The following is a 922746-nucleotide window of genomic DNA, read 5'->3' as shown; positions in this document are numbered from 1 at the left end:
TCGAACGCCTTTCATATTGAAGCGGATATGTACTTCATCAATCAAAGCGGTGAGTATTGTTTTAAGCCCTTTCTGCTATCTCAAGCTCATCAATGGTGCTTTGACCAGGCGAACCAAGCCTTAAGCGAGGGTAAGAGTGTTATCGTCAGTAATACCTTTGTCGAGTATTGGGAGTTAAAACCGTATTTACGTCTGGCGAAGCAATTAAAGGTTGAGCTTGACATCCTGGTCTGTCGTCAACAATTCCAATCCATTCACGATGTTCCCCCTGAAACGATGAGAAAGATGAAAAAGCGCTGGCAAGAAGTCCAGCAATAATTGTGATTGCTGACCGTGTTTTTGTGAACAGTCATTATTTGTGAACAGTGTAGTGATGATGGCTGTTGGGTTTTGTTCTATAAGTCGTAATCCTTGTTGGTATCGTCACACTCGAGAAATACCGAGGCAATTTCAGGCCAGGGGGCTTGCTAATATTGCCGTCTCTTGGCGATGGGGTTAATGCGATACCTTCACGTTTATTTTTCCTTTCGCTATCGATCGTTTAGCGAGGAATGAAAATGCAAAAAACAGTGATTGCCTTGGCGTTGTTGGCATTGTGGTCGTCCCCCAGTCCGGGACAAGCGAATCAAGAGTCTTTGCTTGTTGCTACTCATTTTTCAATGCCGCCACTGGCATTGGCATCGACTTACCAGCACGGGCAAGAGCTTAACTGGCAAGATTATTGGTGGAGTGAAAAATACGATGGGGTTCGCGGTTATTGGGATGGCAAACAGATGCGGACTCGACATGGGCACATTATTACATTGCCACCTAAATGGTATGCTGACTTGCCACCTTGGCCCGTCGAAGGCGAATTGTGGGCTGGCCGCAACCACTTTTCTACTGTTCAACAGACCGTGTTTGATCATCAGCCCAACCTCAAAGCTTGGCGTCAGATCCGTTTTGTGTTATTTGATATGCCACAGCGTAACACGCCCTTTTCACAACGCTACGCCGAGTTGTCTGCTTGGTTTCAACATCAGTCTTCTTCGCATCTTTTGTTAGCCGCGTATCAGCCCGTTTACGACAAAAAGCACCTTGCTGATACGCTTGATAACATTACTGCTGCTCAAGGTGAAGGGGTCATGCTGAGAAATTGGCACAACTCATATCAACCTGGCCGAAGCCATGGCTTTCTCAAGGTAAAAGCGTATCAAGACAGCGAAGTGACGGTCATTGGTTATGCGGAAGGAAAAGGGCGCTTAAAAGGAAAAGTTGGCGCTTTGATCACCCGTACATCCTCTGGCTTAGTTCTTAGAGTGGGCAGCGGTTTAAGCGATGATTTACGACAAATGCCGCCCGAAATTGGCAGTGTCATCACGATTCGCCACAATGGGGTTACTGACAATGGGCTTCCTCGGTTTGCTCGATTTTGGCGTTATGCTTCAAGGGAACATCAACGGGTTACCACTGTGATACCGCCTTAGTGCTGTTAATTGCCACCATAGCTAGGGTTGAGGCAGACAACGACGCTGAATGCTTTGCCATGCATTAACATGAGCAAGATTGGCTTGTTTAAATTGTTGAAAGGCGTGGTCAAGAGCCAGTTGGTGCTGAACTTGATTTAGCGCGTACCGTACTGGCTCTAGAAAGGGCGACAGATTTAGGTATGCACGGTTTAACGAGGCGGTATAGCTTTGAATGGTCGGGGCATAATAGTGGTGTAACACATTGTTCAAGCGGGTCACTCGGGTCTTATCTCGTTGCGCGCCACAGGGAATTTTGTCTTGATTCGAGCGCAATATGTGGCTGCTGGTGTCGAGCCAAAGTGCACTGCGTTGTAATGAGTAGGTGAGTCGGCCAATCAACTCAGACTTTTCAAGCGCTTCTTGAAAGTGAACCAATTTTGTGGGCTTTATTTGGTCGAACTGCGCCTTGATAATGAGAGTGTGCAGCGCAGTTAAGGCCTGCCATGCCTGCTTAACGTCGTCAAAATAATACTCTTGGCTATCGCTAAACCAGAGTGACGCCATTAACTGGTGCCTCATTGCCTCACTGCCTAAGAGAAGGTTGTGAAAATGAGCCATCATATCCTCATACTTTTGTTGTTTTATCTCATCGAGCAGATGGTATTGCGCTTGGCTTAGTGAACTTGATTTTTGACACTGATTCAACGTGAATAAAAACTCGGTTTGATAATCAAAGTCGCGAAATGGGTCTTGTACTTTCCCTAATGACGCATTTTTTTGCGCAATGATTTGAAATAAGCCACAGGCTCTTAATGCGTAACTGTCAATCAGTCCCATACTTCGTCTTGGAATGGTTAAAATGAGGTGGCGCTTTGAGGGCAGAGCGCTATCTTGTTCTTGAGGTGCCTCGGGCGACGTCACAGTCAATACTCTCGATAAGCGCGCGGCATATTCGATAAAGTCATCTTCAGGGCTGTGCCACTGGCAGGCGCTAAGTAAACCGCTTGCCACCACAACCAGTAATACGCGTAGTAATTTTTTTGCTATTACTAATGAAGCACACTCTATTCGCTTGACTGGGGAGACGTTGAATAAAAAAGACATGACCGTTTCTCCTCATCGTAACAGGTGCCGTACGCTGCACTTTATTCTCAAGCCAAGTGTCGGGTTGTAAACCAAGTTTCCCAATTAGTATGGGACAATGCTTACAAAGACATTGGCGTGTATTGTTTTGCACTAGTATGGGTATCTGACAATGTTTTATGGACGTAAATTAAACGTTTTGCCAGTAAAAACGCTGCAGAGGAAAGGCCTAAAATGAACCCGTACCAAAAGCCTTTCGCTCCCAGCGCGGGGATGACCCAATCGGTTAATGCCAATACGTAACCAATGGGCAAGCCGACCACCCAAAAAGAGAAAAAGGTGCGATAAAAAATCGCTTTGGTGTCTTTGTGACCCTTTAATGCCCCCGCACTCACCACTTGAATGGCGTCCATGCATTGATATACCCCAGCCAAAATCAACAACTGAGTTGCCAAATCGATGACCGTTTGATTGTCGGTATAGGCTGCTGCGATGGATTGGCGAGTGAAAATCGTCGTGGCTGCGGTTAGCACGGCCGTCATAATGGCTAACATCAGGCTCATTTTAGCCGAGGTGATGGCTAAGTGGTGTCGTTTGGCACCTAAGTGATGGCCGACGCGGATACTGGCTGCGGCACCAATACTCATTGGCAACATAAAAACCATGGTCGAGAAGTTTATGGCAATTTGATGGGCCGCCACCGCGATGGCTCCCAGAGGAGCAATGAGTAAAGAGACCACGGCAAATAAGGTGACTTCGAAAAAGATCGCAGCGGCGACAGGGACGCCTAAAGCAAAAAGTTGCCATTGTTGTTGAGCAAGGATGGGGTGCAACTTAGAAAATATGTGCAGTTGTTTAAAATACCGCGAGTAACAAATATACCCAAACAGGAGAAATAACATTACCCAGTAGACGATGGCAGTGGCAATACCACAACCTATTCCTCCCAGGCCTTCAACGCCCATAAAACCGTAAACAAAGAGCCCATTAAGGGGAATGTTGAGCAATAAGCCGATAAAACCAATCACCATTGCGGGTTTGGTTAGCGAAGCGCCATCAGTGAGGTTACGCAGCGCTTGGAAGAGCAAAAATGCGGGGACAGAAAATAAAATGGCATACATATAGCCGTTGGTGATCGTCGCTATGGTCTCGTCAACTTGCATGAAGAGGAGGACTTGTGGCGTGAATAATAAAACACCAATGATGGGGACAGACAATAACAAGGCCATATAAATACCTTGTTGTGTTGTGTTAGCCACACTTTGTTCTTGCTCTGCGCCAAATAAAGAAGCGATCACCGGGATTTGCGCCATCAGTAAGCCAACGCCAAATAAGATGGTCGGCAACCACAAACTGGCGGCTATTGATACGGCGGCCATGTCGTTGGCACTCACACCACCGGCCATAAGCGTATCCACCACCCCCATACCAGTTTGGGCTACAGAGGCAATAAAAACCGGAGAAGAGAGTTTTAAGAGAGCGATAATTTCTTGCTTATTCGATGGCACAATCTTTCCTTGGTTACGTAACGATTAATAGTGAAGAAGAATTGAAACAGAGAAACCACAGCATCATAATAGAATGCCACTTACTAGGCTATGAATATCTAAGTCAGAAATATTAAAAAAGGTGAATATGTTTACTGGGATTGTACAAGGGGTTGCGCCGGTGACGGCGATTGATAAAAAAGTCGGATTGAATACACACACATTGACCTTTCCTCAAGCTTGGTTAGAAGGGTTAGAGATTGGCGCGTCGGTGGCTCACAACGGATGCTGCTTAACGGTTACACACATTGAGGGACAACAAGTTCAATTTGACTTGATGGCAGAGACGTTAGATAAAACCAATCTTGGGCAATTGTCTTTGGGAGAGGACGTCAATATTGAGCGTGCGGCGCGCTTTGGTGATGAAATTGGTGGTCATGTCATGTCTGGACACATCATGACTCAGGTGGCTTTGCTCGATAAAGTATTAAGCGACAACAATTGCACTTTGTGGTTTGAACTGCCTAAGGCTTATCAAGCCTATGTACTTGAAAAGGGCTTTATCGGCCTCAATGGCTGTTCCTTGACGGTAGGAAAAGTTGAAGAAAACCAGTTCAGCGTTCATTTGATCCCTGAAACCCTATCGAGAACTTTGTTTGGTCGTATTGAAATCGGCGATAAGGTCAATTTGGAAATAGACAGTCAAACTCAAGCTATCGTTGATACTGTGCAACGAGTTTTAGCGGCAAAATAATACGCGACGATTGATTGCCTAAGTTAAACCATGTTGATGTGCTAGATCGCTTAACCAAACCGGTTAAAAAATTTGTTCATCATCAGCATCTAACTGCAAGGCAACTCGTTCGTGTATGTGATCGACAGATAAGGTCAAATGAATCGGGTGACAACAAGCGACGCAATCTTCGTAATAATCTTGATCACCTTCACTAGTGTCCAGCGTAAGTCGGTAGTGGTGCCCACAATGTGGACAAGTAATGTTTTTGTGAGAGATCAATGTCATGACTGACTCCTTGTGTCGTTGTTAAGCGTATTATTGAAACAGCTCATAGAGTTCTTGTTGCGTACTTTCAAGGTGCTGTCCACCGTATTGCAACAGCAACAACAAACGGTAATACAAACGATAAAGGTGGCGGCGCTCTTCATAGCCATGCGCCAAAGGCCGATAAGCCAAGTAAGCTTGATAGAAACTATCCGGTAGCGGGGAGTTAAATTCTAACATGGCAAGATCGCACTCTGCGTCGCCCCAGTAGCAGGCCGGTTGAATGCACCGAGGTCCTTGAGGGGTGAGTTTAATGTTTTCAGGGCATAAATGACCATGAATGAGAGATGGCACTGGTTGATGGTGTTTTAATCTTTGCTTGGTTTGTTCGACAAAATCGTCTACCTGACCAAAATACAATCCTTGCTCGGCCAGTAAAGCGAGCAACCATCCAATGCGCTGCTCAGCGAAGAAGTCGGCCCATTTGTCTGTCCAGCGGTTGGGTTGCAAAGTCGATACGATGTAGTTGTCGGAGTCGAAGCCAAATTGTTTTTGTTCGCCCCAGTTGTGTAATTTAGCCAGTTGTATGCCCAATTGGCTGCTACTTTTTATGCAGAGAGGCTGTTCTGTCTGCCAGGGGTAATACAAAAAATACCCTTCTTTGCACTGACCAAGGGAGATGGCTTCAGGAGGGATGAGGGTTTGGGTGTTGGCCAGAGTTTGGCAGGTATCGAACTCTGATTCGAGAAGGTGGCGATTGGATTTGTCTGTCAGTTTGAGATAGAGACATTGGCCGTTTTGTAAAGTAAGCCGGTAGTGATCAAACAAGCCGAGTTTGTCGAATTTGGTTTTGCTCTCTATGTGAGTCTGATAGCCCAAAGAATGGGATATTTGTTCAGCGATTGACTGCCACATTTTCTCTTCTCCAGAAAAATACTGTTGTCAACTGACCAAAGCATAGTACAAGAATCAGACCTCATGTTTGATGACTCAATTTAGTGTGATCTTGGGCAAGTTTTAATTAAAAAGGTCAAATTTTTGGGGGATTCATTCACTTTTTTGTCATGTAACTCGTAGTACTACAATTAAGTTCAAGTTACACTGTTTTTTTGATCTTTATTCCAAAAATTACTCAATGAAAATTCTTGTCTGCGATGATTCAGCGGTTGCGCGTAAAGCCATAATTAGTCACTTGACTTCCTCTAATGAGGTCGACATTAGTGAGACAAGTGATGGCTTACAAGCGATGTCAGTACTTAAAAAAGAAGAGTTTGATTTGGTATTGCTTGATTTGACTATGCCAAAGTTCGATGGCTACCAAGTACTCAATGCGATTCATCGAGATAATGCCATTTCATACCGGCCAAAAATCATCGTTATCTCAGGCGATATTCAAAAAGAAGCCATCAAAAAGTGCCTTGCGCTCGGGGCCAATACCTTCTTGAGTAAACCCTTTGTTTTTCAACAGCTCAAAAACGCCTTTTCACAGGTTGGTTTTGAGTCCTGTATCAATACGATTACTCCAAGCCTTGAACAGCATGCCAGTCATGAAGAAACCTTGTTAGAAGGCTGTAATATTGTTTTAGGTAAAAGTACCGCATTACTTGCTGAGCACCTTGGTCAGTGGATTTCCATGCCTGTACCAAGTGTGTTTTCATTTGAGGTTGATGATTTTCTTGAAGAAGCGATTGCGCTCCCTGATCACAATAATTCTCATCGAGTCTCTCAGCGTTTCGTCGGTGGTAAAATTCACGGTGAAGCCTTGGTTTGTGTCAGTGGTGAAGGTCTTGAAGATTTTGCTGAAAAGATGGGCTATAACGAAGAGTATACATCGAAAAATGAAACCTTACTCAACTTGTCAAACCTATTAATATCGACGTTTGTGAAACATTTTGGTCAATTGCTTAGTCAACCTTTTTCATTGCGACAACCTGAGATCTATTCAGGCCCAATTAATATTGAAACCGACAATAGCCAACTCTTTGCCATTAGCTTTGAGTACACGATAGATGCCTTACATATCAAGGTGGTTGTCTGTATTGACCAGTTTTCTCTCGACAAGCTTTATCAATTATTGAGAGGTGGCAATCTTGAACGAGAATAACCAAAATCAAGCTCATCATTGGTTGATGCAAGTCCTTGACTCTTTAGATTCAGGGTTGGTGGTACTCGATAGTAAACACGAGGTCTGTGCTTGGAATGGTTTTATGCAGTCCTACAGCGGGATAGAAGCATCAGACATTATCGGTAAGCGATTGATGGACTTTTTTCCTGACATACCTTGGTCTTGGTTAAACAACAAAATTAAAACGGCATCCGTGCTAAAGACGCGTTGCTTCTCTAGTTGGGAATATCAACCTTACTTGTTTAAGTTTCGAAATTTCTCTCCAATGTCACATCATCACCAATATATGTATCAAGACATTATTTTCACCCCGATTATAGATTTAAAAGGTGAGGTGAGTCATACAGCGATACAAATAAACGATGTGTCTGAAAGTGCCCACAGTAAAATTTTGCTGAGAAAAAACAATCAGGCATTGACAGAACTCAGTCGACGAGACGGCTTAAGTGGGTTGTTTAATCGGGCTTATTGGGAAGAGACGTTAAAAAATCAATTTAACTATTGTCGAGTGGCAAAGAAGATTTGTACTTTAGTGATGTTTGACATCGATAACTTTAAAGTAATCAATGATACTTATGGTCACCCAGCGGGGGACGAAGTCATTAGACATGTCAGTCAGCTATTATTAAAAACGGCTCGCAAAAGTGATATTTGCGGTCGCTATGGTGGTGAAGAATTTACGGTTTTATTGCCCGATACGACCTTAGATCAAGCAAAGTATTTTGCTGATCGTTTGCGAAGACGGGTTGAAGAGTCGGTGGTGTATTTTGAAGGTGCCCGTCTTTCGTTTACCATTAGTGTTGGCGTCAGCCTGTCTTCGGATATTTTTGAAGACTATACCGATTGGCTAAGCTCTGTAGACTTTGCTTTGTATCAATCGAAAAGAAACGGCAAGAACCAAGTTTCCCTAGCGCAAAAAAAATAAACCGCCCTTGGTCTATTAGTGTAGTAACTGGCTAATTAGTATATAATATCAGTAACTATGCGACACATTTAACAGATGACCTTGGAGAACACTGTGGTTGTAGATACGGATGGCTATTTGGCATTGATTGAACACTTGGCGCTGAATCTCGATGTCTTTGCCGATGAAAGCGGCGATACGGGGTTAGAAACCGTGGAAGATATTGTCACAGATATGATTGCGTCTAATATCATGGCGTTGTTTGAACAGAACCCTGAGCTGCATTCCAGCGTGAGGTTTACCCTGCTCAAAGAAGTTGATTCGGTTGTGGCGGATTTAAGCGAAGTACTCGCTGGTGTATGGTCAAAGAAAGCCACGGTAGAGCAAATTAATTTTCTCGATGAATATGTCAGCTTAGTCAAAAACTTATTTGACACCGCTGTGGCCAAATACGATTAAATGAATGAATCTATTAAGCAACTTATTGATTAATAAGTTGTTTTGTCATCTAGTAGACAACAAAGTGAAATAATTCTTTAACATTAAGCCCATACTCTGTGGCTAAATTTGGAATCGAACTCTCACTTTGTTGGCAAGCTAATGAAAACCACGTCTAAAACGCCTTTTTCTTTCTCTTTAATACTCGCCATTTCACTTGTCTTTCTTTGTTTGTTAACGATGGTTATGGGGCTGGCTTTAACCAGTTATCAAGGTACCAATAATATTGCCCAGCGCTTTCAATCACTTTCTCATGATGTTTTACCCTTGGCGTTTAACAATGCGGATCTCACGCAAAATGTGCTGAAACAAGTCAAGTTGCTCAATGCTGGGAGTCAAACCCAATCTTCGGAGCAGTTGGTAGAGATAAAACAACAATTGCAGCAAGATATTAAAACCAGCAATCAGCAAATTGAGCAGGTGACGGTGGTTGCGCAGCGCGTCCCCAGTTTTGTGGAAAAAAAAGCCATTGATGATTTACATGCACTGACGAGTGAATTTTCGGCTCTGGGTTATCAAGTTCTCGATTTACAGCAACAAGCCCTTGATCTTGAGCACAAGATCAGCCAGCAAAGTGACAGTTTTCGCTATGGCATTCAATCGATTGGGACTGAAATGAGTCGTATTGCTTCTTTTCTTGCCACCGATGATCCTGAAGCTATGGATGCGGCAAATCGTTTTGTTGCTGCGTCTGCTACGATGGAGCGGACTTTTATTGCGTTGATGATGGAGAGACGAATCGATAAAGCAAAGCGACTGTACAAAGAATTGTTGACTCGAATTTCCGGCTTGGATTTGGCTTACAGTGATTTTAGTGAACTCCACCCGGATGTAGAAGACTTTACCAGCTTAACGGCACCGTTAGAGCTTGTTCGACAGGGATTTTCTGAACAAGGCCTGTTAAAAAATGTCATTGTGCAGCGAGGTATTCAGTCACAACAATCGACACAAATTGCGCAAGCTAGCCAGGTGGCAAATCAAGCGATTGACACACTCAATATTATTTCTGAACAAATCTCTCATTTGATCAACCTAAGCCAAGCACAAGTGACGAAAACGATCGATCACTTGAGTATTACCTTGATCTTCTGCAGTGGTTTTATTTTGGTTACGGTGATTTTGGCCTGGCAGGGATTGCGTATTTGGTTAAACCGCGGGTTGGTCAATTTAGCGCGCGAGATGGAAAGCATTGCCCATCACAATTTTAGCGCTATGGTGTTACTCAAAGGCCCTAAAGAATTTCAAAACTTAGCCCAATCACTGAACCGCGTAGTGACATCGACACAAACATCGTTAACCGCTGTTAAACAAAACGGTAAAACATTACTGAATACGTCTTTGACTAACCGTGAAGTGGCTCGTTTATCTGAAGACAGCTTACTCTCGCAAAACACCGCGATTGACACTTTAATGGACACCGTTCATCAGCTAGAGTCTTCAATAAGCGAGATTGCGACTATTTCTAGTCAGTCTCTACTCGAGGCTCATCAAGCGACAGAGTGTAGTCAGCAAGGAGAGCAAGTAGTTGAGACCAATCAACGTCGTTTGTCCAAACTAGAATCGTCATTGAGCCAAAATCAAACCGACATGGAGGCGCTTGATATGCAAGTATGTAAAATCAGTCAAGTTGTTGAATTGATTAGTGGCATTGCAGATAACACCAATTTACTGGCGTTAAATGCGGCGATAGAAGCGGCTAGAGCGGGTGAGCAAGGGCGTGGTTTTGCTGTTGTTGCTGATGAAGTGCGCAAACTCGCGACAGATACCACAGAGCAAACCAACAGTATTCGCACTATGATGCAAACGCTGGTGGATGCCGCAGAACGTTCAAAACAATCGGTCGATAACCTCAGAGAAGAAATGCATATTGCACTCACTTCGAGTAGCGAAGTTAAAGCGGTCTTTAAAGAGATTGAGCATTCGGTTGGCAATATTAAAGAGCGTGTTGAGCAAGTCTCATTAGCCACCGAAGAGCAAGAGAGAGCCACATCGGATGTGGTGAGCTCAATCAGAACCATTTCGACCTTGGGCCAAGAAACTCAGCAGCATGTGCGCGATATGGTTGCCAACACTAAAACCGTCACTCAGGTGGCCAGTGACCAAAATACCATGTTGGAGAAATACTCGTTATAACGGTATGCCTCGCCAAAAAGGGCAGGTATGGAGCTCGATGGTACACGGGGCGAGCCCCAATTAGCGGGTACAGAGTTCTGAATACCCTCAATAAATGAGGGTTACCCCTGGGATTGGTATTACCAGTAAACTCAAGTACAATTGAATTTTGATTTTAAAAATAGAGTTCATGTCGGTCCATTCTTTTCAAAGCGTTTATAAATTGCGCCTTGACCAATCTACGAAACCTTTTAATGCACGAGGTTCAAAAGTTCAACGTTGCGCGAAATGTGCTGTGGCACTTCAATTTTGTCTTTGCCAGTATAAAGTGGTCATCGGAAGTGAAGCGCGCTTTATGGTGTTATTATCCCAAAATGAAGTGTTTAAGCCGAGCAATACCGGGCGACTTATCGGGGATATTTTTCCTAATAGTCAGTACTTTCAGTGGCAACGCACCCAAGCCCCCCAGGCATTACTTGATGTACTGAATCATTCAGACTTTTTTCCTGTGTTGATTTTTCCCGATCATTACGCACAAAAATCAAACTCGATGAAGTTAGCCGTTAAAAATGAGTTACCACGTCACAAAAAGCCTTTATTTATCTTACTGGATGGCAGTTGGCGTGAAGCGAGGCGCATGTATCACCAATCACCCTATTTACACGATTTACCTTTGTTGTCATTTACCCCACAGCAAATATCACAATATCAAATGCGTAAATCTGACAATTTAAACCATCTCTCAACCGTTGAAGTGGCCAGTTTGTGTTTGGAGTGGTTTGGCGAAGAAAAACAGGCACAATGCCTTCAGCATTGGTTTGCTGTCTTTCGGGAAAGTTACTTGTTGAGTCGTTCGCAAGGAAGGGGCAATATTGAACGCGAGCAACTGCGCTTGTTTTCAGCCCACTACCAAAGACACAGTGGGCGAGTTGTGAGCGAAGACGGTTAACTCTTCGCTTTTTCACCGATACCGAGTTGCTGTTTCGGTTTTAACGTAATAGCGGTGAAGCCCAATTTGCGAAAATGGTTATCTCGATAGTTTCTCACTGCTTTTGTGTCAGATACGGCTTCGATTTGTTGTTCCATTTTTAAGTACGCAGTAATGTCGATGCCTTCATAGGCGGCAACGGCTTCATGAATGTTACGAAATTCTTGATAAGAAAAGGTCAGAGATTTCTCAATGCCTTGGTAAGTGTAAAGTATGGTTCTCGACATATTGTGGTCTATTTTCTCATTGTTGGCTCAGTAGCAAGTGTGCCTTTATTTTTCAATAATGTCATTATATATCAGCAGGTCACTCGGCGAATTTAAGTTGACGAAACACTGCTTTGGCAAAGGCGGTAAGCGAGTGGCGTTAATACGAGAAAAAAATGACGTCATTTTCCGTTCGTTGTTATTGAGCATCGTTTTTAAGATCAAGGTATCACTTTGGTGAAGTAGACCAAAGGTTGGTTGCAATCGCTCGCCATCAAAAGCAATATAACTCATGGCATCCTCAGACGTAGATAGGCACACACGTTCGATCACTTGCTGAATAAAGGGTAAGGGAAGTTCTGGAATATCGCAGGGGAGAGTGGCTAGGTAGGGGGTGCAGATGCGCGCGCTTGCGGCGTGTATACCGGCAAGAGGGCCTTGATAACCTTGATATTGATCGGTGATCACAGGGGCGAATTGTTGGTGAATGGCGATGTTGCGATTTGCACTGATCAAGCAATGTCGAAAGCCTAATTCATGCAACTGCTGCACAAGGTAATCGGTCATATATCGGCCAGATCTTTTCAGTAAGCCTTTATCTTTACCGTGCATTCTCGACCCCATACCGCCGGCCAAAATAAGCCAAGTTACACGGTCTAACGCACTATAACAAAATTTATTGCTCATAAAAATAATCATCTAAACAAGATAAACACAATAAAAACATAAAAAAGGCCATTATGAAATACAAAAACATCGTCATTCTAACAGGGGCCGGTATCTCCGCTGAATCTGGAATTAATACGTTCCGCAGCAGCGATGGCTTATGGGAAAGTCATCGAATCGAGGATGTCGCCACCCCCGAAGGCTACCTTAACGATCCAATATTAGTACAAGACTTTTATAATAAGAGACGACAACAACTTCTTAGTGACAACGTCACACCTAATGCGGCTCATCAAGCATTGAGTCTATTAGCAAATCACCCAAACATTGAACTGACCCTAGTGACACAAAATATCGATAATTTACACGAACGAGGTGGGGTTGATCGTGTCATACATATGCATGGTGAGCTTTTAAAAGCGCGTTGTCCAGAAAGTGAACAGGTCGTTGATTGCGAAAGTGATCTAGACATTGATACGCATTGCCATTGTTGCCAGATCCCCAGCCCTATGCGACCTCATATTGTTTGGTTTGGTGAAATGCCGCTTAGGATGGACGAAATATACCACAAAATCAGTCAGTGCGACTTGTTCATTGCTATCGGCACCTCAGGTGTGGTCTATCCCGCGGCTGGCTTTGTTCATGAAGCAAATCACGTTGGCGCCCATACGATTGAAGTCAATTTGGAGCCAAGTGCTTTACAAAGTGAATTTCATGAAAAACGCTATGGCAAAGCCAGTGTTGAAGTACCGCTTCTGGTGAATGAATTGATTGAACCTTAACGAACGCAGCAAAGGAAACCCATTGCCTATGATTACTCTTCATCACATTCCCGATACCCGCTCAAATCGAATTATTTGGTTACTCGAAGAGTTGGGTCTAACTTATCACATTGAGAATTATCGTCGTGACCCTGTCACAAAAGAAGCCGATCCCAAATTAAAAAATATTCACCCTTTAGGGAAAACCCCAATTTTAACCGATGGAGACGTTTGCCTGGCCGAATCTGGGGCAATTATTGAGTATTTACTCGATCATTACGATTCAAATCAGCAGTTTAGACCAAGTAGCTATCCTAAGAAGCAAGACTATCTCTATTGGCTTCACTTTAGTGAAGGGTCGTTGATGCCACTTTTGATCATGGGGTATGTTCACCACATCGCCCTTGATAAAGGCGTACCTTGGTTGGTAAAGCCGATCATTAAGAAATTCGTTATGGGCTTACAGCGATTGTTTATTGCGCCGCGCTTAAAGCCTCAACTTGATATGATTGAAACGCACTTGAGCCAGCAGGCTTATTTTACCGGCGCCGACTTTAGTGCAGCCGATGTACAAATGATGATCCCCTTACAATTTTATCAACAGCGGTTTGGTACCGATGCGTACCCATTTATTACGGCGTATATTGAAAAAAACACGCAAAGACCGGCTTACCAAACCAGCTTAAAAAAGCATGGATAGAATAGAAATAACAACGCGAATGAGCTAGCCCATTCGCGTTCATTGACTCGTGAGTTCTGATGGTTTTATCGCCATCAGGGGAGGTTATTTTTTTACTGTTATTTGGTTGATGACCTTTTTAACATCATTTTGATCACCGGCAATAATCGCGGCCAATTCACTCATTGATGCTGAAGAGACTTCACCCGATAGAGTGACAACGCCATCATCGACAGAGACCTTAATGTCCGTGCCATCAATATCTTGGTCTATCAATAGGGTCGACTTAACCACAGTGGCAATTTTCGCATCAAGCACGCTTTGAGTGAGTTTTTGCTGTGTGGTTTTTTCACCGCTAGTGACCTCTATTTGGTTATTGACGCTTTTCACACCGTCAATGCGTTTAACCACTTCTTCGGCTAGACGCTTGTCTAATCGGTTAGGCGCTTGTCCTGTTAGGGTAACAATGCCATTTTCGACATCAGAATGAATGTCTAAACTGCTCAAATTGCTATCGAATAACAATTTTGCCTCGATTTTACTGGAAATCCACGTATCTTGAGCCTGTGCTTTCCATTCCGACGTATCAGCTGCGAGCGCTGGTACAGTTACGGTGATTAAAGAAACAGAAAGTAACAGGGCTTTGAGATAACGATTAATATGCATAGAAATCCTCTATTTTTATCATGTAAATACGATAGTCATTTACCTTATTGCTACTGGGCGATGTGGGTGAAAACAAACAGCATTATCGCGATAGAACTTGATCAGTCCTACAAGCGTAATAAGTAAAAAGGCAAATAAAAATGATACTAACCTGATTAAATATCTCATCAATGATGATACTGATTAAAAGACGCCCAGTTGGCATCCTCTCGATAAGAAATTGATCAATAACGCCTTGCAGTATTTCAACTGGCAAAGGAGACCAAGTATTTAATAAGATAAGTAATTTATGCTTAATACTATGGCATAAAAGCATCGCAGCATTGTAATAGTTGAGTAAATATAGAGTCATTTCATTCAATAAAAAAAGCAGAGCTTAATAAGCCCTGCTTGTCATTATAGATAAATTCGAATCGGTTAGTTTTGTACTTTGAGTTTTTGAAAGTACTCTTCGTATAACGTGCTGGCTTCACCCACTTCATCTTGCCAAGCGCCATTTTCGATGGCCTTTTGTGGGGGATAGATATTGGTATCTTCAATAAAAGATTTAGGCAATAATGGGTAAGCCGCTTTGACTGGAGTCGGATAGCCAATATCGAGAGCAATTTTTGCTGCGTTTTCAGGACGTAATAAAAAATCAATCATTTTCAATGCGTTATCTACGTGCTCAGCGCCACTGGGTATGGCTAAGCTGTCCATCCAAAAAATCGTGCCTTTCTCCGGCCATATCATTTGGATATTTGCCCCTTCGGCGCGAGCGGTGTGAGCTGAGCCATTCCATAGCATACCAAGAGGGGTTTCGCCAGCCAGGTAAGGGTTGGCCGGGTAATCAGAATTAAATACCAATACGTTTGGCATCAGTTTCTTTAGTTCCTCATAGGCTTGTTTGATTTCTTTAGGGTCGGTGGTGTTCGGTGAGTAACCCAATTTAACCAACGCGATATGAAAGACTTCTCTTGAGTCATCCATCATCATTAATTGTCCCTGCCATTTGGGATCCCATAAATCTGCCCAGTTTTTAATGTCTGATGCATCAATCATATCTTTATTGACCCCTATACCCGTTGCTCCCCAAATATAGGGAATAGAGTAGTCGTTGTTTGGATCAAAAGGCTTATTGATGTAGTTGGGGTCTAAATCGGCAAAGTGAGTCAGTTTTGACTTGTCGATCTTTTGTAACATACCTTCTTTGCGCATTTTAGACACAAAGTAAGTGGAGGGCACAACCAAATCATAGCCTTGACCTTGAGTTTTGAGCTTGGCGTACATGGTCTCGTTAGATTCATAGGTGGAGTAGATCACCTTGATCCCGGTTTCTTTGGTAAAGGCTTCTAGAACTTCACTAGGGATGTATTCTGACCAATTGTAAAAATACAATTCGTCATCATCAGCTAAGACAACATTTGAAAATACACTCAGTGAGGCCAATGCCCCAAAAAGAAATGACTTTTTCATGGTGTTCCATCCATATTATTCAGGCTTGAGTTCATTACGTTGGGAAAAGGTTCCCAACGTAACGTAATGAGTCTTTATTGTTACTGTGACTTATCACGGCCGACCCACTGGGAGGCCATAACTAACAACAAAGACACGACCAGCATCACCGTCGCAAGCGCGTTTACTTCTGGTGAAATTCCGACCCTGACCATCGAATATATTTTTAATGGTAATATTTCATAGGTCGGCCCAGTCACGAAAGAACTAATAATGACATCATCGAGAGAGAGTGTAAAACTTAATAACCATCCGGCTGCAATGGCAGGTTTAGCAAGCGGAAATATAATTTTATTTAAAATAACCCACTCACTTGCTCCCAAGTCTTTAGCGGCTTCCAACATTTTGACATCAAATCCATTCAGTCTGCTATACACCGTGACTACGACAAATGGCAAGCAAAAAGTAATATGGGCAATGAGCAAAGTAAAAAAGCCCAGTTGGAAGCCAAGAACCAAAAATAACGCTAGAAAAGCAATTGCCATGACGATATCAGGTGACATCATCACGATGAACAATAGCCCATTAACCATTGACTTCCCTTTAAATTGGTAGCGAAATAAAGCCACTGCAGTCAATGCGCCAATTAACGTCGCAGCGGTTGCTGAAAATAAAGAGATGACCAATGAATGCCAAGCCGCTTGAATCAAACTATCGTTGCCAGTTAATGCTTCAAACCATTTAAGGGTAAAGCCATCCCAACGCATACCAAATCGATTTAAATTAAAGGCATTTACTATTAGAACAATAATCGGTAAGTACAAAAATAGATACACCAGAGACATAAAACTCAATCGCAATGCCTTCATGATAAATCCTCCATTTTACGATTGAGAAGTTTTCCCGTACGGTAATAAATATAGAGTAACAGCGCCATTAAGAAGGTGAGAGCGATACTGGTTGCAGAACCGAATGGCCAATCACGAGCATTGAGTACTTGGCTTTTAATGACGTTACCAATTAATAGGTTTTTGGCTCCACCTAATAGATCTGAAATATAAAACATACCAAGCGCAGGCAGTAACACTAATAAACAACCCGCAATAATACCAGGGGTGGTAAGCGGTAGTATTATTCGACGAATAACTTGAAAACGGTTTGCCCCTAGGTCGCGTGCTGCCTCGATGTAGGCCGGATCAAGTTTTTCAATCGCAGAATAGAGGGGCAGTATCATAAATGGCAGTAAGTTTATCACTTAGGTATATTTTTACTTTAGTAGATAAATTAAGGGATTAACACCAAGAATTTGAAAAAGTTTGATGTCATTGACGTTCGACATCAAACTTTAAATTAAAACAATCGCCAGGCCTAATCGCTTAGTCCCGCGAGTCGTTTTAGTTCTTCACTGTCTAAAATGGTAATGTATTTACCTTTAACTTCAAGGATGTCTGTTTTTTGAAAGCGACCGAGTAGGCGACTGATCGTTTCTACGGTTAAGCCCAAATAGTTGCCGATATCACCACGGGTCATGGTTAGTCGAAACTCTCGAGGGCTAAAACCGCGCTGGGCGAAACGGTAAGACAGACTGTAAATAAAAGCAGCCAATCGCTCCTCAGCATTTTTTTTAGAAAGCAATAAAATCATATCCTGATCGCCTTTGATCTCATTACTCATTAACCGCATGATTTGTTGTCTGAGCTTGGGCATTTTTCCTGATAAGTCATCAAGGATCTCGTATGGGATTTCACATACCATAGAGGTTTCAAGTGCTTGTGCGAAACTCGGGTGCATGTCTTCATTGATGGCATCGAAACCAATAAGGTCACCGGCAAGATGAAACGCGGTAATTTGTTCATCACCTTGTTCTGTGATGGTGTAACTTTTTACCGTGCCGGAACGAATCGCATAGAGCGATTTAAGAGTCTCTCCAGCTTTAAACAACTCTTGACCTTTTTGAATCGGTTTTTTGCGTTCAATAATTTGGTCAAGTTGATCTAACTCTGAGTCATTGAGACTAAAAGGAATGCAGAGTTGACTGATACTGCAATTTTGACAATGTATCGCGCTGCAATGAGAAGCGCTGGTTCGTTTATCTGCAATCATAATAAGGCTACCTTCCTATTTTTTGTGCTACAGAGATGATAGCACTGGCTGATACACCAAGAAATAAAAGAGAAGGCTCTAACGTCACTGCTTTTGATCTGTGTCAATAAAATAGGTAACCATGTTAATGGTTGATTACTTTTAATCAAAACGTTACTGCGTGAAATTAACGACTCGTTAAGGGGAATTTTTGTTATAATTTCACCATTAATTCTAAAAAAATGCTTACTATGCCAGCTCAAAAACTGACTCCAGCAAGAGTGATTCACCTTATCATTGTCCTTTTAGTATTATCGACGGCTTTCTTTTGGCGCACCTTTAATCCAACCGACGCAGCGCCGATACTACTTGAATGCCAGCCGAGTAAAACGTGTCAATTCCACGATAAAGACAGTCAGGGTGAGTTAAGGAATGTGCGACAAGACCAGTGGCAATTGAGGGTCTTTGATACCAAGTTATCGGAAAAGGCGCGCTGGCGTGTTCAAGCGAAAGGAGCGCAGAAAATAGTGCAGCTTGACGTGAATCAATGGATCATCACTGGTGATCAGACAGAAACAATAACGCTTATGTTTGAACAAGAGCCGGCAGTAAAATTCGAGCTGAGTAGATAAACCTGTTTGCAGATTGCCTTGTCGCTCAAAGCCAAAAACATATAGTCAATCTCTATGAGTTTTTGAGCGATCGAATTTACCACAGCGACAACTTTCGGGTTGTTTAAGGTTACATTCTAATAATGACTTAATAATCTGTGATTAATTAAGTCATTATTAGGTATTTTATGGTAAATTCAGTTATGTTCAATACATAACACTTTTTTGAAGATAAGTACCCAGAACAGGGAGGTTATCATTAATTTAATCCGCTCAACAAGGCTTTATTTAACATAATATACATAATGCGCACTTAGAGTTAGTTTGTTAACGTCAACTCAATGGCCGTTTTGATCCACTCATAACGATTTAAAACCATGGTTTATGTCGTTGGAATATCTGAGCTACGAGTTTTGGCTTCTAAATGTTTATTGTCGAGTCTTGAACCTTATCAAAGACTCTTTTAAACCGAGCTTTGGCTTTGAACCAGACTTGCTCAACAAGCTAAAATTACCCAATTAAAGATTCAGTAAAAAACGACCTAGTTTACGGCTTTGGAGTTCTTTTAAATCTGTTCCCGCTAATTTGACGTTAGCAAACCAATACGGCTTGTGCTTATCAATAAAAATTTGGCTCTGTGACATGTTTTCGTAAATAGAAAATGCCTTTGCTTGCGCTAAAGCGACACCGTATATACTTCTCTGCTCTAATGGCTGGTTAAGAACATCTTCTTGCACCGCTTGTCGTATATGGGTGGCATTGGTTGGCCAATCGGTAAAGTGATTAATCAGTTTGTCGGTTAACAGTATTTCTGTCTTTGCTAACACTTCTGGCAGGAAAGCCAATGATGGTAAAACTTCCGAGCACGCGTAGTATTCTTCACGGCGATCTTGCTCTCTAAATTTCAACATGACAGCAATCAAGGCATCATCAAATAAATGACTGAAATGATTGGCAATTAAAAACTGACTGACGGTGCGTAACACGCCAATCAAAACACCGCATTCAGGATCTTTCACGCCGGCATTCTCTAGGCGCAATCGAGTGGCGTTCGCTGTTATTATCATGTGTTGCCAAAGTTTAGGCACCATGACTTTTGTGTTGTTATCCGACCATTTTAGCATCGAGCGAGCCATTAAGACCGGAAATAACAAACGCGCATTTTCAACGCCGATTTGAGAGGTCGCCACTTTGGGATCCTGGACAACCCTAACTCGGTGTCCCATCCTTTCACAAAACATAGGGTCATTAGTTAAATCAATGACTTGTGTTGATAAATGATGACTTAATGTGGTCAACGAGTGGAGTTTTGACAAAGATAACGAGGGTGAATAAGCAAAAGAAGAAAAATGATCAAATAAAGGAATGCCACCGTGGAACAGCTTTTCAATTGGGGTTTCAGTGAAAAACTGAGTCATTAAGCGCTCTGCATGGCGATTAACAACATTCACTACTCGCCCAATCGTCTGTTGTTGATGGTCTATTTTTTGCCGTTTTTCTTTTACTTTTTCTTGCTCACACAAAAGTAATATACGTTGATTTCGTGTGACTCTTTCTGACTCGTCGAAGATAACGTCTTCGCAAAACTTGCCCTGTAAGCTTAAGGTTGAGTCTACCGATGCTTGGTTGAGTAAAAACTTGCTACTGACAAGCCATTTATAGTGACGCTGATGCACTTCGTTGCTGATTTGCCTAGCGGCTTCAATTGCCTCAGGATTATACTGTTTATCGTAAATAAGTGGTGTTATTGGCATGATATTTCTGGCGTATGTACAGGTATATCTATAAATATAGATGATTAGTCTTGTTTTAAAAGCTGACTCAAATCTTGTTTAAGGCTCGATACCTTTTGGCTCGCCACTTCACTTTTTGACGCTTCAGATACCAGGTACTCGATAGCATCAGATAGAGTGCAACCTAACTCGTTCGCTTTTTCAGATAACTTTTCCCAAACGCGATAATCCAAATCAATAGATTTCTTTTTTGTGTGTTTCTGTTCAGCATTAAAATGCCTTTTACGCTTCGCCCGAATCGCCTGTTTGAGCTTAATATCAAGGGCTTCATCCATATGATGGTTAATCCATTCAAGCACTTCAACAGGCTGATTTTCGATAGCGATTAACGCTTTAATGGCATGGTTGGCTTCACTCTCGTCGATATAACGAGTGACTTTCACACCTTCTCGGACTTTTTTTACTAAGTATTGCCATTTCCAGCCACACTCTAAATTCTCAAGTTGTTGATATTTCATGCTGTAATATACCTAAAACTCACCTGTAGTGACAGGGTAACCCTGAATAGATAAAAACTCAATCAATAAGAAAGTTATCACACCTCAATCACGGTGTCTGTGACTAGACTCCCTACTCTTTGAACGACGTTATATCACTACATTCTCTACCTGTTTTCCGTTATACTCAAACGATTTACTCTCCGTATAAATTTATTAAGACTGGATTAAATGACAAAAGTAGATTGGACCGATGTAACTTTGCAAATGGCAAGCTTTAAAGCCATACTTTCCCAATACCCAACATTAGAGCCGGCGTCATTTTTAGAGCTTCAGCCAAGATATCAATCTGCCTGTCAACAGTTTATGTTGCCCAAAACCATAAGCAAAATATTGAGAATTTGTGGGCCAGATAACACGTTATATCGCTCATTAATCCAAGCGGATTTACAACGCAAAACGGGTGAGAATATTGCTGTGGTACACACAGAAACGCGAGATCTAACCGCGTTATTTCCGCGTATCGATACTCAGGGGAAAGTGACCCCGGGACTGCTAGATAAAGCCAACCATGGCTATCTCATTATTAGTGCCCAATCATTAATGATGTGTCCGGCGTTATGGATTAACCTAAAAAGTGCACTACAAGGATGTGATACCTGCCCTATTCCTTGGGACACCAAGCAAGTAATGAGTGACGTGGTCACTTTTAGCTATGACATTAAATTGGTTATTGTTGGTGATCTCGAACAATGGTCTGAACTTGAATATTTTGATTCTGATTTAAGCTCTGGACTCACTCTTTTTACCGAGCTAGAAACGGAATTAAAGATTACCTCACAGAGCCTCACTCAGTACTTGTGTTATTTAAAATGGTTAGTTAGTGAATTTGGTTACCAATCATTAACTTTAGATGGCATAGAACAAATGTGTACATACGGCACACGTGAGACTGAAGACCAGCAATATTTGCCTCTTGGTTTGTTGTGGCACCAACGTTTACTGTCTATCGCCTCGCAACAAACAGAACAAATTAACAAGGCAACCATTCAATCTGTCTATCACCAAATTAATGATGTCGCCTCTTATTTACCGCAACGAGCGATTAATGACATCTTAGATGGACAAGTCATTATCGAAACAGACGGCGAACGCATTGGTCAAATCAACGGATTAACCGTGATTGATGTTGCCGGCCACCCACTACCTTATGGTGAGCCTGCGCGAATTTCGTGTGTGATTCATTTTGGTGATGGCGATGTTTCTGATGTTGAGCGCAAAGCCGAACTTGGCGGCAACCTGCATGCCAAAGGGATGATGATTATGCAAGCCTTCTTGAGTAGCGCATTAAAGTTAGAAGAACCACTGCCTTTTTCGGCATCAATTGTATTTGAACAATCTTATAGTGAAGTCGATGGTGATAGCGCCTCTTTGGCAGAACTTTGTTCATTGGTCAGTGCTTTATCTGAAACGCCGCTAAAACAATCTATCGCAGTGACAGGCGCCGTTGACCAATTCGGGCGTGTGCAAGCTGTAGGGGGGCTAAACGATAAAATTGAAGGTTTTTATCGCGTTTGTTGTCATCGAGGTCTTAGTGGTGAACAAGGCGTTATCCTGCCTAAAAGCAATGTAAAACACTTAACGCTAAGCGATGACATTATTGATAGTATGAAAAACGATGAATTTCACATTTGGGCGGTTGATCATGTTGACCAAGCTATCCCATTGCTTATGGGGCAGCCTTTTAGAACGGGTGAAAGCCATATTTTGGAAAAAATTGCTCAAAAAATTGATACCTTCGCTCGTCATGAGCCCCCTAAAACCTTGTGGCAACAATTCAAAAACAAGCTGATAAGATACTGATCGGACTTGTTTGGCGTACAGCTGTTCACTACTATGCCCCCTATTAATCAATGGAGCGACTCAAAATGCAAAATAAGCGCGATTCATACAATAAAGAAGATTTACTAGCGTCTAGTCAAGGCGAATTGTTTGGTCCTGGTTACCCTCAACTTCCAGCGCCAAATATGCTAATGATGGACCGAGTAACGAAAATGTCCGAAACTGAAGGTGATTTTGGCAAAGGACTCATCTTAGCAGAGCTCGATATCACCCCTGATCTTTGGTTCTTCGATTGTCACTTCCCTGGTGATCCTGTAATGCCTGGCTGTCTCGGCCTAGATGCCATGTGGCAATTAGTCGGTTTCTTTCTTGGCTGGGTCGGAGGTAAAGGCAAAGGACGTGCACTCGGTGTTGGCGAAGTGAAATTTACGGGTCAAATCTTGCCGACAGCAAAAAAAGTGACTTATGAAATCCATATGAAGCGCGTCGTAAACCGTAAACTGGTTATGGGCCTAGCTGATGGCCGTGTTCTGGTTGACGGCAAAGAGATTTACGTAGCTAAAGATTTGAAAGTTGGCCTTTTTCAAGACACATCTAAATTTTAAGCGTTGACTTTTTATGAAGTGGCTTTATGCCACTTTATTTTTACTCACACACTTTAGTTATAGTGCTTTAGCTTGGGAGTTTAATTCAATACTTACATGACAAACCGACCAATAAAAACGCTTATCGCAAAAAAGGCCCCATATGGAGCCTTAAGCACAGCATCTTGCTGTTGAAATAAATCAAATTGTTGATGATGAGTTGCTACTTGTAGAGTCCCATGTTTTTGTCTTCCCTGGCATCTCGCCATCCACCTAGCCAATAAGAACGAGCATCCATTTGTTGATAAGGACAAGCCTCTTGAGACCTTCCATTGATACCCGCTTTATAGCCTTGTGATTGAGCTCTTTCTAGGCGGTCGCGTTTTTGTCTCTTCATCATTGTAACCTCTACAGATATGGTATTAACACTTCACTGTGAATTAACGGTAGCATTTTAATGACGCTACCATTAAATTATGGGTCAAATTGACGCTTTTTCAAGCACGCATTAATGAATTAAACAATAAATGGAATCTCATGCACAGATTTACGCTTTTCTTTTTCGTCTTACCAAGGCTAACAAGCCCATCGAAAGCATGGTAAATACGCCTAAAGACCCACCGCTTCTTGAAACCGACGTTGTTGATTCACCACGGGCACTAATATCGTCCGAAGTCGCACCGTTGATAGGCACTAGTTTTACGGCAACCCAAGTTTCGTCTTGTTCACCTTCACCACAGGTTGCGTCTTCATCTGTCGAATCATAACCACCACTACACTTGATAGCCGTTGCGGAAATGACACCGGCATTATTAATCCCAGTCGCATCGAGAATTCGATAAGCATTATTCGCATCAGAATAATCGCCGCCGTTGGTTAAGTCATCCAGTAGCCATGCTTGATTATTGAAGATATCCATACGATCACTATCACTACCGGTACCGTCGTATGGGTAGATATAAGCTCGTTTGGTACGCGGTTTACCATTGTATTCACGCGTAGTGACATTGGTGTCAATTTGACCAACGATTTCGTTGTAATCGTTGATTGCACTCGCCGTTCCACCTGCAGATGACGCGGTAATTTCTGAACCGAAGTACGTTGCCGATGGTGAGCTAGCACTAGCATCAGCAACGAGGAAAGGTCGATTTGGGTAAGCACCATTTTGTAGTGAGCCACGCTTAGCTTCACCAATCGCGACTAAATTACTGTTAATTCCTGTTAACTTGGTATTGTAGTAATCATAGTCATCATCGACTCTGGCATCGCTAATTCGAGTTTCAGTCCAGTTACTCGCCGTTGCGTAATCATCTTCACTGACACTAAAGATAGTGGCTTCTTGAAAATAATCATCATCGTCATAGGTATTAAAGCCGACCGCGTAGATCTCACCCGCATCAGTAATGGTAAAATCACGGATACTGGCTTGGGCTAATAACTTGTTATCATCATCGTTGTCATCGATACCATAAAAGTCTTCATCGTTATTGTTCCAATAAAGCGTGGTGACACTACCGGTCGCATCCCAAATGGCCGCTTTGGTATAATAGAAAGTCCCGTAATAATTATCTTGCTCGTAACCAACACTGCCGACGGTATAAGTACCATCGGTTTTCCAAGCTCTTGAGTAATCAAACGCATCTTCATCCGTTGATGAATCCGGGCTGGTTGGTGATATCGACGACACCGTTGCGCGTTCATCACCGGTTGAGAACTCAATCCCCACTAACCCACTATCGCCAGAGACATCACTGGTGATTGAGTTCCACACCACATTGGTCCCAGCATTGTCGTTGTATAGCACAGCGCTGTCATCGGTATCGCCATCGCTTATCTCAGAGGCACCCGTGGTATAAAACGCGTAGGCGTTGGTAGTGGTATCGCCGGATAGTTCACGGTCCCACTCGTCGAAGAACAAGTCCCCCCAAGTGTCACACGTAGCATAACCAAATCGAGATGAACAAAAAGATTGAAAATAATCTGAATCATCAGAGTCTTGGGCGTAATAAAAACTTGGGCTAGAGCCAAAAAAAGCTTCTTCACGGTATTCGAAACCGTCAACAGGGCGACCAGCAAACGGCTCTTCAATCCGTGTTTCACCACCAAGAACGAAGGCATCACAGTTTACACCACCAACGGTATCAGAAGTGAAACAACTGCCATCATCGGCATCTGAGGCTTGAATAGCGGTGCCATAGCTTGATTGATAATCACCGTCCGAGCCTTCTTCTAGTGTCGATGGTGTCTCCACCTCGATCACTCGGTACAAGGCGGCTTGTGTATGAAAACTGCTGGCAACTAACAGTGCAACGGCACTGAGTTTAAAACCTGAATTTTTTCCCATGGTTAAGAATTATCCTGTTGCATCGCTTCTAAAGTTTCCCAACGCTCAAAGGCCGTCTCTAATCGCTGCTCTGTGTGCGCTAGTTGATCTAAAATTGGTTGAGTAACGTTCACCTCTTGGTTAAAGAAATCCGCTGAATTAACAGTTTGTTGAAGATCTTCAATCTCTTGCTCGAGCTGCTCAAGTAACGCCGGTAAGTCATCAAGCTCTTTTTGCAACTTGTAAGAGAGCTTTTTTGTGGCTTTTGTCTTGGCCGGCGCGGGTTGGTTACTCACCTTTTCGGGTTGTTGGCGGTCTTCTTTATGAGCGCTCGAATTGAATTGCTGACGAACAGCTTCAACCTGAGATTTTTGTTGCTGAGCATCGTGATAACCACCAACGAACTCTTCGATGTTACCTTTACCATCAAATATCCAACTGGTCGTCACTGTATTGTCAACAAACTGACGGTCATGACTGACAAGAAGTAGAGTCCCCTGATAATTGGCAAGTAATTCTTCTAAAAGTTCCAATGTTTCGATATCTAAATCGTTCGTTGGCTCATCGAGGATCAATAAATTGTTCGACTTTAGAAAAATACGCGCGAGCAATAAGCGGTTTTTTTCTCCCCCCGAAAGCGCTTTAACCGGCGTACGAGCACGTTTAGGTGAGAATAAGAAGTCTTGAAGATAACTAAGAGCATGGCGTTCACGCCCGCCGACCATCACCTCTTGTTTGCCGTCAGCCAAATTGTCTATGACGGATTTTTCAGGATCTAATATTTCACGATATTGGTCAAAGTATGCCACTTCAAGCTTAGTACCGCAGTGTAAGCGGCCGCTGTCAGGATTGAGTTGACCGAGTAGCATTTTTAGCAAAGTACTTTTGCCACAACCATTAGGGCCGATCAATGCAATGCGATCACCGCGCATAATACTGAATGAAAAATCATTGACGATGGTTTTGTTCTCAAAAGCAAAGTTGATATTTTCTGCTTCGAAGACAATTTTGCCTGAGCGATTAGCATCATCGATATTTAGGGTGACTTTACCTTGAACATCACGTCGGTTCTGCCTCTCTACACGCAGAGCTTTTAGAGCTCGAACACGTCCTTCGTTTCGGGTTCGACGAGCTTTAATACCTTGGCGAATCCAAGCTTCTTCTTGAGCCAGTTTTTTGTCGAATTCGGCATTTTGCATTTCTTCGACACGCAACATCTCTTCTTTTGCTTCTAGGTATTGTTGATAGTTTCCTGGAAAAGAGTTGAGTTGGCCGCGATCAAGGTCGACAATGCGTGTGGCCATCGATTGAATAAATGCTCGGTCGTGTGAAATAAAGATTATCGAGCCACGAAAGTCTTTTAAAAAGCCTTCTAACCATTCGATCGTACTGACATCTAAGTGGTTAGTTGGTTCATCGAGTAAGAGTACATCGGGATCGCAAACCAGTGCTCTTGCCAAAGCGGCTTTACGCTGCCAACCACCGGACAAATCCGTTAATGGTGTTTGAGGCGTTAAGCTTAATGCTGTTAGCACATTATTAACGCGATCATCAAACCGCCACGCATTGGCATGGTCGAGCTGCTCTTGAACCTTTGCTAAACGGTTAAACAGTTTTTCTTGTGGGTCGCTGGCAATGCGATCAAGCAGTTCATGGTACTCCTTGAGCATTTTCCCGACTTCTGCCAATCCACCTGCAACATAATCGTACACGGTACCTGACTCATTTCGCGGTGGATCTTGCTCTAAACGAGAAACAACAACATCTTGCGTAACCTGTAAGCGGCCATCATCCAGAAGAATATCACCGGCAATAATTTTCATTAGCGTAGATTTACCTGCGCCGTTACGACCGACTAAACAAACCCGTTCGTTAGTTTGTAAACTAAAATCTGCTTTATCCAATAAAGGGTGATCGCCATAAGCTAATTGACCACCATGGATAGTAAGAAGTGCCATAATATCTATCCTTTAAACCCCACCAAATATATTGGTGAGGTGTTTTGTATTATCATTATTTTGAATGTGTAACTAACCAGCAGTTATGAATATGTTTATTTCTTAAAAAATCCAACGGCAAGGTTTTATCTGAAATATTACTTGCTGTAAGATCTAATTTAATAAGTGCATTCATATCCATTTTAAAGTGGCGTTTATTATTTGAGAAAACAATAACCCCATCGGGCTTTAAGATGCGTTTTAAATGAGTCATCACGTCTATATGATCGCGCTGTACATCAAATGTTTTATCCATTCGCTTCGAATTTGAAAACGTTGGTGGATCAATAAAAATAAGGTCGTATTGCTTATTTTCTTGCTCTAACCACTGTAAGCAATCGGCTTGAATGAACTGATGCTGACGACCAATTCGACCATTGAGCTGCATATTTTCCTTGGCCCAATCCAAATACGTGTTAGACATATCAACCGTTGTGGTCGAACGAGCCTGACCGACTGCGGCGTGAACTGTCGCCGAGCCGGTATAAGCAAACAGATTGAGGAAATCTTTACCTTGGCTCATCTCCCCAACCATTTTGCGAGTCAGTTTGTGATCGAGAAACAAACCCGTATCAAGATAATCGGTTAAGTTCACTTTCAACTGTACGCCGTACTCATTGACAATCATGTGCTGCGCTTTTTCAGCTAATTTTTGATACTGGCGCTGACCTTTCTGTTTTTGACGAACTTTAATGATCACTTTGTTAGCATCGATACCCAACACTTGAATGGTGGCTCGAATCACATCGGTTAAACGACGTTTGGCTTTTTCTTCAGGAATGTTTTTCGGCGCCGCATACTCTTGAACCACTACATGATCACAGTACTTATCAATCGCAACGTTATATTCAGGTAAATCCGCGTCATAGAGACGAAAACAATCCAACTGCTCTTTTTTTGCCCACTTTGAGAGTTTTTGGTGATTTTTCTTAAGACGATTAGCAAAATCTGGGGCTACCAGCGTCTCTTGCGAGTTTGAATCAGAGTCACCTTGACGCTGGGGTTTACTAGAGATGACATAGTTTTTTTGAACACAAGGCAATGCCCCATTATTGAGCTTAAACTGTTTGTCTGCACGCATTCTCAAACAACTTAATAACTCATCGGAGCTAGAAAAGATCGAAGCACTCCAGTTGGTAAATTGTGCTTTTAATTGAGCACCAAACGCAGTGTATAGCGCTATAAGACCAGGTTCTGTACTCAGTCTTTCACCATAGGGAGGGTTACAAACAATCACTCCAGGCTCGCCATTGGTTATCGGATTTTCAATCGTGGTCGCATCGCCTTGTGAAAATTGCACTAAATTAGCGACACCAGCACGTCGGGCGTTCTCTTTGGCAATCGAAATCACTTTCTCATCAAGGTCAAAACCAAACATTTTGGCACTGTCAATTTTATTGACAGAGCGTCTAGCAATCACATTGGCCTCAGATTTTATCTCCATCCACAAAGCGTGATCAAAGTCTTTTAAGCCTTCAAAACACCACTGTTTTCTCTTTAAACCCGGAGCAATATTTGCGGCAATCATCGCTGCTTCAATCAAGAGCGTTCCAGAACCGCACATTGGATCAAGCAACGTTTTCGTCTCATCCCATTGGCTGCGCATCACAATCGCCGCCGCCAAGGTTTCACGAAGTGGTGCGCTGCCACTTTGAGGGCGATAACCGCGAAAATGCAAGCCGCCACCGACCATATCGATACCCAGAATCGCTTGGTCTTTAAATAAGCGCACATGGACGCGTACATCAGGATTGTCTTTACTGATTGAAGGTCTTGAAAAGCCTTTCTTTTCAAAGGCATCGACAATGGCATCTTTAACTTTCAAAGCCCCATACTGACTGTTACGGATTTCTCGGTTAGTACCATTGAAATCCACCACCAGCTTAGTACCACTGTGAAATTGATCAGGCCAAGCAACCGCATGAGTGGCCAGATACAGATCCATATCGTTCTGACACTGAAACTCACTCAGTATTCTGACAAAGCGTGAAGCCAAACGGCTCCATAGACAACAACGGTAAATTTGCTCAAGACTGGCTTTAAATTTCACACCTGCTTGAACAGGTTTGGGGTCATTGATCCCGAAGCGTTTAAGCTCCTCAACCACAAGGTTTTCCATTCCGTTAGAGGTCACGGCTAGATACTGATTCATAATTCACTTAATCAATTGAAAAATAGGGCTCATTGTAACTGAAATAACACGAAATCGCCTCCTTTATCACATTTTTTGACGAATTGCTTGATTGCATATTGAGCACAACAAACCTAGACGCTGAATAAATATTCACACAAAAATTGGTGTATACCAGAAAACAAGAAGGTACATAAATCCTTGTGAAACACAGAAGAATAGAGGAAACATATAACTTTGAAGGCAAGTGATTATTTACTCACTTAAGTTGTCATGACAAAGAATTAACTTATTTTTTGTGCTTTATTTGAAGTAATACACCTATCTATCACTCAATCTAACGATAGGAAAAAGCTCAATACGGGAAGTGAGGCGCTATAGCTAGGGTATGAACAAGAGAAAGTGGGTGATGATTAGGGCTCTTTTTAATGCCACAAATCGCCGATAAGGCTTCAAGATATGGAAACGAGGAGAGGATATATGAAGATTCGAACGGGTGATTGTTTGGTTTGTTTAGCCCACCAATGCCACAGGCTGTACACCCTGACTAAATTGAGCGAGTAACATTCTGTCATGCATCACTTTAATGGTTTCTCCAAACGCCAATGATTTCGTCTCGTTGAGCAGACAGCCATCAATATCAACACAGGCACATAGGCTTGAGCTATCACCTACTTCTAACACAATGAATAAACTTTTATCGATTTCCGTCTCTAAACACACGATGTCAGCTTCTTGTGGTGTCAAAGTTGAAAACTGTGGTATGAAGAACCAACTTTTGGGTTGTACCGGTTTATGAAAGCGCATGGACGCTAGACAATACAAGGTCAATTCTGTTTTTCGGTAAGGGTTTAAATCAAGCAAGTCACAAGATTCTTTAAAGGTTTGATAGGCACTGGCATCATCGACAGTGAATTCATTTTCATGAAGAGCACAATTTACTAAATATTTCTTAGCCAATTGTGTTTTAAATAACATATCTTCACCCAGATTAAGCATTAACCTGTCCAGCTCAGTATCGTAATACCAATGCCATTGATCGCTTGGTTTTAACATGTAAAGTCCTTTTATAATGCAAACTGAATTAGTGAGATTGAATTAATAAAATTCTTACAGAGGTTAAATCAAAAAAAAAGAGGAAACTTAAGCTCCCTCTTTTATCATGCGATAGTATATAAACTAATTAAGAGATATTTTTTACAATTTGACTAACAAGTTTAGGCCCGTGATAAATAAAACCGGAATAAACTTGAACCAACGAAGCGCCTGCTTGCATTTTTTCTTTTGCCGCACAGTAACTATCGATCCCCCCTACACCAACAATAGGAATTTCGCCTTGTAAATAATGCGACAGCTTTTCTACCACACGAGTACTTTTTAATTGAACAGGGCGACCGCTTAAACCACCCGCTTCTTGGCTGTACTTTTGCCCTTCAACTAAACTGCGATCAAGCGTCGTGTTGGTAGCTATAACCCCATCAATTTCGTGACGGCGTAACGAGTCACAAATCTGTTGGATTTCACTATCATCCAAATCAGGAGCAATCTTAAGGGCCAAGGGTACATAACGTTGGTGTTGTTGCTCTAACTCTTTTTGCTTGTTTTTAAGGGCAGCCAGTAATTCATCGAGAGCTTCACCGTATTGTAACGATCTTAATCCTGGCGTGTTCGGCGAGGAAATATTCGCAGCAATATAATCGGCATAAGGGTACACTTTTTCCATACAAATCAGATAATCCTGCGTTCCCTCTTCAACAGGCGTATCTTTGTTCTTGCCAATATTGATCCCCAAGATACATTGGTAATTTGCATTCTTTACATTTTCAACCAAGTTATCGACACCGAGGTTATTAAACCCCATACGGTTGATGATCCCCTCTGAATCGACTAAACGGAACAATCTCGGCTTGTCATTACCCGGTTGTGGTTTAGGCGTTACCGTACCCACTTCGACAAAACCAAAGCCCATCGCATCGAACGCTTCGATACATTCACCATTCTTATCTAATCCCGCTGCTAGTCCAACAGGGTTACGGAAAGTTAACCCCATGCATTCTACACTTCGCTGAGGTAATTGCTGGCGATATACCAGATCAAGTGGCGTACCATTTATCCATTTCAGATTATTAATGGTAAGCTCGTGTGCCTTTTCGGCATCAAGTTGAAATAAGCCAGTTCTGGCTAAACGGTAAAGCATTGTGCCTCCGAAAAAATGCCCCGATATACGGGGCGTTATTATTACGTATTTCTCGTACAATTTAAATTTAACAGTGCCAGTTCACGTAATGCAACCGAGAACTTAGCAAACTCATGAGTATTGCCGACTTTAAATTCATTTAAGATATTGTTCCAACGCTCAATCGATACTTGATTGTTATCAAGCCAACGATCAAAATCGTCTAACACGTTACCACTTTCGTGACCTTGTAACACTTGAGTAGTTAACAGACGCTGTTGCCAATCTAAGTCCTCTCTAAACGCTGAGCGCGCTAATGCTTGCCAATAATTCTCTACGGGTTGTCGATTAATTTGGTTGAGGAACCAGTGCAAAGACAATTGATGACCTAAGTGGAAATACAATTTTGCAGTTTGAGCCACATCGACATTTGACTGCTTCGCGATTTCAGACACATCTAGTGCCGATTGCAATGAAGACAAGCGAGAAACTCGATGAGCTAAGCTCGATTCTATCCCTTGCTCAATCCAGAGCTCGGCATATTCATTATGCTCTGCCACTTCATCCGCCGCGATAACCTCATCCAACCCAGTGGTCATTAAAGTAACGTCTGATTTATATACATCAACCGTTTGCTGCACTGTCGCTTGTTCATTGCGATTTCTCAATAACCAACGCGTCAAGCGTCTGAGTGTACGACGAGATTGATAAAAAACTTGATATTGAGCGTGTGTTTTCGCTTTATTATCCAGTGCCCTTGTCGAGGTTAAGATATCGTCAAAACCAAAAATACTCAACGCAGCCGAATACGCTTTAGCAATATCGACAATACTGGCGCCGGTTTCTTCATGCAGACGTGCAACAAAAGTAAAGCCCATGATATTGACAATTTGATTGGCCAATACCGTAGCAATGATTTCATTTTTCAACGGATGGGATTGAATCGCAGCCGGATAAGTTTGTTGCAATACCGTCGGAAAATAGTCGCTCAACAAAGATTGATAATGTGCATCACTGGCAATGTCATCACAACACAACTGCTGCTTGAGGAGCATTTTGCTGTAAGCCACCAGTACGGACAACTCTGGGCGTGTTAATCCCATCCCCAACTTTTCTCTTTCTAGTAATGCTTCGTCATCTGGTAAGTTTTCCAATGCGCGATCGAGAAAGTTTTGTTTTTCTAAGTTGTGAATAAAGCGGATTTGCTCTTTCACGGTTGAGGTCCCTAATTGCTCGGTGACAGAAATCGACTCAGATTGCTGATAAGCGTCTTCCAAAACAATTTCACCAACCTCATCTTCCATTGATTCAAGAATTTGATTGCGTTTTTTAATGGTCAATTCGCCTTCAGAAACCAATGTATTTAATAAGATTTTGATATTTACTTCGTTATCAGAGCAATCGACTCCGCCAACGTTATCGACAAAATCGGTATTTACTCTACCGCCGTTTAAAGCAAACTCTACACGACCAAGTTGAGTCAGCCCTAGGTTACCGCCTTCGCCGACAACTTTAACATTCAGATCCTTACCGTCAACGCGCAACACGTCGTTGGCGCGATCACCCACATCACTGTGAGTCTCTTTTGACGACTTGACGTAGGTGCCGATGCCGCCATTCCACAAAAGATCCGCCTCCATCATCAAGATCTTTTGGATCAACTCATTCGGTGACATCTTCTGACGTTTGGTATTGAGCATTTTCTGCATTTCAGTGCTCAAGGTAATGGATTTTGCCCGGCGAGAAAAAACGCCCCCGCCTTGGGATATCAATTCACTGTTGTAGTCCTCCCAACTAGAGCGCGGCAATTCAAACAGCCGTTGTCGCTCTTGCCAACTAGTCGCTGCATCAGGGTTAGGATCAATGAAGATATGCAGATGGTTAAAGGCCGCTTGCAGACGAATGTGCTTGGAAAGCAGCATGCCATTACCAAAGACATCGCCAGCCATGTCACCAACACCAATAACGGTAAAGTCAGTATTTTGGCAATCAATGCCCATTTCGCGGAAATGGCGTTTAACCGATTCCCAACCACCTTTCGCTGTGATCCCCATCGCTTTGTGGTCATACCCGTTCGAGCCACCTGAAGCAAAGGCATCACCAAGCCAAAAATTAAATTCTTGCGCAACACCATTAGCCAAATCAGAAAACGTAGCCGTTCCCTTGTCTGCCGCAACGACTAAGTATGGATCGTCTTCGTCATGGCGAATCGTTTGTTTTGGTGCCACAATGTTTGATTCGACAATATTATCAGTCACATCAAGTAAAGATCGGATAAACAATTGGTAACACCGCTTACCCTCAGCTAAGATCTCATCGCGTTGCGTTAAGCCAGGTTGCTTTTTACAAACAAAGCCCCCTTTTGCCCCCACAGGAACGATCACCGTGTTTTTCACTTGTTGAGCTTTAACAAGGCCGAGTATTTCGGTGCGAAAATCTTCTTGACGATCAGACCAGCGCAAACCACCGCGCGCGACTTTACCACCGCGTAAATGCACCCCTTCAATATCAGGCGAGTAAACAAAAATCTCAAACTCTGGGACCGGTTGTGGGATATCAGCCAACACTCTCGGAGTCATTTTAAATGCAATCGTCGGTTTGAACTCACCACTCGGTAAACTTTGGAAGTAGTTGGTACGTACCGTCGCTTCTATCATCTCCATGTAACGACGAATGATTCGATCGTCATCCAGGCTATCAACCGATTCAAGTTGCTGATTAATTTGTTGTGTCAGTTGCTGCTGTCCTTTCGCCGAGCCTTTGTATTTAGGCTCGAAGCGGCGGTGGAATAAAGCCACTAGATTACTTGACACTTCGGGGTAATGATTCAGCGTTTCTTCGATGTATTGTTGGCTGAACGGGAAACCCAATTGACGCATATAACGCGCGTAGGCACGTAAAATAGCAATATCTCGGCCAGATATAGAAGCGCCTAGCAATAATTTATTAAAACCATCACTTTCAAGCTTTCCGCTCCATATATCGGCAAAGGCTTGTTGAAAACGCTCTTGGGCATGCGCGAAATCAATACTGGCACTGCCTTTATGCAGCATGGAAAAATCTAAAATCCAAAACGTCTGACCGTTCGCTTTGTGGACTTCATAAGGCGACTCCCCTATGACTCGTAAACCTAAATTTTCGAGCATAGGCATAACATCAGAAAGGTGTATCGGCTCATCGCGATGATAGAGTTTTAGACGAACTGCCTGTGAATTCGAACCTAACTCTTGCGGTCGATAAAACAACATGCCCAATTTGTTATCGTCATCAAGGTGTTCTAAGCGTTGAATATCATCTACCGCTGAGGTTGGCAAAATATCTTCTTTGTATGAACGCGGAAAAGCCATCGCATAAGATTTAGCCAAAGGCAGGCCTTGGCTTTCACCGTAATGGGAAATGAGTGACGAAGATAGCCTATCGTCCCAAGTTGAAGATACTTCCATGAGGTTATGCTCAATTTCTTTAATGTCTATGTCGAAGTTATTGTCTTCTACACGAACAATATAATGGGTACGAGCCAGTGAGCTCTCTGAGAAATAAGTCGTGAATTCAACATCTTGTGTAGACTTGAAATAGGACTTAAACAGTCGTTGTGTATGGCGCCTTAGCTCGGTGTTGTATCGGTCTTTCGTTACGTAGACCATACAACTGAAGAATCGACCAAATGGGTCTTTACGCACAAACAATCGCAACAAATCGCGGTCTTGCATTTGTACGACACCCATACCCACTTCTAGTAGCTCTTCTTCACTGGCTTGTAATAGTTCATCTCTTGGGTAATTTTCCAAGATATTGTGCATCGCTTTATAAGCGTATGACCCTTTTAGATAACGGCTCGCTTCTAGTGTTCGTTCAACTTTGTCACGAATTAATGGAATACTGGATACGGTTTGATTGTAAACCGCAGAAGTATACAGTCCGGTAAAGCGATGCTCACCAACCACTTCACCTTGCTGGTTAAATTTTTTGATACCGATATAGTCGTTATAGGCTGGGCGGTGAATTCTAGATGGCCTGTTGCCTTTGGTCGTAATCAAAGCATAAGGTTTGCGCGCTTCTTGCTTCGCCAATTCAGAAAGCTCAGAGAGAGAAACCGTATGAACGTGTTCCGGACGAGCAAACAATCCCAAGCCTGGCTCTTCGGTCGGGATAAGTTTTATATCGGCATTGACTGACTGCAAATCGTATTCTTTATATCCCATAAAGGTGAAGTTATGGCGAAGAGCCCATTTTAAGAAGGCAATCGTTTCCTCGAAGCGCTTCTCATCCATAGGGATCACAGCTTGATTTTGCTCTAACTCTTCAACAACTTGCGCGAGCTTACTCGACATGGCTTGCCAATCATTCACCACCAGCAATGTGTCGCTAAGGATGTCTAACAGCTCATCTTTTAACGCCTGCATACTGGTTTCATCACTGAGGCGGTCGATTTCTATGTGAAACAGTGAAGTCAGTGTACCTTTGTCTTGGTTAATGCTGACAATGCGATTGTCTTTGGCACGCTCCACCATAGTCGGAGAGTTCAGCATTAAATGAGATGACAGCCCTAAGCGTGACAATGCCATTTTGATCGAGTCCACTTGAAAGGGACTGTCTGTCATTACGATCTCAATGATGGTATGGGTCGATTGCCAGCCGTGTTGGCGAATGGTGGGGTTAAATACTTGGACGGATGTTTTACTGGGATTAGAGTGGTTAATGTGATGCCAGAGGCTTAAGATGGCCCCATAAAGGTCGGAGTCCTTTCGTTGGTATAAATCGTCATAAGATACGTTACTGAAAAGATGCTGGGCCAAGTCTTTCACAGTCACCTGCATCGCTGTCTCTAGCTTGTCTTGAATAAGTTGATACACTTTTTCAAGCACAACCGGCACTACATGATCACGCACGGTCATAAATTAACTCCAATGATATGAAATGAAGATGCATCTTGTTGTTCAACAAGGTAAATGTTCAACAAGTCTAAGTTTCGGCCCCATTGTAAAGGCTCTATTAATAAAAGGTTAATAAAGAATGAGGCCGAATCCCTATCAAAGCTCAATAGTGTGATTTGATTACCACTTTTGACTATTGAGTTACTTGTTTTTACAAACGCTCTAAACGAATGAATTTGTTTCTTTCATCTGTTGTAAGGCGAAATTGTCCGTTGATCCCACTATGGCTAAGAAAGGGTCGTAACCTGGCCGCGGGTAATTGAAGTTGTTGGCCCGTAGTTAATCGAACTTGTACATGCGACACATTCCCCTGGTAATAATGTAAAAATTCTTGATATGTAAGCCGAACAGAAAAAAAGTAATAGCGATGGTTCATAGTCGTAACATGATAAGTTAAACCTGAGTTCACAGGCAGGACTCGCCCACCTGTGAATATTTGTTTATTGCGCTAGCGCACTAGACACTTTTTCATACAAATCTTTAGCAAGATCTTGCTCGGCCAATTGCTCCAATTCAGCCTTCATCATGGCCTGCCGATGTTCATCATAGCGTTTGAATTTAAGTAATGGATCAATCAAGCTCGACGCCAATTGAGGGTTAACCTGATTTAGTTGGGTTATTGTCTCGCCAGCAAAGCGGTAACCCGAACCCGAATGATGATGAAAATGGGCAAAGTTTTGCATGACAAAAGCCCCGATAAGGTTGCGAATACGATTTGGGTTTTTCATCGAAAAATCCGGGTGTGTCATCGCAGATTGAATATCACTCAACACGTTCTCACTAGGGTTGGTCCCTTGTAAATGAAACCATTTGTCCATCACTAAACCATCGCCTTGCCATTGTCGACTGAACTCATCCATCATCCAATCTCGACAAGCGAGTTGCGCCTGATTCGCCGCTTGTAATGCCGCCATGCTATCCGTCATGTTACTTGCCCTCTGGTAATGGGTTTGCGGCAGTGCCTCACCTTTTTTCGTCAAAGCTAATAAGGTCAGACATTGATTTCTCAATGCACGCTTACCCATCGCTTGTGCTGTGATCTGATAATCAGATTGCTCTAACCTTTGATAAGTCTCGAAAAGTTCATGATGCAAGGCAGTAGCAAGTTGTTTTTTCACAGCGTTGACAGCGCGGCATACGCCTTCTACATCAATGCGTTGATACCAACCAGCAACGTCATTTTCTGAAGGTAAGGTAAGAACCTGAGCAACAAAAGCCGGGTCGAGATCTTTATCCACCAGCGTGTCTCTAAAAGCATTAATTGCTTGATCTGGCAATGGGGATATTCCTTCGTATCGGCCATCAATCATGTTTTTCAGGTATTTAGCCACTAGCATTTGACTGGCATCCCAGCGAGAAAAAGCATTACGAGCGAAACGGGTTAAGAATATCAACTCTTGATCAGTATAGTCATATTCCAATTTTACCGGTGCTGAGAATTCTCGCAGTAAAGACACCACAGGCTTTACGTCGAGATTGTCAAAAACAAACGTTTGATGTGACTCGGTAATGTTTAGCACATTATCTACCCCTTGACCTTGGATAAACAAAGGCAAGACACTGCCGTCCGGTGCGTAAAGCTCAATGTCTAACGGTATGTGTAAAGGGGATTTTTCAGATTGGTCTTGCGTCGCGGGTGTGTATTGCCAAACGTCAAGCTGCAATTGTTTTCGCTCGGCAAAATACGTACTTTTTACGGTTAATACTGGGGTACCCGACTGTGAATACCAACGGCGAAATTGGGTCAAATCTATTCCACTCGCCTCTTCCATCGCACAGATAAAGTCATCGCAAGTCGCTGCCGTACCATCATGGCGCTGAAGATACGTTTTTACCCCCTGTTGAAAGCGCGTCTCACCGAGTAATGTATGCAACATACGGATCACTTCACTGCCTTTTTCATAGACGGTCAAAGTGTAAAAGTTATTCATCTCAATCACTTTTTCAGGGCGAATGGGATGAGACATGGGACTTGCATCTTCAGCAAATTGAGGGCCGCGGATAATACGGACATTGTTAATGCGGTTAACGACTCTCGAACCGAGATCGGAAGAAAACTCTTGGTCTCTAAATACCGTTAATCCCTCTTTCAAACTCAACTGAAACCAATCTCGACAAGTCACTCGATTCCCCGTCCAGTTGTGAAAGTACTCATGCCCTATAACGGCTTCAATACCGTGATAATCTTTATCCGTAGCTGTTTTTTCATTAGCTAATACATATTTAGAGTTAAAGATATTTAAACCTTTATTCTCCATCGCTCCCATATTGAAAAAATCTACAATTAGTAAAAAATAGGTATCGAGATCATACTCAAGACCAAACCTCTCTTCATCCCACTTCATAGCAGCTTTTAAACGAGACATAGCGTAATCACTACGCTCTATGTTTTGTTCCGTACCAAAGATTTTTAGGGTTACTTCACGGCCACTCATTGTAGTAAAAGAATCTTCGAGGCACTCTAAATCTCCAGCGACTAACGCAAAGAGGTAGCAAGGTTTTTTAACAGGATCTCTGTATGAAACTTTATGTCTTCCCTCATCTACATTAGAAGCACTAAAAGGAGTTCCGTTAGATAGCAGCACAGGACACTTCTCTTCATCGGCCATGATTGTACAGCTATATGTAGAGAGAATATCTGGACGATCAAGGAAGTAAGTTATCTTATGGAAACCTTGAGCCTCACATTGAGTCAGGAAAACACCCTCAGCGTAATACATACCATCGAGACTAGTGTTTGCTTTAGGGTCTATATGAACAACTGTCTCAAGTTCGAATGAGTCCGTTTCTGGGTAAATAGTTAAACTGGTCTCATTGACTTGAAACTCAAAGTCTTCCAGTTCGCGGTCATCAACTGAAACAGAGATTAACTCAAGACCTTCACCATCGAGAACTAGAGGAACTCTTGCGTTATTTACTTTTTTGTTTGCCTCGACTCTTAGCGTAGCTACAACTACTGTATGGTCATCATAAATATCAAACAAAAGGTCAACATCTTTAATGAAATAGTCAGACTCTTTGTAGTCTTTGCGGTAGAGTGCCTTGGGAGTGTTTTTTTCCATAATAAATGCTTCCAAATAAAAAAGAGGAGACCATACGATCTCCTCTTAATGTAAAGATTTTAAGCTAATGCTTCTTTTATTTTTGATAAGAACTGTCTACCTCTATCAGTGAGGAAAGCCCTTCTTACTCTGTAGTCACTTTCATCGTGTTCAAGTTTTATTAAGTCTAAACCTGCCTGTTGTGGTGAGAACCGCTCACCTAGCTTTCTTAGGTTACGGCTTATAGTAGATTTGGGCATGTCTAGCTTAACTGTTAAATCACCTGCTGCTAAGCCTTCATTCTGAGCTATGACGATAAATATAGCAAAACCGTTAGGGGTTGAGTCTGGAATGTATTCTCTAAGTACATTCGCCAAATTCAATCCTCTTTTTAATTCTACTTGCATCTTGTTGCCCTTTTAAATCAAACCTGTTGAGCTTCCTTTCGGAGAAACCTGCAAATAAAGAGCCGTTAAAGAAGATAAGACTTTCAACTGAACCAAGCTGCCACAGATCTACCAAAAACGATCTCAAATTATTAGGAACTAGAAACCAATAGTTAACTGAATCAACAGACTCTTTACCGATGAACATTTCATCTTCACACAGAGGCAGAATGGTATCAAAAACTAGTTCCGTTACGTCATTATTTAACATCAATAAACCTTTAAAAACAAGTCCAACTGATCTTTTCGAAAAATGATAATTGATTAAAAAAGCATAAACAACTCATTGAAATGTGATCAAGGTCACATTAAGAGCCATATGATGACATAAATTTGACATAACTTTACATAAATTTACTCACTGGAGTGTGATTTACCTCACTTTAAATGACGCTGTGGGTAAAGTTGTGTATAACCCTGTGGGTATTTCTTGAATAAGGTTGATTAAGTTTACCATCGTTAACCAACCACACATCGGTTTTCTTCAAATTGCGCCCCTTAAAAATAAACTGTAAAACATAAAAGAAAAAAACAAACATATAATTTTTTAATTAGGAACAGGTTTATCTCTTGTTTTTTCTCTTCTTTTTCTTATAATTGACTACATCAAAAAGACACACACGCAGTGTTTGAGTCATCAAGCTCAAGCACGAAAGCTAAGAAATTTATCTACACACAGACGATCAATCTGTTTGTAGTGGGATTTCTGAAAGGCACTGTATTAGGGTGACACGTGGAAATAGCCAATACCACGGAGAGTTGCGTGTGTGTGACTCTGATTGAGATACCCCTAGTCAGTGCCTTTCTTCGTTATGGGACACACACCATGCGCTTGACACAACTAACACCATCAGAATCAGCAGTATTTGAACAAATTCAATTCCTAGATAACCACTTTAAGACTAAGTTTGGTCTAGAGTGCTTTAGCCAATCTATCCAGCAGTTCATTAACTTCTTTGCAGATAAGCAAGGATACACTCGACGTACCATCCAAAACGCTCTACGTAAGCTGGAATCACTAGGTTTAATCTCAATTGCTTACAACCAAGGCTTCAAAGGCGCGAACCTTTACTACGTAAACCTAGACAAACTAGAAGAGCTACGTAAAGCCTCTCTAGACGCTTCTACAAAGGCTTGTGAGAAAGTTAAAGCAGTATTCCAAAAGTTCCTTAATATCGCTGTAAACGCAGGAAAAGAGCCTGTGGAGAACGCTGAAGAAGGCATGGAGATCACTTCTGAAGAGTCTTTCGCCCATGACCTAGCTATAAACGAAATGTTAGCTGAAAACGGCATCCCAATGAGCTTCTACGGGGAGGACGGCTATGGAGAAGATTCATTATGATCATCAAAATGACATCTGCCCTAGCCTGCATGATTTCTGTTGTGTTATCCGTTCTAATATTGTCTTCATTAGGCCACGGATACATGGCTGTTGTGTTCGGCCTAACTGCATTGGTCATAGAGGTAACGAAATACTCAGCGTTCCTCTCTAAGACAATCACAGGAGCTTTCCTTTGCGTTGTTCTTAGCGTTCTATCAATCGCTGCATCAATTGGTTCTCTTCAGAACGGTATGCAAGACACGCAAAATACTGTTGAACAATACGAGAACAAGGTGAAGACCTTAACGAGTAACATAGAGGCTCTAGAAGCTGCTAGAACGGCTTATATCTCTGAAGGATACATCACCAAGTCTCTTACTCTTAACGATGAAATTGAAACGTTACAGCGTGACTTATTGATGCTAGAGAAACCTACCCTAAGTGCCTCTTATGGGATGGTACAGACAATCTCTCAGGTTACTGGGGTGAGTATCGTTGCGGCCAGTAACTGCCTTTATATCTTGATTGCTGTAGTGGTTGATGTGTGTGCTTTCTTCCTCTTGTCGATGGAGTTTAAGAAAGAACAATCTGTGAGGGAATATGAAGAAGTGATCGAGTCGAAAACTGAGAGAGTCGTTGAGACTGAATCAGTCAATCAAGAAGGTAATAGGATTCGTGAGCTGGCTGAGTCTGGAATGTCCCAACGTTTGATCGCTAGGGAGTTAGGCATCAGCCAGTCAACGGTATGTAGAAGACTCAAAGAAATCAGAGCCTGACCTTATATGATGTAGCCTAGAGGATTAGGCTACATTTTACCTTGAGTAAGGTGTTTGGCATAAGTGGGAATTGAGGTGACAACTTTCGATCCCCCAACGGTGTAATATCTAATAACACCGTTTGGTGATGTGAGTTTTATACTTTTAGCATCCATAAGTAACTTTTTAATCTTAGGTGTTTCCAACCACTTGTCTTTTAACTCATCTTTGCCACACTCTCCGATGAAAAACCTAAATTCTTTTTGATAGCTAAACTTACTGTCTTTAACCGTCAATGAGCGTTTTGTTGGGTCATCAGAGTAACCCAATGCACAACAATTAACTTTTAAGCCGCTGGCTTTCTCTAATAAACGTTTGTATGCCTCAATTTTATTAAAAGGCAACAATACAAAAAAACGACCAAACTCTTCTTGGAGCTGCTCAAACGAATTTTCGAAGCCATTTACGTTTCCTATAATAGCCCAAGACTGTATCCAAGAATCTTTTTGCTCATTAGCAGGGTAAATCAAGACACTTTTAAAACTATCTTTTATATCTGGATGGTTAAACTTAGGCTTAGGTCTACCCGTATTCTCATCCCAGTTATAGATACAAGATTCATGGCGATCTCCTCTTCCAGTATCTTCACATTTACGGTAGTAATGAGGTGTACGGAATAGGTTTGTCCCCTCTAAGAAGCTTTTGTAATGCTCTTCTTCGGTGAAGAATTTTATCAATGAGTAGGCTTGTTGTGAGCTATCTTTGTTCATATCAAATACACCTTATTATGTTAGTAAATTAGAGGTCTTGCCTAGAATCAACCTGAGCAGCTATATGTCAGTATAAAATAACAGAAATACACTGATGATGAGCGAAAACAGAAGCACGTTGACGATGGTCACTAGCTCAATAAGACCAAACCATACGTTCAGGACGCATATCCAAATGAATAAATCGGTGATCGCCTTTTTGATTCACTCCGATACCTTTGATACCTAGTTTAATCGCCAGCTCCAAGACCTCGTGAGCAACCCCACGAGATACTTGAAGATCAATCGCTGCTTTACTATGCCAGCCTGCTTTTTCTTTCTTTTTCTCGACTGGATGGTTTTCGCAGCGGTAAGCTGAAGTGACTGGAAGAGGAACTTTGAGATAATCCCTCATGAATTGGATGATGTTCATTAGTTCGATGAATTCAGGGTTTGGGTTGGATTGACCGCAACCACAACGGCAATTCAATTCATCATCAGAAAAGTTTTTCCAACGAGACATAAACCTCCTTAGCGTTATTCTGTACGCATGAAATAACAGTGACTAGAGTGCTCATCTGGAGCATCTGGGTTGATACAGCCCACCATAACTACTCCTAAGTGTTTATCTATCGGTGAAGTCTTTACTCGCCCGTAGCGCATGACAAAATAAACCTTGTCGTAGTCTGGATGAATCTTTAGCCACTGCTTAATGTATAAAGTGATTAGTGGATCATAGTCTTCTATGAGAGGGATATGAGCGAAATCATTGATGGTTCTCTTGTTGGTATCAAGACCCAAGTAACCTACGATACTTCCATCGGATTTCTTTATGAGATACTTAACGTCACAATATTGCTCTTCACTAATACTCTGAACGTTACTAACGTAATCCCTAAAATAACTCTCTCCCATAGGTAGATTCTTCACTGATTCGTAAAGTGAATCAGCAGTTTCAAGATCAGTTTCCGTAGCCAATTCAACTCGATAGTCCTTGCTCAACCAGTCACTACCAATAGCCTGACCCTCTTGAAACTGACGAACAGCTAGTAGACTTGCCATCAGACCTCCCCAAAGTATTTAAGGATTTCACGATAGCAATGAAGCTTAGGGATGTTTGGGCGATTCATAGGCATGATTCCTTTCTTATCGAAGAAGAAACCGCCCCCATGAGTCAAGTGATTCACCTTAGCGAGATCACCAATGAGGTTTAGTGATTCTACATAGTCACGATTAACTTGACGCATAACGTCACTGAAAAGCAGATCGTTAACGTGCTTTAAGTCCTTCACGTTACCTAGCTGCCATTCTGGGTCTAAACAATCAGGAACACCTAATGTGATGTTACCGTCTGCATTGATGCAGTAATCGTTGTTAATGACGGTGAGGTCAAACTCGTTGGAGAGAGGTCTTCCTTTACCTGTCATAACGAAACGAGCGTCATTGTAAGTAGAGAACTTAGCACCGTTAGGGTTAGACTCAATGTACTCAAACAGCTTACAAACCTCACGACCAAACAAAGTCATTAGCTCGCTGTTCGCGTAAATATCGAATTGGACAGCAAAGCGTTTAACACCTGCTTCTGAGACCTGCTTATAGCAATCAATGAGGCTCTTATAATTACTATCACTCATTGTCATAGAGGCATACGTGATTGCATCAGAGTAAGTAGTAAGCTTCTCTAATGCTCGCTTGCTGCCTTTCTTACCGTTACCCAGACCGTCATAACTAAAGACAATCTGGCATTTATTTCGCTTAAATAGATCAACCCACTCATCATCTAAAAGAAGCCCATTCGTATAGATTCGAGAGTTGACCAAAAGGTGTTCTTGATGGTTGATGTGTGAGAAGGCTTCTTCGAACCACCCTTTACCAGCCATTAAGGGTTCTCCACCTAGAAACACCATGTAAACAGATCGGAAACCACGTGAGGCATTAAGAAGTATCTTAACGGTATCCGTTGAAGCAACCTGCTTTCTCGTGTTGGTTTCTGCTGTCATACAGTAGTCACAAGCCAAGAAACAATCGTTAGTTACCTGAACTTGATAAGAAACGTTGTCGTAATACAAGACGACCTCCTTTTATTATTCGTTTGGTAGAGGGAATCTTTCTTTGATTTCGGCCACTTTAGCGATCCAAGGCTGTAGCGCCTCTTCCGCAGTCTTTCGGCCTGTAGCTATATCGAATTGAGCATCGAGATAAAGAGGATCTGCTTCTTGTTGGTATGCTTCTTTACGCCAACGCAAAGTGTCCTCTGTAGGGGTTGGGGTTGACACCAAAGTGCCCGTTGAGGGGTCATACATCATACCGCCTACTTCGCTTAGATCATTAGTTTCATAGAGATACCAATTCTCTAAATCTTTTGGAGCAGGAAAAATTTGGTACTCCATAAGGTTACTTTTTCTGAAGTAGACGGTATGGACTTCTTTAGTTTTTAGAAGCCCATACGCATCATTCATTTATTACCTCCCAGTAATCTTTAAAATCTTACATACATATCCCTCGGAGTTTTTGAAGATAGAGGAACTGTAGTCATACTCCACATATGCTCCGCTATAAGTACCGAAGATCGCTCTAGTTTCATCTTCGTACGCATATAAACCTTCGTTCTCATTAACGTCACATACATAGACTAAGCCCCAGCGCCGCCAAGTACCTTTGTCCATACCAATGACAGCGTATAAACCAGCTCCCCACTCATTTGTAACAGTCTTGGAATAGCCCTCCCATACAACTTTGTATGAGTGAGGGAGATAACGACCTCCTACACTTTCTTCAATATACTCCAAGCTATCCAAGGACTGGCTCAGAGCTTTCAAACCAACTCTTTCAGACGAATCCAAAAGACTGACACAAATTTTGTATCCATTAAGGTTCGTCCACTCATCCAAGTCTGGGCTCATGCTAATACCATCAATACGGAAGTGAGCGTAGGTTTTACGCCAACCGTTAGTAGCAGTGCTTGTTTTTGAAGCAGCCTCCCCATCAGCAGACTGAGTCGTATAGGATATTCCCATCCTATAAACTGTACTGACAACATTGTTATCACTATCTACAAAGTAAACTGTAGGTGCGGCATCTGAAGGAAGTGTGGACTGTTCTGGAGCAGCTTCACCTGCACCTGAAGTGTCGTTCTGGAAGAGATAACCATTTGAAACACAGAACGTTACAGTAAGCGTTCCGTCCTCTCCTGTGGTGAGCATGTCGTTAGTGATAGTGAAGTAGTTTAGGTCGGTAGTTAAGGCCGCAGAGTAATCTACGGTAGCATTACCGCCTTGCCCAGCTTCACCCACCCAAGTCACTATATTTGAGTTACGGCTAGATTCACTTAAAAGGTCTGCGCTGATTGTTCCAGAGTTCATTACAACATCACCATTTTCGTCAACATAGAAAGTAGGTTTGTTGTTAGTGTTATAAGCAGCAAAACGGTAGCCAGTCTGATTCATTTCAGCTCGCGCTCCAGTATCGGCAGTCCGTATTGTAGCGCCTGTAAAAGTACCACCATAAACATCAGCATCAAAGATCGCACTGTCACCTGTAAAGGAGCGCGTGTTGATGTAGTCAGCATTTAACTGACCAACGTTGATGTTTGAAGCGTTAACTAAAGTACCGTTGTAGACATCAGCTTGTACGTATTGAGCTGATATTTGACCAGAAGTGATATTGTCTGCGTTCAGGTTTTGAATATAACTACCTTGATCGGGCATCAATACAGAAGGGCTATAAACCGAAGGTGTAGGACTACTCTCACCGCCTTCGTAGGCTTCTACCATTACATCAGAAATGTAGAAATACCCTCCGTTTGTACAGCTATCGGCATCAATACGAACCAAGAAGCTATCGGCATCATCCGTTGGGTTAAACCTTCCAGAGACCCTTTGCCACTCATTCTCAGAAGCTGAAAGCGAGTAGCTTTTTCCTGTGTACTTCCCTGTAGAGTCCCTCATGTATAGCTGAACAGTGCCCTTAGTAACAGAGTCATACATAACCCATGCGCTTATGATAATAGAAGCACCTGCTGGACGCTTGATGTTGTAATCAGCCCATGAAGAGGTAAAGCCCAAATAACGCTCACCTCCACTAGAACCAAGCCCAAAGCGGATTGCTGTGCAAGACCGATCACCAAATGTGCCACTTACTACTTCAGGACTTCCAGTACCTCCTGAACCACCAAGTCTATAAGGGAAAGAGGAAGCCGATTTTAGGTCGCTGTAAACAATAGGGAGTAAATTAACGCCTGACCGTTTAACAATTTCGTCTGAAACATTCTCTCCCACTGAATCAGCATAACCTTTAGCGTTTGTTTCTGCTGTGGAGGCTTTGTCATCAGCATAAGTCTCGGTTGCTACTGAGACAGACAGATCGAGGACGCCTAACTTGTCCACTAGCTGAGAAAGCGGCACACTAATGTTCCAAACACCGTCACCACCTTGAACTTCTCTATATAGGTAGGAGACACGATTCCACCCTTTGCTCAAGGTATAAGAAACCTGACCTCCTACTGTATATTTACCTGAGCTGTAAACACTTTCACCGTTAACATACACTGAACAGCCATCGTCATGGGTCATTGTATAACTAACCGTTTTAACTTCAGAAACATAAACTTTTGTTTCCAAAAGACCAAGATAGTTACTACCAATGTTGTGTATTAGTGACACGCCATCATCGACGAAGTATTCATCTGTTGGAGATTCTCCTGTTAACACATCAATGGTGGGGGTCGATGAAGAGGTTAAGTCCTGAAATAGACTAAACTTCCATTTATTAAAAGCATTAACAATCTCTAAAGAGTCTTTAAGGGTGTTGGAGCTGACATCAGTATAGCTCTTAGCATTGGCTTCAGCAGCGTCAGCTTTAGCCTGAGCGTCAGCTATAGCTCTTTGCTCTTCCGCATCAACTACACCATCAGCGTAAGCTTTCGCTTGGGTTTCGGCTAACTCGGCCTGAGCCTGCGAATAAAGCTCAAGATCACCGCTTGAGGGAGACCAAGCAGTAGGCTTGTTCCCTGCTTCTAATTTAACGCCACAAACGTAAGCTTCAGACACCGAATTACTGAACTGTCTACCCACAATAAGAGCCTTAACAGTAGTCCCTTCTGAAACAGTCCAAGTTACACTGTAGCGTTTCCATTCTGTTGAGAGGTAAGTAACAGTGCTCCCATCAGCATTTGTGTTACTACTACCGCTACTTGTTTTAGCAGATAGAGTTGTACCGTCTCCAGAGTAAAAATATGATCTTAGCCATGCGCCTTCAACATCAGATCTCGCATAGAAAGACAAAGTGTAAGAAGTCTCAGCTGATAAGCTTGTAGCCCCTACATGATAGAAGTCAACATAACCGCTTTCTGGTATTGAACCCTTTGTAATTGTAAAGCCGTTATAAGTGTCTTCAGTGTTGTAATTTGCCTTTGCGTTTGCAGAGGCATCTTTTGTGCCGTCTACTACATTAAGGCCGCCTAGACTAATCGCATCTACCAGCCCTTCGGCATAGTTCGTAGCACTGAGAGCAACGTCATCAGCATAAGTCTTAGCATTTGACTCGGCAGTTAAAGCCTTACCGTCTGCGTAGGTCTTAGCATTTGATTCAGCCGTTGACGCCTTACCATCTGCGTAGGTCTTAGCGTTTGACTCGGCCGTTGACGCCTTACCGTCTGCGTAGGTCTTAGCGTTTGACTCGGCCGTTGACGCCTTACCATCTGCGTAAGTCTTAGCGTTTGACTCGGCATTCACTACCATCTGACGGTTAGCTGCCAAGGTTGGTTCACTATGGTCTATCTCAGCGACCATACGCAGGTAGGCTGTTGAACCCTCATCCAAAGCAGTAGGCTCTCCGTAGCCAGTACCTATAATTACCCAACGCTTACCCACACCTGCCTTAGTTTGAGTCCAGACAATCTCAGCGTCATATCCTGCTCCAGAGCCCTTAACTGCTTGGTTTCTGACCTCGTAAAGTGTAGGCAAGCGAGCACCTATTGAGTCAGCATAAGCAACAGCTTCAGAGTAAGTCAGTTCAGTTACACTTGAGTCCGAATAAGCTTTTAGGTTTGGAAAGTTCGCTGGATAGCTTCCTTTACCGCTCCATATTTCTTCTGCCTCATATCTGCTAGGAACAGCCGCTTCCATAGCTTCTGAAAATAGAATGGTCTCAGTGGCTTTCTCATCAGCGTAAGTCTTAGCATTAGACTCTGCACTCGAAGATACAGACTGCGCGTAGGTCTTAGCGTTTGACTCAGCTGTTGACGCCTTGCCATCAGCGTAAGTTTTAGCATTAGACTCAGCACTTGAAGATACAGACTGCGCGTAGGTCTTAGCATTTGACTCAGCCGTTGAAGCCTTACCATCAGCATAAGTCTTAGCGCTAGTTTCAGCACTTGAAGCTACTGACTCCGCGTAGGTCTTAGCGTTTGACTCGGCTGTTGAAGCCTTACCATCAGCATAAGTTTTAGCATTAGACTCAGCACTTGAAGATACAGACTCTGCGTAGGTCTTAGCATTTGACTCAGCTGTTGAAGCCTTATCATCAGCGTAAGTCTTAGCGCTAGTTTCAGCACTCGAAGATACAGACTGCGCGTAGGTCTTAGCGTTTGACTCGGCACTTGAGGCCACAGAGTCTGCGTATGTCTTGACTGTTGATTCAACCGTTGTTGTAGCAGAGTTAATACGTGAATCTACTTCATTATAATCCACGACCCCATCTTGACCTGACATAGCTATAGGGAAAGACCAAAACGTTAGAGGCTCATCTATACTTGTTGCTAACTTCTGACTCATCCAATGAGCATCCTCGGCACTTTCAGACCAACCTTCAGACTCCCAATTGTCCGTAGGTGTGGATGGTCTATTAGCTGTACCTACAGGGTTAGTGTGGTAAAGCACAAACAACCTTTCACCATCTGCCCCATCTAAACCGTCAACACCTGAGATCCTGTGGACAGTCCCACCATCATTGGGGACGCCATTAACGACTAGTCTTGTTTGACGGTAAATATCAGTTGAGCGCATGTCTGCTCCCCACTGAGTCCAAGAAGCATCTGGAGCTATGACTTGACCATAGCGATACTGTTCGTAAATTGTATTACCATCAGTACCATCTTTACCATCAACCCCATCTTTACCATCAACTCCATTTATACCGTCTTTACCGTCAAGACCGTCTTGTACCGAATAAACTGTTACTTTATCTGTGACACCGTCACAGGTCACGGTTACTGTAACTTGTTTAGCTGCTCCCATTGAGGAGTAACTAATCGAGTATTCGTTACTTTCATTACCGCTGTTTAAAGGTACATTAGGTTCTGTTGACCATGAAACTTCACCCTCCGTATTCTGAGTCGAAACAGACAAGTTGATTGTTGAAGGTGAAGTATTACCGTTTTTATCTGTTACGAAAACTTGAGAGTCAGCTATGAGCCTGACTAATTTTGCTCCCTCAATACCGTTGTATGATAGCTTTATTTCATCGCTAAAGTTCAAAGAGCTTTGGCCAAAAGAATCAAAATGAGCCAAGACCATGTAACAGTCGTCTCTACTCTCCTCAAAGTCATACACATAGAAAGACTCTTTCCCCAACACAGTGTGGAGGTTAGATTCATTTGGGACGAAACCACTAGTATTAGATACATAAACTAACGTCCCCTCAAAGTCTGACTCAGAACGAGGCTGCCATTCTACCTTTGAACTTCCGTTGGTATTTGTGACTTTGACATCGCTAGGAGCACTAATTTGAGCATTAGTAGCTTGAAGACTTACTAAACTTGATGAAACACCGTATATGTCCTGAACTGAAACAGTTATCAAGACACTTCTAGTTGGACTACCATCAAAGAGAGCCTTATTATCTTCAAGGTACAAAACATACTGATTCGAAGTTACCGTATCACTTTTTACAACTTGGTTATCAACAGAAATCAGGACTTTATAGCACTTAAAAATATCAGATAGCGTACCTGTAGAACCTGCACTAGAGGGAGATGAAGCTGAAGGTGAGTTATCCAGTTCGTAACCTTCCATATCATCCCACGTGAAGCGAAAATCATTACCTGTTGTGTCACATTTAAGGCCAGTAACAGAAGGTAATGTATATGTTGGCGCAACTTCTACATTAACTAACTCTACCCATGTTGATGTACCTAAGACTATATCGTGTGTACGCACCCTGAAGTCATAAGCACTTTTCTTTAAATTGTATAGAGTAAGTGAACTATCCCTATACGAAGAAACATAACGATCCCATTCGCTTTCTGAACTTAATTTGTACTCAATGTCGTAAGCAACGCTTGCGTTATACCAATTAGGTTTCCACGTTAAAGTACCAGTACCGCCTGTAGAAAAAGAAAGAACGGAGAAGCTCAGATCCGAAGGAGGAAGAATTTCCTCATAACTCTTTGTAATTGGTTTGGATGTAAGGCTGCCGTCTTGCTGTTCATAGACGGAGTCATCGTATTCAATCGCTGTTACTGTTGCTATATTGAAACTATCAGCGTTGGCCGAAATACCAAGAGAAACTACTCTGAATTTCTTTTTTTCAAAGCCATAAATGTCATTGGTAATTGAGATAACGCTAAGGGGTTCTATTAGAGGGTAATCATGCAGGTCAACATCAAAAGTGACACTCGTTTGGAACAGTGATTTGTTGTACACAAGGTTAGTAATGTACTTTACACACCTAGTTGCTCCATTTTCATCGTAAGCGTCCCTTGCATAAGGCATATCAATATCTTTTGTTATGACCTCTCCATCTTGTAAAATCCTAGCATCCGAAGTTACGTCAGCAGGGATGATGTAATCGTCTTCATTATCACTATTAATGACAGATTTAAACGTGGTACTAACTGCATTGTAGTAATCTGAAGAAGAAGATGGACTCACTTTTAAGCTATCTTTGATTATGGTTGAATCATCAAAATCATAGACAGCTGTTAACTCCTTTTCTTCTACCGCAAACTTGATCTTACCGTTGACTACTGTTAGTGAGCCGCCACAACACACAAGCATGTTTTGAAGGACTTCAGCAAACGAGTCATCTGCATTAATAGCTGAGTTAATTTCCAACCCGTTTGTCTCACAGAATGTTGCGGCATAACCGAAAGAATCAACATCAATATAGTCTAAGCTAATACCTAACCCATAGTATGTTGAGGTGAGGTAATCTAAGACTGCCAAAGCAACATTGGAACTAGACCCGCTCCAAGTTTCAGCGTCTTCAAATATGTTGGTTTCCAAGCGCGGATCGAAGACTTCACTCCCTGAGACTAGAGCTTTAATTGTGTAGCGATCACTGAAAAATACGTAATCCTGATTTAAAGAGTAATCAGCCATGATCACAATATGAGGAACTAGAGCTCCTTTATGCTCTGTAGTCCATTCACCATCGCCATAATCAATTGCCAATTGAGCAGCAACTTGATCTTCGTGACCTGAGCGAAACTGCATCTTAAATTCTGAAGATTTTTGGTAACGACTCTTCATTTCACTAGAATCGAAAATCCTATCGGCTGCAACATAGGGATTTGACACATACGTGATGTTATCTTCAAACATCTTAACGTCTTCAATCCATACATTGTGAAGTGTTAGCGTACCCACTCCACCAACAGCAAAAACATCCAATCGGTATGAAGAATTCTTATCGTAAACATTTGAATAAACCGATGAACAGCCAACAATTGCTGTCCCATAAACTCGGTTTCTGGAAGCTTGAGTACCCGTTTTAGTGATACTAGTACCAGCACTTGATGATGTTGACGCTTCTGGCATGTTCATCATCATGTACGCGGTAGCCCCTACAGAGACAGCTGCCGTGATTAGCGCAATAGTTGAAACTTCTAATCCCACTAATTTAACTCCTTTCTATAAACTACATAGTCCTCCTTTTTATAATTTGAAGGAGAAACAAAACTGAAAATGTCATCTTCGCCAACACCGAACCAATACTTTCCTAAGCACACATAAACGTTATGAGTATCCTTAAAAGCAATAACGTCAAACGGTCTTTGAAAACCTTTAGGTACTTCTCTAAAGTCTTCATTTTTCTGTAAATACTCATAGATAGAAGACACCCCATAGACCTTTCTAGAGACCCTTACACCTCCCCGAATAGTGGTATATCTTCCGAACATTTTTTCGTGGTTATCCAAGTCAAAGAGCTTCAAGACCAGTAAATTACAGTCCACTTTACCCCTAACGTGCTTTTGGCCTTTATATGCTTCGATTGTTTCTCGAAAGTAATCAAACATTTAGTCCCTCCAGTTTTCATCCCCAAACGAGGTATCTGCTGTATATTGGAAGAACATATCATTGGGATGGAGTGCTTGGTGGTGAGCTAATGACGTAGTCATTAATTGGCTTTTTCTGTCTAAGTCTCGAAAAGCCGATTGTGTCTCAAATAAGATGGTGATAGACCCTGTCGTCTCATCAAACTCTGTAACTGGCGTCAGAGCAAAACCTCGGTGATAATACTTTGCGGAGCTCACTTCATTAGAGCCTTGAGGAAGTGTTGCTAAGAGAACATCAACAGGAGCATAACGGAAACCTTGCCGATCAATGATGGCTTGGTAAGCCCTATTGATACCAGATAACTTTATTTCGAGACCGTCTGTTATCAGCTCATAAGTGCTTTCTGTCTCTCCTACTTCAAGAAGATCACCCGCAGCAGTCCATGTAACACCTGCATGTATTACGTTATGGGGAGCGCTTGTGAGACGTATCGGCGTGACTTCTCCCGTACTGTGATCTTTGTAGCGAAGTTCTAAAAGTAATATTTGCTGCTGTGACATTCATACTCCTTCTATAGAGCCTCTGTCCACGAGAGCGAAGCAGAGGCAAGTTTACCGTTACCTTCATGCGTTATTGTTGTTTCATTTTCATCAAGCAGGGCTGTAATAACTGGACTAATGAAATTAATCTCTTCTAAATTCACATGCTCGATCCGTAATGAAGGTGTTATTGAATAGACTCCATCCCCTACAATATCTTCTAGGACGGTATAGAGCTTTGTCTCATTGGGTACAGTGAATACAGATCCTTGAGGGATAGTTACCCCTGAGTAATAAACACTAATAGTATTGCTTCCAACACCATGTGTGCCTTGAAGATAGGGATTCTGGGGAAGGTCTGGATTTGAATAAGCTCCCCCTAAAGGGAGCTCAAAAGAGTTTAATTTACCTTTTAAACCAGCTAGAAAACCGTTCAGACGCTTTACATTCTCATAGCCATAAGCGTTTAGTGTGATCTCTCCTTTGTACCATTGAATGCCTGAATCCCTTCGGTACTGAATACCTGAAATTGATTCAGTAGAGTAAACACGGTGGTAATTGGTAATAGAGACATCAGAAATAAATAATTGAGAAGGGAATTTATTCCCCATTTAGAACCTCCCTATGATGATCTTAAAGGACGCTTTTTCTGCTCCTTACGAACTAAAGCGGCAATTGTAGATTGCTGTTTTGAAAGTGCTTGAGCCATAACTGACTCATCAACCAAGTTCGCTCCCATATTAATAGTTGAGTTGATAACTGTTCCGCCTCCTCCTGTGGATTCGTTCTGATTTTTCACAGCTTCTATGTACTCCCCAACTTTATCTTTAGGGATAACGACCTCACCACCTTCCATGTAGTAAGTACCGTCTCTTGGGATTTGACCTCCATTGTGGAACTGGCCTTGTACGCTCTGAATCCCCGATAAAGCAGAACCTACAGCAGCAGCAGCTTGAACTGACCGTGCAACTTTTTCATACCAAGTGCCATCGCCAGCCCATACTTTAGCTACCGCTTGGTACTGAGATATTAAAGTTTCGCTTAAAGCAACACCTTTAGTTAGCGCGAAAGCTGCTACAGCCATGCTCTTACTCTGATTAAAGAAAAAGCTCATCCCACTAAGCACTTCAGAATACTTCTGAGCTTCTAGAGAGATCTCTTCAAACACTCTCTGCCTTGTTAAGTCCTCCATGAGAGCACTGTGCTCTTCACTCGTAATGTAGTTTTGCTTTAGCATCTCATCATACTCAGCCTTTTGGGTCTGGAAGCTGTACTTGGCTATTTGAGAAGAATCCTTGTAAAAATCACTGGCGATTTGAAGACGTGCGTTATAATACTCACGCTCTCTTTTAAGACGCTCTTCTGCTTCAGCGTCCTCTTCTTCCTTTCGTTTCTGAGCGATTTTATCCCGCAATTCCTGTTCTGACTTAGCAAGGTAAGTTAATGCCTTTTCAGCATCAGATAGTCGTTGGGTTATTTGTTGGCGATTCTTATCGGTGAGTTTTAATGATTCGTAATATTCTTTCGCTGCTTTGATTTTCTGCTTCTGAACAGCAAGCTCTCGTAAAGCAACGGAGGTGTTTTCTTTGTTTGCTAAGAGGATTTCATCAATGTAATCCAAGCCCTCTTTGATCGCATCATTAAGGACAACTCTAGCTTTCGTCTCTTGATTTGTGGAGGTGATTGAGCCCTGGTTTGCTTTAGAAGGAGTGTATTCAACTTTAGAAATCTCATCGACTAGGTTAGATATAAAACCTGTCGATGTTTCAGCTTTTAAAGCTTCTTGTTTCTTTTCTAACTCCTCTAGTTTTAACTTTAACTCATCTAGATCAACGCCCATGAAAAACTTAGCAGCGCCCTTAGATACCTTTTCACCCTCTTGAATCTTCTTTTGGATTTTTGTGATTTGTCCCTCGACCTCAATGAGCTGAAGCACTGTGTTATCCGTGAGGCCATCAAGGAATGAACTATTAAACTTACCTAAGAGAGTCAGAACTTTGTAAATAAACTTCTCGATTCTAATTGCAGTATCTTGGATTATCTTTAGGACGTTAACCGCAATAGTTTTACTAATCTCAAAGATGGCACTACCTGTTGATTCTCCTTCTTTGACAATGCCTTTAAACCTCTCAACTAGAGAATCAAATGTATTTTTAAAGGATGTACTGAACAAGGCTAATGTTGTGTAAGTCACCTCCTCTACAATGATTTTCAATTGATGAAAGGAAGTGTACATATCATTAATTCTATTTATTAAAGTGCCGCTAGTACCTGCGCCCAGACTCTCAGCTGTGCTGTAGTATTCCTGTAAGGTCTTACCGCTTCTATCCATTGTTGTGTATAGGCGATACATACTATCGTTCACTTCGTCAGCCCAGAATCGAGCAGAACTAGGATCAAGACCTGAGAGGACTTGTTGAAACCTTGAAAACTTCTCAACAGGATCTAGCTCTAACCAATCTTCTGCGCTTTCTCCGATTGCAGTAAAGAAGTCCACCAACGAACCTCCTCCTGAAGCAGCGTCTACGACCCTAACATTTAAATCTTTCAAAGCATCAGCCAAGTATTCACTTTCAAGACCCAAGCTGCCCGTTGCATATTTGAGTTTCGAGTATTCTGAAACACTCAAACCTGCTGTGGTTGCCATACGCTGAAGATCGCGTTGGTTTTCATATAGTTTATAACCAAGAGTGCCTAAAGCAGCTGCCGTACCTCCACCTACAACAGAAAGTTTTGAAACAGAACTAACCAGACTACTAACCGAACTACCTGCTGATTCAATCTTTTTATTGAAAGAAGCAATGTAGCTCTTCATATTTTTGAGGGATGTTTTGAAGTTTTTTTCTGCTTGTTGTGTTTGCTGGATTAGCTTTGCTGCATTGGCACTCATGGCTATATTAACGTTACCGATAGTAACGTTCCTTCCTGCCATAGCACCTCCTGAAAATTAGCCAAACATTGCGTTTAGCTGTTTATGTAAACGTTTCTGAGACTCCTCGTCGTATCCATTGGGGTTAATGGAGTCCTCTTTCATAAATGGGTAAATATCATCGTACCCTAATGTCTTGCCCTTCCTTCCCATAGAAGCATTGTATGAGGCTGCTGCAATAGTCCCAGACTGAACCCATGAATTACTCGGAAGAAAAGGCTTTATTTGGTTTAGGAGAAACAACCTATAAATCAAAGCGAAGGGTTGGGCGTGAAACTGCTCATAGGTCAGTCCCCAGAAAACCATTAACTCTAAACAGAAAACCTCAAAGGTATCTCTCTTTAGATCGTTTATTTCTTTTTTACATCCACCTCTTTTCCAAGGTTGGAGAGCTCTTGAACTTTGAGAGCTAACGGGAGAACAAACGCAATATCAGCCTCTTTTAGCGTTTCTAGGTCTTCATCCTTGAATAAACGCTGTTTGTTCTCATCTAACACGCACCGAACAACTAACGCAGCAAAATAGCCTTCTTGGTTTACCTCGCCGTCATCACTTAATTCACTCTGTGAAGCAGAGAATAAATAGTCCATAGTATTCATACCCTTCACAAAGTAACGGCCATAGCCTTCAACTTCGAACTCAACAGGCTTATTAGTTAGTTTTTTCAGCAGTGCTTTTCTATCCATAAAAACTCCTTAAATTCATATAAAAAAGGACTACATTAAGTAGCCCTTATTGTTCAAAAATAGTTGTAAAGTTAAGCTTCTGATTTGTTTTCTTTAGTAACTTTACCGTGTACAACTAAAGACACTGAATAACGAACAATATCGTCAGCTGAAGGGTTAACACTAAACTTACTTACCTGACCATCGAACATATAATCTGTTTGACGATCACCTTGAATAAGACGGATGTCGAAAGATGCAGTATCTTGACTCTCATAAAGTGACTCTAATGCAACCTGACCAGAATCATCAGAGTTAGCCAAAAACTCCAACTCAAGCTGACCTACATTTTTCACAGTGGTAAATGTGTTTGTATAGCCTTGACCATAAACAGAAACTTCTGAGGTACTCGCTGAATCACTCAGCTCACCAATACTTGTAATGTCACCGACCTCTAGAGTAAAACTAGAAGCAGTTTTCTGTCCCGAATCAAGGCTATAAAGAAGTTTAGTATCAATACCGCGAGTACCACGACCAATGCCTGACATGCGTTTCTCCTTATTTTGTTTTTATTGTGAAGAACAGGACGCACTCATAGCTTTTATCTAAATTCATACCTAAAGTAGTGTCTGACAGGCGGCAATCAATAACATCTAAATCGCCAATTAAACCTGTAAAACCATCAAGCAACTCGATAACTAACTCACGTTTATTTCTTATAGCTACATACCTTGAATCCAAAATGTTTACTTGTAATTCATAGTCATAACCTAGTGGTTTACCTTGGTTTCCATAAAGAGATTCTCCGCGCCCTTGACGGCACTCAACCACAAAAGCAGGTAGAGAAATGCCTTCAGGTTTCTGCGAAATAAAACCATCAATCCCACCAAGCTCAGAACTTAATAAAGTGATAATCTCTAATTCCAATGAGACCCCCTAAATTTTTCCTTTTCGCTCAAGCTTCTTGAGAACCTTTAGCCAGCGAGAACTTAGAGAGGAAGCAAACACAACCATAGCCTTGTCAGCTTTGTTGCGTTGAGAAGGTAATAAGAAAGGCTGAGCTTCCATTGCTCCTACCTTCCTTAACCAAAAGTCAGTTTCTCCTTTTGTGATTCCATAAGGAGCTTTTCGAACGACTTGTAGGAACTCCCCTCGACCATACTCTAGGGCAGCTGCGTAAGATGAAACTGGGGATTTGAAGGTAACGATCCGTCTGGCAACGATACCGTCCTTCAACCATTTTTTACCATGAGAAGAACGTTCAACCATGTACCGAGGATCACCTATGTGGATGTCTCTAGTTGCTTTAGATTCTCTAGCTAAAATTGCTGGCCTAATAACAGGAGCTTTAACTAGGCACTCCTTGTAGATAACTTGATTAGCTTCTTTGAGAGCGTCTTTAATAACTTTAATTGAATGGTTGGTTTTCTTTTTATAAGCGGCTCCAACCTCACCAAAAAGACTAACCATTTCAGACTCAATTGCAGAAAGGCTGTCTTGACCATTGAACGAGAGTGATACAGCTAAAAGACCTTTAGACATCAAGGACTCTCTTAGAGCCTTCATATCGTTTAGCTTGTATTTTTAGCTCCTTGTTTCTGTAATCAATGTTACGGATACCAAGCACTTCATACTCAACGTCTCTATAAACAATGACAATATCTGTAGGGTTTTCGGATAGAGTTCGAGAATAAGGAATCGTAAACTCCAGCAACTCAACAGCTTGTCTACGTACACCGCTTTCTCCTTCAGTTGCCTCCAAGACACTGATTGAGGCAAAGGCTTTACCAATGAGAGTCCAACTCTCAACCTCACTTCCAAAAATATAGGAGGCTGGCGCATAGAGACTTAAACGATGCTTAAAAGCTCCTCTTCGCATAAACACCTCGCTTTATATCGAATAGAAACGATAAGGGTTTAGAAGGTACTTATGAGTGATTGGTACTTTAGTCACAGTGACACCCTGACCCACTGTTGCGTCTTCTCGCATCTCATAAAGAGTTGCTACTAACATTAAAACTGCATGTTTTACATTGGGAGGAACATTTGCCCCTCCCCATCCAAAAGAAGCATTTACATCCAAACGCTGAACACGCGAAGGAATCACACCTTGAGTGAACGTTACCTTTTTCTTGTAGCGATCAAGCTTATAATCTGTAGAGCCATCAAGAGTGATTTCAGCACCCGTGTCTGGATCTACATACATAATATTATTTAGCGAGAGTAAATCAGGGAAAGGTAAAACTGCGTTAAAGACTGGAATGCTGAAAGCTACTTCCGTAACTCCAATAAAGCGCTTCATGTAAGCCTCAGCAGAACCAATTGCAGCTGCAATAAGGGACTCAACATATGCTTTTTCTTCTTCGTCCCAAATGCGTAAATGAGCCGCTGCTTCTTCATAAGTAACAACATCCTCATAAGAGCGGTTAAGAACTATGTAATCCATAACCGCCTCCTTTTAATTAAACAGCTTGTAGCGCAATACGAATAGCGTCTGAGTTACCTACAATCTCACCAAAGCGCTGATCTAGGTAAATTGTACGAGCACCTTTAGTAGTGATGTCGTCAATCAGGAAGTGCTCAGAACCAGCCAGAGGAACTAGCTTGAATGCGGCCTTCAGATCACCATAAATTACTGGCGTAGCATTAGCGCCAGACACAGGTAACTGATCAACGATCACAATAGGACGACCTAGAAGAATGTACCCTTCGCCCCAAGCTGCACCTGATACAGAGAACTTACCGAACTCGATAATCGGGAAGCCTTGCTCAGTACGGAGCTTCTTCAACTCACTAAAAGTCTTCAAGCTCATGTACCATTTAGCAGCTGATTGATACTTCTGAGGTAAGGACGCTTGTAGGTCAATGAAGTAGTCCTCGATTGCTTCAGTTGTTGCACCGAAACCACCCTCAACACCTGTCTTAATTACTTGATAGTAATCAGGACTACGATCACCGTCTGCTTTTAGAGACTCAGCGAAGGAGTTTGCACGGTCTACACGGAAGTTCAGGAGGCCGCGAAGATTCTGAATGCCGTTAGCCTTCTGACCGTCACCATTCAAGAGCATGTCAATTAACTTGAAAGTCCACTCTTCAGCAATCAAGCTCATCAACTCACCTTCTACGTCAATGTGAGAATCTCGTAGGATCTCGTGAGTCATTACTGGCATTGCGTAGATCTTAGCGAACAACGCAGACACCTCTACATAGGTTTGGGTGTTAGTTACTGAGACTGGAGTTGTAACACCATCTTGCTCACCTGTTTGTTGAACATCAGGACGGCTATTCAATACAAGCTGACGGAAGTCTGTGCTTGATACAGTTTGAGAACCAATTTCAGATAGGAAAACATCATTTTCAACTGCGAGCTTGATGATCTCTTTAGACATTTCCTCTTCAATGGTGTTTGCCGCAGAGGTCAGATCAAGCTGCTTAACGTAAGTATCTAGGCTTGCTTTCGCAGGAGCAGAGTTTAAGAATTTACGGACGGCCTCACGTCGTTCTGCCTTCTTCTCAGCTTCTAATTGCTCAGTAGGTTTAGCAGCACGAGCTTTCGTTTCAACGTCCGCCAAAGCATGAGCAAGCTCAGTCATTACCTGCTTCATTTCAGCTGTGTTGGTGATTTCCTCGATAGATTTAATATCAAATTTCATATAAATTCTGTCCTCTTGTTATAGTTATAAGAATCCCTTAGCGCTCTCCTGAAAGAGCACCAAGTGAGGATTTCCTTCCTATGGGAAGGGAGGTTTATTTAGTAAAGAAATCTTCTAGTGAATCGCTCTTTTGTTCAGTATCTTCTTCTGGTTCGCCTTCTTTCTGTTCTTGCTCTTCTTCTTGTTCTTCTTTAGCAATAACGTCTGAGTCACGAACCTCATCAACACCTTCAATCGCGTCTAGAGCTTCTTTAAGGGACAAGCCGTGTTTTTCACACAAGCTTTCTAGAGTAGTTTTTACTTCTTCTTTAGCCGCAGCTTTACGCTGGGCTTCTTCTTCAGGAGAGACATAATCAGGCATGTACTTAGCTACGATTGCCATAGCTAATTCTTCACTTGTACCGCAGCTAACTAGGAACGACTTTAGTTCTTCGTCACTAGGTAAACCCTTCTCGTCTAATTTCATCTTCTTCACCTCTTCAATTCGTGCTAATTCATTACAAGGGAAGGTAACTAGAGAAGTTTCACGAAGTTCTAGTTCTTTTAGATAGTTTGTTTTTGTCTTCGAGTCGTATTCTTCATCAATTACCCAATATCCGATGCTAATACCCGAAAGTGCGCCCTGCTTGGCTAAAGCATAAGCTTCACGACCTAGTTCAGTCTCAAGGTTGATATGACCTTCGCCCTCAAGGCCTCGTGAGGTTTCACGAAGATTTTTCCAAATGCCAATAGGTTTTTCTGGATCATGTTGCCATAGCATTACAAGGCTACGACCACTCTCTTCAATCGTCTTGATACTGTGCTTAAACGCACCTTTGAGAGTAATGTCACCTGCATGGTCTTTATTACCGAAGTAATTCAAAACACCAGAAATAACACCTTCGTTACTTAATTCATCAACATCAAACTGAAGAGTCTTTACCTTGCTCTTCTTCAGCACTGGTATTAACTCCTTCTGTTTCTTCTTGTTGTTTTGGTTGTTCTTTAGGAGGGTTCATTAACCTTTCGGTTAACTGCTGTGAGTCTTCTCTAGTGCCCCACACGTAGTTGTTCGACTGGATAACGAACAGTTCCTTCTCATTTGCAGGAGCTAAGTCAAACATTTCACGAGACTCTTCATGACTAATGATGCGGTTCTTGATTAAGATCTCCGCTACTTCAGCTTGAGTCCGAATATCACCCCTTACGAACTGCCGAGTGTCGAAACGAACGACCGTGTTCGAAGGTAAGATCTTGTTATAAGCATTTTCTAGCTTGGTGATGATCGGCACTAAGGTGTTCTTCAAGAACTGAAGGTTATTCTGCTCAACGTTATTCATAGTCTGTGCTGAAGTGTCATTGAGCATATGGACAGGAACACGGAACGCAGCAGCAATCTGTTCACGACTGAATTCAAGCATTTCTAAAAGCTGAGCATCTTGGTTAGTCATGGTGATGTTTGTATAAGTCAGACCATGTTCTAACACGGCCACCTTACCTGCGTTGTCCGTACCACCATAAGCACCGTTCCAACTCGCTTGAAGACGCTCAATAGCCTCATCATCTAAAGAGTCTTCAGTAGAAAGAACACCGCTTAGGCGCGTACCATTCTCAAAGATTTTCGCCTCGTGGCGTTGTGCTGCTATAGCCGTACCGATTTGTTCAGCCATAAGAGAAATTGGAGAGATACCTTGGAAGCCATTTAAAGACTGAAGCTTAACGTCTAGCAACCCTCCTTCATTAAACGGAGCGTTTGAGACCTTTCCGTTACCTTTATGATCAACCCACCTAGCAACAGGAATACCCTCATTAGTCATACTGAGGTTAACTTGATCGAGATAACGCATCGGTAAAAGCTCACTAACGCCATTCAGAGAGTTACGAACGACCTCCAGAAAAGCATGGCCTCTAAGCATCAAAGCAGTAACTAAATGCTCGTTTAGCTCCTGAGAAGTCATATACCCATTAGGGTTTTGACAAAATATTCTGTAATCACGAGTGTTATGTGAAATTTCTTCAAACACTCCATTTTTTTGCTTGTAAAGCTTCATTGGGATCATGCCAATTGATTCACTGAGAATACGGACACACGTATAAACATCAGCTTGTCTCATGGCACTTGTATAAGTAACGTTAACTCCTGCATGACGCGAACCATCAGTTCTTAACTGCGCATCAATATAGGGATTAACGGACTTACTTTCTGGTTTAGGCGAACCCTTAAAGAGCTTGCTGAATAAACCCATTAAACCTCCTTAGCCAAGTACAATTAGACCTCTTCCGCTTCTACCTGAGTACGGAGACTTCTTAGGTTTCTCTTGAATCTCAGCCATTGAGAGAGCAATGATCGTAGCAATCACAGGGTCTATCTTTTGTGTGTTGTGATTTTCACGGAACACCTGAATATTCGAACGGTCATCTGTTTTAACCACCGCACAAGACGCAGCCCATTCAAAGGTTTTATCACCGTTATAAATGAAAGAACCGTCATAGATATAACGCTCTAGGAGCTTGGATGCTTCCGAGAGGTTGGCTTTAGATTGAGTGATAGAAACCATAGGAAGACGCTGCTTTTCTAACTGAGTAGCAATAGCGGTCATATGGTAAGGGTCATAGGCGATTGTCTGGACGTTGAACCTTTTGGACGCTTCAGTTAGAACACTTGCAAGCGTTGTATAGTCCATTGATTCAACGTTGAGGATATTCAGATAACCTTCATCATCGAGACGTAAGTAACGCTGTCTCATTTGCTCAGATACCTTATCCATTGCGGAATGAGGTAAGAAATTCTCATAGAAGACGTTAAACGTACCGTCATTGTTGACGAATAGATAACAAACGGAGGTCAAGTCAAGGTAATCAGCAAAGTCCACACCGATAATGCAATCACGACCTTCAAAGTCCTCTAAACGTGCGCTCTCATCTGCACATTGGTAGAGCTTATCGAGGTTTAGCCATGCTTCAGCGTTGTTTACCCATACGTTCAAACGCTTGGTTAGGAAGTTTGCTCGTTCGGAAGACATGCGTTCAGCCTTACGACATAGACGCTCAATATCTTCTTCCTTAACGGAAACACCAAGACAAGGGTTTGCTTTTATCCAGCAATTACGATCATTGAACTTATCACCGTCATCTAACGTGTAGTTCATGCTGAAGACGTTCTCTTCTAGACCGTAGTTCTCAAGGATGGTTACACCATCATCAAACAGTTCCTTACCGATGCCGTCTAAGATCCAGCCTGCCGTACTAATAGAGAACGCCATAGGCTGCTCACGAGCACCCGTTGAGGTCTCCATTACGCCCCAAAGGTTACGGTCTTTCCATGAATGAAGTTCGTCTGCAATGAAGCAATGCGTGTTAAGGCCATCAAGCGAGTTAGAGTCAGAAGCTAGAGGTACGAACTTCGCAAACTCAGCCTCGAACGCGATAGAATCACGCTTTACTGTAAGGACTTCCTTCAGTTCAGACATTGAGAGCATCCTGACAGCATCATCAAAGACGATCTTAGCCTGGTCTTTCTTAACAGCGATTGAGTAGATTTCCGCACCTGTCTCACCGTCACCAATGAGGAAATACAATGCGAGTCCTGAAGCGAGAGTTGACTTACCATTCTTACGGGCTACCCAAATGTTAGCCTGTTTGAAACGTCTAAAGCCTGTATCTTTGTAAACCCACCCAATGATCGAACCTACACAAAATTGCTGCCAAGGCATGAGCTTCATGACAGTACGTGCAAGTTTACCTTTCGTGTGTTTAATGAACTTGTAGAAGTCAATGACTCGTTGAGCCTTTAAGGGGTCAAAACGATATGGATAGGAAGGGTCATAGAGTGACCGATACATATCTTTGAAATGACGTTCAGCGGCTTTTTTCACCTGCTTACATGCTTTGATTTTTCCCGAAAGAATATCATCAGCATATTTGTGGACTTGTTCGTAGGTTTGATCATTATCAGTGAGGTTATGGTTTACCAACTCTTTACGGACACGCTCAATTTGAGCTTTAGTTGGATTCATAGACCTCCTTATTCTTCTAAATCATCACTCTCATCCGCATAGAGGTCTTCAAAATCCCAACAAGAACATGGTACGTCATCCCAAGCACCGCACAGGCACTCACAAGAACAAAGAGCAGAGCATTTACACACTGTTGTTACCTCCTGTTAGCTTGTTGATTTCATTGCGGTCTAGGCGTAATTCGTTGTGCCTTGGATTGAAGTAACCTACCAAATGCCCCTTGTAAGTGATCGTGAAAATGTCACATAGAGGCAAATGACGGATACCGTCCATTTCTAGTGAAGGGAATTGTTCTAGTACCAGTTCTTGAAGAGTCATAACGAGCCTTTATTGTTTACGTTTAAATTTGTTAAGTGTTGACGCAATCACAAGGCTTGAAGCCCAAATGAATGTCGATTGAGTTAACCACCCAGTGACAGCGTGTAGATAGGGTTTAGCTAGTTCGTTGTTTGGGAAGACTAGGTCTGTGAAAGCCACTAAGAACACAATCCCCGAACCTAGCAAAGTAGCAGCAGCGTTACTCACTGCCATACGCTTAACGGGAGACGTAAAGAACTCACCCATGCGTTTAAACACGAGTACATCAGCAAGGCCACCAAGTGTTACTGCTAACAGAACACCCACGAAGATAGGTAAAGGCAGACCTAAGAAGGCCACACAAAGACCAGCTACCAGAAAAGAGCCACCTAACATTTGAAAGCTAACTTTCCTGAATGAACGTTTCTCTACCTCCGATTGAGCCTGAGTAAACGAGCGCAGCACATCCACTAATGGTACAAGTGTCAAAGCAGATAAAGGCATCCAAATAGGTACACTTGCAATATTAAACAAGTGGATAGGCTGTGATGTTAAAGCTTGAGATAGCACCGAAGCTGCAATGTACAGCACTAATAATGTGTAGTAATTAATGGGACTGCCCTCCTTTATTGTTGTTTACTGCCGCTAGGAACTCACCTAGAGCCGTTTTCTCTTGTTTGTTCTTTTCGTTTACTTGCACTTTTGAACGTGCAGCAGGACTCATACCCAACTCACCAAGCATCTTTAAGATAACCTTGGTTTTGTCATCTCGAATCTTGAGTTTTGGGTTCACTACGTCCTGCATGAATCCTGTAGCGGTTGGGAGCTTAACCATCACGCCCTCTTCGCGTACCGCTTGGTTCAGTTCAGCCCACTCTCCTAGTTCGTTCGAGAGAAGACCAACAATGACAGCATCAGCTTTAGTGATAATGTCCATATCAATTCCATAACCAACGATCTCTTGGAAGTAGACCAAAGCTTCTTCATTTAGAAATCGTGGGGTTTCTGGAGCTTCAATAGGTAGTTGTGGACGGTCTTCTTCACTTCCATGTACGGAAGGTCTATACGTCCCGTTAGCTTTCAATTCATGTATAGGTTTTGAGGGTCTACCCATTTATTACCTCCTTTTTTTGCTTAGAGAGTCTTTGACGGGCATCGGTAAGTTTCTGCAAACACTTCATGCTTAGTCCTTGAAGTCGTGCTTCTGCTTCATCAGAAATCATCATTAGCTTTCTATCTAGGTCTCCCTCAATATCCTTTACGGTACGTTGACGGTAAAAGCCTGACTGCACCTTGTGGTATATATCCTCAATGACTTCCCCTTCTAAAACAGCCTCAATACACCCAAACACAAACTCTTCAATCAAGACATCACGAGCACTTTTAGGTGGAGTAGATCCCCAATAATGCTCAACGAAACTACGCTGTAGTCTGAAAACACTTGCTGTCTGTAGCTTGGTCAACCCAATACGGCGACCTAACCAAACGTAGTAAGGTTTTCGATGTAATAAAAACATTAGCTATCTCCTAAATGCTTGATTTGGTTGATTGAAAATTTGACGAAAAGTAAACGACGTTTTGTGTAAAAATCACTCCGAGCCGCAATCGTGGAGAGCACAAAGGAGCTCCCACCCTCCCCCCTTGGTCTAAGTGGTTGATTAAAAAGGCTTTTGATTGATTTTCAGTTGAGGGAGCACCCACCCAGCGGGCTCGGTGCGTGTATCTGTGTGATTTTTAATAGAAATCTCTAAGGGATGCAGAGAGGTAGCGCTGTTTGCCCTCTCTATTGGTAAGGGAGGTTAATCATTAACCGTCTTACTGACTTGAGAAACGATTGTTCTCATCACTTCCTTCTCTATCTCGCTATTAGCACAGCGCAGCCCAGTGAAAAGTTCTGTAATAGTGACGCGCCCATCTTCGTAGCGTAACAGGTAGAAAACACCGTCATGCTCTACTGTTGCACCGTCTAAAAGTTCGACATTCAGCACCATAAAAACGCCCTCCAAAAAATAATTTCAAAAAAAATGAGAAAAAATCGTCTCATACCTGTTGACAGGATCATTGAGACAAATTAATCTCATGCCCATCAAAACGAACGAGCTTCTGAGGCCATCAACCTCATGAGCTTTTTGATAAAACACACACACAAAAAGGAAACAACAAATGAACACTAACCAAATCATCAAAGCACTAGAGACAGCATCTGAAGCAATGAACGAGAAGACAATCTGCATTCGTTTCTATGGTGTTGCTGAGGGTTGGGATTTTTGGCTAGACGCTCAAGAAATCGTTGAGGACTACGACAACAGCCTTGAAAAGTGGATCTCTGAGGCGCTTCAAACCGCAGGCTTCTCAGAAGAAGAAGCAGAGAAAGAAGCTGACATCATTCTAGGCCGTGATACCTGTGTGGTTGACGATGAAGGCGGCCTTGTGGGTTGCTTTACATCATACGCACACGGCTGGGGATACATGAACTGGGACGGCCTCAAAGAAGCGCTAGAAGCTGATCTAAACAAAGAGCTTGCCGTTGCTGCTCTTGAGAACGGGATTGAGCTATCAGAGCTTGAGGATCGCTATTTTGGTGAGTTCGGAGTCTCTTTAAGTACCTACATGAACAGAGACGAAGCAACTTCATTTGCTGAACACTACGCAGAGCAAACAGGATTACTTGAAGAGCTCCCAGAAACACTAAGGAACTATTTCGACTTTGAAAAGTTTGGCCGTGATCTAGCCTTTGATTTTACATTTGTTGATTCTGGACGAATCGAGAACATGGAGCGCATTTACTACGCTTTCCATAACTAAGAAACCACACAGGGAGGCGCAGAGCCTCCCATTATGAGGACTTTATGAAACTAAACAGCGCACAACTCAAAAGACTTATAAAAGCTTTATACAGCGATGAAACTGTTCAGAATGCCCTGATCACTGCGTTCTCTGAGCCTGTCCCAGTGTACAAGGTTGAGCAACTGTTTAATCAGAAGCACAACACGCTCAAATCAAAAATGAATAAGGTTAAGAAGCAAGCAGAGCTCATTGAGAAAGTGATGGACATTAAATGATCACTTAGACAAAAAGGTCTCATAATAGTATTGATTTAACCATTGAGATAAATTAATCTCATACACATCAAAACACACACACACAAAGGGAACGTTAATCATGCGTTACACACTAAACATTAAAACTTTTCACAACACTCAAGAAATCCGCCTGACACTACACGGCCAAAATGATCCTGTTGTCCTTCCTGTAAGCGAATACGGACACACAAAAGACGCTATCAATGAGTTTCTTTCTGTAAAGGGTCTACGCCTACACACTGAGAACGTTAACCAGCTTGTTAAGCGTCTGGACATTGTAGAAGCTAACGATGCTTATACATGGCTTATGGCTGATATTTTCGTAATCCCTAAAGACGCAAACAGCTTTATCATTGAGACAAAACTTAATGGTGAACTGTGGGATGTTAGAAGAGATTTCACAAGTATTGAGCAATGCTTGAACCACTTCCGAGAAAACTTCACACGCGAAAAACGTGCGCAGATCGAAACGAAGATTTTCGAATGTAACAAGCTAGGGAACATCGTTAACCGTTGGATCTCTCCTGTTGATGCTGTGAGCATGTTCAAAATGGAGGTTGTTCTGTAATGGTAGTTGTAACAGTTGATAACGGTCTTGAGCTTGCTATCTATCGTGACCTTGAGGTCAAAGCACCTAAAGGACAAGCAATAAAGAAACTCATAGAGATCATCACAAAGAATTAATTAAAGGCGTCCCTTGTGGACGCTTTTTTCGTTTCTAGCGTTTACCTCGCTAAGAGCCTGTAAGCCCTTCTAACGGTCTTGATCACAAGGCTATACCTTGCGCCCACCTCCCACCACCAAGACCAACACGCAGCGATACACGCCCTAGAATCAGGGGTTTAGAATAGCGTTGGCGTGTGTATCAGATTCTTTCTGTAAAGCCATATAAGACGCTTTAAGTGATTAACTAATAGGACGGTACTAGTTAATCCTTTAAAGAATCTTAGAGAGGCTTAGAGAAGCCATTCAGATAACTATGAGATCATTTTTTCTCGTAGTTCCTCCAAGACAGCCCACTATGAGACGATTTCGTCTGTAGAAACAGGGAGTTAAAGCCTCTATATTAAAACTTAGAGGCTTGAATCACTTAGACCTCCGCCACGTTACCGCACAGCTCCAAGACAGAAGAAAGACCGAGATCAAGTCGGCCTAGAGTTGCAAGTAAAAAGTTCTAAAAGTTTCTATAACGATCATCAGACTTAAAATCTAAGGAAAACCTAAAAGTGCTGTTTTTCCGCCCTCTTTCAGATCCAGCGATTTTCATTCGAGCTACTATTTTTAATTCTTGTTCTACGAGCTCTTGAGGTTTTCGCTACGTGACATGAACGACAAAGCGTCTTTAAGTTTGTCATGTCTAATCTTCTAGAAAAGTCGTCCTTAATCTCAACGATATGATCTACGTCCATGCCTGCGCGAATGAACCCATTGGACTTACAATCCTCACATAGCGGGTCTTTTTTAAGTTTGTTAGTGCGCAGTTCTTTCCATTTGGATGAACCGTAGAACTTCTTATACTTATCATCGTAACGCTCAGCAGAAGACCTTGCCCTGCTCTTAGCGTTTTCTTTACGTCTGTTTTCTTCTTGTATCTTGCAGCTGTTGCAGTAACGTGACGTGGTAACTTTCTTGCATCCTACCGATGCACATACCTTTTTCATTGGTTTGAGTCAAAGCTGTAGAAGTAAGCCCCCATATTAAAATGAAGGTTAATCTTCAGCTTCCTCTTTAGTAGCTGTATCAGTAGCAGGTTTAGTCTTACGTGTGTTCGCTACTTTCTTCTTTACTTGCTTCTTAGGCTTATCGCCTACTGGCTCAAGGAATTGCTTATAGGTTTCGTAGTGCTCCTCAGATACCTCAAAGACCATCCCTTGTTTATTCTTAACTTTCACCTTGTACCTCCTCCTTATTGGTTATTAGTTGTAGTTTTATACTCCTTTGAAAACACTTTGTTCTCGATCTTGTCTACCTTGAGTTCTAGCTCACCTTGACCGTCTTCTAGCAAACGGATACGAACCTCTTGATCACCCTGAAGCGTAACGACCTTATCTACCTTCTGGCTTATCTCTTGACGCTCTTTAGTGGCTAAATCCATACGCTCCTTCATGATTTCCGTGAAGGAGTACGTAGACATCATCCAAGTAGCAACTGGAACGATAACGATAGGAAGAAGGTCTCTTAACGTGATATTCATTAATAACCTCCTTAATTGACTGTTTAAGAACGTGGGTGTTTATATAGGAATACCTAATAACCTTTACGTCCTCTCTAATACGAAGGGAGGTTACTTTTTGAGCTTCTTTGAGGCTTATTCTGGAAGGAAATCAGAACTTAGTATAAACCCTCGCTCTCACTGCCTCCGCCAATTTCTTCACGTCTGGATAATCGAAAGCATCTACTTTCTGAGCTCGGCCTAGCAAGTGCATCATGTTAAACCAACGTTCGTGAATATCATGGAGAGTCTGAAGGTACTCTAACGTAACCCCTTCACCCTCGCCTGTGCGGTCTCGTTTTCGAATGCGCTCAAGACAAAGACGTGGAGGAGCTGACAGATACAAGTAGAATTCAGGCGCAGGAACACGTAGAACATGACCAGCTAGAGCATCAATAATATCTGGACGGTTTGCGGCCAAACTAAATAACTCCGTTGCGAATACTGAGCGTTCAACTACATGATACTTATCGCGGTCTAGTTGGTTTATACGATCTGCCATAAAGTTGGCAACATACAGCTGTAGCCTTGCTACGTTATCAGGCGTAGGATTTTCATAACGTTCCTTTAGTAACGATTGGAAGCCAGCATCAAACTCAATGCCTTCCTCCACCGCCTCCCATCCAAGTTCGTCAGCGAGACGGTGAAGTAAAGTTGACTTACCTACCCCAACGTTACCTTCAAGGGTAATATATGGCATTAACGGTTCTTCATCTCTTCTTCAGTTAGATAAATAATCTCTGTGCGTTCCGTTGGGTAAACAACTGGACAATCAATCTTTGTACCTTCAGCACCTAAAAGACCAACAGTATAAGAACGCCAATATACGTCTTGGTAATCTACGCGGTAAAGCTTCCCTTCGAACTGAAACACCAAGGTATTAAAAGTTTTACCTGATTTAACCTTCTCTTCATCAGAGATAATTTTAAAGCCTTCTAATTTACGATTAACAATGAGTTTAACTAAAGTATGTACCTTAAAAATCATTCTGTTTTCCTTGTTTGTTGAAAGGATCTCGCAGCACACGCTCCACAAGCAAATTAGCCTCATGTAATTTCTTTATTGCGATCTTTGCTTGTGGGTGTGAGTGAGATAAGTGACAACGCTGGAGGGACTTTAAAGCGAGCTGCCCGTGGTTCAGAGAAGAGAACAGCAAGCCTTCCTCATTTGCATTCCAGTAGTCAGGCATTAGATAGCCTTTTGATTTTGATAACAGTCTTTACGGTCTCTGCTAATGCCTCAAGGTCTACTTGTTTGCTAGAATCAACAACAGTGACTTTGCCAGCCCATTCGCCCATGTAAGCCCAATCTCGATGTGATTTCTCAACTCTCTTTAAGTATTCAAGTGGGATTGATTGTTCACACTCTCTACCACGCACTGCGATACGCTCAAGGCAAGTCTCAGCAGGACAATCTAGGTATAAGTAATGAAACGGTTGGGGAACATGCTTGAAGTTTTGAAGAGTCCATGTTGCAGTATCAGTATGGTTCTCAGCCAAGCAGAATAGAACTGCTCCTTGGAGGCTTCGCTCCATAATGTAGTTCTTATTTGGGTCGAGGTTCTTAACCAAACCCGCTCTATAATTCGCCAAATAAACCTGCATATCATCGAAGTCTTTCTTAGAACCAGAGGCATAAAAGGCAGCTAAACATTCTTGGAAACCCTTATCGGTTTCAATACCTTCTTGGATAATTTCAAAGCCCAATAGATCAGCTAGAGGCTTTAGGACAGTAGACTTTCCCGCCCCAATATTACCTTCAATGGCAATGTACAACTTTATCTCCTTTAAAACATACGCTTTACCTCACGTGCAAATTGACGATCTCTACGCTTTCTCTTGTTTTTCTTTCTATCAAGCTCTTCCATATCATCAAAACGCTCGCGCTTTTTAAAATAAGAAGGACGCATTTACTTACCCTCTTCTTGATTCACCTTTTGTTCACGAATTTCGTTCAAATTTACGCTTTCTGTAGCGGTTTTCAGTTTATTAACTAGGTTTTGAACCTGAGCTGCCTTATCTGTTTTTTCCGCTACTTTTTTACGTGTAGCTTCAATTTTGCTTTCAAGCTTTGAAACCTGTTCTTCTGTTTTGAGTGCTTTATTTAACTCACTAGCAGCCTCTTTCATCAAAGCTCGTATAATGAAATTCAATAAGCCTTTAAGAATAAAAGACACCATTAAACCTCCTGCTTTTCCATCATTACCTGCTTAACGTAACAAGCAGCATCTAATAACTCTTCGTATAGATCTTTAAGAGCGTCTCGGCCGTTATTACTCATTAAAGGGACGCCATAGGTATCCATTCCTTTTGCTAAACGATCTGTAAGGTCTTTCATCACTTCTGGGATCACAGCCTGAGACGTTAATGTTAATTTCGGGGATGGCTGCTCTGACATGCTCTCGTTCATGTTGAATTCTCCATTTTCATAATGTTTGATAATCTTTTCGGCTGACTTTAGTGAAACAGTCTTAACCTCTTCACGTTTACACCAATCTCCGTTGTAGACTGATCTGGGAACTCCATTGTCATCTAAAAAATACGGTTCATGTTTATTGACTGAGCTAGAAGAAGGTCTGAATAAGACATAACGTTTACCCACCTCCAAACCTTTCGGATTGCCCCACCAATGACGAAGCACAAAGCTTCCCAGACATTCAATGTTTAGTTCGGATGCCATAACTTCACCTTTTTGTTCTTAAAATCATAATCACTTGCTCGACAGATACGTGCGACCTGTGCTTGCTGTAACGCAGCAGATTCGTTAAGGCCAGCTTTCTTGAAGCAAGAAACAACCGTAGCCCATTTAGAAGGACTTTCGACCTTTCTCCATCTAGACTCACTGAGCCCTTTACGAGAACCTGACTTGAACACATGCTCATAAGACTCAAACATTAGGTTTTCTTTGAGCAGCTGATTGGCAGTCTCCATTCCAATAGAAGGACACCCTGAATATCCATCAGTAACGTCACCTGCTAAGGTCTGGCATAAGTGGAAATGATCGGCTTCTTCTGGAGAGTTGAACCAAGGTTCAAAGTCTTTAGCTGGGTTATAAATCCATGCTGGCAGAGTCTTCATATCCTTGTCTTCACTGATAATTATCTTGCGATGGTCAGGATAGAACTGATCCCAAGTTGCTAGAATTCCCATAACATCATCAGCCTCCAATGTTGGCCTAATGTATGTCTCATAATGTTCACTAAGGCGCTTCTTTAGCTCCTGTAAACCAACAGGCTTTCGAACATCTTTGCGGTTTTCTTTGTAGCTAGGTAGGACGGTTTTACGCCAATTAACACTATCCGTTAAACACATGATCACAACATCCAACTTCAACTCCTTTCGCAACTCTTCGATGCGTCTTTTGACACTATCGAAAGCCTGAGTCATGTTGGTCATTAAACAGACATACTCGTCACCGTTTTGGAGATAAACCTCTTCCATAGAAGACGCATTCGCCTGAAACGCAAATATATCTAAATCAAATAGTCCCAATTTAGGTATCTTACTCACCGAAAGTCTCCTTTAAGGTATTAAAAGCCCAAAGAGCTTCTGAGCAGCTTTTGAAGTATTTTTCAGTTTCTTCAATAGATCTCCAAATCCAGTATCGAACTTCAGCAAGTAGAACAATGTTGTTTTCTGTTAAGCAAAGAGCCCTCTTACCTCCGTCTAATAATTTATAATCAGTTACTATAGGAGTCATTCCTCCCGAAATACGAACGCACTCTTTCATTTATAAAAACCACGTGTATAAATTTTGTAAACGAAATAAACACCTAGAGTAATTGCGATATATAAACTAAGACCTAATAAAAGAGTCACGGTGTTTACAAGAATGGAAAATAAAAGCGTTGATAACGCTAAAAGGAATAAGGAGTTAAGGTACTTCATTGAGCTTAAATATAATTATCAGGGTTTAGACCTAATGCTTTACCGATCTCACGTAAAACGCTTAGTTCAGCTTCATCAATCTCCCCATCTGCATCTGCAATCTCGATAGCGATAATGAATGCTTCTTCTTTCTGAGCTTCGTCATTGTCAACGTCACGGATCTCTTTCATTAGTTTCATCTTGGCTAGACGCGCACCCGCTTCATACATAGCAGCGTACTTGTCGATGGTCTTGCCGATCTCTGAGCCAAAATGAGCTAAGTTGTCGTTCGCAGAGATAATGTTGTCTAGTTTCTCTAGCTCTGCCGTAGAGCAGTCACCATCAGCATGAGCAACCAAGACAGCAGCTGCTACGATAGCTTCCATCAGATCACGGTTTTCTACTTTGTGAAGTGTTACTTGTGCTGCTTTCGCTTTCTTCTTGAATAGACCAAACATTATTCAATACCTCTCTATTTGTTTTTAATTTGAATTAGGTTGAAGTGACTTCTTAATCTGAGAAGCCACCTGAAGACGAAGAATCTGAAGACGAAGAATCTGAAAACGATGAGCAGAAAGATGAAGAGGAAGAATCTGAAAACGATGAGCAGAAAGATGAAGAGGAAGAACTACGAATAGAACTTCCTCCACTAAAACTTTCAACATCTAAATGGCTCATTTCATTCCGCCAATAAAGAGTCTTCAAACTCCCGTTATTTGACTCTCTACGCTTCCGTTCTTTTTTCTTTCGGTCAAAAAAACCAAACATATTTAATTAACCTCTAGTGTGTTTCTTTCCATGATTTACCTATATCGAAATCAGCATCCAGACGGCAAACAAAACCAAAATCCTTCTCAACCTTGGTCATAGCCGCTTGGCATAATTGACCAATATGTTCAGCTATTTCTTTTGTTCTACACGCTATTTGGACTTCATCGTGTACCCATGCGCAATACATAAAGTCACCGTCAATACCGTGTTTAAATCCTTCAGCAATTGCTAATTTCTCAATTTCAACAATCCAAGCTTTACAAACTAAAGCACCTGCACCTTGTAATAAGGTATTTAAACTTGCGTGAGCAGAGCGTGTATAAATACGACGGCCATCAATGCCTTCAATGTGCCCTTGCTCTTTATGGAGCTCTTTACATTCATCAATTAGGTTCTTTAAAGCAGGAAGACCTTTCATAAAGTTCTTCTGTACTTCTTCACCTTTCAAAATGTTGCAGATCTTCTCTCTAGTCCAAGGCTTACCTTGACGCTTGAATCTGTTAATAATCGGCTTGTGAGCACCTTTAGCTTTCCAGTTGAGATATTCTTCTTCAGTCCATCCCACTTGCTGACCAGTTAGTTCAGCACCGCAGCCATACAAAAAGGCGTAGATAAATGTTTTTGCTTTCCGTCTAGCCTCCTCGTGGATTGGGTTGTGGGGATCTCTGATAGTGCCTTTAGGTATAAAGCCTGCTGCTTGAGCATTAGACCAATGGATGTCACCGTTAAGTACAACATCAATGTACTTACCGTCATCATAACGAGCCATGAAGTTAGCCAAACAGCGTAGCTCTAAGCCTGAAGCGTCCGAACCCAATAAGCACCAACCATCAGGGACAGTGAACAATTCACGGCACTCAGCCCCATATTCAGCACTACATGACGGCACTTGAGCCACGTTAGGAAAGCTATGTGTTGCTCGCCCTGTTACAGCTCCGTTAGGGTTAACTGAGCCACGAATGAAACCGTCAGGATGTACCGTGTTCAACCAGGCTTGATTACCATCGGCAAGCTGACCCAAACGCTTTTGAACGAGAAACCATTCAGCCATGAGACGGGCTTCAGGGAAGTCCAGCTCTTTTAGAATCGTTTCATCAACCTTAGCTTCACCGCTTGGAGTAAACTCTTGTGGAGTCCATCCACGATCAGTAAGAACTTTAATGATGTGTCTACGAGAGGACGGGTTGAAATCAACCCACTTCACCTTTGTGAAGGGAGCACCTTGAACACGTGATGCTTTAGTTGGATCTTTATAGTTAAGTGTACGTGATGGAACAAGCACACCATCAGATACCCACCACCCCCCAAAGGTCTCTATGAGTTTGTTGTATAGATACTCTCTGCGTCCAGCTAAGCGGCCTAAGAGCTTGATTGCTTTATCTTCATCAAACTTGAACCCGTTACGCTCTTGTTGAGCTAGAACCCAAGCAGCTTCATGTTCTAGAAGCATTGAACGCTCATAACCTAGTTGACGTATTTTTCGTTCTAATCGAAGGAACAGCTCAACGTTAACTCGAACGTCTTGCATACAGTAATCGCCCATCATTGGCGTAAATATACTGCCTTTCCATCGAGGGTCTTTCTTAGCGTCTTTAGGTTTGACCTTGGGGTCATAGACAGGTTGAGCAGGGTCTATAACAGGAGCGTATTCCATCTTCTGTTGTCCACCTAAGCGGATACCCCATGCCTCTAGGGAGTGAGAACCAAATGATTTACCTAGCGTGTATTTGCCAGAATTACGTTGGTCAATGTCTTTTATATTTGAAAATACGAGACGGCTTGCAACTAAAGTATCGAAAGATTTATCTTTAGGAAGTTCACAGCCAGTTAATTTTTTAATTACTGGATGGTCATATTTAATAATATTATGACCTAAAGTTAGGCTGGCTTTATTTAAACGTTCAAGGCCGTCTTTAATTGTGCCTTGAGTCATCATCACTAAAGAATCAGCATATAAAGCCTCTTCTAAAGTATCTACGTTAATAATTGCAATACAGTGAAGTTTAGTTACTTCTTCAATTAATCCGTCCGTCTCAATGTCATAACAAAGTCTTTCATTCATTAGAAATCTTCTGATTGAGAGTTTTGGTAAGTTTCACCTACTTCTGAAGCAATACCGTTTGTTGGGTCATATTTAATACGGGTAACTTTACCTACCCCTTTACCAAACTTTCTTCGCTTTAATTGGCGTATTGTTGTAATGCTTCGAATATTAATATCGTCTGCTTGTTGGTCTCGCTCAAAGCCATACATTGCGTGTGACCAGAAACCAATAGCTCGTGAACCTTTGAAGTGTTTAATACTTACACGCTGACCTTCTTCGTGTGATTTACCTTCAGGCGTTGATAAGTGAGAGACCAAATGAAATAGAACACTATGACGTTTCGCAAAGGTTGCAATATCAGCCATAATATCTTCTAGTTCTTTCTTCTCGTCTTTATCTCCACCTGTAGCTAATGCAGTAAGATGGTCAATGTAGAAGATCCGATAACCTTTACCGATTAGATAAAGAATCTTTACTTTAACCTTCTGCCAATCACAAAGACCGAAGTTGTCATAGATAAAGCAGCGGCCAGCGTATTTCTTATATGCTTTTCTTTGCGCCTCTAAATCTAATTGATCTGGATGCCCTGCTTCATAATAGAGACGCTTATCCGCCTTACCTCCAAGATATTGAAGTATTTCTGTTGGGTCATTCTCCATAAAGAACAAACCTACTTTTTGGTGTAAGTGTCTAATATCGAAGTCAGCCTGAGCACATAAGAAGTCTGTCTTACCTACCCCTGTACCTGCGCCTACTGTATGGATCTCTCCGAAATGACGACCATTACTAGAATCGTTCATGCCGTTGTAAATCCAAGGTAAGCCTTTAGGTAAGGGTTTAAGAGCAGCCTCAACGAGATCTTCAACTGGCAATAGACCATCAGGGCGATGCTCTTGAGCGTTCCAGATAGAGTTAACCAATTCTTCTGTACGACCAGCCAAAAGCATTTCGTTGGCGTCTTTGAGCGGTAAGTTCATTATCTTGACGTTATGGTCAATGAGCAGCTCAGCAGCCTCAATAGCTCCTTCACGCCCAACTTCGTCCATATCGAAACAGATAACGATTTCTTCAAAGTTACCTAGATAATCTAGGTTCTTCATAATGGTTTTCTTAACAGAATTGATACCATTAGGAAGGGAAACCACAGGATACTTGTTAGATTGCACCTGTGAGACGGTCAGCATATCAATCTCACCTTCAGTGATGATTAACTTGCGACCTCCTGAAAACAAATGAGAACCTATCAACTCACCTGTCAGCTTACCCTTAACGAGAAACTTCTTGTCCTCGGTGCGGATCTTCTGAGCTACTAATTCACGAGTGAAAGGATCTCGAACCTCAACGTATTGAACCCACTCACCGCCACTCATACGACCAATCTTGTAGCCGTACTTCTTGCAGGTATCCTCGCGGATTCCTCGCTTAGTTAAGGCACGTACCTCACCATCTAGAGGTTTAAATTCCTTACGCTGATTCGTTGAAGGTTCTTTAGGTTTACTTTGCTTGTTTGATTTCTTGTTTTGCTCATTGGTTGGAGGCTCGTAATACTTACAACCATTCGTAAAGCAATGAGCGTGACCGTCATCATAACGAGCTAAGTTATCTTTTGAGCCACATTCAGGACATGGCTCTTTACGTAAGAAATTACTTTCTTGAGCCATTGACGGATACCTTTAAGGTTCTTTCGTATTGAAAAGCTTGATGTCGTAACCTAATTCGTCTTCATCCTTCGTGATGTACTTGGTTGCAGACATAACCACGACTTTGTTGTCATTAAACTCAGGGTATGCCTTCTGCATAGCGTCTAGCAGAGGCTTCCAAATATTGTCTAAATCAGAGAGGCGGTTACGGAAAATAGCATCAACGTGGATTGCGATAGGTTTTGTAAAGTCAACTTGGAGCGTTTTGACAGGCGGGAGAAGTCTACAGACTTGTGCGCTCCATTTTCGGTATTTAGCACTGTCCACCTTACGGCCTAAGTGCATTTCATTGGTGGACAGTGGCTTAATACGAACGCTAAAGCGATCTACCAATTAGAAGTCACCATAATCTTCGTCGTCTTGAGCCTCAGAACGACCACCGAAGCTTGGAGCTGCACCTTCTCCATCTTCTACTGCATAACCTTCACCTGCACCAAATGTTGGTGCGTTACCGCCACCTTCGTAGATCTTGGCTTCTTTGATCTGAATATGTGTAGGTTGAAGCTGAATGAAAGCCTTACCTCGGAACTCTGATACATAAAACGCAAAGTTCAGATTTAGAACCGTACCAGCTGTTAGGTTTGGGACTTCAACTACAGGGTTCATTTTCATGTCCCATACTTTGAAAGGATACTCACCTTCCTCGAACTGACGAACCTTAAAATTGAACTCTACAGAACCATCGTCAAGGCGCTTGTAAGGACGCTTAGGGGACGGCTTAGCACCAAGTTCACGCGCTTGTTCTTCAAGTGTTGAGTCGATAGCACTAATAAGCTTTTCGGCCAACTCACCGTTCAATTCAGTAGCGAACTTAAAGGTTGGTTTATCTGGATCGTAAGTATCAGGCTTACCGATATTCACGTAACCTGTAAGTGTGATACCTGCTAGTTCTTTCTTTGCGTAAACGATCTTAAATGGCATTAAGTATCTACTCCTTTTGGTTGTTATTGTTTTCAACTTCTTTGCGAGGGTTTGATGAGTGAACAACACCATACTCATCAATGTAATATTGTGTTCTCATTATAAAATCCTTGTAATTCAATCTAATAGGAAGGGACTAGCTCACTCGGTCTTCTAGCTCTATTACGGCTTCCGTTAGATCTGTAATCGAGTCCTCTAGGTGAGGAGAAATATCGTTAGGGAGACAACACAAGAAAGTGTCAAAGGCATCAGAGAGAGCAGCGATAGGTTCACGGACAGATTCAAGATCCCGTTGCTGAGCTTTTAGACCTAGCTCGACCATTGCACTGATAGCTTCAACGTTGATGTTTCCCATGAGGGTTCGAATAGCCCAATCCATAGCGCATAAGTCAGAAATAAACTTGTGATCAATGGAAAACAGAGGTGATCGCGCTACTTCTCGCTGTGACATACCCATACGGACAAAGAACAAAGCGTTAAACGCTACGTTTTGTTTATGAATGCCTTCTTTTCCCGTCAAGTGACGGAAAGCAGTGATGTGTTTGTAAATGGTGCTAAGTGGCCGACCTAGCACTTTAGCCATTTGATGAGCTTCCATTCCCTCTCCCATTAGCTTTAAGACCTTCAAGGCTCGGTCATACTTAGGGTGCTTGGATGGATCTGTACCTGAAAACATAGAACCTCCTTTGTTTGTACCTAATAGGAAGGGAAGCAAAAAAAGACCGCCCCGAAGGACGGCCACAAAGTTCACACATAAGAATCAATAACGATGGTGAACTATTTGATAACATTAATTGCAGATAGAGCTTTTGTTTGCTCCTCCGAAGACATGGAGAAGAACATAGCAGCCCACTGCTCAATATCCACTTTAGGAGTTGCCGTGTGTTTCACTACATTTAACTCCTCTTGACGACATAGAGAGCTAATCAGGTTATCAACGTCTTCTGCTACATCATCTTCGAAGTCGTAGTCGTCTGTCAGTTCGATCACATCGTCATCCCAAGGGGTGCTCTTTTCCGCCATTTGGCTAAAAGTAGCAGGTTGATTTTCTAGGTCTTCGTTAGGGGTGTCCAAATTAGCCATTTGGCTAGATTGGACAGGTTGACCACCCAGTTCATCTTCTGAGGTGTCCAAATTAGCCATTTGGCTAGAATGGACAGTCTTAGATTCTTCGTAAGCTGCAATAACACGGATAACAGTTGTACGTGGACACTCAGTGATACGTGCGATAGCAGAGTTACTTTCCCCTGCTTCATGTAGCTTCTGGATCTCGTAGTCACGCTCCAAGTCGAACTCAGCGTTAGTATCTACGATTGCACGTTCAAATTTTCGTGGAGAGCACTTCAGGAGAGCACGAAGTTTATTCTTGTCCCATGCGAAGCGAGACTTCTTGAACTCATGTACACGTGACGAATCTTTAACTGCTCGGATGATAAGCTTCAGATCATCAACAGTAGCAGCCTTACCATGACGGGTGTTTACGTCGATAGCCTCAAAGAGAGCACCTTCGAAGTCCTCTACTTCTATTACATCAACCTCAATCTCTTCTGCACCTGCTTCTTTAGCACCAAGGATTCGATGAGTACCGTCCTTAACGTAATACTTAACGTCACCTTTTTCGTCTACTACACGAGAAAGAACAGGACGGTCTTGGAATTTACCGTCTGTTTCCCAAACTGAAGCTAGATCCGCTACGTGTGTTGCGTCTGTGTAGGTACGGAATTGAAGAGCACGTTCGAAAGTAATATCCGCAATAGCAACAGTCATAGTAGTTTTAGTCATTTCGTTCACCTTAACGTTAGTCTTTAAGAAATCTCTAAGGAGGAATCGCCATCACTCCTAAAGGAAGGGAGGTATTTGGAGCGGACGATTTAGGTGATTGCCTCTGAGAAATGACGTAAGGCGCACGTGTCGTTACATGCTTAGAAGTAAGGGGATCACAACCAGAGGCAACTAATGACAATTTTATTAATTTAGTTCAGCATAGTGAACAAAACACGAAGGTGTACTATTTGATTTTTTTTAAAGATTCACATAAGTTTTTCTAATCTGAAATTAAGCATAAAAAAAGGGACACCATACGGCATCCCTTACATTTAAATGGGTTTCATAATCAACAGAATGGATATTGTGCTAAACGTAGCTTATCAATAAGTGCTTCATCACCAAGCTCAGGGAACGGGATAATGTCCTTGTGATACTCTTCATCAATCTGTTCTTCTAGCTCTTTAGCAGTTCGCTTTAGGAGGTCTCTATCAAGCATATCTGCCATAGTGTTTTTTAGTAGAGTAACCATCGTCTCGGTATCCGCAGCGTGGACAGCGAAAGAATCATGAACTACTCGCCAGTGTTTGAGGCCATGCTCTTTATAACCCAATGAAAGAACCTTCAGTAACAAAGAGGCGTCCAGAGAATGAACCCAGTTAGGAGCTGCACCATTTTTCTGACCGTTAACATCAACCTCCCCTGTTAAACGTTGCGTTGTTGTCTGCATACGCTTCTGACCAGTAATCATAGAGTCGATTTTATACTTCTCTACTTTTTCATAGCGTTGCTCGACAATTAGACCTAGAGGTGTTGTCCAGCGCATCTTCTTACCTGACTTGGCGATTAACTCAGCATAACGCTGTAATGACTGCATCACTCTTGAAGGACGTTCAGCCATTGCACAAATAGCATCGTAATTGATGTTACCTGCCACAGTTGCCGCGTCTTTCGCATCCTTTAGAGTAGCCCAAGGGAAACCTAGAGAAGTAGGATCGCCCTCTTTGCCTACCACCTCGATTGCCTTGTTGTACTCAGGCTCTAGATGGTCAACGATAAGCTGATCACGCATACCGAATTGAGCAGAACCATAGAAGAACGTCATGGTGTTACGCTTCAGCCAGTTACGAGTAAAGCTGTGTTCATCCTTCATTGCGTAAGACCAGTTTAAGAGCTTCTCAGCATGTTCACGGTCAGCTTTACGTTGCTCTTCATCTTTAGCAATTTGTTCTTCGATTTTGGCTAACTGTTTAGCTACACGTTCAGCTTCTTTCTGAGGGTCTTTAAGAGGTCTTCCTTTAATCTCATAGTCTGCTTCACGGTACTTACGAGCCTCTTTCTCACCCTTAGCAACTTTACGCATCAAGTCAGAAGCAATACGAGCAGCTTCACCGTAAATGTCCTGCATGAACTCTTCACCGTTCTCATCTACCTCAGCAGGTAGGCAGTTAGTGAACTTCATTGAGGATTCGCAGCGAGTCAGCGTGCCTAGAATCTGAAGACCAGAACAAGACGCATCACAAGCGATACCAACACGGCTCTTGAACTTGGTAGGGTCTTCCATAGACCAAGCTTTAACTAGCTCACGAGCAGCTTGTAGGAACTGGAAAGGTTTATCTGTGTCTTCCCAACGGAAATCACTCATAGGGTTCGTTACGCACGACTCAATCATTTCTCTATGAGCCTCTACGTAAGCAATACGTTTCTTGAAGTTAGCCTTGTCGTAGCCCATCAGGTTAGCTACGTTGATTCGCATCCAGTCCCAACCTGTTTTACCTACTTCCTTAGACTCATCGAACAAGATAAGAGCCTTCTCATGGTCTGCACCTTGAGGGTTTAAAAGAGGTGTTGCGTAGTAAACACGACCGCGATCATCAGACTGTGTAGGAAAATATATTGATGAGTAATGCTTTAGACTCTCAGCGATCTCTATGGTACGTAGGAGGTTACTTCTCGCACCTGCTTTCTCTACCGCCTTTTGACGCGCTTTCTGCTTCTTCTTACGCCAATCAATTAGAGCCTTCACGATTACCTTGTGCTCACCGTCTAGACGCTTTAGGTATTCGTTATTTGAGATGCTCTTAGGCTTACTCTCCAAGATCATTTGAGCAGTTCGTAGGTCTGCTTCCATTAATGGTATTTCTTCCTCTTCATCGTTGAAGCTAGGTAGCTTGGCAAACTTACGAGGCTGCTTAACGATCATCTTTAATAGGTTAAGCGTCTCAACGTCAATGCAATGACCTGTACGTGAAGCAACATTATGACCATCAAGAAAATGAACGAACTCGGGGCTCTTAACTTCGCGTATCTGCTTTAGTAGTTCTCTGTTGCGAGTCTTAAAGAGTGAAAGTGGACTGTATGAAGTAAGGTATGCACCACCATCAGTCATACCCATTTTCCACTCTACAGGAGGTACAACCATAGGAAGACGGCAGTTAGCCGTTGCGATTACTGCTTCTGCGTGTTTATTGATTCTCTCAGCAGCTTTAGGAGATAACTTTAAGAAAGTGTCGATTCTTTTCATTTCCTCACCTCATAACAAAAAAAGCACCGAAGGCTATAAACCCTCGATGCTTAATTTTAAATATTTAGTTTATATGTTGCAACAAACAACAATGATGAACTTTTAGAAATAACTAGATGCGTTAACCTCACGTGTTTCAGTCTCGAACAAGTCAGTTGATTCCATTAGAACGTGAAGAATTATCTGACCTAAGACCACTTTTACATCAGGACTCCACTCTTCCCATGTTTGGTGATTAACTCTAAGAGAGTATTGAATCGCCCTCATGCGTCCTGCTGCGCTAGACTGTTGCTCCAGAGCTCGTTTTAATTTAGAAGTCAGCTTACTGTTTGCTTCTCGTTCCCGTATGAAGTTCACTGAGACCTCTACAAGATCACCTAAGCGGTGAACCACACCAGTAAGACTCACATTGTCCACTGAGTTTAACATTACGTCTAAAGCATCAGATATAAGCGCCTCACGGTCTTTCTTAGGTATTGTTTTTAAAATTGGTAGTAGCTTCGCTGTTTTACTTAACGAGTGATACTTACCTTCCAAAAACTTCTCAAAACCTTCGATTGCCTTATCTAACTGCGATTGAACCTCTTTACGTGAACCGTCTAGATCACCATACATTCCCATAGACGCCAATTGCTGCTGCCTCTCCCTCGCCTTCTTACGAGCATAAGCTTTAGCTTCTTCTTCTCGTTGACGTTGGATTAAATGTAGATGTGCTTCTTTTGGTGAAACTTCAATTGAAATAGTAGAACTCATATAGATACCCCTAAGTTATTCTTATACGAAGGGAGGTTATTTTTTAATCCAATCACTTTGAATATCTTCAAGTGTCTCGTGTATGTATTCCAAGTGACCAACCAATAACTGCCTATTCTCTGTAGAGTAAGCCTTCTCTGACACCTTCAAGAGATCCTCAAGTTTTTCCGTAGAGGGTAAGTCTTCTTGAGCATCTAAAAGAGCCTTCAAACGCCTCACATTGGACTTCAACTCATCTTGGATGTATGACCAGAACTGAGCCCCAAGGTGATCATTAATAGATTGGATGTAGGTTGCTTTAGCTGACTTACAAACAAGCTCAAATAGTCTTATATTGGTTGGTTTCATAGCCTTTACCTTAACGTTTATATCGGCATAAATTTATGATTTTAGTTCCGCATTGTCAACTAAACCTGATTGTTTTCTATTTGCCTTGTTGTACTTTCTCCTATCGACCTTATAGTAGCTTAGCTCAGGCATAGTGGAGAATTCGCTTTCAATAAGCCCCCTAGTAGCCTTAGCGTTAACCTTTAAGTCAAAAAGAGGCATACCGCTTGTAGTGACAGCCGACCAAACCCACCAATCCTGACCGTCAACCTTAGTCACTAAAATATGGTCTATCTCCCTCCGCAGGACAGCGTTCATTTTCACTCGCTTCTTGACCAAGTCCTCTTTATCAATCTGAGTGGTATTAAACCCGATCAACTCAACAATCTCGAAACTACTTCTAAACTTGCTATTCGCCTCTTCCTCTACGCGATCTAAAGAGCGTAGTTCTCTCTCTACTTCTTCTAAAGCAGCCTTCTTCTCTTTAGCACCTTTCTCTAGCTCGCTTAAACGGTTCAGGAGGAAAGCAGAAGGCTCGTCCATTAGCTCCAACTGGTTAGAGAGGTTAAGCATACGCTTGTGGGTTTCTTCTAAGTCTGCCTCTAGAACATCCCTACGCTCTTTAAGAGTCTTGATCGAGTCCTTGTTTTTACCTGATTGAACGTTCAGGACATCTACCCAATCAATTGAATGCACCGCCCTTAATAGAAGGGATTCAACACCATCGTAATCAAAACGTTTACTTTGACACGAGTCCATAAAGTCGTGGTTACAGCGGAGGTATTTATAGCGCCTGTCTCCTTTCTTCGTGATGTGAAGGCTCAAGTTACCTCCACAAGCACAACGTAGAAGACCTCTAAGGACATTCTCCCCCTCTTCAGCTGTGCGGCCTCTAGAGTGCTTACCTAAGATGCTCTGAACCTTCAAGAAAGTCTCGCGGCCTACCGCAGCAGGATAGAAGTTATCAATTGGATCTCCTTCAGGTACTTTCTTACCGTCTACACGGATATGCGGTTGATATTGACCGTAAACCGTTGGGGAGGACAGCCACTTACGAATCGTACTAACTTGCCATTTCGGAGCTAGGTCTTTACGAACATTACGGTTTCCCATTGGTGGGATACCTCGTTTAACTAGCTCATTGGTTATCGCACCTAAACCATGACCATCCAGCTTTAACTGGAAGATTAAACGGACAACTTGTGCGCGTTCTTCATCAAGTTCGTAATATGGCTCACCGTCTTTTGGAGTCACCTTGCGTATCCATGAAGGTACTCGGCCAACAATTGCCTTACCTTCTTCACGAGCCTGTCTGCGTCTTTCTGCTTTAGCTTGACGAACACGTTCAGATTTCACACGTGATTCATCGTGAGCACGTTCAGCAGCTAACGCCCATACCATGAGGTTCATGAAGTTATCGTTACCTTCTCTCTCGTGGAGACGCTTATCGTGTAACGTGTATATCTTCACACCTGCACGAATAATATCGAGCATCATGTAGACAGATTCTTGAGGATCTTGACGACTCATACGGTCTACGTTCTCTAGAATGAGAACACTACCTGAAGCTATAACACCTTCTTTTATGAGTTGTAGAATTGTACCGAAGTCACCATGCTTGAGGTGATGGCCGTGATAAGCAGAACGCCCTAAATCACGAAATGTTGTCTTTGAGAGTTGCCAGCCGTTTTCCTTGCAAGCCTTCTCAGTGGCTTCCATTTGACGGCGTACACCATCCCCTTTTATTTGCTCCTTGGTTGAGAGACGTAAGTAAGAATAAGCTGTTATCACTATTATCTTTCCACGTAGTTAAACACCGCGAGCCATTATATAATAAGGCTTCAGAGCCGCTCAACGAAGTTTTACCAAATGTGGATTTATTCTTGAAAAAATCAACCGCCACTATCATATAAATATCGAGATCGTACTCAAGGCCAAAACGCTGTTCATCCCAAGCCATAGAGGCAATAAGCGAATTCATTGCATGCTCAGCGCGATCCAAGTTTCCTTTGTCAACAAAGATTTCCAACGCAACTTTACGGCCAGAACGAGTCATGAAAGTGTCTTTTAACACGTCAAAATCGCCGGCTACCAAAGCGAATAAATACGCAGGTTTAGGGTAAGGGTCAGACCAACGTACCCAATGACGGCCATTGTCAAGCTCCCCTTTTGCCTCACAGTTACCATTGCTAAGTAGATAAGGGTAAGAATGTTGTTCAGCAATAATCGTCGTCGTAAACACCGCAAGCACATCGGGCCGATCCAGGTAATAGGTAATACGACGAAACCCCTCGGCTTCACACTGAGTACAAAACGCACCATCGGATTTGTAGAGTCCTTCTAATGCGGTGTTATTAACAGGATCGATTGTCGTCACAATGCGCATCTCAAAATGTTCTGGTAATTGTTCAAGTACCAGTTGTCCTTTGCGCTCTTGATAATGGCTCCAAGGCTTACCGTTAATTTCGACGGTTTGGAGATGCAAATCTTCGCCATCGAGCAATAAACGATTGTCACTTCCATGCTGTGAAACGGTAGAGACCGCCTCAATGTGAGTTTGATGATCATCGAGTTCAATCGTTAATGCTATCTGTGAGATAAGGTGTGAAGGCGGTGTGTAATCATGACGATATTTGGCTTGTGGAAGCTCAGACATAGTTAAGTCCTTGTTATAGTTTATACCCTTCTACTTTATATCAGCTTGCAAGAATCAGCAAAAAACACAGTTGATATTGAACTTGTTTTATAATAATAACGAACAGAACATGAATACTGTATTTATATACAGTATTTAATTTTCGCTAACAGGGTTACTCATCTTTACCTTAAGACTTGTCTTTTTAATTTTGCCACCACATCACCACTTTCGCTGATCAACTCAAGCTGATTACGACGAACTTGATAACGACTGCTTTCTTCACCTAATTCATATAGAAATACTAAGTACTGTTTGTCGATATAAAAAATACCCGTTCGGGTTTGATGTTCACCGCCAGAGCCACGAAGCGTCATTGAAAAAAGAAAATCTGGTTGAAGTCTTAGATCAAGCTGAGTAAGCCAAGTTGGATGCCCTTTATTATCCGTTAGTGAATTGCTGCTCCATACTCCTGCCAATGGTGAAGGCAATTTTTTTGTAAAATGAACGCCATCTAATACCAATTGGTTGTGACTGAATTGATAGTGATACGTTTGCGGTGTTGAAGAGTTCGCACCCAGTATTAAATTAGCACGATCGGCTTGATAAACACCGCGCCACTCTCTCACACTTTGGTCAGATTGATAAACAAGAAATCTAAATTGGTAATCAGAATCTAAAGTTAACTGTAAGCGTTCGAAGGAAACTGGGTGCTCACGCGACTTAGAATAAAAATTCCAATCACCTAATAAAAAAGGTTGCGGAAACAGTGAGGGGTCTTCAAAGGCACGGACCGGGCTTGAGATAAAAAACGAAGCGAGGATACCAACAATAATTTGACGACAGACAAGCGTTTTCATCATACGCCTCCTTAGTTACTTAAAGCTTAGTCTTCTATCAGGCATAATCCAAATAATAGCCATAAAAAAACCCTTCACGAGGAAGGGCTTGTGATAACGAGAATATTCATTGCTATTTTGATTGCCAATTGAGCATGTCTATCATCACATCAACCGACTCATCTAAATAAGCATCTGGCGCTTGATAGTCCTTAGGAATCGACTCAACATCGGGATAAATTGACTCTCCGGACTGTTGGCGACGAAGATTAACACGCTGTAATTGTTTGTTGTCATCTTGCTCTGTTTCAGCCAAACGGGTTTTCTCGTTCAAAGAAATAAAGTTGTTTTCAGTATTGTCTTGGTATTCTTTTATGTCTTGAAGAATAAAAGAAAACTCCATGTCCTGACCGACCCGTTGCTGATGCTGCTTGTTCAAGTAGGCAATTTCACTGCGTTCATCAGCCAAGGGCAAATATTCCGCTTGTTTTATCTGATCCCATGGCAATGCATTGTCTTCAACACTTTCACCGGTATCTTTAGGATCTATCGCCGTTGGATAGGAAACATCAGGGATCACCCCTTTGTTTTGAGTACTACCACCGTTGATTCGATAGAATTTCTGTATCGTATATTGCACGTAACCTAAATCGATATCGGACAAATCATATATGTGATTGAGTGAGCGATGTTGTTGAACCGTGCCTTTGCCAAATGAATTCTCACCAAGGATAATCGCTCGGCCATAATCTTGCATTGCTGCGGCAAAGATTTCGGACGCAGAAGCGCTATAGCGATTGATCAATACTGTCATTGGCCCAGAGTAACTCACTTTGCCATCAGTATCGCGGTTGACATTGATCCGCCCATAACTATCGCGAACCTGAACAATCGGCCCTTCAGTGATAAATAACCCAGACAGTGCCGTAGCTTCAGATAATGCGCCGCCACCATTGTTACGCAAATCGACAATAATACCGTCAACGTTTTTCTGTTTCAGCTCAGTTAACAATTTATCAGTATCTTCAGAAAGTCCGACATAAAAACTAGGGACCTCAAGGACACCTATTTTTTTTCCTTCTTTATCGATGACTTTTGATTTGACAGCTCGGTCTTCTAAACGAATTGTATCTCGGACAATAGTGACAACGTGACTTTTAGCGCCTTTCCCTTGCGGAACCACTTGTAAGTAAACCTTAGATCCTTTCGGGCCTTTAATTTGCTCAACAACATCATCTAAACGCCAACCAATAATATCTTGGATTTTTTCCCCTTCTTGTCCCACTCCGACAATTTTATCACCTTCATTCAGTTGATTACTTTTGTCTGCAGGGCCACCAGCAACTAAAGATCGAATGACGGTGTAGTCATCATCACTTTGTAAGACGGCACCAATGCCCTCAAGTGACAAACTCATCTCGGATTGAAACTGCTCTGCACTGCGAGGTGATAAATAACTGGTATGAGGATCGACAGAACGAGCAAATGCATTCATGTAAAGCTGAAAGACATCCTCACTGTGTGTCTGACTCAAACGTTTTATCGCACTGTTGTAGCGTTTGGCCAACGTCGTTTTAATCTCTGGCCACTCTTTACCAGTCAGTTTTAAATTTAACGCGTCATACTTAACTCTTTTACGCCACAAATTCTCAATTGCGTTTTGATCTGTAGGCCACGCTTCGTCACTGCGATCAATTTCAATACTTTCATCAGTTTCAAAAGTCATTGGCGTATCGAGTAGACTCAAGAAATACGACAATTGTTGATAACGCTTTTTCATCGACAAGTTATATAAGTCAAAAGCGATGCTGGTTTCCCCGGACTTGAGCTGATCATCAAGTTCAATTGACCAAGGTTGAAAGCCTTCAATTTCTTTTTGCGTGAAAAGGTTGTGGTTGTAGTCCAGCATTTCCATGTATCGCTCGAAAATCGATGTCGAAAATTCATCGTTGAGCTGGAAATGTTTATAATGCGAGCGGGTAAAACGCGACGTCACTCTTTTACTGGCAACTTCGTGCTGGGGTTCAGCCTGCAAAGTAGGTATGTCTTTTAGGCTAAGCGTTGGCTCAACAGCTTGAGCTGTGGCTGCCAGCGCAATACTGGCAGCAATAAATGTAATTTTAGAAAGGCATTTCATGCGTAGGAGATTCTCCGTTATGCACGTAGATGCTCCGCTTTAACAACCATTTGTAGGCCATTGGCGAGCTGAACACGCACATCATCCTTGTTAATTTCGACTATCGTCGCGGCCATATTTCCCTTGCCTACATTGACATTGACAGCTTTGCCATTTTCTAGTTCATCAGAGGCAAGTGCACGAGTTTCAACGGGCTTAGGAGACGGCTTTTGCGACTTCGGTTTGCTACGACGAGCAGGAATATCTTTACGCGGTTTAGATTTAGCTTCTTCACGCGCTTGATTGTTTTTTTCTTTACGACGAGCAGCCGCTTTGGCTTTACTCTCGGCAAGCGTTGCTTTCGCATGTTCAACGTGCTCTTCTTCAAGCTCCCCACTCGGTTGGCCATCAAGATCAACACGAACCGCCCCTGGTTTTACACCGTGCAGGTATCGCCAAGAAGACGTGTACTGACGCAAAGCCGCGCGAAGTTGAGTTTTACTGACTTTTTCATCGTCAGCAAGGCGTTCAGCAAGATCTTGAAAGATACCTATTTTTAAAGGCTTCGCTTCACCTTCTAGAGTAAAGCATTGAGGGAATAGTTCAGCAATATAGGCAATGATTTCTTTGCTGTTTTTTAACTTTTCAGTCATGAGGGTTCCTGATTGTTGCGGCTAGTCCGCAGAGGATGAAAAATATTGAAGTATTATAATGGCCAAATTATGAAAAACCACAACAAGACGCGGAATTATGCGGCATTCGTGTGCGAATTAAGCAATTTCTCGATTTCTGTCATCAGATAAGTCAACCCTTGCTCATCTACGTCGGAAAAGCGACCGATCACAGGGCTATCAATATCAAGTACGCCTGCAATTTTACCATTAAGAGAAAACGGTATCACGATTTCGGCGTTACTCTGTGCATCACAAGCGATGTGTCCTACAAAGTCGTGGACGTTTTCGACACGCTCAACACGTTGATTAGCCACGGCAGTACCACAAACGCCTTTGCCAACGGGAATGCGTACACAAGCGGGTTTTCCTTGAAAAGGCCCCAGTACTAATTGTTCTTCACCGTCGAGTAAATAAAACCCAACCCAATTAAGATTATCCAAGCTCATCGATAACAAAGCACTGATGTTTGAGAGGTTTGCAATCAAGTTACTCTCACCATCAATCAAAGCGACGGCTTGTTTAGTCAGAGATTGGTATTGCTCAAAAGTCATTTAAAAACCTATTATTACGCTAAATCATGTACAATAAAACCTCATACTATCACCGTAAACAGACATGGTGTACAGTGAAAAGTAATGTTAAAGTCTTTTTTATTTCCACTCGCTGAAAAAACACTCAGCCTCAACGCCTTTTCTGTGCTTAATTTGATCAAAGAAAGCAGCGCGGCAATGGTCAATAGGTTGTTTTTTTCAACGCCGATACAGGAAACTTGAGTGTCAGATTTAAAACACACGACATCAATTCACAAGCATTGTCACGGCTGCCACCTGCCCGTGACTCAACCAAAATTAAAAAATGGCCAATCTGCTATTTGCCCTCGATGTCGAAGCTTACTGTATCGCGGTGGTGAAGCATCGCTTGATGGTAATCTAGCCATTGCCATTACCTGTCTGATGCTTTTTTTGCCAAGTTGTTACTACCATTTCATTCACATACATCTGTTGGGTATGGATATTAAAGCCACCTTACTCACTGGTATTTGGGGGATGTTTAAAGCCGATTTTGACTTCTTAGCCATCGTCGTCTTATTTTGCAGCCTTATTGCACCTTTGATCGTTTGTGCATCGGTGATCACTGCGCACTATGCTTTTCACAAACGCAGTTTTCGACTTTTAAGAAACTCGATGACGGCTCTCAAGCACATGAAACATTGGATGATGATCGATGTCTATTTGGTGAGTGTTGCCATTGCCTGTTTTAAACTTCGAGATTATGCTGATATCTTTATTGGCCCAGCCCTTTACTGCTTGGTTTTACTACAAATCCTCACGATTTTATTAATCATAAGAGCAAGGCCAAGCCAGTATTGGCAGCATTGGAAACACGAGCGCAACTATCAATTCGAACAATTTGACTACCATTGCTTAGAGTGCAATTTATCCCAACCAACAGGTAGCCATTGTGCGCGTTGCCACGCGGCGCAACACAAAATCAAACCGAATGTGTTTAGTCATACATGGGCATATTTATTGACGGCTTTGTTTGCCCTAATCCCTGCAAACTATCTTGCTATTTCGGTGTTTACCACTAATGGACAGCGCGCTGAAGACACTATTTTTTCTGGAATTACAACACTGGTCGGCAATGGCTTTTACGGCATTGCCGCTATCATATTTATTGCATCCATCGCGGTCCCCGTAGCAAAAGTTATCGGTTTATTGTTTATTTTGATTGTAACCCACTGCTGGCCGCACCTTTGGCAAAAAGAACGCATGGCGATTTATTTTGTTGTCAAATGGATTGGTAAGTGGTCTGTTATGGACTTATTCGTTATCTCGATAATGATGACTTTGATTGATCGCGGTCAAATTTTAAATTTTATGCCAGGGATAGGAGCGGTCGCCTTTGCGTTCGTCGTTATTTTTACTATGCTGGCAGCTGAAAGTTTTGATCCAAGAGTCATTTGGGGCTACTCACAAACTAACACTCAACACGGAAAATAATCGCAAAATGAGCTCACACTACTCACCTCAAGTGCGAAAAGGGATCCCGTTATCCCCATTATGGTTACTGCCTTTAGTCGCACTCGGTCTCGCTGTTTGGTTAATTTATCAATCAATCCACGACGCCGGCGAACGCATTCAAATTAACTTTACCGAAGCACAAGGACTTGTGGCGGGTAGAACGCCCGTTAAATATCAAGGCCTAGAAGTAGGCATGGTGCGCTCAATTAATCTGTCTAATGACCTCGGTAGTATTTATGCCGATGTCGATATCTATCCGGAAGCCACCCAGTTACTCGGTGAGAATACTAAGTTTTGGTTAGTTAAGCCCACGGCAAGCTTATCCGGTATTTCTGGTTTAGATGCTTTAGTATCAGGCAATTACATTTCGATTTACCCAGGAGAAGCATCAGAAGATTTTCCCCAAATGTTTAAAGCCTTAACCCAAGCACCAAAAGACATCGAAGCTTCACAAGGTTTAAACATTTCACTCAAAGCTGAGGATTTAGGTGGCTTAGCCGTTGGCTCAAAAGTTTACTACAAAAAAATCCCCATTGGTGAAGTCTACAGCTATCAACTTGATGAGCAAGATAACTCGGTTATTTTACAAGCCAGTATCGACAACAAGTATCGCCACCTCATCAATGATAAAAGCCGTTTTTGGAATATGAGCGGCATAAGTACAGAAATCGGTCTTAGTGGTATTAACGTACAGATGCAAAGTATTAGTGGCTTAATTTCAGGGGCCATCGCGGTTGATTCACCTGATCACGGAACCGAGCATGAAAAGTACCCTGTTTTTACGTTATTTCCCGACTTGCGAACAGCTGGGCGTGGTATTCCTATCCACATTAATTTGCCATCTGAACACGGCATCAACAGTAGTGGCGCTCCGATCATGTATAAAGGCATTGAAGTCGGCGAAATTACCGATGTAACACTTGATGGTAATCAAACCCTGGCTTCTGCAGCGATCCAACCTGCCTTTACAGATCTTTTATCCAGTGACAGTCAGTTTGTCTTAGAAGAAGCGGAAGTTTCCCTTTCAGGAGTAAAAAATCTCGGCAATTTGTTACGCGGTAACTACATCAGTGTGATACCTGGAAAAAATAACGACAACAGCCGAGATTTTATCGCTTTACGAAAAGCCGATTACCTCGAAAAGCAACCTGGCAGCCGTATTGTTACCCTCAGTGCGGAAAATACTTACGGCATAGAAAATGGCGCCAATGTCTTGTACAAAGGGATAAAAGTCGGCCAAGTTGTGAAACTATCACTGAATAAGACCAGCCCTGCTCGCAACGTGGAGATCCGCGTTCTCATTAATAGTGAATACACGCCATTACTTAAAACCGACAACCGCTTTTTTGTCACGAATAATATTAACGCTGCGATTGACGATGGCGGCTTAAGTCTTTCTATGCCGCCATTGCGCCAATTGGTGGTTGGCACAATAAGCTTCACCAGCGAAGGCAAAATCAGCAATCAAACTCAGTATCACCTCTTTCAAAGCGAACTTCAGTCTAAGCTTGCCAAACAAGAACAAAGCGGTTTTAGCCATTTCACACTTGAAGCGAAAACGCTGCCAAGTATCCAGGTGGGCAGTCCTATTCTCTACAAGAACATTGCTGTTGGGCGTGTTGATCAGTACCAACTGACTGCCAACGGCGTCAACATTGATATAAAAATTGACAATGCCTATCGCCACTTAATCAATGATAATACCGTTTTTTGGGCGCGTTCAGGATTGGAATTTAATGCTTCTGCCGCTGGTGTTTCTCTCAAAGCGTCACCGCTACAAGCGTTACTCAAAGGAGGGATCGAATTTGATACTCTTCCAGATATTGAAAATAAGACCGACAACGCCTGGAAGTTATACAACGATCAACAGGCCGCTAAAGATTACGGTACGAACGTCAGCTTTATCGTTACCGCCCAACAACAAGTGAGTGTCGGTATGGATATTCGCTCGCAAGGGATCACGATTGGTCGTATTACAGAATTGACCCCAGACTTTCAGCAAGGAAAAACCATTGCGAACGCGCGTATTTTCCCTAAATTCTCTGCCTTATTTACCACACAAGGCACCCAATATTGGTTGGCAAAGCCTGAAATTGGCATTCAAGGGATAAAAAATGTGGACGCAATTATCCAGCCTTACATCAATGCTTCTCCCTCAGTGACGGACAAAAATGCGAAACAAACGCGTTTTGCATTGCTCACCACGCAACCTTTAGAAGGCTCCGCAACGTTTACCTTACAAAGTGCTAATAAAGGCTCACTTTCAGTCGGTACACCTGTACTTTATCGAGGTATTCAAGTCGGGCGCGTTAGCCAAATACAACTAGGACATTTATCAGACCGAATTATATCGACCATCGAGGTCCAACGAGAATACGCGTATCTGATCAGAGAAAACAGCGTGTTTTGGAATGCCTCAGGGATTGATATTTCTCTTGGTCTGAGTGGCGCACAAATTCGGGCCGGAACCCTCGATAGTGTGCTAAAAGGAGGGATCGCTTTCTCAACCCCCGAAGAGTCCTTACAGCCACAGGCGCAATCTGGTCGTTCATTTTTACTGCATGAACACGTCCAAGAGGCTTGGTTAACTTGGCAAACCGCGATTCCCAACCCAAACTAAGCCGTGATTTTTCGCTGAGTTGTTCACTCAATCGCACCGAGACGTTTATTCGCGACTCGGTGTGATTCTTTGTCACTTCCAATCCTTCCCCACCCATTCAAAGTGTACATTCAGAACTTTTTATCTTCTCTTGTGACTGGGAAGCCAATCGACAATTTGATAAGCTTATCGTTTTAATAATGAGATAGCACTTTGAATCCGAGTATCCAATTTCCCCCCCTTTTTCTTGATAAGATGGCGGCACTGCTGCCAGATGCAAATGAATTCAATCGCTTTCTGGAAGTGAGCCAGCGCCCTTTAAGAAAAAGTATTCGGATCAACACACTAAAAGTGACCCCGTCACAATTTATCGAGCGTGCAAAACAAAAAGGCTGGCATTTAGATCCAATCCCTTGGTGCGAACACGGTTTCTGGATTGAAGAACAAAATCAAACACCACTAGGCAACAGCGCAGAGCATATGTCAGGGTGGTTTTATATTCAAGAAGCCAGCTCCATGCTACCAGTCACGGCACTGTTTCAAAATCAGAACAATTACCAAACGATACTCGATTGTGCAGCAGCCCCTGGCTCAAAGACAACGCAAATAGCCGCGCAAATGAATAATCAAGGCCTCTTAATCGCCAACGAATATTCTGCCAGTCGGTTAAAAGTCCTGCACTCGAACATCGAGCGCTGTGGCGTTGTCAACACCGCTCTCACACACTTTGATGCCAGTATTTTTAAAGACTGGCTACCTGAGGCCTTCGATGCGGTATTACTCGACGCGCCCTGCTCCGGTGAAGGCACGGTACGCAAAGATGCCGATGCGTTGAAAAACTGGTCTCAGGCATCATGTCTCTCTATTGCTGAGACTCAAAAGCAACTGATTGAAAGTGCATTTCACGCCCTAAAACCAGGTGGTCGATTAGTGTATTCAACTTGCACTTTAAGCCCTGAAGAAAACCAACAGATTTGCCAATATTTATTAGAGGTATTTGGAGATGCGGTTTCTATTGATCCTCTCACATCGCTTTTCCCGCAATGTGAAAATGCACTGACCAAAGAGGGATACTTGCACGTTTTTCCACAAACTTTTGATAGTGAAGGTTTTTTCATAGCTCGATTTACAAAAAACACTTCAACCATGACCGGCACCAACAAAACGAAGAAAGGTAAACTTCCCTTCACTCAAGCCACTCGTGGTCAAAAACAGGCTATTTCAGAGCAACTTCAACGCGATTTTGAATTAACGTTGCCCGAACATCTAGAACTGTGGTTCAGAGACAAAGAAGTGTGGCTCTTTCCAAGCTCAATAAATCCACTACTCAACAAAGTTCGCTTTTCTCGTATTGGAATTAAAATAGCGGAGACCTACAACAAAGGCGTTCGCTGGAAGCATCAGTTGGCAACCTGCCTTGGTCATCATATCGCACCTTCACATTGTTGTGAGTTGTCGACAGAAGAAGCGCGTGAATGGTTTATGGGCCGAGATGTTCGCCCTGCCATAACGGGTAAAGGTGAGGTACTTGTGACTTACCAAGGTATGGTTCTTGGACTGGGTAAATGGGTAAGTAATCGAATTAAAAATGGCTTACCAAGGGAATTAGTTCGCGATAATAATCTTTTCTAAAGCGGTCCATAACCAACCTGATATTAACGAGCTATTGCACGACTCGACAATAATAATAAGGGGACTGACTGTCCCCTTATTTGTGTTGCATAGCCTGTATAATATAGGTGGTTCATTCTTCTATAGGCAAGGTTTGCTTTACGTAATCTCCGGGAGCGGGACCAAGTACTGGGTAGTTTTCATTCCCTGTCGGAAAGTGTTCAACCCATTCGGCTTGGTTAAAGCCAAGTAACCACTGGTGCCAATGAAGCCACCAAGACCCCGACTGATAATCCGCCTGACCTAACCACTCGTCAGCATTTTCCTCAAGAGAATCATTAACCCAATAGCCGTATTTATTTTTATCAGGGTGATTGACTATGCCAGCGATATGGCCAGATTGCCCTAATACAAAAACCTTATTCCCCCCGGTTTTTAATGCCCCTCGGTAAGTACCTTGCCACAGAGCGATGTGATCATCTTTGGTAGAAATAAAGTAACTAGGGACTTTAATCTTATTCAAATCAATCCACACACCACCAATTTTAACACCTTTGTCTTGTACTAAAGCATTCTCTAAGTACAATTTTCTCAACAAGAAATTGTGAGTGGCTGCAGAAACATTGGTACTGTCGCTGTTCCAGTACAAGAGATCAAAATCCATCGGCCTTTGTCCCTTGAGGTAATTATCGATGTAATAGTTCCAATAGAGACTATTTTCTCTCAATAAGCTAAACGTCACACTCAGTGAACGGCCATCCATGTAGCCCAGTGCGTTATTTTGCTGTTCGATAGCATGTATCACGGGATCATTAATATAGGCCCCAACTTCACCGGGTTGACTATAATCAAGTAAGGTCGTGAAAAAAGTAGCCGACTTAATACGACGTTTCATTCTTTTCGCCGCATAATAAGCGATCGTCATAGCCAATACGGTACCACCTATACAGTACCCCGCAGCATTGATCTGCTCTTGCCCAGTGATCTCTTCTATAGCACTAACGGCCTTGACGACGCCATCGAGGACATAATCCTCAAAATTGACATTAGCCTGCGCTTTTCCTGGGTTGCGCCAAGAAATCATAAAGACACTGTGGCCCTGCTCAAGTAACCAATTCACCATTGAGTTTTTTTCACGCAGATCGAGAATATAGTACTTGTTAATAAATGGCGGGACGATTAGAAGCGGTGTACTGAGCGTTTTTTCACACTTAGGCTTATATTGGATTAACTCAATTAAATCGTTTTTATAAACCACGTCACCAGCCGTACTGGCAACATCGGTGCCAATGTCAAAAGCTTGTTGGTTAGTCATGCGAATTTTTAACACATCTGCGCTTTGCTCGACGTCTTGCTTAAATGCTTCCATTCCTTTAACTAAATTTTCCCCTTGATTATCAAGGGTAATTTTCAGTAGTTCAGGGTTAGTCGCAATAAAATTACTCGGAGACAGTGCGTTGATGGCTTGACGCGAAAAAAACGTCAATCGCTCTTTGACTTTATCATCCAGCCCCTCAACCGCTTCAATAGTGGATAAGAAGCTTTGACTAAACAAGAGATAGGACTGTTGTATGCATTTAAAATAAGGATCGCTTTGCCAAGATTGGTCTTGAAAGCGGCGATCACCGACTTCAGGCTCTATCACATCTGGTGATTGCTCACCCGGTAAAATACTCTGCCAAATTTTGAGTTGTTGCTCCCACCACTGCTGCTGAACTTTCAATAAATTACCAGGTTGTTGACTGGCTTTGTTAAACAGTTCAGTCGTGTCTTCAATGGTCACATCTTGCATCGCCTTGTTAAATGATGTGGACATTGAAGAGGAATTTTGATCAAAATCCTGCCACCACTGTTGGTTCACTTGTTGAATCTGACTCAAATAATCACTGAAGAAATTTTGAAACATATTGGACTCCTATTCACTGAAAAAGCGCCGCTCTACCATGAGCGGCGGCATCATTCACTCAGCTTATGCAGGAGTTACAGTGCTAAGATTTTCAGAAGTCATCTTTTCAACTTCTTCTTTGAATTCTTTAGCAATTGATTGAAACTTCTCGCTATCTGATGACACTTGTTCAGAAAGCTTCGCCAGTGTGCTCATTTGTTGAGAGCTGTAAGAGGTAAAGCTACTAACATCTTTCACTTCAGAGGCGGCTTTAATTTGGCTTAAGCCAAGCTCCGAGTATGTTTTTACCGCATTGAGTTGCAGCTCTGTCAACTGTTCTACATTTTTCGCCATTAACTGGTTAAATTTAACAAAAGGTGCCAGCTGTTTTTCAGTTTGGTCAGCAAATGTTTTAAAAAAGTCCGTATACATAATGATATTCTCCTAGAGGATTGACTAACAAGTTTTAACAATTACGGCTGTGCCCATACCACCACCAACACACAGTGAGGCAAGGCCATAGTCGAGTTCTTTATTTTTCAACTGATACAATAACGTCACTAAAATGCGATTACCTGATGCCCCCAACGGGTGACCGAGTGCAATCGCACCACCATTACAGTTAGTGCGCTTTAAAATGTCACTTTCTGACTCACCATGCTCAAGCGAGAGCCCTTTGACGACCCCTAAAGCTTGAGCAGCAAACGCCTCATTAAGCTCAAGTAAATTAATGTCTTTCAGAGATAAGCCCGCTCTTTGTAAAGCGAGAGCACTTGCGGGTACCGGCCCTAACCCCATGACAGAAGGGTCGACACCGGCTTGTGCAACACTGACAATTTCAGCCATTGGCGTAAGTTGATATTTCTCGACGGCGGAAGCGGAAGCTAAGATCGTCACACTCGCGCCATCATTAAGCCCAGAAGCATTACCGGCAGTGACCGTACCCTCTTTGATAAAAGCAGGTCTCAGACGAGCTAGCTTTTCTAAATCTGAATTAGCTTTAGGGTATTCATCTTGGTCGAAGATATGAGTGTCTCTGCGCGTTTTCACCTCAATAGGGGCGATCTCATTATCGAAGTGACCACGCTCGATTGCAGCAAGTGCTTTATTTTGACTGTTGAGCGCGTACTCATCTTGTTCATTACGTGAAATTTTATATTTTTCAGCGATGTTCTCAGCGGTCACTCCCATGTGATATTGGTTAAAGACATCGGTTAACCCATCGTGAATCAATAAATCTTCACATGAAACCGCCCCCATTTTTTGGCCATCACGAAGATGGCTTGGCATCGCAAATGGGATTTGCGACATGACTTCCACGCCACCAGCCACAACAAGATCGGCTTGTGAGGACTGAATATGACTCACTGCATCCATAACGGATTTCATACCACTGCCACAAACCATATTAACGCTGTAAGCAGGAACGGTGTTGGGAATACCAGCATAGATCGCTGCCTGGCGAGCAACACCCATACCTTGTGCTGCTGAAATAACATTACCGAAAATGACTTCATCAACCCACTGAGGCTGTATGTTGCCACTTTCTAACGCACTTTTTATGACTTGCGCCCCCAATTGACCACAATTGACATTTTTTAGACTGCCACCAAAAGCACCTATTGCGGAACGCTTTGCCGATACAATATACACTTTTTCCATTATTCACCTCTCCTTAGTGCATGTGTAAGCCGCCATTGACGGACAGTGTTTCTCCCGTAATATAAGCCGCATCATCACTAGCGAGATAGACAACTGCATTGGCAATTTCTTTGGTTTTTGCCAAGCGTTTCATCGGAACTTGGTTTACAATGGATTCCAGTACTTCTGGCTTCATCTCTTCCACCATCGGTGTGGCAGTATACCCAGGAGCGACGGCGTTAACCGTGACACCAAAACGGGCCCCTTCCGCTGCTAAGGCTTTAGTAAAGCCAATCATGCCAGCTTTAGCTGCAGAATAATTGGTTTGGCCAAACTGACCTTTAATGCCATTGACAGAAGAAATATTGATTACTCTGCCAAATCCTTTCTCGCACATCGCGGCAAACAAAGGCTGAGTGACATTAAATATGCTATTTAGATTTGTGTTAATGACATCATGCCAGTTTTCTGATGACATTTTTTTAAACTGCCCATCTCTTGTGATGCCAGCATTGTTAACAACAACATCAATAGAGCCTTCTTCAGTCAAAATTTCTGTTAAACGTTGCTGACATTGCTCCGTGTCTGTCACATCGAGTTCTAACAGTCTAACTTGTTGTTCTGTGAATTGATTGCTATCAAACCATTCTCGAGCACATTCATAAGCGCCAGTGAAATAAGTGGCAATAACTCGATAGCCTTTTTCAACTAATGACGTCGTAATTGATGAGCCGATACCACCTTTAGACCCTGTGATCAAAGCGATTTTATTCATTTATGCTCCATCCATGATAATTTGAATTACATCCAAAAATTAACCGTTTGATTAACTCTCTTCCAACACTAATTAGCGTCTTCATTCCAAACTAAACCTTTATTGTGACATTTCAAATATATTTTAAAATCTTGTGTTTTTTTATGACATTGCTTACACAAAACACATTAAGATTACACACAAAAACAACAATACATAATGTAAGCAATTGAATTTTAAGCACTTAAAATGAAACACACACAACTATCAATATAGGCTGTTGAAATAAAAGACAAACAAGAAATTCAAGAAGAAAGTCACATGGATAAGTATCAAAAATAAAAACACCAAAGAAAAATAAATTCAAAAAATGAATAAATAAAATAAACTCTTAAAGCTTAAAATCACAAACGAACCTATTATTAACCAATATGTTAAAATATAAAACCAAAGGTAAAGAGAATACTAAAAAATAGAAGAAAGGGAGAAAGGGAGAAAGGGAGAAAAATATTACACCTCAATGTAAAACACTGAGGTATAACGCTGATTTTATTTTTTATTTAAGTAAATGCCATCGCTTTTGATGGTAATCTTTTGTTGTTTATAAAGCTGACCAATTGATTTTTTGAACGTCCCTTTACTTGCGCGAAATACATCAAAAATGGCCTCTGGCGATGATTTATCATTCAAGGGTAAAAAACCGCCTTTTTTATCCAGAAGTTGGAGGATTTTCAACCCTAAATCATCCATTTTTTCAACGCCAACTTTTTGTAAACTCACGTCAATTTTGCCATCTTCTCGGATTTGCTTTATGTAACCTTTGAGCTGCTTACCAACAAAAATTTTGCCAAACACGTCGGATGAAAACAGCATGCCCCAATGAGATTGGTTAATAATGACCTTAAGTCCCAGTTCACTTTTTTCAGCCACCAGCAGTTCAACCTGTTGATTGACTGCGTATTGGGCTGGTGTTTTATCTAACCACTTGTTAAATTTGGTCGTGCCAACCAAAAGACCGGACGCTTGATTCAGATACACATAAACGAGAATAGACTGTCCTTCTTTAAGGCGAGTGCGCTGTTCACTAAACGGGATCAGCAAATCTTTTTCTTTGATCCCCCAATTGACAAAGGCACCAGTAGAATTGGTACTTTCCACTGTCATCAATGCCCACTGGCCCACTTCTGCGAGAGGTTTTTCACAGGTCGCGACCAGTTCGCTTTCTCCATTAAAATACAAAAAAACATCAACGCTTTCGCCTATACGCAACTCATCACTGACGTGTTTTTTTGCCAATAAGACTTTGCCGAATGATTCACCATCGAGAAAATACCCAAAACTGGTTTCAGATACCACGTTTAGGCGGTTACTTTGACCTACATATACCATTGTTTTGTCTCACTAAGAATTTACAGTTATTATACTCGAACTCTGGTATTCTTTGTTAACAATATTACCGACATAGGCATTCGCAAGTTTGATTAACGTAGGAAAACAAGATTCAATCACTTTAAAAATCAGCCATGCTATGGCCAATACCCAGGTGCTCGATCTCGATATTTACTTGTTTATTCCTAAAGAGTTGAATGCGAATGCCCAGGTGTTGCCCGAAGCGGACTTTTATCTCAATAGCATTTCGCAAAAGCGCGTATACTACAGTGATAAGACCTTATTGCCATTGGTTCATTCACGGCTAGCCAAACGAGGTAAGCTGAGTTCTAATCAATATCGAGTTAGCTTGAGTTTGTTTGCTTACCAATATGTTATCGCTCTCGATAATGCGATTAATAAACTCAACAAACAACAAGGCGAAGACGTGAAAGCAGACGATGTCGATGAAGTGATTGAATTAGCACTCGATATCCTCAAGCGATTACGACGCGGTATTCCATTTGATGAAAACCTCAAACGGTACTACGTCAATATCGATAACTACTTATCTTGGTATACTGAACAACGGTTTTTGTCACTCATTGCACACTTACCCAGACAAGGTGAGTACAAAACAATAAAATCTCGACTTTTAACCTTATGTGAACGCGAAGCTGCTCATCGTAACCTCAATCGATATAACTCAATCAGAGTGCAAGACGACATGACTCGGTTGAGCAATAAAATGCGCTTATTACGACGACTTATCGAGCATCCGATCGTCCTTAAGGAAAAACACCTATCATTGGGTAAAAACGTCAAGCGTGCGATCAAAGGCGGCGCGACCGGATTTATCATGATCTTTGTCACTATAACCATTTTATTAGCCCGAGATTATCTAGGAGAAATTTCCGCTTCCTTTATTCTTGCGATGGCGTTTATTTATGCATTAAGGGAAATTTTCAAAGACGAATTCAAAGATATGCTTTGGAAATGGATTCGCCGTGGTAAACCACGTTGGCGTAAACAGTTTTATGATCCTAGCACCAATCAACCGGTGGGTAAGAAAGACGAATGGTTTGATTATGCGCTTTACGACCGCTTGCCTGATACGATTAAAACCATTCGCAAGCGTCGCGTCGTACAAAGAGAAGAGTCCATTCTTCATTACCATTCAAAAACCGTAATGGCTACCAGTCACTTTATGAGTGGTTATGAACAAACTCGTGAAACATTGTGCATTAATTTTCGCAGTTTAATGCGTTTAATGGACAAAGGTACCAACAAGGTTTACAAAATTAAAGATGGCCAAGTGACCCGAGAAAACGTTGACAAAAGGCATCTTATAAACCTTGTTATCAAAGAAGATAACCACGATGGTGAGCCTGTTTACTACCGATGGAAAGTCATTCTCAATCGCTCAAAAATTGTTGACATAGAACAAGTACCTATCAATGTGAAATAGGTTCAAGACCAACAAGTATTGTCACCTAGTAACCGAGCTCTTTTCATTGTTATTAAATCACGTTACCATGTAACAAACTGCCACAAGGAAAATATAATGCCCTCTTTTGATGTTGTTTCAGAAATTGATATGGTGGAACTTCGCCATGCAGTCGATAATGCTAACCGTGAACTGTCGACTCGTTTTGATTTTCGCAATGTTGATGCTTCATTCACATTTAATGATGAAACCGTCAAGCTTTCTTCGGAAGGTGATTTTCAACTCAAACAAATGCGCGATATTTTGCGTGGACATTTGACCAAACGCAATGTCGATGTCAATGCGATGGATGCCCAAACACCAGAACAAAGTGGTAAGAAATGGCACCAAACTGTGTTGTTTAGCCAGGGTATTGACACCGCAACTGCGAAAAAGCTCGTCAAAGCAATTAAAGATGCCAAAATGAAGGTACAAACCAGTATTCAAGGTGAGAAATTACGAGTCACGGGGAAAAAACGCGATGACCTGCAAGCGGTAATCGCCCTGATTAAAGAAGGCGATTTTGGTCAGCCTTTTCAATACAATAACTTTCGAGATTAACCCAGCACTTTCAATCACCACACCGACACAAATAACGTTGAGCAAGGCCACTATGTATTCCTTGCCCTTGCTCACTTTTTATAACGCGCAATGATGTCGACTTTGACATTTAGCCTATGATTAAATCTGCCGCTTGTCGATGTTGGATCCAATTAGACTGGTCCTCAGTATGTAATATCACCACTCTTACATTGTCACTGCGAACTGATGACAGTTTCTCAACTAAGTGCCGCTCATCAAGTACTTCTTCCCTTTCTGCATCGCGGCGTACCATTTCAAAATGCCCTGCGGCTACCGTATTGGTAAAGAACACCAATTCTGCACGCTGCATGTACCTCAATGCTTTGATGGGTAACAATTCCACATCAGGATGACAAGTTATCCAAGTTACTGACCCTGTTTGATCATCTTTTCCCGCTAAATAACGTTGAAATGCCTCTTCTAAGCTTTGTTCATCACTGGCAACTTGAACATTTGGATCAGCAAAAAAGCGTTCCCAAAAGCGACGACGGGTATCAACATCTGGACGAGAACGCTTAATTCTATCTCTCTGAGCATTAGCAAAGTCAGCCAATAATCCCAAATTTTGCGGCAGTATCGATTCAATGGACTCACGCAAATTGCGTATCAGTACCGGGGCGGCGCCGCCACTAGAAATTGCAATTTGAATATCGCCTCGGTTTATCATTGCTGGGGTGATAAAATCGCAATACGGCTTATCATCGACAACATTAACTAAATAATTATAGGTTTTGGCTTCTTGATACACTTGGTGGTTTACGTTTGGGTTGTCGGTTGTCACCCACACTTGAACCCATTGCTGTTCATTCAAGTAACACGGCTGATACACACCTTGAACCCACTTGATTTTCCCTTCTTGAGCGAGCGTCGACAAATACGGCGCCAACTCTGGAGCAATAATGGTGACAGCGGCGTGAGCTTTTAACAATGACTCGACTTTACGGCATGCCACCTCTCCCCCGCCAATCACTAACACGGGTTTCATTTTCAAATCAATAAAGATTGGAAAGTATTCCATTTATATTCAACCTTATTATTAAGAGTTATCTCGTTTCAAAATGGTGCACCATTTTGGTTTGTTACCTCGATCACAAAGAATATTCAACTAAATATAACCCTGCTGACAGTCATAAGCTTCAACTTAACCATCAATCTCGCCATAAAAACTAGAAAAAGCAAATATTATCGCTTGAGTTAACTGATGCCCAACTTTGGGCATTATCTGCACTATTTACTTATTATTATCAATTAGTCATTCTTGTTTTGTTCTTGTCCTAAATTGGTGCAGACAAAAAGCAAATTTAACGGATTCGCTTCCAACGTTGAGCCTACAACGTCCGTCTCATACCTTTTAACGACATGACATACTAATAACACGACGAAAACCATTTTTACTTTTAAGAATGTCACCACGATTTTTCGAGCAAATTGAATTAAGTATGACTTGATTCTCTATGGATCATACAGGAAGGATACTCATGAAAAATAAACTTACTGCTCTTGCCTCAATCGTTATTGCATCCACTGCCACTCTCTTTACAGCGCAAACGTTCGCAGCGGATAGCGAAACCTTAGCAAAAGTTCAAAAGCAAGGCTACTTATCTTGCGGTGTGAGTGCAGGTTTACCAGGTTTCTCAAACCCTAACTCAAAAGGTGAATGGGAAGGTATTGATGTTGAATACTGCCAAGCAGTTGCTGCAGCTGTCTTGGGAGACAAAACCAAAGTCAAATACGTACCACTGACGGCGAAAGAGCGTTTCACTGCCCTACAATCTGGTGAGATTGATGTGCTGTCGCGCAACACGACATGGACACTTCAACGCGATACCGCTCTTGGCTTAAACTTTGTTGGTGTTAACTACTACGATGGCCAAGGTTTTATGGTCAAAAAAGAGTTGGGGATTAAAAGTGCTAAAGAGCTTGATGGCGCGTCTATCTGCGTTCAGTCAGGTACCACAACAGAGCTTAACCTCGCTGACTACTTCCGCGTCAATGGTATGAGTTACAAACCTGTTGTTTTTGATACAGCACCTCAAACATCTAAAGGCTTTGACTCCGGTCGTTGTGACGTGTTGACCACTGACCAATCTGGTTTGTATGCACTGCGCCTTAACCTTGCTGATCCTAGCTCTGCGATGGTTCTGCCTGAGATTATCTCAAAAGAGCCTCTAGGCCCTGTTGTACGTCAAGGTGATGACCAATGGTTTAACATCGCGAAATGGACACTCTTCGCTATGATCAACGCTGAAGAGTATGGCATTACTTCAGCCAATGCAGACGACATGCTCAAATCCAACGATCCAAACATTCGTCGTATCCTTGGTCAAGATGGTCCAAAAGGTAAAGGCCTAGGTATCAGTGATGACTGGGGCTACCAAGTTATTAAACAAGTTGGTAACTACGGTGAAGTATTTGAGAAAACCGTCGGTAAAGGCTCTCCTCTACAAATTTCACGCGGCGTGAACGCGTTGTGGAATGCTGGCGGCTTTATGTACGCACCACCACTTCGCTAATCCAATTATTCACTATTTTTATAGTAAAACTTTATTGGGCGGTATTTGCCGCCCTTTTTACTAAATGGATTTTGAGGTTGTAGCGGTATGGACTCAAATAAAAAAATATCCAGTGAAGCACCGAACTCTTCACTGACACTCACCAGTCTTATTTACAATCCGACTTTTCGTGCGGTTGCGTTTCAGACACTCACCATCTTACTCCTTGGCTATTTTTTCTACAGCATCATTAACAACGCCTTTACCAACCTAGAAGCGCGAGGAATTTCAACTGGTTTTGATTTTCTCGACCAAGAAGCAGGCTTTGGCATCGGCTTAACCTTAATTGATTACAATGAAACATATTCCTATGGTAGAACCTTTGTCGTTGGTTTGTTAAACACGGCACTGGTCTCTTTTTTGGGAATTATTTTTGCCACTATTCTTGGCTTCATCATGGGGATCGCCAGATTATCTTCTAACTGGTTGATCAGTCGATTTGCTGCAGTGTACATTGAGATTTTCCGCAATATCCCTTTATTATTACAGATTCTCTTTTGGTACTTCGCTGTCTTGCAAGCGTTGCCGTCACCGAGACAAAGTTTGAGCTTTGCCGATACCTTTTTCTTAAATGTACGTGGCTTTTACATGCCAGGCCCTGTGATGGAAGCAGGCAGTGGATTGACTGTCGCAAGCTTGATTATTGGTATTATTGCCACAATTTGTATTGCGCGTTGGGCCAAAAACAAGCAAAAGTTGACCGGTCAACAAACACCGGTTTGGGCTTATGCCTTAGGCCTCATCATTGCTTTACCTACTGTCGTGTTCTTACTTTCAGGTTCGCCGATAAGCTTGGATTATCCCGAGCTAAAAGGCTTTAACTTTAGAGGTGGAATTGACATCCTGCCAGAACTGGCTGCTCTTTTACTTGCGCTTTCCATTTACACCGCGGCCTTTATTGCTGAGATCGTTCGTTCGGGGATTAACGCAGTCAATCACGGACAATCTGAAGCAGCGATGTCTTTGGGCTTGCCAAAAAGTAAAACACTTAAATTGGTAATCATTCCTCAAGCAATGCGCATCATCATCCCTCCTCTCACCAGTCAATATTTGAATTTAACCAAAAACTCCTCGCTAGCAATGGCGATTGGTTACCCTGACTTAGTGTCTGTCTTTGCCGGTACAACCTTAAACCAAACAGGACAAGCCATTGAAATCATAGCAATGACCATGGGCGTGTATTTGACCTTGAGTTTATTAACTTCGTTATTGATGAATATCTATAACAAAAAAATGGCATTGGTGGAGAGATAATTATGAAAGAACATCAATTTCAACCAGACTTACCCCCACCGAGTAACACGGTAGGCCCTGTGAATTGGTGCCGGAAAAACCTGTTCAATGGCCCAGTCAACTCTATCGTCACCCTGCTACTGGCCTACTTTATTTTTGGGGCTTTGTGGGATGTCATTAATTGGGCATTTATCAATGCAGACTGGGTTGGAGAAACCCGAGATGCTTGTACTCGTAATGGCGCTTGTTGGGTCTTTATTAGTGTGCGCTGGGATCAATTTATGTTTGGTTTCTACCCAGAAGCCGAACTGTGGCGTCCCAAACTTTTCTTTTTGACCTTAGCTATTTTCATCGCGTTATTAGCTTATGAAAAAACACCGAAAAAAGGCTTGATTTGGGCATTGTTTGTTACTGTATATCCCGTATTTATTACTGGTTTACTTTACGGTGGCTATCTAGGGCTTGAAGTAGTCTCAACACATCAATGGGGTGGTTTATTAATCACACTTGTGATTGCGTTAGTTGGTATTGTGGTATCTCTGCCAATTGGGGTGTTACTGGCTCTCGGTCGACGCTCTGAAATGCCCATCATTAAGAGTTTAAGTACGATATACATTGAAGTCTGGCGTGGCGTTCCACTGATCACAGTTTTATTTATGGCTTCGGTCATGCTGCCACTGTTTTTGTCTCACGGAACCGATGCCAACAAGTTAATGCGCGCTCTGATTGGTGTCGTGATGTTCAGCTCTGCATACATGGCAGAAGTGATTCGCGGCGGTCTGCAGGCCATACCAAAAGGCCAATATGAAGCAGCGGATGCACTGGGGTTAAGCTATTGGAAGAAAATGAACCTTATCGTACTTCCTCAAGCACTCAAAATCACAATTCCATCGATTGTTAACACCTTCATTGGTTTGTTTAAAGACACCAGTCTCGTTCTCATTATTGGTATGTTTGATGTATTGGGTATTGGGCAAGCGGCCAACACCGACCCTGAATGGTTAGGTTTTGCCACGGAAAGTTATGTATTTGTCGCGTTAGTGTTCTGGATATTTTGTTTTGGTATGTCTCGATATTCCATTTGGCTCGAAGGCAAACTCAACACCGGCCACAAACGATAATTTTGCATTCAAGGACGTATTATGACGCAACTAGATAATCAAATGATTCAAATTAAAAATATGAACAAGTGGTACGGTGACTTTCACGTACTGAAAAACATCAATTTAGAAGTGACCAAAGGTGAACGTATCGTGATCTGTGGCCCATCGGGGTCTGGAAAATCAACGATGATCCGTTGTATCAACCGCCTAGAAGAGCATCAAAAGGGCGAGATCGTTGTGTGCGGTAACACCTTAACTGAAGATCTTAAAAATATTGAAGCTGTGCGTCGTGAAGTTGGCATGTGTTTTCAACACTTTAATCTCTTCCCTCACCTAACGGTACTAGAAAACTGCACTCTAGCGCCGATTTGGGTTAAAAAAATGCCCAAACAAGAAGCAGAAGCGATTGCGATGAAATATCTAGAGCGCGTTAAAATTCCGCACCAAGCTCAGAAATACCCAGGTCAACTTTCAGGTGGTCAGCAACAACGTGTCGCCATTGCTCGCTCCTTGTGCATGAACCCACAAGTTATGTTGTTTGACGAACCCACTTCAGCACTCGATCCAGAAATGGTCCGCGAAGTTCTCGATGTTATGGTTGAGCTAGCTGAAGAAGGGATGACTATGCTTTGTGTAACCCATGAAATGGGCTTTGCCAAAGAGGTAGCAGACCGAGTGATCTTCATGGATGCGGGAGAGATTATTGAGGAAAATAACCCCAAAGACTTCTTTGAAAATCCTCAATCAGATCGAACCCAAAATTTCTTATCACAAATCCTGCAACACTAATTTCACTAAGGCGCTTTACGGCGCCTTTTTTCATATCGTGTTACAACTTAACCCTGTTTTAAATACTGATTTCATTTAATATTTATTAGAGATAAATTCATTATCGGCGGTTGAATTATGAACTTTCACCCCCATTAATGTACTAACTAATAAAGAAATAACCACGAGGTTTACTTATGAACAGTCCAATGTTTGGTCGTGCAACTACCCAAGAAAGTGCACTGCAAACCAATAAAGTACTTCGCAATACTTACGCCCTACTTTCTATGACATTGATCTGGTCTGCCGTTGTCGCGGGCGTATCAATGGCGATGAACTTACCTTCACCTGGCATTATTATTATGCTGGTTGGTTTTTACGGTTTACTCTTCCTTACAGAGAAAAACCGCAACAACAGCATGGGTCTAGTGTTTACCTTCCTATTCACCGGCTTTCTGGGTTATACGCTTGGCCCTATTCTAAACGCTTATATTGGCGCTGGTATGGGTGATGTGGTCGTCACCGCTCTCGGCGGCACGGCGCTGACCTTTATGGCGTCTTCAGCCTATGCATTAACAACAAAGCGTGATCTTTCTTTCTTAGGTGGCGTGTTGATGGCTGGATTTGTCGTATTGCTCGTCGGTATGGTAGCGAACATCTTTCTACAGATGCCTATGTTACAACTCGCGATGAGCGGTATGTTTGTGCTATTTTCAACCGGTGTGATTCTATTAACGACGCAACAAATCGTTCGTGGTGGTGAGACAAACTACATCTCTGCGACCATTTCGCTCTACGTATCCATTTACAACTTATTCATTAGTTTACTGAGTATTCTCGGTGTCATGAACGACGATTAATGACTCATTGATGGGTGCATACGATTTTCACAGCCCTCATCAATGAGGGCTTTTTTATATTGGCTTGATAATGAGCTAAGACGATTATTAAGGAGCAACTAGTAAGATAGGCAAATCAGTCGAGTGAGTATTATGGCGCTTCACAAGTCTTCAATGTCGCTCAACAACCGCTCCGCTTTGTCCAGTAGGGCTTGTTTCAATTCAGCCTCTTTTTTATCCCATTGGTGATACATCATTTTCATCCGATGATTATCCCTAAACACGGCTTGGTTTCGGTCGATAAAATGCCAATAGAGGCTATTAAAAGGACAGGCTTGCTCACTAATGCTCTCTTTAACCTTGTAATGACAGTGTTTACAATAATCACTCATTTTATTGATATAAGCACCGCTTGAGGCATAAGGTTTTGTTGCGATCGTTGCATTATCGGCAAACAATGCCATCCCTTTGGTATTGGGCATTTCCACCCACTCCAGTGCGTCGACATACACGCCTAAATACCATTGCTCAACTTCTTGGGTATCTAACCCGGTTAACAAACTCCAATTGCCAATAATCATCAAGCGTTGAATGTGATGAGCATAAGCATAATCAAGCGATTGTGATATGGATTGCTTCACACATTGCATTTTAGTTTTGCCATGCCAAAAATAGCCAGGCAGCGGACGATGGGAGTGTAAACTATTCCGACGACCGTACTCTGGCATCAAAGCCCAATATATCATTCTGACATACTCACGCCAGCCGAGGATTTGGCGAACAAAGCCTTCCACCTGGGCAATATCAATGTTAGGGTTGTGCTGACCTGCAGTGACCACCGCGTCGATCACCTCCATGGGATGCAATAACTTCACATTGATAGCAAATGAAAGCCGTGAATGAAAAAGACTCCATTTACTTTTGTGTTGGGTCAACATTGCATCTTGATATTGGCCAAAATAAGGTAAGTTTTCACGGCAAAAGTGGGCTAGCAAAGTTTGAGCTTGTGAGCGATTAATGGGCCATATTAAAGGTGATAAAGCCTCACCAAAGCATGGAACAGCCAGTTTATCTAGCAAGGTATAAATATCTTGAGCTGAGTTGTTGAATAAAAGAGGATTTGAAATCAGCTCTTGATTTTTAGCCGACTTCAAGTGACCACGGTTATTTTTGTCAAAATTCCATTTTCCACCCTGAGGTTTACCCTGCTCATCGATGAGGACTTGATACTTTTTGCGCATATCGCGATAAAAGTACTCCATTTGTTTACCTTGATAGTTAGTATAGGCAAGGCTTATCTCATCAAATGGCAATAAGAAATGTTCCGTATCCACTTCGGTTACGGTGACTTGGTCAAATTTCAACCCTCGCAACTGCTCGATTAAACGGTATTCATCAGGTCGTTGGTATTCAAAGTGTTCTATACCGTGTTCTTCGATAATTTGGCTCAGTGCGGCTTTTAAGTTTGACCAATGTTGCGTCTCTTCTAACGTCCAATAACTGACGTGATGACCATCGCTTTTCAATACTCGACAAAAATCTCGCATGGCCAAAAAAAAAGCAGCTATCTTTTGTTTATGATGCTTGACATAGTATTGCTCTTGAGAGAGCTCTAACATAACGTAAATACACTCTGAATCATATTCTTGAAACCACGAATGAGAGCCGTTGAGCTGATCACCCAAGATAAGGCGCATCGTTTTCATTCCTTATTCCCTTCTAATTGCTCTATATTTTCAGGCTTTTACGTTATTAAATACAAGTCGATCAATCACTCACACTTGAAACCTTTTCTATAGATCGACTACTATCGCATTAACTTCTCTCTAACGACGCCATAAATGATGATAGAATACAAAGGTAAAATAATAGAAACTGATTCTGAAGGTTATTTATTAGACCACACTCAGTGGCACCCAGAATTGATAGAGGTATTAGCTCAAACAGAAGGAATTGAACTCACCCCATCTCACCTCGAGGTCATTCATTTTGTTCGCAACTTTTACGTTGAATTTAATACCTCACCGGCAATTCGTATGCTGGTCAAGGCCATGGCAAAACAATATGGGCCCGAAAAGGGCAGCAGTAAGTACTTGTTTAAATTATTTAAAGAAGGCCCAGCGAAACAAGCCACCAAACTCGCCGGCTTACCCAAACCGGCAAAGTGTTTGTAACTCAATACCGGCTTTATTTTTTCAATCTTTGCTGCCTGTTTATTCTTTATTTAAGGCTTAATAAAGAATTTGGAAAAAAGGCTCATTGCTCGGCTCCGCCTCTTTTATCTCAATGTGATCAATTCGAGCAAAAGGCGGGCCTTGTCGTAGTTGTTGATAATAGTCTTCAATTTGCTCTGCTAGGCCGCAGACACAGGTTTCCACTTCACCGGTTGTTAAATTTTTCACATAACCGGTTAAACCTAATTTTTTAGCCCAACTCTGGCAAAAATAACGATAACCAACGCCTTGTACTCGTCCTGAAACGATCATCAATACACAACGCATTTTTTCCTTCCTTTTGTTCACTATAAACAACATTGACCTCAATAAATAATTAACAGAAAGTTGAGGTTTTCGATTTATGTTTGCTTTTCCATGTTACATTCACGACAATACCGCGCAATGAAAAATGAAAGAGAACTGTGTTATGTCCCCTGCTGTGTATTTAGTTAAAGGTCGAGAAAAATCGCTAAAGCGTCGCCATCCTTGGATTTTTTCACGTGGTATTGATCGCGTGCAAGGAGAACCAAGCTTGGGGCAAACCGTCGATGTATTTTCTCATTCTGGGCAATGGTTAGCTAAGGCGGCTTATTCGCCACAATCGCAAATTCGTGCTCGTGTGTGGTCGTTTGACAAAACAGAGATCGATGTCGATTTCTTTGTTACCCGATTGCAAGCTGCGCAAGCACTGCGTAACCCTATAATAGAAAGAGATGGGTTAACCGGTTATCGCTTAGTCGCCGCGGAGTCCGATGGTTTACCTGGTATTACTATTGATTGTTATGATAACTATTTGGTTTGTCAGTTGCTAAGCGCCGGTGCTGAATACAATAAGTCACTCTTAGTCGCGGCTTTGCAACACCTGTATCCAAGTTATCATATTTACGAGCGCTCCGACGTGGCCATTCGCAAGAAAGAAGGGCTTGAAATGACGACTGGGGTTCTTGCCGGTGACCTTCCTCCTGAGCATGTTGTGATTGAAGAAAACGATATCAAAATAAATGTTGATATTAAAGCCGGGCACAAAACAGGCTTTTACCTCGATCAGAGGGACAGTCGTCGTCAAGCGATGAAATATATGGCCGGTAAACAAGTACTCAATTGCTTTAGCTACACGGGAGGGTTTGGCCTTTATGCCATGAAGGCAAACGCAGAACGTGTGATCAATGCCGATGTATCTCAAGCCGCTTTAGACAATGCCAAAGCCAATGCCCAATTAAATGGCTTTGATATATCAAAGAAAAAAGCCGTTTTTCTTAATGCTGATGTGTTTAAGCTACTCAGAGAATACCGCGACCAAGGCACTCAATTTGATGTCGTGGTGATGGACCCGCCTAAATTTGCCGAAACCAAGAATCAACTCGACGGTGCCTGCCGTGGCTATAAAGACATTAATATGCTCGCCATGCAAATACTAAAACCAGGCGGAACGCTCTTGACCTACTCTTGCTCAGGTCTGATGGGACAAGACTTATTTCAAAAGATCATTGCCGACGCCGCACTCGATGCAGGTAAACAGGTAAAAATCATTGAGCGTTTTGAACAGGCAAGCGATCACCCTATCGACAGTGCCTACCCAGAAGGTTTTTATCTTAAAGGCTTTGCTTGCCATGTTTATTAAGACAAAAAATCGAGTAGACTTTTCTCAAGTATCAGTTTCGTGAAAAATCAATAACAATAAAAAACCTCACTTCAATTTGAAGTGAGGTTTTTTCTATTCAGCTTACTATCGTCATTTATTCTCCGCTGTTGGCATTTTTAAGGTTATCTACCAAACTTGAAGCGATATCACTGGCAGACACACCACCAAAATCAATTGACATGCTTCCTTCATCCGATGTTTTAATGGCAACACTGGTTGTATCAGAGTGACTGTCTTCTTCAACTTTAATTATCACAGTATTACCGGACTCATCGGTAGTTTGCGCAAAATAATCTCCATCTTTATTAGCGTCTGACAACTCATTAAGCAATTCATTGACACTGTCTACACTGAGATCTGAGAACAAATCGGCAATGTCAATGGTATCTTCACTGGCATTAAAATCGGTAACTTCATCAGTAGCGCCGTCATCAAATTCTTGCCAAATGAAATCATCAGCACCTTCCCCGCCAGTTAAAATGTCATTGCCTAAACCGCCAATGAGTTGATCATCACCCTCACCACCGGTTAACTCATCATTACCATCGGTACCAATCAGAGTTAATGACGGATTATCATCTTCCACTTGCTCTACCGTTAAACTCACGGTGGCGGCATTGGAAGTTAAACCATCATCATCTTGAACCGTGTAGGTAAAGCTGTCTGCTCCCGCGTACCCCTCATTCGGTGTATAAGTAATTTCACCAGTTACAGGATCAATAAACAAAGTACCATTCGCCGGTTCGCGACTTATTTCAACTGTTGTCGGATCAATTTCACCATCAAAGTCAAAGTCGTTAGCCAGTACATCAATGGTAACCGGTGTATTAATGTCAGTTATGATATCCCCTTCCGTCAAAGAAGCATCGATATCGGGGAATTGTTCACTCATTGACAAGGTGCCATCATCACCAACATCACTTGGGTCAAAAATAACGGTATTTGTCGACTCACTGCCATCTGCTTGCAATGTAGTCAATGTCACTTCATCAGAAATAGTTTGTGACACTGTCATGTTTTGTACGACATATGTGCCGTTACCACCTTGTGTTGTCAATTCAAAATATTCAACTGCTTTATCAGTAATAAATGAATAAGTATCTTCGTAAGTACCACTTTGACGGTAACCCGACATAGATTCTGACGAGCCATCAGCAAAATACGCCGTGATGAGTACTTCAGTGGCTTGATTGCTGGTTTCGTCGAAATAGCCTCCCAATCCACTTAATGTGAATGAAACCTTATTGATTGAAATGTCATTTGAATCAACATAGACAATTAAACTTTCACCTTTATTTAACCCTTGTCGAGAATCGTTACCAATTCCGTAACCAACATGCGTGGTCCCGTTCCAAGCATGAAGAGTACCTGTTGATACAGACGTCGTCACCGTCAGTTCAGTCGTGCCATCGCCGTTCTCATCAAATGTTTTGACAGCTTGTCCATTAATGACTTCGCCCCAATCAGAGACTTTAGCAACGGCATTAAAAGTTCCACTTTGACCATTAACCGTTTCCCCAAATGAACCCACTTCAAATTCAAGAGCTTCATCAATCTCAGCGGTGTTTGGAATAAAGCGAACCTCACTATCGGCATCGTAAGTAACACCGACTTCCATCTCTGTCCAATTGCCATTTTCATCAAGAACTTCCATGGTGCCATATTGCGGCGCTTCATCAAGACGAATACCGGTCTCATAAACCATGGTATTGTCATCTTGAGCAGTGGGGTTGATTTCACTGCTGTCAAAATTAAGCGTGAGAGTGTTATTCACCGTATCACCGTCACCATCCACAACTTGATAGGTAAACTCTGTCTGTTCTCTTTCCCCTGATTCTAACTGGTCAATAAATTGATCACTGGCTTCAAACGTATAAGAACCATCAGATGAAATCACCAAAGTACCATCATCAGATTCAATCGTCTCAGCAACCACTGAACCGCCATCGGCACCAGGGTCGCTATCGAGAGACACATTGCCTTGCATGATAGCAAACTCAACCGGTTGTGCTTCAATTGAGGCAACGAGAGGTAAGGTTTGAGTATCATACTCATCGGTTGTCATCGATGTGACAACACTGCCATCTTCGTTGAGGAAACCAGCAATGGAAATAGTGTAAATAACACCATTCACCTCAACTTGGGTAGTCGCATCGTCGCCAAATTCGAGTACTATCGTATCATCTGGATTAGTACTGCTATTGTAGGTAGCATCGTAGATCGCCTTGGCATTGAGACTAACGCTAACCGTTTCACCATCAATCTCTACATCAAACTCATAGCTTAAATCCGCACTTTCTACTGAAGTTAAGCTCGAAAGCACACCTGTATTAACATGGGTAAAATTACCCAGATTAATCAGAGCCGCAGACTCAGTATTGACCTCTTGACTCGCTGAATCGACAAGTTCAATCGAGGTTTTAGAATAACCGTCACGGTTTTTACCCCAAGACAGTTTATCCGTTAAGCTGTCAGTATCGGTATTCTCTTCTACAACTTGATGATTACCGACCGAAGCTGTGTAGTCAGTAAAGCCCCCTGTGATTGAAGTAACAGAAACACTCGCTGGCACATCTACATAATTGAGCGTCAGAGTATCTTCAGTTGACGTACTCTCAGGTGAGTCGTCTTCAACCGTCACTTTGAAGCTGTCAACGACTGTTGATTCATCATCGGAGACAGAAATACCCACTTCAAAACCTAACGTATCTTCGACATCTTGCGATTCATGGTCTAATGGAGCATCTAGCGTAACCGTGTAACCAAAATTACCATCACCGTTATCCGCTAACTTAATGGTTAACACTTGTTCGCCATTCGCCGTTGCGATGAGTGAGCCATCATCTTGGGCTTCCCAATTGAGCTCAACACCTCCTGAAGTCAATGTTTCACTTGGTGCGACTAAAGCCACGGTAAGCTCATCACCATCTACATCGGCAACACTAAATTTACCTTTGGCAATAACACTATCAGTCTCATCACTGGTCCCTGTTGAGTCTGCATTTGCATTTGCCAACCCTTCTTCAGAGACAACCACCGCTTGACTGTCATCAGCAATAGTAATGGTTGGAGTATCATTGGTGCCGGTAACCGTGATGGTTAACGTCGTTGTATCAGTCGCATTCTGAACGTCAGTGACGGTCACTGGGATTTTAATAACCAGCTCTTCACCTTCTTCGAGGCTGTCGTACGACGAGGCATCAAAGGTGTAGCTGCCGTCGGCGTTCAGGGTCAAACCTTCGGCAGTGGAAGAAGTCGTAAACACCAAGCTCGCACCGTCTGCAAGATCCACATCGGAAGCACTAATAGTACCTGAGATGGTCGCATCTTCAGTCACTCTATCGGTGGCCGCTTCAGCGACTGGCGCATCGTTAGTACCGGTGACGGTAATCGTTAGCGTAGTCTCGTCCGTTGCACCCTGGTCGTCAGTGACAGTAACTGGAATGGTTAGAACCAGTTCTTCACCCGCTTCTAAGCTGTCGTAGGACGACGCATCAAACGTGTAGCTGCCATCCGAGTTCAAGGTCAAACCTTCTTGAGTTGACGTTGTGGTGAACACCAAGCTGGCGTCGTCTGCCAAGTCAACATCAGAAGCACTGATAGTCCCTGAGATAGTCGCATCTTCAGTCACGGTATCGGTCGCCGCTTCAGCGACTGGCGCGTCGTTGACCGCATTGACCGTCACCGCTACTTCTGCAGAATCGGTCATCGTGCCATCGCTGATGGTGTAGCTGATGGTTGCCTCACCGTTGAAGTTCTCCGCCGGTGTGAACTGAAGTTTGCCGTCAACGATCGCTACCGTACCTTGCTCTGCTGGGACTGTTGCTTCAGTGATGGTTAAGGTGTCACCATCCACATCGCTGTCGTTGGCCAACACATCAATCGTGACCGCGGTGTCTTCATCGGTAGACGCGGTGTCATCGACCGCCACTGGGCCGTCGTTCACCGCATTCACGGTCACTTTCACGTTCGCCGTATCAGTGGTAGTGCCATCGCTGATGGTGTAGCTGATGGTTGCCTCACCGTTGAAGTTCTCCGCCGGTGTGAACTGAAGTTTGCCGTCAACGATCGCTACCGTACCTTGCTCTGCTGGGACTGTTGCTTCAGTGATGGTTAAGGTGTCGCCATCCACATCGCTGTCGTTGGCCAACACATCAATCGTGACCGCGGTGTCTTCATCGGTAGACACGGTATCATCGACCGCCACTGGGCCGTCGTTCACCGCATTCACAGTCACTTTCACGTTCGCCGTATCAGTCGTTGTACCATCGCTGATGGTGTAACTGATGGTTGCCTCACCGTTGAAGTTCTCCGCCGGTGTGAACTGAAGTTTGCCGTCAACGATCGCTACCGTACCTTGCTCTGCTGGGACTGTTGCTTCAGTGATGGTTAAGGTGTCACCATCCACATCGCTGTCGTTAGCCAACACATCAATCGTGACCGCGGTGTCTTCATCGGTAGACGCGGTGTCATCGACCGCCACTGGGCCGTCGTTCACCGCATTCACGGTCACATTCACGTTCGCCGTATCAGTCGTTGTACCATCGCTGATGGTGTAGCTGATGGTTGCGTCACCGTTGAAGTTCTCCGCCGGTGTGAACTGAAGTTTGCCGTCAACGATCGCTACCGTACCTTGCTCTGCTGGGACTGTTGCTTCAGTGATGGTTAAGGTGTCGCCATCCACATCGCTGTCGTTGGCCAACACATCAATCGTAACCGCAGTGTCTTCATCGGTAGACGCGGTGTCATCGACCGCCACTGGGCCGTCGTTCACCGCATTCACGGTCACTTTCACGTTCGCCGTATCAGTGGTAGTGCCATCGCTGATGGTGTAGCTGATGGTTGCCTCACCGTTGAAGTTCTCCGCCGGTGTGAACTGAAGTTTGCCATCAACGATTTCAACTGTGCCTTGCTCTTCTGAAACCGTTGCATTAGTGATGGTGAGCGTATCACCATCAATGTCGCTGTCGTTGGCCAACACATCAATCGTAACCGCGGTGTCTTCATTGGTAGACGCGGTGTCATTGACCGCCACTGGTGCATCGTTTTGTGCTATGTAGGTCGGGGTATCACTGTCACTAGAAGAAGCCCCTTCATTATCGGTAACAGTTAAACTCACAGCTGGCAATTCTTGCCCTGCATTAACCGCTTCAACACCGGCTAAAGTTAGCACAATCGCAGTACCACTAATTTTGTAGTAACCATTGGTATTCGTGTTTGGAGTAAAGCTGACTACCGGTGAAGAATCTTCTTTATCACTCGCGGTGAAGTTGGCAACTACGGTGCCTTCTACGGCATCGTTTTCATTAAACGCATCTGCAGCGACAACATCGATTACCGGGCCATCATTCACAGCCAGAACATCCACACTCACTGTCGCGGTATCGGTATTGCCAAACTCATCAACAATGGTGTATTCAAAACTCACCGTACCATTAAAGTCAGCATCGGGTGTAAATGATACATTGCCATCGCTATCTAGAGAGACAGTACCATTGGTATCCGATGTCGATGTCACTGATTGGATGCTAATATCATCGCCATCAAGGTCGCTGTCATTAGCAAGTAATACATCAGGCGCAATCGTCAAAGTCTGATCTTCATCAACAGTTAATGAGTCATCTATAATACCCGTCACAACAATGTCATCGATAAATGCACCGAAGCTATTCGATGGACCATCGCCACTGAAGCTCAGTGTCGTACTATCAACATCCTCTATATCGAACTCCGCAGAAACATGGAACCAACCAGAATCGTCAGGCCCTTCGATAGTAACCGTTACCGCATCATCACTGGATGTAACATTACCATCATGATCTACATACACGGTTGTATCACCGAGTGAGAAGGTCATGTCAGAAGAGCTATTGTCTTGACGCGGGATATAGTCAAACTCGACCCGAACCGTATCTTGACCTGAAGTATTGATGGTCGTTGTTATGGTTGTATTTTCATTAGGATCGAGTTCAGCATAAAATTCACCATCCGTCGCATCAGCTATAAATTCATCTCGCTGAATTTCTAGCTGATTTGAGAAGTCCCAAACGCCTGTAGGATCTTCATCGATGATGGTGAAGCGTGCAGGATCAGCCATGTTTTCAAATGATTCAGTGAAGAGAACCGTTTCAGTTCCAGGACTATCATTTATCGCATCTGGAGCGACATTAACCGTATGGATAGATTCACCCGTACTAATGACTGTATTGCCTGCTGCATCAGAAGACTGAACTGAAGCAATAAAGTTAGTATCATTAGCAAGATCCGAACCACTGACGTTTACAGACCAATTGCCCTGTGAGTCAACTTCTCCAGTATAGGTAATATTATTAATCACCAATGTGACAATGTCACCTTCAGAAATATCCCCACCTATAGCCGAGCCAGTAACTGTAATAACAGATTGTGATTCATTAACATTCACAACATCATCAGCGGTAATATTATCTACTATGACTGTGCCTTGCTGAGCCTCTGTATCTTTACTCACCGTATCGGTGGTCGAAGCCGTGTTACCGTCTTCGTCGGTGCTCTCAGCAGTAACCGTCAGTTCGCCATCATTAAGGCTACTAACGTCAATGCCAGTGATGGTGTAAGCACCATCGTCACCAATCACAACGCCCGTCAATGGAACAGTAATCGAATTCGTACCGTCAGAGATCACTAGGCTGTCCAGCGTCTCACCGAACGCACCAATGGTGCCACTGATGGTCGCCGTCTCGCCTTCGCCATTAATGACTTCTTCGCCATTGTTGTCAGTCAGTGACACACTTGGGGTATCGGTAGTTTCGTCTTCACCGTAGACGGTGTCTTTGTTGACCGTATCGGTGGTCGACGCCGTGTTGCCGTCTTCGTCGGTGCTCTCTGCGGTAACCGTCAAGGTGCCGTCCGCCAAGCTGCTGACATCCACGTCAGTGATGGTATAAGACCCATCATCACCGATCACAACGTCCGTCAATGGAACAGTAATCGAATTCGTACCGTCAGAGATCACTAGGCTATCCAGCGTCTCACCGAACGCACCAATGGTGCCACTGATGGTCGCCGTCTCGCCTTCGCCATTAATGACTTCTTCGCCGTTGTTGTCAGTCAGTGACACGCTTGGGGTATCAGTCTCAGCATTCTCACCGTAGGCCGTGTCTTTGTTAACCGTGTCGGTGGTGGAAGCCGTGTTGCCGTCTTCGTCGGTGCTCTGCGCCGTTACGGTCAACTCACCATCATCAAGGCTGCTGACATCAATGCCTTCAACGCTGTAAGAACCGTCTTCAGCAATGGTGATGTCATCAACGGATACAACAACCTCATTGGTACCATCAGAGATCACTAGGCTGTCCAGCGTCTCACCGAACGCACCAATGGTGCCACTGATGGTCGCCGTCTCGCCTTCGCCATTAATGACTTCTTCGCCGTTGTTGTCAGTCAGTGACACGCTTGGGATATCAGTCTCAGCATTCTCACCGTAGGCCGTGTCTTTGTTAACCGTGTCAGTGGTCGACGCCGTGTTGCCGTCTTCGTCGGTGCTCTCAGCGGTAACCGTCAATTCGCCATCGTTGAGGCTACTAACATCAATGCCAGTGATGGTGTAAGCCCCATCGTCACCAATGACAACGCCTGTCACTGGTACAACAACTTCGTTGGTACCGTCAGAGATCACTAGGCTGTCCAGCGTCTCGCCAAACGCACCAATGGTGCCACTGATGGTCGCGGTCTCGCCTTCGCCATTAATGACTTCTTCGCCGTTGTTGTCAGTCAGTGACACGCTTGGGGTATCGGTTGTTTCGTCTTCACCGTAGACGGTGTCTTTGTTGACCGTGTCAGTGGTCGAAGCCGTGTTGCCGTCTTCGTCGGTGCTCTCTGCCGTCACGGTCAACTCACCATCATTGAGGCTGCTCACATCAATGCCTTCAACGGTGTAAGAGCCGTCTTCAGCAATGGTGATGTCATCAACGGGTACAACAACCTCGTTGGTACCGTCAGAGATCACTAGGCTGTCCAACGTCTCGCCGAACGCACCAATGGTGCCACTGATGGTCGCGGTCTCGCCTTCACCATTAATGACTTCTTCGCCGTTGTTGTCAGTCAGTGACACGCTTGGGGTATCGGTCTCAGCATTGTCACCGTAGGCTGTGTCTTTGTTAACCGTGTCCGTGGTCGAAGCCGTGTTGCCGTCTTCGTCGGTACTCTCAGCAGTAACCGTCAACTCACCATCATCAAGGCCGCTGACATCAATGCCTTCAACGGTGTAAGAGCCGTCTTCAGCAATGGTGATGTCATCAACGGGTATAACAACCTCGTTGGTACCGTCAGAGATCACTAGGCTGTCCAGCGTCTCGCCGAACGCACCAATGGTGCCACTGATGGTCGCCGTCTCGCCTTCGCCATTAATGACTTCTTCGCCGTTGTTGTCGGTCAGTGACACGCTTGGAGTATCGGTAGTTTCGTCTTCACCGTAGACGGTGTCTTTGTTAACCGTATCAGTGGTCGACGCCGTGTTGCCGTCTTCGTCGGTGCTCTCAGCGGTAACCGTCAAAGTGCCGTCCGCTAAGTTGCTGACATCCACGCCAGTGATGGTGTAAATCCCATCGTCACCAATCACAACGTCCGTCAATGGAACAGTAATTGAATTCGTACCATCAGAGATCACTAGGCTGTCTAGCGACTCGCCAAACGCACCAATGGTGCCGCTAATGGTTGCAGTCTCGCCTTCACCATTAATAACTTCTTCGCCATTGTTGTCAGTCAGTGACACGCTTGGAGTATCGGTTGTTTCGTCTTCACCGTAGGCCGTGTCTTTATTGGCCGTATCGGTGGTCGAAGCTGTATTACCCTCTTCGTCGGTGCTCTCAGCAGTAACCGTCAATTCGCCATCGTTGAGACTGCTCACATCAATGCCTTCAACGGTGTAAGACCCATCGTCACCAATGACAACGCCTGTTACTGGTACAACAATTTCGTTAGTGCCGTCTGAAATAATCAAGCTATCTAGCGACTCGCCAAACGCACCAATGGTGCCGCTAATGGTCGCGGTCTCTCCTTCGCCATTAATAACTTCTTCGCCGTTGTTGTCAGTCAATGACACGCTTGGGGTATCAGTCTCAGCATTCTCACCGTAAACGGTGTCTTTGTTAACCGTGTCGGTGGTCGACGCCGTGTTGCCGTCTTCGTCGGTACTCTCTGCAGTAACCGTCAATTCGCCATCGTTGAGACTGCTCACATCAATGCCTTCAACGGTGTAAGAGCCGTCTTCAGCAATGGTGATACCATCAACGGTTACAACAACCTCGTTGGTACCATCAGAGATCACTAGGCTGTCCAGCGTCTCGCCGAACGCACCAATGGTGCCGCTAATGGTCGCGGTTTCGCCTTCGCCATTAATGACTTCTTCGCCGTTGTTGTCAGTCAATGACACGCTTGGAGTATCGGTAGTTTCGTCTTCACCGTAGGCCGTGTCTTTGTTGACCGTGTCGGTGGTCGAAGCTGTGTTGCCGTCTTCGTCGGTGCTCTCTGCGGTAACCGTCAAGGTACCGTCCGCCAAGCTGCTGACATCCACGCCAGTGATGGTATAAGACCCATCATCACCGATCACAACGTCCGCCAATGGAACAGTAATTGAATTCGTACCATCAGAGATCACTAGGCTGTCCAGCGTCTCGCCGAACGCACCAATGGTGCCGCTGATAGTTGCCGTCTCGCCTTCGCCATTAATGACTTCTTCACCGTTGTTGTCAGTCAGTGACACGCTTGGGGTATCAGTCTCAGCATTGTCACCGTAAACCGTGTCTTTGTTAACCGTGTCGGTGGTCGAAGCCGTGTTGCCGTCTTCGTCGGTGCTCTCAGCGGTGACAGTCAAGGTGCCGTCCGCCAAGCTGCTGACATCCACGCCGGTGATGATGTAAGACCCATCGTCACCGATCACAACGTCCGTCAATGGAACAGTAATCGAATTCGTACCATCAGAGATCACTAGGCTGTCTAGCGTCTCGCCAAACGCACCAATGGTGCCGCTGATGGTCGCGGTCTCGCCTTCGCTATTAATGACTTCTTCGCCGTTGTTGTCAGTCAGTGACACGCTTGGAGTATCGGTCTCAGCATTGTCACCGTAGACGGTGTCTTTGTTGACCGTGTCGGTGGTCGACGCCGTGTTGCCGTCTTCGTCGGTGCTCTCAGCGGTGACAGTCAAAGTGCCGTCCGCTAAGCTGCTGACATCTACGCCAGTGATGGTATAAGCCCCATCGTCACCGATCACAACGTCCGTCACTGGAACGGTAATTGAATTCGTACCATCAGAGATCACCAGGCTGTCTAGCGTCTCACCGAACGCACCAATGGTGCCGCTAATGGTCGCGGTTTCGCCTTCGCCATTAATGACTTCTTCGCCGTTGTTGTCAGTCAATGACACGCTTGGAGTATCGGTTGTTTCGTCTTCACCGTAGACGGTGTCTTTGTTAACCGTATCGGTCGTCGACGCCGTGTTGCCGTCTTCGTCGGTACTCTCTGCAGTAACCGTCAATTCGCCATCGTTGAGACTGCTCACATCAATGCCTTCAACGGTGTAAGAGCCGTCTTCAGCAATGGTGATACCATCAACGGGTACAACAACCTCGTTGGTACCATCAGAGATCACTAGGCTATCCAGCGTCTCGCCGAACGCACCAATGGTGCCGCTAATGGTCGCGGTTTCGCCTTCGCCATTAATGACTTCTTCGCCGTTGTTGTCGGTCAGTGACACGCTTGGGGTATCGGTCTCAGCATTCTCACCGTAGACGGTGTCTTTGTTAACCGTGTCGGTGGTCGACGCCGTGTTGCCGTCTTCGTCGGTACTCTCTGCAGTAACCGTCAATTCGCCATCGTTGAGACTGCTCACATCAATGCCTTCAACGGTGTAAGAGCCGTCTTCAGCAATGGTGATACCATCAACGGGTACAACAACCTCGTTGGTACCATCAGAGATCACTAGGCTGTCTAGCGTCTCGCCGAACGCACCAATGGTGCCGCTAATGGTCGCGGTTTCGCCTTCGCCATTAATGACTTCTTCGCCGTTGTTGTCAGTCAGTGACACACTTGGGGTATCGGTCTCAGCATTGTCACCGTAGGCCGTGTCTTTGTTGACCGTGTCGGTGGTCGAAGCCGTGTTGCCGTCTTCGTCGGTGCTATCTGCCGTCACGGTCAACTCACCATCGTTGAGGCTGCTCACATCAATGCCTTCAACCGTGTAAGAGCCGTCTTCAGCAATGGTGATGTCATCAACGGGTACAACAACCTCGTTGGTACCATCAGAGATCACTAGGCTGTCCAGCGTCTCACCAAACGCACCAATGGTGCCACTGATGGTTGCCGTCTCGCCTTCGCCATTAATGACTTCTTCGCCGTTGTTGTCAGTCAGTGACACGCTTGGAGTATCGGTCTCAGCATTCTCACCGTAGACGGTGTCTTTGTTGACCGTATCGGTGGTCGAAGCCGTGTTGCCGTCTTCGTCGGTACTCTCAGCAGTAACCGTCAATTCGCCATCGTTGAGGCTACTAACGTCAATGCCAGTGATGGTGTAAGCCCCATCGTCACCAATGACAACGCCTGTCACTGGTACAACAACTTCGTTGGTACCGTCAGAGATCACTAGGCTGTCCAGCGTCTCGCCGAACGCACCAATGGTGCCGCTAATGGTTGCCGTCTCGCCTTCGCCATTAATGACTTCTTCGCCGTTGTTGTCAGTCAATGACACGCTTGGAGTATCGGTTGTTTCGTCTTCACCGTAGACGGTGTCTTTGTTGACCGTGTCAGTCGTGGAAGCCGTGTTGCCGTCTTCGTCGGTACTCTCTGCAGTAACCGTCAACTCACCATCATCAAGGCCGCTGACATCAATGCCTTCAACGGTGTAAGAGCCGTCTTCAGCAATGGTGATGTCATCAACGGGTACAACAACCTCGTTGGTACCATCAGAGATCACTAGGCTGTCCAGCGACTCGCCAAACGCACCAATGGTGCCACTGATGGTCGCAGTCTCGCCTTCGCCATTAATGACTTCTTCGCCGTTGTTGTCAGTCAGTGACACACTTGGAGTATCGGTCTCAGCATTGTCACCGTAGGCCGTGTCTTTTGTGACCGTGTCGGTGGTCGAAGCTGTATTACCCTCTTCGTCGGTGCTCTCTGCCGTCACGGTCAACTCACCGTCGTTGAGGCTACTAACGTCAATGCCAGTGATGGTGTAAGACCCATCGTCACCGATCATAACGTCCGTCAATGGAACAGTAATCGAATTCGAACCATCAGAGATCACTAGGCTGTCCAGCGTCTCACCGAACGCACCAATGGTGCCACTAATGGTTGCCGTCTCGCCTTCACCATTAATGACTTCTTCGCCATTGTTGTCAGTCAGTGACACACTTGGGGTATCGGTCTCAGCATTCTCACCGTAGACGGTGTCTTTGTTGACCGTGTCGGTGGTCGAGGCCGTGTTGCCGTCTTCGTCGGTGCTCTCAGCAGTAACCGTCAACTCACCATCATCAAGGCCGCTGACATCAATGCCTTCAACGGTGTAAGAGCCGTCTTCAGCAATGGTGATGTCATCAACGGGTACAACAACCTCGTTGGTACCATCAGAGATCACTAGGCTGTCCAGCGTCTCACCAAACGCACCAATGGTGCCACTGATGGTCGCGGTCTCGCCTTCACCATTAATGACTTCTTCGCCGTTGTTGTCAGTCAGTGACACGCTTGGGGTATCAGTCTCAGCATTCTCACCGTAGACGGTATCTTTGTTAACCGTGTCGGTGGTCGAAGCCATGTTGCCGTCTTCGTCGGTGCTCTCTGCGGTGACAGTCAAGGTACCGTCCGCCAAGCTGCTGACATCCACGTCAGTGATGGTATAAGACCCATCATCACCGATCACAACGTCCGCCAATGGAACAGTAATTGAATTCGTACCATCAGAGATCACTAGGCTGTCTAGCGTCTCACCGAACGCACCAATGGTGCCATTGATGGTCGCAGTCTCGCCTTCGCCATTAATGACTTCTTCACCGTTGTTGTCGGTCAGTGACACGCTTGGGGTATCGGTAGTTTCGTCTTCACCGTAGACGGTGTCTTTGTTGACCGTATCGGTGGTCGAAGCCGTGTTGCCGTCTTCGTCGGTGCTCTCAGCAGTAACCGTCAATTCACCGTCGTTGAGACTGCTCACATCAATGCCTTCAACGGTGTAAGAGCCGTCTTCAGCAATGGTGATGTCATCAACGGGTACAACAACCTCGTTGCTGCCATCAGAGATCACTAGGCTGTCCAGCGTCTCGCCAAACGCACCGATGGTGCCACTGATAGTCGCGGTTTCGCCTTCGCCATTAATAACTTCTTCACCGTTGTTGTCAGTCAGTGACACGCTTGGAGTATCGGTAGTTTCGTCTTCACCGTAGACGGTGTCTTTGTTGACCGTGTCGGTGGTCGAGGCCGTGTTGCCGTCTTCGTCGGTACTCTCAGCAGTGACGATCAGCTCGCCATCGTTGAGGCTACTAACGTCAATGCCTGTGATGGTGTAAGCACCATCGTCACCAATCACAACGTCCGTCAATGGAACAGTAATTGAATTCGTACCATCAGAGATCACTAGGCTATCTAGCGTCTCGCCAAACGCACCAATGGTGCCGCTGATGGTCGCGGTCTCGCCTTCGCCATTAATGACTTCTTCGCCGTTGTTGTCAGTCAGTGACACGCTTGGAGTATCGGTCTCAGCATTGTCACCGTAGACGGTGTCCTTGTTGACCGTGTCGGTGGTCGACGCCGTGTTGCCGTCTTCGTCGGTGCTCTCAGCGGTGACAGTCAAAGTGCCGTCCGCTAAGCTGCTGACATCTACGCCAGTGATGGTATAAGCCCCATCGTCAACGATCACAACGTCCGTCACTGGAACGGTAATTGAATTCGTACCATCAGAGATCACCAGGCTGTCTAGCGTCTCACCGAACGCACCAATGGTGCCACTGATGGTCGCAGTCTCGCCTTCGCCATTAATGACTTCTTCGCCGTTGTTGTCAGTCAGTGACACGCTTGGGGTATCGGTCTCAGCATTGTCACCGTAGGCTGTGTCTTTGTTAACCGTGTCCGTGGTCGACGCCGTGTTGCCGTCTTCGTCGGTACTCTCAGCAGTAACCGTCAACTCACCATCATCAAGGCCGCTGACATCAATGCCTTCAACGGTGTAAGAGCCGTCTTCAGCAATGGTGATGTCATCAACGGGTACAACAACCTCGTTGGTACCATCAGAGATCACTAGGCTGTCTAGCGTCTCACCAAACGCACCAATGGTGCCACTGATGGTCGCAGTCTCGCCTTCGCCATTAATGACTTCTTCGCCGTTGTTGTCAGTCAATGACACGCTTGGGGTATCGGTAGTTTCGTCTTCACCGTAGACGGTGTCTTTGTTGACCGTGTCGGTGGTCGACGCCGTATTGCCGTCTTCGTCGGTGCTCTCTGCGGTAACCGTCAAGGTACCGTCCGCCAAGCTGCTGACATCCACGCCAGTGATGGTATAAGACCCATCATCACCGATCACAACGTCCGCCAATGGAACAGTAATTGAATTCGTACCATCAGAGATCACTAGGCTGTCCAGCGTCTCACCGAACGCACCAATGGTGCCACTGATGGTCGCGGTCTCGCCTTCGCCATTAATGACTTCTTCGCCATTATTGTCAGTCAATGACACGCTTGGGGTATCGGTCTCAGTATTCTCACCGTAGACGGTGTCTTTGTTAACCGTGTCGGTGGTCGAAGCCGTGTTGCCGTCTTCGTCGGTGCTATCTGCCGTCACGGTCAACTCACCATCGTTGAGGCTGCTCACATCAATGCCTTCAACCGTGTAAGAGCCGTCTTCAGCAATGGTGATACCATCAACGGGTACAACAATCTCGTTGGTACCATCAGAGATCACTAGGCTATCTAGCGACTCGCCAAACGCACCAATGGTGCCGCTAATGGTCGCGGTTTCGCCTTCGCCATTAATGACTTCTTCGCCGTTGTTGTCAGTCAATGACACGCTTGGAGTATCGGTTGTTTCGTCTTCACCGTAGACGGTGTCTTTGTTGACCGTGTCGGTGGTCGACGCCGTGTTGCCGTCTTCGTCGGTGCTATCTGCCGTCACGGTCAACTCACCATCGTTGAGGCTGCTCACATCAATGCCTTCAACGGTGTAAGAGCCGTCTTCAGCAATAGTGATGTCATCAACGGGTACAACAACCTCGTTGGTACCGTCAGAGATCACTAGGCTGTCTAGCGTCTCGCCAAACGCACCAATGGTGCCGCTGATGGTTGCCGTCTCACCTTCACCATTAATGACTTCTTCGCCGCTGTTGTCAGTCAGTGACACGCTTGGGGTATCGGTAGTTTCGTCTTCACCGTAGACGGTGTCTTTGTTGACCGTATCGGTGGTCGAAGCCGTGTTGCCGTCTTCGTCGGTGCTCTCAGCAGTAACCGTCAATTCGCCATCGTTTAGACTGCTCACATCAATGCCTTCAACGGTGTAAGAGCCGTCTTCAGCAATGGTGATGTCATCAATGGGTACAACAACTTCGTTGCTGCCATCAGAGATCACTAGGCTGTCCAGCGTCTCGCCGAACGCACCAATGGTGCCACTGATGGTCGCGGTCTCACCTTCGCCATTAATGACTTCTTCACCGTTGTTGTCAGTCAGTGACACGCTTGGAGTATCGGTTGTTTCGTCTTCACCGTAGACGGTGTCTTTGTTAACCGTATCAGTGGTCGAAGCCGTGTTGCCGTCTTCGTCGGTGCTCTCAGCAGTAACCGTCAATTCGCCATCGTTTAGACTGCTCACATCAATGCCTTCAACGGTGTAAGAGCCGTCTTCAGCAATGGTGATGTCATCAATGGGTACAACAACTTCGTTGCTGCCATCAGAGATCACTAGGCTGTCCAGCGTCTCGCCGAACGCACCAATGGTGCCACTGATGGTCGCGGTCTCACCTTCGCCATTAATGACTTCTTCACCGTTGTTGTCAGTCAGTGACACGCTTGGAGTATCGGTTGTTTCGTCTTCACCGTAGACGGTGTCTTTGTTAACCGTATCAGTGGTCGAAGCCGTGTTGCCGTCTTCGTCGGTGCTCTCAGCGGTGACCGTCAAAGTGCCGTCCGCCAAGCTGCTGACATCCACACCAGTGATGGTGTAAGCCCCATCGTCACCAATCACAACGTCTGTCACTGGTACAACAACTTCGTTGCTGCCGTCAGAGATCACTAGGCTGTCCAGCGTCTCACCGAACGCACCAATGGTGCCACTGATGGTCGCAGTCTCGCCTTCGCCATTAATGACTTCTTCACCGTTGTTGTCGGTCAGTGACACGCTTGGGGTATCGGTAGTTTCGTCTTCACCGTAGACGGTGTCTTTGTTGACCGTGTCGGTGGTCGAAGCCGTGTTGCCGTCTTCGTCGGTACTCTCAGCAGTGACGGTCAACTCGCCATCATTGAGACTACTCACATCAATGCCTTCAACGGTGTAAGAGCCGTCTTCAGCAATGGTGATGTCATCAACGGGTACAACAACTTCGTTGCTGCCATCAGAGATCACTAGGCTGTCCAGCGTCTCGCCAAACGCACCAATGGTGCCGCTAATGGTTGCAGTCTCGCCTTCGCCATTAATGACTTCTTCGCCGTTGTTGTCAGTCAATGACACGCTTGGAGTATCGGTTGTTTCGTCTTCACCGTAGACGGTGTCTTTGTTGACCGTATCGGTCGTCGAAGCCGTATTGCCGTCTTCGTCGGTACTCTCAGCGGTGACAGTCAAGGTACCGTCCGCCAAGCTGCTGACATCCACGCCAGTGATGGTGTAAGCCCCATCGTCACCAATGACAACGCCTGTTACTGGTACAACAATTTCGTTAGTGCCGTCTGAAATAATCAAGCTATCTAGCGACTCGCCAAACGCACCAACGTTGCCGCTGATGGTTGCCGTCTCGCCTTCACCATTAATGACTTCTTCGCCGCTGTTGTCAGTCAGTGACACGCTTGGGGTATCGGTAGTTTCGTCTTCACCGTAGACGGTGTCTTTGTTGACCGTATCGGTGGTCGAAGCCGTGTTGCCGTCTTCGTCGGTGCTCTCAGCAGTAACCGTCAATTCGCCATCGTTGAGACTGCTCACATCAATGCCTTCAACGGTGTAAGAGCCGTCTTCAGCAATGGTGATGTCATCAATGGGTACAACAACTTCGTTGCTGCCATCAGAGATCACTAGGCTGTCCAGCGTCTCGCCGAACGCACCAATGGTGCCACTGATGGTCGCGGTCTCACCTTCGCCATTAATGACTTCTTCACCGTTGTTGTCAGTCAATGACACGCTTGGGGTATCAGTCTCAGCATTCTCACCGTAGACGGTGTCTTTGTTGACCGTGTCCGTGGTGGAAGCCGTGTTGCCGTCTTCGTCGGTGCTCTCAGCGGTGACGGTCAACTCGCCATCATTGAGACTGCTCACATCAATGCCTTCAACGGTGTAAGAGCCGTCTTCAGCAATGGTGATGTCATCAACGGGTACAACAACCTCGTTGCTGCCATCAGAGATCACCAGGCTATCTAGCGTCTCACCGAACGCACCAATGGTGCCATTGATGGTCGCAGTCTCGCCTTCACCATTAATGACTTCTTCGCCATTGTTGTCGGTCAGTGACACGCTTGGGGTATCGGTCTCAGCATTCTCACCGTAGACGGTGTCTTTGTTAACCGTGTCGGTGGTCGACGCCGTGTTGCCCTCTTCGTCGGTGCTCTCAGCGGTGACCGTCAAAGTGCCGTCCGCCAAGCTGCTGACATCCACACCAGTGATGGTGTAAGCCCCATCGTCACCAATCACAACGTCTGTCACTGGTACAACAACTTCGTTGCTGCCGTCAGAGATCACTAGGCTGTCTAGCGTCTCGCCAAACGCACCAATGGTGCCGCTGATGGTTGCCGTCTCGCCTTCACCATTAATGACTTCTTCGCCGCTGTTGTCAGTCAGTGACACGCTTGGAGTATCGGTTGTTTCGTCTTCACCGTAGACGGTGTCTTTGTTGACCGTATCGGTGGTCGAAGCCGTGTTGCCGTCTTCGTCGGTGCTCTCAGCAGTAACCGTCAATTCGCCATCGTTGAGGCTACTAACGTCAATGCCAGTGATGGTGTAAGCCCCATCGTCACCGATCACAACGTCCGTCAATGGAACAGTAATTGAAGTTGTACCATCAGAGATCACTAGGCTGTCTAGCGTCTCACCGAACGCACCAATGGTGCCACTGATGGTCGCAGTCTCGCCTTCACCATTAATGACTTCTTCGCCATTGTTGTCGGTCAGTGACACGCTTGGGGTATCGGTCTCAGCATTCTCACCGTAGACCGTGTCTTTGTTAACCGTATCGGTGGTCGAAGCTGTATTACCCTCTTCGTCGGTGCTCTCAGCAGTGACGATCAGCTCGCCATCATTAAGGCTACTAACGTCAATACCTGTGATGGTGTAAGCCCCATCGTCACCAATCACAACGTCCGTCAATGGAACAGTAATTGAATTCGTACCATCAGAGATCACTAGGCTGTCCAGCGTCTCGCCGAACGCACCAATGGTGCCGCTGATGGTTGCCGTCTCGCCTTCGCCATTAATGACTTCTTCACCGTTGTTGTCAGTCAGTGACACGCTTGGGGTATCAGTCTCAGCATTGTCACCGTAAACCGTGTCTTTGTTAACCGTGTCGGTGGTCGAAGCCGTGTTGCCGTCTTCGTCGGTGCTCTCAGCGGTGACAGTCAAGGTGCCGTCCGCCAAGCTGCTGACATCCACGCCGGTGATGGTGTAAGACCCATCGTCACCGATCACAACGTCCGTCAATGGAACAGTAATCGAATTCGTACCATCAGAGATCACTAGGCTATCTAGCGTCTCGCCAAACGCACCAATGGTGCCGCTGATGGTCGCGGTCTCGCCTTCGCCATTAATGACTTCTTCGCCGTTGTTGTCAGTCAGTGACACGCTTGGAGTATCGGTCTCAGCATTGTCACCGTAGACGGTGTCCTTGTTGACCGTGTCGGTGGTCGACGCCGTGTTGCCGTCTTCGTCGGTGCTCTGCGCCGTTACGGTCAACTCACCATCATCAAGGCCGCTGACATCAATGCCTTCAACGGTGTAAGAGCCGTCTTCGGCAATGGTGATGCCATCAACGGGTACAACAACCTCGTTGGTACCATCAGAGATCACTAGGCTATCCAGCGTCTCGCCGAACGCACCAATGGTGCCGCTAATGGTCGCGGTTTCGCCTTCGCCATTAATGACTTCTTCGCCGTTGTTGTCAGTCAGTGACACGCTTGGAGTATCGTTCTCAGCATTCTCACCGTAGACGGTGTCTTTGTTGACCGTGTCGGTGGTCGAAGCTGTATTACCCTCTTCGTCGGTGCTCTCAGCGGTGACAGTCAAGGTGCCGTCTGCCAAGCTGCTGACATCCACACCAGTGATGGTGTAAGACCCATCGTCACCAATGACAACACCTGTCACTGGAACGGTAATTGAATTCGTACCGTCAGAGATCACCAGGCTGTCCAGCGTCTCGCCAAACGCACCAATGGTGCCGCTAATGGTCGCGGTTTCGCCTTCGCCATTAATGACTTCTTCACCGTTGTTGTCAGTCAGTGACACACTTGGGGTATCGGTAGTTTCGTCTTCACCGTAGACGGTGTCTTTGTTGACCGTGTCGGTGGTCGAAGCCGTGTTGCCGTCTTCGTCGGTACTCTCTGCAGTAACCGTCAATTCGCCATCGTTGAGGCTACTAACGTCAATGCCAGTAATGGTGTAAGAGCCGTCTTCAGCAATGGTGATGTCATCAACGGGTACAACAATTTCGTTGGTACCATCAGAGATCACTAGGCTGTCCAGCGTCTCGCCAAACGCACCAATGGTGCCACTGATGGTCGCGGTTTCGCCTTCGCCATTAATGACTTCTTCGCCGTTGTTGTCGGTCAGTGACACGCTTGGAGTATCGGTAGTTTCGTCTTCACCGTAGACGGTGTCTTTGTTAACCGTATCAGTGGTCGACGCCGTGTTGCCGTCTTCGTCGGTGCTCTCAGCAGTAACCGTCAATTCGCCATCGTTGAGACTGCTCACATCAATGCCTTCAACGGTATAAGAGCCGTCTTCAGCAATGGTGATGTCATCAACGGGTACAACAACCTCGTTGGTACCGTCAGAGATCACTAGGCTGTCCAGCGTCTCGCCGAACGCACCAATGGTGCCACTGATGGTCGCCGTCTCGCCTTCGCCATTAATGACTTCTTCGCCGTTGTTGTCGGTCAGTGACACGCTTGGAGTATCGGTAGTTTCGTCTTCACCGTAGACGGTGTCTTTGTTAACCGTATCAGTGGTCGACGCCGTGTTGCCGTCTTCGTCGGTGCTCTCTGCGGTGACAGTCAAAGTGCCGTCCGCCAAGCTGCTAACATCCACGCCAGTGATGGTGTAAGCACCATCGTCACCGATCACAACGCCCGTCAATGGAACAGTAATCGAATTCGTACCGTCAGAGATCACTAGGCTGTCCAGCGACTCGCCAAACGCACCAATGGTGCCTCTGATGGTTGCGGTCTCGCCTTCGCCATTAATGACTTCTTCGCCGTTGTTGTCAGTCAATGACACACTTGGGGTATCAGTCTCAGCATTGTCACCGTAGACGGTATCTTTGTTGACCGTATCGGTGGTCGACGCCGTGTTGCCGTCTTCGTCGGTACTCTCAGCGGTAACCGTCAGTTCGCCATCATTAAGGCTACTAACGTCAATGCCAGTGATGGTGTAAGACCCATCGTCACCAATGACAACACCGGTCACTGGAACAGTAATTGAATTCGTACCATCAGAGATCACTAGGCTGTCCAGCGTCTCGCCGAACGCACCAATGGTGCCGCTGATAGTTGCAGTCTCGCCTTCGCCATTAATGACTTCTTCGCCATTATTGTCAGTCAGTGACACGCTTGGAGTATCGGTTGTTTCGTCTTCACCGTAGACGGTGTCTTTGTTAACCGTATCGGTCGTCGACGCCGTGTTGCCGTCTTCGTCGGTACTCTCAGCAGTGACGGTCAACTCGCCATCATTGAGACTGCTCACATCAATGCCTTCAACGGTGTAAGAGCCGTCTTCAGCAATGGTGATGTCATCAACGGGTACAACAACTTCGTTGCTGCCATCAGAGATCACTAGGCTGTCCAGCGACTCGCCAAACGCACCAATGGTGCCGCTAATGGTTGCCGTCTCGCCTTCGCCATTAATGACTTCTTCGCCGTTGTTGTCAGTCAGTGACACGCTTGGAGTATCGGTTGTTTCGTCTTCACCATAAACCGTGTCTTTGTTAACCGTATCGGTGGTCGAAGCTGTATTACCCTCTTCGTCGGTGCTCTGCGCCGTTACGGTCAGCTCACCATCATCAAGGCCGCTGACATCAATGCCTTCAACGCTGTAAGAACCGTCTTCTGAAATGGTGATGTTATCAACTGGCACGACAATTTCGTTGGTGCCATCGGAAATCACTAGGCTATCTAAAGTCTCGCCAAATTCGCCAATCGTGCCGCTGATCGTTGCGGTATCGTCAGCGTTGATCACCCCGTCATCATCGCTGTCAGTCAGTGACACGCTTGGGGTATCAGTCTCAGCATTCTCACCGTAGACGGTATCTTTGTTGACCGTATCGGTGGTGGAAGCCGTGTTGCCGTCTTCGTCGGTGCTCTCAGCAGTAACCGTCAATTCGCCATCGTTGAGACTGCTCACATCAATGCCTTCAACGCTGTAAGAACCGTCTTCTGAAATGGTGATGTCATCAACTGCCACGACAACTTCGTTGGTGCCATCGGAAATCACTAGGCTATCTAAAGTCTCGCCAAATTCGCCAATCGTGCCGCTGATCGTTGCGGTATCGTCGGCGTTGATCACTCCATCATCATCGCTGTCAGTCAGTGACACGCTTGGGGTATCAGTCTCAGCATTGTCACCGTAAACCGTGTCTTTGTTAACCGTATCGGTGGTCGAAGCGGTGTTGCCGTCTTCGTCGGTGCTCTGCGCCGTTACGGTCAACTCACCATCATCAAGGCTGCTGACATCAATGCCTTCAACGCTGTAAGAACCGTCTTCTGAAATGGTGATGTCATCAACTGGCACGACAATTTCGTTGGTACCATCGGAAATCACTAGGCTATCTAAAGTCTCGCCAAATTCGCCAATCGTGCCGCTGATCGTTGCGGTATCGTCGGCGTTGATCACCCCGTCATCATCGCTGTCAGTCAGTGACACGCTTGGGGTATCAGTCTCAGCATTGTCACCGTAAACCGTGTCTTTGTTGACCGTATCGGTGGTCGAAGCGGTGTTGCCGTCTTCGTCGGTGCTCTGCGCCGTTACGGTCAGCTCACCATCATCAAGGCCGCTGACATCAATGCCTTCAACGCTGTAAGAACCGTCTTCTGAAATGGTGATGTCATCAACTGGCACGACAATTTCGTTGGTGCCATCGGAAATCACTAGGCTATCTAAAGTCTCGCCAAATTCGCCAATCGTACCGCTGATCGTTGCGGTATCGTCAGCATCGATCACGCCGTCATCATCACTGTCAGTCAGTGACACGCTTGGAGTATCAGTCTCAGCATCGTCGCCGTAGACGGTGTCTTTGTTAACCGTGTCGGTGGTGGAAGCGGTGTTGCCGTCTTCGTCGGTGCTCTGAGCCGTTACGGTCAACTCACCATCATCAAGGCTGCTGACATCAATGCCTTCAACGCTGTAAGAACCGTCTTCAGCAATGGTGATGTCATCAACTGGCACGACAATTTCGTTGGTGCCATCGGAAATCACTAGGCTATCTAAAGTCTCGCCAAATTCGCCAATCGTACCGCTGATCGTTGCGGTATCGTCAGCATCGATCACGCCGTCATCATCACTGTCAGTCAATGACACACTTGGAGTATCAGTCTCAGCATCGTCACCGTAAACCGTGTCTTTATTGACCGTATCGGTGGTCGAAGCCGTGTTACCCTCTTCGTCGGTGCTCTGCGCTGTCACGGTCAGTTCACCATCATTGAGGCTACTAACGTCAATACCAGTAATGGTGTAAGAGCCACCATCGGCAATGGTAATGTCATCGACAGAAATCACGATCTCATTAGTACCATCAGAAATCACCAAACTATCTAAAGACGCGCCAAATTCACCAATCGTGCCGCTGATCGTTGCGGTATCGTCAGCATCGATCACACCGTCATCATCACTGTCAGTCAGTGACACGCTTGGAGTATCAGTCTCAGCATCGTCGCCATAGACAGTATCTTTGACAAGTTCAGAGCTCAGTTCTGTTGTATCGCCATTGTTATCTGAAGCTACCATTATCGCAGTTATAGTACCGTCTTCTAAGCTGCTGACATCGACGTTGGTGACGGTAAATGTACCATCTTCATTAATGCTAACTTGCTCAATGTCGATGACCAAAGTATTGGTTCCATCGGTAATGGTGAGACTTTCCAGTTCCGAGTTTTCATCCGGTAAGGTTCCGGACAAAGTCACTGTTTCATCCGCATTCACTTCACCATTGTTGTCGGTATCATCGGTAAAGCTAAATGAGGTATCAAAGGTTTCAACAGAGGAACTGTTAAGATCAGCAAGTGTAAAAATCTGTGGTGTGGTAAATGTAGAGCTCTGTGCTGAAGTATTAAACTCTGTCGCAGCCAACTGCTCATCACCGGTACGATCAATGGATGTAGCTGGAGCAAGGCTTGAGCCATCGGCAGTGGCCCCTTCACCTGCAGCTGTAGCGAACTCATCACCAAGGGCGGTCGGATCAATACCTTGTTCTAAAGCTGCTAGTATTTGCGCAACATCATCGGTTACATCTTGGGGATGACCTTGAGGTGAAACGATATCAACGTGTTCAATTTGTTGTCCATCACCTAAACTAACAATGAGCTCTCCAGGCTGCAAACTGTCACTTTTATCTAAGACTTTTATATTGCCATTCGCATCAATGACCAGCATTTGACCTTCAGACAAAGGGGGAATTGTTGTTAAATCCATTATATACCTCAGATAAAGCGTTGATTAATGTTTACAAACACTATGCGACTAAGTTTGTTATTACCACTATACTAGCAGTTAAATGTATTTTAGAAAGTAATGGCACAATTATTTATGTCAAAATGATATCTATGTCATTTTTTTGTCAATACACTGATAAATTAAAGAGTTATGACAGTAGCTTTAGTCTCAACATGTATTCTAATTTATGTAAACTATTACCTGCGTCTGATTTTGACAAAATATTTCCTATTATGTCCGTTAAAAAATTGACGGTGTCAAAAATTATGATCAAACTCGCTGAATCGAGATATTCTTAGGAGAAACTCTGTGAAATGGAAACCATTAGCGATCTTTTGCTCGTGCGCAATTTGGACTCTGCCAAGTTACAGCCAAACACTTGAACAGGCCGTATCGATGGCACTGGCAACAAATCCAGAGCTCAAAAGCACTTTTAACCAATTTGAAAGCATGCGTTATGACCACCGTGCTGCAGATGGTGCGTATTTACCCAAGATTGATTTGGAAGCGGGGATTGGAAGAGAGATTATTGACCCCACCACGAGCTCTGGTGACGAAAGAACCAACTTAACTCGTAAAGATGCAACCGTTTCTTTAACGCAGTTGATTTGGGATGGCTCTAATACAATCAATGATAAGGGGCGAACGGCCGCAGAAGCTGAAGCTCAACGGTACCAACTCATTGCAGATGCCCAAGATATGGCGCTGCAGGTAACCAAAGCCTATCTAGATGCCGTACAAGCTCAGCAAGTGTTATTCTTAACTGAGAGTAACCTTGCAACACACAAAGATATTTATAAAGACATTAAAAGAAGAGTCGAGTCTGGACTGGGTTCAACGGCTGATTTAACTCAAATTGAAACTCGAGTATCCAAAGCACATGCAAATTTACTTGCAGCGCAAAATAATCTTTTCGATGCCCATACTGAATATCAAAATTTAGTCGGTGTTGAACCAAGGGGTTTGCGTTATCCGAGAGTAGATCAAACAAAAATCCCTCATTCTAATCATGAAGCCACCGAAATCGCCTATCAACACCATCCTGTAATCAAAGTGGCTCAAAGCGATATCGATGCCGCCCATTATCAATATAAACAGTCTAAAAGTGGTTACTACCCCACTTTCACCTTTGAAGCGTCAAACTCTTGGCTTGATGATGCAAGTGGCGATGTCGGCAGTAGTACAGAGCTCAGCGCGATGCTTAGAATGCGCTATAACCTCTATAATGGTGGTACTGATATGGCAAACGCCAAAAGTTCAGCTTATCAACTTAATAAATCAAAAGATTTACTCGAGAGTGCATATAGACAGGTAAAACAAGGCCTTAGCTTATCTTGGAGTGCTTTGGATTTAACCTCTCAGCAGAAAGACTTTCTTGCTGACCAAGTTGATTATGCATCAGAAACCGTAATTGCGTATGATAAACAATACCGGATTGGCAAGCGCACATTGCTCGACTTATTGAACACCGAAGATGAACTTTTTGAAGCTCGTCGCTCTTACGTAGAAGCACAATTTTCAGAACAATACGCTAAATACCGAGTACTAAATGCTACAGGCCAGTTACTCGATACACTTAGAGTTGATACACCAGAGGAATGGAATAAAGAGGTGGAGTATTAATATGACAAACTTAAAAATCCTGTCCCTAACACTGTGTATTACTCTAACCGCTTGCAGTCATTCACCGGATGATGTTGCCTATATTCCTACGCCCAATGCCAATCAAATTGCTGATCTGATGGACGATGATAATGACGGCGTAATCAATGCTCGTGATTTATGTGCTGAAACTCCAAAAGGGGCTGAAATTGACAATGATGGTTGTGAAACGATATCTGAAAAGTCTCAACAAAAACAACTTAAAATTTTGTTTGCCAACGACTCTGATGAAATTCCGCCTTTGTTTTTGAGTCAAATCAAAGAAATGTCTGATTTTTTGAGAGCTTACCCTTCAACTACTATTGATTTAAAAGGCTACGCAAGCCCTGAAGGTCGAGCGGAACATAATATCGATCTTTCGAAAAGACGCGCTGCCAATGTAAAAAAAGCATTGATAAATTATGGCATTGCACCTAAGCGGGTCAACTACATCGGATACGGTTCTACAAAGCAACAGGTCGTCTCTAAACAAGACAGTGCTCTCGAGCGAAAAGTGATTGCATCCGTCGTCGGCTTTAAAGGAGAAGTCGAAAAGGAATGGACAATTTTCACGACATTACCCAAAAAGCGAATCAACTGATAGCGAACACAAGTAGTTCTCTATTTTCACCGCGATAGATGATAGAATGAAAATAATTTCAATCGATTAAAGTGAGCAGTATGTCGACGCTAACAACTGATATAGAAGCTAATTTGGCGCTTTTTGTAAAGCAAGCCCTCGAAAACCAAAAGGTTTGGGGCTTAAAAAATGATGAAGGCTGGTTAGCTTGTGAATCAACTGAATTTGAAGATACCGAAGTTATGCCGTTTTGGTCAAATCAATCTGATGCTCAAGCTCATAACGTTGATGAGTGGTCTGACTTTGACGTATTAGAGATTCCACTTGATATTTTTGTTGAGGACTGGTTAATCACTCTCGATGAAGATCAGGTTTTGATTGGTCCTAATTGGAACGATCAATTAGAAGGTAAAGAGTTGAGCGCCAAAGAAATGGCCGAACTGTTTACTCAGTAACTAAAATCACAGCTAGAGCGTTTACTTTGTCAAGCTCTAGCTTTTTTCTGTTACCTTTAGCTAATAGATTTGATTTTATTCAGTATTTCTTGCTTGTTCGACAGGTAATCATCAAGTCCTTGTTGCCTTAGTAAGCACGCTGGGCATTCCCCACATCCCGCGCCGATTTTGCCATTGTAACATGTCAGTGTGTTCTCTTTGATTAGATCTAAAGCGCCTAAAGAATCTGCGAGAGCCCAAGTTTCTGCCTTATTAAGCCACATTAATGGCGTTTGGATCTGCAATGGTTTATCCATACCAAGCACTAAAGAACGCTCAATGGATTGAATAAATTCATGACGACAATCTGGATAACCAGAAAAATCCGTTTCACACACACCCGTAATCAATGTATCAGCACCAACTTGATAAGCATAAATACCGGCAAGCGTTAAAAACAATATATTTCGACCAGGCACAAACGAGTTTGGCAAACCATTTTGTTGCAGTTCATTAGAAACTGGGATACTTTCGCGTGTTAACGAGCTTACCGCCAGTTCGTTAAGCAGCCCAACATCCATGATTTTATGGGCCGCAACGCCTAACTGCTGACCAAGTTTCTGAGCAATTTCGATTTCTAACTTATGCCTTTGCCCATAGTCAAAAGTAATCGCATGTACTTCGTCAAAATCCTTAAACGCTTGGACTAAACACGTTGTCGAATCTTGACCACCACTAAAAACCACGACAGCTTTTTTCATCATATTTCCTCAAGCAATATTCAAATATTTATGGGTTTGAATCGAAAGACGCCAATTGTATTTAATACAGGTGTCAATGCACAGTTGAGTCGCTCGAGACTTTTGGCTTATCGGCTGTAGTGCTATGACTAAATCTTTTTCATGTGGCATGTCATTCAATAATTGGTGCAAGTTTTCAATGTCTTTTTCGGTACCGACTGGATGTTTAATTTCATTGGCTCTTGCAATCGCACTCGAGATGATATCGAGTTTTCCTTTCATCGCGATTTTAGGAGAAACCGTCACCCAAGTGCGCTGTGACGTTTTGACTTCAAAAGTACCGCTGGTTTCAATTTGGCACTGACAACCTATCGCTTCAAATTGCTCAGTTAATGGTTTGAGATCATAAATACATGGCTCGCCACCCGTGATAACAATATGCTTCGCTGTAAAGCCTTGTTCATAATATTGTTCTATTATCTGCGCTGCATCTGCCAAGCACCACGTAGGACTGTCGGATGTCTTTATGATAATGGTGCCAAAGTCTCTTTGATCATCATCATTCGCATCCCAAGTTTGCTTTGTGTCACACCAAGCACATCCCACAGGGCATACTTGTAATCGAATAAACACAGCAGGCACTCCGGTAAAAACCCCCTCGCCTTGGATGGTTTCAAACATTTCATTTACTTTGTACAATGTCGGACTCTGCTCATTAAAAAATCTAGGCCGAAAACCTTAAAGGACGAACGCACCTAGGTCAATTTAAACCGTGTATTTATTCAATTTTATTTTTTAATTCTACCACTACAATGTCAGTAATGACTGGAGTTACTATGTACAAACTTGTTGCAATCGATATGGATGGCACATTGCTCAACCCCAATAAGGAAATCACCGAGAGAACAAAACAGGCTCTATTTGCAGCAAAAGATCTGGGGGTTCGAGTTGTCTTAGCGTCAGGGAGGCCAAGGCCAGGTATGCAGAAATATTTAGAAGAACTTCAGTTAACCAGCCAAGAGGATTACCTAATTCATTACAATGGCTCAATTGTGGAAAACGTCGCAACGGGTGAAGTTGTTCACCAAGCCATTTTAACTGGTAAGGATGCCAAATGTGTCGCTAAATTAGCAGCACAACTTGGGGGCTACGTTCATGCTTTCAGCCTAGAGCATGGATTAATTACACCAGAAAAAAACCCCTACACTGATATCGAGGCCACAATAAATCAACTCACTATCACCGAAATGGACTTTGAGACTCTGTCCGATGATCACCCTATCATTAAAACTATGATTGTCGCCAGTGAAGACAATTTAAAGAACATCATCACTCAAGTACCAACTGATTTTAAAAGTACATATACCGTCGTACAAAGTGCCCCATTTTTCCTCGAGTTCTTAAACCCTGAAAGTAACAAAGGCGTTGGTGTTGCAGCAATTTGTCAAAAATTGGGCTTTGATGCAAGTGAAGTGATCTGCCTAGGTGACGCAGAAAATGACCATCACATGATCGAGTACGCTGGATTAGGCGTTGCGATGGATAATGCGATGCCACAAACTAAAGCGATCGCTGACTTTATTACGGATAGTAATGAAAATGACGGTGTCGCTAAAGTGATAGAACAATTTATTATCAATAAAAATTAAACAGACGGATCTGTTAATGAGCGCCTTAGCCAATGTATATGGCGCTCAAAGCCTCTCTCATAATAGAAAGTTAATGCAGATTGATTAAACTCCCACACTTCGACAAAGACTTCTTTAACACCATAGTCACTAAATACCTCTTCCAGTGTCGTGATTAACATACTGCCTATATCCAAACGCCGATACTCAGGCAGAATATACAGTTCATCAATACTGCCCATCATTAATGGTTGACTGATCGGCGAAATCAACTCGCAAAACTGCCCTGTGACTAAACCAACCACTTCACCTTTGACTCTTGCCACAAACACCAAGCAATCAGGCTCATCTAAGTATCTCGCAATACTTTTCTCTTGTTGGATTTGGTCTGCAGTTTTAATTGTGTCGGGTAGCGCTTTATGATGTTCATCATGTAATTGATACATCAACTCATTGAGACTGGATAAATCAGATAGTCTGGCAGGAGTAATTGAAATTGGTGTTTTCTTCATCAAGACTTACACATAAATAAGTTGTACATTGATTCTAATCGCCAGAAAACATTTTAAAAAGAGAACAATGTAAAAAAGGACGCCATGGCGTCCTTTTTATCTAAACCAAAAAATGGATTAAACGTCGTAGGTAGTAGACGCAGTGTTACCGCCAGTACCAGTCCAGTTAGTATGGAAGAATTCACCGCGTTCACGATCTAGTCGCTCATAAGTGTGAGCACCAAAGTAGTCACGTTGTGCTTGAAGCAAGTTAGCCGGTAAACGCGCAGTCGTGTAACCGTCTAAGAATGACAATGCAGAAATCGTACATGGCATAGGGATACCTGCTTCTAACGATTTTGCAGCCACTTTACGCCATGCCGCTAGGCTGTTTTGTAAAATGTTCTTAAAGTATTCATCTGAGCCCAAGAATGCGATATCTGGGTTTGATTCATAAGCATCACGGATATTACCCAAGAATGCAGAACGAATAATACAACCACCACGCCACATTAACGCGACATTACCATAGTTGAGATCCCAACCATTTTCATCTGAAGCTTCACGCATCAGCATAAAGCCTTGCGCGTAAGAAATGATCTTAGACGCCAATAGGGCTTGACGAAGGGCATCAACCCACTCTTGCTTGTCACCCTCAACAGGTGTAATCGTTTTACCGAATAATTTCTCAGCTTCAACACGTTGGTCTTTTAATGCAGACAGACAACGAGAGAACACAGACTCAGAGATTAAGGTAAGTGGGATACCCAAATCAAGCGCATTGATACCCGTCCACTTACCTGTGCCTTTTTGGCCCGCTGTATCTAAGATTTTTTCGACTAATGGCTCACCATCTTCGTCTTTATAGCCTAAGATATCAGCCGTAATTTCAACCAAGTAGCTATCCAGCTCTGTTTTATTCCACTCTGAAAATACTTTTTGCATTTCATCAGAAGAAAGACCAAGACCGTCTTTCATGAACTGGTAAGCTTCAGTGATAAGCTGCATATCACCGTATTCAATACCATTGTGAACCATTTTAACAAAGTGGCCTGCACCATCGTTACCCACCCAATCACAACAAGGTTCACCAGCTTCAGTTTTCGCAGAAATACCTTGGAAAATCGGTTTAACAGCTTCCCATGCCTCTGGCGCACCACCTGGCATGATTGAAGGGCCAAAACGCGCGCCTTCTTCACCACCAGAAACACCGGTGCCAATGAAGTGAATACCTTGCTCACGGCAATGAGCAACACGGCGGTTAGTATCAGGATAGTTAGTATTACCACCATCAATGATGATATCACCTTCATCCAAAAGCGGGATGAGGTTGTCAATGAAGGTATCAACCACAGAGCCCGCACGTACCATCAGCATCACTTTGCGAGGCTTTTCTAGCTTTTCAACTAACTCTTCCAAGCTGTAAGCGCCGATGATGTTAGTGCCTTTTGCTGGGCCTTCTAAAAACTCGTCCACTTTCGCGGCGGTACGGTTATGCGCAACAACTTTGAAGCCATTGTCATTCATATTAAGGATAAGGTTTTGACCCATTACTGCTAGGCCAATTACACCGATATCACCTTTCATTTTTTGTTTCTCCATATTCTTACTGTCTAGGCAATTTTCTTTGCTGCTGCGGCATCCAGGTACCATTCTGTCAAGCCATTGACCGACTCAACATTTGCTGCTGGATAAGGTAAATCACGAGCGGGCGTTGTGTGTATTTCATACACTATCTCTTCTTTCCCTGCTCCTAACACTAAATAACTCAATCGTTTGGCTGCACGTAATACTCGAGCTGACTTAGAAACTCGCTGTTGTCCTGATTCTGGGTGTGAAGCAACGATGGCGAGTTTTTCTTCATCGTAATTCGTGTGACCAGGGAACAAAGATGCAGTATGCCCATCGCCTCCTACACCCAACAAGACCCAATCAAAGACGGGAACGCCTTGCTCACATGGGATTACTTGTTGCATTTCATCAGCAAAACGCTCAGCTTCTTGCTCAGGATTATTTTCACCCAAGATGCGATGTATGTTGTCACTAGGGATGTCTATTTTTGAAAACAATAACCCGTTTGCTTCACCGAAGTTACTTTCAGCATCCTCAGGCGCAACGCAGCGTTCGTCTCCCCACCAAAAATGAAGGTTTTGCCAATTAATTTCTTCTGCACATTCTGCAGCTAAATAAGCAAAAAGCTTCTTCGGTGTGCTACCACCAGAAAGGGAGATATGAATAGGTCGCCCCATATCGGCGAACGCTTTGAAATCTCTAGCCAAGCTTTGAACAACGTCGTCAGCACTATCAAAAATTTTATGGTTGATCATAATTCACAATAATCCGTATCGGTGAGGTTTTTACATGGGAAACGCCATTGGCGGCCATCATTCGCCAGTAATTGATCAGATTCTTTTGGCCCCCAAGTACCACAAGCGTAACCGTACAGTGCTTCAGGGTTTTCTTTGTAATCAAGAATAGGCTGAACAAATTGCCATGCCGCTTCAACAGCATCGCTGCGTGCAAACAGGGTTGCATCGCCATTTAATGCGTCTAGCAATAAGCGTTCGTAGGCGGTTAACATTTGCGTTTCTTGTAAAGAAGTATAATGAAAATCCATTTTGACTTCTTTTGCATTAAACCCAGCTCCTGGCTCTTTTAATCCAAAGCTAATTTGGATACCTTCATCAGGCTGTATACGAAGGATGAGTTTGTTTTCAGGAACATTTTGTTCTTGACCGAATACAGGGTGAGGTGTTTTCTTAAAGTGAAGTACGACTTCAGTCACACGGGTCGGTAAGCGTTTACCAGAGCGAACGTAAAATGGAACACCGTTCCAACGCCAGTTATTGATAAACATTTTCAAGCCAACATAAGTTTCAGTTCGCGACTCTTCAGCAACACCAGGCTCATTGCGATATCCGGGCAAAAACTGCCCGCGAACGTCAGATTCTGTGTATTGTCCCAGCACGAGATTTTCTTTCAAGTCTTGATCTGTCAATGGACGTAAGCATTGCAGCGCCTTGGCAACTTCATCACGCATCGCATCGGCATTGATTTGTGCTGGCGGCTCCATAGCGACCATGGCTAACACTTGCAGTAAGTGGTTTTGGAACATGTCACGTGTTGCGCCAGAACCATCGTAGTAACCTCCACGCCCTTCTACGCCGAGAAATTCCGCGCCGGTGATTTCGACATAATCAATGAAATTGCGATTCCAAAGCGGCTCAAACATCGCATTAGAAAAACGAAAGACCAATAAGTTTTGCACTGTCTCTTTACCGAGGTAATGGTCGATACGGTAAATTTGATGTTCTTGGAAGTGCTCGTGAATTTGCTTATCGAGCTTTTGTGCTGATGCGAGGTCATAACCAAATGGTTTTTCAATGATGAGACGCTTCCAACCATCGTCTTCAGTGTTTAGACCATGAGCTGCAAGACTTTCCGGAATGACACTGTAAAGGCTTGGCGGTGTTGCTAAATAAAATAAAGTATTGCGTTGTTCAAAACCGTAATCGCTAGCGACGACTTCGAGGCGATCTTTTAGTTTACTGTAATCGTCACTGTCGGCAGTGTTAATTGCTTGATAATGAAGGTGCTTACAAAATGAGTCCAATGTCTCTGGCTCAGTTTTCTCCAGCTCAAGCATCGATTTTTTTAACTTTTCGCGGTAAGCGTCATCGCTGTATTCGGTACGACTTACCCCGAGAATTGCAAATGATTTAGGCAGTTGATTATTCGCGTACAAATGATACAACGCAGGGATCAGCTTACGATATGTAAGATCACCGGAAGCACCAAAAATTACGATGCTGCTATTTTCAGGTATAACCATCATCTTTCCCTTTGAATCGAGACGCTTTTTAATACGTCTTCTTGGTTTGTTGTGTTACAAACACGAACATGGGCAAAAAACGATAAACTATCCTACCTAGATTAACTCTAGGTACAAGTCTTATCTGTAGCCAAAAATGTGTTGATTGAATCTGACTGGCATTGCCAACTATTGTCTACGACAACGTGACACACATCAAGTTTGTTTTGATATGGTGGCGAGATGATAAAATTCAATACAAACGACTGTATTAATTTCTATTGATAGCAATATTATTCGCATAAAACAAGGAGATAATGATATAGACTTGATAACAACTGGTTCTAACTCATAGCTAGAAACTTATTATTCATCACAAAAAAAGCACCTGTTTTTCGTTTGTTGTCGCAGCAAAATTCTGGGACAATTTATCTTTGACTGAGATGGTATTGATAAAATGAGCAAGCTGCCAATGGCGAAGCAACAAATTGCAACTTTATTAGAACATATAGAAGAGCACCTAGAGCAGCCATTGCAAGTTGATACACTCGCTAAGTTAAGTTGCTGGTCACGTTGGCAACTACAACGAGTGTTCTCCCTTTATACCAACAAGGGGCTAGCTCAATATGTCAGACAAAGAAAATTGAGCCATGCCGCGGTCCAACTCGTGTCAACCAAACTCCGTATTATCGATATTGCTTTCAATACTGGCTTCAACTCAGAAAACGCATTCAGTCGCGCTTTCAAACATCATTTCTCAGTTTCACCCCGAGAGTATCGGCAACGCGGTAAACTTATCGACTTGACCTACCCTTTATTGCAACGCGATAAAAATTTCCCCTCACAAAGGCTCCCTCATTTTGACGATACTTTTGTCGAAATCAAAGTGACAACTCGTGATGCTTTTGATTTACAGGGGATCCAAGTGCCAATCCAAGGCGTGTTAGCACAGCATCCGGATTTTGACGTCCAAGTCCCCCAACTTTGGAAAACTTGGCGCTCAACCTTAGGGGAAACACCGTTACCATCACACTGTATGGGCGTTATCGATGTTTCAAGTCACAGTGAAACCGGTACCCTTACTTATTGGGCCGGTTTACCATTCAACAATCAGACAGAGCGCTTATTCCCCGACTCTCATCAAAGGTTATCAATTCCCGAGCAAACTTATGTGGTTGCAGTCCACAAAGGTGAACTAAGTCAATTGCCTAATTTAGTACTTTGGTTAATTACTCATTGGCTTCCAACTTCTGGTTTCCAAGGGGTTGATGGTTATGAGCTCGAAATCTACCCTGTCACACCAGATGCAGAGAAACCTCACTACGTGGAATATTGGTTACCCATCTCCTATTGATTTAACAAAGCAAGCATATGCATACACTGAATTAATTCCTCATGTGAATGTGATAACTTAAATCCACTTCATGCCCCAAAGTGTTAACTTTTCGTTTTGATTACAACTAAAATGCGAGTGAGAAGGATTATCAATATCAATGAGGACATCATGCATCATCCGTGTTACTTCAATAAAACCACAATTGCTTGTTCAGTTGCTGCCATTTTATTCAGCCCTATTTCATTTGCAGAAACAGGCACCATAGACCCAGATACCGTCACTGTGTTTGGAAAAGCTTATCGCAACACCGCAACCAAGACGTCATTAACACCTGAAGAAACCCCGCAGGCTGTTACCACAATTTCAAGCAATGAAATAGAATCTCGAAGCGCTACCTCACTCAATCAAATTTTGCGTTATGCCCCCGGTATCACGACCGAAAATAAGGGCGGCTCTGTCACTATGTATGACAACTACACTATTCGGGGGTTTTCTTCTTATCAAAGTTTTTACGATGGCTTGGTGCTTCAGTATTTAACGGGCTGGAATTTACAACCACAAATTGATCCATTTGCCCTTGAGCAAGTCGAAATATTTAAAGGCCCAACATCGGTATTATACGGTTCCATGCCTCCGGGTGGCATGGTCAATATGATCGCTAAATCGCCACAAGATGTAGCCCATACCGAGTTTGACTTTTCAGTCGGAAATCGCAATTTGAAAAAGGTCGCTATCGATACAACCGGCCCAATTGGTGATGGTAATTTGCGCTATCGTCTGATTGCATCCGCCAAAAAAAGAGACAGTCAAATCGATTACGCAGAAGAGGAAAGGTACCTCATCGCACCGTCGTTAGATTGGCAAGTGTCAGATCAAACCTTGATTAACTTCAATGCCTACTATCAGACTGATCCAGCCATGGGAATAAACTCTTCACTACCGACCTTAGACGGTACTTCGAGTTCAACCTCCGTTGGTGATGTAAACTGGAGTCAATTTCAGCGTGATTTTGTCTTGCTTGGTTACAAGGTCAATCACGACTTCAACGACCAGTGGTCATTTTTACAAAACGTTCGTTACTTAGACGCTTCCTTAAAACAAAAGAACACTTACCACTCATGTTATACCTATTCAGGTACCTATTATTGCGGGTATGATGAATCGACAGGCACATTATCGCGTAATATTTACAGCACAGAAGAATCTTCTCATGGCCTTGTGGTCGATAATCAATTCACCGGGTTTGCCATCACTGGCCAAGTCGAGCACAACTTACTACTTGGTGTCGATTATCAAAAGCTATCTGGCAAATCAAATTACAAAGAATATTCAACCAGCGACAGTGATTTTTACACTTTTAATGTTCAGTCACCTAATAATGATTTGCTTGATACTAGTACCCTAAGCACTGTCTATGACAATACTTATGATATTTCGCTCAAACAGTTGGGCATATACCTGCAAGATCAAATGCGCTGGGATCAATGGGTATTTTTAACTGGTCTGCGCTGGGATCATTACAAGGCGTCTTCGATTGATGATGCTAGCAACTCCAGCACGGATCAACACAATATCTCTTATCGCGTTGGGGCTTTGTATGAATTCAACAATGGTGTCTCACCTTACTTAAGTTATGCCACCAGCTTTGAGCCGACAACAGGAACAGATGCCGATACCGGTGAGGCTTATAAACCTGAAACCTCAAGCCAATGGGAAACAGGCTTCAAATACCAATCTCCAAACCGTGCCTTACATGGTTCTATTGCTGTTTATCAAATTGTAAAAAAAGATGCCTTAGTGACCAACTATGAAGATTATATTGATCCAGAATTACAAGTCGGCGAAATCACCTCTCAAGGTGTTGAATTACAAATCGCTTGGCAACCGAATCAAGATTGGCACTTAAACACCAGCTATACATACAGCGATGTAGAAATTACCCAAGATAGCGCCTACGACCTAGAAGGTACAACACCGATTTACAGCCCTAAGCACAGTGCCAAACTTTGGGCCAGCTACCTAGGCTTTAAGGGGCTCAATATCGACACAGGGGTACGTTACGTGGGAAGTATGCAAAAAGACGCAACGAATACACAGGGTAAAGTGCCAAGTTACACCTTAGTTGACCTTTCTGTCGATTATGACTTGTCGGCATTAAGCCCAGAGTTTAATGGGATATCAACTCGCCTCAGTGCCAACAATCTGTTTAATAAAGAGTATTACACTTGTTATGACGAAACCAATTGCTGGTACGGGGAAGAGCGCATCTGGGAAGTTAACCTAAAGATTGAACTCTAGAACACCGAGAATCTAAAAGAGCTCAGATAAAGAAAGCATTAACACTCAGTTGTGATACCGGTCAACATCAAAGAGCCTGCATGAAACAGGCTCTTTTTACATTTAATATTTGAACCCTGCTAGACTTTTATCACAACCCTGGCGAAAAATTATCCTGCGAATAATTTTTAACCTATAATTTTGTTGCGAGAAACAAACGCTGACGTTACTTACGACCACACACAATGACAATCAAAAGTGGCAAAACTCAAAGGATAGAACCCATGAAACGTGATCCCTTAGGAATTTGTCTCAACACGCAAGTTGTTGTTAGCAACCAAAGCTCAACCTTCACCCATATCCGTGGGTATGATAAATATGCCTTGCACCAAAATCTCACCAAGGTCATGGTCACTTACCCACAAATGAATGGCAAACAATTGCTCGAAGCAATGGAAAGCCAAGATGAAATTGAGTGGCGGGCAGAGTTTTTATGTAAAGACGGACATTGCCATTAACTCGTAAAGTAAAACCACACGACATCAGGCTTACCTTACTTTTTTACCTACGCTACCTACACTAAAATACAAGGGTTGGTTTTCATTCCAGCCCTAATTTTTCTGTCATAATTTTAATGTCTTGTAAGTCCATTTTATGAACCGAAATCATTTGATTAACTTGACTCAAACGTGAAGTCGCTTGATCTTGTTTATCACAACTGTCAGAAGTTGCATCCCATGAAGTGCCGGCTAAATACAGATCACACGCTTTTTTTAACTTACTGATTTTTGTGTTGAGAGACTCTTTTTCACTCTCTAGTTTTTCGAGTTCTTGCTTAATCGTTAACTCTTTTTGAAATACTTCACGCGAACGTTCAAAGACACTGGCTTGAATTGACTTAGTTTGTTCAAGTTGTTGATTTTTCTTTTGCAGATGCCCCAATGATTGCTTTTCCGAATCAAGTTGTGAATTGAGCGTTTCGTTTTTAGTTTCAAGTGCAACGATTTTTTCTTGTAAGCTCTTTACTTTTGCTTTGTAGGCTTCATTTTGCTTATCCAATGCCGATTGCACCTTGTCCTCTAAGCTCTTATCAAGTTCGAGCTCTTTTTCATTGACTTGTGCGATTAGCTGAGAGTTTGCTTCTCTGTTTTCCTGATACTTGACTTCCAACGCTTGATAAGTTTCCTGCCAGTGTTTCGTTGTCACCAAAGCACCTAAAGCGCCTCCCGTACTCGCCCCCAACAACAACGCCGCAATGATATACATAATGTTTTTTTTATCTCTTTGCTGGATTACGACGACATTCTCTTTGTCTTCATCATCATGAACCATGACTGGCAACCTCATAAATCAATGTATTAATTCGACCACTAAAACGGATGTAACATAGACGATAAACGAAGCCAGAACAGCAAAAACCAAGTAGGTCTGTAACTTTATATTGAGCCGATTGCGAATCAATAAATAAAGAATGGTCAAAATAATCACAATAAAAACAATTCTAACCATTTGGTTTCCTTTTTGTTGCTCTTAATCATCAAGGTACTGATACTAAACATAACTCTCAATGAGTCAAACAGTATCAAGGCAAAGTTAATTGTTTACCTTAATTATAGCTCACTTTTTCTAAGGCGTATTTTCACCATGGTTTATTGAACTTAATCATCACATTTGCGTGACACAGTGACACTTTTGCACTAGTATAGCCGCCACCAAAAATCACGTCAGATTTTTGTTCCGTTGAAAATTGCAGGAGAGTGGTATTTACCTAAATATCGAATGATGACAAGTAATACCTACCGAAGAAGTAAATCTTTCAGGTTCTTTATTCTAAGAATAAAGTGAGGACTGCAATTGGAGGAATCTCTGGAGAGAGCCGTTTAATCGGACGCCGAAGGAGCAAGTTTTCTCAAGAAAATGAAACTCTCAGGCAAAAGGACAGAGGAGTGGAAGTACAGACACAATATCATTTACTGTTTAGGTAAAGATCATCTCGATCTCTTCCCTCTTCTCCTTATTATTTCGTTGTTTTTAAGGGGAATCTTATGCAATTTCTACAAACTTTACTCACGACAATTGACCAATGGGTATGGGGCCCACCACTGCTTATCTTGCTGGTTGGAACTGGTGCCTACTTTAGTTTTCGTCTTGGTTTCTTGCAATTTAGGCATTTACCTACTGCAATACGCCTACTCTTCACCCCCAATAAAAACCAGCAAGCTGGGGATGTATCTAGTTTTTCTGCATTGTGTACTGCTCTATCAGCCACTATTGGTACTGGTAACATTGTCGGGGTTGCCACTGCCATTAAATTAGGCGGACCTGGTGCATTGTTTTGGATGTGGTTAGCCGCTTTGTTTGGCATGGCGACGAAATACGCTGAATGCTTATTAGCGGTAAAATATCGCCAAGTTGATCAAAACGGTCAAATGGTTGGTGGTCCAATGTATTACTTACGAGATGGAGTGGGTTCAAAATGGTTAGCTACTTTATTTGCAACGTTCGCCCTTGGTGTGGCCTGCTTTGGCATTGGTACTTTCCCTCAAGTCAACGCGATTCTAGATGCCAGCGAGATTTCTTTTGGCATTTCTAGGGAAATTTCTGCCGTTACCTTAACTGTCATTGTGGCGATGGTGACGTTAGGAGGAATACAGTCTATTGCCAAAGTGGCCAGTAAAGTCGTGCCGACAATGGCCTTGGTTTATGTCTTGGCGTGTTTCAGTGTACTTTTCCTTAACAGCGATAAGATTTTCTCTGCAATTGAATTGGTTTTTGTTTCAGCATTTACCCCTTCCGCGGCTACGGGGGGCTTTTTAGGGGCTAGTATCATGTTGGCGATACAATCGGGCATCGCGCGCGGGGTATTTTCGAATGAATCTGGCCTAGGTAGTGCACCGATGGCAGCCGCAGCAGCAAAAACGGACTCTTGTGTTAAACAGGGCCTGATTTCCATGACAGGTACCTTTATCGATACTATCGTCATTTGTACCATGACTGGGTTAACCTTAATTTTAACTGGTGCGTGGCAAAGTGATTTCGCGGGTGCTGCCATGACGACGCACGCTTTTGCTCTCGGTTTGGATGCCGCTGTTTATGGCCCTCTATTGGTCTCTGTTGGCTTAATGTTCTTTGCTTTTACCACGATTTTAGGTTGGAACTATTACGGTGAACGTTGCGTTGTCTTTTTATTTGGAACGCGTGCCGTCATGCCATACAAAGTTATCTTCTTGTGTTTGGTGGCCTCAGGTGCTTTTTTACACTTAGATCTCATTTGGGTCATCGCTGATATTGTTAACGGGCTAATGGCAGTACCAAACCTGATAGGCTTAATCGCTTTAAGGCAAGTGGTTATCCATGAAACAAAGATGTACTTTGACCGATGTGTACCCCAAAAGACAAAAACTTCACACAGCGCCTAGAGAAGTGTCAATAAAGAACTGTCAAAAGCGCCAATTTGGCGCTTTTTTATTCAAATCTGATATATTTTTATTTTTTGCCATTTTTGTGGAATAAAATTCTACTCTAATCCATTTCACCTCTTTACCTCTCTTTATTTTTATTGTGTAATCGAACGCTTGCTCTGACAAACAAAGCATAAAAAGAGCATTTGTTTGCATAAATTCACATTACTTACGAATAAATAACTTGGTTAAATATCATTAAATCGTGAGTACATCGACGTAATACATTGGTAAAAGAAAAGGAAAATGACTCATGGATCAACACCAAAAGAGTGGCCTACTCGGCCTGTGGTCTCGATTGGCGCTATGGAAGAAAATCATTATTGGTATGATACTCGGGGTCGTGGTCGGCTCAATCATGGGCAAAGAGGCTCTACTGTTAAAACCATTAGGTACCCTTTTTATTAACGCGATTAAAATGCTGATTGTCCCATTGGTATTTTGCTCGTTAATCGTTGGTATCACCTCAATGAAAGATACGCAAAAAATGGGACGAATTGGGGTTAAAGCCATCTTTTTGTATTTGCTCACTACGGCTGTTGCCATTGCAATCGGACTTGGGATTTCAGCCATTGTACAGCCAGGTTCTGGGTTAAATATGTCGGTAACCCAACCAGTAACATCGGCACAAGAAGCCCCCTCTTTGATACAAACCTTAATTAACATTATCCCTAAAAACCCAGTGGAAGCTTTGGCTGCTGGAAATATACTTCAAATTATCTTTTTCGCAGTTGGGTTGGGTGTGTCACTGGTCATGATTGGCGAGAAAAGTGAGCCTGCGGTGAAAGTCTTTAACAGCCTTGCTGAAGCGATGTACAAGCTAACCGAAATTGTTATGAAGCTAGCCCCGTATGGTATCTTTGGCCTTATGGCTTGGGTTTCAGGGACTTATGGCGCTGATGTCCTTTTACCTTTAATCAAAGTGGTTGCCGCAGTCTATGTGGGAGCCTTACTTCACGTTGCGGTATTTTATACTGGCGTTTTAAGTTTAATCGGTCGATTAAATCCCATTAAATACCTTAAAGGCATCACAAACCCAGCAGCCGTTGCCTTTACCACTTCAAGTAGTTCTGGCACTTTACCGGCAAGCATTAAAGCGGCACGTGAAGAGCTCGGAGTATCCAAAGGCGTTTCTGGTTTTGTTTTACCCTTAGGCACAACCATCAATATGGATGGTACTGCTCTTTATCAAGGTGTTTGTGCCCTTTTTATCGCACAAGCTTTTGGTATTGATTTGACGACGAGTGATTACATCACCATTATTTTGACAGCAACATTAGCTTCTGTAGGAACCGCTGGAGTACCAGGCGCTGGACTAATCATGTTGTCGCTGGTGTTAAGTACCGTTGGGTTACCGATGGAAGGTCTAGCGATCGTGGCAGGTATCGATCGTATCTTAGATATGGCGCGTACCACTATCAATGTATGCGGTGATATTATGGTCGCCGTATTAATTGGTAAAAGCGAAGATGAACTTGATGAGAAAATTTACAACGCTTGATGACGTAAGAATGTCACTGAATCGATGGTAACCGGTATGCATTGAACAATCTTTTACGAAGCTATCGCAGATCCCATTAACGAGGAAAATGATATTCGATATTTCTACCTTTATGCTCACCGCCTTGGTGAGCATAATTTTGTCTTAGTAGGTTAAACTTGTGGTTTTTCGAGCATTAATTTAACCCCTAATACCACCAAGACCAAACTGGTTGTCCCTTCCATCCAACGCATAAAAACCGGGCTTGAGAGCAATGATTTTGCTTTGCTAAGCACGCTTGCCAGTCCACATTGCCAAACCATGGCAATCAAAAAGTGAATACCGGCCATGGTTAAAGATTGCAACAGCGCAGAGCCTTTAGGATCGACAAACTGTGGCAAAAAAGCCAAGTAAAATACCGCGGTTTTCGGGTTGAGAACATTGGACAAGAAACCTTCACGTAAAGACTTTACGCGGTTTTCTGAAACAAGCCCGTAACTTTTGAGGTTAAGAGATGTTTGAGGGCTTAATAGTGCTCTAAAGCCACTAATACCAAGATAAATCAGATATAAAGCCCCAGCCATCTTAACCCACTGAAATAACTGTGCTGATTGAGAAAGAATTGTTGCAATGCCAACCGCGGAAAAGGTCGCGTGAACAAATAGACCCAGACAAATCCCTAAGCTTGTCATACACCCTCCAGTAAGGCCTGAACGAGAGGTATTACGAATCACGAGCGCAGTATCTAAACCTGGTGTTAATGTGAGTATCGTGATCGCAATTAAAAATGATTCCAAATTGACAATGCTCATCATATATCCCTATTGTTGTAAATCATGACGATAAATTAACGCGGTTTAACGCGATTAACCAGTACAATTTTTTGTTTTCTCAAAGGGTAGTAATACCGCAGGCTAAGATAAATTATAAGGATTAACCATGTCTTCATATCAGGCTTTAGAAAAACACTTTGATACTATTCATCAGTACCAACATATGGCGGCAATTTTAGGTTGGGATCAGGCAACGATGATGGCAAGCGGCGGGCAAGAATCACGAGCTCAAGCCATGGCACAGCTGTCCGTTCATATTCATCAATTATATACTGCCCCACAATTAACGGATTGGATAGAAGCCGCAAAAGAACAACCTTTAACAGATCATCAATTTGCCAACTTAAGAGAAATAGAACGACAAGTTTTACAACACAGTGTATTACCGGAAAAGTTGGTTAAGGCCAAATCTCTAGCAGGTGCGAAATGTGAGCATGCTTGGCGTCAACAACGGCCGCGAAATGACTGGCCTGGATTTGAAAAAAATTGGGCCCAAGTCGTCAGTTTATCTCAAGAAGAAGCGCAGATTCGATCTCAACATCACCAGCTAACACCTTATGAGGCAATGCTTGATCTTTATGAGCCCGGTATGAGCGAACAAAAGCTCGATAAAATTTTTGGACAAACATTAACTTGGCTTCCAAACTTAATCGATCAAGTTATTGAAACACAACCATCTGTTAGCCCTCCAAGTGGGCAATATGGCACTCACCAGCAAAAAGGACTTGGTCTTGAGATCATGAAGTTGATGCAATTTGATTTTGAACGTGGTCGGCTTGACGAAAGTGTTCATCCTTTTTGCGGTGGCGTCCCTAGTGACACTCGTATTACCACCCGATACACGAACAATGATTTTGCCCAATCGCTAATGGGCATTATTCACGAAACTGGGCACGCGCGTTACGAACAAAATTTACCAAAAGATTGGTCAGCCCAACCGGCAGGCCAAGCTCGCTCTATGGGAATTCACGAATCTCAATCCTTATTTTTCGAAATGCAACTCGGTAGACATCCCCTCTTTTTGCAACACGTATCTCAGCATGCAAAACGATTCTTTGATGGCCCAGAATTCGAACCACACGCTTTAGCTGCTTTGTACAACAAAGTGGAGAAAAGCTTGATTAGAGTCGATGCTGATGAATTGACCTACCCTTGCCATGTTATTTTGCGCTACGAAATAGAGCGAGATTTGATCAACGGCAAACTATCACATCGCGATGTTCCAGAAATTTGGAATAGTAAAATGCAAACCTACTTGGGTTTATCCACCCTGGGTAAAGATAACAATGGTTGTATGCAAGACATTCATTGGACAGATGGAAGCTTCGGGTATTTCCCAAGTTACACACTAGGGGCAATGTATGCCGCGCAATTTATGGCTTCTATGAAAGAAACTATCGACGTTGATAGTGCGATTCAAACCGGTGACCTTTCACCCATTTTCAATTGGTTAAATAATAATATTTGGAGCAAAGGAAGCTTGTTAACAACCGATGACCTCGTTAAACAAGCAACAGATATGACACTGGATCCTATACATTTCCAAAATCACCTACGCAATCGCTATCTAGGGAAGTGTTAGAACAGTAACTTTACTGACAAAAGAATAGTGACGATAGGCAGATTGCCAAACAATCGGGTAACTGCTTTTTCTGATTAAAGCAACGGGCGTCAATACACACAAATTATTGGCTCAGTAACACCTGAGCCAATCGCAGTGATTTTAAAAAGAAATTTATTAACGACAATCTGTATCGGTCCCATTTAGCATCGTTTATTACTACGTTTTCTGAGCTTCACGTGACTTTATCTACACGCCTTTGATGTAATACTCAAAATAAAAACCTTTATCAGTGCGATTCATCACACAAACCACACCTTATCGCTAAGTAAATGAATTTGAAGCGCCTTTAGTATTCCACTTGTCTATACTTAGATTATCCCAAAGAAAACTATCGAACATTGGGTTGGGAATACGTATGAAAAAAAATTGCCAAAAAACTATTTTAGTCGTTGATGATGACCCTATTAACATATCTGTGTTGTCAAATATCCTAAAAGCTGATTATCAAGTTGTGGTGGCGAAAACCGGACAGCAAGCCATTGCCATTGCTCAAAAGCAACCTGATATCATATTGCTTGATGTGATGATGCCAGTAATCAGCGGCTATGAGGTTTGTAAAGTGTTGAAAGAAGACACTGCAACCAAACATATCCCAATTATATTTGTAACCGCTATGTGTAATGAAACGGATGAAATGAAAGGCTTTGAACTAGGCGCTGTAGACTATATTACTAAGCCGATTTCCGCACCAATCGTCCTGGCAAGAGTACGCAATCACATACAGCTAAAACAAGCTCAAGACAATTTACTTAATCACAATCAAATACTTGAAGAAGCAATTGAACAAAGAACCTGTGAATTAATCAATACGCAAAATACTTCTATTTTAGCACTAGCGACTTTAGCGGAAACACGAGACAACGAAACCGGTAGTCATATAAAAAGAACGCAATATTATGTCAAAGCTCTGGCACAAGACCTGGTCGCGAATCACTTACACCTTGATGAACTAGCACCAGAAAGTATTGAGTTACTTTATAAATCAGCACCACTTCACGATATAGGAAAAGTAGGTATCCCAGACAGTATTTTATTAAAAGCTGGAAAACTCGATCAAGAAGAATTTTCAATTATGCAAACCCATGCAAAATTAGGCGCCGATGCGATTCAATCGGCTGAAAAACAACTTGGCGATAGTCAGAGTTCATTCTTGCGTTACGCACGAGAAATCGCGCTTTATCATCATGAAAAATGGGATGGCAGTGGTTACCCATTTGGCTTAAAAAAAGAGCAAATTCCTCTATCAGCACGATTAATGGCCGTTGCCGATGTTTATGATGCATTAATCTCAAAACGAGTTTATAAGCCAGCATTTTCTCATCAACAAGCTCGTGAAATCATTATCAAAGGCAAGGGCCAACACTTCGACCCTGTTATCGTAGAGGCCTTTTTGAGAATAGAGCAGACGTTTATTGATATCGTCAATACTTACAGCGATGAGAGTAACTGAACTATGAAAAAAATAAGCTGGTTGTTTCTATTACTTCTTATATCTACACAAAGCCATGCAAGTAATCAAAAAATATATACAGTAGGGATTGTACCTCAATTTGACATTGAGACTTTACATAAAATATGGGAACCCATTCTTCTTGTTATTAGTCATAAAACAGGACTCAAGTTTAAGCTGGTTGGTACACCTGACATACCGACTTTTGAAAAAAGCCTTTCGGCTGGGAAGTTCGACTTTGCCTATATGAATCCTTATCACTTTACCAAAGCTGACCAATATACAGCAATTGCACGCGATCACGGTAGAATGTTATACGGTATACTAACTGTCAATAAAAGTAGTGATATTCTCTCTCCTCAGCAACTAGATGGCAAAGTAATTGCTTTTCCAGCCCCCAACGCACTAGGGGCATCATTGATGATCCGCTCTGAACTTGACAAAGTATATGGGATTAATTTTACCCCAAAATACGTAAACACACATTCATCGAGCTATCTCAACGTTGCGATTGGCTTACTTCCAGCTGGTGGTGGCGTTCAAAAAACATTTAATCAGCAGCCCAATGAAATAAAAGAAAGATTAAAAATATTGCTAAAAACAAAAACAGTCACTCCTCACCCACTAACCGCAAACAAAAAACTAGATAAAGAAGTTATTAATAAGTTCAAAATGGCTATTTTATCCATGAAAAATAACAATACCACACAAGAATTGCTAGCTCGCGTACCTTTCTCAATCATTGGCGCTGCAAAAGATGAAGATTATGATGATGTTCGAAGCCTTAGTTTAGAACAATATTATCAAGAGTAATGTCTTTATGAAAATAAGAACAAAGATCATCACTCCAATTTTATTCTTTCTAATTTTACTTATCGCAATAAATGAAATTGCAGTATTTCCCTATTTTAAAAGCAAGCAAACCGATCTGATCATTGAAACCGAAAGTGCTCAAATGAATATACTCGGACCAATCATTGCTGAAGAGATCGCATCCGGTGACATAAGCAAAATATACAGTATCATGAATCGCCAAGAGCACTTCACAAATCAAACCAGTAAAAATAGATTTCACATACTAAATAAAGATAACATTGTTATCTATCCATTAGGGAAAATGGCACCTCATGAAGTTGACAGCTTAGAATTAAAAACCATCAACAGAAGCATTTTTTGGAACAATAAAAAAGTTGGAAAACTAATATACCAATTCAGCATAGAAGATAAACTACAGAATATCGATGACCAAATAACATCACACCGAATATTAACTGTATTTACTGCCATGTTTATTTTAATTTTTTACACTTGGTGGAATAGAAAATTGTTAATAAACCCTCTTCAAGAGCTCATTCGTAACGCTAAAGCAATACAAAATGGTAACTATAAACAAAAACTTACTATTACAACGAAAGATGAATTTAGAGACGTATACTTAGCGTTCAATAAAATGTCGGCAAAAATAGACACAACAAACCAAGAACTAAACACAGCTTTAAATCAAGCAAATCTTGCCGTAAAGATAAAAAGTCAATTCTTGGCTAACATGAGTCATGAAATTCGAACTCCAATGAATGGAATTATTGGTTTAAACTATTTACTAAGAAAAACACGTTTGAACGATGAACAAGAAAATATATTAGAGAAAATTGAAAAGTCGACAAATAAGTTACTTAATATAATAAATGATATATTGGACAGCTCAAAAATTGAGTCTGGAAAATTGTCAATTGAAAACATACCATTTCATATTGATGATGTACTGAAATGCATTCATGATACAAATTATATTTCTGCATCAGAAAAATCGATTCAATTAAAATTCACCAAACAAATATCCTTGTGTAATTTTTTAATCGGAGACCCCAACCGCCTAGAGCAAATATTAAACAACCTCGTTAGTAATGCCATTAAATTCACTGAACATGGCTTTGTTCATATAAATATTAGCTCTGAGAAAATTAGTAATAAAAATGACTTTTTAAAAATAAAAGTTATTGACACCGGAATCGGAATTAAACCTTCGAAATTAGAAAGACTCTTTGAACCCTTTACTCAGGAAGACTCTAGTACAACACGTAAATATGGTGGCACTGGCCTTGGGTTAAGTATATCGAAACAATTATCTGAACTTATGCAAGGAAGACTATCTGTAAAAAGTGAATTAAATAATGGAAGCACCTTTCAACTTGAAATCCCTATTTACACACCTAATTTAACATTGAAAAATAAAGACAAAACATTTAGATCTATATTTAACATTTACATTTCTGATAATGATTTACATTCAGAAAGTATTATGCGAAAGCTTAACCTTCCTTATAAGACGATTGGAAATGTTGATATGGAAAATGAACTAATAGCAAAGAATAATGTTTTTTTATTTTTCTTTCCATCATCATGTTCTTTATTTAGTCAAGAAAAAACAATTAAAAAACTCTCTAATGCGCCTAGTAATAAAAAAATAATATTTGTTTTTTTTGAACATAAACGCTCTAGTCGACAATTAGAACTTTTACCAAACAACATGAAAACATACAACCTTGACCATTCTTTAAGTATAGAAAAAATCAGTAGTGAATTAAATTATATCTTGAGTTCAGAAAGTCGATTTGTTAATCACACTGCCCCTGAAACAACACAATTTCATGATAAAAAAACAATTTTATTAGTTGAAGACAATCCTATAAATACTAGCGTCACAAAAAAAATACTTGAATCAGATCATATTGATGTCAAATGCTGTGAGAATGGATTAGAAGCCATAACAGTATTAAAAGATCAACACTTTGACTTAATTCTTATGGATATTCAAATGCCCAAAATGGATGGTTTGACTGCAACCAAAATCATTCGACACGATCTAAAAATACAAACACCGATCATCGCCCTCTCAGCACAGGCTCTTAAAAACGAAGTGGCTGATAGTCTCAGTTGTGGTATGAACGGCCACATAAGTAAACCGATAGACCCAGATGACTTGAAACAAACCATAGCGGAGTGGTTAACAGCGAAAGATAATACCAATACTGCCGATATGAAACAAATTCAACATATGGAAAATAGAGAGATTCTCGATGTTGATCGTGCACTAAGCCGATTAAACAATGACTCAGTGTTACTGAGTAAACTTCTAGAGCATTTTTTGCAAGATATTATTCACTTCCAAGATTATGCAAAAGAATGTCTATCCAGTAGTAAAACCGATGAACTCAGACAAATTGCACATAAGCTACGTGGCAGCGCTTCAACCATAGGCGCATACAAATTAGCACAATGCTTATTTGATTTAGAGCAGTTATCGAATAAAAGTGAAATGACTCTTATTACAGAGCATTTACAGCTATCTATTGAGTGCGCATTATTAACTCACCAACAGGGGACGTTCTTTTTGACGGGGCTAAACAATCAAACCCTTCGTATCAAGATCGAAAACCACCAACAAAGCTTGTTGAGCCTGCTAGAAAAAATTATTCCTCTGCTCGAAAACTCTGATGCCGCCGTAATAGATGAACTCAGCGTTTTAAAGCATCACGAGCATACTACAAATATAAAACAATTAATTGACTGTATCAGCAATTATGATTTTGATTTGGCCCATAAACTAGCCGTAAGTATCCTTCTCGAACACAATAAAATGGAGCCAAGTAATTGAGTCTTGACTCCAGATTTGACTGTCAAACAAGTCTCTATATCAACTCAAATGTTGCTTAAAAAACTCGATCGTTCGCTGCCAAGATAACTCAGCTTCTTTTTCTGCGTAGCGCCCGGTTGAGTCATTGTGAAAACCGTGATTGACCCCTTCATACATATATTGCACATAATCGGCATTATTGGCTTTTAGTGCTTTCTCATAGTCCGGCCAGGTTGCATTGACTCTCGCATCTAAACTGGCAAGTTGGATCATAAGCGGGCCTTTAACATTTGCGCGTAATGCTTCTGCGGCCGGCGTACCGTAGTAAGGAACACCCGCATCAAGTTTATCCGGAATGGTTGCCGCCAGCATATTGACAATATAACCACCATAGCAAAATCCGACAGCGCCTAACTTTCCCGTGCTATTGTCATGGTTTTTTATAAAGTCCGCCGCTGCTAAAAAATCTTCTTCTAACTTAGCAGGATCCATACTTTTTTGCATGGCTCGTCCCTCGTCATCATTTCCGGGGTAGCCACCGAGTGGAAAAAGTGCATCAGGGGCAAAGGCAATAAAATTCATTTTTGCTAAGCGTCTGGCAACATCTTTAACGTAGGGGTTTAAACCGCGATTTTCATGAATAACCAAGACGACTGGTGCTTTACCTTGAAGTCCTTTTGGTACCACTAAATACCCTTGACACTCTCCATGTCCCTTTGGAGACTTAAACTTTTCATAAGTCGCAACAATATCTGGATCGTTAAACGATATTTGCTCTGCTTGTGCGTAATTTGGGATCAAAGCGCTGGTTAATGTCGTCATAGTAAACCCAAGGGCAACTAAGCCTGACAGCCTAGACATAAACTCTCGTCTATCAATCACACCATGAGCGTACTCATCATACCAATCAAAGGCTTCTTGAGGTATGTCTCTCTCCATAAAATGACTTTCTGACGTTGTTAGTTCTGACATTGTTTTCTCCTTCAAAAATGTTAAACAGCGACATGACAACAAGCGATCGCCGTTTCCCTATAAGTTCCCTAGTTTGTTGAATACCATGCACCGATAGACAAGTACTTAAATAAACAACAAAATATATAAACCAACATTCAATCAAAGTACCCTATTACAACACTTTTGGATCACAAGGTTGTCTAACTGAGACAGCATATTTATCAATTTGTTCTTTAAATACTGTCTAGTTACTATTTTTAAGCCAGAAAATCTAAACATTCATACTTAAGATTGTGACCTTCATCGTATAATTATTTTTACTGCTGACTGAATCAATAAAACTACGTCATCATCACAATTTAAAAAACACATTTACATTATCATTTTAAGGTTATGTTTTTTGGTTCATAAAGAGATGTACTTATGCAAATGAGCAGTCGCAGTAAACTTCTTACCTTAGTTTTAGTCCCACTGGTAACTCTGTCACTACTAATTACGTTAATTTTTTATTTAAACGGTATTAAAGATTTACAAGTTCAAGAAGATACCTACAGAAACGACTTACTTACGATTAAAAAAGAAGAGCTCAAAGCTCACCTCAAGATGGCAACGACTGCGATTGAAGATTTATATCAATCTGACAGTGGTAACGACAATCAGCAAAAAGCAAAACAAATCTTGGCTAACATGAGGTTTGCCGAAGATGGATACTTTTATGCTTATGACTCAAAAGGCATAAATACACTTCATGCGATTAAACCTGAACTCGAAGGCAAAAACCTTTACAACCTCAAAGACAGTAATGGGGTTTCGGTTATTTCTGGCATTATTGATGCCGCTAAAACCGGTGATGGGTTCATGTACTTTTCTTGGAACAAGCCTTCCATCAACGCCCCAGCGCCCAAACTCGGTTATTCACAATACCTTGAAAAATGGGATTGGATATTAGGTACCGGTATTTACATTGACGACATTGATCATGCGGTAAACAAATACACCCTAGAACGTAAAGAGGCCATCATGGCCAATATTGGCTATTCATTCATCTTGACGCTTTTAGGTCTTATCGCCGTGATTGCAATTGTGAGTATGGTCATTACTAAAGCAATCAAACCTCTATCGAGTATGGTTTCAAGGCTCAATGAAATTGCTCAAGGCAATGGAGACTTAACTGGTAGACTTGAAGTAAAGGGTAAGGATGACATTGCTCAGTTGGGTAATGCTTTTAATCAGTTCATGGACAAACTCCAACCGATTATTGCCAATACCAAAGAATCCAGTCATGAAGTGGTTCAAGCAGCACAAGCGATTGACTCTCAGACTTTACAGACAGTCTCAACGATGCAGTCCCATTCACAGGAGACAGAAAAGCTTGTGACTGCAGTTACAGAAATGTCTGCAACGTCAAGAGAGGTTGCCAACAATACAACCGCAACGTCAGACGCAATCAGCAGGGCAACGGAGCAAATTGATTCCACTCAAATTGAGCTTACACAAGCCATCACGACCATTAATGAACTCGTGGGGGATGTCAACGAAACCTCCAATGCGATAGAAACCTTAAGTACACACACGGCCAAGATAACAACGGTTATCGACGTGATTGGTGGAATTGCCGAACAAACCAATTTATTGGCTCTCAATGCAGCCATTGAAGCCGCTCGAGCAGGTGAACAAGGGCGTGGTTTTGCTGTGGTTGCTGATGAAGTTCGTTCACTGGCCAAACGTACCCAAGACAGTACACAAGAGATCAACGAAATGTTGACCACTTTGCAATCTGGGGTCAAAGATGCGGTCAGAACCATGGAAAACAGTCAAGGTCGTGCACAAAAAACCGTACAAGACTCATCGCAAATTCAAGAACGGTTAGCGGACGTCAGACAAGCTGTTGATACCATCAATGATATGGGTATTCAAACTGCTGCGGCCGCAGAAGAACAAAGTGCGGTTTCTGAAGAGATCACGCAAAATATATATTCAATTCAAGAGATGGTTAACGAAATAAACAAAATTGTTGAAAAATCACAATCGATAAGCCAGTCTCTGGCAAAATCAGGACAAAGTGTTGATTCTATGTTGAAACACTTTAAGGTTTAATCCGCTAACGTTTTGACCACTATGTGCCTAAAAGACTAAGCGACCAACACTCCCTGTTTTGGTTTGGCTTAGTCTTTTTCAATTCATGACTTATTTAGAATCCTCAATAATAGAAGAGTTGAGAGTCAATCTCACCTTGCTAAAGGTGAGTTATTAGTGTCCTATCCGTGTTTTTATGCTAACATCACGCCTCTTTTTGTCACGTCCAAAAACCATCACTACCGGTTATCAATACAAACATCAATCAAACCTTTGCAAAACTTAAACTGGGCTGCACCGGCTAGAAGTTGTTCAATAAAGAGGCGCTTTTGACAAAAAGATGATTAAATAATCCTACGCTCAAACCAATGTTTAGCCATTTATTGAGCAATCAAAACGGTCAACCTTCGAGTTTCCAAGATGAATACAAAAAATATTTTTGATTACCCCAAATATTGGGCAGAGTGTTTTGGTACTGCCCCTTTCCTACCGACATCCAGAGCAGAAATGGATCAATTAGGTTGGGACAGTTGTGATATCATCATTGTAACCGGAGATGCCTACGTCGATCACCCAAGTTTTGGTATGGCGATCATTGGCCGTTTACTTGAGTCTCAAGGCTTTAGAGTCGGTATTATTAGCCAACCACAATGGCATAACAAAGACGACTTTATGGCATTAGGCGAGCCCAATCTCTTTTTTGGTATCACTGCCGGTAACATGGATTCCATGATCAACCGTTACACAGCGGATAAAAAACTTCGTAAAGACGACGCTTATACCGCGGGTAACACAGCCGGTAAACGACCTGATCGTGCTACCTTAGTGTATTCTCAACGCTGTAAAGAAGCTTATAAAGATGTGCCTATCGTGCTCGGCGGGATAGAAGCAAGCCTTCGTCGTATTGCTCATTATGACTATTGGTCAGACAAAGTTCGTCGCTCAATTATCTTTGATGCTAAAGCCGACATACTGCTTTTTGGTAATGCAGAGCGTGCTCTTGTGGATGTCGCTCACAGACTTGCCATGGGCGAATCCATTCAATCAATGACTGATATACGCGGTACAGCCATCATTCGTAAAGCGATCCCTGAAAACTTTACCGTCGTCGACTCTTCTCGAATTGAAAAGCCGCGCAAAGAAGCCTTTATTCCCCCTAATCCATATCAAACGGAAAGTGCTTGTGATACCAAGAAGCAAGACACAAACAGCGCTATCCCTATTTCAATTAGACCATCTCGACACGATGCGGCCAATTCTGTCGTTCGATTGCCCTCATATGAAAAACTGCAAAACGATCGCATCTTATACGCCCACGCAAGTCGCGTTATGCATTTAGAAACCAACCCTTACTCAGGCCGAGCACTGGTCCAAAAACACGGCGAACGCGATTTGTGGGTCAACCAAGCCCCGATCCCACTAACTACAGAAGAAATGGACTTTGTCTACGATCTTCCCTATGCCCGTGTTCCACACCCTAAATATGGAAAAGAAAAAATCCCAGCGTATGAGATGATAAAAACATCAGTCAACATCATGCGTGGTTGTTTCGGCGGTTGTTCATTCTGTTCTATTACTGAGCACGAAGGTCGTATTATTCAAAACCGTTCACAAGAATCCATCATCAATGAAATGGAATCGATTCGCGACAAAGTCCCAGGCTTTACCGGTACCATCTCTGATCTTGGTGGTCCAACTGCCAATATGTATCGTCTTGGTTGTAAAGACCCTAAGGCCGAAGCAAACTGTCGTCGACCATCTTGTGTCTTTCCTGGCATTTGTAACAAACTCAATACCGATCACAAGCATACAATCGATCTGTATCGCGCTGCCAGAAATGTCGAAGGGGTAAAAAAGGTAATGGTTGCATCAGGCGTCCGTTACGATCTTGCCATTGAATCTCCAGAGTACGTCAAAGAATTGGTGACTCATCATGTTGGTGGCTACTTAAAAATTGCTCCTGAACACACTGAAAAAGGCCCCTTAGATTTAATGATGAAACCCGGTATGGGCACGTATGATAAATTTAAAGAGATGTTTGAAAAGTACAGCAAAGAAGCGGGCAAGAAGCAATATTTGATTCCCTACTTTATCTCTGCACACCCGGGTACCGAAGACGAAGATATGCTCAACCTCGCACTGTGGCTTAAAAGCAATGATTTTGAATGTGACCAGGTACAAAACTTTTACCCATCGCCTATGTGTAATGCGACGTCCATGTATTACTCGGAAACCAACCCGCTTAAACGAGTAAAATACAAAAAGCGTGAGGACTTACCCGTGGCCAAGGGCGAAAGACAACGTCGATTACACAAAGCCTTGTTGCGATACCACGATCCGGCAAACTGGCCAATGCTGCGAGAAGCGTTAAAGAACATGGGTAAAGCGCATTTAATTGGCGATAAACCCGGCTGCTTAATTCCGAGTGAAGATACTGAAAAATCGACCCCAGCACAAAGGCGTAAATCTGGCCGACATGGTGCACATCGCTTTGCGACCAAACACTCTAAATCACAACCAGGGCTTGGCGGTGAGAAACCTCGCAAGCACAACAAATCAAAACGACCATCAAAGCTCATCGTTAAATAAGCGTATCTGATTTCGGTATAGCATGCCACCAGCACTTATGAGCTTGGCATGCTATGATTTTGGCTTGGAAATAACTTTCGCAATGACAAACACTTCATCTCTTCAACTCAATTTACCCACTCCAATAACATCTCACCACTTTGCGGGAATCGATTTTTATCTGAAACAAGATCAGCTATCACACCCTTTATTATCTGGAAATAAAGCTCGAAAGTTTGCTTGGTTACTCGAACAAGACAAAGATGCATTTTCAACTATTACAAGTTATGGCTCTGTACAGTCGAATGCATTAGTTTCATTGGCCGCTATCTGCCAATACAAAGGCTGGCAACTCGAGTTTTTTGTCTCACATATACCCCCTTGGCTAAATGACGTTACCTTTGGGAATTACTGGCAAGCTATTCAACTCGGAGCAAAAGTGATCGCCACTCATCCATACCACCCCAAAGAGATGATGAATAAAAAGCAAAGCCTACCTACAAATTGTGTGATCCCTGAAGGAGGTTTTTGGCCTCAAGCCAAGCACGGTGTTAAACAATTAGCGCAGGAAATTCTGTCTTGGGCACACTCTCAACGGATTTATTCACTGACGGTTGCTCTGCCATCAGGAACCGGTACCACCTCTTTTTTTCTACAGCAAGTCTTAGCCCCTTACGCTATCGATGTTGTGACGACGCCATGTGTTGGCAATGAACACACTCTGAGAAAACAGTGGCAGGCATTAGATGCACATGGACCGCAACCTATTGTACTCAATAGAAACCGTGCTTTACCTTTTGGTCAACTTGATAGCGAAGCTTATCAACTATGGCAATCACTACACCAAAATACCGGTGTCGAGTTTGACCTATTATATGACCCATTTATGTGGCAGGCGCTTTTACAACACCGTGAAATAAAAAAGCCCCTCTTGTATATCCATCAAGGGGGGCTTATTGGTAACCAAAGTATGATTAAGCGCTATCAAAGGCTATTCAACCGAAGAGACAATGTTTAAATCTCCTCTAGGCAAAACAGTACATTATCATTCTTTTTCAGCCATTTCTGCTTGACGTTGTCGTTTTTTCATACGGATCGTTGAGTAGGCAGAAAAAACAGCTAACAAAACAAACGCCAGTGCGATTGGCCTATCGTATAAGAATGACCATGAATTGTCATACATCAATAACGCTTTGCGCAAGTTGGTCTCTGCCATAGGGCCTAAGATAATGGCCAGTAGAATGGGTGAAGTAGGAATCGTGAGTTTACCAAGAATAAAACCCAAAACACCAAAACCAACCGCTAACCCAACATCGAACATCGAGTTATTGATGGCAAATGCACCGACAATCGACAACGAAACGATCATTGGAATGAGCAGTACTTTGGGTATTTCAATAATTCGGCAAAAGAAGCGAATCCCCACTAAACCGACGATCAACATGACAATATTGGCCACCAGCATAGAGCTAAATACACCATAGACCACATCGGGGCTCTGGGTAAACAAGAGTGGACCTGGTGTCAAACCTTGTACAATTAACGCGCCAAGTAAGACAGCGGCCACCGCATCACCAGGTACTCCCAGTGTTAACAAAGGTACTAAAGAACCCCCAGTCACGCCATTATTTCCCGCCTCAGCGGCCGCTAAACCTTGTACCGAACCTTGACCAAATTCTTGCGGTTTTTTGGATACTCGTTTGGCTTCGTTATAGCAAACAAAAGCTGAAATATCGGCACCGGCTCCAGGTACAGAACCGATAGAGGTGCCTAGTAAACCACTTTTGACTGCTGTTGGCATCATGGTTTTTAAGTCAGATTTTGTCAGTATATGATGGTCAAATTTTATTGGTTTAACTTTGTTTTCTTTAACGAGTTTTTCTAATTGGTTAAGCGCCTCAGACAACGCGAACAGACCAATTAACACTGGGATCACATTAATGCCACTGTAAACATCCATCACCCCAAAAGTAAATCTCGGTACACTGCTGATCGGATCCAATCCTATCGTAGACACTAAAAGACCTATACCACCTGCGATCAACCCCTTGATGATATTATCAGACGAGACACTCGCAATGATGGTTAAGCCAAAAAGTGCTAGAGCAAAATACTCAGGTGCATTAAAACGAAGAGCAAAGTTAGCCAAAATAGGCGCGATCGCAATAAGGATCACCGTACTGATCAAACCACCGACAAACGATGCCACCGCAGAAATACTCAACGCTCTCGCCGCTTGCCCTTTGGCGGCAAGCGTATGGCCATCGAGAACCGTCGCAGCGGATGCTGGCGTGCCGGGCGTTTTTAGTAAGATCGCGGAAATCGAACCACCATATATCCCCCCAATATAAACACCTATCAACATCACAAGTGCCGGTGTCGCATCCATTCCGAAAGTAAAAGGCAATAGAATCGCAACCCCCATGGTTGCGGTCAACCCAGGCATAGCCCCTAAAATCACACCGCCGATAACACCAAACACAAGGACAGGAAATACACTTGGGCTAAACGCAGATACTAGCCCAGTGAACAAATGTTCCAACATAACCACCTCTAGTACATAAGTCCTTCAGGAAGAGCGATATAAAACACTTCGCCAAATAAATAATAAACCACAGCAACAAAGCTCCAAGCTACTAAGTAATAGGAGATTTTTCTGATGTGAAGGGCAAAAAGATAAACGGTAAATGCAGCTAAAGTCGCCAGTAAGTAACCAAGTAGATTGATCAATAAAACATAAGAAACTATATACATAACACCAAGTGCAGACATTTTACTAAAAATATCGGCTTCGCCATCTGAAGTACGCTTTTGCCATTTGTTCTGAAGTAATAAAATCACACAGAGAATTATTTGGCCGATAGCAACCATCGATGGAAAGAATTTGGCATCAACACTGGCATCTTGAAAACGAGGTTGTTCAAATTGTGTAACTAAAAAAAGAACACACGAACAAGCGGCAATGACGAGCGACAAAAAAATCGACATTCTATGGTTCACAATACTTCCCCCAATAGAAAAAAGGGGGCAACGCCCCCTAAGAAAAGTTTTTAATTATTAATTAGTTGACCTAATGTTTTTGTATCTTGAACCACAAAGTCAGTGAACTCTTGTGCGTTCATATTGTGAATTGTCATTGCACCTTTCTCCATAAACGCTTTGAACTCATCACTAGCCATTGCTTTATCAAAAGCAGACCCTAAAGTTTCAATCACTTCATCGGGTGTGCCTTTAGGGGCACCGATACCACGCCAAGTTCCTGTCACAACATCAATCCCCTGCTCTTTAAGCGTTGGAACATCAGGGATGTAAGAGATACGCTCATTAGACATAACACCTAGCGCTTTTAATTGACCTGAACGCAATTGAGAGATAGCTTCACCCGGGGTAACCATAGTGACATCAGTGTGTTTACCTAGTACTGCGGGTATGGCTTCTGCAGCACCATTGTATGGGATAGCATTGAGTTTAATGTTTTGAGATTTCTCCAAAGCCATTAGATAGAAGTTTGGCGCAGCCGTCGATGCGAACTTGATGCCGCTTTCGTTATTTTTCGCCGCTTCGATGAGATCATTAATCGAATTATAGGGACTATCACTTGATACAAGCACAACAGCAGGATCAAGGTTAACCATGCGAATTAAGCGAAAGTCATTGACATCGTGTTGCATCAAACCCATTTGTGGTAATGAAGCAATTTCACGAGTCACAACCGTCAATGTATAACCATCGGGACGCTGCTGTGCACCAAAACTCATGCCAACCGCACCGGCACCACCTGTACGATTCATCACAGTAATGTTTTTGCCCAAGATGTCTTTTGCAGAATTAGCTAAAGTCCGACCAACAGCATCTGTTCCGCCCCCAGCACCAAACGGCACAACTAAACGGATATTTTTGCTTGGGTAGTCCGCAGCCAACGCAGAAGTCGACATCAAAATTCCAGCACTAACTAACAAAGATTTGAGTAATTTATTCATCATATAGACCTTTTTTGTTTATCACGTATTAAATTAGTAAACTGCTCTTATTATTAACTAAATGGCAAATACCGAATTAAATCATAAAGTTAAATAACGATATCTGCCTTCACAAAAACACTGAGTAATACTTGTTGTCACACTCAATGTCTTGCAATTTGCGTAAATTATTCCCGTAAAGTTTGTGTCGGATTATTCACTTTGTTACTTTGATATTCGGCCATACACAACTGCTCAAAAGCGACCGCAATCCAACCACTGATTAACATGTCATACCATTGCTCGACACCGCTACAAGCCACAACCACTTGACCATAGACAAATGACCCATAAAAAAGAATGTCGTCTTCTCTCAAAGCGGAAGTAGATGAAGTTTGCAAATGGATATTGGCACATGAATGCCGCCAAGCTTGCTGGGCTTTTTTTCGAGCAAATTGATCAAAAGGAATCGTCCATTGTTCTGGTGAGCCAATCGAGGTTTCGAACAATACACCTTGCTCAAATTCACATTCCCAAGGTTTTACCCTCGGATCCATAATGACGATGTGTAATTCTTTTCGATTAGTACGTTCAAATAACTTGTTTAATGACGGCATAACAAGCTCAACCGCCTGCTTGGCAATGTCTAGATGTGACTTCATACTTTTAAGCCTTGAAATTATTGTGATACTGATTCAAGCAATCAATAAACTTATACTATTGTATTACTTAAAGGTTGAGTACTGATCAATTAAAGAAATGCTAATTAGATCACTTATCCCTATTCAAAATTATGATGTTGAACACAGTAAGATCGAATCTCAAAAACAAGCCATAAGCTTTACTAATCATGCAGTTAAACAAAAAATCGTAATAGCCATAGGCTTTACATCATCATAGTTCCTTTAATTACAATGACTTATCAGATGAAAAAACAGAACGATATCTCAATATATTCTACGAATATAACCACGACATAAAATCATACAAAGAACACTTTTTGCTCTCCTTACTTAAGCCTAATAAATATTTACAACTCATTCCTTTTTGTGATCTAGTTTACATTTTCTCTTACTGTTTCTTGTAAATTGCAAAAAAGAAAAAATCACATAAAATCATATATTTATGATTTATATTATTATAAATAACTACCCAAAACCTAACATCACGCATGTTATGTAAAATTATATTTTTAATTTAAAATCAACAACTTATTTAATTCGACACCAAAATAAAATCCAAAGCCAGTTAATACACCACTAACTATTTGAGTTCTAATTAAATTGCGCTATAGTAAAAAATGTTTACGGAAGAAAAACAATCGAGGATAGACTATGAACAGGAAAATCACTCTCTCCGCACTATTGCTCACCGCAGCCTCTACATCAGCCTACGCTGATGATTGTGGACGAGTTACTATTGCCGACATGAACTGGAATTCAGCAAGCTTTATCGCTAACGTCGACAAATTCATTTTAGAATATGGTTATGGATGTGATGCGGAATTGGTCCCAGGCGATACCATGCCGACCACGACGTCCATGATCGAAAAAGGTGAGCCTGATATTGCCCCTGAACTTTGGACAAATTCAGCAAAAGAAGCCATTGAAAAAGGCGTAGAAGAAAAACGACTGATCAATGCAGGCCCGTCACTAACCGACGGCGGACAAGAGGGTTTTTGGATCCCGACCTATATGTTGGAAAAACATCCAGAACTAAGCACTATCGAAGGTATCAAAAAACACCCCGAATTATTTAAACACCCAGAAGACCCCAGCGTAGGCGGTTTTTATGGCTGTCCAGCAGGTTGGAACTGTCAAATCTCTAGCGGTAATCTTTTTAAAGCACTCCATTTGCAAGACGCTGGATTCCAATTAGTTGATCCAGGCTCAAGTGCTGGCTTATCCGGTTCTATTGCCAAAGCTTATGAGCGCGGTGAAGGTTGGTTTGGTTACTATTGGGCCCCGACTGCTATTTTGGGTAAATACGATATGACACTTGTCGATCTTGGTTCTGGTGTCGATGAAGAAGAATTCACAACTTGTACCACGCAAGAAAATTGTGCTGACCCTAAAGTAACCATGTACCCACCAAGCCCAGTCAGTACTTTAGTGGCGAGTACATTTGCTAATGCTCATCCTAAGGTGATGGAATACTTATCGCACCGTGGTTTCACGAATGATGAACTCAATAGCATTCTTGCCTGGATGGAAGGAGAGCAAGCCACTTCAGAAGATGCGATGTTTTACTTCTTGGATACGCATCCCGACATTTGGAAAAAGTGGGTGTCAAAAGAAGCAGCAGAAAAAATTAGCGCAGAGCTTTAATACCTTAGTTTAAAGGTGCTATACACAAAATTTTCGCAATAGTTACATTACTAAATAAAGAGTGACTGATGCCAGTTACTCTTTTTAATTCAAAGGATAATACAATGTTCGATAGCAGTTGGTTAACCAGCTTCCCTGAGATGGATCGTTCAACATTAAGAGTAATTCGTCAAACGCTTGATGGTGCCTATAAAGGGTTTTCTCGTGAATATGGTGACTTAATCGAATCCCTATTTAATCCCCTTTTGTCTTTTCTTGTTTGGTTTGAGAAATTACTTTTGAGTACCCCTTGGTGGCTCGTCTTGATTGCGTTAACAGGCTTGGTCTATTTTGCCAGTCGCTCGGTCAAGTTATCTGCCGCAACCGTTATTTCTATGCTGCTCATTGGCTATTTTGGCATGTGGGAAGATACGATGAGAACCCTCAGTATCATTACGGTTTGTACCTTACTCGCCATCGTACTGGGCATTCCTATTGGTATCGCCATGGCCCGCTCTAACCGGATGCAATCTATTGTGACGCCATTTCTCGATATTATGCAAACCATGCCCGCCTTCGTATACTTGATACCGGTTGTGATGTTATTGGGTATTGGTAAAGTGCCCGGATTGATTGCCGTTATCATCTATGCTATCCCGCCAGTCATTCGTTTGACCAATTTAGGGATAAGGTTAGTTGATAAAGAAGTACTCGAGGCAGCCACGGCCTTTGGCGCAAGTTCAAAACAACGTTTGTTTGGCGTGCAGCTTCCTCTCGCGATGCCAACGATTATGGCCGGTATCAACCAAACTATTATGATGGCGCTTTCTATGGTCGTGATTGCGTCGATGATTGGGGTGAAAGGCCTCGGGCAGCCGGTGCTAAAAGCCATCACTAACCAATATTTCACTTTAGGTCTTCTCAATGGCTTTGCCATTGTCGCCTTGGCGATTTTAATTGACCGAGCATCACAATCTTATGCAAAACGTACACAAGCGCATTTAGGGGACAACAAAAATGACTAAACCTTTAATCTCTATTTCTGGGCTGTATAAAATTTTTGGAGATAACCCACAAAGCGTTCTGCCTATGGTCAAATCAGGTGCATCTAAAGAAGAAGTTCTAGAAAAAACAGGGCATACTGTTGGCCTCAAAGATATTAATCTTGAAATTCATAAAGGTGAAATCTTTGTCATTATGGGCCTTTCAGGTTCAGGTAAATCAACCATGATTCGTCACTTTAACCGCCTTATTGACCCGACTGAAGGGAAAATTGACGTTGAAGGGACCGATATCATGCTTAACAATCCAAAAGAACTCGAGACTTTTCGACGTCACAAAATGTCTATGGTGTTCCAACGCTTTGGCTTGTTACCTCACCGAAAAGTTCTCGATAACGTGGCTTACGGACTTGAGATTCAAGGCATTGAGAAGACCAAACGCTATGAGCGCTCACAACAATGGCTCGATACGGTAGGTCTCAAAGGGTATGAAGATCAGTACCCTTCTCAACTGTCTGGCGGACAACAACAAAGGGTGGGTCTAGCTCGTGCACTGTGCACCGATGCTGAAATTTTGCTAATGGATGAAGCTTTTTCTGCACTCGATCCATTAATCCGAAGTGAGATGCAAGATCAACTGATCGAGCTTCAAGATAAATTGCAAAAAACCATTATCTTTATTACTCATGATTTGGACGAAGCCTTGAGGCTAGGCGATAGAATTGCCATCCTTAAAGACGGTGAGCTAGTCCAACAAGGTACTCCGGATGAAATCTTACTTAACCCAGCAACAGACTACGTGGAAGCCTTTGTTAAAGACGTCAATCGAGCTCGTGCACTTACCGTTGAAACCGTCATGCAAAAGCCGTCATTGCGTATCACAGCGACGACCATTGAAGATGCCCTGAAACAAATGCGTAGTAAAAATCAAGACTACGGCTATCACGTTACTCCGGAAGGCTACCAAGGTGTTTTAACTCAAGAAAGCTTAGAAGCTGCAGATTGCAAGTCTTCAGAAAACATCGACCAATCCACTTATGAAGATGTCCCCGTTGTCGCGCCAGATGTAGCAATTGAGCAAGTGCTAACAGAAACCTTGTCATCAGACTATTCGCTGCCCGTTGTAAACGACAAAGGCGAACTCACCGGGACACTAGAAAAAGACAAAGTCGCAGAAATTTTTTCTGATAAATAAGTTTCAACCCTTGATTTTTCAACAATGAGTATCATCTCATTGTAAGGTTATACAATTATGGAGTTCACAATGACCGAAAAAACTATGAAAGCAATCGTAACCACCGGCAATGGCGGTTACGATAAACTGGTGTACAAAGATGTGCCCGTACCCACGCTTGAACCCGGTGAAGTCTTGGTCAAAGTGTTAGCTGCCGGTATGAATAATACCGAAATCAATACGCGATTAGGTTGGTATTCCTCTTCAGTGACAGATTCGACCAACCAAACCGCCGACATCAATGAAGAAAATCCGACAGAAAAAGCCGATGGCGGCTGGAATGAAAGTACCCCTTTTCCTTTTATTCAAGGTACAGACTGTTGTGGTCAAGTAGTTGACTGTGCAGATGATAACGATAAAAGCTTGGTGGGTAAACGCGTGTTATTGCGTCCTTGTAACAGTACTGATAATTACCAAACCTTTGAAAATATTTGGATGGGTTCTGACTACGATGGCGCTTTTGCCCAATACGTCAAAATCAAATCAAGTGAAGCTTTTCCAATTACTTCTGACTGGTCGGATGCCGAATTAGGCACAATCCCATGCGCTTATGGTACTTCTGAAAATATGCTGCACCGTGCCGATTTAAAAGCGGGCGAAACCGTATTAATTCCCGGCGCCTCTGGGGGAGTGGGCTCTGCCACGATTCAATTAGCCAAACGTCGTGGTGCACGCGTAGTGGCAATAGCAAGTAAGAGCAAACACGCGCTACTTGAACCACTCGGTGCCGATGTATTGCTTGATCGCAATGATGATATTGTTAAAGAATTGGGCGAAAAATCAGTTGACTTGGTAGTCGATAATGTCGGCGGACAAAACTTCCCTGCCATGTTAAAAGTCCTCAAGCGCGGCGGGCGTTTGGTCACCTCTGGTGCCATCGCAGGTCCGATTGTCGATCTTGACATGCGCGATATGTACCTAAAAGACATTCAACTTATCGGCACTACCGCTTGGGAAGAACCGGTATTTGGCAATTTGGTCAGTTATATCGAAAAAGGGGAAATCAAACCGCTACTCTCAAAGCAATTCCCATTGCAATCCATTGTCGAGGCGCAAAAGCTATTTGTTGAAAAAACGCATATGGGTAAATTTGTATTGATTCCAGATCACGATTAATTAAAACCGTAAGAACAACCTATAAAGTAACAGAGCAAAAAACGCTTGGAAACAAATCTAGACGGTCTTTGATAGTGTTATGAGGCTGCCTCAACCAAATAACACTGCTCTACATTAAATTAAAAAGCCTTTGTTTTATCAAACAAAGGCTTTTTTTATTTAAAGCTTAATATGTAAATATTGGTTGCTGACCCAGAGATACTGACCATTAAAATACACTTTTGCCCAACCATCGACAACGGCATAAACGGCTAATGCTTGTCCTTTAGTAAAATGGCCTTTCACTTTGCCTCCTTTACCGGGTGCGCCACGAACATTTAATCGGTTCGCCGAAACATAATAAGTTCCTTTAGACTTGGCATTAGGGTGCTTATACACTTTTTGTTTCGCTGGTGACTTGTGTTGCGAATGAGATGACTTCGATGTTTGCTTTGCACTACTTTGATGAGCTTGATTGCGGTTGCTTGCGTTGGCTTGTTTTTTAAACGAAGAATTATGGTTTGCTTGCTGATGGCCGTGGCCAGATTTTCCTACTTGCTGCTGTTGACAATGCTTACCAGGTTCACAACCTTGAGCACTGACATTTGCACTAACAAACAAACCAGAAAGCACAAAAAAGACAAACGATTTACGCATAAATAACTCCAAATAATCACTGTATTGAATCAACGTTAACAGCTTTATTGGGCATTGCCATGCTCGCCTGTCTATCTTTGCAAAAACTTAATGTAATTGACTATATATTTACACTGTCACTCAAAATGTAGCCATCATACTCGCTCGATTACTTCAGATCTAAAATCAACGGTTCAACGAACCAAGCTAAGTAAGCAACCCAAATGATTAGGGCAACATGCAAAACGTCATTTTCGGAAAACCAGCGCTTTTTTTGCCACAATTTAGCGGTTAGATCAGCTCGGTAATAGATCCAATACAAATACATAGTTAAATATAAGCCACCCCATACTCCAATCAAACTTAATTGTAACTCTGCGCCCGTCTGCCAGAAACTCCAGGTATTTAGTATTGTCATGAAGACAATAAAAGGCGTACACCACCAGCACATCATTTCAAAAGTAATAAAAGATTTTACTGGCTTAAATGCGCCATAGGCAATGAAAAGGACATAAGCAACCGAGACCAAACTGGCGACATAAAGACTGATTTGAATACCACTGGGCGACAAGGTGGAGTAAGCCACGCCGACTAACATAGCATTCACACTAACTTGTTGGAATATGAGGTAGATGACTTCCCACCAGCTGGTCCAGGCTACTCTCTTTCTCCCTTGGCATTTCAATTGATAGCCAAATGCTTGATAACTCGTACCAGCAATCAATGCGCCAATCCCCCATAGCAACAAAGAAATTCCCCACCAAACGCGAGACAGTTGCTCTTGGTGATCGAACAATAAAAAAACACCAAGTAAACAAGTGACAAGACCTAAAAAGTACACCCAAAAGCTTGAACTCGGTTGAGTAATAAAAATGGACTTGCTGCCCAAACGATAGGTTTTACAAGGTTGTATTTGAGACCAGGTGCTCTCATTGAGTGTTGGATCGTCGTGCGCAATTGAAAAAAGTCGCCCAAACACTGAGCACTTTTCGTGTTTTTTTTGTGGCGAAGAAGACATATCAGTCATCATTTATCCTATTTAAAGTGAAAACATCATCGTTAATAAGCAATGATTTGGCGTTAAACCGAGTCATACACATTGTCAACTGAATGCGATTACCTTGCCGGCACGTGCCCTATTACAATGGATATGAACCCGCTGAACACTCAACAAAGTAGCTAGAAGTCAACTTATTTGAGTTCAAATAAAAACAAACAGCAAAGAAAAATTAAATACATTAAAAATCAAAAGTTTAAACATTATTTGCATAACAAAAACCGCCAAGCTATGTTTTTTAAGTTAATCTTTCAATGAAATTTAATTACAACTCGAATGATTTGCCATTATTATGAAAGTTTCAACGTCGAGATGCAACTTACGACCTCAATCGCTTTCATCGCTTTTGTTCCATAGACAACGTAAACCACGTTTTTGAACGGATAATTGCACCGAACACACTTTAAATGGACAATAAAAAATAAACCATCGAACCACCTGAGAAGCTTGTCTGCAGTGACACTTCCCCCTCCACAGACAAGGATTTGCTCAAGCGATTACTTTTTAGTCGTCAATGGCACCAACAGTTGCTTAATGGAGCTTTGCAAAGTCAACGCCAGTAACAACATCGTGACTGATGGCAAGACAACCCACAACAATGGGTGTAATCGCGGTTCAACATCAAAACCAATGCCCAATACCAGTGCCACACTTAACTCCGCGCCTAAGGCTGCCACCGAACTTGCTATAATGGCTAAGAGCCCATATTCAGACCAAAGTGTTAAAGACAAGCTTTTTTTACTGCTACCAAGGGTACGATAAAGACGAATTTCATTTTTTCTTTGACTCAAACTTAAGCGCATCAACGTCACAATCAATAAAGTCCCTGCCGCTAAACCAAGTGCCGCTAATACGGTGATCGACCAGATAATCTGAGTCAATATTGCCTCAAGGTTAGTGGCTAACTGACGAATATCCAATGTACTCACCGTCGGAAACTGACGCGTCAATTGATTCAGAATCGATTCTTGATCCTGATCGATTCGATAACTCAGCATCCACGTAACGGGCAGCTCAGACAAAACATCAGGTGTGAAGATAAAGTAGAAATTGGGCTTCATTTCACGCCATTCCACTGAGCGAATCGAATTCACGGTCGCGTCAACTTGTTGGCCATTAATCACAAAAGACAGTTTATCTCCGACCTTAACTGCCATTGCCTTAGCCACCTCCTCTTCAACGGACACCCCTCCGCTTTGCCCCCATTGGCCGGATATCAGTTGATTACTCTGGGGGAGTTGCTCTAGATAAGTAAAATTTATCTCTCGTCGAAAGACATCATCTTGCGGATCAATCCCCGGTGCTGACTTGGCATCAACCCCATTAATTTCACTCACTCGCCCGCGAGTAATAGGATAGGTGAGTGAATGTGCAATATCGGCTTGTTCTAACATCAATAAATAATTATCTCGCTCGTATGGAGCAATATTAATCGCAAAGACATTGGGAGCACCGTCGGGTAATGCTCTTTGCCAGTCAGCCAATAAGTCGGTTCTTACTAACCAAATTAGGGCCAACAACATCAGTGACAACCCCAAAGCAGCAAATTGTAAACCGCTGACAAAACGAGAGCGATTGATTCGGCTCACAGCCAATTTCATCGCTACGCCAAGCGGTATTTTCGCCAATAGCTTAGAAAGGAATATCCCCATAGTACCTAACACAAAAAGCAGTGCCAAAATACCGGCCAATATAGCCCAGACCAAAGCATTGTTCGCATAAAACATCCCAAGGCCCAGCAACGGAACAGACAACATTGTCCACTGAGATAGTGACATTGAAAATGAATTATCCTGAGGTTGTAAAACAGCGACAGCAGACGTATTGATTAGCTTGGTCAACGGTATCCCTAACGCTGGAATACCGATTGATATACAGGTCAGTAAAGCGGCGACAAATGGCCCACTACCATAGCTAGGTAACGGCGTCGGCAATAATCCCGCTAACGGCAACCTTAATAGCCATTCAAGTCCCATACCAACGGAAAAACCGATTAATGACCCCAAGAGCAGTAAAAAACAAACTTGTATTAAGAGCCATTGTTTAAGCCACCATTTACTTGCCCCCAAACTTTTCAACATCGCAACCGTTTGAGTCCGAGTAGAAACATAATGCTGACAAGTCAACACTAAGGTTGTGGCTGCCATCATAATGACAATGACCGCCGTTAAAGAAAGGTATTGGGTTGTTCTTTCAAAAATACCTTGTCGACGAGATGGACTTTGTTCGTCGATCCATCTATCACTGGGGGTTAAATTTATTGATTGCTTGAGTGAAGTGAGTTCGGATGTTGAACCGTTAATATACCACTGATAGCGCACCCTACTGCCTTGTTGTAATGCGCCTGTTTTAACGACATCATTTTGATTGATATACACAGCTGGCATTTGCTGGAAGGGATTAAAACTCACCCCAGGCTCTTGAATGACACGCCCCGAGACAGTGAAATCGGCATCACCAACAGAGACAGTATCACCGACTTTTACATCCAGAGCAGCCATGACTCTACCATCAAGCCATAGCTCTCCGGGCTGGACGCGGTCGAACATCCCCTTTTGCCCTTCTAACCGCAACTCACCCCGTAAAGGGTAATTTTCACTAACGGCCCGAACCGTGACTAACTGCATTTGCTCTTGGCTAAAAGCCATAGTCCTATAGCGAATTTGTATTGCACTGGTTAAGTTATTGCCCTTCGTTGCTTCTCTTAAAGCCTCCGGGATCGGGTTTGCCGAAGAAAAAACCAAATCGGCGGTTAGCGCCTCTTTACCCTGCTTTACCACAACTTGCTCTAGACGAATGGAGAGTGCAGAAAGTGCAAAAACACATCCGATAATTAAGCTCAGTGCAATAGTGATAGGCCACAACTTACCACGCCGTATTTCACGCCAACTCCACACCCACAAACGTTGTAACTTCACTGCGCGATTGAACATTTTACACCTCCTTGATCTGACCATTGGTCATCTCAAAGCACCGCTGACATCGCTGCGCTAGTTTGGGGTCATGTGTGACCAATACCAAGGTAGTACCGTGCTCAACATTTAATGCAAACAGTAAATCCACAATGTTTTGAGCCGTATTTTGGTCCAAGTTCCCGGTAGGTTCATCAGCAAACAATACTTTGGGTTGCGTCATAAACGCTCGTGCAATCGCGACCCGCTGTTGTTCGCCGCCCGAAAGCTGTGCCGGGGTATGATGCAGGCGATGGCCTAAACCAACTGATTCGAGAAGAGAAACCGCTCTTTTGTTGTCCTCTTCTTTACCGGCTAACAAGCAAGGAAGAGTGACATTTTCTAAAGCGGTTAAACTCTCAATTAACAAAAAACTTTGAAATACAAATCCTAAATACTGACCTCTTAATTGCGCTCGCTGTTCATCATCTAAACGAGATAAAGGCTTATCAAAGAGGTACACATCTCCTTCTGAGGCAGTATCTAGCCCCGCCAACAAGGTCATTAGTGTCGATTTTCCAGCCCCAGAAGCCCCGACTATCGCCACCGTCTCTCCCTGTTGAATAGAAAAATTTACCTTATCAAGGATTGTTAAATCCTCTTGATTAGTAGAAACTAGTTTGCGAATAGATTCTGCACGAATAACGGATTTTGACATGATAAGACTCTTTGGTTTGCTTTTCGTTTTTATTTCTTGTTCTGTTAGTAGTAACACACTTTTGATTTTGGGTGATAGCTTAAGTGCAGGTTATCAGATGGAAATTGAACAGAGTTGGCCAAGCTTACTGCCTGAACAATTGCAAAAACAAGGGTATGACTACCGCGTCATTAATGCCAGTATTTCTGGGGATACGACTGGGAATGGGCTCGCTCGACTTCCAAAACTGCTGGAACAGCACCAACCTCAATGGGTATTAATTGCACTCGGTGGCAACGACGGACTGCGTGGCTTTCCCGCCCCTATTGTGACAAAAAACATCCACCAAATGATAACACTCATCCAACAAATGGGCAGTAAAGCCATGTTGATGCAGGCGAAGGCACCACCTAACTATGGGCAACGCTATGTTCAGTCATTTGAACAAGTATTTCCACAAGCGGCCAAACAATTCAATATTCCTTTGCTCCCTTTTTTCCTTGAGCAAATCATCACCAAATCGGAATGGATGAGAAATGATGGCATTCACCCCAACGAGAAGGCTCAACCTTGGATCGCCAACACCATGGCTGTGCAGCTAGCAAAACACCTCACACCATCAAACGAATGAAATAGTTTTTTACAATACGCCTTAATTGGATAAGCCATCAGGGTTGGTCAAATCGGGTTAGCAAAGGACTAAACGCTAAGCGTTCGGATTAAAGTAATAACTCACCCTCAATTGGGTGATACTCATCACTGGCGTGAATCAAAGCTTGTGCTGCGAGTTTTTCAACGCCATAAACTTCCACACGAGTATTAAAACGTTGTTGAATACGCTCAACTAAGTGACAAAAATCACCATCACCTGTTAGCAATACTACGGTATCAACACCAGAGGCCGCCGCTTCATAAGCATCGAGCGCGATGCCGACATCCCAATCTCCTTTCGCACTGCCATCACGGCGTTGAATAAAGGGTTTAAGTAAGACTTCAAAACCGATACCGCGTAAAATATGATGAAACTGGCGAGATTTAGGGTGCTCTGATGCAATGGCATAAGCGTTAGCACAAACGATATTGCGATGCTCACAAGCGCGAGCCCAAAAGCGGTTGTAGTCAAACGAGCGCCCAAAAGCATCTCGCGTGGTGTAATAAATATTCTGAACATCAACAAAAACGGCGATGTTTTCCATAACAATGACTCGAATAAAAACGCCACTTTAGCAAAGTCCAAGTCAAATTTACACTTCCGCCATTTTGAGAAATAAACGCAATACTAAATCAGCGTATAAAGGCGATTCTATGGACTAAAAGACGAGCGCCCGTCATCACCAAAAGACAATGGCTCACCCAATGAATAATGTCGTAAGATATTTTGGTATTCATACTCGGACAAAGGGACATAGCCCGCTTCTTTAATCGAGTGAATTAACCGTTTAGGGTGAAAGAAATAATGAACGAAACGGTCGACAAAAGCGAAATCGTCTACCGACTGCTTATTGACATAGATATACAGCGGGCGAGACAGCGGCTGATACTCCCCTTGTTTCAACGTCTTTAAGCTCGGTATTACGGGCTCATTACCGTCGTAAGAAATAGCCACTGCTTTTAAGGTGTCTTTGTGCTCTAAATAATAAGACAGCCCAAAGAAGGCCATCGCATTGCTATCTTGAGCGACTTTTTGAGCCAGAACTTCGTCGTCTTCGCTGGCATAGTAATCGAGACGACTACGCTGGGTATTAACAATCGCATCGATGAAATAATCGTAAGTACCGGAGTCAGTCCCAGGCCCGTAGAGGGTTAATGGCCGCGGCGGAAAATCACGGTCAATTTGACGCCAGTTTGTCACTTTTCCTTCGCTGTCGTCTTGCCAAACCCGTTTAAGTTGTTCGACCGACAATGTTGACGCCCAGTCATTGTCTTTATTGACCACGATGGTAATGGCATCTAAAGCGATCGGCAGTTCAAAGTATTCAATTCCGTTTTTCTGACACAATGCTTTTTCTTTAAAAGAAATAGCGCGAGAGGCATTCGACATATCCAGTTCGCCCTGACAAAACTTTTTAAATCCTCCCCCGGTACCGGAAATGCCAACCAAGACTTTGGTTTTACCACTTTCCGAACGATAAAAATCTTGTGCAACTTGTGAAGTAATAGGATAAACGGTGCTCGAGCCATCAATCAAAATGAGATCATTCGCCATCACAGTTCGAATGCAAAACAGGGCAATACAAATTCCGAAAACGCATTTCATTATTCTTTTTCCCGCATAAAGAAAGAACAATCTAATTGAAGAGCAAAACGAAAAAACACTCATGGTATAATATTAACATCACAGTTATCTATTAATCTGACTTTCAAGATAGCCGAATTTTTGGCTAATGTTGTGAATCATTTATTAATTTTAATCCAGATTATCTATGTCCTATTCTTTTAGCGCCAAAAGCATCTTTACGACAACCATTATCTTAGCCGCAGCGGTTATCAGCCTCGCTGGCGCGCTTTTTTACCAAGGCAACCGTATCTTAGTCAAAGAAATGCCAACCATCGAGGCAGCGGAAGAGATCAAAGTCAATGGCGCCATGGCCCACGTGTGGTTTGAGGAAGTTCTATCAGGCGATACGACGCAATCGATCAAGGAAGTGTGGTATTTTCTCGATTTAGCAGATTGGTACGCACTGGCACTTCTCGAGGGAGGGGAAAGTATCCGAGGCCGGTTTAAACCAATTCAAGATGAGCAATTGCGTAACATCGTCGTTTCTATGCGTGAAACTTTAGTTGATTTTCGCCACTACGACACCATTCGATATGCACAACAATCAACATCGACACCCGGTAGTGAAGTCGATATCCTTAGCGATGCGATTTTTTTAGACTTTATCCAGCAAGCCGATGACTTAAAGAGACAAATCAAACTGCACGTAGAGCGTAGTGTGGCTCAATATCAATACATCAGCTTGTCGCTCATCGTGGCTGCGGTGATTATCGCCAGCTTCATCAACTTTCACCTTTTTCGCATCGAATCGAACAAGCGTAAATTGTATTTATCACTTAAAAAAGCTAATACCGACATCGAGGCTAAAAATCAAGAACTACATCAAAAAGCGCATTTTGATACCTTAACTCGCCTCCCTAATCGAACTTTATTCAAAGATAGATTAAACCAGTCTATTATCAACTCCGAACGACTAAACTTAGCATTTAGTTTATTGTTCATTGATTTAGACCATTTCAAAGCGGTCAACGATGAATACGGGCACGAAGCCGGGGATAAATTATTACGTGAAGTTGCAAAACGCATAACTCGGCGCATTCGTGTTTCCGACACCTGTGCTCGAATTAGCGGTGATGAGTTTGTTGTTATTCTCAGCCACCAAAAAAGTGTTGAAGAAGCGAGTCAAAGTGCCCGCCATATCGCGAACAACTTAATTACCGCACTCGAGTCCCCCTTTGTATTTGACGACTTTACCGCTCATATTTCGGCGAGTATTGGTGTTTCTGTTTTCCCGACAGATGGCCATGACCACGAGTCATTAGTTCGATATGCCGATAATGCTATGTACCATGCAAAATCATTGGGTAAAAACAACGTGCAATTCTATTCAGAAGAGCTCAATCAACGCTCGTTACTGCAAAGAGATAATGAGCGCGCATTACAAGTCGCTATTGCCAACGACCAGTTTGTTTTACATTACTTACCTATTTGGCACATGAAAGATCAAAGAATCCTCGGTGTGGAAGTATTGACGAGATGGCAGCACCCGAAAAAAGGCTTGCTTTACCCCGATCATTTTATTCCTCTCGCCGAATCTTGTAGTCACATAGACAAATTGGATTTATTAATCATTGAAAAGTCGCTAAAGCAGTGTCAGTCCTGGCACCAACAAGGTATAAACCTTGGTAAAGTCTGTATAAATATTTCGGCGAACAGCCTTAAAAAACGCCACTTTTTTGAGCAACTAAAAAGTATACTTAGAGACTTTCCCTTACCTGCACACACCATAGAGTTAGAAATAACAGAAACGGCTTTACTAGAAAACGATCAATATGCTCAGGAGATTTTTAACGCATTAAAAGAGATTGGAGTTGGGGTTGCTCTCGATGATTTTGGTACAGGGTACTCTTCACTGCTTTATTTGAAAAAGTTCGAGTTTGACACGTTAAAAATTGATCGCAGTTTTGTATCAGAGTTAACCGAAAACCGCACGTCGACTTTACTGCTTAAAAATATTCTACAAATAGGACGTGATCTCGACCTAGCCGTTATCGCTGAAGGAGTAGAAACGGAATTGCAACAAAACGCATTAGTCAGTTTAGGTTTTGAAATTGGTCAAGGTTTTTTACTGACCCCCCCTGTAGATGCAAATACCTTAGTAGGGAAATTAAACCTGACCGAGAGATCAAATGTCATTTCTTTACTCAATTAATCCACAAGTACTGAGTCTTTAGGTTCAACAAGGCCACCTCATTAAGGTGGCCTTGAGATCATAAATAGGGTTTATGCTTGATCTAAGCGTACATGGCCATTTTTAAGATCATCTCGACGAATGCCTTTACCATCATTCATGGCATTAAAATCACGCAATAATTGTGCGGTCGCATAAATTGAAGCCAGTAAATCACCAGTATGTGCCGATTCTGATGCCGTGTGCATATTGCGAATTGGGTAGCCAATCGTAATCGCAGCACTGTCCACGCCCGCTAAGGCAGCAGCCATGCCGTCTGTGCCCATATCGCGACCCGAAAAGTCTAATTGGTAAGGAATCGAATCTTTCTGACAAGCATTCTCGAAAGCTTGAACCAAGAATTCAGAAACAACCGAGCCACGACCTATGGTAAAACCGTCTCCCATTTTTAAAGGATTCATGTTGCGGGCTCCGATACCAGGTGCCGCTTCATAATCGTGATTCACGTCTGTCGCAATCAACACATCCGGTTTTAACTCACCCACCAACTGAGCTGAGCCAAAACGACCAATTTCTTCATGAGTGGCAATGGTATACAACACGCGGACATTCTCTAGTGACTCATTGGCTAAAAGACGTGCGACCTCAGTCACGGAAAAACATCCCAAACCATTATCTAAGTAGGCACCATAAAATGTGTCAGGTGAAACACCGCGTTTGATAGGGCGATCGAGCAAAATCGGGTCACCGACGCGAATGCCCAGAGCTTCAACTTGTTTTTTACGCTCTTCACCGTGGGTGTGTAATTCTAGATAAATCGATTCTGGCTTAATGCCCTGATCACCAGAGCGCTGACCTGCGGTAGAAAAGTGAATCGCGCCAAGTGCTTCGACCGTTGCACCTTCTATGACTTTCATTTTGCCACTCTCTAATGGATCGCGACAAAATATTTTCACTTCATGGCCGATCAATGTTGTCGGTAAAAAAGAGTCGGTATTAATCCAAACTTTACCATCATTATCTATTTTGCGAACTTGCATGCGAATTTTATCGGCATGACCAACAATCATGACACTGACAAGATCATCACGGCCAGGGTGTGAATCAAAGACAAGACCAGCATTGGCCTTAAATTGATGAATGCCCCACGACTTAGGCATAAATGATTCAAACTCAGGCTTGATCACCCCATAAGACATCGCTGCTTCAAAGCCAACCGGGGATGGTGAGGCAAGTATTTTTTTCATGAAACGAAATTGTTCTTCTGGCATAGGTTGTTGCCAGATTGACGTATTGGTATCTTGTTTTTGAGTCATGTTTTACCCTTAACACCTTGATGAGTTTCTCATTTTACAGATCGTCATCATAGAGCGATTGTCATGACAAAATCAACACTCTTTATTCGGCTATCGCAAAAGTGCCCAACCAAACCTGCGGGCCAGCGAGCGTGTAAAGCCACTGAAAAAACTCGGCGCCGTAAACCTTAGTCGTTTTTTCTTTGCTCTAAGCAATACCATAGGTTAACGACGCCCAACCAACTCATTCCATTAGGACGCTTTGGTAACTTTCTATTTTTAAGTAAATCGCCGTGTGCTTGAACCGCAATGACTCAAAAAGGCGCGACTTTATCGGCTTTAACCACCGGATTGACCCAACGCAAGCGAGCATCAACAGGCGTGTTCAGTTGTGCCGGCGATGGCACTTGGCCATAATCGCCATAAAGCCATAGCACAAAGTTGGTACGCTTACCGCCTGTAATGGGTCTAGCAGCATGGGCCACATTACCTCTGTGTATAGCGGCTTTACCTGCCTGAAATGTATAGCGCACCATTTCATTACTCGTTGTAGAGTAAAAGTCAATTTCCGAACCTTCGAAATGCTCATTAGGCAAATTGAGGTTAATATTCATCGTCACGGCCGAAGCATCGGTATGAAGTCGCAAAGACGTATCAGTATCAGGTTGATATTGAATTGAAAACCCAAAGGTTTGTGTGTCATAACCCATGACTTCGGGAAAAATCAAACGCGAAATGGGTCGCATGTATTTATCGAGCACCAAGCGATAAAAAGCCTGAAAACCGGGAGCCGCCAAATACCCTTCGGAACGTTCGTCTAACATCGCCCCACCCCGGTTTAAAGCAATCCCATAAGGGGGCCTTAATGGAATGTTAGCATTGGCGACTTCATCTAAATAACGGCGTAAATCAACCAATTTTTCAGGGTCAAATAACTGAAATTCATACACTCCAGGTGACACTTCTTGTAATAGCTTTTCCACTTCAAGTTCTTGATCTGGTTGTTGCCATGCCTGGTTAACCGCGGCACGCAACTGTGGATCAATTAACGTTTCATCTGGAATAATAATATCGTCATTTAATTGTTCTTCCCATTCTTGCCAAGCTTGGTCGAGCAAGGTTTGATTTGATAGCCAAAACGCTTGAACTGATGGCTCGCGGTTCAACATCGCTTGACGCGAAGGTAGCGGCAAAGCGCGTGCACGTTCTAATTGAGATGTTTTGCTCGGTGTAGACATAGTTAATACCTCTTACATGTGTTGTCGAGGGTTAAACTAATACACACCAAGACGGAGGTGAATCCCGATTGAAGACAAAACACTGTTAAGATTTTCTAAAAAATACCCACCAAAATCCCAACGCCTTTTAGAGTAAAAGAAAAACAAAGTGTTCGCCCTCCTTAGTAATAGCGCGCTTATTCAGCGCAATTATATAGTTATTGTTAATACAGATTTAAAATTTAGCCTATTTATTCATCGCATGTTGACAATATACACTGAAACCACTTCAAACAAGAGGAACTGGCTATGAAAGCAAATGTCATTCGCGCCTTTGGTGATACAAGTGTGTTTCAGACAACAGAGATAACAAACCCGACCATTCAACCTGGTCATGTTATCGTTAAAGTGGCTGATACAAGTGTCAATACGATAGATATGATGATTCGCAGTATGGGCGAAGCGCTGCCTTTCCATCCCCCTTTACCCGGTGTTTTAGGGATGGATTTTGCTGGTGTTATCACCGAAGTCGGTGAAGGTGTTACTCAGTTTTCTGTTGGTGATGAGGTCTATGGCTGTGCAGGTGGGCTTGGTGATTTACCCGGCGCACTGGCTGAATACATACTCGCTGATCAACGTTTGATTGCGCTAAAGCCAAAAAACTTGTCTATGCGAGAAGCCGCAGCCTTGCCCTTGGTTGGCATTACCGCCTTCGAGGGGCTAACTCGTGCTGGTATTGGTCAAAACGACAAGGCCTTGATCCATGGTGGTGCTGGTGGTGTCGGTCATGTGGCAATACAACTTGCTCGATATTTTGGTGCTGATGTTTTTGCCACCGGTACTGGTGAGACTCAGTCAACATTAATCGAAAAACTTGGCGCCACTGCGATAGATTATCGTCAAAAAAATGTTGATGATTATGTTGAAGAATACACCAGTAATACCGGTTTTGATGTTATTTTTGACACCGTTGGTGGGGCGAACCTTAACAACTCGTTCCAAGCAGCCAAACTCAATGGACACATTTCGACGACTCTAGCTTTACATGAACAAGATTTAACCTTGGTACACATGAAAGGGTTATCTCTAAACGTGGTGTTCATGTTACTGCCGATGATTCATAGTGTGAACCGCCAAGATCACGGTGATATCTTGGCAAAATTAACCGATATCGTTGAACAAGGACAACTCACCCCGATTGTTGATAGCAAAACATTTACCTTATCCGAAGCGGCACAAGCACATGATTACTTAGCCAGTGGTAAAGCTATCGGCAAAGTTGTTATTGATATCACCTAACCTAATAAGGCTAACTTAAATAATAACTAAAGTACCGCTCTTACTTTAAATCGGTGCTTTTTTCATTGCCTCTATCTGTAGTGGGGTAGCGTTTTTCAAAGTACTACTCATAAAACGTCGTACTAATTAATTTGCCAGTTGGTCTAAAACCCCCTACACTTCTTTGCCCTATGACTGTCCTTGGATACACAAGCCATGAACCGCAAGAAAAAAATCAATCAAATCCTAAAAGCCAAGAAAAAGAAACAAAATGCTAAGTTACACAGCAATAATAAACCGCGTTATATTTCTAAAGCAGAGCGTGAAAAGCAGTCATTAGAGCAAGGTGAAACGGTCGCTGTTGAGGACATGGAATAAGGCTGAGCACTCACCTCTGGGTAACACACTCAACATTGAGTAAGACTTTCAACGCTGAGTAAAAAACCAAAATGGTCAGTAATGTCGAGTGGAATGGCAGTCAACACGAGCCTTGCTCAGACTGCCACTGAAGATCAGACGTTCAGTTTACATATTGCAAACTTTGACGCTGAGCCGAAAAGAAATTGGGGAATTTCTGTTTTACATAACGCTGCTCGGCAACCATATCTTTAAAACTCAGCCCTTTGTCTAAAATGACCACGACTTCATTATCATCAAAGCGAAGTATCGAACCTTCAACCGCCACCTCGTTATCATCGTGCAAGGACAAGGTTGCTTTCATTTGTAGGCCACAATACAAATTGGCTGCCATTTGCCCCATCATGATACGCAAACCTTTTTCCGAACTTTCACACACTGAAAACTTTCGGTCTTCAAGTCGGATGACTGGGCGTGCGTGCTTTGGGTAACGCAAGCGAAAATATTGACGGCGCTGCGCACCTTGCAGACTGGTCATATCTCTCTCCATCGAAACATTTTGTTTATGAATTAATTAATAGCACATATCGACCCGATTTATCAAAACTTAACAATAAATTTTCACCTGAAATAAGAATGATCAATGAGTTAACCATTTATCAAACCAATAAACGTCCTTTACAAACTTAATTGAACTTGGTTGCGACCTTGTGCTTTTGCGAGATATAAAGCCTCATCAGCTCGCTTGATCACGTCACTATGTTGCTCAAACGCACGATATTCAGCAACACCGATACTCAAAGTAATCGTAAGGTTCACGATAATATCTCGGCTTTCTACCTGTTGACGCAATTTTTCGGCAACATCATAAGCCGTCGTTAATGACTGCCGGGGTAAGATAATCAAAAACTCTTCACCTCCCCAGCGACCAACGACATCAGACTTGCGCACATTAAATTGTAAACGTTGAGAAAGAGCTCGCAGCACTTCATCTCCAACTAAGTGGCCATATTGGTCATTAACTGTTTTAAAATGGTCAATATCCAAGAGTAAAACTGAGAAAGGTTGTTGGTAACGCTTATTGAGATCCAAGTGTTTAGCGATCGCTTCATCTAAACAAACTCGATTTGCCAGGCCGGTTAAAGGGTCTCTTCGTAATCCAACATAATTATCCTTTAATGCGATGAGCATAGTTCTAAACGAAAAAGCGAGAGCATTTATTTCATTTTTTGTTTTAGCGTTGGGGCAAATGTATGACGGCAAACGTTCAAATGAACTGAGCATCTGATTAATTTGTTGTTCTTTTAGAGCAAGTGAAAACTGACCTTCATCGCTTTTCATTATATTCATAGTCGTTTGAAGAACATCAAGCGGACGCAAAACCAAGCGCAACAGTAAATGATTCAATAGCCAAAATAACATAATTGAAAACGTCACAATGGCCATAATATAAATAAACATCGTATTAATGATCTGTTGCTCAAGTAGCATGATTGAGTAATCAATACGCCAAAAACCGACAAATTCGCCATAGGCAATAATTGGGCTAAAAAAGCATACCACAGGATGCCCATTAAAATTTTCCAGATGAATTGATGTCGTCGTTACGTCAATAGGCAAACGAGTATCAAAAGGCGTATTTTGGCTACTCTCTCCAACAGCAGATAATACCTCACCATCAGGGGCAAAAGCAGTAATCCCAAGAATTTGCGCGTTATCATCTAGGTTTACATGATCAATCACATGCCTTAGTGACATGTTAAGAGCCAGAGTCTGACGAGAAAACATTTCATTACCAAGAGCTTCGCTGCGAACTTGAGTTAGTTCAATGAGATATGATTCAATTTTTCTGATGGTGCCGTCACGGCGTGTTTGCTCATAGATGAAGAGGATGGTTCCAAATACCAATCCAATCGTCAAAAGTGTCATAATAACGGTAAGGTTAATACGGTAACGAATACTGGTTTCATTTTTCATTTTTGATTTTTGATTTTTGATTTAGCAAGACTCTTATTGACTAGTAACTGGGATCAATTTTGCTCAGTACTTGTGTTTTACCATCAGTAATTTTTATTATTAACATACCTTTGATCGCATCACCTTGTGAATCAAAAGAAATTCGTCCTGTCACGCCATCAAAATCACGAGTATTTGCCAGTTCATCTCTGATAACTTGTCGTTCAATTTTCTTCGCTCTTTTCATCGCTTCAAATAAAATCCAAGCAGCATCATAACCACCCGCAACATAATCCGTTATTTGATAGAACTTACCATAGCGCTCAACAAAATCGACTGACTTTGTATCTGTTAGGCTTTTATTCCAGTGGGAAGAGTAATACCCTTCATGGAGATCTTGACCACCATGAACAAAAAACTCTTTGTAAGACCAAGTATCTCCTCCTAATACTTTAGACTTAATTCCAGCATTTTGCGCACTTTTTACTATTTTTCCACTTTCCCCATAACCCGGAATAAATAAAATATCAGGAGATGATGCAGAAACTTTGGACAAGATATCATCAAGGTTATTTAAATCGGATTTGTAATTAATGATAGCTTTAATCTCGCCTCCCATACTGGCAAAATCCAGAGCAAATTGCTCAGACAAGCCGATACTGTAATCGCTGTTCGTATTTTGTAAAATGATAGCCGTTTGCCCTTGTAACTGGCTCCAAGCAAACTTAGACAAGAGTTTTCCTTGCCAAGTATCGGATACACAAGCACGGAAGATATAATCACCAATTGCGGTCAATCTAGGATTGGTCGAGTCGGGTGAAATCATGGGGGTTTGCATTTTTTGCAAATACGGCGCAATAGCTAAAGAATGGGTGCTCCACGATGCGCCAATGACAGCAAGCACGCCATCGGCAACAGCGCGTTGAGCGGCTTGCAGGCTCTGTATTGCATTGCTGTGGTTATCGTATTCTAGTAACTCGATGGCTCTTCCATGAATGCCACCGAGTTGATTGACCTCATCAACCGCAAAGCGAACCGCTTGGAACAAGACCATGTTTTCTTCTGCCGCTTCGCCTGTCTTTGCAAAGATAGCACCAATTTTAATAGTATTATCCGAGGCTTGAACTGCAAAAGACAAAAAAAATAGAATCAAAACTTTAAATGCTGTAAAAAATCCTTTCAAAACAGCACCTCACACTAGTTATTTGTTTATATACAAATTAACACAGTGAATAAGTATTGCCAATTTTTGAGCAGTCGGCTCATTAAAAACACCGTAAACAAGCACTTCTGTACAGTTCAACTGAATATAAAGAAAAAAGGCATGTTTACCTAAAATATAGAAATATTGAGTGACTAAGTATCAAAAAAACCATTTGAACGTTTTGCACAAATAAAAAAGCGGCAGTGTGATGAGCACCGCCGCTAGGTATTACCGTAAACCTTTTCGACAAAGAGTGATACCAACACCACTCATTGTTACGTTTATTATTGTTGACTATTGAAGCGCCAATCGTAACGTGCTTTGATAAGTGGGGTAAAGCTTGAACGATTTGCTTCTCTTAATGCTGCCTCTTTGTCTAAGCCAATATCTTTTAGCAAATAGTCTGGTAAATCCTTTAACTGTTTGCGAGTTTTGTAGTTTTGATAGGCCATCGCTAAGCTTGACCAGATTTTTTTGTGCCAATCCATTGGTACATGATGTCGAACAATCACTGTTTCATTGATAAGTTGCGTCATATATACCTCTATATTTTTAACCAACCCAAGGTTGGCTCTATTGTCAGCATTTTTATCCTTGATAACAAACGATAGTCATTAACACTGAGTTAAGGAAAACTTAAGTGAAAGAACGCATCCCACCCTTGCAAGGCTTGTATTATTTTTACATTGCGGCTGACAAAAACAGTTTCAAAAAAGCCGCGGAACATTTGTACGTGACCGCAGCAGCAATTAGCCAACAAATCCGACAGCTAGAGCGATACTTAGAATGTGAACTGTTTGTCAGAGAGCACAGAAAAGTCAAACTGACTCCTGCGGGACAAAGCTTGTACAGTGCGACCAAACTGGGGTTTACAGAAATCCACGATGCATTACGAAATCTTAACCAAGACCCAGCGCCAAACAGTTTGGCAATATCGGCTCACCCAACGTTTGCCCAGCATTGGTTAATTCCGAGAATTAAAGAATTTAGGACCCAAAACCCCCAACTTTCCTTACTTATTGACCCTAGCTATGCGCTGACCAACTTCCAGGACGAAGCCGTTGATATTTGTGTCCGCTATGGCGATGGCCGCTATCCTCACCTTGAAACCCAGTGGCTGATGGATGAAATTCTTTATCCGGTGTGTCACCCGAGCTACCAAGAAGAGCATCAATTATTTTCGCTCAGTGACTTAACTCGCGCTGAGTTAATCGAAGATCTTTATCCCGATATGACTTGGCCTCTTTGGTTTGAGCGTATGAACCTTTGCAGTGGGCAAGCCTCATTAAAATACGATGGCTCACAATTTGTGATGGAAGCGGCACTGTCTGCTCAAGGCGTAGCCCTTGTCAAACACAGTTTGGCTTATCGCTATTTACATCAAGGGCAATTGGTTCGCATCGGAAACAAAGCGGTTAAATCGAAATTCAGTTATTACTTGTGTGCCCCTAAAGGGACGTTTCACCGCGATAAAGTGAGACGATTTGTCGACTGGATGAGCGACAAAATTGTTCAATTTAAAAATGAAGATGGAGAACGTATTGATCTGCTGAACTTACCCAATGAACCCGAGTGTGTTATTGATATCTCAATTGATTAAAATGAGCGAGTAGTGATTGACACGCAACCTCAATACCTTTTTCTTCGATTTTGGATAGTGGCTTTAATAAATGCCAAGGAAAAAAGAGCCCTTTTGATCCTAAACGAACACCAACCACTTGGCCTTGATCTAACGCTCTAGAAACCGCCCAACGCGATAGAATACTCACTCCCTGTCCAGCACTGACTAATTCAATAATTGCATCGGTCATTTCCACAACTTGCAACGTCGTTGGCACAGCATCAGCAGGTTTAAAAAAACGCTCAAATTCGAATCCCATCATCTTGGTTAGGCTGTATGTAAGAAAGCGTTCTTTTTGGAGTTCGACCGCTTCAATATACGAACGGCTTGATAACTCGTGTCCCGGGCAAGTAATCAAAATTAGCTCGTCGTCAAACAAATGTTCGGCTTCAATGTCATTATCTTGATAATAACCGGGATACAGGAGTAAATCTGCGCGCCCGCTTCGCAATGTCTCAAGCGGTTGTTGTATTGCCGCAGTAACAAAATCAATGTTCAACAATCGATGGGATTTAGGAAGGCCTTGCACAAATTGTGCAACCCAGTGATAACAACTGTAATGAGCAACCCCTAACTTGACGGAAGGTACTTTATTTTCCGCAACATGAATGAATCGACTTTCTGCTTCAGACAAGGCTGGTAAATGCCTTTTGGCCGCTTGTGCCAATCCCTTTCCCGCCGGTGTAAGATGGAGTAAACGCCCTTCACGTATAAAAATAGGAAAGCCCAACCGACGCTCTGCTTCTGCAAGACGATGACTGAGTGCAGACTGACTGATGCCTATCTGTTCAGCCGCTTTGCTCTGTGTTCCCTGTTCGACGATGGCTTTGAGCAACTGCCAATGCTTAATATCCAGCCTCATGGTTGAAATTTTTTCATTGATTAACCCAATATTTCATTATTTTTATTCAAGTATTAATTTTAAACTTAGGGTATGTGAAAACAAAAATAAAGCGATTTTTTCATGCCTCAGTTATATATTTTGGGCAGTGCAATAGGTTTTGGACTGACGCCAAGCTTAATTCAAATTTTACTTCAGCAAAACTATAGTGCTGAAGTTCTGGCCTTTTTTCGTTTTGGATTACCGGCCTTGCTTTGTTTACCGTGGCTGTTGTCCAATCAATATAAAGTCGCAGAATTACTTCGAACACTATTGGTAGGCGCACTGTCAGGCATTGGTATGTTATGTTATTACGCGCTATTTTATTATGTACCCGCCTCCACCTTGATTCTTTGTTACTATTCGTACCCACTATTTTCGATGTTGATTGCGTACTTAGCTTTCGGCTCTTCCTTAACTCGTAATCGACTTATTTGCTCATTTTTGATCCTCGTCGCCATGTACATCAGTTTAAATGCTGAGCCATTTTCCTCCCTAGATTACTGGCAATGGGTTGCAGTATGGTTGCCTCCCATAAGCTTTGCCATTTTAATCAATTATTTCTCTAACCCTGTTGAGCCGATGAAACCCAAAGTAAGAATGGCCGCATCTTTGACTGGGAACGTCATTGTTTTGTTGCCTTTCATTGTTTGGCTCCAACCGATAAAAATGCTACCAACCAGCGGACATGAATGGCTCTGGGTTATACTGTTAGCAGGATTATCTGCTGCCGTACCTCAGTATTTATTTGCAAAAGGCAGCCAAAGCGCAGGACAAGAGCAAACGACGTTGATTGGCAGTAGTGAAATTGTCTTTGCCATGGTTTTTAGTCACTATTTTTTGAACACTCCTCTAACTAAAAACAGTATTTTGGCAGCATTGATCATTATCGCGGCAAGTTTAATTCGCTTGGAAAAAGGAAAAGCTTCTGTTTCACTCTGATGGTTAAGGAGGTTATCAAGGATCAGGAAAAAACTTGATAACCATGTAAAGTACACCTAGAACAACGGGCTAACGGCGAGAAGCTTAATACCAATCTAACTCAATAGCGGGTCACCCTAGCAGGTTAAAAAACTGATGGCGTTAAGAAAATAATGTGTAGAACAACGACTCACTGCCTTTTCTTACTTTGTTCTCAAGCTTTTTCTCTGCGCTATCATTGACCACATCTGAATCAGATTGGTATCACCCTGTTATCGAGTTTTAGAACGGTGGCGATGTCAATCAATTGCCCCATGAAAGTACAACGCTAAGTTTGCCTGATCATCAACTCAGGCGCTAACCTGACTTGCGCATTGATCGCTTCGACGGATGTTGAAGACCACATCTGTTTGAGGGTTTCCATCACTTGTAACGAGATCGCCTGTACCGGCTGTGCTACCGTTGTCAGTTGATATCCCGACCACTTTGCTTGAGGTATGTCATCGCAACCGACAATCGATAGACGTTGAGGGATCGCTATTTGATGAACTTGACGACAAGCATCCATCAGGCCCAGTGCCAAAGCATCGGAGGCACAAAATACGCCTTGCCATTGAGATAACCGTGGCGCATTTAACTTGCCAACATCATACCCAGCGTGGTAACTGTATCGCTGTGCCTGTAGTAAATCAGGAGAACGACCCGTTGCAGCGCTGACTGTGTCAGAGAATCCTTGCCAACGCTCATTCGACGCCGAGCCATCAACTCTACCAGCGATATACCCCAACTCGGTAAAACCTTTACTTAACAGATGATTGGCTGCAATAACACCCGCTTGATAATTATCGGTTTGCACCGAAGGGACTCGACCGCTCTCATCGGCTCGGCCGAGAGTTACTAGAGGTAAAGACAGTTGTAAACACTGCTCAAAACTCTCCACGGGCAAGGAGCCAACAATCGCAATGACCCCATCGACTTGATAACCAGATAAACGCAAAATGGAGCTGGCCAAATCGTGATGTTGACGAACATTCACCAGCACCGGCTGCTTCCCTTGTTGCTGTAAAGTATCCGATAAAGTCTCGAACAAAAATGATTGATAGGGGTTAGAAAAATCACTGACCAAAATAGCCACTAAATTGGAACGTTTATATTGCAACGGCGTACTTAATGTCCGCGCAAATAGATTGGGCTGATAACCCAACTTGTGCGCCGCCGCAATGATTGCTTGACGCTTTTTCTCATCAATACTGGCCCCCGGTGTCAACGCACGTGAAACCGCAGAACGAGAAACGCCGACGTAATTGGCAACATCTGCGGCAGTGATGTTTTTTTTATTTATTTTATTCATCGTTTTCTATTTGTTATATTAACTACGAAAACAGACAGCAAAACAAACCGATTTATTGTCTATTGCCACTGGTTCGTTAACTTACCCACTTGTCTAGTGGTGATCCTTTCGGCCATGCCCACATTTTTCCTGCCAACGTATTGCCAGAAAAACCGGCCGCAACATCCAGATTCACCTCCTGACAAATCAATTGTGCTGCACAGATATCCCAAAGGTGAACGTGCCCTAAATAGGCGCCATCAAGTTCGCCACACGCGACTTGTGTCAGTGACCAAGCCGCACTGCCACTGACTCGGATTTGATGACCTTGCTCAATTAGCCATTGTGTATGTTGCTGATAAACATCAGCCACTCCAGGTTGAAAGTTCAGATTAAGTCCCACCACTAATTCATTATGGCTCACTGATCGCGGTTTTAATGGCGACGTTAACCCACTTTGCTTCTCATACGCCCCCATATGGCGTACAGCATATATTACCCTCCCAGACACCGGATGAACTACAGCGGAAAGCAAGGTGCCATGTTGATCAACCAGCGCGACACTGATGACAAAATCGTGATGACCATATAGAAAATTCGTGGTGCCATCAATCGGGTCAATCACCCAGCACGGCGCATCAAGACTGCCGCCAAACTCTTCTCCAAAAAAGTGACTCCCAGGTAATAAAGTCTCGAGTGATTGGCATAAAAAGCGTTCGACATCGCGATCGGCTTCAGAAACCCAATCGTGATGCTGTTTGCTTTGTAACAACAAAGTATGACGTTTTTTGTACCAATGTATCGCTTTTTGTCCGGCCGCTTCACAAATCGATAAAAAGCCATCAACAAACCGTAAGGTGTCTTCGCACATTTCCCGTTCAGCAAGCTTATTTAACAAGGTCATTGAGCGCGTATTCATCATAACGCCGCCTTTGTCTTCGTGGTGAAGCCCAAACCATCGAGCGCTGGGCAAAACTGGACACGTTCATTTTCACTAGCTAATTGAACCCCCTTGTGCTCAGCGACTATAGCTTCGAGCTCTGCACGCCTTAAGGGGTTGGCGTGATACAAGCGCCATTCACTGCCTGATTTTTTCTTTAATTTTTCAATAGAACACCATGCGCCGTGACCGCTTTTCGGTATTAAATCGTCACATTCTACCCACACCCAATCACAGATACTGGCCAATTTTTCGCCTTCAGAAGACAAGATACCATCACCAGAATACAAAAGTTGCGCACCGGTATTATCTTTTATATACAAACCTAGATTCGATACTGAGTGAACGGTTTTGACGGTTTGAACTTGCCAAGGACCAATGAGGTCAAGTGCGTCACTGCTTATCATATTAATTGAGTACCCCAATACAGGCTTTGGCCAATGAGCATGTTGAATCAATGGCTCGATAATCGCTTGCTGTTGCTGTTGCACGTAAAGAATCAAAGGGGACTGACGCTGATAAGAGTCAAACCAGTTGAGTAATGTACTCAGACCAGCGCAATGATCGGGGTGCGTATGGGTAATGTAAATCGCGTCAATCTCCTCAACAGACATATTGCGACGAAAAATGGCGGCAGGTACGCTTGGGCCGCAATCGATTAACAATTGATAATCGTCTTTCTTAATCAATAAACTCGCGTTGGTCCTATGACCGTCATACGCATTTCCGACCCCTATGGTGTCCACTGTCAAAGTCATGACTGACTCACCTCACCTTTATGATCTGTATCAAGCTCAATACGAACTTGGTGTTGATCAAACCAATGCAGGATGGAACTCGCCAAGTTAAGTGGTAATTGATCGCCCGTCTCGTAGTGCAATGTACTTTCAACAATGAAGCCTTGTTCACCAAGCTGCCCGTAATACAATCGGGCGTGGCCAAGAGTTTCCACAACATCAATCTTCATATAAGTATCCGGAGTTTGCGCATCAACCACCACTTGATTTGGCCGAATCCCCACTGTGTGTGCGGCATCGTGATTTTGTTGCTCCTGAATTAACGCGCAGTACTGCTCTACCGCTAAAAAGTTCATGACTGGCGAGCCAATAAATGACGCCACAAATTGGTTAACGGGCTGGTTATAAAGCGCCTCAGGACTGCCTACTTGCTCAATTTTCCCTTGATTAATAACGACGATTTTATCGGCTAATGTCATCGCTTCGACTTGATCATGAGTCACGTAGATCATTGTTGATTCGAGTTTTTGATGTAATTGTTTCAAATATAAGCGCATTTCTGTGCGCAATTTTGCATCTAAATTAGACAAGGGTTCATCGAATAAAAATAATCTTGGCTCTCGCACAATAGCACGCCCGATCGCCACTCTTTGCCTTTGGCCACCGGATAACTCACCTGGTAAGCGATTTAAGAACTCGGTCAATTGCAAACTATCTGCCGTTTGTGCAACTTGTAACCTGCGTTGTTCTTTATTGAATCCCGCCATTTTAAGTGGGAAAGCCATGTTTTCTTCCACACTCATGTGGGGATATAACGCGTAAGATTGAAAAACCATGGCAACTTCACGTTCGCTAGGTGCCAAATCATTGAGCACGGTGTCTTCAAGTATGAGTTGCCCGCTGGTCACTTTTTCAAGCCCGGCTATCATTCGCAATAGGGTTGATTTACCACAGCCTGATGGACCAACAAAAACGACAAACTCGCCTTTTTCCACCGTTAAATTGACAGACGAAACCACGTTGCCTTTTCCATAGTTCTTTTCAATATCAATAAGTTGTAACTGAGTCATTATAGGGTCCTACTTCAATCCCATCGAAAATCCGCGCAATAAATATCGCTGCATGTAACCGGCCAGTGCCAGCATAGGTAATGAGGAGAGCAAACCAATCGCCATTAATTGCCCCCATTCGGTTCCATCTTCTGTAATAAAATTGGCGATAAACAAAGGAATGGTGAATTGTTCTGGCGTGTGCATAAATAACAAGGAAAACAAAAACTCGTTCCAACCCAATATCATGGCAAAAATCGAGGTAGCCACGAGCCCAGGGGCACACAATGGGAAAACAATATGGTACAAACGAGGGATGAGTTTGGCACCATCCATCATCCCCGCTTCTTCAATATCAATCGGAATATCACGAATGAAACCGAGTAACATCCAAATGCAAAACGGCAATGTATAGACCTGATAGGCCAAAATAAGTCCGATCTTGCTGTTGAGCAAATCAGCTTGATTCATCAATGAATACAATGGAATCGCAATAACAATTGGTGGCATCATTTTAATGATCAAAACCAAAAGCAAAAAGACATGATCAAACTTCGCCGGAAAGCGGTAGCGTACCAAGGCATACGCAGCCAAAAACGCGACTGCGACAGAAAATAAGGTTGCCGATATCGAAATGAAAATCGTATTACTGAGCAGCGTAAACATCTCACCCTGCCAAAGAGAAGCAAAAGCGCTAAGTGTCCAAGAAGAAGGCAATAACGCGGTATCTGCCTGTACAATTTCCTCTGCGGGTTTAAAGGCAGTACCAAACATCCACACGACTGGCAGTAAAAAAAGACCGGTAAGGAACCAAACAAAAAACATCTGTATTTTGGCTTTCATCGCTCACCTCCCCCCATAACTCGTTTGGCGTAAACTAAGGTCATCGCTAAAGAAATGACAATCATCACCACCGAGGATGCACTCGCTAGACCTAAGTCAAAAAAGCGAAAACCGTATTTATAGACAAACATGGAGAGCGTCTCTGTTGCATTGCCTGGCCCTCCCCCTGTTAACACGTAGACCTTATCGAACAGCTTAAAGGTATCAATGGATCGCAATAATAAAGCCAACAAAATTTGTTTTTGGATCAGGGGTAAAGTGATATACACAGTGGTTCGCCACCCGTTTGCACCATCGACTAAGGCCGCTTCACCTATGTCCTTAGGGATAGACTGTAATCCTGCTAAAATGATCAAAAATGCCATTGGTGTCCACTGCCAGGTATCCACTACTGCAATCGCGTACAACGCCAAATCTGGGTTAAATAACCACTCTTGTGCAGGCAGGCCTATTTTGACTAAAACCGCGTTGAGAAAACCAAAGTCATAATGATACCAAGAACGCCAAATCGCAGAGCAGACCAACGTCGATATCATCATTGGGTAGATGACAATGGGTAAGGCAAAGCGTCGTCCGGGAAAGTGTTGATTAAACAATAACGCCAATATTAAGCCCAATAACACCTGCCCACAGGATGCTACCAGGGTAAAGACAAACGTATTTTTAATCGCAACCAGGAAGAAAAAATCATTGAGTAGCAATGAAAAATTGTCCCACCCACTAAAGTGCAAGGTGCCCTGCTCATATTCGAAGAATGCGTTAAAAATGACGGAGACAATGGGATAAAGCGTCAAGAGTGCCAATATCATTAACGCAGGAATAAGCAAGCTAAAACCCTGCTTTACATCATTAAATTTCATAATTTCAATCTATTTGCTATCAGAATAGAAACCGCTTAACCCGTATGGCCTTGCGGATTGTAATACCAACCTGATTGAGTATTGGGTCAATGAAAGCGCTGGAAAAAGCTAGAGGATAAGGCAACCACTTTTCTTCTAAAGACAAGAATTTAAACCGTTACCCTACCAGTGATTTTCCTGACGATGTGCTCGAGTTCTTAACCAATAATTGAGTCAGATTGGTATTTTTAAATCCCTTTTCTAGCAGGGCTTACTTCAAGCGATTAATACGACGTTCTGCTTGTTGTAAAGCTTGCTCTGGTGACATTTGGCCAAGCATCGCTAATTGCAAAAAGTCACCTAAAATACTTTCTACTTGGGCCCAATTCTGAATTCGCGGCCTTGGCTTAGCACTTGCCAATGCCTGAGCTTGTTGTGGGTACCAGCGGTATTGATTTACCACTTGTTCGTCTAGGTAAACGCTTTGACGGGTTGGTGGGATACCAAATTCTAACGCCAGCGCTTTTTGAATTGGGGCACTGGTAGCAAATTGAATAAATAATTCCGCTTCTGGTTTATTTTTGGCATCCTTGGGGATAGCTAACTGCCAAATCCCTAACATAGGAGAAGGCTGACCGGTCTCTGCTGGCGGTGACATGATCTGTATGTCACCAACAACGTCCGATACACTCGAGTTATCAAGGTCTGGAATCCAAGCCGGCCACACTTCAATGGCCATAGCGACTTGATTTGTCTGTAACGCATTGCGAACTTCGTCAGCGTTGTACACATCCACACCTTTAGGGGCGTATTTCTTTAACTCAATAAAGGTTTTTAACGCCTGTAAGGCCTCTGGAGTATTGAGTGTTGATTGGCCATTGGCATCGACAACGTCCGCACCGTATCCCCACAAGATGGGTAAAAAGCCGGTCACAATAGGGTTGCCCTTCACGCCGCGAAAGACAACGCCGTGGTGACCTTCTTTTGCATTAATGATTTTTGCTGCCTCGAGTACCTCACTCCAATTGTTTGGTTGAGTGATACCTGATTGTGTAAACGTGGCTTTATTCCAAGCAAACATAGCAACGTTACCAACCATTGGCACTGCGTAAACTTGGCCATTGGGATCTGGATAACGCCCTATATCGAGTGTCGTGTCGATAAAATCTTGATTGCTCATAGAGGATGACAATGGGCTGAGCCATGACTGACTGAAAAACTCTGGTGCCCAGGTATCATCCATCATGATCACATCATAATTCCCTGTTTGCTCACGCATCGACAACACCACACTTTCATACAACCCCTTACCCGGTCTTTTCACTAACGTAATGTCGGTGTCTGGGTGGTCTTGTTTGTATGCATTAACAACGTACTCTAGCGCTTGGCCGTAACTGCTGTCTCGCCCCGCAATAGTTAACTCTGTCGCCCAAGTCAATGAGGATGTCGCGGCCAATACACTGGCTGCAACGGCAATTTTTTTAAACATGTTCGCTTCCCTTTTACAAAACAATTGCACACGCGTGCAAAGACTGTGTAAACGATAATCAAACCGGATGTCAGTTATGTTTCAGCGACATGAAATTTATGGTACAACTAAAAGTGATACCGCGGACAACCAACCACAAGCTAGCCGCTCTTTGAGCCTTGTTTGCCTATTATCACCAGCCGCGATGCACCTGTTAACGAACTTAATGGCTCCAAATGACTGAACTATTTAATAAATTTCCACCACACAACATCACTCAATCCAAAGATACCTTGTGCCAAAACCTGCTTATTCACCTAGAGCAAGAGCTTCCTGAATTGAGCCAACAATTACTGCCTGATCTTTCTTACATTGACAGCGAGGCGCACATTGTAGGGCAACCGAAACTCACCCTTGTTGAATGGCTAGAACACAATAAGTTTCGTCTGCATTATTGCGTTGATTGGCAATTTTTTCATGGCTGTTCTGATAAATCGGATCAGGGAGTGGTTCACGAAAAAGTGCGCTTTGAACTCCATGAAAATGGCACGATAAATATGCACTTCCCTCAGACAGATGCCCTCACCCTAGCAGACGAGTTGTAAAGCCTACACATAACTCCTTAGTGCTGACTCATCTCGGTTAACGTCGTGGTGTAGACGAAATGGGAGCTCAATTTCACCTTTCTACTCACTCTATAACGGACCTAGATAGGACGGGAGTTGAAAAAAATGCTTACAAGGACTACTCGCTATAAAACGGTGGACATTATATGATTCTCTAGCAAACTTTAATTTGCTTCACTGGTAAAAAAGGATAGAGAATCAATGCTTTCGTCATTGCACACTTGGTTAACCGCCATTAATAACAACAAACACTTTCAAGCGATTACGGTCTCGGTGATCATACTGGCCGCTTTGTCCATTGGAGCGAACACGTTTGAGCTACCAAGTAGTGTGCGCCTCACCATATATTGGCTCGATCAATTTATCTTAGTGTTCTTCTTAGTTGAAATTGTAATTAAGTTTTTTTCATATCAAAACAAAGCCGATTTTTTTAAAAGTGGCTGGAATTGGTTTGATACCCTGATAGTAATAGGCAGCTTGGTTCCAAGTGCTGGCCAAGGTATTTTGATTGCTCGCTTGCTACGCGTGTTTCGAGTGTTGCGCTTGGTCTCGGCTGTACCTCAATTGAAACTGCTGATCAATGCGTTATTTAAAGCAATACCCAAGATGAGCTACATCGGCGTATTAATGTTTATTATTTTCTACATCTACGCCGTTATTGGCAGTTTAATTTTCTCAGCCATTAACGAAGTGCTATGGGGGGACGTATCGATCTCAATGCTAACCTTGTTTCGCATTGCCACTTTCGAAGATTGGACTGATGTCATGTATGAAACCATGGCGGTTTACCCATTAAGTTGGATTTACTATTTAACGTTTATTTTCTTAACTGCCTTTGTCTTTTTAAATATGATGATCGGTGTTGTGATTGAAACCATGACAGAAGAGCACGCCTCTGCTGAGGCCGAAAAAAAAGCCGCTAAGGATACTACTGCTCTTACGTCCTCCGCTCAAAAATTTGCCACTCACGAGCAAGTGGAGGCATTGCAGCATGAGATAGCGGAAATTAAAGCATTGCTCAAGCAATCTCAATCGACGAAGTGATCATATACCAATCTAACTCAATAGCGGGGTAAAACTCGATAACCTCGTTAAAAAATCACTGGTAGAATAATGACTCGCTGTCTTTTCTTACCTGTTTTTCACGTTTTTCCCTGCGTTATCATTGACCAGACACTTAATCAAATTGGTATTACCTCTAAGCAAGACACACTGCCGTCATAATACGAAAAAGCCACTGCATCCGGTTATCGAGACAGTGGCTTTTGGGCTGATTAATTTATCTGCAATGGCCTCTATAATTTAAAACTAGGCCTCACCGGTAGTTAAAGGCAATAGTCAATCATATCCTCAACTACGCCTAATGTCATAACACAGGATCAGTATTCAAGGTTCATCTTTCAAACGCAGCAATTGTTCCGTGAATTCACAAAACCCGTAACCGCCAGAATGTTGCATCACCACGCTAGGATGAGCCGTCAGTTGTAACCAATATTTTTTGATGTTGGCGACACCTACCGTTTTCGATAAAGTCGCAAACATCGCCTGATCATTCAGTGAATCCCCGATATAGCAACAGCGCGTATCAATTTCTTCGTCTTTTAGCCCTTGCTGAGATAAAAAATCTAATGACGTCACTTTTTTTGAGTGCTCGCCATACCAAGCATTGATATGGATAGAACTGGCCGTGGCATGAGCCCCGGTTGCTCGTATTTTTTCAACCACTTGTTTAACAATGTCTGGATCGACTTTCGAACGATTTTGACCAATATCGATGGCGACTTCACACAAACGATACGCTTGATCAAGTGTGAGTTCTAATTCGCAATACTCTGACAAAATATCGCTCACTTCTAGTTTTAATTGCTGTTGTTTTTGTCTCATTCCGTCGATATCAACCGCCGATGATATCGTCAAAGTACCCGCTTTTTTCTGCATAATAAAAGCGCCATTTTCGCCAATGACAGCATCAACAGGCCAAAGCTGAGCAATGTGATCACACCAACCAGCACAAGCTCCCGTTACCGCGATGACCTTGATCCCCGCTTGCTGTAATTGCGAAAGTGCAATAAGAGTTTCGGGTGGTAGCCTTCCTTGGTAAGTCAGAGTGTCATCGACATCCGTTAACACCCAGTCAATGGTCCGCCAATTCTGTGGCAAGGTCGAATGGTTTACTTTTGCTGTCATTGTGTTATTTAGGTCCAAAATAGATAAAAAAATCAAACTTATACGGTCATTATGTTCGCATAAGCTTTTGAAGTAGTTTATAGTAGCCAAATCATGATGACTTTGGTTGTTGTGGTGTCTTGTGGAGTCAGTTCTATGCTTGGGAACGCTCCTTTAAATCAGCCCCGCTCGTCGGGGCTTTTTTAATTTAATCACACCAAGATGACAGTCATGATAGGGTTCAGTCGGCTTTATTTGTAGATTCAATTGCCATATCGAAAAAGCACCTTACCCAAAAACAGTCCGCACGTCTTAATGTATGGCTGGCTTACCGTCCCCCTGTCACTCACTAGATTTTTCTGAGCCCCCACAATAAATACATTCCACCAATCAATGAAGCCACAATGCCTGCCGGGATGTCTTCTGGATATAATATTTGACGTCCTATCCAGTCAGCACACAACATGACCGTCATACCAAGTAATGCCGCACCGATTAAATGATCACGCGCACGAGAAAAACCAAGCGCTCTTGCCATATGAGGCGCCATAAGACCAATAAAACTCAGTGGGCCAACCACCAAGGTAGCGGAAACGGTAAGCAGTACTACCAGCAGGATGATGCTCAATCTTGCAAAACCGACAGAGATGCCAACCGAAGAGGCGGCATTCGCTCCCAAAGGAAGAATATCCAACCATCGACAGGTGACAAAACTCAATAACGTCAGTACCAATGACACGAGTACTAAAATCGGTAGTATTGACTCAGTAACAAAGTAAGTCGAGCCAGACAGCCAAGCCAAAATTTGATATGCACGAGGATCTCCCCCGGCGAAGATAAAGGCTTGACAGGCATTCATCAAAGCGCTAATCGATACCCCGGTGAGTAACACGCGCTCTGGCTGAAACCCAGATCGCCGATTTACCACAACCACAAGAGCAATAGCCAACAAAGCGCCAATGACACCACCACCTAATACCGTCAGTTTTGATGAGCCATAAGTGATCAGTGTTGCAACCATAGCCCCCAAAGCAACCCCAGAGCTTATCCCCATGATCTCAGGACTGGCCATTGGGTTCGCGGTCAATCTTTGTATTAAGGTTCCGGCCACGGCCAGTAAAAGCCCTGATAGCATTGCGGCTATCAAGCGGGGCACTCTCCATTGTAACAACGACCAGTCACCACTCAGCACGAGCCAGTGCCAACCACCCGATTGTTTTGAAACCGTGCTAAACACGATCAACAACACCACTAAAGTTATCGCTATACCAAAAAAAACGTGTTTCGAATCGACCTTGTTGTCGGGCATTGAAGAAATACGAGGCGCCTGATTTTGCGGTTGAAGTGTTAGCTTAGGTAATAACCACAATAACAATGGCGCACCCAGTGCTGCCGTGACAATACCGGTTGAGATAAAAGCGGCGCTTTGCACCGGCAGCATTTGAACCAGTAAATCTGTGACGGATAACATTAAAGCGCCAAGTATTAGCGACAATAATGCTCTCGATTTAAGCGAACTTACCCCCATAGCACGTGTCATTGCGGGGGCTGCTAGCCCGACAAATCCAATAACGCCGACTTTCGCTACGACCCAGGCCGTTATCAATACCGACAGTGTCAGACACATTAAGCGCAATTTAGCCATGGAGACACCGAGGCTTTTCGCACCAGATTCACTCAATGCTAGTAATCTAAGTGGTTTGAGCAACAAGAACGCCAACAGTATGACTCCAATTAAGCGCCAAGTCAGATAGCTCACATCTTGCCAACCACTTTGAACAAGTGAGCCTGCCCCCCATACCATAAGTCCGGCCAGTTTTTCCTGATTTAGCAATAATAAAACCGTACTTAACGCGCCGAGATAAAGATTCACAACCAAGCCCGAAATAACGACCACAATTGGCGACAAAGACCGGCGCCAAGATAAGGCCAAAACGACCAAAAGCGTGGCGGTTGCGCCAAACACTGCGACCATTGGCTGAGAAAATGTCATCAAGGAAGGAAAATATAAGGTCGTTACCATCATGGTAAAACTTGCCCCATTAGCCACGCCTAATGTTGCCGGTGAGGCTAAAGGATTTCTTAGCACTTCTTGCATCAACAGACCTGCCATGGCTAAGCCAGCGCCAACGATAAGCGTGATGAATAGTCTCGGCCACCATGTTAAGTGTAATAAGACCGAATCAGGGTTACTCCAATCCAATTCCCATAAACTGTCCCAGACCAAAGACCAAGATGCCACTGGAGACAGTTGCAGTACTATCACGGCAATAAACATCACAACGGCCGCAAGGCAAACACCGAGTGTCAATTTATTCATTTGTGTTTTCCCATACTTTATTTTCTTGTGTGAGAGCACGGGTCAGTTGTTCGGCAAATCGCATCACAGAAGGGATAGAGCCGACACTCCAAGTGGCAGGAAGGGATAACATCGAGTGCCCGGTAGTGCGAATGATGTATTGCCAGTATGGATCGCGTTCGAGCTGTGCGCTTACTCCGATAGGGAGGGGATCAATAACGATAATTTGACCATGGATGCCTTGCAGTTGTTCAATACCTACCAGGGTATAGCCCCAATAATTGCTTTCTTTTTGCCACGCGTTTTTCACCGCTAATTTGTTTAACGCGATTTGGTAAGCGCTGTTTTCGCCATACACTCGAACGTGCTTGCGATCCATAAACTGCACTAAAAGAACCGCTGATCTATTGTTTGATAGGCGATTGGCAAGCCGTGATAAGCGTTGCTCGCTATTGACAATCAATTGCTGTGCTTTGGCTGTTAAACCTAAATCTTGGGCCATTGCTAGCGTAAAATTACGGACCGTTTGCCAGTTGACCTTTCCTTCTTGACGAGCCGTTAAAACCCGTACCTTAGCAATCCTTTCTAACTGAGTACGCAGAGATAAAAAACGCGAAGACAAGTAAATGGTGTCGAGATCCAATTCAATTAAACGTTCAATATTGGGTTGACTGCGAAGGCCAATATCAACGGTCTGCTCGGGGATGGCCGGATAACCAACCCATTGCTTATAGTCGTCCACTTTTGCCGCTGCTGCAGGTACGATACCAAGCGCTAACAGAGTTTGAGTCTGTGCCCAGTCTAAAGACATGACACGCTTTTCATGCCCACTAATGTCAACGCTAGCGCTAACATAAAAGGCAAAACTAAGGCAAAAAATGCCGCCCAAAGCCCGCAAGTATTTTAACATGGCATCGCCACTGGATAACCCGCAGGATGTTGGCAAATACGCATATTGACATTGTAAATCTGACTTAGGACCGACTCGGTAAAAACGGCTTTTGTCTCACCATTAACAATCGTTTGACCCTGATGCAAAGCAATGATGTGGTCACAAAACCTCGCCGCCAGATTAATATCATGAATAACAATAATAACGCCAATTCCCAACTCTACTGATAAGCGTTTAATAAGCGTAAGTACATCAACTTGATGACCAATATCTAACGCTGACAAAGGCTCATCGAGCAGTAAAAAACGACTTTTTTGGGCCAGCAGCATCGCTAGCCACACTCGTTGTCGCTCACCGCCTGACAAGCTATCCACTCGGCGATCTCCAAACTTATCGGTATGGGTTAACTGCATCGCTTCATTGATACACTTGTGGTCTTGTTGACTTAAACGGCCTAATAAACCATGCCATGGGTAACGACCAAAACTGACGACTTCTTTAGACGTTAGCATGTCACTGGTCGGAATGGTTTGTGGTAAATAAGCAACGTGCTTTGCAAAGTGTTTGTCAGACCATCGAGTCACCGATTGGCCATCAATCAAAACATCGCCTTGTTGATGAGCCTGCTGTTTAGCCAACAGTTTTAATAACGTTGACTTACCAGAACCATTATGACCCACCAGAGCGTATATCTTGCCCGCTTCAAATTGCATAGAAAAATCGTGTAGCAATGCTCTGTTTTCGACTTGGTAGGTCAGTGATCTGGCCTCTAACATCCCACCCTCTCAGTGAAGTTGATCAATAAAACGTGCAAAGAATTTACCTGTATTCGCGGCATCAATCAAATACAAATGAGAATAATTTACTTTAACAGTGGAATGAACCATTGTGTGCTTATTTTTATTAATGTCTTGAAAGGAAAGCGCTTTAAATAACCTGATACAGAAACCGATGACTCAGACAAAAATACCAGTCTGATTTAGCATGTTATCGAGTTTTTAACCCGATAAGCAGACCCGCTGTTGAGTGAAATCGGTATAAAACACGACGAGTAATGTCTTCAAAGTGAAGTGTGATTGAGGGTTAAGGCAGTGATACACTCAGTTAAGTTGAACGTTTTTGCGATAAGCGCGTTCGTCAAACACGTTTTACTCAGGCAAACCGAGTTGATAACTGAGCAAAACTTGCTTTTTGACTCGCCCGTTACAACGAATCTTTTTTGGCAAGAGTCACATTGATAATACTGCCACTAAATGTTTATTCTGTGAGTATAAATGGGCACTTAAACGTCGTAGTTTAGATGGCCAGTAACGGAAACTTCACTTTCCACACGATTTCGGCCATTGGCTTTTGCTAAATACAAGGCTTTGTCGGCAAAACGAAGTACGTCATTGACTTCTTTTTCAGCACCTGAGGTTGCAACACCAATACTGGTCGTCACTTGAAACTGGCCATCGATGATTAAACCTTCAATGCCAAGGCGCAGTTTTTCCGCCAGCATTAACCCTTGTTCATGCTCGGTATTTGGGCAAATAACCAAAAACTCCTCTCCCCCCCAACGCCCGATAACATCGACGTCTCGAATGTTATTTTGGATCCAATGGGCTACCATTTTGAGGGTCTTATCGCCAGCTTGATGGCCTCGGTTATCGTTAATGGATTTAAAGTGATCTAAGTCGAGTAAAATGACGGAATACGAATGACCATATCTCATAAATCGGCCATGCTCATCGTTAAGGACCTGATCCAATTGACGACGGTTAAAAACCTCGGTTAAGGCATCGGTGATCGAACGGCGCTCTAATTGCTTTTCCAGTTCAATTTTTTCGGTCACATCTTCTATGACCACTTGTACTGCAGGTTCACCATCCCAATCGATTAGATTATCATACACGCGAAAGTGCCGCCTCACCCCGTCATAACAAATGTTCTCGACTACGTTACAACTCCCTTTAACCTGACCTGATACGATATCTTGATAATTATTGATTGCGCTCTCACGCTCGGGTTCAGGAATAAAATCGAGTAAGTTAACTTTTTGTAGGACGTGCTCTATTGAAGGTGCATGCATGAGATTAACCCAAGCTTGGTTGACCATCAAAGGCTTAAAGTTTCGATGAACATTGATCCCCTGACCAGAGGTGGTGATTAATTGCTTGTATTTACGCTCGTTTTCTTTGATTTGCAAATGCGCTTGTTCTACGGCTGACATATCCATCACAGTCACTTGAATCGCGTCTTCACCATGCCATTTGATCACGTGATCAATAGTAAAGACGGTTATTGAACGACCATAGCGATCAATATTTTTAAACGTTCTGCCGCGAGGAATAATATCTCCACTAATTTGACGATAATAGTTTTCGCGAGCCATCTGATGGTGCTTGGGGTCAATTAGATCAAGAAAGGAGTTTATATTCTGTAATAAGTCTTGAGCGGAGTCATAACCGTAAATTCGCGCGTAATTATCATCAACATACACCGGCTCTAAATCTTTAAGGACTATGACACCGTAAGTAGAATCAAAATTTATCTCAGGCATAATCCCTCATCATCAGCACACATAAACAATTATCATTAGAACTATTATAGAATATAATCAATAATTTGTGCACAGTTTATCGAATGCAAGATCGAGTTTGTGACATCGTGTTAAACTTTCGCCTATCAACACGAGGGAAAATATTTTATTGGTGCAAATCATCACATATTCTATTTCTCCCCTGCTGCTTGGCGAGATAAAGCAGTTTATCGGCCCGTTGTAACACCGACTCAACACCATCCTTACTTTGCACTAGGGTCAACCCAATACTAACGGTTAATCGATACTGTTGAGCCGGAGCTGAAAGCCTCACATCACCAAGCTTCTCCATAAGGCGAGTTAAAACGGCTCTAGCACCGTCAAGGTTGGTGTTGGGTAAAAGAATCAAAAACTCTTCTCCTCCCCAACGCGCAAAGACATCACTATTTCGACCAGATAAAGCCAATGCGCCAAATACCTTTAAGGCTTCATCGCCAATATTATGACCAAAATCATCATTGAGGCGTTTAAAATGGTCAAAGTCAATAATTGCCACTGCCAGCTCCTGCCTATGATGTGGTTTGTCAAAGATTTCCGTCATAAGTTCAGTAATAAACCGGCGGTTACTCAGCCCGGTCAAGGCATCAGTATTTGCCATCGACGTCATTTTTTCATTCAAATCGTGAAGTTCATGAATATCGCGATTTCTGGCAATCTCGTGCCCAACCCAATTTGAAAATAATTTAACGAGCTCATAATCTTGGCGGATAAAAGGACGTGAAGGTATTGGGCTAGAAAAATTCAAAGTTCCATAGCGATGACCATCAACGAAAATAGGGGCGCCTAAATACGCTTCCAATCCAAAATTTATAAAACAGGGGTGGGTCGCGATTTCACTCTCAGAAACATGGTGAAAGCCCTGAATGTCATTGGCTTTGTAAACATGCGAACAATAAGTGCCTTCAAGATCAAAACTGATCCCCTCTTCTAGGCTATTTTCAGGGTGAACGGCTTGTTTAACAATATAGTTAGAACCCTCAATTTTGCTGACAATACCTATCGGCAACTTAAATAGCTCAGTCCCTAATTGTAATATTGCTTGTACCCTTTGTTTAAAATCGAGATGTCTTGATGAGGTGATACTGTGTAAGGTATTGAGTGCTTCCTCCACCGCTAGGCGTGCAGATTCGTCATTAATCAGAGCGACAAAACCAATCACGCGCTCTTTCTCATCATGAATCGCACCGCCATGAGTCATACCAAAAAAAACTCTTCCTGTTTTGTCTTGGTATTTAACAGTGACCGATTTAGGTTGAGGACTCGCTTTATCGTGATAGCGCAATTGTCCCATGCGCACAAAATCATCACCATCTGCATACAAAACTTGAGTCAACTGACCAATAAGCTCGCTACTGTCATAGCCAAACAACACTTCGGCGGCTCGATTTATATGCAAAATAGTGCGTTCTGTACTCGCTATAACCGCGGCTTGATCTATGTATTCAAAGCTACGTTTCAAAACAGATAATTCAATACCTGATAATTCAGCCATGATACCTCCATCATTTAAGACCAAATCAAGTTTCGCCCACCGAACATTAGCCAGTATTTATAACCTTATTACCAAACCGAACAATGTCAAATTTGAAGGTCGCTTTTCAAACCTTACTCGTATTTATTCTTGACGCTATTACAAGCTAACACCCTCAAAAAACTGAAACTATACCGTTTCTTAACCATTGCCTCGCACCACTCCCCAAATGATGTTGAGAGTGGAAGTAGACAGATTATCGCGTTCAGACAACGTAAGTCCCGTTTCGTTGTCTTTATTATCACAGGGCACAAAACATTGCTCACCCGAGCAAAAGCCAATGCATACACTTAAGCGCTTATTCCATAACATCCAAGGTCCGCAATCGCCATCACACTCATTAGACATCAAACGTATTTTTTACCGATAAAATTCGAACTCTAACAAGAAAAGTTAGAACAAAAATGTAACAAGAAGAAAACAAAATAAAAAATCAATAATAAAGCCATAAAAAACAATTAGATAAAGACATTTTGTGCAAAAAAGATATTTACTTAGATAACAAACATTCAGCAGCTTACGACAACGAATCAAATTTAGTTTGTTATCTAACTAAGTTGATCATTTCAACTCAAAGCATTAGTATGCTTTTTAAATTGAACAGTCAATTAATAAAAAATGCCAAAGTTAGGAATGGAACCAATTCGACGTCAGCAGTTAATCGATGCCACTTTACAGTCCGTGGCCGAGCACGGGTTTGACGCCACAACAATCAACAAGATCAGCAAGCGTGCTGGGCTTTCCTCTGGAATTATCAGTCATTATTTTGGTGGTAAAGAAGCCCTGATTGAAGCGACAGTACGCCACATACTCACGCAATTGAAAGCCAACCTTTTGCGCAAAACTCAAGGTCAATCTATCAGTGCTTATCAACGTTTGATGTGTATTGTCGAAACGAACTTTGCGCCCATTCAGCAACATCACGACACCACGAGAACCTGGTTAATTTTTTGGGCTCAATCGATGCACAACCCGACTCTTTTTCGTTTGCAACAAGTCAACAGTCGCCGCTTGTTTAGTAATTTGAAAAGTTCATATCGGCAATTGATGCCCGAAGACGACGCACAACAAGCCAGTGCCTTGACTGCTGCGATGATTGATGGTCTTTGGTTACGCTGCGTTTTGGCGAAAGGTCAACAAAAAGATTTTGCCGAGGCGCAACATCTATGTAAGCAATACATTCACACTCTTATCTCACCGTTTGGAGAATAATCATGTCTCACCCTGTGTTACAAAATTTTATCGATGGTCAATTTGTCGCCAACAGTCATGGAGAATGCTTTGATGTCATTAACCCAGCAACAGGCGAAGTCATTTATCAAGTCGAAAAAGCGTGTGAACAAATTCAACAACACGCCATCACAAGCGCCCAGCAAGGCTTTTTAACATGGTCTGCAATGACCGCAATGGAGCGCTCGCGAATTTTATTAAAAGCTGTCGCTCTTCTGCGCGAAAGAAACGATGAACTGGCTAAGATTGAAGTCTTAGATACTGGAAAACCTTGGCAAGAAGCAGAGTGCGTTGACGTAGTAACCGGTGCTGACGCCATTGAATTTTTTGCCAATATCGCCCCTGGTCATATTGGCCAACAGCAAGATCTTGGCGGCGATTTTTATTACACCCGCAAAGAAGCACTCGGGGTGTGTGCCGGTATTGGTGCGTGGAACTACCCATTACAAATTGCTTGTTGGAAATCAGCACCGGCACTTGCATGCGGCAATGCCATGATTTTTAAACCCTCAGAAGAAACCCCAAAAGGGGCGACAGAATTGGCGAAGATTTTCATTGAAGCCGGTGTACCTGCCGGTGTCTTTAATGTGGTACACGGCGCTGCCGACGTTGGGCAATGGTTAACCTCTGCACCAGAAATCGAAAAAGTATCCTTTACTGGTGAAGTCGGCACAGGTCGTAAGGTCATGCAAAGCGCAGCCAGCAACCTTAAAGAGGTCACTATGGAGCTCGGCGGCAAGTCACCACTTATCGTCTTTGACGATGCCGATATCTCGGAAGCGGTCAGCGCTGCCATGCTGGGCAATTTTTATACACAAGGCGAAGTCTGTACTAACTGTACGCGTGTATTTGTTCACAAAAACGTGAAAAGCGCGTTTGTCAATGAACTGCTTAGTCGTATTGAAAACAATATTATCGCCGGCGACCCCCTAGATGAAAAGGTTAACCTCGGCGCTCTTATTTCCGAGAAACACCAAAAGCTTGTGCTCGATTACATCAATAAAGGTAAGCAAGAAGGGGCAAGCTTATTGTGCGGTGGAGAAGCCATTCATCCTGAAAGTGCGCCAAAAGGCTACTTTGTCGCTCCAACGGTATTCGATGATTGCCAAGACGATATGACCATTGTTCAAGAAGAGATTTTTGGCCCAGTGATGAGCTTATTAACCTTCACCGATGAGGATGAAGTCATAAGCCGAGCCAACAATACCAAGCTCGGGCTTGCCGCGGGTGTGATGACTCAGGACATTCGTCGAGCGCACCGAGTCATCCATCAACTGAACGCCGGGATTTGCTGGATTAACAGTTATGGCGCCTCCCCTGCCGAAATGCCGGTTGGTGGGTACAAGCTTTCAGGTATTGGACGAGAAAACGGGCTCGAAACGTTAAATCACTATACCCAAACGAAATCGGTTTATGTCGGTATGCAAAAAATAGACGCACCATTTTAATGCTCACCGATTAGGAGATAACATGAAACAGTTTGATTATATTATTGTCGGTGCTGGTTCAGCAGGCTGTGTCCTAGCCAACCGATTAAGTGAAAACCCCAATCATCAAGTCTTATTACTTGAGACCGGCGGCAGCGATAAAAGTATTTTTATCCAAATGCCGACCGCATTGTCGATTCCAATGAACACCGACAAATACGCTTGGCAATTTCACACGCAACCAGAGCCGTACTTAGATCAAAGAGAAATGCATTGCCCCCGCGGTAAAGTACTAGGGGGCTCTTCAAGCATTAACGGTATGGTCTACGTCCGTGGCCACGCGAAAGACTTTGACGAATGGCAACAACACGGGGCACAAGGTTGGGGTTACCAAGCGTGTCTTCCATACTTTCAGCGTGCAGAAAATTGGTATCTTGGCGGTGATGACTATCGCGGCGAGAGTGGCCCCCTTGGGACGAACAATGGGAATGAAATGAAAAACCCATTGTACAAGGCCTTTGTTGAAGCAGGCCAGCAGGCCGGGTACCCAGTCACTGATGACTATAACGGTGCTCAACAAGAAGGTTTTGGCGCCATGCACATGACAGTCAAAGACGGTAAGCGCTGCTCGGCAGCCAGAGCGTATCTCGATCCCGTTAAGTCTCGTTCGAACTTAACCGTTGTGACCCATGCCAAAGCACAAAAAGTTTTGTTAGATGGAAAAAAAGCCACTGGTATTCAATACAAGGTAAACAATGACACCATCGAGTCTTATGCAACTAAAGACGTCATTCTTAGTGCTGGGCCGATTGGTTCACCACACTTGTTACAATTATCAGGTATTGGTGATCAAGAGGTACTACAAAACGCTGGGATAGACTGTCAGCACCACTTACCCGGCGTTGGAAAGAACCTTCAAGATCACCTCGAGTTCTACTTTCAATTTCGCTGCAAGCAACCTATTACACTCAATGGTAAGTTAGGCTTACTGTCTAAGGCCATGATAGGCGCACGCTGGTTATTGTTTAAAGATGGATTAGGCGCAACGAATCATTTTGAATCATGTGGTTTTATTCGTTCGAAAGAAGGGGTGGAATGGCCAGATCTTCAATACCACTTCTTACCCGCCGCCATTCGATATGATGGAAAAAGTGCCTTTGACGGTCACGGGTTCCAAGTTCACATAGGTCACAATAAGCCAAAAAGTCGCGGCTTTGTGCATGTTGCGAGCCCAGATCCTGACGTGCCACCTAAAATTCAATTTAACTACTTACAGCATCAAGATGATATTGAAGGCTTTCGCGCCTGTGTTCGGCTAACGCGAGAAATCATCAATCAATCTGCCTTTGATGCGTTTCGCGGTAATGAAATTCAACCAGGGGAACACGTGCAAAGTGATGAAGAGATCGATGCTTTTGTCCGTCAAGCGGTTGAAAGTGCCTACCATCCCTCTTGTTCTTGCAAGATGGGGGAAGATGAAATGGCCGTTGTCAACAGTGAAACTCGGGTTCATGGCATCGACAATTTGCGTGTGGTTGACTCCTCGATTTTCCCTACGATCCCAAATGGTAATTTAAATGCCCCTACAATCATGACGGCAGAAAAAGCAGCTGACCACATTTTGGGCAACGACATGCTGCCGGAAAAGCACGTCCCAGTGATTGAAGAGTCACAATGGCAACACCGTCAGCGAAGTCAGGAATTGGGTTAACACCACATTTTCTCGCAACACAGTCAGCAATTGATCATTGCGTGAAAAAGTTTTTTTATCCATAGCGAGTTTCACTCTCTATGGATTGACAGGCGCTGGTTCGCTAGCGCCATTGTTTACTAGGAGCAACACATGACGTTTTTTTATTTTTATTGGGAGGCTGACAATGACAGTTTGGCTTAGTGCAGGTATTTTATTTACCTTATTGGCTGTGGTTTTTATCCTCGCCAAATGGGGCAACGTAAGAGTCGTAGGAGTCACTCCAGTTCGCACTTTTACTTTTATTGCCATTTTATTTACATCGGGTTTAGACGTCGGGTTAATCATGTTCCCGTTGACTGAATTTGCAGGTTACGCAGACATAAACGCAAGCCCAGAATATGGATTTAGCAACCCACTCGCTATCGAGTTTGGTTTCTGGGGGTTCTTTATTTGGACATTTTATTTCCTGACCTGCTTTTATTTCTGCGTAATTGAGCCAAAAGTGAAGTTTTTTGAAATTCCTTGGGTCAAATTTATCAACAATGTCGTGATTATTGGCACTTGTGCTTTTACCGCTTCACTTTTGTTAGTCAATTTACCTTGGTATCTGCCTGAAGTCGGAGACGGAGAAAGTGTCATTCCACTCTTCTATGCCGTTGTCTTTGCCGTCATTGCCTTATCGGTTTATTCAAGTACGGATATTAAGTACGTCAAGATTTTGAGCATATCCACCAGTTGGGTTTTTCTTGCCTTAATCGCATTTATGTTTGGTAGTGCTTTTATTTGGGGTGACAGCTCAGTATCGCGCTATGTCAATGAACTGACATTACTGGGAAATTACTTTAGTAATATTCATCACTTTTTATTTCCATTGAACGATTACCACGCCTTTTACCTATTTTGGTGGTTTGCTTGGAGTATCATGATTGGCCAATTTACCGCCCGTTTTGTTGGCGGATTAAGAACGTACCAAGTGCTCGCGGCGATGCTTATTTTCCCATCGATTCCTATCGCGCTTTGGTTTGGCGTTCTCTACCACTATCATGAAGCCGGGCTAAGCACCGCGGGTCTACGCAACTTTGCCATGGTGTTTGTCGGTGTGGTTTTTGTCATCAATTCATTAGACTCTTTGATTCGACTCTACAGTGACAACCTCAATCTAACGGTAGCGAGATTGGGTAAAGCCAAGTACTTCGTGTTTCACCTGATGATTTTGAGTTTGCTAACCCTACTGTTCAAGTTGAACTTTTTACAAATCCAATGGGTAGGTGCATTAGTTATTGGTTTGTTCTTTGTAAACCTTGGCTATATTTTTTACAAAAAACATCAGACCGTGAAAAAGATCGACAGCTCTCCAAAAGAAAACCGGTTAGATTACAGTAAAATTGAATCGGTACACTGATCAAAAAAACAAAAACCGAGCGACTCCGTGGCTCGGTTTTTACTTTTTAAATCATAATTTTATCGTTGATGTTAAGCACCGTAGTGTACCGGCGAAGCTCGATTTTTTAACGCTTTTACTATCGCCAAAGGCACATCAGCACTGGTACTCGGATTGATATTTGATGGGATCCCTTGCCATCCAACCTGAACGGAGCCGGCATTGCTTTTAAAATCAATTTCCGTTTTCATTAACGCGTTAATAGGATCGGCAAACAGACTCACTGTCGTCCTGTCCAACCCTGCTGTTGCCAAGGCCAACATCGCGGTAATATTACTGCTTTTAGGGAAGATGTTCGCGGCTTCTCTTGCCGTCCCTTCAAAGAAACAGCTCGACTCCGTTATCGCATCAAGATCAATCAACTGTTCTGCTGCGGTCCCTCGCCATGAATGAGTGGGTTTCGTTTGTGAGATAGAAACGTGTTTTACTTGTGCTAGCGCCGCTGCAGACATCCAATCTATGGCCGGCAGAGCGCCTGACGATAATAGGATCTGTGCACCACTCTTGGCAGCCGAAGCAACAAATCGGTCAAAAATATCATCATTGGTAAACAAACCTATGCTGGACACCACAAGATCGATTCCTTGGTCTAGGATCTCAACACCGTAACGGTTTAGAGTGGCTTGTCCTGCCGCCTCGACAATAATATCCGGTTTTTTATCTAACAGCGTTTGGTAATTATCGGTGATAAGTGCCCGAAACTCAGGGGTTTTATCGCCGTGCTTTGCAATGTATTTTTGTTTCTCACGGCAAAGGATAGACACCAATTCAATATTGCCCGCTAAGCCATTTTCAATACTGACGGCGACGGTCTCACCGACAGCCCCTAAGCCTATAATAGCCACTTTTAATGTCTGTTTACGTTTCATAACAATCCCTATTTCATTGTGTTACCACTCAACCATCACTGATTGGCAAACGTTATAATTAATTTCCAAAGCGAGTTTTCCTTCTCGATAGCCCAGTATCCATGTCATGAGTAATCAAATAATAAGTTAGGCAATACGAGGCTAATCGAGGGAACATAAGTAATGATCATTAAACCGATCAGTAAGATGAGTAAAAATGGAATACAGCCTTTAAAAACGTCGGTCAGCGACATTTTGGAGATGGTCACCGCCACGAATAGATTTAATCCAACTGGTGGAGTGATCATACCAACAGAGTAATTGACTAAGTTAATAATTCCGAAGTGAACAGGGTCAACACCAACCTGTGAGGCAATCGGCGTCATTAAAGGAGCCAAGACAATAATCGCTGATGCGCTGTCGAGGAAGAAGCCCGCTATCAGCATGATAAGATTGAGTAAAGCTGTAATTGCAAATGAAGAATCACTTAATGACAATACCGATTGTGCTAAGGCTGAAGGCGTGCCAGTAATGGTCAACAGCCAAGAAAATGCAGAAGCCCCAGCGGTTATCAACAACAAGGATCCAGACGTTAAGCCTGTGTTTTCTAGAATTTTCCACAAATCTTTCGGCGTCACTTGCTTGTAAATCACCATACCAACAAAGAGCCCATAGACACAGGCTACCGAGGCCGACTCGGTCGCAGTGAACACACCGCTATAGATACCACCAAGTAAAATAACCGGTAAGCCCAACCCCCAAGCCGCCCCTTTTAACGCAGTAAAAACATCTTGAAAACGAGGGAATGGGCTACTTGGATACTGCTCTCGTTTAGCGTAAATCATACAGTAGATGATAAGCAGTCCACCTAATAACAAGGCAGGAAGCACACCAGCAGCAAACAATTGGCCAACACTGGTTGCCGTAACAGAACCATAAATAATCAAGGCGATACTTGGCGGAACGATGGGGCCCAATGTACCGGCCGTTGTCAATAAACCAATGGCAAATCGCTTACTGTAGCCGGCTTCGACTAAAGCGGGAAACATAATACTGCCAATCGCCACGACGGTCGCAGGGCTAGAGCCTGATATTGAACCAAAAAACAAGCAAGAGAGTACTGCCGCAGACGCCAAACCGCCCGGGGCCCAACCAATCAAAGCTTGTGCCAATGTTATTAAACGAGCGGACAATCCCCCTACTCTCATAAGCTCAGCGGCCAGAATAAAAAAGGGAATCGCCATCAATGAAAAGTTATTCATACCTGAGAACATTCTCATCGGTACAATCGTAGGATCCATAGAGCCAGACAACCCCATAGCTCCCACAACAGAGAAAGCCAAAGAGCCATAAATAGGCAGTCCTAATAATAACAAGATCACGAAGACTGGAAGTAAAAAAGCAATCATAATAAGCCTTTTAAAATCAATGTTTTCTGTGGCAGAAAAGGTGAAATCAGTCGCTATTCGGTTGTGGCTGCTTAGTACACTCAGCATAAATTATCGCCAAGTAACGATAGATTTGTAATAACGCAGTCGCTGGAATAAACGCGTAAATCGTCGCAATAGGAATTCGCAAGGCCGGTGATAATTGCCCCCTTGCGAGAGTAGAGAGAAATAAGTTGCCGCCGTAATACAGCAGTGCAATAGCAAAAACGACCCCAATCACTGCCGATATTACTTTAAATACGGGGAGAAGAGTTTCAGAGAGTACGGCTTTGAGTACATCAACCGTAATGTGGCTGCCTCGGCGAATACCAAGACTGGTCGACAAAAAACTCATTGAGATAATCAGGTATAAAATCGCTTCTTCAGCCCAAAATAATGAGTTGTTAAAACCGTAGCGAAAAACGACTTGAGTAAACGTCAGTACGGTCGCGCAAGCTAAAATACTGGCGATCAAAAAACCTTCAACCTGATCTAACTTAACATTGATGCGCTCTAACATTGTCGGTATTCCTTTACCTTGCAAAATCGTGCTAACGGGTCCTCCTAAAGACAGCACTGATGGTGCGCTCTAGCAATGACCGGCAAATGGGCCAATTGATGGCATGGCCCATACTTATTGTCCTATTCGCTGTCTAATTCTTGATAGACCAAATCCAGTAAATCAGATGTGACAGTGTCGCGAAATTGTTCGTGCACGGGTTTACTTGCCTCAATGAACGCGGCTCTTTGTTCATCAGTAAGCTCCGTGACTTGCGTGTGCTTAGCAATATTTTCAAGCGCCTTAGCCTCGAGTTCATTGGTCAGTTGGCGGGCCAAATCACGGCCATGATCAAAGGCTTCGGTCATCACTAATTTCAAATCATCAGGCAGTGCATTCCAGGCTTGTTCATTGACGATCGCAGCATAACCGTGATAAGCGTTAGCGGTTAGCGTCATGTATTTTTGAACTTCGTAAAACCGTTTGCTGGTAATATTGGCAATCGGGTTTTCCTGCCCTTCAATCACGTTTTGTTGTAAACCGTTATACACCTCGGTGTAAGCCATTGCCGTTGGATTGGCCTCAAAATTTCGGTAGGTACTCAATAAGATTGGCGATTGCATGGTGCGCATTTTAATGCCTTTTAAATCCTCGGGCTTTTCAATCGGACGAACATTATTGGTCATATGGCGAAAGCCCGCTCCCCAAAAATTAATCGCGTGCATACCATGGCCATCAAGGGTATCGAGAATTTTGCGACCCGCAGGACCATCTAAGACCGTTTTCATTTTTTCTTCAGAGGGCAGTAAAAAAGGTAAATCTAAGATTTGGACTCTTGGCTCAAAATTGCCTAAGGTTGCCGTTGGAGGGATCGCTATTTGCACCATGTTCATTTGTAACTGTTCGATGATTTCAACATCGCCACCTAACTGGGCTGCTGGTAAAACGGTTACATTAATACGGCCTTCTGATTTTTCATTCACCTCTTTGGCAAAGGCCAATGCAGCCTGACCATTAGGGGTTTCGTCGATCAGAACGTGGGCAAACGTGAAGTTATACTCTGCAGCAAAAACAGAGCCACTCATGAGTATACCGAGAGCGATTGATAAGCGTTTTTTCATCATTATTTCCCTATTGATTAAGTGGACGATACTTGTCATGGTTTAAGAAACCGAACAAGACCCGAACCATGGTTTACCGTGAAGTATAGACGAGCATGTATCCATCAGCTCTATGGAAAAAATAGAACTATCACTTAATAAAGGCAATAGCAGTTTAATTACACATACTGTAAATAAATTTACAGGTTCACTGCCAATCATGTTATAAAATTAATAGTCCTCACATTGAGATAACTTGGCAAAGCAATGAACATACGCCCGAATTTGCTCGATATTAACTGGAATGACCTGAAATATTTTTTAGCCCTTCACCGCTATGAACGTTTATCGGTTGCGGCTAAAAAGCTCGGTTGTACACACGTCACGATCGCCAATCGTATCGAGCAATTAGAAACCACGATGGAAACTAAATTGTTTATCAAAAGCAATAAGGGCTATCACGTTACGAAAGCGGGCGAACATTTACTTCCCTACGCTGAAAAATGTGAGCGAGCATTGCGTTTAGCACAAGAAGATTATCGCAATGACCAAAACATGCGCTCTAAAATCCGTATTGGTGTTACAGAAGGGTTTAGTAACTATTTTTTATCAACCGAATTACCGCAATGGGTAAAAGATAAAGATATTGATATCGAGCTCATCTCTTTGGCGGGGTTCACTGTGATGACCAGTGGCGAAGTAGACATCAGCATCACAATCGGGCCTCAAAAGGGCGTCAACATTATTCAAAGGAAGTTAACAGACTACACTTTAGCGTTATTTGCTCACCGAGATTATGTGGCGCAAGGTCAACCGATCAATCAGCGGGCAGATTTAGCCAACCACCCTTTTGTCGGTTACATCGAAGATCAGCTTTTTTCACCTTTGCTGAAATACCAAAATGACATTGCTGCTAACTTGCAAGTGGTCTTCAAAACCACCACAATTCACACTCAATGCCGAGCCATCAAAACCGGTATTGGCATCGGGGTACTGCCTCATTTTGTTGCGTACGGCGACGGCGATTTAGCGGCCGTTTTACCTGAGTTTGTCATACATCGTGAAATGTGGATCTCGACCAGTAAAGACCTACATCAATTTAAAGATCTCAAAGCAACATGGGATTTCATTATCAGGCGCTGTGCTGAGAAGCGTTTGGTTTTTGTCCCGAGCCAATATGATCAATAATCGCGTTCATCGTAGTAGAGTACGATGTAAAGAAACGATACCGCCTATATTGACAGTGGATTCGCTACGGTCTTGGCGCCCCCCTGCTCTAGCGCAGCGTTCTATCATCTAACCAGGAGCAAAACTCACTGCCCCTGAGGTAGACAAAATGTCAGAGTTTAGGGAAAGTGTTTTTGCAGATAAGCAACGATATCCGAGGACTCATACATCCATTCTACCTTGCCCTCTTTTTCGATTCTCAAGCAAGGTACCGTCACTCGACCGCCACCTTCGAGCAACTCTTGGCGATGTTTCGGATCATTTTTGGCATCACATAAGTCAATGTTGACCGCTTGACGCTTCAAGGCTCTGCGAACTTTGACGCAAAATGGACAAGCTTCAAACTGATACAATTTGTAGTGTGTGGCTTTTTGATCAACGTGCTTTTGTTCTTGTGGGGAGCGTTTAACGCTGCGAGGGCGAAATAAAGCACTCATCAGTAAAATGAGCTTACCGAGGATAAAACGAATCGCTTTCATAATAGGACTTCTAAAATTTTCCAGGCCAGAAATCTTACCAGTCTATCCTTTGTATGAACACTAAAAATACTAACTACAGTAACCACGTTAAATAGATTAGCCAGGTTTAGGTACAAAATCACTAGACTCAGGAAAGAGCAATTAACTTAAACCTTTCTCGAACACGCGATGACAAAAAAGCCCTGGTACAAAGCCAGGGCATCGCGTCATTTTTAGAATGTGAAACAGATTATTTGGCTGCCAATTCCTCACGAACAATTTGCGCACCCGCACTGAGTGCTTTTAGCTTACCTGCTGCAATAGCGCGAGGTAATGGAGCCATACCGCAGTTAGTACAAGGATACAGTTTGTCTGCATCAACAAATTGCAACGCTTTACGCAAGGTATCAGCGACTTCTTCCGCGGTTTCAATCTCATGATTGGCAACATCAATTGCTCCTACCATGACTTTTTTACCGCGGACCAATTCGATGAGATCCATCGGTACCCGCGAGTTTTGACACTCTAAAGAAATAATATCGATATTGGACTGCTGAAGTTTAGGGAAGATCTCTTCGTATTGGCGCCATTCATTACCCAGTGTTTTTTTCCAATCTGTGTTGGCTTTAATGCCGTAGCCATAACAAATGTGTACCGCGGTTTCACACTTAAGGCCTTCAATCGCGCGCTCTAGTGTTTTGATACCCCATTCATTAACTTCATCAAAGAAAACGTTAAACGCTGGCTCATCAAATTGAATAATATCGACACCTGCAGCTTCAAGCTCTTTTGCTTCTTCATTCAAAATTTTGGCAAATTCCCAAGCGAGCTTTTCACGGCTTTGGTAGTGATCATCAAAAAGGGTATCAACCATGGTCATCGGACCTGGCAATGCCCATTTAATCGGCTGATCGGTTTGCGAACGCAAAAATTTCGCATCCTCAACAAACACGGGCTTTTGACGCTCGACCGGTCCAACGACAACGGGAACACTGGCTTCATATCGATTGCGAATCGTAACCGTTTTACGGTTTTCGAAGTCAACACCGTTGAGGTGTTCGATAAAAGTGGTGACAAAGTGTTGGCGAGTTTGTTCACCATCACTAATAATGTCAATTCCACCGTGATACTGCTCCTGAAGCGCCACACGTAACGCATCTTGTTTACCTTCAACAAGGATATCGTCTTCCAGTTTCCATGGAGACCAGAGCTTTTCTGGTTGGGCTAGCCAAGATGGTTTGGGAAGACTGCCAGCGGTTGAGGTGGGTAGTAATTTTTTCATAATCAATCATTCTTCTTTTTAAATGGTTTCTCTTGACGTTGTTAGTATTCATACCCTGGCTGAGGTTAACCATTTTATTTTTTCATCGCTCAGGGTACGAACTTTATTCGCGAGTGATAAAACTCGCTGGTTATCGAACTGCGATCTCCGACACAGCTCGATAAGGATTAAGCCATTTCAGCTTCTTTCCATTGCTCTAACGCCGCTTGATAAGGCTTGATGAAGACTTCCTCAACAAATTTTCCTTGCTCAATGGCGAGTTGAGTACGCTCTTCGCGATCGTAAACGATGTTGGTCAACTGATGATCGGAATTTTTCAAATCCGGCTTGTACACCTCACCAGCAACCGTATTCGCGTTGTAAATCTCAGGTCGGTAAATTCGTTGGAACGTTTCCATCGTGCTCACCGTGCTGATCAGTTCAAGATTTGTGTAATCGTTGAGCAAATCGCCAAAGAAATAGAACGCCATCGGCGCAACGTTACCCTGTGGCATGAAATAACGCACTTGCAGCCCCATCTTCTTGAAATAGCGTTCTGTGAGCGACGATTCGTTTGGCTGATATTCAAAGCCAAGAACAGGGTGGTGGTTTTCAGTACGGGTATATACCTTGCTATCCGAAACACTCAAACAGATAACTGGCGGTTTTGAAAAGTTGTCTTTAAAGGTTTTCGAATTGACAAACGATTTGAAAATGGCGCCGTGTAAATCACCGAAATCACTCGGAATTGAAAACGAAGATTGGCCTTTGTTGTGCTCTGGTAACACGACACTAAAGTCATAGTCACGCACATAGGAAGAGAAATTATTACCCACAATACCTTCAATGCGTTGATTCGTTTTGTGGTCAACAATAAACGTTTTAAGCACTTCAATCGTTGGAAATGAACGGCTATACCCTTCGACATCCAAATCCATATCCACCGAAATAATTTCCAGCTCTACAGAGTAACGGTCCGCTTGAGGATTATCCCAAACCGCCATACTATTAAAGCGCTCATTGATCATGTTCAGAGTATTACGCAAGTTTTGCTCACGTTGTTCACCGCGGGCTAGATTGGCAAAATTCGTCGTAATACGAGTATTTTCTGCTGGGCGATAGTGCTCATTAAAATCAATACTTTTAATAGTAAAGCTGGCGTTATTATTCATTGTATTCGGGTATCCATTTAATTTTTCTGTATGACTTACATGTTCTTTTCGCTCGCTTTAGAACAAAAAATGCGAATATCGCATTTCAGACACCACATAAACGTATAATTTTAAAGAAAAACAACGATAAATGCCGGTCACATCACGAGCGGTATAGGTATGTTATACATAGATTAAACGGTGAATAAAAATGGTTATCTTTCACATGCTACATGAAAAAAATTCATGTAGCGCAAACGCCTTGTGTTACATACCGATCACAGACTCATCAGATTGGTACTACGGGCTTAACACTTTATTTGTCTTTACCCTCAAAAAATTGTTTTACTGTTCTTTCTTTGAATCGATTAAATGCTCATAACGCTGATCGGTTAACGTTTTCATAAAGGCAACTAACGCATCGACTTGTTCATCGGTTAAAGCACGAGCCTTAAACTCTTCTTCTTCTAAAGCCAAATTTTGATCGACTTCAGGCTTGCGCCACGGCTTGCCGGTTTCAGGGTTAATGGTTCGCGTTGAATTATTGAATTTATCGTAAAACAACACCACAGTACGCAGATCTTTAAACACACCATTATGCATATAAGGTCCTGTCACTGCGACATTTCTCAATGTCGACACTTTAAATTTACCGGCTTGATTAGGATCATCGATTCTGGGGTGTTCGAGTAAACCGCGATCAACATAATCAGCGCCTAAACCATTCATGGCTCTTACCCGTTCATTTTTGGGTACACCAAGGTTGTGATATTGGTAATTGGTAAATGTTTCACCACGACTTTTAGGGAAAGCTTTAAGCTGGTGACAACGGTTACAGTTGGTAAATTGCTGTGAGAAAAACAAGGCCTCTCCTAAGGACTCCAATCGAGTAAACTCAACTTCATTGCGCAAATAACGATCGTATTTGGAATCAAAAGGCGAGAAGAAGTCACTTTTTTCAAATTCAGCGATGCTGTCGGTCATGGCTTCATAAGCACGTTCAACGTCATCAAAAACAGCATCACCATACACATCTTTAAAAGCTTGCTCATAAAAGGTATTTTCTAACAGACGTCCTACGACTTCAGTTTTACTTCCCATGCCCATTTCAACTGGGTTCAGTAATGGCTCACCAGCTTGACCCGCGAGATCGCGTTGACGACCATCAAAAAACAAACCACCTTTAAACACACCAGTATCGCTACGGGTGATACGAGGGATCTTGTTTGCATAAGACGCCGTGGGTGTATTGCGATCGCCAAACTTTGTCAAATCATCACCTTGGGACACCATGCCATCAACTTTTGAATCACGATCGTCAATAAAAGCGTGGTCAGGATTATGACAAGTGGCGCAAGATTGGCTGCGGTTTTTCGATAGATTAGTATCAAAAAATAAAATTTGCCCCAATTGCGCTTTGCTAAATGCTGGTATTTCAACTTGGTCTTGATTGAGCGTGTTCTCAGCTGACACAGGTAGGGCGATAAGAGACAGCATACAAAACAAAAGACCGACTAATGGCAACAACTTAGCCCCCTTACATTAAACCATTAACCTCATGCACATAAAGCATGAATAAAAGAAGTGATAGTATACTCAAAAATTTATCAAACACCCTGACTGAACGCATTTTTTGTTTATTTTTTACTTAATAATCAATCAAAGATATACTGTTAAAGATGAAATCATCGACACTTTTTAGTTGAATCTCTTCATTACTACTAGATAGCGAACAAGCGCGAAATGTGCTTACAAGGAGTTTGAATGAAATGGACAATTCTATCGCTTATCAGCACAGCCGCGTTGGCAGCGTCAATACAGGCTAAAGACACTTCAATAAAGCAATTTGTTCGTTTCCAATATCAAGGGGAAGCGCGCTACGGCCAGCTAAAAAACGACCAAATTTACCCTGTCAATGGTGATGTATTTACCCATTACACCTTATCAGAATCCCCAATTTCACTGAATGATACTCAGCTCCTGTTACCCACTACGCCAGAAAAAATTTTTGCCGTTGGAATGAACTTTGCGAGTCACCTATCGTCCCCCTCCAATCAGCCGCCACCGCTGTTTTTGAAACTCCCCTCTTCTCTGATCCTTTCAGGAGAACGCATAAACGTGCCAGAGGGCGCCACTAACGTCCACTTTGAAGGGGAAATGGTGATTGTCATTAGTAAACGGGCACGCAATATCACTCCACAACAGGTTGATGATGTCGTCTTCGGCGTCACAGTCGGTAATGATCTGACCGAGCGAAATTGGCAAGGCCAAGATTTGCAATGGATGCGCGCGAAAGCGGCCGATGGATTTGCCCCTATAGCCTCCACAATAACTCAAGGTGTGGATTATCATAATTTAATGCTGACAACACGTTTGAATGGCAAAATCGTTCAGCAGGAAACCACCGCCAATATGATTCATAGCGTCGATAAAGTGGTCAGTTACCTCAGTCAGTATTTTACTTTAAAGCCCGGTGATCTTATTTATATGGGTACACCAGGTAGAACCCAAGCGCTTAGGCAGGGCGATACTGTTACAGTCAGTATTGATGGCGTCGGCCAGGTCGAAAATCGCTTAGATTTTTAGTGTAAAACACAAAATTTTGCAATTAACGGTAAGCTAACTGACTGTTTGTAAAAACCGAGCACCTACAGACCGTGACAATGTAACAATCTAATGTTTGGACTTCAAAAAGTGACCCCATGCGCCTTGCAACAAGATACCCGGTGTCTGACCACTGATCATTTGCAAGGTTTTTAGTGTTTTAATCACATCGGGACATGCCACACAAAACGCCAAATCAACACCTGGGATATTTGACTCAAAAACACTGTTCACATAAATAAGGTTATCTTGTTTGTGTGATACTAAGTAATCGTTGAACCCGGTATTTGTTTCATGGCGGTTTAAAATCCCACGTTTGCCTTGCTCAATAATTTTAAAATTATATTGATCAGCAGCCTTGAATAAACACTTAGGGTCGTCAACTATCATCGTTTTTTCTGTAAAATTCTCATATGTGTAAAATAGGTCGCACTGCTGCCATTGTTTTTCTGATAATTTTTTTCGTGACTCTTTAGGTATAAAAACCGTTTTTATACCTAGACAAGTAAATACATCGCAATACGCTTGTAGTTTAATATCATCAAAGTATACCGTCATGTTTGGTTTGAGTAATGCAAGTGTTATTAAGTGAATGGTATTGCGTAAGTTTCTAGTGACAATTAACTGGCGCTTTTGTTGACAGTAATTTGGGATCACCTGATCTTTTAGATGTTTTGATAATAGTCGTTCATTCTCAGTAACTGATTTTCCCATTGCATATGACTCAAACACCTGGAGGTCTTGAGCACGTCGGTAGTAATTAAACCACTGCTGCAAAATACCTCCTGAACACTGGTTTTCACTCATAGGCACAAAACTTTTGTTTTTTGGCGCATAAGATGATGCTTTCGCGATGTCACGTCCGGTCTTTGTGAGGGTCTTTTGATTGACAAAATACCCAACTCTTTCTTTAGAACTCAGAACACCTCGAGACACAAGCTGCCGATAAGCCAGTACAACCGTATTTCTTGACACCTGAAGTAAACTGGCCAATTTTCTTGCTGAAGGTAGGGCTTGAGAGTTAAAAATACCCGCTTGTATATTTTCGAGCACGTATTCGCATATTTGTTGTTGTAAATTCACTTTCCCGGTCACAATATCGGTCCTTTAATACCTTGTTCAACATTGTTGTTGGCATGAACAACTTGCCAAATGAAAAACTCTTATTACACAACTGAGTCAGTGGTAGCCTAGAAGCCATAGCGATGGCCCGATAGATAAGATTCTACAGATTTGAGCAGTAAAATGTGCTAAGCAGCTTTCTGGGTAAGACCATTCCACCATAAAAGCAATTAGATCAGTTCAACGCAAATCAAACCACTTTCTCGATTTTTTTAGTCAGCTACTTGGTTGTATAATTAACTTTAAAACAACCTTGCACAATCCTGTCAATCATGATCGCACAGAACAAAATGGCGAGGCCCGCTAGCAAACCTTGCCCTTTGGCAGCAAACTGCAACGCCTGTAAAACATCGGTTCCTAATCCCTGTGCACCAATCAATGATGCAATCACGACCATAGATAAACACATTAAAATGGTCTGGTTAACACCGGCGAGAATACTCGCCTTCGCCAATGGGATCTCGACATCTAGTAATAGTTTTCGTTTAGAACAACCAAAAGCAACGGCCCCTTCCACGATTGATTGAGGGACTTGTTGTATCCCCAGTGTCGTTAATCTCACAACTGGAGGCATACCAAAGACAATCGTCGCAAGTACACCTGGTGGTTTACCTGTACCAAAAAAGGCAATAATCGGAATTAAATAGACAAAAGCTGGCATCGTTTGCATAAAATCCAATACGGGTTTTGTCATCGTATCGATGGTTTTATTTTTGGCGCACACAATGCCAAGTGGGACCCCAATAACAATACAAATCATCGCAGCCGTACCAAGTAATGCGACCGTGGCCATACTTTTTTGCCAATAGCCAAAGAAAGCCAAATATGACAAAGCGATAGCGGTAAATATAGCGGCCCGATACCCTGACACTTTCCAAGACATTAATACAATCAACATCATGACAACAGGCCACGGCATAGAAACAAGTACGGTTTCTAAGCCACTTAACACATTGTTTATAAAACGTGTGATCTGGTCAAATAAGCCTGAACCTAAAATCGCTAAATAATCAAAGCCTGAATTCAGCCATAAAGCAGTCTGATTGAATAATGTCTTATCGGCGGGAAAGTCAACTAACCATTGCTTTGGGCTTATTGCCGTAAAACGATACAAGGTGAGAGGAAAAATTAAGCCAAGTAATACTGAGCCAGCTATGCCACTTCTCATCTTAAAACCACTGCGCTGTATCCTACCTTGCCGCCATAAACAGTATTGTCGTTCATAAAAAGGGTTAGCAATAAATCCTTGTGTAATCATAATAAAAATCAATAAACAAAGACCGATGACCACTTGGCGTTTAGCGCCTAGTGATGCTTCGTTGGCAGCAGATAACGCTCTAATGGACGCTTTTTGTAGATTATCAGCATTGCGAGCCAAAGCTTGAGCATTGGCAGAGCCATGCTCGATAGCCGCCTCACTTTTGACTTTCATTTCAAGCGCTTTATTTTGCATACGCTCAGCTTGTGCAAATTTATCAGCGCCTAAGTTTCCCCAACTGCCTTGGCATATCAAAGTTAAGGCGATTAATAAACTCATGCTACTCAACCAAAAGAAACCCCAAATACTGCGTGTTGCAGCCCACAAAGGTCCAAGCAAGGCGGCTGTCCAATTAAATGACCACGTGGTCTGAGTACTGGCATGAATTTTACTAAATACCGTTTTATAATAACTGCTGTTTTTTTGAGTAAACTTTTCGATCAATTTTGATGAATCGTCCAGCTCTTGATACTCATTGCGATGATTTACTTTCATATCATTACCCTCCTTTGATCGCTGTTAATAACGTATCTTTACTGATCACACCCAAAAATTCATGAGCAGTATTAGTCACAATAATTGGCAATTCAGATGACACAGAAAGGTCGATTAGGGCTTCAAGGTTGGTGTCCTCTAAAGCTCTTGGAGCTCGTTGGATAGCCTCTTCTGATAAGGCTTTCATCTCGTCCACACTTCCCATAATAGAATGCGCATTGACTAACTTAAGGTTAGAAATACCCTTCACAAAATCAGCAACGTACTCATCTGCTGGCGATAAAACAATTTCTTCTGGTGTACCAATTTGAATCAAACGGCCGTCTTTCATAATGGCAATGCGATCTCCAATTCGAATGGCTTCATCGAGATCGTGAGTAATAAAAACGGTGGTTTTTTCAAGCGATTTTGTTAATTCAACAAATTGATCTTGTAATTCATGACGAATCAAGGGGTCAAGAGCACTAAATGGTTCATCCATCAGTAGAACTTCTGGGTCACAAGCTAACGCACGTGCTAACCCAACACGTTGTTGCATCCCGCCCGATAACTGATGCGGATAATGATATTCATACCCCGTTAAATTAACTAAAGACAAAGCGTGTTGAGAAATTTTCCAACGGTCTGACTTTGAAAGCTTTTGTACTTCAAGAGGAAAGGCAACATTATCGATAACCGAACGATGTGGTAACAAGGCCATGTGTTGAAATACCATACCTATATGCTTAGCACGCATCTCTCTAAGCTCACTTTCAGATAATGAAGGTATATCCTGTTCAAGTACTTGCACTTGGCCAAATGATGGCTCAATCAAACGATTTAAATGTCGAATCAGTGTTGATTTACCACTGCCTGAAAGTCCCATTATGCAGAATATCTCGCTTTTATTGACCTCAAAAGAGACATCAGCAATACCGACTACACAGCCAAAACGCTCTAAGACTGTTGCCTTATCTAGCCCCTCATTATTGACAGCATCGATCGCTTGTTGAGCATTGTCACCAAATATTTTCCATACATGGCTTAATCGAATGACATTCGTTGTCATAACTATTCATTCCTTTGAGTCTATGTCTGGCGATTGCCGCGCTCACATGTGCAAGCGCGACGCGATGGGAAATTACAGCCCTAGCCATTGATTGATTTGATCGCTGTTGTCCTTGACCCACTCTTTAGCGACTTCTTGTGCTGACTTCTTATCCACGACCACACCATAGCTCCATGCGCTCAATATATCGGCGCTCACTCGGAAGTTTTTCAAAATTAATGCCGCCTGTGGATACGCCCCTTCTAGCGATTTGGCATAAACAGGCTGAACGTAGGCCGCTGGCCACCCCGTACTCGCTTGTGAACTTTCTAACCAGTTCGGGTCATCGGTTGGTTGAATGATGTGCCACTGGTTCGGGTCGTGGTTTGGCTCATCGAGAAAAACAATGTCATACATAGAAAAAACATGATGGGGGGTATAACACGAAAAAACATAAGGTTTTCCTTGACGTTCTGCACTGTCCAATGCTGCCCAATTCACCGGTGTATCAACCTCGGTCAATGTTACCGTCTGATCATAGCCATAACTTTTTGCGCGGATCTTTTCGACCGTGGTAGACGCTGCCCCCGGAGCCCCCGCCCAAATCTCCCCCACACCATCACCATTAGAATCCAATAGAGCGGCTTTATCGGGGTCAGTCAAATCATAGATTGAAGCGATCCCGGATTTTTTAGACATCTCTTTCGTGATACATAGCCCTTGTTTTGCCAATATGCCGTGCTCATTTTTTACTGCAGTTCCCTTATCTTTAACGTATTTATTGTAAAGATTCTGCTGGTTAGGTAACCATACTTCTGGGTGTACTTGTATCGTACCTCGGTCAATGGCCTCCCAGATAATTGGATTTGAACCGGTTTGCATACTGATCTCTAGCCCTAAATTCTCCTCTAGTACGTCTTTCATTACATAGGCAGTAACACTCGCCGAAGGCCAACTTGGTACACCAATCGTTAAATCACTAGCTTGAGCAGCGCTGCTCAATATTGCCGCGCAGATAGTGACCACCACACCGTTTATTTTCTTTTTCATAAAACACTTCCTTGTTTCAATAAATGGTAAAAATCAACTTCTCACTCGTTCATTCTTCTCGTCGTATAAACAATCTTGCGTTACTTGAGCAGAATAAGATTTACCGATAATCTCGACTTCTAATCCTTGGCCCTCAATGGCATAGGCCGGGTCGATAAAACCAAGAACAATATTTTTATTGACTCTATGTCCAAAAGCCGCTGACGTCACCGTGCCAATGACTTTGCCATCCACACAAATCGAATCACCTGGATGGGCTGGCGCAATGTCACAATTGACGGTTAAAGTGACGAATTTTTTACGATGGGCTTGACCTTGTTTTGCCATCAACGCTGCTTTGCCCGGGAACTGAGGTTTATCGAGTTTGATGAAGCGGTCTAAGTTGCTTTCGAAAGGATCAAATTCTGTTATTAGGTCAGCTTTCCAATGTCTATACCCTTTTTCAAGACGCATTGACTCAAGGGCTAATGTACCAAATGGGGTCAACCCAAATTGCTTCCCTGCCTCGGTTAATAAGGTGTGTACTAACAGCAATTGTTCATTGGGAATATGAAGCTCCCAACCCAACTCTCCACTAAAGCTCACTCTAAGTGCTATCGCTTGACCGTGACCTATGTATACAGACTGAGCTGTTAGCCAAGGGAATGCTTCATTAGACCAATTCGTTCTTGGCGACAAACTGGACAATAATTCTCGAGCATTAGGCCCTGTGACAGATAAAATCGTATGGGAATTAGTTAGATTCGTTATTTCAACGCCTTCTGTTGGAAGGTGTGAACGGAGCCAATCCATATCTTTATATTCGGCGGCGGCGGCGGCACCATACCAAAAAGTGTTATCAGACAATTTTGTAATTGTCGCTTCACCTAAGACATTCCCCTTATCGGTCAAGAAGTAACAAAGCCCCACTTTACCCACTTTTTTCGGTACATTTGAACACATTAGACTTTCCAGCCACTCTGCCGCTTTAGGTCCTTCTATTTGATAGCGTGTGAAGCCATTGACTTCCATTAAGCCTACCTTTTCACTTACCGCCTTGACCTCAGCAGCAACAATGTCTTCGGTTTCGTTGAATCGAAAACTGTGCTTAAATTCAAAATCGGCATGTGGCTTGTAGAACATCGCACGTTCCCAACCATTAACGACAGTAAACTCTGCGTGTTGGGCTTTTAAGACAGGGTAAATTGGCGTTGTTTTTGCCAAGCGTCCAGCAGGTCGAGCTTCATGGGGCATATGAAAGCGAAATTCATTTTGATAATCTTCAACGGCTTTTAGCGCTGTAAATTCAGTATTGGCATGTCGCGTAAACCGAGCAGGATCAAGACACCAGGTATCCCATTCTGACTCACCATGGACGATAATTTCTGCCAATATTTTACCATGTCCCCCACCTTCACCTAAGCCAGCTCGCAACCCAATGATCGAGTAGAGGTTGTCAAATCCAGGCGTTTTACCAACTAATGGGTTGCCATCGGCTGAATAAGTAATCGGCCCATTAATAATACTGTGTATACCGGTGCGCTCTAGACAAGGCATGCGTTTAAACACTCGTTCCATATTATCGAGACATCGGTCAAGATCATCTGGACACAACGCATTGACAAAATTGGGATCAATACCATCCATTCCCCAGGTTTTACAGCGCTGCTCGTAAATTCCTACCAACAAACCATTCTTTTCCTGTCGACTGTAAAAATCATCTAGGGGATCGCGGAGCAATGGCACACGTTTTCCAAAAGCCTCAACTTCAGGTAAAGGTTCGGTTAGAAAGTACATATGCTCCATCGATATAACTGGGTATTCTATCCCCAGCATGGCTCCGATCTCATTGACTCGATAGCCACCAGCGTTGACTAGCTTTTCACAAGTAATATCACCATTTTTGGTTTGCACTACCCATTCGCCATTGGCTTTTTGATAAATATTTTCGACGGGGTTATGGCGAAAAATATCCGCCCCAGCTTTGCGAGCTTCACGAGCAAGAGCCTGAGTTAACTGAGCAGGGTCAATATCACCGTCAAGTGGATCCCATAACCCACCGAGCAATTCATGTTTTTCGATTAAAGGGTGGCGCTTGGCACATTCCTCGGCATCAATAACTTCAAAATCCACTCCCATCCCTTTAGCTAATGACACAAAGTGATGATAACCATCTAAATGCTCTTGAGTGGAGGCAAGGCGAATCCCTCCAGAAGCATGGTGATAATTAATTGGATTGTCTGGGTCAGAGGCTAATTCTTTGTAAAGCTTAATACTGTGACTTTTTAACCCCACCATGGTTTGTACCGCACCAAAATTAGTGACTTGCGCAGCTGAATGCCATGTGGTGCCAGATGTCAACTCGTTCCTTTCGACAAGGGCAACATCGGTCCACCCCTCACGTGTCAGATGGTAAAGTGTACTGCAACCGCCAATACCACCACCTATTACAACGACTCTATAATGCGACTTCATACTTTCTCCTTATCCCCACCCTAGAAGTCTTTCCTAGAGCAAGTCACTTGTATTCCTTTTACCAACAACGATTATTGACGGGTATTTCCAAATAAATACACAAAAATGGAACCGCTTCCATTTTTGTAAAAGCAAACACAATGCCGAAAATAGCAATAACGGGTGTTTTTTTTAAAAAAGTACTAGAATCAGATTATTAAATGAAAAAGCACACTAATTGACCCCATTGTCGTACTGGAGAGCACAACGGGTTTGCACAAAATAAGTGAAAAAATATCCAATTTTTTCACATTATGGGGGCAGTAAAGCGGTAAGCTAGATAAGTTTCTCAATTATATGTGATAATAATATGTAGAAACGTCATTTCTAAGTCTACAAATACTCTATAATTTACTATCCAAAAATGACAAAGGGATCGGTTAATGAAAGCGGATAGCAATGGAAGTGAAAATCCGACCATGAGAGATGTCGCCTCAGCAGCAGGCGTTGCTCCAGTGACTGTATCGCGCTATTTAAACAATCGCAATCTAGTGAGTGCACGCAGCCAAGCCAAAATTGATGCTGCGATCAAAAAGCTGAATTATGTTCCTCATGCCGCGGCTAGAGCGCTGGCTTCAAATCGTTCACGGATGATTGGCGCTGTTATGCCCTCTCTCGACAGCAGTCTGTTTGGGCGAACTTTAGAAGTGTTTCAAGAGCATATTTCTACAGCGGGCTACAATATGATGCTCGCTTCTAATAGTTATAATCTTGAAAAAGAAGCTGAGCATATTACCCAAATGGTATCTCATGGCATGGAGGCGCTACTGTTAGTCGGTCAATCACGTGATCAGCACCTTTATGATTTACTCAAAGCCAAAAAAATCCCCTATGTACTGGCTTGGACTGTCGATAATACCTTTGAACACCCTTGCATTGGTTTTGACAATCACATGGCTGCGTCATTAGTTACTCAGTATTTATTGCAACTAGGCCACACTCAATTCGCGTTGATATCTGGGTATACAAAAGAGAATGATCGCGCGTACTACCGCTACAAAGGAGTACAAGACAATCTAGCACAGAAAGGTTTGACCCTACTGGAGGCAAATTTTATCCAAACTTCTTTTAGCGTCACTGAAGGCAGAAAAGCCTTTAGAAAGTTAATGTCTGCAAAGCAAAAACCCACGGCTATTATTTGCGGCTCAGAGCCATTTGCCTACGGCGCTATTTTTGAAGCCAATAAAATGGGAATCAACATACCTAAGGAGGTCTCCATTGTCGGCTTCGACGACATGGCATTAGCCTCCAACATAACGCCACAGATCACCACGGTTAGAACGCCACAAGAGCAAATGGGACTGTTGGCCGCTAAGTACTTAATTGCACGGCTCAACCATGAAGAATGCCCCTTACCGGAGCCTCTTGACGTCGAGTTAGTTGTGCGTGAATCTTCGGCGCCACCACCCCAATCAAACGGGTCATAACTTGAGTTCTTAGCTGGGCAATTAAATGTTTTCAGAGGATATTTACTCCTTGAATTTGGCGATTATGGTACTATAGCTCAAAATCAGATTTATGAAGTAAGAGGAATTGGGCTTTGAACCTATTTGTACGTGATCTAACGGTAATCGATATGTCTTTCTACTGTCCGCAGCGAGGCATTGTCGGTGACAGTTGGATTGTCGATGTAAGCCTATCAGGGCAACTCAATGAAATGAGTATGGTCCTTGACTTTGGTCGCGTAAAAAAACAAATCAAGCAACTTATCGATCAATGCGTTGATCATCGTTTGCTCATCCCCACTCAACAGCAAAGTGTGGTTTATCGCCCGACTTCTGATGGATATGCTCAGTTACACTTATTGCGCTCTGACAAGTCAATCTATCTTCATTGTCCCGAAGAAGCTTATTGCCTGATTGATAGTGATGAAGTTACCCTTTCATCCGTGGTTGAGCACCTTAACAACCTGTTACTACAGCACCTGCCGAGTAATGTCACCGGCTTAGAATTAACATTGAGGCCAGAAGCGATAAGTGGTGCCTATTACCATTACACACACGGTCTAAAAAAGCACGATGGCAATTGCCAGCGTATTGCTCACGGCCATCGTTCACCGATCGAAATCCTAGTAAATGGTCAAAGAAATACACAGATTGAACAGAGCTTTGCCCAGCGCTGGCATGACATTTACCTCGCAACTCAAGAAGATCAAGTGACGCTAGGTGATTTATCTTTTGCTCATGACTTGCAAGACATCAGTGACGAGACTCATTATGGTTTTAAGTATCAAGCGCCGCAAGGTGAATTTGAGATTGCCATTGCTAAGTCAGAAAGTGAGGTTCTCCCAACCGACACCACAGTGGAATTACTGGCAAACTTCATTGCTGATGAAGTGAAAAAAAAGCTCTCTCCCAGTGAGACATTGCAAGTCATTGCTTACGAAGGCGTGGGAAAAGGTGCAATGGCCTTTCGATAAGTAAAATCAGTACCAAATAAGTGCAGGGTATTGGTCAATCTCTTTACCCTGATTACCTTTTTGTTGAACGCCTTTTGCGCCAATAAGCTATCTCTGACATAAGACCCTGCCCTGAGATACGTTTACCTCATCCCACCCTGTGAAGTATCTAGCTAATCATCGATACGAAAGCCTAAGTAAAAAACAATCTAACCCGTTACTCTTTACGAGTTTTGAACGCTATTATTACGATGATTAACTGGTTAATACGTACATCGATTTAAGAAGTAGGACATTGCAGGTATGCTAATTTTTAGGCGTAAAAAAAGACGCCCTAGGACGTCTTTTTTAGAATGTGGCGGTGAGTGAGAGATTCGAACTCTCGATACGTTGCCGTATACACACTTTCCAGGCGTGCTCCTTCAGCCACTCGGACAACTCACCGAATTGATTCACGTTTGCTGCGAACGGGGCTTAATGTAATCGTTATTGATTTTAGGGTCAAGGCTCACAAGATAAAAAAGTTACATTGGCGTTTTAATCGCTTACTTATTGAGTCATTTGAATAAAATACCATCGCTTATACTTTTTGATAATAGCCAGGAACGCGAAAACAACGACGACAAAAATCTAAAAACCGGCCATAAACGACACCCATTGCACAAGAAATCACTGCATTAGAGCTCACCGCCGTCATCATTTGCTCCCAATCAGCACCCACTACCCACAAAATCATGGCATACACCGGCGATTGAAACATGACGTAGGCCAATAAATCCGTTATCGATTTGCTCAACTTACCCGCACTCAGACGCGATGATTGCCGAATCATCCAATCTCGAAACAAGCCGTATGGCAATGCAATCGCTATATTGACAGGGATCGACAAAGTCCTCGATGCCAATGACTGTTGCACTGTCATTCCTGATATAAAAATCTCAATCAACATACCGGAGAAGAAACAAAACAAGACCATAGCAAAGGTATCAGCCGCGGCATGCCGTACACAAAGCGATCGATTGACTCGCATTTTTAACCCTCAAATTACAACAAAAAATCAAATAAAATTTATCGCTATTAAATCACTAAATATTAAGAATTAGCACCCAATTTATTTCGTATAACTAGCCTATAATTCCAAATATGTTCTCAAATTCAAACTAAATCACCAGCAAAACACAATGAGTTCAAAAATTAACCAACACAAGTCATTGAGACAAAATTCCGGTCAATCCTTTTCAGTCTGATATGATCTTGCTAGTATCCAATCTATTGATATCACAACAGCAAGAGTTGATTTTGACACTACAAGAGATCCTCGCTTTACCTGAGCTAGAAGGTCAGCTACTCGGTTTAGCCAATACACAAGGTTTTGTGACCGCAATGGCAGCTGCCCCACACGTGCTCCCACCACAAGAGTGGTTACCCTTTTTATGGGGAGGCGAACAAGAAGCCCCATTTAATGACGGAGAACAGCTTGAAATCTACCTTGATGCCATTATTTCACTTTGGAATGAAAGCCGCGCTGCCCTACTCGAAGGGACATGGCAATGGCCGGAAAAATGTCAGCTCAGCGACCAAGACATTGTTACTGAGCACACACGGCTATTTTGTGAAGGGTTATTACAAGGTTGGCAATTGACTCGAGATGATTGGGAAACCTTAATGCCAGAGCAAAGCGAAAATAACGCATTACTCGGTGGTGTATTGCTTTCCATCACAATGCTATACGATCCTGAGACGACGCTAATGACGCTACAAGAACAAGGGCTCGAAGGATTGGATCAGTTTGAAGAAGTTTTTAATGCGATTCCAACCATGTTAAGTGGCTTAACATTACGCGGTGTGGAATTAGCAGAGCAGCAATAAATCTGCCTAGTCCTAAAAACGCCACTCAATATCATTGAGTGGCGTTTTGTCTTCGGTATCATTAATTGAACTGCACCAGATAAATCGAGTTATCAATTAGCTGTTCAATCGTTCAGCAAAATCTAACATACGATTAAGTGGGATCAGAGAACGAACACGGGTCGCTTCATCAACAAAAATTTCGTGCTCATGATTATCTTCAGATAATGCATTATTGATCGCTTCTAGCCCGTTCATGGCCATCCAAGGGCAATGAGCACAGCTTCGACACGTTGCGCCATTACCCGCTGTAGGAGCTTCAATCAGCTCTTTTTCTGGCACCAGTTGTTGCATCTTATAAAAAATGCCTTTGTCAGTCGCCACCACCAATTGTTTATTTGGCAACGATTTTGCTGCTTTGATTAATTGACTCGTCGAACCAACAGCGTCGGCTAACGCAACGACACTCGCCGGAGATTCAGGGTGTACCAAAATTGCCGCATCAGGGTAAACGTGCTTCATTTTTCGTAATGCGTCAGCGGAAAACTCATCATGAACAATACACTCCCCCTGCCATAACAACATATCCGCGCCTGTTTTATTGGCAATATAAGAGCCCAAATGACGATCCGGGCCCCAAATAATTTTTTTTCCTTCGCTATCAAGATGCTCAACAATCTCTAAAGCAATACTTGACGTCACGACCCAATCAGCACGTGCTTTGACCGCCGCAGAAGTATTGGCATATACGACGACAGTATGATCAGGGTGAGCATCACAAAACTCAGTAAACTTATCGGCTGGACAACCGAGATCTAAGGAGCACTCCGCGTCAAGGGTAGGCATAAGAATGGTTTTTTCTGGTGTTAAGATCTTCGCCGACTCTCCCATGAATCGCACGCCAGCAACAATAAGCGTTTCTGCAGGATGTCGATTGCCAAACTTAGCCATCTCAAGGGAATCACCAACAAAACCACCGGTTTCCTCAGCCAAGGCTTGAATTTCAGGATCGGTATAGTAGTGGGCGATTAGAACCGCGTTTTTTTCTTTCAATGCTGACTTAATCGAACGCAAATACGCGTCCTTTTGCTCAGAAGAAAGCGGTGTTGGTTTTGGAGGGAATGGATATACGGTGTCTATTTTATCTAATATATGACTCATTGCTCAATGTCTGCACAACCCAGAGAATACTGCGTATTGTACCCTCCGAGCTATACAAAAACCACCGACAAAATCATCGATGCCATGCTTATTGAGAAAGTTTTGACTTCGCTACTTGAGCCGATGAACTTTCCGGATATTGATCAACAGCCTGTTGGTAGTATTTATTCGCTTGATCGCTACGATTATTACGGGCAGCAATATCACCCAGCTTCACCAACGCATCGGGACGCTTATTGGATTGCTCAAACTTAAGCACGGCAGCAAAACTCTTCGCCGCATCCGTATCTTGCTTTTTGGCATAGTAAAGTTGCCCTAACCAATAATGAGCATTCGGTGAAAAAGACGAATTTGGGTAATCACTTTGAAACGCATTGAAGGCGTTAATTGCACCGTCGTAATCTCGCTCTTTTAGTATCAAATCCACGGCGTCTTGATACGCTTTTTGCTCATCAGGGCTTGCACTGTAAGTCCCATTCGCAACGGAGTCGGCGTCACCGGAACTGACCGATGCCGTTGATCTATTTTTTACTTCACTGCGCAGTTTATCCAGCTCAACATACAAATCACGCTGACGCTCTACCATTTGTTGCATGTCGTAATTTTGCTTTTCCATTTGACCACGTAACGTACTGATGTCTTGAGACATCTGGTCAATTTGCTGCTGCATACGAGCTTGGAGGATATTTTTACTTTTGAGCAAGCGCTCGAGGCGTTCAACATCGGTTTCATTTGCCGTTGTCGAAGCGGAAGAAGTGTAGTTAACAGTGCCATTTAAATCCGATACTGGTGCTGGTGCAGCAAGCACTGGGCTTGCTGCACTTGCCAGTAACACCAGCGAAATGGCTCGCTTAAAGTTACTGCTCATCATAATGTGTCCTTAAATTAGTACACGATGACTGCGCGACGGTTTTTCGCGTAAGCTTGTTGGCTTTGACCTAACACCAATGGCTTTTCTTCACCGTAGCTAACAATAGACATTTGGCTTGATTGAACACCAAGTGCTTGTAGATATTTTTCTACCGCTTCAGCACGGCGCTCACCCAAAGCGATGTTGTATTCAGGTGTACCACGCTCATCAGCATAACCTTCAATAGTCACTTTGACACTTGGGTTGCTGCTTAGGTAATCAGCGTGTGCTGCAAGCATATCTTCGTAGTCAGCGGAAATCGTTGAATTGTCAAAAGCGAAAAAGATAGTTTGGTTCTCACGAAGCGCTTGCTCTTTAAGCTCTTGATCAGATAACTGTGCTTGTTGATCAACGGCTGAAATCACAGTCCCTTGACTTGCATCCGCGGTTTGCGCCGCTTGATTCGTTTGAGCAGCTGAAGCAGCAGATGCTGCATCATCGCTAGAGCTACATGCAGCCATCGCCATCACAGGTAAAGCGACCATTAGGCTTTTAAAAATTTTGTTCAATTGCATCTTAAATATTCCTTAGTTTATAAACTCATTACTACAAAAATGGAGACCATGCTGGCGCACGAACCAAACCATTGGTAGCGGGTAGTCTAGCTTTAAATCGTCCATCTATAGAAACCATAGATAGAACATTTTTGTTGTTATACATGGAACTGTATATCACCATTGCACCATTTGGCGCTATGCTTGGTGATTCATCAAGTCGAGTTGAGGTCAATACCTGCACCGCCCCCGTCTCTAAATCTTGTTTTGCAAGACGATATCCTGCTTGGCTTTGATTAACCATTACCAAAAACTTGCCATCTGGTGTGATCTGGCCGCCTAAGTTTTGGCTCCCTTGCCATGTAAGACGTTGCGTTGATTTGCTGTCTAAATTTACTCGATAAATTTGTGGTTTACCACCCCGATCTGAAGTAAAAATCAAAGATTTACCATCTGGGTACCAATAGGGTTCCGTGTTGTTAGAACGACCTTGTGTTACCTGAGTAATCTTCTTGGTGTTGAGGTCCATAACATAGACTTGCAAGCTGCCCGTCTTCGATAATACCAATGCTAATTTACTGCCATCAGGAGAAAAAACCGGTGCACCATTGTGACGAGGAAAACTGGTTAACTTCTCCGTTGTGCCTTGGTAAATATTCATCATAAAAATTTCAGCATGGCCATTTTGAAAGCTCACATAGGCAAGTTTTTTACCATCTGGCGACCACGCTGGTGACATTAACGGTTGCTTAGAACGAAGCACCAACTTTTCATTATAACCATCGTAATCAGCGATTCTTAATTCATACGGATAACGCGCTTTTTGATCAACGACAACGTAAGCAATTCGCGTTAAAAACGCGCCTTTTTCACCGGTCAGTTGTTCATAAATCAGATCTGAAATACGGTGAGCGTATTCACGCATTCGATTGCCATCAATTTTGGCAATGCGAGACAATAAAATGTGATCATTTGAAGCCACTAACTGGCCATCTTCAGACAAGCCTTTACTCTGCCCCCCTGTCAAATGGCCACGTACCGTATCAATCAGTTGATACTTAATCACATATTGGCCATTGGCATCTTGTGAAATTGTGCCTGTCAGTAACGTATCTACCCCCATTTTGGTCCAGGCATCAAAATTAATGTCCTGATCAGTATGTGGGGTTTGCGGCATTTTATTAACCGCTACAGGGCTAAATTTCCCACTGCGTTGCAGATCCGATGACACAACAGAAGCAATGTCTGAAGGCAGTTTACCCTGTCCTTGCCACTGAAACGGCACAATAGCAATCGGTCTCGCCGAGTCAATACCATCTGTAATGACCAGCTCCAATGCCGCTTTTGCTGGGCTAAGCGCACAGGCTGCCAGCAATGTTAACCCAATCATCAGTCGTTTAATCACAACATCATCCCTTATAGTTCTACCGTTAAATTGATATCTTTAAGCTTATTAAGTACCGCTGGATCTTTTGGCGCCGGAAAGTTAGCCACTTGAGTAATGGCACTTTTCGTGGCGGTGCACAATCGACCATCACCACTGAGAACGGTAACATTACCGACAACAAAGCCACTACCAGCAGAAATTAACTTCATATTAACTCGGCAAGTTTTACCTTTTAGGTAATCTTGAGCAATTAATTTATTTTGGATTAATTGTTTGTATATCGTCGAGTATTTTGCCACTTCATTATTGACCTGCCTTTGTTTTGCCGCACTGTTTTGTGAGTTCTCGGCTTCAAGGCCATCAAAAATATTATCCAAAGCCTGTTCAGTTTCTTGTTTTTCACGCGCCGCTTTCTCAGCTGCCTCTTTCGCCGCTTTTTCACGGGCGGCTTTCTCGGCTGCCTCCTTCGCCGCTTTTTCACGCGCGGCTTTCTCGGCTGCTTCTTTCGCCGCTTTTTCACGCGCGGCTTTCTCGGCTGCTTCTTTCGCCGCTTTTTCACGCGCGGCTTTCTCGGCTGCTTCTTTCGCCGCTTTTTCACGGGCGGCTTTCTCGGCCGCAGCTTTCGCCGCTTTTTCACGCGCGGCTTTCTCGGCTGCCTCTTTCGCCGCTTTTTCACGCGCGGCTTTCTCGGCTGCTTCTTTCGCCGCTTTTTCACGCGCGGCTTTCTCGGCCGCAGCTTTCTCTTCTGCTTGCTGCTTTTCTAAACGCTCCTGTTCTAGCTTGCGCTCCTTTGCTTCGCGAGCTTGCTTTTCCGCTTTCGCTTTTTCAAGTTGTAACTGACGAACGCGCTCTTCTTCTGCTTTGCGATTTCTTTCCAATTCTTCAGCTTGTTTTTTCAGCTCATCGAGCTTGTCTTGCTGTTGTTTTTGCGCCTTTTCTTTTTGTTGACGTATTTGTTGAGCTTGCTGACGAACCAAGTTGGGGTCAATCACCACGGCTTCTACCATTTGACCGCTTGAGGCTTCTTCTTCAAATTCAAAGTTTGAAGACAAAAGTAAAATAGCAATCAAAAGCAAATGCGCCACTAAAGAGACAAATAATGCCCCTTTTAGCTGACTTTTTTGTTTGGTTGTATGCTCTTTCATGAATACTTAGTTATCGTTATTAAAATCTGTTAACAGGCCAACTTTAGCTATACCAGCACGACTGAGTTGATCAAGGACCAAAACTATATTTTCATAAGAAGTGGCTTTATCCCCACCAACGGCTACTGGAGAGTTAGGGTTTAATTCACGCTCCGCTTGAACGCGAGAAATCACTTCATCGATCGACAAATTACGCTCAAAGTCATCATTGTCGATGCTGACACCAAGTTGCCCTTCTTTATCGACTTCAACGATAACAAAACTGGCGTTATCGTCCCCCATTAATTCTTGAGCTGTTTTCGCCGTTGATGCTTGGGGCAAGTTAACATCTACCCCTTGTGTGACAAAAGGCGATGTCACCATAAAGATGATCAACAACACCAACATCACATCGATATAGGGAACGACATTGATCTCCGCCGTCATGCGGCGTTTTTTTCGTTGATATCCTGGCATCATCAATTAATCCTTGCTGGTCGATGAGATCACTTGACGGTGAAGAATACTGTGAAACTCTTCTGCAAAGGTGGCGTAGCTATGCTCCAACTTACTAACGCGGTTGGTCAAACGGTTATAAGCCATCACGGCAGGAATAGCTGCGAACAACCCCATCGCTGTCGCGACTAACGCTTCTGCAATCCCAGGAGCAACCATAGCCAGTGTTGCTTGTTTTACTTGGCCTAAAGCAATAAATGAACTCATGATCCCCCAAACCGTACCAAAAAGACCAATGTAAGGGCTAATCGAGCCTACGGTTGCCAAAAAAGGCAAGTGAGTTTCAAGCTCTTCGACCTCGCGAGACACCGATACTCGCATTGCACGGCTAGCCCCTTCCATCACAAATTCTGGGGAGGCGTTGTGATTGTTTCGCAAACGCAAAAACTCCATAAAACCGGCATAGAAAATTTCTTCGCTACCGGTAATGTCATCTTTGCGTTTTTTTGCATCCTGATAGAGAGTACTCAAATCGGCGCCAGACCAGAATTTATCTTCGAAGTCGCTGGCTTCTTGCGTCGCTGCCGACAATACTTTAGAGCGCTTAATGATCATGGCCCATGAGATTACTGACATCGACAATAGAATCAACATCACTAATTTGACAAGCAAACTCGCTTGAAGGAATAAATCTAAAATAGATAATTCGGCGTTCACTTTATTTAATCTCCCCAAAAATCGCTTTTGGTATCGCAATAGGTTTCATTTTAAGATTGTCTATACATGCTACTTTAACTATGCTTTTACACAATATCTTGTCATCAGCATTGACTAACTCTTGACAAAAACTCATAGAAGCGCGTTTTTTTTCATCAATTGCTGTGTTGACTGTTAATTGATCGTCAAGTTTCGCCCCAGCGATAAAGTTGATATCCATATGTCGGACTACAAAACCAATATTTTGTTCAAGTAAGCTTTGCTGACTGACACCCAATGCCCTTAACATCTCTGTTCTCGCTCGCTCAAAGAACTTTAGATAATTTGAATGATATACAACTCCGCCAGCATCGGTATCTTCATAATAGACGCGGACAGGCCATTGAAATACTTGTTCATTCATTTTTAATTATCACCCTTCTTGTAAACGATGCTATTTACTATACAACATATCCTTGTTTTTAAAACAGAATAAACTCGTTATTAGCAACAATTACTTACGGGAAATAGCTTTTATTTGTGAATAGCACTATCGAATTTCGAGAGCCAATTTCTTGCAAATTGTCGTTAAACGGAAAAAAAGGTCTTTGATATCGCAACGAAAAGTCCAATCCTTATATCCACTTAGTCATCGTCAATGGCACTCCAAACGTTACATAGAAGAACAGGCATAATTTAATACCAACCTAACTCAGTAGCGGGTCACCCTCGCTGGTTAAAAAACTCGATACCATCGTTAAGAAAATAACAGATAGAATAAAGACTTAGATTCCGTTCTTAACAAGAAAAGGCTGCCGTGTTTTCAAGCTTGATCTCTGCGCTATCATTGATCACATACTTAATCAGAGTGGTATAACTTATTAATGGACCAGTTTTTGATTAACTTTTGGTTTATATAATTGGTTTGAGGAGGCTTTGGTTGAGTCAAGCAGATGAAGCTTCACCGTCAACACACATAGCGTCATAGAAGGGTAAAAAACCACCTCGAAGGTGGTTTTGGATTAAGTTAACCAAAGCATTGTGATGGTGAACAATATCGGCAGGCTGAATAAAGGACTAAACACCCATTGCCACATCCAATGACGTGGCAAAAAACCCACCCCCGAGACCATACTGCTGCAAATGGACCAAATCAATAAGGGTGAAATCACGCCATTAAAGCCACCGATTTGCAGGCTGTATTGGTGCGGGTCCCACATTACTAAAGCTAAATGGGTAAAACCGAGCAGAAGTGATAAAGCCCTAACAAGGGCTTTATCAAAATAGCGAAGGAAAGTGGGTTGTGAAAGACGATCATTCATCGTCATTCATCATTTCGGTATGTTCAAGCCAGAGTGCATTGATAATGCCGAATGCACAAGCCAATAATACCCCTAGGATCCAAGCAAAATACCACATTATCATTGCTCCTTAGTAGACTGAGTGTTTGTTATCTTCAACAAACTGATTATCAATACGACCAAACATTTTGTAATAACACCAGCTTGTATACGCCAAGATAATGGGCACCATTACGAACGCCACACACGTCATAATCTCTAACGTTAACTGACTTGACGTGGAATCCCACATGGTCAAGCTTGCATTAGGCTGAATACTCGATGGCATGACAAACGGGAACATTGAAATACCCGCAGTGAGGATGACACCGGCTGTGGCTAAACTCGACGCAATAAAGGCAATGGCTGCTTTTTCTGCTCTCGACGCCAATATTGCCACCAAGGGCATCACAAGGCCGAGTATCGGAGCCGCCCATAAAACAGGGTGAATGGAGTAATTCTTCATCCATGCCCCCGCTTGAATTGACACGTCTTTGGCTAATGGATCGGAAGCGGCGTGATGATCAAGCACACTGGTCACAACGAATCCATCGATATGTTGTATCCATAAACCCGCAAGACCAAAGCTAAATACAGCAATCGCACTGGCGATTTGGTTAGTTACACGAGCACGCTTGTGTAAATCACCACGGGTCTTCATCTGTAGCCAACTTGAGCCTTGCATAATAAACAGGCTCACACTAAGAACGCCAGCTAACAGAGCAAAAGGATTCAATAAGCCAAAGAATGAACCTTGGTATCTCGCCATCAAAAACTCATTAATTTCAAAGGGAACGCCTTGCAGTAAATTTCCAAAAGCGACACCAAAGATCAATGCTGGGACAAAACCGCTGATCGAAATTGCAATGTCCCAGGTTTTTCTCCAGCGTGGTTCTTCAATTTTAGAGCGATAATCCAAGCCAAGAGGCCTTAGCCATAATGCCGCTAATGCCAGGATCATCGCAAAGTAAAAGCCAGAAAATGACACCGCATAGACTTGCGGCCAGGCTGCAAAAAGTGCCCCACCGGCGGTAATTAGCCAAACTTGGTTACCGTCCCAGTGCGGCGCGATGGTGTTTATCATCACACGACGCTCGGTATCCGTTTTCCCTAGGATAGGCATTAACGCGCCTACCCCAAGGTCGAAACCATCAGCAACGGTGAAACCGATCAACAAAACGCCAATCAATACCCACCATACAAATCGCAAGACTTCGTAATCAAACATGTATTTCTCCTTACCTAGGCTTCAACTTGGCGATTGACCGTATCTTTGGTCGAGTGACTGATTTGCTCAAAATGATAGCGCCCTGTCTTTAGACTGCTTGGTCCTTTTCGAGCAAACTTCACCATCAAATACACTTCGGCAATTAAAAAGACGGTGTACAAGGCGATTATCGCCGCCATTGAGGTCAGGATTTCACCGCGTGACAATGCTGAAGCCGCCACGTTAACCGGTAATATTTCCCCTACAGCCCAAGGTTGTCGTCCGAATTCGGCCACAAACCAACCGGCTTCAACCGCAATCCAAGGCAGAGGGATAGCAAACATAGCCGCTTTGAGTAACCAAGGTTGCGAACCGATTTTTTGTCGACACGTCTGGATAAACGACAAGCCGAAAACAGCAAACATCGCAATGCCACAAGCCACCATGATTCTGAATGACCAAAATAAAGGCCATACGGTGGGTATTGAGTCATCTGCCGCCGCTTGAATTTGCGCTTCAGAGGCATCGACAACCTTATCAGTGTAGCGTTTGAGCAATAAGCCATAACCCAAATCTTGTTTGACTTGATCAAATGCCGCTTGGTTCTCAGGCGTGTTATCGCCAGAACGAAGTTTCTCTAGTAATTCGTAGGCATACATACCATTGCGAATCCGTTCGACGTGTTCTTCTCGCAGATCACGTAAGCCTTTCACTTCGCCGTCGAGTGACCTCGTGGCGATAATGCCCAGTAAGTAAGGGATCTTTACCGCGTAATCGGTTTGCATGGTTTCTTGATTAGGTATACCAAATGCCGTGAATGCCGCAGGAGCAGGCTCGGTATGCCACTCCGACTCAATCGCCGCCAGTTTGACTTTTTGTACATCGCCAAGCTCATAGCCTGACTCATCACCTAACAACATCACCGACACGACGGAAGCCATACCAAAAGAAGCCGCAATAGCAAATGAACGTTTGGCAAACGCCAGATCTCGACCGCGCAATAAATAATACGCGCTTACACCAAGAACAAACATGGCACCAGTACAATACCCAGCGGCAACCGTGTGAACAAATTTAACCTGAGCCACTGGGTTTAAAATGACTTCAGAAAAGCTCACCATTTCCATGCGCATGGTTTCAAAATTAAACTCTGCGCCAACTGGGTTTTGCATCCAACCATTAGCGATCAGAATCCAAAGTGCAGAGAAGTTTGATCCCAAGGCAACTAACCAAGTCACCGCCAAATGTTGACGTTTTGATAAGCGATCCCACCCAAAGAAAAACAAGCCGACAAAAGTAGATTCTAAGAAAAAGGCAACTAAGGCTTCTATGGCAAGTGGTGCACCGAAAATATCACCAACGTAATGAGAGTAAAATGACCAGTTGGTTCCGAATTGGAACTCCATCGTTAAGCCCGTTGATACTCCGAGCGCAAAGTTTATCGCAAATAATTTTCCCCAAAACTTGGTCATGTCTTTGTAGATGGTTTTATTGGTCATTACGTATAATGATTCCATAATCGCCAATAAAAAAGTCATACCAAGAGTTAAAGGCACGAACAGAAAGTGATACATCGCTGTCATTGCAAACTGCAATCGCGATAGGTCCACTACATCAATCATGATAACTCCTATCGGTGTCTACTCAACACCCTAAATTGAACTCACAGTGTAAAACAGATTGTTAGTTATAGCCGTTAATGTCATTTAAGCTTTGACGACTCGCGAGCATTAATAGCCTATTGCCGTCTTCATCTAATCACATTATTAACGTGTTTCAAAACCTACTTAGTCGCGGCTTCACGGCTTGATTTGTATCAATTTTTACATCATATCTTGCCGCTTTTATAACCCGCCATGATCTCAGTCAATCCCTCGTGACATTTTTTGTTACACGAGGGTAAAAATGTCATTTATCCCGCCATTAGGTGAAACAGAGCGATAACATCCTGACTCATTTCATTACTCATTTTTTAAACTATTAAACATCAATAAATGCGATCAAGATCACAAATTAAAAGCAAAAACTGTTAATACTTCCTCAAAACAAACGCTTTTAAACTCAATGTGGCCTTAACGAATGTCAATACCACCTTTGCGTTTGCAATGAAAAATGACCTTGGCCGGTCTATCTTTGTTCAACGATTCAAACCAAACACTGAGAATACAATGGCGGTTAACATTAGGTATCACGTTTCCACCCTCCTTGGTTGCTTATTTCTGATCGGCTGCGATGTGCCTCCCTACGATAAGGCCCATATGTTGGGATTATTTAACGAGACCACGCGACCTCAAAGTGAGTATGTACAAGAGAGCGATAGAAAAATGCATTATGTGGTCAATCCCATTATCGATGAGCACAAGAAACACAATATCGCCATCGTGTTTGTTCATGGTGCCCCCGGAGACTGGTTAGCCTTTGCCTCTTACCTTGCCGACCCTGATCTTAGCCACCACGCTCTAATGGCGTCGGTCGACCGCTTGGGATATGGCAAGTCACAGCCAGGTCGTTGGGAAGTTAACTTATCAAAGCAAGCCGCACTGCTGCATCAAGCCATCTTAGACATTGGAAAAGAAAAGCGAGTTATTTTAGTCGGTCATTCATTTGGCGGCCCCGTCATTGCGCGCCTAGCGATGGACTACCCAGAAAGCGTCGACCAATTACTCATTTTAGCGGGCTCTGTTGATCCAAGCTTAGAATTTACCAAGTGGTTTCAATACATCGCCGATTGGCACTGGGTACGCCCATTGATTCCTGCTGCGCTCAATGTTACCAATCAAGAGATACTGCCACTGAAAGGGCAATTAGAAGTGATGTTGCCTTTATGGGATAAGATCACAGCGCCAATAACTGTCATCCAAGGCACCAATGATAAACTCGTCCCGCATCAAAATGCCGCGTTTATTAAACAAAAAGTACCGAGTGCGACAGTCATCTATCTCAACGAGCAAAACCACTTTCTCCCTTGGAATGAATTCGACTTAATCAAACAAACCCTGATTGACATGATGGCCGTATATGAATAAATAATAGAGGTGTTGTTTCGTCATAAATTCAGTCCATTAAAAAATCCGATAAACAAAGTCTATCGGATTTTTAACATGATAAGTTACGTTCAAGTGAGCGGTAGATCAGCGTGGCCACTGAAACGGAGTGGCATCAAGACAATCAAGACCATGGGTGGTATTTAACCTTTGATGATATCCATTACGAAGGTTTATCAAGACCAAAGTGAAGATAAGCCCGCTCGGTGGCAATTCTGCCACGCGGAGTGCGCTGTAAATACCCTTGCTGAATTAAATACGGTTCGAGAACATCTTCTATGGTTTCTTTTTCTTCACCGATGGCTGCAGCCATGTTGTCTAAACCAACCGGACCACCGGAGAATTTTTCCATAATTGCTAAGAGAAGCTTGCGGTCCATATAATCGAAACCTAACGCATCAACATCGAGCATATTCAACGCTTGGTCAGCGATGGCAGCATCAATATGCCCATCGGCTTTTACCTCAGCAAAGTCCCTTACTCGTCTCAGTAAACGGTTCGCAATCCTTGGCGTCCCCCTTGCCCGCCTTGCCACTTCCATAGCCCCTGCTTCTTCCATCGACAAATTCAAGCAACCTGCGCTTCTCATCACAATATGCTGTAAATCTTTAACTTGGTAATACTCCAAGCGTTGAGTAATTCCAAAGCGATCGCGCAGTGGGGAGGTTAATGAGCCGGCTCTAGTTGTAGCACCAATCAGTGTAAAAGGCGGCAAGTCAATTTTTATCGACCGTGCAGCAGGACCTTCACCAATCATGATATCAAGTTGGTAATCTTCCATTGCCGGGTAAAGCACTTCTTCAACGACCGGGCTGAGACGGTGAATTTCGTCAATAAATAAAACGTCGTTTTCTTCTAAGTTGGTGAGTAACGCCGCCAGATCGCCAGCTTTTTCCAGTACCGGTCCCGAGGTAGTGCGAATATTAACGCCCATTTCTTCGGCCACGATATTGGCCAAGGTCGTTTTACCCAGGCCTGGAGGGCCAAAGATCAACAAATGATCAAGCGCTTCTTGTCGCAGCTGTGCCGCTTTAATAAAGATTTCCATTTGATCACGGACGTGATCCTGGCCTTGGTAATCGGCCAATTTTTTGGGTCTTATTGCGCGATCGATGACCTCTTCGTCATTAAACGCCGGGTTTTCAGCCGCAATTAATCGATCCGCTTCAATCATAATGTCTACTCATTATCCATGCTTTTCGCATTTTACTCTTCGTTTACCCATTAAACCATTGATTTTAATGCTTCTCGGATCAAGGTTTCACTGCTCATGCCTTCTTGATAAACCTGGCTAACTACTTTTGAAGCTTGGACGGGTTTGTACCCCAACGCCAAAAGAGCACTAACGGCCTCTTCTTCTACAGCCTTTGCCGTAGGCTCACTGTCTGCTGGGGCGGCATCGGTGAACGGGGTGAACAGATCATCAGGATCGCCCCAGCCCTTGAGCCTGTCTTTCATTTCAACCAGTAAACGTTCAGCGGTTTTTTTGCCTACACCAGGTAACTTAACTAAGGTAGAAACGTCATCTCTCTCGACGCATTTGACAAATTGACTGGCACTCATACCAGACAAAATTCCCAGTCCTAACTTGGGACCAACGCCATTGGCTTTAATCACTTCTCTGAAGAGTGCTCGCTCGTTGACTTGGTTAAACCCATAAAGCAATTGGGCGTCTTCACGAACCACAAAGTGGGTGTAAATAACGGCTTCTTCACCAAGACTTGGCAACTCATAAAAGCAACTCATCGGCATTTGCACTTCATAACCAATACCGTTAACTTCAATTAATACTTGAGGAGGTTGCTTTTCTAAAATGACACCGCGTAGTCGACCTATCACACTCTACTCTCTTTTTGTTCGATTATGGGTATAGAATAATAAAGAACTGGATAGGTATCCAGTTCTTTATAACAATTTTCAGTTTAGCGGTAACGCCCTCGACGAGCCGAGCTTGCTTTACCAGCCATGGCGACCAAAGTACGGTTGGTGTTTGCATGACAAATCGCTACCCCGAGTGCGTCAGCTGCGTCAGCTTGTGGTTTCGCTGTCAGTTTTAACATTTGTTGAACCATGTGCTGAACTTGAGATTTATCGGCTGCGCCAGTCCCGACAACCGCTTGTTTGATCAGTCTGGCGGCGTACTCAAACACCGGGAGATCGGCATTGACCGCCGCGACAATCGCACTGCCACGGGCTTGACCTAATTTAAGCGCAGAGTCGGCATTTCGAGCCATAAACACTTGCTCAATCGCAAAGATATCAGGCTGAAATTGAGTAATAATTTCACTCACACCCGCATAGATCTGCTTTAATCGACCGGGCAGTTCTTTCTCACTCATTCGAATACAACCGCTGCCTAAATAGTGCAAATGTCGCCCTTGATGACGAATGACACCGTATCCAGTGATCCTTGAACCAGGATCAATGCCTAAAATAATTGACATAGCCATCCTTGAATTTCGACATCGTTTACGACCAACTTTCCATCGCCTCATCACTCAACTGTGCGTTGTGATATACCTCTTGTACATCGTCGAGCTCTTCCAACATATCAATCAAACGCAATAATTTGGGGGCGGTTTCATCATCGAGTTGTGCTTTCGTTGCCGGGATCAGCGCAACTTCGGCAAAGCGCGCTTCAAAATCCGCCTTGTCCAAGGCATCTTTGACGTCGCCAAAGGCGTCTGGCGTAGTAAACACATCGATACTGCCATCGTCATAAGTTTCAATGTCTTCGACGCCAAACTCCAATACCGCTTCGAGTACCGCTTCTTCATCATTGCCGGGTGACAAAGTGACCACGCCTTTTTTGTCGAAAAGGTAATTTACACTGCCATCGGTACCAAGATTGCCACCTGATTTGTTAAAAGCATGACGAACACCAGAAACCGTGCGGTTTCGATTATCAGTCAAACACTCAACCATGACAGCCGTCCCACCAGGGCCATAGCCCTCATAAGTGACACTCTCGACATTATCACCATCTTCATCGCCCGTACCACGAGCAACAGCACGATTGATGGTATCACGGGTCATATTGTTGGATAATGCCTTATCGAGCGCTGCTCGTAAACGCGGATTACTATCGGCATCGCCACCGCCCTCTTTAGCGGCCACAACAATCTCACGAATTAATTTGGTAAAAATTTTACCGCGCTTGGCATCTTGTGCCGCTTTGCGATGACGAATATTGGCCCATTTACTGTGTCCAGCCATGATTCCTCCTCAGAATAAAAAAATGCCCGTTACCGGGCATTGATGAACATTGACATTCGTTCGAAAGGTTAATTTTGTGATTTTTCCTTGGCAAGATTAACCGTTAACGCGAGTTCTTCAAGCGCTGCAGGATTCGCTTCACTTGGGGCATCGGTCAATAGGCACGCCGCCGCCGTTGTTTTAGGGAACGCGATAACATCGCGGATGTTTTCGGTGCCACAGAGCAACATGACCAGTCGATCCAAGCCAAATGCCAGACCCGCATGCGGTGGAGTACCGTATTTCAATGCATCAAGTAAGAAGCCAAATTTGCGTTGTTGCTCTTCTTCATCGATACCGAGGATATCAAATACCGCAGATTGCATCGCTGCATCGTGAATACGTACTGAGCCCCCGCCGACTTCATAACCATTTAACACCATGTCGTAGGCATTAGAGTTAGCGGCAGCTGGGTTAGCTTTTAACTCTTCAGGGCTAACACCTAATGGCGAGGTGAATGGGTGGTGCATGGCCGCTAAGTTGCCTTCATCATCGCTTTCAAACATTGGGAAATCAACCACCCAAAGTGGTGCCCACGCGTTTTCATCGGTTAGCTCAAGATCTTTACCTAGCTTCAGACGCAGCGCACCTAAGGCTTCAGAAACGACATTGGCTTTGTCCGCCCCAAACAAAATAATATCACCCGATTGCGCATTCGTGCGCTCAAGTAAGGATTGAATCACCGCTTCTGACAGGAATTTAGCCACCGGAGACTGAATGCCATCCACACCGGCAGCGCGGTCGTTGACTTTCATCCATGCCAAGCCTTTTGCACCGTAAATGCCAACAAATTCAGCATAGCCATCAATTTGCTTGCGAGTCAGTGCCGCACCACCTGGGACACAAATAACCGCGACGCGACCTTTTTCGTCGTTTGCCGGCCCAGAGAAAACCTTAAACTCGACATCTTTAACAATATCAGCGACGTCAACCAATTCCAGTGGGTTACGCAAATCCGGCTTGTCAGAGCCAAAACGGCGTATCGCTTCGCTAAATGGCATCACAGGGAAGGCGCCCAAATCAACATCAAGCAATTCTTGCCACATATCACGCACCATTTTTTCCGTGATATCGCGAACTTGATCAGCACTCATGAATGAGGTTTCAATATCGATCTGGGTAAATTCTGGTTGGCGATCAGCGCGCAAGTCTTCGTCGCGGAAGCACTTAACGATTTGATAATAGCGATCAAAGCCCGACATCATCAACAACTGTTTGAATAATTGAGGCGATTGAGGCAAGGCATAAAAATTGCCTTTGTGAACACGGCTTGGCACAAGGTAATCACGTGCGCCTTCTGGCGTCGCTTTGGTCAGTACCGGCGTTTCAATGTCTAAGAAGCCATGTTCGTCTAAGAAACGACGGACAAAGCTGGATGCTTTGGCGCGCAATTTAATGCGATCACTCATTTCCGGACGACGCAAATCCAAATAGCGGTACTTCAAGCGCTGCTCTTCTGAGTTCTTTTGGTTAAAGTCCAGTGGCAGAACCTCAGAGCGGTTTACTATCGTTAAAGACGTTGCCAAAATCTCCACTTCACCGGTCGCCATGTCTTTGTTGACTTGGCTATCAGGGCGAACATTGACTTTACCGCTCAATTGAATACAAAACTCACTACGCAACTGGTTCGCGACCTCAAATACGTCTTTCATATCAGGATCAACCACAACCTGAACAATACCTTCACGATCGCGCATATCGATAAAAATCAAACCACCTAGATCGCGACGACGGTTTACCCAACCGCTCAATTCTACTGTTTGCCCTGCATGAGCTTTGTTCAAGTGACCACAATAATGGGTTCGCATAATGAATTTCCCAGTTCTTCTCAATTGTTTGTTGTTCATTCCAATCTGCTAGCGAAAGTGAACCTAGCAGAATACGATTCCTTTTATACGCTTAAAGATAACGAAAATCGATGTATAATCGCTTTAAAAGCCGTTACCAACGCGACATCGGTGAAAAAAAAAGCAAACTCGCCCGTTTTTTTACCTTGTGATTAACTCAGAAGGTGATTTTCACACTCTCTGACCGTTTGTTATCTTTGCGTTCATGACTGGCTATTATCCATAACTCACAACAATCGTAAAGTCACCCTGGTTAGGAGTCCTCTTTTAATGCGCGATTCATCGTTATCTCAAAGCACACCAAACCCATTTAAACTGGGATTGACACAGTGGTCTCACCCAAAGTGGCAAAGCGATTTTTTTGGACCAGGAACACCACCCCAGCAACGGCTAGAAAAATACGCTCGAGTCTTTGATACAGTGGAAGGAAACACAACCTTCTATGCCTTACCCACGACCAATACCGTCGCACAATGGGCTCGTGCCACAAACGATGATTTTTCATTTACCTTTAAACTGCCGAAAACCATCACCCACCAACAGCAACTGAGGCAAAGTCAATCTTTGTTACGAGATTTCTTTACCCTAATGGCGCCTTTGCACTCTAGGACTATTCAGTGGTGTATTCAATTGCCCGCCAGTTTTAGTCCACAGCAACTGCCTATCTTAGAAAAGTTTTGCCAACAATGTCCGCAAGGCTTTCCACTTGCAGTAGAAGTTCGACACCCCGCTTTTTTTGCTAAAGGCGAAGACGAAAAACGCCTTAATCAATTCTTGATTGCTCACCAAATAGATAGAGTCATCATGGACAGTCGTCCGGTTTTTGCCTCGCAAGATCGCGACCCTGGAACTTTAGATGCGCAACAAAAAAAGCCTCGTGTACCGGTGCATGCCATCGCAACGGCCAAACGACCGATGATTCGGTTTATAGGCCAGCAGAGCGTTGAGCAAAATTTAGCCTTCTTTTCTCCCTGGCTTAAAACGTTACAACAATGGACTCAGCAAGGCATTGAGCCTCTCATCATGATTCACACACCAGACAATCAACAAGCGCCCTGGCATGCCAAAGCCATTGTCCAACAACTCGCCAGTGTGATGTCGTGTCATCCCTTACCTGAATTTCCCGCTCAAGTTGAACGACCACAACTGAATATGTTTTGACATTGTTTTTGATACCGTTTTATCGGCCACTAACGCTTCGCAGGTGACATTTGTTTCATTTTTGCATAAACTACGCGCCCTATTTCTTGGCGGTTTTGGTTTGCAAGGCAAATATCATGAGCAATAAAGACACTATTTTTTCCACTCCAATCGAGAAAATCGGCGATTTTAGTTTTGATCAAAAAGTGGCCGAAGTCTTTCCAGATATGATCCAGCGTTCGGTCCCTGGCTATAGCAATATCATCTCGGCGATTGGAATGATGTCGGAGCGCTTTGCCAAACCCGACACCCATATTTACGACCTTGGCTGCTCATTAGGCGCGGCCACCCTTTCAATTCGACGCCACCTCCAAGTCGCGGGTTGTCGGATTATCGCCGTTGACAACTCCAAAGCCATGGTCGAAAAATGCCAATTACACCTCAACGCCTATCGCTCAGAGACGCCAGTAGAGGTCATCGAAGCGGATATTCGCGATATCGACATTAGTAATGCGTCTATCGTGGTGCTTAATTTTACTCTGCAATTTTTGTCGCCCGACGATCGTCATGCGCTCTTGGCAAAAATTTATCGCGGTTTATTACCGGGCGGTGTGTTGATCCTATCGGAGAAATTTATTTTTGAGGATGACAAAGCCCACGAGTTACTTATAGATCTTCACCACGATTTTAAACGTGCCAACGGTTACAGCGAACTTGAAATAAGCCAAAAGCGCAGTGCCATTGAAAACGTGATGCGTCCAGACAGTATTGCCACCCACCAGCAACGGTTTGCCGATATTGGCTTTGCCCACAGTGAGGTCTGGTTCCAGTGTTTTAACTTTGGCTCAATGTTTGCCATTAAATAATTTTTGCCCATTTATCTACAGAGCGTTTTATCATGTTTGATTTTGCCGATATTTACCAATTAATAGCCAAAGAGCCACGTTTACAAGCTTGGCTGAATGTCTTGCCACAACAATTAACCGATTGGCAAAATAGTGAACACGGTGACTTTCCTCGTTGGTTAAGAGCATTAAAAAAAATTCCAAGTGATCGCCCTGATCACATTGAGTTACAGTCTCAAGTTCGAGTGGAAAATACCGAGCCATTATTACCGGGTGAGCAAAAGAAATTAGAAAACTTATTAAAAACCTTCCACCCTTGGCGCAAAGGACCATACTCACTGCACGGACTAAACATCGACACAGAATGGCGCAGTGATTGGAAATGGGATCGGGTGTTACCGCATATTTCTCCGTTAAAAAACCGTACCGTGCTCGATGTCGGTTGTGGCAATGGTTACCATATGTGGCGCATGTTGGGTGAACAAGCTCGCTTGTGTATTGGTATTGATCCCTCTCACTTATTTCTCATCCAATTTGAAGCGATCAGAAAATTGCTCGGTGGTGATCAGCGCGCACATTTATTGCCCCTTGGTATTGAGCAACTGCCAAAACTTGAAGCGTTTGATACCGTCTTTAGTATGGGGGTTCTGTATCACCGTCGTTCGCCACTTGATCACTTAATGCAATTAAAAGATCAATTGGTGGTAGGAGGTGAGTTAGTACTAGAAACCCTCGTTGTTGAAGGCGATGAAAATACCGTTCTCGTTCCACAATCTCGCTATGCACAAATGCGCAATGTCTATTTTTTCCCCTCGGCTAAAGCACTCAAGGTTTGGTTAGAGTTATGCGGCTTTATCAATGTGCGCATCGTCGATGAAAATATCACGTCGACCGATGAGCAACGTACTACCCAATGGATGACGCACAATTCACTGCCCGATTATTTAGACCCTAATGATCCAACTAAAACCATTGAAGGCTATCCTGCCCCGCGGCGCGCAGTATTAATTGCTAACAAATCCAATTAATATTTTACGTTGTTTTAACGACTTCCATTGATAACCTCCTTATGATGCTGATTCGGGGCTTTATTTACCCCGAATTAGTCGCTACACTTTCATCAATAAGAAATAAAAGCATAATCATAAGGTTAGCAATGATTAAACAACTGGCACCTCTCACTTTAATTTCGCTCCTTTCCGGGTGCACGCTTATCAACGGCGATCGCTATCATCAAGAGACCTTGTCTGCCATCGGTCAACTCCAAGCATCGACTGAAAAAACGAATAACCAAGTCAATAACTTACAATTACAACTGAGTAATCAATCTGATTACATCGACAGTCTTGAATCAGAAGTTATTTCATTGCGCGACCAAGTCAATGCTGTTCAAGACACCATGAAACAGCAACACAAACAGCGTCAACAAGTAAAAACCACCTCCGCTGCAGCGCCGGCAGTTCAAGCCATTCCTCAACAGCCTCGCCAAGAATTGGTCTTAGGCTCAGTTGAAAGTGTTTATGTTGATGCCTTAAAACAACACTTCGACGCGCGCGTCGACACCGGCGCCGCGACGTCTTCGCTCAATGCGGTCAACATTGAAGAGTTTGAGCGCAATGGCAAAGAATGGGTCAAGTTTCAACTGCAAAAAACCGACAATAGCGAAGCGACTGAGCCTGCTATTGAAGTCCCTGTTTTGCGATACGTAAAAATCCGTCAAGCAACGACTGAAGAACCGGTCAGACGTGCCGTGGTTCAATTGTGGGTAAAAGTGGGGAAAATTCATGAAAAAGCCCAATTTACTCTCGCCGACCGCTCTCAAATGACACATCCTGTATTATTAGGCCGTGCCTTTATTCGCGATATTGCGTTAGTCGATGTCAGTAAACAATACGTACAAACTGCAAAGCCTGAACCCAACTCTAACAACTAAGGATTCCGATGACTTCTCGTATCCCTTTTTATTTTAGTATTGTCTTACTCATTGTAGCCGGCCTCGCTTTGAGCTGGTTCCGTCACGATACTTATGGCGTACCTTGGATACCAGGTGAAACAAAACAAACCTGGGATATCGAGGCGCAAATACAATTTAATGCCAATGGCAAAGAAGTAAAAGCGTCATTAGCAGCACCGATGACGCAATCGGGTTATACCTTGATCAATGAATCCTCTTCTTCACCTGGTTACGGCGTGTCTTATGTCAACACCGATTCAGGGCGCCGAGCAGAATGGTCTATTCGCCAAGCGCAAGGGCCACAAACCATTTATTACAAAACACAGTTTTTGGTCGACCCACAAGCTAAGGTCACGCAACCTGCGCCAAGTGGTGATATCGAAAAGCCGACATTATCAAGTCCAGAACAATCTGCGGCTATTGCCCTGATTGATCAAGCGACCTCGCGTTCGTCAGACAATACCACATTCACTCGTGAGCTTATCAAGCAGCTCAACGACGAAGACAGCCAAAATGCAGCGCTGATTCTCAACTCGATGGAACCTGTGGAAGCTCTTCACAACCTCTTATCGACCGCCAACTTATACAGTAAATTAGTTGGGGTAATTGAGCTTGAAGACGGTCGACGTCGCCAAGAAATTCAACCTATGGTACAAGTTTGGGATGGCAAAGCATGGAAATTGTTCTCGATGACATCAGAGCAACAATACAATCAAGAGACCCCTTTGCTGATCTGGGATGCTTCAAATGTTTCCCTGCTTGATTTAGTCGGCGGTAAAAATAGCCAAGTCCACTTCTCAATGATTTCTCAACAAATCTCCCCATCACAAGCCACCCAAAACAAAGTGGATGCCGATGGTTTGATCAATTTCTCAATCCACAGTTTGCCACTAGAAGAGCAAGCGATGTTTAAGACCATTATGCTGATCCCAATTGGTGCGTTAATCGTTGTGTTCTTACGAGTACTGATCGGTTTAAAAACCTCCGGTACTTTTATGCCCGTTCTGATCGCGGTCGCTTTTGTGCAAACTCAGTTGTTAACCGGTATTGTCGGGTTCTTGTTGATTGTTGGCACGGGTTTAATCATCCGCAGTTATCTGTCCAAACTCAACTTATTGTTGGTGGCGAGGATAACAGCGGTGATCATTACGGTTATTTTAATTATTTCACTATTTACCGTTGTGGCCTTTAAGATTGGTTTAACTCAAGGTCTCACGATAACGTTCTTCCCAATGATCATTCTGTCTTGGACGATTGAACGCATGTCTATTTTATGGGAAGAAGAAGGGGCTAAACAAGTTCTGATCCAAGGCGGCGGATCTTTGTTTACCTCGATACTGGTGTATCTAGGTATGACCAACCCGTACATTCAGCACCTAACCTTTAACTTTATTGGCATTCAGTTAATTATCCTTGCAACCATTTTACTGCTTGGTACTTACACTGGCTATCGATTGAGTGAATTGCGCCGTTTTAAACCACTCGCGGAGGATTAATATGTTATCGCAATTTACTTCGCCGTTTAAACTCAGTCGCAAAGGTATTATGGGTATGAACCAGCGTAACCACAGTTACATTGGCCGCTATAACGATCGCTCAAAATACCCACTGGTCGATGATAAATTGAAAACCAAAATTATTGCAGAACGGGCTGGTTGTACCGTTCCTGCCTTGATTGGTGTCATCAAAAACCAAGCCGATGTCAAACACATTCACCAGATGGTGAAAGGTTGGCCTGGTTTTGTCATAAAACCCGCTCAAGGCAGTGGTGGTAAAGGTATCTTGGTTGTTACCTCGCACAAAGACGGTGTTTACACCAAACCCTCTGGCAGTGAAATTGGCAAAGAAGACGTTGAACGCCATATTAGTAATGCCTTAGCCGGTTTATTTTCACTCGGCGGTAAAAACGATGTTGCCGTGGTTGAAAACCTCATCCAGTTTGATGATTGTTTTGATGGCTTTAGCTATGAAGGTGTACCAGATATTCGTATTATCGTCTTTAAGGGCTACCCTGTCATGGCCATGATGCGCTTATCAACCGCAGCGTCAGATGGCAAGGCAAACTTGCACCAAGGGGCTGTAGGTGTTGGCATTGATATTGCGACGGGAAAAGCGGTGCGCGCGGTACAATTTGATCGCCCAGTCACTGAGCACCCAGATACGGGTAAGGCGCTTCGCAGCTTGCAAGTACCTCATTGGAACAAATTATTAACACTGGCCGCCAGTGCTTGGGAAATGACAGGCCTAGGTTATCTCGGTACCGACATGGTTCTGGATAAACAGCACGGTCCCATGTTACTGGAACTCAACGCCAGGCCAGGTTTGGCAATTCAAATTGCCAATGGGGCCGGGTTACTGCCACGCTTGCGCCATATTGAAAACCTCGGTGACAGTTGGCCGCCGCCTAGCCCAGAAAAACGTGTGGCTTACGCCTCTGAGCAATTTGGGGTAAGAGAAACAGAGTTATAACCCTTTATACCAAAAAAGCTGCAGCGCACACTGCAGCTTTATTTTTCTCAACAACAACCAATCATTAACCGTTCAACTTTGCTGTTCTGTTTCCTCTCATGTTTGATCAAAGCGCACAGAAAAGCTTGAGTAAAGCCATTGTTGTCTCCCCTGCATCTTATACCAATCTAACTAAATAGCTGGTCACCCTAGCGGGTTAAAAAACTCGATAACGTCATTAAGAAAATAACGTGTAGAACAACGACTCACTGTCTTGTATTTATGAGCAAATAGGTTGCCTTGTTCTAACACTTGTTTCCTGCCTGTCATTGGTCACCGACTTAATCAGATTACTGTTAGACATTGTCCTATCCTTGATTAGCTTATCAGGCCTACCGCTTGAGCGATGAACAATCTAGTAAGCATGCTATCTGGACATGGATACAAAAACGGCACGAGAAACTCGTGCCGTTTAAATGAATAAACCAATGATTAAGTCAAAGACTCCGCAACATCCTCAACGGCGTTGGATGAAATAATCGGTGGAACAGAGCCAAACCCTCTTAAACCGACAACGTGAACGTGTTCGTGATCTTTAAAGACTTTGCGCACCAGTTTGTACGTTGTGCCTTTTTCTGGGCTGATGTTCTCTGGCGCGGCAATCAATAGTTGCATATCCAATCGATCACAAAGTTCAAACAAGGTCGAAATGGATTTTGCATCCAGACGCGCAGCCTCATCGAGGAACAACAATCGACACGGCAAAATATCTTTACTGCGCAACCGTCGTGATTCTTCTTCCCAGCTTTGCACGACCATCAATAAGATAGACTGGCCGGTACCAATCGCTTCACCGGTAGACAAAGCACCTGATTCAGCCTGTAACCAACCATCAGTCCCACGATTGACCTCAACACTGAGCTCTAAGTAATTTCGATAGTCAAGCAGTTCTTCACCGAGTACTTGTGGAGAGCGCTGTCCCATATCAATATGTGGGTTCACGCGTTGGAATAATTTCGCCATCGCTTCGGAAAACGTATAACGAGACGACTCAAACAAGTCCTTGTGCTGACTTGAAGGTTGAGCCAGTCCATTGAGTAATCCCTGGTGACTCTCACGAATAGCCACATTAAGACGTACCCCTTTTACTTGACCAAAGCTGATGTTCGACAAACCTTGGTTGAGCATACGGATGCGATTTTCCTCTCGTTGAATCGTTTTGCGAATGATCTTAGCAACCGATTCAGAGCTGATGGCTAAACGCTGCTCTCGCGAGGTCAACTCTTCCGTTAAGCGCGCTAACTCAATTTCCATCTCTTCTATCGCTTCGACAGGGTCATCGGTGCGAATAATATCTTGACGAATACGCTCGCGTAGATGCTGATACACCGCAATGTAGAACAATACTTTACGCTCCGGATGCGCATTGTCTTCTGACAAGCGCAGTGAGTCGCGCAACGTTTCGTTATCAGCGACCGCTAAACGCAATGCCCCGAGTGATTTATCCGACAATGAGCGAAGCTCTGCCGACGACAAATAGGCATACTCACGTTTGTGTAACCGTCGCTCAACATCGTGTTGACGAGCCAGCCTCATGACTGAGCACCACCCCGCTTTGGCCGCCACGACAAATTGACGTAACTCCCGATACTCTTTTTGACGCTTCTTAAGCTGTTTACTCAAGCTGGTCATTTCAAGCTCAGTGGCCGTAATTGTACGCTCATACTCACTCTTATTCGCTCGAGCTTGTACCACTCTTTGTCCAAGCTCATCACGGCGAGTTTGCGCACGCTCAAGTGCTTCATGATCGGCGGTAACACCAAACTCTTTTAGCTCTTGAGTAAATTCACTCAAGGTTTCTTTTTTCGCTTGGTGAGAACTTTTCAACGACGCCAATACTTGTTGATACTGGTTGTATTGACCCTGTTCCACTTTAAGCGCGTCACGGCTTTTCAGTCTTGTTTGCTCAGCTTCTGCAAGTTTTTTCTTTAACGATTCACTCAGCTCACTGCTTTGCTCTAGCATGTCGGAGGAATCTTGGTAAGCAAAATGAGAGCGACGTTCGTGAAGATCCGACAAGGCAAACAATTGTGATTTCACTGTTTGTAAATCTTGATCGGCCTCTTGATAAGACGCTTCTAAAGCTTCAAATAACTCTGGGTCATTATCGAGCGCCGAGACGTGCTCTGCCAACTTGTCTAGCGACTGTTGATGCGCTTTAATAAATGCTTTTGCTTCATCGAGATCCGCTAATTGTTGAGCAATGTGTGATTGTCGCTCATCGAGTGTGTCATCCCAAATAACCGCCATCGAGGCGCTCAGTTTATCGAGTAGATTCAAAGCGTGTTTTGCTTTGTCTAAAGCCTTTCGTTCAGCATTAATGGCTTGTTCCAACTGCGCTTTTTGCGACGTAACTTGCTGGCGTTGCTCACGTAATTGAGCCAATTCATCTTCGGGGTTTGGTGTGAATGCCAAGTGTAAAGAAGATGCCACAAACTGACTAAGTGCTTGATAATGTCTATGCTTTTTCTGTGCATCAAAAGCGACTTTCGCATGGCGTTCAACGGTTTGCTCTTTTTCTTCGCGCAACGTCTCTAATCGCTGCTCTCGAGCAGCTCGACCAAACAAGGGTAATTCAGGGAAACGAGAAAAGCGCAGGTGCTGATCATTGACCTGGACACAAACCGCCCCTTCGAGCTCCTCAACGTTAAAGCCACTGTCATCAAAAGCATCGACATCGCCTTCAATGACATAAACGTCTTCTGGGCAATCGTCAAACTCCAGTAAGCGCTCTTTTACACCACTGAGATCAGACACCACAATCGCGTGTCGGGCCGGCCCGTACATAGCACTGAAATAGGGTGCATCTTCAAGTGTGATATCATCGTAGATTTCAGACAACAACACCCCACCTAAACTGTCAGAAAGGGCTTTTAGTCTTGGATCATTGGCACCACCAGGAGACGCTAGGTGCTCGATTTCTTGCTCAAGCGCTGTGCGCTGAATAACCAACGCGTCTTTTTCAGCAGTTAGTTGCTTTTCTTCTTCAAGCACATTTTGCATTTGAGCCACGACATCCGCTTCACTATCGAGTGCTAACCCCGTTTGCTCTCGCAGCGACTGAAGCTGATCATTGGCGGCAAACCACTTTGGCGCTTGCGCTTGGTAACGAGCAATCTCAGAGTCTAGCGTTTGAAGTTGGTGCTGATTGTGCTGACTTTGTTCGCGTAGCAATGCGAGTTCATTTTCACTTTGCTCAATATTGGCTTGCTGCTGGTTGCGCTGCTGCTCAAATACCTCAGGCTGCTCAAGGTCAACGTCGAATGCTTGCTGATATTCTTGCAACGCCTGCTGGGCTTGAGCCTTTTGCTGCTGCTGACGTTCAATCTCACGTGCTTGCGCTCGCCATTGATTTTCATTGCTGACTACATGACGGCTATTTTGCGCTTTATTTAGCACTTCGCGAGCTTTCGGCGCCGCGTCTTGACGATGAACTGGGCCGACAATGTCCGTTAATAGCGACAATGCTTGATCGTATTGATTGGCACTGGCAGCAGACATATCAACCTTGTGTTTAAGCTGTAGTACCCGCTCTGTCAATTGTTGCTGCTCGCCGGTCAATTGCTTGATAACCTCGGTGACCGAATCTTGAGTTAAGCTGGGGTCATCCATCACCCGTCTTGCCTTATCTAGGGCTTGTACTGCTTGTTGATATTGCAAGGCGCGAGTTTGCTGAACGTCCAACGCTTGCTGATAATCGGCAAGCTGTGTTTTCAAACTATCAACTTCTTCTTCGGCTTGCTGTGTTAATGCTTCGCGGTCAAAAAGACGCTCTTGCGCTTCCTCAACCACCATCAATTGCTCTTCTAAGCGCTCATTTAACGCCTCGAGATCGTCTTGATAGCGGTTTATCTTTTCTTGTTGACGCAACGCATTTTGCACCAATAACAAGTGATCTTGAGCACTTTGATGATCCTGCTCTAACCCAGATTCTTGCTCAATCAAAAGCTCAAGCTGCTCTTTTGCATAGCTTAAGCGCTGATTGTGCTCTAATAAGCTGTCTTTAGTCGTATTCAACTCATGTCGCAACGAAAGCGCTTGTTCGAGTTTACCTCGTCGTTCGTTTGCATGGCGCATGTAATCCGCCGCCACATATTGAGTTGACTCCGTGATCAGGTGTTTAAACAAATCACGATCAGCTTGGGTTGTTTTGATCGCTTCAAGGGTTAAGCGGTTTTCACGCAGTGCCGATTCCATGTCTTGGAACGCTTTTTTGACCCCGCCGTTTTGCGGCAACAAATAATCGCGCAATGAACGAGTGATGGCACTGGATATCCCGCCATAAAGTGACGCTTCTATGAGGCGATAGAACTTTGAACGATCACTGCTGTTGCGTAGCTTTTTCGGTAAAACGCCAAATTCAAACATTTGTGAATGGTAATCGACAATCGAGCTAAACGCTTTGTAATGCGCACCTTCGTACTGTGCTACACAGCTTTTTACATCGTTAAACGGGCGTACTTTTGCGTGTTGCGCAGACACGTTTTCGATCAGTATGTCCGTCGGCTTAACGTGGCTTGGTAGGCCTTGGATTAAAAATGGTTTGATGTCGACTTTTTTATCGCGTCCTGCGACCTGCTGTAACTTAACCACAAAAAGGACGCGTTGATGACGAGAGTTCACCACATCAAGGGCGGCATAACAGACACCGGGTTGCAATTTTCCAAACAACCCCTTATCACGGGATGATTGATTACTGCCCGCTTCCGTGGTGTTGCGAAAATGCAAAAGCGTTTGGTCGGGGATCAAACTGGTAATAAACGCCGCCATGGTGGTCGATTTACCCGCACCATTCCCCCCAGATAAAGTGGTCACTAAACCATCGATATCAAAGGTCCGTGCAAAAAAACCATTCCAGTTGATCATCGTCAAGGATTGATATTTACCGCGCTCAATCATAATTCTTCATCCTCTACTTCTTGAGGTAGCTGGTCGTGATTGTCATTATCCAATAGAGAGCCTTGTTTGGGCTCTTGGTGGTGGACGACCGCCTCACCATCGCGGATCAATCTCAATTGTGCTTCTCGCATATCATCGCCAACGCGAACATCGGCTCCAAAACGAAATACTGACTCACTAATGCGAAACTTATTGGTTTCACCCACATTGATCACCATGCCAAGGCGTTTCAACCGTCTCAATGAGGTCAGCACTTTCTCGTACAGTTTTTCTTTGTCGAGATCAGAGCCTGTTGCCCGATGAGTCACTAACTTGATCAGTTTTTGTTCGTCAGTGAGTTGCAGTAATTCTTCGTATAACTCTTGATGCGTGAATATGCCTTCGTGAGCCAAACGTTCCGGGCTTAAAAACAAGAAACACAATACCTTGCCGACCAGCATATCTAACTCGGACAACACGCTGCGTCCAATTAATGCGGTTGAACGCGGTCTTAAATAAAAAAAGCCTTCAGGCGCTTTCACCAATTCGGTATTGTAACGTTGGTAAAACGTCGCTAATTCCAGCTGGTAATCTGACAACAACGCGTGATTATCAAAGTCTTCAGTGCCTATGTGTTTTCCAGCACGAAGCCAAGTATCCAACTGTGGAAATAAAGGATTAGAAATTGCTTTTGCCAGCTTTTCTGACATAAATTCATTAGTATCGGTCAATGACATTCGCTTGTACCTTAGCACCAAATTCGTTAATAACTTGCCAATCGGGTTGAATGGCACGGTAATCTGACTCTGAATAGCCGAGCCTTACCGCTTGATCGACGATGATGCGTGCTAAATCAAAATGATGTGTGGCTGGGTGTTGCGCTAGGTGCTCTTTGAGTACTGAGCCTAGATCAATTGGCACACCCTGAGTCTTATGCAGTTTTAACATGTCGGCAATACGCTCAGACAAACTATTATTGACCGCTTCAAACTCTTCAAACTCAAGGGCAATCGGTACTTGACCGGTCACTTCGTCATCGCGTAATGACAAGGTTTCATCGCGCAAGTCAAACAGTTTGTCAGCATCGGCGTAGGTTAAAAACCATGGCGCATCAAAATAGTCTTGACACGATTGACGCAGTCTAGTGCTGAAAGCACGATTTTTATCCATATCGATAGCGGTTCGAATAAATTTGTGCACGTGGCGGTCGTAACCAATCCACAAATCAATGGATTGCTGTCCCCAACTGACAATTCGATCGAGTTTCATTTGCAGGTTAAACAGCACAGATTCGACAAACTCAAGTTCGGGTTGATGGTAAACTAACTCTTGGATGTCGAGAATCTGAGTTTGTAGATCATCGCCCGCCGTTTGCAGCGTATCTTGTAGCTCTCTAAGCGTATTCGAGGTTTCACCCAATAACTTTTCACATTGAGAGATCGCTTCTTGCCAATCTTGATTGAGCAGATCCGCAACTTGCTGTTTGACGCCTTGCTGTTGCTCGTCCATCACTCGCTGATTTAGGTCGATTTGGTCAAAGATTTCAGCCACTGAGTATTTCAAGACGCCGTAAACCTTGTGCTGCCAAAAATGAACATCACCGCCCTGCCTTGCCAGTTCGACCGCTTTGCTCATTTCATCAGCCACCATCGATAACTGAATTGATAACTTCAATTGTGAGAACTGTTTTTGCCTAACAAAATAATCGGTTAAGCCTATAGCTAAAGGCGTCAAACGGTAAATGCTTGCCCCTTCATTAATTTCACTGGTAAAACGACTGATCAAACGCTGCTTGACCATATCGTTGAGGGCATTATTCGCTTTAAAAGCCGATGGTGTACTGTCGCCGTCGAATAGCTTCACCACAATGTGAAACGCATCGTGTAACTCACCCTCGGTTAACTCTTGGTCAAACCGCTCTTGACTGAGTACTGCCATTGCTAAAAGAAAAGACAGTTTTTCGGTTGTCAATTGCAGCGAAAGTTGATTGTCTTTGACCCAACCGACCAACTCTTCAATCGGTTGGGGTTTGTCATCATGAGTTATTTCACTCATTATCATTCCTGTCTTTGCTTCTTTTGTGCCCACACATGGATGTAACGCCCCATTGATATATAGGGCTCTTGTCGACAAACTTGCCTTTCCATTTCCATTAAATCTTGTGGCGTATAATCGCCCATATTATCCCCTGAGCGAAGGTAATCGCTGAAGCATCGAATGCCACTTTTTCCGACAATAGTTAGACCGGATTGCTCTAGCCAACGATAGACGTCTTCCGGCTTTAATCCCTTCGCAGGTTGTAATTTAAATCGCTTGCGATGTGGCATTCCCTCGAGTACATGAGGAATATTGCCACAAAGTACGTTTTTATACACTAAGCCGTGATGGTTATAAAACATCACAGAGATTATGCCATCATCAGCCAATTGCTCTGTCAATTGTTTTAACACCGCTTCCGGTTTTGCTAACCATTCCATCACGGCATGAAACAAAATTAAGTCCTGCTTTTTATCCAAAAATTCGCTAGCATTTTGTACTGGCTGGTGGATCAAACGATAGTGCTCTAGGAGCCCGTCCTTTTCAATCTCTTGCTGAGCTAGGCTCAACATTTCACGGGAAAGATCACATAAGGTGACTTGATTGCCCAAAGCAGCAAGGCGTCTTGATAGTTGTGCAACCCCCCCACCAGCATCAAAAATAGACAAGGGAAAACCTTTGTCCTTGACAGATTCTATAATTTGTTCAAGATCTTCCCAAACAATAACTTGCCTAATATCGCCTTTGTTAGAGCCATAAATGTTTTTTGCAAATTTGTGGGCAATATCGTCGAAATTACGGTCTTCAATCACGGTGTCATGCAATTTTATAAAAGAATCATGTTACTATTCTGTCACAAGAAAAGTAGGAATAAAGAGCGATTATTTCAATTTTTCATTCAAGTGATGTTTTTTCGGACTATTTGTTTATGTTTGAGCTAAAAAAAGTCATTTCAGCCCTTATCATGCCAATGCCAGGCTTACTCTTGCTCGGATTTTTCGGCCTGCTGCTGATCATGTTTACTCGCCGTCAAAAGGCGGGCTGTATTGTGCTGTTATTTTCACTGAGCTTTTTATTTCTGGCTTCGTTTCAACCGGTTTCGAGTCGGCTTATCATGCCACTTGAGCGTCAATACCCAGCGTTTTTACCGGTCACCGGTAATGTCGACTACGTTATGGTCCTTGGCAACAGCCATATCACTGATGATCGTTTACCACCGACATCTCAATTGAGTCGAACCGCACTGATGCGCTTGACAGAGGGCATCCGTATTTGGCGTATGTATCCTGGCTCTAAAATGATTTTGTCCGGCTATGCGGGTGGCACCAGTATTAGTCACGCGCGCATGATGGCCAAAGTCGCTCTCGCCCTCGGCGTAAATAAAAGCGACATCATATTATTAGAAACGGCCAAAGACACATGGGAAGAAGCTCGACAAGCCGCGGCATTTGTGGGTACTCAGCGATTAGTCCTTGTCACATCAGCGAGTCATATGCCTCGTGCAATGAAAGAGTTCACTAATGCCGGTTTAACTCCGCTACCCGCACCAACAAACTATTTAGCCAATCGCCAGACACAACAATTTTGGACTCGATATTTACCCAGTAGCCGTTACTTAGAACAAACCGAGTTGTTTTGGCATGAACAGCTTGGCTTGTGGTGGATTCAGTTGCGTCAATTTTTATTGCCTCACAACCAAGAAACCATCGAAGCCAGCCAAACTGAGCTATAATACCATTCTATGAACAAGGTGCTTTTTAATCAGCACTGACTAGACAAAGCGGTAAAATTTAATCATAATTTGCCGCTTTTCAACTGACGTTTTACTTTCTTTATCTGTCTCGATGACTCTCAATACACTGTGACTTGCTTTGACCGATTATCGACAAAACCAATTATCGATAAAAAACAAAGCAAACGATTGCTATGAAACAAAATAAGTATTGAAAGGCAGTATTTGACATACCTACGCGTACTGTAAACGCCAGTTTTGCGTCTCTAACACATAATAATTAGGATACCCTATGGCCACCATTAAAGACGTTGCCCGCTTAGCCGGAGTTTCAACCACCACGGTTTCCCACGTGATTAATAAAACACGTTTTGTTGCTGAAGGAACGCAAGAAAAGGTCATGAAGGCCGTTGATGAGTTAAATTATGCGCCAAGTGCAGTCGCTCGCAGCTTGAAATGCAACACAACTCGTACCATCGGTATGTTGGTCACTCAATCTACCAACCTGTTCTTTTCTGAAGTCATCGATGGTGTGGAAAGTTATTGTTACCGTCAAGGTTATACCTTAATTTTGTGTAACACCGGTGGCATTTACGAAAAACAACGCGATTATATCCGTATGCTAGCAGAGAAACGCGTTGATGGTATTTTAGTCATGTGTTCTGATTTAACCGATGAATTGAACGACATGTTAGATCGCCACAAAGACATACCTAAAGTGATCATGGACTGGGGACCGGAAAACCCACAGGTTGACAAAATTATCGACAACTCGGAAGAAGGCGGCTACCTTGCCACTAAATACCTCATTGATAATGGGCATACTCAAATTGCCTGTTTAAGTGGTCACTTTGAAAAACTGGCTTGTAAAGAGCGCATTGTAGGTTTTAGGCGTGCCATGGCGCAAGCAAACCTCACTGTCAATGAAAACTGGATTTTAGAAGGCAATTTTGAATGTGATACCGCGGTGCTAGCGGCCGACAAAATTATTGCCATGAAGGAAAAGCCAACGGCGGTATTCTGTTTTAATGACACTATGGCACTTGGGCTTATAAGCCGTTTACAACAAAATGGTCTTAAAGTACCGGAAGATATCTCCGTTATCGGTTATGACAACATCGAATTAGCAGAATACTTTTCACCACCACTGACAACCGTTCACCAACCCAAACGCCGTGTCGGTAAAAATGCGTTTGAAATTCTGATGGCCAGAATTAAAAACAAACAAAACGAGCGTCGCGTATTTGAGATGCACCCAGAGATCGTGACGCGTCAATCGGTAAAAAAAATCAATTAACGTCTTATCCTCTGATTTTAACCATATGAAATCAGAGGATATTCATAAAAAACCTTATCCATAACTCGCTTTTTCGCCAACGCATTCTATACTTGAACTAGTATCACATTTTGTGGCACGAACTAAACCTTCTCGTTGAGAATTTCGTATTCTTAGTGTGTCACGAAAAAGGCAAACCATTTGAAAGAATGGGACGCAAAGCTTCCGGCCTTAAGCACCTTTACTCTTTAGTTTAGGTGACAGGTAGCGGGGTTACCGAAGTTAAGTAACAAGAAAAATCTTTACGTTTCAATGACATCTTTCTTCTACTTACATGCGATAATCTCACGCCTGCAAAAGCCATATTGGAATGGTGACTAACTGTCTCTGCCTTGATATCTCATTAAGTCTTCTATTGTGCGACGGAGAGTCAATGACAATAAATGGTATTGAGTTTGTCAATTATATACTTTTTATCATCTTTCTTGTTGCACCTGTTACCGATGGCTTGAGGTTCAATCGCAGATTCTATTGCTACCTTTGGGTATAGAGTGGCATTAATTTTTATACACCGAGAATAGAGAATCATGGATAAACCGATACTCAAAGACTCAATGAAACTATTTGAGCCACTTGGAAACATAAAATCAAGGTCCATGTTTGGTGGATTTGGTATTTTTTCTGGCGACATCATGTTTGCTCTCGTGGTAAAAGACGAGTTACACATACGCGCTGATAAACAAAAAGCCAAATTATTCACCAAACAAGGAATGTCTCCTTATGTTTATCACAAACGCGGCTTTCCTGTTGTAACAAAGTACTTTGCTGTCAAAAATGAACAATGGCAATCAACTGACACTATCTTTGAGTTAGCACAAGAAGCCCTCACACAAGCTCGCGCAGACAAAGTGCATCAACAGCGCGAACATGTAGATCGTTTAAAAGATTTACCTAACTTGCGTCTTGGCACCGAGAGAATGTTGAAAAGAGCGGGAATCGAGTCCGTCGAAGCGTTAAAACAACGCGGTTCACTTGAAGCCTTCAAAGCTATCCGCGCTTTCAACGAAGAGGTCACTGTTGAACTTTTATGGGCCTTAGAAGGCGCGATAGAAGGTAAGCATTGGAGCGTCATCCCTCAATCAAGACGTGAAGAGCTACTGGCTCATTTAAATTAAATCCAAAGCACTCTAATTCAGTATTAGAGTGCTCTTTTTACTGCAAATACGTTTTTTATTTCTTCCTGCCAACACGACTGGGTTAACATTCATACCACACTGTGCTACTTATTAATTATGTGTACCAGTAAACAAAAAGAGCATTGAGATGAAATTAATCAGTTTAGCTAACCCAATTGAAATAGAAATACTTTGTCACTACTTGCAATCTCACTCTATTGACTGCCAAGTCTTTTTACGACACACGCAATCCGTTGTTGGAGAGATCCCTCTTGATGACGAAAATGGCCCTATGATTTGGCTTAATAATCCTGCTCAACAAAAAAAAGCCAAGCATCACATCGACACTTGGCTTGAAGAACAAACCCAATCTCAGCCTTCATGGCACTGTGCAAAATGTCACGAAATTAACGAAGGTCAGTTTGAAATCTGTTGGCAATGTCAAACGCCTATGCCCTAAGTAAAACTGATGCTAGAGTTGTGGCACCTAATACCTATTTTAAGCACGACTCATACATAGCTAAATAAGACAAAGCGGACGTCTCCCAGTCAAAACGCGTATTCATCGCCCTTATCTGCATTTCGACAAAGACCTTAGGCAACTGCTCATAGACTAATAACGCAGAAAGTAGTGTGAGTAACAAGGCCTCTCCGGTCGGCTCGTGAAACACAAAACCGGTTGCTGAGTTTGGCGCATCAAAGTAATCAACGACGGTATCTTTTAACCCGCCAACCGCTCGAACGATGGGCAGAGTGCCATAAGCTAAACTGTAAATTTGATTCAAACCGCAAGGTTCAAATTCTGAAGGCATCAAAAAGAAATCCGATCCAGCTTCTACCCAGTGCGCCAATTCATTATCATACGCTTCTACAAAGCGAAAATTATGTGGATACAAACGTTCAATGTCATGTAATTGCTGGGCAAGTTGTACCTCGCCGGTTCCCACAATCACAACTTGTACCTGATGTTGTAAGAACTTTTCAAGAATCGGTATTAAATATTGAATGCCTTTTTGATGAGTCAAGCGGCATACCATACCGAACATGGCGACCTTTTGCTCTGGTAAAGATAATCGTTGTTGTAACGCACGCTTATTTCTGGCTTTGCCCGTTTGTAAACTTTGTTTTTTCTCCGAGTAATTCGCCACCAACCAAGGATCTTGTTGTGGGGACCAAGCCTGGTAATCGCAACCGTTTAAAATACCACTTAAATCTGCCTCTCTGGCGCCAAACACGCCGCCAAAGCCATGGCTGCCCAAGTCGGTTAATAGCTCTTTGGCATAGGTAGGACTCACAGCATTGATTTTATCCGCGCACAAGACACCGGCTTTTAACATTGATGCGTGTTGACCTGTCACCAATAAATCGGGGTGTTGACTCAATTCACCCAGAATACTCAACTCATCAGGGTGAAAACTGCCTTTAAACACCGCATTATGAATAGTGAAGACCACTTTCGTGTTTAAAAAAGCCGGGTGTTGAGCGTAACGGTGCTTAAAAATAAAGGGGACTAAACCGGTATGCCAATCATTAACGTGAATAATATCGATTTTTTCATCCAATTTAGACAGCATATCTAGAGCTGCCATGCTAAAGAATGCAAAGCGCTCCCCATTGTCATGATAAGCGCAGTTATTTTCAGCGTAGAGTGCAGAGCGTCGAAAATACTCTGGGCAATCAATGGCATAAACTGTCAAATCACCACAGCGAAGCTGTAATATCCGATAAGCCTGACCGGTCTGTTCTAGCTCAGTAGCAAGTACCACGTCAGCGTGTTCAATACCCTCTATAACTTGATAAGCCGGGATAACGACCTTTATATTGTGGTTTAAATCTTGTAATGCTTGTGGAAGGGCTCGCGCAACATCGGCAAGCCCACCACTTTTTACCAACCCCTCGACTTCCGAGGCCATATAACATATTGATAACGAGTTAGAATCCAACTCTCGCTCCTTTAGGGATCACTACAATGCCCTCCTCTGAGACATGAAACCTTTGCTTGTCGTGCTCCAAATTTACCCCAATTTCACAACCTGGGGCAATTTCGACATCTTTATCGGCGATCACTCGGTTAAGGATACTGCCTTTGCCCACTTTAATATCACCTAATAAGATTGACTCGCGAATATTACAATGAGAGCCAATGTTACTACGAAAACCCAACACAGATTTCTCGATATGAGAACCGCGAACATAACTGCCGTTACACACCAAACTATCAATGATTTTTACTTTTAGGTTATTATCATCAACAAAGGTGGCAGGGGGTAACGGGGGATGATAAGTATGCAATGGCCAGTTACGATTGTACAAAGAAAACAACGCATCTTTACCCAACAAATCCATATGAGCTTGCCAATAACTGTCGATCGTACCAACATCGCGCCAGTACACCCCACCGTTTTCCCCCTCAATATCATTTTTGCCAAAGTCATAGACAAAGACTTCTCCCGTCGGGTAAAGACGTGGAATGATATCTTTGCCAAAATCGTGACTAGAATGCTCAAAGTCCGCATCTTCGGTTAATTCGCGAAATAACGTGTCCGCCTCAAACACATAGTTCCCCATCGAAACCAAAGCAAAACCAGGATCACCTGGGATCTCTTTCGGTTTAGCCGGCTTTTCTGCAAAGCCAATCATCCGCCCTTCGGTATCGACTTCAATTACCCCAAATTGCGAAGCGCACTCAACGGGCATACGCAATGCCGAAACGGTTAATTTGGCTTTTTTGGCATGATGAAAATCCAAGAATTGGCTAATATCCATTTTGTAAATATGGTCGGAGCCAAAAATGAGGACATCGTCAGGGTCTGCGAGCTTCATAAAGCCCATATTTTGATAGATGGCATCGGCCGTCCCCTCGTACCAGCGCTTCCCAGTGCGCATTTGCGCTGGTATTGGGTCAATGAATCGATTGGTGATACCGCTGATGTGCCAACCTTGCTTTAAATGTGAATAAAGAGACTGAGATTTAAATTGCGTTAACACATAAATTTTGACGATATCAGCATTGATAAAGTTATTCAGTGCAAAATCGATCAGTCGATAACTTCCACCAAATGGGACCGCAGGTTTACTGCGATTTGCAGTGAGAGGCTGAAGACGAGAGCCTTCCCCTCCAGCTAAGATCATTCCTAATACGCCAGCCATAGACGTTCCCTCTCTAATAGGTTGTTTCAGTTGAGTTTGTTGTCGGAGTCGGTTTACTATTGTTGTTATTCTACTCCTTTCACACTATTACATATTGAGCCCATTCCGTGGAGTAGCAATGATAAATTCTTAGCCCAAGCGCACAAAAAAAAGCAGCGCTATGTAAGCGCTGCTAAAAATTCCCATTGATGAGTAAATTATTATTTCTTACGTTTATCAATAACTTGCCATTTCCCGTCTTCAAACAAAGCCGACCAACCCGTTGGCTTGCCACCCTCTTCTGAACGAACGTAGTTCTCTTTAGTCTTACGGCTAAAGCGAACCACAGTTGGCTTACCGTCGGGGTCTTGTTGAGGCGCTTCGGTCAAATAATGGAACTTAGGTGAAATTCGCTCTTTGAACCGAACCAATTCAGAGACCAACGGCGCACGAGTTTCTCTTGATTTCGGGAACGTGCTGGCTGCTAAAAAGAGGCCTGATGCACCATCTCGCAACACAAAATAGGCATCCGATTTTTCACACTCGAGTTCTGGTAGGTGAACGGGGTCTTCTTTTGGTGGCGCAATTTCACCATTGCGAAGGATTTTACGAGTATTCTTACACTCTTCATTGCTGCATCCCATGTACTTACCAAACCGGCCGTTTTTGAGCACCATGTCCGAGCCACATTTATCACACTCGACAACGGGTCCATCGTAACCCTTAACTTTAAACTCGCCATACTCGACAACATGACCTTCACAGTTGGGGTTATTACCACAAACATGTAGTTTTCTTTTGTCATCAATAAGATACGCGTCCATCGCCGTTTCACAAATCGGACAGCGTTTTTTTGCTCGTAATGCCGCCGTTTCAACATCTTCTTCGAGCACATTAATAATGCCCTCTTCATCGCCGAGGTTAATCGTCGTTTTACAGCGCTCTTTAGGAGGCAGTGCGTACCCAGCACAACCTAAGAAAACCCCTGTTGACGCAGTTCGAATACCCATTTGGCGGGAACAGGTTGGACACTCAATATCCGTCATCACAATGTGATTTAACGACATCCCACCTTCAGATTCGTCTTTATCGGCTTGCTCTAAGTCTTGGGTAAAATCACTAAAGAAGTCATTGAGCACTTTTTTCCAAACCACGTCTCCTTCAGCAATTTGGTCTAACTTTTGCTCCATACGCGCCGTAAAGTCATAGTTCATGAGATCGCTAAAGCTTTTGTCTAAGCGGTCCGTCACAATCTCGCCCATCTTTTCAGCATAAAAACGACGCTGGTCAACTTTAACGTAGCCGCGATCTTGTATGGTCGAAATGATGGACGCGTAAGTCGAAGGACGACCAATGCCTTTTTTCTCAAGCTCTTTAACTAAAGCCGCTTCAGTAAAACGAGCTGGGGGTTTGGTGAAGTGCTGTTTGGGCTCCAAATTTTCTAAGGTCAGAAGCTCACCGACTTTCACTTCAGGTAGAATTTCATCTTCATTTTTACCCAGTGGGCGCTGCACGCGAGTCCAACCATCAAATTTTAGAATTCTGCCTTTGGCTTTTAACGTATATTCATCGGCTTTAACGCTGATGGTGGTAGAGTCGTAACGCGCGGGTGTCATTTGACAAGCAACAAACTGATTCCAGATCAATTGATATAATTTCACTGCATCGGCGTCTACACCCTTTAAATCAGCGGCAGCCACTTCCACACTTGAAGGGCGAATCGCTTCATGCGCCTCTTGTGCGTTCTCTTTACTGCCATAAACCAATGGCGACTCAGGTAAATACGCTTTACCGAATTCATTATCGATGTAATTTCGCAGCGACTCGACAGCCTCTTTACTCAAGTTGGTCGAATCCGTACGCATATAAGTAATATAACCCGCTTCGTACAACCTTTGCGCTAACATCATGGTCTTTTTAACCCCGAAACTCAAACGCGTACTCGCGGCTTGTTGCAAGGTTGAGGTAATAAAAGGCGCAGATGGTTTACTTTGCGTGGGTCTGTCTTCGCGCTTACACACCTCAAAGTCAGATTTTTCTAATACCGCTAATGAGGCTTTGGTTTGTTCTTCGCTTGTCGGCTTAAACGCTTTGCCCTCTTTTTGGGCAACAAGTAAACGAAATGGCGCTTGGTTTTTCGTTTTTGTATTAGCGTGAATATCCCAATACTCTTCTGGAATAAACGCATTAATTTCACGCTCACGCTCGACGAGCAATTTGACGGCTACCGATTGTACTCGCCCAGCGGACAAACCACGGGCGACTTTTTTCCAAAGTAATGGTGACACCATAAAGCCAACAACGCGATCCATAAACCGGCGAGCTTGTTGAGCATTGACACCATCCATATTGAGTTCACCAGGCTTCTCAAAGGCCTGCTGAATCGCGTTTTTCGTGATCTCGTTAAATACCACACGCTTGTAACGGTCCTCATCACCACCAATGATCTCGCGCAAGTGCCATGCAATGGCTTCCCCTTCGCGGTCCAAATCGGTTGCGAGGTAAACGCAATCAGCATCTTTGGCTAATTTCTTTAGCTCATTGACCACCTTTTCTTTGCCCGGCAAGATTTGGTAATTGGCTTCCCAGTCATGATATGGGTCAATACCCATTTTTTTTACTAGGGCTTTGCGATCTTTTTCTTTTTTGACGCGAGCTTTTTCTTCTGCACTCATGCCCTTGGTAGAAATAGGTGCCGCTTTTTGCCCTGTACTTTGACCCGATGTTGGAAGATCACGAACATGGCCGACGCTCGACTTAACGACAAAATCCTTACCCAGGTATTTATTGATCGTTTTCGCCTTGGCAGGAGACTCCACTATAACAAGCGATTTACCCATAATTGACTTAACGTCCTTTACTTAGTGTGAGAGATGAACAAACTATCTCTCCGTTAATTTATAGTTATGCTGCTTTTACTATTGTGCGAGAAACAAAGAAGATCAACCGCTTTTTTACATTTTGTGTTGTAATTGCTCGACAATTCATCGCTAAAATCTAACACTTACCTCAATAGCCTGCAAATTTTACCACCGAGAGGGATTTTATAAGCCGTTATCGTCGTGGTTCTCTCTGCTTTTTTATTCGCTTTGTTACGCCAAGAGAAAAAAGTATGCCCTCTATATTAAGAGGGCATCGGGAGATTAATAAAGTCATTGAGTCATTACTGACTTAATTGCGATAACTTGTCGAAGTAATCTGGGAAGGTTTTTGAAGTGCACCCTGGATCGTTAATCGTCACAGGTGTATCGCTAAGAGCCACCAGCGAAAAACACATGGCGATGCGGTGATCATCATAGGTATCGATCTCGGCATGCTTAAGCTGTTCGACTGGGCGCACAATCAAATAGTCTTCGCCCTCTTCGACCTCAGCCCCGACTTTGCGAAGCTCTGTGGCCATTGCACTCAAGCGGTCCGTTTCTTTAACGCGCCAATTATAAACATTGCGAATCGCGGTTTCACCCTCGGCAAAAAGCGCGGTCGTTGCGATGGTCATCGCGGCATCAGGAATGTGGTTGTAATCCATATCAATCCCTTTCAACTTACCAGCGCGTGAAATGATATAATCGTCGCCCCATTCGATATCCGCGCCCATTTTTTCCAGCGCGTGAGCAAACTGGATGTCACCTTGAATCGAATGCTTACCAATCCCCGTCACCTTCACTTCGCCGCCTTTGATCGCGGCAGCGGCTAGAAAATAAGAGGCTGAAGAGGCATCACCTTCTACCAAAAAATCACCCGGAGATTGATACTGCTGACCCGCGCGAATAGTAAATTGTTGGTAGTTGTGATTTTCTACCTCAACACCAAATTGTTTCATGATATGTAAAGTGATGTCGATGTAGGGCTTAGAGACCAATTCACCCTCGATTTGGATCTCAATATCCCCTTGAGCTAATGGGGCTGACATCAAAAAGGCAGTCAAAAATTGACTCGAAATAGAGCCATCAATGTTCACTTTACCCGACTTTAAACCCGTCCCTGTAATTTTAAGCGGTGGGTAGTCTTTATTTTCTAAGTACTCAACCTGAGCGCCAGCTTGTGTTAGCGCATTAACAAGATGACCAATCGGACGCTCTTTCATTCGTGGCTCGCCGGTCAATACGTAATCACCCTGCCCCAAACAAAGCGCTGCAGCCAGTGGACGCATTGCCGTACCTGCATTGCCCAGAAAGAGTTCAACACACCCTTCAACAGAAAAGGCTTTACCAAGGCCGTGAACGCGGCATTCCGTTTTGTCTGCCGACAATTCGTAATTTACGCCAAGCGTTGTCAGGGCATTTAGCATATGTCGAATGTCATCACTGTCTAACAAATTCGTTAAACGAGTGGTTCCTGTCGACAACGCAGCAAGTAACAAGGCGCGATTTGACACACTTTTAGAGCCGGGTAAATTCACTTGACCTTGAATTTTATTGATGGGTTGTAATGTTAAGCTTTCCATTAATTTTGTCTGTTCCTTGCCAATTTTTTTACAGGTGAGAAATTGGCTTTATCATTTTTCGTCGTGCCAGACTAACGAAAAATTTAATGAAACACTAGCGTAGAATCCATACAAAATTAACCAAAATAAAAATCTCGCCTTGTGAACACAAAACGAGACAAAAAACCGAGCAAAAAATCGTCAATCAGGGTGGTTTTCGGAATTGATTTAAACAAATATATTCGCCTATAGTATCAAGGTAATAACCCTCAGTATTCTTTGTCGACACGTACCCCATCGTCAAAGTACAAAAGGCGCACGGCATCCCCTTTGTGAAAACGCATACTGTCATCCACATCTTGTATTACATCAACCAGTTGACCATCTTCTTTGCGAATTAAGATTTCCACGAGCGGGTATTCAATACGCGTGATCTGTGGGGGCGTTGGCCTTGCTACCGCCGCACCTGCGGCAATGCCGATCCCCGTCGCTAATAGTCGCCCACGCCCTCGCCCAAATTGATGGCCAATAATTCCGCCAACCGTCGCTCCGAGTAAGGTATTCCAGCCTTGGTCTTTAGAGCGTATAATTTGTTGTTGAGTGACATAACGCACCGTATCCACTTGCCCAAACACGACTTGGTTGACCGGCCGAGCAACATTACGTTGATAACCAGCATTGGCGATCATAGGCAAAGACAGTAAGATAATCATTAATGTTTTTTTCATAGTTACCTCTTGGATAATGACACTACCCACTAAACGTGTAAGCAATCGCCATGGCAAAATTTTTAACTGAACTTTCGCGACAACATTATGATTTCCCGAATCCAGAACTGGCTTGGCAAGAGCCTGATGGTTTATTGGCATTCGGTGGTGATCTTTCGCCAAAGCGCCTGATAACAGCCTACCAACAGGGCATTTTTCCTTGGTTTTCTGCTCAAGACCCATTTTTGTGGTGGTCTCCGTCTGTACGCGCTTATTTTGATCCTAAGACCTTTACACCAGCAAAAAGTTTAAAGAAGTTTCAGCGCAAACATCAATATCAAGTCACCTTTAACCTAGATACTGAGCACGTTATTCGCCAGTGTGCCAATACGCGCAGCGCAGAAGAAACCTGGATCACCACAGAAATGCAAGAAGCCTATGTCGCTCTTGCTCAACGTGGCCATTGCCAATCTGTCGAAGTGTGGCAAGATCAACAACTGATTGGCGGCTTTTACGGTTTAACCATTGGTCAAGTCTTTTGTGGCGAGTCTATGTTTAGTATAGCCGATAACGCATCAAAAATTGCCTTGTGGTATTTTTGCCACCATTTCGCGCACCACAACGGCAAAATGATTGATTGTCAGATGATGAATCCCCATCTCGAATCGCTGGGCGCACAACCTCTTTCACGGTCGCGCTATTTAGCGCTGTTACTCAGGTTAAAAGATCAACCGATGACGGCTTCTTATCTCACCCCACAAACACTTCAAGGGGAGTAGAACGATGAATGAGCCACAACCGTTACAAATTGGCCTGACCCAACAACACACATGCAGTTACCTCAGCGATCGACAAGAGCGTGTCGCCGTGGCCATGAGCCCAGAATTTCACAATGAATCTGGGTATCAAGTATTGCTCGCCAATGGATTTCGACGCAGTGGTGATACCATCTATACACCACACTGCGATGCCTGCTCAGCTTGCCAATCTATCCGAATTCCCATTGCAGATTTTCAACCTAGCCGCAGCCAAAAAAGGCTGTTGAACCAATCCCACCAGATCACTATGGTCATGAAAACAAAACTGGACGACGGTTGGTTTGAACTCTACTCACGCTATATCGAAGCTCGTCATCGCGGCGGGACGATGTACCCGCCCAACCGAGAAACATTTCAGACCTTTGCCAATTGCCAGTGGATGCAAACCCACTACTTACACCTTTACCAGAAAAATCAGTTAATCGCCGTGGCAGTAACCGATGTGACTCCGACAGCAGCCAGTGCTTTTTACACTTTTTTTGACCCTGACTCCGTGCTATCGCTGGGTACGTTAGCGGTGTTACAACAGGTAAAATGGTGCCAACAAATGAATAAAGATTGGCTGTATCTTGGTTATCAAATCGACGAATGTCCAGCAATGAGCTACAAAGTGCGCTTTCATCGTCATCAAAGGCTAGTAAATCAGCGTTGGCAAGGGTAAAATGACGCACAAAATTATTTTGATGATATGCATCCATGTACAGGGTGCTTGCCGAATTTCTATCTAAAGAGGATTAAATGGCTAAAGAAGACGTAATTGAGATGCAAGGCACGGTTCTTGACACTCTACCAAACACTATGTTCCGCGTTGAACTTGAAAACGGCCACGTGGTCACTGCACACATTTCTGGTAAAATGCGCAAGAACTACATCCGTATTTTGACTGGCGATAAAGTAACGGTAGAAATGACACCATACGATCTATCCAAAGGTCGCATCGTCTTCCGTGCTCGTTAATCTTTGCCCGATGTAACGGCATAAAAAAACGGAGCATTGCTCCGTTTTTTTATGCCAATTTGCCGCCATTGAGCGGGCCAATGCCTATCTGACTCAATAGCCTAGGCACGCTAACGGGTTAAATACTCAATAATGTCATTAAGAAAATCACCAGTAGAATAACGACAACGATGCTTGTACTTACAAGAAAAAAGTCAGCTTGTTCACACGCTTTTTTCTGTATTATTATTGACCAAATGATCACCCAGACTCATATAACCGATGTGCACTAGGGTAGTGTCGCCAAGGTATACAAACAACGATATCAATGACGACAATATTTCCTTTTGTTTAATGAGCAGCTCCAGGGTCAACCGTTTTTTTCGGTTTTGGTGCCAGTAAGATGACAAACGCCGCCACGAAAAAAATAACCGCAATCATCATAAACAATTGGTTAGTGGCAACCATACCACTTTGCTGAGAAACCAAACTGTTGGTTAACGAACGAGCCTGCTCGGTGCTTAAACCACTCGCCCCTATCGACTCCAAGGCCGAGGTTGAAGGGTGGATCAACCCAGACAATTCGGCGTGAACATGACGAGTTTCATTTTCCCACTTGGTTGTACTCAAGGAGGTCGCAATGGCCCCGGATAAAGTACGGATAAAATTCATCAATCCAGCGGCTGACTCCATCTCACTTTCTTTCACCGCCCCCAAAGCAATCGCCGTTAAAGGCACAAAGAATAAAGGCGTACCAATACCTTGGAAAAACATGGGCCAGCTAATTTGATCGTACGTCATCTCCAAGTTGCCAAAGCTGCGATAAAAGGTCCAAGCCCCTAGCCACATTACTCCGACAAACACAAACAATCTCGGGTCGCGTTTACTCGATGCACTGGCAATAACCGGCGCTAAGAACACCGCGAGCATGCCCATGTGCGACGTGGTCAAACCGGATATTGTCGCGGTATAACCCATAAAAGTCTGCAGCCACAATGGGGTAATTATCGAGATGGCAAAAAAACAGCCAAATCCGAGTGATAAGGTGATCATGGATAAACTGAACCCCCGATGTCGAAAGACTTTCAAATCGACAACCGGTGAACGCTCAGTAAGCTCCCAAATAAGAAAGGCCGCAAAACCAATCACGGCAATGATCGCCATCGCGACAATATAGTTTGATTCAAACCAATCTAAGTCCTTGCCTTCATCGAGCATTAATTGCAGAGCAGCGACCCACACCACCAATAAAATTAAACCGACTTTATCGATCGAACTTTTAAAGGCTTTTGTTTCATATTGTTGCAATAGTTTCCAGCAGAAAAAGCCAGCCAAAATCGCAAAAGGTGCTTTGGCGGTAAAAATATAATGCCAGCTGTACTGATCACACAAATAGCCACCTAAAATTGGCCCCATGATCGGCGCAATCAAGGTAGTCATACTCCAAATACCGATCGCCGCATGGCTTTTATCTTTCGGGAAAATCCGGATCATCAAGGTTTGTGATAATGGCATCAAAGGACCGCCTGAGAAGCCAAGTAAAATACGACAGACCACTAGCATACTCATACTGGTCGCCATACCACATAAAATGGAGAAAATACCGAATAAAACTAAACACGTCACAAAAACACGAATAGAGCCAAACCGTCTCGACAGCCACCCCGTCAAAGGAACGGAGATGGCCTCTGCGACGGCATAAGAAGTAATGACATAAGTGCCTTGACTGGTCGATACACCAAGACTGCCAGAAATATTAGCAATTGAGACATTGGCAATCGTCGTATCTAAAATGGCCAAAAAGTTGGCCATTGCGAGACAAACTGCACCGATGAATAACGCAAAGCCTGTCAGTGGCTGTACTCGATCCGCTGTTGGGTTCATTGCAATCCCCTATGCTTAATCGTTTTGTTGTGCGCTAACTTGGCGATATTGCGAAATGGTGCTTTCATCAACATTAGCATCCGTATCAATGGTGACCGTCATTGACAATCCAACCTGCAATGGATGCTCCGCCAATTGTGTCGGATCAAGCTCAACGCGAACCGGTAAACGCTGAACGACTTTAATCCAGTTACCCGTGGCATTTTGAGCAGGAATAAGAGCAAACGCGGCGCCCGTACCACCTGAAATACCACTTACAACGCCCTTGTAAACCACGTCATCACCGTACAAATCAGAGACCACCTCTACCGGCTGACCAATTTTTACATGGGTAAGATCCACTTCTTTAAAATTGGCGTTCACGTGCACGCGATCTATCGGCACTATGGTCATCAAACTACTTCCGACCTGAACTCGTCGACCGACTTGAACTTGACGCTTCGCCACCACCCCTGAGATTGGTGCACGGATCACGGTGCGATCAAGATTGATCTTTGCTTGCTCAAGACGAGCTTTGGCCGCCAATACTTCTGGATTGCTCTCTACACTGCTACCAGCAATTTTGGCTTGGTTAGCTTTTTTCTGCCCTATGGTTGATAAGCGATTCGCTTTTGCTTGTGCTTCTGCCGCTTTAACAGCATTTAACTTCGCTTGTGCCTGTTGGAAAGCTGAGCGGGCTTTGGTGACCTCTTCACCTGACACCGAACCAGATTCCAAAAGATTTTCACGTCGCTGCAGATCGATTTTGGCACTGTCGTATGCCGCTTGTGCAGACGCTAGCTCAGCCGAAGCACGGTTTTCATCTGCTTGACGCGCATTGACCATCGCACTAAAGCCTTCGTCACTGGCTATGTAACCTTGTACTCGTCGCTTTGCCAAAGCCAGATCCGCTTGTGCTTGGCTCAGTGCAATTTGAGCATCCGTATCATCGAGTTCAACTAAAATATCCCCTTTTTTAACCATCTGGGTATCAATCACATTCACTTTTTCAACAATACCACTGACAGCCGGGGTAACTTGTGCCGTCTCGGCATCGACATAAGCATTTTCAGTGGCCACAAAATGCGAAGCAACTAAATACCAATAACTGCCATAACTGACAGCAGCAATGAAAACCACAACGGCTAAAAGAGCAAATCCTTTTTTACGGGAACGCGTCGCTTTAGCTTGATCAAATTCTTCTGTATTCGTTTCTGAATTACTCATCTTATGCCTTTACTTGTCACTTTGCTTGATTTGAAAGCCGCCACCGAGGGCGTGAACTAATTGGATATGCAGCGCTAAAGAACGAGATTGTAAGTTAGCCAACGCGCGCTGATTGCTCAGCACGGCGTTTTCCGCCGAAAGTACGTCTAGGTAAGTGGCCAGCCCCCCTTGATAACGATTACTAGCAACCGTGTAAGCGTGCTGTGCACTGTCTAAAGCTTGGCGGATACTGGCCAGTCTCTGCTCTAATCGCTGATGACTACTCACAACATCGGCCAATTCTTTAAACGCATTCGTCACGCTTTGATCGTAATTGCTTACGGCCAATTTATATTGTGCCTGAGCCGCTGTCAGTTGCCCCTCGAGTTGACCACCATTGAAAATAGGCAAATAGATTGCCGGGCCAACATTGCCAGCCGCCGTATCAGAGCTAAATAGATTGTCTAAACCAAATGCTTGATAACCTAAAAAAGCATTGATCGTGACATTGGGATAAAAATTATCTTTTGCTACCCCCACTTGTTTAGCCGCAGCTTCAACTTGCCAACGAGCAGCACTGATGTCAGGACGGTGACCAATGAGTCCGACACCCAGGTTGTCAGGTAAGCCGATGCTCTGTTCAAGCTCGACACTCGGTCTTTTAATCATCAATGCCTTATCAGGCCCTGCCCCCACCAGCGCAGCCAACACATTTTTTTGTAAATCAATCGCTTCTTCCACCGCTAATAAATCGGCCTTGGCACTGGCTTGACGAGATTGTGCCTGACTAACAGAACCTTTGGTTTCTAAGCCATTGTTAAAGCGTTTATTTAAAAGCTCTGTGGTTTTTTGGCGAATCTGAAGTGCTTCTTTGGCGGTATCAAGATTGTGGTATAGCCTAGTCAGTTCGGTATACGCTTTGGCAATCGATGTCGACAGTTGCAGTTGACTCGATGCTAACTCCGCTTCTTGAGCAGCAGCTTGACTGACCGCTGCTTCAACTTGCTTGCGATTTTTTCCCCAAAAATCCAGGTCGTAAGAAAAATTTAAGCCAAGGGTGGCATAATCATTCCAGTAGTAAGCCGACTCCGGGACGTAAGACGTATAATTGTAACTGGCCTTGGCTTGGTAAACGGAAGCTTCAGCGTTTACATGTAAGGATTGACTGGCGCCAGCTTGTATTGCAACCCCTTGGGCTTGCTGTAAACGCGCCTTTGCGGCAGCAACACTGGGTGAGTCTTTCAACCCTTGTTCGATCAATTCTGTTAATTGTTGATCGTTCAATGATACCCACCATCGCTGATTTGGCCAATCCATAGCCTCCATATCTGCCATGGCCGCTTGGTATTGGTAGTGTTGAATCGGCTTTGTATCAGGCAATTTTTCGTTGTTAGGGCTAGCACATCCGCTTAAAATCAACGCACTGATCAAAGAGAGAGAAAAAGTGAATTTGCGTCGATAAGGTCGAATCTGCCATTGAGATTGACTGGTCAAGTGACACCTCATTTTTATGATAACTAAACTGTACGGTTCATTTATAAATCGATATACTAGCTTGGTCAAGTTAATTTATTATCATTAGCAAGCGAATATTATGCGAATTAAAACTGAAGAGCGCCGACAAGCGATCATCACTTCTGCTAAAGAAATGTTTCGAGAACATGGGTTTGAAGCAACCTCGATGGACATGATTGCCAAGCACTGTGGCGGGTCTAAGGCGACGCTCTACAATTATTTTAAATCGAAAGAAGCGATCTTTCTCGCGGTCATAGAGCACACCACTAAAATTGATTTCGAACCGGCTTTTCTAAAACTCGAACAAAATTCAGCTCAACCACTACACAAGCTGCTATGTCAGTTTGGGCAGCACTACCTCAGTGTGATCTTAACACCGAGAATGACTTCCGTTCGCAGAATGGTTTATGCCGAGTCAACCCGATCCAACATTGGACTGCAGTTCTATCAAAATGGACCAGAAAAAGGATTAAAGCGCTTAGCGCAATTTTTTGATCACCAAATAGAGCTAGGTAAATTACAATCCCACAATACGCAGGTCGCGGCTTTGCAATTTAAAGCCTTATTACACGCTGAGTTATTGGAGCCGTACCAATTAGGCTGTATAAATAGCATCGAAGAGCAAAATATTACTGCCGCTGTTGAACGAGCAGTGACGGGCTTTTTAGCCATCTATCAGCCTCAACACAAACTGCCGGTATCAAGTTGAAGTAGGGGTAAAGTAAAATCATCTGCTTGGCCCACCTCAGTAACAATGAAAATATACCGTGGCGATGTGGTAAGCAAAGCGGCCTATAATGCCAAGCTGGTTAGTCGACAAGATAAAAAAAAGGATGCCAAGTGGCATCCTTAGATTCTGTGTTAATTAAAGTGGGTATTACTCCACGACCTCTTCTCTATCACTTTGAAATTCAAAGTTAAGTTCGTCGCCTTGTAAACTCACTTTCACTGTCCCACCATCAACCAAAGAGCCGAATAGCAATTCGTTCGCCAGTGGTTTCTTAATTTTTTCTTGAATCAAGCGCCCCATTGGTCTTGCTCCCATGGCTTTGTCGTAACCTCGAGTTGCTAGCCACTCTCTGGCGTCTTCAGCAATTTCAAGCGATACGCCACGTGCGTCAAGTTGCGCTTGTAATTCAACAATAAATTTATCCACTACCTGATGAATAACCACTTCATCTAGGCTGTTAAACCAGATGATGTTGTCAAGACGGTTACGAAACTCCGGTGTAAAGACCTTCTTGATCTCAGCCATGGCATCGTGACTGTGGTCTTGTTGAATCAAGCCAATGGATTTTTTCTCCGTCTCAGCGACACCAGCGTTAGTGGTTAATACCAAAATCACATTGCGAAAATCTGCTTTTCGGCCGTTGTTGTCTGTTAATGTGCCGTTGTCCATCACTTGCAATAACAAGTTGAATATGTCTGGATGCGCTTTTTCAATTTCATCCAACAAGACAACAGAGTGAGGATGTTTGATCACAGAATCAGTCAACAGTCCCCCCTGGTCGTAGCCCACATAACCTGGAGGCGCACCAATCAAACGGCTAACAGAATGACGCTCTCCATATTCAGACATATCAAAGCGCAATAACTCTATCCCGAGCAGTTTGGCCAACTGCACCGTGACCTCTGTCTTACCAACCCCTGTCGGACCTGCAAATAAGAAAGAACCGACCGGTTTATTGTCTGCTCCTAAGCCAGAACGAGTCAATTTAATGGCCTCGCTGAGCACATCAATGGCTGAGTCTTGACCAAATACCATCATCTTCATTTTTTCATCGAGATGACGAAGAATGTCTTTATCAGAAGAGGATACTGACTTTTCAGGAATCCGAGCGATTTTGGCAACCATGGCTTCAATTTCAGCGACGCCAACTGTTTTTTTGCGCTTACTGGCTGGCGCTAAGCGACTTCTCGCCCCGGCTTCATCAATCACATCGATGGCTTTATCAGGTAAGTGACGTTCATTGATATACTTAGCCGACAGCTCTACGGCAGCACGAAGTGCTTTTTGGGTATATCTTACGTCGTGATGCGCTTCGTATTTAGGTTTTAAGCCCATCAATATTTTAGTGGTGTCGTCAATCGAAGGTTCAACCACGTCAATTTTTTGGAAGCGACGAGACAAAGCCCGCTCTTTATCAAAAATCGTATTGTATTCTTGATAGGTCGTCGAACCAATACAACGCAATTTCCCGCTGCTTAATAAAGGTTTGATTAAGTTTGCGGCATCAACCTGACCACCAGAAGCGGCACCCGCGCCGATAATAGTATGAATTTCATCGATAAAAAGAATCGCATCCTTTTCTTTTTCCAATTGTTTCAATACGGTCTTAAAGCGTTTTTCAAAATCACCGCGGTATTTGGTTCCCGCTAAAAGCGAGCCGATATCCAAAGAGTAAATGACGCTGTCAGCAATCACATCCGGGACTTGTCCTTCGACAATACGCCAGGCGAGACCTTCAGCAATCGCCGTTTTACCAACACCGGCTTCACCGACCAACAAAGGGTTATTTTTACGGCGGCGACATAATACCTGCACGGTACGCTCGAGTTCTTTGTCACGGCCAATCAGAGGATCAATTTCACCCGCTTTTGCCAGCTGGTTTAAATTGGACGCAAAAGCATCTAAACGTTCATCTGCACTCACTTCCTCACTCTCCTCATTCTGGCCAAACGAATCGGAGGATGGCTCCTCATTCGCCTTGGTAATTTTGGTAATACCGTGGGAAATGAAGTTAACAATGTCTAATCGCGAGACTTCATTTTTTTTCAAAAGGTAAGCTGCGTGAGACTCTTGCTCGCTGAAAATAGCGACCAAGACATTCGCTCCATTGACTTCATTGCGACCAGAAGATTGAACGTGAAAAACCGCACGCTGTAATACACGTTGAAAACTTAAAGTGGGTTGAGTTTCTCGTGAGTCATCCGTATCGGGAATCAAGGGCGTCGTTTGCTCGATAAACAGCGTCAATTCTTGCCCAAGGGATTTTAAATCTGCATTGCAAGCCATTAAGGCTTCCTTAGCCGACTCATTCTCTAGCAAAGCAAGAAGGAGGTGTTCGACGGTCATAAACTCATGTCGTTTATCCCGAGCACGAGCAAAGGCGTGGTTCAAGCTCGTTTCCAATTCTTTGTTTAGCATAGTACCTCCCGTAAGAACAACAAAGTTGTTCGATTAGAGCATTAAGCTTGCTCCATAATACAAAGTAACGGATGTTCATTTTCCTGAGCATACACAGTTACTTGTGAAACTTTCATTTCGGCAATTTCAGCACTGTAGGTCCCGCAAATGGCTTTTCCTTCATAGTGCACTTTAAGCATCACTTGAGTAGCACTTTCTTCATTTAAGGAGAAAAACCGCTGTAAAACATCTATCACAAAATCCATCGGTGTATAATCATCATTGACTAAGACCACATGAAAGCGTTTCGGTGGTTGTATTTCGGTATTCTCTCTTTCCAAGAGGTCTTGGTCAGGAGCGCCCCATTCAAATGTTTTACTCATGATTTTGTAAAAAGTTAATGTTAAATTAAAGGGTTGTTGGCTCTCAATTTAACACAGACTGCTAACGACCTGTAGACAGCAACCAATATTTCCTACCCTATTTTGAGCCTAATCTAGCAATCGGTGCTCTGCAAATAAATATTGGTGACGAAACTTCACTTTTCAAGCCCAGGTCACAAGATGTGTGTGGATCTTTTTCTGGGTATTTTGTTGGTTTATTTCATTATTTATTGATCAAAAGTCACCTATTTGGACGACAAATAGATAAAAACAGTGACCAAGTTACCACTATTTGATATCGACAAGCGACAAAGATTGACTGTCTCAACCCTTTAGATACAGTTGAATTTATAACCTTTATTTCTACACGGGTTATTCTTTGAAATCAACTACTGACTATTGTGTCGATTGCTCACGCTTCCTTACATCGCTAATGACGTGGTCAATACCTCACAATCGTTATGTAAAATTCAACAATATTGACAATGCAGAGGGACGTACGCATGGCTACAGGTACTGTAAAATGGTTTAATAACTCCAAAGGATTCGGATTTATTTGCTCAGACGAACAAGAAGGCGACATTTTTGCTCATTATTCCACCATTCAAATGGATGGTTATCGCACTTTAAAAGCCGGACAGCAAGTCTCTTATGAATTGGAAACCGGCCCTAAAGGTTGTCACGCGAGTAATGTTATCCCAATCGAAGGCCAGTCATCAAAGTAATCACATCAATACACCAACGTGCTGACACATCAAACAAACACAAATCTCGCTTTCCCACGATAAAAGTTATTTGATAGCATAGGCATTATTTTGCTTATGCTATTGTTATGACTCATCAATTTAAATTTACGCTCTTTGGCATCATCGCCATTTTGTGTTGGAGTGCGCTACTCGCCGTTGCACGCCTTGCGATGGAGCAATTAGGGCCAGCCACCGGATCAGCATTGATTTACACTCTTGCAACTCTGCTACTTGGTCGCGTCATTGGCTTCCCATCACTGTCAAAAATCAAACTTAACTATTTGCTCTGTGCCGGTGTTTTATTTGTCAGTTACGAAATTCTCCTCGCACTCTCTTTAGGCTACGCTGACTCGCGCTTGCAAACGGTACAAGTATCCATTGTTAACTACCTGTGGCCAGCCTTAACCGTGTGGTTTGCCACCTTTGGTCAACAAAAAATCAAACACCCACTCGTTTTATATCTTGCATTGCTTACCGCGTTTGTTGGTGTTGCCCTCACTTTAGTTACCGACATCAAACAAGGCCTTTTTAGCTTGGTTACCAGTATCGAAAGCAACCCAACCGTTTTTATTATGGTTTTTAGTGGTGCACTCATCTGGGCTGTCTATTGTAATTTTACTAAAAAGCATTCCGATCAACCAAATCTCATCAGCTACTTCTTTTTGTTTACCGCCCTGAGTTTATGGATAAAAGTGGCATTCAGCGATGAGCCTCCTTTAACCTTCAGCGCCCTGTTAAACCCTATGGTATTATTATCGGCTATCTTGGTTGCCACCGGTTACGGGTTGTGGAACGTCGCAATCGTAAAAGGGAATTTTATGTTACTGGCGACTTTGTCTTATTTTACGCCTATTTCGTCAGCCTTATTATCCTCCATCTTGTTAACCACGACATTGCCAGCTCAATTCTGGCCAGGTGTCTTGTTAGTCACTCTCGGTTCATTACTGTGCTGGAAAGTAACCCGGACTAAAAAACACACCTCTTAATGGGACACACACTTTTACTTAACAGCACCTGCTTAACAGGACACACACCTTTAGTCTCTTAACAGGAAACACCTGACAATCTTCTTGCCTATCTCCAAAGGTGTGTGTCCCATTAACCGCTGCTCTTCTTGCCTACCTCGAAAGGTGCGTGTCCCATTAACCGCTTTGGGTGGGTTCTGCATTATGTCGCCAAAAGGTAACCTCACCCTTATTCAAATATACAAAAAAGCCCTTTGTCATTTCTGACAAAGGGCTGTTGAGCAATTGATGTATAACAGTAAAGGCTAGGCCTTGATGATGTTATTTAGAATAGCACTTGGGCGCATCAACCTCTCTGCTTTACTGACGTCCGGCCAGTAGTAACCGCCTAAATCACCAGCATTGCCTTGAGCTTGATTGAGCTCAGATACAATGTCAGCTTCTTGCTCAGCGAGCGCACTGGCAATAGAGCTAAACTCTTTGGCAAGCTCAGTGTCAGTTTGTTGCGCCGCTAACTCTTGAGCCCAATACAGTGCAAGATAAAAATGACTGCCGCGATTGTCGAGCTCGCCAACCTTACGCAGCGGAGACTTGTTATTGTCTAAAAATCGTCCTGTTGCTTTGTCGAGTGTGGTCGCAAGAACCTTCGCTTTCGCATTACCACTTGCCTCAGACAAGTGTTCTAGCGATGCGGCAAGTGCCAGGAACTCTCCAAGTGAATCCCAACGCAGGTGATTTTCTTTTTGTACTTGTTGAACATGTTTAGGTGCCGAACCACCTGCACCCGTCTCAAACAAACCACCACCGTTCATCAAAGGAACAATCGATAACATTTTGGCTGAAGTGCCAAGCTCTAAAATTGGGAACAGGTCGGTGAGGTAATCACGCAACACGTTCCCCGTCACTGAGATGGTATCAAGCCCCTCTTTAATTCGTTTCAAAGAGAACAAACACGCGTCCACTGGTGCTAGGATGTGAATATCCAGCCCCTCAGTATCGTGTTGTGGTAAATACGCTTGTACTTTTTGAATTAACTGTGCATCGTGGGCACGATTTTCATCTAACCAGAATACTGCCGGAACGCCAGTTGCTCGGGCGCGCGAGACTGCTAATTTCACCCAATCTTGAATTGGCGCATCTTTTACCTGACACATACGGAAGATATCACCCTCTGCAACGGCTTGAGTAAGCAGTACATCGCCCTGTTCGTTAACAACTTGAATCGAACCCACTTTAGCAGCGATAAAGGTTTTATCATGTGAGCCGTATTCTTCGGCTTTTTGTGCCATTAAGCCAACGTTCGGTACACTTCCCATGGTACTTGGGTCAAAGGCACCATGCTCTTTACAGAAATCAATTACAGCTTGATAAATACCCGCGTAACTGCGATCTGGGATCAGTGCTTTGGTGTCTTTCAACTGACCGTCCGGGCCCCACATTTGTCCCGAAGAGCGCAGCATTGCCGGCATAGACGCATCAACAATCACATCACTTGGTACGTGCAAGTTTGTAATACCGCGGTCAGAGTCTACCATCGCCAATGGAGGGCGGTTTTGATAAAGCTCGGCTAACGAGGCTTCAATAGCGGTTTTTTCCTCGCTCGGAAGAGCTTGAATTTTACTGTACAAGTCGCCGATACCATTGTTCAAATCAACGCCAAGTTCGGCAATTTTTTGTTGGAATTTTTCTAACACCGGTTGGTAAAACGCTTTGACAGCATAACCAAAGATAACCGGATCAGAGACTTTCATCATCGTTGCTTTCAAGTGCAAAGAAAGCAATACGTCTTGTTCTTTGGCTTCTTCAATTTGTTGCTCAAAAAAGGACAACAATTGCGCTTTACTCATGACCGCGGTATCGATGATTTCTCCGGCTTGAAGCTCAAACCAAGATTTTAGCGTTTCTGTGCCCGTTTCCGTCACGAGGTCAATTTTGACTTTTTGAGCTTCACCAATGGTCAACGATGATTCACTGCCAAAAAAGTCACCTTGCGACATGCTGGCGACATGAGATTTTGACTCAGCGCTCCAAGCGCCCATTGAGTGCGGGTGTTTTTTTGCGTAGTTTTTGACTGACGTTGGAGCACGGCGATCGGAATTGCCTTCGCGCAACACGGGGTTAACCGCGCTGCCTTTGATTTTATCGTAGGTCGCTTTAATTTTAGTTTCTTCGTCGTTTTGTGGCTCAGAAGGATAATCTGGCAGTGCATAACCTTTGTCTTGCAATTCTTTTATCGCAGCGCACAATTGGGGGATAGATGCTGAGATATTCGGCAATTTGATGATATTGGCATCGGGGGTTTGCGCCAACTGCCCAAGCTCTGTTAGAGCATCAGGAATACGCTGCTCTTCGGTAAGATGGTCGGGGAAGTTTGCAAGAATACGGCCCGCCAATGAGATATCTCGGGTTTCAACTTCAATACCCGATGAGGCAGTGAATGAGCGAATAATCGGTAATAAAGAAAACGTTGCTAGTGCGGGTGCTTCATCAGTTATCGTGTAAATGATAGTCGGCTTTTCTGTAGGCATGAAATGTCCCTATATTGTCGGTCAGGCTATGAATAAAACCACAACCCAAATGAATGAAGGCCTGTTGGACCGATCCTAATTGATAAACGGTAGGCAGACCGTGATGACATTCTCATCTGCACGGTAAACCTGTTATAATGAACCCTTATATTTGGCCGTTTATCCTTGTGGCTGGGTTCCTATTAGGCGCGAAAATCATAGCTTAAATCAGTGACAAAGCAAACCCGTCTCCACATTTGGTTTACAAAATTGCAAGGTAGTTAACATATGCACCCCCGTCAACCCCGTTCACGCTCAGCCTTAAAGCCCGACAAAAAGCAAACTCGTCGCACTGACAAACCTGCACCTGCCGCTTATCACAGCGTCAGTAAGACAGCGGAAAAACGACGCAAAAAGCCTCATTTTCAGTCAGGGAGAAAAAAGTCCACACCATTGCCATTAGAAGAGCAAAAAATCATTGTCTTTAATAAGCCTTATGACACCTTAAGTCAGTTTACGGATGGCCAAGGCCGGCAAACCCTCGCGGATTTTATTAAGGTCAAGGATGTTTATGCGGCGGGTCGCTTGGATAGAGACAGTGAAGGTTTGATGGTATTGACTAACGATGGCATTTTACAAGCAAAGCTCACGCAACCAACATCCAAAGCCGCCAAAACCTATTGGGTACAGGTCGACGGTGCGCCTAGTGAAGCCGACCTCGATAAATTAAGACAGGGAGTCAAGCTCAAAGATGGTGTCACCCTCCCTGCCACTATTGAGCGTTTAGACGACCCTAGTGAGCAGCTTTGGCCAAGAACGCCACCGGTGCGATACCGAGCCAATATCCCGACGACTTGGCTCAGTATTACAATTGTTGAGGGCAAAAATCGACAAGTAAGAAGAATGACCGCTCACATTGGCTTCCCTACACTGCGTTTAATTCGCGTTTCCATGGGGCCTTATCACCTCAATACGCTATTACCCGGCCAGTGGCAGTATGTCGACAAGCCAAAATAAATCCTTGTTTTTGATTAGTTCTGTTCTGTTAACCATTGCTTCATTTGTTGCTGTACTTTGGGCGTCGCGTTGAGATAGAGAGTTTGCCACTGTGAGAAAGCGGTGCTGTTTGATGACTTAACTTGTGATACTGACGCTTGGTTAGCTTCTCGAGTAACGTCATCGCCATTGACTTTAGTGGTCACATAACTGACTGATACGGCTGCCGGGCCGCCTTGAATGTTATATTGACGGGCATCTTCGTTGTAGTTACGACCTAGCTGTACACCGTTGCTTGGCAGCACATCTTGAGCAAATTGCAAATTAGCTTGCTGTTGCGACTTTAAAGACCACACCAACGGCGAGATATTGGCCTGAGCAAGATTGTAATTTTTAAACTCTGGAAGCGAAAAAGTCACCTCGCCGTCTTCAACATAGAATTTTGCGATAATAATATCACTATAAACGCTTTTGAGATCCTCTCGCACCATAAAGCTGGGCGAGTATTTAAACACAATTTGATTCCAACCTTCGTTAAGCTCAACCGATTTATTGTTGCCAAATAAACTGCTGTCGACTTTGGGGTTGAGCATATTTAACGAATAGAGCGAAACGTCGTTAGGGATCTTAAGTGAAGGATTTGCTAGCGCGGCCGTGCTAAGCGCTAGAGTAGAAAAGAAAATAGCCAATCGCATTATCAAGTTACCTAATAGATCAAAAATGAAAAAACCCAGCCTAAGCTGGGTTTTGAAATTTATCAACTGAAATCAGTGATTACCAGTAAACACGTGCACCTAGAGCAGTTGAAAGAACTGAATCATCATCGCCATCAGTTTTGCTGTAGCCGTATTCAGCGTATGCGCGTGCCCAGCTTGCAAATTTGTACTCAAGACCAATGTATGCGTTTGTTTCGTCAGAATCATCTGCGTCTACATCAGCAAACTGGAAACCACCGTAAGCAGCAGTTTTCGCAGCAACTGGTACGTAAGCTGCTAAGCTGATTGCAGCGCGGTCAGCAACATCGTCACCGCCGTCAAGTGCAAATAAAGTTGCACCAAACGTTGCGCCGTCATTTGAATATTCACCAGTAAGTTCGTAAGAGGTAGAACCTGTTTCAGTAGCGGTTGAACCAGATGCAGTATGCGCTACACCAGCGTGAACACTTAGATCACCAAACGCAGTACCAGCATACAACGCTGCATGCTCTGGAGTACCATCTTCATCGCCATTGTCATCTACAGTCACAGTATCACCGCCGTCACGCTCACCCATGTTGTAAGCGGCTTTCAACCAACCTGCGTCACCTTCAAGCTCATAACGGATGTTGTTTTCTAGGTAGTAGAACTCTTCGTACAAGAAACCTGAAGATGCGCCAAACGCGTATGAGTACTCTGCGCCGTACACGTCATCACCGATGATCGCTTGTTGACCAAACTTAAGCGTACCGTAATCGGTTGCAAAACCGATGTAATGTAGACGGTCAGAGAAATCAGTCAGTTTGAATTCAACATGACCGATGACATCAAAGCCTTCAGCCGCTGTGTATTTAGCAACAACACCAGCGCGAGAAGAACCAGCACTTAGATCAGTTGATGGAGAAGCATCATCGTTTGTTGAAGTGAACTGCTCACGCAATTGACCGTAAAAGTTTACAGAACCTTCGTCCGTTTTAACGATTTCTGCCGCTTGAACAGAAGTTGAAGCCACTGCTGCAACTGCTAGAGCTAATAGAGTTTTTTTCATAATAATCCACTGCCTTTTCTTAGAAATGGGAGTCCTTACCCGGTTCCCTTTTTTGTTTTTAATCAACGCCCGCACGGTATATTCCGTTTCGCGAGTGCCGCTTAATTTCGAGGTTTAGATTGCAAAAGTTTCGTGACCCTGTCAAATGTATTTACCAAAGCAACAAAAAGGAAAGATAACCAATAAAAACAATGACTTATTACATTTCATTTTTGTTAAACAACGCTTAGATCACACTTTATTGAACAGGATTCAAAATTTTAATCGGCCCATGTGTCGGAATTAAAATCTTAAAAACAACATAAAATCAGAAAATATCACTTTGAAAATCATTTTTATGACAAATTTTCAGAATTTAGTTTTATTATTGACACTTATGGGATAAGTTCATGAACTTTCTGATTTTTTTTGTGAACTTGATCTCCCTTTGGATAAAAAGTAACGGTAAAGGAAAGGGTATTCGTCTTTCAAAGCCTTGTGTTATCATGTTGATGAGATATTTCAGGGCCTATTATGCTAAGTGACACCATTCAAAAATCGATACGCAACAGCTATCAAAACCTTCATCATCAATTGGATAACTTTGTCCCTCGCCGCGGCCAAAATTACTTAGTTGCTGAAATTGCCAAAACCCTCAGTGGTCATTATCACGCCAAAAATCGTCTACTCGTGGCGGAAGCGGGGACAGGGATTGGCAAGTCATTGTCATACTTGATGGCCGCGATTCCGGTCGCGCTACACAATAAAAAGAAAGTGATCATTTCGACGGCCACCGTGGCGCTGCAAGAGCAATTACTCAACAAAGATTTGCCCTTGTATCGTCGTTTGTCAGAACAACCTTTTCAATTCGTGCTGGCTAAAGGTCGTCAACGTTATTGCTGCGCAGAGAAACTGGCCCTACTGGGTATCGAACAACAAGGTGGTCAGTCTGCTCTTTTTGAAGCGCCGCCGAGCGATGCCATGACAGAGCAAGCCGTTGAACTGTATCAAGCGTTCTCGCAAGGAAAATGGGACGGTGACCGTGACAGTTGGCCAAGTCCCATTGAACCCGCTTTATGGCAAGCGATTGTCAGTGACAAGCACACGTGTAATGCCAGCATGGCCAGTCATCGTGATTGTCCATTTCAAAAAGCGCGCAATGATTTGGCAAATAACGATGTGATCATCGCCAACCACAGTTTAGTCATGGCGGATGCCGACCTTGGCGGCGGTGTGATTTTGCCCGAGCCAGAAGACAGTTATTACATCTTTGACGAGGCACATCATTTGCCTTCTGTTGCTCGAGATCACGCTGCCGCTGCCGCCAGTTTAAAGGGAGCAGCCTCTTGGCTTGAAAAACTCAATCAAACTGTGACCAAATTTTCGAGCCTAGCCGACAGTAAACGCGTCGGTCGTTTTCAAAGTCAATTGCAAGAGTCGATTCAAGAATTGATCCCAAGTTTAACTCAGTTACATCGACAACTCGCTCCGACAACATTTGAAGATGAAACGTACCGATTCGAACACGGGCTGTTACCCGACTGGTTAGTCACCATAAGTGGTGAATTAAAATCCTTAAGTCAAAAAGCACAGCAAGCGGCGTATAAAATTGCGGACCTCATTGGTGAGCGAATGAAAGACGGCGAGATTTCGGCAAAGTTAGCCGAGCCAGCGCTGGCTGAATTGGGCTTTTATCTACAGCGACTCGATAACCTTGCCCAAGTTTGGAAACTCATGGCTGAGCCCACCCGTGAAAAAGGCGCTCCATTGGCACGTTGGTTGGCCAAACACCCCGAGCGTGAAGGTGATATCATTATTAATGTTTCACCGCTAGAAATTGGCTGGCAACTGGACCAACAAATTTGGAGCCGCTGTCTTGGCGCCGTCTTAGTTTCGGCCACCATGAGAGCGCTCAATCGATTTGATTATTTTTGCCGTCAAGCGGGCATTGACGACAGCGCGGAATCTGGCACCCAATTTTTGGCACTGGCCTCGCCTTTTGATTACCCAAACCAAGCCGAGCTTTTGGTGCCCCATATGGCCGTGGAACCAACCGCCAAACACTTTACTGAGTACTTAATCGAACGTTTGCCAGAATTCATTCAAGACAATCAAGCCAACCTGGTCTTGTTTTCTTCTTACTGGCAAATGAACCAAGTCGCAAAGCAGCTACAAAAGCTAGCAAAACAAAAAAAATGGAACCTACAAGTTCAAGGTGCCTCTTCACGCAATGAAATTCTAAAAAAACACCGCTTCATGATCGACAAGCAAAAAACCAGTGTGTTATTCGGCACCGGCAGCTTTTCGGAAGGTTTAGATTTGCCAGGACCATTGTTAACCAATTTGGTGATCACTAAGATCCCGTTTGGCGTGCCGACCTCCCCTGTCGAACAAGCACACAGTGAGTACATTGAATCACGTGGTGGAAACCCATTTTTGTTAATCAGTGTCCCTGAGGCCAGTAAAAAATTAATTCAGTCGGCTGGGCGTTTACTGCGCAAAGAACAAGACTCTGGTAGAGTCGTCATATTAGACAGAAGAATCATTTCAAAGCGTTATGGCAAATCGTTACTTGATTCCTTACCGCCTTTTAAACGAGTAATAGAAAGTGAATAACTCAAGCTTTAAACTTTTATTTACCCATACTCCTTCGAAGATAAGGCGACTTTATGATCGACTTTGAAAGCTACGCACAAAAAATTGCTGCGATGAACACACAAGCCGCCCAACTCGATCGCGCCCGTGGGGAATATCACGATTTTTTATTCGATCAACACTTATTTCAGACCCAATCGCATTTTTTACAACCCTGCGTACAAGAACTGCAGTCGACATTAACGACCCTGCAACGAGAGTATCAAGCGAAAAAACTGACAGTTGAACGGGCGCAATACTTAAGCGAAAAACTATTTGCTCAGCACAGCGCTATCAGCCGAGAGCTGGCGACCAGTACCATTCGTACTCGAGAAATCAAACCAACGCATCTAAAACAAAAACCACTTAACGCCATATATCAAGATCTTGCCCAACACCAACAATGGCGTCAACGACTCAAAGAAATGGTTCGCGATCAAACATTTCAAGTCGAGCGAACCACAACATCAGAAAGGACCGCGGCGCAAAAAAGATTACTGGCCATGGAACAAAGATTGGCTCGCTGTGAAGCGGCCATCGTCAAAATTGAAAACCAAATTAGCTATCGAGAAAAAAATCAATCATGACTGAGACAAACGCTTCATTAGACAACGCCCCCGACGAAGTAAAATTGGCTGTCGATCTCATCTACCTTTTAGAAAGTAACCAGATTGAGATTGAAACGGCATTAAAGGCATTAAAAATCGTTGAAAACGATCTAAAAAACAAACAGTCATCCTAGGAGCAATATGTACTCATTTAACTTTGACCTCGACCAATTTATGCAGCTTTATTGGCATAAAGAACCCACATTAATTCGCCGAGGGTTTAAAGACTTTCAAGACCCCGTCACTGCTGATGAACTAGCAGGCTTGGCGATGGAAGAAGACATTGACTCTCGTTTGGTCAGTAATGCCAATGATGACTGGCGTGTAGAACACGGTCCATTTGATGAGACAACCTTAACACAACTGCCGAGCAGTCATTGGCAACTGTTGATCCAAGCCTCTAACCATTGGCACCCGAATATTGCCGAGCTTGCCGGTGCTTTTACCGCTTTCCCACAGTGGCTATTTGATGATGTTATGAGTAGCTTTAGTGCTCAGGGCGGCGGTGTTGGCCCTCACATAGACCAGTATGATGTCTTTATTGTTCAAGGCAGCGGAGAACGACGTTGGCGTGTTGGCCCTAAAGATCAAGGTCAATATCAAGCGAATCACCGAGCAAGTGCACTCAAACAAATTGATCATTTTGATGCAATTATTGACGAAATTTTGTATCCAGGAGATATTCTTTATATTCCACCAGGTTTTCCTCATGAAGCGGTGAGTATCACAGATTCGATGAGTTATTCCGTCGGCTATCGTTCGCCAAACGCTCAAGAGCTGATGAGCCATTTTGCCGATCACCTGATCGAGCAAGACATCGCCAAAGCGCACTGGCACGCCCCTGACCTCATGCCATCGGTCAATCATGGTGAGATATCTCCTCTGGCGATGAGTCGCTTGACCGACATGATGACAGCACAATTAAAGCAGCCTCATGTCATTGCCGAAAGTATTGGTATACAGCTGAGCTTGCCCCGTCACAGTCTCAATATTATTGAGCCAGAAACGCCTTGGCAAAGCGATGAGCTTTATCATTATTTATCCGAAGGTGGTGAGTTGTACAAGGTGTCGGGTCTAAAAAGTCTCTATTATAACGAGTTGCCAGATTGTTGTTTCATTCACGGTGAGGTGTGGTCTTTCTCAACTCAAGATCAATGGGCCATTGACTCTCTTTGCAACCACGAGGTTTTCGGAGCGACACAAGGCCTGACCACAGAGTTGGTCTTAACATTAACAGAATTGGTCAATCGCGGTTTTTGGTATTTAGACGAAGGTGAAGAAGAGTAACCTTTATCCCCACATTGATATTATTTAGTCGAAACTAGGAATTTGTATGAAAGTCATCAGTTTTAACATCAACGGTTTAAGAGCCAGACTGCATCAGCTCCAAGCGCTGATAGACAAACACGACCCCGATGTCATTGGATTGCAAGAAATTAAAGTCCATGATGAAGCTTTCCCTATCGAAGCCGTTGAAGCAATGGGCTATCACGTCAGTTTTCATGGCCAAAAAGCGCATTACGGTGTCGCCTTGCTCAGTAAACAGGCGCCGATAAAAATCGAAAAAGGATTCCCGACCGACAGCGAAGATCATCAAAAACGCATGATCATCGGTACCTACCTAGACGATAAGGGTGAAGAAGTCACTATTCTCAATGGCTACTTCCCACAAGGGGACAATATCCATCACGAGACAAAATACCCTTATAAACGCGCGTTTTATCAAGATTTAATGTGTTATCTCAATCAATATCATGATCCATCGAACAAATTGATTGTGATGGGCGATATCAACATCAGCCCGAAAGATGAAGACATTGGCATAGGCGAACCCAATCGCAAACGCTGGCTCAAAACAGGTAAGTGCTCTTTCCAACCCGAAGAGCGCGAGTGGCTAGCAACCTTGCTCGATTGGGGCTTAGAAGACACCTTTAGGCGCCTCCACCCAGAGGCCACGGAGCAATATTCGTGGTTTGATTATCGCTCGCGCGGTTTTGATGATAACCGAGGTCTGCGAATTGATGTAGTGCTCGCCACGACCTCATTGGCTGCTGAGTGCCAAGAAAGCGGCATCGACTACGAACTGCGCGGTATTGAAAAGCCATCCGACCACGCCCCGATTTGGTCTACTTTCGCTTAATTCATTAACGGGACACACACTTTAAAAATATTAACGGGACACACACCCTAGTTTGTCTAATGGTGTGTGTCCCGTTAAGTAATGCCCGGTTAAATATTAGTATCATTCAAACAAAAAAGGATCGCGTAATGCGATCCTTTTTATTTACCGTGTGTGTCCTATTAAGCTTGCTTAAGCTACGAGTAAAAAGCTAGTTTCTTGCTTGCATATGGGCCAAAAACCGTTGCTCAGCCTTTTTAAAACACCAGATAAGGGTGAATGTCAGCATCATATAGAACAAACCGGCGGTCAAAAAAGCCTCAAAAGGGGCATAATAACGAGAGTTCACCAGTCTCGCTGCGCCCGTTAAGTCTATAATGGTAACAATGCCAGCAACGGCAGAGCCATGAAGCATGAAGATCACTTCGTTACTGTAAGCAGGTAATGCTCTTCTTAGCGCACTGGGTAATACGATACGTTGATAGGCTTTTACCGGGCTCATACCATATGCTTTGGCTGCTTCCACTTCCCCTTTAGGCAAACCGTTAATCGCGCCGCGAATAATTTCAGCGGTGTAAGCTGACGTGTTAAGGACAAACGACACTAAAGCACAAAACCAGGCATGTTGCCAAAGGGTATCTTTAACGGGAAAGAATTGATCCATACCATAGTAGATCAAATAAAGTTGAACCAGTAACGGGGTACCACGAAAGAAATAGATGTATGCCCAGGTTGGAGAATAAAGCCACCAGAAGCGACTATTGCGTGCCAACGCCAGTGGAATCGCCACAATAATACCCAATAGCAACGATAGGCCAACCAACCAAACCGTGGTCCAAAGGCCGTCCAAATATACATCAATACTTTCATAAACTAGTGAAAAATCCATTACTTACCTCGTATGCCAAGTAAACTTTCGCTCAACCCACTTGAGCACACCGGAAGAAACAGCGGTAAATATCAAGAAAATAACCGCAACGGTCATATAAAAAGTAAATGGCATTTTGGTTGAACCCGCAGCTAAAGAGCCCACACGTACCATGTCTTCCAACCCAATAATCGAAACTAATGCGGTTGTCTTTAGCAGAACTAACCAATTGTTGCCAAATCCTGGTAAGGCATGGCGAACCATTTGCGGTAGCATCACTCGCCTAAAAGCCATACTTGGGCTCATCCCATACGCTTTTGCCGCTTCAAGCTCACCGCGATCAACCGCCATCATCGCACCCCGGAAAGTCTCAGCCATATAAGCGCCAAAGATGAAGCCTATGGTGATCACCCCTGCGATAAAGGGGCTAACATCAATATAATCTGGTAAATAAGATGTCCATTCGTGATTAGGATCAGAAGATGTCATCCATTGATTGATCCATTCATTCATCGAATACAGTGAATTATTGAGCAAAATCTGCCCACCAAAAAAGATCAACATCATTAACACAAGATCAGGAATACCGCGGATGACCGTGGTATAGAGTGTCGCAATAGTTCTAGCAATAATAGATGAAGAGCGCTTCGCTAGTGCACCTAACAGGCCTAGTATCATCGCCAGTCCGAGTGACAACACAGCAACTTGGATGGTCAACCAAGCGCCTTTTAATATTGCGCCTTCATAACCGTGCAAATCTAGCATGATAATTTCCATTTTTTATCGGGATAAATTAATCACTTTGAATAAAAACGGCCTCCGCTGAGGCCGTCGGTACTTCGGTTAATTCAGAGATTAATCACCGTATACATCGTAATTAAAGTACTTATCTTGGATCTTTTTGTAAGTACCATCTGCGCGAACTGCATCAATCGCGGCATTCAGTTTTTCGGTTAGATCTTTGTCTTGTTTACGCGTTGCGATACCAAAGCCTTCGCCAAACCATTTTGGATCCGTAAGCGAAGGGCCAACAAATTCATACTGTTCACCACCCTCTTTCTTCAATACACCTTCTTCAAGTGCAGAAGCATCACCTAACACTGCGGCAATACGACCATTCGCTAGGTCTAAATAAGCTTCATCAAATGAGCCATAACGAACAATGTCGACAGAATCGCCATAGTTATCAGTCAGGTATTTATCGTGAGTGGTTGCGCGTTGAACACCAATCTTAACGCCATCTAGTCCTTCTTTAGAAAACGTTAAGCCAGCGTCTTTTTTTGCGATAAATTTATTTGGAATAAGTGCGTACTTATGGGTAAAGTCAATTTTCTTACGGCGCTCTTCAGTAATGGACATTGCAGCAATGATCGCATCGTACTTACGTGCGAGCAAAGACGGAATAATACCATCCCAATCTTGAGGAACAATCTTACACTTCACTGCCATTTCTTCACATAAAGCGTTGGCCATATCGACATCAAATCCAGCGAGAGAGCCATCAGGTTCAGTCCAACTAAACGGAGGGTAAGCACCTTCAATACCAAAGCGTACTTCTTTCCAATCCTTAGCTTGTGCGACACCTGTTACTGCTGTTGCAGCAATCGTTGCCGCTAATAACCACTTTTTCATATCCTTATTCTCCTAATAATGGTTTTTGTTCATCTTTATTGTTAGTAGATAGATGAAATAAACTGCTTTAAACGCTCTGATTTTGGTTGCTGAAATAGCTCTTTCGGGCAACCTTGCTCTTCTACTTTACCCTGATGCAAAAACATAACATGGTTTGATACATCGCGAGCAAAGGCCATTTCATGAGTGACGACCAACATAGTACGGCCTTCGCTAGCAAGATCTTTCATCACGCCTAAGACTTCCCCAACTAACTCAGGATCCAATGCCGAGGTCGGCTCATCGAATAGCATCACTTCAGGGTGAACAGCTAGAGCTCTTGCGATGGCAACCCTTTGCTGCTGCCCACCTGACAAATGGCCAGGGTAAGTGTCTTTTCTGTCGAGCAAACCGACTTTGTTTAAAAACTGCTCTGCTTCAACAATGGCTTTATCTTTACTCACACCGAGAACGTGTACTGGGGCTTCAATAACGTTCTCTAAAACCGTCATGTGAGACCACAAGTTAAAGCCCTGAAATACCATCGCTAAACGAGAGCGAATGCGTTGTACTTGCTTATCGTTGGCAGGCACCATAATACCTTGGCGATTGGTTTTCATCTCAATCGTTTCACCATTGACGGAGATGTCACCTGAAGTTGGTTGTTCGAGTAAATTGATACAACGCAAAAATGTACTTTTTCCCGAGCCGGAAGAGCCAATGATTGAAACAACGTCGCCTTTGTGAGCTTGTAGTGAAATGCCTTTGAGAACTTCGTTATGACCAAATGTTTTGTGCAGATTTTTGATATCGAGCGCTGCTACTGCAGTCATGCGCTTACTCCCTATCCTTCGGTTGTGGCTGGCCTTCCAGACCTAAGGGAACAAATTATCACTCTGGTTCAAAACTTGCAATAATCAAAAACGCCACTATCGATGAATAACTAATCACTTAAACCCCAAACTTATGCGACATGGCACGCATAATTATGTACTGCCATGCATAAAGAAGCTGTTTGTTAATGAATTACTTCATTTCATCTAAAGACATATATATTTCATAATATGTTAGCTTGGTCACTGTTACCCATGTTGCTTTGACGGCGTATCAAACCGCAGATTCAATAACAAAACCTCGCATTCTCAATTTGTTTAAGATTGTTTTTGCGCGTTCAATACTTTGTTTGACGCCAATCCAAAGCCTAGGTTGATGGCCTAAAGATAAGCACAAATGGCAACATTGTTCAGGTGAAAGATTGAGTCTGGCCAAAATGGGTGGTAAGTCTTGCGGAATGTGCCCTTTTTTATCCTCTCGAACTTGCCGCCCTAGCCAATCTAATAATACGAGGTACTCAGTGAATTGAAAGGGAATCGCGCCGTCGTCGTTTGAATCAGAAAAAAGCGCTAAACGACTGACAATTGAAGGCTTTTTAATCGATGTTAATCGCCGCTTTATCGATGTAAAGTTCGATTTTTCAGGTGTATTTGCTACATTTGCCCTCACGGGATTTAAATCGACATACGCCATCGCCGTAAGTAACGCTTTTTCATCGAGAAGTGCTTGGGATTTATAACGCCCTTCCCAAAATCGGCCACTGCATTGGTCTTCGCGATTAGCCTGTATAGACACGGAATGATTTAACTCTTTAATAAACCAACTTAAATCGCATAACCGCTGTCGCCAAGTATCGATAATTTGCTGACATAATAATGTTTCACTCTGATCGTCGAGTAAATGTAAGCGCCACTTCTCAATCAATAAAGGTAGTGAATGCAGCTGACTCCACCGCTCGACCACTTCCCAATCGGTTAATTGCTCCGCCGAGTGTTTGTCGATTCTCACGACTAAGTGATAGTGGTTACTCATCACCGCATAAGCCAGAATATCTATGCAATAAATAGCGGCTAACGCATGAATTCGCTCTTCAATCCACCCTTTGCGATGCTCATAAGACTTTCCGGTTAACGGGTCTTGTCCACATAAATAAGAACGCCGTACACAGCGTGACATACAGTGGTAATAGGGCGTGGCTTCTAAGCAGATCTGTTGTTTTCTCGGTGTTGTCATTTCTCATCCTCAGTCTCACGCCATGGCATGTCTTATCGTCACATTGAGCCAACAAATTTAAAGGCATAGAGAAGGATTTTGCGCGCAAACGTAACCTTTATACGCTTTAGTCGACACGTATAAGAATGAAAATTTGTGACTGGAAGCAAAAGCTATTGGTCGGAGTGTCTTGATACTCCTTAAACAGGACACACACCTTTTCTTTTTTATCGGGACACACACTTTGGGCTCTCATTTGGTGTGTGTCCCGATAACCTATCTGTTGTTCAAATACAATAAACTTGATTCGTCCATCACATAAATGAAGATTGCTGAATAAATAACGCAGAGGTGGTCCCTAATTTGCGTCTATTTTTAATGTTATGAGATTAACGTTTACATGTATTTAATGGTGATGATCACAATGAAAAATATTTTACCTCTCAGTCTTGTATGTTTACTTTCACCGGCTAGTTCTTTAGCTAACATCGGTAATTTATACGCTAATACGGGCGCCAGCTTGGTTCAGCACGATGGGAAACAAGAAGCCGGTTACTTTTATCAAGTTGGTTTTAATCAGCCTCTTTCTCGTTTTCTCTCGGTTGATATCAATTGGCATCACGTTGAAACGTTGGATAGCAGTGTCGACGACAACAGTGATGACTTTGCAAAACAGTACGATGCCTACAGTGTTGGCTTGCGTGTCGATCAGCCTGTTGGATGGTTCTCAGTTTATGGCAAAGCGGGCGGAAGTTATATTGAAAGCGAAACCACGTTTTGGAACAGTACAACCAGCAGTCAAGAAACCACCAAGGAAGATGACATTCAACCTTATGCCAGCGCAGGGGTGAGTTTTTCAACTCCATCGGCGCAAAACTTAACCATTGGTGCTGCCATTCACTATCAGTGGTTAGACAACGGTGATTACTCAACCAGTTTGACTGCCGGCGCAAATTTGGCTTTCTAAACACAAAATCCTGCCCACTGTCTCGCTACCAACAAAGCCATTATCGTCACCCATTACTAGGACACACACCTAAACGGAAAATGAAAGGTGTGTGTCCTGTTACATTTCTTGACGGTGTGTGTCTCGCTAAGAAGATAAGGTGATCGCGGCGATAACGGTGTGTGTCCCACTAAAAAAGTGCATCAAGCTAAAAGTGTGTGTCCTGGTAAAATTATTCTGACAAAATTGTTTTTACACATAAAAAATGCGGCTGATTAAGCCGCATTATATGAATCACTATGTCTTGCCAGAGAATAGGGTGGATTAATGCTCTAAGGCTAAATAGTTAACTGTAAAGCTTTCCGCTTCGAGTTCATGGCGGGTAGATTCAGTCAATAGTAACGCATGGTAATCTTGTTCGATTGTGTCATTAAAGTCCCAGCTATCATCACTACTCGGGAAGAAACGAGTCATTGCATAACGACTATCGAGATCACCTGATTCAGCAGTAAACCAATAATTTTCTTGTATGGTGACACCGGAAATGTCATCTGTATCGATATCTACGATGTTTGGAAGTATGTAAATGCCTTCTTCATTCGCTTCGGTATACAAAGTGTGTTGTTTAAGCAGTGGGTTATCTGAATTCCCATTTCTCCATGCAACTCTAACAAGAGCAATATTATCCTCACTAATTTGAATCGAGTTGCTGGTATCAACTTCAATGGCACCGTCTGTATTTAGACTACTATCTGTACTATCACCTAAAGAAACCATACCAGTGAATAAGGAAGCCTCATCAACAGTGACATCCCAGGTCGACTCATCAATGTGTTGATTAAACCCAGCACTCCAACCAGCGCTGTTGATATCACTGCCACTGGCGTAGACATACCAATTTTCATCATCACCAGCATCACTTGGATGATAGTAAGTTAAAGTTTCATTATCGGTCGAAGCATCTAATTCAGACAATGACTTATAGGTATCTTTGTACTCAATACCAATTGTCACAGTGTCATAAAAGTTATTTGGCGTAAAGGTATCTGAGTCGTCTGCATACGTCATGGTAATGGTATCAGTGCCCCAATCGTCAAACGCGTACTGCAAGAGTTCTTGCTGAGCATCGTCGCTATATTGAGCCACACTGGTAATATCATCACTAAGGGCATAAAACCCATCTGAGCTGGATACAGACAAACTATTTGTTGTGTATGCGTCTATCGTTGAAGTGTAAAATTTACTTGCTTCAATATCCCTGCCGCCGATATCACCGTTAGAAGAGTATGAACTGTCAACACTCTCAACCGTTAAGTTATTACTCCCTGTTACTTCATTATAATTGTCAGCATTTAATTGTGTCTGAACTGTTAATACCATAGAGGTCAGATTCGCATTCGCCTCTAAATAACCTTTAGAAAAAGTGGTGGCATAATCCGTACCATTCGATACCTCGACAATAGTAACAAAACCATCATCCGGTATATCAGCGTCGGTGAAGGTGATGCTGCCGTCATCAATCGACTCTGTGGATTGCACAATACCATCCGAATCAGAAAACTTAATTGAAATATTGTTATCAAGCGCACTTCCTATGTCATAAGCATACAAGTACCCTGTAACTTCGCCAGTATCAGTATCAACAACACGATCGTAAATTTGTGCATTATTGACTAAGGTGTCTGATTCTTCGGTATACACGAATTCAATACTGTAATTGGTGGTACTGGCACTACTGCCCCCACCGCCGCCGCCGCTTCCGCCGCCGCAACCTGCCAACACTGCTGATACTAACGCCGCGAGCGGCAACATAGTCTGTTTTTTCATTCCCTCACCCTTTTTTGTCCGGCAAAATCTCGCCACTCGTCAATGCCGCCATTGCCATAAATTTTATAAACTGTTCATTAAAAACAACATTGCTGTACAAACAACGCCGAGAAAGACTATCTCTCTCATTAATACAGACGACGTTTATTCGTCACAATGCATGTCGATATATTTACTAAAGCAAATATCACACCAGCTTTTATCAGCAAGATTGATGCGCCTCTAAAAAACATCAATATCGCCATCGCTTTACCAGCGCTATACGACGCTTTTGATAACGATAAACAAGTTATATGACGTTGAATGAATTTAATGTCTGACGCACTTCACATAAATGCCGCTTATTGACGTTAAGCAACAACCTATTGCCAGGTTATGAATGTTTACTCTTCACTGATCTTGATCAAAGGGCGATTAACGGGCCACTGCTAGACTGGCCTCAATTAACAAATTCATCAGAACTGGTCTGAATCCAATTTTAATCTTAATAGGAAATTTTTTATGTCAGACATCTTAGACAGCACGGTCAAAAGCCCCCCTTGTGATCAAAGCGAAGACAATAGCTACCAGGCAAAACATCGTCCTGCCAGTGAGTTTGCCTCGCGCAGTGATTATTTGGATCACGAATTACAAATCATGAAACCGCGACGCTATGGCCTCAACTTGCCCGGCCGTGACTTTCGCTTTGAATGGGAAGACCTCGTCCCGGCCATTGCTGGTACCATCGGCATCATCGCCATGTACTCGGCTGTGATGATGAGTTGGGCCGAAGGCTTAACCGCCGCTTGGGATCACATTACGTTAGGTAAGGCTTTTGCTATCGAAGTTTCGCGAGTCGAAATGCTCTTCCCGGCGTTGTTTTTCTGCGTCATCGCCTCGGGTTTTGTCAACCCAAGAGCCAACTTGGCCGGCAACCACGGCCCGATGATCCCATTGATTGGCGCTATTGCCCTGGCTGGCGCTCATCCATTAGCGCTAGCGATATTACTGGGGGTATTTGGTTTATTACTGAGCTACTTTAAGGGCGGTTCAAAGTTAGTCAATTTAACTTCGCAAGGCACTGCGGGCGGCTTACTGCTTTACCTTGGATTTACCGGAACGTTAAGCCAAATCACCGCCATTCAAGCTTGGGCTAAAGGGTTAGAAAGTGCCCAGCACCAAGCCGGCAGTTTGGGCTATATCGGCCTGATTGTTCTTGGCGTCAATATTATCCTTTACGCCTTTCTCGCTAAAATCAACAAACGCTGGCTGGCGATCCCAGTCTGCGCGGTATGCGGATTTTTACTCGCCATGAGTTTCGGTGCTGGGTTTGATTTGGTCTTTGAAACCCAAATGGGCCTACCAAACTTAAACCCTGTCTATTGGTGGGGCAGTCAAGAACAAGGCTGGATGCTGGGAATGCCAACTTTGCATCACTTTGTTGCCTCTCTGCCTTTTGCCATCTTAGCCGTTGCCATGTGGTCGCCTGACTTTTTGGGTCACCGAATTTTCCAAGAAATGAACTACCCGAAAAAAACTGAAAAAGTTCTTATGGATGTCGATGACACCATGACCATGTGCTCGATTCGTCAGATGGTAGGTACCGCACTTGGCGGCGGTAATGTCACCTCCTCTTGGGGCACGTATATGATCCCAGCGGCCATCGCCAAACGTCCTATCCCTGGCGGTGCTATTTTGCTTGGCCTACTGGTGATGCTGATTGCGATATTGGGCTTTCCGATGGACGTTGCCGTGTGGCCACCTGTCATGCGCATTGCTTTATTGGTCGGCGTATTTTTGCCACTTCTCGAAGCCGGCATGCAAATGGTGCGCGACAGCAAAGACTCACAAGCAGCGGGCATTTGTATTTTCGGTAGTGCTGTCGTCAACCCCGTTTTTGCTTGGGCACTCACCATGCTCCTCGATAACAATGGGCTGATTGGCGATAAAAAGCGCGCGACAACATTGTCTAAACTCGATCGCATCATTATACCCGGCGCCGTATTGGTTGTTTGCTTACTCGCCATGTTAGCCGTGGGCATGCTTGAGCCTCAATTTGGTATTAAGGCCTGGTTTTGATCTCGAGTGATAAAAAGTAACCACTGACAAGTCGGCGATTGAGTCAATCCGCCGGCTTTATTTGAAACTGTCTAGCACATCAAGTGGGCGGCACACTGGCTCCCCTATTTTTATTTCAAAAGTTGAGCATTTATTGATTTAGTTTAAGGTTTGCGACTTTTTTTTATTTTATTGTGGTTTCGAAAGGCAAGACAGTTAAAGCCAAAAGAGCATTTATCCATGAATAACATATTGATGAATAAGTGTTTTAATTTTCTCGAGTGTCACAAGATGCTCGCTTGAACAACAAAAAGGTAGGTATGACATGTCAGAGCAATTTGCAAACGCATGGGAAGGTTTTGTCGCCGGCGAATGGCAACAAGAAGTCAACGTTCGTGATTTTATTCAAAAAAACTACACGCCTTATCAAGGTGATGAGTCATTCCTAGTCAGTGAGGGCACCCCCGCCACCAATCAATTATGGGAAAAAGTCATGGAGGGCATAAAAATTGAAAATGCCACGCATGCCCCAGTCGATTTCGACACATCCGTGATTTCCACCATCACCGCACACGATGCCGGTTACATCGACCAAAACCTCGAAAAAATCGTTGGTTTGCAAACCGAAGCGCCACTCAAACGCGCCATCATTCCCAACGGCGGTATCCGTATGGTGGAAAGCTCTTGCCAAGCCTATGGTCGCGAGTTAGACCCTCAAGTCAAAACCATTTTTACCGAATACCGCAAAACGCATAACCAAGGCGTGTTTGACATTTACACTCCTGAAATCATGAAGTGCCGTAAGTCAGGCGTATTGACCGGTTTACCTGATGCTTATGGCCGAGGTCGTATCATTGGTGACTACCGCCGTGTCGCCCTTTACGGTATTGATTTCTTGATGAAAGACAAACAAGCGCAGTTCAAGTCTTTGCAAGCGAAGTTCGAAAATGGTGAAGATCTACAAATGACAATGCAACTGCGCGAGGAAATTTCAGAGCAATACCGTGCTCTGGGCCAAATTAAAGAAATGGCCGCCAAATACGGTTGTGACATTTCTCGCCCAGCGCAAAACGCACAAGAAGCGGTACAGTGGACCTACTTTGCATACTTAGCCGCAGTCAAATCTCAAAACGGCGCCGCAATGTCATTGGGCAGAACCTCTACCTTCCTCGATATCTATATTGAACGCGATATCGCCGCTGGTGTATTAACCGAAGTAGAAGCGCAAGAGTTGGTCGACCACTTTGTGATGAAACTGCGTATGGTGCGTTTCTTACGTACGCCTGAATACGATGAGTTATTCTCTGGTGACCCGATTTGGGCAACCGAATCTGTCGGTGGTATGGGCCTTGACGGACGTACGTTGGTCACTCGTACTAACTTCCGATTCCTCAATACCCTCTACACTATGGGCCCAAGTCCTGAGCCAAATATCACCGTGTTATGGTCTGAGCAATTGCCCGATGGCTTCAAACGCTTCTGCGCGAAAGTCTCTATTGATACATCATCCATTCAGTATGAGAACGACGATTTGATGCGCCCTGATTTTGAGTCTGATGACTATGCGATTGCTTGTTGTGTTTCGCCTATGGTGGTCGGCAAACAAATGCAGTTCTTCGGTGCTCGTGCAAACCTTGCCAAAACCATGCTTTATACCATTAACGGCGGTATTGATGAGAAGCTAAAAATCCAAGTTGGCCCACAAATGCCACGCATCGAAAGTGAAGTGCTCGACTACGATGAATTGTGGGATAAAATGGACCACTTCATGGATTGGTTAGCCAAACAATATGTGACCGCGCTCAATGCCATCCACTACATGCACGATAAATACAGCTACGAAGCATCACTCATGGCGCTGCACGATCTCAATGTAAAACGCACCATGGCCTGTGGTATTGCTGGGTTGTCTGTCGCGGCGGATTCATTGTCTGCAATTAAATACGCAAAAGTTACCCCAATACGCGATGAAGACGGCATTGCGGTAGATTTCAAAATTGACGGAGACTACCCGAAATTTGGTAACAATGATCCACGTGTTGACGACATCGCTTGTCAATTGGTCGAAGTGTTTATGAACAAGATTCGTTCACTAAAAACTTACCGCGATGCCGAGCCAACCCAGTCAATCTTAACCATTACCTCTAACGTGGTTTATGGTAAGAAAACCGGTAACACGCCAGATGGTCGCCGCGCAGGAGCGCCATTTGCACCAGGGGCTAACCCTATGCACGGCCGTGATGAAAAAGGCGCGGTGGCTTCATTAACCTCTGTCGGTAAATTGCCATTTGCCCACGCGAAAGACGGTATCTCTTATACCTTCTCTATTGTGCCAAATGCTTTAGGTAAAGATGAAAATTCACAGCGCAACAACCTGGCTGGCTTAATGGATGGCTACTTCCACCACGAGCAAGGGTTAGAAGGCGGCCAGCACTTGAACGTGAACGTGCTTAACCGAGATACCTTGATGGATGCGGTGAAACACCCTGAGAACTACCCTCAGCTAACCATTCGCGTTTCTGGTTATGCGGTGCGATTTAATTCCTTAACCACCGAGCAACAACAAGATGTGATTGCCCGTACCTTCACCGAATCACTCTAAGCATTTGAGTCTAAAATTGTATTCCCTTACTGATTGACTCAAGACCAACGCCAGCCACTAAGCTGGCGTTTTTTATCCTACTTTTTGTCTATTTTGCCGTTCAGAACTTCAACCTAACAATTTATCTTGTGTGTCCTGCTAAGGGTATCAACTAAGGTGTGTGTCCCATTAAGAGAGTGATGACAGCCTCAACAACGGTGTGTGTCCTGCTAAGGGGATGTTCGGTAAGTCATCACTGGGCTATTTGTTCTACCTAGCCAGTGGCACGGTGTGTGTCCTGATAAGGGAAGCGACTTAGTTACGGTGTGTGTCCTGCTAAGAGAAGTTGATTTGAAATGGCGTGTGTCCTCATAAGAGAGAGGATAAAAAAAGCGCCTGGTGATGAGGCGCTTGTCGAGTCAAAGGTACGTCGCTTAATGTTTAGACAACAAAGCGGCTGCAGTATTGATCTAGGGTTTTAGCGGCGGTATCCACTTTCTGGCTGTCTAGTTGTAGCTCGTGATGCTTGTCTTGCAGCGTTTGCATACTGCTCGCCATGGTAACCATCCCTTGTGCCATCGAGGCACTGGTGCGATTGAGCTCTCCAACTGAGTGGCTGATTTCGTCCGTTTGCTGGCTAACTTGACCTGATTTTTCGATGATCCCTTGCAACGCCTGTTTCGCCTGCTCACCTTTTTCTTGCCCTTGTGCGACCGTGTGACCGGAGCGATTAATGTATTGAATCACTTCATCACTTTCTTTTTTCATCGTTTCAATCGTACCCGAGATTTCACTCACGGCTTGTACCGTTCTGACCGCTAAAGCGCGCACTTCATCGGCGACCACAGCAAAACCTCGGCCTTGTTCACCAGCACGGGCCGCTTCGATCGCCGCATTGAGTGCCAACAGATTGGTTTGCTCAGCAATACTGTTAATCGTCTCCATCACCGCATCAACTTTCACAGAAGCTTGTTCAAGTTGCTCTGTGTGCGTTGACGCCGAAGATAAAATAACCGCGACGTCTTCTAGAGAGCGGATCGCCTGCTCTATCACTAATGCGCCCTGCTCAGCCGCTTGATGCGAGGAGGCGCTAAGGCTGGATACAGATTCCACCACTTGATTGACTTCGTCGGTGGTGACACTGATTTGCTCCGTCGCGGCGGCTAATTGCTCCGTTTGTTCACCAAGTCGCATTTGCTCTTGCTCTGAAGAGGATAATCCTTTCATCAAAGACGTGGCATTTTCCGATAAACTGTGACCTTGTAATTGCACCTGCTGGACCAAAGCGCCAAGCTGTTCACAGGTTTGATTAAGTGCCAAAGCCAACTGATTAAACTCGTCTTTGCCATTGTTGCCAACCGAGAGGCGACTGGAGAAGTCCCCCTCTGACAAGCGCTTCATTTGCGCCATGGTTGTGGATAAAGAGCGCGATAGTGAAAAGCTCAAACGGCTAAGTAAAGCAATGATAATCATCGCGAATACCGCACAAGCGACCAGGACTAAGGTCTGGGTTTGGCCCGCTAAGCGCTCCGCGCTATGATGGTAAAGCGACTGCTCTTTTCTCAATCGTTCAACAATGTCTTTGGTTTGATCAATCGCTTGATTTTCCCTTTCGATTAACGTCGACTCAAGTTCGGTTTGCTCAACAGAAAGTTCAGCAACTCGGCTAAAGGTTTGGGTAAAAGCGGTTAACTCATTCTCGTATTCTTGCAACATCGAATACGTGGTCGAGGTATTTTTAAACATCGCCAAGGCGCGCTTATACAAGGTCAAGTTTTTTTCACTCGGCGCCAACAAATAGGTTTGCTGCGCTTGGATTAGCGCCCCAAAATCCGTGAGAACCGTGACCATGCCGGTTTCTTTAATTTTATCTTCGATAAGCGCTGCCAATTGTTTGAGCTGCGCCAACTTCCCTTCATCAACATTAAACCCGAGCTCTTGTTTAGTGGTCACCCAAGGCAATACCGCTTGTTGATAAACCAGATAGGCTTGTTGCAATTGCTGACTTTCTTGCTGCCACCCCATGTCCGCTAAAAACTCAACGTCTTGTTGATTACCATCGAGCATCGATTGTAATTGCGCTTTCAAAGCAGGCACTTGTTGATTTGTCATCGCATGTAATTGACTCGATAAGGTTAATAAAGCCACTTGAGACTGGCCGAGGTGAGCCACGCCAAAGCTTACTTGAGCACTTTTATTAAAGCCTTGGTTCATCATGGCTAAGCGAAGATAGGTGTAACCGGCTAAGGCAATAAAGCCAATCACCACTGTGATGAGAAAAAAACGGATTTTTTGCTTTTGGGATAACATTAATGCGCGCATCATAAACATCCTTCTTATGATCAAATCGGCTCATCCTTGGCGAGTTGCAGAAATCCTTTCTGCCAAATGCAATCAAGGTTATATAAAAAGTGAACTATTAATACACAGATAAAAATAGCACATTGCTCACAAAATCCTAGCGATTAATTGATAAGCAATCGACTTTTTTCTGCAATGTGCAAAATGCGGTTTATTTTGGCTTGTAGCACTAAAAAGCCACCTAAAATTGATGTAATCGAGCTTTTGTTCTTTAAGGGCAGCATACAATATCGCTATCGAATATCAATTACGGATTATTTATGTCAGCTTTAGGTCGCATTCACTCGGTAGAATCCTGTGGCACCGTCGATGGGCCAGGCATTCGATTTATTATTTTCACACAAGGTTGTCTGATGCGTTGTATGTACTGCCACAATCGCGATACGTGGGACACGCATGGCGGCAAAGTCGTCAGCGCCGAATCTCTCATTCAAGAAGCCAGCGCTTATAAACACTTTATGAATGCCTCAGGTGGCGGAATTACTTGCTCTGGCGGTGAAGCCATGTTGCAGCCCGAGTTTGTACGAGATTTATTTCAAGCCGCTCACCGAGAGAGGATCCACACTTGTCTAGACACCAATGGGTTTATTCGTAAATACACCCCTGTGATTGACCAAGTCCTGGCTAATACCGATTTGGTGATGCTTGATCTCAAACACATGAAAGATGAGATCCATCAAGATTTTATCGGGGTTTCCAACCACAGAACGTTAGACTTTGCTCGATACTTAAATAAATTAGGTATTCGGACTTGGATCCGGCACGTTGTCGTCCCGGGGTATACAGACGATGAAGAATCCATTCGCTTGCTGGGCGAGTTTATCGCGCCGATGGCCAATATCGAAAAAGTCGAATTATTGCCCTATCACAAACTGGGTGCCCATAAATGGGAAACCCTAGGTTACGATTACCCACTTGAAGGCGTCGAACCACCTAGCCGAGAGACCATGACAAAATTGGCTGACGTATTGTCGAATTATCACAGCAACATCAATTATTGAGCTTGTTTCTTCTTTGCCGGTCATTGTTCACCGCAACGCAGACCAAGAACACTCGCCTTTACTCAGGTGAGACTGAATTTAAAAACTTAGATTTAATGAGGCTAACTATGAACTTAAACGATGCCCAACGCTTGATTCTTGCCAATCAATATCGGCTCATGGCGCTCTTGGAGCCCAGTGAAAAACGCCATTTTCAGCGCTTACAAACCCTAGTCGAAAAGGGGTTTGAAAAAGAGCTCTCGGTGTTAACAGAAGATTTTACTCACCTCAATACCAACACCTGCCAAGAAGTTTACGACACGATGGAAATGTATCACGCTTTACAAACGTCCTATTCATTATTGAACCGTGAGCAACAAAGTGACATTGACGAACGTCGTTTGCGTTTTCTCGGTTACGATGCAATGAAAGAAAATGAACTTGTCGACTATGTGCGTTTTTTAATTCTCGAAGATGGTCACTATCCAGAATGGCGGCAACAAGAACACAATTTTGATGCTCAAGTGGTTATGCGGCCAAAATACCAAGCCATGTTGATGCGATTTAAACAATGTCCACGTCAATATCACCTGTGTGCTAACGAGATCAAGCAAATTTTTAATGCTCATTAATTCTCTTTTGAGTTTATTTTCCTCTCCCTTGTCATGAGTTTGATGACATCTTCGCCAATCTGAGTCATTTGTGCGACTAAACCAAAGCATAAATGACTATTTCTCGCCGTTATAACTCAGCGCCAAAAATGCGACATTCGCAGTGAAAACCAAAATAAACTCATAATTTTTCTGCACAAATACAAAAGCAGGTCTAGTATTAGGATATGAAAAGTTGGAAAACTTTACTACTGCTCACTGTTGAGGCAGTTTGAAAAAGGGGAACGTGATATGAGTATTTTTGACCATTATCAAGCTCGTTACGAAGCCGCGAAGGACGAAGAGTTAAGCATTCAAGAGTTCTTGTCGCTTTGTAAGGAGGACAAAGGGGCCTATGCTAACGCTGCTGAGCGTTTACTGATGGCCATCGGAGAGCCTAAACTTATCGATACCTCTATGGATCCTAAGCTTAGCCGAATTTTTTCAAACCGCGTAATTGCACAATACGAAACCTTCAAAGACTTCTACGGTATGGAAGAAGCGATTGAGCAAATCGTTTCTTACCTGAAACACGCCGCGCAAGGCCTTGAAGAACGCAAACAGATTCTCTACTTGCTAGGGCCTGTCGGCGGCGGTAAATCTTCGTTGGCTGAGAAGCTCAAATCGCTCATGCAACAGATGCCGATTTACGTTCTCAGCGCCAACGGTGAGCGCAGTCCGGTGAATGACCACCCATTCTGTCTTTTTGATGTCAATGAAGACGGCGAAATTCTCAAAAGCGAATACGGCATAGAAAAGCGCTACCTTCGCTCGATCATGTCGCCTTGGGCAGCCAAGCGACTGCACGAGTTTGGCGGTGATATCACTCAATTCAAAGTGGTAAAAGTCCGGCCATCGATTCTTGATCAAGTCGGTATTGCCAAAACAGAACCCGGCGATGAAAACAACCAAGACATCTCAGCCTTGGTCGGTAAAGTCGATATCCGTCAACTCGAACACTTTTCCCAAGACGACCCCGATGCCTACAGCTATTCCGGGGCCTTATGTAAAGCCAACCAAGGCTTAATGGAATTTGTCGAGATGTTCAAAGCGCCGATTAAAGTGCTTCATCCCTTGCTGACCGCGACACAAGAAGGCAACTTTAACGGCACTGAAGGGCTATCCGCGATTCCGTTCGACGGTATGATTCTGGCTCACTCCAATGAATCCGAGTGGCAAACCTTTCGCAATAACAAAAATAACGAGGCATTCTTAGATCGCGTTTATATCGTCAAAGTGCCTTACTGTTTACGAGTCTCAGAAGAGATCAAAATCTACCAAAAACTGCTCGAACACAGTGAGCTATCTCACGCACCTTGCTCGCCAAGCACACTGGAAATTCTCTCGCAGTTTAGCGTGCTCTCGCGAATTAAAGCACCTGAGAACTCATCGATCTATTCAAAAATGCGCGTTTACGATGGCGAAACCTTAAAAGACACCGACCCGAAAGCGAAAAGTTATCAAGAATATCGCGATTACGCGGGCGTCGATGAAGGGATGAGCGGATTATCAACCCGTTTCGCCTTTAAAATTTTGTCTCGCGTATTTAACTTTGATCAAACCGAAGTCGCCGCTAATCCAGTTCATTTGTTCTACGTCCTGGAGAAACAAATTGAACGCGAGCAATTTCCGAGTGATCAGGCAGAGCGCTACCTCGAGTTTCTCAAAGGCTATTTAGTGCCTAAGTACGTCGAGTTCATTGGTAAAGAAATACAAACGGCCTACCTCGAGTCTTACTCTGAGTACGGGCAAAACATCTTTGATCGCTACGTGACTTACGCTGACTTTTGGATTCAAGATCAAGAATATCGAGATCCAGAAACGGGGCAGCTGTTTGATCGCGCTTCTCTCAATGCGGAATTGGAAAAAATTGAGAAAACCGCCGGGATTTCTAACCCGAAAGATTTTCGCAATGAAATCGTCAATTTTGTATTGCGAGCTCGCGCTAACAACAATGGTCAAAACCCAGTTTGGACCAGTTATGAGAAACTGCGCACTGTGATTGAAAAAAAAATGTTCTCTAATACGGAAGAGTTGTTACCGGTTATCTCATTCAATGCGAAAACCTCATCAGAAGATCAAAGAAAACACGATGACTTCGTTGCTCGTATGATGGAAAAAGGCTATACAGAAAAGCAAGTCCGCTTACTTTCTGAGTGGTATCTGCGTGTTCGCAAATCATCTTAACAGAAGACTTGGGTGAGGGTTTTCCTCACCCTTAGCGACACGTTATTGAAAAAAGGGGAAATTCAATGGCCCAGTTTATCGATAGACGTCTGAACGGCAAAAATAAAAGTGCGGTCAACCGCCAACGTTTTTTGCGCCGTCACAAGGAACAAATCAAGGAATCAGTGGCTGATGCCGTCAATCGCCGCTCTATTACTAATACGGAAACCGGAGAAGACGTTTCGATTCCAAGTAAAGACATCAAAGAGCCCATATTTCACCAAGGACAAGGCGGTGTCAGACAACGCGTACACCCCGGCAATGATCAGTTTATCACTGGCGATCAGGTCGAAAGACCCCCTTCTGGTGGCGGGCAGGGTTCTGGGTCTGGCGAAGGCGATGCAAGCCAAGATGGCGAAGGTCAGGATGAGTTTGTCTTTCAAATATCAAAAGACGAATACCTAGACATTCTATTTGAAGATTTAGAACTGCCTAATTTAGACAAAACACAAATCAATAAAATTGTTGAGTACAAAACCCATCGCGCAGGTTATCAAAGTGCGGGTATGCCTTCCAATATTGCCATTGTCCGTTCATTACAACAGTCATTGGCTCGTAGAACGGCCATGAATGCCGGCAAAAAACGCTTACTCAAAGAAATGGAAGAGACCTTAGAACGCCTGGCGTATGAAGAGCCGGCCAAACCCATTGAAGAGCAAAAGCTGCGAGACGAAATCGCCGAGTTACGGCAAAAAATCGAACGCGTGCCTTTCATCGACACCTTTGATTTGCGCTTTAAAAACTACGAGAAAAAACCCATTCCCTCTTCTCAAGCAGTGATGTTTTGTTTAATGGATGTGTCTGGCTCGATGGACCAAGCCACTAAAGACATTGCCAAGCGATTTTACGTTTTACTGTATTTATTTTTAAAACGGACGTATGAAAATGTCGAGGTCGTCTTTATTCGTCATCATACCCAAGCCAAGGAAGTGGATGAACACGAGTTTTTCTACTCACAAGAAACGGGAGGGACCATCGTATCGAGTGCGTTAAAACTGATGGACGAAATTGTCAAAAAACGCTACCCACTCGAGCAATGGAATATCTATGCAGCACAAGCCTCTGATGGTGATAACTGGGCTGATGATTCACCCAACTGTCGCGAACTGATGGTAAAAAACCTGCTGCCCGCTTGCCAATATTATTCTTACATCGAAATCACTCGCCGCAATCACCAAACTCTGTGGCACGAGTATGAAAAACTGCAGGACCAGTTTGATAATTTCGCCATGAAAAACATTCGTGATGTCGAAGATATCTTCCCAGTCTTTCGCGATTTGTTCCAAAAAGAACTCGGCTAGTGAGAGGAGAAGGTCAATGAGTACACTAGAAAAAGAGACCAAAACACGGCTACCCGATGGGCCAGATTGGACCTTTGAGCTGCTTGAGCGTTATCACAAAGAAATCAAACGCGTCGCCGAGCACTACCGGCTGGACACTTACCCAAATCAAATTGAGTTGATCACGTCTGAGCAAATGATGGATGCTTACTCGAGTATTGGCATGCCCATCAATTACAATCATTGGTCATTTGGTAAAAAATTCATTCAAACTGAACAAAATTACAAGCATGGCCAAATGGGATTGGCCTACGAAATTGTCATCAACTCCGATCCCTGCATTGCTTATTTAATGGAAGAAAACACCGTGACCATGCAAGCGCTGGTGATCGCCCACGCTTGCTATGGCCACAACTCTTTTTTCAAAGGGAATTATCTATTTCAAACTTGGACAGACGCCAGTTCGATTATCGATTACTTGTTGTTTGCTAAAAAGTACATTGCCGATTGTGAAGAAAAATATGGATTAGCCGACGTTGAGAAAACGCTAGACTCTTGCCATGCTCTGATGAACTTTGGTGTTGATCGTTATAAAAGACCAGAAAAAATATCCATTACTGAAGAAAAAGCCCGTCAAGAAGAGCGGGAAGCCTATTTGCAGTCCCAGGTGAACGAGTTGTGGCGTACCCTACCCGAGCAAAAAGAAAACCTGCAACAGAGTCAGCCGCGCTTCCCCAGTGAGCCTCAGGAGAACATACTATATTTTATTGAGAAACATGCCCCTTTGCTCGAGCCCTGGCAACGGGAAATTGTCAGGATTGTCCGCAAAGTTAGCCAGTATTTTTATCCCCAAAAGCAAACACAAGTCATGAATGAAGGTTGGGCAACCTTTTGGCATTACACCATACTCAATCACATGTACGATGAGGGGACGGTCAGTGAGCGCTTTATTTTGGAGTTCTTACACAGCCACACCAGCGTCGTCGCCCAGCCGGCTTATAACAGCCCCTATTTTAGTGGTATTAATCCCTATGCATTGGGCTTTGCTATGTTCCAGGACATTAAACGCATCTGTGAAAACCCTACCGCCGAGGATAAAGAATGGTTCCCAGAGTTGGTGGGCCAAGACTGGTTAGAGACTCTGCACTTCGCGATGCATAATTTTAAGGATGAAAGTTTTATTAGTCAGTACCTATCGCCTAAAGTCATCCGTGATTTTAAGCTGTTTTCAATTTACGATGACGATCAACAAAAGTATATTGAAATCAATGCGATTCATGATGATAACGGTTATAAAAAAATACGCGAGGCCCTTTCTGCCCAGTATAACTTGAGCAATCTAGAACCCAATATTCAAGTCTATAATGTCGATGTGCGTGGTGACCGCTCTCTAACCTTACAGTACGTGCCACACAATCGCATTCCACTCGATGGCAGTCATCGCGAGGTGCTCAAACACCTGCATCGATTATGGGGTTTTGAAGTTCGGTTAGAAGAAGTCAAAGACAACGGCAAGCGAGAACTGTTAGGGGTATGCCCCAGTAAGCAAGAGTCTGGAGAGCCTTAATTCCCCGTCTTTTGGCAACGATAAAGTATGCCTCTTGCAACATTTACCGCTATAGTAGAGGTTGATATTTTCAGCCTCTACTTTTTTATGACCTATCGACAACGCCCTGCTGAGCAACCGTTTTTTATTCGTGCCACCCAGGTTGACCACGATAAATCTTTCACTCACCTCGATATTGGTTCGATGTCTTGGTGGCAATCTGTCAAAGACAAAGGGACGCCTTTATTATTTGAACGCAATGATGGTGATTACGACGTCTTCTTTATCGTTAAATTAAGTCATTTTGGCCCACAGCTCAGTGAAATTTATATCCAGGTAAACGGCATTACTGATCATCATAAAGTCGACCTCGACCAATTTATCTTTATTCGCGACTGTGATCTTGCTTATTTCCACTGTGTGATCCCACCAAAATGGCTTGGCAGTTATACCTTTTATCCGCAACAGCAGACAAGAGAAAAACCAACCTCAAATGATCTTACCCAACTCATGCCTTGGCTTAAGCAGGTGTTTTCTGATCCACACGCCGACAACTTTAATCACTCGAGTTTATCTGCCTGCCCTTGGGGACAAAAACGTTCACCACTGGCAATGCCTTGCGCACCTGTACAGCTTTATTGGCAAGCTCTGGATAGCAATGTCGATGCGATTAGCCAATCACCTGCCATTGAACCCTATTTATGGCACTGCAAACGCTTAAACAATCAGCGAAGGGTTTGGTTTTATACCCCAGCAGTGACTTCCACGGCAACGATGCCGATTGTCCTATTACAAGACGGTCACTTTTGGGCCGAGGAAATGCCGATTTGGGCGGTGATCGATGACTTGACTGGCCGCGGTGAACTTGCTCCTGCTCACTATGTGCTGATAGACAGTATCGATACTTATCATCGCAGCCGTGATTTACCCTGTAATGAGCATTATTGGCATGCTATTTTTGATGAGTTACTGCCCGAGTTAGAGCGCTATTATCAGTGTGAACTTATCAATCAACCCTTCATTACTGCAGGCCAGAGCTTTGGTGGCTTGAGCAGTCTGTACGCCGCTCTTCTGTATCCTGACAAGGTCGTTGCCGTGTTATCTCAATCGGGATCATTTTGGTGGCCAGACCGAAAACAAGTTCATCAACAAGGAAGTCAAATTAACTCAAAACATTACCTGGTAGAGCAAATCGAGAAGTACTCACTCCCCAGTTCGTTACTCTGTCATCTCGATATTGGAAGCTTAGAAGGGAATATGCCCGCACTCACTCAGACTGTGCATGCGGCCTTACTGGCGAAAGGGGTCCGAAGCCATTATCGCCAATACCTCGGCGGCCATGAATGGCTGTGTTGGCGAGAATGTTTAATAGCAGGGCTCGTCGATGTATTAAAACCCTATCGCTTTAATCTGTCCTGACCACCTGATTATTCCAATCAGATTCAGTATGTGAGCAATGATAGCGTAGAAAAAAAGCATAAGAACAAAGCAAGAAAATACCGTGAGTCATTATTCTACACGTTATTTTCTTGACGACGTTATCGAGTTTCTAACCCGCTAGGGTGACCAGATATCTAGTTAGATTGGAATGAAATACGCATGTAATGGCAACACGAAAAAGGCTCGCAAACAAGTCTAAGCAACCGTTTCTTATCAAAAGAAGATAAGTCGTGATGTTTAAACACTGTTATCGAGCCCGATGAACCATTTGGTCAAACCATTATGGTATTAGATGTTGAAGCCAGGAGCAGAAACAATCGCTCTGACTTTTTCCAAGTCCTCGTGTGTATCCACTCCGGCCGGCGGAGCCACTCTCGCCACATCGACGTGAATCGACTCTCCATACCACAGCACCCGTAACTGTTCGAGTTTTTCAATTTTTTCTAGTGGGCTGGGCTGCCAGTTGATGTAAGTATTCACAAATCCAGCACGATAAGCATAGATGCCAATGTGGCGCATTAACGGCTGCTCAATCAAAGGGGGTGTTTGTGCGAAATTATCTCTATCCCAAGGAATACTGGCGCGGCTAAAATACAACGCCAGTTTGTCTCGATTGGCCACCACTTTTACGGCATTTGGATTGAAAATATCCTCGGGGTCTTGAATTTCAACCGCCAAGGTGGCCATAGGGGCTTGACTAGAGGCTAAATTATCGGCAACCTGAGCAATGATTTGTGGTGGGATCAAAGGCTCATCCCCCTGTACATTGACAATAATGTGGTCATCTTTAATGCCGAGTGTGTCAATAACTTCTGCCAATCGTTCTGTCCCTGATTCATGTTGACGAGAGGTCATGCACACCTCACCGCCAAACGCAGTAACCACGTGCGCTACTCGCTCATCATCGGTAGCAACAATGACGCGTTCAGCGCCTGCTTGTTGGGCTTGTTGGTAAACCCACTGCACCATTGGTTTTCCAGCGATATCAGCTAATGGTTTTCCCGGTAAACGGCTTGAGTCATAGCGAGCGGGTATGATGACCGTAAAGGGCATTACACCTCCTCCATAGAAATGTGGCGGGCTTCGTTCTCAAGCAGAACGGGGATCCCTTCTTTGATCGGGTATGCCAATCGGTCGAATCGACAGATGAGCTCTTGTTGTTCTTTGTCGTAAACCAGTTTGCCTTTGCAAATAGGGCAAGCGACAATTTCAAGTAAGCGGTGGTCCATATTCCTTAATAACCTCTTGTATTTTTAACATAACTTTTTGGTGGTCAGACGCACAAAAACGCGCGGTTACCGGTAAATACCACCAATTCTCACGCGCAAAGGACAGGCACTTAACCGCGTCTTTTTCTGTCATTATCAACGTGCTGGCGTCGTTTTCTAGCGCAATAATATCTTGTTCTGTGTACGCTTTATGGTCAGCAAAGCCATGACTCGCCACGAGTTTCGCCCCTTGTTCGCGCAAGGTACTGAAAAAGCGTGGCGGATGACCGATACCGGCAAAAGCGCACAAAGGTGGTAACTCATCTACCGGTTTTTGCTCACCCGTCACCAAGTTTACCGCTTTCCCTGGCTCTAGCGTCATCGCTAATTCACCATGCTCAGCCGCGCCATTCGCAATAACAAAGTCAACGTCATCTAATCGAGATAGCGATTCTCGCATCGGCCCTGCCGGAATCAACAAGCCATTGCCAAAACGGCGCTGGCCATCAACGACAATCAACTCAATGTCTCTTGCTAACGCGTAATGCTGTAATCCGTCATCCGTGATGATCACTTGAACACCAAGTGGTAACAAGGCCTTAACGGCTTCAGCGCGTTTGGGCGCCACAGCGACATGTGCTTTGGTTCGTTCGTGGATCAATTTAGGCTCGTCACCACATTCCAAGCTCGAAGTACTCTTTTGCACCAGCAAAGGGTATGACGTTGACTTGCCACCATACCCGCGAGATACCACCCCGACGCAAAACCCTTGCTGTTGCAATGCCTCGACTAATGCTATCACGACCGGGGTTTTGCCATTGCCCCCCGCGGTGATGTTGCCTACGACAACAATGGGTACCGGTGGGCGATATGGCGTTTTTTTCCCCGATTGGTAAGATTGACGACGACGTCGACTGACCAAACCAAATACCTGACTGAGGGGAAACATCGCCCATGCCCACAGTTTACTCAACAGAGTTTGACCAAACCACAATCGCTCGATCACACTTCGTCTCCACCAAATTGAATGCGATGCAATTGCGCATAAGCCCCATCGGCGTCTAATAATGCTTCGTGGGTTCCGCGTTCAACAATCTTGCCATCGTCGACCACTAAGATTTGATCTGCTTTTTCAATCGTTGATAAACGGTGAGCAATCACCAACACGGTTTTATCGCGCTGCAGTTCATCAAGCGCAGATTGAATTGCTTTTTCAGATTCTGTGTCTAATGCAGAGGTGGCCTCATCCAAAATCAGCACCGGCGCATCTCGCAACAACGCACGAGCTATCGCAATGCGCTGTCGTTGTCCACCTGACAAACTGGCGCCATTTTCGCCAATTTCGGTGTCGTAGCCATTCTCAAGCCCCTCAATAAAATCATGTGCATAAGCCAACTTTGCCGCTTTCACGATCTGTTCACGTGAATAACGCTCATTGGCAGCATAAGCAATATTATTGGCTATCGTATCGTTAAAAAGATGCACATGTTGCGACACCAAACCGAAATGGGTGCGCAAATTTTTCAGATCGTAATCGCGAATGTCGCGGCCATCGAGTGTAATCGTGCCCTCGTTAATTTCATAAAAACGGGTGAGCAAACTGGCAATGGTACTTTTGCCCGATCCAGAACGCCCCACCAACGCCACCGTTTTTCCTGGAGGAATATCAAAACTGATTTCATCTAAAGCTTTGTGGCTTGATTCTTGGTAAGAAAAGGTCACATTGCGCACACTGACATCGCCTTGGACTTTGTCACTGCGATACGTACCGTGATTAAGCTCTGGCTCTAAGTCGATGAGTGAAAACAGGGTTTGACTCGCTGCCATACCGCGTTGGAATTGCGAGGTCACGTTAGTCAATGCTTTGAGTGGTCTCATCAACCCGAACATGGCTGAGAAAATGACCGTAAAAGTCCCTGCTGATAGCTCTTGTTTAATAGACTCGATACTGGCCAAATACAAAATAGCAAAGATCGCAACTGAAGCAATAATTTGAATAATCGGGTTGGCTGCCGCCTGAGCGGTGACCAATTTCATGCTTTGTTGACGCATGCGATTGCTCACTTTTTCAAAACGCTCTCGCTCAACATCTTGACCGCCATAAGTCAGGACTTCTTTGTGCCCTTTGAGCATTTGCTCTGCAGAGGTGGTCACCACGCCCATCGCCGACTGCATATTTTTTGAGACTTTTCTAAAGCGCTTAGAGACCACACTGATCGCCCAAGCAACGACAGGGGCAACCACGATAAGTACCAAAGACAACTGCCAGCTGTTGTAAAACATCAGCGCCAATAGGCCAATAATACTTGCCCCTTCACGGACAATACTGACCAAGGCACGACTGGTGGCAGCGGAAACTTGTTCAGAGTCATAAGTAATACGCGACAATAAAGTACCGGTTTTTTCACGGTCAAAATAAGACACCGGCATTTGCATGAAGTGGTTGAACACCATGCGCCGAATTTGCATCACGACATTACCCGATACCCAACTCAAGCAATAAGTCGAAATAAAGCCACTGGTGCCACGAATAATCATCATCGCAAAGATAATAAATGGCAGTGTTCTTAAAAAATTTGACTCCGCGTTGCCAAAACCTTCATCAAGTAAAGGCTTTAATAGAGAAATCATATAGGTATCTGCCGTGGCATTAATAATTAATGCGACCACAGCTACAGCCAGACCGGACTTGTAAAGGCGAATGTATTTCCATAGACGTTTAAACGTCTGCCAGGTCGATTCATCGTATTCTTGTGACATAAAATTTCGCTGTCGAGTAAAAGTAAGCTGCTATTCTATCTCTTCGCGCATCATCTGCCTATACCACGGGGTAAGAATCCGTTGTCGTTGTGCATTCCATGACCACTTATCCCCATCATAATACCAACTGACTTGACCGAGCTTTGCGGTTTCAAGCCAGCCAATTCCGCGCTCTTGGTAACGCTGCTGTACCTCGATGGCAGGCAAGTTCCAACGCCGGTAAGGAGACGCAGACACAATCGCCCACTCTGGATCAACCGCTTCAATGAAGGCAACCGTCGAGGAGGTCTTGCTGCCGTGATGAGGAACACTGATGACATGACTGTGCAAATCAATCTCCGTTCTTTGCACAAGGTATTCCGCCGTTGCCGTCATGTCTCCAGTCAATAATATCCGCCAGCCACTTTTATGAGTGGCTTTCACGACACAAGAGTGAGGATTGTAGGCACGACGCACGATTTTAGGTGGCCACACTATGTCAAATTGCCACTCATTCCACTGCCAGCGCTGCCCTTGCCGGCACAAGCGATAATTTGCTCCGTATTGGCTAGCAAAAATATATTTGGGTGACCAGTGTTTTTTAATATGAGATACCCCTCCTGCGTGGTCATTATCGCCATGGCTAATAAACAGTGCACTGATCTCACGCAAGCCTTGTTGATAAAACCAAGGTGTCAAGACACTGCTGGCTTGGCTCCAATTGTCATTCCCCGGACCAGTGTCATAAATAACACCTTGTTCACGGTCTCGAAACACCACACTCAATCCATGGCCAACATCAAAAAAGTGCACGCTTTGTCTTTGATTACTTTGTGGCCAGGGCAATACAAAGCCCAAAAATACCAGTAACGCTAACCGCCACGTCATCCATTGGCGAAAATTAAACACGAAGGCGGCGATGACTAAGAGCAATACGGTTGAAGGATAAATCGGCAACCAGGAGCTTGGCGACCAAGCCATCGCATACTGCATGGGTTCTAATAATCCATTACACAACCACCAAATACCCTTCGTGAGACTAGGCAACCAAGGAGTTATAAACACCGCCAATAGCACCAATGGCATCACCAAAAACGACACATAAGGGACGAAAATAAAATTATACAGCGGACTAGACCAACTCACGCCAGCAAAAAACCAACCGGTCATAGCGACAAAAAAGGCGCTCACACTAAGGTGGGTATAAACCGCTCGAATCCAATTCCTGCCATAGTGTTGTGGTTGTGATATTAAGGTGACACCAATGCAAAATACCGCAATAAAAGACAACCAAAAACTGGCGCTCAACAATGAAAAAGGGGCCAACGATAAGCTCCAAATGAACGCTAGCCATTGGGCGTACCAAAGCGAAAAAGCTCGGCGAGTAATTAAAAAACACACAGCCACGAAACACATCATCAAGGCGCGTAACGTGGGGATACTAAAGCCGGTTAAATAGCCATAAAGCCCCGCGATAACAAGACCAAAGACGTAGGGCATTAATAACGTCATTCCAAACGAGGTCAGTGTTCGTCTAGCGAATGTCATTGCAAGCCAAAAAACCAGACCGATATGCAAACCAGATACCGACAACAAATGCGCCAAGCCGCTGCTCTGCAGTAAACCCCATTGCTGATCAGACAATGCCCCTCGCTCACCAATACTCAATGCCGCCAAAATCGCCCTGCTCGGTAATGTGTTTATCTGTACTTCAATCGCTTGACGCCAACGCGTACGCCAATGTGAGGCTGGCTTTTGTAACTTAAGATCAAGGTCAGTGGCTTTGGCCAGTATTTGATGGCTAAAGGCCACACGTTCAGTATCTGGGCCCGCTTGATTATACTGACCTAAAATAGGCTTTAATCCTATACGCCCCTTGGCCGTCTCCCCTTCACGCCACTGTGTGGGGCTCAATAAACGCACTTTTGCACGATGCCACCAAGGTAAAACCACACCATCGATAGATAAAATGCGAATATTGCCCTTAAATCCATAATTGGTGGGTGTAAAAAAGCTGTCAATCTCTGCAGTTATGATACTATTCTCTTCAATACCAGAAAGTAACTGACTTTGACTCACCTGTTGATTACCGTGAATTAAAACCACCAAGAGTCCAAGAACAATGCCGAGTACGTAACGAAATCCTTTTGAATTTCTAAAATAAATCAGCGCCATTGCTAGCAACACGATGGATGACAACGGTGGCATAATAGGCCAATAACTGCCTGTTAACACCACCGCTAAAAAAGACATCGTCACTCTTTGAGTGTGAACATATGTCATCCTTTTTTTATGCCGATGAAGTTAATTGAGCTATGCCAAAAAAATTAATTAAGCGATTTTTGCCTAACCCTGAAACCATAAAAAAGCAAAAAGCACTCAAAATTTTCGGGAACTTACTATACAACCCCAACTTGTGGTGTCTCAATCGGCGTTCTGCTTCGGGTGCTTTTGCCGTCGGTTTGTTCATGGCTTTTATCCCTTTACCCAGTCAAATGATTATGGCTGCCGGCCTCGCGGTATTGTTTGGCGTGAATCTGCCATTATCCGTCGCTTTAGTCTGGGTCAGTAACCCGATAACCATGCCGCCTATTTTTTACTGTGCTTACAAGCTAGGGGCTTGGCTGCTACAACAGCCACCTCAACACTTTCATTTCGAATTGTCTTGGCATTATCTCAACGAACAATTTCATTCCATCGCTCCTCCCTTGATGCTCGGCAGTGTGGTATGTGCCACTATTGCCGCTATTCTGGGCTATTGTGTGATTCAGGGCTTTTGGCGATACTCGGTCGTCAGAAACTGGCAGAAACGACGCTTTCGTCTCAAAATCAAACGCTAAGCTAACCTCCCTTTCCTTCTCTCTTTAAATTAGCTGAGCTCAAACAAAAAAGAGCGCCTGACTCCCGACTTTGGGAGAAGGCGCTCTTTTTGTAGGTTTACATCATATTATTTGTTCATCGATAGTCCACGAAGTGACGTTGGTGTTCTTCACTCCATCACTTACCACTTAATACGGTTGCGGGGTTAAGATTCGTGGCACGGCGAGCAGGATACCAGGTCGCGACCAAGCTTAAAATGAGCGCCGTGATGCAAACGACGACCACATCGATACCGTGAACTTGACTCGGTAAAAAATCGACAAAATAAATATCGCCAGATAAAAAACGATGGCCAATCATGGTTTCGAGTCCGTGGATCACGGTTGTCAACTGCGTGGCGAGTAATACGCCGACCGCGCTGCCCAGTACGCTGCCAGTCAATCCAGACAACAAACCTTGGCAAGTAAAAACCGTTCGAATCAAACGGTCTTGAGCACCCATAGTACGCAAAATGGCAATGTCACTGGCCCGGTCTTTGACCGCCATCATCAAGGTCGAGACAATGTTAAAACAAGCCACACCAATCACCAGTACCATAACCAAGTACATGATGGTTCGAACCATTTGAATATCGCGATACAAAAAACCAAACTTTTGTTGCCAAGTGCGTAAATAAACATAGGCGCTCACATGATGACCAACTTGCCTGACAATCTGATCCGCTTGCAGTGGCGATGTCGTTCTTAAGGCAACACCGGTGACACCTTGACCCAGAGAATTATAAGCTTGAGCATCTTTTAGCGGGATCAAAGCAAGGTTGTGGTCAATTTGTCCTTCTAAGCGCAAAAGGCCTGAGACTTGGACTCGAACCCTTTGCGGCGCTTCGACTCGGTCTTGGTGATTATTTTTTGGGATCATAAGGGTAATGTAATCGCCTTTTTTCACCTTGAGTTTTTCAGCGACACCTTGACCTAATATCACTTGTTGTTGACCTGCGACAAAGTTATTCCAGGCAGGCTTATCAATAAATTTGGCCAGGTCGGATACTCGTTCCTCTAACTTTGCATCAACCCCACGAATTTCAATCGCCTTGAGCTGTGTGCCCTTTTCAGCTAACCCAGTAAAACGAACATAGGGCGCAGCAGCGACAATATGAGGCACTTGTTGTGATTCTTTTACCACGGTTGACCAATTGTCAATCGGCCCCTGTACCCCTTCTAATTCCGCGTGCGGGATCACCGACAATACCCTTTTTTCCAGTTCGTGTTGAAAGCCATTCATTGCCGATAAACCGATGATGACCACCGCGACTCCGATTGCAATACCAATGGTTGACGAAACAGAAATAAAAGACACCAGCTTATGGCGAGCTTTGGCACGACTGAAACGAAATCCAATTTGCCATGCTAACCGGTTGATCATACGGCCTCCTCAGAAAGTGTCACTTGAGGGCGGTTTAAACGACCGTCTTGCATGGTTAAAGTACGATCCATTTTTTCTGCCAATTCATTATCATGGGTGACGACTAAAAAAGCGGTATTGGATTCACGATTGAGCTCACGCATCAGTTGATAGATCGACAAGGCAGTATGATGGTCTAAATTGCCGGTTGGCTCATCGGCCAGTACCAAACTGGGTTTGTTTACCAAGGCTCTGGCAATGGCCACCCTTTGTCGTTCGCCACCGGATAATTCTGCAGGTCTGTGGTGGGCGCGATGCTCCAAACCCACTCGTTTGAGTAGTGCCAGCGCCGCTTGCTTGGCCTGCTTGGGATGTTGATTGGCGATCAACAAGGGCATAGCGACATTTTCCAAGGCACTGAAGTCGCTTAGTAAATGGTGAAATTGATAAATAAAGCCCAAGTGTTTATTGCGGATCTGGGCTTGTTTGTTACTGCTCAAACTGAGTAAAGGCTGCCCTAAAAAGTCCACTTCACCTGAAGTAGCGGTATCTAACGCACCGAGTAAATGAAGCAAGGTACTCTTCCCCGAACCCGAAGAGCCAACAATAGAAACGCACTCGCCTGCTTGCATGGTAAAGTCGACTTGGTCGAGGACTTGTGTGTTCAACTGCCCTTCTTGATAAACTTTAGTCAATTGGCGGCAGTGTAAAAAAGAAGTCATTTTATTCATAACGAAGAGCCTCAGCAGGTTTGACCGATGATGCGCGGTAAGCGGGATAAAGCGTGGCAACTAAACTCAATACAATTGCCAAAATAATAACAAGTACAATCTGCAAAGGCGCGATAACGACCGGAAGCCCGCCGCCTAACTGATAGAGCTCAATACCCATTGCCGACAAGATGGCGTTTAAATTCATCGTGATCAACACGCCCAGGACGCCTCCGATTAAAGCACCGAGTACGCCACTCAACGCGCCTTGAGACATAAATATCGCCATAATCTGACTTTGCTTCATACCTTGGGTTTTTAAAATCGCCACTTCAGATTGTTTTTCCATCACGACCATAATAAGTGCCGAAATAATATTGAATGCGGCGACAAAAACGATAAGACCTAGCATCAGTCCCATCATATTTTTTTCCATTTTCACCGCTTGAAATAACTCACCGCGTTGCTCACGCCAGTCGTGCCACTGCCATTGGGAAAGAACGGGTTGGTTAGCGGCCGCAACCGCATCAAAAGGATCATCAAAAAACAAACGCCAACCCGTGACAAAACCCGATTTCAAATGCAGTAAACGACCAGCATCTGCAATATTGGTCACCATGAGTTGACCATCAACGTCTGAACCAGTGGAAAACACACCCGCGACTGTAAAATTTCGCTGACTCGGAATCCGGCCAAAAGGCGTGTATTGACTGGCATCGGTCACTAACAAACGCACTTTATCACCGACATTGACCGCCAAAGACTGCGCCAATCTTTGACCCAGTAGCACTCGATACTCACCTGCTTGTAAGCTGCTCACTTGACCAACCATCATATAATTTCCGATCGGGTCATTACTGCCTGGCTCGATACCCAGTAGATACCCAGCAGATAATTGACTGGCGCTTTGAATAACGGCGTCGCTTCTGACTAATGGCAAAGGTTGACGCGCCGGTGAGCGTTGTTGGATCCACGGCGGAGCTTGCTCTTGTTGCTCTGTTTTGTTCCCCTGTTGAGAAATCACCGCTTGTGGTAATACTCCCAAGATACGTTGTTTGAGTTGCTGTTCGAAACCGTTCATAACCGAAAGGACGGCAATCAACGCCAAGACGCCAATCCCAATGCCCGCCGTTGACATAATGGTCACAAAGCGGCTGAATTTATCCGTTGAACGTCCTTTGAGGTAACGAAAACCGATAAACAGTGTAAGTGGACGGAACATTTTTCCTACCTGTTGCCTAGTTAAGTCTCTACTTTAACGAGAAATTTACCCTCGTAGTAGTGATAATTTGTCAATATAATGTCGTTTGCGTCAGGGTGCGTTAAAATTGATCGATTTATCGACTGCGGAGTACGAATACGCAATGATACTTGATTGTTCTGTGAAGTTGTTGATAATTATTATTTTTCAGCTAGGGTAATAAAAATGACGGCAGTCTATCGCATTTTGCTCTCTGGCGCTGGTTTTACCCGACCCTATTCAGTGCCGCCCTTAATGGTTGGTAACCCAAAACCCGGTCGAACCGCGAAACGTCGTTTCGGCAAACGCCAATAAAAGGATAACTATGTCTGACCAAGAATATTTTACTGTCCATCACAGGTTGAGCGTCAACATAGAACCTTTAGCAGAGGATTACCCGCTCCCGAGCCTTGATGATCTCGAACGTGAAATTCCTGTCCCTTTCTTAGTCGCCGGCCAGTTTACTCAGCTGGATAAATTGTCCGAGCGGGCTCGACACGATTTGTCTCACAACGATTTTAATCATCTAATCGCCTTGCTCGATGCTCAAAATGAGAAACTGAATCTGTTACTCAACTATCTCTTGACCGCGCAAGACGACCCTCACTTGCGCCATTTTACAACCGAGATCGGGGCCAGTCGAATCAAATACACGGCGCAACAGCCTTTAGAGCCTGGCTTGCCATTGCGAGTTAAATTGTTTCTTGATGACCCCGCGGCTGCGATTTATTGTTATGCTCAAGTTTCGAGTTGTGAAGCCACTGAATCGGCATTCGCCATCAGTGCTCGCTACGTTTGCCTGCGAGAGCAAGACGAAGATTTACTAATAAAAGCTGCATTGCATCAGCAGCAGCGTCTTTTACGTCAACGTGCCATTGAAAGAAGTAAAACCTAACGCCATGACCCAATCGATTTTACCAGCATTGCCCGCCTACCAGGGTGCCGGCAATAAAAGACAGCTAGGACAATTGCCTGGCTCTTCAGCCGCCTTCGCGATTGCCGACATTGCCAACCACTACTCTGGCCACAGCGTGGTCGTGGTCGCCGATGTACAAACGGCGCAGCGCCTACAAGACGAGGCTCGCCAGTTTAGCCATGCACCGGTCACCCTTTTTCCCGATTGGGAAACGTTGCCTTATGACAACTTCTCGCCCCACCAAGACGTAATCTCTGAGCGCATCGCACAGCTTTACCGCTTACCGGAACAAACCTCGGGGATCACCATAGTCCCAGTCACGACCTTATTACAACGTCAATCGCCACGCTCATTTTTGCTCACGCACACTCTGATGGTTAAAAGAGGGCAAGAAAGGCCACTTGAAACGTTAAAAAGCCAATTGGTTGACGCTGGCTACCGACATGTGGAACAGGTGTTCGGCCCAGGTGAATACGCCAGTCGGGGCTCGTTACTCGACCTTTTTCCGATGGGAAGCCAACATCCTTATCGAATTGATTTTTTTGACAATGAAATCGATACCATTCGTACCTTTGACCCAGAAACACAACGCAGTTTCGACGAAATTGACCAAATTGAGTTACTGCCCGCTCATGAGTTTCCCACCAACAATGAAGCGATAGAAGCGTTTCGAATCCGCTGGCGAGCACAATTTGACGCGCGTCGAGAACCTGAATCCGTCTATATGCAAGTCAGTAAAGGCACTTGGCCCGCAGGTATTGAATATTGGCAACCACTGTTTTTTGACCAAACCGAGACCTTATTTGACTATTTTCCGGATAACAGCCAACTGTTGCTGTTTGGCGATGTCGAAAACGCCGTAGACGTCTTTCTCTCGGACGTCCAATACCGTTTTGAACAAAAAAAGATTGACCCATTAAGACCCCTACTGTCACCGGATCAATTGTGGCTTGATAAAGATGCGTTGTTTGTCCATCTTAAACGCTTTGATCAATTGAGATTAAATCAAGAGCCCATCACAGAAAAACCGGGCCGCCAAAACGCGCCTTTTCAACCGCTACCTAACATCGCATCACAAGCGAAAAGCAAAGCGCCATTTGAGCCATTGCGACAATTTATCGAACAGCATCGATTGGAATACCCAAGCGGAAAAATTATTTTCTCCGTTGAATCCCCTGGTAGGCGAGAAGCATTACTTGAACTTTTACAACCGGTTAAAATTCGCCCTCAACCGGTAGAAAACATTGAGAATGCCCTGGCAAATGAGGGGACTTTTTACATTATTTTGGGTGGCAGTGAACAAGGGTTCATCTTTGGCAGTGCACAACATTTACTGATCTGTGAAAGTGATTTACTCGGTGAGCGAATTGTTTCCTCGAGAGGGAAAAAGGCGAAAAAAAACACTTCAACGGATTCGGTTATCCGCCATTTAGCCGAATTGACACCTGGCCAACCTGTGGTTCACCTCGACCATGGTATCGGTCGCTACCTCGGCCTACAAACCTTAGAGGCAGGCGGGTTAAAAACCGAATACGTCACGCTCGAATACCAAGATGACGCAAAACTCTACGTGCCGGTGGCATCGCTGCACCTCATCAGTCGCTATTCCGGCGGTGCTGAAGAATCAGCGCCGCTGCACAAACTCGGTGGTGAAGCATGGGCTAAAGCCCGTCGCCGAGCCGCTGAAAAAGTGCGCGATGTTGCCGCAGAGCTTTTGGATGTCTACGCCAAACGCGAGCTAAAACCCGGGCACGCCTTTGCGCTTGACCGCGGCCAATATGCCACATTTAAGTCCACTTTTCCTTACGAGGAAACCGATGACCAAGCCATGGCGATTAACGCAGTGCTCTCGGATATGTGCCAAGCCAAAGCCATGGACCGCTTGGTGTGTGGTGATGTCGGCTTTGGCAAAACCGAAGTCGCCATGCGCGCTGCGTTTGTTGCCACCGATAACAACAAACAAGTCGCGGTCTTAGTCCCGACAACTTTGTTGGCTCAACAGCACTTTGAAAACTTTCGCGACCGTTTTGCCAATTTACCGATACGAGTCGAAGTCTTGTCCCGCTTCAAATCAGCAAAAGAGCAAAAAGTCATCTTACAAGATGTCGCTGACGGCAAAGTTGATATTTTGGTCGGCACGCATAAGCTGTTATCTTCTGAGTTGCGCTTTGCCGACTTGGGCTTGTTAATTGTTGATGAGGAGCACCGATTTGGGGTGCGACAAAAAGAAAAAGTCAAAGCCATGCGCGCTGATGTCGATATTCTCACGTTAACGGCAACCCCCATTCCTCGTACTCTCAATATGGCCATGAGTGGTATGCGTGATCTTTCGATCATCGCAACGCCTCCTGCTCGACGTTTGGCTATCAAAACCTTTGTTCGCGAACGTGATGACAGTGTGATCCGTGAAGCCATATTGAGAGAAATCATGCGTGGTGGCCAAGTGTACTTTTTGCACAACCAAGTCGAAACCATTGAAAAAGTCGCACAAGATTTAAGCCAACTAATCCCTGAGGCCCGTGTCACGATTGCTCATGGTCAAATGCGTGAACGTGAACTGGAAAAGGTGATGAATGATTTCTACCATCAAAAATTCAACTTACTGGTGTGCACAACCATTATTGAAACTGGTATTGATGTTCCTTCGGCTAACACCATCATCATGGACAGAGCCGATCACCTTGGACTGGCTCAGCTGCATCAACTGCGTGGACGAGTTGGACGCTCGCATCACCAAGCCTATGCCTACTTACTCACCCCGCCACCAAAAGCATTGACTAAAGATGCGTTAAAACGCTTAGAAGCCATTGCATCACTTGAAGATCTCGGCGCTGGTTTTACGCTAGCAACCCACGATTTAGAGATCCGTGGTGCCGGTGAGTTATTAGGTGACGAACAAAGCGGTCAAATTCAATCGGTGGGCTTTAATCTTTATATGGAAATGCTTGACGAGGCCGTTGAGTCACTCAAACAAGGCAAAGAGCCTTCCCTTGATGAGCTTCTTAAGCAACAAACGGAAGTCGAGTTGCGTTTACCAGCATTACTGCCCGATGATTATGTCCCCGATGTGAATATGAGACTTTCAATGTATAAACGCATTGCCAGTATTGCGCAGTTTGATGAATTAGCCGATATTAAAGTAGAGCTCATCGATCGCTTTGGCCTATTACCTGATGCAGCAAAGAATTTGTTGGCCATTACAGAAATAAAAATTACCGCAGCACAGCTTAAAATTAAGCGGATAGAAGCCTATGATAAAGGTGGATTCATTGAGTTTTATCCAGACGCTGACATAAACCCAGCCTATCTGGTTACACTATTGCAATCTAAATCACAAATCTATGCGATGGATGGCCCAACGAAACTGAAGTTTTCACAACCTTTAGTGGATCGCCGCAAACGCTTACAATTTGTTAAACAACAATTAGAAGAATTTCAACAAAACCGGATCCCATCGGCAGTATCATCATGAAACACAACCGTTGGCAACACTATGTCGGAGACAATATGAAACGGCTCAGTTTAGTTTTATTATTTTTCATTTCTTTGCCGACCTGGGCACAGAGACAATTTGATGTGGAAGTGATCATATTTAAACGCACAACCTCACCAGCACAAGTTGAAGAAGCTTGGCCTAACAATCTAGCACCAATTAACAAACAAGGGGCAGCGACTTTTTCCAATCAAAGCTACCTCAACAGTAAAGGGGTCAGGTTATTGCCGTCTTCATCGTACCAACTCAATGACGATGCCAGTCGCATAGCAAACCATTCCGGCTTTAAAGTATTGTTTCACAAAGCTTGGCGTCAAGGTGACCAAGGGAAAGGCAGCGCGCCAGAGTTTCGAATTCTCGCCGGTCAAAATTTTGCCAGTCGCTTCAATAGTGATGGTAGCTCGAAAAGCGCACAAACCACCGCTCAAGGCTTTAATGAAACACCGGTCAGTGGCCCACTTTATGAACTCGACGGGACTTTACAGGTTTACGTGCAACATTATTTGTATCTCGATACCAGCCTAGATTTGAAAGAGCCCGGCGTAAAAACCGTACGTGTCAATACGTCTGATTCCCCACTGACTAATGACAATTCTGATAATGCTGGTGTTGAAATAGGCCACCTTGCGGACATCAAACCCAACGTAAAAAAAGTTGACTTTCTAAAGTCTTATCGACTGAATCAAGTGAGAAGAATGCGCAGTTCAGAAACGCATTACTTAGACAATCCACTCATGGGAATGATTATACAAGTGAGAAAAGTTCAATGAGACTTCAATCAACCTCTCCTCTAACCACTTGTTGATAAGCCGTTGTGCACACCGATTTTAAAATCCACAGCACCAACTTATCTCTTCAGTTGCCCCGCCGCGATGATGCGGCGGAATTAGCACAACTTGTTTGTCATTCCCCTTCTCTTTACCCTTGGTTTGATTGGGCAAATCTTAACTTTAGCGTCTCACAAGCACACGACTTTATCCTAGCCAATCATTTACAGTGGATAAAGGGCGTCTCTTTTGGTTTTGGTGTTTATCATCAATGCGATAAAAAGATGATTGGCATGGTCGCCTTGAACGAACTCTCGCCTGTTTACAACTCAGCGTCCATTGGCTATTGGATTGCCGATGCTTTTCAGGGGCAAGGAAAAGGCAAAGAGGCTTTCTTGGCGTTGTGTCACTTTTGTTTTAACACACTGAAATTGACCAGAATTGAAGTTTACTCTGATCCAAATAATCATATTAGTCGCAAATTCATTCTGTCTTGTGGTGCCACGCATGAAGGGTTGGCCAGAAATCGTTATCTCTATGATGGCATCGCTTGCGATGGAGAGGTATTTAGCTTGTTACCGGAGGATATGCTTGCGCTCTCCCAAACTTAACACCCTTGGCTTGATGCCAATATTACACCAATGAGGAGAGACGCTTCATCGTACTTAGCACTCTTTGGGACAACAATTTCGCCCCCCATTTTTTTCGCAATACTAACCCAGCACCAGTTAAGGTTAACACTATGAGAGGGTAGCGCTGGTAAAACCTTTGACTGTCGAGCTGCATCTTTTGCAAAGACATCGCCATATCCCTATGCAATTGACGACCTTTTTCTCGCTCGAATTTAATCGCTTTCACTTTGTCGTTTAGAAACAATGTCGACTCCTTGTTTTATTTGTTCTCTGGTATTGTTGAACGCCATAAACCGGTCTAGATAACGAAAGTAGCAAACTGACGAGATAATAAACATCCCTAGACACATGACACTGACCAGCGCCGATAAGGGCAACGAGGGAAACCATTGATAAAACACTGCACCGATCAGCACGCAAATGCCAACGATGAATATAATTGTCAAGAAAAACACCAAAAGCGCAATAAATAGCTTACGCTGTAAGGCGATAACCGCCGTATTGAGTTCAAGAAAAAACAAAGACCGGGTATGAGTGAGCCACCTTAGCGTTTTTCGCTTACTGTCATCAATGCTGCTGAGCAAAGCCAGACACAGATTGAGAAGTTCTTGTAGCTCAGATTGTTCTGCAGAGCCACTGTCTTCAGTGGCTCTGTCATGGTCTGGCTTTTCTTTCATAAGTTCACCTAAACGTTATGATTCGGCTTACTTAAGAATTTTCGCAATGGCGAGACCAGCAATAAAAGCACAGCCCAGACTCACAAATGGCTTTTCTTTAATGGTATTTTCAACCGCACCAGAAGCATTTTTGAGTGCTTCTTTACCGGCCTCAGCATTCAACTGAGCATTCTCTTTCATTGATTCTACGGTTTCTTTAACCGCTTCTTGAGCTTTGTGATAAACCTGCTCTTCTAAAGCTTCAATATCTTGCTTTTCACTTTGAGATTTTCTTACCGTTGCCATGGTTTACTCCTTAGTTAGAAATAAAAAATTCATTGTTAATCGTTTTATCTTTCCTGACTCCAAATTATTTATAATTTATTAAAAACTCAATAATAATTTCAGCCTAATCACTAAACACTATTTATAAGCATTATATAATTTCCAGAGTCACTACCTAAGATAGTAGATACTTTAAGGATAGCGAAAACCATGCCAACTAGCACGCTACCCTTTCAAAAAATAAAAACGAATGGCTCAGATCATTAATAAAACGACAATAAAAACATAAACAATGCATATTAAGCAATTAAAAACAAACAGTTAAATAAAAATTCATAGGTCACACTCACCTTGATAACATTGGATATACAGGATTACGCAATGAATGGCCAGGTAATAAATAAAACTTTCAATGAATAATGTAGCCTAGCACCTGTAACTATTTCACTATCATATGAAGTCTTCTTGTAAAAATTACACAGTAAAAACACCTTAGAAAACAAATGAAGAAAAAACAAATAATTAACAAAAAGATTAGTGGTATAAAAAATGCTTAGTACTTAAGTTATAAGTGGCAATGTGCTATATCGGTAATCAGATGACAAAAAATACTCTTGATGAAAATATAAAGACTCATATGAAAGAAAACCAGATCACAGAGATGGCAAGAAATACATTACTGCATTGTGAGATGTGTCGTGTGAGTTATTTCCATATGAAAAACACTCCGATTGGAAGCAGTATTGGACGATTAATTCAATTGGAGAAAAAGTTGTCTGTCGAACTAATCGGACTCTCTTCCGTTAGCCTCTTTGTTAAACATATCGATAACGTTAACTATTATCATGATTTTGATGAGTTAATCATTCATACTGAGAAATTAATTAGTGATTTTAAATACCTAATATCATCAATCGAAAACAAGGAATTAGCAAAGAAAATCTCTTATTGGCTTGCTGCTATCCAAATTGAGCTTGATCAAATCAAAAATTACTTATAATAAAGCTTATCGTCGAATTAAAAAACGCCCCAAATAACTTTTGAGGCGTTTTACTATCAACATAACATTAACCTTGGGCGGTTGATCATATAAGATTAGCAATCTGTGTCTTCTGCTTTGAGATCTTCTTTAATATTTTCACAGCTATCTTCTATCGCATTTTGTGTATCAGTCACAGCCTCATCCACTTTCTCACCCGTTTCTTCCATCGGACCTTGCTCACTACACGCAGCAATAAATACAGTCACACCCATTAGAGTAATTAGCTTCTTAATTGTCATCAATCGCATTTTTCTCTCCTTTCGTAGTATTGACTAAGTAATCACTTATCATTTTACTATTCTTTTAAAGATAAGCAGTGTTCATGCCAACTCGTTAATAACAATAAACTCAGATTAAGATATTGATATCTTGTTAACCAAGTTGGTAAAACCGTATTTTATTCACTTGAGTACAGAGCGAGTGAAGGATTTACATACATTGGATGTAAATATTACTGACGATAAATACCACATCATCCCAAACATGTTCTTTTTAGCGATTACGTCTTTACATTTAAGGGTTAAAAGCGAGTTTATACAGGCATAATACCCATCTAACTAAGTAACTGGTCACCCCAGATCCATTGTCATGATTTAGCAAGTAAAATCACGATGTCGACATAATGGTTTGCACTTATTTTCAATTGGCATAGGATGAATAAGTCCTTTACACATAATGTGAGTAGCACCTTGATGAAGTTACCAAGTCTGTTTATTGATATTCAAGATCCTAAATTATCTGCTCAAGTCCAAAAACTTGCGGTTGTAGGACAATTTTCATTACAGCATCGCCAACAGAATGAAAACTGGTTAGATAGTGTCGTACGCCTTCAACCCAATGTTGTTGTGGCTGAAATAACAACGTTTAACCAAAAGCAATATGAAAACCTTAAGGGCACATTATCCATACAAAACTGCGAATTAATCATTATCAGTTCAGGAGATCCTAACGTCTATTTAGAAAAATTATTAACTCAGGGGGCCATCTTTCACTACCGACATCCAGTGAGCTTAAATGCCTTATCTGAGAACCTCGAAGATGCTTATGTTTACTACAGTGAAGTAGAGGCCCAAGGTGAAACCATTGTTCATAGTTCATTGGATCAATATGGTATGCTCGTAGGTTCATCCAAACCGATGCGAGATTTGTATCGCATCATTCGTCGGGTAGCAAAAACAGATACCAACATTTTGATAGTCGGTGAAAGTGGCTCAGGGAAAGAATTGGTGGCACAAACACTTCATCTCGCCAGCCATCGTCATCAACAGCCTTTTATCGCGATTAACTGTGGTGCTATAGCACCGGATCTTATTGATAGTGAATTATTTGGCCACCAAAAAGGAGCATTTACTGGAGCCAACCGCCAACATGAAGGCGTATTTGAGCAAGCGAAGGGCGGAACGCTTTTCTTAGATGAAATTACTGAAATGGCGCTAGAACATCAGGTAAAATTATTAAGGGTATTAGAAAGTGGTGAATATCGCCCGGTTGGCAGCCAAGAAATACGCTATGCCGATACCCGTATCATTGCCGCGTCTAACCGAAATCCCCAAACCGCCATAGACGAACAATTTCTCCGTGAAGACTTGTATTTTCGTTTGACTCAATTTCCCATTTCTGTTCCACCACTACGAGAGCGTGGGCAAGACATTGTTGGTCTTGCAAAGCATTTTATTGCTCACCGAAACGCCGGAGAACAAACCATTAAATCAATCTTACCTTCTGCCATCGAAAAAATTGAACAGCACAATTGGCCAGGCAATGTCAGAGAGTTAAAGCATTGCATCGAAAGAGCTTGGATTCTAGCCGATGACGTGATCGGTGATGAACATTTAATTTTTGATACCCCACCACTGGAAACCGGTGCCACAGATACCCCAACAGTACCTCTGGGGATGCCGCTCGAAGAGGTTGAAAAAGCGGTTATTATCAAAACGCTTGAAGAGAAAGAAGGCAATAAAACTGAAGCGGCACAAGACTTAGGGATCAGTATTAAAACCTTGTACAATAAATTAGACAAATACAATCAAGAATAAAAAACGGAGTGATGACACTCCGCTTTGATTTGATTTGATTTGATTTGATTAATGCAGTTTTAGATTTGGTCTGAGTAAACGGTTTATACGACCTACTAACATCATCAAACTGGTCTTTAACCATCCGTGTAACGCCATTTGATGCATACGATATAAAGAAATATAAACCATTCTGGCCATACGACCTTCAACCATCATTGAGCCTTTGGTCAAATTCCCCATTAAGCTACCAACTGTCGTAAAACTACTTAATGACACTAAAGAACCATGGTCTTTGTAAACGTAATCTTTAAGTTGGCCATTGTTTAGCTTAGCAATGATATTTTTGTACGCTTGAGTTGCCATTTGATGCGCTGCTTGTGCTCGTGGCGGGACAAATTTACCATTTTCCTGTGTACATTGAGCTAAATCACCAATGACGAAAATGTCGTCATCCCGAGTGGTTTGTAAGGTGTTTTTAACAACCAACTGGTTGATGCGATTGGTTTCTAGACCGCCAAAGTCTTTCATAAAGTCTGGCGCTTTGATACCGGCTGCCCATACCATAATTTGCGCTTCAATTTTTTCACCGTCTTTGGTGATCAAACCGTCACTTTCTGCTTTGGTCACCATAGTCGCAGTGCGAACGTTAACACCGAGATTGACTAACTCGTTGTGTGCCGCACCCGAAATTCTCGGAGGCAACGCTGGCAGAATGCGCTCACCGGCTTCAATCAGATTGACATTCAATTTGCTTGAGTCTAAATCTTTAAAACCATAAGTGTGCAGTTCTTTAATCGCGTTGTGTAGCTCGGCAGAAAGCTCAACGCCAGTAGCACCACCACCGACAATGGCAATGTCTACTTTACCCTCACCATGCTTCGCGTGCAGTTTTAAAAACTGGTTGTTCATTTCTTTTCGGAAACGGTGCGCTTGTTCAGGGCTGTCTAAGAAAATACAGTTATCGCGAACCCCTTCAGTGTTAAAGTCGTTTGACGTAGAACCAATGGCAAGCACCAAAATATCGTACTCCAACTCGCGACGAGGCATTAACAACTCGTTATTATCATCGCGTAGCTCTTCTAACACGATCACTTTTCGCTCGCGATCGATATCACATAAACTACCTAACTGAAAATCAAAATAATGATTCTTAGCGTGGGCGCGATAGCTTAACGCGTCAACGCCTTCATCCATGGAGCCCGTTGCTACTTCGTGTAGCAGTGGCTTCCACAAATGGCTTGAATTTCTGTCGACTAAGGTGATACTAGCGCGTTTTTTACGCCCTAAAGTCTTTCCTAATTTTGTGGCTAGCTCACTGCCCCCAGCACCGCCACCTACTACGATAATTCGCGTCACTATAATTACCTCAACAAATACAAAAATAACTGTCTGCAGCCCGAGAATCTCACACTGCTAAATTGGGTTGGTTTTACGCAGTTCAATGCGCTTTTGTGATCTCAACGTTGTGCTTTGACGTGGTCATTTGTTATTAATTTTAGCTCGTTGAAACCAAAAACCTTTTATCGGCATCATTATAGGCTGCAAAAGCGATCAATCAACCGTTATTTCACACCCATGAGATAAATCATGCTGAAAAATCCACCGGAACAATTAATCAAACACCATCCATAGGCAGAAGTATAAAATTGTAAAAAATCATATATAAACAGTGACTTCTATTGTAAAAAATCATACTAAGCCAACATACACTTCAACCGAAAACACCTAAGAACATTTCTTTTTAGCGTTTTTATTTTAAAAAAAGAATATTTACAGATAAATATCAAGTTTACTTCTTGATTCATCGAGGTTTATCTTAACCAAGTTGGTGAACTGTACAAAAAGGCCCCATTAAATATCATTGGTAAAGTTCGCCACTCATCTTGACTCTAACTGGGTAATGAGCTCGAAAATCACTGGGTTGTGAGGCGCTTTCAGGTCTTGCTGGTTGGCAATCATATACCAAAGTAACACCATTAAACGCACATGTGGAAACCACGCTAAAACGCTTTGCCACCACAGCGCCTCTTTAGGGTAGCCCAAACTTTGACAATATTGACTTACTACACATTTTGCCTCGGTGTGAGTGAGATTGATACAAATTAGCGCCAGTTCAATTCGTGGATCAGCCAGTGCCGAGTATTCCCAGTCGATCACTTTAAACTGTTGAGGCGTTTGGATCATATTGTGCGCACCAAGATCTAAATGACACAAACAATCCTGGGTCAAGAAAGTATCAGGAGGTCGACGAAGTAACTGGTAAATAGGCTCAATACGCGCTTTAATCTGACCATTTTGAATGGTATTCCAGTAGCGTGTGACAAGCCGTTCAAAATTAAGCGTGGGGAGGTTAGCACGCTCTAAATGAGCGGGTAAACGATGAATCGACACCATAGTACGGGTGAGTTCGGTAAGTGAAATCTGCTCTACCCTTTTTCCCGCAATCCATTCTACGAGCAATCCGTGTTTGGAACGCCAAACCGGAGCAGGAGCAAGCTCAGTACCTTGTAGAAAAGACAGAACCTGCGCTTCTTTCTCACGGCTAATCCCCACTAAAAACGCCGTTGTACTGACCGGTCGCCAAACGTATTCTAGCCCATTTTTTAACTGTATGTACCAACACTGGTTGGTCAAACCGCCCCCTAGCGGCATTGTTTTCATAGGGGGCGAGCAAAAAATGCCATCTAAATCAAGCAATGATGGCTCACAAGATTGAGCCTGATGCCAAGTTAAACTCTGGACCAAACCCTTTAAGCATTGTTGCATAAAAACATGATTTTCAATTTATCGCTCAAGCTTACAAACCAAATAAACTTTTCGATTGTTCTTTGCGAATTTCACTCTCATCGGCCCATTCAATTAAACCGGTTTTTAGATCCATCAGTCGCATTGTCATCTTGTAGTAGACATCTTTGTCACTTCCGGCTTGTTTAACAATACTCGATAAATTGCCATAGAGCATGTATTGCGCCCCCACCATCTGGCCAAATTCAATCGCGGATCTTTTATCGACTAACTCATCGTTATTTTGAAAGTTAAGCTGTTTTCTAACTGACTCAACTCTACCCATATCAACAAAACGGAACTTACCGGAATTCAGAAGTTTAGTAGAAATGGTATCCGTAATGGATTCGGTATCTATGTGTTCACTGGTTTTGTTTTTAATGCGTTCAACAAACACAATCGGTCTTTGATTGTGAGTGATATAAGAAACAGAGCCTGAACTCAACATACTGTCGACCATATCGCGGGCAATGGTTTGCAAATCCGTTGATCCAAAATCGGCAGTCGTGGTTTCAACCCCTTGTGGGTCGCCATAATTGACCACAGTTGAACAGCCTGCTGCTAACATGGCTACGCCAAGTAAACCTATCGTTCTCAGTTTCATATTATTTCCCTAATACTTTCAAGGTAATAAACATTATTTAATCTGCACTCGAAATTGTGTGCCTTGTATGGTCGGTGACGTATCGCTGATCACGACAACCTCATTGCTGTCGATGCGTTGCTGCTGCCAAGGCGATAAACGTTGGCTCACTTCCAATCCTTTATCATCATACCAATAAAAACGGTAGTTTAATGTCAGTGTTTTTGAAAATGTATTGTGAAGATAAACTTTGGCTAAGTGTCTCTCTTGGTCATTCACGCTTTGTAATTTAAGCACCTTGAGATTTTGAGCCAGTTCACTATCGGTAAAGATAACTTGTTGTTGGCTGCCATCCACTTTAATCCCTTCTGTCGAGTGATTAACACACCCACTAAGAGCGATAAGACCAACAAGAGCAACAACACATTTCATCATTGAATTTTCCCTAATTTCTTTTGCAATAAATGCACACCCATTGCTTGATTTGACAAAATCACTAACGAGGTTTCTCCGGCACTGACATCGATGTCAAAGCTTTGTCCAGCAATAGAGAATGGATACTTGCCCTCTGATAAAACCTGACTCGCGCTGTAAACCACCGCGGGCAATGTTTGCCAACTTCGTGTGTCGGGCTGTTCTGTTAGTGCATTCCACACATTCAGTGCCAAACCAAAACCGCCATTTCCAGCTTGACGGCTAATTTGAGTCTTGGCAATCAAGCGAATCATTTGACGAAAAACTAAACTTGGCAAACGCTCTCGTAAATGGTAATTCGCCATGGTATTCACATCCATCAACAATGAAAAATCGACGGATTGATTGCCCAGTGTGGCCTGTATCGGCGCTGAGTTTCTCTGTTGCGGATAATAAGGCAATGCAACCGAGTATAAGTTCACACCTTGACTGCGCGATAAAATCGGTAGACTGAGTTGCCAACCTTGCAAAGCCTCAACGGTGCCTTTTTCCGCAATCACGATCACTCGGCCTTGATTCGCCTTTAATTGCGTCACCGGTTGTGAGTAAGCGCGCAATAAATCGAGGTCGTCCTCAATGGCTAAAGACTGAGCAAGCGCTTTGGTTTGTGCGATCACTTGTGGATTAGTAGGCGCTACCGCTAAAGCGCGTTTTAAGTCAACATAAGCATCATTGTTATTACCTTGCGCTTGATAAAGTAGCGCTGACAGGAAAAACAAATACGCATTTTGATACCCACTCAGACCTTCGCTCGTGGGGTAGCGGGCCAGCACTTGCCCAATATTTGCTGAAAGTCCTTGCTCTGATAAGGCTGTTTTTTGTTTTGAAAGCGAGGCCTGACGAACTCGTTCAGCTTCTTCTTGCACCTGGTTCGCCAAGCGCATCTCAACCAATGCCCCTTCGAGATCGTTGCGTTGGATGTAATTAAGCCCTAAGTAAAGATGCAAAAAACCCAGCTCGTAATCACTCGGTGTATACGCGTTTACATTCTCATTCACTGCTAAAGCCGCGATGCTATCACTGGTATCGCTCAACGAAATTAACGCTTTGTTTTGCTGCTTTTCAACGGCCTTTTGACCCGCTTGCAGGGCGGTAAAACTTTGCGCTGGGTCGCCGGCTAGCCAAGCAATCCGCCCAAGCTCTAAATTGTCAAGAATATCACCGCCGATAGCTTGGTTTGACTGTTCGTTAAGCGCCGCTTGGTAATCACCGCGTTTAACATCCTGATAGACGCTTTGATGCTGAGCCGTATAATGACTAAACAAATTACCCATCGACAAGCTCGAGCACGCCGTCAACGTCAATAGACACGAGCTTATCAGGGCCATCTGCAAAGCTTTTTTCGGGTTATTCCTAAACCGCAAAGCCATAACCACCATTAACCTCAGTTAATCTACACAACGGCTTAGCCAACCAATAAGGGACCAAGTGGCCTACCGCCAACTAAATGCATGTGTATGTGGTAAACTTCTTGCCCACCGTACGCGTTGCAGTTCACTATCAAGCGGTAACCATCTTCAGCGATACCCTCTTGTTGAGCAATTTTTCTCGCCACAGTAAACATTCTCCCCAACATCAATTCGTCGTCTTCTGTCACATCATTGACGGTAGGAATGAGTTTATTAGGAACGATGAGAACATGGCTGGGTGCTCTTGGGTTAATATCACGAAAAGCCGACACTAAGTCATCTTGGTAAACCATATCTGATGTTAATTCACCGCTGATAATTTTTGTAAAGATGGTTTCTTCAGCCATTGTTTTCCCTTTTTAGATTTTGTATCTGAGCATATCGACGTTTCTCAACCGACAAAACTCACTTGTTCGACTATTCTATGACACTTTATTGACAGAATATATCCATCCAAAGTGGCTTTTTATTTGAAAAGACAGTTTTTCAGAAAAGTGGCTTGCGTACAACTTGAGTCAGATCAATTTTCTTTTTTATTTAACCTTACCCTTGCAATCAAAAAATTAAACAGCATATCTTAACTATATCTATTGCTTTAAGGCAAAAGCAACGACTGTTTTATGAGGAATGCCCATGGCTATTCACGTCGGTATTATTGATAAAGATCCCATCCGTTTGGTGACACCACTACTCGATAGCCGTTCTATTAGTAACCACATTGTTTTCATCGGAGATATCAGTCAACAAGTTCTATTTACAAGACTGCAACAAGTACTCAGTGAACACCAGATCAGTGCCGAGTTTTTTGAAATACCTCAAGGCGCGAACACCACCACCCTAAAACAAGCTATCAAAACCCTAGCGCAAGACTTAGATCAACGTCACCAAGAAGTTAAGCTCAATGCTAGTTGTGGCTTACGCCATCGATTACTGTCTGTCTATGAAGTCTTTCGCTCTTATCAATGGCCTATTTTTGTCGTTGAGCCAAAGAGCGACAAGCTGTGTTGGCTTTACCCTGAGAGAGACGACGACGCTCAAGTACAAGACAATATTACGATAAGTGATTATTTGACTATTTTCGGCGCTCGTGGTGAGTTCAACCAAGTCGACACGCCAACGACATTAGATCATACCCTCTATCAACTCGGTGAACGTTGGGCAAGTAATGCCCTTGAACTCGGCCCAGGTTTAGCGACCCTTAATTATCTCGCCACCACATGCCGCAAAGAACAATGCTTAGAGGTAAAATTAACTGAAAAGCAGCAAGGCTATCGCGAACTCAATATACTCCTCACCGATTTAGTTGAAGCGAATATCGCCACTTATCACAATGGGTTGCTCTGCTTTGCTAACGAAGATGCCAGACGGTTTTCCAATGGAGAATGGCTAGAAACATTGGTTCACAGTACCGTGCGTGACATCCAAAATACCATGCCAACCATTCAAGATCGCTCGCTTAACGTCCAAGTCTATCGAAAACTCGGTGATTATGAAGTTCGCAACGAACTCGATGTCGCTACTGTTGTAAACAATAAGCTGCATATTATTGAATGTAAAACCAAAGGGATGAGAGATGATGGTGATGACACGCTGTACAAACTAGAATCGCTTCGAGATCTGCTTGGCGGTTTACAAGCGCGAGCCATGCTGGTGAGTTTTCGACCTTTGCGCCATAACGATATTACCCGAGCACAAGATTTGGGACTGGCTATTATCGGCCCAGATGAATTGAAAGATTTAAAACAACATTTGGTTAACTGGTTTGTTGAAGCTGGGGGTAATGATGATTGCCAAGTCAGTTTATAATGGATAGAAAATCGACATAGGACCCAGTCACCTGGGCCCTTTATTTAATCACTGAGGAAACTTAGGCCGTTAACAAGTTTTTTGCTGCCGCAACGACAACGGCAATCGAGCGTTTTTCCGTCTCTTTGAGCGTCTCGTGATCGGGCGTTTCTTGCTGGCTGCGGTTAATAATAACTCCAGCCACACAACCGGCTTGCAAACCTGAACTGGCACACATGGTTAACAAGGTTGCTGACTCCATTTCAAAGTTCAGTACGCCCATGTCTTGCCACTCTTTCATTGAGCCTTGGAATCGACGCACAACTCGACCACTAAAGGTGTCGTAACGCTCTTGACCTGGGTAAAAAGTATCACTTGATGCGGTCACTCCAGTATGGACTGTAACACCAGACTCTACAGCTGCCGATTTCATCGCCGTCGCAACGTCAAAATCAGCGACTGCAGGAAATTCTAATGGGGCAAAGTGAGTGCTAGCACCGTCAAGTCTCACCGACCCTGTCGTTACGATCATATCCCCTACATTGACATGGGGTTGAATAGCGCCTGTAGTGCCGACACGCAAAAAGCGCGTTACACCTAACTGAGCTAACTCTTCCACCGCAATCGATGTTGAAGGACCGCCAATTCCGGTTGAACAAATCACCACAGGATGACCTGCTAATTGTGCACGGTAAAGTGTATATTCGCGATGACTGGCCAGAAAAACGGGGTTCTCCATCAGATTGGCAATTTTTTCCACTCGAGCAGGGTCGCCGGGAATGATCGCCAACGTAGAGCCAGCGAGATCTTCTTTCGTCACCCCTAAGTGAAATACGGCATTAGACATGGTCGTCTCCTAAATTATGATTTTTTTGTGCGGGTACATAATGCACTTTACCGCGCACCAAAAAAAATATCATGACATAAATCACAATTTATCATAGGAAATTACAACCAATTTCACAAAACAATGAGATAAACTGCAAAAAAACAAGTTTAACCGCTCAATAAAGTGGCTTTCAAAGCTTTACTCGACAGCACTGGCCAGACATTATACCGGGTGGCGAAAACAATCATCCAAGCTTAAACTCACTGCTTTCAGAACCTGGTGACGAGAGATCACACCCACTAATTTACCATCATCAATGACGGGGTACATTTTGGGTTTACCTGCCTGTATCATTTGTGCCAGCTCAATGATTGGCATACTAGACGGTACTGAGAGAACTTCACGATGCATGCAATCTTCTACAGTGTGACTGTCTTGGCAAAAATAGCTCGCTTTAACTAGACTGTCCAACAAGTCTTGTTCAGACAGAAAACCAATGACTTTTTTTTGCTCATCAATGACTGGCCCACCAAAGAGTTCACTGTTGATCACTTTGTGCAGTGCCGCACTCAATGGCATTTCTTTACTAAAAGTAATAGCCTGTAACGTCATAAAATCTTTTACTAACATGGTTTTCATAAGCCACCTCCGTGGTGGTTAATATGGCCTTATCTTAATTGTCGACCATATTTTAATTTTTGCTAATCAGAGCGGCATTTTTTATTCATTCTATTAATATTTTCAAATTAAACGTTCATCGAGTTACGTCTTCAAACTATCAAACTGGCAGACAGTAGCTCTCTAAAAATCTAAAAAAAGCGGCCATGAATATGGCCGCTTGTCGATTAGCAAAGGAGGCTTCAGTCGTACTCACCTAAGTCTCAAGTAATTTTTGCCCGAGATACTCACCTTGTTTAACGCCAGGAAGGGCAAAATAGTAACCACCACCAAAAGGTTTTATATACTCTTCTAACTCTTCTCCGTTCAGTCGGCCTTGAGTGGCAATAAAACCTGTCATTAGATCCGCTTGATAACCAATGAACAATAGTCCCACGTCCAATTGACCGTTGAGCGCGGTGTTATAAGAGTAACTGTAACTGCGTCTTAATAAGAGATATTCAGGCATTCCCTCAGTTCGTGGGTTTGCTCTTCTCATGTGCGACCCCAACAGAATTCGTTGGCCCTTAGGATCGCTCTGATAATCAGGGTCATCATGCTCATGACGCTTACCTATTGGAGCTCCTGTATCGCGGTGACGACCAAAGATAGCCTCTTGCTCTTGCAGTGGCGTTCTATCCCAGTGCTCAACAAAAAAGCGAATTAAGCGCACGACTTGATAACTGCCACCGTGCGCCCATTTTGGTTCATTCCTGCTATTGACCCACAACATTCGATTGACAACTTCCGGTTGATTCGGTGGGTTGACCGTCCCATCGCGAAATCCAAGCAAGTTAATCGGGGTTCTTCGCCCTTGAGAAGCGGCTGCATGGGGAGAAATAAAACCATCACGACGCCATTTCACTGACAAATAGGCTGGTGTATGTTTGATAATATCTCGCAACGCATGCAGGGTCGTATCGGCACTATTTGCACAAAATTGAATTAAGAGATCGCCGTGACACCACTCACTTTGTAATCCATCATTGGGAAATTGTGTCATGGTCATTAACTGACTTGGCTTTAAGTCACTAAGCCCAAAACGTTCATCAAATAATGAAGCACCAACAGAAACCGTGATAGTTAAATTATCAGGATGAATGTATGGCCCGAGCATCCCTGAATCAAGTGGTGGGTATTTGTCATTTCTACTAGGCGCTTTACCACCGCTCATTAAAAAGTCACTGCGCTGCGTCAAAATCTTAAATAAGGCTTGTAAACCAGCTTTATCAACCGCTAACACATCAAAAGCGACAATTGCCGCATTTGCTTGTTGAGCAGTCACAATACCGGATTGATGAGTGCCGTAAAAAGCCTGCGCTTGCTGTTCCGCCTGCGTTGTTTGCAGGTCGTCAACCGCTGGTTTACGCCCTTCAGCAAGGTGATTTTCAGTGGCTCGAGAAAAACCAGAATACGCTAACGCTCCACCGGCGAGGCCGACCAAACCCTTCAACATTTTTCGGCGACTGGCAGCCTGCGGTTTGTGCGTTTGTGATTTACTCATTAAGAAGTGAAAAGGACAGGACAAAACTTAACCCTCTTTAGAAAAGTATGACGCGAGTGTCGATAGATCTGCGGCTAATTTAGCCCTGCCCTCTTTCTTTTCTCGCCATTGTTGAAAATCCATATTTGCCATTTGCCATTCTTGCGGTGCCACTTTTGACATAAAAGGCTCAACTAGTGCAAAGACTTTCGTTGTGGCTTGTTCGATACCGTCGTCCAGTGTCTGATTGTCATTTTTTTCTTGCAGACGTCGACTTAAAACCAACAGTGCTTTTTCGACACTGAATGAATTTTCTCGTATCGTATTTTTCCACTGTTCTAATTGTTCAGTACGTTTTGAACCTTCTTGCCAAAAATCATCACTGGCTACATTGCCGTCCCACATTGGAGACAAGGTCAATAATGTATAATAATCTTTGCCATTAATATCTGTTGTTGTCTTGGTCAGTGTTCGGCTTTGTACTACCAAATAAAAACTCAATTCCGCGTTGGCGGTGATTCGATCGTCATTGGATATGGTCAATATCGTTCCATCATCATATTGATCGACAATGAGCTTACCTTGAGGGTTTGTCAGTAAGCCACAGGTTGTTTGATATTCACCAGGCTCAAGATCTACCGTCATCTTTTGATAAAATCCGGGCGCGATATTTTCTCGCTCAGCAACAACTCTTACGCCATCTAAAATCTCCCATTCAAGAGAACGCATACTTTGATTGGTAATAATAAAACGGTGCTTACCTGCGCTTAGGTGTAAGTTCATTGGTTCACATTGTCGATCGTTTACCGAAACCTTAACGTCATCAATTTGGGCGCCCCAAGTCGATACCGAGATCAAGCATCCGAGTGTAAAAAGCGAGAGTGAAGTAAATTTTGTTGACATGTTTTGCTCACAGTTTGACTGGCATGTGTTTTCAACAGAGTGGTAGTTAGCTACCAATAGCATTTTTTACAACCTCTGTAAGCGTGGATACTTACAGAGGTTTCTTTTTTTAGTTAGTTAAGGCCCAACACACCACGTAATTGTGATAAATCTTCAGCAAGAACCGTAATTGGCCCTTGTAACGCTTTACGGTCATTCTTTGTTAGGTGATCGTAAGTCTTATAACCTTGACCTTGTTTGTAACGCGCCAGAATAGTGTCTACCGTTTTGAAGTTGGCCTCAATACGGCCTAATAACTCTGGGTTTTCTTGCTGTAAAATCGGTTTCAACAAGGAAACAATTTTTTTAGACCCGTCGACGTTTGCTTGAAAATCCCACAAATCTGAGTGGCTGTAGCGGTCTTCTTCACCACTTATTTTAGACGCTGCCACTTCTTCGATAAGACCAGCAGCACCATCTACCACATCACTAGCGGGAAAAGCCAAATCGGTCAAGCGGTTACTCAACTCGGCACTGTCTTGGTAAAGGCGCTCAGCAAGTGACTCCATTCCTTGGGTAGAATGATCAACCCAAAGGGCTTTTTCCAAACGATGAAAACCAGTGAAATTAGGATCATCGACACCTTGCTCGTAATCATCAGCACGTGCATCCATGCTGGCATCAAGATCAGCAAAAAGCTCAGCGACAGGTTCAATTCGCTCATAGTGAATACGAGCAGGAGAATAAAGGTTTTTCGCTTTTTCAACATCGCCCGCTTTAATAGCATCAGTGAAAGCCTTAGTATCTTTTACATAAGCCTCCACTTCTTCCATGACATACAACTTGTATTCTGTCATCGGTTTGGTTAATTGAGCATGGCTAGATTGGGCGAACGCACCTTGACTTAACGCCGTTGTAATCAGAGCAAGTAAGCTCAGTGAGTGTTTCATTGATGATTTCCTTAATTTGAAGTTTTTTTATCAACGTGATGACTTTGGCTAAAATAAAACCAGATCATGGCCGGAACCAAGTAAAGGGCGTACACGCTAACTTCACTGACAGTTGGTGCTTCTTGATAACCAAACAAACCTTCTAAAAGTGTGCCTAAAAAAGAATGGGTAGAGAGGTAATGGCTGAAATTAAAAGCAATTGATTGCCAGTGGTTCCATAGACCGGCTTCATGAAAAGCTCGAATAGCACTGGCACTCAGTCCAGCGGCAACGAACAAAATGAATAAAGAGCTGTATTTAAAAAATGACTGTAAAGGCACTTTGATAGAGCTGTAAAAAAGCACTAAACCTATCGTCACCGCTGCGACAATACCGGTTAATGCCCCGATAGGAGCTAAAATTCCGACATCTTGTGTGAATGCAGCTAATAGAAAAAAAATAGATTCTAAACCTTCTCGAGCAACAGCAAGAAATACCATCAATACCAGGGCTAACCCTTGGCCATTTTGACGAGATAACGATTGGTCGATGGCATTGTGTAGCGTGGTTTTTATATTGCGACTGGCTTTGGTCATCCAAAGCACCATAGACGTTAATAAAGCAACGGCAATGACCGCAACAACACCTTCGAACAATTCTTGTTGCTGTTGAGGAAATTCACCACTTGAAACGTGTATAAACCAACCCAGTAAACCACAACCACTCACCGCCAACACAACACCAAACCACATGGCCTTCAACCATTGGGTCTGTTGAGTCTGCTTTAAATAGGAAGCGATGAGTACAACGATAAGAGTGGCCTCTAAAGCCTCTCGTAACATAATAAGGAAAGGAACAAAAAACATAACCCAGATATCAAATGCCAATGAGAATAGTTAGCATTTAATCACTATCAAGCGCTGAAATCTACGGCATAATTTTGTATATTCTCAGAGAGTTTTATTCATAAAACAAATAAAAACTAAAAATAATCTTCAAAAAAAGTATCTAACGGTATAGCTTTACTATAAAAATAACCTTGTAAGCAATCAACACCGTGGATCACGAGGAAATCTCGTTGCGCTTCATTCTCTACGCCCTCTGCCACCGTCGGGATATTAAGTCGTCGAGTTAAATCCAACATATTGTGAATAATGTGGTTAGATTGACTACTGCTATTAATTAAATCAACGAAACTTTTATCAATTTTAATAAAATCTACATCAAACATTTGCAAATATGTCAGACTCGATGTCCCAGTACCAAAATCATCAATCGAAATAGAAACATCAATCGACTTAAGTTTTTTATAGTGTTCAAGAATGTCAGGGGTTAAGTTTACTTGCTCCCTTTCTGTCAACTCAAGCACTAAGGATATTTGCTCTTGGCTAAAACAACGAATAAACCTCTCACATTGCTCGATAATACGATATTCTGTCAGTTGCTGAGCAGTTATATTGAATGATAAATGAAACTGGTCCAAACGCTCTTTATTTTTTAACCCATAAACGGTGAACTCATCCATTAAATATGCTGTTAAATAATTTGCTGTTCCACTTTTCTCTACTAAATCAATGAATTCATCTGGATAAACAAGACCCAATAATGGGTGCTGCCAGCGAACGAGAATTTCTCCACCATGGATTTTATTCGCAGAATCGTGAATGGGTTGAATATAAGCTTGAATTTGTTTTAGATGGATCGCTTTTAATACTTTTTTTGCTAGATAGTTTGGGCTATTAAACCATCGATAAAGTTGGAAGCTTATCAATACAGAAGGAATGAAACTAAGGGCTAGAAACCCGAACAAAGACTTAAAAATGAATTGATAAAACCCTGAGATTGTGACGCTCGATTCAATATAAAAGGGGTAAGATTCGGATTGATACACTTTTTTCAAAACCAAATCTACATCATCATAGAGGCTTATCACACTGCCATCTGTCAAAATAATACTGGGCTTGATGTACATCGGATTGACTTGTAGTTGCTCTTGTAAGGCGGGAAGTGATAACTCAAACTGTTGATTATTATCCTGATAGAAAACCGACTTCGACTCAAGTTTCCCTGGTCCAAGGCTCAAATCCTGAATAAGTAAGGATTGATTATCGATTGCTAGACCATACCAACCCGTTTGTGAGTCACAACTTCCAGTAAGTAGATCGACTTTATAAGACAAAGCGCCGGGTATGGTCAGTAAATGGCGATTAATGTCATTGAGATAACGCAAACAACTATCTCTATCGCTGATAGAAAACAATGTCCTGACATCCTGAACCGACGTTAGCAAATGCTCTAAATGTGAAAAAACGTTAGCCGTTTCATTATCTCTTTGTTGCTCTAATTGATTTTTAAGGTAATAAAATGAAGCCGCCGACATAACGAGCATCAATACAAGCAAACACAACGTACTGTAGAATAACGATGTGGCTCTATGAAAATCCTGATAACCAAACCGAGAAAATCGTTTACTCAAGAGATTCGTTTTGTACCAACGCACACTTCACCAAAACCAGTAAGATAAAATAGAGAACAATCATAAAGATAAAATTTCAACAAAACAACCAGTTAGAAAATTAATTGTCACTATCGACTAACTTATCTTTGAGATTTGGTATTTATCAAACAAGACAGCATAGGCGTCCTTATCACTGTTAAGCCGAATAGACACCTCCAATGGGCTAATCGAATTGACTTCCATGAGATACTTCTCCTCGACCATACGCTTGAATTCATCGTCACTTTTAATCTGGTCGAGTGTTGATATGTAAAAATCAAGCATATCTTGAGAAATGTTAGCCGGAGCCATCAAACCAATCCAACCATTGAGATCTACCCCCTCAACACCATTTTCTTGTAAGGTAGGTATGTCAGGTAACAAACGAGAACGTTGCGCTGAGGTCACCGCGAGCATTCTGAACTGACCAGACTCAATAAATGGCTTGGCGATACCGGGAACAAGAAAAGCTGCCGCTAATTCACCATCGAGTAAATCTTCAACGATTAAACGCATTCCACCATAATAAACCGAGCGCAAGGCGACTTTCTTCTCACGCGACAAAATTAAGCAAGCTAAATGGCTTTCCGAACCGTAAAGCGCAGCGCCAATATCACGGTAAGAGGGATTGTCTCTTATCCATTGCACATAATCGTCAACACTGAGAACATCATCGGGGACGTTCGGGCCAACTACCAATGCAAAAGTAAAATCACCAAATGTTCCAATTGGAGTAAAGTCATTAATTGGGTCAAACGGAAGCGTCTTATAAAGCGTTGGATATACACTCATCATAGCACTAGTGACTTGAATTAAGTTATTTATTCCTGGTTGTGTATTTTTTACAATCGTCGGTGCTTTCAAGCCACGATATGAGGTCTCATTGATATAATTAAAAACGTGATTTGGGTACATAGAATTGAATTTATTTATAATGTTACGCCCCAAGATTCCTGCAATACCTTCTTTATTAAATCCAAAATAAATGTTCGATTGACCGATATAGTCATCTTTCGCTAACAAAGGAATAGGTGACAAACCAGAGAGAGTAAACAAACTTGAATTTATTATAAAACGTCTTCTGTTCATAACTAGCGCCTCATCTCTTGAAGTAAAACTTTCCAAAGTTGCTCAGTGTAAATAGAAAAATAACTTTTATTATCTACAGGAATAGACAAACTGCCGACTAATTTATTATTTAGATCTACGTCACTGGCAACAGTAAAATACAATTTAAAATAGGTTTCATTTGGCACAAATCCGTTAGAGCTTTCATCTTTAACTAAGATTCGACCGCCATGCCTTGAAGTAAGCACTACTTCATCAATAATTTTTGCTGCAGTGTTGTCTATTTTATAAATATTTACCATAAATGGATCAATAGTGAGATCTTTAGGGTAAAACTTTGCTTCTATCGGTAAAGTGATTCTCTTGAAGTCACTTTCTTGAATGTATGAAACACCTAACATTTCATCTGTGAGTACTTCACCTAGCTTTGTCCCCTTGGCTAAAAAACGCCCTATCGTGATATCTGATATTGTATCTACCAACGTTCCAGACAAAGAAGACTGTATCCTCAATTCAGAAGATGATTCCATAAGCCCTGATATTGCTTCTTGTACTTCGTACAAACGTTGGTAGAGAATAACTAACTCTCTTTTATCTTGTTCGTTACCGGTAACACCATCTATTTTATACTGGATTAACTCTTGTTCGCGCATTCTTTTTTCAAGCTGATTCTCTATGTCAATAGAAGACAAAATCAACAAATCATCCCCTTGATTTATAGAACCATTTTTATACTTTTTTATCTGCGTGACTAATCCAGATTCCGCTGTATATATAGGGCTGTATAGGTTAGTTACTGTTGCAGGAGAGATAACCCTCGTATTAATTGGAAAAAATGAGACAACTAATAACATAAAGACAAAAAATGAAATAGCAAACTTTCTAACGAGTGTTGTTTCTTTAAACAACGAATAACAAGAAATGACATAAGAAAAGAATGGACTCAAAACATAAACACCAAAAAAGTAAAAAGCAACCAAGGTTAACAAAAGATAACTATTAAAATAATAAACAGCAAAACAAACAGCAAAAACAACAAACACACGATAAATCTTTGTTAACATACCATAAATGTAAATGAATATTTTTTGTTTCACCGTAAACAATGAAAAATCATCATTTTTACGAGAGCAATTAAAAATAAAAGATTCCGTAATGTATAAAAAGTAATTACCCGCTCTTGAATGTAAGTTATCTATCTCTAAACAATCCGAGAGCACATAATAACCATCAAATTTAGCTAATGGATTTAAATTAACAAGTAAACTCATCACCCAAGATGAACTTGAAATAACAAAATATATTTCCTTTAGAAAACCATCTGGTGAAACAAACCAAAGAAACGTAGCTAATACGGCAATGATCAATTCAACTTTGATACCCGCAAGAGAAATTGAAACTCTGTCATACTTAGATTCTAACTCTTCAGTTCTCTCTATCTCCGTATACAACAAAGGAAATCCAAAAAAAGTTACAATACCAAAATTTCCAACCGTAGCACCGAGTTTCTTTGCTATAAATGCATGTGACATCTCATGAAAAACTTTCACAAAAACAATAGCAAAAAAATACAACCAAAAACCGTTAAAGTTAAATAGATTTTTACTGTAATTAATATATTGAGACCACGAACCAGACAAAAGGTAAAGATTCAAAAAAAACAAAGCTATAACAAAAACTTTAAACTTTAAACTATCTAAAACACCAAACAAAAAACAAACAAAAAAACTCACCTTATTAAATGAGACTATCGGGATCTTGGAAAACAAAATACCTTTGATTGAACCAGTAGAATCTTGATTGAATTCTTTATTCTTATCTGATAGCAACTCATTTTGTTTCAAAAACTGGTATAACGACTCAATTTCTTTTTCTGAAACCATAGACCCAGCTCTTTGGAATGCTAAACAAATATCATCGACATTATTCCCATTCCAATTATTTAATATCTGAACATCCTGATGAGAAATTAAAAAATATTTATTTCTTATCGGATCAAAAATTTTCCAAGATTGGCCAGTACTTTGTTTGAAATCACCTTTAATTATCTTTAGATTACTTCTTAATCGAGGGAGACAATTTTCATTTTCCATGGCTACAGACCTAAAACCATGCGTATGTGATGAAAAGGCCCTTTTGTCATTTGTAAAATTAGCGGAGAGTAATCACCATAAATTCGTGCTGTTCCACGAGCACCAATACGGTTAATGTAATCAGAAGAAGTTAAAGCGTAGGCTGTGTAACTGATTTCACCATTGTTTTGTTCACTAGGAAGAAAGCTAACGGATTCTATCTTTGCTGAATAACCACCAAGTGGGGCAGAATCTAAATAAATGGAAACTTCGCTACCCTTTTTAACTTGAGATAATTCATGAACCGGTATTGCTATCTTGTATTTAAATTCTGTGGGATTTGCTATCTCGATAATTTTTTCACCCATCTTAACTGGTCTACCTTCAATATCTGACTTATTCGTAAAAATAGGTACACCTTTGATATTAGAAAAAATAATTGTTCGATTAAGAATTTCCTGTGCATAATCTCTTTCTAGTTTTGCTAACTCCAGTTCCGTTTTGGTTACTGGTATCTCATATGATGCTTTGTTGTCATAAAAAGCCAACTCTTGGACGTTTGCTAGTTTCGCTTGCGACACTTGAAATTTTTTATCAGCCAGTCTAAATTCATTTCTCGCTAAAAGATCATCAAATAAAATAAGTTTTGTTCCCTCTTCTATATCCTGATTGACATCGACAAGCACCTTGTCCACCACACCATCAAAAGGGGCTGTAACAATGAATGGGGCTTTAGCTACCACTTCAACGGGAGCAATAATACTGCTTGGAAAAGGGATTAAACAAAGCAAAGAAATAAATAACACAAAGAGCTTTAATTTATTAAACTTACTCGAGTTAAACGTAAACCTTAGATAGGACATTGAATAAAAGTAGACAGTTAATACTTTTTTTAGTAACTCAACCTGTCTCTTTTCAATGCCTTTTTTTGTAATAATAGCAATATAGTATTCTTTCTTATGGTTATTTTTAACATCGTCCTCATTGTAGTTTTTTAGTTTAAAAAAGCTCAAGAAATTTTTTCTACTTGGGTGTTGATCGAATTCGCAACCCAACATTTCGTCATCATTATTTTTATATAACTTAACAAGTTGGTTTTTTACATATTCAAGATACTCAGAGCTTTCCGAGTATTCGGTTACATCACTTACACCGCGAATTTCCACACGGCCATTTTTGATTGAACAAAAGACAGAAAAATCATAACTAATTAATTCACGCAACTTATTACAAATATGGAAAATAAACTCATCTTTACTTTTAACCTTTCTAATGGACTCTTCAAATGCCAACAATCGGATGGCTGACAAAGCAAGCTGATTGTTTATGTTTTGTTCTTTAATTTCCATCTAAACCACGCTGTTCAAAATAGGCAAAACCACTCATACCTGGATAAATATTTCTTATGTCATTTTTATCTAATTTTATTTTCGACACTATTTTTATCGTTTTACTAACTGAGTCAACCATTGGGATAATATTCAAAACACTGCTTTTTAGTTCAAATTTGTTTTCATCAATAATAAAAGTAAAGTCATCACCTACATTTAACCAACGTAACCATACTGAAGGGACAATAACTTCAACATTTAATTCATTTAAATTGACAATACTTAATAGCTTTTCATATTGCCTAACCGCCTCGTACTTGTTAACAAATTTATCTATTACATAACCATTAAATGGAGCATTCACCGTACAGTTCTTCCTCTCTATCACTAACACTTGCAATTCAGATTTTGCTTTTTGTAACTCAGCACGAGAAATATTCAAATCAAAACTTCCGATAGAATTGAAGTCACGTAACGTCTCATTATTTTTAACTTGCTGCTCTTTTATACTCACCTCTGAGCGTGATGATGATATTTTTTGATTTAATATTGAACAGTCAAACTGAACTAACTTTTCACCTTTATTAAACTTGTCACCAATACTACTAGGGAGTAATTCAATTTTTCCATTCATTTGCGACGATAAAGTGGCAATCTGACTAGCTTTAACCAATCCTCTTACTTTCTTAACTTCATTTGCACTTACATGGCTGGCGAAAACAATACAATAAACAATTATCGATTTAACGAATTTGTCGTAACACCAAAGCTCTCTCAGTCCAAAATGTCTCCAAATCCTCTGCCAAGCTGTAAATTGACGTTTGATCATTAAAGTTAAATTCATAATTATCCAATCCCATTGAAGCGAATATATTTGCGTATGCATTTTGCATTTCAGAATAAGCAGAATCATAATTTATCTCAGTTAAAATATAATTCATTTTTTCTTTTACTAACTTCTGCTCACTAACGAGTGAAGACTTATAACCCGCTTCGGTCAGGTCTAATACTCTTGATTGAACATCATACGTTTGTTTAATTGTATTTAATTCTTGAGAAACACGAATAAACCTTGCTCTTGCAACATGAACTTGAGTCATAACCGCCATAACCAGAGCTTTTTTTCTGGCGTCAATGACTTTCTCTTCAGCAATAATAGTTTTTTTTCTCAATGGGTATTTAAAGACTGAAAGCAAATCCCAACTGACTTGACTGCTAAAGCCATACCACTGATCATTATATAGGTAACTATTACTGTTATAATTAGTGCCGAACATTAAGTTAAATGTTGGTAACGATTCTAGAAATGCTCTATCCAACTGTGCATGGTTGAGCTTTTTCTGATAAAGCAGTTCTCTTAACTCTGATCGATAATACAAAGCCGTTCTCACCATTCTTTTCACTGAACCAGGAAGTAGCGGAACGATGGAAGAACGTTCAGGGATTTCTAATCTGTATTTAGTTGAAGGGGGTAAGTCCATCAACGCAGCCAACTGGTATTTGGCCAGAAGTAGCTCTCTTTGAATTTTTTGTACTTGAGACTGTATTTTTAGTAACTCAAGCTGGTAGGTAAGAATAGGCAGTAAAGCAACTTTCTTCGTTTGCTCTAAAGTATAGGCTCTCTGAAGCGCTTCTTGAGCAAGTGCTTCTAGTTCGAGTAATTTTCTGTAACTCCTTTCAGCACTGATGGTTCTCCAGTAAGCGGTTCTTACATCTTCAATAATGCGATTAATAACTTTGCGGCGATTTTCTCTTGCTATTTCAAGCTGAATTTTGGATTCATCACTGCCGACAAGTCCAAGTGCAACATCAATTAAATTCCAACTTAACGTTAAATCTCCCGTTATGTAATCTTTATCAGTAGAGGTGGACGGCTCAAGTGATTCGTTCCCTGATAATAGGGAACGACTACGCGAACCCGCTTCATTATTGCGGTTAGAAAAACCCAAAGCCGCAGTTAATGTTGGCCATATACCTGTCTTAGCCAAATCTTGCCTAAGCATTAAATATTCCGTTTCCCTGCGTTCAACAAGATCGTCTAAATTGTATTTTAATGCCCTAGCCATGGCTTCATATAATGTTATCGGCTTAACGACAGGTTCTGCACTGGCTAAATAATCTTGCAACTCTTGTTGCGCAAATTTAGCTTCATCAACCATATTCAACGGTTCATCAATGTGACTAGCACAACTTGTCAACAAAAGTAGTAAGGGCAAATACTTCATCTTATCCCCTTTAATATTAACTTAATAATTTTATTATTTTTGATAGTTCACTCAATTTACTTGTAACAATTTCATTGATTTGCTCTTCTGTATCTAATTCATTTGCAATAACTTCATTTATATCTTCACCTTGATTGAGTGTAGTCAAGATCTCATCTAACAACTGAACATCATCGATAATTCCTTCACTTTCTAGGGTATTTATTATCGAAGTGAGATCTTGATCAGCATTTAATACCGTATCAATGCCGGCCAGTGACTGAATGGTATTCAAAGCAGTTAATGTAGAAACATCACCCGATAAATCGGTTATTCCTCCCAATTGATTAACGCCATTTACCGCTTCTAAGATTAAGGGATCATATTCAGCAATTTGGTCATATAACACTTGTGTTTCAGTCACAGCCTCAATGCTATTTTGCAGTACATTGACTGTTGAAACTGTAACAGGTGGGTTCACTTCAATGGTTAATGTGACGACTTCTTCATTTCCATCTGAATCGGTAAATTGGATTTCAATAATATCATTACCAACAAACACACCATCTGATTGGTAACTAAACTCGCTGCCATTGATACCACTTACAATGCCATTGCCACTATTGACATTATTAATCTCAAAGTTGTTACCATCTGGATCTGTGACAAACTCTGTAATATCGATAGTTATCAACTCGCTTTGGTCGATTACGAGTGGCTCATTATTGTTAACCACAACACTGTCATTCACACCTTGAACCAATACCGATACTGTACCGCTAACAGTACTCGTGCCATCTGTCATGTTATAAGTAATTTGAGCTAAACCATTGAAGTTTTCGGTTGGAGTATAACGAATCTGTCCGTTTTCGATGGATACCTCGCCCGTATTAGACTCAACAAATACCGTGGTAAGAGATAAACTATCACCGTCATTATCGACATCATTGGCTAATACATCGATCAGAACGCTACTGTCTTCCAATATTTCAACACTATCAGTATTGGCCACTGGAATATCATCCACTGATAAAACAATAACTTTGGTGCTGGCTTCAACTTGATTGGTACCATCACTAACAATGTAATTAATGGTGACTTCACCGTTATAGTTTTCCGCAGGTGTGAAAGCTATCTGATCATTAACGATCGTTACGCTGCCTTGCTCGGCTGGCACACTCACCTCAGTGATCGACACATTATCGCCATCGACGTCTTGAACATTGGCCAAGACATCAATGCTAATGGTGGTCTCTTCTTGTGTGGTCACTTCGCTATCGCTGGTCACTGTTGGAGCGTCATTAGCCGCCACGACGGTGACAGTCACGTTCGCTGTATCGGTGGTGGTGCCATCACTGACGGTGTAGCTGATGTTAGCCGTGCCGTTAAAGTTGGTCGCTGGGGTGTAGATGATTTGGTTATCGACAATCGCCACACTGCCTTGCCCTTCAGCAATACTCACGCTGCTGAGCGTCAACGCATTGCCATCGGCATCGGCATCGGCATCGGCATCGGTGTCGTTAGCTAAGACATCTAAGGTCACCGTTGTATCTTCGTTAGTACTACCGGTGTCGTCACTCGCCACCGGACCGTCATTGACGTTGGTCACCACTACGGTGGCCACCGCGCTTGAGGTCGCCGTGCCATCACTGATGGTGTAGCTGATACTCGCATTGCCGACAAAATCGGCCGCCGGGGTAAATTCAAGCTGGCCATTGACGATCGCCACGCTGCCTTGCTCGGGAGGTACACTGGCGTCGCTTATGGTCAAGGTATCGCCATCCACGTCTTGGACATTGGCCAAGACATCAATGCTAACCGTGGTCTCTTCTTGCGTGGTCACTTCGCTATCGCTGGTCACTGTTGGAGCGTCATTGACCGCCACGACGGTGACAGTCACATTCGCTGTATCGGTGGTGGTGCCATCACTGACCGTGTAAGTGATGTTAGCGGTGCCGTTAAAGTTGGCTGCCGGCGTGTAGACAATTTGATTATCAACAATCGACACGCTACCTTGCCCTTCAGCAATACTCACGGCGCTGAGCGTCAACACATTGCCATCGGCATCGGTGTCGTTAGCCAACACATCTAAGGTCACTGCCGTGTCTTCGTTGGTGCTGCCGGTGTCGTCGCTCGCCACCGGACCGTCATTGACGTTGGTCACCACGACCACCGCACTGCCTGTCGCCGTCTCTGAGCCATCACTCACGGTATAACTGATGGTGGCATTACCGGTGAAGTTCTCAACGGGGGTAAACTCGATTTCACCATTGACGATCGCTACGCTGCCTTGCTCAACCGGCACACTCACCTCGGTGATCGACACGCTATCGCCATCAACATCTTGGACATTGGCCAAGACATCAATGCGGACTGTGGTGTCTTCTTGAGTAGTGACTTCAGTATCACTGGTGACTACTGGCGCGTCATTGACCGCCACGACGGTGACAGTCACGTTCGCCGTATCCGTAGTAGTGCCGTCGCTGATGGTGTAGCTGATGTTAGCGGTGCCGTTAAAGTTAGCTGCCGGCGTATAGACAATTTGATTATCAACAATCGACACGCTACCTTGCCCTTCAGCGATGGTGACGCTTGAAATGGTCAAGGCATTGCCATCGGCATCGGTGTCGTTGGCTAAGACATCTAAGGTGACCGATGTATCTTCGTTAGTACTACCGGTGTCGTCACTCGCCACCGGGCCGTCATTGACGTTGGTCACCACGACTACTGCACTGCCTGTCGCCGTGTCTGCGCCATCACTCACGGTGTAACTGATGGTGGCATTACCGGTGAAGTCCACTGCGGGGGTAAACTCGATTTCACCATTGACGATCGTTGCCGTACCTTGCTCGGTTGGCACACTCACCTCGGTGATCGACACGCTATCGCCATCGACGTCTTGAACATTGGCCAAAACATCAATGCTAACCGTGGTCTCTTCTTGCGTGGTCACTTCGCTATCGCTGGTCACCACCGGCGAGTCATTGACCGCCACGACGGTCACAGTCACATTCGCCGTATCCGTGGTGGTGCCATCACTGACCGTGTAGCTGATGTTAGCGGTGCCGTTAAAGTTGGCTGCTGGCGTGTAGACGATTTGATTGTCGACAATCGCCACACTGCCTTGCCCTTCAGCGATGGTCACGCCTGAAATGGTCAAGGCATTGCCATCGGCATCGGTGTCGTTAGCCAGGACATCTAAGGTCACTGCCGTGTCTTCGTTGGTGCTGCCGGTGTCGTCGTTTGCGACCGGGCCATCATTGACGTTGGTCACCACGACCACCGCACTGCCCGTGGCATCAGCCTGACCATCACTCACGGTGTAACTGATGGTGACATTGCCGGTGAAGTCCACTGCGGGGGTGAACTCGATTTCGCCATCAACGATTGTTGCCGTACCTTGTTCGGCTGGCACACTCACCTCAGTGATCGACACGCTATCGCCATCGACGTCTTGAACATTGGCCAAGACATCAATGCTAATGGTGGTCTCTTCTTGCGTGGTCACTTCGCTATCACTGGTCACCACCGGCGCGTCATTGACCGCCACAACGGTAACAGTCACGTTCGCCGTATCGGTAGTAGTGCCATCGCTGACCGTGTAGCTGATGTTAGCGGTGCCGTTAAAGTTGGCTGCCGGCGTGTAGACGATTTGATTGTCGACAATCGCCACACTGCCTTGCCCTTCAGCGATGGTCACGCCTGAAATGGTCAACGCATTGCCATCGGCATCGGTGTCGTTAGCCAACACATCTAAGGTAACTGCCGTGTCTTCGTTGGTGCTGCCGGTGTCGTCGCTCGCCACCGGACCGTCATTGACGTTGGTCACCACGACCACCGCACTGCCTGTCGCCGTCTCTGAGCCATCACTCACGGTATAACTGATGGTGGCATTGCCGGTGAAGTTCTCAACGGGGGTAAACTCGATTTCACCATTGACGATCGCTACGCTGCCTTGCTCAACCGGCACACTCACCTCGGTAATCGACACGCTATCGCCATCAACATCTTGGACATTGGCCAAGACATCAATGCGGACTGTGGTGTCTTCTTGAGTAGTGACTTCAGTATCACTGGTGACTACTGGCGCGTCATTGACCGCCACGACGGTGACAGTCACGTTCGCCGTATCCGTAGTAGTGCCGTCGCTGATGGTGTAGCTGATGTTAGCGGTGCCGTTAAAGTTAGCTGCCGGCGTGTAGACAATTTGATTATCAACAATCGACACGCTACCTTGCCCTTCAGCAATACTCACGCCGCTGAGCGTCAACGCATTGCCATCGGCATCGGTGTCATTGGCTAAGACATCTAAGGTGACCGATGTATCTTCGTTGGTGCTGCCGGTGTCGTCGTTTACGACCGGGCCGTCATTGACGTTGGTCACTACGACCACCGCACTGCCTGTCGCCGTCTCTGAGCCATCACTCACGGTATAACTGATGGTGGCATTGCCGGTGAAGTCCACTGCGGGGGTAAACTCGATTTCACCATTAACGACTGTTGCCGTACCTTGCTCGGCTGGCACACTCACCTCGGTGATCGACACCGTATCGCCATCAACGTCCTGGACATTGGCCAAGACATCAATGCTAATGGTGGTCTCCTCTTGCGTGGTCACTTCGCTATCACTGGTGACTGTTGGAGCGTCATTGACCGCCACGACGGTGACAGTCACATTCGCTGTATCCGTGGTGGTGCCATCACTGACGGTGTAGCTGATGTTAGCGGTGCCGTTAAAGTTGGTCGCTGGGGTGTAGACGATTTGGTTATCGACAATCGCCACACTGCCTTGCCCTTCAGCGATGGTGACGCCTGAAATGGTCAAGGCATTGCCATCGGCATCGGTGTCGTTAGCCAGGACATCTAAGGTCACTGCCGTGTCTTCGTTGGTGCTGCCGGTATCGTCGTTTGCGACTGGGCCGTCATTGACGTTGGTCACTACGACCACCGCACTGCCTGTCGCCGTCTCTGAGCCATCACTCACGGTATAACTGATGGTGGCATTACCGGTGAAGTTCTCAACGGGGGTAAACTCGATTTCACCATTGACGATCGCTACGCTGCCTTGCTCAACCGGCACACTCACCTCGGTGATCGACACGCTATCGCCATCAACATCTTGGACATTGGCCAAGACATCAATGCGGACTGTGGTGTCTTCTTGAGTAGTGACTTCAGTATCACTGGTGACTACTGGCGCGTCATTGACCGCCACGACGGTGACAGTCACATTCGCTGTATCCGTGGTGGTGCCATCACTGACGGTGTAGCTGATGTTAGCGGTGCCGTTAAAGTTTGCTGCCGGTGTGTAGACGATTTGGTTATCGACAATCGCCACACTGCCTTGCCCTTCAGCGATGGTCACGCCTGAAATGGTCAAGGCATTGCCATCGGCATCGGTGTCGTTAGCCAGGACATCTAAGGTCACTGCCGTGTCTTCGTTGGTGCTGCCGGTATCGTCGTTTGCGACTGGGCCGTCATTGACGTTGGTCACCACGACCACCGCGCTGCCCGTTGCCGTGTCTGTACCATCACTCACGGTATAACTGATGGTGGCATTACCGGTGAAGTTCTCAGCGGGGGTGAATTCAATTTCACCATTGACGATCGTTGCCGTACCTTGTTCGGCTGGCACACTCACCTCAGTGATCGACACGCTATCGCCATCGACGTCTTGAACATTGGCCAAGACATCAATGCTAATGGTGGTCTCTTCTTGCGTGGTCACTTCGCTATCACTGGTGACTACCGGCGCGTCATTGACCGCCACAACGGTAACAGTCACGTTCGCCGTATCGGTAGTAGTGCCATCGCTGACCGTGTAGCTGATATTAGCCGTGCCATTAAAGTTTGCTGCCGGCGTGTAGACGATTTGGTTATCGACGATCACCACACTGCCTTGCCCATCGGCAATGGTCACGCCGCTGAGCGTCAACGCATTGCCATCGGCATCGGTGTCGTTAGCCAGGACATCTAAGGTCACTGCCGTGTCTTCGTTGGTGCTGCCGGTGTCGTCGCTCGCCACCGGACCGTCATTGACGTTGGTCACCACGACCACCGCACTGCCTGTCGCCGTCTCTGAGCCATCACTCACGGTATAACTGATGGTGGCATTACCGGTGAAGTTCTCAACGGGGGTAAACTCGATTTCACCATTGACGATCGCTACGCTGCCTTGCTCAACCGGCACACTCACCTCGGTGATCGACACGCTATCGCCATCAACATCTTGGACATTGGCCAAGACATCAATGCGGACTGTGGTGTCTTCTTGAGTAGTGACTTCAGTATCACTGGTGACTACTGGCGCGTCATTGACCGCCACGACGGTGACAGTCACGTTCGCCGTATCCGTAGTAGTGCCGTCGCTGATGGTGTAGCTGATGTTAGCGGTGCCGTTAAAGTTAGCTGCCGGCGTGTAGACAATTTGATTATCAACAATCGACACGCTACCTTGCCCTTCAGCGATGGTCACGCCTGAAATGGTCAAGGCATTGCCATCGGCATCGGTGTCGTTGGCTAATACATCTAAGGTGACCGATGTATCTTCGTTAGTACTACCGGTGTCGTCACTCGCCACCGGACCGTCATTGACGTTGGTCACCACGACCACCGCACTGCCCGTGGCATCAGCCTGACCATCACTCACGGTATAACTGATGGTGGCATTGCCGATGAAGTTCTCAGCGGGGGTAAATTCAATTTCACCATTGACGATCGTTGCCGTGCCTTGCTCGGGCGGCACACTCACCTCAGTGATCGACACGCTATCGCCATCGACGTCTTGAACATTGGCCAAGACATCAATGCTAATGGTGGTCTCTTCTTGCGTGGTCACTTCGCTATCACTGGTGACTACCGGCGCGTCATTGACCGCCACAACGGTAACAGTCACGTTCGCCGTATCGGTAGTAGTGCCATCGCTGACCGTGTAGCTGATATTAGCCGTGCCATTAAAGTTTGCTGCCGGCGTGTAGACGATTTGGTTATCGACGATCACCACACTGCCTTGCCCATCGGCAATGGTCACGCCGCTGAGCGTCAACGCATTGCCATCGGCATCGGTGTCGTTAGCCAACACATCTAAGGTAACTGCCGTGTCTTCGTTGGTGCTGCCGGTGTCGTCGTTCGCCACTGGGCCGTCATTAACATTGGTCACTACCACCACCGCACTGCCCGTCGCCGTCTCTGTGCCATCGGTAACGGTATAACTGATGGTGGCATTGCCGGTGAAGTTCTCGGCGGGGGTGAATTCGATTTCACCATTGACGATCGTTGCCGTACCTTGCTCGGGCGGCACACTCACCTCGGTGATCGACACATTATCGCCATCGACGTCTTGAACATTGGCCAAAACATCAATGCGGACTGTGGTGTCTTCTTGAGTAGTGACTTCAGTATCACTGGTGACTACTGGCGCGTCATTGACCGCCACGACGGTGACAGTCACGTTCGCCGTATCCGTAGTAGTGCCGTCGCTGATGGTGTAGCTGATGTTAGCGGTGCCGTTAAAGTTAGCTGCCGGCGTGTAGACAATTTGATTATCAACAATCGACACGCTACCTTGCCCTTCAGCGATGGTCACGCCTGAAATGGTCAAGGCATTGCCATCGGCATCGGTGTCGTTGGCTAATACATCTAAGGTGACCGATGTATCTTCGTTAGTACTACCGGTGTCGTCACTCGCCACCGGACCGTCATTGACGTTGGTCACCACGACCACCGCGCTGCCCGTTGCCGTGTCTGTACCATCACTCACGGTATAACTGATGGTGGCATTACCGGTGAAGTTCTCAGCGGGGGTAAACTCGATTTCACCATTGACGATCGTTGCCGTACCTTGTTCGGCTGGCACACTCACCTCAGTGATCGACACATTATCGCCATCGACATCTTGAACATTTGCCAACACATCAATGCTAACCGTGGTCTCTTCTTGCGTGGTCACTTCGCTATCGCTGGTCACTGTTGGAGCGTCATTGACCGCCACAACGGTAACAGTCACGTTCGCCGTATCGGTAGTCGTGCCGTCGCTGATGGTGTAGCTGATGTTAGCGGTGCCGTTAAAGTTGGTCGCTGGGGTGTAGACGATTTGGTTATCGACAATCGCCACACTGCCTTGCCCTTCAGCGATGGTCACGCCTGAAATGGTCAAGGCATTGCCATCGGCATCGGTGTCGTTAGCCAGGACATCTAAGGTCACTGCCGTGTCTTCGTTGGTGCTGCCGGTATCGTCGTTTGCGACTGGGCCGTCATTGACGTTGGTCACTACGACCACCGCACTGCCTGTCGCCGTCTCTGAGCCATCACTCACGGTGTAACTGATGGTGGCATTGCCGGTGAAGTCCACTGCGGGGGTAAACTCGATTTCACCATTAACGACTGTTGCCGTACCTTGCTCGGCTGGCACACTCACCTCGGTGATCGACACCGTATCGTCATCAACGTCCTGGACATTGGCCAAGACATCAATGCTAATGGTGGTCTCCTCTTGCGTGGTCACTTCGCTATCACTGGTGACTGTTGGAGCGTCATTGACCGCCACGACGGTGACAGTCACATTCGCTGTATCCGTGGTGGTGCCATCACTGACGGTGTAGCTGATGTTAGCGGTGCCGTTAAAGTTGGTCGCTGGGGTGTAGACGATTTGGTTATCGACAATCGCCACACTGCCTTGCCCTTCAGCGATGGTCACGCCTGAAATGGTCAAGGCATTGCCATCGGCATCGGTGTCGTTAGCCAGGACATCTAAGGTCACTGCCGTGTCTTCGTTGGTGCTGCCGGTATAGTCGTTTGCGACTGGGCCGTCATTGACGTTGGTCACCACGACCACCGCGCTGCCCGTTGCCGTGTCTGTACCATCACTCACGGTATAACTGATGGTGGCATTACCGGTGAAGTTCTCAGCGGGGGTAAATTCAATTTCACCATTGACGATCGTTGCCGTACCTTGTTCGGCTGGCACACTCACCTCGGTGATCGACACGCTATCGCCATCAACGTCTTGAACATTGGCCAAGACATCAATGCGGACTGTGGTGTCTTCTTGAGTAGTGACTTCAGTATCACTGGTGACTACCGGCGCGTCATTGACCGCCACGACAGTAACAGTCGCCGTTGCTGTATCGGTAGTCGTGCCATCACTGATGGTGTAGCTGATATTAGCCGTGCCGTTGAAGTTGGTCGCTGGCGTGTAGACGATTTGATTATTGACAATCGCCACACTGCCTTGCCCTTCAGCAATGGTCACGCCTGAAACGGTCAAGGCATTGCCATCGGCATCAGTGTCGTTAGCCAGGACATCTAGGGTCACCGCCGTGTCTTCGTTGGTGCTGCCGGTGTCGTCGTTTGCGACCGGGCCATCATTGACGTTGGTCACCACCACTACCGCACTGCCTGTCGCCGTCTCTGAGCCATCACTCACGGTGTAACTGATGGTGACATTGCCGATGAAGTTCTCAGCGGGGGTAAATTCAATTTCACCATTGACGATCGTTGCCGTGCCTTGCTCGGCTGGCACACTCACCTCGGTGATCGACAGGCTATCGCCATCAACGTCTTGAACATTAGCCAAAACATCAATGCTAACCGTGGTCTCCTCTTGCGTGGTCACTTCGCTATCACTGGTGACTACCGGCGCGTCATTGACCGCCACAACGGTAACAGTCACGTTCGCCGTATCCGTGGTCGTGCCATCACTGATGGTGTAGCTGATATTAGCCGTGCCGTTGAAGTTGGTCGCCGGCGTGTAGACAATTTGATTATCAACAATCGCCACACTGCCTTGCCCTTCAGCGATGGTCACGCCTGAAACGGTCAAGACATTGCCATCGGCATCGGTGTCGTTAGCCAACACATCTAAGGTCACCGCCGCGTCTTCGTTGGTGCTGCCGGTGTCGTCGTTAGCGACCGGGCCGTCATTGACGTTGGTAACTACCACCACCGCACTGCCTGTCGCCGTCTCTGCGCCATCACTCACGGTGTAACTGATGGTGACATTGCCGGTGAAGTCCACTGCAGGGGTGAACTCGATTTCACCATCAACGATCGTTGCCGTACCTTGCTCGGTCGGCACACTCACCTCGGTGATCGACACCGTATCGCCATCGACGTCTTGGGCATTGGCCAAGACATCAATGCGGACTGTGGTTTCTTCTTGAGTAGTGACTTCAGTATCACTGGTGACTACCGGCGCGTCATTGACCGCCACGACAGTAACAGTCGCCGTTGCTGTATCGGTAGTCGTGCCATCACTGATGGTGTAGCTGATATTAGCCGTGCCGTTGAAGTTGGTCGCTGGCGTGTAGACGATTTGGTTATCGACGATCGCCACACTGCCTTGCCCTTCAGCAATGGTCACGCCTGAAATGGTCAAAGCATTGCCATCGGCATCGGTGTCGTTAGCTAAAACATCTAAGGTCACCACTGTGTCTTCGTTGGTGCTACCGGTGTCATCATTGGCATTGGGGGACTGATTAATACCAGCATTAACTATAACTACCGCATTACCATTAGTGCTCTCTTGTCCATCACTAACTGTGTAAGTTATATTTGCATTACCAGTAAATCCCAAGGCAGGTGTATATTCGATAACATTATTATCGATTATAACAGTGCCTTCGTCAGTAGGAACATTAACACTTTCTAATGTTAATGTGTCATTATCAGGGTCAGTTACATTTACTAGTACATCTATAGTGACTGACGTACTTATAGTCGTAGACTCTGTCGTATCACTGATAACAACCGGCGCGTCATTGACCGCCACAACGGTAACAGTCACGTTCGCCGTATCCGTGGTCGTGCCATCACTGACCGTGTAGCTGATGTTAGCCGTGCCGTTAAAGTTGGCTGCTGGCGTGTAGACAATTTGATTATCAACAATCGCCGCACTGCCTTGCCCTTCAGCGATGGTGACGCCTGAAATAGTCAAGGCATTACCATCGGCATCGGTGTCATTAGCCAGAACATCTAAGGTCACCGCCGCGTCTTCGTTGGTGCTACCGGTGTCGTCACTCGCCACCGGGCCGTCATTGACGTTGGTTACCACCACTACTGCACTGCCTGTCGCCGTGTCTGCGCCATCACTCACGGTGTAACTGATGGTTGCATTGCCGGTGAAGTTCTCGGCTGGGGTAAACTCGATTTCGCCATCAACGATCGTTGCTGTACCTTGCTCGGTCGGCACACTCACCTCGGTGATCGACACCGTATCGCCATCAACGTCTTGAACATTGGCCAAGACATCAATGCGTACTGTCGTTTCTTCTTGAGTAGTGACTTCAGTATCACTGGTCACCACCGGCGCGTCATTGACCGCCACAACGGTAACAGTCACGTTCGCCGTATCGGTAGTAGTGCCATCGCTGACCGTGTAGCTGATGTTGGCGGTGCCGTTGAAGTTTTCCGCCGGCGTGTAGACGATTTGATTGTCCACAATCGTCACACTGCCTTGCCCCTCACCAATACTCACGCTTGAAATGGTCAAGGCATTACCATCGGCATCGGTGTCATTGGCTAAGACATCTAAGGTGACCGATGTATCTTCGTTGGTGCTACCGGTGTCGTCACTCGCCACCGGGCCGTCATTGACGTTGGTCACCACGACTACTGCACTGCCTGTCGCCGTGTCTGCGCCATCACTCACGGTGTAACTGATGGTTGCATTGCCGGTGAAGTTCTCGGCTGGGGTAAACTCGATTTCGCCATCAACGATCGTTGCTGTACCTTGCTCGGTCGGCACACTCACCTCGGTGATCGACACCGTATCGCCATCAACGTCTTGAACATTGGCCAAGACATCAATGCGGACTGTCGTTTCTTCTTGAGTAGTGACTTCAGTATCACTGGTCACCACCGGCGTGTCATTGACCGCCACAACGGTAACAGTCACGTTCGCCGTATCGGTAGTCGTGCCATCGCTGACCGTGTAGCTGATGTTGGCGGTGCCGTTGAAGTTTTCCGCCGGCGTGTAGACGATTTGATTGTCCACAATCGTCACACTGCCTTGCCCCTCACCAATACTCACGCTTGAAATAGTCAAGGCATTGCCATCGGCATCGGTGTCGTTAGCTAAGACATCTAAGGTCACCGTTGTGTCTTCGTTGGTGCTACCGGTGTCGTCACTCGCCACCGGGCCGTCATTGACGTTGGTCACCACCACGGTGGCCACCGCACTTGAGGTCGCCGTGCCATCACTGATGGTGTAGCTGATACTCGCATTGCCGACAAAATCGGCCGCCGGGGTAAATTCAAGCTGGCCATTGACGATCGCCACGCTGCCTTGCTCGGGAGGTACACTGGCGTCGCTGATGGTCAAGGTATCGCCATCCACGTCTGTATCGTTGGCCAACACATCAATGGTCACTACGGTTTCTTCAGCGGTGGTAGCATTATCATTCACTGCCTGCGGGCCATCGTTGACCGCCACAACGGTGACAGTCACGTTCGCCGTATCGGTAGTCGTGCCATCGCTGATGGTGTAGCTGATGTTAGCCGTGCCGTTAAAGTTGGCTGCCGGCGTGTAAACAATTTCATTGTCGACAATCGACACACTGCCTTGCCCCTCACCAATACTCACGCTTGAAATAGTCAAGGCATTACCATCGGCATCGGTGTCATTGGCTAAGACATCTAAGGTCACCGTTGTATCTTCGTTGGTGCTACCGGTGTCGTCACTCGCCACCGGACCGTCATTGACGTTGGTCACCACCACGGTGGCCACCGCGCTTGAGGTCGCCGTGCCATCACTGATGGTGTAGCTGATACTCGCATTGCCGACAAAATCGGCCGCCGGGGTAAATTCAAGCTGGCCATTGACGATCGCCACGCTGCCTTGCTCGGGAGGTACACTGGCGTCGCTGATGGTCAAGGTATCGCCATCCACGTCTGTATCGTTGGCCAACACATCAATGGTCACTACGGTTTCTTCAGCGGTGGTAGCATTATCATTCACCGCCTGCGGGCCATCGTTGACCGCCACGACCGTCACGGTCACGTTCGCCGTATCCGTGGTGGTACCATCGCTGACCGTGTAGCTAATGTTGGCGGTGCCGTTAAAGTTTGTTGCCGGCGTGTAGACAATTTCATTATCGACGATCGTCACACTGCCTTGCCCCTCACCAATACTCACGCTTGAAATAGTCAAGGCATTGCCATCGGCATCGGTGTCATTGGCTAAGACATCTAAGGTCACCGTTGTATCTTCGTTGGTGCTACCGGTGTCGTCACTCGCCACCGGACCGTCATTGACGTTGGTCACCACCACGGTGGCCACCGCGCTTGAGGTCGCCGTGCCATCACTGATGGTGTAGCTGATACTCGCATTGCCGACAAAATCGGCCGCCGGGGTAAATTCAAGCTGGCCATTGACGATCGCCACGCTGCCTTGCTCAGGAGGTACACTGGCGTCGCTAATGGTCAAGGTATCGCCATCCACGTCTGTATCGTTGGCCAATACATCAATGGTCACCACGGTTTCTTCAGCGGTGGTAGCATTATCATTCACCGCCTGCGGGCCATCGTTGACCGCCACAACGGTGACAGTCACGTTCGCCGTATCGGTAGTCGTGCCATCGCTGACCGTGTAGCTAATGTTGGCGGTGCCATTGAAGTTTTCCGCCGGCGTGTAGACGATTTGATTGTCCACAATCGTCACACTGCCTTGCCCCTCACCAATACTCACGCTTGAAATAGTCAAGGCATTGCCATCGGCATCGGTGTCGTTAGCTAAGACATCTAAGGTCACCGTTGTGTCTTCGTTGGTGCTACCGGTGTCGTCACTCGCCACCGGACCGTCATTAACGTTGGTCACCACCACGGTGGCCACCGCACTTGAGGTCGCCGTGCCATCACTGATGGTGTAGCTGATACTCGCATTGCCGACAAAATCGGCCGCCGGGGTAAATTCAAGCTGGCCATTGACGATCGCCACGCTGCCTTGCTCGGGAGGTACACTGGCGTCGCTAATGGTCAAGGTATCGCCATCCACGTCTGTATCGTTGGCCAATACATCAATGGTCACCACGGTTTCTTCAGCGGTGGTAGCATTATCATTCACCGCCTGCGGGCCATCGTTGACCGCCACAACGGTAACGGTCACGTTCGCCGTATCGGTAGTCGTGCCATCACTGACCGTGTAGCTGATGTTGGCGGTGCCGTTGAAGTTGGTCGCTGGGGTGTAGACAATTTCATTGTCCACAATCGACACGCTGCCTTGCCCTTCAGCGATAGTGACGTCTGAAATGGTCAAAGTATTGCCATCAGCATCGGTGTCATTGGCTAAGACATCTAAGGTCACCGCTGTATCTTCGTTGGTGCTACCGGTGTCGTCGTTCGCCACCGGGCCATCGTTGACGTTGGTCACCACCACGGTGGCCACCGCGCTTGAGGTCGCCGTGCCATCACTGATGGTGTAGCTGATACTCGCATTGCCGACAAAATCGGCCGCCGGGGTAAATTCAAGCTGGCCATTGACGATCGCCACGCTGCCTTGCTCGGGAGGTACACTGGCGTCGCTAATGGTCAAGGTATCGCCATCCACGTCTGTATCGTTGGCCAACACATCAATGGTCACCACGGTTTCTTCAGCGGTGGTAGCATTATCATTCACTGCCTGCGGGCCATCGTTGACCGCCACGACGGTCACGGTCACGTTCGCCGTATCCGTGGTGGTGCCATCGCTGACCGTGTAGCTGATGTTGGCGGTGCCGTTAAAGTTTGCTGCCGGCGTGTAGACAATTTCATTGTCGACAATCGCCACGCTGCCTTGTCCTTCAGCGATAGTGACGTCTGAAATGGTCAAGGCATTGCCATCGGCATCGGTGTCGTTAGCTAAGACATCTAAGGTCACCGCTGTGTCTTCGTTGGTACTGCCGGTGTCGTCACTCGCCACCGGGCCATCGTTGACGTTGGTCACCACCACGGTGGCCACCGCACTTGAGGTCGCCGTGCCATCACTGATGGTGTAGCTGATACTCGCATTGCCGACAAAATCGGCCGCCGGGGTAAATTCAAGCTGGCCATTGACGATCGCCACGCTGCCTTGCTCGGGAGGTACAATGGCGTCGCTAATGGTCAAGGTATCGCCATCCACGTCCGTGTCGTTGGCCAACACATCAATGGTCACCACGGTTTCTTCTGCGGTGGTAGCATTATCATTCACCGCCTGCGGGCCATCATTGACCGCCATGACCGTCACGGTCACATTCGCCGTATCGGTAGTCGTGCCATCACTGATGGTGTAGCTGATATTGGCCGTGCCGTTAAAGTTTGCTGCCGGCGTGTAAACAATTTGATTCTCAACAATCGTCACACTGCCTTGCCCCTCACCAATACTCACGCTTGAAATGGTCAAGGCATTGCCATCGGCATCGGTGTCGTTAGCTAAGACATCTAAGGTCACCGCTGTGTCTTCGTTGGTGCTACCGGTGTCGTCGTTCGCCACCGGACCGTCATTGACGTTGGTCACCACCACGGTAGCCACCGCACTTGAGGTCGCCGTGCCATCACTGATGGTGTAGCTGATACTCGCATTGCCGACAAAATCGGCCGCCGGGGTAAATTCAAGCTGGCCATTGACGATCGCCACGCTGCCTTGCTCGGGAGGTACACTGGCGTCGCTAATGGTCAAGGTATCGCCATCCACGTCTGTATCGTTGGCCAACACATCAATGGTCACTACGGTTTCTTCAGCGGTGGTAGCATTATCATTCACCGCCTGCGGGCCATCGTTGACCGCCACGACCGTCACGGTCACGTTCGCCGTATCCGTGGTGGTACCATCGCTGACCGTGTAGCTAATGTTGGCGGTGCCGTTAAAGTTTGTTGCCGGCGTGTAGACAATTTCATTATCGACGATCGTCACACTGCCTTGCCCCTCACCAATACTCACGCTTGAAATAGTCAAGGCATTGCCATCGGCATCGGTGTCATTGGCTAAGACATCTAAGGTCACCGTTGTATCTTCGTTGGTGCTACCGGTGTCGTCACTCGCCACCGGACCGTCATTGACGTTGGTCACCACCACGGTGGCCACCGCGCTTGAGGTCGCCGTGCCATCACTGATGGTGTAGCTGATACTCGCATTGCCGACAAAATCGGCCGCCGGGGTAAATTCAAGCTGGCCATTGACGATCGCCACGCTGCCTTGCTCGGGAGGTACACTGGCGTCGCTGATGGTCAAGGTATCGCCATCCACGTCTGTATCGTTGGCCAACACATCAATGGTCACTACGGTTTCTTCAGCGGTGGTAGCATTATCATTCACTGCCTGCGGGCCATCGTTGACCGCCACAACGGTGACAGTCACGTTCGCCGTATCGGTAGTCGTGCCATCGCTGATGGTGTAGCTGATGTTAGCCGTGCCGTTAAAGTTGGCTGCCGGCGTGTAAACAATTTCATTGTCGACAATCGACACACTGCCTTGCCCCTCACCAATACTCACGCTTGAAATAGTCAAGGCATTACCATCGGCATCGGTGTCATTGGCTAAGACATCTAAGGTCACCGTTGTATCTTCGTTGGTGCTACCGGTGTCGTCACTCGCCACCGGACCGTCATTGACGTTGGTCACCACCACGGTGGCCACCGCGCTTGAGGTCGCCGTGCCATCACTGATGGTGTAGCTGATACTCGCATTGCCGACAAAATCGGCCGCCGGGGTAAATTCAAGCTGGCCATTGACGATCGCCACGCTGCCTTGCTCGGGAGGTACACTGGCGTCGCTGATGGTCAAGGTATCGCCATCCACGTCTGTATCGTTGGCCAACACATCAATGGTCACTACGGTTTCTTCAGCGGTGGTAGCATTATCATTCACCGCCTGCGGACCATCGTTGACAGGATTAACCATAACTGTGACTAGCGCTGTCGACGTATCCATACCATCACTCACGGTATAGTTAATTGTTGCAGTGCCATTGAAGTTTGTTGATGGGGTAAAAACCAATTGGTTATTTACAATAGAAATACTGCCTTCGCCACTAACGAGACTCACTTGAGTGATCGTTAACGATTGACCTTCAACATCGCTATCATTCGATAAGACATCGATAATGACGGCGGTATCTTCATTAGTTGTTGCAGTATCATCAACGGCATCAGGAGCCTGATTTGCAATCACTGAAATCGTAATACTTGCTGTTTCTAATGTACCGTTCGATTCAACCGTATAAGTAATGATATCATCGCCCGTAAAACCGACATTGGGTGTATAGTTGAGATTGCCACTAGAATCTATACTGACAGTACCATAGGCCGAGGTAGTGTATTCTTTGACAGTTCTTGTCTCATTCTCGAAGGTATCATTATCGAGAACATTAACGCTCAGGCTACCTTGCTCCTGTACTGAATAGGTATCATCAACAATATCGGCCACGGCTCTAATTCCGAGTGGAATTTCAGCCGTTACAGATAAAGCCTGCCCTAATTGACCAAGAGCGACATCAATGGTGACTTCTCCGTTATAGTCCGCACCTGGCGTATAGACTAATTTGTTCAAAGCCACTTCAATATCAGCGGCCGAACCAGACAGAGTTAATATTTGCTCTTGATTGGCTCCCGTTGACTCACTGATATCGACGTTAACCGTCTCACTAAAAGATAAGCTGCCAAGTGGTACGTTTAACTCGACTTCTAAAATATCTCCATCGATATCGCCAATCGAGATTTGTTGACCAAGTACATCAGCAAAAACCAATGGCGTATCTTCATCAAACACATCGATAGTTGGAATAGAAATAGTCGGTAAGTCTACGACAGCAGTGACGACAACATTGATTACACCATCGGTTGTCGCCCCATCAGAGTCAACTACCGTGTAATTAATCGTATCAATACCATTAAAATTGGCATTAGGCTGATAGTCAAAAGTACCATCTTCAAGTACAGACACGGTACCGTTAACAGCTGTGACTGAATTATTATCAATGGTAATCGTATCACCATCGGGATCAGATGCATTGGCAAGAATATCAATATTTAAGTTTTGATCTTCTAACGCATTTAAGCTAACACCAGTCGACACCAAAGGAGGTGGATTGACAACATTCAATGTCAAATCAAGATCGACACTATCACCAAGCAAGTTTTGAGCAGTAACGGTAACATCATATGAACCGTTCGTTATTGCCGTTGATGCATCCGCAGCCAACACCCCACTTATGATACCAGTGACAGAGTCAATTGCGAGCCCATCGGGCAATCCGACTGCGCTGTAAGCATTTAATCCAATAATGCCCGAATCGACAAAACCCAATGAAGTATCAAGTAAAACCAGTTGCCCATCATTGAGCTGTAGTAACCCTAAGTCAATCAGATCAAAGCTGTCTTGGTTACCCACTAACACTTCGACATTGACAATTTCAACAGCCCCGCCGGAAGTCACCGCATAAGTAAAACTGTCTTGACCCGAAAAATCAGCCTCTGGGGTGTAAGTTACCTGGTTATTTTCACCCAGTGTCACGGTTCCATTTGCCGCACTTCCCACTGCCGTAATGACCGCGGTATTCTCAAAGTTATCATTACTAAGGGGTGAGAATTCAATTGAGGCGTTTGTCGTGGCTCGCACTGAATCTTCAACACCATCAGTAACGCCGCTGTAAGTCAGTCCGACGCTGTCATTCACCGTCAATTCACCATCACTAACCTCAATAGCTAGAGACGTCTGTCCGAAAAAGTCCGCATTTGGGGTTAACGACAACCCTTCCAATGCGGCATTGATATCACTGATCGAACCAGAAAAGGTGACCGAGCTATCATTTGTCCCCGTACCAGCAAGCAACGTTAACCCCGTTAACTGTGATAACGACACGACACCATCACTCGTTGATAGGGTCACCGTTAAAAGGTCGCCATTGAGATCATTCACCGAGATCGCGTTAGTATTAGTAGAAGAAAAGACGATCGTTTGTTCTTCTGCCACTGACAAATCTACCGGAAGCGTAATTTGTGGATTAACATTCTGGTTGATAACGTCAACATATACGGTTGCTGTTTCAGTTACACCGCCGCTTGTGACGGTATAATCAAATGAGTCTGAACCATGATAGTCGGCATTGGGGGTGTAGATAATAACGCCATTATTACCTATTGATACTTCGCCATTTTGAGGTTGGGTAACGGCCGTTACTGTCGCATCTAAATTCTCAAAGGTATCATTGGCTAAGACGTTAAAACTAACAGCATCGTTGCCAACAACCACAATGGAATCATCGACGATGTCCACTACCGCAGCAATCTCAATGATAGGCAGTGTGATCGATAATGAATCTATAGGTTGAAGTGAAAGATCAAGTAATGGTAATAGAGCATCACTTAGTGCCGTTAAACTAACCGTAAGGTTGACTGGGCCATTGTAATCTTCTTCTGGTGTATACAGCAGACCGGCCAATAACGTATTCACATCATCCGATGCGCCTTTAAGCGTGACAAGACCGGTTTCTTGGTCAGTCGAAACCTCGACATTTAAAGATTGTGGGTCATCATTGAAACTGAGATTGCCTAATTCCTTTGGTACCAAGAGTGTCACTTCAACAGCATTACTGTTCAAATTACCAACGCTGATTGAATTACCGCCTTCACTTAGAGAAATAATACCTTGATCTTCTGAAACCGGCGTCAGTGTCGGTAAGTTTATCGTTAATAAACCATCCAATGAGGACACCGCGCCATCAACAATATCATCAACATCTAAGAGCAATAGATTACTTTGCCAATTTTCCACCGCTAAACTCGGCTGCTCTACCTCACCAAGGATATATTCCAAGTCCCAATCACCATCAACACCTGTAGTATCATCGGAGGCAGCAATATCTGCAGACAATACATTACTCAAAGCTAGCAGTGTGTTTTGACCAGCCTCGGACTGTGCCAAATCACAACCGTAAATAAAGACATCTGCATCACTACTTAAAGATTGCGACCAATTTTGTAATTGTTCATGATACAAGGAAAGTATGGTGTCTTGGTTAATGCTGTCTGTACCCAACTCAAATGAGCCTTCTGAACTGGCATGGGTAAGAATATGCACAGCGGAATAATCGGCGCCATTATCAGTGAGAAAGTCGCTCAGCAAATCAACGCCACTCTCATTGGCGGAGATGTATAAAATCTGACTGCCATCGGGGATTTGTTCTTCTATTGCATTTAAGTCAGGTAAGCTTGCATCAATTACGTATAATTGTTGGCTCTGATCTGAACCTACCGTGCTTAACAAATCAGAAATTTGTTGATTTTCAGTCTGTGAAACCTTACTTTCCGTACCGTTCGCTTCACTTGTATCCCCATCAGATTGAGTACTAACTTCAGCGGTTGTGATCAGTGCAGCCGCATCAAAGAGCATGCGTTTTTCTATGGCGATTCTCTTCTCTAAGCTGCTAATTTTTTGACGGTTACGTTTTTTTGACGGTCTAAAAAACATGATTTAAGCCTCACAATTACATCTTATGTATAAGGCTAGTTCATGTATTAACTTTTGGCATTTCGAGCATCCGTATTTTCTGTGAAACATCTCTAAAAAAGCCAATGTAACACTATTACTGTTTCTGAAAATAAATTGCCAGTTTTAGATTTTACCGCTAACGTTAACACTAGGCCTAAGATGATAAACTCAAGAGAACTCATATGTTTTTAAATTCGTCGCACAAAAAGAGAATACAACAACTCGAAGAAGAGCTTTTTATTCTAAAACAAGTGCAACACAGCCTTGAACAAGACATGCTACACATCACGTTAGATTCAAAGGGCGTTATTTCTGAGGTCAATAACAACCTGAAACAAGAGATGGCGTACAAAACTGAGACCCTTGTCGGCACCAAATTAATTGATAAGGTGCCTGAGGTTTCAAGAAAAACAGGGCATTTTTTAAAAATGTCTGAGGCAATACGGAAAGGTGAGCACTGGAATGGCGCATTGCAATTTCTCAAGGGCGACGGAAGTGAAGCGTGGTTGAGAGCCATTTTACAACCCGTAAAAAATAGCCAAGGTCAGTTGTTGTCATTCGTTGTCTTTGCTTCTGAGCTAACTCGCACAATTCAATCTTCGCGGGAACAGCAGGACATGCTAAAAGCTCTGCACCGCTCCACAGCAGTTATTGAGTTTACACCGGAAGGCATTATTCTTGATGCGAATACAAACTTTTTGTCCACGGTGAATTATAAGCTTGAGGACATCAAAGGTAAGCATCATCGCATGTTTTGCGATCACGACCTATCGTCTTCTCACGAGTACGCTGAGTTTTGGAAAAAACTGGCCAGCGGCCAATTCATTTCCGACCGCTTCAAGCGCATCGACAGCATGGGCAACGAAATTTGGTTAGAAGCGTCCTATAACCCTATTCGCGATGAAAATGGCCGTTTGTACAAAGTGGTAAAATTTGCCACCGCGATTACTGACCAAATTAATCAAGAGCGAGCGGTATCTCAAGCAGCAACCATCGCTTTTGATGTTTCAGAAACCACGGGACGCCAAACTATAGAAGGGCGAACGGTTGTTGAAAATACCATAGAAAGAATGACCGAGCTTGAGCAACTCATGCACCAAGCTAACGCCAGTGTTGATGCACTTAATGAGCAATCGCAAAAAATCAGTGAGTTGGTTGGGAGTATTAACGGCATTGCAGATCAAACCAACTTATTGGCATTGAATGCCGCCATTGAAGCCGCACGCGCAGGTGAACAAGGGCGAGGTTTTGCCGTTGTTGCCGACGAAGTAAGACAACTGGCCTCTCGAACCAGTGCCACGACTGAGGAAATTGTTAGCGTTGTCAGTGAGAACCAAAAACGCACAACCAATGCAGTCAACTTAATTGCTCAATGCCAAACACAAGCCCAGCAAGCCCTAGAATATTCAAACCAAGCAGGTTCGGTCATGGATGACATTCAACTTGGCGCGCAAAAAGTCGTGGATGCCGTTAGTCAATTTAACCGAAATTTATAACCGCAAATTTATCTGATGCATGATGTGAATAATCGTCTCAAACAGGCTTGGTTAATCGGGCCTGTTTTATTTTGAGTGTATTATCGTTCAATGTCCTTTTCAGAAATAACCGCTTAAGTTTGTATTATCCAAACCGTGCCTTCCGATCACCTTTTCAAAGTGGTGCCTAACTCACCATGACTCATAAGTGTCAACAAGGTTGTACACCTCGCCACTCCTCACGTCGTTTTGGTGAAATAAAATAATTGTGGCATACCTCTCAAGCGCATTTTTTAACTGGCACTTAATTTGCTGTTTCTTTTTTGAAGATCGAATCAAAAATGAAGAGCTCGGAGGATTTATGCAAGAACAATTAATTAACTCATTACATAATTTCAGCCGCTTAAAACAAAATGAACAAAAGCAAGGTCATTTCGACTCAAAAACCACAGTCGCATTAATTTATTGTTATTCAGACAGTATGGTCGAAGCACTAGTGAACTCCGGGAACAAGGATATTGCTCATCGCATAAAACTGGAAGCCCAACAAATCATCGATCAAGTCGCAGGGTTGAATGGCGGTTAAAAGACACGCAATGACAAGTTTTTGCGAGTAAATTAAATTACGATGTGAGCGACAAGCGTGATAAACTTTAACCCCCTGGTGTTGAGATTATTGTTCTCTTAACTCAGGTCTCATCCACTTTTACGGTTAGGTCTATCATGTCTTTTTCTACCCTTGGACTGCGAGCTGAGCTTTTGCAAGCCATCACTGAGCTCAACTATCAAACTCCAACCCCGATTCAATATCAAGCCATCCCACTGATCAAAAACGGGGATAATCTCATTGCCGCAGCGCAAACCGGCACGGGTAAAACCGCCAGTTTCGCCCTGCCTATTTTAGAGCGTTTAGCCCAAGGAAAGACGGTGCGTAAAAAGCGTGCCCGAGCACTCATTTTAACCCCGACGCGAGAGCTAGCCCTACAAGTTGCAGAACATACCCAAGCGCTAAGTCAGCACTTGCCATTAAAAACCTTAGCTATTTTTGGTGGTGTTGATGATAAGTCACAAAAACAGGCTTTGATTGACGGTGTAGATATCGTCGTCGCCACACCGGGTCGATTACTCGACTTGTACACCCAAAGAGCCATTCACTTTGACGAAATTGAAGTCATGGTCCTTGATGAAGCTGACAAGATGCTGGATATGGGCTTTATCGAGAAAATTAATACCGTCCTTGAACGAATCCCACAAGATGCACAATGCTTATTGTTTTCGGCGACACTATCTCGGCCGGTAAGGGAGTTAGCGAAAACCGCAATTGACAACGCCAAAGAAATTTCTATCGCCAAACATCAAGCCTCCAAAAGCAACATCGAGCAATGGCTTATTGCGGTAGACAAAGATCAAAAGTCGTCCCTGCTTGCACACTTGATTAAAGAAAATCATTGGCAACAAACCTTAATTTTTATTGAAACAAAGCACGGAGCGGCAAAGTTAGCAGAGCAACTAGGCAAAAGAGGCATCCACGCCGAAGCGTTCCACAGCGGTCGTAGTCAGGCCATTAGAGAACAACTGCTCAGTGATTTTAAACAAGGTAAGCTTGATTTTCTCATCGCAACCGGAGTGGGTGCTCGCGGGATTGATATTTCCGAACTCCCACGCGTGATAAATTACGACTTGCCTTACCCAGCAGATGAATACGTTCATCGTATTGGTCGAACTGGGCGGGCAGGTGCATCTGGTGAAGCCATCTCACTGGTATCAAAGGACAATTTCAAAAACCTTTGTATGATTGAAAGCCGTTTAGGACATTTGATAGAACGCCGAGAAATAGAAGGATTTGTTCCTCGTAAACCGGTACCGATTTCTATTCTTAATTATGTCCCCAAACACAGACGCCCAAATTCAGAGAATGCCAAGCGATAACGTACTGAACAGACGTTGATTGACAGGCCGTACTTCCCTACCTAATGCCTGTACTCAGGTAGGGAATCATGGCTCACTCATTGTTACCTTGTTGACTGTGGTACTTACTGGCAATATTGTTATTGCTGCTTATGCCTCTTTGAGACTTGTAGCACGAGCCCTCCAGCCATCAAACCCCATAAAGTGGCACTGACACCAGCGACATTGATCCCCGATAGAATCACTAAAAACGTGACGAGAGCCGCTTCGCGATACACTTCATTTTGAAAAGCCTGAGTTAAACACATCAGCAAAGTACCCAATAAGGCAAAGCTCGCTAACATCACAGTGACACCTGATGGTAATTGAGTAAACACACTGACCACAGTGGTCGCAAATACCCCTGCCAATAGATAAAAGACGCCAGCCCAAATTGCTGAGCGATATCGCTGTGAAGCGTCTTGATCAACATCCTGGTTCAAACAAAGCGCCGCAGAAATCGCTGCTAAATTAATACTAAATCCACCTAAGCAAGCGGTTGTGGCATTTAAAAGCCCCATGGTCACTAAAACCGGTTTGACTGATAATGAAAAATCAAATTGACGAACCATGGCAATACCAGGCAAGTTTTGCGACAACATCGTCAATAAATACAAAGGAAGCGCTAGATTTAATATCGCCAAACCATCAAATGTCGGCGTCATCCATTGCCAAGTAGAAAAAGTAAGGCGAATGGGTTGATCAAAAAATCCGTAAAACAACGCATAAATAAGCGTGACGAATAACAAGCTCGCCATGGTATATTTCGGCCACATGGCTTTCACGGTCAAATAGATGGCCAATAAAATTAAAAATAAGTCGCTATACTGTGAGGCAGCAGAAAAACCTTTTATGCAAAAAGGTAATAATATTGCCGCTAACATCGCGGTAGATAAGGAAGCAGGCAGGTTTTGTAACCAGTGATTTAGCGGGCGTATAAAACCGCTGATCACCGTAAATACCCCAACGATGACACAGGCCCCAATCACTTCACCCAGAGTGTAACTTCCCGCATTGGCAACCAAAAAAGCCGCACCGGGTGTCGACCATGCTGTCAATATCGGTGTTTTATACCACCAAGAAAGACCGATCGAAGACACGCCCATAATCAGTCCGAGCACTAATAACCAACTCTCCAATTGTCCTTGAGTTGCCCCTGCAGTCAAGGCCGCTTGCATGACAATGACAACTGAACTGGTGTACCCGACCAATACAGCAGAAAAACCGGCAAAAAAATGACTTAACTTCCATGAATGACTCACAACTTTCCCCTAAGCGCGATATTGTAATTATATGCGAGATGACGCACACTATAGCATCGGACGTTATAACGCACAACGGAGGCGTAATGGATAAAGACACACCAACTCAACGGTTGATTCAATCTGTCGCGAGTCATTTGAAAAAAACCAGAGAAAAGCAAGGATTGAGTTTAGAAGCCACGGCAAAACGCACCGGAGTCTCTAAAGCCATGCTTGGGCAAATTGAGCGTTCAGAGTCCAATCCAACGATTGCCACCTTGTGGAAAATTGCCAACGGACTGAATACGTCTTTTTCAGCCTTTTTAGCCAAAAGTGATACCGAAGCGTATCACGGCGGAGTGGTGGATGAAGAGGGAATACAAATCAAAACCTTATTCCCGTATCACCCACAAACTCATATTGAAAGCTTTGTCATCACCTTGACTCACTTTCATCAACAATTATCCCCGGCACACGCCATTGGCGTTATCGAGTATCTTTATGTACTCGAAGGCGAGATCGCTGTATTGCACGACGGGGTATGGCAACGATTAAACGCCGGGGATGCTTTACAGTTTCATGGCGATCAACCACATGGCTATCAAGCGATGACCGAAAAGTGTGTCTTTCACAATACCATTTATTATCCCTAGCACTCACCAGTATCCATCAGAATACGATTTAACTGTCCCTTTTATGGGTTCAACTTAGACCGCCAACTTTTCAACCTCGCCTAAAGGATCGGGATCATTAAATAGTGCGATCAAATCACTTTTTCCTTCAGTGTTTGACCCGTTGAGCCAATGGCACGCAAAAGCCACCTGTTCTTGATCTTGATGTTGCTCAATAAACAGTGAAATAGACCCATTAGGTTTTGAATAGGTGAACATTTTCATTTTGGCAAAGCCCTTTAAACCGTGCTGAAGAACACGCCTAAACTCAGTTTCGCTCAATGTAGACTCAAGATGATACAAATAGCCATTTGCCACTTTTTCACGTGCCCAATACTCAATATCACTCGGTATAGACAATACGTGTTGGGAAATCACCCTCGCCTTTGCGTTCATGGTAACAGGTTCAACCTTAACCGGCGTATGCTTAAATTCAGGCTGACCAGAGAATGAATCGATACGAGCATCGATTAATTGACACACTTTGGCGTTTGACGCCGTCATTTCATTCCAATGGATAGGGGCAAAGACTTGTTCGCTTTGCATAGATTCATCTCTGATGACACGCAGTAAACAATGCCCTTGTGGACTACTTACTTTGACAATCTTACCTTCTTGTAATCCATGGGTTTGCATGGTGTCTGGGTGGATAAGCAGATAGGGCTCGGCACGAAATTCCCCCAAGCGTGTAGACAGTCCGGTGCGCGTCATCGTATGCCAGTGATCACGTGTTCTGCCACTATTGAGCAATAATGGCCAACTCGTATTGGTGGTCACGCTTGGCAACTGGGTTTTAACGGCAATAAACTGAGCTTTTTTATTGGCCGTATAGAATTGCTTATCGGCAAAAAATCGTTGGTTGACGACTGACTTTTGAATGGATTTAACCGGCCATTGTTGAGGTGTAAGTGCCTGATATTCTTTATCGCTTATCACCGTCAGTGCACTTAAATCTAAATCACGGGCTCGAGATTGCTGACCAAGACTGGTCAATTGGGCGTATTCACGAAAAATATCCCCTTCATGTACGTAGTTAAAATGTTGAGAAAAACCCATTTTTTTCGCCACTTCACTCACCATCCACCAATCGGGTTTGGCGTCACCTGGGCTCGGTAATAACCGGCGCTGACGAGAAAGTCGACGCTCAGAGTTCGTCACTGTGCCAGACTTTTCACTCCAACCTTGGGCCGGCAATAATATATCAGCAAAAGCGGTCGTTGCTGTGTCTTCAATACAATCGGAAACCACAACCAATGGGCATTTTGTCAAAGCGCGCTTAATTTTATCGCTATTGGGTAAGCTCACCACCGGATTGGTCGCCATAATCCAAATCGCTTTGATTTCTCCCCTATCAATGGCATCAAACATATCGACCGCCTTTAAGCCAGGTGTTAAAGCCAATTGTTCGCTATGCCAAAACGCTTTTAATAATTCGATGTCTTTTGAGCAATCAAATTCCAAGTGCGCGGCAAGCATACTGGCCAGTGCACCGACTTCTCGACCGCCCATCGCATTTGGCTGACCTGTTACAGAAAAAGGCCCCATTCCTGGCAAGCCGATTTTGCCGGTGGCAAGGTGACAATTAATGATACTGTTGACCTTGTCTGAGCCTTGAGAGGATTGATTGACCCCTTGAGAGTAAATACTCAGTACTTTTTTGTGTTGGGCAAAATATTGATAGAAAAGCTCAATCTGTTCTTCTTGCAACCCGCTTATCTTTGCAACCTCATCAATAGCGAGACCCTTATCCCTTGCCTGCTGAAAACCGTCGGTGTGCTGCGTAACAAAGTTGTGATCGAGGTAATCGTGTTGCACCAAGTAGTGAAGCAAACCATTAAATAGCGCCACGTCACTGCCAGAAGCCAAAGGCAAATGTAAATCGGCTATCTCACAACTTTCATTGCGCCGCGGATCGACCACCACAATTTTCATCGCCGGGTTTTGCTGTTTCGCCGCTCTTAACCTTTGATACAATACCGGGTGACACCAGGCCAAATTAGAGCCTATTAATAAAACCACCTCAGCAAGCTCAATGTCTTCATAACACACTGGTACGGTATCTGAGCCAAAAGCGCGTTTGTGGCCAACCACTGATGAAGCCATACACAATCGAGAATTACTGTCGATGTTCGAGCTGCCAATAAACCCTTTCATCAGCTTATTTGCGACATAATAATCTTCAATGAGCAACTGGCCAGAAACATAAAATGCGACGGAGTCTGGCCCATACTGTTCAATGGTTTGACGAAACGTATCGGCTACCTGGCTTAGCGCATCATGCCAGTCTGTTGGCTCAAAGCCCCGCTCCGTTCTCACTTTAGGCTGAGTAAGTCGGCCATCTTCAATCACCGTCTCACCTAGGGCAATCCCTTTTGTGCACAATTTACCAAAGTTGGCTGGGTGCGATTTATCACCACGGACCTCTAATTGACCATCAGGTTTAGGCCTAGCCTCAACACCACAACCAACTCCGCAATACGCACATGTTGTTTTGATCCATCCTTCACTGTCCATTGCACCCTACCTGGTTACTTTTTTATTCATACACAGCGACTTTGCAAATCACATTCCACATCAATCACAACAGAAAAAATAACGACAAATCGCGTCCAAATCCCCCTATCTCGATGAATAGAAAAAGGTTTTCAACGCAAAAAAGTCACAACCTAAACAAAATAAGATCATGTAATTTATACACTTTATATTTTTTACCGCGTTTTTTATTCAAGCCGTACACACTGCGGCATGTTCTGCTAACCGTAGGCAATAAACGTATTTTACTCCTCTCTATTTATAGCTCATGGCAATACGCCTTTGGGCGTAGTTTTCCCTGTTGTGATAGCAACGCGCACTATCACTGTCCAAACTACTCCTCTTGTCTAGCGAGTAAAATCCACACGTACAAGGCCCTAAAAATTAAATTTTAACCATAAAAATCATATAGATAAGAAAAGTAATTCGCATAAGGTACAAAATGGCACTGATATTGCCCTATTACCGTTAACGCGTGTCGGCACATGGAGAAAAAGGATGTCTTCAAATCAATCTTATCAAGCACAAGTGAGTTTAGTTGGTGCAGGTCCTGGCGACCCTGAACTGCTCACATTAAAAGCACTAAAAGCGATTCAAAGCGCCGAAGTCATTGTCTACGACAACCTCGTTAGCCAAGAAATTCGTGACCTGTTTCCTCACAAGGCCAGCCAGGTTTACGTTGGAAAAATGAAAGGATGTCACCGCTTTAAACAAGACGATATCAACCTTTTATTGGTTAACTTTGCCGAGCAAGGTAAAAGAGTGTGCCGTGTTAAAGGAGGCGATGCGTTTGTTTTTGGGCGAGGCAGTGAAGAAATGCTTTATCTCGCCAAAGCTGGAGTGAACCTTGAAGTCATACCCGGTATCACCGCGGCCTCGGGATGCTCTACCTACGCGAATATCCCATTAACCCATCGAGGTTTATCTCAGGGCTGTACCTTTATCACCGCCCATGCAGACAAAGAACTCAACATACAATGGCAGGCCCTCGCCGACTTAAAGCAAACCTTAGTCATTTATATGGGGCTGACCAAAACAGACCAAATTCAAAATTCTTTGATGGCAGCCAAGATGTCTCCTTATACCCCGGTCGCCTTAATTGAAAAAGGCTGTACACCATCGCAAAGAACCCTAATTGGTCAACTCAAAGACCTTAGTGAGTTAGTCGCCGAGCACCAGGTTCAATCACCAGCACTGATCGTGATCGGTGAGGTGGTCAATGTCTCGTCCCAGATGTCACAACTCACCGATCAAATACAGCGACAAAACGCGCAACAAGAACAATACACAGCGCCGTTGGCCCAAGTGGTTTAAGCAATAAGAAAATTAAACAGGAAGTGAACTATGAGCAAGCAAAAAATCATCGTCGTTGGCAATGGCATGGTCGGCCATCGTTTTATCGATACTCTGATTCAAAATGGCCATGACGACTTAGACATACTGACCTTTTCTGAAGAGCCAAGACTAGCGTACGACCGAGTACAATTAACTTCATACTATACTGGCAACAGCGCCGACGATTTGGCTATGACCAGCGCAGCCTATTACGACCAACATCACATCCGTTATTTGATCAATGAAAAAGTGCTCGCCATTGATACCGAAAGCAAAATCATTACGACCAGTGAGAATCAAACACTAAACTACGACAAATTGGTTCTCGCCACGGGCTCCTACCCTTTTGTTCCCCCGATCCCTGGAAACGATCAAGAACACTGCCACGTCTACCGCACCATTGAAGATCTCGATGCCATCGAAGCGTCGAGTAAAGAAAGTAAGATAGGCGTCGTGATTGGTGGTGGCTTGTTGGGCTTAGAAGCGGCTAATGCGATTCGCAACCTAGGTTTAGAAACCCATGTTGTCGAGTTTGCGCCGCGCCTGATGGCCGTTCAATTAGACCAAGATGGCGGTGACTTGCTGCGCCGAAAAATCGAGGCGCTAGGCGTAAACGTGCACACAGAAAAAGCCACCTCAAACATTGTCGCCGGCGAACAAGCACGCTACACAATGAATTTTGCCGATGGGACGTCTCTAGAAACCGACATGATCGTTTTTTCAGCCGGGATCAGGCCTCAAGATGAGTTAGCACGTCAAGCGCAACTCACCATTGGTGAGCGCGGGGGGATTGTGATTAATGATTATTGCCAAACCAGCGATGAAGACATCTACGCCATTGGCGAATGTGCACTGTGGAACAATCAAATTTTTGGCTTAGTCGCCCCTGGCTACCAGATGGCCAAAGTCGCAGCCTTGCATCTATTAGGTAAAGATGAGCTAACCTTTGCCGGCGCGGACATGAGCACGAAACTCAAACTACTCGGGGTCGACGTCGCAAGTATAGGCGAAGTACACGGTAAAACTGACAATGCGTTATCTTACACCTATAAAGATGACATTGATCAAGTGTACAAACGGTTGATTGTCTCAGAAGACAAAAAGAAAGTTGTCGGTGCCGTATTGGTCGGTGATGTTGAAGCGTATGGCAACTTACTGCAAATACGCCAAAATGACTTGCCATTGCCCGCCTCGCCATCCACTTTAATTCTCAATAATGTGGCAGAAGAAGGCGGCGGTATTGGCGTTGATAGCCTGCCAGATACCGCGGTGATTTGTTCGTGTTTTGACGTCACAAAAGGGGGCATCAAAGAAGCGGTCAGCGCTGGGTGTACCTCAATGGCAGCGCTAAAAGAATGCACGAATGCCTCAACCGGTTGCGGTGGCTGCAGTGCCCTAGCCAAACAGGTTCTTGACAATGAGCTCGAAAAGCTGGGCGTTGAAGTGAACAATAACTTGTGCGAACACTTCGCGTATTCACGTCAAGAAATGAGCGACCTGATCCGCGTCAATAAGTTAACAACTTTTGATCAAGTTCTAGAGCAATACGGTGACGGTGTCGGCTGTGAAATCTGTAAACCGGCCGTCGCGTCTATCCTTGCCTCTTACTGGAATGATTACATTCTCAAAAAAGAGCACCTAGAGCTACAAGATACTAATGACATCTTTTTAGGCAACATGCAAAAAGACGGTACTTACTCTGTGGTACCTCGCGTTCCTGGTGGTGAAATCACTCCAGATAAATTGATCGTTATTGGTGAAGTCGCTCGCGATTATGGCCTTTATACCAAAGTCACTGGTGGTCAGCGCATTGATATGTTTGGCGCACAGCTCAACGATTTACCCGCCATATGGAAACGATTAATTGACGCTGGTATGGAAACCGGTCACGCATACGGCAAATCGTTGCGTACGGTTAAATCATGCGTTGGCAGCACTTGGTGTCGGTACGGCGTTGATGACAGCGTTGGCTTTGCTATTGAACTTGAACACCGATACAAAGGGCTTCGATCACCGCATAAACTCAAATTTGGCGTGTCTGGCTGTACTCGTGAATGCGCCGAAGCGCAATCAAAAGACATTGGTGTGATTGCCACAGATAAGGGTTGGAACCTCTACATTTGCGGTAATGGTGGAATGAGGCCGCGGCACGCCGATCTGTTCGCTTCTGACTTAGACAATGCAACTTTAGTGAAGTACGTCGACCGTTTATTGATGTTTTATATCCGCACTGCCGATCGCTTACAACGGACTTCAGTCTGGCTAGAGAATCTAGAAGGTGGCATCGAGTATTTACGCGATGTGATTATTAATGACTCACTTGGTCTAGCCGCAGAATTAGAACAGGCGATGGACGAGACATTAGGTCAATACCAATGTGAATGGAAAACAACGCTTCAATCGCCTGAAAAGCTCAAACACTTCCAGCATTTCATTAACAGTTCAGAACGCGACAGCAATTTGTCCTTTAAGACCATTCGCGAACAAAAGTTCCCAGCCAACCCAAAAGATGAATTGGTTATTGATGTCTTAAGTGTTGAATAACAAATACATTGGCGGCCGACATTCGATTGTTGAGCCGCCGTTCGCCAGCCGAAATGAAAAAATTAAAGGAGATTCCCCATGACTCATTGGACGACCATTTGCAACAGTGACGATATTTGCCCAAATACCGGAGTGTGTGCCAAAGTCGGCGATCACCAAGTAGCCATTTTTTTCAGTCAACGAACCAATAGCTACCATGCCATTTCTAACTTCGACCCTATCGGCAATGCCAGTGTCTTGTCACGCGGTATTATTGGCTCGATTGGCGATCAGCTCTGTGTTGCTTCGCCTTTGTACAAACAACATTTTAGCTTGACGACGGGCCAATGCCTTGAACAGCCCAATGTGGTGATTCCTGTTTTTGACGTCAAAATCGAACAAGGAAAGATCCACGTAGCAATACCGCAAGAAGTCTATGCATAACCTTTGTCTTCCGTTGACGTAACCGCGAGCAACGGAAGTAGATACATCAGATCATCACGGACCGTGTATTATGGATAATAAATTTTCTCTGTTTTCTTTTAGCGGAAAAATGAAGGTGCTGCACCTGAGTTGGATCGCTTTTTTCATCACCTTCGTCGTTTGGTTTAATTTTGCGCCTTTACTGCAAATGGTCAAAACCTCTCTTGGCTTAACGACTGAAGAAATCAAAACGTTATTGATCTTAAACGTCGCACTGACCATTCCAGCCAGAGTCCTAATCGGTATGTTTACCGACCGGTTTGGCCCACGTATTGTTTACTCTGCGCTATTAGCCATTTGTTCATTACCTTGCTTTATGTTTGCCTTTGCAGACAGCTTTACCCAAATGGCCATTGCACGATTTTTACTTGGCTTTATTGGCGCAGGATTCGTGATCGGTATTCGCTTAGTCTCAGAGTGGTTCCCTCATCACCAACTTGGTACAGCAGAGGGGATTTACGGTGGCTGGGGTAACTTTGGCTCAGCCGCAGCAGCCTTTACTCTCCCAACCATCGCAGTGTTATTTGGTGGTGACGATGGTTGGCGCTATGCCAGTGCCTTAACAGGACTCATGAGTTTGGCGTTTGCGTTTGTGTTTTACTTTAATGTCACCGATACCCCAAAAGGGGCGACCTATTTTAGACCTAAACACTTAACGGCTATGGAAGTGACATCAAAAGGTGACTTGTTCTTTTTATTGTTGATGAAAATCCCCATGTACGCTGTACTCGCTTTGCTGGCTTGGAAGCTGTCACCAAGTGGCATCGGCATGTTAGACACTTGGGTTGTGAACGCCATTTATACTGGCTTAGTTGTTTTGTACGTCATCGATGCAGGCCAAGTGTGGAAAGTCAACAAATCTATCTTTACCACGCCCGTTGAACCCATTCATCAGTATAAATTTAAACAAGTCGCGGTGCTTAATGTACTGTATTTCGCCACTTTTGGCTCAGAGTTGGCTGTGGTCTCCATGTTGCCGCTGTTTTTCTCGGACACCTTTGAACTGTCTCCGGTCGTGGCCGGTATGGTGGCTTCGGCCTATGCGTTTATGAACTTAATGTCGCGCCCTGGTGGAGGACTGATCTCAGATAAGTTTGGTCGCAAACCGACCTTGCTGATTTTAACCGCCGGTCTGGCCGTGGGTTACTTCTTAATGGGTCATGTAGATGGGACTTGGCCAGTTTGGCTTGCAGTCGCTGCGGCCATGGCGTGTTCTTTCTTCGTTCAAGCAGGTGAGGGGGCCGTTTTTGCCACTGTACCGCTTATCAAACGCCGTATGACTGGCCAAATAGCCGGCATGACCGGAGCGTATGGCAATGTTGGAGCCGTGACTTACTTAACGGTCTTGTCTTTTGTCGATTACCAAACCTTCTTTTATGTCATTGCGGCCACGGCTGTGGTCGGGTTTATTGCTTTGGCCTTTATGGAGGAACCCTCTGGAAAAATTGCCGAAGTCAACGACGATGGCAGTGTCACCTTAATTGATGTCTCCCATTAAACCGCGCCCACTTTACGCACTGCGTCACCATGCGTGCAGGGGTGATGACTAAATAGAAAATTTTGATAGGGCTTACTAGGTAGGCCCTGTTTTTTATATTATGCTAGCACTTAACGGATCTCCGTACGCCATCGGATTGTTGGCTTAATGATCCCAAGCCTTAACACCCGATATCGGCTTATCGAACGACTTAACGTTGTGACCCAACAACTCAATTGATTACAATCGCGACGTTGCGCAAGGAATGCAATGAAAACACAAGCTTTTCACTGTCAGATGGAATTTGGCAGCCTCACTCAAACCGGTGTCAAAGATCAAAACCAAGATGCCATCATTATCAAACTGCCTAAAACGCGTTCAGATTGGGAGTTTAAAGGCGCGGTATTCTGTATTGCCGATGGCATCAGTAGCAGCGAGCACGGTCAACAAGCCAGCCACGTTAGCACAACACAGTTTGTCAATGATTACTACTCAACGCCCAACACCTGGGACATCACTCACTCGGTCCGTAAAGTCTTATCTAGCCTCAATCAATGGCTGTACGCTCAAGGACGCCAACAGCTCAACCACAACGGCATGATCACGACGTTTTCATCGCTGATCATTCAATCCAATACCGCACACCTCTTTCACGTTGGCGACTGTCGCGTTTATTTGATCAGGCAAAATACCATGACTCAATTAACTCGCGATCACAGCCGCAAAGTGTTTGGCCAAAAAACCCAACTCACCCGCGCCTTAGGTATGGATGAGCACCTAGAGCTTGACTATCAAAGCTTGGTACTGCGCCAAGGTGATAAATTACTCATGACCACAGATGGACTCCACCAATGCTTTGAGCCTCAACAACTGCTCGATAGCCTCAATAACTCAAATACCTGCCAAGAGCAGTGCGAACAATTGACACAACAGGTTAGTCAAATTGGCAGCGATGATAATTTCAGCGCCATTATCATCGAGATCAAATCACTGGCGAAAAACGGTCTGCTCGAGCATCAAAGTGAATTTCACAGCAAAACTATTCCACCGGCTTTGTCCACAGGCCAATATCTTGATCACTTTTATATCGAAGAGATCCTTCATCAAGGACGGCGTAGCCATGTTTACTTGGCCAAAGACACTCACAACGACCAGTTGCGTGTGATAAAAACCCTCTCGCTATACGATGAAGATACCTTTGATGCAATTACTCAATTTGCCAATGAGAACTGGATAGGTCAACAGCTTGATAACCGACGCTTAATGTCCATTTACCCTAGCCCTGTTGAGTCTGAGTTTATGTATCAAGTCTGTGAGTATGTGCCAGGCTGCACCTTGAGACAATGGATGATCGACAACCCTCAAGCGGAGTTACATCAAGTCAGGATACTTTTAAACAACCTTATTCAGGCCTTGCGAAGTTTACAGCGTGCCCATATCGTTCATCGCGATCTCAAACCGGAAAACATCATGGTGCTCAATAACCTCGACATCAAGATCATTGACTTTGGGGCAGCGGGAATCATTGAAACGCAGCCACAAAGCCGAGGCCAATTCAGTATTCCACTTGGCGACGTTCAATACGCCGCCCCAGAATACATTGATACTTGCTATGCCAATACCCAATCGGATCTCTTCTCTGTCGCGGTCATAGGCTACGAATTACTCACTCATCAATGGCCGTTTGGCGAAAAGAATCAACAGAATATCGCCAAATCTCGGCATCAAAAATGGCAGTATCAAAGCCTGCAGTTGCAACGGCCAGATCTGCCGATTTGGCTAGATTACGTCTTTGAAAAGGCGACGCACCCTAACCCGCAGCACCGCTACCAAGTCCTTGGGGAATTTATCCAAGACCTAGCCACGCCGAATCCAACCTTGATTAAAAAGCATCATCGCAATCCCCTAATCAAGAAAAATCCGGTCCTATTTTGGAAGTCGGTCGCCATGATTGCCCTTGCCGTATCGGTATTTGAAGCTCTATTACTCCTCAATCCTTGAAGCAAGAAAAGGCAGCGAAAATCGATCATCAACGCCAATAACCCGTGAGAGCGACTATGTTAAATACCCTTTGGAACACATTGACTAAATCGATTGTTATGCGGATCACCGCTTTGTTGATCAGTGTTTTTTTAATGGCGTTTATCAGTATTTTTTCATCGATTTATATGTCGCAAGTGAGTGAATACGACGGTAAAGCGATTAACTTATCCGGCTCTTTGCGAATGATGAGCTATCGCATCACGACCCAAGTCGTCGCTGTACAACAACATGACTCGATACAAAACCGTTCGAAAGTCAAAGCGCTGATCGACAACTTCGAACAAAAATTTCAAGACCCCGTACTCAAAAGAGACTTTCAACGCTTTGGCGACCACAGTTTAGCCGGAGATTATGACAAAGTGCATCAAGATTGGTACCAAAGTATCAAACCTACTCTCACCCACGCAGGCCAGGGTTTTGACTTAAATCTGTTTCTGCCGATCCTCGAATCCTTCGTAAACGACGTGGATACCTTAGTATACGGTTATCAAAGCGTTCTTGAGCACAAGCTGGCACAATTAAAATGGATTCAATCTGCCACGTTAAGTGCTACTTTTGTCTTAATTGTCTTATCGATACTGACCATTCATCGCTACATTGCTCGCCCATTAAAAAATCTCACTACGGTCGCAGAGGCCTCTTCGAGAGGAGATTGGTCAATGCGCAGCGATTTAAACAGTCAAGATGAATTAGGGCTATTGGCAAATACGTTGAACAAAGCCAATCAAAGCATTCAAACCATTCACGATGACCAAGAAAAGACCATTCAAATAAAAACCGAGGCACTAAGACAAAACAACGAGATTCTCACTTTTTTGTATCAAATTGCCCAACAAGTCAGCGACTCTCATCAGAACCAATTAAATTATCAAAAAATCCTCGATGAATTACGCTCGGTCAGTCAAACTGATTTCCTTGAGTTAAACTTAACCTCTGAAGACAGTGAAGAGGCTTACCTCAGCGTCATGTCACCGCGCGATGTCTCATCACCTAAAGCGCATGAAAAACGCTTTAGCATATCTCGCGATGAGCACCATTATGGGCACATAGTTGTCCACTATCGTCAGGCGTTAGACACTTGGCAAAACAACCTTATTTTTGCCATTTGCGATCAATTCGCCATGGCTTTTCACCTGAGTAACAATCTCAACCAACAACGTCGAATTGCTTTATTACGAGAGCGCTCCATCATCGCTCGCGAGTTGCACGACTCTTTAGCGCAGTCCTTGTCCTATTTAAAAATTCAGGTAACTCGCATTGAAAAAGTGATGACAACGCTGCCACTCACACCGGAGTTAACGGATCCCGTCAGCGAGCTGAAAGAAGGGTTAATTTCAGCCTACCAACAACTGCGCCAGTTACTGACCACGTTTCGCTTACAAATCGATGAGCACGGGCTAGAACAAGCACTAAAAAACACCATCAAGATGGTCAGTGAAAGGCATGACTTTGACATAGACTACGATTATCGCTGCCGCCATATTCCCTTAGAGCCATACGAAGAGATCCACCTGTTACAAATCGCTAAAGAAGCCCTGCAAAATGCCATTAGCCATTCCGGTGGTGATCACATTGTGATTCAACTTAAACAGGTTGAGCAGCAAGACCTACAATTGCTCATTCAAGACAACGGTTTGGGGATCACCAACAGCGAGCAAAAACTCAATCATTACGGCACGGAAATCATGCAAGAGCGATGTCGTTCACTCAATGGCAAATTGGTGAGGCAAAATCGTCACAGCGGCGGAACAGAGGTGATATTGACCTTTAAACCGGCTTATCTCAAAGAAAAACTTGATGCCTAACACGCAAATAGGCATGATTAAATAACTACATAATTGACAAGGATAGTCAAATGAAATCAAAAGCCACTGTCATGATCGTTGATGATCACCCTTTGTTTCGCAAAGGGTTAACACAACTTTTAGCCCTTGAAGATGACTTAGACGTGGTCGCTGAATTTAACAATGGCCTCGAGGCCATCGACTTTGCTCACCACACTGAGCCTGACTTAATTATTCTTGACCTCAACATGCCAGACATCGATGGTTTGATGACCACCAAAAAATTGCGACAACAAGGCACTGCCTCGCGAATCGTGTTGTTGACGGTCTCTGATCACGAAGACGACTTATTGACCGCGATTGAATACGGCGCGGATGGGTATTTACTCAAAGATATGGAACCTGAAGACATTGTCGAGAACATCAAACAAGCGGTATTAGGTAAGCTGGCACTCACCGATAGATTAACCCAGGTATTGGCGAAAACTTGGCAACAACCCAAGAAAAAAAATACCGCTTCGATTGACAGTTTAACCAATCGCGAATACGAAATTTTGACCTTACTCGGCAAAGGCATGAGCAATAAACTGATCGGTCAACGCCTCTCTATTAGTGATTCCACGGTCAAAGTTCACGTTCGCCATGTACTCAAAAAACTCGATTTGCGCTCGCGTTTAGAGGCGGCGCTTTGGTTAGTTGAACACCAAAAGCATTGACACACACCAGTATACTTAGACAGTCAGGGTCACTTCCCGCCTTGGTCACATTAACGTTAACACCTAATTAAAAGGATACTGCACCTAAGTTACGCATCTGCCTAAGCACCCATTGAGTGCGCTGATAAACATATTGACTCATCGGCGTCGGCTTCATGCGGTAAGGGTTAGGTAACACCACGGCAAGCTGCGCCGCTTGACGCCGGCTAAGAGAATGGGCAGAGCGAGAAAAATAGTGTTGACTGGCCGCTTCGACACCATAAATGCCCGGGCCAAATTCAATCACGTTTAAATAGACTTCCATAATGCGCTCTTTGCCCCAAATGAGCTCAAGTAACAAAGCAATATACAGTTCATAAGCTTTGCGAAGATAAGAATGACTGGGAAACAAAAAAACGTTTTTGGCCGTTTGTTGGGTGATGGTACTCGCCCCTCGTTGTGGGCCAGAATCACCACTTTCTTTTATCACTGAAAGAAGTGAGTGAACATCAACTCCCCAATGCGACAAAAAGGTTTGGTCCTCAGAGGCAATAACGGCAAGGGGTAAATTAGACGAAATTTCATCCAAAGATCGCCATTGATGTAAGCGGGTGTCTGGGTACCCCGATGGTGGAAATAAAGTACGGTTAATTTGCCAACCCCAAATCGGTGGGTTGACATATTTAAACACACAGGACAACACCACTGGAGTGATGAGTAGCAACACAATGATCCGCAGTAACCAAGATTTTAACCGCGAAAATATGCCCAATTTTTTGTTGTTAGCCACGATGTTTTTTGTTCCTCATCACTTGGATATTTGACTTTACTCGCGTGTGCTCCTTCACGATGGCCGTCACTCGTTAAACACCGTGAATAATACCTCTTAGGGACGAGTACTATACGTTTTTGTCTTGTAATCATACCAATCCGATTAAATAGATGGTCAATTAGCTTGAGAACCCGGTAATCTCTTTTTCATCAATACAAGCATCGCCGTTGTTATTCGACCAGTGATTTTATAACGACGTTATCGAGTTTTTACCCGCTAGAGTAACACGCTATTGAATTAGCTTGGTATCACAACCCATGTTTAATAACCCAGAGCACAGGATACCAGTATTTGACAAAGAGTACGAAACGACAAGAAAGAAAAAAGCAACCAACGAACGTTGGCTGCTAAACAGGAAGGCGTGAATATAGGATAAAAACTACTTAGATAATTTTAAAAAGTAATCGTAAATCTCTGGCACGTTACCGTTGCCCATTCCCTCATCGAACGCCGCTTGCAAATTCGCCGAAGTGCCTTCAGCAATTTGAGCACGGGTATCTAAATCTTTGACCATTTCCAAAAAGTAGCCTAAATCTTTATTGGCATTGGCGATAGAAAAACCAAGGTCACTAACGCCATCCACGGCGTAATTTTTACAAAAATGCATAAATGGTGAGTTAGAAGGCCCTGTTGACATAATGTCAAACAATTGCTGACGGTCAACACCGGCTTTTTCTGCCACAGCAAAAGCTTGAGACATGGCACAAACAGTCGTCATGCCCATAAAGTTGTTGATGAGTTTTGTTGTATGTCCTGCTCCGAGAGCGCCAAGGTTAAAGACATTTTCACCCAACACCTCTAGTACAGGCTTCACTTTTTCAAAAGTATCGGCATCGCCTGAAGCCATAATATTCAACAAACCATCTTTTGCATGAGCAGGCGTACGACCCAGGGGTGCATCGATCATACCCGCACCTTTAGCGGCTAAGTCAGCGCCAATTTTACGCGTTGAAGCAGGAATGGATGTACCAAAGTCAATCAGTACCGCACCTTCTTTAATACCCGCTAAGATACCATCTTCGGCATAAACCAGCTTTTCAACGATCGTTGACGTGGTCAAACACAGCATCACAATATCACTTTGTTCCGCTAACTCTTTCGCAGAGCTTGCTGATTTACCACCACGAGCAAGGACTTTATCCACTGCTTCTTGGTTTAAATCCATTACGATAGGTTGAAAGTCATTTTTTTGTAGACACTCAACCATGTTGCCGCCCATTAGGCCCAAACCAATAAATCCAATCACGGGTTTAGTCATACCGAACTCCTAAAGTAATATTGTATGATTTAATTTACAGATACAATATCGCTACCCGTTAAGGAGATCAACCTCTGTGTCAGTTTAAAAGCTATTTTTGAGGCATAGAGCAAAAAAATATTCGCTGTTAAACGAATTTCATCGTCATAACAACCAAAACCCGTTATTCATTTTACTTTAACGATGAAACAAAACATGCGCTCAATGAGCGCATGTTGATCATAACTAAAAGCAACAAGAATTACTGATACTGATCGTGGGTTTTGTGAATGCGATAGAAGGTTGCTTGAACATAATCATCGGGATCACCTGAAATGTTCTGGTTGTACACGCCCGCTTTAAAGTACATATACTTGCCACCAACATCATAACCACTGTCACTCATATCAACGACTTGAACCGCGTCTGGCTTGCCTTCTCTCATAACCGTGACCGTCATGGTATTGCCCTTCACGGCGATTCGATATGAAAACTTCTCACCCAGTGCAATACCATCGGTGGTTTCACCCGTCATGTCCCCTACCAGCGGGTAGAAATGGTCGGTGCCTTTGAGGGTATTCTCATGAGCAAAATAAACGGTTCCCGTGTCTCGGTTTGGCAATTTGCGGTAGTAAAGGCGAATTGGCTCATCATCTTGGTCGTGGATCTGACCAATAATAAAGCGACCAACTTCACCCAGTTCACCTGTGGTTGTCGTATGATCAATTTTTAACGTCGCCTCTAATACCCCATCGACACCACCAGCGGCTTTTTGATCTTCAATCGGCGCAGAACTAAATACCCAGTTGTTTTTGTTCACGCCCTTGGTCGAGATGGACTTGTCCCCAGCCCTGAGCATTTCTCGCATTTCAGTTCGAGCGTATTTGGTGTTTTTCGATGTCCTAACCCCTTTGATATAACTTTTGAACACTAAGCCGCCATCATCGGCAGTGTAGAAAATTTCTGGATGTTGATAACCATTGGCCAAATCCCATTCATAAACATTATCTGGTTTACCATCGTTGTCGTGGTCAAAGGGTTGAGAAAGGTACCAGGTCGTCAAATCAAAATTTTGCCCAGGCGTATTACCGGCTTTTGGTGTCGCCGGGATCGTGGGCACTTTGAGCGGTACATCCCACTGACAAGCGCTATCACAAGGTTTAGCAACTTTCACACCAAAATTGCCAGAACGAAGTGCTTTCATTTTATCGGCATTGCTCTTACCTTGATCCGATTTGGCCATTTTGGCTGCGGCGGCTTTTTCAGCAGCAATCACGTCATCAGTGATAATATGGTTGTCCGGACAACTGTTAATCGCACAGTTTAGGGCAGCAAACTCAGTGACACTGTTCCAAGCGTTTTTGCTATTACCTTGACCCACCACTCGTACATAGCGCGCTTCAACGGCATCAAAACTAAAACGCTCATACCCGTTAACTTGACCAGAGCTCATCGCCCCTTCGAGTACGGTTTGCCACTGTTGGCCATCCGTACTCACTTGAATATCAAATTTTGTTTGACGCTGATTACCTTTGTGAAACGCGAGTCTCACCGCATCAAACGTGTGTACACTGCCATAATCGTACGTTGCTGACTCACCAAGGCCATTCGCAGACCAACGAGTGGTGATATCATGATCGAACAAACGCTCAGGGCCATTGCCATCGTGGGTACTTGCCGTGATCTCAACTGGCTCTAAAATATCTTGCCTAGGCAATTCTTGATTGGAGCAATAGTCAACCTGGCAATTAACGCCGACAAACTCCGTGACGCTATTCCATGCGTTTTTACTGTTGCCTTGACCGATGTACTTGATGTATCTAGCGGTGACTTCAGGAAAATCGAACCGTTCTAATCCCAACGATTTGCCCGTGCTTTGTGCATCATTCAGTACCGTTTGCCATTGTTGACCATCGTTGCTGACTTGGATTGAAAACTTAGTCGTGCGCTGATCGCCTTTGTGAAAAGCCAGTTTAACCGCGTCAAACGCAACCGCTTTACCGTAATCAAAGGTGACGCTCTCACCTTGACCATTTGCGGACCAGCGAGTGGTTAAATTGTTGTCTATCAAGCGCTCTGGGCCATTTCCATCGTGACTTGAAGCGGCAAGCTTAACCGGACTCGGAGTGACAATGGTACGTCCATCGTCGTTCGATGCGCACCCGGCAAGTACAAATAACACGGAAGCGGCAATGATGTTCTTCTTTATTCTTTGTTTCATGATTTACCCTTTACTTATTATCAGATCGGCATTGCGTTGCAAGCGTCAAATCCGACACTTCAACCCATTCCAAGACCGTTTTGTTGTATCAACATAAATTATTTTGTATTACAAATGAGAGTGACAAATCACAAAACGTGACGAAAAGTGGTATTTTTTTCTATCCAAAACCTGCTTTTTTAATCCAGATCACGCCAAATGAATAAAAATCGCTTCTGCAAACATGTCGAAAATCATCTCTTCACTCATTGAGCTTTTCTCAATACGGCTCCCGAAAAGCCTATAATTTGATAAAAAAGCACTAAAAAGTCGCCTAATTTGTAGCTTGGCTGAGCAACGCCAAAAAAATGACGATTAAAATGTGAGCTATTTAATAGTTTAACGTTTTATCTATCAACAGATGTGAAGCGGATCATCATATCTATTATCAATGTTTGTTTGTTGAACTATATTTGTATAACAATACTACTAATCCAATACGGTAAATAAAGGGAAGTCACAATGATTAGAATAACAAAAACCGCTGCCGCCATTGCTTTATCAATCGGTACGCTTACTGCTTGTAATACGGATTTAAGAGATTCAGACAACTCAGGCAGCTCATCTTCATCGGGCTCGTCTACCGCTAGTGCCTTATCCGCTGGTTACTGGGAATTAAGCGCGGACGCTTCTGGTACCAGTATTCAAGCCTTTGCAACCACAGACGATCTTCCCAATGTTTATGTTTTTGATGGCACCACGCAAAAGTACTACAACGACGACGACAACTTTGGTACTTATACCATTTATACGAGTACGTTTACTGAAGATGAAGACGCGGGAACAATCACCTTTAATTACTACTCTGACAGCTCCGATTTGACCAATGTGACTGAACTTTCTGGTAATTATTCAGTGACTGACGGTGCGCTCACCATCACAGATACCAATGCCGGCGACTTCACAGGAACAGACAATGCCGACAATACTGACGTCACTGATGCTATCACCGCGGCAAACGCCGAGGCAGGACTGAACAATTATGTTTTAATCCATGACACCAATAATGCCGGAGCAGAAGAAGACACAGGCGAGCTGCGCATTCGCTTGTCTGACTCTACCGATGTCGACTCAATTGCTTCTGGACGCTTAACCCTTGATGTCATTTATCAAGAAGACGAAGACACGACAGAAGAAGACGATGGCAGCAGTAACAACGCCTACATTTCACTGTATGCCAGTTCAACGTCAACATCGTCATTACATGGCGAGGTCATTTTTAACGATGGTCAAATTCGCTATCGAGATTCAAATGGGACACTCACAGATACAGAAGGGACATTTGAAAATGGCGATACTTTATCGGTAGAAGTGTCTTGGGAAGCGGAAGCTTTTTCATTTTCAGTCAATGGCGTGACGTATGGTGATAACCTTCCGGTTGCCGATGGCAGTGATGTGACTGTCATCGCATTAAGGCTGGGCGATAATGCTGGGACAACCAATTTTGAAGTCCTCGGCGATAACATCACAATTTATTCCAGTGACAGCGGTACAGAAACCAGCGTATTGGAAGAAGATTTTGACAGCTATGCCAATGGTCTTGATCTTTCTACCGTATATAACAGCAGTAGCAATGAAGCGACCGTGTTCACGGATGGCGAAAGCTCAGACAGCACCGACAGCAGTGAGGTAACGGACAACTTTGATGCCTATACCGTTGGCGACCAAATAGACAGTGCTAACGCTTTATACACGGTGTCAGGAGTGGATGGTGAGACGACCCTGGCCAATATTGATGATACCCAATCTGAGTCTGCAGATAACTCCCTCTATTTGTATGATAATAGCGCCGAAACCAAACCCGTTGTCGCGCGCAGTTTTACCAATGGGGCTGCAGAGAGTGGCTCAGTATCAACGTCAGTGTATATTCCGGCAGAGGGTTATGAAAAATCAAGTTACCTCTACTTAGGGACGTCTGAAAGTGGCAGTTCCAGTTCTCGCTTTACCGAAGTCGTCTTTGGCTCTACTGAGGTCAAGTTCAGAAATGAGTCCGGTTCACAAGTGGCTTTAGCCAATTACGCGCAAGACACCTGGGTCGATGTCACCATTGCATGGCAAGCCGATGACTCAGACGGTTATGACATTACGGTAACGGTCGATGGTGTGGAATATACAACATACTCAGATGATTCAGGTACAAGCTTTGATTTAAAAGCAGAAAATGACACTGGAGCACCGAGCTTATTCGCGCTTTATGTCGGTGACAGCTCATCTGTTGGCACATACACTTACTTCGATAATTTAGATTCCGATCTTTTTGACTAATCAGAGTGCTCTCTACTGAGCAATCTGAATGTTTCCCACCCCAACTCAGTCAGCCTGCGGTTGACTGAGTTTTTTATATTTCAATCACTTCGCTATTTCGTTAGCAAAAATTATGCGAGCTACCTCTCAATTTATCTACCATGAAAATAGAGAGAAAGTGATCGCGATCGTGATTTTATTAGTTCATCGAAATAGTCGATTAAAATACTACTAATATCACAGAATAGAATGGCCCAGGAAAGTATATTTGTCATACATTAATGCAATATGACGTTTTAATTGTAACGATAATAAATTTTGAACATCACACCATTCTAATCCTACGATTATAAAGAGCGAGAAATAATTATGAAAGCAGTTACCTCAGTGGCCACCTTCGTTGTTACTACACTTTTAGCCGGCACTGCCGCAGCCGCCACCTTGGATTATCGCGCAGAATACAAACACAAAGACGAAACCTACGCCCACCGTATTAAACTCGGCGACAGCACAAGTTTGTCTGATGATTTGAAATTATCGTTTGGTATCGAACAAAAATTTCATAGTTTCGATAACAGCAAATATTGGGATCAAATTGTCGCGGGTGATTCAGAGTTTGATTGGAGCCTTCGTTACGCTGTTGATAAACAATGGTACATACAGCCAGGTATGCCAATCACTTTTGGTGATGATGATGAAAAAACCACTTACAAACCTCAGGTTCGCGTTGGTTACAAGTCGTCCTTTGGATTGACGACTGCGCTTCGTTACCGTCATGAATTTCAAGTTTACTCTGATGGCGCAGGCAATAAAACACTGACCGATGGTACCAGTGTTAGCGTGGCAGGCAAAACGGTAGAGCAAGGGAAATGGACACTCACCGGCTCTTATCGCTTTAAAGACCAAGAGCTTAAAAAGCTACGCCTCGGCTATGAAATCAACCTCAATCACAACTACGACGATGTCCGCCTTTCAGATGGCGACAAAAACTATGATTGGGATGCAGGTGTCATCGTCGGTTATCAAATGGGTAAATTCCGTCCATACGTTGAGCTGTGGACTGTTGATTACGGTTCAACGTCTGGAGACCGTCAAGCCAGAACTCGCCTCGGTATTAAATACAGCTTTTAATGACAGTTGAACAACGCAAGGCTTAGTGAGAACTAAGCCTTTTTTGTTCTCTCAGATCCGCTTAATGACGGGTGTGATGATCACCAAGATACTCTGACAAATCCTTTTAAACCACACTTTCAATAACAACAAGACTAAAGGAACGAGAAACATGAAAACCCCAACCCTGCTTTCATTCGCTGTACTTTGTAGCCTTTCTGCACCGGTGCTCAGCTCAACAGATACGCGTGCGCCCGGGCAGCAATTTAATATGAACAACTGGAAAATCACCTTGCCACAAGATATCAATAAAGATGGGCGAGTCGATGAAATTGAAGGGGTAGCGATGCTGACCTACTCCAATGATGATTTTTTTCACCTCGATGACCAAGGCCATTTGGTCTTTGAAGTACAAAACCAAGCCATCACTACTAAAAACTCGAAAAACGCGCGTTCAGAGCTCAGACAAATGGCTCGCGGAGCCGACTTTTCAATTGGCACTCATGACGCGAAAAACAACTGGGCGTTAAGTAGCCACCCGCAAGCAGACACATTCAGCGCCATTGGCGGAACGCTTGAGGCGACATTAAAAGTGAATCATGTATCATTACATGCAAAATACCCTGAAAAGTACCCCGCATTTTCGGTGGTTGTTGGGCAAATTCACGCCGAAAAAGATAAACAACAAATCAAAGATAAATCTGGTTTCGGTCATGGTAATGAACCATTAAAGATTTTCTACAAAAAGTTTCCGGGCCATAATACTGGCTCAGTATTTTGGAACTACGAAAGAAATCTTGCGAAAAATGACCCGAATCGAATGGATATCGCCTACCCTGTCTGGGGCAATACATGGGAAAACCCCAACGATCCCGGTAATCAGGGTGTAGCACTTGGTGAGTCTTTTAGTTATAAAGTCGATGTCAAAGGTTCAATAATGCACCTGACATTCACCTCTGATAAACACAAAACGGTGACATACGAGATTGACTTAAGTAAAGGCGTTGATGATAAAGATTATCCACAGGGCTATGCAAAAGATGCTTTCTATTTCAAAGCTGGGGCTTACGGGCAATGCAGTGTCAGTGAAACACATCCCGTTTGGGGACCTGGCTGTCAAGGCACTGGCGATTTTACCGTCGATAAAGCCAACGGTGATTACAACAGTGTGACTTTTTCTCAGCTAAAATTAAATGGCCAATAACATTAATCTCATCAACGTCACCTTCTAATAAGACCGAAACAAGTTTCGAATAAACCATAAAAAAGGGTAAGCACTTGGCTCACCCTTTTTTCTTTGGAGGTTCACATCCCCTCAAATGATAATCCGAGCTTATGCCTTTTTCACAAAAGCCGCGGTCACCATCATTTCACCAACGCCATCGAGTTTACAATCTAGTTGATGATCTTTGCCTTCAACGATTCTTCTGATCAGGCCTTTGGTGCCAATTTTTAATACCTGTGAACTGCCTTTGACTTTTAAGTCTTTACTGAGGGTGATTTTATCCCCTTCAGCCAATAACGTGCCATTGGCATCTTTGACGGTAAATCCTTCCTCTTCACTGTCGATCTGATTTGGATTCCATTCATGGCCACACTCTGGACACAGTAATAAATCTTGATCGGGATAAACATATTCAGACTGACACGCAGGACATGGAGGCAATGACATAATACTCTCAAAATAAATCAATATAAAATATAAGGGTATTATAAAACAAAAAAGTCATGCTGTGTTGACTTTATAAAGCAGTTTGCACCTCTCTCATTCAGTGAGTGAGCAATAACAACAAGCGCTTCGTATTAAGAAATTTCCGATAAAAAGACGTAAACCATAATAATTCTATGATCTTTCACGCGGTTATCAGCATGGTTTGCCCACTAACCCCTCTTCGATTTAGTGAGTTAATCACTCATCGTTGATTTCTGACGAGACTGAACTAGTATGCACAAAATGACCATGACTACGCCTAATGTCCCTCTTATCCCTAAATGCTCACCTACGATACAAACCGCCAAAACCGCTGCGATTACTGGCTCTAATAAGGTTATCAAAGTAACTTGACTGGCAGGCATGACCGACAACCCTTGACCAAACAACACATAACCAACAAACATGGGGATCACGCCAAGATAAATCAGCACGCCAACGGTTTGCCACTGTATCGATAACCCTTCCCCGGTGAACCACAAGGTCGGGAGTAAAAGAAAAGCCGCGACCAAGAACATACTGGCCATAGCCGATGATGAAGAAATTTGAGCGTCCATCAAGCGTTTTCCAGCCTTGGTGTAACCGGCGTAACTCAACCCAGCAACAAGTGCTAACCCGACACCGAAGGCATTGCTACTTTGAGCGTCAAGTTGCTGCGAAGACGGCACACACAATAAGAAAACACCCGCTCCGCCGAGCAAAAATGCCCCCCACCAGCGACGAGATATAACCTGTTTGCTGATGACATAGTCCAACACGGCTGAAAAGAAGGGCGCACTCGCAATTGAAATGACAGTACCAATAGCGACTCCAGACAGCCTCATCGACAAATAAAAAGCCAATGGGTAAGTAAATACACACAATGCGCCAATGAGAACCGTCTTGTTGTGTTGTCGCAAACGACTTTTATCGGCAGATATACTGCGTCGCGAACGGTAGGCCAATAACACCCCACCGAGAGACATTGTCATGGCGCCAATCGCTAATGCATTAACTTGAGGCAAAAAACTGGCAGCGGTACCGGTGGTGCCCCAGAGTAAACTCGCCACCACAAGGCAAAGTATTCCCTGATAATATTTCTTTTTTTCCATTGATGATGACACTCTATATCACAAGAAAGAGAGTCTTATTTTATGGGAATACAGGGCACAGAAATGTGCTGTTCGGACGCTTTTTTCGGGCTAACAGACCCTTTTTACTTTTGAGCTCTCTTGCCGATAAAATGACTGGGGGTCATAGCCGTTATCGCTTGAAAACGGCGAGTAAAGGCACTGGAGTCGCAATACCCCACCAGATTGGCAACGACATGGATCGGATAATCAGTATGACGAAGTAATGCACACGCTTTGTTTATTCGGGTATGAGCAATATATTGCGCTACTGTGTGCCCAGTTTGGGCTTTAAAACGCTTTTTAAACTGCGTAGTACTTAGGTGAGCGACACTGGCTAACACCTCGATATTGATAGGCTCAGCCAAGTGCTGTTCGATGTAATCGATCGAGGTTTGTATTCGTTCGTCACTTTGGCATAAAAGCGGCTGTTGCTCCAAAAGTTGGTAGAATAGAGCCAACATTGAAACGGCCACTTGATCGCCAAGCTGACTTTCAAGTTGATGTTCGACAAACGGCAAGTAATGCTCTAAAGCCTGACTGATCTTTATCACAGGCTTTGGCAAAGCCAACAAATGTTTGGGTAAACGCTTAAGATCAGCAACCAAAAACTTGGCTTGAGTTTGGGCACGAAACAGATGTAAGACACCTAATTCAATCACCACACACTGCCCTGGCTTAACCTTGCCTTGATAACCTGGTAACTCAATGTCAATCACCCCACTAAGTGGTAATACTAATTGATAAAAGTCATGGCTATGACCCTGTTGATTGAGGGAATACGAGCGTATCGATAGGCTTTCTTTTACTGGCACAGTGAAATCCTCAACGGCGTTAGCAGGTAGTCAAAATAACTCATTTTTATCGACCAATACGACTGGCGCAACCTTTTATTCAATAGCCGTGATCAATTCACATCAACCACGGCATCCGAATCGACACGTCAATAGGACCTATCAACAATGACTAAAGATGTTATGATTCAGACAATTCAGATAAAATTTGCTTAAACGTTTCAACAGGATGCGCCCCTGAAATAGCACTTTCACGATTAAAGACCACCGTCGGTACACTGCTGATCCCAGCTTGAGTCCACATTGCTTGCTGCTCTCTAACCTGACGTTTCGCTTCATCACTCGCAAGACACTGTTGAGCAGCGATTCTATCTAGGCCGACGCTTTCCACTTCATCGAGCAACACCGAATGCAAAGACACGTCTTTTTGTTCACTAAAAAAAGCACTAAACAAGCGCAATTTCAATTCGGTTTGCTTACCGCGGCTTTTCGCGTAGTCAAGCAGGATATGAGCATCAAACGTATTCACCATTTTCATTTCATCAAAATAGTTAAACTCAAAGCCATATTCTGCGCCACGTTGGCGGATTTCCTCACGCGCTTTTTGACTGTCTTCAACGGAGGCGCCGTATTTTCTGGCCACGTGTGCCCTGAGGTTTTCCCCCTCGGCAGGCATATCCGGGTTGAGTTCAAAAGGTTGCCATTCAATCTCCACTCGTTCTTGTAAACCCAATTCTTCAATGGCGGCTTGCAAATGTTTAAAGCCGACGATACACCATGGGCATACGACATCAGACACGATATCAAGCTTAATTACTGAACTCATTGATTGATCCTTATTGTATAGAGATCCTATCAACCTAACACCACTTGAACGGATGTTCAAGAAAGTAAAAAGAATACTGGGTCAAAAAAAGCCAGTGAACAACTCACTGGCTTTAATTCAAATATAACGCGAACATTGGGGTGACAAGAGTGAGACCTATCTCAACATAAATCAGCCCCCATTGTTATTTCGCTTATCTCACGCTGGCATAGGTGTGCTTGCGATGAGTCATTTCCGTGCGTAACCCCATCAATAAACTCACACACATGGTCAATAACACCAGGGTAAATGGCAGACCTGTTGAGATGGTACCGGCTTGCAAGGCTTGCACTGTTTCCGTGCCGCCAACCCAAAGCAAAGTACCTGCGACGACACCTTCAATCGATGCCCAGAACACACGTTGTGGCACTGGTACGTCCATCTTACCGCCTGCAGTGATGTTATCGATGACCAATGATGCCGAATCTGAAGAGGTAATAAAGAACACCATAATCAAAATAACAGACACAAAAGACAGAACACTGCTCAACGGCAAATCTTCATAGAGATAGAACAAAGACAAGGTAATATCGGTCAAGCCATTTTGGCCCAACTCACCCACTTTGTGCATGATTTGGTCAATGGCTAACCCGCCAAAGGCCGCCATCCATGCAAAAGTAATCACCGTTGGAACAAGGATAACAGTGATTAAAAACTCGCGAATGGTACGCCCTTTCGATACGCGAGCAATGAACATACCAACACATGGTGACCAAGAAATCCACCACGCCCAATAGAATACCGTCCAGCCATGAAGCCAACCTTCGTCTTCACGACCACTCGGGGTACTAAGAGCGATGATGTTTTTCACGTACCCAGTCACGGCCAGGCTCAATGAGTCGAAAAAGACGTGGATGCCAGCAAAAATAACCAAAAGCAACAAAACAAATGCCGCAAGCAAGTTTAGATTACTCAGGACTTTAACCCCACCATCGATACCGCGAATAACGGAAACGACCGCAAGCGCCGTGACGAACACCACAATAGCTAATTGCACATAAACCGTCGACTCAAAGCCGAAAACATGGCCAAGACCACTTGCGGCTTGTTGTGCCCCTAAACCCAATGATGTCGCAAGGCCGAATAAAGTCGCAAGTACCGTTAGGATATCAATACAGTGACCAAACCAGCCCCAAGTACGGTTACCGAGAATTGGGTAAAAAGCGGAACGCAAAGAAAGCGGTAAACCTTTGTTATAAGTGAAAAAAGCAATTGATAGGCCAACGATAGCGTAGATGGCCCACGGGTGAAGCCCCCAGTGGAACATGGTCGCGCCCATCGCCATTTCACGAGCGGCCTCTGAGTTTGCCTCAACGCCCAGTGGGGTATGGTACCAACCGGTAAAGTGTGCGGTCGGCTCAGCAACGCCCCAAAAGATAAGACCAATACCCATACCTGCAGCAAACAGCATGGCGATCCAAGATAAATTGGAGTGCTCAGGTTCCGCTTCGGCACCACCGATACGAATTTTGCCATAAGGCGAAACAATAAGACCTAAACAGAAAATTAAGAAGATGTTACCCGCCCACATAAACAAGGAATCAAACTTGGCGATGATTTCCCATTTAATGCCATCTAATGTGCTTTTGGCGGTCTCTGGTTCAACTAAAAGAAGTGCTAAAATAAAAACGATGACCAAAGCGGCACTGATGCCGAATACCGGGTTGTGAACATCAAACCCCCAGCGTTCGACATTATCCTGACCCACGGTGTAGTCCGTGTTATCTATACTATATTTGTCTATATCTCGACTCATAAACCCTCAAACTGCATAAACATGCGGTAAAAATGAGCCGAGATGATAGCAAAAAAAGTTATCTCATTTCAAAAATTGTTGTAAATTCACATTTTTGTCATAAGTTATCATAGAAAAAGCTCAATAACGAACGAGTTTAGAACCTAGATATCCATTTGTTTTATATGATTAACTTGACTTAAGCGAACGATTTAACTCTACAGAAATTGACTTTATCGCCCCTTTTTAATCAAACGAAAATGTGTTTTTTTGATCATCGCATACAAGCTGTTTAGACATCATAACCCGCTTCATCTTCTGCCACAATATCGGTTTCTAAGCTCGCTTGCTGCAACCAGGGTTGCAGCGAGTCACTGCGCAACACTTTTTGTTGATACGACTGTGCAGTCGGAGATAATTCGATCCCATACGTTTCAAACCTCAATGCCACTGGCGCATACATGGCATCGGCAATGGACCACTCTCCAAACAACCATCCTTGTGGATAGCTTGTCATCTGCTCAGACCAAATTTGATCAATTCGGGCGATGTCTTTTTTCGCCGCATCGCTTAATTCCACTCGCCGTTTGGCGCGAATATTCATGGGTAATTCATTGCGAAGTGCCATAAACCCCGAGTGCATTTCAGCGCTTATTGCCCTGGCTTTTGCGCGCAATGGAATCGATTCTGGCCAAGCTTGGCCTTGTAAGTAGGCTTCATTGATGTATTCCAAAATCGCCAAAGAATCCCAAACTACGGTGCTGTCATCAACTAACGTCGGCACTTTTGCTTGGGCGTTCAAAGGGGCCAGAACCTGATAAAACTCTGGGCTGAAGAGCTTAAGTTTAATAATATCGGTTTCTAGATTGTATTGAGAAAAAATCAGCCACGCCCGCAATGACCAACTCGAGTAATTTTGATTCCCTATGTACAGCTGCATCCTTGACTCCTGAAGTTCCAGTGATGAGTAAACTCGTATACTGACTACTATACACACTTTAATTTACCTATAATGTGATGCTGTAAGTGATAATTAAGCTGTACAACTCGGTAGTAAAAAAATGGACTTATCTCAACGATTGGCAACCCAGCCACTGCTGGTTCTCGATGGCGCCGCAGGCACACACCTTGAAGCCTTGGGCTGTGATCTCAACCATCCCTTGTGGACGGCTAAAATCTTAAAAGAACAACCCGAGCAGATAGTTCAACTGCACAAAGATTACTTTGCTGCAGGGGCCGATATTGGTGAAAGCGTCAGTTACCAAGCAACGGTCGAAGGCTTTGTCAAAGCGGGGCTTGACGAGCAGCAAGCCATTGCCTTACTAAAGAGTTCAGTGACTCACCTACTCACCGCGCGCAAACAGTGGTGGCAAGAATCTGGACAAGCCTCAGGCCGACGTTATCCACTAGTGGCGGCATCGATTGGTCCTTATGGCGCTTTTCTCGCCGATGGCTCTGAATACCGCGGCGATTATCAAATCAATGCGCAGCAACTGCATGACTTTCACCGTCACAGAATCGAGATTTTGTGGCAACAAGGGGTCGATATCCTCGCCGTGGAAACCATTCCCTGCTTGGAAGAAGCTCAGGTGATCGCCGACATCGTCCAAGCGATCGGCGCCAAGTGCTGGATCACCTTCAGCGCCAAAAACAAAACGCAAATAAGCAATGGTCAATCGATTGTTGAATGCGTGCAAACCCTAGAGCACTATGATTGTATCCAAGCGATTGGCATTAACTGCACCGCCCCAGAAATCATTACATCGCTGCTTGGCGAGATCAAAAATCACACGTCAAAAGCGCTCATTGCCTATGGTAATTTAGGCGATCATTACGATCCAGACACCAAAACCTGGCAACAGTGTCAACACAGTAAACCTTACCAAGAGCACATTGCACAGTGGCAAGCATTGGGCGTTCGCATTGTTGGCGGGTGTTGCGGGACAACACCCGCAACGATTAAAAGTATTGCCACTCAATATGGCCAAGATGAAAAGTCATTGCCATGAGGAAATTAAAAGTGAAATAGGTCAAATTAGGCCTGGGAAAACCAAGCCCAGCAATAGTTAACCTTGATGGAATAAGAGCACATTCCCTAGCAACAATCCAAAGTCATGGTCATTCTTACTACCCATGTTTAGCAAAATGACCAAAGGTGAGTATTTTTTATTGAAGGCGTGTTGATTGATTTTATTGCCACAATTGCTTATAAGCTCATAGGAAAACACGTAGCAAGAATAGCCATTAATTCATTTGCTACGTGTACTATTTAACTTAAAAGTAACTCAGGTAAAAATAAAGACAACTGAGGGACAAACGTAGTTAATAATAAAGTCGGCATCCACGCAAACAAAATGAAGATCATCGTTGGTCCTAACATCTCAACAACCGGGGTCTCTGTTACTCGTGAACCGAGATACAAGTTCGGAGCTGTAGGAGGAGTCACGTTTGCCATACCTAGGTTTACGCCTAATACTGCAGCAAAATGAATTGGATCCATGCCGGCGCTTTGAGCTATGGGTAAAAGAATCGGAGTCGCTAACAACAGCCCACTGATGTCATCCATCATCATGCCAATCAAAATTAATACCACATTAATCATTAACAGAATAACTATCGGGTTGTCAGAAATCATATATACGAAATCTTCTGCAATGCCTGGGATATCTTCAAACATCAAAAATCTACTGACAATCAACACCATAAAAATCATGGACATAACAACACCAACCGTGATCCCAGCACTCAGCATGGTTTCACGAAATGATTGCCAGGTCATTCCCCGATATACATAAATTGCCACAGGAATCGAATAAACTACAGCAAAACCTGCCGCTTCGGTTGGTGTCATTACCCCGCCATAAATACCTCCCAAAATAAACAGTGGCATTAATAAAGCCGGAAAAGCTTTTTTAGAACGCTTTTTAAATTCAAATTTAAAATATTCCGGTTTTTCATTGAGGTCTAAGTTTTTATATTTTCTCAACTGCACTTGATTGACGATACACAAAAGAGCAATCAAGATGACGCCTGGAACCAAAGTCGACAAAAAACATTTCAACACCGATTGCTGGGCAACCCAAGCATACAGTATGTGTGAGGAACTTGGCGGTATGAGCATACCAAGCGGGCTTGCATTTGTGATTAAAGCTGCACTGAGCCCTGCAGGGTATTTGGCTTTTCTTAAGTGCGGCATCATGACACCACCAATACAGGTAAGCGTCGCGCTGCCACTGCCAGATATAGAGCCAAAAATACCGCTGGCCACAACAGCAGCAACCGACAGGCCTCCACGAATATGCCCTACGGCAAGCTCAGCTAGATGTACCAAAGGTGCGGCTATTTTACCCTTTTCCATGATCTGACCAGCAATAATAAAAAGCGGAATGGCCAGCAAAACTAACGAATTCATTTTCCAATGACCAGATGGTAAATAACCACTCACATCAAATTGACCTACACTGGCCAGTAACACCATGATACCGCCAAAAGCCAAAGGAACACTAACACCAATAAGCAATAAAACACACAATAGAATTAGACTTGAAAAAATAATCATGGTGACTTCCTATTTAACCATTTTCTCTGCTTGCTGAATATCTTCAGAAAGCAACACTTTGCTAGGGCCATGTTTCAACAGTAGATAAACATAAAGAAGGGTATAGATGGTCATCATAATAAAACCAATGGCAATACCTAGCCTTGGTACCATAAAGGGAATTTTCAGAGCGATGGATTTTTGCCACATTGGATAAGCCATTATTTCCTCGACAATCATCGCAATACCCAAATAACTAAGATATCCTAAAATCATCAATTCAATAATTTGGACAACAAGAGTTCGATACCATATGTAGGTAGGGTTTCGCATAACAATACCAAGAATATCGGCATTAATATGGCAACGATTATGAGTAGCAAGGGCACTACCGATGAAAAACATCCAAAAAGCAATGGTCATTAACCATTCTTCATAAGCAAATAAGTCCGCGTCAAATCCATATCTTAAAATAACAACAAAGAAAAAAGTCAGTGCCATAATACAACCTGAAACAATAACAATGGCATTCATGACCTGGCGAATAAGACGTAACACATTCAAACTACGTCCAGAAAAAGACTCTGTGAGATCCTTCATCCTGAGTACACCTTTCTATCCTTGGAATGGGCCTTAAGAAAGGCCCAATGTCCCCTTATTTTAGGTCGGCTTGCAAGCGGTCAATGACATCTTGACCAACAACGTCAGCCATAGTTGGCCAAACGGTAGCACGAACTTTTTCACTCAGTATTGCAATCTCATCTGGAGTTGGGGTTACAATTTCATACCCAGCTTCTATTAGTGCCTTTGCATATTTTTCATCATTGGCTTTATTCCATTTGAAGTACTCATCTGATGCCTTATCAAAAGCGGCCTGAACGACTTTTTTCTGCTCATCATTCATTTTGTCCCACGTTTTTTGTGACCCATAAAATGTCGTCAGCTCCATGAAAGCATTGTAATCGACAAAGTATTTACCCACGCCTGATTTAGCAAAAATGGCATGAGCGGATTGCTTGGTACAACAAATAGCTCCGTCAACGACACCTGATTGAACCGCAGCAAATATTTCAGCGTACGCCATTGTCGTAGTGTTATATCCCATCGCCTCCATAGAGTCCTTCACTGCATTAGATGACCAGACACGAATATTCACCCCTTTATCACCCAAACCTGCAACGTTTTGTGGCTTTTTTTGGGCGACTAAGTTTGAGAAGCCTTCTGGATTATTATCGATCAAACGAAGACCTAACTTAGTTAAACGCTCACTGATAATTTGGTTAAACGCAGAGTCGGGGTTACGGACCGTTTTTTCCATCTCATCCCATGAACTGACTAGATACGGCATAGAATTGATTTCAAACGTCGGGTCTTTGTGGGAATAGATGAACCCCATCACTAAATCGATATTACCTCTGATCGCGTCTTCTAATAATTCCTCGCCCGAGCCCAATTGGTTAGCAGGAAAAACAGAAACTTTTAAACCGACATCGGCAGCTTCGATTTCGTCGGCTATTTGCTCCATGATTTTACTGCCTTGATGCTCAACGGGTAATGTGCCAGCAAATTTTAATCGCAAGTTATCTGCCATTACTGCAGAAGAACACGCAACTGCTGCTACACAAGTTAACCCCAAAGACACCCCTTTAATGCTTCGGGTTACCAAACTAAGTCCATTCATTACTTTTTTCATCACTATTCCTTTAATTGATTTGGATAACTGATTTCGTACTCAGTCTAGCAAAGGGATCTAAAATCGTCTCCAGCCAAACTGATGCTACTTGACGCTAATAAGAACACAAAAAGATTCAACCTGTTCGCTTATTTTGCCTTCAAAGACAAAAAATGAGTCACTAGCTCAATACCCACTCACACATACCCAGTTGAAAATAAGGAGAGCTTTAATGGCTTACAATTCTCATCGAGCATATTTCACGGTTTAAGTATAAAAATCACAAAAAAAAAGGATTGGTTTACAAGCAACCAATCCTTTCAATATTTAAAGTATCTATTTTTCTACACTGTATTTCGCTTAGCTAATGCTCTAAGTCTATCTCCTAATATTTCATCGACTGAAATGGTCTGAGCAAGCGATAATAAAAAGTCATCACGGTGGGCTAAAGAGCACAATTGCCATCCGATAGGCAAAAGTTCTTTTGATAAAGTGAGTGGCAGTGAAATGGCACATAGATCTAAACAATTTGCTATACGAGTATATCGAGACATCGGGATTTCACTTTCGTCTACTTCCGATAGACGTTTCGCACAAATTGGTGTTCCGGGTAAAATTAAAACATCAAAGTTTCTAAACTGACGATAAAATGTCTCTCTTACTTGACTTAGCTGATCTAACAACTTTCGATAATCTTCTTTGGTCACTTTTTTTCCCGCCAACACTCTTTTTCTAATATCAGGGTCAATATTAGAAGTCGGCCTATCGGCAATATGGCCTAAGAAATTATAAATTTCATAACTGACAATATCGCCATTTAAAGCTTGAAACTCAGTGAAGCTCAGTGGCAATTTTATTTCTGAAATAGTTGCACCGCAGTCTTCTAAGCGCTGTAAAGCCAAATCATAGGCCGTTTTGATTTGTTCATCAATCGGTTCAAGTAATCCTGGGTTAACTATCGCCACAGTTAAACCTTTGAGCTGAACCGGTTCGTGTGACAAATCCTGTTCAGACATAACCTCTGTCAGTATTTTTGCTTGCTCAACCGTATGAGTAAGTGGGCCCAATGTATCAAAAGTTGGCCCCAATGGCGCCACCGCTTGGTTTGAGATTAAACCATAGGTTGGCTTATAACCAATGACGCCACAAAGGCTGGCAGGTATACGAATCGATCCCCCGGTATCGCTACCGATCGCGGCAGGCACCAAATCGGCAGCAACGGCAACCGCAGATCCACTACTTGAACCGCCTGCGACTCGGTGAACTTTGGGATCGGCAGGGTTCCAAGGCGTTCCTTTCATAGGATTGGTTCCCCAACTACCAATCGCAAACTCGACCATATGAGCAGTGCCTAGCACAATTGCCCCTGCCCGTTCTAACAGGTCAATAACCGGTGCATTCGCCTTTGCGGGACCTTGAGCGTATTCAAATGAGCCAAACTCTGTCGTTAATCCTTTAATATCGACCAGTTCCTTAACAACAATAGGAAGTCCAGCCAAAGGGCCGATTTCACCACTTTCAGCAAATATTTTCTGTTTCTGCTGAACTTGATCTACAGCATTTTGTTCCAGTAGTTTTGCAATAGCATGCCATTTAGTGTTTTGTTTTTTTATTTTTTCAATACAAATAGTGACCGTTTCTTCTAATAAAGAAGCTTTGGTCTGAATCGACAGCGAGGGTTCTGTATTCAACATGTTCGCCTAGCCCTAATAACCAATATTCAGATAAACGAAATAATATCAGAGCTCAATTTAGCATTGAATGTACATAATGAAGCTACTTGACGCAACAAAGGACACCAGTCGCAACTAGCTGTCACTTCTTACACAGTGAGCCCCCTCCAGGCCAGAACGGTCAAATCAAAATCAACCAAAGAAATGTCTGTTCAATCGTTGTCTTTATGGCTATTTATAGACGAAAATTTGCATCAAAGGTCGTTGCTCTTAGAGGTTGTTCAAATTCACCAGCAGACGTCAAATGAAAGGCAACAGAACGAGAAATTTGCATCGAGGAAATCGGAAACAAACCACATTGCGATAAGGCTTGTTTGACGTGTGTCGTACGACCTATGTATTCTAAAAGTACCCTTGATGCTGATGGCTCATGAGTATCACCCGCAGACACGCCCAAAATTAAACCCGATAACATGGAAATCCGATTCCTATAATTAGGGTAAAGTACTTTTTGAGTCAATTCAGCACCGGTTATTGTTTCCGTATCAAATAAATGAACTCTGTCCCCGACCAAAGAAATTCCCCCTGAATACTTATGAACATCAGGGCGACCTTTTTGATCTATGTGGTTAAGCCTTTCAATACGTTTGTACATAGTAAAATCTTTCCAACCATAGACATAAGTCAAAGCACGCAATATATGGCCAGGTGTAGTAAATGACAAATAATATTCGTAATAATAACCGTGCATTTTGGTTAACGTGTTTCGATGTCGTTGCGTTTCTTTAATTACCGAAGCAACACCAGGAGGCACTTGCAGATCATCGCGAGTATGAGTGGGACGTAAACGGATGATATTTCCGAATTGATCATGAGGCATTAAAATCTCATACTCATCGACACCAAAAAAATCACAAATACGACGCAAGTTATATCGCGTGGGAAATGAACGACCAGACAAATATTTCATAAATTGTTGTCGATTGATCCCTAATTTACGACACATTTCTGAAATAGAAGGGTAATAGCTAACGGCCAATTTAAGGTTGGCTTTGAAATTTTCTGAAGTAAAGTCTTCGTTGGTCATCAAGTTTCCTTTCCTATTCTTAGGATATCGCTTCCGTTTAATCGTCGCTTGTCCTATAAACTAAACGTCCATTGCCATTGGCTCAATAGAAGAATTGATCGCATCCACTAAATTCACTAAATCCCGCTTACACTTTGGGGTTAGTTCATAGCCAAAGTTAACCCGAACGCAATTAATATATAAATCAAGTGTACTAAATAGTCTTCCTCCTCTGATATCCAATGCATGCTGATTCAAAAGCCTATCGAGTTTCTCTGCATCTAACCCCGGAATTTGCAGCCACAACACCATCCCACCCAAAGGCTGGCTAATATTAACACTCGCTGGAAGATGTGTGCGCAAATAGCTAAGGTAAGCCTCTTTCAATTGCACTAAGCAATGCTGACGGCGCTTAAGGTGCTTGCTGTACTGACCGCTATCGATAAAATCACGGATGGCTAACTGGATCGGCAAAGCAACGCCGTCAGTACCACTGACAAACTGCTCGCAAAACCTATCGAGGAAACGGCCAGGAACACACCAGCCAAGCCGATAGCTTGGCGAAACGCTTTTCGTGATCGAGCCACACCAAATAATATAACCATCACGGTCATAGTACTTAGCTGGTAATGGCATCGGCCCGCCATGGGATAGCTCTGCGTAAACATCATCTTCAATGACTGGAATCCGGTACTGATTGGCAAGTCGTGCCAACCTTTGTTTTTGAGCCGGTGACATTGTTATCCCTTGTGGGTTCATATGCGTGGTACAAAAAACCGCGGCTTTTACTTCCCCCAACTGAAAATGATGCTCAAGCTGTCTTAGGTCAATACCCTCATCTAATGAAGGGATCTCGATAATGTTTCTTTCCAACTGACCGAGCAAGGCCAAAATACCATTGTAGCAAGGTGAACTGATCGCAACGGTATCCCCGGGTTTCGTCAAAGCCATTAACGCCATTTTTATTGCCATCATACACCCCGATGTCACCACCCAATCTTGTGGTGCCACCACAAGCCCAGAGGAAGAAAAGTGAGCGGCGAGAGACTGGCGAAGACCGAGATCGCCCTGTGGCTCTGGATAATCATTGATCCGCTCGCCCATGCGTTTGATACTGCGCCGAAAACTGCGCTCTAACTCCGTCACAGAAAGCGCATCGTTGGGCATATTCGCCATGCCCAACGGTCCGGAGGCGTTAGGGCTTTGTTGATGGGACGACAAGTCCACCTGAGTGACAATACTGGTAAAATGTGCCCACTCAGGGGTATTGCTATCGATATGTCGTGAGGAAACAAAGTAGCCGGTCTTCGGACGTGCCTCGATCCAACCTCTTGATTCAAGCTCTTGATAACAGTTAAGCGCCGTCGTCATACTGATCCCTTGCTGCTTAGCCAACTGTCTCAAGGAAGGCATTTTACTGCCAACATAACGTGCACCCTGTTCTATTTCTGAAATAAACTGTCCTGCTAATTCTTGGTATAAACTCACCGCCCCACCCTTCACCTGTACTCTTTTTTGTAGGAAAAACTGTACCTGTACCCTTTTGTGTTCGCAAGCCATAATCCATTTTTCACCTGCCCCGTCAATCGACAGACAAAAAAGGACATGCCTAATAATGAAAAAACAAGACCTATGGCTCGCCATTGCCGTGATGGCCATCTGGGGGTTTAATTTCTCGATGATCAAAATGGGGGTAACGCACGTTAACCCCCTATTAACCACCGCTGCTCGCTTTTTACTCGCGGTCATTCCCGCCATTTTTTTTATCGCCCGGCCGCAAGTCGCTTGGCGTTATTTGATTGCTTATGGAGTGGTGTTTGGCGTCGGAATTTGGGGCATGGCCTCTTGGTCGATCAGCGCCGGGCTCTCATCGGGTATCGCTTCTATTTTATTGTCCGGTAATGTCTTGATTGGTATGGTCGTCGGTATCGTTATTTACCGAGAAACCCTCACACCGGCAAAAGTGGTTGGCGCTTTGCTAGCCTTAGTCGCTCTAGCGACCTTAGTGCTTGCCGCCAGTGGCAACATCACCATGAAAGGGTTGATCTTAATTAGTATTTCCGCCTGCAGCTGGACGTTAATGAGCGTCATTATCAAATCTGCAAAAACAACCCAAGCCTTTGCGTTTAACGTCTGGGGTATGTTGTTTGCTCCCTTGCCTTTGGTGCTGTTTGCCCTAGCCATAAGCGGCCCAACGATTTTCTCACAGGCCGTGGCACTATGGGATTGGCAAACCTCATTCGCAGTTGCCTTTCAAGCTTACCCAACAACACTATTTGGTTATTGGGTATGGAATAAAATGGTCATCCAATACCCATTGAGCACAGTTGCCCCCCTGCCGTTATTGGTGCCGGTGTTTGCGATGATAAGTGGTTTCTTTTTCTTCGCAGAAACACTGAGCTGGCCACAAGTGTTGGCTTCCGGGTTGTTTTTAATGGGTATTGGTTTGATCTTAAAGCCACTCAAGCAAAAGCGAGTTAAGGACAACGCCTCTGAAATAAAAGCGCCAATACCAACATCCTAAACGAGAAACGCCCTGTCAATGTGTGCAAACACTGACAGGGCAAGTATTATCGATTTAACGCCAAATACGCACCAGCAGCAATCATAATACTGCCCGAGCCTTGATTAAGACGCTTTTGAGCACGAGGTGTTTTAAACAAACGCGCCATACGGCTGGCCATTAGCGCAATCAACATCAGCCCAATCATCAGGGCAAGTGAAGACAAAACGCTGATCAAAACCAGATCACGGCCAGACAGCACACTCAGATCGATAAAGGTGGGTAAAAACGAAATATAAAACAAGATGACTTTGGGGTTCGAGGCGGAAATCAAAAAGCCTTGTAGCCAGCCTGCGCCAAAAGCGCGCGTTGGCGCTTTGAGCTCTGCCTCATCAAGGGTGGACTCTGAGCTCACGACAGCGCGAAACATGTTGTAGCCAAGATAAATCAGATAAGCACTGCCAATGTAGCGAATGGCTAAAAACAGCGCCTCCCAATGCTCTGCGATGGCCGCAAGGCCAAAGCAAGCCAATAACAAATACACCAGATCGCTCATCGTCATTCCGAGCGCCAAACTCAAGCAAGCCCTTGGCCCCTGCGTCATCGACCGAGCCAAAATGGCAAAGACACCAGGCCCTGGGGTAATGCCAAACACAAAAATAGCCAAAAAGAAGGTGACCGCCGCTTCCAATGACATATTGATATCCTTATCTCTGTAGGTAAATTCTGCTCTGGCAGTTTACCTCAGTGACCATTCGATGAATACTAGTGCTGACAAAATAGATTCGCCCCGGGTTCGACGGCTAACCTCGGCTACGACGGGGTATAGCTATCCAATATCGCACCGTCTATTTGGTATCCCGATTCAATACCCAATGTAGCATCAATTGAACTCTCAGCATTGATCGTTCCCGTAATATAGACCAAATCCCACAGATCTTTTAGCGGTGTTCCCTTGGCAAACTTCACGTGAATAATTTGATTTGGCGGCGGTGGCGGAACGTGAATACAAGCACCATAAAAAGGCACTAATAAGAACTCAGACAGGGTCTCGCCATTCACTTCCAATGGAATCACGAAACCAGGAATACGAACTTGTTGGCCACTCAATTCAGGACGTATCGATCCCACCCTAGCTTGTAAGGCACTTAACCCACTATGATCGACGGGTTTGCCCGCCTCGGCGTTGGCTTTCACTCTTTCGCCCTCGGGGATAAGATCGGCCCATTCAAGCTCTGCAACTTGCGGCGTGTTTGAATCAACATCCTCGGCAGAAATCGCATGGCTGTACAGTAATGCGCTCACAAAAAATAAGCTCGCAGGTAACAAGTGAGCAATCCAAGCTGCTTTAACTCTTTTCATACTGATCATCTACTGGTTATATGACAACGATGACGTCACACTCGCAGTCCTCGTTGTCATTGGGTTTATTAAAGTAAAAAGATCAAACCACCGGATTAACGGTCCTTCACTTGATAAGCTTGATTGGTTCGAATATAGACAATCGCTTCTTTATCACTCTTATTTTCAAACTGGTGTTCAACCTTATCACTTGACTCAATAAAACTACCTGGAGCCAGTGTTTGTGTCTGTGACTGAAGCGAAGACTGATAATCAAGATCCCCGGAGATGATCACCGCTTTAAATTCGGATGCTTGAGTGACAATATTGCCTCGAAACCCAGCCGGTAGCTTTACCATAGAACCGCCCATGTCGGCACTGCTGCCCCAGACATACGTCGCTTTTACGCCTTGACTATCAATTTGATGTAAATCGCTATTGTCCAGCCAAACAATATTGTCTCGATGTAAGTTTAATGGACGCTCGCCATTGTCAAACTGCTCTTTCGATGGCTTGACCAGGTATGGTCCAGAATCGATTTCCAAATAAATTAAGTTATGCTCACCATTTGCAGCTGTTGTATGGTCTTCGCCGGCAGGTTGAGTCCAAAATGAACCAGCTGGCATCCACATTTTTTCGGCTTTGGGATCATCGTTATGCATCAATCCATCAATAACAATCCCGCGATAAGTAATATTGTGAATGTGAGGTGGCGATTCAAATCCTTTATTAAAACGAACTAACATCCCCGTCGCGCTGTCAGTAGTACGGTCACCCCATAAATCAGCAGCACCAGGACTAAGCGCCCCTCTTAAGGGATTGAGGTAACCCCATTCAATGTCATCCGCTGCGATAACTTTGCCACTTGGCTCAGCGGCCAAAGCATTGAAAGAAAAAACGCCAGCGCTCAACGCCATTGTGGTGATAAACAATTTATTTTTCATAACCAAACCTCTCTTATTGATATGGCGAATATCATAGGTTTCAGGTTTAATTTGATAAATGGGTTCATCTTGAAAACACTTTTGTAAAAACACGGATAATCATCATGAACAATTTGAAAATTTCTGATTTGAAGGCCGTTTTAGTCATTGCAGAGTTGCAATCGATCACCTTGGCAGCCCAGCAGCTTAATATTAGCTCCTCAGCAGCCAGTATTGCCTTAAAACGCATTGAGCAAAGCCTAGGAACGCAGATTTTCATTCGCACAACACGTAAGATTCGACTGACACCTGAGGGTGAACAGTTCCTTCCTCTTTGTCAGCAAGCCTTGGCGCTATTGCAGCAAGGGCAGTCCTTAATCAACGAAGAACAACAAACTATTCGCGGCGATATTCGCATGGCCATGTCTTCAGAAATGGGACGTAACTTGATGCGCGAGTTACTTAATTCCTGTTTAGAACAACACCCAGAAATCATTTTGAGGTTACATGTCAGTGACAGCCGAGCAGACTTTTATCGCGACGGTGTTGATGTCGCGTTAAGAGCAATGACCAAAGAAACAGTAAAAGAACTCAATTTACACGGTTTTAAAATTTGTAATATCCCGCATTCCTTATGTGCTTCACCCTTATATTTTGAAAAAAACGATCTCCCAACGCATCCCAATGAACTGGTTGATCACAATACTCTACACTACAAACTTTACGACACTATCCACGATATTTGGGACTTTTATCGCGAAGGGCAGCATTATCGAGTGAGAGTATCTGGCAATCGAGCGGTAAATGATGGCGATATTGTTCGCCGTTGGAGTGTTGATGGCGTAGGTATTGCCAAAAAATCGATGATCGATATCGCCGATGATTTACTTGAGAGGCGCTTGATAAGAATTATGCCTGAATATCAAATTCCACTCACAGAAATGTGGTTAGTTTTGCCAAGTCGACAACTCATTTCTCCAGCCATTCGATTAATACGTGACGAACTAAAAGATAAAATTAAGCAGCGACGAAGTGCTCTAATCAAGGAAAAAATCATCACAGAAAATGAGTGGCCGCTCGAATAATGTTGAATCAGGAAAGAAGCGATTACAACAGCGCCAGTCCGCTCACCAGCGCTGAATTATTGAATGTTATCGACTAAGCACTAACACACCGCCACCATGGCTTGGGCGAGAGTCGCAATGTCAGACGGTTTTAGACCCGCTAGGTTGACACGCCCATTGGGCAACCCATAAATGCCAAATTCAGATTGTAGACGGCCCATTTGCTCAGGCGTCAGTGGCAGCAGTGAAAACATGCCTTTTTGATTGGCGATCGCTTGCCATTCACTCGGCGCACCAAGCGCTTCAAACTCGTGACAAAGGGTTTGACGCGTTTCGATAACACGCTGACGATAGCTAGCCAACTCCTCAAGCCAAGGCTGAGGATCGTCAAATAAATAGCTCGCAATGGCCGAGCCATGATGAGGAGGCATAGAATAAAGTTTGCGGGTAATACGCTCCATAACCGCTCGAACATCGCTAACCTGCTCAGGTTTAGACGCCATCACCATCGCCACCCCAGTACGCTCACAATACAAGCCCATATTTTTTGAGCAACTCGCGGTGACTAACACTTGTTCATGCTCATCGATCATCAAACGAAGTCCTGCCGCGTCTTCTTCAGGCGTGGCACCGAAGCCTTGATAAGCAATATCGATAAATGGGATCAACTTTTTCTGTTGGCAAAGCGTCGAGAACTGCTGCCATTGTTCAAAGGTAGGATCAATGCCCGTGGGGTTATGACAACACCCGTGCAGCAATAAAATATCGCCTTCTTTCGCGGCTTCCAGATCGGCGAAACAGGCTTCAATATCCAATTGACCCTCTTTGTTTTGCCAGCGAAATGAACTGACGTTTAGCCCAGCACCTTCCATAATTGGACGGTGGTTAATGTAACCTGGCTCAGTGTTCCACACAGTGGCTTGTGGTGACAATTGGGCGATAAAATCCCCTAAGACACGTAACGCTGCTGAAGCCCCCACCGTTTGCATCGTCCACTGACTGTTAAGACGCGGGTGATCATCACCAAGCAGAAATTTGGCCATTTGCTGGTTAAAGGTCAAATTGCCAGACAAAATGCGATAGGCTTTCGAGGTTGCTTGTGCAGCCAAAAACTGCTCGGCTTGCTGCACCTTCTTCATCACCGGTGTTTGTCCGTGTTCATCGCGATAGACACCAACCAAGAGATCCATTTTTTCGGTTCGTTGGTCTTGACCGTATTTCCGTATTAAATCAAACAGCGGATCACTGCTAATTGATGGTAAATTTTCTAACATGAATGATTTTCTCCCTGTGAAAAATCGATAACACGGCTGGTCAATAGCACGCCAACCGCGGTTAATCCTATCCCCACTAACATCAAAAATGATAATGGCTCATTAAAAAAGACCATGGCAAGCAGTGCCGTCAACCCTGGTGACATAGCACCGAAAGTGGCCGCGATTTGAGAACCTAACTGCTGTACTGCATAACAAAAACTGATGGTGGAGATCACGCCAACCCCAATACCTTGAACTATCCCATAAGGCAATGCCTGTTGAAAAGAAAAATCACCTAAATGACTGGGCGATAGATTAAAAAGTAAAACACATCCCGTCACCACTAAAGAAGACGCAGCAAGAACAATGGCCGCCGCAATCGGATGAAGCCCAACTCTTTTTAGCCCAAAGGTGTAACCCGCCCATAACCAAGCAGCCCCGAGTAATACCACCACACCATGACTTAATTGAGTATGTGAATGCCCACCTGCAATCATCACTAAGATACCTATGGCAATAGACAACAACGCCATCAGTTGTAGTCCTGTCGGCCTTTTTCGATAAACAATAAAGCTGCAGATAGCGATCAATAAGGGAGGCGTACCCGCTAGAATACTGCCAACATAAGCCGTTGGCGTGCTGCTAGCCCCTATAGACGCCAAGAACAAAAACGGCGCTCCCCCCAATAAAATCAATAGCCAATCACTGATCCTCAAAGCCCAAATAGCCCGAAAGTGAGTCTTAATAAAAGGCGCTAAAATCAATAACGACGTCGAAAACCGAATCAAAGCAACATCAACCATAGTGAGTGGTGAGCTCGTAATGGATCGAACTGTCAAAGCAAACCCAGACCAAATCACCAGCACCAACACCATGGCACCGTAGCCTTTTATCTTTGGTGACAAGCCTTTGTGTTTTTCCGAAGTTTCACCATATTCAAGGCTTATACTCATAACAGCTTCATCCTAACGTTGAAAGTAGAATGTAATTATTGACTAAAAACAGCGCTTTTAATTGGCAAATAAAGTAAGATGTATAAGGTTAATTAGCGGAAACCACTAAATTATCATCAATTTTTAACTGAAAAAGGCGTAAATAAAGTGGACAGAATTGATCGTCATATCCTTGAAGTGTTACAACAAGAAGGACGCCTATCAACCGCCGAGTTATCTGAACGAGTCGGCTTATCGCCTTCTCCTTGCGCAAGGCGTCTCAAGCGCTTAGAAGACGAGGGATACATCAATGATTACCAAGCCAATGTCAACAAAGAGAGAGTCGGCATTGCCATGACCTTTTTTGTCGAGGTCAGTTTGAACAATCATCAAGAAAAATCGATTCAAAGTTTTGAAGATGAATTGGCAAATATGCCAGAAGTGATCAGAGCCCATGTGGTTTCTGGCGCTTATGATTATTTATTGGAAGTGGTCACCGCGCACCTCAATGGTTATGAAGCCTTCACGCGCAAACTGCACAAAATCACCAGTGTCAAAGATATTCACACGCATTTATCGGTGAGGCAAGTCGACACCCCAAAAGGTCTTCCTATCTATATTTAGATTGAATCACTCATCGTTGTCCTCCACGTCGCCATGCCGAAGTTGACTCAAGTACCTTACGTCAGTCATCCAAACAACGGCGACAAACACTCAATTTTCGCCAAGCCTCAAACACCGCCTTTTCCCTTATCACGAACATCACCAAAGAGTTATTTTTGCCGGTTTTATTTGAATACCGAGCGCATTGTTCTCGGTAAACATGATCATTTATCTTCGCTTTCAACAACCTATAAATACCAATGCTCAACCCAACCTTTGATAACAAAAAATTATTACAACAATAAAAAACCATAATTTTTAATCATCAATAATCATTCATATACTCTTTCACATCAAATCAAAACCCATTATTTGGAGACAGTTATGAAAATGAATCACGTTGGTATTATGGTTGGCGACATGGATAAAGCGGTAGAGTTTTATACCAAAGCCCTTGGCCTTAGCATTGTGATGGATAACACTAAAGTTATCGAAGAAAGAGAAACCGCGATTGGCCGTATGTGTATTGCCGTGTTCGGTGAAGGATTTAAAGGCTTTAACATTGCCCACCTAGTAACGACTGACGGCATTGGTGTTGAGTTGTTCGAAATGAAAGAGCGTCAAGAGCGCCATGAAGTCGACTTCTCACGCATTGGTATCTTCCACTTCTGCTTACAAACTGACGACTTCGAAGCTGCGATTGCTCGCACAGAAGAGTTTGGCGGTAAGGTTCGTATGGACATCATGCGTTACCACCCAGAAGATGACAACAAGCCTGCAAAAATGGTTTACCTAGAAGACCCGTTTGGCAACTTGTTTGAGCTTTACTCTCACACGTACGAAGAAACTTACGCGACTGAGTACGAATAAGCATCGCAATAAGATCGCAAAAAAAGATGGCCTCGGCCATCTTTTTTTATGTCTGCTTCTTCGTAACCCATTGGCCATGAAGTAACAACGGAACTAGGCTCGCAATAAGGTTGCCCCTTCTTTCGCCGCGTTCTTTTCCATCCATTGCTGCAAGTCTTCAGGCCACTCAATACTCGATTCGGCGTAAAACACTCGCAATAATGAAAACATCACCGCTTGATCGACTAAGCTCAGTGCTGATTGCCCCTGTTCGATTTCCAATAACTGCTGTGCAGACACCAATCGCTCGTTTACCTGAGAGACTAAGTGGTCCGTCTCTGCCAAAAGACGCTCAAAATTCAGTTCTGGGGTTTCTTTTTTCGCTCGCCACGCCTCGTGACTGGCTTGAGTCGGGTATTCTTTTAGCCCCAGACGGGTGTATCTTGGGTAACCAATACCTTGTACTAAAGGAAAGGCCTGTTGTTGAAAAGCCAGCACCGCCTCACTGGGTTGATGTGTGGTATCCAGACCCGCTTGCTCGATAAACAAAGCAATAATGTCCAAACTTTCTGCCATCACTGTGCCATCGTCTTTTTCTAACACTGGCACCATTTTTTTGCCAATTAAGTCAATCAAGGTGTTGGCATCAGCGTAATCGACGACTTGGTATTCAAGATCTAGATTCAATGCATTGGCGACAAACGCAACTCGAGCACAAAATGGACAATGCTCATAAATATATAATTTCATGATATTCCTTGTTTAACTGTTGCTGTAGAGCAAAAAATCACACGACAGACATTATATCAAACAATGGCTTTTAACACCGAAATCAGAGAAAAAAAAGCCGCATTGATTGCGGCCTTAAAAAGTGTCTGGCCGGTAAACAGCCAAACAAATAGCCTTAACTCGCTTTGGCCTCGAGATCCTGCTCAGCAGCACTTAACATGGCAAACTCCTCCTCTGCCGATTGAGCCACTAACTTGTTACGGCTATAAAGTGCATAGTAAGCCCCACCAATGATAAAGAGCCCCAATGTCATGAAAAAGGCTGAAGGGTCAAAGGCATATACGCCGGTTAGTGCAATCAAAGACAACGCCAAGGATACGCCAGAAGTCAATACACCGCCGGGCGTTTTGTAAGGACGTGGCAAATCAGGTTGGCGAACGCGCAATAAAATATGACTGAGTGACATTAACGCGTAAGAGACCGTCGCACCGACCACAGCCATCGCCAAAATCAAATCCCCTTCTCCAGTTAACGACACCAAGAAGCCAAAAACCCCTGGCACAATTAAAGCGCGAGCCGGCACCTTTTTCTCATTGGTCAATGATAGGCTTTGCGGTAAATAGCCAGCGCGAGACAAGGCAAACACCAAGCGACTATAACCGTAGATAATGGAGAAAAACGACGCAATTAAGCCTGCTAACCCCAAGACGTTAACCATGGTTGCTAAGGTAGGACTGCCAGTCAGTTTGAGTGCATCAACTAAGGGAACTGCACTGTCGCCAATCACTGAGGAACCCACTGCGCCAGCGAGCAAAAACACCACAAGAACGGCGGTCACCAACAAAAACACCATGGCGCCGATAATGCCTTTCGGCACATCTTGAGCTGGATTTTTCGCTTCTTCCGCCGCCAGAGGGACGCCTTCTACGGCCAAAAACAGCCACATCGCAAAAGGCAACGCCGCCCAAACCCCATACCAACCAAAAGGCAAGAATTCACTCGCTTGTGACGTAGCCGGGGCAATATCAAAGAGGTTCTGACTGTCAAAATCGCCCACTAATGCCACGGCCGTGACAATAATGGCCAATACCGCAAGTGCGCTGATCACCATCATCACTTTGAGCGCTTCGCCCACGCCAGCAAGATGGATAGCGATAAAAGCAGCATAGAAAATCGCGTACACCAAAGGCCCATCGAGGCCGAGTAATTCATTGACCGCCGAACCGATAAAAATCACGATCGCCGCCGGAGCCAGAGCGTATTCAATCAACACTGCAAGGCCTGTCATAAAGCCACCTGTTGGCCCCATAGCCTGACGAGCAAAGCTATAACCCCCTCCCGCGGCAGGGATCGCCGCCGACATTTCAGCCAGCGATAAAACCAAGGTAAAGTACATCACTGCCATCGCAATGGCCGCTAAAATAAAACCGCCCCAGCCAGCTTGCCCAATACCAAAGTTCCACCCGGCAAAATCGCCAGAGATCACATAGGACACGCCCAGCCCAGCTAACAATAGCCAGCCGGCGGTGCCTCTTTTCAGTTGGCGCTTAGCCAAATATTCATTGTGTGTCGACATAGTAAATCCTTTTACTGTGGTGAAATTAAAAAATTACCCTTTTCTTTATCGTCAAGATGGCTTTCGCTCTCCTCACTCATCACTGACCGGTCTTTCAGATGGATCCCCGACAGACTCAATTTGCGCGCCTCTAGCAATAAGTACATGGCACGCTGACAAGCATCATCATAGTTGAGGCCCTCCGGGCGAATATTGGAAATACAGTTGCGTTGTGAGTCTTTAAACCCGCGTTTCGCTCCCCACGTGAGATACAACCCCATGCTGTCGGGCGAGCTTAAGCCCGGACGCTCACCGATTAAAACCAACACCATTTTGGCCTTCAAGCACTCCGCCACGTCATCGCCAACCGCCACTCGACCTTGCTTAACTATCGTAATCGGTGCTAACTGCCAAGGCGTAGTTTGATCGGTGGTCAGTGTTTGAATCAAACGCTGAAGAAAAGGCAAGGCGTGGTCAGCGATGGCGACCGACGATAAACCATCGGCGATCACTATCGCTAAATCCGGACTGCGGCGGTATTGCGCTGCAACTTGCGTTAATTGCTGCCAACTCGCCTCATTTAATTGACGACCTAAATCGGGACGTTGCAGATACATCAGCCGGTCGGTGACTCGGCTCTCAACCACCAAGGGCTCAGATAGGGTCGCATTCGCAATCACCGGATCTTGAAGTAAGGCATCGAGTAATTTTCCATCGTCTAATGGGCAATGAACGGCATCCATTGCTTGAGCGTGATCGAGCTGAAAAGCGAGTAACTGTTTGGTCGGTATACTATTACCACAACGCCCTAATGCAATGCGCGCCGAGGTAAAATCACGCAACGATTGCCAAGGGTTGTCAACCACGGTGTCTGAGCTCTCAGCAACCTCATACGAGTTCGGTTGAGACGGTGTCGATTTAGCCATGCGCCGTCCCTCGGTTGAGTTTTTCCAGAGTCTTAGCAAACGAGCCGTCAAGACGCTTAGTTAAGCGCACCTGCTCGACATCATCAAAAATTCCCATCTGTAAAAGCCAACGTTCAAACTCTGGCGCGGGCTTTAAGCCCAGCACTTTGCGTGCGTACAAAGCATCGTGAAACGAGGTGGTTTGATAGTTGAGCATGATGTCATCCGAACCCGGAATACCCATAATAAACGAGCATTCCGCAACACCGAGCAAGGTGAGTAAGTTGTCCATATCGTTTTGATCGGCGTAAGCGTGATTGGTGTAACAAATATCACAACCCATCGGCAAACCGAGTAATTTGCCGCAAAAGTGATCCTCAAGCCCCGCCCGAATGATTTGCTTGCCGTCGAATAGGTACTCAGGGCCGATAAACCCCACCACGGTATTGACCAGTAACGGATCAAACTGCCGAGCCACAGCATACGCCCTCGCCTCACAGGTTTGTTGGTCGACCCCATGATAGGCATTGGCCGACAAAGCTGTGCCTTGTCCGGTCTCAAAATACATCACATTATTGCCGACACTGCCGCGCTTGAGTGAAAGTGCGGCTTCGTTTGCTTCCTTTAGCACGGCTAAATCAACGCCAAAACTGTCATTGGTTCCCTGTGTGCCACCAATCGACTGAAACACCAAATCCACGGGCGCACCTAGGTTGATGGCCTCAATGGTATTGGTCACATGAGTGAGTACACAGGACTGCGTCGGGATCTGATAATGAGAAATAACGTCGTCCATTAATTGCATCAACTTAATGGCTTGTGGCACGTTATCGGTCGCAGGATTGATGCCAATCACAGCGTCCCCATTGCCGTACATCAAACCATCGAAAATAGTGGCAGCAATCCCATTTAAAGAATCGGTGGGATGATTGGGTTGCAAACGGGTCGACAAACGCTGCGGCAAACCTATGGTGTTGCGAAAAGCGGTTGTTACTTGGCATTTTTTCGCCACGGCAATTAAATCTTGATTGCGCATGATTTTACTGACTGCCGCTGCCATTTCAGGGGTGACCCCGGCGCGAATTTTTTGCAACATATTGCTATCGGCTTGCTCACTCAATAGCCAATTGCGAAAGTCGCCGACAGTTAAATGGGCAATAGGGGCAAAGGCTTGGCGATCATGGCTGTCAATAATCAAGCGCGTGATCTCATCACTTTCATAAGGAATCACACTTTCATTGAGAAAAGTGTTTAGTGGCACATCGGCCAACGTCATTTGTGCGACGACACGCTCGGCAGCAGACTCTGCGCTCACGCCAGCTAGCATATCGCCAGAGCGCTCTGGTGTCGCCTTTGCCATGAGTTCGGCTAAGGAGTGGAAGGTATAGATCTGCGATCCGTGCTGATGACGAAAACTGGCGGTCATGGATATCCTCTTTAACGGCGAAAAACAGACTCAGAAGTCTTTTCCGATCTGTACAACTTTCTTTAACCGTTAAAGAGCAATATCTGTTCCAAATTACATGATAAGCGAAAGTGACACTTAAAACTTTAAGAAACAGTAAGTTAACAAACAAATCAGGCCAATAGCATAGCCCTAATTCCCCTTTTTTATTTGATATTCATCACAACAATACACCTTTCGCACCGTTCTAGTGCAGATCTAAGTCGGTTAACCCAAAAGTCTTGTGATGAATACGAGATAAAAACAATATTAATCAAAGACTTTATTGTCGATAACGCGAATTAGCCCCTTGATGTATTTAAATAAACTGTACACCGCGGCAACGATGGCAATAATCCAACCAATGCCAAGGAAAAAGGTCACAATTCCGATGATCACCAGCAAAACACTGATCCAAAAGGTGCGGATGGCATTACTAAAGTGACTAAAATAAATACTGCCTTCTGCATCAGAACGCTTCACATAAGCCCAAATTAAGCCGGCGATGGAGATCAGCCCTCCCGATAACAACATGCCCGCTAACATGATGATATACACCGCAATAGCATGGGTACGTAAACTTAAATCACGTTGACTTAATTCAACTTGGTCGGTATTTTCCATCGCATTTTTATCCTTTGATGATTTTTTGCTGATTATTGACAATAAACGGGCACGACTTGGCGGTTTATTTTTATTCTACCGCTGAGTTATATCCACACTAGCATTTATACTTTAAATTAAATCAATTTTATATCACTTGGGTAAATTAATGCGATCTTACCCAATATGGCTAAGCACATGGCTCTGTCACTACAGTGAAATCACAGCACAAGATCCGCTATAATGGCGAAATAAAGTTCACATCGAACCGACTCAACTCAGCGCGTAAAGGCACAATTTGCAACTGACACGATTTAAATATCACACTCGTCGCGGGCCCGATTACCGCCACGGTGATCCCGTCTCTTTTTTGGACATCAAACACACCTTTGGTTTGGGGAGCATTCGAGTGGGTAAGTGGGTCACCCGTGAAGAAAAGCAATTGGCCGCAAATTTGATTTTTGACTCTTTGGCTGATTTGGCTTACTTATTGGCACTGCCTCCCCACGCGATTGGCCTTCGTGGCACACTGGGATTGGCGTTTGGCACCGGTGGGCAACCTGGCGTACAAGCGCACTACGCGCCTAACCAGCGAGAGTTAGCGCTGGCCAAGAATGCCGGCGCTGGGGCACTTGCTCACGAATTTTGGCACGCGTTTGATCACTATATCGCCGAAAAAGCCTTTGCCATTGGCAAGCGTTCAGGCCCTCAGAAAAAAATAGTCTTTGCCAGCGACTGTTGGTTACATCACGCGCCACTCAGGCCTCACCCACTCAATCAAAGACTGGTGCGCATTTTTGATGCCACATTGTTAAGCCAAGATGGCCAAGATAGACACGATTATGTCGCGCGCAGCGTCTCTGCCGACCAAGCTATGCAATGTGATTACTTTTCTCGACCGACCGAGATGATGGCAAGGGCGTTTGAAGCCGCCGTTGAATCTTGCTCGGACATCAACAACGCTTACTTGGTGTCGGGCACAACCGAAGCCAAACAAGGTCACATTTATCCCGATCAAGCGCATCGAGTCATCATTCATCAAGCCTTACAAGAGTATTTTGGCTTGTTAGGCGAAGCGCTTACCCACTCTTCTCAGTGATTGAGGTAACGATTTTACCGGCAAAAAAAAACGCCTAACCCTTGGTGCGGCTAGGCGTTAAAAGTCGCTTAATTAACCGTGAATTCGACACACCAACGGGTGCCAGATAAGGGTTCAGTCTTTAAACCAAATAACGGTCTGAACGGTGGTTTAAGGCAATGATTAAATTGAGAATCAAGCCGCAAAGAATCGATAAGACCAGCTCATAAGGACCCACAACCGACAAAGACACCAGCATGATGGTGACATCGATCCCCATCAACAACCAACCAGCACGCCAGCCAAACTTATCTTGTAAATACAGGGCTAAAATATTAAAGCCACCCAAACTCGCTTTGTGGCGGAACAAAATAATAAAGCCGGCACCAAATAAAAACCCACCAAAAATCGCGGCATAAATAGGATTGAGTGAACTGATCTCTATTAATTGCCCTTGGGTATTGGTAATAAACGACACTAAACCGACGGCGGTAAAGGTCTTAAGACAAAACAACCATCCCATTCGGCGCGCCGCCAAATAATAAAAAGGCAAATTGATCAGAAAAAACAGCGTACCAAACTCGATATGAGTGTGATAACTCAAAAACAGTGACAGCCCTGCAGTACCACCAGTGACCATACCCAATTGCTTTAAACACATCACGCCGAAGGCAACCAAACTCGTGCCCATCAACAACGCAATGGCATCTTCAAACCACTTATGGCTCGTCTTGTTCAATACCACTTCTGACATCCTTATCCCTCCAAAGCTCAATTTGTGCGTAATTATTACCAAAACGAGCATTGTGTGCAAATATTTTTAAAATACGAGCGCTTCATGCACCATTAGCTAAATTTTGCACCAAATTGTGAAAGGTGGATGTCGATTTTGGTGCAATCGACCTAGCCGTTCACTAGACAGCCGTGCTCTTTTACTCGCTCAAGGACCACCGAGGTTTTGATATGAGCAATTAATTGAGTGATAAAAATGCGATTGATCAACTGGTTGAGCGTATCTAAATCAGAGACCACACACTTAATCAAATAATCGGCATCACCGGTGGTTTTAAACGCATCGAGAATCGCCGATTCATCACTGACAAATTGCAAAAAGCGTTGTGTTTTATCTGCTTCATGACTCAGCAGTTTCACTTCAATCATTGCAACGACATTTTGCTTGAGAGCGCTTGGGGATAAACGGGCATAATAACCCAAGATAAGATTCTGATTTTCTAGATTAATTCGACGACGAGAGCACTGTGAAGGGGAAAGTCCAACCAACGCGCTCAACTCTTGATTGGTCAGGCGGCCGTTGTCTTGTAACAGCTGTAAAATTTTGTTGTCGTATTCGTCCAAGTGATTGACCATAGATATCCACTTTCATTGTTTATCAGACCCTTGAGTGTAGCAAGTCGCAAGCAGCAGCACTACTAACGCCGCCATTGCATCCTGACTTTACCAATGGGTAACTTTCTTTTAGGTGAGATTGGTATCAGACAAAGGAATGGTGTGAGTATGCTTAATTTCCTTGACTGAAATGTTGGAGTGCAGCGCTGTGACGCCTTGAACTCGCCTTAGTTCACTGATGCGGTCGTAGTACTGATCCAAGTCTTTGGCGATGACTTGAACAATATAATCCGCCCCGCCAGCAATGCAATGACACAAGGGAATCCAATCACTTTGCGCGACAAATTGCTCAAAAATATCGGTGTTTTTTATATCGTGGCTGCCCAAACTGACCAAGGTAAATCCGACCACAGAAAAACCGAGCTTTTTGCGATTGAGCACCGCCGTATATTCACTGATGTACTCTTGCTCTTCAAGCCGCTTTAAGCGACGCCAACAAGGCGTTTCACTCAAGTGCACCTTTTCAGAGAGCTTACTGTTGCTAATACGGCCGTCGGTCTGCAAAGCTTTGAGAATCGATACATCAGTATCATCTAACACTTCATGAGAAGTTTCTTTCTTATTCATAATAAATTGAGCAAGATTCTTTTTAAAGGTGGTAAAATTATAAAGGATAAAGCAAAGTTCTTCCTCTCTATTTGCATAAAATAAAACGTAAATAAACCTTATACCACCACTAACAAGTGACTCTCGCCTCATGGACACACAAATTTTTATCGCTTTTTTGATCTTTGCCGTTTCGATGACCATAACCCCAGGCGCAGGTAACCTCACTTTGCTGAGTATTGCCAATCGCTACGGTTTTGTCGCTGCATTGCCCTTTGTCGCCGGTACATCATTAGGCGTTTTGGTGGTATTTGTTGGTGCCAGTGCCGGCTTGTACAACCTGATGAGTCATTACCCTCAGGTGTTTGAAATTTTGAAATACTTAGGGGCTGTGTATCTGCTGTATACCGCGTGGAGTATCGCGCGATTAAAAATAGATAACGAACAGCCAGAACAAGCCGCTCAAGGGCTACTGGCCGGGGCTTTGATCCAAATTTTGAACCCCAAAGCCTGGATTGCCGCCATGACAGTATTTGCACAATTTATCCAAATCAGTGACCACTATGTCATGCAAGTTACTCTCATTATTACGGTATTTATCACCATCACCGCTTTGTGTACATCGCTCTGGGCTTATTTTGGTTCGGCACTCAAATCAATCATCGCCTCACAGCAACAGGCGGCTTTGCTCAATCGCGGCTTGGCGCTGTGTTTGGCGGCGACGGTGATTTATATGCTTTGCCAACCCCAATAGTTAAAGGCAGGAACACAGCCATGAAAAGGAAAATATAGAATTGAATCAGAAGGTGATAGAAACTAACGGCAAAACGTTTCTATATATAAGGCTTCGACTTTATCTCTCGCCCACTGTGTCCGGCGCAAAAATTTAAGCGAGGATTTAATCGACGGGTTACTGTAAAAGCAATTGATTTGAATTTGCGCATCTAGGCCTTGCCAGCCATAGTGCTCTTGCAAGCGAACCAAAATCTTTTCCAGCGTTAAGCCGTGCAGCGGGTTATTAGGTTGCTCTTGGCTCATGGTGTTCTTTCCTCTTGGTGGGGAAACGCCTTTACCACCGCGCTTGTTTAACACGAAGGCAAAAGCGCAATGATTAACGTAGTTTACTGCGCTCTTTGTGGGCAGAAGCCGCTTTCGCTTGCGAGGCCAAAATGGAGTCGACGGTCAATTCCATTGGTTGCTTGGGTTTGAGGCCGTGCGGGAAGGTGCGCGCGCGCGGCGGCAAGGCAAACTCTTCGTTCGATGCACGTGGCATACGCTTAAAACGGTACAGATAAAAGTTTTCTATTTTCTCTCGCGCCCATTGGGTTTTCTTTAAATACTTGACGCTACTCGCAATCGACGGATTGGTGTGAAAGCAATTAAAGCGCATCGCCGTATCAAGAATATCCCAACCGTAAAAGTCCACCAGCTCTTCAAGCAAGGTTTCTAATTTTAACCCGTGTAATGGATTATTTTTTTGTAACTCAATTCTTTCTTCATCAGTCATGGTAAGACTAACCTCATAAACTCGCGAGAGTAAGTAATAGATAATAACCATGCCGAGTAACCAACACGGATTGTCAATAACCGTCAGTTTAACAGAACTGAACTAGGGGTACGATAGTCTATCCTTGCCGTTTGCTTATCGCCTTAACAATAGTGCAACTAACGCCTTGATTTGGTGCATCCACCCCGTATTTTTAGTGGCCCATAAAAGTTTGATTATGGCTCTATTTCCCACATGCAATTGTTGACTATCCTCATTCCCACAATAAGGAAAATTTGTGACACTTTGCACAAATTTTGCTTGTTCATTTAACGGGATGCGAGCGTTCACCCAGGGTGTTCAAAACGCGCAGAAAACGACTGTATGTATAAGTAACGGATGACTTATGGGAATAAAACTAACCATCGGCAAAAAAATTGCGCTGAGTTTCTTTGTGGTTTTAATTATTTTGGCGCTTGCGCTGCTCATGAATACCACAGCGCTCAACAAAGCCAATCAAGGCATGAATCAGTATCAAGATTTTGCCGAACAAATCGATACCGCTCGGCATTTACAAGCCGATATTTTAATGATGCGGACCCACCTTCGCGGGTATCTCGCCACACACAATGAGCAAGAGTTGCCCAAATACCAACAAAACAGAGACGCAATCAAAGACGCGCTCGCGACACTGCAACAAACCACTTCTCACCCACAGAAAAAAGCGCTGTTGGCCGCCATCGACCACTCCCTCACAACCTACCATCACGGTGTGAATCAGGTGATTGACCTCATCAAATCCATCGCCAACACCTACCAACAACAATTGCTGGTGCGCGGTGATACGATGAATGAGATCATAAACACCATCATCTATCTGGCTTACGATGAAAGCGAGAGTGAATCCGCTTACTATGCCGCGCAAATTCAAAAAACGCTGCTTTCAGGGCAACTAGAGGCGGTGCAATTTTATCAATCCGGGCAAGCCCAAGATTTCGAGAGCGCGCTAAGTACCGTTAACAATGAAAAAATCCAGCAAGATTTGAACGACTTAAATATGTACTTAAACCGAGAAGAAATGAGCGAATTACTGGAAAAGTTTCGCCTCGCTCATCAAGGTTACGTCGCCAGTTTGCAAGCGATGCAAACGATGATCGCTCAACGTGATAGCGTCATTAAAAGCACCCTCGACAGTCTAGGTCCGGAGCTAAGTGAACAAATCAACCAAACGATGACCTTTATTTTGGATGATCAAACTCAGCTTGGTCATGCCATCAAACACACCAACCACATGAGCATCAATTACTCGGTTGCCTTGGCGGTGTTTGCCTTACTGGTCGGAATGGGGTCGGCCTATTGGCTCAGCCTGCAAATCACCAAGCCAATCAAGCTCGCCGTTAACGCCGCCAATCAACTGGCCAATGGCGATCTCACCCTCAAGGTACAGGCCATCAACCGAGATGAAACGGGATTGCTGATCGAGGCGATCAAAAATACCGCGCAACAATTGCGTACCATGATATCCACCATCTCAAGTGCGAGTGAAAAACTGGCGTTTGAGTCGAGCCAGTTATCCGCTGTCACCGAGCAAACCACACAAGGGATCATCGCTCAAGAGAAGGAAACCAACCAAGTCGCGGAATCGATAAAAACCTTGTCGTCGTCTGTACTTGAGATCACCGAGCACGCCAAGTTAGCCTCGCAAAGTGCGACTCAAGCGGACCGGGAAGCCAAATCAGGCGCGGTCATCATGTCTGAGTCGATGACTTCTATTCATCAATTAGTCGGCAGTGTCAATCAGTCTTCAAGTCAACTGGCGCAAGTCGAGCAGGACACGCAAAATATCACGTCGATTTTAGATGTCATTACATCGATTGCCGAACAGACCAACTTATTAGCGTTGAATGCAGCGATAGAATCCGCACGCGCTGGGGAGCATGGCCGAGGCTTTGCCGTCGTCGCGGATGAAGTGCGATCTCTTGCCGAAAGGACTCGACACTCAACCCAAGAGATCCAGTCAATCATTGAAAAACTGCAAACCGGTACCACCGACACCGTTAATGTGATGAGTCAAGGTCAAGCTTTGGCACAACAATGCGTTGGACAAGCAGAAAATACCCACGACTCATTGGAAAACATTGCCCAAGTCATCTCAAAAATGAAGGTGTTAAACGCCGACATCGCCGCGATTTCTGATCAGCAAACCCAAATCAGCCAAGAAATCAATCACAGCATCACCCAAGTCAAACAAGTCTCTCAAGAAAGCGCTCAGGCCGGTAAACAAACCCGTAGCTCAAGTGAATCCATCGCGCGCTTCTCTATAGAATTAAAGAACTTGGTTGAACAATTCAAAGTATAAAAAACGCGAGAAGGACAAAGTGTTCACGCCCTTTTGTCACACCGATACGAGGGCTTAGAGTCCGAGTCATGAGTAATTTCAATGGTGAGATTTAGGTTCAATATTGAGTCTGACTCTTGCCATTGAAATAAACAGCAGTAAACGGACTCGCGGGTATGGCGCGCTCTGTCACGGTAAAAAAATCAATGCCAGGTCACAAAAAAAGGCTTTAATCGTCAAGCCACCATCGACAGGCCCCCTTACCTCTTATTAAAAATCAACAACATAAGTAGAGAGCGAGCCATTAACGCCATAAAAACCATAAGCGCCATTAATTTATTGATGTAAATTGCTCCGGCTCGCATTTCGTTTTTCTCGACCTCTTTATCATGACCACCAAGAAACATTTATTTAACATATTTGATTGGATTTTATTTAACCAATTGATATATCGAATAAATGCGTCTTAACAAAAATAACAGTTCTCAAAGCCTAATCACTTTAAGGACGTTAGGTTTAGCGCTGACGACAAAATAATAATGCGCTGTTCCCCTCACGTGTCAAACAACAAAACGACATTACAAAAGGATTTTATGATGCTGAAAGCGAGAAAAACGATAATTGCCACTTTATTTGCCCTCTCTTCAATGATGAGTTTGAATAACGCTCAGGCCGCTGACTACCCGCCAAAAACCATCAACATGGTTGCCCCAAGTGGCGCTGGGGGCGGCTGGGACCTCACCATACGAACCGTCGCCAAAACACTCAAAGACACCGGCATTGTCAGCAGTAACTTACCGGTGACCAACCGTCCCGGTGGCGGTGGTGCCGTCAACCTTGCTTACATGCAAACCCAGCAAGGCAAAGGCAACCTAATTTCTGTTTACTCACCGCCCATTTTACTAACCAATCTCACTGGGTTGACTCAATACAGCTATAAAGACACCACCCCGATTGCACGCTTGATCACCGACTATGCGGCTTTTGTGGTACCAGAAAACTCTCAATACAAAACCATCAAAGAAGTGATGGACGCCCTTAAGGCCGATCCTAAATCGGTCAAAATTGGCGGCACGTCAACGGCGGGCTCGATGGATCACATCCAATTTTTACTCGTGGCGAAAGCGGCTGGCGTCAACGACCTTCGTCAAATTGATTATGTGTCGTTCCAAGACGGTAGCCTGGTCGCTCAAGCACTGGGCGGCCATGTCGATTTGATTTCAACCGGCTTAGGTGATGTCGCCGAATTGGTCAAAAGCGGTAAATTGCATGCCTTAGCCCAAACCGCGGACAAGCGAATTGGCGAAGGCAGTATTGCCGAGATCCCAACAGTAAAAGAAAGTGGCATCGACGTGACGTTTGAAAACTGGCGTGGTTTGTTTGCCCCAAAAGACATGCCAGAGCAAGCGGTCAGCTATTGGCGCGATGCGATTGCCAAAATGGTCAAAACACCGGAGTGGCAAGCGGCAGTAAAACGCAATGGCTGGGATGACGCCTATCAAGATGACCACGCTTTCAACGCGTTTTTAGCTAAGACCAACGAGCAATACAAGTCTCTGATCAAAGAAGTGTTTGGTCGTTAATCTTCTATTCTCTACCACGGAAAGCTGTGAATGGCAGCTTTCCTCTTTTCCCAAATCATAATGAGGCATCTTATGTCTGTGCAATCGAATCAAGCTTCTTCCTCTGAGCGTGCTAACTGGGATGGCGTAACCGGCCTGTTTAGTATCGCCTTTGGTTGTGCCTATGGCGGCTATGCGCTTGCTTTGCCACAACCTATGTTTGGCAACCCTCTTGAAGCGATTTTTATGCCGCTCGCCATCGCTGCCATTGCCATCTTTATCGGCGGATTGCTGATCGTTAAAGGCGGCCTACGCCCTTCTTGGTTGGCCATTCGCTCTCTGCTTAACGAGAGTGAGCAACACAAAAACAACCGCCGAAAAATCGCCATTACTTGTGTGATCAGCTTAATTTATGCCGCCACCTTCGAGCACTTAGGCTACGTGTTAAGTACCTTTGTGTTTATGTTTGCCATGTTGATGGTCACCTGTGGCGCGGCAAAGTGGAAAAAGAACGCGTTTATTGCCTTGGTGTTTGCGCTTGGTGTTTACCTCATCTTTAACCAATTGCTGGCAGTGAACTTGCCCTCTTTTCCCTTTATCAATTAATGGAGCCAAATCATGATGGATATTTTTAATAATTTAATCAATGGTTTTGGTGTTGCGTTACAGCCTTATTACCTTTTTCTGATCACATTTGGCGGTATTTTAGGAACCGTGATTGGCATGTTGCCAGGGCTTGGTCCCGCCACCGGTGTGGCGGTGTTATTGCCAATGACCTTTTCGATGGGACCAACCGCGTCGCTGATCACCATGACCGGTGTATACATCGGTGCCATGTTTGGTGGCTCGCGCAGCTCCATTTTGATCAACACACCCGGTGATGGCGCGGCCCTAGCGGCCACCTTCGATGGCTACCCAATGGCGATGAAAGGACGCGCTGAGTCTGCATTGGCCATTTCCGCCATTGCCTCGTTAATAGGCGGTACCATTGCCGCAGTGCTCATGACGTTATTGGCTGAGCCGGTGGCGAGTTTTGCGATTAAATTTGGCCCTGCGGAGTATTTTTTACTCATGGTAGCAGCCTTAACCATGACGATTTCGATGTCGAAAGGCAATATGCTCAAAGGCTTCTTGTCCATGTGTTTAGGCCTGGCGATTTCTACCGTGGGCATTGATGGGCAATCGGGCTTACAGCGCTTTACCTTTGGTAATCTAGAGTTGCAAACCGGTATTGATTTTTTGGTCGTCATCATTGGTATTTACGCCATGGGTGAAGTGTTTAAAAGCTTTAAAACACTCAGCGATGGCAGCAAAAAAGTACAGACCAAATTCAAAAAAATATGGATTTCCAAACCCGAGTGGCAACGGTCAAAATGGCCCATTCTACGCAGTGCTCCGGTCGGCTTTATCATCGGCGCTTTGCCCGGTGCAGGCGGCACCATGGCATCTCTGATGTGCTACAACAACGAAAAGCAACTTTCAAAGCAAAAAGAAGAGTTTGGCCAAGGGGCCATTGAAGGACTCGCCGCCCCTGAGTCAGCCAACAATGCCGCTTCGATTGGCGCGATGATCCCTATGCTTTCTCTTGGCGTACCGGGCTCGGGCACCACGGCGGTGATGATGGGCGCCTTGCTCATGCTCGGCATTCAACCTGGGCCATTGTTGTTTACTCAATACCCAGAAACGGCGTGGGGTTTGATTGCCAGTATGTTTGTCGCCAATATCATCTTGGCGTTCGTCAACATCCCTTTGGCTGGTGTTTTGGTTCGATTGTTGGCCATTCCGGCTCAAGTCCTCTACCCGATTGTGTTGGGGTTGGCCTTTGTCGGTTGCTATGCCATCAGCGCTTCAGTGATGGACTTTTATATCTTAATCTTACTGGGCATTGCTGGCGTTATCATGGGGAGAGTAAACATCCCCACCGCACCGATGATCTTAGCAGCGATTGTCGGCAGCCAGATGGAACAGTCTTTTCGTCAAGCGTTTCGCATTGCCAATCAAAACCTCGATACCTTTGCTCAATCCGGTATTTCTCAAGCCTTGATTGCGGTGATTGTTCTCTCGATTGCTCTGCCTATACTTGGTTTTTTAAGACAGCGAAAACGCCCTGCTGCGGTCAACGAAACACTGTGTAAGTAAACCCAGTACCATACTGTCAATCAATCGGCGCTTAACTGCAACTTTTGCTTAAGCGCCTTTTTTGCGCGCCGCTGTCGCCAAACCGTGTACTTTGGCATAATAAGTGGGCACTTTTTTTACTTTCAGTAATAAAAAGTGCAAGCCATCACAATGCAGCGCCCCACTTTCCACTATGCTACCCCCTGTTCATATTTGCACGAGATGAACCATTACCTCATGATAAAAAACGATTTTAATACAATGACACGGCAACCTCACCCATGAAATCAATGGCCTTTCGCACCAAAATATTTTTACTCTTATTGAGCCTATTGCTGCTACAAGTGGTGGTGATTGTGTGGCATTTTGACAATACCCTTTATCAGTCAATTAAACACCAAGTCGGCACACGGGCATTAATCCAAGCCAAAGAGATTGCCTCCGACCCGGCTTTGATTGCACACGTGGAAAATAAAGATACGCAAGCCGTCTCCCATTTAATCGATAGATTGGCCAAAATCTCCGATGCGAGTTTTATTGTGGTGGGCGATGATCAGGGCATTCGACTCGCCCACCCTAAGCCCGATCGCCTTGGCCTGCCCATGCAAGGAGGAGACAACGCCGGAGCGTTAGAACGCGGTGAATCCTATGTGACATTAAGGCAAGGCAGCCTAGGTTATGGCTTACGTGGTAAAACCCCGATTATCAATGAAGAGCAGCAAATTATCGGTGTGGTTTCGGTCGGCTACTTGCTCAATCGTTTCGAACAATGGCTCGACGTGTACATGCAACCACTGCTTATTGAAATCTTCATCGTCTTGCTGCTGACCTTGATTGCTTCATGGGCGTTTTCTCGCCATATTCAAAAACAAATGTATGGCATGGAGCCCGATCAAATAGCCCTCGCCCTCAACGTGCAAAAGTCCATTTTAAGCTCCGTCTATGAAGGCGTGATTGCGATTGATAAAAAAGGGTACTTTCTTGATATTAATGACTCAGCGCGCAAGGTTCTGGCCATCTCTCAGGGTATCGATTATCTAAAAAACCGACAAATCATGGAATTTGTCTCTCATTGCGACTTCTTTTTTCGCTCGCCGCTCGAAGACAACCTGCGCGATGAAATGGTGCGTATCAACGAACACAGTTTGATTGCTAACCGAGTCGCCATTTTTGATAAACAGCAACTTACAGGTTGGGTGATAAGTTTTCGCGCCAAAGACGAGATCTACTCGTTAACCGCTGACCTGACCCAAATCAAACAATACAGCGACAATCTGCGAGTACAACGCCATGAGTTTTCCAACCGCTTGGCGACCATCGCCGGCCTTATCCAAATGGGTAAACATGATGAGGCACAGTCGCTGATTGCCCAAGAAAACGATAATAAACAACAAATCCTCGACTTTATCTCTCAGCGCATTCACCTATCGCAAGTGGCCGGGCTACTACTGGGCAAATCTTTTCGCGCTAAAGAGCTCAACATCGAACTTATTTTCGATCCGACTTGCCAGTTAAGCGCCCTTCATGGTCACCTATCTGAAAGTGAGCTGTGCGCCATTATTGGTAACTTAATTGACAACGCGTTTGAAAGCACGCAAAACCACCCGCAAAGCAGCCGTAAGGTGGGTATTTTGCTTTCCGATGCAGGTGAAGATTTGGTGATTGAGGTCACCGATAATGGCACGGGGTTAAAAGATGAACAGCGCGACGACATCTGGAAAAAAGGGGTGACCAGCAAAACCGATAAAAGTCAGCATGGCATTGGATTATATTTGGTTCATCAATATGTTACACAATCCTGTGGTTTTGTTACCATTGACGATGCCGAACCACAAGGGTGTATTTTTTCGGTGTTTATTCCCAATCGCATACCCGAGTAGTCCTTCGTCTACTCTCCGTTTAATAAGGTCAAATACATGGATAGGATTGACGTTTTAATTATTGAAGATGATGTCAAAATTGCCGAAATTCACAGTGAAATGTTGCGGCAAACGTCGCGATTTAACCCCGTGGCGATCGCAGAAACACTGCAAATGGCCAGAGTGATGGTCAAAGTTCATCAGCCAAGTTTACTTATTCTCGACAATTACTTGCCCGATGGTACTGGCATCGATTTTTTCCGAGAACTGGTCGCGGATAAGTCGAGTGCGAAAATGGATGTGGTTCTCGTCACGGCGGCCGACGAAATTGAAACGGTAAAAAGCGCGATGCAACTCGGTTGTTTTGATTATTTACTCAAGCCAGTCTCGTTTACTCGCTTACAAGAAACCTTGGATCGTTATTTGTCGCTCAACAACGCCATGAACGCTTATGACAATGTTCAACAGCGGCAAATTGATGATTTATTTAATCTGCAATTGCGCGACAAACCACAACAGACGTTACCCAAAGGCATTGAGAGCCTGACACTGGAAAAAATAAAACGCGTTTTTGCGCAAAATATTGGCCGCAAGTATACCGCGCTGCAATTGAGCCAAGAAATCGGCATTGGTAAAACCACCGCACGCCGTTATTTAGAGTATTGTGCCGCCCATGGTTTACTCAGTGCTGAAAATGAATACGGTAAAGTCGGCCGCCCAGAGCGCGTGTACGTGAAAAAACACTGAGCGCGTTTCGCACTGTGTTTAAACAGCGCACTCGAATCACCGAGCATCAAAAAGGCGTACACCGTCACGCTTGCAAATACGGTCATTTGCCGATGGGCGAGATCCATCGCGTAACGGTGAGGCTTTGCCAAGTGTGTTAGTCGTTGAGGAAGCACTGAGTGCTCAGCGGCTCAAGTAATGGCCATAAGTTTGGTGTACTCGCCCAAATGGCATTGCCTTCAAATAAACCATTGTGGTCCAAAAAGTGTGACACTTTACCGCCTGCTTCTTGGACCAATAATACCCCTGCTAAGGCGTCCCAACTGTTAAGATGCGCTTCAAAATACCCGTGTACCTGACCAGACGCCACGTGAGCCAACATCAGGGCGCCGGCGCCAAATCGTCGGTGATCAACGCCGTGGTTATCCAGTATTGAAATCACCTCAAAATACGAGGTTAATGGCACACGGTTTGAATGACCGATACCGATGATTTCTTGCCCGCTGATGCTGTTAGCCATGATTAGGGGTTGTTCGTTAAGCCAAGCGCCTTGGCCTTGCTCTGCAAAGAAAAATTCATCTCGATCAGGGGCGTAAATAAAGCCCAATTGAATCGCACCTTGCACGACATAGGCCAAGGAAATACACCAATAATCCATCCCTTGTAAATAGTTTGACGTCCCATCAATGGGGTCTATAACCCAAGTGCCTTGGGTCCCGGTAATCAATCCACCCTCTTCGCCTAAAAAACCATCTTCAGGAAAGAGCAATTGCAGCTGTGCTTGTAAAAAGGCTTCCACCGTATTATCGGCTTGGGTGACAAAGTCACTTTTTCCTTTGACATCAATATTGAGCCCAGCTCGGCGAATTTGTTGTGCTTGTTCCCCTGCCAAGTGAATACACGTTTTGAGTTTGTTAATTTTTTCTTGCTTATTCACACTTTCTCCTTAGCCATTGATGCTGAAATAAAAATGGTCACACATTTATATTACATATACCTATAATTATATGCATTTTATTTAATATTTTAGTAACAAACCCATGATTTAATCCGCCTATCCGTTAACCACTTATTTCACGCTTCAAAATTAACAGGTTATTTTTACCGATATATGTCAAGTAGCGATGAAACATTCATATTATCAATCACATCACACTAGAGAGTGAAAAATGAAAAAAGGATTATTTTTATTTGGGGCGATGGCATCAAGCTTGTTTCCCTTACAAGTGACTCACGCAGCCGACAAAGGGGAAGTCGTGGTTTACTGCTCCACCGGTGAGCAATGGTGTCGAGTCATGACGGAAGCGTTTGAGCGAGAGACAGGCATCCATGTTCTCATGACGCGCCGCTCCTCTGGAGAGACTTATGCTCAGCTACGCGCTGAAAGCAACCAACCTCGTGCCGACATCTGGTGGGGAGGGACTGGAGATCCTCACTTACAAGCCGCTCAAGAGAATTTAACGGTAAAATATCAATCCGACAAACTCTCACAGCTGCAAGATTGGGCGGTACGCCAAGCCAAATCGTCTGATTATAAAACTGTCGGAATTTATGCGGGGGCGTTAGGATTTGGTTATAACAGCGATCTGATCCGTGACCAAGCGCCTCGCTGTTGGCAAGATCTGCTTGACTCGAAATATGAAAGTGACATTCAAGTGGCCAATCCAAATTCATCGGGAACGGCCTACACCATGCTGGCCACCATGGTGCAATTATTTGGTGAGGATCAAGCTTTTGACTATTTGAAAAAGCTGCATGGCAACATTAACCAGTACACCAAATCAGGCAGTGCACCGATCCGCGCCGCCGCCACGGGTGAAACCGCCGTGGGCATCGTGTTTATGCATGACGCCGTCGCACAAGCTGCACAGGGCGCCCCCATTGTGACCGTCTCACCTTGTGAAGGCACGGGCTACGAAATTGGCTCTATGAGTATGGTCAAAGGCGGTCCAAACCCAGAGAACGCGAAAAAGTGGTACGACTGGGCCCTAAGCGCTGAGGCTCAAAGTTTGGCTGGCCAAGCTCAATCCTATCAAGTGCCGTCGAACAAGAACGCGACGGTACCGGCTTTGGCGCCTAAACTCGCCGACATTAAATTGATCGACTACGACTTTAAACGCTATGGCTCGGCAGAAGTGCGCAGTGCGCTTCTTAAGCGCTGGGACAACGAGATTGGATCGCTTCGCTAATGTTTTCATATCTATCAACGCAAAGAGCTGGCTTTAGCTGGCTCTTTTTATACCTTGCTTCTGCACTTTTGCTCCCTTGGCATAAGACGCAATCAAGCCCGCTAGGCAGTGCGCTGTTTTTGGCCATGGATGAAATGCCTTGGTTGCTCCCAACGTTACTTGCTCCTTTTTTCAGCCTGTTATTGATTGTTAAAGGGCGAAGTTTTGCCTCTACCCCTCTGTTATTGAGCTTAGTGCTCGGCCTTGCTTATACCTTATTGCAAGCTTTTACGATTTCATTGCACGGCCCACAATTCACGGAGATCACCAACTGGTTTCCCACCCTCGAGATCCAACAAACCGGCTTAGGCTGGGGCGGTTTTGCCTTTCTCATTGGTGGCTTTGGTTTGCTTTCGCATTGTTTGGCAGCGAAAGGCCTTTGTAAGGGTGACCGCTTTGCCAGTGCGGCCATTGTTTTTATCAGTGTGTCGTTACTGACGTTTGTCTTTTTCCCGATCGCCAAATTAATGATGGCCGCCTTTATCAGCCCAGAGGGTTCTTGGGGAATACGCCATATGGTGCCGACTTTGACCTCAGCAGAACTTTGGCAACTCAATTGTGTCACGGGAAGTGGCCGCTGCGGCGTGGTGATCAATACCTTAGTACTTGGCTTTCTCTCTGCTTCCATTTCGACCTTGCTCGGTTTGGCGTTAGCACTCCTTTATGTGCGCTCGGATTTTAAATACAAAGGGCTGCTGAAAAGTCTGTCCATATTGCCTATTATCACCCCACCCTTTGTGGTCGGCGTGGCGATCATCGTCTTGTTTGGCCGCAGTGGTTTAGTCACCGAGTTTGTTTTTGATCTATTGGGTATGCGCCCAACGCGCTGGTTGTACGGCTTACCTGGCATCTTAATCGCCCAAGTGTTGGCGTTTACCCCCGTGACTTTCTTAGTGATCCAAGGGGCGTTAGAGGCCATCAACCCAACGTTAGAAGAAGCGTCGCAAACCATGGGGGCAAAAGCGCTCCAAAGCTTTCGATTGGTGACCTTGCCCCTACTCAAACCCGGTCTGGCCGCCGCCTTTTTATTGGCGTTTATCGAAAGTTTGGCCGATTTTGGCAACCCCATCGTGGTCGGTGGTAATTTTGAAGTCTTGTCGATTAAGATTTTCTTTGCCGTGGTCGGCGCCCAATACGATTTAAACAATGCCGCTGTACTGTCACTGATATTATTAAGCCTGACTCTATTGGCTTTTTGGCTACAAACCAAATGGTTAGGTAAGAAAAGCTATGTCACGGTTACCGGTAAGTCCGATGCGGGCAGTATGATGCCGCTGCCGAACCTCGTCTCGAAAAGTGCTTTGGGTATCACCTTGCCCTTCATCGGTCTGACGTTAATTATCTATGCCATCATCACACTTGGTGGCTTTGTCCAAGACATCGGTCGCTGGGACTTAACGCCGTCACTTGAACACCTCAGTACAGCTTTTAATATTGACGTCAATGAAAATGGACTGCAGTTCTACGGCTCTGCTTGGGATTCACTGTTCACCACATTATGGGTGTCGGCATTGGCGGCACCGGTTACGGCCGTGCTCGGCATCATTACCGCTTGGCTGGTCACACGCATGCAATTTCACGGTCGGCGTCAGTTTGAATTTATGACCATGCTCAGCTTTGCCATACCCGGCACTGTGGTTGGGGTGTCCTATGTTTCTGCCTTTAACACCCCACCTGTCGATATCACGGGCACCTTAGTCATACTGGTCATTTGCTTCGCCTTTCGCAATATGCCTGTCGGGATGCGAGCGGGAATGGCCGCGTTATCTCAGATTGACAAGTCGATGGAAGAAGCCAGTTTAACCATGGGCGCAACCAGTGATAGAACCCTAAAAAACGTCGTTTTACCCCTGATCAAACCGGCGATTTTTACCGCACTCATCTACGCCTTTGTCACTGCCATGACCGCCGTCTCAGCGGTAATTTTCTTAGTCAGTGCCCGTTACAACATGGCAACCGCCTACATTATGGGCCGTGTCGAAAATGGCGAGTACGCCCTCGCGATTACCTACTCAATGGTGTTGATGCTGATTATGATCATCTGCGTCGCTCTTATTACTAAAGGCCTTGGCAAACGAGCCAAGCAACGAAAAACATCCGTTGCGCTAACGGATATGGAAGTCAGCCAATGAAAAACATTGCTATCGAATTAAAAAATATCGTCAAAAAATTCAATGACACCACCGCGGTCGATCATATCAACTTGACCATCAACAAAGGTGAGTTGGTCACCTTTTTAGGTCCGTCGGGGTGTGGTAAAACCACCACATTGCGCCTGATTGCTGGCCTTGAGTTACCTAGCTCTGGCGATATCATTATTAACGGCCAAAACGTCAGTCAAAAATCTGCGGCAGACCGAAACGTCGGCATGGTGTTTCAGTCTTACGCTTTGTTCCCACATATGACGGTCATGGACAATGTTATCTACGGCCCGATTACCCGCGGCGAAAAAAAAGCCGATGCCGTGCAACGCGCCAATGACGTGTTAGCTTTAATCGGATTAAATGGCTTTTCACACCGATATCCTTCAGAGCTATCAGGCGGACAACAGCAGCGAGTCGCGGTTGCCAGAGCGATTGTACAACAGCCCGATGTATTGATGTTTGATGAACCCCTATCCAATGTCGATGCCAAGTTAAAACGCAAGGTGCGTCGAGAAATTCGCGAACTTCAGCAGCGGTTTGGTATCACTGCCGTTTATGTCACGCACGATCAAGAAGAAGCGCTCGCCGTATCTGATAAAGTCGTGGTAATGAAAAGCGGTCAAATTGAACAAGTTGGCACGCCTGAAGATCTCTATCAACATCCAAACTCTCAGTTTGTGGCTGACTTTATTGGTGATGCCAATTTGCTCAGTGGTGAGGTGACCCAAGGCGTACTGCATCTTGAGCAATGGAAAATCGATGCCCAAAACCGCTCTGATGGTCCAACCGTGGTCTCGATTCGACCCGAACTGATTCAACTGTCAGCTCAAGCGACACAACTTAGCGGCGAAATTGCCAATGCCACTTACCTAGGCAGTCGCATGGAATATGAAGTGTTAACGTCTGCTGGCGAGCTTTTGGTTTCTAGGCCGGCCAACGAGCCAAGATGGCAAGCCAAACAAAGGGTGTATTTAGCCATTAATCCCGATGAGTTAATTTACGTTTAACGCTTGAGAACCCAGCACAGGCACTAGGTCAGAGATGATCTGGTGCCTGCTTAGCCGCGGTTATGTCGAAGTGGCGGTTTTCTTCATCACAATATTGCGCAAAGTTTGCCCGCGGCGCGTGACGATTTGCTCTTTTATCACCTCAAAACCCGATTGGGTAAAAAACGGCTCAGCGGTGATACTCACCGCAGCATAAAGCGTGTCTATCTTTTTCCTGCTTGCCTCAGTTTCAAGATAAGTCATTAAGGTACGACCAAGGCCTTGCCTTTGGTGTTGATGATGACAAAAGAAATGATCAATAAGCCCATCGCTTTGCAAAACGGCATAGGCCAGTATTTTTCCGTCTTGCTCTGCCACATAAGTCGCCTTTTTCTGCAAAGTCGTGCGCCAAACATCCATACTCATCGCCGCTGGTGCCCAAGCCTCGACTTGTGCTTGGGTATAATCACGCCGGTTAATCGTCCTTACTGTGTGATAAAACAGCGACCATAGTGTTTCAGCATCGGACTCTTGGTAGGGCCGTATCATGAGCATTTGCTTGTTCTGTTCCATTCCCTGTTGCATTCCCCGTGGTATTTTTAATTGTGACTCTCTCATTTTAGAATGCCAGTTGTCCTGGCTTTGGTACTAGAAAAAAATTTTTCTGGTGCTTTTTTACCTCGACCAACTGCCCTAGTTTCGTGGAAACACTGACCATTGTCAGCGAGTCTCAGGCCGCCATTAAGGCCCCCATTAGAGCAAAGGATAATGCTCGGCAACGTACATAAGGACATTAGATTGAAAACCTTCAGCAAAAGTTTTACCCAACAAGAGCCGATCAGTGATCAAGGCATCCAAATGGCCGTCGATATTTTACAAACGGGAAAATTACATCGCTACAATCTAGACCCCGGCGAACAAGGCCACACCAGTTTACTCGAAGAAGAGTTCGCGGCCTATATTGGCAAGAAATACGGCTTGGCTTGCGCCTCTTGCGGCAGTGCGCTGTACCTCGCCATGAAAAGTGCCGGTGTGAAACCCGGTGATAAAGTGCTGTGTAATGCCTATACCCTCGCCCCTGTCCCGGGTGCCATTGAAAATACCGGCGCGAGTATCGAATTGGTTGAAATCACTGACGATTACAAAATTGATTTAGACCATTTGGCGCACAAAGCGGCCACCAGTGGCAGTCGCTTTTTATTGCTTTCTCACATGCGCGGCCACATCGCGGACATGGACAAAATCATCGAGATTTGCAAGACCCACCAATTAACCTTAATCGAGGACTGTGCCCATACCATGGGCGCCGCGTGGAATGGCAAAAAGTCAGGCTCGTTTGGCCATGTTGCTTGTTTTAGCACTCAAACCTACAAGCACATTAATTCTGGTGAAGGAGGGTTATTGGTCACTGATGATGCAGAGCTTATTGCTCGGGCCATCATTCACTCTGGGTCTTACATGCTGTATGAGCGACACACCGCTCGCCCTGACCTCGCCACCTTTGAAGCATTAAAAACCCAAGTCCCCAATTACTCTTGCCGTCTCGATCACCTCAGAGCCGCTATTTTAAGACCGCAACTTGCCAACCTGGATCATCAATGTCAGCGATGGAACCAGCGCTACCGCGTGTTAGAACAAGCGATCAACGCCACAACGCTGTTAACCTGCCCGCCCAGAGAGCCCAAAGAAGAGTTCGTTGGCAGTTCGATTCAATTTACCGTTCAAACTGAGGACCTGCACCTCATCCAAAGGTTTCTTCAAGCCTGTCACGAGCGCGGTGTCGAGATAAAATGGTTTGGCCATCAAGAGCCGGTTGGCTTTACTAGCGCTTTTGACAGTTGGCATTACATGGAGGCAACCCCAGAGTTACCCAACACCAAAAAGGTGCTCGCCACCTTGTGTGACATGCGCATTCCGCTGACCTTTTCGCTGGAAGATTGCCAAACCATTGGCGAGATACTCAAAGCAATCGCCTCAGAGCTTATTGCGCTGTCACCAGCCAGTGAAAACAGTGCGAACAAAGTCGGCTCAGTAGCAGATTGATTGAAAGGTTTACAACCCGTTCGCTAATCACCAAGGCACTCCATCGTGAGCGCCTTGGTGAGTTAATCAGATTGGTATAAGTCTGTTTTCTATTTCCTGCTTTACACTTTCTTCTTGAAAATGCCAATCCGATCATGCCTAGCAAGCCAAAGAGTCCCAACGAGCCGCCAGATGAGCCACTAGAGCTACTGGTCGATTCATCCGAGTCAGAAGAATCAGACACTAATACGCCATCTTCATACACGGTTCCATCGCTATAAGTTCCGGTGTATTCCGGTACGTATCGAACGGTTGTGGTCACCTCATCATTAAACTGGAAAGAAAAACTTTCATGTTCAGATGTGTCATGAGTAGAAGTTATTCAATCGAGTTGATTTCACGCATAGAAATAATTAATGGGGTGTGGCCGCGGTGCTTGACATGAACGAGAAGAAAATAAACCAAAAGACAAAAATAAAACCTAGCCAAAGTTGGCTAGGTCGATTTATTCACAGATGAGACACTGTGTGAAAAAGCAGTACGCGAAGCATCTAAATAACCAAAAACATCGCCTTTAACTGCTACCCCTCAACGGCAGTGAGTGACTTTCCTTTTTGGGTTGACTCAATCAGTTGCCACCATTCCTGTAAACTCACTTTTTCAATCAACTCGGCAAAGGACAAGTTGACCCCATAAGCACGCCATCTTTCAAGTAGGGTCGCGGCTCGAATCGAGTCTAAACCGAGAAAGAGTAAGTTTTCGTTTTCATCGACATCGGCCAAATCAAGCATCAAGACTTCAGCGACATCTTGCTTCATCACGAGTAAGGACAAACCTTCGCTTTGTTGAGTCGATGTCGTGGTCTCTTTTTCAATCGCGCGAATCCATTGCTCACTTTGTACTACTTGCCCCGCTCGACCCGCAATGAACCCCAAGGTTTGTAAATGTTCCTGCTGACTAAAATCGGCAATCGCATCAGCAACAACAAACGGTTTGATGTCCAACATAAAGGCCTCTAATGCGGTCGCCTGAATACCAATGTGGCCATAGACACCACAAATCACCAGCTGATCGCGGCCTTGTTCTTTCATAAAGGATTCTAATGACGATTTTTTAAACGCGCTGTAGCGCCATTTGACGTATTGAATATCGCCTTCTTGTGGAGTGAGATCATCAATAATCGCCGTCTCTTGCTGAAGACCAGGCCCCCAAAAATCGGTTAACAATGCACGCTCTTTGGGATCTTGGTTGGCCGGTTGCGCGGTGTAAATCACCGGAATACCGGCTTGTCGGGCCATGGCTTTCAACGCCTGAATGTTGTTGATGATATCGGCAATCGGAGCTTTGCTGACATCAAAATAGTTGAGGAAATACTCCTGCATATCATGAATTAACAGCACGCTGCGCTGAGCATCAAACGCCCAGTTCACTCGGTTTTCAGGCAGTTGTTCAGCTTGAGGTAATGCGTAAGGCGCGATTTTTGGTATTGCCATGTTACTATCCTTTCTCTTATGAGCGGTGTTCTAACCAATAACCAATGAGCGAGCTCATTCGTGTGGCGCGAGTATAGCAACCCAAAACAAAAAGTTGAATGATATTGATTATCATTTGTATTTTTTGTGGCAATTTATCTCAGCAATTGCGATCAAGATCATAGATTTCAATGACTCACTAGATTTTGAAGAGTAGAACCAAGCAGCACTTTTTGATGCTCAATCTGACTAAGCTTGATCACACCCTAAATGATAAGAATGGCGTTGTTCTTGGCAAAGTGCCACTAAGTCATTCAATCGGCGAGGGAAATAACGATAATTTTCAAGCTCAACCAAAGGAACCCATGCCCAAGATTGAATGTAATCTTGATCGCTTAACCCAACTAGATGACGTAAATGAGGTTGGCCCTCAACAATGTACGCGGCATAAAACAGCTCTAATTGATAACGCTGATTAACGATTTCTTTAAATTCATTGACCGCTAATAGCTCACCAACGTCAACGGTTACCCCCACTTCCTCCCAACACTCTCGCCGTAAAGCCTGTCGAGAATCTGCATCCCTGTCTTCTACCCCACCACCTGGTAAAATCCAATACTCTCCATTATCGTCGGCGACCTTGAGCATCAACAGGTGCTGCTTGTCTAGTATCACTGCCGCCGCGCGTATTCTGTGCTCCATTCTAGCCTCCTTTGCTGGTCGACACATCGAACGCCGCTTGTAAAAGCTGCCAATGCAATGGTACTAAATCCCCGTGCTCGGTGCGATATCCGCCCCCCACCACCGCGGCAACGGGTAACGCTCTTTGCTGACAATATTGGAACAAAAAGTGATCGCGTTGATACAAAGCCGAGGTTGATACATGTAAATACCCAAGCTCATCCTCTTGATGTATATCGACCCCGGCGTCATACAAAATCACATCGGGTTGATGACAGCGCACCGCCAAATCGACGACCTGCTTGAATTGCTCAAGAAATTCTTCATCTTGTACCCCTTTGGCCATAGGCACATCCAAATCCGACTCTGGTTTGCGCGACGGGAAATTTTTCTCGCAGTGAAACGACAAAGTAATGATATCGTCACGCGACTGACACAGGGCGGCGGTGCCATCACCATGGTGAACATCACTATCGATGATCAACACCTTATCGACGCCTTGGCAGTGAGCAATTGCTTGTTCGGCTGCCAGTACCAAGTCGTTAAACAGACAAAAGCCACTGCCAAAATCATAATGCGCGTGGTGATAACCGCCGCTTAAATGAATCGCCATCCCGTGTTGCCAAGCCAATGCTAAGGTGTTTGCTGTCCCGCCAGCCGATAACAAGGTTCGCTCAATTAAGCGTTCACTCCAAGGAAAACCAATCCGCCGCATTTTGGCCAAGGGTAATTTCCCCTGGGCTAAATCATCGACATAACTGGCTTGATGAACCCGCTTGACCTCATCAAGCGTTAACGCATTGGGGTGATGATGCACAAAAGTAAGCCAATGTTCATCGGCTTGTTGCTGCTGACAAAGCGCTTGATACAACAAGCGGTATTTATTGATCGGATACCGGTGCCCATCGGGTAAATCTAACTGGGAATACATGGGGTGATAAACAAAAGGGATCATGATTTTCTCGCTATATCGGGCATACTTTTCTTTTGAGCTTAAGTCAGGGGCTAACACGACTATTTAGAAGATTCAGTGTGCGACCGTCCCCTGTTCGGATGCCAAAACTAGACCGTTTTTTTCTTTCTTGGTGCCGACTTACGAGGCCGACGTTTGCTTTTAAAGCGATTGGCCACCGGTGGCAACGATTGTAACGATGCCGGTACCGGAGCCTGCTTCACTTGCTCAATGATGGTGTGAATTTGACTTTGTAACGCCTGAACAAAAGGCTGATAAGCTTGCTTTTTCTCGGCCATTGCTTGCAATTGATGCTCCCAGTGAGCGGTCATATCCGGCAGGGTCGACTGCGCAGGCAAAGCGTGAATGAGCCCTCGACCCGCCGCGGTACTGCGCACACTTTTGCCTTCACGAGTCAATAATTGCCTTTTGAACAAGGTATCTAAAATGCCAGCGCGAGTTGCCTCTGTACCCAAGCCATCGGTTTCTTTTAAGATCCCTTTGAGCTGCTTGTCTTGCACATATCGACCTATGCCCGTCATCGCTTGTAACAGGGTCGCTTCGGTAAAGTGTTTTGGTGGCTCGGTTTTACAGTCTTTGATTGCACCTTCGCGACAAGTTAACACTTGCCCCTGGGCCAAAACCGGGACTTGCGGCTCCTCATCGGCTTTTTCATTGCCCTTAGCGCTGGCCGTCTTATCATTGCCAAGCAGCGCGCGCCACCCTGGCTGCTGTAAGATTTTGCCTTTGGCAATAAAGCTGCCGCCTTCAATATCAAACACCAATTGGGTTTCTGCATACACCGCCGGCGGGTAAAACTGCATTAAATACTGGCGAGCAATCAGGTGATAGACTTTGTTCTCTTCTGCACTGAGTGACGACGCTGGTTTGGACTTGGTGGTGGGAATGATGGCGTGATGAGCATCGACTTTGCTGTCGTTCCACGCTTTCGACTTTAACGACAAATTGGCCCCGTCCACCGCTTGAGACAAAGACGTCGAGGTCGACTTGATGGCCGAGGTCACACTCGCCGCTTCGCGAAAATGCTCTTGCGGTAAATAGCGACAATCCGAACGTGGGTAGGTAATAAGCGTATGTTTCTCATACAGTGACTGACAGATATCCAACACTTTTTGCGCACTAAAATTAAAGCGCTTGGCCGCATCGATTTGCAGCGCCGATAACGAATAGGGCAACGGCGCAGACTGTTTGCTCTGCTTGTGTTCTGACTTGGTCACTGTGGCCGGTTTGCCGGCAATTCTCGCCGCGACATTTTCCACCAGTTTGCGTGATAGCACCCGGCCTTCTTCATCTTGCCAAGGCCGGCAATGATCACTCGGTTGCCATTTCGCGCGAATATCAAACTCTGCGCCTTGCTCGCTTTGATAAGGAATTAGCGCATGGAGGGTAAAGTAGTCTTTGGGGATAAACTGCTCGATTTCTTCATCGCGTCGCACCACCAAACCCAATACTGGCGTTTGTACACGGCCAACCGACAACACACCTTGGTAACCCGCTTTCTGACCCAGCAAGGTATAGGCGCGGGTCAAATTCATGCCATACAGCCAATCCGCGCGTGAACGCGCGAGTGCCGATACCGATAGCGGCACAAATTCCTGATTTTGGCGCATAGCGGCCAGGGCTTTTTTGACCGCGGCTGGGTTTAAATCATTGATCAGCAAACGCAGCGCCGCCGCCTTTTTGCGCTCCGAAACTCGGCAATGCGACAGCACTTCATCGACCAGCAATTGCCCTTCGCGATCCGGATCCCCGGCGTGAACAATCTCATCGGCTTGTTTTAATAATTGACGAACCACTTTGAGTTGACTGGCCGCACTCTTACGCGCTTTGAGTTGCCACTGCTCTGGAATGATCGGCAAGTCGTCAAGCCGCCATTTTTTGTATTTTTCGTCATAGGCATCAGGCTCAACCTGCTCAAGCAAATGGCCAATACACCAGGTGACAATATCGCCATTACCACACTGAATATAGCCTTGTTTTTTTTGCTGAGGTTTGGGAAGCACAGCCGCAATAGCACGGCCTAAACTGGGTTTTTCTGCAATATACAGACGAGTCATACAAATAGCCTTACAAAATACACTCGGCAACCTTATACAAAATCACCCACATTAGGCAAGAAAAACTGGGATTTCATACAGTATTCTGACCTTAATGTCTGCCCGTAAAGGCTACAAGTACTCAACAAACTTGCTCAATGGCAATGCTTGGGCTTTTACGGGTTCGACTTTGGCCGTGCCAAGGTATAAGAAACCCACGATCTCATCGTCACCTGAGACTGAAAACGCCGCTTTTACCTGAGGGTCGAACATCCACTCACCGGAGCGCCAAATGCCTTGAAAACCCTGTGCCACTGCAGCCATTTGCATCGCTTGCACCGCACAGCCCGCCGACAAATATTGCTCAAGGGGCGGCACTTTCGGATGTTCGCTGACCTTAGCGATGACAGTGATCACCATAGGCGCGCGAAACGGAGCATTTTTTAACTTGAGTTGTAAGGCTTCATCGCTGCCTCTTGCCTTTGCTGCCGACGACAAAATGGTCGACAATCGGTTCAGCCCGTCCCCTTGGGCAATCACAAAACGCCAAGGCGTTAGATGACCGTGATCCGGGGCGCGCAACCCCGCTTGCAAAATATTCTCAAGCACTTGCCCCTCTGGCGCCGGTGCTTGCAACTGATTCATCGAGCGTCTGTGTAATAATAAATCCAATGCATCCATAGCTTAACTCTTGATGTGCTGTATTTTTTTCAAGTGTATCAGCTCTCTCATTTCCCGTCCTTGCTATTGTGCATTCGATGACAAACCAGGCCAATTTTTGCCCTGCTCGTCACACCTAACCAATTAGGTTTTGTTCACGCTCTTGCACCTCTAAAGTGTTAGCGCTAAATCAACGCCCTCGGCAATCGCGCGCGCCGCATCGACGCCGCTAGCGTCTAACACTCCCCCGATGTGATGACAATCGGACAACGATGCCATTTGCTGCTCAGAAAAAGGCACATTAGGTTCTTGTCCAGCACAGAGAATCACTTGGTCAACGTCTAAGCATTGCACTTTGCCATCGCGTTCGATGTGAAGGCCCTGTTGGTCAATCCCCAGATAGCGCACTTGATTTTGCATCTTCACACCGCGTTTTTCTAACAACCGTTTGTAGACCCAACCTGTGGTTTTACCAGGGCCTCGGCCAACCATCCCCGCACTGCGCTGCAACAACCACACTTGCCTAGATGAGGGCACCGCTTCTGTCGGCAATAAGCCCCCGCGATAACGATAGGTTTTATCAATGCCCCAACTTTCCAACCAATCGTCAACAGGCTGATTGTCTGGCTCGGTTAACAGGGTCGCGACATCGATACCTATACCGCCAGCCCCCACCACCGCCACCTTGTTACCCAAGGGGGGCCGTTCTCGTAAAAAAGTTTGATAATCGATGACTAAGGGGGAATCTTTTGCCCCTGGTAAATCAATGTCTCTTGGTTTCACTCCCGTGGCAAACACCACGCCTTGATAAGTTTGCAATTGCGCTAACGACGGGCTTTGTCCCAGCAATAAATTCACCCCCGTCAATTCAATTTGATGAGCAAAATAGCGTATCGCTTCTCTAAAATCGCGTTTATCGGGGATTTGCATCGCCAGTCGAAACTGACCACCGATGCGATCATTGCGCTCAAAAAGATCCACTTCATGGCCTCGCTTGGCCAACGTGGTCGCACAGGCCAAGCCCGCCGGCCCAGCTCCGACAACGGCAATGCGTTTTTTTTGCTCGGCCGGCCTCAGCACTTTTTCCGTTTCATGGCAAGCAAAAGGGTTGAGTAAGCAACTGGCGCGCTGGCCACTAAACACCTTATCCAAACACGACTGATTACAGCCAATGCAAGTGTTAATGTGTTCAGCCTGCCCCTGAGACGCTTTTTCCACCCATTGTGGGTCGGCAAGAAATGGCCTTGCCATCGACACCATGTCAGCCACCCCCTCTTCGATCAGGCGGTTGGCGTGTTCGGGTTGCGTAATGCGGTTACAGGTAATCACCGGCACTGTTAAATGCGGTTTGACTTTTTCGGTCACCCAAGTAAACGCGCCTTGCGGGACACTGGTGGCGATGGTTGGGATACGCGACTCATGCCAACCAATGCCGGTATTGATCATGGTAACGCCTTTTGACTCCAGTTGCTTAGCCAAATGGAGTACGTCTTCAAAGCGATTGCCCTGTTCAACCAAATCCAACATTGACAGGCGAAAAATGACGATGAAATCTCGCCCTACCGCTTGGCGCACAGCATCGACAATCGCCAAGGCAAAACGCTCTCTGCCCTCGCGATCTCGCCCCCAATCATCGTATCTTTGATTGGTTCGTTGACAGAGAAATTGATTAATGAGGTAACCTTCTGAACCCATGATTTCCACCCCATCGTATCCCGCCTCTCTGGCGAGAGCCGCAGAGTGCGCAAAGTCTTTGATGGTGGCTAAAATCTGTCGCTCCGTCATGGCCGAGGGAGCAAATTTGGCAATGGGCGCGCGCATTTCGGTTGCGCTCTGACAAAAAGGGTGCATGGCATAGCGCCCTGCGTGCAAGAGCTGTAAGGCAATTTTTCCTTGATGTCGGTGGACGGCATCGGTTACCACACGATGACGAGTGACGTGTTTAGGATGACTAAACTGAGCACTAAACGGCGTCAATCGACCGCGCAAATTGGGGGAAAAGCCACCCGTGACAATCAACCCAACGCCAGCTTGGGCTCTCAATTCATAGAAGTGCGCTAAACGACTGAGATCCTGCTTGTCTTCTTCTAAGCCCGTGTGCATCGAGCCCATCAAAATGCGATTTTTTAACGACGTAAAACCTAAATCTAACGGCTGAAATAATGAGGAATACATACAGACCTTCACCAATTAACGTTGTGGTCTGACCAGATTATCTGGCGTCATTTTAAGGCGCAATTCTCTTTTACATTTTTGTAACATAGATCAATATCAACCGGCTTTCTTAGCGCAAATCTGTGATGCGGCAAACACGCTAATAAATGACGTCAAATACCAGCAAAGCCGTGCTCAAGCGCTTGGCACGTGTTAAGCTAACCCTATCATTAACTTGGCTTTTCGCTGTTAACTAATACGAACTGTCATCGCTGGGCCAAACGCGTTACCGCTCAAGGCCTCAAACGCGCTGGGACAACACCCTGATCGATACCCTATTCAGGGGCGTATTGTTGGTTTGGCGATGAAAAAAGCCTCGACGCTGTCGTTTTTTGTTGGAGACCCCATGAAAACTTTGTTTCGTTCAATCGGCTGGTTGTTTAAGAGCCTTTGGCGAGTGATAAATTTCGTGCGTATTGCACTAACGAACCTATTCTTTTTTGGCTTAGTGGCGTTAATTTACCTCGCGTTTCATTTTTCGTCTCCTTCCGAGTCGAACCCCATAACCAAACAATCAGCCCTAGTGCTCAACCTCTCTGGCCCCATTGTTGAACAAAGCCGCTTTATCAATCCCGCCAGCAGCCTTACCCGTTCGTTAATGGGCGATGAACTGCCACAAGAAAACGTGCTATGGGATGTGGTGAGTACATTGCGCCACGCCAAAGACGATGAATCGATTTCCGGCTTGGTGCTGAGCTTGCACGATTTACCAGAAACCAACTTGACCAAACTGCGCTATATCGCCAAAGCCATTAATGAATTTAAAGCCAGTGGCAAACCGGTTTACGCGGTTGGCGATAATTACAATCAGAGCCAGTATTATCTGGCCAGCTACGCCGATAAGGTTTACTTATCCTCTGATGGCGGCGTGTACCTAAAAGGCTACAAAGCCTACTCGCTGTTTTACAAATCCCTACTTGAAAAGCTTGACGTATCCACTCACGTGTTTCGAGTCGGCACTTACAAATCTGCAGTGGAGCCCTTCTTACGCGATGACATGTCCCCAGAAGCCAAGCAAGCCTCCACGCGTTGGGTGGGGCAACTTTGGGATGGCTATGTCCAAGATGTCAGTCACAACCGACAAATTGATGAACAACAGCTCAACCCGAGTATGGATGAGTTCTTAGCCGATTTTGCCAACGCCAAAGGCAGCCTTGCTGAGCTGGCCATGTCGAAAGGCTTGGTTGACCAATTGGCCACCCGACAAGAGGTTCGCCATCAGCTTGCGCAACAATTTGGTAGCAATGGCAAAGACAGTTATCAAGCCATTGGTTATTACCAATATAAGTCGACCATTGCAGAACCCACGCCACATAGCAAGCGCGTCGCCGTTATCGTGGCGAGCGGTGCCATCGTCGACGGCACGCAACCGGCTGGCCAAGTCGGTGGCGATACCCTGGCCAACCGCCTGCGCAAAGCCAAAAATGATGACGACATCAAAGCCGTGGTATTGCGTGTCGACAGCCCTGGCGGTAGTGCTTTTGCATCTGAAGTGATCCGCAACGAAATCCTAGCGCTTAAGCAAGCCGGTAAACCTGTGGTGGTGTCCATGTCGAGTCTCGCAGCTTCTGGCGGCTATTGGATTTCGATGAGTGCCGATAAAATCATCGCCCAGCCCACTACGCTGACTGGCTCAATTGGCATCTTTAGTGTGATTACCACCTTTGAAAAAGGCCTAAACAAACTCGGTGTCTTTACCGATGGTGTAGGCACCTCGCCATTTTCTGGTGACGGTCTCACACAAGGATTGTCAGAAGGTGCACAACAAGCAATGCAATTGGCCATTAATCACGGTTATCAACGTTTCACCCAATTAGTGTCTGACAATCGTCAATTGCCAATGGCCGACATGGATGCCATTGCCGAAGGGCGAGTCTGGACGGGACAAGATGCGTTGCAACGCGGTTTGGTGGATCAAATCGGCGACTTTGATGATGCGATCAATCAAGCGGCACAATTGGCTGAGCTCACCGACGGTGACTACTCGGTCGACTTTATGAAAACACCGCTGTCCACCACAGAGCGTTTGTTGCAGCAACTCGTCCTATCGGTTTCTGCTCATATCGGCGTCTCGGTACAAAGTTGGGTACCTGATGCGCTGGTCTCACCGCTGACGCAAATCTCGCAAGATGCCCAGTTACTGAGTCAATTTAACGACCCCAAAGGCATCTATACCTATTGCTTAAATTGCCAGGTCAAGTGATGTTTAAGTGAGTCTTTTTACTCGCTGTATTCGATAGAAAAACGCCGCAGTTTTACACTGCGGCGTTTTTTTAATTATGGATAGCCAATCAAAGTAGCACTTACTTGTAAATGCGTTGACGCGTTTTCTCCAGGCGATTTAAGATTTGCTCCATGCGCTCAGGTTTCACCATAAACTCTTGGAAGCCTTTCATACCAGCTTTTGCCATCGCGGGGTCAGTATCGCGGTCGTAGAATTGCGCCGTACCACTGGCTTCTTTTAGCACTTTCACACCGATATTTAAGAACTCATCATCTGCCGGCTGCGCTTTGCTGTTGGTCGGGATTTGTAACAGCTTGGCATTGACCAAGGTCTGAATTTCTGGGGTCGCGACAAATTCCAAGAACTTGCGTGCATCGGCCTTGTTTTTCGCTTTAGCGGGAATATGAATGGTGTCCATCGGCGCGTCTTCTGCCATTGGCACGGACGGATCAATCACCGGGAATGGGAAGTAACCCATTTTTCCTGCTAGCTCTTTCGGGAAGTTCGGGGTAATAAAGTTACCAATCAGGTACATGGCTGCCTCGCCGTTGTACAAGAAAGGCTGTGCCTCTTGCCAAGAGTAAGAGGCGTGATTTTTTAGGTAATACCCGGGCTCGATCAATTGCTTCCAGTTTTCAAAGGTTTTTTTGACTCGCTCATCGGTATAAGGAATGGTGCCATCCATCAACTGAATGTGAAAATCCAAACCATTGGTGCGCAAATTGAGATAATCAAACCATCCGGCTGCCGTCCACAAATATTTGGTCCCAATAGCGAAAGGGGCTATATCGTGGGATTTCAAGGTCGCCGCCGCGTCTTTAAACTCTTGCCAAGTGGTTGGCTGGTCAATATTGTACTTAGCAAACAGATCTTTGCGGTAATACATCCCCCATTGATAGTAAGTGTATGGTACGCCCCATTGTTTATCTTGAACCGTCATTGCTGGCAGGGATGACTTATAGTCTTCCTTCATACCTTGTGAGTTCCAAATATCACTGACATCTTCAAAAAGACCGCGGTCGACAAAGGTTTTCATTCGGTTACCCGCGTACCAAAACACCACATCGGGCGGCGAAGTCACCAGCCAATTGCGAATCGTCGTTTTATACGCTTCTTTATCGTAGAGGTTGTATTTGACCGTAATGTCGGGGTTAGCCGCTTCAAAGCGTTTGATCACTTCCGCCCATGCCGCTTTCGGTGCCGGGTCAGCCTGATCCGAGTTAATGACCAACTCACCCGCCCATGCCTGGCTTGCCAACATCGCCGCCATGGCACTTGCCCCAATGAGGTGTTTCATCTTGTTCATAGTGAAAGTCCTTCTCGTTGTCACTTGGATTAAATAACGATTTTGTCTTTATCTTTGTTTTTGTTGCTTTTTATTACTTTCGAGATGGCGCACACGTTTGGTTATACCCCAGGCAGGTACGCCATACCTCACTCACCCAATCTTAGCTTGCTTTCACGTATCAACCCGATTGGGCGTTCTCATTGCCTCACTAGCCTTTGGTTGCGCCCAAAGTCAGCCCAGCAATAAAATGTTTTTGCATGGTAAAAAACAGCACGACAGGAGGAATTGCTGCGACAATCGCCCCAGCCGACATGAACTGCCAAGAGGCGAGCCATTGTCCTTTGAGTGCGCTCAAGCCTGCAGTGACCGGCCTGACCTCATCACTTTGTACTAGGACCAAAGCCCAAAAGTAATCATTCCAAATAAAGGTAAACACCAAGACAGCTAAAGCCGCCAGCGCCGGCCTGACCAGCGGTAACACAATGTGCCAAAAAATGCGCCATTCACTGACCCCTTCAACCCGCGCCGCCTCGATCAAGGCATCGGGAATGCCGACAATAAAGTTGCGCATAAACAAGGTACAAAACCCTGATTGGAATGCGATGTGAAACGCAATTAACGCCCAGTGGCTGTCGTATAAGCCCAAACCTATGGTTAAATCTCGCACTGGGATCATCAGGATTTGGAAAGGAACAAAGTTGCCCGCAATGAACAAAGCGAAGATCCACAGATTGCCTTTGAAACGGTATTTTGCCAGTGCAAAGCCGGCTAACGTGGATAGACAAATCGCACCAAAAACCGCAGGTAAGGTAATCAGTAAACTATTGAGCAAGTATTGCCCCATCGGCGTTGCGGTAAAAACTTGTGTATAATTTTCGACCATTTGAATGTCGGTCGGCCATCCCCAATAATTGCCCTTGTTGATGTCTTCAATCGAGCGAATTGAGGTCATCATCACGGCGATCAAAGGCAATAACCATAAAACAATGGTGATAGGCAAAGCCATCCGATAACTGATGTTGGCCAGTGTTCCAGATTTTTGTATTGCTTGTGGGTACATTATTTTTCACTCCTTAACATACGCCACAAGAAATAGGCGATGTAAATATCCATAATTAAAAACAGCACGACGGACACAGAAGCACCATAACCCATGCGGTAGTTAAAGATTGACTCTTCGTACATTTGATACGCCAGGACACTCGAACTGCCCCAAGGGCCGCCTGATGTCATGGTGGCGACCAGGTCAAAAGAGCGCAATGCCCCAATCACGGTCACGACAATGGCAATAAAAGTGGCCGGACGAAGTTGCGGGATCACTACATACCACAACATTTTTAAACGCTTGGCACCATCGAGACGCGCCGCTTCGATTTGCTCTGGATCGAGGTTGTTTAACCCGGTGAGATACAAGATCATGCAATAGGAAATTTGCGGCCATAAGCCAGCGGCAATAATGCCATAAGTGACATAATCTTCATCGGCGAGAATAGAAATCGGTTCGATGCCAAACCAACCTAACGCAATGTTAAACAAGCCAAAAGAAGGATCATAAAACCAGGCAAAGACAACGCCAACAACCACTTGCGAAATAACAAACGGGAAAAAAAACAGCGCTTTTACCGCGCGAATGCCCACGATTTGTTGATTGAGAAACAAGGCAATCATCAGGCCAATTGGCGGCGCGAGCATAAAAAACACCAGCCAAATAAAGTTGTTTTTTAACGACGTATAGAAAGCGTCTGATTGAAAGAGTTCTCGGTAATTATCCAGCCCCACCCATATCTTTTCGCCAAGGCCATCCCACTGATAAAAGCTCAGCGAAATGCTCTGTATAATCGGGTATAGCACGTAGAGTCCGAACACCAATAAGCTTGGCATTAAAAACACCCAAGGCAGTATCCCACTCGACAAGGTTCGTTTGTTCGGCGTTGCCTTGATGCGCTTTTTGGGGTAAGTCGCATTCATTGAACTGTCCATATTACTCATCCTCATGACCAAGCATGTAAGTCAACGTTCGAACGCTCACTTGAACGATAAAATGAATCAATAATGAGCGAATTCGAGACTAATTTGCCCTTATCATAAGAAGTCATCGCCAGATTGATACGGATATTGACGCGAAATGTAAACGTTTCCACAAAAATCACTCAAATTCGCTCAATAAGTATGACACCGATCAATTTTTCATTTTTCGCCTCTCTCTTCTACAGGCAAAAAAACGTATGTTTGACGTCACCTCTCAAAGAGCCCGTGTTTGGCAAAGACCGAACTCAAATAAATAGCCATATCGTAAGGAGTCGAAAATGGCAGAAATTATAATGAAAAACGTGGTGAAACGATTTGATAAGGTGGAAACCATTCACGGTGTCGACCTTGAGATTAACAATGGCGAATTTGTGGTGTTTGTCGGCCCATCTGGTTGTGGTAAATCCACGCTGTTGCGCATGATTGCCGGCCTAGAAGACATTACCGAAGGTGAGTTGTACTTTGATGGTCAGCGCATCAATGAGCGAGATCCCGCAGAGCGCGGGGTCGCCATGGTCTTTCAATCTTACGCCCTCTACCCTCACATGACGGTCGCGGAAAACATGGGATTTGGCTTAAAGATGAATGGCGTCGACAAAAACACCATTGCCGAACACGTTCAACAGGCGGCGAAAACTCTGCAGCTCGAAGCGTATCTCGAACGCAAACCCAAAGCACTCTCGGGGGGGCAACGTCAACGTGTCGCGATCGGCCGTGCCATTGTGCGCAATCCAGAGGTATTTTTATTTGATGAGCCACTGTCAAACCTAGACGCAGAACTCAGAGTCGACATGCGCTTGCAAATTGCCAAATTACACCAAGATTTGGGCAATACCATGATTTACGTCACCCATGATCAAGTCGAAGCCATGACACTGGCCGACAAAATCGTGGTGCTGCGCGCCGGTAACATCGAGCAAGTCGGCAGCCCACTCGAGCTGTATCATCGCCCCAATAATGACTTTGTCGCCGGTTTCATCGGTTCACCGAAAATGAATTTTATTCCAACGACCGTCATTGACAATCAGCCCGGCCGTTTGACGCTGGCAACCCCAGATCAACACCAGCTTCACTTGCCTTGCCACTCAGCGACACTAAAAACCGGTGATAACATTCGCGTCGGTATACGCCCTGAACATTTAAACATCGATACGGCGCTAGATGTCTCCCTTCCGTTTCAAAGTGAAGTGGTCGAAAGGCTTGGCAATGGCACCTATTTATTTGGTCAATCTTGCGGGGTCGACGGTTTTAAAGTCTATTTGCCCGGCGATCAAGCGGTTGCGCATTTTCAATCTCTATCACTGACTTGCGCCTACCAGCACCTACACTTTTTTGATCACTCGGGCCAGCGCCTCGAACTGGATCTACACGCCGAGAATCCAAGCCCGCAACCAGTTCACGTATAACCGCGGTGCCAGTACCCCGTTGCCGTACTGTTCGACGCCATAGCACACGGGGATAAAAGCGTGTGCATTGGCCGCGCTTTGGTTATACTTTGCGATAATTTGGATTGATGAAAGAAGTTGTAGATCATGGCTAGAAAACACATTTATATCGCTTACACAGGCGGCACGATTGGCATGCAAAAATCGGCTCACGGCTATGTGCCGGTGGCTGGTTTTATGGAAACTCAGCTAAAAAACATGCCTGAGTTTCACCGCTCAGAAATGCCCGAATACACCATTCATGAATATGCGCCGCTTATCGATTCGTCTGATATGACGCCAGCCGATTGGCAACAAATCGCCGATGATATCCAATCTAACTACGACAAATACGACGGTTTTGTCATCTTACACGGCACCGACACCATGGCTTACACGGCTTCGGCGCTCTCCTTTATGTTGGAAAATTTGGCCAAGCCTGTCATCGTCACCGGCTCGCAAATTCCATTGGCGGAGTTGCGCTCGGATGGCCAAGCCAACTTGTTAAACGCTCTGCATATTGCGGCAAATTACCCGATCAATGAAGTGACCTTGTTTTTCAACAATCAGTTGATGCGCGGCAATCGCAGCACCAAATCCCACGCTGACGGTTTTAACGCCTTTACGTCACCAAACTTGCCTCCCCTACTTGAAGCGGGGATCAACATTCAGGTAAGCAATAATATTGAAGTCAACAGGCTGCCATCTGGGCCATTTAAAGTGCATCAAATTACCCCGCAACCGATTGGGGTGATCACCATGTACCCTGGTATATCGCATGAAGTGATCCGCAACACACTGCGTCAGCCAGTCAATGCGATGATTCTACTGACCTTCGGTGTCGGCAACGCGCCGCAAAACCCAGAATTGCTCGCCCACCTCAAAGAAGCCTCAGAGCGTGGCGTGATCGTGGTCAACCTTACCCAGTGCTTGGCAGGCAAGGTCAACATGGGCGGTTATGCCACAGGCTGTGCGCTTGCCGAGGCAGGCGTGATCAGCGGCTACGACATGACCCCAGAAGCTGCCTTGGCCAAGCTGCATTACTTGTTGAGCCAAGACTTATCTTATGAAGAGATCAAACAAGAAATGCAGCGCGTTTTGCGCGGTGAAATGAGTTTGTAAACCGCTCGAGTAAGTGGCGATGGCACTCTAGCCTCGTTAAAGACATTCAACCTTCGTCAAAATAGGCCAAAATCTGGCCTATTTTTTGATTCTAAGCGGCTTATACCAATCTAACTAAATAGCTGGTCACCCTAGCTGGTTAAAAAACTCGATAACATCGTTAAGAAAATAACTTGTAGAACAACTACTAACTGTCTTGTATTTATAAATAAATAGGTTGCCTTGTTCTCAAGCTTTTTCTCTGCGCTATCATTGACCACATACTTAATCAGATTGGTATTAATCTTGATTGGGGTTGGTGGTGAAAATGGCGTCTCCTTGGTTGATCTGCCACTCTTTTTTCATGTCCATCTTCGATTTGATGTGAATTTCACCACTTTGGTCAATCGACATGTGATCTGGGTTTTCATTGTGCTTGGCTTGATACATCATGACCGCTTGCATGCATGAATCTCGTTGTTCTTGGGTGAGCTTGCCGCCGTCGGGCCAACGTCCCGTTTCTATAGCGTACAATAGACGCTGGTAAATTTGTGGGGTAATCGACGCTAATAGTTGCTCGGTGTTCATTACTTTGTCTCATCTATTGGTTATACTAAGACCTTACTCCAAGCTCGCAGCAGGTCAAGCTTGTCAATGGATAATATCGAAATGGATCACTAGGTTACGTTACCAATGAACACAATTTTGCTCTCTGGCGCTGTCACTGTAGTCAGCACATTGCTTCTCTCGGGTTGTTTTGAAAAACAATACACCACCCAAGAGCTTTGCGACCGCCACGCTCAATTGCAATGCCAAGAACTCAATATGAACGACAGCCAGTGTCGCGTAGCAAGAACCGATGTGATTTGGCAGCGTTTTGACGTGTTAAGAGATCCGAGTGATGACAACTTGATCGACGCCTACTACAAAACCGCCAGCTACCGACAATGCCTAGAATTGGCATCGCAAATCAATACCCTGACGCAAACCGATGTCAAACGCAAACGCTACGAAGCCTTGGTCGCCAGTATCGATGAGCTCGATGCGTTGACAAAACGCCTGAGCGATTCACGCTCCGCGGACGCCCTTTACTTTTTGTGGAGTCAACTGGGTGACAAAGAAGCGCAAAGACAATTTTTACAGCTCGAAGGTAGCAAACAAGTTGAAACCGCTCACCTTCAATACGCGTTGGCGACCTACTATGTTCAACACGACCGCGAAAAAACCCTGCACTTTTTGCAACGGGCATTAGAGCTGACGAGCGCCGATCAAGTCAATCCAGATATCGTCAAAACACTGGCGAGCTTGTACCAACAAATGGGCGATAAAGAACACGCGTACCTGTGGACTCAAGTTGCTAAACACATGGACATTGCCGTCGCAAGCGACAAACAATTGCAGCGTTTGATTCCGCTCGAAGCCGATACTGAGAAACAACTGAAAAAAGACGCCAAAGTCGTTTATCAGGCGATCATGGAAGGCGACTATAAAGCGTCCATGACCCATCAAGCCTCCGAGTCCGTCTTAGCGACCGACCCTGACCAACCAGCGAGTGAAAGCTAGCCGATGGTATCGAGGCGATTAACGTGCTTAACCACGTGTACTCAGGCCAGCGCTAAGCCACTGGCCTTGTAATCACATCGAGTTCGTGTCACCAAATACCTTTGGTGACAGAGAAGGGTGACAGAGAAGCCTCGCCACAGATTAGGCATCTTTTTCAAACACCAACGAAATTGAATTCACGCAGTAACGTTCACCTGTGGTCTTTGGGCCGTCTTCAAACACATGACCAAGGTGGCTATCGCAGCGCTGACAACGAATTTCGACTCGCTGCATGCCATGACTGTTATCTTGCAAATAACGAATAGCTTCTGGGTTAATCGGGGCGTCGAAACTTGGCCAGCCGCAGCCAGAATCGTACTTATTTTGCGAAGAAAACAACGGCGCTTGGCAACAAGTGCAGTGATACAGACCGGTGTCTTTATTGTGTAAAAGCTTGCCACTGAACGGCGGCTCGGTGCCTTGCTGACGACAAACGTAATACGCTTCTTCGCTTAATTCTTCTCGCCATTGTTGGTCTGATTTTGGGTTGTAGGGGGTATCAGTCACAAAAATTCCTATCGATTGATTGAGTGTCTTTATGAATACGTTTTATTCGATGATGTATTAGCAACTTATAAAATTTCAAAAATGAGAACTAAGGTTGCATTAAAGTAAGGTTGTAGCTCATACCTTTTCACCATAGCATGTCTGCCATTGGAATTTGGATCTTATCTCAAATGTTCACACATCCCCCGCGGGTATGCACTGTTTTTGCGCTCAAATGAACAAAAAAACACCAGAAAAAGAAAAAAGCAAAAAAAAGGTCGGCTTTTTTTTGACTTTGAACAAGTAAGATCCGATTATCTGTTGCAGATTTTTACTGGCTTTTGTAATTTCAATGCCAGTTATCTTTACTCAGAAATTAAGTTGTGGAGCAACTATAATGACTATCAAAGTAGGTATTAACGGTTTTGGCCGTATCGGTCGTTTTGTTTTTCGTGCGTCAGTTGAGCGTGAAGACATCGAAGTAGTCGGTATCAACGATCTAATCGACGTTGAATACATGGCATACATGCTAAAATACGACTCAACTCACGGTCGTTTCAACGGCACTGTTGAAGTTCAAGACGGCAACCTAATCGTTAACGGTAAAACTGTTCGCGTAACTGCAGAGCGCAACCCAGCTGACCTTAAATGGGACGCAATTGGTGTTGACGTTGTTGCTGAAGCAACAGGTCTATTCCTAACTGACGAAACTGCTCGTAAACACATCGAAGCTGGCGCGAAGAAAGTGGTTCTAACTGGCCCTTCTAAAGACGCAACTCCAATGTTCGTAATGGGCGTTAACGACGCTTCTTACGCTGGTCAAGACATCGTTTCTAACGCTTCTTGTACTACTAACTGTCTTGCACCTATCGCAAAAGTACTTAACGACAAGTTCGGTATCGAATCTGGTCTAATGACGACTGTTCACGCAACGACTGCAACGCAAAAAACCGTTGACGGCCCATCTGTAAAAGACTGGCGCGGTGGCCGTGGTGCTTCTCAGAACATCATCCCATCTTCAACTGGTGCAGCGAAAGCGGTAGGTAAAGTTCTTCCTGAGCTTAACGGTCTTCTAACTGGTATGGCTTTCCGCGTACCAACTGCTGACGTTTCTGTTGTTGACCTAACAGTTAACCTAAAAGAAGCGGCTTCTTACGAGCAAATCTGTGCAGCAATGAAAGAAGCTTCTGAAGGCGAACTTAAAGGCGTTCTAGGTTACACTGAAGACGACGTTGTTTCTCAAGACTTCATCGGCGAAGTTCAAACTTCAGTATTTGATGCTAAAGCTGGTCTTTCTCTAAACGAGAAATTCGTTAAAGTTATCTCTTGGTACGACAACGAAATCGGCTACTCAAACAAAGTTCTAGACCTAATCGCACACATCTCTAAATAAGAGAGTTGATTAAGTTTTGAATTTAAAAGGCGGCCATGGGTCGCCTTTTTTGGCTCTAATGCCCGTGTTTTTCTATGGAGGTTGTGATGAATTGGTATACGCTTGCTGCCACTGACGAAATCTCATCGAGTATTTCGCGTGTTGACTATCAATCTTGTTCTTTGTTGAGAATTATCCACCCGAAAGTCAAAGGGGTCATTTCTTTATTTGGCGGCCATGTGATCAGTTGTCAGCCCAAAGGGAAAGACGATCTTCTTTGGCTTAGTGAACAAGCCATTTTTGACGCAAAAACCGCCTTGCGCGGGGGGATCCCACTTTGCTTTCCATGGTTTAATAAAGCAGGTTTACCCAGCCACGGGTTTGCCCGTATTTCGAACTGGGCGCTCGATAGCTATGAAGAAACACCACAAGGGGTAACGGTCACTCTCGTGCTGAGCAATAACGAACAGACGCAGCAGATTTGGCCATTCGCTTTTGATGCCAAGCTCACAGTGATCTTTTCCGATAGCTTATCTGTCTCCCTCTCGGTCACCAACAGCGATGACAAGCCCTGGCGTTATTCAGGTGCGTTACACAGTTATCTCAAACTCGGCGATATCCGCCAAGCCAGTGTCAAAGGCTTAGGCCCACTTTATTTGGACAGCCTTGATCAACGCCAAGAAAAGCGCAGCTTATTACCGTTAATCGTCAACCAAGAAGTCGACCGAGTGTACACAAAAGCGGAGCCAACGATTACCATCAACGATGACTCGCTCAACAGGCAACTTTCTGTGCACAACGGCAATAACAACAGTGTGGTCGCGTGGAACCCTTGGCAACACGGTGCACAAGCGATGAAAGATATGGCCGATAACGGCTATGAGCAGTTTGTTTGTATTGAATCGACGGTGTTTGCTGACACGATTGAAACGGGTCGTTTGGTCGAGCCAGGGCAAACCGACACCTTGTCGACCATCATTTCTGCTCGCTGAACACCGCTCCAATGACTTCACGCTACAGTGAAGTCATTGCTCACGCCACTTCGCCCCTGCCCTTACCAAGTCACCTTTGCCGACCAAACGGCGTCGTCGGTATAAATAGGCTGGATGACGATCACGCTTCTTGCTAACATTGCCGCCATTAGACAATGACCTGAGGTCTTTATGGCATATCACTGCCCTATTTGTTCTTTTGCTCTTGAACAGCAATCCAACAGTTACCGCTGCCCACAAGGCCATCAATTTGATATTGCCAAAGAAGGGTATGTCAACTTACTGCCAGTACAACAAAAAAAATCTAAAGATCCCGGTGACAACCAGTTAATGACGCAAGCACGGCGCCGGTTTTTAAGCTCTGGCCATTACGATGCGCTGCGCCATCACGTGGCCCAACAGTTAAACCGTGTCTTGTCACCCGATGCGAGTGCCATTCTCGATTTGGGCTGTGGAGAAGGCTTTTACACCCAAGGTCTACACGAGGAGCTAAGCGCTCGCGCCAATGTGCCTGAGGTCTATGGTATCGACATTTCAAAAGTCGCCGTTCGCTATGCGGCAAAGCGTTACCGCCAATGCCGCTTTAGTGTCAGCTCTAGCTACCATTTGCCCTTTGCCGACCAAAGCCTTGATGGGGTTGTACGTATTTACGCGCCGAGTGAGGCAACGGAGTTACAACGCGTGCTCAAGGCCAATGGCTTACTGCTAACCGTGACTCCTGCGCAACGCCACTTGTATCAACTTCGCGAGCAAATCTATACCGATGTGCGTCTGCACGCGGCAGAGCCTGAGTTAATTGAAGGGTTTACCCTATTAGAAAACAATAGGTTAAGTCATACCATGTCGTTAAGCGGTCAAGAAGCCCACGATTTACTCTTAATGACCCCTTTTGCTTGGAAAGCCAGTGATGAGTTTAAACAGCGGTTAGTTGAATCTCGAACTTTTGAATGTGAAGCCGACTTTTCGATTGCCTTGTACCAAAAAAACGCCACTGTTTCTGATGAGTAAACGATCTTTTTGACACCTGACACGCGTTGGATACGCCGGTAAAAATTTGGCCCGTTATTTGCTGAACTGAATACTATCCACTCGACTTTGGGGCAAAAATTAGACATAGACCGTCTTTTTTTGCCCAAGTTTTTTCCAACAGTGGCGATACAGTATTTGACGACAAAATAACCAACGTGTGACCGGAGCCTGATATGACGAGTATTCAACATTCTTCTTCACCTTCCCCATTAAGTGGTGCAAATCAGGCCAGCCTTGCGACTCATCAAACACTCAAAGAGACTGACGCAGCAACGCCCCCCTCCCCTTCAACTCAAGTTTCTCTCTCTGCGGAAGGCAAAGCCTTACTGCAAGCCCTAAAAGAAATTGATCAAGAAGCGCCACCGGTCGAAAAACCCAAATCCTTTGGTGATAAAGTCGAATCCTTCACCCATGGTGCCCTTGGTCTCGATCCCCCCAAAGATGATGACGATATCGATGATGCGACGGCGAAACAAGAGCAGGAAGATGACAAGGACGATTCGTATACCGCCGGTAAATATGCGAAAGCCGCCGCCACTATTGGCACCATTTTACTGGCGGTGATTTAGTCATTCAATTGCTGCAGCCTAAGCCCGGAAATAAAGCCCAGTAATCAAAAAGCGCCGTCACCTTGGCCGGTTTTACTCCCATACCAAAATGACGGCGCTTTATGAGTTCTTTAGCGACCTTAGCGAATGGTTACTCGTTAGAGTACCCTCGGATATTATCAAGTCGCTTAAGCCAGCAACCCAATATTGAGCTCAATACTCTTGTTTTCCAACCATGCACGTAAGGCTTTTGGCCAAACCATACTCGGCTCAACCGCCCACCCGCGCAATAAGGAAAAGTAAATTGCCTGATCGATCAACGGTAATTCACTCTCTTCGTGGCTCAATTGCAAGTGTTGCTCTGCTTTGAGTAACTGCCCATTCACTTCGTCAACAATCATTGCCGTGTTTGCCAGTAGCTGGGCAAAATTGAGGTCTGCAGTCTGTTTTTTCTTCTGCCAAGTATCGATGCTGTGCGAAGTGGCAAACTCTCTTAAACCCAGTGCTGGCCAACGCGGGTAACCAATTTTTTGCAATAATGGCAAACTCTCACGTTGAAAATCCAAGGTCTCATTCCTCGCTGTGTTCTTGACCTCTTGGCCTCCTTTTGCAAAGAAATAGGCCATGATATCTAAGCTTTCTGCCATCACACTGCCGTCTTCTTTTTGCAACACAGGCACCTGCTTTTGCCCAGTCAAATCCATTAAGGTTTGCGCATCGGCATAATCAACCACTTGGTATTCTAGCTCGAGATTCAGTGTATTTGCCACATAAGCCACACGAGCACAAAAAGGACAGTGTTGGTAAATAAACAGTTTCATGGCTACCCTCCTTGTTCCGATGCGATCAGTATTTAATCGCTGTTTTACCAATCGAAGCACCGCTTTCAATCAGTGTATGCGCCTCTTTAAGTGTAGCGACACTAAAGCCGTTCAAGGTGGTGGTCAGTGTCGATTGAAGTCGCCCTGAATCGATTAAGTTGGCCGCTTGGAACAAAATGTCTTGCTGTTTTTGAATGTCTGCCGTGTTAAACAGTGAACGCGTAAACATCAACTCCCAAACAAACCCAGCCGATTTGCCTTGTAACGCAGACAGATCGACACCGCCATCAAACTCAACAATGGAACTGATCATACCTTGTGGCGCAATGAGCTCAACCATCGCATCCCAATGGCCTTTGGTATCCGCAACGTTGAAAATATAATCAACATATTGAATGCCTTGCTCGCGTACAGAGGCCACTAAATCGCGATGATTGACAACGTAATCAGCGCCCATCTCTTTGACCCATTGCTCGGTCTCGGGGCGTGAGGCGGTTGCAATCACGGTCAGATTGGTCAGTTGTTTGGCCAGTTGAATGGTGATGGAGCCAACGCCACCAGCGCCGCCAATAATCAAAATCGACTTCTTCTCTTCTGGGCGAACGCGTAAACGATCAAACAAGGCTTCCCACCCAGTGAGTGTCGCAAGTGGCATCACTGCCGCAGCGTCATCAGACAAGCTTTTAGGGGCATGGGCCGTAATTCGATAGTCAACGGCTTGGTATTGGGCATTCGCCCCCATGCGTGTCACATCGCCTGCATAGTAGACTCGGTCGCCGATCTCAAAACCATCGACCTTGTCACCTTTAGCAACAACTTCACCCACGGCGTCGTAGCCCAATACTTTGGCTTGCTCTAAAGTTTTATCTTTGGCATTGCGAATGCGGATTTTGGCATCAGCCGGGTTAATCGATGTCGCGCTAACTTTAACCAGTAAATCGCGTTCTTTTATCTCGGGCAGCGCCGTTTCAAACTCAAATAAACTGTTTTGTTCCGCAATCGCCAGTGATTGAGTAAAACCAATCGCTTTCATAGTAGATGGTAATGACATAAGGATTCTCCTGTTAAGCGCCAGTACAAGGCAAGATGCACGCATTCTGCACTGGCTTGATATCAATTCGTTAGGGCCTAACGCGAGCGACAAGGCGTAGCGCTGAGGCCGTGAAAGTTATTTTTGCTCGTTGCCGGCCAATTTGAATCGGACAACATGAAATGGCTTCGTTGCTCCTTCTTCTCCTTCATTAAGCGCTGGAGTAAGGTGAAGCGAGTTTTGTGTCGCGTATAAATAGCCGTCGTGAATCGCGAAACCATCGGCCCAAGACAAAAGCTTGTCGTCTTGAGCAAAGGTGCTTAAACCGTCTTTTCTAACGAGACTAATGGCATTTCTCTCGACATCCCCGACGTAGATATCGCCATTCTTTGCCATGATCATGCCGTCACTTGGGTGCTTTTCTTGATAAAATTCAATCGTATCAGCAAGGGCTTGCTCGCTGAGTGTTGCGTCGGCAAGAGCACTGGCCGGTAAACGGTAAATCGCACTGCCGTTGACGGTGCCGAAATAAACCCACTGATTATCAGCATCGATCGTGATGGGATTCACCCCCAGATAAAGCGCATCCGAGTGACCATCTTCGCGTTTTGTCGCCATTAATGAGTCATCGATAATCACATCGTGTTGCGGAGCAACCAGCGCAGAACTTGATTGAAGAACGCGGCGAGATTGCCCAGTGGTTAAATCCACGACAACGAATGCGGGAGCCGGATCACCAAACAAGTTACCCAAGCTGGTATCGGCGATGTACATAAGATTGCGCTTAGTATCGAGTGCAAAATCTTGCAAAAATGAGTTACTCGCCATCGCCTCTTTATTTATTTCAATACGCTTATAGAGTCGGTCATTGAGGGTATCCCAGGCGATGATTTGCGCTGGATGGTTAGCGCTGCCCATGTCCAAAATCCACACAATGCCCCCTTCGCTACTGTCGATACCGATCACTGCAGAAATCCCCACCTCACCGTGCTCTGGGCCATCAGACCAATCTTCATTTGGGAAAGGTTTGGTTGAGCCGTCGGCCATTAATTCGACCACGCGATACTTTGGCGCATCCAGAGGCTGCATCGAAAGAAAGGTTCGCCCTTGCTCCGTGACGGTGATATTGCCAGGACGAGTGCCATGGAGCTCGGCGACAACTTCGACGTCGGCAGCGTGGGCTAAGTTAATGGTTACTGTCACCGCTATGGTGAGTAGTGATGTCATCGCTTTCATTTGGTCTACCTTTGTGTCAGTGGATGATCCCGTTTTAGGTCGGATAAGGGCAAATTGGATTGTTCACACGACTCATTTCGTTGCCGTATGGGTATGGCGAGTATCATAAGGCCGCTATTACTAATGAAAAAGCGCCTTTAATTTGAATTATTTTCAAAAATTTTTTGATAAACTTTGAAAGTTACCCGTTGCTGACCTATAAATGTCTGCGAATAAAGGGTCATTTGGGATAAGGGGGAGTTATGCATACTGAAGATTTAAACGTTGTTTTAAAAGTGGCGGAGCTTCGCAGCATTACCGCTGCGGCAACCAACTTAGACATGCGCACCGCCACAGCCAGTGCGGCTATCAAACGTGTAGAAGCGGCATTAGGTGTGGAACTGTTTGTACGTACCACTCGTCATTTAAGGTTGTCCCCGGCAGGAGAGCGTTATTTGCCTCAATGTGAAGCCGCACTCAAAATGCTCGAACACGCCAAAGTGAGTATGCAAGAAGATTTGGGGATCATTGAAGGTGAAATTCGCATTGCCTTATCGTCTGATTTGGGCAGAAACCTGGTGACACCTTGGCTTGATGAATTTCTAGCTCACTACCCCAATGTGTCTTTGCGTGCCAGTATCAGTGACAGCAACATTGACTTTTATCGCGACTCTGTCGATATGGCGCTTCGCTATGGATCTCCAAGCGATGCCAGTCTTTATGGGTTTAAGATCTGTGATGTGCCAAGGGTATTGTGTGCCAGCCCAGAGTATTTAAGTCATCACCCCACCCCAACAAAACCCGATGAGTTACTCGAACACAATGTTTTGTTTTATCAACTGCATGATGTGTTGCAAAATGAGTGGCTATTTCACCGTGGTGAGCATACTCATAAAGTCAAACTCAAGGGCAATAGAGCGTCCAATGATGGCGATCAGGTGCGCCGTTGGTGTGTTGCCGGTCAGGGCATTGCGATTAAGTCGAGCCTAGATATGTCGCAGGATCTGTTAGCGGGGCGAGCGGTCAGCGTGATGCGTGAGTATCAAGCTACGCCAACAGAGCTTTGGCTCGTTTGTCCAAGCCGTCAATCGATTACCCCAACGGTTCGACTACTGAGGGATTTGTTTCGAGATAAAACCAAAGCGATCCTCGAACAATTGCGGTCGATTGAGGCCATTTGATCGCTCTTGGACAAATGGCATCGAGAAATGGCAGTTACATTCAGTCCATGCGGGTAACGAAAGTTTGGTCTTCATCGACAAACGCAACATAACCACCATGATAAATAAACACTCGGCCTCGCCCTTCCACTAAGCAAGCGAGTTGCGGATTTAAATCTTCTTCAACCCCTTCGCGCACCAACGTGCCAGTATCTGTGATCACACCATTCAGATTTGGCAAGTATCCGTAACTGCGTTTGGCTTGGTCAATAAGGCTCAACTCACTGGTGGTAGAAAAGCAGTGTGGGATGGAACCGGCGTCTTGGATAAATAAGGGTTTTAGCTCTTCAAAACCGGTTATCACCAGCCAGTCGATGTCGTTAACGCGATGGATAAACATAAAGGTTCTCAGTTGTTGTGGTGGCGAGATTGTATCATTTCCAGCAGGGTAGCTTGTAGGGTTTGTCTCTGTCTTATTTTTGCCATAATAACGATGGCTTGATTTGGGCATTACAATTTCATACTGTCAAAATACCCCTTCAGCAACATACCACCACAGACAAACAAACTTTTGGACATTTTCAATTTAGGACGATAGAACGATTTCTACTCTATCGATAAGTTTTAGTATACCAAAACGACAATGACCACCATTTATAACGGTGGTCGCCGTAACAGGAATTGGACATCAGTGAGCATTTTTAAAAGCTGGAGCATATTAGTAGTTCGCATAACTATGCATTTAAGTAGCTCATATATTGCCTCTGCCTACTTAAACACTTAATTCCAAAGCACGCTGGTATGCCGCTTTAACCGCTTGTTTTACAGCACTTTCAACTTCTCTCTCATGCAGAGTAGTAAGCGCCGCTTCAGTGGTTCCTCCGGGTGACGCAATACGTTGGCAAAGTGTATCTGGTTCATCATCAGATAGTGATGCTAATTTTGCAGCCCCCAGGGCTGTATGACCAACCAGGCGCTTTACATCATCAGATCTCATCCCTAGCTCTTCACCAGCTGAGATCATGCATTGCATCATAAGCAGGAAATACGCCGGACCGCTACCAGAAAGCGCTGTGACTAGGTTAATGTCATTTTCATTCTGTACTTCTAAGCACTCACCAAAAGATTCAGCGACCGTGGTTGCAAGCTTCTTTTGTTGTTCATCGGTGTTGGCATTTGCATATAAACCAGACATCCTGCGTTTTACTTACCGTAGATACACCATATTTGTCTGATAACCATGCCACTCTTTCTGCGGATGGTTCTGACACCTGTATATCTTGCGCCAGAAAACCTTTCGAAATCAGCCCACTAATCATGGCGGCGGCCATATTACCACCCCCAATAAACCCGATAATCGGAGATTGTTTATCTTGTGTCATTTCGCCCTCCTTAGAAACCTGTAACAACCGTAACGCCAGGTGTGGTTGCCGAATCCATAGTGGTTAGAGCCTCAATCGATTGTTCCAGGCTGATAGTGCGGCCCAGCAATTTCTCGGGTGTTAATTTTCCGGACATCATCATGGCTAACATGGCATCGTAACGATGTGCTTGCATGCCGTGGCTACCTATAATTTCCAGTTCGTCAGCGATAACTTTAGCCATAGGCATAGCAGGATTGGCCTGTTCAGCAAGTAATAACCCGACTTGTATATGCTTGCCTAATTTTCGCAAGCTCTTCACCGAGTTTACACAGGTGATAGGGTGCCCCAGAGCATCAAGAGAAACATGTGCACCTCCTTTACTGATCTCAATTACAGCTTCTGCAACATCAGCGACTTTATTGCCATTTACCGTGGCTACAGCCCCAAGCGAGCGTGCCATTTCCAGCTTGGTATCATCAATATCGATGGCGATTACATTGGCACCAATTGCAGTCGCAATCATAATCGCTGACAGGCCGACACCACCACAGCCATGTACTGCTACCCATTGTCCGGCAGAAACTTTGCCTTGATCGACTACCGCTCTGAACGAAGTTACAAACCGGCAGCCAAGGCTGGCTGCTGTAACAAAGTCCAGATGCTCTGGTAGGGTGACCAAATTTACGTCAGCGTGATCAACAGTGGTGTATTCAGCAAATGATCCCCAATGCGTAAAGCCGGGCTGAGTCTGGTTACCACACACCTGATGATTACCGGTATTACACTCGGGACAGGAGCCACATGCGTTTACAAACGGCACTGTCACTCGCTGGCCAACCTTGAACCTATTCACCTCTGAACCAACTTCTTCGATAACACCGGCAAATTCATGACCGGGTACGTGCGGGAGTACAACGTCCTCATCATGACCTTGCCAGCAGTGCCAGTCACTGCGACATACGCCAGTCGCTTCAACTTTAATTACCACACCATGGGAAGCGGGTGTTGGATCCGGTACATTTTTGATTTCTGGAATAGATGAAAATTTTTCTATAACGACGGCTTTCATAGGCTTCTCCGCAGTGCTGTTTAGTGGTATCAGTTGTTAATAGTCTATCTTTGTGCGAAGAAATTACCTTGCAAAGGTTGCCTGGATATCAATCAAAAACTAAATAGTCTTTCATAAAACAACGTAATTATGAAAGACTAATTCAGATGTAAAGAAAGTGTGACATAGGTTGGTTTTGTCAGAGAGAAACCGGCAGCCTTGTGGATGACTTCAGCTCTCGTAGAGAAATATTTGAGCTAATCACAGACACGCCGGGTAGCTGCCTTAGCTCTCTTTCAACAAAATCGCTGTAATCATCAAGATCTTTAGCGACAACCTGGAGCATAAAATCCGAATCGCCGGTTGTATTGTGGCAAGAAAGCACGTTCTCAGAGCTTTGGATAATAGACTCGAAAATCCTGGTTGTTTCAGTATCATGCTTTGTACAGGTAAGCTGAACAAATGCCAGAACGCCAAACCCTAGCTTGCGGCGATTCAGGTTAGCCTGATACCCCTCTATATATCGCTCTTCTTCCAAGCGCTTTAGCCTCCTCCAACAGGGGGTTTCACTGATTGCCAGCTCTTGGGCAAGCTTTGCATTTGTTAAGCGTCCATCCTGCTGCAAACGCTGCAGTACAGCAATATCGACTTTATCAAGCTTCTTCATAGAAAGACTCCGCCATTAATGAGGTAATAATTGGAAGACTAATGCAAAAATGGGTTTATGTCACACCTGAAAAGCAAGGCAATTCCTGCTATGACCGATAAGATTAGAGCTTATTAGTCGAGTTTTTAGCCGAGGTACAACAATGCAGTCTTCCATACTTAGCGACATCAGTCCGGTTGCGTCACAATTAAAAGAGTCTTCTATCCGCGCTATTGCCAACTTTGGTATGTCGCAAAAAGATGTCATTCCCTTGTGGTTTGGAGAGTCAGATATTGTTACACCTGATTTTATTAAGCAGGCGGCTTTCGAAAGCCTGGAACAGGGGCAGACATTGTATACACCAAACAATGGTATACCGCAGTTGCGCCAGGCGCTGGCTGACTACCAGTCACGTCTGTTTGAGCGTCCGTTTACCGATGAGAATATCGTAGTGACCTTGTCTGGTACCAATGCGGTAATGCTTGCCGCTCAGGCCGTATTAAAGCCAGGGGATAAGGTGGTTGTTATCAGTCCTGCTTATCCGATACTGACCGCTATTCCAAGTCTACTTGGTGCGGAAGTCGTAGAGTTCCCGCTTACTCAAGTCGAAGGACGATTCGAACTGGATATGGAGGCGCTTTTTGCGGTGACGAAAGATGCCCAGGCATTAGTTATCAATTCACCAGCCAATCCGACTGGATGGATGGCGAGCGAACAACAGCTTAAAGCGATAACCGAGTTTTCTCGACAGACCGGGGTATGGGTAATCTCAGATGAAGTGTATAACCGCCATGTTTATGAGGGAATATCTGCCCCTTCCTTTTGTCAGTTCATCGATGACCATGATCGTATTATTGTTTGTAATAGTTTCTCCAAAACCTGGTGTATGACGGGATGGCGTTTGGGCTGGCTTACTCTGCCTAAGCCTCTCCGGCCAACGATTACCAAGCTGATTTAGTTTAATGTTTCCTGTGCTCCTGCCTTTGTTCAGGCCGCAGGCGTTGCTGCAATTGAGCAGGGCGAAGTCTTTTTACAACAGACACTGAAGCGTTTTCGTCATTCGAGAGATATGGTGCGTGAAGCATTAGGTAATATCTCTGGCGTAACCTTGTATGAAATGCCGGCAACCTTTTATGCCTTCCTGAAGGTTGATGGGTTAGCTAACAATAGCCAGCCATTTATTCTGGATATGATTGAGAGGTCTAAAGTAGGCGTCGCACCCGGGGAAGCATTTGGAGAGGCGGGGTGTGGTCACCTGCGTGTCTGTTACGGTACCAATCACACTAGTCTTGCCATCGCTTTAGAGCGTTTACAGACAGCACTGGAAAACAGGTAGTAAGATGTTTGAATTAGTCATTGGAATACTGTTTCCGCTATTTTCCCTCGTGGCTATGGGGTACGGCATTGGTCGTTGGATTAAAATGGATTTTCGGCCCATTAACCGTATTAACATGGATATGTTCTTGCCTGCTCTGGTGTTTTCTTCAGTAGGAACGATGCCACTTGATATGACCCAAGTGCCGCTGCTTAGTGCTTCGCTTGTTGCGATATTTATCCCTGGCTTGTTAATGGTTCCAATATGTCGGTTGTTTAAACTTCCTTACAAAGTCTGGGCTCCGCCACATATGTTTCGCAATAGTGGTAACTTAGCAATACCTCTCTTTACTTACACGTTTGGCGAGGATGCGATGGCACCAGCAGTACTGTTGCTCGTCGTTTCGGTTTGTACGCATGTCAGTCTTGGTCTGACATTAGTCAGCAAAGGGAATCCTCTTAAGCAGGTTGTACGTATGCCTATGTTTATCGCGGCTATTGTCGCTCTGATACTAAACTTGACCGACATTGGTGTCTGGGAGCCTCTTTATGATGCAACAGCACTTCTGGGGCAGACAGCCGTCCCAATTATGCTTTTATCCCTCGGGACTCAGATGTGTAATATGCGCCTGAGCGGTCTTAAAGTCGGTCTGCTTTGCACTCTGCAGTCGTTGGCAACAGGGGCAGTTACTTTTGGGATTATTTATATGCTTATTCCACTGCCGACCATGCATTTGCAGATGATGTTACTCTTTTCGATGTTGCCTCCAGCAGTCATGAATTACCTGCTTGCTGAGAGGTTTGGCCTTGAGCCTGCCAAGGTCGCTTCAATGGTTCTGTTTGGTAACTTTTTAAGCATCGTAACTTTGCCAGTGCTATTGACGATTGCTTTGTCATTAGAGCCTTTTTAATCAATGTTCTCTTTTGAATGTGCACACCCCGGTTCTGGTTCGACATTAGGAAATATAGGGCAAATTCTGACGGGATTTATCGATCGAAAATTTTTTTAGCAAATAATGGGGCAGATGCGAGTTACGCGAAATTAGGTAAACCGCTTATATCCGATTAGTAAAAGTATCTTGAAACCCTAAACGCTTGTTAGTTCACCTTTCGCACAAATCGCACGATGTAATTATATTAACCATTTCATGCGAACAACTATAATTTAACTGTGATCCCAGATTTGGAGTAATTGTGCACACTTTAACAGCAAATGATGCCAAACGTAATTTTGGTGAGTTACTTCTGAGCGCTCAACGTGAGCCAGTGAAAATTAGCAAAAATAGCAAAGATGTCGTAGTTGTTATGTCGATGAAGGATTATGAAGCGCTGGAGGCAATGAAAACTGATTACCTGAGACATTGTTTCGAGTCAGCGAAGCAAGACTTGACACAAGGCAATGTGGTTGATGGTGAAGACTTTTTAAACGCCTTATAACCCATTATGAAAAAGAGTGAATATAAGCTAAGTAAATTAGCACAGACTCATTTACAAAAAATCAAAAACTATACCGTCAACAATTTCTCTGAGATGCAGTGGCAAACCGACAAAAATACCTTACTAACAGGGTTTCAAATGCTTGCTGACAACCCGGCTGTTGGTTGCAGTTGCGATGAGATATACCCTAGTGGTTTTTATTTCCCGGTGGGCAAGCATACCGCGTACTTGACAAAAGAAGATGGCTTCATTTTAGTTGTTGCTGTACTCGGTCAATCACAACTTCCGCAGCACCACCTGTAGTTAAGTGTACACCCTAGAATTGGATTTATTCACTGGTAAACTAACGCCGCATTTAGCAGCGTTTTCCAAGTATACGCTTTGCCCTCTCTAGCACATGGTCAAAGCCATAGCGCTTTAATGGTTTTTTCTAGATCGAAGTCTTTAGTCGTGTGTCATTCCTTTTTGTAGATTATAGTGAAATGACACAGATTTCTAAACACTACCAATCAAACACTAGCCAGCAAGCCTAATCCGCTTTATTAACATGTTCGAGCTGCGACGAGCGGACTTAGTGCCACGCAAGCGCGTGACACAAAATGATTGACAGGATCAGCCACTGCGACCTGGGTGATTGATAATGTGATCTTCCCAGTCAATCACATCAATTTCATACACTACTTGATCCTTTACGCTTTCCCCTGCGCCGTGCATGGCGTCTTTACTTCCCGTGATCAACGGGTGCCACACAGGCAGCGACTTTCCTTCGGCCAACAAGCGATAAGCACAGGTATTTGGCAACCAATGAAACTCAGCAATTTTCTCTCGCGACAGTTTTAAACACGACTCGCCGGACTCAAAACGATTGGCGTAATCTTTACAGCTGCAGGTTTGATCATTAAGCCAGCTGCAAGCCACATTGGTGTAATAGACTTCCTCGGTGTCTTCATCCATTAACTTGTGTAAGCAACACTTGCCACATCCATCACACAAAGACTCCCACTCGTCTTCGCTCATTGCTTCTAGTGTTTTGGTTTGCCAAAAAGGCTGAGTTGTTGAATTCATATTGTGCTCACCTCATTATTTGAAGAGGGTTATACCGACTGTGATACTGACATGCAAGCGCTGGCAACCTCTCTTTTTCTCTCATTATCGCCATCAGCCCCAAAACACATCAACAACGGGAAGAATACAACCAGTATAGCGAAAACACAGAGCAATAGATTAACTGGATTTCTCGAGAAGTTTTGATAGACTCTGCCGCTCGCTGAGCAATGAGGAAAAATGATGGAATGTAGACTTGGCTGCGGCGCGTGCTGTATCGCCCCTAGTATCAGTAGCCCGATACCTGGCATGCCCAAAGGCAAACCGGCTGGGGTTCGCTGTGTACAGCTCGATGACAATAATTTATGTCGCCTATTTGGCAAAAAAGAAAGGCCTGATGTGTGTGCGCAGTTTAAAGCGTGCCCGGATATCTGCGGGCAAAACAACACTCAAGCCTTAGAGAACATTACTTTTTTAGAGACGCTGACCGTCTAAGTCACTGACGAACTGCCCAACAGTCAATTATAGCGTTTGACGCCCCAATAAAGAGTGAGACAAGGTGGTGCCATCGACCAACTCAAGCTCTCCTCCTACCGGTACACCGTGGGCGATGCGGCTTGCACGCACTTGATGCTCGCGGCAAAGTTCCGCAATATAATGAGCGGTCGCCTCGCCTTCCACCGTGGGATTGGTTGCTAAAATCACCTCAGTAATATCACCTTGCGCAAGCCTGCGATCAAACTTATCCAAACCAATATCACTCGGGCCAATGCCATCAAGCGGCGATAAATGCCCCATGAGAACAAAGTAGCGGCCAGAAAACAGCCCCGTCGCTTCTAAGGCGGCGATATCTGCTGGCGTCTCTACCACACAAATTTGACCGTTTTCCTGTCGCTTTGGGTTGGCACAGATACGACAAACGTCTTCTTCGGTAAAGGTACGACACTGCTGACAATGGCCAATTTCGGTCATCGCCTGAGACAACGCATCGGCCAGTCTCAAGCCGCCTTGACGATCCCTTTGCAACAAGGTAAAAGCCATGCGCTGTGCCGATTTCGGGCCAACACCCGGGAGACAACGCAAGGCTTCCATCAGTTGTTCCAGTAATTGACTGGTACGCATCGATTTACAACAACTGCGTTAGAATGGCATCTTCATGCCAGGTGGTAATTGCATTCCACCCGCCACAGAGGCCATTTTTTCTTCACGCTGCTCTTCAACACGTCGCGCTGCATCATTAAATGCCGCGGCAACCAGATCTTCTAGCATGTCTTTGTCGTCTTCCATCAAGCTGTCATCGATATCGACACGACGAACACTGTGACTTCCTGTTAGAGTGACTTTTACTAGGCCAGCACCTGACTCGCCAGTCACTTCCATATTGGCAATCTCTTCTTGAATTTTTTGCATGCGCTCTTGCATTTGCTGGGCTTGTTTCATCAAGTTGCCCATTCCGCCTTTACCAAACATAACTGTCTCTCTAATTGGTTGGATTTATCTTTATATAAGGTCAGATTCGTCAAAATTCAACCCATAACAGGGATTAAATCGGTCGAATACTTTGTTCATCGAGTTGGGCGTCAAAACGCTCACTCAACATGGCTACATTCTGATCTTGATTCAGACTCTCACAGGCCTTTTCCAGACGCTGCTGGTAAAGTTGCTCCCTGAGCTCTAACGGCGTTTGTCCCTGCTCGCCAATGACAATGCTCAATTGACACGTCGTCGACAAATGCTCGTTCAAAGCTTGATTTAATTCTTGATGTGCTCGTTCAGAATTCAAATGAGCCTGACTCTCGCGCAGTGTCAACGTAATGTGATCGCCTTGCTTATCGTAAGCCGAATTAAGCGCCAATTGCTCAACCAACTTCGCGATATTCAGGTGGCTGATGATCTCCGTCCACGCATCGAGTGTCTTGGCTTCTTCAAACAACTTTTTGCGCATTTCTGGCGTTTTTTCATGCTCCAAAGATTGCTTGACCAAGCTCGGGGTTAAGGTCGAGGCTTTTTCTGCTTTGTTGACCGGTTGCTGCGGACGCCATTGATAGGCCTCATCGGTATCAGGTGGCTTACTGTCTGCTGCGGGCTGAGATTGAGCAGGCGGCACGACGCCTTGTCCGTGTTGCGCTACAACTCTTTCAATTGCAGAGCTTGGACGAGCCGATGCCGCCTCAGGCTTTTTTGGGCTGTCTTTCGCTACCGCGCCCTTTCTTTGTGAGCGCAACTGGTGTCGAAGGCCACTTAATGGAGGACGATGAGCGGTTTCACTGCTTTGCGTTGGTTCGCTGTCATGCGGTGCTTGCGGTGCTTGCGGTGCTTGCGGTGCTTGCGGTGCTTGCGGTGCTTGCGGTGCTTGCGGTGCTTGCGGTGCTTGCGGTGCTTGCGGTGCTTGCGGTGCTTGCGGTGCTTGCGGTGCTTGCGGTGCTTGCGGTGCTTGATTGTCTGCAGGGGCTATTGCACTGTCAAGAGAAAATGCCTGTGCATTGTCTAACGTGTGCACCACTGCAGGCTCAGGACGAAAAGCCAACATACGAAGTAACAGCATTTCTGTGGCCATTTTACCGCTGGGGGCAAAGGCCAGATCTTCTCGTCCTTTTAAACCAATCTGGTAATACAACTGGACTTCTTGCGGGGTGAGCTGTTGCGCCAAACGGGCAATTTTTTCTGCGTCACTGGCAGCAAAATGATCCGTCGTTGGCACGGCTTGATGCATTGCAATACGGTGCAGCTGACTGATCAACTGCTGTAATAGCTCATCCCACTCGACACCGTGCTCAGCCAACTGCTTCACCGTCGATAGACAGTGAGCCGCATTTTTGGCCACTATCGACTCAATCAAGTTCAATGCATGCTCGGTATCAATACTGCCCAACATGTCCATAACCGGCTTAGTCAATACCTCGCCACCACCAAGCGCAATGGCTTGATCGGCTAAGCTCAGCGCATCGCGCATGCTGCCATCCGCCGATTGAGCAATCAAGTGCACCGCACGATGCTCATGCTTCACCGCTTCACTGTCTAATACCGATTCGAGTTGCTGATGAATGTCATCCACTTGAATCGGTTTTAAATGAAACTGTAAGCAACGAGATAAAATCGTAATCGGTAACTTTTGCGGATCGGTCGTTGCCAAAAGGAATTTGACATACTCAGGGGGCTCTTCCAACGTCTTCAACAAGGCGTTAAAAGAGTGACGCGACAACATGTGCACTTCATCGATCAAGTAGACCTTAAAACGACCTCGAGTCGGTTTGTATTGCACATTGTCGAGCAACTCACGGGTGTCTTCCACCTTAGTTCGCGAGGCTGCATCAATTTCGAGTAAATCAACAAATCGCCCTTGATCAATTTCAAGACAACTGTCGCACTGACCACAAGGGTGGTTGGTGATACCTTGCTCACAGTTTAATCCCTTGGCAAAAATACGCCCAAGTGTGGTTTTGCCGACGCCTCGAGTACCACTGAACAAATAAGCGTGATGCAATCGATTTTGGCTTAGCGCATTTTCTAGCGCTTTGACAACATGGGCCTGCCCAATCACGTGTTGAAATTGTTTAGGTCGCCACTTTCTAGCCAGTGCGAGATAACTCATACACCTTCCTGAATTAAAATATTAATGTCCGTCAAATTCACAAAGAGTATGCACGTTTAAGCCTAACTTTTCTAATCGTTGTTGGCCGCCAATCTCAGGTAAGTTGATAATAAATGCCGCGTGCTCCACTTCGCCACCAAGTTGACGGATCAAACTGGTTGTCGCTTCAATCGTACCACCGGTTGCGAGCAGATCATCCACCACCAACACTTTATCGCCCGGTTTGATCGCATCGGTATGAATTTCCAATGTGTCGGTACCGTATTCGAGATCGTACGACTGTGAAATAGTTTGACGTGGCAATTTCCCCGGTTTGCGAACCGGAACAAAACCTACGCCTAGTTCAAGCGCTAAAGGGGCTCCAAAAAGGAAACCACGCGCTTCAGTCCCCACCACTTTGGTAAAGCCCATTGCTTGATATTTTTCGACCAACAATTGAATCGTGGCTTGATAAGCTTCGGAGTCTTCCAGCAAACTGGTCACGTCGCGAAAAATAATGCCCGGCTTGGGGTAATCGGCAATACTTTGAATACTGGCTTTAATCTTATTGATGGTTTCTGTCGTCATAATCTTGAATTACTTATTGGATGAATCAGGCACGTTTGTGTTGAAGAGCTCATTTGTCCTTGGTTAAGACAAGCTCTTTGCTCAAATGAACGCACTTGAAACAAAAGGTATGGAAGATATGCCCAATTGACAATGTCGGAAATGATCAAATCCGGCATTTTACCGTGGGCAGCATGCGCATAATACTAGAGATTTTTGCCTCTGACAGCAATAACCCATTCAACGGAAAATCAAAAACACTCAGGTTTAAACGTTTGCGCAAGCAGAAAATTTGACACGCTTTGCTCCCGATCACACTCGGCGGCTGCGCAAAGTAAAATCGAAGTTCGACTTACCGGTTGCCCCCATCATCAATTGCCCTAAATGACCAATTGGCAATTCAATCTCATCGAGTGTGGGCGCCGTTTCCCCGCCCAAGATTCCGCAGCAGCGAAGCACGTGACGCTCAGAGCCACAATCCCACAGCGCCGATAAACCGGCAGGCAAAAAACGTATCGACCCGGTGGTAAAATCCGCCAAGCCGAACATGGCTTTAATTGGGGGCGCATAGCGATAAGACGCGATCCCCGCCTCCACTTGGCGGACCAGGTCTTTAAGGACCACAGTGCCCAAATACGCCTTGCGCAAATAATCGTCAAACAGAGTGCGTATCAACAATGCACTAACCACGCCGTGATCTTGCTCGGTATCAGAGTCGAGTAGGTAAAAAGCGAATTGACCTTGCATCAACCAGCGATAGTCAAAGACAAAAGGCATGGTTTCTGTGGTTTGCAATAATCGATAGGAGCAATGCCAATTGCCTTGACTAGAGTCTTGCTCAGGTAACAGGGCGCGCAGCAAATCACGGGCTTGGGCGGGATTTTCCTGCAACTGGTTTAAATGCCAATGCAGCTCTTGCTCCTCCGTGACTCTCTCCTCACTGGTTTCCGGCGGGAAAAAATGAGCCCCAAAGGCTTGTTGCTGAGTATAAACATCATGGCTTTTGTCGATGACCGCTTCGATAGAGCCCAGGAGTTGTTGGTAGTCTGCCACCGGTTTGGCAACAAATTCTTTAATCCCTAATCGGATGGCGTTGGCGACTTCTTTCATGTCTGACGTCGAAGAAATCACCATCAGTGGTAATGAAGGGTATTGTTGTGTCAACTCTTCGACTAACTCAATTCCATTGAGAAACGGCATATCAAGGTCACACAGCAACAAATCCGGAACTTGAGTTCGCAGGGCTTTTAGTGCATCGATGCCATTTTCAGCTTCGCTCACTCGATAACCATTGCGGGTTAAAAAGGCGGACGTAATACGACGAAAGACCGGGTCATCGTCGACAATCATAATCTGATAGGCTTTCTCAGGTTGACAATTGTTGTTTGCATCAACCTTAGCTGAGACCATTTTATTCATAGTTACATCCGCTAAATAACACTGCCAGAAATTTTATTGTACGATTTATCAATAAGCCATACAAAAGGTATTCGATTTTCTCATTCCGCATAAAACATAGACGCAAATCACCTTATTGACAAGATTAAGTATGAATAAGATCACATTTATTTTTTCATTATTGAAAATGAGATTTCATTATTGACACAAGCAGGGGTTTGAGAGCAAAGTAAGTCTCTTGTTATTTTTGGACGCGACCTACCGCAATGAAGTTAGACGATCTCAATTTATTTCGCCTTGTCGTAGAAAATGGCAGTTACACGGCCACGTCAAGAAAGACCATGATCCCCGTCGCCACCATTACGCGCCGAATTCAGGCCCTTGAAGATTCCGTACACTTGCGCTTACTCAATCGCCACGCCAGAAGATTGACGTTAACAGAAGCAGGAGAGCGTTTTTTTCGCGAATGCGCGCCCCTATTACAGCGTTTGACTTCCACAGCAGAAGAAATTACGGATGAATGCCGAGGCGCAACGGGAAAAATCAAGCTTTCTGCGCCGTACAACCTGACCAAGCTGATGTTAATGCCGCTGTTTAATGCCTTCATGCATCACTACCCGGACATCAACCTCGACCTCACCACAGAAAACCATTCAGAGCAATTAGACCCAACGGAGTGGGACGTCATTTTTCGCGTCGGGCCGCAGCGCGATTCCAGCCTCATAGCTCGAAAAATCGGTGAAGTAAAAGACATACTCATCGCCAGCCCCGAGTATCTCAACCACAACCCTATTCCAACTCACGCCGACCAATTACACCAGCACGCCCTGTTAAAAGGTTTTCCTTTGCTGAAATGGACGTTAACCAACGAGGAAGGCGATATGGTGGTCAACACCGACCGAGGCCGTTTTCAAGCCAATGCACTCAATGTGGTGCGCAGCGCCTGCTCCGATGGATTGGGGATTGCTTTAATGCCTGACGTCATGCTCGATGATTACATCGCCAGAGGAGAGTTGATACAAGTGTTGCCTTCGTGGAGCGCTAACCCAAGAGATGTCTATATGATTTATAACCACAAAGATCACTTACCCGATAAGGTGCGCCTGTTTATTGATTTCATTATCTCTCAATCGCACTAAGCCAACTCGCCCCACCTTTACAAACAAAAAAACCAGAGCCGAGGCTCTGGTTTTATAACGCTCTAGTTTTATAACAATGCCATCAAACATGGCTAATCAACGAACCGCTTTAAGCGCCTTCGTTATACAGTTCTAAATTGACTAAATCTTGCTGTATTTCTCGCTGAACTTTAGCGTCATCATTGCGCATATCTTCCAGAAAATCTAAGTAAGCTTGGTCAATATCACCCGTCACATATTCACCGTTAAACACCGAGGCGTCGAAAGCCTCAATACTTGGGTTACCCACTTTCACCGCGCTGATCAAATCTTCAATGGTTTGATAAATCAAAGCATCAGCACCAATTTGGCGGCAGATGGAGTCATTGTCACGGCCATGTGCGATCAATTCACTGGCGCTTGGCATGTCAATGCCATACACATTCGGGAAACGCACTTCTGGCGCAGCCGACACCATGTAGACTTTCTTAGCCCCTGAATCTCTTGCCATTTCGATAATTTGCTCTGAAGTCGTACCGCGAACAATGGAATCGTCGACCAATAACACATTCTTGTCTTTAAACTCAGAGCGAATGGCATTGAGTTTGCGACGAACCGACTTACGTCGTTGTTGTTGACCCGGCATAATAAAGGTACGGCCGACATAACGGTTTTTTACAAACCCTTGTCGATAAGGTTTATCAATCGCTTGTGCAATCTGCAACGCGATATCACAGGAGGTTTCCGGAATGGGAATGACCACGTCGATGTCTAAATTATCAAAGTCTTCTTTAATGCGCTCGCCCAAACGCTTACCCATTTCAATTCGCGCACTATACACCGAGATTTTATCAATAAACGAATCAGGGCGGGCAAAGTAGACAAACTCAAAAATACACGGCGTTAAGCTTGGCTTGTGCGCGCATTGTTTGGTGTAAAGTTGACCGTCAAACGTCATGTAAATCGCTTCGCCAGGAGCAACATCACGCATAAAATCAAAGCCGACTGCATCTAATGCAACAGACTCAGAGGCCACCATGTATTCGACCTTGCCGTTTTCTTCGCGCTTACCCAAACACAGTGGGCGAATACCGTTAGGATCGCGAAACGCCACCATACCGTGACCAATGATCATCGACGCCACAGCGTAAGCGCCGCGTACAGTATGGTGCACATTGGTTACCGCGCGAAAAACGTCTTCTGCTGTTACATTACCGCGTACAGTATCAATTTCGTGTGCGAGGACATTCAATAACACTTCAGAATCGGAAGTGGTATTGATATGACGGCGATCTTTTTCAAACAGCTTTTGTCGAACTTCATGCGCATTGGTTAAGTTACCGTTGTGAGCAAGGGTAATGCCGAAAGGTGAGTTGACATAAAATGGCTGGGCTTCAGAAGCGCTCGAGCTGCCCGCCGTTGGGTAGCGAACGTGACCAATCCCCACAGTGCCTTGCAAGCGCTGCATGTGTTTCGCTTCAAAGACATCTTTGACCAAGCCATTCGCCTTTCTCAAACGAAAACGATTGCTTTCTATGGTACAAATACCCGCTGCATCTTGGCCACGATGCTGTAACACCGTAAGTGCGTCATAGATCGACTGATTTACAGGCGTTGTGCCCACGATTCCAACAATACCACACATGGTCTATTCCTCGGTTTTCGATAAAAACTGACCCGCTGTTACGGGCCAGATAAGAAACTGGATGTTGCTTGTAAGTGCTCAAAAAAAGGCGTTATCACACGACTAAACTCTGGCACTAAGCGAGAACTCTGCCACCATTCTGAACTGGGTAAAGAGGTGAAAGCATCAGCAAAAAACAGCAAAGACGCAACGATCAGCACACCGCGAACACCGCCAAAGACGACGCCGAGTACCCTGTCGGTTCCAGACAAGCCTGTTTTTTGCACCAGTTGTCCAATCACGTAATTGACTAAAGCGCCAACGATTAAGGTCGCAATAAACAATGCGGTGATGGCCGCGCCATCGCGAAACATTGGATCGTCAAAATTGGTAAAATACACCGATAAGCGGCTGTAGTAATGGCTGGAGATAAAAAAGGCCCCAAACCAAATAACCAACGACAATGCTTCTTTTGTAAACCCTCTGACTAAGCTGATTAAAGCCGATAGGCCAATCACACCTAGAATTATTATATCTAACCAGTTCATCATGGTTCATCATCTCATTTAGAGCGCATTCTAGCAGAAAAATACGCGACGCAAACGTTTTCTTATGGATTTATCGGACGAAACTTAAGCAGTTGACCTCGTGAGCCGGTAATTTTTTCCAGCTCGATGATCTGTTGTTCAAGTTTTGATTTAGAGACATCAGGGCCAATAATGACTCGAGTAAAGCCATTTTCTTTTTTCGTATGCGCCTGATAGCCGCGTTTTTGTAAATCTTTCACCATATTGATGGCGTTTTCTGAATTTTTCAACGCCATCAATTGAATCACATACGCACTGTCATCAAATTTTTCGCCGTGTTCGGTATCTTCAATCGCGACTGGCAGGGGTTTTTCAGCCGCTGTATCCACCGGATTTGGTTTCTTTTCAGGTGATGACCCACTGTCATGATCAGCAGGGGTATTATCAATCGTCACCACCTTAACCGGCGCTTCTGGCAAATCGGTATCGACCGCCTCTGGCGCTTTCACGTCAGCCATTGAACGGCCATCGCTCTCAGGCTTAAGGGGGACGGCACTGCTTTGCTCTTGATAGTGCTGTTTTTGCCCATCTAATATATCGGGTATCACTATTACCCCTAATGATACGAGTATAATGGTTCCGACAAGTCGGTTTTGAAATTGGCTGGCCATAAATTACCCTCGCGACTGCCAGTATTGTAGTACTTCTCCTACCGTGTGAAACGAGCCAACGACCACGATCATTTCCTCCTCGCTCACTTGCTCATGCGCGGCTTTGAAAGCCTCAACCGGTGAGGCATACAAAGGGTTACCGCTTGGTACATACTGCGCAAGCTCCTCGGCGTTGGCCGCTCTTGGGCCCTGCAACGAAGCGGGGTACCAAACACTGGCTATCGGCTCTAACACCTTCATGGTCGCCGCGATATCTTTGTCGTGTAACATGGCCACCACAAGGTGTATGGGTGTATCCCCATACCGTTGCGACAGTTGTTCTACTAAGTATTGAGCAGAGTGCGGATTGTGGGCAACATCGAGTAACACCGTTGGGTTTTGCGCCAGAACTTGCATTCGCCCTGCCAATGCGGCCTTGCGAAGTCCATTGGCAATATTGACATCCGTGATCTCCAATCCACTGGTCCCCAATGCCATTAACGCCGTGGCGGCATTGGCGAGCGGTAAGCCAGGAACCGGAAGCTCCTCAAGATGAAATGCGCCGCTTTGCCAAGACCAAGTATCGCCTTGTTGTTGGTAATCGAACTGAATACCGACTTGATAAAAATCCGCTTTGATATCATCAGCATGGGCTGCCACGGTTGCCGGGGGGTTGGGTTGACCACAAATGGCCGGTTTATGAGGGCGGAAAATACCCGCTTTTTCATAACCAATCACATTGATATCATCCCCAAGCCAATCGACGTGATCCAGTGCCAAACTCGTGATCAGAGAAACGTCGTGCTCAACCACATTCGTGGCGTCTAACCGCCCACCTAAGCCAACCTCAAGTAAAATCACATCGAGCTGTTTTTGCTCAAACAGATACAAAGCAGATAACGTGGTGAACTCAAAAAAACTCAGACTGGTCTCAGCGCGTAGCGTTTCGATATAGTGTAATGCTTGAACGTGGTCTTGGTCAGAGAGCTCTTGCCCGTTGACTCGGACGCGTTCATGATAACGAATCAAATGCGGTGAACTGTAAACGCCAACCGAATACCCAGCATCGAGTAAAATTGCCTCTAACATGGCACAAGTGGAACCTTTGCCATTGGTACCTGCTACAGTGATGACTTTTGCTTTAGGTTGGGTCAGCTGACCGTCTTTTGCAACCTTGAGTACGCGCTCAAGGCCAAGGTCGATAGAAGAAGTGTGAATAGTAGCTAAATAATCAAGCCACACCGATAATGGCGATGTGGCTTCAGGTTTTGTAAAGTCAGTCATTTAACGTAACCACAGTCAAACTGGTTTGTTTTAATTAACGACTACTTTACTCTTTTTCGTCCGCTTCTGGTATAGCATAATCAGCTTCATTTTCACTTTCGACATCAATATCTTGCTGTGATAATGGCTGATTAGTCAGCTTGGCGATCAAACCACCGATGCGATCGCGCATGTCTCGGCGATCAACAATCATATCAATCGCACCATGCTCAAGTAAAAACTCGCTGCGTTGGAAACCCTCTGGCAGATCTTCGCGTACGGTTTGCTCGATAACACGACGACCGGCAAAACCGATCAACGCTTTAGGTTCGCCGATGTTAATATCACCAAGCATAGCTAAACTCGCAGAAACCCCACCCATTGTTGGATCTGTCATCACAGAGATGAACGGCAGGCCCTGTTGTGAAAGTTTCTCTAGCGCTGCGCTGGTCTTTGCCATTTGCATCAGAGACATCAATGCCTCTTGCATACGCGCCCCGCCACTGGCCGAGAAGCACACCAAAGCACAATTGTTTTCGATTGCCGCTTCAACGGCACGCACAAAACGGGCACCGACGACCGAGCCCATTGACCCCCCCATGAAAGAGAATTCAAAAGCACAAGCCACCAAAGGCAAGCCTAACAACTCCCCTTTCATCACAACAAGCGCGTCTTTTTCACCGCTGTTTTTTTGTGCCGCGACAATTCTGTCTTTATAGCGTTTTGAATCTTTGAACTTGAGCTTGTCTTTAGGTTCTAGCTCGCTCGCGAGTTCTACGCGATTGTCCTCATCAAGAAACGTTTCTAAGCGGCGACGTGCTTTCATCCGCATGTGGTGATTACACTTCGGGCACACTTCTAAATTGCGCTCGACATCGGCGTGATAAAGCACTTGCTCACACGAAGTACATTTAGTCCAAACACCTTCGGGAATCGAGGCTTTACGTGAACTTACGATATTGCTTTTTTCAAGAATTTTTTCAAGCCAACTCATGGAAGACCTTTTATGTCGTTTCGCTCGCAAGGCGAGAGATTAAAAATCATTTACGCTGCAGATTAAACCATATCTGTCAGCGCCTGTAGATAAAAAACTGGTTGTACCTATTTTTCAAGCACTTTAGCTATGAGACCAGCCTAGCATTTCTCAATGCTCTAACTCATCACTTTCAGGCACATTTCAAACCAAACGGGCACGATATCAATTAAAAATGTGATAACGACCTGCTTTTACTTCGTTAATCTAGAAAGAGAGGCCCCACCGGCATTGCCGGTAATGCAAAGTGTTCGGGGTAGTCTACTTCCACTAAATACAAACCTTCTGCTTTCGCGGTGGCACCAGCGAGACGCCGGTCTTTGGCTTGCAACAGCCATTCAATCCACTCAACCGGTTGGGCGCCCTTGCCAACCTCAATCAAACTGCCGGTGATGTTGCGCACCATGTGATGAACAAACGCATTGGCTTTGATGTCAATGATCACATAGTTACCCTGCCGAGATACCTTGAGGTGCTTAACATTACGCCACGGGCTATTCGACTGACATTGAACGGCGCGAAATGACGTGAAGTCATTTTCACCAAGCAAATATTGTCCAGCGAGATGCATTTTTTGCTCATCGAGCGCATCGTGATAGTGGCTAACGCCGCGGCCCAAAATCCCCGGTCTTAACGCATGATTATAAATGATGTATCGATAACGTCGCGCTGTCGCTGAAAAGCGCGCATGGAACTCATCATCCACTTGCTTTGCCCATCTCACAGCGATGTCGGATGGCAAATGCGCATTCACCCCCATCGTCCATGCTACCATCTTGCGATCGACATTGGTCTCAAAGTGAACCACTTGCCCTGTGCCATGAACGCCCGCATCCGTTCGCCCTGCACATTGAACCTCGACCGGACAATTCGCAATTACACTTAATGCCTTTTCCAATGACTCTTGAACACTGATGACATCTCTTTGCCTCTGCCAACCGTAATAACGAGCACCATCGTACTCAATGCCTAGTGCAATCTTCATTTCAACCTTGCTAGTAACCTTTTGGGCACGCAGTATAATCGCTCAAAATAAGAATTCCAATGCTTTCGCCGTTACTCATAAGAGCGGTCATTTAAATAATCGATCAAGGATTTGGCTTCGCGGCGGATCCCATCATTGCCATCGACGATCGCTTCTTCCAATAATTTTTTCGCCCCTTGGTCGTCGTTCATCTCAATGTAGATTTTTGCCAGATCCAATTTACCGGCGGCTTCCGCGTTGAGATCAACGTCTTCCTCATCCAATTCACCGATGACATCAGGAAAATCACTCAACCCCACGTTGAGCTGAAGTTCGTCGTCAACCGTCGTGGCATCCTCAGCCTCTTCAGCTTCTACTTGCGCCATTAATTCGTCAATGGTCATGTACTTTTGCTTCGGCGATGAAGAAACACTGTCTTGTTTGTGCCAATCCTCTTGTTGGATCTCGGGCTGTTTTAACGCCTCGCTATCCGCCCAAATCGCTTGCTCGTCATCGTCTAAAGGGGGTTCGGATTCGCTATTGTTAAATCCGCTCCAGTCTTCTCCCATTTCGAGCATGGCGTCAAAATCCATCCCCGCACTCGAACCACCGTCATCCAGCGCCTTTAAATCAAACTCTGCCGGTTCAGCATCTTCTGAAAGTAAGTTCGCCATGGCTTTTTCATCAAATTGCTCAACGTCTTTAGATGTATAAGCTTGGTCACTTTCGAACATGTCAAACAAGGCGTCTTGCTCTTCACTGTCGACAGCGGTTGACGTGGTTGCTTGGCGAGCATCCGGTTCAAAATCGAGTTCAGCATCTTCGATGGCCGAGAATAGCGCGTCGTCAGACAAGACTTCGTCGTCACTAAAACCAACCGGCTCTTCTCCCTCGTTGACCAGGTTATCGGCAATGGCTTTCGCATCGAAATCGGGTTCATCGAGCTCATCAAAACTGTCCTTTGCACTAAAGAGGTCATCATCCGAAAGGACTTCTTCATCAGTATATCCAACCGGCTGCTCTTCTTCATCCAAGCTCGCTTGTGGATCGCTCGATGAGGTGTCTGACTCAGAGTGCTCTGCGACGGAGCCCTTTTCCTCATTGCTGTCGACTTGGTCAACAACCGGGTCATCTTGTGAATCCGTGCGCTCTTGTTCTGTATCACCGGCTCGTGCCTCTTGCGGCTCCGAGGCTAACAAACTGTCTAAGTCAACGTCATCAAACTGCCAATCATCGTCACTTGGTTTGCCAAACTCATTCTCTGGTAAATCGAGCGACGCATCTCGCTGTGACGACGTCGCTAAAGCATCATTGGACTCCTCATCTGGCACATTAAAATCTTCGTCAAGCAAGGCGTCTTTTTGTGGGGCAACTTGTTGTAAATCATCAATAAATTCGTTGCGATTAAATGGCTTAGCAGGCTCGACTTCGGATTGGGCCTCTTCGGGTTCGCTTGCTTGTGGTGAATCATGATCGCCATCGAGTTCTGGGTCTGAATCAGAATTAGGATCGTCTAATAATGACTGAATATTTTGCTCGTCTAACGCTGTATTTTCCTCTGCACTCTTTCTCGTATCAGACTCTTCATCGGGCTCAGAAAGCAAAGACGACAACAAAGATTCTTCGTCGGCCAGTTCATCCGCACTATCGATGCTCTCATCATCGAGGGCTTGTTGTGCTAATTCACGTTCATCCTCAAAACCATCAGTCTCTTCCTTACTGTCATCAGGTACGGCATCGGGTTCAGGCGAGTCAGGCTCTGTCATTGTTGCTTCAGGGCTAACGGACTCTGGTACTGGCGCGTCAAGCGCTTCGTCAACCAGCTCGAGGTCATCAGTGCGACTGTCAGTGAGTTCATCACGATCAACATCATTGACTTCATCACTGAGACCGGCCAAGGCGTCTAGCTCATCTAACTCATCGTCACTGCTCTCGCTTGCCTCATCGCCGCGCTGTTGATCGACATTAATCTCCTCACCACGAGCGTCATCAACACGAACGTCATCGTCACTGGTATCATCCGTCAGCGCGTTGTCGTTTAACAAATCTTCGGCAAGCAGGTCATCAAGTGATTCGTCAGCGGCCGACGTCTCGCCTTCTTCATCAAGATCACTGTGACCGGCCAAGGCGTCGAGATCGTCTAACTCATCGTCAATGCTCTCGCTGGCCTCATCGCCGCGCTGTTGATCGACATTAATCTCCTCACCACGAGCGTCATCAACACGAACGTCATCGTCACTGACGTCATCCGTCAGCGCGTTGTCGTTTAACAAATCTTCGGCAAGCAGGTCATCGAGTGATTCGTCAGCGGCCGACGTCTCGTCTTCTTCATCAAGATCACTAAGACCGGCCAAGGCGTCTAGCTCATCGTCAATGCTCTCGCTGGCCTCATCGCCGCGCTGTTCATCGACATTAATCTCCTCACCACGAGCGTCATCCGTAAGCGTATTGTCGTTTAACAAATCATCGGCAAGCAGGTCATCAAGTGATTCGTCAGCGGCGGACGTCTCGTCTTCTTCATCAAGATCACTGAGACCGGCCAAGGCGTCGAGATCGTCTAACTCATCGTCAATGCTCTCGCTTGCCTCATCGCTGCGCTCTTTATCAACACTAACGTCATCCGTCAGCGCATCATCGTCTAACAAATCATCGAGCAGCTCACTGCTGTCCGCCAGTTCAGCGGCTAACGCTTCGTCCTCATCGAGATCACTAAGACCGGCCAAGGCTTCGAGTTCATCTAAGTCATCGTCTTGATTACCGCTTGCCTCATCGCTGCGCTCTTTATCAACACTAACGTCATCCGTCAGCGCATCATCGTCTAACAAATCACCGAGCAGCTCACTGCTGTCCGCCAGTTCAGCGGCTAAAGCGTCGTCTTCATCGAGGTCACTAAGCCCGGCCAAGGCTTCGAGTTCATCTAAGTCATCGTCTTGATTACCGCTTGCTTCATCGCTGCGCTCTTTATCAACACTAACGTCATCTGCAAGCGCATCATCGTCTAACAAATCATCGAGCAGCTCACTGCTGTCCGCCAGTTCAGCGGCCAACGCGTCGTCTTCATCGAGGTCACTAAGCCCGGCCAAGGCTTCGAGTTCATCTAAGTCATCGTCTTGATTACCGCTTGCTTCATCGCTGCGCTCTTTATCAACACTAACGTCATCTGCAAGCGCATCTTCGTTTAACAAATCATCGAGCAGGTCACTGCTGTCCGCCAGCTCAGCGGCCAACGCGTCGTCTTCATCGAGTTCACTAAGACCAGCCAATGCTTCGAGTTCGTCTAAGTCATCGGCGCGGCTGTCGTTGGTTGGTTGATCCTTATCCGTGTTAGACTCATTAAAGCCAGCCAACGCGTCAAGCTCACTCTCTAACTCAGAGTCATTTGACTCATCATCGTCGTCGAGTGCAAAGGGGTCTAGCGAGCTGTCATCATCGCTAACCTCAAATTGTGAGAGTAATTGGTCAATATCATCATCACTGGCTACCGCACCGTCGAGCGCTTGTTCGACCGCATCGACATCACTGGCCTCTTGCGCGGCAGAAGACAATAAATCATCCAAATCATCTTGCGACAATTCCAAACTTTGTTCATCGTCATCAAGACCGGTCAGGTCAAAGTCATCATCAAGAGCCAAAGAGGCATCTTGACTCTCTTCCTCTAATACCAGTTCATCACCCGCTTCATCTAAAGCGCGCTCCATGTCTTTTAAGCCCAGTGCAGCTTCATCGCCGTTGACACCAATGCCATTATTTGACGCCTCAATCTGTGACAATTCATCATCGAGGTCACTAAATTGCTCTTCCTCATCATCGAGATTAAAATTAATCCCATCCGATAAATCATCAAACTCAGCGTCACCGGTGTTTTCTTCATTTTCCGCTTCGTCAAGATCCGCCTCTTCATCAGGCATCAGTAACAACGCTTCCTCTGCGGCTGGCTCAGCCACAGGCGCCTCTTGCACCTTCTCCTGAGTTTCGGTTTCTGTGACTTGCTCTGCTTCATTCTTGCGACGACCCAGGATCAAAAGCAGTAATGCCGATAGCAGCGCTCCAGGAATAAATGCCGCCGCCGCGACCAGCCACGGACTCGACGCAAATTGATCGAACGTTGTTGGCGTCAGCCTTTGTGAGTCGATTTGTTGCTCGCGCTGCTCAGACAAAATGCGCGCCACTTCTTTTTCTATGCGTTCTTTGTCGTTGACATCGCCTTGCAAAGCCGCCAATTCATGTTGAACATTGGCTAACATCACCCGCAACTGATGATTTTTCTCAGTCAGTGACTGTAACTCTTGCGATTGATCCGTCGACAACACCGTCGAACCGGTGTCATTGGTTTGCGTCATGGCCAACACCGGTACCGGTTTAGCGCTGTTGGCCTCGACAGTGGCCAGGTTCACCGCAGGCTCAGCAGGAGCAGGCGTTTCTGGTTTGCTGATTTCAGGTGCAGGGCTCTCTGTTTGCGCTTGAGGTTGAGCTTGCGGCGTAACGTCGGCGCGTGTTTCTGGCGCCTTCTCGACCGGTGTCGCCTCGCTAGATGGTGGCGACGGTGCAACCGATGCCGTATTCGTTTGCGTCAAATTCGCTGGATATTGACCTGTTAGTTTGGCTTTATCGGCGGCCATCACAGTGATCGCTTGCTGCGTGCTCAGAGCGCTGATTTGATTTAACGATGGAATGCGCAAACGAGAGCCGGGAATCAACTGATGGATATTTTGATCTTCAAACGCCTGGGGGTTGAGTTGAAAGAGAGCCAGTAAGGTTTGTTGAACGGTGACACTGTTATCCGGCCGCACTTGACTGGCGACCGACCACAGGGTCTGATTGCGGGTTGTCGGGCCAAAGTAGCGCGATGGGGAGCCTGAATTGTTTAATTCGGAGCTTGAGTTTGGTGTACCACTATCACTGAGAATTTGCTGAACATCGCCATTAGGGCCGAGCAATCTTATGCCTTCGGCAAACACAGAAGAATCCGAAGCGATTAAGCTAAACAATAAACAGAATACAAGATGAGAAGAACTATAACGCATAAGAAGGCTTAGCCCAGACTAAACAGAAATCGTAATTTTTCTACTATATCGGATATTTGAGTGAAAACTACAGGGCTGAAGGCAAAAAATGTGGGGCTTTTACCAATTTATACCGACAAGATTCAAAGGATGAACAAACTATCGACAAAAAAGCCCCACCGAAGTGAGGCTAGTGACAACATTAATAATAATTAATTAGTAATAATCGCGGATCAAAACTTCAGCAATCTGAACGGCATTGGTCGCCGCGCCTTTGCGAACATTGTCCGCCACGACCCATAAATTTAAGCCGCTGGGGTGACTGATGTCGTTGCGAATGCGACCGACCAATACGTCGTCTTTGCCGCCGGCATCGCGCACTTGAGTTGGGTAGTCTTGGCCTTCAAACACTTCAATACCTTCACATTGAGAAAGTAAAGCAATAACTTCTTGTGCATCAATTGGCGCACGCGTTTCTAAGTGTACCGCTTCAGCGTGACCATAAAAAACCGGAACGCGAACACAGGTTGGGTTGACCGCTAACGTTGGATCATTGAAAATTTTCTGTGTTTCCCACACCATTTTCATTTCTTCTTTGGTGTAACCATTTTCAGTGAACTGATCGATTTGCGGGATACAGTTAAAGGCGATTTGTTGGCCAAAGGCTTCCGGTTCAGCAGGAAGCCCGTTGAGCAAGCGCGCCGTTTGTCCAGCCAACTCATCGATACCAGCTTTACCCGCACCCGATACCGATTGATAGGTAGTGACGTTAATGCGGTCAATACCCACGGCATCTTGAATCGGTTTTAGCGCCATGAGCATTTGAATCGTCGAACAATTTGGGTTGGCAATAATATTGCGATTGCGAAACTCAGCAATGGCTTCTGGGTTCACTTCGGGAATGACTAGCGGTACATCATAGTCGTAGCGAAATTGCGCTGTATTATCAATCACAACCACACCAGCCTCTGCGGCAATCGGTGCCCATTGAGCAGACAGGTCTCCACCAGCAGAAAACAAGGCAATCTGTACTTGAGTCCAGTCAAAGTTGGCCACATCTTCCACTTTGACGGTTTTGCCATTAAAGCGATACGTTTTTCCTTCGCTGCGCTCACTAGCGAGTAAAAATAGCTCACCCACTGGAAATTCTCGCTCGGCAAGAACGTCTAACAGGGTTTCGCCAACTGCGCCGGTCGCGCCAAAAATGGCCACGTTAAATTGTTGACTCATTGTGTTACCTCAATTTTAAAACCTAAATTATCCAAAGCATCTAATTGACACTTTTCATCACCGATAAGAGTGATGGCACTGTATTCACGACGATCCCAGTACTGCTTGCGCATTTTATCAAACTCACCGGGTATCGAGATGGTGCGTCGAAATAGCGCGTCATCTTTGCGGATATCATACACGACCTGAGTTAAGCTGTGTAATACCGCTTCATCCCAAACTCGGTCGAGATGCAAGGTAGGAATGGGCGCCGAGGGCAACAAATCATCGGCTTGAGCGCGATGCGCTAGACCGAGAAACTCACAATACGCATTAAACACCATGGTCGTACCACGAGCTTTGCCTTCGAGGCCGTAACCGGCGATATGCGGTGTCGCAAATGCCAGCAGCGGCAACAATTCCATATCCACTTGCGGCTCGAATTCAAACACATCCAGTACCGCGGTAAAGCCATCATTCACTTGTAAGCGCGTTTTTAACGCTTGGTTGTCAACAATAGGGCCACGAGCGGCATTAATCAGTATTTGATCGCCTCGAAGCGAAGATAAGCGCGCCTGATCAAATAAATGATGGGTGGCGAACGCCCCTGAGCGGATCAGCGGTGTGTGAACCGTAATGACATCGGCCTGCTCAAGTAAGGTGTCCAATGCTGTCCATTGACGCTGGTCGCCTTGTTGCTGTTTAGGAGGATCGTTGATAAGTACTTTAATACCAATCGCTTGAAAACATTTGGCTAAATAGCTCCCCACTTGGCCTGCACCGATAATACCAATGGTTTTGTCGAAGATAGAAAAGCCTTGCTGCTCAGAGAGCACCAATAAAGCACTTAATACGTATTCCGCGACCCCGACTTTGTTACACCCTGGCGCTGCGGTAAAATGAATCCCTTTATCGGTTAACAAAGCTTGGTCAACGTGATCCATACCCGCTGTTGCCGTACCAACAAAAGCCAATTTATTGGCTTTGCTTAACAAATCTTCGTTGACCTTTGTCACTGAACGTATCATCAACGCATCGACATCAATGAGGTCATCCGCTGTCAATGTGCGGCCGGGTTTCATGATCACTTCACCTAATTGCGCAAATAAATCTTGTGCATAGGGCATATTTTCATCAATGAGTATTCTTTTCATTATCGGTGCCGTCAGAGTTGATTGGAATAAATAAACCGCGATTGTGCTAAAAAGCGCTTGGGCTGTCGAGCACTAGTTGTGGATGAGACAAAAAAATACCCAGCCAAGCTGGGTATCGTTTCATTAATCGTTATAGACTTAGTCTTGATACTTTTTGATCACTAAGGTCGCGTTCGTACCACCAAAGCCAAAGCTGTTCGACATCACCGTGGTCAGTTTGGCATCGCGAGCACTGGTCACGACATCTAAGCCTTGTGCCGCTTCGTCTAAGTTACTGATATTGATACTTGGCGCGATAAAACCATGCTCCAACATCAAGGTGGAGTAAATGGCTTCATGAACCCCTGCCGCGCCTAGCGCATGGCCAGTCATGGCTTTGGTTGCAGAAATCGCTGGGCTGTTTTCACCAAAAATTTGTTGAATTGCGCCTAACTCTTTGACATCACCAACCGGAGTCGACGTGCCATGGGTATTGACGTAATCGACCGATTCAACCGACTCCATCGCCATTTTCATACAGCGGATGGCACCTTCACCAGACGGCGCAACCATGTCATAACCGTCGGACGTGGCACCATAGCCAACAATCTCACCGTAGATTTTAGCGCCGCGGGCCAAAGCGTGTTCCAATTCTTCAACCACGACCATACCGCCGCCACCAGAAATAACGAAACCATCGCGATCGGCGTCATAAGTGCGTGAAGCCAATTCTGGCGTGTCATTGTACTTGGTTGACAATGCGCCCATTGCATCGAACATCATTGTCATCGACCAATCGAGCTCTTCACCACCACCGGCAAAAACGATGTCTTGTTTGCCCAATTGGATCAACTCCATCGCGTGACCGATACAGTGTGCCGATGTCGCGCAAGCAGAACTCATTGAGTAGTTTACACCGCGAATTTTAAACGGAGTCGCCAGACAGGCAGAAACGGTCGAAGACATAGTACGAGGCACCATGTAAGGTCCAACGCGCTTAACGCCTTTTTCGCGAAGCGTGTCCACCGCTTGCGCTTGGTTCAAAGAAGAAGCGCCCCCCGAACCCGCTACAATACCAGTACGGTCATGTGACACTTGCTCTTCGCTCAAACCGGCATCGGCAATCGCTTGCTCCATCGATAAATAAGCGTAAGCCGCTGCATCGCCCATAAAACGCATTTTTTTGCGATCGATATGTTCTGCAGGATTAATTTTTAAATCGCCCCATACTTGTGAGCGCAAGCCCTGCTCTTTGAATTGTTCAGAAGCAGTAATACCCGATTTGCCTGCTTTTAGCGACGCGAGAACTTCTTCGACGTTGTTACCGATACTAGAGACAATGCCCATACCAGTGATTACGACTCGTTTCATGTCATATTCCTATTAATCTAAATTCCGCTAAATGATAACTAAGATAAACGGCAAAAGTGGTCAGCTTTCCCAGAAATCCGTACAATCAATATCAATATTATGCCTTAAGTTCGATGAAAGTGTTATGAAATCACCGATATCCCATGCCCAACTCGATTGGAACGACTCAGGAACGCCCGTCTCTGAGCATTTTGACGACGTTTATTTTTCCAATGTCAACGGCTTAGAAGAAAGCCGTTATGTCTTTTTACAACAAAACCAGCTCCCCAATCGGTGGTTAGACTTCGGCCATCGCCGCTTTGTGATTGCCGAAACAGGCTTTGGAACCGGCCTAAACTTTCTCGCCGCGTGGCAGCAATTTGACCAATTTCGCCAACAAAATCCCAACGCTGCGGTTTCTGAACTGCATTTTATCAGTTTTGAAAAATACCCAGTGAGCTTGAAGGACTTAAGAAAAGCACATCAAGCTTGGCCCGAGCTTAAGCCTTATGCCGAACAACTGCAAGCACACTACCCCATTGCCATGCCAGATTGCCATCGCTTAGTGTTAGATCAAGGTCGCATTACCTTAGACTTGTGGTTTGGGGATATTCACGACTCGATTCCACAAATGCCAAGACCTGAAACTGGCCTGGTTGACGCGTGGTTTCTCGATGGTTTTGCACCGAGTAAAAACCCAGATATGTGGAACCCGCGCTTGTTTTCTGCCATGGCACAACTGGCCAAAGCCGATGCCACCTGTGCCACCTTTACCGCGGCGGGCTTTGTGCGCCGAGGCCTCATCGAAGCCGGGTTTGAAATGAAAAAGGTCAAGGGGTTTGGCACCAAGCGAGAAATGTTGGCAGGCCACCTCAAACAAAGGCTTGATGGCGGAAACCGTGACCCTTGGCTACCGGCCAACCCGGCGACATCATCAGAGTCAATCGCCATTATCGGTGGCGGGATCGCCAGCGCCATGTTGGCTCAAGCATTATTAAGGCGCAAACAGCGAGTCACTCTGTATTGCCAACACCCCAAGGTGGCACAAGGCGCCTCTGGTAATCAACAAGGCGCGGTTTATCCTTTGCTCAATCAAGAGCACAACAACATTGCTCGCTTTTTCTCCTCCGCTTTTTTGTACGCCAAGCAGCAATATCAGCAATTAAGCGACTCGGTCAACTTTGCTCACCAGTGGTGTGGTGTCACCCAATTAATGTGGAACGACAAAGCGAGTAAGAAATTATCCCCTGTGGCAGAGCTTGGCTTTCCCCTTGAGATGGTCACTGCACACAATGCCGAGCAAACCAGACAGGTGAGCGGCATTGAGCTCTCTTGTGCCAGTCTACATTACCCTTTGGGCGGCTGGTTATCCCCCAAAGAACTCACTCGGGGGCTCATCGAAGAATGCGTTGCACAGGGCTTGGTCGTTTACTACAACTGTGAGGTCACCGAGTTAGAGGCTGCAGACAAAGGTTGGCAATTGACCACTTGCACCCGCCGCGAAGGTCGTGATGACATGGAAAACCGCGTACATCACGATACCGTGATTATAGCCAATGGCCATCAATTTGATCACTTTAAGCCCAGCCACGACCTACCGCTTGGCAAAGTAAAGGGGCAAGTCAGTCACATCCCAACCACACCGGCACTTGCCCAACTACAAAACGTGCTTTGTTACGACGGTTACTTGACCCCGGCGCACCCTGCCACCAATCAGCATTGTATTGGCGCCAGTTACGACAGACACCGACTTGACACCGACTTTGATCCCATCGCCCAAGCGCAAAATCGCCAACGTCTTATCGATTGCCTTCCCGAACAAGATTGGCCCAATGAGGTGGATAGCCAAGGCAATCAATCCCGCCAGGCCATACGCTGTGTCAGTCGCGACCACTTGCCCTTTGTCGGCCACATCTCTGAACGAGAGCAAGCTGAGCAAGCCTTTACGGCGCAGTGTGACCGCCTGCCTTATCACGACAATTTGTTTGCCTTACTCGGCCTTGGTTCACGGGGTATTTCTTCTGCACCACTACTCGCGGAGCTGCTGGCATCGCAAATTTGTGGGGATCCACTGCCCTTGCCCAAAGCGGTTTTAGAAGCGTTGCACCCAAGTCGCATGTGGATCAGAAAACTGCGCAAAGGCAAAGCCATCACCGTCAAACCCAGTAAAACCTAGTCGCAAAGAGACCAAGGACAAATCTAAAAAAAGCGAGGACTGAAGCCTCGCTTTTTGTTGTGATTGAGTTTGGGTATCAGCGCGGTAACGTCATCGCTAAAGCTTGCAGGTCTTGTTGCAGCTTTTCATCCGTTACTTGGCTATTTTGCATGTCAAAGACCTCATAAAAATGGGGTACCGATAATGCCCCTAGAACTTGGCCACCGAAAAACGATGCCGATTCGGTCGCGGTTTTCAGCACATTTTGCGCACCGCCAGGGCCTGGGGAGGCAGCTAGGTAAATAGCGGGTTTGTTTTGATAGACATCGCGTTGAATTCGGCTGGCCCAATCAAACAAGTTTTTGTAGGCCGCGGGATAATACCCATTGTGCTCAGCAAAAGAAATCACCAAGGCATCAGCACTGGCAATCGCGTCTAGAAAGGCTTTAGCCCCAGGTGCCTGGCCGATTTCTTTTTCTTTGTCTTCACTAAACATAGGCACATCAAACTGGTTAATATCCAACACTTCAACGTGCGCTTCTGCCACTAAATTGGCGGTGTAGCTCGCCAATGCTTTGTTAATTGAACTCGAACTGCTTGATGCACCAAAAGCGATAATTTTCATACTCATTCCCTCTAAGTTTCGGTTCACTTAGAGTAACTCCCTCGCCGTGAAGCTCAAGCGCAAAAACTTGACCAAGCTGTTCAAATTTATTGAACAGCTTCCGTACTCAGCGTTTGCCACAGAGATAAGACCAATTGACGATCCGCTGGTGAAAGCTCACTGCGCGCTAGGTTAATACTTTCTTCAATACGCTGTTTAAGTACGGTAACGTCTTGAATACCTTCTTCTTCACAATCGGCGGCAGCCAGTGAAACGTGACCGCGCAAATAACCACCAGCAAACAACTCATCTTCTGAGGCGTTGTCAATTCGCGCATCGATTTTAGCCAGGATCATTTCTTCAAATTCAATAATCATAAGGTTCTCTTGTTGAAGTTTATTGGACGACAAAATCGTCTTTCGTGAAGGGAGCAATTGCATAAAATTGCCTTAAAGCTTGTGACAACTGAGCCACTCGGGTCGGAAGCCCTTGTTCGAGAATCGTCATCACTTCGTGGTGCACACTGTGCATAAAGGCCAACCTGTCTGGTTCAAAGTCGCCATTTAGGTTGTCGCAACTGACAGTAAACGGAAAACCGGCACTCACCGATAAAATCCATTCGTAGGCTTGTGGCCTGATCTCCACTTGCTCAAAGCGCGCCTGCGCGTTCTCATCTCGTCCATCAGGTTGATACCAATAGCCAAAATCTTCTAATAAACGTCGTTTTGGTCCCGCAACACACCAGTGGGCAATTTCATGTAGTGCCGAGGCAAAATAACCATGAGCAAACATGATGCGATGATATGGCACCTCATCATCCGCGGGGAGATAAATGGGCTCGTCGGGGCTGAGCACTAAACGCGTTTGATAAGAATCAAAAAAGGTGCGGTCAAACAGTTCGATCAGATCTTGATAACGATGGGTCATAACATTGAGGATTAAGGTGATGATTAACGCGCGCTATTGTCGCCATTTTTTGCGCTCAGGTAAAGGGCAACAAAGAAACGACTAAGGGCGCAATACCTGCGCCCTTACCGTTTAGATTTTTGGAGTTTGAGTCATGACATCTTGGTTCTGACCGCGATGACGTAACAGGTGATCCATTAGAGTGATCGCCAACATGGCCTCGGCAATCGGCACTGCGCGAATACCAACACAAGGGTCATGACGGCCTTTGGTGATAAGTTCTGTCGGTTGACCTTGTTTGTCAATCGTCTTACCTGGAACGGTAATGCTCGAGGTGGGTTTGAGCGCAATATTGGCCACAATGTCTTGCCCCGACGAAATACCCCCTAAGATGCCACCGGCGTGATTGCTGGTGAACCCCTCAGGCGTCAGACTGTCGCGGTGCTCACTGCCCTTTTGCGCGACAACATCAAAACCATCACCAATTTCGACCCCTTTGACGGCATTGATACTCATCAGTGAATGCGCAATGTCGGCATCGAGACGATCAAAAACTGGCTCGCCGAGACCAACAGGAACGCCCGTCGCCACGACTTGAATTTTAGCGCCAATCGAATCGCCTTCTTTTTTAAGGTCGCGGATCAATTGATCATACTCGGCCACTTTATCGACATCTGGGCAGAAAAATGGGTTGTTTTCTATCTCATCCCAATCGATTTTATCGATGGCAATGTCGCCCATTTGCGATAAGTAAGCGCGAACTTCAATACCAAATTGTGCTTTGAGATATTGTTTCGCAATCGCACCGGCAGCGACACGCATCGCTGTTTCACGCGCAGAAGAACGGCCACCACCTCGATAATCACGCACACCGTATTTTTGATGGTAGGTGTAATCAGCGTGCCCTGGGCGAAACTTGTCTTTAATGTCTGAATAGTCTTTTGAGCGTTGATCGGTATTTTCAATCAACAGACCAATCGACGTTCCTGTGGTTTTCCCCTCAAACACACCGGATAAAATTTTCACTTCATCGGGCTCGCGACGTTGCGTCGTGTAACGGGATGTCCCAGGGCGACGGCGGTCTAAATCCCTTTGCAAATCAGCTTCACAAATTTCAAGCCCAGGTGGGCACCCGTCAACGATACAACCCAGTGCAATTCCGTGACTCTCTCCGAATGTGGTGACTCGAAAATGTTGGCCGATGCTATTTCCTGCCATAGTTCCTCTGTTGTGATTGCCGATGCTTAATCTCACCGACAATAAATCTATCAATTCATCGTGCTGTCATAGTGGCGTGAATGCCTGCGCTTGTAAAGCCTTTATAGCGGGCAATTTGACCTGATGCGGCAAGTCGTTCTTGCCGCATCAAACCAAGGCTCAGTCGAGGTAGAGAGAAAACTGATCGGCACACTCAAGCAATTGCTGACGAGTGAGCATAAAGACGCCGTGCCCACCTTGTTCGAATTCAATCCAAGTAAAGGGGATACCTGGATATTGCTCCATCATATGAACCATGGAATTACCCACTTCGCAAATCAATATACCGTCTTCGGTCAAGTGATTCGGCGCATTGGCCAAGATGCGACGCACTAATTTTAAGCCATCGCTGCCTGCCGCTAACCCTAACTCAGGTTCGTGTCGAAACTCTGCGGGCAAGCTGTCCATGTCTTCTTGGTCAACATAAGGCGGGTTGGTCACAATGATGTCGTACTGAGCGCCAGATAACCCACTAAGCAAATCAGAACGAAGCGGGAAAACTTGCTGTTCCAATCCGTGATCTTGAATGTTGCGCTCGGCTACCTCGAGTGCCGGAGCGGAAATATCAACCGCGTCCACTTCGGCCTCTGGGTAGGCGTAAGCACAGGCGATCGCGATACAACCACTGCCAGTACACAAGTCCAAAATACGCTCAGGCTCTTTGGTCAACCAAGGCTGAAATTGATTTTGGATCAGTTCGCCAATTGGCGAGCGCGGGATCAACACATTTTCATCGACGTAAAATTCCAAGCCACAAAACCAAGCTTGGTTAGTGAGGTAAGCCGTCGGTGTTTTGTCGTTAATGCGTTTGACGACACGCTCAATCACTCGCAAACGCTCACTGCTGGTCAGGCGAGAAGACAAAACATGAGGAGGCACATCAAGGGGTAGATAGAGGCTTGGCAAGACCAGTTGAACGGCTTCATCCCATGCGTTATCGGTCCCGTGACCATAAAAAAGCTGCGCCGCATTAAAACGGCTAACCGTCCAACGAATGACGTCTTGAAGGGTGTGTAATTCATTCACCGCTTCTTCTACAAAAATCTTATCCAAAATTGCCTCCAAAAAGCGCTACAATACCGCGATAACTATTTTTTTAAAGTGAATCCCTATCTATGAGCTCACAAGACCCCAAAGACATTGACGACTTCGCTTTGTTTCAACAAGCGGTAAAGGGCGTAAAACAGTTGCGTCAGGATACCATAACCCACGAAGTAAAAAGAAACGTTAAAAACAAACTGCAAATAAAACAGGCTCGCCAAGCCAAAGATGAAGAGTTTTATTTCTCTGACGAGTACGTCCCTTTGCTCAGCCAAGAAGGACCGATGCGTTTTGTCAGTGACCGCGTCTCCCATTTCGAACTCAAGCGGCTCCGCCGTGGAGATTATGTACCGGATGTCTTTCTCGATTTACACGGCATGACGCAAAAAGAAGCCAAACGCGAACTCGGCGCCATGATCGCCTATTGTAAAAACAATGAAATTCATTGTGCCTGTGTTCAACACGGGATTGGGAAACACATTCTCAAACAAAAAACGCCTCTGTGGTTAGCGCAACATCCGGAGATATTGGCCTTTCATCAAGCGCCTCTCGAATTTGGCGGAGCGGGGGCACTGCTGGTATTGATATCCATCCCTGAAAAAGAACAAGGAGCTTAACCGCTCCTTGCTGACATTTGAACAAGATAGAATTAGCGAGCTAAGCGACGGACTGAGGTGACAGTTGCCAAACCACTTCGCCAAATTGCTTCTCAATTTGAAAATCAATGCAAAGTAACCCTGAAGTCACAAACATAGGCGGCGATAAATCTCTTACAAATTCAGCGGCTAAATATCCAACTAAAGGAAGGTGTGATACAATCAGTAAAGACTCTATCGGTTCGACTTGTGCAAGTGCGTTGACGTAATCAAAGACGTGATCAGCATTGCCATAAGGGGTGATATCAGGGCAAGTAACCACCTCTCCAAACGTGAAGTGGTCTTGTGTTTGTTGCCAGGTTTGCTGTGCCCTCAGGTACGGACTGACTAACACTTTGTCAAAGTGAGAAATTCCTTGTTGTACGCAAGCCTGCGCGACTTTTTCACTATCACGTCGTCCTTGGTCGGTAAGTGCTCTTTCTGCATCGCTATTGGCCATTAATACGGCTTCGCCGTGACGCATAATGAATATTTTCATTGTATAACCTTATTAGGTCTTCGACCTATGACTGATTAACCGTACGCTCTTTCCGAACGAGAATGGAATAGAGCCACAAGATTGACAGTGTCGTTTTAATACGAATATTTTCGTTGGGTGTGCCATCGTTTGCAATAAAACTGTATAGTTTACGATAAATCTATATACAAATTTCACACCAACTTTTTGACCAATATTACACCATCTTTTTGTTATCGTCATAAATAACAATAATAAGACAGGTATGTCGAGCTCGGAGGTATCGCTAGTGCACCAAAGCCCTAATGACAATAATCAATACCATTATATTACCTTGAGCAATCAACTAAGGGTGTTATTGATCCATCAACCCCAAGCCAGCAAATCCGCCGCTGCTTTGGCGGTTAACGTCGGCCACTTTGACGATCCCCAGTCCCGTGAAGGTCTGGCGCACTATCTTGAGCACATGCTCTTTTTAGGCACAGAGCGCTACCCTAGAGTGGGTGACTTTCAAAATTTTGTATCACAACACGGCGGCGCAAACAACGCTTGGACAGGCACAGAGCACACTTGCTACTTTTTTGATATCGATCATAACGCGTTTGAACGTGGCTTGGATCGCTTTAGCCAATTTTTTACAGCCCCCTTATTTAATCAAGAAGCGCTCGACAAAGAACGTCATGCGGTTGACTCAGAATTCAAATTAAAGCTCAAAGACGACAATCGGCGTATTTATCAAGTCAATAAAGAACTCGTCAACCCAGCGCACCCCTTTGCCAAATTTTCTGTTGGTAATTTAACAACATTAGACGATCGCAATGGGCAAAGTATCCGCAGCGAAATTGTCCAGTTTCACCAGCAGCACTATTCTGCTGATCTGATGACGCTGACTTTGATGAGCCCTGAACCACTCTCGGTATTAGAGCAATGGGCAACGCATTATTTTGCCGATATTGAAAACCACCATTTATTCCCCAAAACGGTTTCAATTGATTACCAAGCAAAACTCACGACCGGCCACCTCGTTGAAATTCAGCCAGTGAAAGACTTGCGCAAACTGCAATTGACCTTTCCTCTGCCAAGCAGTGAAGCGGATTATCGCATCAAACCTTTGTCTTATATCGCCCACCTCATTGGCTATGAAGGTGAAAACAGTTTGATGATGACCCTAAAAGATCAAGGCTGGATTACCTCGCTGATCGCGGGCGGTGGTGCCAGTGGTAGCAACTACCGCGACTTTACCATCAGCTGTCATCTCACCGAGTTAGGGTTTGAGCACGTCGATGATATTGTCCAGCACATTTTCCACTATATTGGTTTGATTGTCAGCCAAGGCTTGGATGCTTGGCGTTATCAGGAAAAGAAAACCGTCATGGCGGCGGCGTTTCAATTTCAAGAGCCAACTCGCCCAATCGACTTGGTTAGCCACCTCGCCATTAACATGCAACACTATGATGACGAGGATGTCATCTTTGGCGATTATAGGATGTCTGACTATGACCAAGCCATGATTGAACAACGTTTATCCCTGCTCAGTGTCGATAATGTTCGCTTGACTTTAATTCACCCGCAGGCCAAGGTCGATCGCCATGCAAAATGGTATCAAACCCCTTACTCAGTGACCCCCTTTCGACCACAGCAAAAAGACCAATTCCGCACTCCCCTCGCGGATTCGACATTAGCACTGCCTTTGCCCAACCCATTTATTAGTGATCAGCTCGAGCCACAAGCCTTGTCCGGACACGCTCATTATCCCGAACTGATTGAAGAGAAAGCCGGGTTTCGCCTTTGGCATTTACAAGACCGTGAATTTAGGTTGCCCAAGGGCATTATTTACATCGCCATAGACAGTCCCCATGCCGTTGCCAGTGTCACCAATATTGTCAAAACCCGTTTGTGTGTTGAGATGTTTCTCGACGCGCTAGCCAAACAGACCTATCAAGCCGAAATTGCGGGCATGCATTACAACCTTTATGCCCATCAAGGCGGAGTGACCCTAACATTGTCGGGCTTTAGTCAACAACAGCCTAAATTACTCAAGGTCATTTTAGAGAAGTTTGCCACCCGCAGTTTTAGTCAAGAACGCTTTGAAAACATAAAGCAACAACTGAAACGCAGTTGGAGTAATGCCCAACAAGACCGACCTTTATCTCAACTGTTCAGTGGCATTGCCGGTTTGTTGCAGCCTAACAACCCACCGTATTGCAAACTGCTGCAAGCCATTGATGACGTCGATGTCGAATCCCTACCGGACTTTGTCAGCCGACTGCTCAGCGAATTGCATATTGAAATGTTTGTTCATGGCGATTGGCAACAGTCACAAGCGTTGCAAATGGCCGAGGTGTTAAAAAATGCGCTGCGCATCAAAGACCAATCGTATCAAGAGAGCCTTCGTCCGTTGGTCATGCTAGGGAGAAACGGAACGTATCAATGGGAAATCGAGTGTCAACAGTCGGATTCAGCCGTGGTGGTCTATCACCAGTGTCCGGATACGGAACCGAGAAGCATTGCCTTGTATGCCTTGGCCAATCACTTGATGTCGGCGGAATTTTTCCATCAAATTCGCACCAAACAGCAATTAGGTTATATGGTCGGCACAGGCAATATGCCCATGCATCGCCATCCGGGATTAGTCTTGTATGTACAATCGCCCAGCGCCTCGCCACAAACATTGATAAGCTCAATCGATGAGTTTCTCAACGCCTTTTATTTGCTGTTGCTCGAACTGACCGATTATCAATGGCACAGCAGTAAAAAAGGACTTTGGAATCAAATTTCGGCACCGGATACCACATTGAAAATGCGTTCTCAACGCTTATGGGTTGCGATTGGAAATAAAGACAATGAATTCAATCAAAGAGAGCGGGTACTCGAGCAACTCAAAAGCCTCACTCGAGCCGATATGATGCGCTTTGTGGTCAATGAGCTGAAACCTAGGACGGCCAATCGATTGGTTATGCACAGCCATGGTTTAGCTCACGTTCCCTATGAACCTCTTAACATCGGCAAAAAAATTGACGATGTCGCTGAGTTTCAAAAACGCCGTCTCGATCGCAACCACGGATGAGGATTCACAAACGCTTTGATGTGTAGGCGAGTGTGAGGGCGGTCATTGACCGCGCTCACCTTCGCCGACTTTTCCTTTGTTAGGCGGTGGGATTATCTTGGATAAAAACACTCACCACTGCCAGCACGAGTCAGTAAACCATCGGCTGGATTGAAGCGATCACCATAACGTTCAGACAGCGCATTTAACTGTTCGACTAACGCTTTAATGCCAATTGAGTCCATGTAGTGGAACGGCCCGCCCAAACAAGGCGGAAAGCCCAAACCGAAAATGGCGCCAATGTCGCCATCGCGTGGACTACTGATAATCCCTTCATCTAGACAGCGTACCGCTTCATTGAGCATTAACATGACACAACGCTGTGCGATTTGTTGTTGACTCAACTTCGATTCCGGTTGCAAATTTAACGTCTGATAAACGCTTTTATCCACACCTGAGCGCCCTTTGCCGTAACGATAAAAACCGCGTTTGTTTTTCTTACCTAAGCGGTTGTCGTTGAGCAAAGGGCTAAAGATGGCCGGAGGCTCAAAGCGCGCGCCGAGTTTATCGACCAAAACTGGGGTGATTTTATCGCCAATATCAATGCCGACTTCATCGATAAGTTTAATCGGCCCAAGTGGAAAGCCAAAATTGAGTAACGCTTTGTCTATCGAGTCAATCGGTTCATTTTCCAGTAACAAGCGCCCTGCTTCATTCATGTAGGGCGTCAAGATGCGGTTGACATAAAACCCCGCGCTGTCTTTAACCACAATCGCCGTTTTACCTTGTTGTTTGGCTAAAGCAAGACCGGTAGCCACCGCCTCATCACTGCTGCCAGCATGAGGGATCACTTCGACCAATGGCATTTTTTCTACCGGGCTAAAATAATGCAGCCCAATCACTTGCTCTGGGTGAGGTGCGCCAGCCGCGATGTCAGCAATTGGAATCGAAGAGGTGTTCGTGGCAACCACACCTTTAAAATTGGATAACCCTTGTATGTCTTGAACGATCTTTTGTTTTATTTCAAGATCTTCAATCGCCGCTTCGACCATCAGTTCGGCATTCTCGAAACCGCGATATTGTGTATCAGCAGACAAGTACTGCATGCGTTGTTCGACTTGTCTTGTACTGTATTTGCCTTTTTTCTGGGCCTTTTTTAACCCTTGATAACAATATTGAAACGCTTTAGCCACCGAAGAATGATCCAGATCTTTAAGTCGAGTGCCAAGCCGAGCTTTGTCTATCGAGACTAACGCTATCCCCGCCCCCATAAATCCACACCCGATAACCCCTATTTGGGTGAGCAACGGGGTTAGCGAAGTCGAGTTTACGTCTTTTTTTAGCGCTGTAGTGGCAAAAAACACGTGACGCAACGCTTTCGATTCAGCGCTCATGACTAACTTGCCAAATTGTAATGCTTCTTGTTGAGAGCCAACCAATGCCCCTTGTTCCAACCCCGCTTTTACAACTTGGCACAAACTGCCGATGGCAGGATATAGGTGCCGCGCTTTTTTCTGTGCTTGCTGTTCAATCAGTTTAATGGTGATTGACGCGGCTACATTTACCTGGGTCAGTAGCCGCTTCGTTGCCGGGAGTTGGCGTTCGACTCTGGGTTTTCCTTGGTGCTTCATGAGTTTGCTCACCGCGACAGAGGCCAATATATCGACACTAACGCACTCATCGACCAACCCCAAACGCTGAGCTTTTAAGCCGCGATGGCTGCGGCCGGTCAACATCATATCCATCGCGGCGGTGAGGCCGATTAATCGTGGCAAGCGCTGAGTGCCACCGGATCCAGGGATCAAGCCGAGTTTAATTTCTGGTAGCCCCAACAAAGTTTTATTATCCTGACTGCAAACTCGGTAATCACAGGCTAACGCCAATTCTAAGCCGCCCCCCAAACATACCCCGTGAATGACCGCGACACTGGGATAAGGCAGATGCGTTAAGCACTCAAAAATTTTCTGCCCTTGCTCTGACAGCGTCTGCGCTTCTTGCTCTGATTGGCACTGTGCTAACATATGGATGTCCGCACCGGCGATAAAGCTGTCTTTTTTTCCTGACTGTATCACCAAGCCTTTGAGATTGTTGTCGGTGGCATAGCGGTCCAAGAAACCTTCCATTTCCTCAATTAACCCTGCGTGCAAGGTATTGACAGACTCACCTTGTACATTGATAGTTAACCATAAAATAGCCGCGTCATCGACTTGCCAAGACAGTGCTGAATGACTCATGCTTCTACCTCCAAAATCATCGCGACACCCAAGCCACCCGCCGCGCAGGCCGTATTCAGTGCGAGCCCACCGCCACGGCGTTTGAGTTCGTGTAACGTTTGGGTGATCATTCTCGCCCCTGTGGCGGCAAAAGGATGACCATAAGCCAGCGATCCTCCTAAGACATTAAACTTATCCATGTCTATTTCTCCTATTGGCTTGTCTTGACCTAATGAACGTTTAGCAAACTCAGTCGACTCAAACAATTTGATATTCGTGAGGACTTGAGCGGAAAATGCCTCATGCATATCAATCAGTGTCATATCATTGAGGGATAAGCCGCTTTTTTGTAATACTTTGGCAGTCGAATATGCCGGTCCAAGTAACATGTCGCGGTCGACTCGTTCAGCGCTAAACGCATAGTGCTTTAAATACCCTAAAACCGGCACCCCTAATTCTTTCGCTCTCGATTCGCTCATCATGACGAGGGCCGCCGCCCCATCGGTTAAGGCGGTGCTGTTTGCCGCCGTCACCGTACCGTGCTGACGATCAAAAGCCGGTTTTAATCGCCGGTAGTCATCGAGTGTACTGTCTGGACGTAGGGTATTATCCTTAGTCACCACCTGTTGATAGGGCTTTGCAATCAAGCTCATCACTTCGCGATCCATTTTGCCTTCTTGCCAAGCCTTAGCCGCGAGAAGATGGGACCGCAAAGCAAACTCATCTTGGGCGTCACGACTGATTTGATAAGTCTTGGCCATTTGCTCTGCCGTTTGCCCCATTCTAAGCCCCGTTGAATACTCACTGACCGCTGGTGCCACAGGTAAAAAGTCTTTCGGTCGAAGCCGGCCGACAAGTTTGAGTTTGTCGGTCACGGTTCGCGTTTTAGAGAAAGCTAACAGCCAGCGCGCTAGATTTTGACTCACCCCGACAGGCAGTACCGATGAGGAATCCGCGCCACCAGCAATACCGCAGCGCACATCGCCAACCATAATACTCTCTGCCAAAGACACTACGGATTGAAAACTGGTCGCACAAGCTCGAGTAACACTGTACCCATCGATCGTCACAGGCAAAGGAGTACCTAAAATGATTTCTCTGGCGATGTTGGGCGCAGCTGGCATTTGGATCACTTGACCAAACACCACACGTTCAATCCAGTTGGGATCTAATCCTTCTCGGCTCAATAATTCAGTGACCAAGGATTGGCCCAGATTGACGGCTGGCACCTCGGAAAACGACGTCGCTTGTTTGGCAAAAGGAGTGCGTAAACCGGCAACAAAAGCCACTCGCTCCATGGGGGGGTGAATGCTCGAATTCTGACTCATAAAAACGCCTCGATTAGAAAGATGAAATCAGTGTAGTGATAAATATCGTTAAATTAACCCCTTAAAGCAGTACTCTGAGAGTTACCTCACTCTAAATACACTAATCTGATTAAATATGTGAAAACGCACGTTAATCGCTGCGGTGAGAACCAATTGGCAATGAACGGGTCAAACGAATATCTGACCTTCAACGCATTTCTGCAAATAATCTGCGCGCAAAGTGCCAAAGTCGTCCATAGTCGAAGGTAAAAGGTGGTAACTCGACAAGCATTGAGGCAACATGTGCTTTTTTTAAATTTATCAACACCTAGATTGATAAACTTAAATTAATATAGATCTGAATAAGTTACACGCCAAACATAACCTGGATAACTGTCATAAGGAAAAAAATTTTGGCTATATCGATTTTTTCACGAAAGAAATCAGACCCTGACAAGGTCTCTTTGGATATGAACAGACAATCCAAATACGAGGCATTAGTCCGAGCCTATCACCGCGATCTTTACCGATATGCCTATTGGCTGTGTTCGGATGCCAGTATCGCTGAGGACTTAGTGCAAGAAACGTGTTTGCGCGCTTGGAAATCGCTTGACCAACTCAACGATGAAAAAGCGACCAAGGCTTGGCTTATCACGATTCTCAGACGTGAAAATGCCCGCCGGTTTGAACGCAAACAATTTGATCTTGTTGACATAGATGATCACAGTCATGAGGTTCACATTGATGATGACGTCACGCATCAGCGTACTTGGTTACAAAGGCAAATAATGAACCTGCCTGTAGAATACCGAGAGCCGTTATTTTTACAAATTATCGGTGGGTTTAACGGCGAAGAAATTGGTAATATACTCCAGCTCAATACCAATACCGTGATGACTCGACTTTTTAGAGCGCGTAATCAACTAAAAGAATTAGTTGACCATGACCACAAACACGAGGGGCAAAAAAATGGATGATTTAGATTTTCGTCGCCGTCTTTTTTCTGACCCAAAACTGCGCGACGAAGACGTACTTAAAGCGATCTCTGGCAGTGATTCTAACGCTAAGTTTGCCGAAGACATGCTGTCGTTTGACGCTGAGCTAAAACAAGCAATGACGGTCGATGTTCCGGATGATCTCGCGGATAAGATATTGTTTTCACAAAACAACATCAAAAAGAAACCGGTTTGGAATCAATGGCGTAAACCCTCGTTGAGTTTAGCGGCTTCCATTGCTTTTGTCGTTGGCGTGATGGCTGGACAAATCAATTGGGGCAATGCCTTACTGCCACAGGCCCAAGCGTCGATACCGCAGACGGCCATTCAACACGTAATGGATGAAAAAGCCTTTGTCGGTACTATAGATGAGCGCGCCAGTGATCAGCAATTAAAGGCCAAGGTCAAACCACTTAACTATGACATTGCCGGGGCCTTCCCGTATCATATCTACTACATCAATCATTGTGCCTTTGGTAAGAGCAATGCGGTACATATGATTTACCAAGGCGAAAAAGGCAAAGTCACCCTCTTTTTTGTGCCGCAATCAACAAAAAGCGAAGCGTTTTCTGATCAAGGCATGGATGGTTATGTGTATTCGATGCAGGATGCCAGTATTATTTTAGTCGGACAGCCCGGTGAAGATCTCGCTGCCATGGCTCAACGTATCGGCGCGATGATGTCGCCCATGCCAGAGGCCTCTTAACCTTCCACTCAGACCTGATAAGCTCAGGTCTGAGTGTTTTACCTCCCCCACACCGACCTTTTCCCCGCTGACTTTCTTCGTTCTTTTGATACAAGCTGATTCAATACCACAGAGTAAAATTTTATTACTTTGCCTTTTAGGCTAGACGTTTTATTGCCAGTTCCTTAAATAATAGAAGATAAAACCAAATACATGGTTACGTTTATCAAATAACGACAATATTAATGACAGTATTCATTTAAATATTCCATTGATTTTTTTACTTATTATTTCCTATATAATAATCACCTGGTTTTATATTAAATCAACGTTCTATCACACAGTGCCTCAGTATTTCCTCTTGGCTTCATTGACAATCATCACGATCAAAAACACGGGCCCGCCAGTGAGGAAACAATGAAACCAATTTAATACAAACTCAATGATAATCAGTATCTTATGCATGATCTCTCTCTTGTATTTACCGTTTATGGCTTTACAAGTGCGCTCTAATAGGCTTAGCTATTGGGGTGAGTGATTTATTTACTTAAAATGCTTTTCTGCATTATGTTCACTTTTTAAATTTATACATACAACGCATTTTCACATCGAAAAGTGACTAAAATATAGATTTATAATCTAATCTGGTTTATATAATCATTATTGCTCGATCATTTTTCTTACTGTTAATTTGACGGTAAATGTGAGAGATTGTTATTAAACTCGTTGAGTTGTGGGATAAAATACAAGGATGTTATCTATGATAAAAGCAAAAAAACTTTGGCTACTTATGCTCGCTTTCGTGACTGGAAGTGCCCTGGCAGAAGAGCCCAGTGGCTTTAAACAAGCCATTGAATCTATCAGCCAATCTGTCGATGGTTTTTTTAATGACTACACTGGATGGTTTGTGGGCCTCATTTTTAAAAGCGTCCCTGTCGGCGACGCCAGTTTTCCACTGATCGTTGGTTGGTTATTGCTCGCGGCAATCATTTTCACGGTTTATTTTGGCTTTATACAATTTAAACGGGTTGGACTGGCCATTAATATCATTAAAGGCAAATACACAGATCCCAATTCGAAAGAAGATGGGGAAGTCTCCCACTTTCAAGCCCTGACCACGGCCCTGTCCGGTACGGTTGGTTTAGGTAACATTGCCGGCGTGGGCGCGGCACTTGCGATTGGCGGTCCCGGTGCGACTTTTTGGATGATCCTGTGTGGCCTTCTGGGGATGGCGTCAAAATTTTGTGAGTGTACTTTGGGTGTTAAGTACCGCACTGTTTTGCCATCGGGTGCAATTTCAGGTGGCCCTATGTACTACCTCAGTCAAGGGCTTAGCGAGAAGGGTTTGACAGGCTTAGGCAAAGGCTTGGCCATTGGCTTTGCGCTGATGTGTATCTTGGGTTCATTAGGTGGTGGTAACATGTTCCAAGCCAACCAAGCCCACGCAATGCTAACTTATGCTTTTGACGTTCCAAGTGAATACGGCATTATTACCGGCTTTGTGCTTGCGGCATTGGTTTTTTCCGTGATTGTCGGAGGTATGCCTTCTATTGCTTCAGTGACTGAACGAGTCGTGCCTTGGATGGCAGTCCTGTACATCGGTATGTCTTTGATCGTTATTATCTCTAACATCGGACAAGTCGGTGCTGCATTTGCCTCTATTTTCGAGGGTGCTTTCACTGGTGCCGGTGTTGCGGGTGGTATCATTGGTGCATTGATCCAAGGCTTAAAACGTGCAACATTCTCAAACGAAGCAGGCGTCGGCTCTGCAGCAATTGCTCACTCAGCGGTAAAAACCAAAGAGCCAGTTACAGAAGGTCTTGTTTCTCTATTAGAACCTTTCATCGATACCGTGGTGATTTGTACGATGACGGCCTTGGTGATTACAATTGCTGGGCTTAACACAGCACCATTTAATGGTGAAGGTTTGACTGGCGTGACCCTAACTGCTGCCTCTTTCACTGAAACAGCCGGCTTCTTTAAGTACTTACTCGCACTTGCCGTCGTATTGTTCGCCTTCTCAACCATGATCTCTTGGTCATACTACGGGTTAAAAGCATGGACATACCTGTTTGGTGAAGGAAGAAAAGCGGAGTTAGTCTACAAACTGATGTTTTGTTTCTTCGTGATTGTCGGTGCGACCATTCAATTTGGTGCGGTTATTGACTTCTCCGATGCCGCGATTTTTGCAATGTCTATCTTCAACATCATTGGTCTCTACTTCTTGATGCCAATTGTGAAACAAGAACTGCATTCTTTTGTCGCTCGCATCAAATCTGGTGAAATCAAAAGTTACGACAAATAAAATGAGTTAAAGCGCACAATCTGATCTATATTAAGGCTGTTAACGATTGGTTTAACAGCCTTTTTTTGTTATTCGTTCGCTCTTTTCTGCATATGGTTTTTAACGCCTACCCTGTTTAGCCACGGGTAAATTACTATAGGTTGATACGATGAAGTCTAACTACCTGACGATAGATTTAAGCATTCCCCTCTTGGCAAAAGGGCCTAAGTTCCTATCTCACATTGTTGTTATCAATGGCAACATTGCTTACCTAAAGCCGACGATCAGCGCCATGATGTTTTGCATCGTGTATGTGGTGGTAGGGCTCTTTCTGATTGGGCTCGCCAGTTTTTTACTTGTCTCAACTCGGCAAATTGACCTGGTCATTTTCCTTGTTGGTTTTGGTGTCGCTATTGCGACTTTTGGGATAACGTTAATCCAGCCATTCTTGCGCATAGCGAGTTTTGATAAAGAGCGCGGGGTGTTTAAGAATCGTCGCGACCGCCAAGTCAAACTCTGTAATATTATGTCGCTGCAGATCAACGAGAAAAAAATACAACCCAAACACGCTCTGAGTTACTGGTGCTACGAATTGAATTTGTTAACTAAGGGTGGGCGTCGCATCAATGTGTTAAACCACAATAACCGTGAGCAACTGTTTCACGATGCCAACGTATTAAGTCAATTTCTGAAGGTGAGCTTACACAATTATTGTCAATCAGAGACCGATGAAAGTCAGCCATAAATAAAAAGACCCTCAATAATTGGTGTCCAACTATTGGGGGTCACTTCATTTGCAGTAATGCCTTTTTATTACCTCAAGCGGGTTACACATTGGTCCTATCACTAATCGAGCACGTTGACCCCAACTTTAACTAGGTAGGCGTTCGTCCAATCCGGTCGCGATCATTCGTTGCTAAAAATTGTCGTCTAAATAGCTGTCTAAGTAATCTTCTTCTTCTTTGTTTTCTTTAGGCTGCTCAATCTGCGCTTTAAAGTCTTGGTGCTGAAGATAGATTTCTCTTGTTAATGTATATGGATCCGGAGAATTGTTCAGCTGGGACTCTTGAGACACCAGCGACGCTCGAGCTTCCATCCCTTGTACCATGAACTTACCTATGGTGCCCCAAATGTTTAAATAAGCCAGCGGGAAATAGTAACTGTCGACGGTATCGGTTAACCCTCGCACTGTGTTCGGCCCTGCGGCTGGCAACATTAAATAAGGTCCATTACCCACTCCGTAATGCCCTAGTGTATCGCCAAAGGAGCGGTCATCGATTTTCGACAAACCGGCATAAGAAGCGACATCAAACAAACCCAAAACGCCAAAGGTAGTATTAATCACAAAACGGCCTAAATTATCCATCGCTTGGCCGCCATTGCCCATGAGCAAGTTATTGACCATGCTTGACGGCTCATCGAGGTTGGAAAAAAAGTTTTTTAAGCCGGTGCGCAAAGGTGATGGAGTATAATCAACGTAGGCAAGTGACACGGGTCTTAAGAAGTAAGGATCGATGTAATCGTAGTTTAGTGTCCACATAACGCGGTTAACCCCTTCTATTGGGTCATTGACCGAGCTAGCGTCGTCGGTTTCTGGCTTACTGCTACACGCGGTGAGTAATAATGTTGCGAAAGCCACTGCATAGATGGCGAGTCGATTGGTCATGAAATGTGGCCCGTATACATCGAAATAAACCGCTCCTGAAATAAAACAGCGTTTCATTTTAGTTAAAGATTGGGAAATTTACCCATGTTCGGGTAAAGAAGTCAATATTAACCCGTGTCAATTCACTGATGCCAAGCCAATATGACCTAAATTGCGCAATTTTTTTGACTGATATGACGTAACTTTAAGTATGAATAAAACGCAACTTCTTACTGTTATCAAGACATTACTCCACGGCGGTCGACGCTTGCGTTTTTTGTAATGCAGATTGGATATATTGAGTCACTGGGTACTGAGGGATCTGTTTCGCCGCACCATTGGACTGGGCGATAGACCAAAAAGCAAGCGCGCTTTGGTAATGCGCTTGTTGATAAGCATCAACCCCTAAAAGGACAAAGACTTCCGGGTTTAATGGCGAATACTTGGCTTGTGAGAGTAATATTTGCCTCGCCGACTCTGAACCGCTGCCTGTCATGACCTTCACTTTAGCATATTGCAAAGCGAACGCTGGATTGTCTTTGTCTTGCTGATGAGCCCGTGTTGCCGCATTGATTGCATCTTCTCCTTGCCCTAGTTGCAGCGCCCATTCGGAGAGCGTTGCCCAGCCCGACGGTTGCTGTGGCTCTTTGGCCAATTTCGCACGCTGTTGCAAATAAAGCGTTACTAAGGTTTGCCGTGACAATACGGCGTCAGAAGGTATCGTGATCTCGCCAGACTCGAGTTGTTGTTGCCAATAGACCCTGTTGGACACATGGCCACTGAGCAAAGCGACCACAACCACCAGCGCGCAAAACGCCGACGCTGCCAGCCAGTAAGCTCGGCGGCCCTCTTGACGAGGGGGTTCGACGACACGAGAAAGCGGTTGAGCATCGCGTTCACCTTCTCCACTTTGGTCGATAAAATCCCGTTTAGCCTCTTGCTCTAATACTTGGCGATGAGCTTCATCGGACGCCTCAACGGCCATCTCATCCAGACGTTGAGCCACCACCAGACTGTTGAGCTGATTGCGACTTATTTCAGTTCGCCTTCCCCATTGAACTGGGATAAAAAACAATAAGGCGAGTAAAAAAAGCCCAAGGCCGATCGCCAGTAACACCATTATTGTCCCCCTTTGCGAGACGACTCATCGCACGTGTCAGTGGTCGACTGCGACATTTTTTTCTGAAAAGCCTGCTCTTGCGCCACTCCCCAGTCTGACTTAGGTTGCCGTTTGAACTGGCGTTGTCGGCGCACAATAAACACAAAACCGACCAAAAATGGCACCAGTGGTAATACCCAAAGCAGTAATGTTGCCCTGGTGACCGGTGGACGATAATCAATGAAAATACCGTATCGAGCAACCAAATATGCTTTGATCTCCGCTTTCGAATCGCCTTGCATTGTCAGTTGATAAACTTTAAGTCGCAAATCGCCTGCTAACTCGGCATTGGAATCCGCGATGCTGTTATTTTGGCATTTCGGGCAACGCAATTCGTGAATTAAGTCGTAATATTGCGCTTCTTGCTGCGGAGTATCAAACTCAAACGCATCGACGGCCGCCCAAGTAAAACACGACAGGAGCATGGCATATAAAATGATGATGGCTTTCACATGGATTCCCTTTGTGCACCGGCGAACCTGTCTTTAAATACCTTATCCCAGGTGCTTTGATTCATTTCACCAACCCATCGATACCGGATCACGCCTTGTTCGTCGATGTAAAATGTTTCTGGTGCACCGTACACACCAAGCTCTATGCCTAGCTCCCCCTTGGGATCATAAAGCGAGAGTTGGTAGGGATTGCCGTATTGATTGAGCCATTCCAAAGCCTGTTGACGCTGATCTTTATAGTTAATACCAATAATCGTCACGCCTTGCTGCTTTAATTGACCTAAAAACTGATGCTCAGCCAAACACGTTGGACACCATGTTGCCCACACGTTGAGTAAAAATGGTTGCCCAGACAATGCGTCGAGTCGATGGCGTTTGGACAAGTCCGATAAATCGTCACTCCATACCTGTGGTAAAGGCTGGCCAATTAGCGCCGAGTCTAATGCCGTCTCGGGACGGTCTTGAAGCGTATCGAGTTTTACAACAAATCCGACCATTAATAACAAAAAGACCATCAATGGCACAAACCAAAAAACACGTTTGTTCATCGCCTGACTCCTATGGGTTTTAAACGGTAGCGCTTATCGGCAACAGCGATTAATCCAGCCAAGGCCATTAAGATTGCCCCACCCCATATCCACGCAATTAAAGGTTTGTGATACAAACGTATGGCCCAGGTTTGGCCATCCTCAAGGGGCTCACCTAACGCAATATAGACATCCCCCCACAGCGAACGATACAGTCCCACTTCTGTCATCACTGTTTTGGCGACGCGATAATAGCGTTTTTCTGCCACAAGGGTATCTGCGATGGTTTGCTCTTTTCTGAGGGAAAAGCGCCCCACCAAGCTATCGTATCGCTTTGACGGGATCGACGACAAGCTATCAAAGGTCACTTGAAACCCAGCAATGACATAAGAGGCGCCACTTGGTGTCATCCTAACTTCTCGCTCTGTGCTGTAATGCTCGACAAAGGTAATGCCAATAATAGTGACTAAGAGTCCCAGATGCCCCAACTGCATGGCCCAATAACTGGCTTTGAGTTTCCTCAATCCTTTGAAAAAAGCGTGTCTTTGAGTCGCCTTAGTGTGGATATCGACCCCGTGTAAAATACACACCCATGCACAAAGTACCACGATCAACCAAACCAACCAATAAAACTCAAATGGACTCAACCACACGAACATCACACTGAGAGTGAAAGAGAACAAACCGGCCATAAGTAACTTGTGATAAAGCTGACCCGGTGGTTGCTGACGCCAGCGAATCAAAGGTGTCAGGCCAAGTACCAACATCAATGGCAGTGATAAAAGGGCGAACAATTGATTGTAAAAAGGAGCCCCGATACTGAGATCCCCCCAGCCGATTTGTTGATAGACCAGAGGAAAAAGCGTACCGACAAACACGATAACTAACGCCGTCATCAGCAACAGATTATTGAGCAGGAGGGCATTTTCTCGTGACAACACAGAAAAGTATGTCGATGAACGAATTGACTGGCCTCGCAGTGCAAACAGCAGTAAAGAGCCGCCAATCACTAAACACAGTAATGCGAGGATAAACAACCCTCGCTGTGGATCCGCGGCAAAGGAATGCACCGAGACCAAGACCCCGGAGCGGACTAGAAACGTCCCCAGTAAGCTCAAAGAAAAGGTCATGATCGCCAGCAATACGGTCCAAGCTTTGAATGTGGCTCGTTTTTCGGTGACCGCCAATGAGTGCAGTAAAGCCGTGCCCGCTAGCCAAGGCATGAGTGAGGCGTTTTCTACTGGGTCCCAAAACCACCATCCGCCCCAGCCTAATTCGGTGTACGCCCACCATGATCCTAAAGCGATCCCCAAAGTCAAACTCAGCCAAGCAAGCGTGGTCCAAGGCCGTGACCACCTTGCCCAAACTCCATCTAAATTACCTGAAATCAGAGCGCTGATAGCAAAAGCAAAAGACACCGAGAAGCCCACATACCCCATATAAAGTAGCGGCGGATGAAGAATTAAGCCCGGGTCTTGCAATAAGGGATTAAGATCCACGCCATCGACTGGGTAAGCGGGAAAAGTCCGTTCAAAGGGATTTGACGTGGCGATAATAAACAGCAAAAAGCCTGCGCATATCATCCCCATCACGGCTAACAAACGGGCGCTTTCCTGCTCGGGTAATTTTTGGCTCCATTTGGCGACCGCGGCAAGCCAGCCAGCCTGAATCCACACCCACAACAACAATGAGCCTTCATGCCCCCCCCACACTGCACTGAGTTTGTAATACCAAGGCAACAAGCGATTTGAATGACTGGCTACATACCTCAATGAGAAATCATCGTGATAAAACGCCCAACTTAGACTGAGGTAAGCCAACAAGGTGAACAAAAACACGGCAAAAGCCAGAGGACTGGCTAACTTTTGATACTCTGCACGCTGAGTCAGCGCGCCATACAAAGGGAATACACTCAATACCAAAGCCAAAGCTAAGGCCAAAACCAAGCACCACCAGCCGATATCAGCGCTCAAGGTCATGGTTTGACCTCACTGTTGCGTTTAAGAGAGGGCACCAGCGAGACTTCTGATTTGTCATCGCTTAACGGCAATACCGACACACCGGGAGGTTGGTAGTTTTCGTCATGTTTTGCCAACACCTGAGTCGCCAGCAGTGTTTTTGTTTCATCTAAGCGTCCTTCAGCGACGATGCCTTGTCCTTCACGAAAAAGGTCAGGTAAAATCCCCGTGTATTCAACCGCAACGTTATCACGGCCATTATTTGTCAGTAAAAAATGGACCGACAAACTTTTTGAGTCGCGTTTGACACTGCCTTTAACCACCACACCACCAAGGCGAATCACCTGATTAGCCTCGACTTGACGACCGTCACTTCGACCGTGAATAACTTGCTCTGGTGTATAAAACAAGTTGATATTTTGGCGCAGTGAATAGGTAATCAATGCCGCAGCGACAGACAGCACACACACCAAACTCAGCGCAACCATTAACCTTTGACGACGTCTTACGTTCATTGCCATTGACCTTACAGATTTTCGTTATTCTGGCGTTGCTGTCTTTTTTTGAGCAAAGCATGGTGGCGACAGTGCAAGCTAAAAACACAGCACAACATCGCGGTAACCGTGACGGACAAGCTGCCCCAAACATAAAAACCATAGCCGCCCATGGCAGCCCATTCGAAAAGGGATTGCAACATCATCACTCCTTATCCACCGTTTCTGTCAACCAGTGACGATGGCTTTCTAATTCGAGAATTGTGATCTGAAGCCGTTTCATCGCCATGGCGAGTACCCACAAGAAAAAGCCAAATAGTGTCAGTAACAATGGCCAAAGCATTGAAGAGTGAATGGAAGGAGCCGAGAACTTAAACAGAGAAGCGCCTTGATGTAGGGTGTTCCACCATACCACTGAGTAGTGAATAATGGGCAAATTCACCGAGCCAATCATGGCCAGTAACCCCGCCGCTTTCAAACCGGGTAATGGCTCATCAAACGCTTGATATAAAGCTATCACACCAAGGTACAAAAAAAGCAAAATCAACTCTGACGTTAATCTTGCATCCCAAACCCACCACGCCCCCCACATGGGTTTGCCCCACATTGAGCCGGTACACAAAGCGAGCACTGTCATTAATGCGCCTAAAGGAGCCAAGGCCCGCATCAAGTAGTGACATACTTTCCATTGCCAAACAAAAGCGATAAAGGCACACACTGCCATAGCAAAATACACCGCCATCGACAATATCGCCGTAGGCACATGCAAATAAATAATCCGAAAACTGTCACCTTGTTGATAGTCCGTCGGTGCCCAGGCTATTCCCCATGTTAACCCAATGAACAGGACCAAAGTGGAGACCCAGACCATTCGCTTGTAATAGCGCTGGCAAAAGAAATACAGTTGTTGAGGGTTAGCAGCCCAATGCAGTGACTTCCACATAAATTAACTTCTACTGTAAATTGATGGTTAATGCTTGTTTAGTGACAAATGGACAAAACACACACGTCAATAAGCTAAACGCGACCAATAAGGCCAAATAAGCCTGAACTCTAGGCATAAAGTGAGCACTTTCCATCATAGAAAGGGCAAACAGCAATACGGGCACTTGCAGTGGCAGACAAATCAAAGCCACCAAATAATTGCTTTTGGCTTTCGCTAAGGCCAAAGACTCAGCCATAGTACCAATAGCAGTGAGGGCCAAAACCCCAATTAAAAGCGACAGGGTTAACACGCCAAGAGCGTCCCATGGCAGGTCAAAAACGAGCTTAATGATTGGCATAAAAATCAATAATGGCAAGCAAGTCACTAGCCAATGAGAACACATTTTGGCCGCAATCATCGGGTAAATCCCCTTGGGTCGCATAAAATGTTGCAGTAAAACACCACTGGTCAAATCCGGTTTAAACACTTTATCAAACGACATTAACACCGAGAGCAACACACTTATCCACACCAAATGAGGCGCTAAGTTATGTAACGATTGCTGCTGATGTCCCATGGATAACCCCAACAAAGACAAGACCAGAAGAAAAAAGATCAGCGGGTGAACAATATCGGCCTTATTGCGCCAATGGTGGCGTAGCTCCCGACGCAGTAGTACGCAAAAGACATTAAATAACATAGTCAGACAACACCAATGGTCGTATGGGAAGGGGAAAAAGATCCGTCTCTTGGTGTGAGGTAAAAATAACCAAACCGCCCTGCATGGCAAACTGGCTTATTTGTTGGGTGATCAGAGTGATCCCCTCAGTATCAAGCGTATTAAACGGCTCATCTAATACCCAAACTCGCGCTGAGCTCAACCATAACTTTGCCAAAGCCACTCGCCGTTGCTGCCCTGACGACAGTCGACAAATCGGCTCATCGGCGACCTTGCTTAGCCCTACTTTAACTAACGCTTCAGACACTGAATGGGGGGCGGGTTTACCGACCTCATCACATAATTTGTTCATGTCAGCAAAAAAGCCAAGCTCTTCTCTTGGCGTAAAAACCGGATTGACACCATTGTCATGACCGATAAAAAGCCGTTGCGTAGCATAATGGCTATCAGGCGTATCGAACGGTTGACCAGAAAACAAAACGCGACCGTTATTGGCCGGTCTCATGCCGTTAATCACCTGTAATAATGTACTCTTACCGCAACCATTCGGGCCAATCACTTGCCAAATCTCTCCAGCAGAAAAATCGACGCTCAGAGCCGAGACGATCTTTTGTTGCCCACGACGAACGGTTACATTTTCTAGCGATAACACAATAACGAGAAGGCCTCAGTTTTAACGTTGTCGATCGACAGAGGAGCGTTGAGTTCGTGATGGCGACGAACTACGAGGTTTTTTTGAAGACTGGGCCGCCATTTTTTTTTGTAGTGAAAGCATCAATTCCGCTTCGGCTTTGGGCAATTCACACTCTTCAATAATTTCATTAATATCAGCACCAAGCTGAACCATCTTGTTCGCCCGACTGTACAAACGTCCGTCTTTATCGGCGTTTTCGATTTCCGCAATGCGCTCATTGAGCAATTGCAGTTCACTTTGCTGCTGATTGACTTTGTGACCGAGCCCAACCAATACCGAACGTAACTCGAGGATTTGTTTGTTTTGTTTTTGGTGCTCTTTTTCCACTTGACGCTGCTGCTGACGCTGGTGATCAGAGTTCAAGGCAAGCTTACGCGCAACGCGAACTAAAGCCAGCATCAACACAACACTCAATAATACACTAATGCCGGCGACTACAACCGGCAAAGACAACCAATCAAACGCCATTATAGGTGAGCCATTTCATCCCATTCTTCATCAGTAAGCAATTTATTTAGATCCACTAAAATAAGAAGCTTGCCTTCCCTGTTGCTCACACCTTGAATAAACTTAGAACTCTCATCGGTTCCCACACTCGGGGTCGTATCGATTTCAGAAGAACGCAAATAAACCACTTCAGCGACACTGTCTACTAAGATGCCTATCACCTGATGTTCTGACTCAATCACGATGATACGGGTGTTATCGGTCACTTCACCTTCAACTAAGCCAAATCGAGCACGGGTATCAATGACAGTAACCACATTGCCACGTAAATTGATAATCCCTAATACGTAATCTGGAGCCCCTGGTACCGGTGCAATTTCGGTATAACGCAATACCTCACGCACTTGCATTACATTGATACCATAGGTCTCTTCTTCGAGTTGAAAAGTCACCCATTGTAAGACTTCATCATTTGATTGGTCTTTTTTTACTTCTAATTCGTTAGTTTGAGACATTGTCAATCCTCATCGATGTCATTACTGATGACAAAATTAATTCAACGATTTTACATCAAGTCCAGCTTTTAGCATGGCAATTAATTCTTCTACATGAATTAAAGCACACATTTTTTCTTTTACCATTCCTGCAAGCCAAGGGCGCTTACCGGCTTGAGAGCGCCAATTGATTTGTTCGGTTTTGAGTAGCTCAGTACCCAAAAGTTGTGAGGCAGCTAACCCCCACATACTTTCCCCCAACATGACGATATACTGATAACCGTCTTTGTAGCTTTCATCTGCTAGCTTGTCTGCCATCACCCATTTGGCCGTATCGACCACATCGAGTTGTTGCGCTTTACTGGTTTGTAAGCCTAAGTACCACTTAGGTCGACCAATCAAGTGATTGAGTTCACCGAGCTGATGAATACCACCCAGTTCGTCTAAAGGGACGGCAAACGTCACTTGGTTCACCTCGAAATACAAGACCTGAAAGTCCGTGTCTCTTTGGGTACTTTGCCACTGTGATTGAGGCGCTGCATGTTGCATGCTTGATGCGTGCACATCGTGTTCAGTTTCAATTGTCGAAACAGATTCATTCGTCGGCTCGAAAGTAGACTCAGAGAAGGACGACTCGACAACCTGCTCGTCAATAACCACATCATGAGTATCAAGCGAATCTGTCTCCCAATCTTGTATCTCATCTAGAGCGGCGGCGGGGTCATCAATGTCATTGTCAGCCAAAGAAGCTGCAGTCGATACACTTTCTTGCCTTTCTAATTTAATTTCAACCGTATTTCTTTCAATCAGATCATCAATGTCCTCTAAACTAGAGTGGTTCATGACCTGCAATTGACCTAACAAACGCTCAACATCTTCAAGGTTTGGTACTAAATCAGACTCTCGCTGCGCATAACTGTCTGGCTGAACAAAGCTCGTCTTGGGTTGATACTGTAACGAGTCTTGATGCTCTAAAATGTCGACCTCAGGTGTGGGGACAACATCTTGTTTGGGCGACTCAACCTCTACTTGTTGTAAGGGTAACTCTTGCTCCGAGCCAACCGAACCAGTCTCATCTTCAATCTGAGCTGCGCCCTCTTCGTCATTTTGCTCAGCGTCGCCATCTCGCTTATCGAGCGCGTTCTCATTGCCCTCTGCCAACAAATCAGCAAAGTAATCATCTAATGCTTGTTCACCAGACAGTGGTTTACGTTGCTCATTCATCTAATGCTAACCTTTCAAGATAAGTGAGTAACTGTTTGTAAGCAAATACCCCGCGGCTACCGGACGCAAAGTGGGAAGCCGGTAGGCGCTTTAAACTCGCATCTCTAAATTTTGTATCAATGGGCACTGCAGAGTTCCAAACTTTGTCTGGATAATCCGCTTTCAATTGATTCAACGTTTGTAACGACGCTTTGGTTCGTTTGTCGTACATGGTAGGTACAATCGTAACCGCAAAGCCACTGCTGCGCGACTTTTGCATAATGTCTAAAGTACGGACCATTCGCTCTAGGCCTTTCATGGCCAAAAACTCCGTTTGCACCGGGATCAAAATACGATCGCTCGCTGCTAAGGCATTGACCATCATGACCCCTAAAATAGGCGGACAATCAATCAACACATAATCATAATCAACCGAAAGGGTCTGTAGTGCTTTTTTTAGCACTAATCCCATGCCACTGCGATTGCCTAATACGCGATCCAAAGTCGCCAGTGACATATGCGCCGGGATGATATCAATGCCCTCAATTTGAGTATCAATGACTAACTTTTTGATCGAATAATAATCAAAATCGCGAAATTGAAACAAATCAAATAAGCTTTTTTCAACCTGATCGGAGTCATAACCCAAGTACGTCGTCAATGAAGCATGAGGATCGGTATCCACCATCAAGACCCGCTTGCCCTTTAAACTCAACAAACCTGCTAGGGTGATCGTTGACGTGGTTTTACCAACCCCGCCTTTTTGATTCGCAACACTCCAAACTATCATTTAAGGTGCCCCTACGCCAAGCCGACTTCTAACAAGATCCTTGCTGCAATGTCATCTAAAGGGAGGTCTTCGCTCGAAATCCCCGCTTTAGCCACTGCTTGAGGCATACCATAAACCACACAGGACGCTTCATCTTGAGCCCAAACGGTAGAGCCGGCTGATTTGAGCATTCTTGAACCATCTCGGCCATCGGCCCCCATACCCGTTAAGATCATCGACAGTACTTTGTCCTGATAAATTTTCGCTGCCGAACCAAAGGTGACATCGACACAAGGCTTGTAATTCATTCGCTCCCCTCCATCGAGAATGCGAATACGCGCCGTACCAGCCCGCCCTTCTAGCATCATTTGCATTCCCCCAGGCGCTAAGTAGGCCACCCCTGGTTTGAGTAAATCACCATCTTGAGCTTCTTTCACACTGATTTTACACAGGCTATCTAACCGACTGGCAAAGGCAGAGGTAAAAGTGGCTGGCATGTGCTGAACCAATAAAATCGGATGCGGGTAATTCGCGGGCAGTGCGGTCAAGATTTTTTGCAATGCAACAGGCCCACCCGTAGATGTACCGATGGCTGTCAACTGGTATTTTTTTCCCGATGCTTTGTATTGTCTGGTGCTAACACGCGGCGTCAGCGGACGCGGCGCTCTCGTCGTGGTCGTATTGTCTAACCGTTCAAGCCCTCGCTCTTTCGGCTGAAAGCGCGAAGACACCGTCGACGTTCTACTACTCGAAGATGAAGGTTGAAACGTTGAGGCGCGGCGCATCATCGACTTTTTCGCGGCAATTTCTAATACCCGCTGTTGCAGCAACTTAACCGCTTCATCGCGATTTCTGGCAATGTCTTCGAATTTTTTCGGCAGAAAGTCTAATGCACCTGCATCTAGGGCGTCTAAGGTCGCTTTTGCTCCATCGTGAGTTAACGACGAAAACATTAAAATTGGCGTCGGTGATGCTGCCATAATGGCTTTAACCGCTGAAATGCCATCTAACACTGGCATTTCAATGTCCATGGTGATCACATCCGGCTTAAGCGATTTGGCTTTTTCGACCGCTTCTTTGCCATTTATTGCAACGTCAATCACTTGCAAACGTGGCTCGCTGTTAATAATTTCACTTACTCTACGGCGGAAAAAACTTGAGTCATCAACCACTAATACTTTTATGGCCATTATTATCCTTAATTTCTAACCTGTTATATTCTTGATGCGGCTGCGTATTGTTTTAATAAATCCGGAACATCGAGAATCAGTGCAATATGACCGTCACTGGTGATGGTGGCACCGGCCATACCTGGCGTTCCTTGCAGTAATTTATCAAGTGGTTTAATAACAACTTCTTCTTGACCAATGAGCGTATCAACCACAAAACCAATTCGCTGACTGCCAAGCTGCACAATCACTACGTGACCATGCCCAGAGCGAGCTTGCGTTTTTTCTGCTCGAGGTGCTAACCAGTTTTGCAAGTAAAACAAAGGAATAGACTTATCTCTGACAATAATCGTTAACTGACCGTCGACGACATTAGTGCGACTTAAGTCCAAATGGAAAATCTCATTGACCGACGCTAGCGGTAAAGCAAACGGATGATTTGCCACTCCCACCATCAATGTCGGTAAGATGGCCAGAGTTAAAGGCACCTTGATGGTAATCTTGGTTCCTTTACCCAGTTCCGAATCAATATCGATTAAACCATTTAACGTGTTGATGGCGGTTTTCACTACATCCATGCCAACACCACGGCCGGAAATATCAGAAATTTGCTCTTTACTTGAAAAACCAGGGGCAAAAATAAGATTAAAACACTCTTTGTCTGTCAGTCGCCCAGCAGCATCTTCATCCATCAAACCGCGCTTGACTGCGATAGAGCGCAATTTATCTGGATCCATACCGGCGCCATCATCGACAATCGCCAATTGAATATGATCGCCCTCTTGTGACGCAGAGAGCGTCACTTTACCGGTTTTTGATTTACCCGCTTTTACTCGAACGTCTGGCATCTCAATACCGTGGTCAACCGAGTTTCTGACCAAGTGAATCAAGGGATCGGCAAGCGCTTCAACGAGGTTTTTATCTAAGTCTGTCTCTTCACCTCGCATCTCTAAAACGATGTCTTTCTTCAAGCTTCGTGCCAGATCGCGGACTACACGTGGGAAACGGCCAAACACTTTCTTGATTGGCTGCATACGCGTTTTCATCACCGCGCCTTGCAAGTCCGCTGTCACCACATCAAGATTAGCAACCGCTTTAGACATTTCTTCATCGTTGCTGTTTAAACCTAAGCTCAATAAGCGATTTCGAACTAAGACCAACTCGCCAACCATATTCATGATTGTGTCTAAAGTGGAGGTATCAACACGCACTGTTGCATCCGCTTGTGGTTTTTTTACCGCCGCTGTTTTGGATTCTGAAGCTTTAGGCTCTGGGGCTTTTTTCACAACAGATTGGGTCTCGGCCGGCTTGGGCTTTACGCCAGCAGGCACGGGTTCTGCGGCTTTGGTTGCCATTTCGAGTTCTTCAATGGATGGGCCTTTACCCGCACCATGCAGCTCGTCCAACAGTTTTTCAAACTCCTCATCGGTCATGAGGTCACTGTTAACACTTTCACTGTCGATCGGCGCGGAAGCCGAAGGCGATAAAGACTTGGGCGCACTAGGCTCCTTGACCTCAGCCGATGGCGTTGTGCTCGTTGGGCTATTGCCGACACCGTGTAACTCATCGAGTAATTTTTCAAATTCATCATCGGTAATATCACCCGATTCAGAAACAGGGGCTGGGGCAGCGACTGCTGGCTCCGCGACGCGACCAGGCGCACTGCCTTTGCCATGAAGTTCATCGAGCAGACGTTCAAATTCGTCTTCTGAAATATCATCAATCGAATTGGCATCGATGTGGCTATCAGAGGGCGATGACGACGGCTCAGTCACGGAAACTGGCTCGTCAACGGCTGCTTTGGTCGATTCAGACGCTGCGGCTTCTATTTCGTCTTCGGTTTGCGGGTTACTTAAACGATGTAATTCAGCAAGTAAATCTGGCTCGGCGGCTTCTAGAGGCTCTCTTTCTTGTACCGCTTGGAATTGATTATTGATGGTATCTAACGCTTTGAGCATGGTATCCATCAAATTTGCAGTAACTTGGCGTTGACCATTGCGCAAAATGTCAAACACATTTTCTGCGCCGTGACAGGTATCGACGAGTTCAGTCAGTGACAAAAAGCCTGCACCGCCTTTAACGGTATGAAAACCGCGAAAAATCGCGTTTAATAAATCTTTATCTTCAGGGTTGTTTTCGAGCTCAACTAATTGCTCTGATAGCAGTTCAAGTATCTCACCTGCTTCTATTAAAAAGTCCTGAAGAATATCTTCATCTAAATCGTAGCTCATACGTTACCTTTAAAATCCAAGACTGGATAACAAATCATCAACCTCATCCTGAGAGGCAACTGCGTCTTCGCGCAATTCAGGATGCAGAATAGGTCCTTCACTCTTAATTGCATCTTTATCGATTTTTTTGGCCTCAGCAGGGCGTTGAGACTCGGCAGTCGCTTCTTCACCTTGACCACTAAAGAGCGTTAAAATATCAACCAAACGTCCTTCGACTTCATTAACCAAAGTGATCACTCGACGAATAATTTGGCCGGTGAGATCTTGAAAATCCTGCGCCATCAAAATCTCAGTCAGTTGATTTTTTAATTCCGAACTATTGCCTTCGACTTGAGAGAGCAAATCATCGATGTTGTGGCACAGGGTTTTAAACTCGGTGAGGTTAATTCGGCCATGCATCAACTCATTCCACTGTGGACGAACCTTTAACAAACCCTGGTGTAACGCATCGGCAATGGGTAAACATTCATCAACAGAATCCATGGTTTTATTGGCTGCCACTTCGGTCTTTTCAATCACATAATTGAGCCTTTCTCTTGCGTCAGGCATTTCATCTTGTGCAATTTCTGACAAACGATCTTCTAAATGAAAGTTTTGCAAAGAATCGTGCAATTGACGCGTCAACAACCCCACTTCGCGCAGTAATGACTCATCGGATTGTTTCACGAGAGAAGCGAGCAGTTGATTGGCCTCAACCTGCTTTCCCTCTTCGAGGAACGAAACTAAAGATTTTGCTTGCTCTAGTGAGATCATTGCCATAAAACCTTGTTAATTATTATATTAAGCGTTAACAACAACCGTAAAAATATCAAGTTACTTCCCTCTAAACAGTGAAGCTACTGACATTTTAACTGTTATAAGCGCTCAAAAATTTTATCGAGCTTTTCTTTTAACGTCGCGGCGGTAAATGGCTTAACAATATAACCATTGACCCCGGCTTGGGCCGCTTCAATAATTTGTTCTCGCTTCGCTTCCGCTGTAATCATCAATACAGGCAGGTGTTTCAATTCGGCATCTGCTCGAATATTTTTCAACAAGTCAATGCCTTGCATACCAGGCATATTCCAGTCAGTCACTACAAAATCAAAGTCGCCTTTTTTTAACATCGGCAAGGCCGTCAAACCATCATCGGCTTCTGCAGTATTGTTAAAACCCAAATCTCGTAATAAGTTTTTAACGATACGACGCATAGTTGAAAAATCATCAACAATAAGGATCTTTATGTTTTTATTCAAAATCGCCTCCACTGAAAGTTATTTATCAGTGTCATTATTTATTTTTTGTCCACTCACTGAGTTTAGTGCGCAAACGCTGCATTGACTGGCTTAGTATCTGACTAACGCGAGATTCACTCACTCCTAATACTGCACCGATTTCTTTTAAATTTAATTCTTCATCATAATAAAGTGATAGTATCACAGACTCGCGTTCTGGAAGTTGCTTAATTGCATCGACAAGTGCCATGCGAAACGATTCATCAGCCACATGCTTAAATGGATTATCCATAGCTTGGTCATCATCTACGCGACCGATGGTATCTTCCGCTACCCCCAAATCTTCAATTCCCACCAAACGTGAGCTGTTAATGTCCGATTGCATAGCATGCAATTGTGCGAGTGACATATCGAGATGCTGCGCAATTTCTGCGTCGCTTGGGTCGCGGTTTAGCTTCGCTTCTAATTCTGCAATGGCTTGGTTAATATCGCGATTGTTCTTGTGCACCGACCTAGGTACCCAATCTCCCTTGCGAATATCATCGAGCATTGCGCCTCGAATTCGAATTCCCGCGTAAGTTTCAAAACTGGCCCCTTTTGAGCCGTCATAGTTTTTGCGAGCTTCAATTAAGCCAATCATCCCCGCTTGTATTAAATCTTCTACCTGAACACTTGGTGGCAAGCGGCCGAGTAAATGATGAGCAATACGCTTAACAAGCACAGAATACTTTTCGATAAAATCTCGTTGTGATTGCGGGTTTACTGCTTGGCCGTATGTCAGCGCTTTATTCACCAAACGGCTCCTCTAAATACTCTTTACGTGAAACTAACCGTTCAACAAAAAATTCTAAATGGCCACTCGGGCTACTGGGGATCGGCCAAGTTAATGCCTTATTCGCCAGTGAATACATTGCCAAGGCCGCAGGAGAGCGAGGAAATGCATCCACGACAATTTTCTGTTTTTTAACTGCTTGTCTAACTTTATCATCTAATGGGATACATGCCACAAGCTCAAGACTAACATTTAAGAATCTCTCTGTGACCAAGGTCAATTTTGCAAACAATTCTCGACCCTCTCGGTAGCTCCTCACCATATTCGCCACAACCTTGAAGCGCTGAACCTGGTGTTCGCGACTGAGGAGCTTAATCAAAGCATAGGCATCGGTAATTGAGGTGGGTTCATCACATACCACCATGACCACATCTTGTGCTGCCCTGGCAAAACTGACCACCATATCGGAAATGCCCGCAGCGGTATCAACCAACAACACGTCCATCTCTTCTTCGAGACTGCCAAAGGCACGGATCAAGCCAACGTGTTGAGCATGAGAGAGTTCTGTCATGCTTTGTGTCCCGGATGTTGCCGGAATAATTCTGACGCCGTAAGGCCCTTCAACGATGGCGTCTTGCAGTTCACACTCTCCGGCGAGTACATGACCTAAATTGCGTTTCGCTCGAATGCCCAACATTACATCAACATTAGCCAGTCCCAAATCGGCATCGAGCACCATCACCTTTTTGCCCTGCTTGGCCATAGCAATGGCTAAACCCAAGGTTATATTTGATTTCCCAACCCCGCCTTTGCCTCCCGTCACAGTAATGACTTTAGTTAACGAAGGTTGAGTAAGACGGCGTAGGCCGCTAGCTTGATCTTGTATCATTTTATTTGTCATATCTACTCGCCGCCTCAAAGCCCTTCAACATCACTATTCCAGTAATGAGGCTCGTTTTCCGTTGAACGCTCCAACAGTTCATTTGCTTTTGCTACCATGTATTTAGGTTGAGCAAGCACAATGTCTTCTGGCACTCTTTGTCCGTTTGCAATATAGGCAATCGGTAATGCATTTTGTATGGTGACACTAATAAACTCACCCAAACTGAGCGACTCATCTAATTTGGTTAAAATACAGCCGGACAATGGGATACGCTTAAAGTGATCGATGGTTTCTTGCAGTACTTGTCGCTGCGCTGTGGCAGGCAACACCAAATAACTGTAAATGGTTTCACCGCTATCTTGCATCAAGGTATCGAGCTGTTCGGACAAACGCACATCTCTTTGCCCCATACCTGCGGTATCGACTAAGACTAAACGACGATTTCTCAACTGATAGATAACATCGGCTAACTCATTAGAATCTTTAGCAACTTTTACCGGACAGCCCATAATTCTGCCATAGATAGCCAGCTGCTCATGGGCACCGATGCGATAGGTATCGGTGGTGACAAGCGCAACGTTATCCGCGCCGTATTCCATTGCCGCGCGGGCAGCGAGCTTGGCAATGGACGTCGTTTTACCCACCCCAGTTGGGCCGAGTAAAGCCACGACACCACCTCGTTTTAAAATGTCTTGTTTGGTGACGTGAATCTGATCGGCAACTAAAGAGAGCAATGCTTTCCAGGCTTTTGCCGGCTTGGTGTCTTCAGGAATGTAACACGCCAGTTGGTCTGCGAGATCAGACGACAAGCCCATTCGTTCTAAACGTTTGATCAACATGGCTCTTAAAGGCTCTCTGCGTTCCACTTCTTGCCACATCAATCCAGACACCTGATGCTCTAATAAACGACGGATTGAATTCATGTCATCACGCAGCATTTCAAGGTGGTCATCATCGCCTTGATGAGAATCACGAGGCGGCGTATTTTGTCGTCTATCTTTAAGTGCTTGCGACACTCTACGGGCCGACTCGTGCAATGGTCGCTCTTCTTCTCGATATCGGCTTTGACGGTCGAGTAAAGCAGACAAACTGTCGTTTTGTGGGGAGCGCTGTTGACCGCTGTCCTCATCGCCTTGCCCAAACTGTTTGAGGATATTAGCAAACTTTTTCGACATCCCATGCCCCCCACCAAGGTTGACACGGTCTTCATCCAGAGCGCGAGACTCATTTTGAGTTGAAGCGTGCTCTTGTGAAAAATAACCTCGGCTTGCTTGAGCTGCGCGTTGCGTGGATTGCTCAAGTTTGTTGGCCACCTGATCACCATCAATCGCCGCAACAATTTCAACGCCGCCCGCCACTTTTTTATTTGACATGATCACCGCATCGACACCCAATTCGCTTTTGACTTGCTTGAGTGCTGACTTCATATCTTTGGCAAAAAATCGTTTTATCTTCAAATCTATAACCTACCTGCTCGGGTTAATTACCCACAGCTTGAACAATCCGAATTTGTTTTTCATCGGGTATTTCCTGATATGACAATACCCTGAGGTTTGGAATGGTATTTTTCACAAACTTGGCCAAAGTCGAGCGCAGTACACCTGACGTCAACAAGACTGCAGGCTCTCCTTTGAGCTCTTGTTCTTGCGTTGCTTGGCTTAAGGAAGATTGTAATCTTTCTGCTAAACCGGGCTCGATCCCCGCCGATTCTCCGCCAGAAGCCTGCATGGTTTGATGCAATATTTGTTCCAACTCAGGAATCAGGGTTATAACCGGCAACTCAGGCTCTATACCATTGATTTCTTGTACAATTAATCGCTTAAGCGCAATGCGAACTGCCGCCGTGAGAACGTCAGGTTCTTGACTCTTTGACGAGTACTCCGACAGGCACTGAACAATACTGCGGATGTCTCGAATCGGTATCGCTTCGTGCAGTAAGTTTTGTAGTACCTTCACGACGACCCCTAAAGACAACTGGTCGGGTACAAAGCCCTCGACCAATTTAGGTGCGCTTCTCGAAAGCATATCCAATAAGTTTTGTACTTCTTCATGGCCGAGAAGTTGTGCTGCATTGTTGAGAAGTAGTTGACTAAGGTGAGTCGCCAGCACGGTTGAGGGATCAACAACTGTATAGCCTAGAGCCTGAGCGTGCTCTTTCTGGTCGTGTTTGATCCATACCGCTTCTAGACCAAAGGCCGGGTCTTTGGTTGGCTCACCATCGATCATGCCATACACTTGACCTGGATTGATAGCCAGTTCTTGATCAGCGCGAATTTCTGCCTCACCGACAGCAACTCCCATCAGGGTGATCCGATAACTATTGGGAGTCAACTCCAAGTTATCGCGTATGTGCACCGCAGGAATGAGAAAGCCAAAATCTTGCGATAATTTTTTTCTCACGCCTTTAACGCGTTCTAGTAGTTCGCCACCTTGCTCTCTATCAACGAGTGGGATAAGTCGATAACCCACTTCAAGTCCAATAACATCAACGGGTTGGACATCATCCCATGATAATTCTTTTTGCGATGGGGTTTCCGCGTTTTGCTCTGCGGTGAGTGGCATCGGTTCTTTCTTTTTGCGCTTTTGCTTTTGATCCATCCAATAAGCCATACCGCCAGCCATCAAGGCTAAGGTTAAGAACGCAAAATGTGGCATACCAGGGACAATCCCCATCACCCCTAAAATAGCGGCAGTAATCATGAGTGCTTTGGGGTTGTCGAACAACTGGAACACCAGCTGTTCACCCATGTCTTCATCGGTATTTTGCCGTGTCACCATCATCGCAGCCGCAATCGACAGTAACAGAGATGGGATCTGTGCAACTAAACCATCACCGATGGTTAACAAAGTATAAATTTCTATCGCATCGCCAAAGCCCAAGCCATATTGGGCCATACCAATGCTCAACCCACCGACGATATTAATAAACAGGATCAAAATCCCGGCAATGGCGTCGCCTTTAACAAATTTGGATGCACCGTCCATAGAACCGTAGAAGTCGGCTTCTTTAGTGACTTCGTTACGCCTATCTCTGGCTTGCTCTTGGTCGATCAAACCTGCATTGAGATCGGCATCAATCGCCATTTGTTTACCAGGCAGAGCATCCAAGGTAAAGCGGGCGCTCACTTCAGAAATACGCCCTGCCCCTTTTGTCACAACGACGAAGTTGATGATCATCAGAATCAAAAACACCACCAGACCGACAGCATAGTTACCGCCAATCACGACATTACCGAACGCTTCGATAACATTACCAGCCGCATCACCGCCTTCATGGCCTTTGAGTAACACCACCCGAGTTGAGGCGACATTCAGTGCCAAGCGCAATAAAGTGGCAATCAACAACACCGTTGGAAACGCAGCAAAGTCTAATGGACGGCGCGTGTACACGGTCACCAATAACACCACCATGGCCAAGGCGATATTAAAGGTAAAAAACATATCCAACAAGAATGCTGGCATTGGCAACACCACCATGGCCAACGTGGCCAAAACCATAACTGGCGCACCAATAGCAGGTATCGATTGCTTGGGTAATTTTGACCATTGCTGAGAAAATGGCAGTTTAAACTTCATAGTGGTTCCAAAAAATAAATCACTTTTATAAACAGCGAGTTAGACGAGAGCAATCTAAATCAAAACCCACGTTTACACAAGGGTAAAGTTTCTGTATACGTCAATATTGTGACACTAGTATTGACTAAAAAATAACATTAGTAACGATAATCTGGCGGTATCGGCAAGGCGTAATCACGCAAATTGGGCCGTTGACCACGCTGTTTGCGATACTGTTTTAACTGATAGAGATAAGCAAGAATTTGAGCTACCGCAGTAAACAAGCCTTCGGGTATTTCTTGCTCTAGCTCAGTGGTGTAAAAAAGTGCCCGAGCTAATGGCGCGGCAGGAACAATGTCAATTTGATGCTCACGAGCAATCTCTCGAATTTTTAACGCCATGTGGTCGCTGCCCTTAGCGACCACGATGGGCGCTTTGTCCAAGCTTTGATCATAGCGAAGCGCAACAGAAAAGTGCTCTGGGTTGGTCACGATAACATCCGCTTGCGGGACCTCCGCCATCATTCTTCGCTGTGCAGCCTCGCGCTGTAACATGCGGATCCGCCCTTTGACCTCGGGTTTACCCTCGGTGTCTTTATACTCATCTTTGACTTCTTGCTTGGTCATTTTCAACTGATTATTGTGCTGCCAAATTTGAAATGGGATATCAATAGCGACCACAATTAATAATGAACAGCTTATCAACAATACAAACTGACTCAGTATATCCAAAGCGTGAAATATGTTGCGTGGGTAAACGTCAATCGAGAGTTGGGCGAGATCAAAACGGGACGCTTGAATTAGAAAAAACGCCACCCCAGCCACCAAAGACACTTTGAGTATCGATTTGATCAGTTCTACCCAGCTTTGCATGCCTAACATGCGCTTAAACCCCGACAAGGGATTCATTTTCGACAGCTTAGGTCGCGCGGCTTCAGCAGAAAACTGTATGCCTCCCAGCCCTGCTGCGCCGATCAAAGCAGCAAAAAATAAAACTAACAAAATCAGCAGTAAAGGGCCTATCAACTCCCCCATTGCAGCAAACGCAATATCAAACAGCTTGGATTGATCGAAAATTTCTTCACGAGTTAGGAGGAATAATCGCGACATCACTGCGTATAAGGCTTTGGCAAGTGATTCACCAAACCACATCAAAGCCACAGAGCCAACCACAAGTACAGATACCGATGCCAACTCTTTCGAACGAGCGACCTGCCCTTTGTCTTTCGCTTGCTGCCGCCTTCGGGGGGTGGCTTCTTCTGTTCTTTCCTGACCATCGGATTCCGCCATCCGGTCCTCCCTTAACAGTTAACTCGAGCAATTTGACAAATTTCTTGCTCAGCAAATTGCCAGAAAACCTGATAATGACCATACAAGCCTGAAATCATATACCAACATAACAATAGGCCAACCAGCAACGCAAAAGCAAAACCCAGTGAGAAAATATTGAGCTGGGGCGCAGCGCGGGTCATCACCCCAAAAGATAAGTTAATCGTTAACAACGCGATGATCCCCGACAAAGACATGGTCAAGGCCACTTTGAACATCACCGCTAGCCAACTGGCAATATTGTGAAAATCAGCAGCCACTAACGACTCACCAATAGGCAAGGTGTTAAAACTCATCACGACGAGCTGAATCATTTTGAGGTGACCATCGGTTGCCAAAAAAAACAAGGTCGTCAATAACATAAACAATTGACCCAGTAATGGCGTGCTTTGTCCATTGGAGGGGTCAACCATAGAAGCAAAACCCAAACTGGCCTGCATACCGAGAATTTGGCCAAGAATCACAAAAGTTTGCACAACAAACTGTGTGATCATCCCCATTGCGACGCCAATAATAATTTGTTGAAACAAAATCAAAAAACCATCAAAAGACAACAGAGTAATATCAGAAGGCACCGCGGGAATAGCTGGCATGACGGCAAATGTGATCGCGAGGCTAAGGTAAAGGCGAACGCGAGATGACACAAAGCGCGCCCCAGTAACGGTCATCACCATCAGCATTGACGAAATACGGGTAAAAGGCCAAAAATAGTTGGCTAACCAGTCGAGGATCAGAGTGGCGGGAAATGCTTCCATCAGTACAACACTTGCGGCATTCGCTCAATCAAGCTGTAAAAGTATTCCATCATCATTTGTGTCATCCAATGACCGAAGAAAATTAACGCCAATAACGTGACGACCAAACGCGGTAGAAAGCTTAAAGTTTGTTCATTAATCGACGTCGCCGCTTGGAAAACAGCCACAATCAAGCCCACTAACAAACTCGGGATGATGATCACGCAGACCAGTAACAGGACCATCCACAATGCGTCGCGAAAGAGTTCGACAAATAACTCAGGGGTCATGTAACGCTCCTTTCTTTACTTAGGTGACAAAACTGCCAGCCAAGGTCGACAAAATCAAATTCCAACCGTCAACTAAAACAAACAGCATCAATTTGAAAGGCAATGAGACTATCATTGGCGATAACATCATCATACCCATGGCCATCAACACAGAGGCCACCACTAAATCGATGATCAAAAAAGGCAAGAAAAGCATAAAACCAATTTGAAATGCCGTTTTTAATTCAGAGGTAATAAATGCGGGAATCAACACGGCCATCGACACTTGCTCTGGAGTGTCGACCTCTTGCCCTGACATATTGACAAAGGTTTCGAGATCTTTCACGCGTGTTTGTTTGAGCATAAACGCTTTCATCGGCGCTTGAGCATTGTCAAATGCCTGGCGGGCCGTCACCTGTTCATTGAGATAAGGTTGTACCGCTTGGCGATTGATTTGATCAAACACCGGAGACATAATAAAAAAGGTCAAGAACAGAGCAATCCCGATGATCACTTGGTTGGATGGCGTTTGTTGTAGCCCCATCGCTTGGCGCAAAATCGACATGACAATCACAATACGGGTAAACGACGTCATCAAAATCACCATGGCCGGTAAAAAACCGAGCATGGTCATTAAGGCGAGAATTTGCAGCGTAACTGAGTAATCCTCACTGCCATCGTCGTTGGTGGTAACCGTCAGCGCAGGAATACCACCACTGGTCTGAACTTGACCCACGCCACTATTGCTAATAAACGACGATGATGACACGCTACCATTGGTGACAGTGGTGGTTTGTTCCTCGGTCACAGCAAAAGAAAATGTGCTGTAAAACAACAATAAGGCCGTGTAAATCAGCCCCAACCACGTCTTGAGAATTTTATTTTTCATCTGTTTTGATTCGCTTTGCCAGCAACTGCTGAAACGGGGATGCCGCCGGTCCAGCAGTGGATTCTAATCGCTGTTCCAACTTGGCTATCAGGTGAATATTTTGCGCCGTTACCCCGATGAGAAATTGTTCATCGCCAGCTTCAACAACCGCAATTCGCTCTTTGGTGCCCACAGGGAGTTGACTAATAATTTTTAGCCCATGACGCTGAGTCAAGCCCCCGCCATTTAAGCGTTTAATCCCCCAAGCCAGTATGACAATCAAAGCGATCACCAGTAACAGCGACAACACACTTGAAGCAATCTCTAAACTGGGCCCTTGCCCTTGCTCTGCGGCCATCAAAGGTCGGCTGATAAAGCAAAGCGAAACCACCAGCCCTGCAAGACGATACATACTCATTAGCGCAGCTTTTTAATTCGTTCAGTTTGACTGATGACATCGGTCAAACGAATACCAAATTTATCATTGACGACCACCACCTCACCATGAGCAATTAGCGTCCCGTTGACTAATACGTCCAAGGATTCACCGGCCAAACGGTCGAGTTCGACAACCGAGCCTTGATTGAGTTGTAGCAAGTTGCGAATACTGATTTTTGAACGCCCCACTTCCATAGAAATCGTGACCGGAATATCCATTATGGTGTCGAGCTTTCGACGCTCGTCATCAGTGATAGGTGAAGCGCTGTCCTCTAAATCCTCAAGCGGGGCACTTTGAACGTCATCGTCATTGTTCACCGAAGGATCTTCACCCAAGGCGGCCGCCCACTCGTCAGCCAATTTTTGATCGTCACTAGGTTCCATTTTCGCTCCTCAAAGCATCGTTATTCGTCTTCGTTATTATCTTCAAGTTCGGCCATCATGTCTTTACTCAAAAAAGACAGATCGGTCTTAGCAACTTGGGGCCGCTCGATTTCTTGCGCCACTTGAACCGCCAGTTTATCGCCAGAGCGCCCCATTTTAACCCGATAAGTCGGTAACTCTTCAACAAACATGACCGCGTGTTCAGGCATGTTGATTGGAATAACATCGCCAGGTCTTAACTCCATCAAATCCCTTAAAGACAGGTCTTTCTCAAGTAAGTTGACCCTAAAGTTCACTTGGCAGTCCATGATTTCATCTCGCAGTGCTGAGCTCCAACGCACATCAGTTTCCATCTTATCCGATTGCACCCCCGCATCGAGCAACTCGCGAATTGGCTCTAGCATCGAATAAGGCATCACCATGTGAAAGTCGCCACCGCCACCATCGACTTCAATATGAAATGAGCTGACAACAATCACTTCGGTTGGGCTAACGATATTCGCCATACTCGGGTTGACTTCGGAATCTAAGTACTCAAACTCGACCCCCATCACCGGTGACCAGGCTTCGCGATAATCTTCAAAGACGATTTTGAGCAACAATTGAATAATGCGTCTTTCGGTAGGAGTAAATTCACGGCCTTCAATTTTGGCGTGAAATCGTCCGTCACCACCAAAAAAGTTTTCGACTAAAATGAAGACTAAACGCGCTTCCATCGTCACCAAAGCCGTGCCCTTTAACGGCCGAAATCGCACCATATTCAAGCTGGTAGGCACATACAACGTATTTTGGTACTCACCGAATTTCATCATTTGCACGCCATTGATTGACACTTCAGCTGTCTTTCGCAACATGTTGAACAAGCTGATTCGCATGTGGCGAGCAAAGCGCTCATTAATAAGCTCTAAGGTCGGCATGCGACCGCGTACAATACGGTCTTGGGAAGAAAAGTCGAAACTCACCGCACTTTCATCGGCAACGGTATTGGTTTCTTCTATTTCTTCCTCGACATCATCTACGCCATGTAATAGCGCGTCAATTTCGTCTTGGCTTAATAAATCTGTCACATGTCACCTATTATTGGATTACAAAATCGGTAAACAACACCTTTTCGATAACGGGGCTGCCGATCACTTTGGCTAAGGCCGCTTTAACATCATCAGTGGCACGCTCTCTCAATTCAATACGGCCAGTCGTTGAACGCAATTGCTCAACAGTCGCGGTCGCAAAAGTCGATAACAACGTACTTTCGATCAAAGGTGAGTGGTATTGCGCTTCTTCTTCGTGCTGACTGCCACGCACCATTAATTGGACTTTAATTTGCACCATGCGATCTCGTGTATCCCCCGTCACATTAAAGATAAAGGGCTGGGGAATATTGACATAAACTATGGGCTCTTCCGGTTTGGTGACCTGACTTGCCACTTCCCCTTCTGGGGCGGTACTGGCGTCGTCTTCACCGCCGAGCAAAAAAAAGGCAGCGCCTCCCCCACCGAGCAATAGTACAACCGCAATAATGATGATAAGCATTAATTTACTTTTGCCCTTTGGGGTCTCTTCTTGTTCTTCAGCCATGGTACTCTCTTTTTATTGTCATTAAGTATTCGCGCATCACACTGAGGGATTATGCGTAAAAGCTAACGCCGTTTGCCGATGTCGGTAACGTCACATTGACAACGGATTCATCCTCATTCAATGCGCCCATTTCAGCGCCTTGTTCGTTGTGACTGCCCTGGCCACCTTGTGCCAGACCACCGGAGTTAGACTGCTGTCTGGCCTCCTGCTGCACGCTGGTTTCTCCCAAGCTAACCCCTTGAGAAGACAGCATATCGCGTAAACGTGGCATGGTGTGTTCAATCATATCTCTCGCCTGTGGCGTTGCAACAGTAAAGTGTACGTTAGCGCCATCGGAGTGTAAATTCATCCGAATATGTAAACGCCCAAGCTCTGGCGGGTCTAATCGTATGTCCAAACTTTTTAAGTTTTTCGCCATCATCATCTGAACTTTTTCGTTCAGTTGATCATGAGCCAACTCTCGAGTCATATTCATCGCGGTGAAATCCGTTCTCATCGGTGCCATACTCGATGTCGGCGTTGCTGATAAGCCTTGGTTACTAGAAGAATATCCTGCTGATACCGTGCCAGCCGCAGATTTGTGCTCGGCGCCAGTCACAGAAGACAATTCGTTCATCATCTGTGTTCGTTGACGCTTGAGCACAGTTCGGTCATTGTCTGTGCCTTGGCTGTTGACTGCTGCTCTTTGCGCGATAAACTCATTGAGCATTTTTTCGTTGCTCATAGGCGCAGATTCACCCTTGTCCACACCCAGGTCCCCCCCCACTTGTGGCACAGACGGTGCTGACTTTACTTGCGAGAGTGGGGATGGTGATGTACTCACTGGCACCGGTAATTCATCAGCAGAAACGGCGCCCATGACAGAGGGTCGCACGTCCGTTTGCGCCATCAATGTTTGAGACAATAACTGCTCAGCAACCGCGACTTGGTCGGGCTGTACTAACGGAGAATGAACCAAGGCTTGCAGTAATTGCTGCTGCGTCGGTGATACCGCTTGACCTTGTGCCAAAGACTGAGCGACCTTATCTAATGCCGCATCGGCCTGCTCGCGAGGAATCTCTGTCTTATCTGACGCGCTTTGCATCAACAGATGGGTAAGTTCAAGCGCCAGTTGATCATCATGGTTTAGCGGTTGGTTGGGTGAACTTGAACGCAGTGTTTCTGTCACCGCTTTGCTATCAAGGTCACCAGTTGGCTCGTCTGTCGGCGCATGCCATTGTGCCGCTAAGGCCACTTCATCCGACAACGAGTCGCTCCAATCAATCCCATCTTCGCCATTGGGTATTTCTGCATTGAGCTTAGTCATTGGTTCAACAAATGCCAGGGATGGCGTGCTTATCGGCCCCTCTTCGTGAGTCGTACGAAGACTCGGCATTTGGCTCACAATATCATCGCCGTTTTGCGTTAGTGGCAAATCTTTGCCGCTTTTGTCAAAGAGCGCTTGATGGTATTGGTTTAGCCTTTGTAATAGCGTTTGCCCATCACTCATGGTTTGCTCGGCTTGCATTTTCACTTGTTCATCAATAGGGACGCTGGTAAGGGCGCTAGAGTCAAGTGGCTTGCTTGTTTCAACAATCGGCTGACTGTGGGTCTCTTGTGATAAACGAGCCCCAGACGAAGCCTGAAAATTTGTTTCTACTTCAATTGTTTGTGCGTCTTTTGGTGCGTCTTTTTGTGCTTGGGTGCCTGCGGTGTCATTAACGAAACCCTCAGGTTGTTTCGCCTCGTTCACTGTTTGGATAACGTGCTGTGCGTCGTTGTCGACTGAGTCACTTTTGGCAGCGTGGCGGTCAAGAAAAGGAGAAACCTGACTGTATTGTGCTTCCGTCTCTGCACCTACCACCTCATCAGACTGAGCGGCAGTCTTCGTCTTTTCATCGGCGGTGCGATGAACAGGGGCGGTTGAAAGTGCTTGAGTACCCGCAATGACTTTGCCTTCAAAAGCAACTGAGCTGGTCGATTTTGATGCTGTGTTGACTTCTGTCAAAACTGAATCCGCCTCGTCTTCCTCACCACCGCCTTCAGAGACCGGTGCCGATGGCAACACTAGGCTGTTTTCTTGTTCAGACTCAGACGACTCCAGCAGTGACGTTGACTGCTGGCTATGAGTCGTATCCGCGTTTAGCTCAGCAGAAGGCTTGGATCCCCCTGTTGTCGCTTCAGCTAGGTGCCCTGGCTGCTTCGCTTTTTTTTCGCTTGATTGCGCTTCTATTGCTTCGTTAAATACGCCTTGAAACTGGTGTTTTTCGCTGTTGCTCAGCGAGGCAATTTCACGGTCACCTTGACCAATAGAGGGCTCTTTCGCAGGCTTAGCAGAGGGGGATAAAGATACATTCATAGGCTTTGTCTCAACAAAAACAAGAAAATACAGGCATCATCACTAATACATGGAGAGGTACTTTGTGAAATACAGCTCGACACTTTCAACAACACGCTCACGGTTACAGCGGTTAACTAGCGACTTGTTGGTCACTTAAGTCAATAGCTCACCTAAGCAACTTTGGTTTAACTCAGTCATCATTAACCAAGTAAATAATAATGATGTTAGCAATAATCACGCCATAACTAGAAAAGCGTTTTTCGATACGACAAGGAAGCAAATTCATCCATCAATTTTTGCTCCTTCTTTTGCTCTTGTTTTTTCTTTTCCTGCGCTTTTTTCTCAAGTAACACTTCATAAGAACGTCGCTGCTGACGAACTTGATGCCAGTGTTGCTGAGCAGACTCCACTTGCTGCTTAAAGTGGGTTTCCGCTTGTTTTTGCTTCGTTAACGTGTCATCAAGTTGAGTTAAAAAGCGGTTGAGATGCATAAATTGACTTGCCGTTAATCCCGATTGGCCTTTTTCCACTAATTGTTGACAGTAATCTAAGCGATATTGTTCGATTTGAGCCACTTGCTGATAATAATTGTCGAGTTCAGCGCGAGCTTGAGCAATGGCATTGATTGCCGATTTTTCTTTCGACTGCGCTTGCTCAATTAAAAAATCCAGTGCGTTTTCCATTCCTCATCACCCGCTCAAAATGCTTTTTAACATATTGATACACATATCGTATGGCACCGACTCTTTCATTTGCTGCTGTAAGAAACCGTCCAGTTTGGGCTTGAGCGTAAACGCACTGTCGATCGCGGGATCCGTCCCTGGCTTGTAGGCGCCAATTGAGACTAAGTCTTGGTTTTTACGACATATTGACAGCACCTGGCGCACTGCTTTAGACATCAACATGTGCTCATCGGTGGTAATTTGCGGCATAACTCGGCTCACGGACTTTTCAACATCGATGGCAGGATAATGACCCGCATCAGCCATTTCACGCGATAGCACAATGTGCCCATCTAAGATGGCTCTCGAAGCATCCGCAATCGGATCTTGTAAATCATCGCCTTCGGTCAATACCGTGAAAAATGCGGTGATCGAACCTTGATTTTCACTGCCGTTGCCAGCGCGCTCAACCAAGGCGGGCAACTTGGCAAAAACAGACGGCGGATAACCTTTGGTCGCTGGCGGCTCACCAACCGATAATGCGATCTCTCGTTGTGCTTGCGCGTATCGCGTCAAAGAATCGAGCAGCAGTAACACATCAAGACATTGATCGCGAAAGTATTCAGCGATAGTTAACGCGGTTTGACATCCTTTCAAACGCATGAGAGGAGAAGCGTCTGCAGGCGCGGCAACCACAACCGCTCTTTCTCGCCCATCAACGCCTAAAATTTCTTCGATAAATTCTTTTACCTCTCGCCCACGCTCACCAATCAGACCAACCACCACGACTTGAGCAGTGGTCCCTCGCGTCATCATGCCTAGAGTCACCGACTTACCGACGCCAGAGCCGGCAAAAAGCCCAATCCGCTGCCCTTTACCCACGGTCAATAAACCATTGATGGCTTTAAGCCCGACGTCCAAAGGCTCAGTAATGGGTTTTCGGGCAAGGGGGTTAATCGGCTTCGCATTAAAACTCGCTTTGTTTTCACAAAAAATAGCGCCAAGACCATCAAGCGGCTCACCGCTGCCATCAACCACACGACCGAGTAATCCCATCCCGACAGGAATGCCTGAATCATGAGTCAGTGGCGTCACTTTCGCCCCGGGCAAAATACCTTGAATTTGATCGCTGGGCATGAGAAACAAGCTCTCACCAGAAAAACCCACGACTTCGGCTTCCATTTGACCGTGCATGGTTTCAACCAAGCACACACTACCAATAGGGGCTCGACATCCGGTGGCCTCTAACGTGAGACCAATCACGCGCACCAATTTCCCAGAGACCACTGGGCGCGTGGTAAGGCCCTTGGTTTTATATTGCTTGAGACGTTCTTCTAGAGCCAGCATCAACTCTGATCCTGGAACTGGTTTGTTTCACAAAAGTTTTTTAACACTTGACGAATGCGATCTTCCATCTTGTATTCAATGTGTGAATCGCCAAGCTGAATTTGCACATCACCGCGCTTTAACGCCGGCTCATCGTTTAATTGCCAATGTTTTTGCGCTTGTTGCTGAGTATCGTAGTGTTGTCTTACCAACTCGGCATCTTCAGGGTTGAGACTCAATTGAATCTCATGGCCCGTAATAGGCAATACGTCACACGCCTCTTTTACCGCTTCAAGAATCACTTGCGGATTGCACGTCGCCTCTACGTGCACCACTTCTTTTACCAGCATGAGTACCATCTCAATCAGTTGTTTTTCCACTTGTTGATTCATTAGAGCCAGTGGCTGACTGAACTGATCTGCCAAAGCCGTAAAGGCGTCAACCGTTTGATTGATCTGCTCTTGCGCTTGCTCAAGCCCGTCTTGGTAACCCTGTTCACGTCCTTCCTCTAAGCCTTGGTGATGCCCCTGTTCCTTACCTTTTTCAAAGCCTTGGTTAAACCCAGCTTCTTGCCCTTGGTGCAAGCCTTCTTGATAGGCTCCTTGCTTGATAAGTTCAATCTGCTCTTCGGTTAATTCCAACACCGGCTCTTCAACAGGACTAGGATCAGCAGGCGCCCAACTTGGGTCGTAGTTTAAGGCCGTCTCTCGGGCGCGAGTTTGCTGACCGGCGCCGTAATCTGGCAACCCCCAAGCGGTGGCAGATTGCTCTAAATCATCATGGTTATCAGGGCGAATAAAGCCTCGTTTTCTCGACATTATTTATCCTTATCTGAACACTTTTGTATCTTGTACAAAAAAGTTACAAGAACTCATCTCCGCCACCGGAAAGCATGATTTCACCACTGTCGGCCAGTTTGCGAGCAATGCCCAAAATTTCTTTTTGCGCCGACTCAACATCAGCAACGCGAACAGGGGGCATGGCTTCAATGTCATCGCGCATCATATCCGCTGCGCGTTTAGACATGTTTTTAAACACTTTCTCTCTCAGGGTTTCGTCTGCGCCTTTTAATGCTCGCTGTAGCACGTCTTGAGGAACATCGCGCAACAGCTTTTGTATGCCCTGATCGTCGACTTCGGCTAAGTTTTCAAATACGAACATCAGGTCCTGAATTTGCGTGGCCATGTCTTCATCTTGCTCACGCATTTGCTCCATCAGTATGCCTTCGACACTATTATCCATATAGTTCATGATTTCTGCTGCGGCTTTCAAACCACCAATTTTTGCCGCTTGTGCCCCAGCTTGGCCAGCAAATTGTTTTTCCATAATTTCATTTAACTCAGCCAATGCCGAAGGTTGCACTTCTTCTAGATTGGCAATTCGCATCATTAAATCCAGTCGAACTCGTTCGGGGAATTGTGACAAAATTTCCGCCGACTGATCCGACTCTAAGTAAGAAAGAACAATGGTTTGGATCTGAGGGTGTTCGTTAATGATGATACTGGCCACTTGCCTTGGATCCATCCATTTGAGTGAATCCAACCCCTTAGACCCAGTGCCGAGCAGAATTTGATCGACTAAGTTATTGGCTTTGTCTTCCCCTAATGCCGCAATCAGGGTGTTGCGCATAAAGCCTTCGCTGTCCATACCGATGTTGGTATATTTTTGAATATCTTCCAAAAATGCTCGATGCACGGCGGTCACTTTATCCTGACTGAGATCTTTCGCTCGTGCCATGGCACTACCAACGCGCTGAACCTGCTTAGGCTCTAGGTGACGAATAATACCGGCAGCGTCTTGTTCATTGAGGCTCAGTAAGAGAATCGCCGCCCGCTCTTCGCCGCTAACGGTTGAAATGTCCACCGTTGATACTGCATCAGCCGCAGCTTGCTCGTCTTGCTTTACAATGTCATTCGCCATTAATTCAACATCCAATTTTTAACCACTTGGGCGGCGAGTTCTGGCTCATTAGCAACCAAGGCTCGCACCGCTTTCAACACATCTTCATCCTTGTGAAGGTTTGGCAGATCAATACTCGACCCAAACTCGAAAAGCTCACTGCTTTCAATATCACTACCGATAAGACTCGTCTCTCCATCTTCTCCAAGTGGTAAACCATCAGGGCCATAGAGTGTGTCATCATTATCTTGAGTTGGGTTAAGCAGTTTTTTCATCGCAGGGCGAATCAACACCAACACAATCACAATGATAACCAAAGCACTTGCCAACCATCTCACCCAGTCACCAAACTGTGGGTGATCCCAAATCGGCACATCTTGTGCTTGGGCAACTTCGGGCTCGGCAAATTGCACACTGAGTACATTGAGTAAGTCGCCGCGATTCTGATCATAGCCTATCGCCCCAATCAAAACCTGGCGAATCGAATTGAGTTGTAGCTCGCTCAATGGTGTGTAAGTCACCTCGCCCGTATCGGGATTAACCGATTTCGCTTCCTTAATCGCAACCGCAACCGTCTGGCGCGCTAATACGCCACTTTGTTTACGCTGATGACGAATGGTCGTATCAACTTCAAAGTTTTTGGTCGACTCTTTGCGCACCGAGCCTTGACCGCTGCCGATACCGTCTTTCATTTGCGCGACATCTTGCGGAATAGAAGCATCGGCAGGTGGTTGATTGCTCAACGCTCCCGGCACACCACCAACGCCACTGCCGTTGCTGTAATCTTCGAGCGCATACTCGCTTCGCGTTGCTTGGCTGTCTGGGTTGAAGGTTTTTTGGGTCTGTTCTTGAGTGGTAAAGTCCATTTGTATATCGACTTGAGCGGTATAGTTACCCAGCCCTAAAATTGGGATCAGTACCGAGTCAATTTTCTCTCGTAGTGCTTGCTCTTGACTTCTTTCTAGCTCTTGCTCTTTGCGACGAGCGGCCGACGTCGGATCTTCTGACCCTGAGTTGAGTAACCGGCCGTGTTGGTCGGTCACCGTGACTCGAGAGTTTTTCATGCCGGGAACCGCGCTAGAGACCATGTCGACAATCGAATCAATTTCTTGTTGCTTTAAGTTAGCTCCCGTCGCTAAAGTTAAAAAGACCGAGGCTGACGCTTCTTGGTTGTGACGAACAAACACACTTTGTTTGGGCAAAGCCAATAAGACACGCGCTTTGCGAACTTGCTTCATTTCCTCAATCGCTTGCGCCAGCTGTCGCTCTCTGCTCAGCTTAAGCCTTTCTTGCTCGAGTCGCTGGGAAACGCCAAAGCCCATATCGTTGAGCAAAATGTCATCGCCCTGGGCTGTCTGGCCATTGAGTCCGGCGCGCACCATATCAAGCTTGATACTATTAAACTCATTGGTCTCCACTAAAATCGTGTTGCCATCGAGTTTGTAATCGATTTTTTGTTGATCTAAATGATCGAGGATCGGAATTAATTCTTGCGTTTCATACACGCCCAAAGGACGCATTTCAGGCTCTTTCACCCAAAAGAAAAGCATGACAATTAAAGCAACACAAATGGAGATAGACAGAACCAAAACCACTTGACGAAGAAGGTCTAAATCCCCTACGGCAAAATCGAATTTTGAACTGCTTCGCTCATCAAGCTCTGCATTTGCGTTATTTGAATTGAGATCATCTGTTGTCATTAACGCCGCACTGTCACCTTGCGCCAATGAAAGATCAGTCGATTTTTCTTCTGCCACTCTTACACCTTAAATTAAATTGGCATGTTCATGAGATCCTTATAGGCCTCAACCAATTTATTACGGACCTGAACTGTAGCGTCAAAGGCCACGGAAGCTTTGTTACGGGCAATCATGACATCCGAAAGGGAAACGCTTTGATCACCGCTGTCAAATCGAGTTTGCAAACTACCCGATGTTTTTTGCAATGCATTGACATTATTAATGGCTTTTGACAATAAATTGCCAAAATCTTGACCAACACTGGCCCCGGTTGCAATAGGATTAGAATTCGTTGCTTGTAGCATCATGACTTGCATTTCATTGCTTAAACCATCAACTTTCATCATGGACCTCGTTGTCATCTTTTTGACGTCGCCATTATTTGGCCGTCTGAATAATTAACACAAGCAAAATATATACCGTTATTACTTAGCCTGGAAATTCTATACCAGCATCACGCATTTTTGCCAATTTATAGCGCAAAGTTCTGGGACTAATACCTAATTTCTCAGCCATTTCTTTTCTGCGGCCGTCACAAGCCACTAAGGTTTCAAGAATGATGGCGTATTCTTGCTCGCGCAGTTCGCTGCCCAAGTTCTCACTCGATTTTGATTCTTCTAACGGAGTGGGCGGCGTGGCTAATAACGACTGACTGATCGCATCGCTACTCGCTTTTTCTGGCTCGCCAAATTGCTGCCAGTCCAATCCTTCAAGCAAGATACTACCGGCATCGATACAATCAGATTCAGCCAAAATAAGGGCGCGTTGGATAACATTATCTAACTCGCGCACATTGCCAGGCCAAGGGTGTGCCAGTAACTTCTTAAGCGCATCTTGACCGAGTTTTGGCACCGGCATACCACTTTTGCTGCAATGACGCGACAACAAATGATTCGCCAAAGGCTCAATATCACCAGGGCGATCTTTTAGAGCCGGCCAAGCAATTGGAAAAACGTTCAATCGATAATACAAGTCTTCGCGAAAGTGCCCTTCTTGCACAAATGACTTTAGGTCGCGATTACTGGTTGCTAATACCCTGACATCGAGTTGAATACTTTTGCGACTGCCTAGTCGCTCCACTTCTCGCTCTTGCAGCACTCTTAAAAGCTTAGCTTGTAGATTTAAATCCATCTCACTGATTTCATCGAGTAAAATAGTACCGCCTTGCGCTTGCTCAAACTTGCCAGGACACGCCTGCACCGCACCGGTAAAGGCGCCTTTTTCATAACCAAACAAGGTGGCCTCTAGCATGTTATCGGGGATCGCCGCGCAATTAATCGCAACAAAAGGGCCATCACTGCGCAAAGAGGCATTGTGAATGTAACGCGACAGCACCTCTTTGCCCGAACCACTTGGCCCTAACACCATAACACTGGCATCGGTTTTCGCGACTTTGTCGGCAAGTTTAAGTAGCTTAATACTCTGCTCATCGGCCACAACGGTTTCGCTATTTTCTGCACTTTGCGCTGGTACATATCGACTGACCATATTCAGTAACACTTCCGGCGCGAACGGTTTGGCCATGTAATCAATCGCGCCTTCTTTCATTGCCGCGACAGCATCCTCGATATTGGCGTAAGCCGTCATAAGCAAGACGGGCAAATTTGGCCAGTGTTGTTTAATCGTTCTCAACAGGGCTAATCCCCCCATACCGGCCATTTGTACATCGGTAATCACGATGTCGACACTGTGTTTTTTTAATTGCAACAACGCACTCTCAGCACTGTCAGCTTCAATCCATTGATAACCTGCTATCATTAAGGTATCTACTAAGGCCTCACGCAAGCCTTCATCGTCTTCAACGATCAATACTGTATTTTGAGCCATGTTTATTTCTCTCCTTTATCCATTGTCGCCAAATTTGGGGCCGATGAATTTGCCGCTAATTCGGTTTGCAAGGGTATACACATTGTAAAACAAGCCCCCTCTTCAGCGTGTGACTCAATCTCTAACCGACCATCATGAGCTCGGCAAACCATTTGCACGACAGCAAGGCCTAACCCCGTCCCTTGAGAGCGAGTGGTAAAGAAAGGTTCAAGGATTTTATCTTTAATCTCTGGGGCAATACCGGGGCCATTGTCTTGCACCGATATTTTCAGTTCACCTTTTACTGGGCGAAAAAACACTTCTATTTGTGCCTCTTTACCGACGATTTGAATGGCATTCATAATCAAATTACTCAGCGCAGAAGCGATTGCATTGGCATTTCCCACTAATTGCGTCTCTTGCGCCTCTATTTCTTCGTAATAATCCACCTGATGATTCTTTAACGCGGTTTCTACCATAGGTCGGTATTCGCTGATCAACTCGCCTAAAGTGAAAGGTCGTATTACTTTGTTATCGCCCCCTTTGGCAAACAACAACATATCATTCACTTGTTTTTCTAAGTCATTCAATCTATCGATAAGTTTAGTTTGAAAGCGTTGTCTCATCTCGCTATTTAACGTTTTCGACGCCAAATTTGAGGCATAGAGCATAGCGCTAGACAAAGGCGTTCTCACTTGATGTGCCAATGAGGCGACCATTCTGCCTAAAGAGGACAAGCGTTGTAAATCACTGACTCTGGATTGAAGCAGTCGCGTTTCCGTCAAATCGGTGATTAAGATCAACTGACCCGTCGGCGAAGCCGAGATGGCTAACTTTACCTTACGGCCATTTTTTAGTGACACTTCATGGCCGTCGTCTTCTCGGGGATCAAAGGCCGCTTGAATTACAGAAAACCACTTTTCACCGATTAACTGAACCCCAAGTAATCTTTGCGCTTCTGGGTTTGCTTCTTGTACTTCACCCTGAGTATCCAGCAAGATGACCCCTGCTGGCATGACATCGAGGACTTGCTGATAACGAGAGACTTGGGATTCCAAGCTATCAATATAGGCTTGCTCACTCATCGAATACTGATACCTTTTGTCTATGACAGAAAAACAACAATAGCTTGACATGCAATTTACACGCCAAGCTATTTTTTATATTTATCAATAAGTTATGAACAGTCGTTTTTTTGACAATATCAACTACCGCTGCATTTGGTATTTTTTCATCTTTTCCACTAGCGTCGTTCTTCGCATGCCTAACATGTCCGCGGCTCTAGCCACTACGCCCTCTTGGGCATCAAGAGCTTGATTGATCATATCCACTTCTAACTTGGCGAGCATCTCTTTCAAGTTCACTCCTTCTGCAGGTAACATGGAGACGGTGCTATCACTCTCTGCTTCCTCAAAACAAAAGTCTTCAGAAAAAATATCGTCGAGCGCATCGCGTTCTAATTCGCTGACGGTCACTTGAGAATGCTCTTCTGGCTGAAATTCAGGAATATCAGAGTAGCGATATTTCGTGGGTAGATGGTTGACGTCAATTAACATGTTGGGATACAAGATCATCATTCTTTCAACCAAATTGGCAAGCTCTCTTACATTGCCCGGCCAATGGTGCTCTTGCAATGAATTTATCGCCCGCAAAGTGAAGCAAACTGGCGCTGCCCCTTGAGACTCTAAACGGGTCGTTAGCTCTTGGATCAGCAAAGGAATGTCTTCTTTACGCGCCTTTAATGATGGCATTTCAATCGGAAACACATTTAGGCGATAAAATAGATCTTCGCGAAACTTCTCTTGCTCGATCATTTGTTCTAAGTCGCGATGTGTTGCCGCCACTAAACGAACATTAACCTTGATCGTCTCATTACCGCCCACGCGCTCAAAACTTCGCTCTTGCAATACCCGCAGCAGTTTTACTTGCATCTGCATCGGCATATCACCAATTTCATCAAGGAAAATGGTGCCGCCCTCTGCCAATTCAAATCGCCCTTTTCTGGTCGTTAGAGCCCCAGTAAAGGCCCCTTTTTCATGACCAAACAACTCGCTTTCTAACAGATCAGCAGGAATGGCACCACAGTTTATCGGCACAAAGGGTCCATCGCGATATTGAGAGTGAAAGTGCAAGTTTCTCGCAACGACTTCTTTACCGGTACCTGATTCACCGAGAATCAGTACGCTGGCGTCTTTTTGCGAAACCTGTTCGATTAAATAGCGTACGTGTTGGACTTCGGCACTTTGTCCAACTAAGCTGCGAAAGAGAGTATTTTTACGCGAACCGGCTTGCTCTAAGCCGCCACATCGCCCTAAAAATTCACGACAATGGCGAATGGCATCACTTAATTGAGGGAAATTAAGCGGGTATTTTAATTCGCCGATGAAATTGGGCAGTTGTGAAACCCCTGCAGGCACCGGACGGAAACACAATAACGGGATGTGATTTGCGTTGTCGATAAGAGTGACGACATCCTCTATTTTTGAGGCGTGAATTGTCCCTAATATGCAGCCTGTCCACTGGTACTGCCAATCGATTTGATAACAAGATTGGCTGTCGACAACCTCACAATTCTCCCCAATGAATTCAAGAATGTGATTGAGATAAAGACGCTGCTCTGGATCATCTTCAATAATGAGTATTTTTGCCAAACCTTGCATAAATGAACAATGTTGCCCTTGGTAAATTATGATCTTTAATGAATACCAATCTCGCTAAATGGTCAGTGACTAAAGCGCTTTAAAACTCGATAACGGCATTGAGATAAATCCCGGATAGAAAGACTAAAACGCAATGTCCGTCTCGCTATCAAGCTTTTTCTCTGCGCTCACCTTAACCCTAGACTTCATTAGATTAGTATAAGAAATGTTCTCAAACTATAGTAAAAGCGTCTTACAATAAAAAAAGCCATTAAAACTAATGGCTTTATTCTATTGGAATTTCAAAATATGGCAACTTTACATTACACCACTGTGACATAAAGTGAAGAATCGCAAAATATTTATATTCCCACTTGTGAAGCGGTCAAATTGTGATACTCATTAGGGATTTGATCCCAGGCTGATTTTATTTCTCGCAAAATTTCAACCACATCGTCTAATGCTTGTGCATCGTTTTTGTGGTTTGCGTTGGTAATTTGCGTGATCATAAACTCGTATAACTGATCTAAGTTTTGAGCGATATCACCACCGTCGTCCATCGATAAACACCCGCGCAAAGCAATAACAATATCCAAGGCTTTGCCTAACCTTTCGCCTTTCACTGAAATATTGCCTGCTAGCATCGCTGCTTTACCTTGAATAATTCGCTCAATTGCACCAGCCATCAACATTTGTATCACTTTGTGTGGCGATGCTGCACTAAGCTGACTATCCACTGATACTTTTTTATAAGCTTGTAAAGAACCGCGCATAAAAACCTCTTATTTAAACTGTTGGTATTGCTGGACCGAGCGTTTTCCGTATTGTAACCGATTCAAATCGTCAGAAGCTTTTTTCGTTTCTGCCTTCATAAATTCAGTAATACACTTTGTCATGTCCATGAGCTCAATCGTTTTTGGGTGTTGAGCTAAGCGAGCATCCGCCTTGATTTCAAGGATGAACTCTTGCAATAACTGATCCCTTGTATCGACTAATTGATGAATTTCTTCAGCTATAATCGAATTATTTTTTAGCATGGCCAAAATCTCGTGATCTATGTCACGCAATTTAGCTAACAATAACGACATGATGCTTTACCCTAATGCATTTTGCAGCGCACTTAATTGGCCTTGCATTTTACTGGTCGCATCTTGCATGGCGGTGAACTTATCATGAGTGCGCTGCTCTAAACTTTCCATTCGTTTATCTAAACGCGTCTGATCATCTGCCATTTGCCGGTTTTGTTCAGTCAGTGTTTGTTCCCGCGTTCGTATCGAGCCTGTCACTCCAGTCAAACCATGAATCGCGTCTTCCACTCGCTTGGCAAACCCGTTGCGACCGCCAAAAAAGTCTTCTAACTCAGTAAAATGGTTGTTAATTTGACGGTCAAGCATAGCATAATTAATTTCTAAGGTACCCTGACGGGTCGTCGTGACCCCTAGTTCAGTCAGACTTTTCATCTCTTCTGGAGCTTGTTCTATTTGAGTAGAGAACACGCTTTTTAAACGCGAGTCTGCGCCTCTTACTGTGCTGTCACCACTCAAAGGGCCTTTTTCACCAGTGATACTATTAACCCCGGTTAACGCTTTCGCCGTTTGATAAAACTGATTATAAGATGCGACAAATTGTTCGATGTCGCTTCGTACGCTATTTCGGTCGTATTCCACCCCAATTTCAGTACCTGGTTGGCCTTCTTTGCTCACCCCTTTAAGAGTTAAACTGACCCCTTCAACGGCATTTTCTATAATATTGTTACTGCTCGACAACTCGGCAACGCCATCAAGGCGAACTTTGGCGTCTTGTGCTGCTTGCACTTCTACCATGCCGCGGTAGTTCTTTACCGATTGTTGTGCTTTTCTCAACGCCTCTCTTGACGATTCAATGTCATTTAGCCTTTGTTTATCCGCTTCAGACAAGTTCTCTTTGGCAAGATCGCTGGCCTTTTCCGCGCTAATTTCACCACGGGCAACGCGATCGGCAAGCGCTTGTTTTTCCTCGGCAACTTTTTGCTCGATCTGGGCTTTTTGCTGGGCTAACTCAGTTTGAGATTGATACGAGTCGAGTAACGTACCCGATGCGGTTTCCGTCCACCCCGGTATATTGTCTGCCGGGTCAAGAGAACGCATTTTTTCAGCCGCTTGCTGCTCGTTGTTTTTTTCATCGTCTTCGTTGCCATCCGAAGACAACAACTCACTGGCCTGCTGCTGAGCATCGGCTAAAGCAGTTTGGCGCTCTGCGATGGTATGGTATGAAAAATAATGGAGCGGATCATCGTCTTTGGCATCCACATCAACGCGAATGCGTTGATCTTCACCAGAGACATTAGAAGATAAAATGAGACGTGGCCCTTGCGTGTCGTTAATGATTGACGCTCTCACACCCGGGTTATCGCGCACGGCGTTTATGGTCCGTACCACATCCGTCAATTTGGTATTACTGCGAACATTAATTGAAAAATCTTTCTCGCCAAGGGAAATGGTCATTTTCCCCGGGCCAAACTTGGCGTCTTCTGGCAATGCCTGAGACGCCACTTTATGACTTTGAGCCAGTTGCAACACATCAATTGTGTATTGACCGGCAATTGCATCCGTGGTTGCGGTCGCAGTGACAATGGTATCATCATTGGTATCCACTTTTCGCACCGCAAAGGCTTTGTCTTGGCGAAATTGTGACATCAGATTTTTCATTGTATCAAGCGACTCACGCAGCTTGCCATAAGCACTAATACTCGATTGAACTTGTTGGCGACTGGCGTCAATTTGCTGCTGCTTGGGTAAACGTTCAGCGTCCACCACTTTTTTTACCATTGCATTGACATCCATGCCACCAGCCATTCCGATCGAGCCTATGCTCATGTCATTCCTCCCACCTTTGCGTGTACCTGTGCGATTGAGTATAGGCCTGACACTAACAACAAGACAAATGCGCAAAGACAACCATGGCAAAGAACAGATTAACTAAAAAGTCTCACTGTCATTATCCATACTTGCCAAGCGCATTGGTCCTATTGTTGCCTGGTTAGGCAATACGCGTTCGTGTTCACTAAACGGTATCATCTAACAAGCCTGTGTTAGCGCTATAATCGGCTAATCGATTCAACGTTTCTAACATTTCCTTATCGGGTATTTGACGAATGACATCACCAGTTTTGGTCTCGTAAATCGTCACAATATCTCGACCTGAGTCTTCATCTACTTTAAAAGCAACGCCACGATTGATGTTTGAAATAAACTCATTCATTTTTTCAACCATTTTTTCACGCTGCTCTTTGTTGATCTGCCCCCTTGCTTCAGCAAGTTCGGAGGCAGCTTCAACCGGGTGAAGTGTGTCAGTAGCTTCAGCCTTGTTTATTTGGCTATTTGCCCTCACCTCAGGTGGCGAAAGGTTTGCAGCACCATTCTTTTCATAAGCAACTTTAGTGCCATTATTTAAGCCATAAGGCTGGATGTTCGATGCGTTGGATGATATCTCCATAACTATCTCCCTCCTACCTTCTGCTGTCTTCAATACTTATAACAGCAAATTCAAGACAACTCTATCAGGCGATAGTTAGCCTAACAAACTCAACGCTGCCGAAGGCGATTGTTTCGCTTGAGCTAAAATCGACGTACTGGCCTGCTGCAGGATTTGCGATTTGGTCATTGCTGTCGTTTCTTTAGCAAAGTCGGTATCTTTAATACGACTCTTAGAAGCGTTTACATTTTCATTGATGTTTTCTAGGTTGTTTATCGCGTGATTAAAGCGGTTTTGGAAGGCACCTAATGATGCACGTTGGCTATCAACCGCTTTTAACGCGCCATCAATGACAGCGACCGCTTCTTGCGAACCACCCACACTGGTTACATCAATGTCTTTGACTGTCACACTTTGGCCATCACCCATGTCTAACTCGCCCGCTAAAGCGCCGCCAAACTCGACTTCACCATCGACTTTCTGTGAAGAAGCGAATACTTGCAAACGACCTTCATCATCCACAGACGCTTTAACATCATCGCTTTGACCATTGATATAGGTCGCGAGTTCTTCGATATCATCACCTTGTTTGGCGTTGATTGATAGCTCGACTTCTTCACCTTGCTTGTTGGTGTAACTCATAGTGAACTCGGTGTTATCACCCACAGTCCAATCTGCCGCTTGGCCTTCTTCTGCTTTGTAAGATGTGCCACCCATATTCGCAGTATCGGAGCGCATGTTACCCAAAGACAAAGACACGGCTTCACCGGAGTCAGCACCAATTTGGAATGCTTGTGTACCGTAAGTGCCGTTAAGCAATTTGTTACCACCAAAAGACGTCGTCTCTGCAATTCGGTTTAGTTCATCGTTCAGTGCGGTCACTTCTTCTTGAATGGCAACCCGCTCAGAATGTGAGTTCGAACCGTTGGCCGATTGCAATGACAGATCACGCATACGCTGTAAGATTGTCGTGCTTTCGTCCATGGCACCTTCTGCGGTTTGCGCAATTGAGATACCGTCGTTCGCGTTTTTAACCGCCATATCCAAACCATTGCTCTGCGATGTCAAACGGTTTGAAATTTGTAGACCCGCAGCATCGTCTTTTGCGCTGTTGATCTTGTAACCCGAAGACAATCGCTCCATCGATTTTTGCTGACTGTCTGCGGCTTGGTTGAGATAACGCTGCGCCGTCATTGCTGACACATTGGTGTTTACATTAATCGCCATATAAGATCTCCTTTGGCTGGGTATTGTGCCTTAAAGATGTCTCTCACCTCATCTTAAAGACTTTCATTTCTCTTAATCTCTTTAACGACTGGCCTTAAATAAGCTTTAGTCTTTTTTTTGCACTTTTTTTGATTTATTTGCGACAACGAAAAAACCCAACCTTGCGGTTGGGTTTGGACTCACTCATCTCTCACCATGAGTTAATTTAACCGAGTAGGCTCAAAGCGGCATTTGGCGCTTGTTTCGCTTGAGCTAAAATTGAACTAGAAGCTTGAGACAGAATTTGAGACTTGGTCATTGCCGTGGTTTCTTTGGCAAAGTCCGTGTCTTTAATACGGCTCTTCGATGCGTTCACATTTTCATTGATATTGTCTAAGTTGCTGATTGCATGATCAAAGCGGTTTTGAAATGCACCAAGCTCTGCACGGTGACTATCCACGTACTTAAGCGCCGAATCAATAATCGCCACCGACTCTTGAGCACCGCCGACTGTGGTTACATTGATGTCATTAACTGTTTGTGCCTGTGCATCACCCATGTCCAACTCGCCGGCCAAACCGCCAGAGAATGAAAGCTCACCTTGGACCTTATTGTTGCCAGCAAACAGTTGTAGACGGCCTTCTTCATCAACCGAAGCTTTGATATCGTCGTTTTGACCATTGATGTAAGTAGCAAGCTCTTCAATGTCGTCGCCGGTTTTCGCATTGATGTTAAGTTCTTTCTCTTCGCCACTGGCGTCGGTGTATTCAATGGTCAAATCATTGTTATCGCCTGAAACGGTCCAGTTTTTATCTTTGCCTTCACCCGCTTGATACGCCAAACCACCCATCATGTTGTTGTCTGAACGCATATCTTTAAGAGACAACATCACCGCTTCGCCGCTGTCGGCACCAATTTGGAAGGCTTGAGTGCCATAAGTACCATTTAACAGTTTGTTACCACCAAAAGACGTGGTTTCTGCAATTCGGTTTAACTCATCATTTAAGGCCGTGACTTCTTCTTGAATCGCCACTCGTTCCGCTTTCGAGTTGGAGCCATTAGCCGACTGCAAAGACAAATCACGCATACGCTGCAATACGTTGGTGGTTTCATTCATTGCCCCTTCTGCGGTTTGGGCAATCGAAATACCATCATTTGCATTGCGAACCGCAACATCTAAACCGCGGCTTTGCGAGTTTAAACGGTTTGAAATCTGTAAACCTGCCGCATCGTCTTTCGCGCTGTTGATTTTAAACCCTGAAGACAAGCGCTCCATAGAAAGTTGTTGAGCGTTGTTTGCGCTGTTTAGGTAGCGCTGTGCTGTCATTGCTGCGACGTTGGTGTTTACGTTAATAGCCATAATGAATTCTCCAATTGATTTTCCGATTAAAGCGGTTTCCGACGTCTCGGAAAACCAAGTAGTTCTCTCAAAGTTATTATCATTAACGGCACCGCGGGAAAAACCTTTACTCTTTTTTTTAAAAAAAATGCAATTGGCGTAAAAAGCAGCTTTAAACGGCTAAAATCAACAAAAAAACAAAAAAATACTCAAGTAAATTCAGTGGCAGTCGATAAGTTTTGCTTTTTTATTTCAACAACGCCAACACCAGATTTGGCTGCTGCTTTGCTTGCGCTAAAATACTAAGGCTGGCTTGCTGTAATATTTGTTGTTTGACCATTTGAGCGCTTTCCTTGCCATAATCCGTATCTTCGATTCGACTTTTGGCCGCGGCAAGGTTTTCATTACTCTGGGTTAAATTGTTAATCGCATGAGTAAAGCGATTTTGGTAAGCGCCAAGATAAGCCCGCTGACTATCGATATAACTCAAGGCCGTATCTAACACGGACACCGCACCTTGTGCTCCCCCCACGGTAAGAATATCCGTGGTATCAACGGTTTTATAACCTGTCACATTCAACTGCAATGCATCGGCTAAGGTCCCAGAAAATGACAATGTCCCTGAGCTGTCTTTTCCTGCCATAAACAGCTGCAACTGGCCATTTTCATTCACAGACGCAGAAAGGTGGTCGCTGCGACCATTGATATACGTCGCCAACGCTTCAATGTCATCGCCAACCTTAGCCTCTATAGACAGGGTTTGCGGTTCGCCCCTGTGGTCAAGATAGTCAATATTGAGTTGCCGGTTAGCGGCATCAACTTGCCACTGGTCAGTAAAAGAAAAGGCGGATAGATAGTGAAAGCCACCTAAATCGAGTGCATTGCTTTTTATATTGGGCAGAGTGACACTGACGGCCTCACCAGAACCGGCGCCAATTTGAAAAGAAGTGGTACCAAATTGCCCATTGAGTAAACGCTTCCCCGCAAACGAGGTCGTTTCGGCAATTCGGTTTAACTCATCATTAAGGGCTCGGTATTCTTGATTAAGCGCTTGACGTTCAGAGGCCGAATTTGAACCGTTGGCCGATTGTAACGACAAGTCGCGCATTCGCTGAAGCAAGGCGGTGGTTTCTTGCATCGCTCCTTCTGCTGTTTGCATAATGGAAATGCCGTCATTGGCATTGCGTACCGCCACGTCTAAGCCTCCCATCTGGGTTGCTAATCGATTTGCCACTTGTAAGCCGGCAGCGTCGTCTTTGGCGCTGTTTATTCGCTTACCCGATGACAAGCGCTCGAGCGACTGGCCGAGCAGATCACTGGCTTTAGTCAGATGTCGCTGTGCGGTCAATGCAGCTGTATTGGTATTGATGGTTATCGCCACCGATGAACACTCCTTAGAAAACCCTACAGAGCCTTTATCGGTCAACAATAACAAAACTTGATAGCGTTGGAGGTCGAACTTTTACCACCACTTATGCTAGTCTCACGAGTCCGTTGAATAAGCCTCTTATTGCGATCATGAAAAACACCGACAAACCTTCCGCTCAAACACAGTTAGAAGCCGAAAACATAGCCAAAGCGACACAAAAGCCTGGGCAAACCAAAGCCCAAACCAAGCTCATAGCTCAAGGCATTGAAAAAGGCATTGCGCTGTATAAAAAACAACAAAAAGAAAAAGCTCGTCAGGCGGACAAAGCCAAAAAAAAAGCACAAAAACATCAGCAGCCCCTCCCCGTTGAGCCTATCAACGAGTTGCCAACCCAAGAGAAAAGCCCTCAATCGACCAGGTTGCCTTGGATGTTACTCATCCTGAGTTGGCTAGGCTTTGTGCTGTATAGTTGGTTTGGGTGTCCACATTTTTGATAAAACCCAATACACAAGCAATATCACTTTGTTTGGAGCACACCCATTGACGATTGAAAGGCCCCCAATCATTTAATTGATAATAGCCATCGTTATGACGTCGGCCATCTTGCACAAAGTGAAGTTGAATACCGATACCGGGTAACGCTTTGATAGCATCTTGAATGGTACGCCGCGGCCACCCGGTTACCCGGATCAATTTGGGCACATTAGGGCGTTCTAAGTGTTCGATTAAAAGAGCGAGATACAATCGCCTTGCAAATACCGGACTGAGTTTCATTATGACCTCCTATTTTCCTTCTGACATTATTTCTTTTCTGTATTTCACCATGTTGAGGAAGATCAATAATCCCGAGGTATTTACGCAAGAGTGGCAACTCACATTCAACTTTTGTGTGTTTTGTGACTTCCTGCTAGGATGCATCTTGATATCAATGACAGGCTATAAAGGCGCAGTATGACAGTAACCATGTATGGTATTCCCAATTGTGACACGATAAAGAAAGCCAAAAAGTGGCTCACCGATGAGGGAATCGAATTTGTTTTTCACGACTATCGAAAACAAGGTGTTGAACCGGCCTTGATCGAGCGTTTTTTCTCTCAACTTGATTGGCAACAAGTCGTCAACAAACGAGGCACTACCTACCGTCAACTCCCTCAAGAAGTAAAAGACAACTTAGACCAAAACAGTGCCTTAACGTTGCTCGTGGCGTCTCCGGCGATGATCAAACGCCCAATTTTAGATTGTGATGGCCAATTACACCTCGGCTTCAAAGCCGAGCAATACCAGACCATTTTTGCCCAGTAATCGGCGAAAATCTCGGTTCATTACTCAGCGATAAACCCAACTAATAGGAATGTAAAGGATGACGGAAAGTCCCGTTTTATCATTGGCTAAAGACTTAATCAGCCGCCCTTCTATCACCCCCGCCGACGAAGGCTGTCAAGACGTTATGATTGAGCGACTCAAGGCGTTGGGCTTTGAGATCGAAGTGATGGTGTTTGACGACACAACCAACTTTTGGGCTCGCCGCGGCTCGGCGTCTCCGCTCTTTGCCTTTGCCGGTCATACTGACGTCGTACCACCAGGCGATCTCGACGAGTGGGTCAGCCCACCTTTTGCACCCGAAGTGAGAGAGGGTCTACTTTACGGCCGAGGTGCCGCCGACATGAAAGGCTCATTGGCGGCGATGATCGTTGCCGTTGAACGATTCATCAACGAAAACCCCGACCATCAAGGCTCGATTGGCTTTTTGATCACCTCCGACGAAGAAGGCCCATTCATCAATGGCACGGTCAAGGTTGTTGAAACGCTTATGGCTCGTGGTGAAATGATTGACATGTGTATTGTCGGTGAGCCGTCAAGCACAGAGCACGTTGGAGATGTCATCAAAAACGGTCGTCGCGGTTCCATTACTGCCGACTTATCGATTAAAGGCGTGCAAGGTCATGTTGCTTACCCTCATCTCGCTCGCAACCCTGTTCATCAATCTTTAATGGCGTTAAACGAACTTTGTACTCATACTTGGGATACAGGCAATGACTATTTTCCACCCACGAGTATTCAGATCCCAAACCTTGCGGCCGGTACCGGCGCGTCGAATGTGATCCCGGGGGAGTTTAACGTTCAGTTCAATTTGCGCTTTAGCACTGAACTCAACAACGACCGTATCATGGAGACGTTCCATCAAATTTTGCAAAAGCACCAACTCGATTACAACATCGATTGGACCTTTAATGGCGACCCATTTTTAACCGACACAGGGGACTTACTGGATGCCGTTGTGGCCGGTGTCAACAAAGTCAATCAACAGCAGCCGCAACTGCTCACCACGGGGGGAACGTCTGACGGTCGCTTTATTGCTCGTATGAAAGGTCAAGTCGTTGAACTCGGTCCCGTTAATGCCACTATTCACAAGGTGAACGAATGCGTGAGTGTGGACGATCTTGAAAAATTAACCGACATGTATCAAGAAACGCTTAATCACTTATTGGTGAAATAACATGACAATGAGCCCAGCGTCCTTGTGTGGTTTGAGTGAGCAGCATTTAACCCAAATAGCGCTCAATCCGTCCCTCAACATCAAAGTGCATCCTAATGTGGCCTCCCCTCTTGCCCATTTGTCTCAGCTTGCGACGCAAGCGGGCTTTGAGCTTTCTATTGCCAGTGGCTTTCGAGATTTCCATCGCCAAGCCAGCATTTGGAATGGAAAGTATCTTGGTCAAAGGCCTATTCTCGATCGCGACAGCCAAGTTTTAGACCGAGATTCACTGTCGGATGAACAAGCACTCTGGGCCATTTTACATTGGTCTGCGTTACCCGGTGCCAGTCGTCATCACTGGGGAACCGACTTTGACGTTTACGCCACCAATACCCTGCCCAAAGGCACCTCAATCCGCCTCGAACCTTGGGAGTATGAACAAGGCCATCAACGTGAATTTTCTGCTTGGTTGAAAGAAGCATTACCACACTGTGGCTTCTTCTTACCTTATAATCAAGACTTGGGGGGAGTCGCTATCGAGCCATGGCACATCAGTCACCGAGAATCCGCCACCGCCTGTTTAGACGCCTTGACTCCGACTCAGCTACTGAGCTGTATTGAACAACAACCTATTGAAGGGATGGCGCATATACGCCACCACTTTGATAAAATCTACCATCAATACATTATTAATATTTCTCTTTAGGAGCAGGCGATGGATTGGTTAACAAGCCCCTGGTTTATTAGCGCAGTTATCATGATCTTTTTGGTTGGCAATGTGTTGGCATTTCGCTATAGCGACCCTTCGCGCTACCTCAATAAAAATAATCGCCAAAAACAGCGACAGCGCTTAATTGAACTCGATGAAAAACATCAAGCACTGCGCCAGTCTGATGAGCAGAAAAAAGCAGCGCAGTCGTCTGACATTGAACGCAAAAAATAACCATTTAAGCGAGTGACAACACCGTGAAGCGGTTATCAAACTCAGCTTAGTTTGTGAGTGGTTTCCTAAAACAAATCATCGCCATTGACCGCATGCAATAAAAAATGCTGAGTAGACATACTCAGCATTTTTATGGATGTGAAGTCTTATCAGCTACTGAGCCGCTTGTTGCTTTTGCTGCTCGATTACGGCAGCGAGAACATTTTCAACCGCCTGCAGTTTGTCTTCGCTCAGCGGTTTACCTTTGCTATCTGTGATGTTGATTGACGTACGGTTTGCCAAATCACCAATCAAAAACGTGTATTCCCCACGTGAGAGCGTTAATGGTGGCTGGCCAATCGCTTGCCAAAAATCACTGTCTGCCGCTTTGTATTCAGTCTCAATACTGCCTTGCGATTGATTGCGATCTTCAATTTTAAAACCGATCGGCTCCAGTAACCCGGCCATGCGTTCCCACACGATGCCATAATCTGCCCGAGCGATAATCACTGGCAGACCGCTGCGGTCTTTACCCATCAGCAATGGAATATCCAATTGACGATTACGCGCTTGGCGCTCTTGAGCTTGCCTTTGCGCCTCATCATATTCCGTCGTTATTAGGTTGGCCATGATATTGGTATAGCGCTGCTTATCTTGCACAGCCGGCTGTTTAACATCACCGTCTTGACGCCATTGCACCAGTTCAATGAGCAAGCCTGGTCGACCGGCTTGATTGACTTGACTGAGCAGATAACGGGCGTTGAAGTTTCGCTCTTCATCGCTTCGAGTCCAGTTGATCCACCCTGTCTCTATGGTGTCATCGGAGCGCTTCATTTGCACTTGACGCTTTTCTAACCCATCAATGAGCGACTGCCACGTTTGCTGCTGCACTTGAGTATTGGCAAACCAGACGTTGACACCTTCACTGGATTGTTCAATCCGCGCACCAGGGATCAAAGCGAGCACTTGCTGAGGAGGGCGTATGTCGACCTGCTTACCAATCGGGCCTTGGTAGTCGCCATCGGGAATCACGTAGTCTTGATAAAATGGCGGTTTGTTCCCTTGCGGATACTCGAGTGTGGCCGTAGCCTGATTATTGAGGTAGGTAAAACCATCATCCGCTTGACGACGCTTGGCTGGGTCAGAGGAACAGGCACTTAATACCAACAAGGCCATTGAGCTCATCACGAGCTGGCGAGAGAACTTCATTGTAACTCCTAATACACACTGGGGCACAACACCCCAGTCTTTACATTCTAATTAAAGTAAACCCGCTTGCTTTAGCGCTTGTTCAACGGTGGGTTGATGCGCTTGCGTTAGCTGGGTCAATGGTAAGCGAAGTGATCCATCATCAATGAGTCCCAAGCGTTGGGCTGCCCATTTCACTGGAATTGGACTCGATTCAACAAATAAACCTTTGTGAAGCCCCATCAAACGTTGGTTAATCGCTTCAGCTTGTTCAAAGTCACCATTTAAGGCTAAATGCATCATGTCTGCCATGGCTTTGGCCGCCACATTGTTGGTGACAGAGATCACGCCCTGACCGCCAAGTTTGACAAACTCGAGTCCAGTCGCGTCATCACCACTGAGTAAGATAAATTCTTTGCCACAAAGTTCACGGTGTTTTGCAACTCGGCTAACATCTCCGGTCGCATCTTTAAGCGCAACGATGTTATCGATCTCGGCCAGGCGAGCGACGGTTTCAGGCAGCATATCAACCGCAGTTCGGCCCGGAACATTGTAAAGAATTTGCGGCACATCACTGACTTCAGCAATGGCTTTATAGTGTTGATACAAACCTTCTTGGGTAGGTTTGTTGTAATAAGGAGTCACACTCAAACAGCCAGCAATCCCCGAATCGTTAAGCAAGCGACTAAACGTTACAGATTCATGGGTTGCATTTGCCCCAGTACCGGCAATAATTGGCATGCGACCATTGGCAAACTCAACCATTTTAGTCACGACTTTAACATGCTCTTCAATGGTCAAGGTCGCAGATTCACCCGTGGTGCCCACCGCAACCAAACCGTCTGAACCCGCCTCAATATGAAACTCTACTAAACGCTGCAAGCCGTCGAAATCCACTTCACCATCGGCTTTAAACGGCGTTACCAAGGCCACAATACTTCCTGAAAACATGTTATTCTCCTTATCTTTTAGTTCTAGCATGGTACTTTAAGCCACTTCATCAACACAAGCAGATTCACTGTGATATTTTGGCTAAAATAACAATATTGAGAGACACGCGCATTGAGCGCTCAATCTTTGCTCACTCCCTGCTAAATAAGACCGAAAATAACATCGATAAATGCTTGTAACAGGCCCAGAGCGTGGGCAGTATGGCGCGCCATCCCCTGCAGCGACCTAGCCACAGAGCGTTTCAACACACTTACTGATCACCGCCGCACACTTTCGATGAGCGTAATACCCATCTCACGAAATAGCGGAGTACCCAAGCGAGATAAAAAACTCGATAACGCGGTTAATCCCCCCACTTGTCGAATAACAATGACGATTCTGGTATCAATAAGAAAATTCTCACGCTTTTTTCCTGCGCTACCATTGACCTCATACTGAATCAAAACGGTATAAAAGACAGTGACTGGACAACGCGGTGAAATATGGCAAGAATACGCTTTGATTCGCTCGCTAAAACCTAGCTATCACGATAATAGCAAGCTAAACGCATAAGGTACTGATAATATGACCATTGAAGCTGGACAAGTCGCTCCCGACTTTACCTTGAACAACCAAGACAACACGCCGATTACTCTGTCTGAGTTTAAAGGCAAAAAAGTCTTACTTTACTTTTACCCGCGCGCGTCGACACCCGGTTGTACCACTCAAGCTCAGGGGTTGCGCGATACCAAATCCGAATTGGACGCACATAATGTCGTGGTTCTTGGCATTAGCCCTGATACCCCTAAAAAACTCACTAACTTTATCACCAAGCAAGCGCTTAACTTTGCCTTGCTCGCCGACGAAGAACACGCCGTGTGCGAATTATACGGTGTATGGCAGCTGAAAAAATTCATGGGCCGAGAAAATATGGGGGTAGTCAGAACCAGCTTCCTCATCGATGAAGACGGCAAGGTTGAACACGTTTTTAACAAGTTCAAAACCAAAGACCACCATGAGGTTGTCTTGGATTATTTAGAACAGCAAAAATAACCCGTAACGCCCTTGCTTGTCATCGCGCTTGACAAAGCAAGGGCAACACATGCATTACTCGGCCACTTGACTGTCGTCATTGCTAGGTAGAGCCCGCCAAACGGCTTTGACTAAGGTGGCCAGTGGAATGGCGAAAAAGACCCCCCAAAAACCCCATAATCCACCAAAAACAAGCACGGCAACAATGATCGCCACGGGGTGTAAATTCACCGCCTCGGAAAACAACACCGGCACCAATACATTACCATCAAGGGTTTGAATGATACCGTACGCCACTAACAGCCAATAAAAGTCAGGGGTTAGGCCCCATTGAAAGAGGGCCACCATTGCCACAGGCACCGTCACAACCGCGGCGCCGATATAGGGAATTAACACCGACAAACCAACGGCGACGGCCAACAAAGCAGAGTATCGCAAACCAAGTACGGCAAACGTTACGTAGCTGACGCCGCCAACAATGATAATCTCTAATACTTTTCCGCGTATATAGTTGGAGATTTGATCGTTCATTTCATACCAGACTTGGTAAGCCAACTGACGATTTTTCGGCAACACACCGCTGGCAATGGCCAACATCTCTCGCTTGTCCTTCAATAAGAAGAAAACCAAGAGAGGTACTAAAATTAAATAGATAGCCAGTGTGGCTATGCTGATTAAAGACGCCAACGAGCCCTTGACGACAGACTCGCCCATCGACAAAACTTGGTTTTTAACATTGGTGATCATCGACTCGACGATTTGTAAATGCGCCACTTCGGGGAAGCGCTCCGGCAAACTGGCGATGAAGCGTTGTGAATCCGAGTACATGTTGGGGATGTCGTTAATAAGATTGCCCACCTGGCCCCAAATGGTCGGCACCAAACCAAACAGTGCAATCAGCATCAGACCGACAAAGACAAAAATGACAGAGACCACAGCCAAGGTTCTCGGCACGCCAAAACGATGTAAATGCAACACTGGCCACTCGAGCAAGTAAGCTAACACTATCGCCACCAACAAAGGCGCAATCAAATGACCAAAAAAGTAAATAATGATAAAGCCGATAAGTAATATTGCCACCAAACTCGCGGCATGAGGGTCAGAAAAACGACGTTTGTACCAACGACTGATCATTTCCAGCATGGTTATTAATTCCTTTGATAACTTACCTGTACACCAAGACAGAAACTCGTTATCTTCTTGATATGAAGTTTAAAAATGTCGATGACTTAGCACGCTTGACGAGCGGAAAAATCACTGTGGACTAACAGCGACTTTAACGCATTATCCCTATCTATGGGTAGTAGCAAATTGAAAAAACGATAAAAATTTAACAGTCGGTGGCATCGCCCCTAATACGCTTAATCTCAGAGAAACTCTGCGGCAAAACTGGGGTCAAAAGGTTATAAAATGGAGTAGTGGATTATCATGATGGTCAAAAGAAAACGCCTTGGTGCTTATCTATCAATGCTAGCAATCACTTGCAGTACCCTTGGCTATGCAGACAATGGATTAAACCTTCCTGACATTGGCACAACGGCCAGTTCAACCTTAACCATCGCCCAAGAAGAACAATACGGTGATGCTTATATGCGTATTTTGCGCCGCCATCAACCCGTTATTAATGATCCAACGCTCAATCAATACATCAATCAACTCGGTCATAAGTTAGTCGCCAATGCCGATGATGTGAAAACGCCCTTTCGTTTTATTTTAATTCAGAACCGTGAAATCAATGCATTTGCATTTTTTGGCGGCTACGTCGCACTGCACTCAGGGCTATTTTTACACGCCAGTACCGAAAGTGAGTTAGCCTCAGTGCTCGCTCATGAAATCGCCCATATCACCCAGCGTCACTTAGCGCGTAGCATGGAAGCGCAAGCACAGCGCACTCCTGCCACCATAGCCGCGTTAGCCGGTTCCCTATTACTGGCCATTGCGGCCCCGCAAGCTGGGGTCGCCGCGTTGACCGCCACCACCGCAGGTAACATTCAAAGCCAGATCAATTACACCCGCAGCAATGAGGAAGAAGCGGATCGCTTTGGCATTAAAACCCTGGCCAAAGCGGGCTATAACCCTCAAGCGATGCCTCAATTTTTCGGTCGCTTAGCCGATGAGTATCGCTACACGAGCACGCCACCTGAAATGCTATTAACGCACCCTTTGCCTCAGTCGCGCATTACTGATAGCCGAAATCGAGCTCAACAATATCCCAGCGTATCGCCTCAACCATCCTTAAATTACACACTCGCTCGCGTTCGCGTGGTGGTGCGCTATGCCGGCTTGCGTTCTGATGCCGCCCTTGACTGGTTAGAGCGTCACCAAGCCAACGCACCAGCGCAAACTAAAGACGCTTATCAATATGGAAAAGCACTGGTGTACCTCGATGACAATAAGCTTGATCAAGCCCAAGCTATCCTCACCAAATTGTACCAACAACAGAGCAATAATTATTTTTATCTCGATGCGTTAAGCGATCTCTGGATTGCTAAGCACCAACCGAACAAAGCAATCGAAACCCTAGAAACCGCCCTTGCCCTTACCCCTAAAAACCCCATTTTAACCATTAATTATGCCAATGCGTTAATTGAGCACCAGCAAGCGAGCAAAGCCATTTCAGTATTGCAGCGCTACACGCACTCACAGCCAGGTGATACCAATGGATGGTACCTGCTTTCAAAAGCATACAGTTTAACGGGGGATCGCGCTCAAGAGCTGGCCGCGCAAGGCGAACTCTTTGCCCTAAAAGCGCGCTGGGATCAAGCGATCAACAACTACACCCAAGCCAGTCAACTCGCTGACATTGGCAGTTTACAACAAGCGCGTTTTGATGCTCGTGTCGATCAACTCTCACAACAACGGCAACAATTTTTACAACTGGAAAATTAACGGAAAACCCTATGTCGATTACGCTTTACCACAACCCAAGATGCAGTAAAAGTCGCCAAGCCTTGCAATTGCTTACCGAAAGAGGTTACCAGGTTGAGATCGTGCGCTACTTAGAGACCCCCCTGTCTGTCGAAGAGCTGCAAAACCTCATGACGCTTCTTAAACTGACCGACGCCACGCAAATGATGCGTACTAAAGAAGCTGAATTCAAACAACAAAACTTACGCGAGGCCGACCAGAACACCTTACTGCTGGCGATGGCCAATACCCCTAAATTGATCGAACGCCCCATTGTCGTGGCCAATGGCCAAGCGCGTATCGGCCGCCCGGTGGAAAACATTTTAGAGATACTATGAATAAAATACTGGTCCTTTACTTTAGCCGTCATGGCCGCACTCGCTTACTGGCCAATCACATCGCGCGCGGTATCGATTCTGTGTCGGGCTGTGAGGCCGTTGTCCGTAGCCTCGCCCCTCTTGATATGAGCAGTGATCCCCAAGACCCCATTGCCACCCTTGACGACCTCAAACACTGCGATGGCCTGGCCATGGGCAGTCCCGTTTGGTTTGGCAATATGGCAGCCCCACTCAAGCATTTTTGGGATCAGACGACCCCACTTTGGGTCTCCGGGGCGCTTAATGACAAACCCGCCTGTGTCTTTACTGGCTCGAGCAGTCTGCACGGAGGCCAAGAAACCACCTTGCAAAGCATGATGTTGCCCTTGTTGCACCACGGTATGCTAATCTTAGGCCTTCCCTACAGTGAGCCCGCGCTGCATACCACACAAACCGGGGGCACACCCTATGGTGCCAGTCACTGCAGTGAAGGGCGTCAATTATCCACAGAAGAAAGTGAACTGGCCAAAGCTCAAGGCCAGCGTCTTGCTCGCCTCAGTCAAACCCTCAAACGCTAAATTGACCCTGATAAAAGATCGCCTAAAGCAACTCCGCGCTTTAGGCGATTGAAACACCGTTTTAGATGACTAGTAAGTCAAGCGTTCAGAGCGAGCTTAGCTTACTCTTGCCAAATGAAGCGATAATCCGGTTTATCAAACGTCGCTTGTTGCGGGGCGTTCACCACTGGCGCCATCTTTTGCGTGTTGCCCTGTGAAGGCTCCGCCCGCGTTTGCGCCTGATTGTCAATCGCCGGCGCTGTAACGTCTTGGCTATGCTCAACCTCGGCGACGGATGACGCATCGGTTTCTAAGCGATTGGCATTTTGATACGACTCAGCAGATAAGAGCTCTTGACTTGATGTCAAGTCAGAGAGTCTTGATTCGGTCAAGGACAGCTTTGTGGTCGCCTCTGACAAAAAGCCCGTTTGGCTGGTGAGTAAATCGAGGCGAAACGCAGCGCTGTCACCGCGCAAAGTCGTCACTTGGGCACTCGCAACGGCGTTAAGCGTGATTAAACCGCGCTCGAGATGAAAGAAATCACTGGCGTTTTTGATACCAGAGACCTGAATATCAACCGACAAGTCCGATGTTGTGGTTAAGGTCAAGCCATTTTTTTGAGCGTAATAACGGCTGAGCCTGGCGACAATGTCTTTTGCCGCGCCACTGCCACTCGCTTGGCCGTTTAAGCTGACCTCGGTGTTGGCGATCGCATTGGGTTTGGCGTCATAAAGCTGCCAACGAAGTTGCTCACCTTGCGCTTTAACAATCAAAACCGCATCAACCGGATAACGTGCGCTGGCCTTAGCAATACTTTGTACAAAACCGCCCCAAAGATCAGCCGCGCTGACACCGGTCACATCATCAAAGTCCCCGACCGGAATGCTAACCGGTAACCCCATTTGGTCTGCGCTTTGTCGAAAATCTTGTAAAGGCTGCGACTCTGAGGTTTCCCACAAAACAGTGCGTTCGTACTCGGTATTATCCACCCACCACAGCAAGATATTTTCACGCTTAACCGGCCAAATCGGCACCTGAGCTTGAGTCAGTAATTGACGAATTTGCTCACCGTTAAAGCTCATGCTCATCACTTGTGACGCATCGTCACTCTGATAGCCAAATTGTGAAAGATAACGAGCACTGTCATTGAGTGCTTTGGCGATAACAGAGTTGGAGGCGATCTTAGGATCACCGGATGCCTTAATCAGCACTTGCTCCATTCCCTGCTTGCGCGCTTGATGGGCGCTACTGCTTTGCTCATCACTGACTGCGACTTGAGTTTGGTATACATTGACATTGCTCATGGCATAAAGAGGAAAGGCCCCCAAAGCACATAAGACGAAAGCTAAAACTCGCATAATGATCCTAAATTGACACACACTAGGGCGATAATAAGCAACAAACGCTCACTGGGCAAGCGCACGGCCCTGAAACAGGAACGTCAATGCAACGCCATTGAAAGCTGATAATTCAATACCCTTTATTATCATCATTATAACTTATTTAAACTTTCTGCCATTTTTCACTAGGCAATCGTTTGCAAGCTGCTAAAATCCCCGCCAACTGTTAATTATTGAGGAAGTGTGCATGAAAAATATGATTTTAGGCACCCAAATGCTGTTTGTCGCATTTGGGGCTTTGGTATTAGTCCCCTTACTGACCGGATTGGATCCCAACGTGGCCTTGTTTGGTGCTGGGTTAGGGACCTTGTTATTTCAATTGATGACTCGCCGACAAGTGCCGATTTTTCTTGCTTCTTCTTTTGCTTTTATCGCTCCAATTCTCTACGGCACGCAAACGTGGGGGATCGCCGCCACCATGGGAGGCTTGATGGCCGCTGGAGCGGTCTATGTCATCTTGGGGGGAATTATCAAAGCAAAGGGCGCGGGGTTTATTCACCACTTGCTGCCTCCTGTCGTTGTAGGGCCAGTGATTATGGTCATCGGGCTTGGCTTGGCGCCCGTCGCCGTTAACATGGCACTGGGTAAAACCGGTGATGGTTCAGCACAGCTTATCGACCATCAACTATCACTTTGGGTTTCTGCCACGGCCCTGCTCACAACCATCGCCATCAGTGTATTCGCCAAAGGTTGGTTTAAACTTTTGCCTATTTTTGGTGGTATTTTAGCTGGCTATGCTTTGAGCTTGTCTTTTGGTATTGTTGATTTTACCCCGGTCACGCAAGCAGCCTGGTTAGCACTGCCCAATTTTACAGCGCCAGAGTTCAACCTCAATGCGGTTTTATTTATGATCCCGGTTGCCATTGCCCCTGCGGTAGAACACGTTGGCGACATGTTGGCGATTTCTCAAGTCACCAATAAAGACTACCTAAAAAAGCCCGGCTTACACCGCACCTTATCCGGTGATGGCGTGGCGACGATGGCGGCAGCCTGTTTGGGAGCCCCACCGAATACCACTTACAGCGAAGTGACCGGTGCAGTGATGCTCACCAAAGCGTTTAACCCTGTGATCATGACATGGGCAGCGGTCAGTGCCATTGTCTTGGCACTCGTGGCTAAGTTAGGTGCATTACTGCAAACCATTCCGGTGCCTGTCATGGGCGGTATTATGATTTTACTGTTTGGCTCCATTGCCACCGTTGGCCTCAATACATTAATAAAAAATCAAGTCGATCTCTCTAAATCCAGGAATTTAGTCATTGTCGGGGTGACCTTGGTGTTTGGCTTAGGGGGGATGGCTTTCGGCATTGGTGAGTTTAGTCTGCAAGGGGTAAGCTTATGTGGCATTGTGGCGATTTTACTCAATCAGATCTTGCCACGAGATATCGGTGACAATCACATTGCTGATACGGTTCCAAATCAAGACCGCTAGCAAGCACAAATATTGAATAAAAAAACCGCCGTATCAATCGCGGCGGTTTTTTCTTAACACAGCGAGATTGTCTTAAATAACAACCCCTTCAATCGCTCAGTGAGAAAGGATCACTTAGTACCAAAGATCTTATCGCCCGCATCACCAAGACCGGGAACGATATACCCTTGCTCGTTGAGCTTGCTATCGATAGCCGCGGTATACAACTCGATGTCTGGGTGAGCTTTTTCAAGTGCTTCGATCCCTTCCGGCGCCGCCACAAGCACCAATACCTTGATAGATTGACATCCTTGCTCTTTTAATAGATCGATCGTCGCAATCATAGAGCCGCCAGTTGCCAACATAGGATCAACAACCAGGGCAATACGCTCATCAATATTGGATGCCAATTTATTAAAGTAAGGGACCGGCTCGAGTGTCTCTTCGTCGCGGTAAACCCCAACAACACTGATCCTAGCGCTTGGCATATGCTCTAACACGCCATCCATCATGCCCAAGCCAGCGCGCAAAATCGGTACCACTGTCACTTTTTTGCCTTTGATTTGATCGACTTCCACCGGGCCATTCCAACCATCAATGGTCACTTTTTCCATTTCAAAATCAGAGGTGGCTTCATAAGTGAGCAAACTGCCAACTTCGGTCGCTAATTCGCGAAAACGCTTGGTACTAATATCCCCTTCACGCAACAAGCCCACCTTGTGCTTCACTAATGGGTGCATCACTTCTACAACTTTCATGTCCATCTCCAGCAAAAATAAAATAAACTTTCAGATTATATAGGAAAAAAAGGGAAATTACTTGACTAATTCAAGGATAAAAAAAACAGCGCAAACGTTTGCTCTTTCTCTTTAAGCCCTGTTAGAATAACGCCGTTTTCATCTCTAACAAAACCGAGGAAAGCCTGTGAGTGGTAATAACTCTTCTCTTAGCTACAAAGATGCTGGTGTTGATATCGATGCAGGAAATGCATTAGTCGATAAGATCAAAGGCGCGGTCAAAAAAACCCGTCGTCCTGAAGTAATGGGGGGTTTAGGTGGCTTTGGTGCCCTGTGTGAATTGCCAACTAAATACAAACACCCTGTGTTAGTGTCTGGTACCGACGGCGTCGGCACCAAGTTGCGTTTAGCACTCGATCTTAATAAACACGATACGATCGGCATCGATTTAGTGGCCATGTGTGTCAACGATTTAATTGTTCAAGGCGCTGAACCGCTCTTTTTCCTCGACTATTATGCAACAGGCAAATTAGATGTCGATACGGCTGCTCAAGTGGTGACCGGAATTGCTGAGGGTTGCTTACAATCTGGTTGTGCACTGATCGGCGGTGAAACGGCAGAAATGCCTGGCATGTACGAAGGCGATGATTATGACGTCGCCGGGTTTTGTGTTGGGGTTGTCGAAAAAGCCGATATCATTGACGGCACTAAGGTCGCAGCAGGTGACGCTTTAATTGCCGTTGGCTCTAGTGGTCCTCACTCTAATGGCTACTCACTGATTCGCAAGATTCTCGAAGTATCAGGCGCGGACAAAAATGAGAAACTCGGCGATAAAACCATCGCAGAACTGCTGTTAGAACCGACTAAAATTTACATCAAATCTGCACTGGAATTGATTGAAAAGCACGACATTCACGCCATCTCACACATCACAGGTGGGGGTTTCTGGGAAAACATTCCTCGTGTATTGCCCGCCGGTACACAAGCGGTGATCCAAGGTGACAGTTGGCAATGGCCAGCCATCTTTAGCTGGTTACAAGAAAAAGGCAATGTCACGGAGCACGAAATGTACCGCACCTTTAACTGCGGTGTCGGCCTGGTGATTGCACTCCCACAAGAGCAAGCTGAAGACGCCGTCGCATTACTCAACAACGCCGGTGAAAACGCGTGGGTATTGGGCCATATTGCGGAAGCGAAAGCCGACCAAGCGCAAGTTGTTATTCAATAATTCACTTTTAAAGAGGGAGCACTCTTCCCTCTTTTTTATCAAATAAGCAAAATTGTGTTATGACCTCCCCTTCAACTTCAAACAATATCGTCGTGCTCATTTCAGGCAGCGGCAGCAATCTTCAAGCTATTATCGACGCTTGCGAGTCCGGATATATTAACGGCCAAATCAGCGCCGTGATCGCCAACAAGGGCGATGCTTTTGGTCTGACTCGAGCTGAGCGTCATGGCATTGCGTCGGTTCACCTTGATCACAATGACTATCAAGAGCGAGCTCATTACGATCAAGCCTTGATTGCAACCATTGACCAATACCAACCTGATGCCGTTATTCTTGCCGGCTTTATGCGGATTTTAACCAAAGACTTTGTACAACACTATCAAGGTAAATTACTTAATATTCACCCCTCCTTGTTGCCTAAGTATCCAGGATTGCACACACATCAACGCGCAATCGATAACCAAGATAAAGAACATGGCACCAGTGTGCACTTTGTGACTGAAGAGCTTGATGGGGGCCCGGTTATTTTACAAGCCAAAGTCCCGGTTTATGCCGAGGATACTGCCGAGCAACTCGCCGCTCGCGTCCTACACCAAGAGCACAAGATTTACCCTTTGGTGACGCAGTGGTTATTGTCGGGGCGTTTAAGCATGAAAGACAATCAAGCTTGGCTAGATGGTCAGTGCCTAGGCCCTCATGGCTACGCCGCCGAGCAAGATTGATAGCCATTGAAATCTCAAAAAAAATGACGGCGTGAATACCGTCATTTTTTTACAGATAACATCAGTGTTGCCTTAGTCAAGTGGCTCTGTTGGCGCCTGACTGGCGGGTTTAGCCGCCGCATAAGGCACATTGACTAATTGATCGGCATTAGAAAGCATCAACTCTCCTAAATAAAACACCCCATATTCTCCGGGTTTCATCCGGTGCCATCGCTCATTGCCAGTTAAAGGTTGGGTAGCAATAATCGAGACGACATCTTTTGGGGTCGTTTCTTCTTGAAAATTGATTTCCACGTCTTCGTCGAGCAAGGCAGCTTTGCCAAAGGGAGCCCGGCGTGTAATCCAATACAAGTGGTTGGTGCAGTAGGTCATGACGTACTCGCCATTGGACAACAACATATTAAAGACGCCCAATACCTTTAATTGCTCACAACACTGCGCGACCCACTGAAATACCTGTGACATGTCGTCGGGTTGCGTGGGAAAACGTTGACGTATCTGTTCCAATAACCAACAAAAGGCCAATTCGCTGTCGGTCTGCCCCACCGGGATAGAGGTCGTGGTGGACAATGGCTCTTGGTAATCAGAAAGCTGACCGTTATGGGCAAAGGTCCAATATTGCCCCCAGAGCTCACGAGTAAAGGGATGAGTATTTTCTAACCTCACCCCCCCTCGGTTGGCTTGGCGAATATGGCTGATCACCGCACAACTTTTGATCGGGTATTCTTGCACTAAACGAGCAATTTTTGACTCGCAGCTTGGCAAAGGGTCTTTAAACGTACGAAATCCCTTCCCTTCGTAAAACGTTATGCCCCAACCGTCTCGGTGAGGGCCAGTTCGCCCCCCTCGCTGCATCAGCCCTGTGAAACTAAAGCAGATATCCGTGGGCACATTAGCACTCATTCCGAGTAACTCACACATCTTTGCGCGCCTCTCAATTCAAACTGTTACGCTTTTGGTTCCATTTCTTTTTCGATCAACATAATAAGAATATGAATGATCTTAATGTGGATTTCTTGGATGCGATCGGCATAACCAAAATGCGGAACTCGGATTTCAACGTCGGCCAATCCGGCCATTTGACCACCATCTTTACCCGTTAAAGCAATGGTTTTCATCCCTTTCTCTTTTGCAGCTTCAATCGCTTTGAGTACATTTGAAGAATTGCCTGAGGTCGATAATCCCAAAAGGACATCACCGCGGCGGCCGACGGCTTCAACATAGCGAGAAAAGACAAAGTCGTAACCAAAATCGTTGCTGACACAAGAGAGGTGGCTCGGATCCGAAATAGCGATACCAGGATAGCCAGGACGGTTATCGCGATAACGCCCGGTCAACTCTTCGGCAAAATGCATTGCGTCACAATGGGACCCACCGTTACCACAAGATAACACTTTACCCTCGTTGTTAAACGAATCGGCAATCAATCGAGCGGCGGCTTCTATTTGAGCTAAATTGTCATCGTCACTCAAAAATTGGTTCAACACTGCTGCCGCTTCCGTCAATTCGCCTCGGATAATATCTTGATACATAAATGGATCTCTTTTAGTTAAGTTAACAGCAATTTATGCTGAAATAATCGGGTTAATGGCCATAATAACCGTGCTGTCAAAGTTTACCGCAACCAAAAACACTGTCGAGAGCTAAGAGCGAAAATTTGATGTTAAATCACCGTCTTTGGCACAATCACAACAGAGTAAAAGCCCAAGCACCACCATATTGTCCCCTTATCACCCTTATCACCCTTATCACCCTTATCACCCTATGGGGCAACGCGAGCTACTCTGGGGTGTTAAATGCAAGCTCTTCTTTGAGGGTTTTCTTGGCGCGGATCTTACGAACAATAAACCACACCAATAAAACCAATATCACCACCACAACATTGCCTACGGCGATATAAATCAAGCTTTGTTGTCTGTCTTTAGCGCGCTTAGCAATAATGGCGTCTTCCAAAGCTTTTTGCTTTTCTTGCTCGGCAATGCGCTCTTGTTCGGCGCGGATTTCGGAAAAATCGATTTCTTCCACCACGCTATAGGAATGGGAGGGCAGTTCAAAACTTAACGCTCTTCCCGTGGCTTCATCATTGGCAAACACCTTGCCTTGCCAATGGTACTCGCCGGGTTGGTCTAAATTGGCAAAAGTGAGGTTAATCCCCAAACTTTCACTGCCCGCTTGGCCTTCTTTTTGATCGAGATAACCATTGGGGCCGCTGGTTTCCATGTGGGTCAACAGCGACCCTTTGGCGATCATACCGGCTTCACCACGAATGGAAATCTGATGGTTATTTTGCGCTTGTCGAGCCTGGACAAACGTCGCCGTGATAGGCGTTGGGTACACTAATACCGTTTGCTCTTGTGCCCTTAAAAACACCCCATTTTGCGAGGTGATCCGCGCGCGGTATTTGCCAGGTTCGATCTCAATCGGCAAGTTGACCGTAAAGACACCATCGCCTGGGTATTCATCTAACCCTTGGCCGTCATCAGTAAACGTCCCCATCACGACGGGAATCGGCTTGGCGTCTTTGGCTAAACTGTCTTCATTCTCAACGTATTTAGTGAAGGTCACTTTTAAATTCACCCGATCGAGAAAATCTCTCAAATTGAGCGGCTTATCATTACTGAGTAAACGAGCGGTAAATTTAAGGCTCTCGCCTTGGTAAAGGTTGGCAGGGAAGTCATCGGTATAAAGCTGTAAGTCCGTGACCAATTTTATATTGTTTTTGGGGGTCACTTTACCAACGGCTTGCCAGGGCCCCGGCATTGGGTTGTCCACTGAAATGATATCAAGGTCTGACTCTTGGTACCATTTAACGTCGTCATAGGTTTGCCAGGCGTAATATTTTTGACCGTCGGGCCTGACCAACACTACAGGTTGACTGTTTTTGGCGCGATAAACGAGAAACGTGATTTGTTTAATCGTAGGATCAACGCGAAAGCGATTGTCTAATAGAGACAAGGTCGCTTCGCTCGGCCAGGCAGAGCTTGCCCATACTAGGAGAATGACCCCACAAAAAACTCTCCATCGCTTCACTATTGTCGCCAAAGACATACGCCTCCTTTTTCAATCAAATCAAGCCGCTGTTGGTGTAAGTCTAATTCATCGGCCGACGCATGCAAAACCTTGAGGTTTTTTCGCTCTTGCAAACGACGAACGCCCGAGGCCTCACCTTGCTGATCCTGGCCACTGAACTGAAGAGCCGTTTGACCACCGGTCATCATCAAGTAAACATCGGCGAGGATCTCAGCATCGAGCAATGCCCCGTGCAAGGTTCTTCGCGAATTATCAATACCGTAGCGGTCACACAAGATATCAAGGTTGTTGCGCTTACCAGGGAAGATTTTCTTCGCCATAGCTAACGTGTCGGTGACCGTACACAAGTCCGTGGTTTTTAACGAAGCCTGGCCAAGCAATTCAAATTCGTAATCCATGAAACCAACGTCAAAGGGCGCATTGTGTGCAACCAACTCAGCCCCTTGAATAAAATCAATAAATTCTTGGTGGATATCGCGGTAACGGGGTTTGTCGGTCAAAAAGACATCGGTAATACCGTGAACTTCAATGGCTTCGGGTTGAATCTCTCGATTGGGTTTAATGTAAACGTGGAAATGTCGGCCCGTCAGCTTGCGGTTGACGATCTCCACCGCCCCAATCTCAATGATGTTGTGATTAAGGTAATGAGGGCCGCCTTCTTTATTCATGCCCGTAGTTTCCGTATCGAGTACTACAATGCGATGAACGGCAGAATTGTCGCTGGTATTGGTCATAATAATTGTGTCAGACTATTGGTTATTTTCGTTTGTCTATAGTGTATCAAAAATGATGAAACACGTTGAAATTTTTACTGATGGTTCTTGTTTAGGCAACCCAGGTCCGGGTGGCTATGGCATAGTTATGCGTTATAAGAACACAGAAAAACACCTTTCTAAAGGCTACCGCTTAACCACCAATAACCGCATGGAGATGATGGCGGCCATCGTTGCGCTACAAAGCCTCAAAGAACCTTGCCAAGTGACCTTGACCTCTGACAGCCAATACGTTCGACAAGGGATCACACAATGGATTCACAACTGGAAGAAAAGGCAATGGCGAACTGCAGATAAAAAGCCGGTTAAAAACGCAGACTTGTGGAAACTGCTCGATCGCGAAACCGAGCGACACACCGTGGAATGGCATTGGGTTAAAGGCCACGCAGGCCACCGGGAAAATGAAGTGTGCGATGAGCTTGCCCGCACGGCTGCCGGTCAACCCAGCGACGATGACGCTGGATACCAAGCCGCCTAACCCGCTCATAAACTCATCGCTTATCGGGGTTTGATCAGACTTTTTTTTGGATGCCCTCACAGTTAAGCACCCCGACAGGAGACAACTTTCGCTTAACGCCCCAGTGAGGCTTGATGGGTTTTAATGGGTAAGTGCGCTTACGAGCGACAATGAAATACAAACTTGACAGCGGCGTACCCATTGCCCCTAAACTGTTTTCCAACCAGGTCCACATCACTTGATGTTTTGCCGTAGGCAACAACGCGTATTGCTCACGATGGACGACTTGATAGTTTAACACACTCAGCCAATCGGTAATTCGCTGCGGAGTAAACATACGCCCACTCCAAGGCAGTGCATGCTTTCGCCAGGGTAATACACTGGCAATACCCACTAAACTGACCGGGTTAAAACCCGTGATGATCACGTAACCATCGTCCATAATCACGCGATCCACTTCGCGCAGTAATCGATGTGGGTCGCGGCAAAAATCTAACTGATGAGCCAGAAAAACCGCATCAAAACTCTTTTCGACAAAGGGCAAATTGTAACCATCTGCCACGACATTGTGCAAAGGGTTCTGGATATCTAAATGGACTTGGTGTTGAATGGTACAATAATGACTTGTGAGCTCACAGCTTAACCCGCCGAGTTTGAGCATGTGATAACCAAAAAACTTGGGAGACCATTCGTCAATTCGAGCTTGAATCGATGCCTTCACCCATTGGCCGTTGTGAATTTCTGACCAAGTATAAGGGTGTTGTAATCGTTTTTTGCTTAGCGCTGGCTGCATGGTAAACCTAATCTATTAGAGGAAATGGAGAACGCCCTATGTTGCATGTGAAAAGCATACCCGCCTTTGACGATAATTACATCTGGATCATTCACAATCAAGCGCAGCGCGTCATTGCCGTCGACCCGGGACAAGCACAGCCGGTACTGGACTACCTCACTGAGCATCAGCTCAAACTCGACGCTGTATTACTTACCCATCATCACAATGACCACATCGGCGGCGTGCCTGAACTGGTGCGTCAGTTTCCAGATCTCAAGGTCTACGGGCCGGAAGACGAGCCCATCGCCACAGTGAACCACCCTGTTCGAGCCGGGGATAAGATTTTACTCGGCATCGACACTGTGTTTGAAGTTCTGTCCTTACCGGGTCATACTTTAGGTCACATCGGTTACTATGGTCACGGCGCGGTTTTTTGTGGCGATGTGCTGTTTGCTGCCGGCTGCGGCCGTTTGTTCGAGGGCAGCCCTGAACAAATGTTTACTTCTTTGCAAACCCTCGCCAACTTGCCTGATCAAACGCAAGTCTATTGCGGCCATGAATACACCGCCAGCAACGTCACTTTTTCGTTAGCCGTCGAGCCTGATAACACTTCACTACAAGCATACCGAGATACCGTCAACCGCTTGCGAGTCAACAACACCCCCACTTTGCCGACCTCTATTGAGCAAGAAAAAGCCATTAATCCCTTTCTGCGCACTCATGTTGACAGTGTGATTAATTCCGTCAAAGAAAAAGCTCAAGGTGAGGATCCACTCTCCATTTTTACCGCGCTCAGACAATGGAAAAATGAATTTTAACGATTTCTTACTTGTCTCAATCCCATTGAGACAAGTATCATCACGGGTCGTTAATTAATAAGGCAGAAGTCATGCGGTTAAAACACTCTTGGGTGATCGCTTTATTCTTGGTCGGGTGTCAATCCACGCCGACTGAAGATACAGCAAAGACCTCGGTCCCGACCAATAAAAACACGTCATCATCCAAACAAGACTCAAAGAACAAACGCTTGTTTGAGCGTTCACCGGCAACAGCTCGCAAAGCTTTCCAAGCGCAACCCGAAGCGCTCACCGCCCAAGAGCAAGCCGATTTATGGGATCGCATTGTTTTGCAATTTCGCCTTCCTATCCCAGAAAACGAAAGAGTCGACTATTATCGCCGCTGGTACCTCGATCACCCTGAGCACCTCGACATCGTAGCCAAACGCGCGGATCCCTTTTTGTATTTGATCACCGAAAAGATTGAACAGCGCGGTCTGCCCTTAGAGTTAGCCCTATTGCCTGTTGTCGAAAGCTCATTTGATGCCTTTGCCTACTCAAAAGGCAGTGCCGCAGGTCTGTGGCAATTCATTCCCTCAACAGGGCGCTTATACGGTTTAAAACAAAATTATTGGTACGACGGCCGACGCGATGTCAATGCAGCGACCGATGCTGCGCTCAAATACTTGTCTAATTTAGGCAAGCGATTTAAAGGCAATTGGCCGCAGGCGATTGCCGCCTACAACAGTGGCGAAGGCCGGGTTTATCGTGCGATCAAAACCAATAAAGCCAACGGCAAGCCAACCGACTTTTTTTCTTTGAGCTTACCGGCAGAAACCACCGATTACGTGCCGAAATTATTGGCCCTCGCTGACGTGTTAGCCCAGCGCGAAAAATATGGTTTAACCCTACCTGCAATTGATAACGAACCACAACTCGAGTTGGTTCGCCCAGGCGAGCAACTCGACCTAGCGATTGCCGCTAAGTACGCCGAGATAAGCGTCAAAGAACTAGAAAGCTACAACCCTGGCTATAACCGATGGGCAACAGCACCGTCTGGGCCGCACAGTTTGTTATTGCCGATCGATAGCGTTGACACGTTTAATGACAACCTTGCTAGCCACAAAGGCGAAGGCCTTCATCTGGTACGCTACCAAGTCAAATCCGGCGATACCTTGAGCGAGATTGCTAGCCGTTATCGCACGACGACACAAGTGATCAAAAACGCCAATCAACTCGACAGCAATACCATTCGCATTGGCCAGTATTTGTTGGTCCCCAAGTCCATCCAAGATGCATCGACATACGCATTAAGCGCTCAAAACCGCTTAAAGGCGACCCAGTCAAAAAGTCAAGGTCAATACAAGCTCAGCCATGTGGTACAACGCGGTGAGAGCCTATGGACCATCGCCAAACACCACAATGTCTCTTATCAATCCTTGGCAAAATGGAATGGTCTGGGCCCCAAAGACACCTTAAGAACGGGGCAGTCACTGGTCGTTTGGAAAAAAGGCCAACCGGGCTCAGTGATCCGTCGCGTTAGCTATCAGGTCAAATCCGGTGATACCTTAAGTGAGATTGCAGTGAAGTTCAAAGTCAACCGCAGTGACATTGTGCAATGGAACAATTTACACCAACAAAAATACCTACAGCCTGGGCAAGACCTCAAGCTTTATGTCGATGTGACCAAGGTGAGTGTCTAACATGACGACAACGCATCAGATCAAACCATGGCATGTCATACTGCACGGTTTCACTTCGCCACAGCAAGCCTTTATCACACTCTATCACCAGCCCAAAGCGGGCTGGTTCGCTTATCTGGCCTTAGTGCTCAGCGTGTTTTTATTTTGGGGCGCCTATTTCGAGCGCACAGACCCACAATGGTTGCTCGCTCAGCTCAGTCAAATTTACCCAACTCAGTCACTGCCCGATCCCCAGACCTTATTAGCTGGGCAGATCATCAGCGATGTTTTATCGAGAACGCTGTGCATTGTATTATTGGCAATCTGGTTTCACCTCGCCACCAAACACATCGTTAAACTCACGCTCAGGCAATGGTTTGCCGCCGCGTCTGTGATGATGTTACCCGCTCTGCTTGGCGATATGGCCAGTTACGTCAGCGGCATCTTGCAACACGAACCCATTGTCATTTTCAGTGCTGATCTCAACAGCCTTAATGGCCTTTTACACTTAGAACCAACCTCAAAGTGGTCGCAAATCGCCAGTGCGTTTCCTTTGCTGATGCCCTGGTATATTGTACTCGGTTACGGCGCTGTACTTACATGGACACCACTCGAGGGAGGTCAAGCCCTCGCCATTGCCATGTTACCTTGGTTGGGCTTTTTCTCATTTTGGTCGCTTGGGGTGGCCATTAGTTAATCGCCTCGTCATCAAACACTAATCCGCTGACAGGGAAAACGAGACTTGCAGCGGGTTGTGATCCGAGGCGTCACTGTGTGTAGCTTGAGCATGTATCACGCTCAAGCCGCGATAAAAGACGTGATCCAACACAGCGCGGCCAAAAAAACGGCTTCGCTTATCCGGTGTAAAAGCCACCTCTTGCCATGACGGCCCTTGCAACAAGTCCGCCACAACGGCTCGACGCTCAGGACTCCATGTATTAAAGTCCCCTGCCACAATCGCCGGCGAACTCGGGCTCAATTGCTCAAGCGCAACTTGCAACTGCTGTCGATAATCTTGTGTCGACAGGGTAAAATTAATCGCATGTAAGTTAACTACTTGCAAAGTCTGTCCCGTGCTCAATGTATACTCAGTAATAAGCAGTGATTTGGGCAAGCGCAGCCACGGCTCTGACTGGAGAAACCCACAAGCGCGTCTTGGCAACACTTTTGCCATTGTCATGACGCCCGCATCTTGTGACAAAAAACGAAAAGCACGAACTTGCAAAGCCCTGAGGTGCTGATTTGAAACCCAATCGCTGAGCTCGGCGGTTAAGCTAGATTCTTGCAATAAAATTAACTCTTTATCTTGGCTTAATTCGGTCAGCGCGCCTTTCCATCCCGGCGTATTTTGCTTGTAAATATTCCATACCAACAAGGAAAAACGCCCTTGGTCATCCAAAGGCAGCGTTGGTATTTGTCTTGCTGGCTCTTGAATACACGTCTGTTGAGTGCGCAACACCTGCTGGCCAAGTTCGGTTAGCTTAGCCTGTTTTGAAACGTCAAGGTTTTGATAAACCATCCCCCCCGTTAAAAAGGCCGCAACAACGCTCAACACCCCGATAAATTTTATCATTCGAAAGTTCATTCATTACTCATTAGACGCACAAAAAAAGAGCAGTCACTGCTCTTTAATCTTTCATAACCGATCACAAACTGGGGTTGCCATCGGCATTAAATGGCTTCTTCGTCTTCTTCACCGGTGCGAATACGGATCACTCGTTCAATGCTGGTGACAAAGATTTTACCATCACCGATTTTTCCTGTTTGAGCTGTGTTGATAATGGTTTCGACACATTGATCAGCCACATCGTCACTCACCACAATTTCCAATTTTACTTTAGGGAGAAAATCAACCATATACTCTGCACCACGGTACAGCTCTGTGTGCCCCTTTTGGCGGCCAAAACCCTTCACTTCTGACACCGTCATCCCCGTAATACCGACTTCCGACAACGCCTCGCGAACATCGTCGAGCTTGAACGGCTTCACAATCGCTTCTATTTTTTTCATGTTCAATTCCTTACCCTAATATCTGGCTTATTATTGATTAAGCCGTGATGAGTTTCAATCTTGTCTCGAGAAAAACCTCGCAATACACATGCCAATTTCGCGAAGTGGTCTGTTTATTTCTTAGCCGGAAGTTGTGAGTAATAGGTCGCCAAATCATCGAGTTGCTGTAAACTAAAACGACTGACTTGCGATTTCATAATAAACGCTTTTGACCCTTGACTGGTCCCATTTTGATAAGCGACCAAAGCGTTGAATAGCTCTTCTTTTGTTTGGCCGGCAATCGTCGGAATACCCGCCATCGATGGGATCCCTTGCGCTCCGTGACAAGCGGCACATTGCTGAGACAAACGCTGCCCAACACGTGCATCACCTTGCGCCATGGCGTTTGTAACGCCACAGCATACCAACAATAAAAATAGCGCCTCTTTTTTCATCACTTACCTTTTGATTCTTGTTGCCACTGTATACCAAGGTCATCGCCCGCAAAGGCCCGGTCAACAAACAAACCGGCCACCGCAACGACTTGTTGCTGGGGCGTGACAATAATCGGTATCCGACGCCTTTGCCAACTTGGCACACCGTATTCTTGAAATATTTTTTTTAGCTTTCGTCGCCGACCGCGTTCGACAGGGTGTGCGACTAACCCCGCAGGATCAAAACAAAGCCACCACTCTTGCTGTGGCCGCATCAGTTGTCGCGAAGAAGCCATCGTCGTTAACCTCAACTCCCCCAAGCCATCGGGTAAGGTTTGAGGTTGTTCAAGTACTAAGCGAGAACGCCACCTTGAGATGTCTTGCTTGACTGTATCGAGGAAAAGCCACCCATCAAAACGACGAACACAATAATGACCGTATTCAAACACAGGGTTGGCATCGTTTTTTGCCATGGCGATTTGCTGCCAAATAATGGTAAGGTGCTTTCTCTCAACCGCAGGCCAGCCTTGTTCCATCATCCACATCCGCAATAAATAACGCCGTGACGTGGGGCTTTCATTTGCCAATCCATCAATCGACAGCCCGCCGTTTTGCGCTGTATATTGGGCTAATTTCTCACTCAGCAGTTCTTGGAGTAAGGCTTCTTGCTCAGCGCAAATCTGCGCCGTCCGCGCCACGGCTTGACTAAAATGCGGCCAGCGTTGATTGAGTGACGGCAACACCTGATGACGTAAGAAATTGCGATCAAAACGGACATCGCGATTGCTTTCGTCCTCTGCCCAGGTCAGTTGCCTTTGCCGAGCGAACGCCTCTATCTCACGCCGAGTCAGAGACAAGAGTGGTCGCATTAAATGGCCATTGGCAAAGGGCTTTAACAAGGGCATTGCTGATAACCCCTTTGGCCCACTGCCTCTTTTTAACGCCAGTAAAAACGTTTCGGCTTGGTCATCGAGGTGTTGGCCGGTTAACAATAACTCGCCGTGTTGAACGTATTGCGACAACACTTGATAACGAGCTTGCCGGGCAATTTGCTCGAGACTGTCACCGCCATTTTTCGTTAACTGCACAGAGTGAGCAAAAAATTCAACCTCGTATTGCTGGCAATATCGCTCACAAAACGCCTGCCATTGTTCGGCATTCGGACTGAGATTGTGATTGATGTGAACCGCGCGAAGCCCCAATCGATGCGCTTTCGCATAGTCAACGGCCAAGGCGAGTAACACCTGTGAGTCGACACCACCACTAAAGGCCACAACTAAAGTATGAGGCGCTGGATCAAGCGCCATCAGTTGACGCGTAAATTCGCTAGAAACAGTCACAAATTCTTCCCACTGATGAAAACCAATCGCATTGCGTTGCTGGTAAAAACGCGGTCACCGCCCCAAGAACATCACGGACAATAGCATGACTCAGATTGGTCTCAATGAAAAAAAGCTGGTCAATGCCAGCTTTTTACCTTTAATAGTTATCCAATCGATTGAGCTTAGCTCAGCTCACGAAGTTGAGCCGCGATGGGATAACCTGAGTACCCGACTCGATTAGCAGTAGCCGTAACTCATTAAACGCTGGTAGCGGCGCTCAAGTAGCATCTCATTATCAAGCGGTTCCAATTCTTCTAATTGAGCCAGTAACGTCGCTTTCATATTGTCCGCCATTGCTTTGTGGTTGCGATGTGCGCCGCCAAGAGGCTCTTCAATAATGTGATCGATAAGCTCCAACTCTTTGAGTCTTGGTGCTGTCAATCCCATGGCTTCCGCCGCTTGTGGCGCTTTTTCCGAGTCTCGCCATAAAATAGAGGCACAGCCTTCTGGAGAAATCACCGAATAAGTCGAGTATTGCAGCATGTTGACATAATCACCAACACCAATCGCCAAAGCGCCGCCAGAGCCACCCTCACCGATGACATTACAAATCACAGGAACGCTAAGGCCAGACATCACTTTTAAGTTACGAGCGATCGCTTCTGATTGGCCGCGCTCTTCTGCCCCTAGGCCAGGGTACGCACCAGCGGTGTCGATAAAGGTGATAATTGGCATGTTAAAACGCTCAGCCATCTCCATCAAACGCAATGCTTTGCGATAGCCCTCTGGTTTTGGCATACCAAAGTTACGTTTTACTTTGTCACGTGTTTCACGGCCTTTTTGATGACCGATAATCATGACCGGACGCCCCTCTAAACGAGCAATACCACCGACAATGGCTTTATCATCGGCGTAGGCGCGATCACCGGCTAATTCATCAAAATCTGAAAAGACGTGTTGAATGTAATCAAGCGTATAAGGACGTTGAGGATGACGAGCGAGTTGCGCCGTTTCCCATGCACCAAGGTCACTGAAGATTTTTTTCTTGAGTTCCAGGCTTTTACTTTCCAATTGTTCAATTTCTTTATCCAGATCCACCGCAGCTTCACCGCCATAACGAGACATGTCACGCAGGGCTTCAATTTTTGCTTCTAATTCAGCAATCGGCTTTTCAAATTCTAGAAAATTCAGGCTCATCTAAAGATCCTTGTTATTCAGCGTCGTTGGTGACTCTGACTTTTAGTTAAATTCAAGTTCTACTTGGTCTTTGCCAAGCAACTGTTTTAAATCATCTAATAATTTATCATTGGGCGTAACTCGCCACTGCGTGCCCAGTGTTAACCGCACTCTGGCGTCGGCACGTTGATAATACACATGTACGGGAATAGTCCCCGCTTTGTGCGGTGACATCACTTGTTGAAAACGATCAAAAAACGCCGTGTCAACTTGTGTTTCAAGCATAGAAAGCGATAGCCCTCGGGCGTACTTCTCTCGCGCCTGACCAAGTTCCATCACTTCTCGTGCCGTCATTTTAAGGCCACCGTTGAAGTCATCAAAGCTGACCTGTCCTGAAACGACCAAAATGCGGTCTTTTTCTAACAGATCCATGTATCGTTCAAGCGCATCAGAGAATAACATAACTTCCATTCGCCCTGAACGATCATCGATAGTCATAAGACCAATTCGTGATCCGCGCTTTGTGGTCATCACACGGGCGGCGATCACCAACCCCGACAACGTCACGACTTGATCGCGTCGAGTAGGGGTCGCATCTTTTATACGGCATTGAGTATAGTGCTTTAATTCTTTTAAATAGGCATTAATCGGGTGACCTGTTAAGTATAGGCCTAGAGTTTCATTCTCACCATCGAGCCACACCTTCTCTGGCCAGGGGTCAACTTGATGGTACTTATTTTCCACCTCTTCAGGGGCATCGGTCAAAACACCAAACATGTCCTCTTGACCGAACGCTTGTGCTTGGTGGTATTGGCTGGCCGATTTCACCGCATCGTCGAGTGACGCCATCAAGGCCGCTCTGTGTGGGCCAAGCCGGTCCAGTGCACCGGCCAAAATCAACTTTTCAATCACGCGTTTATTGACGCGTTTAAGATCTATTCTGGCACAAAAATCAAACAAATCTTTAAAATATCCGCCTTTTTCTCGCGCTTCTAAAATCGCATCAATAGGACCTTCACCCACTCCTTTGATAGCACCAATGCCATAGACAATGGCACCTTTGTCATCGACGTTAAAGCGATACAATCCGGCGTTAATGTCCGGTGGCAAGACGGTCAACTTCATTCTAAAGCACTCGTCGACCAAACCGACCACTTTTTCCGTGTTGTCCATATCGGCGGTCATCACCGCAGCCATAAATTCTGCCGGATAATGGGCTTTTAACCACAGGGTTTGATACGAGACTAACGCATAGGCTGCCGAGTGCGATTTGTTAAATCCATAACCGGCGAACTTCTCCACCAAATCAAAGATTTTCATCGCCAGTTCGCCATCGACACCATTTTTTTCCGCGCCGGCTTGGAATATCGCCCTTTGCTTGGCCATTTCTTCTGGCTTTTTCTTACCCATAGCACGGCGCAGCATATCAGCGCCACCTAAGGTGTAACCCGCCAATACCTGAGCAATCTGCATGACTTGCTCCTGATACAGGATGATACCGTAGGTCGGCTCGAGAATGTCTTTGAGCGAGTCGTGCTGCCACTTTTCATCGGGATAGGAGACTTCTTCGCGCCCGTGTTTGCGGTCGATAAAGTTATCTACCATGCCCGACTGCAATGGCCCTGGGCGGAACAGAGCCACCAAAGCGATGATGTCTTCAAAACAGTCCGGTTGTAGACGCTTGATAAGCTCTTTCATCCCGCGAGATTCAAGCTGGAATACCGCCGTTGTTTCTGAATTTTGCAACATGCGAAATGAGGCTTCATCAGCCAATGGAATCGATTCAATTTGAACCGGCTCCTTGCCTTCTGCAGCCAGCCTAGGGTTGATGAGACCGAGCGCCCAATCAATGATGGTTAAGGTACGCAGACCCAAGAAGTCAAACTTAACCAAGCCTGCGGTTTCGACATCGTTTTTATCAAACTGTGTCACCGGATGATGACCTTCCGCGTCGGCGTAAATCGGCGCAAAGTCGGTGATGCTGGTCGGCGAAATGACCACCCCGCCGGCGTGTTTGCCTGCGTTTCTGGTACAACCTTCGAGCAAGCGACACATATCAATCAGCTCGCGGACTTCTTCATCGGCTTCGTACAGCTCAGGTAAAGAAGGCTCGGCTTTAAAGGCTTTTTCCAGCGTCATCCCAGGATCGGGGGGGATCATTTTAGAAATGCGGTCAACAAAGCCAAATGGATGACCCAACACGCGCCCCACGTCGCGTATCACCGCTTTGGCCGCCATGGTACCAAAGGTAATGATTTGTGACACCGCGTTGCGACCGTACATTTCGGCAACGTGCTCAATCACGCGGTCGCGTTTGTCCATACAAAAATCAACATCGAAATCTGGCATAGACACCCGCTCAGGGTTTAGGAAGCGCTCGAACAGCAAATCGTATTCGAGTGGATCCAAATCGGTGATTTTTAACGCATAAGCCACTAAAGAGCCTGCACCAGAGCCCCGACCAGGTCCCACGGGAATGTCGTTATCTTTTGACCACTGGATAAACTCCATAACGATCAAAAAGTAACCGGGAAACCCCATTTGGTTAATAACGTCGAGCTCAATTTGTAGACGCTCGTCATACTCGGGCCTTTTTTGCTCGCGAACTTGTGGATCAGGGAATAAAAAATCCAGTCTTTCTTCAAGGCCTTCACGAGATTTTTTAACCAAAAAGTCTTCAATCGTCATCCCTTCCGTCGGAAAGTTAGGCAAGAAGTACTCACCTAAGCGAACCGTCACATTACAGCGTTTGGCGATCTCAACACTGTTTGCCAGCGCCTCTGGAATGTCAGCAAAAAGCTGGCACATCTCCTCTTCGCTTTTCAGGTATTGCTGCGGGCTGTAATTTTTAGGCCGGCGCGGATCGTCTAAGGTGTAACCGTCGTGAATCGCCACGCGAATTTCATGCGCGTCAAACAGCGACTCAGATAACAGCACGACGTCGTTGGTGGCCACTAAGGGCAACTGATGTTGCTCGGCGAGTTCAACGGCGTAGTGAAGGTAGTTTTCTTCGTCAGGTCGCCCGCAACGGGTAATTTCAAGATAAAAACGATCGGCAAAATGTTGCTGATAAAACTCGACACACTGATTGACCAACGCGGCATTGCCTTTGAGCAGCCCTTGACCAATTTCACCATTTTTAGACCCAGAGAGGACAATCAAACCTTGATTAAATTTCACCAGCCACTCTTTGTCGATCACCGGTTGGTGCTGAATGTGACCGCGTAAATACGCCTCAGAGATCAACAGAGTGAGGTTTTTATAGCCCGCTTGATCCATTGCCAGTACGGTCAAAGTGGTCAATTGGTCGCCAAACTCATCAGAGCGCAGTGCAAAGTCAGCACCAATAATGGGCTTAACCCCTTGGCTATGTGCAGTGCTGTAAAATTTGACTAAACCACATAAGTTGGTGAAATCGGTTAATGCCATGGCAGGCATGCCAAGCTCGGCGGCTTTTTTTACTAGGGCGGGGACTTTACTTATCCCATCAACCATAGAAAAATCGCTGTGTACTCTTAAGTGAATAAATTTCGGTTCTGACATCAAACTCGCCTAAGCCTTTTGAAGATAGTGAGGGTTGATAACCATGTCGCGCAATCACCACTCACCGGACTGGCCGGCACACTTGATGATTGAGCTTAGAAAAGGGCCGCAAAAATCAATACACTGCGACCATTTTCTTCCATTTTCAACAATGACAAATAAAATAACCTAGGGGTGAAACCATATGGGTAAACCTCCCCCTAACGCAAGCCCTTTGCTTTAAAGATCTCTAATCCAAGCCCAATATGCGCTTAACCGGCTTAAAGCTGCGCCGGTATTGATCGATCACACCGTGTGCTTCTATTGCCGCAAAATGCGCTTTGGTTGGGTAACCTTTGTGCTGGGCAAAACCAAATTGTGGGTAGCGTTTGTCTAACTCTATCATATCTTGATCGCGGATCACCTTAGCGAGAATAGAGGCAGCGCTGATCTCGGCGACGCGTAAGTCACCTTTGACAACCGCTTGTGCCGGGCACGCTAGCGACGGGGTGCGATTGCCATCAACCAAAACGTAGTCTGGCGAAATGTTAAGGCCTGCCACTGCGCGTTGCATCGCCGTCATTGTCGCTTGCAAAATGTTCATTTGATCGATTTCCTGTGGGCTACAGCGACCTACTGACCAAGCCAAGGCGTTGTCTTGTATCTGTGGAAATAAGGCCAAGCGCTTTTTTTCTGATAACACTTTTGAGTCGCTCAATCCCTCAATCGGTTTATTCGGATCCAAAATCACCGCCGCCGTCACGACATCGCCGACTAAAGGGCCGCGGCCAACTTCGTCAACCCCAGCGAAAAGCGCGTAGCCCTCGGGGTAAACAAAAGGTTCAAATTGTTGTTTCATATTCATGTTCTTTTTCAATCAGCGACAACACCGCTTTGGCAGCTTGTTGATCTGCGCCTTTTCGAATCCATTGATGCATTTGGTAAAACGCCTCAACCATTGGCTGCCCTTCACCATTGAGCAAAGGCACCATCGCTTGACAAAGGCGCTCTGGCTGACAATCGTCTTGCAACAGTTCTTCGACTAAAGCGCGATCGGCCAGTATATTAGGCAAGGAAACAAAACGCGTTTTTAATAATCGCTTTGCTAACCACGCCGTCAATGCGTTGACTTTGTAACCGACAACCATTGGGCGTTTGAGTAGCATGCATTCCAATGCCACGGTACCCGATGCCAACATCACGGCGTCAGACGCTTCAATCACGTCTCTTGCGGTATCATTGACAAGCACAAAATTCAATTCTGGCGCCAAATCTTGCCAAAGCTGCTCAAATTGTTGGCGGCGCTTCTCATTGACCAATGCGACGATAAAATTGAGCTGCGGGAATTGTTGTTTCAACCGCTGACAAGCCTGAATAAAAGGCGGAGCGATTTTTTCAACTTCTGCGCCGCGACTACCAGGCAGTACCGCTAACCATTGGCCTTTCGAGTCTAAGCCAAGTTTTTTTCTGGCTGTCGCCTGATCGGGCTCTAGAGGCAAGCTGTCGGCTAAGGTATGACCGACGAACTCACACGCGACATGGTGTTTGTCGTAGAACGCTTTTTCAAACGGCAGAAATGCCAACACCAAATCGGTCGCCGCATCGATACCGTGAATCCGATTTTGCCGCCACGCCCAAACCGAAGGGCTGACGTAGTGAACGGTTTTTATACCGGCTTTTTTAAGATCCAACTCCAAGCGCAAATTAAAGTCAGGGGCATCAACACCGATAAAAACATCCGGTGGATTGGACAGAAAAAAACGCACCAGTTCAGCCTTGACTTTGAGCAACCTAGGTAACCGCCCCAGGACTTCGACCAAGCCCATAACGGATAACTCTTCGAGATCAAACAGAGATTGGCACCCTGCCGCCATCATTTTAGGACCGCCAATACCGACAAACTCTGCATCGGGATGTTGCATTTTAATGGCGTTGATCAAGCCCTCACCTAATGTATCACCGGACAATTCACCGGCGACAATACCAATGCGAATAGGTCTGCTCATCGGCTTTCCCCTTTGTAAATGAAAAGACAAAAAGACCGCCTGCAGCGGTCTTTGTAATCTTGGGTACGACTCGTCGACAACCCGCGTGATTTAGCGAATAATGCCACGAGTTGAATTGTCAAGAAAGTCGATAAAGATAGCTAGCGCAGGGAAGTCTTTCACTTCGTCTTTGATAGCTTCTTTGGCTTGTTCCAGAGTCAAACCATTGCGATACAAGGACTTGTACGCACGTCGGATGGCATGGATCTCAGCCTTTTCAAAGCCGCGACGCTTGAGCCCTTCGATATTAATCCCGAAAGGCGCACAGTGGTTACCCTGTGCCATCACATAAGGCGGCACGTCCTGAACGACAATAGAGCCCCCTCCGAGCATACAGTGATCACCAATTTGGCAAAATTGATGAATGGCCGACATACCACCGACAATGGCTTGGTTACCAACCTTAACATGCCCTGCTAGCGTAGCATTGTTGGCAAAAATACACTTATCGCCGACAATACAATCGTGCGCGACGTGCGCGTTGATCATAAATAAGTTGTCGCTGCCAACTTGAGTAATACCACGGTCTTGTGTCGTACCGCGATGCATGGTCACACTCTCGCGAATGGTATTGCGATCGCCAATGATCAGCTGCGTCGGCTCGCCCGCGTATTTTAAGTCTTGGCAAGCTTCGCCAATCGAAGCAAATTGATAAATCTTGTTGTCTTGACCAATTTTCGTTGGGCCCTTGACCACAACATGAGACATCAACTCGGTGTTAGCACCGATTTCAACTTGGCTGTCTACGTAACAAAAAGGACCAATTTTTACCCCAGCACCAATGACGGCGCCCTCTTCGACAACCGCCGACGGGTGGATTTGAGCACTGCTATCAATCATATTAAAACTCTCTGCGGGCACATTTCAGTTCAGCGGAGCACACGACTTCACCGTCGACTTTTGCCACCCCACTAAAGGCGGCAATACCGCGACGCTCTTTGATAAATTGCACTTCGATGACAAGCTGGTCACCCGGTACAACCGGTTTGCGAAATTTAGCGCCATCGACACTAGCGAAATAATAAAGCTCATTTTCACTTGGCGCGCCAAACGATTTAAAAGCCAACAACCCGGTTGCTTGCGCCATCGCTTCAAGAATCATGACACCAGGAAAAACCGGCAATTGTGGAAAGTGACCGGTAAACTGTGGCTCGTTCACTGAGACATTTTTAATTGCATGTAAATATGACTCTTCTTGAAAATCAATCACGCGATCGATCATCAAAAATGGGTAGCGATGTGGAAGCAACTCACGAATTTCAGTGATGTCCATCGTTTTAGTTTCAGTAGTCAAGATTCTATTCCTATGCAAATATTTAAAATTATGATTTGAGCAGTAGTTTAATGATTTCAAGTGACAAGGGCAAAAAAATTCACACATTCTGTCCAACTTGAGGATCGTCGCGTAATACCAACCTGATTAAGTAGGTGCGCAATGATAGCGCAGAAAAAAGCTTGAGAACCAGGCAACCTATTTGCTTATCAATACAAGACAGTGAGCCTTTTTCTACAAATTATTTTCTTAACGATGTTATCGAGTTATTTAACCCGCTAGAGTGACTCGCTATTGAGTGAGATTGGTAAAAACACCCCCTACCCAAAAAAAGACTCGCCAATGAGCGAGTCTTTATCAAAGGTGAATTATTGCTCACCCAACTGTTTTTCCAATGCTTTGAGACGCTTATTCATCTCATCGATTCGCTGGACCCTGGTTGCGGTCTTGCGCCATTCTTTGTTGGTTTGCAATGGGATACCCGATGAATAAACGCCTTTTTCACTAATACTGCGCATCACCATCCCCATACCCGTAATGGTCACACCATCGGCGATCTCAATATGCCCATTGAGTACCGACGCCCCGCCGATAATACAATAGCGGCCGATCTTGGTGCTACCAGCAACAATGGTGCCACCCGCCATCGCGGTGCCATAACCGATGTGAACATTGTGCGCGATTTGCATTTGGTTATCGAGAATAACGTTGTCTTCGATAACTGTGTCATCCAAAGCACCGCGGTCGATGGTTGTACAGGCTCCGATTTCAACGCGGTTGCCAATGCGAACCGTGCCAAGCTGAGGGATTTTGAGCCACTCACCTTTTTCATTGGCATAACCAAAGCCGTCGGAGCCGATAACCGTATTGGCCTGAACCAAACAATCACTGCCGATCTGCACTTGGTGATAGATACTCACATTAGCCCACAACTGCGTATTCGCCCCTATACTGGCCTGCTTACCGATAAAACAGCCCGCCCCAATCACCACATTGTCACCAAGTACAGCACCAGCTTCAATCACGGCATTGGCACCAACACAAACGCCTTCGCCTAACACGGCTGAATCATCAATCACAGCACTTGGGGCAATAGACTGCGCCGCAGAAGGCGTCGTATCGAGCGCCTGAGCGACCTTGGCAAAAGCGATATACGGGTCTGCCACCACCAATACGTTGCCAGCAAAAGCCTCTTTTTGCTCGGCTTTGACCATCACCACACTGGCTTGGCAATCGGCGAGGTGTTTGGCGTACTTGGGATTAGACAAGAATGTCACATCACCTTGCTGCGCTTTGTCCATAGGTGCAACGCGATGAACAACAACATCCGCGCTTCCGACCAACTCCCCTTGAGTCAGGGTTGCAAGTTCTGACAATGTGATTGATTTCATAATATTACTTCACTGCTTTGATAACGTCTTTGGAAATATCGAGTTCAGGTTTAGCAAAGCGAACGGCCTGGGCATCAATGATCAGATCGAATCCCTTTTGTTTCGCTACTTTGTCCGTTGCATCTTGGATAACGTGGAAAAGTTTTTGCTTTTCTTCTGCTTCGCGACGAGCACTGGCTTTTTCAAGTGCTTGCCCTTTGAGTTTGTACTCGTTTTGAAGTTGGCTAATATCGAGGCGGAGCTGATCTTTTTCATCATTGCTCATCAATTCGCCATCGCGCTTTAGCTTGTCAATTTTGCCTTCCGCCTTTTTCTTGATGGACTGCAGTTCTGCGGCTTTGTCTTTAAAGTCTGCCTGCATTTGTTTGACGATCGCTTCGCGTTGAGGAAGGGATTGAAAAACTTGCGCCGTATTAATATAGCCGATTTTTTGTGCTGCATTCGCTGCCGTAGCGGCGACAGACGAACCGAGAATGACTAAGCTAAGCGTTGCGACTTTGATCATTTTTTGCAAAATTGTTTCCTCAGGTTAGAAAGTTTGGCCTATGGTAAAACTAAAGAACTCCTCGTCATCACCGGCATACGACTTAATTGGTTTTGCCAACGAGAAGACTAATGGCCCCATAGGCGATACCCATTGTAACGCTACGCCAACAGACGAGCGGTACTTGGTGGGATCAGAGTAGTCGTAATAATATTTGGTACCGTAATCGACACTGTCGACGTCAAATTCGGTATCCCAAACACTGGCCATGTCGTAAAAGACACTGGTTCGAACTTGGCTTTGCGCTTCTTCTGACACAAAAGGCGTCGGGAAGAAGATTTCAGCACTTGCCAGCGCCGTTGCATTGCCACCAACTGAATCATCGGTGGCTTCGTAATCACCGTTATTCGATGAGGACGTATCGTGGTACACGGCTTTCGGGCCCGCAGTGTTGGACGAAAATCCGCGTAAAGTACTAAAGCCACCTGCGTAAAAGTTTTCATAGAACGGAAATAGGTTATCGTTGTCGCCGTTGGATCCGTAACCGTTGCCGTACCCCAAACGCCCGCGTAGCAATAGAGTGTAGTCTTGTTTTTGCGTCAATGGGAAATACTGTTTGACGTCGTATTGCAACTTAAAGTATTCGACGTCAGAACCAGGGACCGACACACGCGCTGACGCTTTTTGATAATTACCCGCCGTCGGGAAATAGCCGCGATTTAAGTTGTTGCGCGTCCAGCCTAAAGTCAAAGTAAAGTCATCGGTATTGAGGGTACCATTGGAGTCAATGTTACTCGCTTGGGCCGCTAAGAACTTTTCAATTTGAATGTAAGGCGTCAAGTTGCCGATCTTGTTGTGCTTGTAACCAACACCAAAATCCAAACGGTTTAGCTCATCAACCGGGAAACCCCAAGTTAAACTGGTGCCGTAACTCTCGTTGGTGTAATCGACGATGCCATCTTCTGACGATTCGTATTTGTTGTAGAAAATCTTACCGCCGAGGCTGACGCCATCCAGTGTCCAATAAGGGTCGGTGTAACTCAAAGTGATGTTTTGCTGATAATCGTTGGTGGTGAAGCTAATCCCAACATCATTACCTGTGCCCAAAAAGTTATCTTGTGTTAAACCCACTTGGAACGACACGCCAGAGTCCGTACCGTAGCCAACGCCAAAGTTAATACTGCCAGAGTTCGCTTCTTTGACATCGTAAACCACGTCAACCTGATCCTCAGTGCCCGGTACCCGCGTTGTTTTGACATCAACTTTTTCAAAATACCCCAAGCGATCGAGTCGAGACTTGCCCGCTTCAACGGATTTTGCGTTGAGCCATGCCCCTTCCATTTGACGCATTTCACGGCGCAGAACTTCGTCTTCGGTGACGGTATTACCACTAAAGCGAACATCGCGTACATACATGCGTTTGCCTGGGTCAACATTAACGGTCAAAGACACTTGTTTGGTCTCGTCATCGATAGTCGGTGTGGTGCTGACTTTCGGATACGCATACCCGGCTTCACCCAAGACTTTTTTAACGTTTTCTTCGAGTGAGGTAACTTGTGACCCGTCGTAAACATCGCCTTTGTTCAGCGTGTTTAATGCTGCAAAGGTCTTTTCTTCACCGATCAAGTTGCCGTTAAACGTCACTTTATCCACCGTATAAATATCGCCCTCATCTAAGACTAGGGTAATGTAGACCCCTTTTTTGTCAGGTGAGATTGAGACTTCGGTTGATTTAATGCGAAATTTCACGTAACCGCGGTTGTGGTAAAACGACTCTAGGTTTTCCAGATCGCCCGCCAACACCTGCTTTTGGTACTTTTCATTGGCTAGGAAGTTCCACCACGGCACATCGACGTTAAGATCAAAACGATCAATCAGATCTTCATCGCTAAACGCTTGGTTGCCGATAAAGTTGATTTGCTGGATTTTCGCTGACACGCCTTCGGTAAAGACAAATTTAAGATCAGAGCGATTGCGAGGTAAAGGCGTCACCACCGCTTTGACACTGGCATTGTATTTACCAACGCTGTAGTAAAAGTCTTCCAATCCCTTTTCGATTTTTGATAATGTCGTGCGATCTAACGCGTCGCCTTCGCGAACCCCTGATGCTTCGAGGTTTTGCTTAAGCTGCTCTTCTTTAATCGCTTTGTTACCAGAAAACGAGATACTCGCAATGGTCGGGCGCTCTTGAACCTTGACCAATAAAGTGCCTTCGTCTTGAAAAACTTCGACATTTTCAAAGTTTCCCGAGCTGTACAAGGAGCGGATAATGTCCGAGACATCCGATGGCTCTAAAGTATCGCCCACTCGTACCGGCATTTTTAATAGTGCAGCACCGAGAGCGACGCGTTGTAGCCCTTCAATTTTGATATCTTGTATTACAAAGCCCGGTGCACCGTAGGCACTGACACTGGTTGCGAGCAACGTCGATAAAAAAAGTCGTTTAATTGCCATATTATTTCAAACTGTTCCTTGCTGATGCGGTTGTCTCTGAAAGCCTCACAGACGTGCAAAATCATTGAATAAGGCCAGAGCCATCAGTGAAAACACCACCGCTCCCCCAATTTTGTAACCCACTTCCTGAATTTTTTCCGGAATGGGGCGTCGAATTACTGCCTCAATGGCAAAAAATAACAAATGGCCGCCGTCTAACATAGGTAAAGGAACCAAGTTCATAATACCTAAATTCACACTGATCAGCGCAACAAAGCCCAAGAAATACACCAAACCGACTTCGGCACTCATACCCGCGCCTTTGGCAATCGATATCGGCCCGCTTAAATTATTCAGACCCACGTCGCCAATCACCAGTTTTTTGAGCATGGTGAACGTCAATTGGATCACTTGACCGGTTTTCTCAAACGCTTTGCTTACCGCCTCAACAGGGCCGTATTGCAAATCAAATCGATAGTCATCGGGCCATGGTTCAAACTCCGGTGCAATTCCGGCAAAGCCCACGTTTTGGTCACCGCGTTCTTGTTGTTCGGGAAGCAAGGTGAGCGGCAGTGTTTGCCCTTGGCGAACCACGTCAACCGTCAGTGTTTTATTCGCGCTTTGTTGAATCACACTGACAATCTCTTGCCACGACGACATGGGCTGACCATCAATAACCACAATTCGATCGCCACTCATAAAGCCCGCTTTGTCTGCCGGGCCGTTGGGCGTCACTTGCTTAACCACTGGGCGCACTTCTGGCCAATATGGACTGAGCCCTAAACTGGCCAATGGCGAGTCTAACTCAGGATCAAACTGCCACGCGCTCAGATCCAAGCGTTTGGTTTCTTCAGTATTGATTTCACCAGGAATTGATACCGTCATTGTCATGCTCGGGTCACCAATATGGGCGAGAATTTGCATACTGACAGCTTGCCAATTTGATGTTTTGATACCAGAAATTGCCTTTAGTTCCATACCAGGCTCAATTCCAGCCTCAGCGATGATAGAGTTTGGTGCCACCTCACCCACCACCGGCTTCACCGAAGGCGTACCGATAATGAAAACACACCAGTAGACAATCAGTGCCAACAAAAAGTTAAACAAAGGCCCAGCGGCAACAACAGCCGTTCGTTGCCATAGCGGCTTCTTGTCAAAAGCTTGATCGAGCAAAGAATCGGGAACCTCTTCAACCCGAGTATCAAGCATTTTAACGTAACCGCCTAGCGGAATCAGTGAGATAGAATACTCAGTACCATCTTTTGCTATTCGGCTCCACAATGAGTGACCAAAACCGATAGAGAACTTTTCAACTTTGACCCCGCATCGCCTTGCCACCCAAAAGTGACCAAATTCATGCACCGTGACCAAAGTGCCCAGTGCAATAATAAAAAAAGCAAAATTCCACAACATTCCCGTCATCGGTATCCCTTTTGAGCTAAACAATCGTTGGCATAATCGCGAGCTATTTTATCGAGCTCAATGAGGCTTTCCAAGCCATCTAATTTAATATGACTGAAATGCTTACACATTTTTTCTAACACGTGTTGGTTAAGCCAAGCAATATCGGTAAAAGCAATGTGGTTAGACAAAAAAGCCGCTACCGCCACTTCGTTGGCTGCATTCAACCCCGTTGTCGCGTGCTGACCTTCATAACAGGCATCAATGGCTAAGGCCAAACAAGGATAGCGTGCAAGATCAGGCGCTGCAAAAGACAACTCCCCCACTTGCGTAAAATCCAGTGGTTTAACCCCCGCCTGAATTCGCGCCGGGTACGCCAAAGCGTGTGCAATTGGGGTGGCCATATCGGGCTCGCCCATTTGTGCCAATACCGACCCGTCACTGTAGCGCACCATAGAGTGAATCACCGACTGTGGATGCAACAACACCTCTAGCTCATCGGGGTTGGCATTAAATAGCCATCTTGCTTCGATAAACTCTAAGCCTTTATTCATCATCGTGGCCGAATCAACGGAAATTTTTTGTCCCATACTCCAGTTAGGATGGGCGATCGCCTCTGCTGGGGTAATCTGGCCAAAGCTCTCTAAAGGCCGAGTTCGAAATGGCCCACCGGAACCAGTAAGCAGAATTTTCTCAATACCGTATTGTGCTAAATTGCCGTGACCAATGGCTTGTTGCAACGGCTTAGGCAGGCATTGAAAAATGGCATTGTGCTCACTATCGACTGGCATTAACTGGGCGCCAGAGCGCTGTACTTCATCCATGAACAACTGGCCAGACATGACTAACGCTTCTTTATTGGCCAACAAGACACGCTTACCCGCTTTGACGGCCGCCATGGTTGGCTTTAGGCCCGCAGCCCCGACAATGGCCGCCATGACACAATCGACTTGTGGGCACGCACTGACCCACTCAAGCCCTTCTTCCCCCGCCAAAACACGGGTGGGTAACGACAAAGCAGCGATTTTTTTTTCAAGCTGCAGGGCGGCATCCGCTTGGGCCATAACGGCATACTCAGGTTGCCACTGCTGACAGAGCTGCAACATTTTTTCGACATCGGTGGCGGCCGTTAGTGCAAAGACTTCAATCGTTTCGCGATTGTGGTCACACACTTTTAATGTGCTGTCACCGATAGAGCCTGTCGCACCGAGAATGGTGATTTTTTGCATACTAGATACCACTAACCCCATGTGGTGAGCGACGTCACCAAAGGGGAATTAAAACACAAGATAAGCCAAGGTAAAGATTGGGAAAGCCGCGGTAAGGCTGTCAATGCGATCCAAAACCCCGCCATGACCGGGGATCAACTGACTGCTGTCTTTAATACCAGAATTGCGTTTAAACATGCTTTCGACCAAGTCGCCCAATACGGAAATGACAACGGTAAACACAATGGTCAGGATTAAATGCCCATAAGAAGAAAAGCTGAGCTCAAACCAATGGCTGACAAACACGCCAACCAAGCCCGCCGCAAGGACGCCGCCAAGCAAACCTTCAATGGTCTTATTGGGGCTGACATTAGGCGCCATTTTGTTACGCCCCCAGCGCTTACCGACAAAATAAGCGCCGCTGTCGGCCGCCCATACCAGTAAACACACAAACAAGACCAGTTTTGCTCCGTAATGTGACACCTCGCTACTGCTTTGAGCCTTTAGAACAATAATGCTCCACATGAAGGGCAATAAGGTTAAAAAACCGAACAGTTGTTTAAGCAGTGTCGAATTTTGCCAACAGGTACGGGTTTTAGGGTAAGTGACCGCCAAGGCACTGGCCGCTACCCACCACAAGGTGGCTAAGCTAAATAAAATCAACAAAGGAACAGACAAGTCACCACTCACTAAACCTGGATAGAAAACCCCTGCACTGATCACCATTAAGATCACCGCAGGGAGCAAGGCATAGTGGCGAGAATACTGACGCAAGGGAGCAAATTGAGTCCACTCCCAAAATCCGAGTAATGTCACCGCGGCGGCAATGACAGCCACACCTTGAATCGGCAAGAAGAAAATGCCCGCGATCACCAATGGCGCTAGGATTAAGGCTGTTATAATTCTTTGTTTCAAAGGGAGAAATCCTATTATTCTTTGATTAGGGCTTTAATTTGTTCACCGGTACACCCAAAGCGCCGCTCTCGGTTCATATACCAGGTGATCGCCTCAACTAAACTGTCTTCGTCAAAATCTGGCCAAAATTGGTCAGTAAAGTACATTTCGGCGTAAGCGGCTTGCCAAAGCATAAAATTACTAATTCGGCATTCGCCACTGGTGCGAATCAACAAGTCGACGTCCGCCAGATCAGACATAGTCAAGTACTGAGCAATGTCAGTCTCTGTGATCGATTCTGCTTGTCGCTCACCACTGGCGACTTGCAGAGCCAGTGTTTGCACTGCCTGAGTAATGTCCCACTTGCCGCCATAGTTGGCCGCAATATTGATCACCATACCGGTGTTGTTGGCCGTTAGCTCTTGTGCCTCAACAATTTTATTTTGTAAACGCGTACTAAATTTCGACGTGTCGCCAATGACTCTCAGTTGCAAATTATTCTTGTGAAGTTTTTTTATCTCACTCGACAACACACTGATAAAGAGCTCCATTAAAAGGCCAACTTCTTCTTCAGGTCGACGCCAGTTTTCACTGCTAAAGGCAAAGAGAGTAATCGCTTGGATATTGAGTTTTGAGGCAGCGATGATGGTTTTTCTTACCGCTTGGACACCGCGTTTATGACCGAACACACGGGGTTGGCCCTTTGCTTTAGCCCATCGGCCATTGCCATCCATGATAATTGCAATGTGTTTAGGGAGGGATTGAGTGTCAATGGTCGTATTTTGCATAGTGTATTCTGTCGCTATCTCAAAGGCCAATAAACCGAGTGGAACTCGTTCTATTGGCCTTTAAAGGATGGCGTTATACTTCCATCAATTCTTTTTCTTTTGCCGCTAGGGCTTCATCCACTTTTTTAACGGCTGCATCCGTCAGTTTTTGAATCTCTTCTTGCGCTTTGCGGTCTTCATCTTCTGAGATTTCTTTCTCTTTGAGCAACGATTTTAAATCTGCGTTCGCATCGCGACGGATATTGCGGATAGCAACACGTCCGCCCTCGGCTTCACCGCGCACGATTTTAACCAAATCTTTACGGCGCTCTTCCGTTAGTGGTGGAAGCGGCACGCGGATCACCGTACCAGCAGACATAGGGTTAAGACCCAAATCAGATTGTAGAATCGCTTTTTCTACTTTTGGCGTCAGCTCTTTGTCAAAAACCGTAATCGCGAGAGTACGCGCATCTTCTGCAATGACATTGGCCACTTGGTTTAGGGGCGTCGGCGCACCGTAATACTCAACACTAATACCTGAAAGCAGGCTTGGGTGGGCACGGCCAGTACGTATTTTTGACAGATTGTTACGCAATGACTCTACACTTTTTTCCATGCGCGATTGCGCATCTTGCTTGATTTCGTTAATCACAGTTTCACCTTCATTAAAAATCTCGGGGACCTATCAGATCATCAATAGTGACGTTATTGCGCGTCATCTTGTGTAATTAATGTCCCTTCAGTCTCACCCATCACCACTCGACGTAATGCGCCTGGCTTATTCATATTGAAAACGCGGATTGGCATATTGTGGTCTCTTGCGAGAGTAAACGCAGCCAAGTCCATGACTTTCAATTCTTTCTCAAGAACAGTTTGGTAACTGAGTCTATCATACAATTGTGCATCAGGGTTAGCGACAGGGTCCGCAGAAAACACACCGTCTACTTTGGTCGCTTTTAAAACCACATCCGCTTCAATCTCGATACCGCGTAAGCACGCCGCCGAGTCTGTCGTAAAGAACGGGTTGCCAGTCCCGGCCGAAAAAATGACCACGCGGCCTTGACGCAACTCGCGAATCGCATCAGACCAATTGTAGTCATCACAAACGCCTTGCAAAGGAATGGCCGACATCAAACGCGCGTTGACATAAGCGCGGTGCAGCGCATCACGCATTGCCAAGCCATTCATCACGGTCGCCAACATGCCCATGTGGTCACCCACCACTCGATTCATACCAGCTTGTGCCAGTCCCGCGCCGCGAAACAGGTTACCACCGCCAATGACGACGCCAACTTGTACGCCAAGTTCGACCAATTCTTTAACTTCTTGAGCCATGCGGTCAAGGATCGTAGGATCAATACCAAAGCCATCTGGGCCTTGAAGCGCTTCACCACTGAGTTTTAATAAAATGCGTTGATATGCGGGTTTGGGGTTTGTTGTCATGGACTTTACCTTTCCAAAAGTTATCACTCACCGTCATGAATAATGGCTCTGAACTTGAGTTAGCATAACTCAATCACGCCTTATCATCCAATGCCTGTATTCGTGACGATAAATTTAAAAATACACCGGTATTCGCAAAAAGACCGCAGCACACTGCTGCGGTCTTTGTTGATACAGTCAGTCAGGATTAACCTTTTTGAGCTGCTGCAACTTCTTCTGCAAAGCTCATTTCTGCTGCTTTCTCGATACCTTCACCCACTTCTAGGCGAACGAAGTTAACGACTGAAGCGTTGCGCTCTTTTAGGATTTCGCCAACAGATTTTTTAGGTTCCATAACAAATGGTTGACCTGTTAGAGAGATTTCGCCGGTGAATTTCTTCATACGGCCAACAACCATCTTCTCTGCGATTTCTGCTGGTTTGCCTTCGTTCATTGCGATTTCAACTTGAACCGCTTTTTCTTTTTCAACCACTTCTGCTGGTACGTCTTCTGGGTTTACGAACTCAGGTTTAGACGCAGCAACGTGCATTGCAACGTGCTTAAGTGTTTCTGCATCGCCTTCACCAGCAACAACAACACCGATTTTCTCACCGTGACGGTAAGAAGCAATCGCGCTGCCTTCAATGTACTGAACGCGACGGATAGAGATGTTTTCGCCAATTTTTGCAACAAGTGCAATGCGAGCTTCTTCAAATTGAGCTTGAAGCTCTTCAACAGAAGCTTTTGATTCTAGAGCAGCATTCGCCACTTCTTCAGCAAATGCAGTAAAGTTAGAATCTTTAGCAACGAAGTCAGTTTGACAGTTAACTTCAAGAAGGACAGCAGTACCGTTTGCATCTTTAATGATGATAGTACCTTCAGCAGCAACGTTACCGGCTTTCTTTGCCGCTTTCGCTGCGCCAGACTTGCGCATGTTTTCAATTGCAAGCTCGATATCACCGTTGGTTTCAACAAGTGCTTTCTTACATTCCATCATACCTGCGCCAGTGCGTTCGCGCAGTTCTTTAACTAGAGCAGCAGTAACAGCCATTCTGTATTCCTCGATTTATTCTGGATTGGGTAAAAATCAGGGGCCGACTTTTGGTGGCCCCTGATACTAACTATAACTTAATTTTTGCTTCAACACTGTGTCAGTGATGTAACAGTCTTAATTAAGTGTGGCACAGAGCCGAAATTACTCAGCTTCTACGAAGCCGTCTTTTTCCGCAACTTCTGCTACGTCTTTGTTACGACCTTCGCTGATCGCTGACGCTGCTGCGTTTAGGTAAAGTTGTACTGCGCGGATAGCATCGTCGTTACCTGGGATGATGTGATCAACACCATCTGGGTTAGAGTTAGTATCAACAACAGCAAATACTGGAATACCTAGGTTGTTCGCTTCTTTTACTGCGATGTGCTCGTGATCAGCATCGATAACGAATAGCGCGTCAGGTAGGCCACCCATATCTTTGATACCGCCTAGAGATTTCTCTAGTTTTTCCATTTCACGAGTACGCATTAGCGCTTCTTTCTTAGTTAGCTTGTCAAACGTACCGTCTTGAGCTTGGTTTTCTAAGTCTTTAAGACGCTTGATTGACTGACGTACTGTTTTGTAGTTAGTCAACATACCGCCCAACCAACGGTTGTTTACGTAAAACTGGTTGCTTGCAATCGCTGCTTCTTTAACAGATTCAGACGCTGCACGCTTAGTACCTACGAAAAGAACTTTCCCTTTTTTCTCACCGATTTTAGCCAGTTCTGCTAGTGCATCGTTGAACATTGGGACTGTTTTTTCTAGGTTGATGATATGTACGCGGTTACGTGCGCCAAAGATGAATGGCTTCATTTTTGGGTTCCAGTAACGAGTCTGGTGACCGAAGTGAACACCAGCTTTAAGCATATCGCGCATTGATACAGTTGCCATGATAATTTCCTCTATGGGGTTAGGCCTCCACGATTCCCATTGTACCGACTCACTAACTTGAGCACCCCGGACAATGTGTCGAAACGTGTGTGTGTTTAAATTAAGTTTGATGAATCAAAAATGTGCAGCGCTGTTATTATCAGAGCATACGACATTGAGATTCGGGCGCTTTATACCATATTTTTCAGTCAGATTACCAGTAAAAAATCGCTCAGGGCCTCTTTACCCTTGATTTCATGCCGATCCTTGCCAATCGTCACACCATTGATACAATATCGCCACTGCACGCTTGCTGCTATTCTCATTGGCTACTGGAAAAATTCATGTCAAATCCCATTATTAAAACTGAACAAGAAATCGAAAAAATGCGCATTGCCGGCCAACTTGCGGCAGATGTCCTTGAAATGATAGAACCTTTCGTCAAACCTGGCGTCAGCACAGAAGAACTCGATCAAATTTGCCACCGCTTTATGACTGAAGAGCAAGGTACTATCCCGGCAACCTTAAATTATCACGGTTACCCAAAATCCATTTGCACGTCGATTAACCACATTGTTTGTCACGGCATTCCCAACGACAAAGACGAGTCTTTTGGCCAAATTCCTCGCCCGGCGATTTTGAAAGAAGGCGACATCATGAACATTGATGTGACCGTCATTAAAGACGGTTACCACGGCGACAGTTCACGTATGTTTTTAGTCGGTGACGTCAGCCCAGCGGACAAGCGCCTTTGCCACGTGGCTCAAGAAAGCCTGTATATCGGCATGCGCAAAGTGAAGCCAGGTGCCACCCTAGGTGAAATCGGCACCGCAATCGAAAAGTACATCAAGACCAACAATAAAAATAATCCTCGCGCTAAGTTTTCCATTGTTCGCGATTATTGTGGCCATGGTATCGGCGCCGGTTTTCACGAAGAGCCGCAAGTGGTTCACTACAAAAACAACGATCGCACAGTACTCAAGGCTGGCATGGTCTTCACCATAGAGCCAATGATCAACGCGGGTAAGTTTGGCTGCCGTCTGGACGACGAAGACAACTGGACCGTTTACACCGCCGATGGCAAAAACTCTGCCCAGTGGGAGCACACCCTTTTGGTGACCGAAGAAGGCTGTGAGGTGTTAACCCTGCGCAAGGACGAAACGATTCCTCGCCTGATGAACAACCTAGAGTAAACCTGCTGCCCAACTCACAAACCCCGTATCGCGGGGTTTGTTGTCTGTGAAAAATAGTGGCAAAATCATACCATTATTTTTATTTGCACGGATTGCACCCCCGATGTCTTTTCTACCCCCGGCTCAACTTCTCGACCAACAGATCACCGTCAAAGAAATCAAACAGCAGCTCGATGGTTTTTTTCTCTATCAGAAAGACGCCTTTTTACACGATATCAGCCGAGTTGAAGACTACATTTTTGAACGCGCCGATTACATGGATGCCTTGTTAACTCGCCTGTGGGGTTATTTTGGCTTTGATGAATGGCCCGAATTGACACTCGTTGCCGTTGGGGGCTATGGCCGCCGCGAATTACACCCGTTATCGGATATCGATATTCTCTTGTTGTCAAAACACACAGCGACTCAAAAACTGCAAGAAAAGGTCAGCGCTTTTATCACCTTTTTATGGGATTTAAAGCTAGAAGTCGGCCACGCGGTACGCACGATTGACGAATGCGCTGATATTGGCAAAGACGACCTCACCGTGGCCACCAATTTACAAGAAGCGCGTTTTATTACCGGCAACCACGATCACTTTCACCGCTTAAAACTCATGGTGCTTGCCGATTCATTTTGGCCCAGTGAGACCTTTTATCGCGCAAAAATCGCCGAACAACGCGAGCGCCACTCTCGTTATCACGATACCTCTTACAATCTCGAGCCTGATATCAAATCCACCCCGGGCGGACTTCGCGATATTCACACCCTTAGCTGGATCGCCAGACGCCACTTTGGCGCCACCTCACTGCTTGAAATGAGTCGCTACGGTTTTTTAACCGACGCAGAATACCGCGAACTCGGTGAGTGCCAAACTTTCCTGTGGCAAGTGCGTTTTGCTCTGCACCTTGAGCTCAAGCGCTACGACAACCGTTTGACTTTTAACCATCAGGCTCAGGTCGCCGAGCATTTAGGCTATACCGAGGGCGCAAACCGCGCGGTTGAAACCATGATGAAAGCCTTTTATCGCACCTTAGGCCAGGTCACCGAGCTCAATAAAATGCTGCTCAAGATTTTTGACCAAGCGATACTCAGCGACGGCAACAACGAGGCGATAGTTCACTTAGACGACAACTTTTACCGACAAGGCCGCTGGGTTGAAACCGACAAACCCGCCTTGTTCCAATCGCGTCCTGAGTCGATTTTGACCCTGTTTTTGCACATTGCCAATGATTCATCCTTAGAAGGCATTGGCCCGGCTACCTTAAGGCAACTGCGCACCGCAAGGCGGCGTATCAATCGTTACTTGCACACCATCGAAGAAGCCCGTGAGCTTTTTATGGCCTTAATGAGGCACCCCAATATTTTGGTAAGAGCCCTTAAGCTCATGCACCGCTATGGGGTTATTTCCGCCTATATTCCGCAGTGGAACCAGATTGTAGGCCAAATGCAGTTTGATTTATTTCACGTGTATACGGTTGATGAGCACAGCATTCGCGTACTCAATCACATCCACCGTTTTTCGGATTTAAACAACCATGAAAAGCACCCAATTTGTTGTGAGATATACCCAAAAATCATCAAAAAGGAGCTGCTCATCATCGCGGCTATTTTCCATGACATCGGCAAAGGACGCGGCGGTGATCACTCTGAAATCGGTGCTGTAGAAGCCTACGATTTTTGCATCGAACACGGTCTGTCTCGCCCTGAAGCCAAATTGGTGTCCTGGTTAGTGCTCAACCACTTGCTGATGTCGGTCACCGCGCAACGCCGGGATATTTACGACCCAGAAGTCATCACCGAATTTGCCAAAGTGGTGCGAGACGAAGAGCACCTCGATTACCTCGTCTGTCTGACGGTTGCCGATATCTGTGCCACCAACCCCGATTTGTGGAACAGTTGGAAACGCACCTTGTTAGCGGAGCTTTACTACTCCACGCAAAGGGCGTTGCGCCGCGGTCTAGAAAACCCCGTGGACGTTCGAGATAGAATTCGGCACAACCAACAACTAGCGTCGGCACTGCTGCGCAAAGCCGACTACTCTCAACAAGCGATCAGCCAATTATGGCAACGCTTCAAAGCGGATTACTTTTTGCGTCATACCCATCAGCAAATCGCTTGGCAAAGTGACAATATCCTGTCTGTCAGGGATGACTCTCGTCCCCACGTCTGGATAAGCGAGCGTTCAACGCGCGGAGGGAGTGAAGTCTTTGTTTACACCAAAGACCAACCCGCGCTGTTTGCCACTGTGGTCGCAGAGCTTGACCGTCGTAGCCTCAACGTCCATGACGCGATTATCATGACCACAAAAGACGGTTTTGTATTAGATACGTTTATGATTTTGGACCAACACGGTGAAGCCATCGATATCGAGCGCCATTCTCATTTGGTCGAAGTGATAGAAAACGCGCTCAAACGAGGCTTTGACAGCAGTATCCGTCCTAAGCGTACTCCGCAAAAACTCAAGCACTTTCGGGTGAAAACGCGGGTTGACTTTTTACCGACCCGCGGCAAAAAGCATACATTAATGGAGTTTGTGGCACTCGACACCCCGGGGTTACTCGCCAAAGTCGGGGCGATTTTTTCACAACAAGGGTTGCGTTTACACGGCGCAAAGATTTCAACGCTGGGTGAAAAAGCAGAAGACTTGTTTATCTTGACCAACGCCCAAGGCGAGAAGTTAAGCGAACAAGAGCAAACGGCTTTACAACAACAGTTGCTCGCTCAAGTTGTCGAAGAAGTCACCGATAAATAACGCAGGTAATAGGGCTAATTTTGTCTGTATTTTAAACAATAGCACTGCTAAATTATCGCTATCTTGAGGTCAAAAAAAAGGGTTGAATATGTATCCACATCTCGCATCACTGGGCATCCATGAACCACAGCAAATAGACCGCTATACGTTGCGTCAAGAAGCCAATAAAGACGTGTTAAAAATATATTTTCACAAACAAAAGGGAGAGTTGTTTGCCAAAAGCGTCAAATTTAAATTTCCTCGCCAACAAAAAAGCGTTTTGGTCGACAGTGGCAGTCACCTCTATCGCGATGTGACGGAAATCAATCGCAACTTGACCTTAGTCGTCGATGAATTAAATGCCATCACCCATCCTATGGCAAGCGAAGAGCAAGACATCAAAGAAAAAATCTTGCTCGATTTAAAACACTTAGAAAAAGTGGTCAGTGATAAGATCAGCCAGATTGAACAAGACCTAGCCAAATTAAAGTAACCAGGCCAACTCAACACGGGTCTATATAAAACGCACGACACCGAGAGCGCAGCGAGAATACGCTGCGCTTTTCATTCGCGGCTTAGGGGAGTGATCCTCCCCTTTCAACGATGACTTACCAAATCCCTTGCCAACCAAATTGAGCCAGTAATCGCTGCCAGGTTTCATCGACAGGCGCGCTGATGTCGATGGCTTGACCGGTGAGCGGGTGCTCAAAGCGAAGACGAGACGCGTGAAGTAGCAGTCGATGGCTGTCGTAGACCTCGCGAAATCGCTTGTTGTGTTTGCCATCACCATGGGAGGTGTCGCCAACAATGGGATGGCGCAAATGAGCCAAATGACGACGCAATTGGTGTTTGCGGCCCGTTAACGGCTGTAGCCTGACCAAACCATAACGCGTCGTATCAAAACGGCCAGAAGGCAATGGCACTTCCACTTGCGCTAATGGTTGATAATCCGTGACTGCCGGTTGTTCGGGTTTGTCTTCACGGGCGTGCTTGTCGGCGATTTTATCGCGCTCTTGGCTCAGAGGATAATCCAAACGTCCCGCTTGTGTTATCCAACCGCGAATGATCGCATGATAGGTCTTTTCAATTTTATGCTCAGCAAAGATGGGCATAAATTGCGCGGCTACCTCGCTCGATAAAGCAAACAGCAACACGCCAGAGGTCGGCCTATCAAGGCGATGTAACGGAAAAACGTGCTGGCCAATCTGGTCGCGGAGCGTTTGCATGACAAACTGTGTTTCGTGCTTATCTAACCATGAGCGGTGAACTAACATGCCCGCCGGCTTGTTTACCGCAATCAAGTGTTCATCTCGATACACTATCTCAAGCATTGGCAACCTCATCGATGTCGGCAATGACCGCCAAGATCGCTTGATAACGAGTGTCATTTTGCCAGCTTTGCTCAAAATACGGTCGTATTGAGTAACCACGTGGCAATGGCTTTTTATCGTCGATCAAAGCGCGCAGTTTAGGAATAAAGACCCATTGCAACCAGGCCTCTGGCGCTAAGGTGTCTAACGAAAAAGGTTGTTGGCTAGCCATTTGTTCAGAGCTTGGCGGTTCAACCTGCCAGCACTGCGCTTCTTTTAACGCCGACTCTAGCTGCGTTAAAAGAAGGGATAAAGATTGGTCGCTTGTGGTCATCTTTCACTATCTAATCTTGAAAATGGCCAATAGAATACCATGTATAAGCCAAAGACCAATGAAAGATAACCACTATGAATGCGATTAATACGCTGAGCCAATTGGTGACGCAAAGCGGGTGCCAATACCAAGTTTACGATTTAGGCCGCCGAGTAACGCCCATCACTTGCCAAGATTTTGAAAATATCGAGCAAGGCAGACAAGCCTATCCCTACCCAGTACAAAAGCGCGCACAGTTTGCGTTAGCTTATTGGAATCAAGAACAACAACCTTGGATTTGGTTTCTCACCTTTCCACTCGACGAAAGAGGCCTGCTCAATGCTGCGGATATCGGCCAGTATCTGCAGTACATTGTTCAAGCCATTGGTCACAACCTAGCCGCCCCGCTCAGTGAAGAACAACAAGAGCACTTGGCTAACAACCCGTATAACTTCAAGCCCAAAGAAGATAAACTGGCCGTATTCAACAGCCAGTTAAGCGTGCAACTTGCTTTACCCGCCAGTCAGTTTTACGCCCCAACCCAAGCCTACTTTCGCAGCCCAAGTGCTCTGTCCAACTGGCAACACCTTGGCTTACAAGGGATCAGTGATTACTGCTGCCGCTTAAACGAGGACAATAATCTCGTTCATCTCATCGACGCTTTACCTCAATTGCCTCTTAGCCCTCTTTATGCTTTATTGGGTATGGTAGAACACCTCACTCCCCCTAAAGCCCTTTTAAACGCTTTAGAGCAGCGCCTATACCAACAAGCGCAAGCGCCCGACGCCGACATATTCCTGATCAGTGCCCTGCTTCGCGCCGTTAGCGGAGCCGCGAAAAGCCAACAGCAAGCGGTATTATCCTGGCTATGGGCCAACCCTCACTTGTGTCACAAAGAGGTCTTGATTGCTGTTGCAGGGCGAAATTGGCACTGGCTAGACAACCCCATCGACAGTGAAGCCTTTTTATTACAACTGGCAAAACGACAAGATCAGGCCTTATTCAATCAGCTGTTTGCCGATTTAGTTATGTTGCCCCAACTGCGCCAAGTGATTTTACCCCTGCTGCACAGCCAACCATCGGCAGAATTAGCGCAGGCGTTATTGCAGTTACAACAAGCAACCAGAGGATAGCCAGATGCAGACACTGATCGCCCTTGTCTTGATCATGGCACTCGCTTGTTTGTTCTGGCAGCATCGTCAGCAGGCAGAGCGCGCCCATGTGTTAATTAGCCATAAATGCAAACAACTCGATTTACAGTTGATCAGTGTCTCTTTACACCGTCTACAGTGGCCTTGTGCAACGACCGAGTGGCGCTGGATTTATCAATTTCAGTTCGAGTTTTCTTCTCTTGGTGATGATTGCTACCAAGCCATACTGCACATGCATGGGCCACGAGCTCAGCGGTGGGACATTCCCCCCTATCGCATTGTCGACAGCCAATGAGAAGGCTGTCATGATAGGCAGACGGCTTTACAATCGATGAGCCATCACGCTCTATTTGGGCCGATTGGCATCTGTTATGCTCAATATTCTAAGATCACTAAGGAGGCAAATTGAATGGATAATAGCCGTGATGTTACAACGGAACTGACGCAAATTTTAACTCAACTGGAGCGCGAGAATAAAACCCCAAGCGTTGCCTTAATCAAAGCCCGCCTAAGCCAACCCGTGCCCATGCCGGCCTTAATCGCGACCATGAAACGCTGGAAACAACAAAAAAGTGTTCCTAAAGTCGAAGTGCAAAACCAAAGCGACAGCGACTTAGCCTCCAGAGTGGCAGAATTAGAAAGTGAAGTGACTCATTTACGAGAGAAGTTGCTGTTTTTAGAACGACAAATAAAAGCAAAATAACATGAAGATTTGGATTGATGCCGATGCTTGCCCTAAAGCCATCCGCGATATAATACTGAGGTTTAGTGAGCGCAATGAAACGGAGTGTATTTTTGTTGCCAACCACACTTTACCCTTGCCCAAACGCCATTTAATTCGTCAATATCAAGTTGCCAAAGGTTTCGATGTCGCCGACGATACCATCGTTGAGCAAATTCATCGCCAAGATTTGGCCATCACTCAAGACTTAGCGCTCGCCGCTCAATTGCTTGAACTCGATGTCAAAGTTATCACTCCTAAAGGTGAGCGCTTGGTTTCAGAGACGATAAAGTCCCGCTTAGCGATGCGGGACTTTATGCAAACGTTAAGAGACTCTGGCGTTCAGACAGGCGGCCCTAACGCGCTTTCGGCCCAAGAAAAACAAAACTTTATCAATCAGCTTGAAAAAGCATATCGACAGGTTTAATCGCCTTTAAAGCGGTGGCGATTATTTTTGCACCGCTTTAAATCGCGGGTTTTCTTTACAGATAACGAACATACGACCACGGCGTTTAACGATTTGACAACCCGGGTGGCGATTTTTCGCACTTTTTAATGACTTGACCACTTTCATTATTTTTCCCCTTTTGAGAACGACTGAAAACGACGGTTAAAGTTGGCGACACGGCCCTCTTTTTGCACTACGCGCTGCTTACCCGTGTAATGAGGATGCGACTCTGACGAGACCTCAATCGTGACATAAGGGTAGGTTTTCCCCTGCCACTCTTTAGTGCGATCTGTTGCCATGGTCGAACCGACTAAAAAATAATGATCAACACTGGTGTCGTGAAACAACACCTCTCGATAAGTGGGATGAATACTTTTTTTCATTAAATAGCCCCTCCAAGTTAAGATATGTTATAACATAACATATCTACTTAATCGGTCAATCCCTCTTTATTCGCGATAGTCGAATGAATAGCAATATGCTAATTTACTTTGTGTTTACCTGTTTTTTCCGATGATGATGACAACCCAACAATACTCCATATCCCCGATTGGCTACCTAAATAGTCCTTATAAGGAAAAGTTTGCGGTGCCAAGACAACCCAACCTGGCACCCAGTGTGCGATCGCAAATAAAGCTTTGCCATCACGTGAATCACCCAGACAGCGTACGAGGCTTAGACGCTTTCTCACATTTGTGGCTGCTGTTTTTATTTGATCAAAATATTGCCGCCGGTTGGAAGCCAACCGTAAGGCCTCCTCGGCTGGGAGGAAATCAACGGGTGGGGGTGTTCGCCTCGCGCGCAACATTTCGCCCGAATCACATTGGGATGTCGGTGGTCAAATTCGAGGGCATTATTCACGTTAACGGCCAGTATTACGTTGAAGTCAGCGGCGCGGATTTAGTTGATAACACACCCATTATCGATATTAAGCCCTACCTACCCTACGCCGACGGTATCGATGATGCGCAAGGGGGATATGCCCCAGAGCCACCTACCCGATTCGAGGTCGTTTTTGACATGACTGCACAACACCAACTCGAGCGCTGTGGCGATCGCGATTACCGACGCCAAGTGATCAGTGAAGTCCTAAGTCAAGACCCTCGCCCCGCCTATAAAAAACAACACGATGATAAGGTTTATTCCGTGCGACTGTTTGATTGGGATGTAAAATTCCAGTTCCAGGGTAATAGAATTGCAGTATTGAGCATTGAAGACTTTTGACGAACGGTTTTGACTGTTATTATGAGCCCCTACTTGTTATCTTGCCTACCCTCAAAGAGGTTCGGCAATTTTTCTAACTTTGAATGAAACGGAACCCATAAATGCGTACCAGTAATTATCTTCTTTCCACTCTAAAGGAGACCCCAAACGACGCTGAAGTCGTGAGCCACCAGCTGATGCTACGTGCGGGGATGATCCGCAAGCTAGCTTCAGGTCTTTATACTTGGCTACCAACCGGTCTGCGCGTATTGAGAAAAGTCGAAAACATTGTTCGCCAAGAAATCGACCGAGCAGGCGCGATTGAAACGCTCATGCCTGTGGTTCAGCCGTTTGAGTTGTGGGAAGAAACCGGCCGCTCAGAAAAAATGGGCCCAGAACTCCTTCGCTTTACTGATCGCCATGAGCGTCCGTTTGTCTTAAGCCCTACGGCTGAAGAAGTGATCACTCACTTGGTTCGCAACGAAGTGAACTCTTACAAACAGTTACCGCTTAACCTTTATCAGATTCAGACCAAATTCCGCGATGAGCGTCGCCCGCGCTTTGGTGTGATGCGCGCCCGTGAATTTTCCATGATGGACGCTTACAGCTTCGACATCGACAAAGAAGGCTTGCAAAAGTCTTACGATGCGATGCACGACGCCTATTGTCACGCCTTTGATCGCATGGGCTTAGATTACCGTCCGGTACTGGCCGATAGTGGTGCCATTGGCGGCAGTGGCTCACAAGAATTTCACGTGCTGGCTGAAAGCGGTGAAGACTTAATTGCATTTTCAAGTGAATCTGACTACGCCGCCAACATCGAAAAAGCGCAAGCGGTTGCCGATAAAGCACAAAAAGACGCGCCTACCGTTGAAATGACCTTAGTCGACACGCCCAATGCCAAAACCATTGCTCAGCTGGTCGAACAGCACGGTATCGAGATCACCAAAACCGTTAAAACCTTATTTGTCAAAGCCTCCGATGAGGTAGACGCAAGTATTATTGGCCTAATTATTCGTGGCGATCACGAGCTCAATGAAGTCAAGGCTGAAAACCTTCCTCAAGTGGCCGCGCCGCTGGAATTTGCCACCGAAGAGGAAATTCGCAACCTAATTGGTGCTGGCCCTGGCTCTCTTGGCCCAGTAAACCTGAACTTGCCATTCATTGTCGATCACAGTGTTGCCGTGATGAGTGATTTCGCCGCAGGCGCTAATATTGATGGCCAGCACTACTTTGGCGTTAACTGGGACAGAGATGTCCAACTTGGTCCTATCGCCGATCTTCGCAACGTGGTTGAAGGCGACCCAAGCCCATGTGGCAAAGGCGTAATTCAACTAAAACGCGGTATTGAAGTCGGTCATATTTTCCAGTTAGGCACCAATTATTCTGAAAAAATGAACTGTGGTGTACTCGGTCCTGACGGCAAGAATGCCATCCTAGAAATGGGCTGTTACGGTATTGGGGTTTCTCGCGTGGTCGCGGCCGCGATTGAGCAAAACCACGATAAATACGGCATCATTTGGCCTGACGCGATTGCGCCGTTCCAAGTGGCGATCGTACCGATGAACATGCATAAGTCCACACGCGTACAAGAGGCGGCTGAAGCCCTTTACCAATCACTGACGGCCGCAGGCATTGATGTCTTGTTTGACGATCGTAAAGAACGCCCTGGTGTGATGTTCTCCGACATGGAGCTTATCGGTATTCCACACACGATTATCATTGGTGATCGCAGTATGGATGAAGGTAATTTTGAGTACAAAAACCGTCGCAACGGTGAGAAATCCACCGTCGCTATCGATGACATGCTCAACTTCATCACCGACCAAGTGAAGGGATAACCCCATTCTTTCACCCTAAAAAGAGACAGTCGAGGCTGTCTCTTTTTTTATGACGCCAATGAAAAGAATAAACGCTGTATTGCTAGCACTAGGTTAAAAAACACGCTGATTTAATCACTGACCACACTTTTTCTGCACCGCTTGTGATCACAGGTGCGAAGAAGCTTGTTACAATAACGCGGTTTATTGAGCGAGCTCAATACTGTAGCCCGCGATGGGCGTATTATGATACCAAGGTTGATTATCACAGTGAGAAAAGCATGAAAGTCTATGATTGTTGTCCCTTGGTTCGCGAGTTCTACGCTCAGATAGGCAGTGGCGATTTGGCCTATGTTCCGCAAGCGCTGCGCAGCACTTTGCTGGCCTTAAATGACATTGCCAACGATCAACAACTCCCTAAAGACACCCGAAATAAAGCGGCTTTCGCGGCGGCCAATTTACTGATTTCCGATATCGAGGATGACCAATGAATCTCACTCACTTTGAAACTATGGACCCAATAATGCTAATGAGTATCGTCAATATGAAGTTGCGCGATGACTTTGGCGGTGATCTTGATAAGCTGTGTCGTTTCTTTGAAATTGACAGACAAGCGTTAGAGCACCAACTTGCCAAAGCAGATTACCAATTTTTACCCGACGCTGGGCAATTTCGTTAACCCGATGATCAAAAAAGGGAGCGGATCGTGTTTTCGCTCCCTGTGACGTTTCTCGGTCAAATTGTCATTTTTTAGCTCAAGGACATCCAAAGCACTGCCGCGACAAACACCGGACAGACAAATTTGATATACCATGGCCAGACTTTGCCAAACCAACCCAAACTAAACCCCGGATAACCTTGTTCCAGCTGCTTAACTTTACTCGCACGCTGCCAAACCCAACCACCAAACACACAAAATAGCATTGCCGTAAATGGCTGCAAGTACTGCGTCGACACCATGGCCACTAAACCAAATAAACGCTCAAAGTGAAAGACAATGACCACACTAAAGAAACATACCAAACCACCGATCACCCAACTTGTCACCGTACGTGACACTTTTGCGCGTTCTGAAACTAAGGCGACCGGGCACTCTAGCATCGAAATAGACGACGTTAGCGCGGCGATGGTTAACAAGAGAAAGAAGACCACTGCCAATACCTGCCCCAATATGCCCAAACTCTCAAACAAACGCGGTAAGACAGTAAACACCAAAGTATCGGAGCTGAGTAACTCGCCACTGCTCGAATAAATGTCAACGCCTTGCTGCATGGCAACAAACATCGCAGGAATAACGACTAAGCCTGCAATAAAGGCCACTGCGGTATCCACTAAAGTGACACTCAAGGCCATCTTAGGTAAGTTTTCTTTGTCACTTAAATAAGAACCGTATATCAGCATCGAGCACCCACCGATGGTCAAAGAGAAAAACCCTTGCCCCATCGCCGACAACAGTAATTGCTTGTCCCATACTTTGCCAAAATCGGGGATCAAGTAATGGGCTAATCCGTCAATAGCGCCAGGCTGGGTCATAATGTAAACAAACATGAGGCCAAATAACGCAAATAACGCCGGCATGAGACGCGTGGACCATTTTTCAATACCCTGTTTGACCCCGCCTTGTACGATGATGATCGTCAGCAGATAGAAAGCGACGGTACCAAACGCATTTCGCTCAATAGTGAAAGCGGTAAACCATTGTGCCAACTCATTGACATTGAATAGTCGACACAGAGCAGCCAACAAAAAACAAATTAACCAACCGCCAACAATACTGTAAAACGCCAGAACTGCGCTTGGCACGCTCAGCCCCAACCAGCCCACACCAGACGACACCTTTGCCAGCACCGGATGAGGGGTGAGTGATCTCATACTATCGACCGGATTGGCGCGACCGTGACGCCCAATGGCCATTTCAACCACCAGCATCGGGTATGCCACAATAAAGACAAACAACAAATAGACGAAGAGAAACGCGCCACCGCCATTGCTAGCCGCTTGAGTCGGAAAGCCCCAAATATTACCAAGGCCAACTGCAGCGCCTGCAGCGGCAAGTACAAAACCCAATCGAGAGCTAAATTGCTCTCGCGACGGTTCGTCGTGTTTACTCATGTTGACATCTCACAAAATACTAGCTGGCTAGTACACTATTATAAAATAGGGCAAATAACAAGTTTTGACTTTCTTAACACTAGGTTATTTGCCACTAGATGGAGATAATCACCAAAAAAGACGCTTTATGAAGAAAAAACAATCAATTTAATAAGGCACAACACGCTGATCACTTCTCAGTGTCACGACCACAACCTTAAGGCTGAAAGACTCGATACGGTTTCCAAGCCGGAACCATCTTGACCAAAGCGGTCTCATTTTGTTGGGATCTCAACAGTTGATCACACAGAGTTTGCGCTTGTTGGTCTATCTGGGTTGATTGCTGCTGGAAATCGACGGTTAATGTTTTTTTAAGTGCCGCCATTTTTTGGCTGAGTTGCGATAAGTTAACGCCTTGTTGGCCATTTGACATCGCGGCTAAACCATCGGAAAACAACTGCTGATTTAATGTCATTTGCATAGATTTAAATTCGCTTTGCCATTGCTGCTCGAATTGACTAAACGCTTGAGGTGGAATACTCCATTGCTCATTTTGATGATAACGCGCCTCCACCGTATCCAAAAAACCGTTCATCGTCGTTCTGCTACTGGCAAAAGAGCCCGGCTGGGCAAAGTCTTGCTCGAGTTTACCAACGAGTTGGTTGGCCACTTGTCGCCCGTCTGTCGCCAGAGCATTCACTTTTGGTATGTAATCGTTCAGTTGTTGTCGATATTGGTTAATCGCTGTTTTTTGCTCTGTGGTTAACGTCACAGGGCGCCCAGCGACGGTGAGTACTCCTCCTGGAGAAATACTGGCTTTTTGACCGGATGAGTTGGTCACCTGCACTCTTTTCGAGTCAAGCATCACTTGATTCGCCGTATCAACTCGACACACTGCCGCCTGAGCCGAAGCGCTTAGCACCGCAGTCATAAATGTAAAACCAAACCATGAATACTTCATTCAATACACCTTAACTTTTTTGACCACATCATCGCCTAGCGACCTCAAAAGATCATAGTACACAGTAATGACTTGAGGAAAATGACGGATTAGCCAATCAATACAATTTGCTGCTTGTACAGTAACTCAACACACGTTGTGGTTGTCATTACTGAGCAATTTCGCGGTCACGTTAAACACAAAGCTGTATATTAAAACAGTACTGTGTATAATCCATACCAGATAACCGAAAGGTGGGTAACCTGGTCATATCAACGAGAGAGAGGGTGAGGAATGCAAAAAATTATTCACGTTGATCTTGATTGTTACTACGCTGCGGTCGAAATGAGAGACAACCCAGAACTAAGAGGCCGCCCTTTGGCGATTGGCGGCGAGCGATCCAGTCGTGGTGTGCTCTCGACATGCAATTACGAAGCACGGGCTTTTGGCTTACACTCAGCCATGCCGACTCAGAAAGCCTTACAACTCTGCCCCCAATTGACCCTTATTTCAGGTAACATGGCCAAGTACAAAGCGGTGTCAAAACAAATCCACGCGATTTTTGCCCGTTACACTGATAAGATCGAACCGCTGTCGTTGGATGAAGCCTATCTTGATGTAACCGATTGCTCATGGTTTAAAGGCTCAGCGACCTTGATTGCCCAAGACATTCGCCAAGCGATTGAAAACGAACTTGGGCTCACTGCAAGTGCTGGGGTCGCGCCTTTAAAATTCGTGGCTAAAGTGGCTTCAGACATCAATAAGCCCAACGGCCTTTGCGTGATCACTCCACAGAAACTGCCTTCGTTTATCGCTCAACTTGATCTCGGCAAAATTTCTGGTGTTGGCAAGGTCACATTGGCCAAGCTGCATGCGCTTAATTTACACACTGGGCAAGACATTATCGACTGCGATCCTCTGGTACTCCTCACTCATTTTGGTAAATTTGGCCAAATTTTATGGGAGCGTTGCCACGGCATCGATCGGCGAGTCGTCGAACCTCACCGCATTCGCAAATCCGTCGGGGTTGAGCGCACTTTTATGCAAGATATTTACACGCCTGAACAGTGCCAAAGCGCCATTGAACACTTATACCCCAAATTGGTCGAACGTTTGCAACGGGTTTCAACCGATCTCGCCATTAGCAAACAAGGGGTAAAAATCAAATTCGATGATTTTAAACAGACCACCATTGAACACCGAAAAGGACGGTTGGACAAAGCGTTTTTCACTCAACTCCTGATAGAAGGACTAGAGCGGCAACAAGGAAGAGGTATTCGCTTGATCGGCCTTAGCGTCCATTTACCCGAACGTCATCATACCGAGCAAATGTCATTATTTTAACCGTCACCTTGGCCGTCGTTCCAAGACACCTAACACGAGGCAAAAGATACCGTAATAAGGCGACGAGAAACCTCATATTTTGACTACGACAAAATATGAAAAATCCATAACAAAAGAGAATCGTGAGCCGCTTGGCATAAATCACAACAAAATGAGTTTGACACTAGAGGATTTTATTATAATGGTTATCATTAGTGGAAAACTATTTATCTGTGAGAAATCTTTTGCCCAGTAAAATCCTAGTCGTTGAAGACAGTTATGCTTTTCGCAACTTCTTGACTCGCAACTTAACTCAGCACGGCTGTGAGGTTCATATAGCTGAGACCTACGCACAAGCGAAAGTCATGCTTGAGCAAAACAGCGACTACTTGTGTACGGTATTGGATTATTGCCTCCCCGATGCTCAAGATGGTGAAGTGATTGACTTGGCACTCAAGGCCAAACAAAGAGTGATTGTAGTGACGGCCACATACCGGCAAAGTGCCCGTGACCACTTCATTGAACAAGGGGTACTCGACTACATTATTAAAGACAGTGATGCGGCAATACACGATTTGTTGTCAATGATCACTCGCTTGGAAAAAAACGGTGCCCATCACGCTTTGGTGGTCGATGATTCCGAGTTTATTCGCAAATCCCTATCTCAAGTTCTGTCTCATCAGTACATTCGCACGACTGTCGCCTGTGATGGCAATGAAGCATTAGAAAAACTCGCTCAGCACCCAGACATTACGTTTGCCATTACTGATCACAGTATGCCCAACCTAGATGGGTTATCTCTTGTGCGTCAAATTCGCCGTAAGCACGACCGCAATACCTTGCCTATTTTGGGCCTGTCTGGCAGTGAAGATCGCACATTGACGTCACAATTTTTGAAAGCTGGCGCCAACGACTTTTTGTATATCCCTTTCAACCAAGAAGAGCTCAACTGTCGAATTCATTATATTTTAGGCATGATTGAAGCCAACGAAACCCTCTATCGTCTAGCCAACCAAGATGAGCTGACCGGACTTTGGAATCGTCGCTATTTGTTCAATCAGGCCAAAACCCTCTCAGATAGCGTGTGTGTCTCAATGATAGATATTGACCACTTTAAAAAGGTCAATGACAACTACGGTCATGATTGTGGTGACTTAGTGATTAAGACCATCGCAAAAATTCTGGCCTTCCACTTTGACGATGCCTGTGTGGCAAGAATGGGCGGCGAAGAGTTTTGTATTTTATACGAAGGAGACTTTAATCAATTCATTGCCACCTTGGAAAAAATGCGTCTGCGTATCGAAGCCATGACCATTCCCTATTATCAAAATGTTCTACAAGTCACGATCAGCTTAGGAGCGACCAACCAAATCGGGAACCTAGAAGAGAAATTGCTGATTGCCGATGATTACCTCTATGAAGCCAAGCAACAAGGGCGAAACCAACTTAAGCGCTAGGGATAGGATGCAGTCAACAGTTTGACTGACAACAATGGGAACGGGGTACGAGGGCAATAACACGCCGCCCGTTTTTTGTCGTTGAGCAAAAAATTCAGCCTAGTGACGACACACTAGGCTGATTACTACTCATAACATAAAATTCAATGCCATTTAAGCAATGCGATCTTTTTCCCAAGCGGCCAATTGCTGAGCGCGACGTTCAGCCCTTGCTTCGCGTTTTTTTCTCGCATCACAAGGCTCAGGACAGTTACAAACGCGTTCAATACCCACCGCGCCCAAACCGCCACAACTGCCACGGACCACTTTGCGCTGAAAGATATACCCCACCGCCATGGCCAAAATCACGGCCAAGAAAAAACCGAAAGTAATTAAAAATGTACTCATACGTTCACACTCACTTTATTTTTGACTGAGATAAGGTTTAAACGCTGCTGACGCCATTTCTTTATAACCATCAGGCGTTTTGACAATCATCAGTACTGGTATTTGATGTTGTTCTGCCACATCAATCCCTTTTTCTGCACCAAGCACCATTAGCCCTGTCGCCAATCCATCGGCTGTCATTGACGACTTGTCCAATACTGTAACAGAAACCACCTTGTGATGGATAGGTTTACCGGTCGCAGGATCGATAATGTGTGAATAACGAACACCATCGACTTCGTGGTAATTTCGATAGTCACCCGACGTCGCCATTGCCATATCTTTCGCTTGAATGACGGTTTGGATCACGCGTTGTTCCGCTGTCGGTTTCTCTATGGCAATACGCCAGACTTGACCAGCGGCGTTATGACCATGAGTGCGAATTTCACCGCCCACTTCAACCAGGTAATTCTCAATCCCTTGCTCAGATAAATAGTCGGCCAAAACATCGACCCCCCACCCCTTAGCAATGGTCGACAAATCGACATACAACTGTGGTTTCTTCTTTTGCAAGCCGGTCTCTGTCACCGATAGCCACTCAATACCCACCGACTCTTTAAGTGCCGACAACTGCTCATCAGTCGGTATGGTTACCGGCTGAGCGTCTGGGCCAAAGCCCCAGAGGTTAACTAACGGCCCAACCGTGACATCCAGTGCGCCTTGGGTCAAGTGGTTAAGGCGAATAGCTTCTTTGACTACCGTGCGGACTGGGGCAGAAACGGGGAACGACGTTAATGAACGAGATTGATTGAACTGGCTCAGTTCTGAGTCTGGGCGGTAAGTCGACATTTGTTGATTAACTTGCTCTAAACGCTCACTGACTCCCGCTGAGATTTGCTCTGAAGAGGGGGTATCCGCTGTCGCTAAATAGGTAATGTTGTATTGCGTGCCCATGGTGGGGCCTTGTAACTTCACCGTATTAACTGGCTCAGAGCAAGCGACCAAAAACACGCTCAACAAAGTAAATAATGCCGACGTTTGACGTTTGGTTATAAAATATCTCATCGTCTTTCTCTCTAATAAAAAAGGCTGACTCTAAGAGCCAGCCAATTTCCATTATGGCGAATGATTATCCACCAAAGTCATCCAAGAGGATGTTTTCATCTTCAACACCGAGATCGTGCAACATGCTGATCACCGAGGCGTTCATGATAGGTGGACCACACATGTAGTACTCACAATCTTCTGGCGCATCGTGATCGCGCAAGTAGTTGTCATAAACGACATTGTGGATAAAGCCCGTGTAGCCATCCCAATTGTCCTCAGGCTGAGGATCAGACAGGGCAACGTGCCATTGGAAGTTATCAAATTGCTCTTGCAACTCATCAAAATCTTCCACATAGAACATTTCGCGTTTTGAACGTGCACCATACCAGAACGAAATCTTACGCTTAGAATTCAAACGCTTGAGCTGATCGAAGATGTGTGAACGCATAGGCGCCATACCAGCACCACCACCGATAAAGACCATTTCTGCATCTGTGTCTTTGGCAAAGAACTCACCAAATGGACCAGAAATCGTTACCTTGTCCCCTTCTTTTAGTGACCAGATAAATGAAGACATTTGACCTGGTGTCACGTCAGGGTTGTTAGGCGGCGGCGTCGCGATACGCACGTTCAACATAATAATGCCAAACTCTTCTGGGTAGTTTGCCATTGAGTAAGCACGAATGATCGGCTCATCAACAACCGATTGATAACGGAAAAGATTAAACTTCTCCCAATCGCCACGGTATTCCTCAGGAATATCGTAATCAGCGTAATTGACCGTATGCGCTGGCGCTTCAATCTGAATATAACCACCCGCTCGGAAAGGCACTGACTCACCATCGGGAATCGCCAGTTTAAGCTCTTTGATAAAAGTGGCTTTGTTATCGTTAGAAATAACTTCACATTCCCACTTTTTCACACCAAAGATTTCTTCTGGTAATTCGATATCCATGTCAGTTTTCATTGAAACCTGACAAGAAAGACGTTCACCTTCGCGCGCTTCACCTTTGGTAATGTGGCCTAATTCCGTAGGTAGAATTTCGCCGCCACCCGATTTAATGCGCACGCGACACTGACCACAAGAGCCACCGCCACCACAAGCAGAAGAAACGAATACACCAGCATTTGCCAAAGCGCCAAGTAGTTTGCCGCCTGGCTGAGTGACGATCGCTTTATCCGGATCGCCGTTAATTGAGATGGTAATGTCACCTGTTGGTACCAGCTTGGATTTAGCGAACAAAATCACCAAAACCAGTGCCAGTACAATCAGAGTAAACATCACTACACCAAGAATAATGTCCATTGACTATTCCTTTATTGTTGCGGTTTACCCGGCTTACAGTTGAACACCAGAGAAAGACATAAAGCCTAACGCCATTAAGCCGACAGAAATAAACGTAATGCCAAGGCCACGCAAGCCTGGAGGTACGTCTGAATACTTCATTTTCTCACGGATCCCCGCAAGCGCGACGATGGCCAACATCCAACCGACACCTGAACCCAAACCGTAAACCACTGACTCAGAGAAGTTGTAATCGCGTTGTACCATAAATGATACACCACCGAAAATGGCACAGTTTACCGTGATAAGCGGTAAGAAAATGCCCAATGCGTTGTACAAAGGTGGGAAAAAACGATCCAAAATCATTTCAAGGATTTGTACCAAAGCCGCAATAACACCGATAAAGGTAATAAAGCTCAAGAAGCTAAGGTCAACGCCTTGCGCGATCGCATTCTCTTTCAGGACTAAGTTGTAAACCAGGTTGTTGACTGGTACTGAGATGGTCAGTACGACGGTGACCGCCACACCAAGGCCAAATGCCGTTTTCACTTTCTTAGATACCGCCAAGAAAGTACACATCCCCAAGAAGAATGACAACGCCATGTTTTCGATAAAAATAGATTTAACGAAAAGGCTGATAAAGTGTTCCATGCGTATTACTCCTTCGCTTCAACTTGTTCAGGTTTCAAGGTACGGATGGCCCAAATCAAGAAGCCAATCAAGAAGAAGGCTGAAGGTGCAAGCAGCATTAGACCATTGGGTTGATACCAACCGCCATTGTTGACCAAAGGCAATATCTCAATGCCGAACAACTTACCTGAGCCCAACAGTTCACGGAAGAAACCGACGGTCAACAATACAAAACCGTAACCTAAACCATTGGCAATACCATCGATGAATGAGGGCACTGGTGCCGATTTCATCGCAAACGCCTCAGCGCGACCCATAACAATACAGTTAGTAATGATAAGGCCAACGAACACCGAAAGCTGCTTAGAAATATCGTAAAGGAAAGCGCGCAACACTTGGTCAACAACGATAACCAAAGAAGCAATGATTGCCATCTGAACGATAATTCGCACACTACCAGGAATGTGGTTGCGGATCAGAGAAACGAAAAAGTTTGAAAAAGCCGTCACCAAACACACGGCAATGGTCATAACGAAGGCCGTTTCTAGCTTAGTGGTTACCGCCAGCGCAGAACACACACCCAAAACTTGTAAAGCAATGGGGTTGTTGTCCAATACTGGAGCTACTAGACTGTTTTTCACTTGTTTTAGACTAGACATTAGTTCAGACCTCCGTCACGAACTTTAGCAAGGAATGGACCGTAACCTAACTTGCCAAGCCAAAAGTCAAACTGGTTTTGAACACCGGTACTGGTCAAGGTCGCACCTGACAGTGCATCGACACCGTGTTCAGACCCTGCCGGCGCGCCGCCTTTGACAATCTTGATCGCTGGGTTATGGTTTTCGTCAAACAGTTTCTTACCTTGGAACTGAGCACGCCATGATGGGTTTTCAACTTCACCACCCAATCCCGGTGTTTCGCCCTGCTCGTAGTAAATAATGCCATCAACCGTATTGCCATCGGTTTCTACCGCGACAAAGGCGTACATCATTGACCAAAGGCCTTTACCGTGAATCGGCAAGATGAAACGCGTCACTTCACCTTGTTGCTTGACCAAGTAAACCAAGCCGTAGTCAGCACGACTGCCGATTTTGGCCACATCTTGCTCAGCGCTCAGGTTGGTTGACTCACTCGGAGTATTCGACGCCGCACGCTGATCGTAGTCAGACGCAGCAATACCATCCGCGGTTTCATCGACCAATTGACCGGTTTTAAAATCCACTAATTTAGGTTCGATGTATTGCTTATAAAGCTCAGCAACGGAGCCTTCTTTAGACTCCACACCCGATACTTCTAAAATTTTGGTTTGCTTATCGCGTACTGCGTTCAGTTCTTGCTTGTCACGCAAGACTACCGCTGCCGTTGAAACGATGATTGAGCACACCAGGCTCAATGCGATAACAACGAACAGCGTTTTTTTAATGCTATCGTTATTGCTTGCCATAGCGAGCTTCTCTCCGCTTGATATTACGTTCTATTACAAAGTGGTCGAATAGCGGTGCAAATAGGTTCGAGAACAGAATAGCCAACATCATCCCTTCAGGGTAGGCTGGGTTCACCACTCGAATCAACACACACATCAAACCAATTAAGATACCGTAGCCCCATTTGGCTTTATTGGTGAACGACGCTGAAACAGGGTCGGTCGCCATAAAGAACATACCGAATGCAAAACCACCTAAAACGAGGTGCCAGTGCCAAGGCATGTTAAACATTGGGTTAGTATCAGAACCAATAATGTTGAACAGGGTTGAAGTCACGATCATACCGATCATAACGCCGGCAATAATGCGCCAAGATGCAATACGCATGTAAACGATAAAGGCCGCACCCAACATCAGAGCGAGCGTCGAAACTTCACCAATCGAGCCAGGGATGTTACCCAAGAACGCGTCCATCCACGTCACTTGCTGACCGGTAATGGCATTAACCACCGCACCGTGGCCACCTTGTGCCCATTGGCTCAACGCCGTAGCACCAGAATAACCGTCGGCCGCTGTCCATACTAAATCACCTGAAATTTGTGCAGGGTAAGCAAAGAACAAAAAGGCACGACCCGCTAGCGCAGGGTTGAGGAAGTTACGACCAGTACCACCGAAGACTTCTTTGGCGACGACAACACCAAATGTGATACCAAGCGCAGCTTGCCACAATGGCAATGTCGGCGGCACGATAAGCGCAAACAAGATAGAAGTAACAAAGAAGCCTTCATTCACTTCGTGTTTACGTACCATACAGAACAACACTTCCCAGAAGCCACCAACGACAAATACCGTTGCGTAGATAGGCAAGAAGTAGGTCGCACCGAGCAGCATCTTACTGCCCCACCCCGCTTGGTCAGACACCGTGCCACCGAGTAATTCAGTCAGCCAATAGTGCCAGTTACCCGCGACGATGGAAGCAAGTTGATCGCCCTGGTACAAATGGGTAAGTGCGGCAATCGCTTGACCACCCGCATTGTACATACCCCAAAACATGGCAGGAAAGACGGCAATCCAAACCATAATCATGATGCGTTTAAGATCAACGCTATCACGAACGTGTGAGCTCTTTTTCGTTACCAGACCTGGCGTGTAAAAAATCGTTGCAGCCGCTTCGTAAAGCGCAAACCATTTTTCGTGTTTACCACCTGGCTCAAAATGAGGCTCGATATCTTCAAGAAACTTTTTCAGGCTCATGAAATTACCCTTCTTTCTCAATCGTCTCTAGACAATCGCGCAGCAACTGACCGTACTCATACTTACCTGGGCAAACAAAAGTACACAAGGCAAGATCTTCTTCATCCAGTTCTAACGCACCAAGACGTTGAGCACTTTCAGTATCACCGGCACACAGATCACGCAGCAGCAATGTTGGTTCCATATCCAACGGCATGACTCTTTCATAGTTACCGATTGGCACCATAGAACGATCACTGCCATTGGTCGATGTGGTCATATTGAACAGCTGACCTTTGAAGAAGTGACTTAAGTAAGCACGAGTGATTGAGAATTTGTTTTTACCGGGAGCGATCCAGCCAAACAACTCTTTTTCACGGCCTTCGAGCAGTACCGACACTTGCTGATGGTAACGACCTAAGAAAGCATGTGGGCCAGATGCGTGAGTACCAGACAGTACTGAGCCTGAAATCACACGCAACTCACCGGCCATTACTTCGCCGTCGATGAGTTCATCAAGTGATGCACCCAATACCGTGCGAATCAAACGCGGGTTGTTAACAACCGGTCCGGCCAAAGAGATAACGCGGTCAGTGAAAAGTTCACCGGTTAAAAAGAGCTGACCGAATGCAATAACGTCTTGGTAGTTAATTGACCAAGCAACGTTGTTGACATTAACTGGGAATAGGTGATGCATGTGCGTACCCGCAAGACCGGCCGGGTGCGGTCCTTGGAACACATGTTCTTCAACGTTCGGCTGAGCAGAACGAGGTAAGCTGTCACCGGATTTACAAACGTAAACCTTACCTTGAGTCAAGGTCGACAACACATCCAAACCCGCTTTGAAAGCATCGGCTTGTTCGTTGATAAACAATTCTGGTTTGGCTGCCAATGGATTGGTGTCTATTGCAGTCACAAAAATTGCTTGAGTTTCGGCATCAATGGCCGGGATCTTGCTGTATGGGCGAGTTCGCAAAGCTGTCCATAGGCCCGATTCAACCAACTGGTTTACCACCTGTTGACGTTCCAGACCGGCGATTTGATCCGCAGCAAACTGGTCAAATGTGACCTGTTCATCACCCGCCACTTCAACCACAACGGATTGAAGAACGCGTTTTGCACCGCGATTCACTTCGATAACTTTACCACTTGCAGGCGAAGTAAACTTGACACCAGGGTTCTTTTTATCTTCAAAAAGAACTTGGCCTTTCTTCACCTCGTCTCCTACGCGGGCATGCATGGTTGGACGCATACCGACGTATTCTTCGCCAAGCAAGGCGACTTTTTTGACAGGTTTACCGTCATTAATCACCTGGGCAGGAGCTCCTGAAATAGGAAGGTCCAGACCCTTCTTTATTGTAATCATACGCACTTGCACTTTTTTATTGGGAAAAAGATAGTTATTAATTGTATGAGTTGATTGACACGACATTGTGTCCAACCTCGGCGGGTAACCACCGATGAGGTTGCAACATCCTATTATATTTCTCGTCACAATTGACGGCGAGATTTATCAGGTGCCGTATTTTAGCACTTTTTCATTGAGCTATGCCATGACAATTCGTGCGACTCGTGGTCTAAATCACTCACTTCTCAATGAATTTCCGCCTCGATTGTACAAATTTTTCACATTTGACTCAAATAACCGCAAGCGGATTAACCCCTTAAATTGCAAGGAGACTTTGAGCAAAAAGCAACAAAAATATAACCCTTGATGTCAATATAACGGCGACAATCAATGCGAAAGCAAATTAGTGACACAGATCACACTTACTCAACAGATGCACTTCATTGCTTATTCATTCACGCCAGGTTGTTAAGAGGTCGTACGCCCGCCTCCTAAACAATTTGGACTGCTCGGAACCTGTTGCTGTTCTTGCTGCCATTCATTAGGCGTATAGGTGTGAATGGCCAAAGCGTGGATGTGATCACTGAGCTCTTCGGCCAACACCTGATTGACTTGGCGATGGCGGGCGATGAGTCGCAACCCGTCAAATTCATCACTGACCACGACAACTTTAAAGTGACTTTCAGAACCTGCCGGAACGTTGTGCAGATAACTTTCATTGATCACTTGCAAATGCACTGGTGCAAAAGCGTTGTGGAGTTTTGTTTCTATTACTTCTTGAATCATATAAACCGCCTGACGTCATTATCCATAGAAAGTCAATTGACAAGAAAGCCTGAGTGGACATCAAAACTGATCGAGGAACGCCGTTGTCAGTCGCTTAATCATACGCTGCGTAACGGCTTCTTATTCCGTGCTGTCACTCTCACACCTTCCCTGTTGTCACGACATTTGCGACAATAGTAGCGAGAATAAATACGTTAGTGAATACGAATGAAAACTGAATTGTCCCTTTTTGATCAAAAACTGAACTTGTTTCGCTACCCGGTGCGAAAAAACGAAACACTGCAAGCTTGGGATGCCGGTGATGAATACCTGATCCAATACATCAGTGAGCACTATAGCGCGCAACCGTTAAAGCATATTTTAATTATCAACGATCATTTTGGTGCACTGACATGTTGGTGGGCGCAACAAAGCAAGGTCACTCATGTCAGTGATTCTTATCTTGCCCAACAAGGCGCGAAAGCCAACCTAAGGCGCAATCACATCGATGACCAAGCCGTTGACTTTATAACCACTCTGGATACCTTACCAGACCACGTCGATTTAGTCCTACTGGTGATGCCTAAAATCAACCGCCACCTTGTGTGGATTTTACAGCAGCTAGCCACCCAACTGCCAAGTCACACACCGCTGATCGGTGTCAATAAAGTCAAAGAGATCCACACCTCGACATTAAACCTGATTGAGAAGCACTTTGGTCAGCCAACCACCTCACTGGCACAAAAAAAACACCGGCTCATTTTCGCTCACAATGAAAAAACATCGACATCGATTGAAGCGTTAACGTGCTGGCCAGTCAGGGAATACGGCATTACATTGGCCAATTACGCCAACGTCTACAGCGGTGAGAAACTCGATCAAGGCGCACGCTTTATGCTGGAGCATCTACCTGAAACCCAAAAACCTTTGTCCATTGTTGATTTGGGGTGTGGCAACGGGGTGTTATCGGTACGAGTGGCGCAGCTGTGTCCGAATGCGCACCTGACCTTGGTCGATGAAAGCCATATGGCCGTCGCTTCTGCAAAACACAATTTAACCACAAACTTGCCCGATGATGTGCGCGAGCACCGCTTTCTGGTGAACAATTGTCTTGAGGGTTACCAAGGGCCCCTCGTGGACCTTATTTTGTGCAACCCGCCTTTTCACCAACAGCAAGCGGTCACCGATCACATTGCTTGGCAAATGTTTGTCGACAGCCACAAAGCGCTCAAACCGGGCGGTCAACTGCAAGTAATTGGCAATCGTCATTTGGGCTATCAACAAAAGTTGACTCGTCTTTTTGGCCAACAAAATGTCAACATTGTGGCCAGTAATAAAAAGTTTGTCATATTTTTAGCAACCAAATAGTGTTATGGCTGTCTTCACTGATAAGATAACCTATGCTAAAACTAACTCGTTAAAACTATTATGATAATCAAGGAATGCAAAATGAAAAAATTGGCTTTCGTTGCCGCGGTCGTTCTGCTGAGCGCTTGTGCTGCCCCTCAACCCCAGCAGCTCAATTTGCACCCCTCTGCGACCTTGAGCTCTGCTCAATTAGTGCAAGGCAAAACTTACGCCTTAACCAGTAAAGACCTTAGAACGGCGCAGTATGTGGCTTTAATTGATAATGGCCACGCCAATGTCATTCCTATGCATACCCGTCAAAACCTCCGTGTGACACTCGAAGAGACCTTTGCAAAACAGCTCAACTCACAAGGCTTCGCGGCCAATTTAAACAGTGAGAACAACGTAGAGCTCGACATCGAAGACTTACTGGTCAACGTCAAACACAGTGTGCTAAGCAGTGAAATGGATGGCAAAATTGTCTTAACGGTGGTAGCAGAAACGCCGCGCGGTAAGCTCACCAAGACCTTTACCGGTACGGCTAAACGTTCGGCTCCATTGAGCGCTTCGGATGAAGACATCACTCGCGTCGTCAACGACTTGATCAATATGACGCTCGCTGATATCGGCAACGATAAAGAATTGCGCGATTACATGAAGGAGAACTTCTAATGCTGCGCACTTTATTACTGTCTTTGACCCTGATTTCCGCTTCTGTGTTTGCCGGCCCTAAAGTCGCCGTCAACACCAACTTGGGTGATTTTACCTTAGAACTCAATCGCGACCTCGCGCCGATCACCGTTGCGAACTTTCTGACTTACGTCGCTGATGGCAGCTATGATGGAAGTCAATTTCACCGTGTGATCCCAGGCTTTATGGCTCAAGGTGGCGGCTTTGACAAAGCGATGAATCGCTTAGCGACTCGCACCCCCATCGTCAATGAAGCCAATAACGGCTTAAGCAATCAAGCCGCCACCATTGCCATGGCGCGTACGCAAAACCCAAACTCGGCGACTCGTCAGTTTTTTATTAACTTCAAAGACAACCCATTTCTCGACTACAGTGCTCGCTCTGCCGGTTATGCGGTATTTGGCCAAGTGATCGAAGGGTTTGATGTGGTCCAAAAAATGGCTCAGCAACCCACCGCATCGAAAGGGGGTATGCAAGATGTCCCAGTCACCCCGATCATCATCAACAAAATGACCCTGATCTCTGAAAACTAATCACCTAGAGGGCTTATTGCCCTCTCATTTCAAGGAGCCTTTATGACTCACCTCGTGTCTTGGCGCCAAGTTTTGTTAAGTTATTGGGACCGCCGCTTATTGGCCATTTTCCTTTTGGCCTGCTCGAGCGGTTTTCCATGGTCTTTAATTGGCTCAAGCATGTCCGGTTGGCTAACCGATGCTGGCTTAACCCGCAGCACCATTGGCTTTTTTGGCAGTGTCTTTAGTGTCTATGCGATCAACTTTCTCTGGGCACCGATGATCGACCGCCTCACCCCACCATTGTTAGGTCGGTGGCTAGGCTCAAGACGCAGTTGGATCTTTGCCTGTCAAGGGATCATCGTGTTGGCCACTTGGCAACTCTCTCGTTTAGAGCCGCAACACCAACTGATCACCATGTCGTTGTTTGCGCTGATCATCGCCTGCGCCTCTGCCACACAAGATATTGCGATTGACGCTTATCGGATTGACAGTTTTGCCAAACACGAAGAACACAAGTTGCCGCAAGCATCGGCCATTGCGGTGATTGGCTGGTGGACAGGCTACTCTTTACCTGGCTATTTGGCTTTTGTCACCGCAGACCAAGTGGGCTGGCAAAATGTTTACCTCGAGCTGACTGCCGTTGGCGTGTTGTTGGCCACCATGACCTTATTGGTTAAAGAGCCCATCACACAAAGAGCCGAGCTACAGCAAGATGCCGAGCACCACTACCAACAGGCACAATCGCGGGTTGTTCGCTGGCTATTGGTCTCCTTTGTTGAACCCTTTCGCGATTTTTTTGCTCGCAATGGCGTGAAAGTCGCGCTCACTTTGTTGTTATTCGTGTTCTTGTTTAAAATTGGCGAGGCGTTTCTCGGCCGTATGTCGATCACCTTTTATCGCGATATCGGCTTTAGTAACGAGCAAATTGCCGATTATTCAAAATTGATTGGCTGGGGCAGCACGGTGCTTTTTACCTTAATCGGCAGTGCCGTCAACGTGCGTTTTGGCGTGGTCAAAGGGCTAATGATTGGGGGGGGAGCCATGGCAGCCAGCAATCTCATGTTTGCCGTGATTGCTCAAGTTGGCCCCGACCCACATTGGCTACTGGCCACCATCTTGATTGATAACTTTACCACTGCGTTTTCGACCATTGCTTTTGTGTCGTTTTTAACTGTGCTAACTGGGCAAGCCTTTTCCGCCACTCAATACGCACTGCTGGCGTCACTTGGCAACCTTAGCCGAACGACACTGGCTTCATTTAGTGGCCAGCTCGTGGACTACCTCGACAGTTGGAGCGTGTTTTTTACGCTCACCGCCGTGATGATCGTGCCCAGTCTGTTGATGCTGTATTTTTTGCGCCATTTTTTCAAAAAGCTGTTAGTCAAACCGCGTTCCTAGTTATTGCGATAGCCTAGCTCAAACAAAAAGCCACGTCGTCGCAATGGCGATAACGTGGCTTTTGTACAAAAAACAGAATTGTTCAAAAAACAGAATTTGCACTCAAAGAAACGGGAGCGACCCTAATTTAAGGGAACACTCGGTTGCCCAACCAGTTGAACACCCTGGCAATCCCTTGAGTGAAGACCATCCGCTCGGTCAGCACCGTCAAACACAGACAATCTTCAAGCTCAGAGGTTTTGGGGCTGTGCTCAATGGAAGCGTCGCGCACCATCATATCGCCTTGGTGATAGTGTCCGTCTTCATCACTGAAGCCGCCATGTAAAATCAAAGTCGATTCAATGCCTTGATGGGTATGACGCGGGATGGTTACCCCTGGCGCGATGTACAGAAGATTCATCGGGCTGTGCTCACCACCGAGATCAATTTTCGCACTCATGACTTTGCCGCCGAAATTGCGCCATTTGCCAATATAAGGCCTGATCGATTGCAATGCAGGCGGCAGAGAGAAAGTCTGGCCATTGACATCGATATCAAAGTGGCTTTTTACTGGTGCCGATTGCGCCGCAACGGGTTGATCGACAATCTCGTCAAACATATCTTGCCAACACAGCGTATTTTGCTCATCGTCAGTGTTGAGTGACGCTAAACACGCATCAGTATCGAATGCGGCTTGCGCGAATTCTTGTTCAAACGCTTTGACTTGCGCACGGCATTCAGCGCAGCTTTCAAGATGGGTTGCGACAATTAAAGCGGTTGCCTCGTCTATGTCGCCACTGGCATACGCACGAAGCATTAAAGATTGAGGATGGTTGTTCATGGTTGCTCCAATTGCATTGAATGTTTCAGTTTTTCTACAGCAAGACGCAAACGGGATTTTACCGTGCCCAAAGGGATGTCGAAACGCTCGGCCACCTCTTGATGAGGGAGCTCTTCAAGATACACCGCTTTGACCACATCGCGTTGGCTTTCAGGCAAACGATCTAAAAACTGAATGACTTGCTGTTTTAATCGGTCGTGTTCTGGAGAATAAGCATCAATGAGATCCGCTGGGCAGTACTCTGCCGGCCACAAATCTTCAGAAGAAAGATGACTCACTCGACCTTTGTGTTTGCGCAAAAGATCAAAACACAAATTGCGAACAATGGTGTAGATCCAAGTCGACAACGCGCTTTTGCTGCTGTCGAACAAGTGCGATTTTTGCCACACCGTGGTCATCGCTTCTTGAACCACTTCCATCGCCACTTGCTCATTGCCGACGTGCTTGACTGCAAAAGTCTTTAGCTTGGGCGAATAAAAATGGAACAACAGAGCGAAAGCGCGTTTGTCTCTTTGCTGAACCTGCGCCATACACTCAGCCCACTCTTCTTTGCTCATGGAACTCGCGTCTCTAATGCTGTTCATCTCATTGTCCTTAAAGATAAGCTTATTTTAAGTGTATACGTAATTGGTAAAATAAAGATCAATGATGATAATTTTGCTGGCTGGCTGCGCCATCATCGCTTAGTAACGTTTGATGTAAAAAAGTCAATGTTTGTTGGCAGGTTTGTGCCAATACCAGCTGTTTAAGCGGCACTTGATTGAGCGGCAACAATTCCAACCAGCGCTGTGATACCCAGGCCGAGTCATCAAAATGGGCCGGCCGATTCAACTGCTCTAACTGAGGAAATTGCTGATAGACTTCGCCCAAACTGTGAGCCAGTATGGCGTCGGCCTTGGAAAGAGGCTGACTAGGCCAACGGCCGATTTTCTCGATGTTGCACAAACGCAAACCATCGTACTCAGTTTCGACGCTGTGGATCACGCAGCGCTCTAGCCCTTGTACGGTAATGCCGAGCAAACCGTCTTCCAACTGTTCAAAATCAACAATACTCACCACGCTCCCCACCCATTCCAATGGCTCTTGATGCCAAACTTGATTCGACGTTGGGGCCAAACACATCACAAACGGCTGATTGTGTCTCAGGCATTGTTTGACTAATCGCTGATACCTCGGCTCAAAAATCCTCAGTCTCATTTGACCGCCAGGAAGTACGATTGAGCTCAGGGGAAATAAACTTAAGCTTTCCATATCACCCTCTTTATTTGTTGTTTTTTTGTTACGAATCCCTTTGCAAAAAGATCACGTTGGCCGTTTTTTCAGCGGGCCAACAGCAAGAGAAAAAGCCACCGACAAGGCAACTCACCCATGCAAAAGACAACAAATCGATTGCGCAAACGTTTATGCGTTTAAGCAACAACCAACTCGGTGAAATAATCAACAGGGTTAATAAAAGTTTAATTTTTTGTTCCAATTAGTGATCGCCATCACCAAATATTGTGAAAAGTGCTAATCAGACCACTTTAAATTGGGAGATAAAACGCTATTATCAATCTTGCAGGAACAATAAAAACAGCGCATGGAATGCGTACAATGGATTATCAACATAGAGAGTTAATAAATGCGTAAATCACTTTTAGCGTTAAGCCTTTTAGCAGCAACTTCAATGCCCACGTTTGCCGCCGACTATTCTGATGGCGACATTCACAAAAACGATTACAAATGGCTTCAATTTAATCTAATGGGTGCGTTTAACGAGTTACCAGGTTTCCCTGATGGCTCAGACCACGACTACCTAGAAATGGAATTTGGCGGTCGCTCTGGTCTGTTTGACCTCTACGGCTATGTTGATGTCTTTAACTTAACTAGCGATCCAGACAGTGATAAAGATGGTTCGTCGAAGATGTTCATGAAATTTGCGCCGCGCATGTCATTAGATGCATTAACCGGTAAAGATTTGTCGTTTGGCCCAGTAAAAGAGCTCTACGTCGCCTCTCTAATTGAATGGGATGGCGGTGCTGACGGCGTTAATAACCAAAAAATTGGTTTGGGCTCAGACGTTGAAGTGCCATGGCTGGGCAAAATTGGCCTGAACTTCTACGGTGTTTACGACGGCAACAACAAAGACTGGAACGGCTATCATATTGCCACCAACTGGTTTAAACCGTTTTACTTCTTCGACAATGGCTCGTTCTTGTCATACCAAGGTTACATCGATTGGCAGTTTGGCATGAAGAGTGAGAACGGAGCAACTTCTTCCACTGGCGGTACCATGTTTAACGGTTTGTACTGGCACTCAGAGCGCTATGCCCTTGGTTACGGCCTAAAAGCATTCAAAAACATCTACGGTATCAAAGATGGTCATGACTATGGCTTTGCAGTCGCTGATTCAACCGGTTTTGCTCATTACATCGCGGCGACCTACAAATTCTAATCGTGTGACAAGTTCACACTCCACGTAAAAATGGCGCTTTAGCGCCATTTTTTATTGCTGGTATTTTTCACCTGCCCTATTCTTCCTTTCAGTGTTAGGCTTTATTCTTATGTATCCCCTTGTTGGGACCAACTCAGTCATCAAAATTTACTATGAACATTGTTATTTTAGGCCCCGGGGCGATTGGCTCCTTGTGGGCGTGTCATTTACAGCGCAGCGGCCATCGAGTCAGCCTGTTGGGGCGACATCTCGGCGAGCCTTACCAGCGAACATTTAACGGGCAAACTTATCACTTCCCCTCGGCACAGACACCTGAGTTACAACAAGCCGATGTGGTACTGGTGACCGTCAAGGCTTGGCAGGTCGAGCAAGCACTGCAGGCTTGGCAAAACGTGCTTGCGCCGCAAACCATCATCGTTTTACTCCACAATGGCATGGGCACGGCAGAGAGAGTCGCCAAACACTTTGCTCAGCAGCCTATTTTGCTCGCCACCACCACCCATGGTGCCTATCGCCCTCACTCGGACACCTTAGAGCACACCGGCCTTGGTGATACTTTTATTGGCGCTTATAACCACAAAGGTCAACAGTGTACTTTTATCGCCGATGTGTTTGATCACGCGCTCTCACCGGTGAGCTGGGCCGAAGATATCGAAACCAAGTTGTGGCAAAAAGTGATTGTCAATAGCGCGATCAACCCGCTTACCGCTCTGTATCAGTGTCGCAACGGCGATTTATTAACGCAACCTGACTGGGCGGCTCAAGTGGAAAAATTGGTGTTTGAATCCTGCGAGGTCGCCAATCAATCAGGCCAATCTTTGCAAAGCGACGAGATGTTACGCCTCGTCCATCAAGTCATTCGCAACACCGCCAGCAATTATTCATCGATGCAGCAAGATGTTTTTTATCAACGGCCAACCGAAATCGACTACATTACGGGATTTATCTTGTCCAAAGCCAAGCGTCATCCTATGCCAGTCCACTTAAGTGTCTACCAACAGTTGACCCAACGCCCTTTTGTACCGGAGTCTTTATGAATCAAACCGTTCTTGTCCCCATTGCCAATGGCAGTGAAGAAATTGAAGCCGTCACCGTCATCGACACCCTGATCAGAGCCAATTATCAGGTTGTGGTCGCCAGCGCCAATTTCGATTCCAGTTGTCAGATCACCGGCTCGAGAGGCATTGCTCTACAGGCCGATTGCCCTTTGGTCAATGTGGCTGATGAGGAATTTGATGCGATTGTGTTACCGGGTGGGGTTGGCGGTGCCGAATGTTTTAGAGACAGTACCTTACTGATCGAAATGCTCAAGCAACACCGCTACGATGGCAAATGGTTGGCCGCTATTTGCGCCGCCCCTGCCGTTGTGTTGCAGTCTCACCAGCTTTACCCCAAAGCCATCATGACCGCTCATCCCGACTTTGAAGCCGCCATTCCCCGCTCACAATGGCGCAGTAAGCGAGTGACGGTCGATATCAACCACAAATTAATCACCAGTCAAGGACCTGGCAGCGCCTTAGAGTTTTCTGTAGAAATCATTGCCAAGCTGTCTGGCAAGGCGCACGCCAAACAAGTCGTCCAGCCGATGGTGCCACTTCCGCAGCTCAATTACGACAAATTAGGCGGCCAGCCTGAAACGTAACAGCTGAGCTGGCCAGTCAATCAAAGGGGGTCAGTGCGCGCCGCTGACCTGTTGACGAATCGTTTCAACAATCGCGCGTAAACCATTGCCCCGCGAGGGACTTAGGTGGGAAAGCAAGCCTAATTGCGCAAAGTAAGCTTCGGTATCAAAGGCTAAAATATCGGCGCTGCTTTTGCCTTGGTAAGCGACGAGTATGACAAAGATAAGCCCACGCACGATACGCGCGTTCGAATCCGCTTGAATCCACCAGGTGCCACCGCTTTGCGCTGTGACCGTCAGCCAGACTTGGCTTTCACACCCAGCCACGGCTAAACTCGCTTGTTTGTCTTGTTCAGACATGGTCGGTAGCGATTTACCCCACACAATCACTTGGCGGTATTTGTTTTCCCAACCCTGCATCGATTGCATGGTATCGATCACTTGAGAAAGAGTAGGTCTTGCACTGTTCATAAACCGCGCCTTACTGTTGACCGTATTTGGCCAGTATTTTTTCAATGACTTTCGCCACAGCAACAAAAGCAAACGTCGCTGTGACCACAGTAGCCGCACCGAAGCCACTCGCACAATCCATGCGTTTGGGGCCAGAGGCACTCGATTTGGCCGCACACACACTGCCATCGGCTTGTGGGTACTTTAACTGCTCGGAAGAAAACACACACTCGATACCAAATTTTCGCGCCGGATTGGTCGGGAAATTGTGATGACGACGCAAACGGTCTTTAAGTTTTTTGGCCAAAGGGTCTTGAATGGTTTTGGTCAAATCGGCGACCTGAATTTGAGTCGGATCGGTTTGACCGCCCGCCCCACCAATCGTGATCACCTTGATTTTGTTGCTGCGACAATACGCCAGTAATGAGGCTTTCGCGGGTAAGCTATCAATAGCATCAATCACATAATCATACTGACGACTCAAGTACTCTGCTTGATTATCGGCGTTGATAAAGTCATCGATGAGGTGAACCTGACAATCGGGGTTAATTTGCGCAATACGTTCTGCCATCGCTTCGATTTTGCTTTCACCAATGGTTGACGACAACGCGTGAATTTGGCGGTTGGTATTGGTAATACAGACATCGTCCATATCAATCAAGGTGATTTCACCAACACCGGATCGTGCCAATGCTTCCGCGGCCCAAGAGCCCACGCCACCAATACCGATAACAGCCACGTGAGCCGCCCTTAAAATCTCTACATTATCATTGCCATAAAGTCGGCGTGTACCACCAAATCGCTGCTGATAACCATCTGAGGCTGGGGTATCGAGTTCACGCATATTACACTTTCACCTATTTCATCTTTATCAGCAGTGACCCGCTGACAATAAAAAAGAGTGCGATTTATACGCACTCTTACTGCTTATGTCTAGCGGATTATTTTAGCTTTTCTGGCGACAAAGTCCAAGGTGATTGGGTGCTGTCTCCATCGAGGCCTAACTTCCACACTCGGCCAAAATGACGATAATGCCCAGCTTCTATGCCTGCGCGTGCCCCCATGCCGTGATACAAATCTAAGTGACTGTTTTTCACCGCGCCGCCGGTGTCTAACACAATTAACACTCGCAGTTGATAGGTGCCGCTAAAGGTACCGTCGGCATTGAGTAAAGGCACTTCAGCCAATACCGGTGTCCCCATTGGGAACAAACTGCGATCGCCGGCCACCGAGGCCATTGGCAATAGGGGGATCCCTGCCGTACCGCGAACTGGCGCGGCTTTTTGCGGTTCAAAGAAAACATAAGATGGGTTTTGTTCTAACAATTCTCGTACCCGCTCTTCATCTTGTGCCATGACCCACTCTTTTATGGCTTTGAGCGACATTTTTTCTTTTTCGACTTCGCCACGCTCAATCAAAATGCGACCAATGCTGACGTAAGCGCGGTTGTTTTTGCCGCCGTAAGCAAAGTATTCCAGAGTGTTATCATCGCCAAAATGAACAAAGCCACTGCCTTGTACTTCCATGATAAATGGGTCAATCAAATTTGACGAATAGCCCAACTCCAACCCTTTGCCCTGCAATGCGCCTTGATAAATTTGCGCTCGGGTTGGGCAATTGGCGTTACATTGCGGTTTTTTGTATACCGGGTATTTAAAGGTCTCGTCGGCTTGATGGCGCAATTCAATCACCGGTGAAAAGTAACCCGTAAACAGAACGTTGCCTTTGTGGTCACTGCCACCGACTTGCGCGGTTTGCAGCCCGTAATCCGCTAACGTTTGCGGATCACCACTTTTTTGTATCCACTGTTCAATTTGAACATACAAGTGCTGGTAGGTCTTCGCCATGCGAGGTGAGTTGTCGATGACAGCTTGAGCTTGGCGGGCAAACGTATTGAGGTTTTTCGGCTGGTTTGACGAGACCTGAGTGGTTTTGTTGAGCAGCTGTGGTAAATCCCCATCGCGATATTGTTGACCTCGGTCAACCGTAGGCGTTGAGCTACACGCGGTAAGAATAAGTATGCAAGATGTCGTTAACAGGCGTTTAATCACTAAGGGTATCCATCATTTTGAGCCAAACACGTCTGCTCAGTGTAGCAACGCCGACAGCCAATCACCATGCTTTTGACAACAAGTTTACTTTTGAACGGCCTTTATTTTAGCCAGCGTTTTTTTGCCACCAAGGCTTTTATTAAAAAACGTACACTTAACGCAAAGAAAGCTGCCTAGCCCCTTGTTTGTGAAAGACAGGTTGATAGTAATCGTCGCTGTCGAGTTGCATTTCAGTGAAGGCCGTATCGAGAATGCGATAACGAAAATCTTGCCCGGCGTAATGAAAGTGCAATGTTTGACCGTCAAATTCAAAAGAGGTGGTCAATATTGCGCCGCGGCGAATAATACCTTGCGGTGAGATTTCAAACTCATCGCGTGCATAAGGGGCAACGTTTTGTTCAACCCAAGTACCATAAACGAGGTTGGTCGACACCGGCGGCGCTAAGTATTGAGCAATGGCACCCTTGTACAGGTAAACGGTCACACAGGCTCCTGTGAGTGCCGCTAGCATTAAGCTGCGCTCTAACCAGAGTTTGTTACGACCTTCGCTGTCTGCAACATTATTTTTTCGAAACCAACGAGTAACCGACATAAAAAGACACACGACGTACGTGAAACTGAAAGTAATAATAGTAACTATAAACACAATTGAGCAGATTATCTAACCCTATTATCAATACGTGATGCCAGAAATTCGCCATGGGTAAAGCTCTGGTCACCAAGCCGGTTTACGATGCGGATAAAGACAAAAAAACACTTGCTAGACTATGAATAAAAAGGCATTATTTTAGCATAAATAAACAACCGGTAATGGATTTTGAAGATTCGCAGTACAGCTCTCGTCAAAGGCTTTCGCCAATCGACCCCTTATGTTAACGCACACCGCGGAAAAGTCATGGTGGTCATGATTGGGGGTGAAGCTATTGCCGACAAAAATTTCAGCAATATTATTAATGATATTGCCTTATTACACAGCCTTGGCATCAAGATCGTATTGGTGTATGGCGCTCGTCCGCAAATCAATGAACTGATTGACAAGCACCAGGTTGATACGCCATATCACAAGAACATTCGCGTCACCAAACCCGAAGCCTTGCCTTATGTCATGCAAGCGGCCGGCCAAATGCAGCTCTCAATTACCGCGCGTTTATCCATGAGTCTCAACAATACCCCGATGGCCGGCAACCAACTCACCGTGGTCAGTGGCAATTTTGTCATTGCTCAACCTCTTGGTGTCGATGATGGCATCGACTACTGCAGCAGTGGTCGAATTCGTCGCCTAGACATCGAAGCCATCAATCGCAGCCTAGATCAGGGCTCTATCGTGTTACTCGGCCCGGTTGCAAGCTCTGTCACCGGCGAATGTTTTAACTTGTTGTCTGAAGAAGTCGCAACGCAGGTCGCCATTCGCCTTAAAGCTGACAAGCTTATCGGGTTTTGCTCACATCAAGGGGTGCTTGACGAGTCGGGCAACACCATTGCTGAACTCTTCCCCACTCAAGCGGACGAACACATTGAGCGACTCTTGGCTGAGCCAGGTGTTGGCAACAATCACGATACCGGAACACTGCGCTTTTTAAAAGGTGCCGTCACCGCTTGTAGAGCAGGAACGCCTCGTTGTCATCTGATTAGCTACAAGACCGATGGCGCTTTGATCCAAGAACTGTTCTCCTTTGATGGTATTGGTACGCAAATCGGCATGGCCAGCTCAGAACAGCTCCGACAAGCGAAAATTGATGATATCGGCGGCATTGTCGATCTGATTCACCCGCTCGAAGAGCAAGGGATTTTGGTTCGCCGCTCTCGCGAACAGCTCGAGCAGGAAATCAATCAGTTCACCATCATCGAAAAAGACAGCTTGATCATTGGTTGTGCCGCCCTTTACCCCTACCCAGAGGAAAAAATGGCTGAGATGGCCTGCGTCGCCATTCATTCCGATTATCGCGATGGCAACCGCGGTGGCCTGTTGTTAAATTACATGAAGCAAAGGGCAAAATCACTTGGCATCGACAAGCTTTTTGTCCTGACCACCCACAGTTTGCATTGGTTTAGAGAACAAGGATTTGAAGAGATTGACGTCGAGCAGTTACCGATGGCCAAAAAACGCCTGTACAACTTTCAGCGCAAATCAAAAATTCTTGCTCTCGATGTCCATCTTGACGGCACAAACTAGAGCGCAAAGCTTGTCGCAACGCTCAATATTGAAACTTTATCTCGTTTTGCCCCGTAAGGATTGACCTAGACAACGCTTTGCCTATAATTTGCGCTCTCTATATTATGGAACTGAGCGCTTATAAGAACGCTCAGTTGGCAAGGAACGCTCACATTCTACCCTTTTAGGTTCAGCAATAAGAGCGATAACATGAAAACTGTGATTTGCAATTCACTGCAAAGCTTTTGGGATATGGCGGACAACAATATGCTGGACGGTTTACACGTCCACTGTGTTTTTCCGGTGACCGAGACGGTCCACACGATGATAAAACGCTATCAACAGCGGTATCGAATTGCGATGATTTCGTTTTCACCGCAAGTCGCCTACCGCCCCTAATCTACCGGCCCACACCTTGGGTTGGGCGGGCCAACTTTTCGACCAAGCCACTTTCTCGGTGCGTTTTGCTGCCAATCGCCTCGGTTAAGACATCAAGGTGACCATACATGGTTAAGGTTTGCTTGGCGCGAGTGATCCCGGTATACACCAGCTCTCGTGTCAGCACCGGGGCATTTTTCGGTGGCAACACCATCCAAGTATGAGAAAACTCACTCCCTTGCGACTTGTGAACCGTCATGGCAAATGCACTGTCATGACTGGGCACTCGGCTTGGCAATACCGATTTGATCTCACCATCAGGGGATTGAAAGTACACTTTTAAGCGCAAGCTCTCTGTGTGATCATAATCCCACAAGCACAAACCAATATCGCCGTTATAAAGCTCTAAACTGTAATCGTTGCGCGTGATCATAATGGGCCGGCCGTGATACCAAAGCTCATCACTGCGCGGCAACCAAGATTGCGATCGCAAGCGACGCTCGATACGCTGATTAAACCCACTTACGCCAAAATCGCCCTCGCGCAACGCACAAAGCAAGCGATATTGATTAAATGCTGATAGGGCTTGCTTGACGGTGGCTTTCCAAGTTTGTTCTGTCGGCGGCTCTTGGATCAAGCGGCAATAGTGTTGATACCCCTCTGCCACTTCGCGAACACATTGGCTATAGTGCTCACTGCTTAACGGATAAAAACGAATGTCGCGATAACCGGTCTCGAGCACCTGATGCACTCTTGCTTTATCGCCGCCATTCACCGCTTTGGCAAGCTGGCCAATTCCGGAACGCGCATCAAAGCGATAACTTTTTTGCAGCATACACAAACTATCGGCAATCCCCGCTCTGGCTTGACTGGGATGATGTTGACTCAGAGGAAACCCTGTCAATCTCGTCAACCGCTGCGCTTGAGCTTCACTGTACCCCTGCTCAATAAAATGACAAATATCGCCCAAAATTGCGCCCGCTTCCACCGACGCTAGCTGATCTTTATCGCCGAGTAAAATCAACTGAGCCTGGTCTGGTAAGGCGCTGACCAGTTTATACATCAGGGTTAAATCGACCATCGAGGCTTCATCGACTACCAAGACATCTAAGTGCAGTCGGTTACCCTGATGATGACGAAATTCAACTTGATTGGGGATCGACCCCAACAAACGGTGTAGGGTACTCGCCACCGTAGGAATCGCAGCCTTTATCTCAGGCTCTACCGCCAATAGCCCAACCGCTTGCCCTATCGACTCACTCAGTCGCGTGGCCGCTTTTCCGGTCGGGGCGACCAACTTAATCAGGGGTAAGGGCTGTCCCGTCGCTTGCGCCGACTGCAGTAAGGCAGCCAAAATTTTCGTGACTGTGGTCGTTTTTCCTGTACCAGGGCCACCCGAGATAACGCTAAAACGACGCGTCAGTGCCACACCTGCAGCCACTTTTTGCCAATTTAAACACTGGGATAACGGAATGTGATTGTCTAAGGCAAGTAACGCCTCACTGTGATGAGCGTTTTCAAACAGGCGAAAGATTGCGCCCCAATCGAGCGATTCTGGCGCAACAATATCGAGCTGATCACACAGCCACTGCTGGCGCTCGACCTTGGCCAACCCCATCCCTTCTCGCAACCAAGCTTGCCACAGCCGCGAGTAATCTCGTGCAAATAAACGGTCTAAACTCTTGGCCGCCAAATCCGGCGTCGCCAAAGGCACCGAGCGGCTGAGTAACCAATCGGCTAACTCTCGCTGGTAAAACCAATAGCGATGCAAATACAGACGTCCTGACTCGAGCACCAGGGGTACGGCTTCTTCTTGTTTGGCCACCCATGGCGACGCCATTAATTCTTGCTGCCAATCATTGTTGTCTAACCATGCCTGTGCCTCTTGCAGTGATGGGCCGTACCACCCCAAAGCACTTAACCACGCTCGTGTTGCTTGTCCTTGACGAGGGAGAGCCAAACACAAATGCCCCTTACCCACTTCGGCACTGGTCAACGCTGCGAGTAAAGGCAAGCTCTCGCCTTGACAATAGCGGGCCATAAACTCGGCCAACTGCGCATCGAGCGGCCGCAAATGACCACGCTCTACCCAGTAGGTCAAATACTCTTGATAGCACGCCTTCATAGCCCTAACTCCATTTGTCCATTTTGGGTAAGTAAATCGACGAACTCCTCGCCGCGGATCTTAGCATCGAGGGCTAAAATCATCTCCTTGGCCGGGCGGCTGTAATACACGCCCTGCGAAGGCTCACCGGTTACCCCACGCAAAAAAACGTAAAACACTCCGCCAAAATGGCGGTTAATATCGTAACCCGGCAAGCGTGACGCCAAAAAGCGGTGTAAGGCCAAGCTGTAAATTTGGTATTGCATATCATAGCGATGCTCGATCATCGATTGCTCCAATTGAGCGCCTTGATAATCCTCAACGCGATCACCCAAAAAGTTTGATTTCCAGTCCAACAAGTAATAACGCCCTTGATACTCAAACACCAAGTCGATGAACCCTTTGATCATGCCTTGAACCGATTCAAAACCCAACGCCTCTGCTCTGGCAGTAAGCGGATCATAGTGACCGCTGATGCGATGCCATTGCTCGGCATTTAAGACCTCAATCGGCAACAAAAACTCCATCTCAACTTTTTTTTGCTCAGCGCTTAATTGATTGAGAGACAGGTTTTTGCCATCGAGTGGCGTGGTCAATACCCGCTCAACCCACTGGGTTAACACCGGTAACCAGGCCATCTCTAAATTATCTTGCTCAAGGAGTTGGGTGATCACCGTTTGATTAACGTCACTGTCTGCAGCTTGTGAAAAATCCACTTGCTCAAAAACACTGTGTAAAAATGTTCCTGGTGTCGACCCTTTCGGGAACGTAAAGACATTCCATGCCTCTTGGTCTGCCTCTTTCTCTTGTCGATCGTCGAATGAATCGACATCAAACGCCGGATTGTCAATCGGGATATCCAGCCCACTGTGGTGATTGGCAAAACGAGTCAGGCCGGAATAACTGGTCATTCTCCAACTGCGGTCGACGCCGTGACTCAGACGTCGCGCCTGTAATATGGGCTGCTGAGGTTCGACGACCGACAACGGCTTGATGGTTTCAATTCCCCTCTCGACCTGCGCACCGCATTGGCGACAGTATTGATCGATGGCCTGCGCCAGTACTTGGCTATCGCCTTCTTGACCCTGCTGCAATAAATACCCGATCGCCGATTGATGAGCACTGGTTTGCGCTTTTGACGAACGACCTTGTTTGAGCGGTGCTGCGCCGATATAGCAACCGAACACCGCTCGCGTAATCGCCACGTAGAGCAAACGCAACTCTTCGGCGAGGCGCTCTTTTTCGGCCCATTCTAACGATGAGGGCGAAAGGGTGAGATCAAGAAAGGTCATTTTTTGTTTCTGATCGTAATATTTTGCCTCACTGGCGCTGCGAAAGCTAAACACAAAGGGCAAAAATACCAAGTCGTACTCCAAGCCTTTGGATTTGTGAATCGTGATGATTTGTACCAAATTGCGTTCAGATTCCAAACGCTGTATTGCTTCGTCATGTCCACTGCCCAATTGCGCATTATCTATCGCTTGGATCAGCCAGCGTATCAGCCCGTGATCGCTGTCGATCTCTTGACTGGCCTGTTGGAGCAATTCACTCAAGTGCATGATGTCGGTCAAGACTCGTTCGCCTCGAGGCAACGCCAATAAACGTTCAGCCACTTGCCGATTGGCCATCCAGCGACGGATCATCGGCTGCACCCCAGTTTGTTGCCAAATTTGCCGATAGCGACGAAACTCTTGACTGACCGTTTCCCAAGCCAGTTCATCGCGATTGAGTTGATCCAATTCATTTAAATCCAGAGCAAAGATATGCGTTGCTAGACTGGCGCGGATCGCATTTTCATCTTCGCAGCCTAAAACCGCTTGGAGCAACAACACCAACTCGCCCGCCACATCACTGCTAAACACGCTGTCGCGATTGGACAAATACACACTTGCCACCCCTTGTTCAGAAAGGGCTTGTTGGACTAACCTCCCTTCTGCCGCAGTGCGGACTAACACCGCGATGTCTTTCGCGGCAATCGGACGCGCTTTTTCTTGGCGATGGCAAAACGCCTGCCCTTCACTGGCCAGTTGTAAAATCCGGGTAATTTCATTTGCCGTATGCTTGGCCATGGCCTGTTGATACTGACTCTTACTCATCGGGCTTTGCTCATCCTCGTCGTACCAAATAGTCATCGCCGGTTGCTTTTGCCCCGCCAATGACCAATGCATTTGGTCGGCCTTCGGACTGCTGTTTACCTCAATAAAAGGAATGTCATCATCGTAGAGAAAGGGCGCTGGCGACTGCTTGAACATGGCGTTGCTGGCGTTGATCATCTGCGCAGAAGAGCGCCAATTTGTCGTGAGGGTATAATGTTGGCTAACATCTTGACGCGCTTTGATATAGGTAAAAATATCCGCACCGCGAAACGCATAAATGGCCTGTTTAGGATCGCCAATCATAAACAAACCGCATTCGGCATAATCAAAGTACAGTTGGCGAAAAATACTGTATTGCAAAGGGTCGGTATCTTGGAACTCATCAATCAACGCCACCGGGTACTGACTGCGAATTCTCTGCGCCAAGCGTTCACCCCCTTCAAGACAAAAGGCCCCGGCCAATTGACTGAGTAAATCGTCAAAGGACATTAAGGCATCGCGATTTTTGGCTGCCGCTAAGCGCTGACGACACGCTCGGATCGCTTGAGCCATCAAAGGCGCCTTTAACGATAAAGGCTGAGCGAGAAAGTCTTCGATCTGCTCAAAAACCGGATGACATGGCGCGTTTTCACCCGGCTTGGTCTTTTCTATCAATACGGCTTGTGAAAAGCGACTTAATTCATCAGGCACCCCGTAATCTCGGGTTGCTTGTTCTGCCCAAAAACGCACTTTTTGCATCCATAATGGCAGGTATTTTTTACTGTAGGTCTTTTTGCTGACTTGAGATTCTTCAATGCACTTCAACAGCGCTTCTTGGTGTTGCAACCAGTGGGCTTTCACCGTATCGATGCGTTGAATGATATCATTGTGTATTTGGCCCAAATCCAAATCAGCCATAGGCGCAATCAGTTCTACATCTGCGCCGGTCAAATAACGGTCGATGTCGTTGAGTAGTGCGCTGGGACTTTGCCACAACTGGCGAACTTGCGCGGTCAAATCAACGGATAACCCGTAAAACGACTGCCGCCAGTGATCCGCCACTACCTGCGCTTTGAGTTGGCTTTCATCGGTAATAAACTCATTTTGAAATCGACTGCCTGACTCAAATGCATTTTCCACCAGCATTCTTTGACAAAAGCCGTGTATAGTGTAAATCGCCGCCTGGTCAATTTGCCGCTCAGCTTGGAGCAACCATTGAGCGGCTTGTTGATGAGCGGGGATCTCTTGCAGCAATTGAGCCAAAAAGGGATCGTCACTGTGCGAGCGTTCAAACGCCAAACGCGCTTGGTGAATGCGTCGACGCACGCGATCTCTTAACTCCGCCGTCGCCGCTTCAGTGAAAGTAACCACCAGAATTTGATCCACCGTCAACGGCATGGGGTGACGGGCCCCTTCATCGCCATGACCAAGCAGAAGTCGAATATAAAGCCCTGTAATAGTGAATGTTTTTCCCGTACCCGCCGATGCTTCAATCAAACGAGTGCCGTGTAATGGGAAGCGCATCATATCGAGTGTATTGACTGTCGACATCCGACAATTTCCTCCGCTAAAAATCCAGAAAATCCTGTGATCTACTTTACAAAAATCTTAAAAATAACCGCTTTAAAATATTAATCACCAGGTTACGCGATCCGATTCACGGTATTGCGATGAGTTTGGCTTTAGAGTGACCGCAAATAACAACAAAAGAAAAAACGAGATAGTCTTTCCCTCTGTTCAGTGGCTGTGTGGCTCCCTACTCTAAAAAAACGCCAGCCACTTATTTTTTATCTTCCTGTTTCTCAACCACCCTTCTTGGTAACAACAATATTTGCTCTGCCGCTAACAGGGCTTGTTGCGCGAGTGATGGCTGCCACTGTGGCCAAATCCTGGCAATGTACGGATTTTCTCCTTCACCACGACTCATATAACCTGCTTCAAAGGCCGCGCTCATTTTTTTCGTCGCTTTGTCTAAATCACTGTGGTAATCACCAGATTTATTGAACCCAGCCTCAATGGCCACCCAAGCGGTTTTAGGAAAATACGCCAAAGGGTGTGACAAGCCTTCAAACATCCTATGGATCAATTCCGACAAGCTTGTCTTGGCGAGTTGGGGGTCAACCTTGGGATAGATCCAGTGAACGACCCCAGATTTTTTGTCATAACCGATGAGATGGGTCGGTTGTGACTGGCCCATTACCGCAACAGACAAATGATCGATCCAGCCACTGAGAAAATCTTGTGGTCGTATCGCGCCGGGTCGATAACGCAGCAAGCCTTGAGAGGTGACTTGCGTCACCCAGCCAAGCAAGGATACCTGGCGATCTCCACTGAGCGCCCCTCCTGGCCAGCGGATCTCAATATCGGCATGAGGCGCGGCTAAAAAAGGCCGTAAGTACTTCGCTAACTCATCAATTTGCACTCGGTTCGCTTCAAATTCTAACTCGCCAAAAGCGCCAATCGGCAAACGGCCTTGAGCTTGAAATTGTCGTTTCACGGACTCGGCCAATGAAACACTGGGTTGCTCAGGATGCGCAAGATAGTGCTGAAGTAAGGTTTCTCGAATTTGATAGCCCGACAACCCGTCCAGTGAAAATGGCTCATCATCGACGGTTAATGACGTTTGATGTTCAAAAGAGACTTTAAGACGGCGATTAAAAAAGTATTGCACTGGCAAACGCCAAAAACGCTGTAGCTCCGCCAGGTCAAGCTCATAGGGAAAATGCATGTCTAGCGTCACATCAGACAGGGCTTGTCCTTGCGGTGCGCTGGCAATGCGTTCTCCATTGACGACCGGCAACCACTCTGAGGCAAAACTGGCGTGTTCGCCTTGATAAGCCTGCGGACTAAAGGGCACCATAGGGTGCTGATGACATAGCGCTTGAATCAAACGCTGGCCAGATTCATCAACACTTAACGTCTCATCGCCCGCCAAACAATAGTTTTGCGCTAGGTACTCAAAAAGTTCCGCCACTAAAATCGATGGCATGCGCTCACTGTTATCTTGAATAGAATGGCCAATGTAACTGATGTATAAACGCTGCTCAGCAGAAAGCAATGCCTCTAAAAATAAATAGCGGTCATCGTCTCGACGCGAACGGTCCCCCGCACGGTGACTGACGTTCATCAAGTCAAAACCTTCCCTTGGCACATGCCGTGGGTAAGCACCGTCGTTCATCCCCAATAAGCACACCACGGGAAAAGGCACGGAACGCATTGGCATCAAAGTACAAAAGTTGACTTGCCCTGCTAAAAAGCGTTGACTAATTCGGGAATTATCCAGTTTGTCACTCAAGAACTGCTTGACGATGTTTGGGGTCACCCCCCCGACATACTGAGCCTCATCAATGCCTTGTACCAATTGAGTCAACGCTTCGCGGATACTTTGTAAGGCCAACTCTTCTTGTTCATCGGCAAGGAAAAAATCCGCTAACATAGACAGTAATACATCGCGCCATTGCTCAGCACGTTGCGTCTGTGATAAGCGCTGTCGATACTGGGCTAACAAAGACAAATACGCGGCCAATTTGCCCACTAGCTGAGCGGCCAACCCCTGAACTTGGCAATACGGCGCAATGGTGTCGCCATCGGGTAAGGACAGCATACTGTCTTCGGCCATGGCGTAGCCCATTAACATCCGCTCGATGCCGAACTGCCAGGTATTTTGCCGATAACTCGGCAAGTCAAACTCGGCAGCGGTATCGGGATTGAGCCCCCAGCGGATGCCGGACTCTTCGACCCAACGTTTGGCCTTATGGAAGTCGCTTTCACTGATATCAAAGCGGCGCAAAATGGCGGGGGTTTCCAATAATTCAAGCAGTTCAGACGCCAAACAGCGCTTGCTTGGCATAGACACCAGTTGTAAAAAAGCCACCAGTACCGGGTTTTCTTGCGCGCGACTGCGATCGGAAATCGAGAAAGGGATATACCGGTGGCTAGGCGCGTTACCAAACACCGCCTGGATCGCCGGACTGTAAGCATTGATATCAGACACCATAACAATCACGTCACGGGGTTTAAGTTCTGGGTGTTGCTCAAACATGGCCAGCAAATTATCGTGTAACACCTCGACTTCACGCATCGGACTGTGACAAGCGTGAAAGCTCAAAGACGAGTCAATTTGCTCAAGAACCTGTTTGTGCTCGCTGGTCAATATGTTGCTCTCGTCTTGATGTTCTTCAAGCGCGAGGATATCCGCTTGTACATGATGCAGTAAGCTATTTCTCGTCACGTCGACAAAGGCTTCAATTTCGTTCACCGACATTTGCGACAACAAGTACAAGTTATCTCTGCCCATCTTGCCCATGGAAGCCAGTAAACTGTTGCCAACCACATCAGTATGCAAGTTCGCTTGCTGCTCTAAATCATATTTAAGCCAAGATTGAGGCTGTTGACGCAACGCCATCGGCAACGACAAATGCGCCTTTTGTCTCTGTTTGGATTGCAAAGAAGCGAGATACTGTCGGTCGCGGATCTCCCCCCAATAAAACTGACAAGGGTTGGTGAGCATAAAGTGAATGTCCATGTGCTGGCCCAACGCTTCCAGCGCATCGAGATAACGTGGCGGTAACGAGGAAATACCAAATATGAACAAACGCGATGGCAACTTACCCGTCGGCGTGTGTTGCAAGGCTTGGATAAAATCTTGATATAAGTTCGCACGGTGATAAGGCGATTGCCCCAATTGATGGGTATACTGACACAAGGCTTGCCAAAGTTGTGCTTGCCACTCTTGCTCGTCGCCCAGTGCAGCCACCCTTTGCCCCGCTTCCCAACTCGCTATCCAATCGGGTCGATAGACCAAATAACCATCGAAGATGTCAGCAATTTTCTCCGCCAATTGATAGCGTTTACTCTCATCTTTGTCGCCACTCAAATAATGACGAAGTGGCTCAAACTCATCTCGTGACAAATACTGAGGTAACAAGTGCATCAGTTTCCAAGTCATGGCTTGCTTGTTAAAAGCGCTTTGTTTAGGGATCCCCGGCAACACAGCGACAAAACTATCCCATATAAAACTCGCGGGCAGTGAAAAAGACAAATTGGCGGCCACACCCATTTCCTCAGACAACGCAATTTTAAGCCACTGAGCCATTCCGGGGCTTTGCACTAAAATATGCTCAGAGCGAAGGGGATCGGATAATGGGTCTTGCTTTATTAACGCCACCACCAGGGATTTCAACACGTCAACTTGATTAGAGTGGTACAAAGTAAACATCGCGAGCAACTCGTTGGAAACAATCAGATTAGCCTAGCACAATTTGCAGAAAAGTAACCTTCATCCCCCTTTGATTGCCGTTTAACGCCGACAATTTAGGCACTTTTTCAGCTCATCTGGCTGGCGTTCTCATGCGCGGCGGCGCAAAACGAGTCGCGAGTGGTTAACTCCCCGACGATTGGCAAAGTGACGCCCCCTTTGGGTTGCTCAATCTGGCTGTCATTTAACCCGGCTCTCTTGCTACCATCATCACTGAGACTGGACAAAGCCGACCTCAATCTGTATAAAAAGACAGTATTTTAACTCAACACAAAGGAATTACCATGGCTGTAATCGTCAAGTACGTGGTCGAGCGCAACGGAGAAGAAAAAATGACCTTTACCTCTAAAGCAGAAGCCGACGCTTATGACAAAATGCTGGATATGGCAGATGAAATGTTTACCTTACTGGCGCAAAGTGAATTGCTCGATAACGAGAATCAGCAAGAAGAATTGGCCATGTTCCTGGCGAAAAACAAAGAAGAAGTCTTGTATGCTTTAGGCGCGAAGCGCAAGCCGAGCCCCAAAAAAGCCAAGCCCTCCACACCGGCTGACACTCGCGGTGACGAGGATGAGCAAGCGGCGTAGCAAGGCCTATCCCCCCTCGCTCAGGCATTCTTTTTTAAACTATATATCGCTATAAAGACAATTCGTATTCGCCAACTGACGTTATTGTCTTTGCGGCTTTTATCCGGACACGACAGTGACTAAGATGATTTTAACCCATAAATAGTCATCTCTATACGATTACACGGAGACACAACATGAATCATTTTGCTCTAGCGTTTGGCAGCGCAACAAAAAACCGCGATGGAAAAATCATCGAAGCTTTTTTTCCGCACCCTCAGCTAAACCCTAGCGAAGGCATTATTGCGGCCTTAACGGAATTGCTTGATTATCAACAAGGCAACCAAACCATCGAAGTCAGTGCAGAGCAAGCGTCAAGCATCGCCGAAGCCTTTGCCCAAAACGGCGATCAAGCACAAGCGCAATTTGCGCAGCAAGCCGCAGCTTCAGAGCAACCTTTAGTCTTGGTGATTCTTGCCACCGATGAGAAGCCACAAAGCGTCGCTGAAGGCTTTTTGAAATTGCAATTGATCTCTCACCGTTTAGTCAAGCCTCACGGTACGGTTCTCGATGGCATTTTTGGCCTATTACACAACATTGCTTGGACCAACGAAGGCCCCATCGATTTACCTGAGCTCGCTGAGCGCCAAATTGCAGCACGTCTTGCAGGTCGAGTACTGAGTGTCGATTGTGTCGACAAATTCCCTAAAATGGTCGATTACGTTGTGCCAACCGGCATCCGTATTGCTGATACCTCTCGCGTGCGCTTGGGCGCTCACGTCGGTGAAGGCACAACCGTCATGCACGAAGGCTTTATCAATTTCAATGCCGGTACCTCAGGGGTGAGCATGGTAGAAGGACGTATCTCTGCGGGTGTTGTCGTCGGCAATGGCTCGGATATCGGTGGCGGCGCGTCTATCATGGGTACCCTTTCTGGTGGCGGTACCGTGGTGGTTTCTATCGGTGAAAACTCTCTGTTGGGTGCCAATGCGGGTCTGGGCTTCCCTCTTGGCGATCGCTGTACTGTTGAGTCAGGTCTTTACGTCACAGCTGGCTCAAAAGTCAGTATGCTCGATGCAAACGGTCAGCAAGTCGAAGTCGTGAAAGCGCGCGATCTTGCTGGAAAATCCGATTTGTTGTTCCGTCGCAACTCGGTGACCGGTCAAATTGAGTGTCTGACCAATAAGTCAGCGGTTGAACTCAACAGCGAACTACACAGCAATAACTGATTTTGAACGGTTGAGACCTGCACGATTAAGCGAGTTCACCGTCATTTCGTCAGCCAAGTACCACCAAAAGCGCACTTAAGTGCGCTTTTTTATCGCCTCAATCTCCTGCTATTTCCTTAACCGCCTTTTCCAAAGACACCGTTACCCGAGTGACTCGATCACAAATCAATGTTTTATATTCTCGTTTACCTTCGTTAAACAACATTAAAATTTGATCTGGTTAACATTTATATCATTTACGCGCTAATTTTCATGCTCGAACGCTCATTTTTGTTCGCGAGGCGTTTTCGAATTCGATAACAAATGTAACACTCTGACCGTGTTTCAATAACAACAAAGCAACGAAACACTGATTATGACAATAAAAAATCAATAACGTGAAAAACAATTAACGTGAAACAAGGACTCAACGATGGAACACTCAAACTTAAAAGGTGAATGCCTAGCAGAGTTTATTGGCACTGGACTGCTAATATTCTTTGGCGTGGGCTGCGTCGCGGCGCTGGTACTCACTGGCGCACAATTTGGACAATGGGAAATTAGTATTGTATGGGGATTTGGCGTCACCATTGCGATCTATTGTACTGCCGGTGTGTCAGGCGCGCACATTAACCCCGCGGTCACCATTGCACTCTCGCTATTTCACGGCTTTGACAAGGCCAAAGTCTTACCTTACATCGCCTCACAAATCGCCGGCGCTTTTGCGGGAGCCGCTTTGGTGTATGGCTTATACCAACAATTGTTTATCGACTATGAAATTACCCATCAATTTAGTCGTGACAGTATTGATGCCCTGGCGACGGCTGGGATATTTTCGACTTATCCCAATCCTGCGCTCTCCTTTGCCGGCGCTTTTGCCGTCGAGTTTGTGATCACCGCCGTGTTGATGTTTGCCATCTTAGCCCTTGGTGACGATAATAACGGCGCCCCTAACAATGCATTAGGCCCGGTGTTAATTGGTTTACTGATCGCCGTCATCGGTAGCTCATTGGGCCCTTTAACTGGCTTTGCCATGAACCCGGCCCGTGACTTCGGTCCCAAGTTATTTGCTTATCTCGCAGGGTGGGATCACGCTTTAATTGGCCCGACAGACATCCCTTACTTTATCGTGCCGATTCTCGCGCCGATTGGCGGGGCGTGTTTTGGCGCTTGGCTCTACCCCAAAGCCATTGCTCCATATTTACCAAAAGCTCAAGCGGCACAAGAAACAACAAAACAATCAGACGCTTTACCAACGCACAAAAGCGCTTAATCCATAACATTACAACGCAAAAAAAATAAGATAGGACATCAGCCATGACTGAAAAAAAATACATCGTCTCACTCGACCAAGGGACCACCAGCTCAAGAGCGGTTATTTTAGACCACGATGCCAATATCGTCAGTGTCGCACAGCGAGAGTTTACTCAGATCTATCCTCAGGCCGGCTGGGTTGAGCACGACCCAATGGAAATCTATGCCACACAAATGGCCACATTAACCGAAGCACTCGGCAAGCAAGACATTGCCAGTGACGAAGTGGCCGCCTTAGGCATCACCAACCAGCGAGAAACCGCCATTGTTTGGGACAAAGAAACCGGCAAACCTATCTACAATGCCATTGTGTGGCAATGTCGCCGTACTGCCGATATTTGCCAAGCACTTCAGCAGCAGGGATTAGAGTCTTACATTAAAGAAAACACGGGCCTTGTCCTTGATCCTTACTTCTCAGGCACCAAAGTAAAATGGATTCTCGACAATGTCGAAGGCGCTCGTCAACAAGCCGAAGAGGGAAAATTACTGTTTGGTACCGTTGACACTTGGTTGATCTGGAAAATGACCCAAGGTCGCGTTCACGTGACAGACTATACCAATGCGTCACGTACGATGTTGTTCAACATTAACGACAAGTGCTGGGATCAAAAACTGTTGGATGCACTGGGCATTCCAGCATCGATGTTACCCGAAGTAAAAAGCTCTTCAGAAGTCTACGGCAAAGCCAATATTGGCGGTAAAGGCGGTACGCGTATTCCGATTGCCGGTATTGCCGGTGACCAGCAAGCCGCGTTGTTTGGCCAAATGTGTACGGATGCCGGACAAGCAAAAAACACTTATGGTACTGGCTGTTTTCTGCTCATGAATACCGGGCAGGAAAAAGTCACCTCAACCCATGGCTTGTTGACAACACTGGCCTGTGGCCCGACAGGAGAGCCAAGTTATGCACTTGAAGGCGCGGTATTTATGGGGGGTGCGGCCATTCAATGGTTACGAGACGAATTAAAATTGCTCGATGATGCCAAGGACTCTGAGTACTTTGCCACCAAAGTGGATACGGCCAATGGCGTGTATGTGGTACCGGCCTTTACCGGACTTGGCGCGCCGTATTGGGATGCCTATGCACGTGGTACGATTGTGGGCTTAACCCGTGGCGTAAACGCCAACCATATCATTCGCGCCACATTGGAAAGTATCGCTTATCAAACTCGAGATGTCCTTGATGCGATGCAAGCCGATTCAGGTATTCGCTTATCATCGTTGAAAGTCGATGGCGGAGCGGTTGCCAATAACTTTCTCATGCAGTTCCAAGCCGACGTATTGGATACCCAAGTGCTGCGTCCAAAAGTCACTGAAGTGACGGCACTAGGCTCGGCATACCTTGCTGGACTTGCGGTTGGTTTCTGGCAAAACATTGATGAGCTTAGAAATAAAGCCGAGCTCGAGCGCAGCTTTGAGCCACACGAAGACGAGCAAAAACGCAACCGCCGCTACCGAGGTTGGAAACGAGCGGTAAAATGCACGCAAGCTTGGTCAGACATGCACAACGAAGACGAATAATGACTAAAAGCGCTCATATTGAGCGCTTTTTTTTCGAATGCTCACAATTTGTTGGCAAAGTACTGCGATGAAACAAAACGCGTGTTATGCTGCTTTGGTGTTGATATACCCAATATCACCCCTTTCAAGTCGAAAGCGCTGCGGCTGTAAAACCCGTATTTAATACCATATTTCTCGCCACCAAGTAGGAGTCGGATTGTGAAGCCTTCACCACGACATCAACAAATTGTCGAATTAGTCAAACAAAAAGGCTATGTCAGTACAGAGGAACTCGTCGAGACGTTTGAGGTTAGCCCACAAACCATACGTCGCGATCTCAATGAGTTAGCAGATAACCAGCAAATTCGTCGTTACCACGGTGGGGCAACAGCAGCCTTGAGTTCTGAAAACACCGCTTATTCGACGCGGAAAAGTCAAAATTTGAGCGAAAAAGATCGCATTGCGGAACAACTCGCTCAACACATTCCCGATGGCGCCACACTCTTTATCGATATCGGCACCACGCCAGAGGCCGTGGCCAAAGCCTTGTCCCATCAAAACAAACGCTTAAGAGTAGTCACGAACAACCTCAATGTTGCAAGTTTACTGCTGGCGAACCAAGATATTCACGTCATTTTGGCCGGGGGAGAAGTTCGCAACCGCGACGGTGGGATTGTCGGTGAAGCCACCTTAGATTTTGTACAACAATTTCGCTTAGACTTTGGCATTCTGGGGATCAGCGGGATTGATTTCGATGGCTCGTTACTCGATTTCGATTACCATGAAGTGCGGGTTAAACAAGCGATTATTGAGAACAGCCGCCAAGTGTTTCTCGCGGTCGACCACAGTAAATTTGGCCGCAATGCAATGGTTAAGCTCGGTAATATCAGTCAAATCGATCGCCTGTTTACCGATCAGCTCCCCCCTGCTTCTATTCTGGCCATTTTAAAAGAGCACGAGATCAGCTACGAGACCATCGACACGCCTTTGTGATCACAAACTTGTGACAAACCAATAACAAAGCCAATATTGAGCGTCAATATTGGCTTTTTTTGTACTTAAATCACACTAAACACTCACAAACGAAAAAAATTAATGCTCGAATTCGAAAGTTGAGCTAGTATGTTTGTTATTAAATGCTCGAATGCTCAAAGTACAGTGGTGAAGAATATGGCACAACAAACAGCAACACAGGCTCCCCTTATCGATGTGGTCATCGTAGGTGGAGGAATTAATGGTGCAGGTATCGCAGCCGATGCCTCAGGTCGCGGCCTCAATGTCGCCTTGTTTGAAGCACAAGACTTTGCATCCGCGACCTCATCGGCCAGTTCAAAATTGATTCACGGTGGTCTGCGCTACCTTGAGCACTATGAATTTCGCCTCGTGTCCGAAGCCCTTGCCGAGCGTGAAGTTTTGCTTAACAAGGCCCCCCATATTGCTTTCCCCATGCGCTTTCGACTACCACACCGTCCATTTTTGCGCCCGGCTTGGATGATTCGTTGTGGACTCTTCTTGTACGATCACTTGGGCAAACGCGGCAGCTTAGCCAAAAGCAAAAAGATCAACCTCGCTGAGTCTGGTCTGATGAAAGCCGAATTTAAGACCGGTTTTGAGTATTCAGACTGTTGGGTCGACGATGCGAGAATGACACTACTCAATGTGATTGCCGCTCAAGAGAATGGCGCCGAAGTTCGCAACTATTGCAAGGTTGTCCATGCAGAGCGCAACCATGGTGTCTGGGATATTACCGTGGAAGATACGCAAACCGGTGAGCAATTTTACCGCCGAGCGAAAGCCCTTGTGAATGCCGCAGGCCCTTGGGTCACCGACTTTTTTGAACAGCAAACACAGATTGAATCTTCGCGCAGCATTCGCTTAGTCAAGGGGTCTCACTTGGTTGTCCCGCGTGTACACGATGAACCGCAAGCGTACATTTTACAAAATAAAGATCAGCGCATTGTGTTCGTGATCCCTTACCTCGATAAGTTCTCGATCATTGGCACCACCGATGTCGATTATCAAGGTGATCCGCGAGAGGTAGAAATCTCAGACGATGAAACCGACTATTTGTTGGATATCGTTAATCAACACTTTATCAAACAGCTCAATCGCAACGACGTGGTTTGGACCTACAGTGGTGTCAGGCCATTACTCGATGACGAGTCAGATTCTGCCCAAAGCGTGACTCGCGATTACACCATGGAAATTGATCAAGAGCTCGATGACGCCCCTATCTTGTCAATCTTTGGCGGTAAACTGACGACCTACCGAAAATTAGCAGAAGCAGCGGTCAACAAGCTCGCGCCGTATTTCGATTACTGTGGTCGTCCTTGGACGGCTCACCACCCCTTGCCAGGCGGTCAATTTAGTGGTTCACGCCAGCAATTGTGTGATGCCTTATGTGCCAATTTCACTTGGCTTTCCGCGCAAACGGCCAGCCGATACGTCAATCAGTACGGCAGTTACAGTTGGCATTTACTCAAGGGGTGCCATCAAGAAGCCGATATGGGCCGCGCCTTTGCTCCGGGGGTATATCAACGAGAAATGGATTATTTAATCGAAAAAGAAATGGCGGTGAAAATTGACGATATTTTGTGGCGTCGGACCAAACTGGGTTTGTACCTGACTCAAGAACAACAAGGTCAAATTGAACAATACGTATCACAAAAACTGACTCAGAGCACAGAACCTTCTATCTGGCCTGCGGCAATGTAGCCTCGCTCACGGAATAATTGATTTTATTTCCTATACTTAATAAGAAAATCGGCATTGTTTTACTAAAAGCAATGCCACTTTCTTTGTGACGTAAGGAGATAGGTATGGAAGCCTTTATTCAAGCACTGCCTAAAGTGGAGCTTCACTTGCACATCGAGGGCAGCTTAGAGCCCGATTTAATGTTTAAACTGGCAAAGCGAAATGGCATCGCCATTCCCTTCAGTAGCCCAGAAGAAGTAACAAAAGCCTACCAATTTTCAAACCTACAATCGTTTCTCGACATTTACTATCAAGGCGCCAACGTCTTGGTTCATCAACAAGACTTCTACGATTTAACTTGGGCTTACCTGCTGCGCTGCCAAGCTGATAACGTCATGCACTGTGAAATTTTCTTTGACCCACAGACTCACATTGCGCGAGGCATCGACTTTGCTACTGTCATCACGGGTATTTCACAAGCTTTAGAACAAGGCCGACGCCAACTTGGCATCAGCAGTCACCTTATTATGTGCTTTTTACGCCACCTTTCAGAACAAGACGCTTTTACCACACTCGAGCAAGCCCTGCCCTTCAAGGATCAAATTATTGCCGTTGGCCTTGACTCATCAGAGCAAGGTCACCCGCCTGAAAAGTTTGCCCGCGTTTTTAGCGCCGCTCGCGAGCACGGGTTTCTCACCGTAGCTCACGCCGGAGAAGAAGGCCCGGCCGCCAATATTCAAGTTTCCATCGACCAACTTGGCGTAGAAAGAATTGATCACGGCGTTCGCTGTGTCGAAGACCCGGCCTTGGTTGACACCCTCAAACAATCGCAAATGCCACTGACCGTGTGTCCTTTGTCAAACATCAAGCTCAAGGTGTTTAACACTATGGCGGAGCACAACATTGTTGAGTTACTAAGACAAGGGCTTTGTGTCACGATTAACTCTGACGACCCCGCGTATTTTGGTGGTTACATGACCGACAATTTTCTTGCCGTTAGCCAAGTGCACCCCCTGGAAAAAAGTGAAATTGCCTTGTTTACCCGCCATGCCATTAATGCCAGTTTTTTATCTTCAGCAGAAAAAGCCGTTTTAGAACAAAGATTAGATTCTTACCTTGAGCAAGCGTGATATTCTAAGCCACGAGCATTTAGCACGTGGCTATTTAAAGGATCTAGCATGACTGACTTTTTAATTCATCACTGGGGCTTCACCGAAGACCAAACCCCACAATATAAGCCGACCAATAACCCAATGATTGAAGCCAATCATTGGTATCACTGTCACCGCGATGCCCAAGGGATCACTGAGTGGCTCAGTCAAAACAATGTGCCACAAGCCGCGATTGACAGCTTACTTGCCCATGATACTCGCCCGATGTTCGATATGCTCAGTGAGCAAGATTTTGTGTTGATTTTGCGCGGCGTCAATCTCAACGACAATGCCAACCCGGAAGATATGCTCAGCCTGCGTATTCTCTATTATCAAGGCGCGATCATTTCAGTGCGCCGTACGCCCTCAAAAACCGTTCAATCCATTCAAAACCAGTTGCAACAAGGCCAAGGGCCACAGAGCCTCAACCGATTGCTACTGGCAATGATCAATGGATTAAATCGAAATATTGATGATTTTTTACAAGGGCTTGAAGACGATATCGAAGTCTATGACAGTGAGCTAGAGATGAGTGAGCCTATGATGCAAACTCATAAGGCCTTGTTAAAAATGAAGCGTTTTATCAAGCCGCAACAATACGCGATTGCCGATCTAAAAGAAGCTGAGCTGCCGTCACTTCAATCAGACAGTTTGCACCTACGCCAGGCGCTCAATACCATTACTCGTATTAACGAAACATTGGATTTCTATTTAGGTGAGCTTGAAATCATCAAAGGGGAGCTGCGACAATATCACGCGGAAAGAATGAACCATAACACCTACTTGTTTTCTGTGATTGCGGCCATATTTCTTCCTACCAGTTTTTTAACCGGCTTACTTGGCGTGAACGTTGGCGGTATTCCTGGCACCGACTCACCCATTGCGTTTGTGTTGTTCTGTATCGCGCTCTTGGGCATTTTTGCCATCGAAGTGTGGATCCTCAAGCGACTGCGCATGTTCGACAAAGAGTAATACCAATCTGATTAAGTCTGTGGCCAATGAGTGCGCAGAATCAAGCTTGAGAACAAGGCAACCTATTTGCTTGTAAATACAAGACTGTGAGTCGTTGTTTTACCCGTTATTTTCACAACGATGTTATCGAGTTTTTTAACCTGCTAGGGTGACCCGCTATTGAGTGAGATTGGTGTAAATCAAGACAAAAGGAAACCTATGACACAGTATCTATTCGGCTACGGCAGTTTGATCAATCAACAATCGAGACAACTGACCGGTCAGGTTGGCGAGACATACCCAGCCGTGGTCAACAACCTGGTTCGCTACTGGGGCAGTATCGATCGCAGTTATTCGCTCTCGCCTCTCGTCGCCAAACTCGGTGAGGGGCAAACCAACGGCGTCTTAATGGTCATCGAACCACAAGATTTAGCGTTGTTCGATCAAAGAGAACGGGGTTATCAGCGCGTTGCGCTTGATAATCATCACATCGACAGTGACGTCCCCTTAACAGACAACTGCCAAGTTTGGGTCTATATCCAACCTAACTCGCCACCGCCCAATCCACAATCACCGATCGCACTGAGCTACCTCGATACCGTTCTTTCCGGGTGTTTATCGTTTTCGCTTGAATTTGCCGAGCACTTTATTGCTCATACTCAAGGATGGCAACACGGTTGGCTAGACGATCGTTACGCGCCGCTGTATTCTCGCAACCCCGGCATCAGCGCCGATCACCTCACACAAATCGATCAGTTGCTGACTGAGATCACTGTATGATGCTCACAAAGCGATAAACAAACGACAAAATTTCACCACTCTTCTATAGTAATCAATAATAACAATAATCATAGAAGGGGGCGTCTATGCAACCGAACCAGGAACGTGAAACTTTAACACCCGATCTCGCTTTGCTAAATTGGGCACAATCTAAGCCAGATCAATGCTATCTGCGGCAACGCGCTTCGCGCCAATTTGTCGACTATACCTTTGCCCAAGTCGCTCGTGAAGTTCAGTGCTTTGTCAGTGTTTTACACTCTTTGGGCCTTGAGCCCGGCGACCGAGTGGCCTTAGTGTCGAAAAACTGCGCCGAGTGGTTCATTGTCGACCTCGCGATTATGATGGGGGGCTTTGTCAGTGTGCCGATTTTTCCAACGGCCAATGAAGAGACCATCAATTACTGTATTGAGCACAGTGAAGCTAAGGTGATCGTTGCGGGTAAACTCGATGATAACAGCGCCACTCAAGCGGTCATTCACCAACACCCAGACATTGTCTCAATTGCCTTGCCCTACAACAGCGCGCCGATTTGTCAAAAGCACTTTCGCGATTTAATTGAGTCCGCCCAACCCTATCAAGGCGTACCAACGCATCATGACGATGACTTAATGTCGATTGTCTACACTTCAGGGACCTCGGGAACCCCTAAAGGCGCGTTACTGACTTATGGCGCCTTTATTTGGTCTGTCGAGAAATTGATTGGCCTGATTGAAGCGACCGGCGAAGACAGGTTATTTTCCTATTTACCGCTTGCTCATATCACCGAGCGTGTCTATATCTTTGGCACCTCCATCATGACTGGCGCTTGTACGGCATTTCCTGAATCACTCGACACCTTTGTCGACGATCTGAAAGCCCATCAACCGACGTTATTTATTTCGGTGCCGCGATTATGGACCTTGTTTAAGCAACGCATCGAAGAAAAACTTCCGCCAACCAAGTTATCACTATTATTGGCCATCCCTTTGGTCAATCGCCTGATCAAGCAAAAGATTGCCAAGGGGTTAGGGCTTGCCTCAACCCGCTTGCTCGGCTGTGGCTCTGCCCCGGTTTCTCCTTCCTTGTTGTTGTGGTTCGACCGGCTAGATTTACCGATTTGTGAAGCTTGGGGCATGACGGAAACCTTTGCTTACAGCACATTAAACCTTCCCTACCGGCGTGATAAAGTGGGCAGTGTCGGCCAAGCGGGGCCTGGAGTAGAGATAAGCATTGCCGACGATGATGAGATTTTAGTGCGCTCTCACGGGGTGTTTTCGGGTTATTATCTACAGCAAGAAGCATCGAATGAGAGCTTCACCGATGAATGGTTACACACCGGAGATATTGGTTATCTCGATGACGAAGGGTACCTGTTCATTCAAGGTCGCAAAAAAGATACCTTTAAAACAGCCAAAGGCAAGTTTGTTGCTCCGGTGCCGATTGAAAAAAAACTCGCCGATGTCGTGCGTGCAGACATGTTGTGCTTGATTGGGTTAGGGCTGCCAGCCCCTATATTGTTGGTGGTGGTGCCCGAGATGTCGTCTTTCGATCCTGAGCGCTATCAAAAAAGCCTCACTGAACATCTGCACAAGTTTAATCAAACACTCGATAGTCACGAAAAAATCAAAGGGGCTTTGATCGTTGATACCCCTTGGAGTATCGACAATGGCATATTAACCCCTACGCTCAAAATCAAACGTCATGTGCTTGAACAGCGCTACCACCAACTCGGCCAAGATTGGCCAACCGACAAACTCGTATTATGGGAAAAAGATCTCACTTGATGGGCTGTCGTTACTCTAGACTTCACTAATAAAAAAACCCTCGCTAGGCGAGGGTTTTTTATGACCAGAAACTTGTCAAAGGACAAATTACTTAGCGTTGCGCTCTTTAACTTCAGCGATAACTTGCTCTGCAACGTTAGCAGGACAAGGAGAGTAGTGAGCAAATTCCATAGAGAATTGACCACGACCTGAAGTGATTGTACGCAAGTGACCGATGTAGCCGAACATTTCAGATAGAGGAACGTCAGCTTTAATACGAACACCTGTCGCGCCAGCTTGTTGGTCTTTGATCATACCACGACGACGGTTAAGGTCACCGATAACATCACCAACGTTGTCATCTGGGCTGAATACGTCAACTTTCATGATAGGCTCAAGAAGTTGTGCACCTGCTTTAGGCATAGACTGACGGAATGCACCTTTCGCTGCGATTTCGTAAGCGATGGCTGAAGAGTCGACCGCGTGGAAACCACCGTCGAATAGCTCAACTTCAACGTCTAGAGTTGGGAAGCCAGCAAGAACACCTTCGTTCATCATGCTAGCGAAACCTTTCTCAACTGCAGGCCAGAATTCTTTTGGTACGTTACCACCAACAACTGTTGAAGAGAACGTAAAGCCAGAGTTAGACTCGCCTGGTTTGATACGGTAGTCAATTTTCGCGAACTGACCAGAACCACCAGACTGCTTCTTGTGCGTGTAGCTGTCTTCGATTGCTTGTGTGATGGTTTCACGGTAAGCAACCTGAGGAGCACCTACTTCTAGCTCAACGCCGTAAGTACGCTTCAAGATATCAACTTTGATATCTAGGTGAAGCTCACCCATACCTTTAAGGATGGTTTCGCCTGAATCTTCGTCAGTTTCAACTTGGAAAGATGGATCTTCTGCAACCATTTTACCGATCGCGATACCCATTTTCTCAGTAGAACCTTTGTCTTTAGGAGAAACAGCAATTGAGATTACTGGTTCTGGGAAGATCATCGCTTCTAGAGTACACTCGTGCTTAGGATCACAAAGAGTGTGACCTGTTTGCACGTTCTTCATACCAACGATTGCAATGATGTCACCAGCGTGCGCTTCAGTAAGCTCGTTACGCTCGTCCGCTTGCATTTCACACATACGACCGATACGTTCAGTTTTACCAGTAGCAGAGTTAAGAACGGTATCACCTTTCTTCAACTTACCAGAGTAAATACGGACGAAAGTTAGGGCGCCAAAACGGTCATCCATAATCTTAAACGCAAGTGCGCGTAGCGGCTCGTCTTCAGAGACTGTCGCAACTTCACCTGTTGGCTCACCAGTTTCTGGGTGAGTTAGCGGCTGAGGCTCAACTTCGTGTGGTGCAGGTAGGTAATCAACTACTGCATCAAGAACAAGCTGAACACCTTTGTTTTTAAAGGCAGAACCACAGTAAGTTGGGAAGAACGCAAGATCACGAGTACCTTTACGGATACACGCTTTTAGTTGCTCGATGGTTGGCTCTTCGCCTTCCATGTACGCTTCCATTAGGTCGTCGTCTTGCTCAACTGCAGTTTCAACCAACTCTTCGCGGTATTGTTCTACATCGTCAACCATATCCGCAGGGATATCTTTGATTTCGTAGTTTTCAGGAAGACCAGAGTCATCCCATACGTACGCTTTACGCGTTAGTACGTCTACAACACCAACGAACTCGTCTTCGATACCGATAGGAAGTGTCATCACAAGTGGTGTCGCTGCTAGAACGTTTTTCACTTGATCGACAACACGGTAGAAGTCAGCGCCCATACGGTCCAATTTGTTGACAAAAATTAGACGAGCAACTTCTGATTCGTTCGCGTAACGCCAGTTGGTTTCTGACTGAGGCTCAACACCACCAGAACCACAGAATACACCGATACCACCATCGAGAACTTTAAGAGAACGGTAAACTTCAACGGTAAAGTCAACGTGTCCAGGAGTATCGATAACGTTTAGGCGGTGACCATTCCACTCACATGTTACAGCCGCTGACTGGATAGTAATACCGCGCTCAGCTTCTTGCTCCATGAAGTCAGTAGTAGACTCACCGTCGTGTACTTCACCCGTTTTATGGATTTTACCGGTGAGCTTAAGGATACGCTCAGTCGTGGTGGTTTTACCCGCATCAACGTGCGCGAAAATACCAATGTTTCTGTACTTTGATAAATCTGCCATTGTCTTACTCTGTTTATAAGGTATAAATTGCGCGCAGAGTATATCACAATCTATAAAGACTGATAGCTCTGCAAGCACATATGTGAAAAAATATTTAGTTTACGGCGCTTTTGGGTAAAAACCCGATGACTAAACTTCCTCGCTTATCTATATCACCTGCTAGTCTAACGATCGTCAGCGACGAAATAAACCTTAACGGCTAAGTTTTGTAAGATTTATAGTCCGTCAAATGCCTCAATGGCTTCTGATAGCTTACTAACCGCATGAATTTCCATCCCTTGCACGCCGCCTTTAGGCATATTTGCTTTGGGAACAATGGCTTTGGTAAAGCCGTGTTTAAACGCTTCTTTTAGTCGTTCCTGGCCACTTGGCACCGGTCGGATCTCCCCTGCCAAGCCAACTTCGCCAAAAATCACCACATCTTTGGGTAAAGGCCGGTCTCTAAAACTCGATAACAGTGCCACCACAAGCGCCAAATCGGCACTGGTTTCGGTCACTTTAACGCCGCCAACAACATTGACAAACACATCTTGGTCGGCCATCTGTAATCCGCCGTGTTTGTGCAACACCGCCAACAACAATGACAAACGGTTTTGTTCCAAACCAACAGCAACCCGCCTTGGGTTGGCCAATTGGGAATAATCGACCAAGGCCTGAATTTCGACCAATAAAGGACGCGTTCCTTCCCAAAGCACCATGACAGAACTGCCTGAGGTTTGCTCTTCGCCCCGCGAGAGGAAAATCGCGGAAGGATTATTGACCTCTTTTAATCCCTGTTCTGTCATCGCAAACACCCCGAGTTCATTGACCGCCCCAAAGCGGTTTTTGTGGCTGCGCATGGTACGAAAACGGCTGTCAGTACCGCCGTCTAATAACACCGAGCAATCGATGATGTGCTCGAGTACTTTAGGACCGGCCAAGGTACCGTCTTTTGTCACATGACCAACGATAAACACGGCCACATTATTTTGCTTCGCGTAACGCGTGAGTGCTGTCGCTGACTCTCGCACTTGAGCAACACTCCCCGGTGACGATTGCACATCGGCCACGTGCATCACTTGAATCGAGTCAATCACCATAATTTTGGGCTGTTCTTTTGCTGCGATTTGGCAGATGGTGTCGACATTGGTTTCGGAGAGCATTTTTAGATCGTGCTTAGGAAGCCCCAAGCGCGATGCTCGCAGCGCCACTTGCTGCAGCGATTCTTCACCGGTGACGTACAAGGTTGGCATTTGTGAAGAGAGATAACACATGGTTTGTAATAACAAGGTTGATTTACCCGCCCCAGGGCTACCACCAATCAAGATGGCGGCTCCCGGTACAATGCCTCCGCCAAGTACACGGTCAAATTCTTTAAAGGTACTGGTAAAACGAGGGACTTCTTGCAGATCTATCTCAGATAAAACTTGCACTTGTTGACCACCGGCAGAACCTGCATAGCCACTTGCTCGCTCCTGCCTCGCCACCGCGGGAGAGGCCGGCAAGCGCACTTCGGTAATTGTGTTCCAAGCCCCACATGCATTGCACTGTCCCTGCCAACGTGGAAAATCGGCACCACAGTCGTTACACACATAAGCTCTTTTTGCTTTTGCCATTACAGACCTTATTTGATTCGTCGAAGATTTAAGAGATTGAAAAAATATCAGAAACTAAGCTCGTGACTTAACAGAATTAGCACAACAATTTGTTTAATGCTTTATTTAAATCAAGTTTCTCGGTATTTTGTCGATGACCTTATTATAAATTCGAAATGTATCAGAAGAAATGCAACCATCCGAAATACTCTCACTTGTCGAACGCCTCATTCCTGTTTACCACGCTCCTGATTTTGAGCAGGTATTGGAAAGGTTGGTTGCTGATTTTCATCCTTCGGCCAAAATCATCGTTAAAATCGAATTGAATCGCCTTATGGAACCCTGTGGTCGCACCATTGACCTGCGAGGGCGTGTCAATGGAGACTGTCGCGAGTATCGACTTGATGGCCGACGCCATTGGCTCGATGATGTCGCTTTTAACGACTATCAAAAGCAAACCAAAAAATTTGGCGGTTACACCACCGGGGTATGGGAAGCGCTGTCCAATACTCGAAATAACTACCGCATTATCGCCAAAAATCGCGCTCCGGCGCCGTCGAGTAATCAGATCACCTCAGAAGACAGTCCTTTTCAAGCCGAACCAATTCAACTGGGCCAAGACCTAAAACGACAAGAAAAACGCTTGCGCTTACAAACCCAAGTGGAAATTACCTTACCCAAAGGTCAAATCATTCACGGTTTGACCATTGATATGTCAGAGTCTGGCGCTAAGATCAAAGTCCCCAGTGCGTTTGTCTATCAACTCGGCGACATTTTAGATGTCGAGTTTGTCGAATACCTACAATACGCAACGCCAAGCCAAGATTACAAGTTAAAATTACGCCTACTTGCGGTCGAAGAAAACCTCGACAACGACGCGATAAAAATTCTGCGCACCGTTAAAGCCTCGGAAAAAGACTTGCTGGCCACCTTGATTGACGACGCCCTGCGCAACCCGCAAAAGCGCTTGAAACACGACAACCAAGATAAAATCCTTCGTGCTCGAGCAAGAGGGTTTGAACACATTTTTTTAAAGCACACTTGCCATTTACCGCTTTTCTTTAGCCAAGATGAGTTAAAGCTTGCGATGTTAACGCCCAATAACCAACGCATTTGGCAATATTGGCACAATGAACAAGGCCAACAAGTCCTCGGCACCTTGTTTCACCCGCAGCGGCTAAAAAATCTCACCCACAGTGATATGTCTCAGGGCAGCTGTAAACTGTATGCCTTTCAGCACCAGCACGAACAGAAAACCTTTTTTTACTCGATGTTCCCAACCGAAGCGACTCAAGAGCAGACCAGGCTCTTTTGGCATGTGGGCGCCAAACGCGAGAGCTGGAAAGTGTTTCAGGTGTCCTTTTATCGCTTACTCCCAGAAGACAAAGAGCAACTGTCTCGCTTTCAAGAAGAGCTTGGCGAGTGTGTTAACGATCTCACTCATTGTGCAGTACTACAAGAAATCGGCGACCACCAGCAGGCCAACGATTATCTCTTGTCTGAAAAGCCCCGTTTACCTGTCACAGAACTCAACTCGTTCAGACAGAGTCGACGCTTGGTTGGCAACCCTCGCAGTGTCTATTTCGATGCCACCTCTCGACGCAAAGAACCGCGTTTTATTTTCAAAACCCCGCTGATCTTAACTCATCCCACCAAGGGGCAAGTACAGGGTCATTCGGTCGATTTTTCAGGTAAAGGCATCAGTGTACAGGCACTATCGCCACTGCCTTATCACGTCGGTGAGCTCATTTCGATTAATATGATCGAACTCAACAAAGCCAGTAAGCAGCTCGACTTATCGACCATACCTTATAAAGTGGTCAAAGTGAGCAATGAGGGCAATTCAATACAGTTAGTCATGCAAGAAAACGACGAAACCAGCAAAGTCAGTGCTTTTCTTAAATCCATCTTTAAGCTCAACAAAGACAAACTCAAAGAAAAAGAAGAGCGACTGCCCTCTCATGGCATGCTCAACGCCTTGCACCAAACCTTGCTCAGTAAGATGAAAGTCTTCCCTTTTTACATTGATAAAGGCATGCACGGCTTTCAAACCCGAGTCATTGGCGTGTCTTATCCGTTGCCTAAACACATCGATGTATTGTCAAACCTTGGCCATAAAGAATATATTTCCTTAGAGCCACTGTTTAAAAATCGTACTAACACCTTGTTGGCCACGCCGTTAAAGCGCAGTGAAAAACAAACATCATCAAGTTTTGAAATCTACATAGGCTTAGAAAAACTGGGCCGAAAACCCGTTGCCATCCACACCAAGTTAGCCCAAGACTTTACCAATATTAAGCAGCGTATTGCCTTCATCAAATCGGCCCAAATTTCGGGTGAGTTTATCGCTTTAAGATTGTCGATGGCGCCAATTTACAGCCCGATCACCTTGTTACTACAACAAGAGCTTAACGATTTGACCCAAGTCAGCGTACATCAAGCCAGTGCTTTGGAAAGAGAGCTCACCAATTTGGTCGGCTACGGGGAGATAGAAGACATTACCGAAGAAGTCCTGATCCGCTTACAGTTAACCCATTAAGCCCAGTAATGACCTCTGTTGCGGGTCGTCATACATAAGACGCTGAACACAAGGTGTATTCGCGCCTTGATCAGACGTGTAATGAGTGAGGTGGATGCAATTAGGTACGCCCTTGCTGCAGACACAACAAGGGCGAAGTTTACTTACCAGCTTAACTTTTGCTGCTTAGCCAAGATACCACTTAAGATACAGACCACCCCCCCAAGGTCTGCATAACGGATCGCGACTGAAGCTTGTTGTTCGACTTTGGGCTTCGCGTGATAGGCAATGCCTAATCCCGCTACAGACATCATCGCAAGATCATTAGCGCCATCGCCAATGGCAATCGAGTTGTGTATCTCAACATCGTACTCTTGGCATAAAGAGAGCAGGACTTCGGCTTTGGTTTGTGCCGACACCACAGAGCCCAACACTTGGCCGGTCAACTGTCCGTCTTTAATTTCTAATTGATTTGACTTAGCAAAATCTAAATTGACTAAACGTTTTACTTCATCAGAAAAATACGTAAAGCCACCAGAGGCAATCGCGGTTTTCCAACCAAATTGCTGCAAGGTCTCAATCATGATTTCGAGCTCTGGCATTAAGGGCAATGAAGCGCGCACTTCTTCTAAAATAGATTCAGGTGCATTGGCGAGCGTTGCGACGCGTTGGCGCAAGCTTTGCTCGAAATCCAACTCCCCTTGCATGGCCAACTCAGTCACTTGAGCAACTTCTTCACCAACACCAGCCAATTTGGCAATTTCATCAATACACTCAATTTCAATCGCCGTTGAGTCCATGTCCATCACAATCAGGCCTGGTTTGGTTAAATCCGGCACTTCACTTAAGTCGGCATAGTCAAGCTTTAACGCTTGTAAAATGGTTTCGTGCTCGGGCGTCAAAAAACCTGACATCAGTGCCACTTCATAACGACCCACTTGCCATGTTTGCAACACGAGACTCGTTTCACCCGTAAAGGCGTCCATGTCGTTAAAATGTGAAGGCGATAAGTACTCGCCGTAAATGATCCAGTGCCCTTTGCGCTTGTCAATATTGGCGGCCTTTCGCTGCTCTGGTAGACGTTGAAGTAACCTTGTCTGTTTTTTTATTGTTAACAAAACCAATGCTTCCCTGTGAAGACGAATAGAATTAAGGCTAACTTACCCTATTGCAATTTATCAATGCAAGTATCAAACTGTGGGTTGGCTTAATTATTGATTGAAATGTGCATGACTGAATCCCTTTTTTCTGTTCGCAATACCCTTAAAGCCATCGCTTTGGTTATCTTGGCGGGGATTTTATTTTTCACCGTCAAAAACAGTGTGGTGATCAGTCAAGGCAACGCCAGTATACAATCAAAACAACTTGAGACTTTAACCCATATTTTGATCTCTCAAGCGGCGTTGAGTGCCAGTCAAATGATCACAGAAAAAGACCAAGATCAACTGCTCGACTTTGCCAATCAACTGGCCCACGAACACTTAGTACACGATGCCACCATTTACGATGCCCAAGGGGTCACTCTCGCCGCCAGCGACAAAGCGAGCTCAGCAAGAGAAATTTTAGGCCTCGACACACCGCTGGCCACCGCGAGAATTGGCCGTCAGCAATTAGTTGAGCCCATCTACGATCAACACGGCGTCGCGGGCTTTATTCGCATCACCTTTGAAAACGGCAAAGTCACCGCCATTTCCAACCATCATTACCGCAAAAGCGACCGCTACATGTACATCATGATTATTGCTAACTTTATTGCAGGTATGTTGTTTGTCTTGATTTTACAAAGGCAGTCCAATCGCAAACGAATAAACGGGTAAGCATTTAATTTTCAAAGCGTTGGTAAAAGTGCTCACCAAGCTTTGGCCATGGCGTGAACCTTAAGGGGAGTTCGGTGCCTCTGGGGTAACAATATCGTCCAAATTTTCCGGGCTTAAATGACGAACGTCTTTACCTTTGACGAAATAGATAATGTACTCACAGATATTTTGGCACCGGTCGCCAACGCGTTCAATCGCTCGTGCAGACCACATCACTTGCAGTACCGACGGAATATTACCCGGGTCTTCAGCCATAAATGCGATCAATTGCCTCATCACCGCATCGTATTCTTCATCGAGAATATCGTCGGTTTTATGCAAACGCGCTGCCGCGGTGGCGTCCATGCGAGCAAAGGCATCGAGTACCTCGTGCAGCATGTGGATGGCTTTGCGGCACAACGGCTCAAGAGAGATTTGAAAGTGTTGCTCTTTGGGTGACTCTAACACAACTCGTGCCATGCGGCTGGCGACATCGCCGATGCGCTCTAAATCGGTGATGGTTTTGATAATAGCAATGATCAAACGCAAATCCTTGGCTGTCGGCTGGCGCTTGGCAATAATCTTGGTACAAACCTGATCAATGGCCACTTCCATCGCATTCACTTTGTGATCGTCTTGAATCACGCGTTTGGCCAAGTCGTGGTCGTCTTTGTGTAACGCCTGCATCGCAAAAGCCAGTTGCTGCTCAACTAACCCCCCCATCGTTAACACATGGGTGCGGATGGCTTCTAACTCCGTATTAAATTGACCAGAAATATGGCGACCAAACTGCATACTTTACCCTCTTGCAAAGATTTGAAATCAACCGTAGCGACCCGTAATGTAATCTTCGGTTTTTTTGTGTTTCGGTGAGGTGAAAATCGTATCGGCATCCGAGTACTCGATCAATTTGCCCATGTGTAAAAACGCGGTATAGTCACTGACTCGAGCCGCTTGCTGCATATTATGGGTCACAATCACCACACTGTATTGAGATTTGAGATCGTTGATCAGCTCTTCAATGGTTAAGGTTGAAATCGGATCGAGGGACGAGGTTGGCTCATCAAGCAATAAGACTTCAGGTTCAATGGCGATTGCTCTTGCAATCACTAAGCGCTGCTGTTGACCGCCAGACAAACCAAAGGCGTTGTCGTGTAACCTGTCTTTGACTTCCTTCCACAACGCGGCACTGCGCAATGAACGTTCAACCGCATCATCAAGCACACGGCTGTTTTTAATGCCTTGTAAACGCAATCCATAAACCACATTTTCATAAATTGATTTGGGAAAAGGGTTTGGCCGCTGAAACACCATCCCAACTCGGCGCCGCAACGTCGATACATCCACTTGCCGGTGGTAAATATTCTGTCCGTGAAGCCGGACTTCACCATCGACCTGACACCCTTCTACCAAATCATTCATGCGGTTAAGGCAGCGCAATAACGTCGATTTTCCACAACCAGAAGGACCGATAAACGCGGTTACTTTGCCCTTAGGTATTTTCATCGATATATCCGTCAGCGCTTTTTGCTTACCATAGGAAAGTGATAAATGACGAATATCGACCGCCGTTTGCGCTTCACTTAATTCACTGACCTCTTGCGGTTTGTGCAAGTTTAATTGCTGCTCCAAAGAATACATCTTAATCGTGCTCCAAAATACGGTATTTTTCGCGCAAATTGTTGCGAATACGAATCGCCGTTAAATTCAACAATACGATGATCACCACTAATAATAAAGATGTGGCGTAAACCAAAGGCCTTGCCGCTTCGATATTAGTGGTCTGAAAGCCAACATCATAAATGTGAAAGCCAAGGTGCATAAACTTTCTGTCGAGGTGCAAATAAGGGAATTGACCATCGACAGGTAAGTTTGAGGACAACTTGACGACCCCGACTAACATCAATGGCGCCACTTCGCCCGCCGCTCGCGCAATCGCAAGAATGAGCCCCGTCAACATGGCCGGGGTGGCCATCGGCAAAACAACACGTGACAGAGTTTCAAACTGTGTCGCGCCCAAGGCCAATGAACCGTGACGTACCGATTGAGGGATCCTGGTGAGTCCTTCTTCTGTGGTGACGATCACCACAGGTAACGTCAACAAGGCCAACGTTAAAGCAGACCACAAAATTCCCGGAGTACCAAAGGTCGGTGCTGGCAGCGAATCGGCATAAAACAGGCGGTCAATATTACCGCCTAGGGTATAAACGAAAAAGCCCAATCCGAATACCCCATAGACAATAGAAGGTACACCAGCCAAATTCACCACGGATATGCGAATAAGACGGGTAAAGACATTGTTATTTGAGTATTCATTTAAGTACACCGCCGCAATCACACCAAGTGGCATGACGATCACTGACATTAAAATAACCAACAACACCGTGCCAAAAATAGCTGGAAAAATACCGCCTTCCGAATTGGACTCACGCGGATCATCGACAATGAAATGAGCGACTCCGTATAGCCAGTGGCGTATTTTTTCCTCCCACGTCATCGCATTGGGAAACCAATATTGTTCGACCAGGTTTAAAGGCAAACTCAAGCGGCGATCCGAGCTATCGATGACGATCACTTGGTATTGCATTTGGTCTTGCTTAATGCGATCTAATTGCTGATGATATTCAGATAACTGGGCGTGAATAGTACGCTTTTTTTGCCAAATCAAACCAGAAGCTGGGCTCATATTTTCTTGATTCGCTGGTAAAGCCGCCTCTTGACGATGTACACTGGCAAGCTCGCGATCCAAAGGCTTGATTTTCTTTTCGACCAACTCACGACTCTTGCGCTCGAGCAAGGCAATATTGCCTAATGCCTCATCGAGATGAGAAGGCAAATGGGTGTAAAACGTGTGATTGTTTGTCTGCAACCCCACCAAGCGACCAAAAAAATCGCCCCCCTGTTTTCGCTTTAAAACCACAAGATCTTCTGGGCTTTGCCGCGTGCCTAATTGCGAAGTTAAAATCGACACAAAATCACTTTGATGGTGTTCTCGGTTGGCAATCTTGATCACCAAACGCTCCGACTTCCCCTCACTTGGCAAGGCCAAACGCTGACGTAACGGCTCAGCGATACGTTGGTTGCGAACGTCTTGTGTCGCGTAGATCTGGCCGATAATACGAGACGACAAAGCCATGTTGTCTCTTTGTTCTTGGTTGAGCGTTTTGATAGGCCATTCGTAAATTGGTGCAGGCCAAAAATACGCCAAGCCTTTTGAGCCAATCATTAATATTAAAAATAAAACCGATAACAAACTGATGCTCACCGCACCACTGGTTAGCCAAACGAACGGGCTGCCGCGGTGTAACCAACGGAAGCAATGACGCACTGTATTTCTCATAATTATAGTGACCGATACCTATCTCTTAACCGCTGCCTTACCCACTCACCCAACGAGTTAACGGCGAAAGTAAAAGCCAATAAGATTAAAGCCGAGAGGAATAAAATTCGATAATGGGCGCTCCCTACCTCTGATTCTGGAAGCTCCATCGCTATTGTCGCAGACAGGGTTCGCATACCTTCAAATACGCTCCAATCTAACAGCGGCGTATTGCCCGTTGCCATCAGCACGATCATCGTTTCGCCCACAGCGCGGCCAAAGCCCATCATCAAGGCAGAAAAAATGCCGGGACTGGCGGTCAACAAAACGACGTGAATCAAAGTTTGCCAAGGGGTGGCTCCCAAGGCGAGCGATCCTAGACTCAAATGTTTAGGCACAGAAAATATCGCCTCTTCCGCAATGGTAAAGATCGTAGGAATAACCGCAAAGCCCATCGCAAGCCCGACGATCAAAGCGTTACGTTGCTCATAATCAATACCATTCTGAGCGAAAAAGACCCGTAAATCGCCGTGAAACCACCACTGCTCAAGAGAAGGCGCAAGCGCAATGCCTAACATAATAAACACGACCATCATTGGCATTACCATCAAGGCGTGCCATCCAGTGGGCACACCACGCCGATAATAAACGGGTATCAAGGCCCAAACCCCTGCGCCAACCACACAACTCAACGGCAGCAGTACAATTAAGAGCAGCGCGGCTAACAAATGTTGTTCGACCACAGGGGCGAGCCAAACCCCAGCGACAAAACCGATGATCACGGTAGGCAAAGCTTCCATCAACTCGATGGCCGGCTTCACCACGCGCCTCATTTTAACCGACATAAAATAGCCGGTATAGATGGCGCCGAGTACGGCAATGGGCGCCGAGAACAACATCGCAAATAACGCCGCTTTTAAGGTGCCAAAAGTCAAAGGCACAAGACTTAACTTGGGCTCAAACGTATCACTGGCCGATGAAGATTGCCAGACGTATTGCGGCTCAGGGTACCCCTCGTACCATATTTTTTGCCACAGTGCTGACAGCGAAATCTCGGGGAAACTGCGGTTCAATTGATGAATGTGTACCACGCCATCGCGCCAGGACACCAATTGCTGCTCGCTTTTCGACAGCGCAATTAAGTCTGGCACTTGCTCAAACAAAGCCTCAGACATGGTTTGATTGTGGTTGGTGGTGTAGTAACCATTGACGGTTCCATCGCGCATAAAACCGTAAAAGCCTTTGTGGTAATGATCGGTAACGATGCTATCCAAATCATTGCCGAGGCTAAAGGTTCGAATTTTAGACAGAATGCGTTTGCGATCTTTAAGCACGTCAAACCACTGGCTGACCTCACCGCGTTTTGTCGTCACTAACAAGGAATACGCACCGGGTAAAAATTGCATGTGGGCCACTTGATTGGGTGACTTAGCCAAGCGAATCACCTCGCGTAAAACAAAACTTTTTTGACGCCACACCATCACCGCCAATTGATTGCCTTCTCGCAAATACAAGGTTTGTCCATCAGGGCTAAGCAACACTTGATCGGGGTTGTGTAACGGGGCAAGCAGTGCCTCTTGTTTAAAGCCCGCCTCCCCCATACTGGCTTGAATCAAAGACGTTTGACCACGGTCATCGAGGGTGACCAGCATGAGCGTTTGATCCATCACCGAAAAAGAAAAATCGGCGATCGGATGTTCGCCAAGATAAGTGTGAAGGCTAGGCAAAGGCACCTCGGTTAATTGAGGCGCGACTTGATGGGACAACTGAGCAAATTGCGTTTGCCACAGAGACAGTTGTTGCCCTTGCTCTAAAATCGCCAAATAGTCTTGACTGGCGTCGCGGCGACTGATGAACGGATGCTGAGCAAGGGGCTGAGACAGCATCAATTGCGGTTTTTCAGCATTGAGTACGTGCCACATATTCAACTGCCCTTGCTCGGACAAGGTGAGAATTTGATCTCCGCTATCGGAAACATCGATATCGACTAAAACCTGTTGATTGGGGAGCACAAAGGTGTCGGCATTAGGGCTAAAATAAGCATCTTTAAACAAAGGCAACACCACCCAAGCCAAGTAGATAAAGAGCAATACCAAAGCACCTAAGGCAACAATACCACCACAAGAAACGACCCCCTTGACGAATCGGTCTGTTAACAACCGCTTTTTATCTTGTTCTTGCAATGAAAATTTACCGAATAACATCAAAAGGTTCTTACTTTGGGCCATCTTATAAGGCTACGCTAGATGTGTTTCAATTTTGTGACAACTACCTCTGTCATTAAAATTTAAATGCAACTAAGCTGACAAATACAATTTGCAATAAAAACGTCACAAAAACAACATATTGTCACCTTGTTATTTAGAGATTATTGCCTAACTCAATCGATTTAGCCAGGTATAAAAATGAGCACAGATGTCCTTTATGTAGACAAAGAATTAAGCTGGTTGTCCTTTAACGAACGCGTTTTACAAGAAGCGGCGGATAAGTCCGTACCTCTTATCGAGCGCATTCGCTTTCTTGGTATCTATTCCAATAATCTTGATGAGTTTTACAAAGTTCGCTTTGCTGATGTCAAACGTCGGATTTTGATCAATCAAGAACGCGGTATTGACGACGGCTCAAAAGACTTGCTCGTCAAAATGCAAGATAAAGCCAAACTGCTCGGCATTCAGTTTGAAGAAATCTACAACGAACTGATTCGAGATATGGCTCGTCGGCGCATCTTCTTGATCAATGAGCTTCAAATTTCAGAATCTCAACAAAAATGGGTTCGCAAGTATTTTCAACGCGAAATCTTACCTCACATTGCGCCTATTTTTCTCAATGATGACGTTGATGTCCTGCAGTTTTTAAAAGATGAATACGCCTACTTGGCCGTCAAACTCTCGGAAAAAAGCAAACACCAATATTCGCTGGTTGAAATCCCCACCGATCACTTACCGCGTTTCGTCATTTTACCCGATCAAAAAGGACAAAGACGCAAAACCATTATTTTGCTCGACAACATTATTCGCTTTTGTCTCGATGATCTCTACAAAGGCTTCTTTGATTATGAATCGATTGAATGCTTTGCGGTCAAAATGACGCGCGACGCCGAATACGATTTGAGCCATGAAGTCGAACACAGTTTACTAGAGCAGATGTCAGAAGGCCTAGAGCAACGCCTTACCGCGATGCCGGTGCGATTTGTCTACCAAGAGGGCATGCCCAAATCCATGCTGCGCTTTTTATGTGACAAGCTCAAGCTATCGAGTTACGACAACTTGATCCCCGGCAGCCGATATCAAAACTTCCAAGATTTTATGAGTTTCCCCAATGTCGGTCGTGAATACCTTGAAAATAAATCGCTTCCGCCAATAAAGTGCTCTGACTTTAACGGCTTTGCCAACAGCTTTGATGCCATTCGACATCAAGATATTTTACTTTACTACCCGTACCACACGTTTGATCACATCTCTGAGTTAGTACGACAAGCATCTTTTGATCCGAAAGTGTTGAGTATCAAAATCAACATTTACCGAGTGGCGAAAAACTCTAAGTTACTCAATTCCTTAATTGACGCCGTTCACAATGGCAAAAACGTTACCGTAGTCGTTGAGTTGCAAGCGCGTTTCGATGAGGAAGCGAACATTGAATGGTCTAAAATCCTCACCGATGCCGGCGTTCAGGTGGTCTTTGGCGCGCCCGGGTTAAAAATCCACTCTAAGCTCTTGCTCATCAGCCGCAGAGAAAAAGGCGAAATCGTTCGCTATGCTCATATTGGTACCGGTAACTTCCACGAAAAAACCGCTCGCATATACACTGACTTTTCACTGTTAACAGCCGACCAAGAAATCACGACTGAAGTACGCAATGTTTTTGGTTACATTGAAAATCCGTACCGGCCCGTTAAATTTAAACACCTTATCGTTTCGCCGCGCAATTCAAGGCGCGATATATATCGCATCATTGATAATGAAATTGCCAATGCTAAAGCCAAAAAAACAGCTAAGTTAACCATTAAAGTCAACAATTTAGTCGACAAAGGTATCGTCAACCGCTTGTATGCCGCCAGCCAAGCTGGAGTAAAGATTAATATGATCATTCGCGGTATGTGCTCGCTGGTTCCCGGGGTGAAAGGATTGAGTGATAATATCTACATCATCAGTATCGTCGACCGCTTCCTAGAGCACCCCCGAGTGGTCATTGCTCATAACAATGGCGACCCACAAGTGTACATTTCATCCGCCGATTGGATGACACGCAATATCGATCACCGCATCGAAGTCGCTGCCCCAGTGCGCAGTCAGAGGCTAAAGAAACGCATCATCGATATCATTAATATCCACTTTACAGATACGATGAAAGCGCGTTTAATCGATCAATCAATGAGTAATCAGTACGTACCACGTGGCAACAAAAAGAAATTACGCTCTCAAATTGCCATTTATGATTATCTCAAGCAGGTTGAAAAATCCAAATCATAGGTAACAAAACCATGGTAGACACCGAACCCAGAAACATTGCCGCCATTGATCTTGGCTCAAATAGCTTCCATATGGTGGTGGCAAAAGTTGTCGGTCAAACATTACAACTCGTGAGTCGACACAAGCAGCGAGTGCGCCTCGCGACCGGTTTAAATGACGACAATCACTTGTCAGAAGAGGCGATAGAACGCGGTTTAGAGTGTCTCGCCATGTTTGCCGAGCGCATTAGTGATTTTGAACCGCACAATGTGCGTATCGCCGCAACCCATACACTTCGACAAGCCAATAATGCGTCTGAGTTTCTCACTCGAGCCTACCAGGTTTTGCCTTTTCCCATAGAGATCATTGCCGGTGAAGAAGAAGCCCGCTTGGTGTATTTGGGCGTCGCTCATACGCAAAGCGAGTCTGACTCTAAATTTGTCGTTGATATCGGTGGAGGAAGTACTGAGCTGATTATAGGCCAAGGTTTCGAAGCTGAATTGGTCAACAGCAAGCAAATGGGCTGTGTCAGTTTTACAGAGCGCTTCTTTGCCAATGGCAAGCTCAACAAGAAAAACTTTTCACAGGCGACGCTCGCCGCTCAACAGCGTTTGGAATCTATCGTCCCCATTTATAAGAAGAAAGGCTGGCAAATGGCTTTTGGTTCATCGGGAACCATTAAAGCCATTCGCGAAGTCGTAGTGGGTCAAGGCCACAGTGATGGCCTCATTACTGAAGAACGACTGCAGCAATTAATCGATAAGTTGTGCCAATTTAACACCATTGAAGACATCAAACTCGAAGGGTTAAGTGATGACCGCCAACCCGTGTTTGCCGCGGGGGTGGCTATTTTAAAAGCGGTGATCAACTCACTCAAAATAGAACAATTACACTTTTCGGATGGCGCATTGCGCGAAGGGCTACTTTACGAGATGGAGTCGCGCTTTGCCCGTGCTGATATTCGCATGAGAACCACCGAAGCACTGGCCATGAAGCACTTTGTCGACCTTGAACACGCGAAAAATGTCGCCTGTGTTGCCGACCATTTTTTACAACAAACGAGGCAATCCGTCGATAAGAAAAACAACGAAGAACTCAGCGCTTTGTTACAGTGGGCAGCAATGTTACACGAAGTGGGCTTGAGCATCCGTTTAAGAGGCGTCCATCGCCACTCAGGATACATATTAGAAAATGCCAATTTACCCGGCTTTAATCAAGAGCAACAGCTCCTGCTCGCGACATTAGCGAGATTGCATCGAAAATCAATAAAGCTCAATCAAATCCCCAACTTCTCTCTGTTTAAGAAAAAAGATGTGGTGCACTTGGTGCGTATATTACGCCTAGCCATTATCGTCAACGGTCAGCGCAATGATCTCACTTCATTACCCGATCTGACGTTAGACGTACAAAAAAACGATGCGTGGACTTTATCAAGCTCACAAGAAAAATGGCTTGATGACAACCGGCTATTACAAGCCGATTTACTCGAAGAGCAGCAATATTGGCAGAGCGCCGGTTGGGCGTTAAACATCACCGGGTTGTGTGACGAAGAAGACTGACCCATATTCATACCAATCCCCGTCGTAGCCGGGTATGGCCGGTGACGGGGAGGCATAAAGGTTCAGCAAAGAGGCAAGTCTGAGGGCTTTTTTGGTTGTAATAAACCAACCTAGAGATGGGTCGTTACAGCCCAACCTTATTTAACTCTTGTTCAGCCAATTTAACACTGATGGGCACATAACCTTCTTTGCTTACCACAGCTTGACCTTCGATAGAGTAAACGTATCGAATAAACTGCGCCATGATCGGGGACAACGGCTTGTTGGGCGCCTTGTTAATATACAAGTAAAGGTAGCGAGAAAGCGGGTAACGCTCATTGATTATATTATCGCGTGTCGGGCTAACGTAGTGAATGCCGTCCTGAGAAATCGGCAAAAAACGCACCCCAGACACTCGATACCCGACCCCCGAGTAACCAATGCCATCAATGGTGCTGGCCACGGATTGTACGACCGATGCTGATCCGGGTTGCTCGTTGACATCCAAGCGAAAATCTCCGCCACACAAGGCATGCTCTTTGAAATACCCATACGTCCCTGACGCGGAATTTCGCCCAAAACGCTGAATGTTGCGCAGACCCCACTCCCCTTTGACCCCAAGTTGTGCCCAGCGCTCTATCGGCATTACCCCTTTACAACGCAAAGTGGAAGAGAAAAGAGCGTCGACTTGGGCAAAGCTGAGCCCCTTGAGCAAATTATCTTGATTGACAAAAATACCAATCGCATCAATGGCGATTTTAAGCTCGGTCGGTGGGTAGCCGTGCTCGCGAACAAAAGCTTGAATTTCTTTTTGCCTCATCGGGCGGCTCATTGGCCCTAACTGGGCAGTTTGCTCGATTAAGGCCGGAGGCGCAGTGGAAGAACCCGATGCCTGCACCTGAGCGTCGATATTGGGGTAGTAGCCTTGAAAGGCGCGTAACCACGCTGATGTCAGCCCCGCTAAGGTATCGGACCCAACACTTAGCAGCTCACCAAACACCCCAGATTGTCTTTGATATGGCTCGAGTTCGGCGGCTTGGGCCGACAACGAAAACGACAAACAAGCCGTCACAGCCAAGAGGGTTGCCTTTTGCTTAATCAACGCCACGTTCATACCACAAGACGGCTCGGCAAGGTAAAACCAAATTGACTGCCGCGACCGACTTCACTGCTGATTTCTAACTGGCTGTCGTGGTGACTCAGTGCGTGTTTCACAATCGCCAATCCTAAGCCACTGCCGCCGGTGTCTCGCGAGCGAGCTTTGTCGACGCGATAAAAGCGTTCAGTCAATCGATGCAAATGCTGTGGCTCAATACCGGGGCCGGTATCATTCACTTCTAATCTCGCGCCTTGTTCACAGTGAAACCAACGCACGTGAATGTGTGAATGTGCCGGGGTGTATTTAACCGCGTTGTAAACAAGATTAGAGATGGCGCTGCGAAGCTGGTCTTCATCACCATACACTTGCAGTTGCTTATCGATGTCAAATTGGAATTGATGTTGCAGATCACCGCTAAGGCTCTGCGCTTCTTTCTCCAAAACCTCCAACATAGCTGGCACATTAACGTGATCGTCTAAATCGTGAATTGGCGCGGCTTCAATCTTGGACAATGTCAGCAATTGACTGACCAAACCATTCATACGATTGAGTTGTTCTGTCATCACTCCATGGGCTTTACTCCACATCGGCCCAACCACCATGTCTGGGTCTTCGGTCATCTCGAGGTAGCCTTGAAGTACCGTCATTGGCGTTCTCAGTTCGTGTGACACATTGGCAAAGAAGTTACGCCGCATGCCTTCGAGCTGTTTAACCTGAGTCACATCGCGCACCACCATCAGATGCTCGCCTTCCATATAAGGCACGATCCGCATTTCTAATGTGCGTTCGACATTAAGGGGGGAACACATTTCTAACGGCTCTTCAAAGTCGCCTTTGGCCATAAACTTAATAAAGTCTGGTGTGCGAATCAGGTTAGAAATTGGCTGGCCAGCGTCTTCTGGCCATTTAAACCCTAAGGTATGCTGAGCAAGGCGATTACACCAAACGATGTTGCCTTCATCGCGAAACACCACCACCGCATCAGGTAAGGACTCCGCCCCGTTTCTAAAGCGTCGAATCAGTTTGGTCAATTCTTTGCGTTTGCGACGCTGACGCTGCTGAAAGCGATACAAACCATTGAAGAGCAATTCCCATTGTCCACTGCCCGACGGCGGCGATAAACGCTTGTCATCCCAAAGCCAAGTGGATAGACGGGTCAGATTGTGCAGATGCCACATCAATTGTAAAAACGTGGCGATCAGCAATAACCACGGCAAGTGGCCAAATATCAGGCCAATTAAAATCCAGGGAATGTAAAAAAAAACCAGCCCAGAGGCCAGCTTTTTCCAAGTTATCAATTCAACCACAGTCTTTCTTCACACCTCAAGCCTTGGTCGAAAAGCGATAACCCGCACCGCGTACTGTTTGGATGAGTTTATCGTGTCCTTCGACTTCCAATGCCTTGCGCAGGCGGCGAATGTGCACATCCACAGTGCGGTCTTCGACATACACGTTGGTGCCCCACACATTGTTGAGCAGCTGCTCTCGGCTATAGACACGCTCTTGATGTGTCATGAAAAAATGCAGCATTTTAAATTCCGTTGGCCCCATGTCTAACGCCGATTCATTCGCCGTCACACGATGAGAAACGGGGTCGAGCTTAAGGCCTTGCACATCTATCACATCTTCCAATGCTGTCGGGGTAACACGGCGGATAACGGCTTTTAAACGGGCAACGAGTTCTTTGGGCGAAAAGGGTTTGGTAATGTAGTCATCGGCACCGACTTCCAAGCCGCGAACTTTGTCTTCTTCTTCACCGCGAGCGGTTAGCATGACAACCGGAATGTTGCGCGTTAGCTCATCGCGTTTTAGGTGCTTGATAAAGTTAATGCCACTGCCACCAGGTAACATCCAATCGAGTAACACAAGATCAGGGAAAGGTTCTGCAAGTTTGTTTACGGCGGTATCGTAATCTTCTGCTTCAATCGCGATATAGCCTTTTTGTTCTAATACAAAACACAGCATTTCGCGAATTGGTGCTTCATCCTCAACAACCAGAATCCTTCTCGACATAACAAATAACCTTTATTATTGATTGACGCAGAGCATTATCAGCAATCATTATGACATTTTTGTGACCTCTGAAAAGAAATTTTCACATAAATTTCTTAATACCATAAGTGAAATACCATGATCTTATCGGTCATGGTGAGAGATAATCTCATCGACCTGGATATTACAAGCTAACTTAGAGAGAAAACATGTGGTTTAAAAACGCTTTAGTCTATCAATTTAACCGTCCGATTGAATTGTCAGTCGACACCTTAGAACAACAATTGACTGAATTTCGCTTCACGCCTTGCGCCAGTCAAGAAAAACAAAAATTTGGCTGGGTCCCTGTCCTTGGGCAAGATAATGCCACCATGACTCATGCATCAAAAGACCGAATTTTAGTCTGCGCCAAGAAAGAAGAAAAAATGTTGCCCGCCTCAGTCATCAAAGACACCTTGACCGAGAAAATTCAACACTTGGAAAGCGCCGAGAACCGACCACTCAAAAAACAAGAAAAAGAAACGCTAAAAGAAGAGATTATCATTGACCTTTTGCCGAGAGCTTTCACTCGTAGTGCCCTGACTTATTTGCTCATTATGCCAAGTGAGGGCTTAGTGATCGTCGATGCTGCTAGCTATAAAAAGGCGGAAGATGTCATCGCATTACTGCGTAAGACCATGGGCAGTTTACCGGTCGTCCCGGCGCTGCCTGAGACGGATATTGCCACGACAATGACGCAATGGGTACAACAAGAAAGCACGCCACAAGGGTTGAACCTACTGGATGAAATTGAGCTAAAATCGGTGGGTGATGATGGTGCTATAGTACGCTGTAAAAAACACGATGTTTGCTGTGACGAAATCAAAAAACACATCGAGACGAATAAGGTCGTCACCAAGCTTTCCTTAAATTGGCACGATCAAATTGATTTCTTACTCAGTGAAGATGGCAGCATCAAACGCCTTGGTTTTAGCGATGATTTGAAAGAAGAAAACGACGACATCCCTCGCGAAGACAAAGCAGCGCGCTTTGATGCAGATTTTGCTTTGTTATGCAGTGAATTAAGCCTCTTCTTGCCGGCGTTATACCAAGCGCTTGGCGGTTTGCCTAACAAATATTAGTCGCTAATTGGTGAAACAAGGCATACCCATTGCGTTGAATTCGCGGCCAGTCACCACGTCGCTATTGAGCCGGGCTGGTATACTGTTTCACCAATTTAATCCCACAAAAAAACTAGGCATATTGTGGGTTTTCACGTAAAATTTGCGCCCTTCATACCATGTGGTGGTATGACTCTGACTTGAAATCAGATCAAAGAGGCAAACAATGTCAAACACTCCTTTCGTCCCAGAATTGCTGTCACCGGCGGGCAGCTTGAAGAATATGCGTTACGCTTTTGCCTACGGTGCTGACGCGGTGTACGCCGGACAACCTCGCTATAGCTTGCGAGTAAGAAATAATGAGTTTAATCACGAAAACCTAAAAATAGGTATCGATGAAGCACACGCACAAGGCAAGCGCTTCTATGTGGTCTGCAATATTCAACCGCACAACTCTAAACTCAAGACCTTCATTCGCGATTTAAAACCGGTTGTTGAAATGGGCCCCGACGCTTTGATCATGTCTGATCCTGGCCTCATCATGATGGTCAGAGAAGCCTTCCCGGATATGGCCATTCACCTGTCAGTACAAGCGAATGCTGTCAACTGGGCGACCGTCAAATTTTGGGCTGCCAATGGTGTAGAACGCGTGATTGTGTCTCGTGAATTATCATTAGAAGAAATCGAAGAAATTCGTCAACACTGCCCTGAAACCGAACTCGAGGTATTTGTGCACGGTGCCTTGTGTATGGCCTATTCTGGGCGCTGTCTGCTCTCTGGCTACATGAACAAGCGCGACCCTAACCAAGGGACTTGCACCAATGCCTGCCGTTGGGAGTACAATGTAGAGCAAGCCAAAGAAGATGACAATGGACAAATTGTCGAAAAATTTGATCCTAAATCAGAACAGTCTATCGACGTGAAAGACGTGACACCGACGCTTGGGGTTGGCCAACCTAGCGATGAAGTGGTTTTGCTTTCCGAAAGTCATAAGCCCGATGAGAAAATGGCCGCTTTTGAAGATGAGCATGGTACCTACATCATGAACTCAAAAGATTTACGCGCGATTCAACACGTAGAACGTTTAACCCAAATGGGTGTGCATTCACTGAAAATTGAAGGACGCACAAAATCCTTTTACTACTGTGCACGCACTGCGCAAGTGTATCGCAAAGCCATTGATGATGCCGTAGCTGGCAAGCCCTTCGATACCAGCTTAATGACCACACTCGAGAGCCTTGCACATCGCGGTTACACCGAAGGTTTCTTGCGCCGACATACTCATGACAGTTACCAAAACTACGATTATGGCTATTCGGTTTCAGACAGTCAGCAGTTCGTCGGTGAGTTTACCGGTCAGCGCCGAGGTGAACTCGCTGAAGTCGCGGTGAAGAATAAATTCATCACCGGCGACAGCCTAGAACTGATGACGCCAAGCGGTAATGTCGTCTTTAACCTTGAACACATGGAAAACCGCAAATCGGAAACCATTGACGATGCCAAAGGCAGTGGCCACTTTGTCTTTATCCCTGTGCCAGAAGATGTCTCTCTTGAGTATGCCCTACTGATGAGAAACTTATCGCCAGGCCACAATACGCGTAACCCAGTGAGTCAGTAATATGGCTTTATTGATCACCGATAAATGCATCAACTGCGATATGTGCGACCCAGAATGTCCCAATGGCGCCATTTCGATGGGGGATGACATTTATCAAATTGATCCCGATCTGTGTACTGAGTGCAAAGGGCATTATGACAAACCAACTTGTCAATCGGTATGCCCGATCAACAACTGTATTATTCTAGACCCGGAGCACCAGGAAACAGAAGAAGCGTTGTTGGAAAAGTTCGTAATTATTCAAGGACTGGCATAAAAAACCGCGGTGCATACACCGCGGCGATATCGTGTCGTTTTGATGAGGCGGTTGGCCAAAGGTAAAGTCAGAAAAGCTTGATCGCAAACTCAAGCTTTTCTTTTATTGAACAAAAGGCTTAAGCCTTAGTCAACAAGCCATTTTTGAATTTTTTATCGACATGGCTGTTGACCAACACCGACCTACTATACCGACCTACTATTTAGTGAGTTAGGCAAGCATCACCAACAAGCACTCGATCTCATCGTTTCGCGAGGTTTTTGCTCGCCAAGTAATCTTTGATATAAGGTCGTGATTCATGGTTCAGTTTTGCACCGATTTGCTCTGACCACTTTTCCTGCTTGGCATTGGCACTACGCTGCTGGTAGTAGTCACTCAACCGTTCATCATACTCACTCACCCAACTCTGACGCTCTGGCTGATAGCGATTTTCATGTAATATGGCTTGTGGCGATAAACGCGGTTTGAGTTCTGGGTCTTGGGCGGGGTGACCTAAACACATCCCAAACAAAATGGCACAGTGCTGCGGTAAATCCAATAATGCGTCTACTTCGGCCGGTGCATTTCTCAACCCACCAATATACACGCCACCGAGCCCCATTGACTCTGCCGCCAACAAACAGTTTTGAGCCATAATACCCGCATCCACCGCGCCAATCAGTGTTAGCTCCGTAAAGTCGAGCTGTGATTGAGGATTAATTTGTTGGTGGCGGTGAAAGTCGATACAAAAAACCAAAAACTCCGCCGCTTGTTCCACATAAGGTTGTGGGCCGGCAAGTTCAGCCAATTTCGCTCGTTTCTCTGGTTCGGTAACGCGAATGATGGACACTGCTTGTAATAAACTCGATGTCGACGCGGCAATACCGCAATCAATAATAGACTGAAGTTGCTCTGACGAGATACCTTGATCGGAAAACTGACGAATAGAACGATGACCGAGAATGGTTTTAATAACACTGTTCATTGTTGCTCCTATTAGTAATGTTGGCCGTTATCATAATAACGAGCAGGAGATAACGCGTGAAAGATAACCGCAATATCTTGGCTATCGGGCCTTAAATGCCGCACTTGCTCGGTAATGATTGTCGCAATTAAATCTTGTTTCTCTTGACCACGATCAAACCACAACACTTCAACAAAGGGATATGCCGAAGTTGTTAAGCCAGAAAAGTAAAAGTCGCTGGCTACTTTTTCAAACGTAAAGTCTTCATTTGGACACGCCATCAAAGGCTGTAATGGCGCCAATAAGGATTGAGATAGCGATTGAACGTGTTGAGAGTCTAAAGCTCGAAAGCGCAAATGAGGCATAAATTTATGTCCTTGTTAAAAAGTGTTTTCAGCATACCACATGAGCTCAATTCGAGAAAATGTGACGCTAAAAAGCAGTGTAGAACAGTGTGAGACAGTAAAAGATAGTGAAACACAGTAAAAGACAGTGGCAAGATCGCTTCGCTTCAAGTCACAAGATCACTTCGTTCCAAGTAAAAAGAAAACCCTAAGACTAAAACAGTAAAAGGCAGTATGAGACAGTATAAAACAGTGACACACAGTGTAGGACAGTTTCAGCACATGACCTGTCTTACACTGTGTTAAGCGAAGCGATCTGTGGTTCACGAAATTGATGGGGTCCTGAGAAAAACGAGTGGGAAGAAATCACCCTGGGGTCGGATTCGCGGGATCGCAGCACTCACCCTCTGCACCTAACTGTTGTGGATCCGACCCCTATGACTCGAAAACACACTTTGACAAAGAACAAAGACTGACCTCAACCATTGCCGTACATGATGACAATCAACACCAACAACACCAACAACACCAACAACACCAACAACACCAAAAGTCATTCTTTGCCTATTGGGTTCATCACTTCTAGGGGTCGGATCCGCATAATACCGAGGACGCTGTCAGTCAGTCTATTTCGCAAATCCGAACCCATTTGAGTTAGGTACAACCAAAATATAAGACAGTGTGAAACAGTGACACACAGTGTAGGACAGTTTCAGCACATGACCTGTCTTACATTGTGTTAAGCGAAGCGAACTGTGTTTCACTGCCCTACACTGTGGTTCAAGAAATTGATGGGTTCCTGAAAAAAACGAGTGGGAAGAAATCACCCTAGGGTCGGATTCGCGGGATCGCAGCACTCACCCTATGCGCCTAACTGTTGTGGATCCGACCCCTATGACTCGAAAACACACTTTGACAAAGAACAAAGACTGACCTCAACCATTGCCGTACATGATGACAATCAACACCAACAACACCAAAAGTCATTCTTTGCCTATTGGGTTCATCACTTCTAGGGGTCGGATCCGCATAATACCGAGGGCGCTGTCAGTCAGTCTATTTCGCAAATCCGACCCCATTTGAGTTAGGTAAAACCAAAATATGAGACAGTATAAAACAGTGAAACACAGTAAAAGACAGTGGCAAGATCGCTTCGCTTCAAGTCACAAGATCACTTCGTTCCAAGTAAAAAGAAAACCCTAAGACTAAAAACCGGTATCATTCATTTTAATCTTTTGGCCTTTCTTGCTACTTGAGCGCAGCGTCCTTGAAGTGAAACGATCTTGCAGCGCAGCGATCTTATTTTAGAAATAAAAAAAGCCTGACTCTTGTGAATCAGGCTTTCTTAAAAAAGTGGCGGAGCGGACGGGACTCGAACCCGCGACCCCCGGCGTGACAGGCCGGTATTCTAACCAACTGAACTACCGCTCCACTACAAATTGTTCACAGTCTAAAGTCTTACTTTACATGCTTTAGCTTGTGTCTTCTTGATACATCAAGAAGGAATGTAAAAGCCTGGCGATGTCCTACTCTCACATGGGGAAGCCCCACACTACCATCGGCGCAATTTTGTTTCACTTCTGAGTTCGGCATGGAATCAGGTGGGTCCAAAATGCTATGGTCGCCAAGCAAAATATGGCGTTATCTTGCCGTCAGGCAAGATAACAAAATCTGGAAAGCTGTTTTGTGCTCTCGACACAATCAAGTTTCTTATCGAGTCCGATAAAACCCTTTAGGTGTTGTATGGTTAAGTCTCACGGGCAATTAGTACAGGTTAGCTCAACACCTCACAACGCTTACACACCCTGCCTATCAACGTTCTAGTCTCGAACAACCCTTTAGGACGCTTAAAGCGCCAGGGAGAACTCATCTCAAGGCTCGCTTCCCGCTTAGATGCTTTCAGCGGTTATCGATTCCGAACTTAGCTACCGGGCAATGCGTCTGGCGACACAACCCGAACACCAGAGGTTCGTCCACTCCGGTCCTCTCGTACTAGGAGCAGCCCCTTTCAATTCTCCAACGCCCACGGCAGATAGGGACCGAACTGTCTCACGACGTTCTAAACCCAGCTCGCGTACCACTTTAAATGGCGAACAGCCATACCCTTGGGACCGACTTCAGCCCCAGGATGTGATGAGCCGACATCGAGGTGCCAAACACCGCCGTCGATATGAACTCTTGGGCGGTATCAGCCTGTTATCCCCGGAGTACCTTTTATCCGTTGAGCGATGGCCCTTCCATTCAGAACCACCGGATCACTATGACCTGCTTTCGCACCTGCTCGAACCGTCATTCTCGCAGTTAAGCGGGCTTATGCCATTGCACTAACCTCACGATGTCCAACCGTGATTAGCCCACCTTCGTGCTCCTCCGTTACACTTTGGGAGGAGACCGCCCCAGTCAAACTACCCACCAGGCACTGTCCTCACCCCAGATAATGGGGCCAAGTTAGAACATCAACACTACAAGGGTGGTATTTCAAGGATGGCTCCACATGAACTGGCGCCCATGCATCAAAGCCTCCCACCTATCCTACACATGTAGGGTCAATGTTCAGTGCCAAGCTGTAGTAAAGGTTCACGGGGTCTTTCCGTCTAGCCGCGGGTACACTGCATCTTCACAGCGATTTCAATTTCACTGAGTCTCGGGTGGAGACAGCGTGGCCATCATTACGCCATTCGTGCAGGTCGGAACTTACCCGACAAGGAATTTCGCTACCTTAGGACCGTTATAGTTACGGCCGCCGTTTACCGGGGCTTCGATCAAGAGCGTCGACCTAAGTCTAACCCCATCAATTAACCTTCCGGCACCGGGCAGGCGTCACACCGTATACGTCATCTTACGATTTTGCACAGTGCTGTGTTTTTAATAAACAGTTGCAGCCACCTGGTATCTGCGACTCCTAATAGCTCCATCCGCAAGGGACTTCACCGTCAAGAGCGTACCTTCTCCCGAAGTTACGGTACCATTTTGCCTAGTTCCTTCACCCGAGTTCTCTCAAGCGCCTTGGTATTCTCTACCCGACCACCTGTGTCGGTTTGGGGTACGATTGCTTATAATCTGAAGCTTAGAGGCTTTTCCTGGAAGCATGGCATCAATGACTTCATCACCGTAGTGACTCGACGTCGTGTCTCGGCCTAATAAGGAACCGGATTTACCTAATTCCTTAGCCTACGCACTTGAACCTGGACAACCATCGCCAGGCCCACCTAGCCTTCTCCGTCCCCCCATCGCAATTATAAGCAGTACGGGAATATTAACCCGTTTCCCATCGACTACGCTTTTCAGCCTCGCCTTAGGGGTCGACTTACCCTGCCCCGATTAACGTTGGACAGGAACCCTTGGTCTTCCGGCGTGGAGGTTTTTCACCCCCATTATCGTTACTCATGTCAGCATTCGCACTTCTGATACCTCCAGCAAGCTTTACAACTCACCTTCAACGGCTTACAGAACGCTCCCCTACCCAATACAGTAAACTGTATTGCCGCAGCTTCGGTTTATAGCTTAGCCCCGTTACATCTTCCGCGCAGGCCGACTCGACTAGTGAGCTATTACGCTTTCTTTAAATGATGGCTGCTTCTAAGCCAACATCCTAGCTGTCTAAGCCTTCCCACATCGTTTCCCACTTAGCTATAATTTGGGACCTTAGCTGGCGGTCTGGGTTGTTTCCCTCTCCACGACGGACGTTAGCACCCGCCGTGTGTCTCCCGGATAGTACTTACTGGTATTCGGAGTTTGCAAAGGGTTGGTAAGTCGGGATGACCCCCTAGCCTTAACAGTGCTCTACCCCCAGTAGTATTCGTCCGAGGCGCTACCTAAATAGCTTTCGGGGAGAACCAGCTATCTCCAGGTTTGATTGGCCTTTCACCCCTAGCCACAAGTCATCCGCTAATTTTTCAACATTAGTCGGTTCGGTCCTCCAATTGATGTTACTCAATCTTCAACCTGCCCATGGCTAGATCACCTGGTTTCGGGTCTATATCCAGAGACTGAGCGCCCAGTTAAGACTCGGTTTCCCTACGGCTCCCCTAAACGGTTAACCTTGCCACTGAATATAAGTCGCTGACCCATTATACAAAAGGTACGCAGTCACAGGACAAAGCCTGCTCCTACTGCTTGTACGTACACGGTTTCAGGTTCTATTTCACTCCCCTCACAGGGGTTCTTTTCGCCTTTCCCTCACGGTACTGGTTCACTATCGGTCAGTCAGGAGTATTTAGCCTTGGAGGATGGTCCCCCCATGTTCAGACAGGATATCACGTGTCCCGCCTTACTCGATTTCACTGAATATGCGCTGTCGGTTACGGGGCTATCACCCTGTATCGCGTGCCTTTCCAGACACTTCACCTGACGCATAAAAAGCTTAAGGGCTAATCCGGTTTCGCTCGCCGCTACTTCCAGAATCTCGGTTGATTTCTTTTCCTCGGGGTACTTAGATGTTTCAGTTCCCCCGGTTCGCCTCATTGTGCTATGAATTCACACAATGATAACTGCTTATGCAGCTGGGTTTCCCCATTCGGAAATCGTAGACTCAAGTGGCTCTTACTGCCTTATCTACGCTTATCGCAAGTTAGTACGTCCTTCATCGCCTCTGACTGCCAAGGCATCCACCGTGTACGCTTAGTCACTTAACCATACAACCCAAAAGAGTCTTTTGAGTTGATGTGCTTTACAAGTAAAGCGGTTAGTCACCAAGGTGTGTTCGTGTTTTTATACATGTCACGAACTCGATATTGCCGGACTCAATTTTGAAAACATATTGCTATGCTTTCCCAAGAACACTTGATTGTGTGTTGGTTATCTCTTAAAGAGATAATTGAGAACTTTTACAAACAATCTCAAAGAGATTGTTTTGTCAGCTTTCCAAATTGTTAAAGAGCATGATTGCCTTTCTACTGAAAGAAGAACCATTTTTAAGAACACTTATTTCTGCTTATCGCAGTAATGTGCTTAAAGATGGTGGAGCTAAGCGGGATCGAACCGCTGACCTCCTGCATGCCATGCAGGCGCTCTCCCAGCTGAGCTATAGCCCCATCATGTTTTTTATCTACCAATCTGTGTGGACACACATCAAAGACAATCTTTCGTATAAGGAGGTGATCCAGCCCCAGGTTCCCCTAGGGCTACCTTGTTACGACTTCACCCCAGTCATGAACCACAAAGTGGTGAGCGTCCCCCCGAAGGTTAAACTACCCACTTCTTTTGCAGCCCACTCCCATGGTGTGACGGGCGGTGTGTACAAGGCCCGGGAACGTATTCACCGTGGCATTCTGATCCACGATTACTAGCGATTCCGACTTCATGGAGTCGAGTTGCAGACTCCAATCCGGACTACGACGCACTTTTTGGGATTCGCTCACTTTCGCAAGTTGGCTGCCCTCTGTATGCGCCATTGTAGCACGTGTGTAGCCCTACTCGTAAGGGCCATGATGACTTGACGTCGTCCCCACCTTCCTCCGGTTTATCACCGGCAGTCTCCCTGGAGTTCCCACCCGAAGTGCTGGCAAACAAGGATAAGGGTTGCGCTCGTTGCGGGACTTAACCCAACATTTCACAACACGAGCTGACGACAGCCATGCAGCACCTGTCTCATAGTTCCCGAAGGCACCAAAGCATCTCTGCTAAGTTCTATGGATGTCAAGAGTAGGTAAGGTTCTTCGCGTTGCATCGAATTAAACCACATGCTCCACCGCTTGTGCGGGCCCCCGTCAATTCATTTGAGTTTTAATCTTGCGACCGTACTCCCCAGGCGGTCTACTTAACGCGTTAGCTCCGAAAGCCACGGCTCAAGGCCACAACCTCCAAGTAGACATCGTTTACAGCGTGGACTACCAGGGTATCTAATCCTGTTTGCTCCCCACGCTTTCGCATCTGAGTGTCAGTATCTGTCCAGGGGGCCGCCTTCGCCACCGGTATTCCTTCAGATCTCTACGCATTTCACCGCTACACCTGAAATTCTACCCCCCTCTACAGTACTCTAGCCTGCCAGTTTCAAATGCTATTCCGAGGTTGAGCCCCGGGCTTTCACACCTGACTTAACAAACCACCTGCATGCGCTTTACGCCCAGTAATTCCGATTAACGCTCGCACCCTCCGTATTACCGCGGCTGCTGGCACGGAGTTAGCCGGTGCTTCTTCTGCAGCTAACGTCAAAGAACTAGGCTATTAACCTAATCCCCTTCCTCACTGCTGAAAGTACTTTACAACCCGAAGGCCTTCTTCATACACGCGGCATGGCTGCATCAGGCTTGCGCCCATTGTGCAATATTCCCCACTGCTGCCTCCCGTAGGAGTCTGGACCGTGTCTCAGTTCCAGTGTGGCTGATCATCCTCTCAGACCAGCTAGGGATCGTCGCCTTGGTGAGCCATTACCTCACCAACTAGCTAATCCCACCTGGGCATATCCTGACGCGAGAGGCCCGAAGGTCCCCCTCTTTACTCCGAAGAGATTATGCGGTATTAGCCATCGTTTCCAATGGTTATCCCCCACATCAGGGCAATTTCCCAGGCATTACTCACCCGTCCGCCGCTCGACGCCGTTATCGTCCCCCGAAGGTTCAGATAACTCGTTTCCGCTCGACTTGCATGTGTTAGGCCTGCCGCCAGCGTTCAATCTGAGCCATGATCAAACTCTTCAATTAAAGTTTTTGTGCTCTTTCGAGCGGCTCAATGAATACTGATTACATTCTTTATTCGTTGCCGAATAAGGACTGTGAATTGACTGTGCCAAGTCTTTCGACTCGTTTGGTCACTCAGTTCATTGAAACCAATGTGATTCCTAAGAATCTATTGATTATAATCAACGAGTGCCCACACAGATTGATAGATTAAATTTTTAAAGAGCAACTTTCTATTGAAAGTGGACGGCTATTTTAGCCATCTAGAAATCCGTGTCAACCACTTTTTTCTATTTTTTGTTTCACTCAAAGCGCTTAACGCTAACTTCTCTGTGACAACGGAAGCGAATTATAGGCATAATATTTTTAAAGGCAAGTGTTTATTTGAAAAAATTTAAAAAAGACAGTTGCTTGCTTAAAAAAAAGCCACTTTGTTCACTTAATCAACAAAGCGGCCAAAAACAAAGCGCTATTAATCTGTCATACTACTGCCGATAAACAATCTCACCCTCTGAGACTCCAATATCAATCACTTTCCCCGGTAACAGTTCTCCGGATAGCATCGCCTTAGCTAATGGGTTTTCTATGTAGTGTTGTATCGCTCGTTTTAACGGTCTAGCACCATAAATCGGATCAAACCCCACCTCAGCAATCAGGCTTAATGCATCCGCATTAACAACCAACTCATAATCTCTATCGTTTAAGCGCTGTTTCAATCGTTCGAGTTGAATCCCAGCGATACGTTCAATGTGTTGTTGACCCAAAGAGTGGAAAACCACGCTTTCATCAACGCGATTGATGAACTCAGGTCGGAAATGCTGACTGACAACCTGCATAACCTGTTTTTTCATGTCTTCATAATCCGCGCTCTCAGATTGATTTTGGATTTTCTCAGAGCCTAAATTGGAGGTCATAATCACAACGGTATTGCGAAAATCCACCGTTCTGCCCTGTCCATCCGTTAACCGCCCATCATCGAGGACTTGCAAAAGGATGTTGAACACGTCTGGGTGCGCTTTTTCTACTTCATCGAGTAAGATAACCGAATAAGGCTTGCGTCGAACAGCTTCAGTGAGGTAACCGCCTTCTTCATAACCGACATAACCAGGAGGAGCCCCCACCAACCTTGCCACTGAGTGTTTTTCCATAAACTCTGACATATCAATCCTGACCATGGCATCTTCACTGTCGAACAAGAAGTGAGCTAAGGTTTTACAAAGCTCGGTTTTGCCGACGCCAGTTGGACCCAAGAATAAAAATGAGCCGATTGGCCGATGGGGATCGGATAGCCCAGCACGACTTCTGCGAATCGCGTTTGAGACCACCTCAACCGCCTCTTTTTGTCCAACGACCCGTTGATGCAGCGCTGTTTCCATTTGCAGCAATTTCGTTTTTTCTGCTTCGAGCATCTTGGATACCGGGATCCCGGTTTGTTTGGACAACACTTCCGCTATTTCTGCGTCAGTCACTCGATTTTTGAGTAACGTCATGTCTTGCATTTCAGCTTGAGAGGCCAAGTCCAACTGTTTTTCCAATTCAGGGATACGCCCGTATTGCAACTCTGACATGCGACTCAGATCCCCAGCACGACGCGCGACATCCATATCCATCCTCGCCTGCTCTAATTCTGCCTTAATGTGTTGTGTCCCTGACAATGCTGCTTTTTCAGTATTCCAAATCTCTTCAAGCTCGGCGTAGTCTCGTTCTTTTTCCGTTAGCTCGCTATTGAGCAATGACAAACGCTTACTACTGGCCTCATCATTTTCATTACTTAGAGCCTGTTGTTCAATTTTCAATTGAATAATGCGCCGCTCTAGCTTGTCGAGCGATTCCGGCTTTGAGTCGATTTGCAAACGAATGCTCGAGGCCGCTTCGTCGATAAGATCGATCGCCTTATCAGGCAATTGCCTATCGGACACATAACGATGTGACAAACTCGCCGCCGCCACGATCGCAGGATCAGTGATTTCGACGTGATGGTGTAATTCGTACCGCTCTTTGAGTCCGCGTAAAATCGCCACGGTATCTTCAACACTCGGCTCGTCCACCAGCACTTTTTGAAAGCGACGTTCCAGGGCAGGATCTTTTTCTATGTATTGTCTGTATTCATCCAGTGTGGTCGCGCCAACACAGTGAAGCTCACCGCGCGACAAAGCCGGCTTGAGCATGTTGCCAGCATCCATTGCGCCGTCACCTTTGCCTGCACCCACCATAGTGTGCAATTCATCGATAAACAAGATAACGTTGCCTTCTTGTTTCGACAATTCGTTTAGTACCGACTTTAATCGCTCTTCGAATTCACCGCGGTATTTGGCACCAGCGACTAATGCTCCCATATCCAATGATAAGACTCGGCGACCTCGCAACCCCTCTGGAACCTCATTGTTGATAATCCGCTGAGCTAAGCCTTCAACGATTGCCGTTTTACCCACCCCTGGCTCACCAATCAAAACGGGGTTGTTTTTTGTTCTTCTTTGTAAAACCTGAATGGTACGACGTATTTCATCGTCGCGACCGATCACTGGGTCGAGTTTACCTTGCTCTGCACGCTCGGTAAGATCAACGGTAAACTTGTCCAATGCTTGCATAAGCTCTTCGGCATTTTGGTCTTTAACCCGTTGACCGCCCCGTACTTTTTCAATCGCCTCAGTAATATTGCTCTCGGTAAGACCCACACTTTGTAACAACTTACCCAAAGAACCTTTATCTTGAATGGCGGCTAATAAAAAGATCTCCGATGAGATATAGGCATCTTTGCGTTTTTGAGCCACTTTGTCACACAAATTGAACAAGGTCGCCATACCACTTGACAGCTGAACGTCTCCCCCCGTCCCCGTCACTTTGGGCAATTTATCCAGCAATTCATTTAATTTAGAGCGAAACTGCGCCGCATCGACAGAAAGTAGAGTCAATAAAGGTCGAATTGCACTGCCGTCTTGATCAAGCAGCGCAACCATAAGATGCACAGGTTCAATGTACAAATGATCGCGGCCAAGTGCGAGTGACTGGGCATCGGAAATGGCAACTTGGAATTTATTTGTAAATCGGTCTAAACGCATGGTCATCCCCCTTAGCGATTTATTCTGTTTTATATGTGGCGACCGGACAGATCATTTTCAAGTTGACGACCTATAAAAAACGCCAACCTAATCGGCTGGCGTTGAAAAGCTTGAACTCATTAACAAATGTACTGTGAAATATCGATCGTTTACCAAGTATCGAGTCAAGGATCACGGTTCAATCCAGATGGCCGTAGCCATTCGACCGGTTTGGCCATCGCGCCGATAAGAATAAAAAGATTGTGGTTGTTGATAGGTACATTGGTTGCTGTAAGCAATCTGACTGACGCCTTGTGATAACAAACGTTGTGTGGCTAAAAGGGGGAGATCTGCCCACCATTTTCCAGGTGAAGAGTCACGGCGAACAAAGGCTTGCTGAGCCTGCTCGTCATGGGCAACAAACGTCGCTTTCACCTCATCACCCACTTCAAAGGCATTAGCACTGATACAAGGCCCAAGCCAGGCACAAACCGTTTGTGACTCAAAATGGCTTAACGTCTTCTCTATAATGCCATCGGCAAGGCCGCGCCAACCGGCATGAACCGCAGCGACCTGTCGCCCCTTCGAATCACAAAGCAAAATAGGTAAACAATCGGCGGTCATGACACAGCATACGATGCCCGCCTCACGAGTCACACAAGCATCGGCTTGTTGACCAGGCGCAGTATTCTGCCCCGCCACTAAGACTTGAGTCGAATGCGTTTGCGTCAACCACACCGGGCTACTTGGCATCCCGCTCGCCTGCTGAAATCGCAAGCGGTTGTGTTCGACATTAATCTCATCATCACCAACGTGATCGCCAAGATTTAGTCCGTAAAAAGGGCCTGTTGATTGACCGTCTAAGCGAGTCGAGCTAACCGCTTTTACCGAGGGTGGAGCAGACCAAGTAGGAATCAACAGTGCCATCATTTTATTCCTCTTCCAAACCGTGTAATTGAGTGTCCTCGCGCAGCGCCAAGGTCATGTCCACCATATCTTGGGGTATCTCAGCGTGAAACTCCATCAGCTCACCGTCGATGGGATGCTCAAAACGCAACATCGCAGCATGCAAAGCTTGACGATCGAACTGACGAATTTTGTCGGTCAACTCTTGTGTCGCGCCTTTGGGAATACGAGCTCGACCGCCATAGGCCACATCGCCAAGTAAAGGATGCTGAAGGTAAGCCATGTGAACGCGGATCTGGTGAGTACGGCCGGTTTCTAATCTCAGGCGAATACGCGTGTGTTCGCGAAAGTGCTCGGCAACACGATAATGCGTACCGGCGGGTTTTCCTGTTGGCGTGACCGCCATTAAGGTGCGCTTGGTCGAATGGCGCCCAATCGGCTTTTCAATAAAACCTCCCGCGGTCATTCGGCCAATCGCAATGGCTTCATATTCACGGGTAATATTGCGCTTTTGCAACGCTCGTACTAAACGGGTTTGCGCCGGTACGGTTTTCGCCACCACCATTAACCCCGTAGTGTCTTTGTCTAAGCGGTGGACAATCCCCGCACGAGGCACTTCCGCAATATCGGGGTAGTGATGCAATAAGGCATTGAGCACGGTACCATCGGGCGTTCCAGCACCGGGATGGACGACGAAACCTCTCGGTTTATTGATAACCAGTAAATCGTCATCTTCGTAGACGATGTCTAGGGGAATGTCCTGAGCCTCCCAGCGCTGTTCATCTTCAAGCTCAGCTTGCACCGTGATCACTTCCCCTCCCATCACTTTGATACGAGGCTTGGTAATGACGTCACCATCGACGACAACTTTGCCAGCCAGTAGCCACTCTTTTAAGCGCGAGCGGGAAAAATCACTAAAGAGCTCGGCGATCGCTTGGTCTAAGCGTTGACCAAGTTGGCTATCTTTTACGGTTTGAGTTAATTCTATCTGTTGGGCCATATCGAACTTTTTAAAAAACTGTGAGACTAACGCTCACAACTATGAAAAAATAATGAATAACGTTATTGTATCTGTTACTGAGATGAAAGTAACGCCCGGAAACTAATTAGCACTTAAGGAACTCTCTTCTAACATGAAATACCAAACTTTATCTGGCCTTTTGGCACTGCTGCTATTGGCAGGATGTTCGAGCAGTAAAAAAGTGATCCCAGATGTGCCGCCTTCGGTATTGTACAACGAAGCACAAACGGCGCTGCAAAGTGGTCAATGGACAACGGCGACAGAGAAGTTAGAAGCACTAGATTCTCGCTACCCTTTCGGCGCCTATTCAGACCAGGTTCAACTTGACCTTATTTACGCCTACTACAAAAGCGATGACTACGCGTTGAGTTTAGCCACCATCAGTCGTTTTAAACGCTTGAACCCGACCTACAAAAACATGGATTGGTTGATTTATATGAGTGGTCTTAATCACACCATCCAAGACAGTAATTTTATGCAGGACTTCTTTGATCTCGATCGAAGCGACCGCGATCCGGTTCCTGTCCGAGCGGCATTTCGCGACTTTAAAGAACTCTTGCAACGCTACCCAGACAGCATTTACGCCGCCGATGCCCAGCAGCGTTTGTTTGCATTAAAAAATCGTTTAGCCAAATACGACTTAGCCGTCGCGGATTTTTATCTGAGAAGAAAAGCGTGGATCGCTGCAATTAAACGCGCTCAAGAGTTACAAAAGACCTTCCCCGATACGCAAGCGGCTAAGCAGTCACTGACGATTCAGTTAAAAGCCTACCAAGCCCTTAATTTGCCTGAGCCGATTGAACGCACTCAAGCGTTAATCAAACTCAACAACGCCGAAAGTTAAGCTCGTTCATAGTATAACCACGTAAACAGGCCCTGATGACCCTCATCGGGGCTTTTTATTGGTCCGTCGCCATCCCCATCCACAACGCATTGCCCTATCATTGACCAAACAAGACATATTCAAAAAGAAGCAAGCATGGCATTAGCGGTGACCGTGGTGACGAATCCCTATGTCGAAAGCGATTGAAACGCGGTAAAAAGAGAGGAAATCACAGAGAAAAAAATCAATTCGTTTTTATTCAAACGAGATAATTCGCCAAATCTTGTTCAAGACTTAGGTAAATCTATCATTAATTTACCTGTAATAATTTTGTAAGCAAGACTTTTCACTCATTTTCCCTTTGAACTCTTGGGACAGATCACATTGATGTTTAACCGTGTTATTGACCGAAATTTTCGTGATCTATATCACTTTTTTTGTTTCAAAAAAACGTAATCTGAACTCAAGCCAACAAGAAACTCTCAAAGGAGAATGTCTATGAATATGAATATCACAGGTAAAAACCTTGAAGTAACCTCAGCCATTCGCGACCACATCGAGAGCAAATTAGGCAAGTTAGAAAAATGGCAGCAAGACATTATTCAAACCCAAGCGACCTTCAGTGAAGAGCCCAATAAAAAAATGAAATTTGAAGCGGTTGTTACTGTACCAAAAGGCAAACTCGTCGCTTCTGCTGTCCATGAGGATCTCTATGCCGCGACCAATGAGGCGGTGCAAAAACTAGAACGACAACTGAATAAATTCAGTCATAAACCCAGTGCCAAACGCGCCGCACACCCCAGTGACATTGTTCACTAATAGGTAGGGCTATCGCCCACACTCCAGCCTTATCGATATAGTGTCCACACGCTTTTCGATGTAATTTGGCCTCGAATCGAATAATAGCGCCCTCGGCGCTATTTTTTCTTGACGCTCAGATAGAGCTTGCTTATTGTTGAATCAAAGGCCTAGACAATAAAGCCAATAATTTCCATTGGCGTAAGTCAATCTCTCAATACCTTGATAGGTTGGCACTAAACCTCCCTTTTTTACGGAGGTTTTTTTATACAGGAAAGTACCCATGAGCGATCCCTCACTATCACTTGACGATATTCGTCTGCAACTCAATGAACTCGACGACAATCTCTTAAAACTGTTATCTAAACGACGCGAGTTAAGTCTCGAAGTCGCCAAGAGCAAGGTGAAAACCTCCAAGCCGGTTCGAGATGCCCTGCGTGAACAGCAATTGCTCGTCAAGTTAATTCACAATGGCAAAGACAACTACCAATTAGATGCCCCCTACATCACGAAAGTCTTTCACACCATCATCGAAGATTCGGTGTTATTACAGCAAGCCTACTTACAGAACCTAACCAATCCAGAACTGAGCCGAAAGCCGGTTTCTCGAGTGGCTTTTTTAGGCTCACAAGGCTCCTATTCACACTTGGCGAGTCGTGAGTATTTCAGTCGTAAAGCCATCGAGTTAGCTGAAATCAGCTGCCAAGAGTTTAAAGATGTCACCAAAACTGTTGAGTCTGGCCATGCTGATTACGGTGTGTTGCCAATTGAAAATACCAGTTCTGGGTCAATTAACGAAGTGTATGATTTACTTCAACGCACCACATTGTACATTGTCGGTGAGTTGAGCTTGCCAATCGAACATTGCTTACTCGCGACCAAAGAATTGCCGCTCGAACAAATCAAAACCCTCTATTCTCACCCTCAGCCACACCAGCAATGCAGTGAGTTTTTAAATCGCTTAAAAGACATCGAGCTCAAAAGCTGTACCAGTACAGCCGATGCGATGAAAATGGTGCGTGAGCTCGACCGAGAAGACGTCGCCGCAATTGGCAATGCCTCCAGTGGTAAACTCTACGGCTTACAGCCAATCAAAGGCAACATCGCCAATCAAACCGAAAATCACACTCGCTTTATTGTCGTGGCGCGCAAACCGGTAGACGTCTCGCTGCAAATCCCAGCCAAGACCACCTTTATTATGTCAACCGCACATCAAGCGGGCTCTTTGGTTGAAGTGTTATTGGTATTGCAGCGGTTTGGTATCAATATGACTAAACTCGAATCGAGACCGATCATGGGCAATCCTTGGGAAGAAATGTTTTACCTCGATATCGAAGCCAATCTCGCTTCCGACACCATGAAGCAAGTGATCGAAGAATTGACCAAGTTGACGCGTCACCTCAAAGTGCTGGGTTGCTACCCCAGTGACAACATCAAACCAACTGCGATTAGTGAAACACAATGAAAAAAGCGATATGCAAGGTGATCGTCGCCTCGTTAAATCCAGCCAAAATAAACGCAGTGGAGCAGGCCTTTTGCCAGGCCTTTCCAGAAAAAAACTTTGAATTCAAAGGGATTTCTGTTAACAGTGACGTTTCAGATCAACCCATGAGTGACCAAGAGACCTTGCTCGGTGCGCGCAACCGAGTTCGCAACGCAAAAGCCGCTGTCAGCGACGCCGATTTTTACGTCGGCTTAGAAGCGGGTATAGAAGGCAAAGAAACGTATGCTTGGATGGTGATTGAATCGGATAAGCAGCGCGGTGAGTCGCGCTCATCGAGCTTACCTTTACCTCCCAAAGTCCTGGCGTTACTCGCACAAGGTATCGAGTTAGGTGATGTGATGGATCAGCTGTTTTCAGTGCACAATATCAAACAAAAAGGCGGCGCGATTGGCCTTTTAACCAACAATATACTGACCCGAAGCTCGGTCTATCAACAGGCCCTACTGCTCGCCCTGATCCCGTTTATCAACCCGCAATGGTACCCAGATCAGCTTTAATCTCTAGGATTGAACATGAAGAGAAGTGACTGTTTTCAGGCTTTTTAAAAGAAATGAACACAAAAAATGGGCCGTCAATCGGCCCATTTTTATACCAACCCAACTTTGCAGTGACTACTCACTCAACAGTGCTCGCAATTGATTTTTTTGCTCATCAGTACACGATTTTAACTCATTCGAGCCTCTGGTGATGGTGGCAATACCGACACCAAGCATCTGACTAATTTGCCTTTGCGACAAATCGCCTTTTAACAACTCATTAAAGATATTGACTCGAGAAATAAGCGTCTGACGTTCATCAGCACTCATCAACATAGTGAGAATATCGATATCCTCATATTGATTGATGTTCTTTTTTACTAGTTCTAAGACGTCTTGCCACTGGGTAAAGTCAGGGTGTGAGGACATAACATTTCCTAAATATCAATATCGTGCTTTTTGCTCTTGCGCAGTCAAAAAAGGACCGGGTTGATTGAGCCTATCACGGTAATACAATTCAAACATTAAAATATTTTGCACATAACCGCGGGTTTCTCGAAAGGGAATCGATTCAATAAAGCGATAGGCATCGACCTTACCATCGGTTCGTTTCACCCAGCGAGTCACCCGTGATGGGCCGGCATTATAAGCAGCTAAAGAAAAAATGCGATTGTTATCGTACTGATCCATGAGCTCTTTAAAATAATGGCTACCAATTTCGATGTTTTTTTGCACCTCAAATAACTGATCGCTATTTTGATAGTCTAACTCAAATGCCTCAGCAGTATGACGCGCCGTCGCTGGCATGATTTGCATTAAACCACGTGCCCCAACCGGAGAGCGCGCGGTGACATCTAAAGCACTTTCTTGCCTTGCTAACGCCATTAAGGTAATCGGATTTAACTGATTGCGCTTGCTGTAGAAATCAAACCACCATTGATGAGCAACCGGAAATCTTAACTGCATGTTGTCCCAAAGTTTTGCTTGAATACTGGCAAATACACTCAGGTGATGCCAATGTTGCTCGCCGGCGTAGCCCGCTAACATCGCTTTTTCATCCGCATTGGCACGAGACAACAACCAATACCATTCACCTTTGGCCGCATTGATTTTATCGACATCAATCAGCTCTTCAATCCGGGTCAGCACCGTGTGGTATTTCTCGATCAGTTGCGGCTGATAAGTCAAGGTGGATCCACTGATCTTTGGGGTCACATTCAGTGCATCGGCAGCGGCCACACTGTAGAAATTGCGTCGACCTAGGACAGAAGACAGAGTTTGCTTGCCTTTGTCTGTCTCACCCAATGCCATTTGTGTGCGACCGAGCCAATAACGCCACTTGGTCGTTTGCTGCGCCTCATCAGACAACTTATCTATCCAATCGCGCATTGCTGACCAACTCTCTTTTGTCGCAGCAACGCGAAAGCGCCGTTCGACTAACGCATCATCACCACTGGCGGCTATGGTGTTATCTCGCCACTGATTCAGCTCACCATCGTCATCGAGCAATCGACCGGCAATATAATTGGCCAATTTTTTCCGTGATTTGAGATTGATAAGCTTCGCCTTTTCAAGCCAAGTCAATTGCTGGTAAGCCTTGTCATCATCAATGCGAGCATAGCGATACAGGTGACTTATCAAAATGCGTTCACCTTGAGCATGTGACGCAATCGCTTTGGCCAATGTCGTGAGTCGCTCTGGGTGTCGATAGAGTTCAATCACTTGGCTCGACCAGGCTTGCTCTTTTTGACTCGTCAAGCGTTTGGCGAGGTATGTCATGAGCGACAAATTGCGACTTTCAAACGTCAACACCAATCGCTCGAGCACGTCTTGTTCTGAGCGCTGCCCTGCACTATGCCAAGCGCTAAACAAGCCATCACAATAACCACTGACACTTTGACCGCTATGCCAAAGCTTTTTCGCACCGGCAAACGCCTCAGATTGCTGCCCCTGCTTCCACTTAGCGGTGTAATAAATACATTGATATTGTTGCCCGCGAGGTGGGGTATCGTAGAGTTGGGTAATGGAAGCCCAGTCTTGCTGCTGATACTTAACGTTCAAATAACGAGCTTTGATGTTGGCAGAAAAAGGCAAAGCGCGATACCGGTTAACAAAATCTTGTACGTCTTGAGCGGATTTATTTTTCAGATCACTGATAAAAAAACGATAGTCAAGGTAAGGCGTTAATGGGTAATCATCGAGTGAAGTACGCAACTGTTCATAAGCTCGATACGACGACTGATCAAGCAAAGTTTGCGCTTGTTGATACAGACGACGTTGTCGCTCTAATTCATCACTACTTTGGGCGCTGACTACCAAAGGCACCGCCGACAATACCGCACTCATGCCCAGAGTTAAGGACCAATACCTGCCAGAAAAGTTTGAGTTCATGCGTCTCCAATCCTTTGAACTTTGGATAATAAAATCCCTTAGCCTAATGACTTTTTCTTTGTCAATGTCACGGTTTTGACATGAGGGTGGCAAACAATGTCAACGCCACCACTAATACGCAATAACACTCACAAGCCTGTCTTAAGTTACCATTAAATAATCACTTTACCAATCGACAAACACGTTTACTGACATTTTGTCACAGACTTTTCGCTCGCCCTTTCTCACGACGCCCCGCCCCCCATTCAGAGTAGAAATTTGTCAAAAAATCACTGGGCAGCACCTTGTCAACGGTAACAAATGCCCTTTATTTGGTATAAAATAATGCCTTTAAATGCATTCATTTTAGGAACCATCGGCCATGGCTGAATACGTTTATACTATGTCTCGGGTGAGCAAAGTTGTGCCACCCAAACGTCAAATTTTAAAAGATATCTCGCTGAGCTTTTTTCCAGGTGCCAAAATTGGTGTTCTCGGTCTCAACGGTGCAGGTAAATCAACCTTACTGCGCATCATGGCGGGTATCGATACCGACATTGACGGTGAAGCCCGTCCGCAACCCGGTCTTAATGTCGGTTACTTACCGCAAGAACCCGTCTTAGACGAAAGTAAAACCGTCCGTGAAATCGTTGAAGAAGCGGTTTCCGATGTGGCCCACGCCCTCAAGCGCCTTGATGAAGTTTACGCCGCTTATGCCGAGCCCGATGCCGACTTTGACGCTTTAGCGAAAGAACAAGGCGAACTTGAAGCGCTGATCCAATCAAAAGACGGTCACAACTTAGACAACGCACTCGAACGCGCTGCCGACGCACTGCGCCTACCAGAGTGGGACCAAAAGATTGCTCATTTGTCTGGGGGCGAGCGCCGTCGTGTCGCGATTTGTCGTTTATTACTCGAAAAGCCAGACATGCTATTACTCGACGAACCGACCAACCACCTAGACGCCGAGTCCGTCGCGTGGTTAGAGCGCTTCCTCGTTGACTACAGTGGCACTGTGGTCGCGATTACCCACGACCGTTACTTCCTCGACAATGCCGCCGGTTGGATTTTAGAACTTGACCGCGGCGAAGGGATCCCATGGGAAGGCAACTACACTTCTTGGCTAGAGCAAAAAGACGCTCGCCTCCAACAAGAAGCCTCTCAGGAGAAAGCGCGCCAAAAAACCATCGAAAAAGAGCTGGAATGGGTGCGACAAAATCCGAAAGGTCGCCAGGCCAAATCCAAAGCCCGTATGGCGAGATTTGAAGAGCTGCAGACCTCTGATCACCAAAAGCGTAATGAAACCAATGAACTCTTTATTCCACCAGGCGAACGCCTAGGCGATAAAGTGATTGAAGTGAGCAACCTGACCAAATCATTTGACGGTCGTGTATTGATTGATGATTTGTCATTCTCGATCCCGAAAGGCGCCATCGTCGGTATCATCGGTGCCAACGGTGCTGGTAAGTCAACGCTGTTTAAAATGCTCAGCGGTACTGAAACCCCAGATTCCGGCACCATTGAACTTGGTGAGACGGTTAAATTGGCCTCGGTTGAACAGTTCAGAGACTCAATGAATGATAACAATACGGTCTTCCAAGAAATTTCTGAGGGGGCTGATATCATCAAGATCAACAACTTTGAGATCCCAGCTCGCGCTTATTGCTCGCGTTTTAACTTCAAAGGTGTCGATCAACAAAAAGTCATCGGTGAATTATCCGGTGGTGAGCGCAACCGTGTTCACCTAGCAAAATTACTCAAAGCCGGTGGTAACGTATTGTTACTCGATGAACCGACCAACGATCTTGACGTCGAGACATTGCGCGCTTTGGAAGAAGCCTTACTCGAGTTCCCGGGCTGTGCCATGGTGATCTCGCACGACCGCTGGTTCCTCGACCGCATTGCGACCCACATCATCGACTATCGCGATGAAGGTCAAGTAAACTTCTACGAAGGTAACTACACCGAATACATGGAATGGCTCAAAGCGACCATCGGGGCACAAGCCGCCGAACCACATCGCATCAAGTACAAGCGAATCACGAAATAATTCGCCATCGTTCACCTTATCGCGTGTCAACACCAAAGCTGCTGATTAATCGGCAGCTTTTTTATTTAACGCGATGCTTCCTCAGTGAAAAAGCCTCTCAGTGCAGACATGATTCACCGAACACTGACTGTTTCTTAATTGACCAATCGATAATTTTCTCTACAATACCGCTCTTCTATTGGCAACTGGCCAGAACCATTTCATTTAGATACTTTAGGTTTCATGAAAAACACACTGCTCATTCACATTCCAACACGCCAAGGGACGGTGTCGTATTCATGCACTCGCGCGCGCTTACTTGCTCTGTTACTGATGATGTGGGCGGTACTCGGCGCCGTGGCTTGGTTTATTTATCAAACCACACTCAGTCAGTCTGCCTCTTATCAGGTGATCAGTCAGCTCGAAAAGCAATTGACCGATACTCAACGCCAACTGACCAATCACAAAAAAAAGCTGGCAAAAACCACCCAAGACAACCAACGGCTTCTTCTCGATCTAGAAGATAAAAATCAACAACTCGATGGCATGGTCGAGCGTTTAGATGAAGTGGAAATGGTGCTCGGGCTACAACAACCCGAACAAGACGCGAGCTCTGCAACCCTAGAAACGCGTCTCGACACTGCCGCCATCGACTCAGCCGTGCGCGCCACCTTATTTCGCTTACTGCCTAACGACAGCCCTGTCGCCTACAACCGCATCTCTTCACCGTTTGGTTCGCGAATTAACCCTGTGACTCAGCAACGTCATTTTCACAGTGGAATTGATTTAACCTGCCAACCGGGAGAAACCATCCATGCCGCAGCGGATGGCGTGGTCGAAAGTGTGCGTCCCGGAAATCAAGGATACGGAAATTACCTGACGGTACGTCACACCTTTGGCTTTATGAGTTTGTATGCTCATATGAAATCGTTCCAAGCCAAAAGCGGACAATTTGTGTCGAAAGGCGATGTCATTGGCGTATGTGGTAACACTGGCCGATCAACAGGCCCGCACCTGCACTTTGAAGTGCGCTTTCTCGGTCGTGCACTCGATCCGATCCACTTTATTGAATGGAGCCCGGAAAACTTTACGCCCTTATTTGAACAAGAAGAAAAAGTGCAGTGGTCAACGCTGGTTAACCTGATTGACAACGTGGTAAGGCTTCAATCGCGCTTAGTCAATCACGAGCAACCCAATACCGATGTCAGCCTTGCTCAAGACGACACCAAGGAGAGCCCAAAATAAGATGGGCAGGTATCACGTGATTAAAAAATAGAAAAAAGCCGCACATTGTGCGGCTTTTTTATGCGGTTACCCTTGGCGTTGAGACTCGTCCTTACGGCGAGTTTTTAACTAGCTAGGGTGACCAGCGACTGAGTCAGATTGGTCTTAAATAAACTCACTATTAAGGTCGATGAATCGCATCATTGGCCTGTTTTAACAAATGCTGACTTTCTTTCATAAAGTGCTGAGAGTAATCACCAAACCACTCACTGACTTGATTAAAACTGTCGACAAAGGCTTGCTTATCACCACGCTCTAACATCTCGACCGCTTGACCTAGGCGCTGATAAAAGCGTTTGATCATGTCGATATTCGCGTCGGAAGACAAAATAATATCCCCGTATAAGTTCGGGTCTTGGGCAAACAAACGCCCCACCATGGCAAGCTCTAGTCGATAAATCGGCGAACTTAGCTGGAGTAAGGTGTTGAGATCCGGGTTTTCTTGGCGCAAGTGATACCCGTACGCAAAAGACGTAAAGTGGCGTAAAGCTTGAATCAGCGTCATGCCCTCATCATGGGCTTTTGCCTCCATGGCACACAGACTCGCCCCCCAAATCGAAAACTGCGCCAACAACCACTGGTAAGCGTCTTGATCGCGGCCCTGACAGTGAACGATAACTTGCTTGGCCAAGCTCGGTACATCCGGGCCAAACATAGGGTGTAAACCGACCACAGGACCGGAGTGAACGGACATCATCGCCGCCAGAGGAGCAGATTTCACTGAAGTTAAATCACATAAAATACAGGATTTGGGTAACTGATTGAGTTTGCCAATCACCTCAGTGGTGAGATCAATCGGTACACTGACCACCACTAAACCTGCATCACGCAGTAGCTCATCGGCACGATGCCAGTCATTTCGACCAATCACCTCGACCTTGTAACCGGATAGGCGAAACATTTTGGCAAACAAACCGCCGAGTTGACCATGCCCGCCAATCACGACCACAGAGCCAAGGTCTGGGTTCAGACATTTAAACCCAGCGTCTTTTTCACTGGCATAGGACTCGCGCATAGTGCGTCGCAAAATATCTTCGATAAGCTGTGCGGGAACGCCCGCTTGCTCCGCCTCTTGGCGCCTTGACGCCAGCATCGCCGCTTCGCGATCGGGGGCATAGATAGGCAAACCGTGCTGACTTTTTACATCCCCAACCTGCTCAACCAACGCCAATCGCTGTGCGAGAAGCTCGATCATTTGCTTATCGACGGCATCGATTTGCTCTCGCAATGCCGCTAGTTCAACTGCCATCTTAATGTTGTCCTTACACCTTGGGTAAACGCGCTACCAATGCCTTAGCAAGATCAGAATGCGCTTGTTTTAACAAAGATTCCGTCGATTGCCAATTAATGCAGGCATCCGTAATCGACACGCCGTATTCCATTTGCTCGAACGGTTGATCGGCCGACTGATTGCCCTCGTTTAAGTGACTTTCGATCATCAAACCGATAATAGAACGGTTTCCCTGCTGAATTTGATGGAAAACGTCTTCTGCAACCAAAGGTTGACGACGGTAATCTTTACGCGAGTTCGCGTGGCTGCAATCCACCATCAGTGACGGCTCTAAATTCGCCGCTTGCATTTCTTGTTCACATTCGGCAACCGACACCGAATCGTAGTTTGTTTGCTTGCCACCACGTAAAATGACATGACCATTATCATTGCCTTGTGTCGTCAGCAGCGCCACTTGCCCTTCGCGACTGATGCCCATAAAGCGATGGCCTGAGGCCGCGGCTTTCATGGCATTAATCGCCGTCGACAAACTGCCATCGGTACCGTTTTTAAAACCAATTGGCATAGAAAGACCACTGGCCATTTCACGGTGAGTCTGTGATTCCGTCGTACGAGCACCAATCGCTGCCCAACTGAAGGTATCGGCTAGGTATTGAGGGCTGATAGGATCGAGGGCTTCTGTCGCCAAAGGAATGTTCATTTCAGCCAAATCGACCAACAATTGACGACCGATATGCAAACCTTGCTCAATATCAAAACTGCCATCGAGATGAGGGTCGTTAATCAAGCCTTTCCAACCCACTGTGGTTCTCGGCTTTTCAAAGTACACTCGCATGACCAAATAGATGTGATCGCCAAGCTCTTCAGAAAGTGCTTTTAGGCGCTTAGCGTAAGCTTTCGCCGCATCGATGTCATGGATCGAACACGGGCCACAAACCACTAACAAGCGATGGTCGCGCTTGTGGATGATATCGGCGATGGTTTTACGCGATTTGGCGATAAACTGTCGCGCTGAGTCGCTTAAGGGGATTTTTGCTTTTAATTGATCGGGCGTAATTAAAATTTGCTCATCAATAATATTAACGTCACTCAATTCACTTTTTCTCATGATACCGGCCTGTATATTTTTGTTTACACCCTAAGTACCACGACTTAGGCAATTAAGAGAGTAGACAAGATATCAGGCGTAAAAATAAAATCAACCGTAAAGAATAAAAAACATGGTTGTAAAAGATATTTTACACACTCAGTAATAACGATTGTGCTTGTTGCCAACGCGGACAAGCCCGGTAGTTGCGCATTAACCTGCTGGAATCAGACAATAAAACCGCCGCTTTTGCAACCTCTCGATAACTGAGCTCATCAATAATGCTTTGTTGGGCTTTGTGATCGTTACACACTAGGATCATATCGCACCCCGCGTCGAGGGCTTGTCGGGCTCGCTCAACCGGACTGCCCATAAAACTCGCCCCTTTCATCGCCAAGTCATCAGAAAAGACAACCCCGTCAAAGCCAAGTTGTTGCCTTAAAACCGTTTTAAGCCAAAACCCAGAGCCACTCGCCGGTTGTGAATCATAATGCGGGTAGACCACATGCGCAGGCATCATGGCATCGAGCAAGCGCTGCTCAATGTGATGCTGAAACACGGTCATGTCTGCTTCAAAAAGGTCATTGCGATGATCAAATGGGGTTTCGAGGTGTGAATCCGCCACCACACCACCATGGCCGGGAAAGTGTTTTCCCGTCGTGGCCATGCCCGCTTCTTTCATTCCCAGCAAAAAGGCTCGACTATAACGACGGACTTCATCAAGGTGCTGACCAAAACTGCGATCGCCAATCGCGAGACACTGCTGGCCTACGTCTAACACCGGAGCAAAACTCAAATCGATGCCATGACCAAGTAATTCGCTCGCCATCACATACCCGCCGGCTTTGGCGAGTTCCAGGCCGTTATCGTATTGATGGTAGGCAAAAGCACTTGGCAAACGGGTAAAGCCTTGTTTAAAACGCTGAACTCGCCCACCTTCTTGATCCACACCAATTAAAATGGGCCGCTTGGCAACCCGGCGTATCTCGGTTGTCAATGCTTTGAGTTGCTCACTATTTTGGTGATTGCGGGCAAAGAGGATCACGCCACCGACAATCGGCTGCTGTAAGCGCAGGCACTCTTGTTCACTGAGTTGATAACCTGCGACATCAATCCACAACGGTCCCATATTTCCCCCTATTGAAGCCTTGGCTTTCACATTGTTCGATTTCGTTCTATGCTATTGAAGCAACGAAGATAATGTATCACAACTACTGAAAGTATTTCGTCAAAGCCGACAAAAAACGTCCTTTAAGTCATGCCGAGGAAAAATCAATGACAGCGCTGTACATTGGAATCATGTCAGGCACCAGCCTAGACGGTATTGATACGGTATTGGTCGATTGTTCGACCCCGCAATGCCAACTGATTGCTCACCATCAAACGCACATGCCGGCAGACATCAAACGGCACATTTTATCGATAAATCAAGGGCAAGCGACCGATTTACCTTTTATTGGTGAGCTCGATTATCGACTCGGCCATTTATTTGCCCGCAGCGTTCAACAATTGCTGAACAAGGCACAAGTACCGGCCGAACACATCTGCGCCATCGGCAGTCATGGACAAACGGTATTCCATCAACCCGATGGTTGTACTCCTTTTACCATGCAACTTGGCGACGCCAATATCATCGCGGTTGAAACGGGTATCGATACCGTGGCAGACTTTCGTCGTAAAGACATGGCACTGGGCGGCCAAGGCGCCCCACTGGTCCCGGCTTTTCATCGCGCTATTTTTCCCCCTCAGAGCTCGACTCAAGTGATCCTCAATATTGGTGGGATTGCCAATATCACGGTTTTACCGGACGATGGCAGTATTATCGGCTACGATACCGGACCGGGTAATATGCTCATGGATGCCTGGTGTGAATACCACATTGGCAAGCCTTATGATGAACACGGCGAGTGGGCACAGCAAGGTCAAATCATTACGCCACTATTGAGTCGCTTAATGCGTGACCCCTATTTAGACAAAGCGCCACCGAAAAGCACCGGGCGAGAACATTACCACCTCGAGTGGCTGACCCATCAAATCGGCCAAACGGACTACCAAGCCGAAGATGTCCAACGCACTTTATGTGAATTTACCGCCGCCAGTATCGCTCACCACATCCATCGACACCAGCAAGGCCCAACGCCTCAAGTGTGGGTTTGCGGGGGCGGAGTACACAACCCACTATTGATGAAACGCCTTGCAGCTCTGTTGCCCGAATGGCAAGTCAAAGCGACCGACAGCCGAGGTTACAGCAGCGATTATATGGAAGCCATGGCCTTTGCCTGGCTTGCCAAACAACGACTGACCCACCAAGTAAGCAATGTTCCTGAAGTGACAGGAGCTCGTCAAGCTGCCTCACTTGGTGTGATTTATTACGCATAACGGATTGTTTTATGAACCACTCTATGTCTCAACACAGTTTACAACAACTGCTCTCAGAATCGCGCAACCCCGAGACCATGGATCTCGATACCTTAGACCCGCTTTCCTTAGTGACCGTCATCAATCGCGAGGATCAAAAGGTCTCTGCCGCCATTGAAGCCGTATTACCAGAAATCGCCCGAGCCATCGAGATCATTGCCAAAGCCTTTCAACTCGACGGGCGATTAATTTACTGCGGTGCAGGAACAAGTGGCCGACTTGGGGTATTAGACGCGGTGGAATGCCCACCAACATTTGGCGTTAGCGACCAACAAGTAATTGGCCTGATTGCCGGAGGAAAAGAGGCGATGTTTGTCGCCCAAGAAGGCGCAGAAGACAGCGATGAGCTCGGGCAACACGATCTCGAGCAAATTCATCTCAGTGAAAAAGACGTCGTCGTCGGCTTAGCCGCTAGCGGTCGCACTCCCTATGTGATTGGCGCGCTCAATTATGCCAACGCCCGTGGCTGCCATACCATCAGTGTCACCTGTAACCCAAACACTCCACTCACCACCCTTGCTGATACGGTGATCTGTCCGATTGTCGGCCCAGAAGTGCTGACCGGTTCGACGCGATTAAAGGCCGGCAGTGCGCAAAAAATGGTGCTCAATATGCTCACGACAGCCAGCATGGTACGCGCTGGCAAAGCGTATCAAAACCTCATGGTCGACGTGAAAGCAACCAATGTGAAACTCAAAGCGCGCAGCGTCAAAATCGTTATGCAAGCCACTGACTGCAGCGAAGAAGAAGCCCATCAAGCCTTACTCGCCAGCGATCAGCAAGCCAAGCTCGCGATTTTAATGATATTGACCAACAAAGACAAAGATGCCGCATCGGCGCTGCTAAACCAGACCGATGGGCACCTTCGCCAGGCCATTAACTCGCTTTTGCCTGAATAAGCGCTTTGTCACCTTCTTGATACTTGATCAGCGACACGATGATCTCGCCTTCTTTTGCCTCAAACTGAGCTGGGTTTTCACATAGCGTAACCCGCTCTTTGGCATCCACTTTAAATAAAGGCAACACATAGTGCTCTTTATTTTGCAGCAGGTAATCATCATAAGTGAAGCTGTCACTCAATTTGGTGTGCTTAATTTCTGCCCCCTGATTGATGAGGCTGGCCAATTTCTTATAACTTATCTGCCCACCAAGCAGTGATTGGCCATGATATTCCTGCGCGACGTGGTGCTTGTGGCTGCCTTTTTCATTGGCGTGCTTGTGCAAGCAATACACATTGCGCTCACCAAAATAAGACAGAAATTGCATACAAGCCATAATATTAAAATGCTGATCTCGCGTGAGTGCCACCACGTGACCAAGGCCAATTAAGTTCAGGTATTCATCGGCATGAGTCGAAATGGGATTACCGTGATAATGCTCAAGACCGGCCATGCGCGCTTGGCGAATATAATCCCAGTTAGAATCAGTGACCAACACCCGGATGTTATACTTATTCAGCGCCATGGCTAACTCGCGAGCCACATCGTTCGCACCAATGATCAAAAACCCTCTTGGCGCGGGGTTTGCTACCTTGAGCGCCACTGCCAAAGGTCTGGCCGTAGCACTTTGTAAAATGACAGTGCCGATGATGACCATAAAGGTCAGTGGCACCAGCAATTCCGCCTCTTCCATCCCCACTGCGCTGAGCTTAATGGCAAACAGAGAAGAAATCGATGCCGCGACAATACCGCGAGGAGCCACCCAAGCTAAAAAGGCCACTTCAGACCAACTTAATTTGCTTTTTAACGTTGAGACAAAAATGGAGACCGGTCTCGCCACTAATAAAATGACCAAGAAAACCGACAACGCCCCCCAGCCAAGCGCTTGAAAGTCAGTAATTTTTATCCGTGCTGCCAACAAAATAAACAACCCGGTTATCAACAATACTGTCAGGTGCTCTTTAAAGTGCAAAATATGACTGATGCGAACCTCTTTGGCATTAGCCAGCCACATTCCCATCACCGTCACGGTTAATAGCCCGGACTCCGACTCAATCACATTCGACAAGGTGAACACACCTAGCACCACACTGAGCACCGCAAAAGGTTGTAAATATTCAGGTAACAACCCGCGACTGAGTACCATCTCCATCGCTTTGCCAGACAAAATGCCCAGACCAAAGCCAATCAGTAGGATCAAACCAAAAACGTGTAAACTGTGCGCTTCGCTGCTAGAGATAATAAACTCATAAACCATCACAACAAACAAAGCGCCAAGCGGGTCGATCAAAATCCCCTCCCAACGCAAGATGTTGGACAGTTTGGTACTCGGCCTGACCGTTCTTAACAAAGGGACAATCACGGTTGGCCCTGTCACCACCGTCAAACTGCCGAACAACAGCGCCAGCGGCCAATCAAAATTGAGGAAATAGTGTGCGGCAACACTGGTGATGGCCCATGAAATCAGTGCCCCGATCGAGACAATGCTCCAAACGGTATTACTTACCCCGCGAATTTCTTTAAAGTTTAAGGTTAAGCTGCCTTCAAACAACACCACCGCAACGGCAAGTGAAATCAGTGGAAAAAGTAAGTCACCGAGCAACTGCTGCGGCTGTAACCACCCCGTGATTGGGCCTGCCATAATACCGGCAATCAAGAGAAATAAAATCGCCGGCAAACGCAAACGCCACGCTAGCCATTGGCAGCCTAAACCGACGACGCCGATAAGAGCGACAGATAAGGCGATGTAATCATCATGCATAATAGTGCGAACTCCCTATGATGAGAAAGATGGGGTTAGGTCGTTAATGGTTATAATCATTCCAGCCTCGTTGCCACTGTAAGCGAAATTTTTTACCTTGAGGCATGCCGTTGCACACGCCGAGGTAATCTTGACCGAACAAGCCGATTTGATACGCGAGATCGGGATTGCAATACTCCTCGATACCCGCTTGATAGCCCTGTTCGTATTGTGAGAAATTGACTGTCCCCAATTGATTTAAGTTGGCCATCGAACGCGACTCCTGACCTTTAATCCCATCTTGGTAACCAATCTGATGCCACTCACCCGCTTTGGCAAGCTGTGCTGTGCGTTGCTGTGGTGAAGCGACGCAAGCACTGAGTAACACCATGGCGCTACAACAAAATACACTCTTCGTTTTCATTGGGTTATTCTCTTTTTAGACTCTCATACGTTTGCTAATCAATGATAATGACACGCTTCCACTTTTATTGTTGCGACTCAAACTGCCTGCTGACACCGCTATCCTAATCGGCAAACGGTGAAGGGGTCATGACAATCTGGCTACATACTCTGCTGAGCGACGGGTCGATCACACGCCCAGATTCCCTGTCGTCACAACCGCGTTTGGTTGCCAATTTTATCGCCAACCAAAGCCACGACAATTTGCGCAAAACAAAGCAGCGAAGCAAACCAAGTTTCCCTGCCGCGGTCAAGTAAAAATATGACTTCAATCACACTCAGTTACTTTTTTAGATCGCTTGTGAACACGGTAATACCACTTAGTTTGCTATACGACCGCTTAATGAACTTCTCGCACCCTTCTGCGTCACTCTGATTTACAGTACCCGCATTCGCTCAATCGTTTGTCTTACTTTCACTCAAAAGGATACCTCGCTATGCTCTGGTTTATTATCTGTGTCGTAGCACTGATCGCAGGCTACGTAATCTATGGCACTTTTATTGAAAAAGTGTTCGGCATTAAACCCTCTAGACCAACCCCTGCACACAGCCAGCAAGATGGCGTCGACTTTGTGCCTATGTCGACCCCTAAGGTCTACTTAGTCCAATTGCTCAATATTGCTGGCGTCGGCCCCATTTTTGGTCCTATTATGGGCGCACTTTACGGTCCTTCTGCCATGCTTTGGATTGTCCTTGGCTGCATTTTTGCCGGCGGTGTTCACGACTACTTTTCCGGAATGTTGTCGGTGCGTAATAAGGGGGCTTCCGTGCCGAGTCTGTCCGGTCGATATTTAGGCCCTGGCGCGAAACACTTTATGAACCTTTTTGCTATTGTTTTGTTGCTATTGGTCGGCGTGGTATTTGTATCCGCCCCAGCGGGGATGATCACGAACCTCATCAACGAACAAACCAGTTGGCACATCGATACCATGACGATGGTGGCCATTATCTTTGCCTACTATGTGCTTGCAACCATTGTGCCGGTCGACAAAATCATCGGTCGTTTTTACCCTCTGTTTGGCGCGTTGTTGATCTTTATGTCGGTGGGTTTAATCACGGCGGTTGCCCTCTCAGACCAATACAGTGTACTGGGTAACTTCACCTTCTCTGACATGCTCAAAAACCTCAACCCCAATGACATGCCACTGTGGCCTGCGCTCTTTATTACCATCGCTTGTGGTGCAATTTCTGGTTTCCACGCCACGCAATCTCCGTTGATGGCACGCTGCATGGAAAATGAAAAGAATGGCCGTTTCGTTTTTTACGGTGCCATGATTGGTGAAGGCGTGATTGCGCTCATTTGGTGCGCGATCGCCTTGTCTTTCTTCGGCGACTTAAACGGCCTATCCGCCGCTATCAGTAATGGTGGACCTGGCAATGTCGTTTACGCCTCTTCCTTTGGTTTGTTGGGCGTCTTTGGTGGCATCTTGGCATTTCTTGGCGTGGTTATTTTGCCGATCACTTCCGGCGATACCGCGTTTCGCTCAAGCCGACTGATCCTGGCAGAATACTTTAACGTCAACCAGAAAAACCTTCGCAATCGCCTTCTCATGGCCGCTCCGTTATTTGTACTCGGCGCTATCCTCACCCAAGTCGACTTTGGATTAATTTGGCGCTACTTTGGCTTTGCCAATCAAACAACGGCCGTCATGATGCTGTGGACCGCGTCGGCTTACTTGCTGCGCCACAACAAACTGCACTGGATTAGTACCATCCCAGCTATCTTTATGACTGCAGTGTGCATTACCTTTATTCTCAACAACAGCACACTTGGATTTGGTATCGCGATGAACATTTCGACCGCGCTTGGTATCCTAGGCGCCCTGATGGTCACCGTCTATGTGATCAAAATCTCCAAAGGCAAAGGGGACGCGCCTCTCGACAGCGCCAAACCAGAAACCGTGTCCAACAAGGTCTCGCATTCCGCCTAACCTCTTTGCTGCCCCATCGCCATTTGGTGGGGCAGCTCTCAGTTTTCTTACGCTAAGCCAAGTACAATCAGCTCGTTTTTATTTCTTGCGATTCGAGTAGTTATGGAATTGATCCTGTCTTTGCTGCAACAAATGTGCGTTTATTTAGTGCTTGCCTATATGCTGAGTAAAACGCCGCTTTTCTTACCCATATTAAGCGTATCGAAAAAACCTCAACACCGCTTAATGGTCTATGTGACGTTTTCTTTGTTCTGTATTCTCGGCAGTTATTTTGGGTTACACACCTCCGATGCCATTGCCAACACTCGTGCCATTGGCGCGGTCATAGGCGGTTTGCTCGGCGGTCCTGTGGTTGGCTTTGCCACCGGCCTTACCGGCGGACTGCATCGTTATTCCATGGGCGGCTTTACCGATCTCGCCTGCGCCATCTCAACCACCACCGAAGGCTTGATTGGCGGTGTCGTTCACGTTTACTACCTGCGCCGCCAGCAACCACTGGCACTGTTTAATCCGTTAAAGGTCTTTACCATCACCTTGTGCGCTGAAATCGTGCAAATGCTGATATTACTATTGGTTGCGAAGCCCTTTGATCAAGCCTACCAACTGGTCGCCGAAATCGCCGCGCCGATGATTATTGCCAACTCGATTGGCGCAGCGCTCTTTATCAGTATTTTAAGCGATAAAAAAACCATCTTTGAAAAGTATTCCGCGACGTTTTCCAAACGGGCGCTGTCGATTGCGGATCGCTCTGTCGGTTTGCTCTACTCCGGCTTTAACCAAGAAAATGCCGAAAAAGTCGCGCGCATTATTTACGAAGAAACCAACGTCGGTGCTGTCGCCATTACCGACAAAGAAAAAATTCTCGCCTTCATCGGTATTGGTGATGATCACCATTTACCGGGCACACCGATTTCTTCGCCGTCAACCTTGGAAGCCATTGACGACAATCACATCATTCATCTCGATGGCACAGAGCGTCACTACCAGTGTTCAATAGATGCGCATTGCCGTCTTGGCTCGGCGCTGATCATTCCCTTGCACTCAGGAAAAGAAGTGGTCGGCAGTATTAAGCTCTACGAACCGAAACGAAAATTGCTCTCTACGGTCAATATGTCGATGGCACAAGGTATTGCTCAACTGCTGTCGAGCCAAATTGTCTATGGCGCCTATCAGCAACAGCAAAGTTTACTTGTCCAGGCGGAAATTAAATTACTGCAAGCTCAAGTCAATCCTCACTTTCTGTTCAATGCGCTCAATACCATCAGTGCCATTGTTAGGCGTGACCCCGATAATGCCCGGGCCCTGATCCAAAATCTGTCGCGCTTTTTTCGCCGCAACCTAAAACAAAATCCCTCATTGGTCACCTTAGATGAGGAGATCCAACACGTTAAGGCCTACCTATCGATTGAAAAAGCCCGCTTTGCCGACCGCCTTACTGTTGATATTGATTGCCCAGAGAGCGCTCTGAGTGCCAAACTGCCCAGTTTTACCCTGCAGCCTTTGGTAGAAAATGCCATTAAACACGGTATTGCGCAGTGCCTTGAGGGCGGTTACGTCCACATTACCATTCGTCATCAAACACAACAAAAAGCGCTGTTTATTCAAGTAGAAGACAATGCCGGTCTTTACCAACCTTACAGCGCTCAACACGATGGCTTGGGCATGGATATTGTCGACAAACGCTTAATTCATCAATTTGGCCAAAACGCAAAGCTGGTGGTGTCTTGTCAACCACACCAATATACTCGTATGGCATTTACTTTGCCTTTTTCCTCATGAGGTTTGTATGATCACTGCATTGATTATCGATGATGAGCCCTTAGCTCGCGAAGAAATGTGTCTGCTGCTTGCCGAAACCGAGATGGTTGAGGTACTAGGACAGGCCAACAATGCCATTGAAGGCATGAAAAAACTCCAACAACTGAAACCGGATGTGGTATTCCTCGATATTGAGATGCCACAGGTCTCTGGGTTAGACATGCTGGCGATGCTCGACACCGATACCATGCCACACATTGTCTTTGTCACTGCATTTGAGCACTACGCCTTACAGGCCTTTGAAGACAACGCGTTTGATTACTTGCTCAAACCCGTCGAGCCAAGCCGGCTGAACAAAACACTATTGCGATTGAAAAAAGCACAACTCGATCAACAAGACTTCTCCTCGGTTACGCCAGAGCGCTTAAGCCAAATCCCTTGTGTCGGTCATCAGCGGATCTTTTTTATCCCCCAGCAGGAAATAGAATGCGCTTACAGCGATTTACGCGGTGTCCATCTCGTTACCGCGCAGCAAACCTCAGACACGCAATTAACCCTTAAAGTATTAGAAAACAAAACCGACCTAGTGCGCTGCCATCGCCAGTATTTGGTGCGTTTGGCCTCGATCCGTGAAATCAAGCTGCAAGACAACGGGCTCGCCACCCTATCGACTCATAGCGGTCACAGCGTTCCAGTTAGCCGGCGATATTTTCGCAGTTTAAAAGACGCCTTAGGCTTAGGATTAAGTCAGTAGCCCATTGCCCCTACCCCATCGTGGAAAAAGGGGCAATAAGGCCAACGGCCCCCCCCCCTTGGAGTGACAATCAACGGCAGCGTCCATGTCATCTCACCACCCAGCCTTTTACTGGAAAATTGACCGCAACTTCACCATCTTCGCTAGTCTTATGGACGCTAACAGGAGTAGACTGGAGAGACTTTTCACCACCTTGAGGATTGAAAACATGGAACAAATTAAAAATAAGCGTCTTCTCAACGCCCTGTGCCCTGCCAGTGATTCAGCAATTGCTGTCGACAACCCCGCTACCGGCGAGATCATCGCTTATGTCCCTTCTTTTTCAGCCCAACAAGTGGAAGCGCTGATTGCCAAGTCAAAACAGGCTCAACGTTCGTGGCAAGCGATCAGTGCTGGCCAGCGCAGTGATATCCTTTATCGCTGGTATGAGTTGATGTTGGAAAACCAAGATGATCTCGCCCGAATCATGACCTTAGAGCAAGGAAAACCTTTGCAAGAGGCCCTTGGTGAAGTCAAATACGGGGCGTCATTTATCAAATGGTTTGCTGAAGAGGCACGACGAACACTCGGTGAGACCATTCCTAGCCCAGCCGCCAATAAGCGTTTGATGACCGTGAAACAAGCGGTTGGGGTGACCGCCGCCATTACGCCTTGGAATTTTCCCATAGCGATGATCACTCGCAAAGCCGCTCCGGCACTCGCAGCAGGGTGTAGCATGTTAGTCAAACCCGCCGCACAAACGCCCCTCAGTGCTTATGCTTGCCTAGAGTTAGCCTTACAAGCGGGTTTACCCGAGGACTTACTCACCATCGTGAATCACCAAGATGCCAGTGTGATCGGCGATATTTTTTGCCAACACCCAGACATCAAGAAACTGTCTTTTACCGGCTCAACGAAAATTGGCCGTTTGTTGATGGAACAATGCGCTAACACTGTAAAACGCACGTCCATGGAGCTCGGTGGCAACGCGCCGTTTATTGTCTTTAATGACGCCAATCTCGATGATGCGGTACAGGGCGCCATTACCTCCAAGTTTCGCAATGCCGGCCAAACCTGTGTTTGTGCCAATCGCTTTTATGTCCAACGTGACATCTACGACCAATTTGTTGAAAAGTTTGTCGCCGCGGCCAGTCAACTCAAGGCCGGTCAAGGGTTACAAGCCGATACCGACATTGGCCCACTTATCGACGATCGCGCGAAACACAGTGTGATGGCTCACCTTGAACGCGCTATCGAGCAAGGCGCGCAGCTCGCTTTAGGTGGCAAGGATTTAGGGGGTCGCTTTGTCGAACCCAGCATACTGACTCAAGTCACGGCCGACATGGACATTGTCCAAAGCGAGATTTTTGGCCCGGTAGCGCCCGTTATCGCCTTTGATGATGAAGAAGACTTAATTCACCAAGCCAATGACACCATCTACGGCTTGGCCAGTTATTTCTATACCGCCTCTATCCCGCGCGCCTTTCACGTCGCCGAAGCCCTTGAATACGGCATGGTCGGCATTAATGACGGTCTGATTTCAACCGAAGTCGCCCCATTTGGCGGCGTCAAACAATCGGGCATTGGTCGCGAAGGAGGCCATCAAGGTATCGACGAGTACCTCAACATCAAATACCTGTGTTTTGGTGGGCTATAGGTCATACCAATCGCAATGTCACGGCCCCGGTGTTCCATCGATGCTCGATAAAAAAATGCGCCACAACGGCGCATTTTTTCTCATCGGCCATGGCCGTTTTTTTCAAGCCAACTCGGTTAGCCCACTTGGGTGATCTGCAGCTCTTTTGGCACCTCAAAGACCATATTTTCTTCTCGGCCCAACACCTCTTCGACCTCGTCCTCTGCCCCTAAGCTTTTGATCCGTTCAATGATCTGTGCCACTAACTCTTCCGGCGCTGACGCCCCGGCGGTCACGCCCACTTTATTGACCCCCTCAAACCAAGCGGTATCAATATCTTCAGCCGTATCAATTAAATAGCCTGGCGTACCTAGCTTCTCAGCCAACTCTTTTAAGCGCGTGGAGTTGGAGGAGTTCTTCGACCCCACCACAATCATCACGTCGACTTCTCGTGCCATTTCTCTTACCGCGTCTTGGCGGTTTTGCGTCGCGTAACAAATATCGTCTTTGCGCGGGCCTTGTATATCGGGGAACACACGGCGCAATTCATCAATCACATCGGCGGTTTCATCGACAGACAAGGTGGTTTGGCTAACGTAATGCAGATGACTTTGATCTTGAACTTTGTTTTTCAAACCCGCGACATCTTCTGGTTTTTCAACTAAATACATCCCGCCAGTTTCACTGTGATACTGGCCCATCGTCCCTTCAACTTCGGGGTGACCGGCATGGCCTATCAACACCACTTCCATATTGCGGCGACTGGCACGAGCCACCTCCATATGAACTTTAGTCACCAATGGGCAGGTTGCATCAAACACGGTTAAAGCGCGGCGTTTGGCCTCTTGTCGAACCGCTTGTGACACACCGTGAGCAGAAAAAATGACAATACTGTCGTCAGGCACTTCATGCAACTCTTCAACAAATACCGCCCCACGGCGTTTTAATCCTTCAACCACAAAGCGATTGTGTACCACTTCATGACGTACGTATATTGGGGGCTGGTAAAGCTCTAAGGCGCGTTCTACGATGCTAATCGCTCGATCCACCCCAGCACAAAAGCCTCGGGGATTGGCTAACAATATCTTCATTTTGTCGCTCTTGCTATTGGGTAACTCAACTATTCTACCGCTAAAATTTCAACTTCAAAAGTCACATCTTGGCCCGCGAGGGGATGATTAAAATCAACGGTGACTGAGTCGCCAATAATCTCGGTGATGATGCCAGGAATTTCCATCCCATCTGGGCCAGAAAACGCCATGATGGTGCCAACTTCAACCGCGGCATCGCCGACAAATCGACTGCGATCCATATGGTGGATGTTATCGGGATTTGGCAAACCAAAAGCGTCTTCCGCTTGCAGAGGAATCGATTGTTTATCACCGGGCTTTAAGCCGATTAAGCACTGCTCGAAGTTCTCACTCAGGCTGCCATCACCAATCACTAATTTGGCGGGTTTTCCTTGATTTAACGTGCTGTCGGCCACCGAACCATTGGCCATAATAATACTAAAATGCAATGTCACCAGAGAGTTTTGGGTAATCATAGGATCCCTTCTTATGCGTTTCTATGAAGCCACCACCAACGAGCGTTTACGCCATTGGTGGTGATAGGAGCAAAATAACCGTGAAAAAAAGCGCCATCGTAATGACAGCGCTGAAAAGACGTCGCGAGCGTTATTTGCCCTCGGGCTGAGAGCGAAAACCATCTAATATGATCAACGCCGCCCCGATACAAATTGCTGAGTCTGCCAAGTTAAACGCCGGCCAATGACTGTTACCCCAGAAAAAATCGAGATAATCGATCACAAAGCCATGCACAATGCGATCAAACACATTGCCAATGGCGCCACCGACAATTAAGGCGTATGACACGTTATTTAACGCAGGCTTGGCCGGTTGACGGCGCATGGAAAAGAGCAAAAAAGCACTCACTCCAATGGCAATGGCGGTAAACAACCAACGCTGCCAACCACCTTCATCACTCAAAAAGCTAAACGCCGCACCGTGATTTTGTACGTAAAGTAAGTTGAAAAAGGGCAGTACTTCTATGCGGTGTTGCCACCCCATCGGAATTGTGTGAAGCACCAAAAACTTAATAGCTATATCAGCGACAAACACCAGAATGGCCAGCCACAGCCAGCGCATTCCAGATTGTTGCCAAGTCAGATTAGATTGGCTCATGAGTATCCTATTGGTTAAGCAAAGTGACGGCTCTCGCCCTCTCCTTCTACGTTGGACACACAACGTGCACAAATAGTTTCGTGACCTTCAATATGACCGACTTCTGGGGTGTGGTGCCAACAGCGATCGCACTTCTCAGCGTCGGTTTTGGCCACTTCAACCCACAGTCCGTCAAGCTCGGTTTCTTTCGCTTGCTCTGATTTGTCATTTAAGCTAACGACGTTGGCCGCGGAAGTTAACAGCACAAAACGCAACTCGTCTTGCAAGCGGTTGAGTACCTCAGCAATCTCATCAGAAGCGTACAACGTCACCTCAGCTTGCAGTGAACCACCAATGGTTTTTTCGTTACGAGCCGCTTCTAACAACTTATTCACCGCCGCACGCACTTCTTGGACTTTCAACCAATCGCTGTTGCTGATCGCTTCATCATCAGAAAGTGCAAAGAGATCTTGATACCACTCTTCTGTAAAGACGAACTTAGCGCGTTGGCCTGGCATTTCATTCCAAATTTCATCCGCCGTAAAGGACATAATCGGCGCCATCCAGCGAACCAAGGCTTCAACAATGTGATACAAAGCCGTTTGACAACTACGCTGAGCATGACTGCCACGTTTTGCGGTGTATTGACGGTCTTTAATAATATCGAGATAGAAAGACCCCATCTCAATAGAGCAGAAACGCATCAGACGCTGAGTGACGGCGTGTGTGTTGTACTCTTGATACGCCGCCAAAATGTCTTGTTGCGCCGACAAGGCTTGGCCGACAGCCCAGCGATCGAGTGCCACCATGTCTTCTGCCGCCACCATATCGGTTTCAGGGTTAAATCCATTGAGGTTGGCGAGGAAGAAACGCGACGTATTGCGAATACGGCGGTAAGCGTCAGCACTGCGTTTGAGAATTTCATCAGACACAGCCACTTCACCGGTGTAATCGGTTGAGGCCACCCAAAGGCGCAAAATATCGGCACCCAGTTTATTGGTCACATCTTTTGGCGCCACCACGTTGCCCACCGATTTCGACATTTTACGGCCTTGACCGTCCACGACAAAACCGTGAGTAAGGACTTCTTTGTAAGGCGCAACATCGTTAATCGCAACCCCAGAAATCAATGACGACTGGAACCAGCCGCGATGTTGGTCGGAACCTTCTAGGTACATGTCGGCTTTGTGGCCGTTGAACTCTTCGCGGTTGTCGACCACGGCAGAGTGTGTCACACCTGAGTCAAACCACACGTCGAGTGTATCTAGGACTTTTTCGTAATTTGCCGCATCGTCCGCGCTTAAAAGCGTCTCAGGCTCGACGTCCCACCACGCTTGAATACCTTTTTCTTCAACAAGTTGAGCCACTTTTTCTATCAGCTCAAGCGAGTTAGGGTGCAATTCAGCGGTTTCTTTATGGACGAATAACGCAATCGGAACGCCCCAAGTACGCTGGCGAGAAATACACCACTCTGGGCGACCTTCAACCATGCTTTCAATGCGATTTTGTCCCCAGTCTGGCATCCACTGAACCCCTTTGATCGCATCGAGGGCTTTGGCGCGCAGACCCGCTTGATCCATAGAGACAAACCACTGTGGCGTCGCGCGGAAAATGATCGGCGTTTTATGGCGCCAGCAATGTGGGTAGCTGTGCTCATAAGCGTGGTGATGCAGTAAAGCACCGCGCTCTTTTAACACCTCTAACACCGAATCATTGGCTTTAAAGACGTGTTGACCGGCGAACAAATCGGTATCGGGAAGGTAAACCCCGTTCGAACCAACCGGGTTAGCCACCTCAAGTTGATACTGCTGACCGACCGCAAAGTCTTCTTGACCGTGACCAGGCGCGGTGTGAACCACACCGGTACCGGCATCGGTTGTCACGTGATCGCCCAAAATAGCAGGGACAGTAAAATCGTAAAACGGGTGTTGGTATTGCGTTAGCTCGAGCTTGGCACCACTCGTAAAGCCCAGGTTGTGATAGTGCTCGATCCCGGCGCGATCCATGACGTCTTTCACTAACTCTGCCGCTACAATGATGCGCTCAGGGTTGTCGCCTTCAATTTGGACTAAAGCGTACTCAAGGTCCTCGCGCATACACACAGCGCGGTTAGCTGGTAAGGTCCAAGGCGTGGTGGTCCAGATCACGACAGAAACATCGCCCTGCCCTGAATGTCCTTGCGTCAACTCAAACTTGTCGAGTACCGCCTCTTGGTCAGCGGCTTTAAAACGCACATCAATTGATGGAGAGACTTTGTCTTTGTATTCCACTTCCGCTTCAGCCAACGCACTGCCACAATCGGTACACCAATGCACCGGTTTAAAACCTTTGAGTAGGTGACCTTTGTCGGCAATTTTACCCAAGGCGCGGATAATATTGGCTTCGGTGGCAAAATCCATAGTGCGGTATGGTTTGTCCCATTCGCCCAGCACACCCAAGCGTTTAAAGCTTTCTTTTTGCCCTTCCACTTGACCTGCCGCGTATTCACGACACTTTTGACGAAATTCAGCGGCGCTGACCTTGTGGCCAGGTTTACCCACTTTTTTCTCAACCATCAACTCGATAGGCAAACCGTGACAGTCCCAACCAGGGACATAAGGTGCATCATAGCCAGACAAGGTTTTGGATTTGATAATAATGTCTTTAAGAATCTTATTGAGAGCGTGGCCAATGTGAATATCCCCATTCGCATAAGGAGGGCCATCATGCAAAATGAACGATTTTTTACCTTTTTTTGCTTCACGGATGGCACCGTAAAGGTCTTCTTTATACCAGCGCGCCAGCATTTGTGGCTCACGATTAGCCAAATTGCCGCGCATCGGAAACCCTGTTTCAGGCAAATTCAGGGTATCTTTATACTCACTCATCGATTCTTAATTCCGTTGTGTTGGGCGAAGTTAGACATTATGCCAGTCGGTGGTCAAAGCCGACTAACGCTTAGACTGAAGCAGCCACACCCGAGCGGCTTCAGCATCCAATTCAATTTGTTGTTTTAGCGCCTCAAAAGAGGCAAATTTTTCTTCGTTTCTCAATTTGTGCTTGAGCACCACCTCAAGCTGCTGACCGTATAAATTACCGCGGTAATCAAATAGGTGAACTTCGAGCTGTTGGCGCGAGCCATTGACCGTGGGTCGATGGCCGATATTCGCCACACCACCAAAGGTAGCGTGGCCATCAACGCCTTTTACTTCCACTACATACACCCCAGACACCGGTGATACACAGCGTTTAAGAGGAATATTGGCCGTTGGGAAGCCAATGGTGCGGCCCAGTTTTCGACCGTGTGACACTCGACCTTGAATACTGTATTCCCGCCCGAGCATCACCGCCGCTTCTGCAAATTTATCTGCAGCCAAAGCTTGACGAATCAAGGTACTGCTGACACGTGCGGTTTGCAAACAAAAACTTTGCGTACTAACAACCTCAAAGCCATATTGCTCACCTGCCGCCTTGAGCAGTTCAAAGTCTCCTTGGCGTCGACGACCAAAGCAAAAGTCATCGCCAACCACGAGAAATTTAACACCCAAACGCTCGACCAACAAGTCGCGGATAAAGGCTTGCGCTTCAATATGAGCAAACTCGGCGGTGAAATTAACGCACAGCAGTCTATCTAATGACAACTTGTTCAACTGCACAAGTTTATCTCGCAAACGCGTCAAACGAGCGGGGGCTTTGTCTTTGGCAAAGCGCTCTAACGGTTGAGGCTCAAAGGTCATCACAACAGAGGGAAGGTTAAGGGCTTTGGATTGCTCTGCCACTTGCTTAAGTACCGCTTGGTGGCCCAAATGCACCCCATCAAAATTACCGATTGTCAGTACACACCCGTGATGGTGAGATTGAATATTGTGAATTCCTCGAATTAATTCCATCGATGTGTTACCTGTGCCTCTGTTGATTTCTAATAGATGAAAACTGGCGGATTATATACTTTTACATACGCTCTGTCGCTGACTTTACATGCTTTAGTCGCCAACCGAGCAGCAACAAGGTTAATAAATAAGCACAACTGCCAAGACCAATGTGCAAGAGCAATTGCATCACGCGTTCAAATAGCGACCATTGAACCCACTGTGCCAACGGCGGTAACTGCCAATTGAGCACAAGCGCCATCACCAACGCCGCGGCCGATACTCGGCCCAGATACCACGCCGTCGCTTTGGTCACTCGATACACCTGCGCGCGATGCAAACCGCGATACAAGAGTAACATATTCAATAAGGCCGACAACGACGTGGCCATCGCCAAACCAACATAACCGTAAAAATAAGCAAAAATGGCATTGAACACCATGTTGGTAACCATGGCAATAATACCAAAACGCACCGGCGTTTTCGTGTCTTGTCGCGAGTAATAGCCAGGTGCCAACACCTTGATCAACATAAAGCTCAACAAGCCACTGGCATACGCCAATAAAGACATGCCCGCCTGCTCGACATCGCTAAGCACAAACTCGCCGCGCATAAAGAGCACCATCAACATTGGTTTGGCCAAAACCATTAAGCCAAGCATGGCGGGTACGCCGAGCAACACCACCATTCTCACCCCCCAGTCCATGGTCGCGGCAAATCCCGAAGCCTCTGCGTCCACGTGTTTTCTCGACAACGCCGGTAAGATCACCGTGGCAATGGCAATGCCAAACAACCCCAACGGAAATTCGAGTAGCCGATCGGAATAGTAAAGCCAACTGATGGCCCCCGTGGTTAAAAAGCTGGCAATAAAAGTATCGAGTAACAAGTTAATTTGACTGACGGACACCCCAAACAGCGCAGGGAGCATCAGTTTGCGTATTTTGACAACGCCTGAGTGTGACCATCCCCAAGACGGTTTAACCAATAGACCCGCCTTGGCCAAAAAGGGAATTTGAAATAAAAATTGCACCAGTCCCCCCAGAAAAACCCCGCACGCTAAGGCAATTTCTGGCTGCGATAACCGCGGCGCAAGAAAAAGAGCACAACTGATGATGGCAATATTGAGAAACACCGGCGTAAAGGAAGACACGGCAAAGCGGCCAAGGGTATTTAAAATTGCCCCAGACAAAGCAACAAAGGTGACAAACCACAGATAGGGAAAGGTAATTTTAAGCAGTGTGCTCGCCAGCTCAAATTTTTCGGCTGCCGGACCGCCGTGTAACCAATCCCAAAACCAGCCGGCACCAAATAAGGCGGTGACCCCAGCCGACCCCAGCACGCCGATTAACGTCACAATCGTGACCAACACCCCCAGTGTCCCTGAGACTTTGGCGATCAATTCTCGGGTTTTGCTCTCATCGTCTTGCGCTTGGTATTCGGTTAATACCGGAACAAACGCTTGTGAGAACGCGCCTTCGGCAAATAAGCGTCGCAAGAAGTTAGGAATTTTATTGGCAAAGAAAAAAACATCCGCACTGGCACCGGCGCCCATTAAATTGGCGACCACAATGTCTCGAACTAAACCTAATACACGTGAAACCAGCGTCATCGCACTGACAATCATACCGGACTTGAGAAGTCGTTTACTCACATTTACCTCGAGACATAAAGTTAAACCCTGAAAATTAAGCAATTTAAACCAATATATGCATTTTCCGTTAGAGAAGTATTAGCATTGGCTAGAAAATGCTGTTAGAATCCACGCCATCTTAACCGCGAAGACCTTTTCATTCCAAAAAATTGTTTGGTTTCGATTGGTTTTTGCACAAACCATTTGACATTTGAGAGTAAATAAGGGATATTCCCTGCCCTTAAATCGTCAACAGAACAAAGTTTTTGGGAGTTAGACCCTTGGCAAATAGTAAATCTGCTAAGAAGCGCGCTATCCAAGCTGAGAAACGTCGCCAGCACAACGCTAGCCGTCGTTCTATGATGCGCACTTACATGAAGAAAACAGTTGCTGCTATCGAAGCTGGCGACAAAGAAGCTGCAACTGCTGCATTCGCTGCAGTTACACCAATTCTTGACCGTATGGCAACTAAAGGCCTTATTCATAAGAATAAAGCTGCTCGTCATAAATCAAGCTTCGCTGCAAAAATCAAAGCACTGTAATCGTACTTTGATAGCAACGAGAAAAAAAACCGGCCTCGGCCGGTTTTTTTATTTCTGCTTTTTCTATAGTTTAACAATACATACTCACTCACAGTAGAGGGTGTGTAACAAATTCATGATTTGTTTTACCTCTTCACTGGCTAAAGAATAAAATACCGTTTGAGCTTCTTTGCGAGTGATAACAATTTGCTCTTTTCTCAACCATGCAAGGTGCTGAGATAACGCCGATTGACTTAAGTCTAAACAACCACACAACTCACCCACAGCGTATTCTCTCTCATAAAGCAAACACAGTATTTGCAATCGACGTTCATTGGCCATGGCTTTTAACGTACTGACGGCGCGCGGGGCATTGTGTTGCATCTGCACTAGATTCATTCTATTCCCTTTACACTATGATGCCATCGGTTTGATTGAGCAATTGACTAAAATCCGCGTCACAGACATTTTTTACCGCAGGGTGTTGGATCATCCGCTCAGCAAAAATAACGTAATACTCTTCTTTTAGCTCTTCAATCGTGTCAAAGCAGTACAATTGATTTCCGGTTTGCGATTGCGGGTTAAAATAACTGGCTGGCGCCAAAAACAAACAATCGCGATGGTACGCCGCGAAGGCTTTAATCAAGGCAACGTCATCAAACTCACCGAGGATTTGCGCCTGTACGCCTTGCCGGTCTAACCACTGCATCACTTTGCGTCCCATTGCCGTGCGTCTTCCCGGTAAGATCAATGGCTTCGTGGTCAACATGTCAACTAAGGATTGTGACGCTTGACTGTTGCTGTAACTAAAAAACGCCATATTCGTCTCACCCAGTTTTTTGCTGTAAAGCCCCGGGCTCTGAGTCGAATCGACGGGGCAATCCGATAAAATCATATCGAGGTTGTGCTGAGATAAGCGCTCTAATAGCATCTCGTGAGTCGACTCATAACAGCGCAAATGAATTGAATTATCGGCGGGAACCGTGGTCATTAAAATTTTACTGACCATTTGTTTTGACAATGCATCAGCCACCCCGACTTCAAACAATATGTTGGAATGTTGGCTGTAATTGACAATATCGAGCATTTCATAGCTAAGACCAAACATGCGATCGGCGTATTTATACACCAGCTGGCCGAGCTCGGTCGGCTCAACCGTTCTGCCGTTGCGTTTGGTCAACTTGCCTTCCATGCGATCTTCTAAGGACTTGATTTGACCCGTGACGGTCTGAGGTGTCAAAAACAGTGCCTCAGCCGCTTTGCTGATAGAGCCTTGTTTGCACACCATCCAAAAGTAATAAAGATGATTGTAATTAAGGTGAGACATAAAGAAAAACTAAAATAAACACGTCTTGCATGTATAGCAAACTCAGTCAGACAATTCAATTCATCGGTTTTACCGAAATAAAGATCAGAAAAAACCAGTTTATTTCGAAACCAAGGATCAATATTTGTCATATAAAGCTGGCGAGTAAAATTAATAGCGATATAAATCATAAAGATAGAAAACATCACACCAAAAAACACAAAACAATAACTTTTAACTGTCACATTAATGAAACATAAGCGACTTATTATCGCTGCACATTTGATAAATCACGATTTGTTTTTCATCCAAAACCTCGTTGTCTCGCCGTGTTGGCTGACTTCGAAACAATCGATAACACTTTGATCAAGCTAAACCTTTTACTTGATCGAATGGAGAATGATTATGCACGACCAAGCCACCATCGCGAGAAGTGACCAGCGCACTTCCAATACCCTAAAATGGATTAACTTGGTATTTATGCTTTATTTGCTTCTTGTGGCCGTTTCTATGGTCGGAAGTGGCTTTAAATTAGCCAGTGGTGAGCACGCCAAAGAGTTATTTGCTTTTGCCTCACACCCAGTTGCCGGCCTAATGATTGGTCTACTGGCAACGGCTTTAATTCAATCTTCAAGTACCGTCACCTCTATCATTGTGGGCTTGGTGGCGGGTGGCTTACCGGTTGCTACCGCCATCCCGATGATCATGGGGGCGAATATCGGAACCACAGTCACTAACACTTTGGTCAGTTTAGGGCACATTCGCAACAAAGAAGAATTCAAACGCGCTTTTGCCAGCGCCACCATTCACGACTTCTTCAATGTTCTCGCGGTGGGTATTTTCTTACCACTTGAGTTGATGTTTGGTATTTTAGAAAAACTGTCTCATTGGTTAGTTTCCCCTCTTTTGGCCACCGGTGACATGAGTATTAAAGGATTCAACTTTATCAAGCCGTTGACCAAACCGGTCGTGAATACCGCTAAAGATACCCTAGCTCCATTAGGAGATACGTTTGGCGGTGTGGCACTGATTGTGATTGGTATTGCTGCGATCTTCTTGGCCATTACCGTCATGGGTAAGCTGATGAAGAGCTTAATGGTTGGCCGTGCTCGCGAGATGCTAAAAGGCGCCATTGGTCGCGGCCCTATTCACGGTATGTTCTCAGGCACCATAGTCACGATTTTAGTACAATCTTCATCCACCACCACCAGTTTAATGGTGCCTCTGGTCGGCTCTGGGGTTTTGAAAGTACGCGATGTCTACCCGTTCACTTTAGGCGCCAACATTGGTACTTGTATTACCGCCTTGCTCGCGGCGACATCGGCAAGTGGCGAGTTTGCCGTCTTTGCTCTGCAAATTGCGTTAGTCCACTTGTGCTTTAATGTCCTTGCCACTGTGCTTATCTACGGTGTGCCATGGTTGAGAAACCTGCCACTAAAAGGGGCGGATTGGATTTCTGACTTGGCACTGAAAAACAAAGCCATTGCCGGTGGTTATTTGCTAAGCGTCTTTATTGTCATTCCTGGTTTGATTGTTGCCTTTACCTAATAAGCCCATCAGCAAAAAAATACACACCGCAAGCGGAAGCCTACTGGCTTCCGTTTTTTGTTGCTGGCATTTTTGTTACCATAGGAACAGATTAACTCCTGGGTATAGTGAATGAACAAGATAAACCGCCAATACGAAGACCTGTGCCAACGCCTACTTGATGAAGGTGTTTGGGTCGAAAATGAAAGAACCGGTAAACGCTGTTTGACCCTCATCAACGCCGATTTAGAGTACAACATGGCGAACAATGAGTTCCCTTTGGTGACCACTCGTAAAGCGTTTTGGAAAAGTGCCATCGCAGAAATGCTCGGTTACCTTCGTGGCTACGACAATGCCGCTCAATTTCGTCAACTCGGTACCAAAACCTGGGATGCCAATGCCAATTTAAACCAAGCTTGGCTCAACAATGCGTACCGCCAAGGCGAAGATGACATGGGCCGAGTCTATGGGGTACAAGGCCGACGCTGGGCCAAACCCGATGGTGGCTCGGTCGACCAGCTCAAAAAAATCATCGACAACTTAAGCCAAGGCATTGATGACCGAGGTGAAATCCTCAATTTTTATAACCCAGGTGAGTTTCACATGGGTTGTCTGCGTCCTTGTATGTACAGTCATCATTTTTCACTGCTCGGTGACACCCTTTACTTAAACAGCACTCAACGCAGCTGTGACGTACCGCTAGGCTTGGTGTTTAATCAAATCCAGGTCGCTTGGCTGTTGCAAATTACCGCTCAAATCACAGGCTTAAAAGCGGGGAAAGCATTTCACAAAATCGTCAATGCTCACATCTACGAAGATCAAGTCGAGCTGATGAAAGAACAAGTCAAACGCGAGCCTTTTGCCGCCCCTCAATTGGTTATCAATCCAAACATCCGCACTCTAGAAGACTTAGAGACCTGGGTGACGGTCGATGATTTTGACGTGGTGGGCTATCAGCATCACGACCCGATTAAATACCCTTTTGCCGTTTAAGCTTATTGTGACAAGCAATAAAAAATGGGGCCTTATCAATATCGATAAGGCCCCATTTTTAATACCACATTGTTTTCATGCCATCTTGCTTATTTGGCTATTTTCGCGTCTTTTGACACCGGTTGACGATAAGCCCAAACCATAATCACCAAACCAAGTACTATCATAGGTAACGACAAAATCTGACCCATCGAGATCACGCCTTGAAACAAACCGAGCTGCGCATCCGGTTGACGGAAAAACTCAATAAAGGTTCTAAAGCTGCCATAACCAACCAAAAATAATCCCGATACCGCACCAACCGGTCTTGGTTTGCCAATAAACACATTGAGAATAATCAGCAGTACCACGCCTTCTAAGGCAAATTCATACAATTGCGATGGGTGACGTGGTAAAGGCCCGGCATTGGGAAATACCATCGCCCATGGCACATCACTCACGCGTCCCCACAGTTCGCCGTTGATGAAATTGCCCAAACGCCCCATGCCAAGTCCAAACGGCACCAAAGGCGCAATCATATCGGCCACGGCAAAAAAGCGACGTTGATGGCGTTTGGCATACCAAAACATAGCCGTAATCACCCCGAGCAAACCGCCGTGAAACGACATGCCTCCCGTCCATACCTCAAATAAGTAGATCGGGTTGGCTAAAAACAGATCTAAGTTATAGAACATAACGTAACCGACACGACCACCGATCACAACGCCTAAAAAGCCGGCAAACAACAAGTCCGACACCTGATCACGAGTCCAACCACTACCGGGTTTATCAGCGCGGCGGTTTGCCATCCAAAGCGCAAAAGCAAAACCGATCAAATACATCAGTCCGTACCAACGAACCGCAAGTGGCCCGATAGAAAAAATAACAGGATCAAAGGCTGGTAAATGAAGATATTCCGGAGACATAAACAAGTTCTCTTAGATAAAAGGAGGTTAAAATAACATGGTTGCAGCAACACACATTAAGAAAATTGCAAAAAATCGTTTTAGATGACGTGTTGACACCTGAGTTGCCAACATCGCGCCAAATCGCGTGGTGCAAACTGAGGTGAAAGCAATAGCAAATAATGCCGGTAAATAGACATAACCTAGGCTAAATTTAGGTAAATCCTCGGCTTGCATACCGTGGAGTACAAAGCCAAACATCCCCGACAAAGCAATCGCCCCGCCGCACACCGAAGACGACCCGACCGCCTTGCGCATCTCCACCCCGTGACGACTTAAAAAAGGCACAGACAATGACCCGCCACCAATCCCCGCCAATGTCGATACCAACCCTATGACCAAACCGCAAAATGCGGTGAAAGGGGCACTGGGCATCCTACGCTCAACCTTCGCTTGAGCAAACAGCAGCATTTGCAATCCTAAACACAAAACAATCACGCCAAACACTTTCGGCAACCATTGAATTGGAACCCTTTCTGCGACAAAGGTTCCCAAAAAACCGCCCACTATTACACCTGGTAACAAACTCACAATAGCAAGTCGCTCAATATTACCGAGTTTAATGTGATTAAATGCCGAAGAACTTGAGGTTATAATGATGCAAGCCAGTGACGTAGCCAATGCCATTGGCATCGCTAACACTGGGGGTACCCCCAAAAGAGGCAATAAATACAACAGCGAGGGGACAATGATCAGACCGCCGCCAATCCCCAATAAGCCCGCCATCACTCCGACCACCGCGCCGAGCGAGATAAACACCACGGACATGGTTAACAGCACCGCTATTTTTTCCCTGCGCGAATAAAGCCGGCAAAACCTTGTTGAACAAAAAAGTGACGCATCAATTCAAGTGTTTGGTGGCCGTGATGAAAAGTCAGCGCTTGTTGAGCCAATTGCTGCCAGTCTTGACTGTTCGTTTCGCGAATCAAATATTTGATCTTAGCGATGTTAGATAAATTCATGCTGAGACTCTCAAAGCCCAAACCGAGTAAAACTAATGCACCGAAGGGGTCCCCGGCCAATTCACCACAAATACAAACGGGCAGATTGAGGCGCTGACACTCGCGTTGAATATGATCAAGGGCGCGCAGCACCGCGGGGTGTAAACTTTCAAACACATCCGCCACCTTGGCATTGTTACGATCCACCGCCAGTAAATACTGAGTTAAATCATTCGTACCAATCGAGACGAAGTCCACTTTGTCAGCGATAGACTCGAGTAGGTAGACCATAGAAGGCACTTCAATCATCACGCCAACTTGGGGGTACACCAATCCATCATACAACTCACCAACATCATTAAATGCGTGATTAATCAGACCAATCGTATCTTCTAACTCTTGTACTCCCGACACCATTGGCAACAAAATACTCAGGTTGTCGTTGCCAATACTGGCTTTTAACATCGCGCGCAATTGAATGACGAAGATGTCGGGATGATCAAGGGTAAAACGGATGCCTCGCCAGCCCAAAAAGGGGTTTTCCTCCTCGATAGGCAGGTACGGCAGCGGCTTATCGCCACCAATATCCAAGGTTCTCATGACCACATTCTGCGGTTGATAATGACTGAGAATACCTTGGTATTGTTGCATTTGTTCGTCTTCTGAAGGAAAGCGATTTTGCATGATAAAGGCGATTTCAGTTCGGTATAATCCGATGCCATCCACCCCTTTATCGATAGCAATGTTGGTATCGGCACTTAATCCGGCATTGAGTAATAGCTCCACTTTTTTGCCATCTCGACTCACTGCTGGCTTGTCGAGTACGCGATTGACGGTGGCCAATAGTTCACTTTCTTCTCGAGCTAACGAAGAATAACGATGTTTGAGTCGCTTGTTTGGTTCAACGTAAATTTCGCCAGTATACCCATCGACAATACCGAGTTTGCCATTAATGAGCTCAGGAGTGAGGTTAGCGCCGAGGATAGCCGGTACCCCTAAAGCGCGAGATAAAATCGCCGCATGGGAATTCGATGCTCCCTCTAATGCGACAACCGCGAGAAGGTTTTCTTTATCGATAGAGGCAATCAGAGAAGCTGAGAGTTCGTTCGCCACCAAGATAACCGGGTGCTCAAAGCTCAAGGTCTCTTTTTCACTGTTGAGCAAAAAGTACAATAAGCGCTGGCCAAGTTCACGCAGGTCTTGCGCTCGTTCACGCAAATAGTCATCGGTCATCGCGGCAAAGCGCGAGGAGAACTCCTCAATCACTTGCTTTAATGCCCAATCGGCTCTATCCCCTTTTTCAATGCGAGACTTAAGCGCTTTTCGCAGCATAGGATCATTGAGCAGGTGAGTAAAGAGATCAAAAATCGCCAATGTCTCTTTGTTAAGCTCAGTGTCAAAACGCTTCTTAAGGCGACGAAAATCACTCAGAGCACTCTCAACCGCAACAGCGAGACGTTCGTGCTCTTGTTCTTTGTTCACCGTTGAAGCGGGAAACACATCGTCAAAGCTCGGTTGGGTATTGTCAAACCAAAAATGCCCAATCGCCACACCTGGGGAGCCGGGGACGCCTTTGAGTAAGTGATGAGACTGACGACCAAGTTGCCACTGACCTTGGCTTTGCGCCTGAGAAATCAACACCGCAATTTGTGCCGCCAAGGTAACTAAAAAAGACTCTTCCATTTCGTCAAACAAACGGGGGGATTTTTGCTGAATGACCAGCACACCAAGCACTTGTTTGCGGTGAATAATGGGGGTCCCTAGAAAGGAGTGATACACCTCTTCGCCAAGTTGAGGAAAAAATTTAAAACTGGGGTGCTCTGAAGCACGTGCAAGGTTGACCGGCTCAGCACTGCGCTTGACCAGGCCAACCAAGCCTTCAGAGAATTTAATGTGAATACTGTCGCCGGTAAAAGTCAGACCTTGAGTCGCCATCAGTTCGAGCCGTTGCTTGGCTTCATTGGCGAAATAAATGGTGCAACACTCCGTTTGCAAAGCGAGGCTGGTTTCCTTCACCAATACCTGCAAGGCCGCGTGCACATCATCGATGCGAGAAACCTTATCAACAATCTCCCTCAGTTGACTCAACATGATCGCTTTAACCCCTTCGTTTTTTGCGTTTCCCTTTTGTTTTTCGTTCGCGAAATGGCATCGCCGCAGACGCAAATTCTTTCATTGCTCGACGATAAACATCGCGTTTAAATGACACCACTTGCCTGACAGGGTACCAATAACTTACCCAGCGCCAACCATCAAACTCAGGAGCGTTGCCTTGCTGCATATTGATATTTGCTTCATCGCATTCCAATCGCAACAAAAACCATTTCTGTTTTTGGCCAATACAAACAGGTTTTGAATCCCACCTTACGAGGCGTTTGGGTAACTTGTAACGTAGCCAATGTCGACTCGTGGCGACAATTTTAACGTCCCTTTCCGTTAAACCCACTTCTTCGTAAAGCTCGCGAAACATAGCTTGCTCAGGAGATTCTCCCTCGTCTATCCCCCCTTGGGGAAATTGCCATGAGTGCTGTCCATACCGTTTAGCCCAGAACACCTGACCATGGTTGTTACAAATTACAATACCGACATTAAGTCGATAACCATCGCCATCGATCACTGGCTAACCTCAAGTTAAATTTTAATGCTTTGATTTTTTCACAGATCCCTACCAGTAGCAAACACAGCTACGTGATATTGATAATATTTTTTTGCTCTACACGAGGATTCACTCATTTAAGGTGACAAGTTATCAACAGAAATTGTGACCGGTCGCGCATTTTATTCACCTTTTCTGTGTATAACTTTGTGAAGAATTCACTAAGAACAATCAATTTTAAGTAAAGAACACCAGAACCCAGGTAAAAACCAACTGAAGACAAAAATATAATCAATTGATTTTAAATGAAAAAATAAAGATAACCACAAGAAAAACGCCACAGAACACATCGGTGAAAAAGCCACCAAATACAGATCGGTTAAAGATCAACCACTCTTAGGGTTATCCACATTACGACCATTAAATTTCAGATTATCGGCCAAAGATCAAGTCGATAATCATCACTAAAGACTGTTTTTTTAACCATTAAAACAAAGCGCATATTGTGGGGCTTTTTCAAGGCCACCCAACTGAGTTATGGTATGATAAATAGGTCAACGACACAGAACGACCACCGTGTGCTAAACTACCGGACGGCGTCTTTATTAAGTACACTACCTCCTCTTTCTATCGATCATCAATGAGTATGAACAGCGAACCTCAATCAGAACACGAGTTAATCCAACGCGCTCTGGCCATGGCCGGTCAAAGCTTAGCCGAACTGGCCCAACAAGCCGATATCCCCATTCCAAATAACCTCAATCGAGACAAAGGTTGGGTTGGTCAACTCATCGAGTACCACCTTGGCGCCGCCTCTGGTAGTAAACCTCAACAAGACTTTGTGCATTTAGGCATTGAATTAAAAACCATTCCAATTAGCCACCAAGGCCTACCTTTGGAGACGACTTTCGTCTGCGTCGCGCCACTGACGGGAATACAGGGCGTTCAATGGGAAAATAGCCACGTTAGACACAAATTATCACGTGTTTTGTGGGTACCGGTGGAAGGAGAGCGAGAAATCCCTTTAGCGGATCGCCGCGTTGGCGCACCGCTGATCTGGTCACCAAGCCCAGAAGAGGAACAACAACTCAAACAAGATTGGGAAGAACTAATGGAATTGATCGCCTTAGGCCAGTATCAACACATCAGTGCCAAGCACGGCCAAGTGTTGCAAATTCGACCTAAAGCCGCCAACAGTAAAGCCTTAACCCAAGCGTATAATCAAGACGGTAAACCGATTAAAACCCTGCCCCGCGGCTTTTATCTGCGCACCCAATTCACGGCGCAAATCCTGCAGCGCCACTTTATCCACTTAGCGAGGCAATGATGCCGGTCTCACTGCATCGCCGTTTATCCGCCCCCCTGACAACGCTTTGGTTGAACAAGCGGCTAGCAAAACGCGACTATGAATAAAACGTTTCACCATTGCCACGCACACGCCAACCAGTGCGCGTTTGCGGAAAATTAATGCGCCGGTGCCACCGCCATTTCAATATCGCAAAACGACTCGGCGAGCGTCTCATTGCCACAACATTCATCATAAGTATTGTGCAGTCGCAAAAAGGCTTTATCGACACCAAGGCGCAATAACTCTTCTCTTACCCCTTCGAGCGAAACATAGTGAATGGGTTTGTCCCCTTGGCGTACTGGCTCGAGATGATGCTTAAATTCGACCGCCAACAAATAATGAGGTAACCCCGAACACCCGATAACAAACACCTTGGGAGCATGGTGATGATGCTTATTGTACGCCTGAACCCACTGCTCAAATTGCTGCATTTCCATTTTTCATCCTCCGCCACACGCGTTTATACCAATCCGATTTAGCCTGTGGTCAATGATAGCGCAGGAAAAAAGCGTAAGAACAAGGCAAGAAGAGACGGTACATCGTTATGCTACCCGTGATTTTCTTACGATGTTATCGGGCTTTTAAACCGGTGAGGGCGACCCGCTATTAAGTGAGATTGGTATTATTATCATTTTAGTCAATGATGGCCATTTTTCGAGATCGATAACAGATTTTTCTTTACGCTCATCACTCGCTTTCCCTATAGTGGAGAAGATAACCATCAAAAAGGACTGGAGATGCTTTATACAAAACTCCCTCACTCAAGCCTAGAAATCAGTAAAATTGGCCTAGGCACTATGACATTTGGCGAACAAAACAGTCAAAGTGAAGCATTTTTACAAATGGATATGGCTTTGGATCACGGCGTCAATTTTTTTGATACCGCAGAAATGTACCCCGTCCCTCCCAAACCAGAGACGCAAGGCCAAACAGAGCGCTATATCGGCAACTGGCTTAAGCAATCGGGGAAAAGAGAAAAAATCGTTTTGGCGACTAAAGTGGCTGGACCGAGGACAGGTATCAACATTCGCGAATCGATGAATTTAAATCGTCGCAATATTCACCTCGCCATCGACTCGAGTTTGCAACGCTTACAAACCGACTACGTCGATTTGTATCAAATCCATTGGCCGCAGCGCAAAACCAATTTTTTTGGCCAATTAAACTACCCAGAGCACGACGAACAAGAAGAAGTCACCTTAATCGAAACCCTTGAGGCGCTGACAGAACTCGTCAACGCGGGCAAGGTTCGCTACCTTGGTGTCTCGAATGAAACGCCTTGGGGTGTGATGAGTTTGCTGCGCCTAGCAGAAAAACACGATCTTCCTCGTATTGTCTCGATTCAAAATCCTTACAACTTGTTAAATCGCAGCTTTGAAGTGGGCCTCTCGGAAATCAGCCACTATGAAGGGGTACAACTATTGGCCTACTCCCCTTTGGCCTTTGGTTGTTTAAGCGGTAAATACCTCAATGGCCAACGGCCTGAAAACGCTCGTTGTACCTTGTTTGAGCGCTTCCAACGCTACTTTACACCACAGGGGATTAAAGCCACCCAAGCGTACGTAGAATTGGCTCGAGATCACGGTATGGATCCCGTTGATATGGCATTGGCTTTCGTCAATCAAAGACCGTTTGTCGCTTCCAATATCATCGGGGCGACAACCTTGCCTCAACTCAAGCAAAACATTGATAGTATTGATGTCACTTTGAGCGATTCTATTTTAGAAGGCATTTTGGCCATCAGTACCGAGTTTTCGAATCCATGCCCTTAGAAGAGAAAGACCCAGCGCAACCGTCTTGACCGTTGCGCTTGGGCTTTGATGCAAAAGAGCGCTCGCATTAGGCCAATCACAACCGTCAAAAGTCGTGATTGGCCTTTCGCTAACTCACCGTTCTCATCCGCCACCTCACGATGCGAGTCAAATGAGCCAGTCGGCGCTGAGTGGCTTGCTCAATTGGCATTTCTTGCCCCAATGGCCTTCCTTGTGGATCAAGACCAATGTCTCTCAACAAATGCGCATTGTGCCAAGGTACATGATAGCTGCGACGGCGAAGGTTACGCCGCCATTGGCGATCTTGACGGTGCAAATCTTGTTGGATTAGCCATGTCGCTAACGAAATGTAAATAGATGGACGCATGTTATTTATCTCCGATTTAGGAGCAGAAATAACAGTGCCAATAAGACGAGATCAGACTGCTATTTCCGCAGCCTGATAAGTAGGCACGGATTAATTATTCATAGGTCGCAACACGGCGCGATGGCACATAACCAAGTACGAACCGGAGCCGCTACAAAGTAGCAAACAGGACAGATAAAAACGCGCTAATAAACCAGTTTTCATATGCCCCTCCTGAGAATAATAATCCACACAGTCATTACCCTAATGACTGACTAAATCATAACCAACAATGACAACAAAATACACAAAAATAGACACTTAGTTGAATATAAAGGTAATTACTCTGTCATTGAATAGTAAATCATGACGATTGACTATTTCACTCCTAGATGATTTAAAAATACGGAGATGATTCACTGCCTGAATCGGGTAATAAGTTGTATTTATTGAGTAAACGATACATGGTGGCACGAGAAATTTTGAGCTCTTTCGCCACCAACATCACTTGTCCATCATGATTTTCCAACGCTCGCTTTAACGCCTCGCACTCGCTTTTTTCGCGAATGGCTTTGAGGGTTGAACTTTGTTGTGGCTGTTGATTAAAATCAAAGTGCTCAAGCCCAATCACATCGCCATCACAGATCAAAAGCGCCCGCTTAATTTTATTGATCAACTCCCTAACATTACCGGGCCACGCATAGTTTTGCAGCAGTATTTCCACTTGCGGATCGAGAACGCGCTTTGGCAACCGATACTCCTGACAAAAACGGGTAATGTAATCATCCACCAAGGGCAAAATATCCGCTTGCCGTTCGCGTAAGTTCGGTACGGTAATGGGCAAGATACTTACATAATCGTACAAAGCGCGCAGCAGTCCCCGCTCGGCCATGGCTTTGTCGACCGCGGAGCTACTGGCGACTAAAATGCGCACATCAATAGACTTTAAGCCCACCGAGCTGTGTACTTGTCCGTCTTGTAAGACGTGCAGCAAGTTTTGTTGTTGTTCAAGCGACATCGACATAAAGTCGTAAAATAGCACCGTACCGCCATGGCTTTTCTCTAACACCGAAAGCGTATCGTGTTCAATGCCAATACCAAAGACTTGAGTTTCTAACGAGTAATCGCTTAAAGCGGCACAACGCACCACAGAAAATGGCTTGTGAGCCCGCGAAGACGACTCGTGAATGGCCCGTGCTAATCGCTCTTTTCCCACCCCAACATCGCCGTGAATAAAGACACTCACGTCACTGTAAGACCAACGTTTGATCATTTGTCGCAAGTGAGTGATCGCCGACGATTGCCCGGTAAATTGAGTAACCCCAATACTTTGCGACTGCCAGACGCGTTGCTCTAGCCGCACCATGCCCAATTGATGGCCTAAGGTGGCTAATAATTGATGATGAGAAGGAATAGGCACGACAAAAAAGTCGATGCAAAAGTGCACGATAAACTGGTTAATGGAAGGCATATCCATTTGCTGATCGCGGATCAATGCCATCCAACGCACGTATTGGTACGCATTGACTAGGTGAGCGACGCCATTGAGACTAAACGTGTCACGGCTGAGATCAACCACCGCAATACAAGGGCCAATGTCTTGGATTAAACTGTGTGCGGTGCGCAAATCCGAACACAAATGACAGGTCCAGCCTAAGGATTGAAGTTGCTCAAACCACTCAGGGGCTTTAGCGCCCACCACCACCAAGATTTTGATCGAGGCCGCCTCGCGAAGTTTTTTCATCGTCCCCCACTTAAGCCGAGGTTGGCCAACGTTAACCCACGGGTTAAAGCAAGCGTTTTCCCTTTATTGGCTAGCTATTGATGTGAAGCGTGACGGTTTTTAAAAGGCTCGCCACCGAACGCATCATGTCATTGAGATGATGAATAAAGAATAGTCTAAAAGTTGAACAATGTGAATGTTTTAGCGTATGCAATTCGTTAAAATTATTCCACAAACAAAAAAAACCACCTCGCAAAGAGGTGGTTTTCTCATCGTCATGGCATCAAACCGTTTAGCCTTGCGGGCGCATGGCTGGGAACAAAATGACATCGCGAATGGTGTGCGTGTTGGTAAACAACATCGCTAGGCGATCGATACCGATGCCCTGGCCTGCCGTGGGTGGCAAGCCGTGCTCAAGCGCAGTGATGTAATCGGCATCATAGTACATTGCCTCATCGTCACCAGCGTCTTTCGCATCTACTTGCGCTTTAAAGCGCGCATCTTGATCTTCAGCATCATTGAGCTCAGAGAAGCCATTCGCCACCTCGCGTCCTCCGATAAAGAACTCGAAGCGATCGGTAAAGAATGGGTTGTCATCACTGCGGCGAGCCAGTGGTGAAATGTCCGCAGGGTAACCGGTGATAAAGGTCGGCTGAATCAGTTTAGGCTCTGCCGTTTCACCAAAGATCTCTTCGAGCAGCTGACCACAAGTCCAGAAGCTTTCCACCTCGATGTGCAACGATTTAGCAATTGCGACCATACGCTCACGGTCTTGCAAATCTTGCTCAGTCAGGGCTTGAATATCTTGATGCTCTGGGTTGTAGTGTTTAATCGCTTCAAACATACTCATGCGAGCGTAAGTACCGCCAAACTCAACCACTTCGTCACCGTAAGGCAATGAGGTCGAGCCCAATACCGATAGCGCAACGCTGCTGAGCATCTCTTCAGTCAAATCCATCAAATCTTTGTAATCGGCGTACGCTTGATAGAATTCCATCATGGTAAATTCTGGATTGTGACGCGGTGATAAGCCTTCGTTGCGGAAGTTGCGGTTAATTTCGAACACGCGATCAAACCCGCCAACAACCAAGCGCTTGAGGTAAAGCTCTGGCGCGACGCGCAAGTACATGTCGATATCCAACGCATTGTGATGCGTGATGAAAGGACGAGCGGTTGCACCGCCTGGAATCACGTGCATCATCGGCGTTTCGACTTCTAAGTAGTTTTTGCTCATCATAAATTGACGAATGGCAGAGACCAGCTTAGAGCGAATGATAAAGGCGTGGCGCGAGTCTTCGTTGACGATCAAATCGACGTAACGCTGACGGTAGCGCATTTCTTGGTCGGTAAGGCCGTGAAATTTTTCAGGCAATGGGCGCAGCGCTTTGGTCAATAACTCGTACTCTTCCATATTGACATACAGATCGCCTTTGCCCGACTTATGCAGTGCGCCTTTAACACCAATAATGTCACCGATATCAAGGCCTTGATATTTTTCTTTCAGCTCTTTTTGCACCGGTTTAGCGGCGTACGCCTGAATGCGGCCAGAGGTTTCTTGCAATACCAAAAATGGGCCGCGCTTGGCCATCACTCGGCCTGCGACCGCAACCACATGATTTAAGCTTTCGAGCTCTTCTTTACTTTTGTCACCAAACTCAGCTTGCAGATCGCCTGCTAAGCTGTCACGACGAAAGTCATTAGGGTGGCCATTAGCACTGCAGTTTTGACGAATCGCGTCGAGTTTGGCGCGGCGTTCGGCAATCAGTTTGTTTTCTTCTTGTATGTGATCGTTTTGCACATCATCAGTCATAATCGATGTATCCTGTCATTCAGTAAGGCTTAAAGCCCTGATTTTAAGCTTGCTTCGATAAATTTATCTAAATCGCCGTCTAAAACTGCTTGGGTATTGCGGTTTTCTACCCCGGTTCGCAAATCTTTAATACGAGAGTCATCAAGCACGTAAGAGCGGATTTGACTGCCCCAACCAATGTCGGATTTCGCGTCTTCGTTGGCTTGCTTTTCGGCATTTTGCTTTTGTAACTCCAACTCAAACAACTTAGCGCGCAGCTGTTTCATCGCTTGGTCTTTGTTTTTGTGTTGCGAGCGATCGTTTTGACATTGAACCACAGTGTTGGTCGGAATGTGAGTAATACGAACCGCCGATTCTGTGGTATTAACGTGCTGACCACCGGCGCCCGACGCGCGATACACATCGATTCTCAAGTCGGCAGGGTTGACATCAATGGCAATGTTTTCATCCACTTCAGGGTAGACAAACGCAGAGGCAAAAGACGTATGACGACGACCACCGGAATCGAAGGGCGATTTTCGCACTAAGCGGTGTACACCGGTTTCCGTTCTCAACCAGCCGTAAGCGTACTCGCCAACGATGCGTACCGTGGCCGATTTAAGACCGGCGACATCGCCTTCAGACACTTCGATAACTTCGGCCTTAAAGCCTTTGGCCTCAGCCCAGCGCAAGTACATGCGCAGCATCATGGAGGTCCAATCTTGTGCCTCTGTGCCCCCAGAGCCTGCCTGTAAGTCAATATAACAATCTGAGCTGTCGTGATCGCCGGCAAACATGCGGCGAAACTCCAACAACTCAAGCTTGCTTTCAAGCTCGGCTAACTCGGGCTCAATTTCATCAAACGTTTCTTGATCTTCGGCTTCAACCGCCAACTCAAGCAAGCCGTCAACATCGTCAACACCTTGGACAAGGGCATCGATGGTTTCAACCACGGCTTCAAGGCTCGCGCGCTCTTTGCCTAATGCTTGTGCACGCTCAGGCTCATTCCAAACATCGGGTTGTTCTAATTCAGCATTGACTTCTTCTAGACGCTCTTTTTTGGCGTCATAGTCAAAGATACCCCCTCAGGATATTGGTCCGTTCAGACACATCCTGGAGGCGATTTTTTATAGGATTGATTTCAAACATGGTGCTCTACATTTTCGCATAGAATTTAACCGGAGAATTCTACTGAAAAATGTGACAGAGATACAGGAATTTTTTGGACTAACTCACTTGGCTCAAGCGCCATCGCCCCCTTAAGCCGAGGCGATAAACCAAACAAATCCGTCAACGCCCCCGGTTTGTTCGCCACCGATGGCTCAGCGCTTGTCGCCTGTGCCTCAAAGCGCTTCGATATGCTCAACCATCAACTGCAAAGACTGGTTACCGCGAAACTCATTGATATCGAGTCGGTAAGCCAATCGCACCTGATCCACCACCGGATCTGGCCAGCGGCGCACGTCGACGTTAAAGGCAATGGCATCGACCATCACTTGACTGCGATGCCCCTTAAACATAGGCTCTAGCATGAGCTTTAAGTGTTTTTCCGCCACTAACTTTTGGTTGAGAATTTTAAAGTGGCCATCAAAAATCGGCTCGGGGAAGGCTTGCCCCCAAGGACCGGCATTGCGCAGCATTTCTGCGGTGGCCAAGTTAAATTGTTCGGGTAATAACTCGCCATCAGAAAGAATGACGCCTTTCAATGCACTGGCATCAATGCGCTCTCTGACCACCTCATCAAACAAACCGCGAAAGACCTCTAATTGGTCGGCCTTTAACGTCAACCCCGCGGCCATAGCGTGCCCGCCAAATTTGACAATCATGCCTGGGCGCTTTTTGTCGATAAGATCCAACGCATCTCGCATATGAAAGCCCGCAATGGAACGACAAGACCCCTTGATAAGCCCCTCGCCCCCGTCGGCAAAGGCGATCACCGGGCGATGAAATTGTTCCTTGATCCGCGACGCTAAAATACCGATGACCCCCTGATGCCAATCGCGCTGAAACAGCACTAGGCCAAAAGGCAAATCTTGTGAATGCCCCAGTGACAGTCGCTCACAAAACGCCATCGCCTCTTGCTTCATCCCCGATTCGATTTCTTTACGCGTTTGATTGAGGCCATCGAGTTCGTTGGCCATGCGGCGCGCAGCGTGAATATTATTACTCATCAACAATTCGACGCCAAAGGACATGTCATCTAACCGTCCAGCCGCATTTAACCTAGGCCCAAGGGCAAAGCCAAAATCGGCCGCTACCAGTCGCGAAGCATCGCGCTTTGCCACTTCGATCAGTGCTTGTATACCAGGGCGAGCTAACCCCGCTCTGATGCGTTGTAAGCCCTGGTGAACTAAAATTCGGTTGTTGCCATCGAGCGGCACCACATCGGCCACGGTGCCCAGTGCCACTAAATCAATCAGCCCCATCAATTTGGGCTCTTGCCGACCTTGCTGTTGAAACCAACCACTACGGCGCATGTGGACGCAAAGCGCCATCATCAAATAAAAGGTGACGCCCACACCTGCCAATGCCTTAGAAGGAAAAGAACAGGTCGGCAAATTAGGATTGACGATCGCATCGGCATCGGGCAATGACTCACCGGGTAAATGGTGATCGGTCACCACCACCTCAAGGCCCAATTGCTTGGCGTGGGCAACACCGCTGATCGACGACACCCCGTTATCCACCGTCATGATCACATCAACGCCCATCGCCACCGCTTGATCCACAACGTCAGGGCTCAAGCCATAGCCGTCCTCAAAGCGATTGGGCACCAGGTAATCAACCGATTGGCAACCTAACATTTTGAGCCCAAGTACCGCTAAAGCTGAACTGGTGGCCCCATCGGCATCAAAATCACCCACCACAACGATGCGCTTGTGCTCGCGTATCGCATCAAACAGCGCCTCAACCGCCGCTTCAATACCCTGCAATTGCACAAAGGGGTGAAGCCCTTTAATCGAGGTTTGCAGTTGTTCGGCGTTTTCTATACCTCGACTGAGGTAAATGCGTTTTAAAAGGGCGGGAATATCGTCGGGTAATGCGCTCAGTTCAACCTGAGCGCGTCTTTGAATTTCAATCATATCAACTTCAGTGTTTTTTCAGCCAAACAGCGCAAGTCAAAAGCGTAGCGCTGCCCAATCGCGATTGGGCGTATCGAGCTGAGTGATTATAAGGCTTGTTGTAAGCGCTGTAGCAATGCGCTCGCTGGCAGATAACCGCCAACCATTTCACCGTTGGGCATAAAAATGGCCGGCGTTCCTGATATCTCCAACTCACGCCCTAAGTCATACTGGGCTTTGACTTCAGCGCGGCACTGATCGAGATTGCCTTCAGCGGTCGGGATAATTCGCGAGTTTTTCGCGGCGCTCAAGGCCGATTTTGGATCTTCAGCACACCATACCTTGGCCATATTATCAGCCACACTGCCGCCAAGCCCCTGTCGCGGGAAAGCCAAATAACGCACGGTAATGCCCAATTGGTTGTACTGTTCCATTTGCGAGTGTAAGCGCATACAGTAACCGCATGTGATATCGGTAAATACCGTGACAACGTATTTTTCATCGTCGGCTTGATACTCAATCGTTTGATCTTTCATCGCTGCCAACTTCTTGGCATTGATGGGCGCTTGGCGTTTGGCCATCACATCAATGTATTGCCCGTTGTCATCGAGGGTGTACAAGGTGCCGGCAATGAAGTGATCCCCTTTGAGGTTCGAATACAACACGCCGCTTGGGGTTTCGATTTCAAGTAAACCGTCGATATCGGCAGGGCGAATCGACTGCACCTCTAACCCCATATTGGCAAAGCGGGCACTGAGCGCAGCCTGATCAAACGACGGGCTTTGCTCTGCCAACGCCGGCCCACTGAGCCAACACAAGCCACAGATCATCAAAGTTTGCTTAACCCTCGCCAACGCGCTCATCACGTCCGTGTTACTACCAATCCATTTTACCATTCCTGTCACCTTTATTGGGTTACGCACGGGGGTGATGTTCACCATGCAGTTGTTTCAATCGTTCCGTTGCCACATGAGTATAAATTTGTGTGGTGGATAAGTCACTATGTCCTAATAACATCTGTACCACTCTGAGATCGGCGCCGTAGTTTAATAAATGAGTCGCAAAAGCATGGCGTAAAACGTGTGGCGACAATAAATCGGTATCAATACCGGCAATCACCGCGTAGTGATTCAATCGATGCCAAAAAGTTTGTCGCGTCATTTGCCGAGCTCGCTTACTCGGAAAAACCACATCCGAACTTTTTTCACCTAACAAGGACTGGCGACCAGTCTGAATAAAGCGCTCTAACCATTCTACCGCACTCTCTCCCATGGGCACCAATCGCTCTTTGCCGCCTTTACCCGTGACCCTAACCACACCTTGACGCAAGCTGACGTTTTCCATTGTCAGCCCCACCAGCTCAGACACCCGTAACCCGGTGGCGTACAACAGCTCCAACATGGCTTTATCGCGCAGTTCGATCGGCTCCTGGGGATTGGGGGCATTGAGTAGATCGTCCACTTGTTGCTCACTGATGTCCTTGGGCAATCGCTTGGGTAGCTTGGGACTAATTAACAAGGCACTGGGATCATCAGCGCGGTATTTCTCGCGGTGCAGATACTGAAACAAACGACGAATCGCCGACAGCATTCTAGCGCGCGAGGTTTGCTTGTAATCTTGGTCGCTAAGGTGTGTCTGGTAATCTTGCAGGCCAGATTGACTGATAAAGTTAAGTCTGAGATTGCGCGCGGCCATCCAGTTCATCAATTTGAGTAAATCGTTGCGATACGACGCTAAGGTATTATCCGATAATCCCCTTTCCATCCACATTGCATCTAAAAATTGCTCCACGACTTCCCAGTCAGGAGGCAGTGCCACCGCGTCAGAAGACATACTTTACCTGTTGATTGATATATACATTAAGGCTAATAGCTCTAATACTAGCGCGAAAGCGTGACAAGCAAAACCTCGATGACATTGTCAGTGCACAAAAAGGCCATTTACAGGTACAATTCGCCCCCAGTGTCGAAAACCGAAGAGAGTAACAATGAAAATCGGACTATTTTATGGCTCGACAACCTGCTATACCGAGATGGCCGCAGAAAAAATCAGAGCCATCATCGGTGAAGAGCTCGTCGATATTTACAATGTCAAAGACACCCCATTAAACCAAATGGCCGATTACGACCTGCTATTACTGGGCATTTCTACTTGGGACTTTGGTGAAATCCAAGAAGACTGGGCGCAAATTTGGGGTGACATTGCCACCGTATCCCTGGCCGGCAAACACGTCGCCCTTTTTGGCCTTGGCGATCAAGAAGGCTATGGGGAGTGGTTTTTAGACGCCATGGGACTATTGCACGATCAAGTCAAAGCCGGTGGAGCGCACATGCTGGGCTATTGGCCTAATCAAGGCTATCAATTTGACGCCTCAAAAGCGCTGACCGCGTCAGGTGAGCACTTTGTTGGCCTTGCCCTAGACGAAGACTCCCAGTATGAACTGAGCGACGAGAGAATTGAAAAGTGGTGTGAACAAGTGTTAGTGGAATATCACGACACGCTATAATACCAATCTCAACAAGTCTGTAGGCAATGATAGCGCAGGAAAAAGCTGGACAACAAGGCAAGCCTTTTCTTGTCAAGAATGGAATCTAAGTCGTTATTCTACATGGTGTTTTATTCACGATGTTATCGATTTTTTAACCCGCTAGGGTGACCAACGACTGAGTGAGATTGGTCTAAGCGCCTTCGTTGGTTTGGCGCTATTGGCTGACCCATTTACGACCTTAAACGATCCAATAAGGCCCGAACAACGGGCCTTATTGATTGCTTTATGTTGACAAGCCGACTCTGATTGAATCCAACCAACGCTCATCAGTTCCTCTGGTCGTTAGGCTTGCTGCAACGCCTTGGCCTTTTTACCAAACACCATCATCACGACAATCGAAATGGCGGTTGGCAGTAGCCAGCCCATACCGATGCTGAACAAGGGCAAAAAGTGCAAGGCTGATACATCAATCCCCAAGACTTTCGCCGCGTCGATCAACGCAAAGAGAAACGACACCAAAACCACCACTCGATACGCCAAGCGTGGATGGTTGAGAAAGCGACGTACAAAGCTCAGTGCCACTAAGGCGATCGCCACAGGATAAAGCGCAAATAACACCGGCACGGACAATGAAATTAACTGCGACAGACCGACATTGGCCACAAACGCGCAAACCGTGCCCAAAACGACGACCCAAACTTGATAAGAAAAGCGAGTCAAGCGGCTAAAGTATTCCGAACAAGCCGAGATCAAACCAATCGCCGTCGTCAGACACGCTAACAAGACGATCACAGACAATACCCACTGGCCGTACTGTCCAAATAAAGCTTGGACATAAAGGCTTAATACCGCCCCGCCATTATCGACCCCAGATGCAATGGTTCCGCTGGTGGCGCCAAGGTAAAACAACGACATATAAACAAAAGCCAACCCTGCTGCTGCAATAATCGCCGCACTGATAAGGTATTTCGTGGTCGCTTTTTGATCGGACACACCACGGCTGCGGATAGCATCAACAATCAACATACCAAACATCAAAGAGGCGAAGGTGTCCATGGTGTTGTAACCTTCTAAGAACCCTTTGGTTAACGGTTGCGTCAAATACTCGCCTGAAGCGGGTAAAAACGCGCCTTGCGGGTCGACAAGCACGGCAACCGCTAAGACAATCAAACCGACAAAAAGTAAGGGTGTCAATACCTTACCAATCATGTCGATCAGCTTACCTTGTGACCAAGCAAAAAAAGCGGCAATGGCAAAAAACACCACAGAGAACACCGTAAGATCCCATTGCGTCGGGTTCGGGATAAGAGGATTGACCGCCATTTCATAGGCCACTAACCCGGTACGCGGCGCGGCAAACGCAGGACCGATAATGATAAAGATCAATACGGCCATCAAGGTCGCTAAGCGCTTGGGAAGGTCTTGAGTCAGCTTTTCCCACGAGCCACCGGCAATCGCCACCGCGATAATACCGGCGAGAGGCAAACCGACCGCGGTCAATAAAAAGCCACTCATGGCCGGCAGTAAGTGCTCGCCCGCAAGTTGCCCTGCCATTGGCGGAAAGATGATGTTACCCGCCCCCAAAAAGAACGCAAAAAGCATAAAGCCCAATGCGATAATGTCTGTTAATTTTAAAGTCTGCTTCACAGCCAAACCCTTTTATATACTATTAAAATGTTGTGTGTGCTTAGTGCCAGCCTCAAGCAAGGCGCACAAAAGGCCGAGAATAATGACGAAAGCATGCCATTTTATCAAGTATTGACTAAAATCTTATTATGATTAACTGTAAAGCTGACGCACCACAGTCATACCTATCTGATTCAGTGTGTGAACAATGATAGCGCAGAAAAAAAGGGTGAGAGAAAGGCAAGAAAATAATCTAAGCCGTTATTATACCAGTGATTCTCTTAGCAACGTTATCGAGTTTTTAACCCGCTAGGGTGAGCCGCCGATTGAGTGAAATTAATATCACAGAGACAGGGGCTTGTTTGTCGATAAAAAGTGCTCACGAACAGACCTTAAGCCCTACCCTCGCTTCTCGGTGAGGGGTATAATCAGGGTTTTATCGCGACAACCTCATGACAACTCCCCCACGCCAGCGCAAGGCTTTTCATTGCAAACAATTTCGTGTCGAACAGGGCCAATGTGGTATGCCTATCAGCACCGACGGTATCTTACTTGGCGCATGGTCAGGGCGTATTGAGTCTGCTCAACAGGGCGGTGCTCTAGACATAGGAACCGGGACAGGGCTGCTGTCGTTGATGTTGGCCCAGCAATGCCCAAAGCTCGTCATTCACGCAATTGATATCGACGAGCACGCAGTGAAAACAGCGCACGACAATTTCCAGCACTCCCCTTGGGCCACTCGCTTGCACGCGGCGCAACAAGATGTACTAAGTGCTCAGTTCGATCGCCGCTTTGAACGCATTATTTGCAACCCGCCTTATTTTAACAGCGGCGTAAGCGCGCAAAACCACCAACGTGCCCTGGCTCGACATACGCAAAGCCTCGATCACCAGCGTTTGGCGCAAAAAACCGCCGAATTATTGGCAGAACAAGGACTCGCGCACTTTATTTTGCCCGCTAATGAGGGGCTAGCGTTTACGCGCTTAATGCAACAGCAAGGCTTGCATCTCACTCGAGAGTGCTTAGTGCGCGCAGAGCAACACAAACCCGTCACTCGCCGATTGCTCGAGTTTAGTCATCAACGACAAACAAGGATCAGCGAAACCACATTGAATATAAGGCATGAGAACCAGTACACCGCCGCCTTTACAGAGCTAACCCGTGAATTTTATTTAAAGATGGCGTAAATCATCTGTAAACTCATTAACAGAGTCGATATAATGCGCCTCCATTTTTGACTGATTTTTGAGTGTGGAGACTTACTTTGATCAGATCCTTTGCCGAATTAGAGCTAGACCACGCTCTGTTGAGCGCTATTGAAGCCATGAACTTCGAGCGCCCAACCGTTATTCAATCTCAAGCCATTCCCGCCGCCTTAGACGGCCGTGATGTCATGGCATCAGCCCCAACAGGGACAGGAAAAACCGCCGCTTTTGTATTGCCCGCGTTGCAATACCTGCTCGATTTTCCGCGTCGCAAACCCGGGCCTGCGCGTATTTTGATCTTAACGCCAACTCGAGAGTTAGCGATGCAAATTGCCGATCAAGCCAAAGCCCTTGCCTGCCATACTAACCTGAACGTAGCGACCATTACCGGCGGTGTTCAATATCAAGATCACGCCGATATCCTCGCCGCGACTCAAGACATCATTGTCGCCACCCCAGGCCGATTGATCGAATACATCCAAGCTGAGCGTTTTGATTGCCGTGCGATTGAGTGGTTAATTCTCGACGAAGCGGATCGCATGCTCGACATGGGCTTTGGTCCGACGGTCGACAAACTGTCTAACGAATGTCGCTGGCGCAAACAAACGCTGTTGTTTTCTGCCACATTGGAAGGCAAAGGCGTCGATGGTTTTTGCCAAGATTTGTTAAAAGACCCAGCCAATATTGACGCTGAACCGTCGCGCAGAGAGCGTAAAAAAATCACCCAGTGGTATCACCGTGCCGACAATAAAGCGCACAAAAACGCAATGTTGCGCCAATTGTTAACCAGCCATGAAGAGCGCACAATCATCTTCGTAAAAACACGAGACATTCTCGCCGAACTTCGCGCGACATTAGAAAGCTGGCAGTGCCAATGTGCATGGATACAAGGTGAGATGCCGCAAGACCGTCGCAACAATGCCATTCGACGCTTTCGCGATGGTGAAGTCAAAATACTCTTGGCGACGGACGTCGCCGCGCGTGGTATTGACTTACCAGACATTGGCTATGTCATTAACTACGACATGCCACGCAGTGCGGATGTTTACTTACACCGCATCGGTCGTACTGCGCGCGCGGGTAAAAAGGGCAACGCGATTTCATTGGTCGAAGCCCATGATCAACCCATGATTGAACGAGTGGCCCGCTACTGCAAAGAAGAGATCAAAGAGCGCTACATCGACGGCTTGCGTCCTCAGCACAAAAAGCCGACTTTTAAGAAAAAGAAAAAAGTCAAAAGTGACGCCGTAAAGAAAAAAGCCAAAAGCAAAGTAAAAAAGAAAAAGTAATCGCCATAAAAAAAGCCGCATCTCGTATGCGGCTTTTCTTTATTAGCGCGGTTTATTGCTCTTCGCGCTTAAAGACTAACTCCGTTGGCGACGACTCGTCACTGGCAAAGTAATACCCGGCCACATCAAACTCAGTCAGTTGAGCCACAGACTCGATACGGTTTTCAATGATGTAACGCGCCATCATGCCACGCGCCTTTTTGGCATAAAAACTGATGACCTTGTATTGACCATTTTTTTGGTCTTTAAACACCGGAGTAATGATCTGGCCGTCCAAGGTTTTTTTATTGACGGCTTTAAAATACTCGTTTGACGCCAAGTTAATCAGCACGTTGTCACCTTGATCTGCCAACGCTTGATTAAGCTTATCCGTGATAATATCACCCCAGAATTGATAAAGGTTACTGCCGCGTGGGTTATCTAGCTTGGTCCCCATCTCCAGGCGGTACGCTTGCATTAGGTCTAACGGCTTTAGCAGGCCATACAAGCCCGATAGCATGCGAAGATGTTGCTGGGCATAGTCAAAATCGGCTTCGCTTAAGCTCTGAGCATCAAGGCCGGTATAGACATCCCCTTTAAAAGCCAAAATTGCTTGGCGAGCGTTCTCTGGGCTAAAGGTTTCACTCCACTCGGCAAAGCGAGCAACGTTGAGCGAGGCAATCTTGTCGCTGACTTTCATCAAGGTGGCAATGTCGGCTGGGGTCAACTGTCGGCAAACGTCAATCAATTGCTTTGAATGTTCGATCAGTTCAGGCTGAGAATATTTCTCTGTCGCCAATGGAGACTCATAATCCAAGGTCTTAGCGGGGGAAACAACAATTAGCATATATCTTCCTACTCGGTACACCGTTCACTAACGCTTCGCTTCAGCGAAAATTATAGCGATAAGGGTACTCAAAAACCGCGGCGCTGTCTCTATGACTTTACATATTGATTCAATAGCCATGAATTGTCAGTGTCGCGTGGCCTAATAAAAAAAGCCATACGACTCGCGTATGGCTTGTTGATATTACTCCGTCGTGTCTTTTTTACCCCAAATTCCCGGTTCAATTTGTGACTCAAGCTCTGGGTAATTTTTGATATCAAAGGTCGGAACTTTGCCTTGCTTAAGCTGCAAATTATAGTCTTTGGCCAATTTGACACAGATGCCCGACAGCAACAAGATCGCCACTAAGTTGACAATCGCCATTAATCCCATCGAAACATCAGCCAGTCCCCACACCACAGGCAGTGACGCCACAGAGCCAAAAATAACCATCGCCAAAACAGCAAAGCGGAAAAAGACAATCCCTACTTTTCCTTTGCGCTCTAAGAACAATAAGTTGGTCTCGGCATAAGAGTAATTGGCAATAATAGAGGTAAAGGCAAAAAAGAAAATGGCTACCGCGATAAAGGTACTGCCCCAGTCGCCCACTTGAGAGCTCAACGCGGCTTGCGTTAATTCAATCCCAGTGATCTCACCGTGTGGCACATACTCACCGGACATCAAAATAATCGCCACGGTTGAGCTACAAATCACGATAGTATCGACAAACACCCCCATCATTTGTACGTAGCCCTGCGAGGCGGGATGAGGAGGGTATGGCGTTGCAGCTGCCGCGGCATTTGGCGCCGACCCCATTCCCGCTTCATTGGAAAACAGGCCGCGTTTCACCCCATTGAGGACCGCTTGTGCAATGGCATAGCCCAAACCACCGGCGGCCACCTCTTTAAAACCAAAGGCATTGGCAAAGATCAACGTCAAGACATCAGGCAGCTTATTGATGTTGAGCAATAAAATACTCACCGCGATCGCTAAGTAAATTAACGCCATCACCGGAACAATGAGCTCGGCGGTTTTCGCGATGCGCTTAATACCACCAAAAATAACGATACCCGCTAATACGGCGATCACAATACCGACATAAAGGTTGTTCCAACCAAACGCGGTTTCCATCGCATTGACAATCGAATTGGCTTGTACCGCATTAAATACGAACCCAAAGGCGATCAACAGCAAAACAGAAAACAGCGAGCCCATCCAACGCATGCCAAGGCCCTTTTCCATATAATAGGCTGGGCCGCCACGAAAATTCCCATCACTGTCTTTTGTTTTGTAGAGTTGCGCTAATGTACTTTCTGCAAACGCCGTCGCCATACCCACCACGGCGACAACCCACATCCAAAAAATGGCACCAGGACCGCCTAGGGTAATGGCCACTGCCACCCCAGCCATATTGCCGGTTCCCACTCGGGCAGCCAAACTGGTACACAAGGCCTGAAACGACGAAATACCGGATTTGTCGGCTTTACGGCTATTTTTTAACACACTAAACATGTGAGTAAAGTGCCTAATTTGGATAAAGCCTAAACGAAAAGTAAAAAATATTCCCACGCCAACCAAAAGATAAATAAGGATAGATCCCCATAAAAGGTCGTTCATTAAATTGACTAAGTCTGTCATAAGTTCCTCAAAGTGAGTGGCGCAGTACGTGCTCCATGCCCTTCCATATAAAATTGCCTGTTATGTGTCAAAAGGGTTAAGAACAGCTAAAAGTTCAAGCAATTATGGTTATAAATATCGCATCGTGCTTCCATTTTATGATACTGCGTTTTTTTGACCGCGGGATAATGCAATGACACACCACAAAAATCAATATGAAACATAACACTTAAAAGCGCAATTTTATCGCCAATCGCCTGTGCTTTTGAAGCCAAGGTTTGGATAACATACTCATTTAAGATGAAGAAATAATGAGATCTCAACGAGATATTACAACATTTCCTTTTCGCAATACTTGGTTTTTAATTTTGCTTTCGACTAGTATAAAGACGTTGCTTATTTACTTTTAAACGTCACGGAATAGACACAAATACGCAACAAAGCCCAGTTATGCTCGGGCTGTAACACAATAAATCAAGAGTTTAATAAAGAGAGGTGGCTTATGGATGGCATCCAATTGAATGACTTGTTGGATTTTGATTATGAAACCCCACGCCGTACCCGTTCTAAACCGGTGAAGCGTAAATGGCGCGAGATCGAAGCAATGAATGATCGTCGCAATCTACTCAAGGAACTGAGAGAGCTCGATATGGGCGGTGAATATTCTCTCGACGACATAGAACTCTAACAACCACTCCCATGGCTTTAAGCCTCGTTGGGGCTTAAAGCCTCATTAACGCCTCTTTCTTCTTCTCACCCATTTGTCATTATCAACGCCTAACGTATCAAACGTCCAACGTATCAATCGCGTCTTGTCTCTCGACCGTCGAGAGTGGCTCGAAACCCCATAGTTCTCAATAAGCCATAGTTCTCAACAACCCGTGCGCACTCTCGATTGTTGTCATCTAGGGCAAAACGAACAAGGCAACGTCGCACCTTGGCGCAAAACGTCACACGCCCTTTTTACCACTCACTTTTAGAGCAATGTGTTCGCGTCAGATGACGGCTCAAGATCCGTTGCCAGACGGGGTAAGCGCCAATCGATGATTTGCTTTCCCTGAGCCTGTAAGTACGCATTGGCCTTTGAAAAAGGTCGACTGGTAAAAAAACCGCGGTGGGCGGACAAAGGGGACGGGTGCGGCGCACTCAACACACAGTGTTTCTCGGTATCAATCATACGGCCTTTTTTTTGCGCATGCGCCCCCCACAGTAAAAAGACCACCCCGCTTTGCTTATCATTAATGCAGTCAATCACCTGATCAGTGAAGCGCTCCCAACCACATTTAGCGTGAGAGTGCGCTTTGCCCTGCTCTACCGTTAACACCGTGTTGAGCATAAACACCCCTTGTGTTGCCCAAGACTGTAAATAGCCGTGCGTAGGCGTTTCAAAGCCGTCGATATCGTCGACTAACGCTTTGTAGATATTGACTAAAGAAGGTGGCGGTTTGATCCCGGGGCGAACAGAAAAGCACAAACCGTGCGCTTGGTCTTTGCCGTGGTAAGGGTCTTGACCTAAGATCACCACTTTGATTTTTTCAAATGGCGTCGAGTGAAACGCATTAAAGACATCGCTTTGTGGCGGAAAGACCACTTTACCTTGCGCGCGCTGCTCAGCGACAAAATTCAAAATTTGCGGGTAATAATCCTGTTGTTGGACGGAATCAAAAAATTGCTCCCAAGAATAATGCGACAAGACGAGCCCCTATAAGTCATTTGATTGATTTCAGTTTAGGGGATCCTAACAAAAATTACATCACTAAGGTACTTCGCCTCAGCGCAATCTGATAGCCATCGAAAAACACAGCCGGACACAGGCATACTACCGCTCTAGTATAACAAGATACTAATCAACACCATTAACCTGCATAGGGTACTCACCGTCAAAGCGCGGGCCTGTTATCCCCATCTGATTAAATCGTTTATCCATAATAGCGCAAGATAAAAGCGTGAAACAAAGCAAGAAAAGACAGTGAGCCGTCTTTCTACCATTGTTTTTCATAACGTTGTTATCGAGCTTTTTAACCCGCTATAGTGACCCGCTATTTAATGAGATGGACATAAACCCGCGCGCAGGTGAGACAGAGATTAATGACGTTGCGGCGTTCGATGATGACCGCGGCCAGTAATTTGACGATGGGGGACAGGAAGAGCAGGACGAGAAACAGCCATAATAATCACCTCTGATAGGACAACAACACACCTTTTTTCCTATGAAAGAATAATGCCACTTTTTTAATTTTATCGATAAAAATAAATCTAATAATCAATCAATGCCTTATAAAGACAAAGTCAATAACAACGCCTTACGCACTTGTTGGTCCTGCTCGCCCTTGCGCACAAAGAGGGTGAATGGGCTGCACAAAAAAAGAGAATCATCATTTCAGATAGCCGCCCTTTTTTTGATATACATCAACAGAGGTTGAGCCTTTTTCGGTTATACCTAACCACACTGTCAAACAACGCAATGGGTGCGCTATGATTCAAGCTTTACAAATTACTCAAGCCAGTGATCTGGCCTTGCTCAATTCGGTATGGTTAGTGGACAACCAGCGCCAAATCGGTCGCTGCGTCGCCGCTGCACAGGAAGATCAAATCGAACAAACATTGCCGCTAGAAACACTCAGACAATACACCAGCCGGCCTGTTAGCGTCGAGCAACCGGTGAGAGTCGAAGGGGGACAACACCTCAACGTCAACGTGTTAAAACGCGAAACCCTGCTCGATGCCATCGACCACCCCGAGAAATACCCACAGTTGACCATTCGAGTATCGGGCTATGCGGTGCGATTCAATTCACTAACCCCAGAGCAGCAACGCGATGTCGTTGCGCGCACTTTTACCGACTCCCTGTAATAATACCGTGAAATCATACCAATCTGATTAAGTATGTGGTCAATGATAGTGCAGAATCAAGCTTGAGAACAAGGCAAGAAAATACAGTTAGTCGTTGCTCTACAGATTATTTTCTTAACGACGTTATCGAGTTTTTTAACCAGCTAGGGTGACCAGCTATTTAGTTAGATTGGTATAAGGTCTTTGCTGCTTTTGTGCCAATAAAAACGGCGCCCACCGGGGCGCCGTTTTTTTAACCAAAAGGCCTAGTGCGATTACGGCTGAACTCGGTACAACACCGCTTTCAATGCCTCAAAATCGGCGTCGAGATCTTCAGACAAAAGATCCATCGCAGCGTGCTTGGCAAGCGGAGCAGGCAAATCGATATCTGCGCCTAAGATATCATCAACCACATCTTTGAATTTAGCTGGGTGAGCGGTACACAAAAACAATCCCGTTTCACCTTCGTTAAGTTGCTCGACTAGGGTGCGATAAGCAATGGCGCCATGCGGCTCACACAAATAACCCGCTTGATGCAAGTCGCGAACGGACTGAGCGCTTTGCTCGTCGGTCACCGCGCCTTTACCTAGGGTCTCAAGACCCCAACCTAGGCGCTGACAGAGCTCTTCAATACGCGGCCAGTTATTGGGTTGGCTCACGTCCATTGCATTTGACATAGTGGCAATCGTCGGCTTAGGTGCCCACTCTCCGGTTTGTAGATAACGAGGAACCGTATCATTGACATTGGTGGCCGCAATAAAGCGTTTTACCGGCAGTCCCAATGCTTTAGCTAAGAGGCCAGCCGTTAAGTTGCCAAAATTACCACTTGGTACTGAAATAACCAGATTTTCGCGCTCTTCGGCACTCATCTGTGACGCCGCTTCGAAGTAATAGCAAATCTGTGCCATCAAACGGCTGATGTTGATTGAGTTGGCTGAGTTTAAACCGATGTCTTGACGCAATTGACTGTCATCAAACGCTTGCTTCACCAAGGCTTGGCAAGCATCAAAATCGCCATTGATAGCCACCGTGTGGATGTTTTTGCCCAAGGTGCAGAAGAGTTTTTCTTGTAATGGGCTGATCTTGCCTTTGGGATACAAGATGACCACATTGATGTTTTCCATCCCGTAAAAGGCATGAGCAACCGCTGCCCCGGTATCACCCGAAGTGGCGGTAAGAATGGTAATTTGTCCACCTTCAGATACCGCGGCCAAAGACTGTGCCATAAAGCGGCCACCAAAATCTTTAAAGGCCAACGTTGGGCCATGGAAAAGCTCTAACGCGTAAACGCCCTCTTCAACCGCTTTGATCGGCGCATTGAATTGGAAGGCCTCCTCAACCATTTGTGAAACCGTCGTTTCACTCAACTCGTCACCAATTAACGCTGACAAGATTTTGCTGCTACGCGCTTTAAAATCCAAGCCGAGCAAGGCATCGATATCATCAAACTTTGGCAATTGCTCTGGGAAAAACAAGCCCTGATTGCGACCTAACCCCTGGCGCACCGCTTGGCCAAATGAGACTTGTTCGTCTTGTTCTTTTATGTTGTACAGCTTCATCGCTTACTTCCTGCTTCCTGTCATTTGTGAGCCCTGCTTGTCTAAGCGACAAACGTGGACAAAACCTTCTTCATTTTGTACGTAGTTTTGCTCAAGCCATTGAGCGACGCGCTGGGCGACTTTGGCCTCTTGACACACGCTAAACAAGGTCGGGCCACTGCCTGAAATCCCTGTAGCAAGTGCCCCTGCGCTTTTGGCAAAGCTGCGCGCCTCAGCAAAACCTGGCAATAGTTTTTCGCGATACGGTTCGGCTATCACGTCTTGGATCATCGACGCCGCGAGCTGTGGTTGATTGGTGTGGCACGCGTGGATGAAACCGGCTAAATTGCGCCCATGTGCAATAATATCTTGGCGACGGTACTGAGCAGGTAAAATCGCGCGCGCTTCTGCTGTCGAGACCTTAATGCCCGGATAGGCCATGACCCAATACCACTCATCAAAGCAAGGCACAGATTGGCTGATGATCCCTTGCGATTCTATCATGAGTTGTACGCCACCCAAATAACAAGGTGCCACGTTATCGTAATGCACACCACCTGAAATTTGACCTTCCATTTCGCCCATCAACGCCAACAACTCAGTTTCGTCTAGCGGGTTACCGTGGAATTGATTCAACGCATCAAGTGCCGCAACGATAGAACAAGCACTTGAACCTAACCCTGAACCAATCGGCATGTTTTTCTCTAACGTCATACTGACCGGCAAGGCATCGAGCCCTTTGCTTTCTAACTCACGAACATAGACTCGCCAACAGTCGTAAACAATATTGTCTTTGGTTTCGGTGGGCAGTTTATCGACGAAACTGCCTTGTGTCGTCAAGGTAAATGGCTCTTGCCCAGCACTGACTTTGACAACATCGCCTAGGCGGGTGCCATCAATGGGGGACACCGCGGCCCCCAATACATCAAACCCCACGCTGACATTGCCAATCGATGCCGGTGCATACACCACGACTTCAGGTCTGTTGTTTTCCATCATTACACTCCTAACTTCCAACCTAAAGTACGCATGACATCGGCAAAGACACCGGCCGCCGTCACCTCGGTACCGGCGCCATAGCCGCGCAGAACCAACGGAATCGGTTGATAGTAACGGCTGTAGAAGGCGAGCGCATTTTCGCCGTCTTTGATTTTAAACATAGGATCATTGCCATCGACCGCTTGAATGCTGACCTGGCATTTGCCATCGGCAATTTCACCGACATAACGCAAGACTTTCCCCTGCTCTGCTGCTTGAGCCGCTTGCTCTTTAAAGTAGGCATCAGCTTGTGGTAGACGCGTTAAAAAGTCCTCAACGGATCCTGAGGCATCAAAACCCGGTGGCAAGGCAGGCACGACTTCGACATCGTCTAGCTCAAGTGACAGTCCCGACTCACGCGCCAAAATAAGCAACTTACGAGCGACGTCCATCCCAGACAAATCATCGCGAGGGTCTGGCTCGGTAAAGCCATTTTCTTTGGCAACCAAGGTGGCTTCACTCAGGGTCATGCCTTCGTCTAACTTGCCAAAGATGTACGACAAAGAACCGGATAAAATACCGCTAAAGCGTTCCAACTCATCACCGGCAGAGATAAGGTTTTGCAAGTTCTCGATCACGGGTAGACCGGCGCCAACCGTCGTTTCGTACATCAATTTGCGATGTGATTGTCTCGCTGTTGCACGCAACTGTTGGTAATACGCCATGCTGGCGGTATTGGCTTTTTTGTTTGGCGTTACAACGTGGAAACCAGCGGCGAGGAAGTCAACGTATTGCTCCGCAATATCCGCGCTGGCGGTACAATCGACAAGTACAGGGTTAATAATGTGGTTGCGTTGTACCAAAGACACCAAACGCTCAATGGTGAAAGGCTCACTGATGCTACCTAAACGGTCGCGCCAATTGTCTAAAGGCACGCCGGCACTGTCGAGTAGCACCCCTTTACTGTTCGCCAAGCCACACACGCGAATCACGATGCCTTTGCGCGCTAACTTCTCTTGTTGACGTTGAATTTGGTCGACTAACTCGCCGCCCACGCCGCCAAGACCGACCACGAAGACATCGAGGAACAGCTTGGAATTGAACAAGTTTTCGTGACACGCTTTGATCGCTTCAGAGACCTTGTCTTCAGGGATAACCGCAGAGATCGCGCGCTCTGACGAGCCCTGAGCAATCGCAATGATGTTAATGCTGACTTCGGAAAGCGAGGAAAAGAACTTCGCCGCAACACCGCGAGAAGTGCGCATGCCATCCCCAACCAAAGTCACAATGGCAACATTATCGACAAAATCAACCGGCTCGAGTAAGCCTTCTTTTAATTCGAGTTCAAAGGCGTCCGCTAAGGCCGTTTGTGCACGTACTTTATCTTGCGCTTCGATACAAAAACTGATGCTGTATTCAGACGACGATTGAGTGATCAACACAATCGAGACGCCCGCCGCAGACATACTGCTAAATACGCGGCTCGCCATACCCAGCATGCCTTTCATACCCGGGCCAGAAATATTGACCATGGTCAACTGGTTGAGCGTGGTAATGCCTTTGATTGGCAACTTGTCTTCACCGGTATCTTGGCCGATCAAGGTTCCAGGTCCTTGCGGGTTAAAACTGTTTTTAATTAAGCACGGAATTTGAAAACGCGAAATCGGGGCAATGGTTTTAGGGTGCAATACCGAGGCGCCAAAGTAACTCAACTCCATCGCTTCTTGGTAACTGAGTGACTTAAGCAAACGCGCATCGTCGACCAAACGCGGATCGCAATTGTAAACGCCATCGACATCGGTCCAAATTTCACAACACTCAGCGCGCAAACACGCGGCTAAAACGGCGGCAGAGTAATCCGAGCCATTGCGGCCCAAGGTCACCAATTCGCCCTGAGCATTACCAGCGGTAAACCCAGGCATAATGGCAATATGGCCATGTGGTAACGGCTCTGCGACAAAACGCGCGGTTGATGCGTCGACATCCACCATCGACTCTAAATACGGCCCTTTCGCCAAGAGATATTTAACTGGGTCAATCAGGAAGGTTTGGCGACCTTTGGCATCCAATACGGCCTTCATCAACTGAATAGAGACTCTTTCTCCCTTGCTGATAATGCGCGCATTGACGTGGTCTGGACACATGCCCAGTAAATGAATCCCTTGCACAAATTGGCGCAGTTGGCCAATCACTTGTTGCACGACCCCAGCAAAGGTCTCGCGATCTAACGGGCCAACCTGTGCTTCGACGCGATCGAACAACTCAATAAAGGAAGTGTTTAGTTCTGAAATCGCGCTTTCACAATCTTGTTTCTCGAGTGCTGACTCAATGATCGCGACTAATTTATTGGTGGTTTTTCCAGGTGCAGACAGCACCACAGACACCTCACCTTGTTGAGCGGTATTTGCCACGATATCGGCTGCGCGTAAAAATCGGTCCGCATCGGCTAGCGAAGACCCTCCAAATTTAAGAACTCGCATCCCTTCCTCCAATTTAAAAATTCTGTAACCTGTCTATTTAATTAACTCGTTCTTTACTTATCGTTTTACTTATTGAACAACATTCGAGCAAAACCCCTTCGCACAATAACCTCTTTTTGGGTTTAGCGGCAGATTTACCCGTATAAGCTCTAAAGTTGAGAGAATTCTCATCGCAATTTGACGATAAAAAAAAGGCCCGTATCTTGTGGGATACAGGCCTTAGTTTATTTTTTGCGCTTAGCAGCCTGCCCCAACATGCGCGATGTCGGTAATAATAATCGTTGTCATTGCTAGGCTAAGCTGATAAGTCATCAATTCATCTACTGTGTCTGTCGTAATCTCTGACACTACGTTTACCGAAAAAGCCACAAATAGTCAATAAAAAGTTTATTTTTATCGAGTTTGTGCGTAAATGAATGCCAATGGCTTAAAAAGACACATCATGCCCCCCGGTGTTGACGGTGAACAAAGAGAACAGCGACTGAGGTGAACATTTTTTAACCTAGCCAGAATTTGCCGCTATAATTAAGTCAATGACCCCCTCAACAAGCAAGCGCACGTCGCTAGTGTCAATCGGTTTGGTGACACGAGTGTGGTGCTCTGAAATCGCAGGGGGATGCGAGACAGCGAAGTGAAAGAGAATAAACGTTGCCACAGCGCTAAAACGCAGAGAACGGCCTCAATCTGACTAAGCGGCATCGCGAGTTACACGCCTCCTGATTGAGGTTGAATCAACCAGAGAATAAAAACGACAACAAAGGACAAACGCCCAGCGGTGATAATTTATATCAGTCTGATTAAGTCTGTGGCCAATGATAACACAATAAACCACAGCTTCACCGGGGCGTTGAATGGAATCTCAGTGTTACTTTGCAGTGGGTAGCCTATGACAAAACAATGCAGCATACAGACTTGGTGGCTGGCCATGCTCCTTTGCATGCCTTCAGTGGCATGTGCGCAATGGCCTGAAATCGACTTTTGGCCCTTTTCAGCCCTCAAGCCACCGGTACTATCAACGACATCGACATCGACGGCGCAACAAAAACTCTACATACACGGTAATCTGGTTGAAGAGTTCGATGAATGGCGCATTGATACCGGCTATCGCTATCCGATTCTCGACAATGTCGACTTTGTTTTTGCCACCCGTCTAGAGCATTCGCAAAACAGAGGCGCTCAGGGATTGCTCAGTGGTGTGCGCTATCAATTGACGCCAGCGCTTTCCATCGACAGTGTGTTACACCGTCAATGGCAAGCGCACGACTCTGTCAACGACACCGAAAAAACTCAGCTGCTGTCGGCTGAACTGAGCAGTCGCTACCAACTGACAGAGACGCTGGATTTACACGCCACCTACGACTATCAGAACATCGAACAAGCCATCGCTGTTGGGATAGGCTTTCGATTTTAACCGCCTCTTCCTCTCTCTTTCTTACTTGCTTGATCACCGACAGCGACAGAGGGAGTACCTACAAGGTAAAGTCTAATGGGGTATCGCTAAGTAAGATGCCATTCCAATCGGCATAAAGATAGCTGCCCGGTACGACAATTTGATTATTCATGGTCAGCGGGACATTCATGGCGCCCGTGCCACGACGATGGGTTTTAAAAGGGCAAGTCCCCAAGGCTTGAATACCAATGTCCATTTGGGCGAGTTGGGCGACATCTCTTAACGCCCCAAAAATCACAATGCCTTCCCAGCCATTGTCTATGGCTTCAATGGCCATTTGATCGCCGATCAAGGCGTGCTGACAAGAACCATTGCCATCCACAACCAAGACTTTACCTTGCCCAGGTTGGCCGATCGCTTCTTTTACTTTTGAGTTGTCGTGATAACAGCGAACCGTCACCACCTCTCCCCAAAATGCCACTCGCTGACCAAAACTCGATAATGGCAAGTTGAGTAATTTGACCTGATCACCATATTGATCACAAATATCTGGGGTTATGTCTTGCATGTGTCCTCCTTGAAACTAAACTATTGATTGCGTGGTTTAGGCTTACCACTCAACCTCTACGACTATCTTGCATGATCCTCGACGAGATTCATACTGAAATGTGCTTCCCTTTTTATGCAAACAAGTTAATAACATTAATAGTAAGCCTCAACGCGATGCATAACGACGGCTAAATCCACCTTTTTTATCACTTGATGCAAATCAACAAAGTTGCGTGAATAAGCTTTTATCCATTGTTAGCAAGGTGTTAAGATACTAGAATCCAAAACCGAACGATTTGTAACCTTTGGGTCATCGCGATGGCATAAAGATTACAATTCTCACAAGAATATCCAGCAACAGAAACGTTAACCGCTTCGTCGCCCTTAACTTGGACGTGGTGACAAAAGCGCAAGAATGGACACTCCAGGTTAATTCTGGCCGCGATGTTCTTAAGCAACGCTTTTATCTTAGATTTAGGAACCACAAATGCAAACCCCACAAATCCTTATCGTGGAAGACGAGCAAGTGACTCGCAATACTTTAAAAAGTATTTTTGAAGCAGAAGGTTATCAGGTCTTCGAGGCAACTGACGGCGAAGAAATGCACGTCAGTTTATCCAATCACGCCATTAACTTAGTGATCATGGACATCAACCTCCCCGGTAAAAACGGTTTACTGCTCGCCCGCGAATTACGAGAAAAAGCCAATGTCGCTTTGATGTTTCTCACCGGTCGTGACAACGAAGTCGACAAGATCCTCGGTTTAGAAATTGGCGCAGATGATTACATTACCAAACCGTTTAACCCACGAGAGCTGACCATTCGCGCGCGCAATTTGTTGAGCCGCTCGATGTCAGAAGCCCCTGCACCGCAACCGAAAGTCAATGTTGAAAAATACACCTTCAACGGCTGGACACTGGATATCAACAGTCGTACCTTGCTCAACCCATTAGGTGAGAGCTACAAGTTGCCCCGCTCCGAATTTCGCGCCATGATTCACTTTTGTGAAAACCCAGGCAAAATTCAAACTCGCGCAGAGTTGTTACTCAAGATGACCGGTCGAGAGCTCAAACCGCACGATCGCACCGTTGACGTCACCATTCGCCGCATTCGCAAACACTTTGAATCGGTCCCTGGCACGCCGGAAATCATCACCACCATTCACGGTGAAGGTTACCGCTTTTGTGGCGACTTAGACAGTTAGTAACACCAATCTGATGACGTCTGTGGCCTGTGATAGCGCAGAAAAAAGCGTGAGATTGGTCTTCGCTTGTCCTTTGCCCCACAACGGACGTTCAGTGGATCAAGGCTAACTTAACGCCATGGTTCACCAGCCAATAACGCTGATCTTGATAGGCAATTTCCACCGCGAGGTTAAATTGCCTATCCAAGTCAAACCCCGCCAACCAAGGCCAATGAACCTCTATAACCCAGCGGTACGGCAAGGCGCGGTTCAGGAAATAATGCGGCTTGCTGAGTGTCCATTGATTTTCGCCTTGTTGAATACGAATGACAGTAACGCCAAGCTCAGTGGCAATGTCTTGCGATGAGACTAAGCCCAACTCCCCCTCAATATCATGGTGAGATGTGATACCGACTTCGCCAATGACTGGCAAAGTGTCATACCAAAAGGTACTGTTTAGCGATATCTGGCTTTGACCCAGTTGAATCTGATCCGCTCCTTGCCATACCGATTCGCCGCTTGGCGTACTCGGCGAGGGATCGACAAGAGGCCGCGTTGGGCTACACGCCCCTAACCAAGCGCACACTGCGAGTAGCGTGCCTACCTTTATCACCTTGGAGCTTAATTTACTTGGCATCGTCCCGGCCTTGTAACCACTGCTTTAATACCTTCAGATCGTAGCGGTATTCGGTTTTTATTTCCTCGACCCAATCCGGCAAATTTTCCCACCACGCTGGGTGCTCTGGCGATTGTGCTAACTGAGCTAAATGCTGAATGTGCTGCAACCCTATCGACCCTGCCGCCCCTTTTATTTTATGCGCTTGAGACACCACCCCATCTTGATCGTTGGCCAGGATATTAGAGTCGAGAATCTCGAGGTACTCGCCCATCATCTCTTCAAAAATACTCAAACTTTGATACACCGGCTCAGTCCCGACAATGTCGACATACGCGGTTAACATACTCAGATCCAATACCCGTTCAAACTCTTGCTGATCGACTTGGGATGACGGGGCAACGGGCATTGCCGATTCACTTTTTGCCTTTGTCAGTGGCGCAGAGGCCATCGCCATAGAGGCGTCTTGGGCAATACAACGGCTGATCACGGTTTGTATTGCTTGTACCGCGAGTGGTTTGCTGATCACTTCATCCATGCCTTGGTCTAAATACTCGCGTTTATTTTTCAAAACGTTCGCGGTTAAGGCGACCAAAGGCGGCAAAGCGTCATAGTGCTGGCGATAATACTGCGCGACATCAAACCCTGTCATATCGGGCAATTGAATATCCAACAGCACTAAGTCATATTTATCGGGCTCAAAGGCATCAATGGCCTCTTGACCGGACATGGCCACGGTGACTTGATGCCCTAAGCTCTCCAATAACGAGCAAGCCACTGTAATGTTTAAGGCGATGTCTTCCACCATAAATATCGCCAATGATGGCTGAGCAAGAGGGACATCTTGACGTATACTGCCCTCATCCACCACCGGGGCATTGAGCGTCAAGGTAAAGGTACTGCCAAACCCCAACTCACTGCTGGCACTGATGTCTCCGCCCATTAATTGCATCAGTTGCTGCGATACCGCAAGACCTATTCCAGTACCAACGGCGTGTAAATTGTCTTCCGTCGATTTCACTTGGTAATACATGGCAAAGATCTTTTCTAACTCTTCGGCCGGAATACCGACGCCGGTATCTTCAATTTCAATCGTCAAATCGACCGATTGCCCTTGTGGCTCGGCCAGGACCGTCATCACCACGCCCCCTTCTTGGGTGAATTTCATCGCATTGCTGATCAAGTTCCAAATCACCTGTCTTAGCCGAGTACTGTCGATCAAAATGGCCGCTGGCAAGGGCGATAGACGCTCCAGATCAAATCGCAATCCATTTTGGCCCGCCATTAATCCCGCGAGGCTTTCAATCTCACTGACAAAATCTTCAACCATCACCGTTTCGGGATACAACTCTAATTTGCGCCGATCAAATTTATCCATATCAATGATGTCGTTAAAAATATGTCCTAAGGTCACTGCACTGACGTAAACGGTCTGCATCTGTTTACGCTGCTCGGCGGTCAATGAAGAGTCGAGCAACATACGACTTAACCCAACAATACCGTTAAGCGGTGTGCGCAACTCATGGCTAATGGTGGAAATGAAGGTGGTTTTATCCCGGCTCGCCTGCTCAAGGGACTCCTCGTGGTGTTTGCGCTCCGTAATATCTCGCCCAAAGCCCATCAACCCCAAGTGCTGGCCTTCGTGACTGTAAAAAGGCACTTTGCGAATTTCGAAATAGTGTTTGCGGCCATCGGGGTATTGCAACCATTGCTCGTAGGTAATGGCTTGATTAGAACGAAACACTTGCTGGTCGGTTTCAATGATGGGTTCCGCCACTTCATCGCCATAGACTTGGCGCGGGGTTAGGCCAACCAACGCCTGTTCACTGTGCCCAGTCAGCTCTTCCATGGCGCGGTTACACCCGGAAAACACCCCTTGTGCATTGCGGTAATAAATTAAATCTGGCGACGCATCGATGAACGAACGCATCAAAGCGGTGTGTTCGGCCAATTCCTCTTGGGTTCTTTCGCGGTGTTTGACTTCTTGCTCTAAATCTTTCATCGCTTGTTGGCGAGACTTTTCGGCCTTGATCTTAGCTTCGATTTCCTGATTTAACTGCTCAATGTTCTCATGCAGCTGTTGATTGAGCTTCTGATCGCGATCGCGCATTTGATTGAGCTTTTCCACCAGCAATGCCAGTCGTTGCCGTGACTCTTCGAGCTGGTCGACGACCACAGACAAAAAATACACCGCCCAGGGGGTGATCAACAGACCAAAAAACGCCGAGCGCACAATATCGATGTCGTGCACACTGCCTTGCAGCGCCAAGGTGATCCCAACTTGAACCACCACCGCCAAAGCAATTAACGCCAAGGCCAATAAAAGAGAAAAGCGCACTAATCCAAGCTTGACCAGCAAGTCAACGTAATACTGCGCGAGGTTTTTCATTGGTTTCATTTACGCTTCCACATCCTAAGTAATTCGGTTTAACGGCGCGACATCGCCACCCTCTATGCTGATTGTACAACATCCATAGGGTACTTTGAGGTAGGCACTCTAAACCGCTTGATATTTGCCGCCCGTCAAACACGCTCCCCGCCCTTGCGACAAGCCATCGCCAACAGAAAACACGGTTAACCACACGCCGAGATGACAAGAGTAGGAAAATAACCACAAGCCGTAAATACCGCCATCATTTGATGGTCGCTAGAGCGATATTGAGCGCGTTACGCCTTATCATCCGTCGCCAGTAAAGGGAAGCGCACAACCTCAGAGTGATTTTGCCTACCGATGTCGCACTGCAATGCCAGAACTCGTGCAACAAAGGTGATAAACGCGATGCACAACAACCAGGTTATCGCCCAAACAGGGTCAGAAGTGAATGATTTTCCTCACCTATTGATACCCCAATAAAAGACAAAAATATAAATCATTGATTTTAAACAAATAAAAAACCAGCATTTTCTTTGCTAACTTGTAGTAATATTTTTACTATGGTGCTTGACCTTTGCGCTATTTACGATTAGTTTGTGAGGTCCATAAAAATAATCATCTAATACACGAGAAATTATTTCCACGTTTATAGAATAACTATCTAGAATAATGCCAAAAATACAGCATAGTTAGTCATTATTATTCGTTCCACAAGGATATAGGAATGGATTCTTGCTGGAACGCAGAGAAGCAAAGGGAGAATTGCAATGGCTCTTTATGATCCTCGTCTTGAAAAAGACAACTGTGGGTTCGGTCTCATCGCCCACATGGAAGGACAACCCAGTCACAAATTAGTTCGCACCGCAATATCAGCGCTAGACCGCATGACCCACCGCGGCGGTATAGCAGCCGATGGTAAAACGGGCGATGGCTGTGGCCTATTGTTACAAAAACCCGACTCTTACTTGCGATTGATCGCTGAAGAGCAAGGATTTACCCTAGGTAAGCAATACGCTATCGGTATGATTTTTTTAAGCCGTGATCCGATCAAATCGCAAGCGGCCAAAGACATCATCAATCACGAGCTAACGCAAGAAACGCTGACCATCTCAGGTTGGCGTGAAGTCAAAACCAACCCGTCAGTCCTCGGCCCAATTGCCGCCGACTCGCTGCCCAACATTCAACAAGTCTTTGTCTCCGCTCCCGCGGGGTGGCGTGAGCGCGATATCGAGCGTCGCCTCTATATTGCTCGTCGCCGCATCGAGAAACAACTCACGGATGATCAAGACTTTTACATCTGTAGTTTATCGACACAAGTCATTGTCTATAAAGGCTTGTGTATGCCTGCAGATTTACCGCGATTCTACGTTGACCTCGCGGATTTGCGTATGGAATCGGCTATTTGCCTATTCCACCAACGCTTTTCAACCAACACCCAGCCACGCTGGCCACTGGCACAGCCTTTCCGCTACCTAGCGCACAATGGTGAAATCAATACCATTCAAGGCAACCGTCAATGGGCAAGAGCGCGTGGTTACAAATTTAGCTCGCCACTTTTGCCTGACTTGCAAAGTGCTGCGCCGTTTGTCAACGAAACCGGCTCTGACTCATCAAGCCTAGACAACATGTTAGATTTGTTTTTATCTGGCGGGATGGATCTGTTCCGAGCGATGCGTATGCTCGTGCCGCCAGCGTGGCAAAATCACCCTGATATGGATGAAGACCTGCGCGCGTTTTACGACTTTAACTCCAAGCACATGGAACCTTGGGACGGCCCAGCGGGGATCGTACTTTCCGACGGCCGCTACGCCGCCTGTAACCTCGACCGCAATGGCTTGCGCCCAGCGCGCTATGTGATCACCAAAGACAAGCTCATCACTCTCGCTTCTGAAATCGGTATTTGGGATTACGCCCCCGATGAAGTGGCGAAAAAAGGCCGCGTCGGCCCAGGGGAACTCTTGGTCATCGACACGCGTAAAGGCAAGTTGTGGAGCTCTGATGAAATTGATAACGACCTAAAAAGCCGTCACCCTTACAAAGAATGGATGGCGAAAAACGTTCGTCAATTAATCCCGTTCTCTGAAATTCCAGAAGACCAAATTGGCGAGCGGGACTTCGACGTCGACACCTTGCGCACGTATCAAAAACAATTCGCCATGACGAACGAAGAAGTCGATCAAGTCTTGCGCGTGGTCGCCGACCTGGGCCAAGAAGCCGTGGGGTCGATGGGCGATGACACGCCAATGGCCGTGCTGTCTTCTAAAGAGCGCTTAATCACGGATTACTTCCGTCAAAAATTTGCTCAGGTGACCAACCCACCGATTGACCCGCTGCGCGAAAAGCACGTGATGTCGCTGGCCACCTCGATCGGTCAAGAAATGAACGTGTTCAACGAAACTGACGGCCACGCTCACCGCGTCACGTTTGACTCTCCCGTACTCTTGTACTCTGATTTACAGCAGTTGCTGCAATTAGAAGACGAGCACTATCGCCACACGATTTTAGACATCAACTTTGACCCGCAAGAGAGCGATCTTGAGCAAGCGATTGTCAATCTCTGTGAGCGAGCGGAAGCACTCGTGCGCGAAGGCACCGTCTTGGTGGTACTGTCAGACCGAGCCATCACCAAAGGCAAGCTCCCTATCCCAGCCGCCATGGCGGTGGGCGCGATTCACACTCGCTTAATTGATGCCAACTTGCGCTGTGATGCCAACATCATAGTGGAAACCGCCACAGCCCGCGACCCGCACCAGTTTGCCGTGTTGCTCGGCTTTGGCGCGACGGCAGTATACCCATACTTAGCCTACGAAGCGCTCGCGAAATTGGTCGACGATGGTGCTATCGATAAAACCTTCCACGTCGCACTGCAAAACTACCAGCAAGGCATCAACAAAGGCCTTTACAAGATCATGTCGAAAATGGGCATCTCAACGGTTGCCTCTTATCGCTGCTCTCAGCTCTTTGAAGCGGTTGGCCTTAGCCAAGATTTGGTCGATCTGTGCTTTAGAGGGGTCGCAAGTCGCATTCAAGGGGCGACGTTTAGCGACTTCCAACAAGACATGTTTAACCTGTCAAAACGCGCTTGGACCAAACGCAAAACCCTCGAACACGGCGGCTTGCTAAAATACGTTCATGGCGGTGAATACCACGCTTACAACCCCGATGTGGTCAGTTCACTCCAAACCGCGGTAAAAAGTGGTGAACCACAAGATTATCGCACCTATGCCAAACACGTAAACCAGCGCCCTGTCGCAACCTTACGCGATTTGATGACGCTCAAAAAAGCCGAACAGAGCTTGCCACTTGAGCAAATCGAACCGAGTACTGAGCTGTTCAAACGCTTTGATTCTGCCGCGATGTCGATCGGTGCATTAAGCCCAGAAGCGCACCAAGCACTCGCCGCGGCGATGAACCGTCTTGGCGGTTATTCCAACTCAGGCGAAGGTGGTGAAGACCCACAGCGCTTTGGTACCGAGCGCAACTCGCGAATCAAACAAGTTGCCTCGGGCCGCTTTGGGGTGACGCCGCATTACCTGACCAATGCCGATGTGCTGCAAATTAAAGTCGCACAAGGCGCGAAACCCGGTGAAGGCGGCCAGCTTCCCGGTCACAAAGTCACGGCTGAAATTGCTCGTTTGCGCCACTCGGTACCAGGAGTGACGTTGATTTCACCGCCGCCACACCACGACATCTACTCGATTGAAGATTTGGCGCAATTGATCTTTGACTTAAAACAGGTCAACCCCAATGCTCTGGTCTCGGTCAAACTGGTTTCTGAACCGGGCGTGGGCACCATCGCCACCGGTGTGGCCAAAGCCTATGCCGATTTGATCACCGTTTCCGGTTACGACGGCGGGACAGCAGCCAGCCCATTGACATCGGTAAAATACGCCGGTAGCCCATGGGAACTCGGCCTAGCTGAAACGCAACAAGCTTTGGTGGCCAATGGCCTGCGTCACAAGATCCGCCTGCAAGTCGACGGCGGGCTTAAAACCGGGCTCGACGTCGTCAAAGCGGCTATCCTGGGTGCGGAAAGCTTTGGCTTTGGCACGGCCCCTATGGTCGCCATGGGCTGTAAATTCTTGCGTATTTGCCATCTCAACAACTGTGCAACCGGGGTGGCCACCCAAGATGAAACCCTAAGACGTGACTACTTTAAAGGCTTACCAGAAATGGTGGTCAATTACTTTACCGGCCTTGCTGACGAAGTGCGCGAGCTGCTCGCTGAGCTTGGCGTTGAAAAACTCACCGACTTGATTGGCCGTACTGACTTACTCGAGGTAATCGAAGGGATGACGGCGAAGCAAAGCAAGTTGGATCTGTCACACATCCTTGAAGCGCCGATCTCACCTGAGGGACATCCGCTTTATTGGACACAGCCCAACAAGCCATTTGATGACGCTAAACTCAACCAAACGATCCTCGATGATGCGATTGAAGCGGTCGAAGCACAACAATCACTTGACTTGTTCTATCGCGTGCTCAACACCGATCGTTCGGTTGGCGCTCGCCTATCGGGTGAAGTGGCCAAACGCTATGGCAACGGCGGCGTCGCAGCGTCACCGATTCGCATCAACCTCGACGGGACTGCCGGACAGTCCTTTGGGGTTTGGAATGCCGGCGGCGTTGAGCTTTACCTAACTGGTGACGCTAACGATTATGTCGGAAAAGGCATGGCGGGCGGTAAAATCGTCATTCGCCCTCATGTTGGAACGGCGTTTAAATCTCACCAAGCGACCATCATCGGCAACACCTGTTTGTATGGCGCCACCGGTGGAAAACTGTATGCCGCCGGTACGGCTGGCGAGCGCTTTGGCGTGCGCAATTCAGGAACGATTGCCGTTATTGAAGGTGCTGGCGACAACGCGTGTGAATACATGACTGGCGGTATTGTTGCGATACTTGGCAGTACTGGGGTGAACTTTGGTGCAGGGATGACCGGCGGGTTTGCCTACGTGCTTGATGCGCACCAAGACTTCTCAGGTCGAGTCAACAATGAGTCGGTTGAAGCGATTTCGCTTTCGGAGTTGCCGATTCACCAAGAACACTTACGTGGCTTAATTGCTGAACATCATGATGAGACAGGCTCTGACCACGCACTTGATATCCTCGTTAACTTTGATCAGTGGATCCCACAATTTTACTTGATCAAACCCAAAGCGGCGGATCTCAACACATTACTTGGTCACCAAAGTCGAAGCGCATCGGAACTGCGCGTTCAAGCTCAATAAGTTGTGAAAGGAAGCGAAAAATGAGTCAAAATGTTTATCAATTTATCGACGTAAAACGCATCGATCCGGCGAAAAAACCCATCAAGGTGCGCAAGATCGAATTCGTTGAAATTTACGAACCTTTCACCCACCAACAAGCCAGCGCGCAAGCGGACCGCTGCTTAGATTGTGGCAACCCTTATTGCGAGTGGAAGTGTCCGGTTCACAACTACATCCCCCAATGGCTGAAACTGGCCAATGAAGGGCGTATTTTAGAGGCAGTCGAACTGTCTCACCAAACCAACAGCTTACCGGAAGTGTGTGGCCGAGTGTGTCCACAAGACCGCTTGTGTGAAGGCTCGTGTACCCTCAACGATGAATTTGGTGCCGTGACCATCGGCAATGTCGAAAAATACATTACCGACAAAGCCTTTGAGATGGGCTGGAAACCCGACATGTCTAACGTTGAGTGGACGGACAAAAAGGTCGCCATCATCGGCGCCGGGCCCGCGGGTCTGGCTGCGGCCGATGTACTGGTTCGCAATGGTGTCAAACCAGTGGTCTTTGACCGCTACCCAGAAATCGGGGGATTGCTGACCTTTGGTATCCCTTCTTTCAAATTGGAAAAAGGGGTGATGGAAAATCGCCGCCGCGTCTTTACTGAAATGGGCGTAGAGTTCCAACTCAATGTTGAAGTCGGTAAAGATGTCTCGATGCAGAGCCTAGTCGATGAGTACGACGCGGTCTTTTTAGGTGTGGGTACCTATAAATACATGCGCGCTGGGCTTGAAAACGAGGATGCACAAGGGGTTTATGATGCCTTGCCGTTTTTGGTCTCCAACACCTACAAAGTGATGGATTTGCCAACCGAATCGCCTTACATCGACATGGCAGGCAAAAACGTTGTCGTACTTGGTGGGGGGGATACCGCGATGGACTGTGTCCGCACTTCCATTCGCCAAGGCGCGCAAAACGTCATCTGTGCTTATCGCCGCGATGAAGCGAACATGCCGGGCTCGCGCCGTGAAGTGAAAAACGCCAAAGAAGAAGGCGTGAACTTCATGTTCAACTTGCAACCGCTCGGTATCGAAGTCAACGCTCAAGGTCAGGTCACCGGCGTCAAAGTTGTCAAGACCGCCCTAGGTGAGCCCGATGACGCAGGCCGTCGCCGCCCAGAACCGGTTGCCGGCAGTGAACACACCCTAGCAGCGGATGTGGTGATCATGGCCTTTGGTTTCCAACCACATCAGATGGATTGGTTAGCGCCTTTTGGTGTTGAACTGGATCAATGGGGCCGTATTAAAGCGCCATCGAGTCAGTCATTCCAATACCAAACCAGCAATGAGAAAATCTTTGCCGGTGGCGATGCCGTACGCGGCTCTGATCTTGTCGTGACAGCCATTGATGAAGGTCGTAAAGCCGCTGAAGGCATGCTCGATTTCCTAGACGTGTAAACCGCATCGGCCAGTCTAAGGCCGATTTAAGAGCAGACTCAGCCTCGATTGCCATCGGTATATCGGGGCTTTTTTATTGATGATAAAATTCTGTGCCAGAACCGTGATAGACAAGCCATTGTGTGCCATCATGGTTTTATACCAATCTAACGAGATAGCTGGCCATGTTTCGACACCCCCTTATTTGCCTATTTTGTTTACTCACCCTAGGAGCCTGCAGCATGAATCAACCTTTTAAAGCCAAAATTGACACGCCGTGTGGCGATAAGCCCAATTGTGTTGCCAGTGTTGATCAGCGCGAAGATTTTCATATCGCGCCTTGGACGTTAACCCCAAGCGCCAGTTTTATTCAGGTGGTCTCCGCCATACAAAGCGTCCCTAGTAGCAAACTGATCAGTAAAACGGACGATTACGCCCATTTTACCTTCACCAGTCGTTGGCTTAAATTCGTCGACGACGTCGAAATACAACAGCGCGGCGATCAAGTTTTCTTGCGTTCAGAATCGCGCATCGGACATTCTGACTTTGGAGTCAACCGCAAAAGAATGCTCAAATTGGGACAAAAACTCAAACAGCTCAGCCTTATCATCTAGTGAGTCGCTAAGTTCTTTTGGTATACTCGGGCTTTATTTAGCAAAAATGATCGAAACCATGAAAACAATCGGAATCATCGGCGCGATGGAGCAAGAAGTCGCGATCTTAAAATCGGCAATGACCGATATGCGCAGCACCAAAAAAGGCGGCTGCCAATTTTACCAAGGCAACATTGAAGGCGTACCCGTTATCTTGTTGCAATCTGGGATCGGTAAAGTTGCCGCGGCGGTCGGTACCTCGCTCTTAATCAGTGAATTCCAACCCGATGCCATCATCAACACCGGTTCAGCGGGCGGTTTTGATCCTTCATTAAATCTAGGCGATGTGGTGATTTCCACCCAAGTTCGGCACCACGATGCCGATGTCACCGCGTTTGGTTATCAAATTGGACAAATGGCAGGCCAACCTGCGGCCTTTGATGCTGATCAAGCTCTCATTGAATGGACCGAACAAGCCCTAGCCACGGTTTCTCATCCTCCTCACGTAGTGCGCGGCCTGATTTGCACCGGCGATCAATTCGTCTGTAGCAGTGAAAAACAGCGCTGGATCCGCGATCAATTCCCCGGTGTCATTGCCGTAGAAATGGAAGCGGCAGCGATTGCTCAGACCTGTCACCAATTTTCGGTCCCATTTGTAGTCGTGCGCGCCATCTCTGACGTAGCAGACAAAGCCTCCCCGATGAGCTTTGAAGAGTTCTTGCCTTTAGCAGCCAAAAGCTCTTCAGAAATGGTGACCACGATGCTGAAACAATTACAAGGCTAATTGGCATGACAAACGGCGCAACGGCATTAACGACAATCGCACCCGCTTTAATTGTGGCCGTTGCTCTGATCATTCACGCCCTACTGCCTATCCCCGCCTCGTTTCACCCAATCACCTGGTGGAAGCAATTTGCGAAACAGTTGTCGAATAAAGTCAATCAGGGACACGCCCGATACCAGCAGTTTGCCGGCGCCTTGGCTTGGGCGATGATGATACTGCCCAGTGCGGCGCTTTTGTGGGCGGTCAGTAGCCTGGTTTGGCAACAGCAACTTTATCAATTAGCGCTGTTGTTATTGGCTCTCGACCTGCGCCCGATGTGGAAAACCATTCAAACCGTCATTAACGCCTTACAGCAAGACGACAAACAACAGGCTCGCCGTCAACTCAATCAAGTGCTCAACCGCGACTGCGATACGCTTTCTGCGCTGGGCATTGGTAAAGCCTGCGCTGAATACCTCATTATGGGCTTTGGCAAGCACGGCTGGGCGGTGGTATTTTGGTTTCTGTTCACCGGAGGCATCGGCGCCTTACTGTATCGATTGTGCAGTGAGCTCAGCCGGGTTTGGTCAGTCAAGCTTGACAACTATCAAGACTTTGGCCGTGTTAGCCACACCATAGCCAATACGCTCAGCGCCTTACCGCTCTGGCTGTTGTGGCTGTGTACCTTTATTGGCCCGCAACGACAACAGATATGGCAACAACGACAAACTTGGTGGTATTGGCGACCGCAAGTTCACGGCGCGTTATTAGCCAGTATTGGTGGGCAATTAAGCCTCTCTCTTGCCGGTCCTGCCCTCTATCAAGGCAAAAAGTTTATTCGCGTCAAGCTCGGCGGACGCATCGCCCCTGCGCCTTATCATTTGCATCAGCTGCGCACTTGGCTTGTCTATCGCATTGCTGTGTTGATTTTTCTCAGCGCGATGCTTTTTATTGCGATCCGCTGGTAATGTCTCGCTTACTGCTTCTGACCCTCTTGCTTACCACCAACAGTTGGGCCGCGATGGCACATCGCGTGATCACGTTATCGCCTCATGCCACAGAGCTCGCGGCATCGGCGGGGTTATTGCCCAACATCGTCGCCGTCAGCGAAGCCAGTGACTTTCCGCCTTCGGTGATAGACTTGCCCAAAGTCGCCAATTATCACGGTCTCAACATCGAAAAAATTGTCGCCCTAAAGCCAGATTTAATCATCGCTTGGCCCAATGGCAATCCGCAAAAAGAGGTGTTATTGCTCAAAAAGTTAGGCTTTCACATTGTCGACAGCGCGCCGCAAACCTTAGCCGAAATTGCCGATAATATCGACATGCTCAGCCACTACAGTGCCAACCCCAGTGTGGGTCGCGCCGCTGCCGCCGAGTTTCGTCTTGCACTCACTCGCTTAAAACAGCAATACCACACTCAACGCCCCGTGCGCTATTACTTTCAGGTATCAGCAAAACCGAGCATTGCCATGTCCGACCACGACTGGCCCAGTGATATTTTTCGCTTTTGTGGTGGCAAGAATATCTTTGCCGACGCGCCCAATGCTTACCCTCAAGTGAATATTGAGCAAGTCGCGTTAAAAGCCCCTGAGGTCATTTTTACCAATACGCCCTCGTTTGCCAACGACTGGCAAGCGCTGAATGCTCAAATCCCGGCTTTGGCCAAGGGTCAAGTTTGGTCACTCAACTCAGACTGGCTCACCAGAGCAACCGTCAGAAGCCTCGAGGCCGTCAAACAAGTTTGCCAGTTTTTATCGATTGCTCGTGAGAAACACTAACACTTTAAGGCAATATTTCGTAAAATCAGCGCTGCTTTTTCGCGACGCTTCACCCCTATTGTCACGAGGAGATTTGGCCAACAGGATTTGTCACTGATGTGCCACGTCACTTGCCTATAGACCTCTCGGGCGAGTTAATTTTGTTGTTTTTGCGCTCAAAGGAACCATTTTGAACTCCACGCTACTGTATTCATTCGACTTATTTGGTACCGCAATTTTTGCTATCTCTGGCGTATTATTGGCCGGGCGACTAAAAATGGACCCTTTTGGCGTCATCGTGTTGGCCAGTGTCACCGCCATTGGTGGCGGCACCATTCGCGATATGGCGCTCGGGGCGACTCCCGTGTTTTGGATCCGTGACAATAGCTATTTATGGGTGATTTTTATCACCTGTATCACCATGATGATTTTGGTCAGGCGACCTAAGCGTGTCCCTTGGTGGGTATTACCGGTTTGCGATGCGGTTGGCTTAGCCGTGTTTGTCGGCATTGGGGTGGAAAAAGCCTTAAGCTACGATGCAACGCCTTTAGTGGCGGTTTTAATGGGCATTCTCACCGGTTGTGGGGGCGGCATTATTCGCGATGTGCTCGCCAGAGAAGTACCGATGGTACTGCGCAGTGAAGTGTACGCGACAGCTTGTATGGTCGGCGGGGTCTTTCACACCACGGCATTAGCGATGGGCTATGACAACGCGACCGCTTTCATTTCTGGCCTTTTGTCGACGCTATTAATCCGACTCGGCGCCATCCGCTGGCATTTATCATTGCCAACGTGTGCCATCGATAGAGAGCGATAAGCGAGATTGAGAACAGGGAAGCCCTCCCTGCTCTCTACCATCGATTACGCTTGGTAATAATAGTAATTCACGCATTGCTCTGCCAGTAAGTCTAAACTGTCCAGCGCGCGCTGCTTTTTTTGCTCAGAAAAGTCATCAAATGCCAATGGTATCTCGGTACAACCCAAAATCACGCCATCGGCGCCATCGGCAATCAGTTGATCGAATATCGGTGCCATCAACTCACGTCCCTTGGCAATATTGCCAGCTTTCACCGCTAAAATCCCTTCCATTACTTGGGCTTGGCCTTGCTCATCGGGCTGAAGAGGCTCTAACCCGCGGTCAAGGATCCCTTGACGATAGAGGTTAATTTTGATGGTGGCATCCGTTGCCATGATGCCGATGCGTTGCATTTTTTTCTCTTGCGCCGCATTGAGCACGCTATCGATAATGCTAATAAACTCGACACCGCGGTTTGAGAGTTTTTCTAGCCAATGATGGGCAGTATTACAAGGAATGACAACTTTGGTCGCCCCTGCTTGCTTGAGGTTGTCGAGATCCTTCAACAAGACATCAATCGGATCGGCCCCTTGGTGTAATATGCACGTGGTGCGGTCGGGCGTGGTCGGATTATTCGAAATAATCATAGGGATATGTTCTTGATCACAGGTCGCAGGACTTTTTACAACGATGCGACGCATAAAGTCAACGGTAGCCATTGGCCCCATACCACCCAAAATACCTAATTTCTTTTGCATAATTTACTCTCCAATTTTGAGAGCAATTTAACAAGATCAAATCTTGTACAGAAATGAAATAACTGACATAGTCATGCATGATCTGCATAGGAGGTCAAATGCAAAATATCGAAACAAAATGGCTTTTGGACTTTTTAAAACTCGCCGAATTGCGCAACTTTTCTAAAGCCGCCGAAGAAAGGCATATTACCCAATCGACATTCAGTCGCCGTATCCAAGCACTCGAAAACGCCGTCGGCTGCCAGTTATTTGACCGTGACACTACCCCCGTCACCCTAACCCAAAGTGGTATAGAATTTCGCTCTAGCGCGCGCAGCCTAGTGATACAACTTGAGTATGATCTCGAGCGACTCAGCGATCTTTCGGTACTTGGCCATCAAAAAGTCAGCTTAGCCGCCGGGCACTCTATCGCAACCGACATCTTGCCTTTAATGAATTTTAACTTATTCAGTGAAGATACCGAGACCATCCTTGAAGTTCGTGCGATCGACATCGACGACGCGGTGAAAATGCTGCAAGAGAATGCCTGTGATTTAATGATGAGTTATAAAAACGTACAACTTCATCACGCCAACTACCTCACCCATAAACTAGGCGAGTCAAAAATGCTCTGTGTCACCGGACTCGACCAGCAAGGCCGAGCGAAATACAGCCTGTCGCGCCATACTCTCTCACCTTGGATCATGCATTCATCGGGCAGTTTCATGGGCCGCCTTACCAGAGAAATGGGGCATTATTACGCGTTGCAACCCGTGTTTTCCTCATCGATGACCGAGCTGGTGAAAGCATTAATTATTCAAGGAGAAGGGATAGGCTGGCTGCCTGAGCACAGTATTAAACAAGCGCTTAACAACCAACAGCTCATCGTATTGGATCAAGAACAAGCCCCACCGATTGCTGAAATTTACGCTTATCGCTCGACGGCAAAACTTCATCACGCCGCAGAGCGGGTCTGGCAAAAACTCAAAGGGTACAACAATATCGATTGGTGATCCTGGCCGCCTGCCGAACAGGGCCAGATGACGACAGTATGAGGCGTCTTAGCGGGGAGTGCCTTAATAGGTAACATGAAAAGAAAAAAGCCCCAGTGACTGGGGCTTTTACAATTGGTGATAGATACGTTGAGCTTACGCCGTGGTGCTTTTTGAGCTCATCTCACCTTGTGGTACGGTCTCGGTGCTGTTGTAGATGTCTTCGTTCAACTCACCTTCGCTTTTGGCGATAAGGATAGACACCATCATGTCACCACACACGTTAACTGTGGTACGAGCCATATCAAGGATACGGTCAACACCAGCCACAATCGCTAAACCTTCAATCGGTAGGCCAACGGTGGTCAAAACCAGTGACAACATGATCAAACCCGCACCAGGTACACCAGCGGTACCAATCGACGCCAAGGTAGAAGTCATGATGATCAACATGTAATCACTCATCGACAAATCAATACCAAAGGCTTGAGCAATAAACAGCGCACACACACCTTGGTAAAGTGCGGTACCGTCCATGTTGATGGTCGCCCCTAAAGGCAATACAAAGCTTGATACGCCTTTCGATACACCGGCTTCTTCACGCGCGGCTTTGATGGTAGCCGGTAACGTACCTGAACTGCTGGTGGTGGTAAAAGCAACCGCCGCTGGGTTCATAACCGCTTTTAAGTAACGAACTGGGTTTAATTTGGCGAAGACTTTCAATACGCCAGAGTAGAACACAATCACGTGGATCAAACAGCCGATGTAAGCCACCGCAATCACTTTGATCAGAGGCAATAAGATATCAAGTCCGTATTTACCCGCGACCCAAGCCATCAGACCAAAGACACCGTAAGGCGCGAGCTTCATCACAAGCTCTGTCAATTTGTACATGGCTTCTGCAAGGCTTTCAAAGACTTGAACTGCTGGTTTCGCTTTTTCACCGATCAAGTTAAGTGAGATACCAAGACCAATAGCGAAGACGATAATTTGTAAGATGTTACCCGCGGCAAGAGCGCCAACTGGGTTTTTCGGGATCAGGTCAAGCAGAGTTTGCACGAGAGAGGGCGCTTCTTTACCTGATGATGCCGCTTCTTTGGCGACCATATCTAAGCCACTGCCCGGAGTGAACACAGCGGCTAACACCAGACCAATGGTGATCGCAACCGCCGTCGTACCTAGGTACAAGGCAATCGCTTTCGCGCCAATGCGGCCCATTTTGCGTGAGTCTTGCATCGAAGTAACGCCGACCACCAAAGAGCAGAAGATCAAAGGTACAATCAACATCTTGATCGCGTTAATAAACAAGGTACCGATGAACTTAAGCGATTCGGCTTCAGGGCCCATGATCGCACCAACGATCACACCTAAAACCATACCGATTACTATTTTTTTCCACAACTCAAGTTGTGACCAAAAGCCACGACCTGACTGAGTCGCTGAGTCCTTTTCTGCCATAATCATTCCCTTTTTCAATTTTCAGTAGCACTGCTGATAGTCAGCCTAACAACAGTGGTGGTAAAACAGTGTTGCTTTCGTACTGTCATAAACATTGCAACTATAATGCCAAAATAACAAATAAAAATAACCATTAATTATCAACAACTTGTAAAACGACCTTTATCATTACCAGCTATAACCAAAGTTATAGACAAAGATAACAAGAAAACAAATCATTAATAATCATAAAGTTAAAAAACTTATAACCATTATTATACTATAACAAAAGTTATGACCGTTTTATGACTCTTGATGATGTCTATTTTTAAGTCGTTTACTCAATGCCGGTTGAGAAATGCCTAACATTCTTGCCGCAATCGATTGATTGCCTTGCGAGCGCGACATCGCTTCGTCAATCAAAATCTCATTCATTTCTTGTAGGCTTGGCAAAGGCAAATCCGGGTCGAAACTGCGGTGCTCACTGTGCGCCTGAGCCATATTGACATGACGGTCGTCAATGACTTTGCGAAACACTTCCATCGACAACATATGACTTTTGTGCTGACTGACGGCGTCGTAAACCAATGCCTGTAACTCGCGGATATTGCCAGGGAAATGGTAGGTAGCCAACAGTGAAGGCAGTTGTTTGGGAAAGCTCGGGATTGGCTTATTCATCTCTTGCGCGGCCAAAGTGAGAAAGTGTTCAAACAACAACGGAATGTCTTGCTTTCGCTGCCGAAGTGGTGGCAACTCAACTTGGTGAGTACACAAACGAAAATACAAGTCATTGCGAAACTTGCCCTCTTGCACTAATTGCTTGAGAGATTGATGGGTCGCCACCACAATTCTCGCTCGGCTGCGCTTGGGCCTGTCACTGCCAAGTGGGTAATAATCCCCTTCTTGTAATAAACGCAATAGCTTGGTTTGTGAGGCATAACTCAAATCGCCAATTTCATCGAGGAACAAGGTGCCGTCCGCCGCGGACTCCACCATCCCCATGCGTTCTCGCTCTGCGCCAGTAAACGCACCGCGGCGATGGCCAAATAATGTATCGGCAAAGGCTTCGTCATCAATCCCCGCCACATTGACACTCACCAGTTTTCCTTTGCGACCACTTAAGGTGTGCAATGAGGTCGCGATGTGCTCTTTACCCACCCCACTTTCACCGTTGATCATCACTGGCTGGCCACTGCCCGCCACCGACTCAAGGTATTGAAATATCGAACGCATTTTCTTATCTTGAGTGATGATTTTTTCAAATACATCGGGGTGCTCGATGGTATCTGACAAAAAGCGACGACGCATGGCTTCGTTTTCCCAACGCATTTCTTGTAATGCAATGGCTCGCTTGATCCCCTCGAGTAATCGGCTTTCTTCGGTGGTTTTGACAAAATAATCGTAAGCACCAAGCCGGATGCAATCGACTGCGGTTTCAATTTGGTTCATGCCACTGACAATAATGACGCCAACAGAAGGGTGAGCGGCAACGATATCTTTGAGTAAGTCCAAACCACTGTGATGAGGCATATTCAAATCGAGCAACACCAATTGAATCTCGGGGTGGTCTGCCAAAGTCGATAATACTTTTCGACTGTCGTTGAGCGAGTGAATGTTATTGATGCCACCGCGTCGCTCTAATGCCATGGATAAACTGCGAATAAACGCCGGTTCATCATCGACCAATAAAATGCCAAATCTAGGGTAGCGTGTTTTATTCATGCTTGATTAATTTCCATCTTTCTCATATTTGGGCAGCCATAACGTCACCTCTGTGCCCTCGCCTGGCACGGAGAAAAACGCCAGTTGGCCTTGGTGTTCTTCGATAATGGCCGATGAAATTGACAAGCCAAGCCCCGTACCACCTTGTTCGCGTTTGGTGGTAAAAAAAGGATCGAACAGGCGCGCTTGATCTTGCTCATCGATGCCCTTGCCTTGGTCTTCCACTTTGATCCACAACCTGTCTTCGAGTTGACCTGTGCTGATCACAATCGCTTGTTGTGGGTGCTCTAGCGCCTGGCACGCATTGACGATCACGTTGATCATCACCTGTTGTAACCTTTGTGCCCGCCCCAAACAAAACAACGACTCGCTGTTATAATCGACGCGAAAGTTATCCGTGGATGTGCGTAACGTGCGCTCGGTCAATCGCACAGAGGTAGCCACCACCTCATTAATGTCGACCAAAGTATTGAGCTCAGCAGATTGATTATCTTGAGCTTCTTGGCGAGCAAAGTCACGTAAATCATCAACGATACGACGGATATGACTGGTGCCATCAATCATATCTTGCAACATGATCGGCAACTCCTGCTGCAGGCGCTGATAATCCATACCCGCCAGTTCAAGACCGCCGCGCTGCTGAGAATAATCGCTCAAAATCTCATCCGCATCGTGATAAAACTCCTGTAATACCGGTAAGTTAAGCAACAATAGACTGGTTGGATTATTGATTTCATGCGCGACCCCAGAGACCAGAATACCCAAAGAGGCCATTTTGTCAGCTTGAATTAATTGTTGCTGTTGAATTTGTAAGTCTTTGGTCCGCCTCGCCACTTGCTGGCTGAGGCTGCGATTCCAGACAATAATCACGCCAAAGACCAAGACCACCACACTGCCAATCGCCGCCACCCAGTACGTAATGGTTTGCCAATCGACTCGCGCTGGGGTAAACGCGCCAAACCATTTATCGTAAATTTGTTGCTGGCGGCCAGTGTTTTTTAAAATCGCCAAGCCTTGATTAAATTGTGACAGTAACTCTTCATTGCCTTTTAACACCCCAAAGCCGTAACGCTGTGAAGAAAATAAATTGCCTACCGGCTCAATGTTAGACAGCGCCAATGTCTCGCCCAAATACAAACCGGGCAAATTGGCAACAAAAGCGAAATCGTACTTGCCAGACGCCAGCAAACGCAGTGCCGCGGCATGGGTGTCAACATAAACTAATGTCGCCTTAAGCTCAGCGACATTGAGTTGCTCATCCATGATCCCCCCGCGCTGCAGCACCACCGATTTACCCACCAAGTCACTCAATGCACTCACTTTGGCATGACTGTCTTTACGGGCAAATACCGAATGGTGAATTAACGAATGGGGAGGCGAAAACAACATGGTTTGCGCGCGCAGTGCCGAATAAGACACCCCTTGTAACATGTCGATACGACCGCTTTCTAAGTTGCGCTTCATGGTATCCCAACTGCCGAGCTGTATGTCGACATCCAAGCCCATGACTTCTGCAATCGCTCGAGTCAACTCGGTATTGTACCCGTCGGGCTGGCCTTTTTTGTTGATAAATTCATAAGGAGGGAAATTGTGGTCACCGCCGACAATGATGGTCTCAGCAAACGCGGTATGAGACCAAACCAGAAAAAGGACGAATTTCCATATCATTGATTTAAAAAAGGTCACTTTACTGTACTTCCTGCACAGAGCGGCTCACATCAGGAGCGCTGCTCCGACATCAAACCGACAATTAACAAATAAGCCGTGATGATATCACAGCAAAAGGGCGAAATCTTTATCGCCCTTTCTTGTCAAACCCTCATAAAAAAAGCCAGTCACACGGTGACTGGCTTAGCAAATACCCACACTCATTACCGCGATTAAGCGGTAATTTTTGCGTGTAATTCCTGTACTGAGTTAACGCTTGCTTTGGCATCGGCCTTGTGGGCCAGACAAGTGGCAAAGGCCGCATTCAAGGTCGTGGTGTAGTTCACCTTCTCCGCCAATGCACCGCGGCGTAGCACTTTTGAGTCTTCAATCGCTTGACGACCAGCAGCGGTATTGACGATGTAGGTGTACTCATTGTTCTTAATGCGATCAAGAATATGAGGGCGACCTTCGTGAACCTTATTTACCAAGCGAGGGTTGATGCCCGCCTCACCGAGTACCACCGCGGTGCCATGGGTTGCGTCAAGTTGATAACCTAGGTCAATCAACTGCTTGGCAACTTCAACAATGCGTTTCTTATCGCCTTCGCGAACCGACAAGAGTGCGCGGCCGCCTTCTGGGTAGACGTTACCACAGCCGAGTTCGGCTTTGGCAAACGCTTCAGCAAAGGTTAGCCCTACGCCCATCACTTCACCGGTTGAGCGCATTTCAGGGCCCAACAGCGGATCAACACCCGGGAACTTGTTAAACGGCAGAACCACTTCTTTGACTGAGAAGTAAGGAGGAATGATTTCCTTGGTAAAGCCTTGCTGTTCTAGCGTTTGACCGACCATAACGCGAGCGGCAATTTTCGCCAGTGGCGCGCCAGTAGCTTTCGAAACAAACGGTACCGTACGAGCAGCGCGAGGGTTAACCTCAATCAGGTAAACTTCGTTGTCTTTTACCGCAAACTGAGTGTTCATCAAACCGCGTACACCGAGCTCAAAGGCCAGTTTAGTGACTTGTTCGCGCATCACATCTTGAATTTCTGCGCTTAACGTATAAGCCGGTAGAGAACACGCTGAGTCGCCCGAGTGAACCCCCGCTTGCTCGATGTGCTCCATGATACCGCCAATCACGACGCGCTCACCGTCACAAATCGCATCAATGTCGACTTCGATCGCATCGTCGAGGAAGTGGTCAAGCAAGACAGGTGATTCATTCGACACACTGACGGCTTCGTTGAAGTAACGGCGCAAATCGGCTTCGTCGTAGACAATTTCCATCGCGCGACCACCGAGAACATAAGACGGTCGAACCACCAAGGGGAAGCCGATGACTTTTGATTTCTCAATCGCCTGCTCCATCGTCGTGACAGTGGCGTTTTCTGGCTGCTTAAGACCTAAGCGCTCAACCGCTTGTTGGAAGCGCTCACGGTCTTCAGCGCGGTCAATCGCATCGGGGCTAGTACCAATAATAGGCACGCCAGCCGCTTCGAGTTCGCGCGCCAATTTCAGTGGCGTTTGACCGCCGTATTGAACAATAACGCCCTTGGGTTTTTCGACGCGAGCAATCGCCAGTACGTCCTCTAAGGTAACCGGTTCAAAGTACAAGCGGTCAGAAGTATCGTAATCGGTTGACACCGTTTCTGGGTTGCAGTTGACCATAATGGTTTCGTAACCGTCTTCGCGCAGTGCCAGTGACGCGTGCACACAACAATAATCAAACTCAATCCCTTGACCGATGCGGTTCGGACCACCGCCCAGTACCATGATCTTGTCTTTATCCGTTGGGTTTGCTTCACACTCTTCATCGTAAGAGGAATACATGTAGGCGGTGTCAGAAGAAAATTCTGCGGCACACGTATCTACGCGCTTGTAAACCGGGTGAATGTCAAACTGATCGCGCAAACGACGAATTTCACTTTCTGCGACGCCAACCAGTTTTGATAGACGAGTATCAGAGAAGCCTTTGCGTTTCAAAGAGCGAAGTAATTCTTTTGTCAGACCAGCAAAACCGGTGCTGTGCAGATCCGCTTCCAATTTGATGATGTCTTCGATTTGCACCAAGAACCATGGGTCGATGTTGGTCAATGCAAACACGTCATCGACACTCATGCCCGCGCGGAACGCATCGCCGATGTACCAAATGCGCTCGGCACCGGCTTCTTGTAGCTCTTGACGAATTTTCTTCATCGCTTCAGGGTCGTTGAGATCCACCATCTCGTCGAAACCACTCGCGCCAACTTCAAGGCCGCGCAGCGCTTTGTGCAAAGACTCTTGTTGGTTACGACCAATCGCCATCACTTCGCCAACCGATTTCATTTGCGTTGTCAGACGATCGTTTGAACCGGCAAATTTTTCAAAGTTAAAGCGTGGGATCTTAGTCACGACATAGTCAATGGTCGGCTCGAACGACGCCGGCGTCGCGCCACCAGTGATGTCATTCATTAGCTCATCTAGGGTAAAACCAACCGCCAGTTTCGCTGCGACTTTGGCAATCGGGAAACCCGTGGCTTTTGATGCTAGCGCCGATGAACGAGAAACACGTGGGTTCATCTCAATGATGACCATGCGACCATCGTCAGGGTTGATACCAAATTGAACGTTCGAACCGCCGGTTTCAACGCCGATTTCGCGCAGCACGGCCAAAGAGGCGTTACGCATCAATTGGTATTCTTTATCGGTCAGTGTTTGCGCCGGCGCAACCGTGATAGAGTCACCGGTGTGGATGCCCATCGCATCGAAGTTTTCAATCGAACACACGATGATACAGTTGTCGTTCTTGTCGCGAACCACTTCCATTTCATACTCTTTCCAGCCGATCAATGACTCATCGATCAACAACTCATTGGTTGGCGATAAATCGAGGCCTCGAGTACAAATTTCTTCAAATTCTTCTTTATTATAAGCAATACCACCCCCGGTGCCGCCCATGGTAAAAGAAGGTCGGATAATACAGGGGAAGCCGACTTGTTCGAGAACTTGATAAGCCTCTTCCATGCTTTTCGCCGTATCCGCTTTCGGACACTCAAGACCGATCGATTTCATCGCTTTGTCAAAGCGCGAACGGTCTTCGGCTTTGTCGATGGCATCCGCGGTGGCACCGATCATTTCAACGCCAAACTCGGCGAGTACGCCTTGACGCTCAAGCTCTAGAGCACAGTTCAGTGCCGTTTGTCCGCCCATGGTTGGCAACACGGCATCTGGACGCTCTTTCTCAATAATGTTGCGCACCACTTGCCATTGAATTGGCTCGATGTAGGTGGCATCGGCCATTTCTGGGTCTGTCATAATGGTCGCCGGGTTCGAGTTGACCAGAATAACGCGGTAGCCTTCTTCTCTTAAGGCTTTACAAGCTTGTGCCCCTGAATAGTCAAACTCACACGCTTGACCGATAACAATAGGACCCGCACCTAGGATTAGAATACTTTTAATGTCTGTACGTTTTGGCATGATTACGACTCCAAATTAAGCGCGGTGTTGCTGAATCAGTTCAATAAAATGGTCAAATAAAGGCGCAGCATCGTGCGGCCCTGGGCTTGCTTCAGGGTGACCTTGGAAACTAAACGCCGGTTTATCTGTGCGGTGGATCCCTTGTAAAGAACCATCAAATAAAGACTTATGTGTCGCCTTTAAATTGGCTGGCAAGGTTGCTTCGTCCGCGGCAAAGCCGTGGTTTTGCGAAGTGATCATGACCACATCACGCTCTAAATCTTTCACCGGATGGTTGGCACCGTGGTGACCAAATTTCATCTTCACGGTCTTCGCGCCTGACGCCAGAGCGAGAATTTGGTGACCTAAACAGATACCAAAAACAGGTAACCCTTTGTCCAAGAATACTTTTGTCGCTTCAATAGCGTAAGTACATGGCTCTGGGTCACCTGGGCCATTGGATAAAAAGACACCGTCAGGATTTAACGCCAAGACGTCTTCTGCAGACGTTTCTGCCGGCACAACCGTAAGGCGACAGCCACGGTCAACCAACATGCGTAAGATATTGCGTTTGGCACCAAAGTCGTAAGCGACGACGTGATATGGCAATTCTTCAGCGCTTTTATCTGCAGGTAACCCGCCAGTCAGTGTCCAAGAGCCTTGTGTCCAGCTGTAACTCTCTTTGGTTGAGACCACTTTGGCCAAATCCATCCCTTTCAGACCCGGAAAGGCTTTGGCTTCAGCCAGCGCTTTTTCTACATCGAGGTTATCGCCGGCAATGATACAACCGTTCTGAGCGCCTTTCTCACGAAGCACGCGAGTCAACTTACGCGTATCGATATCGGCAATGCCGACAATGTTTTGTGAGATAAGGTAGTCTGACAGGGTTTGCTGACTGCGGAAGTTAGAAGCGATAAGCGGTAAATCGCGAATGATCAGGCCTTGAGCGTGAATGGCGGAAGATTCTTCATCTTCAGAGTTGGTTCCGGTATTGCCGATATGGGGATAAGTAAGCGTAACGATTTGTTGAGAATAAGAAGGGTCAGTGAGAATTTCTTGGTACCCCGTCATCGAGGTATTAAAAACGACTTCACCAACGGACGTACCTTCTGCCCCTATGGACACGCCGTGGAACACTGTCCCATCTTCTAGGACTAGCAGTGCTGATTTACTCAAGACAACCTCCGGAATAAAAATGCATAAAAAATAAATTAAGTTGCAAAACCCACCTCCCTAAAACCTTAAAAATACCGAATTAGGGATTGCAGACAAATTGGCGTCATTCTAGATTCGGCTATGAAACATGTCAATAATTAACTTAAAACTGACGATAATTTTCTTCACTCGCCCAAGAAAACGGCACTTAAAGCGCCAAAAGTGGCACAAAACTCATGACAAATGACTTATTTGCAAGCTTATTCATTTTTACAATCCATAAATGGTTTCCTTAAGGACCAGAAAAAACAAACCAAAAAAAGCAAACGTTTACCAAAGCAAAAGAGCACTTATTTTGCGAGCCTGGGCAAAAAACAAAACACTAAGCAATATAAAACACAAACAAGTCAGTCGATAAAGTACAAAAATTAACCACCAACAGACTGAGCGTAAAATTGTAGACAAAAAAAACGCCGACCTAAGTCAGCGCATAATTATGTAATTTAAATCTCATTTAATCCCAACACATCGGTCATGCTATAAAAGCCTGCCGGTTGCTTGGCCAACCAAATCGCGGCTCTGACCGCCCCGTTGGCAAACGTCATCCGATCCGTGGCTTTATGGGTGATTTCAACTCGCTCACCGATATCGGCAAACATCGCCGTGTGTTCACCAACAATATCGCCTGCGCGAATGGTGGCAAAGCCTATTTCATCTTTGGTGCGCTCGCCGGTGATGCCCTCACGAGCGTAAACCGCAACGTCACTTAACTTATTGCCCATGGCACCGGCAATGGCTTCGCCCATTCCAATCGCGGTACCAGATGGCGCATCAACTTTGTGACGATGGTGAGCCTCTACGATTTCAATATCGCAGTAATCCCCCATGACTTGAGCGGCTTTTTCGAGTAATTTAAACACCAAATTGACCCCGACACTGTAATTTGGCGCCATCACCACGGGGACAGTTTTTGCGAACTCATCAATCTCAAGACGCTCTTGCTCGCTAAAACCGGTTGTGCCAATCACAATGGCTTTATTGTGTTGCTGACACAGTGCTAAGTTGGCTAATGTGCTGGCGGGCGCCGTAAAGTCGATCAAAACATCAAAACTGTCGATAGCCTGACTCAAGTCATCAATAATCGCGACCTGCCATTGACCCTCAGCGATCAGCTCTCCTAAATCGACACCGACTAATGAAGAGCCAGGTCTTTCGGTACCAACCGTACATTCAGCCTGAGTATTGAGATGTGTGGCCTTGGTGAGGTTGCGGCCCATTCGACCACCGGCACCAGCGATTGCAATACGTACCATTGCAGATTTTCTCCCTGTAAAAAAATGTCACCCGCGTCATACGGGGGGTTGTCGATTAACATAAACTATCGCGGCTTGTGAATCTAGCGCTGTTTGCCACTAAATTGTGACATGACTTGCTCAACGATCGGTTGATTGGCGGTTGGAAAGTCAAATTGAGCCAATTGCTCGATAGCTACCCACTGCCCTTGCTGGCCTTCTTTGCCAAAGGGTTGCCCTTGGAATTTATCCACTAAGATAAAATCAAACACCAAAGCTTTATCTGGGTAATCATAATCAAAATGCGCAAAGACACTTTGCTCAGTGACCGTAATCCCCACTTCTTCTTGCAGCTCTCGGTTGATCGCCACCTCAATGGTTTCTTGCGCTTCCACTTTACCGCCGGGAAACTCCCATAAGCCTCCTTGGTGTGCGTCTTGAGCACGCCGCGTGATAAAAATGCGATCGCGTTGTGGGTGTAAAATGATGGCAGCAACAATATGGGTTCGTTTTTTCATGACGAAGATCTTATCCGTTGAACAAAAAAGCCATCTTAACCAATGCCCTAAAACATTCCTAGTCGCCAGCCCTGCGCCGTACACATCGGAGGGCTTAACCGCCAAATACCTGGCAAAAAAAAGAGCCGCAATCGCGACTCTTTTTGGGTTTGGTTTCTCAGATCATGAAATACGGCCACAGCACTGCTTGTACTTTTTACCACTGCCACAAGGACAAGGTTCATTTCGGCCAACTTTGCGCTCATCGCCTTCTGACTCTTGAGCGTTTTCATCACCGTGTTGTACCTGGGCTTGGCGAGCGACGGCTTCGGCTTGAGCTTGACGCTGCTCTTCCATACGCTCCACTTCTTCTGGTTGCTGTACGCGAACTTTAGACAGCACCATGATCACATCGCTTTTCAACGAATCGAGCATTTGACCAAACAGTTCAAACGACTCGCGCTTGTACTCTTGTTTTGGGTTCTTTTGCGCATAACCACGTAGGTGGATGCCTTGACGCAAGTGATCCATTGCCGCCAAGTGCTCTTTCCACAGCGTATCTAAGGTCTGTAACATCACGGACTTTTCAAAGTTACGCAGTACGTCAGCGCCAACCAATTGCTCTTTTTGCTGATAGATTTCTGACGCTTGCTGCAAGATTTTCTCACGGAGCACTTCTTCGTATAGCTTGTCATCTTCGTCGAGCCATTGTTGGATTGGCAAATCGAGATCAAAGTCGTGCTTCAAACGCTCTTCAAGGCCCGCAACATCCCACATTTCTTCAAGCGATTGCGGCGGAATATAACTGTCGATCACTTCGCCGATCACTTCGGTGCGGTTTTGCTCAATCACGTGGCTAATGTCGTTAGAGTCAAGTAGCTCATCGCGCAGCTCGTAAACCACTTTGCGTTGGTCGTTAGCAACGTCATCGTATTCGAGAAGCTGTTTACGAATGTCAAAGTTACGCCCTTCGACCTTGCGTTGCGCCTTCTCAATCGAGCGAGAGAGCATCTTACTTTCAATCGCTTCGCCCTCTTCCATACCACTTTGGATCAAACTCGCCATGCGGTCGGAAGTGAAAATACGCAATAAGCTGTCTTCCATCGACAAATAGAAACGCGATGAACCGGCATCACCTTGACGACCGGCACGGCCGCGCAACTGATTATCAATACGACGTGATTCATGACGCTCGGTACCGATAATGTGCAAGCCGCCCGCTTCAAGTACTTGCTCGTGTACCGCTTTCCACTCGGCCTTAATGGCTTCAATCTGCTCTTCGGTCGGCTCTTTAAGCGCTTCAACACGCGATTGCCAACTTCCGCCCAATGAAATATCGGTACCGCGACCCGCCATGTTGGTGGCGATAGTCACCGCCCCTGGCATACCGGCGTTGGCGACAATTTCGGCTTCTTTTTCGTGGAACTTAGCATTGAGTACGTTGTGCTTGATCTTGGCTTTTTTCAGCGCGTTCGACAGCAGCTCAGATTTTTCAATCGACACCGTACCGACCAAGACCGGCTGACCTTTGGCGACTTTCTCTTTGATGTCTTCAATAATGGCAGCGAATTTGTCGGCTTCGGTGCGGTACACCACATCCGCCATGTCATTGCGGATCATGGGGCGGTTGGTTGGGATCACCACGGTGTCTAAACCGTAAATCGACTGAAATTCGAACGCTTCGGTGTCGGCCGTCCCTGTCATGCCAGACAGTTTGTCGTAGAGGCGGAAATAGTTTTGGAAAGTGATCGACGCCAGCGTTTGGTTTTCGTTCTGGATTTTCACCCCTTCTTTGGCCTCAACCGCCTGGTGTAAGCCCTCAGACCAACGACGTCCCGGCATAGTACGACCGGTGTGCTCATCAACGATGATCACTTCACCTTCGTCAGAGACAATATAATCGACATTGCGCTCGAATAAGACGTGAGCGCGAAGCGCGGCATTCACGTGATGAAGCAAGGTAATGTTAGTCGGCGAGTAAACGGTATCGCCTTCTTCCATCAAGCCGTGTTTTATCAAAAGCTCTTCGACGAACTCTTGACCGTTCTCACTGAGGTAAACTTGTTTGGCTTTTTCATCCACCGTGTAGTGACCATCGCCGCGGTACTCTTCCGAGTCTTCTTTTTCTTGCTCTTGCAGCTCAGGGATCAAGGTGTTAATGCGAGTGTATAGCTCCGAGCTGTCTTCAGCAGGGCCAGAGATAATCAAAGGGGTACGCGCTTCGTCAATTAAAATTGAGTCAACTTCATCGACCACGGCAAAGAAGCGATCGCGCTGTACGCGGTCTTCCTTGCGAAAAGCCATATTATCGCGTAAGTAATCGAAACCAAATTCATTGTTGGTGCCGTACAAAATATCACATTGGTAAGCCGCTTGTTTTTCTTGTGGCATCATATTAGGAACGTTGACACCCACCGTGAGTCCTAAAAACTCAAACAAAGGACGGTTGGTTTCGGCATCGCGCTTAGCGAGGTAGTCATTGACCGTAACCACGTGTACGCCTTTGCCCATCAAGGCATTGAGGTACACAGGTAAGGTCGCGGTCAAGGTTTTACCCTCACCGGTACGCATCTCGGCCACTTTGCCTTCATTGAGCACCATACCGCCAATCAATTGCACATCGAAATGACGCATGCCAAACACGCGCTTTGACGCTTCTCGTGCTGTGGCAAACGCTTCGGGAAGCAATTGATCTAGGGTTTCACCCTTTTCAATACGCTGACGAAATTCAACCGTTTTTGCTTTTAATTCATCATCTGATAACGATTCAAACTCGGGCTCATAATTGTTAATTTCTTTGACGATTTTTCTTAGGCGACGCAGTGTCCTGTCATTGCGACTGCCAATTACCTTTGTCAGTAGCTTAGTTATCATTGCTTATGAATCTCTCTGTCTTGACCAAAATCGGTCTCTAAAATGGCTATCAGTCTCTGTCAGTGGTTAACTAAGAATACTGAGAACGAATATGTAACTTAGGATATGGGGGTTGTACTGCCCTTTTTCAAGCTCTAGGCGTTACGTGACTCTAGTGTAAGGATTTTTTTTACTGACCTCCACATTAACCGCAGCGAAAAGGCAATTTTTCATCATTTCTGCAGCCATCGCATAGGCATTTTGAAAAAAAACTCGCTATCCGTGGCGCATTTTTCTAAGATGAACAACGAAAGTCAAATGAGGATCAAGCATGCGTGATCACCGTCCAACCGAAAGCAGCCAATTACTTACCCAGCAAGGCTTACAGGGCATACAGCAGCGCTCAAAAGACATTTTGGCTTTGCAACAAGCCCTACAGCAGTGTTTGCCTGCCCATACGGCAAAACTTTGCCGTGCCGCCAATTTACGCAATGGTCAGGCGATTGTCGAAGTGGCGAGTGCGTCGCTTAAAATGAAACTCAACTATGACAGACTGCGTATCATTTCGGCCTTGCGCCAACAAGGCTACCCACAATTGACCGGTCTAGACATTGTCATTAACCCGGCACTTTACGCCCAATCGAATGCGCTCGAGCAAAGCCAAAAACCGCGGCAAACACGCCGTACGATGTCCGCGCAAACCGCACAAATGCTCGACGAGTTAGCCGAAAATGCATCGCCAAAATTAAAAGCGCAATTGCAAAAACTCGCGGCCATGGGTAAAAACAACCGGTAACCATCGATAGCGAGCCCGCTCACGCAGACAGCAGGCATAAAAAAACCAGGCTCATGGCCTGGTTTTTATTAGGACGGCGTTTACGCCATCACAAGATTCGGTGCAGCAAAGGTCACTGGCGATTTTTCTTCTTGCTCGAACGTCGCCCATTCCCACGCTTCTTGGTCAGCCAACACGGCACGTAACAACTGGTTGTTGAGACCGTGGCCTGATTTAAACGCTCGGAACTCACCCAAAATGGCGTGACCGCACATATATAGGTCACCCACCGCATCAAGCAGTTTATGGGTAACGAACTCGTTATCAAAACGAAGGCCTTCTTCGTTGAGAATGCGGTAGTCGTCGAGCACGATAGCACAGTCAAAGCTACCACCAAGGCATAGGTTTTGCGACTGCAAGTACTCGATGTCTTTCATGAAACCGAATGTTCTTGCGCGAGATACGTCGCGGATAAAGCTTTGCGATGAGAAATCGAATTTCAGACGCTGCTCGTTGCTTTCGATCGCTGGGTGATTGAAATCAATTTCAAAATCCATACGAAAACCGTTGAAAGGCACAAACTCAGCCCACTTATCACCATCTTCAAAGCGAACCGGCTTTTTAATGCGAATAAAGCGTTTCGCCGCAGATTGCTCTTCAATACCCGCTTGTTGGAGTAAGAAGACGAATGGACTTGCACTGCCATCCATAATAGGAATTTCTGGTGCATCCACTTCGACGATGATGTTATCGATACCCATACCCGCGAGCGCCGCATTTAAGTGCTCGACGGTAGAAACACGAATACCTTCGTCATTGACCAGCGCAGTACACAGCATAGTGTCTCGTACTGACTGTGGGTCAGCCGGGAACTCAACCGCCGGAGATAAATCTGTACGACGATAGATGATGCCAGTGTTTGCAGCAGCTGGGCGAAGTGTAAGTGTGACTTTACGTCCAGAGTGAAGACCCACTCCAGTCGTTTGCACCGTTTCTTTCAACGTACGTTGTCTGATCATTTCATTGCCTCATAAAGTGCTACAAATCACGGCCATTACGACCTGACCGTGAATCCTACCACAATTTTGAACAGTGTCAAATTCGACCTGCATCACAAAATTGCTGCCTCAAACCGATTAATCAGCCTGACGACGTAAAAATGCAGGAATATCCAAGTAGCCACTTTCTTTTTCTGTCTTCGGTGCCGCGTTGCTGTTGGGCGCTGAAGACGAAGAGCTAGAAGCCGCTGGCTGTGGGTTTGCAGGTTTTTCTTGCAATCCTTGTGCCGGCTTTTCCTCAACTTTCGCAGCCAATGGCGCTTGTTGTTGAGGCGCTGCAGGTTGTGCAGCCGGTTGTGGCTTGCTGCCCGACACTAGCGTAATGTCTGGCTTGCGCTCATTACCAATTCCCGTTGCCACGACCGTGACGCGAATTTCATCACTCATGTCTGGGTCAAGCGACGTACCGATAACCACGGTGGCATTGTCTGATGCAAACGCTTTGACCGTGTTACCCACAGTCTCAAACTCATCAAGACGCATGTCCAAACCAGCAGTAATGTTAACCAGTACACCACGCGCGCCCGCCAAATCGATGTCTTCAAGCAGTGGGCTAGAAATCGCCATTTCAGCGGCTTCTTCTGCGCGATCTTCACCTTGAGCAATACCGCTGCCCATCATCGCGTGTCCCATCTCTGACATCACAGTACGCACGTCGGCAAAGTCGACGTTAATCATGCCAGGACGAGTAATCAATTCCGCAATACCTTGTACCGCATTTTTAAGCACGTCATTCGCACTGGCAAAGGCTTCGAGTAAAGTCACGCCTCGGCCGAGCACTTTGAGCAATTTTTCGTTCGGGATTGTGATCAGTGAATCGACGTGTTTAGACAACTCATCAATACCTTGCTCAGCAAACGCCAAACGCTTTTTGCCTTCAAAGCTGAACGGCTTGGTCACCACGGCTACGGTTAGTACGCCAAGTTCTTTGGCAACCTCAGCAATGACAGGTGCAGCACCTGTTCCTGTACCACCGCCCATACCAGCTGCGATAAAGACCATATCGGCACCGCTTAAAGAACCTTTAATTCTTTCTTTATCTTCAAGTGCCGCATCGCGACCGACTTGAGGGTTGGCGCCGGCTCCTAAACCTTTGGTGATGTCACCACCGATTTGGATAACGTTGCCTACACTGGTTTTTTTCAACGCCTGAGCATCGGTATTAACGCTGATAAATTCAACGCCTTCAATCGATTCTCTGACCATATGCTCGACGGCGTTACCACCGCCACCGCCTACTCCAACGACCTTGATTACGGCATCGTCAGACATTTCCATCATCGGTTCAAACATGTGTTATCTCCGTTTTCCCTGCAATTCAGGTTAAAACTCTTTTTGAATCCAGTTACGCAATTTGGCAAAAAAACCAGGTAATGAAGACGACCGTTTAGGCTCGTTAAAATCATTGTCATCGGTTGATTGCATGTCCTTCGCGTAATGAAGTAATCCTACTGCCGTTGAATGATACGGCTCCTTAACATAATCAGTAAGCCCACCCACTTCGAGGGGCTTACCAACGCGTACTTGATTGCGGAATACGCGCTCCGCACATTCGACGAGCCCTTCAATCTGTGCTGCCCCTCCGGTCAGCACCACACCAGCGGCCAAGTGATGCTTAATGCCCTCTTGACGCAGTTTAGATTGAACGGTGTCAATCGTTTGGTTAACCAATCCCATCAGTTCAGTGTAGCGGGGTTCTATCACTTCTGACAACGTTTGACGTTGTAAACTTCGCGATGGACGCCCCCCAACACTGGGGACATTAACGGTATCGTCTTTGCTGACTAACTCGCTTAGCGCGCAGCCATACTTGACTTTAATTTCTTCAGCATCGCTCACTGGCGTGCCAAATGCAAAGGCAATATCACTGGTAACGGCATTGCCGGCATAAGAAAACACTTCGGTGTGCCTTAATGCGCCGCCGGTCCAAATGGACACGTCCATCGTCCCCGCACCAATATCGACCACGCACACACCCAGTTCTCGCTCGTCTTCTGTGATCACCGCATTACTGGCCGCCAAGCCAGAAAACACCAATTGCTCGACATTGAGGCCGCAGCGCTCAACCGCTTTAATAATGTTGCGTGCCATGTCGCTGTGACAGGTAATCAAATGGACACTGACTTCCATTCTCACCCCAGACAACCCCAGCGGATTTTTGATGCCCTCTTGATAGTCTATGGTAAATTCTTGAGGAATCACATGAAGAATTCGCTGTTCTTCACCAATTTTTATCGATTTTGCTGTATGGATAGCACGATCCATGTCTTCTTGAGACACTTCTTCATCGGTAACCGTACCCATACCTTTTTCAATTCGGCTGGCAATGTGCTTACCCGATAGGGATAAAAACACATCGGAAATTTGGCATTCCGCCATCAACTCCGCTTGGTCAATCGCGCGTTGAACCGACTTGACCACGGACTCCAGGTCGTTAACCCCACCTTTGTCCATTCCGCGCGACGGACTACTCCCGGCGCCAATAATATTTATTTGACCATCAGGTAAGACTTCACCGACTAATGCGGATACGGTTGCCGTGCCGATATCAAGACCAACAACTAAATTGTCATCTCCGGTCATGGTTACTCTCTATTTTGTTTATCATCTTGGGCTAACCAACCAATGGCCGCCCCGGTATCGTAACGCAAATCAACATACGCCACTTGGTCGGTTTTTTCGCCGAGTTGACGATAAAGAAAAACAAAGCGTTTAATTCGCTCTTTTAATGCATCTTTACCAAGCTCTAAACGAACGCCATTGTTCAGCGTCAACTGCCATGCTCGCCTGTCATTCAAAGACAAAGCGCGAATACTCAGGCCCAGTGGTGTAAAATCAGCGGCCACATCCCGATAAGTACTCAACACCAACTCAGACGACGCCACCGGCCCGGACAATTGCACTAACGGTGTATCAATGCGGTGAATATCGCCATCAAACACCAATCCTTTGCCATTTAACAAGGCATTGCCATTCCAAATCGCACTCGGATGGTGCTCAGTAATAAACACCTTAATCACATCTGGCCATTGCTTGCGAATCGACGCGTGAGCCACCCAAGGAATCGTTTCGACGCTTTTTTGCAGCACAGCGATGTCTTGGGACATAAAGGTTCCGATGTGATCGATGCGACCGAAGGCGTTTTGCACTTGTTTTGCATCGACGTAATGCAAATCACCTTGCAACACGATTTTCGACAATGGCAGGCGTTGGTCGTCCCACATCCAACTGACCGTGCTGTAAAGGCTAGAGCCAATCAACAGCGCGACAAAAGCAAAAAAACTCAATCCTAGTGATTGTTTTTTCAGAGCCGCTGGCGCAGGAAGAACCCGCTTTAACGATAAATTATCGGCAAACACCACACGGTTCCTTTCTTCTCACTCGATTCAATCTGCTGTGCAACTCAAATAAAAAATGAATGGCCCATAATTGAATTATACTGAGCTCATGGCCATCTTCAATCGCTCATGAGCATAAATAACAGATTTCAAGCATTTTTTTTACTTTAAATCCAATTAATGAGAACTCTATTGCTATCAAACGGTCTTCATTTGCTGGATATCAAGTTTCAAAGCAGCCAGATTTTTCGCTACTTTACCCACATCGCCGGCCCCCTGTGTCAATACCAAGTCACCATCTTGCAGCACATTGGCCAACACATTGGGCAAGGAAGCCACTTCGGCGACAAAAATAGGCTCAACCTGACCGCGCGCTCGAATCGTACGGCACAATGCCCGGCTATCTGCACCGGCGATCGGCTGTTCACCTGCAGAGTACACATCGAGCATCAAAAGGACATCCACTTGTTCAAGTACATTGGCAAAGTCATCGTACAAATCGCGCGTCCGGCTGTAGCGGTGCGGCTGGAAAATCATCACTAAACGCTTATCCGGCCAGCCGTTGCGAGCGGCTTGAATCGTGACGTCCACCTCAGTCGGGTGATGGCCATAATCGTCGACCAACATGACCTGTCCCTTACCGGTGTCAAACTCACCTAAGTGATCAAATCGACGCCCAGTGCCTTGTGTCCCTGCCATCGCGGCCAAGATCGCCTCATCACTGATGTCGTCTTCGGTGGCAACAGCAATCGCGGCGGCGGCGTTTAAGGCGTTGTGACGGCCGGGAATATTGAGTGTGATCGCCAGATCATCACGGCCGTTGCGAACCACAGTAAAGCGCCCTTGTTGACCCACTTGCTGATAATCGCGAATTTGCACATCGGCCAAACTCGAAAAACCATACGTGATCACCTGACGACTGATCTGAGGGATCAGCTCGCGGATCACCGGATCGTCTAAACACATGATCGCCTGGCCATAAAACGGCAGTTGATGCAAAAAGTCGACAAAGGTTTGCTTTAGAGTAGTAAAGTCTCCGCCGTAGGTATCCATGTGATCCGCTTCAATGTTAGTCACTATGCTGACCATGGGCTGTAAGTGCAAAAACGACGCATCACTTTCATCGGCTTCGGCGATTAAAATACGGCTTGATCCCAAACGCGCATTGGTCCCAGCACTTTTCACTAAACCGCCATTAACAAACGTCGGATCGAGCCCCGCTTCAGAATAAATCTGGGTAACCAAAGCTGTTGTGGTGGTTTTACCGTGTGTTCCCGCCACCGCAATACCGTGACGAAAACGCATTAGCTCCGCCAACATTTCAGCGCGGCGTACAATCGGAATGCGCTTCTCTTTGGCGCGCAAAATCTCAGGGTTTTCATGGTTAATGGCACTCGACACCACCACCACACTGGCCTGGTCGACGTTCTCGGCGTGATGGCCGATAAACACTTGAGCCCCTTTTTCTTGTAGATGACACGTGACCGGGTTTTTGGCTATATCAGATCCACTGATGTGGTAGCCTTCATTGAGCAAGACTTCGGCAATACCACTCATTCCCGCGCCGCCAATGCCAATAAAATGAATGCACTTCACACGACGCATCTCGGGAATAATGGTGCGAATTTGGGCAATATCTTGTGTGTGTTCTACCACCATAAGGATCTCTTTACTCTGCTACTGGCTGACGACAAAGCCAGTGATGATTGTCGATGTCGTCTATGGTTGCTAAACGTCTTGTCACCTTGAGGCTCTGCGCCCGGCAAGAGGACAAACGGCCTTGGTTTAAAACCTCGAACGCCTTCAAAGCCCAACGGATGTTGCTCATTGGGCTTGATTTCCCACTAGGGACTTGGCACCCCGTGTCGGTGACCCAATCTGAAATGGCAAAACCTCAGCGACCATTGAATGTATAGGTTATTTAGACAACTGCACAATCGCTGCTGCAACGCGTTGTGCGGCATCGGTTTTTGCCTGTTGCCTGGCTTTGGCGGCCATCACTTGCAACGCTTTGCGATCCAACGATGACATCTGATTTGCCAACGACTCCGGCGTTAGGTCGGGCTGCTCGATCATCAAGGCTGCCCCCGCTTCCACTAAGTGATCGGCATTGAGCGCTTGCTGGCGGTCTTTGTGCATAAAGGGAACAAAAATGGCTCCCAGCCCGGTCGCCGATAGCTCTGAGACCGTCAACGCCCCCGAGCGACAAACCACCACATCCGCCCAAGCATAAGCCTCAGCCACATCATGGATAAATTCGGTGACTTGAACCTCGCCAACGCCCTGCTTTTGGTAGGACTCTGTCACACTTTGGGCATTGCCTTTACCCGCTTGGTGACGTACTTGCCAGCCTTGGCCCAATTGACCGAAGGCTTCGGGGACAACTTGGTTGAGTATTCGAGCCCCTTGACTGCCTCCCATGACTAAAACGCGCAGCGATGAGTCACCTCGCTTTGCAAAACGCGCCTGTGGGTCGTCAAGGGTCAGCAAATCCTCACGCACCGGGTTACCAACGACGTCTGCATTGGCAAACGCACCGGGAAAAGCTTGAAAGACTCGCTTGGCAATTTTAGCTAACCAGCTATTCGTCAACCCCGCGACGGCGTTTTGTTCATGTAAAACCACCGGTATTCCAGACAGCCAAGCTGCGACCCCACCGGGCCCACTGACGTAACCGCCCATCCCCAAGACCACATCCGGCTGCCAAGCTTTGATATGGCGACGCGCTTGTACGATGGCTTGCAAGATCTGCCACGGTGCGACCAACCGCTTTTTGAGCCCTTGACCACGCAGGCCTTTGACTTTGATAAAATCGATATCAATACCGTGTTTAGGTACTAAATCTGCTTCCATCCGATCGGCAGTGCCAAGCCAACGAATTTGCCAGCCTTGTGACTGCAACTGTTTGGCCACCGCCAAACCTGGAAAAACGTGACCACCGGTCCCACCGGCCATCACCAACAGACGCTTTGCGGCCTGAGTATTATTCTGCTTCATTATTATCTACCTGTTGAAGGCGGTATTCGTGATCGACGCGCAGCAGCAAGGCCACCGCCACACTCATGACCACCAAACTCGACCCGCCGTAACTGATCAGAGGCAAGGTCAAGCCTTTCGTCGGGACCATACCGGCGGCGGCACCGACGTTAACCAAAGTTTGGAAAGCAAACCAAATCCCGATAGCAAAAGACAAATAGCCACCAAAATACATGTCTTGCTCAAAAGCGCGCTTGCCAATTTTGATGGCTTTAAATACCAAACAAAAAATCAAACACAAAATGGCGAACACACCAACAAACCCCAACTCTTCACCGATCACCGCAAAAACAAAATCGGTATGGGCTTCGGGCAGGTATTCAAGCTTTTGAATCGAATTTCCTAGCCCTTGCCCAAACCATTGACCACGACCAAACGCCATCAGCGATTGCGTCAGCTGGTAACCACTGCCAAACGGGTCTTGCCAAGGATCCAAAAAAGACGTCACTCGTCGTACCCGATAAGGCTCGACAATAATCAAGCCAACCACGGCTACCACGCCAGTCAACATCAAGGCAATAAATTGCGACAGCTTAGCACCGGCAATAAACAGCATGCCAAACACGGTAACCAGCATCACGATCACCGTGCCTAAATCTGGCTGAAAAAGCAGCAATAGTGCTAGGGCACCAAACACCGCTATCGGCTTGAGAAAGCCGCCAAAAAAAGTGGAACGCACTTCATCTTGTTTGCGGACTAAATAGCTCGCCATAAAAACGAACAAAGCCAACTTAGCCACTTCGGCAGGCTGTAGGTTAAACAAACCCAGTGGGATCCAGCGCGACGCACCATTGACGGAGTTACCAACCGCTAACACCACCAACAACAAAAACAAAGCCACCCCGAGTAAATAGCCACTGTACCGATACCAGTGATACAAACGCACTTGTAAAACCATCACCGCCGTAAAAAGCGCAATGGCCAAAAAAGACGCATGGCGAAACATAAAGTGAAAAGGGCCTTCGGTCAGTCGAATACTGACCGGAAACGACGCCGAGGTGACCATAATAAGGCCAATACTCATCAAACCCAGCGCAATCCACACCAACTGACGGTCAAACAACGCCTGAGGACTGGCTCGATTTAACCATTGCCAAAGTGATTGTCTCAATGATGAAAACTTCACAATCGACTATTTCCCATACTGCTCAGCCAACTGCACAAAAGCTCGGCCGCGCTCGGCAAAATTGGCGTATTGATCCAAACTGGCGCAAGCCGGTGAAAGCAACACAATATCGCCGTGCTTTAATTGACCCGCAATACTGGCTACCGCTTGTTCCATATCTTGAAACACACGAGCATCGCTCGCTAACGCCGCCAGTTGTGGACCGTCTTTGCCAAAACACAATAACGTCACTGGCAGCGTATCGAGCAGTGGAGCGAGCGAAGAAAAATCCGCGCCCTTGCCTTCACCGCCGACTAATAAATACAACTGGCCCTGACACTCCAAGCCAGATAACGCCGCTTGAGTGCTGGCAACATTGGTTGCTTTGGAATCATTAATCCATTTAATGCCATGATTATCAACGACAACCTCACATCGATGTGTCAAGCCAGAGTAAGTTTGTAATGCGGGCAAAACCAATTGAAGATCCAAAGACAAACTCGACACTAAGGCCAACGCCACCAGCGCATTGAGGTAATTGTGTTGACCGATCATCGACAGCGATTGCGCCGCCACTAATGGCGTCTGATCAACACTCAAATAGCGCTGCCCTTGGTGCTCGACAAAGCCAAACTCTTGATCGTTTAGGCCAAACGTGATGGTCTTTTGCAAGGCCTTTTGAGTAAGTTGACAACTTGGGTAGGTGGCGCGATCTTCTCGATTGACGATCGCTAACTGTGCATGGCGAAAAATACGCTGTTTCGCCGCGCCATAATGAGCAAAACTGGCGTAACGGTCCATGTGATCTTCGCTGAGATTGAGATACGCGGCGGCCACTAAAGCGAGATTGAACGTGGTTTCCAGCTGAAAACTCGACAGTTCAAGGACATAAACGTCACAGTCTTGAGCGAGTAAATCCAATGCAGGCGTTCCAATGTTGCCACCAACACCAACGTTGAGGCCCGCCGCGCGCAACAAGACGCCAGTGAGATCGGTCACGGTACTTTTTCCATTTGAGCCGGTGATGGCCAAGACCGGTTTGTCGACCGCTTGAGCAAACAACTCAATATCCCCGACCACATCGATACCCGCACTGATCACGGTTTGAATTTGCTCTGTGGCCAGGGCAACACCCGGTGTGGTTACCACTAAGTCCGCTTGCAGCAACCAGTCCATTTGCCACTCGCCAAAGCAACTTTCAATACCGGCAGGCAGCGCCTCAGCCCCGGGCGGAGTGAGGCGTGTATCAATCACCTTGATGTCAACGTGAGGCGCAACGCGCTTAACATAGTTGACCACCGATAAGCCAGTGATCCCCAATCCTACCACCACTAAGTGATGACATTGTTGCCACGTCTTCATTGCCCTTTTCCTCACTGCCCGTTTAGCGAACTTTTAGCGTTGCCAAACCAATTAATACCAACACAATAGAAATAATCCAGAAACGCACAATCACTCGCGGTTCAGGCCAGCCTTTTAGTTCGTAGTGGTGGTGGATCGGTGCCATGCGAAAAATGCGTTGCCCTCTCAATTTATAAGAGCCGACTTGCAAAATAACCGACAGAGTCTCAATCACAAACACTCCGCCCATGATCACTAACACCAATTCTTGACGCACTAATACCGCAATGGTACCCAAGGCACCACCTAAGGCCAGTGAACCAACATCGCCCATAAACACTTGTGCTGGGTAAGTGTTAAACCACAAAAAGCCAAGGCCAGCCCCGACAATGGCAGTACACACCACCACCAGCTCGGACGCGTGTGGCACAAAAGGCAAATGCAAATAGTCAGAGAAGTTGGCATTGCCCGTTACCCAAGCAATCACAGCGAAGCCTGCAGCCACCAGCACGGTCGGCATAATGGCTAATCCGTCAAGCCCATCGGTTAAATTGACCGCATTGCTGGTACCGACAATCACAAAATAGGTCAATACGATATAAAATAACCCCAGTTGAGGCATCACGTCTTTGAAAAACGGCACCACCAATTGAGTTGCTGGGCTATCGTGACCAATCGCATACAAAGCAAACGCGACGACAAGAGCGATCACCGATTGCCAAAAATACTTCCAGCGCGCGACCAAACCATCGGTGTTCTTTCGCACCACTTTGCGATAATCATCGATAAAACCAACCACGCCGTAGCCAAATAAGACAAACAAGACAGCCCAGACATAAGGGTTAGACAAGTCTGCCCACAACAAGGTGGTGATGCCGATGGACGCCAGTATCATCACCCCGCCCATGGTCGGCGTACCTCGCTTACTAAAATGCGACTCTGGGCCGTCGTGGCGAACCACTTGACCAATCTGCATCATTTGCAAGCGCTTGATCAAACGCGGTCCCATCCACAAGGATAGAACCAGTGCGGTCAAAATGCTTAAAATCGCTCGAAACGACAAGTATTCAAACAAGCGAAAAAAAGAAAAATATGGCTGTAGCAATTCGGCAAGCCAAATAATCATGCGTAGTTCTCCTTCAAAGCGTCAGCAACGTTATACATCCCTGCACTGTTCGCCCCTTTGATTAATAATGTATGTTGAGCCTGCGGCTGTGCAGCAAGTTGTTGTTCTATGTAGTCAATCATACTTTGGTGACACGAAAAATGTCGCCCCTGACACACCTCACTGATCACTTTGGCCTCCTCGCCAAAAGTCAGTACCTGCTCAAACGCAAATTGAGCAGCATATTCGCCAACTTGGCGATGAAGTTCAAGGCTTTGTTGACCTAACTCCGCCATATTACCTAAAATCAACCAACGCTCAGATGCAAATGATGCCAAAACATCCACTGCCGCCAACATCGCCGGTACACTGGCATTATAGCTATCGTCAATCAAGTTAATCTTGTCGGTGAGCTGTTGCGCGTTCACTCGCCCCTTGACAGGCTTAACCAACTGTAACCCACTGGCGACTTCACTCAGGGTTGCGCCCATTTCGATGGCAATGGCACTGGCAGCAATGGCATTACTGACGTTGTGTTGGCCAAGTAACGACAGCGCAATGTCTTGCTCGCCAAGGGGCGTTTTGAGGGTAAACGACGCACAGCCTTGCGCGTTAAGTACCACGTTTTGCGCGCCGTAATCCGCTGGTTGTTGGACAGACAAGGTGATCACACGGCGCTTGGCAAAATGCGTTTGCCACCAATCTTCGCCGTGGCTGTCTAGGTTGACCAAGGCCACGCCCTGCTCTGAAAGCCCTTGGTAAATTTCCCCTTTCGCTTGTTTGACCCCATCAATAGAGCCAAACCCTTCTAAGTGCGCCGCTGCAACATTATTGACTAGCGCGATGTCGGGTTGTACCCACTGTGTGGTCAACGCAATTTCTCCGATGTGGTTAGCACCGAGCTCAATGACTGCATAATCATCATTTGGCGTTGAACGCAATAACGTCAGCGGCACACCGATATCGTTGTTAAAATTGCCTTGAGTAAAAAGCACGCGTCCTTTTTGGCCCAAAATACTGGCCACCATTTCTTTGACGGTCGTTTTGCCGCAGCTGCCAGTGATGGCGACGGTTTTATCATGGCATTGACGATGCACATAAGCGCCGAGCTGACCGAGCGCTTGACGGGTATCGGCCACGACGATTTGAGGGGAGCCCCCTTCAACATAACGCTCGACCAGTAATGCACTCGCCCCTTGTTCAATCGCTTGGCCGGCAAATTGATGGCCGTCGAAACGCTCGCCGACTAACGCAATAAACAAACTGTTATCGCTGATCTGACGAGTGTCCGTCGACACGTGCTCCACAACAAGATCACCGCCGTGTAATTGGCCATTTAACTGTTTGGCGATGTCCTTTAAGCGCATTGGAATCATGGTGTCTCCTCCAACAACAAACGTGCCGTATCGCGATCGGAATACACCACTGTCTGCCCGTTGATCACTTGATAATCTTCGTGTCCCTTGCCGGCCAATAAAATCACATCATCGGCGCCAGCCTGCGCTAGCGCTAGTGCAACCGCGGCATAGCGATCTAATTCAACCAAGGCTTTTTGCGGTTCACTCATGCCGGCGAGAATGTCATTGACAATGGTCATGGGATCTTCTGAGCGCGGGTTGTCATTGGTCACGACCACGTTATCGGCTTTTTGCTCAGCAATCTTGGCCATCATGGCACGTTTACCCGTATCGCGCTCGCCACCACAGCCAAAAATACACCAAAGTTGACCACGGCAGTGGCTGGCTAAAGCCTGCAGTGCTTTGTCTAGGGCATCTGGCGTGTGGGCATAATCAACCACTATTTTGGCTCTATCTGGCGCTTGAAAGAGCTCCATCCGCCCTATCACTGAGCTCAGTTGATTGGCCGTGCTGAGCAAACGCGCTAAAGGAATGCCCAACGCCAATAAGCTGGCTAACGCCAACATCACATTCATCGCGTTGAATTCACCAATGAGTGGCACGGTCAACTCACCGCGGCCCCAATGGCCATCGATGCTCAGTTCAAGACCGTGATCGCGATACACCACGCTTTCGGCCCACAGTGCCTTCTCAGCCGTCACCGCACCTTGCAGTGAGACCGCAATGGCATCAGGTCGCTGCTGAAAAAACTGCGCCCCCACCGGGTCATCGACATTGAAAACGGGTTGCGCGCATTGATGAGTGGTAAACAGCAACTGCTTGGCTTTGGCATACTCTTGCATACTGCCGTGATAGTCTAAGTGATCGCGGCTGAGGTTACTAAAAACAGCCACTTGATAATGCAAGGCTTTGACCCGTTGCTGCACTAAACCGTGTGAAGACACTTCCATGACGGCGAAATGCGCGCCTTGTGCGGCAAAGTCATACAAGGTGCGCTGAATATCGACCGCGTTACCCGTGGTGTTGACGCTCGGGGTCAGCTCGGGCAAAAACCCATTGCCGGTCGTGCCCATCACCGCACAGGGGCGCGCCAACAAGCCAAGCCATTGTGCAATCAACTGGCTAATGGTGGTTTTGCCATTGGTACCGGTAACGCCAATCATGGTCAGTTCATGAGGGTAACGCTGGGCGGCCACAGCCGATAAATCGCTGGATAAGCGATACCACGAGATGATGGGGATATCTTCAACCCATTGTACGTGGCCATGCTCAGTGGGCATGTCACATTCACTGAGAACCGCCACCGCACCTGCGTCTATCGCCTGAGGAATGTACTGGCGGCCGTCGAGTTGATGACCTTGAATGGCAATAAACAGCGCGCCTTTAGACACCTCGCGGCTGTCTAAGGTCATCGACCGAACTTGGATGTCCTCACAGCGCGCTTCGAGGTGATGAATCCAAGGTCGGATGCATTGAGATAAAGAGAGTGAAGTTAACATGACATCTCCAGTTGGCCATTATTCTTTAAAGTTATTGCCATCGGGCGGCACGTTGAGAATTTGTAACGCGCCCTTCATTATTTCTGAAAACACTGGGCTGGCAACCGCGCCGCCATAGTACTGATCGCCTTGTGGCTCATTGATCACCACCACCAACGCGACGCGCGGGTTACTCACTGGCGCCGCACCAGCCGTCAAGGCAACGTATTCGTCACTATACCCACCGGCATCGGCTTTGCGCGACGTACCGGTTTTGGCAGCAATGCGATAACCAGGAACAGCGGCACGAACCGCAGAGCCACCTTTTTGTGTCACCGATTCAAGCATATCAAACACCATATCGGCATACTGAGGGCTCATCACTTGTCGCGCTTGACCACTTTTATTGCCTTTGATGATATGAATCGGCTCCAGTTTGCCATGATTGGCCAAGGTGGCATAAGCGTGGACTAATTGAATTGGCGTGACCGCAATACCATAGCCAAACGCCAAAGTGGCAATCTCAAAATCAGACCAACGTCGTTTAGAGGGAAAAATACCACTGGCTTCCCCCACCAAACTCAGCCCAGACACCTGACCAAGACCAACTGAGCTGTACATGCCGAGCAAGGCTTCAATTGGCATGCGTAAGGCTAAGGTGGCCACGCCAATGTTACTCGACTTCTTCAAAATGGTGCGCAAATCGGCTTTGCCGACTCGAGACGAATCGCGCACTCGACTGCCGCCGATACGCATAATGCCGTTGCCGGTATCAATCACAGTGTCTTTATCCGCAGCGCCGTTTTCCAACGCACTGACGACCACAAAGGGTTTCACCGTGGAACCGGGTTCTATCAAATCGGTGATCACGCGGTTGCGCATTTTAAAGCTTTGCCAATCGCTGCGATTATTGGGGTTATAAGACGGCGCATTGACCATAGCGAGTATTTCGCCGGTCTTGATGTCCATCATTACCGCCGAGCCCGAGGTCGCGCGATAATCGGCGACCGCTTGCTTCACCGCTCGATACGCAATCGCCTGTAACCTTTGATCTATGGTTAAATTAAGCGGTTTGCCCTCGCGGCGGTCTTCGTGGGAAATATTCTCGACCACTTGACCATAGCGGTCTTTGCGCACAGTCCGCTTGCCTTCTTCGCCGGTTAACCATTGATCGTAAGTTCGTTCGACCCCTTCAAGGCCGTGACCATCAATCCCGGTAACGCCAACCAAATGCGCACTGATTTCACCCGCGGGGTAGTAGCGACGCGACTCGCGTTTAAGCCCTACACCAGGCAATTTCAACTCGCGCACATAATTGGCCATCGGTTGACTCACTTGTCGTTGTAAGTAAATAAAACGGCGTGATTGATTGGCTTTAATTTTATCGATTAAGGCCTGACGGTCGAGTCCCAACACATCGGCAAGGGCAAACCAACGCTGTTGTTGACTTAGGGCGTTGGCTTTAAAAATGCTCACCGGATCGGCCCAAACCGCTTCGACAGGCACACTGACCGCTAAAGGTTCGCCATTGCGATCCGTGACATTACCGCGGTATGAAGGCAAGGCTTTAACCCTTACCGAACGCAAGTCACCTTGGCGAATCAAGTTGTCAGGCTCAATGATTTGAATGTAGGCCAAGCGCGCGACCAGAGCAATAAAAGCCAGCCCCACACAACCGATGAGTAAGTAATAACGCCAACGAATAAATAACGTACTTTGATTATCGCGACTCATGGCTCTTTCACCACCACTTCTTTATCGCCATCGGGGCGCTTCATCTCCAAATCCGCCTGGGCAATGGCTTGAACTCGGGTATGTTCTGCCAAGGCATTTTCCTCAATCATCAAGTTACGCCACTCACTGTCGAGGTGATCGCGCTCTTGTGACGATTGTTCTTTCATCGCCACCGCCTCTCGTGTGTGGTCGGTAGCAAACACCACCCCCATCGCACTGGCAAAAATAAACACCATCAACACCAAAGGAATACGACCAACGGTCAGTAAATCGACCGCGATCAACTTGGCTAAATTAGGGGCTTGAGCGGCGTTTTTTCGACTCATAGTTGTGGCATTTTTTCCGCAATTCTCAATACTGAGCTACGCGATCGTGGATTTTGCTCAACTTCCTGAGCGGTGGGTTTAATCGCTTTGCCGATGGCTTTGAGTTTGGCTTGGCCCAACTCGGCAATTTGCGCCTCAGTCAATGGGATACCGTGCGGCACACTTGGGCCTTGGCTTTCCTTGCGAATAAAGCGTTTTACCATGCGATCTTCTAGCGAGTGGAAACTGATGACCGACAAGCGCCCTTGTGGCGCGAGGATCTCAAGCCCGCCTTTCAAAGCGGTGTCAATTTCTTCTAATTCGCTATTGATATAGATGCGAAACGCCTGAAACGCGCGCGTGGCGGGGTGTTTTTTTTCTTTAAAGCTTTTGGGAGCGGCTTCAGAAATCAATTTTGCCAGTTGGCCGGTTCTCGTCAAAGGGGCTTTGTCTTCGTCTTCGCGATGGGCAACAATGGCTTTGGCAATGCGGCGGGCGTGTTTATCTTCACCAAACTCACGGATCACCCAAGTAATGTCGTCCAAATCCGCCTCGAGTAGCCACTGAGACACAGGCACACCGGTGCTGGGATCCATCCGCATGTCCAACGGGCCGTCTTTCATAAAACTAAAGCCGCGATCTGCATCGTCGAGTTGCGGTGATGACACCCCTAAATCCAACAAGACCCCATCGACCTTACCGTCTAAACCATACTGCTTTGCGTAGTCGGCGATCCCGGAAAAAGGGCCGTGAATAATGGTAAAACGAGGATCGTCGATTTTGCCCGCTTCGGCAATCGCTTGTGGATCGCGATCGATACTGTACAGACGGCCTTCGGGGCCTAACTGAGATAAAATGGTTCGGCTGTGGCCTCCGCGACCAAAAGTTCCGTCGATATAAATACCGTCTGGCTTAATAGCAAGGCCTTGAATGGATTCATTTAATAGCACGGATATGTGTTGGAAAGTCTCTGTCATCTTTATCTCATTCAATCTCGGGGCAAAAACCCATCTAGTGTACCGTTTTCAATTTCTCGTGCCACTATTTGAGTGGATTTGCGCCTGTTAGCTCTCAGTTTAAAATGCGCAAACCCTTTTTTCGTCAGTAAAAAGCAAAAAACCCACCATTAACAAGTAATGGTGGGTCTGCAATCGGTGGAGCCGACACATAAGCCGGGTTCTGTACCGTTTTCACGGTGGTAGCCATTCGTCTAGGCCAGTAATCGCTCACTGGCTCGAGCAACCTACCCGCTTCCTAACGCGAGCCACGCTGTGTGGAAGCCTATTTGGTCTTGCTCCGGGTGGAGTTTACCCTGCTACGAACTGTTGCCAGTCGCACGGTGCGCTCTTACCGCACCCTTTCACCCTTACCTGTGCCTAACGGCCATCGGCGGTTTTCTCTCTGCTGCACTTGTCGTAGGCTTGCGCCCCCCAGGCGTTACCTGGCACCCTGCTCTGTGGAGCCCGGACTTTCCTCCCCTTCATCAGTCTCCCCAATTTACATTGAGGACATCAATAAAGCAGCGACTACCCAGTCAACTCCGAGGCGAATACTAACGGCAAACCCCGTCACTGTCCAGCGCAGATAAGTAACCAAACACCAAGTGCTCAAAAAGCCAGCACTGGCGAATTAATTATCGGCCAAATGTTCGAGGCCCCATTTGTACAAGGCATTTTTTTTCAGCTGATACATCTCGGCGGTCACGGCGGCGGCTTTCTTTAACGGCAACTCTTCTTTTAAGCGCGTCAACAAACGCAACGCCGGTTCGGGGAACTCATCGGCAGCGTCCTCGCGAAAACCGTGAATTAACACCACTATCTCTCCGCGGCGTTGGTTTTCATCACTTTCAATCCAACGTTTTAGCTCGGCAAGCGGCTTGTTGACGATGGTTTCAAAGGTTTTGGTCAACTCTCTGGCAAAAGCCACTTCCCGATCAGGGCCCAATACCGCTAACATATCGTCAAGGGTATCGAGAATGCGATGGGGCGATTCGTAAAAAATACAAGTGCGTGAGACCTTTAAAATTTGCTGCAACTTATCCTGGCGTGCTTTACTCTTGGGAGGGAAAAAGCCTTCAAAGCTAAAACTATCGGAAGGCAACCCCGAGGCTGACAAGGCGGTCACCATGGCACAAGCACCGGGTAATGGCACAACTTTGACACCTGCTTGACGACATTGACTGACCAAATGATACCCTGGATCACTAATTAAAGGCGTGCCTGCATCTGAAACTAAAGCAATCGAACTGCCCGCTTGCAGTTTTTCCACCAAGACCTGAGCCTTTTGTTGCTCGTTGTGGTCATGCAGTGGGAAAGTTTTCGTGGCAATATTGAGATGTGCGAGCAGTTTACCCGTATGACGTGTGTCTTCTGCCGCGATGAGGTCGACGCTACTGAGAATCTCAACAGCCCGTTGTGTGATATCGGCCAAATTTCCGATTGGCGTAGGTACTATGTACAAACACGCTTCTTGATTTGGACAATTTTTTTGATCTGTCATTTGTTTACCATCACTTCAGCGATTAATATAAAGACAATTTGCAAAGAATTACAGAGAATTCATAGCTATGATGAACCATAAAAAACGCAGTGTACCACGCCTTTTAAGCTCAGTCGCTCTAGCCATTGCGCTGGCGGCTTGTTCTTCTAATCCGCAGCAAAGCGAAGGTCTCGACATCAGTGCACAGCCGACCCAGTCGGTTGAAAGTTATATGATCAAAGCCGACAGCTCAGAAGGCAGCCAACAAAGCGATTGGTTGATTTTAGCCGCCAAAGCCGCCCTTGCACAAGGCGACTGGCCATTGACGCAACGCCTGTTAGTGCGCATTAATCGCAGCCCAATGACCCCAGTGCAAAACGCTGAGTACTTACTCACTCAAGGGCAGCTCAACCTTGAGCAAGGCAACAATAAAGCGGTGGTAGACCAGTTGCGCTTTAACGCCGAGATGCCCATTAACCGCGAGCAACAACGTCGCTACCACACCATGAGAGCACAAGCGTTTCAAAACCTCGGTGACGCCTTTGCGACCAATCGCGAGTTAGTTGCCTTAAGCAGTTACGTCGATGAACAACAGCAAGCGCGCCTCGCCGAGCAAATCTGGAACAATTTTTCAGGTTTCAACCAACAACAACTCACTGAGCTGCCAGTAAAAGAGAGTGAAGACATTCTCGATGGCTGGGTGCAATTGGCCATTTACGTCAACACGCTCAACAACAATCTCAGTCAATTGCAAAATACGTTAAAACACTGGTTAGCCGAAAACTCAGCTCACCCGGCGGCTCGCTATACGCCCCAAGACATCGTTGATATTTTGGACATGAAGATCGTACGTCCAAAACACACGGCTTTACTCTTGCCTTTAACGGGCAAATACGCCCCCCAAGCCAAATTGATCCGCGACGGCTTTATCTTTGCCATGACCAATGACCAAAATCGCGATCCCGAGGCATCGGTGTCGGTGATCGACACCAATTTGTACTCCGCAGCAAAAATTAAACAGACCTTACTTGAAAACAATATTGACTTTGTCGTCGGCCCGCTGACCAAAGACAAAGTTGTAGAGTTGCAACAAGCCATGGCAACAGACAACACGCAAATCGCGGCCCTCGCGTTGAACATTCCCGATCAAACCGACCCTGGGTTACAAATGTGCTACCTGTCACTGTCGCCAGAACAAGAAGCCTCTCAAGCGGCTAAGCATTTGTTCAAACAAGGTTATCGCTACCCGATGATCATCACGCCTAAAGGCAGTTTTGGTCAACGTGTCAGCCAAGCTTTTGACAAAGAATGGCAAAAACTCAGTGACACGCCGGTCGCCAGCGAAAGCTTTGGCGATACTCGCAGCTTGCAACGCGACATCAATAAAGCCTTTGGCCTGCAAGACAGTCGTCAGCGTATCGCGTTGATCGAACGCCTAGTCAACCAGCCATTAGAGACTCAAGCCCGCAGCCGCCGCGATGTCGACGCCGTTTATATCGTTTCACGCAGTTCGGAGCTGACCTTGATCAAGCCCTTCATCGATGTGGCCGTCAACCCCGATGCCAAACCGCCAAAATTGTTTGCCAGCTCGCGCAGCAACGACGGCTCGCCAAGTTACGAAGATCTGTCTAACGTCAGCTACAGCGACATTCCGCTTCTCATTACTCCTGACCAAAACGTCAAACAGCAAATGAGTGAATTGTGGGGCCAACAATCCAACATGCAAAAGCGCCTCGAAGCCCTAGGGATGGACGCTTATTCTTTGCTTGATGAACTGCCGCAAATGAAGGTTGTGAATGGACATACTTTCCAAGGTCAAACCGGCTTGCTCAGTTTAGGTACCGATTGTGTCATCGACCGTGAGCTAACCTGGTCTCAATTTAATGACTAGCCAGGGACGTGACATTGGTCACTCCTACGAAGGCGTTGCTCGCCAGTATCTAGAGCGGCAAGGCCTTCGCTGTTTAGCACAAAACTTTCAGTGCAAAATGGGCGAAATTGACCTGATATGCCAACAAGGCGATACGGTGATCTTTGTCGAAGTAAAATATCGCCAACACCAGCAGTTTGGTCATGCCGCCGAGATGGTCACGGCAAGTAAAGCGAAAAAAATCATTCGTTGCGCGCATTTTTGGCTCACAAAACAAGGGCTAAATGTGTATCATCAAGCAATGCGTTTTGATGTGGTTGCCATTCACCAACAAGGCAAACACATCGATTGGATCACTAATGCAATAACTCAGGATTGATCAATGCTCGACAGCATTAAAGACAGCTTTACCGAAAGTATTCAAATTCAGATTGCCGCAGCCGAAGCTCTGCCCGATGCGATCATGCACGCGGCGCAATCGATGGTCACGTGCCTACTCAATGGCAACAAAATACTCTGCGTCGGCAATGGCGGCTCGGCAGCCAATGCCCAACAATTTGCTTCGTGCTTATTAAATCGCTTTGAAACCGAAAGACCGAGCCTGCCCGCACTCGCGTTGACCACAGATACCACCACCCTCACTGCCATTACTAATGACTACCAATACAACGAAGCTTTTTCCAAGCAAGTGCGTGCATTAGGCCACCCCGGTGATATTCTGTTGGCCATTTCCACCAGTGGCAACAGTCAAAACGTCATTAAAGCAATGGAAGCGGCCGTGTCTCGCGATATGAATATCATCGCCTTAACCGGTAAAGACGGCGGTGAAATGGCCGGTTTACTCGGCGAGAATGACGTTGAAATTCGCATTCCTTCAGAGCGGACCGTTCGAATTCACGAAGTCCAAATGGTCACCTTGCACTGCTTGTGTGATTTAATTGACCAAGTTCTCTTCCCAACACACGAGGATTAACTATGTGGCGCTTTCTCGCAGCAGTTTTATTGAGTTTACACCTGACCGGGTGTGCCGGGATATTTCTCGCCGGTGCCGCAACCACCGTCAATGTGGTGACCGACAAGCGAACAACCCAAGAAATTTGGCAAGACAAAAACCTGGAACTCGACATCGTCGCGATCGGTAACAAAGCGCCATACAATTACAAAGTTCGATTAGTCGCCGCTTCCTATCAAGGCAATGTGGTGTTACTCGGCCAAGCCCCAACCCAGGCCATCAAGCAAGAAATTGGCACTAAGGTTCGTGAATTATCCGGAGTTAAAAACCTCAATAACGAACTCAAAATTCAAGAGCCCTTGCCTTTATCCGGCATTAGCGAAGACACGTGGATCACCACCAAAATCAAATCTCAGTTACTCACTAACTCGGATTTAAACGGGGTAAAAATCCGCGTGATCACCGAAGATAACGAAGTCTACCTCTTTGGTTACGTCACCGAGCAGCAAGCTCAAATTGCCACTGACATTGCGCGTAATGTTTCTGGGGTTAACAAAGTGGTGCGGGCTTTCCAATACGGGCAAGCCGAGGCCGTCCCTATTGAGCAGCTTCAGGCCGAGCCAGCAAGCGCGCCACCAGAGGCACAAACCAACGACGTTGACGAGCAAGCCGACAGCGCCGATCAAGAAGTACAGATCTTCACCTATCAATAACACGACATCCGTCATCCAATCGCCACTGCCGATACGCAGTGGCTTTTTTATCTCTGCGACAAACTAAGACACCCATAGACAAACTAGGACACCCAGCGCGTGAAACAAGTCATACCAATCGGATTAAGTTTGTGAAGAGTGACAGCGCAGGAAAGAGCTTGAGAACAAGGTAAACCTTTTCTGATCAAAAACGAAATCTAAATCGTTATTCTCCATGTTATTTTCTTAACGACGTGATCAAGTTTTCTAACCCGCGATTGAGTAAGATTACTATCAGTCGCTGCCGCTCTTTTTCTTCGCTCTAGCAGAGCGCTCAGGCGATTTGTTGTTCCTTCATTTAAAGTGGCTTTGCGCTTTCATCAGACCAAAAAAAAACAGCACATCAGGTGCTGTTTTTTAACTCGCTATCGGGACTTACTTGACCACACGTAGGCTGGGTTTACCTTTTTTCGGTGGCTCTGCCGGTGGCTCGCTGTCATCGGGAACATCACCATCGGTTACCGTTAGGTTCACACTTGGCGAGTCCTCTTCTAGCAGGCTATCGATCAGACCCTCCTCAATATCGAGGTAAGCATCTTCAGGCTCAAACATGGTTCCAGCGCCGTTTTCACGCGCGTAAATCGCCTGAATCGCATACATAGGCACAATCACATTATGTGGACGACCACCAAAACGAGCATTAAAACTGATGGTGTCGTTACCAAGCTCTAAGTTACCAACCGCACGAGGCGCAATATTCAGCACAATTTGCCCATCTTGGACAAACTCTTCTGGCACTCGTACGCCCGGCAAGGTCGCTTGAACCACTAAGTGAGGAGTCAAATCATTATTCACGAGCCAATCATAATATGCTCTGAGCATATATGGGCGTCGTGGTGTCATGTTTTCTATATCCATAATCCCAATCGCGCTTAGCGCATTAATCGCATTTCACGTTCAGCTTCGGTCAATGACGCCAAAAATGAATCGCGGTCGAACACGCGGTTCATGTAATTTTTGATTTCTTTTGCATTCGCGGTAGGCAAATCGATACCGTATTCCGGTAAACGCCACAATAGCGGAGCAAGGAAACAATCGACCAAGCTGAACTCTTCGCTCATAAAGTATTCGTATTCCTTGAACACAGGCTCCAAACCAATCAACTCTTCACGCAACTGCGCACGAGCCTTATCCGCCTCTTCCATTGACCCTTTTTCAATCGCATAAGCCAACTTGTACCAATCGCGCTCGATGCGGTACATCATTTTACGGCTGTTACCACGAGCGACCGGGTAAACGGGCATCAGGGGTGGATGAGGGAAACGCTCGTCCAAGTATTCCATGATGATTTTTGAATCGTAAAGCATCAACTCGCGATCAACCAAGGTTGGAATAGAGCCGTATGGGTTACCTGGTTTCAACTCAGCAGGTAATTGACCTTGTTCGGTTAATTCAACCTCAACACTGACCCCTTTTTCCGCCAGTACAATGCGAACCTGATGGCTGTATAAATCCGTCGCACTTGAAAATAGAGTCATAACAGAACGTTTGTTGGCAGCAATCGCCATGGAGCCCTCCAGAACACACTTTAGAATTGGAAGTTAATCTTCCAAAAAATTATTTTATTTTAGCAGGTAATAATAGCATATTTCATGTTCAACAAGCCACAACTACCTGACGAAGAAATGCCATTTAACTTGACATCAATACACAAACAATGTTTGACAACCAAGCCAATTGCCGAGCCTGTTCGCGCATCGGTTGTTGTAAAGCAGAACAGGAACAGAAAGACACCATCGCTAAAACGTTTGTGAAAGGATGATTTGAGAGGAGACATTGAGCACGAGAGATAATAAAAAAGCCCGGCATAAGCCGAGCTTTTGAACCACAACCCAAAGGGTTGAAACGCAATCGCGAAGATTAACGTTTTGAGAACTGTGGACGACGACGTGCTTTACGTAGACCAACTTTCTTACGCTCAACGCGACGAGCATCACGAGTTACATAACCCGCTGCGCGTAGTGCTGGACGTAGAGACTCATCGTACTCCATAAGAGCACGAGTGATACCGTGACGAATTGCACCCGCTTGACCAGAGATACCACCACCAGAAACAGTGATGTATAGGTCTAGCTTCTCAGTCATTTCAACAAGCTCAAGAGGTTGTTTAACAACCATACGAGAAGTTGGACGACCGAAGTACTCATCAAGGCTACGCTTGTTGATTACGATGTTACCGCTGCCTGGTTTAATGAAAACACGTGCAGCTGAGCTTTTGCGACGGCCAGTGCCGTAGTATTGATTCTCTGCCATTTTCGAAATCCCCAATTAGATGTCTAGTACTTTAGGTTGTTGAGCAACATGGTTGTGCTCAGCGCCCGCGTAAACTTTTAGCTTACGGTACATAGCACGGCCAAGAGGACCACGTGGTAACATACCTTTGATTGCAAGCTCAAGAGCCATCTCAGGCTTGTGATCAATTAACTTTTCGAAAGTCATTGATTTTAGGCCGCCAGGGAACTCAGTGTGACGGTAGTACACTTTGTTTTTTGCTTTGTTACCAGTTACAGCTACTTTCTCTGCGTTTACAACAACGATGTAATCGCCAGTGTCAACGTGAGGAGTGTATTCTGCTTTGTGTTTGCCACGTAGGCGAGATGCAATTTCACTTGCTAGACGACCAAGAGTTTTACCTTCTGCGTCTACAACATACCAGTCGCGTTTTACAGTTTCTGGTTTAGCAACGAAAGTTTTCATGCTAATAATAACCCGTTTGTTAAATTTTACACTTAAAGGAGCTCTTATGCTCCCACTGTCTAAGAGCCCATTCATCACCCCTTCGAGTGGTTGGCACTCTCGGCATGGTTAAAAAAACCAGCCTGCAGTAACGGTGGGTCGCAGGATTATAGAGAAGTGCGCAGAAAAAATCATCTTTTTTTACTAAAAAATCGGATTTTTTCTGCCCGATGATAAAGAGTGCCGTGTGCCCCCCAGTGCCGATTACTGGAGTGACAAATGTCCTTGGTGTAAATAGTCTTTGCTTTGCATCTCAATCAACCGAGATTGGCAACGCTGAAACTCAAACGCCAAGCGGCCTCCTTGGTACAGTTGTGTGAGCGCCACTTGTGCCGACATCATCAACACCACATTACATTCATAGAACTCGTCAACCAAGGCAATGAATCGACGCGCGGCATCATCGACCTTTTCATCCATCGCAATCACATCCACCAGCAGTACGGTGTGATAGCGCTTCGCCAATTCGATGTAATCGTTTTGACTGCGCGCCGTTTGACAAAGCTGAGCAAAACTGGCCATTAACACCCCTTTTTCAGCGCCTAATACCTCGAGTTGACGATGGTTGATGTCCACCACCGCCCCTTGTTGAGGCACCCTTGTTTGAGTTAGGGATTGAAACGTGTCTTTAAGCTGTTGTTCGGCAGCGTCATCTAAAGGCCAGTGATAAATCTCCGCTTGTTCTAAGGTTCGCAGGCGATAGTCGACGCCGCTGTCGACGTTCATGACTTGACAGCGCTGCTTAATAAGCTCAATCGCTGGTAAGAACCTCGCTCGCTGTAAACCATTGCGGTACAGGTTTTCTGGTTCGATGTTTGACGTCGCCACTAACACCATATCCTCGGCAAACATGGCTTCAAACAGAGTGCCTAAAATCATCGCATCAGTAATATCAGACACGAAGAATTCATCAAAACAAATGATGTCGGCTTGTTGTTTAAAGCGCTTAGCAACGGTTAACAAGGGATCCACTTGGTCTTTTAAAAGGCCGAGCTCGTGATGCACTTTTTGCATAAAGTGATGAAAGTGAACTCGGGTTTTACGCTCGTTGGGCAAAGACTCAAAAAACACATCCATCAAGTAGGTTTTGCCACGGCCAACCCCTCCCCAAAAGTACAGCCCCAACGGCGCTTTAGGAGCGGGGGGTGTTTTGCGCCACAAACGGCTCACTCCTTTGGGTTTTTCCGGTATCGGTTGCTGCCAATACTCGACCATTTGCTGGTAAAGCTGCTCTAATGCCAACACCGCTTGCTGTTGCGTTTCGTCGGCGTGAAAACCGTTGTGTTCGATATCGTGCTGATAGTGTGTTAGTGGGGTCATTGTTACGCCATGTCACCAAATGAAAAGTGTGATAATCAAAGCGGACAACGCAATAAACGTCTCGCAGTGAGACCCCATGAGCTTGCCGTAGACATAAAAATAAACAAGAAGCGTCACCCAAGCGCGCCCCCTTACTCATTTCTATCGCCACACAAGCATTTGTGAGATCCACACAACAGCTTACGTTATTTTGCTTTATCGCCTATTTCAGCCATAGTAACATGCTCTTTCGCTGTGTGTAACTTTGCAGAAAACAGACTGTTAACAACAAATATAAGGAGCAGTTATGCCTTGGATGTACGCCCTGATCGGCCTGTTGGTAGGCACCCTATTCGGAATCTTAATCACCCGTGTCGCCAGCCCGCAATACCGCAAACAAAAAGACATCAACAAAGAATTGGAAACCGCGAAATACGCGCTAGAACAGCAACGCCAAGAGTTGGCTGATCACTTTGCCGAAACCGCTGAAATGTTAGACGGCCTAGACAAGCAGCAGCGCAAACTGCACCAACACATGGTCTCTGGCGTGAAAGAGCTATTGCCAAATCTGCCAGCCCAAGACAACCCATTTGACAAAAAGGCCGCCCCTGAAGCAAGTCAAGCGGAAGAAGAACCCTCAGAAGCACCTCAAAGCGAGCTCGACCCCGCTTTAACCGAGACCGGTGAAGACAAATCGGCAAGCAGCGATGAAATCAGCGTTCAGCCCAAAGATTATTCTGGTGACGAGCCCGATAGCGACAACAATAAAACAAATGCCTCTTCCAAAGCCAAATCGTAACCAATCACACCGTTTAAGGCACTCTGTCAGCGTAAAGTGAACTTTTGCTTTACGCTTAGGTCATAATCTTCGACTGCCTATTGAAAACAGTGACTCCAGCCAATATGAATAGGACTAGGCCCCCATTTATGATTGGCTTATTTCCAAGACTGGCAATAGGCTCCACCTTGAGAGGAGTGTTAGGATGAAAAAACCTTTACTTGTATTAACGGCCTTATCTCTGAGTTTGTCTGCCGCTTTGGCCCCAGTGACCACCCAAGCCGCCATTCCCAACAATATTAATGGCCAGGCCATGCCTAGCTTGGCGCCGATGCTGGAGAAGGTCACACCGGCGGTTGTGAGTATCGCCGTTGAAGGCAAACAGATTGAACGCAGTAAGATTCCAGATCAGTTCCGCTTTTTCTTTGGTCCAGACTTTCCAACCGAGCAAGTTCAAGAGCGGCCGTTTCGCGGCTTAGGCTCTGGTGTTGTGATCGATGCCAAACAGCGCTTAATCGTGACTAACTACCACGTGGTCAAAGGCGCTAACTCCATCAAGGTCCAATTACACGATGGACGTGAATATCAAGGCGAGGTGATTGGCAGTGATGAGATGTCTGATATTGCCCTGGTTAAATTAGACAAAAAAGCCAAAAACCTCACCGCGATAAAGATGGCCGACTCCGACAGCTTGCGCGTCGGTGACTTTTCTGTCGCGATTGGCAACCCCTTTGGCTTGGGGCAAACTGTGACCTCGGGGATTGTTTCAGCACTCGGTCGCAGCGGGCTCAACATCGAAAACTTTGAAAACTTTATCCAAACCGACGCCGCCATCAACAGCGGTAATTCCGGTGGCGCATTGGTCAACCTCAATGGCGAGTTGATCGGCATTAACACCGCCATCTTAGGCCCAAGCGGTGGTAACGTCGGTATCGGTTTTGCCATCCCATCGAACATGGTAAAAAACCTCACCGAACAAATCCTTGAATTTGGTGAAGTGAAACGCGGTTTACTCGGCGTACAAGGGGGTGAAATCACCAATGCGCTCGCCGATGCGATTGGCTATGATTCCAGTCACGGTGCATTTGTAAACCAAGTCGTGCCCGACAGCGCTGCCGATAAAGCGGGGCTAAAAGCCGGTGATATTATTACTTCACTCAACGGCAAATCCATCGATAGCTTCGCCGAGTTACGCGCCAAAGTGGCCACCTTAGGCGCAGGCAAAGAGATTGAAATTGGCGTGGTTCGCGATGGCAAACAAAGAACCTTTGAAGTGACCTTAGGTGAAGCCACCAGCACCAAAGCCGACGCGTCCAAAATGCACGAAGGCTTACAAGGGGCGGAGCTGAGCAATACCACCTCGAGCGATCCTATCCAAGGGGTGAAAGTCACCAATGTGGCAAAAGACTCACCAGCGCAGCGCTACCAACTGGAAAAAGACGACATCATCATCGGTGTTAACCGCCAACGCGTGAAAAACATCGCCGATTTTCGCAAGGTGGTTGAAAACAACGACGGCGTATTGGCCTTGAATATTCAACGCGGTCAGCGTCAGATATACCTCGTCATCCAATAAACTGAAAATTCATCACTTTTAGGGCAACCAACCCAGGTTGCCCTTTTCTTCTTTCCCATGGTAATGGTATTCTCTAAACCTTCGAGCCCACCAGGGCAGAATTGTTGGAGACCTCATGTTCAAGTTTTTTCTGCGTTCCATTGCCCTTGGCCTCGCTACCGCGTTAATTCTTTTATTGGCAATGCCCAATTTAAGGCATGAGATCCGATCGCCAGAGCCCGTCGAAGCGCCAGGTGATATCAGCACGCTGCAAGTGTCCTACAATCAAGCCGTGCGCAATGCTGCCCCTGCCGTGGTCAACATTTACAGCCGAAAATACTCGGAAAACGATCACAGCCAATTGCTCACTCAAGGGTTAGGCTCCGGTGTCATTGTCAGCGAAAAAGGCTACATCATTACCAATTACCACGTAATTGCTCAAGCCGATCAAATCGTGGTCGCACTGCAAGATGGTCGCGTCGCCGCGGCGCAGTTAATTGGCGTAGACAAACGCACCGACATCGCGGTGTTGTTGATCGCAGGTGACAACCTCCCCGTCATCCCTTTAAACCCCAACTTACAGGCGAAAGTCGGCGACGTCGTGCTCGCCATTGGCAACCCCTATAACCTAGGGCAAACCACCACATTTGGGATCATTTCGGCGACCGGTCGCTCTTCGATCAGCGCAGACCGTCGCCAAGCCTTTATTCAAACCGATGCGGCCATCAACGAAGGTAACTCCGGTGGGGCACTGGTCAACAGCAAAGGCGAATTGGTCGGCATTAATACGGCGTCGTTTCAACAAGCGACCGATATGGAAACCTACGGGATTTCGTTTGCCATTCCCTATAACCTTGCTAACAAGATCATGCAAAAAATTATTGCCGATGGCCGGGTGATCCGCGGTTATATCGGTATTGATGGCCGAGACATTAACGCCGTCACCGCCCGCTTGATTGGCGATGACCATCTAGGTGGGATCATTGTCGATGGCGTTGACCCCAACAGCCCGGCCAACCAAGCCGGATTTAAAGCGCAAGACATTATCATTGCCATCAACGACACCAAAATTCAAGGTCGCCAAATGGTTATGGACATGGTGACCGACTTACGCCCTGGCACTCAAGTTAAGGTCACCGTGATCCGCCAAGGCAAAGAGTTAGTCCTACCGGTGACAATCGGTGAACTGCCAGAAAATTAATTATCGACCTCTCTGCTTTCTGCTAACCGATAACCAAAAAAACGCCCTGTTGGCATGACCAAACAGGGCGTTTTATCAAGGCTCGCAGAATAAGCGGCTGGGCGATTACTCTAGCTCAGCATCCGCTAAATCTATCTCTACATCCGTCACACGCTGTAAACCTCTTGGCAACAAGCCGCCGCGACGACCGCGTTCACCGCGATAGCCTTCTAAATCACTCGCCTTAAGGCCCAGCTTTCGCTTACCTGCGTGCAGGGTGAGCTGCGCATTCGCCGGCAAAACAAAGAGATGCGACAGATACTCTTCACGCGCTTTCGATTTAGCGGCCGGGATATTAATGATCTTATTGCCCTTGCCTTTACTGAGTGTCGGCAAGTCTTTGAGAGGGAAGATCAGCATCCGACCTTGATTGGTAATCGCAACAATATCATCGCTCTCCAAATCGTTGATGTTGACCGGCAACATGACTTCGGCGTTGGCCGGCAAGGTAACCAGCGCTTTACCATTGCGATTTTTCGACACCAAATCCTCTGCCACACAGACAAAGCCGTAACCCGCGTCACTGCCCACCAACCATTTTTGCTCGGGTTCAGACATAATGACATGGCGAATACTGCTGCCTTGTGAAATGTTCAAACGCCCGGTGATCGGCTCACCTTGGCTGCGAGCCGACGGCAGAGAATGCGATTCAAGGGCATAACTTCGTCCATCATTACCCAAGAAAATAGCCGGCTGATTGCTCTTGCCTCGCGCGTGAGACAAGTACTGATCGCCAGACTTAAAGCTCAATCCACTTGGGTCAAGTTCGTGGCCTTTGGCGTGGCGAACCCAACCTTTGTCTGATAACACCACGGTGACGGGCTCACTTGGGATCAAATCGCGCTCGGTCAACGCTTTGGCTTCGGCACGCTCGACAATCGGCGAACGGCGATCGTCGCCATACTTATCGGCATCGGCTTTGATTTCTTTTTTCAGCAAGGTGTTTAAACGGCGCTCAGAGCCGAGTAACTGCTCGAGTTTTTCACGCTCTTTTTCCAGTTCATCTTGCTCGCCGCGCAGCTTCATTTCTTCTAATTTGGCTAAGTGGCGCAACTTGGTATCAAGAATCGCATCCGCTTGGATCTCAGACAAACCAAAACGCGCCATTAAGACCGCTTTGGGATCGTCTTCGGTGCGGATGATCTCAATCACTTCATCTAAGTTGAGGTAGGCAACCAACAAACCTTCTAAGATGTGTAATCTCGCCATCACTTTATCAAGGCGATACTGCAAACGGCGGCGCACCGTCGCGCGGCGATAGTCGATCCATTCGAGTAAGATTTCCGTTAAGCCTTTGACTTGCGGCCGGTTGTCTAGCCCGATCATATTCAGGTTAACGCGATAGTTTTTCTCAAGGTCGGTCGAGGCGAACAAGTGATTCATCAGCATATCACTGTCGGTCTTTTTCGACTTGGGAACGATCACGATACGGGTGGGGTTTTCGTGATCAGATTCGTCGCGCAGATCGTCCACCATTGGCAACTTTTTGGCGCGCATTTGGCTGGCGATTTGCTCGAGTAACTTTGACCCCGACACCTGATGTGGGATCGCCGTGATCACGATCTCCTCGCCTTCTTTATGCCACACTGCACGCATTTTAATGCTGCCGCGCCCAGTGCGATACATTTTCTCGATATCGGCCGGCGGTGAGATAATCTCAGCTTGGGTCGGATAATCAGGGCCTTGAACAAAACCCATCACCTCTTCAAGGGTCGACTTGGGTTTGTCGATCAAATGAATCGTCGCCTCTGCCACTTCGCGCACATTGTGCGGCGGAATGTCCGTGGCCATACCAACGGCAATCCCCGTCACGCCATTGAGCAAAATGTGGGGCAAGCGAGCCGGTAACATTTCGGGCTCTTTCATGGTGCCATCAAAGTTAGGCTGCCATTCAACCGTCCCTTGGCCTAATTCGCCGAGCAACACTTCGGAAAATTTTGACAACTTGGCCTCGGTATAACGCATGGCGGCAAACGACTTAGGGTCATCCGGCGCGCCCCAGTTTCCTTGCCCATCGACTAAGGGATAGCGGTATGAGAAGGGTTGCGCCATCAAGACCATGGCTTCGTAACAAGCCGAGTCCCCGTGCGGGTGGTATTTACCCAATACGTCACCCACGGTACGCGCCGACTTTTTGTACTTAGCCGAGGCAGAAAGCCCCAACTCCGACATCGCGTAAATAATGCGTCGCTGTACCGGCTTTAAGCCATCGCCAATGTAGGGCAAAGCGCGGTCCATAATGACATACATCGAATAATTGAGGTACGCATCCTCAGTGAATTTGCGCAGTGGCAATTGCTCTACGCCATCGTAATTGATTTCCGTCGACATATTATACCTCTGCTAAATCGCCGTAACGCTGCAACCAAGCACGGCGATCATCGGCGCGCTTTTTACCGAGCAGCATATCCATCATGTCCATCGTTGCTTGCGCATCATCGACCGTCAGTTGCACCAAACGGCGCGTATTCGGATCCATGGTGGTTTCGCGCAATTGCATCGGGTTCATCTCACCCAAGCCTTTAAAGCGTTGAACATTAATCTTGGCTTTTTTCTTACTGAGGCGATCTAAGATGCCTTCTTTTTCTTGCTCATCGAGGGCGTAAAACACTTCTTTACCGCAGTCAATTCGATACAGCGGTGGCATGGCAACATAAATGTGCCCTGCTTCAACTAGCGCGCGAAAATGACGGGTAAACAACGCACACAACAACGTCGCGATATGCAGTCCATCTGAGTCCGCATCGGCCAAAATACAGATTTTGCCGTAACGCAAACTGTCTAAATTGTCGTTGTCAGGATCAATGCCTAAGGCCACTGAAATATCGTGGACTTCTTGTGACGCAAGCACTTGATCCGCTGACACTTCCCAAGTGTTGAGGATTTTCCCGCGCAGTGGCATAACGGCCTGAAACTCGCGGTCTCGAGCCTGCTTAGCACTGCCTCCTGCCGAATCTCCCTCGACAAAGAAAATTTCGGTTTTGTTCAGATCTTGCAAGGAACAATCGGTCAGCTTACCTGGAAGCGCCGGCCCTGAGGCCACTTTTTTACGCACCACTTTTTTGCTGGCACGCATGCGACGGTGCGCATTGGCAATGCAAGATTCTGCTAACAATTCTGCGATCTGAGGGCGCTCGTTTAACCATAAGCTAAACGCGTCTTTCACCACACCAGAGACAAACGCGGCGGTTTGCCTTGATGACAACCGCTCTTTGGTTTGACCGGCAAATTGCGGGTCTTGAATTTTGACCGATAAGACGTAAGAGCAGCGCTCAAAAATATCTTCCCCGGTCAATTTAACGCCGCGCGGCAGTAAATTGCGAAACTCACAAAACTCGCGCATCGCATCGAGTAACCCCTGGCGCAGGCCGTTGACATGGGTCCCCCCTTGCGCGGTCGGGATGAGGTTAACATAGCTTTCGGTGATCATATCACCGCCTTCAGGCTGCCAAATGACCGCCCAATTTGCCGCTTCGTTTTGCGATGAAAAATCCCCAGTAAAAGGCTCTTCAGGCAAAACTGGGTAGCCTTTTACGCCTTCAGCGAGGTAGTCCTTCAAGCCGTCTTCAAAGTACCAACGGTGCTCTTGGCCGTTCACTTTATCGCTAAACGTGATCTCAAGGCCTGGGCACAATACCGCCTTAGCACGCAAATTGTTGACCAAGCGGGTGACAGAAAAATTCGCCGAATCAAAGTATTGAGCGTCTGGCCAAAAATGGACACGGGTACCGCGATTGCGACGCCCACAGGTGCCAACCACGGTGAGATCTTGGACTTTCTCACCGTGTTCAAAGGCGATTTCGTACACTTCGCCATCGCGGCGTACGGTGACTTCCACACGCTTAGACAGGGCGTTAACCACCGAGATGCCTACCCCGTGTAAGCCGCCAGAAAATTGATAGTTTTTATTAGAGAATTTGCCGCCGGCGTGCAGTTTGCACAAAATTAGCTCCACCCCAGAGACTTGTTCCTCAGGGTGAATGTCCACCGGCATACCACGACCATCATCAATCACTTCAAGAGATTGGTCGGCATGAAGAATTACCTGCACTTTTGACGCGTGTCCGGCCAACGCTTCATCGACACTGTTATCGATGACTTCTTGCCCTAGGTGATTGGGCCGTGCAGTGTCTGTGTACATACCAGGTCTGCGACGCACTGGTTCAAGGCCATTAAGAACCTCAATGGCACCAGCATTATATTGTTCAGTCATAATACCGAGAGAGTCTCATTTTATTTATAATTGTACCAACCCAACCGCATTGATCAGGTTGGTATGAGGTCAAAACAGGCGGTTTCGCCTCGCTAAGGCACAGCAAAATACACAATTTAACTGTGACAGAACGATTGTTGAGGGAATATAGTCTGGAAGGTGAGTCTGTATGTCAAGTGATGGCGAAAAAACTCGCGTAGAACGTTTGTGCCATCACAGTAAAAATCGACACTCAGAGGGCCAAAAATTGGATAATCTCGCCGATATGGCGCTCAAAATTAACAAAACTGTGATCGCCTCCCTCTTCAATGGTTTGCTTGCACTTGGCGTACTTTTCCACCGCTTGGCGATAATCAAGAATTTCATCACCGGTCTGTTGCAGCAACCACGTCTGTTTGGGTTTCGCGACTTTGGCCACATCAAACGCTCTGAGTTCATCGACATGGCTTGACTCTAGCAGGTACTGCTCACCAGTATAGGGGTTGGTCTGCGGCCCGAGGTAGTCAGCCAACAACTCATAGGGACGCACCGCCGGATTGACCACCACCATAGGAACCTTGTGGCGAGATTGCGCCCAGGTCGCCCAGTAACCGCCCAGAGAACTGCCTATCATGCCAAGTTTGGCATCATCGCAAAACTGCCTCACCAGCATGTCGACCTGGAACGAGGCCATTTTGGGCAACGAGGCCAGTTGCGGTACGATCACCTGGATATCCGGACGGTGCTGTCGGCAATATTGCTCGACAAGCTGCGCTTTGTGCGACGCTGGCGAGCTGTTAAACCCGTGCCAATAGATTAACACTGACGGTTTACTCATTAATAGCCTCCAGAAGAAAAGTCAGGCAAAAACAGCCCATCCGACAACCGATGCACCTCACTCGTCACTAGACCGTCGGCGTGCAGCGATAAGGTTCGCCACCCCGGCGAGCGATTGTCGAGGGCAAAGTCTTTGGAGTTGGGTTTAAATTGCACACACGTTGACGGTGAGGTCATCACTTGTACGTCTTGATAAACCAACTGACTCTCTTGATGAACGTGCCCGGTTAATACCGCGCATACTTGACCATGTTGTTCAATGACTTGCCAAAATTGCTCACTGTATTTCAGGGCGTGCTCGTCGAGCCATTCACTGCCCACGTGCAGCGGGTGATGATGCAGCACCACTAAAGCATGGCGCTGAGGATGTTCACTCAGGCATTGCTGCAGATAATCAAGCTGTCCCTGACTCAGTTGCCCGTATGGCACACCAACCACTTGTGAATCGAGTAACACAATTTGCCAATTGTCGCCTAGCAACAACTGTGAGTGCTTTAACACTGGGTCTGAGGGCGTCAGCGCTTTCATAACCGGCTGGTCGTCGTGATTACCTGGCAACCAAAAGCACGGCGTCTGAAATGGCTTTATCCCATCGAGGAAGCGACGATAAGACGCTTCACTGTGATCTTGTGAAATATCTCCCGTGGCCAATATATAATCAAAATGCTCACCTTTTGCTTCAATGGCCTCCACCACCGCGGAAAAACTCTGTGCGGTAGGCACGCTCAGTAAATCGGCGTTCGAGTCGGCAAACAAATGGGTGTCGGTTATTTGCAGTAGGCGAATCACATCGCGCTGCGTATCATCCTCAAAAGGCACTTTCAACTTCAAAATCCTGATAATCTTGTAAACGGTGCGGTAACGTCTGTGTTCAATTAAAGGTAATAGGCACGCGACTGATACCACTGCGCAAGCAAAAAGTCAGCCACTCACCCAAAAACAAGTTTATTTGATGTTTTTCATCGGGTTGCATTAGTCTTCGGTTGGGATAGTCGTATTTCGCTTGTACCCTTCCCACATCACCACTGGAAAACACTTCAGCGACTCTTGCATCGTGATAAAGCCTGACAGACATTGTCGGCAATGGAAAGGTTACATTGCTATCACTCTGACATATGTCCACAACCGTGGTGTATTTTGTGACTTCTCTCACTGTTAATTGATAAAGAATATCAATCGCTTGATAACAGCGTACATCATCGACTTGCGGCGAGTTAGGCAACAAGGCATTGAGCTTGGCGTAATTGGTTTCATAGACCCGCATCAAGCCGACAAAATCGACGTGGTATTTGGCCTTATTACTCGCCGAATTCATTGTTGCTCCTCTAACCATTGTTGTCTAAGTTGCGCGTGATTGAGCATCAACCATTGCAAGGCAATAATCGAGGCACCATTTTCAATGCGACCCGACTGCACCCACTGATAAGCCTGCTCACGACTGACGGTAAAAACGCGAATGTCTTCATCTTCACAGTCTAAACCATGAATGCCGCCTGCGCCTGTGGCATCGACACAACCGACAAAGACGCTCAGTTTTTCCGAGCAGCCACCAGACGAGGGATAATAACAACAAATGGGGGTGAGTTCGCCAACCTCAAGTCCCGCCTCTTCTTGCGCTTCACGACGGGCAACTTGCTCTGGGCTTTCCCCTTCGTCTAACATGCCCGCAACGATCTCATACTGCCAAGGCGAGTGACTTTCCAAAGCGCCAACGCGAATTTGCTCGAGCAATACCACTTGGTCATTAACCGGGTCATAGGGCAACAGCGCGGCGGCGTGGCCACGTACACTCAATTCTCGCTCAACAACATCGCTCCACCCACCGCGAAACAACCGGTGACGAAAGCGGTATTTGACCATGTGAAAGAAACCGGAAAACACCGTTTCTTTCGCTTGGATATCAACATCATTGACATCAAAGCTTGCTTTTTCTTTGCGAAAATTCGACATGTTAACCCCTTCTTAACTGCTGGCCGTCTAGTGTAACGGCAGTTTCACTTTAGCTCCAATGTCGAACCGTCATTTTTTTCGATTTCAGCCATGGATAAAACCTGTTAATGAGAAAAAAGTCATCGCGTTAGCCCTTTGAGATAAAAACCCCAAAGCGCCGTTCGCCCCGTGATTTGACAACCGACAGGGCCGATTGAAGCCCACCCGAAACATCGAATTAAACCCATTGCCTATTTGCATCATTGGGTGTAAAAAAGATAATCTTTTGAATCATTCATCGCCCATTTGCGGTAAACTACTACAAACTTAAGTCTTATAAACGGCAGGAATTAACCATGAGAAAGCTGCTTCCACTCGTCATCAGTGCCGCCCTAGGCAGTGTCGTCACCACTTCTGCTTGGGCTGAATCACTTGCACAGATTTATGACCTGGCTAAGCAAAACGATCCCACTTTACTCGGCGCAAAAGCCGACCGCGATCAAGCATTTGAAGCAATCAATTCATCGCGCAGCAGCTTGTTACCACAAATCGATTTGGATGCGGGTTACGATGTCGAGCGCAGTGATTTTTCGTCTTTGCGCAGTGATGCGTTAACCGCCGGAGTCTCGTTGACTCAAGCCTTATACGACCCATCGTCTTGGGTGGCGCTTGACAGCAGTGAAAAATTGGCGCGCCAACAAGACGCCAGCTATGCTTCCGCTCAGCAAGACTTAATCATTCGCGTTGCCCAGGCGTATTTTGATATTTTAGAAGCCGAAGACAATTTGAGTTTTGTTCGCGCTGAGAAAAAAGCGGTCTACCGCCAACTGGATCAAATCAAACAGCGTTTTGAAGTGGGCCTGACCGCGATCACCGATGTTCACGACGCCCAGGCGCAATACGACAGCGTACTCGCCGATGAAGTGCAAGCGCAAAACACCTTGACCAACAGTTACGAAGCCTTGCGTGAAATCACCGGTCAAGAACCCAACAAGCTCAGCAAACTCGACACACAACGCTTTAGTGCCACCAAACCGGCGACCGATTTGACCGCCCTGCTCAAGGATGCAGAAACCAAAAACTTAAGCCTATTGTCCGCGCGCATTGCCCAAGACATCGCTAAAGACGACATCAAATCGGCCAAAACCGGCCACTTGCCAACCTTGAACTTCACCGCTGATTACGACTACACCGATCAACAAAATAGCGATGCAAGCTACTTTGGCTCTCGTAACGAGTTGGCGTTTGGTCTGGATCTCAACGTGCCATTGTACTCCGGCGGCAATACCACGTCGTTGGTGAAACAAGCGGAATACGCCTATGTATCTACCAGTCAAACGCTTGAGAAAACCTATCGCAGTGTGGTGAAAAACGTGCACGCGTTTAACAACAACATCACCGGCGCCATCGGCTCAATTCGCGCTTATCAGCAGTCAGTGATCTCAGCGAAATCCGCACTAGAAGCGACCGAAGCCGGCTACGAAGTGGGGACTCGCACCATTGTCGATGTGCTCGATGCCACGCAAACCTTGTACGATGCGCGCTCTAACCTGTCGAGTGCTCGCTATGACTACATCATGAGTGTACTAGAGCTTCGTCAAGCAGTCGGGACCTTAAGCGAACAAGACGTACTCGATATCAGCGCTGGATTGATTGATTGATTAAGAGAAAACCATCCGCCCAAAAAAATGCCAGCAAACGCTGGCATTATTGTTTTTCACTCAAGTAAACACTCGTTGGGGCGTATTGGGATTACCCCTTCTCGCCCCCTTTGATGGCCGCAATGATTTCAGAGGTCGAGCAGCCTTCTTCAAAGTTGAGTACTTTGACTTCGCCACCGGCTTCGATCACTTCTTTGCCACCGGCGATCTCTTCGGGGCGGTAATCGCCACCTTTGACCAATAAATCCGGTAACACGGAGGCAATTAAGCGCTGAGGCGTTTGCTCGTTAAAAGGCACCACCCAGTCGACCGCGCCAAGGCCAGCCAATACCGCCATGCGTCGGTCCGTTGGGTTGACCGGGCGCCCTGGGCCTTTGAGCTGCTTTACTGATTCATCGGTGTTGACCGCCACAATCAAACGGTCACCGAGCTCGGCGGCGTGATTGAGGTAAGAAACGTGGCCGGCGTGTAAAATGTCAAAACACCCATTGGTCATCACCACTTTCTCACCTTTGGCTTGCGCCACTTTCACCGCATCGATGAGCGCTTTTTCGCTGATCACACCATAGTCTGTATCTTTCGCGCCATGGATAGCCTCGGCCAACTCGATGGTCGAAACGGTTGACGTGCCGAGCTTACCCACCACCACACCAGCGGCGGCATTGGCCAGTACACAGGCTTCTTCAAACGATTTCCCGGCGGCAATCGACGCGGCCAAGGTGGAAATCACCGTATCGCCAGCCCCCGTAACGTCGTAGACTTCTTTGGCTTGTGTTGGCAGGTGGAAAGGCTTAGCGTTGCGGCGCAATAAGGTCATACCGTGTTCGCTGCGCGTCACCAATAGCGCCTCAAGATCGTATTGTTCAATCAGGGCCAAGCCTTTTTCGATCAGATCCTCTTCGCTACGGACTTTTCCTGCGACCATTTCAAACTCGAGCAGGTTTGGCGTCAACAAGGTCGCCCCGCGATAAGGCTCAAAATCCGCGCCTTTCGGGTCGATGAGCACCGGCACATTGGCCGCTTTGGCACATTGAATGTAGCTCTGGACGTGCTCTAAGGCCCCTTTGGCATAATCAGAGAAAATCACCGCTTTTACGTCAGCGAGTTTGGCTTTCATGCGGTCGGTCACCAACTTGGGGTCGGTACCTTGGAATTTGTCTTCAAAGTCGAGGCGGATCAATTGCTGTCCGCGACTCATTACTCGCAATTTGGTGATCGTCGGATAGTCATCGAGCGCAATAAAATCACAATCCACCTTAAGTGCCGATAGCGTTTGACTCAGCACCTCGGCAGGCTCGTCATTTCCGGTTAGGCCAATTAAATGAGATTGCGCGCCTAACGAAGCAATGTTCATCGCGACATTAGCCGCACCGCCAGGACGCTCTTCGTTGTTTTCCACTTTCACCACAGGCACCGGCGCTTCAGGAGAGATACGCCCTGTCGGACCATACCAGTAGCGATCTAACATCACATCGCCAACAATCAAAACACCTGCTTGTTTATAATCAGGTAAAATGGGTTTCATCTAAGGTCTCCAACATGAGAAATTGGCCAGAGTGTAACACAGCTCAGCCGTTACGGTAACTCGTCAAACCACGCATTCCAAGCCTCGATGACCCACTGGCGTTGCTCAGCGAATTTGTCGGGAGCGACGTCGGTCGACAAATCGAGTAAGTTGCGACGGTGGATTTCATTTCTCATCGTCGTATACGCGCTGATCAACTGCTGCGCTTGGTGCTCGGCCACTAACCCTTCACTGGCCAAACTTTCAAAAATACGCACATTGTCAGACCAAGTGGCAAGGCTAGGATACTGGCAGCTGAAGCGTAAGACCAAATACTGGGCTAAAAATTCAATGTCGGTGATACCGCCTTGATCTTGCTTGAGCATAAAGCGACCGGTTTTTTTATTGGCCAGATGCGAACGCATTTTTTTCCTCATCTCATACACCGCCGTGCGCAGCGCGTCGCCGTCTCGAGGCAAGGACAATACTTGACGCCGTACTTGCTCAAACTGTTCACGCAGCGGCGAGTGACCATAAACCACTCGAGAGCGAACCATGGCTTGGTGCTCCCAAGTCCAGGCCTCTTGTTGCTGGTACTCGGCAAAAGATTCAATCGGTGACACAAGCAGCCCAGACGCTCCCGATGGTCTCAACCGCATATCGACTTCGTAAAGTACACCAGAAGGGGTTCGCGTCGAGAACAAATGGACAATGCGCTGAGCCAAACGCAAATAAAACTGACGACTGTCGATGCGTTTCACCCCGCTGGTTTCACTACTGCTCGGGCAATCGTGAATAAACACCAGATCGAGATCGGAGTGGTAACCAAGCTCCCAGCCGCCGACTTTGCCATAGCCCACGACAGCAAAACCGCGCGATTGCCCCTCGTGTAATGACAAGTGTTGCGGCTCACCGTATTTCTCTTTGACCTGAAGCCAAGCTTGCGCGACCACCGCCTCAATCACCGCTTCTGCTAGATAGGTTAAGTGATCGCTGACCTTCATGACCGATAACGCGCCCGCGACATCGGCGGCGGCAATCCGCAGCATACAAATTTGCTTAAACTGACGCAGCCCTTCCATTTGCTGCTCCATGTCATCTTCCGGGATGCGTGCCATAAAGTCGCGCAGCTCCGAGTGATAACAATCAAGCGCAACCGGAATATAAAGCTGCTGAGGGTCGATAAGCTCATCGAGCAAAATGGGATAACGCGCCAACTGCTCAGAGATCATCGGACTGGCCGTACAAAGGCGCACCAACTGCTTAAGCGCCATCGGGTGCTCATCGAGTAACTCGAGGTAGGTGGTTCGGGTCACAATTTGTCGCAGTAAGTGCAGTACGCGCGCCAGGCCAAACGGCGCCTCTGGATGAGCGAAGACTTGTTCAAACACCTTGGGCATTAAGCGATTGAGCACTTCTCGGCCACGTGGTCCCAAGGTTTTTTTATTGATGTCTTGTTGAAAATGGATCAAGTCGTCACACAACGCCTCTTGATGTACCGGTTCGCATAAAGACGACAATACCAAATGTAAGGCATCGCGGTGCTCGACCTGATGCCAAAGCTCGGCGTAGACCTCTTCGACCTCGTCTTCTGTCGCTTCGTGACTGTCGCCAATCAAACCGTCGAAAATGTCGTGTACTTGCTGCATGTGAGCCTGAATATCGGCATACAGTGCCGGCCAATCTTCGCAGCCCATGACCCAGGCAAGACGAGTTTGGTCTTGCTCGTTGTCGGGCAGGGTCTGAGTTTGTTTATCATCGATTGCTTGCATCACATTTTCTAAGCGGCGTAAAAACAGGTACGCGGCTTTTAATTGGCTGACTTCTTGCGCCGCCAATAGCTGCAATTCTTCAATGGCCGATAAGGTTGCCAATAGCCCGCGCTGACACAAAGACGGCTCACGACCGCCGCGGATCAGTTGAAAGACCTGAGCAATAAATTCAATTTCACGGATGCCACCCGCGCCGAGTTTGATGTTATTGGTCAAACCGCGTCGACGCACTTCCGCGCGGATCATACTTTTCATCCGTCGCAGTGACTGGATGGCACTAAAGTCGATGTAACGACGAAAGACAAACGGGCGTAACATCGTTTGCAATTCTAGGTAGTGTTCGCTGTCGGTTTGCCCCATCGCCCGAGCTTTCACCATCGCATAGCGCTCCCAATCCCGACCTTGCTCTTGATAGTAATCTTCTAAGGCAGCAAAGCTCATCACCAAGGGGCCGCTCTCTCCAAATGGCCGCAAACGCATATCAACTCGATAACAAAACCCGTCTACCGTGTGTTGATCAAGCGATTTGATGATCCTTTGCCCCAAGCGAGTGAAAAATTGCGCATTGGCCAAAGCGCGTCGCGCACCTTGGGTTTCACCGTTTTCAGGATAAGTGAAAATCAGATCGATATCAGAAGAAAAATTCAGCTCTCCCCCGCCGAGTTTGCCCATGCCGATGATCAGCATAGGTTGGGCTTCGCCCTTGGCATTACAAGGCGTGCCCCACAATTGACAACACAACTGATATTGCCAGTGATAGGTTTCAATGATCATCGCCTCAGCCAGTTGCGACAAATGCGATAAACTCTCCGGCACGCTCCAAGATGCCATCACATCTCGCCAAGCAATGTAGACCATTTCACGACGGCGAAACTCGCGTAACACGGTCATCCCTTGTGCTTCGTCGCGACAGTCGTTTAACGCCGTGGCTAACGCGCGGCGATACTGGCTTTTTCGCTCGCTGTCTTCCAGCATCGTGGGCAACGCGGCTCGCAGATGCGCATCACGAGCGAGCGCTTCCGTGACAAAATCACTGACCGCCACAACGCATTCGAGCTCGTGTTGACGCGACTTCGGAAAAGAAAAATCGTCACACTGCTCAGAGATGACGTCAAGGTTGCGTAAAGCATACGCGGCGAGTTTGGCTGGAAATGACATAAACCACCTTTAAACAGGCCCGCGATGGCGGGCCGTAATACATCACACTTGGAAAGATTGGATTTTGCTATCGAGCTGTTCGGTATTGTTGTGCATGGTTTCTGAGCTTTCGTGAAGTTCACTCATCACGGTCACCGAGGCTTCCACTAAACCGCGGACATTGGTTAAATTGGCGTTCATCTCTTCAGCCACAGTGCTTTGCTGGCTCGCGGCAGAAGCGATTTGGAAGTTCATATCATTGATGTCTTGAACTTGTATCACGATGCTATCGAGCTCAGACCCAGCCTGAGTGACCAACGCCACTCCCTCGGCGGTTTCTACCACGCTTTTTTCCATTAAGGTTACGGCATTCACGGTGCTGCTTTGCAACTGACCAATCATGGCTTGAATTTCCACTGTGGCATCTTGGGTGCGTTTGGCAAGGTTGCGCACTTCATCGGCAACCACAGCAAAACCGCGCCCCGCTTCTCCGGCCCTAGCGGCTTCAATCGCGGCATTGAGCGCCAACAAGTTCGTTTGTTCAGAAATGCTTTGGATGGTTCCCACCATGCTGCCGATCTGCTCAACGCGTTGTTGAACTTCTTCCACCACTTGAGCAGAGGAAGCAATGTCCCCCGATAAGGCGTTCATTTTTGCCACCGTATCTCGTAAGAACTGCTGGCCTTGAGCCGCTTGTGAAGCCGCGCTTTCAGTGATCGATGACGCATTGCCCGCATTGCTTGCCACGGTTTGTACCGTCGAGCTCATTTCGCTCATTGCGGTGGCCAGTTGGTCAATTTCACTAAACTCTTCTTGGGCCGATGATTTGGCCTCGACCATGCAAATCGTCATCACTTCACTTAAGTCCATCAATTCTTTCGAGGCATCGGCTTGTAAGCGAATCATGTCTTGCAGTTGCAGGCGCGAAGTTTCTAGCGCTTTGGCTAAGTCGCCGTACTCGTCTTTACAAACCAGTGAAATCGGTTGAGACAAATTTTTCTCAGCGAGGCGGTCGATGGCGGCGGTCAGATAACGGATTTGTTTAAGCATAACGCGAGCCGTGCCCATTAATATTACCCAAAAGGCAAGAATAAGCGCCGCGGTTTGCCATGCCACTCGCACTAAATACTGGTGGTAATGGGCTTTCGCCACTTCGACACTTTGCGTGGCAGACAGCAGCGCCTGGTAAAAGGTCTCGGCATCCCACAACTGTTTCAAAACAATCATAATGGTGCTACCGAGCATCAAAATAATCATTTTAGGCACCAAGCGGACATCACTGACCACTCTTTCCCATGGCTTAAAAACCACTTTTTCCATTTCCATCTCCAATCCGCTTTTTATTGTTATCGCTGTTATATCGCTAAAGACAAGGTTGTATTGTTGTTGACTTAAGAAGGGGGGAGTCAATGTGGCTCCCGCTTGCCAAGTCAGCACATTAAGCCAAATAACCCTATGGTTGTAGGGGAATTTTACGTGCTTGGCAGTATAACAAAGTCATCTACTATGAAATGAGTCAGCAAAAGTAAATTGAGTAATTTAAGACAAAAAGCGCTTGAAGTGTGATTTAAATCAAAAAATTAATTGGGTTACATGCAACAAAAAAGGGCATCACTGCCCTTTTTAATGCTAGCTTATCACGCGCGTGAGGCGCTTGGCTTTATTGCCAATAAGGCTGCGCGGATTTCGCCATGCTGAGGGTTTGCTCCATTGCGTGTAAAATCGAGCTTTGCTTGCGGATCAGCCAACGCGCTAATTGCTCTTTTTCGTCGCCTTCTAAATGCTCCTTAAAGTGCTCAACTTGTTCGAGCAACAACAAATCGTCGATGCCGTGGATCAAATCGGCCCAAGGCAAACGAAAACTGTTGCGCTCTTCGCTGTCATAAAGCGCGGCAAAACTAAACCCCGTATAGAGATTGCGTTGTAAGCGGTATTTTTGATCGATAAAAGCTTGAGCGCTCATCGGAGCGTCATCGGCAAAGGTGTCTTGTAATTCAAGCCACAATTTCTGCAGTTGTTTTTGGGAATACTCCGTAACCGGGCGGTTCATTTTCTCTTTGGCTTTATCGTCTAAAAACGGTTGCCAACCGCGCGACAGTACCCAACGACTCAAATCTAGCAGCAAACCGGTATAGCGCCCACAGGTCAACAGTTGCACCACCTCATCTTCCGTCGGCAGGGTGTCAAAGCGCTCATTGAGAAGCGCCAGCAACACCTTGCGCCCATCGAGCTTTCTCAATTTGTGGCCTTTATCATCGACCAGAGCATGCAATTGAGCGTGTTGTTCAACCCAGGCGAGCTCATCTTCAAGCCATTTGACTTCTTGACGAAGCAATACACTCGCGCGCCTCGGTACTCGGTTGCCATAGGTAGAAAATATTTGCCGAATAAAAGTTAAGGCATGCAGTACTTGATGCAGGGCTTGAACGTCACGCTGAGCCATATACACCTGCTCGTGGTATTGCCAATGGGCCAACGCGTGCTCTAACGACTGAATAAAGCTCAACTCCACCGAATCGTCCGCGTCGACATCCACCACATCGAGCTCGTAGGGTTTATCGCCGGGGTAGTCGAACGCCAAGCGATAGCCGCGCGCCGCTTTGCTCAAGTTACCCAGGCGCATACCACCGCCTTCACTCAGGGTGCGCGCCAAAGTGAACAAGGCTTCGGTTTGGCCCGAGCGCAGCTCCAGTTCAACTTCACAAATCGGTTCGCGCTTGTCTTTGGCAATCACTTCGCCTTGATCAAACGCCACTTCAATTTGACTGCCGTCAGGCAAAGCGACGAGCCATTGTTCGCGGGTAAAGTTGGTCTCAAACAAAGGCGTTAACTGCGCTTCGAGTTCTTCGACGCTCTTGCCGACCGGCCAAATATCATCGGGGTGCAAATCGAGCTTAGGCACGTCTGAGTCGTGCTCAGCGTTGTATTCTGGCCTTTGGTGTAAGCCAGCCACAACACGGCCAGCGGTCTTAACAGTCTGAACAAACACATCGTCGAAACGACGAATGCGCAAGCCGATATCGTGTTGGCGAAGCCAGGTATCGGCCGTATCAAAATAGAGGTTGCCGAGTTCTCGGCGGCTGTGCTGAAGCACTTTGTTTTCAGAAATCTTTGCCAATAAAACATCTGAAAATTCAGGAGAAACAAAAAACTTCAGTTCTATTTCGGTTTCCATAATGGTCCCTTAACAAGCGATTAGCCACAGGATATTGCTTAAGCGTCGTCGGGGCAAGTGTCATTTATCACACAGGGGATCAAGTAAAACAGTTTTCATGCGTCTAGTAATGGGTTAACATGCGCGCCGTCGTAGCTTGAGCTTAACATTTCATCACTGAAAGGTGATATGATACTCGTCAGGTTATAGTAACTAGGTCAAAAGAGCATGCCAATGAATACCATTATGGGATTGTTTGCAAAGTCCCCGATCCAACCGCTACAACGTCATATTGTTTGTGTTAACGAATGTTGTTCACACTTAATGACTTTTTTTGAAGTCAGCGTCACCGGTGACTGGGAAAAAGCCGAAGAAATTCGCGCCCAAATCAACCACCTTGAGCGAGAAGCCGATGTGCTAAAGCGTGAAATCCGCCTCACTCTGCCGCGCGGACTTTTCTTGCCAGTTGATCGCACAGACATGCTCGAACTGCTCACCCAACAAGACAAACTGGCCAACTTAGCCAAAGATGTCTCAGGGCGAGTCTTTGGACGTCAGTTAATCATTCCCCCAACGATGCAAGAAGACTTTCTCGCCTATGTTCAACGCTGCTTAGACGCCGCGAACCAAGCGCAAAAAGTGATCAACGAGCTCGATGAATTACTCGAAACCGGATTCAGAGGTCGAGAGCTCACCATCGTCGCGGACATGATTAACGAACTCGATCGTATCGAGGATGATACGGATACCATGCAAGTCGGACTGCGCCAGCAACTAATGAAACTGGAAAATGAAATGAACCCTATCGATGTCATTTTCTTGTATAAGATTTTTGAATGGGTGGGCGCAATTGCCGATCAAGCGCAACGCGTAGGCGCGCGATTGGAAGTCATGCTTTCTCGTTCATAGTATTGAGCCCAATTGACGGGTTTTCATACGACGAACGTAGGCAATGTTAACACTTGGTCAGAAAATGTTTCGGCCGGGCGTAGATTGTCATTTGGTAAAATCGATCAGCGCTATCGCTCAACCTTATCTCGGTAAATGAATAAGGCGCAGAATGTGTCCTCTGCTCCTTTTGCTTAATTCCCGAGTCAAGCTTGGCCATTAGCCGGTATCGATAGTAGTAAACATTTAGGTAATACGATGGATATCCTCGCAAATTACGGTACGGTTCTGATTATTGTTGCAGCCGTATTTGGTTTTTTAATGGCTATTGGTATTGGTGCCAATGACGTTGCTAACGCTATGGGCACCTCCGTGGGCTCGAAAGCGCTTACGGTCAAACAAGCGATTTTTATCGCGATGATTTTTGAGTTTGCCGGGGCCTACCTCGCCGGTGGTGAAGTGACTGACACGATTCGCAAAGGCGTAATCGAAACCTCATTATTTACCCAAAACCCCGAAGTATTGGTCTATGGCATGATGTCAGCCTTGTTGGCGGCAGGGACTTGGCTACTGTTGGCGTCATACATGGGCTGGCCGGTCTCAACCACCCACTCTATTATCGGAGCTATCATAGGCTTTGCCTGTGTGTCCGTCGGTACTCACGCGGTCGACTGGCATTCTGTGCAAAGCATTGTCGGTAGTTGGGTGATCACGCCTTTTATTTCTGGCCTGTTCGCTTATTTTATCTTTATTAGTGCGCAAAAGCTGATCTTTGACACAGAGCGTCCTTTGCAAAATGCCAAGCGTTATGTACCGGTCTACATGTTTATCACCACCATAGTGATTGCGCTTGTGACCATCAAAAAGGGCTTAACGCACTTGGGCTTACACATCAGTACTGCCGAAGCTTGGGGCATTTCAATCGCGCTATCGGCTCTAGTGATGCTCGGCGGCTACCTTTACATTCAAAAGCGCTTTGCTCACCGCGAAGAAGAACGCAACTTCTCGGGCGTTGAAAGCATTTTTAGCGTTTTGATGGTGATCACCGCGTGTGCTATGGCGTTTGCTCATGGCTCGAACGATGTGGCCAACGCCATTGGGCCTTTGTCTGCCGTGGTCGCCACCGTAGATAACCTAGGGCAAATTGCCGCGCAAAGCAGCATCGCGTGGTGGATATTGCCTTTGGGTGGCATTGGTATTGTCGTTGGCCTTGCAACCATGGGGCATCGCGTGATGGCAACGGTCGGCACCGGCATTACAGAATTGACCCCAAGCCGAGGCTTTGCCGCGCAATTGGCTACCGCGTCAACCGTGGTACTGGCATCCGGTACTGGTTTGCCCATCTCAACCACGCAAACCCTCGTTGGTGCCGTATTGGGGGTTGGCTTTGCTCGTGGTATCGGTGCACTTAACCTTGGCGTCGTTCGCAATATCGTTGCCTCGTGGATCATCACCTTACCAGCCGGCGCCTTGTTAGCGGTCTTATTCTACTACGCGATGGTTGCGGTATTTGGAGCCTAATCGCCGAAAATCTGTTCATTTGACCGGCAATTCTGTTAAATGAATGTCATGTTTTTCTGAAAATCGTCATAAGGGAGGCTTTGCCTCCCTTCTTTGTTGCACCTCGGGGCGAAAGTTTTTACTATGCAATAAATGTTACCAATCTCACCGAATGGCCTGTCTGGCTAGCCAGATGAAACACTCAACGACATCAGATTGGTACCACACCTTAAACCCCGACTAAATTGCTAAAGGATTTACCGTGAAAAAACTGATTGGCATGATTCTCTTATCCATGCTGGCTATTCCAGCCGCACTGGCTCAGGATTACTATATCTCTGATGACTTATTTACTTACATGCACTCAGGCCCAACCAACAACTATCGCATTATCGGCAGTGTCAATGCTGGTGAAAAGGTACAACTGATTTCGAGCAATAAAGAAACTGGTTTTACCCAAATTGTTGACGGTAAAGGCCGCAAAGGCTGGGTGCAGAGCAAATTCATCAGCGGTAATGAAAGCATCGCAATTCGCTTACCTCGCGTCGAAAAAGAGCTGGAAAAAGTCAAATCACAACTGGCCAATGCGCGAAAGAATGCCGATGTTGAGAAAGCCGGTTTGGTCGAATCTCTCGACACTCGCAATCAACAGATCTCTGAACTGGAAACCAAATTCAATGAGATTAACCAACAATTGATTGCTGCCCAATCGGACAATCGCCAACTGCGCGCGCGTTTGGACACCCAAAAAGACGATCTATTGCTCAAGTATTTTACTTACGGCGGTGGTGTTGCGGGCGGCGGGTTACTACTCGGTCTTATTTTGCCTCACCTTATTCCACGTCGTAAAAAGTCCCCTTCTGGTTGGGCTTAATCGTTCGCTTTGAGATGGCGCTTTTGCACTAGCCCTCTTCTGTACGTAAACAGACGCCGAAGCAAATCATAAAAAATGGCACTCATTGAGTGCCATTTTTTGTGTGATTGGTTTAGAAAACAGCGCGCCACTCGCCGCCCTGACCAAACTGACCCGCCATGCGGTTAACCTTGCCAATCAAACAGGGCGGGAATTTCGATACGCTGCTGCTCAAAACTGACGATCACCGATTGAGGGCGAATGGCCTCAAGTCGAACGCCATCGGCTATCTCATCCCCCTGATGATACTCCTCACCATTGACTCTTACCCAGCGCTTGTCGTTGCGGCTGGAGTAGATATGAGTTTGAAAATCCATCGCCGGTAGTTTCCCCCGCCATTGACTGCGCTCAATATCCAGCTGACTGACGCTTTCCCCCTCTTCGCCCGCCGAGGCACTCTGTGGCTGAGGGGCTGGGCTATGGTCTGACAACGCCGCTTGCACCTGGTAAGCCAAATCGTCGGGCAGAGAAGAAAGATCGATCTCATTGAGGGACAAATCGCTGCGCTCAGAAGCTTGGCTAATTTGCGTGCTTTGTGAGCTCACCGGCTTGCCCAAGCTCTCTTCACTGACTTGAGGAGCCAACGTCACTGAAGACGGCGTGACAGTCGACTCTGACCCCGCGGCGTCATTGGACACGTCTTGCACATCGCCAGGCTCGTCGACATCGGTTGCCTTCACGCCTTGCTCATCCGCGGCGCCGAACGCATGGCGCTCGTAGCCGGGCTTTCTCGGTAACGGCGACAAGGTCTGAGGTTCTATCGGCGCCACCACGCGAAGCGAAGCTTGTGCTATCGTACGCGTTTTTACCACCGGCTCAGGGAGATCCAGCGGGCTAAGTTGCCACCACTGATAGGCAAATACACCAACCGGTATCACCGCCAATAATGTCAGTATGCCGCGCATATTTGAATTTGACATCGCCATTACGCCCCCTCCTTATTCGCATGCTGTAAGGCCGCTTGAGAGTTCAAAGGCGTGCTCATGGCTTGTAACGACGGGGCTTGCGGCGCCGCGATATCTTGTAGGCGCGATAAGGTCGCCGGCCCTGCAACGCCATCGACACTCATGCCTTGCCATTGCTGAAACAGCTTGACGCGCTGCGCTAAGTTATCGTCAAAGAGTACATCACTTGCCTGGCCATCATGAAAGGGCGCCTGTTTTAAAGCGCGCGCTAAGAGCGTATCCAGCAACGCCACCTCTGGCCCTTGCATACCGAGTTTTAACGTGTTCTGTAACGGTCGATAGAGCAAGCTTATCACCTCGCCCTGCCAATACTCATCGAGCCAGGCTTTGGGCATCGCGACTTGTTGATTGCCGATTTGCATTAACACCTGCTCGCGATTCACTCCAACTAATAAGGCGTAGCGACTGAGATGGTCATCATTAAGCACCAGCACCACTGGCCGGTTGCGCTGCTCGATTTGCGTTAAGTCCAACGTGTGGCGCTGACATTGAAAAGCGCGTTGCTCCTCTGGTAAACACAACCCTGCGCTGCCGTCGGCATGATACCCCCAAATGCGATACAGTTGCTCAACACTGCGCGCTTGTTGTCGCTCCGCCAACAACACATTGCGCTGTTCACTGGTCAGGTGTTGCTGCTTGACCACTTGCTCTATCACCTCTGGCGGCGGTGTTGGAAAAAAGCGTTCAATCCAACTCGGCGCATAAACATACACCGACGCACTGAGAATAAGGCTGCCCACGCTACAAAACGCCAAAACCGAGCGCGTCGATATCACCCATTGATCGCGATTAACCTGACGAGTTAGCCCGCCATCCCCATCATGTACAGAGCGAGTGGTGACGTGAGGCTGCTGATAAATAGTGGCTTGAAACGCCATCACACTCTGGCACGCTTGTTCCACTCGTGTTAAATCAAGCGCTTTATCACCATCTTGATAAGCCAGTTGCAAGGTTTTATCGGCGATTAAATTGATCAAACGCGGAATACCATGACTGTACTCAGCGATCATTTTCGCCGCTTTGATAGTAAAAAGTGGCTCACTTGCCCCAGCGGTGTGTAAGCGAAACTGCAAGTAATCATTAGTTTCATCGGCGTTGAGCGGCAACAAGTGATAACGACCTGTGATGCGCTGTGCCAATTGTCGCAACGCCGTGGTTTGCAGGCGCTGTTGTAATTCGGGCTGACCGACGAGCAATACCTTTAATAGCCGGTGCTTATCATTGTCTAAATTGGTCAGCAACCTCAACTGCTCAAGCACGTCAGCTGATAAGTGCTGCGCTTCATCGATCACCAACAAGGTTTTTTTCCCCTGCGAGGCATTGTGCTCTAAAAAGCGTTTGAGCAATTGATGGAGCGTTTTTTGCGTGGCATTCACCGCGTACTCAAGGCCGAACTCGTCACACAAGGTCTCGAGAAGCTCACTGCGCTCTAACGTGGGCGTTAATAAAAACACCGCTTGTGTGTTGGCATCTAAACTCGCCAATAAGGATTTCGCGATGGTCGTTTTACCGGTCCCGACCTCTCCGGTGAGCATCGCCACTCCCCCCGCATCATCCAAACCGTGTTGCAAGTGGGTAATCGCCTCTTGATGGCGTTGACTCAAAAAGAAATAACGAGCGGTCGGAACAATCGAAAACGGCCGCTCTTTTAAGTCAAAAAACTCTAAATACATAGTGATTCCAATTAAAGGTTCCCTTCCCTTGTCAGGGATATACGTGAGAAACTACCATTGCCAATGATAAAGTCCAGCGTGTTAGACAAGTTAAGGGGGAAAAGTGCAAGTTTATTTAGTCGGCGGAGCGGTTCGCGATCAACTGCTCGGAAAAGAAGTCGCAGATAAAGACTATGTCGTAGTCGGCAGTTCACCTGAAGAAATGCTCGCCCTTGGCTATACCGCTGTCGGGAAAAGCTTCCCTGTCTTTTTGCACCCTAAGAGTAAACAAGAATACGCATTGGCCAGAATTGAACGCAAGAACGGCGTGGGCTACACCGGATTTGACTGCTACTTTGCCAAGGATGTCACCCTTGAGCAGGATTTATCACGGCGAGACTTAACCATCAATGCGATGGCCATCGACGAGCATGGGCAAATTTACGATCCCTATCAAGGCCAGCAAGACTTAAACGCTCGAAAACTGCGCCACGTCTCTGATGCCTTTGTCGAAGATCCATTGCGTGTCTTGCGCGTGGCCCGCTTTTACGCCACTTTAGCGCCTTTTCACTTTACCATCGCCGCGCCAACACAAGCGCTGATGACCGCCATGAGTGCCTCTGGTGAGCTATCGAGTTTACCGGCAGAACGCGTTTGGCAAGAGTGGCAAAAAGCCTTAGCCAGCGATAAGCCCGGTCATTTCGTGCGTGCGTTAAGCGATTGCCAAGCCTTATTTGCTCTCACGGCGTTAACCGAGGATGAGGCCCGCTGTATTGGCCAGCGTCTCGATTTGGCAGCCCAAACGTGCCCCTCTTTACCGTGGCGACTGGCATTAGGACTTGGCGCATTGGCCACGCCTCACTGGCAATCCTTGGTGCAAACGCTCAAAGTGCCTCGTGAGTACTGTGATGCGTTGATGATCATCGACAAACTGAACCAATACCAAACCGAGTACGCCAAGCCAGCGCAACACCGAGACAGTGACGCCTTTTTTCAATTGTGTCAGGGGGTTGATGCATGGCGAAAAAGCGAGCGACTGCTGACTGGGCTGGCGCATTTTTGTGCGTTTCAGATGCTGCCCACACCGTGGCTTGATCGCCACCGTCAGGCGTTACACGCCGCATTGAGCATTGATGTTCAAGATATTATCGCCACTGGGGTAAAAGGCGCCGCGATCAAGGACGCTCTCAATCAACAGCGCCAGCAAGCGATCGAGACGGCGCTCTTAAGCCCGCGTTAACGGCACGTGAGATCAGATAAATGAGCGCCTAAGATCAATCAAGCGCTACCGACACCACCTGTAAACTGGGGTTGGCTGGTAGGGTCTTCGCTATCTCGCCGATGGTGCGCCCATCACCGGGGATAATTAAGTCACTTTGCAGCTCTTGCAAGGGATAAATGACAAAGTCATAGCAAAAGACATCTGGCCTTGGCAAGGTCACCGGTTGCTCGCACACGGTATCGCCATAGAGCAAAATGTCTAAATCCAAACAGCGGCTTTGGTTCTTTTGCGGCTGTGACGGCCTTCCCCAACGCACTTCGATGTCGCGCAATTGTTGTTTGAGCGTGGCAAGTGATAAATGGGTGTCCAGGGCGATCACATAATTGTAAAAGAGCGGGCCATCAAACCCTTGCGCCTCACATTGATACACAGAAGAAGCGCGTCGCCCCTGACCAAACTTCGCCAACTCACGCCATGCGATTTGCACATGGCGTACCGGCTCAATGTTACTGCCTACCCCGATATAAACTCGGGTGTGAGGGCCACTCATTGCTGACCGCGTTCTATCACAACCCCTACCGACGTCGCCTTGGCAACCGCGCCTGGTTTGGCAAGGCGGATTTTGACCCAAGGCACAGAGAACCGACTCATGATAAGCTCGGCGACTTCTTCGGCCACGCGTTCAACCAATAAAAAGCGACCGCCTTCAATGTGATCAATCACCGCTTGACTCACGGTGGCGTAATCCAGTGCTTGTTCAACGTTATCGCTGTGGCCGGCAGGACGGTTGTCATGCGCCATCTCAATATCTAACACCAGTTTTTGTTGTATGGTTTGTTCCCAATCGTACACGCCGATCGTGGTAATAACGGTCAAACCTTCGATAAATACTTTGTCCAATGACATGTGAAATCCCTGTAGAGGTCGGATACCCAATTGGGCTGAAACCATCGTATTATGGTAAGGTTCACGTTATGATTGCAACCCTGTGCATGAGATTTACTTGTCAGCTTGGCTGAATGTTCAAAATGAAGTCAACAATCGACGAAATTTCAGGGCTCACACGAAAGTTAAGCAATTCCAAACGCACAATATTCAAGTTCAGTCACCATAAAAAGGACAAACGATGGATGCCACCACACTCGTGATGATGATAGCAGCCTACTTGCTCGGCTCGGTATCCAGTGCCGTGCTCATCTGTCGTGCCTTTCACTTACCCGATCCCAGAAATGTCGGCTCCCACAACCCAGGCGCCACCAATGTGATGCGCAGCGGCGGTAAAAAAATCGCGGCGGCCGTGCTGATTTTCGATATGCTCAAAGGCACGATCCCGGTTTGGGGCAGTTACTTTCTCGGCGTCGATACGCTCTACCTAGGCCTGATTGCCATTGCGGCCTGCTTGGGACATATGTACCCGATCTTCTTTCACTTTCGCGGCGGAAAAGGAGTGGCAACCGCACTGGGTGCCATTGCCCCGATAGGGTTGGATCTCACGGCGCTCTTAATGGCGACCTGGCTGTGCGTGGCTTGGCTCTTTCGCTATTCCTCTTTAGCGGCGATTGTCACCGTGTTGCTCGCCCCTCTGTATACCTGGACCTTTAAGCCCCACTATACCTTGCCAGTAAGCATGTTGTGCTGCTTGATCATTTTGCGCCACCACAAAAACATCCGCCGTCTGTGGTCGGGCCAAGAGCCCAAAATTGGCCACAAGTCGTCATCGTCAGAGTAGTACCAAACTGATTAAGTAGGTGCTCAATGACAGCGCGGGGATAAGCTTACTGCCAACAAAAAACCGCGGTATTTCACCGCGGTTTTGTCGTTGCGTGTCGCCAAAGCGTTATGATTGAGACGCGGCGTTTAATGGGGGCAGCTCATCAATCGGCCAACGCGGACGCGCCTGCACCGATAAATCCGCCACATCGCCATTTTTCAACCGCTGCATGCCGGCATAGGCGATCATGGCCCCGTTATCAGTACAAAACTCGGTACGCGGGTAAAAAACCTCGCCACCGATTTTGTCGGCCAACTGGGCAAGCTCGGCGCGCAAACGTCGATTGGCACTGACACCGCCCGCCATCACAATCCGCTTTAAGCCCGTTTGCTCTAGAGCGCGGCGGCATTTAATCGCCAGAGTTGCACACACTGCCTCTTCAAAGGCCAACGCAATGTCGGCGTGCGTTTGCTCATCATCGCCATTGGCCGCGATGGTATTGGCGGTAAACGTCTTGAGCCCAGAAAAGCTCATATCAAGCCCAGGTCTGTCGGTCATTGGACGCGGAAACTTAAAACGCCCTGGTGTGCCCTGTTCGGCAAGCTTTGATAACAACGGGCCGCCTGGGTAATCCAAGCCCATTAATTTCGCTGTTTTATCAAAGGCTTCGCCAGCAGCATCGTCTATCGATTCGCCTAAAATGGTGTATTCACCAATGCCGCGAACTTCGACGATCATCGAGTGTCCCCCCGATACCAACACCGCCACAAAGGGAAACTCTGGCGCTGTATCTTCGAGCATTGGCGCCAACAAATGCCCTTCCATGTGATGGACAGGCACCGCCGGTACCCCCCAGGCAAACGCCAAACTGCGGCCAATCGTGGCCCCCACCAATAAGGCGCCGACTAACCCAGGCCCAGCCGTATAGGCAATGCCGTCGATGTCATCTTTGGTCAAGTTGGCTTCTGTGAGCGCGGCCTTGATCAAAGGAATGGTTTTTTTGACGTGATCGCGCGAAGCCAGCTCAGGGACCACCCCGCCATAATCGGCGTGCAACTTAACTTGGCTGTATAACTGATGCGCTAATAACCCTTTTTCATCATCGTAGATGGCAATGCCCGTTTCATCGCAAGATGTTTCAATCCCAATTATGCGCATGCTATTCTCTGTTTGTACTCAACTTAAAAATTGACGCTATATTAACGTGCATTGTCGTGGTAAACAAATTTTGTACAGACAATAAACGACAAAAGGCTTTACAAAGGCCATCAAATCGGATTAAAATTCCGCACCATTTTTGATCTAGCTGGTTAAGCCGCAAACAAAATGCTGTTTGCCGCCCAAGATTACCAGCGCTAACGAATAACCCCTGAGGTGAAAGGCATATGCCAGTAGTTAAAGTACGTGAAAACGAACCGTTCGACGTTGCTCTACGTCGTTTCAAGCGCTCTTGCGAAAAAGCAGGTATCCTTTCTGAAGTGCGTCGTCGTGAGCACTACGAGAAACCAACTACCGTTCGCAAACGCGCTAAAGCAGCAGCTCAAAAGCGTCACGCTAAAAAGCTTGCTCGCGAAAACGCACGTCGCGTTCGCCTGTACTAATAACTGAACTCAAGAGAGAACAGTTATGGCTCTGATTGAACAACTCAAAGAAGAGCAAAAATTAGCGATGAAAGCCAAGGATAAATTACGCCTTGGCACAATTCGTTTAGCCCTTTCGGCGATTAAGCAAAGAGAAGTTGACGAAAAGATCACTCTTTCCGACGACGACATCTTAGCGGTATTGACCAAAATGGTGAAACAACGTCGCGATTCTGTCGCTCAATATGAATCGGCGGGTCGTCAAGACTTAGCGGATGCAGAAAGTGCTGAAATCAAGGTTCTTGAAGATTTCATGCCACAAGCGCTCAGCGAAGATGAAATTACTGCCTTTATTGCGCAGGCAATTACAGATTCTGGTGCTGCAGGCATGCAAGACATGGGTAAGGTTATGGCCGAACTCAAACCTAAGATTCAGGGGCGTGCAGATATGGGAAAAGTCAGTGGTCTTGTCAAAGCTCAACTAGGCTAATCCCAATATGCTTATGCAACAAGCCGTGCTCTTCTTTGGAACTGCACGGCTTGTTTGTATCTAGGCAAAAGAAGACAGCGCGCTTGGTTGAGCCGCTGTAAACTCATACCAATCTCATGCTTTAGCAAGTTGCTCTCGCGAGTAGCAAGCTCGATAACAGTGTCAATCCATCGCTTGTAGAATCACGATTTCGCTTCGTGTTGTAGAAGAAAAGTTTGCCTTGTTATCACGTTGTCTTTGCTATCACTGACCGCATGCGCAATCAGACTGGTATGACTTTCTGTTTATTCAATGTGACAAAGGTTTTATGGCTGGACACATCCCTCGCAGTTTTATTGATGACTTACTGGCTCGACTCGATATTGTCGACATCATTGATGCACGCGTAAAACTGAAGAAAAAAGGGAAAAACTACTCCGCCTGCTGCCCGTTTCACAACGAAAAAACCCCGTCTTTTAGCGTCAGTCAAGACAAACAGTTTTACCATTGCTTTGGCTGTGGTGTTCACGGTAATGCCATCGATTTTATGATGGAGTACGAACGCCTCGACTTTCCCGAAGCGATTGAAGAGCTGGCATCCTCAATCGGTCTTGACGTACCAAGAGAACAACGCCCCGGATACCAAAACAACAACAACGCGCCACAGGCCAACAAAGAACAAAAGCGTTCTTTGTACGATCTGCTCACCGCCATTGCCCAATTTTACCGCCAACAATTGAGTAAACCGCACAGTAAGGTAGCGATTGATTACCTCAAACAGCGCGGCTTATCAAAAGAAGTGGTCGATAAATTTAACATCGGCTATGTCACCGATGAGTGGGACAATGTGCGTAAGCAGTTTGGCCAAAGCCCCCAGGCTCAGCAAGCGCTGATCAGCGGTGGCATGCTGATCGAAAACGACAACGGCAATCGCTACGATCGTTTTCGCGGGCGGGTGATGTTTCCGATCCGCGACCGTCGCGGCCGAGTGATCGCTTTTGGCGGACGAGTGATTGGCGATGGGACTCCGAAATACCTAAACTCGCCAGAAACGCCGATCTTTCACAAGGGCAAAGAGCTGTACGGCTTGTATGAAGTGATGCAGGCTTATCGCGAGCCACCACAGATTTTGGTGGTCGAAGGCTATATGGATGTGGTGGCGTTGGCGCAATTTGGCGTCGATTATGCCGTCGCCTCGCTTGGCACCTCCACCACCGCCGATCACTTGCAGTTGTTGTTTCGACAAAGCGCGACCGTCGTGTGTTGCTATGACGGTGACCGAGCAGGTCGCGAGGCAGCGTGGCGTGCGCTGGAAAACGCCCTGCCCTACCTCAATGGCAACAAAACGCTGAAGTTTATGTTTTTGCCCGATAAAGAAGATCCCGACTCCTTTATTCGCACCCAGGGCAAAGCCGTATTTGAACAACAAGTTCAGCAAGCCATGCCACTGTCTGACTTTTTCTTTCGCGGTCTGATGGAAAAAGTGGTCGACAACAGCAGCCGTGAGGGGCGCTTTCGAGTGGTCCACTTGGCAGAGCCACTGATCAACTCAGTGAAAGATGAGTCACTCAAATTGTTTTTGTGGGATGAACTTTCTCTGCGCACCGGTTTGAGTTCTGAGGCGATACAGTCTAGCCTTAATAAAGTTCAGAACCATGCGACGCCAACGCGTCCTCAACCTCATAAAGAGCTCAAACGCACTCCAATGCGCGAGGTCATTGCCCTGCTTTTGCAAAATCCTCATTACGCAGACATGGTGCCAAACCTTGACAGTGTGCGACATTTATCGCTGCCAGGATTGAATTTATTGTTAGTCGTGCTTGATTTTTGCCAATCGCATCCCAATATCAATACAGGCCAATTGTTGGAACATTGGCGAGATCACCCTCAAGGGGCGCTAATTGCTCGCTTAGCGAGTTGGGATCTCCCGTTAGCCGAGGAGATACAACAAGAAGTATTTTTGGACTCATTGGATAAAATATTATCTCAATGTGTCGAAAAACAAATTGAAGAACTGCAGGCCAAAGCCAGAAGCGTCGGTTTATCAACCGATGAGAAAAGGGAGCTGCTAGCGTTAACGTTAGATTTAAAAGCGTAACCCTGATTAATTAGTCAGCAACAATTTAATTTGTTATAATAAGTGGTTTGCATTTCGCATACTGATTCCTTTACCAGATTACGAAGTTGGATACCGTCTATGGATCAAAATCCGCAGTCACAGCTAAAACTCCTAGTCATCAAGGGCAAAGAGCAAGGCTATCTGACCTACGCCGAAGTCAATGACCACCTACCCGCTGAAATCGTCGATTCAGAACAGGTAGAAGACATCATTCAGATGATCAATGACATGGGCATTAAGGTCGTAGAAACCGCCCCAGATGCCGATGATCTTGCCTTAAACGATGATAATAACATCACAGATGAAGATGCCGCCGAAGCTGCTGCTGCAGCACTTTCTAGTGTAGAAAGTGAAATTGGCCGCACGACCGATCCCGTTCGCATGTACATGCGTGAAATGGGTACCGTTGAACTGTTAACCCGCGAAGGCGAAATCGACATCGCTAAACGCATCGAAGACGGTATCAACCAAGTTCAGTCGTCGGTTGCTGAATACCCAGGTACGATTCCATACATCCTAGAGCAATTTGATAAGGTCCAAGCCGAAGAATTGCGTCTTACGGATCTGGTTTCTGGCTTTGTTGACCCTGATGCTGACGATGCTGCTGCGCCAACCGCAACACACATCGGCTCTGAGTTGTCTGAAACCGACATCGAAGACGACGAGCTAAAATCTCGTAAAAAAGACGATGATAGCGACGACGACGATGAAGATGAAGACAGCGACAACGACGATAACGAAGATGAAGAAGAAACCGGTATTGATCCCGAGCTTGCGCTTGAGAAATTTACCCAGCTTCGCAACACCTTCCAAAACTACCAGTTGTCGGTGAATGAGCACGGCTCTGACGCACCTAAATCGACGATCGCCCGCGAATTGTTATTGGACGTTTTCCGCGAGTTCCGCCTAACGCCAAAACAATTTGATTACTTGGTTAACGAATTGCGCACCTCGATGGATCGCGTTCGTACCCAAGAGCGTTTGATCATGCGTGCTACGGTTGAATACGGCAAAATGCCGAAGAAATCGTTCATCGCCTTGTTTACCGGTAATGAGTCGACGGAAGCTTGGCTTGATGAAGTCTTAGCGTCAGACAAACCTTACGCCGACAAGATCCGCCGTTATGAAGACGACATTCGCCGCTCGATTGCCAAGTTAAAATCGATTGAAGAAGAAACGTCTCTAACGGTACAAAGCATTAAAGACATCAGCCGTCGTATGTCTATCGGTGAAGCCAAAGCCCGCCGTGCGAAAAAAGAGATGGTTGAAGCGAACTTGCGTTTGGTGATTTCGATTGCCAAAAAGTACACCAACCGCGGTCTACAGTTCTTGGATTTGATTCAAGAAGGTAACATTGGTTTGATGAAGGCGGTGGATAAGTTTGAATACCGTCGCGGTTACAAGTTCTCGACTTATGCAACATGGTGGATCCGTCAGGCGATTACTCGTTCGATTGCTGACCAAGCGCGTACGATTCGTATCCCGGTGCACATGATTGAGACGATCAACAAGCTAAACCGTATCTCTCGTCAAATGCTACAAGAAATGGGTCGTGAGCCATTGCCAGAAGAATTGGCAGAGCGCATGCAAATGCCTGAAGACAAGATCCGTAAGGTATTGAAAATCGCGAAAGAGCCTATCTCTATGGAAACCCCAATTGGTGATGATGAAGATTCTCATCTTGGTGATTTCATTGAAGATACCACGCTTGAGCTGCCGTTAGATTCTGCGACGGCAACCAGCCTCAAGTTGGCAACCAAAGACGTTCTTTCTGGCCTAACGCCACGTGAAGCGAAAGTTCTGCGCATGCGTTTTGGTATCGATATGAATACCGATCACACGCTAGAAGAAGTGGGTAAACAGTTTGATGTAACCCGTGAGCGTATTCGTCAGATTGAAGCGAAAGCCTTGCGTAAACTTCGTCACCCTAGCCGTTCAGAAACTCTGCGCAGCTTCTTAGACGAATAACAGAAAACGTTGGCTTTATCGACTGAACAAAAGGTGAGCAATAGCTCGCCTTTTTTGTTATCCGCATCGCTAAGTGAATAAATTATAAGCGCAATTCGTCCCTTACTAACTAGACAGCCCCGCTCTGTTCCCCTATAATCTCACCTCAAATGGCCCCTTAGCTCAGTGGTTAGAGCAGTCGACTCATAATCGATTGGTCCGCAGTTCAAGTCTGCGAGGGGCCACCAAATTCCAGAAGGTTAGTAAGCGTAGTGTTTACTAACCTTTTTTTGTACCTGACGATTTTGGGTCAGGTAATGGGTCAGGTAAGCCCCGATCACGCACTCTTCTCTGTCTTCTTCCAATACTAATCCGAATACTACGCTGTTGCCAAATATGTCGTTCTGGCTGATAAAACTCTCTCATAGAGAACAAAGAGAGGTATTAAACTCGCAAACCAACCATAAGTAACTTAAATTGCACTTATAGCTAATTTCTTATACAGTCACAACAAAAGTGAGTTATAGTGAACTTATATATTAAGACGAATCCAATAGTGACAAAAGTACATTAAAAGGCACTTATGAAAAAAGGTAAGATGGTAAAGGCACAACCTATGCCTGATTTGAATACCGAGTTCAGTATGGAAACGCTGGGGAGCGCCATTCGCTCAAAGCGCACCGATAGAGGCTGGCGTATTGATGATCTCGCTTCAAAAGCCAACTTATCTCGTAGAACCGTCATAAAGGTAGAAAAAGGCGATACCAGTGTCACCTTTGCCAATGTACTCGTCCTCATGGACATCTTAGGGCTATCTTTACGCCTTATCGATTTAAACCTATTTGTTCGTCCACATAGCCAAATAACCTCCCAAGCTGAAAACAGCGTGAGAAGCAATGAGGACGGTTGGTATGAGTAAGTTACAACAGTTAGACGTGTTTATCGGTACGAATACCAAAATTGGTCGTTTGATTCTTCCTGTCGGAACAGAAACAGAGTTCTCATTCATCTATGAAAATGAATGGAAACACACTGTGTAAACCTCCCCTAAATCTATGAGGCTAAATTCCACGCAATGCAAGGTATTGCATTCAAAGATGCTCACATCTCATGTATTATAGTTGCATATAACATAATCACACGACTATCGCAGTTAGTTGGAGATTTTATGGCGACAAAAACTTTTTTCTTCGATTTCTATGCATGTGAGACTCAAACATCATTAGCTAATGCTTTGCCTCTTGATACAACAGGAGCGTTTAGGCAACTGTTTGACCTGTTTCAGCAAGGGCGAGAGAACACAGTAAAAACAGTAAAGAATCAATTGGTAGAGCTAAGAGATATCCGAGAAACAGATTACGGATATCGAGGTGTTATCGGGCGACATAGAAAGAATAATCTTCCTCATGCGGCTATTGCAGGAGGAGAAGAGAGAGAGTTGCCGTTAGAGGAGAATGAGAATCTTTTGGAAAAGACTCATTTTGTCTACTATCAAGATTACTCACTTCTTATCATTCAACGGAATAGGTTGTGTGTAAACTGGCAGACATTGGGAGCTTACCTGTCTCCAGCAAATTACACCACAGTTCTAAACCCGATTATTGAGCCTGCTAACTTGGCATGGCTTGCTGATGGTCATGTTCAGGTAAAGTCAGCAAAAATCACAATCGCTCGTCCTAGAAATCCTGAACTACTCCGCGATATAGAACACGATTTTAATAACTCCATTATTGCAGCTCTTAATGGTACGCGTTCGGCAAGTATGAATTTAGTGTTCAGAGGTGATGCTCGTTCTGATGACCCAGTAGAACGTTATTTGGATAGCAGTTTTAAGAGGGCTTTGAGAGAGCTTCAAGAAACTCTAGAAGTAAAAAAACTAGACTTGGTAACTGAGCATGAACAGACTGGAATTGAGCACCCTATTGATTTGGTTACAGATAGATTGATGCACTATGATTCTGTAGATATGAATGCTCGTTATCCTAATGGATTTGATATGTGGGATAAGTTAGAAGAAGCTAGGCACGCTAAAGAACCTGAGTTAATCAGCTTTTTTGGCGAGTTAAACGATAGATTGGCATAAGTATGATTGATAAAAGTGCAACGACAAAGGGTTTTAACTTAACACGTTTAGCAAGCCTAAGCGTGTATCCTTGCACATTATTAATTATGTATTTTTCTTGGCCAATTATTAGCCAATTGAAGATGGCACATTTGCAGCCTATTGCTTCAACGGTCGCAACATTTGCTGGAATTCTTTTTGGTTTTGCAATGGGGTCAATTACTTTGCTGACTTCGTCTTCTCATGCTTTAGTTGAAAATACAAAGAAAACGGGGTATCTGAAGACTCTTACATCCAAGTTGCACTCAACTATGGGATGGTTGTTAGCCGTTTGTGTTGTCTTTCTTATTACTATGTTTATCCCTGACTCTTTAACGTTAAATATCGGAGAGGGGGATAGTCAGCAAACTTACTTATATGCATGTTTGTTTGCTCAATTTGGTGTTGGGATTCTGATTATTGCCTTTAAAGAGTTTTATGTGACTTGGAGGGAGTTTAAAAAGTTCTCCAACAACCTTTAGTTAGGTACAGAAGTTTATCTGAGTAGTGCGAAACCTTTTGGTCACGTAGGAAAGCCTGATGTACATGTAAGTTTTTATATCTCAAACAGAAAAAGTAGAGCTATGAACATAAAGCGAGAAGATTCCCTTAAGTCGTTAGCGGAAAGATTTGCGATATTCGCCAATGTGGTGACAACTCAGAACAGAGCTGGTTTTAATGATATTAATAAGAGTGCTGAAAGACTCTTTATTGATATTCTCAACGTTGCATACAACCTGCGCACCACAAGGACACCCACTTGCCCTCACTCCAAAACCACTTCTTTTAAATGAGGGTTTTCGACTAAGACTTTCAGCTTGTGAATGCGATCCAGTATAATCAACGCCTCCCCAGTTTCACCGCACAGTAAAATACACTCCTCTCGAGCTTGATTTCTGACGGTATCGCGCGCGACCCCGGTCATCACCTCACCCGACTTCAGCGTCAGCTCTATGGGGTAACGAAATAAACACACCAACTCAATATAATCATAATGACCGCAACGAATCATACTTCCCCCTAGGCTAAGTCATTGACGAGAGAGTCCATCGCCAATGTCACCGCTCTTTTCACACTGGACAGCCACATTATAGAGCATTACACGACCAAAGTTGCTCTCGTCAGACTGAATATCAAAGGACAGCCATCTATATTGAGAGCCGATCAAAGTCGAATCATTCAAGTGCTTCTTTGGATTGGACACCCACATCTAATTGGGACACCCATGTTGTAAAACATATGTATCGGACACCCACCGCACAAGTTCTAGGACAGTCGCCGCTTACACCTCTATATCGGTTCTGGGACAGTCATTATATTCTCTGGACAGTCATAGAACGATCAGTCAAAGTTAACGCTGATACAAAGGAGCTCTCCATGACAGAATTGATCAAACAACAGATCGGAAACGTTGCCCTTGTCGTAGATGACTATGATGAAGCCATTGAGTTTTACACCCAAAAATTGGCATTCACACTCATCGAAGATACTGATTTAGGAGATGGAAAACGCTGGGTACTCGTCTCACCGCCTAATTCAAACGGCACCAATTTGTTATTGGCACAAGCCTCTACCCCAACGCAGAAAAACGCTGTGGGCAATCAAACCGGTGGGCGCGTTTTTTTATTTTTGCAAACCAATGACTTTTGGCGAGATTATAAAATGATGCAACAACGTGGCGTGGTATTTCATGAACAGCCAAGAGAAGAAGCGTACGGCACTGTCGTCGTTTTTGAAGACTTATACGGCAATAAATGGGATTTGTTACAGCTTACCAACGCCGAAAACCCAAGGTCTAAAACGTGAGCGAGTGTTCACTAAATGGCCACGTCGCGAGCTAAAAATGGCATCGATTGATTTACTGGTGCTGAAATTATTTCTGACAATGCCGGTCATTATAATGAGGTACTTAATAAAAGTGAGCTCACAACAATGAAAATCCAAAAGAAATATATTCGGCCACTCCTAGCTAGTGGCCTGCTATTAGGGTCGTCTTTAACGATGAGTTACGCGGCACCACAAACCCTGATCGTTGCCGGTGGGTGTTTTTGGTGTGTTGAATCTGACTTTGAAGCATTAGAGGGCGTTACAGAAGCCATCTCTGGTTACACTGGCGGTGATACTCCAAACCCGACCTATCAACAGGTGGCCGGCAAGCGTACTGGTCACTTTGAGGCGGTTGAAATTCATTATGATGACGACAAGATCACGCTTGAGACCTTAGTGGATTACTACTGGAAAACCATCGACCCTACTGACGCTAATGGTCAGTTCTGCGATAAAGGGTCACCTTACAAAACCGCTCTGTTTTATCAAAACGATAAACAACAAACGGCTTTTGAGGCATCGTTACAAGACCTGCAACAATCCAAACCTTTTAAAGATGACATCGTGACACAAATTCTGCCTGCCAAGACCTTCTATCCCGCAGAAGATTTCCACCAAAATTACTACCAAACGCATTCACTAAAATACAAATTCTACCGCGCAAGCTGTGGTCGTGATAGTAAAATCAAAAGCTTATGGGGAGAAGTGGTTAGTAAAAACACCTAACACCCTGGCCGTATCAATTTGTTGTTGCTTGATACGGCCAACGTGAGCTTTATCCACTCGGGCGCTGTAAAAGTAAATACAAGACAAATACCCCACCGATCGCCCCAGTAACAATGCCAATTGGCAACTCTTGGGGAGCGAGTAGAGTACGACTGGCTATGTCACCAACCGACAATATCACGGCGCCCCAAAGCGCGATAAGTGGCATTGACAGCTTGTGTGTCATTCCCGAAAAAGGCCTAACCAAATGAGGCACCATTAAACCGATAAAGCCGATAACGCCCGTCAAAGCAACAATAGCGGCGGTACAAAAAGCACAACACAAAAAGATTTCAGTCCGCAAGCGATTGACATCGATCCCCAATGAGCGCGTAGTTTGCTCACTCACTAAAAGGGTGTCCAGTTCTCGATAACGCACCACCAGTACCACAACAGCCAGGACACCCACAATAACAAACAGTAGATTATCCCAACGGGCTAAGCCCAGCCCGCCCATTGTCCAAAACAAAATTGAGCTTGCGGCTCGCTGATCACCAGAAAAAATCAAAAAACTGGTTAAGGCACCAAATAAAAATGAAATCGCCAAGCCGCATAGTATGAGATCTTGATGACCGCGCTTTTTCTGCATTGCAAACAATACTAATACCGTTCCCGCCGAGACAATACCGCCGATAAAAGCCGCAATAGGCAGGGACCACAAACCCAATACTTGGCCAAATTGCGTGATCACCAGCACGGCTCCAGCAGATGCGCCAGATGAAAGACCAAATAAAAACGGATCCGCTAGGTCATTTTTTGTTGCCGTTTGCAATAACCCCCCAACCATGGCCAACCCTGCTCCAGCGATAAGAGCAAGTAAGGCGCGAGGGACACGGATATCAATTAAAATTCGCTGCGAAATATCGACATCTTGCGCAAAAAAATGCCATAGCCCCCAGGTAATTTGTTGAACCGTTAAGGTCACTGAGCCCAACATTAAACTCAAACCAAACACCAAAAAAACAGCCAGCACACCGATACCCCATGCTAGCTGATACTTAGAAATACGCACCGTTAATTATTCAACCTTTGGTCGCTTATTTAGGGAAGAAAGCGGCGGAAAGCGACTCGATAGCTTCAATATTTGCCGGCCCAGGGGTTAACTCTTCATAACGAAGTTTGACGTAACGGCTGTTTTTGACCGCGCGAGTGTGTTTCATTAAAGGATGCTGCTCTAAAAAATGTTTAAGGTCGTCAGCACCGTTTGCCGATTGATAGTCTAATAAAATGATGATTTCAGGGTCCTGTGTTGCCACGTTTTCCCACGATGTCGTTGCCCAACTTGCAGCGAGGTTATCGGTGATATTTTTCCCACCTGCGGCCTCAATCAAAGCGGTCGGCATCGCATATTTACCGGCAGTGAAAGGCTTATCCGTTCCCGAGTCATACAAGAATACTTTTGGTGTCTCTCCTTCAAACTGATTAGCACGTTGCTTTACATGGTCAACTCTTACTTGCCAAGATTGAATCAGTTGCTGCGCTTTATCTTGTTGGTCGAAAATAATACCTAGGTTAGTCATATCTTGATAAAGAAGATTTAAGCTCGCTTTTTCCGTTTTACCCACATGGCTACAGCTTTCCGATAAAATCAGAGTATTAATACCGTAAGGCTTTAAGGTTTGAGGGGTAACGTCACCGCCTACTTTCATACCGTAATTCCAGCCGGCGAAAAAGAAATCCGGCTTGGCCGCCACCATGGTTTCTAAAGAGGGGTATTTGGCGGCTAACTCAGGAATGTCACCCAATTGCTGCTGAAAAGAAGGCGACATTTTATACCAACCTGTAATGCCCGTCACACCAATGGTTTGGGCTTGCAGACCAAGAGAAAACGCCATTTCACTCATGTTAATGTCATGAAAGATTGCTCTCGTCGGGGCTTGATCAATGGTGATCGGATAACCACAGTTTTCTAAGGTGACTGGGTATTGCGTTTTTTCAGCCAAGGCATATTGAGATATAAAGGTGGAACACAATAACGTTGAGAAAACAGACCACTTCATTAAGCAGCTCCTTTTGATACATGACAAGTTGGGGTACACGACGCTTCAAAGTGATAAACCGTTTCGCGCGTGTAAGGGTGAATAAAGGTCATCACGTTTAGCCCAAAGATAGGCTCTATGTACGTATTGGTAAGAACATCGGTTGTCGGGCCACAAACGGTCATTCTTTGTTCCGACATTAAAATGACTTTGTCAGCGAATGGGGCAACCAAAGGCAAATCGTGTAAAACCGCAATAGCTGTAATGCCTTTTCTTTTAATTAAATCAAGAATTTCAATACGCGCTAAAGGGTCTAGATGATTGGTTGGTTCATCGAGCAGTAAGAGTTGTGGATGCTGAGCCAATGCCCGAGCAATATTCGCCCTTTGTTGCTCACCGCCAGATAGGACACCCATCTTTCGATTTGCTTTTTCCAACAAGCCCACATCAGAAAGTGCCAGGTCTACCGCCTGCTGATGCGTTGATACAGAACAACAAAATGTGTGTGGGATCCGGCCAAGCTGAACATACTCACACACGGTCAATCTTGGATCGAAGTACTCGTGCTGCGAAACCAGTGCCACTTTTTTAGCCAGCTCAGACACTGAGATTTGCTCCATACTCATTCCTTCAAGAAAAAGCTTTCCTCTACAGGGTGAATACTCCCCCGACAAACACTTCAAGAGGCTCGATTTACCACTGCCATTAGGTCCAATCACCGCCACACATTCGCCTGGGTAAAGCATAAAATCCGCGCTTCGTAATGCCTGCCAACCCTGTGGGCTTTTCGCTGATAAGCCATTGGCAACCACCATTGGCACAATAAAATCTTTCATCACAATTGAGACAAGAAACAATAGTTACGTTATAACATAACAATAAAAAAGGGTAACATCAATCTTTGTCATGAAAATCAGGACTGGAAATACAGAGCAGGCCTACTCACCGGACACTCATTTAAAACGAAAGGACACCCACTTTCTTTTTACCAAGTCATAAGAATTATCAAGATAAATCAGCCGTTGCTCGATGCTCTTAATACCTTCTTGGCATGTTGACGCTATTATGCTTTCCGTCTTCGTCACCTCACGTCAAAAAATAACTGGTCATTCCTTGACCAAGACTAAAATGATGGCTAAGTTTAATTAACTGTATAAATAAACAGCAAAGGTAATCACATGACTCAGCCTCGTTCTTCGATTATTTCCCTTCAAGACACTTGCTATTACCATTGCATTTCCCGCTGTGTCAGACGAGCTTATCTGTGTGGTAAAGATGATTATTCAGGCAAGAATTTCGAACATCGCCGTGTATGGGTCATTGAAAGACTTAGACTGCTGAGCCAAGTCTTCGCCATTGATATTTGTGCCTATGCCATTATGTCTAATCACTATCACTTGGTGTTACACGTCGACCAAAAGCAAGCCCTTACATGGAGCGACCAAGACGTAGTTAAACGCTGGACTTCCCTATACCGGGCACCTCCGATCATCCAAAGGTGGTTAATACAGCCTTCTCTACCTAAAGAAGAGCGTTTTCAAGTCGAGCTCATCATTGAACGTTGGCGTCAACAGTTGATGAGTATTTCGTGGTTTATGCGCAATATAAACGAATACCTCGCGCGACGTGCGAATAAGGAAGATGATTGTAAAGGGCGTTTTTGGGAAGGAAGATTTAAATCGCAAGCGTTATTAGATGAACAAACCTTATTAAGTTGCATGGTTTATGTCGACTTAAACCCCGTGCGATCTGGAGAAGCGAGCTCTTTAGAAGAAAATGAATTCACGTCAATTTATGAACGAATACATAGTGTGAGCTGTCAAGGCGATCGCAGACTTGGGCAACTTGACTCTCTACCTAAAAAGCCGTTATTTGGGTTTATAGGCAATCAGAGACAAAACCAAATAAGCACAGGAATTGAATATTCTTTTCTCGATTATTTAGCGCTGGTAGAAACACTCGGTCAGATTGTTCGTCCAGATAAACTCGGGCACCTCACCACTCCCGCAAGCCCCATTTTAACACGTTTAGACATGGACACAGACGATTGGCTCTTGTTATCAGAAAGTTTTGGACGCCATTTTAAAACGGCAGTTTGCGGTGTTGCAGAACTTCGCCGTCTCCATTATCACAAACAGCGAGCTTAAATGAAAAACATCGATAACGGAATGAGTGACACGCTACCTGTAAATTGCTCACCGTTTTAGACGAAAAAGTTATTTTCCCAAAACAAAAAATATGCTTGAATCCACGGCATGTAAATTGAGTAGTAAAGAATGTAAGAATGACGACACTGACAATTTTAGATGGCGGCATGGGACGCGAACTCAAGCGAATAGGCGCGCCGTTTTCACAGCCGCTATGGAGTGCTCAAGCGCTCATCGAAGCTACCGATGCCGTTCAACAGGCACACCAAAATTTCATTGCCGCGGGTGCTGAGATTATTACCGCCAACAGTTACGCCTGTGTCCCTTTTCACTTAGGTCAAGAACGGTTTGACCAGCAAGGCGCAACGTTAGCTCAGACGGCGGCTAAAATCGCCCGAGACACAGCAGATAAAGCGACTCACACAGTCAAGGTTGCAGCTTCTCTTCCACCTGCACTCGGTTCTTACCGCCCTGATTTATTTGAGGAAAATAAAGCAAGGGTAATTTTAGAAACCCTGTATCAGGCTCAAGCGCCCTATGTTGATCTCTGGTTAGCAGAAACCATTTCTAGCCTAGCCGAAGTCGATGTCATTCTCGATGTCGTTAAAGGCAGTGATAAGCCGGTGTATCTGTCGTTCTCACTTAGAGATGATACAGAGCAATCACCAGCGCTGCGTTCGGGTGAACCGCTTGTCGATGTAGTCGAACGACTTTCACAACAGCGAATCGATGGGGTGTTCTTTAACTGCTCCATTCCAGAAGTGATTGCCCCTGCCATTGAAGCCATCAAGGACGAGATAAAATCACTACCGACAACGCCAATCATTGGTGTCTTTGCCAATAGCTTTAGCCCGATTAGAGCAGGCCATCAAGCCAACGGCACACTTCAAGAAATGCGGGCCGTTTCACCAGCAGAGCATTTGGAATACGCACAGTTATGGTACCAACTCGGAGCAAGAGTTATTGGCGGCTGTTGTGGTATTGGCCCTGAGCACATTAAAGTCATTAGCGATTGGAAACAAACACTTAACAACTCATAGTTCGCTGATTAGAAAGAGGTTGAAGAGGATCTCTTTCTATAATTTTAACTTGATTGATGTCAATGCAAAGATAACGACCCAGCCACTGAAGAGAATCTACCGCTGACCTTGTCTTTACCGTCACTTTCTGCCCGTACTATGGTTTATCAAGCTAGACCGATAACCTTTTTATAAAGTGGCTGTCCTTATCAATCTTAAGTGGGTGTCCGTGTAAATTTTTCAGAGCGCCCACCTTGGTTAATTAAAATCGATAGGCGGCTCCAATGCTGAATGTCCAACCTAGGTCACGCTGTAATAGAGGACTGGCGCTGTCGTGATGTTCTAAGTCAAAACGGCTAATACCAACGAGATGCGAGCTAAAATCGTACAAACCAATCACGCCTGTTTTGTACACCCAAGTGCTACTTGCCTCAAACGCTGATAACCCGGAAGCCGTTGATTCATCAGAAGACACTGAATATAAATGGCTTGATAAATTTTTGTCTCGATAATCTACTTCAACATATGGGGATACCGTAAACCCCTCAATAGGAGTGGTAAATCCTCGACCTAAATGCAGTTGAAGTTCATAGCCATCATGAACATCGGTCACATCGTGCAAATAAGTTAAGCGCGCTCCAAGAGTACCCAGTGTCACGCCCAGTTCGCCACTGCTGTCCCGATCCTGAATACCGACAGGAATGTCATTAAAATCATCAGAGACAGGTGAAACACGAAGGTTGCCGCTAATACCAAACCAAGGCAAAAACGAGTAATTTCCCAATGTTCCATCGATAAAGCCATCATCGCTGTGGTGAAAAACATAGGGCTGTAAATTCAACTGAGCATCGTCTTCACGACTAAAGACCGACTCGCCAACACTGACGCCAGCGCCAATAAAGGTCAAATCATCAAATAAAACCTGTGAAACAACGGGGGGAGAGAACACGCTCATACCCAACACACCAAAACGCCAAATAAGATTTGCTTTTAATTCCATCTTCCATCTCCTCTGTTCAATATAAAAGAACAGGCAAAGACTTTTTTTATTTCACTTCATGGTACTCATATTGTCATTTACTCAGTCAATACTTGAAATTCCATGACTAAGATGAGTGTCCAGAGCGTGTTGTACGTGTTTTGAACGGATTAATACACGTTTTATGGCTGTCCAAGCAAATTCAAAAGCGATACAAAGTGGCGGTCCAGATAACCATTTCAAAACTATCTCGTGGGTATCTCCAGAAAGTGAGTGTCCCCTGATGGTGGGTGTCCTCAAATAAATGATGGGATCCAAAAATGAATCTATCTATGGGTGCCCAGGAAATAATAGGGGTCTAGGAAACAAGTTATGGGTGTCCTAAAAGCGATGTCCTAAAGCTATGGGTGTCCGAGTAACAAGTTTTACGCATGAAATTTTTTGATGTGCGGCCGGCAAAAAATTGAGACTCGTCTAAACTTTAAGAGGTTTATCAATCAGGAGACTTGTGATGTCATGTTCTAAACCCCATAGCCACACAACCCACACTCATGGCCCAGATTGTGGGCACACAGCCATTGAGCACGATGGACATGTTGACTATCTAGTCGATGGCAAGCTGCATCACCCACACGGTGATCACTGTGATGAGCACCAATTACAGGTCACCTCCGATAACCCAGAGGGCTGTCACCCAACTCATTCTTGTGGCGAGCATGTGCACGGCCCTGGTTGTGGGCATGAAGCGATTCAACACGGCGATCACATCGATTATATCGTCGATGGTCGGCTTCATCACCAGCATGGCGATCACTGTGATGATCACGGCCCTGTTCACCTCGCCTAATCGCGATAACAGCAAATTGAGCTAAGACAAACCATACTCTGTCGTTGCAAAGCGCCAAATAACAACCGTTGAGCGCTTTGCTTTACCGGCACATAACGAGTGACCTTACTTCACTAAGTTGAGTTGTAAGCTTCTGGCAATGTTTTCTGCCACATTGGCAATATTGTCGTGTGCTTGTTCAAGAGCTTCGGATAAAGGCATGACCTTGGGAAGACAGGTAAACACCGCATCAATACCGTGTTGGTAAACGGCTTGGTAGCCATCACCGACGCAACCTGCAATCGCAATAACCGCGATTCCTTGTGCTTTGGCCAATTTCGCAACCCCAATGGGGGTTTTGCCAAAGACCGTTTGGCCATCGATGCGCCCTTCTCCGGTGATCACTAATTGGGCTTGAGATAGTTGTGATGCCAGCGCTGTGGTTTGCAACACGATCTCGACCCCAGGTTTTAGGTTTGCGGAAGTCAAGCCCAGCCAAGCCGCCCCCATACCACCTGCAGCGCCGGCCCCCTTGACATCGATAACCTTACGGCCGGTTACCTTTTCGACTAATTGACCAAAGTGGTGTAACGCCTTATCGAGCTTTGTGACTTGTTGCTCATTCGCTCCTTTTTGCGGCCCAAAAATCGCCGATGCGCCTCGCGGGCCACACAATGGGTTGTCGACATCGCAAGCAACGTCGATGTCGCAATCAAACAGCCTGGTATCTAAACCGGAGACATCAAGACGAGATAACGCAGCCAACCCCGCCCCGCCAAGTTCAATCTCATGACCGTCGGCTTGGTAACATTTGGCGCCAAGAGCCATTAACATGCCACAGCCTCCATCGTTGGTCGCACTGCCACCCAGGCCGATAATCAAATGGCGAAACCCGTGATCCAAGGCGTGTTTGACCAATTCTCCCATGCCATAACTGGTGGTGCGTTCTGGATCGCGCTGATCTCTGGGCACCAAATGCAGGCCACATGCTTCGGCCATTTCAATCGCTGCGGTTTTACCGTCCCCCAACTGCGCGTATTTGGCCGTCACTTGATTGCCCAGTGGTCCTGTCACTTCCACCGTTTGCCAGGTTCCCCCCGTGGCATCGAGCAAAGCCTGTGCCGTGCCTTCCCCACCATCAGCAACCGGTACGGCGTGTAAATCAGCGTGCGGCCACACGCGAATCAAACCTTCTTTTACGGCTTCACACACTTGCTGAGCGGTTAAACTTTCTTTAAATGAATCTGGCGCGATGACGATTTTCATCTCAATCCTCTGTGGTTTTAAACTGATGGCTCAATGCTTGTAGGGTACTCATCGCCCGCTTTGCCTCTTGGCTCGGAACGAAAATGTGATCGTGATAGTAAGCGGCAATAACATTGGCACTGATCCCTTGCTCAGCCAAAGCCCGTGCCACTGCGGCAGTAAGCCCCACCGCATCTAAACTCGAATGTACTTTTAAGGTGATTTTTCTAAAGCTGGACACCCACTTCAATCCCGCCTGCTGAGCCCGCACTTGCTCAATAACTAAGGTTAACCCTTCCTCTTCCACAAACGTGGCGATAGGTTGATACTGACAAGCTTGTACAAGCGAGCCGTCAAACAGGCAAAACACATACTGTTTGTCATCAAGCTCTGGTGACATCTGCGCCAGGAGTGTCTTTAGTTCGGTAATGCCAAGCATTTTTCCGCCTTGATTTATTGTGATTTTGGTGTGCTTTCAGGCTCAATGAACGACAAAAAATAGTGATAGGTACCACGTTCTTTCACATACCCTAATGACTCATAAAGGCGCTGTGCAGAATGGTTTGACTCGGCCGTTTCAAGCGCAATCCCCTTCACGCCGCCTCGCTTGGCGAACTGGCACGCGTGTTCCATCAAAGCCTTCGCGACCCCTTGCCTTCTCGCAGACTTCACCACATACAGATCATTCAGCTGCCAGGTTCTTTTGGCTGAGACCGATGAAAAATTGGGATAAAGCTGGGTAAAGCCCAATGCCTTTCCTTTCTCATCAATTGCAAGAAAAATGACCGACTCTTGCTTTTCTATTCGTTGGCGAAGGAAGGCTTCAGCCAAGTTAAGATCGCTCTCTTGTTGATAAAAAACACGATAAGCATCAAAAACTGGCACCAATTGTGGTAAATGACATGGTTGCGCTTGAATAATTTCCATCTTATAAACATCACTGTCGTTGGCAAGACTATCAGCATACGCACAAACGAGAGCAATCACGACAGGCACGCTTTCTTGAAGGTGATTTTTGTGAGCTAAGTAATACCTAAACCGAGATGAAAAGTGCATTAACGCACACTTTTTAGCCCGCCATTTTTATCTTAAATCCACTTGTGATAAAAAATACCCACTTTTGAACTATTATAATACAAAAGGCCCTACTATGATAAAATCAAACCTTGTCGTTTCTGGCTTAGCGGTCATGTCATCAATGAGTTATGCTGGTGTTGAATTTTCTAACCCATCCGGTCAACTCGGCGAGCCTGCTAATTACTCTCAATTTGCCAATATTCTCAACGCTTCTGAGCTGCAAATCTCCGATCCCAATGGCAAAAAAGGCAATAAAGAATACTTTGGCCTTGATAATGACTTTACCGGCATCGTGAACGACAACTTTTACGTCGACAAACAAAGCCAAGCTCTGGTATTTAAAATGGCCAATGATCACTTGCGCAACGAGCTGAGAGTGCAAAAAAACTTTCGCACCGATTTACCCGATCATTTCTATACTCTAAATGCCAATGTCGAAATCATGCACCCACAACAAAGCATGGCCAATTCAACGTCTAAACAAAACGAGATCACCTTCTTACAGGTACACAATAAAGGCTTGGATGATTTAGGCACTCACAATGTCCCTCACCCTTTATTGCGTGTGGTGTGGAAAGAGGACAATCAAGGGGTAAAAGGTCATTTTTGGGCCATCACCAAAAACAATGCGGTGATCTGTAAAGGCAGTTTTGGTAAGAAAAATAAAGACAAAGAAATGTGTCGTGCCGATGTTGCCTATTCGAAAATCGACCTCGGGCCAGCCCCGCAAGGCAAAAGTACCGATTTCACGATCACCGTTGGCAACAAAACCCTGGCGATAGACGTCAATGGCCAGCGCATGGTAGAAAAAGACATTGATTACTGGCGTCACCTGCTCAGCTACTTTAAAGCAGGGGTCTATAACCAATTTACCAATGGTGAAAGCGAAGCGCATTTTACCGAGCTCAGTTATCACGTGAAAACGCCATAATCGAGTAGTATTACCTTACTTAAGCCAATTGTGTAAAAACCTGCTGACCACCGACGGTCATCAGGTTTTTACTTGGCTTGACACTTTAGAAACGAATGACCAATCGCTATTGAGGCGCCGTCAATAAGTACGATTTGGGTTTTCCATCCTGCAGGTGATAACCAAAGTGAGCCAATCTCAGCTTATCCCCCCCGGGGTTTTGCCAATACACATCCACCTTATGACTGCGGATTTGGTGTAATATAGCATTATAGTTCAATAGCAAGGGTAACGCTTGCTCACGTACTAAAGGCAGTTCATAGTCAATATTTAATTGTTTAAACTCCCCCACATGAGCATTGTAGCCCGTTTCAACACTGGCTTTGGTCATCGTCATGGGCAGCGCATTTTTCCCTTGCCGCAATTGTACATGCTGACCAAGGTATTCGCCCAACGCGTGTGCGCCCTTTTGAGATATGGCCTCTCCAACTGTCTCGTCATTGAGTGACGTCAATTTAGGATTGGCTATGATCGCCTCTTCCAATGGAAATTGCAGTGTCAGTATCAAGGGTTGATCTTTTTGATGCGACAGCACTAGCTGACTGCCCGGCAATGAATGTGCCCAACTGTGGACACTCATCATTAATGCGCCGAGCACAAGCCAAACACGAATCGCATAGCCGCGTACCGAGTATGCCTTTAACCTCACTGCTGGCCTCCATAATCATCGGTGCGATCACGCCATACCGAATGCGGGTGAATACCGACTTTGTTGGTTGACTTGTTCGACTGCAACGAGAATTCAATCCACACACTCGGACCATGAATACGCACATAGTCATCTTCACTATTCATCTCAACAGTGCCTGAATAACCAATCGTTGTGTCGTCCAATTCACTGCGGTACTTCTCCATATAAGCATTGGCATCGGCTTCATCAATATCACCGACGTAAGTTTCTATCGCCGCCATAACCAAGGCTTTTTGCTCATCGTTCAATTGAGAGACAGACACCCCCTCTTGTGTCTCGGGAATCGCATCATCCTCTTGAGGGCCAGCCAAAATATCTCGATAAACTCCGGCTAACTTGGCCTGTTGACGCTGATCTTGGCTAAGAGAATTTAGCATAGCGGCAAAAGCATCTCGCTCTTGTTGCATCGGGATATTCGTGCGCCCATTCATATCGAAAGCAGGGAAAGGTTCAATACCGCGAAACGATGGGGTGGCGCCAATCATGTGACCATTTTTATACGTATTGGTAAAAGCCAAATGGTGACCTCCATAATACAGTTGCCACACTTCATCCGAGCTCGGGTCGCCTAAAAAAGCAAACTTGGTATTAAACGATGAATAACCCGCTTTATAATCCGTGCTGATCGTACCAATGTAATCATCGGCGTTGAGGGTCTGCACCATTTCATCAAAGCCTTCATTGGTGTCGCTTCCCGTTGCTTCCATCATAATGGCTTTCACAATGCCACGCTGCTTAACGCTGAGCTCGCCTAAGAAAATCCCAGGCCGAGAAGGTACGGCACCGGCTGGCAAGTTACTCCACGTTTTGGCTTTTTCAATCGAGTAATCGAGTTGTGTCAATGCCAGTTGCTCATCAGATAAGGTCTCTTTCAAAACATTGGTCAAACACACCAAGCGCTCATAACCCGCATCAGTGCCACACGTTTTGACGGTGTCTGGGATGGATATTGTGCCCATCAAGGTACTGGTATCCCCCATACGAGCACGAACCGCTTCATCTTCTGCACTCGGCGGCGGCCCAGGAGGTGGCCCTTGATGATCTGAAGCGCCAGGGCCATTGGGCAAACTTTGCTCTTGGCCCGCGACGATCTCTTCAGATTGCGAACTCTCTTGATCGGCAAAGCTCAATGCGGCTAACGACACCGCTCCAACAGCCAATACACCAAGGAGCAAAGGTTTAGTGCTAAAACTAACGTGAAATGACATAACGCATCCCTTTGTGATGGAAAAAATAAATAATCATGGTGAAAGAATAAACACTTTTTATTTTTTTACATCAGCAGCAAGTCAAAGTCTTACTTTTACGGGGCCTTGCGTACGGAATAAAGGTTCGCGCCACTTTTTTTGTCAAGATAAAGCCTCAAAACATCACCGGCAAAGTAGAAAACAACAGCAATAAAGCCATCGCCCAATTAAAACGTCGGATGGCATACTCGTGAGTGAGCCAACCGCGAACTTTTTTACCGGCAACAACCCAAGCGGTGGTCGAGGGAAAATTGACTAACATAAAGACCGCCGTGACCAACACTAAGCCAGAACCACTTGCCGATGGGTTATAAACACTCACTGCGGTCAACGCCATTGACCAACTTTTCGGGTTCACCCACTGAAACATCATTGCCGAAACAAATCGCATCGGTTGATATTGTTGCGTGGCTAAATTGGGATTACTGGTGGCAATTTTATAGGCAAGAAACAGCAAATACCCCATACAAGCAAAACTTAACAATGGATGTAACCAAGGAAAAAACGCAAAGACTTCGCTGGCGCCTAAACCAACGAGAAACACCATAAAACCAAAGCCAAACACCACCCCGAATACATGAGGTAAAGAGCGAATAAAGCCGATATTGGCACCTGAAGTCATCAACATCAGATTATTTGGCCCAGGGGTGAACGTAGTAACAAACGCAAATGCGATCAACGGGATAATTGACTCAAACATACCTATAACTCTTATCGATGGTTAGATGTCAATCCTAACTGGAAAGCTCAGCAAGTTTGTGCTTTTATTGATACTCAACGCGAAAAAATAACAACAAAAGATAACTATGGACCGAATTGACGAAAGAATATTGCGCGAGCTAGACATAAACGGCAGAATCGCGAATGTCGACTTGGCAGACAAAGTTGGCTTATCCCCCTCCGCCACCTTGCGTCGTGTACAAGAGCTCGAGCGAAGCGGTATTATCAAAGGCTACCGAGCCATCATTGATAAACAAAAATTATCGATTGGTTTTATCGCCTACATCGCGATTGGTTTGGCCGATCACAGCAAAAAGGCGCAATTGGCGTTTGAAGAGCACGTTCAGTTTTGTTCAGAGGTGACCGAGTGCCACAACATTACCGGGGGCACGGAATATTTATTACGAGTGGAAACCAAAGACCTTGCCGCCTACAAGCGTTTTCATTCAAACGTGCTCGGCGATATTCCTCAGGTGAGAGAAATCACGACCATGGTGGTCATGGACTCGCCTAAGGACATTCGTTAATTCTCACATTGCCCAGGTTGGCCACAACACAAGCCGTGACTTGGACCAAACTGAAATTGGTCTTGCAAACGAGTAATATGCTCAATCATGGCTTGTACCCGGCGCGGTTTATTCGCACCGGGACGATAAACCAAATAAATGGGCATCGGAATCGCGTGCCATTGTGGCAACACGCGAACTAACCGACCGTTTTCGAGTTCATTGGTCAAATTTTTGAGCGGTAAATTGGCAATCCCTAACCCATTGATTGCCGCTTTTAACACCGCTTCAATCGTGGAGCTCGAAAAGTTACTGTTGATTTCAACATTGACCGTTTCATGGTGCGAAATGAGGCTCCACGGCCCAACATCAGCAGCAGACTGATAACGAAGACCATTATGAGTTGCCAATTGCTCAGGGGTATGCGGGGTGCCCATCCGAGCCAAGTAATCGGGGCTGGCGGCTAAAACGCGAGTCGTATAACCGAGCTTTTTGGCCACTAACCGCTCATCCACCACCTTACCAACCCGAATGGCCATATCGATCGCATGAGAAAATAAATCCATAAACTCATCGGTTGATTCAAGCGTCACTTGCACTTTAGGCCACTGGTTAAGAAACGGCAGAAAAATATGCTCAGACAAATAGGAATCAAACGCAGGAGGGGCAGAAATACGCAGTCGACCTTGAATTTGCTGTTCCATATTTTGCACATCATGCCCCAATGAGTGAAACTCTTCCAACAAATGTTCAGCTCTATCTAACACCATCTGACCCACTTCCGTGATCACCAATCGCCGCGTCGACCGCTCGAGTAATTGCGCACTGAAATGCTGCTCAAGTTTCGCAATCGCTTTGCTGACACTCGATTTCGGTAAATTTAACTCTTGGGCACACTGGGTCAAACTCAAACGTCGACAACTGAGGACAAAAATACTTAAGGTTCTAAAATCTATTGTTGCCAAATCACGAACAATCACTTTCCAAAACACCTATTGTTTCATTATTGATATGATTATAGGCTGTAAAAATCGTATTCGACAACGTGTATTTCTCCATTAGATAGAGGTTCAAACATGTCTTTAGATTTATTTTCACCCATTTCACTTGGTCAAATCGAATTGAGCAACCGTGCTGTAATGGCGCCGCTCACTCGCGCTCGTGCCAACCCTGAGGATCATATGCCCAACGATCTCATGGTCGAGTACTACGCACAACGCGCCAGTGCGGGCCTGTTGATCACTGAGTGTACTATGGTCAAAGAAGGCACTTCGGCATTTTATGCAGAACCTGGCATTTATAATGATCAACAAATTGCCGCATGGAAGAAAGTCACCGACGCCGTCCACGCCAAAGGCGGTAAAATTGTCATGCAAATTTGGCACGCTGGCCGAGCTTGTCACCCCGAACTCAACCAAGGCGCAACCCCAGTGGCTGCCAGTGCCATTGCGATCGAAAATGAACAAGTGCACACACCATCGGGCAAGCAAAATTACACCGTGCCACGCGCATTAGAAACCAGTGAGATCCCAGAGATCGTCGCCGCTTTTAAACAAGGTGCAATCAACGCTAAAGCGGCAGGGTTCGATGGGATTGAAGTTCACGGTGCCAATGGTTACTTAATCGATAATTTCTTACGTGAAAGCTCGAACCAACGCACAGACCAATACGGTGGTTCAATCGAAAATCGCGCACGCTTGTTATTTGAGATCCTAGATGCGGTCACCGAGGTTTGGGGAAACGGTCGTGTTGGGCTTCGCACTTCACCGCTCAACGGCTTTAACGACATGAAAGACAGCGATCCTGTTGGGCTCATTCGCTACCTGGCAGAGCAGGTTAACCGCTACGACTTAGCTTACTGGCATGTGATGCGCGCCGACTTCAAAGGAGAGCAAAAAGCCGATGTCATCCCAACAGCTCGTGAGATTTATCAAGGCAACCTGATGACCAATATGGGCTACAGCAAAGAAGAGGCGAATCAAGTCATCGCAAACCATCAAGCCGACACCGTTGCATTTGGCGTTCCCTTTATCGCTAACCCAGATTTAGTTGAGCGCTTTAAAGCCGACGCGCCACTCAATGACGCCAAGCCAGAGCTATTTTATCTTGGCGGTGCCCCTGGCTATACCGATTACCCTCGTTTAGATAACTGATCACTCAGCAAGTTTGAGCCAAGCTCTCCATTAGAGCTTGGCTTTTTTATTAGCACTCAATCACCAAGCACAGGACACCCATCTCCTGATCTGCCCAAAACCTGGATGTCCAAAAACCTGGACACCCATATTAAGACATCACAGGACACCCATTTGGTCACTGCTCTTTGCGGTAAAGGCTCTTCATAAAGTATGACTTTCCTGAGATAGGATGACTGTCCCGATACCACACCGATATCAAGGGCATAACATGGGTGTCCTGAGGTCGCTTTGTCCTGGTATCGCTTTGGACACCCATATTAAGACATCACGGGACACCCATTATCACTTCACTTTACGGTACAAGTTTCCCATAAAGTATGGCTGTCCTGAGATAGGATGACTGTCCCGATATCAAGGGCATAACATGGGTGTCCTGAGGTCGTGGATGTCCTTTACTGCAATTTATAAGCGAAAATGCGCGATTTGCGAACGTTGCTGATCGGCGAGTTTTTGCAGTGCTAAGCTGACCTTGGCATTGTTATCCGCCTCGTTGACCGTTGAAGTGCCCAAGTCAACAATCTGTTGGATAATACAATTAACCTGTTTAGCCACCGCCAGCTTATCTTCTGCGGTTTGGGCAATCGATACACTGCTTTGCTTTGCTTTGTCTAAGTGGGTGGCAATGGTATGTAACTGTTGTTGGTTTTTTTCCGTGTGCGCTGAGCACTCACCGACCATCTGATCCCCCCGGTTCATAATACTCACCGCTTGCTGACACGCTTGCTGCAATGAGTCAATGACCGCCATGATATCCACGGTCGCTTTTTGAGTACGCCCAGCCAAAACACGGACTTCATCCGCGACCACAGCAAACCCGCGACCTTGTTCACCAGCACGCGCTGCTTCAATCGCCGCATTCAAGGCGAGTAAATTGGTTTGCTCGGCAATGCTTTGAATAATGGTTAAGGTGCTGGCAATATCTTCAGAGCGCTGACGTAAACCATCGGAGATTTGCACGCCATCGCCCATGAGGTTGCGAAGCTCTAAGGTTAACCGATGCGTTAATTGGATGTCTTGCTGGCCATGATAGGCTAAATCGACCACGTTTTCGATGTCGTCTTTAGCGCCGCTGGCCAAGGTCGACACATCGATAATTCCGTCATTCATCGCTTCAATAGCAGTCGCTGCTTGAGCAATTTGATCGCGCTGCTCGGCAATTAAGCTCTGGCTGGTTTGACTGCTGGCTAACCCTTGTTTGGCCCCTTTTGCCAGCTCGGAAGCATTTTGGCTAACCGAGCCCACTATCGAACTAAGCTGCGCCGTCAACTCCGAAAGCTTATCGCTCAACAAACCAAATTCGTCCCCTTGTTGGAGCTTGGTTTGTTGGTGGGAAAAATCACCATCCACCAAGTATTGAATTTGATTTAAAGTCTGCTTTAATCCTCGACGAATCACGGTGACGACATTCCAAGTGATCAGCAAAGACACCACGACCGAAGCCACCGCCACAAGTGCCATCTTTAACCAGATGACTTGCCCCTTGTCTTCGGCACGCTGTTTGGTGGCCGCCAGCTCTTGTGTCACGAGATCATTGGCTTGTTTGATCAATGGCAAAACTTGCTCTGTCGTCCTATCAATCTCTGTCAGCAACTGTTTTTGCTGCGATAAAAATTGGCTGTTATTGGTGATAGAGTCAACCAAACCGCCCGGCTCAATCGATTTTTCCACCAATTCAAAGTAAGGCGCAATGATCTCTAGGTCAACCTCGCCACTGGCCTGTAACTGACTGCGCTTAGAAAGCATCGCTTGATAATGTGATGTAATCGCGAGTAAATAGGTTTGCTGAGCCTGTAAGTCTTGCGTAAACAGTGCCTGCTCCACCGCTCGCCCCAACAACAAGCCATCGTTTTTCAAACCCTCCGCGAGCCATTGATTAACGGGCGCCGTTTCATCAACAACATATTGGCTGTCGTCTTTAAAAAACGCCCATTCATTACTAAAATCATCGGCCAATTGTTGCTGTATCGCCTCCGCTTTTAGAGACTGTTCACGCAATAAAAATTGTTGATCAACCAAGGTAAACAGTGATTGAGCGTGCTGATGGATCTTTGTGATCAAAGGGGCAAAATGTTGGCTGTCATTGGCCATGGCTCGCTGTTGTAACGCTTGTATCGTGGTTTGATAGGCAGACTGCATCTGCTGCGCTTGAGACTTAAACTTGTCTCGGTTGTCTTCTTGCGACTCAATGCGATGCAAACTGACCAGTCGGTTGATGTTGAGCAGTAGCCCCGATAAACGGTTACTTTGCTCAGCTTTAGGGACTAAGGTATCTATGGTGTGTTCAAGTTGATGGTTGATTGACGACAAGCTCCACAAGCTCATCACGATAGTAATGACAATTAATGCAAATAAGACGAAAAAGCCCGTTGAAGTTCGTTGAATCACTGATAGTTTCATAATTTGTCCACGTCTTGAACGACTCGGTAACCGGTAAGGTAACCCGGCTCGATTTCTAGTTATAATTCATACAAATAATATAAATTTGTTATGCTATGGCCAGTGAATATTGTCGAAATTGATAACTTAGGCCTGATGAACTCTTCTATTTTGTGACCAAAATCCGTTTGCAAGCCGATTTTCCAGCCAAATATCGGGTGTTTTTTGTTTGATCAAAGCCACAATTTGCAATTCAACTAAACACACAAAGGTGAGACTGCTCAAATAACACGCTAGGCAAATTTGTAATACAATAACAAGATTGCTATGAATACCGAAGTAACATTAAGTTACGTTTTAACTATAACAAAATCATTCCATAACGTTGAAATAGGTATCCACCATGAAAAAAACACTGTTAACCGTCCTTGCCGCCTCGGTCATTGCCAGTGTGGGGGCTCAAGCTCGCACCTTGACACTCGGTCACGCCATGTCACTCGATAACGCCGCTCACAAAGGCATGGTGATTTTTGCCGAGCAGGTCGACAAGCTTTCCGATGGCGATCTCAAGGTGAAAATATTTCCCAATGCTCAGTTAGGCTCAGAGAGAGATCAAGCGGAACAAGTGGTCACAGGGGCACTCGATATGGCCAAGATAAATGGTTCACTGGCCGAGTCGTTCGAACCCACGTTTAAAGCGATCTCGATTCCTTTCTTATTCCAAAGTACCGAGCACATGCACAAGTTCATGCACAGTGATGCCGCCAAAGCCATGTTGCAATCGAGTCAAGGTAAAGGCTTTTTGGGTTTGACGTTTTATGACTCGGGGTCGCGCAGCTTTTACGCCAGTAAACCGATTAAAACCCCAGACGATCTCAAAGGCATGAAAGTTCGGGTGCCAGAATCGCCAACCATGATGCAAATGATCAATTTACTCGGTGCCAAAGCCACGCCACTGCCTTTCACTGAAGTGTATACCGGCTTACAACAAGGGGTCATTGATGCAGCTGAGAACAACGTGTCTAGCCTGGTTGAGATGAGACATTCCGAAGTGGCCAAGTACTATTCGACCGATCAGCACACCATGAGCCCGGATTTGATCATCATTTCAGAGTCCACCTGGAACAGCCTGTCGAAAGCGCAGCAAGACATTGTATCGAAAGCCGCCGCTCACTCTCTTGATGAAGAAATCAAACTGTGGGAGCAAATTGAAACGGCCAACCGAGCGAAAGCCAAAGAAATGGGCGTGACCTTTGTCCAGGTTGATAAAGCCGCCTTCAGAGAAAAGGTAAAACCTATGCTTGACGAAGCGATGCAGGATCCGAAACTCTCTGGCTATATTGACCAGATCAACGCGCTCTAATCTCGATTTTCCCTTTAAAGCCAGGTGTCATGAATCACCTGGCATTGTCATTGTTTGTGAGTTTATCTATGAAAAACCGTCTTGATTGTTTTCGCCGAGGCCTCGATAACAGCTTACTTTGTGTGTGTGGCGCGGCGTTATTCGTGCTGGTTATCGCGGTAACTTGGCAGGTGTTCAGTCGTTATATTCTCAATGATCCGAGCTCGTTTACCGATGAACTGGCTCGCTATACCATGATTTGGCTTGGCCTGCTCGGTGCCAGTTATTTATTTGGCAAAAATGGTCATCTCGCCATTACCCTACTGCCCGAGTCATTGCCTCGTCAATATAAGCGCTTTTTACTTACCCTTATCCACCTGTTGTCTCTCGCATTTGTCTCTCTGGCCATGATCAAAGGGGGGTTGGCATTGATAAGCCGAACTTGGCATCAATTTTCACCCTCGCTGCAACTCCCTATGGCGTATGTCTACACCATCTTGCCTCTCGCTGGCTCATTAATGGCCCTCTACATCATTTTAAATGTCGTTGAGATGTTCTGCTCAGACCAAAATAACGATCTCACTTAAGCGAGAAAGGGAAAACACTATGGATATTTCGATTGGATTTTGGTTGTTGTGTTTATTTCTTCTCATGACAGCATTGAGTGTCCCCATTGCCGTGGCCATTGCGCTTTCTTCGCTGATCATTATGTTTACCATTTTGCCGTTTGATGTCGCCGTCATGACCGCTGGGCAAAAAATGGTCACTGGGGTCGACAGCTTCAGTTTGCTGGCCATTCCTTTTTTCATTTTGGCAGGCAACATCATGAACCGCGGAGGTATCGCCGCTAGGCTGGTCAATTTTGCCAAACTGCTGGTCGGGCGTCTTCCTGGCTCTTTATCTCAGGTCAATGTTTTGTCCAACATGATGTTTGGCTCAGTATCGGGGTCAGCGGTAGCCGCCGCCGCCGCCGTGGGGAAAACACTGTCACCCCAAATTGAAAAAGAAGGTTACGACAAATCATTTACCACCGCGGTCAATGTCGCATCGTGCCCGGCAGGGTTATTGATCCCACCGAGTAACTCATTGATTGTCTTTTCTGTTGTCAGTGGCGGGACGTCTGTCGCGGCCTTGTTCATCGCCGGGTATGTCCCTGGGATTTTAATGGGGTTAAGTTGTATGCTCGTGGCCTACTTTATCGCTAAACGCAAAGGCTATGGCGTCCAAACCTATCAGCGTCCGACCTTTTCTCAAGTCCTGACCACCCTGTGGCAAGCACTTCCGAGTTTAGGTTTGATTGTCGTTGTCATTGGCGGGATCACCGGAGGGGTATTTACGGCAACTGAGGGGGCCTGTATCGCCGTGCTTTACGCCCTAACCCTGTCATTGTGCTACCGCTCGTTAAGCATAAAAGACATCAAAACCATCTGTATTGAAAGTACTGAAATTACCGCCATCATGTTATTTTTGATTGGCGCTTCAACCATTATGTCTTGGGCAATGGCTTTCACAGGTTTACCGACACTGATCAGTGATTGGATGTTATCGATCTCAGACAACCCTATCATGATCTTTATTTTGATGAATATCATCTTATTGGTGGTCGGGATGTTTATGGATTTAACCCCTGCGCTGCTGATCTTCACTCCTATTTTTATGCCGATTGCCAATCAGTTAGGAATGCACGATGTCCATTTCGCGATGATGATTATTTTTAACTTGTGCATCGGGATTGCCACCCCACCGGTTGGCACGGCGCTGTTTGTTGGTTGCAGTGTCAGCGGGGCCAAAATTGAGCAGGTGATCAAAGCCATTTGGCCATTTTGCGCGGTGTTAATTGCCACTTTAATGCTGATTACCTTTATCCCTGACATCAGTTTATTCCTGCCTCGCCTATTTGGGCTAATACCGTAAACACCTCTTTTTTCCCCGCTTTTCATTGGCGCTTGCAACTCAGGCGTCAATGATTGCCCCACACACCAAGACCCGTTACCTATGGCAGTTTATTGATCGCGAACACAAATTTATTTCATGGTTAACAAGAGCCGTGATCTTGTGCTCAATTTAAGCGGAGCAAATTTGAAATTCCCACCGATTAAAAAAAACTTAATGCAGAGCAAATAATTTCATAAACGTTCGTAGGTAAAGGTTTTCTATGACAACAAAAAAATTGCTATCACTGCTTATACTCTCTGCATCAATGAGTGTCTCTCTTTATGCCCAAACACTGACTCTCGGCCATGCCATGTCAACAGATAGCGCAGTACATCAAGGTATGCTGGTCTTTGCAGAACGAGTAAAACAACGCTCCAATGGTGAGCTCACCATCCATATCTCACCGAATGCAGAACAAGGCTCAGAGCGCGTATTGACCGAAAAAGTCATCACCGGGCAGCTCGCTTTAGCCAAAATAAACGGCTCACTTGCCGAATCCTACGCCCCGGTGTTTAAAACCATCTCCATTCCCTATCTCTTTCGCAATACCGCACACATGAGAACCTTTCTTCACAGCCACACCGCTCAAGAAATGCTGGACTCAACAACAGACAAAGGCTTTCGCGGCTTAACCTTTTACGACTCCGGCTCACGCAGTTTTTATTCCAATAAGCCGATTAAAACCCCACAAGACATGCAAGGGCTAACTGTTAGGGTGCCCAAATCCCCAACGATGCTAGAAATGGTTGAACTGCTCGGCGCTAAGGCCATCGCCATGCCTTACACCAAAGTGTATCAGGGGCTAAAAGAGGGCGTGGTGGATTCAGCCGAGAACAACCTATCGAGTCTGGTCGAAATGAAGCACGCCAATGTGGTTAAGTATTACTCGATAGATCAACACACCATGACGCCAGACATACTGATTATTTCAGAAAAAGTATGGCGAACGCTCTCTTTTAAGCAGCAAACTGTCCTCAAACTCGCTGCCATCGACTCTCTAGAGCAAGAGATAAAATTGTGGGATAAAACGGAAAAACAAAACATCGCCAAAGCGCAATCAATGGGGATTCACTTCGTCTCGGTCGACAAACACGCCTTTAAAGAGAAAATGCGGCCGATCATGGAAAAAGCGCGCAACAATCCCGATATTGCCCCTTATATTGAACAAATTCAAAACCTCTGAGCCTGACTCGCCCAAGTACTCAATCGCGTTTTCCCATCGTTGATTGAGTACTTTTCTCTGTACTACCAAGCACGGATAGATGCCAATTAAGAGATAAGTTTGATCTTTTGCGCAGATTTAATCACAGCATTGGCACTTAATGTGAGTTCTATCAAAAAACCTCCAGCATCTATTGGTAAAGTTGCTTATCACTTCCACACTTAGTGCAGTTCGATACTCATTTCAATCCCATCAAGCCACCCTTGATACCATTAGATTAGGAATAAGGTTAACCATGAAAACGTCAATATTTCTCTTGATTGCAGCCTGTGTCACCGCCAGTCTGTCACTGCAAGCCAAAACCTTAGTGCTCAGTCATGCAATGAGTTTAGACAGTGCCGCGCACCAAGGTATGGTTATTTTTGCCGACAAGGTACAACAAAAATCCTATGGAGAGTTAACGGTAGAGATCAAAGCCAATTCAGAGTTTGGTTACGGTCGTAAATTGGCCGAACACGTGATCAATGGCAACTTGGACATCGCCAAGATAAACGGTTCATTAGCCGAGGCCTTTGAGCCCAATTACACGGCCTTATCTCTGCCGTTTTTATTTCGCAATACCGCGCACATGAGAAGCTTTATCCGCAGTGAGGTTGCTCAAGAAATTTTACACTCAAGTTCAGGGAAAGGCTTTATTGGCCTCACTTTTTACGACTCAGGCTCACGCAGTTTTTACTCGACTGAGCCTATCACCTCACCTGACGACTTACACGGCAAAAAAATTCGCGTCCCCGAATCCCCCACCATGCTCCAAATGGTTGAAGCCTTTAACGCCGAGCCGGTTTTAATGCCGCTGCCTAAGGTGTACGACAGTTTAGAGCAAGGCCTTATTGATGTGGCGGAAAATGACATATCCACTTTAGTTGAAATGCAGCATGCCGACCTGACCAAGTTTTACTCAACCAATCAGCACACCATGAGCCCCGATGTCTTGATCATCTCTGAGTCGACTTGGAATAAGTTATCGAAAGTAGAGCAGCGGATCTTAAAACAAGCAGCGTCGGACTCACTTGATGAAGAAATTAAAATTTGGAACCGGTTAGAGATAAAAAATATCGCCAATGCCAGAAATCAAGGTGTCACCTTTATTCGTTCGGACAAACAAGCGTTCAGAAACAAAGTAAAGCCCTTATTTGACGAAGCAATGAAAGATGAAAACATCGCTTATTACGTTGAAAAAATAAACAATTTATAACGACAATACCTAATAATTAAAATTTTAAATCAAGCACTTGAGGCGTTTACTTGGTGTTTGTACGCTTGGCAGTAATCCCAAAAAGCCGCTTTGGGCACCGCAGGGCTAAAATAATAGCCCTGCTGAAAATCACACCCTAGTTGCATCAGTTGCTGACTGGCTTCTAGGGTTTCCACCCCTTCAGCGACCACACTAAAACCCAGTGCCTTAGCAAGATATATCACCGATTCGACAATCGAGCGGTCGGCGTGATTGTTAAGCATGTTTTGCACAAAAGAGCGATCGATCTTTAATTGGGAAACCGGCAATTTACGCAGTAACGACAAAGAGGAATACCCGGTGCCAAAGTCGTCAATACTGAAGGTAAAGCCTAACTTGGCGAGGTGATTCATGTGCAAGGTGACTTGCTCTACATCCGTCATCATGTCGCTTTCGGTCACTTCTAAAATCAAATGCTGTGCCACCATTTCTGGGTATTGCGCAATCGCTTGACTCAGTTGCTCAACCAATTTGGGTTGGTGCAGATCTTTGGCCGATAAATTAAAGTGCAAAATGCCCTTAAACCCTCTTTCGGCTAACCAGGTTTGGTCGCGAAGACAACGGCCAAGTACCCAAGTGGTGATATCACCGATCATGTCGGTTTGCTCGGCAATCGGAATGAAAATGTCAGGACCAATAAAAGTGCCATCGGGTTGTGGCCAGCGTATTAACAGCTCCGCCCCTTCAATCGTTTGGCTTTTCATACACACAAGAGGCTGAAAATACAGTTCAAACTCATCGTTTTTCAGTGCTTGCTTAATTTTGGCCGCGATCTCGAGACGCTGTTTGACGCCTTGTTCTAGCGCTTCGTTAAAAATGGCATAAGGCAAGTGCTGACGCTTAGAGTGATACATGGCAATATCGGCCCGTTGCAATAATTGTTCTAACGTTTGACTGCAATGAGGGAAACAACTGATGCCAATACTGGCGCCAATGGTAAACGAGTGATCTTCAACAAGGATTGACGGGGCGAGGGAAACATGTATTGCGTCGATCAGTTGTTCAAGAGAAAAGGGAGTTTTCTCAAGCTCATCGCGCCACACCAGGGTAAATTCATCCCCGCCCATCCGATACAACATGCACCCTGGTTTGAGCTGCGCACTCAAGCGATCGGCGATAATACTAAGCACCTTGTCACCGAAATAATGCCCTAAGCCATCATTGATTTGCTTGAATTGATTTAGGTCGATCAACAGCAAAACGAAAGCCCCATTCTCATCGATAAGTTTATTCGTGTCATCGATAAACGCCTTGCGATTTTTTAGCCCGGTTAAGCTGTCGTGATGGGCGTGAAAATACGCTTGCTCAGCGCTTTG

784 protein-coding genes, 4 tRNA genes, 3 rRNA genes, 1 other RNA gene, 4 pseudogenes and 2 riboswitches (2 of these 798 only partly in view) are annotated in these 922746 nt (G+C 45.8%); of the genes and pseudogenes, 286 read left to right on the top strand and 510 right to left on the bottom strand.

What is annotated here, in order from left to right:
• Both AB0763_RS07040 and AB0763_RS07035 read left to right on the top strand, forming a co-directional pair.
• Nucleotides 1-318, top strand: partial view of an ATP-binding protein gene (locus AB0763_RS07040; protein ID WP_306100042.1) — the 3' portion only. It extends 75 nt beyond the left edge of the window; 318 of the gene's 393 nt are visible here — the last part of the coding sequence; its start codon lies off the left edge, out of view; the stop codon is at nucleotides 316-318.
• A 239-nt stretch (nucleotides 319-557) separates the two neighbouring features.
• Nucleotides 558-1466, top strand: a complete 909-nt coding sequence (locus tag AB0763_RS07035) for a DNA ligase (protein ID WP_306100041.1) — start codon at nucleotides 558-560, stop codon at nucleotides 1464-1466.
• Nucleotides 1467-1487: 21 nt separating this feature from the next.
• Here the strand turns inward: AB0763_RS07035 and AB0763_RS07030 are convergent, their stop codons facing one another.
• Both AB0763_RS07030 and AB0763_RS07025 read right to left on the bottom strand, forming a co-directional pair.
• On the bottom strand, nucleotides 1488-2552 hold the full coding sequence (locus AB0763_RS07030) for a DUF3080 family protein (RefSeq protein ID WP_306100040.1): 1065 nt from the start codon (nucleotides 2550-2552) through the stop codon (nucleotides 1488-1490).
• Nucleotides 2553-2653: 101 nt separating this feature from the next.
• Nucleotides 2654-4039 carry an MATE family efflux transporter gene (locus AB0763_RS07025; protein ID WP_306100039.1) on the bottom strand — a complete coding sequence of 462 codons (1386 nt, stop codon included), beginning with the start codon at nucleotides 4037-4039 and terminating at the stop codon, nucleotides 2654-2656.
• A 127-nt stretch (nucleotides 4040-4166) separates the two neighbouring features.
• Between AB0763_RS07025 and AB0763_RS07020 the strand changes: the two genes are divergently transcribed.
• The gene (locus AB0763_RS07020) at nucleotides 4167-4772 is read left to right on the top strand and encodes a riboflavin synthase subunit alpha (protein ID WP_306100038.1); all 606 of its coding nucleotides are present in this window, start codon (nucleotides 4167-4169) and stop codon (nucleotides 4770-4772) included.
• 63 nt (nucleotides 4773-4835) lie between these two features.
• Here the strand turns inward: AB0763_RS07020 and AB0763_RS07015 are convergent, their stop codons facing one another.
• Together AB0763_RS07015 and AB0763_RS07010 are read right to left on the bottom strand one after the other, a co-directional pair.
• On the bottom strand, nucleotides 4836-5039 hold the full coding sequence (locus AB0763_RS07015; RefSeq protein WP_306100037.1) for a CPXCG motif-containing cysteine-rich protein: 204 nt from the start codon (nucleotides 5037-5039) through the stop codon (nucleotides 4836-4838).
• Between the two features lie 30 nt (nucleotides 5040-5069).
• Nucleotides 5070-5933 carry a fructosamine kinase family protein gene (locus tag AB0763_RS07010; protein ID WP_306100036.1) on the bottom strand — a complete coding sequence of 288 codons (864 nt, stop codon included), beginning with the start codon at nucleotides 5931-5933 and terminating at the stop codon, nucleotides 5070-5072.
• Between the two features lie 220 nt (nucleotides 5934-6153).
• Here AB0763_RS07010 and AB0763_RS07005 point away from each other — a divergent pair, with 220 nt between their 5' ends.
• The 5 genes from AB0763_RS07005 to AB0763_RS06985 all read left to right on the top strand — a co-directional run bounded on the left by AB0763_RS07005 (nucleotide 6154) and on the right by AB0763_RS06985 (nucleotide 11606).
• The gene (locus tag AB0763_RS07005; RefSeq protein ID WP_306100035.1) at nucleotides 6154-7122 is read left to right on the top strand and encodes a response regulator; all 969 of its coding nucleotides are present in this window, start codon (nucleotides 6154-6156) and stop codon (nucleotides 7120-7122) included.
• 25 nt (nucleotides 7123-7147) lie between these two features.
• Nucleotides 7148-8068: a diguanylate cyclase gene (locus AB0763_RS07000; protein WP_306100122.1), complete on the top strand. Its 921-nt coding sequence runs from the start codon at nucleotides 7148-7150 to the stop codon at nucleotides 8066-8068.
• A gap of 93 nt (nucleotides 8069-8161) precedes the next feature.
• The gene (locus AB0763_RS06995) at nucleotides 8162-8506 is read left to right on the top strand and encodes a DUF3802 family protein (protein ID WP_306100034.1); all 345 of its coding nucleotides are present in this window, start codon (nucleotides 8162-8164) and stop codon (nucleotides 8504-8506) included.
• 141 nt (nucleotides 8507-8647) lie between these two features.
• On the top strand, nucleotides 8648-10678 hold the full coding sequence (locus tag AB0763_RS06990; RefSeq protein WP_306100033.1) for a methyl-accepting chemotaxis protein: 2031 nt from the start codon (nucleotides 8648-8650) through the stop codon (nucleotides 10676-10678).
• A 169-nt stretch (nucleotides 10679-10847) separates the two neighbouring features.
• Nucleotides 10848-11606, top strand: a complete 759-nt coding sequence (locus tag AB0763_RS06985) for a tRNA-uridine aminocarboxypropyltransferase (RefSeq protein ID WP_306100032.1) — start codon at nucleotides 10848-10850, stop codon at nucleotides 11604-11606.
• Here AB0763_RS06985 and AB0763_RS06980 read toward each other — a convergent pair.
• Nucleotides 11603-11872, bottom strand: a complete 270-nt coding sequence (locus AB0763_RS06980) for a DUF2960 family protein (protein WP_306100031.1) — start codon at nucleotides 11870-11872, stop codon at nucleotides 11603-11605. The genes AB0763_RS06985 and AB0763_RS06980 overlap by 4 nt on opposite strands.
• A 45-nt stretch (nucleotides 11873-11917) precedes the next feature.
• Nucleotides 11918-12538, bottom strand: a complete 621-nt coding sequence (mobA, locus tag AB0763_RS06975) for a molybdenum cofactor guanylyltransferase (protein WP_306100030.1) — start codon at nucleotides 12536-12538, stop codon at nucleotides 11918-11920.
• A 38-nt stretch (nucleotides 12539-12576) separates the two neighbouring features.
• Here mobA and cobB point away from each other — a divergent pair, with 38 nt between their 5' ends.
• Together cobB and AB0763_RS06965 are read left to right on the top strand one after the other, a co-directional pair.
• A complete protein-coding gene (gene cobB / locus AB0763_RS06970) occupies nucleotides 12577-13299 on the top strand; it encodes a Sir2 family NAD+-dependent deacetylase (protein ID WP_306100121.1) in 723 nt (240 codons plus the stop codon).
• Nucleotides 13300-13327: 28 nt separating this feature from the next.
• On the top strand, nucleotides 13328-13978 hold the full coding sequence (locus tag AB0763_RS06965; protein ID WP_306100029.1) for a glutathione S-transferase family protein: 651 nt from the start codon (nucleotides 13328-13330) through the stop codon (nucleotides 13976-13978).
• Nucleotides 13979-14062: 84 nt separating this feature from the next.
• Here AB0763_RS06965 and AB0763_RS06960 read toward each other — a convergent pair whose 3' ends face one another.
• The 5 genes and pseudogenes from AB0763_RS06960 to AB0763_RS06940 all read right to left on the bottom strand — a co-directional run bounded on the left by AB0763_RS06960 (nucleotide 14063) and on the right by AB0763_RS06940 (nucleotide 18160).
• Nucleotides 14063-14623 carry a BON domain-containing protein gene (locus AB0763_RS06960; protein WP_306100028.1) on the bottom strand — a complete coding sequence of 187 codons (561 nt, stop codon included), beginning with the start codon at nucleotides 14621-14623 and terminating at the stop codon, nucleotides 14063-14065.
• Nucleotides 14624-15040: 417 nt separating this feature from the next.
• Nucleotides 15041-16078, bottom strand: a complete 1038-nt coding sequence (locus AB0763_RS06955; protein ID WP_306100027.1) for an extracellular solute-binding protein — start codon at nucleotides 16076-16078, stop codon at nucleotides 15041-15043.
• Nucleotides 16079-16158: 80 nt separating this feature from the next.
• Nucleotides 16159-16929 carry a spermidine/putrescine ABC transporter permease PotC gene (gene potC, locus AB0763_RS06950; RefSeq protein ID WP_306100120.1) on the bottom strand — a complete coding sequence of 257 codons (771 nt, stop codon included), beginning with the start codon at nucleotides 16927-16929 and terminating at the stop codon, nucleotides 16159-16161.
• Nucleotides 16923-17303, bottom strand: a pseudogene (locus tag AB0763_RS06945) (ABC transporter permease subunit); the annotation flags it as partial. The pseudogene AB0763_RS06945 and the gene potC, both read right to left, overlap by 7 nt.
• Before the next feature lie 122 nt (nucleotides 17304-17425).
• Nucleotides 17426-18160 (bottom strand): FNR family transcription factor, encoded by a 735-nt coding sequence (locus AB0763_RS06940; RefSeq protein WP_306100020.1) that lies wholly within the window; start codon nucleotides 18158-18160, stop codon nucleotides 17426-17428.
• A gap of 230 nt (nucleotides 18161-18390) precedes the next feature.
• On the opposite strand from AB0763_RS06940, the gene AB0763_RS06935 reads away from it, so the two are divergent.
• Nucleotides 18391-18771 carry a hypothetical protein gene (locus tag AB0763_RS06935; protein WP_306100019.1) on the top strand — a complete coding sequence of 127 codons (381 nt, stop codon included), beginning with the start codon at nucleotides 18391-18393 and terminating at the stop codon, nucleotides 18769-18771.
• 497 nt (nucleotides 18772-19268) lie between these two features.
• On the opposite strand, the gene AB0763_RS06930 is transcribed toward AB0763_RS06935, so the two are convergent.
• Together AB0763_RS06930 and matP are read right to left on the bottom strand one after the other, a co-directional pair.
• Nucleotides 19269-20504, bottom strand: a complete 1236-nt coding sequence (locus tag AB0763_RS06930) for an HDOD domain-containing protein (RefSeq protein ID WP_306100018.1) — start codon at nucleotides 20502-20504, stop codon at nucleotides 19269-19271.
• A 44-nt stretch (nucleotides 20505-20548) separates the two neighbouring features.
• On the bottom strand, nucleotides 20549-21001 hold the full coding sequence (gene matP, locus AB0763_RS06925; protein WP_306100017.1) for a macrodomain Ter protein MatP: 453 nt from the start codon (nucleotides 20999-21001) through the stop codon (nucleotides 20549-20551).
• Nucleotides 21002-21211: 210 nt separating this feature from the next.
• On the opposite strand from matP, the gene AB0763_RS06920 reads away from it, so the two are divergent.
• Complete coding sequence (locus AB0763_RS06920; RefSeq protein ID WP_306100016.1) at nucleotides 21212-22843, top strand: Lon protease family protein; 1632 nt, start codon at nucleotides 21212-21214, stop codon at nucleotides 22841-22843.
• Between the two features lie 65 nt (nucleotides 22844-22908).
• Nucleotides 22909-23427, top strand: a complete 519-nt coding sequence (fabA, locus tag AB0763_RS06915) for a bifunctional 3-hydroxydecanoyl-ACP dehydratase/trans-2-decenoyl-ACP isomerase (RefSeq protein ID WP_306100015.1) — start codon at nucleotides 22909-22911, stop codon at nucleotides 23425-23427.
• A gap of 202 nt (nucleotides 23428-23629) precedes the next feature.
• Here the strand turns inward: fabA and rmf are convergent, their stop codons facing one another.
• From rmf to AB0763_RS06860, 11 genes are all read right to left on the bottom strand, one after another.
• Nucleotides 23630-23803 carry a ribosome modulation factor gene (gene rmf / locus AB0763_RS06910; protein WP_306100119.1) on the bottom strand — a complete coding sequence of 58 codons (174 nt, stop codon included), beginning with the start codon at nucleotides 23801-23803 and terminating at the stop codon, nucleotides 23630-23632.
• Nucleotides 23804-23953: 150 nt separating this feature from the next.
• Nucleotides 23954-25750 (bottom strand): DUF3466 family protein, encoded by a 1797-nt coding sequence (locus AB0763_RS06905; protein WP_306100014.1) that lies wholly within the window; start codon nucleotides 25748-25750, stop codon nucleotides 23954-23956.
• A gap of 2 nt (nucleotides 25751-25752) precedes the next feature.
• Nucleotides 25753-27687 carry an ABC transporter ATP-binding protein gene (locus AB0763_RS06900; RefSeq protein ID WP_306100013.1) on the bottom strand — a complete coding sequence of 645 codons (1935 nt, stop codon included), beginning with the start codon at nucleotides 27685-27687 and terminating at the stop codon, nucleotides 25753-25755.
• A 55-nt stretch (nucleotides 27688-27742) separates the two neighbouring features.
• Nucleotides 27743-29878: a bifunctional 23S rRNA (guanine(2069)-N(7))-methyltransferase RlmK/23S rRNA (guanine(2445)-N(2))-methyltransferase RlmL gene (gene rlmKL / locus AB0763_RS06895; RefSeq protein WP_306100012.1), complete on the bottom strand. Its 2136-nt coding sequence runs from the start codon at nucleotides 29876-29878 to the stop codon at nucleotides 27743-27745.
• Between the two features lie 492 nt (nucleotides 29879-30370).
• Nucleotides 30371-30913, bottom strand: coding sequence for a cell division protein ZapC (locus tag AB0763_RS06890; protein WP_306100011.1), 543 nt, complete (start codon nucleotides 30911-30913; stop codon nucleotides 30371-30373).
• A gap of 127 nt (nucleotides 30914-31040) precedes the next feature.
• Nucleotides 31041-32054: a quinone-dependent dihydroorotate dehydrogenase gene (gene pyrD, locus AB0763_RS06885; RefSeq protein ID WP_306100010.1), complete on the bottom strand. Its 1014-nt coding sequence runs from the start codon at nucleotides 32052-32054 to the stop codon at nucleotides 31041-31043.
• A 41-nt stretch (nucleotides 32055-32095) separates the two neighbouring features.
• Nucleotides 32096-36928 (bottom strand): NAD-glutamate dehydrogenase, encoded by a 4833-nt coding sequence (locus AB0763_RS06880; RefSeq protein ID WP_306100009.1) that lies wholly within the window; start codon nucleotides 36926-36928, stop codon nucleotides 32096-32098.
• Between the two features lie 190 nt (nucleotides 36929-37118).
• The gene (locus AB0763_RS06875; protein ID WP_306100008.1) at nucleotides 37119-37343 is read right to left on the bottom strand and encodes a DUF2835 domain-containing protein; all 225 of its coding nucleotides are present in this window, start codon (nucleotides 37341-37343) and stop codon (nucleotides 37119-37121) included.
• Between the two features lie 64 nt (nucleotides 37344-37407).
• Nucleotides 37408-40029, bottom strand: a complete 2622-nt coding sequence (pepN, locus tag AB0763_RS06870) for an aminopeptidase N (RefSeq protein ID WP_306100007.1) — start codon at nucleotides 40027-40029, stop codon at nucleotides 37408-37410.
• Between the two features lie 59 nt (nucleotides 40030-40088).
• Nucleotides 40089-40415: a MarR family winged helix-turn-helix transcriptional regulator gene (locus AB0763_RS06865; RefSeq protein WP_306100006.1), complete on the bottom strand. Its 327-nt coding sequence runs from the start codon at nucleotides 40413-40415 to the stop codon at nucleotides 40089-40091.
• Nucleotides 40369-40665 carry a hypothetical protein gene (locus AB0763_RS06860; protein ID WP_306100005.1) on the bottom strand — a complete coding sequence of 99 codons (297 nt, stop codon included), beginning with the start codon at nucleotides 40663-40665 and terminating at the stop codon, nucleotides 40369-40371. Before AB0763_RS06860 ends, AB0763_RS06865 begins: the two co-directional genes overlap by 47 nt.
• A gap of 615 nt (nucleotides 40666-41280) precedes the next feature.
• On the opposite strand from AB0763_RS06860, the gene AB0763_RS06855 reads away from it, so the two are divergent.
• Together AB0763_RS06855 and AB0763_RS06850 are read left to right on the top strand one after the other, a co-directional pair.
• A complete protein-coding gene (locus AB0763_RS06855; protein WP_306100004.1) occupies nucleotides 41281-41796 on the top strand; it encodes a hypothetical protein in 516 nt (171 codons plus the stop codon).
• Complete coding sequence (locus tag AB0763_RS06850) at nucleotides 41793-42551, top strand: helix-turn-helix domain-containing protein (protein WP_306100003.1); 759 nt, start codon at nucleotides 41793-41795, stop codon at nucleotides 42549-42551. The genes AB0763_RS06855 and AB0763_RS06850 overlap by 4 nt, the downstream gene beginning before the upstream one ends.
• A gap of 29 nt (nucleotides 42552-42580) precedes the next feature.
• Here the strand turns inward: AB0763_RS06850 and AB0763_RS06845 are convergent, their stop codons facing one another.
• The 25 genes from AB0763_RS06845 to AB0763_RS06725 all read right to left on the bottom strand — a co-directional run bounded on the left by AB0763_RS06845 (nucleotide 42581) and on the right by AB0763_RS06725 (nucleotide 67565).
• A complete protein-coding gene (locus tag AB0763_RS06845; RefSeq protein ID WP_306100002.1) occupies nucleotides 42581-43300 on the bottom strand; it encodes a hypothetical protein in 720 nt (239 codons plus the stop codon).
• 136 nt (nucleotides 43301-43436) lie between these two features.
• On the bottom strand, nucleotides 43437-43802 hold the full coding sequence (locus AB0763_RS06840; RefSeq protein WP_306100001.1) for a D-Ala-D-Ala carboxypeptidase family metallohydrolase: 366 nt from the start codon (nucleotides 43800-43802) through the stop codon (nucleotides 43437-43439).
• Nucleotides 43803-43816: 14 nt separating this feature from the next.
• On the bottom strand, nucleotides 43817-44341 hold the full coding sequence (locus tag AB0763_RS06835; RefSeq protein ID WP_306100000.1) for a hypothetical protein: 525 nt from the start codon (nucleotides 44339-44341) through the stop codon (nucleotides 43817-43819).
• Nucleotides 44341-45348 (bottom strand): radical SAM protein, encoded by a 1008-nt coding sequence (locus AB0763_RS06830; RefSeq protein ID WP_306099999.1) that lies wholly within the window; start codon nucleotides 45346-45348, stop codon nucleotides 44341-44343. The genes AB0763_RS06835 and AB0763_RS06830 overlap by 1 nt, the downstream gene beginning before the upstream one ends.
• A 15-nt stretch (nucleotides 45349-45363) precedes the next feature.
• A complete protein-coding gene (locus tag AB0763_RS06825) occupies nucleotides 45364-45738 on the bottom strand; it encodes a hypothetical protein (protein WP_306099998.1) in 375 nt (124 codons plus the stop codon).
• A gap of 3 nt (nucleotides 45739-45741) precedes the next feature.
• Entirely contained in the window at nucleotides 45742-53115 is a 7374-nt protein-coding gene (locus tag AB0763_RS06820) for a hypothetical protein (RefSeq protein ID WP_306099997.1), read from the bottom strand.
• Nucleotides 53115-53516 (bottom strand): hypothetical protein, encoded by a 402-nt coding sequence (locus AB0763_RS06815; RefSeq protein WP_306099996.1) that lies wholly within the window; start codon nucleotides 53514-53516, stop codon nucleotides 53115-53117. Before AB0763_RS06815 ends, AB0763_RS06820 begins: the two co-directional genes overlap by 1 nt.
• Complete coding sequence (locus tag AB0763_RS06810; protein WP_306099995.1) at nucleotides 53517-54056, bottom strand: hypothetical protein; 540 nt, start codon at nucleotides 54054-54056, stop codon at nucleotides 53517-53519. It abuts the gene before it with no gap.
• Between the two features lie 11 nt (nucleotides 54057-54067).
• Entirely contained in the window at nucleotides 54068-54646 is a 579-nt protein-coding gene (locus AB0763_RS06805) for a hypothetical protein (protein WP_306099994.1), read from the bottom strand.
• Between the two features lie 11 nt (nucleotides 54647-54657).
• Nucleotides 54658-56967, bottom strand: a complete 2310-nt coding sequence (locus tag AB0763_RS06800) for a phage tail tape measure protein (RefSeq protein WP_306099993.1) — start codon at nucleotides 56965-56967, stop codon at nucleotides 54658-54660.
• A 347-nt stretch (nucleotides 56968-57314) separates the two neighbouring features.
• Nucleotides 57315-57650 carry a hypothetical protein gene (locus AB0763_RS06795; protein WP_306099992.1) on the bottom strand — a complete coding sequence of 112 codons (336 nt, stop codon included), beginning with the start codon at nucleotides 57648-57650 and terminating at the stop codon, nucleotides 57315-57317.
• Nucleotides 57651-57721: 71 nt separating this feature from the next.
• Nucleotides 57722-58177: a hypothetical protein gene (locus AB0763_RS06790; RefSeq protein ID WP_306099991.1), complete on the bottom strand. Its 456-nt coding sequence runs from the start codon at nucleotides 58175-58177 to the stop codon at nucleotides 57722-57724.
• Between the two features lie 10 nt (nucleotides 58178-58187).
• A complete protein-coding gene (locus AB0763_RS06785) occupies nucleotides 58188-58556 on the bottom strand; it encodes a hypothetical protein (protein WP_306099990.1) in 369 nt (122 codons plus the stop codon).
• A 9-nt stretch (nucleotides 58557-58565) separates the two neighbouring features.
• Nucleotides 58566-59171 carry a hypothetical protein gene (locus AB0763_RS06780; protein WP_306099989.1) on the bottom strand — a complete coding sequence of 202 codons (606 nt, stop codon included), beginning with the start codon at nucleotides 59169-59171 and terminating at the stop codon, nucleotides 58566-58568.
• Nucleotides 59164-59508, bottom strand: coding sequence for a head-tail adaptor protein (locus tag AB0763_RS06775; protein ID WP_306099988.1), 345 nt, complete (start codon nucleotides 59506-59508; stop codon nucleotides 59164-59166). The genes AB0763_RS06780 and AB0763_RS06775 overlap by 8 nt, the downstream gene beginning before the upstream one ends.
• Nucleotides 59509-59520: 12 nt before the next feature.
• Nucleotides 59521-60075 carry a head-tail connector protein gene (locus tag AB0763_RS06770; protein WP_306099987.1) on the bottom strand — a complete coding sequence of 185 codons (555 nt, stop codon included), beginning with the start codon at nucleotides 60073-60075 and terminating at the stop codon, nucleotides 59521-59523.
• 16 nt (nucleotides 60076-60091) lie between these two features.
• Complete coding sequence (locus AB0763_RS06765; RefSeq protein ID WP_306099986.1) at nucleotides 60092-61282, bottom strand: phage major capsid protein; 1191 nt, start codon at nucleotides 61280-61282, stop codon at nucleotides 60092-60094.
• 94 nt (nucleotides 61283-61376) lie between these two features.
• Nucleotides 61377-62222 (bottom strand): HK97 family phage prohead protease, encoded by an 846-nt coding sequence (locus AB0763_RS06760; protein WP_306099985.1) that lies wholly within the window; start codon nucleotides 62220-62222, stop codon nucleotides 61377-61379.
• Nucleotides 62185-63507, bottom strand: coding sequence for a phage portal protein (locus AB0763_RS06755; RefSeq protein WP_306099984.1), 1323 nt, complete (start codon nucleotides 63505-63507; stop codon nucleotides 62185-62187). The genes AB0763_RS06760 and AB0763_RS06755 overlap by 38 nt, the downstream gene beginning before the upstream one ends.
• A 9-nt stretch (nucleotides 63508-63516) precedes the next feature.
• Nucleotides 63517-65277 carry a terminase large subunit gene (locus AB0763_RS06750; RefSeq protein WP_306099983.1) on the bottom strand — a complete coding sequence of 587 codons (1761 nt, stop codon included), beginning with the start codon at nucleotides 65275-65277 and terminating at the stop codon, nucleotides 63517-63519.
• Nucleotides 65278-65400: 123 nt separating this feature from the next.
• A complete protein-coding gene (locus AB0763_RS06745; protein WP_306099982.1) occupies nucleotides 65401-65595 on the bottom strand; it encodes a hypothetical protein in 195 nt (64 codons plus the stop codon).
• Between the two features lie 9 nt (nucleotides 65596-65604).
• Entirely contained in the window at nucleotides 65605-66144 is a 540-nt protein-coding gene (locus AB0763_RS06740; RefSeq protein WP_306099981.1) for a hypothetical protein, read from the bottom strand.
• Nucleotides 66145-66181: 37 nt separating this feature from the next.
• A complete protein-coding gene (locus AB0763_RS06735; protein WP_306099980.1) occupies nucleotides 66182-66688 on the bottom strand; it encodes a phage terminase small subunit P27 family in 507 nt (168 codons plus the stop codon).
• Complete coding sequence (locus AB0763_RS06730) at nucleotides 66681-67091, bottom strand: hypothetical protein (protein WP_140367664.1); 411 nt, start codon at nucleotides 67089-67091, stop codon at nucleotides 66681-66683. The genes AB0763_RS06735 and AB0763_RS06730 overlap by 8 nt, the downstream gene beginning before the upstream one ends.
• A 282-nt stretch (nucleotides 67092-67373) precedes the next feature.
• Nucleotides 67374-67565, bottom strand: coding sequence for a hypothetical protein (locus AB0763_RS06725; protein ID WP_306099979.1), 192 nt, complete (start codon nucleotides 67563-67565; stop codon nucleotides 67374-67376).
• Nucleotides 67566-67737: 172 nt separating this feature from the next.
• On the opposite strand from AB0763_RS06725, the gene AB0763_RS06720 reads away from it, so the two are divergent.
• The 3 genes from AB0763_RS06720 to AB0763_RS06710 all read left to right on the top strand — a co-directional run bounded on the left by AB0763_RS06720 (nucleotide 67738) and on the right by AB0763_RS06710 (nucleotide 69225).
• Complete coding sequence (locus AB0763_RS06720; protein ID WP_306099978.1) at nucleotides 67738-68379, top strand: antirestriction protein ArdA; 642 nt, start codon at nucleotides 67738-67740, stop codon at nucleotides 68377-68379.
• A gap of 44 nt (nucleotides 68380-68423) precedes the next feature.
• Nucleotides 68424-68636: a hypothetical protein gene (locus AB0763_RS06715; RefSeq protein WP_306099977.1), complete on the top strand. Its 213-nt coding sequence runs from the start codon at nucleotides 68424-68426 to the stop codon at nucleotides 68634-68636.
• Nucleotides 68637-68736: 100 nt separating this feature from the next.
• Nucleotides 68737-69225: a hypothetical protein gene (locus AB0763_RS06710; RefSeq protein ID WP_306099976.1), complete on the top strand. Its 489-nt coding sequence runs from the start codon at nucleotides 68737-68739 to the stop codon at nucleotides 69223-69225.
• A 679-nt stretch (nucleotides 69226-69904) separates the two neighbouring features.
• Here AB0763_RS06710 and AB0763_RS06705 read toward each other — a convergent pair.
• The 28 genes and pseudogenes from AB0763_RS06705 to AB0763_RS06570 all read right to left on the bottom strand — a co-directional run bounded on the left by AB0763_RS06705 (nucleotide 69905) and on the right by AB0763_RS06570 (nucleotide 92354).
• Nucleotides 69905-70318: an HNH endonuclease signature motif containing protein gene (locus tag AB0763_RS06705; protein ID WP_368642858.1), complete on the bottom strand. Its 414-nt coding sequence runs from the start codon at nucleotides 70316-70318 to the stop codon at nucleotides 69905-69907.
• Between the two features lie 48 nt (nucleotides 70319-70366).
• Nucleotides 70367-70549 carry a hypothetical protein gene (locus tag AB0763_RS06700; protein ID WP_306099975.1) on the bottom strand — a complete coding sequence of 61 codons (183 nt, stop codon included), beginning with the start codon at nucleotides 70547-70549 and terminating at the stop codon, nucleotides 70367-70369.
• A gap of 14 nt (nucleotides 70550-70563) precedes the next feature.
• Nucleotides 70564-70851, bottom strand: a complete 288-nt coding sequence (locus AB0763_RS06695) for a hypothetical protein (protein WP_306099974.1) — start codon at nucleotides 70849-70851, stop codon at nucleotides 70564-70566.
• A gap of 130 nt (nucleotides 70852-70981) precedes the next feature.
• A complete protein-coding gene (locus AB0763_RS06690) occupies nucleotides 70982-71569 on the bottom strand; it encodes a deoxynucleoside kinase (protein ID WP_306099973.1) in 588 nt (195 codons plus the stop codon).
• Nucleotides 71569-71856, bottom strand: coding sequence for a hypothetical protein (locus AB0763_RS06685; RefSeq protein WP_306099972.1), 288 nt, complete (start codon nucleotides 71854-71856; stop codon nucleotides 71569-71571). The genes AB0763_RS06690 and AB0763_RS06685 overlap by 1 nt, the downstream gene beginning before the upstream one ends.
• On the bottom strand, nucleotides 71846-72058 hold the full coding sequence (locus AB0763_RS06680; RefSeq protein WP_306099971.1) for a hypothetical protein: 213 nt from the start codon (nucleotides 72056-72058) through the stop codon (nucleotides 71846-71848). The genes AB0763_RS06685 and AB0763_RS06680 overlap by 11 nt, the downstream gene beginning before the upstream one ends.
• Nucleotides 72051-72644 (bottom strand): deoxynucleoside kinase, encoded by a 594-nt coding sequence (locus AB0763_RS06675; protein ID WP_306099970.1) that lies wholly within the window; start codon nucleotides 72642-72644, stop codon nucleotides 72051-72053. Before AB0763_RS06675 ends, AB0763_RS06680 begins: the two co-directional genes overlap by 8 nt.
• A gap of 11 nt (nucleotides 72645-72655) precedes the next feature.
• Nucleotides 72656-72778 (bottom strand): hypothetical protein, encoded by a 123-nt coding sequence (locus tag AB0763_RS06670; RefSeq protein WP_306099969.1) that lies wholly within the window; start codon nucleotides 72776-72778, stop codon nucleotides 72656-72658.
• Nucleotides 72779-73048, bottom strand: a complete 270-nt coding sequence (locus AB0763_RS06665; protein ID WP_306099968.1) for a hypothetical protein — start codon at nucleotides 73046-73048, stop codon at nucleotides 72779-72781.
• Nucleotides 73048-73548 (bottom strand): hypothetical protein, encoded by a 501-nt coding sequence (locus AB0763_RS06660; RefSeq protein ID WP_306099967.1) that lies wholly within the window; start codon nucleotides 73546-73548, stop codon nucleotides 73048-73050. Before AB0763_RS06660 ends, AB0763_RS06665 begins: the two co-directional genes overlap by 1 nt.
• Nucleotides 73533-74378, bottom strand: coding sequence for an exonuclease (locus AB0763_RS06655; protein WP_306099966.1), 846 nt, complete (start codon nucleotides 74376-74378; stop codon nucleotides 73533-73535). Before AB0763_RS06655 ends, AB0763_RS06660 begins: the two co-directional genes overlap by 16 nt.
• Nucleotides 74371-74598 carry a hypothetical protein gene (locus AB0763_RS06650; protein ID WP_306099965.1) on the bottom strand — a complete coding sequence of 76 codons (228 nt, stop codon included), beginning with the start codon at nucleotides 74596-74598 and terminating at the stop codon, nucleotides 74371-74373. Before AB0763_RS06650 ends, AB0763_RS06655 begins: the two co-directional genes overlap by 8 nt.
• Before the next feature lie 163 nt (nucleotides 74599-74761).
• Nucleotides 74762-75193 carry a TerB family tellurite resistance protein gene (locus AB0763_RS06645; RefSeq protein ID WP_306099964.1) on the bottom strand — a complete coding sequence of 144 codons (432 nt, stop codon included), beginning with the start codon at nucleotides 75191-75193 and terminating at the stop codon, nucleotides 74762-74764.
• Between the two features lie 323 nt (nucleotides 75194-75516).
• Nucleotides 75517-77568 carry a DNA polymerase gene (locus AB0763_RS06640; RefSeq protein WP_306099963.1) on the bottom strand — a complete coding sequence of 684 codons (2052 nt, stop codon included), beginning with the start codon at nucleotides 77566-77568 and terminating at the stop codon, nucleotides 75517-75519.
• Nucleotides 77568-79211, bottom strand: coding sequence for a toprim domain-containing protein (locus AB0763_RS06635; RefSeq protein ID WP_306099962.1), 1644 nt, complete (start codon nucleotides 79209-79211; stop codon nucleotides 77568-77570). Before AB0763_RS06635 ends, AB0763_RS06640 begins: the two co-directional genes overlap by 1 nt.
• A 12-nt stretch (nucleotides 79212-79223) precedes the next feature.
• On the bottom strand, nucleotides 79224-79583 hold the full coding sequence (locus tag AB0763_RS06630; RefSeq protein ID WP_306099961.1) for a RusA family crossover junction endodeoxyribonuclease: 360 nt from the start codon (nucleotides 79581-79583) through the stop codon (nucleotides 79224-79226).
• The gene (locus AB0763_RS06625) at nucleotides 79584-80171 is read right to left on the bottom strand and encodes a single-stranded DNA-binding protein (protein WP_306099960.1); all 588 of its coding nucleotides are present in this window, start codon (nucleotides 80169-80171) and stop codon (nucleotides 79584-79586) included.
• 136 nt (nucleotides 80172-80307) lie between these two features.
• Nucleotides 80308-80847 carry a resolvase gene (locus AB0763_RS06620; RefSeq protein ID WP_306099959.1) on the bottom strand — a complete coding sequence of 180 codons (540 nt, stop codon included), beginning with the start codon at nucleotides 80845-80847 and terminating at the stop codon, nucleotides 80308-80310.
• 101 nt (nucleotides 80848-80948) lie between these two features.
• Nucleotides 80949-81953, bottom strand: coding sequence for a ParB N-terminal domain-containing protein (locus AB0763_RS06615; protein ID WP_306099958.1), 1005 nt, complete (start codon nucleotides 81951-81953; stop codon nucleotides 80949-80951).
• Between the two features lie 331 nt (nucleotides 81954-82284).
• Entirely contained in the window at nucleotides 82285-84459 is a 2175-nt protein-coding gene (locus AB0763_RS06610) for a DNA-directed RNA polymerase (protein ID WP_306099957.1), read from the bottom strand.
• 102 nt (nucleotides 84460-84561) lie between these two features.
• On the bottom strand, nucleotides 84562-85212 hold the full coding sequence (locus AB0763_RS06605) for a hypothetical protein (RefSeq protein ID WP_306099956.1): 651 nt from the start codon (nucleotides 85210-85212) through the stop codon (nucleotides 84562-84564).
• 36 nt (nucleotides 85213-85248) lie between these two features.
• Entirely contained in the window at nucleotides 85249-85560 is a 312-nt protein-coding gene (locus AB0763_RS06600; protein ID WP_306099955.1) for a hypothetical protein, read from the bottom strand.
• 33 nt (nucleotides 85561-85593) lie between these two features.
• Nucleotides 85594-87330, bottom strand: coding sequence for a recombinase family protein (locus AB0763_RS06595; RefSeq protein ID WP_306099954.1), 1737 nt, complete (start codon nucleotides 87328-87330; stop codon nucleotides 85594-85596).
• Between the two features lie 94 nt (nucleotides 87331-87424).
• Nucleotides 87425-88195, bottom strand: a pseudogene (gene pepN, locus AB0763_RS06590) (aminopeptidase N); the annotation flags it as partial.
• Nucleotides 88196-88359: 164 nt separating this feature from the next.
• Nucleotides 88360-89037: a hypothetical protein gene (locus AB0763_RS06585; protein WP_306099952.1), complete on the bottom strand. Its 678-nt coding sequence runs from the start codon at nucleotides 89035-89037 to the stop codon at nucleotides 88360-88362.
• A gap of 109 nt (nucleotides 89038-89146) precedes the next feature.
• Nucleotides 89147-91150, bottom strand: a complete 2004-nt coding sequence (gene prc, locus AB0763_RS06580; RefSeq protein WP_306099951.1) for a carboxy terminal-processing peptidase — start codon at nucleotides 91148-91150, stop codon at nucleotides 89147-89149.
• A 17-nt stretch (nucleotides 91151-91167) separates the two neighbouring features.
• Nucleotides 91168-91782, bottom strand: a complete 615-nt coding sequence (gene proQ, locus AB0763_RS06575) for an RNA chaperone ProQ (protein ID WP_306099950.1) — start codon at nucleotides 91780-91782, stop codon at nucleotides 91168-91170.
• 95 nt (nucleotides 91783-91877) lie between these two features.
• On the bottom strand, nucleotides 91878-92354 hold the full coding sequence (locus AB0763_RS06570; RefSeq protein WP_306099949.1) for a GAF domain-containing protein: 477 nt from the start codon (nucleotides 92352-92354) through the stop codon (nucleotides 91878-91880).
• Between the two features lie 222 nt (nucleotides 92355-92576).
• Here AB0763_RS06570 and AB0763_RS06565 point away from each other — a divergent pair, with 222 nt between their 5' ends.
• From AB0763_RS06565 to rsmF, 3 genes are all read left to right on the top strand, one after another.
• A complete protein-coding gene (locus tag AB0763_RS06565) occupies nucleotides 92577-93806 on the top strand; it encodes a paraquat-inducible protein A (RefSeq protein WP_306099948.1) in 1230 nt (409 codons plus the stop codon).
• 7 nt (nucleotides 93807-93813) lie between these two features.
• Nucleotides 93814-96447, top strand: coding sequence for a PqiB family protein (locus AB0763_RS06560; RefSeq protein WP_306099947.1), 2634 nt, complete (start codon nucleotides 93814-93816; stop codon nucleotides 96445-96447).
• 192 nt (nucleotides 96448-96639) lie between these two features.
• The gene (gene rsmF, locus AB0763_RS06555; protein WP_306099946.1) at nucleotides 96640-98058 is read left to right on the top strand and encodes a 16S rRNA (cytosine(1407)-C(5))-methyltransferase RsmF; all 1419 of its coding nucleotides are present in this window, start codon (nucleotides 96640-96642) and stop codon (nucleotides 98056-98058) included.
• A 112-nt stretch (nucleotides 98059-98170) separates the two neighbouring features.
• On the opposite strand, the gene phaC is transcribed toward rsmF, so the two are convergent.
• The 5 genes from phaC to AB0763_RS06530 form a co-directional block, all read right to left on the bottom strand.
• Nucleotides 98171-99943 carry a class I poly(R)-hydroxyalkanoic acid synthase gene (gene phaC, locus AB0763_RS06550; RefSeq protein ID WP_306099945.1) on the bottom strand — a complete coding sequence of 591 codons (1773 nt, stop codon included), beginning with the start codon at nucleotides 99941-99943 and terminating at the stop codon, nucleotides 98171-98173.
• Between the two features lie 63 nt (nucleotides 99944-100006).
• Nucleotides 100007-100354, bottom strand: coding sequence for a phasin family protein (locus AB0763_RS06545; RefSeq protein WP_306099944.1), 348 nt, complete (start codon nucleotides 100352-100354; stop codon nucleotides 100007-100009).
• A gap of 24 nt (nucleotides 100355-100378) precedes the next feature.
• On the bottom strand, nucleotides 100379-101584 hold the full coding sequence (locus AB0763_RS06540) for an acetyl-CoA C-acetyltransferase (protein WP_306099943.1): 1206 nt from the start codon (nucleotides 101582-101584) through the stop codon (nucleotides 100379-100381).
• Between the two features lie 13 nt (nucleotides 101585-101597).
• Entirely contained in the window at nucleotides 101598-102338 is a 741-nt protein-coding gene (locus AB0763_RS06535) for an SDR family oxidoreductase (protein WP_306099942.1), read from the bottom strand.
• 528 nt (nucleotides 102339-102866) lie between these two features.
• Nucleotides 102867-103706 carry a S1 RNA-binding domain-containing protein gene (locus AB0763_RS06530; protein ID WP_306099941.1) on the bottom strand — a complete coding sequence of 280 codons (840 nt, stop codon included), beginning with the start codon at nucleotides 103704-103706 and terminating at the stop codon, nucleotides 102867-102869.
• Nucleotides 103707-103794: 88 nt separating this feature from the next.
• Between AB0763_RS06530 and AB0763_RS06525 the strand changes: the two genes are divergently transcribed.
• On the top strand, nucleotides 103795-105153 hold the full coding sequence (locus AB0763_RS06525; protein WP_306099940.1) for a hypothetical protein: 1359 nt from the start codon (nucleotides 103795-103797) through the stop codon (nucleotides 105151-105153).
• A 96-nt stretch (nucleotides 105154-105249) separates the two neighbouring features.
• Nucleotides 105250-105732: a YajQ family cyclic di-GMP-binding protein gene (locus tag AB0763_RS06520; RefSeq protein ID WP_306099939.1), complete on the top strand. Its 483-nt coding sequence runs from the start codon at nucleotides 105250-105252 to the stop codon at nucleotides 105730-105732.
• Nucleotides 105733-105841: 109 nt separating this feature from the next.
• Here AB0763_RS06520 and AB0763_RS06515 read toward each other — a convergent pair whose 3' ends face one another.
• Nucleotides 105842-106771 (bottom strand): bifunctional precorrin-2 dehydrogenase/sirohydrochlorin ferrochelatase, encoded by a 930-nt coding sequence (locus tag AB0763_RS06515; protein WP_306099938.1) that lies wholly within the window; start codon nucleotides 106769-106771, stop codon nucleotides 105842-105844.
• A gap of 460 nt (nucleotides 106772-107231) precedes the next feature.
• On the opposite strand from AB0763_RS06515, the gene AB0763_RS06510 reads away from it, so the two are divergent.
• The 5 genes from AB0763_RS06510 to AB0763_RS06490 all read left to right on the top strand — a co-directional run bounded on the left by AB0763_RS06510 (nucleotide 107232) and on the right by AB0763_RS06490 (nucleotide 112269).
• Nucleotides 107232-108266 (top strand): amino acid ABC transporter substrate-binding protein, encoded by a 1035-nt coding sequence (locus AB0763_RS06510; protein ID WP_306099937.1) that lies wholly within the window; start codon nucleotides 107232-107234, stop codon nucleotides 108264-108266.
• An 87-nt stretch (nucleotides 108267-108353) separates the two neighbouring features.
• Entirely contained in the window at nucleotides 108354-109559 is a 1206-nt protein-coding gene (locus AB0763_RS06505; protein ID WP_306099936.1) for an amino acid ABC transporter permease, read from the top strand.
• Between the two features lie 2 nt (nucleotides 109560-109561).
• Complete coding sequence (locus AB0763_RS06500) at nucleotides 109562-110659, top strand: amino acid ABC transporter permease (protein ID WP_306099935.1); 1098 nt, start codon at nucleotides 109562-109564, stop codon at nucleotides 110657-110659.
• A gap of 21 nt (nucleotides 110660-110680) precedes the next feature.
• On the top strand, nucleotides 110681-111430 hold the full coding sequence (locus tag AB0763_RS06495; RefSeq protein WP_306099934.1) for an amino acid ABC transporter ATP-binding protein: 750 nt from the start codon (nucleotides 110681-110683) through the stop codon (nucleotides 111428-111430).
• A gap of 176 nt (nucleotides 111431-111606) precedes the next feature.
• Entirely contained in the window at nucleotides 111607-112269 is a 663-nt protein-coding gene (locus tag AB0763_RS06490; RefSeq protein WP_306099933.1) for a Bax inhibitor-1/YccA family protein, read from the top strand.
• 140 nt (nucleotides 112270-112409) lie between these two features.
• On the opposite strand, the gene AB0763_RS06485 is transcribed toward AB0763_RS06490, so the two are convergent.
• Nucleotides 112410-113954: a cryptochrome/photolyase family protein gene (locus tag AB0763_RS06485; protein WP_306099932.1), complete on the bottom strand. Its 1545-nt coding sequence runs from the start codon at nucleotides 113952-113954 to the stop codon at nucleotides 112410-112412.
• 138 nt (nucleotides 113955-114092) lie between these two features.
• Here AB0763_RS06485 and AB0763_RS06480 point away from each other — a divergent pair, with 138 nt between their 5' ends.
• A complete protein-coding gene (locus AB0763_RS06480; RefSeq protein ID WP_306100118.1) occupies nucleotides 114093-114422 on the top strand; it encodes a TusE/DsrC/DsvC family sulfur relay protein in 330 nt (109 codons plus the stop codon).
• A 57-nt stretch (nucleotides 114423-114479) separates the two neighbouring features.
• Here AB0763_RS06480 and AB0763_RS06475 read toward each other — a convergent pair whose 3' ends face one another.
• Nucleotides 114480-114749 carry an acylphosphatase gene (locus AB0763_RS06475; protein WP_306099931.1) on the bottom strand — a complete coding sequence of 90 codons (270 nt, stop codon included), beginning with the start codon at nucleotides 114747-114749 and terminating at the stop codon, nucleotides 114480-114482.
• Between the two features lie 142 nt (nucleotides 114750-114891).
• Here AB0763_RS06475 and AB0763_RS06470 point away from each other — a divergent pair, with 142 nt between their 5' ends.
• Complete coding sequence (locus AB0763_RS06470; RefSeq protein ID WP_306099930.1) at nucleotides 114892-116085, top strand: class I SAM-dependent methyltransferase; 1194 nt, start codon at nucleotides 114892-114894, stop codon at nucleotides 116083-116085.
• A 115-nt stretch (nucleotides 116086-116200) separates the two neighbouring features.
• Here the strand turns inward: AB0763_RS06470 and AB0763_RS06465 are convergent, their stop codons facing one another.
• Nucleotides 116201-140140 (bottom strand): tandem-95 repeat protein, encoded by a 23940-nt coding sequence (locus tag AB0763_RS06465; RefSeq protein ID WP_368644013.1) that lies wholly within the window; start codon nucleotides 140138-140140, stop codon nucleotides 116201-116203.
• 330 nt (nucleotides 140141-140470) lie between these two features.
• On the opposite strand from AB0763_RS06465, the gene AB0763_RS06460 reads away from it, so the two are divergent.
• From AB0763_RS06460 to AB0763_RS06450, 3 genes are all read left to right on the top strand, one after another.
• On the top strand, nucleotides 140471-141784 hold the full coding sequence (locus AB0763_RS06460; protein ID WP_306101559.1) for a TolC family outer membrane protein: 1314 nt from the start codon (nucleotides 140471-140473) through the stop codon (nucleotides 141782-141784).
• Nucleotide 141785: 1 nt separating this feature from the next.
• Nucleotides 141786-142403, top strand: a complete 618-nt coding sequence (locus AB0763_RS06455; RefSeq protein ID WP_306101560.1) for an OmpA family protein — start codon at nucleotides 141786-141788, stop codon at nucleotides 142401-142403.
• A gap of 80 nt (nucleotides 142404-142483) precedes the next feature.
• Nucleotides 142484-142837 carry a DUF2750 domain-containing protein gene (locus tag AB0763_RS06450; protein WP_306101561.1) on the top strand — a complete coding sequence of 118 codons (354 nt, stop codon included), beginning with the start codon at nucleotides 142484-142486 and terminating at the stop codon, nucleotides 142835-142837.
• 56 nt (nucleotides 142838-142893) lie between these two features.
• Here the strand turns inward: AB0763_RS06450 and queC are convergent, their stop codons facing one another.
• The gene (gene queC / locus AB0763_RS06445; protein WP_306101750.1) at nucleotides 142894-143577 is read right to left on the bottom strand and encodes a 7-cyano-7-deazaguanine synthase QueC; all 684 of its coding nucleotides are present in this window, start codon (nucleotides 143575-143577) and stop codon (nucleotides 142894-142896) included.
• A 9-nt stretch (nucleotides 143578-143586) separates the two neighbouring features.
• Nucleotides 143587-144237, bottom strand: coding sequence for a 7-carboxy-7-deazaguanine synthase QueE (queE, locus tag AB0763_RS06440; protein ID WP_306101562.1), 651 nt, complete (start codon nucleotides 144235-144237; stop codon nucleotides 143587-143589).
• A 155-nt stretch (nucleotides 144238-144392) separates the two neighbouring features.
• Between queE and AB0763_RS06435 the strand changes: the two genes are divergently transcribed.
• Complete coding sequence (locus AB0763_RS06435) at nucleotides 144393-145205, top strand: Cof-type HAD-IIB family hydrolase (RefSeq protein WP_306101563.1); 813 nt, start codon at nucleotides 144393-144395, stop codon at nucleotides 145203-145205.
• Here AB0763_RS06435 and AB0763_RS06430 read toward each other — a convergent pair.
• The 4 genes from AB0763_RS06430 to zwf form a co-directional block, all read right to left on the bottom strand.
• A complete protein-coding gene (locus tag AB0763_RS06430; protein ID WP_306101564.1) occupies nucleotides 145202-145696 on the bottom strand; it encodes a GNAT family N-acetyltransferase in 495 nt (164 codons plus the stop codon). The two genes, AB0763_RS06435 and AB0763_RS06430, sit on opposite strands and share 4 nt — an antisense overlap.
• 117 nt (nucleotides 145697-145813) lie before the next feature.
• Complete coding sequence (gene gnd / locus AB0763_RS06425) at nucleotides 145814-147262, bottom strand: decarboxylating NADP(+)-dependent phosphogluconate dehydrogenase (protein WP_306101565.1); 1449 nt, start codon at nucleotides 147260-147262, stop codon at nucleotides 145814-145816.
• A 26-nt stretch (nucleotides 147263-147288) separates the two neighbouring features.
• On the bottom strand, nucleotides 147289-148002 hold the full coding sequence (gene pgl / locus AB0763_RS06420; protein ID WP_306101566.1) for a 6-phosphogluconolactonase: 714 nt from the start codon (nucleotides 148000-148002) through the stop codon (nucleotides 147289-147291).
• Nucleotides 147999-149507: a glucose-6-phosphate dehydrogenase gene (gene zwf, locus AB0763_RS06415; protein ID WP_306101751.1), complete on the bottom strand. Its 1509-nt coding sequence runs from the start codon at nucleotides 149505-149507 to the stop codon at nucleotides 147999-148001. Before zwf ends, pgl begins: the two co-directional genes overlap by 4 nt.
• Before the next feature lie 436 nt (nucleotides 149508-149943).
• Between zwf and AB0763_RS06410 the strand changes: the two genes are divergently transcribed.
• The 3 genes from AB0763_RS06410 to AB0763_RS06400 all read left to right on the top strand — a co-directional run bounded on the left by AB0763_RS06410 (nucleotide 149944) and on the right by AB0763_RS06400 (nucleotide 153617).
• Nucleotides 149944-150840, top strand: coding sequence for an AraC family transcriptional regulator (locus tag AB0763_RS06410; protein ID WP_306101567.1), 897 nt, complete (start codon nucleotides 149944-149946; stop codon nucleotides 150838-150840).
• 150 nt (nucleotides 150841-150990) lie between these two features.
• The gene (locus tag AB0763_RS06405; RefSeq protein WP_306101568.1) at nucleotides 150991-153120 is read left to right on the top strand and encodes a TonB-dependent siderophore receptor; all 2130 of its coding nucleotides are present in this window, start codon (nucleotides 150991-150993) and stop codon (nucleotides 153118-153120) included.
• 263 nt (nucleotides 153121-153383) lie between these two features.
• A complete protein-coding gene (locus AB0763_RS06400) occupies nucleotides 153384-153617 on the top strand; it encodes a hypothetical protein (RefSeq protein ID WP_306101569.1) in 234 nt (77 codons plus the stop codon).
• Between the two features lie 82 nt (nucleotides 153618-153699).
• Here AB0763_RS06400 and AB0763_RS06395 read toward each other — a convergent pair whose 3' ends face one another.
• The gene (locus tag AB0763_RS06395; protein ID WP_306101570.1) at nucleotides 153700-154305 is read right to left on the bottom strand and encodes a chromosome partitioning protein ParA; all 606 of its coding nucleotides are present in this window, start codon (nucleotides 154303-154305) and stop codon (nucleotides 153700-153702) included.
• Nucleotides 154306-154955: 650 nt separating this feature from the next.
• Nucleotides 154956-155051, top strand: a riboswitch (glycine riboswitch).
• Between the two features lie 93 nt (nucleotides 155052-155144).
• On the opposite strand from AB0763_RS06395, the gene AB0763_RS06390 reads away from it, so the two are divergent.
• Nucleotides 155145-156518, top strand: a complete 1374-nt coding sequence (locus AB0763_RS06390) for a sodium:alanine symporter family protein (RefSeq protein ID WP_306101571.1) — start codon at nucleotides 155145-155147, stop codon at nucleotides 156516-156518.
• A gap of 21 nt (nucleotides 156519-156539) precedes the next feature.
• On the opposite strand, the gene AB0763_RS06385 is transcribed toward AB0763_RS06390, so the two are convergent.
• Complete coding sequence (locus AB0763_RS06385) at nucleotides 156540-156716, bottom strand: hypothetical protein (RefSeq protein ID WP_306101572.1); 177 nt, start codon at nucleotides 156714-156716, stop codon at nucleotides 156540-156542.
• A 97-nt stretch (nucleotides 156717-156813) separates the two neighbouring features.
• On the opposite strand from AB0763_RS06385, the gene AB0763_RS06380 reads away from it, so the two are divergent.
• The gene (locus AB0763_RS06380) at nucleotides 156814-158061 is read left to right on the top strand and encodes a dicarboxylate/amino acid:cation symporter (RefSeq protein ID WP_306101573.1); all 1248 of its coding nucleotides are present in this window, start codon (nucleotides 156814-156816) and stop codon (nucleotides 158059-158061) included.
• Between the two features lie 152 nt (nucleotides 158062-158213).
• On the opposite strand, the gene AB0763_RS06375 is transcribed toward AB0763_RS06380, so the two are convergent.
• Nucleotides 158214-158852, bottom strand: a complete 639-nt coding sequence (locus AB0763_RS06375; RefSeq protein ID WP_306101574.1) for a LysE family translocator — start codon at nucleotides 158850-158852, stop codon at nucleotides 158214-158216.
• A gap of 127 nt (nucleotides 158853-158979) precedes the next feature.
• Between AB0763_RS06375 and AB0763_RS06370 the strand changes: the two genes are divergently transcribed.
• The 4 genes from AB0763_RS06370 to AB0763_RS06355 all read left to right on the top strand — a co-directional run bounded on the left by AB0763_RS06370 (nucleotide 158980) and on the right by AB0763_RS06355 (nucleotide 165602).
• Nucleotides 158980-160455: a carboxypeptidase M32 gene (locus AB0763_RS06370; RefSeq protein WP_306101575.1), complete on the top strand. Its 1476-nt coding sequence runs from the start codon at nucleotides 158980-158982 to the stop codon at nucleotides 160453-160455.
• Nucleotides 160456-160852: 397 nt separating this feature from the next.
• Nucleotides 160853-161947 carry a two-component system response regulator gene (locus AB0763_RS06365; RefSeq protein WP_306101576.1) on the top strand — a complete coding sequence of 365 codons (1095 nt, stop codon included), beginning with the start codon at nucleotides 160853-160855 and terminating at the stop codon, nucleotides 161945-161947.
• Nucleotides 161948-161950: 3 nt separating this feature from the next.
• Nucleotides 161951-162760 (top strand): phosphate/phosphite/phosphonate ABC transporter substrate-binding protein, encoded by an 810-nt coding sequence (locus AB0763_RS06360; protein WP_306101577.1) that lies wholly within the window; start codon nucleotides 161951-161953, stop codon nucleotides 162758-162760.
• 7 nt (nucleotides 162761-162767) lie between these two features.
• Complete coding sequence (locus AB0763_RS06355) at nucleotides 162768-165602, top strand: ATP-binding protein (protein WP_306101578.1); 2835 nt, start codon at nucleotides 162768-162770, stop codon at nucleotides 165600-165602.
• A gap of 39 nt (nucleotides 165603-165641) precedes the next feature.
• Here the strand turns inward: AB0763_RS06355 and AB0763_RS06350 are convergent, their stop codons facing one another.
• Nucleotides 165642-166553 carry a dienelactone hydrolase family protein gene (locus AB0763_RS06350; protein ID WP_306101579.1) on the bottom strand — a complete coding sequence of 304 codons (912 nt, stop codon included), beginning with the start codon at nucleotides 166551-166553 and terminating at the stop codon, nucleotides 165642-165644.
• Nucleotides 166554-166964: 411 nt separating this feature from the next.
• Here AB0763_RS06350 and AB0763_RS06345 point away from each other — a divergent pair, with 411 nt between their 5' ends.
• The 3 genes and pseudogenes from AB0763_RS06345 (at nucleotide 166965) to AB0763_RS06335 (ending at nucleotide 172197) form a co-directional block, all read left to right on the top strand.
• Nucleotides 166965-168632: a methyl-accepting chemotaxis protein gene (locus AB0763_RS06345; protein ID WP_306101752.1), complete on the top strand. Its 1668-nt coding sequence runs from the start codon at nucleotides 166965-166967 to the stop codon at nucleotides 168630-168632.
• Nucleotides 168633-169031: 399 nt separating this feature from the next.
• Nucleotides 169032-171143, top strand: a pseudogene (locus AB0763_RS06340) (YgiQ family radical SAM protein); the annotation flags it as partial.
• Nucleotides 171144-171282: 139 nt separating this feature from the next.
• Nucleotides 171283-172197, top strand: coding sequence for a pyridoxal-phosphate dependent enzyme (locus tag AB0763_RS06335; protein WP_306101580.1), 915 nt, complete (start codon nucleotides 171283-171285; stop codon nucleotides 172195-172197).
• A gap of 27 nt (nucleotides 172198-172224) precedes the next feature.
• Here AB0763_RS06335 and AB0763_RS06330 read toward each other — a convergent pair whose 3' ends face one another.
• The 4 genes from AB0763_RS06330 to AB0763_RS06315 form a co-directional block, all read right to left on the bottom strand.
• Nucleotides 172225-173724, bottom strand: a complete 1500-nt coding sequence (locus AB0763_RS06330) for a tripartite tricarboxylate transporter permease (protein WP_306101581.1) — start codon at nucleotides 173722-173724, stop codon at nucleotides 172225-172227.
• Between the two features lie 8 nt (nucleotides 173725-173732).
• Entirely contained in the window at nucleotides 173733-174167 is a 435-nt protein-coding gene (locus AB0763_RS06325) for a tripartite tricarboxylate transporter TctB family protein (protein ID WP_306101582.1), read from the bottom strand.
• Nucleotides 174168-174229: 62 nt separating this feature from the next.
• Nucleotides 174230-175159 (bottom strand): tripartite tricarboxylate transporter substrate binding protein, encoded by a 930-nt coding sequence (locus AB0763_RS06320; RefSeq protein WP_306101753.1) that lies wholly within the window; start codon nucleotides 175157-175159, stop codon nucleotides 174230-174232.
• A gap of 167 nt (nucleotides 175160-175326) precedes the next feature.
• On the bottom strand, nucleotides 175327-175800 hold the full coding sequence (locus AB0763_RS06315) for a hypothetical protein (RefSeq protein WP_306101583.1): 474 nt from the start codon (nucleotides 175798-175800) through the stop codon (nucleotides 175327-175329).
• A 672-nt stretch (nucleotides 175801-176472) separates the two neighbouring features.
• Here AB0763_RS06315 and AB0763_RS06310 point away from each other — a divergent pair.
• From AB0763_RS06310 to AB0763_RS06295, 4 genes are all read left to right on the top strand, one after another.
• Nucleotides 176473-177465, top strand: coding sequence for an ABC transporter substrate-binding protein (locus AB0763_RS06310; protein ID WP_306101584.1), 993 nt, complete (start codon nucleotides 176473-176475; stop codon nucleotides 177463-177465).
• 104 nt (nucleotides 177466-177569) lie between these two features.
• Nucleotides 177570-178469 (top strand): proline/glycine betaine ABC transporter permease, encoded by a 900-nt coding sequence (locus tag AB0763_RS06305; protein WP_306101585.1) that lies wholly within the window; start codon nucleotides 177570-177572, stop codon nucleotides 178467-178469.
• On the top strand, nucleotides 178462-179640 hold the full coding sequence (locus AB0763_RS06300; RefSeq protein WP_306101586.1) for a glycine betaine/L-proline ABC transporter ATP-binding protein: 1179 nt from the start codon (nucleotides 178462-178464) through the stop codon (nucleotides 179638-179640). The genes AB0763_RS06305 and AB0763_RS06300 overlap by 8 nt, the downstream gene beginning before the upstream one ends.
• A 69-nt stretch (nucleotides 179641-179709) precedes the next feature.
• Nucleotides 179710-180795 (top strand): alcohol dehydrogenase family protein, encoded by a 1086-nt coding sequence (locus AB0763_RS06295; protein WP_306101587.1) that lies wholly within the window; start codon nucleotides 179710-179712, stop codon nucleotides 180793-180795.
• A 159-nt stretch (nucleotides 180796-180954) separates the two neighbouring features.
• Here AB0763_RS06295 and AB0763_RS06290 read toward each other — a convergent pair whose 3' ends face one another.
• From AB0763_RS06290 to AB0763_RS06275, 4 genes are all read right to left on the bottom strand, one after another.
• Nucleotides 180955-181431: an SH3 domain-containing protein gene (locus AB0763_RS06290; RefSeq protein WP_306101588.1), complete on the bottom strand. Its 477-nt coding sequence runs from the start codon at nucleotides 181429-181431 to the stop codon at nucleotides 180955-180957.
• A gap of 148 nt (nucleotides 181432-181579) precedes the next feature.
• Nucleotides 181580-182440 carry a hypothetical protein gene (locus AB0763_RS06285; protein WP_368643997.1) on the bottom strand — a complete coding sequence of 287 codons (861 nt, stop codon included), beginning with the start codon at nucleotides 182438-182440 and terminating at the stop codon, nucleotides 181580-181582.
• A gap of 524 nt (nucleotides 182441-182964) precedes the next feature.
• Nucleotides 182965-185400: an ABC transporter permease gene (locus AB0763_RS06280; RefSeq protein ID WP_306101590.1), complete on the bottom strand. Its 2436-nt coding sequence runs from the start codon at nucleotides 185398-185400 to the stop codon at nucleotides 182965-182967.
• Between the two features lies 1 nt (nucleotide 185401).
• A complete protein-coding gene (locus AB0763_RS06275; protein WP_306101591.1) occupies nucleotides 185402-186076 on the bottom strand; it encodes an ABC transporter ATP-binding protein in 675 nt (224 codons plus the stop codon).
• On the opposite strand from AB0763_RS06275, the gene tesA reads away from it, so the two are divergent.
• Entirely contained in the window at nucleotides 186075-186686 is a 612-nt protein-coding gene (tesA, locus tag AB0763_RS06270) for a multifunctional acyl-CoA thioesterase I/protease I/lysophospholipase L1 (protein ID WP_306101592.1), read from the top strand. The two genes, AB0763_RS06275 and tesA, sit on opposite strands and share 2 nt — an antisense overlap.
• 88 nt (nucleotides 186687-186774) lie before the next feature.
• Here the strand turns inward: tesA and AB0763_RS06265 are convergent, their stop codons facing one another.
• Together AB0763_RS06265 and AB0763_RS06260 are read right to left on the bottom strand one after the other, a co-directional pair.
• Nucleotides 186775-187251 (bottom strand): NYN domain-containing protein, encoded by a 477-nt coding sequence (locus AB0763_RS06265; protein WP_306101593.1) that lies wholly within the window; start codon nucleotides 187249-187251, stop codon nucleotides 186775-186777.
• Nucleotides 187252-187358: 107 nt separating this feature from the next.
• Nucleotides 187359-188312, bottom strand: coding sequence for a PstS family phosphate ABC transporter substrate-binding protein (locus AB0763_RS06260; RefSeq protein WP_306101594.1), 954 nt, complete (start codon nucleotides 188310-188312; stop codon nucleotides 187359-187361).
• Nucleotides 188313-188478: 166 nt separating this feature from the next.
• Between AB0763_RS06260 and AB0763_RS06255 the strand changes: the two genes are divergently transcribed.
• Nucleotides 188479-190485, top strand: coding sequence for a bifunctional diguanylate cyclase/phosphodiesterase (locus AB0763_RS06255; RefSeq protein ID WP_306101595.1), 2007 nt, complete (start codon nucleotides 188479-188481; stop codon nucleotides 190483-190485).
• Nucleotides 190486-190556: 71 nt separating this feature from the next.
• Here AB0763_RS06255 and AB0763_RS06250 read toward each other — a convergent pair whose 3' ends face one another.
• Both AB0763_RS06250 and AB0763_RS06245 read right to left on the bottom strand, forming a co-directional pair.
• Nucleotides 190557-191780, bottom strand: a complete 1224-nt coding sequence (locus tag AB0763_RS06250; RefSeq protein ID WP_306101596.1) for a M28 family peptidase — start codon at nucleotides 191778-191780, stop codon at nucleotides 190557-190559.
• Nucleotides 191781-192073: 293 nt separating this feature from the next.
• Nucleotides 192074-192997, bottom strand: a complete 924-nt coding sequence (locus tag AB0763_RS06245) for a 2OG-Fe(II) oxygenase (protein ID WP_306101597.1) — start codon at nucleotides 192995-192997, stop codon at nucleotides 192074-192076.
• Nucleotides 192998-193285: 288 nt separating this feature from the next.
• Between AB0763_RS06245 and AB0763_RS06240 the strand changes: the two genes are divergently transcribed.
• A complete protein-coding gene (locus tag AB0763_RS06240; RefSeq protein WP_306101598.1) occupies nucleotides 193286-194275 on the top strand; it encodes a zinc-dependent alcohol dehydrogenase family protein in 990 nt (329 codons plus the stop codon).
• A 195-nt stretch (nucleotides 194276-194470) separates the two neighbouring features.
• Nucleotides 194471-194632 (top strand): DUF2986 domain-containing protein, encoded by a 162-nt coding sequence (locus tag AB0763_RS06235; RefSeq protein WP_306101754.1) that lies wholly within the window; start codon nucleotides 194471-194473, stop codon nucleotides 194630-194632.
• 142 nt (nucleotides 194633-194774) lie between these two features.
• On the opposite strand, the gene AB0763_RS06230 is transcribed toward AB0763_RS06235, so the two are convergent.
• The 4 genes from AB0763_RS06230 to AB0763_RS06215 all read right to left on the bottom strand — a co-directional run bounded on the left by AB0763_RS06230 (nucleotide 194775) and on the right by AB0763_RS06215 (nucleotide 198307).
• Nucleotides 194775-195149 carry a PilZ domain-containing protein gene (locus AB0763_RS06230; protein ID WP_306101599.1) on the bottom strand — a complete coding sequence of 125 codons (375 nt, stop codon included), beginning with the start codon at nucleotides 195147-195149 and terminating at the stop codon, nucleotides 194775-194777.
• A gap of 140 nt (nucleotides 195150-195289) precedes the next feature.
• On the bottom strand, nucleotides 195290-196588 hold the full coding sequence (locus AB0763_RS06225) for a GGDEF domain-containing protein (RefSeq protein WP_306101600.1): 1299 nt from the start codon (nucleotides 196586-196588) through the stop codon (nucleotides 195290-195292).
• A 40-nt stretch (nucleotides 196589-196628) separates the two neighbouring features.
• Nucleotides 196629-197750: an ABC transporter substrate-binding protein gene (locus AB0763_RS06220; RefSeq protein WP_306101601.1), complete on the bottom strand. Its 1122-nt coding sequence runs from the start codon at nucleotides 197748-197750 to the stop codon at nucleotides 196629-196631.
• Between the two features lie 305 nt (nucleotides 197751-198055).
• Nucleotides 198056-198307 carry a DUF1127 domain-containing protein gene (locus AB0763_RS06215; protein ID WP_306101602.1) on the bottom strand — a complete coding sequence of 84 codons (252 nt, stop codon included), beginning with the start codon at nucleotides 198305-198307 and terminating at the stop codon, nucleotides 198056-198058.
• 104 nt (nucleotides 198308-198411) lie between these two features.
• On the opposite strand from AB0763_RS06215, the gene AB0763_RS06210 reads away from it, so the two are divergent.
• Nucleotides 198412-199371, top strand: coding sequence for a LysR substrate-binding domain-containing protein (locus tag AB0763_RS06210; protein ID WP_306101603.1), 960 nt, complete (start codon nucleotides 198412-198414; stop codon nucleotides 199369-199371).
• Here the strand turns inward: AB0763_RS06210 and AB0763_RS06205 are convergent.
• Nucleotides 199349-200254: a LysR family transcriptional regulator gene (locus AB0763_RS06205; protein ID WP_306101604.1), complete on the bottom strand. Its 906-nt coding sequence runs from the start codon at nucleotides 200252-200254 to the stop codon at nucleotides 199349-199351. The genes AB0763_RS06210 and AB0763_RS06205 overlap by 23 nt on opposite strands.
• A 102-nt stretch (nucleotides 200255-200356) precedes the next feature.
• Between AB0763_RS06205 and AB0763_RS06200 the strand changes: the two genes are divergently transcribed.
• On the top strand, nucleotides 200357-201214 hold the full coding sequence (locus AB0763_RS06200) for a DMT family transporter (RefSeq protein WP_306101605.1): 858 nt from the start codon (nucleotides 200357-200359) through the stop codon (nucleotides 201212-201214).
• Between the two features lie 307 nt (nucleotides 201215-201521).
• Here AB0763_RS06200 and AB0763_RS06195 read toward each other — a convergent pair whose 3' ends face one another.
• The 7 genes from AB0763_RS06195 to AB0763_RS06165 form a co-directional block, all read right to left on the bottom strand.
• Nucleotides 201522-202544 (bottom strand): LacI family DNA-binding transcriptional regulator, encoded by a 1023-nt coding sequence (locus AB0763_RS06195; RefSeq protein WP_306101606.1) that lies wholly within the window; start codon nucleotides 202542-202544, stop codon nucleotides 201522-201524.
• Nucleotides 202545-202620: 76 nt separating this feature from the next.
• A complete protein-coding gene (locus AB0763_RS06190) occupies nucleotides 202621-203445 on the bottom strand; it encodes an inositol monophosphatase (protein ID WP_306101607.1) in 825 nt (274 codons plus the stop codon).
• The gene (locus AB0763_RS06185; RefSeq protein WP_306101608.1) at nucleotides 203442-204221 is read right to left on the bottom strand and encodes an MBL fold metallo-hydrolase; all 780 of its coding nucleotides are present in this window, start codon (nucleotides 204219-204221) and stop codon (nucleotides 203442-203444) included. Before AB0763_RS06185 ends, AB0763_RS06190 begins: the two co-directional genes overlap by 4 nt.
• Nucleotides 204218-205270: an ABC transporter ATP-binding protein gene (locus AB0763_RS06180; protein WP_306101609.1), complete on the bottom strand. Its 1053-nt coding sequence runs from the start codon at nucleotides 205268-205270 to the stop codon at nucleotides 204218-204220. Before AB0763_RS06180 ends, AB0763_RS06185 begins: the two co-directional genes overlap by 4 nt.
• Nucleotides 205271-205279: 9 nt before the next feature.
• Complete coding sequence (locus AB0763_RS06175) at nucleotides 205280-206092, bottom strand: carbohydrate ABC transporter permease (protein ID WP_306101610.1); 813 nt, start codon at nucleotides 206090-206092, stop codon at nucleotides 205280-205282.
• The gene (locus AB0763_RS06170) at nucleotides 206089-206952 is read right to left on the bottom strand and encodes a carbohydrate ABC transporter permease (RefSeq protein ID WP_306101611.1); all 864 of its coding nucleotides are present in this window, start codon (nucleotides 206950-206952) and stop codon (nucleotides 206089-206091) included. The genes AB0763_RS06175 and AB0763_RS06170 overlap by 4 nt, the downstream gene beginning before the upstream one ends.
• 250 nt (nucleotides 206953-207202) lie before the next feature.
• A complete protein-coding gene (locus tag AB0763_RS06165; protein ID WP_306101612.1) occupies nucleotides 207203-208420 on the bottom strand; it encodes an extracellular solute-binding protein in 1218 nt (405 codons plus the stop codon).
• A gap of 215 nt (nucleotides 208421-208635) precedes the next feature.
• Between AB0763_RS06165 and AB0763_RS06160 the strand changes: the two genes are divergently transcribed.
• Entirely contained in the window at nucleotides 208636-209004 is a 369-nt protein-coding gene (locus tag AB0763_RS06160) for a hypothetical protein (RefSeq protein ID WP_306101613.1), read from the top strand.
• A 222-nt stretch (nucleotides 209005-209226) separates the two neighbouring features.
• A complete protein-coding gene (locus AB0763_RS06155; RefSeq protein WP_306101614.1) occupies nucleotides 209227-210069 on the top strand; it encodes an ion transporter in 843 nt (280 codons plus the stop codon).
• Between the two features lie 342 nt (nucleotides 210070-210411).
• Here AB0763_RS06155 and AB0763_RS06150 read toward each other — a convergent pair whose 3' ends face one another.
• The 6 genes from AB0763_RS06150 to AB0763_RS06125 all read right to left on the bottom strand — a co-directional run bounded on the left by AB0763_RS06150 (nucleotide 210412) and on the right by AB0763_RS06125 (nucleotide 218455).
• Entirely contained in the window at nucleotides 210412-211212 is an 801-nt protein-coding gene (locus AB0763_RS06150) for an HAD family hydrolase (protein WP_306101615.1), read from the bottom strand.
• A gap of 328 nt (nucleotides 211213-211540) precedes the next feature.
• Nucleotides 211541-213511: a Fe(3+)-hydroxamate ABC transporter permease FhuB gene (gene fhuB / locus AB0763_RS06145; protein WP_306101616.1), complete on the bottom strand. Its 1971-nt coding sequence runs from the start codon at nucleotides 213509-213511 to the stop codon at nucleotides 211541-211543.
• Nucleotides 213504-214301, bottom strand: a complete 798-nt coding sequence (locus tag AB0763_RS06140) for an ABC transporter substrate-binding protein (RefSeq protein ID WP_306101617.1) — start codon at nucleotides 214299-214301, stop codon at nucleotides 213504-213506. Before AB0763_RS06140 ends, fhuB begins: the two co-directional genes overlap by 8 nt.
• Before the next feature lie 92 nt (nucleotides 214302-214393).
• A complete protein-coding gene (locus AB0763_RS06135; protein ID WP_306101618.1) occupies nucleotides 214394-215158 on the bottom strand; it encodes an ABC transporter ATP-binding protein in 765 nt (254 codons plus the stop codon).
• A 506-nt stretch (nucleotides 215159-215664) separates the two neighbouring features.
• Nucleotides 215665-216924: a sensor domain-containing diguanylate cyclase gene (locus AB0763_RS06130; protein WP_306101619.1), complete on the bottom strand. Its 1260-nt coding sequence runs from the start codon at nucleotides 216922-216924 to the stop codon at nucleotides 215665-215667.
• A 145-nt stretch (nucleotides 216925-217069) separates the two neighbouring features.
• Nucleotides 217070-218455 (bottom strand): diguanylate cyclase, encoded by a 1386-nt coding sequence (locus AB0763_RS06125; protein ID WP_306101620.1) that lies wholly within the window; start codon nucleotides 218453-218455, stop codon nucleotides 217070-217072.
• 657 nt (nucleotides 218456-219112) lie between these two features.
• On the opposite strand from AB0763_RS06125, the gene betI reads away from it, so the two are divergent.
• The 4 genes from betI (at nucleotide 219113) to AB0763_RS06105 (ending at nucleotide 224246) form a co-directional block, all read left to right on the top strand.
• Nucleotides 219113-219706: a transcriptional regulator BetI gene (betI, locus tag AB0763_RS06120; RefSeq protein WP_306101621.1), complete on the top strand. Its 594-nt coding sequence runs from the start codon at nucleotides 219113-219115 to the stop codon at nucleotides 219704-219706.
• A gap of 2 nt (nucleotides 219707-219708) precedes the next feature.
• Nucleotides 219709-221172 carry a betaine-aldehyde dehydrogenase gene (betB, locus tag AB0763_RS06115; RefSeq protein ID WP_306101622.1) on the top strand — a complete coding sequence of 488 codons (1464 nt, stop codon included), beginning with the start codon at nucleotides 219709-219711 and terminating at the stop codon, nucleotides 221170-221172.
• 22 nt (nucleotides 221173-221194) lie between these two features.
• Nucleotides 221195-222862: a choline dehydrogenase gene (gene betA, locus AB0763_RS06110; RefSeq protein WP_306101623.1), complete on the top strand. Its 1668-nt coding sequence runs from the start codon at nucleotides 221195-221197 to the stop codon at nucleotides 222860-222862.
• Between the two features lie 166 nt (nucleotides 222863-223028).
• Complete coding sequence (locus tag AB0763_RS06105; protein WP_306101624.1) at nucleotides 223029-224246, top strand: BCCT family transporter; 1218 nt, start codon at nucleotides 223029-223031, stop codon at nucleotides 224244-224246.
• 71 nt (nucleotides 224247-224317) lie between these two features.
• Here the strand turns inward: AB0763_RS06105 and AB0763_RS06100 are convergent, their stop codons facing one another.
• From AB0763_RS06100 to AB0763_RS06085, 4 genes are all read right to left on the bottom strand, one after another.
• A complete protein-coding gene (locus tag AB0763_RS06100) occupies nucleotides 224318-225154 on the bottom strand; it encodes an aspartate dehydrogenase (RefSeq protein WP_306101625.1) in 837 nt (278 codons plus the stop codon).
• A gap of 104 nt (nucleotides 225155-225258) precedes the next feature.
• Nucleotides 225259-226542, bottom strand: a complete 1284-nt coding sequence (locus AB0763_RS06095; RefSeq protein WP_306101626.1) for a TRAP transporter large permease — start codon at nucleotides 226540-226542, stop codon at nucleotides 225259-225261.
• Nucleotides 226543-226588: 46 nt separating this feature from the next.
• Nucleotides 226589-227080 (bottom strand): TRAP transporter small permease, encoded by a 492-nt coding sequence (locus AB0763_RS06090; protein ID WP_306101627.1) that lies wholly within the window; start codon nucleotides 227078-227080, stop codon nucleotides 226589-226591.
• A 122-nt stretch (nucleotides 227081-227202) separates the two neighbouring features.
• Entirely contained in the window at nucleotides 227203-228144 is a 942-nt protein-coding gene (locus tag AB0763_RS06085) for a TRAP transporter substrate-binding protein (RefSeq protein WP_306101628.1), read from the bottom strand.
• Nucleotides 228145-228426: 282 nt separating this feature from the next.
• Here AB0763_RS06085 and AB0763_RS06080 point away from each other — a divergent pair, with 282 nt between their 5' ends.
• Complete coding sequence (locus tag AB0763_RS06080; RefSeq protein ID WP_306101629.1) at nucleotides 228427-229347, top strand: LysR family transcriptional regulator; 921 nt, start codon at nucleotides 228427-228429, stop codon at nucleotides 229345-229347.
• 158 nt (nucleotides 229348-229505) lie between these two features.
• On the opposite strand, the gene AB0763_RS06075 is transcribed toward AB0763_RS06080, so the two are convergent.
• The 4 genes from AB0763_RS06075 to AB0763_RS06060 form a co-directional block, all read right to left on the bottom strand.
• Nucleotides 229506-229865, bottom strand: a complete 360-nt coding sequence (locus AB0763_RS06075; protein ID WP_306101630.1) for a glutaredoxin — start codon at nucleotides 229863-229865, stop codon at nucleotides 229506-229508.
• A gap of 229 nt (nucleotides 229866-230094) precedes the next feature.
• A complete protein-coding gene (locus AB0763_RS06070; protein ID WP_306101631.1) occupies nucleotides 230095-231126 on the bottom strand; it encodes a methionine synthase in 1032 nt (343 codons plus the stop codon).
• 167 nt (nucleotides 231127-231293) lie between these two features.
• Nucleotides 231294-232277, bottom strand: a complete 984-nt coding sequence (locus AB0763_RS06065; RefSeq protein WP_306101632.1) for a DUF1852 domain-containing protein — start codon at nucleotides 232275-232277, stop codon at nucleotides 231294-231296.
• A gap of 324 nt (nucleotides 232278-232601) precedes the next feature.
• On the bottom strand, nucleotides 232602-233783 hold the full coding sequence (locus AB0763_RS06060) for a cytochrome-c peroxidase (RefSeq protein ID WP_306101633.1): 1182 nt from the start codon (nucleotides 233781-233783) through the stop codon (nucleotides 232602-232604).
• 237 nt (nucleotides 233784-234020) lie between these two features.
• On the opposite strand from AB0763_RS06060, the gene AB0763_RS06055 reads away from it, so the two are divergent.
• Complete coding sequence (locus AB0763_RS06055; RefSeq protein WP_306101634.1) at nucleotides 234021-234842, top strand: fumarylacetoacetate hydrolase family protein; 822 nt, start codon at nucleotides 234021-234023, stop codon at nucleotides 234840-234842.
• Nucleotides 234843-234929: 87 nt separating this feature from the next.
• On the opposite strand, the gene AB0763_RS06050 is transcribed toward AB0763_RS06055, so the two are convergent.
• The 5 genes from AB0763_RS06050 to AB0763_RS06030 form a co-directional block, all read right to left on the bottom strand.
• Nucleotides 234930-235955, bottom strand: a complete 1026-nt coding sequence (locus AB0763_RS06050) for a GntR family transcriptional regulator (RefSeq protein WP_306101635.1) — start codon at nucleotides 235953-235955, stop codon at nucleotides 234930-234932.
• Nucleotides 235956-236202: 247 nt separating this feature from the next.
• The gene (locus tag AB0763_RS06045) at nucleotides 236203-237735 is read right to left on the bottom strand and encodes a proline/glycine betaine ABC transporter permease (RefSeq protein ID WP_306101636.1); all 1533 of its coding nucleotides are present in this window, start codon (nucleotides 237733-237735) and stop codon (nucleotides 236203-236205) included.
• A gap of 4 nt (nucleotides 237736-237739) precedes the next feature.
• Nucleotides 237740-238783 (bottom strand): glycine betaine/L-proline ABC transporter ATP-binding protein, encoded by a 1044-nt coding sequence (locus tag AB0763_RS06040; RefSeq protein ID WP_306101637.1) that lies wholly within the window; start codon nucleotides 238781-238783, stop codon nucleotides 237740-237742.
• Between the two features lie 72 nt (nucleotides 238784-238855).
• Entirely contained in the window at nucleotides 238856-239812 is a 957-nt protein-coding gene (locus AB0763_RS06035) for a glycine betaine ABC transporter substrate-binding protein (RefSeq protein WP_306101638.1), read from the bottom strand.
• Nucleotides 239813-239845: 33 nt separating this feature from the next.
• Nucleotides 239846-242266, bottom strand: coding sequence for an FAD-dependent oxidoreductase (locus AB0763_RS06030; protein WP_306101639.1), 2421 nt, complete (start codon nucleotides 242264-242266; stop codon nucleotides 239846-239848).
• Nucleotides 242267-242688: 422 nt separating this feature from the next.
• Here AB0763_RS06030 and AB0763_RS06025 point away from each other — a divergent pair, with 422 nt between their 5' ends.
• Both AB0763_RS06025 and AB0763_RS06020 read left to right on the top strand, forming a co-directional pair.
• On the top strand, nucleotides 242689-243732 hold the full coding sequence (locus AB0763_RS06025; protein WP_306101640.1) for a LacI family DNA-binding transcriptional regulator: 1044 nt from the start codon (nucleotides 242689-242691) through the stop codon (nucleotides 243730-243732).
• Nucleotides 243733-243845: 113 nt separating this feature from the next.
• The gene (locus AB0763_RS06020; RefSeq protein WP_306101641.1) at nucleotides 243846-244724 is read left to right on the top strand and encodes a 6-carboxytetrahydropterin synthase; all 879 of its coding nucleotides are present in this window, start codon (nucleotides 243846-243848) and stop codon (nucleotides 244722-244724) included.
• Nucleotides 244725-245059: 335 nt separating this feature from the next.
• Here AB0763_RS06020 and AB0763_RS06015 read toward each other — a convergent pair.
• Nucleotides 245060-245147 (bottom strand) — tRNA-Ser (locus AB0763_RS06015).
• 136 nt (nucleotides 245148-245283) lie between these two features.
• The gene (locus tag AB0763_RS06010; protein ID WP_306101642.1) at nucleotides 245284-245733 is read right to left on the bottom strand and encodes an L-alanine exporter AlaE; all 450 of its coding nucleotides are present in this window, start codon (nucleotides 245731-245733) and stop codon (nucleotides 245284-245286) included.
• 269 nt (nucleotides 245734-246002) lie between these two features.
• Between AB0763_RS06010 and AB0763_RS06005 the strand changes: the two genes are divergently transcribed.
• Nucleotides 246003-246572 (top strand): UPF0149 family protein, encoded by a 570-nt coding sequence (locus AB0763_RS06005; protein WP_306101643.1) that lies wholly within the window; start codon nucleotides 246003-246005, stop codon nucleotides 246570-246572.
• Between the two features lie 96 nt (nucleotides 246573-246668).
• On the opposite strand, the gene nadA is transcribed toward AB0763_RS06005, so the two are convergent.
• The 12 genes from nadA to cydA form a co-directional block, all read right to left on the bottom strand.
• Nucleotides 246669-247712, bottom strand: coding sequence for a quinolinate synthase NadA (gene nadA, locus AB0763_RS06000; protein ID WP_306101644.1), 1044 nt, complete (start codon nucleotides 247710-247712; stop codon nucleotides 246669-246671).
• Nucleotides 247713-247800: 88 nt separating this feature from the next.
• Entirely contained in the window at nucleotides 247801-248580 is a 780-nt protein-coding gene (gene ybgF, locus AB0763_RS05995) for a tol-pal system protein YbgF (protein WP_306101755.1), read from the bottom strand.
• Nucleotides 248581-248597: 17 nt separating this feature from the next.
• Nucleotides 248598-249137 (bottom strand): peptidoglycan-associated lipoprotein Pal, encoded by a 540-nt coding sequence (pal, locus tag AB0763_RS05990; protein WP_306101645.1) that lies wholly within the window; start codon nucleotides 249135-249137, stop codon nucleotides 248598-248600.
• A gap of 31 nt (nucleotides 249138-249168) precedes the next feature.
• Nucleotides 249169-250521, bottom strand: coding sequence for a Tol-Pal system beta propeller repeat protein TolB (gene tolB, locus AB0763_RS05985; RefSeq protein ID WP_306101646.1), 1353 nt, complete (start codon nucleotides 250519-250521; stop codon nucleotides 249169-249171).
• Between the two features lie 11 nt (nucleotides 250522-250532).
• Nucleotides 250533-251648: a cell envelope integrity protein TolA gene (gene tolA, locus AB0763_RS05980; protein WP_368643969.1), complete on the bottom strand. Its 1116-nt coding sequence runs from the start codon at nucleotides 251646-251648 to the stop codon at nucleotides 250533-250535.
• Between the two features lie 6 nt (nucleotides 251649-251654).
• The gene (gene tolR, locus AB0763_RS05975) at nucleotides 251655-252104 is read right to left on the bottom strand and encodes a protein TolR (RefSeq protein ID WP_306101756.1); all 450 of its coding nucleotides are present in this window, start codon (nucleotides 252102-252104) and stop codon (nucleotides 251655-251657) included.
• Nucleotides 252105-252110: 6 nt separating this feature from the next.
• On the bottom strand, nucleotides 252111-252800 hold the full coding sequence (gene tolQ / locus AB0763_RS05970) for a protein TolQ (RefSeq protein WP_306101648.1): 690 nt from the start codon (nucleotides 252798-252800) through the stop codon (nucleotides 252111-252113).
• A 1-nt stretch (nucleotide 252801) separates the two neighbouring features.
• On the bottom strand, nucleotides 252802-253203 hold the full coding sequence (ybgC, locus tag AB0763_RS05965; protein WP_306101649.1) for a tol-pal system-associated acyl-CoA thioesterase: 402 nt from the start codon (nucleotides 253201-253203) through the stop codon (nucleotides 252802-252804).
• Between the two features lie 598 nt (nucleotides 253204-253801).
• Complete coding sequence (ybgE, locus tag AB0763_RS05960) at nucleotides 253802-254101, bottom strand: cyd operon protein YbgE (RefSeq protein WP_306101650.1); 300 nt, start codon at nucleotides 254099-254101, stop codon at nucleotides 253802-253804.
• Nucleotides 254094-254198: a cytochrome bd-I oxidase subunit CydX gene (gene cydX / locus AB0763_RS05955; protein WP_306101651.1), complete on the bottom strand. Its 105-nt coding sequence runs from the start codon at nucleotides 254196-254198 to the stop codon at nucleotides 254094-254096. Before cydX ends, ybgE begins: the two co-directional genes overlap by 8 nt.
• Nucleotides 254199-254210: 12 nt before the next feature.
• Complete coding sequence (cydB, locus tag AB0763_RS05950) at nucleotides 254211-255347, bottom strand: cytochrome d ubiquinol oxidase subunit II (RefSeq protein ID WP_306101652.1); 1137 nt, start codon at nucleotides 255345-255347, stop codon at nucleotides 254211-254213.
• A gap of 14 nt (nucleotides 255348-255361) precedes the next feature.
• Nucleotides 255362-256948, bottom strand: a complete 1587-nt coding sequence (gene cydA, locus AB0763_RS05945; protein ID WP_306101653.1) for a cytochrome ubiquinol oxidase subunit I — start codon at nucleotides 256946-256948, stop codon at nucleotides 255362-255364.
• 546 nt (nucleotides 256949-257494) lie between these two features.
• Between cydA and AB0763_RS05940 the strand changes: the two genes are divergently transcribed.
• Complete coding sequence (locus AB0763_RS05940) at nucleotides 257495-258352, top strand: alpha/beta fold hydrolase (protein WP_306101654.1); 858 nt, start codon at nucleotides 257495-257497, stop codon at nucleotides 258350-258352.
• Between the two features lie 181 nt (nucleotides 258353-258533).
• On the opposite strand, the gene ruvB is transcribed toward AB0763_RS05940, so the two are convergent.
• The 5 genes from ruvB to aspS all read right to left on the bottom strand — a co-directional run bounded on the left by ruvB (nucleotide 258534) and on the right by aspS (nucleotide 263433).
• Nucleotides 258534-259544, bottom strand: coding sequence for a Holliday junction branch migration DNA helicase RuvB (gene ruvB, locus AB0763_RS05935; RefSeq protein ID WP_306101655.1), 1011 nt, complete (start codon nucleotides 259542-259544; stop codon nucleotides 258534-258536).
• Nucleotides 259545-259594: 50 nt separating this feature from the next.
• On the bottom strand, nucleotides 259595-260209 hold the full coding sequence (gene ruvA, locus AB0763_RS05930) for a Holliday junction branch migration protein RuvA (protein WP_306101656.1): 615 nt from the start codon (nucleotides 260207-260209) through the stop codon (nucleotides 259595-259597).
• An 83-nt stretch (nucleotides 260210-260292) separates the two neighbouring features.
• Nucleotides 260293-260814, bottom strand: a complete 522-nt coding sequence (gene ruvC, locus AB0763_RS05925; RefSeq protein WP_306101657.1) for a crossover junction endodeoxyribonuclease RuvC — start codon at nucleotides 260812-260814, stop codon at nucleotides 260293-260295.
• A 25-nt stretch (nucleotides 260815-260839) separates the two neighbouring features.
• Nucleotides 260840-261586: a YebC/PmpR family DNA-binding transcriptional regulator gene (locus AB0763_RS05920; protein ID WP_306101658.1), complete on the bottom strand. Its 747-nt coding sequence runs from the start codon at nucleotides 261584-261586 to the stop codon at nucleotides 260840-260842.
• A gap of 68 nt (nucleotides 261587-261654) precedes the next feature.
• Nucleotides 261655-263433, bottom strand: a complete 1779-nt coding sequence (gene aspS / locus AB0763_RS05915; RefSeq protein ID WP_306101659.1) for an aspartate--tRNA ligase — start codon at nucleotides 263431-263433, stop codon at nucleotides 261655-261657.
• A 309-nt stretch (nucleotides 263434-263742) separates the two neighbouring features.
• On the opposite strand from aspS, the gene AB0763_RS05910 reads away from it, so the two are divergent.
• The 6 genes from AB0763_RS05910 to AB0763_RS05885 all read left to right on the top strand — a co-directional run bounded on the left by AB0763_RS05910 (nucleotide 263743) and on the right by AB0763_RS05885 (nucleotide 269880).
• Nucleotides 263743-264633: a DUF72 domain-containing protein gene (locus AB0763_RS05910; protein ID WP_306101660.1), complete on the top strand. Its 891-nt coding sequence runs from the start codon at nucleotides 263743-263745 to the stop codon at nucleotides 264631-264633.
• Between the two features lie 116 nt (nucleotides 264634-264749).
• A complete protein-coding gene (cmoA, locus tag AB0763_RS05905) occupies nucleotides 264750-265478 on the top strand; it encodes a carboxy-S-adenosyl-L-methionine synthase CmoA (RefSeq protein WP_306101661.1) in 729 nt (242 codons plus the stop codon).
• A gap of 32 nt (nucleotides 265479-265510) precedes the next feature.
• Complete coding sequence (cmoB, locus tag AB0763_RS05900; RefSeq protein ID WP_306101662.1) at nucleotides 265511-266485, top strand: tRNA 5-methoxyuridine(34)/uridine 5-oxyacetic acid(34) synthase CmoB; 975 nt, start codon at nucleotides 265511-265513, stop codon at nucleotides 266483-266485.
• A gap of 128 nt (nucleotides 266486-266613) precedes the next feature.
• Nucleotides 266614-267390, top strand: a complete 777-nt coding sequence (locus AB0763_RS05895) for an ATP-dependent zinc protease (protein WP_306101663.1) — start codon at nucleotides 266614-266616, stop codon at nucleotides 267388-267390.
• 8 nt (nucleotides 267391-267398) lie between these two features.
• Entirely contained in the window at nucleotides 267399-268907 is a 1509-nt protein-coding gene (locus AB0763_RS05890) for an inactive transglutaminase family protein (RefSeq protein WP_306101664.1), read from the top strand.
• Nucleotide 268908: 1 nt separating this feature from the next.
• Nucleotides 268909-269880, top strand: a complete 972-nt coding sequence (locus tag AB0763_RS05885; RefSeq protein ID WP_306101665.1) for an alpha-L-glutamate ligase-like protein — start codon at nucleotides 268909-268911, stop codon at nucleotides 269878-269880.
• A gap of 471 nt (nucleotides 269881-270351) precedes the next feature.
• Here the strand turns inward: AB0763_RS05885 and mukB are convergent, their stop codons facing one another.
• From mukB to cmoM, 4 genes are read right to left on the bottom strand one after another with little or no spacing between them, the layout of a single operon-like run.
• A complete protein-coding gene (mukB, locus tag AB0763_RS05880) occupies nucleotides 270352-274818 on the bottom strand; it encodes a chromosome partition protein MukB (RefSeq protein ID WP_306101666.1) in 4467 nt (1488 codons plus the stop codon).
• Complete coding sequence (gene mukE, locus AB0763_RS05875; RefSeq protein WP_306101667.1) at nucleotides 274815-275534, bottom strand: chromosome partition protein MukE; 720 nt, start codon at nucleotides 275532-275534, stop codon at nucleotides 274815-274817. Before mukE ends, mukB begins: the two co-directional genes overlap by 4 nt.
• Nucleotides 275515-276852: a chromosome partition protein MukF gene (mukF, locus tag AB0763_RS05870; RefSeq protein WP_306101668.1), complete on the bottom strand. Its 1338-nt coding sequence runs from the start codon at nucleotides 276850-276852 to the stop codon at nucleotides 275515-275517. Before mukF ends, mukE begins: the two co-directional genes overlap by 20 nt.
• A 2-nt stretch (nucleotides 276853-276854) precedes the next feature.
• Entirely contained in the window at nucleotides 276855-277646 is a 792-nt protein-coding gene (gene cmoM / locus AB0763_RS05865; RefSeq protein WP_306101669.1) for a tRNA uridine 5-oxyacetic acid(34) methyltransferase CmoM, read from the bottom strand.
• A gap of 116 nt (nucleotides 277647-277762) precedes the next feature.
• Between cmoM and elyC the strand changes: the two genes are divergently transcribed.
• From elyC to AB0763_RS05845, 4 genes are all read left to right on the top strand, one after another.
• A complete protein-coding gene (gene elyC / locus AB0763_RS05860; protein ID WP_306101670.1) occupies nucleotides 277763-278566 on the top strand; it encodes an envelope biogenesis factor ElyC in 804 nt (267 codons plus the stop codon).
• A 292-nt stretch (nucleotides 278567-278858) separates the two neighbouring features.
• Complete coding sequence (gene purR / locus AB0763_RS05855) at nucleotides 278859-279863, top strand: HTH-type transcriptional repressor PurR (RefSeq protein ID WP_306101671.1); 1005 nt, start codon at nucleotides 278859-278861, stop codon at nucleotides 279861-279863.
• Between the two features lie 160 nt (nucleotides 279864-280023).
• Nucleotides 280024-280123, top strand: a riboswitch (cyclic di-GMP riboswitch).
• Nucleotides 280124-280429: 306 nt separating this feature from the next.
• Nucleotides 280430-281017, top strand: a complete 588-nt coding sequence (locus tag AB0763_RS05850) for a TfoX/Sxy family DNA transformation protein (protein WP_306101672.1) — start codon at nucleotides 280430-280432, stop codon at nucleotides 281015-281017.
• Nucleotides 281018-281165: 148 nt separating this feature from the next.
• A complete protein-coding gene (locus tag AB0763_RS05845) occupies nucleotides 281166-281477 on the top strand; it encodes a DUF2007 domain-containing protein (protein ID WP_306101673.1) in 312 nt (103 codons plus the stop codon).
• 34 nt (nucleotides 281478-281511) lie between these two features.
• On the opposite strand, the gene glgA is transcribed toward AB0763_RS05845, so the two are convergent.
• The 5 genes from glgA to AB0763_RS05820 all read right to left on the bottom strand — a co-directional run bounded on the left by glgA (nucleotide 281512) and on the right by AB0763_RS05820 (nucleotide 289297).
• On the bottom strand, nucleotides 281512-282960 hold the full coding sequence (glgA, locus tag AB0763_RS05840; RefSeq protein ID WP_306101674.1) for a glycogen synthase GlgA: 1449 nt from the start codon (nucleotides 282958-282960) through the stop codon (nucleotides 281512-281514).
• Nucleotides 282950-284167 (bottom strand): glucose-1-phosphate adenylyltransferase, encoded by a 1218-nt coding sequence (gene glgC, locus AB0763_RS05835; RefSeq protein WP_306101675.1) that lies wholly within the window; start codon nucleotides 284165-284167, stop codon nucleotides 282950-282952. Before glgC ends, glgA begins: the two co-directional genes overlap by 11 nt.
• A 200-nt stretch (nucleotides 284168-284367) precedes the next feature.
• Nucleotides 284368-286986, bottom strand: coding sequence for a type I DNA topoisomerase (gene topA, locus AB0763_RS05830; protein ID WP_306101676.1), 2619 nt, complete (start codon nucleotides 286984-286986; stop codon nucleotides 284368-284370).
• A gap of 323 nt (nucleotides 286987-287309) precedes the next feature.
• Nucleotides 287310-288590, bottom strand: coding sequence for a 3-phosphoshikimate 1-carboxyvinyltransferase (gene aroA, locus AB0763_RS05825; protein WP_306101677.1), 1281 nt, complete (start codon nucleotides 288588-288590; stop codon nucleotides 287310-287312).
• Between the two features lie 248 nt (nucleotides 288591-288838).
• Nucleotides 288839-289297 (bottom strand): glycine zipper 2TM domain-containing protein, encoded by a 459-nt coding sequence (locus tag AB0763_RS05820; RefSeq protein WP_306101678.1) that lies wholly within the window; start codon nucleotides 289295-289297, stop codon nucleotides 288839-288841.
• Nucleotides 289298-289347: 50 nt separating this feature from the next.
• Between AB0763_RS05820 and aat the strand changes: the two genes are divergently transcribed.
• The 3 genes from aat (at nucleotide 289348) to infA (ending at nucleotide 291051) form a co-directional block, all read left to right on the top strand.
• Complete coding sequence (aat, locus tag AB0763_RS05815) at nucleotides 289348-290055, top strand: leucyl/phenylalanyl-tRNA--protein transferase (protein ID WP_306101679.1); 708 nt, start codon at nucleotides 289348-289350, stop codon at nucleotides 290053-290055.
• 4 nt (nucleotides 290056-290059) lie between these two features.
• Nucleotides 290060-290755 (top strand): arginyltransferase, encoded by a 696-nt coding sequence (locus tag AB0763_RS05810; protein WP_306101680.1) that lies wholly within the window; start codon nucleotides 290060-290062, stop codon nucleotides 290753-290755.
• A 77-nt stretch (nucleotides 290756-290832) separates the two neighbouring features.
• Nucleotides 290833-291051 carry a translation initiation factor IF-1 gene (infA, locus tag AB0763_RS05805; RefSeq protein ID WP_001040192.1) on the top strand — a complete coding sequence of 73 codons (219 nt, stop codon included), beginning with the start codon at nucleotides 290833-290835 and terminating at the stop codon, nucleotides 291049-291051.
• Nucleotides 291052-291381: 330 nt separating this feature from the next.
• Here infA and AB0763_RS05800 read toward each other — a convergent pair whose 3' ends face one another.
• The 3 genes from AB0763_RS05800 to AB0763_RS05790 are packed head-to-tail and all read right to left on the bottom strand — an operon-like array spanning nucleotide 291382 to nucleotide 295593.
• On the bottom strand, nucleotides 291382-292914 hold the full coding sequence (locus AB0763_RS05800) for a DHA2 family efflux MFS transporter permease subunit (RefSeq protein ID WP_306101681.1): 1533 nt from the start codon (nucleotides 292912-292914) through the stop codon (nucleotides 291382-291384).
• Nucleotides 292915-292929: 15 nt separating this feature from the next.
• Complete coding sequence (locus AB0763_RS05795; protein WP_306101682.1) at nucleotides 292930-294120, bottom strand: HlyD family secretion protein; 1191 nt, start codon at nucleotides 294118-294120, stop codon at nucleotides 292930-292932.
• 9 nt (nucleotides 294121-294129) lie between these two features.
• The gene (locus tag AB0763_RS05790) at nucleotides 294130-295593 is read right to left on the bottom strand and encodes an efflux transporter outer membrane subunit (protein ID WP_306101683.1); all 1464 of its coding nucleotides are present in this window, start codon (nucleotides 295591-295593) and stop codon (nucleotides 294130-294132) included.
• Nucleotides 295594-295693: 100 nt separating this feature from the next.
• Between AB0763_RS05790 and AB0763_RS05785 the strand changes: the two genes are divergently transcribed.
• On the top strand, nucleotides 295694-296323 hold the full coding sequence (locus AB0763_RS05785) for a TetR/AcrR family transcriptional regulator (RefSeq protein ID WP_306101684.1): 630 nt from the start codon (nucleotides 295694-295696) through the stop codon (nucleotides 296321-296323).
• A gap of 168 nt (nucleotides 296324-296491) precedes the next feature.
• On the opposite strand, the gene clpA is transcribed toward AB0763_RS05785, so the two are convergent.
• Entirely contained in the window at nucleotides 296492-298762 is a 2271-nt protein-coding gene (gene clpA / locus AB0763_RS05780) for an ATP-dependent Clp protease ATP-binding subunit ClpA (RefSeq protein ID WP_306101685.1), read from the bottom strand.
• Nucleotides 298763-298803: 41 nt separating this feature from the next.
• Nucleotides 298804-299124 carry an ATP-dependent Clp protease adapter ClpS gene (gene clpS / locus AB0763_RS05775; RefSeq protein ID WP_306101686.1) on the bottom strand — a complete coding sequence of 107 codons (321 nt, stop codon included), beginning with the start codon at nucleotides 299122-299124 and terminating at the stop codon, nucleotides 298804-298806.
• Nucleotides 299125-299627: 503 nt separating this feature from the next.
• On the opposite strand from clpS, the gene cspD reads away from it, so the two are divergent.
• Together cspD and yddG are read left to right on the top strand one after the other, a co-directional pair.
• Nucleotides 299628-299849 carry a cold shock domain-containing protein CspD gene (gene cspD, locus AB0763_RS05770; protein WP_306101687.1) on the top strand — a complete coding sequence of 74 codons (222 nt, stop codon included), beginning with the start codon at nucleotides 299628-299630 and terminating at the stop codon, nucleotides 299847-299849.
• A gap of 107 nt (nucleotides 299850-299956) precedes the next feature.
• The gene (gene yddG / locus AB0763_RS05765; protein ID WP_306101688.1) at nucleotides 299957-300856 is read left to right on the top strand and encodes an aromatic amino acid DMT transporter YddG; all 900 of its coding nucleotides are present in this window, start codon (nucleotides 299957-299959) and stop codon (nucleotides 300854-300856) included.
• Nucleotides 300857-301140: 284 nt separating this feature from the next.
• On the opposite strand, the gene AB0763_RS05760 is transcribed toward yddG, so the two are convergent.
• On the bottom strand, nucleotides 301141-303363 hold the full coding sequence (locus AB0763_RS05760) for an NADP-dependent isocitrate dehydrogenase (protein WP_306101689.1): 2223 nt from the start codon (nucleotides 303361-303363) through the stop codon (nucleotides 301141-301143).
• A gap of 267 nt (nucleotides 303364-303630) precedes the next feature.
• Between AB0763_RS05760 and AB0763_RS05755 the strand changes: the two genes are divergently transcribed.
• Nucleotides 303631-304359: a pseudouridine synthase gene (locus AB0763_RS05755; RefSeq protein WP_306101690.1), complete on the top strand. Its 729-nt coding sequence runs from the start codon at nucleotides 303631-303633 to the stop codon at nucleotides 304357-304359.
• 14 nt (nucleotides 304360-304373) lie between these two features.
• Here AB0763_RS05755 and AB0763_RS05750 read toward each other — a convergent pair whose 3' ends face one another.
• Nucleotides 304374-305033: a DUF2057 family protein gene (locus tag AB0763_RS05750; protein WP_306101691.1), complete on the bottom strand. Its 660-nt coding sequence runs from the start codon at nucleotides 305031-305033 to the stop codon at nucleotides 304374-304376.
• Between the two features lie 79 nt (nucleotides 305034-305112).
• Nucleotides 305113-306156: a porin gene (locus AB0763_RS05745; protein ID WP_306101692.1), complete on the bottom strand. Its 1044-nt coding sequence runs from the start codon at nucleotides 306154-306156 to the stop codon at nucleotides 305113-305115.
• A 438-nt stretch (nucleotides 306157-306594) separates the two neighbouring features.
• On the opposite strand from AB0763_RS05745, the gene dinG reads away from it, so the two are divergent.
• Genes dinG through xthA form a run of 5 tightly spaced genes read left to right on the top strand, consistent with a single transcriptional unit; the run spans nucleotide 306595 to nucleotide 311442 of the window.
• Nucleotides 306595-308676, top strand: a complete 2082-nt coding sequence (gene dinG / locus AB0763_RS05740; protein WP_306101693.1) for an ATP-dependent DNA helicase DinG — start codon at nucleotides 306595-306597, stop codon at nucleotides 308674-308676.
• A 53-nt stretch (nucleotides 308677-308729) separates the two neighbouring features.
• Complete coding sequence (locus AB0763_RS05735) at nucleotides 308730-309281, top strand: primosomal replication protein (protein ID WP_306101694.1); 552 nt, start codon at nucleotides 308730-308732, stop codon at nucleotides 309279-309281.
• Nucleotides 309278-309436, top strand: a complete 159-nt coding sequence (gene rsmS / locus AB0763_RS05730; protein ID WP_306101695.1) for a pleiotropic regulatory protein RsmS — start codon at nucleotides 309278-309280, stop codon at nucleotides 309434-309436. The genes AB0763_RS05735 and rsmS overlap by 4 nt, the downstream gene beginning before the upstream one ends.
• A 7-nt stretch (nucleotides 309437-309443) precedes the next feature.
• Nucleotides 309444-310589: a cupin domain-containing protein gene (locus AB0763_RS05725; protein WP_306101696.1), complete on the top strand. Its 1146-nt coding sequence runs from the start codon at nucleotides 309444-309446 to the stop codon at nucleotides 310587-310589.
• Between the two features lie 46 nt (nucleotides 310590-310635).
• Nucleotides 310636-311442 (top strand): exodeoxyribonuclease III, encoded by an 807-nt coding sequence (gene xthA / locus AB0763_RS05720; RefSeq protein ID WP_306101697.1) that lies wholly within the window; start codon nucleotides 310636-310638, stop codon nucleotides 311440-311442.
• Nucleotides 311443-311632: 190 nt separating this feature from the next.
• Here the strand turns inward: xthA and AB0763_RS05715 are convergent, their stop codons facing one another.
• The 5 genes from AB0763_RS05715 to AB0763_RS05695 form a co-directional block, all read right to left on the bottom strand.
• A complete protein-coding gene (locus AB0763_RS05715; RefSeq protein ID WP_306101698.1) occupies nucleotides 311633-312310 on the bottom strand; it encodes an ABC transporter permease in 678 nt (225 codons plus the stop codon).
• A gap of 3 nt (nucleotides 312311-312313) precedes the next feature.
• On the bottom strand, nucleotides 312314-313054 hold the full coding sequence (locus AB0763_RS05710) for an ABC transporter permease (protein WP_306101699.1): 741 nt from the start codon (nucleotides 313052-313054) through the stop codon (nucleotides 312314-312316).
• 90 nt (nucleotides 313055-313144) lie between these two features.
• Nucleotides 313145-313921: an ABC transporter substrate-binding protein gene (locus tag AB0763_RS05705; RefSeq protein ID WP_306101700.1), complete on the bottom strand. Its 777-nt coding sequence runs from the start codon at nucleotides 313919-313921 to the stop codon at nucleotides 313145-313147.
• Between the two features lie 41 nt (nucleotides 313922-313962).
• The gene (locus AB0763_RS05700; protein WP_306101701.1) at nucleotides 313963-314733 is read right to left on the bottom strand and encodes an ABC transporter ATP-binding protein; all 771 of its coding nucleotides are present in this window, start codon (nucleotides 314731-314733) and stop codon (nucleotides 313963-313965) included.
• A gap of 274 nt (nucleotides 314734-315007) precedes the next feature.
• The gene (locus tag AB0763_RS05695; protein WP_306101702.1) at nucleotides 315008-315967 is read right to left on the bottom strand and encodes a transposase; all 960 of its coding nucleotides are present in this window, start codon (nucleotides 315965-315967) and stop codon (nucleotides 315008-315010) included.
• Between the two features lie 403 nt (nucleotides 315968-316370).
• Between AB0763_RS05695 and AB0763_RS05690 the strand changes: the two genes are divergently transcribed.
• Nucleotides 316371-316913, top strand: coding sequence for a hypothetical protein (locus AB0763_RS05690; RefSeq protein ID WP_306101703.1), 543 nt, complete (start codon nucleotides 316371-316373; stop codon nucleotides 316911-316913).
• Nucleotides 316914-317216: 303 nt separating this feature from the next.
• Here the strand turns inward: AB0763_RS05690 and AB0763_RS05685 are convergent, their stop codons facing one another.
• Nucleotides 317217-318719 (bottom strand): hypothetical protein, encoded by a 1503-nt coding sequence (locus tag AB0763_RS05685; RefSeq protein WP_306101704.1) that lies wholly within the window; start codon nucleotides 318717-318719, stop codon nucleotides 317217-317219.
• Nucleotides 318720-319220: 501 nt separating this feature from the next.
• Here AB0763_RS05685 and AB0763_RS05680 point away from each other — a divergent pair.
• Together AB0763_RS05680 and pflB are read left to right on the top strand one after the other, a co-directional pair.
• Nucleotides 319221-320777 carry a DUF3360 family protein gene (locus AB0763_RS05680; RefSeq protein WP_306101705.1) on the top strand — a complete coding sequence of 519 codons (1557 nt, stop codon included), beginning with the start codon at nucleotides 319221-319223 and terminating at the stop codon, nucleotides 320775-320777.
• A 304-nt stretch (nucleotides 320778-321081) separates the two neighbouring features.
• Complete coding sequence (gene pflB / locus AB0763_RS05675) at nucleotides 321082-323358, top strand: formate C-acetyltransferase (RefSeq protein WP_306101706.1); 2277 nt, start codon at nucleotides 321082-321084, stop codon at nucleotides 323356-323358.
• Between the two features lie 420 nt (nucleotides 323359-323778).
• Here pflB and AB0763_RS05670 read toward each other — a convergent pair whose 3' ends face one another.
• Nucleotides 323779-325662 (bottom strand): methyl-accepting chemotaxis protein, encoded by a 1884-nt coding sequence (locus tag AB0763_RS05670; RefSeq protein ID WP_306101707.1) that lies wholly within the window; start codon nucleotides 325660-325662, stop codon nucleotides 323779-323781.
• A 296-nt stretch (nucleotides 325663-325958) separates the two neighbouring features.
• Here AB0763_RS05670 and pflA point away from each other — a divergent pair, with 296 nt between their 5' ends.
• The 6 genes from pflA to fes all read left to right on the top strand — a co-directional run bounded on the left by pflA (nucleotide 325959) and on the right by fes (nucleotide 333799).
• A complete protein-coding gene (pflA, locus tag AB0763_RS05665; RefSeq protein WP_306101708.1) occupies nucleotides 325959-326699 on the top strand; it encodes a pyruvate formate lyase 1-activating protein in 741 nt (246 codons plus the stop codon).
• A gap of 107 nt (nucleotides 326700-326806) precedes the next feature.
• A complete protein-coding gene (locus AB0763_RS05660) occupies nucleotides 326807-327310 on the top strand; it encodes a YfbU family protein (protein ID WP_306101709.1) in 504 nt (167 codons plus the stop codon).
• A 270-nt stretch (nucleotides 327311-327580) separates the two neighbouring features.
• Entirely contained in the window at nucleotides 327581-329515 is a 1935-nt protein-coding gene (locus AB0763_RS05655; RefSeq protein ID WP_306101710.1) for a PrkA family serine protein kinase, read from the top strand.
• Between the two features lie 65 nt (nucleotides 329516-329580).
• Nucleotides 329581-330855, top strand: a complete 1275-nt coding sequence (locus tag AB0763_RS05650) for a YeaH/YhbH family protein (RefSeq protein ID WP_306101711.1) — start codon at nucleotides 329581-329583, stop codon at nucleotides 330853-330855.
• A 16-nt stretch (nucleotides 330856-330871) separates the two neighbouring features.
• Nucleotides 330872-332401, top strand: a complete 1530-nt coding sequence (locus tag AB0763_RS05645; protein WP_306101712.1) for a SpoVR family protein — start codon at nucleotides 330872-330874, stop codon at nucleotides 332399-332401.
• A 27-nt stretch (nucleotides 332402-332428) separates the two neighbouring features.
• Nucleotides 332429-333799: an enterochelin esterase gene (gene fes, locus AB0763_RS05640; protein WP_306101713.1), complete on the top strand. Its 1371-nt coding sequence runs from the start codon at nucleotides 332429-332431 to the stop codon at nucleotides 333797-333799.
• 309 nt (nucleotides 333800-334108) lie between these two features.
• On the opposite strand, the gene kdsB is transcribed toward fes, so the two are convergent.
• The 5 genes from kdsB to AB0763_RS05615 are packed head-to-tail and all read right to left on the bottom strand — an operon-like array spanning nucleotide 334109 to nucleotide 340020.
• The gene (kdsB, locus tag AB0763_RS05635) at nucleotides 334109-334873 is read right to left on the bottom strand and encodes a 3-deoxy-manno-octulosonate cytidylyltransferase (protein WP_306101714.1); all 765 of its coding nucleotides are present in this window, start codon (nucleotides 334871-334873) and stop codon (nucleotides 334109-334111) included.
• A complete protein-coding gene (locus tag AB0763_RS05630; protein ID WP_306101715.1) occupies nucleotides 334873-335049 on the bottom strand; it encodes a Trm112 family protein in 177 nt (58 codons plus the stop codon). The genes kdsB and AB0763_RS05630 overlap by 1 nt, the downstream gene beginning before the upstream one ends.
• Nucleotides 335030-335977, bottom strand: coding sequence for a tetraacyldisaccharide 4'-kinase (gene lpxK / locus AB0763_RS05625; RefSeq protein WP_306101757.1), 948 nt, complete (start codon nucleotides 335975-335977; stop codon nucleotides 335030-335032). The genes AB0763_RS05630 and lpxK overlap by 20 nt, the downstream gene beginning before the upstream one ends.
• 53 nt (nucleotides 335978-336030) lie before the next feature.
• Nucleotides 336031-337788: a lipid A ABC transporter ATP-binding protein/permease MsbA gene (msbA, locus tag AB0763_RS05620; protein ID WP_306101716.1), complete on the bottom strand. Its 1758-nt coding sequence runs from the start codon at nucleotides 337786-337788 to the stop codon at nucleotides 336031-336033.
• A 30-nt stretch (nucleotides 337789-337818) separates the two neighbouring features.
• On the bottom strand, nucleotides 337819-340020 hold the full coding sequence (locus tag AB0763_RS05615; protein ID WP_306101717.1) for a DNA internalization-related competence protein ComEC/Rec2: 2202 nt from the start codon (nucleotides 340018-340020) through the stop codon (nucleotides 337819-337821).
• A gap of 62 nt (nucleotides 340021-340082) precedes the next feature.
• Between AB0763_RS05615 and AB0763_RS05610 the strand changes: the two genes are divergently transcribed.
• Nucleotides 340083-340607: a DUF2062 domain-containing protein gene (locus AB0763_RS05610; protein WP_306101718.1), complete on the top strand. Its 525-nt coding sequence runs from the start codon at nucleotides 340083-340085 to the stop codon at nucleotides 340605-340607.
• A 157-nt stretch (nucleotides 340608-340764) separates the two neighbouring features.
• On the opposite strand, the gene lolE is transcribed toward AB0763_RS05610, so the two are convergent.
• From lolE to lolC, 3 genes are read right to left on the bottom strand one after another with little or no spacing between them, the layout of a single operon-like run.
• Nucleotides 340765-342009 (bottom strand): lipoprotein-releasing ABC transporter permease subunit LolE, encoded by a 1245-nt coding sequence (lolE, locus tag AB0763_RS05605; protein ID WP_306101719.1) that lies wholly within the window; start codon nucleotides 342007-342009, stop codon nucleotides 340765-340767.
• A complete protein-coding gene (gene lolD, locus AB0763_RS05600) occupies nucleotides 342006-342710 on the bottom strand; it encodes a lipoprotein-releasing ABC transporter ATP-binding protein LolD (protein ID WP_306101758.1) in 705 nt (234 codons plus the stop codon). The genes lolE and lolD overlap by 4 nt, the downstream gene beginning before the upstream one ends.
• A 1-nt stretch (nucleotide 342711) precedes the next feature.
• The gene (gene lolC / locus AB0763_RS05595) at nucleotides 342712-343920 is read right to left on the bottom strand and encodes a lipoprotein-releasing ABC transporter permease subunit LolC (protein ID WP_306101720.1); all 1209 of its coding nucleotides are present in this window, start codon (nucleotides 343918-343920) and stop codon (nucleotides 342712-342714) included.
• Between the two features lie 204 nt (nucleotides 343921-344124).
• Here lolC and AB0763_RS05590 point away from each other — a divergent pair, with 204 nt between their 5' ends.
• The 5 genes from AB0763_RS05590 to AB0763_RS05570 are packed head-to-tail and all read left to right on the top strand — an operon-like array spanning nucleotide 344125 to nucleotide 349725.
• Nucleotides 344125-344253 (top strand): hypothetical protein, encoded by a 129-nt coding sequence (locus AB0763_RS05590; RefSeq protein ID WP_306101721.1) that lies wholly within the window; start codon nucleotides 344125-344127, stop codon nucleotides 344251-344253.
• Between the two features lie 10 nt (nucleotides 344254-344263).
• Nucleotides 344264-344833: a PilZ domain-containing protein gene (locus tag AB0763_RS05585; RefSeq protein ID WP_306101722.1), complete on the top strand. Its 570-nt coding sequence runs from the start codon at nucleotides 344264-344266 to the stop codon at nucleotides 344831-344833.
• A gap of 4 nt (nucleotides 344834-344837) precedes the next feature.
• Entirely contained in the window at nucleotides 344838-348326 is a 3489-nt protein-coding gene (mfd, locus tag AB0763_RS05580; protein WP_306101723.1) for a transcription-repair coupling factor, read from the top strand.
• A 35-nt stretch (nucleotides 348327-348361) separates the two neighbouring features.
• On the top strand, nucleotides 348362-349117 hold the full coding sequence (locus AB0763_RS05575) for a peptidoglycan binding protein CsiV (RefSeq protein ID WP_306101759.1): 756 nt from the start codon (nucleotides 348362-348364) through the stop codon (nucleotides 349115-349117).
• Between the two features lie 44 nt (nucleotides 349118-349161).
• Nucleotides 349162-349725 carry a GNAT family N-acetyltransferase gene (locus tag AB0763_RS05570; protein WP_306101724.1) on the top strand — a complete coding sequence of 188 codons (564 nt, stop codon included), beginning with the start codon at nucleotides 349162-349164 and terminating at the stop codon, nucleotides 349723-349725.
• 233 nt (nucleotides 349726-349958) lie between these two features.
• Here AB0763_RS05570 and AB0763_RS05565 read toward each other — a convergent pair whose 3' ends face one another.
• Nucleotides 349959-350423: a hypothetical protein gene (locus AB0763_RS05565; protein ID WP_306101726.1), complete on the bottom strand. Its 465-nt coding sequence runs from the start codon at nucleotides 350421-350423 to the stop codon at nucleotides 349959-349961.
• A gap of 27 nt (nucleotides 350424-350450) precedes the next feature.
• Nucleotides 350451-350708: a hypothetical protein gene (locus AB0763_RS05560; protein ID WP_306101727.1), complete on the bottom strand. Its 258-nt coding sequence runs from the start codon at nucleotides 350706-350708 to the stop codon at nucleotides 350451-350453.
• A 577-nt stretch (nucleotides 350709-351285) separates the two neighbouring features.
• On the opposite strand from AB0763_RS05560, the gene AB0763_RS05555 reads away from it, so the two are divergent.
• Complete coding sequence (locus tag AB0763_RS05555; protein ID WP_306101728.1) at nucleotides 351286-351687, top strand: hypothetical protein; 402 nt, start codon at nucleotides 351286-351288, stop codon at nucleotides 351685-351687.
• 95 nt (nucleotides 351688-351782) lie between these two features.
• Here AB0763_RS05555 and AB0763_RS05550 read toward each other — a convergent pair whose 3' ends face one another.
• Nucleotides 351783-351968: a hypothetical protein gene (locus AB0763_RS05550; RefSeq protein WP_306101760.1), complete on the bottom strand. Its 186-nt coding sequence runs from the start codon at nucleotides 351966-351968 to the stop codon at nucleotides 351783-351785.
• Nucleotides 351969-352421: 453 nt separating this feature from the next.
• Here AB0763_RS05550 and AB0763_RS05545 point away from each other — a divergent pair, with 453 nt between their 5' ends.
• On the top strand, nucleotides 352422-353765 hold the full coding sequence (locus AB0763_RS05545) for a sigma-54-dependent Fis family transcriptional regulator (protein WP_306101729.1): 1344 nt from the start codon (nucleotides 352422-352424) through the stop codon (nucleotides 353763-353765).
• A gap of 48 nt (nucleotides 353766-353813) precedes the next feature.
• Here the strand turns inward: AB0763_RS05545 and AB0763_RS05540 are convergent, their stop codons facing one another.
• The 6 genes from AB0763_RS05540 to AB0763_RS05515 all read right to left on the bottom strand — a co-directional run bounded on the left by AB0763_RS05540 (nucleotide 353814) and on the right by AB0763_RS05515 (nucleotide 359344).
• Nucleotides 353814-355103 carry an NAD(P)/FAD-dependent oxidoreductase gene (locus AB0763_RS05540; protein ID WP_306101730.1) on the bottom strand — a complete coding sequence of 430 codons (1290 nt, stop codon included), beginning with the start codon at nucleotides 355101-355103 and terminating at the stop codon, nucleotides 353814-353816.
• Nucleotides 355104-355625: 522 nt separating this feature from the next.
• Nucleotides 355626-356408 carry a phosphotransferase gene (locus AB0763_RS05535; protein ID WP_306101731.1) on the bottom strand — a complete coding sequence of 261 codons (783 nt, stop codon included), beginning with the start codon at nucleotides 356406-356408 and terminating at the stop codon, nucleotides 355626-355628.
• A 136-nt stretch (nucleotides 356409-356544) separates the two neighbouring features.
• Nucleotides 356545-357135, bottom strand: coding sequence for a penicillin-binding protein activator LpoB (gene lpoB, locus AB0763_RS05530; RefSeq protein WP_306101732.1), 591 nt, complete (start codon nucleotides 357133-357135; stop codon nucleotides 356545-356547).
• 33 nt (nucleotides 357136-357168) lie between these two features.
• Nucleotides 357169-357549, bottom strand: coding sequence for a YcfL family protein (locus AB0763_RS05525; protein ID WP_306101733.1), 381 nt, complete (start codon nucleotides 357547-357549; stop codon nucleotides 357169-357171).
• Complete coding sequence (locus AB0763_RS05520) at nucleotides 357546-358916, bottom strand: COG3014 family protein (protein WP_306101734.1); 1371 nt, start codon at nucleotides 358914-358916, stop codon at nucleotides 357546-357548. Before AB0763_RS05520 ends, AB0763_RS05525 begins: the two co-directional genes overlap by 4 nt.
• 77 nt (nucleotides 358917-358993) lie before the next feature.
• Complete coding sequence (locus tag AB0763_RS05515) at nucleotides 358994-359344, bottom strand: HIT domain-containing protein (protein WP_306101735.1); 351 nt, start codon at nucleotides 359342-359344, stop codon at nucleotides 358994-358996.
• A gap of 286 nt (nucleotides 359345-359630) precedes the next feature.
• Here AB0763_RS05515 and AB0763_RS05510 point away from each other — a divergent pair, with 286 nt between their 5' ends.
• Nucleotides 359631-360803, top strand: a complete 1173-nt coding sequence (locus AB0763_RS05510) for a DUF1887 family protein (RefSeq protein WP_306101736.1) — start codon at nucleotides 359631-359633, stop codon at nucleotides 360801-360803.
• Nucleotides 360804-360864: 61 nt separating this feature from the next.
• Here AB0763_RS05510 and udp read toward each other — a convergent pair whose 3' ends face one another.
• The 13 genes from udp to AB0763_RS05445 all read right to left on the bottom strand — a co-directional run bounded on the left by udp (nucleotide 360865) and on the right by AB0763_RS05445 (nucleotide 395153).
• Nucleotides 360865-361629: a uridine phosphorylase gene (udp, locus tag AB0763_RS05505; RefSeq protein ID WP_306101737.1), complete on the bottom strand. Its 765-nt coding sequence runs from the start codon at nucleotides 361627-361629 to the stop codon at nucleotides 360865-360867.
• Nucleotides 361630-361833: 204 nt separating this feature from the next.
• On the bottom strand, nucleotides 361834-362250 hold the full coding sequence (locus AB0763_RS05500) for a CBS domain-containing protein (RefSeq protein WP_306101738.1): 417 nt from the start codon (nucleotides 362248-362250) through the stop codon (nucleotides 361834-361836).
• Between the two features lie 235 nt (nucleotides 362251-362485).
• Nucleotides 362486-363772, bottom strand: coding sequence for an iron uptake transporter deferrochelatase/peroxidase subunit (gene efeB, locus AB0763_RS05495; RefSeq protein WP_306101739.1), 1287 nt, complete (start codon nucleotides 363770-363772; stop codon nucleotides 362486-362488).
• Nucleotides 363773-363799: 27 nt separating this feature from the next.
• Entirely contained in the window at nucleotides 363800-364654 is an 855-nt protein-coding gene (locus AB0763_RS05490; RefSeq protein ID WP_306101740.1) for a cupredoxin domain-containing protein, read from the bottom strand.
• 113 nt (nucleotides 364655-364767) lie between these two features.
• On the bottom strand, nucleotides 364768-365583 hold the full coding sequence (efeO, locus tag AB0763_RS05485; RefSeq protein ID WP_306101741.1) for an iron uptake system protein EfeO: 816 nt from the start codon (nucleotides 365581-365583) through the stop codon (nucleotides 364768-364770).
• A gap of 11 nt (nucleotides 365584-365594) precedes the next feature.
• Nucleotides 365595-366428 (bottom strand): iron uptake transporter permease EfeU, encoded by an 834-nt coding sequence (gene efeU, locus AB0763_RS05480; protein ID WP_306101742.1) that lies wholly within the window; start codon nucleotides 366426-366428, stop codon nucleotides 365595-365597.
• A gap of 116 nt (nucleotides 366429-366544) precedes the next feature.
• Nucleotides 366545-367942: an EAL domain-containing protein gene (locus AB0763_RS05475; protein WP_306101743.1), complete on the bottom strand. Its 1398-nt coding sequence runs from the start codon at nucleotides 367940-367942 to the stop codon at nucleotides 366545-366547.
• A gap of 213 nt (nucleotides 367943-368155) precedes the next feature.
• The gene (locus AB0763_RS05470; protein ID WP_306101744.1) at nucleotides 368156-369148 is read right to left on the bottom strand and encodes a tripartite tricarboxylate transporter substrate binding protein; all 993 of its coding nucleotides are present in this window, start codon (nucleotides 369146-369148) and stop codon (nucleotides 368156-368158) included.
• Between the two features lie 2 nt (nucleotides 369149-369150).
• Nucleotides 369151-371220 (bottom strand): M50 family metallopeptidase, encoded by a 2070-nt coding sequence (locus AB0763_RS05465; protein ID WP_306101745.1) that lies wholly within the window; start codon nucleotides 371218-371220, stop codon nucleotides 369151-369153.
• Nucleotides 371221-371222: 2 nt separating this feature from the next.
• Nucleotides 371223-372548 (bottom strand): efflux RND transporter periplasmic adaptor subunit, encoded by a 1326-nt coding sequence (locus AB0763_RS05460; protein WP_306101746.1) that lies wholly within the window; start codon nucleotides 372546-372548, stop codon nucleotides 371223-371225.
• Nucleotides 372538-373374 carry an efflux RND transporter periplasmic adaptor subunit gene (locus tag AB0763_RS05455; RefSeq protein ID WP_306101747.1) on the bottom strand — a complete coding sequence of 279 codons (837 nt, stop codon included), beginning with the start codon at nucleotides 373372-373374 and terminating at the stop codon, nucleotides 372538-372540. The genes AB0763_RS05460 and AB0763_RS05455 overlap by 11 nt, the downstream gene beginning before the upstream one ends.
• Nucleotides 373274-374755, bottom strand: coding sequence for a TolC family protein (locus AB0763_RS05450; RefSeq protein WP_306101748.1), 1482 nt, complete (start codon nucleotides 374753-374755; stop codon nucleotides 373274-373276). Before AB0763_RS05450 ends, AB0763_RS05455 begins: the two co-directional genes overlap by 101 nt.
• Before the next feature lie 16 nt (nucleotides 374756-374771).
• Complete coding sequence (locus AB0763_RS05445) at nucleotides 374772-395153, bottom strand: tandem-95 repeat protein (RefSeq protein WP_368643925.1); 20382 nt, start codon at nucleotides 395151-395153, stop codon at nucleotides 374772-374774.
• Between the two features lie 203 nt (nucleotides 395154-395356).
• Between AB0763_RS05445 and AB0763_RS05440 the strand changes: the two genes are divergently transcribed.
• The 3 genes from AB0763_RS05440 to AB0763_RS05430 all read left to right on the top strand — a co-directional run bounded on the left by AB0763_RS05440 (nucleotide 395357) and on the right by AB0763_RS05430 (nucleotide 398578).
• Complete coding sequence (locus AB0763_RS05440; RefSeq protein WP_306101257.1) at nucleotides 395357-396670, top strand: methyl-accepting chemotaxis protein; 1314 nt, start codon at nucleotides 395357-395359, stop codon at nucleotides 396668-396670.
• A gap of 340 nt (nucleotides 396671-397010) precedes the next feature.
• The gene (locus AB0763_RS05435) at nucleotides 397011-397235 is read left to right on the top strand and encodes a hypothetical protein (protein WP_306101258.1); all 225 of its coding nucleotides are present in this window, start codon (nucleotides 397011-397013) and stop codon (nucleotides 397233-397235) included.
• A gap of 137 nt (nucleotides 397236-397372) precedes the next feature.
• Nucleotides 397373-398578 carry a DEAD/DEAH box helicase gene (locus AB0763_RS05430; protein WP_306101259.1) on the top strand — a complete coding sequence of 402 codons (1206 nt, stop codon included), beginning with the start codon at nucleotides 397373-397375 and terminating at the stop codon, nucleotides 398576-398578.
• Nucleotides 398579-398697: 119 nt separating this feature from the next.
• On the opposite strand, the gene AB0763_RS05425 is transcribed toward AB0763_RS05430, so the two are convergent.
• Nucleotides 398698-399858: a benzoate/H(+) symporter BenE family transporter gene (locus AB0763_RS05425; protein WP_306101260.1), complete on the bottom strand. Its 1161-nt coding sequence runs from the start codon at nucleotides 399856-399858 to the stop codon at nucleotides 398698-398700.
• A gap of 86 nt (nucleotides 399859-399944) precedes the next feature.
• Between AB0763_RS05425 and AB0763_RS05420 the strand changes: the two genes are divergently transcribed.
• Nucleotides 399945-400490 (top strand): helix-turn-helix domain-containing protein, encoded by a 546-nt coding sequence (locus AB0763_RS05420; protein WP_306101261.1) that lies wholly within the window; start codon nucleotides 399945-399947, stop codon nucleotides 400488-400490.
• 54 nt (nucleotides 400491-400544) lie between these two features.
• Here AB0763_RS05420 and AB0763_RS05415 read toward each other — a convergent pair whose 3' ends face one another.
• Entirely contained in the window at nucleotides 400545-403022 is a 2478-nt protein-coding gene (locus AB0763_RS05415; protein ID WP_306101262.1) for a molybdopterin oxidoreductase family protein, read from the bottom strand.
• Nucleotides 403023-403538: 516 nt separating this feature from the next.
• On the opposite strand from AB0763_RS05415, the gene cobA reads away from it, so the two are divergent.
• The 7 genes from cobA to narL all read left to right on the top strand — a co-directional run bounded on the left by cobA (nucleotide 403539) and on the right by narL (nucleotide 413401).
• A complete protein-coding gene (gene cobA, locus AB0763_RS05410; RefSeq protein WP_306101263.1) occupies nucleotides 403539-404354 on the top strand; it encodes a uroporphyrinogen-III C-methyltransferase in 816 nt (271 codons plus the stop codon).
• 30 nt (nucleotides 404355-404384) lie between these two features.
• On the top strand, nucleotides 404385-406919 hold the full coding sequence (nirB, locus tag AB0763_RS05405; protein ID WP_306101264.1) for a nitrite reductase large subunit NirB: 2535 nt from the start codon (nucleotides 404385-404387) through the stop codon (nucleotides 406917-406919).
• 78 nt (nucleotides 406920-406997) lie between these two features.
• Nucleotides 406998-407342 carry a nitrite reductase small subunit NirD gene (gene nirD / locus AB0763_RS05400; RefSeq protein WP_306101265.1) on the top strand — a complete coding sequence of 115 codons (345 nt, stop codon included), beginning with the start codon at nucleotides 406998-407000 and terminating at the stop codon, nucleotides 407340-407342.
• 70 nt (nucleotides 407343-407412) lie between these two features.
• Nucleotides 407413-408879, top strand: a complete 1467-nt coding sequence (locus AB0763_RS05395; RefSeq protein WP_306101266.1) for a NarK family nitrate/nitrite MFS transporter — start codon at nucleotides 407413-407415, stop codon at nucleotides 408877-408879.
• A 249-nt stretch (nucleotides 408880-409128) separates the two neighbouring features.
• Complete coding sequence (locus tag AB0763_RS05390) at nucleotides 409129-410859, top strand: bifunctional protein-serine/threonine kinase/phosphatase (protein ID WP_306101267.1); 1731 nt, start codon at nucleotides 409129-409131, stop codon at nucleotides 410857-410859.
• Between the two features lie 56 nt (nucleotides 410860-410915).
• Complete coding sequence (locus AB0763_RS05385; RefSeq protein ID WP_306101268.1) at nucleotides 410916-412706, top strand: type IV pili methyl-accepting chemotaxis transducer N-terminal domain-containing protein; 1791 nt, start codon at nucleotides 410916-410918, stop codon at nucleotides 412704-412706.
• 50 nt (nucleotides 412707-412756) lie between these two features.
• Entirely contained in the window at nucleotides 412757-413401 is a 645-nt protein-coding gene (gene narL / locus AB0763_RS05380; RefSeq protein ID WP_306101269.1) for a two-component system response regulator NarL, read from the top strand.
• 67 nt (nucleotides 413402-413468) lie between these two features.
• Here narL and mtgA read toward each other — a convergent pair whose 3' ends face one another.
• From mtgA to AB0763_RS05365, 3 genes are all read right to left on the bottom strand, one after another.
• The gene (gene mtgA / locus AB0763_RS05375) at nucleotides 413469-414146 is read right to left on the bottom strand and encodes a monofunctional biosynthetic peptidoglycan transglycosylase (RefSeq protein ID WP_306101542.1); all 678 of its coding nucleotides are present in this window, start codon (nucleotides 414144-414146) and stop codon (nucleotides 413469-413471) included.
• Nucleotides 414147-414591: 445 nt separating this feature from the next.
• Entirely contained in the window at nucleotides 414592-415470 is an 879-nt protein-coding gene (locus AB0763_RS05370) for an NAD(P)-dependent oxidoreductase (RefSeq protein WP_306101270.1), read from the bottom strand.
• Nucleotides 415471-415711: 241 nt separating this feature from the next.
• A complete protein-coding gene (locus tag AB0763_RS05365; protein WP_306101271.1) occupies nucleotides 415712-417670 on the bottom strand; it encodes a polysaccharide lyase family 7 protein in 1959 nt (652 codons plus the stop codon).
• Between the two features lie 501 nt (nucleotides 417671-418171).
• On the opposite strand from AB0763_RS05365, the gene AB0763_RS05360 reads away from it, so the two are divergent.
• From AB0763_RS05360 to AB0763_RS05350, 3 genes are all read left to right on the top strand, one after another.
• Nucleotides 418172-419974, top strand: a complete 1803-nt coding sequence (locus AB0763_RS05360; RefSeq protein WP_306101272.1) for a hypothetical protein — start codon at nucleotides 418172-418174, stop codon at nucleotides 419972-419974.
• A gap of 348 nt (nucleotides 419975-420322) precedes the next feature.
• Nucleotides 420323-421084 carry an oligogalacturonate-specific porin KdgM family protein gene (locus AB0763_RS05355; RefSeq protein WP_306101273.1) on the top strand — a complete coding sequence of 254 codons (762 nt, stop codon included), beginning with the start codon at nucleotides 420323-420325 and terminating at the stop codon, nucleotides 421082-421084.
• Between the two features lie 151 nt (nucleotides 421085-421235).
• Nucleotides 421236-422267, top strand: a complete 1032-nt coding sequence (locus tag AB0763_RS05350) for a polysaccharide lyase family 7 protein (RefSeq protein WP_306101274.1) — start codon at nucleotides 421236-421238, stop codon at nucleotides 422265-422267.
• Between the two features lie 129 nt (nucleotides 422268-422396).
• On the opposite strand, the gene AB0763_RS05345 is transcribed toward AB0763_RS05350, so the two are convergent.
• The 6 genes from AB0763_RS05345 to AB0763_RS05320 form a co-directional block, all read right to left on the bottom strand.
• Entirely contained in the window at nucleotides 422397-422735 is a 339-nt protein-coding gene (locus AB0763_RS05345; protein WP_306101275.1) for a zinc ribbon domain-containing protein YjdM, read from the bottom strand.
• A gap of 233 nt (nucleotides 422736-422968) precedes the next feature.
• Nucleotides 422969-423865, bottom strand: coding sequence for a DMT family transporter (locus AB0763_RS05340; protein WP_306101276.1), 897 nt, complete (start codon nucleotides 423863-423865; stop codon nucleotides 422969-422971).
• A gap of 104 nt (nucleotides 423866-423969) precedes the next feature.
• The gene (locus AB0763_RS05335; protein WP_306101277.1) at nucleotides 423970-424698 is read right to left on the bottom strand and encodes an AraC family transcriptional regulator; all 729 of its coding nucleotides are present in this window, start codon (nucleotides 424696-424698) and stop codon (nucleotides 423970-423972) included.
• Nucleotides 424699-424858: 160 nt separating this feature from the next.
• Nucleotides 424859-425503, bottom strand: coding sequence for a DsbA family oxidoreductase (locus tag AB0763_RS05330; RefSeq protein ID WP_306101278.1), 645 nt, complete (start codon nucleotides 425501-425503; stop codon nucleotides 424859-424861).
• Nucleotides 425504-425696: 193 nt separating this feature from the next.
• The gene (locus tag AB0763_RS05325) at nucleotides 425697-427298 is read right to left on the bottom strand and encodes a BCCT family transporter (RefSeq protein ID WP_306101279.1); all 1602 of its coding nucleotides are present in this window, start codon (nucleotides 427296-427298) and stop codon (nucleotides 425697-425699) included.
• 271 nt (nucleotides 427299-427569) lie between these two features.
• Nucleotides 427570-428217, bottom strand: coding sequence for a glutathione S-transferase (locus AB0763_RS05320; protein WP_306101280.1), 648 nt, complete (start codon nucleotides 428215-428217; stop codon nucleotides 427570-427572).
• A 121-nt stretch (nucleotides 428218-428338) separates the two neighbouring features.
• On the opposite strand from AB0763_RS05320, the gene mmuM reads away from it, so the two are divergent.
• Nucleotides 428339-429286, top strand: a complete 948-nt coding sequence (gene mmuM, locus AB0763_RS05315) for a homocysteine S-methyltransferase (protein WP_306101281.1) — start codon at nucleotides 428339-428341, stop codon at nucleotides 429284-429286.
• A 260-nt stretch (nucleotides 429287-429546) separates the two neighbouring features.
• Here mmuM and AB0763_RS05310 read toward each other — a convergent pair whose 3' ends face one another.
• From AB0763_RS05310 to AB0763_RS05285, 6 genes are all read right to left on the bottom strand, one after another.
• Complete coding sequence (locus AB0763_RS05310; protein ID WP_306101282.1) at nucleotides 429547-430836, bottom strand: TRAP transporter large permease; 1290 nt, start codon at nucleotides 430834-430836, stop codon at nucleotides 429547-429549.
• Between the two features lie 9 nt (nucleotides 430837-430845).
• Nucleotides 430846-431415, bottom strand: a complete 570-nt coding sequence (locus tag AB0763_RS05305; RefSeq protein WP_306101283.1) for a TRAP transporter small permease — start codon at nucleotides 431413-431415, stop codon at nucleotides 430846-430848.
• 55 nt (nucleotides 431416-431470) lie between these two features.
• Nucleotides 431471-432508 carry a TRAP transporter substrate-binding protein DctP gene (gene dctP / locus AB0763_RS05300; protein WP_306101284.1) on the bottom strand — a complete coding sequence of 346 codons (1038 nt, stop codon included), beginning with the start codon at nucleotides 432506-432508 and terminating at the stop codon, nucleotides 431471-431473.
• A gap of 323 nt (nucleotides 432509-432831) precedes the next feature.
• Complete coding sequence (locus AB0763_RS05295; RefSeq protein WP_306101285.1) at nucleotides 432832-434181, bottom strand: amidase; 1350 nt, start codon at nucleotides 434179-434181, stop codon at nucleotides 432832-432834.
• Between the two features lie 214 nt (nucleotides 434182-434395).
• Complete coding sequence (locus AB0763_RS05290; protein WP_306101286.1) at nucleotides 434396-435247, bottom strand: helix-turn-helix transcriptional regulator; 852 nt, start codon at nucleotides 435245-435247, stop codon at nucleotides 434396-434398.
• 60 nt (nucleotides 435248-435307) lie between these two features.
• Nucleotides 435308-436714, bottom strand: a complete 1407-nt coding sequence (locus AB0763_RS05285) for a PLP-dependent aminotransferase family protein (protein WP_306101287.1) — start codon at nucleotides 436712-436714, stop codon at nucleotides 435308-435310.
• Between the two features lie 127 nt (nucleotides 436715-436841).
• Here AB0763_RS05285 and AB0763_RS05280 point away from each other — a divergent pair, with 127 nt between their 5' ends.
• Nucleotides 436842-437750, top strand: coding sequence for an EamA family transporter (locus tag AB0763_RS05280; protein WP_306101288.1), 909 nt, complete (start codon nucleotides 436842-436844; stop codon nucleotides 437748-437750).
• Between the two features lie 46 nt (nucleotides 437751-437796).
• Here AB0763_RS05280 and AB0763_RS05275 read toward each other — a convergent pair whose 3' ends face one another.
• The 3 genes from AB0763_RS05275 to AB0763_RS05265 all read right to left on the bottom strand — a co-directional run bounded on the left by AB0763_RS05275 (nucleotide 437797) and on the right by AB0763_RS05265 (nucleotide 440014).
• Nucleotides 437797-438426: a LysE family translocator gene (locus AB0763_RS05275; protein WP_306101289.1), complete on the bottom strand. Its 630-nt coding sequence runs from the start codon at nucleotides 438424-438426 to the stop codon at nucleotides 437797-437799.
• 116 nt (nucleotides 438427-438542) lie between these two features.
• A complete protein-coding gene (locus AB0763_RS05270) occupies nucleotides 438543-439091 on the bottom strand; it encodes a DUF3299 domain-containing protein (protein ID WP_306101290.1) in 549 nt (182 codons plus the stop codon).
• Nucleotides 439092-439186: 95 nt separating this feature from the next.
• A complete protein-coding gene (locus AB0763_RS05265; protein ID WP_306101291.1) occupies nucleotides 439187-440014 on the bottom strand; it encodes a DUF4437 domain-containing protein in 828 nt (275 codons plus the stop codon).
• Between the two features lie 104 nt (nucleotides 440015-440118).
• On the opposite strand from AB0763_RS05265, the gene AB0763_RS05260 reads away from it, so the two are divergent.
• Nucleotides 440119-441078, top strand: a complete 960-nt coding sequence (locus AB0763_RS05260) for a LysR family transcriptional regulator (protein WP_306101292.1) — start codon at nucleotides 440119-440121, stop codon at nucleotides 441076-441078.
• An 80-nt stretch (nucleotides 441079-441158) separates the two neighbouring features.
• Here the strand turns inward: AB0763_RS05260 and AB0763_RS05255 are convergent, their stop codons facing one another.
• Nucleotides 441159-442331 carry an aromatic amino acid transaminase gene (locus AB0763_RS05255; RefSeq protein ID WP_306101293.1) on the bottom strand — a complete coding sequence of 391 codons (1173 nt, stop codon included), beginning with the start codon at nucleotides 442329-442331 and terminating at the stop codon, nucleotides 441159-441161.
• Nucleotides 442325-443266, bottom strand: coding sequence for a DMT family transporter (locus tag AB0763_RS05250; RefSeq protein ID WP_306101294.1), 942 nt, complete (start codon nucleotides 443264-443266; stop codon nucleotides 442325-442327). Before AB0763_RS05250 ends, AB0763_RS05255 begins: the two co-directional genes overlap by 7 nt.
• A 147-nt stretch (nucleotides 443267-443413) precedes the next feature.
• On the opposite strand from AB0763_RS05250, the gene AB0763_RS05245 reads away from it, so the two are divergent.
• Nucleotides 443414-443869 (top strand): Lrp/AsnC family transcriptional regulator, encoded by a 456-nt coding sequence (locus AB0763_RS05245; RefSeq protein ID WP_306101295.1) that lies wholly within the window; start codon nucleotides 443414-443416, stop codon nucleotides 443867-443869.
• 363 nt (nucleotides 443870-444232) lie between these two features.
• Nucleotides 444233-444718, top strand: a complete 486-nt coding sequence (locus AB0763_RS05240; protein ID WP_306101296.1) for a VOC family protein — start codon at nucleotides 444233-444235, stop codon at nucleotides 444716-444718.
• A gap of 93 nt (nucleotides 444719-444811) precedes the next feature.
• On the opposite strand, the gene grxB (AB0763_RS05235) is transcribed toward AB0763_RS05240, so the two are convergent.
• From grxB (AB0763_RS05235) to AB0763_RS05215, 5 genes are all read right to left on the bottom strand, one after another.
• Nucleotides 444812-445447: a glutaredoxin 2 gene (grxB, locus tag AB0763_RS05235; protein WP_306101297.1), complete on the bottom strand. Its 636-nt coding sequence runs from the start codon at nucleotides 445445-445447 to the stop codon at nucleotides 444812-444814.
• Between the two features lie 154 nt (nucleotides 445448-445601).
• Nucleotides 445602-447002 (bottom strand): ethanolamine permease, encoded by a 1401-nt coding sequence (eat, locus tag AB0763_RS05230; protein WP_306101298.1) that lies wholly within the window; start codon nucleotides 447000-447002, stop codon nucleotides 445602-445604.
• Nucleotides 447003-447013: 11 nt separating this feature from the next.
• Entirely contained in the window at nucleotides 447014-447907 is an 894-nt protein-coding gene (gene eutC / locus AB0763_RS05225; protein WP_306101299.1) for an ethanolamine ammonia-lyase subunit EutC, read from the bottom strand.
• A complete protein-coding gene (locus AB0763_RS05220; protein ID WP_306101300.1) occupies nucleotides 447900-449312 on the bottom strand; it encodes an ethanolamine ammonia-lyase subunit EutB in 1413 nt (470 codons plus the stop codon). Before AB0763_RS05220 ends, eutC begins: the two co-directional genes overlap by 8 nt.
• Before the next feature lie 288 nt (nucleotides 449313-449600).
• The gene (locus AB0763_RS05215; RefSeq protein ID WP_306101301.1) at nucleotides 449601-449954 is read right to left on the bottom strand and encodes a hypothetical protein; all 354 of its coding nucleotides are present in this window, start codon (nucleotides 449952-449954) and stop codon (nucleotides 449601-449603) included.
• 277 nt (nucleotides 449955-450231) lie between these two features.
• Here AB0763_RS05215 and AB0763_RS05210 point away from each other — a divergent pair, with 277 nt between their 5' ends.
• Nucleotides 450232-451032 (top strand): CLCA_X family protein, encoded by an 801-nt coding sequence (locus AB0763_RS05210; protein WP_306101302.1) that lies wholly within the window; start codon nucleotides 450232-450234, stop codon nucleotides 451030-451032.
• A 121-nt stretch (nucleotides 451033-451153) separates the two neighbouring features.
• On the opposite strand, the gene AB0763_RS05205 is transcribed toward AB0763_RS05210, so the two are convergent.
• From AB0763_RS05205 to AB0763_RS05195, 3 genes are all read right to left on the bottom strand, one after another.
• Entirely contained in the window at nucleotides 451154-451765 is a 612-nt protein-coding gene (locus AB0763_RS05205; protein ID WP_306101303.1) for a YitT family protein, read from the bottom strand.
• Nucleotides 451766-451914: 149 nt separating this feature from the next.
• Entirely contained in the window at nucleotides 451915-452379 is a 465-nt protein-coding gene (locus tag AB0763_RS05200; RefSeq protein ID WP_306101304.1) for an Lrp/AsnC family transcriptional regulator, read from the bottom strand.
• Nucleotides 452380-452487: 108 nt separating this feature from the next.
• Entirely contained in the window at nucleotides 452488-452985 is a 498-nt protein-coding gene (locus AB0763_RS05195) for an Lrp/AsnC family transcriptional regulator (protein ID WP_306101305.1), read from the bottom strand.
• Nucleotides 452986-453115: 130 nt separating this feature from the next.
• On the opposite strand from AB0763_RS05195, the gene AB0763_RS05190 reads away from it, so the two are divergent.
• Nucleotides 453116-453718, top strand: coding sequence for a LysE family translocator (locus AB0763_RS05190; RefSeq protein WP_306101306.1), 603 nt, complete (start codon nucleotides 453116-453118; stop codon nucleotides 453716-453718).
• A gap of 62 nt (nucleotides 453719-453780) precedes the next feature.
• Here AB0763_RS05190 and AB0763_RS05185 read toward each other — a convergent pair whose 3' ends face one another.
• Nucleotides 453781-454002 carry a VF530 family protein gene (locus tag AB0763_RS05185; protein ID WP_306101307.1) on the bottom strand — a complete coding sequence of 74 codons (222 nt, stop codon included), beginning with the start codon at nucleotides 454000-454002 and terminating at the stop codon, nucleotides 453781-453783.
• A gap of 73 nt (nucleotides 454003-454075) precedes the next feature.
• Nucleotides 454076-454471 carry a VF530 family DNA-binding protein gene (locus tag AB0763_RS05180; protein ID WP_306101308.1) on the bottom strand — a complete coding sequence of 132 codons (396 nt, stop codon included), beginning with the start codon at nucleotides 454469-454471 and terminating at the stop codon, nucleotides 454076-454078.
• A 385-nt stretch (nucleotides 454472-454856) separates the two neighbouring features.
• Here AB0763_RS05180 and AB0763_RS05175 point away from each other — a divergent pair, with 385 nt between their 5' ends.
• The 6 genes from AB0763_RS05175 (at nucleotide 454857) to AB0763_RS05150 (ending at nucleotide 463074) form a co-directional block, all read left to right on the top strand.
• Nucleotides 454857-456809 (top strand): methyl-accepting chemotaxis protein, encoded by a 1953-nt coding sequence (locus tag AB0763_RS05175; protein WP_306101309.1) that lies wholly within the window; start codon nucleotides 454857-454859, stop codon nucleotides 456807-456809.
• A gap of 572 nt (nucleotides 456810-457381) precedes the next feature.
• Nucleotides 457382-458371, top strand: coding sequence for a tripartite tricarboxylate transporter substrate binding protein (locus AB0763_RS05170; RefSeq protein ID WP_306101310.1), 990 nt, complete (start codon nucleotides 457382-457384; stop codon nucleotides 458369-458371).
• A 72-nt stretch (nucleotides 458372-458443) separates the two neighbouring features.
• Entirely contained in the window at nucleotides 458444-458956 is a 513-nt protein-coding gene (locus AB0763_RS05165) for a tripartite tricarboxylate transporter TctB family protein (RefSeq protein WP_306101311.1), read from the top strand.
• Between the two features lie 12 nt (nucleotides 458957-458968).
• Complete coding sequence (locus AB0763_RS05160) at nucleotides 458969-460489, top strand: tripartite tricarboxylate transporter permease (protein WP_306101312.1); 1521 nt, start codon at nucleotides 458969-458971, stop codon at nucleotides 460487-460489.
• Nucleotides 460490-460749: 260 nt separating this feature from the next.
• Nucleotides 460750-462348 carry a sensor histidine kinase gene (locus AB0763_RS05155; RefSeq protein ID WP_306101313.1) on the top strand — a complete coding sequence of 533 codons (1599 nt, stop codon included), beginning with the start codon at nucleotides 460750-460752 and terminating at the stop codon, nucleotides 462346-462348.
• 36 nt (nucleotides 462349-462384) lie between these two features.
• Nucleotides 462385-463074: a response regulator gene (locus AB0763_RS05150; RefSeq protein WP_306101314.1), complete on the top strand. Its 690-nt coding sequence runs from the start codon at nucleotides 462385-462387 to the stop codon at nucleotides 463072-463074.
• Between the two features lie 136 nt (nucleotides 463075-463210).
• Here AB0763_RS05150 and AB0763_RS05145 read toward each other — a convergent pair whose 3' ends face one another.
• Nucleotides 463211-463990, bottom strand: coding sequence for an inositol monophosphatase (locus AB0763_RS05145; RefSeq protein WP_306101315.1), 780 nt, complete (start codon nucleotides 463988-463990; stop codon nucleotides 463211-463213).
• A 232-nt stretch (nucleotides 463991-464222) separates the two neighbouring features.
• Here AB0763_RS05145 and AB0763_RS05140 point away from each other — a divergent pair, with 232 nt between their 5' ends.
• Genes AB0763_RS05140 through AB0763_RS05130 form a run of 3 tightly spaced genes read left to right on the top strand, consistent with a single transcriptional unit; the run spans nucleotide 464223 to nucleotide 468432 of the window.
• On the top strand, nucleotides 464223-465242 hold the full coding sequence (locus tag AB0763_RS05140; RefSeq protein WP_306101316.1) for an ABC transporter substrate-binding protein: 1020 nt from the start codon (nucleotides 464223-464225) through the stop codon (nucleotides 465240-465242).
• Complete coding sequence (locus AB0763_RS05135) at nucleotides 465242-467413, top strand: iron ABC transporter permease (protein WP_306101317.1); 2172 nt, start codon at nucleotides 465242-465244, stop codon at nucleotides 467411-467413. The genes AB0763_RS05140 and AB0763_RS05135 overlap by 1 nt, the downstream gene beginning before the upstream one ends.
• The gene (locus tag AB0763_RS05130) at nucleotides 467410-468432 is read left to right on the top strand and encodes an ABC transporter ATP-binding protein (RefSeq protein WP_306101318.1); all 1023 of its coding nucleotides are present in this window, start codon (nucleotides 467410-467412) and stop codon (nucleotides 468430-468432) included. The genes AB0763_RS05135 and AB0763_RS05130 overlap by 4 nt, the downstream gene beginning before the upstream one ends.
• Nucleotides 468433-468492: 60 nt before the next feature.
• On the opposite strand, the gene AB0763_RS05125 is transcribed toward AB0763_RS05130, so the two are convergent.
• Nucleotides 468493-468966, bottom strand: a complete 474-nt coding sequence (locus AB0763_RS05125; protein WP_306101543.1) for a GNAT family N-acetyltransferase — start codon at nucleotides 468964-468966, stop codon at nucleotides 468493-468495.
• Nucleotides 468967-469209: 243 nt separating this feature from the next.
• Between AB0763_RS05125 and AB0763_RS05120 the strand changes: the two genes are divergently transcribed.
• Nucleotides 469210-470454 (top strand): DegT/DnrJ/EryC1/StrS aminotransferase family protein, encoded by a 1245-nt coding sequence (locus AB0763_RS05120; RefSeq protein ID WP_306101319.1) that lies wholly within the window; start codon nucleotides 469210-469212, stop codon nucleotides 470452-470454.
• Between the two features lie 560 nt (nucleotides 470455-471014).
• Here AB0763_RS05120 and AB0763_RS05115 read toward each other — a convergent pair.
• The 6 genes from AB0763_RS05115 to AB0763_RS05090 form a co-directional block, all read right to left on the bottom strand.
• Nucleotides 471015-471926: an isochorismatase family protein gene (locus AB0763_RS05115; protein ID WP_306101320.1), complete on the bottom strand. Its 912-nt coding sequence runs from the start codon at nucleotides 471924-471926 to the stop codon at nucleotides 471015-471017.
• Nucleotides 471927-472154: 228 nt separating this feature from the next.
• A complete protein-coding gene (locus AB0763_RS05110) occupies nucleotides 472155-472607 on the bottom strand; it encodes an NUDIX domain-containing protein (protein WP_306101321.1) in 453 nt (150 codons plus the stop codon).
• A 1-nt stretch (nucleotide 472608) separates the two neighbouring features.
• On the bottom strand, nucleotides 472609-473541 hold the full coding sequence (locus AB0763_RS05105; protein WP_306101322.1) for a histone deacetylase: 933 nt from the start codon (nucleotides 473539-473541) through the stop codon (nucleotides 472609-472611).
• Nucleotides 473542-473648: 107 nt separating this feature from the next.
• Entirely contained in the window at nucleotides 473649-475616 is a 1968-nt protein-coding gene (locus AB0763_RS05100; RefSeq protein WP_306101323.1) for a DNA topoisomerase III, read from the bottom strand.
• A gap of 111 nt (nucleotides 475617-475727) precedes the next feature.
• Nucleotides 475728-476276, bottom strand: a complete 549-nt coding sequence (locus tag AB0763_RS05095; RefSeq protein WP_306101324.1) for an NAD(P)H nitroreductase — start codon at nucleotides 476274-476276, stop codon at nucleotides 475728-475730.
• Nucleotides 476277-476426: 150 nt separating this feature from the next.
• Nucleotides 476427-478430 (bottom strand): NADPH-dependent 2,4-dienoyl-CoA reductase, encoded by a 2004-nt coding sequence (locus AB0763_RS05090; protein ID WP_306101325.1) that lies wholly within the window; start codon nucleotides 478428-478430, stop codon nucleotides 476427-476429.
• A gap of 385 nt (nucleotides 478431-478815) precedes the next feature.
• Between AB0763_RS05090 and sppA the strand changes: the two genes are divergently transcribed.
• The gene (gene sppA / locus AB0763_RS05085) at nucleotides 478816-480672 is read left to right on the top strand and encodes a signal peptide peptidase SppA (RefSeq protein ID WP_306101326.1); all 1857 of its coding nucleotides are present in this window, start codon (nucleotides 478816-478818) and stop codon (nucleotides 480670-480672) included.
• Nucleotides 480673-480772: 100 nt separating this feature from the next.
• Here sppA and AB0763_RS05080 read toward each other — a convergent pair whose 3' ends face one another.
• The 3 genes from AB0763_RS05080 to AB0763_RS05070 all read right to left on the bottom strand — a co-directional run bounded on the left by AB0763_RS05080 (nucleotide 480773) and on the right by AB0763_RS05070 (nucleotide 483961).
• Nucleotides 480773-481999: an ABC transporter substrate-binding protein gene (locus AB0763_RS05080; RefSeq protein ID WP_306101327.1), complete on the bottom strand. Its 1227-nt coding sequence runs from the start codon at nucleotides 481997-481999 to the stop codon at nucleotides 480773-480775.
• A 190-nt stretch (nucleotides 482000-482189) separates the two neighbouring features.
• Nucleotides 482190-483041: a carbohydrate ABC transporter permease gene (locus tag AB0763_RS05075; protein ID WP_306101328.1), complete on the bottom strand. Its 852-nt coding sequence runs from the start codon at nucleotides 483039-483041 to the stop codon at nucleotides 482190-482192.
• Nucleotides 483041-483961, bottom strand: coding sequence for a carbohydrate ABC transporter permease (locus AB0763_RS05070; RefSeq protein ID WP_306101329.1), 921 nt, complete (start codon nucleotides 483959-483961; stop codon nucleotides 483041-483043). Before AB0763_RS05070 ends, AB0763_RS05075 begins: the two co-directional genes overlap by 1 nt.
• 326 nt (nucleotides 483962-484287) lie before the next feature.
• On the opposite strand from AB0763_RS05070, the gene AB0763_RS05065 reads away from it, so the two are divergent.
• A complete protein-coding gene (locus tag AB0763_RS05065; RefSeq protein WP_306101330.1) occupies nucleotides 484288-485415 on the top strand; it encodes an ABC transporter ATP-binding protein in 1128 nt (375 codons plus the stop codon).
• A gap of 126 nt (nucleotides 485416-485541) precedes the next feature.
• The gene (ansA, locus tag AB0763_RS05060; RefSeq protein WP_306101331.1) at nucleotides 485542-486555 is read left to right on the top strand and encodes an asparaginase; all 1014 of its coding nucleotides are present in this window, start codon (nucleotides 485542-485544) and stop codon (nucleotides 486553-486555) included.
• Between the two features lie 279 nt (nucleotides 486556-486834).
• On the opposite strand, the gene AB0763_RS05055 is transcribed toward ansA, so the two are convergent.
• The gene (locus tag AB0763_RS05055) at nucleotides 486835-487122 is read right to left on the bottom strand and encodes a YeaC family protein (protein WP_306101332.1); all 288 of its coding nucleotides are present in this window, start codon (nucleotides 487120-487122) and stop codon (nucleotides 486835-486837) included.
• A 105-nt stretch (nucleotides 487123-487227) separates the two neighbouring features.
• Here AB0763_RS05055 and AB0763_RS05050 point away from each other — a divergent pair, with 105 nt between their 5' ends.
• A complete protein-coding gene (locus AB0763_RS05050; RefSeq protein ID WP_306101333.1) occupies nucleotides 487228-488097 on the top strand; it encodes a DUF2989 domain-containing protein in 870 nt (289 codons plus the stop codon).
• A gap of 141 nt (nucleotides 488098-488238) precedes the next feature.
• Here AB0763_RS05050 and msrB read toward each other — a convergent pair whose 3' ends face one another.
• A complete protein-coding gene (gene msrB, locus AB0763_RS05045) occupies nucleotides 488239-488643 on the bottom strand; it encodes a peptide-methionine (R)-S-oxide reductase MsrB (protein ID WP_306101334.1) in 405 nt (134 codons plus the stop codon).
• A 376-nt stretch (nucleotides 488644-489019) separates the two neighbouring features.
• On the opposite strand from msrB, the gene gap reads away from it, so the two are divergent.
• The 4 genes from gap to AB0763_RS05025 all read left to right on the top strand — a co-directional run bounded on the left by gap (nucleotide 489020) and on the right by AB0763_RS05025 (nucleotide 492584).
• On the top strand, nucleotides 489020-490015 hold the full coding sequence (gene gap / locus AB0763_RS05040; protein ID WP_306101335.1) for a type I glyceraldehyde-3-phosphate dehydrogenase: 996 nt from the start codon (nucleotides 489020-489022) through the stop codon (nucleotides 490013-490015).
• Nucleotides 490016-490101: 86 nt separating this feature from the next.
• Nucleotides 490102-490986 (top strand): D-hexose-6-phosphate mutarotase, encoded by an 885-nt coding sequence (locus AB0763_RS05035; RefSeq protein WP_306101336.1) that lies wholly within the window; start codon nucleotides 490102-490104, stop codon nucleotides 490984-490986.
• A gap of 171 nt (nucleotides 490987-491157) precedes the next feature.
• Nucleotides 491158-491994: a 23S rRNA (guanine(745)-N(1))-methyltransferase gene (rlmA, locus tag AB0763_RS05030; protein ID WP_306101337.1), complete on the top strand. Its 837-nt coding sequence runs from the start codon at nucleotides 491158-491160 to the stop codon at nucleotides 491992-491994.
• A gap of 194 nt (nucleotides 491995-492188) precedes the next feature.
• Nucleotides 492189-492584 (top strand): hypothetical protein, encoded by a 396-nt coding sequence (locus AB0763_RS05025; RefSeq protein WP_306101338.1) that lies wholly within the window; start codon nucleotides 492189-492191, stop codon nucleotides 492582-492584.
• A 167-nt stretch (nucleotides 492585-492751) separates the two neighbouring features.
• On the opposite strand, the gene grxB (AB0763_RS05020) is transcribed toward AB0763_RS05025, so the two are convergent.
• From grxB (AB0763_RS05020) to AB0763_RS05010, 3 genes are all read right to left on the bottom strand, one after another.
• The gene (gene grxB / locus AB0763_RS05020) at nucleotides 492752-493384 is read right to left on the bottom strand and encodes a glutaredoxin 2 (RefSeq protein ID WP_306101339.1); all 633 of its coding nucleotides are present in this window, start codon (nucleotides 493382-493384) and stop codon (nucleotides 492752-492754) included.
• 25 nt (nucleotides 493385-493409) lie between these two features.
• The gene (locus tag AB0763_RS05015; protein ID WP_306101340.1) at nucleotides 493410-494435 is read right to left on the bottom strand and encodes a zinc-binding alcohol dehydrogenase family protein; all 1026 of its coding nucleotides are present in this window, start codon (nucleotides 494433-494435) and stop codon (nucleotides 493410-493412) included.
• A gap of 117 nt (nucleotides 494436-494552) precedes the next feature.
• Nucleotides 494553-495650, bottom strand: a complete 1098-nt coding sequence (locus tag AB0763_RS05010; RefSeq protein ID WP_306101341.1) for an L-dopachrome tautomerase-related protein — start codon at nucleotides 495648-495650, stop codon at nucleotides 494553-494555.
• A gap of 242 nt (nucleotides 495651-495892) precedes the next feature.
• Between AB0763_RS05010 and AB0763_RS05005 the strand changes: the two genes are divergently transcribed.
• Nucleotides 495893-496810: a LysR family transcriptional regulator gene (locus AB0763_RS05005; protein ID WP_306101342.1), complete on the top strand. Its 918-nt coding sequence runs from the start codon at nucleotides 495893-495895 to the stop codon at nucleotides 496808-496810.
• A 40-nt stretch (nucleotides 496811-496850) separates the two neighbouring features.
• On the opposite strand, the gene AB0763_RS05000 is transcribed toward AB0763_RS05005, so the two are convergent.
• The 5 genes from AB0763_RS05000 to AB0763_RS04980 all read right to left on the bottom strand — a co-directional run bounded on the left by AB0763_RS05000 (nucleotide 496851) and on the right by AB0763_RS04980 (nucleotide 499868).
• The gene (locus AB0763_RS05000) at nucleotides 496851-497189 is read right to left on the bottom strand and encodes a cytosolic protein (RefSeq protein WP_306101343.1); all 339 of its coding nucleotides are present in this window, start codon (nucleotides 497187-497189) and stop codon (nucleotides 496851-496853) included.
• A gap of 372 nt (nucleotides 497190-497561) precedes the next feature.
• A complete protein-coding gene (locus AB0763_RS04995; RefSeq protein WP_306101344.1) occupies nucleotides 497562-497984 on the bottom strand; it encodes a pyrroline-5-carboxylate reductase in 423 nt (140 codons plus the stop codon).
• Entirely contained in the window at nucleotides 497950-498171 is a 222-nt protein-coding gene (locus AB0763_RS04990) for an NAD(P)-binding domain-containing protein (protein ID WP_306101345.1), read from the bottom strand. Before AB0763_RS04990 ends, AB0763_RS04995 begins: the two co-directional genes overlap by 35 nt.
• Nucleotides 498172-498181: 10 nt before the next feature.
• Nucleotides 498182-499222 (bottom strand): zinc-dependent alcohol dehydrogenase family protein, encoded by a 1041-nt coding sequence (locus AB0763_RS04985; RefSeq protein WP_137282533.1) that lies wholly within the window; start codon nucleotides 499220-499222, stop codon nucleotides 498182-498184.
• Nucleotides 499223-499400: 178 nt separating this feature from the next.
• Complete coding sequence (locus AB0763_RS04980) at nucleotides 499401-499868, bottom strand: Lrp/AsnC family transcriptional regulator (protein ID WP_306101346.1); 468 nt, start codon at nucleotides 499866-499868, stop codon at nucleotides 499401-499403.
• Nucleotides 499869-500010: 142 nt separating this feature from the next.
• Between AB0763_RS04980 and AB0763_RS04975 the strand changes: the two are divergent.
• The 4 genes and pseudogenes from AB0763_RS04975 to AB0763_RS04960 all read left to right on the top strand — a co-directional run bounded on the left by AB0763_RS04975 (nucleotide 500011) and on the right by AB0763_RS04960 (nucleotide 502901).
• Nucleotides 500011-501183 (top strand): annotated as a pseudogene (locus AB0763_RS04975) (pyridoxal phosphate-dependent aminotransferase).
• A gap of 4 nt (nucleotides 501184-501187) precedes the next feature.
• The gene (locus AB0763_RS04970; protein ID WP_306101347.1) at nucleotides 501188-502072 is read left to right on the top strand and encodes an AEC family transporter; all 885 of its coding nucleotides are present in this window, start codon (nucleotides 501188-501190) and stop codon (nucleotides 502070-502072) included.
• A 283-nt stretch (nucleotides 502073-502355) separates the two neighbouring features.
• Nucleotides 502356-502598, top strand: coding sequence for a type II toxin-antitoxin system Phd/YefM family antitoxin (locus AB0763_RS04965; RefSeq protein ID WP_306101348.1), 243 nt, complete (start codon nucleotides 502356-502358; stop codon nucleotides 502596-502598).
• Between the two features lie 6 nt (nucleotides 502599-502604).
• Nucleotides 502605-502901, top strand: coding sequence for a type II toxin-antitoxin system RelE/ParE family toxin (locus AB0763_RS04960; protein WP_306101349.1), 297 nt, complete (start codon nucleotides 502605-502607; stop codon nucleotides 502899-502901).
• Between the two features lie 309 nt (nucleotides 502902-503210).
• Here AB0763_RS04960 and AB0763_RS04955 read toward each other — a convergent pair whose 3' ends face one another.
• Complete coding sequence (locus AB0763_RS04955) at nucleotides 503211-503663, bottom strand: YcgN family cysteine cluster protein (protein ID WP_306101350.1); 453 nt, start codon at nucleotides 503661-503663, stop codon at nucleotides 503211-503213.
• 222 nt (nucleotides 503664-503885) lie between these two features.
• Here AB0763_RS04955 and AB0763_RS04950 point away from each other — a divergent pair, with 222 nt between their 5' ends.
• A complete protein-coding gene (locus AB0763_RS04950; protein WP_306101544.1) occupies nucleotides 503886-504137 on the top strand; it encodes a YkgJ family cysteine cluster protein in 252 nt (83 codons plus the stop codon).
• Nucleotides 504138-504164: 27 nt separating this feature from the next.
• Here AB0763_RS04950 and recR read toward each other — a convergent pair whose 3' ends face one another.
• The 5 genes from recR to AB0763_RS04925 all read right to left on the bottom strand — a co-directional run bounded on the left by recR (nucleotide 504165) and on the right by AB0763_RS04925 (nucleotide 509199).
• Nucleotides 504165-504764, bottom strand: coding sequence for a recombination mediator RecR (recR, locus tag AB0763_RS04945; RefSeq protein WP_306101351.1), 600 nt, complete (start codon nucleotides 504762-504764; stop codon nucleotides 504165-504167).
• 18 nt (nucleotides 504765-504782) lie between these two features.
• Nucleotides 504783-505112, bottom strand: coding sequence for a YbaB/EbfC family nucleoid-associated protein (locus tag AB0763_RS04940; RefSeq protein WP_306101352.1), 330 nt, complete (start codon nucleotides 505110-505112; stop codon nucleotides 504783-504785).
• Nucleotides 505113-505185: 73 nt separating this feature from the next.
• Nucleotides 505186-507234 (bottom strand): DNA polymerase III subunit gamma/tau, encoded by a 2049-nt coding sequence (gene dnaX / locus AB0763_RS04935; protein ID WP_368643879.1) that lies wholly within the window; start codon nucleotides 507232-507234, stop codon nucleotides 505186-505188.
• A gap of 21 nt (nucleotides 507235-507255) precedes the next feature.
• Nucleotides 507256-507801: an adenine phosphoribosyltransferase gene (gene apt, locus AB0763_RS04930; RefSeq protein WP_306101354.1), complete on the bottom strand. Its 546-nt coding sequence runs from the start codon at nucleotides 507799-507801 to the stop codon at nucleotides 507256-507258.
• 291 nt (nucleotides 507802-508092) lie between these two features.
• Nucleotides 508093-509199 (bottom strand): response regulator, encoded by a 1107-nt coding sequence (locus tag AB0763_RS04925; protein ID WP_306101355.1) that lies wholly within the window; start codon nucleotides 509197-509199, stop codon nucleotides 508093-508095.
• 245 nt (nucleotides 509200-509444) lie between these two features.
• Between AB0763_RS04925 and AB0763_RS04920 the strand changes: the two genes are divergently transcribed.
• Entirely contained in the window at nucleotides 509445-510317 is an 873-nt protein-coding gene (locus AB0763_RS04920) for a LysR family transcriptional regulator (RefSeq protein WP_306101356.1), read from the top strand.
• Nucleotides 510318-510426: 109 nt separating this feature from the next.
• Here AB0763_RS04920 and purF read toward each other — a convergent pair whose 3' ends face one another.
• The 10 genes from purF to fabB form a co-directional block, all read right to left on the bottom strand.
• Complete coding sequence (gene purF / locus AB0763_RS04915) at nucleotides 510427-511941, bottom strand: amidophosphoribosyltransferase (RefSeq protein ID WP_306101357.1); 1515 nt, start codon at nucleotides 511939-511941, stop codon at nucleotides 510427-510429.
• Nucleotides 511942-511979: 38 nt separating this feature from the next.
• Nucleotides 511980-512468 (bottom strand): CvpA family protein, encoded by a 489-nt coding sequence (locus tag AB0763_RS04910; protein WP_306101545.1) that lies wholly within the window; start codon nucleotides 512466-512468, stop codon nucleotides 511980-511982.
• Between the two features lie 62 nt (nucleotides 512469-512530).
• Nucleotides 512531-513118, bottom strand: a complete 588-nt coding sequence (locus AB0763_RS04905; protein ID WP_306101358.1) for an SPOR domain-containing protein — start codon at nucleotides 513116-513118, stop codon at nucleotides 512531-512533.
• 3 nt (nucleotides 513119-513121) lie between these two features.
• Nucleotides 513122-514381 (bottom strand): bifunctional tetrahydrofolate synthase/dihydrofolate synthase, encoded by a 1260-nt coding sequence (gene folC / locus AB0763_RS04900; protein WP_306101359.1) that lies wholly within the window; start codon nucleotides 514379-514381, stop codon nucleotides 513122-513124.
• Between the two features lie 46 nt (nucleotides 514382-514427).
• On the bottom strand, nucleotides 514428-515354 hold the full coding sequence (accD, locus tag AB0763_RS04895) for an acetyl-CoA carboxylase, carboxyltransferase subunit beta (protein ID WP_306101360.1): 927 nt from the start codon (nucleotides 515352-515354) through the stop codon (nucleotides 514428-514430).
• Nucleotides 515355-515595: 241 nt separating this feature from the next.
• A complete protein-coding gene (truA, locus tag AB0763_RS04890; RefSeq protein WP_306101361.1) occupies nucleotides 515596-516378 on the bottom strand; it encodes a tRNA pseudouridine(38-40) synthase TruA in 783 nt (260 codons plus the stop codon).
• 71 nt (nucleotides 516379-516449) lie between these two features.
• Nucleotides 516450-521381: a FimV/HubP family polar landmark protein gene (locus tag AB0763_RS04885; RefSeq protein ID WP_368643873.1), complete on the bottom strand. Its 4932-nt coding sequence runs from the start codon at nucleotides 521379-521381 to the stop codon at nucleotides 516450-516452.
• A gap of 195 nt (nucleotides 521382-521576) precedes the next feature.
• Nucleotides 521577-522590, bottom strand: a complete 1014-nt coding sequence (locus AB0763_RS04880; protein WP_306101363.1) for an aspartate-semialdehyde dehydrogenase — start codon at nucleotides 522588-522590, stop codon at nucleotides 521577-521579.
• Complete coding sequence (locus tag AB0763_RS04875) at nucleotides 522587-523723, bottom strand: 4-phosphoerythronate dehydrogenase (protein WP_306101364.1); 1137 nt, start codon at nucleotides 523721-523723, stop codon at nucleotides 522587-522589. The genes AB0763_RS04880 and AB0763_RS04875 overlap by 4 nt, the downstream gene beginning before the upstream one ends.
• 138 nt (nucleotides 523724-523861) lie before the next feature.
• On the bottom strand, nucleotides 523862-525073 hold the full coding sequence (gene fabB / locus AB0763_RS04870) for a beta-ketoacyl-ACP synthase I (RefSeq protein ID WP_306101365.1): 1212 nt from the start codon (nucleotides 525071-525073) through the stop codon (nucleotides 523862-523864).
• Between the two features lie 124 nt (nucleotides 525074-525197).
• Here fabB and mnmC point away from each other — a divergent pair, with 124 nt between their 5' ends.
• Complete coding sequence (mnmC, locus tag AB0763_RS04865; protein ID WP_306101366.1) at nucleotides 525198-527228, top strand: bifunctional tRNA (5-methylaminomethyl-2-thiouridine)(34)-methyltransferase MnmD/FAD-dependent 5-carboxymethylaminomethyl-2-thiouridine(34) oxidoreductase MnmC; 2031 nt, start codon at nucleotides 525198-525200, stop codon at nucleotides 527226-527228.
• 76 nt (nucleotides 527229-527304) lie between these two features.
• Here the strand turns inward: mnmC and AB0763_RS04860 are convergent, their stop codons facing one another.
• The 5 genes from AB0763_RS04860 to prmB all read right to left on the bottom strand — a co-directional run bounded on the left by AB0763_RS04860 (nucleotide 527305) and on the right by prmB (nucleotide 531027).
• Nucleotides 527305-527832, bottom strand: a complete 528-nt coding sequence (locus AB0763_RS04860) for an NADPH-dependent FMN reductase (RefSeq protein ID WP_306101367.1) — start codon at nucleotides 527830-527832, stop codon at nucleotides 527305-527307.
• Nucleotides 527833-527918: 86 nt separating this feature from the next.
• The gene (locus AB0763_RS04855) at nucleotides 527919-528188 is read right to left on the bottom strand and encodes a YfcL family protein (RefSeq protein ID WP_306101368.1); all 270 of its coding nucleotides are present in this window, start codon (nucleotides 528186-528188) and stop codon (nucleotides 527919-527921) included.
• Nucleotides 528189-528207: 19 nt separating this feature from the next.
• Nucleotides 528208-528738: an elongation factor P hydroxylase gene (locus tag AB0763_RS04850; RefSeq protein ID WP_306101369.1), complete on the bottom strand. Its 531-nt coding sequence runs from the start codon at nucleotides 528736-528738 to the stop codon at nucleotides 528208-528210.
• 111 nt (nucleotides 528739-528849) lie between these two features.
• Nucleotides 528850-529935 carry a chorismate synthase gene (gene aroC, locus AB0763_RS04845; RefSeq protein ID WP_306101370.1) on the bottom strand — a complete coding sequence of 362 codons (1086 nt, stop codon included), beginning with the start codon at nucleotides 529933-529935 and terminating at the stop codon, nucleotides 528850-528852.
• Between the two features lie 159 nt (nucleotides 529936-530094).
• Nucleotides 530095-531027, bottom strand: a complete 933-nt coding sequence (gene prmB, locus AB0763_RS04840; protein ID WP_306101371.1) for a 50S ribosomal protein L3 N(5)-glutamine methyltransferase — start codon at nucleotides 531025-531027, stop codon at nucleotides 530095-530097.
• 62 nt (nucleotides 531028-531089) lie between these two features.
• Between prmB and smrB the strand changes: the two genes are divergently transcribed.
• Complete coding sequence (smrB, locus tag AB0763_RS04835) at nucleotides 531090-531632, top strand: endonuclease SmrB (RefSeq protein WP_306101372.1); 543 nt, start codon at nucleotides 531090-531092, stop codon at nucleotides 531630-531632.
• Nucleotides 531633-531672: 40 nt separating this feature from the next.
• Here smrB and sixA read toward each other — a convergent pair whose 3' ends face one another.
• A complete protein-coding gene (gene sixA / locus AB0763_RS04830) occupies nucleotides 531673-532149 on the bottom strand; it encodes a phosphohistidine phosphatase SixA (protein ID WP_306101373.1) in 477 nt (158 codons plus the stop codon).
• Between the two features lie 268 nt (nucleotides 532150-532417).
• Between sixA and AB0763_RS04825 the strand changes: the two genes are divergently transcribed.
• The gene (locus tag AB0763_RS04825; protein WP_306101546.1) at nucleotides 532418-535195 is read left to right on the top strand and encodes an insulinase family protein; all 2778 of its coding nucleotides are present in this window, start codon (nucleotides 532418-532420) and stop codon (nucleotides 535193-535195) included.
• Between the two features lie 92 nt (nucleotides 535196-535287).
• On the opposite strand, the gene fadJ is transcribed toward AB0763_RS04825, so the two are convergent.
• Both fadJ and fadI read right to left on the bottom strand, forming a co-directional pair.
• Complete coding sequence (fadJ, locus tag AB0763_RS04820; protein WP_306101374.1) at nucleotides 535288-537408, bottom strand: fatty acid oxidation complex subunit alpha FadJ; 2121 nt, start codon at nucleotides 537406-537408, stop codon at nucleotides 535288-535290.
• Nucleotides 537405-538715, bottom strand: coding sequence for an acetyl-CoA C-acyltransferase FadI (gene fadI, locus AB0763_RS04815; protein ID WP_306101375.1), 1311 nt, complete (start codon nucleotides 538713-538715; stop codon nucleotides 537405-537407). Before fadI ends, fadJ begins: the two co-directional genes overlap by 4 nt.
• 449 nt (nucleotides 538716-539164) lie before the next feature.
• On the opposite strand from fadI, the gene AB0763_RS04810 reads away from it, so the two are divergent.
• The 4 genes from AB0763_RS04810 (at nucleotide 539165) to AB0763_RS04795 (ending at nucleotide 543403) form a co-directional block, all read left to right on the top strand.
• On the top strand, nucleotides 539165-539671 hold the full coding sequence (locus AB0763_RS04810; protein WP_306101376.1) for a sigma-70 family RNA polymerase sigma factor: 507 nt from the start codon (nucleotides 539165-539167) through the stop codon (nucleotides 539669-539671).
• The gene (locus tag AB0763_RS04805) at nucleotides 539664-540395 is read left to right on the top strand and encodes a DUF3379 family protein (protein WP_306101377.1); all 732 of its coding nucleotides are present in this window, start codon (nucleotides 539664-539666) and stop codon (nucleotides 540393-540395) included. Before AB0763_RS04810 ends, AB0763_RS04805 begins: the two co-directional genes overlap by 8 nt.
• 739 nt (nucleotides 540396-541134) lie before the next feature.
• A complete protein-coding gene (locus tag AB0763_RS04800) occupies nucleotides 541135-542679 on the top strand; it encodes a sodium:alanine symporter family protein (RefSeq protein WP_306101378.1) in 1545 nt (514 codons plus the stop codon).
• Between the two features lie 148 nt (nucleotides 542680-542827).
• A complete protein-coding gene (locus AB0763_RS04795; RefSeq protein ID WP_306101379.1) occupies nucleotides 542828-543403 on the top strand; it encodes a hypothetical protein in 576 nt (191 codons plus the stop codon).
• A 171-nt stretch (nucleotides 543404-543574) separates the two neighbouring features.
• On the opposite strand, the gene AB0763_RS04790 is transcribed toward AB0763_RS04795, so the two are convergent.
• The 47 genes from AB0763_RS04790 to AB0763_RS04560 all read right to left on the bottom strand — a co-directional run bounded on the left by AB0763_RS04790 (nucleotide 543575) and on the right by AB0763_RS04560 (nucleotide 589294).
• A complete protein-coding gene (locus AB0763_RS04790) occupies nucleotides 543575-544324 on the bottom strand; it encodes a VacJ family lipoprotein (RefSeq protein ID WP_306101380.1) in 750 nt (249 codons plus the stop codon).
• 226 nt (nucleotides 544325-544550) lie between these two features.
• Nucleotides 544551-545423 carry a hypothetical protein gene (locus AB0763_RS04785; protein WP_306101381.1) on the bottom strand — a complete coding sequence of 291 codons (873 nt, stop codon included), beginning with the start codon at nucleotides 545421-545423 and terminating at the stop codon, nucleotides 544551-544553.
• Complete coding sequence (locus AB0763_RS04780) at nucleotides 545423-545914, bottom strand: cytochrome c-type biogenesis protein (RefSeq protein WP_306101382.1); 492 nt, start codon at nucleotides 545912-545914, stop codon at nucleotides 545423-545425. Before AB0763_RS04780 ends, AB0763_RS04785 begins: the two co-directional genes overlap by 1 nt.
• On the bottom strand, nucleotides 545911-546462 hold the full coding sequence (locus AB0763_RS04775) for a DsbE family thiol:disulfide interchange protein (protein ID WP_306101383.1): 552 nt from the start codon (nucleotides 546460-546462) through the stop codon (nucleotides 545911-545913). Before AB0763_RS04775 ends, AB0763_RS04780 begins: the two co-directional genes overlap by 4 nt.
• Nucleotides 546459-548414 carry a heme lyase CcmF/NrfE family subunit gene (locus AB0763_RS04770; protein ID WP_306101547.1) on the bottom strand — a complete coding sequence of 652 codons (1956 nt, stop codon included), beginning with the start codon at nucleotides 548412-548414 and terminating at the stop codon, nucleotides 546459-546461. Before AB0763_RS04770 ends, AB0763_RS04775 begins: the two co-directional genes overlap by 4 nt.
• Nucleotides 548415-548416: 2 nt before the next feature.
• Nucleotides 548417-548914 (bottom strand): cytochrome c maturation protein CcmE, encoded by a 498-nt coding sequence (gene ccmE / locus AB0763_RS04765; RefSeq protein ID WP_306101384.1) that lies wholly within the window; start codon nucleotides 548912-548914, stop codon nucleotides 548417-548419.
• An 11-nt stretch (nucleotides 548915-548925) separates the two neighbouring features.
• Nucleotides 548926-549099 (bottom strand): heme exporter protein CcmD, encoded by a 174-nt coding sequence (gene ccmD, locus AB0763_RS04760; protein WP_368643860.1) that lies wholly within the window; start codon nucleotides 549097-549099, stop codon nucleotides 548926-548928.
• On the bottom strand, nucleotides 549099-549836 hold the full coding sequence (locus tag AB0763_RS04755; protein WP_306101386.1) for a heme ABC transporter permease: 738 nt from the start codon (nucleotides 549834-549836) through the stop codon (nucleotides 549099-549101). The genes ccmD and AB0763_RS04755 overlap by 1 nt, the downstream gene beginning before the upstream one ends.
• Before the next feature lie 10 nt (nucleotides 549837-549846).
• Nucleotides 549847-550518, bottom strand: a complete 672-nt coding sequence (locus AB0763_RS04750; protein WP_306101387.1) for a heme exporter protein CcmB — start codon at nucleotides 550516-550518, stop codon at nucleotides 549847-549849.
• Nucleotides 550508-551149: a cytochrome c biogenesis heme-transporting ATPase CcmA gene (gene ccmA, locus AB0763_RS04745; RefSeq protein WP_306101388.1), complete on the bottom strand. Its 642-nt coding sequence runs from the start codon at nucleotides 551147-551149 to the stop codon at nucleotides 550508-550510. The genes AB0763_RS04750 and ccmA overlap by 11 nt, the downstream gene beginning before the upstream one ends.
• Before the next feature lie 21 nt (nucleotides 551150-551170).
• On the bottom strand, nucleotides 551171-551659 hold the full coding sequence (locus AB0763_RS04740) for a DUF2802 domain-containing protein (RefSeq protein WP_306101389.1): 489 nt from the start codon (nucleotides 551657-551659) through the stop codon (nucleotides 551171-551173).
• Nucleotides 551659-552153, bottom strand: a complete 495-nt coding sequence (locus AB0763_RS04735; protein ID WP_306101390.1) for a chemotaxis protein CheW — start codon at nucleotides 552151-552153, stop codon at nucleotides 551659-551661. The genes AB0763_RS04740 and AB0763_RS04735 overlap by 1 nt, the downstream gene beginning before the upstream one ends.
• A gap of 36 nt (nucleotides 552154-552189) precedes the next feature.
• Nucleotides 552190-553356, bottom strand: a complete 1167-nt coding sequence (locus AB0763_RS04730) for a chemotaxis protein CheW (protein WP_306101391.1) — start codon at nucleotides 553354-553356, stop codon at nucleotides 552190-552192.
• Nucleotides 553349-554125, bottom strand: a complete 777-nt coding sequence (locus AB0763_RS04725; protein WP_306101392.1) for a ParA family protein — start codon at nucleotides 554123-554125, stop codon at nucleotides 553349-553351. The genes AB0763_RS04730 and AB0763_RS04725 overlap by 8 nt, the downstream gene beginning before the upstream one ends.
• An 11-nt stretch (nucleotides 554126-554136) precedes the next feature.
• A complete protein-coding gene (locus AB0763_RS04720) occupies nucleotides 554137-555294 on the bottom strand; it encodes a chemotaxis response regulator protein-glutamate methylesterase (protein WP_306101393.1) in 1158 nt (385 codons plus the stop codon).
• 23 nt (nucleotides 555295-555317) lie between these two features.
• On the bottom strand, nucleotides 555318-557504 hold the full coding sequence (locus tag AB0763_RS04715; protein ID WP_306101394.1) for a chemotaxis protein CheA: 2187 nt from the start codon (nucleotides 557502-557504) through the stop codon (nucleotides 555318-555320).
• A 9-nt stretch (nucleotides 557505-557513) separates the two neighbouring features.
• A complete protein-coding gene (locus AB0763_RS04710) occupies nucleotides 557514-558257 on the bottom strand; it encodes a protein phosphatase CheZ (protein ID WP_306101548.1) in 744 nt (247 codons plus the stop codon).
• A gap of 101 nt (nucleotides 558258-558358) precedes the next feature.
• Nucleotides 558359-558739, bottom strand: coding sequence for a chemotaxis response regulator CheY (cheY, locus tag AB0763_RS04705; RefSeq protein WP_306101395.1), 381 nt, complete (start codon nucleotides 558737-558739; stop codon nucleotides 558359-558361).
• A gap of 34 nt (nucleotides 558740-558773) precedes the next feature.
• A complete protein-coding gene (locus AB0763_RS04700; protein ID WP_306101396.1) occupies nucleotides 558774-559511 on the bottom strand; it encodes an RNA polymerase sigma factor FliA in 738 nt (245 codons plus the stop codon).
• Nucleotides 559504-560391 (bottom strand): MinD/ParA family protein, encoded by an 888-nt coding sequence (locus tag AB0763_RS04695; protein ID WP_306101397.1) that lies wholly within the window; start codon nucleotides 560389-560391, stop codon nucleotides 559504-559506. The genes AB0763_RS04700 and AB0763_RS04695 overlap by 8 nt, the downstream gene beginning before the upstream one ends.
• 14 nt (nucleotides 560392-560405) lie before the next feature.
• Nucleotides 560406-561830, bottom strand: coding sequence for a flagellar biosynthesis protein FlhF (flhF, locus tag AB0763_RS04690; RefSeq protein ID WP_306101398.1), 1425 nt, complete (start codon nucleotides 561828-561830; stop codon nucleotides 560406-560408).
• Between the two features lie 22 nt (nucleotides 561831-561852).
• Complete coding sequence (flhA, locus tag AB0763_RS04685) at nucleotides 561853-563949, bottom strand: flagellar biosynthesis protein FlhA (RefSeq protein WP_306101399.1); 2097 nt, start codon at nucleotides 563947-563949, stop codon at nucleotides 561853-561855.
• 137 nt (nucleotides 563950-564086) lie between these two features.
• Nucleotides 564087-565217, bottom strand: a complete 1131-nt coding sequence (flhB, locus tag AB0763_RS04680; protein WP_306101400.1) for a flagellar biosynthesis protein FlhB — start codon at nucleotides 565215-565217, stop codon at nucleotides 564087-564089.
• Between the two features lie 11 nt (nucleotides 565218-565228).
• Nucleotides 565229-566011, bottom strand: coding sequence for a flagellar biosynthetic protein FliR (gene fliR, locus AB0763_RS04675; protein ID WP_306101401.1), 783 nt, complete (start codon nucleotides 566009-566011; stop codon nucleotides 565229-565231).
• A complete protein-coding gene (fliQ, locus tag AB0763_RS04670; protein ID WP_306101402.1) occupies nucleotides 566011-566280 on the bottom strand; it encodes a flagellar biosynthesis protein FliQ in 270 nt (89 codons plus the stop codon). Before fliQ ends, fliR begins: the two co-directional genes overlap by 1 nt.
• A gap of 19 nt (nucleotides 566281-566299) precedes the next feature.
• On the bottom strand, nucleotides 566300-567148 hold the full coding sequence (gene fliP / locus AB0763_RS04665; protein WP_306101403.1) for a flagellar type III secretion system pore protein FliP: 849 nt from the start codon (nucleotides 567146-567148) through the stop codon (nucleotides 566300-566302).
• A complete protein-coding gene (fliO, locus tag AB0763_RS04660; RefSeq protein ID WP_306101404.1) occupies nucleotides 567138-567545 on the bottom strand; it encodes a flagellar biosynthetic protein FliO in 408 nt (135 codons plus the stop codon). The genes fliP and fliO overlap by 11 nt, the downstream gene beginning before the upstream one ends.
• On the bottom strand, nucleotides 567545-567949 hold the full coding sequence (gene fliN, locus AB0763_RS04655) for a flagellar motor switch protein FliN (RefSeq protein WP_306101405.1): 405 nt from the start codon (nucleotides 567947-567949) through the stop codon (nucleotides 567545-567547). Before fliN ends, fliO begins: the two co-directional genes overlap by 1 nt.
• Before the next feature lie 20 nt (nucleotides 567950-567969).
• Nucleotides 567970-569016, bottom strand: coding sequence for a flagellar motor switch protein FliM (gene fliM, locus AB0763_RS04650; RefSeq protein ID WP_306101406.1), 1047 nt, complete (start codon nucleotides 569014-569016; stop codon nucleotides 567970-567972).
• 10 nt (nucleotides 569017-569026) lie between these two features.
• A complete protein-coding gene (gene fliL / locus AB0763_RS04645) occupies nucleotides 569027-569524 on the bottom strand; it encodes a flagellar basal body-associated protein FliL (protein WP_306101407.1) in 498 nt (165 codons plus the stop codon).
• 49 nt (nucleotides 569525-569573) lie between these two features.
• Complete coding sequence (locus tag AB0763_RS04640; RefSeq protein ID WP_306101408.1) at nucleotides 569574-571862, bottom strand: flagellar hook-length control protein FliK; 2289 nt, start codon at nucleotides 571860-571862, stop codon at nucleotides 569574-569576.
• Between the two features lie 227 nt (nucleotides 571863-572089).
• Nucleotides 572090-572527, bottom strand: coding sequence for a flagellar export protein FliJ (gene fliJ / locus AB0763_RS04635; protein ID WP_306101409.1), 438 nt, complete (start codon nucleotides 572525-572527; stop codon nucleotides 572090-572092).
• Nucleotides 572528-572533: 6 nt separating this feature from the next.
• The gene (fliI, locus tag AB0763_RS04630) at nucleotides 572534-573853 is read right to left on the bottom strand and encodes a flagellar protein export ATPase FliI (RefSeq protein WP_306101410.1); all 1320 of its coding nucleotides are present in this window, start codon (nucleotides 573851-573853) and stop codon (nucleotides 572534-572536) included.
• Complete coding sequence (fliH, locus tag AB0763_RS04625; RefSeq protein ID WP_306101411.1) at nucleotides 573853-574650, bottom strand: flagellar assembly protein FliH; 798 nt, start codon at nucleotides 574648-574650, stop codon at nucleotides 573853-573855. Before fliH ends, fliI begins: the two co-directional genes overlap by 1 nt.
• Nucleotides 574651-574693: 43 nt before the next feature.
• Nucleotides 574694-575752, bottom strand: coding sequence for a flagellar motor switch protein FliG (gene fliG / locus AB0763_RS04620; protein ID WP_306101412.1), 1059 nt, complete (start codon nucleotides 575750-575752; stop codon nucleotides 574694-574696).
• Nucleotides 575752-577488, bottom strand: a complete 1737-nt coding sequence (gene fliF, locus AB0763_RS04615) for a flagellar basal-body MS-ring/collar protein FliF (RefSeq protein WP_306101413.1) — start codon at nucleotides 577486-577488, stop codon at nucleotides 575752-575754. Before fliF ends, fliG begins: the two co-directional genes overlap by 1 nt.
• A gap of 14 nt (nucleotides 577489-577502) precedes the next feature.
• Nucleotides 577503-577814: a flagellar hook-basal body complex protein FliE gene (gene fliE, locus AB0763_RS04610; protein ID WP_306101549.1), complete on the bottom strand. Its 312-nt coding sequence runs from the start codon at nucleotides 577812-577814 to the stop codon at nucleotides 577503-577505.
• Between the two features lie 85 nt (nucleotides 577815-577899).
• Complete coding sequence (locus AB0763_RS04605) at nucleotides 577900-579297, bottom strand: sigma-54 dependent transcriptional regulator (RefSeq protein ID WP_306101414.1); 1398 nt, start codon at nucleotides 579295-579297, stop codon at nucleotides 577900-577902.
• 2 nt (nucleotides 579298-579299) lie between these two features.
• Nucleotides 579300-580361 (bottom strand): PAS domain-containing sensor histidine kinase, encoded by a 1062-nt coding sequence (locus AB0763_RS04600; RefSeq protein ID WP_306101415.1) that lies wholly within the window; start codon nucleotides 580359-580361, stop codon nucleotides 579300-579302.
• A 123-nt stretch (nucleotides 580362-580484) separates the two neighbouring features.
• A complete protein-coding gene (locus AB0763_RS04595) occupies nucleotides 580485-581936 on the bottom strand; it encodes a sigma-54 dependent transcriptional regulator (RefSeq protein ID WP_306101416.1) in 1452 nt (483 codons plus the stop codon).
• Between the two features lie 341 nt (nucleotides 581937-582277).
• Nucleotides 582278-582688 carry a flagellar export chaperone FliS gene (fliS, locus tag AB0763_RS04590; RefSeq protein WP_306101417.1) on the bottom strand — a complete coding sequence of 137 codons (411 nt, stop codon included), beginning with the start codon at nucleotides 582686-582688 and terminating at the stop codon, nucleotides 582278-582280.
• Between the two features lie 9 nt (nucleotides 582689-582697).
• On the bottom strand, nucleotides 582698-583003 hold the full coding sequence (locus AB0763_RS04585) for a flagellar protein FliT (protein WP_306101418.1): 306 nt from the start codon (nucleotides 583001-583003) through the stop codon (nucleotides 582698-582700).
• Between the two features lie 6 nt (nucleotides 583004-583009).
• Nucleotides 583010-584770 carry a flagellar filament capping protein FliD gene (gene fliD / locus AB0763_RS04580; RefSeq protein WP_306101419.1) on the bottom strand — a complete coding sequence of 587 codons (1761 nt, stop codon included), beginning with the start codon at nucleotides 584768-584770 and terminating at the stop codon, nucleotides 583010-583012.
• Between the two features lie 187 nt (nucleotides 584771-584957).
• Nucleotides 584958-585389: a flagellar protein FlaG gene (gene flaG / locus AB0763_RS04575; protein WP_306101420.1), complete on the bottom strand. Its 432-nt coding sequence runs from the start codon at nucleotides 585387-585389 to the stop codon at nucleotides 584958-584960.
• A 75-nt stretch (nucleotides 585390-585464) separates the two neighbouring features.
• Nucleotides 585465-586595: a flagellin gene (locus tag AB0763_RS04570; RefSeq protein ID WP_306101421.1), complete on the bottom strand. Its 1131-nt coding sequence runs from the start codon at nucleotides 586593-586595 to the stop codon at nucleotides 585465-585467.
• A 205-nt stretch (nucleotides 586596-586800) separates the two neighbouring features.
• Nucleotides 586801-587934, bottom strand: a complete 1134-nt coding sequence (locus tag AB0763_RS04565; RefSeq protein ID WP_306101422.1) for a flagellin — start codon at nucleotides 587932-587934, stop codon at nucleotides 586801-586803.
• A gap of 226 nt (nucleotides 587935-588160) precedes the next feature.
• Nucleotides 588161-589294 carry a flagellin gene (locus tag AB0763_RS04560; RefSeq protein WP_306101423.1) on the bottom strand — a complete coding sequence of 378 codons (1134 nt, stop codon included), beginning with the start codon at nucleotides 589292-589294 and terminating at the stop codon, nucleotides 588161-588163.
• A 137-nt stretch (nucleotides 589295-589431) separates the two neighbouring features.
• Here AB0763_RS04560 and AB0763_RS04555 point away from each other — a divergent pair, with 137 nt between their 5' ends.
• Complete coding sequence (locus AB0763_RS04555; protein WP_306101550.1) at nucleotides 589432-589776, top strand: DUF2956 domain-containing protein; 345 nt, start codon at nucleotides 589432-589434, stop codon at nucleotides 589774-589776.
• Here the strand turns inward: AB0763_RS04555 and AB0763_RS04550 are convergent.
• Nucleotides 589718-590056 (bottom strand): helix-turn-helix domain-containing protein, encoded by a 339-nt coding sequence (locus AB0763_RS04550; RefSeq protein ID WP_306101424.1) that lies wholly within the window; start codon nucleotides 590054-590056, stop codon nucleotides 589718-589720. The genes AB0763_RS04555 and AB0763_RS04550 overlap by 59 nt on opposite strands.
• A 177-nt stretch (nucleotides 590057-590233) precedes the next feature.
• On the opposite strand from AB0763_RS04550, the gene AB0763_RS04545 reads away from it, so the two are divergent.
• From AB0763_RS04545 to AB0763_RS04530, 4 genes are read left to right on the top strand one after another with little or no spacing between them, the layout of a single operon-like run.
• A complete protein-coding gene (locus tag AB0763_RS04545; protein WP_306101425.1) occupies nucleotides 590234-590584 on the top strand; it encodes an ArsC family reductase in 351 nt (116 codons plus the stop codon).
• Nucleotides 590585-590642: 58 nt separating this feature from the next.
• A complete protein-coding gene (gene dapE, locus AB0763_RS04540; protein ID WP_306101426.1) occupies nucleotides 590643-591779 on the top strand; it encodes a succinyl-diaminopimelate desuccinylase in 1137 nt (378 codons plus the stop codon).
• 7 nt (nucleotides 591780-591786) lie between these two features.
• Nucleotides 591787-592464, top strand: a complete 678-nt coding sequence (locus AB0763_RS04535) for a M15 family metallopeptidase (protein WP_306101551.1) — start codon at nucleotides 591787-591789, stop codon at nucleotides 592462-592464.
• 9 nt (nucleotides 592465-592473) lie between these two features.
• Complete coding sequence (locus AB0763_RS04530) at nucleotides 592474-592701, top strand: hypothetical protein (protein WP_306101427.1); 228 nt, start codon at nucleotides 592474-592476, stop codon at nucleotides 592699-592701.
• A gap of 153 nt (nucleotides 592702-592854) precedes the next feature.
• On the opposite strand, the gene bamC is transcribed toward AB0763_RS04530, so the two are convergent.
• Both bamC and dapA read right to left on the bottom strand, forming a co-directional pair.
• Nucleotides 592855-593889, bottom strand: coding sequence for an outer membrane protein assembly factor BamC (bamC, locus tag AB0763_RS04525; RefSeq protein WP_306101428.1), 1035 nt, complete (start codon nucleotides 593887-593889; stop codon nucleotides 592855-592857).
• A 51-nt stretch (nucleotides 593890-593940) separates the two neighbouring features.
• Nucleotides 593941-594819, bottom strand: a complete 879-nt coding sequence (gene dapA / locus AB0763_RS04520; protein ID WP_306101429.1) for a 4-hydroxy-tetrahydrodipicolinate synthase — start codon at nucleotides 594817-594819, stop codon at nucleotides 593941-593943.
• Nucleotides 594820-595383: 564 nt separating this feature from the next.
• Between dapA and bcp the strand changes: the two genes are divergently transcribed.
• Nucleotides 595384-595851, top strand: a complete 468-nt coding sequence (gene bcp, locus AB0763_RS04515; RefSeq protein WP_306101430.1) for a thioredoxin-dependent thiol peroxidase — start codon at nucleotides 595384-595386, stop codon at nucleotides 595849-595851.
• A gap of 54 nt (nucleotides 595852-595905) precedes the next feature.
• On the opposite strand, the gene AB0763_RS04510 is transcribed toward bcp, so the two are convergent.
• Nucleotides 595906-596973, bottom strand: coding sequence for an AI-2E family transporter (locus tag AB0763_RS04510; RefSeq protein WP_306101431.1), 1068 nt, complete (start codon nucleotides 596971-596973; stop codon nucleotides 595906-595908).
• A gap of 288 nt (nucleotides 596974-597261) precedes the next feature.
• Here AB0763_RS04510 and AB0763_RS04505 point away from each other — a divergent pair, with 288 nt between their 5' ends.
• The 3 genes from AB0763_RS04505 to wrbA are packed head-to-tail and all read left to right on the top strand — an operon-like array spanning nucleotide 597262 to nucleotide 599632.
• Nucleotides 597262-598719 carry a M48 family metalloprotease gene (locus AB0763_RS04505; RefSeq protein WP_306101552.1) on the top strand — a complete coding sequence of 486 codons (1458 nt, stop codon included), beginning with the start codon at nucleotides 597262-597264 and terminating at the stop codon, nucleotides 598717-598719.
• An 11-nt stretch (nucleotides 598720-598730) separates the two neighbouring features.
• Nucleotides 598731-599075 (top strand): arsenate reductase (glutaredoxin), encoded by a 345-nt coding sequence (arsC, locus tag AB0763_RS04500; protein ID WP_306101432.1) that lies wholly within the window; start codon nucleotides 598731-598733, stop codon nucleotides 599073-599075.
• The gene (gene wrbA, locus AB0763_RS04495; RefSeq protein ID WP_306101433.1) at nucleotides 599072-599632 is read left to right on the top strand and encodes an NAD(P)H:quinone oxidoreductase; all 561 of its coding nucleotides are present in this window, start codon (nucleotides 599072-599074) and stop codon (nucleotides 599630-599632) included. Before arsC ends, wrbA begins: the two co-directional genes overlap by 4 nt.
• A gap of 101 nt (nucleotides 599633-599733) precedes the next feature.
• Here wrbA and AB0763_RS04490 read toward each other — a convergent pair whose 3' ends face one another.
• Nucleotides 599734-600969 carry a DUF2066 domain-containing protein gene (locus tag AB0763_RS04490; RefSeq protein WP_306101434.1) on the bottom strand — a complete coding sequence of 412 codons (1236 nt, stop codon included), beginning with the start codon at nucleotides 600967-600969 and terminating at the stop codon, nucleotides 599734-599736.
• Nucleotides 600970-601198: 229 nt separating this feature from the next.
• Here AB0763_RS04490 and AB0763_RS04485 point away from each other — a divergent pair, with 229 nt between their 5' ends.
• The gene (locus AB0763_RS04485; protein ID WP_306101435.1) at nucleotides 601199-602443 is read left to right on the top strand and encodes a uracil-xanthine permease family protein; all 1245 of its coding nucleotides are present in this window, start codon (nucleotides 601199-601201) and stop codon (nucleotides 602441-602443) included.
• 110 nt (nucleotides 602444-602553) lie between these two features.
• Here AB0763_RS04485 and upp read toward each other — a convergent pair whose 3' ends face one another.
• On the bottom strand, nucleotides 602554-603180 hold the full coding sequence (gene upp, locus AB0763_RS04480) for a uracil phosphoribosyltransferase (RefSeq protein ID WP_306101436.1): 627 nt from the start codon (nucleotides 603178-603180) through the stop codon (nucleotides 602554-602556).
• 166 nt (nucleotides 603181-603346) lie between these two features.
• On the opposite strand from upp, the gene purM reads away from it, so the two are divergent.
• Both purM and purN read left to right on the top strand, forming a co-directional pair.
• A complete protein-coding gene (purM, locus tag AB0763_RS04475; protein ID WP_306101437.1) occupies nucleotides 603347-604387 on the top strand; it encodes a phosphoribosylformylglycinamidine cyclo-ligase in 1041 nt (346 codons plus the stop codon).
• A 59-nt stretch (nucleotides 604388-604446) separates the two neighbouring features.
• Entirely contained in the window at nucleotides 604447-605109 is a 663-nt protein-coding gene (purN, locus tag AB0763_RS04470) for a phosphoribosylglycinamide formyltransferase (protein WP_306101438.1), read from the top strand.
• 72 nt (nucleotides 605110-605181) lie between these two features.
• Here purN and AB0763_RS04465 read toward each other — a convergent pair whose 3' ends face one another.
• From AB0763_RS04465 to dnaQ, 4 genes are all read right to left on the bottom strand, one after another.
• The gene (locus AB0763_RS04465) at nucleotides 605182-606030 is read right to left on the bottom strand and encodes a class II glutamine amidotransferase (protein ID WP_306101439.1); all 849 of its coding nucleotides are present in this window, start codon (nucleotides 606028-606030) and stop codon (nucleotides 605182-605184) included.
• Nucleotides 606031-606056: 26 nt separating this feature from the next.
• Complete coding sequence (gene lpcA, locus AB0763_RS04460) at nucleotides 606057-606641, bottom strand: D-sedoheptulose 7-phosphate isomerase (protein ID WP_306101440.1); 585 nt, start codon at nucleotides 606639-606641, stop codon at nucleotides 606057-606059.
• Nucleotides 606642-606888: 247 nt separating this feature from the next.
• Nucleotides 606889-608157, bottom strand: coding sequence for a TIGR03503 family protein (locus AB0763_RS04455; RefSeq protein WP_306101441.1), 1269 nt, complete (start codon nucleotides 608155-608157; stop codon nucleotides 606889-606891).
• Complete coding sequence (dnaQ, locus tag AB0763_RS04450; protein WP_306101442.1) at nucleotides 608139-608873, bottom strand: DNA polymerase III subunit epsilon; 735 nt, start codon at nucleotides 608871-608873, stop codon at nucleotides 608139-608141. Before dnaQ ends, AB0763_RS04455 begins: the two co-directional genes overlap by 19 nt.
• A 52-nt stretch (nucleotides 608874-608925) precedes the next feature.
• On the opposite strand from dnaQ, the gene rnhA reads away from it, so the two are divergent.
• The gene (gene rnhA, locus AB0763_RS04445) at nucleotides 608926-609390 is read left to right on the top strand and encodes a ribonuclease HI (protein WP_306101443.1); all 465 of its coding nucleotides are present in this window, start codon (nucleotides 608926-608928) and stop codon (nucleotides 609388-609390) included.
• 34 nt (nucleotides 609391-609424) lie between these two features.
• Here rnhA and AB0763_RS04440 read toward each other — a convergent pair whose 3' ends face one another.
• The gene (locus AB0763_RS04440; protein WP_306101444.1) at nucleotides 609425-610162 is read right to left on the bottom strand and encodes a class I SAM-dependent methyltransferase; all 738 of its coding nucleotides are present in this window, start codon (nucleotides 610160-610162) and stop codon (nucleotides 609425-609427) included.
• A gap of 38 nt (nucleotides 610163-610200) precedes the next feature.
• Here AB0763_RS04440 and gloB point away from each other — a divergent pair, with 38 nt between their 5' ends.
• The 3 genes from gloB (at nucleotide 610201) to AB0763_RS04425 (ending at nucleotide 613299) form a co-directional block, all read left to right on the top strand.
• A complete protein-coding gene (gloB, locus tag AB0763_RS04435) occupies nucleotides 610201-610962 on the top strand; it encodes a hydroxyacylglutathione hydrolase (RefSeq protein ID WP_306101445.1) in 762 nt (253 codons plus the stop codon).
• A 71-nt stretch (nucleotides 610963-611033) separates the two neighbouring features.
• Nucleotides 611034-612623 carry a LysM peptidoglycan-binding domain-containing protein gene (locus tag AB0763_RS04430; RefSeq protein WP_306101446.1) on the top strand — a complete coding sequence of 530 codons (1590 nt, stop codon included), beginning with the start codon at nucleotides 611034-611036 and terminating at the stop codon, nucleotides 612621-612623.
• Between the two features lies 1 nt (nucleotide 612624).
• The gene (locus AB0763_RS04425) at nucleotides 612625-613299 is read left to right on the top strand and encodes a YIP1 family protein (RefSeq protein WP_306101447.1); all 675 of its coding nucleotides are present in this window, start codon (nucleotides 612625-612627) and stop codon (nucleotides 613297-613299) included.
• A gap of 18 nt (nucleotides 613300-613317) precedes the next feature.
• Here the strand turns inward: AB0763_RS04425 and AB0763_RS04420 are convergent, their stop codons facing one another.
• From AB0763_RS04420 to tilS, 4 genes are all read right to left on the bottom strand, one after another.
• On the bottom strand, nucleotides 613318-614175 hold the full coding sequence (locus tag AB0763_RS04420) for an endonuclease/exonuclease/phosphatase family protein (RefSeq protein WP_306101448.1): 858 nt from the start codon (nucleotides 614173-614175) through the stop codon (nucleotides 613318-613320).
• A 98-nt stretch (nucleotides 614176-614273) separates the two neighbouring features.
• Nucleotides 614274-614612, bottom strand: coding sequence for a nitrogen regulatory protein P-II (glnB, locus tag AB0763_RS04415; RefSeq protein ID WP_306101449.1), 339 nt, complete (start codon nucleotides 614610-614612; stop codon nucleotides 614274-614276).
• A 113-nt stretch (nucleotides 614613-614725) separates the two neighbouring features.
• Entirely contained in the window at nucleotides 614726-615046 is a 321-nt protein-coding gene (locus AB0763_RS04410) for a c-type cytochrome (protein WP_306101450.1), read from the bottom strand.
• Nucleotides 615046-616332 carry a tRNA lysidine(34) synthetase TilS gene (gene tilS / locus AB0763_RS04405; RefSeq protein ID WP_368644040.1) on the bottom strand — a complete coding sequence of 429 codons (1287 nt, stop codon included), beginning with the start codon at nucleotides 616330-616332 and terminating at the stop codon, nucleotides 615046-615048. The genes AB0763_RS04410 and tilS overlap by 1 nt, the downstream gene beginning before the upstream one ends.
• A gap of 118 nt (nucleotides 616333-616450) precedes the next feature.
• Here tilS and AB0763_RS04400 point away from each other — a divergent pair, with 118 nt between their 5' ends.
• Nucleotides 616451-616588: a hypothetical protein gene (locus tag AB0763_RS04400; protein WP_306101452.1), complete on the top strand. Its 138-nt coding sequence runs from the start codon at nucleotides 616451-616453 to the stop codon at nucleotides 616586-616588.
• On the opposite strand, the gene accA is transcribed toward AB0763_RS04400, so the two are convergent.
• The 17 genes from accA to rpsB all read right to left on the bottom strand — a co-directional run bounded on the left by accA (nucleotide 616585) and on the right by rpsB (nucleotide 636287).
• Complete coding sequence (accA, locus tag AB0763_RS04395; protein ID WP_306101453.1) at nucleotides 616585-617544, bottom strand: acetyl-CoA carboxylase carboxyl transferase subunit alpha; 960 nt, start codon at nucleotides 617542-617544, stop codon at nucleotides 616585-616587. The two genes, AB0763_RS04400 and accA, sit on opposite strands and share 4 nt — an antisense overlap.
• A 42-nt stretch (nucleotides 617545-617586) precedes the next feature.
• Nucleotides 617587-621066: a DNA polymerase III subunit alpha gene (dnaE, locus tag AB0763_RS04390; RefSeq protein ID WP_306101454.1), complete on the bottom strand. Its 3480-nt coding sequence runs from the start codon at nucleotides 621064-621066 to the stop codon at nucleotides 617587-617589.
• Between the two features lie 229 nt (nucleotides 621067-621295).
• Nucleotides 621296-621904, bottom strand: coding sequence for a ribonuclease HII (rnhB, locus tag AB0763_RS04385; RefSeq protein WP_306101455.1), 609 nt, complete (start codon nucleotides 621902-621904; stop codon nucleotides 621296-621298).
• A complete protein-coding gene (gene lpxB, locus AB0763_RS04380; protein ID WP_306101456.1) occupies nucleotides 621888-623051 on the bottom strand; it encodes a lipid-A-disaccharide synthase in 1164 nt (387 codons plus the stop codon). The genes rnhB and lpxB overlap by 17 nt, the downstream gene beginning before the upstream one ends.
• Before the next feature lie 90 nt (nucleotides 623052-623141).
• Nucleotides 623142-623930 carry an acyl-ACP--UDP-N-acetylglucosamine O-acyltransferase gene (gene lpxA / locus AB0763_RS04375; protein ID WP_306101457.1) on the bottom strand — a complete coding sequence of 263 codons (789 nt, stop codon included), beginning with the start codon at nucleotides 623928-623930 and terminating at the stop codon, nucleotides 623142-623144.
• A 1-nt stretch (nucleotide 623931) separates the two neighbouring features.
• The gene (gene fabZ, locus AB0763_RS04370) at nucleotides 623932-624384 is read right to left on the bottom strand and encodes a 3-hydroxyacyl-ACP dehydratase FabZ (protein ID WP_306101458.1); all 453 of its coding nucleotides are present in this window, start codon (nucleotides 624382-624384) and stop codon (nucleotides 623932-623934) included.
• Nucleotides 624385-624731: 347 nt separating this feature from the next.
• Nucleotides 624732-625754: a UDP-3-O-(3-hydroxymyristoyl)glucosamine N-acyltransferase gene (gene lpxD, locus AB0763_RS04365; protein WP_306101459.1), complete on the bottom strand. Its 1023-nt coding sequence runs from the start codon at nucleotides 625752-625754 to the stop codon at nucleotides 624732-624734.
• A gap of 4 nt (nucleotides 625755-625758) precedes the next feature.
• On the bottom strand, nucleotides 625759-626268 hold the full coding sequence (locus AB0763_RS04360; protein ID WP_306101460.1) for an OmpH family outer membrane protein: 510 nt from the start codon (nucleotides 626266-626268) through the stop codon (nucleotides 625759-625761).
• A gap of 15 nt (nucleotides 626269-626283) precedes the next feature.
• Entirely contained in the window at nucleotides 626284-628692 is a 2409-nt protein-coding gene (bamA, locus tag AB0763_RS04355; protein WP_306101461.1) for an outer membrane protein assembly factor BamA, read from the bottom strand.
• Between the two features lie 45 nt (nucleotides 628693-628737).
• Nucleotides 628738-630093 carry a sigma E protease regulator RseP gene (gene rseP / locus AB0763_RS04350; RefSeq protein ID WP_306101462.1) on the bottom strand — a complete coding sequence of 452 codons (1356 nt, stop codon included), beginning with the start codon at nucleotides 630091-630093 and terminating at the stop codon, nucleotides 628738-628740.
• Nucleotides 630090-631301: a 1-deoxy-D-xylulose-5-phosphate reductoisomerase gene (gene ispC / locus AB0763_RS04345; RefSeq protein ID WP_306101463.1), complete on the bottom strand. Its 1212-nt coding sequence runs from the start codon at nucleotides 631299-631301 to the stop codon at nucleotides 630090-630092. The genes rseP and ispC overlap by 4 nt, the downstream gene beginning before the upstream one ends.
• 48 nt (nucleotides 631302-631349) lie before the next feature.
• Nucleotides 631350-632195, bottom strand: a complete 846-nt coding sequence (locus AB0763_RS04340) for a phosphatidate cytidylyltransferase (RefSeq protein ID WP_306101464.1) — start codon at nucleotides 632193-632195, stop codon at nucleotides 631350-631352.
• Between the two features lie 14 nt (nucleotides 632196-632209).
• Nucleotides 632210-632962, bottom strand: a complete 753-nt coding sequence (locus AB0763_RS04335) for an isoprenyl transferase (RefSeq protein ID WP_306101465.1) — start codon at nucleotides 632960-632962, stop codon at nucleotides 632210-632212.
• Nucleotides 632963-633035: 73 nt separating this feature from the next.
• The gene (frr, locus tag AB0763_RS04330; RefSeq protein WP_306101466.1) at nucleotides 633036-633593 is read right to left on the bottom strand and encodes a ribosome recycling factor; all 558 of its coding nucleotides are present in this window, start codon (nucleotides 633591-633593) and stop codon (nucleotides 633036-633038) included.
• Between the two features lie 53 nt (nucleotides 633594-633646).
• Nucleotides 633647-634384: a UMP kinase gene (pyrH, locus tag AB0763_RS04325; RefSeq protein ID WP_306101467.1), complete on the bottom strand. Its 738-nt coding sequence runs from the start codon at nucleotides 634382-634384 to the stop codon at nucleotides 633647-633649.
• Between the two features lie 187 nt (nucleotides 634385-634571).
• On the bottom strand, nucleotides 634572-635414 hold the full coding sequence (gene tsf, locus AB0763_RS04320) for a translation elongation factor Ts (protein WP_306101468.1): 843 nt from the start codon (nucleotides 635412-635414) through the stop codon (nucleotides 634572-634574).
• A gap of 144 nt (nucleotides 635415-635558) precedes the next feature.
• The gene (gene rpsB, locus AB0763_RS04315; protein ID WP_306101469.1) at nucleotides 635559-636287 is read right to left on the bottom strand and encodes a 30S ribosomal protein S2; all 729 of its coding nucleotides are present in this window, start codon (nucleotides 636285-636287) and stop codon (nucleotides 635559-635561) included.
• A 323-nt stretch (nucleotides 636288-636610) separates the two neighbouring features.
• Here rpsB and map point away from each other — a divergent pair, with 323 nt between their 5' ends.
• From map to AB0763_RS04300, 3 genes are all read left to right on the top strand, one after another.
• Nucleotides 636611-637459 carry a type I methionyl aminopeptidase gene (map, locus tag AB0763_RS04310; RefSeq protein ID WP_306101470.1) on the top strand — a complete coding sequence of 283 codons (849 nt, stop codon included), beginning with the start codon at nucleotides 636611-636613 and terminating at the stop codon, nucleotides 637457-637459.
• 103 nt (nucleotides 637460-637562) lie between these two features.
• A complete protein-coding gene (glnD, locus tag AB0763_RS04305; protein ID WP_306101471.1) occupies nucleotides 637563-640193 on the top strand; it encodes a bifunctional uridylyltransferase/uridylyl-removing protein GlnD in 2631 nt (876 codons plus the stop codon).
• A gap of 88 nt (nucleotides 640194-640281) precedes the next feature.
• Nucleotides 640282-640665: a DUF3461 family protein gene (locus AB0763_RS04300; protein ID WP_306101472.1), complete on the top strand. Its 384-nt coding sequence runs from the start codon at nucleotides 640282-640284 to the stop codon at nucleotides 640663-640665.
• A gap of 115 nt (nucleotides 640666-640780) precedes the next feature.
• Here the strand turns inward: AB0763_RS04300 and truC are convergent, their stop codons facing one another.
• Nucleotides 640781-641503 (bottom strand): tRNA pseudouridine(65) synthase TruC, encoded by a 723-nt coding sequence (gene truC / locus AB0763_RS04295; protein ID WP_306101473.1) that lies wholly within the window; start codon nucleotides 641501-641503, stop codon nucleotides 640781-640783.
• On the bottom strand, nucleotides 641496-641816 hold the full coding sequence (locus tag AB0763_RS04290; RefSeq protein ID WP_306101474.1) for a YqcC family protein: 321 nt from the start codon (nucleotides 641814-641816) through the stop codon (nucleotides 641496-641498). The genes truC and AB0763_RS04290 overlap by 8 nt, the downstream gene beginning before the upstream one ends.
• A gap of 74 nt (nucleotides 641817-641890) precedes the next feature.
• Here AB0763_RS04290 and AB0763_RS04285 point away from each other — a divergent pair, with 74 nt between their 5' ends.
• The 4 genes from AB0763_RS04285 (at nucleotide 641891) to AB0763_RS04270 (ending at nucleotide 644094) form a co-directional block, all read left to right on the top strand.
• The gene (locus AB0763_RS04285; protein ID WP_306101475.1) at nucleotides 641891-642928 is read left to right on the top strand and encodes a DUF3549 family protein; all 1038 of its coding nucleotides are present in this window, start codon (nucleotides 641891-641893) and stop codon (nucleotides 642926-642928) included.
• A gap of 4 nt (nucleotides 642929-642932) precedes the next feature.
• Complete coding sequence (locus AB0763_RS04280; RefSeq protein WP_306101476.1) at nucleotides 642933-643241, top strand: DUF3301 domain-containing protein; 309 nt, start codon at nucleotides 642933-642935, stop codon at nucleotides 643239-643241.
• 114 nt (nucleotides 643242-643355) lie between these two features.
• Nucleotides 643356-643649, top strand: coding sequence for a hypothetical protein (locus AB0763_RS04275; RefSeq protein ID WP_306101477.1), 294 nt, complete (start codon nucleotides 643356-643358; stop codon nucleotides 643647-643649).
• 1 nt (nucleotide 643650) lies between these two features.
• The gene (locus AB0763_RS04270; protein ID WP_306101478.1) at nucleotides 643651-644094 is read left to right on the top strand and encodes a YaiI/YqxD family protein; all 444 of its coding nucleotides are present in this window, start codon (nucleotides 643651-643653) and stop codon (nucleotides 644092-644094) included.
• 21 nt (nucleotides 644095-644115) lie between these two features.
• Here the strand turns inward: AB0763_RS04270 and ykgO are convergent, their stop codons facing one another.
• The gene (gene ykgO, locus AB0763_RS04265) at nucleotides 644116-644241 is read right to left on the bottom strand and encodes a type B 50S ribosomal protein L36 (RefSeq protein ID WP_306101479.1); all 126 of its coding nucleotides are present in this window, start codon (nucleotides 644239-644241) and stop codon (nucleotides 644116-644118) included.
• Entirely contained in the window at nucleotides 644241-644498 is a 258-nt protein-coding gene (locus AB0763_RS04260) for a type B 50S ribosomal protein L31 (protein ID WP_306101480.1), read from the bottom strand. The genes ykgO and AB0763_RS04260 overlap by 1 nt, the downstream gene beginning before the upstream one ends.
• A 136-nt stretch (nucleotides 644499-644634) precedes the next feature.
• Here AB0763_RS04260 and tsaA point away from each other — a divergent pair, with 136 nt between their 5' ends.
• The 4 genes from tsaA (at nucleotide 644635) to AB0763_RS04240 (ending at nucleotide 647817) form a co-directional block, all read left to right on the top strand.
• Nucleotides 644635-645339, top strand: a complete 705-nt coding sequence (tsaA, locus tag AB0763_RS04255; protein ID WP_306101553.1) for a tRNA (N6-threonylcarbamoyladenosine(37)-N6)-methyltransferase TrmO — start codon at nucleotides 644635-644637, stop codon at nucleotides 645337-645339.
• A 101-nt stretch (nucleotides 645340-645440) separates the two neighbouring features.
• Nucleotides 645441-647159 (top strand): proline--tRNA ligase, encoded by a 1719-nt coding sequence (locus tag AB0763_RS04250; protein WP_306101481.1) that lies wholly within the window; start codon nucleotides 645441-645443, stop codon nucleotides 647157-647159.
• Nucleotides 647160-647419: 260 nt separating this feature from the next.
• Entirely contained in the window at nucleotides 647420-647629 is a 210-nt protein-coding gene (locus AB0763_RS04245) for a YaeP family protein (RefSeq protein ID WP_306101482.1), read from the top strand.
• Nucleotides 647626-647817, top strand: a complete 192-nt coding sequence (locus tag AB0763_RS04240) for a DUF4250 domain-containing protein (protein ID WP_306101483.1) — start codon at nucleotides 647626-647628, stop codon at nucleotides 647815-647817. The genes AB0763_RS04245 and AB0763_RS04240 overlap by 4 nt, the downstream gene beginning before the upstream one ends.
• 71 nt (nucleotides 647818-647888) lie before the next feature.
• Here the strand turns inward: AB0763_RS04240 and AB0763_RS04235 are convergent, their stop codons facing one another.
• Both AB0763_RS04235 and AB0763_RS04230 read right to left on the bottom strand, forming a co-directional pair.
• The gene (locus AB0763_RS04235; protein ID WP_306101484.1) at nucleotides 647889-649250 is read right to left on the bottom strand and encodes a sodium-dependent transporter; all 1362 of its coding nucleotides are present in this window, start codon (nucleotides 649248-649250) and stop codon (nucleotides 647889-647891) included.
• Nucleotides 649251-649446: 196 nt separating this feature from the next.
• Nucleotides 649447-650190 (bottom strand): DUF2884 family protein, encoded by a 744-nt coding sequence (locus AB0763_RS04230; RefSeq protein ID WP_306101485.1) that lies wholly within the window; start codon nucleotides 650188-650190, stop codon nucleotides 649447-649449.
• A 273-nt stretch (nucleotides 650191-650463) separates the two neighbouring features.
• On the opposite strand from AB0763_RS04230, the gene dinB reads away from it, so the two are divergent.
• On the top strand, nucleotides 650464-651513 hold the full coding sequence (dinB, locus tag AB0763_RS04225; protein ID WP_306101486.1) for a DNA polymerase IV: 1050 nt from the start codon (nucleotides 650464-650466) through the stop codon (nucleotides 651511-651513).
• 224 nt (nucleotides 651514-651737) lie between these two features.
• The gene (locus AB0763_RS04220; protein ID WP_306101554.1) at nucleotides 651738-652949 is read left to right on the top strand and encodes a diguanylate cyclase; all 1212 of its coding nucleotides are present in this window, start codon (nucleotides 651738-651740) and stop codon (nucleotides 652947-652949) included.
• Between the two features lie 153 nt (nucleotides 652950-653102).
• Here AB0763_RS04220 and nqrM read toward each other — a convergent pair whose 3' ends face one another.
• The 9 genes from nqrM to bolA all read right to left on the bottom strand — a co-directional run bounded on the left by nqrM (nucleotide 653103) and on the right by bolA (nucleotide 661068).
• Entirely contained in the window at nucleotides 653103-653336 is a 234-nt protein-coding gene (nqrM, locus tag AB0763_RS04215; protein WP_306101487.1) for a (Na+)-NQR maturation NqrM, read from the bottom strand.
• A 15-nt stretch (nucleotides 653337-653351) separates the two neighbouring features.
• Nucleotides 653352-654380, bottom strand: a complete 1029-nt coding sequence (locus AB0763_RS04210; RefSeq protein WP_306101488.1) for an FAD:protein FMN transferase — start codon at nucleotides 654378-654380, stop codon at nucleotides 653352-653354.
• Between the two features lie 64 nt (nucleotides 654381-654444).
• A complete protein-coding gene (gene nqrF, locus AB0763_RS04205; RefSeq protein WP_306101489.1) occupies nucleotides 654445-655668 on the bottom strand; it encodes an NADH:ubiquinone reductase (Na(+)-transporting) subunit F in 1224 nt (407 codons plus the stop codon).
• Nucleotides 655669-655701: 33 nt separating this feature from the next.
• Nucleotides 655702-656298 carry an NADH:ubiquinone reductase (Na(+)-transporting) subunit E gene (nqrE, locus tag AB0763_RS04200; protein WP_306101490.1) on the bottom strand — a complete coding sequence of 199 codons (597 nt, stop codon included), beginning with the start codon at nucleotides 656296-656298 and terminating at the stop codon, nucleotides 655702-655704.
• Between the two features lie 5 nt (nucleotides 656299-656303).
• A complete protein-coding gene (locus tag AB0763_RS04195; protein ID WP_306101491.1) occupies nucleotides 656304-656936 on the bottom strand; it encodes an NADH:ubiquinone reductase (Na(+)-transporting) subunit D in 633 nt (210 codons plus the stop codon).
• Entirely contained in the window at nucleotides 656936-657721 is a 786-nt protein-coding gene (locus AB0763_RS04190) for a Na(+)-translocating NADH-quinone reductase subunit C (protein ID WP_306101492.1), read from the bottom strand. The genes AB0763_RS04195 and AB0763_RS04190 overlap by 1 nt, the downstream gene beginning before the upstream one ends.
• Entirely contained in the window at nucleotides 657708-658955 is a 1248-nt protein-coding gene (locus AB0763_RS04185) for an NADH:ubiquinone reductase (Na(+)-transporting) subunit B (protein ID WP_306101493.1), read from the bottom strand. Before AB0763_RS04185 ends, AB0763_RS04190 begins: the two co-directional genes overlap by 14 nt.
• Nucleotides 658956-658959: 4 nt before the next feature.
• Nucleotides 658960-660300, bottom strand: a complete 1341-nt coding sequence (locus tag AB0763_RS04180) for a Na(+)-translocating NADH-quinone reductase subunit A (protein WP_306101494.1) — start codon at nucleotides 660298-660300, stop codon at nucleotides 658960-658962.
• 450 nt (nucleotides 660301-660750) lie between these two features.
• Nucleotides 660751-661068 (bottom strand): transcriptional regulator BolA, encoded by a 318-nt coding sequence (gene bolA / locus AB0763_RS04175; RefSeq protein WP_306101495.1) that lies wholly within the window; start codon nucleotides 661066-661068, stop codon nucleotides 660751-660753.
• A gap of 207 nt (nucleotides 661069-661275) precedes the next feature.
• Here bolA and AB0763_RS04170 point away from each other — a divergent pair, with 207 nt between their 5' ends.
• From AB0763_RS04170 to AB0763_RS04155, 4 genes are all read left to right on the top strand, one after another.
• Nucleotides 661276-662415, top strand: a complete 1140-nt coding sequence (locus AB0763_RS04170; RefSeq protein ID WP_306101496.1) for a methyltransferase — start codon at nucleotides 661276-661278, stop codon at nucleotides 662413-662415.
• Between the two features lie 81 nt (nucleotides 662416-662496).
• Entirely contained in the window at nucleotides 662497-663066 is a 570-nt protein-coding gene (locus AB0763_RS04165) for a YajG family lipoprotein (protein WP_306101497.1), read from the top strand.
• Entirely contained in the window at nucleotides 663066-663617 is a 552-nt protein-coding gene (locus tag AB0763_RS04160) for a peptidylprolyl isomerase (protein WP_306101498.1), read from the top strand. The genes AB0763_RS04165 and AB0763_RS04160 overlap by 1 nt, the downstream gene beginning before the upstream one ends.
• Nucleotides 663618-663659: 42 nt before the next feature.
• The gene (locus AB0763_RS04155; RefSeq protein ID WP_306101499.1) at nucleotides 663660-664997 is read left to right on the top strand and encodes an MFS transporter; all 1338 of its coding nucleotides are present in this window, start codon (nucleotides 663660-663662) and stop codon (nucleotides 664995-664997) included.
• Between the two features lie 127 nt (nucleotides 664998-665124).
• Here the strand turns inward: AB0763_RS04155 and AB0763_RS04150 are convergent, their stop codons facing one another.
• Genes AB0763_RS04150 through AB0763_RS04140 form a run of 3 tightly spaced genes read right to left on the bottom strand, consistent with a single transcriptional unit; the run spans nucleotide 665125 to nucleotide 667068 of the window.
• Nucleotides 665125-665817, bottom strand: coding sequence for a ChrR family anti-sigma-E factor (locus AB0763_RS04150; protein ID WP_306101500.1), 693 nt, complete (start codon nucleotides 665815-665817; stop codon nucleotides 665125-665127).
• Nucleotides 665814-666401, bottom strand: a complete 588-nt coding sequence (locus tag AB0763_RS04145; RefSeq protein ID WP_306101501.1) for a sigma-70 family RNA polymerase sigma factor — start codon at nucleotides 666399-666401, stop codon at nucleotides 665814-665816. Before AB0763_RS04145 ends, AB0763_RS04150 begins: the two co-directional genes overlap by 4 nt.
• A gap of 58 nt (nucleotides 666402-666459) precedes the next feature.
• The gene (locus AB0763_RS04140; protein ID WP_306101502.1) at nucleotides 666460-667068 is read right to left on the bottom strand and encodes an LON peptidase substrate-binding domain-containing protein; all 609 of its coding nucleotides are present in this window, start codon (nucleotides 667066-667068) and stop codon (nucleotides 666460-666462) included.
• A 370-nt stretch (nucleotides 667069-667438) separates the two neighbouring features.
• On the opposite strand from AB0763_RS04140, the gene AB0763_RS04135 reads away from it, so the two are divergent.
• From AB0763_RS04135 to AB0763_RS04125, 3 genes are all read left to right on the top strand, one after another.
• Entirely contained in the window at nucleotides 667439-668251 is an 813-nt protein-coding gene (locus tag AB0763_RS04135; protein WP_306101503.1) for an outer membrane protein OmpK, read from the top strand.
• A 152-nt stretch (nucleotides 668252-668403) separates the two neighbouring features.
• Nucleotides 668404-669288: a 2-dehydropantoate 2-reductase gene (locus tag AB0763_RS04130; protein WP_306101504.1), complete on the top strand. Its 885-nt coding sequence runs from the start codon at nucleotides 668404-668406 to the stop codon at nucleotides 669286-669288.
• Nucleotides 669285-669893, top strand: a complete 609-nt coding sequence (locus AB0763_RS04125; RefSeq protein WP_306101505.1) for a DJ-1 family glyoxalase III — start codon at nucleotides 669285-669287, stop codon at nucleotides 669891-669893. Before AB0763_RS04130 ends, AB0763_RS04125 begins: the two co-directional genes overlap by 4 nt.
• 30 nt (nucleotides 669894-669923) lie before the next feature.
• Here the strand turns inward: AB0763_RS04125 and AB0763_RS04120 are convergent, their stop codons facing one another.
• The 4 genes from AB0763_RS04120 to AB0763_RS04105 all read right to left on the bottom strand — a co-directional run bounded on the left by AB0763_RS04120 (nucleotide 669924) and on the right by AB0763_RS04105 (nucleotide 672965).
• A complete protein-coding gene (locus AB0763_RS04120) occupies nucleotides 669924-670343 on the bottom strand; it encodes a SufE family protein (RefSeq protein ID WP_306101506.1) in 420 nt (139 codons plus the stop codon).
• A gap of 10 nt (nucleotides 670344-670353) precedes the next feature.
• Nucleotides 670354-671166: a tRNA cyclic N6-threonylcarbamoyladenosine(37) synthase TcdA gene (tcdA, locus tag AB0763_RS04115; protein WP_306101507.1), complete on the bottom strand. Its 813-nt coding sequence runs from the start codon at nucleotides 671164-671166 to the stop codon at nucleotides 670354-670356.
• A 97-nt stretch (nucleotides 671167-671263) separates the two neighbouring features.
• A complete protein-coding gene (mltA, locus tag AB0763_RS04110; protein WP_306101508.1) occupies nucleotides 671264-672373 on the bottom strand; it encodes a murein transglycosylase A in 1110 nt (369 codons plus the stop codon).
• 154 nt (nucleotides 672374-672527) lie between these two features.
• Nucleotides 672528-672965: a DUF2850 domain-containing protein gene (locus AB0763_RS04105; protein WP_306101509.1), complete on the bottom strand. Its 438-nt coding sequence runs from the start codon at nucleotides 672963-672965 to the stop codon at nucleotides 672528-672530.
• A 225-nt stretch (nucleotides 672966-673190) separates the two neighbouring features.
• On the opposite strand from AB0763_RS04105, the gene argA reads away from it, so the two are divergent.
• Complete coding sequence (gene argA / locus AB0763_RS04100) at nucleotides 673191-674546, top strand: amino-acid N-acetyltransferase (protein WP_306101510.1); 1356 nt, start codon at nucleotides 673191-673193, stop codon at nucleotides 674544-674546.
• 189 nt (nucleotides 674547-674735) lie between these two features.
• On the top strand, nucleotides 674736-674924 hold the full coding sequence (locus tag AB0763_RS04095; RefSeq protein ID WP_306101511.1) for a hypothetical protein: 189 nt from the start codon (nucleotides 674736-674738) through the stop codon (nucleotides 674922-674924).
• 1 nt (nucleotide 674925) lies between these two features.
• Here the strand turns inward: AB0763_RS04095 and recD are convergent, their stop codons facing one another.
• The 3 genes from recD to recC all read right to left on the bottom strand — a co-directional run bounded on the left by recD (nucleotide 674926) and on the right by recC (nucleotide 684300).
• Nucleotides 674926-677028, bottom strand: a complete 2103-nt coding sequence (gene recD, locus AB0763_RS04090; RefSeq protein ID WP_306101512.1) for an exodeoxyribonuclease V subunit alpha — start codon at nucleotides 677026-677028, stop codon at nucleotides 674926-674928.
• A complete protein-coding gene (gene recB / locus AB0763_RS04085; protein WP_306101513.1) occupies nucleotides 677025-680633 on the bottom strand; it encodes an exodeoxyribonuclease V subunit beta in 3609 nt (1202 codons plus the stop codon). The genes recD and recB overlap by 4 nt, the downstream gene beginning before the upstream one ends.
• 229 nt (nucleotides 680634-680862) lie before the next feature.
• Nucleotides 680863-684300, bottom strand: coding sequence for an exodeoxyribonuclease V subunit gamma (gene recC / locus AB0763_RS04080; RefSeq protein ID WP_306101514.1), 3438 nt, complete (start codon nucleotides 684298-684300; stop codon nucleotides 680863-680865).
• Between the two features lie 323 nt (nucleotides 684301-684623).
• On the opposite strand from recC, the gene AB0763_RS04075 reads away from it, so the two are divergent.
• The 10 genes from AB0763_RS04075 to AB0763_RS04030 all read left to right on the top strand — a co-directional run bounded on the left by AB0763_RS04075 (nucleotide 684624) and on the right by AB0763_RS04030 (nucleotide 696266).
• A complete protein-coding gene (locus tag AB0763_RS04075) occupies nucleotides 684624-684926 on the top strand; it encodes a YebG family protein (RefSeq protein ID WP_306101516.1) in 303 nt (100 codons plus the stop codon).
• A 176-nt stretch (nucleotides 684927-685102) separates the two neighbouring features.
• The gene (gene dapD, locus AB0763_RS04070) at nucleotides 685103-686134 is read left to right on the top strand and encodes a 2,3,4,5-tetrahydropyridine-2,6-dicarboxylate N-succinyltransferase (protein WP_306101517.1); all 1032 of its coding nucleotides are present in this window, start codon (nucleotides 685103-685105) and stop codon (nucleotides 686132-686134) included.
• 412 nt (nucleotides 686135-686546) lie between these two features.
• The gene (locus AB0763_RS04065) at nucleotides 686547-687386 is read left to right on the top strand and encodes an MIP/aquaporin family protein (protein WP_306101518.1); all 840 of its coding nucleotides are present in this window, start codon (nucleotides 686547-686549) and stop codon (nucleotides 687384-687386) included.
• A gap of 44 nt (nucleotides 687387-687430) precedes the next feature.
• Nucleotides 687431-688948, top strand: a complete 1518-nt coding sequence (glpK, locus tag AB0763_RS04060; protein WP_306101519.1) for a glycerol kinase GlpK — start codon at nucleotides 687431-687433, stop codon at nucleotides 688946-688948.
• 198 nt (nucleotides 688949-689146) lie between these two features.
• The gene (locus AB0763_RS04055) at nucleotides 689147-689920 is read left to right on the top strand and encodes a DeoR/GlpR family transcriptional regulator (protein WP_306101520.1); all 774 of its coding nucleotides are present in this window, start codon (nucleotides 689147-689149) and stop codon (nucleotides 689918-689920) included.
• A 177-nt stretch (nucleotides 689921-690097) separates the two neighbouring features.
• Nucleotides 690098-691642 carry a glycerol-3-phosphate dehydrogenase gene (glpD, locus tag AB0763_RS04050; protein WP_306101521.1) on the top strand — a complete coding sequence of 515 codons (1545 nt, stop codon included), beginning with the start codon at nucleotides 690098-690100 and terminating at the stop codon, nucleotides 691640-691642.
• Nucleotides 691643-691746: 104 nt separating this feature from the next.
• Nucleotides 691747-692751 (top strand): adenosine deaminase, encoded by a 1005-nt coding sequence (locus AB0763_RS04045; protein WP_306101522.1) that lies wholly within the window; start codon nucleotides 691747-691749, stop codon nucleotides 692749-692751.
• 123 nt (nucleotides 692752-692874) lie between these two features.
• Nucleotides 692875-693744 (top strand): zinc transporter ZntB, encoded by an 870-nt coding sequence (locus AB0763_RS04040; RefSeq protein ID WP_306101555.1) that lies wholly within the window; start codon nucleotides 692875-692877, stop codon nucleotides 693742-693744.
• 198 nt (nucleotides 693745-693942) lie between these two features.
• Nucleotides 693943-694503, top strand: a complete 561-nt coding sequence (locus AB0763_RS04035) for a gamma-glutamylcyclotransferase family protein (RefSeq protein WP_306101523.1) — start codon at nucleotides 693943-693945, stop codon at nucleotides 694501-694503.
• Between the two features lie 86 nt (nucleotides 694504-694589).
• The gene (locus AB0763_RS04030) at nucleotides 694590-696266 is read left to right on the top strand and encodes an AMP-binding protein (RefSeq protein ID WP_306101524.1); all 1677 of its coding nucleotides are present in this window, start codon (nucleotides 694590-694592) and stop codon (nucleotides 696264-696266) included.
• A gap of 87 nt (nucleotides 696267-696353) precedes the next feature.
• Here AB0763_RS04030 and fusA read toward each other — a convergent pair whose 3' ends face one another.
• Both fusA and radA read right to left on the bottom strand, forming a co-directional pair.
• The gene (fusA, locus tag AB0763_RS04025) at nucleotides 696354-698438 is read right to left on the bottom strand and encodes an elongation factor G (RefSeq protein ID WP_306101525.1); all 2085 of its coding nucleotides are present in this window, start codon (nucleotides 698436-698438) and stop codon (nucleotides 696354-696356) included.
• 215 nt (nucleotides 698439-698653) lie between these two features.
• Nucleotides 698654-700033, bottom strand: a complete 1380-nt coding sequence (gene radA / locus AB0763_RS04020) for a DNA repair protein RadA (protein ID WP_306101526.1) — start codon at nucleotides 700031-700033, stop codon at nucleotides 698654-698656.
• A gap of 169 nt (nucleotides 700034-700202) precedes the next feature.
• Here radA and AB0763_RS04015 point away from each other — a divergent pair, with 169 nt between their 5' ends.
• Nucleotides 700203-702551, top strand: a complete 2349-nt coding sequence (locus AB0763_RS04015; RefSeq protein WP_306101527.1) for a PilZ domain-containing protein — start codon at nucleotides 700203-700205, stop codon at nucleotides 702549-702551.
• Between the two features lie 143 nt (nucleotides 702552-702694).
• Here AB0763_RS04015 and serB read toward each other — a convergent pair whose 3' ends face one another.
• Complete coding sequence (serB, locus tag AB0763_RS04010; protein WP_306101556.1) at nucleotides 702695-703675, bottom strand: phosphoserine phosphatase; 981 nt, start codon at nucleotides 703673-703675, stop codon at nucleotides 702695-702697.
• Nucleotides 703676-703759: 84 nt separating this feature from the next.
• On the opposite strand from serB, the gene AB0763_RS04005 reads away from it, so the two are divergent.
• On the top strand, nucleotides 703760-704347 hold the full coding sequence (locus tag AB0763_RS04005; RefSeq protein ID WP_306101528.1) for a YtjB family periplasmic protein: 588 nt from the start codon (nucleotides 703760-703762) through the stop codon (nucleotides 704345-704347).
• Between the two features lie 60 nt (nucleotides 704348-704407).
• Here AB0763_RS04005 and phoU read toward each other — a convergent pair whose 3' ends face one another.
• Genes phoU through AB0763_RS03985 form a run of 4 tightly spaced genes read right to left on the bottom strand, consistent with a single transcriptional unit; the run spans nucleotide 704408 to nucleotide 709849 of the window.
• A complete protein-coding gene (phoU, locus tag AB0763_RS04000) occupies nucleotides 704408-705121 on the bottom strand; it encodes a phosphate signaling complex protein PhoU (RefSeq protein WP_306101529.1) in 714 nt (237 codons plus the stop codon).
• A 27-nt stretch (nucleotides 705122-705148) separates the two neighbouring features.
• Nucleotides 705149-705967, bottom strand: a complete 819-nt coding sequence (gene pstB, locus AB0763_RS03995) for a phosphate ABC transporter ATP-binding protein PstB (RefSeq protein ID WP_306101530.1) — start codon at nucleotides 705965-705967, stop codon at nucleotides 705149-705151.
• 1 nt (nucleotide 705968) lies between these two features.
• A complete protein-coding gene (gene pstA / locus AB0763_RS03990) occupies nucleotides 705969-707666 on the bottom strand; it encodes a phosphate ABC transporter permease PstA (protein WP_306101531.1) in 1698 nt (565 codons plus the stop codon).
• 2 nt (nucleotides 707667-707668) lie between these two features.
• Nucleotides 707669-709849 (bottom strand): ABC transporter permease subunit, encoded by a 2181-nt coding sequence (locus AB0763_RS03985; RefSeq protein WP_306101532.1) that lies wholly within the window; start codon nucleotides 709847-709849, stop codon nucleotides 707669-707671.
• 201 nt (nucleotides 709850-710050) lie between these two features.
• Between AB0763_RS03985 and ppk1 the strand changes: the two genes are divergently transcribed.
• Nucleotides 710051-712114 (top strand): polyphosphate kinase 1, encoded by a 2064-nt coding sequence (ppk1, locus tag AB0763_RS03980; protein ID WP_306101533.1) that lies wholly within the window; start codon nucleotides 710051-710053, stop codon nucleotides 712112-712114.
• 11 nt (nucleotides 712115-712125) lie between these two features.
• Nucleotides 712126-713652 (top strand): exopolyphosphatase, encoded by a 1527-nt coding sequence (gene ppx, locus AB0763_RS03975; RefSeq protein WP_306101534.1) that lies wholly within the window; start codon nucleotides 712126-712128, stop codon nucleotides 713650-713652.
• Nucleotides 713653-713776: 124 nt separating this feature from the next.
• Here the strand turns inward: ppx and AB0763_RS03970 are convergent, their stop codons facing one another.
• From AB0763_RS03970 to phoB, 3 genes are read right to left on the bottom strand one after another with little or no spacing between them, the layout of a single operon-like run.
• Complete coding sequence (locus AB0763_RS03970; protein ID WP_368643792.1) at nucleotides 713777-714733, bottom strand: PstS family phosphate ABC transporter substrate-binding protein; 957 nt, start codon at nucleotides 714731-714733, stop codon at nucleotides 713777-713779.
• Nucleotides 714734-714741: 8 nt separating this feature from the next.
• Nucleotides 714742-716037, bottom strand: coding sequence for a phosphate regulon sensor histidine kinase PhoR (phoR, locus tag AB0763_RS03965; RefSeq protein WP_306101535.1), 1296 nt, complete (start codon nucleotides 716035-716037; stop codon nucleotides 714742-714744).
• Nucleotides 716038-716053: 16 nt separating this feature from the next.
• Nucleotides 716054-716743, bottom strand: coding sequence for a phosphate regulon transcriptional regulator PhoB (gene phoB / locus AB0763_RS03960; protein ID WP_306101536.1), 690 nt, complete (start codon nucleotides 716741-716743; stop codon nucleotides 716054-716056).
• Between the two features lie 188 nt (nucleotides 716744-716931).
• Between phoB and rdgC the strand changes: the two genes are divergently transcribed.
• From rdgC to AB0763_RS03945, 3 genes are all read left to right on the top strand, one after another.
• Nucleotides 716932-717843 carry a recombination-associated protein RdgC gene (rdgC, locus tag AB0763_RS03955; protein WP_306101537.1) on the top strand — a complete coding sequence of 304 codons (912 nt, stop codon included), beginning with the start codon at nucleotides 716932-716934 and terminating at the stop codon, nucleotides 717841-717843.
• A gap of 205 nt (nucleotides 717844-718048) precedes the next feature.
• Nucleotides 718049-719440, top strand: coding sequence for a tRNA 5-hydroxyuridine modification protein YegQ (gene yegQ, locus AB0763_RS03950; RefSeq protein WP_306101538.1), 1392 nt, complete (start codon nucleotides 718049-718051; stop codon nucleotides 719438-719440).
• A gap of 1 nt (nucleotide 719441) precedes the next feature.
• The gene (locus AB0763_RS03945; RefSeq protein WP_306101539.1) at nucleotides 719442-719696 is read left to right on the top strand and encodes a YfhL family 4Fe-4S dicluster ferredoxin; all 255 of its coding nucleotides are present in this window, start codon (nucleotides 719442-719444) and stop codon (nucleotides 719694-719696) included.
• A 241-nt stretch (nucleotides 719697-719937) separates the two neighbouring features.
• Here AB0763_RS03945 and nfsA read toward each other — a convergent pair whose 3' ends face one another.
• From nfsA to rluD, 10 genes are all read right to left on the bottom strand, one after another.
• Entirely contained in the window at nucleotides 719938-720660 is a 723-nt protein-coding gene (gene nfsA / locus AB0763_RS03940) for an oxygen-insensitive NADPH nitroreductase (protein WP_306101540.1), read from the bottom strand.
• Nucleotides 720661-720671: 11 nt separating this feature from the next.
• Nucleotides 720672-721004 carry a DUF1904 domain-containing protein gene (locus AB0763_RS03935; protein ID WP_306101541.1) on the bottom strand — a complete coding sequence of 111 codons (333 nt, stop codon included), beginning with the start codon at nucleotides 721002-721004 and terminating at the stop codon, nucleotides 720672-720674.
• Nucleotides 721005-722337: 1333 nt separating this feature from the next.
• Nucleotides 722338-722414 (bottom strand) — tRNA-Asp (locus AB0763_RS03930).
• 82 nt (nucleotides 722415-722496) lie between these two features.
• Nucleotides 722497-722612: ribosomal RNA gene (gene rrf / locus AB0763_RS03925) — 5S ribosomal RNA — on the bottom strand.
• A 114-nt stretch (nucleotides 722613-722726) separates the two neighbouring features.
• Nucleotides 722727-725617, bottom strand: a 23S ribosomal RNA gene (locus AB0763_RS03920).
• A 323-nt stretch (nucleotides 725618-725940) separates the two neighbouring features.
• Nucleotides 725941-726016 (bottom strand) — tRNA-Ala (locus AB0763_RS03915).
• 56 nt (nucleotides 726017-726072) lie between these two features.
• Nucleotides 726073-727624: ribosomal RNA gene (locus tag AB0763_RS03910) — 16S ribosomal RNA — on the bottom strand.
• The 16S, 23S and 5S rRNA genes sit together here with 2 tRNA genes alongside, the layout of an rRNA operon.
• Nucleotides 727625-728085: 461 nt before the next feature.
• Nucleotides 728086-730659 carry an ATP-dependent chaperone ClpB gene (clpB, locus tag AB0763_RS03905; protein ID WP_306101240.1) on the bottom strand — a complete coding sequence of 858 codons (2574 nt, stop codon included), beginning with the start codon at nucleotides 730657-730659 and terminating at the stop codon, nucleotides 728086-728088.
• A gap of 171 nt (nucleotides 730660-730830) precedes the next feature.
• On the bottom strand, nucleotides 730831-731565 hold the full coding sequence (gene pgeF, locus AB0763_RS03900) for a peptidoglycan editing factor PgeF (protein WP_306101254.1): 735 nt from the start codon (nucleotides 731563-731565) through the stop codon (nucleotides 730831-730833).
• Nucleotides 731566-731569: 4 nt separating this feature from the next.
• Complete coding sequence (gene rluD, locus AB0763_RS03895) at nucleotides 731570-732544, bottom strand: 23S rRNA pseudouridine(1911/1915/1917) synthase RluD (RefSeq protein WP_306101239.1); 975 nt, start codon at nucleotides 732542-732544, stop codon at nucleotides 731570-731572.
• A 133-nt stretch (nucleotides 732545-732677) separates the two neighbouring features.
• Here rluD and AB0763_RS03890 point away from each other — a divergent pair, with 133 nt between their 5' ends.
• From AB0763_RS03890 to yjjX, 4 genes are all read left to right on the top strand, one after another.
• Entirely contained in the window at nucleotides 732678-733409 is a 732-nt protein-coding gene (locus AB0763_RS03890; RefSeq protein ID WP_306101238.1) for an outer membrane protein assembly factor BamD, read from the top strand.
• A 477-nt stretch (nucleotides 733410-733886) separates the two neighbouring features.
• A complete protein-coding gene (gene raiA, locus AB0763_RS03885) occupies nucleotides 733887-734207 on the top strand; it encodes a ribosome-associated translation inhibitor RaiA (RefSeq protein ID WP_306101237.1) in 321 nt (106 codons plus the stop codon).
• 262 nt (nucleotides 734208-734469) lie between these two features.
• Entirely contained in the window at nucleotides 734470-735651 is a 1182-nt protein-coding gene (pheA, locus tag AB0763_RS03880; protein ID WP_306101236.1) for a prephenate dehydratase, read from the top strand.
• The gene (yjjX, locus tag AB0763_RS03875; RefSeq protein WP_306101235.1) at nucleotides 735648-736187 is read left to right on the top strand and encodes an inosine/xanthosine triphosphatase; all 540 of its coding nucleotides are present in this window, start codon (nucleotides 735648-735650) and stop codon (nucleotides 736185-736187) included. Before pheA ends, yjjX begins: the two co-directional genes overlap by 4 nt.
• A 114-nt stretch (nucleotides 736188-736301) precedes the next feature.
• On the opposite strand, the gene trpR is transcribed toward yjjX, so the two are convergent.
• Entirely contained in the window at nucleotides 736302-736595 is a 294-nt protein-coding gene (gene trpR / locus AB0763_RS03870) for a trp operon repressor (protein WP_306101234.1), read from the bottom strand.
• A 15-nt stretch (nucleotides 736596-736610) separates the two neighbouring features.
• Nucleotides 736611-738557 (bottom strand): transglycosylase SLT domain-containing protein, encoded by a 1947-nt coding sequence (locus AB0763_RS03865; RefSeq protein WP_306101233.1) that lies wholly within the window; start codon nucleotides 738555-738557, stop codon nucleotides 736611-736613.
• A 361-nt stretch (nucleotides 738558-738918) separates the two neighbouring features.
• Between AB0763_RS03865 and ettA the strand changes: the two genes are divergently transcribed.
• Nucleotides 738919-740586: an energy-dependent translational throttle protein EttA gene (gene ettA, locus AB0763_RS03860; protein ID WP_306101232.1), complete on the top strand. Its 1668-nt coding sequence runs from the start codon at nucleotides 738919-738921 to the stop codon at nucleotides 740584-740586.
• Nucleotides 740587-740808: 222 nt separating this feature from the next.
• Entirely contained in the window at nucleotides 740809-741810 is a 1002-nt protein-coding gene (locus tag AB0763_RS03855; protein ID WP_306101231.1) for a peptidoglycan DD-metalloendopeptidase family protein, read from the top strand.
• Between the two features lie 160 nt (nucleotides 741811-741970).
• Here the strand turns inward: AB0763_RS03855 and tyrA are convergent, their stop codons facing one another.
• The 3 genes from tyrA to nagZ all read right to left on the bottom strand — a co-directional run bounded on the left by tyrA (nucleotide 741971) and on the right by nagZ (nucleotide 745296).
• Nucleotides 741971-743098, bottom strand: a complete 1128-nt coding sequence (gene tyrA, locus AB0763_RS03850; RefSeq protein ID WP_306101230.1) for a bifunctional chorismate mutase/prephenate dehydrogenase — start codon at nucleotides 743096-743098, stop codon at nucleotides 741971-741973.
• A gap of 13 nt (nucleotides 743099-743111) precedes the next feature.
• A complete protein-coding gene (locus AB0763_RS03845) occupies nucleotides 743112-744188 on the bottom strand; it encodes a 3-deoxy-7-phosphoheptulonate synthase (protein ID WP_306101229.1) in 1077 nt (358 codons plus the stop codon).
• Nucleotides 744189-744318: 130 nt separating this feature from the next.
• Nucleotides 744319-745296 carry a beta-N-acetylhexosaminidase gene (gene nagZ, locus AB0763_RS03840; RefSeq protein ID WP_306101228.1) on the bottom strand — a complete coding sequence of 326 codons (978 nt, stop codon included), beginning with the start codon at nucleotides 745294-745296 and terminating at the stop codon, nucleotides 744319-744321.
• 146 nt (nucleotides 745297-745442) lie between these two features.
• Between nagZ and AB0763_RS03835 the strand changes: the two genes are divergently transcribed.
• Nucleotides 745443-746546, top strand: coding sequence for an anhydro-N-acetylmuramic acid kinase (locus AB0763_RS03835; protein ID WP_306101227.1), 1104 nt, complete (start codon nucleotides 745443-745445; stop codon nucleotides 746544-746546).
• Between the two features lie 11 nt (nucleotides 746547-746557).
• Nucleotides 746558-747484, top strand: coding sequence for an N-acetylmuramic acid 6-phosphate etherase (gene murQ / locus AB0763_RS03830; RefSeq protein ID WP_306101226.1), 927 nt, complete (start codon nucleotides 746558-746560; stop codon nucleotides 747482-747484).
• Here the strand turns inward: murQ and AB0763_RS03825 are convergent.
• A complete protein-coding gene (locus AB0763_RS03825; protein WP_306101225.1) occupies nucleotides 747462-749285 on the bottom strand; it encodes a sodium:proton antiporter in 1824 nt (607 codons plus the stop codon). The genes murQ and AB0763_RS03825 overlap by 23 nt on opposite strands.
• Before the next feature lie 43 nt (nucleotides 749286-749328).
• Nucleotides 749329-749655, bottom strand: a complete 327-nt coding sequence (locus AB0763_RS03820; RefSeq protein ID WP_306101253.1) for a DUF2799 domain-containing protein — start codon at nucleotides 749653-749655, stop codon at nucleotides 749329-749331.
• Nucleotides 749656-749816: 161 nt separating this feature from the next.
• Here AB0763_RS03820 and AB0763_RS03815 point away from each other — a divergent pair, with 161 nt between their 5' ends.
• From AB0763_RS03815 to AB0763_RS03795, 5 genes are all read left to right on the top strand, one after another.
• Nucleotides 749817-749984, top strand: a complete 168-nt coding sequence (locus tag AB0763_RS03815) for a hypothetical protein (protein ID WP_306101224.1) — start codon at nucleotides 749817-749819, stop codon at nucleotides 749982-749984.
• A gap of 179 nt (nucleotides 749985-750163) precedes the next feature.
• Nucleotides 750164-751657, top strand: coding sequence for a carbon starvation protein A (locus AB0763_RS03810; protein WP_306101223.1), 1494 nt, complete (start codon nucleotides 750164-750166; stop codon nucleotides 751655-751657).
• A gap of 102 nt (nucleotides 751658-751759) precedes the next feature.
• Nucleotides 751760-753436 carry a sensor histidine kinase gene (locus tag AB0763_RS03805; protein ID WP_306101222.1) on the top strand — a complete coding sequence of 559 codons (1677 nt, stop codon included), beginning with the start codon at nucleotides 751760-751762 and terminating at the stop codon, nucleotides 753434-753436.
• Nucleotides 753437-753443: 7 nt separating this feature from the next.
• Nucleotides 753444-754169, top strand: a complete 726-nt coding sequence (gene btsR, locus AB0763_RS03800) for a two-component system response regulator BtsR (RefSeq protein ID WP_306101221.1) — start codon at nucleotides 753444-753446, stop codon at nucleotides 754167-754169.
• A 208-nt stretch (nucleotides 754170-754377) separates the two neighbouring features.
• Nucleotides 754378-755805 carry an NAD-dependent succinate-semialdehyde dehydrogenase gene (locus AB0763_RS03795; RefSeq protein ID WP_306101220.1) on the top strand — a complete coding sequence of 476 codons (1428 nt, stop codon included), beginning with the start codon at nucleotides 754378-754380 and terminating at the stop codon, nucleotides 755803-755805.
• A gap of 116 nt (nucleotides 755806-755921) precedes the next feature.
• Here the strand turns inward: AB0763_RS03795 and ispH are convergent, their stop codons facing one another.
• From ispH to murJ, 6 genes are all read right to left on the bottom strand, one after another.
• Complete coding sequence (gene ispH / locus AB0763_RS03790; protein ID WP_306101219.1) at nucleotides 755922-756875, bottom strand: 4-hydroxy-3-methylbut-2-enyl diphosphate reductase; 954 nt, start codon at nucleotides 756873-756875, stop codon at nucleotides 755922-755924.
• A gap of 29 nt (nucleotides 756876-756904) precedes the next feature.
• Nucleotides 756905-757330 carry an FKBP-type peptidyl-prolyl cis-trans isomerase gene (gene fkpB, locus AB0763_RS03785; protein ID WP_306101218.1) on the bottom strand — a complete coding sequence of 142 codons (426 nt, stop codon included), beginning with the start codon at nucleotides 757328-757330 and terminating at the stop codon, nucleotides 756905-756907.
• Between the two features lie 130 nt (nucleotides 757331-757460).
• On the bottom strand, nucleotides 757461-757967 hold the full coding sequence (gene lspA / locus AB0763_RS03780; RefSeq protein WP_306101217.1) for a signal peptidase II: 507 nt from the start codon (nucleotides 757965-757967) through the stop codon (nucleotides 757461-757463).
• Nucleotides 757968-757981: 14 nt separating this feature from the next.
• Complete coding sequence (ileS, locus tag AB0763_RS03775; protein ID WP_306101216.1) at nucleotides 757982-760813, bottom strand: isoleucine--tRNA ligase; 2832 nt, start codon at nucleotides 760811-760813, stop codon at nucleotides 757982-757984.
• Between the two features lie 63 nt (nucleotides 760814-760876).
• Nucleotides 760877-761815, bottom strand: coding sequence for a bifunctional riboflavin kinase/FAD synthetase (gene ribF / locus AB0763_RS03770; RefSeq protein ID WP_306101215.1), 939 nt, complete (start codon nucleotides 761813-761815; stop codon nucleotides 760877-760879).
• A 61-nt stretch (nucleotides 761816-761876) separates the two neighbouring features.
• Entirely contained in the window at nucleotides 761877-763445 is a 1569-nt protein-coding gene (gene murJ / locus AB0763_RS03765; protein ID WP_306101214.1) for a murein biosynthesis integral membrane protein MurJ, read from the bottom strand.
• A 260-nt stretch (nucleotides 763446-763705) separates the two neighbouring features.
• Here murJ and rpsT point away from each other — a divergent pair, with 260 nt between their 5' ends.
• Nucleotides 763706-763966, top strand: a complete 261-nt coding sequence (gene rpsT / locus AB0763_RS03760; RefSeq protein WP_306101213.1) for a 30S ribosomal protein S20 — start codon at nucleotides 763706-763708, stop codon at nucleotides 763964-763966.
• 84 nt (nucleotides 763967-764050) lie between these two features.
• On the opposite strand, the gene AB0763_RS03755 is transcribed toward rpsT, so the two are convergent.
• Both AB0763_RS03755 and nhaR read right to left on the bottom strand, forming a co-directional pair.
• Nucleotides 764051-764344, bottom strand: coding sequence for a helix-turn-helix transcriptional regulator (locus AB0763_RS03755; RefSeq protein WP_306101212.1), 294 nt, complete (start codon nucleotides 764342-764344; stop codon nucleotides 764051-764053).
• A 10-nt stretch (nucleotides 764345-764354) separates the two neighbouring features.
• Nucleotides 764355-765272 (bottom strand): transcriptional activator NhaR, encoded by a 918-nt coding sequence (gene nhaR / locus AB0763_RS03750; RefSeq protein WP_306101211.1) that lies wholly within the window; start codon nucleotides 765270-765272, stop codon nucleotides 764355-764357.
• A gap of 384 nt (nucleotides 765273-765656) precedes the next feature.
• Here nhaR and AB0763_RS03745 point away from each other — a divergent pair, with 384 nt between their 5' ends.
• Together AB0763_RS03745 and AB0763_RS03740 are read left to right on the top strand one after the other, a co-directional pair.
• Nucleotides 765657-766799 carry a Na/Pi symporter gene (locus AB0763_RS03745; RefSeq protein ID WP_306101210.1) on the top strand — a complete coding sequence of 381 codons (1143 nt, stop codon included), beginning with the start codon at nucleotides 765657-765659 and terminating at the stop codon, nucleotides 766797-766799.
• A 111-nt stretch (nucleotides 766800-766910) separates the two neighbouring features.
• Entirely contained in the window at nucleotides 766911-767771 is an 861-nt protein-coding gene (locus AB0763_RS03740; RefSeq protein WP_306101209.1) for a thymidylate synthase, read from the top strand.
• An 89-nt stretch (nucleotides 767772-767860) separates the two neighbouring features.
• Here AB0763_RS03740 and lgt read toward each other — a convergent pair whose 3' ends face one another.
• From lgt to rppH, 4 genes are read right to left on the bottom strand one after another with little or no spacing between them, the layout of a single operon-like run.
• Nucleotides 767861-768676, bottom strand: a complete 816-nt coding sequence (gene lgt, locus AB0763_RS03735) for a prolipoprotein diacylglyceryl transferase (RefSeq protein WP_306101208.1) — start codon at nucleotides 768674-768676, stop codon at nucleotides 767861-767863.
• 27 nt (nucleotides 768677-768703) lie between these two features.
• Nucleotides 768704-769483 carry a sulfite exporter TauE/SafE family protein gene (locus tag AB0763_RS03730; protein WP_306101252.1) on the bottom strand — a complete coding sequence of 260 codons (780 nt, stop codon included), beginning with the start codon at nucleotides 769481-769483 and terminating at the stop codon, nucleotides 768704-768706.
• A 14-nt stretch (nucleotides 769484-769497) separates the two neighbouring features.
• Nucleotides 769498-771747 (bottom strand): phosphoenolpyruvate--protein phosphotransferase, encoded by a 2250-nt coding sequence (gene ptsP, locus AB0763_RS03725; protein ID WP_306101207.1) that lies wholly within the window; start codon nucleotides 771745-771747, stop codon nucleotides 769498-769500.
• Nucleotides 771748-771754: 7 nt separating this feature from the next.
• Nucleotides 771755-772273 (bottom strand): RNA pyrophosphohydrolase, encoded by a 519-nt coding sequence (gene rppH / locus AB0763_RS03720; protein WP_306101206.1) that lies wholly within the window; start codon nucleotides 772271-772273, stop codon nucleotides 771755-771757.
• A 625-nt stretch (nucleotides 772274-772898) separates the two neighbouring features.
• On the opposite strand from rppH, the gene mutH reads away from it, so the two are divergent.
• Nucleotides 772899-773579, top strand: coding sequence for a DNA mismatch repair endonuclease MutH (gene mutH / locus AB0763_RS03715; protein WP_306101251.1), 681 nt, complete (start codon nucleotides 772899-772901; stop codon nucleotides 773577-773579).
• Nucleotides 773580-773716: 137 nt separating this feature from the next.
• Here the strand turns inward: mutH and AB0763_RS03710 are convergent, their stop codons facing one another.
• On the bottom strand, nucleotides 773717-774037 hold the full coding sequence (locus AB0763_RS03710) for a DUF6482 family protein (protein ID WP_306101205.1): 321 nt from the start codon (nucleotides 774035-774037) through the stop codon (nucleotides 773717-773719).
• A gap of 300 nt (nucleotides 774038-774337) precedes the next feature.
• Here AB0763_RS03710 and AB0763_RS03705 point away from each other — a divergent pair, with 300 nt between their 5' ends.
• Nucleotides 774338-775372, top strand: coding sequence for an NADP(H)-dependent aldo-keto reductase (locus AB0763_RS03705; RefSeq protein ID WP_306101204.1), 1035 nt, complete (start codon nucleotides 774338-774340; stop codon nucleotides 775370-775372).
• A 109-nt stretch (nucleotides 775373-775481) separates the two neighbouring features.
• Here the strand turns inward: AB0763_RS03705 and AB0763_RS03700 are convergent, their stop codons facing one another.
• From AB0763_RS03700 to xerD, 7 genes are all read right to left on the bottom strand, one after another.
• Nucleotides 775482-775739, bottom strand: coding sequence for a DUF1127 domain-containing protein (locus AB0763_RS03700; RefSeq protein ID WP_306101203.1), 258 nt, complete (start codon nucleotides 775737-775739; stop codon nucleotides 775482-775484).
• 376 nt (nucleotides 775740-776115) lie between these two features.
• Nucleotides 776116-777462 carry a sigma-54 dependent transcriptional regulator gene (locus AB0763_RS03695; protein WP_306101202.1) on the bottom strand — a complete coding sequence of 449 codons (1347 nt, stop codon included), beginning with the start codon at nucleotides 777460-777462 and terminating at the stop codon, nucleotides 776116-776118.
• A 271-nt stretch (nucleotides 777463-777733) separates the two neighbouring features.
• Nucleotides 777734-779251 (bottom strand): lysine--tRNA ligase, encoded by a 1518-nt coding sequence (lysS, locus tag AB0763_RS03690; RefSeq protein WP_306101201.1) that lies wholly within the window; start codon nucleotides 779249-779251, stop codon nucleotides 777734-777736.
• A gap of 29 nt (nucleotides 779252-779280) precedes the next feature.
• Nucleotides 779281-780379, bottom strand: a protein-coding gene (gene prfB, locus AB0763_RS03685) for a peptide chain release factor 2 (RefSeq protein ID WP_306101200.1) whose coding sequence is annotated in 2 segments (ribosomal slippage) — nucleotides 779281-780303 and nucleotides 780305-780379 — 1098 coding nt in all. Because the reading frame shifts where the segments join, the coding sequence is not laid out codon by codon here.
• A gap of 194 nt (nucleotides 780380-780573) precedes the next feature.
• Nucleotides 780574-782313, bottom strand: a complete 1740-nt coding sequence (recJ, locus tag AB0763_RS03680; RefSeq protein WP_306101199.1) for a single-stranded-DNA-specific exonuclease RecJ — start codon at nucleotides 782311-782313, stop codon at nucleotides 780574-780576.
• An 86-nt stretch (nucleotides 782314-782399) separates the two neighbouring features.
• Nucleotides 782400-783122, bottom strand: a complete 723-nt coding sequence (locus AB0763_RS03675; RefSeq protein ID WP_306101250.1) for a thioredoxin fold domain-containing protein — start codon at nucleotides 783120-783122, stop codon at nucleotides 782400-782402.
• 85 nt (nucleotides 783123-783207) lie between these two features.
• Nucleotides 783208-784125, bottom strand: coding sequence for a site-specific tyrosine recombinase XerD (gene xerD / locus AB0763_RS03670; RefSeq protein WP_306101198.1), 918 nt, complete (start codon nucleotides 784123-784125; stop codon nucleotides 783208-783210).
• 154 nt (nucleotides 784126-784279) lie between these two features.
• Between xerD and fldB the strand changes: the two genes are divergently transcribed.
• Nucleotides 784280-784798: a flavodoxin FldB gene (fldB, locus tag AB0763_RS03665; RefSeq protein ID WP_306101197.1), complete on the top strand. Its 519-nt coding sequence runs from the start codon at nucleotides 784280-784282 to the stop codon at nucleotides 784796-784798.
• 324 nt (nucleotides 784799-785122) lie between these two features.
• Here fldB and brnQ read toward each other — a convergent pair whose 3' ends face one another.
• Nucleotides 785123-786427: a branched-chain amino acid transport system II carrier protein gene (gene brnQ / locus AB0763_RS03660; RefSeq protein ID WP_306101196.1), complete on the bottom strand. Its 1305-nt coding sequence runs from the start codon at nucleotides 786425-786427 to the stop codon at nucleotides 785123-785125.
• Nucleotides 786428-786858: 431 nt separating this feature from the next.
• On the opposite strand from brnQ, the gene AB0763_RS03655 reads away from it, so the two are divergent.
• Together AB0763_RS03655 and srmB are read left to right on the top strand one after the other, a co-directional pair.
• Nucleotides 786859-787593: a tRNA1(Val) (adenine(37)-N6)-methyltransferase gene (locus AB0763_RS03655; protein WP_306101195.1), complete on the top strand. Its 735-nt coding sequence runs from the start codon at nucleotides 786859-786861 to the stop codon at nucleotides 787591-787593.
• Between the two features lie 77 nt (nucleotides 787594-787670).
• Entirely contained in the window at nucleotides 787671-788900 is a 1230-nt protein-coding gene (gene srmB, locus AB0763_RS03650; RefSeq protein WP_306101194.1) for an ATP-dependent RNA helicase SrmB, read from the top strand.
• A gap of 52 nt (nucleotides 788901-788952) precedes the next feature.
• On the opposite strand, the gene yaaA is transcribed toward srmB, so the two are convergent.
• Both yaaA and AB0763_RS03640 read right to left on the bottom strand, forming a co-directional pair.
• Nucleotides 788953-789726: a peroxide stress protein YaaA gene (gene yaaA, locus AB0763_RS03645; RefSeq protein ID WP_306101193.1), complete on the bottom strand. Its 774-nt coding sequence runs from the start codon at nucleotides 789724-789726 to the stop codon at nucleotides 788953-788955.
• A gap of 183 nt (nucleotides 789727-789909) precedes the next feature.
• On the bottom strand, nucleotides 789910-791343 hold the full coding sequence (locus tag AB0763_RS03640; RefSeq protein WP_306101192.1) for a sodium:alanine symporter family protein: 1434 nt from the start codon (nucleotides 791341-791343) through the stop codon (nucleotides 789910-789912).
• Between the two features lie 481 nt (nucleotides 791344-791824).
• Here AB0763_RS03640 and AB0763_RS03635 point away from each other — a divergent pair, with 481 nt between their 5' ends.
• Nucleotides 791825-792010, top strand: a complete 186-nt coding sequence (locus AB0763_RS03635) for a DUF3545 family protein (RefSeq protein ID WP_306101191.1) — start codon at nucleotides 791825-791827, stop codon at nucleotides 792008-792010.
• 288 nt (nucleotides 792011-792298) lie between these two features.
• Here the strand turns inward: AB0763_RS03635 and ung are convergent, their stop codons facing one another.
• Nucleotides 792299-793015 carry a uracil-DNA glycosylase gene (gene ung, locus AB0763_RS03630; RefSeq protein ID WP_306101190.1) on the bottom strand — a complete coding sequence of 239 codons (717 nt, stop codon included), beginning with the start codon at nucleotides 793013-793015 and terminating at the stop codon, nucleotides 792299-792301.
• A gap of 782 nt (nucleotides 793016-793797) precedes the next feature.
• Here ung and grcA point away from each other — a divergent pair.
• Nucleotides 793798-794175, top strand: coding sequence for an autonomous glycyl radical cofactor GrcA (grcA, locus tag AB0763_RS03625; RefSeq protein ID WP_306101189.1), 378 nt, complete (start codon nucleotides 793798-793800; stop codon nucleotides 794173-794175).
• A 254-nt stretch (nucleotides 794176-794429) separates the two neighbouring features.
• Here the strand turns inward: grcA and thrC are convergent, their stop codons facing one another.
• The 3 genes from thrC to thrA are packed head-to-tail and all read right to left on the bottom strand — an operon-like array spanning nucleotide 794430 to nucleotide 799150.
• The gene (gene thrC, locus AB0763_RS03620; RefSeq protein ID WP_306101188.1) at nucleotides 794430-795713 is read right to left on the bottom strand and encodes a threonine synthase; all 1284 of its coding nucleotides are present in this window, start codon (nucleotides 795711-795713) and stop codon (nucleotides 794430-794432) included.
• 3 nt (nucleotides 795714-795716) lie between these two features.
• Entirely contained in the window at nucleotides 795717-796688 is a 972-nt protein-coding gene (thrB, locus tag AB0763_RS03615; protein WP_306101249.1) for a homoserine kinase, read from the bottom strand.
• A 2-nt stretch (nucleotides 796689-796690) separates the two neighbouring features.
• The gene (gene thrA, locus AB0763_RS03610; RefSeq protein ID WP_306101187.1) at nucleotides 796691-799150 is read right to left on the bottom strand and encodes a bifunctional aspartate kinase/homoserine dehydrogenase I; all 2460 of its coding nucleotides are present in this window, start codon (nucleotides 799148-799150) and stop codon (nucleotides 796691-796693) included.
• Between the two features lie 886 nt (nucleotides 799151-800036).
• On the opposite strand from thrA, the gene AB0763_RS03605 reads away from it, so the two are divergent.
• On the top strand, nucleotides 800037-800561 hold the full coding sequence (locus AB0763_RS03605; protein ID WP_306101186.1) for a hypothetical protein: 525 nt from the start codon (nucleotides 800037-800039) through the stop codon (nucleotides 800559-800561).
• Between the two features lie 58 nt (nucleotides 800562-800619).
• Here AB0763_RS03605 and AB0763_RS03600 read toward each other — a convergent pair whose 3' ends face one another.
• A complete protein-coding gene (locus tag AB0763_RS03600) occupies nucleotides 800620-801108 on the bottom strand; it encodes a putative 4-hydroxy-4-methyl-2-oxoglutarate aldolase (protein ID WP_306101185.1) in 489 nt (162 codons plus the stop codon).
• A 468-nt stretch (nucleotides 801109-801576) separates the two neighbouring features.
• Here AB0763_RS03600 and arcA point away from each other — a divergent pair, with 468 nt between their 5' ends.
• Nucleotides 801577-802293, top strand: coding sequence for a two-component system response regulator ArcA (arcA, locus tag AB0763_RS03595; RefSeq protein ID WP_306101184.1), 717 nt, complete (start codon nucleotides 801577-801579; stop codon nucleotides 802291-802293).
• A gap of 91 nt (nucleotides 802294-802384) precedes the next feature.
• On the opposite strand, the gene AB0763_RS03590 is transcribed toward arcA, so the two are convergent.
• Nucleotides 802385-802909 (bottom strand): hypothetical protein, encoded by a 525-nt coding sequence (locus tag AB0763_RS03590; protein WP_306101183.1) that lies wholly within the window; start codon nucleotides 802907-802909, stop codon nucleotides 802385-802387.
• The gene (arcB, locus tag AB0763_RS03585; protein WP_306101182.1) at nucleotides 802899-805286 is read right to left on the bottom strand and encodes an aerobic respiration two-component sensor histidine kinase ArcB; all 2388 of its coding nucleotides are present in this window, start codon (nucleotides 805284-805286) and stop codon (nucleotides 802899-802901) included. The genes AB0763_RS03590 and arcB overlap by 11 nt, the downstream gene beginning before the upstream one ends.
• A 743-nt stretch (nucleotides 805287-806029) precedes the next feature.
• On the opposite strand from arcB, the gene gltB reads away from it, so the two are divergent.
• From gltB to AB0763_RS03550, 7 genes are all read left to right on the top strand, one after another.
• On the top strand, nucleotides 806030-810493 hold the full coding sequence (gene gltB, locus AB0763_RS03580; protein WP_306101181.1) for a glutamate synthase large subunit: 4464 nt from the start codon (nucleotides 806030-806032) through the stop codon (nucleotides 810491-810493).
• 20 nt (nucleotides 810494-810513) lie between these two features.
• On the top strand, nucleotides 810514-811926 hold the full coding sequence (locus AB0763_RS03575; protein ID WP_306101180.1) for an FAD-dependent oxidoreductase: 1413 nt from the start codon (nucleotides 810514-810516) through the stop codon (nucleotides 811924-811926).
• A gap of 221 nt (nucleotides 811927-812147) precedes the next feature.
• Nucleotides 812148-812519 (top strand): DUF1499 domain-containing protein, encoded by a 372-nt coding sequence (locus AB0763_RS03570; RefSeq protein ID WP_306101179.1) that lies wholly within the window; start codon nucleotides 812148-812150, stop codon nucleotides 812517-812519.
• A gap of 58 nt (nucleotides 812520-812577) precedes the next feature.
• Nucleotides 812578-813282: a 5'-methylthioadenosine/adenosylhomocysteine nucleosidase gene (locus AB0763_RS03565; RefSeq protein WP_306101178.1), complete on the top strand. Its 705-nt coding sequence runs from the start codon at nucleotides 812578-812580 to the stop codon at nucleotides 813280-813282.
• Nucleotides 813283-813287: 5 nt separating this feature from the next.
• Nucleotides 813288-814229 carry a cobalamin biosynthesis protein gene (locus tag AB0763_RS03560; protein WP_306101177.1) on the top strand — a complete coding sequence of 314 codons (942 nt, stop codon included), beginning with the start codon at nucleotides 813288-813290 and terminating at the stop codon, nucleotides 814227-814229.
• Complete coding sequence (locus tag AB0763_RS03555; protein WP_306101176.1) at nucleotides 814229-815041, top strand: helical backbone metal receptor; 813 nt, start codon at nucleotides 814229-814231, stop codon at nucleotides 815039-815041. The genes AB0763_RS03560 and AB0763_RS03555 overlap by 1 nt, the downstream gene beginning before the upstream one ends.
• Before the next feature lie 169 nt (nucleotides 815042-815210).
• On the top strand, nucleotides 815211-815837 hold the full coding sequence (locus AB0763_RS03550; protein ID WP_306101175.1) for a TRIC cation channel family protein: 627 nt from the start codon (nucleotides 815211-815213) through the stop codon (nucleotides 815835-815837).
• Nucleotides 815838-815881: 44 nt separating this feature from the next.
• On the opposite strand, the gene AB0763_RS03545 is transcribed toward AB0763_RS03550, so the two are convergent.
• On the bottom strand, nucleotides 815882-816574 hold the full coding sequence (locus AB0763_RS03545) for an aspartate/glutamate racemase family protein (RefSeq protein WP_306101174.1): 693 nt from the start codon (nucleotides 816572-816574) through the stop codon (nucleotides 815882-815884).
• Nucleotides 816575-816672: 98 nt separating this feature from the next.
• On the opposite strand from AB0763_RS03545, the gene AB0763_RS03540 reads away from it, so the two are divergent.
• The gene (locus AB0763_RS03540) at nucleotides 816673-817566 is read left to right on the top strand and encodes a LysR substrate-binding domain-containing protein (protein WP_306101173.1); all 894 of its coding nucleotides are present in this window, start codon (nucleotides 816673-816675) and stop codon (nucleotides 817564-817566) included.
• A 135-nt stretch (nucleotides 817567-817701) separates the two neighbouring features.
• On the opposite strand, the gene AB0763_RS03535 is transcribed toward AB0763_RS03540, so the two are convergent.
• The 8 genes from AB0763_RS03535 to secA form a co-directional block, all read right to left on the bottom strand.
• Nucleotides 817702-819003, bottom strand: coding sequence for a dicarboxylate/amino acid:cation symporter (locus tag AB0763_RS03535; RefSeq protein WP_306101172.1), 1302 nt, complete (start codon nucleotides 819001-819003; stop codon nucleotides 817702-817704).
• Between the two features lie 282 nt (nucleotides 819004-819285).
• Nucleotides 819286-820704 (bottom strand): sigma-54 dependent transcriptional regulator, encoded by a 1419-nt coding sequence (locus tag AB0763_RS03530; RefSeq protein ID WP_306101171.1) that lies wholly within the window; start codon nucleotides 820702-820704, stop codon nucleotides 819286-819288.
• Nucleotides 820705-820710: 6 nt separating this feature from the next.
• Nucleotides 820711-822390 (bottom strand): transporter substrate-binding domain-containing protein, encoded by a 1680-nt coding sequence (locus AB0763_RS03525; RefSeq protein ID WP_306101170.1) that lies wholly within the window; start codon nucleotides 822388-822390, stop codon nucleotides 820711-820713.
• 194 nt (nucleotides 822391-822584) lie between these two features.
• Entirely contained in the window at nucleotides 822585-825806 is a 3222-nt protein-coding gene (gene carB / locus AB0763_RS03520; protein WP_306101169.1) for a carbamoyl-phosphate synthase large subunit, read from the bottom strand.
• A 15-nt stretch (nucleotides 825807-825821) separates the two neighbouring features.
• Entirely contained in the window at nucleotides 825822-826961 is a 1140-nt protein-coding gene (gene carA, locus AB0763_RS03515; RefSeq protein WP_306101168.1) for a glutamine-hydrolyzing carbamoyl-phosphate synthase small subunit, read from the bottom strand.
• A 482-nt stretch (nucleotides 826962-827443) separates the two neighbouring features.
• Nucleotides 827444-828253 carry a 4-hydroxy-tetrahydrodipicolinate reductase gene (dapB, locus tag AB0763_RS03510; protein WP_306101167.1) on the bottom strand — a complete coding sequence of 270 codons (810 nt, stop codon included), beginning with the start codon at nucleotides 828251-828253 and terminating at the stop codon, nucleotides 827444-827446.
• 83 nt (nucleotides 828254-828336) lie between these two features.
• Nucleotides 828337-828750, bottom strand: a complete 414-nt coding sequence (gene mutT / locus AB0763_RS03505) for an 8-oxo-dGTP diphosphatase MutT (RefSeq protein WP_306101166.1) — start codon at nucleotides 828748-828750, stop codon at nucleotides 828337-828339.
• Nucleotides 828751-828912: 162 nt separating this feature from the next.
• Nucleotides 828913-831603, bottom strand: coding sequence for a preprotein translocase subunit SecA (gene secA, locus AB0763_RS03500; protein ID WP_306101165.1), 2691 nt, complete (start codon nucleotides 831601-831603; stop codon nucleotides 828913-828915).
• Between the two features lie 310 nt (nucleotides 831604-831913).
• Between secA and AB0763_RS03495 the strand changes: the two genes are divergently transcribed.
• Nucleotides 831914-832378 (top strand): DUF721 domain-containing protein, encoded by a 465-nt coding sequence (locus AB0763_RS03495; RefSeq protein WP_306101164.1) that lies wholly within the window; start codon nucleotides 831914-831916, stop codon nucleotides 832376-832378.
• A gap of 80 nt (nucleotides 832379-832458) precedes the next feature.
• Here the strand turns inward: AB0763_RS03495 and lpxC are convergent, their stop codons facing one another.
• From lpxC to rsmI, 17 genes are all read right to left on the bottom strand, one after another.
• The gene (lpxC, locus tag AB0763_RS03490; RefSeq protein ID WP_306101163.1) at nucleotides 832459-833376 is read right to left on the bottom strand and encodes a UDP-3-O-acyl-N-acetylglucosamine deacetylase; all 918 of its coding nucleotides are present in this window, start codon (nucleotides 833374-833376) and stop codon (nucleotides 832459-832461) included.
• A gap of 117 nt (nucleotides 833377-833493) precedes the next feature.
• A complete protein-coding gene (ftsZ, locus tag AB0763_RS03485) occupies nucleotides 833494-834708 on the bottom strand; it encodes a cell division protein FtsZ (protein ID WP_306101162.1) in 1215 nt (404 codons plus the stop codon).
• Nucleotides 834709-834738: 30 nt separating this feature from the next.
• Nucleotides 834739-835998, bottom strand: a complete 1260-nt coding sequence (gene ftsA / locus AB0763_RS03480) for a cell division protein FtsA (protein ID WP_306101161.1) — start codon at nucleotides 835996-835998, stop codon at nucleotides 834739-834741.
• Between the two features lie 2 nt (nucleotides 835999-836000).
• Complete coding sequence (locus tag AB0763_RS03475) at nucleotides 836001-836774, bottom strand: cell division protein FtsQ/DivIB (protein ID WP_306101160.1); 774 nt, start codon at nucleotides 836772-836774, stop codon at nucleotides 836001-836003.
• A 177-nt stretch (nucleotides 836775-836951) separates the two neighbouring features.
• Nucleotides 836952-838412, bottom strand: a complete 1461-nt coding sequence (gene murC, locus AB0763_RS03470; RefSeq protein ID WP_306101159.1) for a UDP-N-acetylmuramate--L-alanine ligase — start codon at nucleotides 838410-838412, stop codon at nucleotides 836952-836954.
• 10 nt (nucleotides 838413-838422) lie between these two features.
• A complete protein-coding gene (locus AB0763_RS03465) occupies nucleotides 838423-838581 on the bottom strand; it encodes a hypothetical protein (RefSeq protein WP_306101158.1) in 159 nt (52 codons plus the stop codon).
• An 89-nt stretch (nucleotides 838582-838670) separates the two neighbouring features.
• On the bottom strand, nucleotides 838671-839750 hold the full coding sequence (gene murG, locus AB0763_RS03460; protein ID WP_306101157.1) for an undecaprenyldiphospho-muramoylpentapeptide beta-N-acetylglucosaminyltransferase: 1080 nt from the start codon (nucleotides 839748-839750) through the stop codon (nucleotides 838671-838673).
• Nucleotides 839737-840918, bottom strand: a complete 1182-nt coding sequence (ftsW, locus tag AB0763_RS03455) for a cell division protein FtsW (protein WP_306101248.1) — start codon at nucleotides 840916-840918, stop codon at nucleotides 839737-839739. Before ftsW ends, murG begins: the two co-directional genes overlap by 14 nt.
• 3 nt (nucleotides 840919-840921) lie before the next feature.
• Nucleotides 840922-842256 (bottom strand): UDP-N-acetylmuramoyl-L-alanine--D-glutamate ligase, encoded by a 1335-nt coding sequence (murD, locus tag AB0763_RS03450; protein WP_306101156.1) that lies wholly within the window; start codon nucleotides 842254-842256, stop codon nucleotides 840922-840924.
• A 22-nt stretch (nucleotides 842257-842278) separates the two neighbouring features.
• On the bottom strand, nucleotides 842279-843361 hold the full coding sequence (gene mraY / locus AB0763_RS03445; RefSeq protein ID WP_306101155.1) for a phospho-N-acetylmuramoyl-pentapeptide-transferase: 1083 nt from the start codon (nucleotides 843359-843361) through the stop codon (nucleotides 842279-842281).
• Nucleotides 843358-844716, bottom strand: coding sequence for a UDP-N-acetylmuramoyl-tripeptide--D-alanyl-D-alanine ligase (gene murF, locus AB0763_RS03440; RefSeq protein WP_306101154.1), 1359 nt, complete (start codon nucleotides 844714-844716; stop codon nucleotides 843358-843360). Before murF ends, mraY begins: the two co-directional genes overlap by 4 nt.
• Nucleotides 844713-846197: a UDP-N-acetylmuramoyl-L-alanyl-D-glutamate--2,6-diaminopimelate ligase gene (gene murE, locus AB0763_RS03435; RefSeq protein ID WP_306101153.1), complete on the bottom strand. Its 1485-nt coding sequence runs from the start codon at nucleotides 846195-846197 to the stop codon at nucleotides 844713-844715. The genes murF and murE overlap by 4 nt, the downstream gene beginning before the upstream one ends.
• A gap of 18 nt (nucleotides 846198-846215) precedes the next feature.
• Nucleotides 846216-847910, bottom strand: coding sequence for a penicillin-binding transpeptidase domain-containing protein (locus AB0763_RS03430; protein ID WP_306101152.1), 1695 nt, complete (start codon nucleotides 847908-847910; stop codon nucleotides 846216-846218).
• Nucleotides 847907-848236 carry a cell division protein FtsL gene (ftsL, locus tag AB0763_RS03425; protein ID WP_306101151.1) on the bottom strand — a complete coding sequence of 110 codons (330 nt, stop codon included), beginning with the start codon at nucleotides 848234-848236 and terminating at the stop codon, nucleotides 847907-847909. The genes AB0763_RS03430 and ftsL overlap by 4 nt, the downstream gene beginning before the upstream one ends.
• On the bottom strand, nucleotides 848233-849192 hold the full coding sequence (gene rsmH / locus AB0763_RS03420; protein WP_306101150.1) for a 16S rRNA (cytosine(1402)-N(4))-methyltransferase RsmH: 960 nt from the start codon (nucleotides 849190-849192) through the stop codon (nucleotides 848233-848235). The genes ftsL and rsmH overlap by 4 nt, the downstream gene beginning before the upstream one ends.
• Nucleotides 849193-849367: 175 nt before the next feature.
• Nucleotides 849368-849757, bottom strand: an RNA gene (rnpB, locus tag AB0763_RS03415) — RNase P RNA component class A.
• Between the two features lie 87 nt (nucleotides 849758-849844).
• A complete protein-coding gene (gene rsmI, locus AB0763_RS03410; RefSeq protein ID WP_306101149.1) occupies nucleotides 849845-850714 on the bottom strand; it encodes a 16S rRNA (cytidine(1402)-2'-O)-methyltransferase in 870 nt (289 codons plus the stop codon).
• A 67-nt stretch (nucleotides 850715-850781) separates the two neighbouring features.
• Here rsmI and AB0763_RS03405 point away from each other — a divergent pair, with 67 nt between their 5' ends.
• Genes AB0763_RS03405 through AB0763_RS03390 form a run of 4 tightly spaced genes read left to right on the top strand, consistent with a single transcriptional unit; the run spans nucleotide 850782 to nucleotide 854228 of the window.
• The gene (locus tag AB0763_RS03405) at nucleotides 850782-852584 is read left to right on the top strand and encodes a penicillin-binding protein activator (protein ID WP_306101148.1); all 1803 of its coding nucleotides are present in this window, start codon (nucleotides 850782-850784) and stop codon (nucleotides 852582-852584) included.
• Nucleotides 852577-852942 (top strand): YraN family protein, encoded by a 366-nt coding sequence (locus tag AB0763_RS03400; protein ID WP_306101147.1) that lies wholly within the window; start codon nucleotides 852577-852579, stop codon nucleotides 852940-852942. The genes AB0763_RS03405 and AB0763_RS03400 overlap by 8 nt, the downstream gene beginning before the upstream one ends.
• Nucleotides 852943-852945: 3 nt before the next feature.
• Nucleotides 852946-853536, top strand: coding sequence for a phosphoheptose isomerase (locus tag AB0763_RS03395; protein WP_306101146.1), 591 nt, complete (start codon nucleotides 852946-852948; stop codon nucleotides 853534-853536).
• 2 nt (nucleotides 853537-853538) lie between these two features.
• Nucleotides 853539-854228 carry a BON domain-containing protein gene (locus AB0763_RS03390; RefSeq protein ID WP_306101145.1) on the top strand — a complete coding sequence of 230 codons (690 nt, stop codon included), beginning with the start codon at nucleotides 853539-853541 and terminating at the stop codon, nucleotides 854226-854228.
• Nucleotides 854229-854642: 414 nt separating this feature from the next.
• Here AB0763_RS03390 and sspB read toward each other — a convergent pair whose 3' ends face one another.
• The 5 genes from sspB to zapE form a co-directional block, all read right to left on the bottom strand.
• Nucleotides 854643-855125: a ClpXP protease specificity-enhancing factor gene (sspB, locus tag AB0763_RS03385; RefSeq protein ID WP_306101144.1), complete on the bottom strand. Its 483-nt coding sequence runs from the start codon at nucleotides 855123-855125 to the stop codon at nucleotides 854643-854645.
• 14 nt (nucleotides 855126-855139) lie between these two features.
• Entirely contained in the window at nucleotides 855140-855775 is a 636-nt protein-coding gene (gene sspA, locus AB0763_RS03380; protein ID WP_306101143.1) for a stringent starvation protein SspA, read from the bottom strand.
• 352 nt (nucleotides 855776-856127) lie between these two features.
• Nucleotides 856128-856520, bottom strand: a complete 393-nt coding sequence (rpsI, locus tag AB0763_RS03375; RefSeq protein WP_306101142.1) for a 30S ribosomal protein S9 — start codon at nucleotides 856518-856520, stop codon at nucleotides 856128-856130.
• Nucleotides 856521-856535: 15 nt separating this feature from the next.
• A complete protein-coding gene (gene rplM / locus AB0763_RS03370; RefSeq protein ID WP_306101141.1) occupies nucleotides 856536-856964 on the bottom strand; it encodes a 50S ribosomal protein L13 in 429 nt (142 codons plus the stop codon).
• Between the two features lie 243 nt (nucleotides 856965-857207).
• The gene (gene zapE / locus AB0763_RS03365; protein ID WP_306101140.1) at nucleotides 857208-858323 is read right to left on the bottom strand and encodes a cell division protein ZapE; all 1116 of its coding nucleotides are present in this window, start codon (nucleotides 858321-858323) and stop codon (nucleotides 857208-857210) included.
• Nucleotides 858324-858609: 286 nt separating this feature from the next.
• Here zapE and AB0763_RS03360 point away from each other — a divergent pair, with 286 nt between their 5' ends.
• The 3 genes from AB0763_RS03360 to degS all read left to right on the top strand — a co-directional run bounded on the left by AB0763_RS03360 (nucleotide 858610) and on the right by degS (nucleotide 861836).
• Nucleotides 858610-859101, top strand: a complete 492-nt coding sequence (locus AB0763_RS03360; protein WP_306101139.1) for a DUF1043 family protein — start codon at nucleotides 858610-858612, stop codon at nucleotides 859099-859101.
• 184 nt (nucleotides 859102-859285) lie between these two features.
• Nucleotides 859286-860656: a DegQ family serine endoprotease gene (locus AB0763_RS03355; protein ID WP_306101138.1), complete on the top strand. Its 1371-nt coding sequence runs from the start codon at nucleotides 859286-859288 to the stop codon at nucleotides 860654-860656.
• 115 nt (nucleotides 860657-860771) lie between these two features.
• Nucleotides 860772-861836 carry an outer membrane-stress sensor serine endopeptidase DegS gene (gene degS, locus AB0763_RS03350; protein WP_306101137.1) on the top strand — a complete coding sequence of 355 codons (1065 nt, stop codon included), beginning with the start codon at nucleotides 860772-860774 and terminating at the stop codon, nucleotides 861834-861836.
• 105 nt (nucleotides 861837-861941) lie between these two features.
• Here the strand turns inward: degS and parC are convergent, their stop codons facing one another.
• The 6 genes from parC to nudF form a co-directional block, all read right to left on the bottom strand.
• On the bottom strand, nucleotides 861942-864206 hold the full coding sequence (gene parC / locus AB0763_RS03345) for a DNA topoisomerase IV subunit A (RefSeq protein ID WP_306101136.1): 2265 nt from the start codon (nucleotides 864204-864206) through the stop codon (nucleotides 861942-861944).
• A gap of 1 nt (nucleotide 864207) precedes the next feature.
• Entirely contained in the window at nucleotides 864208-866088 is a 1881-nt protein-coding gene (parE, locus tag AB0763_RS03340) for a DNA topoisomerase IV subunit B (RefSeq protein WP_306101135.1), read from the bottom strand.
• Nucleotides 866089-866320: 232 nt separating this feature from the next.
• A complete protein-coding gene (gene yqiA / locus AB0763_RS03335) occupies nucleotides 866321-866905 on the bottom strand; it encodes an esterase YqiA (RefSeq protein ID WP_306101134.1) in 585 nt (194 codons plus the stop codon).
• Nucleotides 866905-867723, bottom strand: a complete 819-nt coding sequence (gene cpdA / locus AB0763_RS03330) for a 3',5'-cyclic-AMP phosphodiesterase (RefSeq protein WP_306101247.1) — start codon at nucleotides 867721-867723, stop codon at nucleotides 866905-866907. The genes yqiA and cpdA overlap by 1 nt, the downstream gene beginning before the upstream one ends.
• A gap of 52 nt (nucleotides 867724-867775) precedes the next feature.
• Nucleotides 867776-868219: a DUF1249 family protein gene (locus AB0763_RS03325; RefSeq protein ID WP_306101133.1), complete on the bottom strand. Its 444-nt coding sequence runs from the start codon at nucleotides 868217-868219 to the stop codon at nucleotides 867776-867778.
• Nucleotides 868216-868854 carry an ADP-ribose diphosphatase gene (gene nudF / locus AB0763_RS03320; RefSeq protein ID WP_306101132.1) on the bottom strand — a complete coding sequence of 213 codons (639 nt, stop codon included), beginning with the start codon at nucleotides 868852-868854 and terminating at the stop codon, nucleotides 868216-868218. Before nudF ends, AB0763_RS03325 begins: the two co-directional genes overlap by 4 nt.
• A 335-nt stretch (nucleotides 868855-869189) precedes the next feature.
• On the opposite strand from nudF, the gene tolC reads away from it, so the two are divergent.
• Nucleotides 869190-870494 (top strand): outer membrane channel protein TolC, encoded by a 1305-nt coding sequence (gene tolC, locus AB0763_RS03315; protein WP_306101131.1) that lies wholly within the window; start codon nucleotides 869190-869192, stop codon nucleotides 870492-870494.
• Between the two features lie 91 nt (nucleotides 870495-870585).
• On the opposite strand, the gene hldE is transcribed toward tolC, so the two are convergent.
• From hldE to AB0763_RS03295, 4 genes are all read right to left on the bottom strand, one after another.
• A complete protein-coding gene (gene hldE / locus AB0763_RS03310; RefSeq protein ID WP_306101130.1) occupies nucleotides 870586-872019 on the bottom strand; it encodes a bifunctional D-glycero-beta-D-manno-heptose-7-phosphate kinase/D-glycero-beta-D-manno-heptose 1-phosphate adenylyltransferase HldE in 1434 nt (477 codons plus the stop codon).
• Nucleotides 872020-872069: 50 nt separating this feature from the next.
• A complete protein-coding gene (gene glnE, locus AB0763_RS03305; protein ID WP_306101129.1) occupies nucleotides 872070-874928 on the bottom strand; it encodes a bifunctional [glutamate--ammonia ligase]-adenylyl-L-tyrosine phosphorylase/[glutamate--ammonia-ligase] adenylyltransferase in 2859 nt (952 codons plus the stop codon).
• A gap of 42 nt (nucleotides 874929-874970) precedes the next feature.
• Nucleotides 874971-876227, bottom strand: coding sequence for a methyl-accepting chemotaxis protein (locus AB0763_RS03300; RefSeq protein WP_306101128.1), 1257 nt, complete (start codon nucleotides 876225-876227; stop codon nucleotides 874971-874973).
• 340 nt (nucleotides 876228-876567) lie between these two features.
• Nucleotides 876568-878082 carry an inorganic triphosphatase gene (locus AB0763_RS03295; RefSeq protein ID WP_306101127.1) on the bottom strand — a complete coding sequence of 505 codons (1515 nt, stop codon included), beginning with the start codon at nucleotides 878080-878082 and terminating at the stop codon, nucleotides 876568-876570.
• Nucleotides 878083-878289: 207 nt separating this feature from the next.
• Here AB0763_RS03295 and AB0763_RS03290 point away from each other — a divergent pair, with 207 nt between their 5' ends.
• From AB0763_RS03290 to AB0763_RS03280, 3 genes are all read left to right on the top strand, one after another.
• A complete protein-coding gene (locus AB0763_RS03290; protein WP_306101126.1) occupies nucleotides 878290-878970 on the top strand; it encodes a TIGR00153 family protein in 681 nt (226 codons plus the stop codon).
• 237 nt (nucleotides 878971-879207) lie between these two features.
• Nucleotides 879208-880470 (top strand): inorganic phosphate transporter, encoded by a 1263-nt coding sequence (locus tag AB0763_RS03285; protein WP_306101125.1) that lies wholly within the window; start codon nucleotides 879208-879210, stop codon nucleotides 880468-880470.
• A 241-nt stretch (nucleotides 880471-880711) separates the two neighbouring features.
• The gene (locus AB0763_RS03280) at nucleotides 880712-881323 is read left to right on the top strand and encodes a TIGR04211 family SH3 domain-containing protein (RefSeq protein ID WP_306101124.1); all 612 of its coding nucleotides are present in this window, start codon (nucleotides 880712-880714) and stop codon (nucleotides 881321-881323) included.
• Between the two features lie 164 nt (nucleotides 881324-881487).
• On the opposite strand, the gene AB0763_RS03275 is transcribed toward AB0763_RS03280, so the two are convergent.
• Both AB0763_RS03275 and AB0763_RS03270 read right to left on the bottom strand, forming a co-directional pair.
• The gene (locus AB0763_RS03275; RefSeq protein WP_306101123.1) at nucleotides 881488-882288 is read right to left on the bottom strand and encodes a general secretion pathway protein GspB; all 801 of its coding nucleotides are present in this window, start codon (nucleotides 882286-882288) and stop codon (nucleotides 881488-881490) included.
• Complete coding sequence (locus AB0763_RS03270; RefSeq protein ID WP_306101122.1) at nucleotides 882288-884000, bottom strand: ExeA family protein; 1713 nt, start codon at nucleotides 883998-884000, stop codon at nucleotides 882288-882290. The genes AB0763_RS03275 and AB0763_RS03270 overlap by 1 nt, the downstream gene beginning before the upstream one ends.
• Nucleotides 884001-884103: 103 nt before the next feature.
• Between AB0763_RS03270 and cca the strand changes: the two genes are divergently transcribed.
• A complete protein-coding gene (cca, locus tag AB0763_RS03265) occupies nucleotides 884104-885219 on the top strand; it encodes a multifunctional CCA tRNA nucleotidyl transferase/2'3'-cyclic phosphodiesterase/2'nucleotidase/phosphatase (RefSeq protein ID WP_306101121.1) in 1116 nt (371 codons plus the stop codon).
• A 34-nt stretch (nucleotides 885220-885253) separates the two neighbouring features.
• Here the strand turns inward: cca and folK are convergent, their stop codons facing one another.
• Both folK and folB read right to left on the bottom strand, forming a co-directional pair.
• On the bottom strand, nucleotides 885254-885751 hold the full coding sequence (folK, locus tag AB0763_RS03260; protein ID WP_306101120.1) for a 2-amino-4-hydroxy-6-hydroxymethyldihydropteridine diphosphokinase: 498 nt from the start codon (nucleotides 885749-885751) through the stop codon (nucleotides 885254-885256).
• On the bottom strand, nucleotides 885748-886107 hold the full coding sequence (folB, locus tag AB0763_RS03255; protein WP_306101119.1) for a bifunctional dihydroneopterin aldolase/7,8-dihydroneopterin epimerase: 360 nt from the start codon (nucleotides 886105-886107) through the stop codon (nucleotides 885748-885750). Before folB ends, folK begins: the two co-directional genes overlap by 4 nt.
• A 220-nt stretch (nucleotides 886108-886327) precedes the next feature.
• On the opposite strand from folB, the gene plsY reads away from it, so the two are divergent.
• Nucleotides 886328-886930, top strand: coding sequence for a glycerol-3-phosphate 1-O-acyltransferase PlsY (gene plsY, locus AB0763_RS03250; protein ID WP_306101118.1), 603 nt, complete (start codon nucleotides 886328-886330; stop codon nucleotides 886928-886930).
• Between the two features lie 108 nt (nucleotides 886931-887038).
• On the opposite strand, the gene tsaD is transcribed toward plsY, so the two are convergent.
• Nucleotides 887039-888070 carry a tRNA (adenosine(37)-N6)-threonylcarbamoyltransferase complex transferase subunit TsaD gene (tsaD, locus tag AB0763_RS03245; protein ID WP_306101117.1) on the bottom strand — a complete coding sequence of 344 codons (1032 nt, stop codon included), beginning with the start codon at nucleotides 888068-888070 and terminating at the stop codon, nucleotides 887039-887041.
• 227 nt (nucleotides 888071-888297) lie between these two features.
• Here tsaD and rpsU point away from each other — a divergent pair, with 227 nt between their 5' ends.
• The 9 genes from rpsU to AB0763_RS03200 all read left to right on the top strand — a co-directional run bounded on the left by rpsU (nucleotide 888298) and on the right by AB0763_RS03200 (nucleotide 895610).
• Nucleotides 888298-888513 carry a 30S ribosomal protein S21 gene (rpsU, locus tag AB0763_RS03240; protein WP_001145625.1) on the top strand — a complete coding sequence of 72 codons (216 nt, stop codon included), beginning with the start codon at nucleotides 888298-888300 and terminating at the stop codon, nucleotides 888511-888513.
• A gap of 25 nt (nucleotides 888514-888538) precedes the next feature.
• Nucleotides 888539-888982, top strand: a complete 444-nt coding sequence (locus tag AB0763_RS03235; protein ID WP_306101115.1) for a GatB/YqeY domain-containing protein — start codon at nucleotides 888539-888541, stop codon at nucleotides 888980-888982.
• Between the two features lie 307 nt (nucleotides 888983-889289).
• The gene (gene dnaG, locus AB0763_RS03230) at nucleotides 889290-891059 is read left to right on the top strand and encodes a DNA primase (protein WP_306101114.1); all 1770 of its coding nucleotides are present in this window, start codon (nucleotides 889290-889292) and stop codon (nucleotides 891057-891059) included.
• 99 nt (nucleotides 891060-891158) lie between these two features.
• Nucleotides 891159-893048: an RNA polymerase sigma factor RpoD gene (gene rpoD / locus AB0763_RS03225; RefSeq protein WP_306101113.1), complete on the top strand. Its 1890-nt coding sequence runs from the start codon at nucleotides 891159-891161 to the stop codon at nucleotides 893046-893048.
• 151 nt (nucleotides 893049-893199) lie between these two features.
• Nucleotides 893200-893275, top strand: a tRNA-Ile gene (locus tag AB0763_RS03220).
• Between the two features lie 335 nt (nucleotides 893276-893610).
• Nucleotides 893611-893946 carry a helix-turn-helix domain-containing protein gene (locus AB0763_RS03215; protein WP_306101112.1) on the top strand — a complete coding sequence of 112 codons (336 nt, stop codon included), beginning with the start codon at nucleotides 893611-893613 and terminating at the stop codon, nucleotides 893944-893946.
• Nucleotides 893939-894067: a hypothetical protein gene (locus tag AB0763_RS03210; protein ID WP_306101255.1), complete on the top strand. Its 129-nt coding sequence runs from the start codon at nucleotides 893939-893941 to the stop codon at nucleotides 894065-894067. Before AB0763_RS03215 ends, AB0763_RS03210 begins: the two co-directional genes overlap by 8 nt.
• A 128-nt stretch (nucleotides 894068-894195) precedes the next feature.
• A complete protein-coding gene (locus tag AB0763_RS03205) occupies nucleotides 894196-895110 on the top strand; it encodes a DUF6731 family protein (protein ID WP_306101111.1) in 915 nt (304 codons plus the stop codon).
• A 2-nt stretch (nucleotides 895111-895112) separates the two neighbouring features.
• Nucleotides 895113-895610, top strand: a complete 498-nt coding sequence (locus tag AB0763_RS03200) for a hypothetical protein (protein ID WP_193283561.1) — start codon at nucleotides 895113-895115, stop codon at nucleotides 895608-895610.
• A gap of 284 nt (nucleotides 895611-895894) precedes the next feature.
• Here AB0763_RS03200 and AB0763_RS03195 read toward each other — a convergent pair whose 3' ends face one another.
• Nucleotides 895895-896140, bottom strand: a complete 246-nt coding sequence (locus AB0763_RS03195) for a Rho-binding antiterminator (RefSeq protein WP_306101110.1) — start codon at nucleotides 896138-896140, stop codon at nucleotides 895895-895897.
• A 365-nt stretch (nucleotides 896141-896505) separates the two neighbouring features.
• On the opposite strand from AB0763_RS03195, the gene AB0763_RS03190 reads away from it, so the two are divergent.
• Nucleotides 896506-896934, top strand: a complete 429-nt coding sequence (locus AB0763_RS03190) for a VOC family protein (RefSeq protein WP_306101109.1) — start codon at nucleotides 896506-896508, stop codon at nucleotides 896932-896934.
• 195 nt (nucleotides 896935-897129) lie between these two features.
• Nucleotides 897130-897681 (top strand): peptide-methionine (S)-S-oxide reductase MsrA, encoded by a 552-nt coding sequence (gene msrA / locus AB0763_RS03185; RefSeq protein WP_306101108.1) that lies wholly within the window; start codon nucleotides 897130-897132, stop codon nucleotides 897679-897681.
• A gap of 49 nt (nucleotides 897682-897730) precedes the next feature.
• On the opposite strand, the gene AB0763_RS03180 is transcribed toward msrA, so the two are convergent.
• Genes AB0763_RS03180 through AB0763_RS03170 form a run of 3 tightly spaced genes read right to left on the bottom strand, consistent with a single transcriptional unit; the run spans nucleotide 897731 to nucleotide 900535 of the window.
• Nucleotides 897731-898732: an iron ABC transporter permease gene (locus AB0763_RS03180; RefSeq protein WP_306101107.1), complete on the bottom strand. Its 1002-nt coding sequence runs from the start codon at nucleotides 898730-898732 to the stop codon at nucleotides 897731-897733.
• A 25-nt stretch (nucleotides 898733-898757) separates the two neighbouring features.
• A complete protein-coding gene (locus tag AB0763_RS03175) occupies nucleotides 898758-899720 on the bottom strand; it encodes an ABC transporter substrate-binding protein (RefSeq protein ID WP_306101106.1) in 963 nt (320 codons plus the stop codon).
• Nucleotides 899720-900535, bottom strand: a complete 816-nt coding sequence (locus AB0763_RS03170) for an ABC transporter ATP-binding protein (protein WP_306101105.1) — start codon at nucleotides 900533-900535, stop codon at nucleotides 899720-899722. Before AB0763_RS03170 ends, AB0763_RS03175 begins: the two co-directional genes overlap by 1 nt.
• A gap of 342 nt (nucleotides 900536-900877) precedes the next feature.
• Here AB0763_RS03170 and AB0763_RS03165 point away from each other — a divergent pair, with 342 nt between their 5' ends.
• Both AB0763_RS03165 and AB0763_RS03160 read left to right on the top strand, forming a co-directional pair.
• Nucleotides 900878-901846, top strand: a complete 969-nt coding sequence (locus tag AB0763_RS03165; RefSeq protein ID WP_306101104.1) for a transposase — start codon at nucleotides 900878-900880, stop codon at nucleotides 901844-901846.
• Nucleotides 901847-901983: 137 nt separating this feature from the next.
• A complete protein-coding gene (locus tag AB0763_RS03160; RefSeq protein ID WP_306101103.1) occupies nucleotides 901984-902886 on the top strand; it encodes a homocysteine S-methyltransferase family protein in 903 nt (300 codons plus the stop codon).
• 241 nt (nucleotides 902887-903127) lie between these two features.
• On the opposite strand, the gene AB0763_RS03155 is transcribed toward AB0763_RS03160, so the two are convergent.
• Entirely contained in the window at nucleotides 903128-903865 is a 738-nt protein-coding gene (locus AB0763_RS03155) for a MipA/OmpV family protein (protein WP_306101102.1), read from the bottom strand.
• Nucleotides 903866-904355: 490 nt separating this feature from the next.
• Between AB0763_RS03155 and AB0763_RS03150 the strand changes: the two genes are divergently transcribed.
• Nucleotides 904356-904691: a hypothetical protein gene (locus AB0763_RS03150; protein WP_306101101.1), complete on the top strand. Its 336-nt coding sequence runs from the start codon at nucleotides 904356-904358 to the stop codon at nucleotides 904689-904691.
• Nucleotides 904692-904796: 105 nt separating this feature from the next.
• Here the strand turns inward: AB0763_RS03150 and AB0763_RS03145 are convergent, their stop codons facing one another.
• From AB0763_RS03145 to AB0763_RS03135, 3 genes are read right to left on the bottom strand one after another with little or no spacing between them, the layout of a single operon-like run.
• Nucleotides 904797-905936 (bottom strand): glycerate kinase, encoded by a 1140-nt coding sequence (locus AB0763_RS03145; protein ID WP_306101100.1) that lies wholly within the window; start codon nucleotides 905934-905936, stop codon nucleotides 904797-904799.
• A gap of 1 nt (nucleotide 905937) precedes the next feature.
• Nucleotides 905938-906354: an ACT domain-containing protein gene (locus AB0763_RS03140; protein ID WP_306101099.1), complete on the bottom strand. Its 417-nt coding sequence runs from the start codon at nucleotides 906352-906354 to the stop codon at nucleotides 905938-905940.
• A 14-nt stretch (nucleotides 906355-906368) separates the two neighbouring features.
• Nucleotides 906369-906971: an N-acetyltransferase family protein gene (locus AB0763_RS03135; protein ID WP_368643702.1), complete on the bottom strand. Its 603-nt coding sequence runs from the start codon at nucleotides 906969-906971 to the stop codon at nucleotides 906369-906371.
• 94 nt (nucleotides 906972-907065) lie between these two features.
• Here AB0763_RS03135 and AB0763_RS03130 point away from each other — a divergent pair, with 94 nt between their 5' ends.
• On the top strand, nucleotides 907066-907923 hold the full coding sequence (locus AB0763_RS03130) for a polysaccharide lyase family 7 protein (RefSeq protein ID WP_306101098.1): 858 nt from the start codon (nucleotides 907066-907068) through the stop codon (nucleotides 907921-907923).
• Nucleotides 907924-908029: 106 nt separating this feature from the next.
• Here AB0763_RS03130 and AB0763_RS03125 read toward each other — a convergent pair whose 3' ends face one another.
• From AB0763_RS03125 to AB0763_RS03115, 3 genes are all read right to left on the bottom strand, one after another.
• Complete coding sequence (locus tag AB0763_RS03125; RefSeq protein WP_306101097.1) at nucleotides 908030-908611, bottom strand: hypothetical protein; 582 nt, start codon at nucleotides 908609-908611, stop codon at nucleotides 908030-908032.
• Nucleotides 908608-909861, bottom strand: coding sequence for a DUF3500 domain-containing protein (locus AB0763_RS03120; protein WP_306101096.1), 1254 nt, complete (start codon nucleotides 909859-909861; stop codon nucleotides 908608-908610). The genes AB0763_RS03125 and AB0763_RS03120 overlap by 4 nt, the downstream gene beginning before the upstream one ends.
• A gap of 154 nt (nucleotides 909862-910015) precedes the next feature.
• Nucleotides 910016-910600 carry a LysE family translocator gene (locus AB0763_RS03115; protein WP_306101095.1) on the bottom strand — a complete coding sequence of 195 codons (585 nt, stop codon included), beginning with the start codon at nucleotides 910598-910600 and terminating at the stop codon, nucleotides 910016-910018.
• A 106-nt stretch (nucleotides 910601-910706) separates the two neighbouring features.
• Here AB0763_RS03115 and AB0763_RS03110 point away from each other — a divergent pair, with 106 nt between their 5' ends.
• Nucleotides 910707-911147: an Lrp/AsnC family transcriptional regulator gene (locus AB0763_RS03110; protein ID WP_306101094.1), complete on the top strand. Its 441-nt coding sequence runs from the start codon at nucleotides 910707-910709 to the stop codon at nucleotides 911145-911147.
• Here AB0763_RS03110 and AB0763_RS03105 read toward each other — a convergent pair.
• A complete protein-coding gene (locus AB0763_RS03105; protein WP_306101093.1) occupies nucleotides 911144-912118 on the bottom strand; it encodes a LysR family transcriptional regulator in 975 nt (324 codons plus the stop codon). The genes AB0763_RS03110 and AB0763_RS03105 overlap by 4 nt on opposite strands.
• Nucleotides 912119-912202: 84 nt before the next feature.
• Between AB0763_RS03105 and AB0763_RS03100 the strand changes: the two genes are divergently transcribed.
• Entirely contained in the window at nucleotides 912203-913279 is a 1077-nt protein-coding gene (locus AB0763_RS03100) for an alkene reductase (RefSeq protein ID WP_306101092.1), read from the top strand.
• A gap of 444 nt (nucleotides 913280-913723) precedes the next feature.
• Here AB0763_RS03100 and AB0763_RS03095 read toward each other — a convergent pair whose 3' ends face one another.
• Complete coding sequence (locus AB0763_RS03095) at nucleotides 913724-915718, bottom strand: methyl-accepting chemotaxis protein (RefSeq protein ID WP_306101091.1); 1995 nt, start codon at nucleotides 915716-915718, stop codon at nucleotides 913724-913726.
• A gap of 382 nt (nucleotides 915719-916100) precedes the next feature.
• Here AB0763_RS03095 and AB0763_RS03090 point away from each other — a divergent pair, with 382 nt between their 5' ends.
• From AB0763_RS03090 to dctP (AB0763_RS03070), 5 genes are all read left to right on the top strand, one after another.
• On the top strand, nucleotides 916101-917060 hold the full coding sequence (locus AB0763_RS03090; protein ID WP_306101090.1) for a TRAP transporter substrate-binding protein: 960 nt from the start codon (nucleotides 916101-916103) through the stop codon (nucleotides 917058-917060).
• A gap of 68 nt (nucleotides 917061-917128) precedes the next feature.
• The gene (locus tag AB0763_RS03085; RefSeq protein WP_306101089.1) at nucleotides 917129-917626 is read left to right on the top strand and encodes a TRAP transporter small permease; all 498 of its coding nucleotides are present in this window, start codon (nucleotides 917129-917131) and stop codon (nucleotides 917624-917626) included.
• 19 nt (nucleotides 917627-917645) lie between these two features.
• Complete coding sequence (locus AB0763_RS03080) at nucleotides 917646-918953, top strand: TRAP transporter large permease (RefSeq protein WP_306101088.1); 1308 nt, start codon at nucleotides 917646-917648, stop codon at nucleotides 918951-918953.
• 286 nt (nucleotides 918954-919239) lie between these two features.
• A complete protein-coding gene (locus tag AB0763_RS03075; RefSeq protein WP_368644032.1) occupies nucleotides 919240-920157 on the top strand; it encodes a TRAP transporter substrate-binding protein in 918 nt (305 codons plus the stop codon).
• A 274-nt stretch (nucleotides 920158-920431) separates the two neighbouring features.
• Nucleotides 920432-921391: a TRAP transporter substrate-binding protein DctP gene (gene dctP / locus AB0763_RS03070; protein WP_306101086.1), complete on the top strand. Its 960-nt coding sequence runs from the start codon at nucleotides 920432-920434 to the stop codon at nucleotides 921389-921391.
• A gap of 29 nt (nucleotides 921392-921420) precedes the next feature.
• On the opposite strand, the gene AB0763_RS03065 is transcribed toward dctP (AB0763_RS03070), so the two are convergent.
• Nucleotides 921421-922746, bottom strand: partial view of a bifunctional diguanylate cyclase/phosphodiesterase gene (locus tag AB0763_RS03065; protein ID WP_306101085.1) — the 3' portion only. Its footprint extends 282 nt past the window's final position; 1326 of the gene's 1608 nt are visible here — the last part of the coding sequence; its start codon lies off the right edge, out of view — the gene reads right to left on this strand; it ends in the stop codon at nucleotides 921421-921423.

Source organism: Vibrio sp. HB236076, from assembly GCF_040957575.1.
Taxonomy (GTDB): Bacteria; Pseudomonadota; Gammaproteobacteria; order Enterobacterales; family Vibrionaceae; genus Vibrio.
Note: the sequence above shows the minus strand (reverse complement) of the source record. Positions and strands in the feature narration are given on the sequence as shown.

Bases quoted from the DNA above. Each gene is read 5' to 3' on its own strand.
- AB0763_RS03135 (WP_368643702.1), bottom strand. From the start codon at position 906,971: ATGCACTTTTCATCTCGGTTTAGGTATTACTTAGCTCACAAAAATCAC.
- AB0763_RS06665 (WP_306099968.1), bottom strand. From the start codon at position 73,048: ATGGTGTCTTTTATTCTTAAAGGCTTATTGAATTTCATTATACGAGCT.
- AB0763_RS05185 (WP_306101307.1), bottom strand. From the start codon at position 454,002: ATGAGCCAAGAGCAACCTAATAACCCGCTGCACGGCTTAACGCTGGAA.
- AB0763_RS03300 (WP_306101128.1), bottom strand. From the start codon at position 876,227: ATGGAAAAAGTGGTTTTTAAGCCATGGGAAAGAGTGGTCAGTGATGTC.
- AB0763_RS04065 (WP_306101518.1), top strand. From the start codon at position 686,547: ATGGAACACTCAAACTTAAAAGGTGAATGCCTAGCAGAGTTTATTGGC.
- fliH (WP_306101411.1), bottom strand. From the start codon at position 574,650: ATGTCGAGAAAACGAGGCTTTATTCGCCCTGATAACCATGATGATTTA.
- AB0763_RS04490 (WP_306101434.1), bottom strand. From the start codon at position 600,969: ATGCGAGTTTTAGCTTTCGTCTTATGTGCTTTGGGGGCCTTTCCTCTT.
- AB0763_RS06955 (WP_306100027.1), bottom strand. From the start codon at position 16,078: ATGAAAAAGTCATTTCTTTTTGGGGCATTGGCCTCACTGAGTGTATTT.
- AB0763_RS03605 (WP_306101186.1), top strand. From the start codon at position 800,037: ATGACAAAACAATGCAGCATACAGACTTGGTGGCTGGCCATGCTCCTT.
- dapD (WP_306101517.1), top strand. From the start codon at position 685,103: ATGAATCATTTTGCTCTAGCGTTTGGCAGCGCAACAAAAAACCGCGAT.
- mfd (WP_306101723.1), top strand. From the start codon at position 344,838: ATGACCCAATCGATTTTACCAGCATTGCCCGCCTACCAGGGTGCCGGC.
- AB0763_RS04530 (WP_306101427.1), top strand. From the start codon at position 592,474: ATGGATTGGTTAACAAGCCCCTGGTTTATTAGCGCAGTTATCATGATC.
- AB0763_RS03575 (WP_306101180.1), top strand. From the start codon at position 810,514: ATGAGTCAAAATGTTTATCAATTTATCGACGTAAAACGCATCGATCCG.
- AB0763_RS04990 (WP_306101345.1), bottom strand. From the start codon at position 498,171: ATGACACAAGATAAACAATCTCCGATTATCGGGTTTATTGGGGGTGGT.
- AB0763_RS04160 (WP_306101498.1), top strand. From the start codon at position 663,066: ATGCTGCGCACTTTATTACTGTCTTTGACCCTGATTTCCGCTTCTGTG.
- AB0763_RS06130 (WP_306101619.1), bottom strand. From the start codon at position 216,924: ATGCCTGAGATAAATTTTGATTCTACTTACGGTGTCATAGTCCTTAAA.
- AB0763_RS05545 (WP_306101729.1), top strand. From the start codon at position 352,422: ATGAAGTTACCAAGTCTGTTTATTGATATTCAAGATCCTAAATTATCT.
- AB0763_RS05130 (WP_306101318.1), top strand. From the start codon at position 467,410: ATGAAAAACATTGCTATCGAATTAAAAAATATCGTCAAAAAATTCAAT.
- AB0763_RS06370 (WP_306101575.1), top strand. From the start codon at position 158,980: ATGTCTTCATATCAGGCTTTAGAAAAACACTTTGATACTATTCATCAG.
- aat (WP_306101679.1), top strand. From the start codon at position 289,348: ATGGCAAAATTTTTAACTGAACTTTCGCGACAACATTATGATTTCCCG.
- AB0763_RS06280 (WP_306101590.1), bottom strand. From the start codon at position 185,400: ATGTTCAATCGCGCAGTGAAGTTACAACGTTTGTGGGTGTGGAGTTGG.
- tyrA (WP_306101230.1), bottom strand. From the start codon at position 743,098: ATGGCAGTTGAACTAGCGGCATTGCGAGAGCAAATCGATGCCGTCGAT.
- AB0763_RS03145 (WP_306101100.1), bottom strand. From the start codon at position 905,936: ATGAAAATCGTCATCGCGCCAGATTCATTTAAAGAAAGTTTAACCGCT.
- nfsA (WP_306101540.1), bottom strand. From the start codon at position 720,660: ATGAACAGTGTTATTAAAACCATTCTCGGTCATCGTTCTATTCGTCAG.
- AB0763_RS04570 (WP_306101421.1), bottom strand. From the start codon at position 586,595: ATGGCGATTAATGTAAACACCAATGTGTCAGCAATGACGGCGCAGCGT.
- AB0763_RS06685 (WP_306099972.1), bottom strand. From the start codon at position 71,856: ATGATTTTTAAGGTACATACTTTAGTTAAACTCATTGTTAATCGTAAA.
- AB0763_RS05295 (WP_306101285.1), bottom strand. From the start codon at position 434,181: ATGTTGAATACAGAACCCTCGCTGTCGATTCAGACCAAAGCTTCTTTA.
- AB0763_RS03170 (WP_306101105.1), bottom strand. From the start codon at position 900,535: ATGAAAGATTTTATTGTGCCAATGGTGGTTGCCAATGGCTTATCAGCG.
- AB0763_RS04440 (WP_306101444.1), bottom strand. From the start codon at position 610,162: ATGCAGCCAGCGCTAAGCAAAAAACGATTACAACACCCTTATACTTGG.
- AB0763_RS03130 (WP_306101098.1), top strand. From the start codon at position 907,066: ATGATAAAATCAAACCTTGTCGTTTCTGGCTTAGCGGTCATGTCATCA.
- AB0763_RS05685 (WP_306101704.1), bottom strand. From the start codon at position 318,719: ATGAAAAAACAGACTATGTTGCCGCTCGCGGCGTTAGTATCAGCAGTG.
- AB0763_RS06795 (WP_306099992.1), bottom strand. From the start codon at position 57,650: ATGGATAGAAAAGCACTGCTGAAAAAACTAACTAATAAGCCTGTTGAG.
- AB0763_RS05065 (WP_306101330.1), top strand. From the start codon at position 484,288: ATGGCAGAAATTATAATGAAAAACGTGGTGAAACGATTTGATAAGGTG.
- AB0763_RS06865 (WP_306100006.1), bottom strand. From the start codon at position 40,415: ATGCAAGTAGAATTAAAAAGAGGATTGAATTTGGCGAATGTACTTAGA.
- AB0763_RS05050 (WP_306101333.1), top strand. From the start codon at position 487,228: ATGAACACAATTTTGCTCTCTGGCGCTGTCACTGTAGTCAGCACATTG.
- rdgC (WP_306101537.1), top strand. From the start codon at position 716,932: ATGTGGTTTAAAAACGCTTTAGTCTATCAATTTAACCGTCCGATTGAA.
- AB0763_RS03195 (WP_306101110.1), bottom strand. From the start codon at position 896,140: ATGATTCGTTGCGGTCATTATGATTATATTGAGTTGGTGTGTTTATTT.
- AB0763_RS05655 (WP_306101710.1), top strand. From the start codon at position 327,581: ATGAGTATTTTTGACCATTATCAAGCTCGTTACGAAGCCGCGAAGGAC.
- AB0763_RS04300 (WP_306101472.1), top strand. From the start codon at position 640,282: ATGTATCCACATCTCGCATCACTGGGCATCCATGAACCACAGCAAATA.
- AB0763_RS06510 (WP_306099937.1), top strand. From the start codon at position 107,232: ATGAAAAATAAACTTACTGCTCTTGCCTCAATCGTTATTGCATCCACT.
- AB0763_RS06265 (WP_306101593.1), bottom strand. From the start codon at position 187,251: ATGGAAAACATCGCCGTTTTTGTTGATGTTCAGAATATTTATTACACC.
- murQ (WP_306101226.1), top strand. From the start codon at position 746,558: ATGAACCACTCTATGTCTCAACACAGTTTACAACAACTGCTCTCAGAA.
- recJ (WP_306101199.1), bottom strand. From the start codon at position 782,313: ATGATTGAAATTCAAAGACGCGCTCAGGTTGAACTGAGCGCATTACCC.
- AB0763_RS04910 (WP_306101545.1), bottom strand. From the start codon at position 512,468: ATGAACTGGTTAGATATAATAATTCTAGGTGTGATTGGCCTATCGGCT.
- AB0763_RS06775 (WP_306099988.1), bottom strand. From the start codon at position 59,508: ATGCGAAGAGGAGCTTTTAAGCATCGTTTAAGTCTCTATGCGCCAGCC.
- AB0763_RS04455 (WP_306101441.1), bottom strand. From the start codon at position 608,157: ATGTCTTTGGCGACAATAGTGAAGCGATGGAGAGTTTTTTGTGGGGTC.
- fliS (WP_306101417.1), bottom strand. From the start codon at position 582,688: ATGCGCGGTTCTTTACAAGCTTATAAAAAAGTATCAGTGGATAGTCAG.
- AB0763_RS04210 (WP_306101488.1), bottom strand. From the start codon at position 654,380: ATGAGATATTTTATAACCAAACGTCAAACGTCGGCATTATTTACTTTG.
- AB0763_RS04750 (WP_306101387.1), bottom strand. From the start codon at position 550,518: ATGTTATTTAATGTCTTTTGCGTACTACTGCGTCGGGAGCTACGCCAC.
- AB0763_RS03075 (WP_368644032.1), top strand. From the start codon at position 919,240: ATGAGTGTCTCTCTTTATGCCCAAACACTGACTCTCGGCCATGCCATG.
- AB0763_RS04170 (WP_306101496.1), top strand. From the start codon at position 661,276: ATGAAAACTGAATTGTCCCTTTTTGATCAAAAACTGAACTTGTTTCGC.
- dctP (WP_306101284.1), bottom strand. From the start codon at position 432,508: ATGAAAAAAGTAATGAATGGACTTAGTTTGGTAACCCGAAGCATTAAA.
- ykgO (WP_306101479.1), bottom strand. From the start codon at position 644,241: ATGAAAGTGGTCAAGTCATTAAAAAGTGCGAAAAATCGCCACCCGGGT.
- ftsA (WP_306101161.1), bottom strand. From the start codon at position 835,998: ATGACCGGAGATGACAATTTAGTTGTTGGTCTTGATATCGGCACGGCA.
- lpxK (WP_306101757.1), bottom strand. From the start codon at position 335,977: ATGTTTCCCCTCAGTCAGGTATTTGGTTTGGTCAGTCGACGTCGTCGT.
- AB0763_RS03110 (WP_306101094.1), top strand. From the start codon at position 910,707: ATGGACCGAATTGACGAAAGAATATTGCGCGAGCTAGACATAAACGGC.
- AB0763_RS03710 (WP_306101205.1), bottom strand. From the start codon at position 774,037: ATGGAAATGCAGCAATTTGAGCAGTGGGTTCAGGCGTACAATAAGCAT.
- AB0763_RS06075 (WP_306101630.1), bottom strand. From the start codon at position 229,865: ATGAAAGCGATTCGTTTTATCCTCGGTAAGCTCATTTTACTGATGAGT.
- mobA (WP_306100030.1), bottom strand. From the start codon at position 12,538: ATGAGCAATAAATTTTGTTATAGTGCGTTAGACCGTGTAACTTGGCTT.
- fliI (WP_306101410.1), bottom strand. From the start codon at position 573,853: ATGCTGGCTCTAGAAGAACGTCTCAAGCAATATAAAACCAAGGGCCTT.
- AB0763_RS06495 (WP_306099934.1), top strand. From the start codon at position 110,681: ATGACGCAACTAGATAATCAAATGATTCAAATTAAAAATATGAACAAG.
- AB0763_RS05150 (WP_306101314.1), top strand. From the start codon at position 462,385: ATGGATAGGATTGACGTTTTAATTATTGAAGATGATGTCAAAATTGCC.
- AB0763_RS03845 (WP_306101229.1), bottom strand. From the start codon at position 744,188: ATGAGAAAAAGTGAATTGAGTGACGTTAATATTATTGATGAGCAAATT.
- AB0763_RS05430 (WP_306101259.1), top strand. From the start codon at position 397,373: ATGTCTTTTTCTACCCTTGGACTGCGAGCTGAGCTTTTGCAAGCCATC.
- AB0763_RS05275 (WP_306101289.1), bottom strand. From the start codon at position 438,426: ATGTCATTGGAAGCGGCGGTCACCTTCTTTTTGGCTATTTTTGTGTTT.
- trpR (WP_306101234.1), bottom strand. From the start codon at position 736,595: ATGTCCTCACACCCTGACTTTACCCAGTGGCAAGACGTCTTAGAACTA.
- AB0763_RS03270 (WP_306101122.1), bottom strand. From the start codon at position 884,000: ATGTATTTAGAGTTTTTTGACTTAAAAGAGCGGCCGTTTTCGATTGTT.
- thrB (WP_306101249.1), bottom strand. From the start codon at position 796,688: ATGGAAAACAACAGACCTGAAGTCGTGGTGTATGCACCGGCATCGATT.
- AB0763_RS03175 (WP_306101106.1), bottom strand. From the start codon at position 899,720: ATGAAGTGGTCTGTTTTCTCAACGTTATTGTGTTCCACCTTTATATCT.
- AB0763_RS03695 (WP_306101202.1), bottom strand. From the start codon at position 777,462: ATGAAAAAACTTCGCGAGGCGGCCTCGATCAAAATCTTGGTGGTGGTG.
- rsmI (WP_306101149.1), bottom strand. From the start codon at position 850,714: ATGACAGATCAAAAAAATTGTCCAAATCAAGAAGCGTGTTTGTACATA.
- AB0763_RS05195 (WP_306101305.1), bottom strand. From the start codon at position 452,985: ATGAATAAGAAAGAAACTTCTCATGAAGTGTTAGATGATACTGATGTA.
- xthA (WP_306101697.1), top strand. From the start codon at position 310,636: ATGAAAGTCATCAGTTTTAACATCAACGGTTTAAGAGCCAGACTGCAT.
- ftsL (WP_306101151.1), bottom strand. From the start codon at position 848,236: ATGAGTCGAAAAAACGCCGCTCAAGCCCCTAATTTAGCCAAGTTGATC.
- AB0763_RS04230 (WP_306101485.1), bottom strand. From the start codon at position 650,190: ATGAAGTATTCATGGTTTGGTTTTACATTTATGACTGCGGTGCTAAGC.
- recR (WP_306101351.1), bottom strand. From the start codon at position 504,764: ATGCGTACCAGTCAATTACTGGAACAACTGATGGAAGCCTTGCGTTGT.
- efeO (WP_306101741.1), bottom strand. From the start codon at position 365,583: ATGAAACACTCACTGAGCTTACTTGCTCTGATTACAACGGCGTTAAGT.
- AB0763_RS05155 (WP_306101313.1), top strand. From the start codon at position 460,750: ATGAAATCAATGGCCTTTCGCACCAAAATATTTTTACTCTTATTGAGC.
- AB0763_RS06985 (WP_306100032.1), top strand. From the start codon at position 10,848: ATGTCGGTCCATTCTTTTCAAAGCGTTTATAAATTGCGCCTTGACCAA.
- AB0763_RS06300 (WP_306101586.1), top strand. From the start codon at position 178,462: ATGACTAAACCTTTAATCTCTATTTCTGGGCTGTATAAAATTTTTGGA.
- AB0763_RS06680 (WP_306099971.1), bottom strand. From the start codon at position 72,058: ATGCCTGACTACTGGAATGCAAATGAGGAAGGCTTGCTGTTCTCTTCT.
- AB0763_RS04185 (WP_306101493.1), bottom strand. From the start codon at position 658,955: ATGAGCCTGAAAAAGTTTCTTGAAGATATCGAGCCTCATTTTGAGCCA.
- AB0763_RS05280 (WP_306101288.1), top strand. From the start codon at position 436,842: ATGAAAAAACAAGACCTATGGCTCGCCATTGCCGTGATGGCCATCTGG.
- AB0763_RS03155 (WP_306101102.1), bottom strand. From the start codon at position 903,865: ATGGAATTAAAAGCAAATCTTATTTGGCGTTTTGGTGTGTTGGGTATG.
- AB0763_RS05140 (WP_306101316.1), top strand. From the start codon at position 464,223: ATGAAAAAAGGATTATTTTTATTTGGGGCGATGGCATCAAGCTTGTTT.
- queC (WP_306101750.1), bottom strand. From the start codon at position 143,577: ATGAAAAAAGCTGTCGTGGTTTTTAGTGGTGGTCAAGATTCGACAACG.
- AB0763_RS03705 (WP_306101204.1), top strand. From the start codon at position 774,338: ATGCTTTATACAAAACTCCCTCACTCAAGCCTAGAAATCAGTAAAATT.
- AB0763_RS05135 (WP_306101317.1), top strand. From the start codon at position 465,242: ATGTTTTCATATCTATCAACGCAAAGAGCTGGCTTTAGCTGGCTCTTT.
- AB0763_RS03565 (WP_306101178.1), top strand. From the start codon at position 812,578: ATGAAAACAATCGGAATCATCGGCGCGATGGAGCAAGAAGTCGCGATC.
- AB0763_RS04565 (WP_306101422.1), bottom strand. From the start codon at position 587,934: ATGGCTATTAACGTAAACACCAACGTCGCAGCAATGACAGCACAGCGC.
- glpK (WP_306101519.1), top strand. From the start codon at position 687,431: ATGACTGAAAAAAAATACATCGTCTCACTCGACCAAGGGACCACCAGC.
- AB0763_RS03675 (WP_306101250.1), bottom strand. From the start codon at position 783,122: ATGATCTGTGGCTTGTGTTGGCTCAGTGGGCCGGCGTTGGCAGAGCAA.
- tsaD (WP_306101117.1), bottom strand. From the start codon at position 888,070: ATGCGCATAATTGGGATTGAAACATCTTGCGATGAAACGGGCATTGCC.
- AB0763_RS05070 (WP_306101329.1), bottom strand. From the start codon at position 483,961: ATGGACAGTTCAATGAATGCGACTTACCCCAAAAAGCGCATCAAGGCA.
- AB0763_RS05350 (WP_306101274.1), top strand. From the start codon at position 421,236: ATGAAAACCCCAACCCTGCTTTCATTCGCTGTACTTTGTAGCCTTTCT.
- zwf (WP_306101751.1), bottom strand. From the start codon at position 149,507: ATGGTTATACCTGAAAATAGCAGCATCGTAATTTTTGGTGCTTCCGGT.
- AB0763_RS04720 (WP_306101393.1), bottom strand. From the start codon at position 555,294: ATGGCCATAAAAGTATTAGTGGTTGATGACTCAAGTTTTTTCCGCCGT.
- AB0763_RS03275 (WP_306101123.1), bottom strand. From the start codon at position 882,288: ATGGCGATGTCAAATTCAAATATGCGCGGCATACTGACATTATTGGCG.
- AB0763_RS05340 (WP_306101276.1), bottom strand. From the start codon at position 423,865: ATGGAAAAAAAGAAATATTATCAGGGAATACTTTGCCTTGTGGTGGCG.
- AB0763_RS03295 (WP_306101127.1), bottom strand. From the start codon at position 878,082: ATGGAAACCGAAATAGAACTGAAGTTTTTTGTTTCTCCTGAATTTTCA.
- AB0763_RS06025 (WP_306101640.1), top strand. From the start codon at position 242,689: ATGAAAGCGGATAGCAATGGAAGTGAAAATCCGACCATGAGAGATGTC.
- arcA (WP_306101184.1), top strand. From the start codon at position 801,577: ATGCAAACCCCACAAATCCTTATCGTGGAAGACGAGCAAGTGACTCGC.
- nudF (WP_306101132.1), bottom strand. From the start codon at position 868,854: ATGTCGAATTTTCGCAAAGAAAAAGCAAGCTTTGATGTCAATGATGTT.
- ruvC (WP_306101657.1), bottom strand. From the start codon at position 260,814: ATGTCAATTATTTTAGGCATTGATCCTGGTTCAAGGATCACTGGATAC.
- AB0763_RS05100 (WP_306101323.1), bottom strand. From the start codon at position 475,616: ATGACTCGTCTGTATATTGCAGAAAAACCCAGTTTAGGCCGTGCTATT.
- AB0763_RS05610 (WP_306101718.1), top strand. From the start codon at position 340,083: ATGCCAAAAAAATTAATTAAGCGATTTTTGCCTAACCCTGAAACCATA.
- AB0763_RS06800 (WP_306099993.1), bottom strand. From the start codon at position 56,967: ATGGCAGGAAGGAACGTTACTATCGGTAACGTTAATATAGCCATGAGT.
- tesA (WP_306101592.1), top strand. From the start codon at position 186,075: ATGATAAGACTCTTTGGTTTGCTTTTCGTTTTTATTTCTTGTTCTGTT.
- AB0763_RS06180 (WP_306101609.1), bottom strand. From the start codon at position 205,270: ATGACTCAGTTACAACTTATTGATATTGAAAAGAACTATGGAAAAGGC.
- AB0763_RS03465 (WP_306101158.1), bottom strand. From the start codon at position 838,581: ATGAGCAACATCCGTTGGGCTTTGAAGGCGTTCGAGGTTTTAAACCAA.
- AB0763_RS03390 (WP_306101145.1), top strand. From the start codon at position 853,539: ATGTGGCGCTTTCTCGCAGCAGTTTTATTGAGTTTACACCTGACCGGG.
- AB0763_RS06905 (WP_306100014.1), bottom strand. From the start codon at position 25,750: ATGGGAAAAAATTCAGGTTTTAAACTCAGTGCCGTTGCACTGTTAGTT.
- fkpB (WP_306101218.1), bottom strand. From the start codon at position 757,330: ATGATTACCCAAAACTCTCTGGTGACATTGCATTTTAGTATTATTATG.
- murD (WP_306101156.1), bottom strand. From the start codon at position 842,256: ATGAAGACGTGGCAACAATGTCATCACTTAGTGGTGGTAGGATTGGGG.
- pheA (WP_306101236.1), top strand. From the start codon at position 734,470: ATGAGCGATCCCTCACTATCACTTGACGATATTCGTCTGCAACTCAAT.
- AB0763_RS03395 (WP_306101146.1), top strand. From the start codon at position 852,946: ATGCTCGACAGCATTAAAGACAGCTTTACCGAAAGTATTCAAATTCAG.
- fabA (WP_306100015.1), top strand. From the start codon at position 22,909: ATGCAAAATAAGCGCGATTCATACAATAAAGAAGATTTACTAGCGTCT.
- nqrM (WP_306101487.1), bottom strand. From the start codon at position 653,336: ATGAGTACATTTTTAATTACTTTCGGTTTTTTCTTGGCCGTGATTTTG.
- thrA (WP_306101187.1), bottom strand. From the start codon at position 799,150: ATGCGAGTTCTTAAATTTGGAGGGTCTTCGCTAGCCGATGCGGACCGA.
- AB0763_RS04420 (WP_306101448.1), bottom strand. From the start codon at position 614,175: ATGATAAAATTTATCGGGGTGTTGAGCGTTGTTGCGGCCTTTTTAACG.
- AB0763_RS06230 (WP_306101599.1), bottom strand. From the start codon at position 195,149: ATGACCAGTCTGCAAGGTGCGCAGCGCCGTCAATATTTTCGCTTGCGT.
- rsmS (WP_306101695.1), top strand. From the start codon at position 309,278: ATGACTGAGACAAACGCTTCATTAGACAACGCCCCCGACGAAGTAAAA.
- AB0763_RS04585 (WP_306101418.1), bottom strand. From the start codon at position 583,003: ATGTCGTTATTGTTAGCTAAATTGCGTGACATAGATCACGAGATTTTG.
- AB0763_RS05630 (WP_306101715.1), bottom strand. From the start codon at position 335,049: ATGGACCACCGCTTACTTGAAATTGTCGCTTGCCCTATTTGCAAAGGC.
- AB0763_RS05305 (WP_306101283.1), bottom strand. From the start codon at position 431,415: ATGAAGGATCTCACAGAGTCTTTTTCTGGACGTAGTTTGAATGTGTTA.
- AB0763_RS06480 (WP_306100118.1), top strand. From the start codon at position 114,093: ATGATAGAATACAAAGGTAAAATAATAGAAACTGATTCTGAAGGTTAT.
- AB0763_RS05755 (WP_306101690.1), top strand. From the start codon at position 303,631: ATGCACCCCCGTCAACCCCGTTCACGCTCAGCCTTAAAGCCCGACAAA.
- AB0763_RS06335 (WP_306101580.1), top strand. From the start codon at position 171,283: ATGACAAACACTTCATCTCTTCAACTCAATTTACCCACTCCAATAACA.
- lpxD (WP_306101459.1), bottom strand. From the start codon at position 625,754: ATGAAATCAATCACATTGTCAGAACTTGCAACCCTGACTCAAGGGGAG.
- proQ (WP_306099950.1), bottom strand. From the start codon at position 91,782: ATGACTGAAAAGTTAAAAAACAGCAAAGAAATCATTGCCTATATTGCT.
- AB0763_RS05885 (WP_306101665.1), top strand. From the start codon at position 268,909: ATGTTATCGCAATTTACTTCGCCGTTTAAACTCAGTCGCAAAGGTATT.
- AB0763_RS05105 (WP_306101322.1), bottom strand. From the start codon at position 473,541: ATGATCCCTTTTGTTTATCACCCCATGTATTCCCAGTTAGATTTACCC.
- AB0763_RS04755 (WP_306101386.1), bottom strand. From the start codon at position 549,836: ATGTGGAAGTCACTGCATTGGGCTGCTAACCCTCAACAACTGTATTTC.
- AB0763_RS03405 (WP_306101148.1), top strand. From the start codon at position 850,782: ATGATGAACCATAAAAAACGCAGTGTACCACGCCTTTTAAGCTCAGTC.
- rmf (WP_306100119.1), bottom strand. From the start codon at position 23,803: ATGAAGAGACAAAAACGCGACCGCCTAGAAAGAGCTCAATCACAAGGC.
- AB0763_RS06040 (WP_306101637.1), bottom strand. From the start codon at position 238,783: ATGACAACGAATGTCATTCGATTAAGCCATGTATGGAAAATATTTGGT.
- pyrH (WP_306101467.1), bottom strand. From the start codon at position 634,384: ATGACAACAAACCCCAAACCCGCATATCAACGCATTTTATTAAAACTC.
- AB0763_RS04195 (WP_306101491.1), bottom strand. From the start codon at position 656,936: ATGTCTAGTCTAAAACAAGTGAAAAACAGTCTAGTAGCTCCAGTATTG.
- AB0763_RS06355 (WP_306101578.1), top strand. From the start codon at position 162,768: ATGAAAATAAGAACAAAGATCATCACTCCAATTTTATTCTTTCTAATT.
- AB0763_RS03355 (WP_306101138.1), top strand. From the start codon at position 859,286: ATGAAAAAACCTTTACTTGTATTAACGGCCTTATCTCTGAGTTTGTCT.
- efeB (WP_306101739.1), bottom strand. From the start codon at position 363,772: ATGAGTAAATCACAAACGCACAAACCGCAGGCTGCCAGTCGCCGAAAA.
- wrbA (WP_306101433.1), top strand. From the start codon at position 599,072: ATGAATAAAATACTGGTCCTTTACTTTAGCCGTCATGGCCGCACTCGC.
- AB0763_RS06150 (WP_306101615.1), bottom strand. From the start codon at position 211,212: ATGACAGCAAAAGTAAACCATTCGACCTTGCCACAGAATTGGCGGACC.
- AB0763_RS06935 (WP_306100019.1), top strand. From the start codon at position 18,391: ATGCCAGCTCAAAAACTGACTCCAGCAAGAGTGATTCACCTTATCATT.
- AB0763_RS06245 (WP_306101597.1), bottom strand. From the start codon at position 192,997: ATGTCTACACCGAGCAAAACATCTCAATTAGAACGTGCACGCGCTTTG.
- AB0763_RS05700 (WP_306101701.1), bottom strand. From the start codon at position 314,733: ATGACTGCAGTAGCAGCGCTCGATATCAAAAATCTGCACAAAACATTT.
- lpxA (WP_306101457.1), bottom strand. From the start codon at position 623,930: ATGATTGATAGCAGTGCTCAAATCCACCCGTCGGCGGTTGTCGAAGAG.
- AB0763_RS05240 (WP_306101296.1), top strand. From the start codon at position 444,233: ATGAAAATGAATCACGTTGGTATTATGGTTGGCGACATGGATAAAGCG.
- AB0763_RS05310 (WP_306101282.1), bottom strand. From the start codon at position 430,836: ATGATTATTTTTTCAAGTCTAATTCTATTGTGTGTTTTATTGCTTATT.
- AB0763_RS04605 (WP_306101414.1), bottom strand. From the start codon at position 579,297: ATGGCTCAAAATACAGTATTGATCGTTGAAGACGATGAAGGCTTGCGT.
- dapB (WP_306101167.1), bottom strand. From the start codon at position 828,253: ATGGTACGTATTGCAATCGCTGGTGCCGGTGGTCGAATGGGCCGCAAC.
- AB0763_RS05370 (WP_306101270.1), bottom strand. From the start codon at position 415,470: ATGACTAAACCCGTGATTGGATTTATTGGTTTGGGCCTAATGGGCGGC.
- AB0763_RS04425 (WP_306101447.1), top strand. From the start codon at position 612,625: ATGACGACAACGCATCAGATCAAACCATGGCATGTCATACTGCACGGT.
- AB0763_RS05520 (WP_306101734.1), bottom strand. From the start codon at position 358,916: ATGGCCCTGATAAGCTCGTGTCTATTGACGTTGACGGCGTGCTCGAGC.
- cspD (WP_306101687.1), top strand. From the start codon at position 299,628: ATGGCTACAGGTACTGTAAAATGGTTTAATAACTCCAAAGGATTCGGA.
- AB0763_RS06960 (WP_306100028.1), bottom strand. From the start codon at position 14,623: ATGCATATTAATCGTTATCTCAAAGCCCTGTTACTTTCTGTTTCTTTA.
- AB0763_RS07000 (WP_306100122.1), top strand. From the start codon at position 7,148: ATGCAAGTCCTTGACTCTTTAGATTCAGGGTTGGTGGTACTCGATAGT.
- AB0763_RS04035 (WP_306101523.1), top strand. From the start codon at position 693,943: ATGACACAGTATCTATTCGGCTACGGCAGTTTGATCAATCAACAATCG.
- AB0763_RS06860 (WP_306100005.1), bottom strand. From the start codon at position 40,665: ATGTTAAATAATGACGTAACGGAACTAGTTTTTGATACCATTCTGCCT.
- AB0763_RS04400 (WP_306101452.1), top strand. From the start codon at position 616,451: ATGACTCAGATTGGTCTCAATGAAAAAAAGCTGGTCAATGCCAGCTTT.
- AB0763_RS05810 (WP_306101680.1), top strand. From the start codon at position 290,060: ATGAATGAGCCACAACCGTTACAAATTGGCCTGACCCAACAACACACA.
- AB0763_RS03360 (WP_306101139.1), top strand. From the start codon at position 858,610: ATGCCTTGGATGTACGCCCTGATCGGCCTGTTGGTAGGCACCCTATTC.
- AB0763_RS06750 (WP_306099983.1), bottom strand. From the start codon at position 65,277: ATGAATCCAACTAAAGCTCAAATTGAGCGTGTCCGTAAAGAGTTGGTA.
- AB0763_RS03540 (WP_306101173.1), top strand. From the start codon at position 816,673: ATGCAAAATATCGAAACAAAATGGCTTTTGGACTTTTTAAAACTCGCC.
- fadI (WP_306101375.1), bottom strand. From the start codon at position 538,715: ATGAGTCAGAATTCGAGCATTCACCCCCCCATGGAGCGAGTGGCTTTT.
- AB0763_RS04180 (WP_306101494.1), bottom strand. From the start codon at position 660,300: ATGATTACAATAAAGAAGGGTCTGGACCTTCCTATTTCAGGAGCTCCT.
- lolC (WP_306101720.1), bottom strand. From the start codon at position 343,920: ATGTTCCGTCCACTTACACTGTTTATCGGTTTTCGTTACCTCAAAGGA.
- AB0763_RS05355 (WP_306101273.1), top strand. From the start codon at position 420,323: ATGAAAGCAGTTACCTCAGTGGCCACCTTCGTTGTTACTACACTTTTA.
- AB0763_RS06295 (WP_306101587.1), top strand. From the start codon at position 179,710: ATGACCGAAAAAACTATGAAAGCAATCGTAACCACCGGCAATGGCGGT.
- btsR (WP_306101221.1), top strand. From the start codon at position 753,444: ATGATCACTGCATTGATTATCGATGATGAGCCCTTAGCTCGCGAAGAA.
- AB0763_RS05260 (WP_306101292.1), top strand. From the start codon at position 440,119: ATGAACAATTTGAAAATTTCTGATTTGAAGGCCGTTTTAGTCATTGCA.
- AB0763_RS06175 (WP_306101610.1), bottom strand. From the start codon at position 206,092: ATGAAAGCCAAAATACAGATGTTTTTTGTTTGGTTCCTTACCGGTCTT.
- AB0763_RS05560 (WP_306101727.1), bottom strand. From the start codon at position 350,708: ATGGCAACGGTAAGAAAATCTCAAAGTGAAAAGCAAGATATTGAAGCT.
- lysS (WP_306101201.1), bottom strand. From the start codon at position 779,251: ATGACTGATGATGTGCAAAACGATCACATACAAGAAGAAAACAAACTG.
- rplM (WP_306101141.1), bottom strand. From the start codon at position 856,964: ATGAAAACTTTCGTTGCTAAACCAGAAACTGTAAAACGCGACTGGTAT.
- prc (WP_306099951.1), bottom strand. From the start codon at position 91,150: ATGAAATGCCTTTCTAAAATTACATTTATTGCTGCCAGTATTGCGCTG.
- AB0763_RS07035 (WP_306100041.1), top strand. From the start codon at position 558: ATGCAAAAAACAGTGATTGCCTTGGCGTTGTTGGCATTGTGGTCGTCC.
- AB0763_RS06875 (WP_306100008.1), bottom strand. From the start codon at position 37,343: ATGAACCATCGCTATTACTTTTTTTCTGTTCGGCTTACATATCAAGAA.
- AB0763_RS05680 (WP_306101705.1), top strand. From the start codon at position 319,221: ATGTCAGACATCTTAGACAGCACGGTCAAAAGCCCCCCTTGTGATCAA.
- AB0763_RS05415 (WP_306101262.1), bottom strand. From the start codon at position 403,022: ATGGACAGTGAAGGATGGATCAAAACAACATGTGCGTATTGCGGAGTT.
- cydB (WP_306101652.1), bottom strand. From the start codon at position 255,347: ATGTTTGATTACGAAGTCTTGCGATTTGTATGGTGGGTATTGATTGGC.
- AB0763_RS03190 (WP_306101109.1), top strand. From the start codon at position 896,506: ATGACAGAATTGATCAAACAACAGATCGGAAACGTTGCCCTTGTCGTA.
- dapA (WP_306101429.1), bottom strand. From the start codon at position 594,819: ATGTTTTCAGGAAGTATTGTGGCCTTGGTAACGCCGTTTAAAGCCGAT.
- AB0763_RS05590 (WP_306101721.1), top strand. From the start codon at position 344,125: ATGACGGCAGTCTATCGCATTTTGCTCTCTGGCGCTGGTTTTACCCGA.
- dapE (WP_306101426.1), top strand. From the start codon at position 590,643: ATGACGGAAAGTCCCGTTTTATCATTGGCTAAAGACTTAATCAGCCGC.
- pflB (WP_306101706.1), top strand. From the start codon at position 321,082: ATGTCAGAGCAATTTGCAAACGCATGGGAAGGTTTTGTCGCCGGCGAA.
- AB0763_RS03140 (WP_306101099.1), bottom strand. From the start codon at position 906,354: ATGCTTGGCATTACCGAACTAAAGACACTCCTGGCGCAGATGTCACCA.
- AB0763_RS06065 (WP_306101632.1), bottom strand. From the start codon at position 232,277: ATGAATAATAACGCCAGCTTTACTATTAAAAGTATTGATTTTAATGAG.
- ruvB (WP_306101655.1), bottom strand. From the start codon at position 259,544: ATGATTGAAGCGGATCGATTAATTGCGGCTGAAAACCCGGCGTTTAAT.
- AB0763_RS04800 (WP_306101378.1), top strand. From the start codon at position 541,135: ATGATAAAAGCAAAAAAACTTTGGCTACTTATGCTCGCTTTCGTGACT.
- mukE (WP_306101667.1), bottom strand. From the start codon at position 275,534: ATGTCATTGACCGATACTAATGAATTTATGTCAGAAAAGCTGGCAAAA.
- fliP (WP_306101403.1), bottom strand. From the start codon at position 567,148: ATGAAAAATAAAATTCTCAAGACGTGGTTGGGGCTGATTTACACGGCC.
- AB0763_RS05615 (WP_306101717.1), bottom strand. From the start codon at position 340,020: ATGTCTTTTTTAGCGGTGGTGTTAACAGGCAGTTATTGGCCTATTATG.
- AB0763_RS06520 (WP_306099939.1), top strand. From the start codon at position 105,250: ATGCCCTCTTTTGATGTTGTTTCAGAAATTGATATGGTGGAACTTCGC.
- AB0763_RS06350 (WP_306101579.1), bottom strand. From the start codon at position 166,553: ATGTCAGAACTAACAACGTCAGAAAGTCATTTTATGGAGAGAGACATA.
- AB0763_RS06605 (WP_306099956.1), bottom strand. From the start codon at position 85,212: ATGAGTTCTACTATTTCAATTGAAGTTTCACCAAAAGAAGCACATCTA.
- AB0763_RS04710 (WP_306101548.1), bottom strand. From the start codon at position 558,257: ATGATCTCACTAGAGCAAGCAAAATCTTTAGTTTCGTTCCTCGAAGAG.
- AB0763_RS06560 (WP_306099947.1), top strand. From the start codon at position 93,814: ATGAGCTCACACTACTCACCTCAAGTGCGAAAAGGGATCCCGTTATCC.
- murE (WP_306101153.1), bottom strand. From the start codon at position 846,197: ATGTTAACTTCACTCTCTTTATCTCAATGCATCCGACCTTGGATTCAT.
- dctP (WP_306101086.1), top strand. From the start codon at position 920,432: ATGAAAACGTCAATATTTCTCTTGATTGCAGCCTGTGTCACCGCCAGT.
- AB0763_RS06725 (WP_306099979.1), bottom strand. From the start codon at position 67,565: ATGGTGCTGAATGTCGAACTTTTAGACGGTGCAACAGTAGAGCATGAC.
- AB0763_RS04240 (WP_306101483.1), top strand. From the start codon at position 647,626: ATGAATCTCACTCACTTTGAAACTATGGACCCAATAATGCTAATGAGT.
- AB0763_RS07015 (WP_306100037.1), bottom strand. From the start codon at position 5,039: ATGACATTGATCTCTCACAAAAACATTACTTGTCCACATTGTGGGCAC.
- AB0763_RS06225 (WP_306101600.1), bottom strand. From the start codon at position 196,588: ATGAAAAATGAAACCAGTATTCGTTACCGTATTAACCTTACCGTTATT.
- bamC (WP_306101428.1), bottom strand. From the start codon at position 593,889: ATGAAGTTCTCTCGCCAGCTCGTGATGAGCTCAATGGCCTTGTTGGTA.
- AB0763_RS04135 (WP_306101503.1), top strand. From the start codon at position 667,439: ATGCGTAAATCACTTTTAGCGTTAAGCCTTTTAGCAGCAACTTCAATG.
- AB0763_RS05690 (WP_306101703.1), top strand. From the start codon at position 316,371: ATGAAAAATATTTTACCTCTCAGTCTTGTATGTTTACTTTCACCGGCT.
- AB0763_RS03835 (WP_306101227.1), top strand. From the start codon at position 745,443: ATGACAGCGCTGTACATTGGAATCATGTCAGGCACCAGCCTAGACGGT.
- purR (WP_306101671.1), top strand. From the start codon at position 278,859: ATGGCCACCATTAAAGACGTTGCCCGCTTAGCCGGAGTTTCAACCACC.
- nqrE (WP_306101490.1), bottom strand. From the start codon at position 656,298: ATGGAACACTTTATCAGCCTTTTCGTTAAATCTATTTTTATCGAAAAC.
- AB0763_RS06325 (WP_306101582.1), bottom strand. From the start codon at position 174,167: ATGTCGATTTTTTTGTCGCTCGTCATTGCCGCTTGTTCGTGTGTTCTT.
- AB0763_RS03290 (WP_306101126.1), top strand. From the start codon at position 878,290: ATGCCAATGAATACCATTATGGGATTGTTTGCAAAGTCCCCGATCCAA.
- secA (WP_306101165.1), bottom strand. From the start codon at position 831,603: ATGATAACTAAGCTACTGACAAAGGTAATTGGCAGTCGCAATGACAGG.
- lolE (WP_306101719.1), bottom strand. From the start codon at position 342,009: ATGATCAACCGGTTAGCATGGCAAATTGGATTTCGTTTCAGTCGTGCC.
- AB0763_RS04150 (WP_306101500.1), bottom strand. From the start codon at position 665,817: ATGAACAACCATCCTCAATCTTTAATGCTTCGTGCGTATGCCAGTGGC.
- AB0763_RS05565 (WP_306101726.1), bottom strand. From the start codon at position 350,423: ATGAAAGAAAAGCCAGACCATGACAGAGCCACTGAAGACAGTGGCTCT.
- queE (WP_306101562.1), bottom strand. From the start codon at position 144,237: ATGTTTGAAACCATCCAAGGCGAGGGGGTTTTTACCGGAGTGCCTGCT.
- betI (WP_306101621.1), top strand. From the start codon at position 219,113: ATGCCAAAGTTAGGAATGGAACCAATTCGACGTCAGCAGTTAATCGAT.
- AB0763_RS04955 (WP_306101350.1), bottom strand. From the start codon at position 503,663: ATGAATTCAACAACTCAGCCTTTTTGGCAAACCAAAACACTAGAAGCA.
- AB0763_RS03755 (WP_306101212.1), bottom strand. From the start codon at position 764,344: ATGAATCTAGTGCAGATGCAACACAATGCCCCGCGCGCCGTCAGTACG.
- pstB (WP_306101530.1), bottom strand. From the start codon at position 705,967: ATGTATTCTTTGGAGCAGCAATTAAACTTGCACAAACCGCAAGAGGTC.
- AB0763_RS05115 (WP_306101320.1), bottom strand. From the start codon at position 471,926: ATGGCAATACCAAAAATCGCGCCTTACGCATTACCTCAAGCTGAACAA.
- AB0763_RS03600 (WP_306101185.1), bottom strand. From the start codon at position 801,108: ATGCAAGACATAACCCCAGATATTTGTGATCAATATGGTGATCAGGTC.
- AB0763_RS06450 (WP_306101561.1), top strand. From the start codon at position 142,484: ATGTCGACGCTAACAACTGATATAGAAGCTAATTTGGCGCTTTTTGTA.
- arcB (WP_306101182.1), bottom strand. From the start codon at position 805,286: ATGAAACCAATGAAAAACCTCGCGCAGTATTACGTTGACTTGCTGGTC.
- AB0763_RS05360 (WP_306101272.1), top strand. From the start codon at position 418,172: ATGATTAGAATAACAAAAACCGCTGCCGCCATTGCTTTATCAATCGGT.
- AB0763_RS03430 (WP_306101152.1), bottom strand. From the start codon at position 847,910: ATGAGTCGCGATAATCAAAGTACGTTATTTATTCGTTGGCGTTATTAC.
- AB0763_RS06035 (WP_306101638.1), bottom strand. From the start codon at position 239,812: ATGAAAAAGAAAATAAACGGTGTGGTGGTCACTATCTGCGCGGCAATA.
- aspS (WP_306101659.1), bottom strand. From the start codon at position 263,433: ATGCGAACCCATTATTGTGGTCACTTGAACAAAGCTCATGCAGGGCAA.
- AB0763_RS06710 (WP_306099976.1), top strand. From the start codon at position 68,737: ATGCGTTACACACTAAACATTAAAACTTTTCACAACACTCAAGAAATC.
- AB0763_RS05795 (WP_306101682.1), bottom strand. From the start codon at position 294,120: ATGAGTAATTCAGAAACGAATACAGAAGAATTTGATCAAGCTAAAGCG.
- AB0763_RS06615 (WP_306099958.1), bottom strand. From the start codon at position 81,953: ATGACTAAAACTACTATGACTGTTGCTATTGCGGATATTACTTTCGAA.
- gltB (WP_306101181.1), top strand. From the start codon at position 806,030: ATGGCTCTTTATGATCCTCGTCTTGAAAAAGACAACTGTGGGTTCGGT.
- AB0763_RS06405 (WP_306101568.1), top strand. From the start codon at position 150,991: ATGCATCATCCGTGTTACTTCAATAAAACCACAATTGCTTGTTCAGTT.
- apt (WP_306101354.1), bottom strand. From the start codon at position 507,801: ATGACGACAGAAACCATCAATAAGATTAAAGCCAGTATTCAAAGTATT.
- AB0763_RS06385 (WP_306101572.1), bottom strand. From the start codon at position 156,716: ATGCAAACAAATGCTCTTTTTATGCTTTGTTTGTCAGAGCAAGCGTTC.
- AB0763_RS06845 (WP_306100002.1), bottom strand. From the start codon at position 43,300: ATGAACAAAGATAGCTCACAACAAGCCTACTCATTGATAAAATTCTTC.
- tsf (WP_306101468.1), bottom strand. From the start codon at position 635,414: ATGGCTGTTACTGCTGCTCTAGTTAAAGAACTGCGCGAACGCACTGGC.
- dinG (WP_306101693.1), top strand. From the start codon at position 306,595: ATGCTAAGTGACACCATTCAAAAATCGATACGCAACAGCTATCAAAAC.
- AB0763_RS05180 (WP_306101308.1), bottom strand. From the start codon at position 454,471: ATGACTGATGAAGAAAGAATTGAGTTACAAAAAAATAATCCATTACAC.
- AB0763_RS03825 (WP_306101225.1), bottom strand. From the start codon at position 749,285: ATGCATGATGATTACATCGCCTTATCTGTCGCTCTTATCGGCGTCGTC.
- fliD (WP_306101419.1), bottom strand. From the start codon at position 584,770: ATGAGCATAGGCTCGATCGGAATGGCTGGTGGCATGGATGTCAATGCA.
- AB0763_RS04410 (WP_306101450.1), bottom strand. From the start codon at position 615,046: ATGAAAAAAGAGGCGCTATTTTTATTGTTGGTATGCTGTGGCGTTACA.
- AB0763_RS04535 (WP_306101551.1), top strand. From the start codon at position 591,787: ATGAGCCCAGCGTCCTTGTGTGGTTTGAGTGAGCAGCATTTAACCCAA.
- AB0763_RS06455 (WP_306101560.1), top strand. From the start codon at position 141,786: ATGACAAACTTAAAAATCCTGTCCCTAACACTGTGTATTACTCTAACC.
- AB0763_RS04120 (WP_306101506.1), bottom strand. From the start codon at position 670,343: ATGAACAGTGCAAGACCTACTCTTTCTCAAGTGATCGATACCATGCAA.
- AB0763_RS03890 (WP_306101238.1), top strand. From the start codon at position 732,678: ATGAAATACCAAACTTTATCTGGCCTTTTGGCACTGCTGCTATTGGCA.
- smrB (WP_306101372.1), top strand. From the start codon at position 531,090: ATGAGCTCACAAGACCCCAAAGACATTGACGACTTCGCTTTGTTTCAA.
- eutC (WP_306101299.1), bottom strand. From the start codon at position 447,907: ATGGCTAAATCGACACCGTCTCAACCGAACTCGTATGAGGTTGCTGAG.
- fes (WP_306101713.1), top strand. From the start codon at position 332,429: ATGCCTCTTGCAACATTTACCGCTATAGTAGAGGTTGATATTTTCAGC.
- AB0763_RS06500 (WP_306099935.1), top strand. From the start codon at position 109,562: ATGAAAGAACATCAATTTCAACCAGACTTACCCCCACCGAGTAACACG.
- AB0763_RS03795 (WP_306101220.1), top strand. From the start codon at position 754,378: ATGGAACAAATTAAAAATAAGCGTCTTCTCAACGCCCTGTGCCCTGCC.
- yegQ (WP_306101538.1), top strand. From the start codon at position 718,049: ATGTCAAACACTCCTTTCGTCCCAGAATTGCTGTCACCGGCGGGCAGC.
- AB0763_RS06030 (WP_306101639.1), bottom strand. From the start codon at position 242,266: ATGAAGTCGCATTATAGAGTCGTTGTAATAGGTGGTGGTATTGGCGGT.
- AB0763_RS06880 (WP_306100009.1), bottom strand. From the start codon at position 36,928: ATGACCGTGCGTGATCATGTAGTGCCGGTTGTGCTTGAAAAAGTGTAT.
- AB0763_RS06635 (WP_306099962.1), bottom strand. From the start codon at position 79,211: ATGGCTCAAGAAAGTAATTTCTTACGTAAAGAGCCATGTCCTGAATGT.
- lolD (WP_306101758.1), bottom strand. From the start codon at position 342,710: ATGACTTCTTTTTTACACTGCCGCCAATTGACTAAAGTTTATCAAGAA.
- AB0763_RS07020 (WP_306100038.1), top strand. From the start codon at position 4,167: ATGTTTACTGGGATTGTACAAGGGGTTGCGCCGGTGACGGCGATTGAT.
- AB0763_RS05095 (WP_306101324.1), bottom strand. From the start codon at position 476,276: ATGGATGCATTGGATTTATTATTACACAGACGCTCGATGAATCAGTTG.
- AB0763_RS06255 (WP_306101595.1), top strand. From the start codon at position 188,479: ATGTCCTATTCTTTTAGCGCCAAAAGCATCTTTACGACAACCATTATC.
- AB0763_RS04005 (WP_306101528.1), top strand. From the start codon at position 703,760: ATGACTGAATCCCTTTTTTCTGTTCGCAATACCCTTAAAGCCATCGCT.
- AB0763_RS05420 (WP_306101261.1), top strand. From the start codon at position 399,945: ATGGATAAAGACACACCAACTCAACGGTTGATTCAATCTGTCGCGAGT.
- fliL (WP_306101407.1), bottom strand. From the start codon at position 569,524: ATGGCTGAAGAACAAGAAGAGACCCCAAAGGGCAAAAGTAAATTAATG.
- AB0763_RS05515 (WP_306101735.1), bottom strand. From the start codon at position 359,344: ATGGCTGAAGAAACCATCTTTACAAAAATTATCAGCGGTGAATTAACA.
- glnE (WP_306101129.1), bottom strand. From the start codon at position 874,928: ATGTCATTTCCAGCCAAACTCGCCGCGTATGCTTTACGCAACCTTGAC.
- nirD (WP_306101265.1), top strand. From the start codon at position 406,998: ATGACTCATTGGACGACCATTTGCAACAGTGACGATATTTGCCCAAAT.
- AB0763_RS04555 (WP_306101550.1), top strand. From the start codon at position 589,432: ATGAAAAACACCGACAAACCTTCCGCTCAAACACAGTTAGAAGCCGAA.
- AB0763_RS04015 (WP_306101527.1), top strand. From the start codon at position 700,203: ATGCAACCATCCGAAATACTCTCACTTGTCGAACGCCTCATTCCTGTT.
- dnaE (WP_306101454.1), bottom strand. From the start codon at position 621,066: ATGTCAGAACCGAAATTTATTCACTTAAGAGTACACAGCGATTTTTCT.
- AB0763_RS06745 (WP_306099982.1), bottom strand. From the start codon at position 65,595: ATGACTCTTCAAGAACTGGTACTAGAACAATTCCCTTCACTAGAAATG.
- AB0763_RS04550 (WP_306101424.1), bottom strand. From the start codon at position 590,056: ATGAAACTCAGTCCGGTATTTGCAAGGCGATTGTATCTCGCTCTTTTA.
- AB0763_RS05525 (WP_306101733.1), bottom strand. From the start codon at position 357,549: ATGATGAAATGTGTTGTTGCTCTTGTTGGTCTTATCGCTCTTAGTGGG.
- AB0763_RS06810 (WP_306099995.1), bottom strand. From the start codon at position 54,056: ATGTCACAGCAGCAAATATTACTTTTAGAACTTCGCTACAAAGATCAC.
- AB0763_RS06290 (WP_306101588.1), bottom strand. From the start codon at position 181,431: ATGCGTAAATCGTTTGTCTTTTTTGTGCTTTCTGGTTTGTTTGTTAGT.
- AB0763_RS06790 (WP_306099991.1), bottom strand. From the start codon at position 58,177: ATGTCAGGCATTGGTCGTGGTACTCGCGGTATTGATACTAAACTTCTT.
- AB0763_RS03325 (WP_306101133.1), bottom strand. From the start codon at position 868,219: ATGAATTCGGCGAGTAATAAGGCCAAATACCACGTCGATTTTGTCGGC.
- tilS (WP_368644040.1), bottom strand. From the start codon at position 616,332: ATGGCGCTTGATCCAGCGCCTCATACTTTAGTTGTGGCCTTTAGTGGT.
- betA (WP_306101623.1), top strand. From the start codon at position 221,195: ATGAAACAGTTTGATTATATTATTGTCGGTGCTGGTTCAGCAGGCTGT.
- AB0763_RS03590 (WP_306101183.1), bottom strand. From the start codon at position 802,909: ATGCCAAGTAAATTAAGCTCCAAGGTGATAAAGGTAGGCACGCTACTC.
- ribF (WP_306101215.1), bottom strand. From the start codon at position 761,815: ATGGAATTAATTCGAGGAATTCACAATATTCAATCTCACCATCACGGG.
- AB0763_RS05845 (WP_306101673.1), top strand. From the start codon at position 281,166: ATGAAATTAATCAGTTTAGCTAACCCAATTGAAATAGAAATACTTTGT.
- AB0763_RS06125 (WP_306101620.1), bottom strand. From the start codon at position 218,455: ATGGCTGAATTATCAGGTATTGAATTATCTGTTTTGAAACGTAGCTTT.
- ybgE (WP_306101650.1), bottom strand. From the start codon at position 254,101: ATGAATGATCGTCTTTCACAACCCACTTTCCTTCGCTATTTTGATAAA.
- clpB (WP_306101240.1), bottom strand. From the start codon at position 730,659: ATGCGTTTAGACCGATTTACAAATAAATTCCAAGTTGCCATTTCCGAT.
- AB0763_RS05575 (WP_306101759.1), top strand. From the start codon at position 348,362: ATGAAACGGCTCAGTTTAGTTTTATTATTTTTCATTTCTTTGCCGACC.
- AB0763_RS06365 (WP_306101576.1), top strand. From the start codon at position 160,853: ATGAAAAAAAATTGCCAAAAAACTATTTTAGTCGTTGATGATGACCCT.
- aroA (WP_306101677.1), bottom strand. From the start codon at position 288,590: ATGGAAAGCTTAACATTACAACCCATCAATAAAATTCAAGGTCAAGTG.
- AB0763_RS03235 (WP_306101115.1), top strand. From the start codon at position 888,539: ATGGCTCTGATTGAACAACTCAAAGAAGAGCAAAAATTAGCGATGAAA.
- mraY (WP_306101155.1), bottom strand. From the start codon at position 843,361: ATGATTATTTGGCTTGCCGAATTGCTACAGCCATATTTTTCTTTTTTT.
- AB0763_RS03495 (WP_306101164.1), top strand. From the start codon at position 831,914: ATGCGTGATCACCGTCCAACCGAAAGCAGCCAATTACTTACCCAGCAA.
- sspA (WP_306101143.1), bottom strand. From the start codon at position 855,775: ATGGCGATTGCTGCCAACAAACGTTCTGTTATGACTCTATTTTCAAGT.
- AB0763_RS05940 (WP_306101654.1), top strand. From the start codon at position 257,495: ATGGCGGTTAACATTAGGTATCACGTTTCCACCCTCCTTGGTTGCTTA.
- AB0763_RS05365 (WP_306101271.1), bottom strand. From the start codon at position 417,670: ATGAAACAAAGAATAAAGAAGAACATCATTGCCGCTTCCGTGTTATTT.
- bcp (WP_306101430.1), top strand. From the start codon at position 595,384: ATGACCATTGAAGCTGGACAAGTCGCTCCCGACTTTACCTTGAACAAC.
- ppx (WP_306101534.1), top strand. From the start codon at position 712,126: ATGGTAGACACCGAACCCAGAAACATTGCCGCCATTGATCTTGGCTCA.
- AB0763_RS04260 (WP_306101480.1), bottom strand. From the start codon at position 644,498: ATGAAAAAAAGTATTCATCCCACTTATCGAGAGGTGTTGTTTCACGAC.
- sppA (WP_306101326.1), top strand. From the start codon at position 478,816: ATGAAAACTTTGTTTCGTTCAATCGGCTGGTTGTTTAAGAGCCTTTGG.
- rnhA (WP_306101443.1), top strand. From the start codon at position 608,926: ATGATGAAACACGTTGAAATTTTTACTGATGGTTCTTGTTTAGGCAAC.
- AB0763_RS04155 (WP_306101499.1), top strand. From the start codon at position 663,660: ATGACTCACCTCGTGTCTTGGCGCCAAGTTTTGTTAAGTTATTGGGAC.
- matP (WP_306100017.1), bottom strand. From the start codon at position 21,001: ATGAAATATCAACAACTTGAGAATTTAGAGTGTGGCTGGAAATGGCAA.
- AB0763_RS04595 (WP_306101416.1), bottom strand. From the start codon at position 581,936: ATGCAAGGTTTGGCAAAAATACTCATTATTGAAGATGATCCAGAGCAG.
- lpoB (WP_306101732.1), bottom strand. From the start codon at position 357,135: ATGAAACTGAGAACGATAGGTTTACTTGGCGTAGCCATGTTAGCAGCA.
- AB0763_RS04775 (WP_306101383.1), bottom strand. From the start codon at position 546,462: ATGAACAAACGTGTTTTTTGGTTTGTGCCATTGATGGTCTTTTTGTTA.
- AB0763_RS06235 (WP_306101754.1), top strand. From the start codon at position 194,471: ATGAACCGCAAGAAAAAAATCAATCAAATCCTAAAAGCCAAGAAAAAG.
- arsC (WP_306101432.1), top strand. From the start codon at position 598,731: ATGTCGATTACGCTTTACCACAACCCAAGATGCAGTAAAAGTCGCCAA.
- fusA (WP_306101525.1), bottom strand. From the start codon at position 698,438: ATGGCAGATTTATCAAAGTACAGAAACATTGGTATTTTCGCGCACGTT.
- carB (WP_306101169.1), bottom strand. From the start codon at position 825,806: ATGCCAAAACGTACAGACATTAAAAGTATTCTAATCCTAGGTGCGGGT.
- AB0763_RS04235 (WP_306101484.1), bottom strand. From the start codon at position 649,250: ATGAGTAAACACGACGAACCGTCGCGAGAGCAATTTAGCTCTCGATTG.
- AB0763_RS03810 (WP_306101223.1), top strand. From the start codon at position 750,164: ATGCTCTGGTTTATTATCTGTGTCGTAGCACTGATCGCAGGCTACGTA.
- AB0763_RS06515 (WP_306099938.1), bottom strand. From the start codon at position 106,771: ATGGAATACTTTCCAATCTTTATTGATTTGAAAATGAAACCCGTGTTA.
- AB0763_RS05895 (WP_306101663.1), top strand. From the start codon at position 266,614: ATGATTAAACAACTGGCACCTCTCACTTTAATTTCGCTCCTTTCCGGG.
- mutT (WP_306101166.1), bottom strand. From the start codon at position 828,750: ATGAAAAAACGAACCCATATTGTTGCTGCCATCATTTTACACCCACAA.
- AB0763_RS05725 (WP_306101696.1), top strand. From the start codon at position 309,444: ATGTACTCATTTAACTTTGACCTCGACCAATTTATGCAGCTTTATTGG.
- AB0763_RS04600 (WP_306101415.1), bottom strand. From the start codon at position 580,361: ATGAGTGAGCAAGCCTATATTGATAGCTTGGAATCCCAAGTCTCTCGT.
- AB0763_RS06215 (WP_306101602.1), bottom strand. From the start codon at position 198,307: ATGACGCAACTTATCAATGAAACAGTGATTGTTCGACATCATGTACCA.
- AB0763_RS05440 (WP_306101257.1), top strand. From the start codon at position 395,357: ATGTTTTTAAATTCGTCGCACAAAAAGAGAATACAACAACTCGAAGAA.
- AB0763_RS06660 (WP_306099967.1), bottom strand. From the start codon at position 73,548: ATGGCATCCGAACTAAACATTGAATGTCTGGGAAGCTTTGTGCTTCGT.
- AB0763_RS04165 (WP_306101497.1), top strand. From the start codon at position 662,497: ATGAAAAAATTGGCTTTCGTTGCCGCGGTCGTTCTGCTGAGCGCTTGT.
- AB0763_RS04850 (WP_306101369.1), bottom strand. From the start codon at position 528,738: ATGACCCATCGTTATCAAGATCTGATCGAACTGTTTGACCGCACCTTT.
- AB0763_RS05920 (WP_306101658.1), bottom strand. From the start codon at position 261,586: ATGGCTGGACACAGTAAATGGGCCAATATTCGTCATCGCAAAGCGGCA.
- tolC (WP_306101131.1), top strand. From the start codon at position 869,190: ATGAGAAAGCTGCTTCCACTCGTCATCAGTGCCGCCCTAGGCAGTGTC.
- AB0763_RS06835 (WP_306100000.1), bottom strand. From the start codon at position 44,341: ATGGCAAGTCTACTAGCTGTTCGTCAGTTTCAAGAGGGTCAGGCTATT.
- AB0763_RS04875 (WP_306101364.1), bottom strand. From the start codon at position 523,723: ATGAAAAGAATACTCATTGATGAAAATATGCCCTATGCACAAGATTTA.
- AB0763_RS04280 (WP_306101476.1), top strand. From the start codon at position 642,933: ATGCAGACACTGATCGCCCTTGTCTTGATCATGGCACTCGCTTGTTTG.
- AB0763_RS06195 (WP_306101606.1), bottom strand. From the start codon at position 202,544: ATGAATAAAATAAATAAAAAAAACATCACTGCCGCAGATGTTGCCAAT.
- AB0763_RS06485 (WP_306099932.1), bottom strand. From the start codon at position 113,954: ATGAAAACGATGCGCCTTATCTTGGGTGATCAGCTCAACGGCTCTCAT.
- ansA (WP_306101331.1), top strand. From the start codon at position 485,542: ATGGCTAGAAAACACATTTATATCGCTTACACAGGCGGCACGATTGGC.
- AB0763_RS06670 (WP_306099969.1), bottom strand. From the start codon at position 72,778: ATGCGTCCTTCTTATTTTAAAAAGCGCGAGCGTTTTGATGATATGGAA.
- AB0763_RS06600 (WP_306099955.1), bottom strand. From the start codon at position 85,560: ATGAAACCAACCAATATAAGACTATTTGAGCTTGTTTGTAAGTCAGCT.
- AB0763_RS05535 (WP_306101731.1), bottom strand. From the start codon at position 356,408: ATGAAAACAATGCCGCTAGGGGGCGGTTTGACCAACCAGTGTTGGTAC.
- ispC (WP_306101463.1), bottom strand. From the start codon at position 631,301: ATGCAAAAAATCACCATTCTCGGTGCGACAGGCTCTATCGGTGACAGC.
- AB0763_RS05445 (WP_368643925.1), bottom strand. From the start codon at position 395,153: ATGTTTTTTAGACCGTCAAAAAAACGTAACCGTCAAAAAATTAGCAGC.
- phoU (WP_306101529.1), bottom strand. From the start codon at position 705,121: ATGCAGTTTGGTCGCCATATTTCTGGTCAATTTAATACGGAGTTAGAA.
- cobA (WP_306101263.1), top strand. From the start codon at position 403,539: ATGTCTTCAAATCAATCTTATCAAGCACAAGTGAGTTTAGTTGGTGCA.
- AB0763_RS05760 (WP_306101689.1), bottom strand. From the start codon at position 303,363: ATGCCTACAGAAAAGCCGACTATCATTTACACGATAACTGATGAAGCA.
- AB0763_RS05090 (WP_306101325.1), bottom strand. From the start codon at position 478,430: ATGTATTCCTCATTATTTCAGCCGTTAGATTTAGGTTTTACGTCGTTA.
- lgt (WP_306101208.1), bottom strand. From the start codon at position 768,676: ATGTCTCCGGAATATCTTCATTTACCAGCCTTTGATCCTGTTATTTTT.
- fhuB (WP_306101616.1), bottom strand. From the start codon at position 213,511: ATGAATAAATTGACACTCGGTGTTTGCCTTGCGGCCGTTGTGATGTTT.
- glpD (WP_306101521.1), top strand. From the start codon at position 690,098: ATGGCACAACAAACAGCAACACAGGCTCCCCTTATCGATGTGGTCATC.
- AB0763_RS06375 (WP_306101574.1), bottom strand. From the start codon at position 158,852: ATGAGCATTGTCAATTTGGAATCATTTTTAATTGCGATCACGATACTC.
- yddG (WP_306101688.1), top strand. From the start codon at position 299,957: ATGACTCATCAATTTAAATTTACGCTCTTTGGCATCATCGCCATTTTG.
- purF (WP_306101357.1), bottom strand. From the start codon at position 511,941: ATGTGTGGTATTGTTGGAATCGTGGGCACAACGCCTGTAAATCAGTCG.
- murF (WP_306101154.1), bottom strand. From the start codon at position 844,716: ATGATTCCAATGCGCTTAAAGGACATCGCCAAACAGTTAAATGGCCAA.
- AB0763_RS06805 (WP_306099994.1), bottom strand. From the start codon at position 54,646: ATGGGGAATAAATTCCCTTCTCAATTATTTATTTCTGATGTCTCTATT.
- folC (WP_306101359.1), bottom strand. From the start codon at position 514,381: ATGACTGACTTTACAAAACCTGAAGCCACATCGCCATTATCGGTGTGG.
- AB0763_RS05170 (WP_306101310.1), top strand. From the start codon at position 457,382: ATGATGCTGAAAGCGAGAAAAACGATAATTGCCACTTTATTTGCCCTC.
- AB0763_RS04640 (WP_306101408.1), bottom strand. From the start codon at position 571,862: ATGAATGTATCTTTATCCCCCTCTGCTAAGCCTGCGAAAGAGCCCTCT.
- AB0763_RS06920 (WP_306100016.1), top strand. From the start codon at position 21,212: ATGACAAAAGTAGATTGGACCGATGTAACTTTGCAAATGGCAAGCTTT.
- rseP (WP_306101462.1), bottom strand. From the start codon at position 630,093: ATGACGGGAATGTTGTGGAATTTTGCTTTTTTTATTATTGCACTGGGC.
- AB0763_RS06990 (WP_306100033.1), top strand. From the start codon at position 8,648: ATGAAAACCACGTCTAAAACGCCTTTTTCTTTCTCTTTAATACTCGCC.
- AB0763_RS05510 (WP_306101736.1), top strand. From the start codon at position 359,631: ATGGCTATTCACGTCGGTATTATTGATAAAGATCCCATCCGTTTGGTG.
- AB0763_RS06715 (WP_306099977.1), top strand. From the start codon at position 68,424: ATGAAACTAAACAGCGCACAACTCAAAAGACTTATAAAAGCTTTATAC.
- AB0763_RS03555 (WP_306101176.1), top strand. From the start codon at position 814,229: ATGTCTCGCTTACTGCTTCTGACCCTCTTGCTTACCACCAACAGTTGG.
- AB0763_RS06315 (WP_306101583.1), bottom strand. From the start codon at position 175,800: ATGAAGTCACATCTAGACATTGCCAAGCAGGCGGTTGAGCTTGTTATG.
- AB0763_RS04855 (WP_306101368.1), bottom strand. From the start codon at position 528,188: ATGATTATTGAATTTGAAGAAATGATCCTGGCTAAAATCGATGCGCGA.
- pgl (WP_306101566.1), bottom strand. From the start codon at position 148,002: ATGATCAACCATAAAATTTTTGATAGTGCTGACGACGTTGTTCAAAGC.
- AB0763_RS06965 (WP_306100029.1), top strand. From the start codon at position 13,328: ATGATTACTCTTCATCACATTCCCGATACCCGCTCAAATCGAATTATT.
- pyrD (WP_306100010.1), bottom strand. From the start codon at position 32,054: ATGCTTTACCGTTTAGCCAGAACTGGCTTATTTCAACTTGATGCCGAA.
- AB0763_RS04045 (WP_306101522.1), top strand. From the start codon at position 691,747: ATGGAAGCCTTTATTCAAGCACTGCCTAAAGTGGAGCTTCACTTGCAC.
- fadJ (WP_306101374.1), bottom strand. From the start codon at position 537,408: ATGAGTCATTCAGCACTGTCTTGGCAAGTCGATGACGCGGCTATTTTA.
- AB0763_RS06170 (WP_306101611.1), bottom strand. From the start codon at position 206,952: ATGAAATTTAATGATGTAAAGCAGGGTTTTAGCTTGCTTATTCCTGCG.
- AB0763_RS03560 (WP_306101177.1), top strand. From the start codon at position 813,288: ATGACAAACGGCGCAACGGCATTAACGACAATCGCACCCGCTTTAATT.
- AB0763_RS05585 (WP_306101722.1), top strand. From the start codon at position 344,264: ATGTCTGACCAAGAATATTTTACTGTCCATCACAGGTTGAGCGTCAAC.
- AB0763_RS05010 (WP_306101341.1), bottom strand. From the start codon at position 495,650: ATGAAAGCGATGACATCACTACTCACCATAGCGGTGACAGTAACCATT.
- AB0763_RS05270 (WP_306101290.1), bottom strand. From the start codon at position 439,091: ATGAAAAGAGTTAAAGCAGCTTGGATTGCTCACTTGTTACCTGCGAGC.
- rlmKL (WP_306100012.1), bottom strand. From the start codon at position 29,878: ATGAATCAGTATCTAGCCGTGACCTCTAACGGAATGGAAAACCTTGTG.
- AB0763_RS03095 (WP_306101091.1), bottom strand. From the start codon at position 915,718: ATGAAACTATCAGTGATTCAACGAACTTCAACGGGCTTTTTCGTCTTA.
- topA (WP_306101676.1), bottom strand. From the start codon at position 286,986: ATGGGTAAATCGCTTGTTATAGTGGAGTCTCCTGCCAAGGCGAAAACG.
- AB0763_RS06570 (WP_306099949.1), bottom strand. From the start codon at position 92,354: ATGACTTTTGAGCAATACCAATCTCTGACTAAACAAGCCGTCGCTTTG.
- AB0763_RS04970 (WP_306101347.1), top strand. From the start codon at position 501,188: ATGTTTGAATTAGTCATTGGAATACTGTTTCCGCTATTTTCCCTCGTG.
- AB0763_RS05395 (WP_306101266.1), top strand. From the start codon at position 407,413: ATGGATAATAAATTTTCTCTGTTTTCTTTTAGCGGAAAAATGAAGGTG.
- AB0763_RS05075 (WP_306101328.1), bottom strand. From the start codon at position 483,041: ATGTACCCACAAGCAATACAAAAATCTGGAACACTGGCCAACATCAGT.
- ileS (WP_306101216.1), bottom strand. From the start codon at position 760,813: ATGAGTGAGTATAAAGATACCCTGAATTTGCCTGAAACAGGGTTTCCG.
- AB0763_RS05435 (WP_306101258.1), top strand. From the start codon at position 397,011: ATGCAAGAACAATTAATTAACTCATTACATAATTTCAGCCGCTTAAAA.
- raiA (WP_306101237.1), top strand. From the start codon at position 733,887: ATGAATATGAATATCACAGGTAAAAACCTTGAAGTAACCTCAGCCATT.
- AB0763_RS05220 (WP_306101300.1), bottom strand. From the start codon at position 449,312: ATGACCGCCAGTTTTCGTCATCAGCACGGATCGCAGATCTATACCTTC.
- AB0763_RS05035 (WP_306101336.1), top strand. From the start codon at position 490,102: ATGAATTGGTATACGCTTGCTGCCACTGACGAAATCTCATCGAGTATT.
- AB0763_RS05715 (WP_306101698.1), bottom strand. From the start codon at position 312,310: ATGGATTTTTCACTAGTTTATGAAAGTATTGATGTATATTTGGACGGC.
- AB0763_RS03935 (WP_306101541.1), bottom strand. From the start codon at position 721,004: ATGCCTCATTTGCGCTTTCGAGCTTTAGACTCTCAACACGTTCAATCG.
- AB0763_RS06720 (WP_306099978.1), top strand. From the start codon at position 67,738: ATGAACACTAACCAAATCATCAAAGCACTAGAGACAGCATCTGAAGCA.
- AB0763_RS07010 (WP_306100036.1), bottom strand. From the start codon at position 5,933: ATGTGGCAGTCAATCGCTGAACAAATATCCCATTCTTTGGGCTATCAG.
- AB0763_RS06100 (WP_306101625.1), bottom strand. From the start codon at position 225,154: ATGAAACGTAAACAGACATTAAAAGTGGCTATTATAGGCTTAGGGGCT.
- AB0763_RS05015 (WP_306101340.1), bottom strand. From the start codon at position 494,435: ATGTCATTACCATCTACTATGAAAGCGATTGGTTTTACTCAATCACTG.
- AB0763_RS04040 (WP_306101555.1), top strand. From the start codon at position 692,875: ATGATTGAAGCCAATCATTGGTATCACTGTCACCGCGATGCCCAAGGG.
- rnhB (WP_306101455.1), bottom strand. From the start codon at position 621,904: ATGAAACAACAATTTGAACCTTTTGTTTACCCCGAGGGCTACGCGCTT.
- AB0763_RS05250 (WP_306101294.1), bottom strand. From the start codon at position 443,266: ATGAGTATAAGCCTTGAATATGGTGAAACTTCGGAAAAACACAAAGGC.
- AB0763_RS05800 (WP_306101681.1), bottom strand. From the start codon at position 292,914: ATGAACCCAACAGCGGATCGAGTACAGCCACTGACAGGCTTTGCGTTA.
- mutH (WP_306101251.1), top strand. From the start codon at position 772,899: ATGAACAGCGAACCTCAATCAGAACACGAGTTAATCCAACGCGCTCTG.
- AB0763_RS06330 (WP_306101581.1), bottom strand. From the start codon at position 173,724: ATGTTGGAACATTTGTTCACTGGGCTAGTATCTGCGTTTAGCCCAAGT.
- tcdA (WP_306101507.1), bottom strand. From the start codon at position 671,166: ATGCGTGAACTCGATACCCCAGCCTCAGATGGTTATCAGCAGCGATTT.
- AB0763_RS04940 (WP_306101352.1), bottom strand. From the start codon at position 505,112: ATGTTTGGTAAAGGCGGAATGGGCAACTTGATGAAACAAGCCCAGCAA.
- AB0763_RS06890 (WP_306100011.1), bottom strand. From the start codon at position 30,913: ATGTTAAAACCAAGCGATCAATGGCATTGGTATTACGATACTGAGCTG.
- AB0763_RS06535 (WP_306099942.1), bottom strand. From the start codon at position 102,338: ATGAATAAAATCGCTTTGATCACAGGGTCTAAAGGTGGTATCGGCTCA.
- AB0763_RS06070 (WP_306101631.1), bottom strand. From the start codon at position 231,126: ATGAAAAAATTACTACCCACCTCAACCGCTGGCAGTCTTCCCAAACCA.
- AB0763_RS06190 (WP_306101607.1), bottom strand. From the start codon at position 203,445: ATGATGAATACGCGCTCAATGACCTTGTTAAATAAGCTTGCTGAACGG.
- fliJ (WP_306101409.1), bottom strand. From the start codon at position 572,527: ATGGAAAACGCACTGGATTTTTTAATTGAGCAAGCGCAGTCGAAAGAA.
- AB0763_RS03165 (WP_306101104.1), top strand. From the start codon at position 900,878: ATGACTCAGCCTCGTTCTTCGATTATTTCCCTTCAAGACACTTGCTAT.
- AB0763_RS06850 (WP_306100003.1), top strand. From the start codon at position 41,793: ATGATCATCAAAATGACATCTGCCCTAGCCTGCATGATTTCTGTTGTG.
- AB0763_RS04335 (WP_306101465.1), bottom strand. From the start codon at position 632,962: ATGCAAAATACGACCATTGACACTCAATCCCTCCCTAAACACATTGCA.
- AB0763_RS05890 (WP_306101664.1), top strand. From the start codon at position 267,399: ATGACTTCTCGTATCCCTTTTTATTTTAGTATTGTCTTACTCATTGTA.
- AB0763_RS06390 (WP_306101571.1), top strand. From the start codon at position 155,145: ATGCAATTTCTACAAACTTTACTCACGACAATTGACCAATGGGTATGG.
- flhB (WP_306101400.1), bottom strand. From the start codon at position 565,217: ATGGCGGAATCCGATGGTCAGGAAAGAACAGAAGAAGCCACCCCCCGA.
- AB0763_RS06435 (WP_306101563.1), top strand. From the start codon at position 144,393: ATGTACAAACTTGTTGCAATCGATATGGATGGCACATTGCTCAACCCC.
- AB0763_RS06625 (WP_306099960.1), bottom strand. From the start codon at position 80,171: ATGCCATTTAAGATCGTTTACGCAAAGAAAGAACTAGCAGGTATCACA.
- udp (WP_306101737.1), bottom strand. From the start codon at position 361,629: ATGTCTAATGCCGTATTTCACTTAGGGGTGACGAAAGAAGATCTCGCT.
- AB0763_RS06285 (WP_368643997.1), bottom strand. From the start codon at position 182,440: ATGATGACTGATATGTCTTCTTCGCCACAAAAAAAACACGAAAAGTGC.
- glnB (WP_306101449.1), bottom strand. From the start codon at position 614,612: ATGAAAAAAATAGAAGCGATTGTGAAGCCGTTCAAGCTCGACGATGTT.
- AB0763_RS05325 (WP_306101279.1), bottom strand. From the start codon at position 427,298: ATGAGTCGAGATATAGACAAATATAGTATAGATAACACGGACTACACC.
- AB0763_RS05910 (WP_306101660.1), top strand. From the start codon at position 263,743: ATGCGCGATTCATCGTTATCTCAAAGCACACCAAACCCATTTAAACTG.
- AB0763_RS03085 (WP_306101089.1), top strand. From the start codon at position 917,129: ATGAAAAACCGTCTTGATTGTTTTCGCCGAGGCCTCGATAACAGCTTA.
- AB0763_RS06825 (WP_306099998.1), bottom strand. From the start codon at position 45,738: ATGAATGATGCGTATGGGCTTCTAAAAACTAAAGAAGTCCATACCGTC.
- folK (WP_306101120.1), bottom strand. From the start codon at position 885,751: ATGAGTGGCCCTCACACCCGAGTTTATATCGGGGTAGGCAGTAACATT.
- dnaX (WP_368643879.1), bottom strand. From the start codon at position 507,234: ATGAGTTATCTCGCACTGGCTAGAAAGTGGCGACCTAAACAATTTCAA.
- AB0763_RS06055 (WP_306101634.1), top strand. From the start codon at position 234,021: ATGAAATGGACAATTCTATCGCTTATCAGCACAGCCGCGTTGGCAGCG.
- AB0763_RS05450 (WP_306101748.1), bottom strand. From the start codon at position 374,755: ATGAAGTATTTGCCCTTACTACTTTTGTTGACAAGTTGTGCTAGTCAC.
- dnaQ (WP_306101442.1), bottom strand. From the start codon at position 608,873: ATGACCAATACCAGCGACAATTCTGCCGTTCATCGCATTGTAGTACTC.
- AB0763_RS04275 (WP_306101477.1), top strand. From the start codon at position 643,356: ATGGATAATAGCCGTGATGTTACAACGGAACTGACGCAAATTTTAACT.
- AB0763_RS06765 (WP_306099986.1), bottom strand. From the start codon at position 61,282: ATGAAATTTGATATTAAATCTATCGAGGAAATCACCAACACAGCTGAA.
- kdsB (WP_306101714.1), bottom strand. From the start codon at position 334,873: ATGCCCTTTACGGTCATCATACCCGCTCGCTATGACTCAAGCCGTTTA.
- AB0763_RS06155 (WP_306101614.1), top strand. From the start codon at position 209,227: ATGCTTTCGTCATTGCACACTTGGTTAACCGCCATTAATAACAACAAA.
- AB0763_RS07005 (WP_306100035.1), top strand. From the start codon at position 6,154: ATGAAAATTCTTGTCTGCGATGATTCAGCGGTTGCGCGTAAAGCCATA.
- AB0763_RS05345 (WP_306101275.1), bottom strand. From the start codon at position 422,735: ATGTCATTGCCTCCATGTCCTGCGTGTCAGTCTGAATATGTTTATCCC.
- purN (WP_306101438.1), top strand. From the start codon at position 604,447: ATGACCTCCCCTTCAACTTCAAACAATATCGTCGTGCTCATTTCAGGC.
- AB0763_RS06540 (WP_306099943.1), bottom strand. From the start codon at position 101,584: ATGGAAAAAGTGTATATTGTATCGGCAAAGCGTTCCGCAATAGGTGCT.
- rpsB (WP_306101469.1), bottom strand. From the start codon at position 636,287: ATGGCAACTGTATCAATGCGCGATATGCTTAAAGCTGGTGTTCACTTC.
- rlmA (WP_306101337.1), top strand. From the start codon at position 491,158: ATGGCATATCACTGCCCTATTTGTTCTTTTGCTCTTGAACAGCAATCC.
- AB0763_RS03285 (WP_306101125.1), top strand. From the start codon at position 879,208: ATGGATATCCTCGCAAATTACGGTACGGTTCTGATTATTGTTGCAGCC.
- AB0763_RS06730 (WP_140367664.1), bottom strand. From the start codon at position 67,091: ATGTTTTTATTACATCGAAAACCTTACTACGTTTGGTTAGGTCGCCGT.
- AB0763_RS06430 (WP_306101564.1), bottom strand. From the start codon at position 145,696: ATGAAGAAAACACCAATTTCAATTACTCCTGCCAGACTATCTGATTTA.
- AB0763_RS03985 (WP_306101532.1), bottom strand. From the start codon at position 709,849: ATGTTATTCGGTAAATTTTCATTGCAAGAACAAGATAAAAAGCGGTTG.
- AB0763_RS03805 (WP_306101222.1), top strand. From the start codon at position 751,760: ATGGAATTGATCCTGTCTTTGCTGCAACAAATGTGCGTTTATTTAGTG.
- AB0763_RS04960 (WP_306101349.1), top strand. From the start codon at position 502,605: ATGAAAAAGAGTGAATATAAGCTAAGTAAATTAGCACAGACTCATTTA.
- AB0763_RS04880 (WP_306101363.1), bottom strand. From the start codon at position 522,590: ATGAGTCAACAATTTAACGTGGCCATTTTTGGCGCGACCGGCGCAGTT.
- AB0763_RS03655 (WP_306101195.1), top strand. From the start codon at position 786,859: ATGACAACTCCCCCACGCCAGCGCAAGGCTTTTCATTGCAAACAATTT.
- fliO (WP_306101404.1), bottom strand. From the start codon at position 567,545: ATGAGTATGTATCGTCTTGCAGGGCTGGTGGTTTCGCTTTGCTTTATC.
- grxB (WP_306101297.1), bottom strand. From the start codon at position 445,447: ATGAAATTATATATTTATGAGCATTGTCCATTTTGTGCTCGAGTTGCG.
- AB0763_RS05125 (WP_306101543.1), bottom strand. From the start codon at position 468,966: ATGCTCATGATACGGCCCTACCAAGAGTCCGATGCTGAAACACTATGG.
- AB0763_RS05160 (WP_306101312.1), top strand. From the start codon at position 458,969: ATGATGGATATTTTTAATAATTTAATCAATGGTTTTGGTGTTGCGTTA.
- AB0763_RS04250 (WP_306101481.1), top strand. From the start codon at position 645,441: ATGCGTACCAGTAATTATCTTCTTTCCACTCTAAAGGAGACCCCAAAC.
- mukB (WP_306101666.1), bottom strand. From the start codon at position 274,818: ATGATTGAGCGCGGTAAATATCAATCCTTGACGATGATCAACTGGAAT.
- xerD (WP_306101198.1), bottom strand. From the start codon at position 784,125: ATGTCTTCTGACGCGGTGGCACTGCCTCCTGACTGGGAAGTCGTGGAG.
- clpS (WP_306101686.1), bottom strand. From the start codon at position 299,124: ATGAGTAAAACATTTGAATGGGGCGCTCCTGACCAAGACCTCTTGGAA.
- AB0763_RS05025 (WP_306101338.1), top strand. From the start codon at position 492,189: ATGACGAGTATTCAACATTCTTCTTCACCTTCCCCATTAAGTGGTGCA.
- aroC (WP_306101370.1), bottom strand. From the start codon at position 529,935: ATGGCAGGAAATAGCATCGGCCAACATTTTCGAGTCACCACATTCGGA.
- mukF (WP_306101668.1), bottom strand. From the start codon at position 276,852: ATGAGTGAAATAACTCATGATGACAAACCCCAACCGATTGAAGAGTTG.
- upp (WP_306101436.1), bottom strand. From the start codon at position 603,180: ATGAAAGTTGTAGAAGTGATGCACCCATTAGTGAAGCACAAGGTGGGC.
- ybgC (WP_306101649.1), bottom strand. From the start codon at position 253,203: ATGAATGAACAAGTATTTCAATGGCCTGTCCGCGTCTATTATGAAGAT.
- gnd (WP_306101565.1), bottom strand. From the start codon at position 147,262: ATGAAAGGTGATATCGGTGTAATTGGCCTAGCAGTAATGGGTCAAAAC.
- rpsI (WP_306101142.1), bottom strand. From the start codon at position 856,520: ATGGCAGAGAATCAATACTACGGCACTGGCCGTCGCAAAAGCTCAGCT.
- AB0763_RS06705 (WP_368642858.1), bottom strand. From the start codon at position 70,318: ATGAAAAAGGTATGTGCATCGGTAGGATGCAAGAAAGTTACCACGTCA.
- AB0763_RS04805 (WP_306101377.1), top strand. From the start codon at position 539,664: ATGGATGATTTAGATTTTCGTCGCCGTCTTTTTTCTGACCCAAAACTG.
- zapE (WP_306101140.1), bottom strand. From the start codon at position 858,323: ATGACCCCACTAACACACTATCAGCACGATATCGAACACAACGGTTTT.
- AB0763_RS04735 (WP_306101390.1), bottom strand. From the start codon at position 552,153: ATGTCTCAAACTAACGAATTAGAAGTAAAAAAAGACCAATCAAATGAT.
- AB0763_RS05200 (WP_306101304.1), bottom strand. From the start codon at position 452,379: ATGGTCAATCACTTGGACGAATACGACAACAAAATTTTACAGCTGTTA.
- cydX (WP_306101651.1), bottom strand. From the start codon at position 254,198: ATGTGGTATTTTGCTTGGATCCTAGGGGTATTATTGGCTTGTGCATTC.
- nirB (WP_306101264.1), top strand. From the start codon at position 404,385: ATGAGCAAGCAAAAAATCATCGTCGTTGGCAATGGCATGGTCGGCCAT.
- accD (WP_306101360.1), bottom strand. From the start codon at position 515,354: ATGAGTTGGCTTGAAAAAATTCTTGAAAAAAGCAATATCGTAAGTTCA.
- tsaA (WP_306101553.1), top strand. From the start codon at position 644,635: ATGACAACCCAACAATACTCCATATCCCCGATTGGCTACCTAAATAGT.
- AB0763_RS05670 (WP_306101707.1), bottom strand. From the start codon at position 325,662: ATGATGCGCGCATTAATGTTATCCCAAAAGCAAAAAATCCGTTTTTTT.
- AB0763_RS04985 (WP_137282533.1), bottom strand. From the start codon at position 499,222: ATGAAAGCCGTCGTTATAGAAAAATTTTCATCTATTCCAGAAATCAAA.
- mnmC (WP_306101366.1), top strand. From the start codon at position 525,198: ATGAAATCACCGATATCCCATGCCCAACTCGATTGGAACGACTCAGGA.
- pal (WP_306101645.1), bottom strand. From the start codon at position 249,137: ATGCAATTGAACAAAATTTTTAAAAGCCTAATGGTCGCTTTACCTGTG.
- map (WP_306101470.1), top strand. From the start codon at position 636,611: ATGTCAAATCCCATTATTAAAACTGAACAAGAAATCGAAAAAATGCGC.
- parC (WP_306101136.1), bottom strand. From the start codon at position 864,206: ATGTCGACGGAAATCAATTACGATGGCGTAGAGCAATTGCCACTGCGC.
- AB0763_RS04885 (WP_368643873.1), bottom strand. From the start codon at position 521,381: ATGCGTTATAGTTCTTCTCATCTTGTATTCTGTTTATTGTTTAGCTTA.
- AB0763_RS05695 (WP_306101702.1), bottom strand. From the start codon at position 315,967: ATGACAACACCGAGAAAACAACAGATCTGCTTAGAAGCCACGCCCTAT.
- AB0763_RS04950 (WP_306101544.1), top strand. From the start codon at position 503,886: ATGGAATGTAGACTTGGCTGCGGCGCGTGCTGTATCGCCCCTAGTATC.
- phaC (WP_306099945.1), bottom strand. From the start codon at position 99,943: ATGTTTCAAAATTTCTTCAGTGATTATTTGAGTCAGATTCAACAAGTG.
- pepN (WP_306100007.1), bottom strand. From the start codon at position 40,029: ATGGAAAAAAACACTCCCAAGGCACTCTACCGCAAAGACTACAAAGAG.
- cmoB (WP_306101662.1), top strand. From the start codon at position 265,511: ATGTTTGATTTTGCCGATATTTACCAATTAATAGCCAAAGAGCCACGT.
- ccmE (WP_306101384.1), bottom strand. From the start codon at position 548,914: ATGAACGTAAGACGTCGTCAAAGGTTAATGGTTGCGCTGAGTTTGGTG.
- lspA (WP_306101217.1), bottom strand. From the start codon at position 757,967: ATGAGCCAATCTAATCTGACTTGGCAACAATCTGGAATGCGCTGGCTG.
- AB0763_RS04030 (WP_306101524.1), top strand. From the start codon at position 694,590: ATGCAACCGAACCAGGAACGTGAAACTTTAACACCCGATCTCGCTTTG.
- AB0763_RS03200 (WP_193283561.1), top strand. From the start codon at position 895,113: ATGATTGATAAAAGTGCAACGACAAAGGGTTTTAACTTAACACGTTTA.
- AB0763_RS06470 (WP_306099930.1), top strand. From the start codon at position 114,892: ATGTCCCCTGCTGTGTATTTAGTTAAAGGTCGAGAAAAATCGCTAAAG.
- AB0763_RS05650 (WP_306101711.1), top strand. From the start codon at position 329,581: ATGGCCCAGTTTATCGATAGACGTCTGAACGGCAAAAATAAAAGTGCG.
- AB0763_RS04130 (WP_306101504.1), top strand. From the start codon at position 668,404: ATGAACATTGTTATTTTAGGCCCCGGGGCGATTGGCTCCTTGTGGGCG.
- AB0763_RS05080 (WP_306101327.1), bottom strand. From the start codon at position 481,999: ATGAACAAGATGAAACACCTCATTGGGGCAAGTGCCATGGCGGCGATG.
- AB0763_RS05500 (WP_306101738.1), bottom strand. From the start codon at position 362,250: ATGAAAACCATGTTAGTAAAAGATTTTATGACGTTACAGGCTATTACT.
- AB0763_RS04905 (WP_306101358.1), bottom strand. From the start codon at position 513,118: ATGGCCAGCCAATTTCAAAACCGACTTGTCGGAACCATTATACTCGTA.
- bamA (WP_306101461.1), bottom strand. From the start codon at position 628,692: ATGGCAATTAAACGACTTTTTTTATCGACGTTGCTCGCAACCAGTGTC.
- gloB (WP_306101445.1), top strand. From the start codon at position 610,201: ATGTTGCATGTGAAAAGCATACCCGCCTTTGACGATAATTACATCTGG.
- AB0763_RS06940 (WP_306100020.1), bottom strand. From the start codon at position 18,160: ATGATTGCAGATAAACGAACCAGCGCTTCTCATTGCAGCGCGATACAT.
- fliN (WP_306101405.1), bottom strand. From the start codon at position 567,949: ATGGAACCTAGTGACGATCAAAAATTGGCTGACGAGTGGGCGGCCGCC.
- AB0763_RS04125 (WP_306101505.1), top strand. From the start codon at position 669,285: ATGAATCAAACCGTTCTTGTCCCCATTGCCAATGGCAGTGAAGAAATT.
- AB0763_RS06260 (WP_306101594.1), bottom strand. From the start codon at position 188,312: ATGAAATGCGTTTTCGGAATTTGTATTGCCCTGTTTTGCATTCGAACT.
- AB0763_RS06045 (WP_306101636.1), bottom strand. From the start codon at position 237,735: ATGAAAGTAAATCATCGCAATGAGTATCAAGAGCTGGACGATTCATCA.
- AB0763_RS03700 (WP_306101203.1), bottom strand. From the start codon at position 775,739: ATGCGTCCATCTATTTACATTTCGTTAGCGACATGGCTAATCCAACAA.
- AB0763_RS06380 (WP_306101573.1), top strand. From the start codon at position 156,814: ATGGATCAACACCAAAAGAGTGGCCTACTCGGCCTGTGGTCTCGATTG.
- yaaA (WP_306101193.1), bottom strand. From the start codon at position 789,726: ATGCTAATTGTTGTTTCCCCCGCTAAGACCTTGGATTATGAGTCTCCA.
- AB0763_RS06345 (WP_306101752.1), top strand. From the start codon at position 166,965: ATGAGCAGTCGCAGTAAACTTCTTACCTTAGTTTTAGTCCCACTGGTA.
- AB0763_RS05850 (WP_306101672.1), top strand. From the start codon at position 280,430: ATGGATAAACCGATACTCAAAGACTCAATGAAACTATTTGAGCCACTT.
- glnD (WP_306101471.1), top strand. From the start codon at position 637,563: ATGTCTTTTCTACCCCCGGCTCAACTTCTCGACCAACAGATCACCGTC.
- sspB (WP_306101144.1), bottom strand. From the start codon at position 855,125: ATGGATATAGAAAACATGACACCACGACGCCCATATATGCTCAGAGCA.
- AB0763_RS06505 (WP_306099936.1), top strand. From the start codon at position 108,354: ATGGACTCAAATAAAAAAATATCCAGTGAAGCACCGAACTCTTCACTG.
- recB (WP_306101513.1), bottom strand. From the start codon at position 680,633: ATGTCGACAGTCAATACACTCGATATGATGCGCTTCCCATTACACGGC.
- ybgF (WP_306101755.1), bottom strand. From the start codon at position 248,580: ATGAGCAGTAACTTTAAGCGAGCCATTTCGCTGGTGTTACTGGCAAGT.
- AB0763_RS05390 (WP_306101267.1), top strand. From the start codon at position 409,129: ATGAAAACACAAGCTTTTCACTGTCAGATGGAATTTGGCAGCCTCACT.
- AB0763_RS05255 (WP_306101293.1), bottom strand. From the start codon at position 442,331: ATGTTAGAAAATTTACCATCAATTAGCAGTGATCCGCTGTTTGATTTA.
- AB0763_RS04505 (WP_306101552.1), top strand. From the start codon at position 597,262: ATGGTCAAAAGAAAACGCCTTGGTGCTTATCTATCAATGCTAGCAATC.
- nagZ (WP_306101228.1), bottom strand. From the start codon at position 745,296: ATGGGACCGTTGTGGATTGATGTCGCAGGTTATCAACTCAGTGAACAA.
- AB0763_RS06140 (WP_306101617.1), bottom strand. From the start codon at position 214,301: ATGTCTTTAGACTGGGCACAGACTCAAACTCTGTTAGCGCTTGGTATC.
- AB0763_RS04245 (WP_306101482.1), top strand. From the start codon at position 647,420: ATGAAAGTCTATGATTGTTGTCCCTTGGTTCGCGAGTTCTACGCTCAG.
- AB0763_RS04980 (WP_306101346.1), bottom strand. From the start codon at position 499,868: ATGAAGAAGCTTGATAAAGTCGATATTGCTGTACTGCAGCGTTTGCAG.
- AB0763_RS06620 (WP_306099959.1), bottom strand. From the start codon at position 80,847: ATGTTTTCAGGTACAGATCCATCCAAGCACCCTAAGTATGACCGAGCC.
- fliR (WP_306101401.1), bottom strand. From the start codon at position 566,011: ATGGAAGCATTTCCCGCCACTCTGATCCTCGACTGGTTAGCCAACTAT.
- msbA (WP_306101716.1), bottom strand. From the start codon at position 337,788: ATGTCACAAGAATACGATGAATCGACCTGGCAGACGTTTAAACGTCTA.
- AB0763_RS06930 (WP_306100018.1), bottom strand. From the start codon at position 20,504: ATGCCAATAACACCACTTATTTACGATAAACAGTATAATCCTGAGGCA.
- AB0763_RS05005 (WP_306101342.1), top strand. From the start codon at position 495,893: ATGCATACTGAAGATTTAAACGTTGTTTTAAAAGTGGCGGAGCTTCGC.
- AB0763_RS04510 (WP_306101431.1), bottom strand. From the start codon at position 596,973: ATGCTGGAAATGATCAGTCGTTGGTACAAACGTCGTTTTTCTGACCCT.
- AB0763_RS03100 (WP_306101092.1), top strand. From the start codon at position 912,203: ATGTCTTTAGATTTATTTTCACCCATTTCACTTGGTCAAATCGAATTG.
- AB0763_RS04730 (WP_306101391.1), bottom strand. From the start codon at position 553,356: ATGAATGAGCAACGTAAACCACTGTCTGGTGAACAAGCATTAGATGAT.
- AB0763_RS03855 (WP_306101231.1), top strand. From the start codon at position 740,809: ATGAAAAACACACTGCTCATTCACATTCCAACACGCCAAGGGACGGTG.
- truC (WP_306101473.1), bottom strand. From the start codon at position 641,503: ATGCTTGAGATAGTGTATCGAGATGAACACTTGATTGCGGTAAACAAG.
- nhaR (WP_306101211.1), bottom strand. From the start codon at position 765,272: ATGTCTCACCTTAATTACAATCATCTTTATTACTTTTGGATGGTGTGC.
- AB0763_RS04695 (WP_306101397.1), bottom strand. From the start codon at position 560,391: ATGACAAATAAAATGATACAAGATCAAGCTAGCGGCCTACGCCGTCTT.
- AB0763_RS06780 (WP_306099989.1), bottom strand. From the start codon at position 59,171: ATGTCTAAAGGTCTTTTAGCTGTATCACTCTCGTTCAATGGTCAAGAC.
- AB0763_RS05265 (WP_306101291.1), bottom strand. From the start codon at position 440,014: ATGAAAAATAAATTGTTTATCACCACAATGGCGTTGAGCGCTGGCGTT.
- AB0763_RS06360 (WP_306101577.1), top strand. From the start codon at position 161,951: ATGAAAAAAATAAGCTGGTTGTTTCTATTACTTCTTATATCTACACAA.
- AB0763_RS04790 (WP_306101380.1), bottom strand. From the start codon at position 544,324: ATGACCAATCGACTCGCCATCTATGCAGTGGCTTTCGCAACATTATTA.
- AB0763_RS04740 (WP_306101389.1), bottom strand. From the start codon at position 551,659: ATGGCGTTTGATTGGTTGTCTTTGCCGGTTGTAGTCGCCGGCATTAGT.
- AB0763_RS04190 (WP_306101492.1), bottom strand. From the start codon at position 657,721: ATGGCAAGCAATAACGATAGCATTAAAAAAACGCTGTTCGTTGTTATC.
- betB (WP_306101622.1), top strand. From the start codon at position 219,709: ATGTCTCACCCTGTGTTACAAAATTTTATCGATGGTCAATTTGTCGCC.
- AB0763_RS04810 (WP_306101376.1), top strand. From the start codon at position 539,165: ATGAACAGACAATCCAAATACGAGGCATTAGTCCGAGCCTATCACCGC.
- AB0763_RS05465 (WP_306101745.1), bottom strand. From the start codon at position 371,220: ATGGAAAATGAAAATTGTCTCCCTCGATTAAGAAGTAATCTAAAGATA.
- AB0763_RS06640 (WP_306099963.1), bottom strand. From the start codon at position 77,568: ATGAATGAAAGACTTTGTTATGACATTGAGACGGACGGATTAATTGAA.
- AB0763_RS03210 (WP_306101255.1), top strand. From the start codon at position 893,939: ATGAGTAAGTTACAACAGTTAGACGTGTTTATCGGTACGAATACCAAA.
- AB0763_RS05705 (WP_306101700.1), bottom strand. From the start codon at position 313,921: ATGAAAAAGTGGTTATTAGCGGCAACGATTGCTGCAACAGCAGTAACA.
- AB0763_RS05660 (WP_306101709.1), top strand. From the start codon at position 326,807: ATGAACTTAAACGATGCCCAACGCTTGATTCTTGCCAATCAATATCGG.
- AB0763_RS03740 (WP_306101209.1), top strand. From the start codon at position 766,911: ATGAACAAGATAAACCGCCAATACGAAGACCTGTGCCAACGCCTACTT.
- AB0763_RS05645 (WP_306101712.1), top strand. From the start codon at position 330,872: ATGAGTACACTAGAAAAAGAGACCAAAACACGGCTACCCGATGGGCCA.
- AB0763_RS03745 (WP_306101210.1), top strand. From the start codon at position 765,657: ATGCACGACCAAGCCACCATCGCGAGAAGTGACCAGCGCACTTCCAAT.
- AB0763_RS04145 (WP_306101501.1), bottom strand. From the start codon at position 666,401: ATGAACAGCATTAGAGACGCGAGTTCCATGAGCAAAGAAGAGTGGGCT.
- fliE (WP_306101549.1), bottom strand. From the start codon at position 577,814: ATGAAAGTTGATGGTTTAAGCAATGAAATGCAAGTCATGATGCTACAA.
- AB0763_RS03730 (WP_306101252.1), bottom strand. From the start codon at position 769,483: ATGTCCGTGGTGTTTATCTCGCTCGGCGCGGTGGTCGGAGTGATGGCG.
- AB0763_RS04860 (WP_306101367.1), bottom strand. From the start codon at position 527,832: ATGAAAATTATCGCTTTTGGTGCATCAAGCAGTTCGAGTTCAATTAAC.
- AB0763_RS05550 (WP_306101760.1), bottom strand. From the start codon at position 351,968: ATGACAATTAAGAAGCTAATTACTCTAATGGGTGTGACTGTATTTATT.
- AB0763_RS04715 (WP_306101394.1), bottom strand. From the start codon at position 557,504: ATGAGCTACGATTTAGATGAAGATATTCTTCAGGACTTTTTAATAGAA.
- AB0763_RS06085 (WP_306101628.1), bottom strand. From the start codon at position 228,144: ATGAGTGGCTCTGTTTTTGCTGCAGAGTATAACTTCACGTTTGCCCAC.
- lpcA (WP_306101440.1), bottom strand. From the start codon at position 606,641: ATGTATCAAGATATTATCCGAGGCGAATTGACGGAAGCGGCAGCAGTG.
- AB0763_RS06250 (WP_306101596.1), bottom strand. From the start codon at position 191,780: ATGACTCAAAAACAAGATACCAATACGTCAATCTGGCAACAACCTATG.
- AB0763_RS03080 (WP_306101088.1), top strand. From the start codon at position 917,646: ATGGATATTTCGATTGGATTTTGGTTGTTGTGTTTATTTCTTCTCATG.
- grxB (WP_306101339.1), bottom strand. From the start codon at position 493,384: ATGAAACTGTTTATTTACCAACACTGTCCTTTTTGTGCTCGTGTGGCT.
- phoB (WP_306101536.1), bottom strand. From the start codon at position 716,743: ATGTCGAGAAGGATTCTGGTTGTTGAGGATGAAGCACCAATTCGCGAA.
- fliQ (WP_306101402.1), bottom strand. From the start codon at position 566,280: ATGACCCCTGAGTTATTTGTCGAACTCTTTCGCGACGCATTGTGGATG.
- AB0763_RS06465 (WP_368644013.1), bottom strand. From the start codon at position 140,140: ATGGATTTAACAACAATTCCCCCTTTGTCTGAAGGTCAAATGCTGGTC.
- grcA (WP_306101189.1), top strand. From the start codon at position 793,798: ATGATTCAAGCTTTACAAATTACTCAAGCCAGTGATCTGGCCTTGCTC.
- AB0763_RS03865 (WP_306101233.1), bottom strand. From the start codon at position 738,557: ATGAACTCAAACTTTTCTGGCAGGTATTGGTCCTTAACTCTGGGCATG.
- pstA (WP_306101531.1), bottom strand. From the start codon at position 707,666: ATGAGAAATACAGTGCGTCATTGCTTCCGTTGGTTACACCGCGGCAGC.
- AB0763_RS06735 (WP_306099980.1), bottom strand. From the start codon at position 66,688: ATGGGTAGACCCTCAAAACCTATACATGAATTGAAAGCTAACGGGACG.
- AB0763_RS06240 (WP_306101598.1), top strand. From the start codon at position 193,286: ATGAAAGCAAATGTCATTCGCGCCTTTGGTGATACAAGTGTGTTTCAG.
- AB0763_RS06090 (WP_306101627.1), bottom strand. From the start codon at position 227,080: ATGTTAGAGCGCATCAATGTTAAGTTAGATCAGGTTGAAGGTTTTTTG.
- AB0763_RS06840 (WP_306100001.1), bottom strand. From the start codon at position 43,802: ATGTCTCGTTGGAAAAACTTTTCTGATGATGAATTGAATTGCCGTTGT.
- parE (WP_306101135.1), bottom strand. From the start codon at position 866,088: ATGACTGAACAATATAATGCTGGTGCCATTGAGGTTCTTAATGGCCTT.
- murG (WP_306101157.1), bottom strand. From the start codon at position 839,750: ATGAAGCAGAATAATACTCAGGCCGCAAAGCGTCTGTTGGTGATGGCC.
- sixA (WP_306101373.1), bottom strand. From the start codon at position 532,149: ATGAAAATATTCATTATGCGTCACGGCGAAGCCGTATTAATGGCCAAT.
- fliG (WP_306101412.1), bottom strand. From the start codon at position 575,752: ATGGCGAATGACATTGTAAAGCAAGACGAGCAAGCTGCGGCTGATGCA.
- plsY (WP_306101118.1), top strand. From the start codon at position 886,328: ATGGATGCCACCACACTCGTGATGATGATAGCAGCCTACTTGCTCGGC.
- radA (WP_306101526.1), bottom strand. From the start codon at position 700,033: ATGGCAAAAGCAAAAAGAGCTTATGTGTGTAACGACTGTGGTGCCGAT.
- ptsP (WP_306101207.1), bottom strand. From the start codon at position 771,747: ATGTTGAGTCAACTGAGGGAGATTGTTGATAAGGTTTCTCGCATCGAT.
- AB0763_RS06105 (WP_306101624.1), top strand. From the start codon at position 223,029: ATGACAGTTTGGCTTAGTGCAGGTATTTTATTTACCTTATTGGCTGTG.
- lpxC (WP_306101163.1), bottom strand. From the start codon at position 833,376: ATGATCAGACAACGTACGTTGAAAGAAACGGTGCAAACGACTGGAGTG.
- AB0763_RS03535 (WP_306101172.1), bottom strand. From the start codon at position 819,003: ATGGCAGAAAAGGACTCAGCGACTCAGTCAGGTCGTGGCTTTTGGTCA.
- accA (WP_306101453.1), bottom strand. From the start codon at position 617,544: ATGAGCCTGAATTTTCTAGAATTTGAAAAGCCGATTGCTGAATTAGAA.
- AB0763_RS03120 (WP_306101096.1), bottom strand. From the start codon at position 909,861: ATGTCATTTCACGTTAGTTTTAGCACTAAACCTTTGCTCCTTGGTGTA.
- AB0763_RS05330 (WP_306101278.1), bottom strand. From the start codon at position 425,503: ATGAGTTCAGTAATTAAGCTTGATATCGTGTCTGATGTCGTATGCCCA.
- AB0763_RS03570 (WP_306101179.1), top strand. From the start codon at position 812,148: ATGAATCAACCTTTTAAAGCCAAAATTGACACGCCGTGTGGCGATAAG.
- AB0763_RS05785 (WP_306101684.1), top strand. From the start codon at position 295,694: ATGCGAATTAAAACTGAAGAGCGCCGACAAGCGATCATCACTTCTGCT.
- AB0763_RS04920 (WP_306101356.1), top strand. From the start codon at position 509,445: ATGAAGTTAGACGATCTCAATTTATTTCGCCTTGTCGTAGAAAATGGC.
- AB0763_RS06650 (WP_306099965.1), bottom strand. From the start codon at position 74,598: ATGAAAGAGTGCGTTCGTATTTCGGGAGGAATGACTCCTATAGTAACT.
- AB0763_RS05290 (WP_306101286.1), bottom strand. From the start codon at position 435,247: ATGACCAACGAAGACTTTACTTCAGAAAATTTCAAAGCCAACCTTAAA.
- AB0763_RS05555 (WP_306101728.1), top strand. From the start codon at position 351,286: ATGACAAAAAATACTCTTGATGAAAATATAAAGACTCATATGAAAGAA.
- AB0763_RS05750 (WP_306101691.1), bottom strand. From the start codon at position 305,033: ATGCGATTGGCTATTTTCTTTTCTACTCTAGCGCTTAGCACGGCCGCG.
- AB0763_RS06320 (WP_306101753.1), bottom strand. From the start codon at position 175,159: ATGAATAAATTACTCAAATCTTTGTTAGTTAGTGCTGGAATTTTGATG.
- AB0763_RS06980 (WP_306100031.1), bottom strand. From the start codon at position 11,872: ATGTCGAGAACCATACTTTACACTTACCAAGGCATTGAGAAATCTCTG.
- narL (WP_306101269.1), top strand. From the start codon at position 412,757: ATGAAATCAAAAGCCACTGTCATGATCGTTGATGATCACCCTTTGTTT.
- degS (WP_306101137.1), top strand. From the start codon at position 860,772: ATGTTCAAGTTTTTTCTGCGTTCCATTGCCCTTGGCCTCGCTACCGCG.
- AB0763_RS04095 (WP_306101511.1), top strand. From the start codon at position 674,736: ATGAAAACTGTGATTTGCAATTCACTGCAAAGCTTTTGGGATATGGCG.
- fabB (WP_306101365.1), bottom strand. From the start codon at position 525,073: ATGAAACGAGTCGTAATCACTGGTATGGGCATTGTCTCTAGTATCGGT.
- AB0763_RS06755 (WP_306099984.1), bottom strand. From the start codon at position 63,507: ATGGGTTTATTCAGCAAGCTCTTTAAGGGTTCGCCTAAACCAGAAAGT.
- AB0763_RS05000 (WP_306101343.1), bottom strand. From the start codon at position 497,189: ATGTTTATCCATCGCGTTAACGACATCGACTGGCTGGTGATAACCGGT.
- lpxB (WP_306101456.1), bottom strand. From the start codon at position 623,051: ATGAGCAGACCTATTCGCATTGGTATTGTCGCCGGTGAATTGTCCGGT.
- AB0763_RS05190 (WP_306101306.1), top strand. From the start codon at position 453,116: ATGGACACACAAATTTTTATCGCTTTTTTGATCTTTGCCGTTTCGATG.
- AB0763_RS06400 (WP_306101569.1), top strand. From the start codon at position 153,384: ATGAAACGTGATCCCTTAGGAATTTGTCTCAACACGCAAGTTGTTGTT.
- AB0763_RS06815 (WP_306099996.1), bottom strand. From the start codon at position 53,516: ATGTTTGATTACTTTCGAGAAACAATCGAAGCATATAAAGGCCAAAAG.
- AB0763_RS06160 (WP_306101613.1), top strand. From the start codon at position 208,636: ATGACTGAACTATTTAATAAATTTCCACCACACAACATCACTCAATCC.
- ppk1 (WP_306101533.1), top strand. From the start codon at position 710,051: ATGAGCACAGATGTCCTTTATGTAGACAAAGAATTAAGCTGGTTGTCC.
- AB0763_RS05110 (WP_306101321.1), bottom strand. From the start codon at position 472,607: ATGGAGCACAGAATACGCGCGGCGGCAGTGATACTAGACAAGCAGCAC.
- AB0763_RS03090 (WP_306101090.1), top strand. From the start codon at position 916,101: ATGAAAAAAACACTGTTAACCGTCCTTGCCGCCTCGGTCATTGCCAGT.
- AB0763_RS05490 (WP_306101740.1), bottom strand. From the start codon at position 364,654: ATGTCAACAAAATTTACTTCACTCTCGCTTTTTACACTCGGATGCTTG.
- folB (WP_306101119.1), bottom strand. From the start codon at position 886,107: ATGTCATTGGACAAAGTATTTATCGAAGGTTTGACCGTTATTACCACG.
- AB0763_RS04925 (WP_306101355.1), bottom strand. From the start codon at position 509,199: ATGAATAAAATGGTCTCAGCTAAGGTTGATGCAAACAACAATTGTCAA.
- AB0763_RS06695 (WP_306099974.1), bottom strand. From the start codon at position 70,851: ATGAATATCACGTTAAGAGACCTTCTTCCTATCGTTATCGTTCCAGTT.
- AB0763_RS06200 (WP_306101605.1), top strand. From the start codon at position 200,357: ATGCCTCAGTTATATATTTTGGGCAGTGCAATAGGTTTTGGACTGACG.
- ettA (WP_306101232.1), top strand. From the start codon at position 738,919: ATGGCTGAATACGTTTATACTATGTCTCGGGTGAGCAAAGTTGTGCCA.
- AB0763_RS06275 (WP_306101591.1), bottom strand. From the start codon at position 186,076: ATGTCAAAATCCGTTATTCGTGCAGAATCTATTCGCAAACTAGTTTCT.
- efeU (WP_306101742.1), bottom strand. From the start codon at position 366,428: ATGTTTTTTGTTCCTTTCCTTATTATGTTACGAGAGGCTTTAGAGGCC.
- AB0763_RS05320 (WP_306101280.1), bottom strand. From the start codon at position 428,217: ATGCAGCTGTACATAGGGAATCAAAATTACTCGAGTTGGTCATTGCGG.
- AB0763_RS04285 (WP_306101475.1), top strand. From the start codon at position 641,891: ATGAATGCGATTAATACGCTGAGCCAATTGGTGACGCAAAGCGGGTGC.
- clpA (WP_306101685.1), bottom strand. From the start codon at position 298,762: ATGCTAAACAAAGAATTGGAAACGAGCTTGAACCACGCCTTTGCTCGT.
- AB0763_RS06545 (WP_306099944.1), bottom strand. From the start codon at position 100,354: ATGTATACGGACTTTTTTAAAACATTTGCTGACCAAACTGAAAAACAG.
- infA (WP_001040192.1), top strand. From the start codon at position 290,833: ATGGCTAAAGAAGACGTAATTGAGATGCAAGGCACGGTTCTTGACACT.
- nadA (WP_306101644.1), bottom strand. From the start codon at position 247,712: ATGAGTCATATATTAGATAAAATAGACACCGTATATCCATTCCCTCCA.
- AB0763_RS05165 (WP_306101311.1), top strand. From the start codon at position 458,444: ATGTCTGTGCAATCGAATCAAGCTTCTTCCTCTGAGCGTGCTAACTGG.
- AB0763_RS05055 (WP_306101332.1), bottom strand. From the start codon at position 487,122: ATGAACACCGAGCAACTATTAGCGTCGATTACCCCACAAATTTACCAG.
- rpoD (WP_306101113.1), top strand. From the start codon at position 891,159: ATGGATCAAAATCCGCAGTCACAGCTAAAACTCCTAGTCATCAAGGGC.
- AB0763_RS06205 (WP_306101604.1), bottom strand. From the start codon at position 200,254: ATGAGGCTGGATATTAAGCATTGGCAGTTGCTCAAAGCCATCGTCGAA.
- AB0763_RS06095 (WP_306101626.1), bottom strand. From the start codon at position 226,542: ATGATTGCTTTTTTACTTCCAGTCTTCGTGATCTTGTTATTATTAGGA.
- AB0763_RS04995 (WP_306101344.1), bottom strand. From the start codon at position 497,984: ATGTCTGGTTTATATGCAAATGCCAACACCGATGAACAACAAAAGAAG.
- AB0763_RS07030 (WP_306100040.1), bottom strand. From the start codon at position 2,552: ATGTCTTTTTTATTCAACGTCTCCCCAGTCAAGCGAATAGAGTGTGCT.
- AB0763_RS04795 (WP_306101379.1), top strand. From the start codon at position 542,828: ATGAAGTCTAACTACCTGACGATAGATTTAAGCATTCCCCTCTTGGCA.
- recD (WP_306101512.1), bottom strand. From the start codon at position 677,028: ATGAAGGCGTGCTATCAAGAGTATTTGACCTACTGGGTAGAGCGTGGT.
- eat (WP_306101298.1), bottom strand. From the start codon at position 447,002: ATGTCGACACACAATGAATATTTGGCTAAGCGCCAACTGAAAAGAGGC.
- ftsZ (WP_306101162.1), bottom strand. From the start codon at position 834,708: ATGTTTGAACCGATGATGGAAATGTCTGACGATGCCGTAATCAAGGTC.
- AB0763_RS03635 (WP_306101191.1), top strand. From the start codon at position 791,825: ATGGATGGCATCCAATTGAATGACTTGTTGGATTTTGATTATGAAACC.
- AB0763_RS05470 (WP_306101744.1), bottom strand. From the start codon at position 369,148: ATGAACAGAAGACGTTTTATAATAAATTCAAGTTTGTTTACTCTCTCT.
- fldB (WP_306101197.1), top strand. From the start codon at position 784,280: ATGAAAATCGGACTATTTTATGGCTCGACAACCTGCTATACCGAGATG.
- AB0763_RS04725 (WP_306101392.1), bottom strand. From the start codon at position 554,125: ATGATAGTTTGGAGTGTTGCGAATCAAAAAGGCGGGGTTGGTAAAACC.
- AB0763_RS04545 (WP_306101425.1), top strand. From the start codon at position 590,234: ATGACAGTAACCATGTATGGTATTCCCAATTGTGACACGATAAAGAAA.
- AB0763_RS04270 (WP_306101478.1), top strand. From the start codon at position 643,651: ATGAAGATTTGGATTGATGCCGATGCTTGCCCTAAAGCCATCCGCGAT.
- AB0763_RS04465 (WP_306101439.1), bottom strand. From the start codon at position 606,030: ATGTGTGAGTTACTCGGAATGAGTGCTAATGTGCCCACGGATATCTGC.
- AB0763_RS03205 (WP_306101111.1), top strand. From the start codon at position 894,196: ATGGCGACAAAAACTTTTTTCTTCGATTTCTATGCATGTGAGACTCAA.
- AB0763_RS03545 (WP_306101174.1), bottom strand. From the start codon at position 816,574: ATGCAAAAGAAATTAGGTATTTTGGGTGGTATGGGGCCAATGGCTACC.
- pflA (WP_306101708.1), top strand. From the start codon at position 325,959: ATGTCAGCTTTAGGTCGCATTCACTCGGTAGAATCCTGTGGCACCGTC.
- cmoA (WP_306101661.1), top strand. From the start codon at position 264,750: ATGAGCAATAAAGACACTATTTTTTCCACTCCAATCGAGAAAATCGGC.
- murC (WP_306101159.1), bottom strand. From the start codon at position 838,412: ATGGTGGTAGAACACACACAAGATATTGCCCAAATTCGCACCATTATT.
- AB0763_RS06530 (WP_306099941.1), bottom strand. From the start codon at position 103,706: ATGGTATATGTAGGTCAAAGTAACCGCCTAAACGTGGTATCTGAAACC.
- AB0763_RS03400 (WP_306101147.1), top strand. From the start codon at position 852,577: ATGACTAGCCAGGGACGTGACATTGGTCACTCCTACGAAGGCGTTGCT.
- AB0763_RS05820 (WP_306101678.1), bottom strand. From the start codon at position 289,297: ATGAAAAAAACATTAATGATTATCTTACTGTCTTTGCCTATGATCGCC.
- AB0763_RS06490 (WP_306099933.1), top strand. From the start codon at position 111,607: ATGAACAGTCCAATGTTTGGTCGTGCAACTACCCAAGAAAGTGCACTG.
- AB0763_RS04290 (WP_306101474.1), bottom strand. From the start codon at position 641,816: ATGACCACAAGCGACCAATCTTTATCCCTTCTTTTAACGCAGCTAGAG.
- AB0763_RS06585 (WP_306099952.1), bottom strand. From the start codon at position 89,037: ATGATGAAAACGCTTGTCTGTCGTCAAATTATTGTTGGTATCCTCGCT.
- AB0763_RS04075 (WP_306101516.1), top strand. From the start codon at position 684,624: ATGGCTGTAATCGTCAAGTACGTGGTCGAGCGCAACGGAGAAGAAAAA.
- AB0763_RS06310 (WP_306101584.1), top strand. From the start codon at position 176,473: ATGAACAGGAAAATCACTCTCTCCGCACTATTGCTCACCGCAGCCTCT.
- AB0763_RS05385 (WP_306101268.1), top strand. From the start codon at position 410,916: ATGTTAAATACCCTTTGGAACACATTGACTAAATCGATTGTTATGCGG.
- mmuM (WP_306101281.1), top strand. From the start codon at position 428,339: ATGGACTTATCTCAACGATTGGCAACCCAGCCACTGCTGGTTCTCGAT.
- AB0763_RS03815 (WP_306101224.1), top strand. From the start codon at position 749,817: ATGACAATCTGGCTACATACTCTGCTGAGCGACGGGTCGATCACACGC.
- AB0763_RS06135 (WP_306101618.1), bottom strand. From the start codon at position 215,158: ATGTTAGAGGCCAGATCACTGACCTACCAAGTCGAAAACAGAGCATTG.
- flaG (WP_306101420.1), bottom strand. From the start codon at position 585,389: ATGGAGATATCATCCAACGCATCGAACATCCAGCCTTATGGCTTAAAT.
- nqrF (WP_306101489.1), bottom strand. From the start codon at position 655,668: ATGGACATTATTCTTGGTGTAGTGATGTTTACTCTGATTGTACTGGCA.
- AB0763_RS06475 (WP_306099931.1), bottom strand. From the start codon at position 114,749: ATGCGTTGTGTATTGATGATCGTTTCAGGACGAGTACAAGGCGTTGGT.
- gap (WP_306101335.1), top strand. From the start codon at position 489,020: ATGACTATCAAAGTAGGTATTAACGGTTTTGGCCGTATCGGTCGTTTT.
- thrC (WP_306101188.1), bottom strand. From the start codon at position 795,713: ATGAAGCTGTACAACATAAAAGAACAAGACGAACAAGTCTCATTTGGC.
- tolR (WP_306101756.1), bottom strand. From the start codon at position 252,104: ATGCCAGGATATCAACGAAAAAAACGCCGCATGACGGCGGAGATCAAT.
- AB0763_RS05735 (WP_306101694.1), top strand. From the start codon at position 308,730: ATGATCGACTTTGAAAGCTACGCACAAAAAATTGCTGCGATGAACACA.
- AB0763_RS05175 (WP_306101309.1), top strand. From the start codon at position 454,857: ATGGGAATAAAACTAACCATCGGCAAAAAAATTGCGCTGAGTTTCTTT.
- glgC (WP_306101675.1), bottom strand. From the start codon at position 284,167: ATGGCTGGCGTATTAGGAATGATCTTAGCTGGAGGGGAAGGCTCTCGT.
- AB0763_RS03945 (WP_306101539.1), top strand. From the start codon at position 719,442: ATGGCTTTATTGATCACCGATAAATGCATCAACTGCGATATGTGCGAC.
- AB0763_RS05475 (WP_306101743.1), bottom strand. From the start codon at position 367,942: ATGTCGGCGGCTTCATTTTATTACCTTAAAAATCAATTAGAGCAACAA.
- rsmH (WP_306101150.1), bottom strand. From the start codon at position 849,192: ATGACAGAGACTTTCCAACACATATCCGTGCTATTAAATGAATCCATT.
- dinB (WP_306101486.1), top strand. From the start codon at position 650,464: ATGCAAAAAATTATTCACGTTGATCTTGATTGTTACTACGCTGCGGTC.
- rluD (WP_306101239.1), bottom strand. From the start codon at position 732,544: ATGGCCCAACAGATAGAATTAACTCAAACCGTAAAAGATAGCCAACTT.
- yjjX (WP_306101235.1), top strand. From the start codon at position 735,648: ATGAAAAAAGCGATATGCAAGGTGATCGTCGCCTCGTTAAATCCAGCC.
- AB0763_RS06855 (WP_306100004.1), top strand. From the start codon at position 41,281: ATGCGCTTGACACAACTAACACCATCAGAATCAGCAGTATTTGAACAA.
- cydA (WP_306101653.1), bottom strand. From the start codon at position 256,948: ATGATTGATGTAGTGGACCTATCGCGATTGCAGTTTGCAATGACAGCG.
- AB0763_RS06185 (WP_306101608.1), bottom strand. From the start codon at position 204,221: ATGACTTTGACAGTGGACACCATAGGGGTCGGAAATGCGTATGACGGT.
- AB0763_RS04430 (WP_306101446.1), top strand. From the start codon at position 611,034: ATGCGGTTAAAACACTCTTGGGTGATCGCTTTATTCTTGGTCGGGTGT.
- AB0763_RS04105 (WP_306101509.1), bottom strand. From the start codon at position 672,965: ATGTCGGTTACTCGTTGGTTTCGAAAAAATAATGTTGCAGACAGCGAA.
- AB0763_RS03820 (WP_306101253.1), bottom strand. From the start codon at position 749,655: ATGGTGTTACTCAGTGCTTGCGTCGCTTCACCACAGCAACGCACAGCA.
- AB0763_RS05455 (WP_306101747.1), bottom strand. From the start codon at position 373,374: ATGAATTTAACTTTAATGATCAAACGTCAATTTACAGCTTGGCAGAGG.
- AB0763_RS03640 (WP_306101192.1), bottom strand. From the start codon at position 791,343: ATGACAGACTTAGTCAATTTAATGAACGACCTTTTATGGGGATCTATC.
- AB0763_RS03215 (WP_306101112.1), top strand. From the start codon at position 893,611: ATGAAAAAAGGTAAGATGGTAAAGGCACAACCTATGCCTGATTTGAAT.
- AB0763_RS05215 (WP_306101301.1), bottom strand. From the start codon at position 449,954: ATGGAAAATACCGACCAAGTTGAATTAAGTCAACGTGATTTAAGTTTA.
- AB0763_RS06900 (WP_306100013.1), bottom strand. From the start codon at position 27,687: ATGGCACTTCTTACTATCCATGGTGGTCAATTAGCTTATGGCGATCAC.
- AB0763_RS06690 (WP_306099973.1), bottom strand. From the start codon at position 71,569: ATGCCATATATTACCCTTGAAGGTAACGTTGGGGTAGGTAAGTCAACT.
- pgeF (WP_306101254.1), bottom strand. From the start codon at position 731,565: ATGGCACTGTTGATTCCTACTTGGTCTGCTCCACCCTCGGTAAAAGCG.
- AB0763_RS03150 (WP_306101101.1), top strand. From the start codon at position 904,356: ATGTCATGTTCTAAACCCCATAGCCACACAACCCACACTCATGGCCCA.
- hldE (WP_306101130.1), bottom strand. From the start codon at position 872,019: ATGAAACCCATTTTACCTGATTATAAACAAGCAGGTGTTTTGATTGTT.
- truA (WP_306101361.1), bottom strand. From the start codon at position 516,378: ATGAAGATTGCACTAGGCATTGAGTACGATGGTGCTCGTTATTACGGT.
- ispH (WP_306101219.1), bottom strand. From the start codon at position 756,875: ATGAAGATATTGTTAGCCAATCCCCGAGGCTTTTGTGCTGGGGTGGAT.
- AB0763_RS06010 (WP_306101642.1), bottom strand. From the start codon at position 245,733: ATGCGAGTCAATCGATCGCTTTGTGTACGGCATGCCGCGGCTGATACC.
- AB0763_RS06165 (WP_306101612.1), bottom strand. From the start codon at position 208,420: ATGTTTAAAAAAATTGCCGTTGCAGCCAGTGTATTGGCCGCGACATCC.
- AB0763_RS03160 (WP_306101103.1), top strand. From the start codon at position 901,984: ATGACGACACTGACAATTTTAGATGGCGGCATGGGACGCGAACTCAAG.
- flhA (WP_306101399.1), bottom strand. From the start codon at position 563,949: ATGAAGTTTAAACTGCCATTTTCTCAGCAATGGTCAAAATTACCCAAG.
- dnaG (WP_306101114.1), top strand. From the start codon at position 889,290: ATGGCTGGACACATCCCTCGCAGTTTTATTGATGACTTACTGGCTCGA.
- elyC (WP_306101670.1), top strand. From the start codon at position 277,763: ATGTTTGAGCTAAAAAAAGTCATTTCAGCCCTTATCATGCCAATGCCA.
- AB0763_RS06410 (WP_306101567.1), top strand. From the start codon at position 149,944: ATGAGCAAGCTGCCAATGGCGAAGCAACAAATTGCAACTTTATTAGAA.
- AB0763_RS06610 (WP_306099957.1), bottom strand. From the start codon at position 84,459: ATGAAAAGAATCGACACTTTCTTAAAGTTATCTCCTAAAGCTGCTGAG.
- recC (WP_306101514.1), bottom strand. From the start codon at position 684,300: ATGTTTACTTTGTACCACTCTAATCAAGTTGACGTGTTGAAATCCCTG.
- AB0763_RS06080 (WP_306101629.1), top strand. From the start codon at position 228,427: ATGAACATACGCCCGAATTTGCTCGATATTAACTGGAATGACCTGAAA.
- AB0763_RS06770 (WP_306099987.1), bottom strand. From the start codon at position 60,075: ATGGATTACATAGTTCTTAACCGCTCTTATGAGGATGTTGTTACTTAT.
- AB0763_RS03115 (WP_306101095.1), bottom strand. From the start codon at position 910,600: ATGTTTGAGTCAATTATCCCGTTGATCGCATTTGCGTTTGTTACTACG.
- rpsU (WP_001145625.1), top strand. From the start codon at position 888,298: ATGCCAGTAGTTAAAGTACGTGAAAACGAACCGTTCGACGTTGCTCTA.
- bolA (WP_306101495.1), bottom strand. From the start codon at position 661,068: ATGATTCAAGAAGTAATAGAAACAAAACTCCACAACGCTTTTGCACCA.
- yqiA (WP_306101134.1), bottom strand. From the start codon at position 866,905: ATGAGTAAACCGTCAGTGTTAATCTATTGGCACGGGTTTAACAGCTCG.
- AB0763_RS03530 (WP_306101171.1), bottom strand. From the start codon at position 820,704: ATGAATAAAACACGCTACCCTAGATTTGGCATTTTATTGGTCGATGAT.
- tolA (WP_368643969.1), bottom strand. From the start codon at position 251,648: ATGAAAGAGCATACAACCAAACAAAAAAGTCAGCTAAAAGGGGCATTA.
- AB0763_RS06645 (WP_306099964.1), bottom strand. From the start codon at position 75,193: ATGTTTGGTCTATTCAAGAAGAAAGCGAAAGCAGCACAAGTAACACTT.
- AB0763_RS04140 (WP_306101502.1), bottom strand. From the start codon at position 667,068: ATGGAAAGCTTAAGTTTATTTCCCCTGAGCTCAATCGTACTTCCTGGC.
- AB0763_RS05710 (WP_306101699.1), bottom strand. From the start codon at position 313,054: ATGCTAGATTTGCACGGTTATGAAGGCGCAATATTAAAAGGCGCTTGG.
- msrA (WP_306101108.1), top strand. From the start codon at position 897,130: ATGAGTTACGCGGCACCACAAACCCTGATCGTTGCCGGTGGGTGTTTT.
- AB0763_RS04485 (WP_306101435.1), top strand. From the start codon at position 601,199: ATGAAAAATATGATTTTAGGCACCCAAATGCTGTTTGTCGCATTTGGG.
- AB0763_RS06305 (WP_306101585.1), top strand. From the start codon at position 177,570: ATGTTCGATAGCAGTTGGTTAACCAGCTTCCCTGAGATGGATCGTTCA.
- ccmD (WP_368643860.1), bottom strand. From the start codon at position 549,099: ATGATGTTGCAATCCCTTTTCGAATGGGCTGCCATGGGCGGCTATGGT.
- AB0763_RS05205 (WP_306101303.1), bottom strand. From the start codon at position 451,765: ATGTCAGAAGTGGTATTGAACAAGACGAGCCATAAGTGGTTTGAAGAT.
- AB0763_RS05460 (WP_306101746.1), bottom strand. From the start codon at position 372,548: ATGGAAATTAAAGAACAAAACATAAACAATCAGCTTGCTTTGTCAGCC.
- AB0763_RS04785 (WP_306101381.1), bottom strand. From the start codon at position 545,423: ATGGTGTTACTGGCGATCGGCCTTGGGCTTTTTTTACTCGCCTTATTG.